Origin of the sequence: Phreatobacter stygius (assembly GCF_005144885.1) — a bacterium.
In the GTDB taxonomy this organism is placed as follows: Bacteria; Pseudomonadota; Alphaproteobacteria; order Rhizobiales; family Phreatobacteraceae; genus Phreatobacter; species Phreatobacter stygius.
Genome location: NZ_CP039690.1, coordinates 6,670,425 through 7,354,671, shown reverse-complemented (window position 1 = coordinate 7,354,671; position 684,247 = coordinate 6,670,425). Strand labels below are relative to the sequence as shown.

Sequence of the window (684,247 nt, the reverse complement as noted above, 5' to 3'; positions counted from 1 at the left end):
TTAGCGGCAGGCGGTTGCGTGGGTACGGCGTTCACGCCCGGGTTCTAGAGCATTTCCGCGCGAAGTGGATACCGCTTCGTATGAAAAGCCCAGCGCGGCGGGCAGGCGCCAATCGGGCGGAGCGCTCCGGCGCAGGTGTCGCGAAGCCGGTCGACGGTCGCTTCGCCTCGCCGGCCGAGGCGGCCGCCTCTCGAAGGCGCGCATCGCCGCGTCGTGCTGCCGGGATCAGCCTGTGCTGCGTTCGTGCCTCCGCCCGACGGGCCCGTTCCGAGGTCAAATGGGCCGCCTCATCCGTCTTGGTCTCGTGGTTGTAGAATCCAATTGATAAACTATAACGTGTGTTTTATATGCAACCTATGCGTCAGTTGCGGTGGTCAAGGAGCACTTCTCGGTCATCACGGCATAGTGAAAGGTGGCGGCCCGCTCAGATTCATGGCCGGATCGGTTCCGCCGATTGCGCGGTCTTGCCGATCGTCGGGTTTCGCGGTCTTGGCGGCGGGCCGGACGCGGCGCGTTCAGATAAGCCAATTATAACAATGGGTTGTTTCGCCTCTCACGGGTCGCGAGATGATGACCGGGCAGGCATTTGCGGCTGGTCGAGCCGCCAGGTCCAGCCGGAGAGTCCGCCGGGTTGCCCAGCGTGGCACAACTGCAACGGCCCGTGAAAACCGCGATGCCCAAGGTACCTGCCGGTGGACTCATCCGTTGATCGGCACCTCGCCCGTCGTCGGCGGATAATTTTTCAGATTGGGGTCGTGATGTATCCGCATGGGTTGTGCGGGCGAGAAAATTGGCCGGCCTCAGCTTCCCGATGGAATACCTGGAATCTGGTAGGCCTGTGATTGGCCAAAAAACAAGCAATGTTTCTGGCCATAACCTGTCACCGAACTGACTCAATGCTTGTAATCACAGCAGCCATATGGCTATGATGCTTCAAATGTCGGGTATTTGACAATTGGATGTGGCGAGGTGACCGATTTCTGGTCTGTCCTTTACGCTTTGACGACTCCGGACCTATGTGAGGCGCAGCGGTTGTCGGTCGGCTGAATGATTTCGGTTGGCAGACGGTCTTGGATTGAGGAATTCAAGCTTTGAGTTCAGTCGCGTCACAACCCGAATTGACTTGTGCGCCCAACGGGACATTCAGCTTTGCGCTGCCTATCGCACCGAGCATTGTCGAGGATTTTTTTGGAGTTTCGGTCAGGGTCAACGTCGATGGTCTTGTCTTCAACGTTGTAATCGACTCCTCCATCCAGATCCTCCGGTTTGCCGGTCGATTCAGGACGCAAAATACTTCGCAATGGCGATATCGTTTCAGATATTGGTCCATGTTAGTGAATTGTCGTCGGTCAATACGGCCTCTCCCACGGTCGCAGCTCAGGAGCTCGCCGGCGGGGGAGAGGCGAGGGTGGTGGTTCCGTTCAAGGCTGCCGTTCGATTTGACGAACTCGCGCCGGCGCAAACTGCGCCGACCTTTCACCTGGCCGGGCTGGAGCCGCCCCGGAAGCGGGATCGACAGCCCGCGCCACCGGACGCGAGCCGGAATTGTCGTTCGACGAGCTGTTCGAACAATGGCGCGAGCAACATCTGCTGTCCGGCGGGGCGCCGACGACGCCGCCCTATTGGGAAACATTGATTCAGCGCTTCGTCGCTTATCTCGGGCATTCGGATCCGGCGCGCGTTTCGACCCAGGATGTCAGGAATTACCGGGATCACCTGATCAAGAGCGGCCGGCTGTTGCGAACCGCCCGGCATTCGGACCTCGCGGCGCTCCGGTCGATCTTCCGTTTCGGGATCGAACAGGGTTTGCTGCCGATCGCGGATCCGACATCCGGCGTTCGTTTCCGCAGCAGCCGGCTGGTGACGAGCCGGAAGATGATGGCGTTTTCCGATGATGAGGCGCGGACATTGTTGCGCGCCGCCGATCTCGAAGACAAACCATCGCGACGATGGATCCCGTGGCTGACCGCGCTGACCGGCAGCCGTATTTCTACCATCGTCAATCTGCGACACGAAGATGTCGTGAAGATCGATGACGTCTGGTGCATCCGTATTTCACGGCAGGCGGGGCCAATCAAGACCGCTGCGTCCGAGCGCATTGTTCCTATTCATCCGCTTATTCTCGAGCGTGGATTTATAGACTTCGTTCATTCGACAGGGCGCGATCGTCTTTTCATCAACAAAGACGCGCGACGATTCATTCTGGACGGGAAGACGACGACTTCGTCGATCCCTGCGCCGTATAATCCTGGCCGCACCACCCGGAATCGACTGACCGAGTGGATCCATTCGCTTGGCCTCGACATTGGCCGATCCTCCGGCAAGGACCCGAACCATGCCTGGCGACATTGGTTCAAGGAGAAGGCTTTCGAGGTCGGCATTCCCGAAAAAATCACGGATGCCATCGTTGGTCACGCTCAGGCGAGCATATCGCGGCGTTATGGCGCTGTATCCGTGCCGGTCATGTTCGATGAATTGAAGAAGATTCCTGACCCTCTCAGTCATTGAGGGATAGCCACAGCTTGTTCGCTGTTCGTATTTTCTGATCTGTTTGGGTTTAACTTAAAGAAAAACCCCGACGGTTGCCCGCCGGGGTCTTCTAACTCAGGATCTGAGGATCAGATCAGAAGTTGCGCTGAACGCGGAGGGTACCAACCCAGGCACCTTCCTGGCCGCGCGGCACACCGCCGCCCGAGATGGCCGGAACGACCAGCCTGGGTGCGGGCATTGATGTTGTGGTAGACAACTTCAAGGCCGAGGTCGAGGTTACGAACCGGCGACCAGATCGTGTTGACGCCGACGTTCCAGTACTTGATGTCCGAGAGGCCAACACCGCAGCCGGCTGGTTGATGTCGGAATAGCACCGAAGATCGACGAACGCAGAGCCGGGGTCCAGAAGTGACGGAAGCCGGCGGCAACCGACCAGGCCTTGGTGGTCTGGATCGAGGCATTGCCGACGACCGGAACACCACCGAGGTTGTTGGCGACGACCGCGTCACGCAGGCTGCTGTTCAGAGCATTTACGCCCGACAGGTTGCCGCGCCGGAGATGGTCGCGATCACCACCCTGGTTGGCCGTGCCGAAGGCGTAGTCGAGAGCGCCGTCGGCATAGACTGCCTGCAACCACAACACGTCGCCACGGGCGAGCATGTCGAGGTTCAGACGGAGACCGGCACCAACAGCCCAGCCGAACTTGTCGCCGGCTGCGTTGGTCGGATTGCCGAAGTTCAGGCCAGGGCGGGGTGGGTCCGTCGTGCAGCATAGCCGTAATCGGTCAGCTGGTGCAGGGCACCCATGATCTGAGCCGAACCCCAGGCCTGATCGACGCGCAGGTTGGCGACGATGTCCGGACTTTCTGGGGCCGTAGGTCATGCCGTAGACGCCCGAGAGCGGACGCGCCAGCGGCGTGATGTTGACGCCGGCGGCGTCGAGCCAGACGTCCTGTTGAGTAGCGGCGATACATGCTGTCTTCCAACGACACCGTCGCCGAGAAGCCCGAACCGAACGAGGCGGTATAGGCCAGCACGGTGGTCGAGCGCGCGGTCGCGGCGAAGTTGCCGGAGAGCTGCACGTCGCCCTGGTAGAAGTTGAAGAACGAGGCCGAGAAGCCGAAGGTGAAGCCAGCGAACTGGATGAAGGCACGCTCGACGTTGATGGCGGAAGCACGCGGCGACTGATGCACCCTGAGTTGACCAGGCCCTGCGAGGAGAAGGCGCCGTCAAACTGACCGCGATAGGCCGAGAACTGGCCGAAAGCGCGGAGCAGGCCGTATTCGGTGTTCGAACGGGCGTCGACGTTCAGCGTCAGACGCGCCGAGGTGCCGTAGAGCGAGTCGAAGTACGAGGTACCGAGAACCCGCTGGCCGGGGACAGCGGTGCTGCCGGAGCGGCTGCCCGGAGTGGTGTTGACCGTGTAGTCGACACGCACGAAGCCGCCGATACGCAGGCAGGTGTCGGTGCCCGGGATGAAGAAGAAGCCCGCGCCGTAGGTGTCGCAGATGCGCACGTACTCAGCGGGGGCCGCCTTGCCCGGAAGATCGGCAGCCTGAGCGCCGGCGATGGCAACGAAGCCCGCCGCGGTGCCGAGAAGAAGGCTCTTGACCGTCTTCATGTTGTAGACCTCCAAAGTTTCTCCTGAAAGGGAGCTGGGGTTCGTTGATCTTGCCGGTATCCCGACGAGCCTTCGGCCCTTAATTCCCCGCGAGCCGACTTTCTTGTCTTCGGGGTTACGAACCTTCGAACCCAAGAAAGGCGGTGCGACCGGGGTGCCCCCCTTCGTCGCAGGGTCACCATTGCCGATGGCATCGCGCCAATCAACGGAAACAACAGTCCGCACAGCCTCTGGAGTGGCTTTGCCCGGAACTGTTGCAAGAAGGCCACGCCGCCGTTAACCGGCCAGAAAGCCCGCATCGGCACCGCAAGCCCTTAAAGAGATAGATCAATTTCGGCAGCCCCGGCGACAGCCGCCATTAACCAATAGGGCGCGGAGCGGCTCTGCGCCCACCCGGCGCCAAGGCCCGGCGGCGGTCCGCGCGCCGCTTGCGGAGAGAGAGCTGGACTCGGGCGAATCCGGAGCCGAACGGCGGCAATTTGCGCATTTCACGCCTCCCACCGGCCATTCCGGTGGATTTGCCGTCTTTCGGATCGATCTGGCGGCTTTGGCATCGGGGCCGCGGGGAATCACCCGGCACGGGCCCAGGCGCGAATCTCACAAGCCTGGATCTCGGCGAACGCCGGATTCGCCCCATCAGCAGATTCGGGTGCCGAGTCGATATGGCGGCCCGATCCGGCGCTTGGGGTGTCAGATCGCCGCCCCGTCGATGACGAGATCCCCCTCGAGCGCGGCGCGCACGGCAAGTGCCGTGTTCTGCAGGCTGTGATCCTGGCGCCGGCGCGGATGCGGCAGGTCGATGCCATGCACGCCGGCAATGCGGCCCGGCGAGCCGGCGAGCACCACGATGCGATCAGCGAGATAGGTCGCTTCGTCGATATCATGGGTGACGAACAGCACGGTTTTGCCGGTCGTCTGCCTGACCCGGGTCAACTCGTCCTGCAATCCCTCGCGGGTGATCGCATCGAGCGCCGAAAACGGCTCGTCCATCAGCAGGACTTCGGGATCGACGGCGAGCGCGCGGCCAGTGCGACGCGCTGGCGCTGTCCGCCCGAAAGCTGGTGCGGCCAGCGTTCGGCGAATTCGGCGAGACCGACGACGGCAAGCGCATCGGCCGCCTTGTTGCGCCTTTCGCTCCGTCCGAGGCCGGTTTTTTCGAGCCCGAAGGCATTGTCGATGACCCGGCGCCAAGGCAGCAGCCGGGCATCCTGAAACACGAAAGCGAGCGCCCGCCGGCCAGGCGCCGGTTGCGCGACCTCGACTGCGCCGGCGGTCGGCCGCGCCAGATCCATCAGCACGCGGAGCAGGGTCGATTTGCCGACCCCGACGGTCCGACGATCGCCAGGAATTCACCGCGCCGGACCGTCAGGTCCAGGCCGGACAAGACTTCGGTGCGCTGGCCGTCGCGCTCGAAGGCGAGCGACAGGCCCTTAATGTCGATCACGCCCTCCATCGGAGCAACCATCCCTGCAGGGCCACGAAGGCAGTGTCGAGCAGGCCGTAAAGCCCGGCCATGGTCAGCATATAGACCACCACGATATCGGTCGCGAGCAGGCTGGACGCCTGCATCATGCGCTGGCCGAGGGCGGCCACGCCGAAGATTTCGGCGGCGACCACCGCCATCCAGGCCTGGCCGATGGCGGTGCGCAGGCCGACCAGGATGCCCGGGGTCGCGGCCGGCAGCAGAACCTTGATCAGCCGTTCCGGTCCGGAGCGGAAGCCGAAGGCATCGGCCACCTCGATCAGGTCGCGATCGACATGGCGAACCGCGCCATGAGCGGCAAAATAGACGATCCAGAACACACCGATGGCGATGATGAACACCGCCGCCGAGGGCGCGACGCCGAACCAGATGATCGCGAACGGCACCCAGGCCAGACCCGGGATCGGCCGGAGCAGGCGCACCACCCAGGAGTCAGGCTCTCCATTGGCCGATACATGCCGGTGACCACGCCGAGCCCGACGCCGAGCGCCGAACCGGTGACCAGCCCGGTGGTGTAGTGGCCGAGGCTGCTGCGGATGGCTTCGAGCCAGGCCCCCGACGCGAGTTCACGCCAGAACGCCGCCGGCAGCACGCTGGGGGCGGCAGGAAGGCGCATTGACCAGGCCAAGCTGCGGCACGGCCTCCCAAAGGCCGAGGAATCGGCGAGGCCGCCAGCGGCAGGAGCAAATTCAACGGCTTCACGGCGTCACTGGCTGGCGGCGGCGTGTTCGAAAAAGCGCGTCTCGAACAGTCCGTCGAGCGGCAGTTCGCGGTCGAGCGAGCCGAGCTTCACTGGTAGCGCTGCAGCGCCGCGGTGGCTTCGATGATGCTGCGCGGATCGGCGGTGAATTTCGACGCCGGCGACACCAGCGCCTTGGCAATGGTGGCAACATCGACAATGCCCTTGCCCAGCGCCTGCTCGACATGCGGGGCGACGCGGGCCGGATCGCTCTTGATCAGGGCGACGGCCTTGACCACACCGGTGACCAGCGCCTGGACCTTGTCCGGGTGGCGCTGCAGGAACGCCGCCGTCACCGCGACCACCGTGCCCGGCTGGTTCGGGAACATCTCGCCGCCCAGTGCGACGATCTTGATGCCGGGATCGCGCTGCGTGACGATGGTCACCGCCGGCTCGCGAATGGTCGCGCCCTCGACCGCGCCGACCAGAACCGCCTGCTGGGTGGCATCAATGCCCATCGGCACGACCGTGGCATCGGCCTTGTCGGTCCTGGTCACCTCCCAGAGCCAGTGCTATGTCGTATGCCAGCGTGGCCGCGCGCGGCCTCGGCGCGATAGCGTTTGAACGCCTCGGCCGGCGCGACGCCGGCTCGAAGAAGGGCGAGCTTGGGCGTCACCACCGCGGTCATCTCCTCGACCGCCGTCGTCGACACACCTTGATGTCGATGCCGCGGGTGCGCGCGACGCCAAGCGGCGCGACCCCGGCGACATAGATGTCGATGGTGCCGGAGGCGAGCGCCTGGATCATGTTCGGGCCCGACTCGAAGGTCGTGTAGCTGGTGTTGAGCCCGGCCTCCTTCAGCCAGCCCTGGCGGTCGGCCACGAAGACCGGCGCCGCCGCCAGGATCGGAATGACGCCGATCCGGGCCGCGACCGGAGCCGCGCCTTGCGCGCCGGAGCGGGTTGCGAAGGTCACCACCATGGGCGCGGCGAGGACGAGACGCGGGACAGCGACATGGTCAATCCATTTGATGGAGGCGGCGCGAGGCGGTCATTTCAAAGTCAGATGATGATATGGTTTCGGATCGCAAGACGGTCGCATGGGCAGATATTTCATTCTCGAAAATGGCTTGATGACGACAATAAAATGCTCTCAGCGCCGATCACTGGAATGAACTGCGACGCCGCTGCCACGCCTCAAGGCTTCGGCAGGCCGGCACCTGATAGGGGTGGTCGACTTGATGCGCTCCATCGCGAAACGCGACGTGACGTTCTTCAGCGGGATCGTCTCGATCAGCCGCTTGTAGAAGGCGTCATAGGCGGCCATGTCGGTCCACACCACGCGCAGCATATAGTCGACGTCTCCGCCATCCGGTAGATTCCATCACCTCGGGAAGCGCCGAAACCGTCTCGGCGAACTTGCCGAGCCATTCCCGGCGATGGTCCGACGTCTCGATGGAAACGAAAACCGTCAGGCCGAGACCGAGCTTTTCCGGCGAGACCAGCGCGACACGGCGGACGATGAAACCATTCGTCTCGAGCTTCTGAATCCGCTTCCAGCACGGGGTCTGCGACAGGTGAACCCGCTCGGCGAGTTCGGCGATCGAGATCGTGGCGTCATCTGAAGAATCGTCAGGATCTTGCGGTCAATGGCATCCATTCTCTGCTTAGCCCCGAATGTGACATGGCGTTCACCAAACTGGGCTTATGAGAAAATAATTTCTGATAGGCTAGATTTCATCCGGATATGAGAATATTTATTCTGTTTTGGCAAGAGCGCAGATGCTGCGCGGCGCCGTGGCGGCGCCTGTTCCGCTGAGGCGGTCGACCCGTTGACCGCTTCGGTCAGGGCAAAAAACAAAAGGCCGGCGCGAGGCCGGCCTTTCCAAACTGATCAGATCGCCTTCGATCCCCGACGGCTTCGTCGGCGGTCTCGGGCTTGAGAAGACTTAGCGACGCGATCCGCGCTGGGCGCGCTGCGTGGCGTAAAGCACGGCCTCGCGCAGCATGGCTTTCGGCGGTCGGCCTCGCGCTGGGCCTGGCGCTCGGCCTCGAGAATACGCTCGGCTTCTTCGCGTTCGCCCGTTCGGCGGCTCCTGCGCGGCCTTGGCGGCGCGCTCGGCTTCGCGCGCGGCCTCGCGGGCCTCGCGCGCTTCGACCACGGCGCGGCGGGCTGCCTCGCGCTTGATGGTCTCCGGATGATCCGGCCCCGGGCGCGAACGGAATTTTTCCAGAAGGCTCTGCTTGGCCTTCTCGGCGGTTTCGCGACGTCCGGTAAAAGTGGTCTGCTGGTGGATCGACAAAGGTTAGCCTTGGTTCGTGCTGGGTGGGACTTATTTAGGAATTCACTGGCTTCATCGCCATGGCAATCGCGCATTTCCGATAAAGATAATGCGATTTGCCGTGACAGCTTGGGGATTCGCTTTGGCGGCCGGAATCGGGCCGTTGCGCCGAGGCTGCTTCACATCGCTTATCTTGAATGGCGATCCGCTCCGGCAGTCCATCGAACCTCTGCGCATGATTTGCACCGGTTCAACGCGTGGCACTGTCAAATGGTTCCCGCCAAAAGCGCGCTAGATCGAGCAGGGGCGCTCTTGTCACTGATCTTGCAACCGGCCTCACATCTCCAGATTATCGTCTGCATTACCTAAAGTCTGGCGGAGACGGAGGGATTCGAACCCTCGGTACACCTTTTGAGCGTACACTCGTTTAGCAAACGAGCGCTTCAGCCTCTCGGCCACGTCTCCGCGATGGCCGTCTCTATGCCCGCGAACGCGGCAATTGGCAAGGCGATCGCCGAACAAGATGGCCAGTTCTTTTATGCAGGCCGGAGACCGACGGGCCAAGGCGCGGCCCTGCCGTTGGCGCCAGCTTCCGGTCTTGGCCGGCCATCGGCGATGGCGACCGCGCCGGGCGGATCGCCAAGGTCTCTCAAGGTACCGAGTCGCCTGTCGGAGCAGAGCCTTCTTCTCGGCACCGCGGCGGGCTTCGTTGCCATCGCCGGCGCTCAGGCTGCCGATCTTCCGGGCAAGGCGGCCCCGCTGAGTACGTGCGCATCTGCGACACCTACGGCGCGGGCTTCTCTTCATCCCGGCACCGACACTGCCTGCGTATCGGCGGCTTCGTGCGTGTCGACTACGGCGTCAACACCATCCGGGCAGCCGCTCTAACGGCAGCACCGCTGTCCCCGGCCAGCAGGTTCTCGGCACCTCGTACTTCGACTCGCTCTACGGCACCTCGGTGCGTCTGACGCTGAACGTCGACGCCCGTTCGAACACCGAATACGGCCTGCTCCGCGCTTTCGGCCAGTTCTCGGCCTATCGCGGTCAGTACGGCGGCGCCTTCTCTTCGCAGGGCCTGGTCAACTCAGGCGTGCATCAGTCGCCGCGTGCTTCCGCCATCAACGTCGAGCGTGCCTTCATCCAGTTCGCTGGCTTCACCTTCGGCTTCTCGGCCTCGTTCTTCAACTTCTACCAGGCGACGTGCAGCTCTCCGGCAACTTCGCCGCGACCGCGCGCTCGACCACCGTGCTGGCCTATACCGCCTCGTTCGGTTCGGGCTTCTCGGCGACGGTGTCGTTGGAAGACAGCATGTATCGCCGCTACTCGAACAGCGATACCTGGCTCGACGGCACTGTCGGCGTCAACACGGTTGGCCTGGCGCGTCCGCTCTCGGGCGTCTACGGCATGACCTACGGCCCCCAGAAGCTCCCGGACATCGTCGCCAACCTGCGCGTCGATCAGGCCTGGGGTTCGGCTCAGATCATGGGTGCCCTGCACCAGCTGACCGATTATGGCTATAACGCTGCCGTGGTGACCACGGCGACTGGCCTGAACTTCGGTGGTCCGACCAACGCCGCTGGCGACAAGTTCGGCTGGGCTGTTGGTGCCGGTCTGCGTCTGAACCTCGACATGCTCGCCCGTGGCGACGTGTTGTGGTTGCAGGCAGTCTATGCCGACGGCGCTCTCGACTACGCTTTCGGCACGGCCAACCAGGGTGGTGACCGCGGCACGATCTCCGGTGCGGGCAACTCGCTGGCGTGAATGCTCTGAACAGCAACCTGCGTGACGCCGTCGTCGCCAACAACCTCGGTGGTGTTCCGGTCGTCGGCAATGCCTCGATCCAGACCACCAAGGCCTGGTCGGTTGCCGCCGGCTTCCGTCACTTCTGGACCCCGGCTCTGCGTTCGTCGATCTTCGGTGCTTATTCCGACATCAACCAGCCGGCTGCCGGTGTTGGTCTCTCGGACATCAAGTACTGGAACGTCGGCGTCAACACGATCTGGTCGCCGGTTCGTAACCTCGACCTCGGCCTTGAAGTTGTCTATCACAACATCAATGCCCGCACGCAGGCTGGTGGCGTTCCGGCCATCACCGGCGGCGGCGTGGCGCGCGGCCAGGAAGGTGCCTGGGTTGGTACCTTCCGCGTTCAGCGCAACTTCTGATCTGATCCTCAGATCCTGAGTTAAAGGACCCCGGCGGGCAACCGCCGGGGTTTCTTTTTGCCTTGAAGCAGCGTCTCGCAGCCGCAACAGTCGCAGCATGGCTCCGACCGGCGACGCCGGTCCGGACAGAAGCGACGAAACCTGTGGCCGGTCGCCGCTGGGGGTTGCGGTCAGAGGGTGGCGTCGCAGACACTGCGCGCCCGCAGGTCTCGCCATGTCGCGCGGCGACGCGATCCGGCGGAGAGGGAATTGGGACATGTTTCGGCCGAAGCAATGGATCTGGGGTCTGCCGCCGCTGGCGCTGCTCGTCCTCCTGGCCATTGCCTTCACCGAGGCCCCCGTCACCGCCGATGTCGGCAAGCGGTCAGCGCTGAACTGGCTCGCCAAGGGTTCGACTGGCCAAGGTCGAGGCGATCGGCCGCGATATCAGGATGACGGCCAGGCGGAAAGCCTGGAAGCGCAGGCGCTCGCGGCGCGCGCGGCGGCTGAGGTCGCCGGCGCGCGGCTGGTCGACAACGCGACCAGCATCATTGCCGTTCGCCAGCCCTATCTCTGGACCGCGGACAAGGCCGGCGAGGTCATCACCTTGACCGGCGTGGTGCCAAGTGAGGCGTCCCGCGGCCAGATCATCGCGCAGGCACGTCGGCTCACCGGTGGCGCCGAAGTGGTCGACCGGCTGGAGCTTGCCCGCGGCGCGCCTGACGGCTTTGCCGATGCCACGGCCTTGCTGCTGCGCGAACTCGGCCGTCTCGAGCAAGGCCGCGCCGCCCTTTCCGATCTCAAGATATCCTTGCAAGGCACTGCAAACACGACGGAAGTCATTTCATCCGTCAGCCAGGCGATCGGCGCGCCGCCGGCGGGATTTTCGGTCGCCGAGATCACGATCAGGCCCCCGCGCGCCACGCCTTATCTGTTCGAAGCGGAGCGCGACCCGTCGGGCCTCGCCCTGTCGGGGCATGTGCCGAACGAAGCCACCAGAGCTTCGGTTCTCGCCATGGCGCGGCAGGTCCTGCCCGGCGTGGCGATCACCGACCGGATGACGCTCGCCGAAGGCGCACCGTCGGGCTACGAGGCGATGACCGGTTTCGCGCTGGCCCAGCTCGGCCGGCTGAGCGCGGGCCGGGTCAGCCTGCGCGACGGCGCCCTGGCGCTGCGCGGCGCGGCGCCCGATGGCGCGACCTATGCCGCCGTGACGCGGGCCGTGCGCAGCGGACTGCCGGCGGTGCTGAGTTCGGCCACCGCCACGATCACCGCGCCGGTGATCGCGCCTTACCGGTTCTCGGTCATCCGCCAGGGCGACACCATTGCCGTTGGCGGCTTTATCCCGGACGAGAACGTCCGCGCCGATGTGCTGGCGGCGATCAGGGCGGCGGCGCCGACATTGACCATTGCCGATCGGGCCGAGATCGGCCTTGGCGCGCCGCAGGGGTTCCAGCCCATGGCGGCTTTCGTCGCCGGCCAGGCGGCGCGGCTCGACCCGGCTTCCGCCCTGCTTGCCGATACGGCGCTGACCATTCAGGGCCGGGCAGGGACCTTCGCCGTTCTCGATGCGGTCACCGCGATGCTCAGGCAGCCGCCGACCGGACTGACGGTTGCACGCATCGATCTGGTGCCGCCGACGGTCCGGCCGTTCACCTGGGCAGCCCGGCTCGACGGGGCGGATGTGGTGCTCGAGGGCCATGTGCCTTCGACCGGCGTCCGCGATCAGGTCCTTGCGCGCGCGCGTTCTATTGCCAGCAATGCCAAGGTGGTCGATCGCATGCGGGTCGCCGAGGGCGCATCGGCCGATTTTGCCGCTGCCGCCCTGTTCGGCCTCGGCCAGCTGCAGCGGCTGAAGGACGGGGCCGTCTCGCTCTCCGACGGCAGTTTCGCGATCACCGGTACCGGGCGTGACACGGTCGGCGCGGCCGAGGTGGCGGCTGCCGCGTCCGGTCCGCAAGGATTGCCGCGCAGCGCCAGGATCGTCCAGAACGATGTGGTGGCGACCATTCTGTCGGCCCGGCCGTTCCTGCTCAACATCATCAGGACTGCGCAAGGGGTAACGCTCGACGGTTTTGCCGCGAGCGAGGCGGACAAGACGGCGCTGGTCGAGGCCGCCCGCGCCACGCTGCCCGGCGTCACGGTGACCGACAAGATCAGGGTTGCCGAGGGCCAGCCGGCCGATATGGACTGGGTGGCAGCGGGCCGTTTCGCGCTGATGCAGGTCGCGCGGCTCCGGCAAGGCAGCGCCCGCTACCAGGACCAGGCCTTCACCATCGAAGGCGATGCGATCGACCGGCCGGGATTTGTCGCCGCCAACCAGGCGGTGCGCACCGAGCCGTTTCCGAATGGCGGCCGGCTCGCCGGTGTCGATATCAGGCCACCCGTGGTTTCGCCTTACCCCTGGTTCGTCCAGAAGACTGAAAGCGGCGTCCTGCTGCAGGGCTTCGTGCCATCCAACACGCTGCGCCAAGCCAATCGCGAGGCGGCCGAGCGGATCTTCGCGCCGCTCGCCGTGCGCGACAGCCAGGAGCTCGCCGCCGGCGCGCCGGATGGGTTCGCTCAAGTTGCATTGTTTGCCATGGCGCAGGTCGCGCGGCTCGCCGAAGGCCGGGCTTCGATCCTCGACCGGACCTTGCGCGTCGCCGGGCGGGCTTCGTCCGAAGCGGTCGCCAATGACATCCGCGGCCAGCTGCCGCCGGCCGGGCCGGAAGGTTTCGCCACACACCACGAGCTGATCGGCCCGGTCGCGCCGCCGGCCGGCCTGGCGCCCGCGCCCTCGAGCAATCCCTGTGCGGTCCAGATCCGCGAAATCCTGACGACGGGCAGCGTCGCTTTCCGCCCCGACAGCGATGCCATCCGGCCGGACAGCCTTGCCGTCCTGACCCGTATCGCGCGCAGCCTCGGGCAATGTCCGGCCGCTGCCTTCATTGTCGAGGGCCATACCGACGACACCGGCTCGGCCGAACGCAATCTCGACCTGTCGCAGGCGCGCGCCCTGTCGGTGGTCAAATATCTGATCCGGCGGGGTGTTCCGGCGGCGCGGCTGACGGCCCAGGGGTTCGGCCAGACGCGTCCGGTGGTGCCGAACGACTCGGCGGCGAACCGGGCGAAGAACCGCCGTATCGATTTCGTCGTCAGGCCGTGAGGGGGGATCGATGGCTTATCTCGTGACCACACTCTGGCCCTGGGTCGTCGCGGCGATCCTGCTCGGCATGGTGGTCGGGGCGGCGACCGGCCGCCCCCGGCAGCCCGGCGAAACCCGGCGGAGCGGTCTCGCCCTGGATCTGCTGGTCTGGGCGATCGCGGCGCTGCTCGCGGTCGGGGTCGCCGCCGCAATCCTTCATTGGCTCAGGGGGCGGCACGGGCTCTGGCTCGACATGGCGCTGGCAATGACCGGGGCCTATGTGCTCGGCTGCGGCATTGGCGCCGTGCTGCGCCGGCTCGGCAGCGGCGCAGCCAAACCGGATTCCGAACTGGCGGTTGTTTCGCCGCCGGTTCCTGCGGTTGTGCCGGTCGAGGCGATGCCGCTTCCGGCTGTGCCGCCGGAGGCCGCAGCGGCACCGGCGTCGCCGGAGGCGCCGGCCAAGGTCGCCAAGCCGCGAGCCAGGAAAGCGCAAGGGGAAAAGCCGCCGGCGGCAATGCTGCCGGCGGGCCTGCCGCCTGACGGCAAGCCGGCCGGAAAGACGCGGGCGGCGAAGCGCCCGTCAAAGCCGGCGACGGCGGCTCCGGGAGCCGCGCGCGCCAAGCCGCGGGGCAAGCCCAAGGCCTGATCGAGCCCGGATCCGGGCGGCGGAGGGCGCTTTCTCAGGGTCGCGGCGGCTGTTTTGCGTCGGTTCCGTTTGAAGCGGGCGCGCGCTTCCGCTAAACGGACGCACATTCTTTCGCGCGCATCCGCGCTGCCGTTCCGTTTGCCGAGGCCTTCCATGCATCGCTACCGCTCCCACACCTGCGGCCAATTGCGCTCCACCGATGTCGGCGAGACCGTCCGGCTCTCGGGCTGGTGCCACCGTATCCGCGACCACGGGGGCATCCTGTTCGTCGACCTGCGCGATCACTACGGCATCACCCAGTGCCTGGCCGACCCGGACAGCCCGGCGTTCAAGGCGCTCGAGCAATGCCGCGCCGAGTGGGTCATCCGCATCGACGGCAAGGTGAAGGGGCGTGACGAGAGCCTGAAGAACGCCAAGATCCCGACCGGCGAGGTCGAGGTGTTCATTACCGAGATCGAAGTGCTCGGTCCGGCAGCGGAACTGCCGTTGCAGGTGTTCGGCGACCAGGAATATCCGGAAGAGACCCGGTTGAAATACCGCTTCCTCGATCTCCGTCGCGAGAAGCTGCACAAGAACATCATGACCCGTGGCCAGGTGGTCGATTCGATCCGCCGGCGCATGAAGGACACCGGTTTCTTCGAGTTCCAGACGCCGATCCTGACCGCCTCGTCGCCGGAGGGCGCGCGCGACTTCCTGGTGCCGAGCCGCATCCATCCCGGCAAGTTCTACGCTCTGCCGCAGGCGCCGCAGCAGTACAAGCAGCTGCTGATGATGTCGGGCTTCGACCGCTATTTCCAGATCGCGCCATGCTTCCGCGACGAGGATCCGCGCGCCGACCGTCTGCCCGGCGAGTTCTACCAGCTCGACCTCGAAATGAGCTTCGTCACCCAGGACGACGTCTTCGCGGCGGTCGAACCGGTGATCCGTGGCGTGTTCGAGGACTTCGCCGAGGGCAAGCCGGTCACCCAGGCCTTCCCGCGCATTCCCTATGCGGAATCGATGTGCAAATACGGCTCCGACAAGCCGGACCTGCGCAACCCGCTGGTCATGCAGGACGTGTCGGAGCATTTCCGCGGTTCCGGCTTCAAGGTCTTCGCGCGCATGTTGGAGGACGCCAAGAACCAGGTCTGGGCGATCCCCGGACCCGGTGGCGGCTCGCGCGCCTTCTGCGACCGGATGAACTCCTGGGCGCAGAGCGAGGGCCAGCCCGGCCTCGGCTACATCATGTGGCGCGAGGGCGGCGAGGGCGCCGGCCCGATCGCCAACAATATCGGCCCGGAGCGCACGGCCGCGATCCGCGACGCGCTGGGACTGAAAGAAGGCGACGCCGCCTTCTTCGTTGCCGGCGACCCGGCGAAATTCGTCAAGTTCTCGGGCCTTGCCCGCACCAAGGTCGGCGAGGAGCTGAACCTTGTCGACAAGGACCGCTTCGAACTCGCCTGGATCGTCGACTTCCCGATGTATGAGTGGAACGAGGACGAGAAGAAGGTCGACTTCTCGCACAATCCTTTCTCCATGCCGCAAGGCGGGCTGGAGGCGCTGGAGGGCCAGGATCCGCTGACCATCAAGGCGTTTCAGTACGACATCACCTGCAACGGCTACGAGATCGCCAGCGGAGGCATCCGCAACCATCGGCCCGAGGCCATGGTGAAGGCCTTCGAGATCGCCGGTTATGGCGAGGAAACGGTGATCGAGCGCTTCGGCGGCATGTACCGGGCGTTCCAGTATGGCGCGCCGCCGCATGGCGGCATGGCGGCCGGTGTCGACCGTATCGTCATGCTCATCTGCGGCGTGACCAATCTGCGCGAGATTTCTCTGTTCCCGATGAACCAGCGCGCCGAGGACCTGCTGATGGGCGCGCCATCGGAGGTGACGCCCCGCCAGCTGCGCGAATTGTCGATCCGGCTCGCCATCGATCCGAAAGCCTGAGGCGATGGGCGAGGCGGGCTACGAGAGCCGGTTCGTCGGCGCGACCGACGGCCTGAGGCTGCATGTGCGGGTCTATGGCGTGCCGCAGCCCGGCCGCTGGCCGCTCATCTGCCTCGCCGGCCTGTCGCGCAATTCCGCCGATTTCGACCGGCTCGCCCGCGCGCTGTCGGCGACGCGCCAAGTGGTCGCGCCGGATTATCGCGGCCGCGGACAATCCGACTGGGACACCAACTGGCAGAATTATGCGCTGCCGGTCGAGCTCAACGATCTGCTCGCCGTCACCACCGTGCTCGGCATCGACAAGGCGATCTTCCTCGGCACCTCGCGCGGCGGCATCCTGACCATGCTGATGTCGGCGGCGCGGCCGGGCCTGATCGCCGGCGCCATCCTCAACGATATCGGGCCGGTGATCGACGGCACCGGCCTGGCCCGGATCAAGAGTTATCTCGGCAAATTGCCCGAGCCGAAAAACCTCGACGAGGCAGTGGCGCTGCTGAAAAGCATCGGCAGCGCCAAGTTTCCGGCACTTTCCGATGCCGACTGGTATCGGCAGGCCGAGGGCATGTGGATGACCAGGGACGGCAGACTGGTGCCGGCCTTCGACCCGGCCTTGACCAAGCCGATGGAGACGATGAATTTCGATGCGCCCCTGCCGACGCTCTGGCCGCAATTCGATGGCCTGGCCAATGTCCCGGCCATGGTGATCCGCGGCGAACATTCCGACATCATTTCGGCCGAGACGGTCGCCGCCATGGTCGCGCGCCGGCCGGACCTTGGGGTGTTCGATGTGCCGGGCCAGGGCCATGCGCCGCTTTTGACCGACCGGCCGTCGATCGATCGGATCGCCGAATTTGCCCGCCGCTGCGATCCGGCCTGAGGCCGGGCGGCGGCCGGCCCCGGTGCCGCCGGCGCAAGGCCCGGAAATTCCGTGCCGATCCGCATTTCGGCGGTCGGTCTGCATTTTGGTGGTCGATCTCCATTTTGATAGTCGATCTCCATTTTGATAGTCTTGGCAAGCCGTTGCGCCGGCCTTAGTGTCCGCGTCCCTGGGGCCGGATCGATAACGCAACCGTGAGCATTCCCAATCTCCTCACCATCCTGCGGATCCTGCTCGTCCCCGTCGTGGTCTGGGCAATTTCCCAGGGGCGGATGGGCGTCGCGCTCGGCATCTTCGTTTTCGCCGGCATTACCGATGCGGTCGACGGCTATATCGCCAAGCGGTTCGACCAGCGGACCGAACTCGGCGCCTATCTCGACCCCCTGGCCGACAAGACGCTGATCGTTTCGATCTATGTCTCGCTCGCCATTTTCGGCTTCATTCCGCCCTGGGTGGTCATTCTGGTGGTGTCGCGCGACTTCATGATCGTCGGCGGCGTGCTGTTGTCGACATTTGTCGACAAGCCCTTGGCGATCCAGCCGCTGCTCGTCTCGAAGGCCAATACGGTGGCGCAGATCGTGTTTGCCGCGCTGGTGCTGGCCTCCAAGGGGCTGGGGCTCGATCTCGACCTGGCCATCGAGGTGGCGATGTGGGCCGTCGCGGTGCTGACGCTCGCCTCGGCCGGCGCCTATCTGGTGGCCTGGGTGCGCCACATGTCGACGTGACGATCCCTTGTCATGAGGCCTTGAAACCGACGCGGCGTCTTGCGACCTTGTCGGTACGATCGGTGGCGATCCGCGAGGGATACCGTTGACGCTTCAAAAGCAAGTGGGGTTCTGGATCGGCGGCCTGGTGCTGCTGATCCTGTCCCTCTATGTCCTGCGCGGTGTCCTGCTGCCTTTCGTCGCCGGGCTGGCGCTGGCTTATTTCCTCGACCCGATCGTCCGGCGCCTGGCCAAGCTCGGCCTGCCGCGCACGCTCGGCGCCCTGTTCGTGATCGGCACATTCGTCGTGCTGTTCATTGGCCTGATGTTCCTGATCGTGCCGATCCTGGCCAATCAGCTCACCGCCTTCATCGCGCGGCTGCCCGGTTATGTCGTGCAATTGCAGACGCTGGCGACCGAGCAGAACCGGGAATGGCTCCAGAAGGTGCTCGGCGAGCGGCTGCCCGACGTGTCGCGCTCGGTCGGCGACCTGGTCTCCCAGTCGGTCGGCTGGGCCGCGGGTTTCCTGCAGGGGCTGTGGTCCGGCGGCGCCGCCTTCATTTCGCTGTTCTCGCTGATCGTGGTGACGCCGGTGGTCGCCTTCTATCTCTTGAACGACTGGCCGAAGATCATGGTCAAGATCGATTCCTGGCTGCCGCTGAAGCACAGGGAGACGATCCTCGGCCTGATGCGCGAGATCGACCGGGCGCTGGCCGGCTTCCTGCGCGGCCAGGCCGCGGTCTGCGGCATCCTGATGATCTTCTACGGTGTCGCCTTGACCGCGTCGGGGCTCAATTTCGGCCTGCTGATCGGCATATCCATCGGTTTCCTCAGTTTCATCCCCTATGTCGGCTCGCTCACCGGGCTGATCCTGTCGCTCGGCGTCGCCATCGTGCAGTTCTGGCCGAACTGGTCGATGGTGGCGATCATCATCGGCATCTTCGTGGTCGGGCAATTCCTCGAAGCCTATGTGCTCTATCCCAACCTCGTCGGTGAATCGGTCGGCCTGCATCCGGTCTCGATGATGTTCGCCCTGTTCGCCTTCGGCGCCCTGTTCGGTTTCGTCGGACTTCTGCTGGCCGTGCCGCTGGCGGCTGCGATCGGTGTCTTGACCCGCTTCGCCATCAGGCAGTACCTCGCAAGCCCGCTCTATACGGGTGTGCCCCGGGAAGGTCCGGCTCGGTCGGAAAAGTGATCATGTTCCCGAATGCGTTTCGTGCCGGCCCGCGCCAGATGGCGCTCGATCTTGCGTTGCCCGAGTCCCTCGCGCGCGACGATTTTCTCGAGGCGCCGTGCAATGCCGAAGCGCTGGCGCTGATCGAGACCTGGCCGGAATGGCCGGCGCCGGTGGTTGCCCTGGTCGGCCCGCCGGGCGCCGGCAAGAGCCATCTCGGCGCGATCTGGGCCGACCATGCCGGGGCCCGCCGGCTGGCGGCGCGCGACCTGGCCGGCGCCGTGCCGGCCGATGCGCTGGCGACCGGCGCGCTGCTGCTCGAGGATGCCGGCCCGAAAACCTCGGAACTGGCGCTGTTCCACCTGATCAACAGCGCCAAGGAGGAGGGCGCCTTCGTCCTGATGACCACGCGTGAGCCGCCGGTCAGCTGGGGAACCGGCCTGAAGGACCTGTCGTCGCGGCTGCGCGCCATTCCGGCGGTGGCGCTGGCCGAACCCGAAGACGCGCTGCTGCGCGCCGTCCTGGTCAAGCTGTTCGCCGACCGTCAATTGCTGGCTGACGCCGACATCGTCGAATATCTGGCCCGCCGCATGGAGCGCTCGCTCGATGCCGCGCGCCGTCTGGTCACCGAGCTCGATCGTGAGACGCTGGAAACCGGCCGCCGGCTGACCCGTCCGCTCGCCGCCCAGGTGCTCGAGCGGGTCATGCAGCCGAGCCTGATCTGACGAAGACTTCTCTTTGACGCCGGTCACAGCGGCGTCATGATCGCAGGTGATGGGTATCGCCTATCGCCCGAGGGAAAGACATGGCAACGCTCGAGACCAAGAAGGACGCTCCGCGGCACGAGCCGATCGTCGAGCTCCGCACCGAGGCCAAACCGGCAGTCAAGCTCGCGGCGCCCGCCGAAAAGCAGGGGCCGCCGGTGGACCTGCGCCATCAGCCGCAGCGTTTCATCAACCGCGAGCTGTCCTGGCTGCAGTTCAACCGGCGCGTCATGGAAGAGGCGTCGAACCGCAATCATCCGCTGCTCGAACAGCTGCGCTTCCTGTCGATCTCGGCCAATAACCTCGACGAATTCTTCATGGTCCGGGTCGCCGGCCTGCGCGGCCAGGTGCTGGCCGGCGTCGGCACGCTCTCGCCCGACGGGCTGAGCCCGGCCGAGGCGCTGGTCAAGATCAGCGACAGCGTGGCGACGCTGGCCTCCGACCAGCAGCAGCGCTGGCGCGAACTGCGCGAGGACCTGTTCGCCGAGGGCATCGTGCTGGTCGACGGCCCCGATGTGACCAAGGCCGAGCGGGCCTGGCTGGAGGATCATTTCCTTGGCCACGTCTTCCCGGTGCTGACGCCGCTCGCCATCGATCCGGCGCATCCCTTCCCGTTCATTCCCAATCTCGGCTTCACCATTGCCCTGTCGCTGCAGCGCGCCGGCGACGGCCGGGCCATGCGGGCGCTGATCCGGGTGCCGGCCAAGATCGACCGATTCATCAAGCTGCCCGACCTCGCCGAGACCGGCGCTCGCCGGTTCATCACGCTGGAGCAGACCGTCGGCCTGTTCATCGGCCGGCTGTTCCCCGGCTATGTGGTCAAGGGGCAGGGCGCCTTTCGGGTCATTCGCGACAGCGATCTGGAAATCGAGGAAGAGGCGGAAGATCTGGTCCGCCACTTCGAATCGGCGTTGAAGCGGCGGCGGCGGGGCTCGGTCATCCGCATGGAGGTCGAGGCGAGCATGCCCGAAGACCTCAGGCATTTCATTGCCCGCGCCCTCGGCGTGGTCGACGACGAGGTGTTCCGGGTCGAAGGCGTGCTGGCGGTCAACGAATTGGCGCAGCTGGTCTCGCTCGACCGGCCGGATCTCAAATTCGTGCCCTATGCGCCACGCTATCCCGAGCGCATCCGTGACCAGGGCGGCGATTGCTTCGCCGCGATCCGCCAGAAGGATCTGATCGTCCACCACCCCTATGAGAGCTTCGACGTGGTGGTGCAGTTCCTCAACCAGGCCGCCCGCGACCCGAATGTCGTGGCGATCAAGCAGACGCTCTACCGCACCTCCTCGGATTCGCCGATCGTCAAGGCGCTGGCGGAAGCCGCCGAAGCCGGCAAATCGGTCACCGCGCTGGTCGAACTCAAGGCACGTTTCGACGAAGAGGCCAATATCCGCTGGGCGCGCGACCTGGAGCGCGCCGGCGTGCAGGTGGTGTTCGGCTTCATCGAACTGAAGACCCACGCCAAATTGTCGATGGTGGTGCGCCGCGAGGGCGAGGCGCTGGTCACCTATTGCCATGTCGGCACCGGCAATTATCACCCGATCACCGCCAAGGTTTACACCGACCTGTCCTATTTCACCGATGACCAGGTGATCGGCCGCGACGTCGCGCGCATCTTCAACTTCATCACCGGTTATGCCGAGCCCCAGGAACTGGATCTGATGGCGGTGTCGCCACTCAACCTGAAGAAGCGGCTGCTCGACCATATCGCCGAGGAGACCGAATTCGCCCGGGTCGGCAAGCCCGCGGCGATCTGGATGAAGCTCAACGCGCTGGTCGATCCCGAGATCATCGATGCGCTCTACGATGCCAGCCGGGCCGGCGTCGCGATCGACCTGGTGGTGCGTGGCATCTGCTGCCTCAGGCCCGGCCTGCCCGGCCTTTCCGACAATATCCGGGTCAAATCGATCGTCGGCCGCTTCCTCGAACACACCCGCATCTATGCTTTCGGCGGCGGCCATGGCCTGCCGCATCCGAAGGCCCGGGTCTACATCTCCTCGGCCGATGCCATGCCGCGCAATCTCGACCGGCGGGTCGAGTCGCTCTGCCCGCTGAACAACCCGACGGTGCATCAGCAGGCGCTCGATCAGATCATGATGGCCAATCTGAAGGACAACCAGCAGAGCTGGCGGGTCTTGTCGGACGGGAGCTCGGAGCGTATCAAGCCGGCCGAGGGCGAAGAGCCGTTCAATGCCCATAAATATTTCATGACCAATCCGAGCCTGTCAGGACGTGGAAAATCGCTCAAAGAATCATCTCCCCGCCACCTCTCCCGTCGGGCAGAGCGTGGAGCGAGCTGATTTTTTCGAGATCGCGCCGGGCCGGCTCCAGCTCGGGCCGACGATCGCCGTCATCGATATCGGCTCCAACTCGGTTCGCCTCGTCGTCTACGAGGCGCTGACCCGCTCGCCGACGCCGATCTTCAACGAAAAGACGTTGTGCGGCCTCGGCCGCAACGTGCTGATCAGCGGCCGGCTGGCCGATGACGCGGTGGCCAAGGCGCTGGCCTCGATCCGCCGGTTCCGCGTGCTGTGCAACCAGCTGAATGTCGGCGAGCTGCATGTGCTGGCGACCGCCGCCGTGCGCGACGCCAAGAACGGCGACGTCTTCATCGCCGAATGCGAGGCGATCTGCGGCGTGCCGCTGAAGCTCCTGTCGGGGCGCGAGGAGGCCAATTTCGCGGCGCTCGGCGTGATCTCCGGCACCTACCGGCCTGATGGCATCGTCGGCGATCTCGGCGGCGGCTCGCTCGAGCTGGTCGACGTCAAGGACGGCAGGATCGGCGGCGGCGTGACCTTGCCGCTCGGCGGGCTCGCGCTGCAGGACACCTCGGGCTATTCGGTCAAGAAGGCCGAGCGGATCACCGCCAAGACCATTGCCAAGGTCGACCTGTTGAAGAAGGGCAAGGGCCACACCTTCTATGCGGTCGGCGGCACGTGGCGCTCGCTCGCCAAGCTGCACATGGCGCAGCGCGGCTATCCCCTGAACGTCATGCATGGCTATGCCCTGACCGGCAAGGAGATCGCCGACTTCTGCTATCTGGTCAGCCGGCAGCCGACCGATACGATCTCGCGCATCGAGGTGGTCGCGGAAAGCCGGCGGCCGCTGCTGGCCTATGGCGCCCTGGTGCTGGAAGCCGTGGTCAGGGCCTCCAAGGTCGATCGCGTGGTGATCTCGGTGCTCGGCGTGCGCGAGGGCCTGCTCTATTCGATGCTCGACGAGATCGAGCGCGACCAGGATCCCCTGTTGTCGGCGGCGCGCGAACTCAGCCTGTTGCGCTCGCGCTCGCCGCGCCATGGCGAGGAGCTGATCGCCTGGACCGACCGCTTCATGGAGGTCTCTCACCTCGAGGAGACCGCGGAGGAGCGCCGGCTGCGCCACGCCGCCTGCCTGCTCGCCGATATCGGCTGGCGCGCCCATCCCGATTATCGCGGTGAGCAGAGCCTCAACATCATCGCCCACGCCAATTTCGCCGGCGTCGACCATCCCGGCCGCGCCTATCTGGCGCTGGCGACCTTCTATCGCCACGAAGGCATCATCGACGAGTTCATGTCGCCCCGGATCCGCGAACTGGTCGGGGTCAGGCTGCTCGATCGCGCCCGGGTGCTCGGCGCCGCCATGCGGGTCGCCTATCTGATCTCGGCGGCCATGCCGGGCGTCCTGCCGCGCGCGCCGCTGACGGTCGAGGATCGCCGGCTGGTGCTGACGCTCGCCGGCGACCTGTCGGGATTGGCCGGTGAGCGGCTGGTCAATCGCCTGCGCACGCTCGGGCGCATGGTCGGGCGCGACAGCGAATTGCGCGCGATTCCTTAAGAGCCGGGCGTCAGGCGATCTTGCCAGCCGCCATCTTGCCCGTCTTGGCCACCGGCGGCTTGGGCTGCGGCGCCAGGTGCGGACAGGTGTGGTCGAAGCGCTCGCGCGCCGCGACGATCTCGGCCTGATGCCGGAAAGCCCAGTCGCTGAGCGCCCGGATCGGACCGATCAGCGAGCGGCCGAGCGGCGTCAGGGCATAATCGACCCGCGGCGGCACGGTCGGGAAAACCGTGCGCGACACCAGGCCGTCGCGCTCGAGACCGCGCAATGTCAGCGTCAGCATGCGTTGCGAGACCACGCCGATCTTGTGCTTCAGCTCATTGAAGCGCATCGGGCCGGCGCCTAGGAGGCGCACCACCAGAACCGCCCATTTGTCGCCGATGCGGGCCAGGATCGGCTTCACCACGCTGCAGTCGCCGGTGTGGGACCAGGCTTCGTCCTCGGTTACATCGATGTGCCCTAGGTCCATGCATGTGCCTCCTTGCGGGCCATGTGGCCGGTTCTCTAAATAGCCTCGGTCACAAAGAGTAACTTAGTGGCTTCGCCCCCGGGTGCATAGGTCCGCGGCTGATGATGATCCGACCAGGAGACCTGTTACGATGGCATTGAAGCTTCACACCATCATCACCAGCACGCGGCCGGGCCGCGTCGGGCCGATTTTCGCCAAATGGTTCGACGGGGTCGCCAGGGCACATGGCAAATTCGACCCGACGCTGGTCGACCTGGCCGATTTCAACCTGCCGATCTTCGACGAGCCGAAGCACCCCAGGCTCGGCGACTATCAGCATGAGCATACGAAGAAGTGGAGCGCCAGCGTCAAGGCGGCCGATGCCATCGTCTTCGTCACGCCGGAATATAATTACGGCCCGTCGCCGGCGCTGATCAACGCGCTGACCTATCTGTCCGCCGAATGGGCCTATAAGCCGGCCGGCTTCCTCAGCTATGGCGGCATTTCCGGCGGCACCCGGGCGGTTCAGCAGGCCAAGCCGACGCTGACCACGCTGAAGCTGATGCCGATCCCGGAAGGCATCGCCCTTCCGGCTTTCACCAGCCTGTTGAACGAGGAACGCGAGTTCACCCCGAACGACCTGATCAATGCCAGCGCCGCGACGCTGCTCGACGAGCTGCACAAGTGGGCAGGCGCGCTGAAGGTCTTGCGCTGAAGGTCCTGCGCTGAAGGTCCTGCGCTGAAGGTCTTGCGCTGAGGCGAGGCGGCGGGCCGGCCCGATCAGGCCGCCCGCCGTCATCCCATTAGCCGAGTGGACGGGACTAGCGCTGGGGCCCTAGAACGCGGCATCATATGAAGTCGCGTGCCTCGAAGGGCCCCCTGCATGTTCAAGAAGATCCTGATCGCCAATCGCGGCGAAATCGCCTGCCGCGTGATCAAGACCGCACGCAAGATGGGGATCCAGACCGTCGCGGTTTATTCGGATGCCGACAAGGACGCGGTCCATGTCGAAATGGCCGACGAAGCCGTGCATATCGGCCCGCCGACCGCGTCGGAAAGCTATCTGGTGATCGACAAGATCATCGCCGCCTGCAAACAGACCGGCGCCGAAGCGGTGCATCCCGGCTACGGCTTCCTGTCGGAGCGCGAGGCCTTCGCGCTGGCGCTAAAAGACAACGGCATCGTCTTCATCGGGCCGAACCCGCATGCCATTGCCGCCATGGGCGACAAGATCGAATCGAAGAAGGCGGCGGCCGCCGCCAAGGTCTCGACCGTGCCGGGCTTTCTCGGCGTCATCGAAGACGAGGTTCATGCCGTCAAGATCTCCGATGAGATCGGCTATCCCGTGATGATCAAGGCCTCCGCCGGCGGCGGCGGCAAGGGCATGCGCATCGCCCATTCGGCGGGCGAGGTGGCCGAGGGTTTCCGGCTCGCCAAGTCGGAGGCCAAAAGCTCGTTCGGCGACGACCGGGTGTTCGTCGAGAAATTCATCGTCAACCCGCGCCATATCGAGATCCAGGTGCTGGGCGACAAGCACGGCAACGTCATCTATCTCGGCGAGCGCGAATGCTCGATCCAGCGGCGCAACCAGAAGGTCATCGAGGAGGCGCCGTCGCCGCTGCTCGATGAGAAGACCCGGCGCGCCATGGGCGAGCAGGCGGTGGCTCTCGCCAAGGCGGTGCAATATGATTCCGCCGGCACGGTGGAATTCGTCGCCGGCCAGGACCGGTCGTTCTATTTCCTCGAAATGAACACCCGCCTGCAGGTCGAGCATCCGGTCACCGAAATGGTCACCGGCATCGACCTGGTCGAGCAGATGATCAAAGTCGCCTATGGCGAAAAGCTCACGATCCAGCAGAGCGACGTGAAGCTCAACGGCTGGGCGGTCGAAAGCCGCATCTATGCCGAGGATCCCTATCGCAATTTCCTGCCCTCGATCGGCCGCCTGGTGACCTACCGTCCGCCGGCCGAAGGCAAGGTGGGCGCGGCGGTGCTGCGCAACGACACCGGCGTCACCGAGGGCGGCGAGATATCGCTCTATTACGATCCGATGATCGCCAAGCTGGTGACCTGGGCGCCGACCCGCGAGGTGGCGATCGAGGCCCAGGCCGATGCGCTGGACGCCTTCGCCATTGACGGCATCCAGCACAATATCCCGTTCCTGTCGGCGCTGATGCAGCATCCGCGCTGGCGCTCCGGCGAATTGTCGACCGGCTTCATCGCCGAGGAATATCCGGAAGGTTTCGCGCCGCGCCAGCCGGTCGGCGAGCCGGCCGAGGCCATGGCCGCGGTCGCCGCCTTCATCGATCACATGCTGAACGCGCGCAAACGCAAGATCTCCGGCCAGATGCGCCAGGGCCACCGGGTGTCGTTCGACCGCGACCGCGTCGTCACCATGGGCGAGAGCCGCTACGACGTGCAGGTGCTGGATGACGGCGAGAACATCGCCGTGCGCTTCTTCGAGGGCGCCGGCGGCCGCGAGACCGCGAGCCACACCATTGCCTCGGCCTGGGCGCCGGGCCAGCCGGTGTTCTCGGGCACGGTCGACGGCAAGCCGGTCAACGTGCTGGTCCGCGCCATCCCGAACGGCCTCCTGCTCGCCTATCGCGGCATCGCCACCCGCGCCTATGTCTATACCCGCCGCGAGGCCGAGCTTGCCGCGCTGATGCCGGTCAAGGTCGCCGCCGATACGGGCAAGAAGCTGCTCTGCCCGATGCCCGGCCTGGTCAAGTCGATCGCGGTGGTGGTCGGCCAGGAGGTCAAGGCGGGCGAGGCGCTCTGCGTGGTCGAGGCGATGAAGATGGAAAACGTGCTGCGCGCCGAGCGCGACGGCAAGGTCAAGTCGATCGCGGCCAAGCCCGGCGACAGCCTGGCGGTGGACGCCGTGATCATGGAGTTCGAGTGACGGCTGTGAGAAGAGCGCGGACAAGCCTTGCGGCCGGTGAATCGCTCTGCTAGACAGCCGCTCTCGCCGGGCTTGCCTGGCGAATGCGGTCGTGGCGGAACTGGTAGACGCGCTACCTTGAGGTGGTAGTTCTTAACCGAGTGGAGGTTCGAGTCCTCTCGACCGCACCAAATCCGAGACTTCGGTCTCCGGACGGCGCCCTGGACACCATCCAGGGCGCCGTTTGTTTTTGGGCCGCCCTGGTCGTCACGCCGGCTGCATGTGCACGACCTTGAAGTCGCGCTGCTTCAGTTCGCGCAGGAAGGCCGGCAGCATGGCCGCGGTCTGCTGCCGGGTGTCGTGCATCAGGATGATGCCGGAGCCGGTCCGTTCGAGCCGGCGCAGCGCCAGATCCAGCTGGGCCTCCACGGTCATCTCGTTCCAGTCGCTGATCCAGAAATCGCAGCCGAACACGCCGATGCCGCGCGCCGCCAGCCCGTTGTTCAATTCGTCGGAATCGCCGAAGCCCGGATAGCGGAAGAACGGCGTGCGCGGCGTGCCGGAATAGGTGCCGTAGAGCGCCCGGTCGACCGCCGCGAACCCGGCCTCGATATCGGCGCGCGCCCGCTCGACCGGCAATTGCGCCAGCGTCATCGGATGGGTCATCGAGTGATGCGCCACGGTGTGGCCCTCGGCGAGGATCCGCCGGGCGAGGCCGGGGGCATCATGGGCCATGCGGCCGACCAGAAAGAAGGTGGCGCGCACGCATTCCTGCTTGAGCGCCGCCAGCACCTGGTCGGTCGGGCCGGGCAGGGGGCCGTCGTCGAAGGTCAGCACCACTTCGCGCGGGCCGAGCGGCAAGGTCCGGGGATAGCTCTTGCGCCCGACACGCAGGCCACCCGCGGTCGCCACCGGCAGGACCCGGGCGGTGCCGAGCGCATCGGCCCGGCAGGCGGGGGCGGCGAGCGCTGCGGCCGGCGCCAGCGCCGAGGCGGCGACCCCTGCCGCGACACCTGCCGCGATCTTGGCCGCGACGCGGCGGCGATCCATGCTGTCAAAACTGCTCATCGTGGCGTCTCCGCCTCCTTGCCAAATGCCATTCGCACGCCCAAGAAGGCGCCACCCTCCGCCGCTCGACGTGGCATGCCATCAGCGAGGCGCCCATGGCCGTTCCCACGCCACACCCGACCATGACCGACGACTGGCGCGACGACGACGGCGCGCTCAGATCGGACATTGTCGAGGCGGTGACCAGCGCCGTCGCCAGTAACGACGCCGCCAGGCTGAAGGATCTCGTCGGCGAAGCCCACGAGGCCGACATGGGCGATCTGATCGCCCAGCTCGACACCGAAGACCGTCGCAAGCTGGTCGAACTGCTCGGAGCAGATTTCGACTTCGCCGTGCTGACCGAAGTCGACGAAACGATTCGTGTCGAGATCCTGGAGGATCTTCCCGCCGAGACCGTGGCGGAAGGCATCGCCGAACTCGACAGCGACGATGCCGTCTCGATCCTGCAGGACCTGGACGAGGAGGACCGCTCCGAGATCCTCGAAAAGATGCCGGCGGTCGAGCGGGTCGCGCTGAAGCGTGCGCTCGACTACCCCGAGGATTCCGCCGGCCGGCGCATGAAGGACGACTTCATCGCCGTGCCGCCGTTCTGGACCGTCGGCCAGGTGATCGACCATCTGCGCGAAGCCGACGACCTGCCCGACGACTTCACCGAAGTCTTCGTGATCGATCCCGGTTATCATCTGCAAGGCCATATCCGGCTCGACCGGCTGTTGCGCACCAAGCGGCCGGTGACCGTCACCGAGATCATGGAGGAGGAGGTCCGCACGGTCGAAGCGACCGAGGACCAGCAGGACGTCGCCTTGATGTTCGAGCGCTACAACCTGCTCTCCGCGGCGGTGGTCGACGAGGCCGGCCGGCTGGTCGGCGTGCTGACGGTTGACGACATCGTCGACGTCATCGAGGAAGAGGCCGATGCCGACATCAAGGCGCTCGGCGGCGTCAAGCCGGAGGAAGAGATTTCCGACAGCGTCTGGACCACCGCCAAGGGGCGGTTCCGCTGGCTGTTCATCAACATGCTCACCGCCTTCATCGCCACGACGGTGCTGAAGTCTTTCGAGAAACAGCTCGAGACCATGGTGGCGCTGGCGGTGCTGGCGCCGATCGTGGCGAGCCAGGGCGGCAATGCCGCGACGCAGACCATGACGGTGGCGGTCAGGGCGCTCGCCACCCATGATCTCGGGCCTCACAACGCGCTGCGCGTCATTGGCCGCGAGGCGCTCACCGGCCTGATCAACGGCACCGCCTTCGCGCTCATCATCGGGGTGGTCGCCGGCTTCTGGTTCTCGCTCGCCGGCCTCGGCGTGGTCATCGGCCTCGCCATGGTCTGCAACCTGGTCGCCGGGGCGCTGGCCGGCATCCTGATCCCGCTCGGGCTGGCCAAGCTGAATGCCGATCCCGCGGTGTCGTCAGGGCCCTTCGTCACCACGGTCACCGATGTCGTCGGCTTCCTCGGCTTCCTCACCATCGCCACCTGGTGGTTCAAGATCTAGCCGATGGCCGATCGGTTGCGCGTATGTGACAGTCATGTGACAGTTTCGCAAAGAATAGATCTTTATTTTTGCTGTGAGCGGGCGCGCCTAAGAGAATCATTTTCTGATCGTCAGAACTATTCCGGCGGCGACCATAAGTGTCCGTTAATGCCCGATGTCTATAGAGCCGGCAGGATCGGTCTCTTGCGATAATGTTTGGGGCGACAGAATGTCGGCGTCCATCAAGCGTAGCGCCTATTCGGCGCTGAGCCGCCATGTCTGGGCGGTGGGGGCGGCGATCGCGCTGTCTGCCGCATTCATGGCAGCCGCCAGTGTCCTCGCCTGGTTCCCGGCACGCCTGGCCTGGCAGGTCGACCAGACCTGGTTCGGGCGCCTGGCGGCCATGGCCCTGATGGTCGCCGGCATTGCGCTGGTGCTGCTGGTCCGGCTGCGCCTGGTTCAGGCCGAGGTCATTCAGGGCGCGCGCTTCCTGTCGCCGGTCGGGATCGACGACCTGACCGGCCTGTCGAACCGGGCGGCCTTCTACCGCGCCTTCGAGCGGGCGCTCGACGGCCTCGCCGAACGGCGCGCCTTCACCCTGGTGCTGCTCGATCTCGACCACTTCAAGGAGATCAACGACAGCCATGGCCATCACGCCGGCGATGTCGTGCTGGCCCAGGTCGGGCGCCGGCTGCGCCAGGTCTGCGGGCCGGAGCCGGAGATCGCCCGGCTCGGCGGCGACGAATTCGCCATCATCATTTCCGCGAGTTCGGCACCCGCCCATGTGCTGACGGCCTGCGCGCTGATCTCGGCCGAGATCGCCAAGCCGGTGACGGTGGACGGCAAGACCCTCAATGTCGGCGTATCCATGGGCTTCCTGCAGGTCGACCGTCCCTCGGGCGATCGCGACGACCTGATGCGCCAGGCCGATCGCGCGCTCTATGCCGCGAAGGAGCGCGGTCGCGGCTGCGCCATTGCCTATGACGTGGAGATGGACAAGGACGTGGCGCAACGGCGCTTCTTCGAGCGCGAATTGCGCGGCGCCGTGCTGACCGGCGAGATCGACGTGCACCTGCAGCCGATCCTGACCGCCGACGGCGAGACGCTGGTCGGCATGGAGGCGCTGGCGCGCTGGAACCACAGCTATCGCGGCGCGATCATGCCGGGTGAATTCATCCGGCTCGCCGAGGAGACCGGGCTGATCCATCAGCTCGGCAATATCGTGCTGCAGCGGGCCTGCCGGGCGGCGGCGCGCTGGCCCGGCCTGTTCATCTCGGTCAATGTCTCGCCGGTGCAGATGCGGCGGCCGGACTTTCCAGACGTGGTCATGGCGGTGCTCGGCGAGACCGGCCTGGAGCCCGGCCGGCTGGTGCTCGAAGTGACCGAAAGCGTGATGATCGACGATCCGGAAAAGGCCCTGGTGGCGCTGCGCAGCATTCGCGATCTCGGCGTGCAGATCGCACTGGATGATTTCGGCACCGGCTTTTCGTCGCTGTCCTATCTGCGCAAATTTCCGATCGACAAGCTGAAGGTCGACCGCAGCTTCGTGCTCGATCTCGACAAGGGCGCGGAAGCCGCCACCATCCTGCATTGCGTCATCAATCTCGGCCGCGCGCTCGGGCTCAGGGTCATCGCGGAGGGGGTCGAGACCGTCGAGCATGCGCGTTTCCTGCGCGCCGCCGGCTGTCATGAAATGCAGGGCTATCTGTTCGGGCGGCCTATGCCGGTCACCGAATTCGAGGCGATTTACGGCCTCGCGCCGGCGCCCGAGCGCGCGGTCGCCTGACCGGCGGAACCGAACTTGACTTGGCATGTCGCGCGCGCGGCCGCGTGCTTGGGCCGGCGAACCGGCCCGGGAAATGTATCGCGATCTGTCTGAGGTCCGGGGGCAACGATGCCGGAGCCGGTAATGAACCGGGACCGCCTCCGGCCTGCTTGCTTGCCTGGCCGGCGCTGCGGCTATCATCGCCGCCGATTCGATGATTGCCTTGCTTCCGCTTGGATCGGCCGGCATCCAGCCGATCGGGCAGGGGGCGCCGACGTCAGGGCCGGAAATGAAGTCCAGGATAAGTCTCGCCATTGTCGCGGCCGGAGGCCTCGCGGCCGTCCTCGTGCTGGTCGCCGTCGTCGCCATGCTCAGGCCCGCCGCCAAGCCGCCGGAGCGGCTGCAGCCCGGCCGCTGGGCGGTGGCGACCGGGCTGAACGGCCAGACGCTGGGAACACCGACCTCAACCTGCATCACGGCCCAGGACGCGCTTGCCGCCAACGGCACCGAAGACGATATCGCCGCGGCGGCCAGGCGCGAGGGCGCGGCGCAATCCTGCCGGGTCACCCAGGTGCTGATCGCCGGTCCGGCGATCACCGTCGACATGGTTTGCCAGGGCCAGCCGGCGCGTTCGAGCATGGTCTATCGCGGCACCAGTTACGAAGGCACGATGGCGACCGGCATCGGCCGGCCCAATGCACGGGTCATCGCCATGAAGGGCCAGCGCATCGGCGACTGCTGACCGGGTCTTGTCCGGCCATCCGGGCTTTCCGGTTCCACCATGCGCCGGTCGCGCTCGACAGGGGCGCCGGCTTCAGGCAGGTTCGCCCCTGACATTCCCCCACCCGGTTTCCTGCCGCTTCCAAGAGTTTCCGACATGACCGACGTTCTGCCGCTCGATCCCGCGATCAAGGCTGCCCTCGAAGCCACGACCACCGCGACGCTGACCACGATCCTGTTGAAGAAGGGTCTCAGGAAGACCTGGATGGCCGGGCCGATGCCCTTCACCAATGCCGACCGGCGGCTGGTCGGCCGCGCCTTCACGCTGCGCTTCGTGCCGGCGCGTGAAGACCTGGCGACACCGGAGAGCTGGTCCTCGCCGCGCTCGACCCGCGGGGCGATCGAGGCCATGCCCGAGGGCGTGATCGCCGTGGTCGATGCCATGGGCATCCAGGAAGCCGGCATTTTCGGCGACATCCTGTGCGCGCGCATGCGCAAGCGCGGCGTTACCGCGCTGGTCACCGACGGCGTGGTGCGTGATGCCGCCGGCGTCGAAGACTCGCAACTGCCGGTCTGGTGCTCGGGCGCCGCAGCGCCGGCCTCGGTCGCCGCGCTGACCTTCGTCAACTGGCAGGAGCCGATCGGCTGCGGCGGCGTGGCGGTGTTCCCCAACGACGTCATCGTGGTCGACGGCGACGGCGCCGTGCTGATCCCGCAGGACCTGGTCGAGGTGGTCGCCAAGCTGGCGCCCGAGCAGGAACATCTCGAGGGCTGGATCATGGGTGAGGTCGAAAAGGGCGTGCCGCTGCCCGGTCTCTATCCGCCCAACGCGGAAACGAAAGCTCGTTACGAAAAGGAAACGGGTCGTAAAGCATAGTCGCTGACGTCCCGTGGCCTTTTCGCGGCCATCTTTCTTTTTTCGGCCATGATTGTTGGCCATTGCGCTCGGTCCATGCTGGTTCACGCCTCCTCCCGCATCGCGTTCGTCCTCTTAGGCCTCGCTTTGGCGGGGTGCGGCAGCGTCCCGATGCAGACCGCCGAACCGGGCGGCGACCATCCGTTTCCGACCCTGACCCATACCACCGGCCACTCGGCGCACGAGGTCCACGGCATCGACGTGTCGAAATGGCAGGGGCCGATCGACTGGCAGCAGGTGCGCGCCTCCGGTGTCACCTTCGCCTTCATCAAGGCGACCGAGGGCGGCGACCGGCTGGACGACCGGTTCCGCGAGAACTGGGAAGGCGCGCGGCGCGCCGGTGTCGCGCGCGGCGCCTATCATTTCACCTATTGGTGCGGCTCGATGTCGGACCAGATCGCCTGGTTCCAGCGCCACGTGCCGAACGACCCGGACGCATTGCCGCCGGTGCTCGACGTCGAGTGGAATTTCCATTCGCCGACCTGTCCGCGGCGTGTCTCGGTGCCGGTCGCCCAGCAGAAGATGCGCGAGTTCCTGCACGCCATGGAACGGCATTACGGCAAGAAGCCGATCATCTATGCCGACATCACCTTCCATCGTGAGGTTCTGGCGAGCGGCGAATTCTCGCAATATCCGTTCTGGGTCCGCTCGGTCCGGGCACTGCCGCACGAGCGTTATCCCGGCCGGCGCTGGGCGTTCTGGCAGATCACCGCCACGGGCCGGGTCGCCGGCGTCAATGGCAATGTCGACCGCAATGTCTTCGCCGGGTCGCGGGCGCAATGGCAAAGGCTGGCGCAGTCCGGTTTCCGCCACCAGGCCGTCGCGCATGCAGCACCCCATGCCTCGCCCCAGCCGCACGCGCCGGCGCCTGCGCCCGCCGCCGACCCGCGCGGACCGCATCAGGCCGAACCGGTGCTGGCCGCGGTCGCCACCCAGCCGGCCACGGTGGAGGGGGCCCAGGTGACGTCGCAGACCGCCAGCCCGACGCCGCCGCCGGCCGCCATTCCCGCGCCCGACGCGCCGGCCATGCTGGCGCCGCTGCCCCGGCCGCGGCCGCGGCCGTAGATCGTCGTTACCGACGGGTTCCTTAGCGACCGTTTGAGAACGTGTTCCAGCGAGGTCCCACGTCGTCTTGGCCGGGCTTGTCCCTGATATCCACGACTTGTTCCGTTTTGAATGCCTGGATCCCCGGGCCAAGCCCGGGGATGACGAGCGGCGGCGAACTGCCCGGATAAACCCTTCAAACGGTTTCTTACAGCCAGCGCCTGACCCGGGCCCGATACGCCGTCCATTGCGCGCCGAAGCGCAAGCTCAGATGCGCTTCCTCGGGCAGGATGGCGAAGCGGGTGATCAGCATGAGGTAGACGACCGAAGCCGCGATATACCAGGGGGAGGCCTGCAGCGCGCCGAAACCGGCAATGATCAGAGCCTGGCCGAGATAGGTCGGATTGCGGGTGAAGCGGAACGGCCCGCCGGTGACCAGATGGCTCGCCGCGGCATGGGGCAAGGTGGTGGTCTGGCCGCGCGCCAGCGTCGCCGAGGCCCAGATCGACAGGCCGACGCCTGCGGCGAGGCACAGCGCGCCCTTGATGCGCAGGAGTTCGACGATGCCGTCATGCAGCGGCAGCAGCGTGGTCAGGCCCCAGCCGAAGGCCAGGCAGCCGATGAAGATCACCGACGGCCAGGGAAACCGGCTCGGGCGTTCCAGATAGGCGCTTTGAGACTGTTCGCTCAACGGTTTTCCCTCGGCGGCTTGGCAGGCCTGCCCTGGGCCGCTTGGCCGATCATGACAGGTCGCATGGGGACTTCTATAACGCTTGGCAAAACTTGTCCCAGGGAGGATGTCCCATGCTGCCCAATGCGCCGCGCCCGTTCGATTTCGACCTCGGCGAGACCGCCGACATGCTGCGCGACACGGTGGCGAGCTTCGCCCGGGCCGAGATCGCGCCGCGCGCCGCGGAGATCGACAAGACCGACCAGTTCCCGATGGATCTGTGGAAGAAGTTCGGCGATCTCGGCCTGCTCGGCGTGACCGTCGAGGAGGAATATGGCGGCACCGGCCTCGGTTATCTCGAGCACTGCATTGCCATGGAGGAGATTTCGCGAGCCTCCGCTTCGGTCGGCCTGTCCTACGGCGCCCATTCCAATCTCTGCGTCAACCAGATCCGCAAGAACGGCAATGACGCCCAGCGCCGGCGCTACCTGCCCAAGCTGATGTCGGGCGACCATGTCGGTGCGCTCGCCATGTCGGAGCCGGGCGCCGGCTCGGATGTCGTGTCGATGCGGCTGAAGGCCGAGAAGAAGGGCGACCGCTACGTCCTGAACGGCACCAAGATGTGGATCACCAATGGTCCGGATGCCGATGTCCTGGTGGTCTATGCCAAGACCGATCCGGCGGCCGGTTCGCGCGGCATCACCGCCTTCCTGATCGAAAAGAGCTTCAAGGGGTTCTCCTGCGCCCAGAAGCTCGACAAGCTCGGCATGCGCGGTTCGCATACCGGCGAGCTGGTGTTCGAGGATTGCGAGGTGCCGGAGGAGAACGTGCTGGGCGCGGTCGGGCGGGGCGCCAGCGTGCTGATGTCGGGGCTCGACTACGAACGCGCGGTGCTGTCGGCCGGGCCGATCGGCATCATGCAGGCCTGCATGGACGTGGTCATGCCCTATGTCCATGAGCGCAAGCAGTTCGGCAAGTCGATCGGCGAGTTCCAGCTGGTCCAGGGCAAGCTCGCCGACATGTATGTCTCGATGAATGCCACCCGCGCCTATGTCTATGCGGTGGCCAAGGCCTGCGACCGGGGCCAGACCACCCGCGAGGATTCCGCCGGCGCCATTCTTTATGCCGCCGAGAACGCCACCAAGATGGCGCTCGACGCGATCCAGCTGCTCGGCGGCAACGGCTATATCAACGAATATCCGACCGGTCGGCTGTTGCGCGACGCCAAGCTCTACGAGATCGGCGCCGGCACCAGCGAGATCCGGCGCATGCTGATCGGCCGTGAATTGTTCGAAAAGACCGCTTGAGGAACGTCGTCGCATCCGTCATGCCAGCGTGACGACGAGGCAGCATGTTCTTCTACGCATCCAAGATCCTCTGGTGGGGCCTCACCCCATCCAACCTGCTGGTCGGGCTGATCGTCGTCGGCGTGCTGTTGCGGGCGACGCGCCTGGCCCGCTGGGGCCGCCGCTTTTTCGTGCTCGGGGCCCTCGGGCTGGTCATCGCCGGCCCGGTGCCGCTGGGCATCTGGCTGGCGCGCCCGCTGGAAAACCGCTTTCCGCTGATGGCGCAGGACATGCCGGCGCCATCCGGCATCATCGTGCTGGGCGGATCGATCGACCAGGTGACGACGGCGGCGCGCGGCGGCCAGGTGACGATCGGCGCGGCGCCCGGCCGGATCACTGAAGCCGTCGCCCTGGCACATCGCTATCCCCAGGCACGCCTGGTGTTCTCCGGCGGCTCGAATGCGCTGTTCTTGCGGGATGGCCTCGACGAGGCGGAAGCGGCGAAGAAGCTCTTCATCGAGCTCGGCATCGCGGCCGAACGGATCACGATCGAACGGGAGAGCCGCAACACCTGGGAAAACGCCCTGCTCAGCAAGCGGGTCGTCGATCCCAAGCCCGGCGAGCGCTGGATCCTGATCACCTCGGCCTATCACATGCCGCGCTCGGTCGGGATCTTTCGCGTGGCGGGTTTTGATGTCGTGGCCTATCCGGTCGATTTCGAAACGCGCAATATCGAGCGCGAACTCTACCTGCCGGTCCTGCCGGTGAGCCGGGGCCTCGACCTGGTCGACCGGATGAGCCGCGAATGGCTCGGCCTGCTGGCCTATCGCCTGGGCGGGCGCACCGATGCGGTGTTTCCGAGGCCATGATGGCGGCCGGGCTTGGCCTGCCCGAGCGCCGGTCGTATGACACCAGACCATGGCAAGACAGGCTGAGCGCAGCGCCCTAACGATACAGTCCGTGCTGGATGCCGCCCGCGTCCTGTTCGCGGCGCATGGTTATGACGCGGTCAGCATGGACATGATCGCGGCCGAGGCCGGCATCGCCAAGGGCGCGGTCTATCACCACTTCGCCGCCAAACGGGATGTGTTCGAACGCGTGCTGGACACCATCCAGGCCAATGTCGCGGTGGCCTTGGCGGCGAACCGCGCGCCGGTCGCGACCCGCGCCACCGCCCGCTCGATCGCCCGCAGCGTCGGCGCCTATCTGGATGCCGCGCTGCAGCCGGCCGCCCGCCGCATCCTGCTGGTCGACGGGCCGGTGGTGCTCGGCTGGCAGCGCTGGCGCGAGATCGACGACCGCTATTTTGCCGCCGGCATCCGGCGCGGCGTCGCCAGTCTGATGCCGGAGGAGGCAAAGCCGGCCGAGCGGGAGGCCGTCACCCGCCTGGTCATGGGCGCGATCATGGAGGCGGCCCTGGCCTGCGGGGAAGTGGACGATCCCCACGCGATCGCCCGGGATTTTGTCGCGGCGCTGGAAAAGATGCTGTCGGGCGTCCAGTCGTCCTGACATGCGACGGCTTGACAGAAACCGACTGGCGGTCGAAAACAGACTGGCGGTCGGTTTATTCCCGCTCATCACCGATAAGGGTCGTTGCCATGCCATCCCAAAGCGAAAAGGCCGCCAGGTTCGCGGCAATGCATGAAACCGGCTGCTTCGTGCTGCCCAATGCCTGGGACTTCGCCAGTGCCGCCATCACGATCGACGAGGGGTACGAGGTGATCGCGACGACCTCGGCCGGGGTCGCCTTCGCTCAAGGGTTTCCCGATGGCGAATCGATCGGGCGGGAGCGGATGATTGGGTTGGCAGGGCGGCTGGCGGCGCGCTTCGACGTGCCGGTCACCGCCGATCTCGAGGCCGGATATGGCGCGACCGCCGAGGACGTGGCGGTGACCGTCCGGGACGCGATCGCAGCCGGGCTGGTCGGCTGCAATATCGAGGATGGTGTCCCGGGGACCACCGCTCTGTTCAACCGCGGCCTTTCGGCCGCCCGCATCGCCGCCGGCGTGGCGGCGGCGCGCGCCGCGGGCTTGCCGGACTTCTGCCTGAACGCGCGGATCGACAGCTATATCCGCAAGTTCGGCACGCCCGAGCAGTGTTTCGACGAAGCGGTGGCCCGGGCCCGGCTCTACCTCGCCGCCGGCGCCCGGTCGGTCTTCGTGCCCGCGGTGCTCGACAAGCCGACGATTGCCGCGCTGACGCAGGCGATCGGCGGGCCGGTCAACGTCATGGCGATCGGCGGCGGCGTCACGCCGTCCTATGCGGAACTGGCCGAGCTGGGCGTGCGGCGCGTCAGCCTCGGCGGGTCCTGGATGTCGGCCACCTATGGCGCAGCCCTCGACGCTTTGCGGGCGGTCAAGAAAACCGGATCGTTCGATTATCCGGCGGGCCTGTCCCATGGCCAGTTCATGCGCATGATGACTGCCTGACCGGCCGGCACCGCCACGAAGGCCTGTCCTGATGACTGCCGCGCGGCCTATTCGCGCGGCAAAGTGAGCCGGTAGACACCCTTGAAATCATTCGGGTCGGCGGGCTTGCCTTTGCGCAGGATGACCAGCCGGCCTTCGAGCGCCAGCCGGATCGCCGTACGCCTGACCGGCTGCAGCAATGAATGCCAGTCGACGTCGCGCACGCCAGCAACATGCTTGGCGGCATCATCGGGGGAAATGGACTTGTCGGGACCCTTGGCTTCCGCGAGCCTGAGGATGGCGACTTCGAGATCGGATTCGAGAGATGTGTTCATATCTTCCTCATGCCGCGCGAAAGGCCGCGCGTCGAGGCCTCTCGATCGTCGGACTGATCGCTTCGGTGGCTTTTCATGCCGGTACCGCCGCCGCATTCGAGCCGGGCAGGCCGGTCGCCGCGGTCACCGACAATGCCACGCTGAGGGCGCTGGAGGACGGCGGATTCGGTTTCGGGCGAGGGTTCGGCGGGCCCGGCACCGCTTCGAACGACACACTCAACCGCGACAATCCGGCCTATCGCCACATCGTCACGACGATTTCCGACGATGTCCGCCAGCTCCGCCGCGAGATCGAGGCGAGCGGCCGGCGCCTGCTCGAGATCACCGACGACAATGTCGGGCGGGTGTTCGAGCTCGCCTGGCTGGCGTCGCCGGCGGCACGGTTCCGGCTGGTTGGCCTGGTCACGCGCTTCGACCGGCGCGACTTCCTGGCCGAGGACCTGCGCGATGCGAGTTGCGGCGAGCTCCGGCTGATCTACCGGCTGGCCTATCGCTTCGAACGGGCAGGGCGGACCTATGCCTCGCGCATGCCGTTCTCGATCAATGTCGTGTTTGACCTGCCGCGCCCGGCCGGGACGGCCTGCCCCGACATGGTCAGCCGCTTCGTGCCGCCGGAGGCGATGGGCGATCCGCGGGCCCGGGCTGCCTGGCTCGCCGCCGGTCCGCTCGCGGCGAGCGGCGTCCGGCCGAAGCAGATCGAGATCAATGCCCAGGTGGTGCGCTTTCCCTCCGGGCTGGAGACGACCTTCGGCGGCCAGGCGGCCTATGTCATGCGCATCTTCGGCGTCGCGCCCGGCGAAGGTGCGCCGGTCCTGTTCGACAAGGCGCTGGAAAACACGCCCGACATGGCGCGGCTCGGTGCCGACGCGGCCTTGCGCGCCGAGCTCGTCGCCTTCCTCGCCGCGCGCGGAGCCGCGATCGACCAGGGGGTGTTCACGATCCCCGACCGGTTCCTCGCCACCAAGGCGATCTCCTATTCGACCTATGGCTCGGCGCGGCTCGCCAACAAGCCGTTCACTGAGCTGTTCGGCCCGGCGGGCGATGCGTTCTCCGCCATGTCCTTCGACGGCCTGGGGCTGGTGCGGACCCCCCAGGCGCTGATGGAGCGGCTCGACACGGCGAGCTGCCAGGGCTGCCACCAGTCGAACGCCACCGCCGGTTTCCACGTGATCGGCGAGGACGATCCGGCGATCTCGCCGCTCAACCGGGTGCTGATCGGCGTGTCGCCACATTTCCACGCCGAACAGCCGCGCCGCCGGGCCTATGCCGAGGCGATGATCGCCGGCCGCGAGCCGAACCGCTTCCGGCCACTGCCGGCGGCGCCGCCGGCGGCCTGGACCGCCGATCAGCCACCCGCCTATCGGGCGGCGAGCCTCGGGCTTGCCTGCCTGCCGGCGGAGGCGCGCCGCCATTTCGGCGCGGCCTGGACCTGCGCCGCCGGGTCGGCCTGCACCAGCCTTGCCAGCAATTCGGCCGTCGGCATCGAGCTCGGCCAATGTCTGACCACCGAGCGGGCGGCCGAGTTTTCCGGCCAGGCCTGCCTTGCCGGCCGGATCACCACGGCCTCGGCCCAGCCCTGGCGCGACCGCTTCGCGGTGACCGGGCAATTGAACAGCCGGGCGACCGCGATCAATTTCACCGCCCATACCTGCCGGCCACCGGTCGGCGGCGCGCCGGCCGGCCTTGCCTATCGCAAATGCCACGACCAGGACCGCCACTTCCAGGGCTTCCGGCCGGGCGCGGAGCCGCCCAACGAGATCTGCGGTTTTGCCGGCGGCAAGGCCTTCGACATTTGCGTCGCCTCCAATGATTTCGCCGCCTGTCTCGGCAATTCGATCGTCCGCGGCATGCGCGCGACCTGCGGCGGCGAACGGTTCTGCCGCGAGGATTTCATGTGCCAGGCGCTGCCGTCGGACCTGCCTGAGATCGGCAAGGTGGCCGGGCTCGGCTACTGCTCGCCGACTTACTTTCTGTTCCAGATGCGGCTCGACGGCCACCCCGACCCGCGCCGCAGGGGGTAGGGGGATGGGACAAGCGCCTCTGAATCGACCCTCTCCCAAAGGGAGAGGGTGGCGCCGTCAGGCGCCGGGTGAGGGGCGTGAGCGCTTCGAACTGATGCTGACGCTCGCGCCGCATGCGCCCCATCCGGAGAGGGACGACCCCTCACCCGGCAGCTGACGCTGCCACCCTCTCCCTTTGGGAGAGGGTTGATTTGCCTGAGCTTTTTCTTCTCGACGTCGGCTTAGGCGCCAGCCGCCGCGCAGCTAAGCCCGCTTCGCCGCCTCCACCGCATGGCGCAGCGCCCGGACCGCGGCGTCGGGCGTGGTGATGACCCGCGCCTTGGTTGCGGCTTCCACCGCGCCTCTGGCACGCGCCAGCGAAAACTGGCCGAGAATGATCGCATCGGCGCCGGAGAGCCGGGCCGCGGCTTCCGCCACCAGCCGGTCATGGGTTGCGCCATCACCGGCCTTGAGGGCGGCGAGCGCGCCTTCGGCGACGATGCCCTCGATGGTGACGGGGATGCCGCGGGCATCGGCCTCGTCCTGCAGCTCGCGGGTCAGCGAAGGCAAGGAGGGCGGGAAGCTGACGAGGATGGCGATCGACCCGCCAAGGCCGAGCGCCTCGCCGAAGGCGGCTTCGTTCGGCCGGAACACCGGGATCGGCAGAGCCTGCTTGACCGCGTCGATGGCCGGGCCGAAGGCCGAGCAGGTGAACAGCATGGCGCGCGCCGGACCGCCCAGGCCCTCGGTCGCCGCGGCATAACGGCCGAGCGTCAGGAAGCGGTCGACCATGGGCTGGTCGAGGCTGCCGCGGGCGGCCAGATCCACCGCCAGCGCGGTGTCGAGCAGGTCGAAACAGGCGGCTTCAGGCCAGAGTTCCCGGAATGCCGCGCGGGCCGGCAGCACCGATTCCTCGAGCGCGTGGACAAGGGCGATACGTGGCGCGATGGGGGCGATGGTCATGTCGGCTTCCGCAGGCTGTTCAGAATGGCAATGGTGGCGGTGTCCCGCGCCGCGGCGATGGCGTCAACCGGGCGCCCGGCCGCCTCTTGGCCGATGCCGGCGATGAGCATGGCGCGCACCTCCGGCGTCAGCGCTGGCGTGCCGAGCGTCGCCCAGCGGCGCTCCTGGCTGGGGCCAAGCGTTGCCAGGTAATGTTCGATGCCGCCGTCGCCGCCGCCGAGATGGTAACCCATATGGGCACCGACCACGGCCCAGCGCAGCCCGGGGCCGTTGACCAGGGCCTGGTCGACATCCTCGACGCTGGCCGTGCCGTCGGCGACCAGCGCGACGGCTTCGCGCCAGAGCGCGGCGGACAGCCGGCCGGCGATATGGCCGGGCGCCGGGCGCTTCAACACCACCGGCACGCGGCCGAGCCCTTCGTAGAAGCTCCGGGCGCGGCCGATCACGCCTGGATCGGTGCCGAACAGCTCGACGAGTGGCATCAGGTGCGGCGGGTTGAACGGGTGGGCGGTGATGAAGCGCGAGGCGTCGCTCATGCCCTCGACAAGATCCGGCCAGACCAGCGCCGAGGTGCTGCTGGCGATGACCGTCTCAGGGCCGACCACCGCTTCGATCTGCCGGTAGAGGCCGCGCTTGAGGTCGAGGTTCTCCGGTGCGTTCTCCTGCACCCAGGCCGCGCCGGTACAGGCGTCCTCGAGTGTGGTGCAGATCGTCAACGGCCGGTCGACCAGGGCATGCAGGGCCGCGAGCTGTCCGGTCATGGCCGCCGCGCGGTCGGCGATGCCGGCCCGTGCCTCCTCGGAGGGATCCCAGACCCGGACGTCATGGCCGCCGACCGCGGCGAACAGGGCCGCCCAGCTGACCCCGATGAGGCCGGCGCCGATGACGGCGACGGGTGAAGCGGCACTTACCATTGATCTGTCCTGGTCTGCGGGTCGCCGCCGGCGTCGACGGCATAGACGAGGTGGGGTTTCAGCCGGCGCATCCTGGCGGCGATGTCCCGGCTTCCCGCGTCATCGGCCCGGGCCAGCCGGTCGGCGACGGCACGGTAATCCTCGTCGGATTTGTGCTGGTTCAACTTGCGCTGGCCCTCGACGGTTTCGACCGTCATTTCGATCACCACGATGCCATCAAGCATGGCCTCGCGTTTCACCGGCGCCATGGTCTCGAGCTGCCAGGGCGGTTTCGGCTCGAGCCGCTCTTCGAAGGTCGAGAGCAGCGCGTCGCCATGGTCGCGATTGGCCTCCCGGGTCAGCCGGCGGGCCGGGCCGGCCAGGTGCACCGCTTCGTAAAGCCAGGTCGAGACGTGGTCCGGCGTGGCGTACCAGTCGTTGGAGACATAGGCGTCGGGGCCCCACACGGCGACGAGGAACGCCCTGCCATCGGCGAGCCCGGCGAGCGGGTTGCCCGAGGTCACGTGGAAGCGGACGCGGGCGGCCTCGCCGTCGCGGTTGAGCGTGAAGGGCACATGCGAGCCGCGCGGGCCGGCGGCGTCGCTCGCGGCCACCAGGCCGAAGCCGCGCGCGTGAGCGAATTCGAGCGCGCCGTCGCGGCCCCAGTCGAAGGCCGGCCGCAGGATATGCATAGGCTGGGCTCCTTGTCCGGGCGCATTCGGCGCGGTGTTGCGAGGCGGCGCGAGAGTGCACGATCGACGCCGTGGATCCCAGGGGCATGGGGCAGGGAAGCTGTGCGTTGTCGACAGAACCGGAGCTTGGAGGTGCTTGGCTGCGTCGGGCCATGAAGCGATGAGCGCGGTGAGATCGAGGGCGCGGCTGGACGGCGCCACTGCCGCGGCGAGCTGCCGCGCGCCCCGTGCAGCACCCACAGCGTCATGCCCGGGCTTGTCCCGGGAATTCGTGGATGGCCGGGACAAGCCCGGCCAAGACGTCGAGCGCGGTGAGATCGAGCAATGCGCGGAGCGCTGGATCGTCCACCCTGCTACAGCCGCACGGCGTCGAGGCTGTTGGAGCAGAACTGGCGCCGGTAGATCACCGAGACGACGGCGGCCGTGGTCACCACCAGCACGATCGGGCCGGCGAACCAGCCGAGATAACCGAGCGCGAAAAAAAAGGCGCGCTGGCCGCGGTTGAAATGGGCGGCCGCGATGGCGTTCATCTTGGCGGCACGGCCGGCCATGGCGACCGCCTCCTCGGTGCCGCGCCGGTCGCCGTCGGGCGTCGCGCCGATCAGGATCGCGCAATAGTTGAACAGCCGGTAGGCCCAGGCGAACTTGAAGAAGGCATAAACGAAGATGATGGTCAGGCCGGCAACCTTGACCTCCCATTGCTCCCGGCTCGGGTGGTAGCCGAAGGGCAAGGTCTGGACGAATTCCACCGCCCGGTCGGTGGCGCCGATCAGGGTCAGCCCGCCGCCGACGGCGAGCAGCGATGTGGAGGCGAAGAAGGCGGTGCCCTGCTGCAAGGTCATGTTGATCTGGCCGTCGACGATGCGATTGGACCGGTGCAGCATTTCGTGCATCCAGCGCTCGCGGTAGACCGCCATGGTGGAGGTCAGGCCGCGTTTGGCGCCGAGGACGTCGACCAGCCAGGAATAGCCGGCCCAGGCCATGACGAACCAGGCGAAGGCGAAGGCGTCGAGCGGCGTCAGACCGAGCATGTCCGATCGGTAGCGCATCCAAGGGCTCGCCGTCGAGCCTTTCGGTCGATCGCATCCTTAAGGCAGCCGGCGCCGACGCGAGCCGGGCGCTGACGAGATCTGCCGCCATGGGCTGGGTCGGACGCCCCGGGCAATGCTATGGGAAGGGCCAAGGCCGGCGATCGATCTTCAGGTCCGGCCAAGGAGGACTTCATGCCGCAGACCATCACCACCGGTTACAAGGCGCTGCTCGCCGAGGCCGAGCGCGAGATCGAGACGCTCTCCGTCGACCAGGCCAAGGCCCTCTACGGCCGCGACGACGTGGTGTTCGTCGACCTGCGCGACCCGCGCGAGCTGGAGCGCGAAGGCAAGGTGCCCGGCGCCTTCCATTGCCCGCGTGGCATGCTGGAGTTCTGGATCGACCCGGAAAGCCCCTATCACAAGCCGGTTTTCGCCGAGGACAAGACCTTCGTGTTCTTCTGCGCCGGCGGCCTGCGTTCGGCCTTGTCGGCCCAGACGGCGCAGAAAATGGGGCTGAAGCCGGTCGCCCATATCGAGGGCGGTTTCGGCGCCTGGAAGAAGGCGGAAGGCGCGGTCGAGGCGGTCAAGCCGCGCAGCTGAGCGCGGCCTCATCGATCAGCGGCGTCAATCATAACCTTCAACCGAATGCGTTGTTGGCGACGCTAGCCATGTATCATCATGGCGGCTCCACCAGTCGTGGGGTCGCCAATGAAACTTGTCATCGCCAACAAAGCCTATTCGTCCTGGTCGTTCCGGCCGTGGATCCTGATGAAAGCCTTGTCGATGCCGTTCGAGGAGGAGGTGATCCGGCTGTACCAGCCGGATACATCGGGCCGGATCTCACGTTATTCGCAGGCCGGCCGCGTGCCGATCCTGATCGACGGCGAGATCACCGTCTGGGACAGCCTCGCGATCATCGAATATCTGGCCGAGACCTTGCCTGAAGCCGGCGTCTGGCCGCGCGACCGCGCGGCCCGGGCCCATGCCCGGGCGATTTCCTGCGAAATGCATTCCGGCTTCATGCCGTTGCGTGCGCGCCTGCCGATGAATCTGCGCCGCCAGCCGAAGGCGATCCCGCATGACGAGGACGTCGACGCGGCAATCGACCGGGTTTGCCAGGCCTGGATCGAAGCGCGCGACCGCTTCGGCGGGGCGGGCGAGTTTCTCTACGGCGAATTCTCGGCAGCCGACGCCATGTATGCGCCGGTGATCAACCGCTTTCATGCCTATGCCGTGCCGGTGCCGCCAGGCGTCAAGGCCTATATGGAAGCGATGATGGCGCTGCCGGCCTGGAAGGAATGGCTTGATGGCGCCATGGCCGAACCCTGGTTCGAGCCGCGTTACGACGACATCGCCTGAGCCGGCGGCGGCCACGCTTCACGCAAACGCGATCCGTGATTTCTGGACAAGGCCATTTCCGCCCGCGCGCCGCCGCGCCATGATGCCGGCAGGCCCGGCCGCATCATGGCCGGGCCCCGATGCAGCATGTGAGCATCTTGGGCAGGGAGGGTCGGATGGCGCGACGCGTGGCGGTCTGGGGCATCGCGGCCCTGCTCCTGGGCTCGACGGCGGCAGCCGGGGCAGCCGAACTCAGGGTTCTCACGACCGGCGCCAGCAAGGCGGTGGTGCAGGCCATCGCGACCCAGTTCGAGGTGATGAGCGGCCACCATATCGTGCTGACCAGCGACACGGCCGGCGGCGTCCAGCGCCGCGTCGAGGCCGGCGAGACCGCCGATGTCATCGTGGCGACGCCAGCGGTGCTCAACGCGCTGGCGGCCAAGAGCCTGATCCGGGCCGGCTCGCGCACCGATCTCGCCCGCACCGGCATTGGTGTCGGCGTGCGCGAGGGCGCGCCCATCCCGGATATTTCCTCGGTCGAGGCGATCGAGCGGCTGCTCAGGTCGGCCGCCACCATCGCTTATGTCGATCCGGCGTCGGGCGGCACCAGCGGCATCTATTTCGCCGGGCTGATCGAACGGCTCGGCCTGACCGAAGCGATGCGGCCGAAGACCCGGCTGAAGGCCGGCGGTTATGTCGCGGAACTGGTGGCGAGCGGCGAAGCCGAGGTGGTGTTCCACCAGATCAGCGAAATCCTGCCGGTGCGCGGCGTCACCCTGGTCGGACCGCTGCCGCCGGAAATCCAGAGCATCACCACCTATTCGGTCGGGCTGGCGGCGGTGCCCGCGGAAGACGAGGCGGCGCGCACTTTCCTGATCTTCCTGACCAGCCCGGCCTCGGTGCCGGTGCTGATGGAGGCCGGCATGGAGCCGGCGCGGCTGCCGTGAATGCCGTCGCGTCTGTCCTTCGCCCGGATGACAGGGCAGCCAGGACGCGATAACCAGGACGGCCCCACAGCCTCAGCCGGAGCCCTCAGCCTTGGCCGTTCTGAAATCCTCGTTCAACCCATCAAGTCCCGACGCCAAGGCCAATGCCGAAGCCTGGGGGGCGATCATCGCCGACCTGAAGGAAAAGCGCACGGAGGCCGGGCTCGGCGGCAATGCGAAGACCCGCCAGCGCCACCTGGACCGCGGCAAGCTCTTGCCGCGCGACCGGGTCATGGGCCTGCTCGATCCCGGGTCGCCGTTCCTGGAACTGTCGCAACTCGCCGCCAACGGGCTCTATCACGACAAGATCCACGGCGCCGGCCTGATCACCGGCATCGGCCGGGTCGAAGGCCGCGAGGTGATGATCGTCTGCAATGATTCGACGATCAAGGGCGGCACCTATTACCCGATGACGGTGAAGAAGCACCTGCGCGCCCAGGAGATCGCCCGCGAGAACCGTTTGCCCTGCGTCTATCTGGTCGATTCCGGCGGCGCCAACCTGCCGCACCAGACCGAGGTCTTCCCCGACCGCGAGCATTTCGGCCGGATCTTCTTCAACCAGGCCAATCTGTCGGCCCAGGGCATTCCGCAGATCGCCGTGGTCATGGGCTCCTGCACCGCCGGCGGCGCCTATGTGCCGGCCATGTCGGATGAAACCGTCATCGTGCGCAAGCAGGGCACGATCTTCCTCGGCGGTCCGCCGCTGGTCCGCGCGGCGACCGGCGAGATCGTCACGGCGGAAGATCTCGGCGGCGCCGATGTCCATGCCCGGCTGTCCGGCGTCGCCGACCATTATGCCGTCGACGACACCCATGCGCTGGCGATTGCGCGCCGCATCGTCTCCAATCTCAACAGCCGCAAGTCGATCGATATCGCGCTGACCGATCCGCGCGAGCCGCTCTACGACCCGGCCGAGCTGGAGGCCCTGGTCCCGACCCATCTGAAGACCCAGTACGATATCCGCGAGGTGATCGCGCGCCTTGTCGACGGCTCCGAATTCGACGAGTTCAAGGCGCTCTACGGCCAGACCCTGGTGACAGGCTTTGCCCATATCCACGGCATGCCGGTCGGCATTATCGGCAATAACGGCATCCTGTTCTCGGAAAGCGCGGTCAAGGGCGCCCATTTCATCGAGCTGTGCTGCCAGCGGCGCATCCCGCTGCTGTTCCTGCAGAACATTACCGGCTTCATGGTCGGCCGGCAGTTCGAGGCCGGCGGCATTGCCAAGGACGGCGCCAAATTCGTCACCGCGGTCGCCTGCGCCCAGGTGCCGAAGATCACCATGCTGGTCGGCGGCAGCTATGGCGCCGGCAATTACGGCATGTGCGGCCGGGCCTATTCGCCGCGCTTCCTGTTCACCTGGCCGAATTCACGCATTTCGGTGATGGGCGGCGAACAGGCGGCGAGCGTGCTCGCCACCGTCAAGCGCGAGAATTTCGAGGCCGAAGGCAAGGACTGGAGCGCCGAGGAGGAAGAGGCCTTCAAGGCGCCGATCCGGGCGAATTACGAGGCCGAGGGCCATCCCTATTACGCCACCGCCCGGCTGTGGGACGACGGCATCATCACGCCGAGCGAGACCCGCCGGGTCCTCGGCCTTGCCTTCAGCGCGGCGCTCAACGCGCCGGTGCCGGAGACCAGGTTCGGCGTGTTCAGGATGTGAGGTCGCAGGGTGGGCGAGGGGGCTTCCAGCGTTCAGATGTCGCGCTGGGGCCCCTACGTCATCCCCGGCCGAGCGAAGCGAGCGGAAGGGGATCCAGGAGCCGCTTGGCCGCGTCCTCAGCGCATGCGTTCGAGTGATTTCGCTGCGTCACTGGCGGTGTTCTGCAACTCCTGGACCCCCTTCCCTCGCCTCCGCAGGAGCAAGGGCTTCTGCTCGGGCTCGCCGGGGGAGACGCAGAGGTTCCAGCGCTCATCCTCGGTCCCCGGGCGCCCTCCGGAAAGGGCGCCCCGGCCTTTCACCCCAGCACCGGCCACTCGCGCTGCTGCGGCCGGAGCTGTTCCAGCACGCGGCTCAGCCGCATCACGCCGGTGTCGTCGAAGCGCCGGCCGATGACCTGGACGCCAACAGGCATGCCGTCGGTGTGGAACGTCCAGTTGACGCTCGCCGCCGGCTGCTCGCTCATGTTGGAGGCGACCGTGAAGGGGATGTGCTCCAGCGCGCTATGCGGGTCGTCGGTCGGCGAATGGGCCTCCGCCGCATAGCTCACCGGACAGGTCACCGGCGACAGCACGAAATCATAGGGCTGGGTCGCCTTGACGCTCGCCTCGCGCATGGCGTGGACGGCGGTATAGGCGCGCATCACGTCGGTGCCGGTAAAGGACTTGGCCCGCCAGGTCGCCCATTCCACGATATAGGGCAGCAATTGCTGTTTCCTGGCCTCGGGCAGGTCGACGATGTCGGAATAGGAACGTGCCTCGAAGAAGCGGCACATGCCGTCGAGCATCTCTTTGGTCAGGAAGCCCTTGAGCTCCTCGACCTCGGCGCCTTGCCCGGCGAGTGCTTTGGCTGCCGCTCGCACCGCCTCGACGATCGCCGGATCGGCCTTCAGCCCGGCCGGCATTTCGGTCAAGAGGCCGATCCTGAGGCCCTTGACCGGCAAGCCATCCAGCCTGTCGGCATAGTCGACGGGATCATAAGGCAGGTCCATGAAGTCGCGCGGGTCGGGCCGCGAGATCACGGTCATCAGCATGGCCGAATCCGCGACGGTGCGGGTCATCGGACCGGCGACGCGGCCGAGGAAGGGCGGATGGATCGGCACCCGGCCGAGCGATGGCTTCAACCCGAACAAGCCGCAATGGGCGGCGGGCAGGCGGACCGAACCGCCGATATCGGTGCCGATATGCAAGGGGCCATAACCGGCGGCGCCGGCCGCACCGGCGCCCGACGACGAGCCGGCGGTGTTCTTGGCGAGGTTCCAGGGATTGCGGGTGACGCCATGCAGCGACGACAGGCCGGCCGACAGCATGCCGTAATCCGGCATGGTGGTCTTGCCGGTGATCACCGCGCCGGCTTCGCGCAGCCGCGCGGGCACCGGCGAATCGGCCGGGCGCGGCGTCATGTCGGCGATCGGCACGCCGACCGGGCAAGGATCGCCCTCGGTCGCCATGTTCTCCTTGACCGTCACCGGCACGCCGTCGATGGCCGACAGCGGCTCGCCCTTGGCGAAGCGCTTCTCGGCGGCGCCGGCGGCCAGCAGCGCCTGGTCGGCCGAGACGATGTACATGGCGTTGATCTTCGGCTCGCAGGCCGCGATGCGGGCGAGCACCGCCTTGGTCACCTCCACCGGTGACAAAGTCCTGGCGCGATAGGCGGTGGCGAGCTGGGCGGTCGACAGGTCAGGCAAGGCAGTCATTGATGGCTCCGGAAGGTTGCCGCAGCATCGTCCGCCGCCGCCCGTCTCCGCAAGGGCGCGCTTGCGGGCAAGCCATGCGGGAGAATCCCGCCGGCCGTTCGGAGTGCTGGCCTTCGCCGCCAGAACCGCTAAATTCGACGGCCAAATCAGTGCCGGTTCGAGGTTTTCGAGATGCTGTCTTCCGTGCTCATCGCCAATCGCGGCGAAATCGCCGTCCGCGTCATCAAGACGGCGCGGCGGCTGGGTTTGCGCACGATCGCGGTCTATTCGGAAGCGGACGCAGGCGCGATGCATGTGCGCATGGCGGATGAGGCCTATGCGATCGGCCCGGCGCCGGCGCGCGACAGCTATCTGGTCATCGACAAGATCATTGCCGTTGCCAGGCAAGCCGGCGCCGAGGCGATCCATCCGGGCTACGGTTTCCTGTCGGAGCGCGCCGAATTCGCCGACGCCTGCGCCGAGGCCGGCATCGTGTTCGTTGGCCCGCCGGCCAGCGCCATCCGCGCCATGGGCCTGAAGGACGGCGCTAAGACGCTGATGCAGAAGGCCGGCGTGCCGGTCGTGCCTGGCTATCACGGCGCCATGCAGGACCCGAAATTCCTCAAAGAGAAAGCCTATGAGATCGGCTATCCCGTGCTGATCAAGGCGGTCGCCGGCGGCGGCGGCAAGGGCATGAAAAAGGTCGAGAAGCTGGTCGATTTCGACGAGGCCCTGGCTTCGGCCCAGCGCGAGGCGGCAAGCTCGTTCGGCGATCCGCGCGTGCTGATCGAAAAATATGTGCAGTCGCCGCGCCATATCGAGATCCAGGTGTTCGGCGATATCCAGGGCAATGTCGTGCACCTGTTCGAGCGCGACTGCTCGCTGCAGCGCCGCCACCAGAAGGTGATCGAGGAGGCTCCAGCCCCCGACATGCCGCCGGCCATGCGCGAGGCCATGGGCCGCGCCGCGGTCGAGGCCGCCAAGGCGGTCGGTTATGTCGGCGCCGGCACGGTCGAGTTCATTGCCGACGGCTCCAACGGCCTGCAGCCCGACAAGTTCTATTTCATGGAAATGAACACCCGCCTGCAGGTCGAGCATCCCGTGACCGAGGCGATCACCGGCCAGGACCTGGTCGAATGGCAGTTGCGGGTCGCCTCGGGCGAGCGGCTGCCGCTGTTGCAGGACGAGTTGCAGATCCACGGCCATGCGGTCGAAGCCAGGCTTTATGCCGAGGACCCGGAAAAGGGCTTCCTGCCGTCGACCGGCACGCTGCACCGGCTGAGCTTCGGCGACGGCGAAGGCGTGCGCGTCGATACCGGCGTCCAGGAAGGCGCCGAGGTTTCGCCTTTCTACGATCCGATGATCGCCAAGGTGATCGCTTTTGGCGAGACCCGCGACGAGGCGCTGGACCGGCTCGGCCAGGCGCTCGGCGGCACGGTGGTGGCCGGCCCACGCACCAATCTCGCTTTCCTGAAGGCGCTGACCGAGGCGCCCGGCTTCCGCTCCGGCCATTTCGACACCGGCTTCATCGACCGCAACCTGGAGGCGCTGGGCGCCGTGCCGCGGCCGGCCGACCCGGAAACCATCCGGCTCGCCGCGCTGAAATTGCTCGAGGGGATCAGCGGCGACCTGCAATGGCGCGCCGAGACGCGCTCCAGCGAGCCGGCCTCGCCCTGGGGCGTCAGCGACGGCTTCCAGCTCGGCGCCCCCAGGCGGGTGGCCATGCCGCTGATCGTCGATGGCGAGCGCGTTCAGGTCGATCTGGTCTGGACCGCGCCGCGGGCTGGCGCCGCCGGCCCGTCCGGTGTTCGCGTGGTGTTCGGCGGCGGCGAGAGCAGCAGCCTGCACGACCATGGCGATGTCGGCGCCGAGCCGACCTTCACCCCGACCCGGGACGGCCTGTTCGTCGTCCGCAACGGCCGCCAGACCGATGTGCGCCGGTTCGACCCCTTTGATGTCGATCTCGACCATCTCGACGGCGGCGGCGCGGTCAAGGCGCCGATGCATGGCAAGGTGGTGGCCGTTCTGGTCGAGCCGGGCCAGCAGGTCGCCAAGGGCGACCGGATCGCGGTGATCGAGGCCATGAAGATGGAACATACGCTGGTCGCGCCAAGCGACGGCACGGTGACCGCGGTGATGGTTGTCGCCGGCGATCAGGTGGGCGAGGGCGCAGCGGTCGCCACCATCGAGGCGGCGGCGGAGCAAGCCGCATGAGCGGCTCGGCCGCGAGGCTCGCGGTCGCCGCGGCGGCCGCGCTGACGCTGCTGGCCGGTCCGGCCGAGGCCTGCCAGTGCTATCCCTGGTCGCGCGAGGACGTGGTGGCGCGTGCCGACGTGCTGGTCGAAGGCACGGTTGCGGTGGTGACCCGGGTGGCGCGCGGCCAGCACCAGGCGACCATCGATGTCAGCCGCCAGGAAAAAGGCCTGCCGGTGACTTCGATCGTCGTGCTGACGCCGGACAGTCCGGCGGCCTGCGGGGTCGATTTCCGGGTGGCCCAGCGGGTGATCCTCGCCGCGGTGCGCGACGGCCCGGTCTGGCGCACCAATCTGTGCATGGCGCTGGCGTTGCGGCCGCTGCCATTTATCCCCAGCCGCTGAACCGGCGGCCTTGGGCCGGCGACGTGCTTCGCGCTAGGATGGCGCCATGGCTCTGCATCTCATCAAGCTCTGCGTCGGCGCGGAATCGGTCGAGGACCTGCAGGAATGGGTCGACCGGCGCATGAAGACCTATGGCGAGCAGGTCCACACCACGCGCATGCAGCCCAAGCGCGCCGATGAGCTGATCGGCGAAGGCTCGCTCTACTGGGTGATCAAGGGCACCATCCTGTGCCGCCAGAAGCTCCTGGGCCTCCGGCCGTTCACCGACAGCGAGGGCATTTCGCGCTGCGACCTGCTGCTCGAGCCGGTGATCGTCAGGGTGCAGCCACGCCGGCGCGGGCCGTTCCAGGGCTGGCGCTATTTCCCGGCCAGCGACGCGCCGCCCGACATGTCGAGCGGCGCGACCAAGGGCATGCCGCAGGAACTGGCCAAGCAGCTGACCGAGCTCGGGTTGTTGTAGGGGGGCGTTGCGGTGCTGATGACGCCGGGCAGAACGACGGCCGGAGAATACATTACGTCATCCCCGGCGAGCGAAGCGAGGGAAGGGGACCCAGGAGTCGACAGGCCGCGCTTTCAGCGCAAAAACCCGAGAGGCGGATGATCCCGCCCGATGATTTCGCAGCGTCGTGGACACTGCCCTTCAACCCCTGGATCCCCTTCCCCTCGCTTCGCTCGGCCGGGGATGACGTAGTCTGCGAGGCAGACGTCATGCGACCCCATCACACCGCGATATTGTCGATCAGCCTGGTGGCGCCGATCCGGGCCGCGACCAGGAGGCGCAGCGGTGCGCCGGATCGCGGCGCGCCGAGATCGTCGGCGGCGCGGCATTCGAGATAGTCGAGGCTGAAACCAGCGGCCGTGATGGCCTGCCGGCCGCTCGCCATCGCGCCATCGATCCTGGCGGTCTCGATCGCGCCGCCAGCGCGGATGGCGCTTGCCGCAGCTTGCATGACCTGGTGCAGCAGCGGTGCCTTGGCGCGATCCTCGGCGCTCAGATAGACATTGCGCGAGGACATGGCGAGGCCGTCGGCCTCGCGAATGGTCGGCGCGCCCCGGACATCGACGCCGAGATCGAGATCGACGGCCATGCGGCGGACCACCGCCAGTTGCTGAAAATCCTTCTCGCCGAAGATCGCCAGATCCGGCCCGCATTGGGTGAACAGCTTGGCGACGATGGTGGCGACGCCGCCGAAATGGTGCGGCCGCGCGATGTCGTCGAGCCCGGCCGCGGCAGGGCCCGTCAGCGTGATGCTGGTGGCGAAGCCTTGCGGGTACATGACATCGACGGTCGGCGCATAGACCACCTCGGCGCCGACCTCGGAAAGCTTCTCAAGATCCGCCTCGAAGGTCCTAGGATATTTGGAGAAATCCTCGGTCGGGGCGAACTGCGTCGGGTTGACGAAGATCGACACCACGACCCGCGCCGCCTCGGCTTTGGCCGCCTCGACCAGTGAGACGTGGCCGGCATGCAGGGCGCCCATGGTCGGCACCAGCGCTATCCTTTCCCCGGCGGCGCGATAGCCTGCGACCCGCGCGCGCAGATCGGCGACGGTGCGGACGACGACCGGCATGGTTGATGTCATGGGCATTCCTCGCAGCGGATCGGGACGGATTTCAGTGCTCAGGCAGTGTCGTCGTCCGGACCGGGTTTCGCCATCCACCAGACGACCAGCATGGCGACCGGGATCCAGCCGATGCCGGCAAGGGCGTAGAAGACCGGCTCGCCCACGGGGCCGAACCTGCGGGCGGCGTTGTACATGATCGCCATGACCAGCAGCGCATAGAACACCACCCAGGCCAGCAGGATGAAGGTGCCGATGAGCTTGCGGGTGCGTACATGCATGGGTCTTGTCCAGGACAGGATGCCGCCTTGTCGGGCACCGGCGCGGTCTATATCTCTCCCGGACCGTCCATCACAAGCCCAAGGGATCGCCGCATGCCGGCAGGCCAAACCGTTTCCGCCCCCGATGGCCATGACCGCGCGGTGCGCCTCTGGCTCTTCGTCATCGCCGTCCTGGTGTTTGCCATGGTGGTGGTGGGCGGCGCGACGCGGCTGACCGATTCCGGGCTGTCGATCACCGAATGGCGGCCGCTGATGGGCGCGATCCCGCCACTCAGCCATGACCAATGGCTCGTCGAATTCGCCAAATACCGGGCCAGCCCGCAATATGACGCGATCAATCGCGGCATGAGCCTTGGCAACTTCCAGTTCATCTACTGGTGGGAATGGGCGCATCGGCTGCTCGGCCGGCTGATCGGCGCCGCCATGCTGCTGCCCTGGCTGTTCTTCGTCGCCAAGGGCTGGCTGAAGGGCCGGCTTGCGGCGGTCACCTTCGGCATCGGCCTGATGATCGGCCTGCAGGGCCTGGTCGGCTGGCTGATGGTCGCCTCCGGCCTCAATCCGGGTATGGTGGCGGTGGCGCCGCTCAAGCTGATGTTCCACCTGACGCTCGCCTGCGTGATCTTCGCCGCGCTGATCTGGGTGGCGCTCGGCCTCGGGGCCCAGCGCGAACGGTCGCCGGCGCCGGTCAGGCTGCGGGCCGGCGGCATCGCCATCCTGGTGCTGCTGTTCGTGCAGATCATGCTGGGCGCGCTGGTCGCCGGCAATGACGCCGGCATGCGCTTCAACGACTGGCCGCTGATGGACGGCGCCCTGGTGCCGCCGCTTGAGCAACTGTTCGACAAGCCGAGCACGCTGGAGGCCTTCGTCGATTCGCTGGCGCTGACCCAGTTCAACCACCGGCTCGGCGCCTATGCGCTGTTTGCCCTGGCGATCTGGCACATGCTGAGCGCGCGCGGCACCGGCTTCGCCAAGGGCGCGGTGGTGCAACTCGGCCTGGTGACGGCCCAGGCGATCATCGGCATCACCGCGCTGGTGCTGGTCGTGCCGCTCTGGGCCGGCCTGCTGCACCAGGCCTTCGCGGTCCTGGTGCTCGGCCATGTGGTTGCCCATGTCCACGGCCTGACGCGGGCGCCGCGTATGCCGGAGCAGCCCGCGGCGCAGGTTCTTTCCGCGGCTTGATCTGTTCTACGTCACCCCCGGCGAGCGAAGCGAGGGAAGGGGGTCCAGGGCGGCCTCGTCGGCGCTCACCGGCATATCGGGGAGGTGGTTTCGCTGGGATAAGGTCGTGCCCTGCAGCTCCTGGACCCCCTTCCGTTCGCTCCGCTCGCCCGGGGGCGACGTAGAGGTTCAAGTGCGACGCATTTGGATGTGGTGGATGGCCAGCCGTCTCAACCGGCCACCGCTTCGCGCCGACGTCGGCCCCGATCACACCGCCCGCAGCGATTCCTCGAGGTCGGCGATGATGTCGGCGGCATCCTCGATGCCGATCGACAGGCGCACCACTTCCGGGCCGGCGCCGGCCTGGGTCTTCTGATCATCCGACAATTGCTTGTGGGTGGTGGAAGCCGGGTGAATGATCAGCGAGCGGGTGTCGCCGACATTGGCCAGGTGCGAGAACAGCTTGACCTCGGAGACCAGCTTGACGCCGGCCTCGAAGCCGCCCTTGAGGCCGAAGGTGAACACCGCGCCGGCGCCGCGCGGGCAATATTTCTGGGCGAGCCCATGCTGCTTGTCGCCGGGCAGGCCGGGATAGCTGACCCAGGCGATCTTCGGGTGCTTGGTGAGCCAGTCGGCGACCTTGACGGTGTTCTGGCAATGCTTGTCCATGCGCAGGGGCAAGGTCTCGATGCCGGTCAGGATCATGAAGGCATTGAACGGCGACAGGGCCGGCCCGAGATCGCGCAGGCCGAGCACCCGGCAGGCAATGGCGAAGGCGAAATTGCCGAAGGTCTCGTGCAGGACGATGCCGCCATATTCCGGGCGCGGCGCCGACAGCATGGGATAGCGGCCGCCCTTTGACCAGTCGAAAGTGCCGCCGTCGACGATCAGCCCGCCAATGGAATTGCCGTGGCCGCCGAGGAACTTGGTGGCGGAATGGACGATGATGTCGGCGCCGTGCTCGAACGGGCGGATCAGGTAGGGCGAGGCCAGCGTGTTGTCGACGATCAGGGGCACGCCGGCTTTGCGGGCGATCGCCGAAATCGCCGCGATGTCGGTGATATTGCCGGCCGGATTGGCGATGCTCTCGATGAAGATCGCCTTGGTCTTCGGCGTGATCGCCACCTCGAAGGCCGCCAGGTCGTCCTGGTCGGCCCAGATCACGTTCCAGCCGAAATTCTTGTAGGAATGGTTGAACTGGTTGATCGAGCCGCCATAGAGCTTCTTGGAGGCGACGAAATCGTCGCCCGGCTGCAACAGTGCATGCATGACCAGGAATTCGGCGGCATGGCCCGATGCGACCGCGAGCGCGGCGGTGCCGCCTTCGAGCGCGGCGACACGCTCTTCGAGCACCGCATTGGTCGGGTTGCCGATGCGGGTATAGATATTGCCGAAGGCCTGCAGCCCGAACAGCGAGGCGGCGTGGTCGACATCGTCGAAGACGAAGGAGGTCGTCTGGTAGATCGGCGTCGCCCGGGCGCCGGTGGTCGGATCGGGCTGGGCGCCGGCGTGGACGGCCAAGGTCGAGAAGCCGGGAATGCGGTCGGACATGGTTTCCTCCTGGAGGGTCGGCCTTGATCTGGCGCGAATGACGAACGTTGCGTTCGATTTATCGAACGATGGGCGAAGGCGTCAAGGCGAAGTGGGGAAGATCACTCGTCCCCGCCGGAGCCGCCGAAGGTTGGCCTGAGGCCGAGCTTCTGGAATTTGCCCTGTTTCAGTTGCGGCGCGCGCTTGGACGAGAGGGTGCGTGAATTGACGCCCATCCAGGCGATCTCCGACGACAGCCGGCCAAGCTCGATCTTCGGGCAGCGGTTCATCACCACCTTCAGGCCGGCCGCTTCGGCGCGCGCCGCGGCCGCGTCGTTGCGCACGGTCAGCTGCATCCAGATGACCTGGGGTTTCGGCTCGAGCTTCAGCGCCTCGTCGACGACCGCGCCGGCAGCCTCCGCATTGCGGAAGATGTCGACCATGTCGATGGCCCCGGGCACGTCGGCCAGCGAACCGTAGACGGTGCGGCCGAGGATCTCCCGGCCGGCGAGAACAGGGTTGACCGGATGGACGCGATAGCCGCGGTCAAGCAGGTATTTCAGCACGAAATAGCTCGGCCGGACCTCGTTGGCCGAGGCGCCGACCATGGCGATGACCTTCACCGACGACAGGATGCCGCGGATATAGCCATTGGAATAGTCATCGTGATTCACTTGTCCTCCCAGCGCGGCTGGCGCTTGCCGAGGAGCGCACCGATGCCTTCTTCGGCGTCGCGGGCCAGCATGTTGTCGACCATGACGGCGCTGGCATGTCGATAGGCGTCGGCGAGGCCCATTTCCAGCTGTTCGTAGAAGGCCTTTTTGCCGATCTTGACGGTGAGCGTGGATTTCGACGCGATGACGCGCGCGAAAACCTGGGCCGCGCCGAGCTCCTCGCCCGGCGGGACGACCCGGTTGACCAGACCCATGCGAAACGCCTCATCGGCGCTGACGAGCTCGCCGAGCAGCAGCATTTCCATGGCGTGCTTGCGCGTCACGTTGCGCGACAGCGCCACCATCGGGGTCGAGCAGAACAGCCCGAAATTGACGCCGGGCGTGCAGAAGCGCGCGGCGCTCGAGGCGACCGCGAGATCGCAGCTCGCCACGAGCTGGCAGCCGGCGGCGGTCGCCGTGGCCTGAACCGCCGCGACGACCGGCTGGGGCAGGGTGACGATCTGCTGCATGACAGCCGAGCAGCGATCCAGAATGTCGGTGAAATAGGCGCGGCCGCGATCGGCGTCGGCGCGCCGCGCCGTCATTTCCTTGAGATTATGGCCCGAGGAAAAGACCGGCCCCTTGGCGGCGAGCACCACGGCGCGCACCGAACGATCCGCCGCGATCGCCTTCAGCGCCTCGGACAAGGCCGTCAGCATGGCCTCCGACAGGCTGTTGCGGCTCGTGGGATCGTTCAGCGTCAGCGTGGTGACGCCGCCTTCGTCGTGGCGTTCGAGGATGGTCGTCGCCTCGAGAGGCTGGGGCGCGGGAGCATTCATGACCATCTGCCTTTCGCGGGGGTGCCAGGCTCAAATTGGCCCGCTATCGTTCCGGCTTCAAGAGAGCTGCCGGTCGGCAGCCCTGCCGGAGCAGAAACGTCGATGTCCCATGCCGTCATGTCCATCCCGCAGCTGGACGCCTTCCTGGCGCGCGACTTCCCGCAGGTGTTCACCGCCGACAGCCTCTATACGATCGTTTCGCTCGGCTATCGCGAATGCGTCATGCGCTGCCGTTTCGACGAGCGCCATCTCAGGCCCGGTGGCACGATCTCCGGCCCGACCATGATGACGCTCGCCGATGTCGGGCTCTATGTCGCCATCCTCGCCTCCGTCGGGCCGGTGGCCATGGCGGTGACCACCAATCTCAACATCAACTTCCTGCGCAAGCCCGCGCCGCGCGACCTGATCGCCGAGACCAAGCTGATGCGGCTCGGCCGCCGGCTGGCGGTCGGCGAGGTTGCGATCTATTCGGAGGGCGACGCGGAGATGGTCGCCCATGTCACCGGCACCTACGCCATCCCGCAGGAACGGTCCGACGGCTAAGCGCTTGCAATTTCGCGCTTAAATCAAAGGTATTGAAATACCATTTTTATAAACAGTTGAAATAGCTCAATAAATTGCCAGGATCGCGCATTGACGCGCTGCGCCGCCTCGCTTATAGCCTTGCCCATCGCGCCGGGATCTCGTGTCCCGGCGTTCGAATTTCCTCTTGTTCGGATGAGACCATCATGAAGACCTACGTGGCCAAGCCGGCCGAGGTCGACAAGAAGTGGGTCCTGATCGACGCGAAAGGCCTGGTTGTGGGCCGCCTCGCGACGATCGTGGCGATGCGCCTGCGCGGCAAGCACAAGGCCAGCTACACCCCCCATGTCGATTGCGGTGACAATATCATCATCATCAATGCGGAGAAGGTGGTGCTCACCGGCCGCAAGTGGGACCAGAAGGCCTACTACCACCACACCGGTTATCCCGGCGGCATCAAGGAGCGGATCGCCAAGACCATCCGCGACGGCCGTTTCCCGGAGCGGATCATCGAGAAGGCCGTCGAGCGCATGATTCCGCGCGGTCCCCTCGGTCGCCAGCAGATGTCGAACCTGCGCGTCTATGGCGGCGACAAGCACCCGCATGAGGCGCAGTCGCCGGTCACGCTCGACGTCGGCGTCATGAACTCGAAGAATGTGAGGATCTGACGATGGCCGAGACCGTTTCGTCTCTCGAGGGCCTCGCGTCCCTCAAGCCGGCTGCCTCCGAGGCGCCGAAGCATGTCCAGAAGCTCGACAAGCAGGGCCGCGCCTATGCCACCGGCAAGCGCAAGAACGCGGTCGCCCGCGTCTGGGTCAAGCCGGGCAAGGGCACGATCACCGTCAACGAGCGTTCGCTCGAGGTCTATTTCGCACGCCCCGTGCTGCGCATGATCCTCAAGCAGCCGCTGGTGCTCGCCAACCGCGACACCCAGTACGACATCAACGTGACGGTGGCCGGCGGCGGACTTTCGGGCCAGGCCGGCGCGGTGCGCCACGGCATTTCCAAGGCTCTGACGCTTTACGAGCCGGACCTGCGCGGCGTGCTCAAGAAGGAAGGCTTCCTGACCCGCGACAGCCGCGTGGTCGAGCGCAAGAAGTACGGCAAGGCCAAAGCCCGCCGCAGCTTCCAGTTCTCGAAGCGCTGATCGGGTCTTTCAGACCTCAAGGATTTGGAAAAGCCGGGCCTCGCGCCCGGCTTTTTCTTTATGGCGCGGTGAGAGCGACCGGGCTGGCGCTCGAACAGCCGGCCGACCGGCGGGCAGGGCGCCGGACTTCGCCCTCACTCCGGCGTGGCGATCCACCAGGTATTGCCGATCGGGTCCATGAAGCCGCCGCGGCGGTCGCCGTCGCCCTTGGCCGAGGGCTCCTGGACCGAGGTCGCGCCCTTGGCCAGAGCGGTCCGATAGGTGGCGTCGACATCGGCCACATAGACATGCAGCCAGACCGGGAAGGCGGGGTAGTCCTTCGTGGCGTCGGCGATCATGACGACCGAATCGCCGATGCCGATGGAAGAATGCATGACGCTGCCGTCGTCGCGGGCAATGCGCATCAGCGTCTTGCCGTCGAAGACATCGGCAATGAAATCGATGACCTGCCGGGCATCGCTGGCCATCATATAGGCGGAGACGGTGGAATGATCGGCTGGCTGAAACGGCTTGGCTGACATGATGGTGTTCCTTGTTCCCTTGCCTGTTTCCTTGTCGGCGGAACCGCCGTCCGGCATGATCCTGCACGCCATCGGCGCCCCGCCGGGCCGGCATTGGCTCATCAAGCGCGCGACGCGGCGCATTGTTCCCTGGTTCGGAGCCTGATCGCAATGCGGCGATTTCTCCTGTTCATCCTCGTGTCGCTGGCGCTGCCGGCGGCGGTCCAGGCCCAGACGCTGACCATTCGCGGGCTGCCGGACGCGGCGGTGACGCTCGACCTCGCCACGCTCGAAAAGCTCGGCACATCGGAGGTGATCGACAGCCGCGAGGTGACCACGCCGACCGGGCGCGAGCGCATCGACATCGTCTATCGCGGCGTCGAACTGGCCAAACTGCTGGAGGCGAACGGCATCGAGCGGCTCGACCGGCACGGCGTGCGGGCGGCAACCGTCATCGTGGTGGCGCGCGACGGCTATCGCGCCAGCTTCAGCTGGGGCGAATTGTTCAACACGTCGGGCGGCCGGCGCGTCTTCGTCATCACCGGCGAGAACGGCCGGCCGAACAGCGCGCGCGAGGGCGTCTTCAGTCTGCGCGCCTTCGCCGATCTCAGGCCCGGCCCCCGCCACGTCAGGGATGTCGCCGAGCTCCTGATCGAACTGCCGCGCTGACGGTCTGAGGAGTTTCGCATGCCGATCGACGTCTCGCCCGTGCCTCAAGCCGAACGCGACGCGGCCTATAACAACGGTGCGGCGGTGCCGTCATGGACCGAAAAATTCGCCGTCTGGACCCGGCAATCGGCTGACATCCGCGCCCGTCACCCGGCCACCATGGACCTGCCCTTCGGCCGGCGCGAACGGACCAGGCTCGACCTGTTTCCCGGCCATGACCCGCAGGCGCCCTGTCTTGTCTATTTCCACGGCGGCTATTGGCAGAGGAATTCCCGCGAGATGTTCGCGGTGCTGGGCGAGGGCGTGGCGGCGCATGGCTGGTCGGTGGCGATCCCGGGCTACACGCTGGCGCCGGAGGCATCGCTCAGCGACATCGTGGCCGAATGTGGGGCAGCGCTCGACTGGCTGGCGGATGAGGGGCCGGCGCAGGGCGTCGGCGGGCCGCTCATCGTCTCGGGCTGGTCGGCCGGCGGGCATCTGGCGGCGCTGGCGCTCGACCACCCCGCCGTTGCCGCGGGCCTGGCCATTTCAGGCGTGTTCGAACTGGCGCCGCTGTGCGACACCTATCTCGACGAGAAGCTGAAGCTGACCATGATCGAGGTCGCCGATCTCTCGCCGATGCGCCGGCCGGCGGTGATGAAGCCGCTCGCCATCGCCTATGGCGGCGAGGAACTGCCCCAACTGGTGGCCAATTCCGTCGGCTTTCATGCCGCGCGTCAGCGCGCCGGCGCGCCAGGTCCGTTGATCGCGGTTGCCGGCGCCGATCACTTCTCGGTGCTCGACGAATTGCGCGGCGCGGATGGTTTGCTCACCCGCGCCGCGCTGTCGCTTGTCTGATCAGACCGCGATCGTTCAAACCGCGATCTTGCCGCCGCCCTTTTTGGTGATCGCCACGATCGCCGGGCGCGGCGGCATGTCCGGCTTGAAGTCGGGCCAGCGGGTCGACGGGTTCTCGAAGGTTGCCGGTTCGGCGCGCGGGTTCTCGTCGTCGGCTTCGCCGGGATGCTGGATGGCGACGAAGAAGGTCTCGCCGTCGGGGGTAAATTCCGGCCCGCACATTTCCGCGCCCATCGGCACCTTGAAGAACAGTTTCGAGGTGCCGCGCGCCGGACCCTCGGTCTCCATCGCCCAGATGCCGTCATTGCGGCCGGTCTTGGACGGCATGTTGCCGTCGGTGGCAACCCACAGCCGCCCCTCGGAATCGATGGCGCAATTGTCGGGCATGCCGAACCAGCCGTCCTTGGTGGTGTTGGCGTTGAAGGTGGCGCCGACGGCGGCCACCGACGGATCGCCGCAGCGCACCAGGATGTCCCAGGTGAACTTCAAGGCGGCGTGGTCGCGGCCCTCGGGCAACATCTCGACGATGTGGCCGAAACGGTTGTCGGAGCGCGGATTGGCGGCGTTCACCTGGTCGCCGGTGCGTCTGATGTTGTTGGTCAGCATGACATAGACCTTGTCGGTCTTCGGATTGGCCTCGACATCCTCGGGGCGGTCCATGCGGGTGGCGCCGAGCAGGTCGGAGGCGCGCCGCGCCTCGATCACCACGTCGGCCTGGGAGGCAAAGCCGTTTTCGGCGGTCAGCGGGCCCTGGCCATGGACCAGCGGCAGCCAGTCGCCGGTGCCGTCGACATTGTAGCGTGCGACATGCAGCGTGCCGGTCTCCAAGAGGTTCATGTCCTCGGCGCGATTGCCCGAGACCTTGCCCGCGGTGACGAATTTGTAGACGTAGTCGAAGCGCTCGTCGTCGCCGGCATAGATGACATATTGGCCGTCGCGGGCGGTGATGCCGGCGGCACCCTCGTGCTTGAAGCGGCCGATCGCGGTGCGCTTCTTCGGCACGGAATTGGGATCGAACGGGTCGATCTCGACCACCCAGCCGAAGCGGTTGGCCTCGTTCGGCTCCTTGTTGACGTCGAAGCGCTGGTGATAGTCGGCCCAGTTCTGCCAGCGGCCGGGAATGCCCATGCGGCGGTAGTTGCGGTATTCCGGATGGTCCTCGCCGAGCGTGCCGGAGAAATAGCCGTTGACGTTCTCCTCGCAGGTCACCCAGGTGCCCCAGGGCGTGCGGCCGCCGGCACAATTGTTGATCATGCCGCGCACCTTGCGGCCCTCGGGATCATAACCGGTGCGCATGCGCGGATGGCCGGCGGCCGGTCCGGTGATCTCCATCTCGGTCTCGGCGGTGATGCGCCGGGCGTAGCGGCTGTCGGCAACCACCGCCCAATGTTCGCCGTCGCGGCGGATTTCCAGGACCGAGCCGCCATGGGCCATCATCTCGATGCTGGCGAGTTCCGCGGTCATCTTGGCGAAGGGTATGCCGCCGCGCTGCGCGGCGCGGGCGTCCTGCACGCCGATGCCGGGGAACATCAGCTCCTCATTGGTATATTCGTGATTGACGCAGAGCAGGCCATGGCGGGACGGATTGGCCGCGCCGGGCAGGGGGATATAGCCGAGATAGTCGTTGTTGTAGCCGAACTGCCGGCTTTGAGCCGCCCCCGTCTGGTTCCGCGGGTCGAAAGCCGGCGCGCCCGGCAGCACCGGGTCGCCCCAGCGGATCAGCACATTGGCGTCATAACCCGCGGCGACCTCGGCCCGGTCGGTCGGGGCCGACGACAATTCGTTGAAGGCGAAGGAGGGCGTGGTGTTGGCGCCGGCGGCCTCGGCCACGGCGAGCGCCAGCGGCGAGACGGTGGCGGTGATCGCGCCGACGCCGAGAATGCCCTTCATCAGGTCGCGCCGGTTGAAGCGCACCGCAATGATGTCGCCGATGGTCGGATTATCCGAGAGATTGGTGCCGGCGTTCTCGGCCTCCTCGGCCTGCTGCGAGCGGTTGAGCGGGGTTTCCGCCAAAGCGTCGGCCTGGGCGGCCAGGCTGTCGTTTGCGCTGGTTTTGTCGATCATGGCTTGCTCCAGAATGGGTCACCCTCAAATTTGCATGGGATCGGCGACAAGCCGGTGACTGACGCAGCTTCGCCGGAACCGTTGAAACATTTCGTCCCATTCTGGCCGTCGCCGCGTCATCGACTGGACACGCGGGCTGGCTATGCGATGGGGCCAACAGAAGCGAAAGGCCTCGTTTACGGGCTTCAAGCTATACTCATCAACGGTGGGTATGTGTTGCGTTGGGAGTGGGTCATGGATCGGGTTCTCGGGTTCCAGACAGTCGAGGCGGACCTTGCCAGGCTGATGCGTACCGCGGAGCGCGCAGGCCTGGCGCTCGGCTGCATCGATCCGGAGGAAACGCGGCTGGTTCTGCCGGGCGACGAGATCGCCTCGGCCTGGACCTTCGGCCGGATCGGCGCCTGGGCCATCACCGGCGCGCTCGCCGTCGCTTTCCTGGTGCTGTGAACCGACCTCGAGCGGCGCGGCCGGGTCTCGACGCGATCCGGCCATGAATGAGCCGCGAGCGGCCGCTTCAACGGAGGCATGACAACACGGTTCCCGGTCTTTTCTGGCCTGTCTGTCTTGGCCGATCTCTTCGGGCTGCTGCTGGCGCTTGGCGCCATCGGCCTGTTTGGCCTGACGCTGGCCGGTGAATTCGGCGCGTTCCATGCCCCGCTCGACATCATCAATCATTTCCGGCCGCTGATCCTGCTCGCGGCGCTGGCGGTCCTGGTTCCGGCCGCCCTGCTGATCCGGCGCCGGGCCGGCCTCGTCGCGGTGGTGCTTTCGGCCATCGTGCTGGTTACCCAGGGGCGCATTGTCGTCCCCGAACATATCAGGCCACCGGCGGCGCTCGCCGCAATGCCTGGGCCGGCGGCGACCACCGTCACGGTCGCCACCTACAACATGCTGAAACACCATACTTCGTCCGAGCGGCTCGCCGCCTGGGTGAGGGATGAAGGCATCGACGTCATCGTTCTGCAGGAGGTCGGCCTTGGCGGCCGCAAGGCCGTGGCGGAGCTGGCGCGCATCCTGCCGCATGTCCATGCTCCGGACGGCGCGCTGGCCCTGCTGTCGCGCTATCCGCTGTCCGAGCCCGAGCTGGTGCGGCCGCTCTTCGACAAGGGCGCGAGGACCCGCCCCGACCTGATCGCCGCGACGGTCCAGCTGCCGGGCAGGGACCCGTTGCGCGTGGTCGGCGTCCATTTCGGCTGGCCGCAGCCGGCCGGCATTGGCCAGCCCATCCAGTTCGACTGGCTGGCGCAAGACTATCTGGCGTCATCGCGGCCGCAGCGCCTGCTTGTCGCCGGCGACTTCAATTCGGCCCCCGGCTCGTTTGCCTTCCGGCGGCTGGCGGCGGTGCTGCCGCTGGCGCGTGCGACCCACGGCCTGATGAGCTTTCCGACCCGGCGCGGCGTCTTCGGCCTGCATCCGCCGCGGCCGTTCCTGGCGATCGATCACATCTTCGCCGGGCGCGACCTCACGCCGCTGCAGGTGGCGCGCGGCCCGGATCTCGGCTCGGACCATTTCCCGGTCATCGCCCGCTTCGGCTTGCGCTGAGGCTCGCGCGCATACAAAAACGGGCGCTCGCGCGCCCGTTTCTGGAAGGCGACCGCTACATGGCAGGCGGCTTGGAGGAAGCCTGGCGCCGGAACCGTCTTGGGTCCGGAATGCCATTGCCTGCCGGAGCACGGGGCGAACGAGTGATCGTCCGCCCCGGATGAGGCCTCAGGCCGAGTAATACATGTCGTATTCGATCGGGTGCGGCGCCATTTCGAAACGCATCACCTCGGTCATCTTCAGCTCGATATAGCTGTCGATGAAGTCGTCGTTGAACACGCCGCCGGCCTTCAGGTAGTTGCGGTCCTTGTCGAGGCTGGCCAGCGCTTCGCGCAGCGAACCGCAAACCGTCGGGATCTTCTTCAGTTCCTTCGGCGGCAGGTCGTAGAGATCCTTGTCCATGGCGGCGCCCGGATCGATCTTGTTGATGATGCCGTCGAGGCCGGCCATCAGCATCGCCGCAAACGCCAGATAGGGGTTGGCGGTCGGATCGGGGAAACGAACCTCGACGCGCTTGGCCTTCGGGTTGGACGTCCACGGAATACGGCAGGAGGCCGAACGGTTGCGCGCCGAATAGGCGAGCAGAACCGGGGCTTCATAACCCGGGACCAGGCGCTTGTAGGAATTGGTCGACGGATTGGTGAAGGCGTTCAGCGACTTGGCGTGCTTGATGATGCCGCCGATGTACCACAGGCATTCCTGGCTGAGGTCGGCATATTTGTTGCCGGCAAACAAAGGCTTGCCGCCCTTCCAGATCGACTGGTGCACGTGCATGCCCGAGCCGTTGTCGCCGAACACCGGCTTCGGCATGAAGGTGGCGCTCTTGCCATAGATATTGGCGACCTGATGGATGCAGTACTTGTAGACCTGCATCTGGTCGGCCATGTGGGTCATGGTGTCGAACTTCATGCCGAGCTCGTGCTGGGCGGAAGCGACCTCATGGTGGTGCTTCTCGACCTTCACGCCCATCTTGGCCATGGAGGCGAGCATTTCGCCGCGCATGTCCTGCAGGCTGTCGACCGGCGGAACCGGGAAATAGCCGCCCTTGGTGCGGACGCGGTGGCCGAGGTTGCCGCCCTCGTAGTCGGTGTAGGAATTGGTCGGCAGCTCGCTGGAATCGACCTTGAAGCCCATGTGATAGGGCTCGGACGAGAACTTCACGTCGTCGAACACGAAGAACTCGGCTTCCGGGCCGACGAAGATGGTGTCGCCGATCTTGGTCGACTTCAGATAGGCCTCGGCCTTCTTGGCCATGCCGCGCGGGTCGCGGCCATAGGGCTCGCCGGTGGTCGGCTCGAGCACGTCGCAGACGATCGACAGCGTGGTCTCGGCGAAGAACGGATCGACGACCGCGGTCGACGGGTCGAGCATGAGCAGCATGTCCGACTCATTGATCGCCTTCCAGCCGGCGATCGACGAACCGTCGAACATCGTGCCCTCGGCGAAGATCTCTTCGTCGATCATGGTGATGTCAAAGGTGACGTGCTGCCACTTGCCCCGCGGGTCGGTAAAGCGGAGATCGACGTATTTCACGTCGTTTTCCTTGATCAGTTTCAGAACGTCCTTGGCAGTCGTCATTGGTGCTTCCTTTGTGGTTTGCACGTTCAGTCAAAACGGCGGCTATTGCCGCCGAAAGCAGGGTTGGCCGCCGAATTTGGAATTGGCAGCCGGGATCAGATGGCGTCGAGGCCGGATTCGCCGGTGCGGATACGGATCGCTTCCTCGATGGTCGACACGAAGATCTTGCCGTCGCCGATACGGCCCGTCTGGGCGGCGCGACGGATCGCTTCGATGGCTTTTTCGACCATCTCATCCGGCATCACGATCTCGATTTTCACCTTGGGGAGGAAGTCAACGACATATTCGGCACCGCGATAGAGCTCGGTATGGCCCTTCTGACGCCCGAAGCCCTTCGCCTCGGTGACGGTGATGCCCTGGAGACCGACCTCCTGAAGGGCTTCCTTCACCTCATCGAGTTTGAACGGCTTGATGATCGCCTCGATCTTCTTCATTCCGGTCTGCTCCTATGGCCCGTGAGCCGGCGGATGGTGCCGACGCTCAGACCATTTCGCGGGCTTGCAGGAGGCGTGCCAGAGCTGCCCGAATAGAAAAGGCACGTGATTTCAAGGGCCGCATGCCGTCTTGGCGGGATAGGCAAGGCATGCTGCTCTCGAAGTGATCCGAAAATAGGCATATTGCTTAAAATAGAGGCAGACAAGTCATGTCGAGCGCTGGCGACGTAAGGGTGCATTGTTCTTGTTTGCATATTTTTTATGCAATTTCAGGCCAATTGTTGCTTTCGAGCGCGCGAGTTGACGTTGCCGGCCCCTTCTGACCAGTCTTTTGACCATGCCCGCACTCCTAACGCCAATAGAAATGGCCGAAGCCGACCGGCTGACGATCGCCGCCGGGCCGTCGGGCCAGGTGCTGATGGCGCGCGCCGGTCTGGCGGTGGCCGATGCGGTGTCGCGTTCGGCGCCGCTGGGCGGCCGGGTCGCGGTCATCTGCGGGCCCGGCAACAATGGCGGCGACGGTTATGTCGTTGCGCGCATCCTGCGGCATCGCGGCTATCGCCTGACGGTCTTCGCCGACGCCCCGCCGGACAGCCGCGCGGCCGATGCCGCCGCCGCCTTCGCCGAGTGGCAGGGGCCGATCGAGCCCTTGTCGGAATGGTCCGACGCGTCGGCCGGGATCGTGGTCGACGCGCTTTATGGCGCGGGCCTGTCACGCGACATCGGCGGCGCCGCGGCCGAGCTGATCGCGCGGCTGAACGCTTCCGCCTGCCGGGTGGTCGCGGTCGACATTCCCTCGGGCATCGATGGGGCCACCGGCCAGCCGCGCGGCGCCGCGGTCAAGGCCCATGAGACGGTCACCTTCTACCGGCGCAAGCCCGGCCACCTGCTGCTGCCGGGGCGGCTTCATTGCGGCACCATACGGGTCGCCGATATCGGCATTTCCGATGACGTGCTGCAGGCGATCGGACCGAAGACTTTCGTCAACGAACCCGCCTTGTGGCGCGGCCTGTTTCCGTTTCCGCGCATCGCCGCCCATAAATATGACCGCGGCCATGCCGTGGTGGTATCCGGCGGGCTGACCCAGACCGGCGCCGCGCGGCTTGCGGCGCGCGGTGCGCTGAGGGCCGGGGCAGGGCTCGTCACGCTCGCCTCGCCGCCGGAAGCGCTCAGCGTCAATGCCGCCCATCTGACCGCCATCATGCTGATGCGCATGGACGGGGTCACCGGCTTGAGCGAGATCCTCGCCGACCAGCGCCGCAATGCGGTCTGCCTCGGCCCGGCGCTGGGCCTCGGCGAGGCCACGCGGGGCCTCGTCGCCGAGGCGCTGGCGAGCGGGGCCGCCACCGTGCTCGACGCCGATGCGCTGACGAGTTTTGCCGGCGAGGCCGACAAGCTGTTCGCCGGCATCAAGGCCTGGGCCGAGCGGCCGGTGGTGCTGACGCCCCATGCCGGCGAGTTCGGCCGGCTGTTCGGGCCGGATCAGGCCGGCTCGAAGCTCGAAGCGGCCCGCAGCGCCGCCGCACGGGCCGGCGCCGTGGTGGTGCTCAAGGGGCCGGACACGGTGGTCGCGGCGCCCGATGGACGCGCGGCGATCGCCGCCAATGCGCCGCCCTGGCTGGCCACCGCCGGATCCGGCGACGTCTTGGCCGGCATCGTCACCGGCCTGCTCGCGGCCCGCATGCCGGCTTTCGAGGCGGCGGCGGCCGGCGTCTGGCTGCATGGCGAGGCAGGGCTTGCGGCGGGCATCGGATTGATCGCCGAGGACCTGCCGGAGGTCTTGCCCGGGGTCCTGAAGGCGCTGCGCGCGGCGGAGTGAGTCCGGGGTGGCGCGGCCGGCAATGGCGGGGCGGCTCGGGGCAGGCGACGACCGGGTGCGACCTGGCTCAGCCGGCGCGCCCGCCGCCGGCGGCGGTGATCATCGCCTCGGCCATGCGCTTGAAATGGGCGCTCGGTCCCTCGGCGCCGGCGCTCTGGCGGCTGATCCTGGCGCCCTCGAGCAGCAGCCACAGGGTGTCGGCGACGAGCTCGGGCTTGACCAGGCCGGCCCTGACGCACAGGTCGACGAAGCGGTCGCGATGCAATTTCTTGCCGGCCTCGATCACCCGCCGCGCCGGATGATCGTCGGCGGCGAGGTCGATCGCCGCGGTCGCCATCTCGCAGCCACGTTCGTCGGCTCCGATACATTCGGCGCCACGCTCGATCCAGGCCTTGATCTGGCCCAGCGGGTCGTCGGGATGTTCGGCGTCGAACTGGTCCCACCACAGGTTGGACTCGTCGACGGCGCGCTGCATGCATTCGACGATGAGCTCGTCCTTCGAGCGGAAATGCCGATAGAGCGTCATCTTGTTGGTCCGGGCAGCCTCGGCGATGGCGTCGACGCCGACGGCCCTGATGCCATGACGACGGAACAGGTCACGCGCGGTCGCGACGATCCGTTCGCGGGGGCGCAATGCGACGGTGCCGTCCATCCCGTCATGATGCACGATCGTATCCGACATGGCGCACTCTAAACCTTCTCAGTCCGTAAAAATACAGACTGTTACTGACCGGTAAGTATCTGATATGGACATGCCCCGGTCAAGGGGCCGTTGGCGGGAGCGGAGCGGACGCTCTCCGGCGGAGGTCCGAGAACGCGTTTTGGCGGGGCGCGGGGGTAAGCGGTTTTCGGCAGGATAAGGCCAATGGCATCGCATTGCGTGGAGCCGACTGTCGATCAATTGCTCGATGATCCGATGATCCTTGCGATCATGCGGGCCGATGGCGTTGATCCGGCTCGCTTCAGGGCGATGCTGGCCAAGCTTTCGGCAAGTCTCGGCACTTCAAGTCTCGCCGATGCCAATCCTGCCGGCGCGAAACGCCCCGGTCCCGGCTTGCGACGTTCCGGTGCTGCCGCCCTTGCCGAGACAGACATGGCGATCGATCGCCGGAAAGGGGCCGGACCATGGTGACCTTCTTCATCCACCGTCCGATCTTCGCATCGTCGATCGCCATCATCATGGTGCTGGCCGGCGCGATTGCCTATTTTCTGCTGCCGGTGGCGCAGTTTCCCAACATCACGCCGCCCCAGGTGGTGGTCAGCGCCAATTATCCCGGCGCCAGCGCCCAGGTCGTCGCCGACACGGTGACCACGCCGATCGAGCAGGCGATCAACGGCGTGACCGGCATGACCTATATGTCGTCGGCGAGCTCCAACGACGGCTCGTCGCGCATCACCGTCACCTTCGACGTCGGCTATCCCCTGGCGATCGCCGCGGTCGACGTCCAGAACCGCGTGTCCCAGGCGGCTTCAGCCCTTCCCGGCATCGTCAACCAGGGCGGCGTGACGATCACCAAGCAGAACCCGAATTTCGTTCTGATCGTCAACCTGACCTCGTCGGACGGCTCGGTCGATCCGATCGCGCTGAGCAATTTCGCCTATCTGCAGATCGTCGACCCGCTGAAGCGGGTGCCGGGCGTCGGCGACGTGCTGATCTTCGGCGAGCGGCGCTATTCCATGCGCATCTGGCTCGATCCGGACAAGCTCGCCAATCTCGGCATCACCGCGGTCGACGTCCAGCAGGCCGTCGCCGAGCAGAACGTCCAGGTCGCCGCCGGCAAGATCGGCCAGCCGCCGACACCATCGGGCACGGCCTTCGAGATGCAGGTCAACGCCACCGGGCGGCTCAGCGATCCGCAGGAATTCGGCAATATCGTCGTGCGCGCCAATGCAGCCGCGGGCTCGGTGGTGCGTCTGCGCGACGTGGCGCGCATCGAACTCGGCGCCCTGCAATATTCGTCCACCGCCTTCTACAACGAGCAGCCGACCGTGGTTCTCGGCGTCTTCCAGGCGCCGGGATCGAATTCGCTCCAGTTGCAGCGCAATGTCGAAGCGAAGATGAAGGAACTGCAGGCGCGCTTTCCCCGAAGCGTGGAATATGGCCTGCACTACGACACCACACGTTTCGTCGCCGCGGCGATGGAAGACGTCGTGAAGACGCTGCTCGAGGCGCTGCTGCTGGTGGTGGCGGTGGTCTTCATCTTCCTGCAGAACTGGCGCACCACCATCATCCCGATCATTGCCATTCCGGTCTCGCTGATCGCGACCCTGGTGGTGATGCTGATGCTCGGCTTCTCGATCAACATGCTCAGCATGCTGGGCATGGTTCTGGCCATCGGCCTGGTCGTCGACGACGCCATCGTGGTGGTCGAAAATGTCGAACGACAGCTGGAAGCAGGGCATCCGCCGCTGGAAGCGGCCCAGATCGCCATGAAAGAAGTGACCGGACCGATCGTCGCCACCACCGCGGTGCTGATGGCGGTGTTCATCCCGGTCGCCTTCATTCCAGGCGTCGCCGGCCAGCTCTACAACCAGTTCGCGCTGACGGTGGCGATCTCGGTGGGCATTTCCGCGTTCAATTCACTGACGCTCAGCCCGGCCCTGGCGGCGGCCTTCCTGCGCCACCGGCCACCGAGCAATTTTGTTCTCTACCGGTGGTTCAACGGTGGCTTCCACTGGCTGTCGCACGGCTATGCCGCGTCGGTGCACGGGCTGGTCAGGCTGCGCTGGGCGGTGCTGGTGCTGTTCGCGCTCGTCTGCGCCGCGACCTATCTGATCTCGACCCGGATTCCCTCGACCTTCCTGCCGGTCGAAGACCAGGGCTATTTCTTCGCGGTGGTCCAGTTGCCCGACGGCGCGTCGCTGGAGCGCACCGACAGCGTGTCGAAGCAGGTGCGCCAGACGTTGCTGGCGACGCCTGGCATCGACAAGGTGATGTCGATCAGCGGCTTCAACTTCCTCACCGGCGCGGCGCAGTCGAATTCCGGCGTGCTGTTCGCCATCCTCAAGCCGTGGCACGAGCGGGGTCACGGGCTCAGCGCCACCGACATCGTCAATGGGGTGCGTCCCAAGCTGTTCGGCGTCCCGCAGGCGCTGGTTCTCGCCTTCGAGCCGCCCTCCATCCAGGGGCTCGGTGCAACCGGCGGGTTCGAATTCCAGCTCGAGGATCTGTCCGGGCGCGGCGCGGCCGCCGTGAACGAGGCGATGCAGGCGCTGCTGGCGGAGGCGCGCAAGCAGCCCGAGCTCAATCCGCAAACCCTGTTCAGCACGTTTTCGACCTCGACGCCGCAGTTCCGCTACGACCTCGACCGCAACAAGGCCAAGCTTCTCGGGCTCAACCTGCCCGACGTCTTCAACACGTTGCAGATCTATCTCGGGTCGCTCTACGTCAACGACTTCAACCTGTTCGGCCGCACCTTCCGCGTCACCCTGCAGGCCAATCAGGGCGCGCGCGCCGAGGCGGCCGACCTGACCCGCCTCTATGTCCGCAACGCCGCCGGCGCCATGGTGCCCTTGTCGACGCTCGGCACGCTCCGGCCGGTGGTCGGGCCGGAAACCGTGACCCATTACAACAATTACGGATCGGCCCTGATCAATGGCAGCGCGGCGCCCGGCTTCTCGTCGGGCCAGGCGGTGCAGGCGATGGAGCGGGCGGCGGCGGTCGCGCTGCCGCGCGACTTCGGCTACGAGTGGACCGGCATCACCTTCCAGGAGCTGAAGGCCGGCTCGATCGCGATGGTCGTCTTCGCTCTCGCCATCGTCTTCGTCTTCCTGATCCTGGCGGCGCAATATGAAAGCTGGTCGATGCCTTTCATGGTGCTGCTGTCGGTGCCGCTCGCCCTGTTCGGCGCGCTGCTGGCGATCTGGCTGCGCGGCCTGCAACTGGACGTCTATTCGCAGATCGGCTTCGTCATGCTGATCGGCCTCGCGGCGAAGAACGCCATCCTGATCGTCGAATTCGCCAAGCGCCGCCGCGAAGAGGGGCTCAGCATCATCGATGCTGCGACCGAGGCGGCGCGGCTCCGGCTTCGCCCGATCCTGATGACCGCCTTCGCCTTCATCCTGGGTGTCGTGCCGCTGATGCTGGCGACCGGGGCCGGTGCCGCCAGCCGCCAGTCGCTGGGCACGGCGGTGTTCGGCGGCATGCTGGTCGCCACCATCCTGACCCTCGGATTCGTGCCGGTGTTCTATGCGATGATCGAGCAGTGGCGCGAAAAGGCCCTGCAACATCCGGTGTCGGCGCCGCCGGCAACTCCGCATGGGCCTGCCGGCCATCCACAAGCCGCGGAATAAGACGGGAAACTGCACATGGCTATTGGGAAAATCAGGTTCGGCGTAGCAGTCGTGGCGATCGCCGCCGCGGCAGGCGCCTATTTCGTCCTGCGCTACCAGCCTGGCCTCGTCCGTGCCGTGGCGGCACCGGGTGGCCCGGCGATGCAGGCCATGCCGGTGCCGGTCGCCGCCGTCGTCAAGCGCACGGTGCCGATCTATCTCGACTATGCGGCGCGCACGGAATCGATCCGCAACGTCGTGCTGCAGGCCAAGATCACCGGCTATATGGGCTTGCAGAGCCTCGCCGACGGATCCGACGTCAAGGAAGGCGACCTGATCTATCAGATCGACCAGAGGGACTACCAGGTCGCCCTCGACAGCGCCAAGGCGCAGGTCGACCGCGATGCCGCATCGCTTGAATATCTGCGTTCCAATCTCAGTCGCGGCAACGAGCTCGCCCGCAACGGCTATCTGGCGCGGGATTCGTTCGAGCAGCGGACCAGCTCGGTCAGGCAGGGTGAGGCGCAGCTCTCGATGTCGCGGACGGCGGTGCGCGGCGCGGAACTCAATCTCAGCTATACCGAGATCCGCGCGCCGTTCCCGGGCCGTCTCGGACGCAACCAGGCGCCGGCCGGCACGCTGATCAGCGCGGCGGGAACGCCCTTGAACACGCTGGTGCAGCTCAGCCCGATCTACGTGACCTTCAACCCGAGCGAGGCCGACCTCGTCGAGATCCAGAAGGCGCGGGGCAACGGCAAGATCGAAACCGAGGTCCGGGTGCCGAGCGAGGCCCAGGCCAGGCACCGCGGCGAACTGACCTTCATCGACAACAGCGTGGATCGTTCGACCGGCACGATCGTCGCCCGCGCCACCATCGAGAACGGCGATCTGTCCCTGCTGCCCGGCCAATATGTCAACATCCGCGTGCTGGTCGGCCAGAGGCCGGACACGCTGCTGGTGCCGCAGGTCGCGATCGGCTCGAACCAGCTCGGCAAGTTCGTCTATGTGATCGAGGAGGACGGCAAGGTCGGCATCCGGCTGGTCGAGCTTGGACCGGCCGACGGCGATCTCGTATCGGTCACCAGGGGTATCCGCGAGACCGACCGGATCATCAGCGGCAACCTGCAGAAGATCTTCCCGGGCATGCCGGTGGCGCCCCTGCCGGCCCAGCCGGCGGCCGCGCCGGCAGCCTGACCGGGCGGGCGTGAGCGGGCCTCACGCCTCGGCCGGTCGATCTTGTGACCGCCTGCCTCGGAGGTTGATGGCGGGTTTCGCCCCGATGAATTTCACTCCCATGGCGCTTGACCTCAATCTTGTTTGAGGTGCGAGGCTTGGCTGTATCGCGCCGTCCGCAGGGGCGGAGCCGAACAACGAGCCATGGGAGATGCAGATGAATGGGAGCGGGGATGATCAGGCGCCGGCGCCGCTATATCGGGTGGACAAGTTTGCCGTTCCCGCGCCGGCGCGGGCCGAGTTTCTCGCGAGAGTGAACGCCACCCATGCCTTCCTGCGGAGGCAGGACGGCTTCGTTCAGGACTATATCCTGGAGCAGCGCTCGGGCCCGGGCGAATTCAACTTCGTGACATTCGTCGAATGGGCCGATGCCAGCATGGTCGCGCCGGTCGCCGCGGCCGTGGCGGAGTTTCACAAGACGCTCGGCTTCGACCGTCAGGAGATGATCGCCCGGCTCGGCATCAAGGCAGACATCGCCAATTACCAGCGCCTGCAAAGCTGAGCCAGGCGCCCTGGGGGGTTGGTTCAAGTCACTTCGAACCATGCCACCAGCGGGCCCTGATCGTCGCCGATCGCCTGGGCCGAGATGATCCACTTGCCGGGATTATCGGCCGCGAAGGCGATGCGCGAGGTCTGGCCGGGCGCGACCATGACGGTGTCCAGGAAGAACGGCTTCCAGCCGTCGTCGAGGCCGTCGAGCAGGCGCGCCTGATGGCCATGCAGGTGGACGGCCTGGAACACCCTGGTGTCGTTGCGCAGGCCCGCCATGACCACCGTGCCGCGCCGGACCTTGAAGGCCGGCTGCGGCCCCGGCGCCCGGTCGGCCCGGCCGTTGAAGGCGGTCGCGCCGGCCGGACGCGGCTCGATGCCGAGGTCGAGCCGGAAGGCGCGCTGGAACTCCATGGTCTGGGCGATCGGATTGGGGCTGAGCGGCGGCGGGGCGCCGAGCGGCTGGAGCCGGGCCGGGGCGTCGCCCGAGATCGCCAGGTGGCCCTTGAGGCTGGCGCCGGCGAAATTGGTCACTTCCAGCGGCACGCTGGTCCCCGGCGTGCCGGTGACATCGAGCATGACCTCGGCGCGCTGGCCCGGACCGAGCACGACGCGCGCCTGTTCGAGCAGGAAGGTCTCGCAGGGCTGGCCGTCGAGCGCCATCAGGGTCAGCGGCTGGCCGGGAAGGGTGAACTGCAGGATGCGGGCATGGGCGGCATTGGCGAATCTGAGCCAGATCCGCTCGTTGACGCGCGCCGCGATGGTCAGCGAGGGCTGGCCGTTGACGGTCAGGTGCCGGCCGGCGACGCCGGGGGCCGCCTGCGGCTCCAGGGTGACGCCAGGCTCGGCGACCGCGCCGGAGGCGTCCAGCCCCCAGTCGTCGAGCACCAGCGTCAGCTCGCGGTCGGCGGTCGGCAGGCTCGGGCCGTCGACGATCAGGAGGCCGGCAAGGCCACGCGCCATCTGGCCGGCGCCGTGCTCGGGGTGCCAGGGCCGATAAAGAAAGGTGCCGGCATCCCGAGGCGTGAAGGCAATGTCGACGCCGGCGCCCGGCGCGGTCGCCTGCTGGGTCAGGCCGGGGACGCCGTCCATGCGGTTGTCGATGCGCATGCCGTGCCAGTGCAGGGCGGTCGGCTCGTCCAGGCCGTTGACGAATCGCAGGCGGAATTCCTCGCCCCGGCGGGCGCGCAGCGTCGGCCCGGGATTGACGCCGTCAAAACCCCAGACCGGGGTCGCCGGCAGGTCCGGCCCGCGCAGCCTGGCTTCGCCGCGCATGGCGGTCAGCGTCGTCGTGGTCGCCGGCTTGGCCTGCGCCAGCGCCACGCCGCTCGACACGATTCCGATCACCGCTCCGAGCGCCCCTGGGCCGGCGGCGAGGCCAAGGCCCTGAAGCGCCAGGCGGCGGCTGATGCGGGTCGACTGGGGCATGAAACACTCGGCCTTCGGGCGTGAATCGCGGCTCTTCTTAGCATGGCGGGCAGCGGCCGGTCGCGCCGCCGGGGCCGTCGCCGGTCGCGTCGCATCAGCGCAGCCGCAGGGTCCGGACGATGGTCTTCGGCGCCTTATCCCGCATCAGGGCGGGGCCGGTGTCATTTTTTTGATGCATGCGGGAAAACCCGGTGCTAAGAGGCCGCGCCCGGTGGCGGTCTGCGCCTACCGGGACGAGAAGCTATTTCGAGCGGCCCTCGGCGGGCGTGGTGGAATTGGTAGACACGCGGGATTTAGGTTCCCGTGGCGAAAGCCGTGGGGGTTCAAGTCCCTCCGCCCGCACCACCCACCGATCGGGACCGGTCCACAGACCACGAACACGAAAGAAACTGAGCCATGCAGGTGACAGCCACCCTGTCCGAAGGTCTGAAGCGCGAATTCCGCGTCGTGGTTCCCGTGACCGATCTCGCCGCGCGCGCTGACGCCCGCCTCGACGACCTCAGGGGCCGCGTCAATATCAATGGCTTCCGTCCCGGCAAGGTGCCGGTGCAGCACCTGAAGAAGCTCTACGGCAAGTCGGTGCTGGCCGAGACCATCGAGGCGCTGGTCGGCGAAACCAACCAGAAGATCGTCGCCGACAACGGCTTCAAGCTGGCCATGGAGCCGTCGGTGAAGCTGCCGGAGGCCCAGGACGAGGCCCAGGCGGTGTTCGACGGCAAGGCCGACCTCGACTACACCGTCGCCTTCGAGGTGCTGCCGACCATCACCCTGGCCGATTTCAAGGGCATCAAGGTCGAGAAGCCGGTGGTCGAGCCGTCGGAAGCCGACGTCCAGGCCATGCTCGAGACCATGGCCAAGCAGAACCGGCCGTTCGAGCCGAAGACCAAGGGCAAGGCCGAAGCCGGCGACCGGCTGACCGTCGCCTTCGTCGGCACCATCGACGGCGAGACCTTCGACGGCGGCACCGCCGAGGACATTCAGGTCGAAATCGGCTCGAACTCGTTCATTCCGGGCTTCGAGGACCAGCTGGTCGGCGTCAAGACCGGCGACGAGAAGGTGATCAAGGTCAAGTTCCCGTCGAACTACATGGCCCAGCAGCTGGCCGGCAAGGATGCCGAGTTCGCCACCACGGTGAAGAGCATCGAGAAGCCGGGCGAGCGCAAGATCGACGACGAGTTCGCCAAGATGGTCGGCTTCGAGGATCTCGAAAAGCTGAAGACCGCGATCACCGACAAGCTGAAAGACGAATATGCCAGCGCCTCGCGCCGCAAGGTGAAGCGCGTGCTGCTCGACGCGCTTGACGAGAAGCACGCCTTCGAGCTGCCGCCGACGCTGGTCGAGCAGGAGTTCGAGAGCGTCTGGCGCCAGGTGACCCAGGATCTGGAATCGCGCGGCAAGACCTTCGCCGACGAGGACTCGACCGAGGAGAAGGCCCGCGAGGACTATCGCAAGATCGCCGAGCGGCGCGTCCGTCTCGGCCTCGTCCTTGCGGAGATCGGTGACAAGGCCCAAATCAAGATCAGCGACGAGGAAGTGACGCGCGCGGTCGTCGAGCGGGCACGTCAGTTCCCTGGCCAGGAGCAGCAGGTCTGGGACTATTACCGCAAGACCCCCGAAGCGCTTGCTTCGCTCCGTGCCCCGATCTTCGAGGAGAAGGTCGTGGATTATATTCTGGAACTCGCCGAAGTGACCGAGAAGGTCGTCTCCAAGGACGATCTCCTGAAGGACAACGAGGACGAGGAGGCCGCCTGAAGCGGTTCCCCGGCCACAGCCTTCGTCTTGGGTTCAGGGGAGGGCCGCCGTTGCGCGGCCCTTCGCATGTTCGGTGCGGACCAGTTCACCTGGATTGCGCGATCCGGTTAGGATTGCGTCAAAGAGAATCGGCGAAAGACACGCCGGACATGGGCTCCTTGAGGATATTAAGACGATGCGAGATCCGGCCGACACCCTGAAGAACTATCTCGTGCCGATGGTGGTCGAGCAGACCAACCGCGGCGAGCGCTCCTACGACATCTATTCGCGCCTCCTGAAGGAGCGCATCATTTTCCTGTCGGGTCCGGTCGAAGACGCGATGGCGACCCTGATCGTCGCCCAGCTCCTGTTCCTCGAGGCCGAAAACCCGAAGAAGGAGATCAACATGTACATCAACTCGCCGGGCGGCGTCGTCACGGCGGGCATGTCGATCTACGACACCATGCAGTTCATCAAGCCGCCGATCACCACCTTGTGCATGGGCCAGGCCGCCTCGATGGGCTCGCTGCTGCTGACCGCCGGCGCGCCCGGCCAGCGCCTGGCCCTGCCCAATTCGCGCATCATGGTGCACCAGCCGTCCGGCGGCTATCGCGGCCAGGTGACCGACATCCTGATCCACGCCGAAGAGGTCAAGGAACTGAAGCGGCGGCTGAATGAAATCTATGTGAAACACTCCGGCCGCACCCTCAAGGAGATAGAGGAAGCGCTCGAGCGTGACAATTTCATGTCGGCGCAGAAGGCCAAGGAGTTCGGCCTGATCGATCAGGTGATCGAGCAGCGGCCCGAAGATCCGGCTGCGACGAAGGGTTGAGACCGACACTGAGCGGTCGCCGCTATCGTGTCACTTTTGGGACACATCCTGCGGCCCAAAGATTGCTTAGTGTCACAGGATCGTCTCACGATGGCGTGTGACGGGCTTTACCGGCCCCTCATGCGTGACGAAATAGCGTTAATCATTTCTTGATCCGGGTCAGGCCACCATGGTTGGCTAATCGACCCCCGGTGGACGGGCCCGGATCCGAGAGCTCAGGAGGCGATCCCGAAAGGGGGATGCCTCGTATCAAAGGGCCCACATGTTTCGTGGGTTCGCGTGGAGAGACAGATGAGCAAGGCCGGCAGCGACGCAAAGAACACGCTCTACTGCTCGTTCTGCGGCAAGAGCCAGCACGAGGTTCGCAAGCTGATCGCGGGCCCGACGGTGTTCATCTGCGACGAGTGCGTCGAACTGTGCATGGACATCATCCGCGAGGAATCGAAGTCCGCGCTGGTGAAGTCGAAGGACGGGATTCCGACGCCGAAGGAAATCTGCAAGGTCCTGGACGATTATGTGATCGGCCAGTTCCATGCCAAGCGCGTGCTGTCGGTGGCGGTGCACAACCACTACAAGCGGCTCAATCACGCGACCAAGCACAATGACGTCGAGCTGTCGAAGTCGAACATCCTGCTGATCGGGCCGACCGGCTCGGGCAAGACGCTGCTCGCGCAGACGCTCGCCCGTATCCTCGACGTGCCGTTCACCATGGCGGACGCGACCACGCTGACGGAAGCCGGTTATGTCGGCGAGGATGTCGAGAACATCATCCTGAAGCTGCTGCAGGCGTCGGACTACAATGTCGAGCGGGCGCAGCGCGGCATCGTCTATATTGACGAAATCGACAAGATTTCGCGCAAATCGGACAATCCGTCGATCACCCGCGACGTGTCGGGCGAGGGCGTGCAGCAGGCGCTCCTGAAGATCATGGAAGGCACGGTCGCGAGCGTTCCGCCGCAGGGCGGCCGCAAGCATCCGCAGCAGGAATTCCTGCAGGTGGACACCTCCAACATCCTGTTCATCTGCGGCGGCGCCTTTGCCGGCCTGGAAAAGATCATCTCGACCAAGGGGCAGGGCACCTCGATCGGCTTCGGCGCCAAGGTGCGGGCTCCCGAGGATCGCCGGACCGGCGAGATCTTCCGCGAGGTCGAGCCCGAGGATCTCCTGAAATATGGCCTCATTCCGGAGTTTGTCGGCCGCCTGCCGGTGCTGGCAACCCTGGAAGACCTCGACGAAACGGCGCTGAAGCGCATCCTGACCGAGCCGAAGAACGCGCTGGTGAAGCAGTATCAGCGGCTGTTCGAGATGGAGAATGTCGACCTGTCGTTCCACGAGGACGCGCTCGGCGCGGTCGCCCGCAAGGCGATCGACCGCAAGACCGGCGCGCGTGGGCTGCGTTCCATCATGGAGAGCATCCTGCTCGACACGATGTACGACCTGCCGGGGCTGGAAGGCGTCGAGGAGGTGGTCATCTCCGACGAGGTGGTGCAGGGCAAGGCGCACCCGCTCTACATCTATTCGGAGAAGGAAAAGGCTGCGAGCGCCTGAGGCGCTGCGACCGGCGAGATCTGGGAAAGGCGGGCCGCAAGAGCCCGCCTTTTTCGTTGTGCGCCCAGCATGGGCGCAATCTTGGAGGTGGAAGTCCTCCCGTAAGCTGGCCACAGCGAACGAAGCGAAGCGCAACTGCGGAAGGGCGACCGACCGTGGGGAGGAAGCGTGGAGCGTAACCCGCGAGACGATGGACAAGAACCGGATAGAAGGCGGTGTCGAGCAGGGCGAGCGGGCAACGAACCGCAAAGCCCTTGTGGTCAAGGCTCGATGACGTAAATCCGGCGTTTGTGCGGGGAAGGATTGCGTTCTTACCTGGGGAGATCTCGCCTCGTGCCTGAAAGGGCGACGGTGTCGAACCGGAGCGAGAAGTCAGCCGAGGTCGTAGTAGCCGGCGGGCCACCGTCGGCGAAGGACCGAACGAGAGAGAGTGAAGTTCCCCCAAGGATGAGCAAGGCCATGCGTCAGATGCCGGGTACGCCCGGGAAGCGGGAGAGGCGAACGGGTGAAGCCCGCTCGGGCTCCTGTCTCGACGAAGCCGCGCCCCCGCCCCGGACCAGGAACGACACGGGGCCGGGACTGCTCGAAGCGGTTCTGGCGCGAGAGAACCTTCTGCGGGCCTTGAAGCAGGTGCGCGCCAACAAGGGTGCGGCAGGCGTGGATGGTCTGGATATCGACCAGACGGCCAGCATGCTGCGAACCGACTGGTCCGTGATCCGCGACAGTCTGCTGAAGGGGACGTACCAGCCGCAGCCGGTGCGTCGCGTGATGATCCCGAAGCCGGGGGGAGGCGAGCGCGAGCTCGGCATCCCGACGGTGCTGGATCGCCTGATCCAACAGGCGCTCCTGCAAGTCCTGCAGCCGATCCTTGATCCGACCTTCAGCGAGCACAGCTACGGCTTCCGCCCGGGCAGACGCGCACACGATGCCGTTTTGGCGGCGCAATCGTTCGTGCAGTCCGGGCGGCGGGTTGTGGTGGATGTCGACCTGGAGAAGTTCTTCGACCGGGTGGACCACGACATCCTGATCGATCGTCTGCGCCGGAAGGTCCCGGATCCCGGCGTTATCCGTCTGGTCCGTGCCTTCCTGAACGCTGACATTGTTGATGGGGATGCGGTCATCAAGCGGACCAGGGGCACGCCGCAAGGTGGCCCGCTGTCACCGCTGCTGGCCAACGTGCTGCTCGACGAGGTGGACAAGGAGCTTGAACGACGCGGCCATGCCTTCTGCCGCTATGCCGACGACAGCAACGTCTATGTGCGGTCCAGGCGGGCGGGCGAGCGGGTCATGGCTCTGCTGCGACGACTCTACGGCCGGCTTCATCTGACGGTGAACGAGACCAAGAGTGCCGTGGCTTCCGTCTTCGGCCGCCGCTTTCTCGGCTACGCCTTCTGGGTGGCGCCGGGTCGGGTGGTCAAACGGCGGGTCGCCGACAAGGCGATCAAGGCGTTCAAGACCCGGATCCGTGAACTGACACCCCGGGTGACCGGGCGATCGTTAACAGCGGTGACGGCGCGGTTGTGCTCCTTCGTGCTGGGGTGGAAAGCCTACTTCCGACTGGCGCAAACACCCAAGGTCTGGCGCGAGCTGGACGAGTGGATGCGTCATCGCTTGCGGGCCATCCAGCTCAAGCACTGGAAGCGGGGCAGGACAATCCTTCGGGAGCTGATAGCGATGGGAGCCAAACCCAACGTCGCTCAGAAGGTAGCGGGAAACTCCCGCTGCTGGTGGCGCAACAGCGGGATGCTCCTCAACTCAGTCCTCACGATCAAATGGGCCGACCAACTGGGAATGCCCAGGCTCGCCTGACCTCAATCTCTCGAACCGCCCGGTGCGGACCCGCATGCCGGGTGGTGTGGCAGGGGTGCGGTCAAACGACCGCCCCCTATGCCGATTTGGCACAGCCTGGACCTGCAAACCGGCCGGGCGTCCCGAAATGGCAGGCGGTCAAAAAGAAAGGCGGGCTTGTGAAGCCCGCCTGAAGGTGGAGGTCTGCGGAGGAAGCGGTCAGGTGATCAGTCGTAGGAGAAGCGGGTGCCGCGGCCGGTCCAGGTCAGCGTGACATTGCTCACCTGGCAAAGGTTGATTTCGCGGGCTTCGGACTTGTCGCCATCGTCATAGACGATGCGCAGGTCGAACATGCAGGCCTGGGTCCGGCGCGGGAAGGTGATGTTGCGGCGGGTGCCGGATGGCATCACGCCGTCGCCGAGGATGTCGCGGCCCCAGTTGTTGTTGGCCGACGGGCTGACATAGACCTCGTTGACCTGGAAGCCAGTGCGGTTGACCAGCGAGAAGTTCTGCTGGGCCTGGGCGAAGGCTTCGGTCGAGACCACCACCGAGGCGGCGGCAAGGGATGCAAGGAAAAGGCGGCGGCGCATGGGACACTCCCGTGGTTCTGCTGTGAAGCCGAATGAGGAACCGCGCCGAGATCCTGGCCGTGTCGCTGCGGTCCTTGCCGCCTGGCCGATGCGATCCCTTGAGGGGATGCAGCGGTCTGGCAGGTTCGGCCGGCGGCCCGTCCTCCTCGTCGAGGCGTGACCTCTGACTAGGTGTTTGATCCCGGGCTTTGATGGTGCAATCTCGATGCAGGAATCGAGGGACGCGCTATGGGCCAGGTTCTCCACGGGAGCGCCACGACGACTGAGGCGGTCCGTCGAGCGATACAACATAGTCAAGAGAGCCTGAGGGCTCTGTCTAAGCGCTACGGGATTAACCAGAAGACGGTCGCGAAGTGGAAGAAGCGGACCTCGGTGACCGATGTGCCGACCGGGCCGAAGAACCCGACTTCGACAGTGCTGACGATTGAGGAAGAGGCCGTGATCGTCGCCTTCCGGAAGCATACTTTGCTGCCGCTCGACGACTGCCTCTATGCGCTACAGCCGACGATCCCGACGCTGACGCGGTCATCCCTGCACCGCTGCCTGCAGCGTCACGGGATCAGCCGCCTGCCCGAGGTCGAAGGCGAGAAGCCGGCGAAGACGAAGTTCAAATCCTATCCGATCGGCTTCTTCCACATCGATATCGCCGAGGTGCAGACCGCTGAGGGCAAGCTGTACCTCTATGTCGCCATCGATCGCACGAGCAAATTCGCCGTCGTACAGATCGTCAGGAAGACGGGGCGGACCTCCGCGTCAGCCTTCCTCTCGGCCTTGATCGAGGCCGTCCCCTACAAGATCCATACCGTTCTCACCGACAACGGCATCCAGTTCACCTTCCCGCCACGGTATGCCGATGGTCCGACGGCGCGCTACGTGACGCACATGTTCGGCATGCGCTGCCAGGAGAACGGCATCGAGCACCGCCTCACCAAGGTGAAGCACCCTTGGACGAACGGCCAGGTCGAGCGCATGAACCGCACCATCAAAGAAGCCACCGTCAAGCGTTACCACTACGACAGCCACCGGCAGTTCGAAGCGCATCTCGCCGACTTCGTCAGCGCCTACAATTTCGGGCGGAGGCTGAAGACCCTCAAGGGCCTCACACCCTACGAATTCATCTGCAAACTCTGGACAACAGAGCCTCAACGATTCAGGCTCGATCCACTCCATCAAATGCCGGGACTAAACAACTAGGGCGCGAATGTTTCAGGGTTTCGCCGTGCCGCGCCACGTCATGTGGCCGCCGAATGCAATTGTTTCAGCCGGGTTGCGCGGGCGCCCCCAAGGGCGATCGGGCGGCGATCGGGCGGCGATCTGGTGAGCGATCTCTTGGCCTCGGCGGAGCCATGCGCCTGGGCGATGGCGGCCAACTTGTGGGCGCTGCACAAACGGGTCCCTCGGCTGCCTTGACACCTCATGGGTGCACCGCCACCTAATGGTAACCGACAGACCCCCGGGCACGGTTCATGCCAGGGGTCGGCCAAGCGCCACGAGCGCCTTTGGGTTGCCGCATCGGCTCCCCAGCAGGGCCTCATTCCCGCCGCCGTCCCCGCGCGACATATGTGGCAGGCATGTGCACGCCCCGGTTCATCCGAGCGCCGCGTCGGAACGGGCCCATAAGGGCCGTTTTTAACGGCGTGTCGAGCAAAGGACGAAAGCATCATGAGCGAGACCAAGAAGCGTCCGCCCCTCACCCCCGGCGAAGCCAAGAGCTTCCCCGTTCTGCCGTTGCGCGACATCGTGGTGTTTCCCCACATGATCGTGCCGCTGTTCGTCGGCCGCGAGAAATCGATTCGCGCGCTCGAGGAGGTGATGCGTGCCGAAACGCATATCCTGCTCGCCACCCAGATGAATGCGCAGGACGACGATCCGGCGCCGGAAGCAATCTATGACATCGGTACGCTGGCCAGCGTCCTGCAGCTGCTGAAGCTGCCCGACGGCACCGTCAAGGTGCTGGTCGAAGGCGTCACCCGCGCCAAGATCGCCGGCTACTCCACCCGCGAGGACTTTTACGAGGCCGAAGCGACCGTGGTGGCCGACGAGATCGGCGACAAGGTCCAGGTCCAGGCGCTGGCGCGCTCGGTCGTCACCGAGTTCGAAGGCTATGTGAAGCTGAACAAGAAGGTCTCGCCCGAGATCGTCTCGGTGGTCGGCCAGATCGAGGATGCCTCGAAGCTCGCCGATACGGTGGCCTCCCATATCGCGGTCAAGATCTCCGACAAGCAGACCGTGCTGGAGACGCTCGACGTCGCCAAGCGCCTGGAAAAGGCGCTCGGCCTGATGGAGAGCGAAATCTCGGTGCTGCAGGTCGAGAAGAAGATCCGCACCCGCGTCAAGCGGCAGATGGAGAAGACCCAGCGCGAGTATTATCTCAACGAGCAGATGAAGGCGATCCAGAAGGAGCTCGGCGACGAAGAGGGCCGCGACGAACTGGTCGAACTCGAAGACAAGATCAAGCGGACCAAGCTGTCCAAGGAAGCCCGCGACAAGGCCCATCACGAGCTGAAGAAGCTGCGTCAGATGTCGCCGATGTCGGCGGAAGCCACCGTCGTGCGCAACTATCTCGACTGGATGCTGTCGCTGCCCTGGGGCAAGAAGTCGAAGATCAAGAAGGACCTCGCCGGCGCCCAGCTGACGCTCGACAACGACCATTTCGGGCTCGACAAGGTCAAGGACCGCATCGTCGAGTACCTGGCCGTGCAGCAGCGCGCCAACAAGCTGACCGGGCCGATCCTGTGCCTCGTCGGTCCTCCCGGCGTCGGCAAGACCTCGCTCGGCAAGTCGATCGCCCGGGCCACGGGTCGTGAATTCGTCCGCATCTCGCTCGGCGGCGTGCGTGACGAGGCCGAGATCCGCGGTCACCGGCGCACCTATATCGGCTCCATGCCCGGCAAGATCATCCAGTCGATGAAGAAGGCCAAGACGGCGAACCCGCTGTTCCTGCTCGACGAAATCGACAAGATGGGCCAGGACTTCCGGGGCGACCCCTCGGCGGCGCTCCTGGAGGTGCTCGATCCCGAGCAGAACGCCACCTTCAACGACCATTACCTCGAGGTCGATTTCGACCTGTCGAGCGTCATGTTCGTGACCACGGCCAATACGCTCAACATCCCGCCGGCCCTGCTGGACCGGATGGAGACGATCCGTATCGCCGGCTATACCGAGGACGAAAAGCGCGAAATCGCCAAGAAGCACCTGATCCCCAACGCCATCAAGAAGCATGGCCTGGCGGAGAAGGAATGGTCGATCGACGACGAAGCGCTGATGAGCGTGATCCGCCGCTATACCCGCGAGGCGGGCGTGCGCAACCTCGAACGTGAAATGTCCAATCTCGTCCGCAAGGCCGTGAAGGACCTCACCTTGACCAAGAAGAAGACGATCAAGGTGACGCCGAAGGTGGTCGAGGATTATCTCGGCGTGCCGCGCTATCGCTACGGCATGGCGGAGACCGAGGATCAGGTGGGCGCGGTGACGGGCCTGGCCTGGACCGAGGTCGGCGGCGAGCTGTTGACCATCGAAGCCGTGATGATGCCCGGCAAGGGCCGCATGACGGTGACCGGCAACCTCCGGGACGTGATGAAGGAATCGATCAGCGCCGCGGCATCCTATGTCCGCTCGCGTGCCATCGATTACGGCATCAAGCCGCCGCTCTACGACAAGCGCGACGTGCACGTCCACGTGCCGGAAGGGGCGACCCCGAAGGATGGTCCGTCGGCCGGCATCGCCATGGCGACCGCCATCGTGTCGGTCATGTCGGGCATTCCGATCCGCAAGGACATCGCTATGACCGGCGAGGTCACCTTGCGCGGCCGGGTGCTGCCGATCGGCGGCCTGAAGGAGAAGCTGCTGGCGGCGCTGCGCGGCGGTCTGAAGATTGTCCTCATCCCCGAGGAGAATGCCAAGGACCTGGCGGAGATCCCGGACAACGTGAAGAACGGGCTGGAAATCATCCCGGTCGCGCGCATGGACGAAGTGCTCAAGCATGCCCTGATCCGGCAGCCCGTGCCGATCGTCTGGGACGAGGAGGCGGAGCCCGTGGCATCGCCGAAAACCGGCGATGACGACGCGGCCGGCGCGCTCGCGCACTGAGCTTGCAGGTTCGAACTGTTGAAAACCCCGGGTCTCGACCCGGGGTTTTCTGTTGAAAGCGGCGGATTTCATGGCTTTGCGGCTTGGAAAAGCCGCGCCAGCCTTGATTTCCACCTCGTCACACGGCACAGCATGTCGTCCTCGCCGGCAGCGGAATCCCTGATTCCCGGCCCGGCTAGATCAAGGAGAAAAGCCGTGACCAAGAACGAACTGATCGCAGCTGTTGCGGAGAAGGCAGGCCTGACGAAGGCGCAGGCGGGTTCTTCCGTGGATGCCACGTTCGACATCATCGAAGCCACGCTGAAGTCTGGCGGCGACGTGAAGCTGGTAGGCTTCGGCGCGTTTTCGGTGAGCAACCGCGCTGCCCGCGATGGCCGTGATCCGCGCACCGGCAAGCCGGTCAAGATCGCCGCTTCGAAGGCACCCAAGTTCTCGGCCGGTAAGGGCCTGAAGGACGCCGTCAACAGCTGACGGATCGAGCAGTGCTTCGCGAACGCCGCCGGGTCTCCCGGCGGCGTTCGCCGTTTCCGGGGCGCGCGGTTTTGGCCGCGCCTCTTGCCTGCGAGGGCCGAGGCGTCTACATGGCCCGCATGGATCCGATCTGATCGGCCAGGGCGGTTAGCTCAGTTGGTAGAGCGCCTGCTTTACACGCAGGATGTCGGCGGTTCGAGCCCGTCACTGCCCACCATTCCTTTCGCGCAGGGCCGCACCGTCAACCCTCGCCCACATCTGTGTGGGAGAGGGTGGCTCGGCAAAAGCGAGAGCTTTTGCCTGTGCGGAGCGGCCGGGTGAGGGTGGTTGCGTCCCTGCAAGGCGCGCATGCGGCCATCAGATGATGCGGAGCGCCGACTTGTGGCCGCTCCCGGCGCAGCCGCATTGAGCGACACCGGATGCATTGACACTTGGCGGAGCCGGCGGGCGAACGGCTGAATTCGACGCCCCGGCCATCATCTCGGCCCGGAATGCAGGTTGCGGGCCGACGCAACGACCCTCACCCGGGTCCTCCGGACCCACCCTCTCCCGCGCAGACGCGGGCGGAGGGTTGGCCCGTCACGCCGCGCGCGGTCGCGCCAGCGCGGCGCCGGGCCAGAGCCTGGCGGCGACGCGGGCATATTGCGGCGGCAGGCTGAGGCTCGCGCCGAGCGCCTCGGCGGCATGCCAGCCCCAGCGCGGATCATCGAGAATGGCGCGCCCGAGCGCCACCTGGTCGGCGGCGCCGCTGGCGACGATCTCCTCGGCATGGTCGGCCCGAGCAATCATGCCGACCGCACGGGTGGCGATGCCGGCCTTTGCCCTGACCTCGCGGGCGAAGGGCACCTGGTAGCCGGGCGATACCTGGACCCGGACCTTCGGATGAATGCCGCCGGACGACAGGCAGACGAAGGCCAGCCCCGCCGCCTTCAGCGCGGCGGCGAGCGCCACCGCGTCGGCGACCTCAAGGCCGTCCTCGGCCCAGTCCTGGCCGGTGATGCGGGCGCCGAGCGCTATCCTGTCCGGCAAGGCCGCCTTGACGGCGCCGGCAATGGCGAGCGGCCAGGAGAAGCGGTTGGTCCGGCTGCCGCCCAGGCCGTCGTCGCGCCGGTTGGAGATCGGGCTCATCACATTGTGCAGGAGATAACCGTGCGCCATGTGCAGCTCGACCACGTCGAAGCCGATCCGTGCGGCGCGCTCGGCGGCCAAGACGAAGGCCTGGGTGATCCGCGCGATGTCCTCGGCATCGACCGCCTTGGGCCGGTGCCAGCCGTCGTCGAAGGCAATGGCCGAGGCGGCCAGGACATCCCAGGGATCGGCGCCGGGCTTCAGGGCGAGGCCGCCCTCCCAGGGCCGCTCCGCCGAGCCCTTGCGGCCGGCATGGCCGATCTGGATGCCGAAGCGGGTGCCGGGCAGGGCAACCGTGCGGGCGGCCGCCAGCACCCGCGTGAGCGCCGCCTCATTGGCGTCGGAATAGAGGCCGAGGCAGCCATGGGTGATCCGCCCGGCACGTTCGACCGCGGTGGCTTCGAGCACGACGAGGCCTGCGCCCGACATGGCGAGCGTCATCAGATGCTGCAGGTGCCAGTCGTTGGCGCAGCCGTCATTGGCGGAATATTGGCACATCGGCGCGACCACGATGCGGTTCGGCACATGCAAGGGGCCGAGGTCGAGAGGCGTGAACAGCTGGCTCATGGAAAAGGTCTCCTGAGCCGATCTGGCCGGAAAGCTCGCGCAACGGCAAGCGCCCCGGCGCGCTGCCTGCATGTGTCCGGCGCAGGTCACCCCGGACGGCCCGCTGTGGCTGTTGCGGGGCATTCCGGGTAAGGCAACAGTCCGTTCTCCGAAAGAGCTGTTCCACGGAACATACATCCTGCGGAGCGCCGGAAGCCCGCTATCGGAATTCTTCGGAAACGCCATGACCGCGACGACACAGGACATGCTGGCCGCCGGTGACCGGCTGGCCCGCCGCAATGCCTTCATCCTGTCGCTGGCGACGGCGCTGGCCGGTGCCAATACCACCGTCATGTTCGCCACCGGCGCCATTGTCGGCGCCGGGCTTGCGCCGTCGCGCTCGCTGGCGACCCTGCCGATCTCGATCTTTGTGGTCGGGCTCGCCGCGGCCTCGCTGCCGGTCGGCATGCTGATCCACCGGTTCGGGCGCCGGGCCGCCTATCAGATCGCCACCTCGGCCGGCGTGCTGACCGGCCTGTTCGGTTATCTCGGCGTGACGCTGGCCAGCTTTCCGATCTTCTGCCTCGCCACCTTCTGCGCCGGCTTCTATGCCTCGGCCGCCCAGAGCTATCGCTTCGCCGCCGCCGACACGGCGTCGGATGCGTTCCGGCCGAAGGCGATTTCCTGGGTCATGACCGGTGGCATCATTGCCGGCGTGGTCGGGCCGCAACTGGTGGTCTGGACCAAGGATGCGATGCCACCTGTCTTGTTTGCCGGCACCTTTATCGGCCAGGCGGTGGTGGCGATCCTCGCCGGCGTGATCCTGTCGTTCATCGATATCCCCAAGCCGAAGCCGGTGGCCGCGGCGGCGCGCCGGCCGGTGTCGCGTTTTTTCCGCGACCGCGCCTTCCTGACCGCGGTGGTCTGCGGCGCCGCCACCTACATGCTGATGAATTTCGTGATGACCGCGGCGCCGCTCGCCATGATCGGCTGCGGCCACGGCGTCGACGACGCGGCCTATGGTATCCAGTGGCACGTCATCGCCATGTATGGCCCGAGTTTCTTCACCGGCGGCCTGATCAGCCGCTTCGGCGCGCCGCGAATCGTCGCCGCCGGCCTGGCCCTGACCGCGCTTGCGGCGGTTGCCGGGCTTGCAGGGCTGACCGTCGCGCATTTTTACCTTGCCCTGGTGCTGCTCGGGCTCGGCTGGAATTTCGGCTATATCGGCGCCAGTGCCATGGTCGCGGCGACTGCCCAGCCGGAAGAACGCACCCAGGTTCAGTCGATCAACGACTTCTGCGTTTTCGGCGTGATGGCGGTCGGATCCTTCTCTTCCGGGCAGATTCTGACCAATTATGGCTGGGACATGGTCAATTGGGTGGTCTTCCCGATCGTCCTGGTCGCCGCCGTGTCGCTGGCGTTCGGAACCCTGCGCCGGGTTCCTTCGACGGCTCATTGATCGCCTAACGACCGAGGCTCGACGAACCTCTCTTCCGTTGCTTACCGGGACAGACTTTGGCAAAAAAGCGACGGTCCCGCGACAGCCGGCGTCCCCAGCGCTGCGCGCGGTGAACAAGAGGCAAGAAGAGCCGGTCGAAGTGGCCGGTCGGTCGTCCATTCGGACGGCTGGTCGAGAGGAACGTTTTCAATGAGCACAGCCCTTTGGGTGGTAATTATCGGCTGCGGACTATTGTCCGTGGTCTATGGCGCTTGGGCGACCAAGTCGCTGATGGCACAGGATCCGGGTTCGGCGCGCATGCAGGAGATCGCGGGCGCGATCGCCGAGGGCGCGCAGGCCTATCTCCGCCGCCAATATCTGACGATCTCGATCGTCGGCATCGTCATTCTCGTAGGGCTGTATTTCCTGCTCGGCGGCATCGTCGCCATCGGCTTCCTGATCGGCGCGCTGCTCTCGGGCGCCGCCGGCTTCATCGGCATGAACGTTTCGGTGCGCGCCAATGTGCGCACGGCCCAGGCGGCGACCAAGTCGCTCGCCGCCGGCCTCGACATCGCCTTCAAGGCCGGTGCGGTCACCGGCCTGCTGGTCGCTGGTCTCGCGCTGCTCGGCGTTGCCGGCTACTATTGGGTGCTGACCGGCCCGATGGGGCTCGGCATCGCCAGCCGCACGGTCATCGACGCCCTGGTGGCGCTCGGCTTCGGCGCATCGCTGATCTCGATCTTCGCCCGTCTCGGCGGCGGCATCTTCACCAAGGGTGCCGATGTCGGCGCCGATCTGGTCGGCAAGGTCGAAGCCGGCATTCCCGAAGATGACCCGCGCAACCCGGCCACGATCGCCGACAATGTCGGCGACAATGTCGGCGACTGCGCCGGCATGGCCGCCGACCTGTTCGAGACCTATGCGGTGACCGTGGTCGCCACCATGGTGCTGGCGGCGATCTTCTTCGCCAAGGCCTCGCCCGCGGTGCTCCAGGCCGCGCTGATGTATCCCCTGGCGATCTGCGCGGTGTGCATCGTCACCTCGATCGCCGGCACCTTCTTCGTCAAGCTCGGCGCCTCGAACTCGATCATGGGCGCGCTCTACAAGGGCCTGATCGCCACCGGCCTGCTGTCGATCGTCGGCCTTGCCGGTGCAACCCAGTTCGTCACCGGCTGGGGTGAGCTCGGCGTGGTCGCCGGCCAGTCGGTCACCGGCAGGGCGCTGTTCATCTGCGGCCTGGTCGGCCTGGCCGTTACCGGCCTGATCGTCTGGATCACCGAATATTACACCGGCACCGGCAAGCGTCCGGTCGTGTCGATCGCCCAGGCCTCGGTCACCGGTCACGGCACCAATGTGATCCAGGGCCTCGCCGTGTCGCTCGAATCGACCGCGCTGCCGGCGATCGTCATCGTCGGCGGCATTATCGCCACCTTCCAGCTCGCCGGCCTCTACGGCACGGCGATCGCGGTCACCACCATGCTCGGCCTCGCCGGCATGATCGTGGCGCTCGATGCCTTCGGCCCGGTCACCGACAATGCCGGCGGCATTGCCGAAATGGCCGGCCTGCCCAAGGAAGTGCGCCAGTCGACCGATGCGCTCGACGCGGTCGGCAACACCACCAAGGCGGTCACCAAGGGTTATGCCATCGGTTCGGCCGGCCTCGGTGCGCTGGTGCTGTTCGCCGCCTATACCAACGACCTGCAGCAGTTCATCGACGCGGGCCTGCCCTATTTCAGGGACGTCGGTAAGGTCTCCTTCGACCTGTCCAACCCCTATGTGGTGGCCGGCCTGATCTTCGGTGGCCTCATCCCCTACCTGTTCGGCGGCATTGCCATGACCGCGGTCGGCCGGGCTGCCGGCTCGGTGGTCGAGGAAGTGCGCCGCCAGTTCAAGGAAAAGCCGGGCATCATGGCCGGCACGGAGCGGCCGGATTACGGCCGGGCCGTCGACATGCTGACCCGCGCGGCGATCAAGGAAATGATCATTCCCTCGCTGCTGCCGGTGCTGGCACCGCTGGTCGCCTATTTCGGCGTGCTGTGGCTGTCCGGCTCGAAGGCCTCGGCGTTTGCCGCGCTCGGCGCTTCGCTGCTCGGCGTGATCGTCAACGGCCTGTTCGTGGCGATCTCGATGACCTCGGGCGGCGGCGCCTGGGACAATGCCAAGAAGTCCTTCGAGGACGGCTTCGTCGACAAGGACGGGGTCAAGCACCTGAAGGGCTCCGACGCGCACAAGGCCTCGGTGACCGGCGATACCGTCGGCGACCCCTACAAGGACACGGCCGGCCCCGCCGTGAACCCGGCGATCAAGATCTGCAACATCGTGGCGCTGCTGCTGCTGGCGATCCTCGCGCACTGAACGAGGTCGGCCGGTTCTTGAAACACCAGACCCCGCGGAGCGATCCGCGGGGTTTCTTTTTGGCCAAGGCGCATCAGCTCGCCGCGATCGGCCGCCCGGCCTCGGCGAGCAGCCATTCGCGCAAGGCCAGGACGCGCGGGTCCTGGCTGCTGCGCTCCGGGTAGACCAGGTGATAGGTATAGTCCTGCGCCACGCTGAGGCCGATGTCGAACAGCCGCACCAGCCGGCCCTGGGCGAGGTCGCCGGCGATCATCGCGAGATCTGCAAGACCAACGCCGCCGCCTTCGATGACCGCCTGCACGACCTGGCTGGTTTCGGCGAAGGCGACACATCGGCTGTCGTCGAAGTCATCGATGCCGGCCGCGGCCATCCACATGCGCCAGTTCGGCCAGGCCATGCCTTCGGCTTTTCGGTCGGCATAGCAGAGCGTGTGGTGAAACAGATCCCGCGGCGTCTCCAGCCTGGGACCGGTTTCAATCAGTTTCGGGCTGCAGATCGGGGCTATGACCGTGTCGAACAGGCGATCCGAGCGCGCCGGCCGGTAATGGCCGGCGCCGAAGCGTATCGCCACATCGACATCGTCGGTGTCGAAATCCCTGACCTGATCGGTAATATCGAATGTCAGCTCCAGGGTCGGGTTCGCGGCCCTGAACCGCGGCAGTCTCGGCAAGAGCCAGTTGGTCGCAAATCGTGCGCCGAGCGACAGGCGCAGCTGCGCTGAGCCGCGCGCCAGTCTTCGGGCGCGGCCGGCGGCGCGCTGCAAGAGGTCCAGCGCGTCGGTGACCGCCTCGAACAGCACCACGCCGGCTGGGGTCAGCTGAATGCGGCGGCTGGTGCGGGTGAACAGCACGACGCCCAGCTGATCCTCGATGTCCTTGATCTGGTAGCTGACCGCCGCCGGCGTCAGCCCGACCTCGTCGGCGGCGCGCGTGAAGTTCAGATGCCGCCCGGCCGCTTCGAAGGTCCTGAGGGCGCGTGTTCCCGGCAGCATGCGGTCCATCGATCTTCAAGCCATGTTTGATGATCGGACGAAAACTACTTGTTTTTCAGTGTCGCCTCAATCGGCGATGATCTCCTGACTTGACGATCATGTCTGGCGGGACACGGCCTTGCCGCGTCCCGGTCCAAAATGCCTGGAGTGCAGCGATGTCAGCGGGTTCTTTTGTGGTTCAACGCATTGGCCGGGCGGCGACGGTCGAGGATCTGGCGCCGCTCGCCTTCGCCGGTTACGCCCATTTCACCGCCATGCAGGTGCGTGGCGGCCAGGTCCGCGGCCTCGACCTGCATCTGGAACGGCTCAGGTCCGCCTCGGTGGCGTTGTTCGGCCAGGCCTTGTCCGACGATCGGGTGCGGTCCCATCTCAGGGCGGCACTGGCGGCTGGTCCGGCTGACCTCTCGATGACCGCCACGGTCTATTCGCCGGCGGGCGAGTTCACCGTGGCCGGGGCCGATGTCGAGCTGCAGCTGCTTGTGCGTACCGGAGCGGCCGCGTCCGGGCCGCAGGGCCCGCTGACCCTGGCGACGGTCGAGCACGAACGCGTCCTCCCGGCCCTGAAGCATGTCGGCGAGGTGGCCAAGACCTATTTCCTGCGCGAGGCCGTTCGACAGGGTTTCGACGATGCCGCTTTCGTCGACCGCCGGGGCCGGCTCAGCGAGGCATCGATCTGGAACCTGGCCTTTTGGGACGGCGCCGCGGTGGTGTGGCCGGAGGCCGAGATGTTGGGCGGCACCACGATGGGCATCGTCCGCCGGCAGTTGGATCGGCTCGGCATTCACCAGCGCAGCCAGGCGGTGACGCCGGCCGACCTGCCGGCCTTGGCCGGGGCCGTGGTGATGAACTCGTGGACGCCGGGTGTGGCGGTCCACCGGATCGGCCCGGCGCGCTTGCCCGAGGCGCCGGCCTTCCTGGATCTGCTGCACCGGGCCTACCAGGCCGAACCGCTGACCGCGCCGTGACGGCCGGTCCCGCCGAATTCCCGGACCGAACCGCGAAAAAAAGCCCCGTCTTTCAACGGGGCTTTTTTGACTTTTCGTGCGACCCGCCGTGGCGGGCCGTTCGGCCGCGGCAGGGCGCGTCTTCAGGTCAGGAGCGCGGACCCTGGAGGATCTGGCGCAACAGGCTGGCCTCTTCGCCGCCGCTGGTGGTCGAGCGGCTGATGAAGTCGAACACCTTGCCGTCCTGCAGGCCATAATTGGCGATCCGCTCGACCTTGCGTTCGCGGGTGAAATAGACCGCGATGATGTTGCGCTCGACCGTCCGCGGCGTCTGGAACATGAACGAGCGCTGCTGCTTCTCGTTGATGTAATAGAACACGTCGCCGCTGATGGTGGAGATGGTCGTCGGCGTGCCGAGCGCCACCAGCACCTGATCCTGGCTGTTGCCCGGCCGGACCTGGGCGAGCGCCTCCTCGGAGATCACATAGCCACGATTGAACGTCTCGCCCGTGGTAAAGGACGGCGGCGAGGGCAATGCCGGCGCGGACAAATTAAAGGACGGGCCGTTGGAGCATGCGCCGGTCATGAGAGCGGCACCGACCAGCAGCGCTGCTTTAGAAAAAGAGGACTTCACGGGCACCATTCGAACAACCTTCAACACCCCTGCGGCGTCGTGGACGCCGCCCCGCGCTTGAATGCGGGGGCGCGTTGACGTACCCCGCATGCGCATTCTTTTCAACCCAAAGCCGGACTGAACCTCATGATCTTCGGCCTTTTCCGCCGGAACAAGGGCGACGAGACGATCCGCAGCCTTTACGGCGCCATCGTGGCGCAATCCCGCAATCCCGCCTTCTTCCGCGACCATGGCGTGGCCGACACGGTCGAGGGGCGATTTGAAATGGTGGTGTTGCATATTTTCCTCGTGCTGCACCGGCTGAAGGAGGAGGCCCCCGAACGCCGCGAGCTGGGCCAGGCCCTGTTCAACCTGATGTTCTTCGATCTCGACCGGGGCCTGCGCGAGCTCGGCGTCGCCGACACCAAGGTGCCCAAGCGCATCAAGAAGATGGGCGAGGCGTTCTATGGCCGGGTCAAGGCCTATGACGACGCGCTGGCGAGCGGCGAGCCGAAACAGCTGGAACTGGCGATCGCCCGCAATATCCTGGGCCAGCCGGCCGCCGAGGCCTCGGCGCTGGCGGCCTATGTCCGCGCCGCCGCCGCCGATCTCTCGGCCTTGCCATTTGAACATCTGGCCGGTGGCCGGATATCCTTCCCGCTGGTTCGCCACGGAGGCCAGTCATGACATCCGATCAATCCGCTGGACACATGCCGCGCTGGCCGGTGCGGATCCACGACGTGCCGGCGGGCGGGCGCCATTACAAGCGCGACCGGCTGGAGCCGGCCGACAGCGCGGCGCTCGCCGCGGCGATCGGCGTCAACGCCATCACCGCCTTCCTGCTCGACGTCGACGTCACGCCTTATCGCGGCGACGGACTGGCGGCGTCAGGCCGGGTCAAGGCGACTGTCGTGCAGACCTGCGTGGTCAGCCTCGAGCCGGTCGAAAACGTCATCGAGGAAGAGGTCGACGCCACGTTCCGGCCGGTCGACAAGCTGAAGCCGCATCTCGTCCATGACGAAGAGGACGGGCTGGCGATCGATGCCTCGGTCGCCGCCGACGACCCGCTGGTCGGCGGCGAGATCGACCTTGCGGCGCTCGCCGTCGAATTCCTGGCGCTGGTGGTCGATCCCTATCCGCGCCGGCCGGATGCGGCCTTCGAGGCGCCGGCGGCGGGCGAGGGCGCCTCGCCCTTCGCCGGGCTGGTCAAGCTGAAGCGCGAACCCTGATGCGCGCTATCAAACTTTCGCCGCAGCGCGCCTGCCTCTTGTGCCGCCGGAGCCAGACGCTATTGTCCCGGCTCCTCGGGCCGATCGGCTCCGGGCAACGCAATTGGCACCGCGCGCGGTGGTCGAACGGGATGGCGAATGTCTGAGAAGGTCAGGCTGGCCCTTGATGCCATGGGGGGCGATTTCGGTCCCTCGGTCATCATTCCGGGCGCCGAGATCGCCTTGTCGCGCCATCGCGACCTGGAATTCGTGCTGGTCGGCGACGAGCGGCAGATCCTGCCGCTTCTGGCCGCCAATCCGCGCGTCAAGGCGCATGCGCAGATCGTCCATACCGACATCGCCATTCGCATGGACGACAAGCCGTCCAAGGCCTTGCGCTATGGCCGCCGGGTCTCGTCGATGTGGAAGGTGCTGGACGAGGTCAAGTTCGGGCGGGCGGCGGCGGCCGTCTCCGCCGGCAATACCGGCGCCTTGATGGCGATGGCGGCGTTCAACCTGAAGACGATGAACGGCGTCGAGCGGCCGGCACTCGCCGCGCTCTGGCCGACGCTGCGCGGCGAATCCATTGCGCTCGACATGGGCGCCTCGATCGGCGCGGATGCGCCGGCGCTGGCCATCATGGCGGTCATGGGCGCCGCCATGGCGCAGGTGGTGTTCGATCTCGAGCGGCCGACGGTCGGCCTGCTCAATATCGGCGTCGAGGAGGTCAAGGGCCTCGAATTCATCCGCGAGGCCGGCCAGATCCTGCGCGACGCCAACCTGGCCGGGCTGGACTACAAGGGCTTCGTCGAAAGCGACGATATCGGCAAGGGTGTCGTCGACGTGGTGGTGACCGAAGGCTTCACCGGCAATATCGCGCTGAAGACCGCCGAGGGCACGGCCAGGCAGATCGGCGAATATCTGCGCGGCGCCATGTCGCGCACCTGGCGCTCGCGCCTCGGTTACCTGCTCGCCCGCACCGCCTTTGCCACGCTGCGCGAAAAGATGGATCCGCGAAAAAGCAATGGCGCGGTTTTCCTCGGCCTCAATGGCGTCGTGATCAAGAGTCATGGTGGCACCGATCCGCTTGGCTTTGCGAGCGCCGTCGATATCGCCTACGACATGGCGCGCTACGACCTCCAATCCAAGATTCGTACGATGGTTGACGCCTATCATGCCTTGCGGGCCGAGCCCGCGCCCGTTTCTCTCGAGGCTGCATCGTGACACTGCGTTCGGTAGTCCTCGGCGTCGGCAGCTATCTGCCGGAACGTATCCTGACCAATGCCGAATTGTCGCAAACCGTCGACACCTCGGACGAATGGATCGTGCAGCGCACCGGCATTCGCGAGCGCCATATCGCGGCTGACGGCGAAACCACGTCGGATCTCGGCCTGAAGGCGGCCGAGGCAGCACTTGCCCATGCCGGCATCACCGCGGCCGACATCGACCTGATCCTGCTGGCGACCTCGACGCCCGACCGCACCTTTCCGGCCAGCGCGACCGCGATCCAGGCCCGGCTCGGCATGACCCATGGCGCCGCCTTCGACCTGCAGGCGGTCTGTTCGGGTTTTGTCTTCGCGGTTGCCACCGCCGACAAGTTCCTGCGTTCGGGCAGCCACAAGCGGGCGCTGGTGATCGGGGCTGAAACCTTTTCACGCATTCTCGACTGGCAGGACCGCGGCACCTGCGTGCTGTTCGGCGACGGCGCCGGCGCGATCGTGCTGGAAGCCCAGGAACAGCCGGCCGGGATTACCGGGCGCGGCGTGCTGACCACGCACCTGCGCTCCGACGGGCGGCATACGCCGAAGCTTTATGTCGACGGCGGGCCGTCGCTGACCGGCACGGTCGGGCATCTGCGCATGGAGGGCCGCGAGGTCTTCAAACATGCGGTCGGCATGATCACCGACGTGATGAACGACGCCTATGCCGCGACCGGCACGACCTCGGCCGATCTCGACTGGTTCGTGCCGCATCAGGCCAATAAGCGGATCATCGATTCCTCGGCCGAGAAGCTGAAGATCGCGCCGGAGAAGGTGGTGATGACCGTCGACCGGCACGGCAACACCTCGGCCGCCTCGATCCCGCTGGCGCTCGACGTCGCGGTCAAGGACGGGCGCATCCGCAAGGGCCACCTGGTCATGCTGGAAGCCATGGGTGGCGGCTTCACCTGGGGCTCGGCGCTGATCCGCTGGTGAGCTGAAACGGCCGGTCGCGACCCAAGGTGGTTGACCGGGGCCTCTTGAGGCCATAGTGATAATGAAATCAGGGTGATAAGCGCGGCCGTCGGTTCCTGGGACCGGCTGTTCCGTTGTTGTTCCGGGGCTTGCATTGGGGGTCGACATGACGGGCAAAACCGTCACGCGCGCGGATTTGTGCGAGGCTGTCTATCAAAAGGTGGGGCTGTCGCGGACCGAATCGGCGCAGCTCGTCGAACTGGTCCTGAAAGAGATCACCGACTGCCTCGCCGAAGGCGAGACGGTGAAGCTGTCGTCATTCGGTTCCTTCGTCGTGCGCTCCAAGGGCGAGCGTGTCGGGCGCAATCCGAAGACCGGCCAGGAAGTGCCCATCGCGCCGCGCCGGGTGATGGTGTTCAAGCCGTCGAATATCCTCAAAGCCCAGATCAACGGCCACGACACGGCCGGCCTGAAGGACTGAGCGGCGCCCGCTTCGCGAGGCCTTCGGTCGATAGAGCCTGCCAACACGTCGTTTTGGATTGTCGGGCGGTCACGAATCCGTCACCGTTTCGCCGCTGGTCCTGGCTAAGGGATCGGGGCTCCGAAACAATTGGTTCGCTCAGTGGACAAGGCACCGGACGCATATCGCACGATTAGCGAGGTCGCCGAGGATCTCGACCTGCCGCAGCATGTCCTGCGGTTCTGGGAGACACGATTTGCCCAGATCAGGCCGCTGAAGCGCGGCGGCGGGCGACGCTATTACCGGCCCGAAGACATCGATCTGTTGAAGGGGATTCGCCATCTGCTCTATGGCGAGGGCTATACCATCCGCGGCGTGCAGCGGATCATCAAGGAAAGCGGCATCAAGGCGATCCAGGCGCTGGGCCGCGGCGAGGGCGGTTCGGCCCTGCCGAAGCCCGGCGGCCCCGATGTCGTCGGCTCCGACGACCAGGCGCCGGGCGAGGCCGCGCGGTCGCCGTCGGGCCTGCGCGCCAGCCTGAAGGGCCTGATCCCGGGTTTGCGCGGCGACACGCCCCATGCCGGCGACGAGGCGCGGGCGCGCGCCGAGCCGGGTTTCGCCGAGGATGAGCGGGAGCCGGACGATTTCGTCGAGCATGACGACGTGCACGAGCCGGCCGAGCCGCCGCCCAGTCCACTCCGGCAGGCCCCGACCCAAAGACCGGGCCCGGACCTGTCGGCCGGTCAGCCCTGGGCGCCGGCGGGATCCGGACCCCGGCCCGTCGCGCCGCCGTCGCGTGGCGGGCAGCCGGCCGTTGCGCCGGTGGCGAGCCATCACACCGCGCCAACCACGCTGCTCGCCGCCGACGACATCCGCAAGCTGCAATCCGCACTCTTCGAACTGACCGAGTGCCGCAAGCGGCTGGACCAGGCCTTCGAGACGCGCTGAGGCGCCGGCCGTCGGCGGGAATGGCGGGGCTTTCGAAACGACAGGCGGTTGACGAGCCAGCCTCGGCAGCGAGCCGGTCGCCGTCGCCGAGATTCGGGCGAAGCGATGCCGCCGCGCCTGACCGGCGATATCGATTATTTCGAGATGAGGAGGAAATTGGTCGGAGTGCAGAGATTTGAACTCTGGACCCCTTGCACCCCATGCAAGTGCGCTACCGGGCTGCGCTACACTCCGACCGTGGTGGGGATTTAGGCGCTTTTGCTCTGCGCCGCAAGCGGGCGGAAGCGGATATCCAGTGGGCTGTGCCGGTTGGCCAGCGCACAACCCCATATTATCCCTGACAGAACCCAGAAATGGCGCCAATGCTCGGTGTCGATGATCTTGCCCTCGAAGGCGAGGCCGCAATAGGTCGCGAAAACGGCGATCGCCAGGGGCTGCCAGGGCGCCCGCTTGAGGCAGGCGAACAACCCGGCGAACAGCGTCATGCCAACCAGCACGTGATAGGTGATGCCGGACAGCCAGCCGCCGGCGATGAACGAATCGAGATAGACGTTGTGGACGTCCTCGGTGAAATATTTGGCGAATTGCAGGGGGCCGAGCCCGAGCGGCTTGTCCAGCGCCATTTGCCAGCCATAGACATGGCGGCCGAAGCGGCCCATCGGGCCATTGTCGTAGCTCTGGTTGAAATTGGCCCGTTCGCGCATCAGGTCGGCGACCTTGTCGATCGACAGGAGCACGGTGACGAAGGCGAGCAGCAGGACGAGGCCGATGGCGACGATCAGCACCATGCGCTGGCGGGCGGCTTTCGATTCGGCAGTGACGAACATCAGCGCCAGCATGACCGCCGCCGAAAGCCCGAAATGGACCCAGGCGCCGCGCGAGAACGACAAGAGCAGGGCCACCATCAGCACGCCGAGCAAGGCGCCGGCACGCAGCATGGCAACCGGCGTGCCACGAAAGAACACCTGGATGGCGAGCAGCATGGGGAAGATAAGAAACGGCCCGAAAACATTGGGATCGTTGAAGGTTCCCTTCGCCCTTCCATAGAGGGTGAAGAGGTCGAAGGCGCCCGGGAACAGCCGGAAATAGCCGGAAATACCGGCGAGCGCGGCGATCAGCGCCGCCACCGTCCAGCCGCGCGCCAGGGCGTCGAGCCGCGCCTGCGTCCGTTCGGTCAGGATGGCGGCGAAGAACACCATGGTCACCGCCAGGTACCAGGAGACGGCGACCCAGGGCACGACCTTGGGTTCCGACAGCACCTGGATGGCCGAGACGGTCAGGCCGAAACAGTAGAACAGCAGCACGAAGACGAGCGGCAGCAGGCCCGACTGCAGCGTGATGGCGCCGGTCGCGACGAAGGCGCCAATGGTGATCAGGGCGCCGATCTCGTAGGGCGAGGGCTCGGCGAAGACGAAGGCGCCGCCGATCATCATCAGCCACAGGAGCTGCAGGCGCAGCCGCTCGGTCGGGCCGGCCGGCGTGGTTCGGCCGCGCCCAAGCAAAGGGAGCCGCGGTCTTGCGTCCGCGGCTCCGATCGGCGTCCCGGTCAGCGAGCCGCTGGCGCTCAAAAGGCGTTCTCGCGGTGGCTCGCCAGCGACAGCGGCGTCTTGGCGAGAATATAGAGGTCGAACAGCACCGACCAGTTCTCGATATAATAGAGGTCGTGCTCGACACGCCGCTGGATCTTGTCCTGGGTGTCGGTCTCGCCGCGCCAGCCATTGACCTGGGCCCAGCCGGTAATGCCCGGCTTCACCTTGTGGCGGGCGAAATAGCCGTCGACGACATCGTCATAGAGCTGGTCGGCGGCCTTGGCATGGACCGCGTGGGGACGCGGGCCGACCAGCGACAGGTCGCCCTTGAACACCACGTTGAACAGCTGCGGCAGTTCGTCGATCGAGGTCTTGCGGATGAACCGGCCGACGCGGGTGACGCGCGGATCGCCCTTGGTGACCAGCCGCGCGGCGGTGGCGTCGCTCTGGTCGGTATACATCGAGCGGAACTTGAACACCTCGATCAGCTCGTTGTTGAAGCCGTAGCGCTTCTGCCGGAAGAACACCGGCCCCTTGGAATCGAGCTTCACGGCGATCGCGGTGGCGAGGAAGATCGGCGACAGGGCGATCAGCGCGCAGGTGCCGACGATCTTGTCGAAGATCCATTTCAGCACGACGTCCCAGTCCTGGATCGGCTTGTCGAAGACGTCGAGCACGGGCACGTTGCCGATATAGGAATAGGCGCGCGGGCGGAACCTGAGCTTGGCGGTGTGGGCGGCGAGCCGGATGTCGACCGGCAGGATCCACAGCTTGCGCAACATGTGCAGCACGCGCGCTTCCGCGGTCATCGGAATGGTCACGATGACCAGGTCGACGCGGGTGCGGCGGGCAAATTCGACGAGGTCGTCGACGGTGCCGAGCTTGGGCACATTGGCCGCGTGCGCCGGCGAGCGCGCGTCGGTCCGGTCGTCGAAGGTGCCGCAGACGGTGACGTCGCTGTCGGTCTGGGCCTGGATCGACTGGATCAGCTCTTCGGCCGCCTCACCGCCGCCGACGATCACCGCCCGGCGCTGCAGCCGGCCGGCGCGCGACCACGAGCGGACGATCTGGGCGAGGCCAATGCGGAACACGGTGAGCACGCCGAGGCCGACGAGATACCAGGCACCGAGCCAGACCCGGGACAGCTCGACGCCGGCCTTGGTGAAGAAGGCGATCGCGGTGGCGACCAGGAAGACCAGGGTCCAGGCCACCAGCAGGCGGCCGAACTGGGCGACATGGGTGCGGAAGACGTGGACGTCGTAGAGCCCGGCGGCCTGGAAGGCGAGCAGGGTCAGCATGGTCAGCCCGAGCAGGCCGACGCTGGAGGCCCATTGGATGCCGTGGGTCGGGTAGACCCAGCCGAGATAGATGACCGCGCCGAGGAACATCACGACGGTGAATTCGATGAGACGGATGATGCCGGCGAGCACGACCGGCGAATAGGCGGTGCCGACGGCCTCGTCGGCGATCTTGGAGGCGAGCTCGGAGAGCTGGCGCCTGACCCCGCTGCCGGGCTTGGCCGCCGCGCCCGGTGTTGCCGCGGCATCGGCCGTTCCAGCCTCGACCGCCTTGATGATGTCTCGTCCCGTAAAGCCCAACATGATCGGGTCTCTTGTCTGTTTGTGAGGTCCGCCGTCACCGCCGGACCCGGCGCCTGGACCTACCTTTAAGGGACAAACCTTGCTTTTCGCTTGAGCATAGGGGATTGCGCGGCAGGCGATTTTCCTACCGCATCGCACCATAAACTGATTGTTAATCGTGACTTAATAGATCTCCAACAATCCCGACCAATACCGAGAAAAAGCCCCAATTCGGGCAGGCCTCAAGTTGATTCGATCACGGACTGAAACAATAGAAACCGTTTCTGTAATAATTGATCGCTGCCTTCAAAAACTTTGATCAATCCTGTCTGAACAACTTCACACTCGGGGGATACTAACGGAGCGAACGGCGCGGCTCGACCCGTGGACGTGCTTTCAGTCAACAAACCATATCATGGAGATTCCAATGACCCTGTTCACCCTGCACTCTGACGCAGTGCACAATTCCGGCCCGACCCTGTTCGCCCGTCTGCAGGCGCGCGCCTTCAGGCTGTTCGAGACGATCGCCGAGGGCTATTACGCCCGCCGCACCGCCGCCGAGCTCCGGACTTTGAGCGATCACGCGCTGCGCGACATCGGCATCAGCCGCTCCGAGATCGACCGGGTTTCCCGCTTCGGCCGTTGATACCGGGCCTTCGGGCCCTCATCGCTCCCTCATCGCTCCGCGCCGGCTGACCGCTGGCGCGGAGCGATGCGTTTGAAGGGGCTTCAAGGGGCCGGCGAAAGGTCAGACGGCGCGCCGGCCGAGCGCCTCGTCATAGGCGGCAAGCACACCGTCGGTCATGGCCGCGATCGAAAATTCCCGGCCGATCCGCTCGCGCAGGCGCGCGGCCGAGGCTTCGGCCGCGGCCGGGTCGTCAAGGCTGGCGGCGATCGCGGCGGCCAGCGCCAGAGCATCGCCGGGCCGGATCAGCAATCCGGCATCCGGTCCGAAAATCTCGCCGATGCCGCCCACCGCGGTGGCGATCTGCGGCAGGCCGGCGGCGCCGGCTTCGAGCACGACATAGGGCAGGGATTCGGCGCGTGAGGGCACGACCATCAGCCGGCCGCGCGCGAAGGCCTCGCGGGCGGGCAGCGCACCGGGCCAGATGATGCTGCCGGTCAGGCCGAGCCGCTCGGCCTGGTCCTGGAACAGCCCGGCATCGGGCCCGGCGCCGACCAGGGTGGCGGTCAGCCGGCGGCCGTGGCGCCGGAGCTCGGCGATCGCGTCGATCAGCACGTCGACACCCTTCAGGTGGCGCAATTCGCCAATGAACAGGAGATCGGTCATGGCCGCGGCGCCGGGCGCGGCTGTCGCGTCCAGGCGCGCCACCGGTTCGAACTCGGCCGGCCCGACGCCGTTATGGACAACCTTCACCAGGCCCTTCGGCTCGCAGACCTTGGCGCGGAAGGCATCCCGGCCAAAGGCGCTTTCGAACAGGAACAGGTCGGTGCGCGCGGCCAGCAGGCGTTCGAGCGTCAGATAGACCAGCCCGACCGGCGTCCGGCGCGAATAGTGCAGGCTGCCGCCATGGGGCGTGTAGACCTTCAGCCGGTCGCCGCCGACGAGGCGGGCATAAGCGCCGCCCTTGGAGCCATGGCCATGGACCACGTCGACATTCATTGCGGCGAGCCGGCGGGCGACGTGGCGGCCGGCCGACCAGTCGGACGGGCCGAGGTCGCGGCTCATCGCCACGCGGGTGACGCCGAGCGCGAGCTCGGCGTCGAGCGCGGTGAGGATGCCGGCGGCCCGCTCGCCGCCGGTCGAGGCATCGGCGACGATGCCGACGCGGTGGCCGCGGGCCGACTGCTCGCGGGCGAGGTCGACGACATGGCGAAACAGCCCGCCGACCGGCGAGCGCATGACGTGCAGGATGGCGCGCGGCATCAGAACCAGCGTTCGCGGACGACCACGGTGTCGCCCGGCATCAGCGGATGGGTCAGCGGCACGTCGGCCCGGTAGGGCTGGCCGTTGACCTTGCGGGTGACCTCGATCTTCCAGCGATTGGCGCGCGGCGAGAAGCCGCCGGCAATGGCGACCGCATTTTGCACGGTCATGCCGCTGACATAGGGAAACTGGCCGCCGGCGAGCACTTCGCCCATGATGAAGAACGGCCGGTAGGTCTCGACTTCGACCGAGACGCTGGGGTCGCGGATATAACCGCCGCGCAGCTTGGCGGCGATGTCGGTGCCGAGGCCCTGGGTCGAGCGGCCGGCGGCCGGCAGCGCGCCGATCAGCGGCATGGAAATATTGCCCGAGGCATCGACGGCGTAAGAATTGGTCAGACCCTCCTGGCCGAACACCACGACGCGCAGCCGGTCGCCGGTGTCGAGCAGATAGGGGCCTTGCGGGGCGATGGCCTCATGCGGCACGATCGTGCCGGTGTCGCCGTTCAGCGGTCCGACGACGCCACGGGTCGTGTCGACCAGCACGCCCGGGCCGGAATTGGGCGTGCCGCCGGCGCAGCCGCCGAGCGCCAACGCGACAGCGCAGGTCGTAAGCGCGATGAGCCGACGCATTACGTTCAGTCCTTGATAACCACGGTCTTCATGAGCGCGATCATGCGGCGGCGTGGTTAAGAAAAGCCCAACGCGAAGCCGGTGCGGTTGCAGGAATTAACGCGATGGCAACCCTAATGATTTCTTATGCGGGCTCGGGAAGCAGTGGTTCAGGGTGCCGATGATGCGTGGGTTTGGCGGCCAACAAGGCCCGGATGAAGCGGGGGCGCCGCAGCGTGGCGAACTCGACCTCTCCGCGCTCGGCCAGGCGATTTGGGCCAAGCGCCTGTGGATCGCCATTCCCTCGGCGCTGGCGCTGATCGGCAGCCTCGTCGTGGTCAATATGACCACCCCGACATACCGGTCGGAAGCCCGCATCCTGGTCGAGAGCGGCGACAACGCCTATACCCGCTCGGAGGTCGACCGGGCCGGCGCCAGCGACCGCTCCGCGGTCGATCAGGAAGCCGTGCTCAGCCAGGTTCAGGTGGTGCTGTCGCGCGATATCGAGCGTAGCGTCGCAACCCAGCTCGAACTCGGCCGGCGCGCCGAGTTCGACCCGGTGCTGCGCGGCTTCAATCCGATCAAGCAGGCACTGATCCTGGCCGGCCTCGCCGAGGATCCCTTGCGCATGACGGCCGACGAGCGCGTGCTGCGCAGCTATTTCGAGAAGCTCACGGCCTATCAGGTCGACAAGTCCAGGATCATCGCGATCCAGTTCGAATCGCAGGATCCGCGCCTGGCGCCGGAAGCCGCCAACGCGGTCGCCGATCGTTTCCTGGAGGCCCAGCAGGCCAGCAAGCGCCAGCAGACCCGCTCGGCGTCGCAATGGCTGTCGGTGGAAATCGACGGTCTGCGCCAGAAGGTCGAAGAGGCCGAGGGCCGGGTCGAGAGCTTTCGCGCCCGCTCCAACCTGTTCGTCGGCTCCAACAATACCAGCCTGACCGCCCAGCAGCTGGCCGAGGTGAACAGCCAGATCGCCACGGCGCGGGCGCAGCAGACCGATGCCCAGACCCGCTCGCGGCTGTTGCGCGATTTCCTGCGCGCCGGCCGCCCGATCGAATCCGGTGACGTGGTCAATTCCGAGATCATTCGCCGGTTGAACGAGCAGCGTGCCTCGGTCCAGGTGGCACTCGCCGAACAATCCTCGACGCTCGGACCGCGCCACCCGCGCATTGCCGAGTTGCGGGCGCAATTGACCAGTCTCGACAGCCAGGTGCGTTCGGAGGCCGAAAAGCTGGTCCGCGTGCTGGAGAACGATGCAAGGCTCGCCGGCGCCAGGGTCGAATCGCTCGGCCAGACGCTCGACCAGGTCAAACGCCAGGCGACGCAGGCGAGCGAGCAGGAGGTGCAGCTGCGCGTGCTCGAGCGCGAGGCGAAATCGCACCGCGACCAGCTCGAAGGGCTGCTGGCCCGATACCGTGACGCGACGGCGCGCGACAGCCTGAGCGCCATGCCGGCGGATGCCAGGATCATCTCGCGTGCGACCATTTCCAATGTTCCGGCTTTCCCGAAGAAGCTGCCGACCGTCCTGATCACCACGCTCGGCACCGTGCTGCTGGCGATCGGCTGCGTCGCCACCGGCGCCCTGATGAGCGGCGGCGTGCAACGCCCGGCGCGCCAGGACGACGGCGAGACGCCGCCGGACGACAAGATGCCGGTGCTGGATGCGCCTGACATCGCGCCACATATGGCGACCGCGATCCATGAGCCGCAGCCGGATCGCCGGGCCATGTCCAGTGCCACCATGTCCAGTGCCACCATGTCCAGTGCCACCATGGCCAGTGCCACCATGGCCGGTCGGGGGGCGCCCAGCCCGGAGATCGCCATCGAGAGCGACGGCAAGGCGTTCGAGGACGATCTGGCGCAAGACCTGGCGCAAGAAGACCTGGCGCAAGAGCTGGCGGAGGATCCGGCGCCGGAGGCGCGTCCCGAGGCCGACGGCACGCCGGCCCAGAGCATTTCCGGCCTGGCCGCGCGGCTCGACGCGACCGGCCAGCCGATGCGCCGCACCCTGATCCTGGCGACCTCAGCCGGCCTTGCCGCCACCGGCGTGACGCTGGCGCTCGCCCGGCAATTCGCCGCCAACGGCCGGCGGGTGGTGATGATCGATCTCGACAGCGACAATGCCGCCTTGTCGGCGCTTGCCGGCAACGGCGCACCGGGCCTTGCCGACCTCCTGGCCGAGCGGACCTCGTTCGCCGAGATCATCCATCGCGATCCGGCCTCGCGCGCCCATCTGGTGCCGCTCGGCCGGCGCCTGCCCGGCATGCCCGCCGTCACCGACGACGAGAGGCTGTCCTTTGCGATCGGGGCGCTGACCAGGACCTATGACGTGGTGCTGATCCTGGCCGGCCGGCTGTCGACCGCGAGCCAGGGGTTCTCGCGGGTGGCCGGCTTTGCCAGCGACGCGGTGATCATCGGCGATACCAGCGCGTCGGATCCGGCGGTGGTGGCTGCCTATGCCGCGCTCGATGACGCCGGGTTGAAGCCGGTGACGGTGATGCTGGCGGTGGCGGAGGCGGCGGTCGCCGCCGCCTGACCGGCGGTGGCGCTCAGGCCGCGGCCTGGCCGCGGGCGCGGCGCAGCGACTGGACCAGCGGCCATAGCCGGTCCGACTGCTTGATCGCGCGTTTCAGCCGCATCGCCGCGCCATAGGCTGCGGCGGCCGCCTGGCCGCGCCAGGTGACCGGGACGAACTGGTCGAACAGGGCATCGACGCCGTCGCACAGGCTCGACTTGTAGCGGGCCTTGCCGGCGCCGAGATCGAACACGGCGAGGCCGCGCTCGCAGCAATGGCGGATCAGGTGGTTGAGCAGGATCTCGCCCGGGCTCTCGCGGGTCATCGGTCCCGATGTCATCGCATTGAACATGCCGCAGAAGCGGCCACCCGAGACGGTGCCGCCAAAGATCGCCACGGGCTGGCCGGCAACGGTGAGGGCGTAGAGCTCGATGACCGGCTGGCCGGCGGCGAGCCCGCGGGTGGCGGCGGCAAGGATGAATTCGCGGGCGCAAGGCTTGGCAAAGGCGTTGGGAATGCCCAGTTCGCGGCAGCGCGCGGCCTTCTGCGCGAGGAAGATGTCGGTGAAGGCTTCGACCTCGGCACGGCTGGCGGCCTGGCGGAAGGCGACCTCGCCATGGGCGCCGAGCGCCTTTTCCTTCTTGCGCAGCTTGCGGCGCGCCGGGCCCGACATGGCGGCGCCGAGGATGGCTTCCGGATCGGGGCCGAGCCGCAGGTGATAACCCGAGGACGGCGACGGCTGGCTCGTGATCAGCCGGAGCGGATTGTCCATGCCGGCCCAGCTGACCGGTTGGCCGACGAGGCGGTAGAGATCGATCCGGCGCGGCGCGTTGCGGGCGATCTCGGCCAGCATGGCGCGCATCATGGCCGGATCGCAGGCGGCGGCGAAGGCCGGGCGCCAGAGGCCGAGGCTGAAATTGCAGTGCTTGCCGCCGATGAAGCTCGCGACCGACAGCCCGCGCTCCTCGGCGATCGCCAGCGGCAGGAGAGCCTGCGGACGGCCTTCGGCATCGGCGATGATGGCCAGGCACGGCGTGGCGCCGCGGCCGAGCGTCGAGAAGAAGCACGCCGCCCAGTCATAGCGCTGGAACGCGCTGAAAACGGCATCGGCTTCGAGATCGCGCCAGACGGCTTCGGCCTCGGCGAAGCCTGCGGCAATGCGCAGGCTGAAACGCTGCGCATCTGCCAAGGCGTCGCCGTGATGGCCATCAGGCGCCGTGTCGATGGTCAGGGTCATCTGCTTGTCCGGAGCACGGCCTCATGGCTAGCAAAGAAGTCTCAACAATCTGTTGTGTTGCTTGGTTTCGAGGGGCCGGCGACCGTTGGCCGGGGCGCCCGGCGCCGGTCAGTCAGCCAAGGCCGGTCAGCCAGATTGGCCCAGCCAAGTCTGCTCAACCAAGTCCGGCGCCGCCTTCGCGGGTCTCGCGCAGATAGTGGCTCGGCGGGGTTCCCAGCATGCGCTTGAACATGGTCGTGAAGGCCGCGACGCTTTCGTAGCCGAGATCGAGGGCGACGCTGGTCACCGCTTCGCCGGCGGCAAGGCGGGGCAGGGCCGCGAACAGGCAAGCCTGCTGGCGCCAGGCCGACAGGCTCAAGCCGGTTTCGCGGCGGAAGGCGCGGGTGAAGGCGCGCCGGCTCATGGCGAGCTGGTCCGCCCATTCATCGATGCGGGCATGGGGCGAGGGGTGTTCGAGAAAGCGCCGGCACAGCATGGCGAGCCGCGGCTCGGCCGGAAATGCGAGACCGAGCGGCCGTTCCGGCAAACGCGGAATTTCCAGCGTCATCAGCGCCATGACCAGGCCGGCGCGGCTCATCGGCTCATGCTCGAGCGGCAAGGTGACCGCCTCGACGACCAGGCTGCGCATCAGGTCGGTGACGGCAACCACCCGGATGCCCTCGGGCAGGCCGCCGATCGCGCCGGGCATGACATAGACCGAACGCATGCTGACCCGGCCGAGCATTTCGACCGCGTGCTCGATGCCGGCCGGGATCCACAAGGCATGGCCGGCCGGCACGACCCAGCGGCCGATGCCGGTCGAGACGGTGACCACGCCGGCCAGCGCGTAAAGCAGCTGGGCGCGCGAATGCCGGTGCTTGTTGACCAGGTAGCCCCTGGGATAGTCGCTGGCGAGCGCGATGGTATGGCCATCGGTGCTCTCCAGCCAGGCGCGCCGCTGACCGTCGATGTCGAGGCCGGGGCGCGGGAGCAGGTCTCGTTTGGGGCGGTCCACGGTTTGGCCCAGTCGCGAAAGAACTAGACCAGATCACGCAAGCAGGTCAGTCCGCAAGCGCTATCCTGCACTCGAAACGCCCGCGCTCCGGCCGCCGGGCCCCCTAGCGTTCGACGATGGAGCATTCCGTGACCCAATCCGCCACGACGGCCGATCCAACGGCCGCGGACAATACCGCCTTCAAGGTCATTGCCGCGCTCGGCTTCTGCCACCTGCTCAACGACATGATGCAGTCGCTGCTGACGGCCATCTATCCGATCCTGAAGACTGATTTCGGGCTGGATTTCGGCCAGATCGGCCTGCTGACGCTCACCTTCAACGTCACCGCGTCGCTGTTCCAGCCGCTGGTCGGCCTCTATACCGACAAGCGGCCGCAGCCTTATTCGCTGTCGGTCGGCATGGGCTTCACGCTGGTCGGCCTGATCCTGCTGGCGGTCGCCCATCACTATTGGCTGCTCTTGATCTCCGCCGCGCTGGTCGGGCTGGGGTCGGCGGTGTTCCACCCCGAAGCCTCGCGGGTGGCGCGCATGGCGTCCGGCGGGCGGCACGGCCTTGCCCAGTCGCTGTTCCAGGTCGGCGGCAATGTCGGTTCGGCGATCGGACCGCTGCTGGCCGCCTTCATCGTGCTGCAGAAGGGCCAGGCCAGCATCGCCTGGTTCTCGATCGCGGCGCTGGTCGCGATGCTGGTGTTGTGGCAGGTCGGCAATTGGTACAGCCGGCATCGCGTTGCCGCGGCCGGGCGGTCGGTCGCGGTGCCCGCGCTGGCGCTGTCGACCCGCAAGGTCGTGCTGGCGCTGACCGTGCTCGGTGTCCTGGTGTTCTCGAAATATGTCTATATGGCCAGCCTGACGAGCTACTACACCTTCTATCTCATCGAGAAATTCGACGTCTCGGTGCGCGACTCGCAATTGCTGCTGTTCCTGTTTCTCGGCGCGGTGGCGGTCGGCACCATTGTCGGCGGTCCGATCGGCGACCGGTTCGGCCGCAAGCTGGTGATCTGGGGATCGATCCTGGGCGCGCTGCCGTTCACGCTGGCCTTGCCTTATGCCGGCGGTCTCGCCTGGACCGCGGTGCTGACCGTGCTGATCGGCCTGATCATGGCCTCCGCCTTCTCGGCCATCATCGTGTTCGCCCAGGAACTGGTGCCCGGCAAGGTCGGGCTGATCGCCGGCCTGTTCTTCGGTTTCGCCTTCGGCATTGGCGGCATCGGCGCCGCCGTGCTGGGCGCCGTCGCCGATGTCAGGGGCATCGAATATGTCTACTGGATCTGTTCGCTCCTGCCGCTGGTGGGCCTGTTGACCGTGTTCCTGCCCGACATGGAGGCGGCGCGGGCCAAGGGGGCCCAAGTCCAGGCGGCCTGAAGGCCTCGAACAGGCAGCCTCCGCCAGCTGCAACTCATGCGCGCGAAATGTTTCTGAATGTAAGCAGTACTACCAAATCTCAATCAATGGCCGGCATGGTGGCTGGAGGAATTGCCGCGCGATCGGCGCGGCCGGCCAGAGGATTGATGCATCGCCATGAGCGGGATCCGGATGTCCGCCTACAAGGCGGGTCTCGAAACGCTGTATTTCACCGGTGCGCATCGGGTGCTGCGCCCGGTCTTCGGCGGGATCGGCGCGATTTTGATGCTGCATCACGTCCGGCCGCGGGAGCGGCAGGACTTCGCGCCCAATTCCCTGCTCGAGGTGACGCCGGAATTTCTCGAAAGCGTGGTCGAGCGGGTGAGGGCGCGCGGTTTCGACATCGTCACGCTCGACGAGCTCGGCCGCCGGCTGACCGAAGGTGATGACGGCAGGCCCTTCGTCGCCTTCACCTTCGACGACGGCTATCGCGACAACCTGGAATTCGCCTATCCGATCCTGAAGCGCCACGGGGCACCGTTTGCGATCTATCTGCCGACAGCTTTCACCGAACAGCGCGGCGAGTTGTGGTGGCTGGTGCTGGAGCAGACGATCCGCACCCAGCGGGCGGTGGTGGCGCTGATCGCCGGCAAGGTCGTGCATTTCGACTGTTCGACCGCGGCGCTCAAACGCGAGGCCTACCAGGAGATCTATTGGTGGCTGCGCTCGCTGCCAGAGACCGAGCTGCGCGCCTATGTGCGCGATCTCGCCGCCCGCCACGGCCTCGACTTCCGCGACACCTGCCGCAAGCTGTGCATGACCTGGGACGAGATCGAGACGCTGGCGGCCGATCCGCTGGTCACCTTCGGCGCCCATACGGTCAATCATTACATGCTGGCGAAATTTCCGCCCGAGACCGCGCGCAATGAAATGCAGCAGTCGAAGGCGATCATCGAGGCGCGGCTCGGCCGGCCGGTGAAACACTTTGCCTATCCGGTCGGCGACCCGACCTCGGCCGGTCCACGGGAATTCCAGCTGGCCCGCGAACTCGGCTTCGAGACCGCGGTGACCACCCGGCCCGGACTGATCTTCGCCGAACATCGCGATCACCTGACCGCGCTGCCCAGGGTTTCGCTCAACGGCCATTTCCAGTCGTTGCGCTATTTCGACGTGCTGTTGTCCGGCGCGCCGTTTGCCTTCTTCAACCGGTTTCGCAAGGTCAATGCGGCCTGAACCGAGGCAATAGCCGGGTTTGAGCCGCTAGGCGTCGGCGTGAACGCGGAACAGGCTGTCGACCAGGGCGGTTTGGGCGGCGCCTTCGTCTTTCAGGAATTCGGCCATCTCGAAGTCGTCGACGCCGCCGTGGCGGGTCGCTTGCCATTCGTGGCGCACGAACAGGCGGCCGCTGGCGCGATCAAGGATCAGTGCCCACCAATCCTCGTCGGCCGGCGACGGGCCGCGGGCGCTGCGGTAAAATTCTCGCTGGATGACGGCCATGCTCGGTCCCTCGCGTGATGTCCCAAGAGGCATAGGGGAATGGCGCGGTGATGCTACATCCCGGCCCGAAGCGGTCAATTTCAAACTGAAACCGGAGGCAAATCGGCCGCGGCTTTCATGGGCTTTGGAAAAACCGCCTGAAGGCGGTCGCGAGAAGGCCTGAATCAGATAGTTTGTGCAGGACGCAGCCGCGCCCGCGGTTCGCCCAAACCGAACGCACGATGTCAGATCAAACCGGAACAAGACCTTTCTCGCCCTTCGAATGGATGCTGTCGCTGCGCTATCTGCGCGCCCGACGGAAGGAAGGCTTCATTTCGGTGATCGCCGGCTTTTCGTTCATCGGCATCATGCTGGGGGTGGCGACCCTGATCATCGTGATGGCGGTCATGAACGGCTTCCGCAAGGAACTGCTGGGCAAGATCCTGGGCGTCCAGGGCCATATGGTGATGCAGCCGATCGACCAGCCGCTGACCGACTATGCCGAGGTCGCCGAGCGCCTGATGCGGGTGCCCGGCATCCGGCTGGCGGCGCCGATCGTCGAGGGCCAGGCGCTGGCGACCTCGCCGTTCAACGGCGGCGGCGTGATCGTGCGCGGCATGCGGGCGCAAGATCTCCGGCGCCTGCCGCTGATCTCGTCCAGCATCAAGCAGGGCGGCCTTGAGGATTTCGATACGACCGAGGGCGTGATGGTCGGCCAGAGGCTGGCCAACCAGCTCTCCCTCAGGCTCGGTGACATGCTCACCCTGGTCTCGTCCAAGGGCGCCTCGACGCCAATGGGCACGACGCCCAGGATCAAGGCCTATCCGATCGTGGCGATCTTCGAGGTCGGCATGACCGAATATGATTCGGCCTTCGTGTTCATGCCCTTCGCCGAGGCGCAGGCCTATTTCAACCGCGACGGCGACGCCACCAGCATCGAGGTCTATACCGACAATCCCGACCAGGTCGACCGCTACCGGCGGGAGGCCTCGGCGGCGGTGGAGCGGCCGACCTTCTTCGTCGACTGGCGCCAGCGCAACGCGACGTTCTTCTCGGCCCTGCAGGTGGAGCGCAACGTCATGTTCATGATCCTGACGCTGATCGTGCTGGTGGCGGCGCTGAACATCGTCTCGGGCCTGATCATGCTGGTCAAGGACAAGGGCAGCGACATCGCCATCCTGCGCACCATGGGGGCGACGCGCGGTTCGATCATGCGGGTGTTCCTGATCACCGGCGCCTCGATCGGGGTGGTCGGCACGCTCGCCGGCTTCGCGCTCGGCGTGCTGGTCTGCCTGAATATCGAGAGGATCCAGGAATTCGTCTCCTGGGTCACCGGCACGACCTTGTGGGACCCGACCGTGCGCTTCCTGACCAATATTCCGGCCGACATGTCGACCGGCGAGACTTTTTCCGTGCTGATCATGGCGCTGGTCCTGTCGTTCCTGGCCACGCTCTATCCATCGTGGCGGGCCGCCAAGCTCGATCCGGTCGAGGCGCTGCGTTATGAGTGAAACGACCGAACAAGAACCGCCGGTGCTCTGGCTGAAGGCCGTCGAGCGCAGCTACAAGCAGGGCGAAGCCGCGCTCGATATCCTCAAGGGCGCGGAATTCGCGGTCTGGCCCGGCGAAAGCGTGGCGTTGATCGCGCCCTCGGGCACCGGCAAATCGACGCTGCTGCACATTGCCGGCCTGCTCGAAGCGCCCGACGCCGGCGAGGTCTATGTCAGCGGCGTCGCGACCTCGGGCATGGCCGACAGCGATCGCACCCGCATCCGCCGCACCGAGATCGGCTTCGTCTACCAGTTCCATCACCTGCTGCCGGAGTTCACCGCGCTCGAGAACGTCATGCTGCCGCAGATGATCCGCGGGCTGACCAAGAAGGAAGCCAAGACCCGGGCCGGCGAACTGCTCGGTTATCTCGGTCTTGCCGAGCGCCTGAACCACAGGCCGGCGGAACTGTCGGGCGGCGAGCAGCAGCGTGTCGCCATCGCCCGGGCGGTGGCCAATGCGCCGCGCCTGCTGATGGCCGACGAGCCGACCGGCAATCTCGACCCGAAAACCGCCGACCATGTCTTTTCGGCCCTGACGCAGCTGGTGCGCGCCTCGCGCCTGGCGGCCGTGGTCGCCACCCACAACATGGAGCTCGCGGCGCGGATGGACCGGCGCGTCACCATTCGCGACGGCCTGGTGGTCGAGCTTTAGGCTGTCACCATCCCGCTCGTCATGGCTGGCCTTGGGCCGGCCATCCACGCATCGTCTTGACCGAGGAAGACGTGGATGGCCGGGACAAGCCAACGGCCATGACGAAGCGAAAAGCGCCGTCTCAATCGCCCGAATTCGAAGCCTTGCGGATATCCGACGGCGTTCCGCCGAAACGGCGGCGGAAACAGCGGTTGAAATAGGACAGGTCGCCGAAGCCGACATCATAGGCGATCGTGCTGATCGACCGGCCGGCGAGGCGCGGGTTGGTCAGCATGCGGCGGGCGCGCGCCAGACGTTCGGCCAGGACGAAGTTTGAGAACGAGGAGCCGTCCGCCGCGAACAGCTTGCGCACGTAGCGCTCGGAAATGCCGTGATGCGCGGCGATGGCCTCGACCGACAGGCCGGGGTCGCCCAGCCGCCTGGTGACGTCGGCTTTGACGGCATCGAGCCGGGCGGCCCGCAAGCCTCTCGCCTTGGCGGTTTCGGCGGCATCCCTGTTGGCGCCGAGCGTGAGCGCCAGGAGGTCGTGGACATGGGTCGCCACCTGTTGGCGCAGGGCAGGGCCCGACGGCATGTCCATGGCCTGGAGCATCCCGAGATAGCCGATGAGCAGGCGCTGTGCCTCGAGGTCACGTGGCAAAGTGCGCATCAGCACGCCCGAGAGGTCGCCGACCATCGGCACCAGCACGCGCGACGGCACGCGCAGGCTCAGGAAGCGCAGGTCGGAACGGTAGGTGAAGCTGCCGGCTTCCGCGCTCGTCGTCATGATCGCGTCGCCGCCGCTGATCTCGGCCTCCCGTCCGCGGTGGCGCATGACCCCGCCGCCGGACAGGGCGGCGAGCCAGATCAGGTCGTCGCTGTCGGCCAGTCCCGTCGGATGAGCGCAGCGCTGCCGCGCGGCGGTGCCGGTCGCAAAGCTCAGCTCCGGCATGGAGCGGAGCTGCACCTCGATGTCGCACGGATCGTCATCCAGCGACTCGATGTCAACCCGCAGGATGGCCCGGCCATAGACCTCGCGCAGCACGTCGATGCGCTCGGCCGGCGGGATATTGCGGGTCGAGAATCCGAAGGATGCACATTCGTCCATTCAGGGCCGTCCTGTCCGTATCGATGTTCCGCTGCGCCCAAGTCCGGCCGACCGGTCCTATTTAGGGTGCTCGCGGATCAGCGCCAAGCCGGCGGTATCGAAGCCAAGGCGCATTTCAGCCCGACGAGCCTTCGGCACGCGGGCCGTGTCGTCATTGCAACAATGGCGCCCCGATCTCCGCGATGGGCTGCCGCCAGGCGCCAGGGAGGAGGCCGGCGACGCCTCCAGGGAAGCGAGGCCGTGGTGACAGGGAGACGAGGGACCGGGGCATCCGGGCGCCGACCGCCGGCGGCACTCGCCAAGGCGTTGCTGATCGGGCTCCTCGGGGTCGGCGGGCCGCCGGACCGGGCCGGCGCGATCCAGGCCGCGCGCGCCACGGGGGTGCCGGATCGGGCCGTTCCGGCCGATCTCGTCGGCGCCTGGGCCTTCAGCGTGGCGATCGGGAACTATTGCAACCCGCTCGGCCATTGTTCTCCTGATAGCGGCGGCAGCATGTCCTTCACCATCAGAGCCGACGGGCAGGCCGAACATGCGCTGGTCGAGACGTCGCGCGTCGAGGGCTGCGGCCAGATCCGGACGCTGACGCGCAAGCGCGGCACGATCAAGGTCAATGGCCCGACGCTGGTCTTCCTGACGCGGTCGGGCACCTACACGTCGTCGAACGGTTGCCGGCCGGATCTGACCGGCACCTGGAACCTGGAGGCCCGCGACCTCGCGCCGCGCGCGCTGACCTGGCAACTGGTCGCCGACCCCGGCGCGCCCGGCCAACAGGCGCTGCGGCTGGTCGATCCGGAGAACCAGATGAGCGGCACCTACAGCCGGCGCTGAACCTGTCAATGCGATTCCGCACGATGGTCCAACACCTTGTCGTGGCGTGTGCTTTTCATACTGGTCGATCCGGAAGGGTCGAGGCGCAGGCAGCAGCCAACGCGCCGGGCTCCGGTCTCATCAGCGCGCCGACATCCTCTTGCCGCACCGGCGGAAGTTTTTGTTCACCACATGGGTTGCTTGTTTGTTCTCATGACTTGTCGTGAGAACAAATTGCGAACATGATCGCTGGGTCAACGGATGACGAAGGAGGCACTGATGGTGCGGACATTCATCGAAGACATGGCGGCGCTCGCCGCGCTCGGACTGTTCACCGGCATGGTCGCGGTCTGGGCACAGGCAATCCAGGGCCTCTGATCGGCTTGCCATTCGCCCGCTATCGACGGCCGCGATGCAAGCGGCTTGTGAAGTGCGGGGAGCTTCGCGTCAGTGGCGATTGATCGCCGCCGCGGCGCGGGGCAAAGCTGGTGGTGACCAAGACTCACTGCCAAGGGGAGGGACGACCGTGGCTCCACCACGTTTCGTACATCTGCGCGTCCACTCGTCCTTCTCGCTGCTCGAAGGCGCGCTCGGCATCGCCAAGCTCGCCAAGCTCGCCGCAGCCGACCGCATGCCGGCGCTGGCGGTGACCGACACCAACAATCTGTTCGCGGCACTCGAACTGTCCGACAAGCTGGCCGGCGCCGGTATCCAGGCGATCGCCGGACTGACGCTGGGCGTCGATTTCGCCGACCGCGAGGTCGATCCGCGCCGGCCCAATCTCGGCGGCATCAAGCCGAGGATCGCGCTGCTCGCGATGAGCGAAGAAGGGTATCGCAACCTGATGGCACTGACCTCCATGGCCTTCATGGAGAGCACCGATGTCGGCGACCCGAGCGTCGGCCTGGCGGCCTTGCAGCGCCATGCCGGCGGCCTGATCGCCCTGACCGGCGGTCCGCGCGGGCCGATCGACATGGCCTTGCGCGACAATCAGAGCGATCTCGCGCGCGCCCGGCTCGACCGGCTGACCGCCATCTATGGCGATGGGCTTTATGTCGAGCTGCAGCGCCACGGGCTCGACGAGGAGCGGGCGGTCGAACCGACGCTGATCACCGAGGCCTATGGCCGCGGCCTGCCGCTGGTCGCCACCAATCAATGTTATTTCGGCAGCGCCGCCGATTACGAGAGCCATGACGCGCTCGGCTGCATCGCCGGCGGCCGGGTGCTGGCCGATCCCGAACGCAAACACCTCACCCCGGACCACCGTTTCAAGACGCAGGCCGAGATGGTCGCGCTGTTCGCCGATCTGCCGGAGGCGATCGACAGCACGATCGAGATCGCCCGGCGCTGTCACTATCGGGCGCGCACGCGCAAGCCGATCCTGCCGCGCTTTTCGCTCGAGCCGGGTGGCGAGCCGGTCGATGAAGTGGCCGAGCTCAACCGGCAGTCGCGGGAAGGCCTGGCGCGCCGGCTCGCCGCCCATGGGCCGGCCGAGGGCCTGACCGTCAAGACCTACGAGGACCGCCTCGATTTCGAGCTCTCGATCATCGAGAAGATGCAGTTCCCGGGCTACTTCCTGATCGTGTCCGACTTCATCAAATGGGCCAAGCAGCGCGACATTCCGGTCGGGCCGGGCCGTGGTTCGGGCGCCGGCTCGCTGGTCGCCTATGCGCTGACCATTACCGATCTCGATCCGTTGCGCTTCAACCTGCTGTTCGAACGCTTCCTCAACCCGGAACGCGTGTCGATGCCGGACTTCGACATCGACTTCTGCCAGGACCGGCGCGACGAGGTGATCCGCTACGTCCAGGAGCGTTACGGCCGCAGCCAGGTCGCCCAGATCATCACCTTCGGCACCTTGCAGGCGCGCGGCGTGCTGCGCGACGTCGGCCGGGTGCTGGAAATGCCCTATGGCCAGGTCGACAAGCTGTGCAAGCTGGTGCCGCAGAACCCGACGGCGCCGATCACGCTCGACAAGGCGATCGAGGGCGAACCGAAACTGCAGGCCGCGCGCGACGAAGAGCCGGTGGTCAAGCGCCTGTTCGATATCGCGGTCAAGCTCGAAGGCCTGAACCGCCACGCCTCGACCCATGCCGCGGGCCTGGTCATCGGCGACCGGCCGCTGGTCGAACTGGTGCCGCTCTACCGAGACCCCAAGACCGACATGCCGGTCACCCAGTTCAACATGAAATGGGTCGAGCAGGCCGGCCTGGTGAAGTTCGACTTCCTCGGCCTGAAGACGCTGACCGTGCTGCAGAAGGCGATCGACCTGATCAAGCTGCGCGGCATCGCGGTCGATCTCGCCACCATCCCGCTCGACGACGCCAAGAGCTATGAAATGATGGCGCGGGGCGAGACGGTCGGCGTGTTCCAGGTGGAAAGCCAGGGCATGCGCAAGGCGCTGGTCGAGATGAAGGCCAGCCGCTTCGAGGACATCATTGCCCTGGTGGCGCTCTACCGGCCGGGCCCGATGGCCAATATCCCGGTCTATTGCGCGCGCAAGCTCGGCCAGGAAAAGGCCGAGTATCCCGACCCGCTGCTCGAGCAGGTGCTGGCCGAAACCCACGGCATCATCGTCTACCAGGAACAGGTGATGCAGGCCGCCCAGATCCTGTCGGGCTATTCGCTCGGCGAGGCGGATCTGCTCAGGCGCGCCATGGGCAAGAAGATCAAGGCCGAGATGGACAAGCAGCGCGAGCGCTTCGTCTCCGGCTGCACCGAACGCGGCATGGCCAAGGCCAAGGCCGACGAGATTTTCGACCTTCTGGCGAAATTCGCCGATTATGGCTTCAACAAGAGCCACGCGGCCGCCTATGCGCTGGTATCCTATCACACGGCCTGGTTGAAGGCGAACTATCCGGTCGAGTTCATGGCCGCTTCCATGACGCTGGAATTGTCGAACACCGACAAGCTGTCGGAATTCCGGCGCGAGACGCTCCGGCTCGGCATCACGCTCGAGCCGCCCTGCGTCAACCGCTCCGGCGTGCATTTCGACGTCGCCGAGGGGCGGGTGCTCTATGCGCTGGCCGCGGTGAAGGGGGTTGGCACGCAGGCCGTCGAGGCCATCGTCCAGGCGCGCGGCGACGAGCCGTTCCGCGACCTTGCCGATTTCGCCCAGCGCATCAACCCGAAGACGCTGAACCGCAAGACTTTGGAAAACCTCGCATCGGCCGGTGCCTTCGACGCGCTCGAGCCGAACCGGGCGCGCGCGGTGGCAGCGGTCGAGCAGGTGCTGGCCGAGGCGCAGCGCAGTTCCGAGGGCCGGCTGATCGGCCAGGACGAATTGTTCGGCGCGGGCGGGGCTTCGGCGATCCGGGTGCCCGACGTCGAACCCTGGCTGCCGGCGCGCCGGCTCGACGAGGAATACAGGGCGATCGGCTTCTTCCTGTCGGGCCATCCGCTCGACGACTATCAGGCGGCGCTGAAACGCCTGCGGATCGAACCCTTCGTCGATTTCGCGCGCAGCGTGCGCGGCGGCGCCAGCGCCGGCCGGCTCGCCGGGGTGGTGACGGCGCGCCAGGAGCGGCGCACCAAGACCGGCAACAAGATGGGCATCGTCACCTTGTCGGATGCGTCGGGCCATTACGAGGCGGTGCTGTTCTCCGAAGGACTGGCGCTCTATCGCGATCTCCTGGAGCCGGGGCAGGCGGTGCTGCTGTCGGTCGGCGCCGAGCTGCAGGGCGAAGACGTGCGCGTCCGGCTCCTCACCGTCGAACCGCTGGATGCCGCGGCCATCAAGGTCCAGAAGGGTTTTCGGGTTTTCGTCGAGGAGCCGGGCGCGATCGAGAGCATCGCCAAGCGCCTGGTCGCCAAGGGCGACGGCGAGGTCAGCCTGGTGCTGCGCCTGCCCGATGCCGCAAGCGAGGTCGAGGTGAAGCTGCCCGGCCGTTTCGCGGTCTCGCCGCAGATCGCCGGTGCCATCAAGGCGGTGGCTGGCGTCCAGGCGGTGATGGAGATGTGAGGCGAGGAGGCAAAGGCCATGGAGCTGAAACGCGGACGACTGATCGACCACGTGCATTTGCGAACGCGCGATCTGGCGGCCAGCAAGCGCTTCTACACCGCCGTGCTTGATGTTCTGGGCATTCAGGTCACCGACGGCGGCCAGCATTTCCATGCCGACGAGCTCTGGGTCGATGTCGGCGAACAATCTAGCCGCATTCACCTGGCGTTTCAGGCGGCTGATCGCGCCACCGTCGATCGGTGGTACCAGGCCGGCCTGGCGGCGGGCGGCACCGACAATGGTGGCCCGGGCGAACGGACCTACCATCCCGGCTATTATGCCGCCTTCCTCCTTGATCCCGACGGCAACAATATCGAGGCGGTCTATCACGGTCCGGCCGACCGTTCGGCCGATGCCGTGACGATCACCTGGGGCGGGCCAGCCTAGCGGCGGCCTCAGCGCGGTTCGGCGAGCGTCTTGCGCAGCGTCACGTTGAAGGCGGCGAAACCCTGGGCGGCAAAGAAGTGCTGCGCATCGAGATTGGCGGACCAGATATCGAGCGCAATCTCGTCGATGCCTTCAAAAAGCGCGCGGCCTTCGACATAGCGCATCAGGGCCGCGGCAACGCCACGACGACGCGCCGCCGCTGCGACCGCGATGTGCTGCACATAGAGGCGGGCCCGCGGCGGAGTGAGTGGCGTTTCCGGGCGCACCTGCACGTCGAACAGGACGTAGCCGACAGGGATGCCGTCGGTCTCGGCGATGCCGATGGCGCTGTGCGGTCCATCCAGCCGGGCCGCGAAGAATGTCCGCATCTCGACCGGATCGGCCGTCGGCTTGAAATCGCCTGGATAGAGCGCGGCGTGGAGACCCTGAACCACCTGATTGAGCTCGACGAGCCTGTCGAGATCAGCCTCCGTGGCGGCTCGCACGTCTACCGGCATCAAAACGCCTCCCGTCCGCAGACGCAGCCTGGATGGTCGCACTGTCGGTCAATGGCGGTCGATTTTCCAGCCATGCGATCGTCTCCGCCGGTCGGCCGAAGGGCGGCCTAGAGCCGCAACTCCTTCAGGCGCGCGGGCAAGGTGGCGATGGCGGCCTCGTCGGCATTGGCGAAGGCGAAGCGCAGGTGGCCTTCCTGCGCCGGACCGAAATAGCTGCCGGGCAGGCCGAGCACGCCGCGCCCGGTGGCCAGCGCCTCGGCGACCCGTTCGGCGCGCTCGTCGCCGAAGGGATGGCGAACATAGGCGAAATAGGCGCCGATCGATGAGATCGTCCAGCCCGGACAGGCCTGCAGGACGGCCTGAAACGCCTGGATCCGGGCATTGATGGTGGCACGCGTCGCGGCGCGCCAGTCGCTGAGGCCCTCGATCGCCCAGGCAAGCGCACCTTGGGCCGTCCGGGCCGGGCAGATCTGGAAACTGTCGAGGACTTTCAGGATCTGGCCAAGTGCTGCGGGTCCGGCGGTGATGGCGCCGACCCGGTGGCCGGGCACCGCATAGGCCTTGGAGAAGGAATAGAGCTGGATCACCGTGTCGCGCCAGGCCGGATCGGTGAACAGGCCATGAGCGCGGTTGGCGCCGGTGCCCAAGAAGTCGCGATAGGTCTCGTCGATAACAAGCGCGATGCCGCGCGCCCGCGCCAGCGCGGCGAAACGGGCAATGACGCCCTCCGGATAGATCGCGCCGGTCGGATTGTTGGGCGTGACCAGCACGATGGCGCGGGTGCGGGCATCGATCAGCGCTTCGGCTGCGGCCGGATCCGGCACGAAACCGCTTGCCGCGTCGCAGGCCAGCGGCCGCGCCTCGATGCCGAGCATGTTCAAGGTCATCTGGTGGTTGAAATACCAGGGGGAGGGCAGCAGCACGGCATCGCCGGCCCGGGCGACCGACAGGACGGCGGCGAGAAAGGCGAGGTTGCAGCCGGCGGTGATGGCGATGTCGTCAGCCGCGATCCGGCCGCCATAGAGCGTGCTGACCTCGGCGGCATAACGCGACCGCAGCGCATCGTCGCCGAGGATCGGGCCGTAGCGGGCAGTGTCGGGCCGGCCGGCGGCGGCGGCGAGCCGGTCGAGCAGCGGCTGTGGCGGGGCCGAACCGGGGGCTGCCTGCGACAGGTCGATCGGCGCGCCATGCGCGCCGTCGTAACGGGTCATCCAGGCGCGCGCTGCCGGAATGGGCGGCGTGCCGGTATCGACGACATCGGGATTCAAGGCGAACAAGGGCTCACCAGGCGCCGGTATTGGGCATCGAGGCCCAGGGTTCGGCTGACGGTTTGGCTTCGCCCTTCTGCAGGAGCTCGATCGAGATGTTGTCGGGCGAGCGGACGAAGGCCATGACGCCGTCGCGCGGCGGCCGGTTGATCACCACGCCGGCCTTTTGGAGCTTGTCGCAGGTGGCGTAGATGTCGTCGACCTCATAGGCGAGATGGCCGAAGCTGCGGCCGCCGGTATAGGTTTCCGGGTCCCAGTTATAGGTCAGTTCCAGGAGCGGCGCGCCGCGGCTGCCGAAGGCGGCGCCAGCGGTTTCGGCGCCCTTGCGGTCCTCCGGGGCCGCCAGGAACACCAAAGTGAACCGGCCCTTCTCGGATTCGGTGCGGCGAACCTCCACAAGACCCAGTTTGTTGCAGTAGAAATCGAGGGACTGGTCGAGATCGGTGACACGGACCATGGTGTGCAGGTAGCGCATGCGACCTCCCTTTGATCTGATGTGAGGGGCGATTGAGAATGGACGCGGAGTTGAAGACGGCGGCGACCGATCTGGCAAGCCTCGTCAGGCAATCCAGCCGTGCGCTGGCCTTTACCGGCGCGGGCCTTTCGACCGAATGCGGCATCCCGGATTTCCGCTCGCCGGGCGGCCTGTGGACAAAGAACAAGCCGATCCCGTTCGAGGCCTTCGTGTCAAGCCGCGCGGCGCGCACCGAGGCCTGGCGGCGCAAGTTCGTCATGGACGAGAGCTTCAAGGCGGCGGTGCCCGGCCGCGGCCACCGGGCGCTCGCGGCCATGGTGCGGGCAGGGCGGCTCGCCGGCATCGTCACCCAGAACATCGACAACCTGCACCAGGTGTCGGGGGTTCCCGACGACCGGCTGGTCGAATTGCACGGCAACGGCACCTATGCGACCTGCCTCGACTGCGCGCGGCGCTACGAGCTCACCTGGGTCAAGGCGGCCTTCGACGCCGGCGGCGGCGCGGCGCCCGACTGCACGGCCTGCGGTGGGCCGGTGAAGGCTGCAACCATTTCGTTCGGCCAGGCCATGCCCGAGGACAAGATGCGCCTGGCGCTCGACTGGTCGGTCGAGGCGGACCTGTTCATCGCGATCGGAACCTCGCTGGTGGTCCACCCGGCGGCCGGCCTGCCGGTGGCCGCCAAGCGCAGCGGCGCACGGCTCGTCATCATCAACCGCGAGGCGACACCGCTCGACGAGATCGCCGACCTGGTGATATCAGCCGACATCGGCACTTTGCTGGATCAGCTGATGGAACATCTGGCGATTGCGGGCGTTCACTGACCGATCGCAACGCGGCATCCACCAAATGTGTTCGTAATTGGAACGTGGCGCCATTTTATGGCTTTGCTGCCGCAAGGGCGATGTTATCCTTTTGTTAGAGAATCAGGCGGGGTGGGACCGGGGCCAACGGTTCCAATAGAGCGGCGGTGAGCGTGATGACGTCGGACGGTTCGGATCCGGACGGCCAGGGCGGCAAGAACAACCTTCACGCGCGGGTCGATGCCCAGACGACCATTGAGGAAGCGCCGGGAGATCTCGTCGAGATTTCCGGCACCATCAAATGGTTCGATGTGGCCAAAGGGTATGGTTTCATCGTTCCCGACGGCGGCGGGGCGGATGTGCTGCTGCATGTCACCAGCCTCCGGCGCGATGGTTTCCAGACGGCCTATGAGGGTGCGCGCATCGTGGTCGAGGCAACCGCCCGGCAACGTGGCCTGCAGACCTTCCGTGTGCTGTCGATGGATGATTCGACCGCCATTCATCCCTCCCAGATGCCGCCGGCGCGCACCCATGTCTCGGTGACGCCGACCAGCGGGCTGGAACGGGCCGAGGTGAAGTGGTTCAACCGGCTGCGCGGCTTCGGCTTCCTGTCGCGCGGCCCGGGCACGCCCGACATCTTTGTCCATATGGAAACCCTGCGCCGCTACGGGCTCACGGAATTGCGACCGGGCCAGTGGGTTCTGGTGCGTTATGGTGACGGCTCGAAAGGCCTGATGGCCGCCGAGGTCCGTCCCGACGGGGCGGCTTTCCCGGCCTCGCACTGAGCGCTGAACGGGACAATCCATGACGATCGATCGCCGCGCGGTGCTGGCCGCGGGGGCCTGTTTCCTGGTGGCGCCGCGCCTGGCGCTGGCGCGCGGCGTCATGAACCGGCTGGTGATCGCCACCCGGTCCGGGCAACGCCACGAATTCGCACTTGAACTGGCCAATACCGCCGAGACGCGCGCACGCGGCCTGATGTTCCGCCGGGACCTGGCCGATGGTCGCGGCATGCTGTTCGATTTCGGCCCGGCGGAGACCGAGGTGAGCATGTGGATGAAGAACACCTATATCCCGCTCGACATGATGTTCATCCGCGCCGACGGCACCATTCGCCACATCGCCGAAAACACCACGCCGTTGTCCGAGGCGTTGATTTCCTCGACCGGTCCGGTCAAGGGCGTGCTCGAGGTTGCCGGCGGCACGGCCGCCCGGCTCGGCCTGTCCGCGGGCGATCTGGTCGAACACCCCTTTTTTGGAACCTGAGCATGGTCGAGGATCGCCGCCGTGGCTTGCCGCGGCCCGGAGGCTCGGCTATTGCGAGGACGTCGGGGCGTAGCGCAGCCTGGTAGCGCGAGAGTTTTGGGTACTCTAGGTCGCTGGTTCGAATCCAGTCGCCCCGACCATTTCCGGCCCACTTGGGGAGGCTTTCACGTGGTGGCCCGCATCTACCGACCCGCCAAGACCGCGATGCAGTCCGGTCAGGCCAAGACCCAGGACTGGCGGCTCGATTTCGAGCCGGAAACGCCGCGCACCGTCGAGCCGCTGATGGGCTATACCAGTTCGACCGATATGCGCCAGCAATTGCGCCTCGACTTCGCGACGAAGGACGAGGCGATCGCCTATGCCGAAAAGAACGGCCTCGCTTACGAGGTGTTCGAGGCCGAGGTGCCGAAGCGGCGGCTGGCCGCCTATTCCGACAATTTCAAGTTCAATCGCATGGGCGCCTGGACGCATTGAGTTTCCCGGCCGGATCCTGATCGTGATCTTGCCAAGCCGTTGCCGCGGGCCCATAGGGGCCCGTGCCAAGTGAGTCATCCGGTCCCGTAGCTCAGCTGGATAGAGCGACAGCCTTCTAAGCTGTTGGTCGCAGGTTCGAGCCCTGCCGGGATCGCCATTCACTTTCCAGCGTTTGTATGGGTTTGCGGATTCGTCGCCCTCTCAGGCGCGCGGGCGTTACGACACAGCGTTACGACAAAAGAATCTAGTTTTGTTCACGCACAGCCCGCCGCTTCCTCTGCGCCGTGGCGATTTGTTTGACGGTTCGATGCACATAGAGGGGCAGGGTGGTGGCGTCCTTGCCGCTGGTCGCCCGGAACTCTGAATCGGTCAGTTCGGCGTCGCCGCCCTCGGTGTAGCCGCCGTGCCGGAATGAGGCGAAGGTGATCTCCTCCGGCAGATCTGCAAGTTTGCAGATCCGGCGAACCTCTTTGATCATGAAGTCCAGGCCGCCCTTCGGCGCCGGCCAGGGAAGCGGCCGGCCAGCTGTCGCATCGGGCCAATCACGTAACAAGGCATGGCCGACGTCACGTCCGGCGGTGAGCTTGTCGAGGCGCGCCTGCAATTCCGGAAAGAGAGGCGTACCGGTCGCCGGGTCGAATAGCGGCTGCCAGACCTCTTTCCGCTCCTTGTTTTTGTAGTGGACAATTCTGACCATGTCTGGCCGGGCCGGTGGTCGGTAGTGGGTCACCAGGAAGCGCCCGAAGATGTCAACCTCGCGCTGTTGCCACTCCCAAGCGTTCAGAGCAGCGGCGCTCAACGAAGCGCGGTCATTCGCGTCGGCGGTCGCCATGAACGCAAGCAACTGCTCATAGGTCGCTGGCGTGGTCTCATCGTAGACATCCTTCAGGCCCATCTTCGCGAAGGGATTGGCCTTCGGAACGACCGAGGGTTCGCAGCGGTGTGCGACGTTCCATGCGCGTCGGCAGGTCCGCATGGCATTGTTGATCGATGTCCGGCGCTCGCCGTCGCCCTTCTTGATCAAAGCGTCGAATAACGCATCGACGGCCTTGGGTGTGATCACCGAGATGAGCTGATCGCCGAAACGCTGCCCGTTCTTAAGCAAATATCGCGAAACGAGGGCGAGGTTGTTGCCGTGGTTCTTCCGCGTCTTCGCGCCGAGCCCCTTGAACCTCTTGTCGGCCTTGTACTCGGCCGCAAGCCAGTCGAATGACCCGCGGCGCGGAGCCGTGTTTGCTTGGGTCTGCGGCTCGCCGTCGTAGAGGCGCCATGTGTCGAACCGCTCACGAAGCTCCGAGCCTTTCGTGCGCGCGATGTCCGGATCCAGCCCAAGCGCCTGCCCCCGAACCGGGCACGGACCTCGCGGGTCATCCGGCGCGATCTTGTAGACCCAGCCAGGCAGGCTGAAATAATAGCCTACAAGCCGGCCCTTTTTGCGCACCGGCCGGACATACTTGCCCAGGTTCAGCAGTGTTTTCTTTGGCACAGCAGGCTCAGATGAGGGCGGCGAGGTCCGACGTCTCATTATTTGAGTCCGGTTCGGTTGTTGCGGCAAGCCACTTGTCAATTTCGATGCGCACCCAAACGGCCGTCCGACCGCGCATGAGCGTAGGGCCAGGGGCGCGGCCCCTCCTCACGTCCCTGAGCATGTGGCGCGGGGTCTCATACCCGAGATACGTCGCGGCGTGCTCTTTGGTCAGTACCGCCGGCCACATTGGGAAGACCGAGGTCATGACCACCTCGCCATCTTCTGCGGCGTACGGCGTGTCTCATTCGGGTAAACCCCGGTGCGACACTCGTATGAGACAGAAAGTGCGTCGCAATAGGGTTGACTTTGGAATTCTGAGACATTATCACGGAATGGTCTAGACCCAAAAGAGACGGAAGGGGTTCGGCCATGGCCATTTACGGATATGCCCGCGTCAGCACTTCGGATCAGAACTGCGAAATCCAGGTTGCCGCATTGCGCGCCGCCGGATGCTCTGTCGTTCGTGAGGAGAAGCGGTCGGGCACGACGCGCACCGGTCGCGAGGAACTGACGACCATGCTCGCCTTCCTTCGCGAAGGCGACACGCTGATGGTGACCCGCATCGACCGCCTCGCCCGTTCGATCGGCGATCTTCAGGATATCGTTCGCGATCTGCGCCGCCGCGGCGTGGCACTTCGGGCGACCGAGCAGCCGATCGACACATCGACGGCCGCCGGCAAGGCCTTTCTCGACATGCTCGGCGTCTTCGCCGAATTCGAAACTAATCTCCGGAAAGAGCGTCAGGCCGAAGGTATCGCCAAGGCCAAGGCCGCGGGTGTCTACAAGGGGCGCCCGCCTTCGATCGATGCCGCCGAGATCAAGCGGCTTCATTCCGAGGAAAAGATCGGGCCCAGCGACATCGCGAAGCGCCTCGGCATCGCCCGGGCGTCGGTCTACCGCGCCCTGCAAGCGGACACGCACTGAAGCTCGACCGCGGCGAGCGTGCGAATTCAGGTCATTCCGCCCCGAAGGCCGGCGCACATCCCGGCGCGGATCGATGAGCCCGACCTCGGCAAGACGAGCAATTCGCTTCGCGATGGTTTGGCGGGATGCTCCGCGCTCTCGCGCAAGATCGTTGAACGATATCCAGAGGACAACGTCGCTGCGAGGCGTCATCGCCGTTGCTCCCCATCCAGAATCTGCCTGTCGATGTCGGCGATGGCTGTCGGATTCGGAGCCGGGCCAAGCGCGACGAGCGCGCGGGCGAACCGCTCGGCGAGCGTACGCGGCAGGCCGCCGTCGAATTCCATGATCGCCGCGCGTTCGGCGAAGGCTTCGTCATCCGTCGCCGGCGTCGATCTCCGATCGACGCCCCGACGCCTCGCGAGCGTGTCGAGAAGGGCTGCCGTCTCGGTTGCGGACGGAATGGCGTCAAGCATCCTCTTCCCCCTCGAAGATGGTCGCCTTGACCCCGTAGACGCGCTGTAGGACCCCGTTGACGCGCCTTTGGCACTTGCGGCGCCCGTCAGATCCTCGGATCAGGAAGCCCGCCGCGGCCAGGGCATCGGCAGCCGTGCGCGGATCGATACCGCCGATGGCCTCCGCCCAGCCACTATCGAAAAAATAGAAGACTTGGTCTTCACCGGCAGCGGTCTTGGAGCCGGCAAGGTTTTGCGCACGCCACGACTCATCCCTGTCATCGCGCGCGAAGCGAGCCATGTGATGTGCCTGCAGGAAGCGCCGAACATTGCTGACGGCCTCACGCGCCTCAGACGAGCCGACCCCGCCGCGGCGCTTGATCCAAACAGCGAGCAGCCGACCGCAGGCGCCCTCCATGGCTCCTGCATCGAATGGCAGGACGCCAAACGATATAGCCAATTCGCCGGCCGCCGCCGCGACAGCGAACCGCTCCGCGACCCGGCCCACCTGGCCATCCGCGCTCTGAGGCACATGCTCGCGCTTGAACTTGGCAAGCAGCCCCACCAAGGCCTTCGTCGCCGGTTCGCGATCCTCGAGGAAAGCACGGATAAAGGCCGGGCCTGCGGTTCCGTAGTGCTTGGACGTGGCGCCCTTGATGCGCTTGGAGAGCGAGGCTGGATCGCCATCCGGGCCGGCGTGATCGAACAGCCCGAAGCCCTTCTCCGCATCGGCCGGCAGGTCGATGATGCGCGCCTCTTGCCCCGCCTTGCCGCGCACTTGCGCGCGCCCCTCGGCGATCCTTGACCTGAGCGTGACCTCGCCCGTCGACAAGATCGCAATGCGCCAGCGCTGGCGGGGCTTCAGGGTCGCATCCGATCGCATGCGGGCTTTGCCCTGACCGCCGGCGAGCACATAGCTCGCGGCTTCGAGCTCCGCCGGCGGGCAGGTGCCAACCTCATCAAGCGCGAGAAGGCAATCGTTATGCGCCGCGGCAATGCCCTCCTGCGCATTGGCTGTGATGCGCCAGAGTTGCCCGAAGCCGAGTGGGCCGCCGCCGCCCCAAACGGACCCGCCCATCAGCAAGGCGGACGTCTTGCCGACACTCGACGATCCGAAGAGGTGCACGCCGCCGCCGTCTAGACCCAGCGGGGCCAGCACCGGGCCAGACAGGCTGACCCCGAGCGAGAGCAAAAGCCGGTCCTGCCCCACAGCGAGGGCGGCGACCTCCTGCTTCCAGGAATCGAGCGCGCCGCTCTGTCCAAAATGGGTGCCGCGCGCGCCCTCGAAATGGACGGCGTCGCGACCGTCGAGACGGATCGAGCCATCGGGCAAAACGAACAGATCCCCTGCCTGGTGCCAGCCAAGGCGAGAGGCGAGAAGCACGCGCCGGCCCGTCGAGCACCCGGCGAGCGCCGCCGCGAACCTCTCCCGCGCCCCGCGCGCGGTGCTGATCCAAAGGCCGCCATCAGAGCACCGCCGCCGGACCTCGGCGCCGTCACCGGCAAGATCGGCATGGCCAATCACGATATCATGTGAACCGCCATCGGGGTCCGCGAAGCGGATCACGGTGCACCAATGCTCACCGTCCTCTGATCGACCGAGGCCGCGCACTTCGAAGGGCGCGGAGATCCGCTGCGATTCCTGAGGAGTGGTAGGCGGCGCCCAGTACAGGCCATCGGCACGCATTGCAAAGCCCCATGGCCAGACGACATCATCCTTGCGCAGCCCGGTTCCCAAGGCGCTGGATGGGCCCGGGGAGGCCACTGGCGCGGCCGAAGGCGCCCCATCTGTCTTCGTCGCGCCTTCGGCCGCATCGAAGGCCCCGACCGCGAGCGAAGGCGAGGATGTGACGGGGAGGCCTTCATCAGAAGGGTCGTCGGCTTCGATCAGAGCGGCAATCTCGGCGAGCCGGTCGTGTGCCGGGCTCTCGCCGTCGCCTTTGGGCGGAACCGACCCCGAGCCGCTCCTGTCCTTGATGCGCTTGGTCATGCAGGGCGCATCCCGGCCTGGGCAAGCACTGCCACGGCCCAGAACGCGGCGAGACGGTGATAGCTGGCGATCGGCCCCTCACCCTCGCCCAGGGTGGCGAGAGTGCCGGCGTGCCGAATGCGGTGGATATGGGACGCGCCCGCGAGGAGTCCGCGACCTGCGGCGAATTCGGAGGCCCATCGATCAGCGTTCGGGTGCCATTCAAACCAGGCCTCGGACCCCACCGGCCACGGCCGAGCATTGCGAAAACTGCGAGACACCGGCACCATGAACCGCGCGGCGCCGTCCGGCCGCACATCGAATTCCTCTGCGCCGGCGAGCGCCATCAGCGCTTCGCGTTCGAAACCGGCAAACAGCCGTTCGACACGCGTCATATGCGCCGAAAGGGCCCGCGGTGCGCCTGAGACGCACATGCGCATTTCCAGCAGGATCGCCGCCCGTGTCCGGGCATCAAGAACCGGTCGACGAGCCATCAGGCGGCACCCGCGATTTGCGCCTCAGAAGTAACGGAGGAAGTATTTGCGCGCCGACTGGACGCGAACCAAGCGTCAATGTCGGCGGCGTAATAGCGCACGAGCTTCGGGCCGAGTTTGCAATAGACCGGACCGCCGCCGCGAACTCTCAATTTGTCGAGGTAACTCTTTCTTATGGCATAGCGTTCAGAGACTTGCCGGGCCGAGAGCCATTCATCGGATGCCATTTGCTTTCTCCCATCTGCCACGTTGGCGTGTGATGGGGGGGGATATTGAGGGCATATGCTACGCAATGCATGGACGAGATCGCCCAAACTCGCGGGTCAAATCGCCCAAAAGCCGATTTCAGTTCGGACGATCGCCGCCGCTTGCCGCCTGGACGCCCTCACAGACTACCTCTGTGAGGAGCGATTCAACCCGATCGCGCCAGGCTTTGGCGGCGCTGTGGCATTGCAAGGCCAGAGCTTCAGAGGCCATTCGCGTCGCGGGGTCAATATCTCCGCCCGGTACGAACCGGAGCTCGTCAAAGATGGCGCCAGCGAATGCGGCGCGGCTCGCGGGATCGATGACGACACGGCCGGCTATCTGAATGACTGCGTCAAGAACGGCCTCACTGACCGCGACCCTCACCTTGAGGTAGGCAAGAGCTTCCTTGATTTCCTGTATCTCGTACATCCGCTTGCCTCCTACTGTCCGGTGTTGCCGCCCGGTGCGGCTTCAGTCATCGAGCCCCCTGTCGAACCGGGGCCATTGCTGTTCAACGGGATGCGCGAAACCTCTTCGCGCACGATCGACCGAACCTCGCCACGCAGCATCTCCGTGTTGAAGCGCACATCGAATTGATGCTGATGCTGCTGGCGAAGCTCGACGTTGCCTGTGACGCTGACAGGTGCGGCCGGCTGCAGGGTTCCTTGCGTCTGGCCGTCACCCGCCTTGCTGCGATTGCCCGGCAGTTCGATCCGATTCAGGATGTCCCGGATCGCGCCAGCCAAGGCCGCCGCGTTGTCGAGGCCTTGGCGCGAAACCGGTGTCTGGTCCGGTCGCTGCCGCGTTCGAGCAACGCTAGAATCGATTTCATCGAGTGCCGCACGGGCGCGCGAAACGCGATCTTCAAAACCGGCCGCCCCTGGGTTTGCGACGGAAAGCAGATTCGACTCGTTCCGGAGCAAGCGTAGCCTGGCCATCGCCTCATCGGCCCGGAAGTTTGTCTTCGCTCCCTCGGTCGCCACATCGCCGCGGGCGACATTCCGTGCCGTGTCCGCGATTGTGTAGGCGACCATGGCAGGCCCAGCGAGGCGAAAGGCGCCGCGCGCAAGATTGCCAATGAGCGAACCGCCAGAGGCCGCCGGCGGGACGGTAATCGGACCGGGGGCAAAGCGCGGCGAATTCGGCGGCAAGGGTCCGCCAGGCGGCTGCGTGGGGCCGATTGTCGGGACGTTGCGTCCCCCTTGCCACCACTGCCAAGCCGCGCGGCCCGCGACCGTGCTTGCGATCGCCCCGCCAATCGTTGCCGTCGTCCCCAATGTCGCCGCGGCTTCAGGATTCTCCCTATTCCACTGTGACATTTTGCGAAGCGCTTCGCCGAGCAGCCGCATGCCCGATATGGCGGGCTGGACGAGCGGTTCGGAAATCGATCCCAGAAAATCCTTGGTCGCCGCGCTCAAATTTTGCAGTGAGGCAACGGGCCCCTGTTCGAGCGTCGGCAAGCTCTCGATGCCAGGCATCCCTCGGGCAATTCGTGCGTCGCGCTCGCGCTCACCGCGCTGCAGAATCATCGACGACAGGAAATCGGCCGCGACCCGATTACCGGTGATGCGTCCAATCGCCTCGTTCACACGCGGTGCGTCTTGGGCTTCGTCGCCACTGAGCGGCCCGCCTTGGGGCTCGATCAGCGGCAGTAGAAATTGGGTGGCCCACTGCTGCGGATTTTGCGCCAGAACATCGGCGCCCCTCACTCGTGCGGTGCCGCGGCCTCGGATGCGACCGTCCGGGCGCGCGCGATCGAAGGAACCTTCGATGAGCCCAAGTCGCTCCATTTCGAGCTTTGCGCGATCGGGCGCCCGGAGATTGAAAAATTGATCACCCAGAGCCGCGAGCCCTGTACCGGCAGACGTAGCGCCGCCGCCGCGAAACTTCGCATCTCCGATGATGCCCGGCAGGTAGTTTTGAAGAAAATCGTTAGAGTACCCGTACCGATGACTCCGGGCGTACTTCAGAGTGCCGAGATAATCGGTAGGCGTCACGTCGCCAGAAGACGACTGCACGCCCCGAATAATGGCGCCACTCAGAACTCGCATTCTGGCGGCGTTGTCCGTGGCACCCATGATGTCAAAAGTGCGAGCGAAATCCTTGGTTGACGTACCGCCCGAGAACGGCCGCAAGGACTCGTATCGATCTTTCAGGGCTTCGATGAAGGCATTCGCGCGCTGCAACTCCGGCGCCGCCTCCATCGCCCTGTTCAAGTCGCCAAAAACGGCCATGGCTGAATGGATGGCTTGAAAGTGTTGCGCCGATGAAAATGACCGGATCTCGCCCGACATCCTGTTCGAGAGCGCGCGCGCCTTCTTTATGTCGTCCTCAGAAATATCCCCCCTCGCGCGCATCAGAGTTTCAACTTGAGCAGGCGTAGCGGCCTCGTCGAAGCCTTCACGCGCCGCATTCCTGACGGTCGTCGATCCGGGCGCGATCGACGGCCCGCCCATTGGCAGGCCAGGTGCCGGCAGGCGATGAGGGGGCGGCAGGTGCGGGGGCAACCGCTGTGGGATGCGGCCGGACGACGGCACCGATGCAGGCACCTGCGCTGCCTGTTGTCGGGCCCTCTGAAGCTCGCGAAGCTTGGCGATTTCTGCATCAATCGCCGAGGTGCGCCCAGCGCTGTCGCCACGACCTGCGCGGGCCGATTCGAGCGCCCGGTACGAAGCCGCCAGGCGGTCAACCTCGGTGGCCTGGCGGCGCAATGCGTTTGACATTTTGTCGACGTCAGCCGCCTGCCGGCCAAAGCTTTGCGAGCCAGATGCGCCATCGACCTTCAGCGCACTTTTCATTGCAGCGTTCAGCGTATTGAGCCGCCTTACAACGCTATCGATCGCACCGGCGGTGCGATCTTCCGCGGAGATAATCGCGGTCGCTTCGATAATCTTGCCCATCAACGCTCCCGATCATGCACTTGGCGCCACTTCACGGCGCGCCGATGCCAGTACAATACTTCGGAGATGCTCAGGCCGCCGATCCGGCCGGGGTCGACGGCTGCGACGTTTGAGAAGACGAGTTCGTCGGCTGCGTCTTCGAGCCCGCGGCCGCCTCGCCGCCGTGCCGGAAAAAACTCAGTAGCCCTTCCTTGATCGCCATGGCGTCGTGCAGACCAAGGGTCGCAACCCGATCCGGTCCAACGTCACCGATCACACAGCGATCCAAATAGGCAGCGATCCGCTCCGGTTCCTCGACATAGAACGGGTTGCCCTGCGGGGATGACGCGATCGTGAAGGGGTCGCCGAGGGCGAAATAGTCGCCGGCGAGCGGCTCTTGAAGGGTGATGATTGACACGAGACCTTTGTGCGTCATCACCGACTGAGAAAGGTTGATGGTGATCGTTTTGCGCGGCATTCGCGGCTCCCATACAGGCCCAAAAGCGGGCGATGGGCGGCATGGTGACCGCGCAAGCTACGCAATGCATGGGCGAATACGCCCAAAATCATGGGCGAATTCGCCCAATGTCCATCGCGAACTTGGCCCTATAAGTCGCCGCGGCGGGTTTTTCTATTGGGGTCTATTCTATCACGATGTGCACTAAGCGCCTCATCTATGACGCTATCGACCGGGCTCATCGCGACGAAATCAGGATCGTTGCGGCCGCGAGGGCCAAGCATATCGCGTATCTTTTCGGGGCCCTTCCTGTCTAGTGGGTCATCCCGGTAGTAGTTTTCCAGTATGGCGACCATTCGATCATGCTGATTGAGCCGCTTGCCGGCGCTCGGCGCCGCGCTATTCGCATACGGAGGCGCGACCGTACCCATCTCGCCCGTTGAAGGCTCGTTTCCCCGTTGCACAGTAATGGAGCGCCACGTCAGGCCATCACCGGTCGAAAGATCACCCGTGACGAGATCAAATGTGGCTCGCTCTTCCTCCCAGATCGCTTTGTCGATTCCTATCCCGGATGTCGCCCCGGAGGCACGGCCGTGGCTCCTTAGTTTCCCGGCGCCGAGGCACCTGAAGAACATAGAATGTCGATTGGCGAATATCTCGATCCACGCATCGCCTGAGTCATACTCGTTCGTCGAGCCCACGAAGGACTTCAGGAAATCGATACATTCACGTTCGCCAAGGGGCACAGAGAGATCGGGCGGGCGCCTTGTTGGAGCCCGAAGTAGCCGCAACAGATCGGCCGCCGGTCCACCGAACCTCACGGGTGCATCAAAGTCATCGGTCCCGAATATTTCGCCGCCCCACTGGCGCAGGCCACCATTGTTCATGACTTCCGCGCCGACGATCGCCGAGACCAAATCAAGATCCGAGAGAACGAGACGCCGGTAGGCATCTTTGAGTGTGCAGTCCCAAAGGAAATCGGCAGGGAGTGGCAAGTCGGCGCAAACAGCCTCGAGAGGGGAAGTCACCCACACACCATGGCCTATGATCTCTGAAGCAATTTTCTCCGAAGCCACCATGAAATTCACTTCACCACCTTCAGCCGGAATTCGATTCCGGGTGAACAGCTTGTCTGCGGCAACGAGCGTGCCCTCCTCGATCGCCGCCCATTTCTGGCGCGACACGAGCTCGCCAATCTTGCCGTCAGTCTCAAAGCGGTAAGCAAGCATCGCCCCTGCGGCGAGGCGGTTCACAGCCAGCGCAGCGGGCAGCTTTGGCAAGACAGTCAAGGCCCGCCAGTCGGGGAAAGTTTCGGCCGATGGGCGGACGGCGTCTGGAAATATTGATCGGACAGCGGATAGCGCACGCGACGACCCCAGCGTCTCGAGCCAAGTGTCATGGTGGAGCCTCTGGAACTCCCAGATATCGAGCCACCCGCGCCGCAGAAGCGCGAGCTCACCGGACAGCGCCTTCTGGGCGTTATCTTCGTGGAATATGGCGAGCGAAGGCGGCAGGCGCTCAACGCTACGATTGGTCAACTCTGACTGGATGAGCCGTTCGCCAAGCCGAGTACATTGCCGCAAGAAGCGCCCAAATGAGCGTCCATAGGCTGGATATGCGTTTGGGCCCGGAAACTCCAAGGACAGAGCGCCGCCTGGCTCGACCCGGACGATCGGGCGCTCACTCCGTTCCATGAGCCCCTCCGGTGCCGCTATCCAGCTGCACGCCCGTTCCGTCTGCATCGCGCGCCTTGGCATTCGCCAGGATCGCGGCCTCATCGATCACGCCGAGCGTCCGCGCATCTTCAAGCGCAAGTTCGATCTCGCGGATAAGGCGCTCTGGCCCTTCTTCTGCCGTCACATCGAGTGTCGCAGGCCGCGCCGACATTGCCGTCGCGCCCCCGGCATCGTTGTAAAAGACCTCGAATAAGGCGAACCCCGACCCGTCCGCACGACGGACCATGCGATAGTTCCACGTCATCACGCGCCCCCCTTCAGTCGCACGCCGGCGCCGCCTTCAGGGCTCGCGGTCCCCGCGCCGATGAACTCGACTCCGGCGGCTTCGAACGCCGCCCGCAAATCATCGAGCGTCCGCTCGTAGGGGTTACGTTTGCCGGCCTCGAAATTGGCAATCGTCGACTTGGTCACCTTGGACGCGCCGACAAGATCGTCTTGCGACCACGCCAAGAGAGCACGGGCAGCCCGGCATTGCGAGGCCAGAAGGCTCATTTTGATATTACCTTGAGCTTTTGATGTTGACATCGATAGAGTGAATTCATATCAACGATATCAGGTTCACACAAGGTTCTATTTAATGCGCCGCCCCGCTCAAGTCGATCATGGTCCGGGCCTGGAGCCTCTACCGCGGCGCCGGCCCGCGCCCGTTCTCACGTGAGGCCTTCGCCGAAGCGCTGCGCATGGCATGGGCGGAGGCGAAGGCACGCCCGGTGACGCCGCTCGCTGTGTTGCGCCAGTTCATCGGAGTACGGGTCGCCGAGAGCCGCGACGAGGTGGTCGAGAAGCTCGCCCACGCATTGCGCCTCGAGGAGATGCGCGCCGCGGCTCAGGCCAGGCGCGGCGCATCGAGCCATGCCTATGCCCGCCTCTACGCCAGCCGCGACTTCGGCCGGCGCGTGGGCCTTCGCAACCTGCTCGCCGCCGAGCGCGGCTTGGCCGCCTGATCCACCCCCAAATCCCCAAGGGAACGCCATGACGACGCATAACTTCCAAGCTTCCGCCCGCCCGGTGACCGCCCCATCCCCACAGCGCACCGCCTTGCAAGCGGCGCGCCTTGCCTCGCTTCATGAAATCCGCGACGGAATTATCCGCGCGCATGATCAATTCGCGGATATCACCAACCGAGCGAATGCGATTCAGGACCGCGCAAAGATCACCACGCTGTTCGAAACCCTCCGCGTTGCCGTTGACGGAGCTACCCACGCCATCACCGACATCGATCCGACGATGGCAGGAGTTTCCGACAACGTTTCGCCGCCCCGTGCGCGGCCAGGCGATATCGTCATGCAATTGGGACAGGCATTCGACGATTGGAACAGCCTCCTCGCGCTCTGCGGCCGAGTGCCGGGAGAGCCCATCGATCCGCAGAACACCGGGGTTAGCGACGCGGTGGAATGGCTCCACAGCGCCATCGCCATGCTCGTGGACCTGATTGCCGAACAGCCTGCAGCGAACGTCCAGACGATGGCGATACAGGCCCGCGTTTCCATCAATTGGGACGGCGATGGCGATGCCAACAATGTCATGGACATCGGCTTCAATCCGGCGCGCGGCCCGCGCAGCCGCAACGTGCTTGCTGGCATTCTCAATCGGCTGGCGCGACTTGACCAAGAGAGCGCGAGCCCCGTGGCTTCGGCCCAGACTGTCAGCGCCGCGACGGTTCCGCCGAAGAGGTTCGCGAGGGAGCGAGGGCAAAGCACCGTGACAGTCGATGGCTTGGCCGCCGCCGCCATCCATGTGCGCGATGCCTGTGCAGCGCTGGCCGATGACGAGAACGGCACATGGGAAAAGGCGAAGGCCCTCGAGGAGACGATCTTCGGCACGCTTGGAGAGATCCCCGCTCACACGTTGCGCGAAATCGCGGTTAAGGCGTCTGCCGTGGCAGGCGCGATCGAGCGCACATGGTGTGCGGTAGACCCCGGGGTTATGGCCCACATCCTGCGCAACATCGCCCGCGACCTGAATGCCGCGGGCGGCCTTGAACGCATGGCCGCGGGTTCCACGATGGCAGCCCAGGGACAGGAAGGCTCCGGTCTTGGTCGCTAGACCAAGACGAGGCCAGCTTCGGTAAGGCGGAAATTCAGGGGCAAGGCTTCCTGTTGGCAGATTCGATCAGGTATGAAGGAACAGCCAAATCACGCGGGAAGATACCTTGCCATGATAGAACTTCCGCCGGTGCTCGCGGAACTGTTCGAAGGTCGCGTATCGGTATCAGCGAGCGAGCTCGCGCCGGCGCTGCGCATGTCGACGAAGACACTGCTCGCGCACGCCCGCGCGGGCAATATCCGCTACATCCAAAAGGGGTTTGGCGATGTCCATCCGCGCCGCGAATTCACGCCGGCGGATGTTCTGGAGTTCCTCGAGCGTCAGACGCGGCGCGACAGTCCGCCTATAAGGTCAGGAACCCTCCGTTCTTCGGGCACGAACTCCAGTCATGTGACCGTCGGTTTTACGCAGATGATGGAAGAGCGTCGGAAAGCGAAAGCCGCGCCTTCGAGCGGCAAACGAAGGACGAGGCCCAAGCTAGTTTAGCGACCATGGCTCCCGGAATACGTTGAGCTTTAAGCCGCTTGAGGCCGACCCTGCCAGGCGAAACCCACCCGGCGGGGTCTTTCATGCGGCTTCCTGCCCTGACGCGCTCATCAGCCCATGGCAGACGGCTGTACCCACGCAGGTGGGTACGCGTACCCGCTTCGGTTGGCCGAGCGGGTACAGAGTTTTTTCGATTTTTCATGGGCTTGCGGGGTGTGTAACCACTGTACCCGGTGTAACCGCTCAAAATCGGTGGCAGAGACACAGAGAGAGCAAACGCGACAACCTGGGCGCGCAACGGAGCGCCGTCCTGTAAACCAAGGCTCGTTCTGTGCGCCTCTGTAAACCGTATAAACCTCGTAAACCCAGATTTTTGGAAAGTCCTTCGGCGCGATCCTCGGGGCGCCGCGCCCTGCACCTGAGATGATGGAGTGGGTCTTCCAGCTGATCGCCGGCAACGAACGATCTCGGCAAAAAGCAATGCTCGCCGCGTGGCGCGTTGTAACCAACCGGTGGCCTAAATACATATCTCTTCTAGAATTTTTATATTTATATAGAGCCTGCTGCGGACTGCCCCGCTGCGCTCGCTGGGGCTTGATGCGTCTCCTCCCTGTTTTTGGCGGGTACAGTGGGTACAGTGGTTACAGGCCTCATAAGTATATGATTTCAAAAGAGGAATATCGTATCCACTCGACGCGGCGGAGCGGGTACGCGTAACCACTGCACTGCGCCGGCCATCGCTAACCCCCTCGAACTGCTGCCGGATCGACCGGACAATGGTAGCGCCGCGGTGAGTTCGGGCCGATCTCCTTTGGTTCGGACGGTTCGGGTTGTTCGGTCGGCCTCCGGCGCAGCTTGCTGCCGTAGACTCGGGGTCATACTGACCGCAAAGGGGTCCGGGGCCGGGGAAGGACCCGCGAGAACGCGGCCGCCTCCCGCGAAGCGCTCGCGGCGGAGGCTTTGAGGTCCGTGCGTCCGGAGCCGTCGCCGGTGTCAGGTGCCCAGGCCATAGTGTCAGGTGTGTCAGGTCAAATTTTCGAAGGTCGAACTTCCGATTTCCCGGGCTTTGCTCAAGCCGCAATAAGCTCGCGGCGGAGGCGGCTAGGTCACGCGCCGCGAAACGACGCAGCCACGCCGGCCCGCTGCCGGCGGCCGGATAAGGGCATGCCTTCGGGCTGTCTCTCGTCGGGCATCTGGACTATTGGCCCGGCCTTGAGATGATCATTGGCCGATCGAAGACGAGCAAAGGAGGCCTGTGTGTCCGCAATCGTCGCACTGATCCACGGTGTCGAGGGGGCCTATGGCATCTCGTTCCCCGATTTTCGGGGCTGCGTTTCCGGCGGCACCACCGTAGACGAGGCGCTACGCCGCGGAGCGGCCACGCTGGCGAGCCATATCGAGGCCATGTCGGCCAACGGCGATCCCTTGCCTATGATCCGCGACATGGCGGCGATCACGGCCGATCCCGACCTTGCCGAGGATATCGCCGAAGCCATTTCAATCGCCGCGATCGAAACGGATTTGCCGGACGACAGATGACCGCCGCGCGGCAGGCAGTATGTTCGACTTGCGGGGCCGAAAAAGCTCAGTACCCGCGCCGGCCTGCCGCCGGCGCCTGCGCCCCTGTCGCCTGTAAACCCGGATTTTTGATGGGCGTCGCTACCGAGAGGCCGGGCCTCTATGAGCCGCGATGGGGTGGGGCCCCCGGGAAGGACCCGACCAAGCGCATTGGGCGTCTCCGGCCACGGCCGAGCGGAACCACGGCGACGGGCGACGGATCGCCGGAAAAAGCTCAATACCCGCGCCGGCCTGCCGCCGGCGCCGGCGCCCCTGTCGCCTGTAAACCCGGATTTTTGATAGGCGTCGCTACCGAGAGGCCGGGCCTCTATGAGCCGCGATGGGGTGGGGCCCCCGGGAAGGACCCGAGGGCCAAGCGCATTGGGCGTCTCCGGCCACGGCCGAGCGGAACCACGGCCACGGGCGACGGAGCGCCGGAAAAAGCTCAGTACCCGCGCCGGCCTGCCGCCGGCGCCTGCGCCCCTGTCGCCTGTAAACCCGGATTTTTGATGGGCGTCGCTACCGAGAGGCCGGGCCTCTATGAGCCGCGATGGGGTGGGGGCCCCGGGAAGGACCCGAAGGCCAAGCGCATTGGGCGTCTCCGGCCACGGCCGAGCGGAACCACGGCCACGGGCGACGGAGCGCCGGAAAAAGCTCAGTACCCGCGCCGGCCTGCCGCCGGCGCCTGCGCCCCTGTCGCCTGTAAACCCGGATTTTTGATGGGCGTCGCTACCGAGAGGCCGGGCCTCTATGAGCCGCGATGGGGTGGGGGCCCCGGGAAGGACCCGAAGGCCAGGCGGCGTCGGGGTCGAGATCGCGGATCGCCAACACAGACTCCCGAGGCGCGGGGATGGGCGCCCGGCCGTTACGACAAGCTCGAATTCATAAGTCGTATCAATGGTCTGCCTATGCGCTGTTTTGTCGTAACGGCGTTGAAATCGTTGAGTGAGCGCGGTCCTTCTAAGCTGTTGGTCGCAGGTTCGAGCCCTGCCGGGATCGCCACTCGCCTTCTAGCATTCATGCGGGTTTGCGGGATTGTGCCGCCCGCGAGGGCGCTGCCGTTCTGATAACGGCTACCTTTTTTGTTCTCGCACCGCCCGCCGCTTGAGCTGGGCAGTGGCGATTTGCTTGGTCGTGTGGTCGACATAAGCCGGCGGGGCACTGGCCGGTTGGCCACGACGGAGCAGCAGATGGCTGGTGAAATCCTCTTCTCGATTTTCATTTTCGCGATAATGGCGTGGGCCGCTTGGAAAGCGAGTTCCCCATATGCGGCGTATAGTCTTGCGGCCGTCGCGCTGGTTGCGGGCCTGCTCTTTGCGACGACCAAAGGAATTGATTACCGCGCGTTGGAGGGCCTTACGATGGCGGTCGGGTATTTTCTCGTCGGCCTGGTGCGTGGTCGAGTCTCGAAATAGGCCTGGTCACTGCTGGATGCGCGTTGATGCCGAAGCAGCCCAGTTGAGAAACGTCCGCGCCGACCTCACGGTCGCATTGCGGCAAGTTCGGGCCATTTCAGCCCGGCGCCAGCCCGATCGTGACCCAATCGTGCCGATGTTCATCATAGGCCGCTTGCGATGGTCCCGCGGGAGCGTCCGCGCCGAAACCGCCATGCGCGACGGCGACCAGGCCGGGCCGGAACGCCGGATACCAGAAGACCGTCGATCCGCAGGTCGGGCAGAAGTGGAAATCCAGGGAATGGCCGCTTTCGCCTTGCCTGCGGTAGATCGTCGAGGCGCCTGACGGCTCGGTTGCGTCGCTGTTGTAGAAGACCGCGACGCCGAATGCGCTGCCGGTCCGCAGCCGGCAGGCGAGGCAGTGGCACGCCGATACCTTGGCGGGTTCCCCGACCGTCCTGATCCGCAGGCGGCCGCAGGAACAGCTCGCGGTCCGTTCCACCATGGAGTTGCCCTCCGCACCCTCGCTGGCCGATCCTAGATCCGGTGCACATGCATGGCCATGGCGCAGCCGCGGCAGGCCGTCTGGCCGCAGCACGGACCTCGGCCTGGGGATGCCGCTCGATGCCGATGACCTATGCGATCGCCGACCTGCACGGCCGTCACGACCTGCTGATCGCGGCTTTCGACGCGGTCGAAGCGCATGCGGGGCCGGAGCCGGCGACCATCGTCACGCTCGGCGACTATGTCGACCGCGGGCCGTCGAGCGCCGAGGTCGTCGCAACGTTGATGAGGGGAGCCCGGCGCGCCGGCGATCGGCTGATCTGCCTCAAGGGCAACCATGACCTGATGATGTGGTCGGCGCTCACCGGGCGCGCGGCGCCGGACCATTGGCTCGACAATGGCGGCCGGGACACGCTCGCCTCCTACGGCGACGATGGCCAGGCAGGTTTTCGGCCCGAGGTCGTTCCCGAAGATCATGTCGCCTGGATCGGCGCTCTGCCGCTGATGCATGTCGATGACGGCCATGTCTTCGTCCATGCCGGCATCGATCCCGCGGTTTCGCTCGACCAGCAAACCGTGCCGACGCTGTTGTGCAAGCGCTATCATGACAGAGACGAGGGCTCCGGCCCGCTGCACGTGGTGCACGGCCACGACAAGCAGGAGCATGGACCGTTGCGCCTGGACGGCAGGACCAATCTCGACACCCATGCCTGGCGCACCGGGCGCCTGGTGATTGGCGTCTTCGAGGCGCGAAGGCCGCATGCCGTCGGCTTGATCGAGGTGAGAGGCGCGCCCATGAACGACGCTGAGGGCCATCATGCGTAGTCGGCGACCTTCCGGGCGAGCTTAACGCCGCTCGCGCGGATGGGTTCCCTCAGGTCCGCGCGCGAGCCGCTTGGCGTCGTCTTGGTCGGCGGCGTCTTGGGTGGTGCCGTCCGACGTCATCCGGGGTGCGCCGGCTCCCGCGCCATCATTCTCCGGCAGGTCGGCTTCCATCGGATCGGGTTCATTCTCGATGCGGCCATCGACCGGGATTTGCCGCTCGTCGAAAGTGCCCGGCCGGGAATGGCCGCGGTCGACATCGATGCCCGGCCGCGCCGGCTGATCCTCGGCGCCGGATTGGCCGGGCCGGCGCGCCGGATCCTCGTGCTTGTCCGGGTCGAACTTGGGATCGGCGGTCGGGGCGACAGGCATTTTTTTGGCCTCCATGATCTGGTCCTGCCATCGATGAACGGATCGAGAGGCCCAGGCTTCCGGGGCTGCCGGGGTTCACTCGGCGGCGAGCATCATGTCTGGTGCCTGTCCCAGCATCTCGTCGGCAATGGCAGCGGCGGTTTCCCAGCAGGCAATGGCGCAGGCGTCCATGTCGCGCGCTTCGCAATAATCCGCTGACAGCGCACAGGCCTCGGCGCAGGCGTGCAGCACATCCGGGCTGACGCGGTGTCCCATCGTCAAGGCTTGCGCGGTGCGGCGGCAAAGTTCCGAGCATTGCAAGAGAACATTATCGTAATCGGACGGGCTGGCGCCGATGATCTGCTTGATCGCGGCAGTCCGGGTCATGCTGAAACAGTCGAAGCAGATATTGGACAGTTCGTATGATTTCACGGTCGGGCGCAACATTTTCGCCTCCAGAGTCATGCCAAGCCAACTCTCGGTGCCGATCTTCAGTTCCATTTGATGTGATCGCGGATCGTGGCAGCTCGGCGAGCAAGCCGCGCGCTCGCCCGCCGGGCCTTGGGCGCCGCTACTTTTCGGCGCCGGCCGCGGGGGCTGATGGTGCGGCTTCCGCCTTCAGGGGCGTCAGCCAGCGCAAGGTCACTACGGTGAACACGGTGACCAGCAGGGCGACGTCATAGGAGCCGAGGCCGACCGCGACGCCAATGGCGCCGGTCGCCCACAGGCTCGCGGCGGTGGCGGTTCCCTTCACCGAATTCTTGAGCTTGAGGATCGCGCCGCCGCCAATGAAGCCGATGCCGGTGATCAGGCCTTCGATCACCTTGGACATGGCGTCCGGTGAGCCGCCGAATTTCGCTTCCGCGGCCTGGATGAAGCCGCAACACGCGATGGCGACAAGCGGGAAGGTGCGTAGCCCGGCGCTGCGCTCCTCCTTCTCGCGATCCCAACCGATGGGCAGTGCCAGCAAATAGGCGATGGCGAGCGCGACAACATGCGGGGCGAGATCGAACTGCCCTGACGAGAGGATCTTGTCGATCATGGCCGAGCCCGCGGCGACCGGTCATTCCGGCGGCCTTGCGCGGCGCACCGGCCGGGCGCGCCGCAGCGCATGGACAGGGTTTTCATTCCGAGGTCTCGGCGAGAGCCTCACGCATGTCCTGGAGCGCGGCGAGCTGGGTCTCACGGTCTTCGATCTGCTGGGCGAGGGCGTCCTCGGACGCCTGGCCGGAAACGGCCGAGGACCGGTTCGTCAGATCGCTGATTTCCTGTCGGATGGCCGCGATGCGATTGTCGATTTCAAACAGCCGGGCGGATTTGTCGGTCATTGTCGGGGCTCTCCCTTGGCCCCGTAACAACGCCATGGCGAGCCAATCGGTTCCGCCCGGCCAAGGCTCCGCCGCTGCAGGCGCGGGCGGAAGGCGGGTCAGGGCTCCTTCAGGTTGCCAACGGCTGCTTCGGCCTCGCGGCAAAGCTCGCGAAACCGGCGGACGACCTCCTCGAGGTGTTGCACGCGGGTGGCGACCGGATCCTTGGATTTCTCGGAGCGGCCGGCGCGGCTCACTTTGGCGGCGGCTTCGGCGCAACGAACCCAGACCGCCCGGTCGGTTTCGGAAAGTTCATCGAAGGGCGTCACGCTTTGGGCCGGCTCGTCGGCGAAGCGGGCCGCGTGGATCGCCCGCGCGAGCGCCTGAGTGTCGGTCATGACTGTTTCCTGGCCAATTCGCGGGCAGCCGTCTCGATTACCCCGTAACAATCCCTTTCGGCTAGCCCCCGGCCAGGCCTGTCCGGCCGATCGAGGGGGCAGCGCCGGCGCGCGTCACGGATTGGCGGTCGAAGCCTCCAGCCGCCGCCGCGACAGCCAGAGCACCAGGGTGGCCGCCGCGACCATCCAGACCTTGCCGAGCACGAGGCCGGGCAGCAGGGCGACCGAGCCGAAGGCAAGCCAGAGGAACAGGGCGCTGTCGATCGCCGTGCCGACCAGGCTCGAGGCGAGGACCGCGGTGATCAGCCGGCGCCTGGCGAGCGGCGTATAGACCGCGGTGTCGGCAAGCTCGGAGAACAGGAAGGCCGCGCCCGAGGCGAGCGCCAGCGCCGGCGGCGCGACGAACCAGGACAGCGCCGCGCCGGCGAGGACCCCGGCGAGCGACCAGCCGAGGCCGAGCGTGCGTTGCACCAGGTCGCGCAGGACGAGGGCCAGGCCAACCATCAGCACGCCGCTCGGCGCCATCAGGCCGAAGCCGACCGGGATGACGCAGGGGCCGTTCGGCACGCAGAAGGTGCCGACATTGCCAATGAGCCAGTTCGCCAGCGGAATGGTGGCGACAAAACCGACAAGCGAGGCAATTCCGATCATGCGGGCGGATTCCGTTCGGGCAAGGCAGGCGTTCGATGCTGGGCTCTACACCGCGGCACGGCCGGTCGTCATGCCGAAAAATCGCTCGCGCGCAGGATTGTGAAGGGCTGTCGCGGGCAATTCCAGGCGGTCCCGTCATCCTTTCCGGCGGCCACGGTCCGCCATCTTCGCGCTCAATTAACCTTTCGCTGTTGCCATGCCAGCAGTGACATTAGTGATTCGCGAGAGCATCGAGTGGCCGAGATTATCCCGTTCCGCCCCAAGCCCAAGGCCACCGAAGAGGACAGCGAACTCGACCTCCTGTCGGCTGTCGACATTGCCATCCGCGATCTGCGCGACCTGTCGCGCCGGCTGCGCGGCAAGGCCTCGCGCCAGCAGGCCGAGGACTGCCGCCAGATGCTGGAGCGCGCCTTCAACGCCGCCGTCTGAGCGGAGGCGGGCCGCTCCCATGTCGTCGAGATGGGCCGGCACCCGCGTGACACGGCGGCGCGATCGGCGTAGGGATCTGCGCCCGATTTGAAGGTGACCGGCGCCGCCGGTTCTCAGACAAAAACGCGATGAGCCCGATCGATACGCCGCCCTTGACCGCCACGCCTGCGTCGCACCTGTCCCTGCGGGGGCGGTTGGCGGCCTCGAGCGAGGCTTTCCTCGCCGGCATGCGGCGTCTCGGCCGGCCGGTCCGGCCGAATGCCGCGCCGGCCCTGCAGCTCTTCGAGGATTGGGCGGCCTGGGCTTCGGCCGTCCTGGTCGGCACCGCGCTGGTCCTGGCCAGCATGGCCTATATCGATCCGGTCATTCAGCGCGGCCAGCACGCCATCACCGGCGGGCTCGCGCTGTTCTTCGAGATCGTCACCGATCTCGGCAAGTCCGGCTGGCTGCTCTGGCCGACCGGCATCGTGCTGATCGTCATTCTGGCGGTGATGCCGCCGGTTCGCAGCTTCGCCGACCGGGTGGTGCTGGCGCTCGCCGCCCGGCTCGCCTTCCTGTTCATTGCGGTCGGCGGTTCCGGCCTGATCATCGCCATCGTCAAGCGCATCATCGGCCGCGCCCGGCCGCGCTATTTCGAAGAATTCGGCGCGCTGCATTTCGACCTGACCGCCTGGAAGGCGTCTTATGCAAGCTTTCCCTCCGGCCATTCGCAGACCGCATTCGCCATAGCGGTCGCCTTGGCCTGCCTCGCGCCGCGCTGGCGCAAGCTGCTCCTGGTGATCGCGACGCTCGTGGCGCTCAGCCGGATCGTGGTCGACGCGCATTATTTCACCGACATCGTGGTCGGTTCGGCCTGGGGCGCCTGGTTCACCATCATGACCCGCGACTGGTTCGCCCGGCGCGGCTTCGTCTTCGCGCCCGGGCCCGGGCGCCGGCCGTTCCCCATGCCGCGCCGGCGGGTCGTGGCGGCGCTGGCGACGCTCGGCCGCCGGCTGAAGCCGTGACGATTTCAGCCTGTCGCGACGATCTCGCCGCCAGTTGCGCCGAAGCCTGGCGGCTGATCGCCGCCGGCGTCGAGGCGGTCCGCGCGCCGTTTCACACGCCGACGATTGCGACCGTCGATGCCGAGGGCAGGCCGCGACTTCGCACCGTGGTGCTGCGCGGTTGCGCGCCGCAGGCGCGGCGCATCCGTTTCCATACCGACATACGCTCGGCGAAGTCAGGCGAACTTGCCCGGGATCCGCGCATCGCGGTGCATTTTTATGACCCTGGCCTGAAGGTTCAGGTCCAGCTTGCCGGCACCGCCGAGATCGCCGGTGCCGACGGGGCAGGGCAGGAGGCCTGGGACAGCGCGCGGCTCGGCAGCCGCGCCTGTTATGCCGTGGAGCCCGGACCGGGGTCGCCGATCGCAGCCGGCGGAGCCTATGGCATGCCCAAGGACGCGGCCGGCATTCTCGCCGGCGTGGTCCATTTCGCCGCCATCACGGTCACCGCCGACCGGCTCGAATGGCTGCTGCTGGATGATGCCGGTCACCGGCGCGCGGTGTTCGACTGGACCGGCACAGGCTGGGACGGGCGCTGGCTGGTGCCCTGACGGCCGGAGCCATTCGCTGTCAGTCGGCCGCTTTCATGCGAGCGAAACCGGCGGCGAGATCGGCCTGCAGGTCGGCGACATCCTCGAGCCCGATCTGGAAGCGCAGCGGCGTGCCGCCGGGGTTCCAGGTGGTCGCCGTGCGGTATTGCGAGCAGTCGAAGGGCACCACGAGGCTTTCATAACCGCCCCAGGAATAGCCCATGCCGAACAGTTCGAGCCCATCCAGCAGGGCGCCCAGCGCCTTCTCGGAAACCGGATGAAGGATGACCGAGAACAGGCCTGAAGCACCTTTGAAATCGCGCTTCCAGATGTCGTGTCCAGGATGCGACGGGAAGGCCGGATGCAGCACCGTCTTGACCTCGGGGCGCGCCGCGAGCCAGGTCGCCATGGCCATGCCCTGGCGGCCGGCCTCGTCGAGGCGGAGCCTCATGGTGCGCAGGCCGCGCAGCGCCAGGAACACATCCTCCGGCGCCGACAGGATGGCCATGGCGTCGAAGGTGTCGCGCAGCGACTTCCAGCAGCGGTCATTGGCGGTGACCAGGCCCATCAGCAGATCGGAATGGCCGCCGAGATATTTGGTGCCGGCCTCGATCGCAATATCCGCGCCGCGTTCATGCGGCGGAAACAGCAGGGGGTCGCCCAGGTGTTGTCGACCAGCACGACGGCGCCGCGCGCGTGCGCCACCTCGGCGATCGCCGGGATGTCCTGCATCTCGAAGGTCTGGGAGCCCGGCGCCTCGGTGAACACGGCCGTGGTGTTCGGGCGCATCAGCGCGCCGATGCCGGCGCCGATGGTCGGATCGTAATAGGTGGTCTCGACGCCGAAGCGCTTCAGCACGGTGTCGCAATAATTACGCGTCGGGCGGTAGACGGAATCGGTGACCAGCAGGTGGTCGCCGGCCTTCAGGCAGGACTGCAGCGCCACCATGATGGCGGCGAGCCCGGAGGGCACCAGCACGGTACCGGCCGCACCTGACAGTTCGGTCCAGGCCTGTTCCAGCGCCTGGGTCGTCGGCGTGCCCTTGGTGCCATAGACGAAGCGCTGACGGCGGGCCTTGAGCTCCTCATAGGTCGGATAGAGCACGGTCGAGCCGCGATAGATCGGCGTGTTGACGAAACCATGCTGGTCGGACGGGTCGCGGCCGCCGAGCACCAGGCGTGTCCGCTCGGAAAAGCGCTTGGTGTCGGATGGGCCTGCCATGATCGCCTCGCATCGGGAAAAAGCGAGCATGGCCCGCAGAAGGTGGGAAAAGTCATTTCCCCGAGCCGATCGACCGCCGTCAAGCCCTTGAGGGTTGTTCCAAGCCCTTGACCCCTGTTCGGAGATGGCCTGTGATGCAGGAATGCGGGGTCTCCAGCGGCTGGCCCAGGAAACGGAGGCTGTTTCCGCGGAGAAAACGGGTGGCAACGAGGGGAACATCGCGCCGGCCGCTTGCTCGCAGACTTCAACGATCGACCAATGAAAGAGTGGAAAGGCTGCCACCATGAAACGGATCGTCTCGACCCTCGCGCTCGGCGCAGCGCTTGGATTTTCCGCCACCGCCGCATTGGCCCAGGCGCCCGCGGCCAGCACGACACTGCGCAACGTGCAGAACAAGGGCTACATCCAGTGCGGTGTGACCCAGGGCCTGGCGGGCTTCTCGATGCCCGACAGCGCCGGCAACTGGACCGGCCTCGACGTCGACTTCTGCCGGGCGGTCGCGGCCGCCATCTTCAACGACCCGACCAAGGTCAGGTTCTCGCCGCTCTCGGCCAAGGACCGCTTCACCGCGCTGCAATCCGGCGAGATCGACATCCTGGCGCGCAACTCGACCTGGACGCTGCAGCGCGACACCGCGCTCGGCCTCAACTTCGTCGGGGTCAATTATTACGACGGCCAGGGCTTCATGGTGCGCAAGTCGCTCAACGTGAAGAGCGCGCGTGAACTGTCCGGCGCGTCGGTCTGCGTGCAGACCGGCACGACGACCGAACTGAATGTCGCCGACTATTTCCGTGCCAACAACCTGAAATACGAACCGGTGGTGTTCGGCACGGCCGACGAAACCGTCAAGGCCTATGACGCCGGCCGCTGCGACGTGTTCACCACCGACGCCTCCGGCCTCTATGCCGAGCGCGTCAAGCTGGCCAAGCCCGACGACCATATCGTGCTGCCGGAAATCATCTCCAAGGAGCCGCTCGGCCCGGTCGTGCGGCACGGCGACGACCAGTGGTTCGACCTGGTCAAATGGGTGCTCTACGCCCAGGTGACGGCGGAAGAGCTCGGCATCACCAAGGCCAATCTCGACCAGATGTTGCAGTCGCCCAATCCGGAGATCCGGCGCGTGGTCGGCACCGAGGGCAATTCCGGCGAAGCGCTGGGCCTGACCAAGGACTGGGTGGTGCGCATCGTCCGGCATGTCGGCAATTACGGCGAGGTGTTCGAGCGCAATGTCGGGCCGAACACCCGGCTCGGCATTTCACGCGGGTTGAATGCCCTGTGGAACAAGGGCGGCCTGCAATACGCGCCGCCCATCCGTTGACGCTGCGCGAATACGACTGGACATGACAATCGTCCTGGGTCCACGATCCAGGACGGTAATTCGGTGAAGATAACCGACCCGCGGCGCCGATTTGTCGGCGCCGGAAGGGTCCCTCACCGGGCCAGAGAAGGGGACGGCGAACATGACGGACGGCACATTGCCGGCTCGCGGGGTAAGTGCGCCCAAAGTGGCGTTCTTCAACAACCCCAAAATCCGCGGCACCATTTTCCAGGCGATAGCCCTCGGCCTGCTGATCTTCCTGGCCTACAGGGGTATCTCGAACGCGGTCACCAACCTGACCAACCAGCGCATCGCGGCGGGCTTCGGCTTCCTCGACAACACCGCGGGCTTCGGTATTTCGCAGACGCTCATTCCCTGGAATGAAGCGATGTCTTATGGCCGGGCCTTCGTGGTCGGGTTGCTGAACACGCTTCTGGTCGCCGTGGTCGGCGTCTTCCTCGCCACCATCCTCGGCTTCATCGTTGGCGTCGCCCGGCTGTCGCGCAACTGGGTGATCGCCAAGATCGCCTATTGGTATGTCGAGATCATCCGCAACCTGCCGCTCTTGTTCCAGATCCTGTTCTGGTACCTGGCGGTGCTCGCGACCATGCCGGCGCCGCGCGATTCCATCTCGCTGTTCGGTGAGCTGTTCATCAACCAGCGCGGCATCACCATGCCGAAGCCGCTGTTCCAGCCGGGTGCGGGATGGATCGGCATCGGCCTGATCGTCGGCATCGTGGTGGCTTTCGCGGTGCGCCATTGGGCGCACAAGCGCCAGGACGCCACCGGCGAACAATTCCCTGTCGTGCCGACCATGTGGGGGCTGATCATCGGCCTGCCGCTGCTGGCCTATCTGGCCACCGGAATGCCGGTGTCGTTCGATCATCCGGTCCAGGGCCGCTTCAATCTCCAGGGCGGCATGACGATCATCCCGGAATTCGTCGCGCTGCTGATCGCGCTGGTCGCCTATACCGCGGCCTTCATCGGCGAGATCGTCCGCGCCGGCATCCAGGCGGTCAGCCATGGCCAGACCGAAGCCGGCCGCTCGCTCGGCCTGCAGGAAGGACGCATCCTCAACCTGATCGTGATTCCGCAGGCGCTCAGGGTGATCATCCCGCCGCTGACCAGCCAATATCTCAACCTCGCCAAGAACTCGTCGCTGGCGGTGGGCATCGGTTATCCCGACATGGTTTCGGTCGGCGGCACGATCCTCAACCAGACCGGCCAGGCGATCGAAATCATCGCGATGTGGATGGGCTGCTACCTGACCATCTCGATCATCACGTCGCTGTTCATGAACTGGTACAACCGGCGCATTGCGCTGGTCGAACGCTGAGGGCCGGCCGATGACCATGTCGTCCACGACCTTCGTCCGCCGGGAACTCGCCCAGTCGCTGCCGCCGCCGGTCTCCTTGGCCGGGCCGCTCGGCTGGATGCGCGCCAACCTGTTCTCGTCGATCCCGCATGCGATCCTGACCGTCATCGGCGGTTATGTCGCCTTCAAGCTGCTCTGGATCTTCATCGACTTCACGCTGATCCGGGCGGTCTGGACCGGCGCCGATCGCGATGCCTGCCTGGACGAGAAGGTGGGGCGCCATGTCGGCGCCTGCTGGCCCTTCGTCCAGGCCAAGTTCGCCCAGTTCATGTATGGTTTCTATCCGGTCGAGGAGCGCTGGCGGGTCAATCTGACCGGCATCATCGCGGTGATCCTGCTGGTGCCGCTGCTGATCCCCTCGGTCGGCTACAAGGTGCTGAACGCGATCCTGTTCTTCGGCCTGTTCCCGATCCTCGCCTTCGTCCTGCTGCAGGGCGGATCGATCATCAATCCCTGGCTCGGCGTCATCGACTGGCTGGCCATCCTGGCGGCACTCGGCCTGCTGATTGCCTATCTCCTGAGCCTCAGCGAATCCGGCATGGACGAGCGCTACCTGTTCGTCGGCGGCCTGGTGCTGTTCGTCGTCGCGGTGGCCATCTGGTTCTTGCGGCCCGACTGGTTCGAGCTGCATGCGCTGGTCGGGCTCGGCGTTCTGATCGCCTGTGTGCTCAGCCTGATGGAGCCCCGGGCCAATGTGCGCCTCCTGCTGTTCAGTGCCGCGGCGCTGGCGGTCAGCATCCTGGCCTTCGGCGTGGTGCGCGGCGGCTGGTTCGATCTGCCGGCTCTGCCTGTCGTCGAGACCCGGCAATGGGGCGGGCTTCTGGTCACCCTGGTGGTCGCGGTCACCGGCATTGTCGCGGCGCTGCCGATCGGCGTGGCGCTGGCGCTCGGCCGGCGGTCGAAACTGCCGATCATCCGCTTCCTCTCGGTCGCGCTGATCGAGCTGGTTCGCGGCGTGCCGCTGATCACCGTGCTGTTCTTCGCAACCTATATGCTGCCCTTGTTCCTCGAGCGGTCGCCCGACCCCTTGATGCGCGTGCTGGTCGGCGCCTCGATCTTCTCCGGCGCCTATATGGCCGAGGTCATCCGCGGCGGCCTGCAGGCGATCCCGAAAGGCCAGTTCGAGGGCGCCCAGGCGCTCGGCCTGAACTATCCACGGATGATGGGCCTGGTGATCTTGCCGCAGGCGCTGAAATTGGTCATTCCGGGCATCGTCAATTCGTTCATCGGGCTGTTCAAGGACACCACGCTGGTCTCGATCGTCGCCATCTTCGACCTGCTCGGCGGCATGCGCGCCGGCTTCACCGATCCGCAATGGGCCAGCCCGGTGACGCTCTATACCGGCTTCGCCTTTGCCGGGATCATCTATTTCTCGTTCTGCTACTTCATGTCCCGCTACTCGATCTTCGTCGAGAACCGCCTCAACAAGGGCCGCCGCCACTAGAGTCAAGACCAGGCCCGGCCGGCCACGACCAACAACGTTTCCAGGAGTTCCGCATGGCCAGTCCCGCCCCCATGAAAATGCCGACGACGGTCAATGAGGTGGCCGTCGATCTCACCGGCGTGCACAAATGGTACGGCGAGTTCCACGTGCTGAAGGACATCAACCTGACGGTCCGGCGCGGCGAGCGCATCGTCATCTGCGGACCCTCGGGGTCGGGCAAATCGACGATGATCCGCTGCATCAACCGGCTGGAGGAACACCAGCAGGGCAAGATCGTCGTCGATGGCATCGAACTGACCAACGACCTCAAGAAGATCGACGAGATCCGCCGCGAGGTCGGCATGGTGTTCCAGCACTTCAACCTGTTCCCGCACCTGACCATCCTGGAGAACTGCACGCTGGCGCCGATCTGGGTCAAGAAAATGCCCAAGAAGGACGCCGAGGAGGTGGCGATGCACTACCTCAAGCGGGTGCGCATTCCCGAGCAGGCGCTGAAATATCCCGGCCAGCTGTCCGGCGGCCAGCAGCAGCGCGTCGCCATCGCGCGGGCGCTGTGCATGAGCCCGAAGATCATGCTGTTCGACGAGCCGACCTCGGCACTCGATCCGGAAATGGTCAAGGAGGTGCTCGACACCATGGTGGGGCTGGCCGAAGAGGGCATGACCATGCTCTGCGTCACCCACGAAATGGGCTTTGCCCGCCAGGTCGCCAACCGGGTGATCTTCATGGATTTCGGCCAGATCATCGAAATGAACGAGCCGAACGAATTCTTCTCACATCCCCAGCACGAGCGGACCAAGCTGTTCCTCAGCCAGATCCTTCACTAGGGCGAATAGCGAGTGGCGAGTGGGGAATGGAGTAGGGCGGCCTGACGAAGAGGGCCGCGCGAACCTTCGCCCGCGTCTTCGCGGGAGAGGGTGGCCGCGTCAGCGGCCGGGTGAGGGCGTTGCATCGATCTGCGACGCGCATTCCGGGTGCAAGGGATTGGCAGGGGTGTGGGATTAGACCCTCACCCGGCGCCTGACGGCGCCACCCTCTCCCACGAAGACGCGGGAGAGGGTTTGCGCGCGTTGCGTTCGCCGCTCGCGGTCGGCTATTCGCCCGTCTTGGCCGGCCCCGCGACCACCGGGCAATCCTCGCGGCCGCCCCATTCGGCCCAGGAGCCGTCATAGAGCCCGGCCGGCTGGCGGCCGACGGCGTCCATGGCGAGCCAGAGGATGGCCGCCGAGACGCCCGAGCCGCAGCTGGTGATGACCGGCTTGTCGAGATCGACGCCGCCGGCCTCGAAGGCGGCCTTGATGGTCTCGGGCGAGGCGAGCCGGCCGTTCTGGACGATGCTGCCGAACGGCACGTTGAGCGAGCCCGGCATGTGGCCGGATTTCAGCCCGGCGCGCGGCTCGGCGGTCTCGCCGCGGAAACGATCGGCCGGACGGGCATCGACCACCTGGACGCGGCCGGAGGCGAGCGCCTTCTTGACGTCGCCGAGATCGGCGACCGCGCCATGGTTGCGCCGGGCGGTGAAATGGCGCGCCGCGCGGGCTTTCGCAGGCCCGGTCTCGACGGCGCGGCCCTCGGCGACCCATTTCGGCAGGCCGCCGTCGAGGATGAAGACGCGCTCGACGCCAAAGGTGCGGAACATCCACCAGACCCTGGGGGCGGAGAACAGGCCGGCGCCGTCATAGATCAGCACCGACTGGCCATCGCCGATGCCGAGCTTGCGCAGCGCCGCCGAGAAGGCCGGCGTCGGCGGCATCATGTGCGGCAGGTCGGTTTCGGTATCCTTGACCGTGTCGATATCGAAGCGCTGGGCGCCCGGGATATGGCCGGCGACGAATTCCGCCTCGGCGTCGCGGTTCATGGTCGAGAGGTAATAGGAGCCGTCGAGGATGACCAGGTCCGGCGCGTTCAGGCGCTCGGCGAGCCAGTCGGTGGAGCGCAGCCAGGGCGAGGGCAGGGTGGTCATGCTTTGCTACTCCTTCAAGCAAACACGACGCGCACGCGCCGGTTCTGCTTGCCTTTTTTCTCGATCGCCGAAACGACCATGGGTCCGATTTCGCTTGTGCGCCTGACATGGGTGCCGCCGCAAGGCTGAAGATCGAGGCCTGAGATGTCGACCAGGCGGACCTTGCCGGAGCCCATGGGCGGCTTCACCGACATGGTCTTGACCAGGCCCGGATTGGCCTCGAGCTCGGCATCGGTGATCCAGCGCTCGGTGACCTCGGCGTCCTTGCCGATCAGCACATTCAGCCTGGCGGTGATGTCGTCACGGTCGAGGCCGGCTTCCGGGATGTCGAAATCGAGCCGGCCCTCATCGGCGCCGACCGAGCCGCCGGTGACCGGATAGGGCAGCACCACGGACAACAGATGCAGGCCGGTATGCATGCGCATGCGCTTGTGGCGGATGGTCCAGTCGATCCTGGCGGTCACGCTGGTGCCGAGCGCCGGCGCCGTGGCGCCGGGCGCCAGCACATGGACGATGTCCTGCTTGGTTTCGCCATAGACCGCGGTGACGACGGCAAGGTCCTGGCCGGCGACCACCAGGATGCCGGTGTCGCCGGGCTGGCCGCCGCCGGTCGGATAGAACACGGTGCGATCCAAGGCGACGCCGATCGCGCCGTCCTTCTCGGTCAGGCCGGTCACCGTCGCCTCGACCTCGGTCAGATAGGCATCGTCGCGAAACAGAAATTCAGTGGGCATCAGGGCACCGGAACCAGGTCGACCAGGGGCAGGGCCTTGCGCTCCAGCCATTCCGGCACGGCAAGACCCTTCGACCTGAGGAAGGCGGGGTCATAGATCTTCGAGGCGTAGCGGAAGCCGTAGTCGGCCAGAATGGTCACGATGGTGTGGCCGGGGCCAAGGTGCCGGGCGAGACGGATGGCGCCGGCGACATTGACCCCGGTCGACGGCCCGACGCACAGGCCCTCGTGGTCGAGCAGGTCGAACATGACAGGGATCGCTTCGTCGTCGGGGATCTGGAAGGCGATGTCGACCGGCGCGCCCTCGATATTCTTGGTCACGCGGCCCTGGCCGATGCCCTCGGTGATCGACGAGCCGGACGCCTTCAATTCGCCATGGCTGAACCAGGAATACATGGCGGCTCCCATCGGGTCGGCGCAGCCGATGGTGACCTTGTCGCTAGAGCCCTTGAGCGCCAGCGCAATGCCGGCCAGCGTGCCGCCGGAGCCGATCGAGCAAATGAAACCGTCGATCCGGCCATTGGTATCGCGCCAGATTTCCGGGCCGGTGGTTTCGACATGGGCCTGCCGGTTGGCGACATTGTCGAACTGGTTGGCCCAGAACGCGCCGTTGGGGTTCTCCCGCGCCAGCCGTTCGGCGACCCTGGACGAGACCTTCACATAGTTGTTCGGATTGGCATAAGGCACGGCCGGCACTTCGATCAGGCTGGCGCCGAGCTGCCTGAGCGCGTCCTTCTTTTCCTGCGACTGCGTCTCGGGGATGACGATGACGCAGCCGAGCCCGAGCGCCCGCCCGACCATGGCAAGCCCGATGCCGGTATTGCCGGCGGTGCCCTCGACAATGGTTCCGCCGGGCCTCACCAGCCCCCGGTCCATGGCATCCTTGATCAGGTAGAGCGCCGCCCGGTCTTTCACCGACTGGCCCGGGTTGAGAAACTCGGCCTTGCCGAGAATGGTGCAGCCGGTCGCCGCGCTGGCGCGGTTCAGCTTGATCAGCGGTGTGTTGCCGATGGCGTCGACAAGGGAGGCATGAATAGGCATCGCGGATATCCTGACGATCGGAGACGCTATCCGAGCGAGGGTCGCACCTCAACCCTGCCGCAGTCTGATGTCCAGACCTATATCCCGGCCGGCGCTGGCTTTTTTCGCGCTTTCGCGCTATCACCCCGACGACCGGCGAAGCTGTTCAGCGTCCCCTGCATGTGCCGGTCGCGGTGGAGGCGTGCTGCTCCGCCGACGCGCTCATGCAGGCCTCCCGTGCATTTTCGGGTGATCTAGACCACTTACTCACCCGTAGTACTGGTCATGGAACAAGGCGTGGCGTCAACCGCGGCGGGCGGGGCGTCCGATCCCAAGGGATTTGATTTTGATGATACATTTCTTCGACGCCGGGGGGCGGCCGGTCGACACCTTGCTTGCCGAATATGCGGCAGGCTCGCTGTCCCGACCGCTTCACGTGCTGGTCGCGGCCCATCTGACACTTCAGCCTCGGAGCCGCGCCTATGTCGAAGCACTGGATATCCTGAAGGGTGACGAACTCGCGGCGACCGCTCCGGTGCCGGTGGCCGATCGCGACGCCAAGCTTGCCGCGATCTTCGCCGAGCCGCCGGTTGCCGTCGCCCCGGCCGCGCCCGCCGACGACCTCATGCCGGGTCCGCTGCGCGCCTTTGTCGGGCGGTCGGGTGACGACATTCCCTGGAAAACCAGGCTGCCCGGGATCCGCCAACACGTCATCGGCACCTATCGCCGTCACCGGGCACAGCTCATCATGGTCAAGCCCGGCGGCGCGCTGCCGGCTCATACCCACGAAGGCCAGGAGGTCACCCTGGTGCTGCAAGGCCAGTTTCATGACGCGTCCGGCGTCTACCGGCGCGGCGACATCTGCATGGCCGATGAGACGGTGAACCATCGCCCGGTCGCCGACGCGGCCGAGGGCTGCATCTGCTTCATCGTGTCCGACGGGCCGTTTCGCCTGACCGGACGGTTCGGGCGGATCGTCGAATGGCTGTCCCGGCGCTGACGCCAGCCGTCAGTTTTTCGCATAGACCAACTGGCGCACGTCGATGGTGCCGGCGCGGAAGCCGGCCTCGCAATAGGCGAGATAATAGGTCCACAACCGCTTGAAGCGCTCGTCGAAGCCGAGATGGGTGAGGTCCGGCCACACCGCGGTGAACCTGTCGGCCCATTCGCGCAATGTCCGCGCATAGTCGAGGCGGAAGGCCTGCTCGTGCTCGAGGGCGAGGCTGGCTTCCCGCGGCAGCTCGCGCAGATGGGTCGCGGTCGGCAGCATGCCGCCCGGAAACACATAGGCCCGGATGAAGTCGATCTCGCGCAGGTAGTTCTGCCAAAGGCTCTCGGCAACCGTGATCACCTGCAGGCCGGCACGCCCGCCAATGGTGAGACAGTCGCGCACCTTGGAAAAGAACGTGCTCCAATATTCGCGGCCGACCGCCTCGAACATTTCGATCGAGGCGATGGCGTCGAACGAGCCGGTCTCGTCGCGATAATCCTGCAGCTTGATGGTCACCCGATCGGCGAGGCCAGCCTCCTGCATGCGCTTCGTCGCATAGGCGAACTGTTCCTCGGACAAGGTGAGGCCGGTGACGTGCACGCCATATTCGGTGGCCGCCAGTTCCGCAAAGCCGCCCCAGCCGCAGCCGATTTCCAGGACACGGTCGCCAGGCTTCAGCTTGAGCGCGTCGGCGAGCAGGCGGTATTTCGCACGCTGCGCCTCGGGCAGGCTCGCCGCCCCCGCGCCGAAATAGGCCGAGGAATAGGTCATCGAAGGGTCGAGCCAGGCCCGGTAGAAGGTATTGCCCAGGTCGTAATGCGCCATGATGTTGCGCCGCGCCTGGGACTTGGTGTTGCGGTTGCGCCAATGGCGGTAGTGCTGCAGCAGCCGCGCCACGGGGTTGTGCCGGGGCATATGGGCGACGGCGTCGATATTGACGCAGAAGAAATAGAGCAGGCCGGCCGGATCGGGACTGTCCCATTCGCGCCGGATATAGGCTTCGGCGAAGCCGAGGTCGCCATCCAGCATCAGGCGGCGCGCAAAGCGATAGTCGTGCACGATCATTTCCGCGCTCGGGCCGGCTTCGCCGCCGCGGAACAACAGCCGCCGGCCGTCGGGCAGCCCCATGATCAGGGTGCCGTAACGGATCTTCAGCGGGTAGCCGAGGGCGAAGCGGACGGCGGCGGGAAGTCCCTCGGTCGCGCGGCGCAAACTGTCGCGCGTGACCTCAATGGTCTGGTCGAGATTGGGCTGATAGCTGTCGACAGTCATGGGCCTGCTCACTGCATGGCGGTGTCACAAGACAAACCGATCACGCCGCCTGCGACGCTTGTCCGCTCGCTTCGAGCCTTCATGACGCAAGGCCGGCCCGAACGGATCGGGCGGAGGCGGGGCAGGGCGCTGAAACCTAGGTTATGCGATTTGCGGCAAGCTTCAATGGCGCAAATCCGGTCGTAATCCTGCTCGGCGCCGGGCGCGTTGCTCGGCGTTGTCAGTCAACGTGCTCCACGTCCTCGAGTTCCGCGAAGGCCGCCAGAGCCTGTTCTCGGGCGCGGGCATGATCGACGATCGGCCGGGGATATGTGACACCCAATGTGACACCGGCTTGGGCAAGGTCCGCCGCGGCCGCCGTCCAGGGCTGATGGATCGCGCCGGCGGGCAGTCCGGCCAGTTCCGGCACCCAGCGGCGGACATAGTCGCCGGCCGGATCGAATGTCTGCGCCTGCGCCATCGGGTTGAAGATGCGGAAGAACGGCGCGGCGTCGGCGCTGGAGCCGGCGACCCATTGCCAGCTTGCCGCATTATTGGCCGGATCGGCATCGACCAGCGTGTCCCAGAACCAGGCCTCGCCGGCGCGCCAGTCGGTTTTCAGATGTTTCACCAGGAACGAGGCCGCGACCATGCGCACCCGGTTGTGCATCCAGCCGGTTCGCCACAATTCGCGCATGCCGGCATCGACAAGGGGATAACCGGTCAGGCCGCGCTGCCAGGCCAGAAGGTGGGCAGGATCGTTGGTCCAGGCAAAGCCGTCGAAGCGCTTCCGGACGTTTTCCCGCGCCAGGTCCGGCCGGTGATAGAGCAGGTGATAGGCGAATTCGCGCCAGCCGACCTCCGACAGGAACTTGGGCAGGCCGGGCGGTTGGTGGAGCTCGGCGGCGAGGCGCGCGGCGTGCCAGATCTGGACGGCTGAGATTTCGCCGAATCGCAGATGCGGCGACAGCCGTGAGGTGGCGGCAAGATCGGGGCGGTCGCGGGTCTCGGCATAGGATGCAAGCCCATTGTCGAGAAACGCCAGCAGCCGCGCCCTGGCGCCGGCTTCGCCCGGCTGCCAGGCTGCGCCGAAACCCGCGGCCCAGTCGGGAGACCGCGGCTCGAGGCCCCAATCATCAAGGTCTTCGCTGGCGATGGCGCCGGCAAAGCCGCTGATGCGGACCGGCTCCGGCAGCGCGGCCCGCGGCTCGCCCTTGGCCTGATGCGCCCGCCAGAACGGCGTGAACACCTGCATCGGCTGGCCGGCCCTGGACTTCACCGTCGAGGGCTCGCGCAGCAGCGCGGCGGAGAAGCTCTCGGCGACGACATGGTCGGCCGTCAGCGCGGTCTTGATGCCGGCATCGACCGCCATGGCAGCTGCCTCATAACGCCGGTTCCAGGTCACCAGCCTGGCGCCGACCTCGCCGGCGACGCCCGGCACGACGTGGCTCGCCGCGCCCGATCGCAGAATGAGCCGGCCGCCCTTGGCCGCGATCGCCCGGGCCAGTTGCCTGAGGCTCTGCGCCAGCCACCAGCGGGACGCCGCGCCGCGACGGCGCTGGCCGGCATCGCCGTCGTCGAACACGAACAGCGCCAGCACGGGCCGGCCGGAGGCGATGGCATGGGTGAGGGCGGGATTGTCGGCCAGCCGCAGGTCGTCGCGGAACCAGACAAGGGCAGGGGCAGGCGCGGCGGGCATGGATGTCATCAGCCTGTCTACGGCCTGCCGCGGGCGGCGGATCACCGTGGCCGGGCCTCGGGTGGGGCGGTCCGCATCCCTGGGAAACGAAGCGCCCGCTATATTGCGCCCGTGGCGAAGCTCTCGAGATAGGCCACGACGGCGGCCGCGTCGGGACCGCCGGCCTTGGCATGGGCGATCAGCGGGATGCCATGCGGGCCGCGCGCGTTGCGCGCCTCGGGCGCGACCGCCAACAGCGCCTGGACAACAGCGAGATGGCCGAGCATGGCCGCGGCAAAGATGTCCATGCGTGCGCCCCTGGCCAAGAGCACGTCCGCGATGTCGCGGCGGCCCATATGGGCGGCGGCGCCGAGCCCGGTCTCCCAATCGCCGCCACCCCAGTCCCAGGCGGCGTTGGCCAGCGCCGGCTGGCCGGTCACCAGCGCCACCACACGATCGAGGTCGCCATGCGCGTGGCCGACAAATGCGTGGACCAGTTCGGCGTCGAGACGCGGGACATCTGCCATGAGGGTCTCCTCCTGCCAGCGGCGGGCTCGCGGTTCGCGGCCTTGGGCCATGCCGCGCCTTGGCCGTGCATCCTAGCAACCCGGCGCGGTCCCGGACATCTCGCCAAAAGTCGCCGGACCGGCCGCCGGCCCGTCGTCGCGCCGCCGGCCGCGCGCTTGATTTTTGCACGGCACAGTTCTAAATCATTGACAGACCGACGGTCGGTCTGAGATTCGCCGATGACCAGGGAATTCAAGACGCCACGTGTGATGATGGATCCGGCGGCGCGGCGCGGCGCGCTGCTCGACGCCGCCCAGGCGCTGTTCTTCGAGCGCGGCTACGAGAACACCACGATCAACGCGATCATGGAGAAAGCCGGGGTTTCCAAGGGCGGCCTCTATCATCACTTCGCCTCCAAGGAGGACATTCTGGAGGCGCTGGCGGCCCGCCTGTCGCAAGAATCGGTCGCGCGGCTCGAGAACGTGTTCGATGAGCCTGGCCTCGACGGTCTCGGCCGGCTGAACACCTTCTTCGCCCGGGCGCGCCGGATGAAGATCGAGGATGCGCCCCGGACGCGGGCGACCTTCGATGTGCTGTTCAAGCCCGAGAACATCGTTCTCTACCATCGCATCAACGCCGCCGTGCTGCCGGTGGTGGTGCCGCTGCTTGCCCGCATCATCGCCCAGGGCAAGTCCGAGGGTGTGTTCAACGTGCCGGATCCGGTCGCCGCGGCCGAGGTCGTGCTGCAGCTCGGCACCAGCGCCTATGATCTCATGGCGCGGGCGATCGCCGTTGCGGGAACGCCCGAGGCGGAAGCCGTGTGGGAAGAGTTCGAGCAGCGGCTGATTTTTCACGGGATCGCCATCGATCGCATTCTGGGTCTTCCCGACGGAAGCCTGGTTTATGTCGAGCCTGGCTTCGTGCGGGCCGTCATGGCCGTGAGGTGACCAGCGATGACGGCCGAGAAAATCACCCTCACCGGGGTGAAGGAAACCCTGCTGATCACGCTTTATGGCAAGGGCGAGGAGAGCCGGCTAACTGGTTCGCTCTTGCGCGACCGATTTGCCGCCGAGGTCATTGGCCGGATCGATTACGACTTCTCGAAGCTGCAGGTCGGCCGGGACGACATGGTCGGGCTGGCGACACGGGCCTATCGCTTCGATCAATGCGCGCGCGCCTTCATCGCGGCCCATCCGGACGCGATCGTGCTGCATCTCGGCTGCGGCCTGGACAGCCGGATCTTCCGGCTCGATCCGCCGGCGACGGTCCGATGGTTCGATGTCGACTATCCCGAGGTCATCGCCCTGCGCCACCGGCTCTATCCGGCGCAGGCGGCCGGCACGATGATCGGCTCGTCGGTGACCGATCCATCGTGGCTCGACACGATCCCCGCGGATGCTCCGGCGCTGATCATCGCGGAAGGCCTGCTGATGTATCTGAGCGAGGCGGAAGTCGGTGATCTCTTGGGCGCGCTCACCACGCGCCTGCCGGGCGGCGAGCTGGTGTTCGACGGCTTCAACCGCCTCGGTATCAGGCTTGCCCAGAGCAACCGGATGATCAAGGCCACCGGGGCGACGCTCAACTGGAACATCGACGAGCCCAGGGAGCTGGAGGTGCTCGTCCCGAAGCTGCGCTTCGTGGCGGAGCTTATGATTTACGACCCGGCCGAGGCGGCGCAGTTCCGCCGGTTCTCGCTGCCCGCGCGCCTGGCGATCCGGGTCATGCATGCGGTGCCGGGCTTCCGGCGCATCGGCCGCCTGCTGCGTTACCGCTTTTGACATGACGCGACGCGGCGCGGTCCCACGCAACCGGCCGGCGCGGCCGCCATGCCGGGTCACGCCGATCGGAACAGCCGGCCTGACGACGAAGGACACCACGGGAGGCTCTCTTGCGGTTGATACGTTACGCCATCGGTTTGGTTGTCGTCGCAAGCGCGGCCGCTGCGGTCGGCTGGTTTATCCTGAAGCCGAAGCCGGTGATCACGGTGACGCCGTCGCGCGGCGACGCCGCCGAGATCGTCTATGCCAGTGGCGTGGTCGAGCCGCTGATCTGGGCCAAGGTCACGCCGGTGGTCCGCGAACGGATCGTCGAGCAGTGCAATTGCGAGGGTTCGCGGGTCGCCAAGGGCCATGTGCTCGCCCGGCTCGACAACAGCCAGGTCGAGGCATCGCTGGCCGAGCACCGGGCGCGGCTGACGCTCGCCCGGGAAGAACACCGGCGCCAGTCCGTGCTGGTCGAGCGCAATGTCGGCAGCCAGCAGGCCTTCGACCGGACCCGCAGCGAGGTGGCCCAGCTGGAATCGCTGATTGCCGGCCAGCAGGCGCGGCTCGAAAGCTATGTCCTCAGAGCCCCGGGCGCGGGCGTGGTGCTGCGGCGGGACGGCGAGGTCGGCGAGGTGGCCGAACTCGGCAGCGTGCTGTTCTGGGTCGGCGAGCCGAATCCGCTGATCGTCACCGCCGACGTCAATGAAGAGGATATTCCGCGCGTCGAGGTTGGCCAGCGCGCGCTGCTCCGGTCCGATGCCTTTCCCGGCCGGACACTGGAAGCGGTGGTCGACCGCATCACGCCGAAGGGCGATCCGGTGACCAAGGCCTATCGGGTGCGTTTCCGCCTGCCCGACGACACGCCGTTGAGGATCGGCATGTCGACCGATGTCAACATCGTCATCCGGGTGGCGGGCGATGCCTGGCTCGTTCCAACGGTTGCCGTCGACGGCGCCAGGATCGTCGTGATCGACGGCGACCGGGCGCGGCTGCAGGAGATCCGCACCGGCATTCGCGGGCCGGCCGGCGTCGAGGTCGTCGCGGGCGTCGACGAGACTACCCGGATCGTCTCGCCGTTTCCGGCTGGTCTCGCCGACGGCGCACGGGTTTCGATCTCGGCCACGGCGGCGCGGTGAGGCGGCCATGCGCCTCATCTTCGACATCGCCTATACCCATATCGCCGGCCGCGCCCGGCAGACGCTCGTCGCGGTGATCGGGGTCGCCGTCGGCGTCGGCTTTTCGGTGGCCATGGCGGCGCTGATGCAAGGCGGCCAGGACGATTTCGTCAAACAGCTGGTCGACACCATGCCGCATGTGCAGGTGACCGACGACCGGCGCGCCGCCCGCCGTCAGCCGGCGGAGGACGTCTTCGCGACGGTTGCCATTGCCGGGCTCCGGCCGCGCGAGGACCGGCGCGGCATCATCAATCCGACGGCGGCGCTGTCCTGGCTGAAGGCCTGGGTGCCCGGGCGGCTGGCGGGCACGCTCAGGCTGCAGGGCGTCATCCGCTATTCCGGCCGCGATGTCGGCGCGGCGGTGATCGGCATCGACCCGGAAACCGAAGCCGGTGTCTCGCCCATTGTCGGCGACTTCACCCAGGGCAGTTTCGCCGCGCTGACGGCGGGCGGCAACGGCATCGTGATCGGCGACACCATGGCCAACCGCCTGGGGGCGCGGATGGGCAACACCGTCACGGCCGTGTCGTCGGAAGGGCTGACCCGCGATTTCAAGATCGTCGGTCTGTTCCATACCGGCACCACGGCCAGGGACGAGGGCGAAGCCTATGTCATCCTGAAGAATGCCCAGATCCTGTCGCGCCGGCCGAATGCCATCAACCAGATCCGCATCAAGCTCGATGATCCCGCCGGCGCGCCGGCGGTGGCGCGCCGGGTCGAGACCGAAATCGGCTACAAGGCGGTCGCCTGGCAGGAGGCCAATGAGCAGATCCTGGAGGCGCTCGTGGTGCGCAATGTCATCATGTACACGGTGGTCGCCGCGATCATGCTGGTGGCAGGCTTCGGCATCTTCAACATCATCTCGACCATCACCCATGAAAAGGCGCGCGACATCGCCATCATGAAGTCGCTGGGCTTCGCCGAGGCCGACATGCGCCGGCTATTCCTGCTCGAGGGCGTGGCCATCGGCGCGGCCGGCTCGCTGGTCGGCTGGCTGATCGGCTTTTCGCTGATCTATGCCCTGTCGCTGGTGCGTTTCGAGGTGGCCACCACCGGCCAGGAAATGACCAGGCTGCCGATCGCCTGGAGCTTCACCCATTACCTGCTGGCGCTCGGCTTCGCGCTGATGTCGGCCGCGGTCGCCGGTTATCTTCCGGCGCGGCGGGCGGCGCGGGTCAATCCCGTCGATATCATCAGGGGCGCCACATGAGCCCGCTGATCGAAACCCGGGATCTCAGGCGCAGCCTCAACGACACCGTGCCGGTGACGCTGATCGACGACGTCTCGCTTGCCATCGCCGAGCAGGAGTTCATCGCCATTACCGGCCCGTCCGGTTCCGGCAAGTCGTCGCTGCTCTATCTTCTCGGACTGCTCGACCGGCCGACCGGCGGCAGCCTCAGCATCGGCGGCCGGGACACCCGGCCCATGGACGAAGTGGAGCGCGCGGCGACCCGCCTGTCGATGATGGGCTTTGTCTTCCAGTTCCATTTCCTGCTGCCGGAATTCACCGCGCGCGAGAATGTCGAGATCCCCATGCGCCGGCTGGCCAGGCTCGGCCGCGCCGAGATGCGCGTGCGGGCGGCCGAGCTGCTGCAGTCGCTCGGCCTTGGCGATCACCTCGACAAGCGGCCCGAACAGCTGTCCGGCGGCCAGCGCCAGCGTGTCGCCGTGGCGCGGGCGCTCGCCAATGATCCGCCGCTCATCCTGGCGGACGAGCCGACCGGCAGCCTCGACAGCAAGAGCTCGGAACAGGTCTTTTCGATCCTCGAGACCCTGGTACGCGAACGGGGCAAGACCGTCGTCGCGGTGACCCATGATCTCGCCTTGGCCGCGCGCATGGATCGGCGTGTCCACCTGGTCGATGGCAGGATCAGCAGCGACGACCATGTTGCCCCGCAGGGGCCGGCCGGGGCAGGGCGCTTGCCGCTCCCGGTGCCGTCCGAGCGGTAGCTCCAGATGCGACAGCATCACGACGAAGCGATCGGCGCGGCCTCGGCGCGCGCCATTATCCTGCCTTCGCGCCTGCGCTGCCCCCGCCGCCGCCACTCTCACGGCCGGCGGAAGACGCCAAGCGGCGAGCGATTCTTCTTCGACCGGTCGGCGCTTTGCGCCCAAACCGGCGTCTCGACCGATGCGGTCCGGCGAAAGCTGTTTGGAGACGGAGCGACCGAGCCGATCGCGGCGGAATAGAACCAGCATGCCGGCCCCGGCGGAACACGGCGGCCCGCCCCTCCCAGCCATCGAAGGCCATGACCAAATGACATCGGACCCCCGCGTGAAACCCGTCGGCGAGATCAGGACGGCACATATCTTCGACATGGTCATCGACCTGCATCCACGGCTGAACATCGGCGCCGGCCAGTTTGGCCAGCGGGTTCTCTTCGGCGCCGCCGGCGGATCGTTCGAGGGCCCGACCAGATCGCCCGAGCCGTCGACCGCGGCGTGTGCGGGCCGGGCTTGACGGAGGGTGCCGCGTCCATTACTAAACCAAAAGGTTAAGTGATTGACGCGGCACCAGAGGAGATCGACCATGCCGAACACCATCGTGTCTCGCGAAGAATGGCAGAACGCGCGCATCGCCCTGCTGGCCAAGGAGAAGGCGCTGACCCGGATGAACGACGAGCTGAGCGCCGAGCGGCGCGCCTTGCCCTGGGTCAAGATCGACAAATCCTACCGGTTCGATGGGCCGTCCGGGCCGCTGACACTGGCGGATCTGTTCGGCGGCCGCAGCCAGCTGGTGATCAAGCACTTCATGATGGGGCCGGGGCAGACCAACCAATGTGTCGGATGCTCGTTCGAGGTCGACCACGTCGAGGGCATTCTCGTCCATCTCGAAAACCACGACGTGTCCTATGTCGTGGTGGCCCGCGCGCCGATCGCGGAAATCGAAACCCTGCGCCAGCGCATGGGCTGGCGATTTCCTTTCGTTTCGGCGTTCGGCAGCGATTTCAACTATGATTTCAACGTGTCGTTCACGCCGGAACAGGTCGCGGCCGGACGCGTCTTCTACAATTTCCGCGAAATCGATCCAGGCATCGAGGACCTGTCCGGCGTCAGCGTCTTCTTCAAGGACGATGACGGCCAGATCTTCCACACCTATTCGACCTTCGGCCGCGGCGGCGAAGCGGTTCTGGCGACCTATGCCGTGCTCGACATGGCGCCGAAGGGGCGCAACGAGACCGGGCCCCATCATTCGCTCACCGATTGGGTGCGGCCGAGAACCATGTACGGCCAGGGCGGCATGGTCGAGCCCAACGGGCGCTATCACGCGCCGACCTGCGGCTGCGCCATCCACACCTGAGCCCGCAGTCCGCGGCCGTTCGCCGGTGCGCGGCATGAGAGGCAAGCGCCATGTGCTGTGCGATCGGAGCCTTGCTGATGGCCGTGACGGCGGCGTGGCGGCGCTGGCTTCAGGCCACGCGCGGTTGGCAGCCGCGGCTGCGCTGGGCGGCGGCCTTCGCCGCCGCCGCCATCGTCCTGGCCGCCGGCACGGCCTTGGCGACCCAGCATTTCGACCATTACGCGGCGCGCGCCCGGATCAGCGAACGCAGCCTGCTGGCCGAAATCCTGGCCCAGCCGCTGTGTATGGGCGCGACGGCCGTGCGAGCGGATAGGCCGGTCGCGCCGCCTTGAGGCAGATCCGGCGCGGCGATCAGGCGGCGCGCAGGATGCCGAGCTGCTGCAGCGCGGTCACGCCGTCGTCGAGGCCGATCTCCTCGGCGATCAGGCCATTTTCGACACGCAGCACCGTGGTTCCGGTGAAACGCATCTTCCGGCCGGACGCCGCCGGCAGCGAACCGGTCAGAAAGTCGCTGAAGGCCGGGCCGGTATGGGTGCCGCCGCCAATCCAGCGGCCAACCACATAGTCGCCTTCGGCGATCAGGTCTGCGGCACCGCCGAAGCTCAGGTCGGGGAAGGCCTGGCGGAAGCCGAGCATGAACGCCCTGACGTCTTCGCGGCCGCGGCGCGGTGCGTGCAGCGAATATTGCAAGAGCATGTCGGGCGCGGCGAGCTCGTCGATGACAGCGGGATTCCAGGGATTGCCCCAGAAGCCGTCGAACCATCGGCCGACAATGGCCTTGTTGTCCTGTTCCTTAGCCATGATGCAGTCCTTTGTGCCGCCTTTGCCTGGGACGGTCCGCGCCGGCGGCATGCCGCTGGACCTCGGCTTATGGGGTAGGCCGGGGACGCATCGGGAAAACTCCGTTTGTTGTGCTGGAATTCGAACCGGCGGGGAGCCGGCGCAGGTTCCTTGGTTCAGCCGCCATGCGACGGGCTCAGCCGTCCGCCGGAGCGGCTGCCGTTCGATTCGGTGGCGATGGCGCCGGCGGCTTCGAGGCCGCGAAGGATTGTCGCAGGATTGCCAGCCATGGGCGCCTGCTGCTGAGCTGCGCCCGAACAGCCCCGCGTCGGCGCAAGCCGGCGGGGATTTTTATGAGCGGCAGGGCAGAGCGTCGATTTGGCTTCGGCGTTCGACCAAAAAGAAAAGGCGGAACGGACATTCGTCCGTTCCGCCTTCAAATTTGGCTCCCCGGGCCGGATTCGAACCAGCGACCAACCGGTTAACAGCCGGTTGCTCTACCGCTGAGCTACCGAGGACCACCGCTTTCGCGAGTGAGCGGCGCGAATAACACAAGACCGTCACGATTGCCAAGGGGCAAAGATGACGTGAAAGGATGGCGGCAGCATGGCTCCCGACTTGTCCCCAGCCAAACCGTGGGGCAGGGGGCCGGCGACAAAGGCCGCCAGCCGTGTTTTCAGGGGTAACGACCGTGACCGCCGACACCCCGACAAGCCTGACCGTGCTTGGCCGCCGCTTCGCCTTGCCGCAGCGGCGCTGGCGCCGCCGGGCGCTCGGCTGGGCCTTCATTCTCGGCGGCGTGCTCAGCATCCTGCCGGTGCTCGGCCCGTGGATGTTTCCGGTCGGCCTGGCGATCCTGTCGGTCGACAGCCCGTTCTTCCGGCGCATGCGCCGGCGGCTGGCCATTCGAATCGGCCGGCGCTGGCCGAAACTCAATGCCTGGCTGAAAGGCCCGCCGGCCTGAGGCGGACCACTCTCAGCCGCCGGGCGCGCCCTGGGTGTTGACGTAGAGCGCATAGACCGACTGGCTCGCCGCCATGAACAGCCGGTTGCGCGACAGCCCGCCGAAACAGACATTGGCGCAGCGCTCGGGCAGGCGGATGCGGCCGATCAGCTTGCCGTCGGGATTGAACACATGGACGCCGTCGAGCTCGTCGCTGCCCATGCCCCAGCCGCACCAGAGATTGCCGTCGACATCGCAACGAAAGCCGTCGGGCGTGCCGGGCCCGGCATCGATGAAGGTGCGCTGACGGGTCAGCGTCACGCCGTCGACGACGTCATAGGCGAGAATCAGGCGGTTCGGCACGGCGCGCGAGGCAACCAGGTAGAGCCGGGTCTCGTCGGGGGAGAAGCAGAGGCCGTTCGGCCCGGCAATGCCGGTCGCCACCGCCCTGGCCTCGCCGGTCGCCGGATCGAGGCGGTAGACGTTCTGCGGCGATTCGGGCGTCGCCTGGAAACCCTCGTAATGGCCGGCAATGCCGAAGGGCGGATCGGTGAACCAGACCGAGCCGTCGGATTTGACCACCACGTCATTGGGCGAATTCAGCCGCTTGCCCTCGAAACGGTCGATCAGCACGGTGATCGAACCGTCATATTCGGTGCGGGTGACGCGCCGGCCGCCATGCTCGCAGGTGATCAGCCGGCCCTGGCGGTCGCGGGTATGGCCGTTGGCAAAGTCGGAGGGCTTGCGGAACACCGAGACCGCGCCGGTCTCCTCGTCCCAACGCATGACCCGGTTGTTCGGGATGTCGCTCCACAGGAGATAGCGCCCGTCGCCGAACCAGACCGGCCCTTCGGCCCAGCGCATGCCGGTGGCCAGGCGCTCGACCGCCGCGCTGAACAGGCGGTATTTGGCAAAGCTCGGATCGAGAATTTCGATGGCAGGGTCAGGGTAACGCTGGCTCGGCTGCCACATGGGGCGGTCCTTCCGACGGAGCGGGCTTGGGCGTAAGCGGGCCGGGGGCGGGCGCCGGGACGCCCGGTGCGATCTTCCCCAAGGCATGGCGCGAATGCAATGCGCCGGGCGCAGCGCAGCCGGGTGCGCGGCATGGGGCCGGGTTCGGCCGCCCGCAACCATCGGCAGATGTTCCAAGGGGAAGGAGGTGGAGGCCTCGCCCGGAATCGAACCGGGGTGCAAGGATTTGCAGTCCTCTGCGTAACCACTCCGCCACGAGGCCGTCCGGGTAACTCAACCGGGCAAGCCCGGCGCGGAGTGGGCTCGCTCTAGCACGCTGATCCGGGCACCGCAACAGAGCCGCCGACAGCGTCGCGCGGGCGGGCGAGCGATCTTCATGACCTTGCAATCCGACCGCCTCCCCCGTTAAAGACGGGGCCTCGGCGATGCTTTTGCCGCCGCAATCCGAGGATTTCGCGATGATCGATTTTGCGCGCGCTCGCCGGACCATGGTCGACACGCAGATTCGGGTGAACGATGTCACCGATGGCCGCATCATCGAGGCGCTGATGGCGGTGCCGCGCGAGGCCTTCGTGCCCGAGGCGCGCCGCGAGCTCGCTTATATCGACGACGACGTCGCCGTGAGCGAAGCATCGAACGGCAAGCCGGCCCGCTACCTGATCGAGCTGATGGTGCTCGCCAAGATGGTTCACGCCGCTGCCATCGGCCCGGCCGACAGCGTGCTCGATATTGGGGTCACGACAGGCTATTCGGCGGCCGTCCTGGCCAGGCTCGCGGCGAAAGTCGTGGCGGTCGAGGAGGACGAGACGCTGGCCGCGGCGGCGCGCCAGGCGCTGGCCGCGTCAGGCAATGTCACCGTCGTCGCCGGCGCACTCGCCGAGGGTGCGCCGCAACAGGGGCCTTACGACGTGATTTTGCTGGAGGGCGCGGTCGAGGCGGTGCCGGAGGCCCTGTTCGGCCAGATGAAGGAGGGCGGGCGCCTGGTTGCCGTGGTCGGTTCGGGGCGCGCGGCGAAATGCCTCGTTCATACCCGAATCAGCGGCGAGATCAGCGCGCGGCCGATCTTCGACGCAGCCATTCCGCCCCTGCCGGGTTTTGCCGCAGCGCGCGGTTTCGTCTTTTAACGGCTTGAAGTGTGGCATTCACGTCCCACTTCCTGTCTAATCGGCCGCATATTGAAACCGGGGCTTTCTTCATTGTCCCGAAGCGGTTATCGAATGTCCCCTTAGGTGCCCTGGGTCTTGGCGGATCATCCAGGGTAACGCCACGAAGCAGGTGTTACACATGATCGGAGCCACGTTTACCCGTGTCGGCTCCGCGACGGCACTCACCGTCGCGATTCTCGTCCCGCTGTTTTCGCCCGTATCCGCGCGGGCTCAGTCCATTAATCAGACCCTGATCCAGGCCTACCGGAACAATCCCGACCTCAATGCGGCACGTGCCGGCGTCCGGGTGGCCAATGAAGGCGTTCCCGCGGCCCTGTCCGGTTACCGCCCTTCGGTCAGCGCGACCTTCACCGCGTCAGGCCAATATACCGAAGCCGGTGGCGGCTCGACCGGGGCGCCTGGGTTTCACACGGCAACGCGTTCCTTTCCGCGCTCGGCGACGCTGACCGCCACGCAGCCGATCTATGACGGCAACCGGACCGCCAACAGCGTCCGGCAGGCCGACCAGAACGTGCTGGTGGCGCGCGAGACCCTGCGCAACACCGAACAGACCATCCTGCTGGCCTCCTCCACGGCCCATATGAACGTGCTGCGCGAGCAGGCGGTGCTCGACCTGCGCCATCGCGCGGTCGAGGTGTTCCGCGAGCAGCTGAGGGCCACCCGTGATCGCTTCGCCGTGGGCGAGGTGACGCGCACCGACGTGGCGCTGGCCGAATCGTCGCTGCAGGGCGCGATTGCGACCGAGAGCGGCGCCCAGTCCGACCTCGCCAATTCCCGCTCGGTCTATATGCAGCAGGTCGGCATCGCGGCCGGGCGCCTGGCGCCGGCGCGGACCGTCGAGCGGCTGCTGCCGCGCAGCCTGGATGCGGCCGTCATCGCCGGCCAGTCCGAACACCCCGCCATTCGCGGCGCGCGCCACGGCGCCGACGCGTCGCTCCTGCAGGTGCGCATCGCCGAATCGGCGCTCTATCCGACGCTCGGCCTGAGCGCCAGCCTGTTCCGCGGCGCCGACCAGTCGAGCGCGCCGCAGGTGTCCTCCGCCAGCATCGGCGCTACGCTGACCATTCCGATCTTCGCCAATGGCGGCCGTGACTACGCGACGATCCGTGGCGCCAAAGAAGCTTACGGTCAGCGCCGCATCCAGATCGAGACGGCCACCGCCAGCGTCCGCCAGGCCGTGACGCAGTCCTGGGCGGCGCTCGAAGCCTCGCGCGCCCAGATCCAGGCCGCCGAAGTGCAGGTCCGGGCCCAGACCATTGCCGTCAACGGCATTCGCGAAGAGTACAAGGTCGGCCAGCGCACGATCATCGACGTGCTGAACGCCACGCAGAACCTGTTCGAAGCCAGGGTCGCGCTGGTTCGGGCCCAGCGCGACCGTGTCGTGCTGTCCTATTCGGTGCTGTCGGCCATGGGCCGGCTGAATGCGCCGCGGCTGGCGCTGGCCACCGAGATCTTCGATCCGACCCAGCACTACCAGCAGGTTCGCGATCTCTGGATCGGCGTACGGACCCCCGACGGACGCTGAACGCGTCTGCGGTGAGCGCATCACTTGCGCTCACCGCCTTCAAGACTCTCGACATCTTGTTTGTGGATCATCAGTTGAGCCGTTAGCCCTGACGGCTGCCTCGGTGCATAGTTCGCTGAGTTGATTCGTGGTGATTCTCCCTTTTCCCGAAGGGAGACGACGTGATCCCACGGTGTGCGTAAAAAGGGGTGGACGGGGATGTCGCAGGCAGCGAAGGCTAACGAACCGTCAATGGAAGAGATCCTGGCGTCGATCCGCCGGATCATCGCGGATGACGAGCCGCCGAAGCCGGCACCACCCAAGGTCGCGGTCGTTCCGCCGCCGGCGCCGCCGCCGCCCGCGCCTAAGGTCGAGGAAGCACCGAAATCGCAGGACGATATCGACGCTCTGCTCGCAGGCTTCGACGCGATGGACGAGGCTGAGCCGGAACCCGCACCGCCGCCGCCTCCAGCTCCGCCTCCGGCGCCTCCCGCGCCGCCGCCGGTGGCCGCGAAGCCGGCCAAGGTGCCCGAGCCCGACATTCTGGAACTGAGCAAGGACGACGCGGTCGTCGAAGCGGTCGGCATGATCAAGCCGATCTCGCGCCGCGCCGACATCGAGTTCATGGAAATGGCGGAGCAGCCGCGGGCTCAGCCGGCCGCCCCGTCCTTCGCGAGCATCGAACAGCTGACGGCGGCCGACCCGCTCCTGTCGTCACAGGCCCATGCCGCGGTCGGAGCCGCGTTCGGCTCGCTCGCCAATACGATCCTGTCCAACAATGCCCGGACCATCGAGGATCTGGTCAAGGACATGCTTCGGCCCATGCTGAAGAACTGGCTCGACGACAACCTGCCGCAACTGGTCGAGCGGCTGGTGCGCGCCGAGATCGAACGCGTGTCGCGCGGCACCCCGCCGCGCTGAGGGGGCTGAATTAACCCTCTCCCAGGGGGCTACGACATTCACACATCTCTCAAAGGGGCCTGAATTCGCCACCTCTCAAGGCTTCGCACGAGAACCACGGATAGCGCATGCGCCGTCCTTTTTCGTCATGGCCGGCCTTGTGCCGGCCATCCACGCATTGCCTTGACCGCGGAGGACGTGGATGGCCGTGACAAGCACGGCCATGACGAAGCGAGAAACACCGCGCCAAGACATGGATTGTCGAGATGTGTGAATCCGGTAGCCCAAACGGAGAGGGTGGCGCCGCATAGCGAGATGCGAACGCGTCTCGCGTTCGCTCGACGCTATGGAGGCGCCGGGTGACGGGACGTCCATCTCCGAACGGCGCGGTATGCTCCGCGAGCCTCGGCGTCAGTGGATCCGACCCCAGCGTGACCTCGCAAGCCTTGCACTTCGTCCTGCCCGGGCTTGTCCCGGGCATCCACGACTTGCCTCCGTGCAAGGCATGGGTGGATGGCCGGGACAAGCCAGGCCAAGACGATGAGCGCCGTTGTCGCCGCTTCGCCTAGCCGCCCCACTCACACCGGCCTGGTGCGCGCCAGGCCGGCGCGGAACCAGAACACCAGCACAGGCAGCAGCAGCGCCGCGCCGGCGAACAGTGGCGGCGCGCCGACCTGGTCGTAGATCAGGCTGCACAGGGCAACCCCGGCGGTCTGGCCGGCGAAAAAGCAGAAGGCGAAGGTGGCGATGCCGGCGCCGCGCGAGCCCGGGGTCATTTGGGTCGCGTTGGTCTGCAGGGGATTGTGCAGCAGCACGAAGCCGAAGCCGCCAATGGCGATCGCGACCGCGACGAGCCAGACCGGCGGGGTCAGCGCCAGCAGGGCGAAACTGGCGGCCAGAAACACCGAGGCCATGCCGAGCACTGCGCGTTCGCCGAAGCGGCCGAGCAGGAAAGGCGCCGACCAGGAATAGGCGGCGGCACCCGCCGCGCTCAGCGCGGTCATCGCGCCGATCGCGGTATAGCTGATATTGTAGACCTGCCGGAGATGGGCGCCGAGAAAGGTGAAGGTGCCGTAGAACAGCACGGCCTCGATCGTCACCGCCATCAGCACCACCCGGGCGTAGGGGATGTTCCTCAGCGCCAACATCTGGGCGAGCGAGCCGCGCACGCCGCCGGCGGGCGCCGGTTGCCGGCGTGACAGCACCGGGCTGCTGCGCTGCTGGATCGCCAGCACGGTTCCGGCCAGGAGCAGGAACGCCCCGGCCATGATGAACACCGACTGCCAGCCGAGCGCATCGGCGAGCACGCCGCCGATCGCCTGGCCCGAGATCGCGCCGAAGCTGGTGAAGATCATATAGCGGGCGAGCACCGCCTGGCGCTGGGCGAAGGGGACGGTGTCGCCGATGAAGGCGATGCAGTTCGGAATGATCGCGGCGCCGGTCAGGCCGGCCAGGAAGCGCAGGACCGAGATCTGGTCGATGCCGGTGGCGAAGGCGCAGGCGAGCGTGAACAGGCCGCTCAGGATCGCGCCGAGCGTGACCATGCGGACCTTGCCGTAGCGGTCGCCGAGCGGCCCGGTCAAAAGCTGGAAGAAGCCGTAGGAGACGGCATAGGCGGTGATGACGATGGCGGCCTTGCCGGGCGTGGTGTCGAAGGCATTGGCCAGCGTCGGCAGCAGCGGATCGCAGAAGCGCAGCGCCGCCGACGAGGCGAATGAGGCTGCGCCGAGCAGGAACAATGCGCGCCACGGAACGGTGTCCGTCCCGACGTCTTCGACTGCCACTGTTGTCATGCCACAAGCTATGCGACTGGTGTGTGCAATGCGGCAAGTCGCACGGGCGCATGGCAGAAATGTTGACAGGGCGCGTTTCGGCCGGCTTTGTGCGCTCCCCATATCAAGCCAAAGCGATCAACCGAAAACGCCATGCTCGAGAAGACCTACACGCCGAAGGATATCGAAGCCCGTATGTCGGCGGCCTGGGAGACGGCTGAAGCCTTCCGTGCCGGCCGCCCCGAGCGCGCGGGCGCCGAGCCCTTCTGCATCGTCATTCCGCCACCGAACGTGACGGGCTCGCTGCATATGGGCCACGCGCTGAACAACACGCTGCAGGACGTGCTGTGCCGCTACGAGCGCATGCGCGGCAAGGATGTCTTGTGGCAGCCCGGCACCGATCATGCCGGCATCGCCACCCAGATGGTGGTCGAGCGCAAGCTTGCCGGCGAGAACAAGACCTCGCGGCGCAGCATGGGCCGCGAGGCCTTCCTGAAGGAGGTCTGGGCCTGGAAACAGGACTCCGGCGGCACCATCGTCAACCAGCTGAAGCGGCTCGGCGCCTCCTGCGACTGGTCGCGCGAGCGTTTCACCATGGACGAGGGCCTGTCCAAGGCCGTGCTCAAGGTGTTCGTCGACCTCTACCGGCAGGGCCTGCTCTACAAGGACAAGCGGCTGGTCAACTGGGATCCCAAGCTGCTCACCGCCATTTCCGACCTGGAAGTGGTGCAGACAGAGATGCGCGGCAAGCTCTGGTATTTCGACTATCCCCTGGCCGATGACCCAAACATCAAGGTGACGGTCGCCACCACCCGGCCGGAAACCATGCTGGGCGACACGGCGGTCGCGGTGCACCCGGATGACGAGCGCTGGAAGCCCTATGTCGGCCGGATGGTGCGCTTGCCGCTGGTTGGCCGGCTGATCCCGATCGTCGCCGACGCCTATTCGGATCCGGAAAAGGGTTCCGGCGCGGTGAAGATCACGCCGGCCCACGACTTCAACGATTTCGAGGTCGGCAAGCGCCACAACCTGCCGCAGATCAACATCTTCAGTGTCGAGGCCAGCCTGGCGCTGGCAGGCAACGAGGATTTCCTCGATGGGGCAGGCGGCGACGATCTCGCCGCCGTGCTCGAGCTCGACGGCGTCGATCGCTTCGAGGCGCGCAAGCGCGTCGTCGCGATGATGGAGGAGCGCGGGCTGCTCGCCAAGATCGAGGACCATTTGCACACCGTGCCGCATGGCGATCGCGGCGGCGTGCCGGTGGAACCCTTCCTCACCGACCAGTGGTATGTCGACGCCAAGACGCTGGCCAAGGAGCCGCTGGCCGCCGTGCGCGACGGCCGCACCGTCTTCGTGCCGAAGAACTGGGAAAAGACCTTCTTCGAATGGATGGAGAACATCCAGCCCTGGTGCGTGTCGCGCCAGCTCTGGTGGGGCCATCAGATCCCGGCCTGGTACGGTCCCGACGGCAAGGTGTTCGTCGAGCTGAGCGAAGCCGACGCGCTGGCCTCGGCCGAGGAGCATTACGGCGCCAAAACCGCGCTGACCCGCGACGAGGACGTGCTCGACACCTGGTTCTCCTCGGCGCTCTGGCCGTTCTCGACGCTCGGCTGGCCCGACGAGACCCAGGAATTGAAGCGCTATTACCAGACCGACGTGCTGGTGACCGGTTTCGACATCATCTTCTTCTGGGTTGCCCGGATGATGATGACCGGCCTGCACTTCATGAAGGAGACGCCGTTCCACACGGTCTATATCCACGCCCTCGTCCGCGACGAGAAGGGCGCGAAGATGTCGAAGTCCAAGGGCAACGTCATCGACCCGCTCGACCTGATCGACCAGTTCGGTGCCGATGCGCTGCGCTTCACGCTGGCCGCCATGGCGGCGCAGGGGCGCGACATCAAGCTGGCCACCAACCGGGTCGAAGGCTATCGCAACTTCGCGACCAAGCTGTGGAACGCCGCGCGCTTCTGCGAGATCAACGAGTGCCGGCGCGTCGCCGGTTTCGATCCCGCGCATGTCCAGTCGACGCTGGCCCAATGGATCGTCGGGGAGACCGCCAAGGCGGTCGCCGAGACCGAAGCCGCGATCCAGGCCTACAAGTTCAACGAGGCGGCCGGTGCGGTCTATCGTTATGTCTGGAACGTCTTCTGCGACTGGTTCCTGGAATTCGCCAAGCCGGTGTTCACCGGCGCCGACGAGGTGGCCAAGGCCGAGATCCGCGCAACCGCGGCCTGGACGCTGGAGCAGATCCTCAAATTGCTGCACCCCTTCATGCCCTTCATCACCGAGGAGCTCTGGGCGGTGACCGGCGAGGACGGCCCGGCGCGCGACGGTGTCCTGGCGCTCGCCGCATGGCCTGAACTGGCCGGCCTGGAGAACGGCGCGGCGGAGGCCGAGATCGGCTGGCTGGTCGACACCATCCAGGCGATTCGCTCGGTGCGCGCCGAAATGAACGTCGCGCCGGGGGCCCAGGTGCCACTGGCGCTGGTCGCGGCATCCGATCAAACGATAGATCGGGCAAAGCGTTACGGTGATTTGCTGAACCGTCTTGCGCGGTTGTCGGAGGTCACCGCTGTGGCCGCGGCGCCGAAGGGCTCGATCCAGCAGGTGGTGCGCGGCGAGACCATCGCGCTGCCGCTCGCCGGCATTGTCGACGTCGCCGCCGAGACGGTGCGTCTCGGCAAGGCGCTGAAGGAAGCCGACGGCGACATCGCCCGCTGCGACGGCAAGCTCAACAACGCCAACTTCATGGCGCGCGCGGCCGAAGAGGTGGTCGAGGAGCAGCGCGAGAAACGCGAAGAGGCGGTCGAGCGCAAGGCCAAGGTGGAAGCCGCCCTGCTGCGCCTGAAAGAGGTGGCCTGAGGCCATGGCCCGGCGTCCGGTGACGCGGTCGGCCTGGGGTGCGCGAGCCCCCTTCGCCGACCCGTCCGGGGCAAAGGGCTTCTGGGCGCCGTTCAGCCGGGCACCAGCCCACCGGCATGTCGGCTACCGCGTGCCGCTTGCCGGCTGGCATGGGCGCGACTTCTCCGTGGCCTTCCTGTCGGACCTGCATCTCGGTTCGCATACCGACGATCGCCGCCGGCTCTCGGCCATCCTCGCCGAGGTCGAGGCGATGCAGCCGGACATGGTGCTGCTCGGCGGCGACCACATGAACATGATGTCGTTCGGTGGCGGGCGGATCCCGCCGGAAACCATCGCGGCCGAGCTGAAGACCCTGTCGGCGCCGATGGCGACGGTGCTCGGCAACCACGACTGGGAATATGGCCTGGATGCCGTGGCCGATGCCTTTGAGGCCGCCGGTATCAGCGTGCTGGAGAACCGGGCGGTCGAGATCCCCGTCGACGGCGCAGCGGTCAGGATCGTCGGGCTCGCCGACGACGTTCACGGCGAGCCGCAACCGGCGCTGGTCGGGGCAGGGGCGGGCGCCGAAATCGTCGTCTCGCATGATCCCGGCGTCATCCAGGACCTGCCCGACGGCTGCGTGCTGCTTTCGGGCCATGTCCATGCCGGCCAGATCCGCATTCCCGGACTGCCGGTACTGCATATGCCGCCGAGCCGCATTCCGCGCGCCATGGCCCATGGCCACCACCGCATCGGCCGGCGGCACCTGATCGTCAGCGCCGGCCTTGGTTGCAGCACCATTCCGCTGCGCCTGTTCGCGCCGCCCGAGGTGGTGACGGTCACGTTCGTGGCCGAGACGGCCGCGTGACCCGGCTCCGGCGCGGCCTCAAAGGGGTGGCGCTGGTCGCGGCCTGCCTGATCGCTGGGCTGATCGTGCTGACGATCGCGACCATGCGTCCGGGCGATCCGGCGCTCTATCCGCCGAAACCGGACCAGCCGTCGACGCTGGTCCATGTGGTCTCCCATGGCTGGCATTCGGGCCTTGCCCTGTCGCGCGAGGCGCTGAAGGCGGCCGCGCTGCGCCAGGGGCTCGGCCGGCTCGCCACCGTGCTCGAGCGCTTCCGCGATTTTCCGGTGGTCGAGATCGGCTGGGGCGAGGCGCGCTTCTACCAGGAGACGCCGACCATTGCCGATGTCCAGTTGATGAGCGCGCTCGGCGCGCTGTTCCGCCCCGGCAATGCGGCGGTGCTGCACGTCGTCGGGCTCGAACGGTCGGCGCCGCAGGTGTTCCGGCGCTCCGAGATCCTGGCGCTGCGGCTGTCGGAGGCGGGCCTCGACCGCCTGGCACGTTTCGTCGACCAGGCGGTGGCGCCCGATGCCGAGGGACGGCCGCGCGAGATCGGCCAGGGCCTCTATGGGCCGAGCCTGTTTTATGCCGCGACCGGCACGTTCTCGATCCTGCAGGTCTGCAACCACTGGGTCGGCCAGGCGCTGGCCGCCGCGGGGCTGCCTTATGCGGCGGTTCCGGCGATCCACCCCAAGGGCCTGTTCCTCGACCTGGAATGGCGCGGCGAGGCGCTGCCGCTACCGAGACCGGTTGCACTCTAGGGCGGCGACGGCCGCTAGCGGGCTGGAGCGCCGCGGCGGCCCGCACCGGTAGAGGGGTGCCGGCGGCGATTTTTTTGTATCCTTTTTACAACACTTATAAAATGCTGAGAAACCTACCAAGCGTTCACCATTTTCTGCCCCAATCCCGCCACAGCCCCACGCGACGAAATTCCCCACCAGACCGCTGAAACCCAGAGGTCGCGGTCTCTTTGCATGCGTGGCCCCGTGAGTTCATGACTTTTCAAGCCCCCCGGACGATGGCAGGACAGGTTTTAACGCTTCCAGAGTTGGAAGCGGCCATTGCATCTCTATGGGGAGCGAAATGACCACGTTCAAATTCAACAAGAACAAGCTGCCGAGCCGGCATGTCACCGAAGGTCCGCAGCGTGCGCCGCATCGCTCCTACCTCTATGCCATGGGGCTGTCGCACAAGCAGATCCACCAGCCCTTCGTTGGCGTGGCGACCTGCTGGAACGAAGCCGCGCCCTGCAATATCGCGCTGATGCGCCAGGCTCAGGCGGTCAAGAAGGGCGTCGAGTCGGCTCAGGGCACGCCGCGCGAATTCTGCACCATCACGGTGACCGACGGCATCGCCATGGGCCATGCCGGCATGAAGTCGTCGCTGCCGTCGCGCGAGATCATCGCCGACTCGGTCGAGCTGTCGATGCGCGGCCATTCCTACGACGCCCTGGTTGGCCTTGCCGGCTGCGACAAGTCGCTGCCCGGCATGATGATGGCCATGGTCCGGCTCAACGTGCCGTCGATCTTCATTTATGGCGGTTCGATCCTGCCTGGCGTGTTCCGCGGCAAGCAGGTCACCGTCCAGGACCTGTTCGAGGCGGTCGGCAAACATTCCACCGGCGAGATGTCGGATGAGGATCTCGACGAGCTGGAGCGCGTCGCCGCGCCGTCGGCGGGCGCCTGCGGCGCCCAGTTCACGGCCAACACCATGGCCACGGTGTCGGAAGCCATTGGCCTGGCACTGCCCTATTCGGCCGGCGCGCCGGCGCCCTACGATATCCGCGACCAGTTCTGCTACACCGCCGGCGAGAAGATCATGGAGCTCCTGGCCAAGGGCATCCGGCCGCGCGACATCGTCACCCGCAAGGCGCTGGAAAATGCCGCGACCGTGGTCGCCGCCTCGGGCGGTTCGACCAATGCGGCGCTGCACCTGCCAGCCATGGCACATGAATGCGGCATCAAGTTCGACCTGTTCGACGTCGCCGAGATCTTCAAGCGCACGCCTTATGTCGCCGACCTGAAGCCGGGCGGCAAATATGTCGCCAAGGACATGTTCGAGATCGGCGGCATTCCGCTGTTGATGAAGACGCTGCTCGACCATGGCTTCATGCATGGCGACTGCATGACGGTGACCGGCCGGACCATGGCCGAGAACCTCGCCTCGGTGAAATGGAACCCGGACCAGGACGTGGTGCGTCCGGCCAACAAGCCGATCACCAAGACCGGCGGCGTGGTTGGCCTGAAGGGCAATCTCGCCCCCGACGGCGCGATCGTGAAGGTCGCCGGCATGAAGAAGCTGAAGTTCAAGGGCCCGGCCCGCTGCTTCGACCGCGAGGAAGAGTGTTTCGCCGCCGTCACCGCCCGCACCATCAAGGAAGGCGAGGTCCTGGTCATTCGCTACGAGGGGCCGAAAGGCGGCCCCGGCATGCGCGAGATGCTGGCGACCACCGCGGCGCTCTACGGCCAGGGCATGGGCGACAAGGTTGCGCTCATCACCGACGGCCGGTTCTCGGGCGCGACCCGCGGCTTCTGCATTGGCCATGTCGGCCCGGAAGCCCAGGTCGGCGGTCCGATCGCGCATCTGCGCGACGGCGACATAATTGAGATCGACGCCGTCAAAGGAACGCTCAAAGTTCGCCTTACGGCCGCCGAAATGCGGGCGCGTAAAAAGGATTGGAAAGGCCCGAAGGACACAGAGTTCGGCTCGGGCGCCATCTGGAAATACGCCCAGCAGGTCGGCCCTGCAATTGACGGCGCGGTGACCCATCCGGGCGGCGCCGGGGAAAAGCACGTTTATGCTGATGTCTGAGACCTCGAGGGTTCGTGCGTTCCTGTTCGCGCTGGCGGTGGCGGCAAGCCCCGTCGGCGCGACGGGGGCGTTCGCCTTTGACGGTCAGACGACCACCGACCCGCGTTCGCCGCTCGACGCCTTCCGGGCGGGCGGGCGGGCGCTGCGCGATGGCCGGACGGAAGAAGCGGTCTCGTCGCTGCAATATGCGGCGAGCAACGGGCACGCGGCCTCCGCCTGGAAGCTCGGCCGCATGTATATGGCCGGCGACGGCGTCGCGCAGAACGACCTGAAGGCCTTCGAGACGTTCCGCCGCATCACCATCGAGCGCGGCGACGAGAGTCCGAATTCGCCGGATGCCCAGTTCATCTCGGCCGCCTTCGTCACCATGGGCAATTATTGGCTCGAGGGCATCCCGAACACCTATGTCCGCGCCAATCCGCAGCGCGCCTTCGAACTCTATTTTTATGCCGCCTCGACGTTTGGCGACGCCGACGGGCAGTTCCGGCTCGGCCGGCTGTTCCTCGAAGGGCAGGGCACGCCGCGCGATCCGCGCCAGGCCGCGCGCTGGCTGTCGCTGGCCGCCGGCAAGAGCCATTACAAGGCCCAGGCCGTGCTCGGCCACATGCTGTTCGCCGGCCGGGACGTGCCGCGCCAGGCGCCGCGCGGGCTGATGTTCCTGACGCTGGCCAAGGAAGCCGCAAGCGAGACCGATACCTGGGTGACCGAAATGTATGAGGAGGCCATGCGCACGGCCTCTGACGACGAGCGCGGCGTGGCGCTGCGCATGGTCGAGGCCTGGCTGAAGACATCGGGCCGCCGCTAGGGGCCGGGGGATCGCATGACGCTGGTCGAAACGCCGCGCTTCACGCCGCACGCCATCGACCACCCGAGCGAGCCGCTGAAGGCGCTGAAGTTCCTGCGCACCCTGGTGCGCAATCCCCTGGAGACCTGGCCGCGGGCGCTGTTCGAGGAGCCGGTCCTGCGGCTCGCCATGGCCGGCCGGCCGGTGCTGTTCGTGATGGACCCGGCCCTGGTCGAGGACGTCCTGGTCGCGCGCGCGGCGATCTTCCCCAAGGCGCCGATCATCCAGCGGACCATCGGCGCGGCGGTCGGCACCAAGTCGATCTTCACTGCCGAGGGCGCCGATTGGCGCTGGCAGCGCCGCGCTTCGTCACCGCCATTCCGGCACGAGAAGATCTTAGGCTTCGTGCCGGCCATGACGGCCGCCGCCGACGCGGCGGTGGCGCGGTTGGAAGGCCAGATCGCCGGAGCCGGGGCGGGCACGCCCATCGACATGGCGGAAGCCATGATGGCGACCACCTTCGACGTCATCGTCGAGACCATGCTGTCGGGCAAGGGCGGCTTCGACATCGAGCGCTTCGGCGCCGAGATCACCCATTATTTCGATACGATCGGCTGGGTCGCGGCGCTCGCCGTGCTGCGCCTGCCGCGCTGGATCCCCTATCCGGGCAAGCGCCGGGCGCGTGCCGGCAACCGCTTCCTGAAGGCCGAGATGGCGAGAGTCGTCGCCGAAAGGCGGGCCCATCCGAGCGTGACGCCGGATCTCCTGGATTTCATGATCCAGGCGAGCGATCCGGAAACCGGCCGCGCCATGACCGATGCGGAGCTTGCCGACAATCTCCTGACCTTCGTGGTCGCCGGCCATGAGACGACCGCGCTGGCGCTGACCTGGGCGCTCTGGCTGACCGCCAACAGCCCGTCGGTCGAACAGCGCGTGCTGGACGAGATCTCGAGCGTCGCCGGCGAGGCGCCGGTCGATGCCGCGGCGGCCGACCGGCTGGTCTATACCAAGCAGGTGATCCAGGAGGCCATGCGGCTTTATCCGCCGGCGCCGCTGATCCCACGGGTCGCCAGCGAAGACACCGTGCTCGGCACCGAGACGGTCAAGGCCAGGACGCCGGTCTATGTGCCGGTTTATGCGATCCACCGCCACGCGGCCTTGTGGACCAATCCGGACAGCTTCGACCCCGACCGGTTCTCGGCCGAGGCGTCGAAGGGCCGGCCGCGCGGCGCCTATCTGCCGTTCGGCGCCGGACCGCGCATTTGCATCGGCGCCTCGTTCGCGCAGATCGAGGCGGTGGTGATCTTCGCCACCATGCTGCGCAAGCTCAAATTTGCCTCGGTGCCCGGCCACCGGCCAAAACCCAATACGCGCCTGACGCTGCGCCCGGAGGGCGGACTGCCCATGACGGTCGCCCGCCGTTGACGGTTGCGGCCGCCGGCCCTTGCGGTGCAGGCTGGCCCCAAGCGCCGCGGGAGCGCATCCAGGGAGACTGACATGGCGGAGGCTCATAGCGGCGAGGTCGAGGCCAAGGCGAGCGCCTTTTCGGTCGCACATGCCAAGGACGGCGAGTTCAAGGGCCAGGGCCTGAGGAACTTCTTCGTCTATCGCGACCTCGGTATCAGGCAAGCCACCGGCGGACGGGTCGGCGCCCACGTCATCCGGGCGGTGCCCGGCGCCCATGCCGGCGGCGACAAGCACACCCATACGCTCGATTTCCAGATGGTCTATGTGCTCAAGGGCTGGGTCCGCTTCTGGTACGAGGGCGTCGGCGAGGTGCTGCTGGAGCCCGGCTCCTGCGTCCACCAGCCACCCGGCATCGTGCACCAGGAGATCGCCCATTCCGACGATCTCGAACTGATCGAGATCACCCTGCCGGCAGAGTTTCCGACCCAGGGCGCGTGAGGCGGGCCCGGTTAGCGGCGGATCCTCATGTTTTGATTCCGAGTCCGGGGAAGGCTGTAAGGCGTTGTTGGGGCGGCAATTTTGGGCGTGTCTGAAGCAGGGCCGACGCCGAAACATCTTCTACGTCATCGCCGGCCGAGCGAAGCGAGGGGAAGGGGATCCAGGAGCCAACAGGCCGCGCCGTTCGCTGGCCTCTGAACAGAATATGCGACGCTGCGGCTCTGCACTTCAACCCCTGGGCCCCCTTCCCCTCGCTTCGCTCGGCCGGGGGTGACGTCGAGGCTCAAGACGCGACGGGGTGAACGAGGCTTCCAGTCGATAGCCGGAGGCACTGACGCCATCTCAGGTCGCATGCGTGCGAGCCCGCCGGGGATGACGTCCAGCGCCGAAAACCACCGTGCCCCTAAAGCCTCAATTCGCACCAGACCGGCACGTGGTCGCTCGGCTTCTCTAGGGCGCGGACATGTTTGTCGATGCCTGCTGTGACCAGCCGGTCGGCGGCGAGCGGCGACAGCATGAGGTGGTCGATGCGGATGCCGTTGTTGCGCTGCCAGGCGCCGGCTTGATAGTCCCAGAACGAAAAGAGCCCGGGCGAGGTGTCGCAGGCCCGGATGGCGTCGGTGAAGCCGAGTGCGGCGAGTTCGCGCAGCTTGCCGCGGCTTTCCGGCTGGAACAGCGCGTCATTGACCCAGTCCTTGGGGTTCTTGGCGTCTTCCGGCATGGGAATGACGTTGTAGTCGCCGCACAGCACGAAGGCCTCTTCGAGCGGCAGCCGGTTGCGGGCATGGGCGATCAGCCGGTTCATCCAGGCGATCTTGTAGGGAAATTTCTCGGTGCCGAGCGGATTGCCGTTGGGCAGGTAGATCGAGCCGACGCGCAACACGCCGCTCGGCGTCGAGACGACCGCCTCGATATAACGCGACTGTTCGTCGCTCTCGTCGCCGGGCAGGCGAGGGGTGACGTCCTCGAGCGGGTGCTTCGACAGGATGGCGACGCCGTTATAGGTCTTCTGCCCGTGCACGGCGACATTGTAGCCGGCGGCTTCGAAGGGCTCGCGCGGGAAGGCCTCGTCGACACATTTCAATTCCTGCAGGCAGACGATGTCGGGATCGCGCTCCTTCAGCCAGGCCAGGGTGTTTTCGACGCGAATCTTGATGGAATTGACGTTCCACGTGGCGATGATCATGGCGGGCTCGCGATTCTGATGGTGCCAGTCTAGCCGGAACCTGAAATAACGTCGCGACTGCAAACCGCGTGGCGCGCAACCGCAGGCTGGAGATGATCATGTGGATCGACGACGAGGCAACACTGATGGCTCTCTACGGCGAGCCGGGGGAAGCCTCGATCGTCAAGGAGGTGCCGCGGCTGACCGCCGAATATCGCGCCATGATCGTGGCCGCACCGTTCTGCGTGCTGGCGACCGCGGGCGCGGACGGGCTCGACGCGACGCCGCGCGGCGATGCGCCGGGATTTGTCGAGGTGCAGGACGACACGACGCTGATCCTGCCGGACCGGCGCGGCAACAACCGCCTCGACAGCCTGAAGAACCTGCTGCGCGACCCGCGTGTCGGCCTGTTGTTCATGGTTCCCGGCATCAACGAGACGCTTCGGGTCAATGGCCGGGCGCGGATCTCGGCCGATCCGGACCTGCTCGCGCGTTACGCGGTCGACGGCAAGGAGCCGCGCAGCGTCCTGGTGATCACCATAGACAGCGTCTATTTCCAGTGCTCGCGAGCGCTGCACCGCTCAAGACTGTGGGATCCGGCCCAGCACCGGCCGCGCGGCGACCTGCCGAGCGCCGGCCAGATGCTGAAGGGCGCCTATGCGCCCTTCGATGCCCAGGACTATGACAAGGGCCTGGCCGAGCGGCAGCGCGCGACGCTGTACTGAACCGGCGGCGAACCGCTCAGACCGAAAAGCTGGTGCCGCAGCCGCAATTGGCCGTGGCATTGGGGTTCTGCAGCTTGAACGCCGAGCCGATGAGATCGTCGACCCAGTCGAGCTCGGTGCCGGCCATGTAGGGCAGCGAGATCTCGTCGACCAGCACGGTGGCGCCGGCCTTTTCGATGACCAGGTCGTCATCGTTCCGGTCGGTGGTGAAGTCGAACTTGTACTGGAAGCCCGAGCAGCCGCCGCCCTCGACCGAGATGCGCAGCATCGAGCCCGGCGGTTCGGTGTCGAGGATCTTGGCAATGCGCTGGGCCGCGCGTTCCGTGACGGTGACGGTGTCGGACATCGATGTCTCCCCGGTTCAAGGCCGGAAACACAGGCGTTGAAATTCAGCCACGTCTTGCGAGGCCGCTGTCCAATAGGTATGTGCGACCAAGGCCCTGGTCAATGTCGCAGGGCGCGGTGAAGAGGCAAGCCATGGCGGTAGCGAGCTATTTTTACCCGCCGCTCGCCCCCCATGCCAGCGATGCGCGGGCGAGCCGCGGCCGGCTGATCGACGAGCCGGCCTCGCCGACGCGCACCGAATTCCACCGGGATCGCGACCGCATCATCCACACGACGGCGTTTCGCCGGCTGAAGCACAAGACCCAGGTCTTCGTGGCGCCCGAGGGCGATCATTACCGCACCCGGCTGACCCATACGATCGAGGTGGCGCAGATCGCCCGGTCGCTCGCCCGCGCGCTCGGCCTCGACGAGGACCTGGCGGAAACCCTGGCGCTCGCCCACGACCTCGGCCATACGCCGTTCGGCCATACCGGCGAGGATGCGCTCGACGAGGTGATGCGGCCCTATGGCGGCTTCGACCACAATGCCCAGTCGCTCCGGATCGTGACGCGGCTGGAGCGGCGCTATGCCGCCTTCGACGGGTTGAATCTGTGCTGGGAGACGCTTGAAGGGCTGGTCAAGCACAACGGCCCGCTGCTCCAGCCGGATGGTTCGCCGGTGGCCAAATATGCCGAGCGCGGCGTGCCGGTGGCGCTGCTCGAATATGATGCCCTGCAGCCGCTCGATCTCGCCAGCCATGCCAGCGCCGAGGCCCAGGCAGCGGCGATTTCCGACGATATCGCCTATGATGCCGCCGATATCGACGACGGGTTGCGCGCCGGGCTGTTCACGCTCGACGACCTGGGCTCCGAGGTTCCGCTCGCCGGCCAGTTCCTCGAAGAGATCCGCCGGCGCTATCCGACGCTGGAAAAATCCCGCGAGATCAACGAGCTGACGCGCCGGGTCATCACCCGGCTGGTCGAGGATGCGATCACCGAGGCAACCCGGGCGATCGCCGAGGTGAAGCCCGAGACCGTCGACGACATCAGGCGCTGCGGCCGGACGCTGATCCAGTTCTCGCCGGTCATCCAGACCTATGACCGCGGCATCAAGGACTTCCTGTTCAAGAGCGTCTACCGGCACGCGCGGGTGGTGCCGATCCGCCGCGAGGCCGGCCTGGTGGTGCGCGACCTGTTCCAGGCGTTTTTCGACCACCCGATCGCCATGCCGCCGGTCTGGTCGGCGGGGCTCGAGGCCGTCGAGCCGGCCAAGCGGGCGCGCCGCGTCGCCGACTATATCGCCGGCATGACCGACCACTATGCGCTTGACGAGCACCGGCGCCTGTTTGCCCAGACTCCCAATCTACGCTAGACGCAGCCTCCATTCTTCGAGGCTTTCGGCATGAATATCTTCGCCCTGTTCACAGATCACGTGCGCGACGCGGTCCGCTCGCTCGGCTCCGACGGCATCGCCATCGCCGAGACTGCGCTCGACCGCGTCGTGGTGGAAGCGCCGCGCGATTCGAGCCACGGCGACCTCGCGACCAATGCCGCGATGGTGCTGTCGAAGGACGCCGGCCTGAAGCCGCGCGACCTCGCCGAGAAGATCGTCGCCAGGCTCGCCGTGCTGCCGGATGTCGCCAAGGTCGACATTGCCGGCCCGGGCTTCATCAATCTCACCTTGCAGCCTGAAGTCTGGCCGAAAGTGCTGAAGGCGGTGGTCGCGGAAGGCGAGGGCTTCGGCCACACCGCGGTCGGGGCCAAGACCAAGGTCAATGTCGAATATGTCTCGGCCAATCCGACCGGCCCGATGCATGTCGGCCATTGCCGCGGCGCCGTGTTCGGCGACGCGCTGGCCAATCTCCTGGCGGCGGCCGGCTACGACGTCACCCGCGAATATTACATCAATGATGCCGGTGCCCAGGTCCAGGTGCTCGGCCGCTCGGCCTATCTGCGCTACCGCGAGGCGCTGGGCGAGACGGTGACGATCCCCGAAGGGCTCTATCCCGGCGACTATCTGAAGCCCGTCGGCCAGGCGCTGGCGGCCAAATATGGCCAGAGCCTGCACAATGTGCCCGAAGAGGAATGGCTGCCGATCTGCCGTGACGTGGCGATCGAGGCCATGATGGAGGAGATCCGCGGCGATCTCGCCGCCCTCAATGTCCGACACAAGGTGTTCTTCTCCGAGCGTTCACTGCAGGCGCCGACCGACAAGGTCCGCGCGGTGATCGAGACGCTGAGGGCCAAGGGCGATGTCTATGAGGGCGTGCTGGAGCGGCCGAAAGGCGCCGATGCCGAGGATTGGGAGGAGCGCCAGCAGACGCTGTTCCGTTCCACCGATTTCGGCGACGACGTCGACCGGCCACTGATGAAGTCGGATGGTTCCTACACCTATTTCGCCTCCGACATCGCCTATCACAAGGACAAGGCCGATCGCGGTTTCCTCGATCAGATCGACGTCTGGGGCGCCGACCACGGCGGTTATGTCAAGCGCATGCAGGCGGCGCTGAAGGCGATCAGCGGCGGCACGGCGGCGCTCGACGTCAAGCTCGTCCAGCTGGTCCGGCTGTTCCGCGGCGGCGAGCCGGTGCGCATGTCCAAGCGCTCGGGCGATTTCGTCACGCTGCGCGAAGTGGTCGACGAGGTCGGCCGCGACGTGGTGCGCTTCATGATGCTGTTCCGCAAGAACGACGCGCCGCTCGACTTCGATCTCGCCAAGGTGCTGGAACAGTCGAAGGACAATCCGGTCTTCTATGTGCAATACGCCCATGCGCGCTGCCGTTCGATCCTGCGCAACGCCCATGAGGCCATGCCGGATCTCGATCTGACGCCTGCGGCGCTGGCTTCGGCGGCTGTCGAGAGCCTCGACGACGCCGGGGAAACTGCAATAATTCAGCGCCTCGCGCAGTATCCGCGAATGATCGAAGCCGCGGCTCAAGCCCATGAGCCGCATAGGGTTGCGTTCTACCTGTACGAGTTGGCGGCGGACTTCCACGCGCAGTGGAACCGCGGAAAAGATTCGCCGCATTTACGCTTCATTATCGAAAATGATCGAAAAACAACAACGGCGCGCCTTGCGCTGGTCCAGGGTATCGTGACCGTTCTGAAGTCGGGACTTGCGATCCTGGGTGTCGAGGCCGTCGAAGAGATGCGTTGATCGCGCTGCGCCCGTGATACGGTCGCCGTGCCCACCGACGGCGGGGCCCATGGCCAACGAGACAAGTCTGCGTAGCTACCGTGATTTCGACGCCTATAACCGTGACGGCTCCGCCGACGACACGGTTCGCAAGGCGTCAGCCGGCGATCCATTGGCCGAACTCGCCCGCATCATGGGCCAGGACGACAATTATGCCGACCTGCTGAAGAGCGTGGCGCGGACCCGCGGCGAGCTGCCGTCGCGCCGGACGCCCGAGGCCGATGCCGGCCAGTCGCTGGAGCTTCCGGCCATGCGGCTGCGTGGCGCCGACCAGTCCCGTGAGCCCGATCAGGCCGGGGTGACCGATTGGGACGATCTCGAAGCCGAGCTCGAAAGCTATGTCCGCTCCGGCGAAGGCGCTCGCCCGAAGGCCGAGGCCGGGCGTCGCGCCGAGGCGCCCGAGACTTACGATCATCTGTTCGACGATGACGGCATGGACGACGAGGTCGCCGCTCACCGCGCGCCGGCGCCGGCCGAACCCGCAGCGGTGCAGGCCGACGGCCTGCGTGGCAGCTATCCGGCGGCAGCCGACCCGGCGGTCGATGACGCCGCCGGCAGCCTGCGCGACCTGGAGCGCATGCTGTCCGACAGCCATGGCCGGCAGCCGGCCGTCTACCAGCCCGCAGTTGCCCCGCAGCCGACCTATCAGGTGCCCGCCGACGAAGCGCCGGCTTATCAGGCGTCGACCTATCCGCAGCAGGCTTACCCCCGGCAGATCTATCAGCCGCCGGCCTATTCGGAACCGTTGCCGCAGCCGGTCGAAACCCGTCGGGCCGCGCAAGGGCAGGGTGGCCAGGCACCGGCCGGTCAGGCCGACGATATCGACGAGCGCATTGCCCAGGCTTTCGCCGACGATCAGCCGCGCGATCAGCGCGTGGCGGCGGCCGGATACGGCGCTGCGGTCGCCGGCGCCGGCGCCCTGGTGGCAGCCACCGCCTGGCGTCAGCACGGCACCCGTGCCGCGGCGCCCCAGATGGCGGCCGCCGAGCGCGGCGATACCGTGCGTTACGCCGACGATGCCTACCTGCCGGCGGCCGAGCGGGCCGCCTCCGATCCCGTCTTCATCCAGGACGGCCACATGCCGCAGCCTGCCCCGGAGGTCTTCGACGAAGCACCGCCGCGGCGCAAGCGTGCGGGCGTCACCGCGATCCTGGCGGTCGTCGGCCTGGCGGTGGCCGGCGGCGGCGGCGTGCTCGGCTATCGGGCGCTGACCGGCGGCGCATCGAACAGCGGTGAGCCGCGTGTCGTGCGGGCCAATACCGATCCGGTCCGCGTCCCCGTGCAGCAGGCCCAGGACCCGAAACCGGTCACCGATCGTGTGCCCAGCGGCGACCGCGTCGTGTCACGCGAAGAGCGTCCGGTGAGCCCGCGCGAGCAGGCAGCCCAGGTCCAGGCACCGCCGCAACCGGCGGCGCCGCGGGTCATTCCGCTTGCGCCGTCCGCGCCGGCCGGCAGCGTCACCGATCCGGGCCTGCCGATGGTCAGGTCGGTGCAATCCGTCGTTGTTCCGAGCGCCAATGCCGCGCCGGCAGCCGTGCTGCGTCCGACCACCCCGGAGGCGCCCCTTGCCACGGCGAGCGCCGCCCCGCGTGCGGCCGGCGAGGAGCCGCGCCGGGTTCGGACCGTCACCGTCGGCCCGGACAACCAGATCCTCAACCCGGCGCCGCGCCCGACGCCAGCGCCGGCCGCCATGCCGCTGTCGGTGGTGCCGACGGCGCCCAGCCAGCCGCCATCGGCCGCAGCCACGCCGGCCGCGCCCACGCTTGCCTCGGCCGACAGCCGGTCGGCGCCGACGCCAACGCCGAGGCCGGCCCGTGCCGGTCGCCCGCCGGCTGACGCCAATGAGGCCGCGGCTGCCCCTGGCGCGCGTCCGCTGGATATCGCCCCGCAGCGCACCGCGTCGCTGCGCCAGCCGGCGGCCGCGCCGCCTGCGCCCGCCGCCGGTGGCGGTACGTCCTTCGTCCAGATCTCCTCGCACCAGACTGAAGCCGAGGCGCGCAGCGCCTTTGCCAGCGCCCAGCGGCGCTATTCCGTGCTGCAGGGCCAGTCGGCCAATATCCGGTCGGCCGAGCTGCCCGGCCGCGGCACCTGGTATCGCCTCAGGGTCGGTCCGTTCTCGCGGACGGATGCCCAGAGCTTCTGCGAGCGGCTGAAATCATCGGGCGGATCCTGCGTCATCAACTAAGATCATGGCCGTTCATGCATTCATCGCCGGCTGCGCCGGCACCGTCCTGACGCCCGACGAGATCGCGTTCTATCGCGATCTCGATCCCTGGGGCTTGATCGTCTTCAAGCGCAATTGCGACAATCCGGACCAGATCCGGCGGCTGGTCGACAGCTTCCGGGCGATCGGGGGCAGGGCGGATGCGCCGATCCTGATCGACCAGGAAGGCGGCCGGGTCCAGCGGCTCGGGCCGCCGCATTGGCCGAAATATCCGGCTGGCCGGGCCTTCTCGCGCATCGCCGCCAACGATCCCCTGGTCGGCCGCGAGATGGCGCGGCTCGGCGCCCGGTTGATCGCCCATGACCTGAAATCGCTCGGCATTACCGTCGACTGCCTGCCGGTGCTCGACGTGCCGGTCGAGGGCGCGCACAGCATCATTGGCGACCGGGCCTATGGCGAAGGTCCCGATATCGTCGCGGGTTTCGGCCGCGCGGCGGCGGAAGGCCTCCTGGCCGGCGGCGTGCTGCCGGTCATCAAGCACATTCCCGGCCATGGCCGGGCGGTCGCCGACAGCCACGACGCGCTGCCGGTGGTCGAGGCGAGCCGGGACAGCCTGGAAGCGACCGATTTCAAGCCGTTCCGCACGCTCACCGACATGCCCCTGGCGATGACCGCCCATGTCGTCTACGCGGCGATCGACGCGAAGCGCCCGGCGACGACGTCGCGCCAGGTGATGCGTGAGGTGATCCGCGGCACGATCGGTTATGACGGGCTCGTCATGACCGACGATCTGTCGATGAATGCGCTGTCGGGCACGCTCGCCGAGCGCACCCGGGCAAGTTTCCGCGCCGGCTGCGACATGGCTTTGCATTGCAATGGCCGGGTCGCCGAAATGGCGGCGGTCGCGGCCGAGACGCCGGTTCTCGCCGGCAAGGCCAGGCGACGCGCGGAAGCGGCCCTGGCGCGCATTCGCCACGAGCCCGAGCCGCTCGATGTGGCCGAGGCCAAGGCGCGCTTCTTCGAGGTGCTGGAGCGGGCCAGCATGACCGCCTCGACGGGTTTTGCGCCAACCCACGCGCTGAGCGTCTGAAGCGCGAATTGCCTTGCCGGTTTGAATGCGGTCTATGATCGCTTCGGGCCGCGCCTGTCGCACGGCCGGGACCGATCATGGCCAAATCGCCGCAAGAGACGACCAGCGCGCTGCCTTTCGGGGAGGCTCCCGAACGGAGCCCCTCGGAGCCGGCCTTCGTCGTCGATGTCGACGGTTTCGAGGGACCGCTCGACATGTTGCTGGCGCTGGCGCGCACGCAGAAGGTCGATCTCGGCAAGATCTCGATCCTGGCGCTCGCCACGCAATATCTCAGCTTCATCGACGAGGCGCGCAAGATGCGCCTGGAACTGGCTGCCGACTATCTCGTGATGGCGGCCTGGCTCGCCTATCTCAAGTCGCGGCTTTTACTGCCGGATCCCGGCAAGGGCGACGAGCCCTCGGCGACCGAGCTCGCCGAGGTCCTGGCGTTCCGGTTGCAACGGCTGCAGGCGATGCGCGAGGCGGCGGCCAAGCTGATGACCCGCAACCGGCTGGGCCGCGACATCTTCGCCCGCGGCGCGCCCGAGCCGGTGGTCGCCATCGCGCTCAACCGCTGGGACGCGACGCTCTACGATCTCCTGACGGCCTACGCCCAGCAGCGCCAGAAGAGCGCGCTCTCGCATGTCCATATGACCAAGCGGCTGGTGCTGTCGCTGGGCGAGGCCCGCGAGATGCTGGAGCGGCTGATCGGCACGGCGATGGATTGGGCGCCGCTCGACAGCTTCCTGATCGACTATCTGGTCGAGCCGGACCGCCGGGCAACCGTGCTCGCCTCCAGTTTCGCCTCGTCCTTGGAACTGGTCCGCGAGGGCGTGCTGGAGGTCCATCAGGACCGGCCGCTCGGCACGCTCTATATGCGCAAGCGCCGCGACGAGCCGGGCTCCAAGCCGCGCGGGACATGACAGCCCGTTGCTCCTCCGGGCCATGGCGCCGCCCGCCTGGCGCCAGCCGCCCGGCAACCGCAACGCGGGCCATAGCCCGTGTGAGAAATCCGGGCTAGAAACCGAGCGAATGAGCACGGATCCAGTGACCGATGACAGCGAGAGCGAGGTGCATCTCGGCGAGCCCCTCGGCATCGTCGAAGGGCCGGTCGAGCAATTGCGCATCGTCGAGGCCCTGCTGTTCGCCGCCGCCGGTCCGCTCGACGAGGAAGCGCTGGCCGAGCGGCTGCCCAAGGGCGCCGACCTGAAATCGCTTTTGGTGACGTTGCAGGCCTTCTACGCGCCGCGCGGGGTCAATCTCGTCCGGGTCGCCGGCAAATGGACCTTTCGGACCGCCGAGGACCTGAGTTTCCTGTTGCACAAGGAGACCGCGGAGGAGCGCAAGCTGTCGCGCGCCGCCCTCGAGACGCTGGCGATCGTCGCCTATCACCAGCCGGTGACGCGCGCCGAGATCGAGGAGATCCGCGGCGTGTCGATCTCCAAGGGGACGCTGGACCTGCTGCTCGAAACCAGTTGGCTGCGCATTCGCGGCCGGCGCAAGTCGCCGGGCCGGCCGGTGACCTTCGGCACGACGCAGGCCTTCCTGGAGCATTTCGGGCTCGAGGCGATTGGCGACCTGCCGGGGCTCGACGACCTCAAGGCCGCTGGCCTGCTGGACGGCCGCCTGCCGCCGGGCTTCCAGATTCCGATGCCGAGCGACGACCACAACCTGCGCGACGACGAGGAGCCGGATGACCAGGCCATCCTCGATCTGTCGCTGGGACCAAGGATCGGCGACGACGAGGCCGGATCATGACATCTGCCGAGGCCGAAGACCGCGAGCCGGCCGCCGAGCCGCGCTGGGGGCGGCGTGGCACCGCCGGGCCGGCCATCGCGGTGGCGCTTGGTTTCGAGGCGCTGTCGCATTCCTACGGCAAGATCCGGGCCCTGGACCAGGTCTCGCTCGACGTCCGGCCCGGAGAAATCGTCTGCCTGCTCGGACCGTCGGGCTGTGGCAAGACGACGCTGCTCAGGATCGCCTCGGGCATCGAGCGGCCGAGCGCCGGGCGCATGCTGATGGACGGGCGCGAGGTTGCCGGCCCGTCGATCTTCGTACCGCCGGAACAGCGCGGCGTCGGCCTGGTGTTCCAGGATTTCGCGCTGTTTCCGCATTTGACCAATCTCGCCAATGTCATGTTCGGCCTGAGTGCCCTGCCGCGAGCCGAAGCCGACAAGGCGGCCCGCCTGGCGCTCGGCCGGGTCGGCCTTTCAGGGCACGCGCTCGACTATCCTCACGCCTTGTCGGGCGGCGAGCAGCAGCGCGTGGCGCTGGCCCGTGCCATTGCGCCGCGCCCGGGCGTGCTCCTGATGGACGAACCCTTTTCCGGCCTCGACAGCCGGCTGCGCGACACCATTCGCGAGGAAACGCTCGCGGTCATGCATGAGACCCGGGCGACCTGCATCGTGGTGACCCATGATCCGGAAGAGGCGATGCGCATGGCCGACCGCATCGTCCTGATGCGCGGCGGCCGTATCGTCCAGGCCGGCACCGCGGCCGAGCTCTACCGCAAGCCGGTGGATCTCGCGGCGGCGCGCTTCTTTTCCGACGTCAACGAGGTGCCGGGCGTGGTCAGGGCCGGCAAAATCGTGACACCCGTCGGTTATTTTGCCGCGCCCGGCCTTGCCGAAGGCACCCGCGCGATCGCCGCGATCCGGCCGCAGGCGATCATTCCGATGCCGGCGCAAATGTGCATTCCAGGCCGTCTTTTGGCCAAACGCTTCCTTGGCGAGGTCGAATTCCTCGAAATCGCTGTGGAAGGACTGGAAGCGCCCTTGAAGGCAAGGGTCCGTTCGGCGGAAACCTTGACGCCAGGTCGCGACCTCGGCGTCGACGTTGCGGCATCCGAGGTCCTTGTTTTTGCCGTACCCGAAGCCTAGTTTCCCCCCAACACGGCAGGTTGCTGCCGAAACCGGACAATGCCGCGCGAACGGCCCGCACGGGTCAAACGGCACTATGATCAAGGAGTGAGTTATGGGTAGCTTTAGCGCTTGGCACTGGATCCTCGTCGCGATCGTCGTGTTGCTCCTGTTCGGCCGCGGCAAGATTTCCGAGTTCATGGGCGACGCGGCCAAGGGCATCAAGGCCTTCAAGAAGGGCCTGGCGGAAGACGACACCAAGCCGGAGACGCCGCCGGCCCCGCCTGTCACCACCGAGGGGCGGACGATCGATCATGCTCCGGCGGAGCCCGCTGCCGCTTCCGCGCAGCCCGCCCCTGCCCAGACGCCCAAGGCGAGCTGAGCCTAGCATTGCCTGCCGAAGGGCGAGCCTGAACGGGTAAGGGACCGTACCCGCGACCGGGACGGTGAGATGTCATGTTCGATTTGAGCTGGGGCGAGATTGCACTGGTCGGCGTGGTGGCGCTGATCGTGATCGGCCCGAAAGAGCTGCCCGGCGTCCTGCGCGGCGTCGGCCAGGCGCTGGCGAAACTGCGCCGCATGGCATCCGACTTCCAGTACCAGTTCAATCAGGCGCTGCAGGAAGCCGAGGTCGACAAGGTCAAGTCGTCGATCAACAGCGTCACCGAAAGCGTCCAGGCGTCGACCTCGTTCAATCCGATCGATTATGCCCGCGAGCAGATCAAGTCGGCGGTCGACGACGTGAAGGCGGTGACCACGCCGGCCGACCCGCCTGCCGGTCAGGTCGGGCCGCCGGCGCCCGCCGCCGTCGATCCGGTCGCCGCGGCCATTCCCGCGCCGCCGAGCTATTCGGTCGATCCCGCCGCGATCCAGAATGCGTTTAGCGCGCCTGCACCCGAAACGCCGGCCGTCGAGACACCGGCCGTCGAAGCGCCTGCCGAGGAAGCGGCTCCGGCCAAACCGAAGCGCGTGCGCAAGGCGGCGGCCGAAGCGCCGGCCGCCGAAGTCCCCGCCGCACCCCCTGAGCCTGCTGCCGAGCCCGCTACGGACGATGCTCCGGAGAAGCCGAAGCGCGCCCGAAAGACCCAGGCATGACGCTCGCCGACCCCAAGGAAGACAAACTGAAAGCCGATGAGGACGCGATCGAAGCGTCCAAGGCGCCGCTGATCGAGCATCTGATCGAACTGCGCGCGCGCCTGATCAAGGCCATGCTCGGCTTCATCGTCTGCTTCATCTTCTCGTTCATCTTCTCCAAGCAGATCTTCCAGATCCTGGTGGTGCCCTATGAATGGGCCGCCGACTATATGAAGATCCCGCGCAGCGAAGTGCGGCTGATCTATACCGCGCCGCTGGAATATTTCTTCACCCAGCTGAAGATCGGCATGTTCGGCGGCGCCTTCCTGGCTTTCCCCGTCATTGCCATCCAGCTCTACAAATTCGTCGCGCCGGGGCTCTATTCGCACGAGAAGGACGCCTTCCGTCCGTATCTGATCTGGACGCCGATCTGCTTCTTCGCCGGCGCCCTGTTCGTGCTGTTCTTCGTCATGCGCGCCCTGATGCTGTTCTCGCTCGGCATGCAGCAGGCGCCGAGCGACACGGCCACCGCGATCCAATATCTCGGCCGGGTCGAGGACTATCTCAGCCTGATCATGACGCTGGTCTTCGCCTTCGGCATCTCGTTCCAGTTGCCGGTCATCATCGCGCTGCTCGGGCAGATCGGCCTGGTCGACACCGCCTTCCTGAGGAAGCAGCGGCGCTATTTCATCGTCATCGCCTTCATCCTGGCGGCGATCCTGACCCCGCCCGACGTGATCAGCCAGCTCTCGCTCGCCATCCCGCTCTGCCTGCTCTACGAGATCGGCATCCTGGTCGTCGGCCGCATGGAGAAGCGGCGCGCGGTGGAAGACACCTCGGATGACGACGACAAGAGCGAAGGCGATGGCAAGAGCGAAGGTGGAGATCCGGCGCCCAAGCCCGTGACCTGATCCGGGCTCGCCCGATCCATTGCCACCATTGACCGTGCAGCGCGCATCCGGCTACCAAGCCGGATCGCCAGGGGGTAGTCCATGTCCATTCTCGACAGCGTCAAGACGACGGTGCTGGTGCCGATCCATCGCGAGGGCTATCCGTTCATCGGCATCGCCGCGGTCGGCACGCTGTTGCTGGTGTGGTGGGGGGCCTGGCTGGCCTGGCCAATGCTGGCGCTCACCGTCTGGGTGATCTTCTTCTTCCGCGATCCCGTGCGGGTGACGCCGGTGCGCGACGGGCTGGTCATCGCGCCGGCCGATGGCCGCGTCTCGCTGGTCACCAATGCCGTGCCGCCGCTGGAACTCGGCCTGGGCGAGGCCGCCCTGCCGCGCGTCTCGATCTTCATGTCGGTGTTCGATTGCCACGTGAACCGGGCGCCGATTGCCGGCAAGATCACCGCCATGGCCTATCGGCCGGGCAAGTTCCTCAATGCCGATCTCGACAAGGCGTCCGAAGACAATGAGCGCAACGGCCTGACCATCAAGTCGTCCTGGGGCGCGTTCGGCGTGGTGCAGATCGCCGGTCTGGTGGCGCGGCGCATCGTCTGGTGGGTCGAGCAGGGCCATCAGATCGGCACCGGCGAGCGCTTCGGCATGATCCGGTTCGGCTCGCGGGTCGACGTCTATTTCCCCGAGGGCACCAAGCCGCTGGTGTCGGAAGGCCAGAAATCGGTCGCCGGTGAAACGGTTCTGGCCGACATGGCCTCGAAAGAGGGAGCGCGAGTCGTGCGCATCGGCTGACGCCGCGGCCATTTCACGCTAGTTTCGCCCCATGAGTTCCCTGTTCCAGCCTTTCACCCCCGACCGGAACGAGCCGCCGCGGCGCCGGTTTCGGCCGGTTCCGCTGCGTCTGCTGATTCCGAACCTGATCACGCTGCTGGCGCTCTGCGCCGGCTTGAGCGCCATTCGCATGGCGCTCGAGGGCAAGATCGAGCTGGCGGTCTACCTGATCCTCGGCGCCGCCGTGCTCGATTCAGTCGACGGGCGCATCGCGCGGCTGTTGAAAGGCACCTCGAAATTCGGCGCCGAACTCGACAGCCTCGCCGATTTCGTCAGTTTCGGCGCGGTGCCGGCGCTGGTGCTCTATCTCTGGGGCATGAACGAGGCCGGGCCGATCGGCTGGATCGCCGTGCTGGTCTTCGCGATCTGCGGCGCGCTTCGGCTCGCCCGCTTCAACGTCCAGATCGAGGACCCGAACCAGCCGGCCTGGATGGCCAATTATTTCACCGGCGTGCCGATCCCGGCCGGCGCGGTGCTGGTCATGCTGCCGATCTACCTGGAGAATGTCGGCGTTCCCAAAGGCTTGATCCATCCCTGGCTGGTCACCGCCTTCACCATGGCCATCGCGCTTCTGATGGTGTCGCGCGTGCCGGTGTTCTCGGGCAAGAAGCTCGGCGCCAAGGTGCCGCGGGAAAGCGTCTTGCCGCTGTTCGTCGCGGCGATCGCCTTCGTGGCGCTGCTGATGAGCTATCCGTGGATCGTGCTGGCGGTCGGCACGGTGGCCTATCTGGCCTCCCTGCCGTTCGGCGCGGCCAAGGCCCAGGCCCTGGCGCGCGCCGAACCGGCGCCGGCCGCGACCGAGCCTGCCGAGGCCGCAGCGGACGAAGACAAGCCGCAATGAGCAGTTCGCCGGTGCGCCGCGGCGGTTTCGGATTTCGAATCAGGAGCGCCGGTTAAGCTTTTGTTCCGATGGCGCTTTGGGTGCCGTCGACGCGCCAGCGGCTGATCGCGGCGACACGGTCGCAGAGCGGGCTTGCCGGAAAGCTCCGGCGCAGCACCTGGAACGCTTCCGAATCGGTCTGGGGTGTCTTGGCCCGCAGCAGCGCGACCATGTCGTCGCCTTCGAGAGGCAAGGATAACCGTCGCGCCGCGCCGCGTGTGTCGACATGTGCCTGCGTCATGACGGCCTCCGATGGCATTCCCACCCGGACAATTCGCAACTCACGCGATGCACGTCTCAAGCCAGGCTCCCACCGCAAGGTTAACGCTTCATGACCGCGGGGGTCGGACCATGCGGTGATTCTCGCAGCCAATTCCGGCAATTCCGGGAGCGGCGGCAGCGACCGCTGATTGACCGCTCCGGTTCCCGGCAGGACGTATCATCGCATCAGGCCCCTTAAGGCCGATGTGCGCCACGTCACCCGGCAGTCCATGCCCATTTTCTCGGCTTGCGGGCATGGCGGCAGCGCTCCAAGATCGCGTCGGCTGAGGTGGACATGCTGGCGACACGAGCGGTCGGAACGGACCGTGACGCTTTTCGGTGGCGGGAGGAGGGCGCGCGCATGCAGCGCGCCCATGGCGTCGGCCGTTTGTCGTTCGTCCGGCGCGGCGCCGACACGGTGATCCGGGATTGTTACCAGGAAGCCGGCCTGCGCATCCGCATGCCGCGTCCAGGGCCGGCCATGCCGGTCGAGGCTGTCATCATCAATACGGCCGGCGGGCTCACCGGCGGCGACCGCTTCTCGCTGGAGATCGTGGCGGGCGAGGGCACGCGTGCGGTGGTCACCGGCCAGGCCGCCGAGAAGGTCTACCGCTCGAGCGGTGGTGTCGGCTCGTTCCGGACCCACATCGTGCTCGGCGAGGCGGCCTCGCTCGATTGGCTGCCGCAGGAGGCGATCCTGTTCGACGGCTCGGCGCTCGATCGCCGGCTCGACATCGAAATGGCCGCAAGCGCCCATCTCCTGGCGGTCGAGAGCGTGGTGTTCGGTCGGCTGGCGCGTGGCGAGAGCGTCGAAAGCGCCTTCCTGTTCGAGCGCTGGCGGATCCGGCGGGGCGGCCGGCTGGTCTATGCCGAAGGGCTTCGTTTCGACGGTCCGGTGGCGGCAAGGCTCGCGGCGCGGGCTGCCGGCGCCGGCGCGATCGCCGCGGCGAGCGTCGTGGTGGTCTCGCCTGGCGCCGAGGACCTGATCGACGCGACCCGCGACCGGCTGGCCGGCCTCGATGCCACCGGCGTCGAGGCGGGGGCGAGCGCTTTCGACGGGCTGGTCTCGATCCGGCTCCTGTCGGCGGATCCGTTCGCGCTGCGCCGCGGGCTGGTCCAGCTTCTTGAAATGCTGCGCGGGCCGCTGCCCCGCGTCTGGTCGTGCTGAGGATGTCGGATGAACCTGTCACCACGTGAGAAGGACAAGCTCTTGATCGCCATGGCGGCCGTGGTGGCGCGCCGGCGGCTCGAGCGCGGCGTCAAGCTCAACTATCCCGAGGCCATCGCGCTGATCACCGATTTTGTCGTCGAGGGCGCGCGCGACGGCCGCGCCGTGGCCGACCTGATGGAGGCCGGGGCCCATGTCATTGGCCGCGACCAGGTGATGACCGGCATCGCCGAGATGATTCACGATATCCAGGTCGAAGCCACCTTTCCCGACGGCACCAAGCTCGTCACAGTGCACAATCCCATCCGCTGACAGTGTTGCAGAGGCCCGCACCATGAAACCGACCTCACCCTTCCTCACCCTCCTGGTCGCGGTCATGATGACGACCGCCGCCGAAGCCCATACCGGCATCGGCTCGACCTCGGCTTTCGCCGCCGGTTTCATGCATCCGCTGACCGGGCTCGACCACATGCTCGCCATGGTCGCGGTCGGGCTGTGGGCCGGCTCGCGCGGCGGCGCCGCCCTGTGGGTGTGGCCGGCGAGTTTTGTCGGCGTGATGGTGGTCGGCGGCATTCTCGGCATGTCCGGCCTGGCTCTGCCCTTCGTCGAGCAGGGCATTCTCGCCTCGGTCCTGCTGCTCGGCCTTGCGGTTGCGCTTGCGGCACGCCCGAATGTCGCTGTCGGCGCGACGCTGATCGCGCTGGCCGCGCTGTTCCACGGCCATGCCCACGGCACCGTGGTGCCGGCCAATGCCTCGGGCGCGGCCTATGCCATGGGTTTCGCGATCTCGACCGCGGCGCTGCACCTGTTCGGCATCGCCGTGACCATTCTGGCCGCGCGCCTGACGGTTCCGGCCGCGGTCCGCACGGCCGGCGCCCTGACGGCTGCCGCCGGCCTGGTGCTGGCCATGGCCGGCGGGCTCGCCTGAGCACTCCGACCACCGCATGACCGGCCGGCGGCGAAGTGCTGTCGGCCCCTCGACAGGAGGTTTTCCATGCTCGAACTGCGCCCGAATTGCGAATGCTGCGATCGCGACCTGCCGCCGGAGACGCGCGACGCGATGATCTGCACCTTCGAATGCACCTTCTGCGCCGACTGCGCGGACAAGGTGCTCGGCGGCACCTGCCCGAATTGCGGCGGCGAGCTGGTCCGCCGCCCGGTCCGGCCGGCGGCCAAGCTCGCGCGCTTTCCAGCCTCGGCCAAGCGGGTGCTGAAGCCTGATGGATGCGCCGGCCTGCGGGCGACGGGCTAGGCCAATGAAACCCGGCGAGATCATCACGCCCGCGGGCGATGTCGTGCTCAATGCCGGCGCCAACAGCGTCACGCTGACGGTGTCGAATAGCGGCGACCGGCCGGTGCAGGTCGGCTCGCATTACCATTTCTTCGAGACCAATCCGGGCCTCGTCTTCGATCGCGCCATGGCCCGCGGCATGCGCCTGGACATTCCCGCCGGCACCGCCGTCAGGTTCGAGCCCGGCCAGACCCGCGAGGTGACGCTGGTGCCTTATCTCGGCAACAGGACCGTCCATGGCTTCCGCCAGGACGTGATGGGCAAGCTTTGACCGGCCCTATCGGGGATTAGCTGCCCCAGGAGAACACGATGCCCTACCGGATTTCCCGGGCTGCCTATGCCGACATGTTCGGGCCGACGGTTGGCGACAAGGTCAGGCTGGCCGACACCGAACTGCTGGTCACGGTGGAGAAGGATTTCACCATCTATGGCGAGGAGGTGAAGTTCGGCGGCGGCAAGGTGATCCGCGACGGCATGGGCCAGAGCCAGGTCACCAACAAGGCCGGCGCCGTCGACACCGTCATCACCAATGTGCTGATCATCGACCACTGGGGCATCGTGAAAGCCGATGTCGGCCTGAAGGAAGGCCGCATTGCCGCGATCGGCAAGGCCGGCAATCCGGATGTCCAGCCTGGTATCGACATCATCATCGGGCCGGGCACCGAGGCGATCGGCGGCGAAGGCAAGATCCTGACCGCCGGCGGCATCGACACCCATATCCATTTCATCTGCCCGCAGCAGATCGAAGAAGCCTTGATGAGCGGGCTGACCACCATGCTCGGCGGTGGCACCGGGCCGGCTTCGGGCACGACGGCGACCACCTGCACGCCCGGCCCCTGGCACCTGACCCGCATGCTGCAGGCGGCCGAAGCCTTCCCGATGAATCTCGCCTTTGCCGGCAAGGGCAATGCGGCACTGCCGGATGCGCTGGTCGAGCAGATCGAGGCCGGCGCCTGCGCGCTGAAGCTGCACGAGGACTGGGGCACGACGCCGGCGGCGATCGACAACTGCCTGAGCGTTGCCGACGACCACGACATCCAGGTGATGATCCATACCGACACGCTGAACGAGAGCGGCTTCGTCGACGACACCATCGCGGCGCTGAAGGGCCGCACCATCCATGCCTTCCACACCGAAGGCGCCGGCGGCGGCCACGCGCCCGATATCATCAAGGTGGCGATGATCGAGAACGTGCTGCCGTCCTCGACCAATCCGACCATGCCCTACACCGTCAATACGCTGGAGGAGCACCTCGACATGCTGATGGTCTGCCATCACCTGTCGTCGTCGATCCCCGAAGACGTGGCCTTCGCCGAAAGCCGCATCCGCAAGGAGACCATCGCGGCCGAGGACATCCTGCACGACATGGGCGCGCTCTCGATCATGGCCTCCGACAGCCAGGCCATGGGGCGGATCGGCGAGGTGATCATCCGCACCTTCCAGACCGCCCATAAGATGAAAGTGCAGCGCGGCGCGCTGGCCGAAGATGTCGGCACCGGCGCCGACAATTTCCGGGTCAAGCGCTACATCGCCAAGGTGACGATCAACCCGGCGATCGCGCATGGCCTGTCGAAACATATCGGCTCGGTGGAGGTCGGCAAGCTGGCCGATCTGGTCTTGTGGGAGCCGAAATTTTTCGGCGTGAAGCCGGCCCTGGTGCTGAAATGCGGCACGATCGCCGCCGCTCCGATGGGCGATCCCAATGCCTCGATCCCGACGCCGCAGCCAATGCATTACCGGCCGATGTTCGGCGCCTTCGGCAAGGCGCTCACCGCCTCCTCGGTCACCTTCGTCTCGCAGGCGGCCTACCAGAACGGTGTCCACAAGAAGCTCGGCCTGGAACGCATCGTGCTGCCGGTCGAGAACGTCCGCGGCGGCATTTCCAAGAAGAGCCTGATCCACAACGGCGCGACACCGCATATCGAAGTGCACCCGGAGACCTATGAGGTGCGTGCCGACGGCGAGCTCCTGACCTGCGAGCCGGCCAGGGAATTGCCCATGGCGCAGCGCTATTTCCTGTTCTGAAGGCTATGGACCGGAGCCGCGAGGGAAACGTCGCCGGGCCGGCCGGCCTTGGTCAGGAACCCGAGGAATCTCGGATCGTCGGCATAAGCGACATTGATGCGCATATGGCCGGAATGGGCCGAGCGGTCGGGTGAAAACATGGTGCCGGGCGCGATGAAGATGCCTTCGGCCGCCGCGGCCTTGGAAAAGGTCACGTCGTCGCGGCCGGCGGGAATGCGGCACCACAGGTAATAGCCGCCGGTGGGGGCTGAAAAGATCTCCAGGCCGAAGCGGCCGAGTTCGCCGACCGCCACTTCGGTCGCCTGTTCGATGCGGGTCTTCAGGCGCTTCAGGTGATGGCGGTAATGGCCTGAGATCATCAGGTCGTGCACCAGGCGCTCGACATATCCCGACGAGTTGACCACGGTCAGCATCTTCATGTCGCGCAACACCGTGACGGTGCGGGGCGAGGCGGCGATATAACCGACGCGCAGGCTCGCCGACAGCGTCTTGGCGAAAGTGCCGAGATAGATGACGCTCTCCAACTGGTCGAGCGAGGCGAGCCGGTAGAGCGTCGGCGCCAGGACATCGGCGAAAGGATCGTCCTCGACAATGGTCACGCCGTGCCGTGCAGCGATTTGCAAGAGCCGATGGGCCACCGCCACCGACATGGAACTGCCGGTCGGGTTATGCGCCAGGCTCTGGGTGAAGAAGATCTTGGCCCGGCCGCTCGCCGCCTTGTCGGCGAAATCGTCGAGATCCGGCCCGTCGGCGAGGCGCCTGACCCCCAACATCTCGACCTTGGCGAGTTTCAGCTTGGCGAACAGCGGATAATAGCCGGGATCGTCGACCATGGCGGCGTCGCCCGGCTCCAGCGCATGGCGAATGATCAGGTCGAGCGCATGATTGGCGCCGTGGGTGAGCAGGACCTGGTCCGGCCCGACCGGAATCGAACGTTCCGCCAGCATCAGCGACAGGCGCTCGCGCAAGGGGCCGTAGCCGAGCGCGCTGCCATAACCGTGCTCGATCGGTTCGCCGCCGCGCGCGCCGGTCAGCCGCATGTGGCGGCCGAGCTCCGAGCCTTCCATCCACGAGGCCGGCGGCCGGCCGTCGCCGATGCGCACTTCGAAATGCTGGTCGAGCTGCTCGCGCAACAGGCCGAGAATGTCGAGCGCCTCGGCGACATGCGGCGCCTGGATCTCCGGCGAGCTCCGCCTGACTGCGCCGACGAAAAAGCCCGAGCCGCGCCGGGCTTCCACCAGGCCGAGCGCAACCAGCCGGTCATAGACTTCGACAACGGTGTTCTTGGCGACGTCGTAATGCTCGGCCGCTGCCCGGATCGACGGCAGCCGGTCGCCGGGTTTCATCAGGCCGGCCTCGATAGCCCTCGAGATCTGGCTGACGATGGTTTCGGCCTTGCCTCTCGGTGGAGCGGGCGAGGGCATCACTGTTCCCCAATTTTTACTGGTACAGGCCTGGGAAGTCGCGCCAAACTGTACCTTGATGAAAGGGCACAGCAGCTTGATTGTCCCGGTCAAGATCTGTCAAGGGAGGTTCGTCGACCAACCCTTGATATTGGCAGGAGGACGTCAAGGTGGCAGCGGACGCTGCGCGGGCTCTCAGCTCGCGCCTGGAAAATTATCGCAATCTCTCGCCGGCCGACCGGCTGGCGGGCCTGGTCGAGGCGGCCGAACTCAGCCAGGCCGACCTGGCGCTGCTCGCGTCTCCCGGCGCGCTGCCGGTGGAGCGCGCCAACGGCATGATCGAAAATGTCGTCGGCACCTTCGAGCTGCCCTTCGGCATCGCCACCAATTTCACCGTCAACGGCCGCGACTATCTGATCCCCATGGTGGTGGAGGAGCCCTCGGTGGTGGCCGCCGCCTCCTATATGGCGCGCATCGTGCGGCCCCATGGCGGCTTCGAAACCTCGTCCTCGGCGCCGATGATGCGCGCCCAGGTGCAGGTCATCGGCCTGACCGACCCGCATGGCGCCCGCCTCAGATTGCTCGGCGCCCGCGACCGCATCATCGAAGCCGCCAATGCCAGGGACAAGGTGCTGATCGGGCTCGGTGGCGGCTGCCGCGACATCGAGGTGCATGTCTTCCCCGAGACGCCGCGCGGGGCCATGGTCGTGCTGCATCTTTTGGTCGATGTGCGCGACGCCATGGGCGCCAACACGGTCAACACCATGGCCGAGACGGTGGCGCCGATCGTCGAACAGGTCACCGGCGGCGAGGTGCGCCTGCGCATCCTCTCGAATTTCGCCGACCTGCGCCTGGCGCGTGCGCGCGTCGCGGTTCCGCCGGAAGCGCTGGCGACGTCGGCCTATTCAGGCGAACGGATGATCGAGGGCATGCTGGACGCCTATGCTCTTGCCGCCGTCGACCCCTACCGCGCCGCGACCCATAACAAGGGCATCATGAACGGCATCGATCCGGTGGTGGTCGCGACCGGCAATGACTGGCGGGCGATCGAGGCGGGTGCCCATGTCTGGGCCTGCCGCAAGGGGTCTTATACCTCGCTCACCACCTGGGAGGTCGACCAGGCGGGCCGGCTCGTCGGCACGCTGGAAATGCCCATGGCGCTCGGCCTGGTCGGCGGCGCCACCAAAACCCATCCGCTGGCTCAGCTCGCCTTGCGCATCCTGAAGGTCGAGACCGCCCAGGAGCTCGCCGAGGTGACGGTGGCGGTGGGGCTCGCCCAGAACATGGCGGCGATCCGCGCGCTCGCCACCGAAGGCATTCAGCGCGGCCACATGGCGCTGCATGCCCGCAACATCGCGATCGTCGCCGGCGCCAGCGGCGCGGAGGTCGACCGGGTCGCGGCTGAACTGGCCAGGACCCATGACGTCAGGGTCGATCGCGCCAAGGAATTGCTCGCCGGCTTGCGCGGGTGAGCCTTGCCAAGACCAGAGCCGAAGCCATCGGCCATCAATGAAACGGGAGCCAAGGAGAGACATGATGAAGAAAAGTTTTGCACCGAGCCGCCGCGACAGCCTGATCGGGGCGGCGGCGCTTGCCGCCGGCTTCGGCCTGGGACCGCTGAGGGCGCAAGCCCAGGGCGACATCAAGATCGGCTATAATGCCGACCAGTCGGCCACCGGGGCCGCCGAACTCGGCCTCTCCGGCCGCTACGGTTTCGAGGCGGCGATCGAGGACGTCAACGCCGCCGGCGGCGTGATGGGCCGCAAGCTCGTCGGCGTCATCAGGGACGATGTCGGAGCGCCGCCGAAGTCGATCCAGAACATGCTCGAGCTGATCGACAACGAGAAGGTCGCGGCCGTCGTCGGCCCGACCAATTCGGGCAATGCGCTGGCCTGGCTGCACCTGCCGCAGCAGAAGACGACGCCGGTCATCTCGCATGTGGCGACCGCCACCGAGATCACCACGCGTTACGCCTCGCAGCCGAGGAACTATATTTTCCGCGTCTCGATGGTCGATCGCGAACAGCTGGCGCTGCTGGCCGCCTATGCCGTGCGCGGCTCGAAATCCGGCAAGGTCGGCATCATCGCCGACACCACGGGTTACGGCCAGGCGGCGACCAAGGACCTCACCGAGATCCTGGCCCTGCACAATATCCGGCCGGTGGCGGTCGAAAAATTCGGCCCGCGCGACACCGACATGACCTCGCAGCTCGCCAAGCTGCGCGATGCCGGCGCCGACATGGTGATCGCCGGATCGCTCGGCGATGCCAATGCCCATATTCTCAAGAGCATGGAGAAGATGGACTATTTCCCCGGCCTGCTCGGCACCTGGAGCAGCATCAACACGCCGCTCCTGAACATTGCCGGGCTGAAACTCGCCGAGCGCATCGTGTTCGCCGCCTCCACCACCGAGAATTCCAACCCGAAGGCGGCGGCGTTGAACACCCGCCTGGTCGCCAAACATCCGAACATGCCGGCCTTCGTCTCGGCGGCTCAGGGTTATGACGCGGTCATGCTGATCGCCGCGGCGCTCCGCCAGGCCAATTCGACCGAGGGCCCGAAGGTGCAGGAAGCCCTGGAAAACCTCGGCAAGGTCGAAGGTGTCATCAAGACCTATGAGCGGCCGTTCTCGAAGACCAATCACGAGGCGCTCGGGGTTGCCGACTTCAACCTGGCGGTCTGGCGCGACGGCAAGGTGGTCAAGCTCGACGACGCGGTGACCCGGGCGCTGACCGCGGCGGATTTCAAGCGCTGAGGCGGCGAACCAACACTCTCCCAGAGGGAGAGGGTGCCGGCGGAGCCGGCGGGTGAGGGGGCGTCCATTTCAGGATGAGGGCGCCTGCAACCCGAGCATTGGCGCCCGTTCCGCGCGCTCACGCGCCTCACCCGGCGCCTCATAGAATCGAGCGAACGCAAGATGCGTTCGCACTTGCCATGCGCTGCCACCCTCGCCCGATGCGAGAGGGTTCTTGCGTGCGGTGCTTTCATGCGGTGCGCCAGGCGAGAAGCATCGGTAAGACCTCGATCATGAACGACGCCGCGATCAACCACCGAGCCAAACCAATTTCCACCCCGAGGGGAGGGCACGCATGACGGCAATCCTGCAGGCGCTGGCCAGCGGCCTGGCGCTCGGCGCCATCTACGGCCTGGTCGCGCTCGGTTTCAACATCACCTATTCCACCACCAAGACCTTCAATTTCGGCCAGGGCGAATTCCTGGTCGCCGGCAGCCTCGCCGGCATTTCCATCCTGCTGGTCACTGCCGGCAAGCCACATTTCGGCAATCTCGCGCCCGCCGAAATGTCGATCATCGGTTATTCCGCCGCTTCGCTCCTCGCTATGGCGCTGGTCGGCGCGCTCGGCGTCGCCCTCTATTACGGCGCGGTGAAACCCTTTGTCGGCTCGGCCGGGCTCAACTGGGTGCTCTCCACCATCGGCTTCGGCATCATCATCCAGAACGCCGCGCTGGCGTTTTGGGGCCCGGCCTCGATCGCCGTGCCGTCGCCCCTCGGCAATGGCGTCATCCGCATCGCCGGTGTCGGCATCCGCCCGCAGGAGATCCTGATCGCCGGCACCGCCATCGTGGTCATGGTGGCGCTCGATCTCTTCTTGAACCGCACCCGCTACGGCAAGGCCCTGCGCGCGGTCGCCTTCAATCCGCAGGCCGCAGCCCTGGTCGGCATCAATGTCGAATGGATCGTCATCATCGCCTTCGTCCTGAGCTCGGCGCTCGCGGGCCTTTCCGGCATGCTGATCGCGCCGATCGTCACGGCCTCGGTGTTCATGGGGCTTGGCATTGCGCTCAAGGCCTTTTCGGCCGCCATCGTCGGCGGCCTGACCAATCCGCGCGGCTGCGTGCTCGGCGGTTTCCTGCTCGGCGTGGTCGAGGCCATGGTCGGGCTCTGGCGCGCCGAACTGCGCGAGATCGCCATTTTCGGCCTGATCATCCTGGTCCTGGTGTTCCGCCCGAGCGGCCTGATGGGCGCCCGCACGGTGGAGAAGCTCTGATGCCGCGCCTTGCTCCCTTTGGCCTCGGCGCGCTGATCGTGGCGCTTGCCTATGCTGCCTCCCGCAGCGGCCTCAACGGCTTCTACCTGCACATCCTGTTCATGATCGGGGTGAACTATCTCGCCGCCGCCGGCCTCAACGTGCTGGTCGGTTATGCCGGCCAGAAATCGCTCGGCCATGCCGGCCTGTTCGCGGTCGGCGCCTATGCGGCGGCGCTCGGCGGCACCGAATGGGGGCTGAACCCCTGGGTGGCGCTGGCTTTCGCCGGCGCCATGGGCGGCCTGTTCGGCCTGGTCATCGCGGCTCCTGCGGTGCGGGTCGCCGGTCCGAGCCTTGCCATGGTCACCATTGGCTTCGGCATCGTCATGGAGAAGATCGCCACCGAATGGACCGATGTGTTCAAGGGCCAGGCCGGCGTCTATGGCATCACGCCGCCGAGCCTGTTCGGTTCGAGCTTCGCCAGCCAGGACTGGGTCTGGTTCGTCGCCCTGCTCGGCGTGCTGACCCATCTCATGCTGCGCTCGCTGCTGGCGGGCCGTTTCGGCCGGGCCTTCCTGGCGGTGCAGCTCGCCGAGCCGGCGGCGGCTTCCGTCGGCATTTCGGTGCGCGCTGCCAAGACGCTGGCCTTCGTCATCAGCGCGGTCACCTGCGCGCTGGCCGGTGCCCTGGTCGCCCAGGAGAACCAATATTTCAATTCGGACTTCATCTCGTTCAACCTGTCGGTCTTCCTGCTGGTGGTGGTGATCTTCGGCGGTTCCGGCCATATCTACGGACCGCTGCTCGGCGCCGTCACGCTCACCCTGATCGATGCCTGGCTCGCCCGCTGGCCCGCCTTGCAGCATTTCGCTTATGGCGGGCTGCTGCTGTTCGCGCTCTATGCCATGCCCAAGGGCCTCGCCGGCGCGCTGCAGGGCCTGACCGACCGGCTGGGCTGGACGGCCAAGAAGCCGGCGGAGCCGATCCTTGCCGCGACGGCGACACCTGTCGCCCGGCCGGAGCCTTTTGAAACCGGTCCGCTGATCGAGACCCGCGGCCTGGTCAAGCGTTACGGCGGCGTGGTGCCGACCGATCATGTCAGTCTCACCGTCACGGCGGGGCGGGTGCATGCGCTGATCGGCCCGAACGGCGCCGGCAAGACCACGCTGTTGAACCTGCTGTCCGGCCATGTCGCGCCCGACGAGGGGACGATCCTGTTCCGTGGCCGCGACATCACCCGGGCGCCGGCCCATGCGGTGGCGGCGCTGGGCATTGCCCGCACCTTCCAGAACCTGCGCCTCTTCGCCGACATGTCGGTGATCGACAACGTGCTGGTCGGGGCCCACCTGCATATCAAGGCCGGTTTCTTCGCAAGCCTTGTCGGCACGCCGGGCCAGGCCCAGGCCGAGGCGCGCGCCCGCACCGAAGCCATGGCGCTGCTCGACAGCCTGGATCTCGGCGACCATGCCGAAAGCCCGGCGCAAAGCCTGCCCTATGGCCTGCAGCGCCGGCTCGAAATGGCCCGCGCGCTGGCCTCGTGGCCGAAGCTGCTGCTGCTCGACGAACCGGCCGCCGGCCTCAATCCGCAAGAAACCCACGAGCTCGGTGCCGTCATCAAGCGGATCCAGGCAACCGGCGTCACCATTCTCCTGATCGAGCATCATATGGATCTGGTCATGGAGGTGTCCGACCACGTCATCGTGCTCGACTACGGCGCCAAGATCGCCGAGGGCACGCCTGCCGCGATCAAGCGCGACCCACGCGTGATCGCCGCCTATCTCGGCACCGAGGCCGCCGTGCCCGAACTTGCGGGAGCGAGCTGAGCGATGCTGACGATTTCCAACCTGTCGGTGCGTTACGGCGCGATCGAGGCGCTGCGCGGCATTTCGCTTCATGTCGGCACGGGCGAGGTGGTCGCGCTGATCGGCGCCAATGGCGCGGGCAAGACCACCGCCATGCGGGCGATTTCCGGCCTCGCGCCGGTGACCTCGGGCGATATCAGCCTCGACGGCCGCTCGCTGAGGGGCGTGCGCCCGCATCACTGCGTCCGCCTCGGCATTGGCCATGCGCCGGAAGGCCGCATGGTGTTCGGCGACCAGTCGGTGCGCGACAACCTGCTGCTCGGCGCCTTCACCCGCAAGGACCGTGAGTTGGAGGCCGATATCGACGGCATCTTCGCGGTCTTCCCGCGTCTCGGCGAGCGCCAGCACCAGCTCGCCGGCACGATGAGCGGCGGCGAGCAGCAGATGCTGGCGATCGGCCGCGCCCTGATGGGCCGGCCGAAGCTGCTGCTGCTGGACGAACCCTCGCTCGGCCTCGCCCCCCTGGTGGTGCGTGAGGTCTTCGCGGTGATCGGGCGGCTGAAGGCCCAGGGCATGACCATCCTGCTGGTCGAGCAAATGGCCAACCAGGCGCTGGCCATTGCCGACCGCGCCTATGTCATCGAAACTGGCCGCCTGACGCTCGAGGGCACCGGCGCCGAGCTGCTCGCCGACCCGCGGGTGCAGGCGGCTTATCTGGGGGCGTGAAAGGGCGAGTGGCGAATGGCGAATGGCGAATGGCGAATGGCGAATGGGGCATGATGCGACGAGCGCGCAAACCCTCGCCCGCGCCTTCGCGGGAGAGGGTGGCCGCGGAGCGGCCGGGTGAGGGTGGTTGCGTCAATGCTAACTGCGCATGTCGGGTCGAATTGATGCGCAGGATCTAGATTCGAACCCTCACCCGGCGCCTGACGGCGCCACCCTCTCCCGCAAGCGGGAGAGGGTTTGCGCGCAAACCTGTCGCATCATGCCCCATTCGCCACGCGCTCTCAGCCACTCGCCAATCGACGGAGCCTGAACCATGCCCGACATCACCCTTGTCGAAGTCGGCCCGCGCGACGGCCTGCAGAATGAAAAGGGTGTGGTCGCCACGGACATCAAGCTGGCGCTGATCCGGCGGCTCGCCGATGCCGGCTTCAGCCGCATCGAGGCGACGGCGTTCGTTTCGCCGAAATGGGTGCCGCAAATGGCCGACCACGCGGCGGTCATGGCCGGCGTGCCGCGGCGTGCCGGCCTGATCTATTCGGTGCTGGCGCCCAATGAGAAGGGGGCGGCAGCGGCGATCGCAGCCGGCGCCGACGAGATCGCCGTGTTCACCGCGGCCTCCGAGAGCTTTGCCCGGAAAAACACCAATTGCTCGATCGCCGAGAGCCTCGAGCGTTTCTTGCCCGTCATGGCGCTGGCGCGGCAGGCGGGCATTCCGGTGCGCGGTTATGTCTCCTGCGTGCTCGACTGCCCCTATGAGGGCGCGATCCCGGCCCAGGCCGTGGCCGAGGTCGCAGCCCGGCTCGATGAGCTTGGCTGTGTCGAGATCTCGCTCGGCGACACGATCGGCCGGGGCACGCCCGAGGCGACCGCCGCCATGGTCGAGGCGGTGGCCGCCCGGGTGCCTGTCGGCCGCCTTGCCGGCCATTTCCACGACACGGCGGGCCGGGCGCTCGCCAATGTCGCCGCGGCCCATGCGCTGGGGGTCACGGTGTTCGACGGTTCGGTCGGCGGGCTCGGCGGCTGTCCTTATGCGCCGGGTGCCGCCGGCAATGTCGCGACCGAGGCGCTGGTCGGCTTCTTCGAAGGGCAGGGCCTGTCCACCGGCATCGATCTCGCCAGGCTGGCCGAGACCGGCCGCTGGGTGCGGGCGGAGCTCGGCCGGGCCGGCGGGTGATCGAGGCCGGGGCGTCGTCGCTTCGGCCGCGGCGAAGCGAGAGGCCAGCGGCGCAGCGGCGGATGACGTGTAGCCAGAACGTCGCGGCGGCTCTATTCGTTGTCGAACCCTCGTCGTCGTCGAACCTTTGCCATTTGCGGGAAACCCCATGATCCGCGCCATCGCCGTCCGCTTGCCCCATTCCTTCCCCGATAGCGCGGTGATCGACCGCGTCGTGCTCGATTATGACGACCGGCATCGCCGCCGCATGGCGATGGAAGGGGTCGAGGGCACCGAATTCCTGCTCGATCTCGCCGAAGCGGTGCCGCTCGTCTCGGACTGCGGGCTGGAGCTCGAAGACGGTCGGATCGTGCTGGTCGTCGCGGCCGCCGAGCCGCTCCTGGAGATCCGGACCAAGGACCCGAACCACATGGTCAGGATCGCCTGGCACCTCGGCAACCGCCATCTGCCGACCCAGATCCTCGGCACCAAGCTGCGCATCCGTCGCGACCATGTCATCGAGGACATGGTCAAGGGGCTGGGCGCCAAGGCCGTGGCGATCGAGGCGCCGTTCGATCCCGAAGGCGGCGCCTATGGCCACGGCACCGTGACCGGCCACGACCATGATCACGACCATGGCCACAAGCACGACCATGGCCACAAGCATGCCGATGGCCACAAGCATTCCGATGGCCACAAGCATGTCCACGATCATGCGGCCAAGGATCACGCCAGCAAGGCGCGGGATGTCCTCGGCGTGCAGAGCGCCGGGCACGGGCATGACGACGCCTGCGGCTGCGGCCACGACCACAAGCATGACCACGAGCATGGCCATGACCATGATCACCAGCGTGATCACGGAGATCACAAGCATGATCATGGACATCGTCACGGCCACGACCACAAGCATGGCTGAGCCGTTCCGTCCGGCGGCGCTCTACCGACTGCTCGCCTGGATGTCGCCGTCCTACCCGGTCGGCGCCTTCAGCTATTCCCATGGGCTGGAATGGGCGGTGGAAACCGGCGACATCACCAGCGCGGCGACCCTGGTCGATTGGCTCGACCTGGTCATCGGCGCCGGATCCGGTCTCGCCGACGCGACCTTCTTCGTCCATGCCCATCGGGCGACGCTTGCCGGCGACCGACAAGCCCTGGCCGAGGTTGCCGAACTGGCGCTGGCGTTTCAGCCGTCCAGGGAGCGCCGGCTGGAAACGACGGCGCAGGGCAATGCCTTCATGCTGGCGGCCGAGGCGGCCTGGCCGGCCGACGGCCTGGCGCTGATCCGCGCGGCCTGGGGCGACGCGGTTGCCTATCCGGTTGCGGCCGGCTGCGCGACCGCGGCCCATGGCATCGACGAGACGGTTGCGCTGCATGCCTTCCTGCATGCGGTGACGGCAAACCTCGTCTCGGCGGCGGTGCGCCTGGTGCCGCTCGGCCAGACCGACGGCCAGCGCGTGCTGGCGGCGCTCGAGCCGCTGGTCGAGGCGACTGCCGGGCTGGCCGCCCAGACGGCGCTCGATGATATCGGCGGCCATGCGCTACGCTCTGATATCGCCTCGATGCGCCACGAAACCCAATATACCAGGCTGTTCAGGAGCTGACCGATGCCTTCACCCCACGGACCCCTACGCGTCGGCATTGGCGGACCGGTCGGTTCCGGCAAGACCGCGCTGATGGACGCCTTGTGCAAGGCGCTCAAAGGCTCGTTCGAGATCGCCGCGATCACCAACGACATCTACACCAAGTGGGACGCCGAATATCTGATGCGCTCCGGCGCGCTGCCGACCGAGCGGATCATGGGGGTGGAGACCGGTGGCTGCCCGCATACGGCAATCCGCGAGGACGCCTCGATCAACCTGGCGGCGGTCGCCGAGATGCGCGCCAAGTTCCCCGAGCTCGACCTGATCCTGATCGAATCGGGCGGCGACAATCTGGCCGCCACCTTTTCGCCCGAGCTCGCCGACCTGACCATCTATGTGATCGACGTCGCCGCCGGCGAGAAGATCCCGTCCAAGGGCGGGCCGGGCATCACCCGCTCGGACCTGCTGGTCATCAACAAGACCGATCTCGCGCCGATGGTCGGTGCCGATCTCGGCAATATGGACCGCGATTCCAAGCGTATGCGCGGGCAGCGCCCCTTCGTCTTCACCAATATCAAGACCGGCGACGGCGTCGACACGGTGGTGCGGTTCATCCGCGACAAGGGCGGGCTGAAACCTGCGTGAGACGCGCAGCGGCCATTCCGCCGGCCGCCGCGGCCAAGCTTTGCGTCAACCGTTTCAAGAGCCATTATAAACAGCGAAGCAGGCGGACAACGCCGCCAATGGATTTTCGGGAGTGACGCCATGACCACGCAACCGCGCTTCATCCGGCTCGCGGCGGGTGACAATGTCGTCGTCGCGGTCGATCTGATCGATGCCGGCAAGCGGGTCGACGGCGTCACCGCCACCGCGCGCGTGCTGAAGGGTCACAAGATGGCCACCCAGCCGATCGCGCAGGACGCGCCGGTGGTCAAATATGGCCAGATCATCGGCTTCGCCTCGCAGCCGATCGCGCCCGGCCACTGGGTGCACAGCCATAATTGCCACTTCGCCACGTTCGATCGCGACTATGCCTTCGCTGAGGGCGCCGCGCCGGAGGCGATCCTGCCGCTGCCCGAGCGCGCCACCTTCCAGGGCTTCCGCCGCGCCAAGGGGCGGGCCGGGACGCGCAATTACATTGCCATCCTGACCTCGGTGAACTGTTCGGCCTCGGTCGCCCGTTTCATGGCCGAGGCGGTCAACCGCTCGGGCATGCTGGCCGAGTTCCCCAATGTCGACGGTGTCATTCCGCTGGTCCACGGCACCGGCTGCGGCATTGCCGGCGAGGGGCTCGGCTTCGACATCCTGGAGCGCACGATCTGGGGTTATGCCACCAATCCGAATGTCTCGGCGGTGCTGATCGTCGGACTCGGCTGCGAGGTGTTCCAGATCCCCCGGCTGATGAAGGCCTATGGCATCGAGCCGGGCGCGCATTTCCAGTCGATGACCATCCAGGAGACCGGCGGCACCAGGAAGTCGATCGAGGCGGGCGTGGCGCGCATCCGCGAGATGCTGCCGCTGGTCAATCAGGTGAAACGCGAGACGCTGCCGGCCTCCGAGCTTTGCCTGGCGCTGCAATGCGGCGGCTCGGACGGCTATTCCGGCATCACCGCCAATCCGGCGCTCGGCAAGGCGGTCGATCTCCTGGTCGAACATGGCGGCACGGCGGTGCTGTCGGAAACGCCGGAGATCTATGGCGCCGAGCACTTGCTGACGCGCCGCGCCGAAAGCCGCGAGGTCGGCGAGAAGCTGGTCTCGATCATCAAATGGTGGGAGGCCTATACCACCAAGCACGAGGGCTCGATGGACAACAATCCGTCGCCCGGCAACAAGGCCGGCGGGCTCACCACCATTCTCGAGAAGTCGCTGGGAGCTGCCGCCAAGGGCGGTTCGACCACGCTGCGCGCGGTCTATCATTACGCCGAGAAGATCGATCGCGCCGGCTTCGTCTACATGGACACGCCGGGTTATGACCCGGTGGCCGCCACCGGCCAGGTCGCCGGCGGTTCCAACGTGCTCTGCTTCACCACCGGCCGCGGCTCGGCCTATGGCTGCAAGCCGACACCGTCGATCAAGCTCGCCACCAATTCCGAGATCTACACCCGGATGATCGACGACATGGACATCAATTGCGGCGACGTGCTCGACGGCGTGTCGCTGGAGGACAAGGGCCGGGAGATCTTCGAGCTGATCCTCAGGACGGCGTCGGGAGACAAGACCAAGTCCGAACTGCTGGGGTATGGCGACAACGAATTCGTGCCCTGGCAAATCGGCGCAACCATGTGAGGCCGATGCGATGCAACGACGCGTGATCAGTGCGGACGATACCCCTTGCGCCATTGGCGGTTACGCCCAGGCGGTCGAGGTGACGGCAGCGACCCGGACGGTCTATGTCAGCGGCCAGATCCCGGTCGACGCCAAGGGCGAATGCCCGAAGGGTTTCGCCGCGCAATGCCGGCTCGCCTGGCGCAATGTGCTGGCCCAGCTCGCCGCCGCCGACATGAGCGTCACCAATCTCGCCAAGGTGACGATCTTTCTGGCGGAGCGCCGCTTCGCGCTGGAAAACCGCCAGATCCGCCAGGAGGTGCTGGGCGATCACCAGCCGGCGCTGACGGTGATCATCACCGGCATTTTCGACGAAGCCTGGTTCATCGAGATCGAGGCCGTCGCGGTGGCGTGAGACGGGGCGGGGCCGATCTCCAAGAACCGGGCCTCGTTTCGAAAGCCTTGACGGCCTATGGCATCGGCCGGCGGGCACGGCGAACGATGATCCGGCCGCCCATACCATCTTGCGAGGCCGACCATGCAACGACGCCCGATCAGTGCCGCCGACGCGCCGCCCGCCATCGGTTATGCCCGCGCCGTCGAGGTGACCGGGGTCGCCAGGACGCTCTATGTCAGCGGCCAGATTCCGGTCGACGCGAAGGGCCACGCGCCCGCGGGCTTTGCGGCCCAGTGCCGGCTCACCTGGCGCAACGTGCTGGCACAGCTCGCCGCCGCGGACATGACGGTCGCCAATCTCGTCAAGGTGACGATCTACCTCGCCGACCGCCGCTTCGGATTGGAAAACCGTGAGATCCGCCAGGAGGTGCTGGGCGATCACCTGATCGCCTCGACGGTGGTCATCACAGGCATTTTCGACGAGGCCTGGCTGATCGAGATCGAGGCCGTGGCGGTGGCTTAGATTGCAGAACGGCGCGGCATTGTGCAAAGCACGGGACGTCTGTGTCTGAACCATCGCTCTCTATCCCAGCCGCGCGTCGACCTGGTCCCAGAATGGTCGTCCTGTCGATGTCCGGAAAAAGCCGAAATGGCCGATCTTGCCGCCCGGCGCGGTCTTCGCCGCGATGAACTCGGTGGTCGCCAGGCCGGCCGGGAAGCCCTTGGCGAGACCCTCGATGGCCGCCGCCGGCCCGAACGGATCGTCGTCGAAACCGATCAGGTGGACACGCGCCGTGACCGCGGCGAAACGCTCGGCCGCGCCGACTTGCGGGTCGCCGAAGAAATAGTCCGGCGTCAGGCACCAGCGGGTCCATTGCCGGAACACGCCGCCGGGCATGTTTTCGCCCATGCCGAACCATCCGGCCGGGAAATAGCCGGCAAAGGGAATCAGCACCGGTGCCAGATAGCGTGACAGGAAGCGGATCCGGCCCGCGACTCTCGAATCGAACAGCCGCATGTCGCCGATCTGCGCGGCGATGCCGACGACATGGGTGACGCGTGGATGCGGCGCGAGGCCAAAGGCCTGGCCGCCGAAACTATGGCCGACAATGCCGAGTGGCTGGTTCGGCCAGGCCGCCGCGGCATGATCGGCGACGGCGCGTGCGTCCTGGTCGGCCCAGTCGAGCATGGTGGCCGGGAAACCCCGCAAACTTGCCGGGCGCGAGCCGCCGATGCCGCGATAGTCGAAGGTGACGACGCGTCGGCCGAGCCCGGCCAGGTGATCGGCGAAGGCGGCATAAAAGCCGCGCGGCACGGCGGTGGCGGCCTGCAGGATGACGGTGGAGCGCGCCGTGCCGGCCGGCTCGAAGATGGTCGCGGCCAGGCGCAGGCCGTCGCGCGCTGCGATTTCGATGGTCTCGACCGACGTCCCGGACATGCGCTCGTCTCATGTTGTCGTGTATCTGCACGATGCTAGGCGGCGGATTTCGCCCTGTCCATGGACGATCGCGCCGGCCGATCGTGAAAATTGGTCTCATTTTCAACCATTCGGCCTTGTCGTGCGGGGCTGAACATCTCTATCGTCGGTCCAGCATGCGAAAGAAGCGCAGTGGAAGCGCTCCCGGCGCCCAAGAGCCGGCATCGAGGAACGTCTGACGAGGATCCTGGACAATGACCCTGTCTCGCCGCCACCTGCTGGCCCTTGCCGGCAGCACTGTCGCAACGCCGGCCGTGATGCGCACCGCCTGGGGCCAGACCCCGCAGGTGACCTTGCGCATGCACCACTTCCTGCCGCCGGCCTCGAACGCCCATCAGCGCTTCCTGGTGCCGTGGTCGCGCAAGGTGGAGGCCGAATCCGGCGGCCGCATCAAGATCGACATCTTTCCGGCCATGCAGCTCGGTGGCGCGCCGCCGCAGCTCTACGATCAGGCCCGCGACGGTGTCGCCGACATCATCTGGACCTTGCCGGGCAATACGCCCGGGCGCTTCCCGTCGATCGAGGCGATCGAACTGCCGTTCATTGCCGGCAAGCGGGCGGTGACCAATTCGAAGGCGCTGGCGGAACTCGCGCCGACCCATTTCATCAAGGAGTTCTCGGAGGTTCAGCCGCTCTGCCTGTGGGCGCATGACCACGGACTGATCCATTCCAGCAAGCAGGTCAGGACGCTTGCCGATCTCGCCGGCCTCAAGCTGCGCTTCCCGACCCGCCAGGCCGGCGAAGCCCTGCGCGCGCTCGGCGCGACCGCCATCGGCATGCCGATCCCGCAGGTGCCCGAAGCCTTGTCGCAAGGCGTCATCGACGGCGCCGTGGTGCCCTGGGAGGTCGTGCCGTCGCTGCGCCTGCACGAGCTGGTCCGCTACCACACCGAAATCCCGGGCTCGCCGACGCTCTATACGGCAACCTTCATCCTGGCGATGAACAAGCCGAAATACGAGGGTTTGCCGGCCGACCTGAAGACGGTCATCGACGCCAATTCGGGCATGCCGGCGGCGATCATGGCCGGCGAGATGTGGGACGAGCGTGGGCGCGCGGTGGCCGAAATGGTCAAGGGGCGGTCGCGCAACACCATCACCATGCTGGCCGATGACGAGGCCGCCAAATGGCGCGCCGCGACCAAGCCGGTCGAGGAGGCCTGGCTGAAGGCCGCCAAGGAGCGCAATATCGACGGCCAGAAGGTGGTCGACGATGTGCGCGCCGCGGTCGCCAAACATATGATGGCCTGAGCCTCGATGGTGCACGACCTGGACAGGGCGCGGGGCGATGAACCGCCGCGCGATCCGATCGGCCGCGCGGCCCGCGCGCTGGCGGTTTTCGGCGGCGCGGTGATGCTGGTCACCGCCGCCATGGTGACCTTGTCGGTCCTGTCCCGATGGCTGTTCAGGACCGGCATCAACGGCGACTTCGAGATGGTGCAGATCGCCACCGCGGTGGCGGTCTTCGCCTTCCTGCCGCTTTGCCAATGGGGCCGCGGCAACGTCTTCGTCGATACCTTCACCCTGAAGGCGCCGGCCCGCTTCAACCGCGGCCTGGATGTCCTCTGGGACCTCGTCTATGCCGGTTTCGCGCTGCTGATCGCCTGGCGTCTCGGCCTCGGCGCCTATGACGCGATTTCCTCGCGCACCAGTTCGATGGTGCTGGCGATCCCGATCGGCTGGGCGATTGCCGTGACCGCGGCCATGGCCGCCTTCCTGTTCATCGTGACGCTGGCGACAGCCAACCGGCTGCGCCGAGGTGCCAAATGAGCGGAGCGGCCGTCGCAATCCTCGGCTTTGCCGGAATGCTGGTCCTGCTCGGCCTGCGCATGCCCATCGGGCTTGCCATGCTGACCGTCGGCTCGTTCGGTTATGTCCATTTCACCAGCCTGGCGATCTTCCTCAACTATATGAAGACGACGCCTTATCACCTGTTCGCCAACTACACGCTTTCGGTCATTCCGCTGTTCATCCTGATGGGCGCGCTGGCCGAGAAATCCGGCCTGTCGACCGCGCTGTTCCGGGCCGCGGCAGCTTTTCTCGGCCATTTGCGCGGCGGGCTCGGCATGGCCCTGATCGGCGCCTGCACCGGCTTCGGCGCGATCTGCGGCTCGTCGGTGGCGACCACCGCGACCTTCGGTCGGGCGACCCTGCCGGAATTCCGCCGCTACAATTACGATCCGGGCTTCGCCACCGGCATGATCGCGGTCGGCGGCACGCTCGGCATCCTGATTCCGCCCTCGGTCATCCTGGTCGTCTATGCGATCACCACCGAGCAGAACATCGCCAAGCTGTTCATGGCGGCGCTGATTCCCGGCCTGCTGGCGGCGTTTTTCTACTGCGTGGTCATCGCCATCATGGTCAGGCTGCGCCCGGAAGCGGGACCGGCGCTGGAACGGGTCGGCTGGGCCGACCGGCTCAAGGTGGTGGTCGGCGTCTGGCCGGTCATGCTGATCGCCGTCACCGTGGTCGGCGGCATCTATGGCGGCATCTTCACGCCGACCGAGGGGGCATCCGTCGGCTGCATCGCCATGCTGGTGGTTGGCCTGCTGCAGCGCACGCTCGGCTGGCACGAGATCAAGCTGTCGGTCATCCAGACCGCCGAGACCTCGGCGATGATCTTCATGATCCTGCTCGGTGCCGAGGTGTTCAACGCCTTCCTGGCACTGTCGCAATTGCCCGAGCTCGCCGCCCAGGTGGTCACCCAGTCGGGCCTGCCGCCCTATGGGGTGATCGTCGTGCTGCTGATCTTCTACGTCATCCTCGGCGGGGTGATGGACGAACTCGCCATGATCCTGCTGACGCTGCCGATCTTCTTTCCGATCGTGGTGGCGCTCGATCTCGGCATGCCCGCGGACGACGTCGCCATCTGGTTCGGCATCCTGGTGCTGATGGTGGTCGGAATCGGGCTGACCGCGCCGCCGATCGGCCTCAACGTCTTCGTCATCTCGGCGATCGCCAAGGACGTGCCGATCATCTCGACCTATCGCGGCGTGCTGCCTTTCGTGGCGGCCGACGTGATCAGGCTCGGCCTGGTCGTGGCCTTCCCGGCGCTGGCGCTCTGGCTGGTCAACTGGCTGACTTGAGCCGAGGCTGCTCACGGAGTGAGTCAGGGACCCTCGCCATCTCGTTGCGCGATCGGGTCTTTTGACCTGATCGGTGCCGCCGGCTCCGGCCGTTTCAGCGCGGCTTGTGCGTCAGCCGCCTGGCATTGGCTTTGGCCGTGCGGGCGGCGGGCCTCGCAGCGGCAACCCCGATCGCCATCAGGCCATGGGCGACATCGTCGGGCGACACCTGGCCGAAGGCCGAGCGCATCATGAACCGGCCGGTTTCGACAACCGCGTCGAACGAGCCCTCGGTCGCCGCATCGACCTTTTCGGCGACCATGCGCATGGCCTCGTGCTGGCTGGCGGCATCAAAACCTGAAGGCGTTGCCATCATCGCCATGCGGTGAGCGATGGTGACACCGGCTGCGATCGCGGTGGAGGCGGAGAGCGAGGCAGCGCGCATGGCGCTGTCGGTGAAGCGGGGCATGTACCAGAAGAACAATGAGAGCCCTCATTCGTCCGGACGGGTTGCCCGAAGGGAATCAAGTTTGCGAACATCCCAACCGATTGCAAGGAAGGAAAGTCGCATGGCTGCTGATCATCCCCGGTTTCCACCCAAAGACCCGGATTTCGAGGAGCGCGGCCGCTCCGGCTTCACCCGCCAGCCGCTGATGGCCACGCTCGGTGCCGAGATCGTGCTGGTCGAACCCGGTTATGTCGAGATCGCCATGCCGTTCGCTCCGCATATCCTGCAGCAGCACGGCTTCGTCCATGCCGGCGCCATTTCGGCCATCGTCGACACGGCCTGCGGTTTCGCCGCCATGACCTTGATGCCCAGAGGCGCCGGCGTGCTGACCACCGAATTCAAGATCAACCTGATGTCGCCGGGCAAGGGCGAACGCTTCATCGCGGCCGGCCGGGTCGTGCGTCCCGGCAACAAGCTGATGGTGACGCTCGGCGAGTGCTTCGCCGAGACCGGCGGCACGCGCAAGCTGATCGCCATGATGACCGCCACCATGATGGTGATGGATACGCCGGGAATCGTCGATTGAGGGGATAAGCCATGTCGGACCTGATCATCGAGCGCGACGGCCCGGTCACCACCTTCATCCGGACCCGCGCGGCGGCGCGCAATGCCATGAACCCGGAAGGGGCGGCGGCGCTGTGCGCCGCGCTCGTCGCTTTCGACGCCGATCCCGAGGCTAGCGTCGGCGTGCTGTGGGGCGCGGGCGGCGCCTTCTGCGCCGGCTTCGACCTGAAACATGCGGCGAGCGCGCCCGATACCGCCGCCTTTGGCGGGCCGCTCGACATTCCCGACGGCGACGACAACTGGCCGCGTGGCCCGATGGGGCCGACACGGCTGATGCTGTCGAAGCCGGTGATCGCCGCGATCGCCGGTCCGGCGGTCGCCGGTGGCATGGAGATCGCGCTCTGGTGCGATCTCCGGGTCATGGAGGAGGACGCCTATATGGGCGTCTATTGCCGGCGCTGGGGCGTGCCGCTGATCGACGGCGGCACGGTCAGGCTGCCGCGCCTCGTCGGCCAGGGCAGGGCGCTCGACCTGATCCTCACCGGCCGCAAGGTGGCGGCGGAGGAGGCGCTGCGCATCGGGCTCGCCGACCGTGTCGTGCCGAAGGGCACCGCGCGTGAAGCGGCGCAAGCCCTGGCGCATGACATCGCCCGCTTCCCGCAGGGCTGCATGCGCGCCGACCGCGCCTCGGCCTATGCCCAATGGGACCTGCCGGTCACCGCGGCCCTGCGCAACGAATGGCGCGGCTCGGCGCCGATGGTCGCGGCCGAAGGTGTCGCCGGCGCCGGCCGTTTCGCCGCCGGCAAGGGCCGCGGCGGCGATTTCGGCAGTATTTGAGGCGAGCGGCGAGTGGCGAGTAGCGAGTGGGGGCAGCGAGCGCCGCGCATGAGCCCTCGCCCTCGCCTTCGCGGGAGAAGGTGGCCGCGGAGCGGCCGGGTGAGGGTGGTTGGGTCAATGCAAGAGGTGCATTCCGGGTCGAAATGATGGCCGGGGCGCCTGTTCAAGCCCTCACCCGCCGGCTCCGCTCAGGCAAAAGCTCGCTTTTGCCGGGGCACCCTCTCTCGCCAGCGGGCGAGGGTTTGCGCGCTGCGGTGGCCGCTTCATCCCCACTCGCCGCTCGCCCATTCACCGCAGCGCCGCCGTCGTCACTGCCTCCGGGACCCCGAGCTTGCGCGCGGTGGCGACGATCGAATCCCAGGTGCCGTCCGACAGCGGCACGCCGTCCTTCAGCTTCTTCGCCTTGGCGCGCATCTCGGCCTCGCCCGGCACCAGCACCTCGCCACCGGCCTCGATCGGCTTGGCGCTCTTGTAATAGGCGACGTATTCGGCGCATTCGCCGGGGAAGAAGCCGTCGGGATCGACCACTTTCGGGTCGATATAGATCGACATCATGCCGTTGCAGAAACGCTTGTCGGGGCCGGTGGTGCCGGCGCCGGTCAGCGCGCCGCCGAGGATCTCGCACATGAAGGCGAGGCCGGAGCCCTTGTGCTCGCCAAAGGCCCTGATGGCGCCGGGGCCGCGCATCGGGTCGCGCGTGCCGGGACCTGCCGGATAGGCCCCGTAGAGCACCGCCGGGTCGCCGCTCTTGGCGCCGTCAGGCGAGATCAGCGCGTCCGGCGGCACCGGCTTGCCGCCCATCGAGGCGACGAGCACCTTGCCCTCGGCCACCAGCGAGGTGGCGAAATCCAAGAGCAGCGGCGCCTGGCCCGGCCGCGGCACGCCAATGCAATAGGGCGCGGTGGAGATGCGCCGGTCGACGCCGCCATAGGGCGCGACCAGGATCGAGCCGACGACATTGACGAAATGGATCGAGACCAGTCCTTCGGCCGCGGCCATTTCGGCGAAATCGCCGATCCGGCCGAGATGGCCGGCGTGGCGCAAGGCGACCGCCGCGAGACCCTGGCTCTTGGCCTTGTCGATGCCGATCCGGACCGCCTGCGGGCCGACCGTCTGGCCAAAGCCGTAATGGCCGTCGAGGACCGCGAGCGAGGGCGTGTCGACAATGGTCGAGACGGTCTTGCCGGCCTCGACCTTGCCCTCGTTCAGCCAGTCGACATAACGCTGCACGCGCGCCACGCCGTGGCTGTCATGGCCGGCGAGATTGGCCTCGGTCAGGTAGCGGCCAATGCGGCCGGCCTCATCCGGCGCGCAGCCGGCAGCCTCGAAAATTGCGGTGACCAGCGCCACAAGGCGGCCGGCATCGACGATGGCCATGGAATCCCTCCCGATTTTTGAGGTGATCATGGCGGGCTATTCGGCTGGCGGGAAGCCTGTTGCCGGGCAGGAGGGATGCGCGGCGCCGGCACTTTCGGCCACGGGGACGCCGGGTTAGGGTCCGGACTCAATAAGGATGGGGCTCACGATGAGGCCAAAATGGTTGAGGGCAAGGAGAAGTGCGCAGCCCGATGTTTTCCATCGGGCAAGCGCTTCGACACAGCCATCGGCCATTTTCGCCTCACTACGCGGCGGCGCGGTCCTTTTGACCGGCTGGTGCGTCGGCTCACCTCGCAAGCCGAAAGGCTTGCGTCGGCAAGCCTCCTGCCATCCGGCCAAAAATCCTCGCGTCGTGAGCCCCATCCTTATTGAGTCCGGACCCTAGGGTCACGCCCCGGAGGAGCGCCCCATGTCAAAACCAATTCCCGCTTTCGAGACCGGCCGCATGGTGCGTCCCGACGGCGCCGTGATCCATTACGAGGTGGCGGGCGAGGGGCCGGCCATCACCTTTGCCCATGGCCTCGGCGGCAATCACCTGAGCTGGTGGCAGTCGGCGCCGGTGTTTGCCCAGCGCCACCGGGTGGTGACCTTCTCGCATCGCGGCTTTCCGCCGTCGACGGCGCCCGGCGGCCTCGCCGATCCGACGCTTTATGCCGCCGACCTGCTGGCACTTCTCGACCATCTCGGCATCGACCGGACGGTGGTCATCGGCCAGTCGATGGGCGGCTGGACGGCGGTGGAGACCGTGCTTGCCGCACCCTCGCGGGTGGCCGGCATCGTCATGGCCTGCACCTCCGGTTCGTTCGACTACGACCATTTCGACGATGCCGGCGTAAAGGCCTGGCGCGCCGCGGCGCCGCAGGCGATCGCCAGGCTGGTCGAACGCGGCATCCACCGGGCGGCCGGCGCGCGCATGGCCGAGGAGCAGCCCGATATCCATGCGCTCTACCAGGCGATCGACCGGCTGTCCTTCGGCCTGGACAAGAACGAGGTCGGCAACCGCATCCGCAAGATGCGCGTCCGCGGCACCGCCGATGCCGCCAGGATCGCCTGCCCGGCGCTGTTCGTGATCGGCGAGGAGGACCTGCTGATCTGCCCGCGCGGCATCGAGCTGGTCGCCGGCACCTTGCCCAAGGCGCGCACCGTGGTCGTGCCGGTGTCCGGCCATTCCGTCTATTTCGAGCGCCCGACGCTGTTCAACGCCACGGTCCAGGGCTTCCTCGCCGAGATCGGCTGGGAATGAACAACAGGAGCCAAATCGTCTTGCGTTGAAGACGGCAAGTCTTTGTGCAGGACGTTTTAGACGCACCACCCGATCAGTTGCCCAGGATCGCCCGCGGCGCGACCGGCGCTTCCTTCATGATCAGGATCGAGATCCGGCGGTTGGCGGCGAGATAGGGGTCGTCGGGAAACATCGGTTCGGTATCGGCCTTGCCGGTGACGGCGAAGATCCGGTCGCTGGGCAGGCCGTTCTCCTCCAGGATCATGCGCACCGCATTGGCGCGGTCCGAGGTCAGGTCCCAGGGGCCATAGCCGGGCCGGCCGAGCACGCGCAGGCTGGAGGTGTGGCCGGTAATGCTGATGCGGTTGGACAATTGCCGCAGCGCCGGGGTGATCGCGGCGATCAGCCGGCGCGTCCGCTCATAAGGCTCGCGTCCGTCGGGGGGAAACATGGCGCGGCCGTCCTGGTCGACGATCTGCAGGTCGAGGCCGTCGGGCCGTTCTTCCATGATGACGTTCTTGGAGATCTCGGCGATCTCGGGAAAGGCCTGCAGGGCCTGGCGCAGGCTGGCCGCGGCCAGCGCCATCTGGCGGTCGGCCTGCAGGGCGAGCGCGTTCGGCTCGTCGCGATTGGCTTGCGGCCCGGGCCGGTCCGAGGGCGAGTCCGGGGAGGGCGAGACATTCTGCACATAGGGCCGCATCGGCACGCCGTTGAGCTCGATCATGCCGGTCATCAGCGTGTTGTTGGTGGTGCCGAAGGCCTCGCGGAACGAGCCGGTCATCATGTGTTTCTTGCGTTCGTCCTGGTTCGAGGTCGCCACCAGCACGACGAAGAAGGACATCAACAACCCCATCAGGTCGGCGAAGGTGACGAACCAGCCGTGACCGCCTGCGTGACCACCCCCCTTGCGCTTGGCCATGGGATCCTCAGGCTGCTTCGGCGAGTTCGTTGCGGTCGTGCGGCGTCAGGTAGGCGAGCAGCATTTCCTTGACGATCTGCGGGCTCTTCTGGTTGCGGATCTGCACGACGCCATCGATGATGATCGAGCGCGCGATATCCTCCTCGACCATTTTGACATGGCATTTGTCGGCGATCGGCATGCAGACCATGTTGGCGACCACGGCGCCATAAAGCGTCGCGATCAGCGCCATGGCCATGATCGGCCCGAGCTTCGAGGGATCGGTCATGTTGGCGAACATGTTGACCATGCCGAGCAGCGTGCCGATCATGCCGAAGGCCGGCGCGCAGTCGCCGATCGAGCGGTAGATCTTCTGCGCCTCGTCGAGCTGGACGTAGACGTTGTCCTTTTCGGTTTCCATCGTGGTGCGGATGAACTCGGCGTCATAACCGTCGGCGATGTAGCGGACGCCCTGGGCCAAAGTCGGGTCCGAGACCTCGAGCTTTTCGAGGGCGTTCGGTCCCTGCTTGCGCGCGACATCGGCGATCTTGGCGATTTCCTCGACCAGGTCGCGGTGGCTGACCATCGGCATGGCCAGGGCGGCCTTGAAGCCCATGGGGATGCCATGCAGCACCACCGGCAGCGGATAGCGCAGCAAGGTCGCGGCAAAAGAGCCGCCGAAAATGATGATGACGGCGTGTTTGTCGAAATATTGCGCGAAATTGCCGCCGTCGATCATGATCAGCGTCACGATCGTGACCACCGCGCCGGCCAGGCCCAGGATTGTTGCGATATCCATTGATGGTTCCGCGCGGGCCCTTGCATGTGATCGATCTGTCGGAACCCTAGGCGATGGGAATTAAAGGCCCCTTAACGTTACTCGGACCGATAACGATTTGTTTGCAAAGACTTACCGGCAAGGTCCTGCAACCGTTGAGGATTTGGTTTCGGGGCCGGCCGTTGGCGGGCGACCGGCCGCCGCTCGTTTCGGTTTGGCGCGCTTGGTCGATGCCGGGCGCCATCCTCGCCGCGAGCGGCCCCGCGCGCCTTGTTCGCCGCCCCGGGCGGCGATAAGCCCAAGGCCGATGCGGAAGCGGCCCGAACCCGTTCACCTGGAGATTGCGTCGGCGGCGATCCGGCGTGTCGTCGATATCGCCACGGGCGCGGGCAACCGCGTCAAGGCGGTGTCGACCGACTGGGACGTCAAGCAGGTGGTGTTCATGGCCGAGCCGCTGACCAGCGCGGTCCGGGCGGCCATTCTCCGTGAGATCGGCGGGCTGGAGCACTATTCCAACGACCGGACGCCGCATGATCCGGCCGACGAAGGCTTCGTGTCGAAGGCCGACGACGTGATGGTGTCGTTCCCGCAGGCCGGCGAGACATTCCGGTGGTATTGAACTGAATTGCGCCGGCGCCGGCCGCCGCCGACCGGCACTGTCCGGGGGAGCGGCTACGCCTTGCGGAGACGCAGCGGCTTGGTGGTCTCGCGGGCAACAATGCCTTTGGCCTCGAGGTCCAACTGAACGGCCTTCATCCACCAGCCCGCCTTGGCGCCGCCCGGAAACAGATCTTCGGGCAGATGGGCAAGCACGCCGTGCTGCACCTCGGCCACCGTCAGCCCCGGCGAAGCCTTTGGCAATACGTGCAGAATCGCCTGTTTCATGGCCTCGTACATGTGTCTGTCGACCCGCTGGGACTGGCCGGGATGATTGACATTTTCCACCACGATCTTTTCGGTCTTGGTCGTCGCCATCGCGCAATCCTCTTGCCGGCCGTCCGGGCGCACTCCGGGATTGGCCCTTGTTTCCCGAGGACGCGCAAGGCGGAGCCGATCCGACATCCGGCCTGGCCCTTTTTTGAGCGCCGGGGCTTGGCCGGCCGGGCGACGCTCCGGCGGGATGAGGGGCGGGCGTTTTTTTGATTTGCCTTGGCCGACGGCTCGGAGGTAGTTTGCCGCCATCGTCGGGCATGTCATCAGCGCACCGGCGACCGCGAGACGACCCTGCTCGCGCGCTCCACGCTGAGGAGCATTCTCGTGACCCATGCTCGCTACGCATTCGACGGGGGCGGGTTCCCCAGAGAACAGGTGCAGGTGATGCGGGAAGCGTACCGGGACGCCTGCGCCGAACTGGCCATTGCCAAGGGAGCATCCCGGCAGCACCGCATGGTGGCGCTGTGTGTCCGCGAAATGATCGACCTGGGCGAGGTCCGCAAGGACCGGATCGTCAAGGCAGCCGTGGTCCGCTGCCGCAGCTTCGGCAACCTGATCGGCGGCAGAGGCGCCGAAGCCGGGTGAAGCCTTAAGCTTTGTCGGCGGCCTGCCGCAGGGCTGCCGGGACCGTCCATCCGCTGCCGGTCGACGCAATCTCGTGTCGGTCTGGCGCGAAAGGTCGGGCGTGAAGGCGGGCGTCGCGCCTGGACAGGCGGCGCCGGCGCGGATATCCCCTCCGACCAGCGGTTTGACGCTTGGCTTGGGTCGATCCCTCTTCAGTGCCGCGCCCAGGTCTTGCGACAGTCGCTGCCGCCCGGCGTCAGCCGCAACCGATGGTCAAGACGAGGATCAATCCCATGCAGAAGAAGGCCGCGCTGGTTTGCGCCGTCCTTTCACTCATCACCCTTGCCGGCTGCGCCCAGAACCAGGCGGCGCAGCAGCCGGTCGTCGCGGTGACCAATGCCACGCCGCCGCCGCTACCGCCGGACCCGGCCTTGGGCCAGCCGGCCGCGCCCACGACACCGGCGCGCCGCCGACGCTAGGCCCAAGCTTGCCACTTTTTCGACAAGACATGCCGATCAAGTGAAATTGACCGGGATTTCGAGCCGGCGCAGGGACGAGGTGTGGTTTGCCTGACTACCGACTTTATTGTTTCGCCCAGTCGGGCAACTCCTACAAGGTCGCGCTGATGCTTGCGCTGTGCGGCCTCGACTGGGAGCCGGCGACCGTCGACTTCTTTCACGGCGCCACGCGCGACCCGGAGTGGCGTGCCGAGGTCAACGCGATGGGCGAGGCGCCGGTGCTCGACCATGCCGGCAAGCGGCTGGCCCAGTCGGGCGTCATCCTGACCTATCTGTCGCGCCGGACCGGCCAGTTCGGACCGGAAAACGAAGACGAGGAACTGGAAATCCTGCGCTGGTTCCTGTTCGACAACCACAAGTTCACCAGCTATTTCGCCACCCACCGCTTCATGTTCTCGCTGGCCGGCAAGCCGGCCGATCCGGCGGTGCTCGGTTTCCTCAGGTCGCGCATCGACGGCGCGCTGGCGATCGTCGAGAAGCACCTGGCCGACCGGCCGTTCATCGTCGGCGGCCGGCCGACCATCGCCGATTTTTCGCTGGCCGGTTACATGTTCTATCCGATCGCGGAAACCGGCTACGATCTGGCCGCATCCCACCCGAATATCCATGCCTGGCGCGAGCGGATCGCCGCGCTGCCCGGCTGGAAGCCGCCCTACGACCTCATGCCCGCCGCGCCGCCGGCGACCTGATCGGATCTTTCATGCGCCTTTTCCTGGTTCTCGCTTCGGCCGCAGCACTTGCCGCCTGCACCACCGCTTCCGACGGGCCGGTGGCCTCCAGCGCGCCGGCGCGCGTCGAGGCGGCGCCGGTGACCCCGGTCACCGCCAGCGCGCTGCCGCCAGTCGGTGCGACGGCCGCCGCGCCGGTGGCCACGACGTCGATGTCCGGCACGATGGCGATGCGGCGGGCGCCCGGCGCGCGCGAGAGCGCCGGCCTGAGCAATGTCTCGCAGGTGTCGCGCGGTGGCGCGACCAGCGGCACTGCGCTCGGCGGAACCATCGTCAGCGGCCAGACCGCCAGCGCCATTCCCAGCGTCATCGACCGGAACCGCACCTTGCCCGCGCGGCGGAGCGCCACGCCGACCGACCCGCTCGGGCCGGGCACGGCGCCGCCGATCGTCGCGCCGGAGCTGCGCGACACCACCGGCAATACGCTGAGGAACCGGCAGCGGGTCGAGTTCTGACCGGCTGCCGCGCTTGAAACGGCCGAAATAGGACGCCGCGCGCCGCGCCACGCGGCGGCAATGGCGGCGTGCCAAAAGCCCTCCAGACCCTGGAGGCTTCACCATGATCGACTTCAGCCGCACCCGCCGCGTCATCCTGGCCGGCGCCGTTGTCGCCGCGGCGATGTCGGCGGCTCAGACGTCGGCGTCGGCGACCGCCTTCTGCGCGGTCAAGGAAACCTCCGACGGCTTCGTGGCTCTGCGGGTGGCGCCTGACCGCAACGCCGCGACCCTGGCGCGCATGAAGGGCGGCGACGAAGTGATGCTTCGTGCCGGCCGCCGCGGTGTCTGGCAGGAGGTTCTGTATTGGCCCGGCGGCACGCGGACGGCGCAGCCCGCGGCCAGCAACGGCCGGCGCGGCTGGGTCCACGCACAACTCATCGACATCTGCGGCTGACGTGTCGCCCAAACCGCGAGAAGTCCCGCAATGAAACGCCTTGTCCTGGTTCTGCTGACCTCGGCGTGGCTCGGCGGCGGCGCAGCCGCGGAGATTTCGACGCCCGCCTGTTCGACCGATGGGCTCGCCTGGCGCACCGACGCCGTGTTTCAGGCCGCGCTGCACCCGGCGCTCCGGCATCAGCGCATCGACGGGATCCTGTGCCGGACCGTGCAGGTCTTTGCGCTTGGCCATGCCGGCACGCGTTTCACCGTCCTGCGGTCGAAGGTCTACGAGCGCTCGTCGTCGTCTCCAGGCGGCGTCGGCGCGCAGCTGCGCGTCAACCTGATCAGCGTCTTGCGCTGGGACAATGGCGCCGGGACGGTCATCGGCCGCTTCCTGGTGCCCTATGACGTGTCGCGCGATGCGCCGTCCGTCGCGCCTGAAATCGCCGGCGACCCCGCCAACCCCGTGCTGACGCTGGCGCCGGGGCTGGCGGTCGCCTATCGGATCGAGCCGGGCGCGGTGACGCCGTTTCGCGCTGATGCCTGGGTCGGACAGGCCGAACGGCTGGTCAGCCGCGGCGCCGGGATCGGCCAGGTCCTCAAGGTCGATTTCACCAGGCTGGAAGGCCGGCTGGTGTTCTTCCGGGGCGACGCCGACGATCCGGCCAGCCCCGGCAGCGTCTCGGACCGCGGCTCCGTGCTGGTGGTCAGGCTCGCCTGGCATGGCGAAACGCTCGGGCTCGCCCATGACGACGAGGCCCGGTTCGAGAGCCGGGCGGCCCTGACCGAACCGGCCGAAGCCGCGGCCGCGGCGAGCGAGGATGCCGCCCGCGCGCGGTTGCGCGCCGGGCTGCCTGATGGCGCCGAGCCATGCGATCTCGCCGGCTGGTCCAATGACGCCGATCCGCGCGGCATGAATGTCCGCGCCGCGCCATCGGCGCGGGCCCGTGTGCTGGGACAGGTGCCACCGGCCCGGCCGTTGCCGGCGCGCGAGGCTTTCGGCGACCAGCCGGTGAAATCCGAGTTCAGGATCCTCGGCTTTCACGACGGCTGGTTCCTGATCGACAAGATCCAGGCGCCGGGCGTCGCCTATGGCGAACGCTATCCGGTCAGCCTGCCGCGCCCCTTCGCCGGTCGCGGCTGGGTCAGCGCAGGCCTCGTCGGCGCGGCCTATGCCAATGGCGGCCTGCCGACCGGCCGGCTGTACCGCGCGCCGCATGCCGATGCCGCGACCCGCGAGGCGCTGGACGAAGCGGGCCAGCCCCTGAGCCTGGATGGGTCGCCGCGGCACATTCTCGCCTGTTCCGGGGCCTGGGCGCTGGTCGAGACCCGGGCCGGCACGCGCGGCTGGTGGCGCAGCCTGTGCTCGAACCAGGCGACCAATTGCAGCTAGATGGATGTTCGCGCGGACACCGCGCGCCTGCATCACGCCGCTGTCATTGCACCGGCGCGGTGAAGCGGGCTATAGGGCGGGCTCCAGAGGGATCACGGGCGCGACACAGTGGCTGAAACCAGCAAGACCGCCAAAGGCGGAATGGGCGAAACCGTCCGCGTGGTCATCCATGCACTGTTGATCGCCCTGGTGATCCGGACTTTCCTGTTCCAGCCGTTCAACATTCCCTCGGGCTCGATGAAGGATACGCTGCTGGTCGGCGACTACCTGTTCGTGTCCAAATATGCCTATGGCTATTCGAAATATTCACTGCCGTTCTCACCCGCCCTGTTCGACGGGCGGATCTGGGGTTCGGAGCCCAAGCGCGGCGATGTCGTGGTGTTCCGCCTGCCGCGCGAGCCCGACGTCGACTACATCAAGCGGGTGATCGGCCTGCCGGGCGACCGCATCCAGGTGCTGGGCGGCGTCGTGCATATCAACGGCGTGGCGGTGAAGCGCGAGAAGATCGACGATTTCGTCGAGATCGAGGACGGGCGCGAGACGCGCACCCGCCGCTACCGCGAAACCCTGCCGAACGGGGTGAGCTATTCGACGCTCGACCTCTATGAGAACGGTTTCTACGACAATACGCCGGTCTATGAGGTGCCGCAGGGGCACCTGTTCATGATGGGCGACAACCGCGACAATTCCACCGACAGCCGGGTGATCAGCCAGGTCGGGCCGATCCCGATGGAAAACCTGGTCGGTCGGGCCGAGCTGCTGTTCTTCTCGATCGAAGAGGGCGAGCGCGCCTGGGCGTTCTGGCGCTGGCCGTGGTCGATCCGCTGGTCCCGGCTCGCCAATATCGTGAGGTGAGAAGGTCTTGGCTCCCGGTCGCAAAGCAAAGCCGATCCGCCCGAGCCTCGATGAGCTCGAGGCCCGGGTTGGCCATGTCTTTGCCGACAAGGACCTGCTGGTCCGCGCCCTGACCCATCCGAGCGCCGTCACCGGCGCCGACAAGCGCGACAAATCTTATCAGCGGCTGGAATTCCTCGGCGACCGCGTGCTGGGCCTGGCGGTCGCGGACATGTTGTTCCAGATGCTGCCCTCGGATGACGAGGGCACGCTGTCGCGCCGGCTGTCGGACCTGGTTCGCGCCGAAACCTGCGCCGATGTCGCGGCCGAGCTCGATCTCGGCGCCGGCGTGCGGGTCGGCCCGACCGAAAGCGCCCTGCAGGTCGGCCGGCGCGCCAGCGTGCTCGCCGATCTCGCCGAAGCGGTGATCGGCGCGGTTTATCTCGACGGTGGCTGGACGGCGGCCGAGGCCCTGGTGGCGCGGCACTGGCGCGCGCGCGTCGCGGCCGGCCCGGTGCACAACCGCGATGCCAAGAGCGAATTGCAGGAATGGGCGCAGGGGCGGGGCCTGCCGACCCCGACCTATCTGGTGATCGATCGCACCGGCCCGGACCATGCCCCGGTGTTCACCATGGCGGTGGTCATTCCGGGCATCGAGGACGGCCGCGGCCAAGGGCCAGCCAAACGTCCGGCCGAGATCGCCGCCGCCACCGCCGTGCTGGTACGCGAAGGTGTCTGGACCGCAGCTTCGGATCGGAGCACAACCAAACCTGCGGAACCGAAGCGGCAGGCCGAACGCGCCGCCGGACCGGCCGATCCGCCACCCTGGGATTGAGCCATGACTGACATTCCGACACGTTGCGGCTTCGTCGCCATCATTGGCGCTCCGAATGCCGGCAAATCGACATTGGTCAATGCGCTGGTCGGCGCCAAGGTGACGATCGTCTCGCACAAGGTGCAGACGACGCGCGCGCTGGTGCGCGGCATCGTCATGGAAGGCACGTCGCAGATCGTGCTGGTCGACACGCCCGGCCTGTTCGCGCCGAAGCGCCGGCTCGACCGGGCGATGGTTTCGGCGGCCTGGGGCGGGGCTGCCGATGCCGACCGGGTGCTGGTGCTGATCGACGTGCGCCGGGGCCTCGACGAGACCGTCGAGGCGATCCTGGACAAGCTCCGGGATGTTCGCCAGCCGGTCGACCTCGTGCTCAACAAGGTCGACCTGGTCGAACCGCGCAAGCTGCTCGATCTCGCCGCCGAATTCGCCGCGCGCGCCAAGTTCGACAAGACCTTCATGGTCTCGGCGCTGAGCGGGTCGGGCGTGAAGGACCTGCGCCGGCACCTCGCCGAAGTCGTACCGGCCGGGCCGTGGCATTATCCGGAAGACGAGGTGTCCGACCTGCCGGCGCGCATGCTCGCCTCCGAGATCACCCGCGAGAAGCTCTACAAGCGGCTGAACGACGAACTGCCTTATGATTCGACCGTCGAGACCGAATCCTACGAGGAGCGGAAGGACGGTTCGATCCGGATCGAGCAGACCATCTACGTGGTGCGCGAGGGCCAGCGGAAGATCATGCTGGGCAAGGGCGGCGAGACGATCAAGGCGATCTCCAAATCGGCCCGCGAGGAACTGTCAAAGCTTTTTGAAGTGCCGGTGCACTTGTTCTTGTTCATCAAGGTGCGCGAGGATTGGGGCAACGAGCCCGAGCGCTACGAGCGCATGGGGCTGGAATTTCCGAAAGGCCGATGACCGCCATGCTGACCGCCATCAGTTCGAAGAAGACCACCACGCTCTACCGCTATCTGACCGGGCCTGACGATGCGACGTTCTGCCATCGGGTCAGCGAGGCGATCAACAAGGGCTGGCAGCTCTACGGCCATCCGACGCTGACCTTCGATGCCTTGAAAGGCCGTGTCGTCTGCGGCCAGGCGATCGTCCGCGAGGTCGAGGATATCGCCTATTCGCCGGATCTGAAGCTGTCGGACTACTGAGGCTGGCAGGCCGGGCGCGACCCGCTGCCAGGAGCGGATCGCGGCCTGGACCGGGCGCCTACCAGCTGACGCTGGCGCCGGCGCGCAGGGCGTGGCTGGTCTCGCGCTGGCCAAGCGTGCCGTCATAACGCACGAACAGCCGGGTGCCGGCATTGGGGCTGTAGCCGAGGCCGGCGCCGACCAGCAGCAGGTCCCGTCCGCCGGCAACACCAAGCGTGGTGAAGCCACTGGCCGGATCGCCGGTGAACGAAGCGCTCACCGCCGGAATGGTCGACAGCAGCTCGCGGGCATAACGCAGCCGGAGATCGACGCTGGCGATGCCGGTGCCGACCGGGGCGGAGGCGACGAAGCGGGCGCCCGCCGTTGCCCGCAGGCTGTCGAAGCCCGAGCCGCGAACCATCAGGCCACCGGTCGTAGCGCCGGTCTCGATGACATCGTTGACGAAGGCCCCGGCGTAATCGAGGCCGATGGCCGGTTCGATCGACCAGCCGGTGCCGGCGAAACGATAACCCGCCAGCGCCGAGACGCCGCCGACATAACCGCCGAGCGAGCCGGTGGCGATGCCGGTGCCGGGAACGGCGCGCAGGTCGCGCGCGGTCGTGCCGGTCAGCCAGCCGACGGTCGCCGAACCATCGGCGAACCAGGGGCCGGCGCGATGGCTGGCATAAAGCGTCGCGGTCGATGTCTCGACCCGGCCGTTCTGGGCGATCGCGCGGAGCGACAGCGAGGACGACGCCCAGCCGAGTGCGACGCCGATGACGGTGTCCGGGCTGGCATGGCGCGTGAAGCCGGCGGTGAAGCCGAAAGCCGAGGCTGACGAACGCGCGGCATTGCCGTCGCTGGAGCGGTTGCCGATCTGACCGGTTGCGGTGCCCCACAGCGTCCAGCCGGAGGCCGGCGCCGGCCGGCTGTCCGCGCGCAGGCCGGCCACATGATCGCCGATCGCCGACTGGACGTCCGAGACGTTGCGGGCGGCGGCCCGTCGGGCTTCGGCATGAACCTGGGCCGAGAGCGTGTCGAGCAGGCCGGCGACCGCCGCCGGCGCGGCGGTAGCGAGCGTGCCGACCAGGGCGCCGTTCGGTCCGGTGCCGCTGACGCCGTCGAGCGCCGCGCCGAGGGCCGCCCGGTTGGCGGTGGTGCCAAGTGCCGCGGCAAAACGCGTGGCGATCTGCAGGTCGACAAAGGTCGCGCCATAGAGGGTGGTGACCGTGAACAGCGGCGATGTCGAGGAGATGCTGGCGAACTGGCCGGTCACCGCGGCCGCGGTCAGGATGCGCTGGGTGCCGTTGACCACGGCCGGACCGGCCGCGACGATCTGCAGCGTGCCGTCGAGCGCTGCCGTGCCTGATAGGGCCAGCCGGCTGGCGGTGGCGGCGCCCAGCTGGATCTGCAGCGTACCCGCGGCGGTCTGAACGTAATTGCCGTTGAGGTTCAGCGTGCCGGGGCTCATCCCCGGCGCGATCACGCCGGAATTGGTCAGGACCGCAGTGGTCAGCGTGCCGATGCCGGCAAGCGTCGCGCCGGCCAGAACCTCGATCGAGCTTGCGCTCTCGATCGTGCCTGTCAGCACCGACCGGCCGCTGACGAAACGTGTCGTTTCGAATTGCGAGAAGTTGCTGTCGATGGTCTGGGTGGCGCCGGCGCCGGGGTCGAAGACCAGCGTATCGGTGCCCGCGCCGCCGCGCACCGCGCCAATGAAGGCGCCGCCGCGCACCGTCAGGCTGTCATTGCCGCCGCCGAGATCGAGCGCGACGCCCGATGCGCTGGCCGCCGCGATCAGGCCGGAATTGGTCACGGTGTCGGCGCCGTCGCCCATCCAGACCGCCGCTTCGCTGCCCTTGCCGGTGATCGTGCCGGAGTTCTCCAGCACATTGGCGAAGGTTCCGACGATGCCGATGGCCGAACTGGCGACGCCTTCGATGGTGCCGGCATTGCGGATGGTGATGGCGCCATAGGCGGTTCCGCCGCTGCCATTGTCGACCAGGATGCCGCGCGTGGCGCCGGAAATCAGCGCGCCCGCGGCGTTCTCAACGAGGCCGCCGCCGATCGCAATGCCTTCCGAGCCATTGGGCAAGCCGCCGGAATCGACCCCGCCTGCGCCCGTGCCGCGGATGATGCCGAAATTGCGCACCGTGCCGATCAGGTCGATGTCGACGCCGTCGCCATCGCCATTGAGCGAAGCGGTGTTGGTATTGGTGAAGATATTGCCGGGCCCGGCATAGGCGCCAATGATGGTGCCGTAATTGGTCACCGTGGCGGTGCCGTCGGACCCGACACCCGAGCCGTTGCGGCCGGTGATGGTTGCGCCGGCGGCGTTGATGACGGTGATGTCGGTGTCGGCGGTGATGCCGTGACGCGCGCCGCTGATCTCGCCGCCGGCCCGGTTGTCGATGACCACGCCGGTGCGGCCGCCGGCGTCGATGCCGTCGGAACTGCCCGAGGAGGTGTTGGTGCCGGAGGAGTAGATCCTGCCGTAATTCTCGACCTGGGTGTTCTGGCCGACACGCAGCGCGTCATCCGACTTGGCCTCGATCAGGCCGGTTGCCCGGTTGATGACGGTGACGCTGGCCGTGCCGGCGGCGATGCCGCGCAGATCGACCGCCTGGCCGCCGTCGGCGATGACGCTGGTATTGTTGGCGATGATCCGGCCGGCATTGTCGAGGATGAAGGTGCCGCCGGAGAGGTTGGTATTGACGCGCAGCGCATCGGTCGTGCTGGCCTGGATCAGGGCGCCGGCATTGTTGGTAATGGTGATCGTGCGCGGTGCCGTGGCGGCGCTGCTCGAATCGAAGGCCCGACCGCCGGTCGATTCGATGATGCCGCTATTGGTGATGGTCGCGGCCGTCGAGGCACCGTTCCAGTTGATGCCGATGCCCGATGTCCTGAGCGTGCCGCCGCTATCGACGGTGAGGGTCTGGGTGCCCGAGATCGTCTGGGTGGTGGTGACCGTCTGGCCGTTGGTGATGACGGTCTGAGCGCCGGCGGGAAGGCTGTGGCTGCCGGCGGCAACCACCAGCGCGCGCAGGCACACGCCACGCAGGAATGTCGATGTCATTGTTCAGCCCCATGCTTGCCGAGGCTTGATAGGGGGGCCGCATGACGCTTTGTTGAAACATTCATGACACTGCAATCGATTGGCATTTGGGCATCGCCGGAGCGGTCGGACCACTGCGGAAAGGCCGGCCGGGCCTTCCCTCCGGCGGGCGAACCGGTCATGGTCGTGCTCATGCAATGGATCGATGACGGCATCGTGCTTGGCACCCGCATGCACGGGGAAGCCAGCGTGATCCTGGAGCTCTATACCCGCGACCATGGCCGCCATCTCGGGCTGGTGCGCGGCGGCCGGTCGCGGCGCAACCAGCCGGTGCTGCAGCCGGGCAATACCGTGCATGCCAGCTGGCACGCCCGGCTCGACGAGCATCTCGGCAATTTCACCATCGAACCGGTGCTGTCGCGGGCCGCCCGGCTGATGGAGGGCAGGGTGGGGGTTGCCGGCATCACCCATCTGGCGGCCCTGGCTCGCCTGATGCCGGAGCGCGATCCGCATCCAGGGTTGTTCGAAGGGCTGACCATGATTGCCGACGCCTTGCCGGACCGCGAGATCGCCGCGCCGCTGGTGGTGCGTTTCGAGCTGGAAATCCTGCAGGAGCTCGGCTTCGGGCTCGACCTGACGGAATGCGCGGCCACCGGGGCGACCGCCGATCTCATCTATGTCTCGCCGAAATCGGCGCGGGCGGTGTCGGCGAGCGCGGGCGAACCCTGGAAGGACAAGCTGCTGGCGCTGCCGGCCTTCCTGGCCGGACCCGGGCCGGTGGTGCTCGAAGATGTGCTCGCCGGGTTCCGGCTGACCGGCTATTTCCTGTCCCGCCACGTTTTCGAGCCGCGCGGGCTGACCATGCCCGACGCGCGCGAGGCTTTCATCCGTTCGTTGGGTTGAGCGATTATGCTTTGCTTGCCATCGCCGATGCGCTCGCTTAATCCCGCAACCTGATGGCAGCAGGACATTTCCTGCCTGAGCCGGGCGATGAGAAGTCCCATGCACGATATCCGCTGGATCCGCGACAATCCGCAAGCCTTCGACGACGGGCTCGCCACCCGTGGCCGCTCGCCCTTGTCCGCGGAGCTGATCGCGCTGGATGACGCCCGCAAGAGCGCGATCGCCACGCTGCAGGCGGCCCAGGAACGGCGCAACGCCGCCTCCAAGGAAATCGGCCAGGCCATGGCCGCCAAGGACATGGCACGCGCCGACGCGCTGAAGGCCGAAGTCACCGGCCTGAAGGACACGATGGCGGTTGCCGAGGTGGCCGACAGGAAGGCGCAGGCCGACCTGATCGCGGCGCTGGAGGTCCTGCCGAACCTGCCCCTGGCCGACGTGCCGGTGGGGCCGGACGAGAGCGCCAATGTCGAGCACCACCGCTTCGGCGCGGCGCCCGCCGTCAACCTTGCCAAGGAGCATTTCGAGCTCGGCGAAGCGCTCGGGCAGATGGATTTCGAGGCGGCCGCCAAGCTGTCGGGTTCGCGTTTCGTCGTGCTGAAGCGCGGCCTTGCGCGCATGGAGCGGGCGCTCGCCCAGTTCATGCTCGACCTGCACACGACCGAGCACGGTTATGACGAGATCGCCCCGCCGGTGCTGGTGAAGGACAATATCCCCTATGGCACGGCGCAATTGCCGAAGGCCGCCGAGGACATGTTCGTCACCCGCGAGGGCTTCTGGCTGACGCCGACCGCCGAGGTCACGCTGACCAATCTGGTGCGCGACGAGATCGTCGCCGAGGACGTGCTGCCGCTCAGGTTGGCGGCGGCCACCCAATGCTTCCGCTCGGAAGCAGGGGCTGCCGGGCGCGATACGCGCGGCATGCTGCGCCAGCACCAGTTCCTCAAGGTCGAGCTGGTGTCGATCACCGCGCCGGAGCAGAGCCTGACCGAGCACGAGCGCATGCTCGCCTGCGCCGAGGAGGTGCTGAAACGGCTCGACCTGCATTACCGGGTGGTGACGCTGTGCACCGGCGACATGGGCTTTTCGGCGCGCAAGACTTATGACATCGAGGTCTGGCTGCCCGGCCAGAAGGCGTTCCGCGAGATCTCGTCCTGTTCGGTCTGCGGCGATTTCCAGGCGCGGCGGATGAATGCCCGCTATCGTCCGAAGACCGGCGGACCGCAATTCGTCCATACGCTCAACGGCTCGGGCGTCGCCGTCGGCCGTGCGCTGATCGCGGTCATGGAAAATTATCAGCAGGAGGGCGGTGCCATTGCGGTGCCCGCCGTGCTTCAGCCCTATATGGGCGGGCTCAAAACGGTCGAGAAAGCCTGATGCGCATCCTGGTCACCAATGACGACGGCATTCACGCCCCCGGCCTGCAGAGCGCCGAACGGATCGCCAGATCCCTGTCCGACGACGTCTGGGTCGTGGCGCCCGAGAGCGATCAGTCCGGCGTGTCGCATTCGCTGTCGCTGAACGATCCGTTGCGGCTGCGCGAGATTTCCGAAAAGACCTTCGCGGTGAAGGGCACGCCGACCGACTGCGTGATCATGGCGGTGAAGCACCTGATGGCCGGCGATCCGCCCGACCTGGTGCTGTCGGGCGTCAACCGCGGCCAGAACGTCGCCGAGGACGTCACCTATTCCGGCACGATCGCCGGCGCCATCGAGGGCACGATCCTGGGCGTCCGGTCGATCGCGCTGTCGCAGGCCTATGGTCCGGAGACCCGGAAATCCGTGCCGTTCGAGACGGCGGAGGCCCATGCCCCCGGGGTGATCAAGACCATCCTGGAAGAAGGCATGCCCAAGGGCACGCTGATCAACATCAATTTCCCGAACCGCAAGCCCGGCGACGTCAAGGGCGTCAAGGTGACCGTGCAGGGGCGGCGCGACCAGGAGATCCTGACCATCGACCCGCGCCACGACGGCCGCGGCAATCCTTATTACTGGATCGCCTTCGTCCGGCGGCCGCAGCGGCTGGAATATGGCGCCGACATCTGGGCGCTGTCCGAGGGCCATATCTCGGTGACGCCCTTGAGGATCGATCTGACGGACGAGCCGACCATGACGCGTTACGCCGCGGTGTTCGCCGGCGACCGCGCTCCCGGCTCCTGAACCAGGACGCTCAGATGAACGAAACGCCGGGCCCGAACCATTATCTGGCGGCGGCGGAATTCGTTCTGATGCTGCGCCAGACCGGCCTTTATGGCACCCGCGTGCTGCGCGCCATGGAACAGGTGCCGCGGGTGCCGTTCCTCGACCAGCGCTGGTTCGCGCTGGCCGACGAAGACATTGCGCTGCCGATCGCCTGCGGCCAGTCGATCCTGCCCCCCTCGCTGACGGCCTTGATGATCGACGCGCTCGGCGTCGAGCCGGCCCATCGCGTCCTGCAGGTCGGCACCGGCTCGGGTTATTCCGCGGCGATCCTCGGGCGGCTGGCGGCCAGCGTCATCACCGTCGAGCGCTGGCGCACGCTCGCCGACCAGGCCCATGCCCGGCTGCGCGGGCTCGGCTACGACATGATCGAAACCGTTTTCGGCGACGGCCTCGATGGCCATCCGCCGCGCGCGCCCTATGACCGGATCCTGGTGACCTGCGCCATGACGGCGATCCCGGCGGGCCTGTCGGGTCAGCTGGCGCCGGGGGGCGTGCTGGTCGCGCCGCTCGGCGACGGGGCAGGGGCCCAGGACATCGTGCGCGTGGTGCGCGGCCCGGAAGGCCTGGTTTCGACGGCTTTCAGCCGGGCGCGGGTGGAGCCGGCGGTATCAGGGGTTGCCCGAAGGCTGTAACGTCGGCGCAATATTTGAGGTTAAAAGAAACCGAACCTTAACCTGAACAGGTCTTAATCACGGCGTGTCAAGTTGCGTACCGCGTGAGAGTGACAATGCGTGCCAGCGCGTTTTCCGGGCTATCCAAGATTGCCCTCGTCGTCGCCGTTTCGGGCTTGGGTGCTGCTTGCAGCTCCGACATCGCGCGCTTTGACGAAAACCCCTTCCGATCGCAGCAGGTCGCCAGCGCGCCGCAGCGCCACGAGACCGTTGCCTCCGTGCCGACCACGCGGGTCGACCGCGCGCCGCTGACGCCAGCCAATGATTTCGTGGTGGCGCAGCCGCCGGCCCGTCAGGATTCGGTTGAAAGATCGCCGGTCGAAAGCTCGCCGTTCGGCGCCAATTCGGATCCGGGCCTGACCACCGGTTCGGTGGCGCAGCGCCCGGGCTTCGGTTCGTCCAATCCGCCGACGCCCGCCGTGCGCCAGATGGCCATGTCGCGGACCGGCGAGCCGCCGGCCAATTCCGGCCGCGGCGGCTGGTCGGCCGCCGGCGGCACCAGCATCCGCGCCAATTCCGGCGATACGGTCGAGACGTTGTCGCGCCGCTACGGCGTACCCGGCTCGGCGATCGCGCAGGCCAACAATCTCAGCCCAGGCCAGTCGCTCAGTGCCGGCCAGGCCGTGGTCATTCCGACCTATTCCATGGGGCTCAACGCCCAGACCGCCGGTACCGCGCCGGCCCGTCCGGCCGAGCCGATGCGGACCCAGGTCGAAGCGCCGCGGCAGGCCACGGCTCCGCGTCCGGCACCGCGCCAGATCGCCACGGTTCAGCCGACCCGCACCGATGCGGCGACCGCACCGGTGCCGCCGGCCCGGATGAACTGGCAGGCCGGCGCGCAGGCCAATAACCGTCCGGCCGCGGCGCCGGCCCCGGCCCGGCCGCAGGCCGCCCGTCCGGCGTCGCATACCGTGGTCATGGGCGAGAGCCTGACCTCGATCGCCACGAAATACGGCGTGACGCGCCAGCAGCTCGCCAGCGCCAACAGCGTGCCGCTCGATCGCCCGGTCCGGATCGGCCAGACGCTCCGGCTGCCGGGCGCGCCGGCCGCCACCGCCCAGCGCGACCATGCGCAACGGGCGGTTGCCCAGGCGCGCAATACGCCGGCCGGCCAGCGTGCCGACCAGCAATTCACCGGCTCGATCGCACCGACCGCGCCAACCGCCCGCCAGGCTCCGGCCGAACGGCCGACGGCGCCGGTTCAAGCTCAGGCACCGGCTCCCGCCGCGCCTGCGCCGGCTCCGGCCGCCGAGGCTCCCGCCACGCCGCCGGCGCGGACCGAACAGGCCGCGGCGCCGGCGGCATCGGCCGATCCGCAATTCCGCTGGCCGGTGCGCGGCCGGGTGATCTCGAACTTCCGGCCCGGCTCCTCTGACGGCATCAAGCTGTCGGTGCCGGAGGGAACGCCGATCAAGGCCGCGGAAGACGGTGTGGTGGCTTATGCCGGCAGCGAATTGCGCGGTTACGGCAATCTGGTGCTGGTGCGTCACTCGAACGGTTTCGTCACGGCCTATGCGCATAACAGCGACATCAAGGTGCGCCGCGGCGAACAGGTGCGCAGGGGGCAGACCATCGCCTCGGCGGGCCAGACCGGCAATGTCAACTCGCCGCAACTCCACTTCGAGATCCGCCGCGGGGCGACCCCGGTCGATCCGATGACCTTCCTCGGCGCGAACTAAGCTCTTCAACCTTTCCGACGCGTCCGGTTGCAAGCGGGCAGGGTATCCCTCGCTTGCCGGCCGGCGCGCCGACACGGGTAGTCGATCAGCCCTTCTCCTGCGACCTCCAAAGGGGGCTGGTCATTTTCGGGGCGGCACGGCAGTGCCGCCCCACTTTCTTTCAATGCTGAGGGTTCTCAGCTCTCCAGCCGCACTTCGAGCCGGCCGGCGAGGTCCTGGATATATTGCCAGGCGACTCGGCCGGAGCGCGAGCCGCGGGTGGTCGACCATTCCAGCGCCTCGGCGCGGGTGAGGTTCTCGTCCTGGCTCAGGCCGAAATGGGCGGCGTAACCGAACACCATGGCCAGATATTCGTCCTGGCTGCATTTGTGGAAGCCGAGCCACAGGCCGAAGCGGTCCGACAGCGACACCTTTTCCTCGACCGCCTCGCTCGGATTGATCGCGGTCGAGCGCTCGTTCTCCATCATGTCGCGCGGCAGGAGGTGGCGCCGGTTCGAGGTGGCGTAGAAGATGACATTGTCGGGCCGGCCTTCGATGCCACCCTCGAGCACCGCCTTCAGCGACTTGTAGGAGGTGTCGTTGTTGTCGAAGGACAGATCGTCGCAGAAGACGATGAAACGATAGGGCGAAGCGCGCACCAGGGTCATCAGGCCGGGCAGCGTCTCGATGTCCTCGCGGTGGATCTCGACGAGCTTCAGGATCGCCTCGCCGCCGGATTGGACCAGGCCGCCATTGACGGTCGCATGCGCCGCCTTGACCAACGACGACTTGCCCATGCCGCGCGCGCCCCAGAGCAGGGCATTGTTGGCGGGCAGGCCGGCGGCGAAGCGGCGGGTGTTCTCGATCAGGGTGTCGCGCGACCGGTCGATGCCCTGCAGCAGCACCATTTCGACCCGGTTGACGCGCTGGACCGGCTCGAGCCGCGGCCCGACCGGGTTCCAGACGAAAGCCTGGGCCGCGGCGAGGTCCGGTACCACCGGCACCGGCGGAGCGAGGCGCTCGAGCGCGGCGGCGATGCGCGCCAGCGTGTCGGTTGCGAGTTGGGTGGCGCGGGCGAGGTCGTCGGACACGGGAAAACTCCAGGATCAGTCGCCTGTCACTTGCACCAGCTAAGGCCTTCGATCAATTGCGGGACTGGAAAGATCGCCCCGCGCGACCCACATGGCTCGATGAGGCGCCCGCTGCCGTTGCAATCGACAGTTTGGTGGCTATAGTCCGCGCGAATTTCCATCCCTGTTGCGATGATGCGGCGGGATCTCCACAAAGGACCGTCCATGTTCATCACCCCGGCCTTCGCCCAGACCGGATCGGGTTCCATCAGCGAAATCCTCCCGTCGCTGCTGCCCTTCGTCTTGATCTTCGTCATCATGTATTTCCTGATCCTGCGGCCGCAGCAGAAGCGGGTAAAGGCCCAGCAGGAAATGCTCGGCAACCTGCGCCGCGGCGACCAGGTGACGCTTTCGGGCGGCGTGATCGGACGGATCACCAAGGTGGTCGACGACGCCACCCTGGAGATCGAAATCGCCGACAACGTGCGGATCCGCGCGGCGAGGCAATTCGTCGCGGAGGTGCGCTCCAAGGGCGAACCGGCGGAAGAGAAATAAGATTGCCTCCGGCGCGCCGCCCAGGCACGCCCGTTTTCGCCTAGGAACGACCTCCGATGCTCAACATCGTGCGCTGGAAAGCCACCCTCATCCTGGTGACGGCCTTCGTCACCATGCTGCTGGCTGCGCCCAATATCATGCCGCAGTCATGGGTCGACCGGCTGCCCAGCGCGTTGCGCACGCATATGACGCTGGGCCTCGACCTGCAGGGCGGCGTGCATCTGATGGTGCAGGTCGATGCCGACGCGGTGCGCCGCGAGCGACTGGAGAGCCTGCGCGAGGACATTCGCCGGATCCTGCGCGACGCGCGTGTGCAGATCCTGAGCGCGACGTTCCAGGGCAACAGCGTGGTGGTGCGGCTGCGCGAAGGCCAGAACGCCGAGCTGGCCAATACCGAGTTGCGCAAGATCCCGCAGCCGCTGGGCGGGGTGTTCTCGACCTCCGGCCAGTTTGATTTCGAGGTCACCCGCCAGGGCGACATCTTCACCGTGACGGCAACCGATCCCGGCCTGCGCGAGCGCATTTCGCGGGCGGTGACCCAGTCGATCGAGGTGATCCGGCGACGGATCGATCAGCTCGGCACGACCGAACCGGTGATCCAGCGCCAGGGCATCGACCGCATCCTGGTGCAGGTGCCGGGCGAAAAGGATCCGGAGCGGGTCAAGGGCATCATCGGCACCACCGCCAAGCTCGAATTCCGCCTGGTCGACCAGTCGATGCGGGTCGAGGAGGCGCTTGCCGGCCGGGCGCCAGCCGATTCCGTCGTCATGTATGAAGAGGTCAAGGAAGGCGGCCGGGTCGTCCAGCAGATCCCCTATCTGGTGCAGCGGCGGGTGATCGTCTCCGGCGACGAACTGGTCGACGCCCAGGCGGCGTTCAGCGCCCAGTCGGCCGAGTGGATCGTCAATTTCCGCTTCAATTCCAGCGGCGGCCGCAAATTCGCGCAGGTCACCCAGGAGAACGTCAACCGGCCTTTCGCCATCATCCTCGACGGCAAGGTGGTCTCGGCGCCGGTCATCCGCGAGCCGATCCTTGGCGGTTCCGGCCAGATTTCCGGCCGGTTCACCGCCGAGAGCTCGGCCAATCTGGCGCTGCTCCTGCGCGCCGGCGCCCTGCCGGCACCGCTGACGGTGGTCGAGGAGCGCACCGTCGGCGCCTCGCTCGGCGCCGATTCGGTCGCGGCGGGCACGCGGGCGGCCATTATCGGCTCGATCTTCGTGATCATCTTCATGTTCGCGACCTATGGCCTGTTCGGCCTGTTCGCCAATATCGCCGTGATGGTCAACGTCACCATGATGTTCGGCCTGTTGAGCCTGGTCGGGGCGACCCTGACCTTGCCCGGCATTGCCGGCGTCGTGCTCACCGTCGGCATGGCGGTCGACAGCAACGTGCTGATCTTCGAGCGCATCCGTGAAGAGGCGCGCATGGGCCGCTCGGTGATCGCCGCCATCGATACCGGCTTCACCAAGGCCATGGGCACCATCATGGACGCCAACGTCACCCAGTTCCTGGCGGCGGCCATCCTGTTCTATCTCGGCACCGGTCCGGTGAAGGGCTTTGCCCTGACGCTGGGCCTGGGCATCATCACCACCATGTTCACCGCCATCACCTTCACGCGGTTCATCGTCGTCCTCTGGCTGCGCTGGTTCAAACCCGCGCGCATCCCGATGTGATCGCGCGAAAGGGAGATCTTTACCGTGCGCCTGCTGCGACTTGTTCCGGACGACACCAAATTCGGCTTCCTGCGAATCCGGCCGATCGCCTTCGCCATCTCGATGGTCGTGACGCTGGCGACCATTGCCGGCTTCCTGCTGCTCGGCCTGCATGTCGGCATCGACTTCAAGGGCGGCACGCTGGTCGAACTGCAGGCGAAGCAAGGTGCGGCCAATATGCAGCAGCTGCGCGCCCGGCTCGGCACGGTCAATGTCGGCGAGGTCCAGCTGCAGGAATTCGGCGGTCCGTCGCTGGTTCTGGTGCGTTATGGCGAGCAGCCCGGCGGTGACCCCGGCCAGCAGGCGGCACTCAAGCGCGTCCGCGAAGTGGTCGATGCCGATTACGAGGTCCGCCGCACCGAGGTGGTCGGGCCCACCGTCTCGTCCGAACTGGTGCAGATGTCGGTGGTCGGCCTGATCCTGTCGATCCTGGCGGTGCTGATCTATCTGTGGTTCCGCTTCGAGTGGCAGTTCGCGCTCGGCGCCATGGTCGCCACCATTCACGACATCACCGTCATCGTCTTTTTCTACGTGGTCACCCAGTCGGATTTCGACATCACGTCGATCGCGTCGCTTCTGACCATTGTCGGCTATTCGCTGAACAACACCGTGGTGATCTACGACCGCATCCGGGAAATGCTGCGCAAGCACAAGAAGATGCCGATCGACGAATTGCTCGACGAGGCGATCAACTCGACGCTGGCGCGCACCACGATCACCCATATGACGACGTTCCTGGCGCTGCTCGGCCTGTTCTTCTTCGGCGGCGAAGTGATCCGCGGCTTCACCGCGTCCATGCTGGTCGGCGTGCTGATCTGCACCTATTCGTCGCTGCTGATCGCGCCGTCGATCCTGATCTATTTCGGCCTGAAGACCGGCGGTTTCGGCGCGGCCGCGCCGGCCCCCGCCGCGGCATCGACAAAGGTCAAAGCCTGACGTGCCGCGCGGCGAACCGCTCCGCCAGCTGCATGACGGGTTCGTGCCGGGCCGGTTCGTCATCGACGCCTATGGCCGCGGGGGCTTTCGCTTCGCCGAGATGAGCCATCGCGGCTCGATCCTGGCGCTGCCCTCGGGCATTCACGCCTGGGCGGTGAAGAGCCACCTCGATTTCACCGCCGAGGCCTTCGCCAAGGTGGTCGCCGAGCGCCAGGCGATCGACGTGCTGCTGATCGGGGCAGGCGACGCGCCTTATCCGCCCGCCGACGAAATCCGCTGGACCTTGCGCGACGCCGGCATCGGCCTCGACGTAATGACCACCGGGGCCGCGGCGCGAACCTACAACATCATGCTCGCCGAGGGCCGGCGCGTCGCGGCAGCCCTCGTCGCGGTGGACTGACAGCGGCCGATCCGGGGCGTCGATCCTTGCCAATGCGATTCGGGAAAAGCCGCTATCCTGTTGTTGTGCCGCGTGTTCGTCTCGGGCAGGCGATGTCGCGGCAGCTGACCATGCTCTCTTAAGCGAAGGCCATCATGGCTGCGGACGGGGCGGCGAACGCCTTTCAGGCTTGCGAAGATCTGGTGCGGACGGCGGACAAGGACCGCTGGCTGGCGAGCCTGTTCGTGCCGGCGCCGCTGCGCGCCGACCTGATGGCGCTCTATGCCTTCAACATCGAGGTCGCCGGGGTGCGCGAGCGGGTGTCCGCGCCCTTGCCGGGCGAGGTCCGGCTGCAATGGTGGCGCGACGTGTTTGATGGCGAGGCGAGGGGTGATGTCTCGGGCCATCCGGTGGCCGCGGCGCTCGCGCAGGTGATCGCCCGCCGGCATCTGCCGGCAAAGCCGCTGATCGACCTGATCGATGCGCGGGTGTTCGATCTCTATGACGATGCCATGCCGTCGGTGGCTGATCTCGAAGGCTATTGCGGCGAGACCTCGTCGGCCTTGATGCAGCTTGCGGCGCTGGTCCTGGCCGACGGCCGCGACCCCGGAACCGCCGACATTGCAGGCCATGCCGGTGTCGCCTATGCGCTGACCGGACTGATCAGGGCCTTTCCGCTGCACGCGGCACGCGGCCAGATCTTCGTGCCGGCCGACATCCTCGCGCGCAACGGGGCGCAACGCGACGACATTCTGAGCGGCAGAAGTTCGGACGGGATCAGCCGGGCGCTGGAAGACCTGCGCGAACTCGCGCGGCGCCATGTGGCGGCGGCCGAAGCTTTGCAGGGCCAGGTCGCGGTCGAGGTGGCCGCGGCGTTCCTGCCGATGGCGCTCTGCCGCCTCTACCTCGATCGGATGGATCAGTTCATCAAGGCGCCGTTCGCCAATCAGGTCGAAGCGCCGCAATGGCGCCGCCAGTGGCTGCTGTGGCGTGCTGCCCGGCGAGCCCGGTTTGGTCCGAGGCTCGCCGATCTCTAGGGTCCGGCCTCAATAGGGCCGGGGCTCACGGCGAGGCCAAAATGGACGGGGGATGTCGACCCAGCCCTATTGAGTCCGGACCCCTGGGGCAAAAACCGCCTGAGCGGTCTGACAGCTCTGGTTAGTGCGACCGGGACGCCTTGCGGGCGAGGAATTCGATCTCGCCGCGCTGGAAGCCCATGTCGGCCAGCGAGCGGTCGTCGAGCTGGGTCAGCTCGGCCTTGGTGCGCTGGTAAGTCAGCCAGGCCTTGAAACGGGTCACGAGAGCGTTGAACAGGTAAAGCATCGGGATATCTCCAAGCGGATCACTCGAACGCCCCTCCCATGACGTTCGCTGCACCAGAGATAGTTGCGATTTCGCAGTTGCGAAGAGAAAATGTTGCACCGCAGCTATGCGCGAATGCAGGCGCCTGGGCTCAGGTGAGCGCGGACCCGGCAATGAGGCCTAGAAAGCCGGCAAACAGGGCCGCCGCCGATGCGGCAGCGAAACGCCAGCCGAAGCCCCAGGTGCCGAGTGCCAGGCCATAACCGGCCTTGGCGACCGTGTTGGACAGGACGGCGGCGAGAATCGCCTGCGCCGCGGTATCGGCCGGCAGGCCTGCCGTCGCCATGCCGGCGACGGTGAGGGTGGCGGCGTCGACATCGGCGAAACCGGCGAGCGCCGAGACGACGATGGTGCCGGTGCTGCCGAACCAGGTGGCGGCGGCGCGCGCCAGAAAGCCGATGGCGGCGAGCAGCAGCGCCATCTGCAGCACCGACCAGAGCTCGAACGGATTGCGGGTTTCCTGCCGGCCCTCGAGCGCACCGCCGCGGCGCGCCAGCAGCAGGGCCAGGGCGATCATGACCAGGGTGCCGGCGGCGAGCGCCGGCACGACATGGCCGGTCAGGGCCGGGGCGAGCAGCACGATCAGCACGCCGGTGCGGGCATAAGACACAGCTCCTGCGGTGAGCACGCCGGCGGCCAGCAGGTCGGGCGCGTCCTGTTCGGTCGAGCGGCGGGCATTGGCGAGGCTCACCGCGGTCGACGACAAAAGCCCGCCGGCGGCGCCCGCGACCAGTTCGCCGGAACTGCCGCCGAGCACGCGCACCGCGACATAACCGGCAAAGGAGACGCCGGCCAGAAGGATGGCAAGCGTCCAGATCCGGGCCGGCGAAATGCCGCCGAACGGGCCGATCGGATCGGTTGGAACCAGCGGCAGGATGACCAGGGTCATGGCCAGGAGGACGATGGCCGAGCGCAGTTCCGGCCAGGTCAGCGTGCGCATGAAGCCGTGCAAGGCCTCGCGGCTGGCGAGGATCGTGGCGAGCACCACGCCGCCGGCGGCGGCCACCCGCATGTCGCCGAGCACGGCGACGGCGCCGAGCACATAGGTCAGCATGGCGGCGATGGCTGTGGTCGCGCTGAAGTCGTTTTCGGCCGCCGCCTCGCGCAGCTTGAAGCGGGTGAAGGTCGCGGCGAAACCGAGGAACAGGCCAACCAGCACGATACCGGAGAACTGGCCGGCAATTTGGCCGGCGACCTGGCCGGCGGACTTCAGCGCCAGCTCGAGCAGGCCGGCGCCGCCGCCGAGCATGCCGATCAGCGCGAAGGTCCTGACGCCGGCGGTGCGCTGGCCCTGCGGCTCGTCGCGCTCGCGCCAGTGCCGTTCGACACCGACCAGCGCGCCGATCGCAATCGCCAGCCCGAAGCGCTGAAACAGCTCGATGTCATTCATGGCAGGCCCGCACCGCAACCGACCCGCCAGATATGCCCGGTGCGGCGCGCTCTGCCAATGGCGGCCGTGGCGGCTATTCGGCCGCCTCGATCTTGGCCTTTATCGGACGGCGGGCCAGGACCTCGCGCAGGAAGCGCCCGGTATGGCTGCGCGGTTCCTTGGCGATCTCTTCCGGCGGCCCCATCGCCACCACCTCGCCGCCGCCGTCGCCACCCTCCGGCCCCATGTCGATGACCCAGTCGGCGGTCTTGATGACCTCCAGATTGTGCTCGATGACAATAACCGAATTGCCCTGGGCGACCAGTTCGTGGAGCACCTCCAGGAGCTTGGCGACATCGTGGAAATGCAGGCCGGTGGTCGGCTCGTCCAGGATGTAGAGGGTGCGGCCGGTGGCCTTGCGCGCCAGTTCCTTCGACAGCTTGACGCGCTGGGCCTCGCCGCCCGAGAGCGTCGTCGCCTGCTGGCCGACATGGATGTAGCCGAGCCCGACCTCCGACAGCGTCTTCAGGATGTCGCGCACCCTGGGCACCGCCTTGAAGAATTCCACGCCCTCGTCGACGGTCATGTCGAGCACGTCGGCGATCGACTTGCCCTTGAACACCACCTCCAGCGTCTCGCGGTTGTAGCGCTTGCCCTTGCAGACGTCGCAGGTGACGTAGACGTCGGGCAGGAAGTGCATCTCGATCTTGATGACGCCGTCGCCCTGGCAGGCTTCGCAGCGGCCGCCCTTGACGTTGAACGAGAAGCGGCCCGGCTCGTAACCGCGCGCCTTGGCCTCGGGCAGGCCGGCGAACCATTCGCGGATCGGCGTGAAGGCGCCGGTATAGGTTGCCGGGTTGGATCGCGGCGTGCGCCCGATCGGCGACTGGTCGATGTCGATGACCTTGTCGAGATGCTCGATGCCCTCGATCCGGTCATGCGGGGCAGGGGCTTCGCTGGCGCCGTTCAGTTTGCGCGCCACCGCCTTGTAGAGCGTGTCGATCAGCAAGGTCGACTTGCCGCCGCCGGAGACGCCGGCAATGCAGGTGAAGGTGCCGAGCGGGATTTCGACCGTGACGTCCTTCAGGTTGTTGCCGCGGGCATTGACGATCTTCAGCGCGCGGCCCTTCTGGGGCTTGCGCCGCTTCGGCGTCGGCACGAACATCTCGCCGGTCAGATATTTGCCGGTCAGCGATTTCGGATCGTTCATCACGTCCGACGGCGTGCCCTGGGCGACGATGCGGCCACCATGGATGCCGGCGCCCGGCCCGACATCGACGACATAATCGGCCTGCAGGATGGCATCCTCGTCATGTTCGACGACGATGACGGTGTTGCCGAGGTCGCGCAGCCGCTTCAGCGTGCCGAGCAGCCGCTCGTTGTCGCGCTGGTGCAGGCCGATCGACGGCTCGTCCAGCACATAGAGCACGCCGGTCAGGCCCGAGCCGATCTGCGAGGCGAGCCGGATGCGCTGGCTCTCGCCACCCGACAGCGTGCCGGAATTGCGCCCGAGGGTCAGGTATTCGAGGCCGACATCGACCAGGAAGCGCAGGCGGTCGCGGATCTCCTTCAGGATGCGGACGGCGATCTCGTTCTGCTGCGCGGTCAGTTTCGGCGGCAGGGTGGCGAACCATTCATTGGCGGCGCGGACCGACAATTGCGAGATCTCGCCGACATGGGTCGCCGCGATCTTCACCGCCAGCGCCTCGGGCTTCAGCCGGAAACCGCCGCAGGTCTTGCACGGCACCGCCGAAACGTAACGCGAGATCTCCTCGCGCGCCCATTCGCTCTCGGTTTCCTTCAGCCGCCGCTCGAGATTGCGGACCACGCCCTCGAAGGTCTTGGTGGTCTCGTAGGAGCGCAGCCCGTCGTCATATTTGAACGTGACGGTCTCTTCGCCGGTGCCGAACAGGATCACGGTCTGCGCCTTCTCGGGCAGCGACCGCCAGGGCGCGGTCAGCGAGAAGCCGTAATGTTTCGCCAGGGCATCGAGCGTCTGGGTGTAGAATGGCGAGGTCGACTTGGCCCAGGGCCCGATCGCGCCCTTGCGCAGGCTCAGGTCCTTGTCCGGGATCACCAGGTCGGCGTCGATCGTCTGTTCGACACCCAGGCCGTCGCAGGCCGGGCAGGCGCCGAACGGGTTGTTGAACGAGAACAGCCGCGGCTCGATCTCGGAAATGGTGAAGCCGGAGACCGGGCAGGCGAACTTTTCCGAGAAGATGACGCGCAGCGGCTCGCCCTTGGCGTCCTTGCCTTCGGCGAATTCGACAATGGCGATGCCGTCGGCGAGCTTCAGCGCCATTTCGAAGCTGTCGGCGAGCCGCGCGGCCATGTCGGCGCGCACCACCACCCGGTCGACCACCACGTCGATGTCGTGCTTCAGCTTCTTGTCGAGCGGCGGCACGTCGGCGATCTCGTAAAAGGTGCCGTCGACCTTGACCCGCTGAAAGCCCTTCTTCTGATATTCGGCCAGTTCCTTGCGATATTCGCCCTTGCGGCCGCGCACCGCCGGCGCCAGCAGATAGAGCCTGGAGCCCTCGGGCAGCGCCAGGGTCTTGTCGACCATCTGGCTGACCGTCTGGCTCTCGATCGGCAGGCCGGTGGCCGGCGAATAGGGCACGCCGACCCGCGCCCACAGCAGGCGCATGTAGTCGTAGATCTCGGTGACCGTGCCGACCGTCGAGCGCGGGTTCTTCGACGTCGTCTTCTGTTCGATCGAGATCGCCGGCGACAGGCCGTCGATCTGGTCGACATCCGGCTTCTGCATCATTTCGAGGAACTGGCGGGCATAGGCCGACAGGCTCTCGACATAACGCCGCTGGCCCTCGGCATAGATCGTGTCGAAGGCGAGCGACGACTTGCCCGAGCCGGACAGGCCGGTGAACACCACCAGCGCATCGCGCGGGATGGTCAGGTCGACGCCCTTCAGATTGTGCTCGCGCGCGCCGCGCACGGAGATCACCCGCTGGTCGGGGCGCCGCACGTCGTCGCGGTACTTGTCGAAAAGATCGGTCATCTATCAGGTCCGTTGAACACGATCACGCGGGAAGCGGCGCAAGCAGGCTGTCGGCAGGCGGGCATTCTGAAGAACAGGCATGGGGCATGCGGGATCGCCAAACCTGCGCAAGGGTCGACGTGTCAAGAAGCAAGCCCCCAAAGTAGAAACGGCAGCGCCTCACCGCCAGGGGCTGAAGGCCACCGGATGGCTGATTTGCACAGGATGCGCTGGCCGATTCGAGACGATCACGCCGGCGGAGCTTATCGGGGCTTGCCAGAACCGACAAGAACAAATAATGAACATTGCTGCGGATCGGAATTCCCGAGAGCAGAGGTCGGGAAACTGGGGATAGATCTCGAATTCCCGTCGATCGCGCGGTGACGGAGCCGGCCGAACATGGGATGGCTCCGATCGGTTCAGGCTGAAAGCGCCCCGGGCAGCGGCTGCGGGGAGAGGGAGAGCGACATGGCAGGCAGCGTCAACAAGGTCATCCTGATCGGCAATCTGGGCAAGGATCCGGAAGTCAGGCGGATGAACAACGGCGAGCAGGTCTGCAGCCTCCGCATCGCGACCACCGAAAGCTGGCGGGACAAGGGCTCGGGCGAGCGCAAGGAGCGCACCGAGTGGCATGCGGTCGTCATTTATAACGAGAACCTGGTGAAGGTCGCCGAGCAATATCTGCGCAAGGGCGCCAAGGTCTATCTCGAGGGCCAGTTGCAGACCCGCAAATGGCAGGACCAGTCGGGCGTCGAGAAATACTCGACCGAAGTGGTGCTGCAGCGCTTCCGCGGTGAAATGGTGCTGCTCGACGGCCGCGGTGGCGGCGGTGGCGCGGATGCCGGCGGCGGTTCGGGTTATGGCGACGACAGCTTCGGTTCGTCGGGTGGTATCGAAAACCGGTCGGGCATGGGCCGCGCCGAGGCGCCGCGTCGCCCGGCGGCTCCGGCTGGCGGCGGCCGGATGGATGACGACGAAATCCCGTTCTGAGCGACCAGGCGACCATGGCGGGCCCGGCGATCGACGTGTCGTTGCGCCGGGCGGCGCCTGACGATCTCGATTTCATCATGGCGGCGGAGCGTCAGCCCGCCTTCGAACGGCAGGTCGGGCGCTGGTCCGCCGAGCGGCACCAGGCCGCCATGGCCTCCGCGGATTTCGCCTATCTGATCGGCATGGGCCCTGGCGGGCTGCCCGCCGGCTTCGCCATCCTGCGCGACCTCAACAATGCCTCCGACAATATTGGCCTGCAGCGCATCGTCTCGGCGGCAGCCGGGCAGGGCTTCGGCAAGCCATTCCTGACCGCGGTCATCGACTGGGTCTTTGCCGAAACGCGCTGCCACCGGTTCCTGCTCGAAGTGTTCACCGACAATCCGCGCGCCCGGCATGTCTATCGTTCCCTCGGCTTCGTCGAGGAGGGGCTGCTGCGCGAGGCGGTGAAGCGGGCCGATGGCGCGCGGGCCGACCAGATGCTGATGTCGCTCCTGAGACGCGAGTGGCGCGCGCCCTGAGGTGGCCCCCCGCTCAGCGGTGCCGGCCGCGACCTTGCCGATGACCGCTGCGGATCGATAGCCCTCGGACCCGGCCAACAGGGCGAGCGCGCCCGTCTCCGCAACGCATCACCACGGGCTGTCTCACGCCGTGGCAGATCACCCTGATCGATCATCAGGACGCCAGTTTCCGGATGAAATCCGCGGCCATCGTCGCCGCGCGCTTGCGAATGTCGGGGATCGCGGTGATCTCCCAATGCCGGCCGCGCGTCGGCGGGCCGTGCCAGGCGTCGCGACAGATCATGGCGCGTTATTCTCCAATGGGAATAGCGCTGGACGCAAGACCGGGATGAGGCGATCGGATGCGGCGATCTCGCCTGTCGCCATGGGCGTGTTGCGGGCAGGCGGAATGCCGGGTAGCGTTATAGCTGTACGAACATAACGAGACGAGTGGCCAAGTGTCGACCCTGACAGTCCTCCACCTCCATCGTCAGACCGGGATCAATGCGGTGCTCGAGCAGGCGCGAAGCCAGGCGCCGTTCGTTGCCGTCGATCCCAAGGGCCATCGCCGGTCGAAGATCTGGGACATATCCTCGCATTTTCACTGCTCGATCATCGGCACCTGCCTGAGTGCCGCGGAGCTGCGCCAGTTCTTCGTCAGGCTCGGCGAGGCCGACGCGAAAGGGGCGACCGACCACGTCCTGCACGGGCGGGGGGTGCGCACCGCGGGGCAGCACGACCTCGCGGGCAAACTGCTGCACAAGACCCTCGACAAGCGCCACGAGACGGCGATCAAGCGTTTCACCAGGGCCTCGACGGTGGCCGAGGTGCGGGATCTCTGGCTCCAGGCGCTCGACCAGGGCGATATTCCGGGCGCCTATTGGGCGGTCCTGACCCATCCCGCCGCCGACCGGCCGCTGATCCAGGAGGTCTTCGGCGAAGTGCATATGCTGTCGCACATGGTCGGTACCTCCAACCGGGTCGACATCGCGCGGCTGCGCAAGCTCGAACGGGATCTCGGCGCGCGCGACGAAAAGATCGCCCGGCAGGAGGCGCGCCTCCAGACGGCGGCCAATGAACGCTCCGAGCTCTTGCGGCGCATCGAAAGCCTGGAGATCGAGGCGGCGCGGCGAACGGTGCAGGACCAGGCCAAGGCCGGTCCGCAGCTTGCGCCCGCGGCCATGGCCGCGCTGGCGCAGCGCAGCGATGCCGAGAAGGCCCATGCCCAGGTCCTGGCCGCGCGCCTGAAGGAGGTCGAGGACCAGGCCGCGATCGAACGGAAACGCAATGCCGAGCTGATCGAGCGGGAGGCCCATCTGCAGCGCGAGCTCTCAGCCCTCGAAGCCAGCTTGCACCTTGGCGGACCGAACCAGGACGGGCCGAAAGCGGCCGCGCGGGACCTGGCGGATCTGACCCTGCTTTATGTCGGCGGCCGTCCCAAGCTGCTCGACCAGCTGAAGGCGCTCGCGGCCGGACGCGGCGGCGTGCTGCTGGCCCATGATGGCGGGATCGAGGACAGCGCGGCGCTGCTGCCGGGCCTGATCAGCCAGGCGGATGCGGCCTTCTTTCCGGTCGATTGCATCAGCCACCACGCCGCGGGCCAGGTGAAGAAGCTCTGCCGGGATGCCGGCAAGCCTTTCGTTCCGCTGCGCACGGCGAGCCTTGCCAGCTTCATCGCGGCGATCGCCGGGGGCGATCTGCCGGCACGGCCGGCGGCTGTCGCCTGAGCGCGGCGCGAACCACCAGGGGAAAGCCGATGACGGAACATGCCGGCGCGCGATCCGACAGGCCCAAGTTCCATGGCGACTGCGATGTCGCCGCCATGGTCTATGGCCCCGGCGACAATCCGGACGCGGTGCTGACGGGTTTTCTTCGCCACCTCCTGGGGCTGGGTTTCGACGCGCTCGGCGTGGTCCAGAGGCGCCGCCCTGATCATCCGGGCTTTGACGGGACGGCGGAGTTCACCCTGGTTCCCGACGACGGATGGCGCGGCGATGCGAATGGCGCCGGGAAATCCAACATGGCCGCTTGCGGCACCGCCTTGCAGGGCATTGGCGCCAGGCTGTCCCTGGCGTTGAAGCGGCGCCCCGATGTCGTGATCCTCAACCGCTACGGATCCCTCGAAGCGGCCGGGGCAGGGCTGCTCGATGTCCTCGCCCAGGCGATCGACCGGGATATTCCCGTGCTGATCGCCGTTCCCGAAGCCCTGTTTCCCCACTGGCTGGCAAGAGCCGAAGGGCTGGCGGTGAAGCTCCGGCCGGATCGACCAAGCCTCGACGCCTGGTGGCACTCGCTCGGCAACAGCCCCTTGGACGCCACCTCGGATGCGGTTTCCGGCGCGACGTTCTGCGAGCGCTTCAAATGATCGTCGGCGGCCGCAGCGCGCCGGCAGCCTCAGCGCGTCGCTGAAAGAGCTCGTCACCCTGTCCGGCGTGGCGGCGGAGGCGGTGTTCGGGCCGTCGGGCGCGCTGCGCCAGAGGCTCGAGACCGGCGAGCCGCTGAGGCATCCGACCGCATGATCGCCATCGCTGGACGCGCCGACCTCAGATGATGCTGCGGAACGGGTGAAAGTGAAGCTCGTCGCCAGGCTCGATCCCGTCGGCCTGCGGCGGGATCTCGGCAAGGCCGTCGGCGATGGCGAGCGGTCTCAGCCGCGCCGATCCGCCGCGCCCGAGGATCTCGATGCCGATCAGGCCTTGCGCGTCTTCCGACAGGATGGCCGGCACGAACTCGGTCCGGCCCGGGCGCCGGCGGTACCAGGACAGGCTTTTCAGCGGGTAGCCGCGGTCGCGGTGCGACCGCGCTCCGGTCAGAGCGCTGGTCATGGCCTGGCCCAGCAGCATCCAGGTGACGAGGCTCGCGACCGGATTGCCGGGCAGGCCGAGATAGCCGGTCGCGCCGATCCGGCCGACGACCGCCGGCTTGCCCGGCTTCAGGGCGATCCTCAAGGCTCCGCCAAGCCCGCCGGCGAGCGTCAGCGCGGTCGCCGAATGATCCTCGTCGCCAGCCGAGGCGCCGCCGGTCGTGACGATCAGGTCGGTGTCACCCGCGAGGCTCCCGAGCCGTTCGGCGATGGCTTGCGGGGCGTCGGGAACCCAGCCGCCATCCCGCGCCTCGAAGCCCGCCGCGGTGATCAGCGCCAGAAGCATCAACCGGTTGGAATCGTAAATGGTGGCCGGCGCGAGCCGGTCGCCGGGCTGGCGCAGTTCGTCACCGGTCGAGACGACCGCAATGCGCGGCCGGGCGACCACTGTCACGTCGCAATAACCTTGCGCCGCAATGAGGCCGATGTGACGGGGGTCGAGCCGCGTTCCCTTGGCAAGGATGAGCTCGGGAGGGTCGATGTCCTCGCCGCGAGGGCGGACATTGTCGCCGGCGCGTATCTCCCGGCCGAGGACGATCCTGCCGGCGTCGCCGAGGACATGTTCCTGCATGATGACGGCGTCCGCGCCTTCAGGCAGCGGCGCGCCGGTGAAGATGCGCGCGGCTTCGCCCGCGCCAAGCGGCCTGCCGGGATGCCCCGCCGGAATGCGATCGATGACGATCAGGCCTGTCCCCGCGGCGAGCCCTTGGCCGGCCAGGATGGCATAGCCGTCCATCGCCGATTGGGTGAACGGCGGAATGGCGATCCGCGCCATCAGCGGGCGGGCGAGCACGCGGCCAACCGCCGCCGACAAGGGCACCGTCTCGGCGTCCGGGATCGGACGCACGAAGCTCGCGGCACGTGCGCAGGCCTGGTCAAGCGAGAGCAGCCCGGCGGCCGCCGCGCTGCCGGCGCCGCGTGCCGCGTGGAAAGCTTCGGCAGTGGCGCGTCGATCGGTCACGCAAGGCTCGATTCTGTTTCACGAACTGGCTTCATGAGGACAGGTCTTCGTCATCGGCGGCTGCTGGCGCCGGATAGGGGGCCGGCATCGTCGTTATGCTCTATTGGATATAGCGACGCAAGGATCGGCGATACCGCCGCCGATCGAGGTCCACGGCAATGACCGTTGATGGTGCGGCGGCCCGCCATCTGCGCCTGACCTGATGCAAGCACCGGCGAGCCTGCCGCACCGACATCTGGCCATCCGTGTCGCGGGTTGCCCGGCGACGTTCGGCAAGGCTTTCGGCAGGGCTTGGGGCTCGTCCGGCCGCAGGGCGAGGCGCCGCGGCAGGCGCGGTTGACATGCCGGAATGTAAAGTTTATTTACTTTACATTCCCTGACCCACCCGAGACCCGCCATGACCCTCGCTCCGCTGCTTGCCGCACCCGTCATGATCCAGATCCATGCCATCGCGGCGCTGGCCCTGATTCCGCTGACTTTGGCGCAATTCATGCGCCGCAAGGGGGGCTCGGCGCATCGGGTCCTCGGCTGGTCCTGGGTCGTGCTGATGGCGATCGTCGCCATCTCGTCGTTCTGGATCCATTCGATCCGCCTGATCGGACCGTTCAGCCCGATCCACATCCTGTCGCTCATCACGCTGTTCGGCCTGTTCGGCGCGATCATCGCGCGGCGGCGCGGCGATATCGCCCGTCACCGCCGCATCATGATGATGGTGACGGGGGGCTGGGTCGCCGCCGGCCTGTTCGCCTTCCTGCCCGGGCGGGTGATGGCCATGATGACCTGGGCCGGGTGAGGGCGCCCGGACGCGGGGCTTCAGGCTGGGATTGGCCTCAGGCCCGGATCGCCGCGCGTACGCCGTCAATGACGAATTGCACGGCGAGCGCCGCCAGCAGGATGCCGAGCAGGCGCGAGACCACGACATTGCCGAGCGTGCCGAGCAGCCGGTTGACCCGTTCGGCGATGCGCAGGCAGGCCCAGGAGGCGGCGAGAACCACCGCCAGCACCGCGATCAGCCCGGCCATCAGGCCCGGGTCGCCGGCCGCCTGGCCGGAGATCAGCAAGGTCGCGGCGATCGCGCCGGGGCCGGCGAGCAGCGGGATGGCCATGGGGAAGGCGGCCACCCGGATGATGTGGTCCTTGTCGATGACCTCGCGGTCGACCGCGCCCTTGCGGTCGGCGCGCAGGCCGAAGACCATTTCGAAACCGATGACGAAGAGCAGGAGGCCGCCGGCGATGCGGAAGGCCGGCAGCGAGATGCCGAGCTTGCGCAGCACCCAGTCGCCGAAGAAGGCGCAGAGCGCCAGCACGATGAAGGCGATCAGGCTGGCGCGCCAGGCGACCTGGCGGCGCTGGTCGGCGGAGAAGCCCTGGGTGACGCTCAGAAAGATCGGGACCAGGGCCAGAGGCTCGACGATCACGAACAAGGTGACGAGCGCATTGGTCAGGAATTCGATGGTCATGATCGGCCCCGGCCGCGGACGCGGAGGGCCCTTTGTGCCCATTTCGTGACAGGTTCGTCCACAGCCTGCGAGGCGATTTCCGCAAGCATCTGAAAAGACTGATGAAATGACAGGGTCGCCGCGACCGATTCGATTGGTCCCGCGTCAAGGAATCGTCTAGAAACAGAGCTACCTAGCGGGCCTCCTGACCCGCCTCACCGGACTGAAACTCTTTGGCTGACGACAACGACACGCCGGCGGGCGCCACGCCCTCGGATCCGACCGAAATCCGCCTGATCTCGATCACCGACGAGATGCGCCGCAGCTATCTCGATTACGCGATGAGCGTGATCGTCAGCCGGGCCTTGCCCGACGTGCGCGACGGCCTGAAGCCGGTGCACCGGCGCATCCTCTATTCGATGCACGAGAACGGCTACGAGTGGAACAAGCCCTATCGCAAGTCGGCGCGCGTGGTCGGCGACGTCATCGGTAAATACCATCCGCATGGCGACCAGTCGGTCTATTTCGCGCTGGTCCGCATGGCGCAGGAATTTTCCATGCGCGTCATGCTGGTCGAAGGCCAGGGCAATTTCGGTTCGGTCGACGGCGATATGCCGGCGGCCATGCGCTATACCGAGGTGCGTCTCCAGAAGATCGCCGGCGAGCTGGTCTCCGACCTCGACAAGGCCACCGTCGATTTCCAGGACAATTACGACAGTTCCGAGCGCGAGCCGAAGGTCCTGCCGGCGCGCTTCCCCAACCTCCTGGTCAATGGCGGCGGCGGCATCGCGGTCGGCATGGCGACCAATATTCCCCCGCACAATCTCGGCGAGGTCATCGATGGCTGTCTCGCCACCATCGACAATCCGGAAATCTCGATCGAAGAGCTGAACGAGTTCATTCCGGGCCCGGATTTCCCGACCGCCGGCCTGATCCTCGGCCGCTCGGGCATCCGCCAGGCCTATCTGACCGGCCGCGGCTCGGTGGTGATGCGGGCGCGCACGCTGATCGAGACGGTGCGCAAGGAGCGCGAGGCGATCATCGTCACCGAGATCCCGTATCAGGTGAACAAGGCGCAGATGCTCGAGCATCTGGCCGAACTGGTGCGCGAGAAGCGGGTCGAAGGTATTGCCGAGTTCCGCGACGAAAGCGATCGCGACGGCATGCGCGTCGTCATCGAGCTGAAGCGCGACGCGGTCGCCGATGTCGTGCTGAACCAGCTGTTCCGCTTCACCGCGCTGCAGACCAGCTTCGGCTGCAACATGGTGGCGCTGAACGGTGGCCGTCCCGAGGTGATGAACCTCAAGGACCTGATCGTCGCCTTCATCGCCTTCCGCGAAGAGGTGGTCAGCCGGCGGACCAAGTTCCTGCTCAACAAGGCGCGCGAGCGCGCCCATGTGTTGTGCGGCCTGGCGATCGCGGTGGCCAATATCGACGAAGTCATCCGGATCATCCGCACCGCGCCGGACCCGGCGACCGCGCGCGAGCGCCTGATGGCGCCGAACTGGAACGCCGTCGACATCGCGGCGCTGATCCGGCTGGTCGACGATCCGCGCTACCCGGTGCGCGACGACGGCACCTACAAGCTGTCCGACACCCAGGCCCGCGCCATCCTCGACCTGCGCCTGCAGCGCCTGACGGCTCTCGGCCGCGACGAAATCGGCGACGAGTTGAAGAAGCTCGCCGACGAGATCGTCAACTATCTCGACATCCTGCGGTCGCGGCTGCGCATTCAGAACATCATCCGGGACGAACTCACTTCGGTGAAGAACGAGTTCGCCACGCCGCGCAAGACCGAGATTCTCGAACATGGCGGCGACCTCGACGACGAGGACCTGATCCAGCGCGAGGACATGGTCGTCACCGTCTCGCATACCGGCTACGTCAAGCGTGTGCCGCTGTCGACCTACCGGGCCCAGCGCCGCGGCGGCAAGGGCCGCTCGGGCATGCAGACCAAGGACGAAGATTTCGTCACCCGGCTGTTCGTGGCCAATACCCACACGCCCATGCTGTTCTTCTCGTCGAAGGGCCAGGTCTACAAGCTGAAGGTCTGGCGGCTGCCGCTGGCAGCGCCGCAGGCGCGCGGCAAGGCCTTCGTCAACATCCTGCCCCTCGAACAGGACGAGCGGATCACCACGATCCTGCCGCTGCCGGAGGACGAGACCACCTGGGATACGCTCGACGCCATGTTCGCCACGACCCGCGGCACGGTCCGGCGCAACAAGCTGTCCGACTTCGTCCAGGTCAACCGCAACGGCAAGATCGCCATGAAGCTCGACGAGGGCGAGGCGATCGTCAATGTCGCGGTCTGTTCCGAGCATGACGACGTGCTGCTGACCACCGATGGCGGCCAGTGCATCCGCTTCCCCGTCGACGAGGTGCGCGTCTTCAAGGGCCGCGATTCCATGGGTGTGCGCGGCATTTCGCTGGCCGAGGGCGACCGCATCATCTCGATGGCGATCCTGCACCATTTCGAGGCGACCTCCGAAGAGCGCTCCGCCTATCTCAAGATGCGCCGGGCGGTGACCGGCGAGGAAGGCGGCGACGACGAGGAAGCCGCCGGCACCGGCGAGCTGTCGTCGGAGCGTTATGCCGAGATGTCGGCGGCCGAGCAGGTGGTGCTGACGCTCTCCGAGAACGGCTACGGCAAGCGCACCTCGACCTTCGAGTACCGCATCACCGGCCGCGGCGGCAAAGGTATCGTCGCCATGGTGGTGAACGAACGCAACGGCCGCCTGATCGCCTCCTTCCCGGTGGAGGACAAGGATCAGATCATGCTGGTCACCGATGGCGGACAGTTGATCCGCTGCCCGGTCGACGGCATCCGCGTGGCCGGCCGCTCGACCCAGGGCGTGATCGTCTTCGACACCCACGAGACCGAGAAGGTCGTGTCGGTGGAACGGATCACCGACGAGGGCGACGACGAGGCCCTGGACGGCGAAGCCGAAGGCAATGGCGAGGCGCCGGAGGCCAATGGCGAGGCGCCCGAAGGCACGCCCGAGGCCTGATCGCCCGGGCTTCGCCGAGGCGCCGCGCATCAACCCTCGCCCACGTCTTCGTGGGGGAGGGTTCGCCCCCGGCCGTGCCGTCACGAAGCAACCGTTCGGTCCGCCTCGGCGGTGAGCCAGGTCACGAATTGGCGCACACGCGGGTCGCCGGTGAGCGCGCCCGGCCAGCGCACCAGATGGGCCTTGCTCGAGGCCATGTCCCAGCTCTCCGGCAGGACACGCACCAGACGGCCTTCGGCGAGCGCGTCGTGGACCAGCAGCGAGCGGGCGAGAACCACGCCGGCGCCCTGCAGGGCGGCGGCGATCGCCGTGCCGACCGTGCCGAACCGAAGGCCTGCGGGCGGGGGGCCGGCGATACCGAGCCGCTCGAACCAGGCGGACCAGGACCATTCCGCGCCACCCGGCCGGCCGGCCGGTCCCTTGTGCAGCAGCGGCAGGCGGGCAAGGCCGGCGGGATCGACCAGAGGGCCATCGGGCAGCAGGCCGGGGTGACAGACCGGAAACACCTGTTCCTGGAACAGCAGTCGCTGGGTCGAGGCGGCCCGCGCGGTCGCCGCCGGCAGCCACAGAACCTGGACGTCGACATCGGGCGCGCCGGCCTGGGCCGCCGTCTCGACGATGCTCAGCTCCACCGCAATGGCGGGATAAGTCTGGGCGAAGCCAGGCAGGCGGCGGACCAGCCAATTGTCGGCGAGCGCCGCGCCGACCCCGACCCGCAGCCCGGCGGGAGCCGAGGCGACGCGGCAGCGTGCGCGGAGGTCGGCGAGCCCGTCGAGCAGGTCGGCGAGGCCGGCGGCGAGTGCGGCCCCCGTCGGCGTGGCATAGAGCCCGGCGCTCGTCCGGCTGAGCAAGGGCGCGCCGATGAAGCTTTCGAGCCGGCGCAGGCGGTGACTGATGGCGCTTTGGGTGATGCCGAGTTCCGCCGCCGCCAGCGTCATGCTGCGATGGCGGAGCGTGGTGTCGAAGGCGACCAGGGCGTCGAATGGGGGGAGTGACCGCATCCGAGCAACATGAAGCAGATTCATGACGATGTGAACTCTTGGCGCTCGCCCGCGCCGGCCCGACCGGCGAGGCTTGGCGCAATTCCCATCGCGCGAGGTTCCCGATGTTCAGATCCCATGCGCTCCGCGCCCCGGCGGCGGCGGCGGGCGCCCGACGCCTGGCGCCGGCCCTGGCCCTCAGCCTCGCCGTCTTCCTGACCCAGCTCGACGTCACCGCGGTGGTGGTGGTGATGCCCTCGATCGGCGCCGAGCTCGGCTTCGGTTCGGCCGGCTTCGCCTGGGTGATGGACGCCTATAGCCTGGCCTTCACCGCCCTGCTTCTGGCGGCCGGCGCGCTTGCCGACCGGCATGGCCGGCGCCTGGCCATGCTCCATGGCAATGCCCTGTTCGCCCTGGGCTCGCTTGGATGCGGCCTCGCCTGGAATGGTCCCTCGCTGTGGATCGCGCGTGGCGTGCAGGGCGCGGGGGCTGCCTTCGTGGTCACCGGGGCGATCGCGCTGATCGCCGGCCTCTATGCCGAGCCGACGGAGCGGGCAAGGGCCTTCGGCCTGATGGGCGTCGTCTCCGGCATGGCCATGGCGCTCGGGCCGACGCTCGGCGGCCTGGTCGGAGCCTGGTTCGGGTGGCGGTGGATCTTCCTGGCCAACCTGCCGATCGGCCTGATGATCGCGGTCGCTGTGCCGCGGCTCATCCGGGAAACCCGCGACGCCGGCGGCCCGCCTCTCGATCCCGTCGGCATCCTCCAACTGACCGCGGCGCTCGGCGTCGCCATCGTGGCGCTGCTGCAAGGTGCCCGGGCACCCGCGGTTCTGTTCGCCGGATTGCTGGCGAGCGCCACCCTCGGCGCCCTCTTCATCACGCGCCAGCGACGGCTGCCGCGGCCTTTGCTCGACCCGGACCTGTTCGCCCGTCCGGCCATGGCGGGCGTCGCCATCCTTCTGCTCTCACTGTCGGTCGGCTACTGGGCCGTGCTGGTCTATCTGCCGCTGTTCCTGCGCACCGGCTTCGGCCTGACGCCGGAGCAGGTCGGGTTCGCGCTGCTGGCGGCGACGCTGCCGATGCTGGTCCTGCCGCCGATGGCGGGCCGGCTCGTCATCCGCTGGGGCTGGCCCCGGCTGTTCGCGACCGGGCTCGCGGCTGTCGTCGCCGGTGACCTCGTCCTGGCCTGGACATCGCTGGGCGCGGGAGCCGGCGCAGGCTTCGCGCCCGGGCTCCTGGACGTGACCCGGTTCGACCTTGTCCCGTTCGGGCTGGCGCTGGTCGGCATGGTGCTGATCGGCTTGGGCACGGCGATGGTCCATTCGCAGCTGTCGGCCGTCGTGGTCACCTTGGCGCCGCCGTCGCAGGCGGGAATGGCCTCCGCGGTCACTGTCGTGCTGCGCCAGGCGGGTTTCGCTCTCGGCATCGCGGCGCTTGGCGCGGCCGAGACCGCCAAGGGGTTCCCAGCCGCCTTTCTGCTGGCCGCGGCGGCATCCCTGGGCGGGGTCGCCGCTGCCCTGTTCCTGCTGCCGGGACCGGCGTCCCGGCCGGCGGAGTGATCGCCCCCGAGGGCTTCGGTCGGCTTACGCCTCAGTCGACCCTGGTGCGCAGGATCGACAGGGCCAGCGCCTGGGCGCGCGGCACCATGGTGTCGACCTCCATATATTCCTCGACCGTGTGGGCATTGCCGCCGACCGGCCCGACGCCACAAATGGTCGGCGTGCCGACCGAAGCGGTGAAGCCCGAATCGGCGCAGCCGCCGGAGAATTCGCCATCGACGGTGAGCCCGGCATCTTTCGCCGAGGCCTGGTAGGCGATGAAGATCGCCTTCGAGGCCTCGGTCTGGACCACCGGCAGGAATTCGCCGTTGATGTGCAGCTTGGCGGTCGTGCCCGGAACGGTGGAGCCGGCAATGATCTTCTCGATCGCCTCCAGCGTCCGCTTGCGGTCGGCCGGATCGATATAGCGCATGTCGATCTGGCCCTCGGCATGGGGCGCCGTGGTGTTGACCGACTGGCCGCCGGAGATCAGGCCGACATTCAGCGTGATGCCCTTGGCGAGATCGGTCAGCGCATGGATCGCAACGATCTTGTGAGCAAGTTCGCCGATCGCACTGATACCGCTGGTGAAATTGCCTCCGGAGTGGGCCGCTTTTCCAGCCACTTCGAAGCGCATGAAGACGCCGCCCTTGCGGCCGGTGGTGACATTGCCGGTCGGCCGTCCGGGCTCGGAATTATAGACCGCGCGGGCGGCGCGGCCTTCGCGCTCGATCACCGGCCGGGACGACGGCGAGGCGATCTCCTCGTCCGAGGTGATCAGGATCTTGATCGGGCAGGGCGCGCCGCCGAACTTCCTGAAGGCGGCGGCGACGAACAGGTTCATCACGATGCCGGATTTCATGTCGGAGACCCCCGGCCCATAAGCCCTGGTGCCCTCGATGGTGAACGGCCGGCGGCCGGCCTCGCCCTTGGGGAACACCGTGTCGCGATGGCCCATCAGCAGGATCGGCTTTTCATTGGCGCCGGGCTCGCCGACCTTGGCATGGATGGCGTCGCCGAAGATGCCATGGGGCTCACGCCAGGTCTCGATCTCATGGTTCGCCAGAAAGCGCTCGAAATGGGCGCCGACCGCGTCCACGCCGGCCTTGTCGTAGGAACCTGAATCGGTGTCGACCACATCGCGCAAGAGGTCGAGCATCGCCTGGCGCTGCTCGCTCAGCCATTGGGTGATGCGGGTTTCATCGGTCTGCGACATCGGGTGTCTCCTTCGGCGCGCATTGTTTCGATGCCGGGCGCGAAGCGCAACGCATGCAGGGCATGGTTCCCTTGCGTCGGGCGGCCCGCTTCGTTAAGCGATCATCCATGACCAGACGCATTGCGCTCTATACGGGCTCTTTCGATCCGGTGACCAATGGCCACCTGGACGTCATCCGCCACGCCTGCCGGCTCGCCGACGAGCTGGTGATCGGCATTGGCGTTCATCCCGGCAAGGCACCCTTGTTCTCGGCCGATGAACGCGTGGCCATGCTGGACGAGGTCTGCGGCCCGGTGGCGGCGGCCGAAGACTGCGTGCTCAAGGTCATCACCTTCGACGACCTGGCGGTCTGGGCGGCGCAACGGGTTGGCGCGACCTTGTTCATTCGCGGCCTGCGCGATGGTACCGATCTCGACTATGAGATGCAGATGGCCGGCATGAATGGTGGCATGGCGCCCGACGTGCAGACCATTTTTCTGCCCGCTTCCCCCAATGTTCGCCATGTCACCGCCACGCTGGTGCGGCAGATCGCGCTGATGGGTGGCGATGTGACCCAGTTCGTGCCGCCCGCCGTCGCCAGCGCGCTCGTCGCCAAGGCGCCCAAGCGGGCCTGACTTTTTTGTCGGAGATTTCATCGTGAAACGTCGTGTCTTTCTTGCCCAAGCGCTGGTTCTTGGCGCGGCTCTGCCAGCTGCCGCCCAGGCGATCCGCCTGCCGGCGGGCCTCGATCCGGAAAACACCCTGGTGATCGAACTCAAGGACGGCCCGGTCATCGTCAAGCTGCGCCCGGACCTGGCGCCGAACCATGTCGCCCAGGTCAAGGCCTTGGCGCGCCAGGGTTTTTATAACGGCCTGGTGTTCCACCGGGTGATCGAGGGCTTCATGGCCCAGACCGGCGACCCCACCGGCACCGGCACCGGCCGCTCGCAGCTCGGCAATATCAGCGCCGAATTCTCGCGTGAGCCGTTCGTCCGCGGCGTGCTCGGCATGGCCCGCGCCCAGGATCCGAACTCGGCCAATTCGCAGTTCTTCATCATGTTCAACGAATATCCCTCGCTGAACAACCAGTACACGGTGTTCGGCCAGGTCGTGCAGGGCATGGATGCCGTCGACAAGATCAAGCGCGGCGACCCGCGCGCCAACGGCCAGGTGCGCGCCGAGCCGGACAAGATGATCCGCGTGCGCGTCGCCGCCGATATCCGCTAGACTTCCGACCTACCCTCACGAGAAGGATGCCGATGATGGCTCTCGATCCCGAAAACACCATGATCCTCGAAACGACGAAGGGCCGGGTGATCATTGCCATGCGTCCGGACCTGGCTCCCGGCCACGTCGACCACATCAAGAAGCTGGTCAAGGAAGGCTTCTATGACGGTATCGTCTTCCACCGCGTCATCGACGGCTTCATGGCCCAGACCGGCTGCCCGAACGGCACCGGCACCGGCGGCTCGCGTTATCCCGACCTGAAGGCCGAGTTCAATGCCGAGCCGCATGTCCGCGGCATCACCTCGATGGCGCGCGCGCAGAACCCGAATTCGGCCAATTCGCAGTTCTTCATCGTGTTCGACGACGCCCGCTTCCTCGACAAGCAATATACCGTCTGGGGCAAGGTCGTTGACGGCATGGACAATGTCGACACGATCAAGCGCGGCGAGCCGGTGCGCGATCCCGACAAGATCGTCGTGGCGAAGATCGCCGCCGACGACCTGGCCACCTATGGCGACGTCATCGCCAAGCTCTGATTGCTTGTGATAGGTCACACGGCGCCCGGGCCTGGCCCGGGCGCCGTGTGTTTTTCTGGAAACGCCATGCGCGTCGACCTGTTCGATTTCGACCTGCCGCCCGACCGGATCGCGCTTCGCCCGATAAGCCCGCGCGACGACGCCCGGCTGATGGTCGTGCGTCCCGGCACCGCGCCCGGCCAGGCGATCGCCGATGCCCATATCCGCGATGCCCATGTCCGCGACCTGGCCGATCTGCTCGCGCCCGGCGACGCGCTGGTGTTCAACGACACCCGGGTGATCCCGGCCCAGCTCGAAGGCCTGCGCAACCGCGACGGCGCGATGGCGTCGATCTCGGCGACGCTGCACCGGCGGCTTGCCGACGACCGCTGGCTGGCCTTCGTCCGGGGCGCCAAGAAGGTCCAGCCCGGCGACCGCATCCATTTCGGCGAGACCGCGCAAACCTGCCTGCTCGGGGCGCTGGACGCGACCGTCGTGTCGAAGGACGATGACGGCGTGGTCTTCGCTTTCGACCTGTCGGGCGTCATCCTGGACGAGGCGGTCGCGCGGGTCGGCCACGTGCCGCTGCCGCCCTATATTGCCTCGAAACGGCCCGAGGACGCGGCGGACCGGGCCGATTACCAGACCGTCTATGCCCGCGACGAAGGGTCGGTGGCGGCGCCCACCGCCGGCCTGCATTTCACCGCCGGGCTGATGGACCGGCTGAGAGCCCGCGGCATCGACCTGCATTTCCTGACCTTGCATGTCGGCGCCGGCACCTTCCTGCCGGTCAAGTCGGATGATACCGCCGACCACAAGATGCATCCCGAATTCGGCCTGGTGACGCCTGAGGTGGCCGATGCGCTCAACCGGACGCGCGCCCGCGGCGGCCGGATCGTCGCCGTCGGCACCACCTCGCTCCGGCTGCTGGAAAGCGCGACGGCCGAGGATGGCGTGATCCGGCCGTTCGCCGCGGAAACCGCGATCTTCATCACGCCGGGCTACCGGTTCCGCGCCGTCGACGCGCTGATGACCAATTTCCACCTGCCGCGCTCGACCCTGTTCATGCTGGTCTCGGCCTTTGCCGGCCTTGCGACCATGCAGGCCGCCTATGGCCGCGCGATCGAGACCGGCTATCGCTTCTATTCTTATGGCGACGGCAGCCTGCTGTTCCGCCAGCCGGCCGCAGCGCCTGGAGAGGCCAGCTAAAATGTCGCATCGCCCTGACCATGAGCCGTCGACCGCGTCGGCCGGCGACGCCCCGGCCGGCTTCTCGTTCCGGATCGACGGCCGCGACGGCGCGGCGCGCACCGGCGTGATCACGACGCCGCGCGGGGCCATCCGCACGCCGGCCTTCATGCCGGTCGGCACCCAGGCGACGGTGAAGGGCATGTATATGGACCAGGTCCGCGCGCTCGGCGCCGATGTGATCCTGGGCAATACCTATCACCTGATGCTCAGGCCCGGCGCCGAGCGGGTCGCCGGACTTGGCGGCCTGCATCGTTTCGGCGGCTGGAGCGGGCCGATCCTGACCGATTCCGGCGGTTTCCAGGTGATGTCGCTGTCCAAGCTGCGCAAGCTCAGCGAGCAGGGCGTGACCTTTGCGAGCCATATCGACGGCAGCCGTTTCGAGCTGACGCCCGAGCGTTCGATCGAGATCCAGGGCCTGCTCGGCTCGGACATCCAGATGCAGCTCGACGAATGCGTGGCGCTGCCCAATGAGCGGGCGGTGATCGACAAGGCCATGCGCCTGTCGATCCGCTGGGCCGAGCGCTCCAGGCGCGCCTTCGAGAGCCAGCCGAAGGGCAGGGCGCTGTTCGGCATCGTCCAGGGCGGCGATCAGCCGGACCTGCGGGTCGAGAGCGCCCGGGCGCTCGCCGCGATGGACTTTCCCGGTTATTCGATCGGCGGCCTGGCGGTCGGCGAGCCGCAGGACGTCATGCTGGCGATGATCGAGACGGTCATGCCACATTTGCCCGACGACAAGCCGCATTACCTGATGGGGGTCGGCACGCCCGACGACCTGATCGGAGCGATCGCGCGCGGCGTCGACATGTTCGACTGCGTCATGCCGACGCGCAATGGCCGCCACGGCCAGGCCTTTTCGCGTTTCGGCAAGCTCAATTTCCGCAATGCCCGCCACGCCGAGGATCCGCGGCCGGTGGACGAGACGTCGTCATGCCCGGCGGCGCGCGACTATTCGCGCGCCTATCTGCATCATCTCATCCGCACCGAGGAGATGCTGGGTTCGATGCTGGTGACCTGGATCAACCTGGCCTATTACCAGGACCTGATGGCCGGCGCCCGCGCGGCGATCGCCGCCGGCCGCTTCACCGATTATGCCGCCGAGGTGCGCGCGGGCTGGCAGCGCGGCGATCTCGCGCCTTATGGCGGCTGAGCGGGTTTACGCTGGAGCCGCGCACGCCGGGTTGCGGCACTTCGCGTGTTCGCACAAGAACCACTGCCTTCACCTCTCGCCGGCGGGGCGAGGTCGACCTTGAGCGCAGCGAAAGCTCGGGAGAGAGAGGGCAAGGCGCTCGACGACAAAGCACCATGCGAAACGCGTAAAGCCTTGTTCTGAAAGTATTATTCACCCTCTCCCGGCGCAATAGCATCGAGCGAACGCGAGATGCGTTCGCACTCGCTATCCGCGCCGACCTCCCGCGCCGGGGCGAGGTGGGGCCGGTGCTTCAGGTGCCAGAGCTCGAGGCGTGGGCAGCCACCCTCCAGCCAGCTCAGTCGATCTTGAAGTCCGACGCCTTCCAGGGCATTTTCGGATAGACCGGGTTCATGGTCTCCAAGGTGTCGCGGACGATCGACGCGACAATGCAGTTGCGCGCCCATTTGCGGTCGGCCGGCACGACATGCCAGGGCGCGGCATCGGTCGAGCAGCGCCTGAGCGCGGTCTGGTAGGCGTCCTGGAAATCACCCCAGAGCGCGCGGTCCTCCAGGTCGCCGGCGTTGAATTTCCAGTGCTTTTTGGGATCGTCGAGCCGCTCCTGCAGGCGCTCGCCCTGCTCCTTCCTGGAAATATGCAGCATGAATTTCAGGATCACCGTGCCGTTGTCGGCCAGCAGCTTTTCGAAGGCGTTGATCTGGTCGTAGCGCTCCTGGATGACATCCTTGGGGGCGAGCTTGCGCACCTTGCCGACCAGCACGTCCTCGTAATGCGAGCGGTTGAAGATGCCGATCGTGCCGCGCCGGGGCGCCGCCATGTGAATCCGCCAGAGATAGTCGTGGGCACGCTCCAGCTCATTCGGCTGCTTGAACGCGGTTACCGAAACGCCGATCGGTCCTGTCGTGTTGAACACGCCACGAACAGTACCGTCCTTGCCCGCCGTATCGGTGCCTTGCAGCACGACGAGCAGCGCCCGCTTGCCCTCGGCGTAGAGCCGGTCCTGCAGCTTGTCGATTTCGATGATGTCCTCGGCGAGCTTTGCCCTGGCGTCGTCTTCCTCGCCGAGGAACGACACCTCGCGCGGGTCGACGTCGTCGAGCTTCAGCTTGGAACCCGGCTTGACCAGAAGGTGTTTCAGGTACTTGGGGCAGGAATGCGACATGGCGTGCGACCGGGGGTTGGTGGACCGGCCCCATTGTTTGGTTCAGCTGGCGCCGGATGCAAGGGGAATGCATCCTTGGGCATGCATCCGTTCGGTCGCTTTCCGTGTTCAGGCAGGCACCAGGCGCCGCGCGGGAAGCGTCGCCTGGCCACAAGCAGGGGAGACAGCACCATGCGCAACCTGATCCTGGCCGCCGCGGCTGCCGCGGTTCTATCGCTCGCGTCGGCCGGCGCGCAGCCGCAGGAGAACTATGAGAGCTGGGCGGTCTTGCAGCCGAGCTTTCCGAGCACCGGTGGCGGCGGCATCATGATCGGCGAATACCGGCCGGTGATCGTCGGCAAGCTCTGCACGACCAATTTCACCGCGACCGAGCCGAACGGCACGGTCTATCGCAATGTCGTGGAGTTCGACGCGGTGGAAGCGCAGGGCGGCACGCTGTGCACCAACGGCCGCTGGCGCTCCGCCGACGGCAGTGCTTCGGGTACGACGCCGTTCCGGGTCTTCTTCAAGAACGGCATCGTCCGCGGTTCGCCCGAATGAAGGCACCGCCGGGCCCTGGCCGGTGGGCATCCGTCATGGCCGGGGGCTTACCAGGCGCGCCGGCAGATCCGCTGGCGGAAACCGTCATAGGTCACGACGACGCGACAGCAGCGGGTCACCCACATGGGCTCGCCCCAGGCGTTGACGCGCAGCACGCGCCGGCAGGCCGGCCCGTAGCCCCAGCCGCCGGCGACGATCGGCGCGCCGATAAAGGCCGGTCCCCAGGGACGGCGCCAGCCCCAGCCCGGGCGGTGCCAGTGATGGTGGCGACGCCAATGATGACCGTGCCAGGCGGGCCGGCCCCAGCCGCCGCCGAAGTGACGCCGATGGCCCCAACCGCCGCCGAAGTGACGATGGCCGCCCCAGCCGCCGCGGTGGAAGCCGCCACCCCGATGAAACCCGCCGCGATGGAAGCCGCCGCCGCGATGGAAGCCGCCGCGATGGCCGCCACCGCGGCGCATCTCGATCGGCAGGGTCGCCGGGCCGGCGACGGGGGCCAGTGCGACGCGCTCGTTTTGTGGTTCGGCGGCGCGGACGGGAGCCGCCGCGGTCGCCGCCAGCGCCATGGCGAGCGAGCCGAAGACGATGCCAAGGTGTGAGCCGATCTTGCGCATGGTGTCCTCCTGATCGCGCGGCACAGATCCGCGCGCGCTCAAGGCGCGGGCCCAAGGTGCGGGTTCCTGCCGCTGCTTGCCGACGTCCGGATCCTGCTCGATCCGGCTGGCCTTAACCTTCCGGCAGCTCAGCTGAACCGAAGCTGAATTTTCGTGTCATTCTCGGGACATCTCGGCCGCCGCCGGCTTGCGTGGCCGGCTTGGCATAGTGATAGTGGCGGCTCGTCTTGCCTTCGCGTTGGGGAGCGTGAAATCCATGAAGGCCATCATCGTCGGCGGCGGCATCGGCGGGCTCACCACCGCCTTGATGCTCACCGAGCGCGGCATCGACTGCGAGATCTACGAACAGGCGTCCGAGGTCCGCGAACTGGGCGTCGGCATCAACACGCTGCCGCATGCGATCAAGGAGTTGGCCGGCCTCGGCCTGCTGCCCCGGCTCGACGAGGTGGCGGTGCGCACCCATGAGCTGATCTATACCAACCGCTTCGGCCAGGAGGTCTGGCGCGAGCCGCGCGGGCTCGAGGCCGGCTTCGACGTGCCGCAATTCTCGATCCATCGCGGCCGCCTGCAGACGGTGATCCACCAGGCGGTGCGTTCGCGGCTGGGCGAAAGCCGGATCTTCACCGGCCACCGGCTGGGGTCATGGCGCGAGGACGAGGCCGGCGTCACCGCCTATTTCTTCGATCGCGAGGGACGGCACCGCCACACCGCTACCGGCGACGTACTTGTTGGAGCCGACGGCATCCACTCGACGGTTCGCGCCAGGTTGTTTCCCAATGAAGGTCCGCCGGCCTGGAACGGCATCATGTTGTGGCGCGGCGCGCTCGACTGGCCGGAATTCCTGACCGGACGCTCGATGGTGATCGCCGGCGGCATGAGCGCCAAGCTGGTGATCTATCCGATCGCCGAGGGGCTGTCGCCCGGCCGCAAGCTGACCAATTGGGCGATCGCCGCCAAGCTCGGCGACGGCTCGAGCCCGCCGCCGCGGCGCGAGGACTGGTCGCGGGTCGGCCGGTTCGAAGACATCATGCCCTATCTCAAGCGCTTCTCGATCCCCTATCTCGACGCCCAGCGGATGATCGAGGCGACCATCGAGTTCTGGGAATATCCGATGTGCGACCGCGATCCGCTGCCGCGCTGGAGCCATGGCCGGGTGACGCTCTTGGGCGACGCCGCCCATCCGATGTATCCGGTCGGCTCGAACGGCGCCTCGCAGGCCATTCTGGATGCGCGCTGCCTGGCCGACCTGCTGGTCTCGGCCGACCATCCGGTCCAGGCCTTGTGGGCCTATGAGCAGGCACGCCTGCCGGCCACCGCCCAGATCGTCCGGATGAATCGCAGCGGCGGGCCGGAAGGCGTCATCGACGCGGTGGAAGCCCGCGCGCCCGACGGTTTCACCGATATCGACAAGGTGCTGACCTTCGACGAGCGCAAGGCGATCGTCAGGGGTTATGCCTCGACCGCCGGGTTCACCCAGGACAAGGTGAACCGGGCCAAGGCCGCCTGATCCATGCCGGCAGTGCGTTTTCGGACCGGGCCGAACGGCACCTCGCGGCGGGCGCCGCCGCCCGGGGCCATGCGGCGATGGTGATCTCGGCGACCCGCCAGGCCGCCGTCCTGCTGGTGGCGACCGGGCTGTTTCTCGGTGCGACCTTTCCGATCGGCAAGCTTGCGGGCGAGGCCGGCGTGCCGCCGACCTCCTGGGTCTTTGCCATGACCTCGGGCGCGAGCCTGTTCCTGCTGGCCTGGGCGCTGCTCGCCGGCCGGCGGCTGCCGGCGTCGCGGCTGCATCTGCGCTATTACCTGATCAGCGCGCCGATCTCCTTCGTCATCCCGAACCTGATCATCTTCTTCTGCATCCCGCGCATTGGCGCCGGTCTCACCTCGGTCATGCTGGCGCTGTCGCCGGTGCTGACGCTGGCGCTCGCCCGGCTCCTGCGCATGCGCCGGCTGGATGTCGCCGGGGTCGCCGGCATCGCGCTCGGCCTCATCGGCGCGCTCATCATCATCGCCACGCGCAATGGCGGCGGGGTCGGCCAGCCGGCCGCGCTCGGCTGGGTCGCGCTGGCCTTGCTGATCCCGGCCTTCCTGGCCGCCGGCAATATCTACCGGACGCTGCATTGGCCCGACGGCGCCGATCCGCTGGCGCTGGCCGCGGCGACCAATATCACCGCCGCCGCGATGCTGTTCCTGGCGGTTTTCCTGAGCGGCGAGGGCAGTGCCGGCCTTGCCTCCTTGGCTGCGACGCCGGGATTGCTGGCGGCGCAGATCCTTTCGACCGGCATGATGCTGTCGCTGTTCTTCCGCCTGCAGCAGGTCGGCGGGCCGGTCTATCTCAGCCAGATCGGTTATGTCGCGGCCGCGGTCGGGCTCGTTTCGGGCACCGTCATGCTGGGCGAAAGCTATCCGCTGGCGACCTGGCTCGGCGCCCTGGTGATCGTCGCCGGCGTCGCGCTGGTGACCTATTCGCAGGCGCGCCAATAGCGATCGAGGATTGCATCGCCGCCGCGCTCTGGTTATGAGGGCGGCGTTCCGCCGGCCAAAGGCGGGATCGTAAGCGTTCACGAGAATCAACGCGCCAAACCCTTGAGGAGGCTTCGAGCCTTGGGGCGGCGCGTCCGGGTTCTCCCGCCGGGCCGCGGCGCGGCTCGAGCCTGTGAACGGAACTTCTCATGATGACATCTGAATTCAGCCATGCCGGCGGCCGCCGCGTCCGACGCAAATTGCCGCCGCGCTATGCCGGCATCGTCATGCCGCTGGTGCTGTCGATCCTGATGACCGCGGTGGTCTCGGCGATCTCGACCGCACTCAATCTCGGCCTGTCGGGGCCATTCCTCGGGCGCTGGACCGGCGCCTGGGCGCTGTCCTGGCTGGTCGCCTTCCCGACCTTGCTGGTGGTGCTGCCGCTGGTCCGGCGCATTGTCGGCGCGCTGGTCGAGCAGCCGAGAGCCTGAGTGGGCCTGACGACCTGAGCACTCGGGTTGTCCGTCCTTTTTTGGTCTTGCACGTGAACCTCTGCCCTTCGCCTCTCCCGGCGGGGAGGGCTCGGCCCATAGCGCGTGCGAACACATCTTGGGTTCGCTCGACGTTATGGGGCGGGAGAGGGGGCAAAGCACTCAACCGACGGGCGCCATGCGAAACGGGCGTTGCTTTGCACGGGCACCACAACTCCCTCCCCCTTGCATGTTTGCGGGACCGACTCAGCGCAGGCTGAGAGGTGCGTCGAGGCCGGTGGCCACCGGCCTCGACGCGGATGTCCGGGACCGTTTCACCCTTTGGCTCAGCACCGCGGGAGAGCATGGTCCGGCCGTCCTCTGGCTCTTGTCCTGAACAGATGCTGGGGAGGAAGTCCCGTATGCAAGGCAAGGAAGCGTCCAAACAAGAGACCGAAGGCAAGTCTACCGTGGGAATCGACGTCAGCAAGAGCTGGCTCGACATCCACGTTCTGCCCGGCGGGGAGACCCACCGTTTTGCCAATGCCGAGTTGGGCATCCGGCAGTTGAAGCGCTGGCTTCAGCGCTTTGATCTGGCGCTGGTCGTGGTCGAGGCGACCGGCAAGTGGCACCGCCAGGTTCGCCGAAGCCTGCATGCCTCGGGCGTGCCGGTTGCCGTGGTCGATCCTTATCGCGTGCGCATGTTCGCGCGTGCCACGGGCACCTTGGCCAAGACCGACCGGCTCGATGCCCGCGTGTTGGCCCTGTTCGCGCGGGCCATGAACCCGGCCCAGCGACCGCCGGCACCGGAAGCCCTCGATGCGCTCAATGAGTTGGTCAGCGCCCGCGATGCGGCCGTCGACGAACAGACAGCCCTCAAGAACCAGCGGCACGCGGTCACCGACAAGTTCCTGATCCGCCATCTCGCTCACCGTCTCACCCGGATCGCCAAGGCTATCGAAGCCATCGCCGGCGAGATCGCCAAACGCATCGCGGCCGATCCATGCCTGGCCAGACGCCACGACATTCTGATCTCGATCCCTTCGTTCGGCCCGGCGGTCGCCACGACCCTGGTGGCCGCCCTGACCGAGCTGGGGACCTGCAACATCAAACAGATCAGCCTGTTGGCGGGACTAGCCCCGATCGCCGATGATTCGGGTGAACGACAGGGCGTCCGCGTCATCTGGGGCGGACGCTCCCGGGTGCGCCGCGTTCTCTACCTGGCGGCGCTCTCGGCCACGCGCTGCAACGTCGACATGAAAAGTTTCCACGACCGCCTGATCGCCAAGGGCAAGAAGCCCAAATGCGCCCTCATCGCCGTGGCTCGAAAGCTCGTCGTCCTCGCCAACACCCTTATCGCTCAGGACCGCACTTGGGCCACTCACGCTCCAAAACAGGCTTGACCCGAAACACAGATGCTCTCCCGGCGCTAAAGCGCCGACCTCCCCCCGCCGGGGGGAGGTCGGCGGCATCCCGATGAGGTCGGCTTTCGCAACAGACGTGAATCGGCCAGCCGTGTCGGAGCTTCGACCAGCTCACGCCCCCGGAGGCGGCGGCAGGAACACCACTTCATGCTTGGCCGAGATCGCGACGACCGCCTCGGGCGTCTGCTCGGGCAGCGAATGGATGCCCCAGAACAGGTCGTAGAGCTTGCGCGTCGGGGTGACCCAGAAGAAACATTTCACCGTCTGGTCGCTCTTGTTGAAAATGCCGTGGGCCTGGCCCATCGGCAGCCGGATGACGTCGCCTGATGTGGCGGCGAAATCCCGGCCTTCCAGCACCAGGTCGAGCCGGCCCTCGAGCATATAGATGAACTCGTCCTGGGTCGGATGGATATGCGGCGGCACGAAGGTGCCCGGCGGGAAGGTCGCGTGCCATGACAGCGAGCCCTCGCTCAGCTGTTTCGGCACATAGGTCTGGCCCATGATGTTCCAGACGATCCCGTCGATCCCGGTGCCGGCCTTGGTGACCCCAGCGGTCATCGGCTGCATGATATTCTCCCCTCGCATGTGTCCGGGCCGGATCAAACCGCAAGGCCCGTCCGCGGGCAACCCGCGACTGCCGTTATGATTAGCGCGGCGGCCGGGGCGCCGCGGCGATTGCCGCACTTGAAGAGTGCCCGGCGGCACTGTCTACTCGTCAAAAATGCGGACCAAAGCTCCGCCCGGACGGCATCAAGACCGTTGGCTTGTTTTCAGCGCATCGAGGAGGAAGCGCCCCATGTCCACGAAAGTCTGGATTCCGTCGCGACGGACGATATTGACCGGGTCGGCCGGCCTGGCGCTGTCGGGCGCCGCGGCACCGGCGGTGCTGGCGCAGCCGCGTTTCCCGGCGAGGCCGGTGACGCTGATCGTGCCGTGGACGGCCGGCGGGTCGTCGGATGTCGGGTTCCGGGCGCTCGCCGAGGCGACGCAAAAACATCTCGGCGAGCGGATCGTGGTGGAGAACCGGCCGGGCGCCGGCGGCACCCTCGGGCCGGCGCAGATGGCGGCCAATGCCAAGCCCGACGGCTATACCCTGGCGCAGATGCCGATCACCATGTTCCGGTTGCCGCACATGACGCGGGTGACCTTCAACCCGCTGACCGATTTCAGCTATGTGGTCCATGTCGCCGGTTATTGCTTCGGCGTCACGGTCCGGGCCGACAGCCCGCACAAGACCATGCGCGACCTGATCGAGTTCGCCCGCGCCAAGCCCGACGAGGTGACCTATGGCACGCCGGGCGCCGGCACCTCGCTGCACATCACCATGATGGAGATCGCCAAGCGCGAGAACATCAAGTGGACCCATGTGCCGTTTCGCGGCGCGGCCGAGACCAATGCGGCGGTGCTCGGCGGCCATGTCATGGTGCAGGCCGATTCCAGCGGCTGGGCGCCGCTGGTCAATGGCGGGCAGCTCCGGCTCCTGTGCACCTGGGGCAAGAGCCGGACGAAGTCCTGGCCAACCGTTCCGACCCTCCAGGAAAGCGGCATCGACATCGTCTCGAACTCGCCCTTTGGCCTGGCCGGGCCGAAAGGCATGGACCCGGGCGTGGTCAAGATCCTGCACGACGCCTTCAAGAAGGGCATCGAGGACCCGGATCACCTGCGCGTCATGGCGCAGCTCGACCAGGAGGTCGACTATATGGACACGGCAACCTACGAGGCCTTCGTCCGCAAGACCTTCGACGAGATGAAGAGCCAGGTCGAAGGCCTCAACCTGCGCGGCTGACGCCGGTTCCGCACACGATCAGGATGGTGCTCACGATGCGCGTTGCGGATCTCGTGGCGGCGGCGGCCACTGCCGCGCTCGGCGCCTTGCTGGTGCGGGAGGGGCTGGACCTCGGCCTCGGCCGGCCGGCCAATCCGGGTTCCGGCTTCATCTTCTGGTGGATCGGCGTGATCCTGATCGCAGCCGCCGGGGCGCTTGGCCTGATCGGCCTTGCCGCGCCGCCGGCCGATCCGGTGCCAGCGGGCGAGGGGCGCTGGCAGCTGGCGCTGGCCGCCGCCGCCGCCGTGCTCGCTTATGCGCTGGTGTTCCAGCCGCTCGGCTTCATTCCCTCGACCATCGCATTGCTCACCGGCCTGTTCGTGGTGGTCGGCCGCTATGCCTGGCCGGTCGCGCTCGGGCTCGGCGCCGGCACCGCCGTCCTGTCCTGGTTCGTGTTCGCCCGGCTCCTGTCGAGCCCTTTGCCGCCCGGCCTGCTCGCCGGCATCTTGGCCGGGAGTTGAGCCATGGATCTCCTGAGCCAGCTCGGAACCGGCTTTCTGGTCGCGCTCGCGCCGGAAAACCTGTTCTACTGCCTCGCCGGCGTGGTCATCGGCACGCTGGTCGGGGTTCTGCCGGGCATCGGCCCGATCGCCGCCATGTCGCTGCTGCTGCCGGCGACGCTCGCCATCCCGCCGACCGCGGCGGTGATCATGCTGGCCGGCATCTATTACGGCTCGATGTATGGCGGCTCGACCACCTCGATCCTGGTGCGCATTCCAGGCGAGGCGGCTTCCGTCGTCACCTGCCTCGACGGCCATGAGATGGCCAAGCAGGGCCGGGCCGGCCCGGCGCTCGCCATTTCCGCCATCGGCTCGTTCATTGCCGGCACCGCCGCGCTGGTCGGGCTCGTCCTGCTGGCGCCGGTCATGGTGACCGCGGCCCTGGCCTTCGGGCCGGCCGAATATTGCGCGCTGATGGTGCTGGGCCTTTGCCTCATCGCCTATCTGTCCCAGGCCTCGGTGCTGAAATCGCTGATCATGGCGGCGATCGGCCTGGTGCTCGGCCTCGCCGGCCTCGATTCGATCACCGGCCTGCCGCGGCTGACCTTCGACCGGCTGGAACTGATCGACGGAGTTGGCCTGGTGCCGGTCGTGATGGGGCTGTTCGGGGTTGCCGAGATCCTGAAGAACCTCGAACAGGGCACCAGCCGCAGCCTGGTGCAGAGCAAGGTGACCGGCCTGATGCCGAAGCGGGCCGACTGGCTGGCCAGCCGCTTCGCCATCCTGCGCGGCACAGTGATCGGTTTCGTGCTGGGCATCCTGCCCGGCGGCGGCGCGGTGATCTCGTCCTTTGTCGCTTATGCCGTGGAAAAGCGCATTTCGAAGACGCCGGAGCGCTTCGGCCATGGCGCCATCGAGGGCGTGGCGGCGCCTGAAGCCGCCAATAATGCGGCCGCCGGCTCGGCCTTCATTCCGCTCTTGACGCTCGGCATCCCGCCCAATGCCGTGCTGGCCCTGCTGATGGGCGCGCTGATCATCCACAACGTGCCGATCGGTCCAACCCTGATCAGCCAGCGGCCCGACCTGTTCTGGGGCGTGGTCGCCTCCATGTATGTCGGCAATGTCATGCTGCTGATCCTCAATCTGCCGCTGATCGGCCTGTGGGTGCGTTGCCTGAGCGTGCCCTATGGCATCCTGTTCCCGATCATCCTGCTGCTCTGCTGCATCGGGGTGTTCTCGGTCTCCGGCCATATCTTCGACGTCTATGTGATGATCGCTTTCGGCGTCGTCGGCTGGGCGGTCGCGCGCTTCGGTTTCGAGCCGGCGCCGCTGGTGCTCGGTTTCGTGCTCGGGCCGCTCCTGGAAAACAACCTCAGGAAGGCGCTGATCCTGTCGCGCGGCAGCTGGATGACCTTCCTGGAGCGGCCGATCTCGGCGGTGTTCATCATCGCCTCGGCGGTCGTGCTGCTGACCGCGCTGGTGCCCTGGATCAATGCCAAGCGCAAGGAGATAGCGGTCGAGGGGTAGGGGCGGGGCGGGATATCGAGAGGGTCTGCCTCCAGTACCCCCCAGAGCAGGTTGTCGTCCTTCGAGGATCGCACGAGAACCACCGACCCACCTCGCCCCGGCGGGGAGAGGTCGGCCGAAGGCCGGGAGAGGGGGAACTCCTTCCCGCGCGCGAACCTCCGCCAGCCATCGGCTGCTGGCGCCATCGCGCCTGAACCGCTATCGCTTGCTCATCTTTCGACAGGACCCGTTTTCATGCTGACGTTCACACGCCATCAGGCCGACCGTTTCGACCATATCGCCTTCACCCCGGAAACCCTGGTCATTGCCGGCTGGGCCGGGCGCGACGAAAAGGCGATCCATCACCATATCGAGGAGCTCGCGGCGATCGGCGTGCCGCCGCCGTCATCCGTGCCGGTGTTCTATCGCGGCGCCAATGCGCTGTTGACCCAGGCGACGCGGGTCGAGGTGCTCGGGCCCGATTCGTCAGGCGAGATCGAGCCGGTCATCGTGTCGCTCGCCGACGGCCTGTGGGTGACGGTCGGTTCCGATCACACCGACCGCAAGGCCGAAACCGTCGGCATCGCCCTGTCCAAGCAGATGTGCGCCAAGCCGGTCGCGACGGCCTTATGGAAGCTCGACGAGGTGACCGCCCATTGGGACGAGCTGATCCTGCGGTCGCATGCGGTGATCGACGGCGCCCGCGTGCTCTATCAGGAGGGCAAGCTCTCGGCGCTCCGCCCGCCGTCCGACCTGATCGCCAAATGGACGGGACACGCGACGCTGCCGCCGGCGACCGTCATGTTCGGCGGCACGCTCGGTGCCATCGGCGGCATCCGGCCGGCCGCGCGGTTCGAGATGGAATTGATCGATCCCGTGCTGAACCGGGCGATCAGCCATGCCTATGACATTGCGGATCTGCCCGTCGTCAGCTGAGGCGCGTCAGCCCTTTTTGGGTTCGCGCCGCGTCGGATCGAAATGTTTCTTCGGGCCGGTCCAGCAGTCGGTGCAATCCGCCTGCGGGGTCGGCCGACCGATCGGACCGGCTTCAGGCCGCCCGTCCGCCGGCGGTGGCCCGGCGGAAATGGCGCTCCAGCATGATCATCACGCCGAGCGCGGCCAGCGCCGCGCCGAAGGCGACGATCAGTGCGGCGGTCGGGCCGGAATGGCGGATCAGCGCGGCGAAGATCATCGGCGAAATGGCGAAGACGATGTTCTGCGGCAGCGACAGCCAGCCGGTCATGGTGGCATAGGTCTGCCAGCCGAACAGGGCGAGCGGCGCGACATTGCGCACGATGGTCATGGCGCCGGCGGCCAGGCCGTAGCCGACGACGAAGCCGATGGCGATGGCCGGCGAAGCGTTGCCGATCACCGGCAAGGCGACCGCGACCGGCATGATCGCCGCCGAGACCACGCCAATGGTGAGGATGCCGTGGCGTTTGCCGAAGGTCATTTCGGCAAGCCGCGCCGAGACCTGGGCCGGCCCCATCAGCGCGCCGGCGGCGACCGCGAAGGCCGCGGAATGGCCATAACCTTCGAGAATGCCGATGACATGTAGCGGCAGGCCCCAGGAGACGAAGCCGGTCAGCGAGAAGCCGGCCGCCATCAGGATGAAGGCCTTGCGCCGGTCGGCCGGGGTCAAGGACAGGGCGGCTGTCGCCGGTTCGCCGGGCACGCTATCGGCGTGGTTGCGGCCATTGGAGACGCGCAGGCCGAAGGCGTGGATCGGCAGGCAGACGACGAGTTGGGCGAGCGCGAACAGGAGGCAGGTGTCGCGCCAGCCGATGCTGGTGTTGAGCCAGGCGGTCAGCGGCCAGAACACGGTCGAGGACAGGCCGCCCATCAGCATCAGCAGGCCGATCGACTGGCGGGCGCGCTGGCGGTCGAGCTGGGCGAGCGCTGCGGTCGCGGCCTGGGTCAGCGACAAGGGCGTGCCGATGCCGATCACCACCCAGGCGGCGAGATAACTGACCAGGCCGGTGGCGCGCGACAGGATGACCAGGGCGATGGCCATCAGGAGCGAGCCGGCCACCATTGGCCAGTGCGCGCCATGGCGGTCGATGACCCGCCCGAGCCGCGGCGCGACCACGGCGCTGACCAGCAGCATGACCGAAATGCCGGCAAAAATGCCTTCGCCGGTCAAGCCGAGCTCGGCGGTGAGCGGGCCGGCCATGGTCGAGGGCAGGTAATAGGTCGTGCCCCAGCCGAACACCTGGGTGATGGCAAGGAGACCAGCGACGCGGGTGGTGGCGGGGTTTGTCGGGACGGGCGGACTCGGCATTTCCCGTCAAAATTGCTTGAGCGGGCAGGGGCTTACAACCCTGAGAAAAAGCGCGGCTGCTCAGCGTCCTCGGGCCGCTGCGAGCCGCGATCCCGCCGGGCGCAGCGATCGCCGGCGCCGCGACGGGCAAGCCGATCGACGGCGTCGTCGGGCGCGCGGCGCAGCCCGCGATTGAACCGGGCCGGCCCTGCCGGCGGGCCCTTGCGCCTTTGCCGTGTAGCGCATCACGCGCTGCCTGCTTTTATCGCTTGGCACGATTGGCGGCAGCCGCCCATACTCGGGCCAAGTGGCCGGCTAACGGCTGCACGGGCGAACGGCACCGACAGGGGAACTTTATGGCTGTGGATCAAACATACCGGCGGCTGAGCCGCCGCTCGCTCATCAAGCTGACCGCCGCGGGCGGCTTGGCCTCGGCGCTGCCTTCCACCTTCCTGTGCCCCGAAGCCCTGGCGCAGGGCCGCAAGGTGCTCAACACGATGATCACGCCCGAGCCGCCGATCGCCGTGCCGGGTATCAACAACCAGGGCCCGACGCTGATCGTCGGCAGCAAGCTGTTCGAAGGTCTTTTGTCCTATTCGCCGCGGCTCGGCGCGCGGCCGGCGCTGGCCAAGTCCTGGGAGGTCGGGTCCGATGACCTGACCTATACGTTCAACCTGCAGACCGGCGTAACCTGGCATGACGGCAAGCCGTTCTCGGCCGACGACGTGGTGTTCAACCTCACCAAGCTGCATCCGGAGGTGAACCCGCGCCTGCGCGCCACCCTCGCCAATATCGAAAGCGCCGTCGCCAAGGATCCGGCCACCGTCGTCATCAAGCTGAAGACGCCGTTCGAGCCGTTCATCCTGAATTTCGACGCGACCACGCTGCCGATGCTGCCGAAACACCTCTATGAGGGCACCGACGTCCGCAACAATCCGGCGAACCAGAACCCGGTCGGGACCGGCCCGTTCCGCTTCGGCGAATGGCAGCGCGGCAATTTCATCCGCTTCGTCAAGTTCGACAAATATTGGCAGCCGGGCAAACCGACGCTCGACGAGATCGTCTATCGCATCATTCCCGATTCCAACCTGCGCGGCGTCGCGCTGCAGTCGGGCCAGGTGCAGATGGCCGCCTTCAACGACATCGAGGCCTTCGACGTGCCGCGCTTCCGCGGCCTGCCCAATCTGGAGGTCGCGATCAACGGCTGGGAGCTGTTCGCGCCCCTGTCCTGGATCGACATCAACAACCGGGTGAAGCCGCTCGACAACCCGAAAGTGCGGCGGGCGCTGTCGATGGCGATCGACCGCAACTTCATCCTGAACCGGCTGTGGTTCGGTGTCGGCAAGGTGGCGACCAGCCCGATCTGCTCGTCGACCAAGTTCCACGACGCCTCGGTCCGGCTGCCGGCGTTCAGCGTCGCCGAGGCGAACAAGCTGCTCGACGAGGCCGGCCTGCCGCGCAAGGCCGACGGCACGCGCTTCGAACTGCGCTTCATGACGCTGCCTTACGGCGAGATCTGGAACCGGCTCGGCGAATATATCCGCCAGGCCTTCGGCCAGATCGGCGTCAAGCTGAATGCGGAAGCCGTGGATGCCGCCACCTGGGCGCGCCGGGTCGGCGAGTGGGACTACGACCTGACGGTCAATTTCGTCTACCAGTGGGGCGATCCGACCATTGGGGTCGAGCGCACCTATGTCTCGTCGAACATCCAGAAGATCACCTTCACCAACACCATGGGCTATTCCAATCCGAAGGTCGACGCGGCCTTCCTGAAGGCCCGCCAGTCGGCCAAGGCGGAGGATCGGCAGGCGGCCTTCAGCGAGGTGCAGAAGATCCTGGTCGACGAGATGCCGGTGATCTGGCTGTTGGAACTCGCCTTCCCGACGATCACCGACAAAAGGCTGAAAAACGTCATCACCTCGGCGACCGGCATCCATGACAATTTTGCCGGCGTGACATTGGGGTGAGCGGAGTGACGCAGTCCCGGATCCGGGTCATCTGACATGGATGCCTCCCATTTCCTCATGTTCCTCGTCCAGCGCCTGATCAAGGCGCTGGGCGTGGTGATCGGCGTGGTCATCCTCGCCTTCTTCCTGGTCAGGCTGGCGCCGGGCGATCCGGCGCTGGTCATCGCCGGCCAGTCGGGGGCGGCCGACGCGCAGTTCCTCGCCCAGTTGCGCCAGCAGTTCGGCCTGGACAAGTCGCTCGGCACGCAGCTGTTGATCTATCTCAAGGGCATAGCCACACTCGATTTCGGTTATTCGCACCGGGTCCAGCGCACCGTCGGCAGCCTGATCGCCGAGCGCCTGCCGGCGACCATCCTGTTGACCGCGACCGCCTTCATCTTCGCCGTCTCGGTCGGCGTCACGCTCGGCGTGCTGGCGGCGCGCCGGGTCGGCACCTGGGCCGACAGCCTGATCACCGTCATCGCGCTGACCTGCTACGCCACGCCGCTGTTCTGGGTTGGCCTGATCTTCATCCTGGTGTTTTCGATCTGGCTGAACTGGCTGCCGGCGATCGGCATGTATTCGATCGGCGAGGACTTGCACGGCCTCGCGTTCGCCTGGGACGTGGCGCAATACCTGGTCCTGCCGTCGCTCACCCTCGGCCTGTTCTTCATGGCGCTTTACGCCCGGCTGACCCGCGCCTCGATGCTCGAGGTGGCGACCCAGGACTTCGTCCGCACCGCCCGCGCCAAGGGCCTGAAGGAGGGCCCGATCGTGCGCCGGCACATTCTCAGGAACGCGCTGCTGCCGGTCATCGGTTTTGCCGGCGTCCAGGCCGGTACCATTGTCGGCGGCTCGGTGCTGGTCGAAACGGTCTTCGCCTGGCCGGGCGTCGGCCGGCTCGCCTTCGAGGCCTTGCTGGCGCGTGACTACAACCTGCTGCTCGGCGTGTTCATCGTGACCTCGGCCATGGCGGTCGTGATCAACCTGATCACCGATGTGATCTATGCGCTGGTCGATCCGCGCATCGAGGTGGGCGCATGACCTCGTTCTGGAAACGCTTCTCCAAAAATGTCGGGGCCGTGATCGGCCTGGCGATCATGGCGGTGGTGCTCGTCCTGGCGGTGTTCGGTCCCTGGATCGCGCCCGGCAATCCCTGGGACATGGCGGGTTCGCCGGTGTCGCCGCCGCTCGACGAGGGCCATCTCCTCGGCACCGACATGCTCGGCCGCGACGTCTGGGCGACCATTGTCCACGGCGCCCGGGTCTCGCTCCTGATCGGCGCGGTCTCGACCGCGGCGGCGCTCTTGATCGGCGTGACGCTCGGCGCCTTCGCCGGTTATGCCGGCGGCCTGATCGACGACCTGATCATGCGTTTCACCGAGTTTTTCCAGGCGATCCCGAGCTTCGTGCTGGCCTTGTTGATCGTGGCGATCTTCCAGCCCTCGGTCGCCTCCATCGTGCTGGCGGTGGCGATCGTCTCCTGGCCGCCGGTGGCACGCGTGGTGCGCGGTGAATTCCTGTCGCTCCGCTCGCGCGAATTCGTCCAGGCCGCGGTCGTCCTCGGGCAGGGCACCTGGACCATCGTGTTCCGCCAGATCCTGCCCAATGCCCTGTCGCCGATCGTCGTGCTGGCGTCCTTCATGGTGGCGACCGCCATCCTGCTGGAGGCCGCGCTGTCGTTTTTGGGCCTCGGCGATCCCAATGTGATGAGCTGGGGCTTCATGATCGGTTCGGGGCGCTCGACCATCCAGCTCGCCTGGTGGACCAGCGTGTTTCCCGGCATCGCGCTGTTCCTGACCGTGCTTGCCCTCAACCTGATCGGGGAGGGGCTGTCGGATGCCCTCAACCCGCGCCTGCATGACCGAGGTGGCGAATGACCGGGCCGCTGCTTTCGGTGAAGAACCTGACCGTCGCGCTGCCGCCGGGCGGCGACCGGCCGGAGGCGATATCGGACGTCTCCTTCGATCTGTCGCCCGGCGAGGTCTTGTGCATCGTCGGCGAATCCGGGTCGGGCAAGTCGATCGCCGCCTCGACCATCATGGGGCTTTTGCCGAAGCGCCTGCCGGTGACCTCCGGTTCGGTCATCTTCGAGGGCCAGGACATCCTGGAGCTGAGCGCCGAGGCCAAGCGCTCGCTGCGCGGCCGCCGGGTCGCGATGATCTTCCAGGAGCCGATGACGGCGCTCAACCCGATCATGCCGATCGGCAAGCAGATCGCCGAGGTGATGGAGGCCCATGACGTCGGCGATCCCGGCTCGCGCCGGGTCAAGGCGCTGGAACTCCTGGCGAGCGTCGGCATTCCCGATCCCGCGCGCACGATCGACGCCTATCCGTTCCGGCTCTCCGGCGGCCAGCGCCAGCGCGTCATGATCGCCATGGCGCTGGCGCTCGAACCGGCGGTGCTGATCGCCGACGAGCCGACCACCGCGCTCGACGTCACCACCCAGGCGCAGATCCTCAGGCTGATCCGTGACCTGCAGGCGACCAAGGGCACCGGCGTCTTGTTCATCACCCACGACTTCGGCGTGGTCGCCGACATCGCCGACCGGGTCGCCGTGATGAGCAAGGGCCGGATCGTCGAGATCGGCACCCGCGACGAGGTGCTGAACGCGCCGCGCCATCCCTATACCCAGCGGCTGATCGCCGCCGTGCCGCATTTCGCCGCGATTTCGCGCGCCGCGGTGACGACCGCGCCGCTGCTCGACATTCGCGACGTCTCGAAAGTGTTCCACCGCGGCGGGTTCCTGATCAAGCGCAGCGAGGTGAAAGCGGTCAACGACGCCTCGCTGGTGGTCGCGCGCGGCGAGACGGTCGGACTGGTCGGCGAATCGGGGTCGGGCAAGTCGACGCTGGCGCGCTGCGTCGTCCGGCTCTACGACCCGACAGCCGGCGCCATCCTGTTCAACGGCGTCGATATCGCGCCGCTCGGCAAGGCCGCGATGAAGCCCTTGCGCAAGAAGATCCAGATGGTGTTCCAGGATCCCTTCGCCTCGCTCAATCCGCGCCGGCGGATCGGCGACATCATTGCCGAAGGTCCGGTAACCCATGGCGTGTCGCGGGATGTGGCGCTTGGCCGCGCCCGTGAGCTCCTGGCCCTTGTCGGCCTCGATGCCGGTGCCATCGAGCGTTTTCCCCATGAGTTTTCCGGCGGCCAGCGCCAGCGCATCGGGCTCGCCCGGGCGCTGGCGCTCGATCCGGAACTCCTGGTGGCCGACGAGCCGGTCTCGGCGCTCGACGTCTCGGTCCAGGCCCAGGTGCTCGACCTGATCGCCGATCTCAAGGCCCGGCTTGGGCTGACCATGCTGTTCATCACCCATGACCTGCGCATCGCCGCCCAGATCTGCGACCGGATCGCGGTGATGAAACAGGGCGAGATCGTCGAGCTCGGCCCGACCCGCGACGTCTTCGAAACCCCGCGCCACGCCTATACGAAAGAACTCCTGGCGGCGATCCCCGGCCGGGCCTGGGAAGCGACGCGCAGCGCGCCGGTTCAGCCTGCCTCTTGATCCGGCGCGCGGAATGTGGTCACTCCCATGCCGACGCGGGTATAGCTCAGTGGTAGAGCAGCAGCCTTCCAAGCTGAATATGCGGGTTCGATTCCCGCTACCCGCTCCAGCACCCCCCGCCACATCAATGCCGCTAGGCCGTTGTCATCACGGGCCTTTTGCGTGCTGGAGACGTCACGCCCGCTGATCTGTCCGTTCTCGCGTGCGTGGGCGGGCTGCCACTGGAAGATCCGTGGGCGCGCGCGGCCATCCTGCCTGTCCCGGCGGCTGCCGCGGGACCATTCGACGGCTTACGGTCGCAGCCGCGGGCGCCGGCGAACGCCTGCCGAAACCACCCGGCTCACGGCCGCCGCCACCCCCGGCCGGCAGCCCCCGGCACGATCTTCATCAGGAGTTGTGAAGACTTGCCGGAACTGGCTCTTGCAGAACCGGCGAATTCACACTATCCCCACGCCCCGAGATGTGGTCGTTCCGGCCGCAGGTTCCAATTCGATCCGTCGAGAGGCGTCCCATGGCCAAGGAAAAGTTCGCACGCACTAAGCCGCACTGCAACATCGGCACGATCGGTCACGTCGACCATGGCAAGACGTCGCTGACGGCGGCGATCACCAAGGTTCTGGCGGAGAGCGGTGGCGCGACGTTCACGGCCTATGACCAGATCGACAAGGCGCCGGAAGAGAAGGCGCGTGGCATCACGATCTCGACGGCGCATGTCGAATACGAGACGAAGAACCGCCACTACGCCCATGTCGACTGCCCCGGCCACGCCGACTATGTGAAGAACATGATCACCGGCGCGGCGCAGATGGACGGCGCGATCCTGGTGGTTTCGGCCGCCGACGGCCCGATGCCGCAGACCCGCGAGCACATCCTTTTGGCCCGCCAGGTCGGCGTGCCGGCGCTGGTGGTGTTCCTGAACAAGGTCGACATGGTCGACGACGCCGAGCTCCTCGAGCTGGTCGAGCTCGAGGTGCGCGAGCTCCTGTCCAAGTACGACTTCCCCGGCGACGACATTCCGATCACCAAGGGTTCGGCGCTGTGCGCGCTGGAGAACCGCGAGCCGGCGATCGGCCATGACGCGGTGCTGGCGCTGATGGAAACCGTCGACGCCTACATCCCGCAGCCGGAGCGTCCGATCGACCAGCCGTTCCTGATGCCGATCGAAGACGTGTTCTCGATCTCGGGCCGCGGCACTGTGGTCACCGGTCGCGTCGAGCGCGGCATCGTCAAGGTTGGCGAAGAAGTCGAAATCGTCGGCATCAAGGACACCACCAAGACGGTGGTCACCGGTGTCGAAATGTTCCGCAAGCTCCTGGACCAGGGCCAGGCCGGCGACAATATCGGCGCGCTCCTGCGCGGCACCAAGCGCGAGGACGTCGAGCGCGGCCAGATCCTGTGCAAGCCGGGTTCGGTCAAGCCGCACACCAAGTTCAAGGCCGAGGCCTATATCCTGACGAAGGAGGAGGGTGGCCGTCACACGCCGTTCTTCACCAATTATCGTCCGCAGTTCTACTTCCGCACGACCGATGTCACCGGCATCGTGCATCTTCCCGAGGGCACCGAGATGGTCATGCCGGGCGACAACATCGCCATGACGGTCAACCTGATCGTGCCGATCGCCATGGAAGAGAAGCTGCGCTTCGCCATCCGCGAAGGCGGCCGCACCGTCGGTGCCGGCGTCGTCGCAACCATCATCGAGTGATCGCATCGAACGATTGATCGCCGAGCCGCGGGGGACTATATCCTGCGGCTCGTCCGGCGGTTCTTCTTAGGGGTATAGCTCAGCTGGTAGAGCGGCGGTCTCCAAAACCGCAGGTCGCGGGTTCGAACCCTGCTGCCCCTGCCAAATTCGAAAACCCCGGCGATCGCATCGCCGGGGTTTTTCTTTTTGGCGCCATCCCGGCCAGCCTTGGATCATGCCATGACGATGCAGCGGACACAGGGGCAGACCCAGCCGGCCTGGCGGGAGCGGGTGACCTTCGCCTATCTCGAGGAGCCGCCGTTCTGCCGGCGCGAGGCCGACGGGCAGGTGGCGGGCTGCGATGTCGAACTCGCCCGCCACGTGCTGGCCGCGGCCGGCGCCGGACCGGTCGATTTCGTCATGGCCGAATTCGCCGACCTGCTGCCGGGCCTGGTGGACGGACGCTGGACCATGACGACAGGGCTGTTCATCACCGCCGAACGGGCAAGGCAGGTCGCCTTCAGCCGGCCGGTCTGGGCGCTGCCCGACGGCCTGCTGGTGGCCGCGGGCAATCCGAAGCGGCTGACCGGCTACGGTTCGATCGCGCGCGACGCCAAGGCGCGCCTCGGCGTGATCGAGGGCCAGATCCAGCATGACGCGGCGCGTGCCGGCGGCATCCCGCCGGAGCGAATCGTTGTCTATGCGACCCAAGGCGAGGCGGCCGAGGGCGTCGGCCAGGGCGAGGTCGAGGCCTATGCCAGCGTCGCCATGGCGCACCGGGGTTATCTGGCGAAGACCGGGGCCTCGGCTTTCGCGGTCGTCGATGTCGCGGGGCCGGCCCGGGCCGGCGGTTTTGCCTTCAGCCGGGCCAATGACGGCCTGGCGCAGGCGGTCGACGCGGCGCTGGCCGGATTTCTCGGCACGCCCGCTCATCGGGCGCTGATGGCGCGCCATGGCTTCGGTGCGGCCGAGGTCGATCGTATCGCGACAGCGTCCTGATCTGCTGCGCCGGGACGCCGCACCGGCGGCGTTTTCCTTGACGCCTCGCCCGGTTTCGGTTAGCAGACCCTCTCCCTGCCGGCCCGGTGACGGACATCCGGCGGGACGCGCTTCCTTCTTGAGAGGCCGATGCGCCGGCTCTGGTCCGAAACGGGCCGGGGCGGTGATCGGCCTTGTTCGGATTCAGTTCATGGCCAAGACCAACCCGTTCGAGTTCATGCAGCAGGTGCGCCAGGAGGCCAACAAGGTCACCTGGCCGTCCCGCAAGGAAGTCGGGATCACCACGTTGATGGTCTTCATCTTCATGGTCGTGTCGGCGATCTTCTTCTTTGCCGCTGATTCGGTCATTCGCTGGGGCGTCCAGGCGCTCCTTTCGGTCGGCAGCTGATCGGGAGGACGTCATGGCCAAGCAGTGGTACGTCGTTCACGCCTATTCGAACTTCGAGAACAAGGTCGCCGAGGCGATCCGCGAGGGTGCGGCCCAGCGCGGCCTGTCCGAACTGTTCGAGGACATCCTGGTGCCCAAGGAGCGGGTGGTTGAGGTGCGCCGCGGCCGCAAGGTCGACACCGAGCGCAAGTTCTTCCCCGGCTATGTCCTGGTGAAGATGGACATGACCGATCAGGCCTATCACCTGATCAAGAACACCCCGAAGGTGACCGGCTTCCTCGGCGCCGACAAGAAGCCCATGCCGATCCCGGAAGCCGAGGCGATGCGCATCGCCCAGCAGGTCCAGGAAGGCGTCGACCGTCCGAAGGCCACCGTGTCCTTCGAGGTCGGCGAGAAGGTCAAGGTCAATGACGGTCCCTTCGCTTCGTTCGAAGGCTTCGTCGAAGAGGTCGACGACGCCCGCGCCCGGGTCAAGGTCGCGGTCTCGATCTTCGGCCGGCCGACGCCGGTCGAACTGGAATTCGGTCAGGTCGACAAGCTCTGACCAATCGGCCGGCCGGGCTTTTCGCCCGGGCGGCCGGCATGCCGGAGCGGTCAAGCCGTTCCGTTCACCCGTGGGAGGCGAGGAGCGGCGGTCCGCCAGCGCTCCGAACCCGACCACGAAACCCAACCCGACGACCCCTCGAGGGGTCTGTTAGGAGGTCATCATGGCGAAGAAAATCGTCGGCTTTATCAAGCTGCAGGTGCCGGCGGGTGCCGCTAACCCGTCGCCGCCGATCGGTCCCGCGCTCGGCCAGCGCGGTCTGAACATCATGGAATTCTGCAAGGCCTTCAATGCGAAGACCCAGCAGATGGAAAAGGGCGTGCCGATCCCGGTGATCATCACCGCGTATCAGGACCGTTCCTTCACCTTCGAAATGAAGCAGCCCCCGGTGAGCTACTTCATCAAGAAGGCGGCCAAGATCGACAAGGGCCATCCGACCACCGGCAAGGGTTTCGCCGGCAAGATCACGCGCGCCCAGATCGCCGAGATCGCCAAGGCGAAGATGGTCGACATGAACTGCGACACGGTCGACTCGGCCTCGTCGATGATCGAAGGCTCGGCCCGTTCCATGGGCCTCGAGGTCGTGGGGTAAGATCATGAGCGGCAAGCGTTTTCGTAAAGCTGTCGAAGGTATCGACGCCAGCAAGACCTACGCCATCGACGAAGCGGTGAAGCTCATCAAGGAGCGCGCCACCGCCAAGTTCGACGAGACTGTCGAGATCGCGATGAATCTCGGCGTCGATCCCCGCCATGCCGACCAGATGGTTCGCGGCGTGTGCAACCTGCCGAACGGCTCCGGCCGGACGCTGCGGGTTGCCGTGTTCGCGCGCGGTCCGAAGGCCGAAGAGGCCCTCAAGGCCGGTGCCGATATCGTCGGTGCCGAGGATCTGGTCGAGATCGTCCAGAGCGGCAAGATCGAGTTCGATCGCTGCATCGCGACGCCCGACATGATGGGTCTGGTCGGTCGCCTCGGCAAGGTGCTCGGCCCGCGCGGCATGATGCCGAATCCGAAGGTCGGAACCGTCACCATGGACGTGACCAGCGCGGTGAAGGCCTCCAAGGGCGGCGCCGTCGAGTTCCGCGTCGAGAAGGCCGGCATCATCCACTCGGCGGTCGGCAAGGCCTCGTTCGATCAGTCGAAGCTGATCGAGAACATCAAGGCCTTCGCTGACGCAGTTGTGAAGGCCAAGCCGACCGGCGCGAAAGGCACCTATGTTCAGAGGATCGCGATTTCCTCGACCATGGGTCCGGGCGTGAAAGTCGATGCGGCTAGCGTTCTGAACGGCTGATTTCAGCCCTGAGGCGTTGAAAACGGACGGCGCACCACTTATCTGCCGTGGTGCGCCCTCCGGGTCTTCCGGGAGCTGTCGCGCGATTGTCAATGAAAAAATTGTATTCGCCACTTGGCAAGTGGAACAGCCTTTGCTAGATGAGCCGACCTGGGGTGTGGGTGACCGCGCCCCGATTCCGTTTGGGCCATGGATCGCTGTGGAGTTTTGCGGCGGTCATCAGCGAGGATCTGACGGCGGAGTGATCCGGGACCTCGATCAGAGTCCGATACGAATTTAACAAGCTTCCGTTCGGGGCAACCCGGGCGGCAAGGCCAGCCGAATTTGTCTCCGCGCCGAAGGGTCAGGAGAAGAGGCGGCTGGAATGTCCTGTCCGAGACTGCAGGCGAGGGGGGGCTTCCCCTTCTTAATCGCCAAGCCTGCACAGACGGGTGAAGACCGTTTCACCGGCGGCAACGCCGAAGGACCGGTTCGAACTCAATGCACCTCGGCCGACGGATGGCGACATCCGGCGGTGTCCTGAGGGGACAGGGCCGAACGTCGATCGTTCGGTGTCCGGCTCGAAACCGGAAGCCGATCATCGGCAGGTGCAACCCGAGGGGCCCGCGAGGGCACCTCGACCCAGAGAGAGCACAAAGTGGATCGCGCGGAAAAGAAAGAGCTCGTCGGCTCGCTCAAGGAGGTCTTCCAGACCTCGAGCGTTGTCGTCGTCGCTCACTATTCCGGCCTCACAGTCGCGCAGATGCAGGACCTCCGTCGCAAGATGAAGGCCCAGGGCGCGTCGGTGAAGGTCGCAAAAAACCGCCTCGCGAAGATCGCTCTCGAAGGCACGGACGTCGCGTCCATTGGAGCCCTGTTGACGGGCCCCACGATCCTGGCGGTCAGCCATGATCCGGTCGCGGCACCGAAGGTCGCCGTCGAATTCGCCAAGGCTCACGACAAGTTCGTGGTCCTCGGTGGTGCGATGGGTAAGACCGCTCTGAACCCCGACGCAGTGAAGGCGCTCGCCACACTGCCGTCGCTCGACGAACTGCGCGCCAAGATCGTGGGCCTCATCCAGGCTCCCGCGACCAAGATCGCCCAGCTCTCGACCGCGCCTGCTGCCAAGCTTGCGCGTGTGTTCGGCGCTTATGCCAATCGAGACAAGGCTGCGTGAGGCTCCTCTCACACTCTAACGGTTCGAACCGATCAATAAGGAAGATTTGAAATGGCTGATCTCGCCAAAATCGTCGAAGAACTCTCGTCGCTGACCGTCCTCGAGGCGGCTGACCTCGCCAAGATGCTCGAAGAAAAGTGGGGCGTCTCGGCCGCCGCCGCCGTTGCGGTTGCCGCTGCTCCGGCTGGTGGCGCTGCCGCCGCCGTCGAAGAGCAGACCGAGTTCACCGTGCTTCTTGCCGCCGTCGGCGACAAGAAGATCGAGGTGATCAAGGAAGTCCGCGCCATCACGGGCCTCGGCCTGAAGGAAGCCAAGGACCTGGTCGAAGCCGCTCCGAAGGCCGTCAAGGAAGGCGTGACCAAGGACGAAGGCGAAAAGCTGAAGAAGCAGCTGGAAGCCGCCGGCGCCAAAGTCGAATTGAAGTGATGTGACGTGCGGGCGGTCCTTCGGGGCCGCCCGCAGGTTTCCCCCGTCGCGGGCGACCGCGGCGGGTTTAGGCGCCGCATCGCGGCGAGATTTCGATCCGCGGGTTTGCCCCCGCGCAGTGCAACAGGTGTCGAACGCTTGACCGGACGGTCCAGGGTCGTGAAATCCGACCCGTTTTGGACCGTCCGGTCAGGCGTCTGCGGAGAGATGGTTCACTCATGACCGTCTCTGCCGCTGGGACCAGGGCCGCCGCCGACGCCGAGCGGCCCAAGCGAGGGAGCGACATGGCTCAGACCTTCACCGGCCGCAAGCGGTTCCGCAAGTTCTTCGGTAAAATCAGGGAAGTCGCGACGATGCCGAACCTCATCGAGGTTCAGAAATCGTCATACGACCAGTTCCTGATGGTCGAGGAACCGCGAGGCGGACGCCTCGACGAGGGGCTGCAGGCGGTCTTCAAATCGGTGTTTCCGATCACCGATTTCTCCGGCAGCGCCATGCTGGAGTTCGTGAAATACGAGTTCGAGCCGCCGAAATACGACGTTGACGAGTGCCGCCAGCGCGGCATGACCTTTGCCGCGCCCTTGAAGGTGACGCTGCGCCTGATCGTGTTCGATGTGGACGCCGACACCGGCGCCAAGTCGGTCAAGGACATCAAGGAACAGGACGTCTACATGGGCGATATCCCGCTCATGACCTCGAACGGCACCTTCATCGTCAACGGCACCGAGCGCGTCATCGTCTCGCAGATGCACCGTTCGCCGGGCGTGTTCTTCGATCACGACAAGGGCAAGACCCACTCCTCGGGCAAGCTCCTGTTCGCCGCCCGCATCATTCCCTATCGCGGCTCCTGGCTCGACATCGAGTTCGACGCCAAGGACATCGTCTTCGCGCGTATCGACCGCCGCCGGAAGATCCCGGTGACGTCGCTGCTCTATGCGCTCGGCATGGACAATGAAGAGATCCTGTCGACCTTCTACAACCACATCACGGTTTCGAAGGACAAGAAGGACGGCTGGCGGATGCCTTACGACCCGGCGCGTATGCGCGGGTACAAGACGACCACCGACCTGATCGACGCCGACAGTGGCGAAGTCGTGCTGGAAGCCGGCAAGAAGCTCGCCGTGCGCGATGCCAAGAAGCTGGCCGAAAAGGGCCTGAAGGCGCTCCGCATGACCGCGGAAGAGCTGTCCGGCCGCTACCTCGCCGAAGACATGGTCAACATGAAGACCGGTGAGATCTATGCCGAGGCCGGCGACGAGATCACCGAGAAGATGCTGAAGATGCTGGTGGCCGAGGGCTATCACGACATCGAGACGCTCGACATCGACCACATCACCATTGGCGGCTATATCCGCAACACGCTGGTCGGCGACAAGAACATGACGCGCGAAGACGCGCTGTTCGACATCTACCGGGTGATGCGCCCGGGCGAGCCGCCGACGGTGGACACCGCGGAAGCGATGTTCCATTCGCTGTTCTTCGACAGTGAGCGCTACGACCTGTCAGCGGTCGGCCGCGTCAAGATGAACATGCGCCTCGACCTGACCGCCGAGGACACCGTGCGCATCCTGCGCAAGGACGACATCCTGGCGGTGGTCAAGACGCTGGTCGAACTGCGCGACGGCAAGGGCGAGATCGACGATATCGACCACCTCGGCAACCGCCGGGTGCGTTCGGTCGGCGAGCTCATGGAGAACCAGTACCGCGTCGGTCTGCTGCGCATGGAGCGGGCGATCAAGGAGCGCATGTCGTCGGTCGAGATCGACACCGTCATGCCGCAGGACCTGATCAACGCCAAGCCGGCGGCTGCCGCCGTGCGCGAGTTCTTCGGTTCCTCGCAGCTCTCGCAGTTCATGGACCAGACCAATCCGTTGTCGGAGATCACCCACAAGCGCCGCCTGTCGGCGCTTGGACCGGGCGGTCTGTCGCGCGAGCGTGCCGGCTTCGAGGTGCGCGACGTGCACCCGACGCATTACGGCCGCATCTGCCCGATCGAGACGCCGGAAGGCCCGAATATCGGTCTGATCAACTCGCTCGCGACCTTTGCGCGCGTCAACAAATACGGCTTCATCGAAACGCCCTACCGCAAGGTGCGTGACGGCCGGGTCACCGACGAGGTGATCTATCTGTCGGCCATGGAAGAGGGCAAATATGCCGTCGCCCAGGCCAACGCGCCGATCGACAAGTCGGGCAAGTTCGTCGAGGACCTGATCATCTGCCGCCAGGCCGGTGAAGTCCTGCTGCTGCCGGTCGATCGCGTCGACTTCATGGACGTGTCGCCGAAGCAGCTGGTGTCGGTCGCCGCCGCGCTCATCCCGTTCCTCGAGAACGATGACGCCAACCGCGCTCTGATGGGCTCGAACATGCAGCGCCAGGCCGTGCCGCTGGTGAAGGCGGATGCGCCCTTCGTCGGCACCGGCATGGAAGCGGTGGTGGCCCGCGATTCGGGAGCGGCGATCGCCGCCCGCCGGACCGGCGTGGTCGACCAGGTCGATGCGACCCGTATCGTTATCCGCGCGACCGAAGATCTCGATCCGACCAAGTCGGGCGTCGACATCTACCGGCTGATGAAGTTCCAGCGTTCCAACCAGAACACCTGCATCAACCAGCGTCCGCTGGTGCGTGTCGGCGACATCGTCAAGAAGGGTGAGATCCTGGCCGACGGCCCGTCCACCGATCTCGGCGATCTGGCGCTCGGCCGCAACGTGCTCGTCGCGTTCATGCCGTGGAACGGCTACAACTTCGAGGACTCGATCCTGCTGTCCGAGCGGATCGTCAAGGAAGACGTGTTCACCTCGATCCATATCGAGGAGTTCGAGGTCATGGCCCGCGACACCAAGCTGGGCCCTGAGGAAATCACGCGCGACATTCCGAACGTGTCGGAAGAGGCGCTGAAGAACCTCGACGAGGCCGGCATCGTCTATATCGGCGCGGAAATGCAGCCGGGCGACATCCTGGTCGGCAAGATCACGCCGAAGGGCGAAAGCCCGATGACGCCGGAAGAGAAGCTCCTGCGGGCGATCTTCGGTGAAAAGGCCTCGGATGTGCGCGACACCTCGCTGCGCGTGCCCCCGGGTGTCACCGGCACGGTCGTCGAAGTCCGCGTGTTCAACCGTCATGGCGTCGACAAGGACGAGCGCGCCCAGGCGATCGAGCGCGAGGAGATCGAACGGCTCGCCAAGGACCGCGACGACGAGCAGGCGATCCTCGACCGCAACGTCTACGGCCGCCTGGCCGAAGTCCTGGAGAACAAGACCGGCATCGCCGGGCCGAAGGGCTTCAAGAAGGACACCGTGCTGACCCGCGACATCATCACGGAATTCCCCCGTGGTCAGTGGTGGGCCTTCGGCGTCGCCGACGATGCGCTGATGGCCGAAATCGAGGCCATGCGGAAGCAGTACGACGAATCGAAGCGCCGCCTCGAGCAGCGCTTCCTCGACAAGGTCGAAAAGCTCCAGCGCGGCGACGAACTGCCGCCGGGCGTCATGAAGATGGTCAAGGTCTTCGTGGCGGTGAAGCGCAAGATCCAGCCGGGCGACAAGATGGCCGGCCGGCACGGCAACAAGGGTGTCGTGTCGCGGATCGTGCCGCTGGAGGACATGCCGTTCCTCGAGGACGGCACGGCGGTCGACATCGTGCTGAACCCGCTCGGCGTGCCGAGCCGCATGAATGTCGGTCAGATCCTGGAGACCCATCTGGGCTGGGCCGCGGCCGGTCTCGGCAAGATGGTCGGACAGGCCTACGACGCCTATATGAAGTCGAGGGACGTCAAGCCGCTGAAGGAAACCTTCGCCAAGATCTATGGCGACGACCCGCAGATCACCGTGCTGGACGAGCCGAACCTGGTGGAACTCGCGCGCAATACGCGTCGCGGCGTTCATTTCGCCACGCCGGTCTTCGACGGCGCCAAGGAAGCCGACATCGAGAAGATGCTGGATACCGCCGGCCTGAACCATTCCGGTCAGGTGAAGCTGTTCGACGGCAAGACCGGCGAGAGCTTCGATCGTCAGGTGACGGTCGGCTATATCTACATGCTGAAGCTGCACCACCTCGTGGACGACAAGATCCACGCCCGTTCCATCGGTCCCTACTCGCTCGTCACCCAGCAGCCGCTGGGCGGCAAGGCGCAGTTCGGCGGCCAGCGCTTCGGCGAAATGGAAGTCTGGGCGCTCGAGGCCTATGGCGCGGCCTATACGCTGCAGGAGATGCTGACGGTGAAGTCGGACGATGTCGCCGGCCGCACCAAGGTCTACGAGGCGATCGTCCGGGGCGACGACACCTTCGAGGCCGGTATCCCCGAAAGCTTCAACGTGCTGGTCAAGGAAATGCGGTCACTCGGCCTCAATGTCGAACTGGCGGCCACCAAGCCGCAGCGGGGCGCAGGCTCCGACGACGTTGGCCGGCAGGCCGCCGAGTAATCGTTCGACGCTTTTTGCGGGATCGGGTTCGCCCGGTCCCGCCACAAGATGTTCACATCGGTCGGGAGCGTTTCGCCCCGGCCCGGATTTTCTCCCGGTAAACCCGGGCTTTGGAGACGGCGATGAACCAAGAGGTCGCGAATCTCTTCAATCCGACGACGCAGCCGGCCACTTTCGATCAGATCAAGATCTCGATCGCGAGCCCGGAAAAGATCCTGTCGTGGTCGTTCGGCGAAATCAAAAAGCCCGAGACGATCAACTACCGCACCTTCAAGCCGGAGCGAGACGGGTTGTTCTGCGCCCGCATCTTCGGGCCGATCAAGGACTACGAGTGCTTGTGCGGCAAGTACAAGCGGATGAAGTACAAGGGCATCATCTGCGAGAAGTGCGGCGTCGAGGTCACCCTGTCGCGCGTGCGCCGCGAGCGCATGGGCCATATCGAGCTGGCCGCTCCGGTCGCCCATATCTGGTTCCTGAAGTCGCTGCCGAGCCGCATCGGCCTGTTGCTCGACATGCCGCTGAAGGATCTCGAGCGGATCCTCTATTTTGAATATTACGTCGTCCTCGAGCCGGGCCTGACCGCCCTCAAGGAGCGCCAGCTCCTGTCCGAGGAAGAATATATCCGCGCCCAGGACGAATACGGCGACGACAGCTTCACCGCCATGATCGGCGCCGAGGCGATCCGCGAGCTGCTGCGCGGCCTGGACCTGGAGAAGCTCGCCGCCGATACCCGCAAGGAGATCTCGGAGGCCACCACCGAGCTGAAGCCGAAGAAGCTCGCCAAGCGCCTGAAGATCATCGAGGCCTTCATCCAGTCGGGCAACAAGCCGGAATGGATGATCCTGACGGTCGTGCCGGTGATCCCGCCGGACCTGCGCCCGCTGGTGCCGCTGGACGGCGGCCGCTTCGCCACCTCGGATCTGAACGACCTCTACCGCCGCGTCATCAACCGCAACAACCGCCTGAAGCGGCTGATCGAGCTGCGCGCGCCCGACATCATCATCCGCAACGAGAAGCGCATGCTTCAGGAAGCGGTCGATGCCCTGTTCGACAACGGCCGCCGCGGCCGCGTCATCACGGGCGCCAACAAGCGCCCGCTGAAGTCGCTCGCCGACATGCTGAAGGGCAAGCAGGGCCGGTTCCGCCAGAACCTGCTCGGCAAGCGCGTCGACTATTCCGGCCGCTCGGTCATCGTCGTCGGCCCGGAAATGAAGCTGCACCAGTGCGGCCTGCCGAAGAAGATGGCGCTCGAGCTGTTCAAGCCGTTCATCTATGCCCGGCTTGACGCCAAGGGCCTGTCGGCAACCGTCAAGCAGGCGAAGAAGCTGGTCGAGAAGGAGCGTCCGGAGGTCTGGGATATCCTCGACGAGGTCATCCGCGAACATCCGGTGTTGCTGAACCGCGCTCCGACCCTGCACCGCCTCGGCATCCAGGCCTTCGAGCCGGTGCTGATCGAGGGCAAGGCGATCCAGCTGCATCCGCTGGTCTGCTCGGCGTTCAACGCCGACTTCGACGGCGACCAGATGGCCGTGCACGTTCCGCTGTCGCTCGAAGCGCAGCTGGAAGCGCGCGTGCTGATGATGTCGACCAACAACATCCTGCATCCCGCCAACGGCGCGCCGATCATCGTGCCGTCGCAGGATATCGTGCTCGGCCTCTATTACGTGTCGCTGATGTCGGACGGCATGCCGGGCCAAGGCAAGGCCTTCGCCAATATCGGCGAGCTCGAGCACGCGCTGGCCCAGAAGGTCGTCACGCTGCACACCAAGATCCGCTACCGCTGGGAAGGTCTCGATGCCGACGGCAACGAGGTCCGCCGCATGTACGACACGACCCCTGGCCGGGTTCTGCTCGGCCAGCTCCTGCCGCGCTCCACCAAGGTCCCCTTCGACGCAGCCAACAAGCTGATGACGAAGAAGGAGATCTCGGCGATGATCGACACCGTCTACCGCCATTGCGGTCAGAAGGAATCGGTCATCTTCTGCGACCGGATCATGGCGCTCGGCTTCTACCACGCCTACAAGGCCGGCATTTCCTTCGGCAAGGACGACATGGTCGTGCCGGACAACAAGTGGCCGATCGTCGAAGAGACCCGCTCGCTCACCAAGGACTACGAGCAGCAATATCTCGACGGCCTGATCACCTTCGGCGAGAAATACAACAAGGTCGTGGACGCCTGGGCCAAGTGCTCGGATCGTCTGGCTCAGGAAATGATGGGCCGCATCTCGGCGGTCCAGAAGGACGAGAACGGCCAGGACAAGCCGATCAACTCGATCTACATGATGAGCCACTCGGGTGCCCGTGGTTCGCCGACCCAGATGCGCCAGCTCGCGGCGATGCGCGGTCTGATGGCCAAGCCCTCGGGCGAGATCATCGAAACCCCGATCATCTCGAACTTCAAGGAAGGCCTGTCCGTGATGGAGTACTTCAACTCCACCCACGGTGCCCGTAAGGGTCTGGCCGACACCGCCTTGAAGACGGCCAACTCGGGTTACCTGACCCGTCGTCTGGTCGACGTGGCGCAGGATTGCATCATCACCGAGGTCGACTGCCACACCGACAAGGGCATCGGCATGCGAGCGATCGTCGACGCCGGCCAGGTGGTGGCGACGCTCGGCCACCGCATCCTCGGCCGTTCGGCCGCCGTCACCGTCACCGACCCGTCGTCGGGCGCGGTGCTGGTGGAAGCCGGCCGGATGATCCTGGAGAAGGACGTCGAGGCGATCACCGCCGCCGGCATCCAGGAAGTGAAGATCCGCTCGGTGCTCACCTGCGAGACCAAGGTCGGTGTCTGCGGCCAGTGCTATGGCCGCGATCTCGCCCGCGGAACGCCGGTCAATATCGGCGAGGCTGTCGGCGTCATCGCCGCGCAGTCGATCGGCGAGCCGGGCACCCAGCTCACCATGCGCACGTTCCACATCGGCGGCGCCGCGCAGGTGGTCGACACCTCGTTCATCGAGGCGACCTTCGAGGGCACGATCCGGATCCGCAACCGGAGCATCGTGAAGAACTCCGACGGCGAACTCATCGTGATGGGCCGCAACATGGCGGTGATCATCGTCGATGCCGACGGCTCGGAACGCGCGACGCACCGTATCCAGTACGGCGCCAAGCTGAGGGTGGACGAGGGCTCCAAGGTGAAGCGCGGCCAGCGCATCGCCGAATGGGACCCCTATACCCGGCCGATCATCACCGAGATCGACGGTATCCTCGGCTTCGAGGACCTGGTCGACGGCCAGTCGATCGCCGAGACCACCGACGAGTCGACGGGCTTCACCAAGCGTATCGTCATCGACTGGCGGACCTCGACGCGCTCGGCCGACCTGAAGCCGGCGCTGGTGATCAAGGACTCGAACGGCAAGATCCAGAAGCTGCCGCGCGGGACCGATGCCCGCTACGCGCTGGCGGTGGAAGCGGTCATCTCGGCCGATGCCGGCGCGCAGGTCTATGCCGGCGACGTCATCGCCCGTATCCCGCTGGAAAGCGCCAAGACCCGCGACATCACCGGTGGTCTGCCGCGTGTCGCGGAACTGTTCGAAGCCCGCCGGCCGAAGGACGCCGCGATTATCGCCGAGGTCTCGGGCGTCGTGCGCTTCGGCAAGGACTACAAGCAGAAGCGTCGCCTCACGATCGAGCCTTTCGAGGCCGAGCTCGATGCGGCCGAGTACCTCATCCCGAAGGGCAAGCACATCCACTTGCAGGACGGCGACGAGGTGCAGAAGGGCGACTTCATCGTCGACGGCAATCCGGCGCCGCACGACATCCTGGCGATCAAGGGCGTGGAGGAGCTTGCCGCTTACCTCGTCAACGAGATCCAGGAGGTCTACCGGCTGCAGGGCGTCGTCATCAACGACAAGCATATCGAGGTGATCGTTCGCCAGATGCTGCAGAAGGTCGAGGTCACCGATCCCGGCGACACCGATCTGATCCAGGGCGATCAGGTCGACCAGACCGAGCTCGAGGAAGCCAACGAGGCGATCAAGGACGACAAGAACAAGAAGCCGGCCTCCGGCGTGCCTGTTCTGCTCGGCATCACCAAGGCCTCGCTGCAGACCCGGTCGTTCATCTCGGCGGCGTCGTTCCAGGAAACCACCCGCGTGCTCACGGAAGCTGCCGTCAACGGCAAGTCCGACACGCTGGAGGGCCTGAAGGAGAACGTCATCGTCGGCCGCCTGATCCCGGCGGGAACCGGTGCGACGATGAGCCGGATCCGCGAGATCGCCACCAAGCGCGACGATCTGATCCTCGACGAGAAGCAGAAGAGCGCCAGCGCCAGCGTCCAGGCGGGTGCCGCGCCGGCCGAGCTTGCCGCGATCGAAGCGCCGCAGAGCTGATGGCGGGGCAGGGGGCGTCAGCCCCCTCGCTCGACCACGGAAAAAAAAAGGGCCGCCCCTCGGGGCGGCCCTTTTGCTTGGCCTCGTTTGACCCGCAGGTCATTGCACGCGGCGGGTTCTGCACGAGGTGCAGACCACCGTGCTCGTCCCGCGCCAGCCGGGGCCTGAAAGTAAAAAGGGCCGCCGAGGCGGCCCTTGCTGGTTCAGTTGGAGGCCGGGCTCACTGGGCGCGGCACTGCCTGGTCGAGACGCAGACGAGATTGGTCGTCGAGCACAGGTTGACGCCGCGCCGCTCGACACGGGCATTGTTGGAAAACACCACCAGCATGTCGAACTGGCAATAGCCGCGCTCGCGCTGCCGGCGGGTCGGCATGACACGCATGGAATCACCGGAATCGATCGTGTCCTGGCCGAGCCGGTCGTCGCCCCAGCCGCGGGTGTCGACATCGGTCATGTAGAATTCGCGGATCTCGACACCGGTCTGGTTGACGACATTGATCCAGCGCTGCAGGCCATCCCGGTCGGTCTGCGCCATGGCGGGCGCGGACGAGGCGATGGAGCCCGCCATCGCAATGGCCGCAAATGCAGCAAACAACGCGTTCTTAAATGCCATGATAGGTCTTTCCTCTCCAAAAAGGTCTCGGCACTCATGCATGCCAAGAGCCGAAGATTGATCGCTTCGTCGCCGTTTCGGCCAAAATACCGGCCAATTCCCCCTTCGGCGCCCAGGCAAGGCACTGAAAAAGCGCTGCCGGAGAACCTTCCGATAGGGCAATAAGGGCGGAATGCCAAGAGGCAGGTGCCGTGGATATACCTATGCAACCGATTCTGCCGGGGCTCGCCGATCGCCCAGCGGAGGGCGCCGGCGGGAGCACGGGACCGGCGCGCCGGGCCGAGGACAAACCATTCCTTTCGCAGGGGGGCTGGTAAACGAAACATCGCGTCGTTGGCCGGGTTTGCATGCTCAAACGCTTGACGGACCGCGAGTCAGCGTGTAATGCCCGCTCACTCTTCCGGCGTACGTCGGTTGCACACCCGGTCCCGTGGCGGTTCACCGCCCCCTGACCGAAGCAAACCGAGACTACGCCGCCTGACGTCAGTCAGATCCGATTGCATGATCGCCTCGCCTCACCGCGCGGTGATCCTCTGTTTTCGCCGGGCGCCGTTTGCCTTCACAGGCAGGCTGAGCGTCCGGTTGTTCGTTTCGCAAATGAGACGAACGTTCGCACGCTTTGGTGGGGACCGGGTAACCGGACCTCGTAAGGTTTAAGGACAAGGCCGCCGATGCCGACCGTCAACCAGCTGATCCGCAAGCCGCGTCAGCCGCGCACCTACCGCGAGAAGTCCCGCCACATGGAGGGCTGCCCGCAGAAGCGTGGTGTTTGCACACGCGTCTATACGACGACCCCGAAGAAGCCGAACTCGGCGCTCCGCAAGGTCGCCAAGGTGCGTCTTACCAACGGCTTCGAGGTCATTGGTTATATTCCGGGTGAAGGCCACAACCTTCAGGAACACTCGGTCGTCATGATCCGTGGCGGTCGCGTCAAGGATCTTCCCGGCGTCCGCTATCACATCCTGCGCGGTGTGCTCGATACGCAGGGCGTGAAGAACCGCAAGCAGCGCCGTTCGAAATACGGCGCCAAGCGTCCGAAGTGAGTTTCCGCTGGCTGCTTCGGCCGAGACGCGTTTTGCGTCGGGCCGGGGCAGCTGGTGGCTCTAAAAGTTTACGGAGAGAACGATGTCGCGTCGTCACCGGGCAGAGAAGCGGGAAATCATCCCGGACGCCAAGTACGGGAACGTCGTGCTGACCAAGTTCATGAACTCGGTCATGTACGAAGGCAAGAAGTCCGCCGCCGAACAGATCGTCTATGGCGCTTTCGATATCATCGAAGCCAAGACGAAGCAGGAGCCGCTGACGGTGTTTCAGTCGGCTCTCGAGAACGTCATGCCGGCGATCGAGGTTCGGTCGCGGCGTGTCGGCGGCGCCACCTATCAGGTGCCGGTCGAGGTTCGCCCCGATCGCCGTCAGGCGCTGGCGATCCGCTGGCTGATCCAGGCTGCGCGGTCGCGCAACGACAAGACCATGGTCGACAAGCTCTCGGCTGAGCTTCTCGATGCCTCAAACAACCGCGGCAACGCGGTGAAGAAGCGCGAAGACACGCACAAGATGGCGGAAGCCAATCGCGCCTTCTCGCACTACCGCTGGTAACGAAACCCAGGCCCCCGACGGACCTGAAGGATTACGATCATGGCGCGCACCCACGCGATCGAGGACTACCGCAACTTCGGCATCATGGCCCACATCGATGCGGGCAAGACGACGACGACCGAGCGGATCCTCTATTATACCGGCAAGTCTCATAAGATCGGCGAAGTCCATGACGGCGCCGCGACCATGGACTTCATGGAGCAGGAGCAGGAGCGCGGCATCACGATCACGTCGGCCGCGACGACCGCTCACTGGGCGGGTAAGCGCCTGAACATCATCGACACCCCCGGCCACGTCGACTTCACCATTGAAGTCGAGCGTTCGCTGCGCGTGCTCGACGGCGCCGTTTGCGTGCTCGATTCCAACCAGGGCGTCGAGCCGCAGACCGAGACCGTCTGGCGCCAGGGCGACAAGTACAAGGTTCCGCGCATCGTCTTCGCCAACAAGATGGATAAGACCGGCGCCGACTTCTACATGTGCCTGGACGACATCAAGAAGCGCCTGGGTGCCAAGCCGATCCCGATCCAGCTGCCGATCGGCGCCGAAGCCAATTTCAAGGGCATCGTCGATCTCGTTCGCATGAAGGCCGTGATCTGGTCGGGCGAAGCGCTCGGCGCCGAGTTCAAGAGCGATCTCGAGATCCCGGACGATCTCAAGGAAAAGGCCGCCAAATACCGCAACGAGCTGGTCGAAGCCGCCGTCGAACTCGACGATGACGCCATGGCCGCTTATCTCGACGGCACCGAGCCGGACGAGCCGACGCTGAAGCGCCTGATCCGCAAGGCGGTTCTGACCTCGGCCTTCTTCCCGGTTCTCGCCGGCTCCGCCTTCAAGAACAAGGGCGTCCAGACGCTGCTCGACGCGGTCGTCGATTACCTGCCGTCGCCGGTCGACGTTCCCGCGATCAAGGGCATCGATCCGCGCAACGACGCCGAGATCGAGCGCAAGTCGTCGGACAGCGAGCCGCTGTCGCTGCTCGGCTTCAAGATCATGGACGACCAGTACGGCGTCCTGACCTTCTGCCGGATCTATTCGGGCAAGCTGGAGAAGGGCACCAGCCTGCTCAATTCCAGCCGCGAGAAGACCGAGCGCGTCGGCCGCATGGTGCTCATGCATGCCAACAACCGCGAAGAGATCGCCGAGGCCTATGCCGGTGACATCGTCGCGCTGGTTGGCCTGAAGGACACCCGCACCGGCGACACGCTCTGCGATCCCAACAAGCCGGTGATCCTGGAGCGGATGGAGTTCCCCGAGCCGGTCATCGAGATGGCGATCGAGCCGAAGACCAAGGCCGACCAGGAAAAGATGGCGCTCGCGCTGATCAAACTGGCGAGCGAGGATCCGTCCTTCCGCGTCTCCACCGATCAGGAATCCGGCCAGACCCGCATCAAGGGCATGGGCGAGCTGCATCTCGACATCAAGGTCGACATTCTGCGCCGCACCCACAAGGTCGATGTCTCCGTCGGCGCGCCGCAGGTGGCCTTCCGCGAGAAGATCACCAAGAAGGCCGAGATCGACTACACCCACAAGAAGCAGACCGGTGGTACCGGCCAGTTCGCCCGGGTGAAGTTCGTCGTCGAGCCGAACGAGCCGGGCAAGGGCTTCGAGTTCGAGTCCAAGGTCATCGGTGGTTCGGTGCCCAAGGAATACCTGCCTGGCGTCGAAAAGGGCCTCAACTCGGTCATGGGCGCGGGCATCATCGCCGGCTTCCCGGTGGTCGACATCAAGGTGACGCTGATCGACGGCGCCTATCACGAAGTCGACTCGTCGGCTCTCGCCTTCGAAATCGCCTCGCGTGCCGCCATGCGTGAAGCCCTGCAGAAGTGCGGCTCGGTTCTGCTCGAGCCGATCATGAGCGTCGAAGTCGTGACGCCGGAAGAATATACCGGCTCGGTCATCGGCGATCTGAACTCCCGACGTGGCCAGATCCAGGGTCAGGACATGCGCGGCAACGCCAATGTCGTTCACGCTCAGGTGCCGCTGATGAACATGTTCGGCTACGTCAACCAGCTGCGTTCGTTCAGCCAGGGGCGTGCCAACTACACCATGCAGTTCAGCCACTATGAACAGGCGCCGTCCAACGTCGCCGCCGAAGTCCAGGCCAAATACGCGTAAGCGTTGGTCGCACCTATCGACTTGGGTCACTGGACCCGACGTCGGAGCGAAGATTGAAGGAGGCCGTCATGGCCAAGGAAAAGTTCGCACGCACTAAGCCGCACTGCAACATCGGCACGATCGGTCACGTCGACCATGGCAAGACGTCGCTGACGGCGGCGATCACCAAGGTTTTGGCGGAGAGCGGTGGCGCGACGTTCACGGCCTATGACCAGATCGACAAGGCGCCGGAAGAGAAGGCGCGTGGCATCACGATCTCGACGGCGCATGTCGAATACGAGACGAAGAACCGCCACTACGCCCATGTCGACTGCCCCGGCCACGCCGACTATGTGAAGAACATGATCACCGGCGCGGCGCAGATGGACGGCGCGATCCTGGTGGTTTCGGCCGCCGACGGCCCGATGCCGCAGACCCGCGAGCACATCCTTTTGGCCCGCCAGGTCGGCGTGCCGGCGCTGGTGGTGTTCCTGAACAAGGTCGACATGGTCGACGACGCCGAGCTTCTCGAGCTGGTCGAGCTCGAGGTGCGCGAGCTCCTGTCCAAGTACGACTTCCCCGGCGACGACATTCCGATCACCAAGGGTTCGGCGCTGTGCGCGCTGGAGAACCGCGAGCCGGCGATCGGCCATGACGCGGTGCTGGCGCTGATGGAAACCGTCGACGCCTACATCCCGCAGCCGGAGCGTCCGATCGACCAGCCGTTCCTGATGCCGATCGAAGACGTGTTCTCGATCTCGGGCCGCGGCACTGTGGTCACCGGTCGCGTCGAGCGCGGCATCGTCAAGGTTGGCGAAGAAGTCGAAATCGTCGGCATCAAGGACACCACCAAGACGGTGGTCACCGGTGTCGAAATGTTCCGCAAGCTCCTGGACCAGGGCCAGGCCGGCGACAATATCGGCGCGCTCCTGCGCGGCACCAAGCGCGAGGACGTCGAGCGCGGCCAGATCCTGTGCAAGCCGGGTTCGGTCAAGCCGCACACCAAGTTCAAGGCCGAGGCCTATATCCTGACGAAGGAGGAGGGTGGCCGTCACACGCCGTTCTTCACCAATTATCGTCCGCAGTTCTACTTCCGCACGACCGATGTCACCGGCATCGTGCATCTTCCCGAGGGCACCGAGATGGTCATGCCGGGCGACAACATCGCCATGACGGTCAACCTGATCGTGCCGATCGCCATGGAAGAGAAGCTGCGCTTCGCCATCCGCGAAGGCGGCCGCACCGTCGGTGCCGGCGTCGTCGCAACCATCATCGAGTGAATCATTTTCGGGGTTGCGCGGCTCGCCGCGCACCCTGGTCGCTTTGCCTGAAGGGGCTGAACCTATGAACGGTCAGAACATCCGGATCCGCCTCAAGGCGTTCGACCACCGGGTCCTGGACTCGTCGACGCGCGAAATCGTCAATACGGCGAAGCGCACCGGCGCCCAGGTCCGCGGGCCGATCCCGCTGCCGACGCGGATCGAGAAGTTCACGGTAAACCGCTCGCCGCACATCGACAAGAAGTCGCGCGAGCAGTTCGAGATCCGCACCCATAAGCGGCTGCTCGATATCGTGGACCCGACCCCGCAGACGGTCGATGCCCTGATGAAGCTCGATCTCGCTGCCGGCGTTGACGTCGAGATTAAGCTCTGAGTCGCATGACGCACCGATGACGGTGCGTCTCGTTGAACCCGGGTCCTCTCCGGTCCTAACCAGGACTTTTCGGATGACCCCAAGGACAGAGGAATGCGCGCGATGCGTTCCGGTGTGATTGCAAAGAAGATGGGGATGACCCGCATCTTCACCGATGGCGGCGAGCACGTCCCAGTGACGGTGTTGTTGCTGGACGACTGTCAGGTCGTCGCCCATCGCACGGAGGACAAGGACGGCTATACCGCGCTTCAGCTCGGTGCCGGTCTTGCCAAGGTGAAGAACACGACGAAAGCCCAGCGCGGCCACTTCGCCATTGCGAAGGTCGAGCCGAAGCATGAGATCGTCGAGTTCCGCGTTGGGACCACGGAAGTCGTGCCGGTCGGCGCGCGCTTCTCGGCGGACCACTTCCTGGCCGGTCAGTTCGTCGACGTGACGGGCACGACGGTGGGTAAGGGCTTCGCCGGCGCGATGAAGCGCCACAACTTCGGCGGCCTGCGCGCCACTCACGGTGTGTCGGTGTCGCACCGGTCCCACGGTTCGACGGGTATGCGTCAGGATCCGGGCCGGGTGTTCAAGAACAAGCGCATGGCCGGCCATATGGGCGACGTGCGCGTGACGACGCAGAACCTGAAGGTGGTGCGCACCGACGTGGAGCGCGGCATCATTCTGGTCGAGGGCGCGGTCCCCGGTTCCAAGGGTGGCTGGATCCTCGTTCGCGACGCCGTCAAGAAGCCGCTGCCGAAGGACGTGCCGGTTCCGGGTAGCTTCACGCTGCCGGGCGCTGACGCTCCCGCCGCACAGTCGACGGAGGGTTGAGATGAAATTCGTGGTCAAAACCCTCGACGGCGCCGATGCCGGTTCGGTCGACCTGTCGGACGAGATCTTCGGTCTCGAGCCGCGTGCCGACATCCTGCATCGGGTCGTGCGCTGGCAGCTCGCCAAGCGCCGCGCCGGTACGCATGACGTCAAGAACCGCGCGGAAATCCACCGCACGGGCAAGAAGCTCTACAAGCAGAAGGGCGGCGGTTCGGCCCGTCACTCCTCGGCCAGGGCCAATCTGTTCCGCGGTGGTGGCCGCTCCTTCGGTCCGACACCGCGCTCGCATGAGCACGCGCTGCCGAAGAAGGTCCGCGCGCTCGGGCTCCGCCATGCGCTCTCGGCCAAGGTGAAGGCCGGCTCGATCGTCGTGCTGGAAAACGCCATGGCGACCGAAACGAAGACCAAGTCGCTGAAGGCGCAGTTCGAGAAGCTCGGCTTCGCGAGCGTGCTGATCATCGACGGCGCGCAGGTCGACAAGAACTTCGCGCTGGCCGCCCGCAACATCCCGCTCGTCGACGTCCTGCCGATCCAGGGCATCAACGTCTACGACATCATGCGCCGCAATACGCTCGTGTTGACCAAAGCGGCCGTCGATGCGCTGGAGGCGCGCTTCAAATGAGCACCGTCGATCCGCGTCATTACGACGTTATCAAGTCGCCGCTGATCACCGAGAAGGGCTCGTTGGTCGCGGAGCAGAACCAGGTGATCTTCAAGGTCGCCAGCGACGCCACCAAGCCGCAGATCAAGGCGGCGGTGGAGAAGCTGTTCGACGTGAAGGTCAAGAGCGTGAACACGCTCGTCCAAAAGGGCAAGACCAAGCGCTTCAAGGGCATGCTCGGCCGGCGCTCGGACGTGAAAAAAGCGGTCGTGACCCTCGCCGAGGGCCACTCGATCGACATCACGACCGGTCTGTGAGGCGAGGGATCTAACCATGGCACTCAAGACCTTCAAACCGATCACGCCAGGCCTTCGCCAGCTGGTCCTGGTCGACCGGTCGGCGCTCTACAAGGGCAAGCCGGTCAAGTCGCTGACCGAGGGCAAGTCGTCGACCGGCGGCCGCAACAACCTTGGCCGCATCACGTCGCGGTTCCGCGGCGGCGGCCACAAGAAGTCGTACCGCCTGGTCGACTTCAAGCGGCGCAAGATGGACGTCGCGGCTGTCGTCGAGCGGATCGAATATGATCCGAACCGTTCGGCCTTCATCGCGCTGATCAAATATGCGGATGGCGAGCTCTCCTACATCCTGGCACCGCAGCGGCTTGCTGTCGGCGACAGCGTGGTGGCGGGTGAAAGCGTCGACGTGAAGCCGGGCAATTGCATGCCGACCGCCAATATTCCGGTCGGCACGATCGTCCACAATGTCGAGATGAAGATCGGCAAGGGCGGCGCGGTTGCCCGTTCGGCCGGGACCTATGCCCAGATCGTCGGTCGCGACGAGGGCTACGTGATCCTGCGTCTCAACTCGGGTGAACAGCGTCTGGTTCACGGCCGGTGCCTGGCTTCTATCGGCGCCGTGTCCAACCCGGACCATATGAACGTCGCGATCGGCAAAGCCGGCCGTAACCGTTGGAAGGGCCTTCGTCCGCACAATCGCGGCGTGGCCATGAACCCGGTTGACCATCCGCATGGCGGCGGCGAAGGCCGCACGTCCGGTGGCCGTCATCCCGTCACGCCCTGGGGTTTCCCCACCAAGGGCAAGAAGACTCGTTCGAATAAACGGACCGACAAGTTTATCGTGTCGAGCCGTCATTCGAAGAAGAAGTAATCGAGGCCCGTCATGGCACGTTCCGTCTGGAAAGGTCCGTTCGTCGACGGATACCTCCTGAAGAAGGCCGATACCGCCCGTACGTCGGGTCGGCATGATGTCATTAAGATCTGGAGCCGACGTTCCACGATCCTGCCCCATTTCGTGGGGCTGACCTTTGGCGTCTATAACGGTCAGAAGCATGTCCCGGTGCAGGTCACCGAGGAGATGGTCGGCCACAAGTTTGGCGAATTCTCGCCGACCCGCACTTTTTACGGCCATGCGGCCGATAAAAAAGCAAAGCGGAAGTGAGGTGAGCCATGGGTAAGACCGCCACTCCGCGTGCACTAAAAGACAATGAGGCAAAGGCGATCGCGCGCATGCTGCGCGTCAGCCCGCGCAAGCTCAACCTGGTTGCCGCGCTGATCCGCGGCAAGCCGGTCGACACCGCGCTCGCCGACCTCGAGTTCTCGCGCAAACGCATCGCCGGTGCCGTGAGGAAATGCCTCGAGAGCGCCATCGCCAATGCCGAGAACAACCATGATCTCGACGTCGACGATCTCGTCGTGGCCGAAGCCCATGTGGGCAAGGCCATGGTGCTGAAGCGCTTCCACGCCCGTGCCCGCGGGCGCGGCGCACGGATCGAAAAGCCGTTTTCGCATCTGACGATCGTGGTTCGTCAGATCGAAGAAGCCAAGGCCTGAGGAGAAGACCATGGGTCAGAAGATCAATCCGATCGGCTTCCGCCTCGGCATCAACCGCACCTGGGACTCGCGCTGGTTCGCGAACAAGGGCGAGTACGGCAGGCTGTTGCACGAGGATCTCAAGATCCGTCGTGAGCTGATGAAGCTCCTGAAGCAGGCGGCGGTGTCGAAGATCATCATCGAGCGTCCGCACCGCAAGTGCCGCGTCACGATCCACTCGGCACGTCCGGGCATCGTGATCGGCAAGAAGGGCGCCGACATCGAGAAGCTGAAGAAGGCGGTCGCGAAGCTGACCTCCGCCGAGGTCGTCATCAACATCGTCGAGATCCGCAAGCCCGAGACCGACGCGACGCTGGTCGCCGAGTCGATCGCGCAGCAGCTCGAGCGTCGTGTCGCCTTCCGGCGCGCCATGAAGCGCGCCGTGCAGTCGGCCATGCGTCTCGGTGCCGAAGGCATCCGGATCAACTGCTCGGGCCGCCTCGGCGGCGCCGAAATCGCTCGCCTCGAGTGGTATCGCGAAGGTCGCGTGCCGCTGCACACCCTGCGCGCGGATGTCGACTACGGCGTCGCCACCGCTTTCACGACCTACGGGACGTGCGGCGTGAAGGTGTGGATCTTCAAGGGCGAGATCATGGAGCATGACCCGATGGCCCAGGACAGGCGCCTGGCCGAGGGTGAAGGCTCGACCCGTCGTGGCCCACGCGGTGGTGACCGCGACCGCGACGCGGCTTGATAGGGAAGGTCTGAGCCATGCTTCAGCCCAAGAAAACCAAATTCCGCAAGCAGTTCAAGGGCCGGATTTCCGGCGCCTCGAAGGGTGGCACGGACCTGAACTTCGGCCAGTTCGGCCTCAAGGCGATGGCACCGGAGCGCATCACCGCGCGTCAGATCGAGGCGGCTCGCCGCGCGATGACCCGCGAGATGAAGCGTGCCGGCCGCGTCTGGATCCGAATCTTCCCCGACGTGCCGGTGTCCAAGAAGCCCGCCGAAGTCCGCATGGGCAAAGGCAAGGGCGCACCGGAGTTCTGGGCCGCCAAGGTGGCCCCGGGTCGCATCATGTTCGAGATCGACGGCGTGCCGGTCGATGTCGCCAAGAAGGCGCTCGAACTCGCCGCCGCCAAGCTCCCCATCAAGACGCGCTTCGTTCAGCGCATCGCCGAGTGAGGAAACGAGGATCATGAAGGCCGAAGAAGTCCGGACCAAGACCCTCGACGAGCTCGAGGGCCAGCTTGGTGACCTGAAGAAGGAGCAGTTCAACCTGCGCTTCCAGAAGGCCACCGGTCAGTTGGAAAACGTCGCGCGGGTCCGTCAGGTCCGCCGCGATATCGCCCGCGTCAAGACCATCGCCGCGCAAAAGCGCGACGCTAAGAAGTAAGGAGAGCGACATGCCGAAGCGTGTGCTCCAGGGCGTTGTCGTCAGCGACAAGCAGGAAAAGACCGTAGTGGTGAAGGTGGAGCGTCGCTTCACCCATCCGCTGCTGAAGAAGACCGTGCGCCGGTCCAAGAACTATCACGCCCACGATGAAGGCAAAGCCTTCAAGACGGGTGACTTGGTGAGCATCGAGGAAACTAAGCCCATCTCGAAGCTCAAGCGTTGGGTCGTGCTGCCGAAGGCCTGAGCTTTCGGTTTCGTTCAGAACAGCGCGCCGCCGTCGGATTGATCCGAGACGGGCGCGAAAGGAAGAGGTTGCGTCATGATCCAGATGCAAACCAATCTTGATGTGGCGGATAATTCAGGCGCGCGCCGCGTCATGTGCATCAAAGTGCTTGGGGGCGCAAAGCGCCGGTACGCCCATGTCGGCGACATCATCGTGGTGTCGGTGAAGGAGGCTATCCCGCGCGGCCGCGTGAAGAAGGGCGACGTCATGAAGGCGGTCGTCGTTCGCACCGCCAAGGACATTCGCCGCCTCGATGGCTCGGTGATCCGTTTCGACCGCAATGCGGCCGTGCTGATCAACAACCAGAAAGAGCCGATCGGCACCCGTATCTTCGGGCCGGTTCCGCGCGAGCTGCGCGCCAAGAACCACATGAAGATCATCTCGCTTGCCCCGGAGGTGCTGTAATGGCCGCCAAGATCCGCAAGGGTGACAAGGTTGTGGTCATTACCGGGCGCGACAAGGGTCGCACCGGCGAAGTGATCAAGGTCATGCCGACCGAGAGCCGGGCTCTCGTGCGCGGCGTCAACATCGTCAAGCGCCACCAGCGCCAGACGCAGAACCAGGAGGGCGGGATCATCTCCAAGGAGGCTCCCATCCACCTGTCCAATCTGGCGATCGCCGATCCGAAGGACAACAAGCCGACCCGCGTCGGCTTCAAGGTCCTGGCCGACGGCAAGAAGGTGCGCGTGGCCAAGAAATCCGGGGAGACGATCAATGGCTGAGGCCGCTGAGACCCCGCGCCTGAAGGCGCATTACGAGACCGTCGTCCGGCCGAAGCTGATCGAACAGTTCGGCTACAAGAACGCCATGGAAATCCCGTCGATCGACAAGATCGTCGTGAACATGGGCGTCGGCGAGTCGACGGCCGATTCCAAGAAGGCGACGGTTGCCGCCGCGGATCTCGCGCTGATCACGGGCCAGAAGCCCATCATCACCCGCGCCCGCCAGGCCATCTCGAACTTCAAGGTTCGCGAGAACATGCCGCTCGGGTGCAAGGTCACCCTGCGCAAGCAGCGCATGTATGAGTTCCTGGACCGCCTGGTCACGATCGCGCTGCCGCGCGTTCGAGATTTCCGCGGCCTGAACCCGAAGAGCTTCGACGGCCACGGCAACTTCGCCATGGGCCTGAAGGAGCACGTCGTGTTCCCCGAGATCGCCTATGACAAGGTCGATCAGATGTGGGGTATGGACATCATCGTGTGCACCACCGCCAAGACCGACGAGGAGGCTCGTGCCCTCCTTGCGGCCTTCAACTTCCCGTTCCGGCAGTGAGCCGGGTTTCTTATCCAACAGAAGCCCGTCTCAGACGCGGAAACTAGGAGACACCTTCAGATGGCGAAGACTAGCTCCATCGAGAAGAACAACCGCCGCCGCGCCCTGGTTGCGCGCGATGCCAAGAAGCGCGCCGCGCTGAAGGACGTCGTGATGAACCAGTCGCTCCCGATCGAGGAGCGTTTCGCTGCGACTGTGAAGCTTGCGAGCCTGCCGCGCAACGGCGCCAAGGTCCGCATCAAGAACCGCTGCGAAGTGACCGGTCGTCCCCGGGCGTTTTATCGCAAACTTGGCATGAGCCGCGTGGCTCTGCGTGAACTCGGCAACAAGGGGCTCGTTCCGGGCCTCGTGAAGTCGAGCTGGTGAGAGGAGGGGACAAATGGCTCTCAACGATCCGCTCGGCGATATGCTGACCCGCATCCGCAACGCGCAGATGCGCCGCAAGAACCGCGTTTCGACGCCGGGTTCGAAGCTGCGTGCTCGCGTCCTCGAAGTGCTCAAGTCGGAAGGCTATATCCGTGACTATCTGACGGTGACGCATCCGAATGGCCGCTCCGAGTTCGAAATCGAGCTCAAATATTTCGACGGCGAGCCGGTGATCCGTCGGATCGCCCGCGTCTCGAAGCCGGGCCGCCGGGTCTATGCCGGCGTCGGCAACACGCCGCGCGTGTCCAACGGTCTCGGCATCACGATCATTTCGACCCCGAAGGGCGTGATGGCCGACCATGAGGCACGCGACCAGAACGTGGGCGGGGAGGTGCTCTGCACGGTCTTCTGACCGGCGGAGCGCTCTCAGGACGAGGACGATTTCCAATGTCTCGTATCGGTAAGAAACCGGTCGCCGTGCCCGCGGGTGTCAATGCCCAGGTCGCCGGCCAGACCGTCAAGGTCAAGGGTCCGAAGGGTGAACTCGCGTTCACCTGCCCGGAGGACGTCATCGTGGCTCTTGAGGGCGATGCCCTCAAGGTCACGCCGCGCGACCAGACCAAGCGCGCGCGCTCCATGTGGGGCATGTCGCGGACCCGCGTGTCGAACCTGTTCGTCGGCGTGACCAAGGGCTTCGAAAAGAAGCTCGAGATCACCGGCGTCGGTTACAAGGCGGCGGCCCAGGGCAAGGTTCTTAACCTCTCCCTTGGATATAGCCACGACATCAACTACCCGGTGCCGAACGGCATCACCATCACGACGCCGAAGCCGACCGAAATTCTGGTCGTCGGCATCGACAAGCAGCAGGTCGGACAGGTCGCCGCCGAGATCCGCGATTTCCGCGGTCCGGAGCCCTACAAGGGCAAGGGCGTCAAGTACGAAGGCGAGTTCATCTTCCGCAAGGAAGGCAAGAAGAAGTGATGGCAACAGCCCCGCTCGCGGGGCTGATCCATCGAAGAGGAGCCGATCATGGCCAATACGAAGGATGCAACGGAGCGTCGTAAGGCGCGTGTCCGCCGTGCACTGCGCGCGGCGGCAAATGGGCGTCCGCGGCTTAGCGTGTTCCGGTCGTCGAAGCATATCTATGCTCAAGTCATCGACGACCTGAAGGGCGTGACCGTCGCGAGTGCCTCCTCGCTCGAGAAGGATATGAAGTCTTCGCTGAAGACCGGTGCGGATGTTGCCGCGGCAAGTGCCGTCGGCAAGCTCCTGGCCGAGCGTGCGGTGAAGGCCGGCGTCACCGAGGTCGTGTTCGACCGCGGCGCCTATCACTATCACGGGCGTGTCAAGTCACTCGCCGAAGGCGCCCGCGAGGGCGGCCTGAGCTTCTAAGCGAACACGGGCGGTTTTCCGCCGAAAGGACAAATCATGGCTCGTGAACGTGAACGGGACCGCGAGGAGCGGGACAGCGAATTCACTGACAAGCTGGTGCACATCAACCGCGTGTCGAAGACGGTGAAGGGCGGCAAGCGTTTCGGCTTCGCAGCACTCGTCGTGGTCGGCGATCAGAAGGGCCGGGTCGGCTTCGGCCATGGCAAGGCGCGCGAAGTGCCGGAAGCGATCCGCAAGGCGACCGAAGCGGCCAAGCGCGGTTTCATCCGCGTGGCGCTGCGCGAAGGCCGGACCCTGCATCATGACGTCAACGGTCGCCACGGCGCCGGCAAGGTGATCCTGCGGGCGGCTCCGGCCGGTACCGGCATCATCGCCGGCGGCCCGATGCGCGCCGTCTTCGAGACGCTCGGCATGGCTGACGTTGTCGCCAAGTCGATGGGCTCGTCGAACCCCTACAACATGGTGCGCGCCACGTTCGACGCGCTCAAGAACCAGGATAGCCCGCGCTCCGTTGCAGCGCGCCGCGGCCTCAAGGTGTCTGCCCTCCAGGGCCGTCGCCGTGAGGAGGGCGAAGGCGACGCGTGAGGATCAGACGATGAGCAAGAAGACCGTCACGTTGGAGCAGATCGGATCAGCCATCCGCCGCGAGGAATCGCAGCAGGCAACCCTGATCGGGCTCAAGCTGAACAAACTGCACCGCCGTTCCACGCTGGAGGATACTCCGGCCGTACGCGGCATGATCGCGAAGGTGGCTCACCTCGTGAAAGTGGTCGAGGGCTGAGACGATGAAACTCATCGACTTGAAGGACAATGACGGGGCCGTAAAGCGCAAGATGCGCATCGGCCGCGGCATCGGTTCGGGTAAGGGCAAGACCGGCGGCCGTGGCGTCAAGGGTCAGAAGTCCCGCTCGGGCGTCGCGATCAACGGCTTCGAGGGCGGCCAGATGCCGCTGCATCGGCGCCTGCCGAAACGTGGCTTCACCAACATCTTCCGGCTCGATTTCGTCGAGGTGACGCTCGCGCGTCTCCAGCGCGCCATCGATTCGGGCAAGCTGAAGGCCGGCGCCATCGACGCGGCTGGCCTGGTTGCCGCCGGCGTCGTCCGGCGCTCGCGTGACGGCATCCGGGTGATCGCCACCGGCGAGATCAAGGCTGCGGTGCAGCTGACGGTCCACGGCGCGTCGTCGGGCGCGGTCGCCGCGGTCGAGAAGGCCGGCGGATCGATCACCCTCGTGAAGCCGAAGGCCGTGGCCGCGGCCTGACCGGCTGCCACCTGCGCCTGAACGACATAAGCGGAAGGGGTCGGTTCGCAAGGACCGGCCCCTTTTCGTCTGCGACGACAAGGCGCCCGAGAATTCGGGTACCGGTCCTTCCGGGGACTGGCGCTGGCGGCTTCAGGCCGCTAAGTGAGTGCAACCTCTGACGGGCGCGGCCTTGGCCAGCCCCTCGACCATTTGCATCGGAGCCACCATGGCATCGGCAGCGGAACAATTGGCAGCCAATCTGAATTTCGGCGCCCTGGCCAAGGCCGAGGACCTGAAGAAACGGATCTGGTTCACGCTCGGCGCCTTGCTGGTCTACCGGGTCGGCACCTATATCCCGCTGCCGGGAATCGATCCGGAAGCGCTGCGCCAGATCTTCACGTCGTCGCAGGGCGGCGTCTTGGCCATGTTCAACGTGTTCGCCGGCGGCGCGGTCGGCCGCATGGCGATCTTCGCCTTGAACATCATGCCTTATATCTCCGCCTCGATCATCATCCAGCTACTGACCGCCGTCGTTCCTGAGCTCGAAAAGCTCAAGAAGGAAGGCGAGATGGGCCGCAAGCAGCTGAACCAATATACCCGCTACCTGACGGTGGTGCTGGCGCTGTTCCAGTCCTGGGGCATTTCGGCCGGCCTGCAGTCGTCGGGCACGATCGTCGCCAATCCCGGCCTGTTCTTCATGGTCACCACGGTGATCACGCTGACCGGCGGCACCATGTTCATGATGTGGCTCGGCGAGCAGATCACCCAGCGCGGCATCGGCAACGGCATCTCGCTGATCATCTTCGCCGGCATCGTCGCGGAACTGCCGAGCGTGCTGGCCCAGGCCTTCGAGCTCGGCCGCCAGGGCGTGCTGTCGACGCCGCTGCTGCTCGGCCTTCTGGTGCTGATCGTCGTCACCGTGGGCGTGATCGTGTTCTGCGAGCGGGCCCAGCGCCGGCTGTTGATCCAGTATCCGAAGCGCCAGGTCGGTAACAAGGTGTTCGAGGGCAATTCCTCGCACCTGCCGCTGAAGCTCAACACCGCCGGCGTGATTCCGCCGATCTTCGCCTCGTCGCTGCTGCTGCTGCCGACCACCGCGCTGTCGTTCCAGACCAATCCGGCGGAATGGCTGCGGCTGACCGCGCAGCTGCTCGGCCATGGCCAGCCGCTGTTCCTGGCGCTCTATCTGCTGCTGATCGTGTTCTTCTGCTTCTTCTACACGGCGATCGTGTTCAACCCGCAGGAGACCGCCGACAACCTGCGCAAATATGGCGGGTTCATCCCGGGCATCCGTCCGGGCGAAAAGACCGCCAGCTATATCGACTATGTGCTGACCCGCATCACGGTGATCGGCGCCGGCTATATCGCCCTGGTCTGCCTCATTCCGGAATTGATGATCGCGCAGCTCGGCCAGAGCTTCTATCTGCTCGGCGGCACGTCGCTCCTGATCGTCGTCACCGTCACCATGGATACGGTCGCCCAGGTGCAGGGCTATCTGCTGGCTCACCAGTACGAGGGGCTGGTGAAGAAATCGCAATTGCGGGGGAAGCGTCGATGAAACTCATACTGCTCGGGCCTCCCGGAGCGGGGAAGGGGACCCAAGCACAGCGACTGGTCGACAAGCACGGCATCGTGCAGCTGTCGACCGGTGACATGCTGCGGGCGGCGGTGAAGGCCGGTTCGCCGGTCGGGATGAAGGCCAAGGACGTGATGGCGCGCGGTGAACTCGTCTCCGACGAGATCGTGGTCGGCATCATCGAAGATCGCATCGCCGAGCCGGATTGCGTCAACGGCTTCATTCTCGACGGCTTTCCGCGCACGGTCGCCCAGGCCGAGGCGCTGGACGCCATGCTCGGCCGGCACGGCCTGAAGCTCGACGCGGTCATCGAGCTGAAGGTCGACGAGGACATCCTGATTCAGCGGATCGAGACGCGCGTCGCCGAGATGAAGGCGCGCGGCGAGGCGATCCGCCCCGACGACAATGCGGCGGCCCTGCACAAGCGGCTCGAGGCCTACCGCGCCCAGACCGCTCCGGTCGCCGGCTATTACGCGTCGAAGGGCGCCTTGCACTCGGTTGACGGCATGGCGCCGATCGATCAGGTGACCAGCGACGTCGCCGCGATCCTGGAAGCCTGAAGCCGCTGGCGGATTTGGGTTGACGAACGGGCGCTTAGCGGCTATGTCGCACGCCTCGTTCGATTGACGGAAGACGGCTCCGTTTGCGTGAGCAGGCGGCGCCTTTTTCATTTGTCGAACACCCATGCAGAGGCCGGCCTCCACCGGCGCATGGTTTTTCTGAACCGCCGCGCTCAGGCGTGGCCGACATGGAGACGAGAGATGGCTCGTATAGCGGGTGTCAATATCCCGACGAACAAGCGCACCGTGATCGCGCTTCAGTACATTCACGGCATCGGCGCCAAGTTCGCCGGCGAGATCTGCGAAAAGGTCAAGATCCCGGCCGAGCGTCGCGTCAATCAGCTGACCGACCAGGAAGTGCTGCAGATCCGCGAAGTGATCGACCGCGACTATATGGTCGAAGGCGATCTGCGTCGCGAAGTGTCGATGAATATCAAGCGCCTGATGGACCTCGGCTGCTATCGCGGCCTGCGTCACCGCAAGGGCCTGCCGGTCCGCGGCCAGCGCACGCACACCAATGCCCGCACCCGCAAGGGGCCTTCCAAGGCGATCGCCGGCAAGAAGAAGTAACAATCCGGCCGGGACGGCTTCGCCGCTCCCGGCTCGATTTTCCCGAGCGCCTGGCATCACGGGCGCGCCTGAAGGACAAGGAAGAGAACTATGGCCAAGGAAGCCAATCGCGTCCGCCGTCGCGAGCGCAAGAACATCGCCTCCGGCGTCTGCCACGTGAACGCGTCGTTCAACAACACGATGATCACGATCACCGACGCGCAGGGCAATACCATTGCCTGGTCGTCGGCCGGCACCATGGGTTTCAAGGGCTCGCGCAAGTCGACCCCCTATGCGGCGCAGGTCGCCGCCGAGGACGCCGCCCGCAAGGCCACCGAGCACGGCATGCGCACGGTCGAAGTCGAGGTTTCCGGTCCGGGTTCGGGCCGCGAATCGGCGCTTCGCGCCCTGCAGGCCGCCGGCTTCACCGTCACCTCGATCCGTGACGTGACGCCGATCCCGCACAACGGCTGCCGCCCGCGCAAGCGCCGTCGCGTCTAAATCCATCTCGTCTCGCAATCGCCGGCGCGCCCTGCAGCCGTCGGTGGTTCCATGCCCCTTAACCAGGGGAACCGGGCGTCAAGGTCCTGCAGGGGACGAGACAGCTGCCCGATATCAGCGAAGGTGATCCTGTGATCCAGAAGAACTGGCAAGAACTGATCAAGCCGGAAAAGCTCCAGATTGTCGGGGGTGACGATGCCAAGCGCTTCGCCACCGCGACGGCGGAGCCGCTCGAGCGTGGCTTCGGCGTGACGCTCGGCAATGCGCTCCGGCGCATCCTGATGTCGTCGCTCCAGGGCGCCGCCGTGTCGGCGGTGCAGATCGACGGCGTTCTGCACGAGTTCTCGTCGATTGCCGGCGTGCGTGAAGACGTCACCGACATCATCCTGAACATCAAAGACATCGCCATCAAGATGCAGGGCGACGGACCGAAGCGCATGGTTCTGCGCAAGGACGGCCCGGGCACCGTGGTGGCCGGCGATATCCAGACGGTCGGCGACGTGGTGGTGCTGAACCCCGAGCTGGTGATCTGCACCCTCGACGAGGGCGCGGCGATCCGCATGGAGTTCACCGTCAACACCGGCAAGGGCTACGTGCCCGCCGAGAAGAACCGCGCCGAGGATGCGCCGATCGGTCTGATCCCGGTCGACAGCCTCTACTCGCCGGTCAAGAAGGTGTCCTACCAGGTCTCGCCGACCCGCGAAGGCCAGGTGCTCGACTACGACAAGCTGACGCTGACGGTGGAAACCAACGGCTCGGTGACGCCGGATGACGCGATCGCCTATGCGGCGCGCATCCTGCAGGACCAGCTCGAAATCTTCGTGAACTTCGAGGAGCCGCGCAAGGAAGTCGTCCAGGAGCAGATCCCGGATCTCGCCTTCAACCCGGCGCTCTTGAAGAAGGTCGACGAGCTGGAACTGTCGGTCCGCTCGGCCAACTGCCTGAAGAACGACAACATCGTCTATATCGGCGACCTGATCCAGAAGACCGAGGCGGAAATGCTCCGCACTCCGAACTTCGGCCGCAAGTCGCTGAACGAAATCAAGGAAGTGCTTGCCCAGATGGGCCTTCATCTCGGTATGGAGGTTTCGGGTTGGCCGCCGGAGAATATCGAAGAGCTGGCCAAGCGCTTCGAGGACCATTACTGATCACACTCCCGCCGACCGTGAGGTCCGCGGGTCATCGGAGGACATGGGATGCGCCACGGCAAAGCCCACCGCAAATTCAACCGGACGGCCGAACATCGCAAGGCGATGTTCGCCAATATGTGCGCCGCGCTCATCAAGCACGAGCAGATCGTCACCACGCTGCCGAAGGCGAAGGACCTGCGTCCGATCGTCGAGAAGCTCGTGACGCTCGGCAAGCGGGGTGACCTGCATGCCCGTCGCCAGGCGATCTCGCAGCTGCGCGACGAGACCATGGTCAAGAAGCTGTTCGACGTGCTCGGACCGCGCTACCAGGCGCGCCAGGGTGGCTATACCCGCGTGCTGAAGGCCGGGTTCCGCTACGGCGACAATGCGCCGGTGGCGGTCATCGAGTTCGTCGACCGCGACGTCAACGCCAAGGGCCAGGACTCCGGTCCGGTGCAGGCGAAGGCGACCGAGAGCGAGCAGGCCGCGGCCTGATCGACGGCGCGTCTTAAGGAAAGTGAGGCTCGCGCTCAGGCGCGGGCTGGTACAGGGCGGCCTTCGGGTCGCCCTTTTTCTTTCGGGGCGGTAGTTTGGGGCTGTGATGGGGCGGCTCGTACTTGGCGTTTGGCATCGCGGTCTTTCATGCAAGATGCGAAGGCTATGGCTGGGTGGGCGCGGAGCGGCCAAGCTGGCTCGCCAGCAATTCGATCGCCAGGCCGGCCGCCAGGATGCCGCCGGCTGCGGCGAAGACCAGTTCGTGGCTGCCGGTGGTGGCAAGCAGGGCGGTGAAGCCATAGGCGCCGAGCGTCTGCAGCACCGCGAACAGGATGGTCTGGAGCGCCCAGGCCTCGGTATGGGCACCGGCGCCGACGATTTCGCGGGTCCGGCCGGCGGTGAGCGAGCCGAGCCCGATCATCAGGCCGCCGCAGAGCATGCCGGAGAGCATCAAAAGCGCAAAATTGCTGGTCAGCGCCGGCAGCGCCGCGCCGACCGCCATCAGCGCCACGACGATGCGTAGCGCCGCGGCATAACCGAAGCGGTCGGCGGCGACGCCGGCCACCAGCGGAGCGGCAACGGCGGTGGCACCCGAGGCGATCCAGATCCAGCCACCGGCCGCCAGGCCGTAGCCGAGATCGCGGGCGACATGGTCGACGAAGAACAGGGTGTGCGGGACATAACCGATGGAGGCCCCGCCATAGGCCGCGGCGAGGCCAAGGAACGGTGCCGACCTGCGCCAGGCGACCGAAGCCGCGGCGGCCGAGGCTTGCGGCGCTTCCGGCGGCGGCGAGCGGGGCAGGAGGATCATCATGACGCTGCTGGCAAGTGTCAGCACGGCGGCAAGGCCGAGCCAGGCGCCGGCCGGGCCGGAGCCGGCGAGCAGTGGCACGGCAATGCCCGAGAGGACGAAGCCGATGCCGACACCGGCAAAGGTGATGCCGCCGGCGCGGCCGCGGTGGCTGGGCGCGACCACGCTGGCAATGACCGGTGGCACGACGATCATGAAGATGCCGCCGGTCATGCCGGACACGGCGCGCAGTCCGATGAAGGCCCATTCGGGCAAGGGCACCGCCGACAGCGCGAAGGCGAGCACCGACAACACCGCGGCGACCAGCGCCGCGCGGCGCAGGCCGAGCCATCGGGCGAAGCCGATGGCGCTGACCGCACCGACGACATAACCGGCGAGATTGAAGGCGCCGGCGAGCCGGAGCGCCGTCGGGCTGGCCCAGCCGGCCTCGACCATGACCGGAATCAGCGGCGGATAGCCGAAACGGCCGAGCCCGACACCAACAAGCATGCCGCAAAAGCCGGCGAGCGCGGGGCCGAGGAGGCGGCGGGACGGCGCGCTGGTCATGACATCGGTCATGGGCCTGTCCCGAAGGGGGGAGGCGTCGCCGTCACAGCACCCGCTCGACCGCGACGCCGCGGCAGTCCATCTCATATTCGAGGCCGATCACCGGCGGCCGGTTGAAGTGCCAGGTCAGGCCGGCCCGGGCGGCGCCGCGCTTGACGATTTCATCGGCCAGGAACGGATGGATGTCGTGGACGCAATAGACCTGAGTGCCCGTGGTGTCGGCCCAGCCATGGCCGAGGGCGGCCATGCGGCTTTCCATCTCGTCCAGCACGAAGGCGGCCTTGTCGCGCAGCGCCTCGGCGCCGGTTTCCTGGTAGCGCACGATGCGCTCGGCATAAGGGGCATTGCCGCCGCGCGCTTCGGCACCGCCTGAAATCACGAAGGAGGGGGCGCCGGCATCGCCTTCGGCGACGAAGGAAAAGGCGTGGAACGACGGCTCGGCCGGCGGCGCCAGCTCGGGACAGACATTGGAGCGGGCGACCGGGTTGGTTTTTCCGTCATAAAGGCCCCAGTCGCGGAGCGTCTCGACATAGACCTCGTTGAACGAGCGGAAGCCCTGATCGGAGAACGGTGCCGGCGAGCGCAGCTCGCAGGCACAAAACGCGGTCAGCGGCCGGCCGGCGGCGCGGATGATCGCGGCGATCTGCTGGAAGCCCTCCTTGAGCGGCACCGGCGCGCGAAAGGTCACGCGTTCGACGTGGTAGCCGGGATGGGCGGCGGCCCCGGCCGAATATTGGAACACGCTCGGGATGAAACGGTAATTGCCGGCTGCGAAATCCGTTGATGTCATGGCGCCTGGATCTTTCGGTCTCTTGAACGTTCCTCGATGGCGCGAGCGTCGCGGCTCGGCTGCCGCCGGTCAACCGACGCCAACGCATTCGACCACTGCTCCGGATCGGTGCCGGACAAGCGCTGGAACGTCACCGCTTCTCTTCCGGGCGGCGGTCGTGGGCGCTATATCTGTGCCATGACCAAGCTTGCTCCCATTGCCCTCGCCACCGCTTTTGTCTCGATCCTCGGGCTTGCCGCCCCGCCGGCCTTCGGCCAGGCCGCGCCAAGGCAGGCGCCGGTCACCCGCGCCGAGGTCCAGCTGTCCTTCGCCCCGGTGGTCCGGCGCGCCGCGCCCGCCGTCGTCAACGTCTATGGCGCGCGCGTCGAACAGGTGCGCAATCCGTTCTTCGAGGATCCGATCTTCCGCCGCTTCTTCGGCGATCGCGGCGGCGGTTCCGGCCCGCGCCGCGAAGAGGTCGCCCGGTCGCTGGGGTCCGGCGTGATCGCCGACGCCTCCGGCCTGGTGATCACCAACAATCACGTCATCGACGGCATGACCGAGGTGAAGATCGCCTTCGCCGACCGGCGCGAGTTCGAGGTCGAGATCCTGCTGCGCGACCCGCGCACCGATCTCGCCGTGCTGAAGATCAAGGAGCCGCCGCGCGATCTGGCCGTGCTCGCCCTCGGCGATTCCGACGGGCTCGAGGTCGGCGACCTGGTGCTGGCCATCGGCAATCCCTTCGGCGTCGGCCAGACGGTCACCCAGGGCATCGTCTCGGCGCTGGCGCGCACCCAGGTCGGCGTGTCCGATTACCAGTCCTTCGTGCAGACCGATGCCGCGATCAATCCGGGCAATTCCGGCGGCGCGCTGGTCGACATGGCCGGCCGGCTGGTCGGCATCAACACGGCGATCTTCTCGCGCTCCGGCGGCAGCCACGGCATCGGTTTCGCCATTCCGACCGCCATGGTGCGGCTGGTGCTCGATTCGGCCCGCAACGGCAGCCAGGTGGTGCGCCGGCCGTGGTTCGGCGCGACCCTGCAGCCGGTCACCGCCGAACTGGTCGAGAGCCTTGGCCTGACGCGGCCGGCCGGCGCGCTGATCGTCAGCACGGTGGCCAATTCACCTGCGGCCAGAGCCGGCCTGAAACCCGGCGACCTGGTCACCGCCGTCGACGGCCAGGCGGTCGATGAGCCCGACAGTTTCGGTTATCGCTTCGGCATTCGTCCGCTCGGCGGCGCGGCCAGCCTGACGATCACCCGCGAGCGCCGCTCGATGACCGTGTCGGTGCCGCTGGAGCGCGCGCCGGAAGGCCCGCGCGATGCCGAGAAGATGACCGGCCCGTCGCCGTTCCAGGGCGCGACGGTGGCCACCCTGTCGCCCGCGCTGGCCGAAGAGGTTCGTGTGCCGCACCGCTCCGAGGGCGTGGTGGTGACGATCGTCGAGCCGGGTTCGCCGGCCCAGCAGATCGGCCTCAGGCCGGGCGACGTCGTGCTCGGCGTCAATGGCGCCGAGATCAAGACGCCGCGCGAGCTGCAGCAGGCGACCGCCCAGCGCGCCAGGCTCTGGCGTTTCCAGATCGACCGGCAGGGCCAGGTGATCAATTCGATGACGGGCGGTTGAGGTGGACCTGTTCGAGGCCGCCGGACCGGATCCGAAGGCGCCGCGCCCGCTCGCCGACCGGTTGAGGCCGAAGACGCTGGCCGAGGTCGCGGGACAGGACCACCTGACCGGTCCGGACGGCGCCCTGACCCGGCTGTTGCGCACGCGCTCGCTCGGCTCGCTGATCTTCTGGGGGCCGCCGGGCACCGGCAAGACCACGGTCGCGCGGCTGCTGGCGGGCGAGACGGATCTCGCCTTCGAGCAGATCTCGGCGATCTTCACCGGTGTCGCCGACCTGAAGAAAGTGTTCGAACAAGCGCGCTCGCGGCGCATCCAGGGCCGGGGCACGCTGCTCTTCGTCGACGAGATCCATCGCTTCAACCGGTCGCAGCAGGACGCTTTCCTGCCTGTCGTCGAGGACGGCACGGTGACGCTGGTCGGCGCGACCACCGAAAATCCGTCCTTCGAGCTGAACGCCGCGTTGCTGTCGCGGGCGCGTGTGCTGACCTTCAAGGCGCTCGACGAGCAGGCGCTGGAGAAGCTCCTCAAGCGCGCCGAGGCCGAAGAGGACCGGCCGCTGCCGCTCGATGACGATGCCCGCGCGGCGCTGGTCAGGATGGCCGATGGCGACGGCCGGGCGGTGCTGACGTTGGCCGAAGAGGTCTGGCGTGCTGCCGCGCCGGACGAGGTGTTCGATACCGCCGGCCTGTCGGAGGTGGTGCAGCGGCGCGCGCCGATCTACGACAAGGCGCAGGAAGGCCACTACAACCTGATCTCGGCCTTGCATAAGACGGTGCGCGGCTCGGACCCGGACGCGGCGCTCTATTATCTCGCGCGCATGCTGGATGCCGGCGAGAACCCGCTGTTCATTGCCCGCCGCGTGGTGCGCATGGCGGTCGAGGATATTGGCCTGGCCGACCCGCAGGCGCTGGTCGTCGCCAATGCCGCCAAGGATGCCTATGATTTTCTCGGCAGTCCCGAGGGCGAGCTGGCGCTGGCCAATGCGGTCATCTATGTGGCGACCGCGCCGAAGTCGAATGCCGCCTACATGGCCTGGAAAGCCGCCTCGCAGCTGGCCAAGGAGCGCGGCAGCGTGATGCCGCCGAAAACCATCCTGAACGCGCCGACCAAGCTGATGAAGACCGAGGGTTACGGCGACGGTTACCGCTACGACCATGACGAGCCGGATGCCTTTTCCGGCCAGAACTATTGGCCCGAGGCGATCGGTCGCCAGACCCTCTACGAGCCGGTCGAGCGCGGTTTCGAGCGCGAGATCCGCAAGCGCATGGAATGGTGGGACAAGCTCCGCCGCGAGCGCGGATGAGCCTGGATGCCTCACGCGGGATCAATGGCCGCCGAATACGAGGGTCTTGATCGGAAACGCCAGCGCCTGCAAGCGGAGGATCATGGCGTGGACGATCCCGACAGCATCGATGGCGTGCAGGGCGACACGTCTTGTCGTGCCGATGTTGCCTGAGGCGATCAAGTCATGATTGCTGGTATAGGCATTGGCGATACAGCTGCTGCCGGGCGTCACGCCGTCGAGCCCGCCGGCATAGAGGGGTTCGAGAAAGGTCAGGATGGTTCCTGGCCGGACCGCCTGCTGAGCCTCGACCAGTTGCTCGCCGCCGCGGATCTGGCCGGCGGCGATGAAATCCTGCACCCCCACCACCACCATGGGAATGATCGTCCAGGGCTTCGATGCACACGCCACCTCGGCGGTCATGCCGACTTTTATGACCTGCGCTTCGATCTGCCCGAAGCCGGCCTGCAGGCCTCGCCGCCCGGCTTCCTCGGGAATCAGAATTCCCGCGGGCCGCATGAACGGGTTCACGATGTCGCCGACCCGCAGCGTGAACTGCTCGACGCGGCCGGTGACACCTGCCCGGATGACCGTCTTGTCCAATTCCACCTGGGCCTGGGCGAGGGCAGCTTCGGCGCTTGCCCTTTCGGCCGGGAGAAGCGTGGAGATCCGGACCTGGGCAGCTTCTTTCGCGGCAGTGGCGGACGATAGCGCGGCCTCGCGACCGGCCAGGGTGTTCTCCAGCCTCTCGATCTCGCGGGCCGCGACGGTCGCCTCGTTGCGTCGCCTCAGTTCCTGCTTCGTCCGCAATTCATCCTGTGCTTGCTCAAGGGCGCTCCTGGCCTCCTGGATCTTGCCTTCGTCGGCCAGGAGTTCGGCCCGCGCGACGACCACGCCTGCTTCGACCTCGGTGATCTTGCGCCGGGCCGCCTCCACGGCCGCCTCCTGCTTCGTGCTGTCCAGGCGGAAGATCGGTGCCCCTTTTGCAATACGATCACTGAAGCCGACATAGATCTCCGCGACACGTCCGTTCGTCTCCGGCACGATCGCGACAGTCCGAAAGTACAATGTGGCGCTGGTCGTCGACGGATGATTGTAGAAGATGACCGTTATCAGTGCCACGGTAAGCATGAAACACGTAACGATACCCCACCGTAACTCGAACCATACCGAAAAGAAGGTGATTTCTTTGCCGAACCGCTTTCCTTGTACGTATCGGCGAAAAAGATAGTCGGGAAGTATCGTCACCAAGGAGCAGACGAGGATCTCAAGCATGGCTCAACACCTCGGGTTTGACCGTGGTGACGTTGGTCTCGGCCGGCGAATCCGTCGGGCCGTCGTCCGGTGAGGCCGGGGCGATCGCTTCTTCGGGCACCCGGTCGGCGCCCGTGCCGGGTGCCATATGGGCAATCTTCTCCAGCGCGCCCGCCATCCTGCCGAACATTCCCGAGAAGTCGGGAATGTCGATCAATGCGAGCAGCAAGCCGATCACCCAGAACAGGTGAATGTGGGTAAAGAGGGCGAGAAGGCCCAACACGGCGACGATCTCGAACTGCAGCTTGTGTGCCCTGTGCGCCATACGCTCGGGCAAGGTGTGTAGTCGCAGAAAGAGCAAACCGATCGCCAGCACGGCCACGACCAAGAGCACTGCCATCGCCACCATGAGATAATCGGTCTCATTGGGAGCGGTGATGAAGGCCGGCAGATGATGCGAAGCAGCAGGGTGAGGCGATGCGGTCATGACAACACTCCTGGCGCAAGAGCCAAGTCGCTCGCTGTATTGAGCGGCGCAAAATCTGCCGCCGTCAATCAGGTGTTTTCTTGTACGGACAAGGGGGGTGATTGGACCGGGAACGCCGGTCCTGGCCGGAGCCGAAACCCAACTGAGGCGTCACTTGCCGATCGCGCGGGGTGACTATGGCGCCGTGGCGCTCTATGTGAAGGGTTTGGTGATCCTGTCGATGGCGGCTTTCGCGTCCGGGCTCGCCCCTGTGAGGAGTTTCGCATGAAGGGCAAGGGAGGACGGCCGCCGGGCTCCGGCAGCGGCAGGCCGCCGCGCAAGGGGCCGCCGCGTCCGGCCGGTTCGCGTCCAGCCACATCTCGCCCGGGCGCCTCGCGTCCAGGGGCTCCGCGGTTCGCCGAGCAGCGGTCCGCACCGGAGCGCAAGCGGCCGTTTGGTGCCGGTGCTGCCGAGCGGCCGGAGCGTCAGGGCGCCGAGGATCGCCGGCCGCCGCGCGGCCGCAGGCCGGAGGCCGAGGAGAGCGAATCGCGCTCGTTCGACGGCTCGCCGCGGCGCCGGCGCGACAGCGACTGGGATGTGCGCGACGAAACCGGCTGGGCGCCGGAAGCCGATCTGGATATTGCCGGCATCGAGGAGCCGCGCCGTCCGGTGCATGGCAGGCCCGAAAGACGCGACGAACCGCGCCGGGATGAACCACGCCGCGACGAACCACGCCGCGAGAGCCGCGGCGGCCGCGGGGCCGCATCGCCAGGCAGTCGCGACGACGAAGGACGGCGTCCGCCGCCGCGTGCGTCGCGCGACGAGCGCGCGCCCGCGCCGCCGCCGGCCGGCCCGACCAAGGCCGAGATGAAGGCCGCCGCCACCGAGACGCTGCAGACCGGGGTCCAGACGCTCGCCATCACCGCCGACGAGGACGGCATGCGGGTCGACCGGTTCCTGGCCGCGCGCTTTCCGCAGCTGTCGTTCAGCTATATCCAGCGCATCGTCCGCAAGGGTGAACTGCGGGTCAACGGCAAGCGTGTCGAGACCAAGGACCGGCTGGAAGAGGGCCAGGCGGTGCGCGTGCCGCCGCTGAAACTCGAGCAGGCCCGGCCGATGACCGCCAAGGTCGGCGAGGACATCAAGGGCTTTCTCACCTCGATCACGCTCTACGAGGACAATGACGTGCTGGTCTTCGCCAAGCCGGCGGGGCTCGCCGTGCAGGGCGGTTCGGGCACCAAGAAACATCTCGACGGTATGCTGGCCGTGCTGACCGACGAGGACGGCCAGCGTCCGCGGCTGGTGCACCGGCTGGACAAGGACACGTCGGGCTGCATCCTGGTCGCCAAGAGCCGTTTCGCCGCCGCCGCGCTCGCCAAGACGTTCCGCACCCGCTCGGCGCGCAAGATCTATTGGGCCGTGGTCGCCGGCGTGCCGAAGCCCCGGCAAGGCCGGGTCTCGACCTTCCTGGCCAAGGAAGAGCGCGAGGACGAAAGCCGCATGCGGCTCGCCAAGCATGGCGAGAAGGGCGCGAGCCACGCGGTCAGCTATTATGCCGTGATCGACACCATGGCGCAGAAACTGTCCTGGCTGTCGATGAAACCGGTCACCGGCCGGACCCATCAGCTGCGCGTCCACGCCGCCGAGATCGGCAATCCGATCATTGGCGATCCCAAATATTTCGACGTGGAGAACTGGGAGATCCCGGGCGGCGTGCAGCACAAGCTGCACCTGCATGCCCGCCGGCTGGTGGTGCCGCATCCGCGTGGCAAGGGCACGATCGACGTCTCGGCGCCGCTGCCGCCCCATATGCAGCAGACCTTCAATCTGCTCGGCTGGGACGTGTCGCATTACGATCCGATCGTCGAAGCCCCGGAAGAGTGAGGCCATGTCCTTGACCACGGTCATCTACATCACCACGGCGGTGCTCGCCGTCGTTCTGGTGCTGATCGTGATGGTGACGCGCCGGGTGATCCGCACGGTGCCGGGCGGCGGTGCCGACGCGCGGGCGGTGGCTCAGCTCGCCGGCGAGATCAAGCGCGCCAATGATCTGGCCGAGCAGCGCATCGATGCCTTGGAAAAGCGCGTCGATGCGCTGGAACATGGCGGATCGGTGCCGCGCACCGGCTGAACCGCGGGTTCAGCGCCGGTTCAGGCGGCCTGGCCGAGCCTCGGTCGCTCACCGAGGGATGCTCCATGAAACGCTTCATGAAACGCTTCACCAAACATTTGGCGGTCAAGCGCCTGGCGATGATCGCCGCATCCGTTCTTGTGTCGGCCGGCCCGCTCACGGCCCAGCCCATGCCTGACGGCCGGGGGCCGGATCCCGAGCGCCGGGCTGCCCGCATGGAATGCCGGCAGGACGCGCGGGCCCGGGGTGTCTTCGGCCCGGAGCTGCGCGATGCGGTCAGGGCCTGCATGCGGGCCCGCTTTCCCGAACTCGCCGGCCGCGGCGGCAATCCCGAACTGCGGGCCGAACGCATGGCTTGCCGCCAGGAGGCGCGATCGCGCGGCGCGCGCGGCCCGGAGGTGCGCGCGGCCGTGCTGGAATGCCTGCGCGCCCGCCGGCCGGATCTCGCCCGCATCGTCGAATGCCGCCGGGGCGCCCGCGCCCAGGGCCTGATCCCGCGTACGCCGGAATTCCGCGCCACGGTCCAGGCCTGCCGGCGCGGCGCTTGACAAGGGGGGCGCCGAGGCCTGAAAGCGCTCCGGGCCTGATCTCCCGGAGCATCTATCCTTGAAGCTTGTCATTTTCGACTGCGACGGCACGCTCGTCGACAGCCAGCATATGATCGTTGCGGCGATGAACGGCGCCTTTGCCGCGCTCGACCGGCCGGCACCGACGCGCGAGGCGACCCTGTCGATCGTCGGCCTGTCGCTGCACGAAGCTTTCGTGCGGCTGACGCGCGCCGACGACAGCGACATTCCCGCGCTGATCGAAGCCTATAAGAACGCCTTCCACGACCTGCGTGCCGATGCGAGCCATACCGAACCGCTCTACGAGGGCGCGCTCGCGGTGGTCGAGGCGCTCGCCGGCGACAGCGACGTGGTGCTCGGCATCGCCACCGGCAAGTCGCAGCGCGGCGTCCGGCTGGTGCTCGGCCATCACGGTATTTTCCAGCATTTCGCCACCATCCAGACCGCCGATGACGCGCCGTCCAAGCCGCATCCGGCGATGATCGAGCAGGCCATGGCCGCGGTCGGCGCCACGCCCGCGGCGACCGTCATGATCGGCGATACGACATTCGACATCGACATGGCGCAGGCCGCCGGGGTGACCCCGATCGGCGTCGCCTGGGGTTATCATCCGGTCGAGGCGCTGAAAGGCGCCGGCGCCCGGGTGGTGCTCGACCGTTTCGCCGAATTGCCGGCGGCGCTTGCGCAAATCTGGCATCCGGCCGGGCAGGGTGGTAAGGCGAGGCCATGACCCGCTCAGTGTTCGACGACTGGTTCGCCAAGGGCATGGATCCGGCGGCCTATGATCCGACCGCCGCCGCCCGGCTGTCGATGAAAACCCAGTTGCCCAAGCGCTTTTATGCCGAGGCCGGCGTCGGCGAGGCTGACGGCGCGTTCCGGCTTCTGCTCGACGGCCGCTCGGCCAAGACGCCGTCGCGCCATCCGCTCGCCGTCCCAACCCGGCGCCTGGCCGAGGCGGTGGCCGCCGAGTGGGCCGCGCAAAGGCAAGTCATCGACCCCGCGACCATGCCGCTGACGCGCATCGTCAACGCCATTATCGAAGGGGTCGTGCCGGATCCGGCGCCGGTCGCCGACGATATCGTGCGCTATTCGGCCTCCGACCTCCTGTGTTATCGCGCCGCCACGCCGGCAAGCCTGGTTGCGCGTCACGCCGCCGCCTGGGATCCGGTGCTGGCCTGGGCGCGCGACGCGCTCGGCGCCCGTTTCATCCTGTCCGAGGGCATCGTGCATGTGACCCAGCCGGAGCGCGCGCTCGCCGCGCTCAGGGCGGCGCTGCCCGATGACGCCTGGCGGCTCGGCGCCATGCATGTGGTGACGACGCTGACCGGCTCGGCGCTGCTTGCCGTGGCGCTGCAGATGGGCCGCCTGACGCCGGCCGAGGTCTGGTCGGCGGCGCATGTCGACGAGGATTTCCAGACCGAACTCTGGGGCCATGACGAAGACGCCGCCGAGCGGCGGCGGGCGCGCGAACGCGAGATGATGGCAGCGGCAACGGTGCTCGCCTCGCTGTGACATCGGCATGAAACGTGGCGGTCGTTGATGCAGCCATGCCGAGGCCCCGCCCAAGGTGCCGCGCCAGGGAGGCTCCCGACCGTGAGAGTGACACTCGATCTCGCCAAGCTGCTCGAGGACGGCCGGATCACCCCGGCCGAATTCGACCGGCTGAAGGGGTATGCCACCGAAGGCGCGGGGTCGGCCGCGATCAATATCCTGATCGGCTTCGGTGTGGTGGCGGTTGCGCTCGGTGCCATTGGCCTGGTGCCGGAGCCGGCCACGGCGATCGTCATCGGCGCCGTCATGGCGGCGGCCGGGCTCGGCTTCATCCTGTCCGGCAGCGGCGCCTGGGGCCTTCTCGCCAATATCGGCCTCGTTGCCGGCGCGCTGCTCGCCACCGGCGGGCTGGTCTTCGCCACCAAGGGCTCCGCCACCACCCTGCTGGCGGTGACGATCGTGCTGGCCGGGGTCGCGGTCGTCGCCCGCTCGGGCCTGCTGATCGGGCTTGCCGTGCTCACCCTTTCGGCAACCGTTGGCGCCCGCACCGGTTATGCCCACGCCTCCTATTTCCTCGGCATCGAGCGGCCGCTGCTCACCGTCCTGGTGTTTTCTGCGCTCGCGATCGCGGCCTACCAGGCCTCGAAGCGGCTCGCCGCCGATCAGGCGCGGCTCGCCATCATCGCGGCGCGAACCTCGCTGCTGCTGGTCAATTTCGGCTTCTGGGTGGGTTCGCTCTGGGGCGACCGGCTGCGCTGGCTCGGCGGTGACCCCTCCGGCGGAAGCCTGGTCGGCGTGCCCGCCTGGACCTTCACCATCGCCTGGGCCGTCGCGATCATCGGCACCGGCGCCTGGGCCGCGCGCAGCGGGCGCTCCTGGGTCCTTGGCCTCGCGGCGGTCTTCGGCGCGATCCATTTCTATACCCAGTGGTTCGAGCGGCTCGGGCCCAACCCGCTGTCGATCCTGGTCGCGGGTGTCGTCACGCTGGCGCTGGCGGTCGGCATCTGGCGATACAACAGGTCGGGCACCTCTGCTGGTTGACGTTACGGCATGGGCGCCGCATCCGACCTCTGACCCTGCCGGTGGCTCCTGGGCCTTGGTTAAGGACAGGTCGAACGCGGGGAATCTATCGACTTTCCCGGATGGCAATGGTTGGATACCGACTCAGGGACAACCGGGGGGATATGAATGTCCGATCCGATTGACGACCGAGTCGGCAGGCTCGAACAGGCCGTCAGACTCCTCAATGAAGCCATCGGCCGGCAACAGGTCATCTTGACCGGCATGAATTCCGGCATGAACGGCGCCCTGAATGCCAGCGAAAAGACCCTCACCAACCTGGTCATCGGCGTGGTTCGTGCCGTGGCCTATGCGCTCGACGAGCTCTGCACGGAGAAGGCCGCGGACCGCGACAGGCTGATTCTCGCGCTCGAGCAGAAGCTGGCCGAGACCCGGCCGCAGATGCCGCGGCCAGCCATCGACCAGGCGCTGGCGACCATCGTCGCGGTGCTGCGCGGCGGCTGCGAGCAGCCCTTGGCACAGGTCGAGCAAGCGCCGGCGGCGTGAGCGCCGGCGACAGGCCGCGCGCCCGGCCGGTCCGGGCAGGTGACGCGGCGTGCGCCGCGCGCCGTCGCGGCAAAGCTCCCAGATGACCGATGTTCGCGCGGCCGCCACATCCCCCGTCCGTCCGATTGGCCGGCTTATTGCTGGCATGCTATCGCAAGCGACTGGTCTCAACCCCTCGGAGGGGGGCGCTTAGCCCCTTGGTGCGCATGAAGGACGTTCTGGAAAGGCTCGAAGAGCGGCGGGCCGAGGCCCGACTCGGCGGTGGCCAGAAGCGCATCGACGCGCAGCATGCCAAGGGCAAGCTGACCGCCCGCGAGCGCGTCGAACTGCTGCTCGACCGTGGCTCCTTCGAGGAGTTCGACATGTTCGTGCAGCATCGCTGCGCGGATTTCGGCATGGAGAAGTCGCATATCCCCGGCGACGGCGTGATCACCGGCTGGGGCACGGTCAATGGCCGTACCGTGTTCGTCTTCTCCAAGGACTTCACGGTGTTCGGCGGCTCGCTGTCGGGCGCCCACGCCGCCAAGATCACCAAGGTCCAGGACATGGCGCTGAAGGCGCGCGCGCCGGTCATCGGCCTGTTCGATGCCGGCGGCGCACGAATCCAGGAAGGTGTCGATGCGCTCGGGGGTTACGGCGAAGTCTTCAGGCGAAATGTCATCGCGTCCGGAGTGATTCCGCAGATCTCGCTGATCATGGGGCCCTGCGCCGGCGGCGATGTCTATTCGCCGGCCATGACCGACTTCATCTTCATGGTGAAGGATACCAGCTACATGTTCGTCACCGGCCCGGATGTGGTGAAGACGGTGACCAACGAGATCGTCACCTCGGAAGAGCTCGGCGGCGCCTCCATCCATGCGGTGAAATCATCGGTCGCCGATGGCGCCTATGAGAACGATGTCGAGGCGCTGCTGCAGATGCGCCGGCTGATCGACTTCCTGCCCGCCAACAATACCGAGGGCGCGCCGGAACTGCCGTCCTTCGACACGCCTGATCGGATCGACCTGTCGCTCGACACCCTGGTGCCGGACAATCCGAACAAGCCCTACGACATGAAGGAACTGATCTCGAAAATGGTCGACGAGGGCGACTTCTTCGAGATCCAGGCCAAGTTTGCCCAGAATATCATCACCGGTTTCGGCCGGCTCGAGGGCCGCAGCGTCGGCATCGTCGCCAATCAGCCCATGGTGCTGGCCGGCGTGCTCGATTCTGACGCCAGCCGGAAAGCCGCCCGTTTCGTCCGCTTCTGCGACGCCTTCTCGATCCCGATCGTCACCTTTGTCGACGTGCCCGGCTTCCTGCCCGGCACCGCCCAGGAATATGGCGGCCTGATCAAACACGGCGCCAAGCTCCTGTTCGCTTATGCCCAGGCCACCGTGCCGCTGGTCACCGTCATCACCCGCAAGGCCTTTGGCGGCGCCTATGACGTGATGGCGTCCAAACATATTGGCGGCGACGTCAACTATGCCTGGCCGAGCGCGCAGGTCGCCGTGATGGGCGCCAAGGGCGCCGTCGAGATCATCTTCCGTGCCGACATGAACGACACGGCCAAGATCGCCGCGCGCACCAAGGAATATGAGGAGCGGTTCCTGTCGCCTTTCGTCGCCGCCGAGCGTGGTTATATCGACGAGGTGATCATGCCGCACTCGACCCGCCGGCGCGTGGCGCGGGCGCTGGCCCTGCTGCGGCACAAGGCCAGCGAGATTCCGTGGAAGAAACACGACAACATTCCGCTGTGAGACATCCGGACCAACGGTCCGCTTGCGTCGGGCCGACGTACTACCGAGGATGGCTGGCACCGCTTAGATCAAGTGAAGCGGTACACGCAGCGGAGGTCGTGCCATGTCGATCAAGACAGTTCTCCTCGCTCTTGTCGCCGGTGACGGTGAGCGCCCGAGCGGCGCCATCAATTACGCGATCTCGCTGGCCGCCGACCACAAGGCCCATCTCTCGGTGGTGGTCGGCGCCATCAAGGTGCCGGTGGTGGTCTATTCCGGCGTCGCCGAGGTGCAGGCGATCGTCACCGACGACAACGACTTCCGCGGCCGGGATGCCGACGAACTCGCCGAATCGATCGGCCGGAGTGCGCAGATCAACGGCGTGGCGGCGGCGGTCGAAGTGGTCAGCGACGCGATCGATCCCTTGTTCAGCCGGATCGGCAAGCGCGCCCGCCTGCATGACCTGGCGATCTGCGGCCGTCCCCGGACCGCCGATATCTGGTCGACCGAACTCGCCGAGACGCTGCTCCTGTCCAGTGGGCGGCCGGTCATCGTGGTGCCCGACGGCTTCGATCCCGAGCGGGCGTCCAACACCGTGATCGTGGCCTGGGACGGTTCGGCGGTGGCAGCCCGCGCGGTTGGCGGCGCCACGCCGTTCATCGACCGGGCAGGGCAGGTGGAGATCGTATCGGTGCTTGGCGACAGGCATGCCGAGGACCGGATCGCCGGCGCGGCGCTGGCGCCGATGCTGGCCCATCACGGCGTCAAGGTGTCGGTGACCGATCTGCCCTATACGCGCGGCACCGGCAAGGCGATCGCCGACCACGCGGCGAGCGTCCGCGCCCAGATGGTGGTGATGGGCGGTTATGCCCATTCGCGGCTGCGGCAAATGGTGCTCGGCGGCACCACGACGACCATGCTGCAATATTCGTCGGTGCCGGTGCTGATGTCGCACTGACGGGGTTTCAGGATTTCGTTGGTCCTGATGTCGTTGACGAGCCAGCCCGACAGCTTGGGCTTGGGCGCTCCACCGTCGATCGGGACATGCGCTGGCCGGGTCTGCAACGACCAGCCAGGCGCCAAACCTCACCTGGCCTCGTCAAAGAGTTGCATCAAAGCCGCAACGCCGCCGTTTTCGACCTCCGGACGCGCCCGAGGACTCCATTTCGAACCGATGATTTGCTATCGCTGGGGGCGAAGAGCGTTTGGCGCATCGAGGTCAGCTTTGCCTAAGTAAATACCGGTCTCAATCCCGTTTCACCCGTACTGCCGGATAGCAACACGCTGCCGGCGTATGACCATGTCCATCGGGTGGTGGCTAGAGACCGGTTTGGCATTGTTAAAATGTGCCATGTGCAGCTCCGCTGTCTCAGCTCTTCAGCCGCCCAAAACATCGCCACACCGCGCCCGCAAGGGGTTTTCTCATGCACCATCTTGGTGGACTTCCGAACGGAAGACCAAGACGGTATGTGCAATATACTTCGGGTCCGATGGACCATCGTTGCCCAAACAGCTCCCCAGCCTTGGATTGCGTGCAGCGGATGTGGCGGCCTGAGGGCCTTCCAATCCAGCGGCAAAATCCGGCTCAACGCCAACGGTCGCAAGCTTGATGCGTGGCTTATCTACAAGTGCCTGATCTGCGAAAGGACATGGAACCGTCCGATCTTTGAGCGGCAGAATGTCCGCGATATCGATCCGATCGTCCTGGAAGCGCTGCAGTCCAACGATCCGCAATGGATCCGGACAGAAACGTTCAACCTCGAAGCATTGCGGCGCAGGTCGCAGCGCGTCGATGAATTTTCCGAGTTTGATATCGAAAAAGAGATCCTGCACGAAACGCGCAATTGGACGAAACTGGCAATCGAGCTGATGGTCCCGTTTCCGATCAGCACACGCCTTGACCGTCTGCTGGCGTCCGAGCTGAGAGTTTCGCGTGCACGGCTCCAGACGCTTCACGACGGCGGCACGCTTCGGACCAATTCGGACCGCGCCGACATTTTGCGGCGGCGTATCAAAACCGGCACGCAGGTCATAACCGACCTCGCCACCGAGGCCGACCGAGACCAATCGTGGAGACCTTTAGCGACCGGTCGTCCACTGTAACCGGTATCACGAAGGCCTGAAATCTCAGGCCTTCGTGATCTTACTCATCTTGGTGCAGGGCGCCTCAGTCTGAAGCGCTCGAACTCTGGCTCTTGCTCGCTTCGGTCTTGGCGCGCGGCTTGAGGTTGATCGCCTCGGCGGCGACCTGGGCGATGCCAGGGGTTTCGGTCTTGGCGCGTTCGGCGGCCTTGCGCTCGACGGTCTTCCAGAGCCTGAGGATATTGCCCGAGGCGATCTTGCCGATCGCCGCGTCCGACCAGCCGCGCCGGATCAGGGCGGCGATCAGGTGCGGAAAGCGCGAGACATTGGCGAGGTCGTCGGGATTGGGACCGCCATAGAAGTCGGAGCCGATGCCGATATGGTTCAGGCCGGTCCGGCCGACGATATAGTCGATATGGTCGCACAGCTCCGCGATCGAGCCTTTTGGCCAGGGGCCTTCGGCCTTGGCCTTTTCGGTCACCGCCGCGTCGATATCGAGCCCCGGCCTGGTCTTGCCGTGGATCTGGAACGGCGTCATCCATTCGCGGCTCTTTCGCGAGATGAAATTCGGCACGAAGGTCGCCATGACCATGCCGCCATTGGCCTTGACCCGGTCGAGCACGTCATCGGTGACGTTGCGCGGGTGGTCGCACAGCGCGAAGGCGTTGGAATGCGACCAGATGAGCGGCGCCCGGGCATGGTCGAGCGCGTCGTGCTGGGCCTTGGGCGAGGCATGGGCGAGATCGACCATGACGCCGAGCCGGTTGCATTCGGCGATCACGGCGCGGCCGAAATCGGTCAGCCCGTCATGGCGCGGCGCGTCGGTGGCCGAATCGATCCAGTCGAGCGTCTCGTTGTGGCAGAGCGTCAGGATGCGCATGCCGGCGGCATGCCAGACCCGCAACGGGCTCAGCGAATTCTCCAGGCCGACGCCGCTCTCGACCGAGATGACCGAGGCGATCTTGCCGGCCCTGCGGGCGCGCCCGACATCGGCGGCGCGCCGGGCCGGCAGGAAGACATCCGGGTGCACCGCCTCGATGTCGAGGCAAATGGCCAGCTGTTCCAGGGTGAAGCGGGCGGGCCTTGGTACCGAGGTCGGCACGAAGGCGGCGAAGACCTGGGCCGCGACCCGGCCTTCGCGCATCCTGGGAATGTCGGTATCGCTTTCCTGATGGACCCGGTCGAGGCCATAGGCGGCGACATCGCCAAGGGCTGCGCGGTCGCGGCGGATGGTGAAGGGCAGGTCGTTGTGCCCGTCGAACAGCGGAAACCTGCCGAGCAGTTCAAGGGCCTTGTCCAGGGCCGGATCCGACTTCGTCATAACGGCTCTCTCGCTGCGCGTGCCGCGGTGCTGCGGCGCGCCTGACTATGGCTCTCGGCGCGCGCCGCCGCGCCGCCCGCGCGCGCATGGCGGCTGGTCGCGCGGCGCGGATCAGGCGGTGTCGCGCTCGACCGTCACCACCCGGCCGCGGTCGATGGCCAGCGCCAGCTTGCCGTGCTTGATGGCCAGGGCATTCTCGCCGAACAGCTCGCGCCGCCAGCCTTTCAGCGCACCGACATCGGCCTCGTCGTTCTCGGCGATCTTGTCGAGGTCGTCGGAGGTTGCCACCACCTTGGCGGCGACATGGTGCTTTTCGGCGACCATTTTCAACAGCACCTTGAGCAGCTCGACAGTCGCCGACTGGGCGTGGCTCGGCGGGCGGTGCTTGTCGATCGCCGGCAAGCTCTTCGGATCGCGCGCCAGCCCGCTCTGCACCGCCTCGACGATCGCGATACCGTCGCGCGACCGCTCCCAGCCCTTGGGGATCGAGCGCATGGCGCCGAGCGCCTCGACGGTCTTCGGGCCGGTCATCGCCACGTCGATCAGGCTGTCGTCCTTCAACACCCGCGAGCGCGGCACGTCGCGGGCCTGGGCCTCGCGCTCGCGCCAGGCGGCGACATCCATCAGCACGGCCAGTTCGCGCGGCTTGCGCACGCGGTTGCGAAAACGCTCCCAGGCACGCTCCGGTTCCTGGCGATAGGTCTCGGGCGAGGTCAGCACGCCCATTTCCTCGGCAACCCACTCGGCCCGGCCGCGCTTCTCGAGCTCGGCGGTCAGCTTGACGTAGATATCGCGCAGATGGGTGACATCGGCGATGGCGTAGGTGATCTGCGCCTCGCTCAGCGGCCGCTTCGACCAGTCGGTGAAGCGGCTGGTCTTGTCGAGCATGGTGCCATTGGTGCGCTGGACCAGCTGATCGTAAGAAATGCTGTCGCCATAACCGAGCACCATGGCGGCGACCTGGCTGTCGAACAGCGGCGCCGGAATGCGCTCCGACAGATGCCAGACGATCTCGACGTCCTGGCGGGCGGCGTGGAACACCTTGATCACCGCCGGATTGGTCATCAGGTCGAAAAACGGCGCCAGGTCCATGCCCGGCGCGAGCGCATCGATCGCCACTGCCTCATCCGGGCTGGCGAGCTGGATGACGCAAAGTTTCGGCCAGAAAGTCGTCTCACGGAGGAATTCGGTGTCCACCGTGACGAAAGGGTGTTTGGCGAGGCGCGCACAGATCGCGGCGAGGTCGGACGGAGAAGTGACTAACATCTCGCCTTACATACAGGAGTCGGGCCGCGATTGCGAAGCGGTTTCAGACGCCTGCAAGTTGTGTCTCGACGAGGGCGACGATGCGCGGATCGGTCGGCCGGACGCGTGCCGGAAAGGCGCCGGCGATGAGCCCGGTGCGGCCAATGACGAACTTGTGGAAGTTCCAGGTGGGGATGTCGGCCGGCCGCTGCGCGGCGGCCCAGCGGTAGAACGGATGGGCCGCCGAGCCACGCACCACCTGTTTGCCGGTCATCGGGAAGGACACGCCATATTGCCCGTGACAGACCTCGGCGATCTCCTGATTCGAGCCGCGCTCCTGGTTGAAATCGTCGGACGGCACGCCAACCACCACCAGGCCACGCGCGCGATAGCGGTCCCACATGGTCTGCAGGTCGTTATATTGCGGCGTGAAGCCGCAGGACGAGGCGGTGTTGACCACCAGCAGGACCCGGCCGGCATGATCGGCGAGCCTGACCGGCTCGCCTTCCAGTCCGTCGAAGGTGAAGGCATAGGCCGAATTGGAGATCCGGCTCGAGACCCGACCCGATCCCGGGGCGGAGCTCTGGGCGAGGGCAGGGCCTGCAACCACGGCCGCAGCGGCGGCGATCAGCAGGCGTCTGTCGATTTGGGTCCTGTCGCGGGACATGGTCGCGGCTCCTCCAGTCTCGGACTGGCCTGGCCGCGAACCGCGGCCTCAGGCCGCGATCTCGTTGGTGGCCAGGAACTTTTCCAGCCAATGGATATCGTAATTGCCAGCTGCGATTTCCGGATTGCGAACCAGCGTCCGGAACAGCGGGATAGTGGTTTCGATGCCGTCGACGACGAATTCATCCAGCGCGCGCTTCAGGCGGGCGAGACATTCGGCGCGCGTGCGGCCGTGGACGATCAACTTGCCGACCAGTGAATCATAATAAGGCGGGATCGTGTAGCCCTGATACGCATGGCTGTCGACGCGCACGCCGAGGCCACCCGGCACGTGGAACAGGCCGAGCTTGCCGGGCGAGGGGCGGAAGGTCGAGGGGTTCTCGGCATTGACCCGGCATTCGATGGCGTGGCCCTCGATGACGATGTCCGACTGCTTCATCGACAGCTTCTGGCCGGCGGCGATCTTGATCTGCTCGTTGACCAGGTCGATGCCGGTGATCATCTCGGTGACGGGATGTTCGACCTGGATGCGGGTGTTCATCTCGATGAAGAAGAACTGGCCGTCCTCGTAGAGGAACTCGATCGTGCCGGCGCCGACATAGCCGAGATCGGCCATGGCCTTGGCGCAGACGCCGCCGATTTCGGCGCGCTGGGCCGGCGTGATGATCGGCGAGGGGCCTTCCTCCCAGACCTTCTGGTGCCGGCGCTGCAGCGAACAGTCGCGTTCGCCGAGATGGATGGCGCTGCCCTGGCCGTCGCCGAGGATCTGGATTTCGATATGGCGCGGCTTGCCGAGATATTTCTCGATATAGACGGCATCGTCGCCGAACGCCGCCTTGGCTTCGGTCTTGGCGGTCTGCAGCGCGACGTCGAGTTCGTCGGCGGTGCGCGCCACCTTCATGCCGCGGCCGCCGCCGCCGGCGGCGGCCTTGATGATGACGGGAAAGCCGATCTCCTTGGCGACGCGGCGGGCATCCTCGTCATTGTCGATGCCGCCTTCGGAGCCGGGAACGGTCGGAATGCCCAGGCGCTTGGCGGTGCGCTTGGCCTCGATCTTGTCGCCCATCACCCTGATGTGTTCGGCCTTGGGGCCAATGAAGGTGATGCCGTGGCTTTCCAGGATCTCGGCGAAACGGGCGTTTTCCGACAGGAAGCCGTAGCCGGGATGGACCGCGTCGGCGCCGGTGATCTCGCAGGCCGCCAAGAGCTGGGGAATGTTGAGATAGCTGTCGCGTGCCGGCGGCGGGCCAATGCAGACGCTCTCGTCGGCGAGCTTCACATGCATGGCATCGGAATCGGCCGTCGAATGCACGGCGACGGTTGCGATGTCGAGCTCCTTGCAGGCGCGCAGCACCCTGAGCGCGATCTCACCGCGATTGGCGATCAGGACCTTGTGGAACATGGGCACCTGTCCGCTCATTCGACGATCATGAGCGGCTCGCCGTATTCGACCGGCCGACCGTCTTCGAAGAAGATGCGCGTGACCGTGCCGCTGCGCGGCGCGGCGATATCGTTGAAGGTCTTCATGGCTTCGATCAGGCAGAGCCGGTCGCCCTCCTTCACCACCGTGCCGAGCTCGACCAGCGGCTTGGCGTCGGGCGAGGGCCGGCGATAGGCGGTGCCGACCATGGGCGAGGTGACCACGCCTGGATGTTTGCGCGGGTCGTCGACGACCACGGGCGCGGCCGCCGCAGCTGCTGCGACCGGCGCGGCGGCCGGTGCATGCGCCGCGACCGGCGCCGCCACCGTGGTGTGGACGGTGATCTGGCGCGCCACGCGGATCTTCAGGTCGTCATGGGCGACCTCGATCTCGGTCAGGTCGGTATCGGTCAGCACCTGCGCGAGTTCGCGAATGAGCGCGGGATCGATGGGGTATTTGTTCTTGAGCATGGGGCCCTCTTTGGCCGATCGCTTCGCCGTCGGCCTCAGGCCTTCGGCGGAAGTCCGGCGAGTGCGGCGATGGCGAGCACGTAACCATTGGGGCCGAGCCCGACAATGATCCCGCGCGCGACGGGTGAGAGATAGGAATGATGACGGAACGCCTCGCGGGCGTGCACATTGGTGATGTGGACCTCGATCACCGGCACGCCGGTGCCCCGGATCGCATCGGCGATCGCGAGCGAAGTGTGGGTATAGGCGCCGGCATTGAGCACGACGCCTTTCAAGTCGCCCGCGGCATAGGCCTTGCCGGCCTCGTGGATCCAATCGACCAGCACGCCCTCATGGTTGGACTGCCGGCAATCGGCGGTGAGGCCGTGCCCGGCAGCCGCGGTGCGGCAAAGTGCATCGACGTCGGCCAGCGTGGTGGCGCCGTAGATCGCCGGTTCACGCGTGCCGAGAAGGTTGAGATTGGGTCCGTTGAGGACGAGGACGGTGCTCATGCGGGGGCGTCGGGTCCAGATGGGGCCGCTCCGCGATCGATCCGGTGCGGAATCGAGGCGGTCCCGGAAAATCGCAACCCTCCGGGCCGGCCCTTATAGGCCGGGCCGTGACGGATGGAAAGCGACCCGTGAGACCCGCTATTTCCGGCCGGCGTCATGGTGGATAAGTCCAGCTGGCGCGGGCTTTGGCGAAGATGCTATGCGCTCGCCCAGCCTGGGCCAAGAGCCGGAGTCCGGCCGAGGGCACCGGCTGCCGGGGCAGCAGAGGAGCAGGGCGTGAACGGTTGGTTCGCCGAGATCCGCTACGGCATCGCGCAATTGGCGCCGTCGCGGTTTCCCTATCCACGGTTCGCGCTGGCGCTGCTGCTCGGCCTTGCCGGCGGCTATATCTTCTCGATCCTGAAGCTGCCGCTGCCCTGGATGCTCGGCGCCATGATGTTCTGCACGGTCGCCGCGCTGACCCGGGCGCCGGTCGCCGCACCCGCGGTGATCCGGCCGCCGATGTCGGCGGTGATCGGCGTCATGCTCGGCTCGGGCTTCAGCCCTTCGGTGATCGCGCAGATCCCTCAGTGGTTGCCGACCATCCTCGGCCTCGTCGTCTTCATGGTCGCCTGCGGCCTGACGGTGGTCTGGTATTTCCGCCGGATCGGCGGCTTTGACCGCACCACGGCGTTCTTTTCCGGCATGCCGGGCGGCCTGGTCGAGATGATCACCTATGGCGAGGAGCGCGGCGGCGACGCCCGGGTGATCGCACTGGTCCATTCGGCCCGCATCCTGATGATCGTGATGACCTTGCCTTTCGCCATCCAATGGATCGAGGGCGTTTCGCTCAACCGTGCCGCCGGTTCGGTCTCGATGTTCGATACGCCGCTGGTCAGCGAAGCCTGGCTGGTCGGCTGCGGGCTTGCCGGCGCACTCCTGGGCCATCTCCTGAACCTGCCGGCCAAGACCCTGCTCGGTCCCATGCTGGTGAGCGCCTGCGTGCATCTCATGGGCTGGAGCGATTTCAAGCCGCCGTTCGAGATCGTCAACGCGGCCCAGCTGATCCTCGGCGTGGCGATCGGCTGCCGCTTCGCCGGCACGGCGAGCCGGACGGTCATGCGCATCCTGGCGCTGTCGGTCGGCTCGACCGTCATCCTGCTGTTCTGGATGACGGTCTTCGCGGTCATCGTCTCGCGCCTGTCGGATTTCGGCGTGGTGACCCTGGCGCTGGCCTATTCACCGGGCGGGCTCGCCGAAATGAGCCTGATCGCGGTCGCCCTGCATGCCGAGGTGGCTTTCGTCGCGGCCCATCACATCATCAGGGTCTTCCTGGTGATGATTTCCGCGCCGCTGGCGTTCCGGATCGCCAACCGGCTGCTCGGCCCGGAACAACGGCCGGCACGCCAGCCGGCCGAGTAGGGCGCGCCGGTTCAGGCCACCCGTGCGCGTCGGCCGGTTCCGACTCACATAGGACAGCCTTAGACTCAAAGCCCGTGCGGTCGCACGAATGGCCCGGGCAAACGCCCGGTCGCATCAGGACGATGACCATGTCGCAGACAGAGGCAAACGGCGAAGCGCGTTTGCAGGCGGCTTTGGTCGACCTTCTCTATCGCCAGTCCTATGGGGCGATGATCGCCAGCATCGTCGTGCCCTGGCCGGTCGTCTATGTGCTGTGGGGCACCGTGGCGGGCCCGCTGCTGTTGACCTGGGCCGCCGCGATCTATGCGCTGACCGGGGCCCGCTGGCTCCTGTCCCGCCGCTATTTTCAGCGCGCGAGCGACAGTCCGGGCTTCGCGGTCTGGGCCCGCCGCTTCACGCTGCTGTCGATTCTCTGGAGCCTGGCCTGGGGCGCGCTCGGCTGGATCGGCTTCGTTCCCACCCAGGCTCACCTCGTCGCCTTCGTCTGCATCGTGCTGACCGGCATGTCGGGCGGCGGCGTGTCGTCGGTGGCGGCCCATCCGCCGGCTCATGCCCGGGTGCTGCTGGCGATGCATGCGCCCTTCGCCCTGCGCTGCCTGATGCAGGACGATCCGGTCTTCGATCTCTATCTCGTCCTGCAAGCCTGCTTGATCGTCGTCAGTCTCTATTATTGCCGGGTCAACTACCGGTCGCTGAAGGAGACGGTGGGACTGCGCTTCGAGAATGCGGCACTGATCGACGGGCTCAAGCACGAGCGCGACCGGGCGACCGCGGCCAATCACGCCAAGACCCGGTTCCTTGCCGCCGCCAACCACGATCTGCGCCAGCCGATCCATGCCCTCGGCCTGTTCGCGGCGGCCCTGGCGGCCCTTGCCCGGAAGGGCGATGTCCGCGCCAGCGATGCGCAGGGCCTGGCTGAAAAGCAGCAGGCGGTCATCGCTTCGCTGGGCGGGCTCCTGCATGGCCTGATCGACGTATCGCGGCTCGACGCCGGGCTGGTCTCGGTGGAGCGTCGGCCGATCGCGCTGATGCGGCTGATCCAGGGCCTGCGCGAAGAGTTCGGCGGCCAGGCGCGGGATCGCGGCATCACCTTGCGCGCCGTGCCGTCCAATGCCTGGGTCGAGAGCGATCCGGCGCTCCTGAAGCGCATCCTGGACAATTTCCTGTCCAATGCCCTGCGCTACGCGCCGGGCGGCCGTGTCCTCATCGGCTGCCGCCGGCGCGGCGACAGGGTGGAGATCCAGGTGGTCGATACCGGGCCGGGCATCCCGGCCGACCAGCACGCGGCCGTGTTCGAAGAGTTCACCCAGCTGCACAATCCGCATCGCGACCGCCAGGAGGGCCTCGGCCTCGGCCTGGCCATCGTGCGGCGCCTGGCGGGCCTGCTCGGCCATCCGATCGCGCTCAGTTCGTTGCCCGGCAAAGGTTCGACCTTCTCACTCACCGTGCCGCTCGTTGCCGCGCCCGCGGTTCAGCCCGCCCCGGCGCCGCAGCATGTTTCCGAAGGGCTGGGCATCATGGTGGTGGACGACGACCTCCAGGTGCTCGACGCCATCACCGCGCTGATGGCGAGCTGGGGCCATCGGAGCTACGCCGCGCCGAGCGTCGACGCGCTTTGCCGCCGCCACGACGAGGCCGGTGCGCCGCCGGTTGACCTGATCATCGCCGACCATCGCCTGGCCGGCGGCATGACCGGGGCCGCCGCCATCGAGAGCCTGATCGGCCATCTCGGCTACCACGCGCCGGCGCTGATCGTCACCGGCGACACCTCGCCGGAGCGGCTGCGCGATCTGGCGGCGAGCGGCCATGTCCTTTTGCACAAGCCGCTGGCGCCCGATCTCCTGCAAGACGCGATCCGCCGGGCCGTTGGCGAGCCGCTCCGGGCAAACGGCGCGGGCTGATCGCCTGACTGGTCGGGGCAGGGCGCGCCGGCTCAGGCGGCCCGCACTTCGCTCAGGAAGTTCTCGATCGAGCGGCCGAGCGAGCCGGCCTGCTCCGACAGGCTGCGGGCGGCCACCAGCACCTGCTCGGCCGACTGGTTGGTCTCGCCCGAGGCCTCGGTGACGCCGGTGATATTGTCGACCACCTGGGCGGTTCCGGTGGCGGCGGCCTGGACGTTCTGCGAGATCTCGCCGGTGGCGGCGCGCTGCTGCTCGATCGCTGCCGCAACCGCCGCGGCATAACTTGCCACTTCGCCCATGGTGCCGGCGATCGCCTCGATGGTCTTCACCGCCGTGCCGGTCTCCTGCTGCACCGAATTGATCTGCGCGGCGATCTCTTCGGTCGCCTTGGCGGTCTGGCCGGCGAGCGACTTCACTTCGCTGGCGACCACGGCAAAGCCGCGGCCGGCTTCACCCGCGCGCGCCGCCTCGATGGTGGCGTTGAGGGCGAGCAGATTGGTCTGTTCGGCGATGTCGCGGATCAGGCCGAGCACCTGGCCGATCCGGCCGGCGGCATCGGCCAGCGCCTTGACCCGCTCGTTGGCGCCTTCGGCCTCCCGGCTGGCCCGGACCACCACGTCGTTGGTCTGGGCGATCTGGGCGGCGATCTCGTTGATCGAGGCCGACAGCTCTTCGGAAGCCGCCGCCACCGACTGGACATTGGCGGAAGCCTGCTTGGACGCGCCGGCGGCGTCATTGGCCTGGCCCGAGGCGGAGGCGGCAATGCCGGTGAGGGTGCGGGCGGTCGCCTCCATCTGCCGGGCATTGTCGCCGACGCCCTGCAGCACCGCGCCGATCGAATCGCTGAAGTCGCGGACCAGCGCGTCGACCTTGACCTGGCGCGCCCGGCGCGCCGCGGCATCGCTCAGCGTATCGGCCTCGAGCCGCTCGCGCTCGATGGCATTGGTGCGAAACACCTCGACGGAGCGGGCCATGGCGCCGATCTCGTCGCTGCGGCCGGTCGAGGGCACCGCGCGGCCGTGGTCACCGCCGGCCAGCGCCAGCATGGTCTGGTTGAGCGCCCGGATCGGCTGGCCGAGATGGCGGGTCAGCATGAGCGCGACCCCCACGCCGGCGGCCGCCACGGCGCCGAGCACGGCGAGCAGCACCATCATGGCCTGATCGCGGGCGGCGACGAAGGCACTGGTGTCGAGGGCCACCTCCACCGTGCCGATCGGCGTGCCCGAATAGTTCTTCAGGGGGCCGGCGAGGACCGCCGCCGGATGGCCGCCGAGCGTCGCCTCGCGCCATTCGGTCGGGCGGGCGAGCGCCGCCTGATGGGCGCCTGCGTCCAGCAGCGTCTTGTCGGTGAAGGTCGCGCCGAGCGTATTGACCTTGCCGTCCTGGACCAGGTGCATGGCGACGTCGACATTGAAGCGGCGCTTGAGATCGTCGAGAAACTGCGCACCGAGCACGGCGCCGATATCGGTAATGCCGACCACCGCGCCCTCGTGCAGCGTCGGGACGCTGGCGAAGATGCTGATATTGTCGCGGCCCGGCTCGATGCCGACCAGCGTGCGGCCGGACCGGATCGCGTCGCGAATCATCAGCCGGCGGGCGAGCACGTTGTCGCCATGGGCGTCCGGGGCATGGACGCGTGCGAGATTCGCCCCGTCGGTCTTCTGGAACGAGATCAGCGCCAGGCCGAGATCGCCGCGCAGCGACGTCGACAGCGTCTTGAAGCGGTTGAGCAGGGCCGGGCGGTCGTCCTTGCTGAAGGCCTCGCCGACGCGCGGGTCGTTGGCGATCGACAAGGCGGTGCCGAGCGCCCGCTGGCCCTGTTCGGCCATGGCCGCGACAATGGCCTCGTAGCGCTGGATGAGTGCGGCCTCGATCGCCAGCTTGCTCAGCGACTGCTGCTGCTTATAGCCGGCGAAGCCAACCGCGGCGGCCGCCAGCAGGGCGGTCGCCGTCATCGACAGCATCAGTTTCGCCCCGATCGTGCGGAGCTTGAAAACGTCGCTCAAAGCCATGGACCCCAACCCCCGCGCCGTCAGGCGGCGCCTGCATTTCATCCCCGGGCCAATGACGCGGATTTGCAGTTAACAATCAGTTCATTGGCGGAGAATTTTATTCTTCGTGGCGGGTTCGCAGGGCGTTGTGCGCTGGCGTGTTCAGCCGCCGCCAAGGCCGGTCCGGCAGGCGGCACATGGGCTTGCTCGCGCCGTCGCCTACACTGCCGGCCGGGGGCAGACGGGGCCGGCGGCAAACTATGTGCACAGGATGGCGTCGATCCGCCTTGACATGGTCCGGGTGCTCCCTTATCCACCGCGACCTCGGCGGCACAAACCGCCGAGACCGCGCGGGCGTAGCTCAGTTGGTTAGAGTGCCGGCCTGTCACGCCGGAGGTCGCGGGTTCGAGTCCCGTCGCCCGCGCCACTCTTCCCCTTGAAATCACTGGATTTTGCCTGTGCTGCCTCGGGGAGGGGTGGCGCAACCGTTTGCCGTCGAGCTTACGTGCCAGGGCAACCTGCGACCTGCTCCGGCGGATCAAAAGTGCCGCGCCGCGCGCCTTGTCTGACAATCCGCACAATTGTCCTTAATATGGTACCGCTTCTGTTTCACGTTCTCGCTTTGATCCTGATGGCGCCGGGCGCTGGCCGGCGGCTCGCGCACTGACGCGGCCAGGAACCTGTGGGATGGCAGCGGCGAGCGCTTGAGCGGCGCGCCCAACTCGGCCAGTTTCGGGTCTTCGTCGGGCTGCGTTGGGCCAAGGGGGCGCGGCATCATGCGAGACCTGAAGGGCATTTGCCGCGTCGCCGCATGGGCGATTCTCGCGATCATGACGGTATCGCCGGCGTCGGCCGCCGAGTTCGATTTCCCCGACATCGACACTTTTGACGGGCGGCCGCCGAATTTTGTGGTGGTTCCCGGCATACGCCTCGCGATGCGCCGGCAGATCGACGCCGATACGTCGGTCGAATCCTACGTGCTGACGCAATTGGGGCTTGCCGGTCGTCCCTTCGTCATCGGCGCATCCGGCTTTTCCGGCGGCATCAGCATTTCCAGGAATTTCGGCGACATCTCATGGTCCGGGACCATGGAGGCGACACCGTCCTGGGACGGGCTGTTCAACAGCTATTCGTCGACCGGGCTGGAATTTCAGACCCAGCTGTCGCGCAGCTATGTGTTCGAGGGCACGCCCTGGTCGATATCGCCGCGGATCATGCTGGCTTACCGGTTCTCGACCGATTCCGAGAAGGAACGCTCGAAGGTTCAGATCGCGCTGCCCTTGTATTACCGGATCAACCCCCAACTCGACCTGGTCTTCGTGTCAAGGATCGACCACCGCCACGTGCCGCATTGGACCACGACACGCAACGACGTGGTCGCCAATGTCTCGGTCGGCGCTCGTTACGAGATCCGCAAGGGCATGCAGGTCTCGGCATTCCTGGCCTACGAGAATCGCTGGTCGAGCGCGCCGGAGGTGCGATATTCGCGCTGGCTGATCGTTCCGCAGCTTGGTTTGCGCGCTGATTTCTGAGCTCTGCGTTTTCCTCATAACGTTTCTAAGGAATGTGATCCCTCTGCGGCCTCGGCTGCTTGCACCGCAACAAGCGAGGGAGTAAGGCACGGGGCAAATGTCGCACGCGGGCCGGCAAACCTGCGATCGAGGCGTGGAGAGCAGCCAGTGAACGAGCTTCTGAACGACTATCTGCCGCTCGTTATTTTCATCGCCCTTGCCACCGTCATCGGGCTGGCGCTGCTGGTTGCCCCGTTCCTGATCGCCTATTCGAATCCCGACCCGGAAAAGCTGTCGGCCTATGAGTGCGGCTTCAACGCCTTCGCCGACGCGCGCATGAAGTTCGATGTGCGCTTCTATCTCGTCGCCATCCTGTTCATCATCTTCGACCTGGAAGTCGCCTTCCTGTTCCCCTGGGCCGTGGCTTTCAAATCGGTCGGCTGGTTCGGTTTCTGGTCGATGATGTCCTTCCTCGCCGTCCTGACGATCGGTTTCGTCTACGAGTGGAAGAAGGGCGCGTTGGAATGGGATTGAGGCGCTCGGACTTGAGACGTTTGGGATTGAGGTTCTGATCCATGGCAACCGCCCTCGACCGCGGCGATCCGATCGTTGCTCCGGCACCCAAAGGCCTGCTCGGCCTCGATGGCAAGCCCATCGGTTCGGCCGATCCGTTCTTCTCCGGCATCAATAACGAGCTCGCCGACAAGGGCTTCATCGTCACCGCCACCGACGACCTGATCAACTGGGCGCGCACCGGCTCGCTCATGTGGATGACCTTCGGGCTGGCCTGCTGTGCGGTGGAGATGATGCAGCTGTCAATGCCGCGCTACGACGTCGAGCGCTTCGGCTTCGCGCCGCGCGCCTCGCCGCGCCAGTCGGACGTGATGATCGTCGCCGGCACGCTGACCAACAAGATGGCGCCGGCGCTGCGCAAGGTCTACGACCAGATGCCCGAGCCGCGCTACGTCATCTCGATGGGCTCCTGCGCCAATGGCGGCGGCTATTACCACTATTCCTACGCGGTGGTGCGCGGCTGCGACCGCATCGTGCCGGTCGACATCTATGTGCCGGGCTGCCCGCCGACCGCGGAAGCGCTGCTTTATGGTGTGCTGCTTCTGCAAAAGAAGATCCGCCGCACCGGCACGATCGAGCGCTGAGACGGGCAGGGGTATCGAATGGACGGGACGCTGAACGATCTCGGCGACTACATCGCCAAGGCCCTTGCTGGCGCCGTCACCGGCGCGACGGTGGCCTATGGCGAACTGACGCTGACGGCGGAAGCCAGCGAGATCACCAAGGTGGTGACCTTCCTGCGCGACGACGCGCGCTGCCAGTTCTGGAACATCATCGACGTCTGCGGCGTCGACTATCCCGGCCGGGCCAGACGTTTCGACGTGGTCTACCACTTCCTGTCGCCGAAGCAGAACACGCGCGTCCGCGTGAAGGTGCAGACCGACGAAACCACGCCGGTCGCCTCGATCACGCCGGTTTTCCCCGGCGCCGTCTGGTTCGAGCGCGAGACCTACGATCTCTACGGCGTGCTGTTCACCGGGCACCCGGACCTGCGCCGGCTGTTGACCGATTACGGCTTCGACGGCCATCCGCTGCGCAAGGACTTTCCGACCTCCGGTTTCGTCGAGGTGCGTTACGACGACCAGCAGAAGCGGGTCGTCTACGAGCCGGTCCGGCTTGCCCAGGAATTCCGCCAGTTCGACTTCCTGTCACCATGGGAGGGTACGGATTACGTGCTGCCCGGCGACGAGAAATCCAAGGCGAATTGAGCGGAGATCGAGATGGGCGAACACGATATCCGTAATTTCACCTTCAACTGGGGCCCGCAGCACCCGGCGGCCCACGGCGTGCTGCGCCTGGTGATGGAGCTCGACGGCGAGGTGGTCGAGCGTGTCGATCCGCATATCGGCCTGCTGCATCGCGGCACCGAAAAGCTGATCGAGACCAAGACCTATCTGCAGGCGATCCCCTATTTCGACCGGCTCGACTATGTCGCGCCAATGAACCAGGAACATGCCTTCTGTCTGGCGATCGAGCGGATGCTCGGCATCGAGGTGCCGCGCCGGGCCCAGCTGATCCGGGTGCTCTACAGCGAAATCGGCCGCATCCTGTCGCATCTTCTCAACGTCACCACGCAAGCCATGGATGTCGGCGCGCTGACGCCGCCGCTCTGGGGCTTCGAGGAGCGCGAGAAGCTGATGATCTTCTACGAGCGCGCCTCCGGCTCGCGCATGCACGCGGCCTATTTCCGCGTCGGCGGCGTGCACCAGGACCTGCCGGTGAAGCTCGTCGACGATATCGAAGCCTGGTGCGACCCGTTCCTGAAGGTGGTCGACGACCTCGACGCGCTGTTGACGCCGAACCGCATCTTCAAGCAGCGCAATGTCGATATCGGCGTCGTGTCGATCGAGGAATGCTGGGCCTGGGGTTTTTCCGGCGTGATGATCCGCGGGTCCGGCACGCCCTGGGACCTGCGCAAGTCGCAGCCCTATGAATGTTATGCCGAGCTCGATTTCGACATACCGATCGGCAAGAACGGCGACTGCTACGACCGTTATCTCATCCGCATGGAAGAGATGCGCCAGTCGGTCAAGATCATGAAGCAGGTGACCAGGCTCTTGCGCGAGACGCCGGGGCCGGTCTCCGCCAAGGACCAGAAGGTGGTGCCGCCGAAGCGCGGCGAGATGAAGCGTTCGATGGAAGCGCTGATCCACCACTTCAAGCTTTATACCGAAGGCTTCCACGTGCCGGCCGGCGAGGTCTATGCCGCGGTCGAGGCGCCGAAAGGCGAGTTCGGCGTCTATCTGGTCGCCGACGGCTCCAACAAGCCCTATCGCTGCAAGATCCGGGCGCCGGGTTTTGCCCATCTGCAAGCCATGGACTTCCTGTGCAAGGGCCACATGCTGGCCGACGTGTCGGCGATCCTGGGCTCGATCGACATCGTCTTCGGGGAGGTCGATCGATGACAGTCATGCGCCTGTTGGCGATGTCGTTCATGACGGTCCTGTCGGTTGGTTCCGAGGTCCGGGCCCAGGCGCTCGACATGGCCGCGGGCAAGCCGCTCGGCGAACTGATCAATTCGGGCTTCGCGATCTCGTCCTCGACCAATAATGGCCGGCCGGGCGAGGTGGTGCTGACCGTGCAGCAGGGCGCCAGGGCTTTTATTTGCGTCGTCACCGGCGCACGGGGAACCAACCAGTCGGATCCGCCGGCGCGGCTGACGGCGCTTCCCTGCATTCCGCTGAACTGACGACAATCACGAGAGCATCGACCGATGAGCGTCCGCAGACTTGCCCCTGACGAGGTCCAACCGGCCTCCTTCGCCTTCACGGCGGAGAACCTTGCCTGGGCGACGGAAACGATGGGCAAATATCCGGTCGAGCGGAAGGCCTCCGCCGTCATCCCACTGTTGTGGCGGGCCCAGGAGCAGCATGCCTATTGGCTGCCTAAGGCGGCGATCGAATATATCGCCGACATGCTGGGCATGCCCTATATCCGGGTGTTCGAGGTCGCCACCTTCTACACCATGTTCCAGCTGCAGCCGGTTGGCACCAAGGCGCATGTCCAAGTCTGCGGCACCACGCCCTGCATGCTGCGCGGCGCCGAAGACCTGATCAAGATCTGCAAGTCGCGCATCCATCACGACCAGTTCCATCTGTCGGATGACGGCGCGTTTTCCTGGGAAGAGGTCGAATGCGCCGGCGCCTGCGTCAACGCGCCGATGATCCAGGTGTTCTCCGATACCTATGAAGACCTGACGCCGGAAAGCTTCGAGAAGGTGCTGGATGCCTTCGCGCGTGGCGAAAAGGCGACGCCCGGCCCGCAGAACGGCCGCCATGGCGCCGAGCCCGCCGGTGGCGCGCTGACGCTGCACGACCTGCCGTTCAACGCGGCGAGCCCGGGCGATCAGGCGGTTGCCGACAGGCCGGCCGCCGAGAAGGCCGCGGCCAAGAAGGCCCCGGCCAAGAAGGCGACCACCAAGACGTCGGCGGCTGACAAGCCGTCCGTGAAGGAGTGAGATGATGCTCGCCGACAAGGACCGCATCTTCACCAATATCTATGGCTTCCACGACAAGAGCCTGAAGGGCGCCATCGCCCGCGGCCATTGGGACGGGACCAAGGGGTTCATCGCGCATGGGCGCGACTGGATCATCCAGCAGGTCAAGGATTCGGGCCTGCGCGGCCGTGGCGGCGCCGGCTTCCCGACCGGCCTGAAATGGTCGTTCATGCCGAAGCAGTCGGATGGCCGGCCGAGCTATCTGGTCGTCAACGCCGACGAATCCGAGCCCGGTACCTGCAAGGACCGCGAGATCCTGCGCAACGACCCGCATACGCTGGTCGAGGGTTGCCTGATCGCGGCCTGCGCCATGGGCGCCCATGTCGGCTATATCTATGTGCGCGGCGAATTCATCCGCGAACGCGAGGCGCTGCAGCGCGCCATCGACGAGGCCTATGACGCGGGCCTGCTCGGCAAGGGCAACAAGAACGGCTGGGACTTCGACCTCTACGTGCATCACGGCGCCGGCGCCTATATCTGCGGCGAGGAGACGGCGCTCCTGGAAAGCCTCGAGGGCAAGAAGGGCCAGCCGCGGCTGAAGCCGCCATTCCCGGCCAATATGGGCCTCTACGGCTGCCCGACCACGGTCAACAATGTCGAATCGATTGCCGTCGTGCCGACCATCCTGCGCCGCGGCGCGGCCTGGTTCGCCGGTTTCGGCCGGCCGAACAATGTCGGCACCAAGCTGTTCTGCGTCTCCGGCCACGTGAACAAGCCGGCGACGTTCGAAGAGGCGATGTCGATCCCGTTTTCCGAACTGGTCGAGAAACATTGCGGCGGCATTCGCGGCGGCAAGGACAATCTTCTGGCAGTCATTCCCGGCGGCTCCTCGGTGCCGCTGGTGCCGGCCCACGAGATCTGGGACGCGCCGATGGATTTCGATGCGCTGCGCGCGCTGAAATCCGGTCTCGGCACCGCGGCCGTCATCGTGCTCGACAAGTCGACCGATGTGGTCAAGGCGATCACCCGGATCTCCTATTTCTACAAGCACGAGAGCTGCGGCCAGTGCACGCCGTGCCGCGAGGGCACCGGCTGGATGTGGCGCGTGCTGACGCGCATGTCCGAGGGCCGCGCGCACAAGAAAGAGATCGACATGCTCCTCGACGTCGCGGGGCAGGTCGAAGGTCACACCATCTGCGCGCTGGGCGATGCCGCCGCGTGGCCGGTGCAGGGCCTGATCCGTCATTTCCGCGGTGAGATCGAAAAGAAGATCGACGCCTATGCCGCGAACCCGCATCCGGACCGTCTTCCGATTGCGGCGGAATAATCAAGGCGAGCAACGGGGAAATGTCCTTCAAGGCCGCAGTGCATGTGCGCAACGAGAACAGGGTGAAAGCCATGTCGCTTCCGGTCGTGGACGTGAATGCAAAGTTGAAGGACAGGCCCAGGACCTATCGGGCCGCTGAAGAGCTGGCAGGGCCGGCGGTCGCCGCGGCCGTGCTGCCGATGACGATCGCAATGACCGGCTGGGTGGCGCTGTGGGGCGTCGGCATCGGTCTGATGCGGGCGTTCATGCCGGGGACGGGGACGGGGACGGGCAAGGCGGCGAACGCCGACACGGCCGTCAAGGCGAAGCTTGCCGTGCCGCATCTGACCGTGGTGCCCGACGTCGTGCCGCTGACGGCCAGGGTGGCCGAGCCGAAAGTGGTCAAGGCCAGGGTGATCAAACCCGAGATCGTCAAGCCGGAGATCGTCAAGGCGAGGCTGGCCAGGTCGAAGCCCGCGCCGGTTGTGGCGAAGGCAGCTCCGGCCGCCAGCGTGGTGGAGGCGCCGAAGCCGGTCGCGGAAGCGCCGGCCAAGGTCGAGACCATCGCGGCAGTGCCGGTTGTCGCCGCACCCGCGGCGCCCGCGCCGGTCGCGGCAATGCCGGTTGTCGCGGCACCCGTGGCGCCCGTGCCGGTCGCGGTCGCGCCGGTGGCGGAGGTTCCGGTGGTGACGCCTGCCGTCGTCGCGCCGCCGCTCGAGGTTGCCGGGCCGAAGCCCGCCGGTACGCCGCCGAAGCCGGCATCGCCCGGTGCGCCGCCCAAGCCGACGACCCCTGGCGGCTCGCCGCCGAAGCCGAAATCGGCCGCGGCTAAGACCGCGTCGAAGACGGTGGCAAAGACGCCGGCGGCCGCCGAAGCCGTAGCCAAGGTCGCATCCGCAGCCATTCCGGCCGAAGCCGCGCCGAAGCCGGCCGGCACGCCGCCGAAACCCGCTTCGCCGGGCGCTCCGCCGAAGCCGACGACGCCGGGCGGCACGCCGCCGAAGCCGAAATCGGCAGCGGCCAAGGCCAAGGCCGAACCGAAGGCCCCCGCGGCCAAGGCTCCGGCCGCGCCGGCCGAGATCAAGACCCAGGCGTCGGCGAAGGGGATTTCGCTGGCCAAAGTGTCGATCCAGGACGACACGCCGGCAGCGGCTCCCGCCGCGACCAGCGACAAGGCCAAGACCCCGCGCCGGGAACCGGCGAAGGGTCCGGGCGAGATTTGAACGCATCGGCGGTCAGGCCTGAGGTCCAACGACCTTGGAGCCGGGCTGCGGATGGGATAGGGACCGGGCGATCGCGGGCCGCATGAGGCGCCCGCGGCCGCCGGACTGACATCACAAGGTCGCGCCCCGGCGCGGCCTGAACCGACCGAATGGGAAGGCCGATGACGAAGCTGATCGTCGACGGGCAAGAGATCGAAGTTCCGGCCGAATACACGCTGATGCAGGCGTGCGAGGCGGCTGGCGCCGAGATTCCGCGCTTCTGCTACCACGAGCGACTGTCGATCGCCGGCAATTGCCGCATGTGCCTGGTCGAGGTGAAGGGTTCGCCCAAGCCGATCGCCAGCTGCGCGCAGAATGTCCGCGACCTGCGCCCGGGCCCGAACGGCGAGGCGCCTGTCATCAACACCCGCACGCCGCTGGTCAAGAAGGCGCGCGAAGGGGTGATGGAGTTCCTGCTCATCAACCACCCGCTGGATTGCCCGATCTGCGACCAGGGCGGCGAGTGCGACCTGCAGGACCAGGCCATGGCCTATGGCGTCGACAAGTCGCGCTATCACGAGAACAAGCGGGCGGTCGAAGACAAATATATCGGCCCGCTGGTCAAGACGGTGATGACCCGCTGCATCCACTGCACGCGCTGCGTCCGCTTCACCACCGAGGTCGCCGGCATTTCCGAGCTCGGCCTGATCGGCCGCGGCGAAGATGCCGAAATCACCACCTATCTCGAACAGGCGATGACCTCGGAACTGCAGGGCAATGTCGTCGACCTCTGCCCGGTCGGCGCCTTGACCTCCAAGCCCTTCGCCTTCAATGCCCGCCCCTGGGAACTGCAGAAGACCGAATCGACCGACATGATGGACGCGGTCGGCTCGGCCATTCGGGTCGACAGCCGCGGCCGCGAGGTGATGCGCGTGCTGCCGCGCCTCAACGAGGCGGTCAACGAGGAATGGATCTCGGACAAGACGCGCCATGTCGCCGACGGCATCCGCACCCAGCGCCTCGACCGGCCCTATCTGCGTCAGAACGGCCGCCTGGTGCCGGCCTCCTGGAGCCAGGCCTTCGCGGCGATCGCGGCGCAGGTGAAGGCGGTCGGCGGCGCCAAGACCGGCGCTGTCGCCGGCGACCTGGCGACGCTCGAGGAAATGTATGCGCTGAAAGGCCTGATCGCCGGCCTCGGTTCGGTCCATCTCGACGGCCGGCAGGACGGCACCAAGCTCGATCCGGCTTTCGGCCGCGCCTCCTATCTGTTCAATCCGGGCATTGCCGGCATCGAGGAGGCGGACGCCATCCTCATCGTCGGTTCGAACCCGCGCAAGGAAGCCTCGCTGGTCAATGCGCGCATCCGCAAGCGCTGGCGCATGGGCAACCTGAAGATCGGCGTGATCGGCGAGGTGGTCGATCTCACCTACGCTTACGACTATCTCGGCGCCGGTCCCGACACGCTCGCCGACATCGTCGCCGGCAAACATTCGTTCGCCGAGGTGCTGCGGGCGGCCCAGAAGCCGCTGATCATTGTCGGGCAGGGGGCCCTGACCCGGCCCGACGGCGCCGCCGTCCTGTCGCTGGCAGCCCATGCGGCTGTTACGGTCGGCGCGGTCAAGGACGGCTGGACCGGCTTTGCCGTGCTGCACACCGCGGCCGCGCGCGTCGGCGCGCTCGATCTCGGCCTGGTGCCGGGCGCGGGCGGCCTCGATGCCCAGGCCATGGCCAAGGGCGGCGTCGACGTGCTGTTCAATCTCGGGGCCGACGAGATCGACATCGCCGACGGTGCCTTCGTCGTCTATATCGGCACCCATGGCGATCGCGGCGCACACCGCGCCGACGTCATCCTGCCGGGCGCGACCTATACCGAGAAGTCCGGCCTGACGATGAATACCGAGGGCCGGGTCCAGGCGATCAACCGCGCCGGCTTCGCGCCGGGCGAGGCCAAGGAAGACTGGGCGATCCTGCGCGCGCTGTCGGATGTGCTCGGTGCCAGGCTGCCGTTCGATTCGCTCAGCGCGCTGCGCGCCGCCATGGGCCGGGATCATCCCGGCACGCTCAGGGTCGGTTCGCTCGGCACGGTCGATGCCGCACCGCTGGCGGCGCTGGCCGCCAGGGGCGGCGCCATCGAACCGCAGCCGTTCAAGGTCGCGATCGACGATTTCTACCTGACCAACCCCATCGCACGGGCCTCCGCCACCATGGCGGAATGTTCGGCGCTGGCGCGCGGTCCGGCCGCAATCGCGGCGGAGTGAGACGATGGAATTCTTCTGGACCAATCTCTGGCCGCTGCTGCTGATCGCGATCCAAAGCCTGGTGCTGATGGTCGCGTTGCTGGTCTTCGTCGCTTTCATCCTGCTCGCCGACCGCAAGATCTGGGCGGCGGTGCAGTTGCGCCGGGGGCCGAACGTCGTCGGTCCCTTCGGGCTGTTGCAGTCCTTCGCCGACCTTCTGAAATTCGTCTTCAAGGAGCCGGTGATCCCGTCCGGCGCCAACAAGGGCGTGTTCCTGCTGGCGCCGCTGGTCAGCGTCATCCTGGCGCTGGCCGCCTGGGCGGTGATCCCGCTCGCCGACGGCTGGGCCATTGCCGACCTGAATGTCGGCGTCCTCTTCATCTTCGCGGTGTCGTCGCTCGGCGTCTATGGCGTGATCATGGGCGGCTGGGCGTCGAACTCGAAATATCCGTTCCTCGGCGCGCTCCGTTCGGCGGCGCAAATGGTGTCCTACGAGGTCTCGATCGGCTTCGTGATCATTTGCGTGCTGCTCTGCGTCGGGTCGCTCAACCTCAGCGACATCGTCAAGGCGCAGGACAAGGGCATCGGCCTGTTCGGCTGGTTCTGGCTGCCGCTGTTCCCGGTCTTCGTGATCTTCTTCATTTCGGCGCTGGCCGAGACCAACCGGCCGCCCTTCGACCTGCCGGAAGCCGAATCCGAGCTGGTCGCCGGCTTCATGGTCGAATATGCCTCGACCCCCTACATGATGTTCATGCTGGCCGAATACGTGGCGATCATGACCATGTGTTCGCTGACCACGATCCTGTTCCTCGGCGGCTGGCTGCCGCCGTTCCCATTCGCGCCCTTCACCTGGGTGCCGGGCGTGGTCTGGTTCGTGCTCAAGGTGTCGATGGTCTTCTTCATGTTCGCCATGGTGAAGGCCTTCGTGCCGCGCTACCGCTACGACCAGTTGATGCGGCTCGGCTGGAAGGTGTTCCTGCCGATCTCGCTCGCCATGGTGGTCATCGTGGCGGCAACGCTGCAGATCACCGGCTGGGCGCCGTAACGGCGTCCGGCTCGCCCAAGGTTTCAAGTTCGGTCGGCCGGTACCAACGGCTGACCGGTTGTGATGTTCCGGCCCGGTCGCGGTTGCGCCCGAGCCCTCCGAGGAGAGGTCCCATGGCGTCGGCAATGCGGCTCGACCAGGTGGCCAAGGCGATATTCCTGAAGGAGTTCGTCTCGGCGTTCTTCCTGTCGATGCGCTATTTCTTCAAGCCGAAGGCGACCATCAACTATCCCTTCGAGAAGGGCCAGATTTCGCCGCGCTTCCGGGGCGAGCATGCGTTGCGCCGTTATCCGAACGGCGAGGAGCGCTGCATCGCCTGCAAGCTGTGCGAGGCGATCTGCCCGGCCCAGGCGATCACCATCGAGGCCGGCCCGCGCCGCAATGACGGCACGCGCCGCACCACCCGTTACGACATCGACATGGTGAAGTGCATCTATTGCGGCTTCTGCCAGGAAGCCTGCCCGGTCGACGCGATCGTCGAAGGACCGAATTTCGAATTCGCCGTCGAAACCCGCGAAGAGCTCTATTACGACAAGGACCGGCTGCTCGCCAATGGCGACCGGTGGGAACGCGAGATCGCCGCCAACCAGGCGCTCGACGCGCCCTACCGGTGACGGTCCGGCCGGGCGGCCTTGCCGCGCGGTCATAAGCGAATGTGAGGGATGCGTCCGGGCTTTGCTGTCTGGACGGGTTCCAACTTGGACTTTAAGAACGGCGCGCGCGGACCTTCGAGTCCCAACCGTCATCGAGAACAGGAACGGGGCAAAGGGGCAGCATGCTCGCCGGTCTCTTCTTTTACCTATTCGCAGCCGTGCTCGTGGCCTCCGCCTTCATGGTGATCGCCGCGCGCAACCCTGTGCACTCCGTGCTCTTCCTGATCCTGGCGTTCGTCAACGCGTCCGGACTGTTCGTGCTGATGGGGGCGGAGTTCCTCGCCATGATCCTGGTCGTGGTCTATGTCGGCGCGGTGGCGGTGCTGTTCCTGTTCGTCGTCATGATGCTCGACGTCGATTTCGCCGAGCTGCGCCAGGGCTTCCTGCAATATCTGCCGGTCGGCGTGCTGCTCGGCCTGGTGATCCTGGCCGAGCTCTTGATGGTGCTCGGCTCCTGGACCATCGGCGGCGGCTCGGCGCGCACCGTGGTCGCGGCGATCCCGACCAATGTCACCAATGCCGAGGCGCTCGGACAGGTGCTCTACACCAAATATCTGTTCTATTTCCAAGTCTCTGGCCTGATTCTGCTGGTCGCCATGATCGGCGCCATCGTGCTGACGCTGCGCCACAAGGTCGGGGTCAAGCGGCAGGACCCGGCGGCGCAGTCGGCGCGGACGCCGGAGACCGCCATCGAGGTGGTCAAGGTCAAGTCGGGGCAGGGGGTCTGACCATGCTGACGATCGGTCTTTCGCACTACCTCTCGGTCGCCGCGATCCTGTTCACGCTCGGCGTTCTCGGCATTTTCCTCAACCGCAAGAACATCATCGTCATCCTGATGTCGATCGAGCTGATCCTGCTGGCGGTGAACATCAATTTTGTCGCCTTCTCGACCCATATGGGCGACATCGTCGGCCAGGTCTTCGCGCTGCTGGTGCTCACGGTTGCCGCCGCCGAGGCCGCCATTGGGCTGGCCATCCTCGTGGTCTTCTTCCGCAACCGCGGGTCGATCGCGGTCGAAGACGTCAACATGATGAAGGGCTGACGGGGACATGTATCAAGCCATCGTCTTCCTGCCGCTCGTAGGCTTCCTGATCGCCGGGCTGTTCGGCCGCGCCATCGGCGCGCGCGGCTCGGAAATCGTCACCACCAGCCTGCTCGGCATTTCCGCCCTGCTGTCCTGGGTCGCCTTCGTCCAGGTCGGGTTCGGCGGCCAGACCGCCAGCATCGAATTGTTCCCGTGGATTTCCGCCGGCGCGCTGGAAGTGTCCTGGACGCTGCGCATCGACACGCTGACCGCGGTCATGCTGGTGGTGGTCAACTCGGTCTCCTTCCTGGTCCACCTCTATTCGATCGGCTACATGAACGAGGATCCGCATCGGCCGCGGTTCTTCGCCTATCTGTCGCTGTTCACCTTCGCCATGCTCATGCTGGTGACCGCCGACGACCTCTTGCAGATGTTCTTCGGCTGGGAAGGCGTCGGCCTGGCGAGCTACCTCCTGATCGGCTTCTGGTATCAGAAGCCTTCGGCCAATGCCGCCGCGATGAAGGCCTTCATCGTCAACCGGGTTGGCGATTTCGGCTTCGCGCTCGGTATTTTCGGCCTCTACAAGCTGACCGGCTCGATCGAGCTCGACACCATTTTCGGCGCGGCCCAGGGCCTCGTCGGCAAGAAGATGGAGTTCCTCGGTTATCAGCTGGACGCGCTGACCGTGGTCTGCCTGCTCTTGTTCATGGGCGCCATGGGCAAGTCGGCGCAGTTCCTGCTGCACACCTGGCTGCCGGACGCCATGGAAGGCCCGACGCCGGTCTCAGCCCTCATCCATGCCGCGACCATGGTCACCGCCGGTGTCTTCATGGTGGCGCGCCTGTCGCCGGTGTTCGAATATTCGCCGACCGCGCTCTCGGTCGTCATGTTCTTCGGCGCCACCACCGCCTTTTTCGCGGCGACCGTCGGCCTGGTGCAGAACGACATCAAGCGGGTCATCGCCTATTCGACCTGTTCGCAGCTCGGCTACATGTTCGTGGCGCTCGGCGCCGGTGCCTATTCGGTCGGCATCTTCCACCTGTTCACCCACGCCTTCTTCAAGGCGCTGCTGTTCCTCGGCGCCGGCTCGGTCATCCACGCGATGCATCACGAGCAGGACATGCGGAACATGGGCGGGCTCGCGCCGCACATCAAAGTCACCTATGCGATGATGCTGATCGGCACGCTGGCGCTCACCGGCTTCGGCATTCCCTTCCTGCATGTCGGCTTCGCCGGCTTCCATTCGAAGGACGCGATCATCGAGGTCGCCTATGCCTCGCACAATGTCATGGGGCCTTATGCCTTCGCGCTGACGGTGGTCGCGGCGGCCATGACCTCGTTCTATTCCTGGCGCCTGATCTTCATGACCTTCCACGGCAAGCCGCGCTGGGCCAATGGCCACGGCGCCCATGGTCACGACGCGCATGACGAGGAAGAGCATGGGATCGGCCATGAGCCCGGCAATGGCCACGACCACCAGCCGCACGAGAGCCCGGCGGTCATGCTGATCCCGCTCGTCCTCCTGGCGATCGGCGCGGTGTTCGCAGGTGTCGTCTTCGCCTACCAGTTCGCCGACCATCACGGGGTCGAGAAGTTCTTCCGCGAGTCACTGTTCTTCCGCCCGGACAACCACATCATGGACGAGTTCCATCACGTGCCGGGCTGGGTGCCGTGGACGCCCTTCGTCATGATGGCCTTCGGCTTCGTGCTCGCCTGGTACATGTATATCCGGCATCCGGAGATGCCCGGCCAGCTCGCCAGGCGTCACCCGGCGCTGTACCAGTTCCTCCTGCACAAGTGGTATTTCGACGAGCTCTACGACCGCATCTTCGTGCGGCCGGCCCGCGCTCTCGGCCGGTTCTTCTGGAAGCAGGGTGACGGCTGGCTGATCGACGGCTTCGGCCCCGACGGCGTCGCCGCCCGTGTCGTCGACGTCACCCGCGGCGTCGTCCGGATCCAGACCGGCTACGTCTATCACTACGCCTTCGCCATGCTGATCGGCGTCGCCGCGCTCGCCACCTGGTTCATGTTCTCGGGCGGATTGCACTGATGTCGAACGCTCCGATCCTGTCGATCATCACCTTCCTGCCGCTGCTCGGCGCGCTGCTGGTGTTCTCCGTGCGTGGCGAGGACGAAGCCGCCAAGCGCAATATCCGGATGATCGCGCTGTTCACGACGCTGGTGACCTTCGGGCTGTCGCTGATCCCGCTCTACCTGTTCAACGCCTCGACGGCGGAGTTCCAGTTCGTCGAGAAGGCCGGCTGGCTCGGCGGCGTCATTTCTTACCGCATGGGCATTGACGGCATTTCGCTGCCGCTGATCATCCTGACCACTTTCCTGATGCCGTTCTGCATCCTGGCCTCGTGGGAAGCGATCGATAAGCGCGTCAAGGAATACATGATCGCCTTCCTGGTGCTGGAGACGCTGATGGTCGGCGTGTTCTGCGCGCTCGACATCGTGCTGTTCTACCTGTTCTTCGAGGCCGGCCTGATCCCGATGTTCCTGATCATCGGCATCTGGGGCGGCAAGCGGCGCATCTACGCCTCGTTCAAGTTCTTCCTCTACACGCTGCTCGGCTCGGTGCTGATGCTGCTGGCCATCATGGCGATGATCTGGACCGCCGGCACCAGCGACATCGTCGAGCTCCTGAGGGTCGGCCCGACGCTGTTCAGCCGCAACATGCAGTTCTGGCTGTGGATCGCCTTCTTCGCGTCCTTCGCGGTGAAGATGCCGATGTGGCCGGTGCATACCTGGCTGCCGGATGCCCACGTGGAAGCCCCCACCGCCGGTTCGGTGATCCTCGCCGGCGTGCTCCTGAAGATGGGCGGCTACGGTTTCCTGCGCTTCTCGCTGCCGATGTTCCCGGAGGCCTCGACCTTCTTCGCGCCCTTCGTCTTCACGCTCTCGGTGATCGCCATCGTCTATACCTCGCTGGTCGCCATGATGCAGGAGGACATCAAGAAGCTGATCGCCTATTCGTCCGTTGCCCATATGGGCTTCGTGACCATGGGCATCTTCGCCGGCAATGCCGAGGGCATCCAGGGCGCGGTGTTCCAGATGGTGTCGCACGGCATCGTCTCCGGCGCGCTGTTCCTCTGCGTCGGCGTCGTCTACGACCGCATGCACACCCGCGAGATCGCCGCCTATGGCGGGCTGGTCAACCGCATGCCGATTTATGCCGTGGTCTTCATGGTGTTCACACTGGCCAATGTCGGACTGCCCGGCACATCCGGTTTCGTCGGCGAGTTCCTGACGCTGGTCGGCACGTTCAAGACCAATACCTGGGTCGCCTTCCTGGCAACCTCGGGCGTGATCTTCTCGGCCTGCTACGCGCTCTGGCTCTATCGCCAGGTGATCTGGGGCGTGCTCGACAAGCCGTCGTTGAAGACCATCACCGATGTCGACCGGCGCGAACTGGCGATCCTGCTGCCGCTGGTGGTGCTGACCATCGTGCTCGGCTTCTACCCGGCGCCGGTCCTGAACACATCCGAGGTGGCGGTGAACGCGCTCGTCGAATCCTACAATCAGGCGAACGCCGCGGCCGGCAAGGCCGCCGCCGTTCTGCCGCGCTGACGGAGCCAATACGATGAACGCTCCGCTTCTCGATCTCGCCCCGGTGCTGCCGGAACTGATCCTGGCGATCGGCGCCATGGCGCTGTTGATGTTCGGCGTCTTCACCGGCGAGAAATCGGCCGGGTCGGTGACCGTCGCCGGCATCGTGCTGCTGGTCGTCGCGGCTGTTGCCGTGACCTGGATCGGCGGCGCGCCGCGGCTGACCTTCGGCGGCTCCTTCATCCTCGACGGCTTCGCCAAGTTCATGAAGGTCCTGGCCTTTGTCGGCGCCGCCGCGGCGCTGCTCTTGTCCTGGGACTATTTCAAGCGCGAAGGCATCGACCGTTTCGAGTTTCCCGTGCTGGTGCTGCTGTCGGCCACCGGCATGGGCATCATGATCTCGGCCAACGACCTGATCGCGCTCTATATGGGCCTCGAGCTGATGTCGCTGGCGCTCTACGTCATCGCCTCGTTCCACCGCGACAACGAGCGCTCGACCGAAGCCGGCCTGAAATATTTCGTCCTCGGCGCGCTGTCGTCGGGCATGCTGCTCTATGGCTGCTCGCTGATCTACGGCTTCACCGGCACGGTGTCGCTGCCCGGCATCGCCGCCCAGATCAAGACCGGCACGATCGGCCTCGGGCTGATCTTCGGCCTGGTCTTCCTGATGGCAGGCCTTGCCTTCAAGATCTCGGCCGTGCCGTTCCACATGTGGACGCCCGACGTCTATGAGGGCGCGCCGAGCCCGGTGACCGCCTTTTTCGCCGCCGGCCCGAAAGTCGCCGCCATGGCGCTGTTCGTCCGCGCGATGATCGACGGTTTCCCGACGGCTGCGCCGCAATGGCAGCAGATCGTCGTGTTCGTCTCGATCGCCTCCATGGCGCTCGGTTCGTTCGCCGCCATCGGCCAGTCCAATATCAAGCGCCTGATGGCCTATTCCTCGATCGGCCATATGGGCTTCGCGCTGGTCGGTCTCGCCGCCGGCACGGCCAATGGCGTGCAGGGCGTGGCCATCTATATCGCCATCTACATGATCATGACGCTCGGCACCTTCGCCTGCATCATCGCCATGCGCCGCAAGGAAGGCTCGATCGAGACGATCGACGACCTCGCCGGCCTGTCGCGCACCAACCCGTTCATGGCGGCGGCGCTGGCGGCACTGCTGTTCTCGCTGGCCGGCATCCCGCCGCTCGCCGGCTTCTTCGCCAAGTTCTACGTCTTCGCCGCCGCGATCGAGGCCAAGCTCTATACGCTCGCCGTGCTCGGCGTGCTGGCGAGCGTGGTTGGCTGCTACTACTACCTCCGGGTCGTCAAGCTGATGTATTTCGACGAACCGGCGGCGCCGTTCGAGCCGATGGCGACCGAGCTGAAGGTAGTGCTGGCGGTCTCGGCCCTGTTCGTCGTGCTGTTCGTCGTCTATCCCGCGCCACTGGTCGCGGCCGCGGGCGCCGCGGCCCGGTCGCTGTTCTGATCCGGTGACAGAGCTCGCGCAAGCAGCGGCGGCGGCGGGGTACCGCCTCGAAACGTTCGACGAGATCGGCTCGACCAATGCGGTCGCGCTGCAACGGGCGGCCGAGGGCGAAACCCGGCCGACCTGGTTCGTCACCGACCGGCAGACCGCCGGTCGCGGCCGGCGCGGACGCAGTTGGACGTCGCTCAAGGGCAATCTGTTCGCCTCGCTCCTGCTGGTCGATCCGGCGCCGGTCGCCCATATCGCCGAACTCTGTTTCGTCGCCGCGCTGGCGGTCGACGACGCGCTCCTGGCAGTGGTCCCGGACGCTTTCGACCAGTTCCGGCTGAAATGGCCGAATGACGGGCTGCTCGGCGGCGCCAAGGTCGTCGGCATGCTGGTGGAGGCGACGACGCGGGCCGCCACCACCCAGGTGGCGATCGGCATTGGCGTCAACGTTGCCCATCACCCGGTCGATACGCCCTATCCAACCACCTCGTTTGCGGCAAAGGGGTTTGCCGTCGGCCGCGACCAGTTGTTCGAGGCCTTGAGCGCCTCCATGGTCCGGGCGCTGGCGGTGTGGAACCGCGGCGAGGGTTTCGCCCAGATCCGCGCCGGCTGGCTGGCGCGCGCCGCCGGTCTCGGCGGGCCTCTGGTCATTCAATCCGACGGCAAGCGCGCCGAAGGCATATTCACAGGGCTCGACGCCCACGGCCGGCTGATCCTCGACACGCCGGATGGCCGTCAGTTGATCACCGCCGGCGAGGTGCTGCTGGCACCGGAAAAGACGGTGCACCACCATGGCTAAACAACCGCGATCGCAGGGCAACAGCCCGGAACTGGTCTTCGTTCCGCTCGGCGGCGTCGGCGAGATCGGCATGAACCTGTCGCTCTACGGTTACGGCGCGCCGCACCGGAAGGACTGGCTGGCGGTCGATTGCGGCGTCGCCTTTGCAGGTCCCGATCTGCCCGGCGTCGACCTGATCATGCCCGATCCGCGCTTCATCGAAGAGCAGCGCAAACATCTCAAGGGCCTGATCATCACCCATGCCCATGAGGACCATATCGGCGCGGTGGCCGACCTCTGGCCGCGGCTGCAATGCCCGATCTACGCGACGCCGTTTGCCGCCGCCATGCTGGAGGCCAAACGGTTCGGCGATTCCGGCTCGCCCAAGGTGCCGCTCCATGTGGTGCGGCCGGGTGAACGCATCCGGCTCGAGCCGTTCGAGGTCGAGATGATCGCGGTCGCCCACTCGATCCCGGAATCGACCTCGCTTGCCATCCGCACGCCGCTCGGCACGGTCATCCACACCGGCGACTGGAAGATCGATACCAATCCGGTGCTGGGCGACAAGACCGACGAGGCGCGGTTCACCGCGATCGGCGACGAGGGCGTGCTGGCGCTGATCGGCGATTCCACCAATGCCATTCGCGAAGGCCAGTCGCCGTCCGAGACCGACGTGGCGGTCGAACTCGCCAAGATCATCGCCAAGGCGAAGGGCAGGGTGGCGGTCACCACCTTCGCCTCGAATGTCGCGCGCATCCGCTCGGTCGCCCAGGCCGCGCTGACCTGCGACCGGCAGGTCGTGCTGGTCGGCCGCGCCATGGACCGGGTGGTCAATATCGCCCGCGAACAGGGCATGCTCGACGGGCTGCCGCCTTTTGTCGGGGCCGAATCCTACGGCTACCTGCCGCGCGACAAGGTGGTCGCCATTCTCACCGGCAGCCAAGGTGAGCCGCGCGCGGCCCTGGCGCGTGTCGCCACGGACGATCATCCGGAGGTGACGCTGACGCCGGGCGACACGGTGATCTTCTCGTCGCGCACCATTCCGGGCAATGAGAAGGCGGTCGGCAATATCGTCAACGGCCTGGTCAAGCAGGGCATCAAGATCATCACCGATCGCGACGGCCTGGTGCATGTCTCCGGCCACCCGCGCCGGGGCGAACTGGAACAGATGTATCGCTGGGTCCGCCCCGCGATCGCCATTCCCGTCCATGGCGAGCCGCTGCATCTGGCCGAACACGCGGCGCTCGCCAAGCGCATGGGCGTGAAGGACGTCATTCTGGCCTCTGACGGCGATGTCATTCGGCTGGCGCCGGGCGAGCCCGACGTGGTCGACGCCATTCCCGCCGCGCGGCTGTTCAAGGACGGCATGCTGCTGGTCGAAGAGGCGGCGCGGGCGGTGCCCGAACGGCGCAAGCTCGCCTTTGCCGGCATCGTCTCGGTGGCCTTCGCCATGGACGAGCGCGGCCATCTGGTCGGCGATATCGAGCTCGACATGGCCGGCATCCCCGAGACCGACGCGCTCGGCGAAGATCTCGGCGATCTCATCGGCGATGCCGTGCTCGACTGCATCGAGACGCTGCCCAAGGCGCGCCGGCGCGATCCGGAAGCGGTCCGCGAAAGCGTCACCAAGACCATCCGGGGTACGCTGAACGGCCGATGGGGCAAAAAGCCGATGTGCCACGTGCTGGTCATCACGGTATAAGCGCCTCGGTCGCGGCGCATGTCGTGCAAGGGCCGGTGAAAGCCGGCGGCGTGACGTGCGGTGACCCTTGTGAACAGAACTCGCTTGCGCTGGAGGTCCGGATGATCGGGCGTTTGAACCATGTCGCCATCGCGGTGCGCGACCTCGAGAAGGCAACGGCGGTCTATCGCGACACGCTGGGCGCCAAGGTGACCCCGCCGAGCGTGCAGGCCGCGCATGGCGTCACCGTGGTGTTCATCGAACTGCCCAACACCAAGATCGAGCTCCTGGAGCCGCTCGGGGCCGACAGCCCGATCGGCAAGTTCCTCGACAAGAACCCCGATGGCGGCATCCACCATGTCTGCTACGAGGTCGACGACATCATCGCCGCGCGCGACCAATTGAAGGCGCAGGGCGCGCGCGTGCTGGGCGACGGCGAACCGAAAATCGGCGCACATGACAAGCCTGTGCTATTCCTGCATCCGAAGGACTTCTGCGGCACTCTCGTGGAGCTTGAACAGGCATGAGCCTCATCAGCAGCATCGCGATCTTTTTCATCATCTGGTGGACCACGCTGTTCGTGGTCCTGCCCTTCGGCGTGCGCTCGCAGATCGAGGAGGGCCGGGTGGTTCCGGGCACCGAGCGCGGCGCGCCGGCGCACCACCATATGCTGCGCAACATCATCTGGACGACGGTGGTGGCGAGTGTGCTGTTCAGCCTGTTCTACATCAATTATGTCGGCGGCTTCCTGACCCTGGAGAACATTCCGCTCCTGCCGAGACCTGCCGCAGGGTGAAATACGTATTCTTCCGAGGGTCCTATGGTGCACTTTTTTTCGCCACCAACTGCACAAGTTGATGACAAACGAATTTTGGTCGTCTAGCGTCCCCTTGCTGCAAAGAAAGAGGCCCCTTCGACGAAGAGGGAAGGTCTCGTGGCTCAGGTCTTGGGAGGAAGACCCCCTAAGGTGTGGCGTCCATCGGGACGTCCGTCATGGGTTAATCAAGGAAGAGACTTTCGGCGCGATGAACCGCGACGACAAGGAATCTCTGATGCATAACCTGGAATGGGCGGGATCTTTGATCCCGCCTTTTCTTTTTGGTGCTTGCCGATCCACTCGGGCTGGACTGCCGGCTTCGCCCTTGCGAAATCGGCCAAAAACAGGTCAAGTCCGCTCCCGCACTGCGGTCGTCCGGCCGCTTCAGCCTTATCCGATCCGCGGCGCCATTTCGGCGCCGTTTGTCTCTTGCGTGTGCTTCAGAGGTCTTCGATGCGCCTGTCCCGCTATTTCCTGCCGATCCTGCGCGAGACGCCGAAAGAAGCCGAAATCGTCTCGCACCGGCTGATGCTGCGCGCCGGCATGGTGCGCCAGGAAAGCGCCGGCATCTATGCCTGGCTGCCGCTTGGCCACCGCGTGCTGCAGAAGGTCAGCAAGATCATTCGCGAGGAGCAGAACCGTTCCGGCGCGATCGAATTGCTGATGCCGACCATCCAGTCGGCCGACCTGTGGCGCGAGAGCGGCCGCTACGATGCCTATGGCAAGGAAATGCTCAGGATCAGGGACCGGCAGGACCGCGAAATGCTGTTCGGCCCGACCAATGAGGAAATGATCACCGAGATCTTCCGGGCCTATGTGAAGTCCTACAAGGACCTGCCGCTGAACCTCTATCACATCCAGTGGAAGTTCCGCGACGAGGTGCGCCCGCGCTTCGGCGTCATGCGCTCGCGCGAGTTCCTGATGAAGGATGCCTATTCCTTCGACCTGGACCAGGCCAGCGCCGTCCATTCCTACAACAAGATGTTCATCGCTTATCTGCGCACCTTCGAGCGGCTGGGCCTGAAGGCGATCCCGATGCGTGCCGATACCGGCCCGATCGGCGGCGATCTCAGCCATGAATTCATCATCCTGGCCGACACCGGCGAATCGGAGGTCTTCTGCCATCGCGACTACCTGGATTTCCAGGTGCCGGGCGCCGACACGGATTTCGACAATGCCGACGCCCTGAAGGCGACGGTGGCCAAATGGACCTGGCTTTATGCGGCGACCTCGGAAATGCATGACCAGACGGCCTATGCCGCTATCCCAGAGGCGAGCCGGGTTTCGGCGCGCGGCATCGAGGTCGGCCATATCTTCTATTTCGGCACCAAATATTCCGAGCCGATGGGCGCCCATGTCCAGGGCCCCGACGGCAAGCCGGTGCCGGTCCACGGCGGCTCCTACGGCATCGGTCCGTCGCGGGTGGTCGCCGCCATCATCGAGGCGAGCCACGACGAGGCCGGCATTCGCTGGCCGGCCGCGGTGGCACCCTTCGATGTCGCGCTGTTGAACCTCAAGCAGGGCGACAGCGCGGTCGACGCGGCTTGCGAGGAGCTCTACCGCACGCTCTCGGCCAAGGGCGTCGAAGTGCTCTATGACGACCGCGACGACCGGCCGGGCGCCAAATTCGCCACCGCCGACCTGATCGGCATTCCCTGCCAGGTGATGATCGGCCCGCGCAGCCTGGCCGAAGGCAAGGTCGAGCTGAAGATGCGCAATACCGGCGAGCGCGAACTGCTCAGCCCGGCGGATTTCGTCGCGCGGGTCACTGGGGCTGCCGCCTGAGGCGCAAACGCGCCCGGTTGAACTCCTGGCGCCGGCGGCCTATCTGAGACGACGGCGTGGACGACCTCGCCGTTTCCCCTGAAAGATTGAGGTAGGGACGACCCTGCCGTTGACGGAGGTTCTGTCATGGCCTGGGTTTATCTATTGCTGGCCGGCCTGTTCGAAATCGGCTGGGCCATCGGCCTGAAATATACCGACGGCTTTTCCCGGCTCGGCCCCACGGTGTTGACCATCGTCAGCATGATCATCAGCCTGGGCCTGCTCGGCCTGGCGCTGAAGACCCTGCCGCTCGGCACGGCCTATGCGATCTGGACCGGCGTCGGCACTGTCGGCACGGTCGTTCTCGGCATCGCGCTGCTCGGCGAATCCGCGCAACTTCTGCGGCTCGCCTGCATCGGGCTCATCGTCGTCGGCATTGCCGGCCTGAAGCTGGTCTCGCCGGAGTAACGCCGGCCGGCCGCCGGCGGCGGCTCATCCCAGCGTGAAGGCCTCGTGCACGGCGCTCTTGACGGCGCCGCCCATCTGCGGCCCGCCGCCGGCGACATGGATGGCGTCGCCGACCACCACCGCGCCGGTGCCGTGGCGCGGTGTCAGCATGGGCGCATAGGACTCCCACTTGTCGGTGGCCGGGTCGAAAGCCTCGTTCTGGCCATAGACCCGGTTCCAGCCCTCGCCGCCCATGACGAAGATGCGGTTGCGGTACCAGACCGCGCCGTGGCCGGAGCGGGCGGTGGGCAAGGGCGTGCGCGCGGTCCAGCGATCGGTCTTCGGATCGTAGCTGTGGTGCAGGTTGGAATTGGTCAGGAAGCTGTCGACCCGGCCGCCGACGACGTGGATCAGGCCGTTGACCACCAGGGTGCCGGTATGGTCGCGCGCCAGGAACAGCGGCGCGCGCCGGGTCCAGCTGTCGTCCTTCGGGTCGTAGACCAGGTGCCAGTCGATCGACTTCCGGTTCTCGAAACTGTTGCCGACCGCGCCGCCGATGGCATGGACCGTATCGCCAATGGTCACGCAGGCCATGGCGCCGCAGGCCTCGGGCAGGGGCCGGATCTTCGACCAGGTGTCGCCATCGACGCCATAGACGAAACAGTCGGCATGGGGCGTGCGGTTCTGCTCGATGAAGCCGCCAATGGCGTAGAGCCGGTTGCCGGCGACCGCGACGCCGACATGGTTGGCGCCGCGCGGCAGCTCGGCGGCGGCGATCCAGCGGTTGGCCGCGGCGTCATAGACGTGGTGATACTGCCGGTCGACGCGCTGTTCGGCATAACCGCCGACCAGGTGCATCTTGCCCTGGCGCTCGGCGCCCCAGGCCATTTCGGTGCGCGGGACGGGCAGCGGCGCACGATCGATCCAGCGCCCCTGGGTCGCGGCTTTCGGCGCGGGGCTATCGCTGACCACCTGTTCGTGATGGATCGCCGGCAGGTCGACCCTGCCTGGCTGGCTCAGGCGCTCGAACTGGCCCTGGTGATGCTGGTGCTGGGCCAGGACCGGGCTGGTGAAAACGGCAAGGCCGCCGGCAACCATGAAGCGGCGGGACAGATGAGCCATCGGGAGACCTCCTCGCGGGCAAGGACTGCCGGCCGAGCGACGTCGCGGCAGGCCAAAAGCGGAGTGATCGTCATATGCCAAAGGAGAAATCGCCAATGAAATCGTTTGCGCCAGGCATGAATGCCAATCACGAATTCGCGCGGCCACAGGCGCTTGTGTCGCCTCGCGCCGGATGGTGGGGCAAAGAAACACATGGGGTATCAAGCCCCGCGACCGCCTGACGGCTTGCATTCAACCGCGGCTGCGCCAGATTCAAGGGCATGAGTCCCAAAGATCCCTCAGGTATCGTCGATCCCTCCAAGGCCAAGGCCGGCAGCGTGCCGACCGCGGGTGCCGCAGATATTTCCGCTTTCCTCAAGACCGCGGCGGCGGTCGGCCGGCCGAAGGTCGCCGGCGAGCGCGGCCGGCTGATCTTCGCGCTCGACGCGACGATGAGCCGCCAGCCGATGTGGGACATGGCCTGCGCGATCCAGGGCCAGATGTTCACCGAAGCCGCCAAGGTCGGATCGCTCGACATCCAGCTGGTCTTCTTTCGCGGGGTCGGCGAATGCCGCGCTTCCGGCTGGGTGGCGCAAGCCGGCCAGCTCGCCGGGCTGATGCAGAAGATCCAGTGTGTCGGCGGACAGACCCAGATCGGACGCGTGCTCAGCCACGCCGCCGAGGAGGCGAGCGACAAGAGGATCCATGCCCTGGTCTATGTCGGCGACGCCATGGAGGAGAGCCTGGACGATCTTTGCGCCAAGGCCGGACGGCTGGGGCTTGCCAATGTGCCGGTCTTCCTGTTCCAGGAAGGTGGCGATCCCTCGGCCGAGCAGGCCTATCGGGAGATTGCGCGGATCACCCGCGGAGCCTATGCCCGGTTCGACCCGGGGGCGGCAGCCCAGCTCGCCGAACTGCTCAAGGCGGTGGCGATCTTCGCCTCGGGCGGGCGCGCCGCCTTGACCGATGCGTCGGCCAAGGGCGCGCGCGGTGCCCAGCTGCTGCTCGGGCAAATGAAGTGAGCCAAGTTCGCATGAGATCCGCGCCATGACCTATTTCATCGCAGGCGTGATTGCGCTGATCGTCTTCTCCGGCGGTCTCAACGCCATTCTCGGCGCCAATCCGAAATGGCTGTCGGCGCAGATGCGCAAGATCGGCGGCGTCGCGGCGATCGTTTTCGGGCTGTTTCTGCTGACCCGCGGCCAGTGGGAGCTGGCGATTCCCGCGGCGATCGCCGGCGCCACCTTGCTCGGCCTGATCCCGGGCCAGGGCATGCTCGGCGGCTGGGGTCAGGCCGGCACCAAGACGCCGCGCCAGACCTCCAGCGTGCGTTCGCGTTTCGTCGAGATGGAGCTCGATCTCGATACCGGCCGGATGTCCGGCCGGTTCGTCGCCGGCTCGCTCGCCGGCCAGACGCTGGAACAGATCCCGATCGCCCGCCTGTTGCAGGCTTTCGCCGAGATCGACGGCGAGAGCGCGGCTCTACTCGAAGCTTATCTTGACCGCCGAGACCCCCGCTGGCGTGAAAACGCTGAGGGCAATGCGGGTGCGGGGCAAAGCGGCCCGCCGGCTTCGAGCGCGATGACCAAAGAGGAGGCCTACCAGATCCTTGGCCTTCAGCCGGGGGCGGACGAGCAGGCCATCCGTGGCGCGCACCGTACGCTCATGAAGAAACTGCACCCCGACCAAGGGGGCTCGACGTGGCTCGCTTCCCGCGTCAACCAGGCCAAGGACATTCTCCTGGACAACCATCGCCGGAACTCCTGACACATTCATCCGGGCTTCGTCGGATCCGCTTTAGTTGCGGACCAGCATGCAGTCGTAGTCGTTGTTCTTCAGCACCCGGCAGGCGGCGTCGGCGCTGGCGCGATCGAAGCCGGCGAAGCGGGCGCGGACCAGCGTCATGCCGCTGCGCTCGACACGCTCGGTATAGGGATCGGCCGAGCCGAGCTGGCGGCCGGTGGTCTCGCGGGCTTCCTTCAGCGTCGCCTGGGCGGCGGCTTCGGTCGGGAAGGCGCCGAGCTGGATCGACCATTCGCCGCGGCGCTGGGGCAGGACCTCGGTCTGCGGCGTCTGGCCCGACGCCGAGGCCATCTGAACCGAGCGCGGCGACACCGAAGCGGTGGTCAGCTGCGAGGAATGCAGCTGGCCGAGCACGCCGGGGCGCGGATTGGGATTGCCGGGCAGGGTGGCGGCATAGGCATTCGCCGCGGCGAGCGAGGCGGCGACCGGCGCCGGGGCGGTCTCTTCGCGGATGACCTGGCGCGGCGCCTGGGCGCTGGCGGTGACCGGCGCCGCGGCGGAAGCACCGGATGAGGCACCGCCACGGGTCTGGCCGGCGGCGACGACGGCCGCGGCCATCGGCGTGATCGGCATCGGGGCGGCGATCGGCTGGCGCCGTCCGGGCACCGGCACCTGGGCCGCGACCGCGATGCGTGTCGGCGCGCGGTTCTCCGGTTCGCTGGCGCGCGCCACCATCGGGGCGGTGCGGCGGCCGGCAAAGGCCTGCGGGAAATTGGCTTCCAGCAGCTGCCGCATGCGGGCATCGCGCCAGCCGCCCGAACGGCCGCCGAGGACGACGGCGACGAGCTGCCGGTCGCCGCGGCGCGCCGAGGTCAGGAGATTGAAGCCGGAGGCGCGGGTATAGCCGGTCTTGATGCCGTCGACGCCCTGGACGCGGCCGAGCAGATGGTTGTGATTGCGGTGGTTCACGCCGCGATAGGCGAAGGAATAGGTCTGGAAATAGCTCCAGTAGCGCGGGAAATGATCCTGGATCGCCCGGCCGAGCGTCGCGAGGTCGCGCGCGGTGGTCATCTGTTCGGCATCCGGCAGGCCGGAGGCGTTGCGGAACGTGGTGCGGCTCATGCCGATGGCGCGCGCGCGGCGGGTCATCAGGCTGGCGAAACGCTCCTCGTCGCCGGCAATGTTCTCGGCGATGACCACGGCGACATCATTGGCCGATTTGGTCACCAGCGCGCGGATCGCCTCCTCGACCGTAATGGTGGAACCGGCACGCACGCCGATCTTCGAGGGCGGCTGGCTGGCGGCCTCCGCCGAGACGCGCAGCGGCGACTGCAGCGAGAAGCGGCCGGCTTCGATCTGTTCGAACAGGACATAAAGCGTCATCACCTTGGTGACGGACGCGGGAAAACGGTGGGCGTCGGCGGCTTCGGAATGCAGCGCCTGGCCGGTCTTGGCATCGATGACGATGGCCGCATAGGCCGGCATGTAGCCGTCGTAACGGCGCGGGCGAGCCTCGACCTGGCTCGGCAGGGCGCTGGCAATCAAACCTGCGGTGACGGCCATCGCGGCGATCTGCCGGAAAATACGTCCCGATCCGGTCCGACCGGCGCCGATTGTGGTCGCCATTGCACCACCCCTGACTGCAGGCGGCCGGGGTGCCTTCTGGCGACCGGTCCGCGTCCCTGTCCCTCGCGTTTGGAGGTCAGGCGCGGCTCGACCGGCTTTGCGCAACCGACGACCCCGGTTAAGGGCCGCCGGCGACGCAACACCACTATCGGCGATACGCAGCCGTACTCTTCACGCCGCCCCCGTCGATTACGGGAACGTGAGGCAGACGGTAATGCGTCGCGGTTGCCAGTTGGTTAAGCGAATCAGGCGGAGTTGCGAATTGAAGCCGGCACGCTGATCGCTCGATCAGTCTTAGAGCGTTGATATTCCTCATGTTGCGATGCAAAGGCGTGATTGACGCAGTGCAGCAAGACGGCTAGGGGACATATGTCTTCCGGGTTTGTCGTCCTGGCGGAAAATTAAACCAAAGCGGCGCAGCCGCCGCAGGAGCCATGTCATGTTGCAGAATTTCGATGACGTGCAGAAGCTTGGCAAAGACGGCCTCGACCGGACCGTCAAGAGCCTGACCGCAGTGACCAAGGGCTACCAGGCGATCACCGCCGAGGTTGTCGACTATGCCAAGAAATCTTTCGAGGAGAGCTCGGCGGCGGTCGAGAAATTCGCCGCGGTGAAGAGCCTGGACAAGGCGATCGAACTGCAGTCGACCTTGGTCAAGTCGGCCTACGAGACCGCGGTCGCCCGCGCCACCAAGATCGGCGAGCTCTATTCGGATCTCGCGAAAGAAATCTACAAGCCCTACGAGGGTGTGTTCGGCAAGGCCGCCGCGGCGAAGTGACCGCGTCCCGCCGCGCCCCCCGGGGCGCGGCCGATGCCAGCCAGACCGATAAAAGAAACCCGGCGCCGCCTTGCGCCGGGTTTTTTCATGCCGCGCCAGCAGGGCTTGCTGGCTCGCGCCTACTGGCTCAGGCGCAGCCGGCTGATCTCGCCGGCGATCTGCTGGAACACCGGGACGACCTGCTCGGCGGTGCTGGCCGAATGATACATCGTCGTCTCCGAGGCGCAGCGGCGCAGCATCGCGGCGTCGCCGTCGACCACCCGAACCGTGTAGAGCCGGATGCCGTTGGCCTTGACATTGGCGCAGGCGAGTTCGGTGCGCGCGTCGATCTCGGAACCCGTGGTGGACCAGCGGTTCTGGGTGTTGTCGCCATCGGTCAGCAGGATGATGATCCGCTCGAGATCGGGCTCCTGGGCCAGCGTGCGCGCATTGGTCAAGGGCAGCGACGGCGTCAGCATATGCAGGCCCCAGACCAGGCCGATCGTGACATTGGTATTGCCCGAGGGGTTCATCGCCGCGACCTTGTTGGTCAAGGCGGTCCAGTCGTTGGTCAGCGGCAGGATGGTGGCAAGCTTGCCGGTCGAACAGTTGCGGGCGGGAAAATTCGTCGCATTCGATGTCGGAGTGGTGTCGCTGACGTCGTGGGACTGGTCGCGGTCGATGACGCAGCCGGTCCAGCTGCTCGCGGTCAGATTGCTCGGGTAGCGCAGCCAGGTTTCGTTGCGATAGGCCGTGCCGACATTCACCTGGGTGTCGAAAGGCACGATGCCGATCCGGACCGCATCGGGCCGGTTGGTCGACACCGCCTGCAGCGTGTTGATCAGGTTGGTGGCGGCGGTCTTGAGCGCGGTCATCTTGTTGGCGCTCGCCATCGAGCCGGTATTGTCGAGCACCAGCACGAGATCGATCTTCTTGGTGCGCCATATGGCGCTGGCGGTGGCGGAAATGGTCAGGTTGCCGTCGCTCAGGAGGTTGGCGACCATCGGTTTGATCTGGCCGCTGCCGTTGACCCTGACGGCGGGGCCATCCAGCACGGCGGTGACGGCAAGGCCGGTCAATATGCTCGGATTGATATTGCCTTCGACGACGGCGCGCGCCGCGGCATTCAGATCGCCGGTCAGCCTGCCGTCCGCGACCTGGCGCGCCACGCTCAGCGCCGCGGCATCGACGGCCGCCTGCAGGCGCGCGTCCTGCTGGCTGACGCGACTCAGGTCGACCGCCGCGCAGATCATCATCATGATGGGATACAGGGCGACGGCGAAGGCGACGGCTATGGCGCCACGATGATCATCGCGAAATTGCCGAAAAAAGTTCCACATCAAGGAGTGATCCTGTGTCTACGACCCAGGAGCACAATAGAGACGACAAAATAAGCAATCGGAATCGGACGGGATTCAATTGTTGATTGATTTTACCGATGATATTAACTTGACATTTACCTAGAGCCTCCGGAAGAATGCTGGAAACCCGCCGAAACAGTGCTTTACGTTAGGTCGTGTTACGTCAGGAGGGCCCTGGTCGCTGCCGCAACGTCAGATTGGCGCATTAAACTTTCGCCGACCAACAAAGTCCGGATGCCAATGGCGGCCAGCCGCTGGACATCCGCCGGCGTGGCAATGCCGCTCTCGCCGACAATGATCCGGTCCTTCGGCACGCGCGGCGCCAGGCGCTCGGATGTCGCCAGCGTCACCTCGAACGTCCGCAGGTTGCGATTGTTGATGCCGATCAGCCGCGAGGGCAGGCGCAGCGCCCGGTCGAGCTCGGCGTCGTCATGCACCTCGATCAGCGCGTCCATGCCGTAGTCCGTGGCGGCGGCGACCAGGTCGGCAGCGAGCGCGTCGTCGACGGACGCCATGATCACCAGGATGCAGTCGGCGCCCCAGAGGCGGGCTTCGGCGACCTGGTAGACGTCGTGCATGAAGTCCTTGCGCAGCGCCGGCAGCGTCGTTGCCGCGCGGGCGGCGGTCAGGAACTCGGGCGCGCCCTGAAACGACGGCGCATCCGTCAGCACCGACAGGCAGGTCGCGCCGCCGGCCTGATAGGCCCTGGCGAGCCCCGGCGGGTCGAAATCAGGACGGATCAAGCCTTTGGACGGGCTCGCTTTTTTGATCTCGGCGATCAGCGCCTTGCGGCCTGCCGCGATGGTCGCCTCGATGGCCCGGGCGAAACCGCGCACGGGTGCGGCCCGGCGCGCCTCGGCGTCGATGACCGCGAAGGCCTTCTGCTGTTTGGCCGCGACGATTTCGGCGCGCTTATAGGTCTCGATCGTCTTCAGGATATCGGCCATGGCGGCGGCGTCCCCAGCTCATTCGGCATGCGATATGGCGATCAGGCGTTCGAGCCGGAGCGCCGCGCCGCCGCCATCGATCGAGGCCTCGGCCATGGCGAAACCCTCCAGCAAGGTCGCTGCTTTGCCGGCTACGACCAGGGTCGCGGCGGCGTTCAGCGCCGCGACGTCGCGATAGGCGTTCCTGGCGCCGGTCAGCACGGCGCGCAGCGCATCGGCATTGTAGCCGGCATCGCCACCCTTCAACGCACCGGTGGCGCAGAGCGCGAGCCCGACATCGCCAGGGCTGATCTGGAAGGTCGAGATGCGGCCGTCCCTGAGTTCGGCCACGGCGGTCGGGCCGGTGCCGGTGATCTCGTCGAGCCCGTCCGAACCATGGACGACCCAGGCGCGGGTCGAGCCGAGATTATTCAGCACTTCGGCGAGCGGCTCGACCCATTGGTGCGAGAACACGCCAACCATCTGCCGCTTGACGCCGGCCGGATTGGACAGCGGGCCGAGCAGGTTGAACACGGTGCGGGTGCCGAGCTCGACCCGGGTCGGGCCGACATGTTTCATCGCGGGATGATGCGCCGGGGCGAACATGAAGCCGATGCCGGCGTCACGAATGCAGCGGGAGATCGCCTCCGGCGTCAGGTCGATCCTGACGCCGAGCGCCATCAGGCAGTCGGCGGCGCCCGAGCGCGACGACAGCGCGCGGTTGCCGTGCTTGGCCACCGGCACGCCGGCGCCGGCGACGATGAACGCGGCGCAGGTCGAGATGTTGAGCGAATGGGAGGCGTCGCCGCCGGTGCCGACCACGTCGACCGCCTCGGCCGGCGCGTCGACCCGCACCATCTTGGCGCGCATGGTGGCGACCGCGGCGGTGATTTCCTCGACGGTTTCGCCGCGCACGCGCAGCGCCATCAGGAAACCGCCGACCTGCGAGGGCGTCGCCTCGCCCGACATGATCATGTTGAAGGCGCGCTCGGCCTCGGCGCGGTCGAGGCTGGCGCCACCGGCGACGGTGGCGATCAGGGACTTGAACTGTTCCATCAGCGTCGCCTCCGGGCCTGGTTCCATTCGGTGGCGAGGGCCAGGAAATTGCCGATCATCCGGTGGCCGTGCTCGGAGGCGATGCTTTCCGGGTGGAACTGCACGCCGTGCACCGGCCGCTGCTTGTGCATCAGGCCCATGATGACGCCGTCGGCGGTCTCGGCGGTGATTTCCAGGTCGCCGGGCCAGCTGAGGCGGTCGACGGTCAGCGAGTGATAGCGGGTCGCCTGGAACTTGCCGTTGATGCCGCGGAACACGCTACGGCCGGAATGGCTGATCTCGGAGAGCTTGCCATGCATCGGCGCTGGCGCCCGGATGACCGTGCCGCCGAAGGCCTGGCCCATGGCCTGGTGGCCGAGGCAGACGCCCAGCATCGGAATGGTCGCCGAGGCCTTGTCGACCAGCTCCAGGCAGATGCCGGCTTCGTTCGGCGTGCAGGGGCCGGGCGACAGCACGATGGCGTCGGGATCGGTCGCCATCACCTGGTCGGCGCTGATCTTGTCGTTCCTGACGACCTCGACCTCGGCGCCCTGGCCGCCGATATAATGGACCAGGTTCCAGGTGAAGCTGTCGTAATTGTCGATGAGGGTGATCTTCACTGGCCCCTCCCGGCGCGCGCCGCCGTCTTCACCGCTTCATCGGCCGCGGTCAGCAGGGCCTTGGCCTTGTTGACGCATTCGGCCTGTTCCATGGCGTTGACGCTGTCGGCGACAATGCCGGCGCCGGCCTGAACATACATGACGCCGTCCTTGACCACAGCGGTGCGCAGCACGATGCAGGTGTCCATGGCGCCGGTGGCGGAGAAATAGCCGACGCAGCCGGCATAGAGGCCGCGCTTTTCCTTCTCCAGTTCGTCGATGATCTGCATGGCGCGGACTTTCGGCGCACCCGACACGGTGCCTGCCGGGAAGCCAGCGGCCATGGCGTCGATCAGGTCGTGCCTGGGATCCAGCTCGCCTTCGACATTCGAGACGATGTGCATGACATGCGAATAGAACTCGAGGAAGAACTGGTCGGTGACATTGACCGTGCCGATCTTCGAGACCCGGCCGACATCGTTGCGGCCGAGATCGAGCAGCATGAGATGTTCGGAACGCTCCTTCGGATCGGCCAGCAGATCTTCGCCCAGCCGCTTGTCGTCGGCCGGCGTCGCGCCGCGCGGCCGGGTTCCGGCGATCGGGCGGATGGTCACCTGGCCGTCGCGCACCCGGACCAGGACCTCGGGCGAGGAACCGGCGACCGAAAAGCCGTCAAAGGCCAGATAATAGAGAAAGGGTGACGGGTTCACCCGCCTGAGCGCCCGGTAGAGCGAGAACGGCGGCAGCTGGAACGGCGTCGAGAAGCGCTGCGACAGCACGACCTGGAAGATGTCGCCGGCGCCGATATAGTCCTTGGCCCGGTCGACCATGGCCGAATAATCCGCCTCGCTGGTGTTCGAGACGAGGCCCGCCATGATCTCGGCATGGTCGGGCAGGGGGGTCTGCTTGTCGAGCGGCGTGTCGAGCGCGTCGACCACCGCGATCAGCCGGTCGACGGCGCGGTCATAGGCGGCCTTGGCGGCCTGGCCGGCCTGTGCGCGGACCGGGGTGACGACGGTGATCTGGTCCTTCACCGCATCGAAGACCAGCACCACGGTCGGCCGGATGAACAAGGCATCGGGCAGGCCGAGCGGGTCCGGATTGATATCCGGCAAATGCTCCATCTGGCGGACCATGTCGTAACCGAGATAGCCGAACACGCCGGCCGCCATGGGCGGCAGCCGGTCGGGAATGTCGATCTTGCTTTCGGCCAAAAGCTTGCGCAGCTCGACCAGCGGCGCTTCCGGCAGCGGCGCGAAGGCGGCCCGGTCGGCGCCCGGGCGCCGGTTGATCTCGGCGACCGAACCGCGGCAGCGCCAGATCAGGTCGGGCTCCAGGCCGAGGATCGAGTAGCGGCCCTTGACCGCACCGCCCTCGACCGATTCGAGCAGGAAGGCATTGGCCCTGGATCCGGCGATCTTGAGATAGGCCGAGACGGGGGTTTCCAGGTCCGAAACGAGGGTCGTCCAGACCACCTGCGGCTTGGCGGTGGCGTGAACGGACGCAAAGGCCTCGAAGGCCGGTTCGATCTGCATGGTCGTTCTCCCGAGGGCGAACAGGGCGGCGTCTAGCCGCCGTCGCCGGCTCCGATCGCGCGGCGCAGCACCGTCTGATTGACGTTGGCACCGAAGTCCTTTTGCAGGCGCGCGATATATTGACCGAGGATGTCGTCCTCGATCGACTGGGTCAGTTGGGCCTGGGTTCGCGCATCGACCGGGGCATTGGCCGGCAGCGCGACATCCAGGGTGACGAAGACGATCCGGTCGATGCCGTCGGCGGCTGGCGCATTGGCGACGCTGCCCTTGGGCGTGACGAACAGGGTCTGGACAGCGCCCGAACCCCAATCGCCTTCAGTCGCCGTGCGGGTGAGCGCGCCGCTGGTCTTGACCTCGAGACCGAGCGGCTGGGCGAGCTCTGCGAGCGTCTTGCCCTGGCGGACCGCCTCGGTCATCTCGGTCGCCGCCTTGGCGATCCGGTTCTTCACCTCTTCCTCACGCCATCGGGCCTCGACGCGGTCCTTGACCTCGTCGAGCGCGCGGTCGCGCGCCGGCGTGATGGCGGCCACTTCGTACCAGATCGACGCGCCGGTCTGGCGGACCTGGACCGCCTCGTTCTCCATGCCGACATCGGCGCGGAACGCGGCCGGCAGCAATTCGGCGCCACCGACCAGGTTGAGCTGGGCGCCGGACGGGTCCTGGCCGCTCTGGTCGACGGCGTCGACGACGCTCACCGCCAGGCCGACCTTGCTGGCGATGTCGGCGAGCGGCAGGCCGCTGGCGCGCTCGCGCTCGATCTTGTCGTGCAGGTCGTTCACCGCGACACGCCCCAGTTCACGGGCGAGCCGGATCCGGGCCTGCTCGCGCATGGCCTCGGCGTTGAACGGCTCGGCCTTGGTGACCCGCAGCAGCACGGTGCCGAAGCTGCCGCGAACCGGCTCGCTGACAGTGCCTTCGGCGAGCGCGAAAGTCGCGTCGCGGACCGGCGGATCGGTTATCTCGGCGCGCGACAGCGTGCCGAGCGTCAGGTCGGTGTCGGAAATGTTGCGTTCCTTGGCCAGCTCGGCGAAATCAAGGCCGGCCTTGATGCGCGCCGAGGCGGCGGCGGCCTCTTCGGCATTGGCGAAGGTGATCTGCTGGACCGTGCGCTTCTCGGCGGTGTCGCGCAGGCGGGCGACCTCGGCGTCGATCTGATCGGCGGGAACCTCGACAAAGGCCGCCTGTTCTTCGGGCGACAGGGTCAGCATCACCAGCTTGCGGTATTCCGGCGCACGAAAGGCGGCGCGGCGCGCGTCGAAGAAGGTCTGCAGGGTGGCGGCATCGGGGGCCGGCACGTCGCCAGCCGAGCGCGCGCCGATCGTCACGAACTGGGCGGTGCGGGTTTCCGCCTGGTAGCGCGCCATGGCATCGAGCAGCACCTGCGGCGTGCCGAGCTTGTCGGAAATGGCGCCGGCGATCTGCTGGCGCACCGCCACCCGGCGTTCGCTATCGATATAGGCCTGCTCGGTGAAGCCGTTCTGGCGCAGCAGCTCGCGGAAGGTGTTGACGTCGAACTGGCCGGTCGGCCCGCGGAACGACGGCGAGGTGACGATACGGTTGCGAATCGTGGCGTCGTCGATGCCGAGGCCGAGCTGGCGGCCGCGCTCGTCCAGCGTGGCGTCGGTGACGAGCTGGCTGAGCACGCGCTGGTCGATGCCGAACGAGCGCGCCTGATCCGGCGTCACGCCGCGGCCGAGCATGCGGCCGAGGTTCTGGACCTCGCGATTATACATGGTCTGAAAGGTCTGCTGGGAGACCTGCGTGCCGCCGATGGTCGCCAGTGTCGTCGATGTGCCGCCGCGGAAAATGTCGCCGATGCCCCAGATCGCGAAACTGCCGACGAGCAGGCTCATCAAGGCGATGAGCACGAGACGCATGAAGCCCGTGGCGAAGGTGGTGCGAATGCCGGTCAGCATGCCCGTGCGATCTCCGGTTATGACGGCGTGAGCCCGTGGGGCCCCAAAAAAGTTGGCGGAGCATAGTGACCACCCCTGGTTCGGGCAAGGTCGCGCGGTAGCCCTGAAACGCGCCATCTGGTAGCAAGCCGCGAAACAACCGAGGAGGTCTTGATGGCGCTGCGTCCCCTAGTCGCCGGCAACTGGAAAATGAATGGCTCGAAGAAGGCGCTGGAGGAAATCGGCGCCATGGCCGAGGGCTATGACGCGACGCTGCGCGGCAAGGTCGATCTGATGATCTGCCCGCCGGCGACCCTTTTGCAACTGGCCGCGACCAGCGCGCTCGGCACCCGCATCGCCATTGGCGCGCAGGACTGCCACACCGAGACCACCGGCGCCTTCACCGGCGACATCGCCCCGGACATGCTGGTCGAAAGCGGCGCCACCGCCGTCATCGTCGGTCATTCCGAGCGCCGCCAGTATCATGCCGAGACCGATGCGCTGGTCGCGGCCAAGGCCTTTGCCGCGATCCGCGCCGGGCTGACGGCCATCGTCTGCGTCGGCGAGACCCGTGCCGAACGCGAGGCCGGCAAGACGCTCGCCGTCGTCGGCCGGCAGGTTCAGCGCTCGGTGCCGGAGGATGCCACGCCGGAAGCCGTGGTTGTCGCCTATGAGCCGGTCTGGGCGATCGGCACCGGCCTGACGCCGACCGCGGCCGATGTCGCCGAGGTCCACGCGCTGATCCGCAAGAAGCTGATCCAGCGCCACGGCAAGCAGGCGGCGGGCATCCGCATTCTCTATGGCGGCTCGGTCAAGCCGTCCAACGCCAAGGAATTGATGGCGGTCGCCAATGTCGACGGCGCCCTGGTCGGCGGCGCCAGCCTGAAGGCGGCGGACTTCCTGGGAATCGCCGCGGCCTATCGCTGACGGCGGCGGCTTGCCGCAGGGCAGTCTTGCCCGGCTGGCGAATGGCCGCGGGCGCGCCCATATGGAGGCTAAGTCGAAGGCTGCGGGCGGCCTTCGGCCGGGCTTTCCCCAGGCGAATGAAGCTTGCCGCATTCCTGGGCAATCCGGGGTAGGCAAGGCCAATTCGATCGTGTAGAGACCCGCTTTCCTTATCTCGAAGGACCGTCGAGCCTCCATGCAGACCGTCATTCTCGTCGTCCATCTGATGATCGTGATTGCACTGATCATCGTTGTTCTGTTGCAGCGCTCCGAAGGCGGTGGCCTCGGCATGGGCGGCGGCGGCAATTTCATGTCGTCGCGCGGCACGGCCAATGTGTTGACCAGGGCGACCGCCATTCTGGCGGCGGCCTTCTTCTTCACCTCGATCGTGCTGGCTCTGCTTGCCACCCAGGCCCGCGGGCCGCGCTCCATCCTGGAACAGGGCACGGCACCGGCGGCTCCATCCGCTCCCGCGGTGCCCGGCGCGCCGGCAGCTCCGCAGGTTCCGCCGTCGGGGCAGGGTGGTGGCACGGGCGTGCTCGAAGGGCTTCGCGGCCTGTCGCAGCCGCCGGCCGCACCGGGGGGTTCGCAGCCCCCGGCAGCGCCCGGTTCGCAGCCGCCGGCCGCGCCCTCGCGGTAACCGGCGACCCCGGACGTCAGTCCGGGCATCTGCCATAAGGCGCTTTTCGGGCGCCGGACGTGATCACAGCAAGGGCCGGGCAACCGGCCCTCGTTTTTTTGTGGGAGTGCGGGCGTCATCGCGACGCATGGCGCTACCCGAATCGCACTGAGAGCTTTAAAGAGGAAGCCCCATGACGCGGTATATTTTCATCACCGGCGGCGTGGTTTCGTCCCTGGGCAAGGGGCTTGCCTCGGCGGCGCTTGGCGCCTTGCTTCAGGCACGCGGCTATTCGGTCCGCCTGCGCAAGCTGGATCCCTATCTCAATGTCGATCCGGGCACGATGAGCCCGACCCAGCACGGCGAGGTGTTCGTCACCGACGACGGCGCCGAGACCGATCTCGACCTTGGCCATTACGAGCGGTTCACCGGCCGGCCTTGCACCCGCCAGGACAATATCACCACCGGCCGGATCTATCTCGACATCATCACCAAGGAGCGGCGCGGCGACTATCTCGGCGCCACGATCCAGGTGATTCCCCATGTCACCGACGCCATCAAGGATTTCGTCCGCACCGGCAACGAGGGTTATGATTTCGTCCTGGTCGAGATCGGCGGCACGGTCGGCGACATCGAGGGCTTGCCCTATTTCGAGGCGATCCGTCAGCTCGGCAATGAATTGCCCAAGGGCGACAGCATCTATGTGCACCTGACGCTGCTGCCGTTCATCGCCTCGGCAGGCGAGCTCAAGACCAAGCCGACCCAGCATTCGGTGCAGGAACTGCGCTCGATCGGCATCGCGCCCGACATCCTGTTGTGTCGCTGCGACCGGCCGATCCCGGAAGGCGAGCGCAAGAAGCTCGCTTTGTTCTGCAATGTCCGTCCCTCGGCGGTGATCGAAGCGCAGGACGCCGCCTCGATCTACGACGTGCCGCTCGCCTATCACCGCGCCGGCCTCGACGACGAGGTGCTGCGCGCCTTCGGCGTCGAGCCGACGGGCGGCCCCGACATGCGCCGCTGGGCCGATGTCTCCGACCGGGTGCACAATCCGGAAGGCGAGGTCACCATTGCCATCATCGGCAAATATACCGGGCTGAAGGATGCCTATAAGTCGCTGATCGAGGCGCTGGCCCATGGCGGCATGGCCAACCGGGTCAAGGTCAATCTCGACTGGATCGAGAGCGAGGTGTTCGAGAAGGAAGATCCTTCGCCCTATCTCGAACATGTCCATGGCATCCTGGTGCCCGGCGGCTTCGGCCAGCGCGGCGCCGAGGGCAAGATCCGCGCGGCGCAATTCGCCAGGGAGCGCAAGGTGCCCTATTTCGGCATCTGTTTCGGCATGCAGATGGCGGTGATCGAGGCGGCGCGCAATCTCGCCGGCATTGCTGCCGCCAATTCGACCGAATTCGGCCCGACGGCCGAGCCGGTGGTCGGCCTGTTGACCGAGTGGCTGCAGGGCAACGAGCTGGTCAAGCGCAACCAGGCGAGCGATCTCGGCGGCACCATGCGGCTCGGCGCCTATACGGCGCACCTGAAGCCGGACAGCAAGATCGCCGCGATCTATCGCTCCGACATGATTTCCGAGCGCCACCGCCATCGCTACGAGGTCAATCTCGACTACAAGGCGCGGCTCGAGGACAAGGGCCTGGTGTTCACCGGCCTGTCGCCCGACGGCGTCTTGCCCGAAACAATCGAATATCCCGAGCATCCGTGGTTCGTCGGCGTGCAATATCACCCTGAACTGAAGAGCCGGCCGTTCGAGCCGCATCCGCTGTTCCGTTCGTTCATCGAGGCGGCCAAGGTGCAGTCGAGGCTGGTCTGATCAGCCATTCGCCCCCTTGCACGTCATCGGCTTCGCCGATTGACGGCTTCAACCGGAAACAATCCTGCCCTAGCATGCCTCATCCGATTTGGCTGGGGCTGGCTCATGATCGCAGATTATCTATCGGGGTTTCCCGCATTCCTGGCGCATTTCGTCATGGCGATCGGTTTCGTCGCCATCTTCGTCTGGATCTATACTTGGCTGACCGGGCATGACGAGATCGCCCTGATGCGCCAGGGCAATGTCGCCTGCGCTCTTGCCTTCACCGGCAGTATTGTCGGCTTTTCGCTGCCGCTGGCGAGCTCCATCGAATATTCGGTGTCGATCCTCGACAATGCGATCTGGGCCGCCGTTTCGCTGCTGGTTCAGCTCGGCGTCTACCTGCTCGTCAAACTGGTGTTCAAGGACCTGACGCGGCGGATCGAAGACGGCGAACTGCCGGCCGGCATCTGGCTGGCCGGTGTGTCCATTGCCGCCGGCCAGCTTGCCGCGGCGTCGATGACCACTTGAGGGTCGCGCCATGACCATGCAATCTCCCCGCCCTGACAATCCCGACCAAAAGCGTTCGCGCCTGCTGTCGCCCGCCGGGCTCGGCGCGATCGCGGTGGTTGGCGTCGGCGCACTCGCCGTGACCAATGGTTTCGGCCTTGGTGGCCAGCGCAACTGCAACACGACCAACCGGATCGCCACGACCGCCCAGCAATGCGAGGCGTCGGTGCCGGGGCCGAGCTGCGCCACCGTCTTCGCCGGCGGGGCACCGGCGGTCGGACTGACCCAGAACAGCGCCGGGACGTGGCAGCATCAACCGCTGCGTGCGGCCGCCGGCGGCAGTTATGTCGACATGTCCGGCCGGACCTTCACCGCCGGCCGCACCTGCCGCTCGGGGTCGTCCGGATCCTATTATTTCTGGGGCGGCGGCCATTCCTCGGGCGGGACCTCGTCGGGCTGGTCGACCGCCAACCAGAGCCAGGGCGTCCAGCGCGCCGGCTTCGGATCCACGGCCCACGCCATGTCCGGCTCGAGCGGGAGCTGACATGCAGCGCAAAACCATGGCGGAACGTCCGAACTGGCGCGCGCTGGCGGATGAATACGGCTTTGCCTATGCGATGCCGGACGGCGAGCGCTACTGGGACGAGAGCGCGGCCTATCTGTTCACCATGCGCGAGATCGAGGACGACCTCGAACATGCCGCGACGGAAATGGTGGCGCTGTGCGGCGAGTTGGTCGGCCGGGCGGTGCGCGACGAGGCCTATCTCAAGCGCCTGAAGATACCCTCGAATTTCTGGAACTGGATCGCCGAGAGCTGGAACCGCTCGGATCCGAGCCTCTATGGCCGGTTCGATTTTGCCTATGGCGGCAATGGCCCGCCCAAGCTGCTCGAATTCAACGCGGATACCCCGACCGCGCTCTACGAGGCGGCGGTGTTCCAGTGGCTGTGGCTCGAGGACCGCATGGCGGCCGGCGTCCTGCCCAAGAACGCCGACCAGTTCAACAGCCTGCACGACAAGCTGATCGCCCGCTTCGCCGCCTGGCCGCGCGTCGGCCCGATGCACATGACCGCCTATTCCACCGAGATCGAGGATCGCAAGACCGTCGAATATCTCTCGGAATGCGCAACCGCCGCCGGCCACAAGGTGGTGCTGATCGACATTGCCGGCATCGGCCGGGACGGGCAGGGCCGTTTCGTCGACGAGCAGGACCGGCCGATCCAGACCCTGTTCAAGCTCTATCCCTGGGAATGGCTGATCCACGAGCCGTTCGGCGTCTCGATTCCGCTGACCTCGACGGTGTGGATCGAACCGGCCTGGAAGATGCTGTTGTCGACCAAGGCGATCCTGCCCGAGCTGTGGCGGCTGGCGCCCGGCCATCCGAACCTGCTCGAGGCCTATTTCGAAGAGGATGCGGCGGCCAAGTCGCTCGGCAACACCTATGTCGCCAAGCCGCTGATGTCGCGCGAAGGCGCCAATATCGAGATCCGCAAGGGCGGCGTCACCGCGGTGGCGCCGGAAGGGCCCTACCAGAACCTGCCGCGCATCGTCCAGGCGCTGGCGCCCGAGGCCGTGTTCGACGGCATGCGCCCGGTGATCGGCTCGTGGATCGTCGACGACCAGCCGGCCGGCATCGGCATCCGCGAGGACAAGGGATTGGTCACCGGCAACATGTCGCGCTTCGTGCCCCACGCGATCATCGGTTGATCCGGCGGCTGCGGTCTGCCAGAACCCTCTCCGATCCGGAGAAGCCCATGACCGCGCAAACGACCGTCACCGTCGGTTCCGTCCGCTTTGGCAACCGCCTGCCCTTGGCGTTGATCGCCGGCCCTTGTGCGATGGAAAGCCGCGCGCACGCGCTGGAAGTGGCGGCTGCGCTGAAAGAGATCGCGGCGCGGGTCGGCATTGGCCTCGTCTACAAATCCTCGTTCGACAAAGCGAACAGGACCTCTGGAAAATCGTCCCGGGGCATAGGATTAAAGGCCGCGCTGCCGATTTTCGCCGAGATCAAGCAGACGCTCGGCCTGCCTGTGGTCACCGATGTCCATGAGATCGAGCAATGCGCGCCGGTCGGCGAGGTGGTCGATATCCTGCAGATCCCGGCCTTCCTGTGCCGCCAGACCGACCTTCTGGTCGCCGCCGCGAAAACCGGCCGCGCGGTCAATGTCAAGAAAGGCCAGTTCCTGGCACCCTGGGACATGGCCAATGTCGCGGCCAAGGTGACGGAAGCCGGCAATCCCAATGTCATGGTGACCGAGCGGGGCGCCTCGTTCGGCTACAACACCCTGGTCACCGACATGCGCGGCCTGCCGATCATGGCGGAGACCGGCGCGCCGGTCATCTTCGATGCCACCCATTCGGTGCAGCAGCCCGGCGGCAAGGGCGCATCGTCGGGCGGCCAGCGCGAATTCGTGCCGGTGCTGGCGCGCGCGGCGGTGGCGGTCGGCGTTGCCGGCGTGTTCATCGAGACCCACCCGGATCCGGACAAGGCGCCGTCCGACGGGCCCAATATGGTGCCCCTGCGCGACATGGAGAGCCTGCTGAAAACCCTGGTGAGCTTCGACAAGCTCGCCAAAGGGCTGGCCTGACGGCAAAATCGCCGACGATTCGAACCGGATATCCTCGATGACCGACCGCACCTGCCTGTCCGTCGTGCTCGCCGCCGGCGAAGGCACGCGCATGAAATCGGCCAAACCCAAGGTGCTGCACGACATCGCAGGCCTGTCGATGGTCGGCCATGTGCTGAACGCGGTGGCGGGTGCTGGCGGCACCGCCGCGGCGGTCGTGGTCGGCCCGGGCCGCGACGATGTCGCTGCCGAAGCGCGGCGGCTGGTGCCGGCCGCGACCATTCATGTCCAGACCGAACGGCTCGGAACGGCCCATGCCGTGCTTCACGCCGAAACCGAGCTGGCCAAAGGTTATGACGACGTGATCATCGCCTTTGGCGACACGCCGCTGGTGCGCCCGGAGACTTTCGGCCGGTTGCGCCAGGCGGTGGCGGCGGGCGCCGCCGTCGTGGCGCTCGGCTTCGAGGCCGCCGACCCGACCGGCTACGGCCGGCTGGTGATCGACCAGGGCGAACTGACCGGCATCGTCGAGCACAAGGACGCATCGCTGGCCGAGCAGCTGATCACGCTGTGCAATGGCGGCCTGATGGCGCTTGCCGGCGCCCATGCGCTGGCGCTGCTGAAACAGGTCGGCAATGGCAATGCCAAGGGTGAATATTACCTGACCGACGTGGTGGCGCTGGCGCGCGCCGCGGGCTTGCCGACGGCGGTGGTGGTGGCCCCCGAAGAGGAGGTGCGCGGCGTCAACGACCGGGTGCAGCTCGCCGAGGTCGAGGCGATCGCGCAAGGCCGCCTGCGCGCCGCCGCGATGCGCGCGGGCGTCACCATGACAGCTCCCGACACGGTGTTCCTGAGCTTCGACACGGTGATCGGCCAGGACGTCGTGCTGGAACCGCATGTCGTGTTCGGCCCGGGCGTCAGCATCGACAGCGATGTCAGCATCCGCGCCTATTCGCATCTGGCCGGCTGCCATGTCGCGTCGGGCGCGGTGATCGGCCCGTTCGCGCGCATCCGGCCGAAAAGCCGGATCGGCGAGAAGGTCCATATCGGCAATTTCGTCGAGGTCAATCGCAGCGTGCTCGCGCCGAAGGTTGAGGCCAATCACCTGGCCTATCTCGGCGATACGACGGTCGGCGAGGGCACCAATATCGGCGCCGGCACCATTACCTGCAATTTCGACGGCGCCGACAAGCACCCGACGGTGATCGGCCGGGATGTCTTTGTCGGTTCGAATTCGACGCTGATCGCGCCGCTGACCATTGGCGACGAGGTGCTGATCGCCGCCGGCAGCACGATCACCCAGAATGTCGAGGCCGGCGCGCTGGCCTTCGGCCGGCCGCGCCAGGCGACGATCCCAGAGCGCGGCGCGGAGAAGATCCGCGCCAACAAGACGCGCCGGGCCGAACGCAAGGCCCGCGGCGGGTAGTTTTTGCGAGGTGCGAGGACTTGGCCTTGCACTTCGGCTAGCCGTCCTTCGGGGCTCGCAAGAGCTCGCACCTCAGGATGAGGGGGATTGGTCTAATGCATTGATGTTGCTAATGAATATCAACCGCTTGAGCGCATTTGGCATCACCTCAATGCAAGTCTCACCACTCCTCATCCGGAGGTGCGAGCTCTTGCGAGCCTCGAAGGACGGCCTACCGTGGTGCCAGGCGCCGAAGGCGCGCCGCTACTGCCGGCTCATGTTCCAGAACACTGTCACCGGCGCCGGGACAATGCCGGTGATGTTGCTGCGTGTGGCCATCCGGTCGCGCCTCTGGCCGAGCGGGACCAGCGGTGTCCATGCGATCGCCCTCAGCTGCACGGCGGCGGCGATCTCTTTCTGGCGTGCCGGGTCGGTTTCGCGGGCGAAGCTGTCGCGCAGGCGCTCCATCTCGGGGTCGCAGGGCCAGCCGATCATGGCGCGCTCGCAGCGCGAGTTGAGGAAGCCGGTCATCACCGGATCGAGAATGTCGGCGGCGCTCCAGGACGAGGCATAGGCGCTCCAGCCGCCGGCATTGGCCGGATCGCGCTTCTGCAGCCTGGAGACCAGGGTCGCCCAATCCATCGCCTGCATGTCGACGACAAAGCCGGCGCGCTCCAAGAGAGCCTTGGCCACCGGGGCGAGGTTGGCGAGCGCCGCGACGTCGGTCGCGTGCAGCAGCACGATCGGCGTGCCGTCATAACCCGCCTCCTTGAGCAATTCGCGGGCCCGCCGGGCATTGCCCTCGAGCAGTCCGTCCATGCCGGCCTCCGTCATCAGGCGCGACGGACAGACGAAGATCGAGCGGCAGACCGAATAGAACTCGGGATTGCCGACGGTCGCCTGCAGGAAATCCTCCTGGTTCAGGGCGTGCCAGAGGACATGGCGGATCCGCGGGTCGTCGAACGGCTTCTGCAGGTGATTGGGCCGGAAGCTGTACTGGCTGCCGAGCGGATTGGCGTTCCACATCCGGATGTTGCGGTCGGCCTCGAGCAGCGGCGCCTGATCGTGGGGCACGGCCTCCAGGACATCGATCTCACCGGCCAGCAGGGCGTTGACCGCCTGCTGCTGGTCGGCCAGCACGAGCCACTCGATCCGGTCGAAACGCGCCACCTTGCCGCCGGCAAGTCCGGAGGGCGGCTCGGCGCGCGGCCGGTAGCCGTCGAAGCGGGTATAGACCGCCTTGTTGCCGGGCCGCCATTCATCGCGCCGGAAGACGAATGGCCCGGAACCGACGACCTCGGAAATCTGCACCGTCGGCGGGGTTTCGGCGAGGCGTTTCGGCATCATGAAGGGAACCGTCGATGACGGCTTGCCGAGCGCATAGATCAACAGGCCGGTCTTTTCCTTCAAGGTGATGGTGAAGCTATCCGGACCGGCCGGGGTCATCGTGTCGACAAAGCCCAGCACCGTCTGGCCGAGCGTGTCGCGGGCGCCCCAGCGCCTGATCGAGGCGATGCAGTCTTCCGCCGTCACCGGCTGGCCGTCATGCCAGACCAGGCCCTGGCGCAGGGTGAAAGTGTAGGTCAGTCCGTCGGCCGAGGCCTCGAAGCGGTCGACCATTTGCGGCTTGATCTCGCCATTCGCATCCATCGCGAACAAGGTGTCGAAGACCATGTAGCCGTGGTTGCGGGTGATATAGGCGGTCGAAAAGACCGGGTCGATGGCGCGCACGTCCGCATGCATGGCCACGCGCAGCACGGACTGGGCCACGGCGGCCGATGCCGACAGCAACGGCGCGAGGGCCAGGACGGCCGCAACCAGCGCTCTTCTCATCATAGACATCGGATTTCCCTGGAATTTCTCGCCATGCCGGTGATCGCGGGCCGGCCGCCAACGGCATTTCCTTGGTTTCACCGGCGGGTTCCTGCGCTATAGCAGGGAAACCGCCGGATCGATGCGACCGCCGGTTCATAAGGCAGGTCGGGCCCGTTGATCCACAGCATAGCCCGGCCTCGTACACGCTGCTGCATGTCTCAATCCGAAACATCAATTCATTTCAGTCGTGTCCGGCTTCACCGTTAAACCGACTTTGACAACGGATCGGCTATCAGGGGCCGGATTCGGACGGAGCAAACGCGCATGTGTGGGATCATCGGCATCCTCGGCAAGAACCCGGTCGCTCCGCAACTCCTCGACAGCCTGAAGCGGCTCGAATACCGCGGTTATGATTCGGCCGGCGTCGCGACGCTGGAGAACGGCGTGCTGGTGCGCCGGCGTGCCGAGGGCAAGCTGCGCAATCTGGAGGCGGTGCTGGCGCGCGAGCCGCTCCAGGGGCGGATCGGCATTGGCCACACCCGCTGGGCCACCCATGGCGCGCCGACCGAGGTCAATGCCCATCCCCATGCCTCCGACGGCGTGGCGGTGGTCCATAACGGCATCATCGAGAATTTCCGCGAGCTGAGGGTCGAACTCGAAGCCAGGGGCGTGGTCTTCTCGACCCAGACCGACACCGAAGTGGTGGCGCATCTGGTCGGCCAGCAAATGAAGGCCGGCAAGAGCCCGGTCGAGGCGGTCGGCAATATTCTGCCGCGGCTGCGCGGCGCCTTCGCGCTCGCCTTCGTCTTCGAGGGCAATGACGACCTGCTGATCGGCGCGCGCAAGGGCTCGCCCCTGGCGGTCGGTTATGGCGAGGGCGAGATGTATCTCGGCTCGGACGCCATTGCGCTGGCTCCGTTCACCTCGGCCGTGGCCTATCTCGAAGAGGGCGACTGGGCGATCCTCGACCGGCAATCGGTGGAGATCCGCGACGAGGCCGGCCTGGTGGTCCACCGCCCGGTGATCCAGTCGACCGCTTCCGCCTTCCTGGTCGACAAGGGCAATCACCGCCACTTCATGCTCAAGGAAATCTACGAGCAGCCGGAAGTGGTGGCGCGCACCACGGCCCATTACCTCGACATGGCCAACGGCAAGGTGCGCCTGCCGGCCGACCTGCCGTTCGACTGGGCCAAGCTGCCGCGCATCTCGATCGCCGCCTGCGGCACCGCCTATCTCGCGGGACTGACCGCCAAATATTGGTTCGAGCGTTTCGCCCGCATCCAGGTCGACATCGATATCGCCTCGGAATTCCGCTATCGCGAGACGCCGATGGTGCCGGGCGGCCTGATGATCGTGGTGTCGCAATCGGGCGAGACCGCCGATACGCTGGCGTCGCTCCGCTATGCCAAGGAAAACGGCCAGCACGTGCTGGCGGTGGTCAACGTGCCGACCTCGACGATCGCGCGGGAGAGCCACATCGTCATGCCGACGCTGGGCGGACCGGAGATCGGCGTCGCCTCGACCAAGGCCTTCACCTGCCAGCTGGCGGTGCTGGCTTCGCTCGCCATTGCCGCCGGCAAGGGCCGCGGTTTCATCGACGAAGCCGACGAGGACCGCCTGGTCCGCGCCATGATGGAAGCGCCGCGCTATATCAACGAGGCCTTGAAGCTCGAAGGCCATATCGCGCAGATCGCGAAGTCGCTGTCGAAGGCGCCGAACGTGCTCTATCTCGGCCGCGGCACCAGCTATCCGATCGCGCTGGAAGGCGCGCTGAAACTGAAGGAGCTGTCCTATATCCACGCCGAGGGTTATGCTGCCGGCGAGTTGAAGCACGGTCCCATCGCGCTGGTCGACGAGGCCATGCCGGTGGTGGTCATCGCGCCCTATGACCGGATCTACGAGAAGACGGTCTCGAACATGCAGGAGGTCGCGGCGCGCGGCGGCCAGATCATCCTGGTCACCGACGAGAAGGGTGCCGAACATGCCGGCATCGATTCGATCGCCACCATCGTGCTGCCGGACCTGCCATCGACCATCACGCCGCTGGTCTATGCCGTGCCGGTCCAGCTGATCGCCTATCACACGGCGGTGGAGATGGGCACGGATGTCGACCAGCCGCGCAATCTCGCCAAGAGCGTCACGGTGGAGTGACGCCGGTTCGGCCGGTTCCGGATGTCAATCCCGGCGACAATGGAGCGGGGGACGGCGACACATGGACCAGTCCGAACTCGACCGCGAGGCCGCCGCTTTCTTCGACGCATTCGTCGTGGCGTTCCAATCCTTCCGGGGCAGCGAAATCGCGCGGCGCTACGTTGCTCCCTATGTGGCGCTTCACGATGACGGCTCGCGGGAATGTTTCGGCTCGGATATCGAAATAGCGCAATATTTTCAGCGTGTGGTCAGCGTCTATCACGACCAGGGCTGTCGATCCTGCCGCTACCACGACCTCGCCGTGGCGCCGCTCGGCGGACAATCCGCGCTGGCGAGCGTGACATGGGAGCTCTTGTCGGGGGAGGGCGTGGTGATGAGTTCGTGGCGCGAGTCCTACAACCTCTGTCGCATCGATGGCCGGTTTCGCGTCTTCGCGTCGGTCGACCACGTGACTTGAAGCGCTTATCCGCTCAGACCTGCCCGCGGGTCCTGATGATGCGGGCCGAGACCACCACGACATAGGCCAGGAACAATAGAGCCAGGGTCGCCGGCAGGCCGTTCGGCGGCCACAGATCCATGCCGAGGCCGGCCATGGGCGGCCCGACGATCAGACCGACCGAATACATGACGACGAAGGCGGCATTGGCCTGGGCGAGATCGGCGCCGCGGAAGCGGCTGCCGAGATGGGTGAGGCCAACCGTGTAGAGGGCGGAGACAATGCCGCCCCAGACGAACAGCAGCGCCATCAGCGCCTCGCGTGGCATCGGCACGATGGCAATGAGCGCCATGCCGATCGTCCCGGCGACACCGCAGAACAGCAGGACGAAGCGCCGGTCGACGCGGTCGGCGACCAGCCCGATCGGGATCTGGAACAGGAGATTGCCGAGCGAGACCAGCGAAATCAGCGTCGCGGCGCCGGCCGCGTCGAAGCCGATCGAGGTGCCATAGAGCGGCAGCAGCGCGAAGGCCCCGGTCTCGGCGGCGCCGAAGACCAGCGCCGCCAGCGTTGCCGCCGGCGCCACCCACAGGAAGGCGGCGAAACCGCGCGAGGGCTTTTCGTCGATGGTCGGGGCCATGCCCTTGGACAGCGCCACCGGCAGCGAGGCCAGGGCGAACAGGGCCGAACCGACCAGATAGGGCGCCGGGCCGGAGGTGCCGACCAGGGTCAGGATCTGCGGGCCGGACGCGAAACCGAGCGACAGCGCGGTGGCATAGATGCCGAGCACCAGGCCGCGGCGCGCCTCCGGGGCGACCGCGTTGATCCAATATTCCGACAGCACGAACAGCACGGTGAGCGCCGCGCCGAAAACGAAACGCAACGGGAACCAGGCCCAGAGCGGCTCGACCACCAGGAAGCCGAGGAACGAGGCGATGCCGAGGGCGATGGCCGCCGCCAGCACGGCGCGCACGCCGTAGATGCGCGCCCAGCCCGAGATGAACGGCGCAAAAATGATGGTGGCGACGCCGCCCATGGCCGTGTTGAGGCCGATCATGGTGCGCGACGCGCCCTTGGCGTCGAGCGCGAAGGACAGAAGCGGGATCGACAGCGACAGGCCGAGGCCGACGGCGACGATGCAGGCGACCGCGGCCCCGATCGACAGAACGAGGCGGCGCGTTTCAGGATCGGGGTTCAACACGGTGCTGGTCATGGCTGCGGCCTGTCATGGCCAAGCAACAGGGCCATGACAAGGCGGCAGCGCGCCGGGCTGCTCAGCGCTTGATCGCGCCGGCCTCGGCGGAACCGGCGGGGAGGCACGGGATATCCGGCAGATCGCGGATTGTTCAGCCAGTCGTTGCGACGGCTGCATGATACCGGCGGGCCTGCGACAAGCCGGTCCCAGATATCCGAAAATCGAGCCTTGACGGGCAAAATGACGCATGTAATCGTTGTCATGCTTCATTTTTCGCTGAAGTCGGGGTTCAAGCTGCATGGCTGTGACAGCACAGATTGGCGACGCGGGCATTGGCCGGAAGGCCGAGGGGCGGTCGATCGTCCTCGATCGGATCGAGAAAATGTATGGCGGTGCCGGGGGCGTGCGCGCGATTGCGCCGTTGAGCGCCGAGCTGCGGTCGGGCGAGGCCGTCAGCATCGTCGGGCCGAGCGGCTGTGGCAAAAGCACCCTTCTGCGGCTGATCGCCGGACTGGACATGCCGAGCCGCGGCGAGATCCGTTTCGGCGACAAGGCCGTCAAGGGGCCGGTGAACGATGTCGGCATCGTCTTTCAGCGCGACCTGCTGCTCGAGTGGCGCAACGTCCTCGACAACGTGCTGCTGCCCGCCGAGATCAAGGGACTGAGCGGAATGGAGCCGCGGGCCAGGGCGCTGCTGGAAGAGTTCGGCGTCGCCGACTTCGCCGGCTCCTATCCCTGGCAGCTTTCGGGCGGGATGCGTCAGCGCGTGGCGATTGCCCGGGCCTTGCTCACCAACCCCACCATGCTGTTTCTCGATGAGCCGTTCAGCGCACTCGATGCCCTGACGCGCGATCAGATGAACGTGCTGCTGCAGCGGGTGCAGGCGACCCGAAGCGTCATGACGCTGTTGATCACCCACAGCATCCCGGAGGCCATTTTCTGCGCCGACCGGGTGCTCGTCATGTCGGGCCGGCCGGGAGCGATCATCGACGACATTGCCATTCCGTTCGAGCGCCCTCGGCGGCTCGCCCTTCGTGAAACCAGCGAGTTCTCGGCCATTGGCCGCCGCATTCGCGAGCAATTCGAGAAAGTCGGAGTTCTGGTCGGATGAGCGCGGTGATGGAGACGGACGCCGGCAATGACGTCGAGCCGCGCGGCGCGGCGATGTTTCGCAGTCTCGCCAACCTGGTCGCCGGCGTGCTCTGGCCGCTGATCAGCGGCGCGCTGGGGCTGGCGCTGTGGGAGGGGCTGGTGCGGGTCTTCAAGGTGCCGGTCTTCATCCTGCCGGCGCCGTCGGTGGTGGTCGCCGCCATCGTGCAATACTGGTCCTATCTGTTGAGCCAGTTGGCGATCACGACATTTGCCGCCGCGCTGGGCCTGGTCATGGCCGTCGTCCTGGGGCTCGCTGCGGGGGCGGCGATCAGCTCCTCGCGGCTGGTCGACCGGATGCTGACGCCTTGGCTGGTGATCGCCCATGCGGTTCCCAAGGTGGTCATCGCGCCCTTGTTCCTCGTCTGGTTCGGGTTCGGACTGCAGAGCGAAGTGTTCTTCGTCGTGGCGTTCACCTTCTTCCCGGTCATCGTCAACACGGTGTCCGGGCTGAAGTCAGCCGACCCGGAGCAGTTGACCATGGTGCGTGCCATGGGGGCGACACGCGCGCAGACGCTGCGCAAGATCCAGTTTCCGAACGCGCTGCCGAGCATCTGTGCCGGCATCAAGCTGGCCGTGACACTGGCGCCGGTCGGCGCCGTGATCGGCGAGTTCGTGGCATCCAACAAGGGCCTCGGCCATCTCTTGATCCGGGCCGTCGGCGACATGGACACGCCGCTCGCCTTTGCCGCGGTGACGGTGTTCTCGGTCTTCGGCGTCCTGTTGTGGCGTCTGGCGGAATGGGGCGAACGTCTGGTCCTGCCGTGGCATCCGAGCCAGCGCGACGCGGCGCTGCTGCGCCCCGCCACCATCTGAACCTGAGGAGAGTTGTGTGGTCGAACGTGTTTCGGTTTCGCGCGCCCGTCTGCGCGCCGTCCTTTCGGCGAGCCTGGTCGCCCTGGGCCTCTTGGGCGCCGCCACCGTTCCGGCAGCGGCGCAGGCGCGGGTGAAGGTGCTGCTCGACTGGGCCTGGCTGCCCTATCACGCGCCGTTCCTGATCGCCGAGGAGCGGGGTTTCTACAGGGAGGCCGGGCTCGCGGTCAGCCTCGAACAGGGCCGTGGCTCGGCGACAACGGCGCTGCTGCTGTCGCAGGGCGGTTTCGACATCGCCCATCTGAACATCACCAACGCGACCCAGATGATCGGCCGTGGCGGCAGCATCAGGATCATCGGCCTGTATCAGCACCGGACGGCAGCAGCCTTCATCGGCATCCGCGGCAGGGTGAAGCTCGATGGGCCGCGATCGCTGCGCGGCTTGAAGATCGGCAGCACGCCGGGCGGCTCCGACGCGCTCAGCCTGAGGATCTTCATGCGCGCCAACGGCATGGGCCCGACCGATCTGAACGTCGTCTCGCTCGACTCCAATGCCAAGACGACCGCCCTGTTCGGCGGCAGCATCGATGTGGTGAGTGGCGACAGCCCGGCCTTTGACGCCTATGTCCGCGCGACCGGTCAGCAGCCCGAGACGCTGCAACTCGCCGATGCCGGCGTGCCGCTGCTGGGCTTCGGCTTCGCCGCCAACACCGCGTTCCTGGGCCGCAATCCCGAACTCGTACGCCAGTTTCTCGCCGCCAGCAGGCGCGGCTTCGTCGAGGCAGCCCGTGACCCCCAGGCGGCCTGCGAGCTGATCAGGACCAAGGTCCATCTCGCCGGCACCGTCGAGCGTTGCGTCGACTACTTCAAAGGACTGATGGCGCTCTCGACCGCGCCCACGGACCCGGGCTGGGGGCGCATGTCCGAGGCTGAATGGAACCAGTTGGTCAGGACGCTTCAGGCGGTCGGCGAACTGCCGGCGGACGTCCAGGCGGCGCAGTATTACACCAACGATTTCGTGCCCCAGTGACCGGTCTCTTGAGCCTGCCGGCGTCCCGGCCGCGTTCCAGCGGACGCCATGACGCGATCATCATCGGCGGCGGCCATAACGGTCTGGTCGCCGCCGCCTATCTCGGCCGCGCCGGCCTGAAGACACTGGTTCTCGAATCCCGCCCGATGCTCGGCGGCCCCGGTGCCACCGTCGAGTTCATGCCCGGCTATTTCTCGTCGATCGCCAATTCGCCGGGCTCGCTCGAGCCCAAGATCGTGCGCGACCTCGAACTCGAGCACTACGGTCTCACGTTCGTGCGGCCCGATCCGACCCTGGTGCAGCCGCTCGCCCATGACAGGCTCTATGTCGGCTGGCGCAATCCCGCTCGCAACCAGGCGCAGATCGAGGCTTTCGCCCCCGGCGAGGCCGCCCGTTACGATGCCTTCTTCGCCTATCTGCAAAAGTTCGCCGACCGCCTGGGCATTTCGATCTTCGAGCCGCCGCCGTCGCTGCACCACCTGGTGCGCAATCTGACCCGTCTGGAGGACCAGGAGGCGTTCAGCCGGATCTTCTTCGGCAATGTCCGCGACCTCATGCAGGAATTCGAACTGGCCCAGGAGACACAGGCGCTCATCGCGCCGCTCGCGGTGGTCGGCGGCCAGGCCAGCCCCTCGACGCCGGGCACGCCGTTCAACCTGATGATGCGGCCGCTCTCGCTCGCCTCGCTCAAGGCGGGCGGCGCGCAGGATCCGCGGCTGATTCCGCTGCGCGGCTCCACGGGGCTGCCGGTTGGCGGCCTGGGCGCGATCATCGACGCGCTGCGCGCCAGTGTCCTGGCCCATGGCGGGGCGGTGAAAACCGGCGTCGGCGTCGCCACGATCAAGACGCGGGGGAACGCGTCGTCGGCGTCGTGACGTGCGACGGTGACGAATACGAGGCGCCGATCGTCATTTCGGCGATCAACCCGCGCACGACAGTGGTGTCGCTGCTCGACGATGCCGATCACTGGGGCGAACTCAAACCCAAGATGCAGCGCAAGACCATGCGCGGCCGGGCCTTCAAAGTGGTGCTGGCGCTCGACGGGATGCCGCGTTTCGCGGCTGCGGCCTCGGACGCGGAGGCCGCGATGCTGGCCTGCGCGCAGTTCCGCATCGCCCCGACGGTCGATTATATCGAGGAAGGGCATTCCGACATGCTGCTCGGCCGGCTGTCGCACAAGCCGGTCATCTGGGGCCTTTGCCCCTCGATGACCTCGCCGGAGCTCGCCCCGCCGGGCAAACATGTGTTGAGCATGAATGTCGGCAATGCGCCCTATCACCTGCGCGAGGGCACCTGGGCCGAGCAGCGCGATGTCTTCGCCAGGCGTGCCATCGCCAAGCTCGCGGAATACATGCCGTCGCTGCCCGGCCTGATCAACGACTACCGCGTCATTGATCCGACCCAGTTCGAAAGCCAGTTCGGCCTGGTCGAGGCCAATATCACCCACGGCGATACGCTGCCGCCGAACATGTTCTGGATGCGGCCGATGCCGGGCCTGCACGCCTATCGGACGCCGACCCAGGGGCTCTATCTCAGCGGCAACGGAACCTGGCCCGGCAATTACATTTCCGGGGTGTCGGGCCACAATACCAGCCAGGCCGTGCTGTCCGACCTGAGGCAAGGCCGGGCCACCGGTGCCTCGCAGGCGGTTGCGGCGGCGGTGAGCTGCCCATGACGAGCGTCCTTGCCGTCGCCAAACATGCCGGCGTGTCCACCGCCACGGTGTCGCGCGTTCTGCGAGGCTCGCTGCCGGTCACGGCCGAGACGCGTGCCCGTGTTCTCGAGGCGGTCGAGCAGCTTGGCTATCAACCGAACGAGATGGCGCGCAGCCTTCGCAGCGGCCGGGGACGGGGTGTCGCGCTGGTCACCGGCGACATCGAGCAGGGCGTCTATGCGGCGCTGGCGCGTGATGTCCAGGCCGAGCTCGAATCGATCGGCCTCGACCTCCTGCTGTTCAATCTCGGCCACCGCGAAGACCGGTTGCATCACTTGCTCGAACGCGCGCCGTCGCTCGGCTTGCGCGGCGTCTTGTTGTCGTCGCCGCATGTCATGGACATGGCGCGGATCGGACCGGTGGTCGAAGCGGCGACGGCTGCCGGGGTCGACGTCCTGTCGGTCAGTCAGGACCTGAGCGATTTCGGTCTTCGCTCCATCGTTCATGACAATGTCGGCGGGGCCGCCGCCGCCGTCCGCCACCTCTGCGGCCGGAACCGGGGACCGGTCGCCTTCATCGGCCGTATCGCGACATCGGCGATCGGCCGCGCGCGTTTCGAGGGCTACCGCAAGGGGCTTGCGGAGCAAGGGCAGGCGCCGGATCCGACGCTCGTTTGGGACATCTCCCACGGCTATCGCGCCGATGCCGGCTACCGCGTCACCGGCAAGGCCCTGGCGGATGGATTGCGGTTTCGTTCCGTGGTCGCGGCGAGTGACGAACTCGCCATCGGCGCGATGGCGGCGGTCGCCGACCATGGCCTGTCGGTGCCCGGCGATGTCGCCTTCTCCGGCTTTGGCAATCTCGAATGGGGTGTCTATTGCCGGCCATCCTTGACCAGCGTCGCACTCGATACTGAAGCCATCGCCCGCGCCGTCGGACAGACTTTCAGTGCCGGCGACAATGGAGCGGCTTTGCCCGCGTGCCGCGTCATTCCTACCCAACTCATCGTGCGCCAATCGGCGTGAGTTTTAGAAAGGGAGCCAAGCCATGTTGATCGATGGCCTCCAATGCGGACATTTCACCCGAGAGGTATTTGCCGAGCTGCGCCGGGCCGATGTCGGCGCCGTGACGGTGACCTGCGGATTCTGGGAGGGAACCGTCGAATCCCTCGATGCGCTTGCCCGCTGGCGCGATCTGGTGGCCGCCAATTCCGATCTGGTCGCCATTGCGACGACGGCCGAGGAGATCGTGGCGACCGCGGCGGCTGGCCGGACTGCGATCGTGCTCGGCTATCAGAATTCCAACCTGCTCGAAGGCCGCATCCGCTTTGTCGAGATTTTCGCGGAACTCGGCGTGCGGGTGATCCAGCTCACCTACAACAACCAGAATGAACTGGGCGGCAGCTGTTATGAGCCCAACGATGCCGGCCTGGCGCGCTTTGGCCGGGAGGTCATCCTGGAGATGAATCGTGCCGGCATCCTGGTCGACCTCTCGCATGTCGGCAATCGGACAACGCTGGACGCCATCGAATGCTCGCAGAAGCCGGTTGCCGTCACCCATGCCAATCCCGACAGCCTCTTTCAGCACAAGCGCAACAAGACCGATGATGTGCTGAAGGCGCTGGCCGAGCGTGGCGGAGTGCTGGGTTGCGCGACCTACCGCAATATTACCGGCGATCACTATTCAAGCTCGCTCCGGTCCTGGTGCGAGATGGTCGCCAAGACGGTCGACATCATCGGCATCGATCACGTGGCGATCGGTACGGATCGCAGCCACAATTTCACCAAGCCGGACTATGACTGGATGCGCATGGGGCGCTGGACAAGAAGCGTCGACTTCGGGGCCGGATCGGCAGCCAGGCCCGGCAAGGCACCACCGCCATCCTGGTTCACCGAAGTCTGTCATCTCGGCCTTCTCCCCGGTGGATTGCGCGTGGTCGGGTTTGCGCCCGACGAGGTCGAAAAGATCACGAGCGGCAATTGGCTGCGGCTTTATTCCGAAGTGTTCGCTTCGGGCCGGTCCGCCGTGCCGGCCAAGGCGGAGTTCGTTCAGGCCGATCCCGTGCTTGCTCTGTCCTGATGCCACCGGAATTGGGCGTCGTTCGTCGCCCGGCCCGCGGCCATGACCAGGTTGATCGCGCAATTGATCCGCCATTGATGCCGCCATTGATCCCCGGCCGGGCCGGCGCCCGACGCTCCCCCTGAACTCAATTGCCGAGGCACGAGCCTTCACCATGCAAAATGCGACACTGTTCTATATCGATGGCCGGTGGATCGAACCGGCCGAGCCGCGGCGGATTCCAGTCGTAAACCCGTCCACCGAACTCGCCTTCGCGGACGTGTCGATCGGCAGCTCTGCCGATGTCGACCGCGCGGTCGCGGCCGCGCGGCGGGCCTTCGACGGTTTCTCGGACACGACGGTTGCCGCCCGCATCGCGCTGTTGCGCCGGATCCTCGCCGGTTTCGACGCGCGCCGGGACGAACTGGCCCGCATCGTCTCGATGGAAATGGGCGCGCCCCTGGCTTTCGCGATGAGCGCGCAGGTGGCCAGCGGGCCGAACCACATCAACGAGATGATCCGGGTCCTCGAGAGCTTCCAGTTCGACGAGCAGCAAGGGCGAACCCTGGTCGCCAAGGAGCCGATCGGTGTCTGCGCGCTCATCACCCCGTGGAACTGGCCGATCAATCAGGTCATCTGCAAGGTCGCGCCGGCGCTTGCGGCGGGGTGCACGATGGTTCTGAAGCCGAGCGAGATCGCACCCTTGAGCGCGATCATCATGGCGGAAATTTTCCACGAGGCCGGGGTGCCGGCCGGGGTCTTCAATCTGGTCAACGGCGATGGCCCCGGTGTCGGAGCCGCGCTGGCGGCCCACCCTGAAGTCGACATGGTGTCGATCACCGGGTCGACGCGGGCCGGCATACAGGTCGCCAAGGCCGCCGCCGATACGGTAAAGCGTGTGGCCCAGGAACTCGGAGGCAAATCGCCGAACATTTTCCTGCCGGATGCGGAATTCAAACGGTGCACCGACTTGGGCGTCGCGCGCTGCTTCAGCAATTCCGGTCAGTCCTGCAGCGCCGCCACCCGCTTGCTGGTGCCGGCCGACAGGCATGACGAGATCGCCAGCCATGCGCGGGCCGCAGCGGCGACCTACAAGGTCGGCTTGCCGGATGTCGAGGGCACGGTTCTCGGGCCGCTGGTCAACGCCGCCCAATTCGACAAAGTCCAGCGGCTCATCAAAACCGGGATCGCCGAAGGCGCCACGCTGATCACCGGCGGCCCCGGCCGGCCCGAAGGCCTCGACCGCGGCTATTTCGTGCGGCCGACGATCTTCGGCAACGTGCGTCCGAACATGGCGATCGCGCGCGAGGAGATCTTCGGACCGGTCCTGGTGATCATGCCTTATGGCAGCGAGGACGAGGCCGTCGCCATTGCCAACGACACGCCCTATGGCCTGTCGGCCTATGTGCAAGGGGCGGACCTCGCGCGGGCGCGGCGCGTGGCACGGCGCATCCGGGCCGGAAATGTCCACATCAACTATCCGCCGATCGACCGGCGCGCGCCGTTCGGCGGCTACAAGCAGTCCGGCAACGGGCGTGAGTGGGGGGCGTGGGGCCTCAACGAGTTCCTCGAGGTCAAGGCCATCATGGGATATGCGGCATGAGCGGATCGGTGCCCCATGGCGGCGCGCAGCGGATCGCCCTCGATGTTCACGCCCACCTGGCTCCTGTCGTCATCGATCGCCTGTCCGGCATCGCCGGCGTCGACTGGAACCAGGAGGCCGGCGTGATGACGATCGACGGCTACACCCTTGGCGCGACATCGGTCTATCGGCCGGAGGCGCTGCTCGCCTGGATGGACGACAACCGGGTGGATCGGGCCTGGATTTCGATCCCGCCACCGCTCTACCGGCTCAACCTGGGCGAGGCCGCCGCCCGCGACTGGACGGACTATGCCAATGACGGCCTCGATGCCTATGCGGCGCGCCGTCCGGATCGCCTTGCGCCGCTCTATCATCTGCCGGTTCAACACCCGGAGCTTGCCGCCGACATCGTGGTCGAGCGGGCGATAACCGGAAGACCGCGCTTTGCGATGCCGGCGGGCTCGCAAGAGCACAAGATTACCCTCTGCGACCCGGCCTATGCTCGCTTGTGGTCGGTGTTGAACGCCGAGAAGGCCTTTCTCTTCCTGCATCCATGCAAGGGCTGCGACCCGCGCTACGAGCCGTTCTATCTGCACAACCTCATGGGTAGCCCGGTCGAGACGGCGTTGGCGGCAGCCCACCTGGCCATGTCCGGGGTGCTGGAGCAGCACCCGGACCTGCAAATTTGCCTCGCGCATGGCGGCGGCGCGTCGGGTGCCATTGCGGGGCGCCTCGAGCGGGGCCAGGTCACCGGCCGGCCCGGCGCGGATACCGGTGCTGAAACGGCACGGCGGGCGTTTCGGCGCTTCTGCGTGGATTGCATCACCCACGATCGGCATGCGCTCGCGCTGGCGGCGGCCGTTCATGGCGAAGATCATGTGCTGTTCGGGTCGGATTGGCCGTTTTCGATGGGCTTGCCCAATCCACATCAACAGCTCGGCGATATCGAGCCCCGGATGCGCCAGCGCATCTTCATCGACAATCCGACCACACTCGGTCTCATGGACGATCTGGACTAAGCCGGCATCGGGCGGCAAAGACCGCCGAGCCGGAGCACCGAAGCACGCCGCGTCCTCCTGTGAGACGATGAGGGCTCACAGCACTTCGCGGCGGAATTCCTTGCGGACCATGAAATAGAACGGCACCGGCAGGAGCGGCGAAAAGCCCTTGGCGATGCGGTCGCCGAGCTCTTCCAGGACCACCGTGGTGATGGTCGGCAGATCCTCGTGCAGCGCGTCCTTCAGCGTCAGCCATTTCAGCTCGACCAGCTCGGCATGCGGACCGACCACGCCTTCGATCCGGTGCGCGACATGGTCGGCGTCACAGGCGAAGAAGCGCGTGTCGAAACGCTTCGGCCGACGCGGCGGGGTGATCGCGCGGGCGACGAACTGCAGCGATTCCAGGTCGGGAAAGACGCCATGTTCGGCAAACGCTTCCCAGCCCTTGGGCACGCCCTCGGGCGCGCCGGCATCCTTGGTGCCGAGCATCAGGCCGGTTTCTTCGAAGGTTTCGCGAATGGCGGTCAGCGCCAGCGAGCGGGCGCGCGACAGCGAGGGACGCTGGACGCGCTTCATCAGCCGCTCCTCGGCATGGCTGTCGAGCGTGCCGAACACCGGCATGCTGCGGTCGTCGGGATCGCGCCGGCCGCCGGGGAAGACGAACTTGCCGGGCATGAATTTCAGGTCGTGCCGGCGCTTGCCCATCAAGACCTTCGGCTCGGGGCCGTTGCGGTCGATCAGGATGAGGGTTGCCGCATCGACCGGCTTCTGGTTGGCCCAGCGCTGTTCCCGCTCGGTCTTGGTCAGGCGCTCGGCCAGTGTCGTGCCCTGGTCGCTCATGTCAGACGCTCGCTTGTTCTTTGGCTTCCGGGCTGTCGGGATCGAAGCCGTGCATGCGCAGGGCCCATTGCAGCGCGACCACCAGGCCCTTGATCGGCGGCAGCAGGCCCAGGCACAGGGCCAGGGTCAGCGGCAGCCAGAGGATGAAATGGATCCATAACTCCGGTTGGTAGCGCAGTTCCATCCACATCAGCAGCGGCACGATGATATGGCCGACCACCATGATGGTCAGGTAGGGCGGCGCGTCATCGGCCCGGTGGTGATGCAAGGCCTCGCCGCAATGGTCGCAGGCCGGCGCAACTTTCAGATAGGACGAGAACATGCGTCCCTTGCCGCAATTCGGGCAGCGGCAGAGAAGGCCGCGCTTCAGCGCCGTCCACAGGTTGCGATCCGGTCGTGCTTCGGCGACCGGCGCGCCATGCAGGATCTGGACAGTCATTTCCGGCCCTTGCGTTTCCACGGTGGCTTCGCCGGCTTGTCGCCCGGCCGGGCACGCCGGCCATTGGCAAAACCGTCATCGCGCCGTATGTGCCCGCCGCGCCCCTTCGGCGCAAGGCCGGCCCGGCCATCGCTCATCAGTTCGAAACGCAGGGCTCCGGCAACCGGCGCGGCCTCGACCAGCTTGACGGTGACCGGGTCGCCGAGCCGGTAGGTCTCGCCGGTGCGCGTGCCGACCAGGGCCTGCTGGCCCTCTTCGTAGCGGAAATAATCGCCGCCAATGCTGGCTGCCGGCACGAAACCGTCGGCACCGGTGTCATCGAGCTTCACGAACAGGCCGGACCGGGTCATGCCCGAAATGCGCGCGCCGAAGATGTCGCCGACGCGCTCGGACAGATGCGCGGCGATCAGCCGGTCGACGGTCTCGCGTTCGGCCGCCATGGCGCGCCGCTCGGCCGCCGAAATCTCGGCGCCGATCTCGGACAGCGCGGCGGCCTGGGCATCCGGCAGGCCGTCGTCGCCGAGGCCGAGCGCGCGAACCAGCCCGCGATGGACGATCAGGTCGGCGTAGCGGCGGATCGGCGAGGTGAAATGGGCGTAACGCCTGAGATTGAGGCCGAAATGGCCAATATTCTCGGGCGAATATTCGGCCTGGGACTGCGAGCGCAGCACCACCTGGTTCACCAGTTCGGTCGAGTCGGTGCCTTTGGCGCGGGCCAAGATCTGGTTGAAGTTCGACGGCCGGAGCAGCGCCGCCTGCGGCAAGGTGATGTCGAGCGTCTTGAGGAACTCCTTCAGCGCCAGGAGCTTCTCGTAGCTCGGCGCGTCATGGATCCGGTACATGCAGGCGAGGCGATGCTTCTCCAATGTCTCGGCGGCGCAGACATTGGCGAGGATCATCATCTCCTCGATCAGCCGGTGGGCATCGAGCCTTGCCGGCACCACGACCCGGTCGACCGTGCCGTCGGGTTTGAGAAGGATCTTGCGCTCGGGCAGGTCGAGATCGAGCGGCTCGCGGTCGTCCCGCGCTCGCTTCAGCGCGGCATAGGCCTCCCAGAGCGGCGTCAGGATCGGCCCGGCGATCGGCTCGGTCGTCTCGTCCGGATGGCCGTCGACGGCAGCCTGCGCCTGGGCATAGGCGAGCTTGGCGGCCGAGCGCATCAGGATGCGGTGGAACGAATGCGACTTGCGCCGGCCGTCGGCCCGGATGGTCACCCGGCAGGCGATGGCCGGCCGGTCTTCGCCCGACCGGAGCGAGCAGAGGTCGTTGGAAATGCGCTCGGGCAGCATTGGCACGACCCGATCGGGGAAATAGACCGAATTGCCACGCAGCGCCGCTTCGCGGTCGAGCGCCGAACCGGGGCGCACATAGGCCGCGACATCGGCAATGGCGATGGTCAGGATGAAGCCGCCGGCATTTTCGGGCGAGGGGTCCGGCTCGGCATGAACGGCGTCGTCGTGGTCCTTGGCGTCCGGCGGGTCGATGGTGACCAGCGCCAGCTTGCGCCAGTCCTCGCGGCCGGCCGGCGTCACCGGCTTTGCCCGTTCCGCCTCGGCCAGGGCGTCGGCGCGGAAGACATAGGGGATGGCGTGGACTTCAATGGCGATCTGCGAGATCGCCCGCTCGGAGTTGAGGTTGCCGAGCCGCTCGCGCACCTTGGCGACCGGCGGGCCGAAGCGGGAGTTTCTGATGATGTCGACCGCGATCAGGTCGCCGTCGCGGGCGTCCGCCATGGCCTCTTCGGGAATGGTCAGCTCGCGGCCGAGATTTTTCTTGTCGACCGGCAGAAGCCGGCCGCCATGGCCGGGGATCGCCCGGAACACGCCGATCATCCGGGCGCGGCCGCGATCGAGGATCTTCATGACCCGGGCGACGGGCCTGGGATCGTCGCTCGGCGCGCCGCCATCGGCGATGCGAACCAGGACCCGGTCGCCAAGGCCGGGGATCGGATCGCCCGGCCGGGCCTTGCGCGGAACCGCGACGACGATGTCGGGCGCCTCGCCGTGCTCGGCCTCGTCCCATTCGGCGGGGCTGCCGATCAGGTCGCCGTCGGCATCGCGCTTGATCACGTCGACGACCAGCACGTTCGGCAGCGCGCCGGGCTTGTGCAGCTTGCCGCGGCCCTTGGTGACCAGGCCTTCGTCGACAATGTCCTTCAGGAGGTGCTTGAGCGCCACCTTGTCGGCACCGTGCAGGCCGAAATGGCGGGCGACCTCACGCTTGCCGATATGGACGGTCTGGGTCGCGATGAAGGCGAGCACCTCCTCGCGGCTGGGCAGGCGGGAGTGAACTTCGGTCTTCGGCTTACGGGGCAATGATCGGAGTTCCTGGCAGCGGCGAGGAGCAAGGGCCCCTCGACGCTAGCCTATCGGTGGATTCGGCGAAACGACGATCCGCGGTGTCGCGCCTGGCGCCAGGCGTCATGCCTTGGCGGCCGGCTTGGCTTTGGCGGCGGACTTGCCGGCACCGGTCCTGGCCTTGGCTGCGCCGGTCTTGGCTGCGCCGGTCTTGGCTGCGCCGATCTTGGCTGCGCCGGTCTTGGCCGACCGCGCCTTGCCGGCGGATTTGGCCTCCGGCTTGGTTTCGCCATTGGATGCGGCCTTGCCCCGCTTGAACGGCTTCTTCGACGAGCCGCTCATCTCGGCACGCGCCGCGATCAGCTGCACGGCCTCCTCGATGGTCAAGGCTTCCGGGCTCTTGCCCTTGGGCAAGGTCGCGTTGACCGAGCCGTGCTTGACATAGGGGCCATAGCGGCCGGCCATGACCGTCATTGGCCCGCCGAGCGTCGGGTGGTCGCCGAGTTCGCGGCCGGGCGCCGCCGCGGCGCGGCCGAAGCGGCCTTTGCCGCCGCCGCTTTCCTTGGCGACGATCAGGTCGATCGCCCGGTTGGCGCCGATCGCCAGGAGATCGTCGTCCTTCTCCAGATTGGCATAGGTCCGGTCGTGCTGGACATAGGGGCCATAACGGCCGAGGCCGACCAGGATCGGCTTGCCGCTCTCGGGATGGACCGCGACTTCTTTCGGCAGGGCCAGCAGGGCCAGCGCCCGCTCGAGATCGAGGGCCGCCGGCGTCATGCCCTTGGGCAGCGACGAACGTTTCGGCTTCTCACCTTCGCCGAGCTGGATATAGGGGCCGAAGCGGCCGTCGCGGACGGTGACCTCCAGCCCGCTGACCGGATCCTCGCCGAGCCGGCGCGTGCCGTCGGGCGAGGCATCGGCCGGGCCGTCGCCGACAGCTTCGGCCGATGGCGCCGACAATTGCCGGGTGAAGCGGCATTCCGGATAGTTCGAGCAGCCGATGAAGGCGCCGAACTTGCCGAGCTTCAGGGACAGCGCGCCGGTGCCGCAGGTCGGGCAGAGGCGCGGGTTGGAACCGTCGCCCTTGTCGGGGAAGATATGCGGCCCCAGGCTGTCGTTGAGCGCCGCGAGAACGTCGGTGACACGCAGTTCCTTGGTGCTGTCGATCGCCGCGTTGAAGTCACGCCAGAAGTCACGCAACAGCGCCTTCCAGTCGAGCTCGTGGTTGGAGACGAGGTCGAGCTTCTCCTCGAGCGCGGCGGTGAAGCCATATTCGACATAGCGGTTGAAGAAGTTCTCGAGGAAGGCGGTGACCAGCCGGCCCTTGTCCTCGGGCACCAGCCGCTTCTTCTCGATCTTGACATATTCGCGGTCCTGCAGCGTCTGCAGGGTCGCGGCATAGGTCGAGGGCCGGCCGATGCCAAGCTCTTCCATGCGCTTGACCAGGCTCGCTTCGGAATAGCGCGGCGGCGGTTCGGTGAAATGCTGGGTGGTGGCGATGGCCTGTTTGGTGACCTTTTCGCCAACCGTCATGGCCGGCAGGCGCTTGCCGTCCTCGTCGTCGCCGTCGTCGTCGCGGTCTTCGGTATAAAGCGTCAGGAAGCCGTCGAACTTGACCACCTGGCCGGTGGCGCGCAGCTCGAGCTTGCGGCCGAGCGACGAGCCGAGGCCGCCGACGGTGGCCGTCACGTCGACGGTGGTGCGCTCGAGTTCGGCGCTCTCCATCTGGGAGGCGACGGTGCGCTTCCAGATCAGCTCATAAAGCTTGGCCTGCTCGGCCTCCAGATAGCGGGCGACATCTTTGGGGTGCCGGCGGGCATCGGTCGGACGGATCGCCTCGTGGGCCTCCTGGGCGTTCTTGACCTTGGAGACGTATTTGCGCGGTGAACCCGGGACGTAGCGCGGGCCGAAATCCTTGCCGATCAGGCCACGGATCTCGGTGATCGCCTCGGGCGCCACGTCGACGCCGTCGGTTCGCATATAGGTGATCAGACCAACCGTCTCGCCGCCGATATCGACGCCTTCGTAGAGGCGCTGGGCCACCTGCATGGTGCGGTTCGGCGCGAAGCCGAACTTGCGGCTCGCCTCCTGCTGCAGGGTGGAGGTGGTGAATGGCGGGAAGGGGTGGCGCCTGGCCGGTTTCGCCTCGACGCCGGCGACGGCGAAATGGGCCTCGTGCAGCGCCTTCTCGAAGGCACGTGCCTCGGCTTCGGCGCCGACGTCGAGCCTTTGGATCTTCTTGCCATCGGCGCCGACCAGGCGCGCCTCGAAGGTCTCGGCGCGTGGCGTCGCCAGCGTCGCCACCAGCGACCAGTATTCCTTCTTGATGAAGCGCTCGATCTCGGATTCGCGCTCGCAGACCAGGCGGAGCGCCACCGACTGCACGCGTCCGGCGGAGCGGGCGCCAGGCAGCTTGCGCCAGAGCACCGGCGAGAGATTGAAGCCGACGAGATAGTCGAGCGCGCGGCGGGCGAGATAGGCTTCGACCAGGTCGACGTCGATGGCGCGCGGATTGGCCATCGCCTCCAGCACCGCCTGCTTGGTGATGGCGTTGAAGGTGACGCGTTCGACCGGCATGTCCTTCAGCACGCGCTTTTCGCGCAGCGCTTCCAGGAGATGCCAGGAAATGGCCTCGCCCTCGCGGTCAGGGTCGGTCGCCAGGATCAGCTTGGAGGCGCCCTTGACCACCTTGACGATCTCGGCGATGCGTTTGGCGCCGCGCCCGTCGGCCTCCCAGATCATGGCGAAATCGGCATCCGGGTCGACCGACCCGTCTTTCGGGGGCAAATCGCGCACGTGGCCGAACGAGGCGATGACCTCGTAGTCCGAGCCGAGATATTTATTGATCGTCTTCGCCTTGGCGGGCGATTCGACGATGACCACGTTCACGCCCAATCGATTGCGTCCTTTGCCGTGGCGGCTCCGATGATGCGGTGCCGCAAACCGGCCGGAACATGGGCACAAGGTCGCATCAAGTCAAATGGCAGGAGCGGCGGATCGTGCTTTGGCGTCGCGCTGTGGCATCACAGCCGGCCGCTCGGCGGAAATCCGGCGGTGTCGGCGGCGGAGCGGACTGGGCTTAAGCCCAGGCTGGTCAGGCCAGCGAGATACGGCCGCCGGAATCGCGGATCAGCCGGCCGGCAAGTTCCAGTTCGAGCACGATGATGCGAACGGCCGCGACGCCGAGCCCGGAGAGCCTGATGAGGTCGTCGACGGTCACCGGAACCGGGCCGAGCAGGGCGAGAACCCGGCCGCGCTCGTCGTCGCCAGGCTCGGCCTGCGGCATCGGGTGGTCCTGTTCTTCGGCGCTCAGCGGGCGACCATGGCGCGCCAGCAAGGGGCGCAGCACGCTCTCGACATCATCAAGCTCGGTGACCAGCACGGCGCCGTCCTTCAACAGCCGGTTGGTGCCGGCGGCGCGCGGATCGAGCGGCGATCCCGGCACAGCGAAAACCTCGCGGTTTTCTTCGAGCGCGAGCCGCGCGGTGATCAGCGAGCCCGAGCGTTCGGCCGCCTCGACCACCACGACGCCGAGCGCCAGGCCCGCGATCAGCCGGTTGCGGCGCGGGAAGTCCTTGGCGCGCGGCTCGTGGCCCATGGGCATTTCGCTGATCACACAGCCGGTTTCCAGGATGCGCGCGACGAGCGGCTGGTTTTCCGGCGGGTAGATGCGGTCATGGCCGCCGGCGAGCACGGCGACGGTGCCGCTGGCGAGCGAGGCCTGATGCACCGCCGTATCGATGCCGCGGGCGAGGCCCGACACCGTGGTGAAACCGGACAGGCCGAGGCCGCGCGCCAGGAGGCCAGCCATTTTCAGGCCGGGCACCGAGGCATTGCGCGAGCCGACCAGGCCAACCATCGGGCGGCCAAGGCATTCGGCGCGGCCACCGATGCCGATGATCGGCGGCGGCGCGGCGATCTCGCGCAGCAGTTCCGGATAGCCGGGCTCGCAGAGCGCCACCAGGCGCACGCCATGGCGCGCCGCCGCGGCCGTTTCGCGCTCGGCCTCCTGGCGGGTGGCGATGCGGATGTCGCGCCCGCCGCCGCGGCGCGTCAGGCCGGGCAGGGCGTCGAGCGCGGCCGAGGCGCCGCCATAAAGGCCGATCAGGTCGCGGAAGGTGCGTGGTCCGACATTGTCGGAGCGGGCGAGCCTCAGCCAGTCCAGGCGCTCCACATCGTCGAGTGCCCGGAGCGGCCTGTCGGTCATGGCGCCTCGGCCGCACTCTTTTCGCCGATCCGGCTTTCGGTGCCGGCCATGAGCTTGGCGATGTTCTCGTGGTGCTTGGCCCAGATCGCGGCGGCGACGGCCAGCGTCGCAACCCCCATTTGCAGGGCCGAGCCGAAGGGCAGGGGCAGGAGCGCCTGAAGTCCCGGCAGCTTGGCCAGCGCGATGAGGAAGGCCGGTGCGACCAGGCTCGCGACCAGGGCTGCCAGCGATGAAAAGCGGAAGGCATAGGCCATGGCGAGCCAGGTGAGGGCGAAGACCAGGAAGGCCGGCCAATAGAGGCCGAGCAGCAGCCCCAGGAAGGTCGCGACCCCCTTGCCGCCCTTGAAGCCGAGCCAGACCGGGAAAATATGGCCAAGGAAGGCGCCGATGCCGGCGATGAGCGCCGCCTGCGGGCCGAAGCGCGCCGCGATAAGGACGGCGGCGGTCGCCTTCAGGGCATCGAGCAGCAGCGTCGCCGCGGCGAGTTTCTTGCTGCCGGTGCGCAGCACATTGGTCGCGCCGATATTGCCCGAGCCGATGGCGCGGATATCGCCCATGCCGGCGGCGCGGGTCAGCAGCAGCCCGAAGGGGATCGAACCGAGCAGATAGCCGAAGGCGAGAGCTGCAAGGAGAGCGGGAAACGAGAGATCAAACATGAAGGCGGCACCTGACTGATGCGTCAGAAGCTAGCCGTGGACGGTGCGTCCGGCAACGAGAGTTCTGATGGCTCGGCCGGTCAGGCGTGCCTCGTCGAAAGGCGAGTTCTTGCATTTCGACTTGAGGGTGTCGCGGTCGAGCACCCAGGGCTCGTCGATATCGATGACGACGAGGTCGGCGGGCGCGCCGCGCGCCAGCGTGCCGCCGGGCAGGCCGAGCAGCTTCGCCGGGGTGGTCGAGAGCGCCTTCAGCAAGGTTGCGAGCGGCACCAGCCCGGAATGGACCAGGCGGAGCGCCGCCGGCAGCATGGTCTCGACCCCGACCGCCCCCGGCTCGGCTTCGGCAAAGGGCAGGCGCTTGGTCTCGACGTCGTGCGGATCATGGTCGGAGACGACCACGTCGATCAGGCCGTCGGCAACCGCGTCGGCCAGCGCCAGCCGGTCGTCCTCGGTGCGCAGCGGCGGCGTCAGCTTGCAGAAGGTGCGGTAGCTGCCGATGTCGTTCTCGTTCAGCGTCAGATGGTTGACGGTGACCGCGGCGGTGACCGGCAGGCCTTCGTTCTTGGCGCGGGCAATGATCGCCAGGCTGTCGCGGCAGGTGATCGAGGCGGCGTGGTAACGCACGCCGGTCAGCTTCACCAGCCGCATGTCGCGTTCGAGCATGATGGTTTCGGCTTCGACGGGGATGCCGCCGAGGCCGAGCCTGGAGGCGAATTCGCCCTCGTTCATCACGCCTTCGCCGATCAGGTCGGGATCTTCCGTGTGATGGACGATCAGCGCGTCGAAATCGCGCGCATAGGTCATGGCGCGGCGCATCACCAGGGCATTGGTGACCGAGCGGGCGCCGTCGGTGAAGGCGACCGCGCCGGCCTCCTTCAACAGGCCGAATTCGGTCATTTCCCGGCCGGCCAGCTTCTTGGTGATCGCCGCCATCGGATAGATGCGCACGATGCCGGTGTCGCGGGCGCGGCGCAGCAGGAAGTCGACGATCGCCGGATCGTCCATTACCGGTTCGGTCGAGGGCTGGCAGACGATGGTGGTGACGCCGCCGGCGGCCGCGGCCTGCGAGGCGGAGGCGAGCGTCTCGCGATATTCATAACCCGGCTCGCCGACAAAACAGCGGATGTCGACCAGGCCGGGCGCGACCACCGCGCCGCCGCAATCGACGATCTCGGTGCCGTCTGGCACGGCCGAAGCCACCAGCCCGGGGCCGTGGTCGCGGATCACGCCGTTTTCGATGAACAGGCCGCCGGGCATGTCGGAGCCGGTCGACGGATCGATCAGCCGGGCGTTGGCGAGCAGCAGGGGGCGGGGATCGGTCAGGGCCATGGCGTCACGCGTTCGGCAGGTTGCGCGCGAGCGCTTCGAGCACGGCCATGCGGACCGCCACGCCCATTTCGACCTGTTCGCGGATCAGCGACTGCGCGCCGTCGGCGACCGAGGTGGCGATTTCGACACCGCGGTTCATCGGCCCGGGATGCATGACCAGCGCGTCCGGCTTGGCGTAGCGCAGTTTCGCCTCGTCGAGCCCGAAGAAGTGGAAATATTCCTGCACCGAGGGGACGAAGGAGCCGTTCATGCGCTCGCGCTGGAGGCGCAGCATCATGACGATATCGACGTCCTTCAGGCCCTCCTTCATGTCGCGATAGACCTCGACGCCAAGCCGTTCGGCGCAGGCCGGCAGCAAGGTCGACGGGCCGATGGCGCGCACCCGGGCCTGCATCTGGTTGAGCAGGATGATGTTGGAGCGGGCCACCCGCGAATGCAGGATGTCGCCGCAGATCGCCACCGTCAGGCGCTCGATCCGGCCTTTGTTGCGGCGGATGGTCAAGGCGTCGAGCAGCGCCTGGGTCGGATGCTCATGGGTGCCGTCGCCGGCATTGACCACCGAGCAATCGACCTTCTTCGACAAAAGCTCGACCGCGCCGGAGGCGGCATGGCGCATGATCAGGATGTCGGGATGCATGGCATTGAGGGTCAATGCCGTGTCGATCAGGGTCTCGCCCTTCTTGATCGAACTCTGCGCCACCGACATGTTCATCACGTCGGCGCCCAGCCGCTTGCCGGCGAGCTCGAAGGACGACTGGGTCCGGGTCGAGTTTTCGAAAAAAAGGTTGATCTGGGTCCGGCCGCGCAGGGAGGTTCGCTTCTTCTCGACCTGGCGGTTGAGAGTGACGAACTCTTCGGCCAGATCGAGCAGGCCGGTGATCTCTGAAGCGGAAAGGCCGTCGATCCCGAGCAAGTGCCGGCGGTTCAGCACGAAGGACGAGGGCGTAGTTGTCATAAGCCCTGGCGCATAAACGGAGTCGCCCGCCAGGGCAAGGCCGATTACTCGGCCGCGTCGCGTTTCCCCAGGCGCTTGTCGAGATAGGTGCCGACGATGCCCATCAGCTCGTCCACCTTGCCCTCGAAGAAGTGGTTGGCGCCGGCCACCACCTGCTGCTCGATGATGATGCCCTTCTGGGTCTTCAGCTTCTCGACCAGGCCCTGCACGGAGGCGAGCGGCGCCACCGCGTCCTTGTCGCCATGGACGATCAGGCCGGAGGACGGGCAGGGGGCCAGGAACGAGAAGTCGTAGAGATTGGCCGGCGGGGCGATCGAAATGAAGCCTTCGACCTCGGGACGGCGCATCAAGAGCTGCATGCCGATCCAGGCGCCGAACGAGACGCCGGCGATCCAGCAGGTGCGGGCTTCCGGGTTGATCGCCTGGGCATAGTCGAGCGCGGAGGCCGCATCCGACAATTCGCCGACGCCATGGTCGAAATTGCCCTGGCTGCGGCCGACGCCGCGGAAATTGAAGCGCAGGACCGAAAAGCCACGATTCACGAACTGATAGTAGAGGTTGTAGACGATCGGGTTGTTCATCGTCCCGCCGAATTGCGGGTGCGGGTGCAGGATGATACCGATCGGCGCGTTGCGGACCTTGGCCGGATGATAGCGGCCCTCGATCCGACCAGCCGGACCGTTGAAGATCACCTCAGGCATAAAAGAACCTCGTCCCACAGCGATGTCGCGGCAGCGACCATTTCGATCATGCCTGCGATGGGTGTCCGTCCTTGACAGGTCGGGTTAACACCCTTAGTTTTTAGAATTGTTCTAAGTTAGTGCCCAGGCACCCAGTCAATGGGCTCGGGCGGCTCAGACGCTTGAGGATCGGGCCTATAGCACGATCCGATCACAGAATGCCAAGCTTTTCCGACGGGGCGTTTCGACCGCATGATGCGCGTCTATCTCGACCATAATGCGACGTCTCCGCTCAGGCCCGAGGCTCGCGAGGCCGTGCTCGCGGCGCTGGCGCTGCCGGGCAATGCCTCGGCGGTGCATGGCGAGGGCCGGGCGGCGCGGCGCGTCATCGAGATCGCCCGTGAACAGGTTGGCCGGCTGGCTGGCGCCGAGGCCAAGCTCGTCACCTTCACCTCCGGCGGCAGCGAGGCGGCGGCGACCCTGCTGTCGCCCGGTTTCAAGGGCCGCCGGGCCAACGGGGCGCCGGCGCGCTCGCTGATCGTCTCGGCGATCGAGCATTCCTGCGTGCTCGCCGGTGGCCGGTTCGCGCCTGGCGATATCCATGTCTGCCCGGTCGATGCGCAGGGCCGGATCGACCTCTCAGCGCTTGCCGGACTGCTGGAAACCGTTCCGGGCCCGGCGCTGGTCGCGGTCATGCTGGCCAATAACGAGACCGGCGTGCTGCAGCCGCTGGACGCGGTCGGCGCATTGGTCGAGGCCCATGGCGCCGGCTTCGTCGTCGATGCCGTGCAGGCGCTCGGCAAGGTTCCGGTCGACATATCGGCCATTGGCGCCGACGCGATTTTCGTGTCTGGCCACAAGATCGGCGCGCCGCAGGGCGTCGGCGCGATCATTCGCGGCGACGAAACCGTCGAGATCGACCGCCTGGTTCTGGGTGGCGGTCAGGAAGCGCGCTTCAGGGCCGGCACGGAAAACTTGGCCGGCATTGCCGGCTTTGGCGCCGCGGCGGCCGTTGTACTTGACGGAATTAGTCAGGAAATTGCCCGAATTACCGCTCTCAGGGACTGGATGGAGGCGGATATCGCCACTATATGTCGTGCGAGCCAGGTAATTGGCTTGCAAGCGAACCGCTTGGCGAATACCAGCCTGACAGTCCATCCGGGCCTGGACGGCGAGACGACGGTGATCGCACTGGATCTCGCCGGTATCGCGGTCTCGACGGGATCGGCCTGTGCTTCGGGCAAGGTGGCCCCGAGCCATGTGCTCGCCGCCATGGGGATCGCCGCCGACAGGGCGAAATCGGCAATCCGCGTCAGCCTCGGGTGGTCGACCACCCAGGCCGATGTGGAACGTTTCACGGCCGCCCTGGCGGCGCATGTTCAGAAGCTATCGGACCGGGCTTCCCGGGCCGCATGACAGTGCCAACCTGTGGCCCTTGAAGCCGCAAGGACGAGGAGAGACCAATGCCCGCTGTTCAAGAAACCGTTGAACAGGTTCGCTCGATCGACGTCGACCAGTACAAGTACGGGTTCTCGACCGACATCGAGATGGAGCTCGCGCCCATCGGTCTGTCCGAGGATACCGTCCGTTATATTTCGGCGCGCAAGAACGAGCCGGAATGGATGCTGGAATGGCGGCTGGAAGCCTATCGGCGCTGGCTGACCATGCGTGAGCCGGAATGGGCGCGCGTCAACTATCCGAAGATCGATTTCCAGGACATCTATTATTACGCCGCGCCGAAATCGAACCCGGCGCCGAAATCGCTCGACGAGATCGATCCGGCGATCCTGGAGACCTACAAGAAGCTCGGCATCCCGCTGAAGGAGCAGGAAATCCTGGCCGGCGTCGAACCGGCGAACCGCATCGCGGTCGACGCGGTGTTCGACAGCGTCTCGGTGGTGACCACCTTCAAGGACGAGCTCAGGAAATCCGGCGTCATCTTCTGCTCGATCTCGGAAGCGCTGCAAGAGCACCCGGAGCTGGTCAAGCAATATATCGGCTCGGTCGTGCCGACCTCCGACAATTTCTACGCGACGCTGAACGCGGCGGTCTTTTCCGACGGTTCCTTCGTCTATATCCCGCCGGGCGTGCGCTGCCCGATGGAATTGTCGACCTATTTCCGCATGAACGAGCAGAAGACCGGCCAGTTCGAGCGCACCCTGATCATCGCCGACAAGGGCTCCTATGTGAGCTATCTCGAAGGCTGCACGGCGCCGATGCGCGACGAGAACCAGCTGCATGCGGCGGTGGTCGAGCTGATCGCGCTCGACGATGCCGAGATCAAATATTCGACCGTCCAGAACTGGTATCCGGGCGATGCCGAGGGCAAGGGCGGCATCTATAATTTCGTCACCAAGCGTGGCGATTGCCGTGGCGCCCGCTCGAAGATCTCCTGGACCCAGGTCGAGACCGGTTCGGCGATCACCTGGAAATATCCGTCCTGCATCCTGCGCGGCGACGACAGCCAGGGCGAATTCTACTCGATCGCCGTGTCGAACGGCGCGCAGCAGGTCGATTCCGGCACCAAGATGATCCATCTGGGCAAGAACACCCGGTCGCGGATCATTTCCAAGGGCATTGCCGCCGGCAAGTCCGAGAACACCTATCGCGGCCTCGTCTCGGCGCATCGGCGCGCCAAGAACGCCAAGAACTTCACCAATTGCGATTCGCTGCTCATCGGCGACCGGTGCGGCGCCCATACCGTGCCCTATATCGAGAGCAAGACGGCAACCGCGGTGTTCGAGCACGAGGCGACCACCTCGAAGGTCTCCGAAGACCAGATGTTCTATTGCCGCCAGCGCGGCCTGTCGGCCGAAGAGGCGGTGGCGCTGATCGTCAACGGCTTCGTCAAGGACGTGCTGCAGCACCTGCCCATGGAATTCATGGTCGAGGCGCAGAAGCTGATCGCCATCTCGCTCGAGGGGAGCGTCGGATGATCGCTCGCCCGGCCAAGCGGCGCGGCCCGGGCTAGGCCGGCCGCCGGCACGTTTTCAATCATCGCGGACGCCGGCCAGGGCCGGCAGATCGCCTAAAAGATATTCCAGGACCAGACCCATGCTCGAGATCAAGAACCTGACCGCCAAGATCGCCGACGAGGACACCCAGATCCTCAACGGCCTGAACCTGACCGTCGAGACCGGCAAGGTCGTCGCCATCATGGGCCCGAACGGCTCGGGTAAGTCGACGCTGTCCTATGTGCTGGCCGGCCGCGCCGATTATGAGGTCACCGAGGGCGAAGCCTGGCTCGACGGCGTCAATCTGTTGGAGCTGGAGCCGGAAGACCGGGCAGCCGCCGGCCTGTTCCTGGCCTTCCAATATCCGATCGAAATCCCTGGCGTCGGCCAGATGACCTTCCTCAAGGCGGCGATCAATTCGCAGCGCAAGAAGAACGGTCTCGACGAGATCTCGACGCCGGAATTCATCAAGCTGGTCAATGCCAAGGCCAAGGAGCTCGGCATCTCGTCCGACATGCTGAAGCGCTCGGTCAATGTCGGCTTCTCGGGCGGCGAGAAGAAGCGCAACGAGATCCTGCAGATGTCGCTTTTGGCGCCGAAGCTGGCGATCCTGGACGAGACCGATTCCGGCCTCGACATCGACGCCCTGAAGATCGTCGCCGACGGCGTCAACCGGATGCGCGCGCCCGACCGGTCCTTCGTGGTCATCACCCACTATCAGCGCCTGCTCGACTACATCAAGCCGGATGTGGTGCACGTCCTGTCCAAGGGCCGGATCATCAAGTCGGGCGGACCGGAGCTGGCCCTCGAGCTCGAAGCCAACGGCTATGCCGACATGGTCGAGCAGGCCGCGTGAGGATCAGGACATGAACGCGGTCACTCCTATTCGCACCCCGGCCGAGCAGGCGCTGATCGGCGCCTATACCGCGGCCGACGGGTCCGGCGGCGAAGCCCTGCAGGCGCTGCGCGCCGCCGGCTTCCAGCGCTTCGAAATGCTCGGCCTGCCGCATCGGCGGGTCGAGGAATGGAAATATACCGACCTGCGCGCCATGGTGCGCGAGGCCAAGCCGCTCGCCGGCACGCCTGACGCCGCGACCATGCTGGCAGTCAAGACGGCGCTTTACGACCTGCCGCGGGTCGGCGATTGCCGGGTGGTCGTGCTCGACGGCACATTCGCGCCGGAACTGTCGGACATCGCCAAGCTTCCCGACGGCGTTTCGGTGTCGAGCCTGGCCGAGGCGCTGGTCCGCCGGCCGGCGATCGCCACCCGCCTCGCCGGCAGCGCCATGGCCCAGGCCAATGTCGCCTTCGCGCTGAACGGCGCCTTCCTGACCGACGGCCTGCTGATCGAGATCGCCGCCGGCGCGGAAGTCGGCCATGCCCTCGACCTCGTGTCGATCGCCTCGAACGGGGCTGCCCGCTTCATCACCTCGCGCAATCTTCTGCTGGTCGGCGAGGGCGCTTCCGCCGGCATCGTCGAGACCCATATCGGTCCCGACGGCCTCGATTATCAGAAGAACTCGGTGCTGCAGATCGTGGTTGGCGACGGCGCGACGCTGGAGCACGGCCGCCGCCAGATCGACGGCGACCAGGCGCTGCATCTGGCGACGCTGGACGCCGAGATCGGCGCCAAGGCGCATTTCGACACGCTGACGCTGACCACCGGCGGCGCCATTTCGCGCAGCCAGCTGTTCGTGCGCTTCGCCGGCGAGCATTCGACGGCGACCTTGCGCGGCGTTTCGATGCTGCGCGGCAAGCAGCATGCCGACACCACGCTGGTCGTCGACCACGCCGTGCCGCATTGCGACAGCCGCGAACTGTTCAAGCATGTGCTCGACGGCGAGGCCCATGGCGTGTTCCAGGGCAAGATCATCGTCGCGCCGAAGGCCCAGAAGACCGACGGCAAGATGATGAGCCAGACCATCATGCTGACCGAAGGGCCGGCGATGGACAACAAGCCGGAGCTCGAGATCTTCGCCGACGACGTCCAGTGCGGCCATGGCTGCACCTGCGGCGAGCTGGATGCCGACCTGATGTTCTATCTGAAGGCCCGCGGCATCCCGCATGCCGAGGCCGAGGCCCTGCTGATCGAGGCTTTCGCGCGCGAGGCCATCGAAGATTTCGGCGACGGTCCGCTGGCCGCCGTCGAGGAACTGCGCGAGGCCATGTTCGGCACGATCGCCGAGTGGATGCGGACGAGAAAGTGATTGAGGCCATGGGCACGCGTCATCCCGCCGTCGCCAATGGCGGCTACGACGTCGATCTGATCCGCAGGGATTTTCCGGCGCTCGCGCTGAAGCCTTACGGCAAGGATCTGGTCTATCTCGACAATGCCGCCTCGGCGCAGAAGCCGGCGGCGGTCATCGAGCGGATCAAGCGGGCCTATGAAACCGAATATTCCAACGTCCATCGCGGCCTGCACTTCCTGGCCAATGCCGCGACCGAGGCCTATGAGGCGGCGCGCGAGACCGTCCGGGCCTTCCTGAACGCGCCCTCGACGGATGAGATCATCTTCACCCGCAACGCCAGCGAAGCGATCAACCTGGCGGCGGCATCCTTCGGCGGCATGGTGATCGGCGAGGGCGACGAGATCGTCGTCTCGATCATGGAGCACCATTCCAACATCGTGCCCTGGCATTTCCACCGCGAGCGGCGCGGCGCCAAGCTGGTCTGGGCGCCGATCGACGACGAGGGCAATTTCCTTCTCGACGAATTCGAGAAACTGCTCGGCCCGCGCGTCAAGATGGTGGCGCTGACCCATATGTCGAACGCATTGGGCACGGTGGTTCCGATCAAGGAAGCCATCCGGATGGCGCATGCGCGCGGCATTCCCGTGCTGGTCGACGGCTCGCAGGCCGCCGTCCACATGGACGTCGACGTGCAGGATCTCGACGCCGATTTTTACGTGTTCACCGGCCACAAGGTCTATGGGCCGACCGGCATCGGCGTGCTCTACGGCAAGCGCGAGCACCTGGAGCGCATGCCGCCGTTCAATGGCGGCGGCGAGATGATCAGCGTCGTCACCATGGACGGGGTGACCTATAACGACCCGCCGCATCGGTTCGAGGCGGGCACGCCGGCCATCGTCCAGGCGATCGGGCTCGGCCAGGCGCTCGACTACATGATGTCGATCGGCCGCGACAAGATCCGGGCGCACGAGGATGCCCTGGTCCGCCATGCCCATGAGCGGCTCGGCGCGATCAATTCGTTGCGCATTTTCGGCCAGGCCCGCAACAAGGGCGCCATCGTCTCCTTCGAGATGAAGGGCGCGCATGCCCATGACGTCGCCACCGTCATCGACCGCTACGGCGTGGCGGTGCGGGCCGGCACTCATTGCGCCATGCCGCTGCTGCAGCGCTTCGGCGTCACCTCGACCTGCCGGGCATCATTCGGGCTCTACAACACCCATGACGAGGTCGACCGGCTTGCCGAAGCCCTGATCAAGGCCCAGGATATGTTCAGCTGATGTTCGGCTGACTGCGCGCCGCCTGCAGCCGTTCCATTTGAAATGGCAGCCAAGCGGCATTATGTGACTTTCGCGGGTTCTTGTCGGTGAGGCTCGACTTGGCCTCGCCCGAACCTCCGAAATGGGACCTTGACCCCTATGGACGACACCCAGACGCTCAATACGACGGTTGCCGGCGATGCCGCGGCCATTCCGCCGGAGGAGCTCGATCGGCTGACCGATGACATCGTTGCCGCGATGAAGTCGGTCTACGATCCGGAAATCCCCTCCGATATCTACGAGCTCGGCCTGATCTACCGCGTCGATATCGACGACAACCGCAAGGTGGCGATCGACATGACGCTGACCTCGCCGTCCTGTCCGTCGGCCGCCGAATTGCCCGGCATGGTCGAAAACGCGGTCGCCGCCGTGCCCGGCATTGCCGAGGTCAAGGTGACGCTGACCTTCGATCCGCCCTGGGATCAGAGCCGGATGTCGGACGAGGCGCGGGTCGCGCTCAACATGTGGTGACGGATCTTCGGTAGAATTCGGCCGGCTCGCCGGGATTTAACTTCGAGCCGGCAATGTCTATATCTGGCATGTGATGCTTTGGACGCCGGGCCTTGAACCCGGTCCGTTTCGGAGATTTTGAGACCATGGCGCTACCGAAAATGCAGGCCATGCGCCTGACCGACGCTGCAGCCGAGCGCGTGAGGGCGCTGATGACGACCGCCAGTTCGCCGGATGCCGGCCTGCGCGTCGGCATCAAGAAGGGCGGCTGCGCCGGCATGGAATATACCATGGAGTTCATCGACGGCCCGGCCAGGTTCGACGAGATCGTCGAGGACAAGGGCGTGCGCGTGTTCATCGACGCCAAGGCGGTGCTCTATCTGCTCGGCACCGAAATGGACTATGTCATCGACAAGATGGCGGCCAAGTTCGTGTTCAACAATCCGAACCAGACATCGGCCTGCGGCTGCGGCGAATCGATCGCGCTGACGCCCGCCGCCCCGGAAGCGCTCGGCGCCTCCTGATGCCGGGCGGCCTGCTCGATCCGGATTTCCTCGTCGACCTGTTCCAGCCTTTCGCCACCATTTCCGTCCGCGCCATGTTCGGCGGCCAGGGCATCATGCGCGAGGGGCTGATGTTCGCCCTGGTCGACGGCGGCGTGATCTATCTGAAATCCGATGCCGAGACCGACGCCGCATTCGCCGCCGAAGGGCTCGAGCTGTTCGTCATGACGACCAAGGCCGGCAAACAGATGCCGATGAACTACCGGCGCATGCCGGAGGCCTGTTTCGACGACGAGGCGAGCCTCCAGCGCTGGGCCGGCCATGCCTGGGGCGCCGCCTTGCGCGCCGCCGCCAGGAAGCCGGCGAAAGCGAAGGCGGCAAAGGGCAAGCCGTAGCGAATGGCTGATAGCGAATAGGGGATGATGCCGTCCCGGCAGCGCGTCAACCCTCGCCCACGTCTGCGTGGGAGAGGGTGGCCGCGGAGCGGCCGGGTGAGGGTGGTTGCGTCGATGCGCGACGGGCATTCCCGCCGGAAATGAGGGCCCAGCCTTCGTCAGACCCTCACCCGGCGCCTGGCGGCGCCACCCTCGCCCGCAAGCGGGCGAGGGTTTACGCGCTCGCCACTCGCCACTCCCCACTCGCCACTCGCTTATCGCCCCTTGTGATCCAGGAAGGCCTGCATGAAGCGCTGCGGCTCGCCGGTCGCGAAGGCCCGGCCGAAAGCCGGGACGCCGGCTTCGATCGCTTGGGCCAGGGGCAATTCGTCCCACTGGCGCAGCAGGACCTTCTGGGCGCGGATCACCTCGGGTCCGCAGGCCAGAATGGGGGCGAGGGTGGTCTCGATCGCCGTATCCAGAGCCGCGAGGTCCGCCACCTGGTCGACCAGGCCCCATTGCAGCGCGGTCGCGGCGTCGATCGGTTCGCCGGTCAGGATCATCCAGCGCGTCCGGCCGGAACCGATGAGCCGGGGCATCAGGGCCGCATGGATCACCGAGGGGATCCCGACCTTGACCTCCGGCATGGCGAATTGCGCGGCGCTGGACGCGATGCGCAGGTCGCAGGCCATGGCCAGTTCCAGCCCGCCGCCCAGGCACCAGCCGGCGACGCGCGCGACGACCGGTGTCGGAAAGAGGCGGACCGCCTCGCACAGATCGCGCAGCCTGGAGATGAAGCGTTCGCCGCTTTGCTGGTCCAGTCCGACCATTTCGCCGATATGTGCGCCGCCGATGAACGTGCGATCGCCGGTGCCTGACAGCACCAGGGCGCGCAACTCCGGCCGTCGCGAAAGCTGGTCGAGGCCGGCAAGCAGGGCATCGATCACCTGACTGCTGAGGATATTCGCCTTGCCGGCATTGCTGATCGTCAGCCGGACGGTTCCCTTGCCGTCCTCGGCGATCGTGCAGTGATCATTCAGAGCCGTCATATCCGTCACCGCCTCACAGTTTCGCAAAATTGATGTCGTCGACGATCTTCTTCCAGGCCCTGTCCTGGTCGGCGATCAAGGTGCTGAACTCGGCCGCCGAGGTCGGCGCCGGCACGGCGCCCTGCCGGCCGATCGCCTCGACCACGTCCTTGGCGGCGAGCACCGCCCGGATGGCGCCGTTCAGCACCTCGATGATCGGCGCCGGCGTGCCGGCGGGTGCGGCGATGCCGAACCAGGACGGGTTGTTCATCGCCGGCAAGCCGAGCTCGGCATAGGTCGGAACCTGCGGCAGGATATCGAGCCTGTGCCGGAACGCCACCGCCAGCGGTGCGATCCTGCCGGCCTCGATGAAAGGCGCCGACGAGGGGATATTGTCGAACAGCACACCGATCCGGCCGCCGATCAGGTCGGTCAGCGCCGGTCCGAGGCCCCGGTAGGGAACGTGCTGGAGCTTCGTGCCGGTGACATGCATGAACAGCTCGCCGTTCATATGGCTGAGGCCGCCAATGCCGGACGAGCCGAAATGATAGTGGCCGGGTTTCGCTTTCAATTCGGCAAGGAACGAGGCGAAGTCGCGGCCCGGAAATTCCGGACCGACCACCAGGACGTTGGGGACCTCGGCCAGATTGCTGATGGCCGCGAAATCGCGCACCGGATCGTAGCGGCGTTCCTTGTAGACATTGGGATTGACCGCGTGGGAACTTTCGACCGCCATGACCAGCGAATAGCCGTCGGCCGGCTGTTTCGCGCCGAATTCGGAACCGATCGCGCCGCCGGCGCCCGGCCGGTTCATGATGACGAAGGACTGTTTGAGCACCTCGGTCAGCTTTTGCGCCACGATGCGCGCAATGATGTCCGTGGTGCCGCCCGGCGCATAGGGGACGACGATCTGCACCGGCCGCGTGGGATAGTCGGCCGCCTGGGCCCGCCGGCCTGAAACGGCAATGGCTCCCGCGCCGATCAGGACATGTCGGCGAGACGGATATTTCGGCATGATGGCCTCCCGGATTTTTTGTTGGACGGCGCCAAGGCGCTGATGGCCGGCCGCTCTTGTTGCAATGGCAGAGGACGACCAGGCGCCTATGCGATGACCTTGCCGCTGCGCAGCGCGGCCATTTCGGTCGCGCCGAGCCCGAGCTCGGCAAGGACTTCCTCGGTATGTTCGCCGAGCAGCGGCGGCGGGCGCCCGTCGTCGGCGCCGGCGACCGGCGGCAGCAGCGGATTGCGCACGCTGGGGATAGCCCCCATCCGCGGATGACGCAGCGTGCGGTTGATCTGCCGATGGCGAACCTGGGCGTCGGCGAAGACCTCGTTCAGCGGCTGGATCGGCCCCCAGGGCACACCGACCGCGTCGAGCATCCGGCCCCAGTCCTGCCGGTCCTTGCGCGCCAGGATCCTGGCGACCTCCTCACGCAGGGCGGGCAGGTTCTCGATCCGCCCGGCATTGGTCCGATAACGCGCGTCGCGGCCGAGGTCATCGCGACCGGCGACGGCGCAGAAGCGCTCGAACTGCGCGTCATTGCCGATCGCCAGGATCATGTGCCCGTCGCGGCAGGCAAAGACCTCATAAGGCGCGCAATTGGGATGGGCGTTGCCGCTTCGTGCCGGGGCCTTGCCCGAAACCAGATAGTTCGTCGCCTGATTGGCGTTGAGCGCGACGCCGACGTCGAGCAGCGCAAGGTCGATGTGCTGGCCTTGTCCGGAGCGCTCGCGCTCGCGCAGCGCCGCCTGCACGGCAATGGTCGCGTACAGGCCGGTCATCAGATCGACCACGGCGACCCCCGTCCTGAGCGGCCCGGCTCCCGCCTGGCCGTCGGGAATGCCGGTATAGCTCATCAGCCCGGCCATGCCCTGGAAGACGTAGTCGTAGCCCGGCCGCCCGGCCATCGGACCGTCCTGGCCGAAGCCGGTAATGGAGACCTGGATCAGCCGCGGGTTGATGGCCCGCAGGCTGGCATAGTCGAGACCGAACCTTAGGAGCGAGCCACTCTTGAAGTTCTCGATGACGACATCGCAACGCGCCGCCAGCCGCTTGACCAGGGCGGCGCCTTCGGGTTTGGCGAAGTCGATAGCGATGGACCGCTTGCCCCGGTTGCAGCACAGGAAATAGGCGGACAAGGGATCCTGCCCCTCCGCGGTGAGGAAGGGCGGTCCCCAGCCGCGCGTGTCGTCGCCGGTCTCGACGCTCTCGACCTTGACCACATCGGCGCCGAGGTCGGCGAGGTTCTGCGTGCACCAGGGCCCGGCGAGAATGCGCGAGAGGTCGAGGATCTTCACGCCCGACAGGGCATCTTGCAGCGGCATGGAAACTCCCCGGGGCGCGTGTCGACCAGGGGTGAAACCGGTCTGCGGCCTTGAGGGTGTGGCCGGGGACCGGCGGGCTTGCCAGTTTAAAGAGCCGAAGGCGGCGTTCTCCTGTTTGAAACGGTGAGGCCGGGGAGGATCACCGCTCGCACGGTCCGATTTCGGCAGATAAGCTCGCGGCTGGCAAAGGCGGATCCCTGTTCAGTTCATGCGTTACGACCTCACCGATCTGAAACTGTTCCGGGCGATCGCCGAGGCCGCCAGCCTGTCGGCCGGCGCGGCGCAGATCTATCTGTCGGCGGGATCGGCGAGCTACCGGCTGAAGAACCTGGAGCGGACGGTGGGAACCGCGCTGTTCCTGCGCACGCCGAGGGGCATGGAGCTGACGGCCGCCGGCGAGCATCTGCTGAAACATGTGGCGCGGGTGTTCTCCGACCTGGAATGCATGCACGGCGAGATGAGCGGTTTCGCCAAGGGCATGCGCGGCAATATCCGACTGTTCGCCAACAGCAGTTCCCTGAACGGTTTCCTGCCACGCGATCTCGCGGGCTTCCTGGTCGCCAACGGGCAGGTGAATATCGAGCTCGAGGAACACAACAGCGACGACATCGTGCTCGCCGTCAGCGACGGCATCGCCGATATCGGCGTCATGGCCAGCGACATCTCGTCGGGCAGCCTGCAGGTCTATCCCTATGCCGAGGACAGCCTCGTGCTGACGGTCGCCCCTGGCCATCCGCTGGCGGAGAGTGGTGCAATCCGGCTCGACCAGGCGCTCGACCACGACTTCGTCTGCATGCACCGCGCCAGCAGCAATTTCCAGTTCCTCGCGGCGACTGCCGGCAAGCTCGGCAAACATCTCAAGGTTCGTATCCACGCCCAGAATTTCGCCACGGTATTGCAATTGGTGGCGGCCAATGTCGGCGTTGCGCTGGTGCCCCGCAGTGTCCTCGGCAACGCCTTCACCGATCGGACATGCGTGGCGGTGCCGCTGCTCGACGCCTGGGCGGAGCGCCGGTTGAAGATCGTGACGCGCGACATCAACGATGCCTCGGCCTTCATGAAGGGCCTGGTCGGTCACCTCCTCAAGCAGGCGACGACGGACCGCGCATCAACCCTCGCCCGCGCCTTCGTGGGAGAGGGTGGCCGCGGAGCGGCCGGGTGAGGTGGTTGCGTCAATGCTGGACGTGCATTTCGGGCGCAAGTGATTGGCGGGGGATTTAAGACCCTCACCCGGCGCCTCATAGCATCGAGCGAACGCGAGATGCGTTCGCACTCGCTATGCGCCGCCACCCTCTCCCGCAAGCGGGCGAGGGTTGACGCGCGCTGAGCTCGCCGCTTCATCCCCATTCGCTATTCGCCACTCGCCGCCGGTCAGGCGACCTTGGCGCGGCCTCGGTCGGCCTCGGCGTCGGTCTCGCAGACCACCCGGTTGCGGCCATTGCGCTTGGCCGCATAGAGGCACTGGTCGGCCCGCTCATAAAGCGTCGCCGCCGTGTCGCCCGGGCGGAACATGGCAACCCCCAGCGAGACCGTGATGCGGCCGAGATTTTCGCTGGTCGAGCGCTTGATCAATTCCTTGGTCATGACGGCGCGGCGGATATGTTCGGCCACCGTCACGGCGGCGCGCAAGGGCGTGTCCGGCAGGATGATGGCGAATTCCTCGCCGCCATAACGGCAGGCGAGATCGTGTCCCTTGACGTTCTGTTTCACCGAGAGGGCGACCAGGCGCAGCACCTGATCGCCGGTCAGGTGGCCGAACGTGTCGTTGAATTTCTTGAAATTGTCGATGTCGCTGACCAGCAGCGCCAGCGGCGTCTCGGACTTCTGCGCCAGGGCCACCGCCTTGGCGATCGCCTGGTCATAAAACTTGCGATTGCCGAGCGAGGTCAGCGGATCGGTCAGGGATTCCGTACGAACCGCATCAAGATTGTCCTGCAATTGCTTGATTTCGCTATGAGAAGCCTTCAGTCGCTGTTCCAGCGCCTTGTTATTGGCTTCGATCTCGCGGGTCGAGCGGACCAGCGTCTCGATGACCGTCCTGACCCCGTCGGTGGAGGCGGCGGCGGCGAGCTTGGCCGAGGCGCCGGCGAGGTCATGGCCATAAGCGGTGGCCTGCCCGGCGGCCGAATCGATCATCCGCATGACGTCTTCGATCTCGTCCATGACACGATTGCCGACGACGTCGATCTTTTCGGTCAGGCGATTGGGCGAGAGGTAGTGGTCATAGATGGCGTCGAGCTGGTCCTGGTCGATCGCGCCATGCTCGGACAGCATCGTATTGACCGCGTCGGACAATTCCGTGTGGTAGCCCGACGCATAGGTATACCAGATCTCGTAGTTGCGCGGCACGGCCGCGAGCTTGCGGCCCTTGATCTGGCCGAATGCGAGGTCGCCGAAGGCGTGCGTCCGTTCAATGTCGTCGTTGCGGTCAAACATCTGAACGGCCGTCCCTACTGGGAATAAGGGCGCGCAAGGCACGCCCTCGAGATTTCTGGCCGACAGGCTAACCAGTCAATGCTGAATGCCCGGTAAAAAACCGGGCATTCGTGATGCGGTTAGCGAGACTTGAAAGTGATCGGTCGAAGCAGGAACTGCGGCAGATGCGACGCATCGCCTTCCTCGTCGGGGCGCTGCGGCGGGCGGCTGGCGGCCTGGGCCGGGCGGGATGCCGCCTGCGAACGGGCCGGCCGTTCGGCCCGGGCGGCCGGACGGGCTTCGACCGGGCGGTCCTCGGCCGAACGCTCTTGCACCGAACGCTCTTGCACCGATCTTTCCTGGCGACGGGCCGGGCGGTCTTCAGCCGGCCGGGGCGCGGCTTCGCGGCGCGCGGGACGATCCTCGGTCGACGCGGCCTTTTCACGGCGGGCCGGACGCTCTTCGGTGCTGCGGGCCTCGCTGCGCGAGGTGCCGACGCTGCGTCGTCCGCGGCCGCCTTCGCCACGTCCGCCTTCGCCACGGCCGTTCTCGCCGCGTCCACCTTCGCTGCCGCCGCGCCGTTCGCGGCGGGCTTCGGTGGCTTCCTCGGCCGAAACCGGGGCGCCTTCCCAATTGATCGGCTGGCCGATCAGCTTTTCGATCGCCGAGAGCGACTTCATGTCTTCGGTGGTGACGATGGTGATCGCGGTGCCGAGGCGGCCGGCGCGGCCGGTCCGGCCGATGCGATGGACATAGTCTTCCGGGTGATGCGGCGTGTCGTAATTGAAGATGTGGCTGACATCGGGAATGTCGAGGCCACGGGCCGCCACGTCGGAGGCGACCAGCAATTGGATGGAACCGTCGCGGAACGAGGCGAGCGCCTGCATGCGCGCCCGCTGGTCCATGTCGCCATGCAGGGCGGTGACCGAGAAGTCATGCTTTTGCAGGGACTTGTAGAGGGTGGCGACCTCGCTCTTGCGGTTGCAGAAGATGATCGCGTTCTTGAAGTTGTCGGCGCTGCGGATGAGGTTGCGCAGAAGGTCGCGCTTCTCGAAATCCTTGCGGCCCGACTTGACCAGCTTCTGGGTGATGGTGCCGGCGGTCGAGGCCGGCCGGGACACTTCCACTTTCACCGGATTGTGCAGGAACTGCTCGGTGATGCGCTGGATTTCCGGCGGCATGGTTGCCGTGAAGAACAGCGTCTGGCGGGTGAACGGCACCATCTTGCAGATGCGCTCGATGTCAGGGATGAAACCCATGTCGAGCATGCGGTCGGCTTCGTCGATGACCAGCAGTTCAACGCCGGTGAGCAGCAGGCGGCCGCGTTCGAAATGATCGAGCAGGCGGCCGGGGGTGGCGATCAGCACGTCGACGCCGCGGGTCAGCTTGGCATCCTGGTCACCGAACGAGACGCCGCCGATCAGCAGCGCGACACTCAGCTTGTGGTTGGTGCCATATTTGACGAAATTCTCTTCGACCTGCGCGGCAAGTTCGCGGGTCGGCTCGAGGATCAGGGTGCGCGGCATGCGCGCACGGGCCCGGCCTTCTTCCAGCATGGTCAGCATGGGCAGCGTGAAGGCCGCCGTCTTGCCGGTACCGGTCTGGGCGATGCCCAGCACGTCGCGCCTGGCGAGAACGTGCGGGATGGCTTCGGCCTGGATCGGGGTGGGGGTGGTATAGCCGGCGCTCGCGACGGCTGCTTGAACCTTGGCGCTCAGGCCGAGTTCGGAAAACGACATGTGTCGGGGGTGTCCTTGGGGGTGACTCGATAGGGATCTGATGTACGGATGAGGCGACGTTCGGCGCGAAACGGTTTCGCGCGGATCGGCCCCTAGAACCCACGAGGCCGGACGGACGGTGCGAGAGGCGCAATCAAGCGAGCCTCCTCGACGCGGTGCAACATAAACGGAGACGCCGGATTGTCAATGAATGACAGCCGTGCAAACCGTACAAGATCACGTGTTTGCGTCGGATTCGACGGTATTTGGTCTAAGAAGGCATGATCATGGCAACTGAGCCGCTCGTCCTTGTCCCGGGGCTGAACTGCACGGCCGCGCTGTTCGCGGCGCAGTCACAGGCGCTCGGCCGGACCGTCCAGACGATTATCGCGGACCATACCCGCGATGCGACGATCGCCGGCATCGCCGACCGGCTGCTGGCCGATGCGCCGCCGCAATTCGCGCTCGGCGGCCTGTCGCTCGGCGGTTATGTCGCGCTCGAGGTGGTCAGGCGAGCCCCGGAGCGCGTGACACGACTGGCGCTGCTCGACACCCGGGCGAGCCCGGACACCGATCAGGACGCGGAAATCCGCGGCATCACCATCAAATTCGCCGAGCGCGGCCATTTCGACGAGGTTCACCGCCTGCTCTGGGGCCGGCTCGTCCATGACAACAGGCGCCACGACAGCGCGCTCGAAGCGGTTGTCCATGCCATGCACGCCGAGACCGGGCCGGAGGTGTTCGTGCGCCAGCAGAAGGCGGCGCGGGCACGGCCGGATTACCAGCCGGGGCTGCAGGCGATCCGTTGCCCGACCCTGGTGCTGGTCGGCGACGGCGACGCGGTGACGCCGCCCTTCATGTCGGAGGACATGGCCGCGGCGATCCCCAGGGCCCACCTGGTGGTGGTTCCGGAGTGCGGCCACCTGTCGAGCCTGGAGCGGCCGGATGCGGTGACCGCGGCGCTTGGCGAATGGCTGACCTGGTAGGCCCAGAACCGGCGAGCAGTCGACCCTAGCGCGCCGAAAACATCACCTCGCCCGGCGGACCGATGGTGAGTTCATAGGCCCGCCGCTGGTTGTTGGTCAGCACGATGGCGTCGAAGATCATCCGTGAGCCATTGGCATCGGGCTCGATGCGGTAGTCGTCGATCTTGACCCGCCAGTCGAACACTTCGGGGACCTCCTCGGTCGCCACCACCGAAAAGCGGTTGCTGCGGGCGTCGAGCGCGAGCCATTGCACGAACAGCCGCATGGCCTCCTCGCGCGGGGCCGGCCTGATCAGCACGACACGGGTCGGGCCGCGGCGGTCATGGCTCGCCCAGGCCCCGGTGATCCGGACGAACATGACTTCGCCGGGGATGCCCGACAGCAGCCGGATCGGGTCGGCGCCTTGAGCCGACAGCGGGATCGGCGCGACAGCCAGACAAGCGACCAGCGCCGCGCCTGCCAGGGTGCCAGGCAGGGCGCCGCGCCGGGGCACGTCAGATATCCAGTTCCTGGGCGAATTCGGCGCGTTCCTGGATGAAGGCGAAGCGCGGTTCGGCCTTCACGCCCATCAGCCGCTCGACGCTGTCATTGGTCTCCGGGCGCTCCTCGGGGACAACATGGACACGCAGCAGCGTGCGCACCTTGCGGTCCATCGTGGTCTCCTTCAACTGCTGCGGCATCATCTCGCCGAGGCCTTTGAAGCGGCCGATCTCGACCTTCTGATTGCCCTTGAAGGCGCTCTTCAGGAGCTCTTCCTTGTGGGCATCGTCGCGCGCATAGACGGTCTTGCCGCCCTGGGTCAGCCGGAACAGGGGCGGCACGGCGAGATAGAGATGGCCGTTGTCGACCAGGCGCGGCATCTGCCGGTAGAAGAAGGTGATCAAGAGGCTGGCGATATGGGCGCCGTCGACGTCGGCATCGGTCATGATGATGACCTTCTCATAACGCAGGTCGTCGTCGCGGTAATGCGCCGCCGTGCCGCAGCCGAGCGCCTGGACCAGATCGGACAATTGCTGGTTCTGGGCGAGCTTGTCGCGGCCGGCGCTGGCGACATTGAGGATCTTGCCGCGCAGCGGCAGGATCGCCTGGGTCTTGCGGTCGCGCGCCTGCTTGGCCGAGCCGCCGGCCGAGTCGCCCTCGACGATGAACAGTTCCGAGCCTTCGGCCTGGTTGTTCGAGCAGTCGGCGAGCTTGCCGGGCAGCCTGAGCTTGCGCACGGCGGTCTTGCGGTTGACCTCTTTTTCGGCGCGGCGGCGCAGCCGCTCTTCGGAGCGCTCGATCACCCAGTCGAGCAGGCGGTTGGCCTGGTTCGGATTGCCGGCGAGCCAATGGTCGAACGGATCGCGAATGGCGTTCTCGACGATGCGCGAGGCTTCCGCGGTCGCCAGCTTGTCCTTGGTCTGGCCCTGGAACTCCGGCTCGCGGATGAACACCGACATCATGACGGCGCAGCCGGCCAGGATGTCGTCGGTGGTGATCTGGACGGCGCGCTTGTTGCCGGTGCGTTCGGCATGGTCCTTCAGTCCGCGCAGCAGCGCGATCCTGAGGCCCTGTTCGTGGGTGCCGCCATCGGGGGTCGGAATGGTGTTGCAATAGGACGAAATGAAACCGTCCTGGTCGCCGACCCAGCCGATGGCCCATTCCGCCGAGCCGTGGCCCTGGCGGTCGAGCTTGCCGGAGAAAATGTCCTGGTGGACCATGGTGGCGCCGGTCAGGGTCGCGGCGAGATAGTCCTTCAGGCCGCCGGGGAAACGCAGCACCGCCTTTTCCGGCGTGTCGGTGCCCTTGACCAGGTCATGGGCGCAGGACCAGCGGATCTCGACGCCGCCGAACAGATAGGCCTTGGAACGGGCCATCTTGAACAGCCGCGCCGGCTTGAAATGATGGCCGTCCTTGAAGATCTGCGGATCGGGCAGGAAGCGGATCTTGGTGCCGCGCCGGTTCTGCACGCGGCCGAGTTCCTCCAGGCCACCCTGGGGAATGCCGCGCGAGAAGCGCTGGCGGTAGAGCATCTGGCCGCGCGCCACCTCGACATCGAGCTCGACCGAGAGCGCATTGACCACCGACACGCCGACGCCGTGCAGGCCGCCGGAGGTCTCATAGACCTTGCTGTCGAATTTGCCGCCGGCATGCAGCGTGCACATGATGACTTCGAGCGCCGACTTGTCCGGAAATTTCGGATGCGGGTCGATCGGAATGCCACGGCCGTTGTCGATCACCGTCAGCGAACCGTCGAGGCCGAGTTCGACATCGATCCAGGTCGCATGGCCGGCAACCGCCTCGTCCATGGCATTGTCGATGACCTCGGCGAACAGGTGGTGCAGCGCCTTTTCGTCGGTGCCGCCAATATACATGCCGGGCCGGCGGCGCACCGGCTCCAGGCCTTCCAGCACTTCGATGGAGGAGGCGGTATAACCCTGTTCACCCGGCGTCCCCACAGGGGCCTTGGGCTGGGCCTTCACGGCCTCCGGCTTCGGCCGTGCGGGCGCAGGTGCCGCCACGGCCGGCTTTTCCGAAGCCGGCGCCGCCCCGAACAGGTCGTTGGAATTCTCCATTGCACACCAAGAGCTAAAAAGGGCCTGTCTGGACGTGCCCCGAATCGATCAGCGCATCATGGCACAAGCGTGCCCGGAAGCGAACGGAACGGAAACGGAGCGCTGGGGACGACGTCCCGCCGGCGCCCGATATCAGACAATTCGCCGTGCTGGAACCCGCCAGGCGATTGCGGCGCCGGATGGGTCGCCAGGCCGGCTTCCACCATATGGGGACGGCAAGGGCAGCTGCCATCGCCGCGACGATCGTGCCCGCCTGGCCGAAGGATCGCATGGCGCCGGCGCTGCCGATCCCTTATCTAGCCTGGATGAGCTTCGCCACGCTGCTGGACTGCGCGATCCGACGGCTCAATAGCTGACAACGGACAAGGCCCATGACTTTCTCGATGCTCATCCCCATTGCCATTGGCGCGGTTGCCGTCGTGCTGCTGATGGGGCTTGTCAACATGTTGCGCAACGGCTCGGCGAGCAGGTCGCAGAACCTGATGCGCTGGCGCGTCGGCCTGCAGTTCCTGGCCGTCATCATCATCGTCATCGCGCTCTATCTGAAGGCCGGCTGACCGGCCGGCCAGACTCAAGCCAATGATGGACCCCCAAGACCATGGTGAAACTCAACAAGATCTACACCAAGACCGGTGACGACGGCACCACGGGGCTGGCGGCCGGCGGCCGGCGGCTGAAATTCGACCTGCGCGTCGAGGCCTATGGCATTGTCGACGAGGCCAATGCGGCGATCGGGCTCGCCCGGCTGCATACCGCCGATCACCCCGATATCGACGCCATGCTGTCGCGCATCCAGAACGACATGTTCGACCTCGGCGCCGATCTCGCAACCCCGGATACCGGCGAGGAGCTCGGCTACGAAGCGCTCCGGATCGTGACGACGCAGGTCGAACGGCTGGAAGCCGAGATCGACCGGCTCAATGCCGAACTGAACCCGCTGAAGAGCTTCATCCTGCCCGGCGGCAGCCCGGCCTCGGCCTATCTGCATCTCGCCCGCACCATCAGCCGGCGGGCCGAACGGGTGATGGTGGAACTGTCGCGCCAGATCGGCGAGATCGTTTCCGAGGCCTCGCTGCAATATATCAACCGGCTGTCGGACTTCCTGTTCGTCGCCGGCCGCACCCTCAACGACAAAGGCGCGCGCGACGTGTTGTGGGTGCCGGGCAAGAACCGTTAGGGCGAGAACCGCGAGCGGATATCCCGCGCTTCGGCGCCCGCCGCCGAAGCGAAGCCGCAATTCCGGTGCAACGCGAATGGCGTCGCGACAACACCGATTCCCCCGGGGTTGCGCGCGACGCCCACGAGATGATTTGGTGGCACGCGATATCTGGCGGCAGGAACTCCATGACGACGAAGCTACGCATTGCGGTTCTTTTCGGCGGGCGCTCGGCCGAGCACGATGTCTCCATCCTGTCCGCCGGCAATGTCGTGAAAGCCATCGATCCCGCTGCATATGAGGTGGTTCCGATCGCCATCACGCGAAACGGCCGCTGGCTGCTGGCCGATCTGCAGAACGGCGAATTGCCCGCCGCCGTGCCCGAGCGCGGGATAGAGGTCAGCCTCGTGCCCGGCGGCAAGGGCCGCCTTGTCGCCCTTCCGCCGGATCAGCCGCCCCGTGAATTGCCGCCGGTCGACGTGCTGTTTCCGGTCCTGCATGGTCTCTTCGGCGAGGACGGGTCGGTCCAGGGTTATGCCGAAATTGCCGATATTCCGTTCGTCGGCTGCGGCGTTCTCGGCTCGGCCTGCGCCATGGACAAGGATATCGCCAAGGGCCTCTTGCGCGCGGCCGGGCTGAATGTCGCGCGGTCCGTCACCTTGCGGCCCGCCGACAGCGCCTCGTTCGCGGATATTTCCGGCGCCCTGGGCGTGCCGGTCTTCATCAAGCCGGCGCGCCAGGGGTCATCGGTGGGCGTCAGCAAGGCCGCGACGGCCGAAGCCTTCGAGATCGCCTTGCGCAACGCCTTCCAACATGACGACAAGGTGCTTGTCGAAGAGTTTGTCCAGGGCCGCGAGATCGAATGTGGCGTCCTCGAAGACGGCGACGGCGCGCTGACGGTCTCGGTGCCCGGCGAGATCGTTCCGGCCGAAAGCCACGGCTTTTACAGCTATGACGCCAAATATATCGATGCGGCGGGCGCGGCGCTGTGCGTTCCCGCCGAACTTGCGGAGACGGCGACCCGCCAGGTCCAGGACCTGTCGCGCTTGGCCTTCCAGGCGCTTGGCTGCGAAGGCATGGCGCGGGTCGATTTTTTCGTGCGGCCCGACCTGAGCATGGTGGTCAACGAGATCAACACGATCCCCGGCTTCACCAATATCAGCATGTATCCCAAGGCGTTCGCGGCCAGCGGCATTCCCAATTCCGAGCTTGTCGACCGGCTGATCAAGCATGGCTTGGGCCGGGCCCGGCGGCGCGGCGGCTAAGGCGGGCGCAATGGTTCCGGACCTGACGACGGCGCGCCTGCTGCTGCGCCAGCGCGATATCGCCGAGATCGACGATTATGTCGCGATGGACGGGGATCTGGAGGTCCGGCGCCATATCACGCCGGAGTTCCGCGACAATTTCGACGCCGATGCCTATCGGGTGGCGCTTGCCGAACGGATGGCTCGGGATTTCGGGCCCGGTTTCGGGCATTGGACGCTGCGCTCGCGCGTCGCGCCGCATGGCTTTCTCGGCATGGCGATCCTGATGCCGGTGGAGGGCAGGGGCCCGGAAATCGAGATCGGCTGGCGGCTGCCGCGCTCCGCCTGGGGCCAGGGCCATGCCAGCGAAGCGGCACGCTGCGTTCTCGACCATGCCTTCGCGACGCTCGGGCTCGAGGATGTCGTGGCTCTGATCGATCCGCAGAACTCGCGGTCGATCGCGGTCGCCGCAAAGCTCGGCTTTTCAGCCGATGGGCGCCGCGCCGCCTATGGTACGGAGTTCGATCTCTACCGGTGCCGGCACCCGCCCGGATCCCGCAAAAATTCTTGACAGGCGGGCCGTCCCACAGCAAATAGGCGCCCCATGAACACGATCTCGACCAGCACCCGACGCCGCAGCCTCATCCTCCGATGAGCGCGCGCGGTCGTTTGCTTCGATCGATCTGATCGCCGCGCCTCCAGCGCGGCTTTTTTTTCATCTGAATTCGTCCCCCCAAGCTCGCTTCAACACCTCGCCCCAGCGGAGACCTGCCATGGCTACGAAAGCCAAAATCGCGATCCTCGGCGCTTCCGGCTATACCGGTTCCGAACTCGTGCGCTTGCTGCTCAGGCATCCGCGCGTCGAGATCGTGCTGATGACCGCCGACCGGAAAGCCGGCCAGCCGATGGCCGAGGTGTTCCCGCAATTCGCGCCGTTCGCCTTGCCGGACCTGGTGTCGATCGACAGCATCGACTGGAAGACGGCCGCCGTCGACCTGGTGTTCTGCGCACTTCCGCACGGCACGACCCAGACGGTGATCGCCTCGATCATGAAGGCGCGGGCGGATATCAAGATCGTCGATCTCTCGGCCGATTTCCGGCTGACCAATCCGGCCGACTATGCCCGCTGGTACGGCCATGAGCATCACGCGCTCGACGTCCAGCAGGAGGCGGTCTATGGCCTGCCCGAACTGCACCGGGCCGCGATCAAGACCTCCAGGCTGGTCGCCAATCCCGGCTGCTACCCGACCTGTTCGATCCTGCCGCTGGCGCCGCTCCTGAAAAAGAAGGCGATCGAGACCGACAATATCGTTGTCGACGCCAAGTCGGGCGTGTCCGGCGCCGGCCGGGCCGCCAAGGAAGGCAGCCTCTATTGCGAGGTGACCGAAGGCATCCACGCCTATGGCGTCGCCGGCCACCGGCACTCGTCCGAGCTCGACCAGGAACTGTCGCTGATCGCGGGCAAGCCGGTGATTGCGACCTTCACGCCTCATCTCATGCCAATGAGCCGGGGCATGCTGGCAACCACCTATGTCACCGCCAAGCGTGGCCGGACCGCCGCCGACCTGCATGGGATCATCGCGCAGGCCTATGCGCGGGAGCCCTTCGTGCATGTCCTGCCGCTCGGCCAGACGCCGCAGACCCGGCACGTGCGGGGTTCGAACCTGATCATCATCGGCCTGGTCCAGGACCGCGTGCCGAACCGGGTGATCGTCGTCTCGGCGATCGACAACCTGGTCAAGGGCGCATCCGGCCAGGCGGTCGAGAACATGAACCTGGTGCTCGGTTATCCCGAGACCCTGGGTCTGGAACAGATCGCGCTGTTTCCTTGAGGAGGCGGGCGTCCGGGTTTGGCCCGGACGCCGGTCTGCGCTAGCGCGCGAAGACCTGATCGCCGCGTGTCGAAGCTGTCGGGCGCGGCGGTCCAGGTGAAGGACTTCCGGGGGTTGTGGCGATAGCGCGTCCGGTTGCAAATGGCCCGGCCTTGCCTACAGTCTTGAGCCGCTTCCACGGCATCGCTGTTGCACGGGACATCACATGGCCCTCATGACCCGCCGCGAACTGTTGTCCGGCAGCGCCGCGATGATGACGGCGGGTGCGGTCCTGTCGCATCACACGGCGGTTCGCGCGGCGGCGCCCATCGTCGGCAAGCAGGCTCCCGGTTTCTATCGTTATAAGGTCGGCGACTTCGAGGTCAGCGTCATCACCGATGGTGCGCTGACATTCCCGGTCGAGAACTTCGTTTCGAATGCGACGACGGAGCAGGTGAAGGCAGCCCTTGCGGCAGCCTATCGCGGCACCGACGGACTGTCGGTTCCCTTCTCGCCGGTTGTCGTCAACACCGGGTCGAAGCTGATCCTGATCGACACCGGTCTCGGCGATGCCGCGTTCGAGCGAAGCAAAGGCACCATCGGGCAATTCGCGACCAACCTGAAGGCTGCGGGTCTCGAACGCTCCGATATCGATGCCGTGGTGATCTCCCACTTCCATATCGACCATGTCGACGGCCTGGTTGGGGCGGATGGCAAGCCGGCCTTCCCGAATGCGCAGATCTTCGTGCCGGCAGCCGAGTGGAAATACTGGATGGACGACGGCGAGATGAGCCGGGCGCCGAAGGGCCGAATCGAGGGCTTGTTCAGGAACAGCCGCCGGATTTTTGGCGCGCTCGGCGGCAATGTCACGCCTTACGACGCGGGCAAGGAGGTGCTGCTCGGGCTCACCGCCGTTGCGACATCAGGGCATTCCGTCGGGCATACGTCCTTCGTTCTGTCGTCCGGCGGCCGCAGCGTCTTCATCCAGGGCGACGTGGCTCATGTTCCCGTGCTGTTCGTCGCAAATCCCGGTTGGCATGCAGCCATCGATCGGGACCCGGTGATGGCCGAGGCCACGCGCCGAACGGTCTATGACATGCTGGTGGCCGAGAAGATGCTGGTCCAGGGTTTCCATTGCCCGTTCCCGGCTCTCGCCCATGTCGAACGGACCGCGAGCGGCTATCGCGAAGTCCTGGTGCCGCGGAATTCCAATATCTAGGGCGTTTTCCGCTCGGATCGAACCGCTCTGGTCGAGGGGACGGGTTTCCGGCTGGCGGGGCAAGACAGATCGTGGAGTATCGCAGTGAGCCTGGGTGGAATCGGTAACCTCGACTATACTGTCCTCTTGTGCAGCAAGATGGATGAAACGCGCGCTTTTTACCGTGACGTCATGCAGTTTCCGATTGAGACTGATCGTGAGAACTGGGTCAGTTTTCGCGTTGGTGCGCAGCTGCTGACGCTCCGGCCGCGCGGACCGTGGAGCGTCTGCGACGATGGAGCGTCGGTGCCCGGATCGGCGGCGGTGCAGCTGGCCTTTCGCGTGCCGCCTCCCGCGGTTGATGCCTGCCATGCCGAATTGGTCGCCAAGGGGGTGCCCATTCTCAGGGAGCCAACCGATCTGCCCAGCTGGCGCCACCGGACCCTGTTCTTTCGCGATCCCGAGGACAACATCATCGAAATCTACGCCGAATATTGACCCGCGATGCGCGGGTCTCGCCGTGGGTCACGATCGTCCGGCTTCCGGCCGGGTCTCCGTCGTCAGCGCATCATCAGCGTCGCCAACCGCGCTCTCTGCACGTCGTTCCAGGGCGTCGAGCGCTTGGCGGCAAGGTCGACCTGGGCCGTCGTCGTGGAGGCGCTGACATGGCGCTGGCCCTCGACGAAGACGGCCTGGTCGAAGGTGATCGAGGCGCCGCCGACCTTGACGATGCCGGTCGCGATCTGGACGAAGCCGGGATAGAGGATCTCGCGGTGATAATGGATCTCGATATGAACCAGCGAGATGCCGCGGCCCTCGCTGGTCAGCCGGATGCCTTCGCGCGAGAAGAATTCGGTCCGGCCGATCTCCAGATAGGTGGCGATAACAGCGTTGTTGACGTGGTTGTTGGGGTCGAGATCGCCGTAGCGGATCGGATGCACCGTCACGAACGGATAGCTGTCGAGCGCGGCGCGCGCGCTCATCGGAATTCTCTGGCTCAATCCTTCACCTTCACATAGCGGCCGGGCGCATCCTCGATGGCCGGATAGGGCTTGGTTCCGACCGGACGGGCGGCAACCTCCTTGCCGTCGTGACGCCTAATCCATTCGCGCCAATGTGGCCACCAGGAACCGGGATGTTCGGTGGCGGTGGCGATCCAGTCCTCGAACCGGCCGGTGGGCGGCCCGCCGAGCCAGTGCTGGTACTTGTTCTTGGACGGCGGATTGACCACGCCGGCGATATGGCCTGATCCGGCCACGACATATTCGACCGGGCCGCCGAAGGCCGACGAACCGATGAACACCGAGCGGGCGGGCGCAATGTGGTCCTCGCGGGTGGCGAGATTATAGACGGGGACCTTGACCTTCTTCAGGTCGAGCTTCTCGCCGGCCACCTCCATGCGGCCGTTCGACAGGTCGTTCTGCAGGTAGCAGTGGCGCAGATAGAAGGAATGATTGGCGGCGGGCATGCGCGGCGAATCGGCATTCCAATAGAGCAGGTCGAAGGGCATCGGCGCTTTGCCCTTCATGTAATTGTTGACGAAATAGTTCCAGATCAGGTCGTTCGAGCGCAGCATGTTGAAGGCATTGGCCATCTGCTTGCCTTCGAGATAGCCGGTTTGCGCCATGCGCTTTTCGAGCGACTGGATCTGTTCCTCGTCGACGAACACCTTGAGGTCGCCGGCGAAGGTGAAATCGACCTGGGTGGTGAAGAAGGTCGCGGTCTCGACGTTGTCGATGCCCTTGGCGGCCATATAGGCCAGGGCGACCGCCAGCAACGTGCCGCCGACGCAATAGCCGATCGTGTGCACCTTCTTCTGGCCGGTGATCTCGCCGGCGACCCGGAGCGCGGCGAGCGGCCCCTCCAGCATATAGTCGCCGAAGCCCTTGTGGGCGTGGCGCTGGTCCGGATTGACCCAGGAGATGACGAACACGGTCAGCCCCTGGTCGACGGCCCATTTGATGAAGCTTTTGTCCTGGACCAGGTCGAGAATGTAGAACTTGTTGATCCAGGGCGGCACGATGACCAGCGGGACGGCGCCGACCTTCTCGGTGGTCGGGGTATATTGGATCAGCTGGATCAGGTCGTTCTCATAGACCACCTTGCCGGGCGTCATGGCGAGGTTGGTGCCGAGTGCGAACGGCGTATCGTCGGATTGCCGGATTCTCAGATCGCCGCCGCCACGCTCGATATCCTCGGCCAGCATCTGCATGCCGCGCACCAGGTTTTCGCCGCTCGATCCGATGGTCTCGCGCAGCAGCTCCGGATTGGTCGGCACGAAATTCGACGGCGACAGGGCGTTGGCGATCTGCCGGGTGTAGAACGAAGCCTTGTGCTTCAGATGGCCGTCGATGTCGGCCTGGTCGACGAAGCTTTCGGCAAGCCCTGTTGTGACCAGGTAGAACTGCTTCAGGAAATCGAAGAAGGCATTGTCGTTCCACTGCGGGTCCTTGAAGCGGGCGTCGCGCGGATCGGGCTTGGCCAGCGGTTCGGTTTTTTCGCCAGCCATCGCCTTCAACGACCTGGCCCAGAGATCCATGTAGCGGCCGGTGACCTCGGTCTGGGCGGTCATGGCGCGCTGCGGATCCTTCAGCCAGAACTCGGCGACATGGCCGAGCGTCTTGACCACGTCGGTGACGCTGTCGGGCTGGTCGCTCGGATGGCTGCCGGTTTCGCGCGGCCGCATATAGGCGGCGAGCGCCTTGCCGCCGAGCTCGACCATGCGCGCGACATTGGACGACAGCCGCTCGATATCCATGGTGCGGAAGCGGAACGGGTCCTCCGAAGCGGCGCCGCCCTGCGGCGGCGGCGGCGCGGCCGGCGCGGGCTTGCCGGCGGCGGCCTGGCGCGGATCGGCCGACGGGCGCGACGCGGCGCCGCCCTCGATCGCCACGAGCACGGGTTTGGCCGAAGGCTTCGGATTGCCTTTCAGCGTTTCCGCCGGCTTGGCCCGGGCCGGTGCGGCCTTGACCGCACGCAGGGCCGGGGCTTTCGGCCTGGCCTCCGCCGCCACGGCCGGCGGCGACTTGCTTGCCGACGATTTGGTCGCCCGGGATGCCTTGGCTGGCGCCGGAGCGGCCGCGGTCTTGGCCCGTGTCCCGGCCGGTTTCGATTTCGCTGCGGCGGCCTTGGCCGTCGCCGCCTTGCCCACCTGCGCTTTGGCGGCAGCCGGTGCCGTTGCGCCGGGCGGCGGAGATTCGGCGTCGTTCCCGGCCTTTCCGGCGCGCTTTGCCGCCGGTTTGCCGGCTTTTGCGGAGGCGCTTCTTGCCCTCGGCGTCTTCGGCTTGCTCGAATCGCGTTTCGCCATGAGCTTCCCTCCGAAATTCGCCGCTTTCGTGCCGCACGAAATCGGTCCACTTTTTGGTTGGGACATATTAGGAAGGCCACGGGCGCGCCGCCAGCGAAAGATGGCGGCGAGGCCCCCTGGAGATCGACATGCGTGAGATGACGGATCAGACCGCGACCATCCGGCGCCGGAGCCGGGCAGGCCTCGCAGCCTTCGCCCTTGCGGCGCTCGCGCTTGGCGGCTGCCAGACAGCCAATGACGGCTATCCTTCACCCTATGGTCCGTCGCGCCGGGTGCCGCTGCCGGCGGTCGCCGGCGGCGGGCTCTGGCAGCCGCAGCCGATACGCGCGACCGGTTATGGCGCGGCCACCCTGATCTCGCGCCTGCCGGAGGCGCCGCGGGTGCCGGCGCCGGCGCGCTCGTCGGAAACGCCGGAACTGTTGACGCCGGCGCAGGAGGCCGCGCGCCGGGGCGAGCTGCAGACCGCGCGCGGCGCCCATTCCGGCGCCATGGACCGGCGGCTCACCAGCTCGGGCCGTATCCGGGGCCCCGATCCGGGCTCGCGGCCGGCGATCGAGGAGGATCGCAACCCGCCGACCGAATGATCCGGCGGCGGGTCCGGCCCATTTTGGCCCGCGCGCCGCGGCCAGATGGGCCGACAGCGCATCAGACAAGCATTCCGCAGCCGCCTTCGCCGTGATAGGTGTTGCGGCGCCCCAAGGGGTTTTTCCCACCACCAACACGATCAGAACCGATGACAACGACCGACTTTCACCGTATCCGCCGCCTGCCACCTTACGTGTTCGAGCAAGTGAACAAGGTGAAGGCCGCGGCGCGAGCTAAAGGCGTCGACATCATCGATCTCGGCATGGGCAATCCGGATCTGCCGGCCCCTGACCATGTCATCGAGAAGCTCAAGGAAACCATCGGCAAGCCGCGCACCGACCGCTATTCGGCATCGAAGGGCATTCCCGGCCTCAGGCGTGCCCAGGCCGCCTATTACGAGCGCCGTTTCGGCGTGAAGCTGAACCCCGAGACCCAGGTCATCGCGACGCTCGGCTCGAAGGAAGGCTTTGCCAACATGGCCCAGGCGATCACCGCGCCGGGCGACGTGGTGCTCTGCCCCAATCCGAGCTACCCGATCCACGCCTTCGGCTTCCTGATGGCCGGCGGCGTCATCCGCTCCGTGCCGGCGACCGCCGACGACGAGTATTTCCGCGCGATGGAACGCGCGATGCAGCACTCGATTCCGAAGCCCATCGCGGTGGTCGTGTGTTATCCCTCGAACCCGACCGCGCAGGTGGCCGATCTCGATTTTTACGGCGAACTGGTCCGCTTCGCCAAGAAGCACGAGCTGATCGTGCTCTCCGACCTGGCCTATGCCGAGGTCTATTTCGACGACAGGAACCCGCCGCCGTCGATCCTGCAGGTGCCCGGCGCCTTCGACGTCGCGGTCGAATTCACCTCGATGTCGAAGACCTTCTCGATGGCCGGCTGGCGCATGGGCTTCGCTGTCGGCAACGACCGGCTTTGCGCGGCGCTCGCCCGGGTCAAGAGCTATCTCGATTACGGCGCCTTCACGCCGGTGCAGGTGGCGGCGACCGCCGCCCTCAACGGTCCCGAGGACTGCATCCGCGAGATGCGCGAGACCTATAAGAAGCGGCGCGACGTGCTGATCGACAGTTTCGGCAAGAGCGGCTGGGCCGTCCCGACGCCGCAGGCGTCGATGTTCGCCTGGGTGCCGATCCCGGAGCCGTTCAAGTCGCTCGGCTCGCTCGAATTCGCCAAGCTGCTGGTCGAAAAGGCCGAGGTGGCGGTTGCCCCCGGCATCGGTTTCGGCGAGCACGGCGACGACTATGTCCGCATCGCGGTGGTCGAGAACGAGCAGCGCATCAAACAGGCCGCCCGCAACGTCAAGCGGTTCTTCGACACCGCCGCGACGACGCTGCACAACGTGGTGCCGCTGGCGGCGGCGGGACGCTAAACCAAATCGGACATCAGCATGATCGGGGTTGTCGTCGTCGGTGCGACCGGTTGGGTCGGGCGTGAGCTGGTCAAGGCGGTGAGCGCCGCCGCCGACCTCGAGCTTGCCGGCGCGGTGGCGCGCTCGGCGGCGGGCCAGGATGCCGGCACGGTCGGCGGCCTGCCGGCGCTTGGCCTGAAGGTCGCCGAAAGCCTTGACGAGGCGCTGACCGTGCCGAGCGACGTGGTGATCGACTATACCAAGCCGCAGGCAGTGAAGGGCCATGCCCTGACCGCGCTCCGCGCCGGCCGCCACGTGGTGGTCGGCACGTCCGGTTTGACGGCCGACGACTATGCCGAGATCGATATGGCTGCCAAGGCGGCGGGGCGAGGGGTGATCGCCGCCGGCAATTTCTCGATCACCGCGTCGCTGCTGAAGCGCTTCGCAACGGTTGCGGCCCGCCATATCCCCGATGTCGAGATCATCGACTACGCCTCGGCCAAGAAGCCGGATACGCCGTCGGGCACCGGCCGCGAGCTCGGCGAGATCTTGTCCAGGATTCGCCTGGAGCCGACCGCCAAGCCGGTCGGCGAGCTCGGCGGCATCCGGGAGACACGCGGCGGCGCGGTCAATGCCGGTGGCATCGCGGTGCAGGTCCATTCGGTGCGCATGCCCTCCTATGTGCTGTCGGCGGAGGCGATCTTCGGTCTTCCCGACGAGCGGCTGACCATTCGCCACGATGCCGGTTCCTCCGCAGCACCTTATGTCGGCGGCACGCTGCTGGCGGTGCGCAAGGTCGGCGGCCAGGTCGGACTGGTGCGCGGCATCGATCACCTGATCGACTGAAGCTTTCACCGGCCGGTGCTTTTCTTGCTTTGACCGGCCAAATCGGGCAAAAGCCCGGCGCGGCGCATTGCCGCGACAAGTCGCGGATCAGCTCCTCATGCAGGACATTTTGAAGGTAGGCATTGCCGGCCTCGGCACAGTCGGCGCGTCGGTGGTGCGGCTGATGGCCAAGCGCGACAATCTCTTGAGCGAGGCCGCCGGCCGCCGCATCAAGGTGGTGGCGGTGAGCGCCCGGTCGCGCGACAAGGACCGCGGCATCGTGCTCGACGGCATGCGCTGGGTCGAGGATCCGATCGCGCTCGCCACCGATTCCGGCATCGATGTGTTCGTCGAACTGATCGGCGGCGCCGGTGACCCGGCCAAACAGGCGGTCGAGGCGGCGCTCGGCGCCGGCAAGGCGGTGGTCACCGCCAACAAGGCCTTGCTCGCCACCCATGGCACGGCGCTGGCGCGCCGCGCCGAAAAGAAGGGCGTGGCGCTGAATTTCGAAGCGGCGGTGGCCGGCGGTATTCCGGTCATCAAGACGCTGCGCGAGGGCCTGGTCGGCAATGCGATCGAGCGCGTCTACGGCATTCTCAACGGCACCTGCAACTATATCCTGAGCCGCATGGCGGATGAGGGCATTTCGTTCGAGGACTGCCTGAAGGACGCTCAGAGGCTCGGTTATGCCGAGGCCGATCCGACCTTCGACGTCGACGGTTTCGACACCGCTCACAAGCTGGCGCTGCTGACCAGCCTCGCCTTCGGCACGCTGGTCGACACCAAGGGCATTTCGATCGAGGGCATCCGGTCGATCAAGCCGGTGGACCTCAAGATGGCCGACGAGCTCGGCTACCGGGTGAAGCTGCTCGGCGTCGCGCTGCGCACCGCCGATGGCGTCGAACAGCGGGTGCACCCGACCTTCGTGCCGAAGGATTCGGCCATCGCCCAGGTCAATGGCGTGCTCAACGCGGTGGCGATCGATGCCGACGCGGTCGACCTGACCCTGGTCGGTCCGGGCGCCGGCGGCGATGCCACGGCGTCGGCTGTCATCGCCGACATCGCGGATATCGCACGCGGCCATCGCACCGCGCCGTTCATCCGGCCGGTGGCCTCGCTGACCCAGCCGACCCGGGCGCCGTTGACCCACCACGAGGGCGGCTATTACATCCGCCTCGAAGTGGTCGACCGGCCCGGCACCGCCGCCCGAATCGCCTCGCGCATGGCGCAGAACAAGATTTCGCTGGAATCGATTGTTCAAAGGCGCTCAGGTCCGGTGCGCGGCGGCACCGATCCGGCGGCGGCCGATGCGCCGGCGCCGGTCGTCCTGATTACCTATGCCACCACCGAGGCCGCGGTTCAGCGCGCGCTGAGGTCCATGGATACAGACGGCGTGCTGCTTGGCCGGCCGCAGGTCATTCGTATCGAACGCAGTTGAGACGAACATTCTCCGAGGGGATTATCGCCATGTCCGACCAAGGGCTTTCCGTTCCGAAAAATCTTGTCATCGAGCGGGTTCTGTCGATGGAACTCGTGCGGGTGACCGAACGCGCCGCGGTGGCTTCGGCCAGGCTGCGCGGACGCGGCAACGAGAAGGCCGCCGATCAGGCCGCGGTCGACGCCATGCGGCGCGAGCTGAACAAGCTGCCGATCGACGGCACCGTGGTGATCGGCGAGGGCGAGCGCGACGAGGCGCCGATGCTCTATATCGGCGAAGAGGTCGGCACCAAGCGCGGCCCCAAGGTCGATATCGCGCTCGATCCGCTGGAAGGCACGACGCTCTGCGCCAAGGACATGCCCGGCTCGATCGCGGTCATCGCCATGGCCGAGCATGGCTCGCTGCTGAACGCGCCCGACGTCTACATGGACAAGATCGCCATTGGCCCGGGCTATCCCAAGGGCCTCGTCGACCTCGATGCCACGCCGGTGGAGAACATCTACGCGATCGCCAAGGCGAAGGGCGTCAAGCCGAGCGAGATCACCGCGCTGATCATGGACCGGCCGCGCCATGCCAAGCTGATCGAGGCAGTGCGCAGCACCGGCGCGTCGATCCGCCTGATCACCGATGGCGACGTTGCCGGCGTCATCCACACGGCGAGCGTCGCCGAGACCGGCATCGACATCTATCTCGGCATTGGCGGCGCGCCCGAGGGCGTGCTGGCGGCGGCGGCGTTGCGCTGCGTCGGCGGCCAGATGCAGGGCCGCCTGATCCTCGATTCCGAGGCTAAGGTCGAGCGTGCCCGCACCATGGGCGTCAAGGACCCGAACAAGAAATACACCATGGAGGAGATGGCCTCGGGCGACGTGATCGTCGCGGCGACCGGGGTCACCGACGGCGCGCTGCTCAAGGGCGTGTTCTTCGGTCCCGACATGATCACCACCGAGACGATCGTCTATCGCTCGACCACCGGCACCGTCCGGCGCATTTTCGGCGAACACCGCCAGTTCGAGAAATTCCATCTCGATTGACATGATCAACCCGCGGCGGCTGTTCCTCGGGGTTGAACAATCGGTCCTCGGTCGCGCCTGGCGCGACCGGCTGGACGATCCGGCCCGCGCCCAGGCGCTGGCGATCGCCCAAGTCCATGACCTGCCGGACATCCTGTCGCGGGTGCTGGCCGGCCGCGGCGTCATCGCCGATGGCGTCGAGGCCTATCTCGAGCCGACCGTCAAGGCGGCCATGCCGGACCCCTCGGTTCTGACCGACATGGACCGGGCGGTCGAACGGCTCGTCCACGCGGTGGTGACGACCGAGAGGGTCGCGATCTTCGGCGATTACGACGTCGACGGCGCGACGTCCTCGGCGGTGCTGGCGCTGTTCCTGCGCGCCGCCGGCCTCGACCCGGTCATTCGCATACCCGACCGCATTTTCGAGGGTTATGGCCCGAACAGCGAGGCCATCCGGCAATTGCGCGCCGACGGCGCGACGCTGCTGGTGACGCTCGATTGCGGCACGACCAGCCACGAGGTGCTGGCGGAGGCTGGCCGGATCGGCTTCGACGTGGTGGTCTGCGACCACCACCAGGCCGATGAAACGCTGCCGGCGGTTGCCGCCCTGGTCAATCCCAACCGCCTCGACGATCTCTCCGGCCTTGGCCATCTCTGCGCCGCCGGCGTCACCTTCATGATGGTGGTGGCGCTGAACCGGGCGCTCAGGCAACGCGGCTTCTGGACGACCGGACGGCCGGAGCCGGACCTGATGCGGCTTACCGACCTGGTGGCGCTCGGCACCATTGCCGACGTGGTGCCGCTGAAAGGGCTCAACCGCGCCTTCGTGGCGCGCGGGCTCGCGGTCATGCGCAAGCGCGACAATGTCGGCCTGCGCGCGCTGATGGACGTCGCCAAGCTCGACGGCCCGCCGACGCCTTATCATCTCGGCTTCCTCATCGGCCCGCGCATCAATGCCGGCGGGCGGATCGGCGATGCCGGCCTCGGCGCCAGGCTCTTGGTCACCGACGATGCCCTGGAGGCCCAGCGGATCGCCGCCGAGCTCGACCGGCTGAACCGCGAGCGCCAGGTGGTGGAACTCGGCACCGTCGCCGAAGCCGAGGCCGAGGCGCTGGCGGCGCTTGGCCCGATGGAGGAGGGCACCGCGGTCATCGTCACCGCCGGCAACGGCTGGCATGCCGGCGTCGTCGGCCTGGTCGCCTCGCGCCTGAAGGAACGGTTCAAGCGGCCGGCCTTCGCGGTGGCCTTCACCGGCGACATCGGCACCGGATCCGGCCGGTCACTGCCGGGCGTCGACCTCGGCGCCGTGGTGCGCCAGGCGGTCAGCGAAGGGCTCCTGGCCAAGGGCGGCGGCCACGCCATGGCGGCCGGCATCACCGTGATGCGCGGTCGGCTGGCGGATTTTCGCGCCTTTCTCGAAACCAAGCTGGAGGCGAGCGTCGCGACCGCCCGCAAGCAAGATGCGCTGGCGATCGACGCGGCAACCACCGCCGCCGCGATCAAGCCCGAGCTCGCCGCCCTGATCGACCGCGCCGGACCGTTCGGCTCGGGCAATGCCGAGCCGGTGCTGGTGCTGCCGGCCCATACGATCGTTTATGCCGAGGAGGTGGGGACCGCCCATGTCCGCACCCGGCTGAAGAGCGGCGACAATGCCACCGTCGACGCCATCGCCTTTCGCGCCGCCGGGCAGCCGGTTGGCCTGGCGCTGGCCGAACACCGTGGCCGGCAGCTGCATGTCGCCGGCTCGATCTCGATCGATCGCTGGCAGGGCCGGGAACGGGTGCAGTTCCGGATCCTGGACGTGGCGGTTCCCGGACGCGGATGAGGGCGCGAGGCGGAGAGAGCGGCGCTAACCCTCGCCCACGTCTGCGTGGGAGAGGGTTAGCGCGTGACCCGCGAGCGGCCGAGGGTTCACGCACGTCCCCTACGAGCGCGACGCGGCGGCCTGGCGGAAACCGCTCAACAGCCGCAAGGCGGTCTTGCCGAGCGCCTGGCCGCCACGTGCGTCATTGCGCTCGGTTCTGGCGGTGATCGCCTGGTGCGCCTCGACGGCGACGATCCTGGCCCGCGGCGCCAGGGCCGCGTCGGCCTGGACGACGTCGCGCAGCGCCGCCAGCACCACCGGCGGTCCGGCCAGGGGACCGATGCAGGTCTGGGCGTCGTCCAGAAGGTCGCGGAAGGATGGTTTCCAGGCGGGATCGGCAAGCCGCCAACGCACGAGGGCCAGCAGGCCGTCGTCGGGCTCGATCAGCCTTGGCGCAGGGTCTTTGGCTGTCGACATCAGGTCCACGGCACACCCAATCGCATGTTATGCACTGCCAGCCGGCCAACACCCGGCTGATGGCGATTGAGCGCCGCACACCGGATTCGGGCAACCAGATACCACCATCGGGCTCGGTTTATCCACAGCCGGCCATGTTGCACCGCGAGGCCGCCACCCGATGTTGGGTTTTCCCGGGACTGGTAAGCCGATGGGCCGGCGGTTAGTCTTCTGGTGCGAACCGGCCCAATGCTCGGATCGCGTGTAGGAGGACAGCATGGGTTTCTTCGATTTCGTCAAGAATGTCGGCAAGAAGCTGGTCGGTGCCAGTGAGGCACAGGCGGCACCAGCGCCGGCCTTGACCGAGGAAGTGGCAAGTCACGGCTTCGACACCAATAACCTGCAGATCCAGTCGGCCGGCAACGAAGTGAAGGTCACCGGCCAGGTCAAATCGCAAGAAGACGCCGAGCGCATCATCCTGGCGCTGGGCAATACGGTGGGTGTCGCCAATGTCGATACCAGCCAGCTGGTGGTCAACGCGACGGCACCGGCGGCCAAGATGTACACGGTGAAGAAGGGCGACACGCTCTGGAAGATCGCCGAGGAACATTACGGCAAGGGTGCGGACTATCCGAAGATCGTCGCGGCCAACAATCCGCCGATCGTCAATCCCGACCTGATCCAGCCGGGCTGGGTTCTCCGCATTCCCTGATCGTGCTCTATTGCTGTTCGGCGGGGGCCTCGACGCTCCCGCCGTCAACGATATCACGGGGGACGTCATGGGCAGACTGACGCGCCGCGGCTTGACAGCCGCGGCTTTCCTTTGGCCATGCGCGCCGGCGCTGCTGCGGGCGCAGACATGGCCTTCGGGCACGATCCGGCTGATCGTGCCGTTTCCGGCCGGCGGATCGGTCGATGCGCTGGCAAGGCTCGCCCAGCCGGGGCTCGAGCGGCGGCTCGGCGCCACGGTGATCGTCGAGAACCGGCCGGGGGCAGGGGGCAGCGTCGGCGCCAATATGGTGGCGAAATCGCCGGCCGACGGACTGACCTGGCTGTTCGTCTTCGACACCCATGCGGTCAATCCGACACTGCTGCCCTCGATGGGCTTCGATGCCAATCGCGACCTCGATCCGGTCATGCTGATCGGTACCGCGCCGATGGTGATCACTGCCCATCCGGGCCAGCCCTATCGGACGCTCGCCGACATCATCGCCGCGGCCAGGGACAAGCCCGGCACCATTCCCTACGGCACGATCGGCAATGGCAGCCTCGGCCATCTCGCCATGACGCTGCTGGCCAAACGCGCCGGGGTGCGGTTCAATCACATTCCCTATCGCGGCGGCGGGCCCCTGGTGAATGACGCGCTCGGCGGTCACGTGCCCTTGGCGATCGCCTCTTCCGCCGTGCTGGCCGCCCATCTCGCCGCGGGAACGCTCCGGCCGATCGCCCAGACCGGCACGGCGCGCGCCGCGACCCTGAGCGCGGTTCCAACCGTCGCGGAGAGCGGCTTTGCCGGTTTCGAGGCCGAAGCCTGGTGGGCGGTGTTCGCGCCGGCCGGCACGCCGGCCGCCATGGTGCAGCGATTCAACGCCGAGCTGACCGCCAGCTTCCGTGACGAATCGATCCTGCGCCAGCTCACCGAAAACCAGCAGGTGAAGCTGATGACGGCCGGCCCCGCCGAGCTCAAACGCTTCTTCGAAGGCCAAATGGCCATATGGGGTCAGGTGGTCCGGGAAAATTCGATCAAGGCCGACTGAAAACTTTGCCGGGGTGGGTTGATGACCGGCCGGAACCCCCCTATAAACCGCCCCGCCGCACTGCGGTCGCGCTCCCTTCGTCTAGAGGCCTAGGACACCAGCCTTTCACGTTGGGTACAGGGGTTCGAATCCCCTAGGGAGCGCCAATTCTTCCCGAATTCCTGTTTTTGCAAGGCGCGGGCAGCTTCAACGGGCTGTCGGCGCGCGGTCGGAATCGGCTGCGCCGGCCGCCGCCAGCAGTCTCCGTCGGAGCCCTGGGCCGCGGACAGTTCACGCGGCAGGGACAGCTGCCTGTGCCCGGCGCGCGCGGGCGAAGCTGCCCGGTGAGCACCCGACGCGGCGACGAAACGCGGCGCTGAAGGCGCTGGCGGATTCATAACCGATCTCGTCGGCGAGGTGGTCGAGCGATGTTCCACCTCGGCCGAGGGCGTCCTGGGCCAAGGCCATGCGCCATCGGGACAGATATTCGATGGGCGCGCAGCCGAGGGTCCAGCCGAACCGCGCGGCGAAGGCCGAGCGCGACATGCCGGCGAGCTTGGCGAGCTCGGCCACGGTCCAGCCGGCCCGGACGTTGCCATGCAGCGCCCGCAGGACCCGCGCCAGGACAGGGTCGCCCATGCCGCGCAGCAGGCCGGCCGGCAAGGCGTCCGCGCCGGCCCTGCGCCAGCGCAGCGACTCCACCAGCATGACCTCCAGAAGGCGCTGCAGGATCATGTCCTTGCCCGGATGATCGGACGCGCATTCCTCGATGATCAGCTCAATGATGCGACCCAGTCGCTCGGTGCCGCCTTCGGACGCATGAATGTGAATCATGGCGGGCAGCAGCGCGGTGAGCAGCGGCGCGTTGACCGTCTCGATCCGGAAGGCGCCGCCGAGCATCCGGAAGTCGGGCTCACCCTCCTGGTCGCCATGCCGAACGGCGGTGTCGGTGGGATCGCGAAGAACACAATCGGCATCCGGCTGGCTGGACAGGGTGAAGGCCGGAGTGGCGGGCAGCAGCACGAAGTCTCCGCGCGCGAGCTGCACCGGCGCGTTGCCGTCGATCCCCAACCAGCATTGCCCCGAGAGCACGATTGCGAAGCCCGGCAGTCCGTAGGCCGCATAGCGAACCCCCCAGGTGCCGCGCCCGGTGATCGGCTTCGACACCGCAGTGTGCGGGCGGAGCAACGCGATGAGCTGACTGAGGGGATCCATTCTGGACGATCCATAACAAACAATGGACGTTCAATTATGGATCGTCCTGAATGATCTGTCCATTCTCAAGGGAGGAAACAGCCACGGGAGAACCTCAAGTGACCAAGACAATCCTCATCACCGGAACCTCATCGGGTTATGGCAAGGCGATGGCCGAGCTGTTTCTCGATCGTGGCTGGAATGTCCTCGCGACGATGCGCCGGCCCGATCCTGGCGTGTTCGCGACGACGTCGGAGCGGCTGAAACTGCTGCCGCTCGACGTCACCGAGGCCGACAGCATCGACACGGCCATTGCGGCGAGCGTTGCAGCCTTTGGTGCCATCGATGTGCTGGTCAACAATGCCGGCCTCGGCCTGGCCTCGGCGGTTGAAGTCACCCCTGATAGCACGGTGCGTGAGATCTTCGAGACCAACACCTTCGGCGTGTTCGCAACCTGTCGGGCCATCATTCCGCACATGCGCAAGCAAGGCGGTGGCGTCATCATCAACGTCACGTCGAGCGCCGGCATCGCCCCCATGCCGCTTGTCGCCGTCTACGCCGCCAGCAAATGCGCGGTCGAAGGTTTCACCGAGTCGCTGTCCCACGAGTTGGACCAGTTCGCCATCAAGGCCAGGCTGGTGGAGCCCGGCTATGCGCCGACCACCAGCTTCACCGCCAATGGCGGCGCGCGCATGCAGGGATTGATCCCGGCGGACTATGGGTCTTTTGCCCAGGCCTGTTTCGAGAAGATGGCCCATTATCCGACGGCCTATTGCACCGAGGCCGAGGTTGCCGAGGCCGTCTTCGCGGCTGCGACGGAGCAGGGGAGCAAGCTCCGTTATCCGGCCGGAGCCGACACCAAGCTCGTCGCGGCCCTACGCTGGACAACCTCTGAAGATCACTATTGGGAGAGGATGCGCGAGATGTTCAGCCCGGGGCGCGCGTCCTGACACCCGGGGCCCGCGAGATCGGCGGGCCCGTGTCCCCGGGCCATTCTGCGCCGTCGTGTCCGGCGGCGGCGCGGGAGTGGCCGATGATACGCCACCGATGTCAGCTTTTCCGATCGGCGCCAGCGGACGTCTATGGCGCCGGCACAGCCGGGTAAGACCGGAGCGACGCGTCCAACAGACGGATCAGTTCTCCGACCCGCCCACCGCCATGCGGGGCGCCCGGGTAGTGCCTCAGGACGTCCACCACCACGGAAGGCGCCAGGATCCGTGCCTGCGCGATGTAGTCGGCTCCGACGGCGGGATCGTCGCCCGCGGAGAGTTCGAGCGCTCGTGCGGCATGAGCGGCCGATCCGAGGATGTGCTTGACCTGGGTGGCTTCGGCCAGGGGGTGGAGGAAGGCCGCACCGGCAGCAGCCAGCGCCGCGCGCGCAGCGTCGCTCGCAGCCGCCTGTCCTGCATCGCGCGCCTCTTGAGCCGCCCGGTGTGCCGCCCAGGCGCTGTCTCGTAGCGTCTTGGTCCGCTCGGCTCCTTCAGCGAAGGCCTGCGCGGCGTCGATCGCGGCGTGTGGGCGCCGATCGCCAGGGCGTTCGCGTTCGAAGACCGCCAATGCAGGCCGCGCGCACGCCACCCCATAGCCGGCAACCTCTCGCAGCTCGGGCCGGCTGAGTTCAATCATGGTGGGGTCATCTGCCATGGCGTCATCGGATGTCCCATCCGTCGGCAAGGCAAGCGGGATGGCAAGGCTGCGCAGGCCGGCGCCGCGGCCGTGTCGATGATATCTTCGCGGCGAGATCAGCGCGCAGGCGTCGCAGCCGGCGGCGCTTGAACCAGGCCTCGACCTTGCATGTTGGGTTTGATGACCGGCAATTTCAGCGCGCTGGTGCGAAGATTTATGGCGACCTCCTCGGCCGTCGTGAAATCCGCCATATCCCGAACGGTATGGTCCCACCACAAGGCAGCCACGCCTGCCGCGTAAGGGCAGGCCGCACTGGTTCCATCCATCGCAACGAGCCCGCCACCAGGTTTGGCGCCAACGATTTCGGTCCCCGGACCGAGGACAAAGGGATCGATGTTCGAGAAGGGCGGAATGATCCAGCCGCCTTGTTCTTGCCCAGCCGCACCGACGGGGATGACACCGCTGATGCTCGCCGGGACGCCCGCCCTGACGCTATACGGTTTGACTGCCGCCCGGCGGCTCTGGTTGCCAGCGGCTGCGACGATCAGAGTGCCGGGCCACGTTTCGCTTTTGTGGGTCAGAATGTCGATCTGCAGCTGCAATTGGTTCGCGGCCTCTCGATAGCGAACCAGCGTCTCCCAGATCGCCGCGGGCTCCTCCCAGTCCGCGGTCTTGAGCCTTCGGAACATCGCCTCGAAATCGAAGCTCAGCGACATCGAGGCAATGTTCGCGCCGTTCTCGTAGGCCCAGGCCAATGCGTTGACGATGCAGCCGGTGGAACTAGCGCCGTGGTCGTCGAACACCTTGGCGACCAGGGCCTTCCGGATGGCTGGCGCGACCCCGATCCTGACGCCGTTGACGGAGCGGCCGAAGATGAGGCTCGCGCAATGGGTGCCATGACCAGATACATCCGTCGCGCTGCCGCCGGCGAAATTCTCGGTGACGAGTTCCATGCCACGAAACGCCTCATGCTTGTGGTCGATGCCGGAATCGAGCACGGCAACGACGACCTCCGCAGCCTTGCCGTCGAGGTGGCCGGCATCGGCGCCGACCGCCGGAATGCCCCAGCCGTGGCCCGCGGCGGCGGCCGCCGCGACGGCGGCGGCACTCGCCGGCTCGCTCGATTGCATCACGATCTGCGTGACCGGAAAGGCGCGGGAAAGGGTGTTGCGCGGATCCGCCGCGGCCTCCTGGGCCTGGTTTGGGGTCAGCTTGGCGGTTTCCGAGACGATCCGCGGACGATCGGTCGCGGATGCCAGGTCGAAGACCTCGCCGACCGGAGCTCGGAGCCCGCTCAATCCGCCGGACGGCTTTTTGGTCGGCAGGTTTTCGATGCGCAGAACCACATAATCTTCGATGTCGTCGTGCACGGTCACCTCCCCAGATCGATCCAGACTTCCATCGTGCTTTCCGGCGGCCTGGCCGGGAGATCCAGGAGCGGGCTCAGGGCGAGCGGCCGTCCGTTGTTGTAGACGGCGAGACGCTGCGCCACCTCGGTCGCCATCGGCCTGTCGGCGGCATAAAAATACCTGACCTCGGAGCGCCCCCGCGCAGTCTCGATCTGTTCGGCCGCGGGCACCTGAAAGCCCGCGTCGGCCAGGACCTTGCGCAGATCCGGAACACGCGCGGCGTCCCCGACATATTGAACAAAGACATTGGTGCAATATTGCCGGGCTGTTTCCACGGGCGCCCAAAGCTGATCACCGGTGCTTCGCCGGCGGGCGGCGACCGGCCCACGGATGGTCACCGCGGCGTCGACCGGAACGACACCGATCTGCCTTGCCATAAGGTAGTTCGCCGTGGGTTCGCCAGCGCGCAAGCGGACATTGGCGGTCAAGGTCAGGGTCTTGCCGACCGCGGCGTCGCCAGCCGAGGGAAGCGGCACGACCTTCGGATTGTCGGCACTGCCGAGCCATAGATGACCTTGGCAGGTTGCGCGTGGATCTGCCGGTCTGATCGACCTCTGCGAGGTCGCCACGATCTGCGAGCGGATGTCGCTGCCTTGGCCTCCCGGCCTGCGCTGGACCGCCAGACGCGCCAACTCCTCGGGCTGTGCGTCGCCATAGTCGCGCAGGAATTTCCGCAGTGGTTCGATTTCGCCCTGGTTGAGGCCATCCAGACTTGCGCGCGCTTCGGCCTTGATGCGGTCCAGCTCGGCGCGCGCGGATGCGATCGCGACCAAGCTCTCCTGCTGAACCTGCCGTACGTAATAGAACGGCATGGCAATGATGACCGCCAGGACCAGCGAAACGGCTGCGGCCAGCCCCATCCGGTCACGCCGTCGGCTTCTGTTTTCCTTCGCCTCGCTCGCGAAGATGAGCTCGTCGAGCGTGGCGGATCGCCCCCGATAATTGCGCGCCTCGTCAAGGGCGCGGCCGGAGATCAGGTAACCCTCGGCCTTGTCATGACTTGCCCAGAGCCGGGCAATCTCACGCATTCGGAGAAAGCTCCGGTTGGCCTTGCGCGCCTCGATCAGCCAATCCCTGAGCCGCGACCAGTTGCCGATCAGGGTCTCATGCGTGACGTCGTACCAGTCCTCGGTGCGCGCGCGGCTGTTCTCGACCCTGAGCAGCCCGGCTTCGGTGAAGCGGTCGAGTACACGATCCACCGCTTCGGGGTTGCGGTTGCTCCGCAGTTCGCCGCGGCTGCGCGGCTGGCGCATGAACTCGCGATCGATGCTGAAGGCGACCAGATCCAGGAACAGGTCGCGGGTGAGTTCCTTGTCCTCATCCGACAGCTCGGCATAGACCCGTTCGGCAGCCCGTTTCAGCGCCTCTCGCGGCGGGCCCACCTTCTGCGCAATGGCGCGCGATATCCAGTTCGTGTTGCCCGATCTGGCCGCATGCCACATCTCGTTCAAGGTGAACTGGAGCAGAGGCAAGCCCGTCGGTTCACCTGCGATGGATTTGACCAGCTCGTCGCAAACGCCATCGGCGAAACGAAGGCCGCTCCCGTCGGCCGTTGCCATGATGATGCGCTTGAGTTCGGCGGGCGACATCGGTGGAGGCGAAAACCGGGCACCCCGCTGATTGGCGAGGAGACCAAGTTCCGGGAGCTGGCGCAGTTCGTCGAGGTAATCGTTGCGCAGCCCGATGACCACGTGGCTGTCGGCGGGCAAGCTGGCGATCGCGCGCGCAAAGGCGTCACGCCCCGGATTCGGCGCGGCCGAGGTCAATATTTCCTCGAACTGGTCGATGATCATCAAGACCGGCTTGCCGAACCTGGCCTCGAGCAGCGCGCCCAGGATGTCGGGTTCGCTCTCGATCTGCTGCCGCGCCTTCCGCACCGCTTCGCCATTGGCCGCGGGGTCGAGCAGGATCTCGATCACCTCGTCCAGGGGATTGGAGGTCGGGGCGCTGATATGCACCAGGGCCAGTTCGCCATTGTCCCCAATGACGCCGCGCTTCCTGAGCTCGGGCAGAAGTCCCGCTGATATCAGAGAGGTCTTGCCGCTCCCCGAAGGTCCGGTGACGACCACGAGCGGCCGCGCCAGGACCCGGTCGGCAAGCGCCTTTGACGCGCCTTCGCGGCCGTGGAAGTTTGCCGCGTCTTGTTCCTCATAGGCCCTCAATCCCTTGAATGGCGAGGTTTCGCCAAGCTTCGGGAGGCCCTTTTCATCGAAGGGAGCGAGGTTGGGACCACCCGCATCTCCCGGGACGGACCTGCCGAGGCTCGTCAGCTCGGTCGTCCAGAAGTCCAGCGCGGATTGAGCCAGCTCCCGTTCCTGCCGGGACCAGAGACGTTGACCGGTGGCGATCGTCTTCGTGATGAAGATGTCGACGTCGCCGGGGTCGGGCCTGTCCTGCCTGGCCTTGAGTTTCTCGCGCCAGGCGCGCATCCGCTTCAGGTTCTCGTCCTGAAGCTCCTGGAGCGTTTCGAAACCGGAATAGTCGGTCGCAGCATCGGTCATGACGGTTATCCCCTCACGAAGGCGAGAAGAGCGTTGATGGGCTGTCCGAGTTCGGCGATCTGACGTGCCTGCTTGAGCAGATCGCGATCCGCGTCCGAGAACGCCCGCATGGTTCGGCGCCGGAACCGTCCGAAGACCTCGGGCGCATCGTCCCATCGACCCGCCTTGACCGCAGCGTCGAGTTCTTCGCCGCAATCGGCGAGATCGTTGAGAATCGGGGAGTTCAGGTCGTCGCCGCAGAGCTGTTGCACCTGATCCAGGGTCGGCTCCCAGGATTCGGTAAAGGCGACCGGCGCCTGAACGACCTCGTCGATGACAAGATCCTCCAGCAACATCTGGTCGTTCTCGCTCGCCTGCCATCGGCCATGGCGACGGACGTGGCGTTGCAGCTCCTCCTTGATCCTGATCGCTTCTTCGGCGCGCGCGTCGCGATTGCCGATGGGACCCGCGACGGCCGCGAAGTCCATGGAATCGGCCAAGAGCTGGCGCAATTGGTCGAAATCGATCCGGTCGGCTTCGGCCCGCAATGCCTCGTTCAGGCTCTGCATCCGCTGGCGGACGAGCCGGCGGATTTTCAGGATTTCGCGTCGTCCATCCGCTTGCGGCGCGCTCAAGCGTGCCGCGAGCTCCCGCATTTCGTTCAGCCAGGCGAGCTGCGCGGTTGCGCCGTGCAGTCCATCGGGCGGCAGCGCGCTGGCGCTGGCGGTCGGCTCGTCCAGCTTCAAGGCAAGGGTGTCGGCCGCCTCGGTAATTTGGCTTCGGCGCAAGCTGCCTTTCAGCGGAGCCGCGGCCAGCAGGCCGGGCAGGGAACCGGTCTGCACGTTGTGCAGGAATTCGTGCAGTTCCTTGTAAATCTGAAGTCGCCTGAGCGCCGCTGAAATGCCGTCGAGTACGTGTGCCGATGCCCTCAGAAAATTCCGCACCGCACCGTCGTGATCGGCGGCCTGGCGCAAGGCCATCAGACGATCCTGCAACACGTTGAAGGCGGATCTCGTCGGCGCGGGGCGGATAACACCGCCCTGTCCCCTGGCGACGATGTCGGCGCGAACGAGGCCGATCGGGATACCGCGGCGCTCGGCATCGCTGCGCCAGTTGTGCAGGGCGATGAGGTTCCAGTCGTCGTTGAAGCAGGGTGACCCAGAAGATCCGGGCAGCGCTTCGGGGGTGTAGATCAGCCGGTTCTTTGCCCCCGAAAGGAAACCGGTAACACCGGCTCCGTCGGAGTTGATGCAGGCCGGCTGACCCAGGGGGTGCTGCACGAGGTTGACCCGTTCCCGGCGGATCGGCGGCTGAATTTCGGGGAGCGTGATCCAGCCGCGCAGCAGGCCGAGCGGCGTATAGGTCTGAGCGAATGGTCGTGCCAGCCTGAGCAGGGCATAGTCGAGCTCCGCCGGGGCTGGATGGGCTGTCGCTCCCGGCTCCTTGCGCTCCCACGCGGAGGCCGGGCTGGAGGCCAGGCACATCAGGGCTTCGACCGTCTCGCCTGGCTGGATGGTTCCGTCCTGCCGAACATCGTAGTCGAACCGGCAGGTGACCGATTTCTGCAGGTTGACGCCATCGGCCGCCAAGGCATCGACCAGCGCCAACACGTGGTGATTGGTCAGCACCGCCTCCGGACCGACCAGGAAGCCGGTGCCCTGGGGTTGGCCATCGACCTCGATCCGGCAGACGGCATAGATCGCCGATACTTGCCGCTCGATATAGCCCAGCCTCGCTTCAAATTCTGGCATGGCGACCCTCCGTTCAGGCGTCGCCGGCGCTCAACGCCGACAACCGCACGCGCCGATAGCCCGGCGGTGGCGCATCGCCGCGCGCGGCGAGAATGACGGTTTCGGCCTTGGCCGACTTTTTCGGGTTGATCGGCCGTGCGCGGTCCCAGTCGATGTTGAAAGCTTCGGCGTAATAGGCCGCCACTTCGTCGTCATAGAAGATCAGCGACGCATCGCGGTTCAGCGTCACGCCTTCACCGCTCCAGTTGTGGCTGCCGATCAGCACGCGCCTGCCGTCGACGATCATTCCCTTGGTATGATGGTTGTCGATCTGACGCAGTCGGCCCGCGATGTCGACGCCCTGCGCCTTGAAGTGCCAGGCGGCGTGGGTCGGATTGCTGAGGTGGCTGCCGCCGGTGCGCAGGATGACGCGGGCATGGGCGAGCGTCCTCAGCTTGTCGGTCAGGACGGCGATGAGCTCGTCGATATAGCCTCGGTCGTCGTCGGGCCGCGACGGCATGCCGATATAGGGGATCTGGAACAGCAGGCTGTGCCGGGCCGAGCGCATGAGTTCGAGGACGGCCTCCGAATAGACCGCGCCGCGCTGGTCCGGTGTCAGCAAGGGGCGGACGCGGATAGGCCGGTCGATCTCCCTGGGCTCGAGGATTTTCGACGGCGGCTTCCGCTCGGGCACGACGGATTCGAGGGCCGCGATCGGCACGTCGACGAGGGGATCGAGGTCGCTTGCTTCCGCCAGCACTTGACCGTTCAGCTCAACTGAACGCGCGAAGTCCTGCTCGATATGGGCGCGGAAGCGCTTGGCGAGCGTCGGGCTCGCCATCACCACATGCCACTCGCGATTGCCCGGCAAGTCCTTGCGGCCGGCATTGTCGCGCATGTCCTGCGTGACGACGGGCTGGCTGGAGCCGTGTTTCCAGTTGCCGGACGAGAGCCAGATCGTATCGTCCTGCCGGACGCTGACCTTGATGTGATAGGCCCGCGCGACGAGGCCGCGCGCGCCTTCCCGCGGAACGATGGCGTGGAAGCGCCCGGCATAGGCCGTCCGCCATGCGTCGAAAACGGCCTCGCGATCGAACTCGCCGTCTTTGCCGGCAGCGTCGGACAAGGTGACGATGTCCATCACCAGGCGGACATCCGCGCCGGCTTCGAGGCGCTCCTCGATGGCCTCCTTGATATGTTCGGCGTGGAATTCGTAAATGGCCGACACGAGTCCGGTCGTCACGCCGCCGAGAAAGGCCTTGAGCTCATCCCAGGAATATTCCGGCCCGACGTGAAGCCGGACACGCATGGGCTCATTGACCGTCTCGAACGAGAAGGCATCGCCGCTGCGGTTGGTGTCGTCATAGGCAATCGAGGTGATCGCCTCGGGGCGGATCACCGTGTCCATCTGCTCGGTCAGATCGGCCGCGTCATAGCGAACCCGATAACCCATGAACGTCGCCGGCGCGGCGGCCGCGCCCAAGCGCCACTGGTCCGGATGCACCGAGGCCGCGATGCAGGGCTCCTCGCCAACCGTTTCATCCGCGTCGAGAAAGCCGGCGCGAACCGCCACGATGCCGTTCGGACGCTCGCTCCAGAAGGCGCTGACGGCCGCCGCCAACGGGGCCGGCCTGACGCCGTCACCGGCATCCGGCGTCGCCACGGTGGTTCCGAACGCCAGCGAGGGCTGGCCGACACTGACGGTGATTGTCAACGGGATGGTCCAGCTTGCCGAACCGGTGGTCGGGTTCGCTCGCACCGGCGCCGCGCCGGCATCGTCGTCGCTGGAAGGCCGGCGCAGGCCCGGTTCGCCGCCGGATGTGTCGGCCTTGCCGCCGGTCTCGACCGATATCGGCGCCAGCCAGCGGCGCCTGTTCACATAGTCCTGCAGCACGCTCGCCCGAACCGCGAGATTGCGCTCCCGCCATATGCCCGCAAAGTGCAGCCCGACCGCAAAACCGCGTGCCGGATCGTAGACGACGCAGCCCGAATTGCCACCCATTGTCGTGCAGTCGTGCGAGGCGGAAGCATCCGTCGATGCCATCACCAGCCCGGGCGCGACACGCTTGACGTTGAACTGGCTCTGATAGAGGCGGCGCATCAGGGCCTGGTCGGGTATCGCGGCAGGGTCGCCTTCGGCCGGATAGCCAATGGCGCAAACCGCGGTTCCCGCTGCGGCATCCGTCTTTGCGACCGGAATGGCCTTCGGCCTGTCGCCGGTTGCCGCGCGGCGCACGCGCAGGAATGCGATGTCGTTGGGCCCGCTCTTCGGTTCGATGTAGAGGACGCTCTCGACCGCGTAGGCGCGGGTGCCGTCGAGGCCGTCATCGCCCTTTTGGCGCTTTGTGTCGAGCGTGACCGCGATCGGTTTGCCGGCGGCACCCGCGGTGAATTCGAATTGTCGGCCGTTCGGTTGGGCGATCAGCACCGCGACGTGGCGGTTGGTGACGACGATGTCCTCGTCGATGAACCAACCCGTCCCGAGATAGTCGCTGCCGCCCGGGAAGCCCGACACGTTGACCCGTCCGACAAGCGGCAGGATCGGCTGGATGTCCGCCGCGCGCCGCTGCAGGAGGTCGACCATGCCCTGCGCTTCTCGGCTGAGGTTCGGCAGATCGGCGAAATCGATCCTGTCGGCCTTGGCGAAGAGAACCGGCCGGCTCTCGCTGACGATCGTCTCCAGCGCCACGTGGATCTGGCTGTCGCTGTCGCCTGATGTCGCTTCCATTGTCGGCGCGCCGGCCAGTGCCTGGGCGAGGCGATCACTGAGGTGCTGAGCATCCTCCGGATTGCGCCGCCGCAGTTCGTCGAGGAACCGCCGGTTCGCCTCGGTGAGCTGTTGGGTTGTCGTCATGACTGCCCTTCCGAATCCGTGTCGATGGACTGGGACAAGCTCCGGCGCGGTCGCGGCCGGGCCGGTGGCGGTGCCTGATCGGTCGTGATGGCGGTGATCGCCCCTCCCGAAAGGCTCGAGATGCGTTTGAACCCGCCGGGCAGGTCCAGTCCGTCGAGGCGGATGAGCGCACCGCAACGATCGAGCGTGGCGCGCAAGCCGCCGCCGCCGGAGCGGGCGAGGGCAGAACCATCTCGATTGTGGGTCTCGGCGTTGGACATGGATCGGTCCTTCGGAATTGGCGCAGCGACGGTGGAGGGAGGCGGCCGCGGCAGGAGGTCGTCGGCCTGTGCAGGGCCCCGCGACCGCCCCCTCCGTCCGCCGCTAGGGCAGCTTCGAGCGCGACGCCCGTCGCGCTGCATCTTTGCGGGCGGCCGTCCGCGGCCTTGCCGCGGCTGCCGGCGTTTCCAGGGTATTGGCGGCGCGCCGGTCCAACACGCTGGCGAGGTCGATGATGCGGCCCTGATTCCACTTCACCTTGCCGTCGGCATCGGCGGGGTAGACCGTTGCCTTGCCGCCACCGGAATAGTGCCCCTGGGCGAACAGCTTCTGCTCTTTCTTGCGTCGCGGGATGATCTCGGCGGGCCTGCTCCAGTTCATGAACTGGGCCGCCGCCGACTGCCGGTCCCCGGCATTGAGCGATTGCACCAGGGAGGCTCTCCTGATGCCGCCGGTGTTGAAATGGAACGACACGAGAGCGTCGAACTCGGTCTGCGAGACGGCGACCGTCAGCACCGAGCGGACATCCGCCTCATATTTCGCGATGTCGCGCCGGAACAGGTCATAGACCTCGGCAATGGTCATGGTGCCCAGGAAGGCTACCGGATTGGGTGGGCCGGCCGATTTGGTGTGGCCGACGCCAATGGTCCAGACGCCGACGGAATCCTTGTAGCGGGTCTGCACGATCCCTTCGTGGCCGATGAGCTCCATCAGCCCCTCGCGCGATACGCTCTGCACCGCGGCGAGGCTCGCCTTGGCCGGTCTGTTTCTTGCGCCGGCGGTCGCGGCGGCGGATTTTGGGCTGGTTGTCATGTGCTGCGCTCCCGGTGATGCGATCATCCCGCCGAAGGCTTCGACGGCGATCGGAACGGTGGTCAGAGAAAGGCTGCGAGCGAGGCGGTCAGCGGCGTGGCCGCGAGGAACTTCATGTTGACGAAGCCGGCATGTCTGTCGGCGCCGTCGATGCCGACCGACGCCCAGCGCGTCAGATAGCGCTTTCGGCCCGACGCATTCGGGTCGATGCAATGGCTCCTCGGGCCATAGGCGATCGAGCGGACATGGACCTCGCGGCCATTCTGCAATTCGGCGACGACGGCGGTCTCGGCCGAGGGGCCGCGCCTGAGCCTGAGCCTGCCGTCGGGTGATCTGACGGTCGTACGAAAGCCAAGGCGGGGTGCGCTGGCGATCAGCACGTTGAGGCCGGCAATGTCGAACAGCGGGCCGGGATCGAATTTGCCCATGATGGCGATGTCGTGGTGGCCCACCACCTCCTGGATGTCATAGGTGTCGATGATGTCCCGGACGATGCGCTTGCAGGCGGCGAGCTGCGGCCTGGGATAGGTCTCCCAGCGCTGCATGGATGGATCGTCCGGATTGTAGATGAGCTGGCCCGGTGCGTTCGGCGACGAAGCGTCGAAATCAAAACCTTTGTTCATCAGGCAGATGCCGACCGAGCCCAGTTGGACCGAATGGCCGAGCCCGACATTGCCTGCGGCCTTCCAATTGCTCAGGCCGGGATGGGCGGCGCTCTCGGTGAACCGGCGCGTCTGAAAGGCCTCGCCATCCTTCTCGATCAGGATGTGGTAGCTGAGCCGCTGGCTGTTCAGCGCTTCGACGGCAGCAGCCACGGTGTTGGTCACCGAATAGTGGATGACGACGAGGCGCGGCGTCTGATTGGCCCCGTTATGCAGCAGGTTGATCCTGTCGATGCCATCGATCCAGTGGTTCGTGATGCTCATGGTTTCGCCTCTCGAAAGTGGTCGCTCCTCGGGAAGGGCTGCCATTCCAATCGTCTGTTCGTGTCGCAGGTCGGGAGCTAGGGGACCTGGATTTTCTGGATGGTCTTCCTGACGCCCTCGATCGTGTCGGTGGCGTTCTCGATGCTGAGCGACGACCGCTCGAGTTCGGCCACCGGAACGGCGTCGATGCTGCCGATGAAGGCCGCCATGCCGACCAGCAGGAGGCCCGCGACGGAGGCGAAGCCGACCTTCGCGGTGGCCTCGGCACTGAACGCCTTGTCGAGCACATGCCGAATGAAACCGACAAAAATGGTCGTCGCGACCGTCGCGGTGGTCAGGACCATGCTCGGCGGCAGGCCCGAGGTGCTCAGCGCGTTGCCGGCGGCCTGTTCGCTGCGCCGCATTCTGCCGATCTGCCAGCCGACAAAAGCCAGGACCACCGCGCCGATACATGCCGCAAAAAAGTACTCGGTCCGCATGAGCCCCCACCCGCTGCGTTCGGTCGAGGCTGGTGTGCCTGCCTCGTGTCTCAAGTCAGGGTAGGGCGCTGCCGTGATCCGATCGTGAGCGCCAAGGCGAGGTTCCGCCGGCGGCTGCAGCGTCCGATAACGGGACTGTTCTTATCGTAGGCAATATAATACCTTGTTCACGGGTGGATGAACTTGCGTACGGACTTCAGGCGTCGCCACGGCTGATGTCGTTTCTCATCGGCTGAAGAAGGCAGGGACGGTGCTGATGCTATCGATCGTGGCGCTTGGCGGTTTTGATCTTGCCATGGCCGGAAAACGCATTGAGTTGCGCAGCAAAAAGGCACAAGCACTCCTCGTTTACCTGTTGCTGAATCCGCTTCCCTCCGACACGCGTGAGCGGTTGTGCGGGCTCTTGTGGAGCGAGTTCCCTGAAGACAAGGCGCGCGCCTCGCTGCGGCAAGTTCTGCACGGGCTTCGGGAGACCCTGGAGGCGAACGGCTTCGCCGGCTTCGCGCCGGACCGGGACGTGGTCCGGCTGGAACGCCAGGCCGTCGCATTCGATGTCGCGACGACGCTGGACCGGCTGGACCGGGGTGAGGTTCCCGCCGTCCTCACCGCGATGTATGAGCCGCACGAAGCCCTGCTTGCCGGTTTCGACGGCCTGGATCCAGGCTTCGACGTCTGGCTGGCCATTCATCGACGCCTGCTGCGCGAGCGAATGGATCGGGCGCTGCTGGCGCTGGTCGACGGCGATCTCGGCGATGAGCGGACGATTGCGGCGGCAACCGCGCTGGTCAATATCGACGCCACCAACGAACATGCCTGCCGACAGCTGATGAAGGCGCGCGCGGCGCGCGGCGAACTGGCCGCCGCGCTCAAGGTCTACAAGCAGCTTTGGGATCATCTGGCCGACGAGTACGACGAGGAGCCGTCGCCGGAAACCCAGGCCCTGGCGGTTCGCCTGAAGAGCGCGCCGCCACCGGCGCCATTGGCTTCGACCCCGGCCGCCCCGCCGGCCGAACTGGTCGACACCGCGCCAGCCAATCTGCGGATGAAGGCGCCGCCGCAATGCGCCGTGGTGGTCGCGCCATTCGACACCCGGGGTGTCAATCCGCAATCGGCCTATCTGGTCACCGGGCTTCGGCAGGAACTGATCTCGAAGCTCGTCCGTTTTCGCGAATGGGCGATCATCGATGGCCAGCACGTGCCGGCCGGCCCGCCGGCCGCGTTCCAGACGCGCTGGCCGCAGCAGATCTGGATCGACGCCTTCGTCATGCAGGCCGGTAGCCAGCTCAAGATCAATATCTCCGTGCGCGAGCATCCGGCGGCGAGCCTGATCTGGAGCGACAGCTTCCGGTTCAATCTCGACAGCTGGTTCGATATCGAACGCGAGGTGCTGGCGCGTATCGCGACGACGATGAACCTGCATATCTCGACGGCCCGGCTGTTGAATTCGTCGGGCGCGCCGGATGTCTCGCTGGCGATCTACGACCGATGGCTGCGCGGCCAGACCATCATCATGAACTGGAAGCCGGAGCGGGATAAGGCCCGCGGCATCTACCAGGCCATTCTGAAGGACTCACCAAATTTCTCGCCGGCCTATTCCAGCCTGGCGCAACTGGAGAGCATGGAGCACCTGGCACTGCCGGGGGTCTTCCGATCAGCCGAGCGCGAGGCCGCCGGGCTTGAACATTCGCGCCAGGCGGTGCGCTGCGACCCGTTCGATTCCCGGGCGCATCTGGCGCTCGGCTGGGCCTCGGCGATGAACCGCCAGTTCGATCAGGCCTATGCGGCCTTCACCATGGCGCTCGAGCTGAACGAGAACGATCCCTGGACGATCAATTCGGCCGCGCTCGGCTGCGCCTATTGCGGTGATGTCGACTATGCCATCGCCACCGTCCGCAAGGCCCTGACATGGGGCCTCAAGCCGACCGCCTTCCATTCCGCCTATCAGGGGGCGGTGCGCTTCATGGCCGGCGACTATGCCGGCGCGCTCTCGGCCTATGAGCAGGCCGGCGACATCATTGGCGATCTCGCCGCCTGGAAGGCGGCGACGCTTGCTCATCTTGGCCGTGGCGAAGAGGCGCGCCTCGCCATCTCGCATTTCGTCGAACAGACGCGGGCGCGCTGGGCCTCGACGGAGCTGGCGACGGAAAGCCGGCTGGCCGCCTGGTTCCTGCATGCCTTTCCGATCAAGGAAAGGCATGTCTGGGAAAGCCTGAGAGAAGGCGTCGTTGGTGCCGGGCTCGCGGTCCCCGCGGAGGCCGAGATCCCGCGTCATCCCTGAGAGCGCTCAGCCGCAATGCGAGATGACGTAGTCGCAGATGCGCGTGTTGAGGATCTGCTCCGGTGACAGGTTGGGCTTCAGTCCCTGGTAGATCGGCGGCACGACGTAGTCGGTGTCCTTGGCCGCGGGGTTGGTCGCATGGATCGAGGCCTGCCGCGCAAGATCCTGCGGCGGCAGGGCCAGATAATAGATGCCGTTCAGATCCGTCTGGACATATTCGACGGTGGTGATCCATGCCGGGATGGGCTGCTTGAGCATGCCTGCCGTCGCCGCCTCGAACTGTTGCCGTGTCTGCCTCATGCCGTGCGATCCCATGATCGCCAGGCCGAGGAAATATTGGCCGAGTTCGTTCCAGCCGCCGCCGCCGATCGGCTCGCATTGGTTCTGGGCGAAATAGTCCATGTAGTCCTGGCGCAGTGACGCCAGCTTCTCGACGTTGTTGCTGGCGATCAGGTCCTTGACCTGCTGGTGCCCTGTATAGGGGAGAGACTCGTTGTCCATGATCTTCGCTCCAGCGCCCCAATCTGCGACGACCCGGACGGTGGCGCGATCGCCGGCCGGGGAGCGGCTCATGGCGCCAGCGACTTGACGATGTCGATCATCGTTTCCGGAGCATTGGCGCCGAAGACCCGGCGAAGGTCCTGATCGACCGCCGGCGGCAGGTTCAGCAGATCCGCGTAATGTCCGCTATGGCCGCGCGGCGGCCCGCCTGGAGACGGCACGGCGAGCTTGGAAAAGATCATCTCGGCCAGGATGAAAGAGCCGACCGGGCCGAGCCTGATGCCGTGGCCGACCTGCTCGGCCTCGAACAGCACAAAGAAGAACAAGGGTGGATTGGCCGCCAGGAACTTGATGTCTTTCTCGGCGAACTGGACGTCCTTTTCCACGCCGAACAATCCTGGTGCATCGAGCCATCGGGCGATGCGGCCGGTGCGCTCCCGTTTGTCGGCGAGCAGCGGATGGCGCGCGATGATCGCCTTCATCGTTTCGTCCTGCGCCATGGTTGCGAGCACCGCGTCGACCGAAGCCATGGGCACGCTGCAGCTGCGCACGAGATCGCGGGTCGCGATGCCACGGGCGGGGATCGTCCGGCCGGACTTGACGACGCTGAGCGACAGAAGCGGGGGGCCGCCGGCTTCGTCGTTCAGAAAGACGACGTCGGGGCCCATTGGCGTGACTGTCGGTCCGAGCGGGCGCGAATACATGAAATCGGCTGGCGGGGTGCCGTTGCCGTCGAAGAACCGGAACCAGTCCGCGAGCCAGGTCGCATCGAAAGGCATGAGACCGGGATGTTCGGTGGAATTCAGCTCGAGGATGGCGTCCAGTTCGAAATGCCTGATATTGCCGAGCCGATATTTCGCCCGAACCATGGCGTGGCCGAAGCGGAAGGCCGCATGGGAGAATTCGACAGCGACACGTCCTGGCCGCGGCACCGTCAGAAAACCGACCGGACGATGGATGTCGTTGCGCCGGGGCGCATAGCGCTCGAAGATGTCCTGGTCGAGCATCCGGCGCAAATAGTCGTTCCAGACGACATTGCGGTAGATCGCGGTGGTCGCCTTTCGCGCCCGTTCGAACAGGCCGTAATAGTCGATCGCCCCATCGCCTCCCGCGGCGCCGGCCTCGGCCGTCGCGACGATCGAATCGGCGATCTTGTTGTGCAATCGGCAGAACAGCACGGTCAATTGCGAGATCAATGCGTGGTCGTCGTTGCGCGGGTCGGCAATCAGGACGTCGGTTGCCCCTTGGGCGATGACGCCCGGGCCGGCGACGGGCGCCGTTGCGCTGTCAAGGAAGGGGCAGGCGAGACGCGGCAGGTCGCTGCCGGCCTTGACCAGGGTCATGTCCGGCTGAACCGCGTGGATCGCTCCGAGCCTGAGATGGGTGCGGGCCGTGCGGCGGCGGCCCGCCACGGTCGGCGAGATCGGGCAGACATAGCCGAGCGGAAATTCCCGGGGACCTCCGCCGTAAATGGATTCGAGCTGCAGCTGTGTCTCGCGCATGTTGTCGAGAACCTGGGCGTTCGGAACGCCGGCCTTCGATATCGGGATGCGATCCGCGGCGAAGCTGAGATCATGGGCGATGAACTGGCCAAGATAGGTATATCCCGCCGGCGCCGTCCGCTCGTCCGTCGGAGTGGGCTTGGCCGTCGCGCTCGGGACCTCCCAGTCGAGCATCCGCGCGCCGAGATTGGCCAGGAGCTGGTGGCGGTCGCGGGTTCCGGGATAGGCAAGGAGCAGGGCCGCCGTCGTGTCGGCATCGGCAACATCAGGCAGGGGATCGATCAGCGGGACGAAGTCCGTCTGGCTGGGGTTCTGCTGTTCCTTGGGCGTGGTCGACGCCATCACGACCATATCGCCTGGCGGCGATCGCCGCGGGCTTGCCAAAGGCGCGTAGTCTCCGTGCCGGTTCATGATGCCCCCCGAGCATTGCCGTGCCTGCCGATCGTTCGGTTGAAACTTGCGCAGGCAGCGTGATCCGAATGTGAATCGACCGGCGCCGGTCCGGACAAGGTCTGGACGGGCCTTCAAAACAGCGGGACGGGAATGGCGGGCAGGCTCGCGCGCCGCTCGGCGTCGGCGAGCCGCGACGTGCGGATCGCGGAAGGCAGCGGCTGAAGTCCGGGCACGAATGTCTTGAACACGGGGATGCCGATCTCGGCAACCGTCAGGTCGACCGCCAGGCACTGCAGGTCGGCCCGCGCGAGGTGTTCGACCACCGCGGCGAGGTCGCCGGACGATGCCTCGATGGGGCGCCGCGGCGCTGGCGCCAGGGATGGCTGCAAGATCGACCAGCGCTCGGCATCGACGACGGCGAAACGGGCCTGATGCGCCTTGTCCGCGGCGCCCAGCCGTTCAGCTCCGACGGTCGACATCTTGAGTGCGATGAGATGGCGGGCCACCTCGATCTGACACATTTCCAGGAACGCGGCGCGGGCGGCTGCTGCCAGGGTCGGGCGCGCGGCCGAGCCATGCACGAAACCGCCTCCGTCGGCATCGAAGGAGACACTCGCTACGCAGGGAATTTCCAGGTCGCTGGTGATGTCGAGCAGCCAGCTGCGCCGCGTCGCAAGACCTTGCCGGACATGCGGAATGAGCGACAGGAGCCCGGCCTCCTCCAGCGTCTCGAGTGGAACCTGGCGCGGCGCCCGGCCGGCCATCCACCACAGCGCGGCCGCGTCGCGCTCGACCCACTCGAGAAGACCCGCCCGCATGGCGAATTCGGGATCGGGGCCGGAGGCGCAGCCAATGCCGATATGGGCGGGCGAAACCGCGCCGGCGTCATCGATCGGATGAAGGCACAATGCCGCGGGCAGCGCGGTTGCGGCTCCACGGGTCAGCGCATGGGCGGGCAGCGAGGCGTCCGCCTGGCTGCCGCTGGTTCCATCGCCGAGGAGCTGGTCGAGTGCGGCGATATCCCGCGGCGTGAGGATCTCGCCGAGCGGTGCCGCCGAACCCGCCTCGATCCGGCGGCTTTGGTGCGGGCTTCTTTGCGACACGCGCTCGGCCATTTCCCCGACACAGGCCAGGAACGCCTGGCGAAAGTCGCCGCCGCAGCCGCCGGCGCTGACGGTCGCGGAGGCACCGGCGTGGTCGAGGTGGCGCCGCGCATCGGTCATGGCTCCGATGAAGACCAGGCCGGGAGCATCGGGAGCGGCGACTTCGAAAATCGCTTCGGCGCGGTCCGCGGCATCGAGAAAGGCAAGATCGAGCGTGCCTCGGTTCGGCGCGAGTGTCGCGGCCGGTTGATTGCCGTAGAGGCCTCGGCGAATAGCCTCGGCATCGCGGACCAGATCCGGATCGGACGGCTGAGGCTGCCCTGGGCTGGCCGAGGCCCGGAAGGCTCCTGGAACAAAGGCGCGAAGCTTCATCGGAGCGGCCCGCGGGGCGAGGTCAGCGTGGCAAAATACGCAAGGGTACCGGCAACCCCGGAGTATTGCGGCAAACGGATAGGGACTGCAAATGGGCCCGCGGCCCCCGTCGCGCGAACGCGGCGCTCAGCGGCCGCCCGCGAACAGGGCTCAGTCCGGCTGCGCCCGCCAGAGCTTGCGCAACCTTCCGAAGTCATGACACCAGTCACCTGGCCGGTGCGCTCGCGGGGGCGGCCGGAGACGAGGCGTCCGGATGGATTTCACCCAGTTGCGTTATTTTCACGAGGTCGCCCAGGTCGGCACCATCCGCAAGGCCTCGGACAAGCTCAACGTCGCGCCATCGGCCTTGAGCCGGCAGATCCAGCAGCTCGAACACCAGGTCGGCATGCCCCTGTTCGAACGGCACACCCGCGGCATGCGGTTGACCGAGGCCGGCGAGATCTATGCCCTGCACGCCAAGCTGGTGATGATGGACGCCGAACGCGCCCGCTCCGAGCTTGCGGCGCTGCGCGGCCTGGAGCGCGGCGGCGTCAGGCTTGTGGTGGTCGAGGGCGTGGTGTCGAGCTACCTGATGGAGGCGATCGGCCGGTTCCGGGCCGATCACCCCGACATCAGCTTCGAGCTGATGGTGACCGGCACCGCCGATGTCGTCGCCGACGTCCGCAAGGGCGATGCCGACATCGGCATCGCCTTCAACGCCAAGCCGGATCCGCAGGTCGAGTTCCTGTTCCAGCTCGACGACGAGGTCCGGGCCATGTGCAGCCCCGACCACCCGCTGACGCGGCTCGCCAAAGTCTCGCTGCGCGACGTGTTCGGTTATCCGGTTGCCATGCCGGTGACCAGTTTCGGCATCCGGGCGCTGGTCGACGAGAGCTGCCGGGTGCAGCGGCTGCGCGCCATGCCGGCGCTGGTGACCAACAGCATCGATGCCTTGAGGACCTTCGCCAAGGCGGGCATCGGCGTGTCCCTGATCACCGGCATGTCGTGCCAGCGCGATGTCGCCGCCGGCGAACTCGTCTCGATCCGGCTGGCCGATCCTGTGCTCGTCGCTTCCATCGACGTGCTGGTGCTGGGCGGACGTCGGCTGCCGCTGGCTGTCGAGGCCTTCCTCAGGACCTTGCGGGCACTCGCCGCCGCCCGCCGCTGACCGCCGAAAGACGCTCAAAAGGACAAGGCCCGTCCACCGGACGGGCCTTGTTGCGTTGCCAAAGTCCGAGCCGCTCCGGCCGTGTCAGGCGACGTGTTCGATCGCCAGGCCGCGGCAGTCCATTTCATATTCCAGCTCCTGCACCGGCGGCCGGTTGAAATGCCAGGTCAGGCCGGCGCGCATGGCGCCGCGGCGGGCGATCTCGTCGGCGAGGAAGGGATGGACGTTGTGCACGGTATAGAGCTGGGAGGCGGTGGCGTCGGCCCAGGTGAAGCCGAGGGCCGCCATGCGCCGTTCCATTTCGGCGAGCACGAAACGCGCCTTGGCGCGCAGGCCCTCCTGGCTGAGGTCGCCGCGGCTGACGATATGGTCGGCATAGGTGGCATGGCCCTCGGGCGCTTCGCCACTGCCGGCAACCACGAAGGAGGGCGCTGCATCGGGCGCGACGGTGGTGAAGGAGAAGGCGTAGAAGCTCGGCTCCGACGGCGGCAAGACCTCCGGGCAGACATTGCTGCGGGCGATCGGGTTGAGGCCGTTCTCGAACAGGCCCCACTCCTTCAGCGTGGTGATATAGACCGAATTGAAGGCGACGAAGCCCTGTTCGGTGAAGGGCGCCGGCGAGCGCAGCTCGCAGGCCGCGAAAGCGGTCAGCGACCGGCCGGCGGCCTTGATGATCTCGGCGATGCGGCGAAAGCCCTCGGCCAGCGGCACGGGCGAGGCGAAGCGAACGCGCTCGAGCCGGAAGCCGGGCAGGGCGGCGACGCCGGCGGAATATTGCGACACGCCCTTGATGAACTTGTAGCCGCCGGTGGCAAAATCGATGACCTCGGTCATGGGATATCTCTCATTGAATGAAACGGGAAAAGGTCGGTCGATCGCGGCTCAGGCGTAGTTGACGACCAGGTGCTTGATGTCGGTCATCTCTTCCATGGCGTAGACCGTGCCTTCGCGGCCGAGACCGGATTCCTTCCAGCCGCCGAAGGGCATGTTGTCGAGCCGGTAGATCGGCACGTCATTGACCATCAGGCCGCCGACGTCCCAGTCCTCGATGGCGCGGAAGGCGCGCTTCAGGTCGCCGGTGAACAGCCCGCCCTGCAGGCCGTATTTGCCGGAATTGGCGCGCGCCACCGCGTCCTCGAACCGGTCGAACGGATTGACCGTGATGACCGGGCCGAAGATTTCCTCGTCCTCGACCTTCATGCCGGGCTGGGTGTCGGTGAGGACGCAGGGCTGGATGACCGCGCGGTCGCGGTCGCCGCCGATCAGCGCGCGGGCGCCGCCGGCCTTGGCCTCGCCGATCCAGCTCTCGATACGCTTCGCCGAGCCCTCGTCGATGACCGGGCCGACATCGACGCCCTCCTGCATGGGGTTGCCGACCTTCAGCGCGCGCACGCAGGCCAGCAGCTTTTCGACGAAGGCGTCGTGGACCGGACGCTCGACCATGATGCGCTGGACGCCAATGCAATATTGGCCGCCATAGACCATGCCGCCGCGCACGCAGCGCGCCGCCGCGAGATCGAGATCGGCATCGGCGCAGACGATCACCGCGCCATTGCCGCCAAGCTCGAGGGCCACTTTCTTACGCCCGGCGATCGCCTTGATGTGCCAGCCGACCTTGGCCGAGCCGGTGAAGGTGACCATGGCGAAGCGTTCGTCGCGGACGAGCTTCTCGGCCAGCGGCACGGCGCAATGGACCACCGAGAGGGCGCCATCGGGCAGCCCGGCCTCGCGGAACACGTCGGCCAGCAGCAGCGAGGTCAGCGGTGTCTGCGGCGCCGGTTTGAGCACCACCGAATTGCCGACCGCAATGGCCGGCGCGACCTTGTGCAGGACCAGGTTGAGCGGAAAGTTGAACGGCGCGATGGCGAGGATCGGGCCGATCGGGAAACGCCGGGCGATGCCGACGCGCCGGCGCAGCGCGGCAAGGTCGTCGATCGGCGCCTTGGCCAGGTCGAGCTTGGCGCCGCTCGAGGTGGTGGTCTGATATTCGAACACCCCGGCATCCATGTCCAAGGGCACTTCGTGGCCGCCGAAGCGGCGGGTTTCGGCGGCGGCATTGGTCAGGTTGAACAGCGAGCGGGCAACCTCGCCGCGGGCGTCGTAGAGCGGCTTGCCGGCCTCCGCGGCGATGATCTGCACGGCCTCGTCGCGGCGCCGCCGCAGGATCTCGGCGGCACGGTCGAGAATGTCGGCCCGGGCGAAGCGCGGCAGGCGCCGCATGGTCTCGAAGGCGCGGCCGGCGGCGACGACGGCGGCCTCGACCGCGGCCTCGTCGGCGACCGGCATCTCGCCGACCGGCGCGCCGTCGAACGGCGAGCGAATGACCTCGAATGTGGCTTGCGTCATGATTGATGTCCGGACGTGAGATAAGGATCAGGCTTCGCCGAGATAGGCGGCGCGCACGGCCGGATCGGCCGCGATCTCGGCGCTGGAGCCGGTACGGGTCACCCGGCCGCGGTCGAGCACCACGATGGAACTGGCGAGATCGAAGGCGACCGCCACGTCCTGTTCGACCACCAGCAGGCCGAGGCCGTCGGCGGCCACCGTCCTGAGGGCGGCGACCAGTACGTCGACGGCGACCGGGGCGAGCCCCAGCGACAATTCGTCGATCAGCATGACCTTGGGCTTGGCCATCAGGCCGCGGCCAATGGCGCACATCTGCTGTTCGCCGCCGGACATCGACACCGCATCCTGCTTGCGCCGCTCGCCGAGGCGCGGAAAGATCGCATAGATCGCGTCGAGATCGCGCTGCAGCTCGGCGGCCGGGACCCGCCGCGAGAAGGCGCCCATCATCAGGTTGTCTTCGACCGTCATGCCGGCGAACAGGCGCCGGCCCTCGGGGACATGGGCGATGCCGGCGGCGACGAAGCCATCCGGCGCGAGGCCGGCGAGGTTCTGACCGTTCAGCGTGACGCTGCCGGAGGCTGGCCGGATCAGCCCCGAAATGGCGCGCAGCAGCGTGGTCTTGCCGGCGCCGTTGGAGCCGATGACGGCCGTGATGCCGGGCGCGCCGACGCTGAACGAGACGCCGGTCAGGACCGTTACGTCGCCATAACCGGCGGTCATGGTGTCGACCGTCAAGGTGGTCATCGGGCTGCCTCCAGCATGGCGGCGCCGCGGGCGCCGAGATAGGCATCGATGACGGCGGGGTCGCGGGCGACCGCGTCGGTCGGGCCGTCGGCCAGCAGCGCGCCCTGATGCAGCACGACCAGGCGTGTGCACAGGCCGCGCACGACCTTCATCAGATGTTCGATCACGACAATGGTGACGCCTTCGGCGGCGATCGACCGGATCATGTCGAGCACGGCGTCGATCTCGGCCGAGTTGAGGCCGGCGTTGACCTCGTCGAGGAACAGCATTTTCGGCTTGGCGGCCAATGACTTGGCGAGCTCCAGGCGCTTCCGTTCGGCAAGCGTCAGGTGCGGCGGCAGCTTGTCGGCGACATGGGCAATGCCGAGCCTGAGCAAGGCCGCCTCAGCCGCGTCGCGGGCCGAGGCCATGTCGGGTGCCGCGCCCGAGAACAGGGCTGCCGCCGCGACGTTGTCGCGCGCCGGCAGCTGGGCGAAGGGCTGCACCACCTGGAAGGTGCGCAGCAGCCCAAGGCGGGCGAGCCGGTAGGGCGGCGATCCCGTGATGTCGCGGCCGGCGAAGGTGACCCGGCCGGCGCTCGGCTTGAGATGGCCGGTCACCAGGTTGACCAGGGTGGTCTTGCCGGCGCCGTTGGAGCCGATCAGGCCGACGATTTCGCCCTCGCCGAACGACAGGGTGACGTCATTGACCGCGGTCAGGCCGCCGAAACGGCGGGTCAGGCCGTCGAGCTGGAGCAAAGGCGTTGTGGTCATGACGCTTTCCGCTTCAGCAAGGTCGGGATGATGCCGCCCGGCATGACCAGGACCAGCAGGGCGATGAGAACGCCGAGCGCGCCGGTGCCGAAGGTCAGCAGGTTGCGCCACATGAGCTCTTCGAAAACCATGTAGACGATGGCGCCGACCACCGGCCCGAAAATGGTGCCGACGCCGCCGATCAGGGTCGCGATGATCGGGCGCACCGACCACATGACGTCATAGACGTCGGAGGGGTCGATATAGCCGATCCAGCGGGCATAGGCCGCACCGGCCAGGCCACAGATCGCCGCCGACAGCGTGAAGGCGATGGTCTTCAGGCGCGGTGCGTCGATGCCGGCGCCGAGCGCGGCGGTCTCGTTCATCCGGATGCAGGCAAGGCCGAAGCCGAGCCGCCCCTTGGCAACCACGATCGACAAGGCCAGGGCGACGGCCGCCAGCATGACCATGGTCTGTAGCGCGATGCGCGCGATGGCGATCGGGTCGCCGCCGGCGCCGGGCAGGTTGATGCCCATGCCGCCGCCGGTGAGGGAGGCCCAGCCGGTGGTCAGTTCCTTCAGGATGGTCACCAGCATGAGGCTGGCGATCGCGAAATAATGGCCGCGCAGGCGCAGGATGGCGAAGCCGAAAGGCGCCGCCAGCAAGGCGCCGCAGATGGCGGCCAGTGCAAAGCCGGCCATGACCGGCCAGCCGGCCTGCTGGGCGACCGCGGTGGCATAGGCGCCAAGGCCGAAAAAGGCGGCGGTGGCGAAGGAGGGGTAGCCGGTGAAGCCGCCGACCAGGTTCCAGGCGATCGACAGGGTCACCAGCAGCGCGAGCGAGGTCGCCAGCCGCGAGACATAGGTGTGTTGGCTGAGCAGTGCCGGCGCGCCGATGGCGATGGCAGCACCCGCCGCCAGCACCAGGACCGGCAGCAGCCAGGGCGATTGTGTCAAGGATTTCATCGGGCTGCTCATTCGTAACCGGCTCGGCCGAGAAGCCCTTGCGGACGCCACAGCAGCATGATGATCAGCAGGACCGAGGCGACCGTGACGCTGTATTCCGGGCCGACGAAGATGGCGCCGAAGCTTTCGACCACGCCCAGCACCAGGCCGCCGACAATGGCGCCGACGACACTGCCGAGGCCGCCGAGAACGCAGGCGACGAAGGCGACGCCGAGATAGCCGGGGCTGTTCAGCGGCGAGATCGGGAAGACCGCGGCCATCAGGCAGCCGGCAATGCCGGCCAGCGCCAGGCCGATGCCGAAGGTGGCGGCATAGATCGCCTCGACTTTGACGCCCATCAGCATGGCCGTCTCGCGGTCCATGCGCACGGCGACAATGGCGCGGCCGAGCCGCGAGCGGGTCAGGTAGAGGTGGATGGCAAGGGTTGCGGCAATGCCGGCGAGTGCTGCCAGCAGCCGGTCGACCGGCACGCCGACAGGGCCGATGGTCAAGGGCGGCAGGCCCGAGACGCTGCCGATCTTGCGGTAGTCGGCCGAGAAGGCGGCGATCATGGCGTTGTTGAGGATCAGGTCGAGGGCAAAGGTCAGCACCAGCGTGATCAGCACCGGCGCGGCGATGACCCGCTCGACCAGATAGCGCTGCACCGCCCAGCCGAGCGCGCCGATCGCCGGACCGACCACCAGGGCCGACAGGAACGGATTCACGCCGAACTTCTGCCAGCCGAAAAAGGCCGCGTAGGAGCCCAGCACGATCGCCGAGCCGTGCAGCATGTTGACGACGTTGAGGACGCCCCAGACCAGCGAGAAACCGGCTGCGACGGCGGCATAGAGGCCGCCGAGCAACAGGCCGTTGGCGAGGACTTGCGCGAGGAGGGAGGCGCTCATGGCTCAGGCGATGCCGAACTTGAGCTCGCCCTGCTTGATCTCGCCGGGCAGCAGCACGACGGTCTTGCCGTCCTGGATCTGGAACACCGGCGGGGTCAGGCTGTCGATCTGGCCGCTCGCGCCGAAATGGACCGGGCCCCAGAAGGTCTGGACATTGAGGGCGGCGAGCGCATCGCGCACGACCGGCCCTTCCAGCGTGCCGGCCTGCTTGATGGCAAGCTGCAGGATGGCGCCCGCGGCCGAGGCCGAGGCCTCGGCATAGTCGGGGGTTTCGCCGGCATAGGCGGCGCGGAAGGTCTGGACGTAACGCGCGGTCGAGCCGAACAGGTCGGCGCCTTCGTAGCGCACGGCGGGATGCCACCAGGAGGCGCTGGTGACGTTTTCGGCGGCGCTGCCGAGGGCCTGGATATATTCCTCGTAAGCCGGGCCGGCGATCATGGTCAGCACCTTCGGCTTGAGGCCGAGATCGCGCATCTGGGACCGGACCTGGACGAGGTCGTTGATATAGCCGCCGACAAAGATCCAGTCCGGGGCCGCGGCCCGGATCTGGGTCAGGGCGGAGGCGAAATCGAGCGTGCCGATGGCGAACTTCTCGTCATAGACGACGTTCAGATTGCGCGCCTGGCAGGACTTGCGCATTTCCACCGCCAGCGACAGCGGCAGCAGGTCGTTGCGCGAGAAGATCGCCACCTTCTTCACATCAGGCGCCTTCTCGGTGACCAGCTTGGCGAGCGGTTCGGTCAGGGTCGAGTTCGGCGTGAAGGTGCCGAACAGATATTTGAAGCCCTGGTCATAGACCTCGACCGAGGAGGCGGTCGGCGCGATCATCGGGATCTTGTAGCGCTCGGCAATGGCGCTGCCCGCCTTGGCGGCGCCCGATCCGAACGGCGAGAACAGAAACTGCACCTTCTCCTGGCTGACCAGGAGGTCGCAGGCCTGGACGCCACGGGGCGTGGCCGACTGGTAGTCGGAATAGATGATCTTGACCGGCAGCTTTCGTCCGCCGACCTCGACGCCGCCCTGCTTGGCGACCTCGGCGGCCCACAGATCGTAACCGCGCTTCTGCTTGCGACCTTCCGGCGCCAGCGGCCCGGTCAAGGGCAGCGGCGCGCCAATACGGATTTCGCTGGTGGTCTGGCCGAAAGCGAAGCGAGAGCCGAGGGCCGCGGCGGAGAGGCCGCCGAGCAGTGAACGCCGATCCATGAGAAATGTCCCCTTCTAACCCCATCTCGCAGGACAGAGTTTCTGACCGGAGTGTGACAGGGGGAATTTCCGCCGGAAGCCCAATCTTGCGCATGGCGTGTTGCCGGAATGAGAACGCTTGAAAAGTCGGGTGCCGATATCAGGAGTCGCTCCCGCAAATGCGCTGACGATTGCAGCGCTTGCGCGTTGCGGCCGCTTGAAACGTCCCGGCTGGAACCAATTCGCCGGCAGCACCGTTGTCTTTGCAAACACAGGAGGCATCAATGGGTCGCGGAATTCTGCTTTGGCTGCTCGGCATTCCAATCCCGGTCATCATTCTTCTCGCGTTATTCACGCGCTGAATCGAGGAGGGCAAGATGACTCAAACAACTGCCGCAGTTGAATCGCCATGGTCGGCGGTCTCGTGGAGTGCGGTTTTTGCCGGCGCCGTCGTTGCCGCGACGGCCAGCCTGTCGCTGCTGTTTCTGTGCGCGGCAATTGGCCTTGCCAGCGTGTCACCCTGGTCGGGGCAAGGCGTTGGCGGCACCGCCTTAGGCGTGGCCAGCGGCATCGGCCTGATCCTGGTGCAATGGATTTCCTCCGGTGTCGGCGGCTTCGTGACCGGCAGGCTGCGGACACGGTGGGCCAATCTGCACAGCGACGAGGTGTTCTTTCGCGATACGGCGAACGGGCTTTTGACCTGGTGCGTCGCAACCCTGATCGTCGCGATCTGCCTGACCTCGACGATCTCGGCGATCACCCGGACCGGCGTCCAGGCGACTGCTACGGTCGCAGCCGGCGCAGTCGGCGGGGTGACGGACGGGCAATCCGGTTCATCCGGCGATGTCACGGGTTATGTGGTGGACACGCTGTTCCGGGGTGCGGCCGCGGCGCCGGCAAACAATGCCGACACGCGCGGCGAGGCGACGCGGATCCTGGTCAGCGCGGCGACCAGCGGTGAAATGCCGGCTGCCGACAAGACCTATCTCGCCCAGATCGTCGCCCAGCGCGCCGGCATCGGCCAGGACGAGGCGCTGCGCCGCGTCGACGCCGTGCTGGCCAAGGCCCAGGCGGCCAAGGTCAAGGCCCAGGAGACCGCCGACAAGGCCCGCAAGGCCGCCTCGCTCGGATCGCTCCTGGTCTTCCTGTCATTGCTGATCGGTGCCTTCATTGCCTGTGTCGCGGCGGCCCTCGGCGCGAGCTACCGCGACGACGTGCCGCTGTTCGAGTGAGCTCAAAGCCCGGCGCCTCCCGCCGGTATGTCGTCGTCCGTGGCCCGCCCGATCGGCGGGCCACTTTTTTGAGCGGAACGGATGCGCAGGCCATCGGTTGGTCCTGGATGAAGCAAGGGAGAACGAACATGTCTGGCGCGCCCATGACCAACCCGGCCTCGACACCCGGCCAGGACCCGGACCGGCCGGCGGCCGACGACCTCGGGAAAATGTGGCCCGGTCAAGGATCGGAAGCCGATCGGCCGGCCGGCGGCCAAGGGGCGGGGGCCGAGCAAGATCAGAAGGCCCCGGACGCTCCGCAAGCACCGGATCCACGGGAGCGCAAGGAACTCGGTCAGGCGGTTGCCGATCTCGACAATCCACCGGCCGAGACCGAAGGGAACCGCGGGCTGCCTGACGCCAATCCGGTGACGGGCAGCCGGCCCTGACGCATTTCGCTGTTGGGCCGTCTCAGGATCGGGGCGATCAGGATTGGGGCGTCAGCTCGGAGGCTGGCCGCCCTTGCCGAGCAGGCCGGTCATCATCGCGAGCAGTTGCGCCGAACTGAAAGGTTTCGCCAGGATGGGTTTCTCCTGGAAGGCGCCGGGCAGGCCATCCCGTCCGTATCCGGTTGCGAAGGCGAAGGGGATGCCCTTCGCGGCCAGGGCCGCGGCGAGTTCGTCGACCGGATGGCCAGCGAGGTTCGCGTCGACCAGCGCGGCGTCACAGGGCGTATCGGCGATCAGCCGGCTCGCGCTCGTGATGGTGCCGGCTGGGCCGATGACCTGGCAGCCGGCGGCAATGAGCTCATGTTCGATATCCATGGCGACCAGCGGCTCGTCCTCGATGAGCAGGATCCGCTTGCCGCGCAGATCGGCGAGGCCGGCCGGCTCCGCCACGCCGGGCCGATCGTCGACCAGCGCCAGTGCAGCCCTTTCACCGAATTCCAACGCAGCCTGTTCGGGCAAATGCAGGCGGATCTCGCAAACCACGCCATGGGCGCCGTAGTGCATGTCGGCCTGGCCGCCATTGGTTTCGAGGGTGCGCTGAATGAGAGTCGTGCCGAAGCCGTGCGAGGTTGGCGCATCGACCTTGGGAACGCCGCTTTCCTGCCATTCCAGGAACAGCTCGCGCCCGCCGTTCATCTGCATCTTCCAGTTGATCGAGAGTTGTCCCGTCGGCACCGACAGCGCCCCGTATTTCCGGGCATTGGTGGCAAGCTCGTGCAGGACCAGCGCCAGTTGCACGGCGGCCTGGGCATCAAGCTTCAGGCGCGGCCCGGAACACACGATGCGGGTGCCGTCCGGGGAGCCGAGCACGACCTGCTCGCGGACGAGTTCGGCCACATCGGCGCCGGTCATCTTGCCCCTGACCAGGAGATCGTGCGCGCGCGCCAGCGCCTGAACGCGGCCGTTGAAGCTCTGGACGAAATCGCCAGGGCTCGTCGCGCGGCGCAACGACTGGCTGGCGATGGCCTGAATCGTCGCCAGGGTGTTCTTGACGCGATGGTTGAGCTCGTCGAACAGCAGGCGTTGCAGTTCCTCGCTGCGCTTGCGCTCGGTGATGTCGCGGGCGACCTTCGAGGTGCCGATGACATGTCCGGCCTTGTCGAACAAGGGCGAGACGGTCAGCGATATGTCCAGCCGCCGGCCATCGCGGGCGACCCGGATCGTCTCGAAATGATCAAGGCGTTCGCCGCGCTTCAACTTGGCGAGAATCTCGAATTCTTCCTCGTGCAGCTCCGGCGGAATGATGCGCAGGATCGGCGCGCCGATCATCTCGTCCGCCTCGTAGCCGAAGATGCGTGTCGCGCCGGCATTCCATGAGGTGATCCGGCCTTCAAGCGTCTTGCTGATGATCGCATCGTCGGACGAGGCGACGATCGCCGCCAGACGCGCCGATTCGATCTCGGCCGTCTTGTGGTGGCCAATGTCGACCAGGAGATTGATCGCCCCGGTCACCTGGCCCGAGGCGTCCTTCAAGGGGGTGGGATAGGGCATGAAGGGCACGCGCGTGCCGTCTGGCCTCTCGGCCACGGCCTCGACCCCGCGGACCGGCCGGCCTTCCCTGAGCGTCACCGCCATCGGGCATTCGTCATGGGGGAGAGGGCGGCCGTCCGGCCAGAACAGGCGCCATGACCCGCACCACCTGTCGCTTCCAAGCGTCGGCCGGTGGCCCCAGAACTGCGCGGCCGCCTCATTGTAGAAGGTGATGCGGCCTTCGGCATCGGTCGTGTAGACCGCGACGGGCAGGGCTTCGAGCAGGTCGGTACCGGCGATCATGAGGTTCCCCTAGGGTCATGAAACTCATGATCTCGCGACCGGTTCCCCCGGCCACGGACCGGCATTCGTCGGATCGCGCCCGATTGCAGCCTATCCTGGTGATGTCGTGCCAGCCAGCCCGTCCGGCGCGAGCCGGTCACGGCGGATCGCCACCGCCCTCCTGCGGTGTGGCCTCGGCGGCCTCGACCGGGCCGTCCTTGGCCGGTTTCGGGATCTTGTCGATCTGATCGGCCAGAAAGCGCCTGATCACACGATGCGAGCCCGGCAGGCCCCAGGCGCAATAGATGGCGGTCTTGCCCGCGGCGGCGGTCCGGACGCTCACCACCTCCATCTCGCGGCCGTCGACTTTCGACACCACATGGTCGCCGATCGCAAATATCGGTCTTCCTGGCATATCGGCTCAAGCCCTCGGGCGACCTGCCGCCGGCCGCGCGGGACGACGCTATCGGGATGGCTGGGGGCGACAATGTCAAATGACATGTTGCGCCGAACGACTAAGACCCTTGGACCAGGCTTTTAAGGGCCGGCGCGGTGTCAAGGCCCCGCCGGCCAGTCAGCACTTCGACTGAGTGGCGATGCCGGCTGTCGCGGCTAGACTGGTCACCGATCCCCTACAGGCCTTCGCGACCGCGCGACTGCCTGCAGGGGATGAACTGCAGCCAATCTACCAATGACCTCCCTGGCCCGCTTCAGCAATGAAGCGGGCCGCTTTTCGCGAGCGCGACGGCCGCGGCGGGCCGGACCTACATCTGGTCGTTATAGGGACGCTTGGTTTCGCCGACGAGGACCGCCAGTTCCGCGAATGACGGCTCGGGCTGGTTGAGCCGGCGGTTGGCGAGCCGCAACAGCCGCAACGGGAAGACCACGGCATTGCGATTGGCGGGCGACATGTCCTCGGCTTGCCGGTCCTCGCTGGTCAGGTTGGCCTCGGCCCTGTGCAATGCCAGGTCCACCTCGTCCGCGGTCACCACGCCTTTCTGGACGAGCAGGCGGGTCAACGCCGCGACGGCCATGCAAAGGCCTTCGAGCTGAAGGTTGGCGGTGTTCATGGCTTGCCTCCGGTCAGATTGTCCCGCGCCTTGATCAACTCCGCCAGCACGGCCTCCTGTTCGGCCATGCGGTCGGCGGCGGCCTCCTCGGCGGCGATGCCGGTGACCGCGGCCGCCTGTTCGACGAGCTGGCGAATGTTGTCCCGCGTCGCGGCGATACGCTTGTCGAGCTCGAGGATCATGACATCCGTGTCGTCCATGGTCGTGCGTCCTGTTCGGGTTTTGCAGCCGCTACGCCCACTGTACCCGCTGCGCGCCAGCCGGGCATGGCCCGGCCGGCGAAATCGTTGCCGGCTGTCCCGGCTGCGATGCGGCGGACAGAGCGCTTCATCCCGTGCTCCGGCGCGGCCGGGACGTTCGGCCGGCCCTCCTGCTAACGCGCCGACCCAAGGCTGGTTCCGGGGCTCGCGCGTCGCGAGCCCGAGCCCTGTTGGGGCCGGCCCCTAGCTCATCGTCACGACCCGGATATCGCCTTGCCGCGACAGCACGTTGGCAACGACCTCCGAGCCGGTCCTTCTCAGCGCGACGGCGATCGAACCGCCATTGACCGCCAGGCCGCGCAGGGTGATCTCGTTGAGGAAGTCGGGCATGACCGGCCGCTCGAAGATGATCTGGCCGGTGGCGATATCGAAACCCAGCCCGAGACAGGACTGGACCAGCGACAGGGGCGTGGCGGCAGCCCAGGCCTGGGGCGCACAGGCGACCGGGTAGAAGGTCGGGCCGTGGCTGCGCTGGCGCGGAAAACCGCAGAACAGCTCCGGCAGGCGGTGCAGGTCGATATAGATCGAGGCGGCGAACAGGCCTTCGAAGATCCGCGCGGCCTCGTGGCGGAAGCCGTAGCGGGCAAAACCCGCGGCGATCAGCGCGTTGTCATGGGGCCAGACCGAGCCGTTGTGATAGCTCATCGGATTGTAGCGGGCCTCGGTCGCGGCGAGCGTGCGCACGCCCCAGCCGGAAAAGGACGCATTGGTCATCAAGGTCGCGACGACCGCGGCGGCGCGCTTCGGCTCGGCGATGCCGGTGAACAGGGCGTGGCCGGCATTGGAGGCCCGCACCCGGCATGGCCGTTTGTCGCCGTCGAGCGCCAGCACATAGGTGCCGAGTTCGGCATCGAAAAAGGTCGCGTCGAAATGCGTTCGCAGGGTCTCGGCCCTGGCCTCGAAATCCATGGCCATGGCGGCGTTGCCGAGCGTCAGTGCGATCTCGGCCGCGGCCACCCAGGCGCCGAAGACATAGGCCTGGACTTCGACCAGCGCGACCGGCCCGTGGGCGAGCGTGCCGTCGGCGTGGAAGATGCTGTCATGGCTGTCCTTCCAGCCCTGGTTGACGAGGCCCTCGGCGGTGCGGCGCGAATATTCGACGAAACCGTCGCCGTCGACATCGCCATAGGTGTCGATCCAGGCGATCGCCGCCTCGATGTTCGGCCAGAGCTTCTGGATGGTTTCCGCGTCGCCGGTGCGCTTCAGGTAGGCGCCGGCCAGCATGATGAACAGGGGCGTCGAATCGACGCTGCCGTAATAGCGGCGGAACGGCACTTCGCCGAGTTCGGCCATCTCGCCCTGGCGCATCTCATGCAGGATCTTGCCCGGTTCGGCATCGGCGACGGGGTCCAGCTTGGTCGCCTGGTTGGCGGCGAGGTAACCGAGCACGCCGCGGGCGATGGCCGGATCGAGCCAGAGCGTCTGCAGGGCGGTGATCAGCGCGTCGCGGCCAAAGGCGGTCGAGAACCAGGGGATGCCGGCATAGGGGTAGGGGCCCTCGGGCGTATCGGTCATCAGCATGTAGAGGTCGGAGACGCTGCGCCGCGCCGCCTGGTTGAAGATGTCGTTGGACGACGAGATCGAGGCCGCGCGCGAGGACGAGACCCTGAGCGCCCGGCGGGATTCCCTGAGCGCCACGAAAAAGGCCCGGCGTGGCGCCTGGGCCTCGCCTTCCGGGTCGCAGCGGACCTGGGCGAACAGGAGCTGCATTTCATGCGGCGCCAGGTCGAAGTCGAACACCGCGACCTCGGCGCTGATCTGGCTCGGCGCCGGTTCGAAGCGCAGGCTGGTTTCGCGCCGGCGTCCGTCGAGCCCGGTATAGGCCAGCGTCACGCCGTCCTTGCCGACCACCGGGGGATGATGATGGCCACGCCGGAGCCGCCGGGTGCCGCGCACCTCGAACAGATCGGCGTAATCGGCGGCATAGGCCAGGGTCAGCCGGACCGAGCGTGGCTGCATATCGAAGTTGCGGACCGCCAGGCGTTCGTAACACGTGGCGTTCCACAGAAAGCGCGACCGGCGGATGTGGATGAGGTCATGCTCCAGGATCAGGCGGCCGCCGTCGTCGAACAGATCCGGATTGGTCAGGTCGCAGGTCAGCGCCGCATTGTCGTCGCGCAGCGTCGAGGACAGCAGCATCGGCCGCGCGCCGCCGGTGGTCAGGTAGAGATGCGAGAGATAGCGCGTGTCCCGGTGATAGATGCCCTCGGGGCTGCCGGGGCCGGCCAGCGCGTCGCCATTATGGTCGAACACGGCGAAAGTATCGCCGTGCTTGAGCGTGCGCGGCCGCCGCTCCTGCAAGGAGGCGGCGGCGGGAATGAAGAACTGTGCGAGCGGTTGGGCGGCCGGCCCGGCCGGAGCCGGAGCATGGGGGGCGATTTCGGCGCTCACTGACGGCATCGGCTCGAACCTCCTGCGAGGGCATGAAACGGATTTGTCGGAAACATCAGCCCGGCTGCGCGTCCGCGGCCGGGCCCGTGGCGGCTTCGGTCAGGCCAGCGCGCCCGATCCGACCAGGTGCAGGCCGGCGCCATCGCCGTTGCGGCGTCGGAAACGGGCCGCCTCGGCGCGGACGCCGGGCAAGGCGCGATAGATGTCGACATAGTCGGCGGCCATGCGCGCGGCGGTGAAGCGCGCCTCGAAGGTGGCGCGGACGCCGGCGCGGCTGAGCGTGCTGGCGAGCGGAACGGCCTCGGCCGCCTCGACGATGGTGTCGACGATGAAGCCGGAGCGGCCGTGATCGACGACCTCGGGCACCGAGCCCGAGCGGAAGGCGATCACCGGCGTGCCGCAGGCCATGGCCTCGATCATGGCGAGGCCGAACGGTTCGGGCCAATCGATGGGAAACAGCAAGGCGCGGGCATTGCCGAGGAATTCGGCCTTTTCCTGCTCGCTGATCTCGCCAATGTAATCGATGCTCGGATGGGCGGTGACCATCGGCTCGATCACCGTTTCCCAATAGACCTGGTCGACCTTGTCGACCTTGGCCGCGATCTTCAGCGGCACGCCGGCGGCCAGCGCGATCTCGATCGCCCGGTCCGGCCGCTTCTCCGGCGATATGCGGCCGAGAAAGGCGAGATAATCGCCCGATGGCGTGGGGTTGAACGTCAGAAGGTCCGGCGGCAAGCCATGGTGCACCATGCCGACCCAGTTGAGCGCCGGCGGCATCGGTTCGCGCTGGTGCTGCGAGATCGACACCAGCGGCACCTCGGGAAAGGCGGCGTAGAACGGTTTCATGTCCGGCAGGTCGAGCCGGCCGTGCAGGGTCGTGACCGTCCGGTCGGCGAGGCCGCGGATCAGCGGGAACTGCAGGATGTCGATGTGGAAATGCAGCACGTCGAATTCATCGGCGCGACGGGCCACCTCGTCGAGCATGATCACGTGATAAGGCAGGTAATCCTTGACCGACGGGTTCAACCGCAAAGCCATGTCCGAACAGCGGACAAGATTGGCCGAGGTGACGGAATCGCCACTGGCGAACAGGGTCACGTCATGGCCCTGACGGACCAGTTCCTCGGTCAGATAGGACACGATGCGTTCGGTGCCGCCGTAAAAGCGCGGCGGAACCCGCTCGCAGAGCGGGGCAATCTGGGCGATCTTCATCGGCATGCCTCCTGACGGGAGCAAGGCTTCGACAGTCAAGGCGCCGGTGCGAAAGCGGCCCGGCGGTGCCGTATCGAGACCGACAGGGCACCCCCAAAAAGCGGCGGGGCTGTGGCCGGGCCCCGCTCTCAAGGAGTCTTTGATCAGTCGAGCCGAGGCTCCGGCGTTACATCGCAGGCTCAACCCGCGGAACGCCGATCTGTTCCCGCCGCCCACCCGTGGCGACCGGCCGGATCGCTACCGTGGCGACCGGCCGGATCGCTATCGGTCAGGCGCGGCCGACGACGTCGCTCAGGCCGTCCAGCACCTTCGACCAGTTGCTTTCGTATTCGGCCTTTTTGGCGCGATCCTCCGGCCGCTCGTCGCCGGTCAGATGGGCCTGCGCAATGCTGACGAGGGTCGCATCGTCCTCAGGCTTCAGGCCGAAGGTCACCACGCGGTAGTTTTCGTCGGTGTCGGGCTCGCCCGAGAGTGGGCTCCAATGCGAATAGCTCAAGAGCTTTTCCGGCTCGAAGGCGAGGATCGTGCCCTTGTCTTCATAGGCCTTGCCTTTGAATTCGCCGCGAAACCGGATCGGATTGCCAACCACCCAATCGGTTTCGACATCCGCGCCAAAGAAGTAGCGCTTGATGAGGTCAGGCGAGGTCAGCGCGCTCCAGATCTGCGCGGGTGGTGCCTCGATGCGTCTGGTCAGTTCGACCGTCGGTTCGGACATGGTGCGTCTCCTGACGTTTTGTCCCAGGCGGCCGAGCGCGGTGCGGAACCCTGTCACCGGCGCAAGCCACCTTCGTTGGAACGTTCGCCCGGTGAAATGGTTGCTGTTTCAATCGGAGGACGAACGAGATGCTGGATCGCCGCAACCTGCTCGGTGTTGTCGCCGGCCTTGCCGCTGTCGCCGGCTTGTTGCCGGGCCAACCGGCGCGGGCCCAGCCGCCATTGCGGGTTGAGCCGGAAAGTGGCGCGGGCGGCGCCAGTTCGGCCGGCGGCATGCTGGGCGGCGGGATGACGCGCGACGACGAATTGGCCCAGGGCCGCGAGGCCGGCGGCGAGGGCCGGCGCCAGGCCGGACGCGGGCGACCGCGGGCCAGGCAGCGGCAGGCGCGCGGTCGGCCGCGCAGGCGGCGCCAACGCCACAGCCGCCGGTAGTCGGGATATCGGCTTGATTATCCTTCGCTCCGATTGCCGGGATATTGCGCGGTTCCGGCCAGAGGTTCGGCCCAGTGTTCGCGGCGGACGATCCACAACTCGTAGTCGGGCCTGAGCTTGCTCGGCGCCTGGTCGAGCGTTCCGAGCCGGATCTCGATCTCTTCGTCATCCGAGGTTGCGAACAGGCGCGAGCCGCAGCGCGGGCAGAAGTGGCGCGTCTCGGTCCGTTCGGTCCAGCTGGACGTTTCCCCCGAGATCGATACGGCGCCGCGATTCCAGACGCCGAACCACATGCCATGCGAGCCGGTTTCGCGACGGCAGGTCTGGCAATGGCACAGGCCGGTGCGCAGCGGCGGGCCTTCCGCCGTGTAACGAACCGCGCCGCAATTGCATCCGCCGGTGAGGACAGGGGCCATGCTGGCCTCCTTCATTGTCAGAGGTCTTGCATTGTCAGAGGTCTTGCATTGTCAGAGGTCTTGCATTGTCAGAGGTCTTGGGTGTCAGGGGTCTTGGTTCATCACCGTCCCGATGAAGCGCAGCCCGCCGCGATCGTTCCCTGTGGCCGCAGATATCGTCGGGCCGACACCCGCGCCGGCCAAAGCGATCATCGCGCCGGCGCCGCGGCTTCGAGTTGCAGCTTGCTGCGATCGACCACGCCGGCCAGGTCACCACTGGCACTGACGATCCAGTTGATGTCGCTCCAATCGATCGTTGCGGACTTCTCGCCGAGGCCGAGCGAGGGGCTCAGCTTGACGACGATCTGCCGGATCCGGCCTTCGTCGGAAACCGCGACGTCGGTGAGGTCGCCGACGTGATCATAGGTTTGGCGCAAGGTCTGCCATTCCGCCTCGGCCATGGTCAGCCGCCGCCCGGTGGGCACGCTGCTGGCCGTCGCGTCATGGCCGGCGCCACCGGCCGGCTCGCGGGTCGAGGGAGCGGCGCGGGTGCTGGCCGAACCAGTCGCCGCGGTGCCGAGCTTGGGCGTATAGATCTTGGCGGTCAGCAAGCCGCGCAGGCTCAGTTCGCCGGGCCTTGGCCGCGGCTGAGCGTTGCCGGCATCGACCGCCGGCTCGTTGCGGGCGAGCGTCGGCGCGGATGCCTGCGCATGGACCGTGGCGGTCACCGCGGTCAGTGCGGCGAGGGCTATCAGGGTTCTGATCCGCATCTTTGCCTCCTGCCTCTGTCCTGCCGAGCGGGCTCGCAGGGCCTATGTCTGGGCAACCGCCCAGGTCGGCACGGGTTCCGCTGCCGCTGCTTAAGGGGCCGGAGCATCGAACAGCGGATCATGGAACAATGGGTGGCGGCCATGGTTCTCCGCTCGACAGGCCCGCGCCGGACGAGCGGGCCGGCCCTGCAAGCGCCATCCGGCGCTCATCTCGAGCGATCCAAGGTCGATGCAAACCATGACGCCGCAAACACTGTTTCTGGAACGCCGCCATTGGGTGCCGAACAACCCGGTTCTGCCGGTGCTGCTCTATCGCGAAGCGTTCGAGGACCAGCCGGGCGAGCCGATGGCCAGGGCCATGGAAGAGCGCTTCGCGCGCAACGGCTGGCCGCCACTCTGGCGCAACGGGGTTTACGCCTTTCACCACTATCACCTGGAGGCGCATGAGGTGCTGGGGGTTGCCGCGGGGGCCGCGAGGCTCGCGCTGGGCGGACCGGGCGGACCTGAAACCAAGGTCCGGGCCGGCGACGTCCTGGTCTTGCCGGCAGGCACCGGCCATGTCCGCATCGCGGCGAGCGACGACTTCCTTGTCATTGGCGCCTATCCGCCGGGGCAGGCGGCTGACATCGTGCGGGACGCGCCGACCCCTGACATGATCGAGCGCATGCTGACAGTCGATTTTCCCGCCAGCGATCCGGTCTTGGGTCCAAGCGGCGCGCTGGTCGACCTCTGGACAAAGCCGGAGGGTTCACCGGCGGGGACCGCACGGCCAGGGCAAGGGGCGTCACGGGTGTGAACCCATGGCCTGATAGGAGCGTTCCGGGGCGCGGTTCCGGAGCGTGGTATTGATCGCCTTCAACGGCACATGTCGCGACGGAATGCCAGGGCCTGTCGCATGCACCGGCCTGCGCCACCGAGCGCGCAGGCCGGTGCGTCGCCATCGAGCAAAAAACCAACGGTGCAACGAGATGCCATCAACACGAAACGAGGCAGGGATCACGCGGATCGCGCTCGATGTCCACAACGTCGACCAGCTGTTCTCGACCTTCGATCCCTCGCCCTTCCACGAGTTCAGCCTCAACAGCACCGCCGCGCAATATATCGCGTCGGAAGCCTGGTACGCGCCACGCGGCAACCGGTTCATCATCGAGCTGGGCCTGCGCGGCAAGGCGGCGGATCGTCCGGCGGCCGAAAAGCTCAAGACGGTGCTGCGGTTCCATTTCAAGCGCGCGGCCGCGACCGAGGCGCAGAACCTGCGCAAACTGATCCGCACCGGCCTGGTGTCGCTGGCCATCGGCATGGTCGTGCTCGCCATCTGCACCGCCCTGGCGCGCGCCGTCGACGAGGCACCGATCCGCGACGGCTGGCGCGAAGGCATTCGCGACGGCATTTCGGTCTTCGGCTGGGTCGCCAACTGGCGCCCGGCGCAGATCCTGTTCTACGACTGGTGGCCGGTCCGGCGCTCGCGCAACCTCTATCGCCGGCTGGCCGAAGCCGACGTGGTTGCCGCCAAGCCGCGGGCGCGGGTGGCCGGCGCGGAGGAGGGGGCCGCGCTCGATACGATGCCGGGCGAGGCGACGGGATCGTGAACGGGCACCCTGTGTGAAGGAGCCGATCGGTGGATAGCATGCAGGCCGAGCCGAAGATCGCCCGGATCTGGCGCGGGCGCACCAGCCGGGCGAGAGCCGACGAATACCATGCCTATCTCTATGAGCACGGCATCAAGCCGCTGGAGGAGAAGGCCATGGCGGTCCAGCTGCTCCGCGAGGATCGCGATGCCGAAAGCCATTTCATCGCCATCTCCTATTGGGAATCGGTCGAGGCCATGTCGCGCTTCGCCGGCAAGGACCCGCGCCGCATCCACCATCTGGAGCGCGATGCGGACTATCTCCTTGAGCTTCCCGACAGCGTTCAGGTTCTCGATATCGTCGCCAGCTCAGGGATCTGACCGCACCACCGGCCGCTCCGCCGGTCAGGCCGGATCCGGCTCCGCGGCGGGCGGCGCCGCGGCCTTGCCGGCGGCGACGGCGGTCTTCACCAGGGCGTCCTGGTCGATCTCGTCCGCCCCTACCATGTGCAGGATAGCGGCGGCGATGGCGCGATGCTGGTCGGTCTGTTCGGGCCCCAGGCCGAGTTCGGAACAGGCCTCCCGATAGGCCTCGCGCATGGCCTGGACAACTGCCGGCGGAAAGCTGCGCGTTGCGATGTCGTCGACAGGATCTGGCATGCCTTGAAGTCCTTTCAGGCGGGAGGGGCCGCGTGCGGATCGAGGGTCACCAAAGACAGTAGCGGGATGCGGCTCGTTCGGCGAGCGCGTCGGAGTTGCGGCCGCGGCTCGGCCGGGATTGGACCGGAACCACGGATCGCCCCGGCGGTTGGTTGGAGGAGACCAGGGCGGCACACGCGCAATCCTGCGCGGGCCGCCGACAGGAGCATTCCATGGCCAATTATGCCGTCCAGACGACCTCGGGAACGATCCAGATACGGGACGTCCGCGATCTCGTCGATCTCGCCGCGGAACTGGTCGAACAGGGCTATGTGACAACGGAAGAACTGCTGACGAGCGGGTTTCGCCCCATCGTCATCTTCGAGGCCAATGTCATCGCCATCGCGGCCGATGGCGCGCCGGCGATCAACTGACGGAAACCGCCGGTTTTCTCTAAAATACCAGGCGTTGCGCCGCGACGAAAACGCCGGTCAGAAAGCCAAGGCCGATCATCATCACCATCGAAAGGTGATCGAGCACACCCATGGACGCCTCCTTCGGTGCCGCGCTTCGCCGCGGTTCGGATCTGCGCGTCAACGGGCGGCGGCCCAACTGGTTCCATGCCGGGCGACATTTTTTTCAGACCCGGCAATGCCGCGGGCCGCCTTCAGGCCGCGCCTGGCAATCGCCTGCCGGTCAGGCCGAAGCTCAGCCGGTTCAGCAGGGTCATTTCGCGGTGGTGCCGGAAGCCATCCGCGTCGGCGATGGCGAGGCAGGCGTCGATTACGGCCGCGATGGTGGCCGCGTCGGCGTCGGCCAGCGCAACAACGGCCCGGTCGACGGCCTCGGGTGACGGACGCATGCGGCCGATCGAGGTGCGCAGACGCTCGCTTTCGGCGATCGTCAGCCTGATGCCCTGCGCGGCGCAGGTGCGCAGCGCATGATCGAGGATCACCTGGACCTCTTCGGCCGACACATGGCTGTCGGCGGCCGCCATCGCCGCCAGCAGCACCAGGCCACCCTCGCGCGCCACCTTGCGCACGACGGCCCAGCGATCGGCCGCAAGCTTGGCATCCGACCGACCATGGCTCGGCCCCGGCCAGTCGAGCCCCAGCACCTGCATGAAGAAGTCGGCCAGCGGTTCCTGAACCACGCCGTCGAAATCGGCCACCGCCTTGATCCGGTCGAGACGGAACGAGCGCAGCGCCCGGCGATCGTGACTGTGGACGACCAGGATCGGCACACCGTCGGCGCCGACCTTGACGGACCAGACGGTCACCGGCCGGAGCTGCAGGCGGCCGGCGGCGTCCTCATACTCGATCAGGAAGGATCGGCCAGCCGCGATAGGCGGCAGCGAGGCGTCGGGCGCGTCGGCCGCGCCGGGCCGTGGCGGGCGGGTGATCGGGCGGGTGGCCATGGCGGTCCCCCAAGCCATTGTCGCCGCACCAGGCCCGGCCGCCGAGCAGGACGATGGTGCGATCGCTGGATCATCGGGCATCGGAGGCTGCGAGTCATCCGCCCCGCCGACAACCTTCGAAATCGCCAGGGAAACCGGTCATGACCTGCCGGTTCGATCGTGCCGCCATCGGGGCCGTGAAGGCGTAAGGGGAAGCCGTTGGAACTTTGGATCTATTTGCGGATTGACATGACAGAGCCCGGCTCCCGGGACAGGCTGGCACCTGCTGCTCCTTGGCAACCACCCCGACGATGCCGCCTGCTTCTGAATTCCGGCTCACGGATGGGAATGGGGTGGCGGGCATGGCTCAGACCCGAGCGCAACTGGACTATCGGGCGCTGCTGGCGTCGATCGTCGATTCGACCGACGACGCGATCGTCAGCAAGGATCTCGACGGTATCATCACCTCGTGGAACCCCGCGGCCGAGAGGATCTTCGGCTTTTCGGCCGATGAGATCATCGGCGAGCCGATCACACGCCTGATCCCGCCGGATCGCCACGCGGAAGAGCGGGTCATCCTGGACACCATCCGGGCCGGCAAGCGCGTCGAGACGTTCACCAGCATCCGCCGCAGGAAAAGCGGCGAAGACGTCCATGTCTCGGTGACGATTTCGCCGATCGTCAACAGCCAGGGTGTCGTCATCGGGGCGTCCAAGATCGCCCGGGACATCAGCGCGCGGCGCAGGAGCGAAGAAATCCGCGACATGCTCATGCGCGAGGTCGCCCACCGCTCGAAGAACATGCTGGCGATCGTCGAGGCAATCGTCCGCCAGACGATCAGGCGCTCGTCGTCGGAGGACTTCGCCAAGGAATTGTCCGGGCGCCTGCAGTCCATGGCGGCGAGCCAGGATCTGCTGGTCAACGGCAATTGGGCGGGGGTGGAGATCAGGGCGCTGGCCAAGAGGCAGCTGGAACATGTCGACGGCGCCGAAGCCCCGCGCATCGACCTGGACGGCCCGCCACTCATGCTGTCGCCGAACGGCGCGCAGGCGCTGGGCATGGCCCTGCACGAACTCTCGACCAACGCGCTCAAGTTCGGCGCGCTGTCGAACGACCGGGGCACCGTGCATTTGCAATGGGCTGTCACCGGCGAACCGCAGCAGTTCGTCCTGACCTGGCGCGAAGCCGGAGGGCCGCCGGTGAGCCAGCCGGCTCATTACGGATTTGGCCATTCGGTCCTGGTTCGCATGACCGAGGCGACCTTGCACGCTGCAGTGACGATGATCTATGCGCCGCGCGGCCTGCACTGGTCGCTCGAAGCGCCGGTGACCTCGATCCTGTCGCGCTGACCGGCTGCCCCGCCAGGGAGATCACGCACGATGCCTGGGCTCGACCTTTATCGCGCCAAGCGCGACTTCAGCCGCACCGCGGAGCCTTCGGGGACAGGCAGGGCCCGCCGGACGAAGGCGGTCGGCGGGGCCTTCGTCGTGCACAAGCACGCCGCGCGGCGATTGCATTACGACCTGCGGCTCGAACAGGACGGCGTGCTGTGGAGCTGGGCGGTGACCAAGGGGCCGAGCCTCGATCCAGGCGAAAAACGGCTGGCCGTCCATGTCGAGGACCACCCGCTCGATTATGGCGGGTTCGAAGGGATGATTCCCAAAGGCCAATATGGCGGCGGCGCGGTCATCGTCTGGGACGAGGGGCGCTGGATGCCCGAGGCCGATCCGGCCAAGGGCCTGGCCAAGGGGCATCTGTCGTTCACCCTGGAGGGCCACAAGCTGCACGGGGCCTGGCATCTCGTGCGGCTGAAGCCGCGGCGCGGCGAGACGCGCGACAACTGGCTGCTGATCAAGGTGCGCGACCAGGCGGCGCGCGAGGACGGCGACATCCTGGCGGACGAACCAGCGTCGGTGGCGTCGGGGCGGACGGTGGAAGACGTCGAGGCGGGCCGGGCGGCGTCGACGCGGCCGATCGCCGCCAAGCCGCCGGCCGGCAAGACGAAACCGCCGGCCGGCAAGGCGAAACCGCGGCCGGCCAGGCCGACCAGGCGAGCGGCGTCCGATCCGCTGCCGGGCTTTGTCGAACCCTGCCTCGCGAGGCTGAAGCCGGCGCCGGGCGAGGGTGCCGGATGGCTTCACGAGGTGAAGTTCGACGGCTATCGCATCGAGGCGCGCATCGACCGGGGCAAGGTCGTCTTGCTGACCCGCACCGGCCTCGACTGGACGGCCAGGTTCGGCGCCGGCCTGGCCAAGGCCCTGTCGGCGCTGCCATGCGAAACGACCCTGCTCGACGGCGAGATCGTGGTGATGAACGAGGCCGGCATCTCGTCGTTTGCCGCCTTGCAGCAGGCCTTGTCGGAAGAACGGGCGGCGGGATTTGTCTATTTCGCCTTCGATCTCCTGCATCTCGATGGCCGTGACCTCAGGCCGGATCCGCTGATCGCCCGGAAGGAACGGCTGAAGGACCTGCTGGCTGCGGCCGACGCCGGGCAGTTGCGCTACAGCGAGGATTTCAGCGAGCCCGGCCAGGTGATGCTGAAACATGCCTGCCGGCTCGGCCTCGAAGGCATCATTTCGAAACGCGCCGATGCGCCCTATCGCAGCGGCCGCGGCGGTGACTGGCTGAAATCGAAATGCACGCTGAACCAGGAATTCGTCATTGCCGGTTATGTCCCTTCGAAAGTCGCCGGGCGGGGCTTAAGATCGCTGGTCGTCGGCTATTACGAGGATGGCGAGCTCAAGCCGGCGGGACGGGTCGGCACCGGCTTCAGTGCGAAGACGATCGGCCAGCTCAGGGCGCGGCTCGACGTCCTGAGAACAGCCGGTTCGGCGCTTGCCGGCGCCGCCGCCCGCGAGAAAGGCGTCGTCTGGGTCAGGCCCGAACTGGTGGCGGAGGTGGAGTTCCGCAGCTGGACCGCCGGCAAGATCTTGCGCCAGGCGGCGTTCAAGGGCCTGCGCGAGGACAAGCCTGCCAGGGAGATTGTCGTGGAACGTGCCGGAGATCATCCAACGGAAAGTCGCAAGAAAGGTCCCGAAAAGCGGGCCGGGCAGCAGGTGCCGGCCAGGGCCAAGGCGCCCGAAACCAAGGTTGTGCTGAGCAATCCGGACAAGGTGTTGTGGCCGGATACCGGGCTCACCAAAAGCGGCCTTCTGGGCTATTACCAATCGGTCTGGCCGCAGATGCGGGCGCATGTGCTCGACCGGCCGCTCAGCCTCTTGCGCGCGCCCAGCGGCATCGACAAACAAACCTTCTTTCAGAAACATGCATCGCCCGGCATGCACGAGGCCATCGCCACGGTGAAGGACCCGAAGGACGGCGAGGACCTGCTGTTCATCCGCGACTTCGACGGGCTCGCCGCCCTGGTCCAGCTTGGCGTGGTCGAGATCCATGTCTGGGGTTCGACCAAGGACAGCATCGAAAAGCCGGACCAGGTCATCTTCGATCTCGATCCCGATCCCGGGGTGTCGGCGGAGCGTGTGCGCGAGGCTGCCTTTCTGGTGCGCGACCGGCTGGCCGATCTCGGTTTCTCAAGCTTTGCCAAGACCTCCGGGGGCAAGGGCTTTCATGTCGTCATGCCGCTCGCGCCGCAGGCCGAATGGCCCGAGGTGAAAAGTTTCGCCCATGACTTCGCCGAGGCGCTCGAGCAGTCGGATCCGAAATCCTATACGGCGACGCTGTCGAAAAGCGCCCGCAAGGGCAAGATCTTCATCGATTATCTGCGCAACGGGCGCGGCGCGACGGCGATCGCGCCCTTTTCCACCCGCGCGCGGCCGGGATCGGCGGTGGCCATGCCGGTGCCGTGGCAGGCGGTCGAGAAGGGGATCGGCCCGGCGGATTATCAGGTCGGTTCGGATCTGCTGAAGGCGATCCTGAAGGCCGCGCCCTGGCGCGATTTCCGCGCCGCGGCCAAGCCGCTGCGGCGCAAATAGGGTGATCAGGCGACCTGGCGTCGCCGGCCGCCGTCAATCGCGACCAAAATCCGGCGGCTGGATTGTCGGCGCATCATGGATTTCGTCGACCTCGTCGTCGCCGTCGCCTTCGGCATCCTGCCCGGGCTCGACCGAACCGTCATCGGCCATCGGGCCGTCGATCTGGTTGCCGAGATCGCTTGCGGCGGGCGGCGGATCGTCCGGCTCGTCGAGGATCGGCTGGATCGCACTGTCGAAGATGCCGCGTTGACGATCGCTCAGCGAGCCGATGCCCTCGCGGGCGACCTGGTCGGCGACCAGATATTCCTCGGAGCCCTCGACAAAGCGACCCGCCTCGATCCGGCGCCGCAACGCCCCCGCGTCCGGTCCGGACGCCTGTTCGTGATCGTTCCAACCCATGACCCGTCCTCCTGATGTCTGTTGGAGGTAACGGCCCGTCTCGGGCAGGGGTTCCCTGCCGCGACATGACGGGCCGGCATTGGGCCTCGCGACACGCGTCCGCATCGAATTGTCGGTCGATCTGTGCGAGGATGATCCGTCCATGGCGCGAGGCGCCTGCGCATTCACGCGACCTTGCCGGACCTACGCAAGAGGCTTTCAATGCGGACGATCATTCCCGACCTCGAAAGCCGGGGCGCCTTTACCCCTGACGAACTGGCTATGATGCAGGTCATCTATATGTCGGTCTGCGCCGAGCGTTCGGTCGGCCCGGATGACAAGCCGACGCGCGAGGCCATCGCGCGCACCATTCTGAAAGAGGTCGAACGCGGCAACTGGGATGTCGCAGCGATCACCGCGGCCGCCCGTGGTGCCGGCAAACCCGTCGCCTGATGCGGCCCGTCGGTCGCGCGGGAACCTCAAGCCCACCTGCGCGTTGACCGCCCGAAGGTGGCGATCGGATAGGCTGTGATCGCCGCCTGAAGCATGAAAGGCGACTGGAAATGTTTGCGTTGTCCGATGTCGAACGGCTCGCCAAGAAGATTTTTCTGCGGGAATGCCTGACCAATGTGACCTGGAGCGAATTGTCCGAAGTGGCGCGCGAAGCCTACCGGGCGGAAGCCAGGCGAATCCTCTATCGCGAGCGCCAGTTCGCCGCCTGAGCGGCGCCGCGCCGCGCTCTGAACCAAACGCCGGCCGCGTCGCGACGGTTCCTCGCAGGGGCGCGCCATCAAGGCGAACCGACCATGCGAAATGCGCATGGACGAGCCCGCCGGAGCCTTCAGGTCTTGCAAGAACCGCCGCGACGAAAGCCCGGCCAGGCCGGCGCCGCGGGCGGCGCTTGAGCCAAAACAAGCTCCCCCGCTTCGGCGCGAAGCGGGGGATTTCTCAAGTCGGCGCAGCGCTCAGCTGGCGGCGCGCAGGTTGACCTTGGCCTCGGCGATCTCGGTCAATCTCCGGTCGGTCGCCTTTTCCTCGTCGAGGTTCTTCTGGAGCAGGCTGGCGCAGTCATTGCGGCCGAGCTGCTTGGCCCAGGCAATCAGCGTGCCGTAGCGGGTCATCTCGTAATGCTCGACGGACTGGGCCGCGGCGATCAGCGCCGCATCCAGCACGCGTTTGTCGGCAACGTCGCCGACGATATCGTCAGCCTCTTCGAGAATGCCGTCGATCGCCGGGCAATCGACGCCGCCGGCCTCGACCCCATGCATCCGGAACACCTCTTCCAGCCGCTTCACATGGCCGTGGGTTTCCTTCAGATGCATGGAAAAGCTGTCGCGCAACTGCGGATCGGTGGTCTTGTCGATCATCGAGGGCAGGGCTTTGACGATCTGATGCTCGGCATAATAGATGTCGCGCAAGGTATGGACGAACAGATCGTCCATGGTTTGAATGTCCTTGGAAAACCAGCCCATGATCGACCTCCTGTCGGCGTGGGAAGAAAAGCGGGAAGGCGTCTCCATGCGAGACGTCATGGATCTAACGTGCGCGTCGCCGGACAAGTTCCTGGCGGATGCCGTTAGACTTGATGCGGTTGGACTTGGTGCGGTTGGACTTGGTGCGGTTGGACTTGGTGCGGTTGGACTTGGTGCCCTTGGGGCCTTGGCGTCCCGCCGGACGGATTGCCGGCGGGACGCCGGACGGCGGCCGTCGCGCGGGCGCGAGACCGCCCCTGCCGACAAACCGGAACCGGCTCAGTCGACGATCTGGATGATCCGCCGTGTCCGCGGATCGACCAGCACGGTGCGGTCGTTGACGATCGTGTAGCGGTACTCGACCTCGCCGAACTGACGCGGCACCTGGTAGTAGGTCACGCCGGAGGCCGGCAGCTCGGCGCCGACGACGACCTCGGACGAGTAGCGGTAGGACGGATGACGCCGTTCGACCACATAGCTGCGGAACTGCGGACGCGAGGCTTCGGCGATGCCGCCGACAACCGCGCCGGCGACGCCGCCAACCGCGGCACCGACCGGGCCACCGACGATGGCGCCGCCGACGGCGCCGGTTGCGGCACCCGCGCCGACGCCCGGCGGCACGCCCGGAGGCGGCGCGGGTTCAACGACCTGGGCCAAGGCGAGGCCCGGCGCCAGGACGATACTCAGGACAGTCATCTTCGCGAGAGAATAACGTTTCATATCAACCATCTCCTCAGGCTTCAGGCGACATTGCCATGCACTGCATGGACCGAGGTGGAACGTGTCCGATCGCTGCGGAGTTCGCTCCGGGTGCGAAAAAAAAGCGGGGCCCCGGGCGGGCGGGCGCACGCCTGGCATCAGCGCAGCCGGATCCAGACCGGGGCATGATCGCTGGCCCGTGGCAGCCCGCGCACCGCCCGGTCGACGCCAGCCTCGACCAGTCGTTTCGCCAGATCGCGGCTGAGCAGAAGATGATCGATCCTGAGGCCGGCATCGCGTTGCCAGCGGTTCCGCTTGTAGTCCCAGAAGGTGTAGATCCGTTCCTTGGGAAACAGCCGCCTGAGCGCGTCGACCCAGCCTTGCCCGACCAGCCGGCGATAGGCCTGGCGGCTCTCCGGCTGCAGCAGGGCGTTGTCGGTCCAGGACCTGGTTGGATAGATATCCAGATCGGTCGGCACGACATTGTAGTCGCCGGCGAGAACCACGGGAACGCCGGCCGCCTTCAATCCGGCGGCATGGCTGATCAGGCGCTCGAACCAGGCGAGCTTGTAGGTAAATTTCGGTCCCGGCTGCGGGTTGCCGTTCGGCAGATAGAGCGAGGCGATGACGATGCCGCCGACCGCGGCCTCGATATAGCGGCTTTGGCCGTCATCGGATGATCCCGGCAAGGCGTCGCGGATCAGCACCGGCTCGGTGTCGCGGGCCAGGATCGCCACGCCGTTGAAACCCCGGTCACAGGCGGAGACCGCGCCATAACCGGCCTCGGCCAGCGCCGGCGCCGGGAATTTCGGACCGGAGCACTTCAGTTCCTGCAGGCAAACGACGTCCGGGCCGGTCAGCGCGAGCCAGGCGAGCAATTGCTCCAGCCGGCCGTTGATGCCGTTGATGTTGAAGGTCGCGATCTTCATCGCCGGAGCATCAGCAGCCTAGCTCCGGTCGACGAATCGCGGCGCTGCTTCCAACTGCTGCTTGGTGCGCAGGACGATGCCGAGCAAATGTCCGCTGGGATCGCGCATCCAGTTGATATGGCTCCAGTCGACGGCAACGGCCTTCTCGCCAATGCCGAGGAAACCGCCGACGCCGAGCACGACCTGGCGTACCCGGCCGCCATTGTCGAGCACGATATTGTTGACGTCACCAATGCTGTCGTGGTGCTCGCGTAGCGCGGTCCAGTCGGTCTCCGACAGGGTCAGGATCATCGTATTGCGCGCCGGCGCGCCGGATGCAGTGGGCGATATCGGCGCGTCGCTCGGCCGGTTGGCCGCCGCATTGGCCGCCGGCGTGCCCGGCTTCGGGACATAAATCTTGACACCCAGGACGCTGGTGACGGTGATTTCGCCAGGGCTGAGCGTGGTTGGCTGCACCGGCGCCCGCGCCGCGGGCGCTCCGGGGGCTGGCGTCACGTTCGGAGCGGTCTGGGGGGCAGGGGCCGGCACCGGCGCGGGGGCCGGCGCCTGGGCGCGAACGCCGCCCGCCAGCAGCAGGGCCGCGGCCGCCGTCATCAGGATCTTGCTCACCATTGCTGTCTCCGGTTTGCCGCGCGCTGTCGGGCTCTCCTTCGCGCGCCCGCCAGCGCGAGGGCCGTGGAAATGCCTCAACGCACGGCCGAACCCGAGGTTCCCGGCCCGGACAGATCGAACGGGCCGGGGAACTGAAAGGCCGTGCTCAGCGGCAGACCCGCACGATGCGCCGGCGCGGGCCATAAGGCGTTTCGACCCAGCGCCTCACCGTCCAGCAATAGGGCGCGTCATGACCACGATAGACGCGGCCATGATAGCGGCGTGGCCGGGACCGTTCCCAGTCGCCCCGGCGGTCCCAGCCGCCGCGGCCGGCACGTTCGCCGTCACCGCCACCCTGCTGCCAATTGCCACGACCGCCGCGGTCGCCGTCACCACGACCGCCCCGGTCGCCGTCGCCACGACCGCCGCGATCACCGTCGCCGCGGCCACCCCGGCCGCCGCGGTCGGCATCGCCGCCCTCGCGGACACGGCCGCCGCTGAACGATCCGGGCGAGGGAAGGCCGCCGCCTTGTGCCCCTCCTTGGCCGCCCGGCCCGCCGGCACCAGGGCCACGTCTTTCGCCGCCGCCTTGCTGGGCTCCCTGGCCGCCGCCGGGACCGCCGCCGCCTGGTCCGCGTCCGTCGCCGCCACCGCGGGATCCGCGTCCTTGTTGAGGGTCGCCACCGCCGGCGCTCGGGGCGCCCGGCGCGGTCGGGACGCCCGGAACGGCCGGTGCGTCACCCGGCGTCGCGGGCCGGCCGGGCATTTGGACCGGCACGAAGCCGCCGCCGGGCGACAGTCCCAGTTGCGGCAGACCGCTCAGCATGCCTGACCAGGCCGGACTTGGCGGAGCGATCACCAGCACGGTCAAAGCCGCGAGACTGACCAGACCTCGAAACGTCATTGTCGTCATGGTGCGTGTCCTTGGGCTCAGCCAAAAGGAGCCCGCGCGCCGGGCGCGGGGGCGGTCAGGAACGGTTTGTCCTGCACTGGCTGGTAGTGCCTGAACGCCGCCTGCCGGGATTGGTTCCGAAATCCGGCCCCTTGACCCTTAGCCGGCTTTTTTGACTCGGCTCCGCGGCATCTTTGTGTTGGGTTTGGCTGTTGTCTTGGGTTTGGCTGTTGTCTTGGGCTTGGACGTCGCCTTGGGTTTGGCCGCCGTGGCTCGGCCACCGGCGGCTGTCGCGCGGCGGGCCGGCGCCTTGGCCCCGGCGCTGGCGCGCAGCGCTTCCATGAGGTCGACGACCTTGGCCTCGGCTGGTGCGCGACGGCGCTTGGCCGGACGGCCCTCCATCTTCGCGCGCACCAGGTCGGCGACCGCCGCCTCGTAGCGGTCTTCGAAGGTTGCCGGGTCGAAGTGGCCCTTCTTGGTCGTGATGATGTGTTTGGCGAGATCGAGCATCTCGCCCTTGATCTTCAACTCGGGGATGTCGTCGAAGGCCTCTTTCGCCGGCCGGATCTCATAGTCGAATTTCAGTGTATGGGCGATCAGGCCGGTACCCTCCGGCCGGATCAGCAGCGTCCGCACGCGCCGGAACAGGATGGCCCGGGCAAGCGCCACGACCTTGCCGGTCGCCATGCCGTCGCGCAGCACCGCAAAGGCGTCATCCGCCATCGCGTTCGCTGGAGCGAGATAATAAGGCTTGTCGAAATAGACGGTGTCGACCTGGTCGCAAGGAATGAAGGATTTGATCGCCAGCGTCTTGTCGCTGTCCGGCACGACGCTCGCCACTTCGTCCGGCTCCAGAACGACATAGTCGTCGGGCGAGACCTCGTAACCCTTGACCTGATCATCGCGATCGACCGGCTTGCCGGTCGCCGGATCGATGAATTCCCGGCGGATGCGGTTGCCGGTCTTGCGATTGAGGATGTGGAAGGCGATCCGCTCCGAGGCCAAGGCGGCGGAGAACAGGGCCACGGCGCAGTTCAGCTCGCCGATCTTCAGATGGCCTTTCCAGTTGGCTCTGGGCAAGGGCATGACGCAGCACTCCACATGACTTGACACCACATGACTTGCCAAACCCAACGCCCGCGCCGCCGCGATGTTCCGGGGCGAGGGAACCGCCGCGCGCCGCAGGCGTTGGTCACAGATCGCGGCGGCGCTTCGCCGGCCGGCATCGAGGCTGATCATGGCACCCCGATCGTTCTGGAAGGGCTATCTGAAACTGTCTCTGGTCACCTGTCCGGTCGCGATGCTGCCGGCGACCACGGAAGGCGAGAAGGTGCGCTTTCATACGCTCAACCGCGCCACCGGCCATCGGGTCGAGAGCCGCTACGTCGATGCGGTCACCGGCAAGCCGGTGGCTGAGGACAATGAGGTCAAGGGTTATCAGACCGGCGCCGACGACTATGTCATGCTGGAAGACGACGAGCTGGAAGACGTGGCGCTGGAGAGCACCCGCACGATCGACATCGACACCTTTGTCGAACGCGATTCCATTGCCTGGATCTACCAGGACAAGCCGCATTACCTGGTGCCCAACGAGCCGGTCGGCGAGGAGGCCTATTCGGTCATCCGCGACGCCATGGCGGCGACCGGCATGGTCGGCATTTCGCGGCTGGTTCTCTATCGGCGGGAGCGCGCGGTGATGCTGGAACCGCGCGATTCCGGCATCGTGCTGTGGACGCTGCGTTATGGCGACGAGGTGCGCGACGACAAGGATTATTTCGCAGGGATCAGGACGGCCAAGCCGGACACCGCGCTGATGGGCATGATCAAGAAGGTCATCGCCCAGCGAACCGCGGACTGGGATCCGGGCATGGTCAAGGATCCGATCCAGGACCAATTGTTGCAGCTGATCCGGTCGAAAAAGAAGCCCAAGCGGGCAAAGGCCGGGACGGCGGCCGTGAGCAGTGCCGCCGAGCGCCCGGGCAATGTGGTCAACCTGTTCGACGCGCTGAAGAAAAGCCTGCAATCGGAGCGGACATCGGCCCCCAGGGGCGGGCCGAAACGCAGTTGAACGCGGGGTGCGTCGGCGCGCCGCGCGCCAAGCGAAATCGTCTTGCGCGGATCTTGCCGCGGCCGCGATGAAGACGGCCGGCGGACCGGAGGCGCGGGCGACCGCGCCGGCAATGCTGGAAAATCTCGACGACAACGACATCGGGACCTCCCGGGCGGCCGGCCTCAAGGCAAACGCCGCGCCGTCGGCCGGGTTCCGTCTTGCGATCGCGCCGGCCCGCTTCCGGCCACCCGATTACGATTTCGACACGTGTTCCGGTTTGCCCTTGCGCTTGGTCGAGGTCATGTCGTGGAGTTCCTTCTCGCTCATCGACCTGGCCATCGACCTGGAGGCGCCTTTCAGTTCGCTTTTGCTGATGTCGCCGCGCTTGGCGGCCAGCGCGGCGCCGGCGGCCTTCTGCTGTGCCTTGGATTTTGCCGGCATGGGTGCCTCCTGACGCTCGGCGGCCCGCCGGCCGGTGGCCGGCGACGCGCAGGCGATGCCGCTTCAGCGCGGCGTTCGGACCGCCTTGCCGGTGCTGTCGGCGAAGGCCGGCCGCTTGACGGTATAGGACCTGCAGAACAGGTGGCCGCGCTCGGTCAGCCTGACATGGCGGTTCAGCACGACGATCAGGCCGTAGCTCTTCATCTTGCCGATCGTCGCGGCATCGACCACCCGGACAACGCCAGCGGCGACATCGAGCAGAAAGCGCTTCTCGAATTCGCCGAGGTCTTCGGGTTGGACTTCCAGAGGTTCGAACAGGGATATCTCAGCCATCCGGCCTCCTGAGTCTGATGGGACCAATTGACAGACAAAACCAATGGCGGAGCGAGGCGTTCCCGACCGGCGGCTTTTTTGTCCGGGCCCGTCGATCGGCGGCGCGATTGTGCGGCGGGCCGGAACCGTTACCGCTGACGACACGTTCTCCAGGCACACCCAAAGCCAGGAGACAAGCGATGTTCCGAAAGACCTTCACCGCCGTGGCGCTGTCGATCGCCGCGATCAGCGCCGCCGCCGCCCAGACCGCGCCGGCAACCACCGGCACGACGGCGCCGACGCCGCCGGCGGCCATCAACGCGACCGCGCTCGAATCCGGCGCCAACAGTTTCACCGAAGGCCAGGCCCGCGCGCGCCTCGAACAGGCCGGCGTCACCGGCATCGGCGAATTGAAGAAAGACGACCAGGGCATCTGGCGCGGCCGGGCGACGCGCAATGGTGCCGCCGTCACCGTCGGCGTCGATTTCCGCGGCAATGTCCGCGCCGAATAACGCCCGGTCTGCGGGCTTCAGACAGTTCAGGAGACGATGATGACCACAACGGTTTCAGCGATTTACGACACCTATGGCGACGCCACGGCCGCGGTCGAGCGGGTCAAGGCAGCGGGCGTGCCCGCCAACGACATCAGCCTGGTGTCGAACGACGCCGGCGCCGACCGGGCAGGCTATGCGGACTATCGTTATCCCGGCACGTCCGAGGCCGCTGACGGCGCCGGCACCGGCGCCGGCCTCGGCGTGATGGCCGGTGCGGCGGGCGGCCTGCTCGCCGGTCTCGGCATCATTGCCATTCCGGGCCTCGGCCCGGTGGTTGCGGCGGGCTGGCTTGCCTCCACCCTGGTCGGCGCGACGGCGGTCGGCGTTGCCGGCGGCATTGTCGGGGCGCTGGTCGGTTCCGGCGTCGACGAGCGTGATGCCCATGCCTATGCCGAGGGTGTTCGGCGCGGCGGCACGCTGGTCAACGCCCGTGTCCCCGATGCCGATCGCAACCGCATCAAGGCGGTGCTCGATAGCGGCTCCTACAGTCTCGCCGAACGGGATCGGACATGGCGCGACGAGGGCTGGAGCGGACGCTATCCGAACGATCCGATCTGAGCCGGCCGGGACCGGATCCATCGTGACGTCGACGGGCCGCCATCAAGGCGGCCCGTTCTGCATCCGGATGGCGGCGGCAAGGCTTGCGCAGGCGCTCGGGCAGGCTGCGTCGCGCGCAACGGCGGAACCAAAACCGGTGCCGGGCCGTTCTATCGGGAGCGGCGATCAGGCCGCGTCAGATCAGAAGGACGACCGACAATGGGCAGCACCTCCGACAAGATCAAAGGCCTCGCCAACGAAGCCGCGGGCAATGTGAAGCAGGCCGCCGGCAAGGCGATCGGCAATACCGAAATGCAGGTCAAGGGCGCCATGCAGGAGCGCAAGGGCGAGGCTCAGCAGGCTGTCGGCAAGGCCAAGGACGCCATCAAGAAGGTCGTCGACAAGGCCTGAGGCCCGAGGTCTGAGCCCGTTCGGTCGTAGAGCAACCGTTCGATCGGCCGCCGGCGTGCCCGCAGCACGCCGGCGGCCGTCATTTGGGCCGGGATCGAGACAGATGGAACGCCGTAATGACCGATGAGCGCGATCGTCCAGACGTGTCCGCCAAGAGCCGGGCGGGGCGGCTGACCACCGCCGGACGCCAGGGCCTGACCATCAGGCGCCTGCGGTCGGGGCGCGGCTTCAGCTATCGCGACGAGACCGGCGAGCACATCACCAAGGCAACGATCCTCGCCCGCATCCGGTCGCTCGCCGTGCCTCCGGCCTATGAGGACGTCAGGATTTCGTCCGATCCGAACGCGCATCTCCAGGCGGTCGGCCGCGACGAAGCGGGCCGCCTGCAATATCGCTATCACCGGGATTGGGAGGTGGTTCGTGAGGCGCGCAAGGCCAGGCGGCTGGCGGGGGTCGCCGATGCCCTGCCGCGGCTGCGCGCCGCCATGCGCCGCGACCTCGCCCTTCCAGGCGTCGGCCGACGCATGGTGCTGGCCCTGGCGGTGGCCTTGATCGACCGTACCTCTATCCGGGTCGGCGGCGACGCCTATGCGCGCGCCAATGGCGGGCGAGGGGCCGCGACCTTGCTGAAACGCGACGTCAGACTGACAGGCGGCGGGATCCGGCTGAATTTCCGTGGCAAGGGCGGCAAGACGGTTGAATGCGACATCGAAGACGCGGCGCTGGCCAGGACCTTGTCCGCCGTGATGCGGCTGCCCGGCCGCCGCATGCTGCAATATCGGGCCGAGGACGGCACGGTGCACAGGATCGGCGCGGCCGATATCAACGCCTATTTGCGCGACGCGACCGGCGTCGCGATCAGCGCCAAGGACCTGCGCATGCTCGCCGGCAGCGTCCTGGCCGCGGAAATCCTGGTCAAGGTCGAGCCGGCACCGCAGGAGCGCGCCAAGCGGCGTCAGCTCGCCGAGGTCATGCGCGTGGTGTCCGAGCGCCTGGGCAATACGCCGGCGGTGGCGCGCAAGAGTTATGTGCATGTCGTGCTGGTCGACGCCTTCATGGCCGGCGCGCTGAAGCGGCTTTACCGGGCCACCGAACCGCGCCGCAACATGCGACGCGTCGAGCAGATGTTGCACCGGCTTGCCGGGCGGGCGCGAAGCCGCCGCCAGTCGCGGGTGGCCGCCGCCGTCTTGCCGATCATCCAGGGCGGTTCCAATGGCTCCCGACCAGCACCTTGACCAGGACGCGTCGCATGGCGACCTGCGCGAAGGCCGGCCGCCCTGGCCGGCGGGGACCGGAGAAGGCTTCGTCGCGCCGCGCGAGAGCCTCACCTGTGACGTCGCGATCGTCGGGGCCGGCATCACCGGTTCGCTGGTCGCCGAGCACCTGTCGGCGCGCGGGCTGGATGTCGTGCTGATCGATCGCGAACAGGCTTCCCATGGCAGCACCGCCGCCAGCACCGCGATGCTCTTGTGGGAAATCGACCGCTCGCTGGTCGAACTGACCGGGCTTTATGGTTTCGAACGCGCGGTACGCGCCTATCGGCTGAGCCTGTCGGCGGTCGCCGGACTGACCGGCCTCGTCGGCGCGCTCGGCCTGTCCTGCAGCTTTCAGCCGCGAAGCTCGCTCTATCTGGCGCCCGGCGACAGCCAATCCCACGACATCCTGCCCGAATTCGCCTTGCGCCGCCGCGCCGAGCTGCCCGGCCATCATCTCGACTTCGCCGCCCTCCATGGGACATTCGAGATCGATCGGGCCGGCGCCATCCTGTCGCCCGGATCGGCCGAGGCGGATCCGGTGGCGCTGGCGACGGGCCTCGCCGATGTCGCGGCGAAGCGCCGCGTCCGGCTGGTCAGCGGCGATGCGCGGGATTTCGATGCGACCGATCGCGAGGTCCATATCGGCCTCGCCGATGGTCACGAAATCAAGGCCGGGCACATGGTTCTGGCGACCGGCTACGTCATGCCGGATTTCGTCCGCAGCGGTCTGCACCAGGTGACGTCGACCTGGGCCATGGCGACCGGGCCGCAGGATCCGGCGCGGCTCTGGCGCGACCGGGCGCTGATCTGGGAGGCGGGCGAGGCCTATCATTATCTGCGGACGACGACCGATGGGCGGATCATCATCGGCGGCGGCGACGAGCCTTTCGACGAACAGGACCAAAGGCTCGACAAGGCGGCGCTCAAACATGAGGCCTTGCGTGCCATGCTGGCGGCGCTCTGGCCGCGGGCCAGCACGGAGGCCGCCTATGCCTGGTCCGGCGCCTTTGGCGAGACCGGGGATGGCTTGCCGCTGATCGGGCCGGTGCCGGGCCGGCGGCGGATTTTCGCGGCCTATGGTTATGGCGGCAACGGCATCACCTTCAGCTTCCTGGCCTCCCGGATGATCGGCGCGATGATCGCCGGCGAAACCGCCGCGTGGCACGACGATTTCGCGCTCGATCGCGACAAGCCCGGCTGACCGGCAGCGATGCCTGATCGCGTCCATGGCGTCAGGCCCCAGGGAACGCGAGGCGCCATGATGCGTTGATGGCCTGCACCGTCAGCGCACCCGCCGGACGGCCCGGAGAGCAGTGTCCGCCCATGGCCAAAAGCGAAGCGAAGACCCGCCCTGCCGAACTGACCATCGGCCATGGGGCCTCGGAACTGTCGTCGGTCTCGGTCGACAGCTACAATCTGGAGCTGCGCGACAAGGACGGCTTCATTGGCGATCGCGCCAGCAAGCGCGCCTTCGTCGACAAGCTCGAGGACCTGCGCTCGCGCCTGCAGAAGGTCGATGCCGATCCGATCGGCGACGTGGCGACGGAGGATATCTCGAAGAAGCAGCTCGACCAGCATGTGATGGGCAAGGATGCCGGCGCCGCCGCGCTGATCCATGGCGCGATCGAGGAGTTTGCCGGCGAACTGGCCGAGGTGATCAGGCGCTTCATGCGCACCAAGGGCTGGGGAGGGGTCGAACGGATCGCCGCCGGCGGCGGCTTCAAGGAGAGCCGGGTCGGCGAACTGGCGATCGCGCGTGCCAAGGTGATCCTGAATGCCGCCGGTAGCGAGGTCGATCTGCAGCCGATCCACCATCATCCCGACGAGGCTGGCCTGATCGGCGCCATCCATCTCGTGCCGGCCTGGATGTTCGCCGGCCATGACGCCATCCTGGCGGTCGATATCGGCGGCAGCAATATCCGGGTGGGAGTGGTCAAGCTCAACCTGAAAAAGGCCGCCGACCTGTCCGAAGCCGAGGTCTGGAAATCCGATCTGTGGCGGCACGCCGACGACAGCCCGTCCCGGACGGACGCTGTAAAAAAGCTCGTCAAGATTTTGAAGGATCACATCAATCAGGCCGACAAGGCGGAGCTCAAGCTGGCGCCCTTCATTGGCATTGGCTGTCCCGGCCTGATCGAGCCCGATGGCCGGATCGAGCGTGGCGGACAGAACCTGCCCGGCGGCAATTGGGAGAGCGAAAGCTTCAACCTGGCGGCTGCGCTGATCAAGGCGATCCCGGCCATTGGCGATCACGAGACCTTCGTGGTGATCCACAACGACGCGGTGGTACAGGGGCTCGCCGAGGTGCCGTTCATGCAGGACGTCAAGACCTGGGGCGTGGTGACCATCGGCACCGGCCTCGGCAATGCCAGCTTCACCAATAAGGCCGGCAAATGACCGGGTGACCGCCGCGCCGGCGCGAGCGCCTTACATCCGGTCGGGCGGATTGCTCGGATCGGCCGGCGGGATCGGCTGGGGCGACGGTTCCGGCTGCCCCGGCTGCGGCGGGATCGGTTGCGGCACCGGGCCGGGAAAGGGTTCCGGCGGCGGTTGCGGATCGCCGGCCTGTCCGCCGCGAACCGTGAGTGCGTCTTCGTCCAGTCGGGTCATGATCATCTCCATCGGGTCCGAAAGACTGAACAGCCGAGCGGCAGCTTCGTTCCGGGCGATGACCAAGATAGGGCCGACCCTCATGGCCCCGGCGTCAGCCGCCCGCGGCGAATTCGGGATAGAGCGTCATGCCCGCCGTCGACGAAAAGGGTCGCGCCGGTGACATGGTCCGAGGCATCCGAGGCCAGCTAGACGGCGGCCTGCGCGATGTCGTCGGGCTCGCCGATGCGCCCGTAGGGCACCAGTTTCATCAAGGCGGCATAGGCCTCGGCCGTGTTCCAGGCCGCCGTGTTGATCGGGGTCCGGATCGCGCCGGGCGCCATCGCATTGACCCGGATCCGCGCCGGCGCCAGTTCCTGGGCAATCGACTGCATCAGCAGCATGACGCCGCCCTTGGATGCGGCGTAATTGGCGTGTCCGGCCCAGGGGATCTGCTGATGCACCGAGCTCATGCAGATGATCTTGCCGGTGGCCGACGATAGGGCCGGGTCCGGACCGCGGCGCTTGAATTCGCGCGCGGCGGCACGGGTCACCAGGAACTGGCCGGTGAGATTGACCGCGATCACGCGGTTCCACTGGTCGAGCGTCATCTGGTCGAAGGCGGCGTCGCGCTGAGGCCCGGCATTGCTGACCACCACGTGCAAGGTGCCGAAGGCGTCGATGGCCTCCGCGAACAGGGCGGTGACCGCCGCCTCGTCCGCGACATCCGCCCGGATCGCGACGGTGCGCCGGCCCATGGCCTCGATCTCGCGGCAAAGCGCCTCGGCCGATGCTCGGTCGGAGGCATAGTTGACCGCGACATCGGCGCCTGCCGCGGCAAGGCCGAGGGCCACGGCGCGGCCGATGCCGGAGCTGGCGCCGGTGACCAGGGCGGGCTGGCCGGCGAGCGTGCCGGGGTCGGGCTGGCGGCGGGTGGCTGGGCTCGGCGCATCGGCCATGGTGGGTCCTGGGCAGTTGAAACGCGTGGTCGCCGTCCCGACATCAGACGGGACGACGGCAAATGAACTTATGGGCCTGCAACTCAACGGCCTCCCAAGAGTTGCCGATGAACCTGGCGTTTCGAATGGCTGGACGACGGTCCGGCGCGCGGGCGGGCTCGGCGAGCGGGATCGGACACTGCGATATGGATATCCGCATCAGGCATAAGACGACCTATCAGTATGGCTCAGGCGTTGCGTTCGGGCCGCATCGGCTGATGCTGCGGCCGCGCGACAGTTTCGATCTGAGGATCCTCGACACCCGGCTGGACATCTGGCCGGCGGCGCAGGTCGAATGGATCCATGACGTCTATGGAAATCCGGTGGCCATCGCGACCTTTCGGGAGCCGGGCGACCGGCTCGAGATCACCAGCGAGCTGATCCTCAGGCGTTATGGCTCGACCTTGCCGCGCAATCATGCGTCGGCGCGCGGCGCCCAGTTCGCCCCTCGTTATTCCGACGACGAACGCATCGTGCTGCAGCCGTTCCTGGCGCCGGCGAGCAGCGACGGCGCATCCGTGCTGACCGACTGGATGCATCAGGTTCTCGCCGACCAGACACCAGGCGATGATCCGATCGCCCGCCTGCTCAATGCCATCAACGCCAATTTCGCCTATGCGCTGCGCTATGAAGAGGGCGTCCAGGCGCCGGCCATGACGCTGGCCCTGCGCACGGGCTCGTGCCGCGATCTCGCCTGGCTGTTCATCGAGGCGGTGCGGCGGCTCGGTTATGCCGCGCGGTTCGTTTCGGGCTACCTGCATGACGGGCTGAGCCAGGACACGGCCCTGCGTGCGCCGACCAGCCTCACCCATGCCTGGGCCGAGCTGTTCATTCCGGGCGACGGTTGGGTGGAGTTCGATCCGACCAATGCGCTGGTCGCCGACCCGCATCTGATCCGGGTCGCGATGGCCAGGGTTCCCTGGGAGGCCTCGCCGGTGTCCGGAAGCTTCGTCGGGCCCGCGGGAGCGCTGACCGGACTTTTTGTCGGGGTCGATATTGTCGGCCTGCCCGAGGACGGTCCGACCGAACGGACACGCGCGGCCTGACCCCGGCCGCGGCTGGCGCGCAAATGGGTGAAGCCGGTGGACGGCCGATCGATCTCGGCCGTCCGTTTCAAGGCGTCAGAAGCGGCAGACCCGCTCGCCCCAGCGGTTGATCCAGCAACGTCGCCGGTACATGGGCGGTCCCCAGGGGCGGGGACCGAAGCCGGGACCAAAGCCGGGGCCATAGCCATAACCATAATGCCTGCGGCGCCACGGACGTGGTCCGCCCCAGCCATGACCGTAATAGGGGCCAGGGCCGCCCCATCCCCATTGCATTTCCAACGGTTCGGCAGAGATCGGGGCAGCCCGGGCATCGGTGCTGACGCCGGCTGCCGCGGCCACGCCGCCTGCCAGGATCGTGAAGAATGATCTGCGGTCCATGGCCGCTCCTCCTCATGATCGCCCACCCATTTTCGATAACGCCGACAGTGCCTTGCGGTTCCAGCGGCGGCGTCCCGATCGGCGGGTTCCGGCGGCCGCCGGGCGTCGGGCGGTGAGCGAACCGGCCGGTTCCGCTGGTTTCGACATGATCGGCGTGCGCGACTCGTGTCTAACGTCGGGAGCCGAACGTCGGAACTTGCCTCGGAACTTGCGTCGGAATTTGGCAAAGCGGAGATCGAAGCCCTGGAGACCTCGCTCTACCTGCCGGTCAAGCGCTTCCTCGAAACCCTCGGCTTCACCGTCAAGGGCGAGGTGGCAGGCTGCGACCTGGTCGCGATCAAGGGCAGCGACCCGCCGGTCGTGGTGATCGGCGAACTGAAGCTGAGCTTCAACCTCGAGCTCGTGCTTCAGGGTGTCGACCGCGCCTCGGTCTGCGACGAGGTCTGGCTCGCCGCGCGTATGTCGGCGCGCGGCAAGGGCCGTGAAAGCGATGCGCGCTTTCGCAATCTCTGCCGCCGGCTCGGCTTCGGATTGCTCGGCGTCACCGAAAAAGGCGAGGTCCACGTCCTGGCCAATCCGGAGGCGCCGGGCTTGCGCAAGAATGCCCGCCGGCGCTCGCGCATCGTCGCGGAACATCAGAAGCGGCAGGGCGATCCGGCGGCCGGCGGCAGCACGCGCCAGCCGATCATGACGGCCTACCGCCAGCAGGCGCTGTCCTGCGCCATGGCCCTGACGCAGGGGCCGCAGCGCCCGCGCGACCTCAAGCTCTTGGTGCCGGATGCCGCGAAGATCCTGCAAGGCAATGTCTATGGCTGGTTCAGCCGCGCCGAGCGCGGGATCTATGTGCTGACCGATGCCGGGCGCGCGGCGCTGGTCCGCTGGCCGCAGCCGCCGGCCGGCGAAGGCAGGGTGCAGGCCCCCGACGACCGGCCGGGTGCTGCGTCCTGACGCCGTCCGGGCGCGTGGGCGGGGCTTGCGAGGAACCAAACCGGCTCTCGGGATGTTGCTTTCAGGAGCACGACGCAACCGATGAGTCGGAGAGTCCCATGGCCGCCACTTTTTCGTCCACCGTCCGCAACCAGGTGCAGAATGCCCGCGACATGGCCGATGACGCCATGGAACGCGCGAGCGAGGCCGCGGCGCGGCTGCAGCAGGATGTCGACTATCTCAAGCGCTACCTGACGACCAATGCCTCCGGCATGGCCACGGCCGCCAATGACCAGCTCCGGAATTTCGGTTTCGGAGCGGAGGTTGTCCAGCAGGTTGCCGGAACGCAAGCGAGCAAGCTGCAGCGCATCCTGTTCCGGCAGGCCGCGCGCCACCCCATCGGCGCCATTGGCGTGGCGGCCCTGGCCGGTGTCCTGATCGGCATCTATTATGCCCGGCAGGCACGCGAACCCGCCCCGGCGGCACCCTATGTGCGCCGGCGCCGAAGCGAGGACTAAGCCCGCCCGGCCTTGCTTCGCCCAACCTTACTTCGCCCGACCTGGCGTCAGCCCGCCCAGCAGATCCATCGGCAGGGGAAAGACCACCGTCGACGAGCGCTCGCCGGAAATGTCGTGCAGGGCCGAGAAATAGCGCAGCTGCATGGCCTGCGGTTCGCCGGCGAGGATCCGGCCGGCCTCGACCAGCTTCTCGGCAGCCTGCTGCTCACCTTCGGCATTGATGATCTTGGCCCGTCTCAGGCGCTCGGCTTCGGCCTGTTTGGCGATGGCGCGGACCATGGATTCGTTGAGATCGATATGTTTGATCTCGACATTGGTCACCTTGATGCCCCAGGCGTCGGTCTGCTGATCCAGGATCTCCTGGATGTCGGCATTGAGCCGGTCGCGTTCGGCCAGCATCTCGTCGAGCTCATGTTTGCCCAGCACCGAGCGCAGCGTGGTCTGGGCGAGCTGGCTGGTCGCAGCCATGAAGTCGGCGACCTTGATGATCGCCCGTTCCGGATCGACGATGCGGAAATAGAGCACCGCGTTGACCTTGACCGAGACATTGTCGCGCGAGATCACGTCCTGGGGCGGCACGTCCTGCACCACCAGCCGGAGATCGACCTTCACCATCTGCTGGACGAAGGGAATGAGGATGAACAGCCCCGGGCCCTTCACGCCGCTGAACCGGCCGAGCGTGAAGATGATGCCGCGCTCATATTCCCTGAGGATGCGGATCGCCTTGACCAGAAACAGCACCACGGCAAGGGCGAGCAGGACGTAGGCAAGATAGTCGAGCGTCACGGCAGGCCTCCTTCAAGAGCGCTCCGTGCCGGCGGACGCCGCACCAGGAGCGTCAGGTCCTTGATATCGGTGACCTCGACGGTTTCCCCCGAGGCAAAGGTTTCGGACCCGCGCGCCTGCCAGCGTTCGCCGCCTGCGACGACATGGCCTTGGCCGCCGGACCAGTCGAGAACCTCGGCCGAAAGCCCGCGCATGGCCTGAAGTTCGCCCGAGACGCGGCTCCGGCGCGCCCGCCAGAGCGAACCGGTCACCACGGCGATCAGCCCGATGAGCAGGATCGCGGCGCTGCCGATCAGCGGCCATGACAGCCGGTAGCCGGGCGCCTCGACCCTGAACAGCATGGCGGCGCCGAGCAGGAAGGACGCGACGCCGCCGAGGCCGACGACCACGGTCGGGTTGAAGGTCTCGACCACCAGGAAGGCCAGGCCGAGCAACATCAGGGCGAGGCCGGCATAATTGATCGGCAACATGTTGAGGCCGTAGAGCCCGAGCAGCAGGCAGATCGTGCCGATGACGCCCGGCGCGACCACCCCGGGCGAGGCGAATTCCAGGACCAGGCCGTAAATGCCGATGACCATCAGGATGAAGGCGATGTTCGGGTTGGTGATCACCGCCAGCAGCTGGATCAGCCAGCCGGGCGTGAGCGCTTCGATGGTCAGGCCCTGGCTTGCCAGGCGCTGTTGGCGGCCGCCGCTGATCTCGACCATGCGGCCGTCCAGGCGCTCGAGCAATTCGGCCGGGCTATGGGCGACCAGGTCGATGACCCCGGCCTGCAAGGCGGCGCCGGCGGACAGGCTGGCGGCTTCGCGGACGGCCTTTTCGGCCCAGTCGGCATTGCGCCCGCGCAGTTCGGCGAGGCTGCGGATGAGGGCGACCGCATCATTGGTGACTTTCGCCGTCATGGCATCCGGCCTGACGGCGGGCGGCGTGCCGTCCTTGGGGGCGTCGCGCGGGCTGTCCCGGTCGCGCCCGCCGGGCAGGCCCGGCAGCGGGCCACCGATCTGCACCGGCGTCGCCGCCCCGAGATTGGTGCCCGGCGCCATGGCGGCGACATGGGTGGCGTAGAGGATATAGGTGCCGGCGCTGGCGGCATGGGCACCCGATGGCGCGACATAACCGATCACCGGTACGGGCGAACCAATGACGTCGATGATGATCTCGCGCATGCTGGTGACGAGCCCGCCCGGCGTGTTCAGGCGCAGGATGACCACCGCCGCACGCCTTTCGGCGGCCGTCGCCAGGGCTTCCTTGACATGGCGGGCGGCCGCCGGGCCGATCGGACCTTCGAGATCAATGGTCAGCGCCAAGCCGCTCCGGCCGGTCTCCTGCGCCGACAGGGGCGGGGCGGAGGCAGCCAGGACAATCGCGACAAGACAGGCCGTCAGCGCCATCTTCATGGCAGGGACCTCGCGCTATGATTGTTATATGGGTGTGATTTTCGCCAGCTCCAAATGGCCGGCGCCCAGCCGCGCTCCAGGCGGACCCTAGGCCTGGTCGATCTCGGCGATGAGATGCTCCTGCCTGAGTTCGGCCAGCAGGCTTTGCAGGTCGGCGGTGATGCGGCGCGGCGCAATCGCGGGGAAAAGCGCGATCAGTGCGCCGACGAGCTGCTCGACAGGCATCGGCTCGTCGAGCAGTTCCCAGACAATGCCGGCGGTCTCGTTGAGCACGAAAACCGCTTTGCCCGGCCGCATCAGCACGAGCTGCCCGTCGATTTCGCGGCGCGTTGCATCGGTCGCCCGGACGAAACGGCGGGCCATGGCGGCGTGGCGTCGCGCTGCCGGCCGGCGATCTCTGATCGCCAGACGCGCCGATCTGACCTCCGGTCCGGTCGGCTTGCTGAACTCGCGGATCAGCAGGGCGGCGGCCTCGTCGACATCGTCATAAGCGAGGCCATAGGCATCGGCCGCGGAGGCCACGCGGTGCAGCCGGTCGACCGCTGCGACCGAGAGCGCCCGCGGCGTCAGATCCTGGCGCAGGAGGGCGGCGAGCCCGTCGCCCCGTGCCGCCCGTGTCAGTTCGGCGGTTTCGCCGCGCCGGCGCCGAAGCCGCACCACATCGGTGATGCCCAGGCATTCGCCATGAGAAGCCAACAGGTCGGGGGGCAGGGCCAGATAAAGAAACTGGCGGTCCTCCGGGCCGGCATAGTGCGCAAGGAAGGCTGCGAACGGGGCTGTCGGCGCATAGCGCGCGGATTTTCGCAGGCGCGGAGCGGTGCCGAAGGCCATCGCCTGGTCGTCGGGGCCGGCAATCAGGACCGCGTCGTCGGCGAAGATGCGTGCGCCCATCGCGGCGAGCCGCGCCGCCAGCAGCGTCTTGCCTTCGCCGGTTGCGGCCGGAAACAGGATGAGGCGCGCGCCGATCTGGACCGCGGCGGCATGGAGACAGGCGGCATCGTGATGTTCGTCGCCGAAGGCCGCGACGGCGTCGGCCATGATTTCGCAGGCAAGGCCGATGGCCGATCTGGCCGTGACGTCCTGGTCGAGAATGGTCGAGCGATAACGATATCGCCCACCGGACGACCGGATGGCGATGAACGGCTTGCCGTCGGCAGGACGGTCGTCGCGCCAGGTGCCGAAGACCGTGCCGAAGACCGGCAAGAGGTCGTGGCAGGCGCCGAGATCAATCGGTCGCGACAGACCGGCGAGCGCGAAGCTGGTCAGTTCGGCCTCCTTCAGCTGCTGCGGACCTCACCACCAGGAGCGTCGGGACCAACGCCGCCGCGAGCCACGCCGCCGCGACCAGCCGCGCCGGGACCAGCCGCGCCGGCGTCGGCGAGAACTGCCGCGGCGCCTGCGAGAACTGCCGCGCCGGCGGCGCGACCGTCCACTCCGGGCCTCCGCCGCGTCGCCGATCTTGAGGAAGGTCGGAGCCGAATAGGCCACCAAAGCCGCCAGGCCGAGCAGCAGGCTGCGCCGGGCCGTTCCGGGATCACGCTGATCGCCTTTGGTCGCATCGGTCATGTTGGCCTCCTTGCAGCGCGGGGCTCGAGTCCAACAACCAATTTTGTGAACCTTGGTTCCCCCGTCACACTGAACCGGCATGGTCCGGGTTGATGGCACCGCCCGCTGATGCGCGGTCGGGGGCAGCGTTCACCTGTCCGGACCGGGCCTCGCGGCCACCCCGACAACGGTCAGCACCAGCGGCGCCCGATGGTGGCCCGTGTGCTCGCCGAAACCGTCAGTCCCGGTGACCGAGACGTCCTGGCCAATGAACCGGCGCAGACCACGATAGGCGGTGCGGCTTCTGGGGTTGCGGTTATCGAGCCGCAGATGAATGCGGTCGAGCCTGACGCGCTGAAGCGCCTCGTCGCCCTCGGCATTGACGCAGGTTTGCTGGCGCAGCGTCAGGATGTAGGCCGGTTCGCGTGCGTCGCCCCTCCGCACGTCCTGGTAGCCCGGCGGTCCCGGAAAGACGTGGTGGCTCAGCCGCCCGGTGAATCGCGACGTGGCGTTGCCGCCGACGTTGGTACAGGACGTCTGGCCCGGGGTTTGCGCAAAGCCTGCGCCGGAGAGGAGCAGGCTTCCGAGGAGAGCCGCGCCAATCGCCACTTTCAGGGTCATCGCAAGCCTATTGGAGGTTGATCGAGGGCACCTTTGTATCGTGAACAAACGAGCAACACAAGGGTGGTGCGCCGATCCTCACGGCGATGGCGGCATGGCCCTTTCGACGGCCTGGTTGAACAGGCCGGAGCCTTGCAGGCCAATGCCGCCGTCGACGACGATCTGGGCGCCGGTGACATAGGCGCCGAGCGGCGAGGCGAGCACCACCGCCATGCCGCCGATATCGTCGACGGTGCCATAACGGCCGAGCGGCACCATGCGCTTGAAGGTGTCCTCGCCGGCTGTATTGTCGCCGGCCGCGCCGCCGAGCCGCTTCATGCCCTCGGTGCCCTCGATCGGCCCGGGCACGATGGAATTGGACCGGATGCCGTGGCGGCCCCATTCGAGCGCCAGATTGCGCATGAGATTGTCGATGCCGGCCTTGGCCGCGCCGACATGGGCCTGGAAGGCGAAGGGCAGGTAGGCCTGGCCGGCCGAGACGAAGATCAGGTTGCCGCGGGTCTCCTTCAACTGGGCGAAGGCGGCATGGGCGCCGTGGAATGCGCCGAGCAGGTCGATCTCGACGACGGTCCGGAATCCCTTGGCGCTGATCGCCTCGGCGCGCGCGACGAAATTGCCGGCCGCGCCGCAGACCATGGTGTGGACCGGTCCCAGTTCCTCGCGGCTTTTCGCCAGTGCTGCTTCGACCGCCGCGTAGTCGCGGACATCGGCGACCGAGGTCGAGACGCGGGCGCCCATGTGACGCAATTCGGCCGCCGCGGCTTCCAGGCGCTCGGCGGTGCGGCCGCAGATCGCCACATCGGCGCCGACCGAGGCGAAACTCTTGGCAATGCCGAGATTGATGCCGCTGCCGCCGCCGGTGACGAAGACGGTCTGGCCCTTCAGCAAGGTGATCGGCAGATATTTGCTGGCGTTCATGTTCGCCTCCCGACGGTCAAGCGCGTCCGCGACGTCGCGTGACGGCAATGCTACCTCATCCGGGCCGCCGCGACAGACGTGCCCGGCTCCGCCGTTTGGACGATTCAGATCGCGCCGTCATGGCGCAATTGCGCGATCTCGTCCGGGCCATAACCGAGCCCGGCGAAAATGCTGTCGCTATCGGCGCCGAGCGTCGGCGGCGGCGTCGGCGGTTCGGGGTCGCCGCTGGCCAGGCGGAAACCGGCGCGCACCACCGAAACCTTCCGGCCGACCCCGGGCGCGCCGGGGAAATGCTTGACCAGGTCGCGGGCCTTGACCTGCGGATGGTCGAGCACTTGCGGCACGCTCAGCACTTCGCCGGCCGGCACGCCCTCGCTGTTCATCAGCACGGCCCATTCGGCGGCGGGTCTTGCTGCCAGCGCGGTCTCGATTTCGGCGGTCAGCGCCGCGCGATGCGTCTTCCGGTCCTCGCGCTCGACGAAGCGCCGGTCCTCGGTCAGCTCCGGGCGGCCGATGATCCGGCACAGCATGACGAACTGTTCCTGCTTGTTGGCGGCAATGTTGAGCAGGCCGTCGCCGGTGCGGAAGGTGCCGGAAGGGCTCGCCGTGACGTTGTCATTGCCCATCGGCTCGGGCCGGACGCCGGCGATCAGCCAGTTGGAGACGGCCCAGCCCATCGAGACGAGGGTTGCCTCCAGCATGGAGACGTCGATCTTTTCGCCCGACCCGTCGCGCTCGCGCCGGAACAGCGCGGCGGCGACCGCGAAGGCCGCGGTGAGGCCGCCGAAGGTGTCGGCGACGGGATAGCCGACGCGCAGCCCCGCCGAGCCCTTGTCGCCGGTGACGCTCATCACGCCGGACAGGCCCTGGATGATCTGGTCATAGGCCGGATTGTCCTTCAGCGGCCCGTCCTGGCCGAAACCCGAAATGGCGCAATAGACGAGGTCCGGCCTGACCGCCGTCAGGGCCTCGTAGCCGAGCCCGAGGCGGTCCATCACGCCGGGCCGGAAATTCTCGATCACCGCGTCGGCGGTCGCCACCAGGCGCCGGAACACCGCCTTGCCGGCCGGGCTCTTCAGATTGATCGTCACCGAGCGCTTGCCGGCATTCTGGGCCAGGAACGACGCGCCCATCAGCCGGCTGTTGAGCTCGGGATCGGCGCCCAATTGGCGCGCCAGGTCGCCGGTTCCCGGCGTCTCGACCTTGATGACATCGGCGCCGAGCTGGGCGAGCTGATAGCAGCAGAACGGGCCGGCCAGCACATTGGTCATGTCGAGAATGCGAAGACCGGCGAGCGGAAGCGTCATCGGCTGGGCTCCTGAACGGTGGCGCCGCCGCGACGACGGGTTCAGCCATGGGCGGGGGCCGCGGGAAACTCCAGCATCGGCCGGCAGGGCGAAGCGCGCAACGCCTTGATGGCCTGGCGGATCAGGGAATGCCCCGGGGCGGTGCTCGGGGTTGTCCCATGGCGCCATGGGGGTAGTGGGTGATTCACCTGCGGAGCCCGGTTTCGTAGCCTGTCGTGCGGCCCGATGGTCGGGCAGCAGGAGGCCTCCCATGTCCGGACCGAAGCAAAGCCCGACCGCCACCGCGGGTCTCGATCGCCGGCATCTTCTGGCCGCGGGGACCGCCGCGGCCGTGCTGGCGGGCGTCCCGCCGCGCTTCGCCAAGGCTGATGCCAGGATCAGTTTTCCGCTGCCGCCGGGTCCCGACGCCAACGTCAAGATCACCGAGGACTATGCGCGGCTGGTGGCGCGCGACGCCTATTTCTGGGCCTGGCCGCTGGTCAATGTCTATAACCGGCGGCTCACCTTCGCGAAGGTGCCAGCCATCGGGCGCAGCGGCCCGGTGCCGATGGCGCCGCTCAACCGCCTGTCCATGCTGACCGACTATATCGAGCCGGAGGAACGCGTCGTCGCCTGTCCCAATCAGGACGTCGTCTATGGGGCCGGGCTCCTGGCGCTCGATCAGTCGCCGGTGGTCATCCAGGTGCCGGATTTCGGCGATCGCTTCTGGGTCTATCAGGCAGTCGATCTCAGGACCGACGGCTTCATCCAGATCGGCAAGATGTACGGCTCGACGCCAGGCTTCTATCTCTTTGCCGGACCCAACTGGCAGGGCGAGACGCCGAAGGGCATCACGCGCGCGTTCCGGGCGACGACCAGCACGGGCAATGTCATCCCACGTGTGTTCATGGACGACACGCCTGAAGACCGGCGAGCGATCCAGCCGAGCCTCGCGCAGATCCTGATGTATCCGCTCGCCGAATATGACGGCGTCCTGAAGAGCCAGGACTGGTCGAAGGTCGCAGCCTTTCCGGTCTCATCATCCGGCGATGAAGAGACCAAATGGGTCGAGCCGGAAACGTTTTTCGACGTGCTGCCGCTGGTGCTCGCCGACGCACCGGCGCAGCCAGGCGAAGAGGCGCGTTACGCCCAGGTGCTCGCCGTTGTCGCCGCGGCCAAGCAGAACCCGGCGCTCAAGCAGGCGATGATCGAAGCCGCGCGCGATGCCGACAAGACCCTGGTCCAGCCGTTGTTCCAGTTCCGCAATTACGGACGCCAATTGCCGCACCACTGGAGCACGGTGGTCAATGGGGCGGCCTTCGGAACCGACTATTTCACCCGCACCGCGGTCGCCAAATCCAACATCTTCGTCAACCAGCCGAACGAGACGAAATATTTCTATCAGGATCTCGCGGAGAACGGCGCGCGGCTCAATGGCGGGCACCGCTACACGGTGACTTTCGCCAGGGACGCGACGCCGCCGGTCAACGGCTTCTGGTCGCTGACGCTTTACAACGAGCATCATTTCTTCGCGCCGAACGAGATCAAGCGCTATTCGGTCGGCACCAAGAACAAGGGGTTGAAGCTGAACGCCGACGGGTCGCTGACGATCCATGTCCAGGCCGACCGGCCGACCGCCGACCATGCCGCCAATTGGCTGCCGGCCCCGAAAGGCGGCGATTTCTCGCTCTATATCCGGACTTATTGGCCGAAGGCGGCCACCATCGACGGCAGCTGGACCCCGCCGCCGGTGGTTCAGCTCGCAAGTTGACGGAGCTTTGCCGATTTCGCCGCGTGCTGGAGACCGATGAGGAAAGGCCTCACTCCGCCGCGTGCTGGCGGACCGGACGCGGGTGGCCCAGCAGCGTGGCGGTCGGCGCGAGCATGACCGAATGACGGAAATGCAGGATCGCCTCGTTGAGCAAGGTGGCCGCTTCCTGCTCCAGCACCAGTCCGGCGTCGCTGCGCTGCATCTGGCCGGCCGCGACGAAGGTGCTCTGGACGATATGGCGCGCGCCCATGGATTGCAGCACCGGCCGCAAGGCGTAGTCGAGCGCCAGGACATGGGCGAGGCTGCCGCCGGTGGCGAGCTGCAGGACGGTCTTGCCGGCAAGACCGAACTGCGGCAGCACGTCGAGAAAGGCCTTCAGCAGGCCCGAATAGGCGGCCTTGTAGATCGGGGTGGCGACGATGATGCCGTCGGCCGCCTCGATGCTGTCGATCGCTTCAGCCAAGCCGGCCTCGTCAGGCCTCGCGCCCAGCAGCGCCGCCGCGTCGATGTCGCGGAGCCGGATGTGCCTGACGTGGAAGGACCGTGCGGGCAACTGGCCAAGGGCGTAGTCGGCCAGCATGGCGGTGGTCGAGGCCGGCGACGGGCTGCCGGAGATCGCGACCACGGACAGTTTTCGTCCGGACTTGTCGAATGGTCGGGCGAGCATCGCTTGCTCCTGTTCAAGCCGGGACATCGGGCGGCGCGAGGCCATCAGGCGTTTGGCGGCGGCAGGAAATCGACCTCGTGCAGGGCCGCCAGCCGCACCACCTCGGCCGGATCCGGCACGTTGTGCAGGGCCTTGAACAGGTCGAACAGCTTGCGGGTGGGCGAGACCCAGAACAGGCAGGTGGTGGTCTGGCCCGACCGGTTGAAGATGCCGTGCGCGATACCCATGGGCAGCCTCGCGAGGTCGCCCGCCACCGCCCGCATGTCCCGGCCGTCGAGCCAGAACTCGAGCGTGCCGTCGAGCACATAGACGAACTCGTCCTGGGTCGGGTGGATATGCGGCGGCACGAACGTGTCGGCCGGAAAGGTCGCGTGCCAGGACAGTGAATTCTCCGAATGCTGCTTCGGCACATAGGTCTGGCCGAGGATGTTCCAGACGATCCCGTCGAGACTGTCCTGTTTGCGGGTCAAGCCGGCGGTCATGGCCATGGGATGGTTCCTTTGATCAGAGACTTTGGACGACCGGCGGCAGCCTGGCTCGCCGCCGGCGGATAACGCGTTGCGCGTGCGGCCGCGGCTTGCGGCTCATTCGGCTGCGACATTCAGGGGCTGGTCGTCAGCGTGGATCTGGCGGGCCTTCAGCATGGGGATCACCTCGTTGGCGAGACCGGTCAGCGTCCGCACCACCTTCCAATGCGGCATGTCCCCGCGGTGGATCTGGAAGATGATCCGGCTCGATCCGGCTTCCTCGGCCCATTTCTCGATGGTGTCGGCCACCGTCTTCGCGGTGCCGGCGACAACCCGGAACTGCTGGCGGATCTGATGCCAGTCGAAGGCGCCGCCATGGCTCGACGGCAGCATGCGGCCATTGCGCTTCTTGAACTCGTCGAGGCTCAGATAGCCCGGTGCGTCGATGAACCGGCCGGCCTTGGTCAGCGTGGTGAAGAAATAGCGGACATGCGGCTCCATCTCGGCGAGCGCGCTCTCGTCGTCGTCGCCGATATAGACCATGCAGACGATCGGGATCTGATCGGGCGTGATGGTGTGGCCGTAATGGGCGGCGCGTTCCTTCAGCGTCTTCTGCGCGGCGAGCTGAGTGGCGATCGGACTGAAGGTCGAGGAATAACCAAAGCCGCGCTGGGCCGCGAGTTCGATGGTGCCGGGACTGCCGGAGCCGACCAGATAGACCTTGGGGTGAGGCTGCTGATAGGGCTTGGGCCAGATGTTCAGGTAGCGATAATTGTAGAAGCGGCCCTCGTGGCGGATCGGGCCATCCTCGGTCCAGGCCCGGATGATGACGTCGAGCGCTTCCTGCTGGCGCTCGCGCGAGGTCACCGGATTGACCGAGTTCGACCAATATTCCATCGGCGTGCCGAGCGGGAAGGCGACCTCCAGCCGGCCGCCCGACATGACGTCGAGCATGGCGTAGGACTCGGCCAGGCGGTGCGGCTGGTCGAGGCCGGCGGGCGTGCCCATCACGCAGATCTTGGCCTTGGTGGTCTGCGGGATCAGCGCGGCGGCGATGACGGATGCGATCGGCATCAGGCTGTAGGGCGTGTTGTGATGTTCGTTCACGCAGACGCCATCGAAGCCGAGCTTGTCGGCCAGCACCAGCTCGGAAAGGTAGCGCTGGTAGAAGGCATGGCCGGCCTTGGGGTCGAAATATTTGTTCGGGAAGTCGACCCAGAGCGAGTCGAAGTCGTCGATATTCTCCGGCAGATCCGTGTAGGGCATGAAATGCCAAGCGTAGAACTTGGTATCCGGCAGGATCGGCATCACTTCTCTCCGTTTTGTCCGAATGGATGTCTCGGCGTGCGGCGCGAGCGAGCCGTCACTCGCCGGCGCTTGCCGTCCGCTCGATGCGGGCCGGCTGAGGTGTCAGGGCGGTTGGCGTGACGGGGCGGCGGCCCGTCGCCTTGCCGGCTTCCGCCTGGAATGCGGCGATGGTCGCGGCCGGCCGGATCAGGAACCAGGCGGCGACCGCCGCGGCGGCCTGCAGAACGCCGAGCAGCAGGAAGCCGGAAGCATAGCCCGCCGCCGGCGTCGCGCCGCGCTCGACCGCCAGGCCCATCAGATAGGGCGCGAACGAACCGGCGGCCGAATTGGCGATGGTCGAGAACAGGCCGAGCATGGCGCCGCGCTGGGCGACCGGGGTCACCTCGGCAATGATCGCCGGGCTGAGTGTCCAGACCAGGGTCGGCAGGCCGAAGCCAATGGCCAGCAAGGCCAATTGCAGCGGACCGGGCGACAGGAAGGTCATCGCCGCGGTCGCCGCTCCGCCCGCCACCAGGCACAGGCAGAGCAGGCCCGACCGGGCATAGCGGCTGGTGACGCCGGCGAGCAGGAGGCGCTGCGACAGGTAGCCGCCGCCGAGCACCAGCACGATGCTGGCGATCCAGGGCAGGGTGGTGAGCCAGCCGGTCTGGGTGGTGGAATAGCCAAGCCCACGGGTGAGATAGGGCGGCAGCCAGGCGAGCATGATGGTGATGCCGCAGGCGACGGCGAAACCGGCGAGCGTGTTGCCGATGAAGGTCCGGTCGAGCAGCAGGAGGCGATAGCTGACCGGTTGCAGATTGCCGGCGCCGGCGCTCGGGGTGGCGACCTTGCCTTCGCTGCCGAAGATCAGCCAGAGCACCACCCAGGCGGCCGTGACGGTGCCGAGCAGGCCGAAGCCGAAACGCCAGCCCTGGGCGACGATGAAATAGGCGACGATCGGCGCGGCCAGCACGATGCCGAAGGCGGCGCCCTCCGACACGATGCTGGTCGGCACGGCCCGCCGGTCGTCCTCGAACCATTTGAACACCGCATGCAGCACCACGGCGAAGGCCGGGCCTTCGCCAAGGCCGAGCAGGACGCGGGCGGCCACCACTTCATTGAGCGAGGTTGCCCACAACATCGGAAACTGCGTCGCGGCCCAGACCGTCGCGAGGCCGGCGAGAACCCATTTGGTCGGCCAGCGATTGACCAGGAAGCCGCCGGCAATGCCGGCGATCGGATAGACCCAATACATGGCGCTGGCCGCCAGGCCGAACTGGCTCGGGGTCAGGTTCAGGTCGCGCATCAGCGGCACCGCGGCAAATCCCAGCACGGCCCGATCGGCGAAGGCCAGGATCATGAACAGCGTCAGCATGAAGACGATGAACCAGGGTTTGAGGCTTTCTCCTGTGGTCGACATGGGTCCCCTCCAGACTTGGGCGTTGGGCGTTGCGCGGATGGCTTCTTGGATCGGGGGCTCTTGGCTGGCCCCTTCAAGGTGACGCGGTCGCTTTCGCGGCGCCGTCAGCCTCGGCCGAGGAAGGCGGTGACACGTTCGGCCGCCGAAGGGGTGTCCTCGAACAAGAGGTGCCCGGTGCCGGGGATGCGCTCGATCCGGGCGTCGGGCAGCAGCTTCAGCCAATGGTCGGCATGGGCGATCGGGCGGACGCGATCCTGCTCGCCCCACAAGAGCAGCGACGGCACGCGCACCCGGTGCAGCCATTGGGCGAGCTTGGGATTGCCCGATGCGCGCTCCCAGATCAGGCGTGCGACCGCCGTGGTCTCGCGGTAACGCAGCGTCAGGAACTCGATGTCGTGACCTTCCGGCAGGAAGGGCGCGAGCGCCGCCGGATTGGTCGCCAGATAGCCGGGCAGCTGGGCGGGCGGGATGGTGAACAGGTCGGTCGCCGGCGGATCCTTGACCACCAGCCCGGCCGGCGCGACCAGCACCAGCTTGTCGAGCCGGTGGTGGTGGGCGATCGCGAATTCCGCCGCCATCCAGCCGCCGAACGAGAAACCGACGAGGTGGAACCGGTCGAGCTTCAGGGCGTCGAACAGATCCAGATAGTGCAGCACATAGTCCTGCATGGAATCGATCCGGTCGTCGTCGCCGGATTCGCCGAAGCCGGGATGATAGGGAATGATGACGCGGTGGCTGTCGGTCCAGCGCCGAGCGAAGGCGAAGCCCGGAAACGTGCCGGAGCCGTGCAGAAAGACCAGCGGCTTGCCGGTGCCGGCCGAGTAGACGACGGTCTTGATGCCGTTGAGGTCGAGCTCCTGCCGGTCGAAGCCATCCAGTGTTTCCCGGGTGCGGTCGATGACGGATCCCATGGCAATCTCCCCACTTGCTGTTTCTGAACGTGGGTCGAGTGTGGGGATGGGGCGCAAGAGCCGTCACCTATCGAAAGATAGTGGCGCGCGGATCGGCCCTCGGGGGCCTGCGCGAGGCGCCGATGCCGCCCCCACGCGGCGGTTGATTCCTGGCGGCGCGCTGGCAGAATGGCCCGACAGTCGGCAGCCGCCGATGGCCGCGGCGAGGTCCGCGTCCGCCCGGATCGCGAACCCTCTCGCCGCAGATGACCGATCTCATAGCCGAAGACATTTTCGACCCAGGTTTCGGGCGCGCCGGCGTTCTGGATCGGCATGTGCTCGCCGATCGCCGCACGGTCGTGACGCCAGAACCGTCGCTTCTGCCCCGGCCGCGCCTGATCGCCGATCTGCAGGCGGCGCGCGGCGCGCGCCTGACCATCGTGCGGGCGCCGGCGGGCTTCGGAAAGTCGTCGCTCATCCGGCAGTGGCGGGACACGATGGTCGCCGAGCGGCGGCACGTGGTGACGATCGCGGTCGGGCGGCAGGGCGCCGTGCTGACCGACAGTCTGCGCCGGCCGGCGACGGTTCGGCTCGACAGCCATGCGGCGATCGCGCCGGTGGTCGAGGAACGCCAGCGCCAGCGGGGCGAAACCGTGCTGATCATCGATGATTGGCACCTGCTGGCCGCCGAACTGGCCGACAGCCTGATCGACCGGATCATTTCGGGCCGCGACTCCGGCCTGCATGTCGTGCTCGGCTCGCGCCATCCGCCAAGGGTCGCGCTGGCGCGTGCCCGGGCGCTGGGGCAGGTCGTCGATATCGATGCGCGAGCCCTGTGCTTTACCCGCGACGAGGCGGCGGAACTGCTGCGCTCGGAAAGCGGCGTCAACCCGGACGCCGCCACGCTGGCCGATCTGATACGGACGAGCGAGGGCTGGCCCTTCGTGCTGCGCCTGGAGGCCACCAAGCTGCGCGCCGGCGGCCGGCGTGACCGGCAGGCGCGGGTGTCGGGCGAAAGCCGGCTCGTCCAGGACTTCTTCCTGGAGGAAATCCTCGGGCCGCAGCCGCAGCCATTGCAGGACTTTCTGATCCGCACCGCCTTGCTCGACCGGCTGGACGCCGATCTGTGCGATGCCGTCATCGGCCGGTTCGGCAGCGCCGACCTCCTGGAACAGCTTGAACAGGCCGGGTTGTTCCTGGACGCCGTCGACGATCAGCGCGGCGGCTATCGCTATCACCCGCTGTTCGCCCAATTCCTCCGTGCGCAGCTGCGGCGCCGGCTGCCGGGCGATGTGCACAGCCTCGCCATCCGGGCGGCGGACTGGCTGGAGCTCAAGGGCTGGTTCGGCGACGCCGCGGAACAGGCCATCGAGGCGGGCGCATTCGATCGCGCCGCCGATATCCTCAGCGCCCATTGTTTCACCGCCTATTGCAACGGCGTCGGGCACGGCTTCGCGTCGCTGATGCTGCGCCTGCCGCGCCGGGTTCTGCGCAAGCACCCGAAACTGCTGCTCTATGCCGCCCAGGCGGCGTCGGTCAGCCGGGAATTCGGCGTGGCCGAGGATCTGCTGAGCCTGGTTGCCGAGCATATGCGGGCCGCCAGCGGGCAGGCGACCTCGGACGGCGCCCAGCTCGACCATCTGGTTCTGCACAAGCGCATGCTGATGGCCCAAGCCGAGGACGACCAGCCCGCGGCCGAGCGCAAATGCGTCGAGCTGGTGCGCAATTGCGACAGTTTCGATCCCTATACCCGCGGCACCATATACGGCTCGCTGCTCTACGCCCGGCGGGAGCAGTTCAAGCTGACCGACACCAACGACCTGGAAGGCGCCGGCATCCGCGAGTTCAACCGGTGCAACAGCCCCTATGGCCTGGTCTGGCACCTCTCGGTGGTCGGTCCGACACGCTTCGTCACCGGCGATCTCGCCGGAGCTGCCCGGCGTCTCGACCAGGCGGTGGCGCTGGCGACGGCCTTTGAGGATCAGAGCTGGCTGGCCGAGCTGCCGGGACCGCTGCTGGCCGAGGTTTGTTACGAGCGCGACGATCTCGACCGGAGCCGCGATCTCCTGGCCCGGCACTTTCCGTCGAGCGCCAGGGGCTTTGTCGACCAATATGTCGCGGGTTATCTGACCGATGCGCGGCTGAAGGCGCTGCGCGGCGACGTCGAGGCGGCCGACGCCCGCCTGGTCGGCGGCCTGGCGGTCGCCGAACAGCGCAACCTGGACCGCCTGCGCCAGAACCTGATCACCGAGCGGATCAGGCTGATGCTGCGTTTCGGCCTGCGCGAAGAGGCCCTCAGGATCGGCCAGGAGGAAGGTCTCCTGGTGGCGTCGGACAGCGTCAAGCCGCGTGCCGATTTCACCACCCGCGACGAGGCGCGCGCCTTCGGTTGGATGCGGCTGGCGATCGCGCGCGGCGCCGCGGCCGAGGCGGCCGCGCTCGCCCAGCGCTGGCTGCGGTTTGCCGCGCAGGCCGGCGCGGTGCGATCGGTCATCCGCTGGGAGATCCTGCTGGCGCGCGCCTGTCTGGCCGGCGACGACGAGCGCCAGGCCCAGCGCGTGCTCCGATCGGCGGTCGGGCGCGCGGCGCCGGGCGAGTTCATCCGCAGCTTCCTCGACGAGGGCAGCGACGTGGTCGGCCTGCTGCGTGGCCAGCTCGAGGCGTCGCCGATCTGCGACACGCCGGCCGATCGCTTTCTCGCGCGCTTGCTGGCCGACCGTGCCGATCCGTCGCCCGGGCCGGCGGCCGGCCGGGCCGGCATCGTCGCCGGCGAGCACGGTGCCTTGACCGCGCGCCAGATCGACATCTTGCGGATGGCCGGCGCCGGCATGCGCAACAGCGAAATTGGCGACCGGGTCGGAATGACCGAGGGCTCGGTCAAATGGTACCTGCAGCAGATCTATGACCGGATCGGTGTCCGCCGGCGGTCCGGCGCGATTCAGCGAGCGCGGGAACTGGGCCTGATCGACTGACCGGCGCGGTCCGGGCCAGCTATTGATCAAACGAATAAATACCAACGAAATATCATAGCGCGCGTTATTGCAAGTGGCCGGCAATCTGCCGAAAGCCCAGTTCGCCTCCCGCATGGCAGTGGGGCGGCCAATCCTGTCTATGTGCGCCGCCCGCCTCACCTATAAGGTGTTCCGCCAGGGCCTTGGCGTTCGCGATTCCCCTTGGTGTTCGCGATTCCGAAGCCCGTCGGCAGGACGCGAAGAGATTGGGCTGAAGATGCAGGTGGCTGAACAATTGGGCGAACTTCTCGACGTCGCCGCGCCCGCCGTGACGGTTGAACAGGCGCGGGCGCTGGCGCGCGATCACTTCGGCCTCGACGTCACGGTCCGGCCGCTGACCGGCGAGCGCGACCGCAATTTTCATCTCACCGACATCCGGCGCCGCGGTTATGTCCTGAAGGTCGTGCATCCGGCCGAGGACCGCGCCGTCACTGACTTTCAGAGCAGCGCGCTGCTGCACGTCGCCGCCGTCGATCCGGGCCTGGCGACGCCACGGGTCATTCGCCCGCGCGGCAGCCATTTCGGCGATGTCGCCTGGCGGGTGGCCGGCGAACCGGACCGGCGGGTCCGCTGCCTGACTTTTCTCGAGGGTCGGCCGCTGCACCTGACCGAGCGCAGCCCGGCGCAGCGGCGCAATCTCGGCGCCTTCCTGGCCCGGCTCGACCTGGCGCTGGCCGGTTTCCGCCATCCGGCCGAGAACCACGATCTCTTGTGGGACCTGAAGCAGGCCGACCGGGTGCGCGGCCTGCTCGCCGACATCCCCGATGCCGAACGCCGGGCTTTGCCCGAACGGGCGCTCGACCGGTTCAGCGCCCATGTCCTGCCGGTGCTGCCGGATCTGCGCGCCCAGGTCGTCCACAACGACTTCAATCCGCACAATGTGCTGGCCGGCGCGACCGATGACGACCGGATCGCCGGCGTCATCGATTTCGGCGACATGGTGCGGGCGCCGCTGATCCAGGATCTTGCCACCGCCTGCGCCTATCAGGTGAGCCCGGAAGGCCACCCGCTGCAGGGTGTCGCCGAGATGGCTGCGGCCTTTCACGCGGTCTGCCCGATCCTGCCTAGGGAACTCGCGGTTCTGCCCGAGCTGATCGCCACCCGCCTGGCGCTGACCATTGCCATCAGTTCCTGGCGCGCCGCGCGCCATCCGGACAATGCCGAATACATCCTGCGCAACCAGGGGGCGGCCTGGACCGGGCTGAAGCGGCTGGACGAACTGTCCCGCGAGGATGCCATCAACTGGCTCGGCGCCGAAATCGCCAAGGGGTGACGCCATGACCATGATCAACGCCTATGACGCGGCTGCCGCCACCGGCATCAGCGAGCGCGAGCGCCAGCTGATCGCCCGGCGCGAGCGCCTGCTCGGCCCCGCCTACCGGCTGTTCTACGCCAATCCCGTGCATTTCGTCCGGGGCGAGGGCGTCTGGCTCCATGATCCCGACGGCAAGGCCTATCTCGACGTCTATAACAACGTCGCTTCCGTCGGCCATTGCCACCCGCATGTGGTGGCGGCACTCGCCCGCCAGTCGGCGGTGCTCAACACCCATACGCGCTACATCACCGACGGCATTCTCGACTATGCCGAGCGGCTCCTGGCGAAATTCCCGGCCGAACTCGGCCATGTCATGTTCACCTGCACCGGCAGCGAGGCCAATGACCTCGCCTATCGGGCGGCGCGCACCTTCACCGGCGGCACCGGCTTCATCGTCACCGAGCTCGCCTATCACGGCGTCACGGTGGCGATCTCGGAAATGTCGCCGTCGCTCGGCCAAGGCATCACGCTGGCGCCCAATGTCAGGACGATCCCGGCACCCGATCTCTATCGCGCGGGCGGCCAGGATGTCGGCGAGACCTTCGCGGCCCATGTCCGTGCGGCGATCGCCGACATGTTGGCCAAGGGCATCAAGCCGGCGGCGCTGCTGGTCGACACGATCTTTTCCTCCGACGGCGTGTTCTCCGATCCGGCCGGCTTCCTGAAACCGGCGGTGGCGGCGATCCGCGAGGCCGGCGGCCTGTTCATCGCCGACGAGGTGCAGCCGGGTTTCGGCCGCACCGGCGAGGGCATGTGGGGTTTCGAGCGTCACGGCCTGGTGCCCGACATGGTCACCATGGGCAAGCCGATGGGCAATGGCCATCCGGTCGCCGGCATGGTGGCGCGGCCGGACATTCTGGAAACCTTCGGCCAGCGCACCCGCTATTTCAACACGTTCGGCGGCAATCCGGTGTCGTGTGCGGTCGGCATGGCGGTGCTCGACGTCATCGAGGACGAGGACCTGGTCGCCAATGCCAAGCGCGTCGGCGCCCGCCTGATGGATGGGCTGAGACAGATCGCCAGGCGCCATGAGCTGATCGGCGACGTGCGCGGCGCCGGCCTGTTCGTCGGCGCGGAACTGGTCGCCGACCGGGAGACGCGCCAGCCGGCGACGCTCGAAACGGCGAAGCTGGTCAATGGCCTGCGCGACAAGCGGGTGCTGATCAGCGCGGCGGGACCTGCCGCCAATGTGCTGAAGATCCGGCCGCCTTTGGTCTTCTCGCTCGATAACGCCGACCTGTTCCTGACCGCGGTCGACGACGTCCTGACCGATATCGCCAAAACGCGCTGACCACCGCCGACGGCAGCGAAGCTTCCTACGGAGTATCCGGCGTGAACCTCCTGATCACCGACACCGTCGCGGTCACCTGCGACGACCAGCGCCGCGTTCTCGACCATCATGCCATCGCCATTGTCGACGGCCGGATCGCCGCGCTTGGTCCGACCGCCGAACTGGAGGCGAACTACCCGACGCTCGAGCGCTTCGACGGCCGGCGCCTCGCCGTGCTGCCGGGCTTCATCAATGCCCATACCCACACCGTGCTGATGGCGCTGCGCGGCACGGTGGAGGATTGGTCGGGCGACGCGATCTACCGTTACATGACGCCGATCTCCTATGTCATGACGCCGGAGGAGCGCTCGGTCATCGCCATGCTCGGCTGCCTGGAGGCGATCCGCAGCGGCACGACGACGCTGGTCGACCCGTTCCGCCATGTCACCACCTATGCCGAAGCCATGGCCTCGACCGGCATGCGCCTCTGGCTGTCGGAGGCCTGCGCCGATATCGATACCCGGCGCATCCGCCATGGCGACTATTCGGTCGACGAGGCCTTCGGCCAGGCCTTTCTCGATCGCGCCACGGCGCTGATCGAGACCATGCACGGCCGCCATGGCGACCGGGTGCGCTGCCAGGTGGCGGCCCATGCGCCCGACAATTGCTCGCCGGCCATGCTCGCCCACGTGCGCGAGATGGCGGCGCGCCATGGCGTGACCCGGACCATCCACCTGTCGCAGAGCCCGGGCGAGGTCGCCGCGGTGAAACGGGCGCATGGGCTGACTTCGGCTGCCTATCTCGCGCGCGAAGGCTTTCTCGGCCCCGACCTGATCGCCGCCCATTGGACCTTCTGCACCGAGGCCGATATCGCGATCCTGGCGGACAGGGGCGTCCAGATGGCCCATACGCCGGCCAGCATCTCCAGGCGCGGCGCGCACAAGGCGCTGATCGGCAAGATCCGCGATGCCGGCGTCAGCATCGCTTTCGGCACCGACAACATGAGCGAGGACATGTTCCACGCCATGGCCTTCGGTTCGATCATCCACCGCACCGGCCGCGGCCGGACGGAGGAGGGCGGCGTCTCGCCGTCACCCCAGGAGGTGCTCGACGCGGTGACCCGGGCCGGCGCCCGTTCGGTCGGCGCGGAAGCCGAGATCGGCTCGATCGAGGTTGGCAAGAAGGCCGACCTGACCTTCATCGATCTCAACACGCCGGCATTGCGGCCGTTGATCCGGCTCGTCTCCAACATCGTCCATTACGGCCATCCCGGCATCGTCCATTCGGTCATGGTCGACGGCGCTTTCGTCATGCGCGACCGCAAGGTGCTGACCATCGACGAAGAGGCGCTCCTGAACGAGGCCGATAGCGTCACCCGGCGGGTCTGGGAGCGCATGGTGGCCGATCATCCCGACATTGCCCGGCCGCCCGGCGAATTGTTGTGGCTCGGCGCCTGAGCCGGCGCTTCGACACGTCTCCACACCCGATCGATCGACGCAGGGCTCTTGCGTCACATCGCGCGGTTGCGCCGCGCCGTGGCCCGCCCTAGGCTCTGAGCATAGGAGCTTCCATGCAAGGAGGCCCATGGTTCAAGAATCTGGAGGAAGCCAATGAAAAGATTGATGATTGCTGTCCTGTGCGCGATGGCGGGATGGGTCGCAGGCGCCGCGGCGCAGACCGCGCCGGCGCCCGCCTGGCCGCAGCGGCAGGTGAATGTCGTGGTTCCCTTTACCGCCGGCGGCACCACCGACCTGTTCGCGCGTATCTTCGCCCAGGCCATGCAGCAGAAATTCGGCGTGCCGTTCATCGTCGAGAACCGGGCTGGCGCCGGTGGCACGGTCGGCGCCGGTTATGCCGCGCGCCAGGCCAATGACGGCTATACGCTGTTCGTCGGCACGGCCAGCACCCACGCCATCGCGCCCTATGTCTACAAGACCCTGCCTTACGATCCGGACAAGGATTTCCAGCCGGTCAGCCTGTTCGCGACACTGCCGAACCTGTTGGTCATCAACCCCAGGATACCCGCGCGGACGCTGCCCGAGCTGATCAGCTATGTGCAGGCCAATTCCGGCAGGCTCAATTACGGCTCGTCGGGCATCGGCGCCTCCAACCACATCCCGGCCGAGATCTTCCAGAACATGACCGGCGCCAAGATGACCCATATCCCGTTCCGCTCGTCGAACGAGATCATGAACGCGCTGGCCGGCGGCCATCTCGATCTCGCCTTCGACAACATGACGCTGGCCTGGCCGCAGGCCCAGGGCGGCACGGTGCGCGCCATTGCGGTGACCAGCAAGGAGCGCAGCCCGACCGCGCCCGACCTGCCGGCGATCGCCGAGACGCTGCCCGGCTTCGATGTCGCAACCTGGCATGGGCTCTATGCGCCGGCCGGCACGCCGCGGGCGATCGTCGACGTGATCTCGGCCGAGGTGAAGCGGATCTATTCGCAAGCCGAGGTGATCGCCAAGCTGAAGGAGATCGGCGCGGTCGCGGCGCCCAATACGCCCGACGTCTTCGCGGCCTTCGGGGCGTCCGAGCGGGCGCGCTATCGCGACATCGTCAAGGCGGCGGGCATCGAACCGCAGTGAGCCCGCCGATCGGTCGGGGCGGCGCGCGGACAGTCTTGTCTTCGCGCCGCGCCGATGGGATAACATTCCCACCATGACCCCGACACCGCGCCGTTCCGACAGCCTGTCCTTGAAGCAAGCCCGCCGGATCGTGCTGGCCGCGCAAGGGTTCGGCCAGCCGCGCGCCGAGACCCCGGCACGCCGGCGCGACCTGAAGGCGATGATCGAGCGGCTCGGCGTGGTCCAGATCGATTCGGTCAACGTCATTGCCCGGGCCCATACGCTGCCGGGCTTTTCGCGGCTCGGCCGCTACGACACCGCCGATCTCGAGACGCTGGCCTATAACGGCCGCAAGCGCAGCCTGTTCGAATATTGGGGCCACGAGGCCTCCTACCTGCCGGTCGACCTGCAGCCGGCGATGCGCTGGCGCATGGCGCGGGCGGCGCGCGGCGAGGGCACCTATGGCGGTCTCGCGCGATTCGGCCGCGAGCGCCAGGACCTGATCGCCGAGGTCCGGCGCGAGATCGCCGACCGGGGCCCGATGGCGGCGGCCGAACTGTCGCATGATCATCGCGGCGAGGGCGGCTGGTGGGGCTGGTCCGACGGCAAGCGCGCCATCGAATGGCTGTTCTGGGCCGGCATCGTCACCACCAAGACGCGCCGCGGTGCCTTCGAGCGGGTCTATGACCTGACCGAACGGGTGCTGCCGAAACACATTGTCGAGGCGCCGACGCCCGACGATGCCGAGGCGCATCGCACATTGGTGCGGATCGCTGCGGGCGCCATGGGCATCGCGACCGAGCGTTGCCTGAGGGATTATTTCCGGCTCGAAGTCGCGGATGCCAGGGCAGCGGTCGCAAGCCTGGTGGAGGCTGGCGAGCTGGTGCCGGTCACCGTCGAGGGCTGGTCGAAGCCGGGTTATCTCGCGGCGCAGGCGCGCATTCCCCGGCGGATCGAAGCGCGCGCCCTGCTGGCGCCGTTCGACCCGCTGGTCTGGCAGCGCGAACGCACCGAGGCCCTGTTCGGCGCGCGCATCCGGCTGGAGATCTATGTGCCCGAGCACAAGCGCACCCACGGCTATTACGTGCTGCCGTTCCTGCTCGGCGACCGCATCGTCGCCCGCACCGACCTGAAGGCCGACCGGGCCCGCTCGACCTTGATCGTCCAGGCAGCCCATGCCGAAGCCGGCATCGCGCCGGCCGATATCGTCGAGCCGCTGAAGGCCGAGCTTGACCTGATGGCGCTGTGGCTCGGGCTGGAACAGGTCGAGATCAAGCGGCGAGGGGATCTCGCGGGAGCGCTGGGGCAGGGGTAAAGGGCGGAGGCGGGGAAACCCTCGCCCACATCTTTGTGGGAGAGGGTGGCGGCGTCAGCCGCCGGGTGAGGTTCGCCATTCGCCACTGGCTATTCGCCTTCACCGCCCCTTGATCTTGCGCCAGGCGGCGAAGTCGATCTTGGACTGCTCGTCGGTCGGCGGGTAGAGGCCGAGGATCGAGCGGCCCTCCAGCACCTTTTCGGTGACGAAATCCTCGAAGGCGGTCATTTCCACCGCCTCGTCGGCGATTGCGTCGGCGATGTCTGCCGGGATCACCACCACGCCTTCGCCGTCGCCAACCACCACATCGCCCGGCCAGACCGCGACATCGCCGCAACCAATGGGCACATTGATGTCGAGCGCCTGATGCAGCGTCAGATTGGTCGGCGCCGCCGGCCGGTGATGGTAGGCCGGGATCGACAGGGTCGCGATTTCCGGGCTGTCGCGGAAGCCGCCATCGGTGACCACGCCGGCGACGCCACGCTTCATCAGCCGCGACACCAGGATGCCGCCGGCGGAAGCCGCGCGGGCGTCCTTGCGGCTGTCGATCACCATCACCGCGCCGGGCGGGCATTCCTCCACCGCCTTGCGCTGGGGATGGCTGCGGTCGAGGAAGACGCTCAGCGGATTGAGGTCTTCGCGCGCCGGGATATAGCGCAGCGTGAAGGCCTCGCCGACCATGTTGCCGAGTGCCGGGTTGAGCGGATGCACGTCCTGGATGAACTGGTTGCGCAGGCCGCGCTTGAACAAGGCCGTGCAGAGCGTCGCGGTCGAGACGCCCTTGAGCTTGTCGCGGGTCGAAGCGGTCATCGCCATGGATTTAGGTCCGATCTTCAGTAGATGGCCGGTTCGTCGACCGGCGCGCCGAATTGGGTTTCCAGGAAGTCGAAATCGCAGCCGTCATTGGCCTGGCGGATATGCTGGGTGAACATCCAGCCGTAGCCGCGCTCATAGCGCTTGGGCGGCGCCGTCCATTCGGCGCGGCGGCGGGCGAGCTCGGCCTCGCTGACCTCGATGTCGATGCGCCGGTTGGCAACATCGAGCGCGATCATGTCGCCGGTGCGCACCAGAGCCAGGGGGCCGCCAATATAGGCCTCCGGCGAGACATGCAGGATGCAGGCGCCGTAGCTGGTGCCGGACATGCGCGCGTCCGACAGGCGCACCATGTCGCGCACACCCTGTTTCACCAGCTTTTTCGGGATCGGCAGCATGCCCCATTCCGGCATGCCCGGGCCGCCATGGGGACCGGCGTTGCGCAGCACCAGCACATGGTCCTCGGTGACCTCGAGGTCGTCGCGGTCGATATTGGCCTTCAGCGTCGGATAGTCGTCGAAGACCAGCGCCGGGCCGGTGTGCTTGAGGAAGCGGGGCGCGCAGGCGCTCGGCTTGATCACGCAGCCGTCGGGCGCGAGATTGCCGCGCAGCACGGCAAGCGCGCCCTCGGCGTAGATCGGGTTGTCGACCGGGCGGATGACGTCGTCATTATAGACCGCCGCACCTTCGAGCGCTTCCGACAGCGGCCGGCCGGTGACGGTGATGGCGCCGAGATGGAGGTGATCGGTGAGCCGGCTCATCAGGCCGGGAAGCCCGCCGGCATAAAAGAAGTCCTCCATCAGATAGGTGTCGCCGCTCGGCCGGACATTGGCGATGACCGGCACCTTGCGGCTCGCGTTGTCGAAATCATCCAGCGTGATGTCGACGCCGGCGCGCCTGGCCATGGCGATGACGTGGATGATCGCATTGGTCGAGCAGCCCATGGCCATGGCCACCGTGATGCCGTTCTCGTAAGCGGCACGGGTCTGGATCCGGGCCGGCGTCAGGTCTTCCCAGACCATGTCGACGATGCGCCGGCCGGACTGGGTGCACATGCGGATATGGTTGGCATCGGGGGCAGGGATGGCCGAGGCGCCGGGCAAGGTCATGCCGATGGCCTCGGCAATGGCGGTCATGGTCGAGGCGGTGCCCATGGTCATGCAGACGCCGTAGGAGCGCGCGATGCCGGCCTCGACCTCGGTCCAGTCGGCGTCGCTGATCTTGCCGGCGCGCCGCTCGTCCCAATATTTCCAGGCATCCGAGCCGGAGCCGAGCACATTGCCCTTCCAGTTGCCGCGCAGCATCGGCCCGGCCGGCACATAGATCATCGGCAGGCCGGCGCTGGTGGCGCCCATCAGCAGGGCCGGGGTGGTCTTGTCGCAACCGCCCATCAGCACCACGCCATCGACCGAATGGGAGCGGATCAGCTCTTCCGCATCCATCGCCAGGAGGTTGCGATAGAGCATGGTGGTCGGTTTGACATTGCTCTCGGAGAGCGAGATCGCCGGCAGTTCGATGGGGAAGCCGCCGGCCTGGAAGATGCCGCGCTTCACGTCCTCGACGCGGGTCTTGAAATGGGCGTGGCAGGGCTGCGCATCCGACCAGGTGTTGAGGATGGCGATCATCGGCTTGCCGGCCCAGTCGGCCGCGTCATAACCCATCTGCATCCAGCGCGAGCGATGGCCGAAGCTGCGCAGGTCGTCGGCGGCGAACCAGCGGGCGCTGCGCAGGTCGGAAGGCGATTTGCGGGTCATGGGGCGTTTCTCTTGGGATTCTCGGTCTTGGCGGTGTTTGGATCCATCCAAAGGCTTGTGCCGGCCGAAGACAAGCCCAGGGTCCGCACCGGCGCGGCATGGGTTCGCGACGCGAGGAAATTGGCCGGATGGCAGGAGCGGTTTGCGCGGGCGGAGCGCCACGCTTGGAATTTTAGAAAAGCACTAATGCATTAGTGTGTCAACGCACCGGCACCTGTGCTATGGCTGGCCCGAAGGATCGAAACATGCCGCCCATGGACGATCGCGCCGGCCCGTCGCCGCTCCCGCAGGACCGCTCACGCCACGCGGCCTCGCGGGTGTTCGACGCCTTGCGCGACGAGATCATCGCGCTGACCTTGCCGCCTGGCGCGCCGCTGGTCCGGCTGGAGCTGCAGGAACGCTTCCGGGTCAGTTCGACGCCGGTGCGCGACGCGCTGCTGCGCCTGCAGGAGGAAGGGCTGGTCGAGATCTTCCCGCAACACGCGACCATGGTCAGCCTGATCGACATAGACGGCGCCCGTCAGGCGCAGTTCCTGCGCCGTTCGATCGAGATCGAGATCGCCGGGGTGCTCGCCGAGACGCCCGATCCGGCGCTGGCGGCCCGCCTCAGGGCGATCACCGAACACCAGGAATGGGTGGCGGGCAGGGGCGACCTGAACCAGTTTTCGGTGCTCGACCTGGAATTCCACAAGGTGATGTACGAGGCCGCCAGCGTCGGCAGCCTGTGGCTCCTGGTGCGCCGGCAGAGCGGCCAGATCGACCGGCTGCGCCGGCTTCATTTGCCGGTGGAAGGCAAGGCGCAGCAGGTGATCGACGACCATTTCGCGATCATCCGCGCCATCGAGGCCGGCAAGCCCGGCGAGGCGCAGGCGATTGTGCGCGACCACCTGTCGAAGTCGCTGGCGTTCAGCTCGGCGATGCGCAGCCGTTATCCGAGCTATTTCAGCTGAAGCCACACAGGGACTGCCGGATCGCCGGTCCGGACGACCTGCGGCTCGGGGAGCGCCGGCTAGCCGCGCACCGCGGTTCGGAAGGCAGCCGAAAGCGCGGCAAGCGCGTCGCGCGGCGGGCCGTCCTTGACCCTCGTGTGAAGCAGAACCGGCAAGCGCGGCAACTCGGGAAGCCCGAGGCTCGGGCCGACATCAACCGCGCCGAAGGGCAGCATGCGCGGCGCCAATGCCGCAACGCCGAGCCCCGCCATGACCGCCGCGGCGACCGCCGCGACGCCGCCGCCGACGAAAATTTCCGTCCAGGGCACGCCTGCGGCATCGAGAAACTGCCCGGCCATCGCCCGCACGCCACAGGGCTCGGCAAGGGTAGCAAGCGGCAGGGGCTCGCCCGCGCGATGCTGCCAGCCGCGCGCTGCGAACCAGCCAAATTTTTCCTCGGTCAGAATTTCCCCGTCGCTCCGCCCGACATGCAGGCGGACGATTACCGTGTCGAGTTCCCGCCGGTCGAAGCTTTGCAGCAGGTCGCCCGACGATCCGATCCGGATTTCGATCAACAGCTGCGGGTCCTGCGCGTTCATCCGCGCGATCAGCGCGGGCAGCTCCGGTCCCGCGACATGGTCGCTGATGCCGATGGTGAGGCGCTGCCGGGTTCCGGCAAAGAGGGCGAGCGCGCGATCGTGGACCTCCAGGAGTTCGCGGGCGTGGTCGAGAAAGGTTGCGCCCCGGGCCGAAAGCTGCACGTGCCGGGGCGTCCGCTCGACCAGCCGGAAGCCGAGCCGGTCTTCGAGCCGTTTCAGCTTCAAGCTGACCGCGGCCTGCGTCGTCCGCATGGCCTCGGCCGCGCGGGTGAAACTGCCGAGCTCGGCGATGCGGATGAAAGCTTGGACCGCATCCAGGTCGAGGGGACGTTCGATCATTTCCGACCATTATAACTGATATCAGTATCCATAGCGTACGGAAATAGACAGGCGGCGCCTAGTGTCGATCCGGGACAAGACTGGAAAGGATCCCTGATGCCACTGCTTCACATCTCACTGCGCGCCGGAAAGCCGGAAGCCTATCGCCAGGCGATCTTCGACAGCCTTTACCGCGCGATGCGCGAGGCCTTGAACGTGCCCGAAGACGACCAGTTCATGACCATCACGGAGCATGACGCCGCGAACTTCCGCTACGGCGCGTCTTATCTTGGCGTCGCCCGCAGCGACGATCTCGTCTTCATTCAGATCACGGTGTTCGACACCCGCACCGTGGACCAGAAGAAGGCGCTGTTCCGGCGGATCGCGGAACTGCTCGGCGACAGCCCCGGCATCCGTCCGGAGGACGTGTTCGTCAACGTCATCGAGGCCGCCAAAGAGAACTGGTCGCTCGGTCACGGCATCGCCCAGTTCGCTTGATGCGGTGTGCTGGTGCGCAGCCCGGCCCGCCGGTCGATGGTGACGCGCGGGTCATCTGAAAGGCGCGGCGGCCCCTCGTGGCCGGCCGCGCCATCGGCGCCAAGGCGCGGGCATCTAGGATTGCCACCCAGGTGCCTGCTTGCCTCGCGCTGCGACCGCTCCGGCAGCGGCGGTCCGCAGGATGCGGCGGAAGGTCGGGCATTCCATGTGGCTTGGCGCCGGGCAGGCGGCCGCGTGCCGCAGGCCGTCGCGCATGGCGCTCAGCCTGCGGATCGTCCCGTCGAGCTCCTCGGCCTTGGCCGCCAGCATCTGCCGGTCGATGCGCGGCCGCCCGTCGGGGCCGAACATCAGCGCGATCACGTCGAGCGAAAAGCCGGCGGAGCGCCCGAGCGCGATCAGCGCCAGCCGTTCCAGCACCTCGGCATCGAACAGGCGGCGCAGGCCGCGCCGGCCGATCGAGGCGATCAGCCCCTTCTGCTCATAAAAGCGCAGCGTCGAGGCCGGCATGCCGGAGCGCTGCGCCACCTCGGCTATATCAAGATCCCTCATGCTCTTGACCTCAAGTCGACTTGAACTGGCATGGTGCGGCTTCAGCCTCTGGAAGGCAAGCTTAGGGATGATGATCATGGCTGTCGCGCCCCCGACCGACAACGAGCAGACCAGGCTTTGGAACGGCCGTGCCGGACAGGCCTGGGTCGAGGCCCAGGAGGTGATCAACCGGATGTTCAGGCCGATCGAAGAGCTGCTGGTCGAAGCGGTCTCAGCCGGGCCGGGCGGCCGGGTGCTGGATGTCGGCTGCGGCACGGGCAGCATCACGCTGGCCGTCGCCAGGCTCGCCGGCGCGAAAGGCGGCTGCGTCGGCATCGACATTTCCGAGCCGATGATCGCTGCCGCCCGCGCCAGCGCCGAACGGGACGGCACGCCGGCGCGCTTCATCATCGCCGACGCGCAGACCCACGCCTTCGAACCCGCAAGCTTCGACATGATCATCTCGCGCTTCGGCGTGATGTTCTTCGACGACCCGGTCCGGGCCTTCGCAAATCTCCGGCGCGCCGCAAGGGCCGACGCCGAGCTCAGCTTCGTCGCCTGGCGAGGTGCCGAGGACAATCCGTTCATGACCACGGCCGAGCGTGCGGCGGCGCCGCTGCTGCCCGACATGCCCGCCCGCCGGCCGGGTGCACCCGGACAATTCGCTTTCGCCGACCAGGGCCGGGTCCGCCAGATCCTGGAAGACAGCGGCTGGGCCGGGATCGAGATCCGGCCGATCGACATGGCCTGCACCTTGCCGGAGACGGAACTGGCCGGCTACCTGACCCGCTTCGGCCCGCTTGGCCAGATCCTTCCCGAGTTGGCCGCCGAGACCCGAGCGGGGGTCGTCGACACGGTCCGCGCCGCCTTCGATCCCTATGTCCATGGCGCCGAGGTCCGCTATACTGCGGCCTGCTGGCTGGTTCGCGCCCGGGCGCCGGCCGTGCCGGACCGAACGGCGCGGGGCTGAGCGGCGATCAGTCCGAGGTGCGGATCGTCCAGGTGGCATGCTGGACGAAGGGCTGCGCTTCGAGCGTCCGGGCGACGGCATCGAGCTCAGCCGATTCGACCGCCGTCGACATCAAGGTGGCGACCACCTCGACGAGGTCGTCGGCGCGCTCGACCGTTTCCACCTCGCGGGCCGGGTAATGCGCCTTGTCGAGGAGCTCGGCGATCAGTTCGCGCGCCTGGTCCTGCCGCTCGGCCGGCACGGTGACGCGCACCTCATAGGTCGCCTCCGTCTGGGTTGCGTCGATCGGCGAGCGGTTGATGGCATTGACCAGGGGACGCAGCAGCGTATTGCCGGCCAGCACCATGGCGGCCAGCAGGACTGCTTCGGCGATCAGGTCGGCGCCGGCGAAGGCGCCGACCGCCGCCGAACACCAGAGCGTCGCGGCGGTGTTAAGCCCGCGGACGTTCATGCCCTCCTTCATGATCACGCCGGCGCCGAGAAAGCCGATGCCGGAGACCACGTAGGCGGTCACCTGAATGGCGCCGCGGGTGTGTTCGAGCCGCATGCCGAGATCGACGAAGGCGGCGGCCCCGACCGCCACCAGCACCGCGGTCCTGAGGCCGGCGGTGCGCTGGCGATATTGCCGCTCGGCGCCGATCGCGGTGCCCAGTGCGAAGGCCGTGACCAGGCTGATCACCGTGTTGATGAATTCAGGAAGATTGAAGGAGACCAGGGCGTTCATGGCGGCATTTCGGGTGCGATCGGATCGGTCGGGCGGACTGGCAGGAGCATGACAGGCCCGGCTCAATGCTCAAGTGTTGTGACAGCTGCGTGTCGGGGGGCGTGCAAACCCTCGCCCACGCCTTCGTGGGGGAGGGTTGCGCGCGCCGCGTCCGCGACTCATCTTCCATTCGCCATTCGCCATTCGGAACCGCCGTACCATGCAAGACGAGCACATGCCCTTTCCGGCCGCCGCGGCAGCCGAGGCCGAACCGCACGTCCTTGTCGTCGACGATGACGGCGAGATCCGTTCGCTGGTCACCAAGTTCCTGCGCGACCACGGTTTTCGCGTCTCGGCGGCGCGCGACGGCCGCGAGATGCGCGACATCCTGGCGACCGCCACGATCAATCTGGTGGTGCTCGACATCATGCTGCCCGGCGCCAACGGGCTGGATCTCGCCCGCGACATCAGGCGGACCTCGTCGCTGCCGATCGTCATGCTGACCGCCAAGGGCGACGAGACCGACCGGATCGTCGGACTGGAGATCGGCGCCGACGACTACATCGCCAAGCCGTTCAGCCCGCGCGAGCTGCTGGCCCGGATCAAGGCGGTGCTCAGGCGGGTCAATATTGCGCCGGTCACCAACGGTGCGCCCGGCCGGCTGTTCCGCTTCGAGGGCTGGACGCTCGATCCGGCGCGGCGCGAGCTGACCGATCCGGCCGGCGTGGTGGTCGACCTGTCGACCGGCGAATATGACCTGCTGCTGTCGTTCATCGAGGGGCCGCAGCGGGTCTTGTCGCGCGACCAGTTGCTCGACCTGGCGCGTAACCGCGTCGCCTCGGGCTTCGACCGCTCGATCGACGTGCAGATCAGCCGGCTGCGCCGCAAGATCGAGCCCACCGCCGACGCGCCGCCGATGATCAAGACCGTCCGGGGCGCCGGCTACATGTTCGTGCCGAAGGTCGAACGGGCATGAAATGGCTGGTCGATACCATTGCCGGGCGCACCATCGTGGTGCTGCTGGTGGCCATGGGCGTGCTGCATCTGGCCAGTCTCTGGGCCTATCAGTCGTCGCTCGAACAGGAAGTGTCGCTGACCAACGAGACCCTGGTCGCCGACCGGCTGGTGGCGGTCGCGCGGGCCGTGGCGCGCACCGCGCCGGCCGAACGCGACGCGACCGCCCACGCCCTGTCGGGCGGGCCCTTGAATGCCCATTGGAACGCCGACCGCCAGGCCATTCCGGTCATCGAGAGCTCGCCGTTCCTGGCCGGCCTGCGCACCCGCATCCTGGAGGCCGCGCCCGATATCGGACCCGACGGGCTGGTCACCGGCGCCCATACCGTCGGCCATGACGACCCGCATCTGGCCCTCGTCTCGATCCGGCTGCCGGACCAGAGCTGGGTCAACGTCAATCTGGTCCAGGTCCGGCCGCATGACCACTTCAGCCTGACCCATGGCACCGTGCTGTCGACGACGCTGATGGCCATCGGCATCGTCATCGTCGGCATTCTCCTGGTGCGCTGGTTCGCCCGGCCGCTGGTGCTGTTCGCCGCCGCCGCGCGCGATCTCTACGCAACCGCCGAACCGAAGCGGGTCGCGGAAACCGGCCCGCGCGAGGTGCGCGATCTCGCCCATGCCTTCAACGAGATGCAGGATCGTATCCACAAGCTGATCGACGACCGCACCCAGACGCTGGCCGCCGTGTCGCATGACCTGAAGACGCCGATCACCCGGCTGCGCTTCCGGATCGAAGACCTGCCGGAAAAGCGGCGGGCGCTGATCTCGGCCGATCTCTCCGAAATGGAGCGCATGCTCGACGGCACGCTGGCTTTCCTCAAGGGCGACCGGGCCGACGAAGAGGTCCGGTCGATCGACCTGACCAGCCTGATCGAGACGGTTGTCGACGACCTGGCCGACCAGGGCGCCAAGGTCAGTTCCGACGGCTCGCGCTCGGTGGTGGTCAGGGGGCGGCGGCTCGCCTTGAAGCGCGCCCTGTCCAACCTGATCGACAATGCGGTGAAATATGGCGGCACGGCGCGGGTCGGACTTGCCGTCACGGATCAGGCCGCGGTGGTGACCATCGACGACGACGGGCCGGGCATTCCGGCCGCGGCGGTCGAGGACGTGTTCCGCCCCTTCGTCCGGCTGGAGCCGTCGCGCAATGTCGAGACCGGCGGCGTCGGGCTTGGATTAACCGTTGCCCGGACCATTCTGCGCGGCCATGGCGGCGACGTGACCATGGCCAATCGCGACGGCGGCGGGCTCAGGGTGACCGTGACCTTGCCGAAGCCGGCTGCAACAATCGGTAACAAAGCCGCAATCGGCACGTAACAGGAGCCACGCAAACGGAGCGGATGATGATCCGCGAACCGGTTCGATGATGCTCCCCATGCGCCTGCCGATAATGAGCCTGCTTCTGTTGCTTGGCCTGATGGTCGCGCCCGTCGCGGCCCATCCGGGCCATGACGAGGCCGCGCCGCCGCCGCCCGGCGCGCTGGCGCCGCGCGCGGATGCGGTTTCGGCGGCCTTCGAGCTGGTCATCGTCCGGCGCGGCGAGACGCTCGAGCTGACGCTCGACGATTTTCGCACCAATGAGCCGATCACCGATGCCGAGATCGCGCTCGAAGGTCCGGGCGGCGCGGTCAACGCGGTGAAGGGCAGGGGCGCGCAGGCCGAAGCCTGGCTGGTGCCGGCCCCCTGGGCCAGGCAGCCCGGCTCGCACGAGCTGCTGTTCACCGTCACCGCGCGCGGCGAGACCGAGATCATGACCGCCACCCTGGTGATCCCGGACGCGAGCCCGGGCGAAACGCCGGCGGCACGCGGCTCCTGGCTGGTGCCGGCGGCCTTCGCCAACGGCCTCCGGGAGCGAATCGGCAGCCGCGACGGCTCGCTCTACGCGATCATCGGCGGAAGTTTCGCCGCCGGCTTCCTGGCGGCGGCCCTGCTGGTCCGCCGGCGCCGATCCACCGCTGCCGTCGTGGTCCTCGGCATCGGCCTCGCGCTGGCATCGGCGGGGGATCCGGCGCGGGCCGATGGCGATGCGCATGCGCATGCGCATGCTGCCGCCCCGGCGATCGAGCGCGACGTGGCGATCCGGCTGCCCGACGGCGCGGTGTTCGTGCCGAAGACGACCCAGCGCATTCTCGGCGTCAGGACCTTGCTGGTCGAACAGGCCGACCATGGCCGGTCGGTCGAACTGCCGGCCAGGGTGATCCCGGATCCGAATTCATCGGGCAATGTCCAGGCAGCGGTCGCCGGCCGGCTGTCGGCGCCGCCGGGTGGGTTTCCGCGCCTCGGCACCCGGGTCCAGGCCGGCGACGTGCTCGGTTTCGTTACCCCGCCCTTGACCTCGGCCGAGGCTTCTGACCAGCGCCAGCGCGCCGCCGAGCTCGATCAGCAGATCACGCTCGCCGAGACGCGGCTCGCCCGCTCGATCCAGATGGGCCCGGCCGCGCCGCGGGTGCAGGCCGATGAACTGCGCATCGAGATCCAGGGCCTCAGGGAGCGCCGGGCGCGGCTCGACCGGTTCAAGCGCGAGCCGGAGACGCTGGTGGCGCCGGTCGGCGGCGTCATCGCCTCGGCCAATGCGGTGGCCGGCCAGATCGCCGATCCGGCGACCCTGATCTTCCTGATCGTCGATCCCGCCAAACTCTGGGTCGAGGCGCTGTCCTTCGACATGTCGGTCGGCGAACGCGGCGCAACCATGCGCACGGCGGAAGGACGCAGCCAGACGCTCAGCTATCGCGGATCGGGTTTTGCCGACCGCAACCAGGCGATACCGGTGCATTTCGCCATTGAAGGCGAACCCCAGGGCCTGAGGCTCGGGCAGCTGGTCACGGTCGCGGCCGAAAGCGGCGACCGGCGCAGCGGCCTCGCCGTGCCACGGGCCGCCGTGCTGCGCGGCCAGAACGGCCAGACCATCGTTTATGTGAAGACCACCGGCGAGCGTTTCGAACCGCGCGAGATCCGGGTCGAGCCGCTCGACGGCGAGCGGGTCATCGTCGTCGCCGGCCTGGCGCCGGACATGCGGGTGGTCACCCGCGGCGCCGAACTCCTGAACCAGGTCCGGTAAGCGGGCCATGTTCACATTCCTCGTTACCCACTCGCTGAAGAACCGGCTCTTCGTCCTGGCCTTTGCCGCGGTGGTGATCCTGTTCGGCGCGCTCAACGTCGCGCGCCTGCCGGTCGACGTGTTCCCCGATCTCAACCGGCCGACCGTCACCATCATGACCGAGGCCGAGGGGCTTGCCCCGCCGGAGGTCGAGCAGCTCGTCTCCTTCCCGATCGAGACCCAGATGAACGGCTTGCCGGGCGTCAGCCGGGTGCGTTCGGTCTCGGGTGTCGGCCTGTCGATCATCTATGTCGAATTCGACTGGAACACCGAGATCTTCCGCAACCGGCAACTGGTCAACGAGCGCCTGACGCTGGTGCGCGATCAATTGCCGCCGACCGCGCGTCCGCAAATGGGGCCGATCAACTCGATCATGGGCCAGGTTCTGCTGGTCGGGCTGACCGCCGAGACGACCTCGCCGATGGAGCTGCGCGAGATCGCCGACTGGGTGATGCGGCCGCGCCTCCTGACCATTCCAGGCGTCGCCCAGGTCATTCCCATGGGCGGCGAGGTCCGCCAGTTCCGCGTCGCGCCGAACCCGGCGGCCATGCGCGCCAGCGGGGTCACGCAGGCGCAGCTCGAGACCGCGCTGGCGCAGTTCGGCGTCAATAGCGGCGGCGGTTTCACCGACCAATATGCCCGCGAATTCCTGATCCGGAACATTGGCCGGACCGCCAGCCTCGACGACCTGCGCCAGGTGGTGATCGCAACCGTCGCCGGCCGGCCGGTCTATGTCCACCAGGTCGCCGAAGTGTCGTTCGGCGCCCGGCAGAAGCGCGGCGATGTCGGTTTCATGGGCCGGCCGGCGGTGACCCTGTCGATCGAGAAGCAGCCGGGTGTCGACACCATCAGGCTGACCCGCGAGATCGAGCTGGCGCTGAAGGAGATGGGCGCCAACCTGCCGCGCGACGTCAAGGCCGACCACATCCTGTTCCGCCAGGCCGATTTCATCGAGACCTCGATCGCCAATCTGAAGAAGGTGCTGGGCGAGGCGATCATCGTGGTGGCGATCATCCTGTTCGCCTTCCTGTTGAACGTTCGCACCACGCTGATCTCGCTGACCGCCATTCCGGTCTCGCTGCTGGCGACCGCGATCGTCTTCCATTTCGCCGGCCTGTCGATCAACACGATGACCTTGGGCGGGCTCGCCATCGCCATTGGCGAACTGGTCGACGACGCGGTTGTCGATGTCGAAAACATCTTCCGGCGGCTGCGCGAGAACCGCGAGCAGGGCAATCCGCGCTCGGTGTTCCAGGTGGTGGTGACGGCTTCCAACGAGGTGCGTTCCGGCATCGTCTACGCCACCGCCATCATCGTGCTGGTCTTCGTGCCGCTGTTCGCCTTGTCCGGCATCGAGGGCCGGCTGTTCGCGCCGCTCGGGGTTGCCTATATCGTCTCGATCCTGGCGAGCCTGGTCGTGTCGATCACCCTGACGCCGGTCATGGCCTATTGGCTGCTGCCCGGCCTGAAGCGGCTCGACCACAAGGAAAGCGGGCTCATCCGCGCGCTGAAGAGCGTCAATCGCCGGGCGCTCGTCTGGTGTTTCGGCCGGCCGCGCCGGCTGCTGGCGATGGTGGTGCTGGCGGTGGCGGTTGCCGGTTTCGCCGCGACGCAATTGCCGCGCTCGTTCCTGCCGCCGTTCAACGAGGGCACTTTCACCATCACCATGCAGTTCAATCCGGGCATCTCGCTGGCCGAGAGCAACCGGGTCGGGCTGGTCGCCGAGCGCCTGCTGATCGACATTCCCGAAGTGAAGACGGTCGGCCGCCGGACCGGCCGGGCCGAGCTCGACGAACATGCCGAGGGCGTCCATGTCTCCGACCTCGAGGTGGCGCTGCATCCCGGCGGCCGGCCGAAGCCGGAGGTCGTCGCCGATATCCGGCAGCGCCTGGCCGTGCTGCCGGTAACCACCAATGTCGGCCAGCCGATCTCGCACCGGCTGGACCACATGCTGTCGGGCGTGCGCGCCCAGATCGCGCTGAAGATCTTCGGCGAGGATCTCGACACGCTGCGTGCCGTCGGCGAGGAGTTCCGCGCCAAGCTCGCCGGCATCCTGGGGCTTGTCGACCTGCAGGTCGAAAAGCAGGTGCGGATTCCGCAGCTCGAGATCGTCGTCGATCATCAGCGCGCCGCGCTCTACGGCGTGCAGCCGGCGGCGATCACCGAGCAGCTGGAGCGCCTGTCCAACGGCCGGGTGGTGTCACGCATCATCGACGGCATCCGCCGCTTCGACGTGGTGGTGAGGCTCTCCGACCAGGTGCGCACCACCCAGGGGCTCGGCGACCTCCTGATCGAGACGCCGGTTGGCTGGGTGCCGGTGCGCCAGCTCGCCACCGTCACCGAAACCGACGGGCCGAACCAGATCCTGCGCGAGAACGGCAAGCGCCGGGTGGTCGTGCTGGCCAATTCCGACGGCGTCGCCGACATGGCGCGGATCATCGCCGATATCCGCAAGGTGGTCGATGCGACCAGGTTGCCGCCGGGCTTTTTCGTCAGTCTCGAAGGCGCTTTCCAGGCCCAGGAGGAGGCCAGCCGGACCATTGGCCTGCTGTCGCTCCTGTCGCTCGGGCTGATCTTCGCCATCCTCTATTCGCGTTATCGCTCGACCGTGCTCGCCCTGATCATCATGGGCTCGATCCCGCTGGCGCTGATCGGCTCGGTCGCGGCGCTGTGGATCGCCGGCCAGCCGCTGTCGGTCGCCTCCATGGTCGGCTTCATCACGCTGACCGGGATTGCCACCCGCAACGGCATCCTGAAGATCAGCCACACGGTCAATCTGGCGCTGCATGAGGGCATGAGCTTCGGCCGCGACCTGGTGATACGCGGCAGCCTGGAACGGCTGACGCCGGTGCTGATGACGGCCTTGTCGGCCGGCGTCGCGCTGGTGCCGCTGATGATCGACCCGCTGGCGCCGGGCAAGGAGATCCTGCACCCGGTCGCGGTGACGATTTTCGGCGGGCTGGTGACGGCAACCCTGCTCGACACCATCGTCACGCCGGTCCTGTTCCTGCTGTTCGGCCGCAAGCCGCTGGAACGGCTGGCAGCCCTTGCCTCCTCATCCGATGAAACCGCGGAGCCAACCGGTGCCAAGGCCGAAACCTTCTGACCCCACGCGTTTTCGACTGCCCCGGATCCACCCGACCCTCGAAGGAGACCATCCGATGAAACGACTTCTGTTCCTCGCGCTCGCCGCGGCCTTGAGCGCCACCCCGGCCTTCGCGCAACATCATCATGGGTCGCAGACGGGGCCGAATGGCGGCACCATCTACGAGATGGCCGATACCTATCATGTCGAGGTGGTTGCCAAGGGCACGGCGCTGGACATCTATCTGAGCGACCATGACGATAAGGCGGTCTCTGCGGCCGGGTTCCAAGGCGTCGCCATCCTGGTGGTCGACGGCAAATCGGTGCGCGTGACCCTGGCGCCGGCCGGCGCCAACCGGCTGACCGGAACCTCGACCGTTGCACTTCCGCAGCGTCCGCGCGGCGCCGTGCAACTGACCCCGCCGGGCCGCCGGATGATCCAGGCCCAGGTTCGCTGATGCCTGAAGGACGGACCATCATGACCAGGATCACGACTGTCGGCGCCCTGGCGCTGGCTTTGGCGATCGGCGCCGCCGGCGCCGGTTTCGCCCAGCAGGGCGGCGGCCACCAGGGTCACCCGGGCCATGGCCAGCCGGCCGCGGCCCCGGCCAGCCCGGCTTCGCCCGCGACCAAGGCCTTCGAAGAGGCCAATGACCGCATGCATCGCGGCATGGCGATCCGCTACAGCGGCAATGCCGACCGCGACTTCGTCGCCGGCATGATCCCGCATCACCAGGGCGCCATCGACATGGCCAAGGTGGCCTTGCAATATGGCCGCGACCCCGAGGTGCGGAAGATCGCCGAAGAGGTGATCAAGGCGCAGGAGGCCGAGATCGCCCAGATGCGCGCCATCCTGCAGCGACTGGGCAACTAGACTGCCCGGAAGGCGATTGCGGGCCAATACGAACTGGCCTATTTAGCAAGTTTATTCTTGCTAAATAGGCCAGGCATCAGACATGACCCTCATTCTCGCTCAGGTGATCGCCGTGTTCGGCTTCGCGCTCTGGTCGACACTCGCCTTCATCAACAATATCAGCGACTTCAAGGGGTTTGCTCATGCGGTCGGGGTGACCATGAGCATGGCGCTGCTGGACCAGCAGCCGGCAATACCGACCCCCTTGCGGCGACGCGCCATCACAAATCCGGCGCTGGCCAAGGCGGCGCTCGGGTTGATCGCGCTCTGGCAATTGGCGACCGCCATCCTGTTCTGGCTGAGCGGGGTCCAGTTCCTGCTGGGCGAGGCCGCCATGGCCAAGGGATCGGCCACGCTGGCGCTCGCCGCGCTCACCGGCCTGTGTTTCGGCTTCCTGCTCGGCGGCATGTGGTTTGCCTATTGGATTCGCCAGGACGCGCTGCAACTGAGCCATATCGGCCTGCTCATCGCCTCGCTCGCGGCCACCGTGCTGATGCAGCTCTAGACCCGCCGGCTTCCGGCTGAGATCAGACGGCCGGCGGCTTCGCGGCCGGGGCAATGGCATAGGCGCATCGGCGCGCGCCGGCGATGATATGTTCCAGCCGCTCGACCCGCACGTCGGGCCCGAGAACCGTCCTGAACAGGTCGATCTCGGCGCGGCAGAAGCCCTGGCAGGTCGCCGCGGCGGCGCAGATCGGGCAGTGGTTCTCGACCAGCAGCAGCGTGCCGTCGGGTTGCTCCTCCCAGGCGGCCATATAACCTTCGGCGGTGCGCATGCGGGCGAGATGGGCGACCCGCTGGCTGAGCCCGGTGACGTCCTTCATGGCGCTGCGATAGGCCTCGCGGGTTTCCAGTTCGCGCGCGGCGATGATGGTGTCGATCGCCTGCTCGCCCAGCGCCTTGCGCATCGTGCGCAGGAGTTGGACGGTCAATTCGGCATGGGTGTCGGGAAATTGCGCGTTCCCGGCCGGGGTCAAGTCCCAGAACTGGGCCGGGCGGCCGACGCCGCGGGCCTCCGATCGCGCCGAAACCAGGCCATCCTCGGCGAGCCGCACCAATTGCTGCCGCACCGCCTCGCCGGTGATCGCCAGACGTGTGCCAAGGGCCGGTGCGGTCTGGGCGCCGTGCATCTTCAACGCCATCAGGATCCGCTGCGCGGGCGAGCGGGCGGACCGGTCGGTGGTGTTCAGCGGGGCAGGCCCGGCGATATCGTGTTCCGACATATGGTGTCCCGACTTATCCCTTGCGGCCAATTTAAAAAGGATTAGCTTGGAAAATAGGCCGCGCCCATCCGGAGCGCAAGCCGAGACGGCCCGGCATCACGTTTGGCGGTGCGGGCGACATTGATAAGGAGCCCATCATGGCTTTTGAACTGCCCTCGCTGCCCTATGCGACCGATGCGCTTGCCGGTGCCGGCATGAGCGCGGAAACGCTCGAGTTTCATCACGGCAAGCACCACCAGGCCTATGTCACCGCGCTCAACGGTTTCGTCGACAAGAACGATGCGCTGAAGGGCAAGTCGCTCGACGAGATCGTTCGGCTGTCCAACGGCAAGGCCGATCTCGCGCCGGTCTTCAACAATGCCGGCCAGCACTGGAACCATATCCTGTTCTGGCAGGCGCTGTCGCCCAAGGGCGGCCGGCTGCCTTCGGCGCTCGAAACCAAGCTGATTGCCGATTTCGGCAGCGTCGAGGCTTTCAAGGAGGCCTTCAAGGCCCAGGCGACCGGCCAGTTCGGCTCCGGCTGGGCCTGGCTGGTGCTCGCCAAGGACGGCCGCCTCAAGGTCACCAAGACCGCCAATGGCTCCAATCCGCTGGCCACCGACGAGGGCAAGGTGCTGCTTGGCCTCGATGTCTGGGAACACAGCTATTACATCGACTTCCGCAATCGGCGGCCGGACTATGTGACGAATTTCCTCGACAAGCTGGCCAATTACGAATTCGCCGAAGCGCAGCTGAAGGCGGCTTGACGCTCGGCCGGCCGCGCATGAACCCTCGCCCGCGTCTTCGCGGGAGAGGGTTCCTGTGCCTCACGCCGCCTTGGCGGCCGCCGCTTCGCAGGCCGCGTAATGCGCCGCGATCTCGGCGCCGGTGGTGATCCAGACGTCCTTGTGCGCCTGGGCATAGGTCAGGAAGTCGCGCAACAGACGCAGCCGCATCGGCCGGCCGCTGACCTGGGGATGCAGCACGGTGGTGACCATGGCGCCCCAGTCCCTGACTTCGTCGAGCTCGTCCTTCCACATCGACAGGACATGTTCCTTGGGGAACACCGAGCGCGGCGAGAAGCGGGCGCTTAAGCCGTGCATCCAGTCGTCATAACTCGAGGTCGGCGGCAGCTCGATCACGCCGGGCGAGCCGTCGGGCAGAACCTGCCGGTAGGGCCGGACATCGTCGCGCCAGGACGACGAATAGAGGATGCCGCGCTGCTTCAGGCTGATCCGCAGCTCGTCGCAGCTTTCGCCGAAGGGCGCGCGATAGCCGACCGGCACCACGCCGAGCCGGCGCTTCAGGGTCTCGAAACCGCGGTCGAGCTCATCCTGGATATAGGGATCGCCCGGATCCGGCAGCAGGTGGTGATAGCCGTGATGGCCGATCTCGTGGCCGGCCTTCAGGATATTTTCGGCCATGGCCGGATGGGCGTCGACCGCCCAGCCGGTGATGAAGAAGGTTGCCTTCAAGCCGAGCTGGTCGAGCAATTCGAGGAGCTTGGGCGTACCGACACGCGCCTCGAAGCCGCCGAACGACATGGTGACCAGACGCTCGGCATGGGCCGGGTCCTTCGAGGTCCAGGCGCTTTCGGCGTCGACGTCGAAGGACAGGAACATCGCCGCGCGATGGCCGGCCGGCCAGGGGAATTCAGGCGCCGGCGGTGCCATATTGGCTGGCCTGGTCGGGATCACGTCCCATTTTTCATTGCCCGGCATTGATCGTCACCCTTTCGATGGCATTGGCGGTCAGCTGCCACTTGTCGAGCAGCCGCCGATAGGTCCCGTCTGCGATAAGTTCGGTCAGCGCGCCGGCGATCGCCTGCTGCAGCTCGGTCGCGTCCTTGCCCGTGGCGATACCCATCAGCTGGGTGGCGATCGGCGTGCCGACGGGGTGATAGGTATTGGGTTCCAGGCCCATGATGTAGGGCAGGGTCTCGTTGCCCTGCATGGCGGCGTCGATGCGGCCCTGGCGCAGCTGCGTGCGGGCATCGGCGGACCCTTCGGTGCCGACGAAATTGATCGCCGGCTTGCCGGCCGCGGCGCAGGTTTCCTCGCTCCAGCGCGCGATCTCGCGCGGATAGGAGGTCCGGCGGCTGGCGCCGACGGTCTTGCCGCACAGCGACAGCATGTCGGGGAATTCGGCGGCCCGCGCGGCGCGGACGAAAAATTGCGGGCCGGAGCGCAGATAATTGACGAAGCTCGCCGTGCCGCGCCGGCTCGGCAGGTCGCTCATGCCCGAGATCACCACGTCGACCCGGCCGGTGCCGACCGCCGAGACCATCTGCTCGAAGCTGGTTTCCTGCCATTGGATCCGCACGCCGAGCTTGGCGGCGATCGCGGTGCCCAGCTCGACATCGAAGCCGGTCAATTCGCTGGTCGCCGGATCCTTCAGGTCGAGCGGCGGATAGTTCGGCACGATGGCCGCGATGATCGTGCCGCGCGCCTTGATGGCGGCGGGCAGTTCGGCGGCCTGGGCCGGGCCGATCAGGCCGAGCAAGCAGGTCAGAAAAGCCAGTTTCTTCATGTCGGAACCCCTCTTCGTTTATCCAACATTCACGCCAGAACCGCCGACAGGAAGGCCCGCGTGCGCTCTTCTTTCGGAGCGTTCAGGACTGCCGCTGCGGTTCCCTGTTCGACAATGGCGCCATGGTCCATGAACACCACCCGGTCGGCGACTTCGCGGGCGAAACCGAGCTCATGGGTGACCACGATCATGGTCATGCCGGTCTTGGCGAGCCCTTGCATGACCGCCAGTACCTCGCCGACCAGTTCCGGATCGAGCGCCGAGGTCGGTTCGTCGAACAGCATCAGCTTCGGCTTCATGGCGAGCGCCCGGGCGATCGCGACGCGCTGCTGCTGGCCGCCCGACAGGTTGGCCGGAAAGGCATCGGCTTTCGCTGCCAGGCCGACCCGGTCGAGCAGGGCGCGCGCCTCGCGGATCGCCTCGGCCTTGTCGCGCTTCAGCACCTGGACCGGGCCCTCGATGATGTTTTCCAGCGCGGTCATATGCGGAAACAGGTTGAAGCGCTGGAACACCATGCCGGTCTTCAGCCGCTGGCGGGCGATTTCAGCCTCCGTCAGCGGATAGAGCTTGTCGTCGACGCGGCGGTAGCCGACCAGGTCGCCGTCGACCCAGATGGCGCCGGCATCGATCTCGACCAGCTGGTTGATGCAGCGCAAGAGCGTGGTCTTGCCCGAGCCGGAGGCGCCGATGATGCACAGCACCTCGCCCTGGTCGACATCGAGCGACACCCCGTTGAGCGCCCGGAACGAGCCGAAATGTTTGGCGACCGAGCGAATGGAGACGAGCGGAGCGGTCATGGTCAGCGCCCCTTCGCCGCGCCGCGCGCGAAATAACGCTCGAGCAGCATTTGCAGCGGCGTCAGCACCGAGACGATGGCCAGGTACCAGATGGCGGCGACGATCAAGAGCTCGATGACGCGCGAATTGGCGTAATAGATGTTCTGGGCGTTGTGCAGCACCTCGGAGAACTGGATGACGCTGGCGAGCGAGGTCAGCTTGATCATGCCGATGAACTCGTTGCCGAGCGGCGGGATGACCACCCGCATGGCCTGCGGAATGATGATCCGCTTCAGCGACAGGAGCCGGGTCATGCCGATCGACTGGGCCGCCTCATACTGGCCGTGGTCGACCGAGATCAGGCCGGCGCGGACGACTTCCGAAGTATAGGCGCCCTGGTTGATGCCGAGCCCGAGCAGGGCCGCGACGAAGGGCGTCATGATGTCGACGGTGCGGGCGCTGAACAGGCCGGGAATGCCCATGGTCGGGAAGATCAGGGCGAGATTGAACCAGAGCAGCAATTGCAGGATGACCGGCGTGCCGCGAAAGAACCAGGCATAACCGAGCGCCACCGAGCGCAGCACCGGATTGGGCGACATGCGCATGATCGCCACGACCACGCCGAGCAGGATGCCGAGCGCCATGGCGAGCACCGACATGGTGATGGTGTTGACCACGCCCGACAGGATCGACGGCACGGTCAGGAAGCGGCCGACATAGACCCATTCGATCTGGCCGCGGGCGAAGGCCAGTCCGATCCAGCCGAGCAGCGCGATGATGCTGGTCGCCGCCAGCCAGCGGCCCCAATGGGTGCGCCGGATGATCTTCAAGCCGGCAATATCGGGAAACGGGTCGCTGGTCGCGGACACGCCGAGGCTTTGCGGTGATGCGAGCGTCATCGGGCTTCCCCATTCATGATCAGGCCGGCAACCGCGTTACCAGGCAGGTTCCATTTGGCCAGGATCTGCTGATAGGTGCCATCCTTGATGAGGGCGACAAGCGCCTCGGCGATGGCGTCGCGAAAGGCCGTATCGGCCTTCCGGAAGGCAATGCCCTGATAGTTGACCGTGAACGACGTGCCGATCGGCTTGAACACGCCAGGGTCGAGCGACATCGCATAGGGCACGGTCTCGCTGCCCTGGACGGCGGCGTCGATGCGGCCCTGCTTCAGCTGGGCGCGGGCGTCCGCGGTGCTTTCGGCCGGCACGACCGTGATGGCAGGCCTTCCCTTGGCCTCGCAGTTTTCCGCGCTCCAGCGGCGGATCTGGTCGGGGAACGAGGTCGAACGGCTGGTGCCGACCCGTTTGCCGCAGACGTCCTCAGGCGTCGCCAGCGGCGAGGCGGCGAGCGTGTAGAACTGGGCGCCGGATTTCAGATAGTCGATGAAATCCATGGTCTCGCGGCGCGCCGGCAGATCGCTCAGGCCGGACAGGATGAGATCGGCGCGGCCGGTCTGCAGTCCGGGAATGAGCTGCTCGAAGGCGCTCTCCGACCATTCGATGCGGACGCCGAGCTTGGCGGCGAGCGCTTCACCGAGATCGATGTCGAGCCCGACCAGCCGGTTGGTGGCGGGGTCGCGATATTCCATTGGCGGATAGATGGCGTTGACCGAAATGCGGATCACGCCGGACTGTTTCACCTGGGCCGGCAATTCGCCGGCCCGGCCGCCGCTCGCGGCGATCAAGAGGCCCGCCGCGGCGACGCCTGCAACAACATGCCTGATCATCTGTACTCCCCTCCAGATGCGGCGGCCGGCGACCGGCCCCTGTGACGCGTCGAGGCTAACCGGCAGTCTCCCGGCCCGGTTCGACCACGCCGACCTGGCCGGTGATCGGGCCGTACCATTGCGGCCGCCGATGGGCCTCGAAATTGAACATCTTGGTCTTGCCCTGGCGGCACAGATCGAAATCGCAATCGGCGATGATGATCTCGTCGGCCAGCGTTGCCGCCTCGGCGACGATGACGCCGTTCGGATCGACAATGCAGGAGCCGCCGATCAGGCCGGCGCCGTCCTCGTCGCCGGCCTTGGCGACGGCGACCGCCCAGGTGGCGTTCATATAGGCGTTGGACTGGACCGCGAGCTTGGCGTGGAAGGTGCGCAGCGCCGCGTCCTCGCGGTCGCCGCCGTTCGGATCATAGGCGGCGGAATTGTAGCCGATACAGACCAGTTCGGCGCCTTGCAGGCCGAGCACGCGCCAAGCTTCCGGCCAGCGGCGGTCGTTGCAGATCAACATGCCGGTAATGGCGCCGGCCCAGGCGTCCGGCGCCCGCACGGCCGGGAAGCCGAGATCGCCATATTCGAAATAGCGCTTTTCCAGCTGCTGGTACTTTTCACCGGCGCGCGGCTCGACCGAGCCGGGCAGGTGGATCTTGCGGTATTTGGAGACGATTTCGCCGTCCGGCCCGACCAGGATCGAACTGTTGAAGTGGTGGCCGTCGGGGGTCTTTTCGGCATAACCGACATAGAAGCCGATATTCAGCTCGCGGGCCCGGTCGAACAGCGGCTGCACCGCCGGGTTCGGCATGGCGGGCTCGAAATAGCTCGCGAGCTCATTGGCTTCCAGGAGCCAGCGCGGAAAGAAGGTGGTGAAGGCGAGTTCCGGGAACACCACCAGGCCGGCGCCCTTGGCTGCCGCCTCGTCGAGCAGCGCGATCAGGCGCGCCAGGGTCTTTGCCCGGCTGTCATCGCGCTGGGTCGGGCCCATTTGCGCACCGGCGACGCGAAGACTGCGCGACATCGTCTTGGCCTTCTCTTGAGCGATGAGGGCAGGGCGTTTCAGGAGCTTCAGGCCAAGCCTGGGGCTCCCGGGGCAGTCCCGCCGGACGACGAAACTGTGACATCGCGACGGCAGTGCAACAATAGGCCGGACTATGATATTTTGGCCATGTCTATTCAGTGGAATGATAGCGAGGAGGCCGCCATGACGCTGCGCCAGCTGGAGATCTTGCGGGCGATCATCCGCTATCGGACCACGGTCGCGGCGGCGAGCCAGCTCGGCCTGTCGCAGCCGGCGATCAGCAATGCGATCAAGGCGATGGAGGCACAGACCGGCTTTCCCCTGTTCGAGCGGATCAACAACCGGCTGTTCCCGACCCGCGAAGCCCAGATGCTGCATGACGAGGCGGAATCGATCTTCACCATGCACACGATCCTGGAGAACAAGCTGCGCGACCTGAAGGAGAGCAAGGCCGGCCATCTGCGCATCGTCGCAACCCCGCCGATCGGTTATGGCGTGATCCCCTCGGCGTTGCGCCAGTTCCTGGCCCAGCGGCCGCAGGTGCAGGTGTTCTTCGACGTCCGCCGCTACGAGGGCGTGATCGACAGTGTCGAGAGCAATCTGGTCGAACTCGGTTTCGCCATTGGCCTGGAGGACCGCCCCGGCCTGCATTGCGAGGCGGTGTTCACCGGCGACATGGTCTGCGTGGTCAAGCCCGGCCATCCCCTGGCCGACAAGCCGCTGATCACGCCGGCCGACCTCGACGGCTATCCGTTCATTGCGCTGGAGCGCGGCACCCGGCTCGGCGAAGCGGTGCGCGAGAGCTTTCGCAAGGCCGGCCAGCCGTTCAAGCACGCGGTCGAGGTGCGCTATTGCAACACCGCCTGCGTGCTGGCCGAAAGCGGCGTCGGTGTCGCCATCGTCGATCCGTTTTCACCGCGCTACGGCGCCGGCGACGAGCTGGTGGTCCTGCCTTATGAACCGGTGACCCGGGCGGTCGCCTCGGTGACCTGGTCGAAGAGCCGGCCGCTGTCGCGGTTGGCCCAGGCTTTCCTCGCGGAAGTGCGCGCCGGCGCGGCGCGGATGGAGCGGGATTACCGGGAGCGATTGAGCAGGCGCGATTGAATACGGGCTTGCCGCGCGGATCCGACCCAGGCCTGACCTCGCAAGCCTCGCACTTCGTCCTGGCCGGGCTTGTCCCGGCCATCCACGCATGTTTTGGGCCTAAGCAAGTCGTGGATGGCCGGGACAAGCCCGGCCAGGACGATGAGCGCCGTGAGATCGAGGCTGGCGCCGGGGCGAGGTCAGGTGGGCGGTTCCGGCACGAGTCTCGAAGGATGCAAGGCCCGTCAGTTTTCGCCGCCGCTCGTCAGATGTGTCAATCCGGTAGCCCCGCTGGGGCGAGGTGAGGGTGGTTCTCGTGCGAGAACTGGAAGGACGCCCCCCAAATGCAATGCACCTTCACGTCTTCGCGGCGCGCGCCACGGCGAGCCGGACCGCCGCCGGCACCGGCTCGATCAGCGGCACCGGCACGTCGGGCCCGATCCGTCGGGCTGCCAGGGCGAGCGGACCGCCGCCAATGACCACGGCGTCCGCGCCGAATTCGCGGACGGCTCGTCGACTGGCCTCCAGGAGCGCTTCGGCGAGCCGGTCCGGATCGGCCATCACGGTTCGAATGTCGCCCTTGGTGAGCACGGTGCCGAGAAACGCTCCGCCATGGCCATAGCCCTCGGCGAGGCCCGCGATCGAGGTGACGAGGTCCGGGGTGGTGGTGACGACAGCGAAGCGGCGGCCGTCCTGGCCCGCCTCGGCCATGCCGGCTTCGGCAATGCCGGTGACCGGGACCGCCAGCCGTTGCCTGAGGCTTTGCAGCGCCGGGTCGCCGAAGGCCGCGATGACGATGCCATCGATGCCGGTGCGTGGTGCCGCCAGCGCGGCGGCCACCGCTTCCGCGGCCAAGGCGAGTTCTGTGGCATTGGTGATCAGCGGCACGCCGAAGGGCGCGGTGAGGCATTCGACGGTGATGCCGGGCATGGCATTACGGGCAATGCCGGCCATGCTCTCGGTGGTCGCCCGGCTGGTGTTCGGGTTGATCAGGAGCAGATGCATGGTCGGCCTGCCGGCGCGGGTATGGAGGCACGCAACAGATCGTGGCTCAGAGCAGCGCCTCCACGGCCGCGGCGATGGCGAGCAGCGTCCGGTCCTTGAGGCGCGGCGCGATGATCTGCAGGCCGATGGGCAGGCCGCTCGCGTCGGTGCCGCATGGCACCGAAATCGCCGGCTGGCGGGCGTGGTTGAACAGCGGCGTGAACACCGCATGGCCGCGCGGGCCAACCTTCACGCCGGCAATGGTATCGGGGCCGAGCTGGTCGATGGGCCAGGCGGTGCAAGGGGTTGTCGGGCCGATCGCGGCATCGAAGCGATGGTCGGAGAAGAAGCGGGCGGCCGACAGCGCAACCTGTTCGGACAGCAGCATGGCGCGGCCGACATCGGGTCCGGACAGGTCGAAGCCCGCGGCGATCTGGGCACCGAGATCCGGATCGATCAGGTCAGGCGCCTGTCGCCAGGCGGCGCCATGGAGGGCGGCGAGCCCGGCATGCTGGATCGGGTTGAGCCCGGCTTCGGCAAGGCCGGCCGGCCAGACGGGATCCTGCGCCACGACGTTCAATCCGGCGCCGCGCAGCATGTCCGCGACCCGCGCGACGACATCGGCGACCTCGGGCTCGACGGGTACGTCGAGGCCCCATTTGGGCGTGTATGCAATCGTCAGGGCGGTGATGTCGACGGGCTCGCCCGGTTCGACGAAAGCCGAATGCGGGTCGCGGGGATCGGGGCCGGCCATGACCTCGAAGGCCAGCGCCGCTTCGGCCACGGTGCGGGTGATCGGGCAATGGCAGGACACGCCGAAAAACGGCTCCTCGAAGCCCGGCCCGTAGGGAATGGCGCCGAAGGACGGCTTGAAACCGACCAGTCCGGTATGGGCCGGCGGGCGCCGGCTGGAGCCGCCGGCATCGGTGCCGAGCGCCAGCGGCACCAGCCCGCCGGCGACGGAAGCGACGGCCCCGCCGGACGAGCCGCCGGGCGTCAGGCCTGAGTTCATCGGATGCCTGGTCGCGCCATAAAGCAGGTTGGTGGTCTGGCCCTTGGCGGCGAATTCCGGCGTGTTGGATATGCCGAGAATGACCGCGCCGGCGGCTTCCAGCCGTTCCACCGCCACCGCGTCTTGCGGCGCGACGAAGTCCTTGAACAACCTGGAGCCTTGGGTGATCCGACGGCCCTTCACCCAGATATTGTCCTTGATCGTCACCGGCACGCCGGCGAGCGGCAGCTCTTCGCCGGCCTGAACCCGGCGGTCGACCGCGTCGGCGCGGGCGAGCGCATCGGCCGGATCGAAAGAAATGATGGCATTGAGCCCCGGATTGAGCCTGACGATGCGCTCGATCGCCCGTTCCGTCTCGGCGCGCGCGGTGGAACGGCCTGAGCGGACCGCATCGGCCAGCGCAATGATCGACGGCCAGGGTTGATCGGGAGACGGCTGTTCGGATGCGGGCATGCAAGCTCCATCGATCTCAGGCGGCATCGCAGCGTGCCAGCGGGCCGCCCGGTCAAGCAAGGGCCATGACGCGCGGGCAGGCCTGTTCCTGCGCCGGGATGATGGCGCCGGGATGATGGCCGGCGGACGGCGGAGCGCAACCGGCATGGCCCTTGGCTCGTCGCTCGCCTTGATCTCGTCGACAACCTCCCGGTGCCCCCGGCCGCACTCGATGCGCGCGCCGACATGCTGCCCCTCCGCCCGTGGGGGATGATGGAATCACGCTCCGATGTGAGGATCGGCCGGCCGGCCTGACCAGGCCGATCGGCGGCGCAACCGAAAGCCGACCCGGAGATGACCTGATGACACCAGCTGATGACCGCGACCTGATCGGCTACGGCGCCCATCCGCCGGATCCCAAATGGCCCGGCGGCGCGCGCATCGCGATCAATTTCGTGATGAATTACGAGGAGGGCTCGGAACCCTCGGTGCAGGACGGCGAAGGCTTCACCGAGACCGGGCTGACCGAGGTCAACGGCATCGATACCGGCGTGAAAGGCCGCGACCTCGCGGGCGAAGGCATGTTCGCTTATGGCAGCCGGGTCGGCTTCTGGCGCCTGATGCGGCTGTTCCAGGAGCGTGGTCTGCCGCTGACCGTGTTCGGCTGCGCGCTGGCGATCGAGCGCAATCCGGAGGCCGCGGCGGCCATCAAGGCCTCCGGTTTCGACGTCTGCTGCCACGGCTGGCGCTGGGTGAAGCACTATCTGCTCAGCGAGGCGGAGGAGCGCGAGCACATCGCCAAGGCGGTCGCCTCGCTCGAGCGGACCGTCGGCGAACGGCCGCTCGGCTGGTATTGCCGCTACGGGCCGAGCGTCAACACCCGCCGGCTGGTGATGGAGGAGGGCGGTTTCCTCTACGATTCCGACGCCTATGACGACGAGCTGCCCTATTGGAAGCGGGTCGGCGGCAGGCCGCAGCTGGTCGTGCCCTATTCGCTGGTCAACAATGACGGCAAGTTCGGCAATGGCCAGTTCGCCACCGCGGCCGACTATTTCGAATGGCACAAGGACGCCTTCGACATGCTCTATGCCGAGGGCCGGACCCAGCCCAAAATGATGTCGGTCGGCCTGCATATGCGGCTGATCGGCCATCCCGCCCGGGCCGCCGGCCTCGCCCGCTTCCTCGACTATGTGATGAGCCATGACGGAGTGTGGGTGACACGGCGCCTCGATATCGCGCAGCATTGGGTGAAGACCCATCCCTTTGCAGGATAATCGCCGTGAGCACACATGACCTGATCGTCGCCCTGGGCGAGGCCCGCTACCGCGTCGAACGGCCGTTCGGGACCTGGCCGGCCAATTCCGGCTTCGTTTCCGATGTCGCGGTCGACGGGCGCGGCCATGTCTTCGTCCTGCTGCGCCATGACAGCCTGACGCAGCCGGATGATTCGCGGGTCATCGAGCTTTCGCCCGATGGCGCCCATCTCGGCGGCTGGGGCGGCGACACGATCGCCGACGGGCACATGCTGACCACCGATGCCGATGGCCGGGTCATCGTGGTCGACCGCGACATGCACGAGGTGATCTGGTTCTCAGCCGGCGGCGAGCGGCTCGGCCAGCTCGGCGGGCGCGGCATTCCGCAGTCGCCGTTCAACCATCCGACCGATATCTCGGTGTCGCCCTGGGGCGACATCTATGTCGCCGACGGCTATGCCGCCAACCATGTCCACCGCTTCTCGGCCGATGGCCAATTGCTCGCCACCTGGGGCCAGCTCGGCTTCGAGGCCGGCGAATTCGGCGAGCCGCACGGCATCTGGACCTTTGCCGACGGCCGCGTCGTGGTGATCGACCGGACCCGCGACCGGGTGCAGGTGTTCGATCGCGACGGCAATGTGCTTGACGTCTGGGAGGGGTTTTATCGCCCGGTGGCGATCTGGGGCGATCCGCAAGGCCGCGCATACATCACCGACCAGGTGCCGAGCCTGCATCTGATCGGTGCCGACGGCGTCAGGCTCGGTCGCGCCCGCCCGGTGCTGAACGGCGCCCATGGCCTGTTCGGCACGCCTGATGGCGATCTGTTGCTGGCCGAGAGCAATCCGAGCCGGATCACCCGGCTCCGGCTCCTGCGCTAAGTCGGGTCGTCCCGACGTTTCCGGATCCTGGCGGTGGTGCCGTAGGGCAACATGGCGGCGATGTCGCTTACGGCACAATGGTACCATTGTGCAGCGGATGTTAAGGAGGGGGCAGATTCGACTGTTGGAAGAGAAGTGAATGAAGCTCGCCGCAGGCCGGGATGAGCATCCCGATATCGAGGTCGTCACGGTGCCGCCCTGGACCATCCTGATCGCCGATGATTCGGCGTTCTGGCGGGGGCTCATCCGGGCTGGAATCGAAGCCTTCGATCGCGCCGCGACGGTTATCGAAGCCAAGAACGGCCAGGAGGCGCTCGACGCCCTGTCGGAACATCCCGTCGATATTGCCTTCGTCGATCTCGCCATGCCGGAGATTGACGGCACCGAGGTGGTCGAGCGTGTCAGGCACCATGGCAAGATGCCGTTCTTCGTGGTCGTCTCGGTGACCTCGGATGCCCAGGCGATCGCGCGGATGCGCAAGCTCGCCGCCTATGACTATCTGGTGAAACCCTTCGGCTCCGAGGCGATCACGCCGGTGCTGCAGACCTTCGAGCGGGTCAGTCAGCCGACCCGGATCCTGATCGTCGACGATTCCGGCACCGCGCGCGCCATCGTCACGCGCATCCTGTCCCATTCGATCTTCAATCTGACGGTGGATCAGGCCGGCGACGGCGTGACCGCGCTGGAGAACTACGCCAGGGAAGGCGCCGACATCGTCTTCCTCGACATGAACATGCCCTGGATCGACGGCGCCAGCACGCTGAGGCTGTTGCGCGCGGTCAACCGGCATGTGCGCGTCGTGCTGATGTCGGCGAGTTCGGACATCGCCGAACGGGCCCAGGAGCTCGGCGCGGCGGCCTGTCTGAGGAAGCCGTTCTTCGCCAGCGACCTCGATCGCGCCGTGCACCAGCTGTTCGAGCTGCGGCTGCCCTATTCGGAATAGGCGTGAATGGCTGATAGCGAATGGCGAATAGCGAATAGCGAATAGCGAATGGGGGATGATGTCGCGCGCCGCGCATCAACCCTCGCCCACGTCTGCGTGGGAGAGGGTGGCGGCAAAGCCGCCGGGTGAGGGTGGTTGCGTCGATGCGCGCCGTGCATTCCGGGTCGAATTGATGGGCCGGCCCTCTTCAAACCCTCACCCGGCGGCTCCGCCGCCACCCTCTCCCGCAAGCGGGCGAGGGTTTGCGCGCGACGGGTTTCGGTTCATCCCCATTCGCCATTCGCCATTCGCCATTCGCCATTCGCCATTCGCCATTCGCCTCAGCGAAACACCACCGTCTTGCCGCCGTTCTGGAACACCCGGTGCTCGACGTGCATCTTGACGGCGCGGGCGAGCACGCGGGCTTCGATCTCGCGGCCGATGGCGACGAATTCGTCGACGCTCATGGCGTGGGTCACCCGTTCGGTTTCCTGCTCGATGATCGGCCCTTCGTCCAGGTCGCTGGTGACGTAATGGGCGGTGGCGCCGATCAGTTTCACGCCGCGGGCATGGGCCTGGCTGTAGGGCGCGGCGCCCTTGAAGCTCGGCAGGAAGGAATGGTGGATGTTGATGCATTGGCCGGCGAGCCGGGCCGTCAGCGTGTCCGACAGGATCTGCATGTAACGGGCGAGAATGACCAGGTCGGCCTTGTCCCGGCCGATCAGGTCGATGATCTCGGCCTCCTGGCTGGCTTTGGTCTGGCGGGTCACCGGCAAGTGGTGGAAAGCGATGCCGTGCTGATCGGCCAGCGCCCGGGCATCGTCATGGTTCGAGACGATCGACACGATGTCCATCGGCAAGCTGCCGAGGCGCCAGCGATAGATGAGGTCGACCAGGCAGTGATCGTGCCTGGAGACGAGGATCACCACGCGCGGCCGCTGATGGGCGTCCCACAGGCGCCAGGTCATGGCGAAATGGTCGGCGACCGGCGCGAAGGCCTTCGTGAAGCTTTCGGCGCTGACCCCGGCCGGCGCGGTGAAGACCAGGCGCATGAAATGCATGCCGGTCGCCGGATCGCCGAACTGGGCGCTCTCGGTGATGTTGCAATCCTTGTCGGCGATGGCGCGGGAGACGGCCGCGACGATGCCGACGCGGTCGCGGCACACCAGGGTGAGGACGAAGGCGGGCTGAAGCGCCGGGCGGTCGGTCGAGGCGGTCATTGCGGCAGTCCCGGGACGAGGGGTTTGCCCGGCGTTTTTGCACAGGCCGGCACGGCGGGCGACCCCAAACTGGTCCGATCCGCTCTTCCGGCAGAGGGACAATTAAAAACTGGCTCTTCCCTCGGCGCCAAGAACCTGATGAGTTCGCCTTGTCCCGCGCTGCAGCACGGGGCGGGTCTTTTCGAACGGTCAATGACGGCAGCACGATGAATTATTCCGCGCTCAGGCTCTTCCGCGAAGGTCTGCGCAATCATTCCGGGTGGGAAGAGGCCTGGCGCGATGCCGAGCCGCAGGGTGCTTACGATGTCGTCATCATCGGCGGCGGCGGCCACGGGCTGGCGACCGCCTATTATCTCGCCAAGGAACATGGCATCGGCCGCGTCGCGGTGATCGAGAAGGGCTATATCGGCGGCGGCAATACCGGCCGGAACACCACCATCATCCGGTCGAACTATCTGCTGGAAGCCAATGCGCAGTTCTATGAACTGTCGCTGAAGCTGTGGGAGGGGCTGTCGGCCGACCTCAACTACAATGTCATGTTCTCGCAGCGCGGCGTCATCAATCTCGCCCATTCCGACAGCCAGCGCGACGCCCATATGCGCCGCGGCAATGCGATGCGCCTGAACGGCATCGATTCGGAATGGCTGACGCGCGAGCAGGTCGCCGCCATGGTGCCGCTGCTCGATTGTTCGGACGAAGCGCGCTTTCCCGTTGTCGGCGGCCTGATGCAGCGGCGCGGCGGCACGGCACGCCATGACGCGGTGGCCTGGGGTTATGCCCGCGCCGCCTCGCAGCGCGGCGTCGATATCATCCAGAATTGCGAGGCGACCGGCTTCCTGATCGAAAACGGCCGGATCCAGGGCGTCGAGACCACGCGCGGCACCATCCGGGCGGCCAAGATCGGCATCGCGGTGGCCGGCCATACCGGCCATGTCGCCGCCATGGCGGGCCTGAGGATGCCGATCGAGAGCCACCTGCTGCAGGCCTTCGTCAGCGAACCGCTGAAACCCTTCATCGATACGGTGATCACCTTCGGCGCCGGCCACTTCTATGTCAGCCAGTCGGACAAGGGCGAGCTGGTGATGGGCGGCGACCTCGATTTTTATCCGTCCTACGCCCAGCGCGGCAACCTGCCGATCATCGAGGAAGCGATGTCCTGCGGGCTGCAGATGTTCCCCTCGCTGTCGCGGCTGCGCATGCTGCGCCACTGGGGCGGCATCATGGACATGTCGATGGACGGCTCGCCGATCATCTCCAAGACGCCGGTCGGCGGGCTCTACCTGAACGGCGGCTGGTGTTATGGCGGGTTCAAGGCGACGCCCGGCTCCGGCTTCGTCTTCGCCCATATGATCGCCCGCGACGAACCGCACCCGTTGAACGCGGCCTTCACCCTCGACCGGTTCGAGCGCGGTTATGCGATCGACGAAAAAGGCGCGGGGCCAACCCCGAATGCGCACTAAGGCCAGGCCATGCTGACGATCCGTTGCCCCTATTGCGGCGAACGCACCCATACCGAATTCACCTTCATGGGCGACGCCTCCAAGACGCGGCCGGCCGATGATGCGCCCGAGGCCGCCTGGTTCGACCACGTCTTCCTGCGCGACAACAAGCGCGGGCCGTTGCGCGAGATCTGGCAGCACAATCTCGGCTGCCGGGGTTTCGTGGTGATCGAGCGTGACCTGGTGACCCACGCCATCGCGGCTGCCGGTCCGCTGCCGGAGGCCGCATCGTGAGCCATGTCCGCAGCGATCAGACGGCCAGCGACAGCGCGCCGGAAACGCGACCGGAACTTGGGCCGGGGGACCAACCGTTCCGGCTGGCCGGCGGCCATGGGCTCGACCGTGAAAGGCGCCTGTCTTTCACCTTCGACGGCCGCTCGTTTTCAGGGTTCGCCGGCGACACGCTCGCCTCGGCGCTGATGGCCAATGGCGTGCGCCGGGTCGGCCGCTCGTTCAAATATCATCGCCCGCGCGGCATCCTGTCGGCCGGCCCCGAGGAGCCCAATGCGATCCTGCGCGTCGGCGCCGGCAGCCGCGCCGAGCCGAACAGCCGCGCCACCGTGGTGGAGCTGCACCAGGGGCTGGTCGCAGAGAGCCAGAACCGGTTCCCCTCGCTGGATTTCGACCTTGGCGCGGCCAATTCGCTGATCGCGCGTTTCCTGCCGTCGGGCTTCTATTACAAGACCTTCATGGGGCCGCAATTCGCCGGCCAGAACCGCGCCTGGATGATCTATGAGCGGTTCATCCGGGCCGCCGCCGGCATGGGCAAGCCGGTGCGCCATGCCGATCCCGACGTCTACGAGCACCGCACCGTCCATTGCGACGTGCTGGTGGTCGGCGGCGGGCCGGCCGGCCTTGCCGCGGCGCATGCCGCGGCCGATGCCGGCGCCGACGTGATCATCGTCGATGAACGTCCGGCCTTGGGCGGCCAGTTGTGTTTCGAGACCTATGAGATCGACGGCCTGCCGGCGCCGGATTTCGCCCGGCGCAGCGCCGCCGATCTCGCCGGCCGCCCGAACGTCGCCATCCTGACCCGCACCACCGCCTTCGGCTTCTACGACCACGGGACAGTGGCGCTCGCCGAGCGGGTGACCGACCATCTCGGCGCGGTGGCGCCGGCCAGCCTGCCGCGCCAGCGCCGCTGGCAGGTCAAGGCGCGCCGGATCGTGCTGGCGCAAGGGGCGATCGAACGGCCGCTGGTGTTCGCCGACAACGACCTGCCGGGCGTCATGCAGGCCTCCGCCGTCAGGCGCTACGCCAATCAATTCGCCGCGGCTGCCGGCAAGCAGGTTTTGGTCGCCACCGCCAATGACGACGGCTACCGCACCGCGCTCGACCTGGCGGCGAAGGACGTGCGCATTGCCCTGATCGCCGATGCCCGGCCAACCCCGGGGCCGATCGCGGATCTGGCGCGCCTGGCCGACATCCGGGTCGTCACCGGTTATGTGCCGACGCAGGCGATCGGCCGGGGCGAGGTCCAAGGCTGCGCCATCGCGCCGACCGGCGGCGGCAAGGGCTGGATCGTCGGCTGCGACGCCATCGCGGTTTCCGGCGGTTTCACGCCATCGGTGCATCTGCATTCCCAGGCCGGCGGCAAGCTCATCTGGCGCGACGACATCGGCGGTTTCGTACCGGGCCTGATCGGCCAGGCGGCCGTGTCGGCGGGGGCCGCCAATGGCACGTTCGGGCTCGCGGCGATCGTCAAGGAAGCGGCGATGGCCGGCGCCGATGCCGCCGAGGCCTGCGGTTTCGCGCGGCGCGCGCTGCCGGAATGGGCGGTCAAGGAGGACGACGCGGCGCCGGCGCAGCCGCTCTGGGTGGTGGCGCTGCCCGAAGGCCTGAAGGCCAAGCGTTTCGTCGATTTCCAGAATGACGTGACGGCCGACGATCTCGGCCTGGCGGTCCGCGAGAACTACCGCTCGGTCGAGCATGTCAAGCGCTACACCACGCTCGGCATGGGCACCGACCAGGGCAAGACCTCGAACCTCAACGGGCTGGCGATCGTCGCCGAGAAGCGCGGCACGACGATCGCCGAGGCCGGCACCACGACCTTCCGGCCGCCCTATACGCCGGTGACCTTGGGCGCGCTGGTCGGCGCCGAGACCGGCAAACATCACGCGCCGGTGCGCCGCACCCCGCTCGACGCCTGGCACCGCACCCATGGCGCCGTGATGACATCAGCCGGCCTGTGGGAGCGGCCGAAAACCTATATCCGGCCGGGCGAGACCTATCGCGAGGCCTGGATCCGCGAGACCCTGGCGGTGCGCTCGGGCGTCGGCCTCTGCGACGTCTCGACACTCGGCAAGATCGACGTCCAGGGACCGGACGCGCAGGTGTTCCTCGACCGGCTCTATTGCAACCCGATGGCTTCGCTTGCCATCGGCAAGGCGCGCTACGGGCTGATGCTGCGCGACGACGGCATGGTGTTCGACGACGGCACGGTGACGCGGGTCGGCGACACCAGGTTTTACCTGACCACCACCACCGCCAATGCCGGCAAGGTGTTGAGCCATATGGAATTCCTGCTGGCGACCGCATGGACCGACCTGAAGGTCCAGGTGGCCTCGATCTCGGATCACTTTGGCCAGATCGCGGTCGCCGGTCCGCGGTCGCGGGCGGTTCTCGAGACGGCGGCCGGCATCAGCCTCGGCGACGATGTCCTGCCGCATCTCGGCACGCTCGCGCTGGAGCTCGCCGGTCACCGGTGCCGGCTGTTCCGCGTCAGCTATTCCGGCGAACGGGCTTATGAGGTGTCGGTGCCGTGGCGGGCCACGGCGGAGGTCTGGAACCGCCTGATGACGGCCGGCTCCGCCGACGGCATCGTGCCCTATGGGCTGGAGGCCATGGGCGCCATGCGCATCGAGAAGGGCCATGTCGCCGGCGCCGAGCTCGACGGCCGCACCACGCCGGCCGATCTCGGCCTCGGGCGCATGGTCTCGACCAAAAAGGCCTTTGTCGGCAAGGTGCTGCTCGGCCGCGAAGGCTTGCGTGATCCCGACCGGCTGAAACTGGTCGGGTTGGAGCCGATCGACGGCGCCACCTCGATCCCGGCCGGCGCCAATCTGGTGCGCGATCCGGCGGCGCCAACCCCCATGCCGATCCTCGGCCATGTCACCTCGGCAACCCATAGCCCGACGCTCGGCCGGCCGATCGCGCTGGCGCTGATCAAGCCGAGCGCGGTGGCCGAGGGCAAAGAGCTGTTCGCCGCCGCGCCGCTGCTCGACCTGTCGATTGCGGTGAAGGTTTGCGATCCGGTCTTTGTCGATGCCGGTGGAGGACGGATGCATGGCTGAACCGGGACGCGCCCACCGCATCCTGTCGGGCGAAAGCCTGACGATCGAACGGATCGAACCGCAGGACCTGGTGCTGGTCGGCGCCTTGGATGGCGCCGATGCCGGTCCGAGGCTCGCGGCCACGCTCGCTTGCGCCGCGCCGGCGCCGAACCGCTGGACCGAGACCGAAGATCATGTCCTGGCGAGCACCGGGGCAGGGCGGTGGATGGTTTCAGCCAAGGCGCCGGCGGCCTCGAGCCTTGCCGCGCGCCTGGAAGCAGCCCTCGGCGCCACCGCCGCGGTGGTCGATTTCAGCCATGGCCGCGTCGTCTTCGCGCTCGAAGGGCAGGGCGCCCGCGTGGTGCTGGCCAAGGGCTGCACCGTGGATCTGCGCCCGGCGAAGCTTGCCGCGGGGGCTGCCATCGTCGCTGCCTTGACCAAGCTCGCGGTGACCATCCTGGTCGACGAGGGCGAGCGTTTCGAGGTCTATGTCGCGAGCTCCTATGCCGACCATGTCGAGGAGTGGCTGACCGCCTCGACGCGCGAATTCGCGTGAAGTGGGCGCAAATCCTCTCCCACGAAGACCTGGGCGAGGGTCATGCGATGCCCATGATGCCGGCCTCGCGGACGGGCCGGCCTTCGGCGTCGCGGTCGAGCACCGCGGCGGTCAGGCCAGGCCCGCTCCGCTCAGCGCACATCGGCCGCGGTGAGCAGAGTGCCGGCCGCTTGGGCGGCAGCCCTGGCGGCCTGGGCGTCCTTGCGAACCAGCGCGGTGGCGATGGCACCGTCGACCAGCAGCATCAGCTGGGTCGCCAGCCCCTCGGGGTCCGCGGCGTTCGCTTGTGTCAACAGATCGCGGAACCAGACCCTTTGCCGCTCCTTGAACTCGACCGCGACAGGTCGCGCGGGATGATCGGGTTCGCCGATTTCGGCGACCGCATTGACATAGGGGCAGCCGCGGAAATCCCGGTGGGCGAAAGCGCGCTCCAAAAGCGTGAACAGGCCGAGGATCTGGTCCCGCGGCGGGGCGTCGGAGCGCCGCAGCGGGGGCCGCAGGCGACGCTGGAGATAGGCGACGATCAGATCGTCCTTTGACGGAAAGTGATTGTAGAGCGTTCGCTTGCTGATGCCCGCTTCCGCCGCGATCGTATCGACCCCGATGGCGCGGATGCCTTGGCCGTAGAACAGGCGATCGGCGGTATCGAGAATTCTCTCCGCCATGGGCGTGGTGTCGCGACGGGTCATTAAATTACACCGATCTGTGTATTTTCGCTTGCCTCGAGGGCGGCGCGATGGCAGCTTAATTACACTGACTTGTGTACTCAAGCCGTTCGATCGCGGATCCGGCAAGGGACGGTCCGGCAATCCCGACCGATTCAATCGCCGGGAAATTCATGACCTTCCGGCGACCAGCGAAACGATCCCAAGCCATCTCCAATCGAGGATATGACCATGCAATCCCTATGGTTCGTGCGGCAGGGCCATCTCGAATGGCGGGACGTCGCGGCACCGCGGCTGGGCGGGGATCTGGAGGCTCTGGTCCAGCCGATCGCCGCGAGCACCTGCGACATCGATCGCCTCATCATCTCGCAACCCTCGCCGTTCAAGGACCCGTTCGCGATCGGCCACAACGGTGTCGGCCGGGTTCTCGAGGTTGGCGAGGGGGTCAGGACCGTCACGCCTGGCGACCTCGTCGCGATCAGCTGGCACATCAGCTGCGGCCAATGCGACCGCTGCCGGCGCGGTTTGCTGGCGCATTGCCGGCAGACCGCGCCCGGGACCTGCTACGGTCTTCCCGGCCGCGAATCCTGGGGCGGCCTGTTCGACGACGTGGTTCGTGTGCCGTTCGCCGACGCCATGCTGCACCGCCTGCCCGGGGGCGTCGATCCGGTGGCCTTCGTCGCCACCAGCGACAATCTCACTCTGGGCTATGCAACGGTCGCGCCGCACATCAAGGCGGGCCGGGACCGGATCTTGGTGCTCGGCTGGGGCATTAACGGCCTCTATGTCGTGGCGTTCGCGCGGGCGCTCGGCGCCCGCTCCCTGACCTATGTCGACGACGACACCGCCAATCGCGAGACCGCGACCGAACTCGGCGCCACGGCCTTTCCAGGGCCGCCAGACCGCGGCATGGGGCCTTTCGATCTGGTGGTCGACGCGAGCGCCGATCCGAAATGGCTGCGCGGCGTCATGCGACTGATCGAACCGGAAAGCATGGTCGAGTGCGTCGCACACCTGGGCGACGTCACCCTGCCTGGCTGGCAATGGTACGGCACCGGCGCGACGCTCCACTGCGGTCTCTGCAGCTGCACCGGCCCGCATGTCCACGAGACGTTCAAGGCGGTCGGAAGCGGTGCCGTCGTCCCGTCCAAGCTTTGGTCGGAGCGGGTCGCGTGGGACCAGGACTTGCCGGCGGCCATGGTGGCTCATCGCCGGCAGTTGGTGGCCGTGCGATCGGAAACCTGATCGCGCCGGCGCAAGAGCCGAAAATCACCACCCCATCAGCAGGAGAAACAGCTTGGCCAAGACGATTTTCACCGGGCGCCACGGCAGGACGACGATCGTCACGATCGATCGTCCCGAGCGCCGCAACGCCATCGACCTGCCGACGGCCCAGGCGCTGATCGCCGCATTCGAGGCGTTCGACGCCGACGAGGCGAGCCACGTGGCCGTCCTGACCGGCGCGGGCGGAGCCTTTTGCGCCGGCGCGGACCTCGTCGCCATCGCCGCCGGGGAGCGCAAACCGCTCAATCGCGCCGGCACGTTCGCCCCCATTGGCCCGACACGCTTGAAACTGTCCAAGCCGGTGATCGCGGCGATCGAAGGCCCTGCTGTGGCCGGGGGCATGGAACTCGCGGCCTGGTGCGACCTGCGGGTGGCCGGACGCTCGGCGCTTTTCGGCATGTACAACCGCCGCTTCGGGGTTCCGACCTGCGATCTCGGGGCCATTCGCTTTCCGCGCCTGATCGGCCAGGGGCGCGCGCTCGATCTGATGCTGACCGGCAGGACGGTCGGGATGGACGAGGCCCTGGCCATCGGCCTGGTCAGCCGGGTGGTCGATGACGGCGCGGCGCTCTCAGCCGCCCTCGCGCTGGCGGAGGACATCGGCAGCGTGCCCCAGGTCGCCATGCGCAACGACCGCAAGGCCCTGATCGACAGCTGGGATCTCAGCGAAGCCGACGCGATCGCCAATGAAATCGAACTCGGTCTGGCGACGCTGGGATCCGGCGAGACGGTGGCCGGTGCCTCCAGCTTCGCCGGGGGCGCGGGCAGGCATGGCGCCGCGGTGGGGCGCTGATGGAAGCCGCGCCGGTCCGGTTCTCGCCAGGAATCGACGGCGGGAATTCCTAGACCCGTTCGAGCGGGCGGTGCGGCTCGGCCGGCAAGGTCACGCCGATCGGGTCGCGGGGCCTGACCTGGCCGCCGGCCCGCACGATGCCCATGATGCCGGCCTTGCGGACGAGCCGGCCTTGGCTGTCGCGGTCGAGCACCGCGGCGGTCAGGCCAGGCCGGAACCGGTCGAGCTGGATGCAGGGATTGCGCAGGCCGGTCACTTCGATGACGGCCGTGCCAATGGTGACCAGGGCGCCGGTCGGCAGGCCGAGCAGGTCCAGTCCGAGGGTCGTGATGTTTTCGCCGATATCGCCGGGCGCGATGGCGTAACCCTTGGCTCTCAGTTCGTCGAACAGCTCGGCGTGAACCAGGTGAACCTGGCGCAGGTTGGGCTGGGTTGGATCGACCGCGACGCGCGAGCGATGCTTGACCGTTTCGCCGGCATGGGCGTCGCCCTCGACGCCGAGGCCGGCAAGCAGCGTGATGGCCGGGCAGGGGGTCTTGCTGAAACCATGGCTGCCATTGCGGCTGACCGCCAGAACATGGGCGCTCATTGGCGATACCTTTGGAACGGTCCGGCGAAAGAGGACTGTTTGCGCGATTTGTCCGACAAAGTCATCGCCCACCGGCGCGGATGACCGATGCCGTGGCGGCATGGACCTTTGCCGGGCATCCGCGCTAGATGCCGGCTATGTCCTACACCGTTCTCTTCGATCTCGACGGCACGCTCACCGATCCGGCGCCCGGCATTATCGGCTGTTTCCAGCAGGCCCTGACCGATCTCGGCCATGAGACGCCGCCCTTCGACGAGCTGAAATGGATCATTGGCCCGTCGCTCCGGTCGTCGTTTCCGAAATTCATGCCTGACGGCGCCGATGTCGAGACGGCGCTCGCCCGCTACCGCCTGCATTATGGCGGCGGCGGCCTCTACGACCTGACCGTCTATCCCGGCATGCCGGAGGCGGTGGCGCTGATCCGGTCCGAGGCGCGGCGGCTGTTCGTCTGCACCGCCAAGCCTGAGACCTTCGCCAGGCCGATCATCGACCGTTTCGGTTATGCGCCGCTGTTCGACCAGGTCTATGGCACGACGCTCGACGGCAGCCTCGACGACAAGGGCGACCTGATGGCCAAGATCATCGCCGAACAGGGTTTCGATCCGGCCAGGGCGATCATGGTCGGCGACCGCAAGCACGATATCCTGGCCGCCCGGCGCCACGGCATCGCATCGATCGGCGTCACCTGGGGCTATGGCGGTGCCCAGGAACTCAGCGACACCGGCGCGACCCATCTCTGCGAACGGCCGGAGGAGCTCGCCGGGCTGGTCAAGCGGATCGCCGCGGACTGGCGCTGAGGCGCCGGTCCGGTCGTCCGGCGACCGCGAGGTGGCGCCTCGCGCGCTCGTTCGGCCTTGCATCTTGCGGGTCTTTGGTATATCGCCCGGCCCATTCCACACGCGGACCCGCGGCGGAAGACGCTCGTCTTTTGCCGCTCCGGTGGTGTCGAGGTTCCATCCCGGAACCGGCCCATGTCCGCGGAGGCTTAACCGGAGAAGACCATGGCGCTGCCCGATTTCAGCATGCGTCAGCTTTTGGAAGCTGGCTGCCACTTTGGCCATCAGGCCCATCGCTGGAACCCGAAGATGAATCAGTACATCTTCGGTGTCCGCAACAATATTCACATCCTCGATCTCGCCCAGACCGTGCCGATGCTGCATCGCGCGCTGGTGGCGGTGTCGGACACGGTGGCCAAGGGCGGCCGCGTGCTGTTCGTCGGCACCAAGCGCCAGGCCCAGGAATCGATCGCCGAAGGCGCCAAGAAGTCGGCGCAGTACTACGTCAACTCGCGTTGGCTCGGCGGCACGATGACCAACTGGAAGACCGTGTCGCAGTCGATCTCGCGCCTGCGCAAGCTCGACGAGTCGCTCAGCCATGGCGGCGCCGGCTACACCAAGAAGGAGGCCCTGACGCTGCAGCGCGAGCGCGACAAGCTCGAGCGGGCGCTCGGCGGCATCAAGGACATGGGCGGCACGCCGGACCTGATGTTCGTGATCGACACCAACAAGGAAGCGATCGCCATTCTCGAGGCGCGTCGCCTCGGCATCCCGGTGGCGGCCATCGTCGACACCAATTGCGATCCTGACGGCATCACCTTCCCGATCCCGGGCAATGACGACGCCGGCCGCGCGCTGACGCTCTATTGCGATCTGATCGCACGGGCCGCCATCGACGGCCTCGCCCGTTCGCAGGGTTCGTCGGGCGTCGATCTCGGCGCGTCCGAGAAGCCGCTGGTCGAGGAGATCCCCGAGGCCGCCGCTCCGGCCGGTTTCGAACGGCTTGCCGGTCCCCGTGGCCCGGCCGACGAGCTGACCAAGCTCACCGGCGTGTCGGCGGAGATCGAGAAGCAGCTCAACGACCTCGGCATCTTCCATTATTGGCAGATCGCTTCGTTCACCCCGGCTGATGCCGCCGAGATCGGCGACAGCGTCGGTCTTCCCGGTCGTGTCGACGGCTGGGTGTCCCAGTCCAAGGCGCTGGTCGAGGCCGAAGCGGCCTAAGGCCTTCGCCCGACGTCATCCGCTCGACATGCCAGCATGGTGAGCGGAAGACCCGGCTGACGTGATTCCGGCCGGTCCGAACCCTCGGGCCGGCCGTTTCCCATCCAGATCTTCCAATCGATTTCAAGGAACGACCCCCATGGCGAACATCACCGCCCAGATGGTCAAGGAACTGCGCGAGATGACCGGCGCAGGCATGATGGACTGCAAGGCCGCGCTGACCGAGACCAATGGCGACATCGAAGCGGCCGTCGATCTCTTGCGCAAGAAGGGCCTGTCGAAGGCCGCCAAGAAGGCCGGGCGGGTTGCCGCCGAGGGTCTTGTCGGCGTCTGGGCCGAGGGCACCAAGGCAGCGGTCGTCGAGGTCAACTCGGAAACCGACTTCGTCGCGCGCAACGACCAGTTCCAGGGCCTGGTGAAGATGGTCGCCCATGTCGCCTACAAGACCGGCGGCGACGTCGCGGCGATCCTGGCGGCGCCGGCTTCCGCCGGCACCACGGTCGCCGACGCGCTGACCACCGCGGTCTCGACGATCGGCGAGCACATGTCGCTGCGCCGCGCGGCGGTGCTGTCGGTTTCGGCCGGCGTGGTCGCCAGCTATCTGCACAACCAGGTCGAGCCGGGCCTCGGCAAGATCGGTGTGCTGGTGGCGCTCGAATCGACCGGTTCGAAGGAAGAGCTTTCGGCGCTCGGCCGCATGCTCGCCATGCATGTCGCCGCTGCCAACCCGCTGGCGCTGGAATCGGCCGGCCTCGATCCGGCGGTGGTCACCCGCGAGAAGGCGATCCTGGCCGAGAAGAATGCCGGCAAGCCGGAAAACGTGCTGGCCAAGATCGTCGAGTCCGGCCTGAAGACCTATTACAAGGAAGTCTGCTTCCTCGATCAGGTCTATATCCACGATACCGGCAAGTCGGTCGCCCAGGCGGTCAAGGATGCCGAGGGCAAGGTCGGCGCGCCGATCAAGGTGACCGGCTTCGTGCGTTATGCACTGGGCGAGGGCATCGAGAAGGCCGAGAGCGATTTCGCGGCGGAAGTGGCCGCCCAGGCCGGCCTCAAGGCCTGACGCACCGGTCATCATGCCGAAACGGGAAAGGGGCGGGCGACCGCCCCTTTTTCATATGCGGGCTCACGGGAAGTGGCTGACCCTGGTGCGGGGCACTGCGCGACCCCTCTCCCACGACGGCGTGGGCGAGGGTTGACGCGCGCAACGGTGGTTCGGGCGTGCGTGGGGCCGTATTTCTTGGGGGTGTCCCGGTTCTATCGGGACCTCGCGGTTGCGCTGGCGCCTCGTTTCGCTAAACCCGTCGCCAGTCGTACTGGTGTATCATTTTCGAATCGGGAGGGGACGATGGCCGGACCACGCTACACGCGCGCGCTGGTGAAGATCTCCGGCGAAGCCCTGGCCGGCACAGCCGATTTCGGCTTCGACCCGAAGGTCGTTCGGGCCATTGCCGAGGATCTGATCGCTTCCGCCAAGGCCGGCATCGACATTGCCGTGGTGGTCGGCGGCGGCAATATCTTCCGCGGCAAGCAGATCGCCGGCATCGGCCTGTCGCGGGTCGACGCCGATGCCATCGGCCGGCTGGCTACCGTGATGAACGCCATCACGCTGGCCGGCCAGATCCAGGCGCTCGGCCACCCCGCGGTCGCCCTGTCGGCAGAGCCGGTGCCCGAGGCGCTCGACACCTATACCGCGCGCCACGCGCTCGACCATCTCGCCCAGGGCCGCATCGTCGTGCTCGGCGGCGGCATCGGCGTGCCGCTCCTGACCACCGATACGACGGCGATCATGCGGGCGGTCGAACTGAATTGCGGCGTGGTGCTGAAGGGCACCAATGTCGATGGCATCTATTCCGCCGACCCCAAGAAGGACCCGAAGGCGGTGCGCTTCGACGCGCTGACCGCCGACGAAGCCATCGCCAGGGATCTCAAGGTGATGGATACGGCTGCCTTCGCACTTGCCCGGGAGAACCGTCTTCCGATAATCGTGTTCTCGCTCGATGCTCCAAACGCCGTCACCTCCGTGCTCACCGGCACGGGGCGCTGTACGGTGGTCACGAGTTGATCAGCTGCTTTCCCGCGGACCTGCCGTTCGCGCAACGACCAAGAGGCGTATCCCATGGCCGCGTCCCCGACATTCGACATCCAAGAGATCACCCGCCGCATGCAGGGCGCGATCGGCAGCTTCAAGCACGAGCTTGGCACGTTGCGCACCGGCCGCGCCTCGCCGAACCTGCTGGACCCGATCATTGTCGAGGCCTATGGCCAGACCATGCATGTGAACCAGGTCGCCACCGTCAGCGTGCCGGAGCCGCGGCTCCTGTCGGTGCAGGTCTGGGACCGCGGCATGGTCCAGGCGGTGGAAAAGGCGATCCGCGATTCGAGCCTCGGGCTCAATCCGCAGACCGAGGGCCAGGTCATCCGCCTGCGCATCCCCGAACTGACACAGGATCGCCGCAAGGACATGGTGAAGGTCGCGCATAAATATGCCGAAGGCGCGCGCGTCGCCGTGCGCCACGTGCGTCGCGACGGCCTTGATATCCTCAAGACCAAAGAAAAAGACCATACGATGAGCGAGGACGATCACGCTCGCAATGCCGACCAGGTCCAGAAAGAGACCGACAAGCATATTGCCGAGATCGATCAGCTCCTGGTTCACAAAGAAAAAGAGATCATGACCGTTTGACGGGGATTGCTGCGGCGATGACCATGATTGACCGGCAAGGCCTGGAACCCGGCCAACCGTCGGATCCTGCCGGAGAGCCATCTCCAGGTCTGCCGCGCCATGTCGCCATCATCATGGACGGCAATGGCCGCTGGGCGACCGCCCGCGGCCTGCCGCGCGTCGAGGGCCATCGCCGCGGGGTCGAAGCCTTGCGCCGCACCTTGCGCGCCGCGCGCGAGATCGGCATCGAGATCGTCACGGTCTATTCTTTTTCCTCCGAGAACTGGTCGCGCCCGCCGGCCGAGGTGTCGTTCCTGATGGGCCTGTTGAAGCGCTTCATCCGCAATGACCTGGCCGAGCTGCACGAGGCCGGCGTGCGGGTCCGGATCGCCGGCGATCGCCAGGATCTGGCGCCCGACATTGCCCACCTGCTGGTCGAGGCCGAGGCACTGACCGCCGCCAACCAGCGCCAGACGCTGGTCGTCGCCTTCAACTATGGCAGCCGGCAGGAGATCGCGGCCGCCGCCCGGTCGCTTGCCGAAGAGGTCGCGGCCGGCCGGCGCGATCCGGCATCGATCACGCCCGAGGCCATCGAGGCGCGGCTTTCCACCGCCGGCATTCCCGACCCCGACCTGATCATCCGAACCTCGGGCGAGGAGCGGCTGTCCAATTTCCTGCTCTGGCAGGCCGCCTATTCGGAACTGGTGTTCCAGCCGATCCTCTGGCCGGACTATGGCCGGGAGGCGCTGGTCGAGGCGCTGGCCGAATATGGCCGGCGTGAACGCCGCTTCGGCGGACTCGCAACGGCTGCGGGCGCGTGAGCCAATGACCCCCGACCAGCGTCCCGCTGGCGCCTTTTCCGATCCCGACCTGCTGCGGCGGATCGCCTCGGCCCTGGTCCTGGTGCCGGTGGCCATCGCGGTGGCCTGGTTCGGCGGCTGGCCTTTCGCGGCGTTCTGGCTCGCGGCCGCGATCGCCGTCTTGTGGGAATGGAACCGGCTGGTGCAGACCGACGCGCCGCCGACCCTGCTGGCCGGCGAGATCGCGGCCCTGATCGCGGCCGTCGTGCTGATCCGCTATTTCCTCAATCCCGGTTTCGGCCTGGTCGCGCTCGGCATCGGCACCGGTTTCGCGCTCGCCTTCAGCCCGGCCGGGGTGTCGCGCTGGGCCATAACCGGCCTCGTCTATGCCGCGGCCGTGGTCGCCGGCCCGGTGATCCTGCGCGACGATGCGACCTATGGTTTCGTCGCCATTCTCTGGCTCTTCGCGGTGGTCTGGGGCACCGATGTCGGCGCCTATTTTGCCGGCCGCGCCATTGGCGGGCCGAAACTGTGGCCGCGCCTGTCGCCGAAAAAGACCTGGGCCGGCTTCATCGGCGGCACGCTGATCGGCAGCGCGCTCGGCTGCGCCATCGTCAAGGCGGCGGGACTGCCTGTTGGCCTCGGGCTGATCCTGGTCACCCTGGCGGTTGCCGCCCTCAGCCAGGCCGGCGACCTTTTCGAATCCGCGGTCAAGCGACGTTTCGAGGCCAAGGACGCCGGCGGCCTGATCCCCGGCCATGGCGGCGTCATGGACCGGCTCGACGGTTTTCTGGTCGCGGCGATCGTCGCGGCGCTCATCGGTCTTGCGCGCGGCGGATTTGCCAATCCTGCGGCCGGCATCCTGATCTGGTAGGAGAGGGCATGCGCGCGCTGACCATTCTCGGAGCCACCGGCTCCGTTGGCACCAATACGCTCGACCTGGTCGCGCGGCACCGCGACCGATTCCGGGTCGAGGCGGTAACCGCGAATGGCCATGCCGAGGAGCTGGCGGCCATCGCGCGGGCCCATGGCGCGCGCTTCGCCGCGGTCGCCGACGTGACCGCCTATGCCGCGCTCAAGGCGGCGCTTGCCGGCTCCGGCATCGAAACGGCGGCCGGACCCGAGGCGATCGTCGCCGCGGCGGCCCGGCCGTCCGACATGGTGGTTGCCGCGGTGTCGGGCGCCGCCGGTGTCGCGCCCGTGCTGGCCGCGATCGGGCAGGGCATTACGGTTGCGCTCGCCAACAAGGAGAGCCTGGTTGCCGCCGGCGACCTGGTCATGGGTGAGGCGCGCAAGCGCGGCGTCACACTGCTGCCGATGGATTCGGAGCATAATGCGGTGTTCCAGGCGCTGGCCGGGTCGCGCATGGCCGATGTCGAGACCGTCTGGCTGACCGCTTCGGGCGGGCCGTTTCGCACCTGGGAGGCCGCGGCGATCGCGCGGGCGACCCCCGCGGACGCCCTGAAACATCCGAACTATGCGATGGGCGCGAAAATCACGATCGATTCTGCCAGCCTTATGAACAAAGGCCTGGAACTGATTGAAGCGCATCATCTTTTTGATATCGCGCCGGATCGTTTGAAGGTCCTGGTCCATCCCCAGCAGATCGTCCACGGCATGGTCGGCTATCGCGACGGGTCGGTGGTTGCCCAGCTCGGTGCCGCCGACATGCGGGTGCCGATCGCGTTCTGCCTCGGCTTTCCCGACAGGATCGACGGGCCGGCCAAGCGGCTGGATCTGGCAAGCCTCGGCAGCCTGACCTTCGAGGACCCGGATCTCGTCCGCTTTCCCGCGCTGCGGCTGGCGATCGAAGCCATGGCGAGCGGCGGCCGGGCGCCCTGCGTGCTCAATGCGGCCAACGAAATCGCGGTCGAGGCCTTTCTGGCCGGGCGGATCCGGTTCGGCGACATCGCCGGCATCGTCGCGGATGTGCTGGCGGAACTGGGCGGCGGCCCCGCTGCGGCCACATTGGATGACTTAACTTTCATTGACCATGCCGCGAGAGATCGCGCGCGGTCCTCTTGCATCTGACGCCGGCTCCGGCATCCTGATCCCTGGGAGGGTGTGGGTCCGGATCAGAAGAGCCGGCGCATACCCATGGGACAGTTGTATGAATTTCATCTCCGCGTGGGGTGGATGGGGGTTGGGCGTGGTCCCGACCATCATCGCGTTCCTGTTCGTCTTGACCATCGTGGTGTTTTTCCACGAACTGGGCCATTTCTGGGTCGCGCGCCGCTGTGGCGTCCGCGTCGAGGTCTTTTCCATTGGTTTCGGACGGGAATTGCTCGGCTTCAGCGATCGTCATGGCACGCGCTGGAAGCTCTGCGCCATTCCGCTCGGCGGCTATGTCAAATTCTTCGGTGACGCCGACGCGGCGAGCCGGCCGGATTTCGAGACCGCCGGCGCAATGAGCGAGACCGAGCGTTCGCAGAGCTTCTTCCATAAGACGCTCGGCCAGCGCGCCGCCATCGTCGCGGCCGGCCCGATCGCCAATTTCATCCTGGCCATCGTCATCTTCACCGCCGTCTTCTCGCTGTTCGGCAAGCCGACCACCGCGCCGCGCGTCGATACGATCGTGGCCGAAAGCGCGGCCGAGGCCGCCGGTTTCAAATCGGGCGACCTGGTTCTGTCGATCGACGGCCGTTCCATCGACAATTTCTCGGACATGCAGCGCATTGTCGCATCCAGCGCCGGCCGGGCCCTGGCCATCGTGGTCGACCGCGACGGGCGGCGCACCGAACTGACCGCGACGCCGGCGGTGTTCGAGTTCAAGGACCGGTTCGGCGGCACCCATCGAATCGGCCGCCTGGGCATTTCCAAGTCGACCCAGCCGGGCGACGTCGAGATGCGCCGCTACGACCCGTTCACCGCGGCCTGGATGGGCATGCAGGAGACCTGGTTCGTCATCTCGACCACGCTCAGCTATATCGGCGGCATCTTCATGGGCACCCAGAGCGCCGATCAGCTCGGCGGGCCCATTCGCATCGCCCAGGTCGCCGGCGAAGCGGCGCAGATCGGCTTCAGCACGCTGATGGGCTTCGCGGCGCTGATTTCGGTCTCGATCGGATTGCTCAATCTGTTCCCGATTCCGCTGCTCGACGGCGGTCATCTGGTGTTCTACGCCGTCGAGGCCATCCGTGGCCGGCCGATGAGCGAAAGGGCGCAGGAAACCGCCTTCCGGATCGGCTTCATCATGGTCATGACTTTAATGATTTTTGCGACTTGGAACGACCTGCGGGGACCCATTGGAATGATCTTCGGAAAGCTGGTCGGATGATGGGGTGCGTGGCGTTGCGGCAACGGGCAGTAAAAAACAGTCGGGCGGTTTCTGGTGCGGTTTGCACTGTCCGTGAAACCGGCTACAAGCAACCCGCTCCGGGGGATTCCGTGGGTGGTTCGCGTTCGCGCGGAAACGACAAATTGAACAGACAGGCGCGTGGTTCATGACTTTTTTCGCTCGGACGGTCCGAACGGTCGTGATCGCAGGGACGGTAGTGACGTCGGGTGTGGCAGCAGCCACATTGGCAAGCACCGCTCTCTCGACAGGGGTCAATGCGCAGTCGGCGAGTTCCATCGTCGTTCAGGGTAACCGGCGGATCGAGGCCGATACGGTCCGGTCCTACTTCTCCACCGGCCCGGGTGAGCCGCTCTCGGCGGCCCGTGTCGACGAGGCCATCAAGGCCATGTACGCCACCGGGCTGTTCCGCGACGTGCGCGTCAGCCGTCAGGGCGGCCGTCTCGTGGTCACCGTGGTCGAGAACGACGTCATCAACCGGGTGGTGTTCGAAGGCAACCGGCGCCTGAAGACCGAGCAGCTGACCAACGAGATCGAGTCCAGGCCGCGCGGCACGTTTTCGCGCGCCACCGTGCAGTCGGACGTGCAGCGCCTCTACGACGTCTATCGCCGCACCGGCCGCTACGACGTGGAGATCGTGCCGAAGACCATTCAGCAGCCGAACGGCCGCATGGACCTGGTCTTCGAGATCAACGAAGGCAAGAAGGCCTCGGTCCGCGCGATCAATTTCGTCGGCAACAACAATTTCGGCCGCCAGCGGCTGCTCGACGTCATGTCGACCGGCGAGACCGGCCTGTTCTCCTGGCTCCGGTCGAACGACGTCTATGACGCCGACCGGCTCAATGCCGACCAGGAAGCGCTGCGCCGGCTCTATCTGCGCAGCGGTTATGTCGACATGCGCGTGGTGTCGGCGCGTGCCGATTTCGATCGCGCCGCCAATGCCTTCACCGTGACCATCGAGATCGAGGAAGGTCCGCAGTACCGGATCGGCACGGTCGACGTGCAGTCCAACATCCGCGACGTCGACGGCGCCGTGCTGCGTCGCATCGTCCGCACGTCGCCCGGCGGCGTCTACAATGTCGAGCTGGTCGACAAGTCGCTCGAGGACGTGACCCTCGAAGTCGCCCGGCGTGGTTATGCCTTCGCCCAGGTGCGGCCGCGCGGCGAGCGCGATCCGTCGACGCTGACCGTCAATCTCGTCTATGTCGTCGAGGAAGGCCCGCGCGTCTATGTCGAGCGGATCAATATCCGCGGCAATACGCGCACCCAGGACCGGGTCGTGCGGCGCGAATTCGATATGGCCGAAGGCGATGCCTATAATCGCGTTCTGGTCGACCGCGCCGAGCGGCGCCTGAAGAACCTCGGCTTCTTCAAGAACGTCAAGATCACCACCGAGCCGGGTTCGGCCGCCGACCGCGTCATCGTCAATGTCGATGTCGAGGATCAGCCGACCGGCCAGTTCTCGATCTCGGGCGGCTACTCGACCTCGGACGGCTTCATCGCCGAAGCCTCGGTCGAAGAGCGCAACTTCCTCGGCCGCGGCCAGTTCGTCCGTCTCGGCGGCACCTTCGGCCAGCGCACCCAGGGCCTGAACTTCTCGTTCACCGAACCCTATCTGCTGGACTACCGGCTGTCGGGCGGTTTCGACCTGTTCTGGCGGCACACCTCGGTGTCGAACTACCAGTCCTATGCCTCGACCTCTTATGGCGGCACGCTCAGGCTCGGCGTTCCGATCACCGAGAACTTCGCCATCCAGGCGCGCTATACCGCCATGTCGCAGCGGATCACGCTGCGGCAGGACCTGACCAACTGCTACACGGGTTATAACGGTAATCTGCGTCAGTACACGCTGGCGAACGGGACGGTCCAGAATTTCCAGCAGGGCGACCCGTCGATTCCTGCCGGCGCGGTTGACAACGGGCCACTCTACAATGTCGGTGGTGTTCCATCACTGACCAATCCCGGCGGCGCCGCGCTGTTCGGCTGCTTGGACGATGGCGAAGCCTCGGCTGCCTTGCGCGCGATTGACGGCCGGAGCCGCTTCATCTCGATGCTCGGTTATTCGCTGATCTATTCGAACCTCGATCGCGCCATCAACCCGAGCCAGGGCGTCTTCGCCGAACTCAGGCAGGATGTCGCCGGCATCGGCGGCGATGCCAAGTTCGTCCGGACCACCGGCGAGCTGCGCTACTATCACGACCTGACCAATGACTGGATCCTGATGCTGCGCGGCCAGGCCGGCAACATCTTCGGCTGGGGCTCGACCAAGCCGAATGGCGGCAAGCTCGACTCGATCGACCAGTTCTTCATGGGACCGGAACTGGTGCGCGGCTTCCAGACCGCGGGCATCGGTCCGCGCGACTTCGCGACTGCCGGCATGGCGGGACGCCTGCCCGACGCGGTTGGCGGCACCTCCTATTGGGGCGCTTCGGCCGAGGTCACCTTCCCGATCACCTTCCTGCCGAAAGACTTCGGCATGCGCGGCGCGCTTTATGCCGATGCCGGCGCGGTCTGGGGTTACAACAGCGTCACCGGGCTGCAGACGGGCGGCGGCGTCCTGCCGGTCAATCTGAACGACCCGTCCGGTCGCAGCTCGGCCGATCACGTCGTCCGTTCCTCGGTCGGTGTCGGCCTGTTGTGGAACTCGCCCTTCGGCCCGATCCGCTTCGACTATTCCTTCGTGCTGTCGAAGGCCCAGTGGGACCGCACCCAATTCTTCCGCTTCTCGGGCGGCACGCGCTTCTGATCCACCGCGTCCCGTGCAGACGGGGCGGGGAGATCGCAAGCAGGCTGATCATGACGGACCCGATTTTCTTCACTCCGACCGAGGCGATGACCGTCGCCTCGGTCGCGGCTTTTCTGAAAGCCCAGCTCGGGCCGGCCGGCGCCGACCGACGGCTCGACGGCGTTGCCGCGCTGGCCGATGCCGGCCCGGCCGACCTGACCTTTCTCGACAATCCGAAATATGCCGATCAACTGGCGGCGACCCGGGCGGCTGCCTGCCTGGTCACCGAACGGCATCGCGACAAGGTGCCGGCGAGCACGGTCGCGATCGTCGTCGGTTATCCGCATGCCGCCTTCGTTTCGGTGACCCGCAAGATGTTCCCGGCGGCGCTCCGGCCGCAATCGATGTTCGGTGCCCAAGGCATTTCGCCGGGCGCCATCATTCATCCGACCGCCAAGCTCGAAGCCGGCGTCATTGTCGATCCCGGCGCGGTCATCGGCCCCGGCGCGGAAGTCGGGACGGGAACGATCATCGCGGCCAGCGCGATCATCGGCCCCGGCGTGCGCATCGGCCGCGACGGCGCGGTCGGGCCGGGCGCTTCGGTGGTCCACGCGCTGATCGGCAATCGGGTGATCCTGCATGCCGGGGTGCGGATCGGCCAGGACGGCTTCGGTTTTCAGCCGGGCGCGAGCGGCCACACCAAGATCCCGCAGATCGGCCGGGTCATCGTGCAGGATGATGTCGAGATCGGCGCCAATTCGACCATTGATCGCGGCCATATCCGCGACACGGTGATCGGCGAAGGCACCAAGATCGACAATCTCGTGCAGATCGCGCACAACGTCGCCATCGGACGGCATTGCATCATCGTCAGCCAGGTCGGGATTTCCGGATCGGCGACGCTCGGAGATTTCGTCATGCTGGGCGGGCAGGTCGGGGTCAACAACCACGCGGTGATCGGCTCGGGCGCGCAGATCGCCGCGACATCGGTGGTCAAGGACGACGTGCCCGCGGGCGCGCGCTGGGGCGGCAGGCCGGCAAAACCGGTCAAGGACTGGTTCCGTGAGATCGCCACCCTGGAGCGGCTCTCGCGCGCCAAGCAGACAGATTGACGGGCTTGGAAAGCCGAGGTTTCAGGCGATGAACGACACGACCAGCATTGATTCTGCCGGTATCCAGAAGCTGATGAGCGTGCTGCCGCACCGCTATCCGTTTCTCTTGATCGACAAGGTCATCAAGATCCGCGGCGACGAATTCGGCATCGGCATCAAGAATGTCAGCGCCAACGAGCCGCAGTTCATGGGCCATTTTCCGGGCAACCCGATCATGCCCGGCGTGCTGATGATCGAAGGCATGGCGCAGACCGGCGGGGTCCTGGCCTTGCTGACCCAGGGCGGCGGCGCCGGCAAGCTCGTCTTCTTCATGACCATCGACAAGGTCAAGTTCCGCAAACCGGTGATCCCCGGCGACGTCGTCGAATATCACATGACCAAATTCGCCAAGAAGCGGAACATCTGGTTCTATCGCGGCGAGGCCTTCGTCGAGGGCAAGCTGGTCGCGGAAGCCGAATTGTCCGCCATGCTGGCCGACGCTTGAGCACCCCCATGACCGATAAGCCTGTCATCGTCGACCCGCTGGCGCATGTCGCGCCGACGGCCCGGATCGGGACGGGGGTGACGATCGGCCCGTTCTGTGTCGTCGGACCGGATGTCGAGCTCGGCGACGGCGTGACGCTGCATGCCCATGTCAATGTCTCCGGCCACACCAGCATTGGCGCGGGCTGCCAGATCCATCCTTTCGCGGCGATCGGCGGGCCGCCGCAGGACCTGTCCTACAAGGGCGAGCCGACCCGCCTGACGATCGGCGAAAATTGCATCATCCGCGAAAGCGTGACGATCAATCGCGGCACGCCCAAGACCGGCCTGACCAGCATCGGCGACCATTGCTTCCTGATGGCCTATGCCCATGTCGCGCATGATTGCCGGGTTGGCAACAATGTCGTCTTCGCCAATGCGGCGACGCTCGGCGGCCATGTCAGCGTCGGCGATTTCGTCTTTCTCGGCGGCCTTTGCGCGGTGCACCAGTTCACCCGGATCGGTGATTTCGCCATGGTCGGTGGCCTGACCGGCGCCAAGGACGACGTCATTCCCTTCGGCATGGCCTTCGGCGCCAATGGCGTATCCGGCGAGCTGATCGGGCTCAACGTGGTCGGCATGAAGCGTCGCGGCTATTCGCGCGACGACGTGAAGATGGTGCGCGCCTGCTACGAGACCCTGTTCTATGGGCCCGGCACCTTTGCCGACCGGCTGGCCGAGGCCACCGCGACCTATCGCGATCACCCCGCCGCCGGTCGCCTGATCGGCTTCATCGAGGCTGGCGGCCGGCGCTCGGTCATGATGGCGGCGCCGAAGAAGACGCGGGTGGTCGGGGCCGATGACTGACGGCCCGGCCTTTGGCGACAAGACGTGAACCGGTTGGCGTGACGACGATGCCGCAAACCGAAACCAACGATCTGCCTGCCGGCGCCACCGGGCCGGCCGGAACGGCTGCGCCGCTCGGCATCATTGCCGGCGCCGGCCGGTTTCCGCTGGCCTTGGCCAAGGCCGCAACCAGCCAGGGCCGGCCGGTTTTCGGTATTCTGCTCAAAGACATAGCCGGGCCGGAGATGGAGGCCTACCCGCATGCCTGGGTCGGCATCGGCCGGTTCGGCGCCATGCTCCGGGCCGCGCGGCGCGCCGGCTGCCGCGACCTCGTCTTCATCGGCTCGCTGGTGCGTCCCAACCTCTGGACCACCGTACCGGATATCGGCGCGCTGCGCATCCTGCCGGAGATGCTGAAGCTCTATCGTGGCGGCGACGACCATCTGCTGCGCGGCGTCGCCGGCCTGTTCGAACGCCAGGGCTTTCGGCTGCTGGCGGCACAAGAGGTTGCGCCCGAGCTGCTGATGCCGGTCGGGCCGCTGGCGCGGCGGGTGCCGAACCACCAGGACCTCGTCGATATCAGCCAGGCCCTGGCGGCGATCCGCGCGCTCGGTCCCTACGATGTCGGCCAGGGCATGATCATCGGCGCGAAACGCGTCGTGGCGGTGGAGGGCGCGGAGGGCACCGACGGCATGCTCGAGCGCTGCGCCGCGATGCGCGCCTCGGGCCGGCTGAAATGGACCGGCAATAGCGGCATCCTGGTCAAGGCGCCGAAACCCAATCAGGATCACCGCATCGACATGCCGGCCATTGGTCCGGCAACCGTCGAGAAGGCCGCGGCGGCGGGCCTGCGCGGCATTGCCGTGGTCGCCGGTTCGACGCTGATGGTCGAACCCCAGGAGATCGTCCGGCTCGCCGACAAGCACGACCTGTTCGTGGTCGGTGTCGACGCCGAAGAGCGCGCCCATGGCTGAGACGTCCCGCCCGCTCGATGTCTTCGTGATCGCCGGCGAGGAATCCGGCGACCAGCTTGGCGCCCAGCTGATGGATGCCCTGTCGAAGCTGACACCGGGCGGCGCCCGCTTTCGCGGCGTCGGCGGCCCGCGCATGGCCACCCGCGGGCTTGCCTCGCGCTTTCCGATGTCGGAGATCGCCCTGTTCGGCATCACCTCGATCATCGCGCATATCCCGACCATCCTGCGCCGGGTGCGCGAGACCGTCGAAGCCTTGAATGCCAACCCGCCCGACGTCCTGGTGCTGATCGATTGTCCGGGGTTCAACCGGCGGGTCGGCCGGGCCATCCGCAAGATCCGGCCGGATATTCCGACCGTCTTCTATGTCTCCCCGACGGTCTGGGCCTGGCGGCCGCGGCGCGCCAAGGAGATGCGCGCCTATGTCGATCATCTCCTGGCGCTGCTGCCGTTCGAGCCGGCGATCCACGCCAGGCTCGGCGGTCCGCCGACCACCTATGTCGGCCACCCGATTTCCGAGCGTATTGCCGATATCAGGCCAAACGCCGCCGAACAGGCGCGCCGCACGGCAGCCCCGCCGCGCGTGCTGGTGCTGCCCGGCAGCCGGCGGCTGGAAATCCAGCGCCTGTCGCCGCTCTTCGCCGGCACCCTGGCGAAGGTCCAGGACATGCTCGGGCCGATGGACCTGGTGCTGCCGGCGGTGCCGCATCTGCGCGGATTGATCGACCAGACCATTGCCGACTGGCCGGTCAAGCCACGTGTCGTCGATACCGAGGCCGAGAAGTTCGAGGCCTTCCGCACCGCGCGCGCGGCGCTCGCCTGTTCGGGCACCGTCACGCTGGAGCTGGCGGTGGCCGGCATTCCCCAGGTGGTGGCCTATCGCACGGGGTGGCTCGAGGCGCAGATCGCACGCCGGCTGATCACGGCGGAGACCGCGGTGCTGGCCAATCTGGTGCTCGGCGAGAGCGTCGTGCCGGAGTTCCTGCAGGAATACGGCTCGGTCGAAACCGTCGCGCCGGCGCTGGCCGCAGTCATCGCCGACACGCCGGAGCGCCGGAGCCAGCTCGACGCCTTTGCAAGGCTCGACGCCATCATGGCTTTTGACGGCGAGGACCCCAGTCTGAGGGCAGCCAAGGTCGTGCTCGAGACGATCGAGGCCAGGCGGCCGGCCGGCGCGGGACGCGCCGCGGCCTGAGACATTCTTGGAGCCTGATCGCCTCGAAATGAAAACGGGGCGCCCGAAGCGCCCCGTTCAATGCCATGCTTAGTCGGCTCAAGGTCACTTCCGCCGGGAGATCGGCACGAAGTCGCGGCGCGAGGCGCCGGTATAGAGCTGGCGCGGCCGGCCGATCTTCTGCTCGGGATCCTCGATCATTTCTTTCCACTGGGCGATCCAGCCGGCGGTGCGGGCGAGCGCGAACAGCACGGTGAACATGGTGGTCGGGAAGCCCATCGCCTTCAGCGTGATGCCCGAATAGAAGTCGATATTCGGATAGAGCTTCTTCTCGATGAAATAGTCGTCATGCAGGGCGATGCGCTCGAGCTCGATCGCGACGTCCAACAGCGGGTCGTCCTTGATGCCGAGTTCGCTGAGCACCTCATGGCAGGTCTTCTGCATGATCTTGGCGCGCGGGTCATAGTTCTTGTAGACCCGGTGGCCGAAGCCCATCAGGCGGAACGGATCGTTCTTGTCCTTGGCCTTGGCGATGAATTTCGGGATGTTGTCGACATGGCCGATCTCGCCGAGCATCTTCAGCGCGGCTTCGTTGGCGCCGCCATGGGCGGGGCCCCAGAGGCAGGCAATGCCGGCCGCGATACAGGCGAAGGGATTGGCGCCCGACGAGCCGGCAAGGCGCACGGTCGAGGTCGATGCGTTCTGCTCATGATCGGCATGCAGGATGAAGATGCGATCCATGGCGCGGGCGAGCACCGGGTTCGGCTTGTAGTCCTCGGCCGGCACGGCGAAGCACATGTTCAGGAAGTTCGACGAGTAGTCGAGATTGTTCTGCGGATACACGAAGGGCTGGCCGATCGTGTATTTATAGGCCATGGCCGACAGGGTCGGCAGCTTGGCGATCAGGCGGATCGACGACACCATGCGCTGGTGCGGATCGGCGATGTCGAGCGAGTCATGATAGAAGGCCGACAGCGCGCCGACGGCGGCGACCATCACGGCCATCGGATGGGCGTCGCGCCGGAAGCCCTGGAAGAAGCGCGACATCTGGTCGTGCACCATGGTGTGGCGCGTGACGCGATAGTCGAAATCGGCCTTCTGGGCAGCCGTCGGCAACTCCCCGTAGAGCAGCAGATAGCAGGATTCGAGGAAGTCGCCGTGCTCGGCGAGCTGCTCGATCGGGTAGCCGCGATAGAGCAGGACGCCCTCGTCGCCGTCGATATAGGTGATCTGGCTCTCGCAGCTTGCGGTCGAGGTGAAGCCGGGATCGTAGGTGAACATGCCGGTCTGGGCATAAAGCTTGGCGATATCGACCGTCGAAGGGCCGATCGTTCCGTCGGAAACCGGGAACTGCACCGTCTTGTCGCCGAAGGTCAATGTGGCCGACTTAGCGCTGGCGGACATGGGCAACCTCTTGAATTTCCACAACGATTATGGTGTGCACGCGCGAAATGACCAAGTCCGGCCAGCCGACGGGCTATGCCCGATCCGATAGCCCCTTTTTGAAAGGCCGGCAAGCGCCGGTCCCCCGCGTGAGAACTACCTACGACGCAGGTATAAGACCGGCGTTTTGGCGCGTGCCAGGAGGTCCGGATCAGCCGATCGCTTGATCCGCGATCCGGGCCAGGCTTTCGTCGCGGCCGAGCACATCGAGCACGTCGAAAATCCCAGGTGACGTGGTACGTCCGGTGAGCGCCACGCGCAACGGCTGGGCCAGTGCGCCGAGCTTCACACCTTTGGCATCGACCTCTGCGCGCACCGCCGCATCCGCCGCCTGGGCCGACCATTCCGGCAGGGCGGCGAGCCGCTGGTGGATCGCCGCGAGATGGGCGCGCGCGTCGCCGGTGAGGATCGCCGCCGCCTTGTCTTCCATCGGCAGCGGCCGCCTGGCGGTGATGAAGGCCGCGCCGTCGATCAGCTCGAGCACGGTCTTGGCGCGCTCCTTCAGGCCGGGCATGGCTTTCAGGAGCTGCGCGCGGGCCGCCGGCGTCAGGCTCGCGGCGATCTCGGCGCCCTGCGGGATATGGGGCAGGACGTCGTCGATCGCCTGCATCAGCCTGGCATCGTCGGCGTTGCGGATATAGTGGCCGTTGGTCGCTTCGAGCTTGGCGAAGTCGAAGCGCGCCGCCGACCGGCCAACCGACGACAGGTCGAAGGCCTCGATCATCTCTTCGGTCGAGAAGATCTCCTGGTCGCCATGGCTCCAGCCGAGCCGCACCAGGTAATTGCGCAGCGCCTCCGGCAAATAGCCCATGGCCCGATAGGCGTCGACGCCGAGCGCGCCGTGCCGCTTCGACAGTTTCGCCCCATCAGGCCCGTGGATCAGCGGGATATGGGCCATGGCCGGGACGTGCCAGCCCAGCGCCTCGTAGATCTGGGTCTGGCGGGCGGCATTCGTCAGGTGGTCGACGCCGCGAATGACATGGGTGATGCCCATGTCATGGTCGTCGACGACGACGGCATGCATATAGGTCGGCGTGCCGTCGGAACGCAGCAGCACCAGGTCGTCGAGATCCTTGTTGGGGATCACCACGCGGCCCTGGACGAGGTCGTTGACGACAGTCTCGCCGTCCTGGCGCGCCCTGAGGCGGATCACCGGCTTGACGCCGGCCGGCGCTTCGGACGGATCACGGTCGCGCCAGCGGCCGTCATAACGCGGCGGCCGGCCTTCCTTCATGGCGAGCTCGCGCATGGCGTCGAGCTCCTCCGGCGTCGCGTAGCAATGATAGGCCCTGCCGGCGGCCAGGAGTTCACGGGCCACCGCCGCGTGCCGCTCGGCGCGCGAGAACTGGTAGATCGTCTGGTCGTCCCAGGCGAGGCCGAGCCAGGACAGCCCGTCCAGGATCGCGCCAATGGCCTCCTGGGTCGACCGCTGGCGGTCGGTATCCTCGATCCGCAGCAGCATCTTGCCGCCGGTCTTCTTGGCATAAAGCCAATTGAACAGCGCGGTACGGGCGCCGCCAATGTGCAGGAAGCCGGTCGGGGAGGGGGCGAAGCGGGAGACGACCGTCATGATTCATCCGAGGACGACAGAGTGCGCGGGCTCGCGATAGTCTTGATATCGCGAGGGGCGTGGCTGTAGCACGCCCGGCACGGTTTGGGGAACCGCGATTGCCTGCCCTTTGTGGCGGCGCGAAGGCGGCGAACAACCAGCCGAGGGGGCTGACGTGAGGGCGCGCGCGCAAGCAATCGCCGCGGCGATCGGGCAGGGCGTGAGACCGGCGGCTGCCGGCGGTCTCGGCGCGCTGTTCGACGGCCTGAAAGAACGGGTCGTCGGATGGCTGGCGCTGGAGCAGGAACGCGGCCGGGCCTTCCTGTTCCTGCCGGTCGGCTACGGCGCCGGAATCCTGCTCTATTTCTCGGCCGCCGACGAGCCGAGCCTGTGGGGGCCCTTCGTGGCGACGGCCCTCTTGGCGCTGCTTGCCTATCGCTTCAGGGACCGGCGCCTGGCCTTCCTGGTCGCCACGGCGCTTGCCTCGGTCGCCGCCGGCTTTGCCGCCGCGACCGCTCGCACCGCGATCGCGGCCCATCCGGTGCTGGGCGCCGAGACCGGCTCGGTGACCATTTCGGGATGGGTCGAAGTCTTCGAACGGCGCGAGAACGGTGACCGGCTGACCCTGCGCATCGTCCGCGCCGAGCCGGCGCTCGCCCAGCCGCTGCAGCGGGTGCGGGTCACCAGCCGGGTGGCGACCGGTGTTCAGACCGGCGCGGCGGTCAGCCTGATGGTCCGGCTTCGGCCGCCGGCGGATCCGCCCGGGCCCGGCCTTTATGATTTCGGCCGCGACGCGTTCTTCAACGGCATCGGCGCCAGCGGCTTCGTCATTGGCCAGGTCAGGCGGATCGAGCTCGGCGAGGCGCCGCTCGGCGTGCGACTGAGGACCCATCTCGACCGGGTTCGTTCGGCCATCAGCGAGCGTATCCGCGCGGCCATTCCGGGCCATGCCGGGGCGGTGGCCGATGCCCTGGTCACCGGCAAGCGCGACGGCATTCCCGAGGGGCTCAACGAGGCGATGCGGGCGGCCGGCACCTATCACATCCTGTCGATCTCCGGCTTTCACATGGCTCTGGTCGCGGCCCTGGTGTTCGTCGCGGTGCGCGGCTCGCTGGCGCTCATTCCGTCATTGGCGCTGAACCGGCCGGTCAAGGCCTGGGCGGCGTTCGCAGCCCTTGTCGTCTCGACCTGCTATCTCGTCATTTCCGGCGCCGAGGTGGCCACCCAGCGGTCCTGGATCATGATCGCGGTGGTGCTGATCGGCGTCATGCTGGGGCGCGGCGCGCTGACGCTCAGGACCTTGGCGCTGGCCGCGCTGCTGGTGCTCACGCTGGCGCCGGAAAGCCTGCTCGGGCCGAGCTTCCAGATGTCGTTCGCCGCGACGCTGGCGCTGGTCTCCGGTTACGCCATGCTGCGGCCCTGGGCCGAGCACCATGCCGGCGACAGGCGAGGTTTCGGGCGCGCCCTGCTGGCGATCAGCAACGGCGTCGCCGGCCTCGCCATGAGCTCGTTCGTCGCCTCGCTCGCGACCACGCCCTATGCGGCCTATCACTTCAACCAGATCCAGCTCTATGGCGTGCCGGGAAACCTGCTCGGTGCGCCGATCGTCGAATTCCTCACCATGCCGCTGGAGATCATCGCGCTGCTGCTCTGGCCGCTCGGGCTCGACCGGCCGGTCTGGGCGCTGGCCGGGATGAGCATCGACCTGTTCATCAGGGTGGCCGAATGGGTCGCGTCCTGGCCCGGCGGCAAGGTCGCGGTTCCAACCTTCGGACCGCTCGCCCTGGGACTTCTGTCGATCGGGCTGATCTGCCTTGCCATGCTGTCGACGCCGCTCAGGCTCATTGGCGTGCCCGTGGCGGTCCTCGGGCTCACCGTGGCGCCGCTGCGCGAGCGGCCGCTGATGGCGATCGATGCCGAGGGGCTGACCGTCGCGGCACGTGGCACCGACGGGCGCTTGCGGGCCCTGTCGCCGCGCGCCAACCGTTTCGCGCTGCAACGCTGGCTGGCGGCCGATGCCGACCAGCGGCTGGCCTCCGACCAGTCGCTGATCGCCGGCGTGATCTGCGACGCGATCGGTTGCGCGATGGCGCTGCAAGGCGGCGGCCGGGTCGCTTATGCGCGGGATCCGGAGGCGCTCGCCGATGATTGCCGCGAGGCGCGCCTCGTCGTCACGCGTTTTCCCCCACCGGCCGACTGCAAGGCGACGGTTTTGAACCTGCGCGGCCTTGCCTGGACCGGCGCGATCACGCTGTTTGCCGCCGAGGGGGGCTATCGGATCGAGGTCGGGCGCGATCCGGCAAGCCAGCGGCCGTGGTTTCGCCCGCGTCCGGCGGGCGCGCCGGTGCCGCTGCTCAGGCGGCCGGGGCCAGCAGCGGACCCCGCCACACCGCAGCCGGCTGCGGAAGGTCCCGCGCCGGACGAATTCGAGCCGGACCGCTGATCAATAACGCCGGATCAGCCCGACAAGCTTGCCTTGGATGCGCACCCGGTCCGGTCCGAGAACCCGGGTCTCATAGGCCGGATTGGCGGCTTCGAGCGCGATCGACGTGCCGCGCTTGCGCAGCCGCTTCAAGGTCGCTTCCTCGTCGTCGATCAGGGCGACCACGATATCGCCGGTCTCGGCGGAATCGGTCTTGCGGACCAGCGCCAGGTCGCCCTCCAGGATGCCTGCCTCGATCATCGAGTCGCCACGCACCTCGAGGGCATAATGTTCGCCGCGGGTCAGCATTTCCGGCGGCACGGAGATCGTGCTGGTGCGGTTCTCGATCGCCTCGCGCGGTACGCCCGCGGCGATCCGGCCCATGATCGGCACCGACACCGGCATGACCGCGTCGTCGTCGGCCGGACGTCCCCGGCCAAGCGAGCCTTCGATGACGCTCGGCGCAAAGCGAGCCCGCCCGGGACCTGCCGACTGCTCGGGCTGCTTGATGACCTCGAGCGCGCGCGCCCGGTTCGGCAGGCGGCGGATGAAGCCACGCTCCTCGAGCGCGGTGATCAGGCGATGGATGCCGGACTTGGACTTCAGGTCCAGCGCCTCTTTCATCTCGTCGAACGAGGGTGGCACGCCGCTTTCCTTCAGCCGTTCTTGAATGAAGCGGAGAAGTTCGTGTTGCTTGCGTGTCAGCATCGGGTGTTTGCCCCTGATTTTGACCGGCCCGACTCGCTCGAACAGATCATGAACAGTCCCTATCTGTTCTTTATGTGTTCCGCAAGCGTTGATATTTCGTGAAGTATTGGGCCTGCGCGATTGATATGTGCTGGCGGCCCGGAGCGGCCCCGATCGCCGGCGACCAGTATCGCCTGGCGGACTTTGGCATCCGACCTCTTGCCCTGGGATACCGGTTCCGCTCGACCGCCGGCCGGACGGTCCGCGCCGGTTCGCGCAACTCAATGAAGTCGCGAGAGATTTTCCCTGGCCCGTGCGCTGGTTGAGAAGACAACCGCCGGACGGCGGTGTCATGTCCTCGGTCAATCCGGGCGCAAGGCCCGCAAGACAGAGGCGAGGCGGTCGGCGATGAGCCAGCGGCTTGATGGGACCGGGCGCGACCTCGCGCCGCCGGCAGGTTTTTCTATTGCCCGGACAGAGCCGATGGAACTGGTCTCGGACAGCCGCAAATGGCTGCGCCATTCGGTTTCCGTTGCAGCCCTCTGCGCTGCCATGATGCCGCTGGCCGGCGGTTCGGGGCATGGCCAGACCTTGCCGACCGGCGGCAGGGTTGCCACGGGATCGGCAACGATCGGTCCGGCGGGCGCCGGCGCCCTGACCATCAACCAGACGTCGCAGCGCGCGGTCATCAACTGGAACGCGTTCTCGGTCGGCCAGGGCGGAACGGTGTCGTTCCAGCAGCCGAACAGCTCGTCGGCGACATTGAACCGGGTCACCGGCGCGACCTCGTCGACGATTGCCGGTCAGGTCCGGGCGAACGGGCAGGTCTATCTGGTCAATCCCAACGGCATCCAGATCACGCGGACCGGCTCGGTCGACACGGCGGGCTTCACGGCCTCGACGCTCGATACCACCAATGACGACTTCATGGCGGGCCGCCAGCGCTATGCCGGCAATGGCCGTTCCGCCGAGGTCACCAACCAGGGCCGGATTCGCGTTCGAGGCGGCGGCGACGCCGTGCTGATCGGCGGGCGCGTGACCAATGAGGGTTCGATCAGCGCCCATGGCGGACGGGTTGGCCTCGGTTCCGGCGAACGGGTGTCGGTCGATGTCGAGGGCGACGGCTTCCTGACGGTCTCGGTGCCGACAAACGACCCGGACCGTGCCCGGGCCCTGATCCGGCAGGTCGGCCGGATCAATGCCAGCGGCGGCCGGGTCGAGGTGCGCGCGGCGACCAGCGCGGATGTCGCCCGTGCGGCGATCCAGCTCGGCGGCTCGATCGAGGCCAGCGGCGTGGCGCAAACCGGTTCCGGCGTGAGATTTGGCGGCCCTGCCGCCGCCCCGGCGCCGGACCGGCCGAGCCAGGCGGCGCGCCGCGCATCGACCGGCGCCGACCGGCGATCGGTCGAACGGCCGGCGGCCACCCGGCCGGCGAGCGCACGTCCGGCCGGCAGCGTCGTGGTCGATGGCGGCGCCGGCGGACGGGTGTCGGTCACCGGCCGTGTCAACGTGGCGAGCCCAAACCAGTCCGGCGGGGCGATCACCGTCACCGGCCGGGCGATCGATCTTTCCGGCGCGCGGCTCGATGCCTCCGGCGCGACCGGCGGCGGCCGGGTTCGAATCGGCGGCGATTACCAGGGCAGCGGCCCGCTTCAGCGGGCCGAGACCGTCTCGGTGGATGCGGCCACGGTGATCCGCGCCGATGCCACGGCACGCGGCGACGGCGGCCGGGTGATCATCTGGTCGGACCAGCAGACGCGTTTTGCCGGCACGATTTCCGCGCAGGGCGGCGGGCAGGGCGGTGATGGCGGCTTTGCCGAGGTGTCCGGCAAGGCGACGCTGTCGTTCACCGGCAGCGCCGACCTGCGCGCGGCGGACGGTCGCTTCGGCACGCTGCTGCTCGACCCCTATAACGTCACGATCTCCAACGATCCGGATTCGAACCAGTCCGGCTTCACCGCCACCGGCGACAACAGCGTCATCAATGCCGGGACGCTGCAGAACCAGCTGGCCTTATCCAATGTCACCATCTCGACGGGCTCGGGCGGGTCGCAGGCCGGTGACATCACGGTTGCCGCCCCGCTCGTCTGGTCGTCGGGATCGGTCTTGACGCTGAGCGCCTATCACTCGATCGCGGTCAACGCGAACCTGTTCATCACCGGCGCGGGCGGCCTTGCCTTCAACACCAACCAGGGCGGCTCGGGCGGCACGCTGTCCTTCGCCTTCGGCGCCGGGACGAACTATATCGGTACGCCGCATACCGGCCAGACGCTGTCGATCAACGGGCAGAGCTACACGCTCATCTATGACGTCAGCGAGCTGCAGGCGATCAATTCCAACCTGAGCGGCCGCTACGCGCTGGCCCGGCCGATCGACGGCGGACCGACGGCGAGCTGGAATGGCGGCCTCGGCATGGTCGCCCTCGGCATGGACAGCAATTCGAACATCCAGAACGGCGGCAACGGCTTCACCGGCACGTTCGAAGGGCTCGGCAATGTCATCTACAACCTGAATGTCCGGCAGATCCCGACCAATTATGTCGGCATGTTCGGTTATGTCGGCACGACAGGTGTCATCAGCAATGTCGGCCTGCGCAATGTCACCATCAGCGGGCAGGAAAACACGGGCGCCATCGCCGGCCTCAACCGCGGCACGATCACGCGGGCCTGGGCCGATGGCAAGGTCGACGGAACGTTCAACACCGGCGGCCTCGTCGGCTACAATGCCGGCACGATCAGCCAGTCGTTCTCCAATGCGGGCGTCACTGCGCGGGACCGCAACAATATCGGCGGCCTCGTCGGCCGGAACGAGGGTGCGCTCAGCCAGGTCTATGCGACGGGCGCGGTGATCGGCGGCGAGGTCATCGGCGGCCTCGTCGGTTTCAACGCCGCCACAGCCACGATCAACCAGGCCTTTGCCACAGGTGCCGTCGGCTCCACCCCCAGCGCGACCGCGCTCGGCGGCCTGATCGGCTCCAATGCCAGCCCGACGGTCACCAACGCCTTCTTCGTCACCGAGACGACCGGCCGCGGCGCGGCGGTCGGGATAGGGACCGCCATCGCCGCGCCGGGGCTCTCGCTTGCGCAATTCCTGACCGGCGGGCCGCGAACCGGTTTTGCCGGCGGGGCCGGCGGCATCATGCCCTATCTGGCAAACTTCTATCCCAACGGCGCCGAGATGATCTCCGGCACCGCCTACAAGGATCTCGGCCTCACCCCGCTGGTTTCCGGCATCCCGCAACCCATCTATGCGAACAACCACGGTTATGTCGCGACCGTCATCGAGGGCATCGAATATGGCCGGGTGACGACGGGTGCCAACGGCTATTATGCGACGCTGCTGCCGGTCGGGACGCTGGCATCGGGCGCACGTGTCCTCACCTTCACCAATCTCGACCTCAGCGCCAACACATCGGGCGCGAAAAACGCGGCGACGCTCGCCGTCGCGACCGGGGCCGGCCTGATGACCGGTCTCAACATCTATGGCTCGATCCTGACCGCGCAGACCTCGGCGACGCTGTTGTCGCAGGTCGGCACGATCGATGCGAGCGGGGCCGCCGGGACGAGCCCGACGGCGCTTGCCGCGCTCGCCGGCACGACCGGCCGCGGCTATCTCGCCACTGGCGCGAGCTTCACCATCGACGTGGCGCAGACCCTGAACGGGCAGCAATTGTTCGTGAAGACCCAGAACGGCGCGCCGCTCACCGTCGCGGCGACCATCGACCTCAGGAACAATAGCGCGCTCGCGCTCTATTCCGGCGGCGCGCTGGCGATCAACGCCAATGTCACGACGTATGGCGCCGGTTCGGTGTCCATGTCGAACGGCGCGGGCAGCGATTACAGCTTCGGCAATAGCGCGAGCATGTCGTTCTACAATGCTGCCGGCGGCGCCTTCATCCCGCCCCCCGGTTTCGGCGCCATCTACGATCAGATCACGGGGCAATACCTCACGATCAACGGCGCGAAATATTACATTGCCTATTCGCGGTTCCAGCTTGACGAGATCGACGGCCAATATGCCCATGACGGCGCCGCCATCGCGGCTTATGGCACCGGCCTCGGCGGCAATTTCGCGCTCGCCTACAATCTGGATCTGACCAGCGCCACTTACAGCCGGACGCTGGTGGGGCGCGACGCCGGAACGGCCTTCTCAGGCAAGTTCACCGGTCTCGGCCACACGATCCGCAATTTCAGCATGTCGGTGGCCGGCAATAATGTCGGGCTGTTCGGCTATGTCGACGGCGGCACGATCCGCGACATCGGCATCGTCAACGGCGCTGTGGCGGGCGGGGCCTTTACCGGCGGGCTGATCGGTTACATGGCCAATGGCGCGGTGCTGAACACCTATTCCTACGCCAATGTGACGGGAGTCGACTCTGTCGGAGGGCTGGTCGGCTTCGCCGCCGGCGCGAGCACGATCGCCAGGTCCACCGCGCGCGGTTCGGTTGCGGGTGCCTCGATGCTTGGCGGCCTTGCCGGTTATAGCGAGGGCAGCATCAGCGACAGCTACGCCACAGGCACGGTGACCGCGAATGGCACCGCACAGTTTTCCTTTGTCGGAGGCCTGGTCGGGCGGTCGCTCGGCCAGATTAGCCGTTCCTTCGCCACCGGCACGGCGTCGGGCGTCGACTTTGTCGGCGGCCTCGTCGGTATGTCGTTCGGGACGATCAGCCAGAGCTATGCCACAGGCGGCGTTCGCGGAGTGGCTGATGTGGGAGGGCTTGTCGGCGCCAACGCCGGTGCGGTGTCGGAGGCCTTCGCGACCGGCGCGGTGATCGGACAATCGACGGTCGGCGGGTTGATCGGGTTGCAGTCCCTTGGATCGGTCACGGCTTCGTTTTTTGACACGGGGACGACGGGCCAAACCGCCGCGGCGGGCCAGGTTGATGGCGGAACGGTCGGGGCGGCCGGGTTGACGACGGCGCAGATCCAGACCGGCGGTCTCGCCGCGTTCGGCTTCGATCCGGCCGTCTGGGGCGGCGCGGCCGGTGGGCTCTATCCCTATCTCAAGAGCTTCTACGGCAGCGGCGTCCAGGCGATCTCGGGCACCGCCTATCGGAGCGATGGAACGACCGGTTTCGGTTCCGACGCCAACGGCTTCGTCAGCGTCGCGCTGGCGAGCGGCGGCGGCCTGAGCGGAACTGCGACGACCGGGGCCAATGGCTACTATTACATTCTGCTGCCGGCCAACGGGCTATCCGGCAATGCCGTCGTCTCCATGACGGCGAATGCCGCAACCGGCGCGCAGAACAGCGCAACGGTGAAAATGGGCATCAGCGGCACGACCGCCGGCGTCAATCTGCAGAATGGCTGGCGCATCGTCGGCGCCGACGCGTCGATCGGCTCGCTGTCGGCGGTCAACAGCCTCTATACGGCCGCGACCTCGGGGACCCCTGCGGCCGGCATGACGTTCGTCAACCAGCGGATCGATGCGGCCGCCACGGCTTTCGTCGTCGACCAGGCAGTGTCGCTCACGGGAACGCTGGCCCTGACATCCGATGGCACCGTCACACAGACGACGGCCATCGCCGCGAGCAATCTGCAGCTCGGCGGGGCCGGCACGTTCACGCTGGTCCATGCCGCAAACCAGGTCGGTACGCTGGCGGGCGATGTCGGCAAGCTGACCTTCGCCAATAGCGGCAACCTGACGATCGGCAGGATCGCCAGCGCCGGTTTCATCACCGCCGGCATCAGCGCGGACGATACGGTGTCGGTGACGGCGGGCGGCGCAATCACGATTGCGGCGGATGCCACGGTTTCGGGCGCCTCGCCCGTGCTGGCCGCCGGGACCACTTTCACCAACCTGCGCGGCTCGGATGCCGTGTCGGCCACCTCGGGCCGCTGGCTGATCTATTCCAGCGCGCCGTCGGGCAACACGTTCGGCGGGCTCGACAGCGGCCAGACCGCCATCTTCAACCAGACGCCGGCAACCCTTGCCCCCGGCAGTGTCGGCCAGTCCGGCAACCGCTACATCTTCGCTCATCAGCCGACCCTGACCTTCACCTCGATCGACAGCACCAAGGCTTATGGCGACGATGGCGCGGCGGCGCTGGCCAGCCGCTATGTGGTGACCGGCATCGATCCGGGCGTCAGCGGCGCCTATCTCGCCGATAGCGCGGCGACCGTTTTCGCCGGCGCGCCGGTTCTCACCTCGGCCGGCACCGGGGCGTCGGTCGGCGCCGGCGGGGGCTACGCCATCTCGATCACACAGGGCACGCTGACGTCGACGGCGGGTTATGCGATCAGCCTCAGCAGCCTCGGCACGCTGACGGTCACCCAGCGCGCCATCACCGTGACGGCGGATGGCAAGAGCCGCATCTATGGCGATGCCAATCCAGCGCTGACCTATGCCCTCACCAGCGGCAGCCTGGTGAACGGCGATACGCTGACGGGTGGGCTCGAGACCGGCGCCCTCAACACCAGCGGCGTCGGCTCCTACCTGATCACGCAGGGGTCGCTCGGCAATGCCAATTATGCCATCACCTATGTCGGCGCCAATCTCGACATAACGCCGCGCGCGATCACGGTCGCGGCGGAAGCCAGGAACCGCGTCTATGGCGATGCCAATCCGGCGCTGACCTACGCCGCATCAGGATTGCTGTTCGGCGACACGCTGACCGGGTCGCTCGTGACGGGTGCGACGCAAACCTCCGGCGTGGGTATCTACGGGATCACCCAGGGGACGCTGGGCAACACCAATTACAGCATCACCTATGCCAGCGCCGACCTGACCATCACGCCGCGTGCGATCGCGGTCACCGCCGATGCGGTCGGCCGTGTCTATGGCGACGCCAATCCGGCGCTGACCTATGCGGCGCCAGGTCTCTTGTTCGGCGATACCCTGAGCGGCGCGCTGGCGACCGGTGCGACGGCGGCATCCGGGGTCGGTACCTATGCGATCACGCAAGGGTCGCTCGCCAATCCGAACTATACGATCACGGCCTTTACCGGAGCCAGCCTCACCGTCACCCAACGTGCGGTGACGGTGACCGCCGATGCGGCCAACCGTGTCTACGGCGATGCCAATCCCGCCTTCGGCTACCAGGTGACGTCAGGCAGCCTCGTCAATGGCGACACCCTTGGCGGCGCCTTGACCTCCAGCGCGACCGCCAGCTCCAGCGTCGGCAGCTATGGCATCACGCAGGGAACGCTGGCGAACGGCAATTACGCGATCACCTATGTCGGCGCCAGCCTGGCGGTCATGCAGCGGGCCATCACCGTGGCTGCCGATGCCACGAGCCGCGTCTATGGCGACGCCAATCCGGCGCTGACCTATCAGGCGACGGGCCTGCTGTTCGGCGACAGCCTGACGGGCGCACTGGCGACCGGCGCGACCGCGACCTCGGGCGTCGGCAGCTACGCCATCACGCGGAGCACGCTGGCCAACGTCAATTATGCGATCAGCTATTCCGGCGCCAATCTGACGGTCACGCCGCGGGCGCTCACGGTCGCGGCCGACGCCAAGAGCCGCATCTATGGCGATGCCAATCCGGCGCTGACCTATACTGCGGCGGGGCTCCTGTTCGGCGATACGCTGGCCGGCGGGCTCGCCACCGGCGCGACGGCGACATCGGGCGTCGGCGGCCATGCCATCACGCAGGGCACGCTGGCCAACGCCAATTACGCGATCAGCTATGCCGGCGCCGATCTGACGATCACGCCGCGGGCCATCACGGTGACCGCCAATGCCGCGAGCCGGATCTATGGCGACGCCAATCCGGCGCTGACCTATGCGGCGACGGGGCTGCTGTTCGGCGATACGCTCGCCGGGTCGCTCGCCACCGGGGCGACGGGCGCCTCCGGCGTCGGTGCCTATGCGATTACGCAAGGGTCGCTCGGCAACGCCAATTATGCCGTCACCTATGCCGACGCGAACCTGACGGTCACGGCGCGACCGATCACCATCACGGCGCATGACCTCAGCCGGATCTATGGCGATGCCAATCCGAGCCTGACCTTTACCGTGGGCGGTTCCGGCCTGGGCAACGGCGATGTCCTGGCCGGGGCCCTGACGACCGCCGCCGGAGCCGGCTCCAACGTCGGCGGCTACGCCATCGGCCAGGGCACGGTGAGCGCCAATTACACGGTCACCAGCTTCACCGGCGCCACGCTGACGGTGACGGCACGGCCGGTGACCATCACCGCCGTCGATATGGCCAAGAGTTTCGGCCAGGCGGATCCGGCACTGGCCTATCTCGTCGGTGGCATGGGCCTGGTCGACGGCGATCAGCCGACCGGCAGCCTGACACGCGAAGCGGGCGAGAGCATCGGCTCCTATGCGATCCTCGCCGGCTCGCTCGCCTTGTCCTCGAACTATCAGGTGAATTTCATCCAGGGGCGCTTCACGGTCATGCCGACCCCCGCACCGGTGGCGATCGGTCAGCTCGCGACGCTGTCCGCGCCGCCGCCTTCGCCTGTTGGCGCCGGGGGCGATGCGGTGCTGGCCGGGCTGACGGCCGCCGGTCCGGAGGGCGGGGTCAATTGCCGGCCGCAGCCGGCGGGAGGCCTGACCTGTCCTTGATCATGTCTTTGGAAATGGCGCGCGTACGAACGTCCAGGCTTTCATCGGCACGGCGGCTGGCGGTGCGCACGGGTGGTGTGCTCCTCGCCGTCGCGATCGGGGCTGGAATGTCCGTGCCCGGCTTCGCGCAAGCGCCGTCGCCGAGCCAGGTCACGCCGCGCAGCCTTGCGCCCGATATCCAGCGCAGCCCCACCGGCGTGGTGTTGCCGGAGGTGCCGGCCGGCCAGGTGCCGCCGGGCGCCGCCGGCGTGACGCTACGGGTCGGCGCCGTCGTCGTCGAAGGCGGCGATCCGGGCCTTGCGCCCGACACCGCCGCCATCACGGCGACGCTCCGGGGGCGTACGGTCTCGATCGCCGCGGTCTATGCCGCGGCAGCGGCGATCGAGCAGCTCTATGCCAGCCGCGGCTACTTCCTGACCCGGGTGGTCATTCCGCCCCAGGACGCGCGCCATGGCGGCACGCTGCGCCTCAGGGTGGTGGAAGGTTTTGTCGAGGCGATCGACAGCTCCCGGCTGTCCTCGCGCGTCCGTGGCCGGGTCGACACGATCACCGCCGGGCTCGTCGGCGTGCGCCGCCTGACGCTTGCCGTCTTCGAGCGCAAGCTGCTGCTCGCCGGCGACACGCCGGGCCTGGCGCTGCGCTCGCGGCTCGAACCGGGTTCGGCCACCGGCGCGGTGAAGCTGGTTCTGGATGGCGAGCACCGGCCGCTCGGGGCCGATCTGAGCATCGACAATTCGCTGCCGAAGTCGCTCGGAACGACATCGGCGACGCTGTCCGCCGCCTTTCAGTCCGCCGCCGGCATGGGCGAACTCGCCTATATCACCGCTTCGGGGTCGCCATCGAACGGCTGGCTCGCGTCCGAAGGGCCACGGCGCCTGGTGGCGGCCGGCATCATCCTGCCGCTTGGCGCGGATGGCCTGACGTTCAACGCCGAGGCGACCCTGTCCGATACCCATCCGCGCAACGGCCCCGGTGTGCTTCAAACCGAAAGCACGCTGCGCCGCCTGGCTTTTCGGCTGGCCTATCCGCTGATCCGCAGCCGCACGACGAGCCTGACCCTGCGCGCCGCCCTGGAGGTGACCGACGAGCAGCAGCGCGCGCCGCTGTTCGACATCGCGCTCTATGACGATCGTCTGCGCCCGATCCGCATCGGCGCCGATCTCGTCCATGTCGTCGCGTCGACCGGAACCAGCCTCGGCCTCGGCTTCGATTTCTCGCAAGGGTTCCACTGGCTCGGCAGCCGCGGCCGCGCCGATGCGACGCTTGACCGGCCGATCTCCCGCGCGCTTGGCAACGACGTCTTCAGCAAGCTGGAATTCCGCGCCAGGCTGACCCAGGCGCTGGCCTGGAATTTCGCGCTGGAGCTCAGCGGCCGCGCGCAATATGCGCTGACCGGGCCGCTGCTCAACAGCGAGCGGTTCACGCTCGGCGGGCCGCGCAGTCTCAGCGCTTTGGATTCCGGCCTGCTTGCCGGCGACAGCGGCTGGCTCATCCGGGCCGAATTGCAATATTCCGCCTTGATCCCGCCCGGACCGGCCGGGCAGGGCGCCATGGTGCCCTATCTGTTCGTCGCGCGCGGCCAGGCGGTCAACCTCAGGCCGACGATCGTCGAACGCCGAACCGTCGGCGCCACCAATGTCGGCGCCGGCGTGCGCGCCACGGTGGTGCCGAACGGCCAGCCCCTGGCCCCGCGCGCGATCGATCTCGGGCTCGAGGGCGCGCGCCAGATCGGCGACGGCCCCGGCCATGACGGCTGGCGGGTCAACGCCAATGCATCCGTGAAGTTTTGACCAAGGCGGGACCCGCGTTCGCCCTCCGGCGCGCGCGGCCCCGGATATGAAAGATGGTAGCCATGACAATTTCCCTGCCGTTCCGCAGGTCCCGCGGCCTTCTGCCGGCCGCGGCCGCGCTGGTGATGCTGGCGACGCCCGCCTTCGCGCAAACGCCCCGGCCCGACGCCGCGCCGCGGCCGCCGGCGGCTGCCGCCGCCGTAGCCGCCCAGGCGCCGTCATTGCCGGGCGGAGCAACGTCGCTCCAGGAGAGCCATGGCGACTGGGTCGTCGGCTGTGCCGTCCAGGGCAATGCCAAACGGTGCGGGCTCAGCCAGGAGCAGACCAATCAGCAGACGCGCCAGCGCGTCCTGGCCATGGAAATGACGCCGGCCGGCGATCGCATCGAAGGCTTGTTGCTGCTGCCTTTCGGGCTGGTGCTGGACCAGGGCGTGGTTCTGCAGATCGACGACCTGCCCCAGGGCCAGCCGCTGCGTTTTCGCACCTGCCTGCCTTCCGGCTGCCTGGTTCCGGTCAGTTTCGACGCGCGCCAGGCCGTGGCGCTCAGGGCCGGTACGGCCTTGAAGGCGCGGGTTCTGCCCGAAGGCGGCCAGCCGAGCGTGTTGACGATTTCACTGAAGGGCCTGGGCCCGGCACTGGATCGTACCGCCGCGCTCGTGCGATGAGCCGGTCCGTGGTCGATCTGCGACCGCCGGCATGAAGGACGCGCCGGCGCGCGATCGATGATCCGGGGCGGAGCGGCGCGGACGCTGCGGGGAAGGTCCGCCAGCTATGGACCAAGGTCCATACGCCCGAGCCTTAAGTCTCGCCTGCCTCCGGCCTCAAGGTCTCGAAACAGGGGGCGACCAAAGTCCCGGCTTTTGATTGACCTTTCGATCTATCAACGCCGGCTTGCCTGAGTGATGGTTACGTAACGATACGGGGGGCGTCGGACCGGGTTCGGCTGCGTTGATCCGGAGCTCCTCAAGTTTCGTAAGACTTGCACAGTTGGCATCCCATTCGCCTTTCCCCGATGCTGCCTTAGCAAAGCCAAGCCGCCAGCCAGGATCTGGCTATGCGGTCTGGTGCCGGCGTCTCATGTTTCCGCTTTCGCATGTCGACGGCACCTAAAACCATCTGCCTCGGGTCAGACATCGGGGCGGGGGGCAATTTGTCGCCGAACCGGCGAAGCGGTGCCTGTCTTGCGGACGGCCGCTTGATCCCGAGCGGCCTCGTCCGGTCGGGCGTTCGGGACGGCGCCAAAAAGGCCGCCCGGTCTGCGCATGATCGATTTACGGTGAGCAAGGAGGTGCCCTGCGCGGTCTATCTCTCTCTCGGTCGTCCCGCGAGACAGCCAGAATAAAGCGAGTTCATTCGCCCAGCCACCAGGGTGTGATTATGCGTACAATTTCCACGACGCTTGTAGAAGTGAACCCGATATTTCGGGAGGGGGTTGGTAAAATACTAGATGGGACAATGTTCAGGGTCGTTGCGAGCGTCGCAAAGGCAGACGAGTTGAAGCCGACGGCGTCTTCCGAACTGCGGGCGATGCTTGTCATACTGGGCGCGTCCGACGATATTGGCGTGACCGAGCAAAACATCCGGGCCCTGCGCCAGCGGTTCACCGAAGCGCGCATTGTCGTGCTGGCCGACCGATACAATTGCGACGAGCTGGTCGAAGTGTTTCGGCTATCGGTGAACGGCTACCTGGCCAAATCGATCAGCGGTGCGGCGCTCATCAAGTCGCTGGAACTGGTCATGCTCGGTGAAAACATCTTCCCCTCGGCGATTCTCATGCGGATCATCGACATGCAGGCACCGGTGTCCGATGCCGGACGGGACGACGACGTCCTGGAGGACACGCCGATCGAGCAGTCGCCATGCCTGCTTTCGGCTCGCGAGGCGCAGATATCGCGATGCCTCATCAGCGGCCAGTCCAACAAGGTGATCGCCCGCAACTTCAACATCACCGAAGCCACGGTGAAGGTCCATATCAAGGCTGTCTTGCGCAAGATCGGGGTGCGAAACCGGACCCAGGCGGCGGTCTGGGCCATCAATCACCTCGCGCATCCCGATATCCGCCTGGAGATCAATGGCGAGGCGTCCAATCCGACCCTGCCGCTCCTGTCGTCGCCCGACCCGGCGAACGGGAATGACGGCGTCGCCCACAGGCTCGACCGGCGGCTGTTCGGTATCTGAGGACGGTCGGGCCGGATGCCCGACTGCCCCGGCGTTTCGAAATGCCCCCCACCGTCATTCGAACGAATGAGGACAGAGCCGGCATCGCTTCATACCGTGATGGCTGGTCATGCGCGGGCGATGGATCGACGACAAGCCGGCGAGAGCCGGCAGCCGCGCGATCCGGCCCGGCGCTCGCTCCCCCGGGGCCATTCCCGGCGGGGCCCGGTGCCTGTCGGGAGGCGCAACAAATGCTGCCGCATCTGCTCTGCGTGGGGGGAGAAGACCACGCGCTCAGAATTCCGTTTCTCGGCGAGTTGCGCGATCGCGGCTTCCACGTGTCAGCGGCGTCGAGCGGCGACGGGACTGCCTTTTCAAGTGCCGGCCTCGCCCACCGAACCTATCATTTCGACCGGTTCGACAGCCGCGGCGCCGATCTGGCGGCCATCGGCCAGCTCGCCCGTGTGATTGCCGAGGTCAAGCCGGATATCGTCCAGAGCTTCGACACCAAGCCGAACCTCCTGGCGCCGTTCGCGGTGCGCGGCGCCGTGCCGGTGGTGCGCACCATCAACGGAATGGGCTGGGTGTTCTCCTCGAATGGCCTGCGGGCGCGGGCTCTCAGGCCGGCCTATTGCGCGCTCCAATGGGGGGCATCCCACTGGACCGCGTCAACGGTCTTCCAGAACACGGAGGACAAGGCCTATTTCGAACGCTACCGCCTTCTCGGAAACAGTCGCGCTCATCTCATCCGCAGTTCGGGCATCGACATCGACGCCTTTGAGAGGGTGCGTGCCCGCGGCCCGTCACCGGCGGCGCTGCGCCAGCAACTTGGCCTCGGCGACGCCCCGATCGTCATGACAGTCAGCCGGTTGACGCGGGAGAAGGGGATTCCCACCCTGCTGGAGGCGGTTTCGCTGGTCAGGCAGGTGCGGCCCGAGGCCCGTTTCCTGCTCGTCGGCCCGCGGCAAAGCGAAGGCCCGTTCGCGATCGACCAGGCCGCCATCGATCGCCTGGCGCCTCAGGTCGTCGTGCTCGGCGCGCGGTCCGACGTGCCGGCTCTGCTCGACATGGCCGACCTGTTCGTCCTGCCGACGGAATATCGGGAGGGCATTCCGCGCGTCCTCCTGGAGGCCGGGCTTGCCGGGCTCCCCATCGTCGCGACGCAGATGCCCGGCTGCAACGACGTGGTGACCGACGCCTGGAACGGCTATCTCGTGCCGCCCCGCGACCCGCGCGCCCTGGCCGCGCGCATTCTCGACCTGCTGCACGACCGCGGTGGCGCCCGGGCGATGGGCCGCCGCTCGGTCGCACTGGTGCGGCGCGAGTTCAGGCTCGGCGTCGTCGTCGAGCAATATAGCGATCTCTACCGGCAGATTCTGGGCGAGCGCTTCCAGCCGACTCAGGCGGAGCCGTCATCCCGGCCGGCGCTGGCTGGCGATGGTGGGGCGCACCGTCGACCGAGCGGAGAACCGGAATGATCCGCAACGCGATCCTGGCCGCCGGAGTGGTGCTGTCGTCGGCGTCGCAGCTGAGGATCCCCGGCGTGCCGGTCGGAGCTGGCGAGATTTGTCTGGCGTTGTGGATCGGCCTCTCGATCTCGCGCATCTTCATCTGGGGCCGCGTCGCGGCAAACCAATCGCTGCGCCGGCTGGGCATGTTCTGGATGCTCTTCGCGCTCGCCCTGAGCATTGGTGCGGTCGTCAGCTTTCTCACCGACAGGGAAATCGACTTCAGCACCGTGACGCATGATGCGACCGCCTATCTGCTCATGGCGATGCTGACCTGCCTCGCCACCGCCGAGCCGGATGGCGATGCGCGCCTGCGGCAGATTGCCTGGCTGCTGATCGCTTTCGCGAATGCGGGCCTGGCGTTCCAGGTTGCCGTGGGCTGGGGGATGCTCGGTTCGGGGACGCTGAGCCCCTGGTACTGGGATCGCTTCCGTGGCTGGTCGGAGAACCCGAACCAGACCGCGCTCTATTGCGCGGTGATGGGCCCCGTCGCCATCCACCTGGGAATGACCGCCGACAAGGCGATCGGCCGGATCGCCGGTTTCGCCGGCGCCGTCATGCCGCTCGTCGTCGGCCGCCTGACCAAGAGCGACACCTTCCTGCTGGCCATGCTGTGCTCCGGTGCGCTGCTGGTTGGCCTGCAGGTCCGCACCTGGATGGCGGCGTCATCGCGCAGCCTGCGTTACGCGGCAGCCATCTTCATCGTCCTGGCAGCACCTCTCTCAGCGATCGCGCTGCTGCCCTACGCGGTCGCCGTGGCCGACGAGGTCGAAAGCTTCGCCCTGAGCCTGACCAAGGACAAGGGCGGGGATGCGACCATGCAGACAGCCAATCTGCGATTGGATGTCTGGCAGGGCGCGCTGCGGAGGGGGCTGGAAACCGGCTCGCTCGGCCTTGGACCGGGCCCCCATCTCGATCGTCCGAACATACCGAACATGCAGTCCCTTCCGATGCCCTTCGAGGCGCATAACACGCTCCTCGACCTGTACATCCAAGGGGGGCTGATCGCGGTTGTCGCCTTCGGTTGGCTCATCGTCGGCACGCTCATCCTGGTCCTGCGTGCGCGGCTCGATGCATTGGCGGCGGTGATCGGCGTTCTCGCGCTGTTCGGCATCAGCCACTTCATCTTTCGCCATCCGATCTTCTGGTTCGCCATCGCCCTTTGTGTGGCCGAGGGATGCGCGCGAGCGCCGATGGTGCGTGCGCGTTACGGGAGGTGATGGAATGTGCGGAATCGCTGGAATCGTTCTCGCCGCCAACGCCTCCGAGGCGCTCAGCCTGGATGCGATCGGGCCGATGATGGCTTTGCTCCGCCATCGCGGGCCGGATGGCGACGGGATCTGGAGCGACAGCGACGCCGGCATCGCGCTGGGCCACCGGCGTCTTGCCATCGTCGACCTGTCGGACGCCGGGCGCCAGCCCATGCGGTCCGCCAATGGCCGGCTGATCATCACATTCAACGGCGAGGTCTATAATTTCGGCGCGCTGCGCCGGGAGCTGGAAAGCCTCGGCCATGGTTTTCGCGGCGGCAGCGATACCGAGGTGATGCTGGCCGCGATCGAATGCTGGGGCCTGGAGCCGGCGCTCCAGCGGTTCTCGGGCATGTTCGCCTTCGCTCTCTGGGATCGCGCGGCGCGCGTCCTCCACCTGGCCCGCGACAGGATCGGCAAGAAGCCGCTTTATGTGGCGCGCCTGCCGGGAGCCCTGGTGTTCGCCTCCGAGCTGAAAGCCCTGCGTACCTTGCCGCATTTCCGGCCGGAGATCGACCGGCGAGCGGTCGCCGCCATGCTGGCCCGCGGCTGCGTTCCTGATGACCTGTGCATCTGGAACGACGTGTTCAAGCTGCCGCCCGGGGCGATGCTGTCGTTGAGCGCCGCCGATATCGCCGGGCCGGCCGACACGGCGTCGCTGAAGGCGCGGATCAGCCGATGGTGGTCCCTGGCCGCCGTGGCCGAGCGGGGCAGGCGGGATCCCTGCGCCCTCGACGATGGCGACATGGTTGCCGAACTGGACGGCTTGCTCCGGCTCGCCGTGGGCGAGCGGATGGTCGCGGACGTTCCCCTTGGTGCCTTCCTGTCCGGCGGCATCGACAGCTCCACCGTCGTCGCGCTCATGCAGGCGCAGGCGAACCGGCCGGTCAGAACCTTCACGATCGCCTTCGGGGAGCGCGGCTATGACGAGTCGGTGGATGCCGGCCGGATCGCCCGCCACCTGGGGACCGATCATACCGAGCTGCGCCTGTCGCCCGCCGAGGCCCGGACCGTCATTCCCGAGTTGCCGCGGATCTGGGACGAGCCGTTCGCCGACGAGTCGCAGATTCCGACATTGCTGGTCTCGCGGCTGGCCCGCACCGACGTGACCGTGGCCCTGTCGGGCGACGGCGGCGACGAGTGTTTCGCCGGTTACTCGCGCCATTTCCTCGCCGCGCGGCTGGCACCCCTCCTGAGGGGGCCTTCGCGCATGCGTCGGACGGCGGCCGCGGCGCTCGACCATATGGCCGGCGGCACCAGCGCGTGGATCGTCGACAAGCTGCCGCTGCCGAACGCGCTGCGGCGCGCCATTGGCGGCGACCGCCTGCGCCGCCTGGCCGAGCTGCTGGCGGCTGACGACACCCGGGACATGTACCGGCGGCTGACGCGGCTCTCCAGCCTTTGCCTGGCACGGGATGCCGGACCTGCCGAAGCCGATGCTCCGCCGCTCGACGACCTGGTGTCCGAACTGATCTTCCGGGACATGGCGGGCTATCTGCCGGACGACATTCTCGTCAAGCTCGACCGGGCCAGCATGGCGACAAGTCTCGAGGCGCGCTGCCCGCTCCTCGATCATCGCATCATCGAGTTCGCCTGGCGCCTGCCGACCGCTGCCAAGGTGCGCCACGGCCAAGGCAAGTGGATCCTCCGCCAGGTGCTGGCCCGCTATGTTCCCCGGGCGCTCTTCGAGCGGCCCAAACAGGGCTTCGACGTGCCGGTCGGCGCATGGCTGAAGGGGCCCTTGCGCGCCTGGGCCGAGGACCTTCTGACGGCGGCGCGGCTCAGGCGTCACGATCTCCTCGAACCGGTGGCCGTCCGATCCTGCTGGCAGGAGCATCTGAGCGGCAGGCGCGACCATTCGCGCGTGCTTTGGGCGGTGCTGATGCTCGAGGCCTGGCTCGACGAAAGCACCGCGCCCGGTGCCGCCGGGCCGATCAATCAACTCGAACCCATCCTGCAAGGGAGCTGATGATGGAAGCGCTGACCGGCAAGGGCAGGCGGGTTGTCGCGGCGGTGCGATCGTCGAACCTGCTTGCATTCGACCCGACCGCGCGGGGCGGACGCCCAGGTGGTGAAACCGCCGACGGGCATCTGTCATTCTGGCGCGTCATCCGTCTCTTGCGGACATGGAAGGTGTTGATCCTGACCATGGTGGCGCTTGGCGGTGTCGTCGCCATCATGGCCGGCCTTCTGTCGCGGCCGAGCTATACGGCGATAGCCCAGGTCATCGTCGACCAGCGTCCGCTCGAAGCGACGAATGCCAGAACCCCGGTCACGATGGCGGTGGAGGAGGCGGCCATCGACACTCATGTGACGGTGCTTACTTCCGACGCGCTCTTGCGGCGGGTCGCCGCCGCCCTGCTGGCCGAGGACGCCGCCCAGGCCCCGCGGATCCCGGGCCGCCCTCCTGGAGCCAGCGTATCGGCCAGGGTCTCGGCACGGTTTGGTCGGCGCTGACCCAGCCGTTCCGCCGCAGCGATCAAGAGCCGGACGCCGAGGCGGCCACGAACGCCCTGGCCAAGGCGATCAAGCGGAACCTGAGGGTCGTTCAGGAGCGCCGTTCGAGGATCGTCTCGGTCTCATATGCAGGGGCCGAGCCGCATCGGGCGGCGGTCATCGCGAACATGGTGGTGCAGGTCCATCTGCAGGATATCGGGCTGCAAAAGCGAATCGAAGCCGAGCGTCTCGCCAGCTGGCTCGCCAGGCGCATCCCCGAGATGCGGCAAGAGGTGGCGCGGGCCGAGCAGGACCTGGAGGCCTACCGACTGGTTCAGGGCGTGGCCGCCGCGGGAAATCCCGATGAAACCGGGCAGCAGATTGCACAACTGGCGCGGCAACTGGCGGTCGCCGGATCGGAAGCCCTGGCGGTGCAGGAACGGCTCGGCCGGATCCAGGACTTGCGTGCGCGCGGCGCGCCGACAAGTGCCCTGGCGGAAGCCATCGGATCGGCGGTGCTCGCCGACCTTGGCCGTCGCGAACTCAGCCTTGCCGGCTCCGGCCAGGAGGCCGGGACGGAGCAGCGGCGCAATCTGGATCTCGCCATTCGGCAGGAGATCGACCGCTCCGTGGCCAGGTTGGAGAGCGAGGCGCGGATCTACCGGGCCCAGACCAAATCCATCGAGGAGCGCCTGCAGCCGCTCAAGGGCGCCGCGACCGAAACCGCCGCCGGCATGTCGGGATTGCGGGCGCTGGAGCGTCAGGCCGCCGCGGTGGTCCAGCTCTTCGATGCGCTGCTGCGGCGCCAGCAGGAGGCGAACGAGCAGGTCCAGTTCGTCCAGCCGGATGCACGACTTCTGGCCGAGGCCTGGCCTCCGGAGCGGCCGAGTTCGATCCACCCGGCGTTTTTTGTTCCACCGGCGGTGGTTGCCTTCGGCATCATGGGCGTCCTGCTCGCCTTCGCCCTGGATCGGCTCAACCGCACCATCCGAGACGAAGACGAGGCTGTCGCGGCGCTCGGCGTGCCGTGCCTGGCGACGATGCCGGCGGTCGCCCAGTGGCAGACGATGCGCATTCAGGATCTGTTGCAGGACGAACAGCAGGCGGCCTATGCGCGGGCGGTTCGCGCCTTGCTGGTCTCGCTGCTTTCCCCGAACACGACTGGCACCGAGTCCAAGGTCATACTCGTCACCTCGTCGCTGCCCGGCGAAGGCAAGACGACGCTGGCCTGGAGCCTCGCGATCCTGGCCGCGCGTTTCCGGATGCGTGTGCTGCTGCTCAACCTTGGCGGCCAGCCCTCGGCGCTCGAAGGGGAAATCCGCGCGGGCCGCAACCTGGCGGTGCCCGGCGTCGATCTCGCCGCATTGATCGCGGGCGGCGGCCCGCTTTCCGACGCCGTCGAGCGCATCCCCGAACTCAAGGTCGACTACATTCCCGCGTCGCGGCTGGGTGGCCTGTTCCACGTCCTGGCCGGTTCTCGGATCTCGCCATGGCTGGACCAGTTTCGGGAAGCCTATGACCTCATCATCGTCGATGCGCCGCCTTTGGCCGACCGGCCGGAGGCGAGCCTGCTGGCGAGCTGGGCCGACAAGGTGTTGTTCGCGGTGCGTTGCAAGGCGACCTACCGGGAAACCGCGCAGAATGCGCTGCGGCTCGTCAGCGGCACCGCCGGTTTCGATCCTGACGGGGCTTCGCGGGTGGCATCGGTGCTGACCTGGGTCGATGCCGAAAGCGACCCTTGGTTCGGCGCGGAGACATCCGCAGCCCCCTGAACACGCCGCGCGCATGTGACGGAACAATGGTGGAGGGACGGGCATGATGTCGGACGCCAAGGCCTCCGAGAACCAGGAACGGCGCGCCGACGAGCGCGCGACCGCTGCCGTGTCGCCCGAGGAACCGATTGCCGCGGCCCTCGGTGATGCCGCCCCGGCCGCTGCTGTCGAAAGCCGCGAACTGGCCCAGCGGCTGTCGAATGCCAGTGTCTGGGCCCTTGTCGTCTATGTCGGCGGCGCGGCGCTGACCACCCTGGCGCAGCTCCAGATTGCCTGGCTCATCGGTGTCTCGGGCTTCGGCGTCTATTCCTACGTGTTCGCCTGGATCACGCTGCTGGGCTACAGCTCGACGCTCGGATTTAACGTCGCCCTGCTGCGCTTCGTGCCGGCCTATGGCGCCAAGGACCAGTGGTGCCTGGCGCGCGGCGTCATCCGCTTTGCCCTGGCGGCGTCGTTTGCGACCGCCGTCGTGGTCGCCCTGGTCGGTGCGGGGATCGTCGCGGCATCGGCCGAACACTTCGCCTCGGAACGCGCCAGCATGCTGATCGGCATGGCGGCGGTGCCGCTGATCACGATGTACATGCTTGGCGCGACGCTGGTGCGCGCCTTCGGAGGCGTCGTCTCGGCGCTGGTTCCGGAACGCATCTTCCGCGACGGACTGCTCCTGGCACTGGTCGGCCTGGCGGCGATGGTGACCTCCCAGCCCTTGGACGCGCCACTCGTCATGGCGGCGCTACTGGTCAGCTCGGCCTGCACGGCGGCCCTGGTGGCGGTGACCGCGCTCCGGTTCTGGCCGCGGGAAATGCGGCAGGTGAAGCCGGCCTACGCCATCGGAGAATGGTGGTCCTCGGTCCTGCCGATCATGATCATGACGGCGCTCGACATCCTGATCAGCCGAAGCGGCGTGATCGTGCTTGGCTGGACAGGCAATATCAGGGATGCCGGCATCTTTGCCCTGGGGTTCAGTTTCGCGATGCTGCTCATGCTGCCGAGGGTGGCGGTGAGCACCATCTTCGCGCCGACGGTGGCGGCGCTTCACGCCCAGGGTGACCAATCGGGCCTCCGCGGGCTCTTCGCGCGCGCCAGCGTCCTGTCGCTGGCCGGCGCCGCGGTGCTGGCGCTGCCGCTTCTCTTGCTGCTGGAGCCGCTGCTGAGGTGGTTCGGCCAAGACTTCGTCGGCTGCGTTCCGATCGTCCAGATCCTGGTGATCGGCCAGGTTTTCGCCGCGGCCGCGGGCCCGCAACAGACCATGCTGATCATGACCGGAAATGAACGGGCGGCCCTGACCACGATGATCGCAAGCGCCGGCTTGAACATCGTCGGCTGCGTGATCGGCATCGCGCTCTATGGCGCGATCGGCGCGGCGGTGGCGACAACCGCGACCATGGTGTTCTGGAACCTGACGATGGCGGTGAGCGTTCGCAAGCACCTTGGCCTCGGTCCCGGACTGGCGGCGGCCATTGCGCGGCGGCGGGCGAGGGCGCGCGAGACGGCGGCCGAGCGTGACACGCGGCCGGCCTTTGCTCCTCCTCCAGGGCGGTGAACCAGAGCGGCGGAAGCGGGCCGAATTGCAGGCCGCGCGCCACGGCCGGGAAGCCCGGGGCGGCTTCCTCTGATCAGAGGATGTCGGCTGTGGGAATGGCGCTTATGACCAATCTGTCTGCGATGTGGGAGCGGTGGATGCTGAAGGGTTTAAGTCGCTCGACGAGAGAACATCGTTCCGACGCGAGTTCGCCTCCCGGCGCGGCCAACACGGATCAGAAACCGCTCGCGCGCACCCCGCGTTCCAGGCGCGCAGCCGACGTGCCGGCGTGGTTGCCGGCGCCCCGGGTGCCACTCGATATGGGCGGGCCCATCGGGTGGCCGTTCGAGCCGATGGGCAAAGGTTTCTCGGCGATATCCGCCGTCGACCACCTCGGGCGGATCGCCAGGAAATATCCGGACAAGCTGGCGATCAGCGACGGCGATCTGCGGCTCACCTATCGCGCGTTGACCGAGGCCGTGACGCGGCTCGCGTTGCTGATCGCGGCCGCGGTCCCCGCCGGGCAGTCGGTCGGTCTGCTGCTGGGCAATTGCGGCTGGTATCCCGTCGCCATGCTCGCCGGCATGGCGGCCGGCAGGGTCTCCGTGCCGCTCAATCCCCGGGATCCGCCCCGACGCATCCTGGACATCGCCCGGGATGCCGGTCTGCCCGCCATCATTGGCCTTGGCGCCGATGGCTTCGCCGCCTGGCCAGAACGGCCGGACCTGCGATGGATCGACGTGGCGGGCGCCCTCCACGCCGGCGATCCGCAGCCCGCCGCCACGCTTCCCGACGCAGTCTCGGTGGATGCGCCCGCCGTCGTGCTCTACACCTCCGGCAGCACCGGGCGGCCGAAGGGCATCGTCAACAGCCAGCGCAGCCTGCTCCAGCGCGTCCAGCAATATGTCGATGCCGCCCACATCAATTCCGAGGATGTGTTCCTGCCCTTGAGCGGAGCCGCCACCATCGCCGGCTGCCGGGAGGTGCTGACGGCCCTGCTGGTCGGCGCCACCCTGCATCTCGCCGATGTCGAGGCCGTGGGTCTGCGTGCCATCAGGCGGCAATTCCGGTCATGCGGGGTGACGATCGTCTATCTGGTGCCGGCGCTGCTTCGCGCCTTGATGACGGCTTCCGACGACGATGATTTCGGATCGCTGCGGGTTGTCCGCATCGGCGGCGAAAAGATCCTGTGGACCGACATAGCCCTGGTCCGGAAAGTCGTTTCGCGATCCTGTTTCATCCAGATCAGCTATTCGTCGACCGAGACGACCGGCTCGCACTGGTTCGTGCCGGTCGATTATCCCGAACTCGCAGCCTGCGTGCCGGCGGGATACCTGCTTCCGGGCATCAGCTTTGCCGTGGTCGACGACGATGGCGCGCCGGTTCGCTCTGGCCAGAGCGGCGAGCTCTTGATCAAGAGCATGCATGTCACGCTCGGCTATTGGGAGAACGGGCAAATCGTGCCTATGACGACGGACCGGGACGATCCGCGCCAGCGCGTCTTTTCGACCGGCGACCTGGTCCAGCTCGACGAGCGGGGACTGTTGCAGATCGTCGGTCGCAAGGACCGCCAGATCAAGATCAACGGGCGGCGTGTCGAGCCGGCCGAACTGGAGATCGTCCTGCGTCGTGCGCGCCAGGCTCGCGACGCCGTGGCGGTCGTGACCGCGGCGAGCGAACTGGTTGCCTTCGTCGTGCCGGAAGAGACGGCGGGGCCGGACCTCGGCCCGGCGCTTCGGGATATCGTCAGGCGGGCGCTGCCGCCGTCGCTGCATCCGACCCGACTGCACCTGGTCGCCGAAATCCCGCGCCTTGCCGGCGGCAAGGTCGATACCGCGAGGCTTCGCGACCTCGATCAGGCCATGCGCGGGACGGCCGAACCGGCGGAGCGTGCGGATGCCGGCACGCCGCTGAACCTCGAGCAAGCGGTGGAGGTCACATGGAAGCGAATACTCGGCAGGGCGGATGTGGCGGGGCGCTGGGACGAGGCCGGCGGTGATTCCCTGAAGCTTCTGCAATGCGTCATGGAAATCGAGACCCTGCTCGGCCGGGAGCTCGATCTGGAGGCCTTCACGACCGACATGACCGCGGCCGACATGATCGCGGCCGTCGCTGACGGGCAGGACGCGAGCCCCGGCGCCGACCGGCAGACCGGCGCGCCGCCGGTTCTGTTCATGCTTCCCGGATCCGTGGGTTATGGCCCGAGCCTGGCGGCCTTTGGCGCGGGCATGGGCCGCGTCGCGCGCGTCACGCCGATCCGCTACCCGGATCTCGTCGCGATCCTCGACGGACGCGGAACCATCGCGGCCATGACCGAGGCGGCGTTGCGACAGATCAACCTGGCCCAGCCCCGCGGCGATGTACGCCTGCTCGGCTATTCCCTGGGCGGCGCCGTGGCTTTCGAGGTGGCCGCGCGCCTGCTCGCCGCAGGGCGTCCGGTCAAGTTCCTGGGCATTCTCGACACCAATGTCGGGGGAGCGGCGCATCACCTGCGCGAAGCCGTTGCCCGGACCGTGCAGCGCATCGGGGCCCATCGTGTCTCGGTTTACCGGACCGCCTGTCGCAGTGTCGCGAAGGCCGCCGCCAGGCTCGGCTGGGAGCGGCATCTCGCCGGGCTCCTCGAACGCGAATGGTTGAAGCATCTGCCCGACACGCGGTTCCTGCTCAGGCTGGAACTCGAGGAGGTTCTCCGGATGCGCGCCATGGGCGACTGGCTCGCGCTGTCGAAGTCGTGCCTGCCGATCAAGGGGACCCTGTTCCGCTGCAACCGGCCCGGCGTGCCGTTCGACCTCGGTTGGGGCCGGCTGTTCGCGGACGTCGACGTCATTGCGATCGCGGGAGGTCATCTCGATCTGGTCGTGGAACCCCATCTCGCCGTCAACCGTCCGCTCGTCGAGGGGGCGGTGGCGGCGACCTATGCATGACGTTTTCGAACCGCCGCGGCGCCTCATGGCGGCGGCCGGCAACCGGTGCAGCCATCACGGAGAGATCGCCATCATGGACGTGTCACGAGTACGGAGGTTCGCCATGGCCGTCGAGCCGCATGTGCAACTGAGCTCGAGGCTCCTGGCAAAGGTGCGGCAGGGCACCGACGTCCTGAAGCGCGATGGGCCGTTGCGGTTGCTGGAACTGTGGACCCTGGCGCTGTGCGAGCCGGTAAGGTCGCTCCGGCTCCGCCTGGCCGTTGCCGCCGACGCCCGGCGGATCATGCGCGTGATCAAGACCGGAAAACGCCAGCGCGGCCTCTTTATCGATTGCGGATCCAATATCGGACAGGGCTACAAGTTCTTCAGCACCTATTACACCCCCGATTTCTACGACTACATCCTGGTCGAACCGAACGTGAACTGCATGCCCTATCTCAAGGCGCTGAGCGCCGACGGCGGCGCCCGGATCGAGATCATCGGCAAGGCGGCAGGCGTCAGGCAGGGTTATGCCAAGCTCTTCGGTCCGCCGGCGGGCCAGCAGGAGCCGGTTTACGAGGGGTGCTCGATCAATCCCGAGCATAATGCCAGCTACTATGAGCCGGAGGGCTTTGCGCCGGATCTGGTCGAGACGTTTTCCCTATCCGACCTGATCACCGCGAAGCGTAGGGCCTATGACGTCGTCGTTCTCAAGATGGACATCGAGGGTGCCGAATACGATGTCCTCGACGACATCATTAAAAATGGCGCCCATCGTAATATTTATGTGTGCTACGTCGAATTCCATTCCATATACATGAAGAAAGACGAAAGAATAAAGAAGCGGATTGCTGAACGCGAAATCGGGTCGTCTTTGACCAAGGACAACGTCCTGTTCAGAAGATGGATCTAGTGGCGTGTTTCTCCGGTTTGCCGCCGGTGCGGCGCTGATCGGAGTGCAGGCGCGATCCATGATCTTTCGGCTCTTAAGGTGACGGTATGGAGCAAAAGAAGGGCCAGCGGTCACAACCGCCGGCCCTTCCCATTCAGAGCTTCGATCGTAGCCGATCGGCGACCCGGCGGGCGATCTCGGCAGGCGCGTCGTCGGGGATCGGGAACACCGAACTGACGTTGATCTCGCCAAGCACGTAGCTCTCGGCGCCGTCGTCCCCGGGCGGGCCGAGCATGAAGTCTGCGTCCCAGATCATCGGCAGGTCGCGCCGCGGGATGTCCAGCAAAGCGGTGAGCTGTGGCGTCCACTCGTCTTCCATCAACCGGCGGAGACGCTGAAAGCGAGGGTCGGCCTTGGACGTGTAGAGCCGGGGTCCGGCCTGCGCGCGCGCCGCCGGCGCGTCCACCAAGGCCTTGACCTTCTGATGGCCGAAGCCCGCGCAGCGATCGCCTGCCATGTAGCAACGCACCACGCCTTCGCCCAGACGCGCCTGGAAAACCTGATCGATCACGCAGCCGTCTTCGAAGTACTCAACGCACCGTTCCAGAAACTCATCCAGCGCCAGCTCCTCCGACACCTCCTTGGTGGCGTCCAGCACGCGCGCCATCGGCCGATCGCATGGACTTGCCAGCATCTCGACCTTCCAGACGCCTTGGCCGCCATTGCCGCGGTTGCGCTTGACCACGCGCGGTCCGGCGGCAAGCCGCGCCGGAAATTCGGCGCGCATCGCCTCGACTGTTCGATAAAGGGCCGTGTCGCCGCCCCAGCTCATCATTCTGGCTCGATGGAGCACCTCCTTGACGCCCATCTTGAGGATGACATCGGGGTGAGCGCTTACCCAGACGCCGCGCGCCGCGGCCTCGCGCAGCAGCGCGTCGAGGTTCGAGCGGTTGCGCCCCTGATGAATCGGATTGACCCAGACGAGCACGCCATCGAACGTGGCGAGCTGGGCGCGAACCGCGTCCAGAACATCGTCCTCGTAAACCAAGGGTTCTGCATCGACGCCGACATCGGCGAGCGCCGCGAATACGGCCTTGAAACGGCTGGTCGCCAGCGTGGCGCTGCGGCGTTCCGCTTCATCGCCCCGCCACAGAATGGCGATACGGCCAAGGCGAGTTCTGGGTTCAGACATGGAAAAACGGCTCCCGTTCAATCGTGCTCCGGTCACGCGCGAACGCGCCGACCGCGAGCAGGACTTGGACGGGAAGCCGTCTTTAGGCGCCGGGAGCCTGCGACACCCCGACACGCGATAGATAGGCTCGACACGCTGCGCGATCAAGGTTCGGCGTCAGGTCGAAACAGGCGACCGGAGCGCCGTTGCAGCGAATCCAAGAACTGCCGGCAAAGTCCTTCGCTACCGCCGCCGCGCCCGCACATTCTTCCCGGCCATCTGCACCGCGGCAACCATCATGGTCTGGTTGTGAGCCCTGAGCCCAATCGATACAGGGTCATTCATTGATCCGAAGACATGCAGAGACGTCTCAGGCAAGATGATTTTCACCGAGCCCCGCGATCCCAGGTTCATCACCGTTCGTCGCGGCGGCACCCTGAGCGATACGAACCATCACCTCCTTGCACTGTGGGCCGCTGCTTGCGCCGAGCATGTGCTGCATGTCTTCGAAGACGCCATGCCAGGCGATGATCGTCCGCGGCGCGCAATTGAACAGAACCATGCGTGGGTTCGTGGCGAGATCACGATGCGCCAGGCCCTCAAGGCGGCCGCCGCCAATGCCGCGGCCAGGGACGTCTCAGGCGCGGCGAAATATGCAGCTTATGCCGCTGCCCAAGCCGTCGCGGTCGCCCATGTGCCCGCACACGAGCTTGGTGCGGCAGCCTATGCCATCAGGGCGGTGCAGGCGGCAGCCGACGCGGCCGGACGCGAGCAAGCCGGCCGTCGGGAATGCCAATGGCAACGCGAACAACTTCCAGACCAAATCCGGGAGCTTGTGCTTGATGACCAGCGGCTGCGCAATCATGCATGCTGGTTCGTGTTCGACTGCTGACCCGCACGGGACGATACTCTCCGCTGCTGCCATGGACGCTCCACGGGGTTGGTTGTAGACATTCCGACCGCTTGATTTTTTTGGGGGGGACGCCGCATGGATCGTGTCACCGGCGGTTGCCTGTGCGGCAATGTCCGATTTGTGGCGTCGGGACGACCCTACCGGGTCGGCCTCTGTCACTGTCTCGACTGCCGCAAGCATCATGGGGCGCTTTTTCACGCCTCCGCGGTGTTTCCTCAGGATGCGGTGACGATCGCCGGCGAGACACGCGATTATGCCGGGCGGCATTTCTGTCCGCGCTGCGGCTCGACCATTTTCGGACGCAGCGCCGACGAAATCGAAGTGAACCTGGGGTCGCTGGACGCCCCTGACCAACTGATGCCGACCTACGAAAGCTGGATCGTCCGTCGCGAGTCCTGGTTGCCGCCGTTTCCGCTGACCAGACGATATGACGGTGATCGTGACGCCACGAGCCGCTTTGAGGAGTAGGCCGCACCAGCCGGGAAGGCCTCGCGGGCGATCCTGGCGTGCCGTCGCTCAGTGGACGGCGGAGGCCGCGGTCGCCTCGTCGCGGAACGCCACCTCGATCACATCGCCCGGCTGCACCTCGGCATCCTCCGGGCTCGGCAGCCGCTGCCACTGCTCGCCGATCTTGCGCATGATGGCGACTTCCGAGCGAAGCCTGGCGCCGACCGCGGGTATCGTGCTGACGCCGCCCAGCGGACGGAGCTTCTCGCTGACCGCCTGAATCCGGACGCCGAGATCCGCGAGGCGCACGTTCAGGTCCCTCAACAGGAGCTGCAGGGTGACCTGCCGCTGGTTGGTCAGCCGTTCCAGCTGGCGGCGATATTCATCGACCTGCCGGCGCGCCCGCATCAGCTGCACGGTGGTTTCCAGGCGACGGGAGGAGGACAACAGCAGGGAGCGCCGGCTTTCGGTCACCCGGGGGCTGACCAGGTTGCCGCTGCCGAACAGCCGGTTGACCCGGTCCAGCTCGTGCATGTCGGCCTGAACGCCTCGTTCCTCTTCCTGTTCGCGGAGCTGGAGCACGACGATCTGCTCGTCGGTTTCCTTGGCGGCCCGGTCCAGGAAGCTCTGCTCCAACCGGTAGTCGGCCTGCGCGACCCGGAGCGCCTCCGCCTCGGCCTGGCCGATCGCGGCGATCAGTGTTTCAGGCAAGGGCGCGTTTCTCGGCGGGGTCTGGTCGAAGGTATCCTGGCCGGCCAGCTCGGCATGGGTGCGCAGAACGCGAAAATACTCCCTGATATAGTCGGTCCAGAGCAAGTCGTGGTCGCGCCGCAAGTCGGCCGGATCGGTGCCGGCCTGGGTGGCGCGCGAGCGCAGCAGGCTGTATCCGCCGGCGGTCGTCACGGCCTGCCGGATGGTCATCAAGGGCCGGTAGGTCTGCTGGCCGGGCGTCAGCACGTCGCCGGTGACATAGATCGGCCGGTATTCGGCGACCGAGGTGGTGACGTCCTCCGGCTTGACGATCAGGATCTGCTCGCGCCCGTCGGGCGTGCGGCGGCGGAACACCTTGGTCGGCAGCAGGTTCTCCATGCGGGTCTGCAGCTCCGCCGACGTGAGCCCGGCCACCGCGACCGAACCGACCGAGGGGAGGGCGATCGTGCCGTCCAGCTGGATCACCGCGCGATGGCGCTGCTCGGTCATTCCGGCCAGGCCGATCTCGACGATATCGCCCGGCGACAACCGGTAGGTCGTCTCGGCGCGCGCGCCGCAGCCGAGCCCGCCGATCAGCAGGACACTCGCCGCGAGGGCCCAGGGACGCGTCAGCATATGTCTGTGGCGGGTCATCTCAACGATCCCTCACGGGTTGGCTGGCGGTGGTCGTTTCGGCGGGCCACTGCAGGCGGGCGACGAAAGCGAAGACCGGGCCGCCGGCGACGCCCCAATTGCTCGCCCAGATGACCTGGGAACCGTCGGGGGACGGCGAGGCCTGAGCCTCGTTCCAATAGTCGTGCGGCACGCTGGCGGTCTGGACGACCCGCCGGAATTCGCCGCTGCCGTCGATCCGCACGGCGATCACCTCGCGCGCGAACGGCGCCCAGGTCGGGCGGCGGGCGACATTGGCGGGATCCCCGCCATAGGTCAGGAACACCCAGCCGGGGCGCCGGGTCGACCTGATGGAAGCGTGCTGGGCCTCGCCATAGGCGGTCAGCACGGTGACGGCGCCGTCATGCAGGCGCCGCTTGATGACCTGGTAGAGGTCGGGAGGAGACTTGCTGATCCCGACATAGACCTCGCTGCCGTCGGCATCGACCGTCATGTCGCCATGTCCCGGCCGGTGGTGCTCGATCCAGCTCTGCACCAGGCGGCCGTCAATGGTGAAGATGAAGGCCTGGTCGATGCCGATCAGCAGGTGCTGGAAGCAGGCGACATGGATGCCGAGCGGCGAGATGGTGCAGGAATTGTTGCGGCCCGGGAGGCGGTCGAGCTGAATATCGGGATACTTGCGGCGCGCGACCAGGTCGTAAGCGAAGGCGACGGAACCGCCACCTTCGGCGACCGCCCGGATGACGATATGCCGGCCGTCCCGGGACGGGTTTCCCTTGTAGGGGCCGAACTGCAGCTCGCGATAGCCATTGGAGATATAGAGCAGCTGATCGACATTGGTGCGCGGTTCCCAGATCGAGATCGTGCTGCGGGAGACGCAGATCATCTGCTCGGGATTGTTGGGGTGCCATTCGCATTCGCCTGATCGCCATCGCCGGAACAGTGGCGCATAGCTGCGGCCGTCGAGAAAGCACATGCCGTTGCAGCCGATCGGAATGATCAGCAGGCTCTGGTCGGCATTCCAGGCCTGGGCGCTGGAATAACGATGACGGCAGCGTTCCTTGCCGCACAGGAGCCCGGCGCCGAGATGGGCGTCGGCCTGCGTCACCCGCGTGAACGGCGTGCCGAAGGCGGCGTCGGCGGTCGCCTGCAGGTAACCCGGCAGGGGAACGGCAATCGCCGGCACCAGCTGCGCGGAAGCCAGGCTGTCGGCGCGCCCGGCCGTTGCGAACGCCGCGAGGATGATGGCCGCCGCGAGGAATACCTGAGATCGTCGCCGGCGCCCGTCGGTGATCATGTGATGAAGTCCTTCTGACGACGAACCCGGCCCTCCGACACGCGTGTGCGCCACCAGGCGATCGTCCGCTCGAGACCGTCGCGCAGGCTCGTCTGGGGGCGCCATCCGGTTTCGCGCCGGAACCGGCTGCAATCGGCCAGCAGCGCCCGGACCTCGGAGTTCACCGGCCGCATCCGCGTCTCGTCCTGCTTCACCGGCTTGGTGCAGGATGTCAGCCCGCGAATGAGCTCGATCAGGTCGGCAACCGTCACCGCGCGCTGGCTGCCGGCATTATAGGCGCGCCCATACTCGATGGCCGGGGTGCTGCCGGCCGCCAGGAAGGCGGCGACCGTGTCGTCGACGAAAGTGAGATCCCGGATCGGTGTGGTGTCGCCGACCATGATCGCGGTGCAGGACGGATCGAGCGCCTGGCGCACGATGGTCGGGATGATGGCCCTTTCGCTCTGCCGCGGACCGAAGGTATTGAAGGGCCTGAGGATGACGGCGGGCAGGCCGAACGAGCGGGCGAAAGCCTCCGCCATCATGTCCGCGCCGATCTTGGATGCCGAATAGGGCGATTGTCCCTGGAGCGGGTGGGTCTCGCTGATCGGCATGGTCTGCGCGGTCCCGTAGACCTCGCTGGTCGACGTGTGGACGACCCGCTCCGTTCCGCATTGGCGCGCCGCCTCGAGCACGTTCAGCGTCCCGAGGACGTTGGTCTCCACATAGGACTGGGCGGCGGCATAAGAATGCGGGATCGCGATCAGGGCGGCCAGGTGGAACACCACCTCCTGGTCCTGCACGATGCGGCCCACGAAAGCGGCATCCCGGACGTCGCCCCGGATGAGATTGAGCTGGCTTCTGGTCGCTTCCGACACGTCGTCCAGCCAGCCGTGGCTATCAAAGGAATTGTACAGGGCAAGCGCCGTCACCTTGGCCCCGTGGCGAACGAGCACCTCGGTCAGATGCGACCCGATGAAGCCATCGGCACCGGTGACGAGAACCTTCATGCCAGTGTAGCTCATGGAGCGCTTCCCTTTTCGCTTCGGTCCGAGCGTCCACGCCTCAGGGGCGCTCGGCTTGCCAGTTCTGGGCTTGGGCGACGCCGGTGCCGCCCCGCGGCGCCCAGCCCAGCACCGCAAACACTCCGCGAATGATCCAGCCGATGTCGGAGATGAGGGTGCGATGCGGGAAATAGGCGAGATCCAGGCGCGCCTTGGCCGGGAACAGCACATCCCGGTAGAAGCTGGCCGGGTCGGCGTCGGTCGGATAGAGCCGGCACTCGTTGCGGAACTGGATCTGGCACGGGCCGAGCAGCCCGGGCTTGTGATCCAGAACGCGTTCGAAGCCGTTGCGGAAGCAATCGGCGAAGGCCAGCGATTCGGGCCGCGGCCCGACCACCGCCATATCGCCCCTCAGCACATTCCACAGCTGGGGCAACTCGTCGAGCTTGCTGGCCGCGAGAAACCGCCCGATCGAGGTCAGCCGGTTGTCCTGCGCCACGGTCAAGGGACAGCCGGTGACGCCGCATGTCGCGCTGAACTTGCGGAACTTGTACATGCGGAAGGGCTGCCCGCCGCGGCCGAGGCGAAGCTGCGAGAACAGGATCGGCCGGCCGCCTTCGAGCCATATCGCGACAGCGATGACCAGCATCAGCGGGCCGAACAGCAGGAGCGCCGTCGTCGCGACGAGGATGTCGAGGCAACGGCTTGCCGTCGCCCCCGAGGCGAGGGCGACCTGAGGGCGGTCGACGCTTATGGAACGGACCTTCATGCGACAGCCTCCACTGACGTGCTGGACTGAACGGCGCGGGCCAGGCTCGACACCACCGCTTCGACGGTTTCCGGACCCATCCGGGGATGCAGCGGCAGTGTCAGCTCGCGCGCGGCGAAATCTTCGGTTCGCGGCAGGTCGACGGTCGGGTCGCGGTCCCGATAGAACGACATCAGGTGAACCGGCGGGTAGTGGATGGTGGTCTGAATGCCGTCGGCGCGCAGGTGATCGATGACCTCCTGGCGTAGGACAGGTCCGGGCAGCAGCACCGGCATCAGGTGGCAGGTCGACAGCCTCGGCTGGGCGAAGGGCACCGCCACCGATGGGCAGCGGTCGGCGATCAGCCGGCGATAGCGGGCGACCAGGCCGCGGCGGATTTCGTTCCAGGCGGCCAGATGCCGGAGCTGGACAAGGCCGATCGCGGCCCGCAGCTCGTCCATCCGGTAGTTGAAGCCGAGCATCGTCACGTCATAGCTCGGGGTGCGGCTGTCGAGGCGCTGGCGGGTGCCGCTGGTCATGCCATGGCCGCGCGCCTGCCGGATCGCCGCGAGCAGCGCCGGATCGCGGGCGATGACCGCGCCGCCCTCGGCGGTGGTCATGTTCTTGTTGCCATAGAAGCTGAACGCCGCGGCCGCGCCATAGGTGCCGACCTCCTTCAGGCCGGGGGCATGGGCGGCGTCTTCGATCAGCACCAGGCCCCTGCGCTGGGCAAAGGCTTGCCACGCCGCGCGATCGGCCAGGCAGCCGGCGAAATGCATGAGGATGACAGCCTTGGTGCGCGGCGTGCAGCGGGCTTCCGCGTCGCTGAGCGACATCAGCGGAACGTCGGCGGATTCGATGTCGACGAAGACCGGCGTCGCGCCGACATAGAGCGCGCTGTTGGCGGTGGCGACAAAGGTCAGCGAGGGCACGAGAACCTCGTCGCCGGGGCCCAGGCCGAGCGCGTGCAGGATGAGATGCAGCGCCGCGGTGCAGGAATTGACCGCGACCGAGTCCTCGGCTTCGTGCTGACTGGCGAAGGCCTGCTCGAAGGCCCGCACCCGGTCGCCCATCGTCAGCCAGCCGCTGTCGATGACCTCGAGAAGCGCTGCCTTCTCCTCGGGGCCGACAATCGGTTCGGCGACCAGAAGCATGGAACTCTCCCAAACCTGTCCTGGACTGATCCGCGGCGCGCCGACGGGCGCCGCGGGGCGGGCGGTCAGGCGGCTGCCTGAGGTTCGATGACCAGCGACTGCTCGTCCCAGGCGATGTCCTGGGCCTTGTGGAAATCGTCGACCCGGCCAATGTCGAGCCAGAGGCCCTGGTGCTTGAAGACATGCACCGGCGTGCCGTTTTCGAGCATCTGGAACATCAGATCATCGAAACCGTAGGGGATTCCCGAGGGGATGAGGTCGAACACCTCCGGGTCCATGCAATAGAGACCCATGCTGACCAGGTGCGGCAGCGACGGTTTCTCCAGGAAGCTGACGACCCGGTCGTCGACCTGCTCGATCACGCCGAAGTCCATCTTGGTGGTCCGGGTGGTCGTCGCGATGGTCACGGGCCCCGGATAGCGGCGATGGCAGCTGACGAACTGGCTGAGGCTGATGTCGGTCAGGACGTCGCCGTTGAGGACGAGGAAGGTGCTGTCCAGGTGCTCGCGCAGCGGCGCGAGCGGACCGATCGTGCCGAGCGGCTCCACCTCCTGGGTGTAGTTGATCTTCAGATTCCATTGGCTGCCGTCGCCACAGAAGCTGCGGATGAGATGGCCGAGATAGCCAGTGGTGATGAAGACCTCCTGGATGCCGTTGCGCCGGAGCCACTTGAGCAGCAGCTCCAGGACCGGCCTGGATCCGATCGGCATGAGCGGTTTCGGGAGGACAGCCGTATAGGGACGCAGGCGAGTGCCCCGGCCGCCGCATTGGATCACAGCCTTCATCCGAGCCTCCTTGACGTGGCCTTTGCGACGGCGCGCCCTTATCGGACCCGCACATCGTCCGCATCGAGCGCCATCGCGCAGGAATGGCGGAAGGTCCCCCGGTCGGCTGCAGGCCGCGGCGTCGTTTCGATCGCCGCCTTGGCCGCGCCTTCCGGGCCTCACACGAATGCTAGGAGGGGCGGCAAACACTGTCTTCGTTCGTTTGCATGACGGATGCCGGCGGGATCGGGCACCGCGTCCGGTGCAGCGGATGACCGTCGCCTTGCCGCAAGAGACCCGGCGGCGGCATGGCGCGCATGGCGCCCTTCAGGGCAAGTGCTTGGAATCGCGCCCGCGGGCGAGGCGATACCCCTTTCGGGGTAGCCCGTGCTGGCTAGGCGTCCGGGCCTGTCGCCGAGGCGCGCCTACCGCCAAAGGTTGACCTCCTCCTTCGGGTGCAAATCGCTAACCCCTCAGAGTTCGTGTCGATTTTGATCTTTTTGTTATGATTTGTTGCTGGTCGATGACCCAAGGTTGCAAAAATTTAAGTGCATATATTGGAATTCACCAAGAGCAGTGTCTCTCCAAATTCCACGACAGTGCTCAATATAAGAAAATATAGAACGACGTTTGTGACGATATTACCTCGTCAAATGTTGAATATTGACGTTCGCCGTCGTCTCTCATTCAGAATTTGAGAATAATGGAGCATCGCAATGTCATTCGTCGGCGAGCAGGTCGAGAGATCAATTCCACGGGGCGTGCCGCTCGCTGGCGTGCCCTATTCGAATGCCGAAATCGATGCTTTCCCATCCGCTTCGCAGGGCGCGAGCCCGCTCCAACGGCAGGCTCACCGCGGCAACGCGGTGCTGAGCATGCTGGACCGTATCGGCTGCGGCTATCTGTTGCTCGAAGCGGGCAGGCGGGTGGTCGAAGCGAACGCCACCGCCCGCGCCATTCTGGAGCGTGAGGCGGGTGCCGTGCGGCCGCTTGACGATCTCTCCCGCGCCTTCAGGCGGCTGATCGAGCGCGCACCGGCCCGGCCATTGCTCGGGGCGCTGTCCTGGGTGGTCATTTCCGACAAGGACGACGCGCCGCTGATCCTGAACCAGCCGGCGGAAGACCTGCCGGACGGCCACAGCATCGTCATGCTGCTCGATCTCAACGCTCATCTCGAGCCCAATCCCTCGATGCTGCAGCGGATGTTCGGCCTGACCGCGGCCGAGACGCGTCTGGCGCTTCAGCTGGCAAGGGGCGTCGTTCCGGCCGAGATCGCGCGCCGGCGGTGTCTCAGCCGGACAACGGTCCGTTCCCAATTGGCGTCGGTCTTCGCCAAGACACAGACCAGGCGACAGGCGGAACTGGTGACGCTGCTCGCCCGCATCGCGGTTTTACCCTGACGGCAGCGCCATCAAGCGGCTGCCCGCGCCCGCGTGACGGGCGCGGCGTCCTCCAGCCGGCGCGCCGGCCACGCGCCGGGCGGTTCGCCGCCCGTCCGCCCCATCAGGTCTTCCAAAGTCTTTCAACCCGACATCGAGGGGAACGGCCTTGCGTATCGCCATGATCGGCTGCGGCTATGTCGGCCTGGTTTCCGGGGCCTGCTTTGCCGATTTCGGACATTGTGTGACCTGCGTCGACAGCGACGCCGCCAAAGTGCGGGCCTTGCGCGAAGGCCTGATCCCGATTCACGAACCGGGCCTCGATGCGCTGGTCGCCAAGAACGTGGCGGACGGCCGCCTGACGTTCTCGACCGACCTGCCGGGGTCGGTCGGCACGGCGGAGGCCGTGTTCATCGCGGTCGGCACGCCGTCGCGGCGGGGCGACGGTTATGCCGACACGTCCTATGTCTATGCGGCGGCGCGCGAGATCGCCGCGGCCTTGAAGAGTTTCGTGGTCGTCATCAGCAAGTCGACGGTGCCGGTGGGCACCAGCGACGAAGTCGAGCGGATCATCCGCGACGTCAATCCGGCAGCGGATTTCGCCGTCGTCGCCAATCCGGAATTCCTGCGCGAAGGGGCGGCGATCGCCGATTTCAAGCGGCCGGACCGCATTGTCGTCGGCACCGACGACATCAGGGCGCGCGACGTGATGAGCGAAATCTACCGGCCGCTCTACCTCAATGCCTCGCCGGTGCTGTTCACCACGCGCCGGGCGGCGGAGCTGATCAAATATGCCGCCAATGCCTTCCTCGCGATGAAGATCACCTTCATCAACGAGATCGCCGATCTGTGCGAGCGCGCCGGCGCCGACGTGCAGGAAGTGGCGCGCGGCATTGGCGTGGACAAACGCATCGGCACCAAGTTTCTCCACCCCGGTCCGGGTTATGGCGGGTCCTGCTTTCCCAAGGATACCCTGGCGCTGGTCAAGACGGCGCAAGACCTCAACAGGCCGCTGCGTCTCATCGAGGCGACGGTGGCGGTCAATGATCAACGCAAACGCGCGATGGCGCGCAAGATCATCGACGCGGCGGAGGGTTCGGTGCGGGGCAAGACGATCGCCATCTTGGGTCTGACCTTCAAACCCAACACCGACGACATGCGCGAGGCGCCGTCGCTGGCGATCATCCAGGCGCTGCTCGATGCCGGCGCGCGGGTGCGGGCCTATGACCCGGAAGGCATGGAGCAGGCCAGGCTGCTCCTGGCGGACGTGACGTTCTGCACCAGCGCCTACGACGCCGCGGAAGGCGCTTCGGTGGTGACCATCGTCACCGAATGGGACCAGTTCCGCGCCCTCAACTTCCGGCGGTTGAAAGGCTGTGTCGCGGCGCCGGCCCTGGTCGACCTGCGCAATATCTATCCGCGCGACGAGGTCCTGCGTCACGGCTTCAGTTATACCGGGGTCGGACGCGGCGCCTGAGCCAAAAGGCTTCCGGGCGCCCGGCATGGTCGATGCGTCCGCCGCTCACCGGGGCCGACCGGGTTGGCAGGCCTTGATCAGCGCGCGAGGCGGATGATCCGGCACGGGCTGCCGGCCGGCGCCGCGGCGGCATGGGGCGCGCGCAGAACAAGCGCGTCGGCCTCGGCCAGCACCCGCACCATCGAGGAATCCTGGATCGGGAAGGGCGTCGCCACCAGGCGGCCGCCGCGCCAGGCGAGCGCCGCGCGCAGGTAGTCGGCGCGCAGGTCGTTCGGCCCGACATCGACGCCGAGTTCGGCGTCTTCGGTTGGTGTTTCGACATCGGCACGGCCGGCGAGACGGCGGATCAGCGGCAGCAGGAAGATCGTCGAGCAGACGAAGGAGGCAACCGGATTGCCGGGCAGGCCGAGAAGCCGCATGGCGCCGAGATCGGCCATCATCAGCGGCTTGCCGGGGCGCATGGCGATCTTCCAGAAACCGAGGGTTGCGCCCTCGTGCTCGATGACGTCGCGCATCAGGTCATATTCGCCGACCGATGCGCCGCCCGACGTCACCAGGATATCGAAACGGGCCTGGCGTGCGCCGCGCACGGCGGCCAGCGTCTCGTCCAGCCGATCGGCGCAGATGCCGAGATTGGTGGCGATGCCGCCTTCGCGCTGGACCAGGGTGGCGACCGCCAGCGCATTGGACGAGACGATCTGCCCCGGGCCCGGCGCGGTGCCCGGCTCGACCAGTTCGTCGCCGGTCGACAGGATCGCAATGCGCGGCGCGCGGTGGACCGGCAGCCGCGCGTGGTTCATGGCGGCGGCGAGCGCCAGCTTGCGCGGGTCGAGCCGTGTGCCGGCCCTCAATCCGACCAGCCCTGCGGCGAAGTCGAGCCCCTGCGGGCGGATATGCCGGCCGGGGCTGACCGAGATCGACACCAAGACGCGGTCGCCCTGGCGCGCGACGTCTTCCTGGATGACGACCGTGTCGGCGCCTTCCGGCATTTCGGCGCCGGTAAAGATGCGCAAGGCCGTGCCGGGCGGCAGGGCGCCGGCAAAGGGCCTGCCGGCCGCGCTCTCGCCAATGACCGGCAAGGTGCCGGGAAGATCGGCGGCACGCACGGCATAACCGTCCATGGCCGATACCGCTCGAGGCGGCTGGGTGCGGGTCGCGGTGAGGTCGCGGGTCAGGACCCGGCCGTCGGCCTCGGCGAGCGGCAGCCATTCCTCGGGCAAAGGCCCGGCGCCATCGAGAACACGGGCGAGCGCCTCCGCGACCGGCAGCAGACCCGCCATGTCATTCGGCCCGGTAGCTGCCGGAAGCGCCACCGGTCTTTTCGACCACGTGGACGCCTTCGATGCGCATGCCGCGATCGACCGCCTTGACCATGTCGTAGACGGTCAGGCAGGCGACCGAGACGGCGGTCAAAGCCTCCATCTCGACACCGGTCTGGCCCGAGACCTTGACGGTGGCGGTGACCCTGACGCCCGGCAAGGCATCATCCGGCTCGATCTCGACCACCACCTTGCTGATCAGCAGCGGATGGCACAGCGGAATCAGGTCGTGGGTGCGTTTGGCGGCCATGATGCCGGCAAGCCGGGCGGTGCCCAGCACATCGCCCTTCTTGGCCTCGCCGGCCTTGACGATGGCCAGGGTCTCCGGGCGCATCACCACGCGTCCTTCGGCAACCGCGATCCGCTCGGTCACGGGCTTGGCCGAGACGTCGACCATATTGGCCTGGCCGGCCGCATCGAGATGGGTGAGGGTCTGTCCTTGCGCCATGACGCGGGCTTAGCCCGTCGCGGCCGCGTCCGCAACGGCGAGTTCGGTCTACTCGGCTGCCGACCGCGCTCCGCCGGCTTGCTGGCCAGCGTCTTGGCCAGCCTCTTGGCCTGTCTCCTTGGCCGCCTGCCGGATGGCCTCGGCAATGGTTTCGGCGGCCTCGGCGCCGGCAATGCCATAACGCTCGGCGACGATGAAGAACGGCACGCCGGTGACGCCGATGCGCTGGGCCGAGGCGATCTCGCGCCGGGTGCGCTCGATATCGGCATCGGAGGCATAGAGTTCGGCCAGGAGATTGGTCTCGAGGCCATTGGCGGCGCCGATCTCGATCAGGGTCTGGCGATCGGCGAGGTTCTTGCCCTCGATGAAATAGGCACGGAACAAGGCCTCGACCACCGCGTCCTGGGTCGTGCCCGAGCGCGCCCAGAGGATCAGGCGGTGGGCGTCGAGCGTGTTCGGCGACACCTGGATCTTGTCGAAGGCGAAGGCAATGCCGTCGCCGGCGCCGACCTTGGCGACCCGTTCGAACATCTCCTTGGTCCGGTCCAGGCTGCCGAATTTCTGGATCAGGTACTGGTCGCGCGGGACGCCGGCCGGCGGCAGTTCCGGCGCCAGCTGAAAGGGGCGCCAGCGGATCTCGACCTTGACGTCGGGCACCAGCGCCAGGGCCTTTTCCAGGCGGCGCTTGCCGATGAAGCACCACGGGCAGACGACGTCCGAGATGACGTCGACCGAAACAGTCTGACCCGGCATGGGCGATCTCCCTGGCAACCGGCCCGAATCTTAGAGGGCGGGCCGGCTCAGGTCCATCTGGGGATGAAGGCCGCCGCCGACAAGGCGATTGCCGGCATTCTCGCCGGGGTCATCGGGTGGTCGTCGGGGCCGCGGGCGTCGCCCGTGAGGCGTCGGCGGTGGTGGTCCGGCTGAAATCGATCCGTTTCGACAGGCCGAGCTGCAGGTTCAGGCTGGAGACCGGAATATTGCCGGTTTCCTGGGTGTAACGCCATGACCCGGCGACGATGGCGGTCAGTCCGCCGTCGAACGTATAAGCATATTCGGCGCCGAGCGAGGTGGTCACGGCGCGCGCGCCGAGCCCGACATATTCGTCGTCCTTGCGCCGGGCGAAGACGGTGAGGGCGTGGCTCGGATTGAACTTGGCGACCAGCCGCGCATCGCTGAGCGTCGAGACATTGATCACCGAGAACGGCAAGGTGGTGTCTTCCAGCGTCCGCCCCGACGACAGTTCCAATGTCAGTTTCTCGATCGGCAGCCGGAACAGCTCGAGCGGGATCGTGGCCTTGGCCGTATAGAGCAGCCGCTGCAGGTTATCGAAGTCACCGGCCGGAAAGGTCACCCGCGCATAGGACAGCGAGCCCTCGACCTTGATGCCCCAGAAGGTGGCCGAGGCGAACAGGTTGGGCTGGACCCGGTCATTGTTGCGGCGCAGGCCCAGATAGTCGGTCTCGAAGCGAAACATGGTGCGCGAGGCGGTCAGCGACACGCCGATCTCGCCGAAGGACAGCCGGTAGAGCACGCCCGGCAGCACCGACAGGGTGACGAAGCTTTCGGGATAAGGCAGGAAACTGCCGAGCGCGAAGATATTGCGTTCGTTCAGCGTGGTGACCTTGGTGTCGACGCTGGTGAACAGGCGCAACGGCCCGATGTCGTAGTCGAGCCGCTCGCGCCAGATGAGCGCATCGCTGCGGCGCGACCAGGTCTGGTCATGGACGGCGCTGAGCGAACTCCTCAGCAGCAGGTTGTCGGACAGGCTGAAGGCGTGCCGGAAGGTGAGGCCGAGCGCGGTGGCCGGGTCGACCTCGCGGCTCTCATAGACCGTGTTGTTGGTGGCGATCGCGATGGCATAGCCGTCCTTGTCGCTGCCGCGAATATAGTCCCAGGTCGCGCTCTGGGTCATGAAGGCGCTGCTCGGTCCGCCAGAGAAATTCATCGGATTTGAATCGTATCCGCCACGTAAACCGAAGGTCGCGGCGGAGTATTCCCTTACGGAATCTTCGGTCGCTGCAACCGGCGTCAAACTGACCATTGTCAGCGTCGCGAGGGCCAGACTCAGCGCAATGGAATGCTGCATGAACTCACCCGGGGTTGCCTGGGAATCCGTCAATTGCCACCGGAATGATCAGTCATTCATTGCTAATTCTTGGTAAACGATCAGTTGTCGGATTTGGTCGCCGCGGGACAACAATTCCTATGTCAGTGCGCCTGACCGTTCTTCTTTGTTGTTTGTAGTAATACTGCCGCGTTAACAATACGAAGTATGGTTAAAAAGATCCAAAGATTGTCAAGCCGAATGTGTCAATTTAAAACACATGTTATCGACCGGATTGGTCCGGCGATTACCTGGAGGAATGTCATGAAACGCACTCTTGTTCTCGTTACTCTGGCGACTCTTGCAGCAACTCCGGCTTTTGCTGGCGGCCGTGGTGGCTCGTCAGGTGGCGGGTTGCTGAATCTCGGCAACATCAACGTCTCGGCCCTGAACGGCATTGCCAATGGCAATACCGTGAATGTGCCGGTGTTGAACGGCAGCCGTACGAATGTCCTCAGCGGCATCCTGAACATCAGGGGCGTCACCGGCATCGTTGGTGGTCTTCTGGGTGGCGGACACGGTTGCGGTTGCAACTGAACCTCCGCAATGACCGCATGAGGGGAGGGCCGGCTTGTCCGGCCCTCCTTTTTTGTCTCTGCCGGCGACAATCGGCCAGGATGGCTCAGCCGGCGGTCGCCGCCCGCGCCATGGTCAGGAGCTGTTCGAGCGCCGCCTGGGTCTCGGTCAAGGGGTCGCGCGCCGGTTGCAGGTCCGGCGGGCGGGTGTCCTCAAACGGCAGGGGCCCCGCATGATGGCGCTGGCCGCCGGGAACACCGAGCGGTGTCAAGCCGGTGTCCTGAAGCCGCCCGGCGAGCCCGACGATGGCGCGGCCGTCACCGACAATCCCGGCAACCCGCTGGCCCAGCACGGGATCTGCCCGCACCACCGGCGCGATCTCGCCGCCGGCCTCGACGTAGGCCGCCCGGATTTCGGCCTCGGCGAAGCGCCGTCCGCCAATGGCGATGACGCCCTGAGGCCCGTCTCCCACGATCAGCGCGCGCGCGGCCTTGTCGGTGGCGACGGGCAGGCCGGTATCGAAAAAGCCCTCGGCATCGGTTGACCAGAAGGGCGGCAGGCCGCGTTCCGCGCCGGGCGGAAAAGCGAAAGCCGGCACCATGGCGCCGCGCAGTTGCAGGGTTCCGGCCGGACCGGCGCGGGTCTCGACCAGGACCGGGGCCTGGCCGGCGCCGGTTGCGAATGTATCGGGACCAAGCGGCACGCCACCGGCGGCTCCGGGGCTAAGCGTCCGGGTCAGGCCGGCTTCACCGGCACCAAAAAACACGTCGACGGCGACCGCCTCCGGACGAACCTCATGAGCCGCGGCGATGTCGGCCGCCCGCCGCGCCAGCAATGTCAGGTGGCGCAGTGCCGGGCGGGCCTTGGGCGCGGCCTCGAACAGGCTGGCCGCCGCCGCCACCGGCAGCACGGCGTGGGTCACCCGGTCCTTTGCCAGATCGTCGGCGAAAACCCGCGGCGCGAAGGGCGGATGGGCCACCAAAGTGCCGCCGCACATCAGCCAGGGCACGATCTGCAGGGCGATCCCGGCAAAGGCGTCGAGCGCCAGCGTGGCGGCGAAGATCGCGGTCTCGTCCGGCACGCCGGCCATGAAGGCGGCGAGCCCGCCGGCGATGATTTCATTATGGCTGCGCGGCACCGCCAGATGGCCTTCGGCCGTCGTGTCGACGGTGACCAGGGCAATATGATCCGCCGCATTGCCCGGCCGGGGCGTCTCGATCGGCTCAGGCGTGCCGGCGTGGTCGAAGACGTCGTCGAGCGGCACGACACCGTCGAGCACCGGCGCGCCGATCGACATGACGAAGCGTACCGAAAAGGTCTCGGCGGCGGCGAAGCGCATCATGTCGGCGCAGTCGATCGGCCCGGCACGGCCGGCGGTCAGGATCGCGCGCGCACCGAGGCGCTGCAGGTGAGCGACGGTTTCGCGTCGGCCCCAGCCGAGCGGCAGGGGTGCGGCGATCAAGCCGGCACGGATGATGGCGAACAGCGCCACGATGCCGTCCGAACCGAGCGGAAACTGGGTGGCGACAACGCTGTCGGTGGGAAAGCCCAGCGCGCGCAGCCGCGCCGCCAGGGCATCGACGGTCTTGTCGAGGCTCGCCCAGTCGAAGCGGCGCGCCTCGCCACCGGTCACTTGCGGCCGATTGGCGGCGTCGACCAGGGCGGCTGCCTCAGGCCGGATCTCGGCGGCGCGGCGAAGCAGGCCATCGAGCGTCGCGCGGCCCGTCATGCCGGCCGGCGCAGCTGTTGCAGTCCTGGTTCGCCCACCGGTCAAGATCACTGCCGCGTCGCCCCTCCAGGCTCTTCGCGCCACCACGTCTCAGGGAGATAGCCGAAAACCGCTGATTCGGCAGGAATTCCAATATGGGTCCAGCGCGCCACCCATTGCGCCGGCTCGTGAAACAACGGCACCCAGTAGAAGCCGGATATCAGCACGCGGTCGAGCGCCCGCGCGGCGGTGACCAGGTCCTGGCGCGAGCGCGCCTCGATGATGGTGGCGATCAGCTGGTCGGCCGCGGCGTCGGCGATGCCGGCGACGTTGCGGCTGCCGGGCGAACGGCCGGCTTCGCTGCCCCAATAAAAGGCCTGCTCGTTGCCGGGCGACAGCGAGACGTTCCACCAGCGATAGTCGATCATGTCGAAATCATAGTCGCGCACCCGCCGGTCATATTGCACGGCATCGACGGTACGGACGCGGGCGGTGATGCCGGCCCGCCGCAGGAAGCGCTGATAGGTCAGCGCCAGCCGCTCCTGGTCCTTGGTCAGCGTCAACAGCTCGAAGCCGAACGGCTCGCCGGTGGCGCGGTTGCGCAGCACGCCGTCCTTCAGCTCCCAGCCGGCGGCCTGGAACAGCCGGATCGCCTCGCGCAGCCGGTTGCGATCGGTTCCGGTGCCGTCCGAGACCGGTGCGTCGTAACCGCCCTCCAGAATGTCCGGGCGGACCGCGGCGCCGACCTTGGCCAGGAGCGCGCGCTCGGCCGGGCTTGCCGGGCGGCGGCGTGCCGACAGTTCGGAATCCTCGAAGATCGACAGGGTCCTCTGGAAGCCATTGGCATAGAGCGTCCGGTCGGCCCATTCGAAGTCGAACAGCAGGCCCAGCGCCTCGCGCACGCGGATGTCCTGGAACACCGGCCGCCGGATATTCATGGCGAAGCCGCGGATGCCCTTGGGCGTGCCGGGGTGGATGTTGTCGCGCACGACGCGGCCGTCGCGCATGGCCGGGAAATCATAACCCGAAGCCCATTGGCCCGGGTCGGTTTCCGCCCGCATGTCGACCAGGCCCTTCTTGAAGGCCTCGAACAAGGTGTTGGAATCGCGATAGAAATCGAAGCGTATCTCGTCGAAATTGAAGAGCCCGCGGTTGATCGGCAGGTCGCGGCCCCACCAGTCCGGGTTGCGCTTCAGCGTCAGGCTTTCGCCCGGGCGAACCTCGCCGACGGTATAGGCGCCGGAGCCGACGAGCGGGGTCAGGGTGGTGTCCTCGAAGCTCGCGAGATTGATCGCGTGGCGCGGCAGGATCGGCATCAGGGCGAGAATCAGCGGCAGTTCGCGGTCCTGGGCGCCGGCGAGGTCGAAACGGATGGTCAGGTCGTCGAGGCGATCGGCCCGCGCCACCTTGCGATAATAGGTCCGGTGGTTCGGCCGGCCGCGCTCGCGCAGCAGTTCCCAGGAAAACAGCACATCGTCGGCGGTGATCCGGCGGCCGTCGGAGAAGCGCGCCCTGGGGTCCAGGTGGAAGATCACCCAGGACCGGTCGTCGGGAACCTCGAGGCCGCGGGCGATCTGCGGATAGAGCGTGAACGGCTCGTCATAGGAGCGCGCCAGCAGGGTCTCGTGCAGATAGGACCGGGCGCCGGGGACCGAGAGCCCGCGGACCACGAAAGGGTTGAGCGTATCGAAGGTGCCGGGAAGCCCGATGACCAGCCGGCCGCCCTTCGGCGCGTCCGGATTGACGTAGCGGCGATGGGCGAGGTCGGCGGAGCGGGCGGGCTCGCCGTGCATCGCAATGCCAGTGCGGATTTCGGCACGGGGCCAATCGGTCGCGCCGGCGGCGGGCGCCAGGCAGAGACAGGCCACGATCGTGAGGAGGCGGGGGATCATCGAGTCCAGGAGCTGTCGCATCGGCGTCGAGGCTTATCACGATGGGCCAATGATTCCCGCTTTCCAAGCGTCAAGCGAGCCGCTATCTACCGCCACCGGAGGTCGCGCCCAAGTGTCGCCACGTTCAATGGCGAAAGAGCGCGTCCCGATTCCGTTTCCTGCCGTTCCGATCCACCGCGTTTTGCGCGTGCGCCGCCGGGACAACGACCGAAAGGACTCTTTCCATGTCCCGTCTCTCCGTTCCGGCTCGCCTGGGCCTCGGCGCCGCACTGCTGCTGTTGCCGGCGGTCGCGCTTGCGCAGCAGGGCCAACGCCCGGCGCAACGTCCAGCCCAGCCGGCCCAGCCGGCGGCACCCGCCGCGCCGGCCGCCGCCGAACCGCAGCTCCAGGCCATTCAGACGCCTTGGGTGAAGCTGTGCGACAATGTGCCGGTCGATGAGCGCACCCCGCCGACCACCAAGAAGCTCTGCATGGTCGTGCAGGAGACCCGCGCCGAGAACGGCCAGATGCTCGCCTCCGTGCAGATTCGCGAACTCGAAGGCGAGAAGCCGCGCCTGATCATCGCCGTGCCGGTCGGCATGTCGCTGCAGCCGGGCATCCGCGTGGTGCTCGAAGGCGGCCAGGGCGCGCCGACGCCGCAGGCCATGCGCTATGAGGTTTGCCTGCCCAATGCCTGCTTCGCCCAGATGGAAATCCAGCCGGATTTCCTGAACCGCATGAAGCGCGCGAACAACCTGAACATCCAGGTCGTCAACATGAACAACCGGGCGATCTCGCTCGCCATGTCGCTGACCGGCTTCCAGGCTTCTTATGACGGCCAGCCGGTCGACCCGAAGGCCTATGAGGAGAGCCAGCGCAAGCTCGCCGAGGAATTGCAGCGCCGCGGCGAGGAGGCCCAGCGCCGCCTGCAGCAGCAACAGCAGCAGCAGGGTGGCGCTCCCGGTGCCCCGGCCGCGCCCGGCCTGCCGGCACCGGCAGCACCGCTCGGTGCGCCGCCGGCCGGTGCCGCGCCGCTGGCGCCGCCGACCCGCTGATTCCCTGGCCATCGGGGCGCCCGAGCGCCCGATGGCCGGAACAGTCAAAAAGCGGCGCGGGATTGTCCCGCGCCGTTTTTTTGTTTTTGCAGTGCATCATAGGCCCTTCGACGGATGGCCGTCCGGCGCGGTCTCGGTTAGAGCTTGGCCGGCGGGCCGATGCCTGTTCGCGGGCAAGAAAACGCGGCATGCCAATGAGATAGCGCTGGTTCCCTGGGGCTCATGAGGGGATCGCGCCAACCGGTCCGATCATCCCGGAGGGGTCCATGAAACTGCCGCGCAACGTCTATAAGCCGCTCGCCATCGGCGCGCCGGAACCCTACCGGGAACTGCCGGTCCGGCTCGAGCGGATGATCCACTTCGTGCCGCCGCATATCGAGAAGGTGCGCGCCAAGGTTCCCGAACTCGCCGGCTCGGTCGATGTCGTGCTCGGCAATCTCGAGGACGCCATTCCGCTCGACGCCAAGGAGGCGGCCCGCCGCGGCTTCATCGACATGGTCAAGGCGACCGATTTCGGCACGACCGGCGTCTGGACCCGGGTCAATGCGCTGAACTCGCCCTGGATCCTGGATGACCTGACCGAAATCGTCGCGGCGGTCGGCAACAAGCTCGACGTCATCATGCTGCCGAAGGTCGAAGGCGCCTGGGACATCCATTATCTCGACCAGTTGCTGGCGCAGCTCGAGGCGAAACATGGCATCGGCAAGCCGATCCTGATCCACGCCATCCTGGAGACCGCCGAAGGCGTGAAGAATGTCGACGACATTGCCTCGGCCTCGCCGCGCATGCACGGCATGAGCCTCGGGCCGGCCGACCTCGCGGCGTCGCGCGCCATGAAGACCACGCGGGTTGGTGGCGGTCATCCCGACTACCGGGTGGTGGCCGATGCCGGCGCGCCGGATGCGCCGAGGGCGTCCTACCAGCAGGATCTCTGGCACTACACCATCGCCAAGATGGTCGATGCCTGTGCCGCCAACGGCCTGAAGGCCTTTTACGGTCCGTTCGGCGACTTCTCCGATCCGGTGGCCTGCGAGACCCAGTTCCGCAATGCCTTCCTGATGGGCTGCGCCGGCGCCTGGACGCTGCATCCGAGCCAGATCGACATCGCCAAGCGGGTCTATTCGCCCGATCCGGCCGAAGTCGCCTTCGCGGCCAGGATTCTCGCGGCCATGCCCGACGGCACCGGCGCGGTGATGATCGACGGCAAGATGCAGGACGATGCCACCTGGAAACAGGCCAAGGTCATGGTCGACCTCGCCAGGATCGTGGCGGCGAAAGATCCCGATTTCGCGGCCCGCTACGCGTTGTCGCCGGCAGCCGCCGGCAGCACGGCCAACTGAACCAAAAGCACCGCTGGCGCGTATCAGATCAAAGCGCAGCCGGCCCGACCGGCCGGGAGGGCGCCTCGCAGGGTGCCGGCGGCGCGGTCTTTCGTCTCGATTGTGACGGATTCCTGAAGCTTTGGTTGACAGGACGGTATGTTGGCGTTCTTGTCGCGCGCTTCAAATCACCCCGAACCCTTCGCGAGACGCCGAGTGAGCGTAATGGACAAGCCCCGGGTCGCAAAATTCAAGATCGGCCAGGTCGTCCGGCATCGGTTCTATCCGTTCCGGGGCGTGGTGTTCGACGTCGATCCGACCTTCTCCAATACCGACGAATGGTACGATTCGATCCCGAAGGAGATCCGCCCCTCGAAGGATCAGCCGTTCTACCATCTGTTCGCCGAGAACGCCGAGACCGAATACGTCGCCTATGTCTCGGAGCAGAACCTGGAGGCCGACATGAGCGGCGATCCGGTGCGCCACCCGCAGGTCGACGAGGTGTTCGAGCGCGACGAGACCGGCGAATATCACACCCGCCGCTCCGAGCTGCATTGAGCCCCTGCGCATCGCCGCGTTGACCGGCGGGGTTGGCGCCGCTAGCGCTCAACCACGCCCGATCCAAGGCGCGGCCGGTTCTTCCGCATGATCCAGGTTCTCAATCTCGCGATGCCGTTCTTCGGGCTGATCGCGCTCGGCTTCTTCACGGCCCGGTTCAAGGCGTGGCGCGGCACGGCGATCCCGGAATCGGGCCTCGCCTGGATGAACTTCTTCCTGATCTATGTGGCGCTGCCGGCGCTGTTCTACCGGATCCTGGCGAAGACGCCGCTCGAGAAGCTCAACAATGTGCCTTTCGTGGTCGGCACGACGCTGGCGACCTATACGGTCTTCGCCCTCGGCTTTGCCTATGTGATGTGGCGTTCGCGCGGCAATATGCGCTTCGCGACGGTGGCCGGCGTCTGCGCGGCCTATGGCAATATCGGCTATATGGGGCCGGGACTGGCGTTCTCGACCATTGGCCCGGAAGCCGCCGTGCCGGTCGCGCTGATCTTCTGCTTCGACAATATCCTGCTGTTCTCGCTGGTGCCGCTGCTGATGGCGCTGTCGGGTGGCAGCCGGAGGTCGCTCGGCTCGATCATGCTGGAAACGACGGTCGGCATCATCAGCCATCCCTTCATCCTGGCGACGCTTGCCGGCGTGGCATCGGCCATGGTGAAGTTCGAGCCGCCGGAAATGCTCGATCGCCTGCTCGCCTTCCTGCAGTCGGCGGCGGCGCCGGTGGCGCTGTTCACGCTCGGCGTGACGGTGGCGCTGCGGATGGAGAGTTTCGCGGCGCTGGCGCGGGTCGCGACCGCGATTTCACCGATCCTGATCCTGAAGCTGATCATCCATCCGGTGCTGGTGATCGTGATCCTGTCGGCGCTCGGCACGTTCGAGCCCTCCTGGATCTTCACCGCGGCGCTGATGGCCTGCCTGCCGCCGGCGCTCAATGTCTTCATCATTGCCCGGCACTACGACACCTGGGTCGAAGAAGCCTCCAACGCGGTGCTGCTCGGAACCGTCGTTTCGGTGGTGACGCTGACCAGCGTGCTCTATCTGGTGAAGCACGAGATGCTGCCGATCAATCTGTTTCCGGCCTGACACCCCTACGCGGCATGATCGGGCATTTCGCCGCGCATCAGGCGCGGCTGGGCATGGCCCGGCTGCAGGCCCTCGCGCATGAAGGCGCGCCGGAGCGGGCCGACCTGGTCCATCAGCCAGAGGCCCAGGCCGCGCAGGCCGTGAACCGGCATGAAGTCGGACAAGAGCGAGCGGTTCAGGGCGTGAATGGCCAGCGAGCGGCTGACGATGTCGGCGCGCCGGGCGCGGTCATAGGCGTCCATCGCGGCTTCGCCGCCAATATCCGCGCCTGAGGCCAGAACATCGGCGAGGCAGTCGGCCAGAGCGGCGCCGTCGCGCAAACCGAGATTGAGCCCCTGCGCGCCGATCGGCGGGACGACATGGGCGGCCTCGCCGATCAGGGCGGCGCGGAACACGCCGAAGCGCTTCGGCGTGACCACGGAAAGATCGAACCGGCCGCGGCCCGGCTCGACCGTGACCTTGCCGAGGATGGCCTGCGATCGCCGTTCGATCTCGCGCGAGAAGGCGGCATCGTCGAGCGCCAGCATGCGCGCGGCGTCGTCAGGCGTGACGACGCAGACCAGGCTGGAGCGCTGACCGGGCAGGGGCACCAGGGTGAACGGCCCGGTCCTGGTGTGGAATTCGGTCGAGATGTCGTCATGCGGCCGGGAATGGCCGAAATTCGCCGTGACGGCGGTCTGCGGATAACGGGTCTCGACGGTCTCGATGCCCGCGGTCCGGCGCACGATGGACTCGCGTCCATCGGCGCCGGCCACCAGCCGGGCGCTCAGGATACGACCCGACACCAGGGTCGCGGCGACCCCCTCGCTGCCAATCGCGACCGATGTCACGGCCTCGTCGACGACCGGGATGCCGGCGCGGTCCACCGCGGCGCGCAGGCCGGCATTGAGGTCGGCATTGGCAATGTTGTAGCCGAAGGCATCGAGGCCGATCTCGTCCGAGCGTCCCTCGAACAGCGGCGCCCGGATCAGCCGGCCGGTATCGTCGACGAGCCGCATGACGCGCAGCGGCGCGGCCTGGTCGGCGATATCAGGCCAGACGCCGAGGGTCGCCAGCGCCTTGACCGATCCGTCGAGCAGGGCGCTGGTCCGCTGGTCGAGGCCGGCGCGGCGCGGGCCGGCGGCGATGACGGCGCCAAGGCCGGCCGAATGCAGGGCGAGCGCGGCAAACAGGCCGGCGGGGCCCGCGCCGACGATCACCACGTCGGTCCGGTCGTCCGGCGTGGCCGCCGGCTTGGCGATCGTCTTCGGGCGCGTCGCGACCGTTTTGGGCTGCTCGGCGGCTGTCTTGGCGGGCTTGGTGGTCAGGCTCATCATGGGCTTCCGGATGGCCCAGACCTAACACCGTGGCGCTGCCGGTCAAAGCGGTCGATGGTCGCGTTGACGGTTCGCCCGGTCCGCGATCTAACAATCAGGACGCGAGGAGGCTCACGCCTGATGGTCCAGGTCCGAACAGCCGATCGGAGCAAAGCGTGAGCGACACGGGCGCATCCGGGCGTCGGCTGCTGGCCGCCTTTGCCGTCCATGGCTTCACGGCTTGCGGGGCGGTGCTCGGCTTTCTGGCCTTGCAGGCGGCGGTCGACAGGCGCTGGGCCGTGATGTTCGCCTGGCTGGCGGTGGCGCTGCTGGTCGACGGCATCGACGGCACGCTGGCGCGCGCGGCCAGGGTCAAACAGGTGCTGCCGCGCTTTTCCGGCGACATCCTGGACCTCGTGGTGGATTTCCTGACCTATGTGATGGTGCCGACCTATGCCCTGGTGGCCGGCGGGCTGCTGCCATCAGGCCATGAGCTGGTTTTCGCGGCGCTTATTCTCATTTCCTCGGCGTTCTATTTCGCCGATGCCGAGATGAAGACGGCGGAAGGCGGCTTTCGCGGCTTTCCGGCGGTCTGGAACGGCGTGATCTTTCTGTTCTTCGTGTTCCGGCCGGGGCCTTGGCAAACCGCCGCGGCCGTCGTCGTGCTGGCGGCGGCGACCTTCGCGCCGATCGTGGTGATCCACCCGTTCCGGGTCGCCCGGTTGCGCGCCCTGACGCTTGTCGTGCTCACGGTGTGGGCCCTGGCGTCGATCGCAACGCTGGTCGCCGATCTCGCGCCGGGGCCCTGGGTGACGCTACCGCTCGCCGCGACCAGCCTCTATCTCCTCGGCATAGGCCTGTTGTTCGGCAAGGCACGGCCGGCGCGCTAGGGCAGGTTCGACTTGCTCAGGATCGTATCCGGAGGCCTCGCTAGCCGGCTTAAGGATCAGTGGCCGGCCGGCTCGAGCGTTGCGACAATGCGCTCTATCGCTGTCGCCAGAGAAATCGTGCCGCGCCGGTGTTCGTAGCCGTCCTGGTGCATGAACAGGCCGTTGGCGATTGCCTCATACATGCCGAGAAGCGCGCTCGCCACCTCGGCGGGCACGCCTGCCTCGGCGAGCAGCGCGGCGCGGCGCTCCGGCGGCACCGGCACCGGCACCACCGGGCGGCCGAGAACCTCCGCGAAGGCCGCCGCCACGTCGCCGGCGCTCCAGTCTTCCGGTCCGGCGAGCTCGACGACCCGCTTCCCGGTCCATTCCTCGCACAGCAGGGTTGCCGCCGCCCGCCCGACATCGATCGTGCTCACCATCGGGATTTTCTGCGAGGGCTCGAGAAAGCTCGGCAGCACGCTTTCCGACATGACGGTTTCCGCCACCTCGCCCCAGGTCTCGACAAAATAGCCCGACCGCAGGAAGGTGGTCGTCGGTGCCACCCCGTCAAGCAGTGCCTCGAACCGGTTGAGGGTGGCGATGACGCCGGTACCGGAGGCATGCTGGGCTCCGATCGACGACAGGACAACGGCCTTGGGCAGACGCGCCCGGCGTGCCGCATCGGCCAGCGCCGCGCCGAGTTCTTCCGTGCGCGCATAGGGATCACCGCTCACCGGCGGCGGATTGACCAGGAACGCTGCCGACGCGCCGTTGAGCGCATCGGCCATCGCGTCGGCATCCTCCATGTGCGCGACGGCCACCTCCGCGCCGAGGGCTGTCCATGTTTCACCCTGTTCCTTGCGACGCAGGACGACACGCACGGCCTCGCCGCGTTCGATGAGGGCGCGCGCCGTCTCGCCGCCGGCGCGTCCGTTTGCTCCAAACACAACATGCATGATGGTCACTCCGTCAGTTCGCTCGATAGCGGAACCGATAGGCGCGGGATTTCCATGCGTCCAATGCATGACGTATATAGTCAGCATGCGCGAAGTGGATTTACGCCGGATCGATCTCAACCTGCTGGTGGCGCTCGAGGCGCTGCTGGACGAGAAGAACGTCACGCGGGCCGCCCTGCGGCTCGGCATGAGCCAGCCGGCCGCCAGCCGAGCGCTCGGGCGATTGCGCGCGCTGTTTTCGGACGCGCTGCTGGTCGATGGGCCGGGCGGCTACATCCTCAGCGCCCGTGCCGAAGAGGTGCGCCCGGTGCTGCGCAGGATATTGGCAGGGGTTGGAGAAATATTGGAGGCGAACGCGTTCGATCCCGCGACGGCGACGGGTCGAATCCGGCTTCTCATGCCCGATCTCCAGGCCGCCGTGCTCACGCCGCATCTGCTCGCCCGCCTCGCCCGCGAGGCACCGTCCCTCGATCTCGATATTGTCGCGCCGGGCACGAACGGGATCGAAGCGCTGGAGCAGGGTGCCGCGGACGCGATGGTGGCGCTGATCGACGAGGCGCCGGCCGGCATCCAGCGCCGCCGCCTTTATGACGAAGAACTGGTGACGCTGATGCGGGCGCATCACCCCGCGCTCGCCGGAAAACTCACGCTCGACCGCTTTCTGGCGCTTGAGCATATCGTGGTGAGCGTCACCGGCGTCGGGCCTGCACCGGTCGATGAGGTGCTTGCGCGGATGGGGCGAACGCGACGGGTGAAGCTGCGCGTGCCGAACTTCTTCGCGGCCGTCGAGATCGCCGCTCGCTCCGACCTGATCATGACCCTGCCGTCGAGCCTGGCACGAGCGGCCGCCGACATGAGGCGCTTCGTATCGTTGCCGCCGCCGCTCGATCTTGGCAGTTTCACGATGAGCCTCGCCTGGCACGCGCGCCAGCAAGACGCGCCCAGGCACATCTGGTTGAGACGCGCCATTGTCGCGGCGGCGATGGATATGTCATCGGCGATTGCCGTTAAAAGCTAAAGGCCGCAAGGCCGGCCATCGGTCGCGCGCGGCTCGCCTGAGCATATCCGCCTTGCCGCCAGCCTCCGCAGCCGCCTAGGCTTCGTTCCGGCCGGCGCAAACGCTGGCCACCAGCGGCCAGGTTCCGAACCGGCCCTGGGCACCGCGTTGAGGGGCAGGCCAATTCTTTGTCGATGAACTTGCGAACCCTCACCTATTTCGCCGCGGTGGTTGAGGAAGGTTCGATTTCTCGGGCCGCATTGCGCCTGCGGGTTGCCCAACCGGCATTGAGCCTTCACATCCTCAACCTCGAGCAGGAACTCGATACGGAATTGCTGCATCGCACCGCGCGCGGCGTGACAACAACCGAGAGCGGGGCACGTCTCTATCAGCACGCACGGGACATTCTGGCCAAAGTCGACTTGGCGCGAGAAGAGGTGAGGGGTCACGCGGCATCGGCTGTCGGCGACGTGGTTCTGTCGATGACGCAGTCCATCGCAAAAGTGCTCGCGCTGCCGGTCTTCCGGCGCGTGGCGTCAGAGCTTCCCCGCGTCTCGCTGCGCTTCAGCGAAAGCAATACGGGTCATGTCCCAACCCTGCTGCGACAGCGCCAGATTGATCTCGGCATCACCTTCAGAGCGCAGAAGGATCCGGCCATTCACGAAGAGCCGCTGGTCGAAGAGGACCTCTATCTGATCAGCCCGGCCGATAAACGCGGCAACAAACGCCAACCAAACGTCACGCTCGACGACGTCGCAAAGCTGCCGCTGATCCTGCCTGGTCGCCCCCACAGCTTGCGCGAGCTGATCGACGGCTATGCAAGGAAGAACCGGCTTTCCCTTGATGTCGTTGGCGAGGTCGACGCGGTGCCTCAGCTGAAGGATTTCGTCGCTGCGGAGGTCGGGCATACGATCCTGACGCAAGCCTCGGTCCAGGCCGAGCTCGCCGATGGCAGCCTGGGCGCGAGGCGCATCATCGAGCCCGTCATTTCCCGACGCGTCATCTTATGCCGATCCAGCGAAATTCCTCCGACGCGGGCCACCGTCGCGGTCGAGGCGCTGCTCATCGCGACGGCGCGGCACCTGGTCGATGAAAAACGGTGGCCTGGACGTTTCGTGGGTAGCCATAACAAAGCGGTATGACTCCCAGATCGACTCTGTCTTATCCAGCCAGGCCGCCCTCGGATACGAGTTGATGGCTGGATGTCCAGCGCTCCTCTCCTTCGACCAGAGTTAGCGATGGCTTTGTTAAGTGGCGTCCGAGTGGTTGAGCTCGGCCAAATTCTTGCGGCGCCCTTTGCCGCGGAGATCCTTGGTGATCTCGGAGCCGATGTCATCAAGGTGGAGAAGCCCAAGGGGGGCGACGATGCGCGCGGTTGGGGCCCGCCCTATTGGGAAGGCGACGCAGCGCTGTTTCACCAGATGAACCGCAACAAGCGCAGTGTGGTGCTCGATCTCAAAACGCCCCAGGGTCTTCAAAGCATTGTCGCGCTGATCGGCACGGCCGACGTCTTCGTTCACAACCTGAGGCCGGGAGCAGCCGAGGCGCTCGGCCTTGGCGCCAAGGCCTTGCGCGAGAAATATCCAAGCCTGGTTTACGCGGATATCGGTGCCTTCGGTCATAAGGGACCGCTCAACAAGCGGCCCGGCTACGAACTCCTTGTTCAAGCCTTCAGCGGCGTCATGAGCATCACGGGAGAGCCAGGCGGGATGCCGGTTCGAACCGGCCCTTCGATCAACGACCTGGGCGCCGGCATGTGGGCCGCGATCGGGATATTGGCAGCGCTGAACAATCGCGCCAGGACCGGAGAAGGCTGCCTGCTGCAAACCTCGCTGTTCGAAACCGCGCTCTGCTGGGCAGGGATCCCGATCGCCAATCATCTCGCATCGGGGGCTCGGCCCGAGCGCATGGGCTCCGGTCATCCGTCGGTTGTGCCCTACGGCGCATTTCCGACCGCAACCGGCCCGTTGATCGTCGCCGCGGGCAACGATCGATTGTTTGCGCGATTGGCCGAGGCCCTTGGCAATCCGCAATGGGCTCAGGACGATCGTTTCGCCAGGAATGACGGACGTGTGCGGGCCCGCACGGCGCTCGAAAACCTGATCGCTGGCGCCCTGGCACAGAGGCCCCGCGACGAATGGATTTCGCTCTTCGAGGCGAAGGGAATTCCTTGCGCGCCGATCATGGAGATCCCGGAAGCCCTGGCGCACCCGCAAACGCTTTCGCTGGAGATCATGCAGGACACTCCCGACAGCGAGACCATCAAGCTTGTCGGGCTACCGCTATCGATCAATGGGAAACGGCCTGCGCCGCGGCGGCGGCGTCTCGAGCTCGGTGCGGACACGGCCGACGTGCTGCAAGCGCTGAAGACTGACCAGCGATGCGGGCGAACGCAGCCCAAAACACTTGCCGGAAACGAGACAAGCAAATGACAGGAATTTCAAGGCGCGGCGTCGTGGCTGGTGGACTGTCCTTGATGGCGACGCGCGCTCGCGCATCGGCTGATTGGCCGACCCGGCCGATCAAGATCGTTGTCCCGTTTGCTCCCGGAGGGCCGACGGACTTCGTTGCTCGCCTTGTTGCAAGAGCCCTGAGCGAACCGCTTGGACAGCAGGTCTTTGTCGAGAACCGGGCCGGGGCAACCGGCAACATCGGAGCACAAGCCGTCGCCGACGCGGACCCCGACGGTTACACGCTGCTTCACACCACCATTGCGACGCAGGCGCTCAATCCGATTCTCATGCCAGCGTCCAGGCTTCGGCCTCTGAACGACTTCGTTCCGGTCGGAACCACCGCAGCCCTGCCGAACGTCCTCGTGGTTCAGCCGAAGAAGCACGATATCAAGACGGTTCAGGAACTGGCCGAGCTTGGCCGCAGGCAGCCCAGGGGATTGAGCTTCGGGACATTCGGACACGGCACCTCGCCCCACATCCTGAGCCTGCTCTTTCAGAAGAAGGCCGCGTTCGAAGCCGTTCCGGTTGCCTATCGCGGGAGCGCTCCGGCCCTCACCGACATTCTCTCCGGACAGCTGGATTTTCTGTTCGACAACATCACGACATCGGCGGAGCAGATCCGCGCGGGCACCATCCGCGGGCTCGCCGTGACGTCGGCATCTCGTTCTTCCGTGCTTCCCGAGATTCCGACGATGAAAGAAGCAGGCTTCGATGGCTTCGACCTGGATTTCGGGTTTTCATTGATGGCGCCCGCCAAAATTCCAGCTGACGTCCTGGCGCGATTGCAGGACGCTTTCGACCCTATCGCGAGCGGGGCGGACTATGCGGACGCGTTGAGGCTCCGCGGCGCGGATGCTCTTGTCGTGCCGCGCGCCGAACTCCCACGATTCCTGGAACGTGCGACCGACACGTGGATGAACGTCGCACGGCAGATCGGTCTCGGCCCGGCGACCTAGCACCGCTGCTCGGTGAGTATGGCTCCTTGACTGGATAGGCGCAGCGCTGATGGAGACAGCGGCGCAATGGCGGCTTGGCACCGCTTCCTCATGCTGGCACCACGTCGTCTTGCCCGGGCTTGTCCCGGGCATCCACGCATTCATCCGCTCGCGGCAATCAAGTCGTGGATGGCCGGGACAAGCCCGGCCAAGACGAGAATTGTCCTCGGGTGCGCGGGCACTGGATCGACCGGGCGCAGGATCCGCGCCGTGGCCCAGCACACCGTGACGTCAACACATCGTCTTGCCCGGGCCTGTCCCCGGCATCCGAGCATTGATCGGCTCGCGGCAATCAATCCGTCATGACCACTGTGCAGTGGCACTAGCGCCTATTTCGAATTCAAGGTGGCCTGAATGTCATACATCCAATATCGCGTCGAAAACCACGTTGCGCGCATCGTTCTCAATCACGCTCCGGCCAATGCGCTGAGCCTGCCGATGGTCGAAAATCTGCTCGCTCACCTGGCCGAGGCGCGCGCCGATGACGACGTCCGCGCTGTCGTTCTCGAAAGCGCCATAGCGCGCCGATTCAGTGCAGGGCTGGATATCAATATTATCAGCGGTGGCCACGGCGAGAGTATTCACGCGCTGCTGCGAAAACATTACGTCGAGCTGTCCGAGGCACAATACCATCTTGGCAAGCCGTCCATCGCAGCGGTCAACGGTGCGGCACGCGCCGGCGGCATGACGCTGGCGATCTCGAACGACGTCCTGATCGCCGGCAAGAGCGCCACGTTTGGTTACCCGGAAATCGATGTCGGGCTGATCCCGGCGATCCATTTCGGGCATCTTCATCGTATCGTTGGAAAGCACCGTGCCTTCGAGCTTCTGTTCACCGGCCGCACCTTCTCGGCCCAGGAGGCCTGTGACCTTGGCTTGGTCAGCCGCGTCGTCGATGACGACAAAGTCGTCGATGCGGCCCTCGAGCTCGCCCATGCCTTTGCCGAGAAGCCGCCAGGCATCATGAAGCTTGCACGCAACGCGTTCATGCGCGCGACCGATACCAGGAGTGAGATCAGCCATGCGGTCGAAAGCTTCTGCAGCGCAATCAATACGGATGAAGCGCGTGCCGGCCTGGCTGCTTTTTTGGACAGGAAAGCCGGAAATTCCACGGCCGATGACCCGCGATTCAACGCAGTGGTCGCCAGCTCCAGCCGCTAGGCCTCGCCAAGGGCCAGGCGCGCGTCGGCCGCGACCATCGCGGTCTCGACCGTCTCGGTCATCAGGATCCGCGGCTCGCGCAGTCCGAAATGGCCGAGCGCCTTGGCGACCGAGGGGTTGGCGCCGGCAATGATCATGGTGGTGCCGGCGCGCTCCAGCTTGTGGGCGAAGGTCTCCAGCGTATAGGCGCCGGTCGTGTCGAGGAACGGTACGCCCGCCATGTCGAGGACGAAGATCCTCGGCATCCGGCCGAGCCGGTCGAACACCGCGCCGACGGTGCCGGCCGCGCCGAAGAAGAACGCGCCGCTCAGTCGGTAGACCAGGATATCCTTGTCGCTGGCGATCGCCGGATCGAAGGCCGGATGGCGGTGGCTGCTGTCGGCGACGTCTTCGTCGACGACAGGCATTTCGGTCTCGACCTGGATGGCTTCCGCCATGCGGTGCATGAACAAGAGCGCGCCGAGCACGATGCCAACCCCGATGCCGGCGGTCAGGTCGACGAAGACGGTGAGCAAGAAGGCCGCCAGCAGCACCACCGCGTCGCCGCGCGATGCTCTCATCAGCGACCAGAACTCGCGCTTCTCGGCCATGTTCCAGGCGACCACGGCGAGCACGGCTGCCAGCGTCGCCAGCGGCACATAGGCCATCAGCGCCCCGGCAAAGGCCAGGACGATGAACAGGAAGACCGCGTGCAGCACGCCGGCAACCGGACCGCGCGCGCCGGCGCGGACATTGGTGGCGGTGCGCGCGATGGTGCCGGTCACCGGCAGGCCGCCGAACAGGGCGGAGGCCATGTTGGCGATGCCTTGCGCGACCAGTTCACAATTCGACCGGTGACGCCGGCCGGTCATGCCGTCGGCGACAACCGCCGACAGCAGCGATTCGATGCCGCCGAGCAAGGCGATGGCGATCGCCGGCACCAGCAGTTCACGGATGCGGCCAAGCGACAGGCCGGGCAGGCCGTGCCAGGCGATGCCCGATGGCAAGGCGCCGAAGCGCGAGCCAATGGTTTCGACCGGCCAATGGGCGAGGGCGGCCGCGACCGAACCGGCGACCACCGCGATCAGGAACCCCGGCCAGGCCGGCCTGAACCGCCTGAGGCCGAGGATCAGTCCGAGCGAGACCAGCGTCACGCCGATGGCGAAACCGTTGACGGTCGGCAGCGCCGCCCACAGCACCGGCAGCTTGTGCAGCACTTCGGGCGGTTCGCGGCCGGCGAGGCCGAGCCCCAGGAGGTCGCGGACCTGAGCGACAAAAATGATCACGGCGATGCCGGAGGTGAAGCCGACGGTGACCGGATAGGGGATGTATTTGATATAATTGCCGAGCCGGAGCAGGCCGACCGCGATCAGCATGAGCCCGGCCATGAAGGTGGCGATGACCAGGCCGTCATGACCATGGATCGCGATGGTGCTGGCGACCAGCGGGATGAAGGCGCCGGCCGGCCCGCCGATCTGGAAACGCGATCCGCCGAGCGCCGAGATGATCAGTCCGCCGATAATGGCTGTTATCAGCCCCTTGTCGGGTGTCGCGCCGGAGGCGATGGCAATCGCCATGGACAAGGGCAGGGCGACGATCGCGACGGTCAGCCCGGCGATCGCATCGGTGCGCAGGTCGCGCGATCCGTAGCCCTCGCGCAGCACCGTGACGAGCTTCGGCGTGAACAGATCGGCAAAAGACGGTTGGACCGGACGGACGGGGGGCATGGCGCGAATCGGTGGCGGTGCCCATGAGCCTAGCGGCTGGCGCCGGAGCCGCTGCTTCCGGGTCATACCGGAGGCGGCGAGAGATCGCGGCGGCGATCGGGCGGGCCACAGATTCCGCTTTGCGCGGCCCCTGATCTCCGGCACATTTTGCGCTCAGAGGAATGCCATGCCGGGATATCTGACGACCCATGTTCTCGATACCGCGGCCGGCCGGCCGGGGGCGGGGATCAGCTACCGGCTGTACCGGCTCGACGGCGCCGGCCGCAGCCTGGTCGCCGAGGGCGCGACCAATGCCGATGGCCGCGCCGACACGCCGCTGCTGACGCCGAAGACGATCGCGCCCGGGCCTTATGCCCTAGAGTTCGACGTCGCGGCCTATCACCGGTCGGCCGGGGTGGCGCTGACCGACCCGCCGTTCCTGGATGTCGTCGAACTGCGGTTCGGCGTTTCCGCCCTCGACCAGCATTACCACGTGCCCTTGCTGCTCTCGCCCTATGGCTATTCGACCTATCGGGGATCATGACGCGCGCAACACGCCCGCTCCGCTTCCTGCATCGGGGCCAGACCGTCGAAATCGACCGGTTCCAGCCGATGACCACGCTGCTGGACTGGCTGCGCATCGAGAAGCGCCTGACCGGAACCAAGGAAGGCTGCGGCGAAGGCGACTGCGGCGCCTGCACGGTGGCGCTCGGCCGCATCAAGGCCGGCCGCCTTGTCTATGAGCCGGTGAATGCCTGCATCCTGCTGCTCGGCCAGGTCGACGGCTGCGAGGTGGTGACCGTCGAGGACCTGGCCGAGGGCAGTGCGCTGCATCCGGTGCAGGACGCCATGGTCAGGCATCACGGCTCACAATGCGGTTTCTGCACGCCGGGCTTCGTGATGAGCCTGTTCACGCTCTACCAGGACGGCGGCGCGGTGACCGGCGGCCGCGAGGCGGTGCTGACGCGGATCGCCGGCAATCTCTGCCGTTGCACCGGCTACCGGCCGATCGTCGATGCGGCGCTGGAGGCCTGCGCCGCGCCGGCGGGCGATGTCTTTCATGCACGCGAAGCCGCGACGGCACAGGCGCTGTCGGCTCTCGCCGACGACCGGGACGTGCTGGTCGGCGACGAAGCATCGTTTTTTGCCGCGCCCCGGTCGCTCGACGGCCTTTGCGCCCTGATGACCCGTCACCCCGACGCTGTCCTGGTCGGCGGCGCGACCGATGTCGGCCTGTGGATCACCAAGCAACTCAAGACCTTGCCAAGGCTTGTTCACACCGGACGGGTGGCCGAACTCCGGCAGGTCGTCGACGCCGCCGAGGGTCTCACGATCGGTGCCGCGGTGACCTATGCCGAGGCCGAGCAGGCGCTTGCCGCCTTCGACCCGGATGTCGCCGTCTGGGCCAACCGGCTCGGATCGGTCCAGGTTCGCGCCACCGGCACGATCGGCGGCAATATCGCCAATGGCTCGCCGATCGGCGACAGCCCGCCCTTGCTGATCGCGCTCGGCGCGACGCTGCATCTCAGGCGCGGCGCTGCCGAACGGTCGCTGCCGCTGGAGGATTTCTTCCTGGCCTATGGCCGGCAGGACCGCGCGGCCGACGAGATCGTCACCCATGTCGTGGTGCCGCGGCCCGGCCCGGACGACCATTTGCGCGCCTTCAAGATCGCCAAGCGCAACGACCAGGACATTTCCTCGGTCATGGGTGCGCTGAAGCTCAGCCTTGATGGCCGCAGGATTCGGGCGGTGCGGGTGGCTTTTGGCGGCCTCGCCGGTGTGCCGAAGCGGGCTGCGACCGTCGAGGCGGCGCTGACCGGGCTCGATATCGACGATCGCGCGGCCTGCGACGCGGCGATATCGCGGCTTGCCGATGATTTCCAGCCGATGGACGACCACCGGGCGTCAGCGCGTTATCGCAGCCTCGTCGCGGTCAACCTGCTGCGCAAGGCGCTGGCGGAAATCGTCTCGGGCCGGCGCGACGAGACGCGGATCAGTCATCTCAGGGATGCCGGTCATGCCGCCTGAACCCGCCCCTGGCAACGTCGAGAAACGCCAGACCGCTGAGCGTCATGTCCATCAGGCCGTGCAGCATGATGCCGCCGAGCGGCATGTGCAGGGCTCGGCGCCCTATATCGACGATGTCAGGGAACCCGAGGGGACGCTGCACGTCGCGCCCGGCGGCTCGCCGGCCGCCTGCGGGCGGATCAGGCGGCTCGAGCTCGCCGATGTGGCGACCGCGCCCGGCGTCGTCGCCGTGCTGACCGCCAGGGACATTCCCAATGTCAACGACGTCAGCCCGGTGGCCGGCGACGATCCGCTGTTCGCCGTCGACCGGGTGGAATTCCAGGGCCAGGTGATCTTTGCCGTGGTGGCCGAAACGCGCGACGCGGCGCGCCGCGCGGTGGCGCGGGCGATCATCGAGATCGACGAGGAGGTGTCGCTCGTCTCGGTCGACGACGCCCTGGCGGCCAATGCCGATATCATGGCGGATTACGCGTTCCGGCGCGGCGACGCCGAGGCGGTCCTGGCGGCAGCGGCGCAGCGCATCGACGGACGTTTGAGGATCGGCGGCCAGGAGCATTTCTACCTGGAGGGCCAGGCGGCGCTGGCCGTGCCGGAGGAGGGCGGTTGCTACACCGTGCATTCCTCCACCCAGCATCCGAGCGAAGTGCAGCATGTGGTCGCGCGGGTTCTCGGCATCGCCGATGCGGCGGTGGCGGTCGAGGTCCGGCGCATGGGTGGCGGCTTCGGCGGCAAGGAAAGCCAGGCGAGCGGCTGGGCCGCCATGGCGGCGCTGGCCGCGCGGCTGACCGGACGGCCGTGCAAGGTCCGGCTCGACCGCGACGATGATTTCATCATGACCGGCAAGCGGCATGATTTCATCGCCGGTTATCGTTGTGCCCATGACCTTGACGGCCGGGTCACCGCGGTGGCGGTCGATTTCGCCAGCCGCTGCGGCTACAGCCACGACCTGTCGTCGTCGATCAACGACCGCACCATGTTCCACGCCGACAATGCCTATTATTACCCCGATGTCGCGATCCATTCGCGCCGGATGAAGACCAATACCGTGTCGAATACGGCGTTTCGCGGCTTCGGCGGCCCGCAGGGCATGCTGTTCGCCGAACGCCTGATGGACCGGATCGCCTGGGCGCTCGACCTCGATCCGCTCGATGTGCGCTACCGCAACCTCTATGGCACCGGCGACCGGAACATCACGCCCTATGGCATGACGGTCGAGGACAATATCGCGGCCGAGGTGATGCGCGAGCTCGAGACGACGGCGGATTATCGCGCGCGCCGCGCCGGCATCGCCGCCTTCAATGCCGACAATACGGTGCTGAAGAAGGGGCTGGCGCTGACGCCGGTCAAATTCGGCATCTCCTTCACCACCACCTTCCTCAACCAGGCGGGCGCCCTGGTCCATGTCTATCAGGACGGTTCGGTGCATCTGAACCATGGCGGCACCGAGATGGGCCAGGGCCTGTTCATCAAGGTGGCGCAGGTGGTGGCGGAGGAATTCGGCATCGCGCTCGACCGGGTGAAGATCACTGCGACCCATACCGGCAAGGTGCCGAACACCTCGCCGACCGCGGCCTCCTCGGGCACCGACATGAACGGCATGGCGGCGAAGAACGCGGCGGCCGAGATCAAGGCGCGGCTCGCCGAGTTCATCGCCCGCGACTGGCAGGTGCCGGTCAGCACCATCCTGTTCGGCGACGACCAGGTCCGCTCCGGCGATCAGGTCCTGTCTTTCGGCGAGGTGGTGAAAAAGGCCTATCTGGCGCGCACCCATCTCTCCGCCGCCGGCTTCTACGCCACGCCCAAGATCACCTGGGACCGGCCCAAGGCGACCGGCCGGCCATTCTTCTATTTTGCTTATGGCGCGGCCTGCGCCGAGGTGACGGTGGACAGCTGGACCGGCGAATTCACGCTCGACCGCGTCGATATCCTGCATGATGTCGGAAAATCGCTGAACCCGGCGATCGATATCGGCCAGATCGAAGGCGGTTTCGTGCAGGGCATGGGCTGGCTGACCATGGAAGAGCTGGTCTACGACGCCAAGGGCCGGCTCCGGACCCATGCGCCGTCGACCTACAAGATCCCGACGGCGCGCGACGTGCCGGCCGATTTTCGCGTCGCCTTTTTCGATCACGCCAATCGCGAGGCGACGATCTACCGGTCGAAGGCGGTCGGCGAGCCGCCGCTGATGCTCGCCAATGCGGTGTTCTCGGCCATTGGCGACGCTATTCATGCCTTGAATCCGGCTCATGCTGTCGATCTTGACGCGCCCGCCACGCCTGAGGCCATCCTGTTTGCCTGCGAGGCGCAGCGCGCCGCGCGTGGAGGCTGAGACATGGAGATCTGGCCGCGCATCGAGGCGATGATCAAGGCGCATGGTTCATGCGCCCTGGTCAGCCTTGTTGCCGCCCGCGGCTCGACCCCGCGGGAGGCCGGCGCGCGCATGATCGTCAGGCCCGACGGGGCGTTTCACGGCACGATCGGCGGCGGCGCGCTGGAATGGCAGGCGCTGGCCAGGGCCCAGGCGGTGCTGGCGCAGGCCGAGCGGTCGACCGTGACGATCGACCAGGCGCTGGGGCCGGATCTTGGCCAATGCTGCGGCGGCCATGTGCGGCTGACCATCGAGGCCTTCGATGTCAGCGACCTCGCCGAGATCGGCCTGCTTGCCGCGGCCGAGCGCGCCGGGCCCTTTTCGGTCGCCGTCCGGCGGGACCCTGGCGGCCGGACGATCCGGCGCATGGTCGAGCCTGAGGTGGGCGAGGGTCCGGCGATCGCCAACCGGGATATCGAAAGCTTCGGCGAGCGGCCACCCACCATCCTGTTGTTCGGCGCCGGCCATGTCGGCCGGGCCCTGGTGCTGGCGCTGGCGCCGCTGCCGTTCCGGGTCGTCTGGTGCGACGAGCGGCCCGGCGCCTTTCCAGCGCCGATCCCGGGCCATGTCGAACCGACCGCCGGGCCGGCGCGCGCGGTGCTGGCCAAGGCCGGGGCCGGCGTCCAGGTGCTGGTGATGACCCATAGCCATCAGCTCGATCTCGACATTGTCGCCGCCGCGCTCACCCATGCCGGCGTCGCCGGCGTCGGGTTGATCGGCTCGGCCACCAAACGGGCGCGCTTTGCCAAGCGCCTGGCCGAGATGGGCGTGCCGGCGCAGCGCATCCGCGCCTTGCGCTGCCCGATCGGCATGGCCGGGATTTCAGGCAAGGAACCGGCTGTCATCGCCGCCTCGATCGCCGCCGAATGCCTCATCCTGCGCGAGGCACTGGCCGCGCCGGGCCACACCAGACTTCACGCCCGCCGACCCGCCTGACCCCCTAGAGCCGTTCCTGGACCCATCATGGATTTTGCCCTCGCCGCCGATTGGCTCAACCTGCTGTCGCGCTGGTTTCACATGACGGTCGGCATTACCTGGATCGGCACGAGCTTCTATTTCATGTCGCTCGACTACCAGCTGAAGGCCAAACCCGCCGGCGCGCCGGGACCCGACGGCACCGCCTGGGAGGTCCATGGCGGCGGCTTCTATCATGTCGACAAATATCTGGTGGCCCCCGCCAACCTGCCGCCGGACCTGATCTGGCACCGTTGGGCGGCCTATCTCACCTGGGTTTCCGGCTTCATCCTGCTGGCCGTGCAATATTACTGGAACGCCCGCGGGTTCCTGATCGACCCGGCGGTGGCGGCGCTGGAGCCCTGGCAGGCGATCGGCCTGTCGCTCGCGTCGATCGTGGCCGGCTGGCTCGTCTACGACACGCTCTGCCGTTCGGGCGTGGCCAATTACCCGACCCTGTTGTCGGTGATCGTGTTCGTCCTGATCGTCGGTGCCGCCTGGGCCTTCTCCCAGGTCTTTTCCGGCCGCGGCGCCTTCATCCATGTCGGCGTGTTCATCGGCACGATCATGGCGGCCAATGTCTTCCTGGTGATCATTCCGAACCAGAAGATCGTGGTCGGCGACCTGATCGCCGGGCGCCGGCCGGATCCGAAATATGGCAAGATCGGCAAGACCCGCTCGACCCACAACAATTACCTGACCCTGCCGGTGCTCCTGATGATGGTGTCGAACCATTATCCGATGCTCTACGGGCATCCGGCGTCGTGGCTGGTGGTCGCCTTCATCGTCGTCTGCGGCGCGCTGGTGCAGCACACGATCAACCGCCACGAGGCCGGCGACCCCTGGGCCAGCTATGGCTGGGCGGTGCCGGTGGCGGCGATCGCCCTGATCTGCATGATTTTCGTCACCGCCCAGCGGCCGCAGCTCGACCTTGCCGCCGCCGGCAAGGTGAGCGAGGCGCGGGCGCTCGACATCACGATCCGGCACTGCGCCGCCTGCCATGCGCGCCAGCCGAAACATGCGGGCTTCACCGAAGCGCCGAAAGGCGTCACTCTGGAGACGTCAGCCGACCTCAGGCGTTTTTCGGGAGCCATCGTGCAGCAGACCGTGCAATCGAAAGCCATGCCGCTCGGCAACGAGACCGGCATGACCGACCCCGAACGCGCCGAGCTCGGTGCCTTCCTGGCGAGCGCCCGGTAATGGCCAGCCACGATATCGAACGGCTCGGCGCCCGCGCCGAGGCCATGCTGGAAGAACTGGCCGCGATTTCCGAGGAACCGGACCGGCTGACCCGGCGCTTCCTGACGCCGGAACACAAGCGCGCGGCCCATCTGGTCGGCCAGTGGATGGCCGAAGCGGGCATGAGCGTCGCCGAGGATGCGTTGGCCACCGTCCGCGGCCATTATGCCGGCGAGGGCGAGGCCGCCGGCGCCAATGCCGTGCCCCGGCTGCTGGTCGGGTCGCATATCGATACGGTGATCAATGCCGGCAAATATGACGGCATGCTCGGCGTGGTGGCCGGCATCCTGGCGGTCGAGCATTTCCGCGATCAGGACCGGCGCTTTCCCTTCGCGGTCGACGTGCTGGCCTTCGGCGACGAGGAGGGCAGCCGCTTTCCGACCGTGCTGTCGTCGTCGGCCGCTCTGGCCGGACAGTTCGAGAGCCGCTGGCTGCCTGGCCTCGACGGCGACGGCATCCCGCTCGAGCAGGCGATGCGCGACTATGGCCTCGATCCGCAGGCCGTCGCCGCGGCCGCCATGAGGCGCGACGAGGCGCTCGCCTATGTCGAGGTCCATATCGAGCAGGGGCCGGTGCTGGAACATCAGGACGCGCCGCTCGGCGTCGTCACCTCGATCGCCGGGCAGTTCCGCTCGCGTGTCACGGTGCGCGGCATGGCTGGCCATGCCGGCACGGTGCCGATGGCGATGCGCCAGGATGCGCTGGTCGCGGCAGCCGAAATGGTGGTTGCCGCGGAGGCCATCGCCAGGGAGCGCCCGGAGGCGGCGATGGTCGCGACCGTCGGCACCATGAAGGTCATGCCGGGTGCCGCCAATGTCGTGCCCGACATCGTCGAATTCGTGCTCGACCTGAGGGCCTCGTCGGATGCGCCCCGGGTGAAGGCGCTCGCCGAATTCACCCACCGGTGCGAGAAGATCGCCGCGGCGCGGGGCTGCTCGGTCACGCTGGAGACCTATCACGACTGTGCGACCGCGGCCTGCGCGCCCTGGCTGCAACAGGGCCTGGCGCGCAGCCTGGAACAGCTCGGCCTGCCGGCGCCGCGGCTGGTCTCGGGGGCCGGCCATGACGGCCAGTCGATGAGCAAGCTCACCGATTTCGCCATGCTGTTCGTGCGCTGCAAGGGCGGTATCAGCCACAATCCGGCGGAGTTCGCCGGCATCAGGGATATGGGGCTGGCGGTCGCGGCGCTGATCACATTCATCGAGAATTTCGATCCGGCCGGACACCGGGCCTGAGCGGCGGCAGGGCAGACGCGACCATTGGACGGGGCTGCGGGCCTTGCGAAACCGGCGCCAAGCCGCCTAATGAGACACGACAATCGCGTCGGGATGAGCCATGGCCACGCTGATCGACACCCTGAGCCGAGACAACCGTCCGCGGCATCCTGAAAAGGCGCATCGGCCGGATCAGCCGATCCAGCGCAAGCCGGACTGGATTCGGGTCAAGGCGCCGGGCTCGCCGAAATGGGCCGAGACCAACCGGATCGTCAAGGAAAACGGCCTGGTCACCGTCTGCGAGGAGGCCGGCTGCCCGAATATCGGCGAGTGCTGGGAAAAGAAGCACGCCACCTTCATGATCATGGGCGACACCTGCACGCGCGCCTGTTCGTTCTGCAACGTCAAGACCGGCATGCCCGGCGCGCTCGATCCGCATGAGCCGGAGCACACCGCGATCGCGGTCGAGAAGCTCGGCCTGGAGCATGTCGTCATCACCTCGGTCGATCGCGACGACCTCGCCGATGGCGGGGCGGACCATTTCGCCAAGGTGATCCACGCCATCCGGGCGCGCGCGCCGAAAACCACGATCGAGATCCTCACCCCCGATTTCCTGCGCAAGGATGGCGCGCTCGAGGTGGTGGTGGCGGCCCGTCCCGACGTGTTCAACCACAATCTCGAGACCGTGCCGTCGAAATATCTGAAGGTTCGTCCCGGCGCGCGCTATTTCCACTCGATCCGGCTGTTGCAGCGGGTGAAGGAGATGGACCCGACCATCTTCACCAAGTCCGGCATCATGGTCGGCCTCGGCGAGGAGCGGAACGAAGTGCTCCAGCTGATGGACGACCTGCGCTCGGCCGAGGTCGATTTCCTGACCATCGGCCAATATCTGCAGCCCACCCGCAAGCATCACGAGGTGATCCGGTTCCTGACGCCCGACGAGTTCAAGGGTTTCGAGACGATCGCCAATGCCAAGGGCTTCCTGCTGGTGTCGTCGAGCCCGCTGACCCGGTCGTCGCATCATGCCGGCGAGGATTTCGCCCGGTTGAAGGCTGCGCGTTTCGCCAAGCTCGGCCGCTGAGCGGTCGGGCCATGATGCAGCGGGTTCTGGTGATGGGCTGTTCGGGCTCCGGCAAGACCACGTTTGCCCGCGCGCTCGCCGATAAGCTCGGTCTGCCCTTGGTTTCGCTCGACGCGCTGTTCTGGAAACCGGGCTGGCGCGAATCGGAACCGGCGGAATTTTCGGCCAGGGTCACCGAGGTCGCCGACGGGCCGGCCTGGGTGATCGACGGCAACTATGTCAGCCACGGCGCCGGCCAACTGCGCCGGTCGCGCGCCGACAGCATCCTCTGGTTCGACCTGCCGCGGCTGGCCTGCCTGTCCGGCGTCATCAGGCGGATCGCCGCCAGCCATGGCCAGGTCAGACCGGAAATGGCGCCCGGCTGTCCGGAGCGCGTGGATCTCACGTTCCTGCGCTATGTCTGGACCTACCGGCAGCAGCAAAGGCCGAAATTGCTGGCCTATTTCGACGGATTGCGCGCCGACCAGCGGCTCGTCGGCTTCACCGCCCGCAGCCAGGCCGTCGACTTCCTGACCGGCCTTCGCGCCAGCGCGAGAGCTTAGGGCGATGCCGGTCTTCAAGACGGAGCGGCGGGTCAGGCACAAGCCGGCCGAGATGTTCGACCTGGTCGCCGATGTCGAAAAATACCCGGAATTCGTGCCGCTCTGCCAGCAATTGCGGGTGCGCCGCCGGGTCAATGCCGGCGATGGCGGCATCGAGATCCTGGTGACCGACATGACGGTCGCCTACAAAGTGCTGCGGGAAACCTTTGCCAGCCGGGTGACGCTCGACCGGCCGCGCCTGCACATTCTCGCCGAATATCTCGACGGCCCGTTCTCGCGGCTGGAAAACCACTGGCGTTTCGCCGCCGATGGCGCCGATGCCACGCTGGTCAGCTTCTCCATCGACTACGAGTTTCGCAGCCGGGCGCTGGCGCTGGTGATGGGGGCGGTGTTCGACGCCGCCTTCCGGCGTTTCACCGACGCCTTCGAGGCGCGTGCCGACGCGGTCTATGGCCCGCCAGGCCAGGCAACAGGTCCTTAAGGCGGCTGATCTAGGCTTCGTCTCCAGGGATTTCCTGGGAACACGATCATGAGCCTCGCCGACGCGCGCGCCTCGCTGCTGAGCTCGACCGGACCTTGGGTCATGGCGGTCTTCGGCGGCGCGGTCTTCACCAGCGCGGCCTTGCTGTTCGCGGTGCAGCCGCTGTTCGCCAAGATGGTGCTGCCGGTGCTCGGCGGCAGCCCGGGCGTCTGGTCGGTCGCCATGGTGTTCTTCCAGACGGTTCTGCTGTTCGGATATGCCTATGCCCATGCCCTGACCACGTGGCTGAACCCGCGCGTCGCGGTGATCCTGCATGTCATGGTGCTGGCCGGCGCGTCGCTCGCACTGCCGCTCGGCATTGCCGCCGGCTGGGGGCGTCCGCCCGCCAGTGGCGAAGCGTTCTGGCTGCTCGGCCTGTTCGCGGCATCGATCGGGCTGCCGTTCTTTGCCCTGTCCGCCAATGGGCCGCTCTTGCAGGCCTGGTTTGCCCGGACCGGCCACGTCCAGGCCCGAAATCCCTATGTGCTCTATGCCGCGTCGAATGTCGGATCGTTCCTGGCGCTGTTTGCCTATCCGTTTCTGATCGAACCCCTGTCGACGCTCGGTGTCCAGATCACCGCCTGGTCCCAGGGTTTCTATCTCTTGATCGCGCTGGTCGCGGCCTGCGGCGTGACCCTGGTCCGCGCCCTTGGTCCGGACGGCCGGGAGCTCGACCGCGATCGCGCGAGCGCAAGCGCCGCGCCGGCGCCGCGGATCAAGGCGATCATCGGCTGGATCGGCCTCTCCTGCGTCCCGTCCGCCCTGCTGGTTGCGGTGACCGCACATCTGTCGACCGATGTCGCCGCCGCGCCGTTCCTGTGGGTGCTGCCGCTCGGGTTGTTTCTGCTCACTTTCGTCGTGGTGTTCCAGGACCGGCCGGTCATCCCGCACCGCCTGATGGTCATGGTTCAGCCGTTCCTGCTGGTGGCGGTGATCCTTTCGCTCGCCAAACCGGCGCTGCTCGGTTCGCTGGCGGTCCAGATCGGTCTGCACCTGGCCGCTTTCTTCGTCACCGCCATGGTCTGCCATGGCGAGCTGGCCAACCGCCGGCCGGCGCCCCGCCACCTGACCGCCTTCTATCTGTGGATGTCCTTTGGCGGCGTCGTGGGCGGGGTCTTCGCCGGCCTCCTGGCGCCGCAGCTGTTCAACTGGGTGGTCGAATATCCGCTGATGCTGGTGCTGGCCGTGCTGTGCCGGCCGGGCGCGTCGTGGCAGGCGATCAGGACCGACCGGATCGCGCAGGGGCTGGCGGTCGCCTGCGTCATCCTGCTCGTGCCGGCGAGCCTCTTCGGCGTGGCGCCGCGGCTCGCCCTGGTGGTCGCGGCAACCGCGGTCATGGGTCTTGCCCTGGTCGCCGCCATGCTCTGGCGCGGCAAGCCGCTTCGCCTGGCATTGTCGCTCGTGCTGGCGCTCGGCGTCGTGCGCGTCTACCAGAACGATTCGGGCGATACCCGGACGACCCGCAGCTTCTTCGGCGTGCATCGGGTGGTGACCCGTGGCGACGGCCAGTTCCGGCTGCTCCAGCATGGCACGACATTCCACGGCGCCGAACGGCTGGCCGACGCCAGCGGACGGCCGCCGGCCGGGCGCCCGGAGCCGCTCAGCTATTACCATTCCGCCGGACCGCTGGGCGGCGCGCTTGTCGCCACCCGCGAAAGGCTCGGCCGGCCGATCCGCGTCGGCGTCGTCGGCCTGGGCTCGGGCAGCCTCGCCTGTTACGCCGAGGCTGGAGACGACTGGCGCTTCTTCGAGATCGACAGCGAAATCGAGCGCATCGCGCGCCGCGATTTTTCGTTCCTGCGCAGTTGCACGCCGCGCGCGCCGGTCATCCTGGGCGACGCCCGGCTGACGCTCGCGGAGGGCGAGCAAGGCGCCCTGGACGTGCTGGTGATCGATGCCTTTTCATCCGATTCGATCCCCGGCCATCTGCTGACGCGCGAGGCGATGGCGATCTACCGGAAGAAGATCGCCCCCGGCGGCATGATCGTCATGCACATTTCCAACCGGCACATGCGTCTTGGCCCCGTGGTCGCGGCGATCGCGGCCGACCAGGGCATGGCGGTGCGCGTCAACGACTATACCGCGTCGCCCGACCAACTCGAGGAGATGAAATTCGGCGTGATCGCCGCGATCGTCGCCGAGCAGCCGACAGCCTTCGGGGCGCTCGATGCCGCGCGTGGCTGGCATGACCAGGACGGCGGCACGGTGCGGCCCTGGACCGACGACTATTCGAACATTCTCGGCGCGATCATCGCGCACTACCGGCGCTGACCGCCAGGGTCTTGAGCAGTCCGAGCGCGACCGCCACGCTCTCGGCGCGCACCGCGTCGCGGCCGATCGCGCCGAACCGGCGCTCCTCGGCGACCAGCCGCCCGTCGCGCGCGGCGGCGGCGAAATGGACCAGTCCCACCGGTTTCGCGTCGCTGCCGCCGCCCGGGCCGGCAATGCCGGTGATCGCCACGGCAAGATGCGCCTTCGACCGCCCGAGCGCGCCACGCGCCATGGCTTCGGCGGTCTCGCGCGACACCGCCCCGACACTTGCCAGCACGGCTTGGGGAACGCCGAGCATCTCGTGCTTGGCGTCATTGGTATAGGTGACGAAGCCGCGGTCGACCACGTCGGAGGAACCGGCAATGGCGGTGAGCGCGCCGGCGACCAGGCCACCGGTGCAGCTCTCGGCGGTCGCCACCATGAGTTTCCTGGCGCGGCAGAGGTCGAGCACTTCGCTGGCGGCCGCGCGGATCCTTGCCTCGTCCATGTCAGTCTCCCGGAAGCCTGACGGTTGCGACCGCCAGGGCCGCCAGGCCCTCGCGGCGGCCGACAAAGCCCATCTGTTCGCTGGTTGTCGCCTTGATGGCGACGCGCTCCGCCTCAAGTCCGAGGATCGCGCCGATGCGGGCCCGCATGGCATCGCGATGCGGCCCGACCTTCGGCGCCTCGCAGACCACGGTAATGTCGATATTGCCGATCCGGCCGCCGCGCGCGGCGATCAGCGCGCCGGCATGGGCCAGGAACCGGTCGGACGACGCGCCGCGCCATTGCGGATCGCTCGGCGGGAAATGGCTGCCGATATCGCCGTCGGCGATGGCGCCGAGCAAGGCGTCGGTCAGCGCGTGCAGGACGACGTCGCCGTCCGAATGGGCGATCACGCCGCGGTCATGGGCGATCCTGACGCCGCCGAGCCAGACATGGTCGCCGGGGCCGAAGGCGTGGACGTCGTAGCCCTGGCCGATGCGCACATCATTCATTGCGATGGTCCGTGTCATCAGGCGCTCGGCCGCCGCGAAATCCGCTGGATAGGTCAGTTTCACATTGGCCGGATCGCCCGGAAACACCCGGACGGGATGCCCGGCCCATTCCATCACCGCGGCGTCGTCGGTCGCCGCGAAGCCGGGCTCGCCGGCAACGCGGCGGTGGGCGGCGAGCAGGGCGGCGAAATCGAAAGCCTGCGGCGTCTGGATGGCGCGCAGGGCGAGCCGGGCAGGGGTGCCGGTGACGGTCTCGGCGGCGTCGACGCTCTTGATCGTGTCGACCAAGGCCGTGCCGGGGACCGCGGCAAGGCTGCCCGGCACGGACAGGGCGGCCAGCGCCCGATCGATCAGGTCGAACGACACGAAGGGGCGGGCCGCGTCATGCACCAGGACGAGGTCGGGGGCGTCGGCCGCCAGGGCCTCGAGCCCGGCCCGCACCGAGGCCTGCCGCGTCGGGCCGCCGGGGACCGGCGCGCCGAGCGTCGCGGCCTGCGCGACCGATTCGCGGTAGAGCTGCTGGTCGGCCGGATCGATCACCACCCGCACCGTCGAGATCGCCGGATGCCCGGCGAAAATCGCCACGGAATGGGCAAGCAGCGGGCTTTGCCCGACGCGGCGGTATTGCTTGGGCAGGCCATCGCCGGCCCGGCTGCCTCGTCCGGCCGCGACGATCAGCGCGGCAATGGTTCTGGTCGGTTTCATCATGCGTCGGGCCCGTTCACCCGTTACCTAGCCCGGAATTCTCCAACCGGCTACGGCCGGCCGGGACCAGAGACTGCGCCGGTGACGCCGGCCTTCCGGCGCCGGTCCGCCTTGGCCGCATGATGAGGCCATGGCCCGGGCGGGAATTCCGCGCCGGCAGCCCGGGCCGCGGCTGTCTTCCTGTCGATCAGCACAGCAATCCTCTTGTGCAGTGCGGCAATGATGTCTAAACTGTAGGCACTCAGTTAGACGCACAGGAAATAGGCATTCGGATGGCTCACATTTCGACCACGACGCCTTCGGCCGTGGCTTTGTCGATTGGCCAGCATCGGATCGCCAGCCCGGTGGCGCTTGCGCCGATGTCGGGTGTCACCGATGCGCCGTTCCGCCGGATGGTGGCGCGCTTCGGCGCCGGCTGGGTGGTGTCCGAGATGGTGCCGAGCGACGACCTGGCGCTGGGCGAGGAAGAGGCGCGCCTGCGCGCCGAAGGCGACGGGCTCGACCTGCACGTGGTCCAGATCGCCGGTTGCGAGCCGCATTGGATGGCCGAGGGGGCCAAGGTGGCCGCCGGTGCCGGCGCGAAGGTCATCGACATCAACATGGGCTGCCCGGCCAAGCGGGTGACCGGCGGCTATGCCGGTTCGGCGCTGATGCGCGACCTCGATCTTGCTGAAAATTTGATCAAGGCCACCGTTGCGGCAGTCGATGTGCCGGTGACGCTGAAAATGCGACTCGGCTGGGACGAGGCATCGATCAATGCGCCGGAGCTGGCGCGCCGCGCCGAGGCCTCGGGCATCCAGCTGATCACCGTGCACGGCCGCACCCGCCAGCAGTTCTACAAGGGGCAGGCGGATTGGTCGCTGATCGCTGAGGTGCGCGCCGCCATCGGCGTGCCGCTGGTCGCCAATGGCGATGTCGCGACCGTCGAGCAGGCCTCCGATTGCCTGGACAGGGCGCGGGCCGATGCCGTGATGATCGGCCGCGGCGCCCAGGGCAAACCCTGGTTCCTGGCCCAGGTGGCGGCCCACCTGGCCGGCATGGCGGTGCCGGCCGATCCGGATCTCGCCAGCCAGCGCGACGTCGCCGTCGAGCTCTACGAGGCGCAGCTCACCCATTACGGCGTCGCCGTCGGCGTGCGCCATGCCCGCAAACATCTCGGCTGGGCCCTGGACGTGGCGGCCGGCCAGGCCGGCGCTTCGGCCATGACGCTGTCGGCGGCGCGCCGGCGGGTGCTGACCCTCGACCAGCCGGAACAGGTGATCGCGGCGCTCGACGAGGCCTATGACGCGCTGGCCTGGAGGGCTGCAGCATGACGCTTGCGACCAAGCCTGCCGCCTCGTCGATGGAGGCGCATGATTCGATTCTGAACGCCTTGCCGCATCCCGTGGTGAGCGTTTCGTCTGATGGCACGATCCTCGACGGCAATGCCGCCGCGGAAGCCTTCTTCCAGGCCTCGATTCCGGTGCTGCAGCGCCACGCCCTGCGCGAGCTGGTGCCCTTCGGCAGCCCGTTGCTGGCGTTGATCGAGCAGGTCCGCGATCGCGGCGCGCCGGTCAACGAATACAAGGTCGATCTCGGCACGCCGCGCAACGGCGCGGAGCGGGTGGTCGACATCTATGTCGCGCCGATGCCGGAGCGTGCCGGCGCCGTCGTCGTCATGCTTCAGGAACGGACCATTGCCGACAAGATGGACCGGCAATTGACCCATCGCGGAGCGGCGCGCTCGGTCACGGCGCTCGCCGCCATGCTGGCGCACGAGATCAAGAACCCGCTGTCGGGCATTCGCGGCGCCGCCCAGCTTCTGGAAACCTCGGTCGACGACCAGGACCGCACCCTGACGCGGCTGATCTGCGACGAGGCCGATCGCATCGTCAAGCTGGTCGACCGCATGGAGGTGTTTTCCGACGAGCGGCCGGTGGAGCGCGAGCCGGTCAATATCCATGTCGTGCTGGAACATGTGAAGAAGCTGTCGCAATCGGGGTTTGCCCGGCACATCCGTTTCGCCGAGGAATATGACCCGTCACTGCCGCCGGTGTTCGGCAATCGCGATCAGCTGATCCAGGTCTTCCTCAACCTGATGAAGAATGCGGCCGAGGCGATCGGCGACCACACCGGCGAGGGCGAGATCATGCTCTCCACCGCCTTCCGCCCGGGTGTCCGGCTGACCATGCCGGGCACGGCGACCCGGGTCGCGCTGCCGCTCGAGGTCTGCGTGCGCGACAACGGCCCAGGCGTGCCCGACGACCTGCTGCCGCACCTGTTCGACCCCTTCGTCACCACCAAGAGCTCGGGCTCCGGCCTCGGGCTCGCCCTGGTCGCCAAGATCGTCGGCGACCATGGCGGCATTGTCGAATGCGACAGTCAGCCCCGGAAGACCCTGTTCCGGATTCTCCTGCCCATGGCGCGCGTGTCGCACGGCGACATCAACGGCCGCAAAGCTCTTTGACGAGGTTCACCTATGCCGACGGGAACGATCCTGGTCGCCGATGACGACGCCGCGATCCGGACGGTGCTGAACCAGGCGCTGTCGCGGGCCGGTTATGA

The 684,247-nt window shown here is 66.8% G+C and carries 650 protein-coding genes, 13 tRNA genes and 5 pseudogenes (1 of these 668 running past the window's edge); 435 read left to right on the top strand and 233 right to left on the bottom strand.

What is annotated here, in order from left to right; translation table 11 throughout:
• Positions 1-1,545 precede the first annotated feature (1,545 nt).
• A complete protein-coding gene (locus E8M01_RS34895; RefSeq protein ID WP_136964368.1) occupies positions 1,546-2,508 on the top strand; it encodes a tyrosine-type recombinase/integrase in 963 nt (320 codons plus the stop codon).
• A 258-nt stretch (positions 2,509-2,766) separates the two neighbouring features.
• On the opposite strand, the gene E8M01_RS34890 is transcribed toward E8M01_RS34895, so the two are convergent.
• The 8 genes and pseudogenes from E8M01_RS34890 to E8M01_RS34855 all read right to left on the bottom strand — a co-directional run bounded on the left by E8M01_RS34890 (position 2,767) and on the right by E8M01_RS34855 (position 9,018).
• Complete coding sequence (locus tag E8M01_RS34890; RefSeq protein WP_136964367.1) at positions 2,767-4,110, bottom strand: porin; 1,344 nt, start codon at positions 4,108-4,110, stop codon at positions 2,767-2,769.
• 690 nt (positions 4,111-4,800) lie between these two features.
• Positions 4,801-5,563 (bottom strand): annotated as a pseudogene (locus E8M01_RS34885) (ABC transporter ATP-binding protein).
• Positions 5,551-6,282, bottom strand: a pseudogene (locus tag E8M01_RS34880) (ABC transporter permease). Before E8M01_RS34880 ends, E8M01_RS34885 begins: the two co-directional pseudogenes overlap by 13 nt.
• A gap of 100 nt (positions 6,283-6,382) precedes the next feature.
• A complete protein-coding gene (locus E8M01_RS34875) occupies positions 6,383-6,829 on the bottom strand; it encodes an ABC transporter substrate-binding protein (RefSeq protein WP_246088539.1) in 447 nt (148 codons plus the stop codon).
• A gap of 127 nt (positions 6,830-6,956) precedes the next feature.
• A complete protein-coding gene (locus tag E8M01_RS34870) occupies positions 6,957-7,253 on the bottom strand; it encodes an ABC transporter substrate-binding protein (RefSeq protein ID WP_246088538.1) in 297 nt (98 codons plus the stop codon).
• A gap of 171 nt (positions 7,254-7,424) precedes the next feature.
• A pseudogene (locus E8M01_RS34865) lies at positions 7,425-7,931 on the bottom strand (Lrp/AsnC family transcriptional regulator).
• 289 nt (positions 7,932-8,220) lie between these two features.
• Complete coding sequence (locus tag E8M01_RS34860) at positions 8,221-8,574, bottom strand: DUF6481 family protein (RefSeq protein ID WP_136964366.1); 354 nt, start codon at positions 8,572-8,574, stop codon at positions 8,221-8,223.
• A gap of 352 nt (positions 8,575-8,926) precedes the next feature.
• A tRNA-Ser gene (locus E8M01_RS34855) sits at positions 8,927-9,018 on the bottom strand.
• A 302-nt stretch (positions 9,019-9,320) separates the two neighbouring features.
• Between E8M01_RS34855 and E8M01_RS36045 the strand changes: the two genes are divergently transcribed.
• From E8M01_RS36045 to E8M01_RS34790, 13 genes and pseudogenes are all read left to right on the top strand, one after another.
• Positions 9,321-9,521, top strand: coding sequence for a porin (locus tag E8M01_RS36045; protein ID WP_211596684.1), 201 nt, complete (start codon positions 9,321-9,323; stop codon positions 9,519-9,521).
• Positions 9,506-9,727, top strand: a pseudogene (locus E8M01_RS36040) (porin); the annotation flags it as partial. The gene E8M01_RS36045 and the pseudogene E8M01_RS36040, both read left to right, overlap by 16 nt.
• A 26-nt stretch (positions 9,728-9,753) precedes the next feature.
• Positions 9,754-10,314 carry a porin gene (locus tag E8M01_RS35825; protein ID WP_136964365.1) on the top strand — a complete coding sequence of 187 codons (561 nt, stop codon included), beginning with the start codon at positions 9,754-9,756 and terminating at the stop codon, positions 10,312-10,314.
• On the top strand, positions 10,311-10,715 hold the full coding sequence (locus tag E8M01_RS34835; protein WP_136964364.1) for a hypothetical protein: 405 nt from the start codon (positions 10,311-10,313) through the stop codon (positions 10,713-10,715). Before E8M01_RS35825 ends, E8M01_RS34835 begins: the two co-directional genes overlap by 4 nt.
• Before the next feature lie 256 nt (positions 10,716-10,971).
• Positions 10,972-13,842: an OmpA family protein gene (locus tag E8M01_RS34830; protein WP_170182198.1), complete on the top strand. Its 2,871-nt coding sequence runs from the start codon at positions 10,972-10,974 to the stop codon at positions 13,840-13,842.
• 10 nt (positions 13,843-13,852) lie between these two features.
• Positions 13,853-14,467 (top strand): hypothetical protein, encoded by a 615-nt coding sequence (locus tag E8M01_RS34825; RefSeq protein ID WP_136958240.1) that lies wholly within the window; start codon positions 13,853-13,855, stop codon positions 14,465-14,467.
• A 153-nt stretch (positions 14,468-14,620) separates the two neighbouring features.
• The gene (aspS, locus tag E8M01_RS34820; RefSeq protein ID WP_136958239.1) at positions 14,621-16,396 is read left to right on the top strand and encodes an aspartate--tRNA ligase; all 1,776 of its coding nucleotides are present in this window, start codon (positions 14,621-14,623) and stop codon (positions 16,394-16,396) included.
• Positions 16,397-16,400: 4 nt separating this feature from the next.
• Entirely contained in the window at positions 16,401-17,273 is an 873-nt protein-coding gene (locus E8M01_RS34815; RefSeq protein WP_136958238.1) for an alpha/beta fold hydrolase, read from the top strand.
• A 194-nt stretch (positions 17,274-17,467) separates the two neighbouring features.
• A complete protein-coding gene (locus E8M01_RS34810; protein ID WP_136958237.1) occupies positions 17,468-17,998 on the top strand; it encodes a CDP-alcohol phosphatidyltransferase family protein in 531 nt (176 codons plus the stop codon).
• An 85-nt stretch (positions 17,999-18,083) separates the two neighbouring features.
• The gene (locus E8M01_RS34805; protein ID WP_136958236.1) at positions 18,084-19,172 is read left to right on the top strand and encodes an AI-2E family transporter; all 1,089 of its coding nucleotides are present in this window, start codon (positions 18,084-18,086) and stop codon (positions 19,170-19,172) included.
• Between the two features lie 2 nt (positions 19,173-19,174).
• Positions 19,175-19,876 (top strand): HdaA/DnaA family protein, encoded by a 702-nt coding sequence (locus E8M01_RS34800; RefSeq protein ID WP_136964362.1) that lies wholly within the window; start codon positions 19,175-19,177, stop codon positions 19,874-19,876.
• A gap of 80 nt (positions 19,877-19,956) precedes the next feature.
• Positions 19,957-22,215 (top strand): RNA degradosome polyphosphate kinase, encoded by a 2,259-nt coding sequence (locus E8M01_RS34795; protein ID WP_136964361.1) that lies wholly within the window; start codon positions 19,957-19,959, stop codon positions 22,213-22,215.
• The gene (locus E8M01_RS34790) at positions 22,202-23,728 is read left to right on the top strand and encodes a Ppx/GppA phosphatase family protein (protein ID WP_246088537.1); all 1,527 of its coding nucleotides are present in this window, start codon (positions 22,202-22,204) and stop codon (positions 23,726-23,728) included. Before E8M01_RS34795 ends, E8M01_RS34790 begins: the two co-directional genes overlap by 14 nt.
• Before the next feature lie 10 nt (positions 23,729-23,738).
• Here E8M01_RS34790 and E8M01_RS34785 read toward each other — a convergent pair whose 3' ends face one another.
• Positions 23,739-24,197 carry a winged helix-turn-helix transcriptional regulator gene (locus tag E8M01_RS34785; RefSeq protein WP_136964360.1) on the bottom strand — a complete coding sequence of 153 codons (459 nt, stop codon included), beginning with the start codon at positions 24,195-24,197 and terminating at the stop codon, positions 23,739-23,741.
• Between the two features lie 130 nt (positions 24,198-24,327).
• Here E8M01_RS34785 and E8M01_RS34780 point away from each other — a divergent pair, with 130 nt between their 5' ends.
• From E8M01_RS34780 to E8M01_RS34770, 3 genes are all read left to right on the top strand, one after another.
• Positions 24,328-24,891 carry an NADPH-dependent FMN reductase gene (locus E8M01_RS34780; RefSeq protein WP_136964359.1) on the top strand — a complete coding sequence of 188 codons (564 nt, stop codon included), beginning with the start codon at positions 24,328-24,330 and terminating at the stop codon, positions 24,889-24,891.
• Between the two features lie 168 nt (positions 24,892-25,059).
• A complete protein-coding gene (locus E8M01_RS34775; RefSeq protein WP_136964358.1) occupies positions 25,060-27,081 on the top strand; it encodes an acetyl-CoA carboxylase biotin carboxylase subunit in 2,022 nt (673 codons plus the stop codon).
• An 85-nt stretch (positions 27,082-27,166) separates the two neighbouring features.
• Positions 27,167-27,251: transfer RNA gene (locus E8M01_RS34770), tRNA-Leu, on the top strand.
• A gap of 76 nt (positions 27,252-27,327) precedes the next feature.
• Here E8M01_RS34770 and E8M01_RS34765 read toward each other — a convergent pair.
• The gene (locus E8M01_RS34765; RefSeq protein WP_246088536.1) at positions 27,328-28,128 is read right to left on the bottom strand and encodes a polysaccharide deacetylase family protein; all 801 of its coding nucleotides are present in this window, start codon (positions 28,126-28,128) and stop codon (positions 27,328-27,330) included.
• Positions 28,129-28,223: 95 nt separating this feature from the next.
• Here E8M01_RS34765 and mgtE point away from each other — a divergent pair, with 95 nt between their 5' ends.
• The 5 genes from mgtE (at position 28,224) to E8M01_RS35925 (ending at position 34,066) form a co-directional block, all read left to right on the top strand.
• On the top strand, positions 28,224-29,621 hold the full coding sequence (gene mgtE, locus E8M01_RS34760) for a magnesium transporter (RefSeq protein WP_136964357.1): 1,398 nt from the start codon (positions 28,224-28,226) through the stop codon (positions 29,619-29,621).
• A 208-nt stretch (positions 29,622-29,829) separates the two neighbouring features.
• Positions 29,830-31,386: a putative bifunctional diguanylate cyclase/phosphodiesterase gene (locus tag E8M01_RS34755; RefSeq protein ID WP_136964356.1), complete on the top strand. Its 1,557-nt coding sequence runs from the start codon at positions 29,830-29,832 to the stop codon at positions 31,384-31,386.
• Between the two features lie 268 nt (positions 31,387-31,654).
• A complete protein-coding gene (locus E8M01_RS34750; RefSeq protein WP_170182197.1) occupies positions 31,655-32,107 on the top strand; it encodes a DUF3617 domain-containing protein in 453 nt (150 codons plus the stop codon).
• 135 nt (positions 32,108-32,242) lie between these two features.
• Positions 32,243-32,962, top strand: a complete 720-nt coding sequence (locus tag E8M01_RS34745) for a ribonuclease activity regulator RraA (RefSeq protein ID WP_136964354.1) — start codon at positions 32,243-32,245, stop codon at positions 32,960-32,962.
• A gap of 150 nt (positions 32,963-33,112) precedes the next feature.
• Positions 33,113-34,066, top strand: a complete 954-nt coding sequence (locus E8M01_RS35925) for a glycoside hydrolase family 25 protein (protein WP_342778658.1) — start codon at positions 33,113-33,115, stop codon at positions 34,064-34,066.
• 187 nt (positions 34,067-34,253) lie between these two features.
• On the opposite strand, the gene E8M01_RS34735 is transcribed toward E8M01_RS35925, so the two are convergent.
• On the bottom strand, positions 34,254-34,736 hold the full coding sequence (locus E8M01_RS34735) for a methyltransferase family protein (protein WP_170182196.1): 483 nt from the start codon (positions 34,734-34,736) through the stop codon (positions 34,254-34,256).
• A 113-nt stretch (positions 34,737-34,849) separates the two neighbouring features.
• Here E8M01_RS34735 and E8M01_RS34730 point away from each other — a divergent pair, with 113 nt between their 5' ends.
• The 4 genes from E8M01_RS34730 (at position 34,850) to E8M01_RS34715 (ending at position 38,430) form a co-directional block, all read left to right on the top strand.
• Positions 34,850-36,022: an isovaleryl-CoA dehydrogenase gene (locus E8M01_RS34730; RefSeq protein ID WP_136964351.1), complete on the top strand. Its 1,173-nt coding sequence runs from the start codon at positions 34,850-34,852 to the stop codon at positions 36,020-36,022.
• Positions 36,023-36,066: 44 nt separating this feature from the next.
• On the top strand, positions 36,067-36,870 hold the full coding sequence (locus tag E8M01_RS34725) for a YdcF family protein (protein WP_136964350.1): 804 nt from the start codon (positions 36,067-36,069) through the stop codon (positions 36,868-36,870).
• 91 nt (positions 36,871-36,961) lie between these two features.
• Complete coding sequence (locus E8M01_RS34720; protein ID WP_170182195.1) at positions 36,962-37,510, top strand: TetR/AcrR family transcriptional regulator; 549 nt, start codon at positions 36,962-36,964, stop codon at positions 37,508-37,510.
• A gap of 89 nt (positions 37,511-37,599) precedes the next feature.
• Positions 37,600-38,430, top strand: a complete 831-nt coding sequence (locus E8M01_RS34715) for an isocitrate lyase/PEP mutase family protein (RefSeq protein ID WP_136964348.1) — start codon at positions 37,600-37,602, stop codon at positions 38,428-38,430.
• Between the two features lie 47 nt (positions 38,431-38,477).
• Here the strand turns inward: E8M01_RS34715 and E8M01_RS34710 are convergent, their stop codons facing one another.
• Positions 38,478-38,744, bottom strand: a complete 267-nt coding sequence (locus E8M01_RS34710; RefSeq protein WP_136964347.1) for a DUF3253 domain-containing protein — start codon at positions 38,742-38,744, stop codon at positions 38,478-38,480.
• Between the two features lie 65 nt (positions 38,745-38,809).
• On the opposite strand from E8M01_RS34710, the gene E8M01_RS34705 reads away from it, so the two are divergent.
• A complete protein-coding gene (locus E8M01_RS34705) occupies positions 38,810-40,765 on the top strand; it encodes a hypothetical protein (protein WP_246088535.1) in 1,956 nt (651 codons plus the stop codon).
• Between the two features lie 243 nt (positions 40,766-41,008).
• Here the strand turns inward: E8M01_RS34705 and E8M01_RS34700 are convergent, their stop codons facing one another.
• The 4 genes from E8M01_RS34700 to E8M01_RS34685 form a co-directional block, all read right to left on the bottom strand.
• A complete protein-coding gene (locus E8M01_RS34700) occupies positions 41,009-41,707 on the bottom strand; it encodes an aspartate/glutamate racemase family protein (RefSeq protein ID WP_136964345.1) in 699 nt (232 codons plus the stop codon).
• On the bottom strand, positions 41,704-42,621 hold the full coding sequence (locus E8M01_RS34695; protein ID WP_136964344.1) for a 3-hydroxyacyl-CoA dehydrogenase NAD-binding domain-containing protein: 918 nt from the start codon (positions 42,619-42,621) through the stop codon (positions 41,704-41,706). The genes E8M01_RS34700 and E8M01_RS34695 overlap by 4 nt, the downstream gene beginning before the upstream one ends.
• Positions 42,615-43,292: an FMN-binding negative transcriptional regulator gene (locus tag E8M01_RS34690; protein WP_136964343.1), complete on the bottom strand. Its 678-nt coding sequence runs from the start codon at positions 43,290-43,292 to the stop codon at positions 42,615-42,617. Before E8M01_RS34690 ends, E8M01_RS34695 begins: the two co-directional genes overlap by 7 nt.
• 353 nt (positions 43,293-43,645) lie before the next feature.
• Positions 43,646-44,341, bottom strand: a complete 696-nt coding sequence (locus tag E8M01_RS34685; protein ID WP_246088534.1) for a DUF599 domain-containing protein — start codon at positions 44,339-44,341, stop codon at positions 43,646-43,648.
• Positions 44,342-44,515: 174 nt separating this feature from the next.
• Here E8M01_RS34685 and E8M01_RS34680 point away from each other — a divergent pair, with 174 nt between their 5' ends.
• The 4 genes from E8M01_RS34680 to E8M01_RS34665 all read left to right on the top strand — a co-directional run bounded on the left by E8M01_RS34680 (position 44,516) and on the right by E8M01_RS34665 (position 48,307).
• Positions 44,516-44,923 carry a rhodanese-like domain-containing protein gene (locus tag E8M01_RS34680; protein WP_136964342.1) on the top strand — a complete coding sequence of 136 codons (408 nt, stop codon included), beginning with the start codon at positions 44,516-44,518 and terminating at the stop codon, positions 44,921-44,923.
• 108 nt (positions 44,924-45,031) lie between these two features.
• Positions 45,032-45,682 carry a glutathione S-transferase family protein gene (locus E8M01_RS34675; protein WP_136964341.1) on the top strand — a complete coding sequence of 217 codons (651 nt, stop codon included), beginning with the start codon at positions 45,032-45,034 and terminating at the stop codon, positions 45,680-45,682.
• A 155-nt stretch (positions 45,683-45,837) separates the two neighbouring features.
• On the top strand, positions 45,838-46,608 hold the full coding sequence (locus E8M01_RS34670) for a molybdate ABC transporter substrate-binding protein (protein ID WP_170182194.1): 771 nt from the start codon (positions 45,838-45,840) through the stop codon (positions 46,606-46,608).
• A 91-nt stretch (positions 46,609-46,699) separates the two neighbouring features.
• Positions 46,700-48,307, top strand: coding sequence for a carboxyl transferase domain-containing protein (locus tag E8M01_RS34665; RefSeq protein WP_136964339.1), 1,608 nt, complete (start codon positions 46,700-46,702; stop codon positions 48,305-48,307).
• A gap of 295 nt (positions 48,308-48,602) precedes the next feature.
• Here the strand turns inward: E8M01_RS34665 and E8M01_RS34660 are convergent, their stop codons facing one another.
• Positions 48,603-50,000: an amidase gene (locus E8M01_RS34660; protein ID WP_136964338.1), complete on the bottom strand. Its 1,398-nt coding sequence runs from the start codon at positions 49,998-50,000 to the stop codon at positions 48,603-48,605.
• Between the two features lie 171 nt (positions 50,001-50,171).
• Between E8M01_RS34660 and E8M01_RS36035 the strand changes: the two genes are divergently transcribed.
• The 3 genes from E8M01_RS36035 to E8M01_RS34645 are packed head-to-tail and all read left to right on the top strand — an operon-like array spanning position 50,172 to position 53,036.
• Positions 50,172-52,193, top strand: coding sequence for an acetyl-CoA carboxylase biotin carboxylase subunit (locus E8M01_RS36035; protein ID WP_136964337.1), 2,022 nt, complete (start codon positions 50,172-50,174; stop codon positions 52,191-52,193).
• Positions 52,190-52,576 carry a hypothetical protein gene (locus tag E8M01_RS34650; RefSeq protein WP_136964336.1) on the top strand — a complete coding sequence of 129 codons (387 nt, stop codon included), beginning with the start codon at positions 52,190-52,192 and terminating at the stop codon, positions 52,574-52,576. Before E8M01_RS36035 ends, E8M01_RS34650 begins: the two co-directional genes overlap by 4 nt.
• A 46-nt stretch (positions 52,577-52,622) precedes the next feature.
• Positions 52,623-53,036 carry a DUF1489 family protein gene (locus tag E8M01_RS34645; RefSeq protein WP_136964335.1) on the top strand — a complete coding sequence of 138 codons (414 nt, stop codon included), beginning with the start codon at positions 52,623-52,625 and terminating at the stop codon, positions 53,034-53,036.
• A 259-nt stretch (positions 53,037-53,295) separates the two neighbouring features.
• On the opposite strand, the gene panC is transcribed toward E8M01_RS34645, so the two are convergent.
• Both panC and E8M01_RS35220 read right to left on the bottom strand, forming a co-directional pair.
• Positions 53,296-54,159, bottom strand: coding sequence for a pantoate--beta-alanine ligase (panC, locus tag E8M01_RS34640; RefSeq protein WP_136964334.1), 864 nt, complete (start codon positions 54,157-54,159; stop codon positions 53,296-53,298).
• Between the two features lie 38 nt (positions 54,160-54,197).
• The gene (locus E8M01_RS35220) at positions 54,198-54,419 is read right to left on the bottom strand and encodes a DUF2842 domain-containing protein (RefSeq protein WP_170182193.1); all 222 of its coding nucleotides are present in this window, start codon (positions 54,417-54,419) and stop codon (positions 54,198-54,200) included.
• Positions 54,420-54,512: 93 nt separating this feature from the next.
• Here E8M01_RS35220 and E8M01_RS34630 point away from each other — a divergent pair, with 93 nt between their 5' ends.
• Entirely contained in the window at positions 54,513-55,598 is a 1,086-nt protein-coding gene (locus tag E8M01_RS34630; RefSeq protein WP_136964332.1) for a COX15/CtaA family protein, read from the top strand.
• A gap of 246 nt (positions 55,599-55,844) precedes the next feature.
• Here E8M01_RS34630 and E8M01_RS34625 read toward each other — a convergent pair whose 3' ends face one another.
• From E8M01_RS34625 to E8M01_RS34615, 3 genes are all read right to left on the bottom strand, one after another.
• The gene (locus tag E8M01_RS34625; RefSeq protein WP_136964331.1) at positions 55,845-57,128 is read right to left on the bottom strand and encodes an O-acetylhomoserine aminocarboxypropyltransferase; all 1,284 of its coding nucleotides are present in this window, start codon (positions 57,126-57,128) and stop codon (positions 55,845-55,847) included.
• A 101-nt stretch (positions 57,129-57,229) separates the two neighbouring features.
• Positions 57,230-57,781 (bottom strand): CoA-binding protein, encoded by a 552-nt coding sequence (locus E8M01_RS34620; protein WP_136964330.1) that lies wholly within the window; start codon positions 57,779-57,781, stop codon positions 57,230-57,232.
• Positions 57,778-58,599: an enoyl-CoA hydratase gene (locus tag E8M01_RS34615; protein ID WP_136964973.1), complete on the bottom strand. Its 822-nt coding sequence runs from the start codon at positions 58,597-58,599 to the stop codon at positions 57,778-57,780. The genes E8M01_RS34620 and E8M01_RS34615 overlap by 4 nt, the downstream gene beginning before the upstream one ends.
• A gap of 102 nt (positions 58,600-58,701) precedes the next feature.
• Here E8M01_RS34615 and E8M01_RS34610 point away from each other — a divergent pair, with 102 nt between their 5' ends.
• From E8M01_RS34610 to rpsI, 3 genes are all read left to right on the top strand, one after another.
• Positions 58,702-59,142, top strand: a complete 441-nt coding sequence (locus E8M01_RS34610) for a PaaI family thioesterase (protein WP_136964329.1) — start codon at positions 58,702-58,704, stop codon at positions 59,140-59,142.
• A gap of 185 nt (positions 59,143-59,327) precedes the next feature.
• The gene (rplM, locus tag E8M01_RS34605; RefSeq protein ID WP_136964328.1) at positions 59,328-59,789 is read left to right on the top strand and encodes a 50S ribosomal protein L13; all 462 of its coding nucleotides are present in this window, start codon (positions 59,328-59,330) and stop codon (positions 59,787-59,789) included.
• Between the two features lie 2 nt (positions 59,790-59,791).
• Positions 59,792-60,268, top strand: a complete 477-nt coding sequence (gene rpsI / locus E8M01_RS34600; RefSeq protein WP_136964327.1) for a 30S ribosomal protein S9 — start codon at positions 59,792-59,794, stop codon at positions 60,266-60,268.
• Positions 60,269-60,402: 134 nt separating this feature from the next.
• On the opposite strand, the gene E8M01_RS34595 is transcribed toward rpsI, so the two are convergent.
• Positions 60,403-60,789: a VOC family protein gene (locus tag E8M01_RS34595; protein WP_136964326.1), complete on the bottom strand. Its 387-nt coding sequence runs from the start codon at positions 60,787-60,789 to the stop codon at positions 60,403-60,405.
• Between the two features lie 150 nt (positions 60,790-60,939).
• Here E8M01_RS34595 and E8M01_RS34590 point away from each other — a divergent pair, with 150 nt between their 5' ends.
• Both E8M01_RS34590 and E8M01_RS34585 read left to right on the top strand, forming a co-directional pair.
• Entirely contained in the window at positions 60,940-61,437 is a 498-nt protein-coding gene (locus E8M01_RS34590; RefSeq protein ID WP_136964325.1) for a molybdopterin-binding protein, read from the top strand.
• 18 nt (positions 61,438-61,455) lie between these two features.
• Complete coding sequence (locus tag E8M01_RS34585) at positions 61,456-62,274, top strand: alpha/beta hydrolase (protein WP_136964324.1); 819 nt, start codon at positions 61,456-61,458, stop codon at positions 62,272-62,274.
• Positions 62,275-62,289: 15 nt separating this feature from the next.
• On the opposite strand, the gene E8M01_RS34580 is transcribed toward E8M01_RS34585, so the two are convergent.
• Positions 62,290-64,338 (bottom strand): PhoX family protein, encoded by a 2,049-nt coding sequence (locus E8M01_RS34580; protein WP_136964323.1) that lies wholly within the window; start codon positions 64,336-64,338, stop codon positions 62,290-62,292.
• 234 nt (positions 64,339-64,572) lie between these two features.
• On the opposite strand from E8M01_RS34580, the gene E8M01_RS34575 reads away from it, so the two are divergent.
• Both E8M01_RS34575 and E8M01_RS34570 read left to right on the top strand, forming a co-directional pair.
• On the top strand, positions 64,573-64,785 hold the full coding sequence (locus tag E8M01_RS34575) for a hypothetical protein (protein ID WP_136964322.1): 213 nt from the start codon (positions 64,573-64,575) through the stop codon (positions 64,783-64,785).
• A gap of 117 nt (positions 64,786-64,902) precedes the next feature.
• Positions 64,903-65,880: an endonuclease/exonuclease/phosphatase family protein gene (locus tag E8M01_RS34570; protein ID WP_136964321.1), complete on the top strand. Its 978-nt coding sequence runs from the start codon at positions 64,903-64,905 to the stop codon at positions 65,878-65,880.
• A gap of 168 nt (positions 65,881-66,048) precedes the next feature.
• Here the strand turns inward: E8M01_RS34570 and glnA are convergent, their stop codons facing one another.
• Positions 66,049-67,458: a type I glutamate--ammonia ligase gene (gene glnA, locus E8M01_RS34565; protein WP_136964320.1), complete on the bottom strand. Its 1,410-nt coding sequence runs from the start codon at positions 67,456-67,458 to the stop codon at positions 66,049-66,051.
• Between the two features lie 95 nt (positions 67,459-67,553).
• A complete protein-coding gene (locus E8M01_RS34560) occupies positions 67,554-67,892 on the bottom strand; it encodes a P-II family nitrogen regulator (protein ID WP_136964319.1) in 339 nt (112 codons plus the stop codon).
• Between the two features lie 364 nt (positions 67,893-68,256).
• On the opposite strand from E8M01_RS34560, the gene E8M01_RS34555 reads away from it, so the two are divergent.
• Positions 68,257-69,711, top strand: a complete 1,455-nt coding sequence (locus E8M01_RS34555) for an NAD(P)H-hydrate dehydratase (RefSeq protein WP_246088533.1) — start codon at positions 68,257-68,259, stop codon at positions 69,709-69,711.
• A 67-nt stretch (positions 69,712-69,778) separates the two neighbouring features.
• Here E8M01_RS34555 and E8M01_RS34550 read toward each other — a convergent pair whose 3' ends face one another.
• Positions 69,779-70,393: a TetR/AcrR family transcriptional regulator gene (locus E8M01_RS34550; RefSeq protein ID WP_246088532.1), complete on the bottom strand. Its 615-nt coding sequence runs from the start codon at positions 70,391-70,393 to the stop codon at positions 69,779-69,781.
• A gap of 219 nt (positions 70,394-70,612) precedes the next feature.
• Between E8M01_RS34550 and E8M01_RS34545 the strand changes: the two genes are divergently transcribed.
• The 4 genes from E8M01_RS34545 to E8M01_RS34530 all read left to right on the top strand — a co-directional run bounded on the left by E8M01_RS34545 (position 70,613) and on the right by E8M01_RS34530 (position 75,718).
• On the top strand, positions 70,613-70,843 hold the full coding sequence (locus tag E8M01_RS34545) for a hypothetical protein (RefSeq protein WP_136964318.1): 231 nt from the start codon (positions 70,613-70,615) through the stop codon (positions 70,841-70,843).
• Positions 70,837-74,004, top strand: a complete 3,168-nt coding sequence (locus E8M01_RS34540; RefSeq protein ID WP_136964317.1) for an efflux RND transporter permease subunit — start codon at positions 70,837-70,839, stop codon at positions 74,002-74,004. The genes E8M01_RS34545 and E8M01_RS34540 overlap by 7 nt, the downstream gene beginning before the upstream one ends.
• Positions 74,005-74,019: 15 nt before the next feature.
• Positions 74,020-75,177 carry an efflux RND transporter periplasmic adaptor subunit gene (locus E8M01_RS34535; RefSeq protein WP_136964316.1) on the top strand — a complete coding sequence of 386 codons (1,158 nt, stop codon included), beginning with the start codon at positions 74,020-74,022 and terminating at the stop codon, positions 75,175-75,177.
• A 196-nt stretch (positions 75,178-75,373) separates the two neighbouring features.
• Complete coding sequence (locus E8M01_RS34530) at positions 75,374-75,718, top strand: antibiotic biosynthesis monooxygenase (RefSeq protein WP_136964315.1); 345 nt, start codon at positions 75,374-75,376, stop codon at positions 75,716-75,718.
• A gap of 23 nt (positions 75,719-75,741) precedes the next feature.
• Here the strand turns inward: E8M01_RS34530 and E8M01_RS34525 are convergent, their stop codons facing one another.
• Positions 75,742-77,133, bottom strand: a complete 1,392-nt coding sequence (locus tag E8M01_RS34525) for a multicopper oxidase family protein (RefSeq protein WP_136964314.1) — start codon at positions 77,131-77,133, stop codon at positions 75,742-75,744.
• Positions 77,134-77,393: 260 nt separating this feature from the next.
• On the opposite strand from E8M01_RS34525, the gene E8M01_RS34520 reads away from it, so the two are divergent.
• The 5 genes from E8M01_RS34520 to ltrA all read left to right on the top strand — a co-directional run bounded on the left by E8M01_RS34520 (position 77,394) and on the right by ltrA (position 83,053).
• Positions 77,394-77,478: transfer RNA gene (locus E8M01_RS34520), tRNA-Leu, on the top strand.
• A gap of 51 nt (positions 77,479-77,529) precedes the next feature.
• Positions 77,530-78,885 (top strand): trigger factor, encoded by a 1,356-nt coding sequence (gene tig, locus E8M01_RS34515; protein WP_136964313.1) that lies wholly within the window; start codon positions 77,530-77,532, stop codon positions 78,883-78,885.
• A 175-nt stretch (positions 78,886-79,060) separates the two neighbouring features.
• A complete protein-coding gene (gene clpP, locus E8M01_RS34510) occupies positions 79,061-79,696 on the top strand; it encodes an ATP-dependent Clp endopeptidase proteolytic subunit ClpP (protein WP_136964312.1) in 636 nt (211 codons plus the stop codon).
• Between the two features lie 291 nt (positions 79,697-79,987).
• Complete coding sequence (gene clpX / locus E8M01_RS34505) at positions 79,988-81,244, top strand: ATP-dependent Clp protease ATP-binding subunit ClpX (RefSeq protein WP_136964311.1); 1,257 nt, start codon at positions 79,988-79,990, stop codon at positions 81,242-81,244.
• A gap of 459 nt (positions 81,245-81,703) precedes the next feature.
• Positions 81,704-83,053 carry a group II intron reverse transcriptase/maturase gene (ltrA, locus tag E8M01_RS34495; RefSeq protein ID WP_246088531.1) on the top strand — a complete coding sequence of 450 codons (1,350 nt, stop codon included), beginning with the start codon at positions 81,704-81,706 and terminating at the stop codon, positions 83,051-83,053.
• 206 nt (positions 83,054-83,259) lie between these two features.
• Here ltrA and E8M01_RS34490 read toward each other — a convergent pair whose 3' ends face one another.
• A complete protein-coding gene (locus tag E8M01_RS34490) occupies positions 83,260-83,622 on the bottom strand; it encodes a hypothetical protein (RefSeq protein ID WP_136964310.1) in 363 nt (120 codons plus the stop codon).
• Between the two features lie 228 nt (positions 83,623-83,850).
• Between E8M01_RS34490 and E8M01_RS34485 the strand changes: the two genes are divergently transcribed.
• The 4 genes from E8M01_RS34485 to E8M01_RS34470 all read left to right on the top strand — a co-directional run bounded on the left by E8M01_RS34485 (position 83,851) and on the right by E8M01_RS34470 (position 88,399).
• On the top strand, positions 83,851-84,816 hold the full coding sequence (locus E8M01_RS34485; protein WP_136959840.1) for an IS481 family transposase: 966 nt from the start codon (positions 83,851-83,853) through the stop codon (positions 84,814-84,816).
• 468 nt (positions 84,817-85,284) lie between these two features.
• Complete coding sequence (gene lon / locus E8M01_RS34480; RefSeq protein ID WP_136964309.1) at positions 85,285-87,711, top strand: endopeptidase La; 2,427 nt, start codon at positions 85,285-85,287, stop codon at positions 87,709-87,711.
• Between the two features lie 18 nt (positions 87,712-87,729).
• Positions 87,730-88,182, top strand: coding sequence for an HU family DNA-binding protein (locus E8M01_RS34475; protein WP_281287830.1), 453 nt, complete (start codon positions 87,730-87,732; stop codon positions 88,180-88,182).
• Between the two features lie 141 nt (positions 88,183-88,323).
• Positions 88,324-88,399, top strand: a tRNA-Val gene (locus E8M01_RS34470).
• Between the two features lie 362 nt (positions 88,400-88,761).
• On the opposite strand, the gene E8M01_RS34465 is transcribed toward E8M01_RS34470, so the two are convergent.
• Entirely contained in the window at positions 88,762-89,877 is a 1,116-nt protein-coding gene (locus E8M01_RS34465) for an NADH:flavin oxidoreductase/NADH oxidase (RefSeq protein WP_136964307.1), read from the bottom strand.
• A 223-nt stretch (positions 89,878-90,100) separates the two neighbouring features.
• Here E8M01_RS34465 and E8M01_RS34460 point away from each other — a divergent pair, with 223 nt between their 5' ends.
• Together E8M01_RS34460 and E8M01_RS34455 are read left to right on the top strand one after the other, a co-directional pair.
• Complete coding sequence (locus tag E8M01_RS34460) at positions 90,101-91,315, top strand: MFS transporter (RefSeq protein WP_136964306.1); 1,215 nt, start codon at positions 90,101-90,103, stop codon at positions 91,313-91,315.
• A 189-nt stretch (positions 91,316-91,504) separates the two neighbouring features.
• Entirely contained in the window at positions 91,505-93,649 is a 2,145-nt protein-coding gene (locus E8M01_RS34455) for a sodium-translocating pyrophosphatase (RefSeq protein ID WP_136964305.1), read from the top strand.
• 73 nt (positions 93,650-93,722) lie between these two features.
• Here E8M01_RS34455 and E8M01_RS34450 read toward each other — a convergent pair whose 3' ends face one another.
• On the bottom strand, positions 93,723-94,640 hold the full coding sequence (locus E8M01_RS34450; protein WP_342778656.1) for a LysR substrate-binding domain-containing protein: 918 nt from the start codon (positions 94,638-94,640) through the stop codon (positions 93,723-93,725).
• 155 nt (positions 94,641-94,795) lie between these two features.
• On the opposite strand from E8M01_RS34450, the gene E8M01_RS34445 reads away from it, so the two are divergent.
• The gene (locus E8M01_RS34445) at positions 94,796-95,605 is read left to right on the top strand and encodes an aminotransferase class IV family protein (RefSeq protein ID WP_136964303.1); all 810 of its coding nucleotides are present in this window, start codon (positions 94,796-94,798) and stop codon (positions 95,603-95,605) included.
• Positions 95,606-95,732: 127 nt separating this feature from the next.
• Here E8M01_RS34445 and E8M01_RS34440 read toward each other — a convergent pair whose 3' ends face one another.
• The gene (locus E8M01_RS34440) at positions 95,733-96,227 is read right to left on the bottom strand and encodes an outer membrane protein assembly factor BamE (protein ID WP_170182192.1); all 495 of its coding nucleotides are present in this window, start codon (positions 96,225-96,227) and stop codon (positions 95,733-95,735) included.
• A 117-nt stretch (positions 96,228-96,344) separates the two neighbouring features.
• Between E8M01_RS34440 and E8M01_RS34435 the strand changes: the two genes are divergently transcribed.
• From E8M01_RS34435 to E8M01_RS34410, 6 genes are all read left to right on the top strand, one after another.
• Positions 96,345-96,884: a ubiquinol-cytochrome C chaperone family protein gene (locus tag E8M01_RS34435; RefSeq protein WP_136964301.1), complete on the top strand. Its 540-nt coding sequence runs from the start codon at positions 96,345-96,347 to the stop codon at positions 96,882-96,884.
• A complete protein-coding gene (locus E8M01_RS34430; protein WP_136964300.1) occupies positions 96,881-97,426 on the top strand; it encodes a DUF177 domain-containing protein in 546 nt (181 codons plus the stop codon). Before E8M01_RS34435 ends, E8M01_RS34430 begins: the two co-directional genes overlap by 4 nt.
• Positions 97,427-97,564: 138 nt before the next feature.
• Positions 97,565-98,629 carry a phosphate acyltransferase PlsX gene (gene plsX, locus E8M01_RS34425; RefSeq protein WP_136964299.1) on the top strand — a complete coding sequence of 355 codons (1,065 nt, stop codon included), beginning with the start codon at positions 97,565-97,567 and terminating at the stop codon, positions 98,627-98,629.
• A complete protein-coding gene (locus E8M01_RS34420) occupies positions 98,623-99,600 on the top strand; it encodes a beta-ketoacyl-ACP synthase III (protein ID WP_136964298.1) in 978 nt (325 codons plus the stop codon). Before plsX ends, E8M01_RS34420 begins: the two co-directional genes overlap by 7 nt.
• Positions 99,601-99,745: 145 nt before the next feature.
• Positions 99,746-100,060, top strand: a complete 315-nt coding sequence (locus E8M01_RS34415) for an integration host factor subunit alpha (protein ID WP_136964297.1) — start codon at positions 99,746-99,748, stop codon at positions 100,058-100,060.
• 141 nt (positions 100,061-100,201) lie between these two features.
• Positions 100,202-100,987 (top strand): MerR family transcriptional regulator, encoded by a 786-nt coding sequence (locus tag E8M01_RS34410; RefSeq protein ID WP_136964296.1) that lies wholly within the window; start codon positions 100,202-100,204, stop codon positions 100,985-100,987.
• A 157-nt stretch (positions 100,988-101,144) separates the two neighbouring features.
• Here the strand turns inward: E8M01_RS34410 and E8M01_RS34405 are convergent.
• The 3 genes from E8M01_RS34405 to E8M01_RS34395 all read right to left on the bottom strand — a co-directional run bounded on the left by E8M01_RS34405 (position 101,145) and on the right by E8M01_RS34395 (position 104,117).
• Positions 101,145-101,221: transfer RNA gene (locus E8M01_RS34405), tRNA-Pro, on the bottom strand.
• A 14-nt stretch (positions 101,222-101,235) separates the two neighbouring features.
• A complete protein-coding gene (locus tag E8M01_RS34400) occupies positions 101,236-102,489 on the bottom strand; it encodes an O-antigen ligase family protein (protein ID WP_136964295.1) in 1,254 nt (417 codons plus the stop codon).
• 62 nt (positions 102,490-102,551) lie between these two features.
• Positions 102,552-104,117 carry an undecaprenyl-phosphate glucose phosphotransferase gene (locus tag E8M01_RS34395; RefSeq protein ID WP_136964294.1) on the bottom strand — a complete coding sequence of 522 codons (1,566 nt, stop codon included), beginning with the start codon at positions 104,115-104,117 and terminating at the stop codon, positions 102,552-102,554.
• A 406-nt stretch (positions 104,118-104,523) separates the two neighbouring features.
• Here E8M01_RS34395 and E8M01_RS34390 point away from each other — a divergent pair, with 406 nt between their 5' ends.
• Positions 104,524-104,742 (top strand): DUF1127 domain-containing protein, encoded by a 219-nt coding sequence (locus tag E8M01_RS34390; RefSeq protein ID WP_136964293.1) that lies wholly within the window; start codon positions 104,524-104,526, stop codon positions 104,740-104,742.
• Between the two features lie 102 nt (positions 104,743-104,844).
• On the opposite strand, the gene E8M01_RS34385 is transcribed toward E8M01_RS34390, so the two are convergent.
• Both E8M01_RS34385 and E8M01_RS34380 read right to left on the bottom strand, forming a co-directional pair.
• Positions 104,845-105,984: a glycosyltransferase gene (locus tag E8M01_RS34385; RefSeq protein ID WP_136964292.1), complete on the bottom strand. Its 1,140-nt coding sequence runs from the start codon at positions 105,982-105,984 to the stop codon at positions 104,845-104,847.
• Positions 105,984-106,616, bottom strand: coding sequence for a polysaccharide biosynthesis/export family protein (locus E8M01_RS34380; RefSeq protein WP_136964291.1), 633 nt, complete (start codon positions 106,614-106,616; stop codon positions 105,984-105,986). The genes E8M01_RS34385 and E8M01_RS34380 overlap by 1 nt, the downstream gene beginning before the upstream one ends.
• A gap of 163 nt (positions 106,617-106,779) precedes the next feature.
• Between E8M01_RS34380 and E8M01_RS34375 the strand changes: the two genes are divergently transcribed.
• A complete protein-coding gene (locus E8M01_RS34375) occupies positions 106,780-109,134 on the top strand; it encodes an exopolysaccharide transport family protein (protein ID WP_170182191.1) in 2,355 nt (784 codons plus the stop codon).
• A gap of 13 nt (positions 109,135-109,147) precedes the next feature.
• On the opposite strand, the gene E8M01_RS34370 is transcribed toward E8M01_RS34375, so the two are convergent.
• Positions 109,148-110,350, bottom strand: a complete 1,203-nt coding sequence (locus E8M01_RS34370; protein WP_136964289.1) for a GNAT family N-acetyltransferase — start codon at positions 110,348-110,350, stop codon at positions 109,148-109,150.
• A gap of 154 nt (positions 110,351-110,504) precedes the next feature.
• On the bottom strand, positions 110,505-111,344 hold the full coding sequence (locus E8M01_RS34365; protein ID WP_136964288.1) for an AraC family transcriptional regulator: 840 nt from the start codon (positions 111,342-111,344) through the stop codon (positions 110,505-110,507).
• 128 nt (positions 111,345-111,472) lie between these two features.
• Between E8M01_RS34365 and E8M01_RS34360 the strand changes: the two genes are divergently transcribed.
• Together E8M01_RS34360 and E8M01_RS34355 are read left to right on the top strand one after the other, a co-directional pair.
• The gene (locus tag E8M01_RS34360) at positions 111,473-112,705 is read left to right on the top strand and encodes an MFS transporter (RefSeq protein ID WP_281287829.1); all 1,233 of its coding nucleotides are present in this window, start codon (positions 111,473-111,475) and stop codon (positions 112,703-112,705) included.
• 171 nt (positions 112,706-112,876) lie between these two features.
• Positions 112,877-113,917: a polysaccharide deacetylase family protein gene (locus E8M01_RS34355; protein ID WP_246088530.1), complete on the top strand. Its 1,041-nt coding sequence runs from the start codon at positions 112,877-112,879 to the stop codon at positions 113,915-113,917.
• Positions 113,918-113,944: 27 nt separating this feature from the next.
• Here E8M01_RS34355 and E8M01_RS34350 read toward each other — a convergent pair whose 3' ends face one another.
• Positions 113,945-114,181 carry a hypothetical protein gene (locus E8M01_RS34350; protein ID WP_136964285.1) on the bottom strand — a complete coding sequence of 79 codons (237 nt, stop codon included), beginning with the start codon at positions 114,179-114,181 and terminating at the stop codon, positions 113,945-113,947.
• Positions 114,182-114,402: 221 nt separating this feature from the next.
• Here E8M01_RS34350 and E8M01_RS34345 point away from each other — a divergent pair, with 221 nt between their 5' ends.
• Both E8M01_RS34345 and E8M01_RS34340 read left to right on the top strand, forming a co-directional pair.
• The gene (locus E8M01_RS34345) at positions 114,403-115,671 is read left to right on the top strand and encodes a lipoprotein-releasing ABC transporter permease subunit (protein WP_136964284.1); all 1,269 of its coding nucleotides are present in this window, start codon (positions 114,403-114,405) and stop codon (positions 115,669-115,671) included.
• The gene (locus E8M01_RS34340) at positions 115,664-116,362 is read left to right on the top strand and encodes an ABC transporter ATP-binding protein (RefSeq protein ID WP_136964283.1); all 699 of its coding nucleotides are present in this window, start codon (positions 115,664-115,666) and stop codon (positions 116,360-116,362) included. Before E8M01_RS34345 ends, E8M01_RS34340 begins: the two co-directional genes overlap by 8 nt.
• Positions 116,363-116,483: 121 nt before the next feature.
• Here E8M01_RS34340 and E8M01_RS34335 read toward each other — a convergent pair whose 3' ends face one another.
• Positions 116,484-117,449 carry an AraC family transcriptional regulator gene (locus tag E8M01_RS34335; RefSeq protein WP_136964282.1) on the bottom strand — a complete coding sequence of 322 codons (966 nt, stop codon included), beginning with the start codon at positions 117,447-117,449 and terminating at the stop codon, positions 116,484-116,486.
• 243 nt (positions 117,450-117,692) lie between these two features.
• On the opposite strand from E8M01_RS34335, the gene E8M01_RS34330 reads away from it, so the two are divergent.
• The 3 genes from E8M01_RS34330 to E8M01_RS34320 all read left to right on the top strand — a co-directional run bounded on the left by E8M01_RS34330 (position 117,693) and on the right by E8M01_RS34320 (position 122,643).
• A complete protein-coding gene (locus E8M01_RS34330) occupies positions 117,693-118,277 on the top strand; it encodes a hypothetical protein (protein ID WP_136964281.1) in 585 nt (194 codons plus the stop codon).
• A 505-nt stretch (positions 118,278-118,782) separates the two neighbouring features.
• A complete protein-coding gene (gene dnaE, locus E8M01_RS34325; RefSeq protein ID WP_246088529.1) occupies positions 118,783-122,217 on the top strand; it encodes a DNA polymerase III subunit alpha in 3,435 nt (1,144 codons plus the stop codon).
• An 18-nt stretch (positions 122,218-122,235) separates the two neighbouring features.
• Entirely contained in the window at positions 122,236-122,643 is a 408-nt protein-coding gene (locus tag E8M01_RS34320; protein WP_136964279.1) for a VOC family protein, read from the top strand.
• 8 nt (positions 122,644-122,651) lie between these two features.
• Here the strand turns inward: E8M01_RS34320 and E8M01_RS34315 are convergent, their stop codons facing one another.
• From E8M01_RS34315 to E8M01_RS34305, 3 genes are all read right to left on the bottom strand, one after another.
• The gene (locus tag E8M01_RS34315) at positions 122,652-123,140 is read right to left on the bottom strand and encodes a GNAT family N-acetyltransferase (RefSeq protein WP_136964278.1); all 489 of its coding nucleotides are present in this window, start codon (positions 123,138-123,140) and stop codon (positions 122,652-122,654) included.
• A gap of 107 nt (positions 123,141-123,247) precedes the next feature.
• Entirely contained in the window at positions 123,248-124,417 is a 1,170-nt protein-coding gene (locus E8M01_RS34310; protein WP_136964277.1) for an aminotransferase, read from the bottom strand.
• 4 nt (positions 124,418-124,421) lie between these two features.
• Positions 124,422-124,883, bottom strand: coding sequence for a VOC family protein (locus E8M01_RS34305; RefSeq protein ID WP_136964276.1), 462 nt, complete (start codon positions 124,881-124,883; stop codon positions 124,422-124,424).
• Positions 124,884-124,921: 38 nt separating this feature from the next.
• Between E8M01_RS34305 and E8M01_RS34300 the strand changes: the two genes are divergently transcribed.
• From E8M01_RS34300 to E8M01_RS34275, 6 genes are all read left to right on the top strand, one after another.
• Positions 124,922-125,704 (top strand): SIR2 family NAD-dependent protein deacylase, encoded by a 783-nt coding sequence (locus E8M01_RS34300; protein WP_136964275.1) that lies wholly within the window; start codon positions 124,922-124,924, stop codon positions 125,702-125,704.
• Between the two features lie 155 nt (positions 125,705-125,859).
• Entirely contained in the window at positions 125,860-126,468 is a 609-nt protein-coding gene (locus tag E8M01_RS34295; protein ID WP_136964274.1) for a cold-shock protein, read from the top strand.
• Between the two features lie 19 nt (positions 126,469-126,487).
• Positions 126,488-126,949, top strand: coding sequence for a DUF192 domain-containing protein (locus E8M01_RS34290; RefSeq protein WP_136964273.1), 462 nt, complete (start codon positions 126,488-126,490; stop codon positions 126,947-126,949).
• A gap of 63 nt (positions 126,950-127,012) precedes the next feature.
• Positions 127,013-127,089 (top strand) — tRNA-Pro (locus E8M01_RS34285).
• A gap of 28 nt (positions 127,090-127,117) precedes the next feature.
• On the top strand, positions 127,118-127,423 hold the full coding sequence (locus E8M01_RS34280) for an ETC complex I subunit (RefSeq protein WP_136964272.1): 306 nt from the start codon (positions 127,118-127,120) through the stop codon (positions 127,421-127,423).
• 80 nt (positions 127,424-127,503) lie between these two features.
• Positions 127,504-127,580, top strand: a tRNA-Arg gene (locus E8M01_RS34275).
• A gap of 87 nt (positions 127,581-127,667) precedes the next feature.
• Here the strand turns inward: E8M01_RS34275 and E8M01_RS34270 are convergent.
• On the bottom strand, positions 127,668-128,909 hold the full coding sequence (locus tag E8M01_RS34270) for a hypothetical protein (RefSeq protein ID WP_136964271.1): 1,242 nt from the start codon (positions 128,907-128,909) through the stop codon (positions 127,668-127,670).
• Positions 128,910-129,320: 411 nt separating this feature from the next.
• On the opposite strand from E8M01_RS34270, the gene E8M01_RS34265 reads away from it, so the two are divergent.
• The gene (locus E8M01_RS34265) at positions 129,321-129,875 is read left to right on the top strand and encodes a recombinase family protein (RefSeq protein ID WP_136964270.1); all 555 of its coding nucleotides are present in this window, start codon (positions 129,321-129,323) and stop codon (positions 129,873-129,875) included.
• 188 nt (positions 129,876-130,063) lie between these two features.
• Here E8M01_RS34265 and E8M01_RS34260 read toward each other — a convergent pair whose 3' ends face one another.
• The 10 genes from E8M01_RS34260 to E8M01_RS34215 form a co-directional block, all read right to left on the bottom strand.
• Positions 130,064-130,330, bottom strand: a complete 267-nt coding sequence (locus E8M01_RS34260; protein ID WP_136964269.1) for a hypothetical protein — start codon at positions 130,328-130,330, stop codon at positions 130,064-130,066.
• Positions 130,323-132,299 (bottom strand): DUF927 domain-containing protein, encoded by a 1,977-nt coding sequence (locus E8M01_RS34255; RefSeq protein ID WP_136964268.1) that lies wholly within the window; start codon positions 132,297-132,299, stop codon positions 130,323-130,325. Before E8M01_RS34255 ends, E8M01_RS34260 begins: the two co-directional genes overlap by 8 nt.
• On the bottom strand, positions 132,296-132,772 hold the full coding sequence (locus tag E8M01_RS34250) for a hypothetical protein (protein WP_136964267.1): 477 nt from the start codon (positions 132,770-132,772) through the stop codon (positions 132,296-132,298). Before E8M01_RS34250 ends, E8M01_RS34255 begins: the two co-directional genes overlap by 4 nt.
• On the bottom strand, positions 132,772-132,999 hold the full coding sequence (locus E8M01_RS34245) for a helix-turn-helix transcriptional regulator (protein ID WP_136964266.1): 228 nt from the start codon (positions 132,997-132,999) through the stop codon (positions 132,772-132,774). The genes E8M01_RS34250 and E8M01_RS34245 overlap by 1 nt, the downstream gene beginning before the upstream one ends.
• Positions 133,000-133,117: 118 nt before the next feature.
• On the bottom strand, positions 133,118-133,447 hold the full coding sequence (locus E8M01_RS34240) for a hypothetical protein (RefSeq protein WP_136964265.1): 330 nt from the start codon (positions 133,445-133,447) through the stop codon (positions 133,118-133,120).
• Between the two features lie 11 nt (positions 133,448-133,458).
• Positions 133,459-135,918, bottom strand: coding sequence for a hypothetical protein (locus E8M01_RS34235; protein ID WP_136964264.1), 2,460 nt, complete (start codon positions 135,916-135,918; stop codon positions 133,459-133,461).
• A gap of 70 nt (positions 135,919-135,988) precedes the next feature.
• On the bottom strand, positions 135,989-136,375 hold the full coding sequence (locus tag E8M01_RS34230; RefSeq protein ID WP_136964263.1) for a hypothetical protein: 387 nt from the start codon (positions 136,373-136,375) through the stop codon (positions 135,989-135,991).
• A gap of 128 nt (positions 136,376-136,503) precedes the next feature.
• The gene (locus E8M01_RS34225) at positions 136,504-137,892 is read right to left on the bottom strand and encodes a hypothetical protein (protein ID WP_136964262.1); all 1,389 of its coding nucleotides are present in this window, start codon (positions 137,890-137,892) and stop codon (positions 136,504-136,506) included.
• Positions 137,893-138,034: 142 nt separating this feature from the next.
• On the bottom strand, positions 138,035-138,334 hold the full coding sequence (locus E8M01_RS34220) for a hypothetical protein (RefSeq protein ID WP_136964261.1): 300 nt from the start codon (positions 138,332-138,334) through the stop codon (positions 138,035-138,037).
• Complete coding sequence (locus E8M01_RS34215; RefSeq protein ID WP_136964260.1) at positions 138,334-138,582, bottom strand: helix-turn-helix domain-containing protein; 249 nt, start codon at positions 138,580-138,582, stop codon at positions 138,334-138,336. Before E8M01_RS34215 ends, E8M01_RS34220 begins: the two co-directional genes overlap by 1 nt.
• Before the next feature lie 110 nt (positions 138,583-138,692).
• On the opposite strand from E8M01_RS34215, the gene E8M01_RS34210 reads away from it, so the two are divergent.
• From E8M01_RS34210 to E8M01_RS34190, 5 genes are all read left to right on the top strand, one after another.
• The gene (locus E8M01_RS34210) at positions 138,693-139,034 is read left to right on the top strand and encodes a hypothetical protein (protein ID WP_136964259.1); all 342 of its coding nucleotides are present in this window, start codon (positions 138,693-138,695) and stop codon (positions 139,032-139,034) included.
• 28 nt (positions 139,035-139,062) lie between these two features.
• Positions 139,063-140,136 carry a hypothetical protein gene (locus E8M01_RS34205; RefSeq protein ID WP_136964258.1) on the top strand — a complete coding sequence of 358 codons (1,074 nt, stop codon included), beginning with the start codon at positions 139,063-139,065 and terminating at the stop codon, positions 140,134-140,136.
• Positions 140,137-140,247: 111 nt separating this feature from the next.
• Complete coding sequence (locus tag E8M01_RS34200; protein WP_136964257.1) at positions 140,248-140,622, top strand: hypothetical protein; 375 nt, start codon at positions 140,248-140,250, stop codon at positions 140,620-140,622.
• Positions 140,623-141,846: 1,224 nt separating this feature from the next.
• Positions 141,847-142,161: a type II toxin-antitoxin system HicB family antitoxin gene (locus E8M01_RS34195; RefSeq protein ID WP_136964256.1), complete on the top strand. Its 315-nt coding sequence runs from the start codon at positions 141,847-141,849 to the stop codon at positions 142,159-142,161.
• Positions 142,162-143,369: 1,208 nt separating this feature from the next.
• Positions 143,370-143,594 carry a hypothetical protein gene (locus E8M01_RS34190; protein WP_136964255.1) on the top strand — a complete coding sequence of 75 codons (225 nt, stop codon included), beginning with the start codon at positions 143,370-143,372 and terminating at the stop codon, positions 143,592-143,594.
• A gap of 97 nt (positions 143,595-143,691) precedes the next feature.
• Here the strand turns inward: E8M01_RS34190 and E8M01_RS34185 are convergent, their stop codons facing one another.
• Positions 143,692-144,075 (bottom strand): GFA family protein, encoded by a 384-nt coding sequence (locus E8M01_RS34185; RefSeq protein WP_136964970.1) that lies wholly within the window; start codon positions 144,073-144,075, stop codon positions 143,692-143,694.
• Between the two features lie 122 nt (positions 144,076-144,197).
• On the opposite strand from E8M01_RS34185, the gene E8M01_RS34180 reads away from it, so the two are divergent.
• Complete coding sequence (locus E8M01_RS34180) at positions 144,198-144,902, top strand: metallophosphoesterase family protein (protein ID WP_170182190.1); 705 nt, start codon at positions 144,198-144,200, stop codon at positions 144,900-144,902.
• A gap of 21 nt (positions 144,903-144,923) precedes the next feature.
• Here E8M01_RS34180 and E8M01_RS34175 read toward each other — a convergent pair whose 3' ends face one another.
• The 6 genes from E8M01_RS34175 to E8M01_RS34150 form a co-directional block, all read right to left on the bottom strand.
• On the bottom strand, positions 144,924-145,271 hold the full coding sequence (locus tag E8M01_RS34175) for a hypothetical protein (protein WP_136964253.1): 348 nt from the start codon (positions 145,269-145,271) through the stop codon (positions 144,924-144,926).
• 75 nt (positions 145,272-145,346) lie between these two features.
• A complete protein-coding gene (locus tag E8M01_RS34170; protein ID WP_136964252.1) occupies positions 145,347-145,751 on the bottom strand; it encodes a four-helix bundle copper-binding protein in 405 nt (134 codons plus the stop codon).
• Between the two features lie 70 nt (positions 145,752-145,821).
• Positions 145,822-146,292: an MgtC/SapB family protein gene (locus E8M01_RS34165; RefSeq protein ID WP_136964251.1), complete on the bottom strand. Its 471-nt coding sequence runs from the start codon at positions 146,290-146,292 to the stop codon at positions 145,822-145,824.
• Positions 146,293-146,374: 82 nt separating this feature from the next.
• Positions 146,375-146,578 (bottom strand): hypothetical protein, encoded by a 204-nt coding sequence (locus tag E8M01_RS34160; RefSeq protein WP_136964250.1) that lies wholly within the window; start codon positions 146,576-146,578, stop codon positions 146,375-146,377.
• A gap of 98 nt (positions 146,579-146,676) precedes the next feature.
• Positions 146,677-146,955 carry a hypothetical protein gene (locus tag E8M01_RS34155; protein WP_136964249.1) on the bottom strand — a complete coding sequence of 93 codons (279 nt, stop codon included), beginning with the start codon at positions 146,953-146,955 and terminating at the stop codon, positions 146,677-146,679.
• Between the two features lie 114 nt (positions 146,956-147,069).
• Positions 147,070-147,606 carry a VUT family protein gene (locus E8M01_RS34150; protein WP_136964248.1) on the bottom strand — a complete coding sequence of 179 codons (537 nt, stop codon included), beginning with the start codon at positions 147,604-147,606 and terminating at the stop codon, positions 147,070-147,072.
• Between the two features lie 234 nt (positions 147,607-147,840).
• On the opposite strand from E8M01_RS34150, the gene E8M01_RS34145 reads away from it, so the two are divergent.
• From E8M01_RS34145 to E8M01_RS34135, 3 genes are all read left to right on the top strand, one after another.
• Positions 147,841-148,035, top strand: coding sequence for a hypothetical protein (locus E8M01_RS34145; RefSeq protein ID WP_136964247.1), 195 nt, complete (start codon positions 147,841-147,843; stop codon positions 148,033-148,035).
• Between the two features lie 128 nt (positions 148,036-148,163).
• Positions 148,164-149,039: a phosphatase PAP2 family protein gene (locus tag E8M01_RS34140; protein ID WP_136964246.1), complete on the top strand. Its 876-nt coding sequence runs from the start codon at positions 148,164-148,166 to the stop codon at positions 149,037-149,039.
• Positions 149,036-149,629 carry a pyridoxamine 5'-phosphate oxidase family protein gene (locus E8M01_RS34135; protein ID WP_170182189.1) on the top strand — a complete coding sequence of 198 codons (594 nt, stop codon included), beginning with the start codon at positions 149,036-149,038 and terminating at the stop codon, positions 149,627-149,629. Before E8M01_RS34140 ends, E8M01_RS34135 begins: the two co-directional genes overlap by 4 nt.
• Positions 149,630-149,648: 19 nt before the next feature.
• Here the strand turns inward: E8M01_RS34135 and metC are convergent.
• Positions 149,649-150,829: pseudogene (gene metC, locus E8M01_RS34130) on the bottom strand (cystathionine beta-lyase).
• Between the two features lie 283 nt (positions 150,830-151,112).
• Between metC and E8M01_RS34125 the strand changes: the two are divergent.
• The 4 genes from E8M01_RS34125 (at position 151,113) to E8M01_RS34110 (ending at position 155,793) form a co-directional block, all read left to right on the top strand.
• Complete coding sequence (locus tag E8M01_RS34125; RefSeq protein ID WP_136964245.1) at positions 151,113-152,147, top strand: amino acid ABC transporter substrate-binding protein; 1,035 nt, start codon at positions 151,113-151,115, stop codon at positions 152,145-152,147.
• A gap of 142 nt (positions 152,148-152,289) precedes the next feature.
• Entirely contained in the window at positions 152,290-153,483 is a 1,194-nt protein-coding gene (locus tag E8M01_RS34120; RefSeq protein ID WP_136964244.1) for an amino acid ABC transporter permease, read from the top strand.
• 10 nt (positions 153,484-153,493) lie between these two features.
• The gene (locus tag E8M01_RS34115) at positions 153,494-154,966 is read left to right on the top strand and encodes an amino acid ABC transporter permease (protein ID WP_136964243.1); all 1,473 of its coding nucleotides are present in this window, start codon (positions 153,494-153,496) and stop codon (positions 154,964-154,966) included.
• Positions 154,967-155,019: 53 nt separating this feature from the next.
• On the top strand, positions 155,020-155,793 hold the full coding sequence (locus E8M01_RS34110; protein ID WP_136964242.1) for an amino acid ABC transporter ATP-binding protein: 774 nt from the start codon (positions 155,020-155,022) through the stop codon (positions 155,791-155,793).
• Positions 155,794-156,059: 266 nt separating this feature from the next.
• On the opposite strand, the gene sseA is transcribed toward E8M01_RS34110, so the two are convergent.
• Genes sseA through E8M01_RS34095 form a run of 3 tightly spaced genes read right to left on the bottom strand, consistent with a single transcriptional unit; the run spans position 156,060 to position 158,703 of the window.
• Positions 156,060-156,929 carry a 3-mercaptopyruvate sulfurtransferase gene (gene sseA / locus E8M01_RS34105; protein WP_136964241.1) on the bottom strand — a complete coding sequence of 290 codons (870 nt, stop codon included), beginning with the start codon at positions 156,927-156,929 and terminating at the stop codon, positions 156,060-156,062.
• Positions 156,930-156,943: 14 nt separating this feature from the next.
• A complete protein-coding gene (locus tag E8M01_RS34100) occupies positions 156,944-157,663 on the bottom strand; it encodes an alanyl-tRNA editing protein (RefSeq protein ID WP_136964240.1) in 720 nt (239 codons plus the stop codon).
• Complete coding sequence (locus E8M01_RS34095) at positions 157,663-158,703, bottom strand: cysteine synthase A (RefSeq protein WP_136964239.1); 1,041 nt, start codon at positions 158,701-158,703, stop codon at positions 157,663-157,665. The genes E8M01_RS34100 and E8M01_RS34095 overlap by 1 nt, the downstream gene beginning before the upstream one ends.
• A gap of 328 nt (positions 158,704-159,031) precedes the next feature.
• Between E8M01_RS34095 and E8M01_RS34090 the strand changes: the two genes are divergently transcribed.
• Entirely contained in the window at positions 159,032-159,682 is a 651-nt protein-coding gene (locus E8M01_RS34090; RefSeq protein WP_136964238.1) for a ChrR family anti-sigma-E factor, read from the top strand.
• 9 nt (positions 159,683-159,691) lie between these two features.
• On the opposite strand, the gene E8M01_RS34085 is transcribed toward E8M01_RS34090, so the two are convergent.
• From E8M01_RS34085 to E8M01_RS34075, 3 genes are all read right to left on the bottom strand, one after another.
• Positions 159,692-160,945, bottom strand: a complete 1,254-nt coding sequence (locus E8M01_RS34085) for an SAM-dependent methyltransferase (RefSeq protein ID WP_136964237.1) — start codon at positions 160,943-160,945, stop codon at positions 159,692-159,694.
• Between the two features lie 220 nt (positions 160,946-161,165).
• Entirely contained in the window at positions 161,166-162,623 is a 1,458-nt protein-coding gene (locus E8M01_RS34080) for a cryptochrome/photolyase family protein (RefSeq protein ID WP_136964968.1), read from the bottom strand.
• Between the two features lie 98 nt (positions 162,624-162,721).
• Positions 162,722-163,129, bottom strand: coding sequence for an ankyrin repeat domain-containing protein (locus E8M01_RS34075; RefSeq protein WP_136964236.1), 408 nt, complete (start codon positions 163,127-163,129; stop codon positions 162,722-162,724).
• A 219-nt stretch (positions 163,130-163,348) separates the two neighbouring features.
• On the opposite strand from E8M01_RS34075, the gene E8M01_RS34070 reads away from it, so the two are divergent.
• The 8 genes from E8M01_RS34070 to E8M01_RS34030 all read left to right on the top strand — a co-directional run bounded on the left by E8M01_RS34070 (position 163,349) and on the right by E8M01_RS34030 (position 169,680).
• Positions 163,349-164,056, top strand: coding sequence for a TetR/AcrR family transcriptional regulator (locus E8M01_RS34070; protein WP_136964235.1), 708 nt, complete (start codon positions 163,349-163,351; stop codon positions 164,054-164,056).
• A gap of 6 nt (positions 164,057-164,062) precedes the next feature.
• Positions 164,063-164,887 carry a class I SAM-dependent methyltransferase gene (locus E8M01_RS34065; RefSeq protein ID WP_136964234.1) on the top strand — a complete coding sequence of 275 codons (825 nt, stop codon included), beginning with the start codon at positions 164,063-164,065 and terminating at the stop codon, positions 164,885-164,887.
• A 110-nt stretch (positions 164,888-164,997) separates the two neighbouring features.
• On the top strand, positions 164,998-166,008 hold the full coding sequence (locus E8M01_RS34060; protein WP_136964233.1) for an efflux RND transporter periplasmic adaptor subunit: 1,011 nt from the start codon (positions 164,998-165,000) through the stop codon (positions 166,006-166,008).
• Between the two features lie 7 nt (positions 166,009-166,015).
• Positions 166,016-167,257 (top strand): ABC transporter permease, encoded by a 1,242-nt coding sequence (locus E8M01_RS34055; RefSeq protein WP_136964232.1) that lies wholly within the window; start codon positions 166,016-166,018, stop codon positions 167,255-167,257.
• On the top strand, positions 167,254-167,997 hold the full coding sequence (locus tag E8M01_RS34050) for an ABC transporter ATP-binding protein (protein WP_136964231.1): 744 nt from the start codon (positions 167,254-167,256) through the stop codon (positions 167,995-167,997). Before E8M01_RS34055 ends, E8M01_RS34050 begins: the two co-directional genes overlap by 4 nt.
• Positions 167,998-168,322: 325 nt before the next feature.
• Complete coding sequence (locus E8M01_RS34040) at positions 168,323-168,508, top strand: DUF3237 domain-containing protein (protein ID WP_211596682.1); 186 nt, start codon at positions 168,323-168,325, stop codon at positions 168,506-168,508.
• A 69-nt stretch (positions 168,509-168,577) separates the two neighbouring features.
• Complete coding sequence (locus tag E8M01_RS34035; protein ID WP_136964229.1) at positions 168,578-169,348, top strand: DUF899 domain-containing protein; 771 nt, start codon at positions 168,578-168,580, stop codon at positions 169,346-169,348.
• A gap of 77 nt (positions 169,349-169,425) precedes the next feature.
• Complete coding sequence (locus tag E8M01_RS34030) at positions 169,426-169,680, top strand: hypothetical protein (protein WP_136964228.1); 255 nt, start codon at positions 169,426-169,428, stop codon at positions 169,678-169,680.
• Positions 169,681-169,699: 19 nt separating this feature from the next.
• Here E8M01_RS34030 and E8M01_RS34025 read toward each other — a convergent pair whose 3' ends face one another.
• Together E8M01_RS34025 and E8M01_RS34020 are read right to left on the bottom strand one after the other, a co-directional pair.
• Complete coding sequence (locus E8M01_RS34025) at positions 169,700-170,149, bottom strand: ester cyclase (RefSeq protein ID WP_136964227.1); 450 nt, start codon at positions 170,147-170,149, stop codon at positions 169,700-169,702.
• Between the two features lie 422 nt (positions 170,150-170,571).
• Positions 170,572-170,646 (bottom strand) — tRNA-Asn (locus E8M01_RS34020).
• Between the two features lie 173 nt (positions 170,647-170,819).
• Between E8M01_RS34020 and E8M01_RS34015 the strand changes: the two genes are divergently transcribed.
• Positions 170,820-171,092 carry a hypothetical protein gene (locus E8M01_RS34015; protein ID WP_246088528.1) on the top strand — a complete coding sequence of 91 codons (273 nt, stop codon included), beginning with the start codon at positions 170,820-170,822 and terminating at the stop codon, positions 171,090-171,092.
• A gap of 12 nt (positions 171,093-171,104) precedes the next feature.
• Here the strand turns inward: E8M01_RS34015 and E8M01_RS34010 are convergent, their stop codons facing one another.
• Together E8M01_RS34010 and E8M01_RS34005 are read right to left on the bottom strand one after the other, a co-directional pair.
• Entirely contained in the window at positions 171,105-172,043 is a 939-nt protein-coding gene (locus E8M01_RS34010) for an SMP-30/gluconolactonase/LRE family protein (RefSeq protein ID WP_136964226.1), read from the bottom strand.
• A gap of 188 nt (positions 172,044-172,231) precedes the next feature.
• A tRNA-Cys gene (locus E8M01_RS34005) sits at positions 172,232-172,305 on the bottom strand.
• 196 nt (positions 172,306-172,501) lie between these two features.
• Here E8M01_RS34005 and E8M01_RS34000 point away from each other — a divergent pair.
• The 3 genes from E8M01_RS34000 (at position 172,502) to E8M01_RS33990 (ending at position 175,634) form a co-directional block, all read left to right on the top strand.
• Complete coding sequence (locus tag E8M01_RS34000; RefSeq protein WP_136964225.1) at positions 172,502-173,167, top strand: protein-L-isoaspartate O-methyltransferase family protein; 666 nt, start codon at positions 172,502-172,504, stop codon at positions 173,165-173,167.
• Between the two features lie 160 nt (positions 173,168-173,327).
• Positions 173,328-174,734, top strand: coding sequence for a TolC family outer membrane protein (locus E8M01_RS33995; protein WP_136964224.1), 1,407 nt, complete (start codon positions 173,328-173,330; stop codon positions 174,732-174,734).
• A 198-nt stretch (positions 174,735-174,932) separates the two neighbouring features.
• Positions 174,933-175,634, top strand: coding sequence for a PopZ family protein (locus tag E8M01_RS33990; RefSeq protein ID WP_136964223.1), 702 nt, complete (start codon positions 174,933-174,935; stop codon positions 175,632-175,634).
• Between the two features lie 557 nt (positions 175,635-176,191).
• On the opposite strand, the gene E8M01_RS33985 is transcribed toward E8M01_RS33990, so the two are convergent.
• Positions 176,192-177,406, bottom strand: a complete 1,215-nt coding sequence (locus E8M01_RS33985; protein ID WP_170182188.1) for an MFS transporter — start codon at positions 177,404-177,406, stop codon at positions 176,192-176,194.
• Positions 177,407-177,538: 132 nt separating this feature from the next.
• Here E8M01_RS33985 and E8M01_RS33980 point away from each other — a divergent pair, with 132 nt between their 5' ends.
• The 7 genes from E8M01_RS33980 (at position 177,539) to E8M01_RS33950 (ending at position 186,576) form a co-directional block, all read left to right on the top strand.
• Positions 177,539-180,250 carry a valine--tRNA ligase gene (locus tag E8M01_RS33980; protein ID WP_136964221.1) on the top strand — a complete coding sequence of 904 codons (2,712 nt, stop codon included), beginning with the start codon at positions 177,539-177,541 and terminating at the stop codon, positions 180,248-180,250.
• A gap of 4 nt (positions 180,251-180,254) precedes the next feature.
• The gene (locus E8M01_RS33975; RefSeq protein WP_136964220.1) at positions 180,255-181,097 is read left to right on the top strand and encodes a metallophosphoesterase; all 843 of its coding nucleotides are present in this window, start codon (positions 180,255-180,257) and stop codon (positions 181,095-181,097) included.
• Positions 181,094-181,837, top strand: coding sequence for a DUF2459 domain-containing protein (locus E8M01_RS33970; protein WP_246088527.1), 744 nt, complete (start codon positions 181,094-181,096; stop codon positions 181,835-181,837). The genes E8M01_RS33975 and E8M01_RS33970 overlap by 4 nt, the downstream gene beginning before the upstream one ends.
• Before the next feature lie 322 nt (positions 181,838-182,159).
• Positions 182,160-183,887 (top strand): dihydroxy-acid dehydratase, encoded by a 1,728-nt coding sequence (ilvD, locus tag E8M01_RS33965; protein WP_136964219.1) that lies wholly within the window; start codon positions 182,160-182,162, stop codon positions 183,885-183,887.
• Positions 183,880-184,692: a tetratricopeptide repeat protein gene (locus E8M01_RS33960; RefSeq protein WP_136964218.1), complete on the top strand. Its 813-nt coding sequence runs from the start codon at positions 183,880-183,882 to the stop codon at positions 184,690-184,692. Before ilvD ends, E8M01_RS33960 begins: the two co-directional genes overlap by 8 nt.
• Before the next feature lie 15 nt (positions 184,693-184,707).
• On the top strand, positions 184,708-186,096 hold the full coding sequence (locus tag E8M01_RS33955; protein WP_136964217.1) for a cytochrome P450: 1,389 nt from the start codon (positions 184,708-184,710) through the stop codon (positions 186,094-186,096).
• A 72-nt stretch (positions 186,097-186,168) separates the two neighbouring features.
• Positions 186,169-186,576 carry a cupin domain-containing protein gene (locus E8M01_RS33950; protein ID WP_136964216.1) on the top strand — a complete coding sequence of 136 codons (408 nt, stop codon included), beginning with the start codon at positions 186,169-186,171 and terminating at the stop codon, positions 186,574-186,576.
• 403 nt (positions 186,577-186,979) lie between these two features.
• Here the strand turns inward: E8M01_RS33950 and xth are convergent, their stop codons facing one another.
• Complete coding sequence (xth, locus tag E8M01_RS33945; protein WP_136964215.1) at positions 186,980-187,762, bottom strand: exodeoxyribonuclease III; 783 nt, start codon at positions 187,760-187,762, stop codon at positions 186,980-186,982.
• Positions 187,763-187,854: 92 nt separating this feature from the next.
• Between xth and E8M01_RS33940 the strand changes: the two genes are divergently transcribed.
• Entirely contained in the window at positions 187,855-188,466 is a 612-nt protein-coding gene (locus E8M01_RS33940) for a pyridoxamine 5'-phosphate oxidase family protein (RefSeq protein WP_136964965.1), read from the top strand.
• Positions 188,467-188,482: 16 nt separating this feature from the next.
• Here E8M01_RS33940 and erpA read toward each other — a convergent pair whose 3' ends face one another.
• Positions 188,483-188,812: an iron-sulfur cluster insertion protein ErpA gene (gene erpA / locus E8M01_RS33935; RefSeq protein WP_136964214.1), complete on the bottom strand. Its 330-nt coding sequence runs from the start codon at positions 188,810-188,812 to the stop codon at positions 188,483-188,485.
• A 131-nt stretch (positions 188,813-188,943) separates the two neighbouring features.
• On the opposite strand from erpA, the gene E8M01_RS33930 reads away from it, so the two are divergent.
• The 12 genes from E8M01_RS33930 (at position 188,944) to pssA (ending at position 201,724) form a co-directional block, all read left to right on the top strand.
• Positions 188,944-190,161 carry a deoxyguanosinetriphosphate triphosphohydrolase gene (locus E8M01_RS33930; protein WP_136964213.1) on the top strand — a complete coding sequence of 406 codons (1,218 nt, stop codon included), beginning with the start codon at positions 188,944-188,946 and terminating at the stop codon, positions 190,159-190,161.
• Positions 190,162-190,191: 30 nt separating this feature from the next.
• Positions 190,192-191,946 (top strand): arginine--tRNA ligase, encoded by a 1,755-nt coding sequence (gene argS, locus E8M01_RS33925; RefSeq protein ID WP_136964212.1) that lies wholly within the window; start codon positions 190,192-190,194, stop codon positions 191,944-191,946.
• Between the two features lie 49 nt (positions 191,947-191,995).
• Entirely contained in the window at positions 191,996-194,170 is a 2,175-nt protein-coding gene (locus E8M01_RS33920) for an SPOR domain-containing protein (RefSeq protein ID WP_136964211.1), read from the top strand.
• A 4-nt stretch (positions 194,171-194,174) separates the two neighbouring features.
• Positions 194,175-195,239: a beta-N-acetylhexosaminidase gene (gene nagZ, locus E8M01_RS33915; RefSeq protein ID WP_136964210.1), complete on the top strand. Its 1,065-nt coding sequence runs from the start codon at positions 194,175-194,177 to the stop codon at positions 195,237-195,239.
• A 77-nt stretch (positions 195,240-195,316) separates the two neighbouring features.
• Positions 195,317-196,141 carry a segregation and condensation protein A gene (locus tag E8M01_RS33910; RefSeq protein WP_136964209.1) on the top strand — a complete coding sequence of 275 codons (825 nt, stop codon included), beginning with the start codon at positions 195,317-195,319 and terminating at the stop codon, positions 196,139-196,141.
• A gap of 109 nt (positions 196,142-196,250) precedes the next feature.
• Entirely contained in the window at positions 196,251-196,976 is a 726-nt protein-coding gene (gene scpB, locus E8M01_RS33905) for an SMC-Scp complex subunit ScpB (protein ID WP_211596681.1), read from the top strand.
• Complete coding sequence (locus tag E8M01_RS33900) at positions 196,973-198,097, top strand: ABC transporter ATP-binding protein (protein ID WP_136964208.1); 1,125 nt, start codon at positions 196,973-196,975, stop codon at positions 198,095-198,097. The genes scpB and E8M01_RS33900 overlap by 4 nt, the downstream gene beginning before the upstream one ends.
• 94 nt (positions 198,098-198,191) lie before the next feature.
• Positions 198,192-198,458 carry a twin-arginine translocase TatA/TatE family subunit gene (locus tag E8M01_RS33895; protein ID WP_136964207.1) on the top strand — a complete coding sequence of 89 codons (267 nt, stop codon included), beginning with the start codon at positions 198,192-198,194 and terminating at the stop codon, positions 198,456-198,458.
• 74 nt (positions 198,459-198,532) lie between these two features.
• The gene (gene tatB / locus E8M01_RS33890) at positions 198,533-199,171 is read left to right on the top strand and encodes a Sec-independent protein translocase protein TatB (RefSeq protein ID WP_136964206.1); all 639 of its coding nucleotides are present in this window, start codon (positions 198,533-198,535) and stop codon (positions 199,169-199,171) included.
• Positions 199,172-199,197: 26 nt separating this feature from the next.
• Positions 199,198-200,061 carry a twin-arginine translocase subunit TatC gene (gene tatC / locus E8M01_RS33885; protein WP_136964963.1) on the top strand — a complete coding sequence of 288 codons (864 nt, stop codon included), beginning with the start codon at positions 199,198-199,200 and terminating at the stop codon, positions 200,059-200,061.
• Between the two features lie 81 nt (positions 200,062-200,142).
• Positions 200,143-200,844, top strand: coding sequence for a phosphatidylserine decarboxylase (locus tag E8M01_RS33880; RefSeq protein ID WP_136964205.1), 702 nt, complete (start codon positions 200,143-200,145; stop codon positions 200,842-200,844).
• A 31-nt stretch (positions 200,845-200,875) separates the two neighbouring features.
• Complete coding sequence (gene pssA, locus E8M01_RS33875; protein WP_136964204.1) at positions 200,876-201,724, top strand: CDP-diacylglycerol--serine O-phosphatidyltransferase; 849 nt, start codon at positions 200,876-200,878, stop codon at positions 201,722-201,724.
• A gap of 52 nt (positions 201,725-201,776) precedes the next feature.
• On the opposite strand, the gene E8M01_RS33870 is transcribed toward pssA, so the two are convergent.
• The gene (locus E8M01_RS33870; RefSeq protein WP_136964203.1) at positions 201,777-202,004 is read right to left on the bottom strand and encodes a hypothetical protein; all 228 of its coding nucleotides are present in this window, start codon (positions 202,002-202,004) and stop codon (positions 201,777-201,779) included.
• 381 nt (positions 202,005-202,385) lie between these two features.
• Between E8M01_RS33870 and E8M01_RS33865 the strand changes: the two genes are divergently transcribed.
• The 6 genes from E8M01_RS33865 to ureC all read left to right on the top strand — a co-directional run bounded on the left by E8M01_RS33865 (position 202,386) and on the right by ureC (position 206,508).
• Positions 202,386-203,192 carry an urease accessory protein UreD gene (locus E8M01_RS33865; RefSeq protein WP_170182186.1) on the top strand — a complete coding sequence of 269 codons (807 nt, stop codon included), beginning with the start codon at positions 202,386-202,388 and terminating at the stop codon, positions 203,190-203,192.
• A 9-nt stretch (positions 203,193-203,201) separates the two neighbouring features.
• Positions 203,202-203,504, top strand: a complete 303-nt coding sequence (locus E8M01_RS33860; protein ID WP_136964201.1) for an urease subunit gamma — start codon at positions 203,202-203,204, stop codon at positions 203,502-203,504.
• Between the two features lie 22 nt (positions 203,505-203,526).
• Entirely contained in the window at positions 203,527-204,120 is a 594-nt protein-coding gene (locus E8M01_RS33855; RefSeq protein WP_136964200.1) for a HupE/UreJ family protein, read from the top strand.
• Positions 204,121-204,186: 66 nt separating this feature from the next.
• The gene (locus tag E8M01_RS33850; protein ID WP_136964199.1) at positions 204,187-204,444 is read left to right on the top strand and encodes a DUF1272 domain-containing protein; all 258 of its coding nucleotides are present in this window, start codon (positions 204,187-204,189) and stop codon (positions 204,442-204,444) included.
• 4 nt (positions 204,445-204,448) lie between these two features.
• Positions 204,449-204,754, top strand: a complete 306-nt coding sequence (locus tag E8M01_RS33845; RefSeq protein WP_136964198.1) for an urease subunit beta — start codon at positions 204,449-204,451, stop codon at positions 204,752-204,754.
• Between the two features lie 38 nt (positions 204,755-204,792).
• The gene (gene ureC / locus E8M01_RS33840; protein ID WP_136964197.1) at positions 204,793-206,508 is read left to right on the top strand and encodes an urease subunit alpha; all 1,716 of its coding nucleotides are present in this window, start codon (positions 204,793-204,795) and stop codon (positions 206,506-206,508) included.
• On the opposite strand, the gene E8M01_RS33835 is transcribed toward ureC, so the two are convergent.
• The gene (locus E8M01_RS33835) at positions 206,493-207,932 is read right to left on the bottom strand and encodes an aminotransferase-like domain-containing protein (protein WP_136964196.1); all 1,440 of its coding nucleotides are present in this window, start codon (positions 207,930-207,932) and stop codon (positions 206,493-206,495) included. The two genes, ureC and E8M01_RS33835, sit on opposite strands and share 16 nt — an antisense overlap.
• A gap of 149 nt (positions 207,933-208,081) precedes the next feature.
• Here E8M01_RS33835 and E8M01_RS33830 point away from each other — a divergent pair, with 149 nt between their 5' ends.
• From E8M01_RS33830 to E8M01_RS33770, 12 genes are all read left to right on the top strand, one after another.
• Complete coding sequence (locus E8M01_RS33830) at positions 208,082-209,383, top strand: hydroxymethylglutaryl-CoA reductase, degradative (RefSeq protein ID WP_136964195.1); 1,302 nt, start codon at positions 208,082-208,084, stop codon at positions 209,381-209,383.
• A 64-nt stretch (positions 209,384-209,447) separates the two neighbouring features.
• Positions 209,448-210,665, top strand: coding sequence for an ABC transporter substrate-binding protein (locus tag E8M01_RS33825; protein WP_136964194.1), 1,218 nt, complete (start codon positions 209,448-209,450; stop codon positions 210,663-210,665).
• A 334-nt stretch (positions 210,666-210,999) separates the two neighbouring features.
• Positions 211,000-211,917, top strand: coding sequence for a branched-chain amino acid ABC transporter permease (locus E8M01_RS33820; protein ID WP_136964193.1), 918 nt, complete (start codon positions 211,000-211,002; stop codon positions 211,915-211,917).
• Complete coding sequence (locus E8M01_RS33815; protein WP_136964192.1) at positions 211,917-213,716, top strand: branched-chain amino acid ABC transporter ATP-binding protein/permease; 1,800 nt, start codon at positions 211,917-211,919, stop codon at positions 213,714-213,716. Before E8M01_RS33820 ends, E8M01_RS33815 begins: the two co-directional genes overlap by 1 nt.
• 3 nt (positions 213,717-213,719) lie before the next feature.
• A complete protein-coding gene (locus E8M01_RS33810) occupies positions 213,720-214,421 on the top strand; it encodes an ABC transporter ATP-binding protein (protein ID WP_136964191.1) in 702 nt (233 codons plus the stop codon).
• 313 nt (positions 214,422-214,734) lie between these two features.
• Complete coding sequence (locus E8M01_RS33800) at positions 214,735-215,595, top strand: hydroxymethylglutaryl-CoA lyase (protein ID WP_136964189.1); 861 nt, start codon at positions 214,735-214,737, stop codon at positions 215,593-215,595.
• A gap of 148 nt (positions 215,596-215,743) precedes the next feature.
• Positions 215,744-216,490, top strand: coding sequence for an urease accessory protein UreE (locus E8M01_RS35295; protein WP_136964188.1), 747 nt, complete (start codon positions 215,744-215,746; stop codon positions 216,488-216,490).
• Positions 216,483-217,175 carry an urease accessory protein UreF gene (locus tag E8M01_RS33790; RefSeq protein WP_246088526.1) on the top strand — a complete coding sequence of 231 codons (693 nt, stop codon included), beginning with the start codon at positions 216,483-216,485 and terminating at the stop codon, positions 217,173-217,175. The genes E8M01_RS35295 and E8M01_RS33790 overlap by 8 nt, the downstream gene beginning before the upstream one ends.
• A gap of 3 nt (positions 217,176-217,178) precedes the next feature.
• Positions 217,179-217,799, top strand: coding sequence for an urease accessory protein UreG (gene ureG / locus E8M01_RS33785; RefSeq protein ID WP_136964186.1), 621 nt, complete (start codon positions 217,179-217,181; stop codon positions 217,797-217,799).
• Positions 217,800-217,919: 120 nt separating this feature from the next.
• Positions 217,920-219,440, top strand: a complete 1,521-nt coding sequence (locus E8M01_RS33780) for a UxaA family hydrolase (protein ID WP_136964185.1) — start codon at positions 217,920-217,922, stop codon at positions 219,438-219,440.
• A gap of 10 nt (positions 219,441-219,450) precedes the next feature.
• Positions 219,451-219,834 carry a RidA family protein gene (locus tag E8M01_RS33775; RefSeq protein WP_136964184.1) on the top strand — a complete coding sequence of 128 codons (384 nt, stop codon included), beginning with the start codon at positions 219,451-219,453 and terminating at the stop codon, positions 219,832-219,834.
• Between the two features lie 123 nt (positions 219,835-219,957).
• Positions 219,958-220,338, top strand: coding sequence for a RidA family protein (locus E8M01_RS33770; RefSeq protein WP_136964183.1), 381 nt, complete (start codon positions 219,958-219,960; stop codon positions 220,336-220,338).
• A 60-nt stretch (positions 220,339-220,398) separates the two neighbouring features.
• Here the strand turns inward: E8M01_RS33770 and E8M01_RS33765 are convergent, their stop codons facing one another.
• Positions 220,399-221,253: an alpha/beta hydrolase family protein gene (locus E8M01_RS33765; protein WP_136964182.1), complete on the bottom strand. Its 855-nt coding sequence runs from the start codon at positions 221,251-221,253 to the stop codon at positions 220,399-220,401.
• A 233-nt stretch (positions 221,254-221,486) separates the two neighbouring features.
• Here E8M01_RS33765 and E8M01_RS33760 point away from each other — a divergent pair, with 233 nt between their 5' ends.
• The 3 genes from E8M01_RS33760 to E8M01_RS33750 are packed head-to-tail and all read left to right on the top strand — an operon-like array spanning position 221,487 to position 224,374.
• On the top strand, positions 221,487-222,539 hold the full coding sequence (locus tag E8M01_RS33760) for a TRAP transporter substrate-binding protein (protein WP_136964181.1): 1,053 nt from the start codon (positions 221,487-221,489) through the stop codon (positions 222,537-222,539).
• Positions 222,540-222,545: 6 nt separating this feature from the next.
• The gene (locus E8M01_RS33755) at positions 222,546-223,058 is read left to right on the top strand and encodes a TRAP transporter small permease (protein ID WP_136964180.1); all 513 of its coding nucleotides are present in this window, start codon (positions 222,546-222,548) and stop codon (positions 223,056-223,058) included.
• Complete coding sequence (locus tag E8M01_RS33750) at positions 223,055-224,374, top strand: TRAP transporter large permease (protein WP_136964179.1); 1,320 nt, start codon at positions 223,055-223,057, stop codon at positions 224,372-224,374. The genes E8M01_RS33755 and E8M01_RS33750 overlap by 4 nt, the downstream gene beginning before the upstream one ends.
• Positions 224,375-224,468: 94 nt before the next feature.
• Here the strand turns inward: E8M01_RS33750 and E8M01_RS33745 are convergent, their stop codons facing one another.
• On the bottom strand, positions 224,469-224,837 hold the full coding sequence (locus tag E8M01_RS33745; RefSeq protein ID WP_136964178.1) for a hypothetical protein: 369 nt from the start codon (positions 224,835-224,837) through the stop codon (positions 224,469-224,471).
• Positions 224,838-224,922: 85 nt separating this feature from the next.
• On the opposite strand from E8M01_RS33745, the gene E8M01_RS33740 reads away from it, so the two are divergent.
• Together E8M01_RS33740 and E8M01_RS33735 are read left to right on the top strand one after the other, a co-directional pair.
• The gene (locus E8M01_RS33740) at positions 224,923-225,387 is read left to right on the top strand and encodes a PaaI family thioesterase (RefSeq protein WP_136964177.1); all 465 of its coding nucleotides are present in this window, start codon (positions 224,923-224,925) and stop codon (positions 225,385-225,387) included.
• 11 nt (positions 225,388-225,398) lie between these two features.
• Positions 225,399-226,202: a crotonase/enoyl-CoA hydratase family protein gene (locus tag E8M01_RS33735; protein WP_136964176.1), complete on the top strand. Its 804-nt coding sequence runs from the start codon at positions 225,399-225,401 to the stop codon at positions 226,200-226,202.
• A 288-nt stretch (positions 226,203-226,490) separates the two neighbouring features.
• On the opposite strand, the gene E8M01_RS33730 is transcribed toward E8M01_RS33735, so the two are convergent.
• Positions 226,491-227,579 (bottom strand): malate/lactate/ureidoglycolate dehydrogenase, encoded by a 1,089-nt coding sequence (locus E8M01_RS33730; RefSeq protein WP_136964175.1) that lies wholly within the window; start codon positions 227,577-227,579, stop codon positions 226,491-226,493.
• A gap of 409 nt (positions 227,580-227,988) precedes the next feature.
• Between E8M01_RS33730 and E8M01_RS33725 the strand changes: the two genes are divergently transcribed.
• Complete coding sequence (locus tag E8M01_RS33725; RefSeq protein WP_136964174.1) at positions 227,989-228,822, top strand: alpha/beta fold hydrolase; 834 nt, start codon at positions 227,989-227,991, stop codon at positions 228,820-228,822.
• A gap of 73 nt (positions 228,823-228,895) precedes the next feature.
• On the opposite strand, the gene E8M01_RS33720 is transcribed toward E8M01_RS33725, so the two are convergent.
• A complete protein-coding gene (locus E8M01_RS33720; protein WP_136964173.1) occupies positions 228,896-229,720 on the bottom strand; it encodes an OmpA/MotB family protein in 825 nt (274 codons plus the stop codon).
• Between the two features lie 7 nt (positions 229,721-229,727).
• Positions 229,728-230,498: a motility protein A gene (locus E8M01_RS33715; RefSeq protein ID WP_136964172.1), complete on the bottom strand. Its 771-nt coding sequence runs from the start codon at positions 230,496-230,498 to the stop codon at positions 229,728-229,730.
• 286 nt (positions 230,499-230,784) lie between these two features.
• Here E8M01_RS33715 and E8M01_RS33710 point away from each other — a divergent pair, with 286 nt between their 5' ends.
• A complete protein-coding gene (locus E8M01_RS33710; RefSeq protein ID WP_136964171.1) occupies positions 230,785-231,096 on the top strand; it encodes a hypothetical protein in 312 nt (103 codons plus the stop codon).
• Between the two features lie 53 nt (positions 231,097-231,149).
• Here the strand turns inward: E8M01_RS33710 and E8M01_RS33705 are convergent, their stop codons facing one another.
• Entirely contained in the window at positions 231,150-231,452 is a 303-nt protein-coding gene (locus E8M01_RS33705) for a DUF6958 family protein (protein WP_136964170.1), read from the bottom strand.
• Positions 231,453-231,734: 282 nt separating this feature from the next.
• Between E8M01_RS33705 and E8M01_RS33700 the strand changes: the two genes are divergently transcribed.
• From E8M01_RS33700 to E8M01_RS33655, 10 genes are all read left to right on the top strand, one after another.
• Positions 231,735-231,995: a hypothetical protein gene (locus tag E8M01_RS33700; protein WP_136964169.1), complete on the top strand. Its 261-nt coding sequence runs from the start codon at positions 231,735-231,737 to the stop codon at positions 231,993-231,995.
• Positions 231,996-232,267: 272 nt separating this feature from the next.
• On the top strand, positions 232,268-232,453 hold the full coding sequence (locus E8M01_RS35215; RefSeq protein WP_170181693.1) for a hypothetical protein: 186 nt from the start codon (positions 232,268-232,270) through the stop codon (positions 232,451-232,453).
• Between the two features lie 86 nt (positions 232,454-232,539).
• Positions 232,540-233,181, top strand: a complete 642-nt coding sequence (locus E8M01_RS33690) for a glutathione S-transferase family protein (protein ID WP_136964167.1) — start codon at positions 232,540-232,542, stop codon at positions 233,179-233,181.
• 11 nt (positions 233,182-233,192) lie between these two features.
• Complete coding sequence (locus tag E8M01_RS33685) at positions 233,193-233,675, top strand: hypothetical protein (RefSeq protein ID WP_136964166.1); 483 nt, start codon at positions 233,193-233,195, stop codon at positions 233,673-233,675.
• Positions 233,676-233,778: 103 nt separating this feature from the next.
• The gene (locus E8M01_RS33680) at positions 233,779-234,111 is read left to right on the top strand and encodes an SH3 domain-containing protein (protein WP_136964165.1); all 333 of its coding nucleotides are present in this window, start codon (positions 233,779-233,781) and stop codon (positions 234,109-234,111) included.
• 30 nt (positions 234,112-234,141) lie between these two features.
• Positions 234,142-235,488 (top strand): hypothetical protein, encoded by a 1,347-nt coding sequence (locus E8M01_RS33675; RefSeq protein ID WP_136964164.1) that lies wholly within the window; start codon positions 234,142-234,144, stop codon positions 235,486-235,488.
• Between the two features lie 108 nt (positions 235,489-235,596).
• On the top strand, positions 235,597-236,343 hold the full coding sequence (lepB, locus tag E8M01_RS33670) for a signal peptidase I (RefSeq protein ID WP_170182185.1): 747 nt from the start codon (positions 235,597-235,599) through the stop codon (positions 236,341-236,343).
• A 7-nt stretch (positions 236,344-236,350) separates the two neighbouring features.
• Positions 236,351-237,157 carry a ribonuclease III gene (gene rnc / locus E8M01_RS33665; protein ID WP_136964163.1) on the top strand — a complete coding sequence of 269 codons (807 nt, stop codon included), beginning with the start codon at positions 236,351-236,353 and terminating at the stop codon, positions 237,155-237,157.
• Between the two features lie 3 nt (positions 237,158-237,160).
• Positions 237,161-238,069 (top strand): GTPase Era, encoded by a 909-nt coding sequence (gene era, locus E8M01_RS33660; protein WP_136964162.1) that lies wholly within the window; start codon positions 237,161-237,163, stop codon positions 238,067-238,069.
• Positions 238,066-238,311: a DUF1737 domain-containing protein gene (locus E8M01_RS33655; protein ID WP_246088525.1), complete on the top strand. Its 246-nt coding sequence runs from the start codon at positions 238,066-238,068 to the stop codon at positions 238,309-238,311. Before era ends, E8M01_RS33655 begins: the two co-directional genes overlap by 4 nt.
• A 58-nt stretch (positions 238,312-238,369) precedes the next feature.
• Here the strand turns inward: E8M01_RS33655 and E8M01_RS33650 are convergent, their stop codons facing one another.
• Complete coding sequence (locus E8M01_RS33650) at positions 238,370-241,366, bottom strand: autotransporter outer membrane beta-barrel domain-containing protein (RefSeq protein ID WP_136964161.1); 2,997 nt, start codon at positions 241,364-241,366, stop codon at positions 238,370-238,372.
• A gap of 171 nt (positions 241,367-241,537) precedes the next feature.
• Here E8M01_RS33650 and recO point away from each other — a divergent pair, with 171 nt between their 5' ends.
• The 5 genes from recO to E8M01_RS33625 all read left to right on the top strand — a co-directional run bounded on the left by recO (position 241,538) and on the right by E8M01_RS33625 (position 246,796).
• Positions 241,538-242,248, top strand: coding sequence for a DNA repair protein RecO (gene recO / locus E8M01_RS33645; RefSeq protein WP_136964960.1), 711 nt, complete (start codon positions 241,538-241,540; stop codon positions 242,246-242,248).
• A gap of 99 nt (positions 242,249-242,347) precedes the next feature.
• Positions 242,348-243,622 (top strand): serine--tRNA ligase, encoded by a 1,275-nt coding sequence (serS, locus tag E8M01_RS33640; RefSeq protein ID WP_136964160.1) that lies wholly within the window; start codon positions 242,348-242,350, stop codon positions 243,620-243,622.
• Entirely contained in the window at positions 243,622-244,404 is a 783-nt protein-coding gene (surE, locus tag E8M01_RS33635) for a 5'/3'-nucleotidase SurE (RefSeq protein WP_136964159.1), read from the top strand. The genes serS and surE overlap by 1 nt, the downstream gene beginning before the upstream one ends.
• 14 nt (positions 244,405-244,418) lie before the next feature.
• A complete protein-coding gene (locus tag E8M01_RS33630; RefSeq protein ID WP_136964158.1) occupies positions 244,419-245,078 on the top strand; it encodes a protein-L-isoaspartate O-methyltransferase family protein in 660 nt (219 codons plus the stop codon).
• 95 nt (positions 245,079-245,173) lie between these two features.
• Positions 245,174-246,796, top strand: a complete 1,623-nt coding sequence (locus tag E8M01_RS33625) for a peptidoglycan DD-metalloendopeptidase family protein (RefSeq protein ID WP_136964157.1) — start codon at positions 245,174-245,176, stop codon at positions 246,794-246,796.
• Between the two features lie 176 nt (positions 246,797-246,972).
• Here the strand turns inward: E8M01_RS33625 and E8M01_RS33620 are convergent, their stop codons facing one another.
• Complete coding sequence (locus tag E8M01_RS33620; protein ID WP_136964156.1) at positions 246,973-247,866, bottom strand: ATP-binding protein; 894 nt, start codon at positions 247,864-247,866, stop codon at positions 246,973-246,975.
• A 204-nt stretch (positions 247,867-248,070) separates the two neighbouring features.
• On the opposite strand from E8M01_RS33620, the gene yajC reads away from it, so the two are divergent.
• The 5 genes from yajC to E8M01_RS33595 all read left to right on the top strand — a co-directional run bounded on the left by yajC (position 248,071) and on the right by E8M01_RS33595 (position 252,464).
• A complete protein-coding gene (gene yajC / locus E8M01_RS33615; RefSeq protein ID WP_136964155.1) occupies positions 248,071-248,400 on the top strand; it encodes a preprotein translocase subunit YajC in 330 nt (109 codons plus the stop codon).
• A 56-nt stretch (positions 248,401-248,456) separates the two neighbouring features.
• Positions 248,457-250,073, top strand: a complete 1,617-nt coding sequence (secD, locus tag E8M01_RS33610) for a protein translocase subunit SecD (protein WP_136964154.1) — start codon at positions 248,457-248,459, stop codon at positions 250,071-250,073.
• A 24-nt stretch (positions 250,074-250,097) separates the two neighbouring features.
• Positions 250,098-251,048: a protein translocase subunit SecF gene (gene secF / locus E8M01_RS33605; protein ID WP_136964153.1), complete on the top strand. Its 951-nt coding sequence runs from the start codon at positions 250,098-250,100 to the stop codon at positions 251,046-251,048.
• 1 nt (position 251,049) lies between these two features.
• Entirely contained in the window at positions 251,050-251,448 is a 399-nt protein-coding gene (locus E8M01_RS33600; protein ID WP_136964152.1) for an Mth938-like domain-containing protein, read from the top strand.
• Between the two features lie 134 nt (positions 251,449-251,582).
• Positions 251,583-252,464 (top strand): phytoene/squalene synthase family protein, encoded by an 882-nt coding sequence (locus E8M01_RS33595; protein WP_136964151.1) that lies wholly within the window; start codon positions 251,583-251,585, stop codon positions 252,462-252,464.
• A gap of 121 nt (positions 252,465-252,585) precedes the next feature.
• Here E8M01_RS33595 and E8M01_RS33590 read toward each other — a convergent pair whose 3' ends face one another.
• The 3 genes from E8M01_RS33590 to uvrA form a co-directional block, all read right to left on the bottom strand.
• Entirely contained in the window at positions 252,586-252,750 is a 165-nt protein-coding gene (locus E8M01_RS33590) for a DUF1127 domain-containing protein (RefSeq protein ID WP_136964150.1), read from the bottom strand.
• 130 nt (positions 252,751-252,880) lie between these two features.
• Complete coding sequence (locus tag E8M01_RS33585; protein ID WP_136964149.1) at positions 252,881-254,179, bottom strand: MgtC/SapB family protein; 1,299 nt, start codon at positions 254,177-254,179, stop codon at positions 252,881-252,883.
• Positions 254,180-254,252: 73 nt separating this feature from the next.
• A complete protein-coding gene (gene uvrA, locus E8M01_RS33580; RefSeq protein WP_136964148.1) occupies positions 254,253-257,174 on the bottom strand; it encodes an excinuclease ABC subunit UvrA in 2,922 nt (973 codons plus the stop codon).
• Between the two features lie 447 nt (positions 257,175-257,621).
• Here uvrA and ssb point away from each other — a divergent pair, with 447 nt between their 5' ends.
• Both ssb and E8M01_RS33570 read left to right on the top strand, forming a co-directional pair.
• Positions 257,622-258,143, top strand: coding sequence for a single-stranded DNA-binding protein (gene ssb, locus E8M01_RS33575; protein WP_136964147.1), 522 nt, complete (start codon positions 257,622-257,624; stop codon positions 258,141-258,143).
• A 14-nt stretch (positions 258,144-258,157) separates the two neighbouring features.
• A complete protein-coding gene (locus E8M01_RS33570; protein WP_136964146.1) occupies positions 258,158-258,661 on the top strand; it encodes a GNAT family N-acetyltransferase in 504 nt (167 codons plus the stop codon).
• A gap of 154 nt (positions 258,662-258,815) precedes the next feature.
• Here the strand turns inward: E8M01_RS33570 and E8M01_RS35815 are convergent, their stop codons facing one another.
• The gene (locus tag E8M01_RS35815) at positions 258,816-258,944 is read right to left on the bottom strand and encodes a hypothetical protein (RefSeq protein ID WP_281287827.1); all 129 of its coding nucleotides are present in this window, start codon (positions 258,942-258,944) and stop codon (positions 258,816-258,818) included.
• Positions 258,945-259,098: 154 nt separating this feature from the next.
• Between E8M01_RS35815 and E8M01_RS33565 the strand changes: the two genes are divergently transcribed.
• Positions 259,099-260,367, top strand: a complete 1,269-nt coding sequence (locus tag E8M01_RS33565) for a DUF2325 domain-containing protein (RefSeq protein WP_136964145.1) — start codon at positions 259,099-259,101, stop codon at positions 260,365-260,367.
• A 29-nt stretch (positions 260,368-260,396) separates the two neighbouring features.
• Positions 260,397-261,005 (top strand): DUF2478 domain-containing protein, encoded by a 609-nt coding sequence (locus E8M01_RS33560; protein ID WP_136964144.1) that lies wholly within the window; start codon positions 260,397-260,399, stop codon positions 261,003-261,005.
• Between the two features lie 178 nt (positions 261,006-261,183).
• On the opposite strand, the gene E8M01_RS33555 is transcribed toward E8M01_RS33560, so the two are convergent.
• Positions 261,184-262,464, bottom strand: a complete 1,281-nt coding sequence (locus E8M01_RS33555; protein ID WP_136964143.1) for a molybdopterin molybdotransferase MoeA — start codon at positions 262,462-262,464, stop codon at positions 261,184-261,186.
• Between the two features lie 397 nt (positions 262,465-262,861).
• Here E8M01_RS33555 and E8M01_RS33550 point away from each other — a divergent pair, with 397 nt between their 5' ends.
• Positions 262,862-263,257 carry a DUF2306 domain-containing protein gene (locus E8M01_RS33550; protein ID WP_136964142.1) on the top strand — a complete coding sequence of 132 codons (396 nt, stop codon included), beginning with the start codon at positions 262,862-262,864 and terminating at the stop codon, positions 263,255-263,257.
• 37 nt (positions 263,258-263,294) lie between these two features.
• On the opposite strand, the gene E8M01_RS33545 is transcribed toward E8M01_RS33550, so the two are convergent.
• Complete coding sequence (locus E8M01_RS33545) at positions 263,295-263,924, bottom strand: MarC family protein (protein WP_136964141.1); 630 nt, start codon at positions 263,922-263,924, stop codon at positions 263,295-263,297.
• Between the two features lie 212 nt (positions 263,925-264,136).
• Between E8M01_RS33545 and gyrA the strand changes: the two genes are divergently transcribed.
• Positions 264,137-266,911, top strand: a complete 2,775-nt coding sequence (gene gyrA / locus E8M01_RS33540; protein WP_136964140.1) for a DNA gyrase subunit A — start codon at positions 264,137-264,139, stop codon at positions 266,909-266,911.
• Positions 266,912-266,991: 80 nt separating this feature from the next.
• On the opposite strand, the gene E8M01_RS33535 is transcribed toward gyrA, so the two are convergent.
• A complete protein-coding gene (locus E8M01_RS33535; protein WP_136964139.1) occupies positions 266,992-267,912 on the bottom strand; it encodes a LysR substrate-binding domain-containing protein in 921 nt (306 codons plus the stop codon).
• A gap of 104 nt (positions 267,913-268,016) precedes the next feature.
• Here E8M01_RS33535 and E8M01_RS33530 point away from each other — a divergent pair, with 104 nt between their 5' ends.
• Positions 268,017-269,450 carry an MFS transporter gene (locus tag E8M01_RS33530; protein ID WP_136964138.1) on the top strand — a complete coding sequence of 478 codons (1,434 nt, stop codon included), beginning with the start codon at positions 268,017-268,019 and terminating at the stop codon, positions 269,448-269,450.
• Positions 269,451-269,481: 31 nt separating this feature from the next.
• On the opposite strand, the gene E8M01_RS33525 is transcribed toward E8M01_RS33530, so the two are convergent.
• Entirely contained in the window at positions 269,482-270,645 is a 1,164-nt protein-coding gene (locus tag E8M01_RS33525; RefSeq protein ID WP_170182184.1) for a M20 family metallopeptidase, read from the bottom strand.
• Positions 270,646-270,752: 107 nt separating this feature from the next.
• Here E8M01_RS33525 and coaD point away from each other — a divergent pair, with 107 nt between their 5' ends.
• From coaD to tgt, 5 genes are all read left to right on the top strand, one after another.
• Positions 270,753-271,259: a pantetheine-phosphate adenylyltransferase gene (gene coaD, locus E8M01_RS33520; RefSeq protein WP_136964137.1), complete on the top strand. Its 507-nt coding sequence runs from the start codon at positions 270,753-270,755 to the stop codon at positions 271,257-271,259.
• 22 nt (positions 271,260-271,281) lie between these two features.
• Positions 271,282-271,851 carry a peptidylprolyl isomerase gene (locus E8M01_RS33515; protein ID WP_246088524.1) on the top strand — a complete coding sequence of 190 codons (570 nt, stop codon included), beginning with the start codon at positions 271,282-271,284 and terminating at the stop codon, positions 271,849-271,851.
• Positions 271,852-271,886: 35 nt separating this feature from the next.
• Positions 271,887-272,387 (top strand): peptidylprolyl isomerase, encoded by a 501-nt coding sequence (locus E8M01_RS33510; RefSeq protein ID WP_136964135.1) that lies wholly within the window; start codon positions 271,887-271,889, stop codon positions 272,385-272,387.
• A 66-nt stretch (positions 272,388-272,453) separates the two neighbouring features.
• Positions 272,454-273,575, top strand: coding sequence for a tRNA preQ1(34) S-adenosylmethionine ribosyltransferase-isomerase QueA (queA, locus tag E8M01_RS33505; protein ID WP_136964134.1), 1,122 nt, complete (start codon positions 272,454-272,456; stop codon positions 273,573-273,575).
• Position 273,576: 1 nt separating this feature from the next.
• On the top strand, positions 273,577-274,764 hold the full coding sequence (gene tgt / locus E8M01_RS33500; RefSeq protein ID WP_136964133.1) for a tRNA guanosine(34) transglycosylase Tgt: 1,188 nt from the start codon (positions 273,577-273,579) through the stop codon (positions 274,762-274,764).
• A gap of 337 nt (positions 274,765-275,101) precedes the next feature.
• On the opposite strand, the gene E8M01_RS33495 is transcribed toward tgt, so the two are convergent.
• On the bottom strand, positions 275,102-275,926 hold the full coding sequence (locus E8M01_RS33495) for a polyphosphate kinase 2 family protein (RefSeq protein WP_136964132.1): 825 nt from the start codon (positions 275,924-275,926) through the stop codon (positions 275,102-275,104).
• 171 nt (positions 275,927-276,097) lie between these two features.
• On the opposite strand from E8M01_RS33495, the gene E8M01_RS33490 reads away from it, so the two are divergent.
• A complete protein-coding gene (locus E8M01_RS33490) occupies positions 276,098-276,466 on the top strand; it encodes a hypothetical protein (protein WP_136964131.1) in 369 nt (122 codons plus the stop codon).
• Between the two features lie 47 nt (positions 276,467-276,513).
• Here the strand turns inward: E8M01_RS33490 and E8M01_RS33485 are convergent, their stop codons facing one another.
• Entirely contained in the window at positions 276,514-277,080 is a 567-nt protein-coding gene (locus E8M01_RS33485; RefSeq protein ID WP_136964130.1) for a hypothetical protein, read from the bottom strand.
• 256 nt (positions 277,081-277,336) lie between these two features.
• Between E8M01_RS33485 and E8M01_RS33480 the strand changes: the two genes are divergently transcribed.
• From E8M01_RS33480 to E8M01_RS33465, 4 genes are all read left to right on the top strand, one after another.
• Positions 277,337-278,587 (top strand): flavin-dependent oxidoreductase, encoded by a 1,251-nt coding sequence (locus tag E8M01_RS33480; RefSeq protein ID WP_136964129.1) that lies wholly within the window; start codon positions 277,337-277,339, stop codon positions 278,585-278,587.
• Between the two features lie 77 nt (positions 278,588-278,664).
• Entirely contained in the window at positions 278,665-279,564 is a 900-nt protein-coding gene (locus E8M01_RS33475) for a DMT family transporter (RefSeq protein WP_136964128.1), read from the top strand.
• A gap of 188 nt (positions 279,565-279,752) precedes the next feature.
• Positions 279,753-280,034 carry a DUF2798 domain-containing protein gene (locus E8M01_RS33470; protein WP_246088523.1) on the top strand — a complete coding sequence of 94 codons (282 nt, stop codon included), beginning with the start codon at positions 279,753-279,755 and terminating at the stop codon, positions 280,032-280,034.
• Between the two features lie 401 nt (positions 280,035-280,435).
• Positions 280,436-281,416: an IS110 family RNA-guided transposase gene (locus tag E8M01_RS33465; protein ID WP_136964127.1), complete on the top strand. Its 981-nt coding sequence runs from the start codon at positions 280,436-280,438 to the stop codon at positions 281,414-281,416.
• A 132-nt stretch (positions 281,417-281,548) separates the two neighbouring features.
• Here E8M01_RS33465 and E8M01_RS33460 read toward each other — a convergent pair whose 3' ends face one another.
• Positions 281,549-282,004: a cupin domain-containing protein gene (locus tag E8M01_RS33460; protein ID WP_136964126.1), complete on the bottom strand. Its 456-nt coding sequence runs from the start codon at positions 282,002-282,004 to the stop codon at positions 281,549-281,551.
• Between the two features lie 229 nt (positions 282,005-282,233).
• On the opposite strand from E8M01_RS33460, the gene E8M01_RS33455 reads away from it, so the two are divergent.
• From E8M01_RS33455 to E8M01_RS33440, 4 genes are all read left to right on the top strand, one after another.
• Positions 282,234-283,223 carry a tripartite tricarboxylate transporter substrate binding protein gene (locus E8M01_RS33455; protein WP_136964125.1) on the top strand — a complete coding sequence of 330 codons (990 nt, stop codon included), beginning with the start codon at positions 282,234-282,236 and terminating at the stop codon, positions 283,221-283,223.
• Between the two features lie 35 nt (positions 283,224-283,258).
• Positions 283,259-283,723 (top strand): tripartite tricarboxylate transporter TctB family protein, encoded by a 465-nt coding sequence (locus E8M01_RS33450; RefSeq protein WP_170182183.1) that lies wholly within the window; start codon positions 283,259-283,261, stop codon positions 283,721-283,723.
• 3 nt (positions 283,724-283,726) lie between these two features.
• Positions 283,727-285,229, top strand: coding sequence for a tripartite tricarboxylate transporter permease (locus E8M01_RS33445; protein ID WP_136964123.1), 1,503 nt, complete (start codon positions 283,727-283,729; stop codon positions 285,227-285,229).
• A gap of 234 nt (positions 285,230-285,463) precedes the next feature.
• A complete protein-coding gene (locus E8M01_RS33440; protein WP_136964122.1) occupies positions 285,464-286,144 on the top strand; it encodes a DUF2848 domain-containing protein in 681 nt (226 codons plus the stop codon).
• 112 nt (positions 286,145-286,256) lie between these two features.
• Here the strand turns inward: E8M01_RS33440 and E8M01_RS33435 are convergent, their stop codons facing one another.
• Positions 286,257-287,489, bottom strand: coding sequence for an MFS transporter (locus E8M01_RS33435; RefSeq protein WP_136964121.1), 1,233 nt, complete (start codon positions 287,487-287,489; stop codon positions 286,257-286,259).
• Positions 287,490-287,824: 335 nt separating this feature from the next.
• Between E8M01_RS33435 and E8M01_RS33430 the strand changes: the two genes are divergently transcribed.
• The 16 genes from E8M01_RS33430 to rpoC all read left to right on the top strand — a co-directional run bounded on the left by E8M01_RS33430 (position 287,825) and on the right by rpoC (position 308,157).
• Complete coding sequence (locus E8M01_RS33430) at positions 287,825-289,435, top strand: ABC transporter substrate-binding protein (protein ID WP_136964120.1); 1,611 nt, start codon at positions 287,825-287,827, stop codon at positions 289,433-289,435.
• Positions 289,436-289,471: 36 nt separating this feature from the next.
• On the top strand, positions 289,472-290,458 hold the full coding sequence (locus tag E8M01_RS33425) for an ABC transporter permease (protein WP_136964119.1): 987 nt from the start codon (positions 289,472-289,474) through the stop codon (positions 290,456-290,458).
• Positions 290,455-291,294, top strand: coding sequence for an ABC transporter permease (locus E8M01_RS33420; RefSeq protein WP_136964118.1), 840 nt, complete (start codon positions 290,455-290,457; stop codon positions 291,292-291,294). The genes E8M01_RS33425 and E8M01_RS33420 overlap by 4 nt, the downstream gene beginning before the upstream one ends.
• Entirely contained in the window at positions 291,291-292,922 is a 1,632-nt protein-coding gene (locus E8M01_RS33415; RefSeq protein ID WP_136964117.1) for an ABC transporter ATP-binding protein, read from the top strand. The genes E8M01_RS33420 and E8M01_RS33415 overlap by 4 nt, the downstream gene beginning before the upstream one ends.
• A gap of 35 nt (positions 292,923-292,957) precedes the next feature.
• A tRNA-Gly gene (locus E8M01_RS33410) sits at positions 292,958-293,031 on the top strand.
• 402 nt (positions 293,032-293,433) lie between these two features.
• Positions 293,434-294,624, top strand: a complete 1,191-nt coding sequence (gene tuf, locus E8M01_RS33405; RefSeq protein ID WP_136964105.1) for an elongation factor Tu — start codon at positions 293,434-293,436, stop codon at positions 294,622-294,624.
• A 68-nt stretch (positions 294,625-294,692) separates the two neighbouring features.
• Positions 294,693-294,768 (top strand) — tRNA-Trp (locus E8M01_RS33400).
• A gap of 75 nt (positions 294,769-294,843) precedes the next feature.
• Positions 294,844-295,602, top strand: a complete 759-nt coding sequence (locus E8M01_RS33395; protein ID WP_246088522.1) for a transporter substrate-binding domain-containing protein — start codon at positions 294,844-294,846, stop codon at positions 295,600-295,602.
• Between the two features lie 190 nt (positions 295,603-295,792).
• Positions 295,793-295,990, top strand: a complete 198-nt coding sequence (gene secE, locus E8M01_RS33390) for a preprotein translocase subunit SecE (RefSeq protein ID WP_136964116.1) — start codon at positions 295,793-295,795, stop codon at positions 295,988-295,990.
• Positions 295,991-296,003: 13 nt separating this feature from the next.
• On the top strand, positions 296,004-296,534 hold the full coding sequence (nusG, locus tag E8M01_RS33385) for a transcription termination/antitermination protein NusG (protein ID WP_136964115.1): 531 nt from the start codon (positions 296,004-296,006) through the stop codon (positions 296,532-296,534).
• Positions 296,535-296,697: 163 nt separating this feature from the next.
• Positions 296,698-297,126: a 50S ribosomal protein L11 gene (gene rplK / locus E8M01_RS33380; RefSeq protein ID WP_136964114.1), complete on the top strand. Its 429-nt coding sequence runs from the start codon at positions 296,698-296,700 to the stop codon at positions 297,124-297,126.
• 4 nt (positions 297,127-297,130) lie between these two features.
• Positions 297,131-297,823 carry a 50S ribosomal protein L1 gene (gene rplA / locus E8M01_RS33375; protein WP_136964113.1) on the top strand — a complete coding sequence of 231 codons (693 nt, stop codon included), beginning with the start codon at positions 297,131-297,133 and terminating at the stop codon, positions 297,821-297,823.
• Positions 297,824-298,460: 637 nt separating this feature from the next.
• Positions 298,461-298,979, top strand: a complete 519-nt coding sequence (gene rplJ, locus E8M01_RS33370) for a 50S ribosomal protein L10 (RefSeq protein WP_136964112.1) — start codon at positions 298,461-298,463, stop codon at positions 298,977-298,979.
• Positions 298,980-299,030: 51 nt separating this feature from the next.
• Positions 299,031-299,405: a 50S ribosomal protein L7/L12 gene (gene rplL / locus E8M01_RS33365; protein WP_136964111.1), complete on the top strand. Its 375-nt coding sequence runs from the start codon at positions 299,031-299,033 to the stop codon at positions 299,403-299,405.
• A gap of 284 nt (positions 299,406-299,689) precedes the next feature.
• Positions 299,690-303,823: a DNA-directed RNA polymerase subunit beta gene (gene rpoB, locus E8M01_RS33360; RefSeq protein ID WP_136964110.1), complete on the top strand. Its 4,134-nt coding sequence runs from the start codon at positions 299,690-299,692 to the stop codon at positions 303,821-303,823.
• Positions 303,824-303,945: 122 nt separating this feature from the next.
• Entirely contained in the window at positions 303,946-308,157 is a 4,212-nt protein-coding gene (rpoC, locus tag E8M01_RS33355; protein WP_136964109.1) for a DNA-directed RNA polymerase subunit beta', read from the top strand.
• 220 nt (positions 308,158-308,377) lie between these two features.
• Here rpoC and E8M01_RS33350 read toward each other — a convergent pair whose 3' ends face one another.
• On the bottom strand, positions 308,378-308,770 hold the full coding sequence (locus E8M01_RS33350) for a hypothetical protein (RefSeq protein WP_136964108.1): 393 nt from the start codon (positions 308,768-308,770) through the stop codon (positions 308,378-308,380).
• Positions 308,771-309,441: 671 nt separating this feature from the next.
• Here E8M01_RS33350 and rpsL point away from each other — a divergent pair.
• The 31 genes from rpsL (at position 309,442) to rplQ (ending at position 328,123) form a co-directional block, all read left to right on the top strand.
• Positions 309,442-309,813, top strand: coding sequence for a 30S ribosomal protein S12 (rpsL, locus tag E8M01_RS33345; protein ID WP_038312203.1), 372 nt, complete (start codon positions 309,442-309,444; stop codon positions 309,811-309,813).
• An 82-nt stretch (positions 309,814-309,895) separates the two neighbouring features.
• Entirely contained in the window at positions 309,896-310,366 is a 471-nt protein-coding gene (gene rpsG / locus E8M01_RS33340) for a 30S ribosomal protein S7 (protein WP_136964107.1), read from the top strand.
• A 39-nt stretch (positions 310,367-310,405) separates the two neighbouring features.
• The gene (fusA, locus tag E8M01_RS33335) at positions 310,406-312,481 is read left to right on the top strand and encodes an elongation factor G (RefSeq protein ID WP_136964106.1); all 2,076 of its coding nucleotides are present in this window, start codon (positions 310,406-310,408) and stop codon (positions 312,479-312,481) included.
• A 68-nt stretch (positions 312,482-312,549) separates the two neighbouring features.
• Complete coding sequence (gene tuf / locus E8M01_RS33330; RefSeq protein ID WP_136964105.1) at positions 312,550-313,740, top strand: elongation factor Tu; 1,191 nt, start codon at positions 312,550-312,552, stop codon at positions 313,738-313,740.
• Positions 313,741-313,804: 64 nt separating this feature from the next.
• Positions 313,805-314,113 (top strand): 30S ribosomal protein S10, encoded by a 309-nt coding sequence (gene rpsJ, locus E8M01_RS33325; protein WP_072338649.1) that lies wholly within the window; start codon positions 313,805-313,807, stop codon positions 314,111-314,113.
• Positions 314,114-314,215: 102 nt separating this feature from the next.
• Complete coding sequence (gene rplC, locus E8M01_RS33320; protein ID WP_136964956.1) at positions 314,216-314,929, top strand: 50S ribosomal protein L3; 714 nt, start codon at positions 314,216-314,218, stop codon at positions 314,927-314,929.
• A 1-nt stretch (position 314,930) separates the two neighbouring features.
• Entirely contained in the window at positions 314,931-315,551 is a 621-nt protein-coding gene (gene rplD, locus E8M01_RS33315; protein WP_136964104.1) for a 50S ribosomal protein L4, read from the top strand.
• Entirely contained in the window at positions 315,548-315,847 is a 300-nt protein-coding gene (locus E8M01_RS33310; RefSeq protein ID WP_136964103.1) for a 50S ribosomal protein L23, read from the top strand. Before rplD ends, E8M01_RS33310 begins: the two co-directional genes overlap by 4 nt.
• A 16-nt stretch (positions 315,848-315,863) precedes the next feature.
• Positions 315,864-316,697, top strand: coding sequence for a 50S ribosomal protein L2 (gene rplB, locus E8M01_RS33305; RefSeq protein ID WP_136964102.1), 834 nt, complete (start codon positions 315,864-315,866; stop codon positions 316,695-316,697).
• 12 nt (positions 316,698-316,709) lie between these two features.
• Positions 316,710-316,988, top strand: coding sequence for a 30S ribosomal protein S19 (rpsS, locus tag E8M01_RS33300; protein WP_136964101.1), 279 nt, complete (start codon positions 316,710-316,712; stop codon positions 316,986-316,988).
• 8 nt (positions 316,989-316,996) lie between these two features.
• Positions 316,997-317,380 carry a 50S ribosomal protein L22 gene (rplV, locus tag E8M01_RS33295; protein WP_136964100.1) on the top strand — a complete coding sequence of 128 codons (384 nt, stop codon included), beginning with the start codon at positions 316,997-316,999 and terminating at the stop codon, positions 317,378-317,380.
• Between the two features lie 10 nt (positions 317,381-317,390).
• Complete coding sequence (gene rpsC / locus E8M01_RS33290) at positions 317,391-318,113, top strand: 30S ribosomal protein S3 (protein WP_136964099.1); 723 nt, start codon at positions 317,391-317,393, stop codon at positions 318,111-318,113.
• 17 nt (positions 318,114-318,130) lie between these two features.
• Positions 318,131-318,544, top strand: coding sequence for a 50S ribosomal protein L16 (rplP, locus tag E8M01_RS33285; RefSeq protein ID WP_136964098.1), 414 nt, complete (start codon positions 318,131-318,133; stop codon positions 318,542-318,544).
• Positions 318,545-318,557: 13 nt separating this feature from the next.
• Positions 318,558-318,755, top strand: a complete 198-nt coding sequence (rpmC, locus tag E8M01_RS33280; protein ID WP_136964097.1) for a 50S ribosomal protein L29 — start codon at positions 318,558-318,560, stop codon at positions 318,753-318,755.
• Between the two features lie 10 nt (positions 318,756-318,765).
• Positions 318,766-318,999 (top strand): 30S ribosomal protein S17, encoded by a 234-nt coding sequence (rpsQ, locus tag E8M01_RS33275; protein WP_136964096.1) that lies wholly within the window; start codon positions 318,766-318,768, stop codon positions 318,997-318,999.
• Between the two features lie 75 nt (positions 319,000-319,074).
• Entirely contained in the window at positions 319,075-319,443 is a 369-nt protein-coding gene (rplN, locus tag E8M01_RS33270) for a 50S ribosomal protein L14 (protein WP_038312231.1), read from the top strand.
• The gene (gene rplX, locus E8M01_RS33265) at positions 319,443-319,760 is read left to right on the top strand and encodes a 50S ribosomal protein L24 (RefSeq protein ID WP_136964095.1); all 318 of its coding nucleotides are present in this window, start codon (positions 319,443-319,445) and stop codon (positions 319,758-319,760) included. The genes rplN and rplX overlap by 1 nt, the downstream gene beginning before the upstream one ends.
• Positions 319,753-320,310, top strand: coding sequence for a 50S ribosomal protein L5 (rplE, locus tag E8M01_RS33260; protein WP_136964094.1), 558 nt, complete (start codon positions 319,753-319,755; stop codon positions 320,308-320,310). Before rplX ends, rplE begins: the two co-directional genes overlap by 8 nt.
• 60 nt (positions 320,311-320,370) lie before the next feature.
• Complete coding sequence (gene rpsN / locus E8M01_RS33255; protein ID WP_136964093.1) at positions 320,371-320,676, top strand: 30S ribosomal protein S14; 306 nt, start codon at positions 320,371-320,373, stop codon at positions 320,674-320,676.
• Between the two features lie 13 nt (positions 320,677-320,689).
• Entirely contained in the window at positions 320,690-321,088 is a 399-nt protein-coding gene (gene rpsH / locus E8M01_RS33250; protein ID WP_136964092.1) for a 30S ribosomal protein S8, read from the top strand.
• Positions 321,089-321,123: 35 nt separating this feature from the next.
• Entirely contained in the window at positions 321,124-321,657 is a 534-nt protein-coding gene (rplF, locus tag E8M01_RS33245) for a 50S ribosomal protein L6 (RefSeq protein WP_136964091.1), read from the top strand.
• A gap of 48 nt (positions 321,658-321,705) precedes the next feature.
• On the top strand, positions 321,706-322,068 hold the full coding sequence (gene rplR, locus E8M01_RS33240; protein ID WP_136964090.1) for a 50S ribosomal protein L18: 363 nt from the start codon (positions 321,706-321,708) through the stop codon (positions 322,066-322,068).
• Positions 322,069-322,104: 36 nt separating this feature from the next.
• Complete coding sequence (gene rpsE, locus E8M01_RS33235; RefSeq protein ID WP_136964089.1) at positions 322,105-322,653, top strand: 30S ribosomal protein S5; 549 nt, start codon at positions 322,105-322,107, stop codon at positions 322,651-322,653.
• Positions 322,654-322,663: 10 nt separating this feature from the next.
• Positions 322,664-322,849 carry a 50S ribosomal protein L30 gene (gene rpmD, locus E8M01_RS33230; protein ID WP_136964088.1) on the top strand — a complete coding sequence of 62 codons (186 nt, stop codon included), beginning with the start codon at positions 322,664-322,666 and terminating at the stop codon, positions 322,847-322,849.
• A 4-nt stretch (positions 322,850-322,853) separates the two neighbouring features.
• Positions 322,854-323,330, top strand: a complete 477-nt coding sequence (rplO, locus tag E8M01_RS33225; RefSeq protein WP_136964087.1) for a 50S ribosomal protein L15 — start codon at positions 322,854-322,856, stop codon at positions 323,328-323,330.
• A gap of 208 nt (positions 323,331-323,538) precedes the next feature.
• A complete protein-coding gene (gene secY / locus E8M01_RS33220; protein ID WP_136964086.1) occupies positions 323,539-324,870 on the top strand; it encodes a preprotein translocase subunit SecY in 1,332 nt (443 codons plus the stop codon).
• Positions 324,867-325,448 carry an adenylate kinase gene (locus E8M01_RS33215; protein WP_136964085.1) on the top strand — a complete coding sequence of 194 codons (582 nt, stop codon included), beginning with the start codon at positions 324,867-324,869 and terminating at the stop codon, positions 325,446-325,448. Before secY ends, E8M01_RS33215 begins: the two co-directional genes overlap by 4 nt.
• A 201-nt stretch (positions 325,449-325,649) precedes the next feature.
• The gene (gene rpsM, locus E8M01_RS33210; RefSeq protein ID WP_136964084.1) at positions 325,650-326,018 is read left to right on the top strand and encodes a 30S ribosomal protein S13; all 369 of its coding nucleotides are present in this window, start codon (positions 325,650-325,652) and stop codon (positions 326,016-326,018) included.
• Positions 326,019-326,108: 90 nt separating this feature from the next.
• The gene (gene rpsK / locus E8M01_RS33205) at positions 326,109-326,498 is read left to right on the top strand and encodes a 30S ribosomal protein S11 (RefSeq protein ID WP_136964083.1); all 390 of its coding nucleotides are present in this window, start codon (positions 326,109-326,111) and stop codon (positions 326,496-326,498) included.
• A gap of 131 nt (positions 326,499-326,629) precedes the next feature.
• Positions 326,630-327,646, top strand: coding sequence for a DNA-directed RNA polymerase subunit alpha (locus E8M01_RS33200; RefSeq protein ID WP_136964082.1), 1,017 nt, complete (start codon positions 326,630-326,632; stop codon positions 327,644-327,646).
• A gap of 48 nt (positions 327,647-327,694) precedes the next feature.
• Positions 327,695-328,123, top strand: coding sequence for a 50S ribosomal protein L17 (gene rplQ, locus E8M01_RS33195; protein WP_136964081.1), 429 nt, complete (start codon positions 327,695-327,697; stop codon positions 328,121-328,123).
• Positions 328,124-328,286: 163 nt separating this feature from the next.
• Here the strand turns inward: rplQ and E8M01_RS33190 are convergent, their stop codons facing one another.
• Together E8M01_RS33190 and cnbZ (E8M01_RS33185) are read right to left on the bottom strand one after the other, a co-directional pair.
• Positions 328,287-329,492 (bottom strand): YbfB/YjiJ family MFS transporter, encoded by a 1,206-nt coding sequence (locus E8M01_RS33190; RefSeq protein WP_170182182.1) that lies wholly within the window; start codon positions 329,490-329,492, stop codon positions 328,287-328,289.
• Positions 329,493-329,523: 31 nt separating this feature from the next.
• The gene (gene cnbZ / locus E8M01_RS33185; RefSeq protein WP_136964079.1) at positions 329,524-330,270 is read right to left on the bottom strand and encodes a 2-amino-5-chloromuconate deaminase CnbZ; all 747 of its coding nucleotides are present in this window, start codon (positions 330,268-330,270) and stop codon (positions 329,524-329,526) included.
• A 177-nt stretch (positions 330,271-330,447) separates the two neighbouring features.
• Here cnbZ (E8M01_RS33185) and E8M01_RS33180 point away from each other — a divergent pair, with 177 nt between their 5' ends.
• Positions 330,448-331,872 carry a DegQ family serine endoprotease gene (locus E8M01_RS33180; protein WP_136964078.1) on the top strand — a complete coding sequence of 475 codons (1,425 nt, stop codon included), beginning with the start codon at positions 330,448-330,450 and terminating at the stop codon, positions 331,870-331,872.
• 1 nt (position 331,873) lies between these two features.
• The gene (locus E8M01_RS33175) at positions 331,874-333,175 is read left to right on the top strand and encodes a replication-associated recombination protein A (RefSeq protein ID WP_136964077.1); all 1,302 of its coding nucleotides are present in this window, start codon (positions 331,874-331,876) and stop codon (positions 333,173-333,175) included.
• A 21-nt stretch (positions 333,176-333,196) separates the two neighbouring features.
• On the opposite strand, the gene E8M01_RS33170 is transcribed toward E8M01_RS33175, so the two are convergent.
• Positions 333,197-334,429, bottom strand: coding sequence for an HlyD family secretion protein (locus tag E8M01_RS33170; protein WP_136964076.1), 1,233 nt, complete (start codon positions 334,427-334,429; stop codon positions 333,197-333,199).
• Positions 334,422-334,895 (bottom strand): hypothetical protein, encoded by a 474-nt coding sequence (locus E8M01_RS33165; protein ID WP_246088521.1) that lies wholly within the window; start codon positions 334,893-334,895, stop codon positions 334,422-334,424. Before E8M01_RS33165 ends, E8M01_RS33170 begins: the two co-directional genes overlap by 8 nt.
• A gap of 264 nt (positions 334,896-335,159) precedes the next feature.
• Between E8M01_RS33165 and E8M01_RS33160 the strand changes: the two genes are divergently transcribed.
• From E8M01_RS33160 to E8M01_RS33110, 10 genes are all read left to right on the top strand, one after another.
• Positions 335,160-336,758: an RluA family pseudouridine synthase gene (locus E8M01_RS33160; RefSeq protein WP_136964075.1), complete on the top strand. Its 1,599-nt coding sequence runs from the start codon at positions 335,160-335,162 to the stop codon at positions 336,756-336,758.
• Between the two features lie 4 nt (positions 336,759-336,762).
• Positions 336,763-337,005, top strand: coding sequence for a hypothetical protein (locus E8M01_RS33155; RefSeq protein WP_136964074.1), 243 nt, complete (start codon positions 336,763-336,765; stop codon positions 337,003-337,005).
• A 65-nt stretch (positions 337,006-337,070) separates the two neighbouring features.
• On the top strand, positions 337,071-337,553 hold the full coding sequence (locus E8M01_RS33150; protein WP_136964073.1) for a hypothetical protein: 483 nt from the start codon (positions 337,071-337,073) through the stop codon (positions 337,551-337,553).
• A 58-nt stretch (positions 337,554-337,611) separates the two neighbouring features.
• On the top strand, positions 337,612-338,301 hold the full coding sequence (locus E8M01_RS33145) for an HAD-IA family hydrolase (RefSeq protein WP_136964072.1): 690 nt from the start codon (positions 337,612-337,614) through the stop codon (positions 338,299-338,301).
• A complete protein-coding gene (locus tag E8M01_RS33140) occupies positions 338,298-339,083 on the top strand; it encodes an ATP12 family chaperone protein (RefSeq protein WP_246088520.1) in 786 nt (261 codons plus the stop codon). The genes E8M01_RS33145 and E8M01_RS33140 overlap by 4 nt, the downstream gene beginning before the upstream one ends.
• Before the next feature lie 81 nt (positions 339,084-339,164).
• The gene (locus E8M01_RS33135) at positions 339,165-340,103 is read left to right on the top strand and encodes a hypothetical protein (protein WP_136964071.1); all 939 of its coding nucleotides are present in this window, start codon (positions 339,165-339,167) and stop codon (positions 340,101-340,103) included.
• 147 nt (positions 340,104-340,250) lie between these two features.
• Positions 340,251-340,628 (top strand): hypothetical protein, encoded by a 378-nt coding sequence (locus E8M01_RS33130; protein WP_136964070.1) that lies wholly within the window; start codon positions 340,251-340,253, stop codon positions 340,626-340,628.
• A 206-nt stretch (positions 340,629-340,834) separates the two neighbouring features.
• Entirely contained in the window at positions 340,835-342,367 is a 1,533-nt protein-coding gene (locus E8M01_RS33125) for an acyl-CoA carboxylase subunit beta (protein WP_136964069.1), read from the top strand.
• A gap of 103 nt (positions 342,368-342,470) precedes the next feature.
• Entirely contained in the window at positions 342,471-343,304 is an 834-nt protein-coding gene (locus E8M01_RS33120) for a universal stress protein (RefSeq protein ID WP_136964068.1), read from the top strand.
• Between the two features lie 509 nt (positions 343,305-343,813).
• Complete coding sequence (locus E8M01_RS33110) at positions 343,814-344,449, top strand: DUF1062 domain-containing protein (RefSeq protein ID WP_136964066.1); 636 nt, start codon at positions 343,814-343,816, stop codon at positions 344,447-344,449.
• 64 nt (positions 344,450-344,513) lie between these two features.
• Here E8M01_RS33110 and E8M01_RS33105 read toward each other — a convergent pair whose 3' ends face one another.
• From E8M01_RS33105 to aroQ, 6 genes are all read right to left on the bottom strand, one after another.
• Positions 344,514-345,749, bottom strand: coding sequence for a dipeptidase (locus E8M01_RS33105; RefSeq protein WP_136964065.1), 1,236 nt, complete (start codon positions 345,747-345,749; stop codon positions 344,514-344,516).
• Between the two features lie 111 nt (positions 345,750-345,860).
• Positions 345,861-347,015: a ribonuclease D gene (gene rnd / locus E8M01_RS33100; RefSeq protein ID WP_136964064.1), complete on the bottom strand. Its 1,155-nt coding sequence runs from the start codon at positions 347,013-347,015 to the stop codon at positions 345,861-345,863.
• 43 nt (positions 347,016-347,058) lie between these two features.
• Positions 347,059-347,661, bottom strand: coding sequence for a glutathione peroxidase (locus E8M01_RS33095; RefSeq protein ID WP_136964063.1), 603 nt, complete (start codon positions 347,659-347,661; stop codon positions 347,059-347,061).
• Positions 347,662-347,709: 48 nt separating this feature from the next.
• Positions 347,710-349,062 (bottom strand): acetyl-CoA carboxylase biotin carboxylase subunit, encoded by a 1,353-nt coding sequence (gene accC, locus E8M01_RS33090; protein WP_136964062.1) that lies wholly within the window; start codon positions 349,060-349,062, stop codon positions 347,710-347,712.
• Between the two features lie 14 nt (positions 349,063-349,076).
• Entirely contained in the window at positions 349,077-349,550 is a 474-nt protein-coding gene (accB, locus tag E8M01_RS33085) for an acetyl-CoA carboxylase biotin carboxyl carrier protein (RefSeq protein WP_136964061.1), read from the bottom strand.
• Between the two features lie 35 nt (positions 349,551-349,585).
• On the bottom strand, positions 349,586-350,041 hold the full coding sequence (aroQ, locus tag E8M01_RS33080; protein WP_136964060.1) for a type II 3-dehydroquinate dehydratase: 456 nt from the start codon (positions 350,039-350,041) through the stop codon (positions 349,586-349,588).
• 276 nt (positions 350,042-350,317) lie between these two features.
• Between aroQ and E8M01_RS33075 the strand changes: the two genes are divergently transcribed.
• Both E8M01_RS33075 and E8M01_RS33070 read left to right on the top strand, forming a co-directional pair.
• Positions 350,318-351,442: an AbrB family transcriptional regulator gene (locus E8M01_RS33075; protein WP_246088519.1), complete on the top strand. Its 1,125-nt coding sequence runs from the start codon at positions 350,318-350,320 to the stop codon at positions 351,440-351,442.
• A 128-nt stretch (positions 351,443-351,570) separates the two neighbouring features.
• Positions 351,571-353,343, top strand: coding sequence for a hybrid sensor histidine kinase/response regulator (locus E8M01_RS33070; protein WP_136964059.1), 1,773 nt, complete (start codon positions 351,571-351,573; stop codon positions 353,341-353,343).
• A 32-nt stretch (positions 353,344-353,375) separates the two neighbouring features.
• On the opposite strand, the gene E8M01_RS33065 is transcribed toward E8M01_RS33070, so the two are convergent.
• Positions 353,376-355,355, bottom strand: coding sequence for a methyl-accepting chemotaxis protein (locus E8M01_RS33065; RefSeq protein ID WP_170182181.1), 1,980 nt, complete (start codon positions 355,353-355,355; stop codon positions 353,376-353,378).
• Positions 355,356-355,684: 329 nt separating this feature from the next.
• Between E8M01_RS33065 and E8M01_RS33060 the strand changes: the two genes are divergently transcribed.
• The 24 genes from E8M01_RS33060 to sugE all read left to right on the top strand — a co-directional run bounded on the left by E8M01_RS33060 (position 355,685) and on the right by sugE (position 378,840).
• A tRNA-Asp gene (locus E8M01_RS33060) sits at positions 355,685-355,761 on the top strand.
• A gap of 349 nt (positions 355,762-356,110) precedes the next feature.
• Positions 356,111-356,866, top strand: coding sequence for a hypothetical protein (locus E8M01_RS33055; RefSeq protein ID WP_136964057.1), 756 nt, complete (start codon positions 356,111-356,113; stop codon positions 356,864-356,866).
• Positions 356,867-357,013: 147 nt separating this feature from the next.
• A complete protein-coding gene (locus E8M01_RS33050) occupies positions 357,014-357,379 on the top strand; it encodes an NADH-quinone oxidoreductase subunit A (RefSeq protein WP_136964056.1) in 366 nt (121 codons plus the stop codon).
• Positions 357,380-357,420: 41 nt separating this feature from the next.
• Complete coding sequence (locus E8M01_RS33045) at positions 357,421-358,002, top strand: NuoB/complex I 20 kDa subunit family protein (RefSeq protein WP_136964055.1); 582 nt, start codon at positions 357,421-357,423, stop codon at positions 358,000-358,002.
• Between the two features lie 18 nt (positions 358,003-358,020).
• A complete protein-coding gene (locus tag E8M01_RS33040) occupies positions 358,021-358,626 on the top strand; it encodes an NADH-quinone oxidoreductase subunit C (RefSeq protein WP_136964054.1) in 606 nt (201 codons plus the stop codon).
• Positions 358,627-358,638: 12 nt separating this feature from the next.
• Positions 358,639-359,823 (top strand): NADH-quinone oxidoreductase subunit D, encoded by a 1,185-nt coding sequence (locus E8M01_RS33035; protein WP_136964053.1) that lies wholly within the window; start codon positions 358,639-358,641, stop codon positions 359,821-359,823.
• Positions 359,820-360,107 (top strand): hypothetical protein, encoded by a 288-nt coding sequence (locus E8M01_RS33030; protein WP_136964052.1) that lies wholly within the window; start codon positions 359,820-359,822, stop codon positions 360,105-360,107. The genes E8M01_RS33035 and E8M01_RS33030 overlap by 4 nt, the downstream gene beginning before the upstream one ends.
• Positions 360,108-360,131: 24 nt before the next feature.
• On the top strand, positions 360,132-360,875 hold the full coding sequence (gene nuoE / locus E8M01_RS33025; protein ID WP_136964051.1) for an NADH-quinone oxidoreductase subunit NuoE: 744 nt from the start codon (positions 360,132-360,134) through the stop codon (positions 360,873-360,875).
• 4 nt (positions 360,876-360,879) lie between these two features.
• On the top strand, positions 360,880-362,181 hold the full coding sequence (gene nuoF / locus E8M01_RS33020; protein ID WP_136964050.1) for an NADH-quinone oxidoreductase subunit NuoF: 1,302 nt from the start codon (positions 360,880-360,882) through the stop codon (positions 362,179-362,181).
• Positions 362,182-362,252: 71 nt separating this feature from the next.
• A complete protein-coding gene (locus E8M01_RS33015; RefSeq protein WP_136964049.1) occupies positions 362,253-363,383 on the top strand; it encodes a hypothetical protein in 1,131 nt (376 codons plus the stop codon).
• A gap of 161 nt (positions 363,384-363,544) precedes the next feature.
• Complete coding sequence (gene nuoG, locus E8M01_RS33010) at positions 363,545-365,620, top strand: NADH-quinone oxidoreductase subunit NuoG (protein WP_136964048.1); 2,076 nt, start codon at positions 363,545-363,547, stop codon at positions 365,618-365,620.
• A gap of 4 nt (positions 365,621-365,624) precedes the next feature.
• Positions 365,625-366,644: an NADH-quinone oxidoreductase subunit NuoH gene (nuoH, locus tag E8M01_RS33005; protein ID WP_136964047.1), complete on the top strand. Its 1,020-nt coding sequence runs from the start codon at positions 365,625-365,627 to the stop codon at positions 366,642-366,644.
• 125 nt (positions 366,645-366,769) lie between these two features.
• A complete protein-coding gene (gene nuoI, locus E8M01_RS33000; protein ID WP_136964953.1) occupies positions 366,770-367,258 on the top strand; it encodes an NADH-quinone oxidoreductase subunit NuoI in 489 nt (162 codons plus the stop codon).
• A gap of 161 nt (positions 367,259-367,419) precedes the next feature.
• The gene (locus tag E8M01_RS32995) at positions 367,420-368,025 is read left to right on the top strand and encodes an NADH-quinone oxidoreductase subunit J (protein WP_136964046.1); all 606 of its coding nucleotides are present in this window, start codon (positions 367,420-367,422) and stop codon (positions 368,023-368,025) included.
• Positions 368,026-368,030: 5 nt separating this feature from the next.
• A complete protein-coding gene (gene nuoK, locus E8M01_RS32990) occupies positions 368,031-368,339 on the top strand; it encodes an NADH-quinone oxidoreductase subunit NuoK (RefSeq protein ID WP_136964952.1) in 309 nt (102 codons plus the stop codon).
• A 7-nt stretch (positions 368,340-368,346) separates the two neighbouring features.
• Positions 368,347-370,371 carry an NADH-quinone oxidoreductase subunit L gene (gene nuoL, locus E8M01_RS32985; RefSeq protein WP_136964045.1) on the top strand — a complete coding sequence of 675 codons (2,025 nt, stop codon included), beginning with the start codon at positions 368,347-368,349 and terminating at the stop codon, positions 370,369-370,371.
• Positions 370,371-371,894 carry an NADH-quinone oxidoreductase subunit M gene (locus E8M01_RS32980; RefSeq protein ID WP_136964044.1) on the top strand — a complete coding sequence of 508 codons (1,524 nt, stop codon included), beginning with the start codon at positions 370,371-370,373 and terminating at the stop codon, positions 371,892-371,894. Before nuoL ends, E8M01_RS32980 begins: the two co-directional genes overlap by 1 nt.
• A 13-nt stretch (positions 371,895-371,907) precedes the next feature.
• On the top strand, positions 371,908-373,344 hold the full coding sequence (gene nuoN / locus E8M01_RS32975) for an NADH-quinone oxidoreductase subunit NuoN (protein WP_136964043.1): 1,437 nt from the start codon (positions 371,908-371,910) through the stop codon (positions 373,342-373,344).
• Between the two features lie 4 nt (positions 373,345-373,348).
• Entirely contained in the window at positions 373,349-374,131 is a 783-nt protein-coding gene (locus E8M01_RS32970; RefSeq protein WP_136964042.1) for a biotin--[acetyl-CoA-carboxylase] ligase, read from the top strand.
• Positions 374,124-375,812 (top strand): ribonuclease J, encoded by a 1,689-nt coding sequence (locus E8M01_RS32965; protein ID WP_136964041.1) that lies wholly within the window; start codon positions 374,124-374,126, stop codon positions 375,810-375,812. Before E8M01_RS32970 ends, E8M01_RS32965 begins: the two co-directional genes overlap by 8 nt.
• A 101-nt stretch (positions 375,813-375,913) precedes the next feature.
• Positions 375,914-376,318, top strand: coding sequence for a methylmalonyl-CoA epimerase (gene mce, locus E8M01_RS32960; protein ID WP_136964951.1), 405 nt, complete (start codon positions 375,914-375,916; stop codon positions 376,316-376,318).
• Positions 376,315-376,587, top strand: coding sequence for a DUF1467 family protein (locus E8M01_RS32955; protein ID WP_136964040.1), 273 nt, complete (start codon positions 376,315-376,317; stop codon positions 376,585-376,587). The genes mce and E8M01_RS32955 overlap by 4 nt, the downstream gene beginning before the upstream one ends.
• 474 nt (positions 376,588-377,061) lie before the next feature.
• Positions 377,062-378,393 (top strand): proline--tRNA ligase, encoded by a 1,332-nt coding sequence (gene proS / locus E8M01_RS32950; RefSeq protein WP_136964039.1) that lies wholly within the window; start codon positions 377,062-377,064, stop codon positions 378,391-378,393.
• A 126-nt stretch (positions 378,394-378,519) separates the two neighbouring features.
• A complete protein-coding gene (sugE, locus tag E8M01_RS32945) occupies positions 378,520-378,840 on the top strand; it encodes a quaternary ammonium compound efflux SMR transporter SugE (protein WP_136964038.1) in 321 nt (106 codons plus the stop codon).
• Between the two features lie 24 nt (positions 378,841-378,864).
• Here sugE and E8M01_RS32940 read toward each other — a convergent pair whose 3' ends face one another.
• Entirely contained in the window at positions 378,865-379,941 is a 1,077-nt protein-coding gene (locus E8M01_RS32940; RefSeq protein ID WP_215908837.1) for a Kelch repeat-containing protein, read from the bottom strand.
• A 260-nt stretch (positions 379,942-380,201) separates the two neighbouring features.
• Here E8M01_RS32940 and E8M01_RS32935 point away from each other — a divergent pair, with 260 nt between their 5' ends.
• Both E8M01_RS32935 and E8M01_RS32930 read left to right on the top strand, forming a co-directional pair.
• Positions 380,202-380,942, top strand: coding sequence for a vWA domain-containing protein (locus E8M01_RS32935; protein WP_136964037.1), 741 nt, complete (start codon positions 380,202-380,204; stop codon positions 380,940-380,942).
• 25 nt (positions 380,943-380,967) lie between these two features.
• The gene (locus E8M01_RS32930; RefSeq protein ID WP_136964036.1) at positions 380,968-381,687 is read left to right on the top strand and encodes a DnaJ domain-containing protein; all 720 of its coding nucleotides are present in this window, start codon (positions 380,968-380,970) and stop codon (positions 381,685-381,687) included.
• 30 nt (positions 381,688-381,717) lie between these two features.
• Here E8M01_RS32930 and E8M01_RS32925 read toward each other — a convergent pair whose 3' ends face one another.
• Positions 381,718-383,289 carry a D-alanyl-D-alanine carboxypeptidase gene (locus tag E8M01_RS32925; RefSeq protein WP_136964035.1) on the bottom strand — a complete coding sequence of 524 codons (1,572 nt, stop codon included), beginning with the start codon at positions 383,287-383,289 and terminating at the stop codon, positions 381,718-381,720.
• Positions 383,290-383,728: 439 nt separating this feature from the next.
• On the opposite strand from E8M01_RS32925, the gene E8M01_RS32920 reads away from it, so the two are divergent.
• A complete protein-coding gene (locus E8M01_RS32920) occupies positions 383,729-384,067 on the top strand; it encodes a phasin family protein (protein WP_136964034.1) in 339 nt (112 codons plus the stop codon).
• Between the two features lie 119 nt (positions 384,068-384,186).
• On the opposite strand, the gene E8M01_RS32915 is transcribed toward E8M01_RS32920, so the two are convergent.
• From E8M01_RS32915 to E8M01_RS32890, 6 genes are all read right to left on the bottom strand, one after another.
• Positions 384,187-385,386 carry a vWA domain-containing protein gene (locus tag E8M01_RS32915; RefSeq protein WP_136964033.1) on the bottom strand — a complete coding sequence of 400 codons (1,200 nt, stop codon included), beginning with the start codon at positions 385,384-385,386 and terminating at the stop codon, positions 384,187-384,189.
• Positions 385,387-385,565: 179 nt separating this feature from the next.
• Positions 385,566-386,354, bottom strand: coding sequence for an indole-3-glycerol phosphate synthase TrpC (trpC, locus tag E8M01_RS32910; RefSeq protein WP_136964032.1), 789 nt, complete (start codon positions 386,352-386,354; stop codon positions 385,566-385,568).
• Between the two features lie 18 nt (positions 386,355-386,372).
• A complete protein-coding gene (gene trpD / locus E8M01_RS32905; RefSeq protein WP_136964031.1) occupies positions 386,373-387,389 on the bottom strand; it encodes an anthranilate phosphoribosyltransferase in 1,017 nt (338 codons plus the stop codon).
• Positions 387,389-387,988, bottom strand: coding sequence for an anthranilate synthase component II (locus tag E8M01_RS32900; protein WP_136964030.1), 600 nt, complete (start codon positions 387,986-387,988; stop codon positions 387,389-387,391). Before E8M01_RS32900 ends, trpD begins: the two co-directional genes overlap by 1 nt.
• Positions 387,985-389,502 (bottom strand): anthranilate synthase component I, encoded by a 1,518-nt coding sequence (gene trpE / locus E8M01_RS32895; protein ID WP_136964029.1) that lies wholly within the window; start codon positions 389,500-389,502, stop codon positions 387,985-387,987. The genes E8M01_RS32900 and trpE overlap by 4 nt, the downstream gene beginning before the upstream one ends.
• 32 nt (positions 389,503-389,534) lie before the next feature.
• The gene (locus tag E8M01_RS32890; protein ID WP_170182180.1) at positions 389,535-391,418 is read right to left on the bottom strand and encodes a peptidylprolyl isomerase; all 1,884 of its coding nucleotides are present in this window, start codon (positions 391,416-391,418) and stop codon (positions 389,535-389,537) included.
• A gap of 153 nt (positions 391,419-391,571) precedes the next feature.
• Between E8M01_RS32890 and tpiA the strand changes: the two genes are divergently transcribed.
• The 8 genes from tpiA to glmU all read left to right on the top strand — a co-directional run bounded on the left by tpiA (position 391,572) and on the right by glmU (position 399,264).
• Positions 391,572-392,324, top strand: coding sequence for a triose-phosphate isomerase (tpiA, locus tag E8M01_RS32885; protein WP_136964027.1), 753 nt, complete (start codon positions 391,572-391,574; stop codon positions 392,322-392,324).
• Positions 392,325-392,538: 214 nt separating this feature from the next.
• Positions 392,539-392,982, top strand: coding sequence for a preprotein translocase subunit SecG (gene secG, locus E8M01_RS32880; RefSeq protein WP_136964026.1), 444 nt, complete (start codon positions 392,539-392,541; stop codon positions 392,980-392,982).
• 172 nt (positions 392,983-393,154) lie between these two features.
• Positions 393,155-394,783 (top strand): CTP synthase, encoded by a 1,629-nt coding sequence (locus E8M01_RS32875; protein WP_136964025.1) that lies wholly within the window; start codon positions 393,155-393,157, stop codon positions 394,781-394,783.
• 105 nt (positions 394,784-394,888) lie between these two features.
• Positions 394,889-395,293 (top strand): DUF350 domain-containing protein, encoded by a 405-nt coding sequence (locus E8M01_RS32870; RefSeq protein WP_136964024.1) that lies wholly within the window; start codon positions 394,889-394,891, stop codon positions 395,291-395,293.
• A 10-nt stretch (positions 395,294-395,303) separates the two neighbouring features.
• Positions 395,304-395,816, top strand: a complete 513-nt coding sequence (locus E8M01_RS32865) for a hypothetical protein (protein WP_136964023.1) — start codon at positions 395,304-395,306, stop codon at positions 395,814-395,816.
• Position 395,817: 1 nt separating this feature from the next.
• Positions 395,818-396,978, top strand: coding sequence for a glutathionylspermidine synthase family protein (locus E8M01_RS32860; RefSeq protein WP_136964022.1), 1,161 nt, complete (start codon positions 395,818-395,820; stop codon positions 396,976-396,978).
• A 47-nt stretch (positions 396,979-397,025) separates the two neighbouring features.
• Positions 397,026-397,859, top strand: a complete 834-nt coding sequence (kdsA, locus tag E8M01_RS32855; protein WP_136964021.1) for a 3-deoxy-8-phosphooctulonate synthase — start codon at positions 397,026-397,028, stop codon at positions 397,857-397,859.
• Between the two features lie 37 nt (positions 397,860-397,896).
• Positions 397,897-399,264 carry a bifunctional UDP-N-acetylglucosamine diphosphorylase/glucosamine-1-phosphate N-acetyltransferase GlmU gene (glmU, locus tag E8M01_RS32850; RefSeq protein ID WP_136964020.1) on the top strand — a complete coding sequence of 456 codons (1,368 nt, stop codon included), beginning with the start codon at positions 397,897-397,899 and terminating at the stop codon, positions 399,262-399,264.
• Positions 399,265-399,507: 243 nt separating this feature from the next.
• On the opposite strand, the gene E8M01_RS32845 is transcribed toward glmU, so the two are convergent.
• Positions 399,508-401,085 (bottom strand): ABC transporter substrate-binding protein, encoded by a 1,578-nt coding sequence (locus tag E8M01_RS32845; protein WP_136964019.1) that lies wholly within the window; start codon positions 401,083-401,085, stop codon positions 399,508-399,510.
• A 297-nt stretch (positions 401,086-401,382) separates the two neighbouring features.
• Here E8M01_RS32845 and glmS point away from each other — a divergent pair, with 297 nt between their 5' ends.
• Together glmS and E8M01_RS32835 are read left to right on the top strand one after the other, a co-directional pair.
• Positions 401,383-403,209: a glutamine--fructose-6-phosphate transaminase (isomerizing) gene (glmS, locus tag E8M01_RS32840; RefSeq protein ID WP_136964018.1), complete on the top strand. Its 1,827-nt coding sequence runs from the start codon at positions 401,383-401,385 to the stop codon at positions 403,207-403,209.
• A 61-nt stretch (positions 403,210-403,270) separates the two neighbouring features.
• Positions 403,271-403,666: a hypothetical protein gene (locus E8M01_RS32835; RefSeq protein ID WP_136964017.1), complete on the top strand. Its 396-nt coding sequence runs from the start codon at positions 403,271-403,273 to the stop codon at positions 403,664-403,666.
• A gap of 13 nt (positions 403,667-403,679) precedes the next feature.
• On the opposite strand, the gene E8M01_RS32830 is transcribed toward E8M01_RS32835, so the two are convergent.
• Positions 403,680-404,858 (bottom strand): MFS transporter, encoded by a 1,179-nt coding sequence (locus E8M01_RS32830; protein ID WP_136964016.1) that lies wholly within the window; start codon positions 404,856-404,858, stop codon positions 403,680-403,682.
• 364 nt (positions 404,859-405,222) lie between these two features.
• On the opposite strand from E8M01_RS32830, the gene E8M01_RS32825 reads away from it, so the two are divergent.
• From E8M01_RS32825 to E8M01_RS32785, 9 genes are all read left to right on the top strand, one after another.
• The gene (locus tag E8M01_RS32825) at positions 405,223-405,951 is read left to right on the top strand and encodes an ABC transporter ATP-binding protein (protein ID WP_136964015.1); all 729 of its coding nucleotides are present in this window, start codon (positions 405,223-405,225) and stop codon (positions 405,949-405,951) included.
• A gap of 8 nt (positions 405,952-405,959) precedes the next feature.
• A complete protein-coding gene (locus E8M01_RS32820; RefSeq protein WP_170182179.1) occupies positions 405,960-406,805 on the top strand; it encodes an ABC transporter permease in 846 nt (281 codons plus the stop codon).
• 16 nt (positions 406,806-406,821) lie between these two features.
• Entirely contained in the window at positions 406,822-407,832 is a 1,011-nt protein-coding gene (locus tag E8M01_RS32815) for an ABC transporter substrate-binding protein (RefSeq protein WP_170182178.1), read from the top strand.
• Positions 407,829-408,707 carry a phytoene desaturase family protein gene (locus tag E8M01_RS32810; protein WP_170182177.1) on the top strand — a complete coding sequence of 293 codons (879 nt, stop codon included), beginning with the start codon at positions 407,829-407,831 and terminating at the stop codon, positions 408,705-408,707. Before E8M01_RS32815 ends, E8M01_RS32810 begins: the two co-directional genes overlap by 4 nt.
• Positions 408,704-409,507 (top strand): phytoene desaturase family protein, encoded by an 804-nt coding sequence (locus tag E8M01_RS32805; RefSeq protein WP_136964011.1) that lies wholly within the window; start codon positions 408,704-408,706, stop codon positions 409,505-409,507. The genes E8M01_RS32810 and E8M01_RS32805 overlap by 4 nt, the downstream gene beginning before the upstream one ends.
• Positions 409,504-410,511, top strand: coding sequence for a LacI family DNA-binding transcriptional regulator (locus tag E8M01_RS32800; RefSeq protein WP_136964010.1), 1,008 nt, complete (start codon positions 409,504-409,506; stop codon positions 410,509-410,511). Before E8M01_RS32805 ends, E8M01_RS32800 begins: the two co-directional genes overlap by 4 nt.
• Positions 410,512-410,533: 22 nt before the next feature.
• A complete protein-coding gene (locus E8M01_RS32795) occupies positions 410,534-411,565 on the top strand; it encodes a membrane dipeptidase (protein ID WP_136964009.1) in 1,032 nt (343 codons plus the stop codon).
• 154 nt (positions 411,566-411,719) lie between these two features.
• Positions 411,720-413,147 (top strand): aldehyde dehydrogenase family protein, encoded by a 1,428-nt coding sequence (locus E8M01_RS32790; protein WP_136964008.1) that lies wholly within the window; start codon positions 411,720-411,722, stop codon positions 413,145-413,147.
• Positions 413,144-414,145 carry an amidohydrolase family protein gene (locus tag E8M01_RS32785; RefSeq protein ID WP_136964007.1) on the top strand — a complete coding sequence of 334 codons (1,002 nt, stop codon included), beginning with the start codon at positions 413,144-413,146 and terminating at the stop codon, positions 414,143-414,145. Before E8M01_RS32790 ends, E8M01_RS32785 begins: the two co-directional genes overlap by 4 nt.
• Positions 414,146-414,220: 75 nt before the next feature.
• Here the strand turns inward: E8M01_RS32785 and E8M01_RS32780 are convergent, their stop codons facing one another.
• From E8M01_RS32780 to E8M01_RS32740, 9 genes are all read right to left on the bottom strand, one after another.
• Positions 414,221-414,964, bottom strand: a complete 744-nt coding sequence (locus E8M01_RS32780; protein ID WP_136964006.1) for an NUDIX hydrolase — start codon at positions 414,962-414,964, stop codon at positions 414,221-414,223.
• 1 nt (position 414,965) lies between these two features.
• Positions 414,966-415,403, bottom strand: a complete 438-nt coding sequence (locus E8M01_RS32775) for a DUF983 domain-containing protein (protein ID WP_136964005.1) — start codon at positions 415,401-415,403, stop codon at positions 414,966-414,968.
• The gene (gene rnr / locus E8M01_RS32770; protein ID WP_246088518.1) at positions 415,400-417,718 is read right to left on the bottom strand and encodes a ribonuclease R; all 2,319 of its coding nucleotides are present in this window, start codon (positions 417,716-417,718) and stop codon (positions 415,400-415,402) included. Before rnr ends, E8M01_RS32775 begins: the two co-directional genes overlap by 4 nt.
• A 105-nt stretch (positions 417,719-417,823) precedes the next feature.
• The gene (gene topA, locus E8M01_RS32765; RefSeq protein WP_136964948.1) at positions 417,824-420,589 is read right to left on the bottom strand and encodes a type I DNA topoisomerase; all 2,766 of its coding nucleotides are present in this window, start codon (positions 420,587-420,589) and stop codon (positions 417,824-417,826) included.
• A 205-nt stretch (positions 420,590-420,794) separates the two neighbouring features.
• On the bottom strand, positions 420,795-421,907 hold the full coding sequence (dprA, locus tag E8M01_RS32760) for a DNA-processing protein DprA (RefSeq protein WP_136964004.1): 1,113 nt from the start codon (positions 421,905-421,907) through the stop codon (positions 420,795-420,797).
• Complete coding sequence (plsY, locus tag E8M01_RS32755; protein WP_136964003.1) at positions 421,904-422,563, bottom strand: glycerol-3-phosphate 1-O-acyltransferase PlsY; 660 nt, start codon at positions 422,561-422,563, stop codon at positions 421,904-421,906. The genes dprA and plsY overlap by 4 nt, the downstream gene beginning before the upstream one ends.
• Positions 422,564-422,593: 30 nt before the next feature.
• Positions 422,594-423,892, bottom strand: a complete 1,299-nt coding sequence (locus tag E8M01_RS32750; RefSeq protein ID WP_136964002.1) for a dihydroorotase — start codon at positions 423,890-423,892, stop codon at positions 422,594-422,596.
• A 4-nt stretch (positions 423,893-423,896) separates the two neighbouring features.
• On the bottom strand, positions 423,897-424,847 hold the full coding sequence (locus E8M01_RS32745) for an aspartate carbamoyltransferase catalytic subunit (protein WP_136964001.1): 951 nt from the start codon (positions 424,845-424,847) through the stop codon (positions 423,897-423,899).
• 44 nt (positions 424,848-424,891) lie between these two features.
• On the bottom strand, positions 424,892-425,548 hold the full coding sequence (locus tag E8M01_RS32740; protein ID WP_136964000.1) for an alpha/beta hydrolase: 657 nt from the start codon (positions 425,546-425,548) through the stop codon (positions 424,892-424,894).
• Between the two features lie 231 nt (positions 425,549-425,779).
• On the opposite strand from E8M01_RS32740, the gene E8M01_RS32735 reads away from it, so the two are divergent.
• From E8M01_RS32735 to E8M01_RS32700, 8 genes are all read left to right on the top strand, one after another.
• Positions 425,780-426,943, top strand: coding sequence for a cysteine desulfurase family protein (locus E8M01_RS32735; RefSeq protein ID WP_136963999.1), 1,164 nt, complete (start codon positions 425,780-425,782; stop codon positions 426,941-426,943).
• A 47-nt stretch (positions 426,944-426,990) separates the two neighbouring features.
• Positions 426,991-428,463 (top strand): Fe-S cluster assembly protein SufB, encoded by a 1,473-nt coding sequence (gene sufB, locus E8M01_RS32730; RefSeq protein ID WP_136963998.1) that lies wholly within the window; start codon positions 426,991-426,993, stop codon positions 428,461-428,463.
• 118 nt (positions 428,464-428,581) lie between these two features.
• Positions 428,582-429,337, top strand: a complete 756-nt coding sequence (sufC, locus tag E8M01_RS32725; protein WP_136963997.1) for a Fe-S cluster assembly ATPase SufC — start codon at positions 428,582-428,584, stop codon at positions 429,335-429,337.
• 10 nt (positions 429,338-429,347) lie between these two features.
• On the top strand, positions 429,348-430,688 hold the full coding sequence (gene sufD / locus E8M01_RS32720) for a Fe-S cluster assembly protein SufD (RefSeq protein ID WP_170182176.1): 1,341 nt from the start codon (positions 429,348-429,350) through the stop codon (positions 430,686-430,688).
• An 8-nt stretch (positions 430,689-430,696) separates the two neighbouring features.
• On the top strand, positions 430,697-431,947 hold the full coding sequence (locus tag E8M01_RS32715; protein WP_136964947.1) for a cysteine desulfurase: 1,251 nt from the start codon (positions 430,697-430,699) through the stop codon (positions 431,945-431,947).
• A gap of 138 nt (positions 431,948-432,085) precedes the next feature.
• Entirely contained in the window at positions 432,086-432,457 is a 372-nt protein-coding gene (locus E8M01_RS32710) for an SUF system Fe-S cluster assembly protein (protein WP_136963995.1), read from the top strand.
• 125 nt (positions 432,458-432,582) lie between these two features.
• Positions 432,583-432,960, top strand: a complete 378-nt coding sequence (locus E8M01_RS32705; RefSeq protein WP_246088517.1) for a HesB/IscA family protein — start codon at positions 432,583-432,585, stop codon at positions 432,958-432,960.
• Positions 432,960-433,334: a TfoX/Sxy family protein gene (locus E8M01_RS32700; RefSeq protein WP_136963994.1), complete on the top strand. Its 375-nt coding sequence runs from the start codon at positions 432,960-432,962 to the stop codon at positions 433,332-433,334. The genes E8M01_RS32705 and E8M01_RS32700 overlap by 1 nt, the downstream gene beginning before the upstream one ends.
• Before the next feature lie 254 nt (positions 433,335-433,588).
• Here E8M01_RS32700 and E8M01_RS32695 read toward each other — a convergent pair whose 3' ends face one another.
• The 3 genes from E8M01_RS32695 to E8M01_RS32685 form a co-directional block, all read right to left on the bottom strand.
• Positions 433,589-434,362, bottom strand: a complete 774-nt coding sequence (locus tag E8M01_RS32695) for an enoyl-CoA hydratase (RefSeq protein WP_136963993.1) — start codon at positions 434,360-434,362, stop codon at positions 433,589-433,591.
• 13 nt (positions 434,363-434,375) lie between these two features.
• On the bottom strand, positions 434,376-435,356 hold the full coding sequence (locus E8M01_RS32690; protein ID WP_136963992.1) for a Bug family tripartite tricarboxylate transporter substrate binding protein: 981 nt from the start codon (positions 435,354-435,356) through the stop codon (positions 434,376-434,378).
• A gap of 86 nt (positions 435,357-435,442) precedes the next feature.
• Entirely contained in the window at positions 435,443-436,660 is a 1,218-nt protein-coding gene (locus E8M01_RS32685) for a CaiB/BaiF CoA transferase family protein (protein WP_215908973.1), read from the bottom strand.
• Between the two features lie 214 nt (positions 436,661-436,874).
• Between E8M01_RS32685 and E8M01_RS32680 the strand changes: the two genes are divergently transcribed.
• Entirely contained in the window at positions 436,875-437,828 is a 954-nt protein-coding gene (locus E8M01_RS32680; protein ID WP_136963990.1) for a LysR family transcriptional regulator, read from the top strand.
• A gap of 209 nt (positions 437,829-438,037) precedes the next feature.
• On the opposite strand, the gene E8M01_RS32675 is transcribed toward E8M01_RS32680, so the two are convergent.
• Together E8M01_RS32675 and E8M01_RS32670 are read right to left on the bottom strand one after the other, a co-directional pair.
• Entirely contained in the window at positions 438,038-439,102 is a 1,065-nt protein-coding gene (locus E8M01_RS32675) for a GGDEF domain-containing protein (protein ID WP_136963989.1), read from the bottom strand.
• A 119-nt stretch (positions 439,103-439,221) separates the two neighbouring features.
• Entirely contained in the window at positions 439,222-440,820 is a 1,599-nt protein-coding gene (locus E8M01_RS32670) for a DEAD/DEAH box helicase (protein ID WP_136963988.1), read from the bottom strand.
• Between the two features lie 266 nt (positions 440,821-441,086).
• On the opposite strand from E8M01_RS32670, the gene E8M01_RS32665 reads away from it, so the two are divergent.
• Entirely contained in the window at positions 441,087-441,785 is a 699-nt protein-coding gene (locus E8M01_RS32665) for an alpha/beta fold hydrolase (RefSeq protein WP_136963987.1), read from the top strand.
• A gap of 25 nt (positions 441,786-441,810) precedes the next feature.
• On the opposite strand, the gene E8M01_RS32660 is transcribed toward E8M01_RS32665, so the two are convergent.
• The gene (locus E8M01_RS32660; RefSeq protein WP_136963986.1) at positions 441,811-442,278 is read right to left on the bottom strand and encodes a hypothetical protein; all 468 of its coding nucleotides are present in this window, start codon (positions 442,276-442,278) and stop codon (positions 441,811-441,813) included.
• Position 442,279: 1 nt separating this feature from the next.
• A complete protein-coding gene (parE, locus tag E8M01_RS32655) occupies positions 442,280-444,340 on the bottom strand; it encodes a DNA topoisomerase IV subunit B (RefSeq protein ID WP_136963985.1) in 2,061 nt (686 codons plus the stop codon).
• Positions 444,341-444,486: 146 nt separating this feature from the next.
• Between parE and E8M01_RS32650 the strand changes: the two genes are divergently transcribed.
• From E8M01_RS32650 to E8M01_RS32615, 8 genes are all read left to right on the top strand, one after another.
• Entirely contained in the window at positions 444,487-444,696 is a 210-nt protein-coding gene (locus tag E8M01_RS32650; protein ID WP_136963984.1) for a tryptophan-rich sensory protein, read from the top strand.
• Positions 444,697-444,711: 15 nt separating this feature from the next.
• Positions 444,712-444,897 carry a twin transmembrane helix small protein gene (locus E8M01_RS32645; RefSeq protein ID WP_136963983.1) on the top strand — a complete coding sequence of 62 codons (186 nt, stop codon included), beginning with the start codon at positions 444,712-444,714 and terminating at the stop codon, positions 444,895-444,897.
• A gap of 41 nt (positions 444,898-444,938) precedes the next feature.
• Positions 444,939-445,517 carry a cob(I)yrinic acid a,c-diamide adenosyltransferase gene (locus E8M01_RS32640; protein ID WP_136963982.1) on the top strand — a complete coding sequence of 193 codons (579 nt, stop codon included), beginning with the start codon at positions 444,939-444,941 and terminating at the stop codon, positions 445,515-445,517.
• Between the two features lie 167 nt (positions 445,518-445,684).
• Complete coding sequence (locus tag E8M01_RS32635; protein WP_136964945.1) at positions 445,685-446,761, top strand: D-alanine--D-alanine ligase family protein; 1,077 nt, start codon at positions 445,685-445,687, stop codon at positions 446,759-446,761.
• A 10-nt stretch (positions 446,762-446,771) separates the two neighbouring features.
• Entirely contained in the window at positions 446,772-447,311 is a 540-nt protein-coding gene (locus E8M01_RS32630) for a GNAT family N-acetyltransferase (RefSeq protein WP_170182175.1), read from the top strand.
• Positions 447,312-447,513: 202 nt separating this feature from the next.
• Positions 447,514-448,572 carry an N-acetyl-gamma-glutamyl-phosphate reductase gene (gene argC / locus E8M01_RS32625; RefSeq protein WP_136963980.1) on the top strand — a complete coding sequence of 353 codons (1,059 nt, stop codon included), beginning with the start codon at positions 447,514-447,516 and terminating at the stop codon, positions 448,570-448,572.
• Between the two features lie 205 nt (positions 448,573-448,777).
• The gene (locus E8M01_RS32620; RefSeq protein WP_246088516.1) at positions 448,778-449,770 is read left to right on the top strand and encodes an MBL fold metallo-hydrolase; all 993 of its coding nucleotides are present in this window, start codon (positions 448,778-448,780) and stop codon (positions 449,768-449,770) included.
• 84 nt (positions 449,771-449,854) lie between these two features.
• Positions 449,855-450,247 carry a VOC family protein gene (locus tag E8M01_RS32615; protein WP_136963979.1) on the top strand — a complete coding sequence of 131 codons (393 nt, stop codon included), beginning with the start codon at positions 449,855-449,857 and terminating at the stop codon, positions 450,245-450,247.
• A 62-nt stretch (positions 450,248-450,309) separates the two neighbouring features.
• Here the strand turns inward: E8M01_RS32615 and E8M01_RS32610 are convergent, their stop codons facing one another.
• Together E8M01_RS32610 and phaC are read right to left on the bottom strand one after the other, a co-directional pair.
• Positions 450,310-450,732: an acyl-CoA thioesterase gene (locus tag E8M01_RS32610; RefSeq protein ID WP_136963978.1), complete on the bottom strand. Its 423-nt coding sequence runs from the start codon at positions 450,730-450,732 to the stop codon at positions 450,310-450,312.
• Positions 450,733-450,746: 14 nt separating this feature from the next.
• Positions 450,747-452,507, bottom strand: a complete 1,761-nt coding sequence (gene phaC / locus E8M01_RS32605; protein ID WP_425467759.1) for a class I poly(R)-hydroxyalkanoic acid synthase — start codon at positions 452,505-452,507, stop codon at positions 450,747-450,749.
• A 145-nt stretch (positions 452,508-452,652) separates the two neighbouring features.
• Here phaC and E8M01_RS35695 point away from each other — a divergent pair, with 145 nt between their 5' ends.
• The 7 genes from E8M01_RS35695 (at position 452,653) to recJ (ending at position 460,096) form a co-directional block, all read left to right on the top strand.
• The gene (locus E8M01_RS35695) at positions 452,653-453,192 is read left to right on the top strand and encodes a hypothetical protein (protein WP_246088514.1); all 540 of its coding nucleotides are present in this window, start codon (positions 452,653-452,655) and stop codon (positions 453,190-453,192) included.
• Positions 453,185-453,640, top strand: a complete 456-nt coding sequence (locus tag E8M01_RS32600) for a hypothetical protein (RefSeq protein WP_136963976.1) — start codon at positions 453,185-453,187, stop codon at positions 453,638-453,640. Before E8M01_RS35695 ends, E8M01_RS32600 begins: the two co-directional genes overlap by 8 nt.
• A gap of 149 nt (positions 453,641-453,789) precedes the next feature.
• Positions 453,790-455,019 (top strand): LL-diaminopimelate aminotransferase, encoded by a 1,230-nt coding sequence (locus E8M01_RS32595; protein WP_136963975.1) that lies wholly within the window; start codon positions 453,790-453,792, stop codon positions 455,017-455,019.
• An 18-nt stretch (positions 455,020-455,037) separates the two neighbouring features.
• Positions 455,038-455,844, top strand: a complete 807-nt coding sequence (gene dapB, locus E8M01_RS32590) for a 4-hydroxy-tetrahydrodipicolinate reductase (protein ID WP_136963974.1) — start codon at positions 455,038-455,040, stop codon at positions 455,842-455,844.
• 97 nt (positions 455,845-455,941) lie between these two features.
• Positions 455,942-457,261 (top strand): homoserine dehydrogenase, encoded by a 1,320-nt coding sequence (locus tag E8M01_RS32585; protein WP_136963973.1) that lies wholly within the window; start codon positions 455,942-455,944, stop codon positions 457,259-457,261.
• Between the two features lie 29 nt (positions 457,262-457,290).
• A complete protein-coding gene (gene glpX, locus E8M01_RS32580; protein WP_136963972.1) occupies positions 457,291-458,292 on the top strand; it encodes a class II fructose-bisphosphatase in 1,002 nt (333 codons plus the stop codon).
• A gap of 1 nt (position 458,293) precedes the next feature.
• Positions 458,294-460,096, top strand: coding sequence for a single-stranded-DNA-specific exonuclease RecJ (gene recJ, locus E8M01_RS32575; RefSeq protein WP_136963971.1), 1,803 nt, complete (start codon positions 458,294-458,296; stop codon positions 460,094-460,096).
• Between the two features lie 99 nt (positions 460,097-460,195).
• On the opposite strand, the gene E8M01_RS32570 is transcribed toward recJ, so the two are convergent.
• Complete coding sequence (locus E8M01_RS32570; protein ID WP_136963970.1) at positions 460,196-460,552, bottom strand: hypothetical protein; 357 nt, start codon at positions 460,550-460,552, stop codon at positions 460,196-460,198.
• A gap of 256 nt (positions 460,553-460,808) precedes the next feature.
• On the opposite strand from E8M01_RS32570, the gene lysM reads away from it, so the two are divergent.
• From lysM to E8M01_RS32555, 3 genes are all read left to right on the top strand, one after another.
• A complete protein-coding gene (gene lysM, locus E8M01_RS32565; protein WP_136963969.1) occupies positions 460,809-461,243 on the top strand; it encodes a peptidoglycan-binding protein LysM in 435 nt (144 codons plus the stop codon).
• 67 nt (positions 461,244-461,310) lie between these two features.
• On the top strand, positions 461,311-462,288 hold the full coding sequence (locus E8M01_RS32560; RefSeq protein ID WP_136963968.1) for a tripartite tricarboxylate transporter substrate binding protein: 978 nt from the start codon (positions 461,311-461,313) through the stop codon (positions 462,286-462,288).
• Positions 462,289-462,358: 70 nt separating this feature from the next.
• Positions 462,359-462,434 (top strand) — tRNA-Glu (locus E8M01_RS32555).
• Between the two features lie 124 nt (positions 462,435-462,558).
• On the opposite strand, the gene E8M01_RS32550 is transcribed toward E8M01_RS32555, so the two are convergent.
• On the bottom strand, positions 462,559-463,482 hold the full coding sequence (locus E8M01_RS32550) for an AraC family transcriptional regulator (RefSeq protein ID WP_136963967.1): 924 nt from the start codon (positions 463,480-463,482) through the stop codon (positions 462,559-462,561).
• Between the two features lie 98 nt (positions 463,483-463,580).
• On the opposite strand from E8M01_RS32550, the gene E8M01_RS32545 reads away from it, so the two are divergent.
• Positions 463,581-464,411 (top strand): SDR family oxidoreductase, encoded by an 831-nt coding sequence (locus tag E8M01_RS32545; RefSeq protein WP_136963966.1) that lies wholly within the window; start codon positions 463,581-463,583, stop codon positions 464,409-464,411.
• Between the two features lie 130 nt (positions 464,412-464,541).
• Here the strand turns inward: E8M01_RS32545 and E8M01_RS32540 are convergent, their stop codons facing one another.
• The 9 genes from E8M01_RS32540 to E8M01_RS35210 all read right to left on the bottom strand — a co-directional run bounded on the left by E8M01_RS32540 (position 464,542) and on the right by E8M01_RS35210 (position 476,036).
• Positions 464,542-465,087, bottom strand: a complete 546-nt coding sequence (locus tag E8M01_RS32540) for a putative immunity protein (RefSeq protein ID WP_215908835.1) — start codon at positions 465,085-465,087, stop codon at positions 464,542-464,544.
• Between the two features lie 116 nt (positions 465,088-465,203).
• The gene (locus tag E8M01_RS32535; protein WP_136963964.1) at positions 465,204-466,457 is read right to left on the bottom strand and encodes a S8 family serine peptidase; all 1,254 of its coding nucleotides are present in this window, start codon (positions 466,455-466,457) and stop codon (positions 465,204-465,206) included.
• 2 nt (positions 466,458-466,459) lie between these two features.
• On the bottom strand, positions 466,460-468,997 hold the full coding sequence (locus tag E8M01_RS32530) for an ATP-binding protein (protein ID WP_136963963.1): 2,538 nt from the start codon (positions 468,995-468,997) through the stop codon (positions 466,460-466,462).
• Positions 468,998-469,002: 5 nt separating this feature from the next.
• The gene (locus tag E8M01_RS32525; RefSeq protein WP_136963962.1) at positions 469,003-470,727 is read right to left on the bottom strand and encodes a trypsin-like serine peptidase; all 1,725 of its coding nucleotides are present in this window, start codon (positions 470,725-470,727) and stop codon (positions 469,003-469,005) included.
• Positions 470,728-470,740: 13 nt separating this feature from the next.
• Entirely contained in the window at positions 470,741-473,560 is a 2,820-nt protein-coding gene (locus E8M01_RS32520) for a phospholipase D-like domain-containing protein (protein ID WP_136963961.1), read from the bottom strand.
• Positions 473,557-473,820, bottom strand: coding sequence for a hypothetical protein (locus tag E8M01_RS32515; protein WP_136963960.1), 264 nt, complete (start codon positions 473,818-473,820; stop codon positions 473,557-473,559). The genes E8M01_RS32520 and E8M01_RS32515 overlap by 4 nt, the downstream gene beginning before the upstream one ends.
• A gap of 103 nt (positions 473,821-473,923) precedes the next feature.
• A complete protein-coding gene (locus E8M01_RS32510; RefSeq protein ID WP_170182174.1) occupies positions 473,924-474,631 on the bottom strand; it encodes a lysozyme in 708 nt (235 codons plus the stop codon).
• Positions 474,632-474,693: 62 nt separating this feature from the next.
• Positions 474,694-475,557, bottom strand: coding sequence for an N-acetylmuramoyl-L-alanine amidase (locus tag E8M01_RS32505; RefSeq protein WP_170182173.1), 864 nt, complete (start codon positions 475,555-475,557; stop codon positions 474,694-474,696).
• Positions 475,558-475,634: 77 nt separating this feature from the next.
• The gene (locus tag E8M01_RS35210; protein WP_170182172.1) at positions 475,635-476,036 is read right to left on the bottom strand and encodes a hypothetical protein; all 402 of its coding nucleotides are present in this window, start codon (positions 476,034-476,036) and stop codon (positions 475,635-475,637) included.
• Positions 476,037-476,292: 256 nt separating this feature from the next.
• On the opposite strand from E8M01_RS35210, the gene E8M01_RS32500 reads away from it, so the two are divergent.
• Positions 476,293-478,314: a BTAD domain-containing putative transcriptional regulator gene (locus E8M01_RS32500; protein WP_136963957.1), complete on the top strand. Its 2,022-nt coding sequence runs from the start codon at positions 476,293-476,295 to the stop codon at positions 478,312-478,314.
• A gap of 6 nt (positions 478,315-478,320) precedes the next feature.
• Here the strand turns inward: E8M01_RS32500 and E8M01_RS32495 are convergent, their stop codons facing one another.
• The 3 genes from E8M01_RS32495 to E8M01_RS32485 all read right to left on the bottom strand — a co-directional run bounded on the left by E8M01_RS32495 (position 478,321) and on the right by E8M01_RS32485 (position 482,185).
• Complete coding sequence (locus E8M01_RS32495) at positions 478,321-478,815, bottom strand: hypothetical protein (protein WP_136963956.1); 495 nt, start codon at positions 478,813-478,815, stop codon at positions 478,321-478,323.
• 68 nt (positions 478,816-478,883) lie between these two features.
• Entirely contained in the window at positions 478,884-480,659 is a 1,776-nt protein-coding gene (locus tag E8M01_RS32490; RefSeq protein WP_170182171.1) for a peroxidase family protein, read from the bottom strand.
• A 182-nt stretch (positions 480,660-480,841) separates the two neighbouring features.
• Positions 480,842-482,185: a YcaO-like family protein gene (locus E8M01_RS32485; RefSeq protein ID WP_136963954.1), complete on the bottom strand. Its 1,344-nt coding sequence runs from the start codon at positions 482,183-482,185 to the stop codon at positions 480,842-480,844.
• 253 nt (positions 482,186-482,438) lie between these two features.
• Between E8M01_RS32485 and E8M01_RS32480 the strand changes: the two genes are divergently transcribed.
• Positions 482,439-483,332, top strand: coding sequence for a LysR family transcriptional regulator (locus E8M01_RS32480; protein ID WP_136963953.1), 894 nt, complete (start codon positions 482,439-482,441; stop codon positions 483,330-483,332).
• Between the two features lie 84 nt (positions 483,333-483,416).
• Here E8M01_RS32480 and cnbZ (E8M01_RS32475) read toward each other — a convergent pair whose 3' ends face one another.
• The 7 genes from cnbZ (E8M01_RS32475) to E8M01_RS32445 are packed head-to-tail and all read right to left on the bottom strand — an operon-like array spanning position 483,417 to position 490,205.
• Complete coding sequence (gene cnbZ / locus E8M01_RS32475; protein ID WP_136963952.1) at positions 483,417-484,166, bottom strand: 2-amino-5-chloromuconate deaminase CnbZ; 750 nt, start codon at positions 484,164-484,166, stop codon at positions 483,417-483,419.
• A gap of 48 nt (positions 484,167-484,214) precedes the next feature.
• Positions 484,215-485,678, bottom strand: a complete 1,464-nt coding sequence (locus E8M01_RS32470; RefSeq protein WP_136963951.1) for an aldehyde dehydrogenase family protein — start codon at positions 485,676-485,678, stop codon at positions 484,215-484,217.
• Positions 485,679-485,705: 27 nt separating this feature from the next.
• A complete protein-coding gene (locus tag E8M01_RS32465; RefSeq protein ID WP_136963950.1) occupies positions 485,706-486,422 on the bottom strand; it encodes an ABC transporter ATP-binding protein in 717 nt (238 codons plus the stop codon).
• Entirely contained in the window at positions 486,419-487,174 is a 756-nt protein-coding gene (locus E8M01_RS32460) for an ABC transporter ATP-binding protein (RefSeq protein WP_136963949.1), read from the bottom strand. The genes E8M01_RS32465 and E8M01_RS32460 overlap by 4 nt, the downstream gene beginning before the upstream one ends.
• Positions 487,171-488,118, bottom strand: a complete 948-nt coding sequence (locus E8M01_RS32455; RefSeq protein ID WP_170182170.1) for a branched-chain amino acid ABC transporter permease — start codon at positions 488,116-488,118, stop codon at positions 487,171-487,173. Before E8M01_RS32455 ends, E8M01_RS32460 begins: the two co-directional genes overlap by 4 nt.
• An 8-nt stretch (positions 488,119-488,126) precedes the next feature.
• A complete protein-coding gene (locus E8M01_RS32450; RefSeq protein ID WP_136963947.1) occupies positions 488,127-489,002 on the bottom strand; it encodes a branched-chain amino acid ABC transporter permease in 876 nt (291 codons plus the stop codon).
• A 3-nt stretch (positions 489,003-489,005) separates the two neighbouring features.
• A complete protein-coding gene (locus tag E8M01_RS32445; protein ID WP_136963946.1) occupies positions 489,006-490,205 on the bottom strand; it encodes an amino acid ABC transporter substrate-binding protein in 1,200 nt (399 codons plus the stop codon).
• Between the two features lie 356 nt (positions 490,206-490,561).
• Between E8M01_RS32445 and E8M01_RS32440 the strand changes: the two genes are divergently transcribed.
• Together E8M01_RS32440 and E8M01_RS32435 are read left to right on the top strand one after the other, a co-directional pair.
• Positions 490,562-491,416 (top strand): hypothetical protein, encoded by an 855-nt coding sequence (locus E8M01_RS32440; RefSeq protein ID WP_136963945.1) that lies wholly within the window; start codon positions 490,562-490,564, stop codon positions 491,414-491,416.
• 128 nt (positions 491,417-491,544) lie between these two features.
• Positions 491,545-491,844: a hypothetical protein gene (locus E8M01_RS32435; protein ID WP_136963944.1), complete on the top strand. Its 300-nt coding sequence runs from the start codon at positions 491,545-491,547 to the stop codon at positions 491,842-491,844.
• A gap of 51 nt (positions 491,845-491,895) precedes the next feature.
• Here the strand turns inward: E8M01_RS32435 and E8M01_RS32430 are convergent, their stop codons facing one another.
• The 10 genes from E8M01_RS32430 to E8M01_RS32385 form a co-directional block, all read right to left on the bottom strand.
• Complete coding sequence (locus E8M01_RS32430; RefSeq protein ID WP_136963943.1) at positions 491,896-493,677, bottom strand: PAS domain S-box protein; 1,782 nt, start codon at positions 493,675-493,677, stop codon at positions 491,896-491,898.
• A gap of 136 nt (positions 493,678-493,813) precedes the next feature.
• Complete coding sequence (locus tag E8M01_RS32425; RefSeq protein ID WP_136963942.1) at positions 493,814-494,032, bottom strand: hypothetical protein; 219 nt, start codon at positions 494,030-494,032, stop codon at positions 493,814-493,816.
• A 388-nt stretch (positions 494,033-494,420) separates the two neighbouring features.
• A complete protein-coding gene (locus E8M01_RS32420) occupies positions 494,421-494,726 on the bottom strand; it encodes a hypothetical protein (protein ID WP_136963941.1) in 306 nt (101 codons plus the stop codon).
• Complete coding sequence (locus E8M01_RS32415; RefSeq protein WP_136963940.1) at positions 494,723-494,926, bottom strand: hypothetical protein; 204 nt, start codon at positions 494,924-494,926, stop codon at positions 494,723-494,725. The genes E8M01_RS32420 and E8M01_RS32415 overlap by 4 nt, the downstream gene beginning before the upstream one ends.
• A gap of 243 nt (positions 494,927-495,169) precedes the next feature.
• A complete protein-coding gene (locus tag E8M01_RS32410) occupies positions 495,170-497,386 on the bottom strand; it encodes an amylo-alpha-1,6-glucosidase (protein ID WP_136963939.1) in 2,217 nt (738 codons plus the stop codon).
• Positions 497,387-497,476: 90 nt separating this feature from the next.
• Positions 497,477-498,589, bottom strand: a complete 1,113-nt coding sequence (locus E8M01_RS32405) for a glycosyltransferase family 4 protein (protein WP_136963938.1) — start codon at positions 498,587-498,589, stop codon at positions 497,477-497,479.
• Between the two features lie 268 nt (positions 498,590-498,857).
• Positions 498,858-499,304, bottom strand: a complete 447-nt coding sequence (locus E8M01_RS32400; RefSeq protein WP_136963937.1) for an SRPBCC family protein — start codon at positions 499,302-499,304, stop codon at positions 498,858-498,860.
• A gap of 53 nt (positions 499,305-499,357) precedes the next feature.
• Positions 499,358-499,717, bottom strand: a complete 360-nt coding sequence (locus E8M01_RS32395) for a hypothetical protein (protein ID WP_136963936.1) — start codon at positions 499,715-499,717, stop codon at positions 499,358-499,360.
• Positions 499,718-499,752: 35 nt separating this feature from the next.
• On the bottom strand, positions 499,753-500,151 hold the full coding sequence (locus tag E8M01_RS32390) for a GFA family protein (RefSeq protein ID WP_136963935.1): 399 nt from the start codon (positions 500,149-500,151) through the stop codon (positions 499,753-499,755).
• A gap of 188 nt (positions 500,152-500,339) precedes the next feature.
• A complete protein-coding gene (locus E8M01_RS32385) occupies positions 500,340-500,900 on the bottom strand; it encodes a hypothetical protein (RefSeq protein ID WP_136963934.1) in 561 nt (186 codons plus the stop codon).
• Positions 500,901-501,138: 238 nt separating this feature from the next.
• Between E8M01_RS32385 and E8M01_RS32380 the strand changes: the two genes are divergently transcribed.
• The 3 genes from E8M01_RS32380 to E8M01_RS32370 all read left to right on the top strand — a co-directional run bounded on the left by E8M01_RS32380 (position 501,139) and on the right by E8M01_RS32370 (position 502,848).
• A complete protein-coding gene (locus E8M01_RS32380) occupies positions 501,139-501,696 on the top strand; it encodes a cupin domain-containing protein (RefSeq protein WP_136963933.1) in 558 nt (185 codons plus the stop codon).
• Between the two features lie 172 nt (positions 501,697-501,868).
• On the top strand, positions 501,869-502,489 hold the full coding sequence (locus E8M01_RS32375; RefSeq protein ID WP_136963932.1) for a hypothetical protein: 621 nt from the start codon (positions 501,869-501,871) through the stop codon (positions 502,487-502,489).
• A gap of 38 nt (positions 502,490-502,527) precedes the next feature.
• Complete coding sequence (locus tag E8M01_RS32370; protein WP_136964943.1) at positions 502,528-502,848, top strand: hypothetical protein; 321 nt, start codon at positions 502,528-502,530, stop codon at positions 502,846-502,848.
• A gap of 24 nt (positions 502,849-502,872) precedes the next feature.
• Here the strand turns inward: E8M01_RS32370 and E8M01_RS32365 are convergent, their stop codons facing one another.
• Positions 502,873-503,127: a hypothetical protein gene (locus E8M01_RS32365; RefSeq protein WP_136963931.1), complete on the bottom strand. Its 255-nt coding sequence runs from the start codon at positions 503,125-503,127 to the stop codon at positions 502,873-502,875.
• A gap of 212 nt (positions 503,128-503,339) precedes the next feature.
• On the opposite strand from E8M01_RS32365, the gene E8M01_RS32360 reads away from it, so the two are divergent.
• Complete coding sequence (locus tag E8M01_RS32360) at positions 503,340-503,540, top strand: hypothetical protein (protein WP_136963930.1); 201 nt, start codon at positions 503,340-503,342, stop codon at positions 503,538-503,540.
• A 233-nt stretch (positions 503,541-503,773) separates the two neighbouring features.
• Here E8M01_RS32360 and E8M01_RS32355 read toward each other — a convergent pair whose 3' ends face one another.
• Complete coding sequence (locus E8M01_RS32355) at positions 503,774-504,523, bottom strand: TerB family tellurite resistance protein (RefSeq protein ID WP_170182169.1); 750 nt, start codon at positions 504,521-504,523, stop codon at positions 503,774-503,776.
• 341 nt (positions 504,524-504,864) lie between these two features.
• On the opposite strand from E8M01_RS32355, the gene E8M01_RS32350 reads away from it, so the two are divergent.
• Together E8M01_RS32350 and ligD are read left to right on the top strand one after the other, a co-directional pair.
• Complete coding sequence (locus E8M01_RS32350; protein ID WP_170182168.1) at positions 504,865-505,851, top strand: sensor histidine kinase; 987 nt, start codon at positions 504,865-504,867, stop codon at positions 505,849-505,851.
• Between the two features lie 30 nt (positions 505,852-505,881).
• Positions 505,882-508,434, top strand: a complete 2,553-nt coding sequence (ligD, locus tag E8M01_RS32345; RefSeq protein ID WP_136963927.1) for a DNA ligase D — start codon at positions 505,882-505,884, stop codon at positions 508,432-508,434.
• A gap of 33 nt (positions 508,435-508,467) precedes the next feature.
• Here the strand turns inward: ligD and E8M01_RS32340 are convergent, their stop codons facing one another.
• Positions 508,468-508,833, bottom strand: coding sequence for a hypothetical protein (locus E8M01_RS32340; RefSeq protein ID WP_136963926.1), 366 nt, complete (start codon positions 508,831-508,833; stop codon positions 508,468-508,470).
• 201 nt (positions 508,834-509,034) lie between these two features.
• On the opposite strand from E8M01_RS32340, the gene E8M01_RS32335 reads away from it, so the two are divergent.
• Positions 509,035-509,265 carry a hypothetical protein gene (locus E8M01_RS32335; RefSeq protein WP_136963925.1) on the top strand — a complete coding sequence of 77 codons (231 nt, stop codon included), beginning with the start codon at positions 509,035-509,037 and terminating at the stop codon, positions 509,263-509,265.
• Between the two features lie 110 nt (positions 509,266-509,375).
• On the top strand, positions 509,376-509,534 hold the full coding sequence (locus E8M01_RS35205; RefSeq protein WP_170182167.1) for a hypothetical protein: 159 nt from the start codon (positions 509,376-509,378) through the stop codon (positions 509,532-509,534).
• 243 nt (positions 509,535-509,777) lie between these two features.
• On the opposite strand, the gene E8M01_RS32330 is transcribed toward E8M01_RS35205, so the two are convergent.
• From E8M01_RS32330 to ku (E8M01_RS32300), 6 genes are all read right to left on the bottom strand, one after another.
• Positions 509,778-510,284, bottom strand: coding sequence for a YciE/YciF ferroxidase family protein (locus E8M01_RS32330; RefSeq protein ID WP_136963924.1), 507 nt, complete (start codon positions 510,282-510,284; stop codon positions 509,778-509,780).
• Positions 510,285-510,563: 279 nt separating this feature from the next.
• Positions 510,564-511,004: a DUF1236 domain-containing protein gene (locus E8M01_RS32320; RefSeq protein ID WP_136963922.1), complete on the bottom strand. Its 441-nt coding sequence runs from the start codon at positions 511,002-511,004 to the stop codon at positions 510,564-510,566.
• A 137-nt stretch (positions 511,005-511,141) separates the two neighbouring features.
• The gene (locus tag E8M01_RS32315) at positions 511,142-511,912 is read right to left on the bottom strand and encodes an exodeoxyribonuclease III (RefSeq protein WP_136963921.1); all 771 of its coding nucleotides are present in this window, start codon (positions 511,910-511,912) and stop codon (positions 511,142-511,144) included.
• An 18-nt stretch (positions 511,913-511,930) separates the two neighbouring features.
• A complete protein-coding gene (locus tag E8M01_RS32310) occupies positions 511,931-512,524 on the bottom strand; it encodes a PRC-barrel domain-containing protein (RefSeq protein WP_170182166.1) in 594 nt (197 codons plus the stop codon).
• 204 nt (positions 512,525-512,728) lie between these two features.
• Positions 512,729-513,187: a hypothetical protein gene (locus E8M01_RS32305; RefSeq protein WP_136963919.1), complete on the bottom strand. Its 459-nt coding sequence runs from the start codon at positions 513,185-513,187 to the stop codon at positions 512,729-512,731.
• Positions 513,188-513,554: 367 nt separating this feature from the next.
• A complete protein-coding gene (ku, locus tag E8M01_RS32300) occupies positions 513,555-514,481 on the bottom strand; it encodes a non-homologous end joining protein Ku (protein WP_136963918.1) in 927 nt (308 codons plus the stop codon).
• Between the two features lie 151 nt (positions 514,482-514,632).
• Between ku (E8M01_RS32300) and ku (E8M01_RS32295) the strand changes: the two genes are divergently transcribed.
• Positions 514,633-515,463: a non-homologous end joining protein Ku gene (ku, locus tag E8M01_RS32295; protein ID WP_136963917.1), complete on the top strand. Its 831-nt coding sequence runs from the start codon at positions 514,633-514,635 to the stop codon at positions 515,461-515,463.
• A gap of 234 nt (positions 515,464-515,697) precedes the next feature.
• On the opposite strand, the gene E8M01_RS32290 is transcribed toward ku (E8M01_RS32295), so the two are convergent.
• Both E8M01_RS32290 and E8M01_RS32285 read right to left on the bottom strand, forming a co-directional pair.
• Positions 515,698-515,886, bottom strand: coding sequence for a DUF3008 family protein (locus E8M01_RS32290; protein ID WP_136963916.1), 189 nt, complete (start codon positions 515,884-515,886; stop codon positions 515,698-515,700).
• Between the two features lie 63 nt (positions 515,887-515,949).
• A complete protein-coding gene (locus E8M01_RS32285; RefSeq protein WP_136963915.1) occupies positions 515,950-516,219 on the bottom strand; it encodes a hypothetical protein in 270 nt (89 codons plus the stop codon).
• Between the two features lie 179 nt (positions 516,220-516,398).
• Between E8M01_RS32285 and E8M01_RS32280 the strand changes: the two genes are divergently transcribed.
• The 6 genes from E8M01_RS32280 (at position 516,399) to E8M01_RS32255 (ending at position 521,353) form a co-directional block, all read left to right on the top strand.
• A complete protein-coding gene (locus E8M01_RS32280; protein ID WP_136963914.1) occupies positions 516,399-516,710 on the top strand; it encodes a PepSY domain-containing protein in 312 nt (103 codons plus the stop codon).
• 39 nt (positions 516,711-516,749) lie between these two features.
• A complete protein-coding gene (locus E8M01_RS32275) occupies positions 516,750-517,310 on the top strand; it encodes a hypothetical protein (protein ID WP_136963913.1) in 561 nt (186 codons plus the stop codon).
• A 198-nt stretch (positions 517,311-517,508) separates the two neighbouring features.
• Positions 517,509-517,700, top strand: a complete 192-nt coding sequence (locus tag E8M01_RS32270; protein WP_136963912.1) for a CsbD family protein — start codon at positions 517,509-517,511, stop codon at positions 517,698-517,700.
• Between the two features lie 116 nt (positions 517,701-517,816).
• Positions 517,817-518,935, top strand: coding sequence for a DNA topoisomerase IB (locus tag E8M01_RS32265; protein ID WP_136963911.1), 1,119 nt, complete (start codon positions 517,817-517,819; stop codon positions 518,933-518,935).
• Positions 518,913-520,157: an NAD(P)/FAD-dependent oxidoreductase gene (locus E8M01_RS32260; RefSeq protein ID WP_136963910.1), complete on the top strand. Its 1,245-nt coding sequence runs from the start codon at positions 518,913-518,915 to the stop codon at positions 520,155-520,157. Before E8M01_RS32265 ends, E8M01_RS32260 begins: the two co-directional genes overlap by 23 nt.
• A gap of 122 nt (positions 520,158-520,279) precedes the next feature.
• Positions 520,280-521,353: an ROK family protein gene (locus tag E8M01_RS32255; RefSeq protein ID WP_136963909.1), complete on the top strand. Its 1,074-nt coding sequence runs from the start codon at positions 520,280-520,282 to the stop codon at positions 521,351-521,353.
• 30 nt (positions 521,354-521,383) lie between these two features.
• Here E8M01_RS32255 and E8M01_RS32250 read toward each other — a convergent pair whose 3' ends face one another.
• Entirely contained in the window at positions 521,384-521,566 is a 183-nt protein-coding gene (locus E8M01_RS32250; protein ID WP_211596680.1) for a hypothetical protein, read from the bottom strand.
• A gap of 188 nt (positions 521,567-521,754) precedes the next feature.
• On the bottom strand, positions 521,755-522,504 hold the full coding sequence (locus E8M01_RS32245) for an SDR family NAD(P)-dependent oxidoreductase (RefSeq protein ID WP_342778649.1): 750 nt from the start codon (positions 522,502-522,504) through the stop codon (positions 521,755-521,757).
• 185 nt (positions 522,505-522,689) lie between these two features.
• Between E8M01_RS32245 and E8M01_RS32240 the strand changes: the two genes are divergently transcribed.
• Positions 522,690-523,589 carry a transglutaminase family protein gene (locus tag E8M01_RS32240; protein ID WP_170182165.1) on the top strand — a complete coding sequence of 300 codons (900 nt, stop codon included), beginning with the start codon at positions 522,690-522,692 and terminating at the stop codon, positions 523,587-523,589.
• A 75-nt stretch (positions 523,590-523,664) separates the two neighbouring features.
• Here E8M01_RS32240 and E8M01_RS32235 read toward each other — a convergent pair whose 3' ends face one another.
• Positions 523,665-523,967 (bottom strand): hypothetical protein, encoded by a 303-nt coding sequence (locus E8M01_RS32235; protein WP_136963906.1) that lies wholly within the window; start codon positions 523,965-523,967, stop codon positions 523,665-523,667.
• A 243-nt stretch (positions 523,968-524,210) separates the two neighbouring features.
• Between E8M01_RS32235 and E8M01_RS32230 the strand changes: the two genes are divergently transcribed.
• Together E8M01_RS32230 and E8M01_RS32225 are read left to right on the top strand one after the other, a co-directional pair.
• Positions 524,211-524,915, top strand: a complete 705-nt coding sequence (locus tag E8M01_RS32230) for a DUF2161 domain-containing phosphodiesterase (protein WP_136964942.1) — start codon at positions 524,211-524,213, stop codon at positions 524,913-524,915.
• Between the two features lie 98 nt (positions 524,916-525,013).
• Positions 525,014-525,412, top strand: coding sequence for a hypothetical protein (locus E8M01_RS32225; protein ID WP_136963905.1), 399 nt, complete (start codon positions 525,014-525,016; stop codon positions 525,410-525,412).
• 27 nt (positions 525,413-525,439) lie between these two features.
• On the opposite strand, the gene E8M01_RS32220 is transcribed toward E8M01_RS32225, so the two are convergent.
• The 7 genes from E8M01_RS32220 to E8M01_RS32190 form a co-directional block, all read right to left on the bottom strand.
• Entirely contained in the window at positions 525,440-526,198 is a 759-nt protein-coding gene (locus tag E8M01_RS32220) for a slipin family protein (RefSeq protein WP_136963904.1), read from the bottom strand.
• Complete coding sequence (locus tag E8M01_RS32215) at positions 526,195-527,595, bottom strand: NfeD family protein (protein ID WP_136963903.1); 1,401 nt, start codon at positions 527,593-527,595, stop codon at positions 526,195-526,197. The genes E8M01_RS32220 and E8M01_RS32215 overlap by 4 nt, the downstream gene beginning before the upstream one ends.
• A gap of 87 nt (positions 527,596-527,682) precedes the next feature.
• Positions 527,683-528,798, bottom strand: coding sequence for a PqqD family protein (locus E8M01_RS32210; RefSeq protein WP_170182164.1), 1,116 nt, complete (start codon positions 528,796-528,798; stop codon positions 527,683-527,685).
• A 90-nt stretch (positions 528,799-528,888) separates the two neighbouring features.
• Positions 528,889-529,161 carry a hypothetical protein gene (locus tag E8M01_RS35200; protein ID WP_170182163.1) on the bottom strand — a complete coding sequence of 91 codons (273 nt, stop codon included), beginning with the start codon at positions 529,159-529,161 and terminating at the stop codon, positions 528,889-528,891.
• A 129-nt stretch (positions 529,162-529,290) separates the two neighbouring features.
• Positions 529,291-529,761, bottom strand: coding sequence for a hypothetical protein (locus tag E8M01_RS32200; protein ID WP_136963901.1), 471 nt, complete (start codon positions 529,759-529,761; stop codon positions 529,291-529,293).
• A 78-nt stretch (positions 529,762-529,839) separates the two neighbouring features.
• Positions 529,840-530,679 carry an SDR family oxidoreductase gene (locus E8M01_RS32195; protein WP_136963900.1) on the bottom strand — a complete coding sequence of 280 codons (840 nt, stop codon included), beginning with the start codon at positions 530,677-530,679 and terminating at the stop codon, positions 529,840-529,842.
• Positions 530,680-530,783: 104 nt separating this feature from the next.
• Complete coding sequence (locus E8M01_RS32190) at positions 530,784-531,986, bottom strand: CaiB/BaiF CoA transferase family protein (protein ID WP_136963899.1); 1,203 nt, start codon at positions 531,984-531,986, stop codon at positions 530,784-530,786.
• A gap of 250 nt (positions 531,987-532,236) precedes the next feature.
• On the opposite strand from E8M01_RS32190, the gene E8M01_RS32185 reads away from it, so the two are divergent.
• Positions 532,237-533,736: a DUF1254 domain-containing protein gene (locus E8M01_RS32185; RefSeq protein ID WP_136963898.1), complete on the top strand. Its 1,500-nt coding sequence runs from the start codon at positions 532,237-532,239 to the stop codon at positions 533,734-533,736.
• A 49-nt stretch (positions 533,737-533,785) separates the two neighbouring features.
• Here E8M01_RS32185 and ssuE read toward each other — a convergent pair whose 3' ends face one another.
• From ssuE to E8M01_RS32160, 5 genes are all read right to left on the bottom strand, one after another.
• Complete coding sequence (gene ssuE / locus E8M01_RS32180) at positions 533,786-534,403, bottom strand: NADPH-dependent FMN reductase (RefSeq protein WP_136963897.1); 618 nt, start codon at positions 534,401-534,403, stop codon at positions 533,786-533,788.
• Between the two features lie 44 nt (positions 534,404-534,447).
• Entirely contained in the window at positions 534,448-534,891 is a 444-nt protein-coding gene (locus tag E8M01_RS32175) for a cupin domain-containing protein (protein ID WP_136963896.1), read from the bottom strand.
• Between the two features lie 96 nt (positions 534,892-534,987).
• Positions 534,988-536,178 carry an LLM class flavin-dependent oxidoreductase gene (locus E8M01_RS32170; RefSeq protein ID WP_136963895.1) on the bottom strand — a complete coding sequence of 397 codons (1,191 nt, stop codon included), beginning with the start codon at positions 536,176-536,178 and terminating at the stop codon, positions 534,988-534,990.
• A gap of 55 nt (positions 536,179-536,233) precedes the next feature.
• Complete coding sequence (locus E8M01_RS32165) at positions 536,234-537,577, bottom strand: MFS transporter (RefSeq protein ID WP_136963894.1); 1,344 nt, start codon at positions 537,575-537,577, stop codon at positions 536,234-536,236.
• Positions 537,578-537,681: 104 nt separating this feature from the next.
• On the bottom strand, positions 537,682-538,488 hold the full coding sequence (locus E8M01_RS32160; protein WP_136963893.1) for an alpha/beta fold hydrolase: 807 nt from the start codon (positions 538,486-538,488) through the stop codon (positions 537,682-537,684).
• A 245-nt stretch (positions 538,489-538,733) separates the two neighbouring features.
• On the opposite strand from E8M01_RS32160, the gene E8M01_RS32155 reads away from it, so the two are divergent.
• From E8M01_RS32155 to E8M01_RS32130, 6 genes are all read left to right on the top strand, one after another.
• Positions 538,734-541,439, top strand: coding sequence for a winged helix-turn-helix domain-containing protein (locus E8M01_RS32155; RefSeq protein WP_136963892.1), 2,706 nt, complete (start codon positions 538,734-538,736; stop codon positions 541,437-541,439).
• A gap of 262 nt (positions 541,440-541,701) precedes the next feature.
• A complete protein-coding gene (locus tag E8M01_RS32150) occupies positions 541,702-542,751 on the top strand; it encodes a phosphotransferase (RefSeq protein WP_215908834.1) in 1,050 nt (349 codons plus the stop codon).
• A 4-nt stretch (positions 542,752-542,755) separates the two neighbouring features.
• Positions 542,756-544,084, top strand: a complete 1,329-nt coding sequence (locus E8M01_RS32145; RefSeq protein WP_136963890.1) for an aspartate aminotransferase family protein — start codon at positions 542,756-542,758, stop codon at positions 544,082-544,084.
• A 41-nt stretch (positions 544,085-544,125) separates the two neighbouring features.
• Entirely contained in the window at positions 544,126-545,520 is a 1,395-nt protein-coding gene (locus E8M01_RS32140; protein ID WP_136963889.1) for an amidohydrolase family protein, read from the top strand.
• Between the two features lie 153 nt (positions 545,521-545,673).
• The gene (locus E8M01_RS32135; RefSeq protein ID WP_136963888.1) at positions 545,674-546,651 is read left to right on the top strand and encodes a Bug family tripartite tricarboxylate transporter substrate binding protein; all 978 of its coding nucleotides are present in this window, start codon (positions 545,674-545,676) and stop codon (positions 546,649-546,651) included.
• Positions 546,652-546,724: 73 nt separating this feature from the next.
• Positions 546,725-547,945, top strand: coding sequence for a winged helix-turn-helix domain-containing protein (locus tag E8M01_RS32130; protein ID WP_136963887.1), 1,221 nt, complete (start codon positions 546,725-546,727; stop codon positions 547,943-547,945).
• Between the two features lie 99 nt (positions 547,946-548,044).
• Here E8M01_RS32130 and E8M01_RS32125 read toward each other — a convergent pair whose 3' ends face one another.
• Positions 548,045-548,761, bottom strand: a complete 717-nt coding sequence (locus tag E8M01_RS32125) for a ribonuclease activity regulator RraA (protein WP_215908833.1) — start codon at positions 548,759-548,761, stop codon at positions 548,045-548,047.
• A gap of 17 nt (positions 548,762-548,778) precedes the next feature.
• Positions 548,779-550,512 carry an L-arabinonate dehydratase gene (gene araD, locus E8M01_RS32120; protein WP_136963886.1) on the bottom strand — a complete coding sequence of 578 codons (1,734 nt, stop codon included), beginning with the start codon at positions 550,510-550,512 and terminating at the stop codon, positions 548,779-548,781.
• Positions 550,513-550,757: 245 nt separating this feature from the next.
• On the opposite strand from araD, the gene E8M01_RS32115 reads away from it, so the two are divergent.
• Complete coding sequence (locus tag E8M01_RS32115) at positions 550,758-551,462, top strand: GntR family transcriptional regulator (protein WP_246088513.1); 705 nt, start codon at positions 550,758-550,760, stop codon at positions 551,460-551,462.
• 59 nt (positions 551,463-551,521) lie between these two features.
• Here the strand turns inward: E8M01_RS32115 and E8M01_RS32110 are convergent, their stop codons facing one another.
• Positions 551,522-552,379, bottom strand: a complete 858-nt coding sequence (locus tag E8M01_RS32110) for a LysR family transcriptional regulator (protein ID WP_136963884.1) — start codon at positions 552,377-552,379, stop codon at positions 551,522-551,524.
• A 96-nt stretch (positions 552,380-552,475) separates the two neighbouring features.
• Between E8M01_RS32110 and E8M01_RS32105 the strand changes: the two genes are divergently transcribed.
• On the top strand, positions 552,476-552,856 hold the full coding sequence (locus tag E8M01_RS32105) for a tautomerase family protein (RefSeq protein ID WP_136963883.1): 381 nt from the start codon (positions 552,476-552,478) through the stop codon (positions 552,854-552,856).
• A gap of 114 nt (positions 552,857-552,970) precedes the next feature.
• Here E8M01_RS32105 and E8M01_RS32100 read toward each other — a convergent pair whose 3' ends face one another.
• Positions 552,971-553,405: a helix-turn-helix domain-containing protein gene (locus tag E8M01_RS32100; protein ID WP_136963882.1), complete on the bottom strand. Its 435-nt coding sequence runs from the start codon at positions 553,403-553,405 to the stop codon at positions 552,971-552,973.
• Positions 553,406-553,481: 76 nt separating this feature from the next.
• On the opposite strand from E8M01_RS32100, the gene E8M01_RS32095 reads away from it, so the two are divergent.
• Entirely contained in the window at positions 553,482-554,354 is an 873-nt protein-coding gene (locus E8M01_RS32095) for a class I SAM-dependent methyltransferase (protein ID WP_136963881.1), read from the top strand.
• Positions 554,355-554,361: 7 nt separating this feature from the next.
• Here E8M01_RS32095 and E8M01_RS32090 read toward each other — a convergent pair whose 3' ends face one another.
• Positions 554,362-555,078 carry an MgtC/SapB family protein gene (locus E8M01_RS32090; RefSeq protein WP_136963880.1) on the bottom strand — a complete coding sequence of 239 codons (717 nt, stop codon included), beginning with the start codon at positions 555,076-555,078 and terminating at the stop codon, positions 554,362-554,364.
• A 199-nt stretch (positions 555,079-555,277) separates the two neighbouring features.
• Here E8M01_RS32090 and E8M01_RS32085 point away from each other — a divergent pair, with 199 nt between their 5' ends.
• The 7 genes from E8M01_RS32085 (at position 555,278) to E8M01_RS32055 (ending at position 563,670) form a co-directional block, all read left to right on the top strand.
• Positions 555,278-556,033, top strand: a complete 756-nt coding sequence (locus tag E8M01_RS32085) for a response regulator (RefSeq protein ID WP_281287825.1) — start codon at positions 555,278-555,280, stop codon at positions 556,031-556,033.
• Complete coding sequence (locus E8M01_RS32080) at positions 556,030-557,388, top strand: ATP-binding protein (protein WP_136963879.1); 1,359 nt, start codon at positions 556,030-556,032, stop codon at positions 557,386-557,388. Before E8M01_RS32085 ends, E8M01_RS32080 begins: the two co-directional genes overlap by 4 nt.
• A 58-nt stretch (positions 557,389-557,446) precedes the next feature.
• A complete protein-coding gene (locus tag E8M01_RS32075; RefSeq protein WP_246088512.1) occupies positions 557,447-559,129 on the top strand; it encodes an efflux RND transporter periplasmic adaptor subunit in 1,683 nt (560 codons plus the stop codon).
• Between the two features lie 7 nt (positions 559,130-559,136).
• Positions 559,137-562,274, top strand: coding sequence for an efflux RND transporter permease subunit (locus tag E8M01_RS32070; protein WP_136963877.1), 3,138 nt, complete (start codon positions 559,137-559,139; stop codon positions 562,272-562,274).
• Between the two features lie 55 nt (positions 562,275-562,329).
• On the top strand, positions 562,330-562,710 hold the full coding sequence (locus E8M01_RS32065; protein WP_136963876.1) for a hypothetical protein: 381 nt from the start codon (positions 562,330-562,332) through the stop codon (positions 562,708-562,710).
• Positions 562,711-562,730: 20 nt separating this feature from the next.
• A complete protein-coding gene (gene copM, locus E8M01_RS32060; protein ID WP_136963875.1) occupies positions 562,731-563,126 on the top strand; it encodes a CopM family metallochaperone in 396 nt (131 codons plus the stop codon).
• Positions 563,127-563,208: 82 nt separating this feature from the next.
• Positions 563,209-563,670: a DUF2165 family protein gene (locus tag E8M01_RS32055; RefSeq protein ID WP_136963874.1), complete on the top strand. Its 462-nt coding sequence runs from the start codon at positions 563,209-563,211 to the stop codon at positions 563,668-563,670.
• 22 nt (positions 563,671-563,692) lie between these two features.
• Here E8M01_RS32055 and E8M01_RS32050 read toward each other — a convergent pair whose 3' ends face one another.
• Positions 563,693-564,307, bottom strand: a complete 615-nt coding sequence (locus E8M01_RS32050) for a helix-turn-helix transcriptional regulator (protein ID WP_215908972.1) — start codon at positions 564,305-564,307, stop codon at positions 563,693-563,695.
• A 218-nt stretch (positions 564,308-564,525) separates the two neighbouring features.
• On the opposite strand from E8M01_RS32050, the gene E8M01_RS32045 reads away from it, so the two are divergent.
• Complete coding sequence (locus E8M01_RS32045; protein ID WP_136963873.1) at positions 564,526-565,134, top strand: superoxide dismutase; 609 nt, start codon at positions 564,526-564,528, stop codon at positions 565,132-565,134.
• Between the two features lie 60 nt (positions 565,135-565,194).
• Here the strand turns inward: E8M01_RS32045 and E8M01_RS32040 are convergent, their stop codons facing one another.
• The 6 genes from E8M01_RS32040 to E8M01_RS32015 are packed head-to-tail and all read right to left on the bottom strand — an operon-like array spanning position 565,195 to position 570,410.
• Positions 565,195-566,088 (bottom strand): polysaccharide deacetylase family protein, encoded by an 894-nt coding sequence (locus tag E8M01_RS32040; protein WP_136963872.1) that lies wholly within the window; start codon positions 566,086-566,088, stop codon positions 565,195-565,197.
• Entirely contained in the window at positions 566,075-566,896 is an 822-nt protein-coding gene (locus E8M01_RS32035) for an ABC transporter substrate-binding protein (protein ID WP_136963871.1), read from the bottom strand. Before E8M01_RS32035 ends, E8M01_RS32040 begins: the two co-directional genes overlap by 14 nt.
• Positions 566,897-566,925: 29 nt before the next feature.
• Positions 566,926-567,693: an amino acid ABC transporter ATP-binding protein gene (locus E8M01_RS32030; RefSeq protein WP_136963870.1), complete on the bottom strand. Its 768-nt coding sequence runs from the start codon at positions 567,691-567,693 to the stop codon at positions 566,926-566,928.
• 2 nt (positions 567,694-567,695) lie between these two features.
• Positions 567,696-568,571 carry an amino acid ABC transporter permease gene (locus E8M01_RS32025; protein WP_136963869.1) on the bottom strand — a complete coding sequence of 292 codons (876 nt, stop codon included), beginning with the start codon at positions 568,569-568,571 and terminating at the stop codon, positions 567,696-567,698.
• Positions 568,568-569,398: an ABC transporter substrate-binding protein gene (locus E8M01_RS32020; protein ID WP_136963868.1), complete on the bottom strand. Its 831-nt coding sequence runs from the start codon at positions 569,396-569,398 to the stop codon at positions 568,568-568,570. The genes E8M01_RS32025 and E8M01_RS32020 overlap by 4 nt, the downstream gene beginning before the upstream one ends.
• Positions 569,399-569,453: 55 nt before the next feature.
• The gene (locus E8M01_RS32015) at positions 569,454-570,410 is read right to left on the bottom strand and encodes an N-carbamoyl-D-amino-acid hydrolase (protein ID WP_136963867.1); all 957 of its coding nucleotides are present in this window, start codon (positions 570,408-570,410) and stop codon (positions 569,454-569,456) included.
• Between the two features lie 183 nt (positions 570,411-570,593).
• Here E8M01_RS32015 and E8M01_RS32010 point away from each other — a divergent pair, with 183 nt between their 5' ends.
• Positions 570,594-571,514 (top strand): LysR family transcriptional regulator, encoded by a 921-nt coding sequence (locus E8M01_RS32010; protein ID WP_136963866.1) that lies wholly within the window; start codon positions 570,594-570,596, stop codon positions 571,512-571,514.
• Positions 571,515-571,850: 336 nt separating this feature from the next.
• On the opposite strand, the gene E8M01_RS32005 is transcribed toward E8M01_RS32010, so the two are convergent.
• Both E8M01_RS32005 and E8M01_RS32000 read right to left on the bottom strand, forming a co-directional pair.
• The gene (locus tag E8M01_RS32005) at positions 571,851-572,498 is read right to left on the bottom strand and encodes an aspartate/glutamate racemase family protein (RefSeq protein WP_136963865.1); all 648 of its coding nucleotides are present in this window, start codon (positions 572,496-572,498) and stop codon (positions 571,851-571,853) included.
• A gap of 46 nt (positions 572,499-572,544) precedes the next feature.
• Positions 572,545-573,942, bottom strand: coding sequence for an amidase (locus E8M01_RS32000; protein WP_136963864.1), 1,398 nt, complete (start codon positions 573,940-573,942; stop codon positions 572,545-572,547).
• Positions 573,943-574,283: 341 nt separating this feature from the next.
• Here E8M01_RS32000 and E8M01_RS31995 point away from each other — a divergent pair, with 341 nt between their 5' ends.
• The 3 genes from E8M01_RS31995 (at position 574,284) to E8M01_RS31985 (ending at position 576,995) form a co-directional block, all read left to right on the top strand.
• Complete coding sequence (locus tag E8M01_RS31995) at positions 574,284-575,195, top strand: polysaccharide deacetylase family protein (protein WP_215908832.1); 912 nt, start codon at positions 574,284-574,286, stop codon at positions 575,193-575,195.
• Between the two features lie 5 nt (positions 575,196-575,200).
• Positions 575,201-576,052 carry an NHL repeat-containing protein gene (locus E8M01_RS31990; protein ID WP_215908831.1) on the top strand — a complete coding sequence of 284 codons (852 nt, stop codon included), beginning with the start codon at positions 575,201-575,203 and terminating at the stop codon, positions 576,050-576,052.
• Positions 576,053-576,191: 139 nt separating this feature from the next.
• On the top strand, positions 576,192-576,995 hold the full coding sequence (locus tag E8M01_RS31985; RefSeq protein ID WP_136963863.1) for a response regulator: 804 nt from the start codon (positions 576,192-576,194) through the stop codon (positions 576,993-576,995).
• Between the two features lie 320 nt (positions 576,996-577,315).
• On the opposite strand, the gene purU is transcribed toward E8M01_RS31985, so the two are convergent.
• A complete protein-coding gene (gene purU, locus E8M01_RS31980) occupies positions 577,316-578,194 on the bottom strand; it encodes a formyltetrahydrofolate deformylase (protein ID WP_136963862.1) in 879 nt (292 codons plus the stop codon).
• A 206-nt stretch (positions 578,195-578,400) separates the two neighbouring features.
• Between purU and E8M01_RS31975 the strand changes: the two genes are divergently transcribed.
• From E8M01_RS31975 to E8M01_RS31960, 4 genes are read left to right on the top strand one after another with little or no spacing between them, the layout of a single operon-like run.
• On the top strand, positions 578,401-579,654 hold the full coding sequence (locus E8M01_RS31975) for a sarcosine oxidase subunit beta family protein (RefSeq protein ID WP_136963861.1): 1,254 nt from the start codon (positions 578,401-578,403) through the stop codon (positions 579,652-579,654).
• A gap of 9 nt (positions 579,655-579,663) precedes the next feature.
• Complete coding sequence (locus tag E8M01_RS31970; RefSeq protein WP_136963860.1) at positions 579,664-579,927, top strand: sarcosine oxidase subunit delta; 264 nt, start codon at positions 579,664-579,666, stop codon at positions 579,925-579,927.
• On the top strand, positions 579,924-582,986 hold the full coding sequence (locus tag E8M01_RS31965; protein ID WP_246088511.1) for a sarcosine oxidase subunit alpha family protein: 3,063 nt from the start codon (positions 579,924-579,926) through the stop codon (positions 582,984-582,986). Before E8M01_RS31970 ends, E8M01_RS31965 begins: the two co-directional genes overlap by 4 nt.
• On the top strand, positions 582,979-583,521 hold the full coding sequence (locus E8M01_RS31960; protein ID WP_170182162.1) for a sarcosine oxidase subunit gamma: 543 nt from the start codon (positions 582,979-582,981) through the stop codon (positions 583,519-583,521). The genes E8M01_RS31965 and E8M01_RS31960 overlap by 8 nt, the downstream gene beginning before the upstream one ends.
• A 131-nt stretch (positions 583,522-583,652) precedes the next feature.
• On the opposite strand, the gene E8M01_RS31955 is transcribed toward E8M01_RS31960, so the two are convergent.
• A complete protein-coding gene (locus E8M01_RS31955) occupies positions 583,653-584,210 on the bottom strand; it encodes a TetR/AcrR family transcriptional regulator (RefSeq protein ID WP_246088510.1) in 558 nt (185 codons plus the stop codon).
• Between the two features lie 207 nt (positions 584,211-584,417).
• Here E8M01_RS31955 and E8M01_RS35690 point away from each other — a divergent pair, with 207 nt between their 5' ends.
• Together E8M01_RS35690 and E8M01_RS31945 are read left to right on the top strand one after the other, a co-directional pair.
• Positions 584,418-585,431: an alcohol dehydrogenase catalytic domain-containing protein gene (locus tag E8M01_RS35690; protein WP_246088509.1), complete on the top strand. Its 1,014-nt coding sequence runs from the start codon at positions 584,418-584,420 to the stop codon at positions 585,429-585,431.
• Positions 585,432-585,483: 52 nt separating this feature from the next.
• Complete coding sequence (locus tag E8M01_RS31945; protein ID WP_246088508.1) at positions 585,484-586,263, top strand: crotonase/enoyl-CoA hydratase family protein; 780 nt, start codon at positions 585,484-585,486, stop codon at positions 586,261-586,263.
• A gap of 49 nt (positions 586,264-586,312) precedes the next feature.
• On the opposite strand, the gene E8M01_RS31940 is transcribed toward E8M01_RS31945, so the two are convergent.
• Positions 586,313-586,852: an MOSC domain-containing protein gene (locus E8M01_RS31940; RefSeq protein WP_136963856.1), complete on the bottom strand. Its 540-nt coding sequence runs from the start codon at positions 586,850-586,852 to the stop codon at positions 586,313-586,315.
• A 137-nt stretch (positions 586,853-586,989) separates the two neighbouring features.
• Between E8M01_RS31940 and E8M01_RS31935 the strand changes: the two genes are divergently transcribed.
• The 15 genes from E8M01_RS31935 to lpxB all read left to right on the top strand — a co-directional run bounded on the left by E8M01_RS31935 (position 586,990) and on the right by lpxB (position 602,923).
• Positions 586,990-587,649, top strand: coding sequence for an HAD hydrolase-like protein (locus E8M01_RS31935; protein WP_170182161.1), 660 nt, complete (start codon positions 586,990-586,992; stop codon positions 587,647-587,649).
• A 204-nt stretch (positions 587,650-587,853) separates the two neighbouring features.
• On the top strand, positions 587,854-588,852 hold the full coding sequence (locus E8M01_RS31930; protein ID WP_136963854.1) for a 30S ribosomal protein S2: 999 nt from the start codon (positions 587,854-587,856) through the stop codon (positions 588,850-588,852).
• A 139-nt stretch (positions 588,853-588,991) separates the two neighbouring features.
• Complete coding sequence (gene tsf, locus E8M01_RS31925) at positions 588,992-589,915, top strand: translation elongation factor Ts (RefSeq protein ID WP_136963853.1); 924 nt, start codon at positions 588,992-588,994, stop codon at positions 589,913-589,915.
• 285 nt (positions 589,916-590,200) lie between these two features.
• Positions 590,201-590,917 (top strand): UMP kinase, encoded by a 717-nt coding sequence (gene pyrH / locus E8M01_RS31920; RefSeq protein WP_136963852.1) that lies wholly within the window; start codon positions 590,201-590,203, stop codon positions 590,915-590,917.
• A gap of 54 nt (positions 590,918-590,971) precedes the next feature.
• Positions 590,972-591,538, top strand: coding sequence for a ribosome recycling factor (gene frr / locus E8M01_RS31915; protein ID WP_136963851.1), 567 nt, complete (start codon positions 590,972-590,974; stop codon positions 591,536-591,538).
• Positions 591,539-591,555: 17 nt separating this feature from the next.
• On the top strand, positions 591,556-592,338 hold the full coding sequence (locus E8M01_RS31910) for an isoprenyl transferase (protein WP_425467690.1): 783 nt from the start codon (positions 591,556-591,558) through the stop codon (positions 592,336-592,338).
• Between the two features lie 4 nt (positions 592,339-592,342).
• Positions 592,343-593,191, top strand: coding sequence for a phosphatidate cytidylyltransferase (locus tag E8M01_RS31905; RefSeq protein ID WP_136963850.1), 849 nt, complete (start codon positions 592,343-592,345; stop codon positions 593,189-593,191).
• An 8-nt stretch (positions 593,192-593,199) separates the two neighbouring features.
• The gene (dxr, locus tag E8M01_RS31900) at positions 593,200-594,348 is read left to right on the top strand and encodes a 1-deoxy-D-xylulose-5-phosphate reductoisomerase (RefSeq protein ID WP_136963849.1); all 1,149 of its coding nucleotides are present in this window, start codon (positions 593,200-593,202) and stop codon (positions 594,346-594,348) included.
• A gap of 79 nt (positions 594,349-594,427) precedes the next feature.
• Positions 594,428-595,594, top strand: coding sequence for an RIP metalloprotease RseP (gene rseP, locus E8M01_RS31895; protein ID WP_136963848.1), 1,167 nt, complete (start codon positions 594,428-594,430; stop codon positions 595,592-595,594).
• Between the two features lie 244 nt (positions 595,595-595,838).
• Positions 595,839-598,358 (top strand): outer membrane protein assembly factor BamA, encoded by a 2,520-nt coding sequence (bamA, locus tag E8M01_RS31890; protein WP_342778648.1) that lies wholly within the window; start codon positions 595,839-595,841, stop codon positions 598,356-598,358.
• Positions 598,359-598,408: 50 nt separating this feature from the next.
• Positions 598,409-599,449 carry a UDP-3-O-(3-hydroxymyristoyl)glucosamine N-acyltransferase gene (gene lpxD / locus E8M01_RS31885; RefSeq protein WP_136963846.1) on the top strand — a complete coding sequence of 347 codons (1,041 nt, stop codon included), beginning with the start codon at positions 598,409-598,411 and terminating at the stop codon, positions 599,447-599,449.
• A gap of 28 nt (positions 599,450-599,477) precedes the next feature.
• A complete protein-coding gene (fabZ, locus tag E8M01_RS31880; protein ID WP_136963845.1) occupies positions 599,478-599,933 on the top strand; it encodes a 3-hydroxyacyl-ACP dehydratase FabZ in 456 nt (151 codons plus the stop codon).
• An 8-nt stretch (positions 599,934-599,941) separates the two neighbouring features.
• Complete coding sequence (lpxA, locus tag E8M01_RS31875; RefSeq protein ID WP_136963844.1) at positions 599,942-600,778, top strand: acyl-ACP--UDP-N-acetylglucosamine O-acyltransferase; 837 nt, start codon at positions 599,942-599,944, stop codon at positions 600,776-600,778.
• A gap of 47 nt (positions 600,779-600,825) precedes the next feature.
• Positions 600,826-601,731, top strand: a complete 906-nt coding sequence (locus E8M01_RS31870; RefSeq protein ID WP_136963843.1) for an LpxI family protein — start codon at positions 600,826-600,828, stop codon at positions 601,729-601,731.
• Entirely contained in the window at positions 601,724-602,923 is a 1,200-nt protein-coding gene (gene lpxB, locus E8M01_RS31865) for a lipid-A-disaccharide synthase (RefSeq protein ID WP_136963842.1), read from the top strand. The genes E8M01_RS31870 and lpxB overlap by 8 nt, the downstream gene beginning before the upstream one ends.
• An 84-nt stretch (positions 602,924-603,007) precedes the next feature.
• On the opposite strand, the gene gltA is transcribed toward lpxB, so the two are convergent.
• A complete protein-coding gene (gene gltA, locus E8M01_RS31860; protein WP_136963841.1) occupies positions 603,008-604,306 on the bottom strand; it encodes a citrate synthase in 1,299 nt (432 codons plus the stop codon).
• Between the two features lie 190 nt (positions 604,307-604,496).
• On the bottom strand, positions 604,497-605,915 hold the full coding sequence (gltX, locus tag E8M01_RS31855) for a glutamate--tRNA ligase (protein WP_136963840.1): 1,419 nt from the start codon (positions 605,913-605,915) through the stop codon (positions 604,497-604,499).
• 154 nt (positions 605,916-606,069) lie between these two features.
• Between gltX and E8M01_RS31850 the strand changes: the two genes are divergently transcribed.
• The gene (locus E8M01_RS31850; protein ID WP_136963839.1) at positions 606,070-608,337 is read left to right on the top strand and encodes a ComEC/Rec2 family competence protein; all 2,268 of its coding nucleotides are present in this window, start codon (positions 606,070-606,072) and stop codon (positions 608,335-608,337) included.
• On the opposite strand, the gene lexA is transcribed toward E8M01_RS31850, so the two are convergent.
• Positions 608,338-609,024: a transcriptional repressor LexA gene (lexA, locus tag E8M01_RS31845; RefSeq protein ID WP_136963838.1), complete on the bottom strand. Its 687-nt coding sequence runs from the start codon at positions 609,022-609,024 to the stop codon at positions 608,338-608,340.
• Between the two features lie 462 nt (positions 609,025-609,486).
• Between lexA and E8M01_RS31840 the strand changes: the two genes are divergently transcribed.
• From E8M01_RS31840 to E8M01_RS31785, 12 genes are all read left to right on the top strand, one after another.
• Complete coding sequence (locus E8M01_RS31840) at positions 609,487-617,523, top strand: MBG domain-containing protein (protein WP_170182160.1); 8,037 nt, start codon at positions 609,487-609,489, stop codon at positions 617,521-617,523.
• 2 nt (positions 617,524-617,525) lie between these two features.
• Positions 617,526-619,313, top strand: coding sequence for a ShlB/FhaC/HecB family hemolysin secretion/activation protein (locus E8M01_RS31835; RefSeq protein WP_246088876.1), 1,788 nt, complete (start codon positions 617,526-617,528; stop codon positions 619,311-619,313).
• Between the two features lie 62 nt (positions 619,314-619,375).
• On the top strand, positions 619,376-619,978 hold the full coding sequence (locus E8M01_RS31830) for an invasion associated locus B family protein (protein WP_246088507.1): 603 nt from the start codon (positions 619,376-619,378) through the stop codon (positions 619,976-619,978).
• A gap of 712 nt (positions 619,979-620,690) precedes the next feature.
• Entirely contained in the window at positions 620,691-621,491 is an 801-nt protein-coding gene (locus tag E8M01_RS31825) for a LuxR C-terminal-related transcriptional regulator (protein WP_136963835.1), read from the top strand.
• Between the two features lie 41 nt (positions 621,492-621,532).
• Positions 621,533-622,948 carry a glycosyltransferase family 4 protein gene (locus E8M01_RS31820; RefSeq protein WP_246088506.1) on the top strand — a complete coding sequence of 472 codons (1,416 nt, stop codon included), beginning with the start codon at positions 621,533-621,535 and terminating at the stop codon, positions 622,946-622,948.
• On the top strand, positions 622,945-624,198 hold the full coding sequence (locus E8M01_RS31815; RefSeq protein ID WP_136963834.1) for an O-antigen ligase family protein: 1,254 nt from the start codon (positions 622,945-622,947) through the stop codon (positions 624,196-624,198). The genes E8M01_RS31820 and E8M01_RS31815 overlap by 4 nt, the downstream gene beginning before the upstream one ends.
• Before the next feature lie 4 nt (positions 624,199-624,202).
• Positions 624,203-626,197, top strand: coding sequence for an asparagine synthase (glutamine-hydrolyzing) (gene asnB, locus E8M01_RS31810; protein WP_136963833.1), 1,995 nt, complete (start codon positions 624,203-624,205; stop codon positions 626,195-626,197).
• 2 nt (positions 626,198-626,199) lie between these two features.
• Positions 626,200-626,685, top strand: a complete 486-nt coding sequence (locus E8M01_RS31805; protein ID WP_170182159.1) for a Wzz/FepE/Etk N-terminal domain-containing protein — start codon at positions 626,200-626,202, stop codon at positions 626,683-626,685.
• A gap of 272 nt (positions 626,686-626,957) precedes the next feature.
• The gene (locus E8M01_RS31800) at positions 626,958-628,436 is read left to right on the top strand and encodes a GumC family protein (RefSeq protein WP_170182158.1); all 1,479 of its coding nucleotides are present in this window, start codon (positions 626,958-626,960) and stop codon (positions 628,434-628,436) included.
• A gap of 43 nt (positions 628,437-628,479) precedes the next feature.
• Entirely contained in the window at positions 628,480-629,979 is a 1,500-nt protein-coding gene (locus tag E8M01_RS31795) for a lipopolysaccharide biosynthesis protein (protein WP_136963830.1), read from the top strand.
• A 332-nt stretch (positions 629,980-630,311) separates the two neighbouring features.
• Positions 630,312-632,882 carry a non-ribosomal peptide synthetase gene (locus E8M01_RS31790; RefSeq protein WP_136963829.1) on the top strand — a complete coding sequence of 857 codons (2,571 nt, stop codon included), beginning with the start codon at positions 630,312-630,314 and terminating at the stop codon, positions 632,880-632,882.
• Entirely contained in the window at positions 632,875-633,774 is a 900-nt protein-coding gene (locus tag E8M01_RS31785; protein WP_246088505.1) for an FkbM family methyltransferase, read from the top strand. Before E8M01_RS31790 ends, E8M01_RS31785 begins: the two co-directional genes overlap by 8 nt.
• 133 nt (positions 633,775-633,907) lie before the next feature.
• On the opposite strand, the gene E8M01_RS31780 is transcribed toward E8M01_RS31785, so the two are convergent.
• Positions 633,908-634,945, bottom strand: a complete 1,038-nt coding sequence (locus E8M01_RS31780; RefSeq protein ID WP_136963828.1) for a Cj0069 family protein — start codon at positions 634,943-634,945, stop codon at positions 633,908-633,910.
• Between the two features lie 358 nt (positions 634,946-635,303).
• Here E8M01_RS31780 and E8M01_RS31775 point away from each other — a divergent pair, with 358 nt between their 5' ends.
• Positions 635,304-635,816 (top strand): putative immunity protein, encoded by a 513-nt coding sequence (locus E8M01_RS31775; RefSeq protein WP_136963827.1) that lies wholly within the window; start codon positions 635,304-635,306, stop codon positions 635,814-635,816.
• 96 nt (positions 635,817-635,912) lie between these two features.
• Complete coding sequence (locus E8M01_RS31770; protein WP_136963826.1) at positions 635,913-636,305, top strand: GFA family protein; 393 nt, start codon at positions 635,913-635,915, stop codon at positions 636,303-636,305.
• A 48-nt stretch (positions 636,306-636,353) separates the two neighbouring features.
• Here the strand turns inward: E8M01_RS31770 and E8M01_RS31765 are convergent, their stop codons facing one another.
• From E8M01_RS31765 to E8M01_RS31740, 6 genes are all read right to left on the bottom strand, one after another.
• Positions 636,354-637,628, bottom strand: coding sequence for a polysaccharide biosynthesis/export family protein (locus E8M01_RS31765; protein ID WP_246088504.1), 1,275 nt, complete (start codon positions 637,626-637,628; stop codon positions 636,354-636,356).
• A 1-nt stretch (position 637,629) separates the two neighbouring features.
• Positions 637,630-638,904, bottom strand: a complete 1,275-nt coding sequence (locus tag E8M01_RS31760) for a hypothetical protein (RefSeq protein ID WP_136963825.1) — start codon at positions 638,902-638,904, stop codon at positions 637,630-637,632.
• Positions 638,901-639,908 carry an SDR family NAD(P)-dependent oxidoreductase gene (locus E8M01_RS31755; RefSeq protein ID WP_136963824.1) on the bottom strand — a complete coding sequence of 336 codons (1,008 nt, stop codon included), beginning with the start codon at positions 639,906-639,908 and terminating at the stop codon, positions 638,901-638,903. Before E8M01_RS31755 ends, E8M01_RS31760 begins: the two co-directional genes overlap by 4 nt.
• Positions 639,909-639,948: 40 nt before the next feature.
• Positions 639,949-640,656, bottom strand: coding sequence for a sugar transferase (locus tag E8M01_RS31750; RefSeq protein WP_136963823.1), 708 nt, complete (start codon positions 640,654-640,656; stop codon positions 639,949-639,951).
• Positions 640,653-641,789 (bottom strand): DegT/DnrJ/EryC1/StrS family aminotransferase, encoded by a 1,137-nt coding sequence (locus tag E8M01_RS31745; RefSeq protein WP_136963822.1) that lies wholly within the window; start codon positions 641,787-641,789, stop codon positions 640,653-640,655. Before E8M01_RS31745 ends, E8M01_RS31750 begins: the two co-directional genes overlap by 4 nt.
• A 65-nt stretch (positions 641,790-641,854) precedes the next feature.
• Positions 641,855-642,574, bottom strand: a complete 720-nt coding sequence (locus E8M01_RS31740) for a nucleotidyltransferase family protein (RefSeq protein WP_136963821.1) — start codon at positions 642,572-642,574, stop codon at positions 641,855-641,857.
• An 854-nt stretch (positions 642,575-643,428) separates the two neighbouring features.
• Here E8M01_RS31740 and E8M01_RS31735 point away from each other — a divergent pair.
• Together E8M01_RS31735 and E8M01_RS31730 are read left to right on the top strand one after the other, a co-directional pair.
• The gene (locus E8M01_RS31735) at positions 643,429-643,953 is read left to right on the top strand and encodes a helix-turn-helix transcriptional regulator (protein WP_136963820.1); all 525 of its coding nucleotides are present in this window, start codon (positions 643,429-643,431) and stop codon (positions 643,951-643,953) included.
• A 148-nt stretch (positions 643,954-644,101) separates the two neighbouring features.
• Positions 644,102-645,409: a UDP-glucose dehydrogenase family protein gene (locus E8M01_RS31730; RefSeq protein ID WP_136963819.1), complete on the top strand. Its 1,308-nt coding sequence runs from the start codon at positions 644,102-644,104 to the stop codon at positions 645,407-645,409.
• Between the two features lie 77 nt (positions 645,410-645,486).
• Here the strand turns inward: E8M01_RS31730 and E8M01_RS31725 are convergent, their stop codons facing one another.
• From E8M01_RS31725 to E8M01_RS31710, 4 genes are all read right to left on the bottom strand, one after another.
• Entirely contained in the window at positions 645,487-646,689 is a 1,203-nt protein-coding gene (locus E8M01_RS31725; protein WP_136963818.1) for a molybdopterin molybdotransferase MoeA, read from the bottom strand.
• A 1-nt stretch (position 646,690) separates the two neighbouring features.
• Complete coding sequence (gene moaC / locus E8M01_RS31720; protein WP_136963817.1) at positions 646,691-647,176, bottom strand: cyclic pyranopterin monophosphate synthase MoaC; 486 nt, start codon at positions 647,174-647,176, stop codon at positions 646,691-646,693.
• 48 nt (positions 647,177-647,224) lie between these two features.
• Positions 647,225-647,929, bottom strand: coding sequence for a DsbA family oxidoreductase (locus E8M01_RS31715; protein WP_136963816.1), 705 nt, complete (start codon positions 647,927-647,929; stop codon positions 647,225-647,227).
• 109 nt (positions 647,930-648,038) lie between these two features.
• Positions 648,039-649,091, bottom strand: a complete 1,053-nt coding sequence (locus E8M01_RS31710) for a hypothetical protein (protein WP_136963815.1) — start codon at positions 649,089-649,091, stop codon at positions 648,039-648,041.
• Positions 649,092-649,547: 456 nt separating this feature from the next.
• On the opposite strand from E8M01_RS31710, the gene E8M01_RS31705 reads away from it, so the two are divergent.
• Positions 649,548-649,820 (top strand): hypothetical protein, encoded by a 273-nt coding sequence (locus E8M01_RS31705; protein WP_136963814.1) that lies wholly within the window; start codon positions 649,548-649,550, stop codon positions 649,818-649,820.
• An 85-nt stretch (positions 649,821-649,905) separates the two neighbouring features.
• Here the strand turns inward: E8M01_RS31705 and E8M01_RS31700 are convergent, their stop codons facing one another.
• Both E8M01_RS31700 and E8M01_RS31695 read right to left on the bottom strand, forming a co-directional pair.
• The gene (locus E8M01_RS31700; RefSeq protein WP_136963813.1) at positions 649,906-651,528 is read right to left on the bottom strand and encodes a class I adenylate-forming enzyme family protein; all 1,623 of its coding nucleotides are present in this window, start codon (positions 651,526-651,528) and stop codon (positions 649,906-649,908) included.
• Positions 651,529-651,575: 47 nt separating this feature from the next.
• Positions 651,576-653,399: an extracellular solute-binding protein gene (locus E8M01_RS31695; RefSeq protein WP_246088503.1), complete on the bottom strand. Its 1,824-nt coding sequence runs from the start codon at positions 653,397-653,399 to the stop codon at positions 651,576-651,578.
• Positions 653,400-653,623: 224 nt separating this feature from the next.
• Between E8M01_RS31695 and E8M01_RS31690 the strand changes: the two genes are divergently transcribed.
• From E8M01_RS31690 to E8M01_RS31675, 4 genes are all read left to right on the top strand, one after another.
• Entirely contained in the window at positions 653,624-654,433 is an 810-nt protein-coding gene (locus tag E8M01_RS31690; RefSeq protein ID WP_136963811.1) for an invasion associated locus B family protein, read from the top strand.
• 266 nt (positions 654,434-654,699) lie between these two features.
• Positions 654,700-655,773, top strand: a complete 1,074-nt coding sequence (locus tag E8M01_RS31685; protein WP_136963810.1) for an HpcH/HpaI aldolase/citrate lyase family protein — start codon at positions 654,700-654,702, stop codon at positions 655,771-655,773.
• Between the two features lie 204 nt (positions 655,774-655,977).
• Positions 655,978-656,310, top strand: a complete 333-nt coding sequence (gene hspQ / locus E8M01_RS31680) for a heat shock protein HspQ (RefSeq protein WP_136963809.1) — start codon at positions 655,978-655,980, stop codon at positions 656,308-656,310.
• 87 nt (positions 656,311-656,397) lie between these two features.
• Entirely contained in the window at positions 656,398-657,393 is a 996-nt protein-coding gene (locus E8M01_RS31675; protein ID WP_136963808.1) for an AEC family transporter, read from the top strand.
• A gap of 5 nt (positions 657,394-657,398) precedes the next feature.
• On the opposite strand, the gene E8M01_RS31670 is transcribed toward E8M01_RS31675, so the two are convergent.
• Positions 657,399-658,706 (bottom strand): UbiH/UbiF family hydroxylase, encoded by a 1,308-nt coding sequence (locus E8M01_RS31670; protein WP_136963807.1) that lies wholly within the window; start codon positions 658,704-658,706, stop codon positions 657,399-657,401.
• Between the two features lie 158 nt (positions 658,707-658,864).
• Here E8M01_RS31670 and E8M01_RS31665 point away from each other — a divergent pair, with 158 nt between their 5' ends.
• Positions 658,865-659,578, top strand: coding sequence for a CDP-alcohol phosphatidyltransferase family protein (locus E8M01_RS31665; RefSeq protein WP_136963806.1), 714 nt, complete (start codon positions 658,865-658,867; stop codon positions 659,576-659,578).
• 56 nt (positions 659,579-659,634) lie between these two features.
• On the opposite strand, the gene E8M01_RS31660 is transcribed toward E8M01_RS31665, so the two are convergent.
• Positions 659,635-660,513, bottom strand: coding sequence for an NmrA family NAD(P)-binding protein (locus E8M01_RS31660; RefSeq protein WP_136963805.1), 879 nt, complete (start codon positions 660,511-660,513; stop codon positions 659,635-659,637).
• An 85-nt stretch (positions 660,514-660,598) separates the two neighbouring features.
• Between E8M01_RS31660 and E8M01_RS31655 the strand changes: the two genes are divergently transcribed.
• The 5 genes from E8M01_RS31655 to E8M01_RS31635 all read left to right on the top strand — a co-directional run bounded on the left by E8M01_RS31655 (position 660,599) and on the right by E8M01_RS31635 (position 666,119).
• Positions 660,599-661,531, top strand: a complete 933-nt coding sequence (locus E8M01_RS31655; protein WP_170182245.1) for a LysR substrate-binding domain-containing protein — start codon at positions 660,599-660,601, stop codon at positions 661,529-661,531.
• A 173-nt stretch (positions 661,532-661,704) separates the two neighbouring features.
• Entirely contained in the window at positions 661,705-662,652 is a 948-nt protein-coding gene (locus E8M01_RS31650) for a LysR family transcriptional regulator (RefSeq protein ID WP_170182157.1), read from the top strand.
• 96 nt (positions 662,653-662,748) lie between these two features.
• Positions 662,749-663,942 carry a CaiB/BaiF CoA transferase family protein gene (locus E8M01_RS31645; RefSeq protein ID WP_136963802.1) on the top strand — a complete coding sequence of 398 codons (1,194 nt, stop codon included), beginning with the start codon at positions 662,749-662,751 and terminating at the stop codon, positions 663,940-663,942.
• A gap of 44 nt (positions 663,943-663,986) precedes the next feature.
• Positions 663,987-664,919 (top strand): Bug family tripartite tricarboxylate transporter substrate binding protein, encoded by a 933-nt coding sequence (locus E8M01_RS31640; protein ID WP_215908830.1) that lies wholly within the window; start codon positions 663,987-663,989, stop codon positions 664,917-664,919.
• A gap of 393 nt (positions 664,920-665,312) precedes the next feature.
• The gene (locus tag E8M01_RS31635; RefSeq protein WP_136963800.1) at positions 665,313-666,119 is read left to right on the top strand and encodes an enoyl-CoA hydratase/isomerase family protein; all 807 of its coding nucleotides are present in this window, start codon (positions 665,313-665,315) and stop codon (positions 666,117-666,119) included.
• On the opposite strand, the gene E8M01_RS31630 is transcribed toward E8M01_RS31635, so the two are convergent.
• Positions 666,116-667,825, bottom strand: coding sequence for a SulP family inorganic anion transporter (locus tag E8M01_RS31630; protein ID WP_136963799.1), 1,710 nt, complete (start codon positions 667,823-667,825; stop codon positions 666,116-666,118). The genes E8M01_RS31635 and E8M01_RS31630 overlap by 4 nt on opposite strands.
• Before the next feature lie 166 nt (positions 667,826-667,991).
• Here E8M01_RS31630 and uraH point away from each other — a divergent pair, with 166 nt between their 5' ends.
• From uraH to E8M01_RS31580, 10 genes are all read left to right on the top strand, one after another.
• The gene (gene uraH / locus E8M01_RS31625; RefSeq protein ID WP_136963798.1) at positions 667,992-668,348 is read left to right on the top strand and encodes a hydroxyisourate hydrolase; all 357 of its coding nucleotides are present in this window, start codon (positions 667,992-667,994) and stop codon (positions 668,346-668,348) included.
• The gene (gene xdhA, locus E8M01_RS31620) at positions 668,345-669,832 is read left to right on the top strand and encodes a xanthine dehydrogenase small subunit (protein ID WP_136963797.1); all 1,488 of its coding nucleotides are present in this window, start codon (positions 668,345-668,347) and stop codon (positions 669,830-669,832) included. Before uraH ends, xdhA begins: the two co-directional genes overlap by 4 nt.
• Positions 669,822-672,161 carry a xanthine dehydrogenase molybdopterin binding subunit gene (gene xdhB / locus E8M01_RS31615; protein WP_136963796.1) on the top strand — a complete coding sequence of 780 codons (2,340 nt, stop codon included), beginning with the start codon at positions 669,822-669,824 and terminating at the stop codon, positions 672,159-672,161. Before xdhA ends, xdhB begins: the two co-directional genes overlap by 11 nt.
• Positions 672,162-672,164: 3 nt before the next feature.
• Positions 672,165-673,136 (top strand): xanthine dehydrogenase accessory protein XdhC, encoded by a 972-nt coding sequence (gene xdhC / locus E8M01_RS31610; protein ID WP_136963795.1) that lies wholly within the window; start codon positions 672,165-672,167, stop codon positions 673,134-673,136.
• A gap of 27 nt (positions 673,137-673,163) precedes the next feature.
• Positions 673,164-674,354 (top strand): urate hydroxylase PuuD, encoded by a 1,191-nt coding sequence (locus tag E8M01_RS31605; RefSeq protein WP_136963794.1) that lies wholly within the window; start codon positions 673,164-673,166, stop codon positions 674,352-674,354.
• Positions 674,354-675,628, top strand: coding sequence for an allantoate amidohydrolase (locus tag E8M01_RS31600; RefSeq protein WP_136963793.1), 1,275 nt, complete (start codon positions 674,354-674,356; stop codon positions 675,626-675,628). The genes E8M01_RS31605 and E8M01_RS31600 overlap by 1 nt, the downstream gene beginning before the upstream one ends.
• Positions 675,629-675,728: 100 nt before the next feature.
• Positions 675,729-676,688: a lipoyl synthase gene (gene lipA, locus E8M01_RS31595; RefSeq protein WP_136963792.1), complete on the top strand. Its 960-nt coding sequence runs from the start codon at positions 675,729-675,731 to the stop codon at positions 676,686-676,688.
• An 11-nt stretch (positions 676,689-676,699) separates the two neighbouring features.
• Positions 676,700-677,230 (top strand): AAA family ATPase, encoded by a 531-nt coding sequence (locus E8M01_RS31590; RefSeq protein WP_246088502.1) that lies wholly within the window; start codon positions 676,700-676,702, stop codon positions 677,228-677,230.
• 4 nt (positions 677,231-677,234) lie between these two features.
• Positions 677,235-677,711, top strand: coding sequence for a type II toxin-antitoxin system RatA family toxin (locus E8M01_RS31585; RefSeq protein WP_136963791.1), 477 nt, complete (start codon positions 677,235-677,237; stop codon positions 677,709-677,711).
• A gap of 48 nt (positions 677,712-677,759) precedes the next feature.
• Complete coding sequence (locus E8M01_RS31580; RefSeq protein ID WP_136963790.1) at positions 677,760-680,021, top strand: fused MFS/spermidine synthase; 2,262 nt, start codon at positions 677,760-677,762, stop codon at positions 680,019-680,021.
• Here the strand turns inward: E8M01_RS31580 and E8M01_RS31575 are convergent.
• The gene (locus E8M01_RS31575) at positions 679,999-680,508 is read right to left on the bottom strand and encodes a CinA family protein (protein WP_136963789.1); all 510 of its coding nucleotides are present in this window, start codon (positions 680,506-680,508) and stop codon (positions 679,999-680,001) included. The genes E8M01_RS31580 and E8M01_RS31575 overlap by 23 nt on opposite strands.
• A gap of 1 nt (position 680,509) precedes the next feature.
• Complete coding sequence (locus E8M01_RS31570; protein WP_136963788.1) at positions 680,510-681,706, bottom strand: bifunctional 2-C-methyl-D-erythritol 4-phosphate cytidylyltransferase/2-C-methyl-D-erythritol 2,4-cyclodiphosphate synthase; 1,197 nt, start codon at positions 681,704-681,706, stop codon at positions 680,510-680,512.
• Positions 681,707-681,975: 269 nt separating this feature from the next.
• Between E8M01_RS31570 and dusB the strand changes: the two genes are divergently transcribed.
• The 3 genes in view from dusB to ntrC are tightly spaced (at most 12 nt apart) and all read left to right on the top strand, a layout consistent with a single transcriptional unit that may run on beyond the window.
• A complete protein-coding gene (dusB, locus tag E8M01_RS31565; protein ID WP_136963787.1) occupies positions 681,976-683,016 on the top strand; it encodes a tRNA dihydrouridine synthase DusB in 1,041 nt (346 codons plus the stop codon).
• Complete coding sequence (locus E8M01_RS31560; RefSeq protein WP_136963786.1) at positions 683,013-684,149, top strand: two-component system sensor histidine kinase NtrB; 1,137 nt, start codon at positions 683,013-683,015, stop codon at positions 684,147-684,149. Before dusB ends, E8M01_RS31560 begins: the two co-directional genes overlap by 4 nt.
• Before the next feature lie 12 nt (positions 684,150-684,161).
• On the top strand, positions 684,162-684,247 hold the beginning of the coding sequence (gene ntrC / locus E8M01_RS31555) for a nitrogen regulation protein NR(I) (RefSeq protein ID WP_136963785.1). Its footprint extends 1,357 nt past the window's final position; the window shows 86 of its 1,443 coding nt (coding positions 1-86); its start codon is at positions 684,162-684,164; its stop codon lies off the right edge, out of view.

Excerpts from the sequence above, each read along its gene's own strand:
- E8M01_RS31790 (WP_136963829.1), top strand. The coding sequence starts at position 630,312 with ATGGGCAAAGGTTTCTCGGCGATATCCGCCGTCGACCACCTCGGGCGG.
- E8M01_RS34235 (WP_136964264.1), bottom strand. The coding sequence starts at position 135,918 with ATGGGCAAGATTATCGAAGCGACCGCGATTATCTCCGCGGAAGATCGC.
- E8M01_RS34645 (WP_136964335.1), top strand. The coding sequence starts at position 52,623 with ATGGCTCTGCATCTCATCAAGCTCTGCGTCGGCGCGGAATCGGTCGAG.
- E8M01_RS33570 (WP_136964146.1), top strand. The coding sequence starts at position 258,158 with ATGGCGGGCCCGGCGATCGACGTGTCGTTGCGCCGGGCGGCGCCTGAC.
- E8M01_RS32285 (WP_136963915.1), bottom strand. The coding sequence starts at position 516,219 with ATGGCTGAGATATCCCTGTTCGAACCTCTGGAAGTCCAACCCGAAGAC.
- E8M01_RS34690 (WP_136964343.1), bottom strand. The coding sequence starts at position 43,292 with ATGCATATCCTGCGGCCGGCCTTCGACTGGGGCCGCGACGGCGCGCTC.
- E8M01_RS32640 (WP_136963982.1), top strand. The coding sequence starts at position 444,939 with ATGGTGAAACTCAACAAGATCTACACCAAGACCGGTGACGACGGCACC.
- araD (WP_136963886.1), bottom strand. The coding sequence starts at position 550,512 with ATGACCCGCAAATCGCCTTCCGACCTGCGCAGCGCCCGCTGGTTCGCC.
- E8M01_RS34030 (WP_136964228.1), top strand. The coding sequence starts at position 169,426 with ATGGCCGTGACGGCGGCGTGGCGGCGCTGGCTTCAGGCCACGCGCGGT.
- tig (WP_136964313.1), top strand. The coding sequence starts at position 77,530 with ATGCAGGTGACAGCCACCCTGTCCGAAGGTCTGAAGCGCGAATTCCGC.
- E8M01_RS34385 (WP_136964292.1), bottom strand. The coding sequence starts at position 105,984 with ATGCCGCGCGCCATCCTGCACGTCATGCGCTCGCCGGTCGGCGGGCTG.
- E8M01_RS33865 (WP_170182186.1), top strand. The coding sequence starts at position 202,386 with ATGCAGCGCGCCCATGGCGTCGGCCGTTTGTCGTTCGTCCGGCGCGGC.
- E8M01_RS33470 (WP_246088523.1), top strand. The coding sequence starts at position 279,753 with ATGATGACATCTGAATTCAGCCATGCCGGCGGCCGCCGCGTCCGACGC.
- E8M01_RS32265 (WP_136963911.1), top strand. The coding sequence starts at position 517,817 with ATGACCGATGAGCGCGATCGTCCAGACGTGTCCGCCAAGAGCCGGGCG.
- E8M01_RS33215 (WP_136964085.1), top strand. The coding sequence starts at position 324,867 with ATGAAACTCATACTGCTCGGGCCTCCCGGAGCGGGGAAGGGGACCCAA.
- rplB (WP_136964102.1), top strand. The coding sequence starts at position 315,864 with ATGGCACTCAAGACCTTCAAACCGATCACGCCAGGCCTTCGCCAGCTG.
- E8M01_RS34200 (WP_136964257.1), top strand. The coding sequence starts at position 140,248 with ATGATAGAACTTCCGCCGGTGCTCGCGGAACTGTTCGAAGGTCGCGTA.
- E8M01_RS33485 (WP_136964130.1), bottom strand. The coding sequence starts at position 277,080 with ATGCGCAAGATCGGCTCACACCTTGGCATCGTCTTCGGCTCGCTCGCC.
- rnd (WP_136964064.1), bottom strand. The coding sequence starts at position 347,015 with ATGTTAGTCACTTCTCCGTCCGACCTCGCCGCGATCTGTGCGCGCCTC.
- hspQ (WP_136963809.1), top strand. The coding sequence starts at position 655,978 with ATGGACAAGCCCCGGGTCGCAAAATTCAAGATCGGCCAGGTCGTCCGG.
- E8M01_RS34260 (WP_136964269.1), bottom strand. The coding sequence starts at position 130,330 with ATGCTTGACGCCATTCCGTCCGCAACCGAGACGGCAGCCCTTCTCGAC.
- E8M01_RS31755 (WP_136963824.1), bottom strand. The coding sequence starts at position 639,908 with ATGAGCTACACTGGCATGAAGGTTCTCGTCACCGGTGCCGATGGCTTC.
- E8M01_RS32390 (WP_136963935.1), bottom strand. The coding sequence starts at position 500,151 with ATGGCCCCTGTCCTCACCGGCGGATGCAATTGCGGCGCGGTTCGTTAC.
- E8M01_RS35690 (WP_246088509.1), top strand. The coding sequence starts at position 584,418 with ATGCAATCCCTATGGTTCGTGCGGCAGGGCCATCTCGAATGGCGGGAC.
- E8M01_RS34555 (WP_246088533.1), top strand. The coding sequence starts at position 68,257 with ATGGCCGAAGCCGACCGGCTGACGATCGCCGCCGGGCCGTCGGGCCAG.
- E8M01_RS35220 (WP_170182193.1), bottom strand. The coding sequence starts at position 54,419 with ATGCATGTACGCACCCGCAAGCTCATCGGCACCTTCATCCTGCTGGCC.
- E8M01_RS32115 (WP_246088513.1), top strand. The coding sequence starts at position 550,758 with ATGCCGCCCATGGACGATCGCGCCGGCCCGTCGCCGCTCCCGCAGGAC.
- E8M01_RS34775 (WP_136964358.1), top strand. The coding sequence starts at position 25,060 with ATGTTCAAGAAGATCCTGATCGCCAATCGCGGCGAAATCGCCTGCCGC.
- E8M01_RS32385 (WP_136963934.1), bottom strand. The coding sequence starts at position 500,900 with ATGCGGATCAGAACCCTGATAGCCCTCGCCGCACTGACCGCGGTGACC.
- E8M01_RS34550 (WP_246088532.1), bottom strand. The coding sequence starts at position 70,393 with ATGTCGGATACGATCGTGCATCATGACGGGATGGACGGCACCGTCGCA.
- E8M01_RS33460 (WP_136964126.1), bottom strand. The coding sequence starts at position 282,004 with ATGCAGCCGATGACCGCTGGGGTCACCAAGGCCGGCACCGGGATCGAC.
- rplQ (WP_136964081.1), top strand. The coding sequence starts at position 327,695 with ATGCGCCACGGCAAAGCCCACCGCAAATTCAACCGGACGGCCGAACAT.
- E8M01_RS34395 (WP_136964294.1), bottom strand. The coding sequence starts at position 104,117 with ATGTTGGGCTTTACGGGACGAGACATCATCAAGGCGGTCGAGGCTGGA.
- E8M01_RS31645 (WP_136963802.1), top strand. The coding sequence starts at position 662,749 with ATGGCTTTGTTAAGTGGCGTCCGAGTGGTTGAGCTCGGCCAAATTCTT.
- E8M01_RS33015 (WP_136964049.1), top strand. The coding sequence starts at position 362,253 with ATGTCGCTTCCGGTCGTGGACGTGAATGCAAAGTTGAAGGACAGGCCC.
- E8M01_RS33535 (WP_136964139.1), bottom strand. The coding sequence starts at position 267,912 with ATGCGGTCACTCCCCCCATTCGACGCCCTGGTCGCCTTCGACACCACG.
- E8M01_RS34085 (WP_136964237.1), bottom strand. The coding sequence starts at position 160,945 with ATGACTGTCGACAGCTATCAGCCCAATCTCGACCAGACCATTGAGGTC.
- E8M01_RS31585 (WP_136963791.1), top strand. The coding sequence starts at position 677,235 with ATGCCGGTCTTCAAGACGGAGCGGCGGGTCAGGCACAAGCCGGCCGAG.
- E8M01_RS33525 (WP_170182184.1), bottom strand. The coding sequence starts at position 270,645 with ATGTCGCAGACCGATGAAACCCGCATCACCCAATGGCTGAGCGAGCAG.
- E8M01_RS32465 (WP_136963950.1), bottom strand. The coding sequence starts at position 486,422 with ATGACCACCTTGACGGTCGACACCATGACCGCCGGTTATGGCGACGTA.
- E8M01_RS33985 (WP_170182188.1), bottom strand. The coding sequence starts at position 177,406 with ATGACAACAGTGGCAGTCGAAGACGTCGGGACGGACACCGTTCCGTGG.
- panC (WP_136964334.1), bottom strand. The coding sequence starts at position 54,159 with ATGACATCAACCATGCCGGTCGTCGTCCGCACCGTCGCCGATCTGCGC.
- E8M01_RS34110 (WP_136964242.1), top strand. The coding sequence starts at position 155,020 with ATGGCCAGTCCCGCCCCCATGAAAATGCCGACGACGGTCAATGAGGTG.
- rpsN (WP_136964093.1), top strand. The coding sequence starts at position 320,371 with ATGGCGAAGACTAGCTCCATCGAGAAGAACAACCGCCGCCGCGCCCTG.
- E8M01_RS34125 (WP_136964245.1), top strand. The coding sequence starts at position 151,113 with ATGAAACGGATCGTCTCGACCCTCGCGCTCGGCGCAGCGCTTGGATTT.
- argC (WP_136963980.1), top strand. The coding sequence starts at position 447,514 with ATGGCTACGAAAGCCAAAATCGCGATCCTCGGCGCTTCCGGCTATACC.
- E8M01_RS34535 (WP_136964316.1), top strand. The coding sequence starts at position 74,020 with ATGGCTATTGGGAAAATCAGGTTCGGCGTAGCAGTCGTGGCGATCGCC.
- E8M01_RS31750 (WP_136963823.1), bottom strand. The coding sequence starts at position 640,656 with ATGAAGGTCCGTTCCATAAGCGTCGACCGCCCTCAGGTCGCCCTCGCC.
- E8M01_RS32865 (WP_136964023.1), top strand. The coding sequence starts at position 395,304 with ATGACCATGCAATCTCCCCGCCCTGACAATCCCGACCAAAAGCGTTCG.
- E8M01_RS34525 (WP_136964314.1), bottom strand. The coding sequence starts at position 77,133 with ATGCCCCAGTCGACCCGCATCAGCCGCCGCCTGGCGCTTCAGGGCCTT.
- E8M01_RS34750 (WP_170182197.1), top strand. The coding sequence starts at position 31,655 with ATGAAGTCCAGGATAAGTCTCGCCATTGTCGCGGCCGGAGGCCTCGCG.
- rpoC (WP_136964109.1), top strand. The coding sequence starts at position 303,946 with ATGAACCAAGAGGTCGCGAATCTCTTCAATCCGACGACGCAGCCGGCC.
- E8M01_RS33155 (WP_136964074.1), top strand. The coding sequence starts at position 336,763 with ATGTCCTTGACCACGGTCATCTACATCACCACGGCGGTGCTCGCCGTC.
- E8M01_RS31825 (WP_136963835.1), top strand. The coding sequence starts at position 620,691 with ATGCGTACAATTTCCACGACGCTTGTAGAAGTGAACCCGATATTTCGG.
- E8M01_RS34390 (WP_136964293.1), top strand. The coding sequence starts at position 104,524 with ATGACCCTGTTCACCCTGCACTCTGACGCAGTGCACAATTCCGGCCCG.
- E8M01_RS33480 (WP_136964129.1), top strand. The coding sequence starts at position 277,337 with ATGAAGGCCATCATCGTCGGCGGCGGCATCGGCGGGCTCACCACCGCC.
- E8M01_RS31760 (WP_136963825.1), bottom strand. The coding sequence starts at position 638,904 with ATGATCACCGACGGGCGCCGGCGACGATCTCAGGTATTCCTCGCGGCG.
- serS (WP_136964160.1), top strand. The coding sequence starts at position 242,348 with ATGCACGATATCCGCTGGATCCGCGACAATCCGCAAGCCTTCGACGAC.
- E8M01_RS32240 (WP_170182165.1), top strand. The coding sequence starts at position 522,690 with ATGGATATCCGCATCAGGCATAAGACGACCTATCAGTATGGCTCAGGC.
- aspS (WP_136958239.1), top strand. The coding sequence starts at position 14,621 with ATGCATCGCTACCGCTCCCACACCTGCGGCCAATTGCGCTCCACCGAT.
- ligD (WP_136963927.1), top strand. The coding sequence starts at position 505,882 with ATGCCTGGGCTCGACCTTTATCGCGCCAAGCGCGACTTCAGCCGCACC.
- E8M01_RS34070 (WP_136964235.1), top strand. The coding sequence starts at position 163,349 with ATGACCAGGGAATTCAAGACGCCACGTGTGATGATGGATCCGGCGGCG.
- E8M01_RS31590 (WP_246088502.1), top strand. The coding sequence starts at position 676,700 with ATGATGCAGCGGGTTCTGGTGATGGGCTGTTCGGGCTCCGGCAAGACC.
- E8M01_RS33045 (WP_136964055.1), top strand. The coding sequence starts at position 357,421 with ATGGCAACCGCCCTCGACCGCGGCGATCCGATCGTTGCTCCGGCACCC.
- E8M01_RS32715 (WP_136964947.1), top strand. The coding sequence starts at position 430,697 with ATGGGCACGCGTCATCCCGCCGTCGCCAATGGCGGCTACGACGTCGAT.
- E8M01_RS32410 (WP_136963939.1), bottom strand. The coding sequence starts at position 497,386 with ATGCCGTCAGTGAGCGCCGAAATCGCCCCCCATGCTCCGGCTCCGGCC.
- nuoL (WP_136964045.1), top strand. The coding sequence starts at position 368,347 with ATGTATCAAGCCATCGTCTTCCTGCCGCTCGTAGGCTTCCTGATCGCC.
- E8M01_RS32165 (WP_136963894.1), bottom strand. The coding sequence starts at position 537,577 with ATGTCGACCACAGGAGAAAGCCTCAAACCCTGGTTCATCGTCTTCATG.
- E8M01_RS35210 (WP_170182172.1), bottom strand. The coding sequence starts at position 476,036 with ATGCGGACCGAGTACTTTTTTGCGGCATGTATCGGCGCGGTGGTCCTG.
- E8M01_RS33055 (WP_136964057.1), top strand. The coding sequence starts at position 356,111 with ATGCGAGACCTGAAGGGCATTTGCCGCGTCGCCGCATGGGCGATTCTC.
- E8M01_RS32250 (WP_211596680.1), bottom strand. The coding sequence starts at position 521,566 with ATGACCCGACTGGACGAAGACGCACTCACGGTTCGCGGCGGACAGGCC.
- E8M01_RS32020 (WP_136963868.1), bottom strand. The coding sequence starts at position 569,398 with ATGATCAGGCATGTTGTTGCAGGCGTCGCCGCGGCGGGCCTCTTGATC.
- E8M01_RS33395 (WP_246088522.1), top strand. The coding sequence starts at position 294,844 with ATGACGATGCAGCGGACACAGGGGCAGACCCAGCCGGCCTGGCGGGAG.
- E8M01_RS32935 (WP_136964037.1), top strand. The coding sequence starts at position 380,202 with ATGAGTCCCAAAGATCCCTCAGGTATCGTCGATCCCTCCAAGGCCAAG.
- glmS (WP_136964018.1), top strand. The coding sequence starts at position 401,383 with ATGTGTGGGATCATCGGCATCCTCGGCAAGAACCCGGTCGCTCCGCAA.
- secE (WP_136964116.1), top strand. The coding sequence starts at position 295,793 with ATGGCCAAGACCAACCCGTTCGAGTTCATGCAGCAGGTGCGCCAGGAG.
- gltA (WP_136963841.1), bottom strand. The coding sequence starts at position 604,306 with ATGTCCGCCAGCGCTAAGTCGGCCACATTGACCTTCGGCGACAAGACG.
- E8M01_RS33560 (WP_136964144.1), top strand. The coding sequence starts at position 260,397 with ATGACGGAACATGCCGGCGCGCGATCCGACAGGCCCAAGTTCCATGGC.
- E8M01_RS32710 (WP_136963995.1), top strand. The coding sequence starts at position 432,086 with ATGGACGACACCCAGACGCTCAATACGACGGTTGCCGGCGATGCCGCG.
- E8M01_RS34155 (WP_136964249.1), bottom strand. The coding sequence starts at position 146,955 with ATGACCGACACTCAGGCGCTCGCGCGGGCGATCCACGCGGCCCGCTTC.
- E8M01_RS32100 (WP_136963882.1), bottom strand. The coding sequence starts at position 553,405 with ATGAGGGATCTTGATATAGCCGAGGTGGCGCAGCGCTCCGGCATGCCG.
- E8M01_RS32330 (WP_136963924.1), bottom strand. The coding sequence starts at position 510,284 with ATGGGCTGGTTTTCCAAGGACATTCAAACCATGGACGATCTGTTCGTC.
- E8M01_RS33425 (WP_136964119.1), top strand. The coding sequence starts at position 289,472 with ATGGATGCCTCCCATTTCCTCATGTTCCTCGTCCAGCGCCTGATCAAG.
- E8M01_RS34250 (WP_136964267.1), bottom strand. The coding sequence starts at position 132,772 with ATGGCTCGTCGACCGGTTCTTGATGCCCGGACACGGGCGGCGATCCTG.
- E8M01_RS31700 (WP_136963813.1), bottom strand. The coding sequence starts at position 651,528 with ATGACGGGCCGCGCGACGCTCGATGGCCTGCTTCGCCGCGCCGCCGAG.
- E8M01_RS34715 (WP_136964348.1), top strand. The coding sequence starts at position 37,600 with ATGCCATCCCAAAGCGAAAAGGCCGCCAGGTTCGCGGCAATGCATGAA.
- coaD (WP_136964137.1), top strand. The coding sequence starts at position 270,753 with ATGACCAGACGCATTGCGCTCTATACGGGCTCTTTCGATCCGGTGACC.
- E8M01_RS34055 (WP_136964232.1), top strand. The coding sequence starts at position 166,016 with ATGCGCCTCATCTTCGACATCGCCTATACCCATATCGCCGGCCGCGCC.
- E8M01_RS32085 (WP_281287825.1), top strand. The coding sequence starts at position 555,278 with ATGCAAGACGAGCACATGCCCTTTCCGGCCGCCGCGGCAGCCGAGGCC.
- E8M01_RS31785 (WP_246088505.1), top strand. The coding sequence starts at position 632,875 with ATGCATGACGTTTTCGAACCGCCGCGGCGCCTCATGGCGGCGGCCGGC.
- E8M01_RS31600 (WP_136963793.1), top strand. The coding sequence starts at position 674,354 with ATGGCCAGCCACGATATCGAACGGCTCGGCGCCCGCGCCGAGGCCATG.
- E8M01_RS31805 (WP_170182159.1), top strand. The coding sequence starts at position 626,200 with ATGGAAGCGCTGACCGGCAAGGGCAGGCGGGTTGTCGCGGCGGTGCGA.
- E8M01_RS34460 (WP_136964306.1), top strand. The coding sequence starts at position 90,101 with ATGACCGCGACGACACAGGACATGCTGGCCGCCGGTGACCGGCTGGCC.
- E8M01_RS33765 (WP_136964182.1), bottom strand. The coding sequence starts at position 221,253 with ATGTCCGGGACGTCGGTCGAGACCATCGAAATCGCAGCGCGCGACGGC.
- rplM (WP_136964328.1), top strand. The coding sequence starts at position 59,328 with ATGAAGACCTACGTGGCCAAGCCGGCCGAGGTCGACAAGAAGTGGGTC.
- dxr (WP_136963849.1), top strand. The coding sequence starts at position 593,200 with ATGCGCGCGCTGACCATTCTCGGAGCCACCGGCTCCGTTGGCACCAAT.
- E8M01_RS34730 (WP_136964351.1), top strand. The coding sequence starts at position 34,850 with ATGCTGCCCAATGCGCCGCGCCCGTTCGATTTCGACCTCGGCGAGACC.
- sugE (WP_136964038.1), top strand. The coding sequence starts at position 378,520 with ATGGCCTGGGTTTATCTATTGCTGGCCGGCCTGTTCGAAATCGGCTGG.
- E8M01_RS33900 (WP_136964208.1), top strand. The coding sequence starts at position 196,973 with ATGACATCTGCCGAGGCCGAAGACCGCGAGCCGGCCGCCGAGCCGCGC.
- E8M01_RS33960 (WP_136964218.1), top strand. The coding sequence starts at position 183,880 with ATGTCTGAGACCTCGAGGGTTCGTGCGTTCCTGTTCGCGCTGGCGGTG.
- E8M01_RS34205 (WP_136964258.1), top strand. The coding sequence starts at position 139,063 with ATGACGACGCATAACTTCCAAGCTTCCGCCCGCCCGGTGACCGCCCCA.
- rplP (WP_136964098.1), top strand. The coding sequence starts at position 318,131 with ATGCTTCAGCCCAAGAAAACCAAATTCCGCAAGCAGTTCAAGGGCCGG.
- trpC (WP_136964032.1), bottom strand. The coding sequence starts at position 386,354 with ATGGCCGATATCCTGAAGACGATCGAGACCTATAAGCGCGCCGAAATC.
- E8M01_RS33490 (WP_136964131.1), top strand. The coding sequence starts at position 276,098 with ATGCGCAACCTGATCCTGGCCGCCGCGGCTGCCGCGGTTCTATCGCTC.
- asnB (WP_136963833.1), top strand. The coding sequence starts at position 624,203 with ATGTGCGGAATCGCTGGAATCGTTCTCGCCGCCAACGCCTCCGAGGCG.
- E8M01_RS31745 (WP_136963822.1), bottom strand. The coding sequence starts at position 641,789 with ATGCTTCTGGTCGCCGAACCGATTGTCGGCCCCGAGGAGAAGGCAGCG.
- E8M01_RS34800 (WP_136964362.1), top strand. The coding sequence starts at position 19,175 with ATGTTCCCGAATGCGTTTCGTGCCGGCCCGCGCCAGATGGCGCTCGAT.
- E8M01_RS32450 (WP_136963947.1), bottom strand. The coding sequence starts at position 489,002 with ATGAGCGCCTCCCTCCTCGCGCAAGTCCTCGCCAACGGCCTGTTGCTC.
- E8M01_RS32980 (WP_136964044.1), top strand. The coding sequence starts at position 370,371 with ATGTCGAACGCTCCGATCCTGTCGATCATCACCTTCCTGCCGCTGCTC.
- E8M01_RS32235 (WP_136963906.1), bottom strand. The coding sequence starts at position 523,967 with ATGGACCGCAGATCATTCTTCACGATCCTGGCAGGCGGCGTGGCCGCG.
- E8M01_RS31910 (WP_425467690.1), top strand. The coding sequence starts at position 591,556 with ATGACCATGATTGACCGGCAAGGCCTGGAACCCGGCCAACCGTCGGAT.
- sufB (WP_136963998.1), top strand. The coding sequence starts at position 426,991 with ATGCCCGCTGTTCAAGAAACCGTTGAACAGGTTCGCTCGATCGACGTC.
- E8M01_RS32370 (WP_136964943.1), top strand. The coding sequence starts at position 502,528 with ATGCAGGCCGAGCCGAAGATCGCCCGGATCTGGCGCGGGCGCACCAGC.
- E8M01_RS32000 (WP_136963864.1), bottom strand. The coding sequence starts at position 573,942 with ATGCCCGCATCCGAACAGCCGTCTCCCGATCAACCCTGGCCGTCGATC.
- trpE (WP_136964029.1), bottom strand. The coding sequence starts at position 389,502 with ATGCAGATCGAACCGGCCTTCGAGGCCTTTGCGTCCGTTCACGCCACC.
- xdhC (WP_136963795.1), top strand. The coding sequence starts at position 672,165 with ATGGAGATCTGGCCGCGCATCGAGGCGATGATCAAGGCGCATGGTTCA.
- E8M01_RS33495 (WP_136964132.1), bottom strand. The coding sequence starts at position 275,926 with ATGTCGCATTCCTGCCCCAAGTACCTGAAACACCTTCTGGTCAAGCCG.
- E8M01_RS32875 (WP_136964025.1), top strand. The coding sequence starts at position 393,155 with ATGACGCGGTATATTTTCATCACCGGCGGCGTGGTTTCGTCCCTGGGC.
- E8M01_RS34595 (WP_136964326.1), bottom strand. The coding sequence starts at position 60,789 with ATGTCAGCCAAGCCGTTTCAGCCAGCCGATCATTCCACCGTCTCCGCC.
- rpsC (WP_136964099.1), top strand. The coding sequence starts at position 317,391 with ATGGGTCAGAAGATCAATCCGATCGGCTTCCGCCTCGGCATCAACCGC.
- E8M01_RS34035 (WP_136964229.1), top strand. The coding sequence starts at position 168,578 with ATGCCGAACACCATCGTGTCTCGCGAAGAATGGCAGAACGCGCGCATC.
- E8M01_RS33855 (WP_136964200.1), top strand. The coding sequence starts at position 203,527 with ATGAAACCGACCTCACCCTTCCTCACCCTCCTGGTCGCGGTCATGATG.
- copM (WP_136963875.1), top strand. The coding sequence starts at position 562,731 with ATGACCAGGATCACGACTGTCGGCGCCCTGGCGCTGGCTTTGGCGATC.
- E8M01_RS32445 (WP_136963946.1), bottom strand. The coding sequence starts at position 490,205 with ATGGATCGGCGTTCACTGCTCGGCGGCCTCTCCGCCGCGGCCCTCGGC.
- E8M01_RS32075 (WP_246088512.1), top strand. The coding sequence starts at position 557,447 with ATGCGCCTGCCGATAATGAGCCTGCTTCTGTTGCTTGGCCTGATGGTC.
- rplX (WP_136964095.1), top strand. The coding sequence starts at position 319,443 with ATGGCCGCCAAGATCCGCAAGGGTGACAAGGTTGTGGTCATTACCGGG.
- phaC (WP_425467759.1), bottom strand. The coding sequence starts at position 452,507 with ATGGATATCGAGCGGCTGTCGTCCAATGTCGCGCGCATGGTCGAGCTC.
- ureC (WP_136964197.1), top strand. The coding sequence starts at position 204,793 with ATGCCCTACCGGATTTCCCGGGCTGCCTATGCCGACATGTTCGGGCCG.
- E8M01_RS32135 (WP_136963888.1), top strand. The coding sequence starts at position 545,674 with ATGAAAAGATTGATGATTGCTGTCCTGTGCGCGATGGCGGGATGGGTC.
- clpP (WP_136964312.1), top strand. The coding sequence starts at position 79,061 with ATGCGAGATCCGGCCGACACCCTGAAGAACTATCTCGTGCCGATGGTG.
- E8M01_RS34485 (WP_136959840.1), top strand. The coding sequence starts at position 83,851 with ATGGGCCAGGTTCTCCACGGGAGCGCCACGACGACTGAGGCGGTCCGT.
- lon (WP_136964309.1), top strand. The coding sequence starts at position 85,285 with ATGAGCGAGACCAAGAAGCGTCCGCCCCTCACCCCCGGCGAAGCCAAG.
- E8M01_RS32920 (WP_136964034.1), top strand. The coding sequence starts at position 383,729 with ATGTTGCAGAATTTCGATGACGTGCAGAAGCTTGGCAAAGACGGCCTC.
- E8M01_RS33430 (WP_136964120.1), top strand. The coding sequence starts at position 287,825 with ATGGCTGTGGATCAAACATACCGGCGGCTGAGCCGCCGCTCGCTCATC.
- E8M01_RS33440 (WP_136964122.1), top strand. The coding sequence starts at position 285,464 with ATGCTGACGTTCACACGCCATCAGGCCGACCGTTTCGACCATATCGCC.
- E8M01_RS33095 (WP_136964063.1), bottom strand. The coding sequence starts at position 347,661 with ATGTCCCGCGACAGGACCCAAATCGACAGACGCCTGCTGATCGCCGCC.
- E8M01_RS31975 (WP_136963861.1), top strand. The coding sequence starts at position 578,401 with ATGAATTATTCCGCGCTCAGGCTCTTCCGCGAAGGTCTGCGCAATCAT.
- yajC (WP_136964155.1), top strand. The coding sequence starts at position 248,071 with ATGTTCATCACCCCGGCCTTCGCCCAGACCGGATCGGGTTCCATCAGC.
- E8M01_RS32050 (WP_215908972.1), bottom strand. The coding sequence starts at position 564,307 with ATGGCGTTGAAGATGCACGGCGCCCAGACCGCACCGGCCCTTGGCACA.
- E8M01_RS32340 (WP_136963926.1), bottom strand. The coding sequence starts at position 508,833 with ATGGGTTGGAACGATCACGAACAGGCGTCCGGACCGGACGCGGGGGCG.
- purU (WP_136963862.1), bottom strand. The coding sequence starts at position 578,194 with ATGACCGCCTCGACCGACCGCCCGGCGCTTCAGCCCGCCTTCGTCCTC.
- E8M01_RS34795 (WP_136964361.1), top strand. The coding sequence starts at position 19,957 with ATGGCAACGCTCGAGACCAAGAAGGACGCTCCGCGGCACGAGCCGATC.
- E8M01_RS31605 (WP_136963794.1), top strand. The coding sequence starts at position 673,164 with ATGGATTTTGCCCTCGCCGCCGATTGGCTCAACCTGCTGTCGCGCTGG.
- E8M01_RS32820 (WP_170182179.1), top strand. The coding sequence starts at position 405,960 with ATGGAGACGGACGCCGGCAATGACGTCGAGCCGCGCGGCGCGGCGATG.
- E8M01_RS33770 (WP_136964183.1), top strand. The coding sequence starts at position 219,958 with ATGCAACGACGCCCGATCAGTGCCGCCGACGCGCCGCCCGCCATCGGT.
- E8M01_RS35200 (WP_170182163.1), bottom strand. The coding sequence starts at position 529,161 with ATGACCGATGCGACCAAAGGCGATCAGCGTGATCCCGGAACGGCCCGG.
- E8M01_RS31740 (WP_136963821.1), bottom strand. The coding sequence starts at position 642,574 with ATGAAGGCTGTGATCCAATGCGGCGGCCGGGGCACTCGCCTGCGTCCC.
- parE (WP_136963985.1), bottom strand. The coding sequence starts at position 444,340 with ATGGAGAATTCCAACGACCTGTTCGGGGCGGCGCCGGCTTCGGAAAAG.
- nuoH (WP_136964047.1), top strand. The coding sequence starts at position 365,625 with ATGGAATTCTTCTGGACCAATCTCTGGCCGCTGCTGCTGATCGCGATC.
- sufC (WP_136963997.1), top strand. The coding sequence starts at position 428,582 with ATGCTCGAGATCAAGAACCTGACCGCCAAGATCGCCGACGAGGACACC.
- E8M01_RS31675 (WP_136963808.1), top strand. The coding sequence starts at position 656,398 with ATGATCCAGGTTCTCAATCTCGCGATGCCGTTCTTCGGGCTGATCGCG.
- E8M01_RS32520 (WP_136963961.1), bottom strand. The coding sequence starts at position 473,560 with ATGACGACAACCCAACAGCTCACCGAGGCGAACCGGCGGTTCCTCGAC.
- E8M01_RS33415 (WP_136964117.1), top strand. The coding sequence starts at position 291,291 with ATGACCGGGCCGCTGCTTTCGGTGAAGAACCTGACCGTCGCGCTGCCG.
- E8M01_RS31795 (WP_136963830.1), top strand. The coding sequence starts at position 628,480 with ATGATGTCGGACGCCAAGGCCTCCGAGAACCAGGAACGGCGCGCCGAC.
- E8M01_RS33170 (WP_136964076.1), bottom strand. The coding sequence starts at position 334,429 with ATGCTTGAGATCCTCGTCTGCTCCTTGGTGACGATACTTCCCGACTAT.
- E8M01_RS32030 (WP_136963870.1), bottom strand. The coding sequence starts at position 567,693 with ATGACCGCTCCGCTCGTCTCCATTCGCTCGGTCGCCAAACATTTCGGC.
- E8M01_RS32260 (WP_136963910.1), top strand. The coding sequence starts at position 518,913 with ATGGCTCCCGACCAGCACCTTGACCAGGACGCGTCGCATGGCGACCTG.
- mce (WP_136964951.1), top strand. The coding sequence starts at position 375,914 with ATGATCGGGCGTTTGAACCATGTCGCCATCGCGGTGCGCGACCTCGAG.
- E8M01_RS33650 (WP_136964161.1), bottom strand. The coding sequence starts at position 241,366 with ATGACATCGACATTCCTGCGTGGCGTGTGCCTGCGCGCGCTGGTGGTT.
- E8M01_RS33735 (WP_136964176.1), top strand. The coding sequence starts at position 225,399 with ATGTCGGACCTGATCATCGAGCGCGACGGCCCGGTCACCACCTTCATC.
- E8M01_RS34370 (WP_136964289.1), bottom strand. The coding sequence starts at position 110,350 with ATGACCCTGACCATCGACACGGCGCCTGATGGCCATCACGGCGACGCC.
- E8M01_RS33685 (WP_136964166.1), top strand. The coding sequence starts at position 233,193 with ATGCGCCTTTTCCTGGTTCTCGCTTCGGCCGCAGCACTTGCCGCCTGC.
- rpoB (WP_136964110.1), top strand. The coding sequence starts at position 299,690 with ATGGCTCAGACCTTCACCGGCCGCAAGCGGTTCCGCAAGTTCTTCGGT.
- queA (WP_136964134.1), top strand. The coding sequence starts at position 272,454 with ATGCGCGTCGACCTGTTCGATTTCGACCTGCCGCCCGACCGGATCGCG.
- E8M01_RS33845 (WP_136964198.1), top strand. The coding sequence starts at position 204,449 with ATGAAACCCGGCGAGATCATCACGCCCGCGGGCGATGTCGTGCTCAAT.
- proS (WP_136964039.1), top strand. The coding sequence starts at position 377,062 with ATGCGCCTGTCCCGCTATTTCCTGCCGATCCTGCGCGAGACGCCGAAA.
- E8M01_RS32790 (WP_136964008.1), top strand. The coding sequence starts at position 411,720 with ATGCAAAATGCGACACTGTTCTATATCGATGGCCGGTGGATCGAACCG.
- E8M01_RS32090 (WP_136963880.1), bottom strand. The coding sequence starts at position 555,078 with ATGAACGCCCTGGTCTCCTTCAATCTTCCTGAATTCATCAACACGGTG.
- E8M01_RS34745 (WP_136964354.1), top strand. The coding sequence starts at position 32,243 with ATGACCGACGTTCTGCCGCTCGATCCCGCGATCAAGGCTGCCCTCGAA.
- ilvD (WP_136964219.1), top strand. The coding sequence starts at position 182,160 with ATGACCACGTTCAAATTCAACAAGAACAAGCTGCCGAGCCGGCATGTC.
- E8M01_RS33130 (WP_136964070.1), top strand. The coding sequence starts at position 340,251 with ATGTCCGATCCGATTGACGACCGAGTCGGCAGGCTCGAACAGGCCGTC.
- E8M01_RS32420 (WP_136963941.1), bottom strand. The coding sequence starts at position 494,726 with ATGAACACCGCCAACCTTCAGCTCGAAGGCCTTTGCATGGCCGTCGCG.
- E8M01_RS33790 (WP_246088526.1), top strand. The coding sequence starts at position 216,483 with ATGGCTGAGCCGTTCCGTCCGGCGGCGCTCTACCGACTGCTCGCCTGG.
- E8M01_RS32280 (WP_136963914.1), top strand. The coding sequence starts at position 516,399 with ATGTTCCGAAAGACCTTCACCGCCGTGGCGCTGTCGATCGCCGCGATC.
- nagZ (WP_136964210.1), top strand. The coding sequence starts at position 194,175 with ATGGCCGTTCATGCATTCATCGCCGGCTGCGCCGGCACCGTCCTGACG.
- argS (WP_136964212.1), top strand. The coding sequence starts at position 190,192 with ATGAATATCTTCGCCCTGTTCACAGATCACGTGCGCGACGCGGTCCGC.
- E8M01_RS32485 (WP_136963954.1), bottom strand. The coding sequence starts at position 482,185 with ATGAAGCTTCGCGCCTTTGTTCCAGGAGCCTTCCGGGCCTCGGCCAGC.
- E8M01_RS33350 (WP_136964108.1), bottom strand. The coding sequence starts at position 308,770 with ATGGCATTTAAGAACGCGTTGTTTGCTGCATTTGCGGCCATTGCGATG.
- E8M01_RS33680 (WP_136964165.1), top strand. The coding sequence starts at position 233,779 with ATGATCGACTTCAGCCGCACCCGCCGCGTCATCCTGGCCGGCGCCGTT.
- rpsH (WP_136964092.1), top strand. The coding sequence starts at position 320,690 with ATGGCTCTCAACGATCCGCTCGGCGATATGCTGACCCGCATCCGCAAC.
- E8M01_RS34255 (WP_136964268.1), bottom strand. The coding sequence starts at position 132,299 with ATGACCAAGCGCATCAAGGACAGGAGCGGCTCGGGGTCGGTTCCGCCC.
- E8M01_RS32540 (WP_215908835.1), bottom strand. The coding sequence starts at position 465,087 with ATGATTGAACTCAGCCGGCCCGAGCTGCGAGAGGTTGCCGGCTATGGG.
- glmU (WP_136964020.1), top strand. The coding sequence starts at position 397,897 with ATGACCGACCGCACCTGCCTGTCCGTCGTGCTCGCCGCCGGCGAAGGC.
- rplE (WP_136964094.1), top strand. The coding sequence starts at position 319,753 with ATGGCTGAGGCCGCTGAGACCCCGCGCCTGAAGGCGCATTACGAGACC.
- E8M01_RS33975 (WP_136964220.1), top strand. The coding sequence starts at position 180,255 with ATGGCCCGGCGTCCGGTGACGCGGTCGGCCTGGGGTGCGCGAGCCCCC.
- E8M01_RS32110 (WP_136963884.1), bottom strand. The coding sequence starts at position 552,379 with ATGATCGAACGTCCCCTCGACCTGGATGCGGTCCAAGCTTTCATCCGC.
- E8M01_RS33710 (WP_136964171.1), top strand. The coding sequence starts at position 230,785 with ATGCGGAAGCGGCCCGAACCCGTTCACCTGGAGATTGCGTCGGCGGCG.
- plsY (WP_136964003.1), bottom strand. The coding sequence starts at position 422,563 with ATGTTTGATCTCTCGTTTCCCGCTCTCCTTGCAGCTCTCGCCTTCGGC.
- E8M01_RS31970 (WP_136963860.1), top strand. The coding sequence starts at position 579,664 with ATGCTGACGATCCGTTGCCCCTATTGCGGCGAACGCACCCATACCGAA.
- E8M01_RS34215 (WP_136964260.1), bottom strand. The coding sequence starts at position 138,582 with ATGAGCCTTCTGGCCTCGCAATGCCGGGCTGCCCGTGCTCTCTTGGCG.
- E8M01_RS32825 (WP_136964015.1), top strand. The coding sequence starts at position 405,223 with ATGTATGGCGGTGCCGGGGGCGTGCGCGCGATTGCGCCGTTGAGCGCC.
- E8M01_RS34465 (WP_136964307.1), bottom strand. The coding sequence starts at position 89,877 with ATGAGCCAGCTGTTCACGCCTCTCGACCTCGGCCCCTTGCATGTGCCG.
- E8M01_RS32310 (WP_170182166.1), bottom strand. The coding sequence starts at position 512,524 with ATGGTGAGCAAGATCCTGATGACGGCGGCCGCGGCCCTGCTGCTGGCG.
- ku (WP_136963918.1), bottom strand. The coding sequence starts at position 514,481 with ATGCCCTTGCCCAGAGCCAACTGGAAAGGCCATCTGAAGATCGGCGAG.
- E8M01_RS34450 (WP_342778656.1), bottom strand. The coding sequence starts at position 94,640 with ATGCTGCCGGGAACACGCGCCCTCAGGACCTTCGAAGCGGCCGGGCGG.
- E8M01_RS34000 (WP_136964225.1), top strand. The coding sequence starts at position 172,502 with ATGATCGATTTTGCGCGCGCTCGCCGGACCATGGTCGACACGCAGATT.
- E8M01_RS32675 (WP_136963989.1), bottom strand. The coding sequence starts at position 439,102 with ATGTTTGACCGCAACGACGACATTGAACGGACGCACGCCTTCGGCGAC.
- E8M01_RS32835 (WP_136964017.1), top strand. The coding sequence starts at position 403,271 with ATGGACCAGTCCGAACTCGACCGCGAGGCCGCCGCTTTCTTCGACGCA.
- nuoE (WP_136964051.1), top strand. The coding sequence starts at position 360,132 with ATGAGCGTCCGCAGACTTGCCCCTGACGAGGTCCAACCGGCCTCCTTC.
- E8M01_RS31955 (WP_246088510.1), bottom strand. The coding sequence starts at position 584,210 with ATGACCCGTCGCGACACCACGCCCATGGCGGAGAGAATTCTCGATACC.
- gltX (WP_136963840.1), bottom strand. The coding sequence starts at position 605,915 with ATGACGGTCGTCTCCCGCTTCGCCCCCTCCCCGACCGGCTTCCTGCAC.
- E8M01_RS33910 (WP_136964209.1), top strand. The coding sequence starts at position 195,317 with ATGGCCAAATCGCCGCAAGAGACGACCAGCGCGCTGCCTTTCGGGGAG.
- rseP (WP_136963848.1), top strand. The coding sequence starts at position 594,428 with ATGAATTTCATCTCCGCGTGGGGTGGATGGGGGTTGGGCGTGGTCCCG.
- accC (WP_136964062.1), bottom strand. The coding sequence starts at position 349,062 with ATGTTCCACAAGGTCCTGATCGCCAATCGCGGTGAGATCGCGCTCAGG.
- rplR (WP_136964090.1), top strand. The coding sequence starts at position 321,706 with ATGGCCAATACGAAGGATGCAACGGAGCGTCGTAAGGCGCGTGTCCGC.
- E8M01_RS33725 (WP_136964174.1), top strand. The coding sequence starts at position 227,989 with ATGTCAAAACCAATTCCCGCTTTCGAGACCGGCCGCATGGTGCGTCCC.
- E8M01_RS34220 (WP_136964261.1), bottom strand. The coding sequence starts at position 138,334 with ATGACGTGGAACTATCGCATGGTCCGTCGTGCGGACGGGTCGGGGTTC.
- E8M01_RS31765 (WP_246088504.1), bottom strand. The coding sequence starts at position 637,628 with ATGACCCGCCACAGACATATGCTGACGCGTCCCTGGGCCCTCGCGGCG.
- rpsK (WP_136964083.1), top strand. The coding sequence starts at position 326,109 with ATGGCCAAGGAAGCCAATCGCGTCCGCCGTCGCGAGCGCAAGAACATC.
- E8M01_RS34295 (WP_136964274.1), top strand. The coding sequence starts at position 125,860 with ATGACGTCGGACGGTTCGGATCCGGACGGCCAGGGCGGCAAGAACAAC.
- E8M01_RS34780 (WP_136964359.1), top strand. The coding sequence starts at position 24,328 with ATGGCATTGAAGCTTCACACCATCATCACCAGCACGCGGCCGGGCCGC.
- E8M01_RS34115 (WP_136964243.1), top strand. The coding sequence starts at position 153,494 with ATGACCATGTCGTCCACGACCTTCGTCCGCCGGGAACTCGCCCAGTCG.
- E8M01_RS32795 (WP_136964009.1), top strand. The coding sequence starts at position 410,534 with ATGTTGATCGATGGCCTCCAATGCGGACATTTCACCCGAGAGGTATTT.
- E8M01_RS33455 (WP_136964125.1), top strand. The coding sequence starts at position 282,234 with ATGTCCACGAAAGTCTGGATTCCGTCGCGACGGACGATATTGACCGGG.
- E8M01_RS33585 (WP_136964149.1), bottom strand. The coding sequence starts at position 254,179 with ATGAATGACATCGAGCTGTTTCAGCGCTTCGGGCTGGCGATTGCGATC.
- tpiA (WP_136964027.1), top strand. The coding sequence starts at position 391,572 with ATGGCGCTGCGTCCCCTAGTCGCCGGCAACTGGAAAATGAATGGCTCG.
- ureG (WP_136964186.1), top strand. The coding sequence starts at position 217,179 with ATGCCTTCACCCCACGGACCCCTACGCGTCGGCATTGGCGGACCGGTC.
- surE (WP_136964159.1), top strand. The coding sequence starts at position 243,622 with ATGCGCATCCTGGTCACCAATGACGACGGCATTCACGCCCCCGGCCTG.
- E8M01_RS34245 (WP_136964266.1), bottom strand. The coding sequence starts at position 132,999 with ATGGCATCCGATGAATGGCTCTCGGCCCGGCAAGTCTCTGAACGCTAT.
- rplK (WP_136964114.1), top strand. The coding sequence starts at position 296,698 with ATGGCGAAGAAAATCGTCGGCTTTATCAAGCTGCAGGTGCCGGCGGGT.
- scpB (WP_211596681.1), top strand. The coding sequence starts at position 196,251 with ATGAGCACGGATCCAGTGACCGATGACAGCGAGAGCGAGGTGCATCTC.
- rpsJ (WP_072338649.1), top strand. The coding sequence starts at position 313,805 with ATGAACGGTCAGAACATCCGGATCCGCCTCAAGGCGTTCGACCACCGG.
- E8M01_RS33550 (WP_136964142.1), top strand. The coding sequence starts at position 262,862 with ATGACCCTCGCTCCGCTGCTTGCCGCACCCGTCATGATCCAGATCCAT.
- E8M01_RS31935 (WP_170182161.1), top strand. The coding sequence starts at position 586,990 with ATGTCCTACACCGTTCTCTTCGATCTCGACGGCACGCTCACCGATCCG.
- E8M01_RS31695 (WP_246088503.1), bottom strand. The coding sequence starts at position 653,399 with ATGATCCCCCGCCTCCTCACGATCGTGGCCTGTCTCTGCCTGGCGCCC.
- E8M01_RS32080 (WP_136963879.1), top strand. The coding sequence starts at position 556,030 with ATGAAATGGCTGGTCGATACCATTGCCGGGCGCACCATCGTGGTGCTG.
- E8M01_RS33775 (WP_136964184.1), top strand. The coding sequence starts at position 219,451 with ATGCAACGACGCGTGATCAGTGCGGACGATACCCCTTGCGCCATTGGC.
- E8M01_RS32600 (WP_136963976.1), top strand. The coding sequence starts at position 453,185 with ATGCGTGAGATGACGGATCAGACCGCGACCATCCGGCGCCGGAGCCGG.
- E8M01_RS34050 (WP_136964231.1), top strand. The coding sequence starts at position 167,254 with ATGAGCCCGCTGATCGAAACCCGGGATCTCAGGCGCAGCCTCAACGAC.
- E8M01_RS34340 (WP_136964283.1), top strand. The coding sequence starts at position 115,664 with ATGAGTGAAACGACCGAACAAGAACCGCCGGTGCTCTGGCTGAAGGCC.
- recJ (WP_136963971.1), top strand. The coding sequence starts at position 458,294 with ATGATCAACCCGCGGCGGCTGTTCCTCGGGGTTGAACAATCGGTCCTC.
- E8M01_RS31960 (WP_170182162.1), top strand. The coding sequence starts at position 582,979 with ATGGCTGAACCGGGACGCGCCCACCGCATCCTGTCGGGCGAAAGCCTG.
- E8M01_RS33940 (WP_136964965.1), top strand. The coding sequence starts at position 187,855 with ATGATCATGTGGATCGACGACGAGGCAACACTGATGGCTCTCTACGGC.
- E8M01_RS32065 (WP_136963876.1), top strand. The coding sequence starts at position 562,330 with ATGAAACGACTTCTGTTCCTCGCGCTCGCCGCGGCCTTGAGCGCCACC.
- nuoN (WP_136964043.1), top strand. The coding sequence starts at position 371,908 with ATGAACGCTCCGCTTCTCGATCTCGCCCCGGTGCTGCCGGAACTGATC.
- E8M01_RS32215 (WP_136963903.1), bottom strand. The coding sequence starts at position 527,595 with ATGAAGATGGCGCTGACGGCCTGTCTTGTCGCGATTGTCCTGGCTGCC.
- E8M01_RS31735 (WP_136963820.1), top strand. The coding sequence starts at position 643,429 with ATGCTGGACCGTATCGGCTGCGGCTATCTGTTGCTCGAAGCGGGCAGG.
- E8M01_RS32690 (WP_136963992.1), bottom strand. The coding sequence starts at position 435,356 with ATGCCGAAATATCCGTCTCGCCGACATGTCCTGATCGGCGCGGGAGCC.
- E8M01_RS33450 (WP_170182183.1), top strand. The coding sequence starts at position 283,259 with ATGCGCGTTGCGGATCTCGTGGCGGCGGCGGCCACTGCCGCGCTCGGC.
- E8M01_RS32930 (WP_136964036.1), top strand. The coding sequence starts at position 380,968 with ATGACCTATTTCATCGCAGGCGTGATTGCGCTGATCGTCTTCTCCGGC.
- lexA (WP_136963838.1), bottom strand. The coding sequence starts at position 609,024 with ATGCTGACACGCAAGCAACACGAACTTCTCCGCTTCATTCAAGAACGG.
- E8M01_RS31835 (WP_246088876.1), top strand. The coding sequence starts at position 617,526 with ATGTCTTTGGAAATGGCGCGCGTACGAACGTCCAGGCTTTCATCGGCA.
- E8M01_RS32780 (WP_136964006.1), bottom strand. The coding sequence starts at position 414,964 with ATGAGCGACCAGGGCACGACACTGGCCGAGCGCCTGACCAAGACCGAG.
- E8M01_RS31650 (WP_170182157.1), top strand. The coding sequence starts at position 661,705 with ATGAACTTGCGAACCCTCACCTATTTCGCCGCGGTGGTTGAGGAAGGT.
- E8M01_RS32430 (WP_136963943.1), bottom strand. The coding sequence starts at position 493,677 with ATGATCGCCGGTACCGACCTGCTCGAAGCCCTGCCCGTCGCGGTCTAC.
- E8M01_RS31560 (WP_136963786.1), top strand. The coding sequence starts at position 683,013 with ATGACGCTTGCGACCAAGCCTGCCGCCTCGTCGATGGAGGCGCATGAT.
- E8M01_RS32560 (WP_136963968.1), top strand. The coding sequence starts at position 461,311 with ATGGGCAGACTGACGCGCCGCGGCTTGACAGCCGCGGCTTTCCTTTGG.
- E8M01_RS32290 (WP_136963916.1), bottom strand. The coding sequence starts at position 515,886 with ATGCCGGCAAAATCCAAGGCACAGCAGAAGGCCGCCGGCGCCGCGCTG.
- E8M01_RS32775 (WP_136964005.1), bottom strand. The coding sequence starts at position 415,403 with ATGACTGTCCAGATCCTGCATGGCGCGCCGGTCGCCGAAGCACGACCG.
- E8M01_RS34150 (WP_136964248.1), bottom strand. The coding sequence starts at position 147,606 with ATGATCGGAATTGCCTCGCTTGTCGGTTTTGTCGCCACCATTCCGCTG.
- E8M01_RS31940 (WP_136963856.1), bottom strand. The coding sequence starts at position 586,852 with ATGAGCGCCCATGTTCTGGCGGTCAGCCGCAATGGCAGCCATGGTTTC.
- E8M01_RS33810 (WP_136964191.1), top strand. The coding sequence starts at position 213,720 with ATGCTGACGATTTCCAACCTGTCGGTGCGTTACGGCGCGATCGAGGCG.
- cnbZ (WP_136963952.1), bottom strand. The coding sequence starts at position 484,166 with ATGACCGAGGTCATCGATTTTGCCACCGGCGGCTACAAGTTCATCAAG.
- E8M01_RS33755 (WP_136964180.1), top strand. The coding sequence starts at position 222,546 with ATGGTGCACGACCTGGACAGGGCGCGGGGCGATGAACCGCCGCGCGAT.
- E8M01_RS33035 (WP_136964053.1), top strand. The coding sequence starts at position 358,639 with ATGGGCGAACACGATATCCGTAATTTCACCTTCAACTGGGGCCCGCAG.
- E8M01_RS32335 (WP_136963925.1), top strand. The coding sequence starts at position 509,035 with ATGCGGACGATCATTCCCGACCTCGAAAGCCGGGGCGCCTTTACCCCT.
- E8M01_RS32460 (WP_136963949.1), bottom strand. The coding sequence starts at position 487,174 with ATGACCACAACGCCTTTGCTCCAGCTCGACGGCCTGACCCGCCGTTTC.
- E8M01_RS33070 (WP_136964059.1), top strand. The coding sequence starts at position 351,571 with ATGTCGCAGACAGAGGCAAACGGCGAAGCGCGTTTGCAGGCGGCTTTG.
- E8M01_RS32925 (WP_136964035.1), bottom strand. The coding sequence starts at position 383,289 with ATGGCGACCACAATCGGCGCCGGTCGGACCGGATCGGGACGTATTTTC.
- E8M01_RS33800 (WP_136964189.1), top strand. The coding sequence starts at position 214,735 with ATGCCCGACATCACCCTTGTCGAAGTCGGCCCGCGCGACGGCCTGCAG.
- E8M01_RS32160 (WP_136963893.1), bottom strand. The coding sequence starts at position 538,488 with ATGGGATCCGTCATCGACCGCACCCGGGAAACACTGGATGGCTTCGAC.
- E8M01_RS33740 (WP_136964177.1), top strand. The coding sequence starts at position 224,923 with ATGGCTGCTGATCATCCCCGGTTTCCACCCAAAGACCCGGATTTCGAG.
- E8M01_RS31770 (WP_136963826.1), top strand. The coding sequence starts at position 635,913 with ATGGATCGTGTCACCGGCGGTTGCCTGTGCGGCAATGTCCGATTTGTG.
- pyrH (WP_136963852.1), top strand. The coding sequence starts at position 590,201 with ATGGCCGGACCACGCTACACGCGCGCGCTGGTGAAGATCTCCGGCGAA.
- E8M01_RS34530 (WP_136964315.1), top strand. The coding sequence starts at position 75,374 with ATGAATGGGAGCGGGGATGATCAGGCGCCGGCGCCGCTATATCGGGTG.
- E8M01_RS34870 (WP_246088538.1), bottom strand. The coding sequence starts at position 7,253 with ATGGTGGTGACCTTCGCAACCCGCTCCGGCGCGCAAGGCGCGGCTCCG.
- E8M01_RS33780 (WP_136964185.1), top strand. The coding sequence starts at position 217,920 with ATGACCACGCAACCGCGCTTCATCCGGCTCGCGGCGGGTGACAATGTC.
- E8M01_RS32670 (WP_136963988.1), bottom strand. The coding sequence starts at position 440,820 with ATGTCGTTTTCCGAACTCGGCCTGAGCGCCAAGGTTCAAGCAGCCGTC.
- E8M01_RS34315 (WP_136964278.1), bottom strand. The coding sequence starts at position 123,140 with ATGCCGGTAGACGTGCGAGCCGCCACGGAGGCTGATCTCGACAGGCTC.
- E8M01_RS32635 (WP_136964945.1), top strand. The coding sequence starts at position 445,685 with ATGACGACGAAGCTACGCATTGCGGTTCTTTTCGGCGGGCGCTCGGCC.
- E8M01_RS31840 (WP_170182160.1), top strand. The coding sequence starts at position 609,487 with ATGGAACTGGTCTCGGACAGCCGCAAATGGCTGCGCCATTCGGTTTCC.
- dusB (WP_136963787.1), top strand. The coding sequence starts at position 681,976 with ATGGCTCACATTTCGACCACGACGCCTTCGGCCGTGGCTTTGTCGATT.
- E8M01_RS32630 (WP_170182175.1), top strand. The coding sequence starts at position 446,772 with ATGGTTCCGGACCTGACGACGGCGCGCCTGCTGCTGCGCCAGCGCGAT.
- E8M01_RS31815 (WP_136963834.1), top strand. The coding sequence starts at position 622,945 with ATGATCCGCAACGCGATCCTGGCCGCCGGAGTGGTGCTGTCGTCGGCG.
- E8M01_RS32200 (WP_136963901.1), bottom strand. The coding sequence starts at position 529,761 with ATGACCCTGAAAGTGGCGATTGGCGCGGCTCTCCTCGGAAGCCTGCTC.
- E8M01_RS34590 (WP_136964325.1), top strand. The coding sequence starts at position 60,940 with ATGCGGCGATTTCTCCTGTTCATCCTCGTGTCGCTGGCGCTGCCGGCG.
- E8M01_RS33445 (WP_136964123.1), top strand. The coding sequence starts at position 283,727 with ATGGATCTCCTGAGCCAGCTCGGAACCGGCTTTCTGGTCGCGCTCGCG.
- E8M01_RS33950 (WP_136964216.1), top strand. The coding sequence starts at position 186,169 with ATGGCGGAGGCTCATAGCGGCGAGGTCGAGGCCAAGGCGAGCGCCTTT.
- E8M01_RS32190 (WP_136963899.1), bottom strand. The coding sequence starts at position 531,986 with ATGACGCTTCCGCTCGCCGGTCTTCGCATTCTCGACATGACCAATGTG.
- E8M01_RS33760 (WP_136964181.1), top strand. The coding sequence starts at position 221,487 with ATGACCCTGTCTCGCCGCCACCTGCTGGCCCTTGCCGGCAGCACTGTC.
- E8M01_RS34825 (WP_136958240.1), top strand. The coding sequence starts at position 13,853 with ATGGCTTATCTCGTGACCACACTCTGGCCCTGGGTCGTCGCGGCGATC.
- E8M01_RS32955 (WP_136964040.1), top strand. The coding sequence starts at position 376,315 with ATGAGCCTCATCAGCAGCATCGCGATCTTTTTCATCATCTGGTGGACC.
- E8M01_RS31690 (WP_136963811.1), top strand. The coding sequence starts at position 653,624 with ATGTCCCGTCTCTCCGTTCCGGCTCGCCTGGGCCTCGGCGCCGCACTG.
- E8M01_RS32275 (WP_136963913.1), top strand. The coding sequence starts at position 516,750 with ATGACCACAACGGTTTCAGCGATTTACGACACCTATGGCGACGCCACG.
- E8M01_RS33040 (WP_136964054.1), top strand. The coding sequence starts at position 358,021 with ATGGACGGGACGCTGAACGATCTCGGCGACTACATCGCCAAGGCCCTT.
- E8M01_RS33160 (WP_136964075.1), top strand. The coding sequence starts at position 335,160 with ATGAAGGGCAAGGGAGGACGGCCGCCGGGCTCCGGCAGCGGCAGGCCG.
- E8M01_RS34345 (WP_136964284.1), top strand. The coding sequence starts at position 114,403 with ATGTCAGATCAAACCGGAACAAGACCTTTCTCGCCCTTCGAATGGATG.
- E8M01_RS32890 (WP_170182180.1), bottom strand. The coding sequence starts at position 391,418 with ATGCTGACCGGCATTCGCACCACCTTCGCCACGGGCTTCATGCGTCTC.
- aroQ (WP_136964060.1), bottom strand. The coding sequence starts at position 350,041 with ATGAGCACCGTCCTCGTCCTCAACGGACCCAATCTCAACCTTCTCGGC.
- E8M01_RS32750 (WP_136964002.1), bottom strand. The coding sequence starts at position 423,892 with ATGGCCCTGACCGATCCCCGCCCCCTGCTGCTCGCCAACGCCCGGCTG.
- E8M01_RS33510 (WP_136964135.1), top strand. The coding sequence starts at position 271,887 with ATGGCTCTCGATCCCGAAAACACCATGATCCTCGAAACGACGAAGGGC.
- E8M01_RS32550 (WP_136963967.1), bottom strand. The coding sequence starts at position 463,482 with ATGGATCCCCTCAGTCAGCTCATCGCGTTGCTCCGCCCGCACACTGCG.
- rpsG (WP_136964107.1), top strand. The coding sequence starts at position 309,896 with ATGTCGCGTCGTCACCGGGCAGAGAAGCGGGAAATCATCCCGGACGCC.
- E8M01_RS32995 (WP_136964046.1), top strand. The coding sequence starts at position 367,420 with ATGCTCGCCGGTCTCTTCTTTTACCTATTCGCAGCCGTGCTCGTGGCC.
- E8M01_RS33465 (WP_136964127.1), top strand. The coding sequence starts at position 280,436 with ATGCAAGGCAAGGAAGCGTCCAAACAAGAGACCGAAGGCAAGTCTACC.
- E8M01_RS34625 (WP_136964331.1), bottom strand. The coding sequence starts at position 57,128 with ATGTCCGACCGCATTCCCGGCTTCTCGACCTTGGCCGTCCACGCCGGC.
- E8M01_RS32045 (WP_136963873.1), top strand. The coding sequence starts at position 564,526 with ATGGCTTTTGAACTGCCCTCGCTGCCCTATGCGACCGATGCGCTTGCC.
- rpsI (WP_136964327.1), top strand. The coding sequence starts at position 59,792 with ATGGCCGAGACCGTTTCGTCTCTCGAGGGCCTCGCGTCCCTCAAGCCG.
- E8M01_RS33420 (WP_136964118.1), top strand. The coding sequence starts at position 290,455 with ATGACCTCGTTCTGGAAACGCTTCTCCAAAAATGTCGGGGCCGTGATC.
- E8M01_RS33435 (WP_136964121.1), bottom strand. The coding sequence starts at position 287,489 with ATGCCGAGTCCGCCCGTCCCGACAAACCCCGCCACCACCCGCGTCGCT.
- nusG (WP_136964115.1), top strand. The coding sequence starts at position 296,004 with ATGGCCAAGCAGTGGTACGTCGTTCACGCCTATTCGAACTTCGAGAAC.
- rpsS (WP_136964101.1), top strand. The coding sequence starts at position 316,710 with ATGGCACGTTCCGTCTGGAAAGGTCCGTTCGTCGACGGATACCTCCTG.
- dprA (WP_136964004.1), bottom strand. The coding sequence starts at position 421,907 with ATGACCGACAGGCCGCTCCGGGCACTCGACGATGTGGAGCGCCTGGAC.
- E8M01_RS34075 (WP_136964236.1), bottom strand. The coding sequence starts at position 163,129 with ATGGCAGATGTCCCGCGTCTCGACGCCGAACTGGTCCACGCATTTGTC.
- E8M01_RS31575 (WP_136963789.1), bottom strand. The coding sequence starts at position 680,508 with ATGGACGAGGCAAGGATCCGCGCGGCCGCCAGCGAAGTGCTCGACCTC.
- E8M01_RS32500 (WP_136963957.1), top strand. The coding sequence starts at position 476,293 with ATGCTATCGATCGTGGCGCTTGGCGGTTTTGATCTTGCCATGGCCGGA.
- E8M01_RS34240 (WP_136964265.1), bottom strand. The coding sequence starts at position 133,447 with ATGTACGAGATACAGGAAATCAAGGAAGCTCTTGCCTACCTCAAGGTG.
- E8M01_RS34090 (WP_136964238.1), top strand. The coding sequence starts at position 159,032 with ATGATACATTTCTTCGACGCCGGGGGGCGGCCGGTCGACACCTTGCTT.
- E8M01_RS31870 (WP_136963843.1), top strand. The coding sequence starts at position 600,826 with ATGCCGCAAACCGAAACCAACGATCTGCCTGCCGGCGCCACCGGGCCG.
- E8M01_RS32915 (WP_136964033.1), bottom strand. The coding sequence starts at position 385,386 with ATGTGGAACTTTTTTCGGCAATTTCGCGATGATCATCGTGGCGCCATA.
- E8M01_RS34490 (WP_136964310.1), bottom strand. The coding sequence starts at position 83,622 with ATGCGCCGCCGCCTTTTCCTTGCATCCCTTGCCGCCGCCTCGGTGGTG.
- E8M01_RS34010 (WP_136964226.1), bottom strand. The coding sequence starts at position 172,043 with ATGTGGCAGCCGAGCCAGCGTTACCCTGACCCTGCCATCGAAATTCTC.
- trpD (WP_136964031.1), bottom strand. The coding sequence starts at position 387,389 with ATGGAACAGTTCAAGTCCCTGATCGCCACCGTCGCCGGTGGCGCCAGC.
- rpsE (WP_136964089.1), top strand. The coding sequence starts at position 322,105 with ATGGCTCGTGAACGTGAACGGGACCGCGAGGAGCGGGACAGCGAATTC.
- E8M01_RS33815 (WP_136964192.1), top strand. The coding sequence starts at position 211,917 with ATGCCGCGCCTTGCTCCCTTTGGCCTCGGCGCGCTGATCGTGGCGCTT.
- E8M01_RS34670 (WP_170182194.1), top strand. The coding sequence starts at position 45,838 with ATGGCGCGACGCGTGGCGGTCTGGGGCATCGCGGCCCTGCTCCTGGGC.
- ltrA (WP_246088531.1), top strand. The coding sequence starts at position 81,704 with ATGCGTCAGATGCCGGGTACGCCCGGGAAGCGGGAGAGGCGAACGGGT.
- E8M01_RS32415 (WP_136963940.1), bottom strand. The coding sequence starts at position 494,926 with ATGGACGACACGGATGTCATGATCCTCGAGCTCGACAAGCGTATCGCC.
- E8M01_RS33030 (WP_136964052.1), top strand. The coding sequence starts at position 359,820 with ATGACAGTCATGCGCCTGTTGGCGATGTCGTTCATGACGGTCCTGTCG.
- E8M01_RS32400 (WP_136963937.1), bottom strand. The coding sequence starts at position 499,304 with ATGTCCGAACCGACGGTCGAACTGACCAGACGCATCGAGGCACCACCC.
- E8M01_RS34755 (WP_136964356.1), top strand. The coding sequence starts at position 29,830 with ATGTCGGCGTCCATCAAGCGTAGCGCCTATTCGGCGCTGAGCCGCCAT.
- E8M01_RS34710 (WP_136964347.1), bottom strand. The coding sequence starts at position 38,744 with ATGAACACATCTCTCGAATCCGATCTCGAAGTCGCCATCCTCAGGCTC.
- E8M01_RS33105 (WP_136964065.1), bottom strand. The coding sequence starts at position 345,749 with ATGACGAAGTCGGATCCGGCCCTGGACAAGGCCCTTGAACTGCTCGGC.
- E8M01_RS34320 (WP_136964279.1), top strand. The coding sequence starts at position 122,236 with ATGGAGCTGAAACGCGGACGACTGATCGACCACGTGCATTTGCGAACG.
- E8M01_RS32665 (WP_136963987.1), top strand. The coding sequence starts at position 441,087 with ATGGCAACTGAGCCGCTCGTCCTTGTCCCGGGGCTGAACTGCACGGCC.
- E8M01_RS34290 (WP_136964273.1), top strand. The coding sequence starts at position 126,488 with ATGACGATCGATCGCCGCGCGGTGCTGGCCGCGGGGGCCTGTTTCCTG.
- E8M01_RS32870 (WP_136964024.1), top strand. The coding sequence starts at position 394,889 with ATGATCGCAGATTATCTATCGGGGTTTCCCGCATTCCTGGCGCATTTC.
- E8M01_RS32610 (WP_136963978.1), bottom strand. The coding sequence starts at position 450,732 with ATGAGCGCGCGCGCCGCGCTCGACAGCTATCCGTTCGTGACGGTGCAT.
- cnbZ (WP_136964079.1), bottom strand. The coding sequence starts at position 330,270 with ATGACATCAACGGATTTCGCAGCCGGCAATTACCGTTTCATCCCGAGC.
- E8M01_RS32145 (WP_136963890.1), top strand. The coding sequence starts at position 542,756 with ATGACCATGATCAACGCCTATGACGCGGCTGCCGCCACCGGCATCAGC.
- sseA (WP_136964241.1), bottom strand. The coding sequence starts at position 156,929 with ATGACCACCCTGCCCTCGCCCTGGCTGCGCTCCACCGACTGGCTCGCC.
- E8M01_RS32700 (WP_136963994.1), top strand. The coding sequence starts at position 432,960 with ATGCCGGGCGGCCTGCTCGATCCGGATTTCCTCGTCGACCTGTTCCAG.
- E8M01_RS31715 (WP_136963816.1), bottom strand. The coding sequence starts at position 647,929 with ATGCCGGGTCAGACTGTTTCGGTCGACGTCATCTCGGACGTCGTCTGC.
- E8M01_RS36035 (WP_136964337.1), top strand. The coding sequence starts at position 50,172 with ATGCTGTCTTCCGTGCTCATCGCCAATCGCGGCGAAATCGCCGTCCGC.
- E8M01_RS33125 (WP_136964069.1), top strand. The coding sequence starts at position 340,835 with ATGAAGGACGTTCTGGAAAGGCTCGAAGAGCGGCGGGCCGAGGCCCGA.
- frr (WP_136963851.1), top strand. The coding sequence starts at position 590,972 with ATGGCCGCGTCCCCGACATTCGACATCCAAGAGATCACCCGCCGCATG.
- mgtE (WP_136964357.1), top strand. The coding sequence starts at position 28,224 with ATGGCCGTTCCCACGCCACACCCGACCATGACCGACGACTGGCGCGAC.
- E8M01_RS32005 (WP_136963865.1), bottom strand. The coding sequence starts at position 572,498 with ATGCATCTGCTCCTGATCAACCCGAACACCAGCCGGGCGACCACCGAG.
- tgt (WP_136964133.1), top strand. The coding sequence starts at position 273,577 with ATGTCGCATCGCCCTGACCATGAGCCGTCGACCGCGTCGGCCGGCGAC.
- E8M01_RS31640 (WP_215908830.1), top strand. The coding sequence starts at position 663,987 with ATGGCGACGCGCGCTCGCGCATCGGCTGATTGGCCGACCCGGCCGATC.
- tsf (WP_136963853.1), top strand. The coding sequence starts at position 588,992 with ATGGCGAACATCACCGCCCAGATGGTCAAGGAACTGCGCGAGATGACC.
- E8M01_RS33720 (WP_136964173.1), bottom strand. The coding sequence starts at position 229,720 with ATGGCCAAGCGCAAGGGGGGTGGTCACGCAGGCGGTCACGGCTGGTTC.
- glnA (WP_136964320.1), bottom strand. The coding sequence starts at position 67,458 with ATGACGACTGCCAAGGACGTTCTGAAACTGATCAAGGAAAACGACGTG.
- E8M01_RS32645 (WP_136963983.1), top strand. The coding sequence starts at position 444,712 with ATGACTTTCTCGATGCTCATCCCCATTGCCATTGGCGCGGTTGCCGTC.
- E8M01_RS33750 (WP_136964179.1), top strand. The coding sequence starts at position 223,055 with ATGAGCGGAGCGGCCGTCGCAATCCTCGGCTTTGCCGGAATGCTGGTC.
- E8M01_RS33590 (WP_136964150.1), bottom strand. The coding sequence starts at position 252,750 with ATGCTTTACCTGTTCAACGCTCTCGTGACCCGTTTCAAGGCCTGGCTG.
- rpmC (WP_136964097.1), top strand. The coding sequence starts at position 318,558 with ATGAAGGCCGAAGAAGTCCGGACCAAGACCCTCGACGAGCTCGAGGGC.
- E8M01_RS32010 (WP_136963866.1), top strand. The coding sequence starts at position 570,594 with ATGACGCTGCGCCAGCTGGAGATCTTGCGGGCGATCATCCGCTATCGG.
- E8M01_RS34380 (WP_136964291.1), bottom strand. The coding sequence starts at position 106,616 with ATGCGTCGGCTCATCGCGCTTACGACCTGCGCTGTCGCGTTGGCGCTC.
- E8M01_RS32155 (WP_136963892.1), top strand. The coding sequence starts at position 538,734 with ATGACCGATCTCATAGCCGAAGACATTTTCGACCCAGGTTTCGGGCGC.
- E8M01_RS31570 (WP_136963788.1), bottom strand. The coding sequence starts at position 681,706 with ATGATGAAACCGACCAGAACCATTGCCGCGCTGATCGTCGCGGCCGGA.
- E8M01_RS33995 (WP_136964224.1), top strand. The coding sequence starts at position 173,328 with ATGATCGGAGCCACGTTTACCCGTGTCGGCTCCGCGACGGCACTCACC.
- E8M01_RS32130 (WP_136963887.1), top strand. The coding sequence starts at position 546,725 with ATGACCCCGACACCGCGCCGTTCCGACAGCCTGTCCTTGAAGCAAGCC.
- E8M01_RS34265 (WP_136964270.1), top strand. The coding sequence starts at position 129,321 with ATGGCCATTTACGGATATGCCCGCGTCAGCACTTCGGATCAGAACTGC.
- E8M01_RS34610 (WP_136964329.1), top strand. The coding sequence starts at position 58,702 with ATGTCCCATGCCGTCATGTCCATCCCGCAGCTGGACGCCTTCCTGGCG.
- E8M01_RS34355 (WP_246088530.1), top strand. The coding sequence starts at position 112,877 with ATGTCCGCCTACAAGGCGGGTCTCGAAACGCTGTATTTCACCGGTGCG.
- E8M01_RS31905 (WP_136963850.1), top strand. The coding sequence starts at position 592,343 with ATGACCCCCGACCAGCGTCCCGCTGGCGCCTTTTCCGATCCCGACCTG.
- E8M01_RS33825 (WP_136964194.1), top strand. The coding sequence starts at position 209,448 with ATGAAGAAAAGTTTTGCACCGAGCCGCCGCGACAGCCTGATCGGGGCG.
- E8M01_RS33870 (WP_136964203.1), bottom strand. The coding sequence starts at position 202,004 with ATGACGCAGGCACATGTCGACACACGCGGCGCGGCGCGACGGTTATCC.
- E8M01_RS34680 (WP_136964342.1), top strand. The coding sequence starts at position 44,516 with ATGCCGCAGACCATCACCACCGGTTACAAGGCGCTGCTCGCCGAGGCC.
- E8M01_RS32380 (WP_136963933.1), top strand. The coding sequence starts at position 501,139 with ATGACGCCGCAAACACTGTTTCTGGAACGCCGCCATTGGGTGCCGAAC.
- E8M01_RS32105 (WP_136963883.1), top strand. The coding sequence starts at position 552,476 with ATGCCACTGCTTCACATCTCACTGCGCGCCGGAAAGCCGGAAGCCTAT.
- E8M01_RS32620 (WP_246088516.1), top strand. The coding sequence starts at position 448,778 with ATGGCCCTCATGACCCGCCGCGAACTGTTGTCCGGCAGCGCCGCGATG.
- rplA (WP_136964113.1), top strand. The coding sequence starts at position 297,131 with ATGAGCGGCAAGCGTTTTCGTAAAGCTGTCGAAGGTATCGACGCCAGC.
- secG (WP_136964026.1), top strand. The coding sequence starts at position 392,539 with ATGCAGACCGTCATTCTCGTCGTCCATCTGATGATCGTGATTGCACTG.
- E8M01_RS32350 (WP_170182168.1), top strand. The coding sequence starts at position 504,865 with ATGGCTCAGACCCGAGCGCAACTGGACTATCGGGCGCTGCTGGCGTCG.
- plsX (WP_136964299.1), top strand. The coding sequence starts at position 97,565 with ATGTCTGAGAAGGTCAGGCTGGCCCTTGATGCCATGGGGGGCGATTTC.
- E8M01_RS33630 (WP_136964158.1), top strand. The coding sequence starts at position 244,419 with ATGAACGAAACGCCGGGCCCGAACCATTATCTGGCGGCGGCGGAATTC.
- E8M01_RS33730 (WP_136964175.1), bottom strand. The coding sequence starts at position 227,579 with ATGGCCATCGTCGATGCCGGCCGCCTTGTGGCGCTGGTCACCGCAATT.
- E8M01_RS32025 (WP_136963869.1), bottom strand. The coding sequence starts at position 568,571 with ATGACGCTCGCATCACCGCAAAGCCTCGGCGTGTCCGCGACCAGCGAC.
- E8M01_RS33835 (WP_136964196.1), bottom strand. The coding sequence starts at position 207,932 with ATGCCCTCGCCCGCTCCACCGAGAGGCAAGGCCGAAACCATCGTCAGC.
- E8M01_RS32270 (WP_136963912.1), top strand. The coding sequence starts at position 517,509 with ATGGGCAGCACCTCCGACAAGATCAAAGGCCTCGCCAACGAAGCCGCG.
- secD (WP_136964154.1), top strand. The coding sequence starts at position 248,457 with ATGCTCAACATCGTGCGCTGGAAAGCCACCCTCATCCTGGTGACGGCC.
- era (WP_136964162.1), top strand. The coding sequence starts at position 237,161 with ATGACTGACATTCCGACACGTTGCGGCTTCGTCGCCATCATTGGCGCT.
- E8M01_RS33860 (WP_136964201.1), top strand. The coding sequence starts at position 203,202 with ATGAACCTGTCACCACGTGAGAAGGACAAGCTCTTGATCGCCATGGCG.
- E8M01_RS34080 (WP_136964968.1), bottom strand. The coding sequence starts at position 162,623 with ATGCCCGCCGCGCCTGCCCCTGCCCTTGTCTGGTTCCGCGACGACCTG.
- E8M01_RS34305 (WP_136964276.1), bottom strand. The coding sequence starts at position 124,883 with ATGCGCTACCTGCACACCATGGTCCGTGTCACCGATCTCGACCAGTCC.
- E8M01_RS32505 (WP_170182173.1), bottom strand. The coding sequence starts at position 475,557 with ATGAGCATCACGAACCACTGGATCGATGGCATCGACAGGATCAACCTG.
- E8M01_RS34615 (WP_136964973.1), bottom strand. The coding sequence starts at position 58,599 with ATGAATGCTCCCGCGCCCCAGCCTCTCGAGGCGACGACCATCCTCGAA.
- rplD (WP_136964104.1), top strand. The coding sequence starts at position 314,931 with ATGAAATTCGTGGTCAAAACCCTCGACGGCGCCGATGCCGGTTCGGTC.
- tuf (WP_136964105.1), top strand. The coding sequence starts at position 293,434 with ATGGCCAAGGAAAAGTTCGCACGCACTAAGCCGCACTGCAACATCGGC.
- uraH (WP_136963798.1), top strand. The coding sequence starts at position 667,992 with ATGCCGGGATATCTGACGACCCATGTTCTCGATACCGCGGCCGGCCGG.
- E8M01_RS31635 (WP_136963800.1), top strand. The coding sequence starts at position 665,313 with ATGTCATACATCCAATATCGCGTCGAAAACCACGTTGCGCGCATCGTT.
- E8M01_RS32740 (WP_136964000.1), bottom strand. The coding sequence starts at position 425,548 with ATGCCTGAGGTGATCTTCAACGGTCCGGCTGGTCGGATCGAGGGCCGC.
- E8M01_RS34190 (WP_136964255.1), top strand. The coding sequence starts at position 143,370 with ATGGCTGGTGAAATCCTCTTCTCGATTTTCATTTTCGCGATAATGGCG.
- rpsM (WP_136964084.1), top strand. The coding sequence starts at position 325,650 with ATGGCTCGTATAGCGGGTGTCAATATCCCGACGAACAAGCGCACCGTG.
- E8M01_RS33820 (WP_136964193.1), top strand. The coding sequence starts at position 211,000 with ATGACGGCAATCCTGCAGGCGCTGGCCAGCGGCCTGGCGCTCGGCGCC.
- moaC (WP_136963817.1), bottom strand. The coding sequence starts at position 647,176 with ATGGCGCAAGGACAGACCCTCACCCATCTCGATGCGGCCGGCCAGGCC.
- ku (WP_136963917.1), top strand. The coding sequence starts at position 514,633 with ATGGCACCCCGATCGTTCTGGAAGGGCTATCTGAAACTGTCTCTGGTC.
- E8M01_RS34700 (WP_136964345.1), bottom strand. The coding sequence starts at position 41,707 with ATGACCATCGCCCCCATCGCGCCACGTATCGCCCTTGTCCACGCGCTC.
- E8M01_RS35215 (WP_170181693.1), top strand. The coding sequence starts at position 232,268 with ATGCAGAAGAAGGCCGCGCTGGTTTGCGCCGTCCTTTCACTCATCACC.
- E8M01_RS34435 (WP_136964301.1), top strand. The coding sequence starts at position 96,345 with ATGATCTTCGGCCTTTTCCGCCGGAACAAGGGCGACGAGACGATCCGC.
- pssA (WP_136964204.1), top strand. The coding sequence starts at position 200,876 with ATGAGTTCCCTGTTCCAGCCTTTCACCCCCGACCGGAACGAGCCGCCG.
- E8M01_RS31830 (WP_246088507.1), top strand. The coding sequence starts at position 619,376 with ATGACAATTTCCCTGCCGTTCCGCAGGTCCCGCGGCCTTCTGCCGGCC.
- E8M01_RS31775 (WP_136963827.1), top strand. The coding sequence starts at position 635,304 with ATGATTTTCACCGAGCCCCGCGATCCCAGGTTCATCACCGTTCGTCGC.
- E8M01_RS34065 (WP_136964234.1), top strand. The coding sequence starts at position 164,063 with ATGACGGCCGAGAAAATCACCCTCACCGGGGTGAAGGAAACCCTGCTG.
- E8M01_RS32470 (WP_136963951.1), bottom strand. The coding sequence starts at position 485,678 with ATGACGCAAGCCACATTCGAGGTCATTCGCTCGCCGTTCGACGGCGCG.
- E8M01_RS32490 (WP_170182171.1), bottom strand. The coding sequence starts at position 480,659 with ATGGCGTCGACCACGCCCAAGGAACAGCAGAACCCCAGCCAGACGGAC.
- E8M01_RS32015 (WP_136963867.1), bottom strand. The coding sequence starts at position 570,410 with ATGTCGCGCAGTCTTCGCGTCGCCGGTGCGCAAATGGGCCCGACCCAG.
- E8M01_RS33930 (WP_136964213.1), top strand. The coding sequence starts at position 188,944 with ATGGCGGTAGCGAGCTATTTTTACCCGCCGCTCGCCCCCCATGCCAGC.
- nuoG (WP_136964048.1), top strand. The coding sequence starts at position 363,545 with ATGACGAAGCTGATCGTCGACGGGCAAGAGATCGAAGTTCCGGCCGAA.
- E8M01_RS32360 (WP_136963930.1), top strand. The coding sequence starts at position 503,340 with ATGGCCAATTATGCCGTCCAGACGACCTCGGGAACGATCCAGATACGG.
- E8M01_RS31820 (WP_246088506.1), top strand. The coding sequence starts at position 621,533 with ATGCCCCCCACCGTCATTCGAACGAATGAGGACAGAGCCGGCATCGCT.
- E8M01_RS32175 (WP_136963896.1), bottom strand. The coding sequence starts at position 534,891 with ATGGCCATGACCGCCGGCTTGACCCGCAAACAGGACAGTCTCGACGGG.
- rpsL (WP_038312203.1), top strand. The coding sequence starts at position 309,442 with ATGCCGACCGTCAACCAGCTGATCCGCAAGCCGCGTCAGCCGCGCACC.
- E8M01_RS32735 (WP_136963999.1), top strand. The coding sequence starts at position 425,780 with ATGATGCGCGTCTATCTCGACCATAATGCGACGTCTCCGCTCAGGCCC.
- E8M01_RS31580 (WP_136963790.1), top strand. The coding sequence starts at position 677,760 with ATGAGCCTCGCCGACGCGCGCGCCTCGCTGCTGAGCTCGACCGGACCT.
- ssuE (WP_136963897.1), bottom strand. The coding sequence starts at position 534,403 with ATGCTCGCCCGACCATTCGACAAGTCCGGACGAAAACTGTCCGTGGTC.
- uvrA (WP_136964148.1), bottom strand. The coding sequence starts at position 257,174 with ATGACCGATCTTTTCGACAAGTACCGCGACGACGTGCGGCGCCCCGAC.
- E8M01_RS32185 (WP_136963898.1), top strand. The coding sequence starts at position 532,237 with ATGTCCGGACCGAAGCAAAGCCCGACCGCCACCGCGGGTCTCGATCGC.
- glpX (WP_136963972.1), top strand. The coding sequence starts at position 457,291 with ATGTCCGACCAAGGGCTTTCCGTTCCGAAAAATCTTGTCATCGAGCGG.
- E8M01_RS34685 (WP_246088534.1), bottom strand. The coding sequence starts at position 44,341 with ATGCGCTACCGATCGGACATGCTCGGTCTGACGCCGCTCGACGCCTTC.
- ssb (WP_136964147.1), top strand. The coding sequence starts at position 257,622 with ATGGCAGGCAGCGTCAACAAGGTCATCCTGATCGGCAATCTGGGCAAG.
- E8M01_RS35205 (WP_170182167.1), top strand. The coding sequence starts at position 509,376 with ATGTTTGCGTTGTCCGATGTCGAACGGCTCGCCAAGAAGATTTTTCTG.
- E8M01_RS34100 (WP_136964240.1), bottom strand. The coding sequence starts at position 157,663 with ATGCCCACTGAATTTCTGTTTCGCGACGATGCCTATCTGACCGAGGTC.
- E8M01_RS34575 (WP_136964322.1), top strand. The coding sequence starts at position 64,573 with ATGGATCGGGTTCTCGGGTTCCAGACAGTCGAGGCGGACCTTGCCAGG.
- E8M01_RS32525 (WP_136963962.1), bottom strand. The coding sequence starts at position 470,727 with ATGCCAGAATTTGAAGCGAGGCTGGGCTATATCGAGCGGCAAGTATCG.
- E8M01_RS33545 (WP_136964141.1), bottom strand. The coding sequence starts at position 263,924 with ATGACCATCGAATTCCTGACCAATGCGCTCGTCACCTTGTTCGTGATC.
- rpsQ (WP_136964096.1), top strand. The coding sequence starts at position 318,766 with ATGCCGAAGCGTGTGCTCCAGGGCGTTGTCGTCAGCGACAAGCAGGAA.
- E8M01_RS32860 (WP_136964022.1), top strand. The coding sequence starts at position 395,818 with ATGCAGCGCAAAACCATGGCGGAACGTCCGAACTGGCGCGCGCTGGCG.
- E8M01_RS34560 (WP_136964319.1), bottom strand. The coding sequence starts at position 67,892 with ATGAAGAAGATCGAGGCGATCATCAAGCCGTTCAAACTCGATGAGGTG.
- E8M01_RS32315 (WP_136963921.1), bottom strand. The coding sequence starts at position 511,912 with ATGAAGATCGCGACCTTCAACATCAACGGCATCAACGGCCGGCTGGAG.
- E8M01_RS33880 (WP_136964205.1), top strand. The coding sequence starts at position 200,143 with ATGTCCATTCTCGACAGCGTCAAGACGACGGTGCTGGTGCCGATCCAT.
- E8M01_RS34375 (WP_170182191.1), top strand. The coding sequence starts at position 106,780 with ATGCGTGGGTTTGGCGGCCAACAAGGCCCGGATGAAGCGGGGGCGCCG.
- E8M01_RS34455 (WP_136964305.1), top strand. The coding sequence starts at position 91,505 with ATGAGCACAGCCCTTTGGGTGGTAATTATCGGCTGCGGACTATTGTCC.
- rplO (WP_136964087.1), top strand. The coding sequence starts at position 322,854 with ATGAAACTCATCGACTTGAAGGACAATGACGGGGCCGTAAAGCGCAAG.
- rpmD (WP_136964088.1), top strand. The coding sequence starts at position 322,664 with ATGAGCAAGAAGACCGTCACGTTGGAGCAGATCGGATCAGCCATCCGC.
- E8M01_RS33110 (WP_136964066.1), top strand. The coding sequence starts at position 343,814 with ATGTGCAATATACTTCGGGTCCGATGGACCATCGTTGCCCAAACAGCT.
- dapB (WP_136963974.1), top strand. The coding sequence starts at position 455,038 with ATGATCGGGGTTGTCGTCGTCGGTGCGACCGGTTGGGTCGGGCGTGAG.
- E8M01_RS34140 (WP_136964246.1), top strand. The coding sequence starts at position 148,164 with ATGAGCCCGATCGATACGCCGCCCTTGACCGCCACGCCTGCGTCGCAC.
- E8M01_RS34230 (WP_136964263.1), bottom strand. The coding sequence starts at position 136,375 with ATGCCGCGCAAAACGATCACCATCAACCTTTCTCAGTCGGTGATGACG.
- E8M01_RS34580 (WP_136964323.1), bottom strand. The coding sequence starts at position 64,338 with ATGATCGACAAAACCAGCGCAAACGACAGCCTGGCCGCCCAGGCCGAC.
- rplL (WP_136964111.1), top strand. The coding sequence starts at position 299,031 with ATGGCTGATCTCGCCAAAATCGTCGAAGAACTCTCGTCGCTGACCGTC.
- E8M01_RS35295 (WP_136964188.1), top strand. The coding sequence starts at position 215,744 with ATGATCCGCGCCATCGCCGTCCGCTTGCCCCATTCCTTCCCCGATAGC.
- E8M01_RS32830 (WP_136964016.1), bottom strand. The coding sequence starts at position 404,858 with ATGACCAGCACCGTGTTGAACCCCGATCCTGAAACGCGCCGCCTCGTT.
- E8M01_RS32255 (WP_136963909.1), top strand. The coding sequence starts at position 520,280 with ATGGCCAAAAGCGAAGCGAAGACCCGCCCTGCCGAACTGACCATCGGC.
- tuf (WP_136964105.1), top strand. The coding sequence starts at position 312,550 with ATGGCCAAGGAAAAGTTCGCACGCACTAAGCCGCACTGCAACATCGGC.
- E8M01_RS34650 (WP_136964336.1), top strand. The coding sequence starts at position 52,190 with ATGAGCGGCTCGGCCGCGAGGCTCGCGGTCGCCGCGGCGGCCGCGCTG.
- E8M01_RS34585 (WP_136964324.1), top strand. The coding sequence starts at position 61,456 with ATGCCGATCGACGTCTCGCCCGTGCCTCAAGCCGAACGCGACGCGGCC.
- E8M01_RS32355 (WP_170182169.1), bottom strand. The coding sequence starts at position 504,523 with ATGGCCACCCGCCCGATCACCCGCCCGCCACGGCCCGGCGCGGCCGAC.
- E8M01_RS31705 (WP_136963814.1), top strand. The coding sequence starts at position 649,548 with ATGAAACGCACTCTTGTTCTCGTTACTCTGGCGACTCTTGCAGCAACT.
- E8M01_RS34415 (WP_136964297.1), top strand. The coding sequence starts at position 99,746 with ATGACGGGCAAAACCGTCACGCGCGCGGATTTGTGCGAGGCTGTCTAT.
- E8M01_RS32845 (WP_136964019.1), bottom strand. The coding sequence starts at position 401,085 with ATGTCTATGATGAGAAGAGCGCTGGTTGCGGCCGTCCTGGCCCTCGCG.
- E8M01_RS32070 (WP_136963877.1), top strand. The coding sequence starts at position 559,137 with ATGTTCACATTCCTCGTTACCCACTCGCTGAAGAACCGGCTCTTCGTC.
- E8M01_RS33150 (WP_136964073.1), top strand. The coding sequence starts at position 337,071 with ATGAAACGCTTCATGAAACGCTTCACCAAACATTTGGCGGTCAAGCGC.
- E8M01_RS34095 (WP_136964239.1), bottom strand. The coding sequence starts at position 158,703 with ATGCCTATTCATGCCTCCCTTGTCGACGCCATCGGCAACACACCGCTG.
- lysM (WP_136963969.1), top strand. The coding sequence starts at position 460,809 with ATGGGTTTCTTCGATTTCGTCAAGAATGTCGGCAAGAAGCTGGTCGGT.
- accB (WP_136964061.1), bottom strand. The coding sequence starts at position 349,550 with ATGCTCAAGAACAAATACCCCATCGATCCCGCGCTCATTCGCGAACTC.
- E8M01_RS34815 (WP_136958238.1), top strand. The coding sequence starts at position 16,401 with ATGGGCGAGGCGGGCTACGAGAGCCGGTTCGTCGGCGCGACCGACGGC.
- E8M01_RS31710 (WP_136963815.1), bottom strand. The coding sequence starts at position 649,091 with ATGACCCAGAGCGCGACCTGGGACTATATTCGCGGCAGCGACAAGGAC.
- E8M01_RS33990 (WP_136964223.1), top strand. The coding sequence starts at position 174,933 with ATGTCGCAGGCAGCGAAGGCTAACGAACCGTCAATGGAAGAGATCCTG.
- lpxB (WP_136963842.1), top strand. The coding sequence starts at position 601,724 with ATGGCTGAGACGTCCCGCCCGCTCGATGTCTTCGTGATCGCCGGCGAG.
- E8M01_RS34180 (WP_170182190.1), top strand. The coding sequence starts at position 144,198 with ATGCCGATGACCTATGCGATCGCCGACCTGCACGGCCGTCACGACCTG.
- E8M01_RS33625 (WP_136964157.1), top strand. The coding sequence starts at position 245,174 with ATGCGTGCCAGCGCGTTTTCCGGGCTATCCAAGATTGCCCTCGTCGTC.
- E8M01_RS32495 (WP_136963956.1), bottom strand. The coding sequence starts at position 478,815 with ATGGACAACGAGTCTCTCCCCTATACAGGGCACCAGCAGGTCAAGGAC.
- clpX (WP_136964311.1), top strand. The coding sequence starts at position 79,988 with ATGAGCAAGGCCGGCAGCGACGCAAAGAACACGCTCTACTGCTCGTTC.
- E8M01_RS35815 (WP_281287827.1), bottom strand. The coding sequence starts at position 258,944 with ATGATCTGTCGCGACGCCTGGCACGGCCCGCCGACGCGCGGCCGGCAT.
- E8M01_RS32480 (WP_136963953.1), top strand. The coding sequence starts at position 482,439 with ATGGATTTCACCCAGTTGCGTTATTTTCACGAGGTCGCCCAGGTCGGC.
- E8M01_RS33475 (WP_136964128.1), top strand. The coding sequence starts at position 278,665 with ATGGTGATCTCGGCGACCCGCCAGGCCGCCGTCCTGCTGGTGGCGACC.
- E8M01_RS31930 (WP_136963854.1), top strand. The coding sequence starts at position 587,854 with ATGGCGCTGCCCGATTTCAGCATGCGTCAGCTTTTGGAAGCTGGCTGC.
- E8M01_RS32965 (WP_136964041.1), top strand. The coding sequence starts at position 374,124 with ATGGCTAAACAACCGCGATCGCAGGGCAACAGCCCGGAACTGGTCTTC.
- E8M01_RS32530 (WP_136963963.1), bottom strand. The coding sequence starts at position 468,997 with ATGACCGATGCTGCGACCGACTATTCCGGTTTCGAAACGCTCCAGGAG.
- E8M01_RS34540 (WP_136964317.1), top strand. The coding sequence starts at position 70,837 with ATGGTGACCTTCTTCATCCACCGTCCGATCTTCGCATCGTCGATCGCC.
- E8M01_RS34785 (WP_136964360.1), bottom strand. The coding sequence starts at position 24,197 with ATGGACCTAGGGCACATCGATGTAACCGAGGACGAAGCCTGGTCCCAC.
- E8M01_RS33850 (WP_136964199.1), top strand. The coding sequence starts at position 204,187 with ATGCTCGAACTGCGCCCGAATTGCGAATGCTGCGATCGCGACCTGCCG.
- lpxA (WP_136963844.1), top strand. The coding sequence starts at position 599,942 with ATGACCGATAAGCCTGTCATCGTCGACCCGCTGGCGCATGTCGCGCCG.
- fabZ (WP_136963845.1), top strand. The coding sequence starts at position 599,478 with ATGAACGACACGACCAGCATTGATTCTGCCGGTATCCAGAAGCTGATG.
- E8M01_RS33705 (WP_136964170.1), bottom strand. The coding sequence starts at position 231,452 with ATGGCGACGACCAAGACCGAAAAGATCGTGGTGGAAAATGTCAATCAT.
- nuoI (WP_136964953.1), top strand. The coding sequence starts at position 366,770 with ATGCGGCTCGACCAGGTGGCCAAGGCGATATTCCTGAAGGAGTTCGTC.
- E8M01_RS34660 (WP_136964338.1), bottom strand. The coding sequence starts at position 50,000 with ATGACTGCCTTGCCTGACCTGTCGACCGCCCAGCTCGCCACCGCCTAT.
- E8M01_RS33310 (WP_136964103.1), top strand. The coding sequence starts at position 315,548 with ATGAGCACCGTCGATCCGCGTCATTACGACGTTATCAAGTCGCCGCTG.
- E8M01_RS33190 (WP_170182182.1), bottom strand. The coding sequence starts at position 329,492 with ATGACCGATGTCATGACCAGCGCGCCGTCCCGCCGCCTCCTCGGCCCC.
- E8M01_RS31655 (WP_170182245.1), top strand. The coding sequence starts at position 660,599 with ATGCGCGAAGTGGATTTACGCCGGATCGATCTCAACCTGCTGGTGGCG.
- E8M01_RS32705 (WP_246088517.1), top strand. The coding sequence starts at position 432,583 with ATGGCGCTACCGAAAATGCAGGCCATGCGCCTGACCGACGCTGCAGCC.
- E8M01_RS31995 (WP_215908832.1), top strand. The coding sequence starts at position 574,284 with ATGACACCAGCTGATGACCGCGACCTGATCGGCTACGGCGCCCATCCG.
- rplC (WP_136964956.1), top strand. The coding sequence starts at position 314,216 with ATGCGTTCCGGTGTGATTGCAAAGAAGATGGGGATGACCCGCATCTTC.
- E8M01_RS33715 (WP_136964172.1), bottom strand. The coding sequence starts at position 230,498 with ATGGATATCGCAACAATCCTGGGCCTGGCCGGCGCGGTGGTCACGATC.
- E8M01_RS33675 (WP_136964164.1), top strand. The coding sequence starts at position 234,142 with ATGAAACGCCTTGTCCTGGTTCTGCTGACCTCGGCGTGGCTCGGCGGC.
- E8M01_RS32405 (WP_136963938.1), bottom strand. The coding sequence starts at position 498,589 with ATGAAGATCGCCCAGATTGCCCCGCTCTGCGAGCGGGTTCCGCCGCGC.
- E8M01_RS33595 (WP_136964151.1), top strand. The coding sequence starts at position 251,583 with ATGGCTGCGGACGGGGCGGCGAACGCCTTTCAGGCTTGCGAAGATCTG.
- E8M01_RS34445 (WP_136964303.1), top strand. The coding sequence starts at position 94,796 with ATGTCAGCGGGTTCTTTTGTGGTTCAACGCATTGGCCGGGCGGCGACG.
- E8M01_RS32435 (WP_136963944.1), top strand. The coding sequence starts at position 491,545 with ATGTCTGGCGCGCCCATGACCAACCCGGCCTCGACACCCGGCCAGGAC.
- lipA (WP_136963792.1), top strand. The coding sequence starts at position 675,729 with ATGGCCACGCTGATCGACACCCTGAGCCGAGACAACCGTCCGCGGCAT.
- E8M01_RS31670 (WP_136963807.1), bottom strand. The coding sequence starts at position 658,706 with ATGAGCCTGACCACCAAGCCCGCCAAGACAGCCGCCGAGCAGCCCAAA.
- E8M01_RS33895 (WP_136964207.1), top strand. The coding sequence starts at position 198,192 with ATGGGTAGCTTTAGCGCTTGGCACTGGATCCTCGTCGCGATCGTCGTG.
- E8M01_RS33140 (WP_246088520.1), top strand. The coding sequence starts at position 338,298 with ATGACCCGCTCAGTGTTCGACGACTGGTTCGCCAAGGGCATGGATCCG.
- E8M01_RS31685 (WP_136963810.1), top strand. The coding sequence starts at position 654,700 with ATGAAACTGCCGCGCAACGTCTATAAGCCGCTCGCCATCGGCGCGCCG.
- E8M01_RS32510 (WP_170182174.1), bottom strand. The coding sequence starts at position 474,631 with ATGACAACCAGCCCAAAATCCGCCGCCGCGACCGCCGGCGCAAGAAAC.
- rplV (WP_136964100.1), top strand. The coding sequence starts at position 316,997 with ATGGGTAAGACCGCCACTCCGCGTGCACTAAAAGACAATGAGGCAAAG.
- kdsA (WP_136964021.1), top strand. The coding sequence starts at position 397,026 with ATGACCGCGCAAACGACCGTCACCGTCGGTTCCGTCCGCTTTGGCAAC.
- E8M01_RS34160 (WP_136964250.1), bottom strand. The coding sequence starts at position 146,578 with ATGACCGACAAATCCGCCCGGCTGTTTGAAATCGACAATCGCATCGCG.
- E8M01_RS34830 (WP_170182198.1), top strand. The coding sequence starts at position 10,972 with ATGTTTCGGCCGAAGCAATGGATCTGGGGTCTGCCGCCGCTGGCGCTG.
- recO (WP_136964960.1), top strand. The coding sequence starts at position 241,538 with ATGCAATGGATCGATGACGGCATCGTGCTTGGCACCCGCATGCACGGG.
- E8M01_RS32695 (WP_136963993.1), bottom strand. The coding sequence starts at position 434,362 with ATGACGGCTCTGAATGATCACTGCACGATCGCCGAGGACGGCAAGGGA.
- E8M01_RS34165 (WP_136964251.1), bottom strand. The coding sequence starts at position 146,292 with ATGATCGACAAGATCCTCTCGTCAGGGCAGTTCGATCTCGCCCCGCAT.
- E8M01_RS33655 (WP_246088525.1), top strand. The coding sequence starts at position 238,066 with ATGACCGCCATGCTGACCGCCATCAGTTCGAAGAAGACCACCACGCTC.
- E8M01_RS34430 (WP_136964300.1), top strand. The coding sequence starts at position 96,881 with ATGACATCCGATCAATCCGCTGGACACATGCCGCGCTGGCCGGTGCGG.
- E8M01_RS33530 (WP_136964138.1), top strand. The coding sequence starts at position 268,017 with ATGTTCAGATCCCATGCGCTCCGCGCCCCGGCGGCGGCGGCGGGCGCC.
- E8M01_RS32055 (WP_136963874.1), top strand. The coding sequence starts at position 563,209 with ATGACCCTCATTCTCGCTCAGGTGATCGCCGTGTTCGGCTTCGCGCTC.
- erpA (WP_136964214.1), bottom strand. The coding sequence starts at position 188,812 with ATGTCCGACACCGTCACCGTCACGGAACGCGCGGCCCAGCGCATTGCC.
- lpxD (WP_136963846.1), top strand. The coding sequence starts at position 598,409 with ATGACGGACCCGATTTTCTTCACTCCGACCGAGGCGATGACCGTCGCC.
- E8M01_RS32170 (WP_136963895.1), bottom strand. The coding sequence starts at position 536,178 with ATGCCGATCCTGCCGGATACCAAGTTCTACGCTTGGCATTTCATGCCC.
- E8M01_RS32035 (WP_136963871.1), bottom strand. The coding sequence starts at position 566,896 with ATGAAGAAACTGGCTTTTCTGACCTGCTTGCTCGGCCTGATCGGCCCG.
- E8M01_RS33065 (WP_170182181.1), bottom strand. The coding sequence starts at position 355,355 with ATGGCTTTGAGCGACGTTTTCAAGCTCCGCACGATCGGGGCGAAACTG.
- E8M01_RS32320 (WP_136963922.1), bottom strand. The coding sequence starts at position 511,004 with ATGAAACGTTATTCTCTCGCGAAGATGACTGTCCTGAGTATCGTCCTG.
- E8M01_RS32365 (WP_136963931.1), bottom strand. The coding sequence starts at position 503,127 with ATGCCAGATCCTGTCGACGACATCGCAACGCGCAGCTTTCCGCCGGCA.
- E8M01_RS34725 (WP_136964350.1), top strand. The coding sequence starts at position 36,067 with ATGTTCTTCTACGCATCCAAGATCCTCTGGTGGGGCCTCACCCCATCC.
- nuoF (WP_136964050.1), top strand. The coding sequence starts at position 360,880 with ATGCTCGCCGACAAGGACCGCATCTTCACCAATATCTATGGCTTCCAC.
- E8M01_RS34335 (WP_136964282.1), bottom strand. The coding sequence starts at position 117,449 with ATGGACGAATGTGCATCCTTCGGATTCTCGACCCGCAATATCCCGCCG.
- E8M01_RS34025 (WP_136964227.1), bottom strand. The coding sequence starts at position 170,149 with ATGGCTAAGGAACAGGACAACAAGGCCATTGTCGGCCGATGGTTCGAC.
- sufD (WP_170182176.1), top strand. The coding sequence starts at position 429,348 with ATGAACGCGGTCACTCCTATTCGCACCCCGGCCGAGCAGGCGCTGATC.
- xth (WP_136964215.1), bottom strand. The coding sequence starts at position 187,762 with ATGATCATCGCCACGTGGAACGTCAATTCCATCAAGATTCGCGTCGAA.
- E8M01_RS32375 (WP_136963932.1), top strand. The coding sequence starts at position 501,869 with ATGCCATCAACACGAAACGAGGCAGGGATCACGCGGATCGCGCTCGAT.
- E8M01_RS32680 (WP_136963990.1), top strand. The coding sequence starts at position 436,875 with ATGCGTTACGACCTCACCGATCTGAAACTGTTCCGGGCGATCGCCGAG.
- E8M01_RS31660 (WP_136963805.1), bottom strand. The coding sequence starts at position 660,513 with ATGCATGTTGTGTTTGGAGCAAACGGACGCGCCGGCGGCGAGACGGCG.
- E8M01_RS33920 (WP_136964211.1), top strand. The coding sequence starts at position 191,996 with ATGGCCAACGAGACAAGTCTGCGTAGCTACCGTGATTTCGACGCCTAT.
- rplN (WP_038312231.1), top strand. The coding sequence starts at position 319,075 with ATGATCCAGATGCAAACCAATCTTGATGTGGCGGATAATTCAGGCGCG.
- E8M01_RS33165 (WP_246088521.1), bottom strand. The coding sequence starts at position 334,895 with ATGACCGCATCGCCTCACCCTGCTGCTTCGCATCATCTGCCGGCCTTC.
- E8M01_RS33980 (WP_136964221.1), top strand. The coding sequence starts at position 177,539 with ATGCTCGAGAAGACCTACACGCCGAAGGATATCGAAGCCCGTATGTCG.
- xdhA (WP_136963797.1), top strand. The coding sequence starts at position 668,345 with ATGACGCGCGCAACACGCCCGCTCCGCTTCCTGCATCGGGGCCAGACC.
- E8M01_RS32800 (WP_136964010.1), top strand. The coding sequence starts at position 409,504 with ATGACGAGCGTCCTTGCCGTCGCCAAACATGCCGGCGTGTCCACCGCC.
- E8M01_RS34675 (WP_136964341.1), top strand. The coding sequence starts at position 45,032 with ATGAAACTTGTCATCGCCAACAAAGCCTATTCGTCCTGGTCGTTCCGG.
- E8M01_RS31630 (WP_136963799.1), bottom strand. The coding sequence starts at position 667,825 with ATGCCCCCCGTCCGTCCGGTCCAACCGTCTTTTGCCGATCTGTTCACG.
- E8M01_RS32225 (WP_136963905.1), top strand. The coding sequence starts at position 525,014 with ATGGCCGCCACTTTTTCGTCCACCGTCCGCAACCAGGTGCAGAATGCC.
- E8M01_RS32570 (WP_136963970.1), bottom strand. The coding sequence starts at position 460,552 with ATGTCGACAGCCAAAGACCCTGCGCCAAGGCTGATCGAGCCCGACGAC.
- E8M01_RS32745 (WP_136964001.1), bottom strand. The coding sequence starts at position 424,847 with ATGACAACTACGCCCTCGTCCTTCGTGCTGAACCGCCGGCACTTGCTC.
- E8M01_RS34175 (WP_136964253.1), bottom strand. The coding sequence starts at position 145,271 with ATGCCTGTCGCCCCGACCGCCGATCCCAAGTTCGACCCGGACAAGCAC.
- E8M01_RS32455 (WP_170182170.1), bottom strand. The coding sequence starts at position 488,118 with ATGAAATCCTTGACACAATCGCCCTGGCTGCTGCCGGTCCTGGTGCTG.
- E8M01_RS32195 (WP_136963900.1), bottom strand. The coding sequence starts at position 530,679 with ATGAACGCCAGCAAATATCTGCCGATCACCTTGCTGAAGGGCCAGACC.
- E8M01_RS32245 (WP_342778649.1), bottom strand. The coding sequence starts at position 522,504 with ATGGCCGATGCGCCGAGCCCAGCCACCCGCCGCCAGCCCGACCCCGGC.
- E8M01_RS34890 (WP_136964367.1), bottom strand. The coding sequence starts at position 4,110 with ATGAAGACGGTCAAGAGCCTTCTTCTCGGCACCGCGGCGGGCTTCGTT.
- E8M01_RS34630 (WP_136964332.1), top strand. The coding sequence starts at position 54,513 with ATGCCGGCAGGCCAAACCGTTTCCGCCCCCGATGGCCATGACCGCGCG.
- E8M01_RS34170 (WP_136964252.1), bottom strand. The coding sequence starts at position 145,751 with ATGGAACTGAAGATCGGCACCGAGAGTTGGCTTGGCATGACTCTGGAG.
- E8M01_RS34300 (WP_136964275.1), top strand. The coding sequence starts at position 124,922 with ATGGACGCGGAGTTGAAGACGGCGGCGACCGATCTGGCAAGCCTCGTC.
- E8M01_RS31985 (WP_136963863.1), top strand. The coding sequence starts at position 576,192 with ATGAAGCTCGCCGCAGGCCGGGATGAGCATCCCGATATCGAGGTCGTC.
- E8M01_RS32585 (WP_136963973.1), top strand. The coding sequence starts at position 455,942 with ATGCAGGACATTTTGAAGGTAGGCATTGCCGGCCTCGGCACAGTCGGC.
- E8M01_RS31780 (WP_136963828.1), bottom strand. The coding sequence starts at position 634,945 with ATGTCTGAACCCAGAACTCGCCTTGGCCGTATCGCCATTCTGTGGCGG.
- E8M01_RS32125 (WP_215908833.1), bottom strand. The coding sequence starts at position 548,761 with ATGGCGATGACCGCTTCGACCCGCGACAAGCTCAAGGGCGTCTCGACC.
- E8M01_RS33180 (WP_136964078.1), top strand. The coding sequence starts at position 330,448 with ATGACCAAGCTTGCTCCCATTGCCCTCGCCACCGCTTTTGTCTCGATC.
- rplF (WP_136964091.1), top strand. The coding sequence starts at position 321,124 with ATGTCTCGTATCGGTAAGAAACCGGTCGCCGTGCCCGCGGGTGTCAAT.
- E8M01_RS34695 (WP_136964344.1), bottom strand. The coding sequence starts at position 42,621 with ATGGTAAGTGCCGCTTCACCCGTCGCCGTCATCGGCGCCGGCCTCATC.
- E8M01_RS34210 (WP_136964259.1), top strand. The coding sequence starts at position 138,693 with ATGGTCCGGGCCTGGAGCCTCTACCGCGGCGCCGGCCCGCGCCCGTTC.
- E8M01_RS32785 (WP_136964007.1), top strand. The coding sequence starts at position 413,144 with ATGAGCGGATCGGTGCCCCATGGCGGCGCGCAGCGGATCGCCCTCGAT.
- E8M01_RS34350 (WP_136964285.1), bottom strand. The coding sequence starts at position 114,181 with ATGGCCGTCATCCAGCGAGAATTTTACCGCAGCGCCCGCGGCCCGTCG.
- tatB (WP_136964206.1), top strand. The coding sequence starts at position 198,533 with ATGTTCGATTTGAGCTGGGGCGAGATTGCACTGGTCGGCGTGGTGGCG.
- fusA (WP_136964106.1), top strand. The coding sequence starts at position 310,406 with ATGGCGCGCACCCACGCGATCGAGGACTACCGCAACTTCGGCATCATG.
- E8M01_RS33120 (WP_136964068.1), top strand. The coding sequence starts at position 342,471 with ATGTCGATCAAGACAGTTCTCCTCGCTCTTGTCGCCGGTGACGGTGAG.
- E8M01_RS31725 (WP_136963818.1), bottom strand. The coding sequence starts at position 646,689 with ATGGCGGGTCTGCTGCCGGTCGCGGAGGCGCTCGCCCGTGTTCTCGAT.
- E8M01_RS32940 (WP_215908837.1), bottom strand. The coding sequence starts at position 379,941 with ATGGCTCATCTGTCCCGCCGCTTCATGGTTGCCGGCGGCCTTGCCGTT.
- E8M01_RS34120 (WP_136964244.1), top strand. The coding sequence starts at position 152,290 with ATGACGGACGGCACATTGCCGGCTCGCGGGGTAAGTGCGCCCAAAGTG.
- E8M01_RS32595 (WP_136963975.1), top strand. The coding sequence starts at position 453,790 with ATGACAACGACCGACTTTCACCGTATCCGCCGCCTGCCACCTTACGTG.
- E8M01_RS32040 (WP_136963872.1), bottom strand. The coding sequence starts at position 566,088 with ATGCCGGGCAATGAAAAATGGGACGTGATCCCGACCAGGCCAGCCAAT.
- E8M01_RS34440 (WP_170182192.1), bottom strand. The coding sequence starts at position 96,227 with ATGGTGCCCGTGAAGTCCTCTTTTTCTAAAGCAGCGCTGCTGGTCGGT.
- E8M01_RS34765 (WP_246088536.1), bottom strand. The coding sequence starts at position 28,128 with ATGAGCAGTTTTGACAGCATGGATCGCCGCCGCGTCGCGGCCAAGATC.
- E8M01_RS33955 (WP_136964217.1), top strand. The coding sequence starts at position 184,708 with ATGACGCTGGTCGAAACGCCGCGCTTCACGCCGCACGCCATCGACCAC.
- E8M01_RS32095 (WP_136963881.1), top strand. The coding sequence starts at position 553,482 with ATGGCTGTCGCGCCCCCGACCGACAACGAGCAGACCAGGCTTTGGAAC.
- E8M01_RS35925 (WP_342778658.1), top strand. The coding sequence starts at position 33,113 with ATGCAGACCGCCGAACCGGGCGGCGACCATCCGTTTCCGACCCTGACC.
- E8M01_RS32515 (WP_136963960.1), bottom strand. The coding sequence starts at position 473,820 with ATGTCCAACGCCGAGACCCACAATCGAGATGGTTCTGCCCTCGCCCGC.
- E8M01_RS32440 (WP_136963945.1), top strand. The coding sequence starts at position 490,562 with ATGACTCAAACAACTGCCGCAGTTGAATCGCCATGGTCGGCGGTCTCG.
- xdhB (WP_136963796.1), top strand. The coding sequence starts at position 669,822 with ATGCCGCCTGAACCCGCCCCTGGCAACGTCGAGAAACGCCAGACCGCT.
- secY (WP_136964086.1), top strand. The coding sequence starts at position 323,539 with ATGGCATCGGCAGCGGAACAATTGGCAGCCAATCTGAATTTCGGCGCC.